Annotated in this window: 829 protein-coding genes, 10 tRNA genes, 1 other RNA gene, 10 pseudogenes and 1 riboswitch (1 of these 851 only partly in view); of the genes and pseudogenes, 443 read left to right on the top strand and 407 right to left on the bottom strand. The window is 69.2% G+C overall.

Going from position 1 to position 919,365, the window contains the following annotated elements:
* Positions 1–219 carry the 3' end of a hypothetical protein gene (locus QM711_RS09215; protein WP_415098520.1) on the top strand. Its footprint begins 855 nt before the window's first position, so the window shows 219 of its 1,074 coding nt (coding positions 856–1,074); the start codon falls outside the window, past its left edge; its stop codon occupies positions 217–219.
* 16 nt (positions 220–235) lie between these two features.
* Positions 236–1,042, top strand: a complete 807-nt coding sequence (locus QM711_RS09210) for a patatin-like phospholipase family protein (RefSeq protein WP_415098518.1) — start codon at positions 236–238, stop codon at positions 1,040–1,042.
* Between the two features lie 27 nt (positions 1,043–1,069).
* Here the strand turns inward: QM711_RS09210 and QM711_RS09205 are convergent, their stop codons facing one another.
* A complete protein-coding gene (locus tag QM711_RS09205) occupies positions 1,070–1,885 on the bottom strand; it encodes a phosphatase PAP2 family protein (RefSeq protein ID WP_415098516.1) in 816 nt (271 codons plus the stop codon).
* Positions 1,886–2,065: 180 nt separating this feature from the next.
* Between QM711_RS09205 and QM711_RS09200 the strand changes: the two genes are divergently transcribed.
* From QM711_RS09200 to QM711_RS09165, 8 genes are all read left to right on the top strand, one after another.
* Positions 2,066–5,452, top strand: a complete 3,387-nt coding sequence (locus tag QM711_RS09200) for a pyruvate carboxylase (RefSeq protein WP_415098514.1) — start codon at positions 2,066–2,068, stop codon at positions 5,450–5,452.
* Positions 5,453–5,676: 224 nt separating this feature from the next.
* The gene (locus QM711_RS09195) at positions 5,677–7,044 is read left to right on the top strand and encodes an aspartate aminotransferase family protein (RefSeq protein ID WP_415098512.1); all 1,368 of its coding nucleotides are present in this window, start codon (positions 5,677–5,679) and stop codon (positions 7,042–7,044) included.
* A gap of 17 nt (positions 7,045–7,061) precedes the next feature.
* Positions 7,062–7,970 (top strand): ABC transporter permease, encoded by a 909-nt coding sequence (locus QM711_RS09190; RefSeq protein WP_415098510.1) that lies wholly within the window; start codon positions 7,062–7,064, stop codon positions 7,968–7,970.
* Positions 7,971–7,987: 17 nt separating this feature from the next.
* Positions 7,988–9,070 carry an ABC transporter substrate-binding protein gene (locus tag QM711_RS09185; protein ID WP_415098508.1) on the top strand — a complete coding sequence of 361 codons (1,083 nt, stop codon included), beginning with the start codon at positions 7,988–7,990 and terminating at the stop codon, positions 9,068–9,070.
* Position 9,071: 1 nt separating this feature from the next.
* A complete protein-coding gene (locus tag QM711_RS09180) occupies positions 9,072–9,896 on the top strand; it encodes an ABC transporter ATP-binding protein (RefSeq protein WP_415098506.1) in 825 nt (274 codons plus the stop codon).
* Positions 9,893–10,654: an SDR family NAD(P)-dependent oxidoreductase gene (locus QM711_RS09175; protein ID WP_415098504.1), complete on the top strand. Its 762-nt coding sequence runs from the start codon at positions 9,893–9,895 to the stop codon at positions 10,652–10,654. Before QM711_RS09180 ends, QM711_RS09175 begins: the two co-directional genes overlap by 4 nt.
* Complete coding sequence (locus QM711_RS09170; protein WP_415098502.1) at positions 10,651–11,370, top strand: TSUP family transporter; 720 nt, start codon at positions 10,651–10,653, stop codon at positions 11,368–11,370. The genes QM711_RS09175 and QM711_RS09170 overlap by 4 nt, the downstream gene beginning before the upstream one ends.
* A 30-nt stretch (positions 11,371–11,400) precedes the next feature.
* On the top strand, positions 11,401–12,816 hold the full coding sequence (locus tag QM711_RS09165) for a PLP-dependent aminotransferase family protein (RefSeq protein ID WP_415098500.1): 1,416 nt from the start codon (positions 11,401–11,403) through the stop codon (positions 12,814–12,816).
* 19 nt (positions 12,817–12,835) lie between these two features.
* On the opposite strand, the gene glgX is transcribed toward QM711_RS09165, so the two are convergent.
* Together glgX and QM711_RS09155 are read right to left on the bottom strand one after the other, a co-directional pair.
* Entirely contained in the window at positions 12,836–14,542 is a 1,707-nt protein-coding gene (gene glgX / locus QM711_RS09160) for a glycogen debranching protein GlgX (protein ID WP_415098498.1), read from the bottom strand.
* Between the two features lie 253 nt (positions 14,543–14,795).
* Positions 14,796–15,023, bottom strand: a pseudogene (locus QM711_RS09155) (glycogen debranching enzyme); the annotation flags it as partial.
* 175 nt (positions 15,024–15,198) lie between these two features.
* On the opposite strand from QM711_RS09155, the gene QM711_RS09150 reads away from it, so the two are divergent.
* Entirely contained in the window at positions 15,199–15,606 is a 408-nt protein-coding gene (locus QM711_RS09150; RefSeq protein WP_415098496.1) for a low molecular weight phosphatase family protein, read from the top strand.
* 1 nt (position 15,607) lies between these two features.
* On the opposite strand, the gene QM711_RS09145 is transcribed toward QM711_RS09150, so the two are convergent.
* Genes QM711_RS09145 through QM711_RS09130 form a run of 4 tightly spaced genes read right to left on the bottom strand, consistent with a single transcriptional unit; the run spans position 15,608 to position 16,949 of the window.
* Positions 15,608–15,799: a hypothetical protein gene (locus tag QM711_RS09145; protein WP_415098494.1), complete on the bottom strand. Its 192-nt coding sequence runs from the start codon at positions 15,797–15,799 to the stop codon at positions 15,608–15,610.
* Positions 15,800–15,833: 34 nt separating this feature from the next.
* Entirely contained in the window at positions 15,834–16,235 is a 402-nt protein-coding gene (locus QM711_RS09140; protein WP_415098492.1) for a hypothetical protein, read from the bottom strand.
* Positions 16,236–16,293: 58 nt separating this feature from the next.
* Positions 16,294–16,641, bottom strand: coding sequence for a DMT family transporter (locus tag QM711_RS09135; RefSeq protein WP_415098490.1), 348 nt, complete (start codon positions 16,639–16,641; stop codon positions 16,294–16,296).
* Positions 16,638–16,949, bottom strand: a complete 312-nt coding sequence (locus QM711_RS09130) for a DMT family transporter (RefSeq protein WP_415098488.1) — start codon at positions 16,947–16,949, stop codon at positions 16,638–16,640. Before QM711_RS09130 ends, QM711_RS09135 begins: the two co-directional genes overlap by 4 nt.
* A 94-nt stretch (positions 16,950–17,043) precedes the next feature.
* Between QM711_RS09130 and QM711_RS09125 the strand changes: the two genes are divergently transcribed.
* The gene (locus tag QM711_RS09125) at positions 17,044–17,655 is read left to right on the top strand and encodes a TetR/AcrR family transcriptional regulator (protein WP_415098486.1); all 612 of its coding nucleotides are present in this window, start codon (positions 17,044–17,046) and stop codon (positions 17,653–17,655) included.
* Here the strand turns inward: QM711_RS09125 and QM711_RS09120 are convergent.
* The 11 genes from QM711_RS09120 to QM711_RS09070 all read right to left on the bottom strand — a co-directional run bounded on the left by QM711_RS09120 (position 17,648) and on the right by QM711_RS09070 (position 28,423).
* Complete coding sequence (locus QM711_RS09120) at positions 17,648–18,427, bottom strand: Ig-like domain repeat protein (RefSeq protein WP_415098484.1); 780 nt, start codon at positions 18,425–18,427, stop codon at positions 17,648–17,650. The genes QM711_RS09125 and QM711_RS09120 overlap by 8 nt on opposite strands.
* A gap of 145 nt (positions 18,428–18,572) precedes the next feature.
* A complete protein-coding gene (locus QM711_RS09115; RefSeq protein ID WP_415098482.1) occupies positions 18,573–19,151 on the bottom strand; it encodes a TIGR03086 family metal-binding protein in 579 nt (192 codons plus the stop codon).
* Entirely contained in the window at positions 19,148–19,624 is a 477-nt protein-coding gene (locus tag QM711_RS09110) for an SRPBCC domain-containing protein (protein WP_415098480.1), read from the bottom strand. The genes QM711_RS09115 and QM711_RS09110 overlap by 4 nt, the downstream gene beginning before the upstream one ends.
* A complete protein-coding gene (locus QM711_RS09105) occupies positions 19,621–19,968 on the bottom strand; it encodes an ArsR/SmtB family transcription factor (protein WP_415098478.1) in 348 nt (115 codons plus the stop codon). Before QM711_RS09105 ends, QM711_RS09110 begins: the two co-directional genes overlap by 4 nt.
* Positions 19,969–20,048: 80 nt before the next feature.
* Complete coding sequence (locus QM711_RS09100) at positions 20,049–22,493, bottom strand: FtsX-like permease family protein (RefSeq protein WP_415098476.1); 2,445 nt, start codon at positions 22,491–22,493, stop codon at positions 20,049–20,051.
* Positions 22,493–23,245 (bottom strand): ABC transporter ATP-binding protein, encoded by a 753-nt coding sequence (locus QM711_RS09095; protein WP_415098474.1) that lies wholly within the window; start codon positions 23,243–23,245, stop codon positions 22,493–22,495. The genes QM711_RS09100 and QM711_RS09095 overlap by 1 nt, the downstream gene beginning before the upstream one ends.
* Positions 23,246–23,336: 91 nt before the next feature.
* The gene (locus QM711_RS09090) at positions 23,337–23,957 is read right to left on the bottom strand and encodes a response regulator (protein WP_415098472.1); all 621 of its coding nucleotides are present in this window, start codon (positions 23,955–23,957) and stop codon (positions 23,337–23,339) included.
* Entirely contained in the window at positions 23,954–25,087 is a 1,134-nt protein-coding gene (locus tag QM711_RS09085; RefSeq protein WP_415098470.1) for a sensor histidine kinase, read from the bottom strand. The genes QM711_RS09090 and QM711_RS09085 overlap by 4 nt, the downstream gene beginning before the upstream one ends.
* Positions 25,088–25,114: 27 nt before the next feature.
* On the bottom strand, positions 25,115–25,930 hold the full coding sequence (locus QM711_RS09080; RefSeq protein WP_415098468.1) for an ABC transporter permease: 816 nt from the start codon (positions 25,928–25,930) through the stop codon (positions 25,115–25,117).
* Positions 25,931–26,025: 95 nt separating this feature from the next.
* Positions 26,026–26,889, bottom strand: coding sequence for an ABC transporter ATP-binding protein (locus QM711_RS09075; protein WP_415098466.1), 864 nt, complete (start codon positions 26,887–26,889; stop codon positions 26,026–26,028).
* Between the two features lie 79 nt (positions 26,890–26,968).
* Positions 26,969–28,423: a DUF2252 domain-containing protein gene (locus tag QM711_RS09070; protein ID WP_415098464.1), complete on the bottom strand. Its 1,455-nt coding sequence runs from the start codon at positions 28,421–28,423 to the stop codon at positions 26,969–26,971.
* Positions 28,424–28,541: 118 nt separating this feature from the next.
* Between QM711_RS09070 and QM711_RS09065 the strand changes: the two genes are divergently transcribed.
* Both QM711_RS09065 and QM711_RS09060 read left to right on the top strand, forming a co-directional pair.
* Positions 28,542–29,447, top strand: a complete 906-nt coding sequence (locus QM711_RS09065) for an AEC family transporter (protein WP_415098462.1) — start codon at positions 28,542–28,544, stop codon at positions 29,445–29,447.
* Positions 29,448–29,537: 90 nt separating this feature from the next.
* Entirely contained in the window at positions 29,538–29,939 is a 402-nt protein-coding gene (locus QM711_RS09060; RefSeq protein WP_415098460.1) for a hypothetical protein, read from the top strand.
* Positions 29,940–29,950: 11 nt separating this feature from the next.
* On the opposite strand, the gene QM711_RS09055 is transcribed toward QM711_RS09060, so the two are convergent.
* The 9 genes from QM711_RS09055 to ilvD (QM711_RS09015) all read right to left on the bottom strand — a co-directional run bounded on the left by QM711_RS09055 (position 29,951) and on the right by ilvD (QM711_RS09015) (position 40,009).
* A complete protein-coding gene (locus tag QM711_RS09055; RefSeq protein ID WP_415098458.1) occupies positions 29,951–31,198 on the bottom strand; it encodes a hypothetical protein in 1,248 nt (415 codons plus the stop codon).
* A 53-nt stretch (positions 31,199–31,251) separates the two neighbouring features.
* Positions 31,252–31,932 (bottom strand): FadR/GntR family transcriptional regulator, encoded by a 681-nt coding sequence (locus QM711_RS09050; protein ID WP_415098456.1) that lies wholly within the window; start codon positions 31,930–31,932, stop codon positions 31,252–31,254.
* Entirely contained in the window at positions 31,932–32,723 is a 792-nt protein-coding gene (locus tag QM711_RS09045; protein WP_415098454.1) for an Ig-like domain repeat protein, read from the bottom strand. Before QM711_RS09045 ends, QM711_RS09050 begins: the two co-directional genes overlap by 1 nt.
* Positions 32,683–33,663, bottom strand: coding sequence for a hypothetical protein (locus tag QM711_RS09040; protein WP_415098452.1), 981 nt, complete (start codon positions 33,661–33,663; stop codon positions 32,683–32,685). Before QM711_RS09040 ends, QM711_RS09045 begins: the two co-directional genes overlap by 41 nt.
* Complete coding sequence (locus tag QM711_RS09035; protein ID WP_415098450.1) at positions 33,663–35,648, bottom strand: Ig-like domain repeat protein; 1,986 nt, start codon at positions 35,646–35,648, stop codon at positions 33,663–33,665. The genes QM711_RS09040 and QM711_RS09035 overlap by 1 nt, the downstream gene beginning before the upstream one ends.
* 167 nt (positions 35,649–35,815) lie before the next feature.
* Positions 35,816–37,129: a sensor histidine kinase gene (locus QM711_RS09030; protein WP_415098448.1), complete on the bottom strand. Its 1,314-nt coding sequence runs from the start codon at positions 37,127–37,129 to the stop codon at positions 35,816–35,818.
* Positions 37,119–37,793: a response regulator gene (locus tag QM711_RS09025; protein WP_415098446.1), complete on the bottom strand. Its 675-nt coding sequence runs from the start codon at positions 37,791–37,793 to the stop codon at positions 37,119–37,121. The genes QM711_RS09030 and QM711_RS09025 overlap by 11 nt, the downstream gene beginning before the upstream one ends.
* Positions 37,794–37,859: 66 nt before the next feature.
* Entirely contained in the window at positions 37,860–38,111 is a 252-nt protein-coding gene (locus QM711_RS09020; RefSeq protein ID WP_415098444.1) for a type II toxin-antitoxin system Phd/YefM family antitoxin, read from the bottom strand.
* Between the two features lie 50 nt (positions 38,112–38,161).
* A complete protein-coding gene (gene ilvD / locus QM711_RS09015) occupies positions 38,162–40,009 on the bottom strand; it encodes a dihydroxy-acid dehydratase (protein WP_415098442.1) in 1,848 nt (615 codons plus the stop codon).
* 183 nt (positions 40,010–40,192) lie between these two features.
* Between ilvD (QM711_RS09015) and pruA the strand changes: the two genes are divergently transcribed.
* Entirely contained in the window at positions 40,193–41,839 is a 1,647-nt protein-coding gene (gene pruA / locus QM711_RS09010; RefSeq protein ID WP_415098440.1) for an L-glutamate gamma-semialdehyde dehydrogenase, read from the top strand.
* Positions 41,839–42,807: a proline dehydrogenase family protein gene (locus QM711_RS09005; protein ID WP_415098438.1), complete on the top strand. Its 969-nt coding sequence runs from the start codon at positions 41,839–41,841 to the stop codon at positions 42,805–42,807. The genes pruA and QM711_RS09005 overlap by 1 nt, the downstream gene beginning before the upstream one ends.
* A 1-nt stretch (position 42,808) precedes the next feature.
* On the opposite strand, the gene QM711_RS09000 is transcribed toward QM711_RS09005, so the two are convergent.
* Complete coding sequence (locus tag QM711_RS09000) at positions 42,809–43,966, bottom strand: PucR family transcriptional regulator (RefSeq protein WP_415098436.1); 1,158 nt, start codon at positions 43,964–43,966, stop codon at positions 42,809–42,811.
* Between the two features lie 184 nt (positions 43,967–44,150).
* On the opposite strand from QM711_RS09000, the gene QM711_RS08995 reads away from it, so the two are divergent.
* From QM711_RS08995 to QM711_RS08980, 4 genes are all read left to right on the top strand, one after another.
* Positions 44,151–45,992 carry an amino acid permease gene (locus QM711_RS08995; RefSeq protein ID WP_415098434.1) on the top strand — a complete coding sequence of 614 codons (1,842 nt, stop codon included), beginning with the start codon at positions 44,151–44,153 and terminating at the stop codon, positions 45,990–45,992.
* Positions 45,993–46,010: 18 nt separating this feature from the next.
* On the top strand, positions 46,011–46,883 hold the full coding sequence (locus tag QM711_RS08990; RefSeq protein ID WP_415098432.1) for a universal stress protein: 873 nt from the start codon (positions 46,011–46,013) through the stop codon (positions 46,881–46,883).
* A gap of 248 nt (positions 46,884–47,131) precedes the next feature.
* Positions 47,132–48,502, top strand: coding sequence for a hypothetical protein (locus tag QM711_RS08985; protein WP_415098430.1), 1,371 nt, complete (start codon positions 47,132–47,134; stop codon positions 48,500–48,502).
* A 38-nt stretch (positions 48,503–48,540) separates the two neighbouring features.
* A complete protein-coding gene (locus tag QM711_RS08980; protein ID WP_415098428.1) occupies positions 48,541–48,756 on the top strand; it encodes a DUF6191 domain-containing protein in 216 nt (71 codons plus the stop codon).
* A 3-nt stretch (positions 48,757–48,759) separates the two neighbouring features.
* On the opposite strand, the gene QM711_RS08975 is transcribed toward QM711_RS08980, so the two are convergent.
* The 6 genes from QM711_RS08975 to QM711_RS08950 all read right to left on the bottom strand — a co-directional run bounded on the left by QM711_RS08975 (position 48,760) and on the right by QM711_RS08950 (position 58,672).
* Entirely contained in the window at positions 48,760–49,689 is a 930-nt protein-coding gene (locus QM711_RS08975) for an aldo/keto reductase (RefSeq protein WP_415098426.1), read from the bottom strand.
* A gap of 28 nt (positions 49,690–49,717) precedes the next feature.
* Positions 49,718–51,097 carry a nitrate/nitrite transporter gene (locus QM711_RS08970; RefSeq protein WP_415098423.1) on the bottom strand — a complete coding sequence of 460 codons (1,380 nt, stop codon included), beginning with the start codon at positions 51,095–51,097 and terminating at the stop codon, positions 49,718–49,720.
* 22 nt (positions 51,098–51,119) lie between these two features.
* On the bottom strand, positions 51,120–51,455 hold the full coding sequence (locus tag QM711_RS08965) for a Rieske (2Fe-2S) protein (RefSeq protein ID WP_415098421.1): 336 nt from the start codon (positions 51,453–51,455) through the stop codon (positions 51,120–51,122).
* Complete coding sequence (gene nirB / locus QM711_RS08960) at positions 51,455–53,971, bottom strand: nitrite reductase large subunit NirB (protein WP_415098419.1); 2,517 nt, start codon at positions 53,969–53,971, stop codon at positions 51,455–51,457. Before nirB ends, QM711_RS08965 begins: the two co-directional genes overlap by 1 nt.
* A gap of 1 nt (position 53,972) precedes the next feature.
* Positions 53,973–54,320, bottom strand: coding sequence for a hypothetical protein (locus QM711_RS08955; RefSeq protein WP_415098417.1), 348 nt, complete (start codon positions 54,318–54,320; stop codon positions 53,973–53,975).
* A 191-nt stretch (positions 54,321–54,511) separates the two neighbouring features.
* Positions 54,512–58,672: a molybdopterin-dependent oxidoreductase gene (locus QM711_RS08950; RefSeq protein WP_415098415.1), complete on the bottom strand. Its 4,161-nt coding sequence runs from the start codon at positions 58,670–58,672 to the stop codon at positions 54,512–54,514.
* A gap of 237 nt (positions 58,673–58,909) precedes the next feature.
* On the opposite strand from QM711_RS08950, the gene QM711_RS08945 reads away from it, so the two are divergent.
* The 13 genes from QM711_RS08945 (at position 58,910) to cls (ending at position 77,995) form a co-directional block, all read left to right on the top strand.
* Positions 58,910–60,094 (top strand): ATP-binding protein, encoded by a 1,185-nt coding sequence (locus QM711_RS08945; protein WP_415098413.1) that lies wholly within the window; start codon positions 58,910–58,912, stop codon positions 60,092–60,094.
* A gap of 45 nt (positions 60,095–60,139) precedes the next feature.
* Positions 60,140–61,429: a DUF222 domain-containing protein gene (locus QM711_RS08940; RefSeq protein WP_415098411.1), complete on the top strand. Its 1,290-nt coding sequence runs from the start codon at positions 60,140–60,142 to the stop codon at positions 61,427–61,429.
* A gap of 56 nt (positions 61,430–61,485) precedes the next feature.
* The gene (locus tag QM711_RS08935) at positions 61,486–63,285 is read left to right on the top strand and encodes a DUF2207 domain-containing protein (protein ID WP_415098409.1); all 1,800 of its coding nucleotides are present in this window, start codon (positions 61,486–61,488) and stop codon (positions 63,283–63,285) included.
* A gap of 18 nt (positions 63,286–63,303) precedes the next feature.
* Positions 63,304–64,092, top strand: a complete 789-nt coding sequence (locus tag QM711_RS08930; protein WP_415098407.1) for a DNA polymerase beta superfamily protein — start codon at positions 63,304–63,306, stop codon at positions 64,090–64,092.
* Between the two features lie 83 nt (positions 64,093–64,175).
* Positions 64,176–64,970, top strand: a complete 795-nt coding sequence (locus QM711_RS08925; protein WP_415098405.1) for a class I SAM-dependent methyltransferase — start codon at positions 64,176–64,178, stop codon at positions 64,968–64,970.
* 74 nt (positions 64,971–65,044) lie between these two features.
* Complete coding sequence (locus tag QM711_RS08920) at positions 65,045–68,662, top strand: DUF4132 domain-containing protein (RefSeq protein WP_415098403.1); 3,618 nt, start codon at positions 65,045–65,047, stop codon at positions 68,660–68,662.
* Between the two features lie 13 nt (positions 68,663–68,675).
* Complete coding sequence (locus QM711_RS08915; protein ID WP_415098401.1) at positions 68,676–69,803, top strand: ATP-binding protein; 1,128 nt, start codon at positions 68,676–68,678, stop codon at positions 69,801–69,803.
* The gene (locus QM711_RS08910; protein ID WP_415098399.1) at positions 69,794–72,229 is read left to right on the top strand and encodes a DUF5682 family protein; all 2,436 of its coding nucleotides are present in this window, start codon (positions 69,794–69,796) and stop codon (positions 72,227–72,229) included. The genes QM711_RS08915 and QM711_RS08910 overlap by 10 nt, the downstream gene beginning before the upstream one ends.
* Positions 72,226–73,344 (top strand): VWA domain-containing protein, encoded by a 1,119-nt coding sequence (locus QM711_RS08905; RefSeq protein WP_415098397.1) that lies wholly within the window; start codon positions 72,226–72,228, stop codon positions 73,342–73,344. The genes QM711_RS08910 and QM711_RS08905 overlap by 4 nt, the downstream gene beginning before the upstream one ends.
* Positions 73,341–75,383 (top strand): hypothetical protein, encoded by a 2,043-nt coding sequence (locus QM711_RS08900; protein WP_415098395.1) that lies wholly within the window; start codon positions 73,341–73,343, stop codon positions 75,381–75,383. The genes QM711_RS08905 and QM711_RS08900 overlap by 4 nt, the downstream gene beginning before the upstream one ends.
* Positions 75,384–75,472: 89 nt before the next feature.
* A complete protein-coding gene (locus QM711_RS08895) occupies positions 75,473–76,018 on the top strand; it encodes a YceI family protein (RefSeq protein ID WP_415098393.1) in 546 nt (181 codons plus the stop codon).
* 113 nt (positions 76,019–76,131) lie between these two features.
* Positions 76,132–76,479, top strand: coding sequence for a hypothetical protein (locus QM711_RS08890; protein ID WP_415098391.1), 348 nt, complete (start codon positions 76,132–76,134; stop codon positions 76,477–76,479).
* A gap of 64 nt (positions 76,480–76,543) precedes the next feature.
* The gene (gene cls / locus QM711_RS08885) at positions 76,544–77,995 is read left to right on the top strand and encodes a cardiolipin synthase (RefSeq protein ID WP_415098389.1); all 1,452 of its coding nucleotides are present in this window, start codon (positions 76,544–76,546) and stop codon (positions 77,993–77,995) included.
* A 3-nt stretch (positions 77,996–77,998) separates the two neighbouring features.
* Here cls and rocD read toward each other — a convergent pair whose 3' ends face one another.
* The 3 genes from rocD to QM711_RS08870 form a co-directional block, all read right to left on the bottom strand.
* Positions 77,999–79,240 (bottom strand): ornithine--oxo-acid transaminase, encoded by a 1,242-nt coding sequence (gene rocD / locus QM711_RS08880; protein ID WP_415098387.1) that lies wholly within the window; start codon positions 79,238–79,240, stop codon positions 77,999–78,001.
* Between the two features lie 73 nt (positions 79,241–79,313).
* A complete protein-coding gene (locus tag QM711_RS08875; protein WP_415098385.1) occupies positions 79,314–80,570 on the bottom strand; it encodes an ABC transporter permease in 1,257 nt (418 codons plus the stop codon).
* On the bottom strand, positions 80,567–81,487 hold the full coding sequence (locus tag QM711_RS08870; protein ID WP_415098383.1) for an ABC transporter ATP-binding protein: 921 nt from the start codon (positions 81,485–81,487) through the stop codon (positions 80,567–80,569). Before QM711_RS08870 ends, QM711_RS08875 begins: the two co-directional genes overlap by 4 nt.
* A 74-nt stretch (positions 81,488–81,561) precedes the next feature.
* On the opposite strand from QM711_RS08870, the gene QM711_RS08865 reads away from it, so the two are divergent.
* The 4 genes and pseudogenes from QM711_RS08865 (at position 81,562) to QM711_RS08850 (ending at position 84,890) form a co-directional block, all read left to right on the top strand.
* A complete protein-coding gene (locus QM711_RS08865) occupies positions 81,562–82,056 on the top strand; it encodes a universal stress protein (protein WP_415098381.1) in 495 nt (164 codons plus the stop codon).
* A 10-nt stretch (positions 82,057–82,066) separates the two neighbouring features.
* Entirely contained in the window at positions 82,067–82,546 is a 480-nt protein-coding gene (locus QM711_RS08860) for a ribonuclease domain-containing protein (RefSeq protein ID WP_415098379.1), read from the top strand.
* A gap of 168 nt (positions 82,547–82,714) precedes the next feature.
* Positions 82,715–82,918 (top strand): annotated as a pseudogene (locus tag QM711_RS08855) (hypothetical protein); the annotation flags it as partial.
* A 79-nt stretch (positions 82,919–82,997) separates the two neighbouring features.
* Positions 82,998–84,890: a glutamine synthetase III gene (locus tag QM711_RS08850; protein WP_415098649.1), complete on the top strand. Its 1,893-nt coding sequence runs from the start codon at positions 82,998–83,000 to the stop codon at positions 84,888–84,890.
* A 77-nt stretch (positions 84,891–84,967) separates the two neighbouring features.
* On the opposite strand, the gene QM711_RS08845 is transcribed toward QM711_RS08850, so the two are convergent.
* Genes QM711_RS08845 through QM711_RS08830 form a run of 4 tightly spaced genes read right to left on the bottom strand, consistent with a single transcriptional unit; the run spans position 84,968 to position 88,065 of the window.
* The gene (locus QM711_RS08845) at positions 84,968–85,885 is read right to left on the bottom strand and encodes an ABC transporter substrate-binding protein (protein ID WP_415098377.1); all 918 of its coding nucleotides are present in this window, start codon (positions 85,883–85,885) and stop codon (positions 84,968–84,970) included.
* A 44-nt stretch (positions 85,886–85,929) separates the two neighbouring features.
* Positions 85,930–86,592, bottom strand: coding sequence for an ABC transporter permease (locus QM711_RS08840; protein ID WP_415098375.1), 663 nt, complete (start codon positions 86,590–86,592; stop codon positions 85,930–85,932).
* A complete protein-coding gene (locus QM711_RS08835) occupies positions 86,589–87,230 on the bottom strand; it encodes an ABC transporter permease (protein ID WP_415098373.1) in 642 nt (213 codons plus the stop codon). The genes QM711_RS08840 and QM711_RS08835 overlap by 4 nt, the downstream gene beginning before the upstream one ends.
* 1 nt (position 87,231) lies before the next feature.
* The gene (locus QM711_RS08830; RefSeq protein WP_415098371.1) at positions 87,232–88,065 is read right to left on the bottom strand and encodes an ABC transporter ATP-binding protein; all 834 of its coding nucleotides are present in this window, start codon (positions 88,063–88,065) and stop codon (positions 87,232–87,234) included.
* Between the two features lie 99 nt (positions 88,066–88,164).
* Here QM711_RS08830 and QM711_RS08825 point away from each other — a divergent pair, with 99 nt between their 5' ends.
* A complete protein-coding gene (locus tag QM711_RS08825) occupies positions 88,165–88,449 on the top strand; it encodes a GNAT family N-acetyltransferase (protein WP_415098369.1) in 285 nt (94 codons plus the stop codon).
* A 13-nt stretch (positions 88,450–88,462) separates the two neighbouring features.
* Here the strand turns inward: QM711_RS08825 and QM711_RS08820 are convergent, their stop codons facing one another.
* The 6 genes from QM711_RS08820 to QM711_RS08795 form a co-directional block, all read right to left on the bottom strand.
* Entirely contained in the window at positions 88,463–89,194 is a 732-nt protein-coding gene (locus tag QM711_RS08820) for a glutamine amidotransferase (RefSeq protein ID WP_415098367.1), read from the bottom strand.
* Entirely contained in the window at positions 89,191–90,318 is a 1,128-nt protein-coding gene (locus tag QM711_RS08815; protein ID WP_415098365.1) for a carboxylate-amine ligase, read from the bottom strand. Before QM711_RS08815 ends, QM711_RS08820 begins: the two co-directional genes overlap by 4 nt.
* A gap of 74 nt (positions 90,319–90,392) precedes the next feature.
* Positions 90,393–91,226: a hypothetical protein gene (locus tag QM711_RS08810; RefSeq protein WP_415098363.1), complete on the bottom strand. Its 834-nt coding sequence runs from the start codon at positions 91,224–91,226 to the stop codon at positions 90,393–90,395.
* Positions 91,227–91,304: 78 nt separating this feature from the next.
* Positions 91,305–92,801 (bottom strand): integrin alpha, encoded by a 1,497-nt coding sequence (locus QM711_RS08805; RefSeq protein ID WP_415098361.1) that lies wholly within the window; start codon positions 92,799–92,801, stop codon positions 91,305–91,307.
* Positions 92,802–92,901: 100 nt separating this feature from the next.
* Complete coding sequence (locus tag QM711_RS08800) at positions 92,902–93,219, bottom strand: zf-TFIIB domain-containing protein (protein ID WP_415098359.1); 318 nt, start codon at positions 93,217–93,219, stop codon at positions 92,902–92,904.
* 4 nt (positions 93,220–93,223) lie between these two features.
* The gene (locus QM711_RS08795) at positions 93,224–94,069 is read right to left on the bottom strand and encodes a phosphotransferase family protein (protein ID WP_415098357.1); all 846 of its coding nucleotides are present in this window, start codon (positions 94,067–94,069) and stop codon (positions 93,224–93,226) included.
* Between the two features lie 68 nt (positions 94,070–94,137).
* On the opposite strand from QM711_RS08795, the gene QM711_RS08790 reads away from it, so the two are divergent.
* From QM711_RS08790 to QM711_RS08780, 3 genes are all read left to right on the top strand, one after another.
* On the top strand, positions 94,138–94,566 hold the full coding sequence (locus QM711_RS08790; protein ID WP_415098355.1) for an SRPBCC domain-containing protein: 429 nt from the start codon (positions 94,138–94,140) through the stop codon (positions 94,564–94,566).
* A gap of 34 nt (positions 94,567–94,600) precedes the next feature.
* Positions 94,601–94,888, top strand: a complete 288-nt coding sequence (locus tag QM711_RS08785; protein ID WP_415098353.1) for an antibiotic biosynthesis monooxygenase — start codon at positions 94,601–94,603, stop codon at positions 94,886–94,888.
* Positions 94,889–94,969: 81 nt separating this feature from the next.
* Positions 94,970–97,789 (top strand): PQQ-binding-like beta-propeller repeat protein, encoded by a 2,820-nt coding sequence (locus QM711_RS08780; protein ID WP_415098351.1) that lies wholly within the window; start codon positions 94,970–94,972, stop codon positions 97,787–97,789.
* 26 nt (positions 97,790–97,815) lie between these two features.
* Here QM711_RS08780 and QM711_RS08775 read toward each other — a convergent pair whose 3' ends face one another.
* The gene (locus tag QM711_RS08775) at positions 97,816–98,550 is read right to left on the bottom strand and encodes a hypothetical protein (RefSeq protein ID WP_415098349.1); all 735 of its coding nucleotides are present in this window, start codon (positions 98,548–98,550) and stop codon (positions 97,816–97,818) included.
* 596 nt (positions 98,551–99,146) lie between these two features.
* Here QM711_RS08775 and QM711_RS08770 point away from each other — a divergent pair.
* The 18 genes from QM711_RS08770 to QM711_RS08685 all read left to right on the top strand — a co-directional run bounded on the left by QM711_RS08770 (position 99,147) and on the right by QM711_RS08685 (position 126,355).
* Positions 99,147–102,419, top strand: a complete 3,273-nt coding sequence (locus tag QM711_RS08770; RefSeq protein WP_415098347.1) for an Ig-like domain-containing protein — start codon at positions 99,147–99,149, stop codon at positions 102,417–102,419.
* Between the two features lie 112 nt (positions 102,420–102,531).
* A complete protein-coding gene (locus QM711_RS08765) occupies positions 102,532–105,147 on the top strand; it encodes a fibronectin type III domain-containing protein (protein WP_415098647.1) in 2,616 nt (871 codons plus the stop codon).
* 11 nt (positions 105,148–105,158) lie between these two features.
* Positions 105,159–106,133 carry an AAA family ATPase gene (locus QM711_RS08760; protein ID WP_415098345.1) on the top strand — a complete coding sequence of 325 codons (975 nt, stop codon included), beginning with the start codon at positions 105,159–105,161 and terminating at the stop codon, positions 106,131–106,133.
* Between the two features lie 3 nt (positions 106,134–106,136).
* Positions 106,137–107,426, top strand: coding sequence for a DUF58 domain-containing protein (locus tag QM711_RS08755; RefSeq protein WP_415098343.1), 1,290 nt, complete (start codon positions 106,137–106,139; stop codon positions 107,424–107,426).
* Positions 107,423–109,696 carry a transglutaminaseTgpA domain-containing protein gene (locus QM711_RS08750; protein ID WP_415098341.1) on the top strand — a complete coding sequence of 758 codons (2,274 nt, stop codon included), beginning with the start codon at positions 107,423–107,425 and terminating at the stop codon, positions 109,694–109,696. Before QM711_RS08755 ends, QM711_RS08750 begins: the two co-directional genes overlap by 4 nt.
* Positions 109,693–110,529: a PP2C family protein-serine/threonine phosphatase gene (locus QM711_RS08745; protein ID WP_415098339.1), complete on the top strand. Its 837-nt coding sequence runs from the start codon at positions 109,693–109,695 to the stop codon at positions 110,527–110,529. Before QM711_RS08750 ends, QM711_RS08745 begins: the two co-directional genes overlap by 4 nt.
* Positions 110,516–112,090 (top strand): FHA domain-containing protein, encoded by a 1,575-nt coding sequence (locus QM711_RS08740; RefSeq protein ID WP_415098337.1) that lies wholly within the window; start codon positions 110,516–110,518, stop codon positions 112,088–112,090. Before QM711_RS08745 ends, QM711_RS08740 begins: the two co-directional genes overlap by 14 nt.
* On the top strand, positions 112,087–113,655 hold the full coding sequence (locus QM711_RS08735) for a serine/threonine-protein kinase (protein WP_415098335.1): 1,569 nt from the start codon (positions 112,087–112,089) through the stop codon (positions 113,653–113,655). The genes QM711_RS08740 and QM711_RS08735 overlap by 4 nt, the downstream gene beginning before the upstream one ends.
* A complete protein-coding gene (locus QM711_RS08730; RefSeq protein WP_415098333.1) occupies positions 113,652–114,359 on the top strand; it encodes a hypothetical protein in 708 nt (235 codons plus the stop codon). The genes QM711_RS08735 and QM711_RS08730 overlap by 4 nt, the downstream gene beginning before the upstream one ends.
* The gene (locus QM711_RS08725; RefSeq protein ID WP_415098331.1) at positions 114,359–118,774 is read left to right on the top strand and encodes an FtsK/SpoIIIE domain-containing protein; all 4,416 of its coding nucleotides are present in this window, start codon (positions 114,359–114,361) and stop codon (positions 118,772–118,774) included. The genes QM711_RS08730 and QM711_RS08725 overlap by 1 nt, the downstream gene beginning before the upstream one ends.
* A gap of 96 nt (positions 118,775–118,870) precedes the next feature.
* Positions 118,871–119,302, top strand: a complete 432-nt coding sequence (locus QM711_RS08720) for a hypothetical protein (RefSeq protein WP_415098329.1) — start codon at positions 118,871–118,873, stop codon at positions 119,300–119,302.
* A gap of 117 nt (positions 119,303–119,419) precedes the next feature.
* Entirely contained in the window at positions 119,420–119,698 is a 279-nt protein-coding gene (locus tag QM711_RS08715) for a WXG100 family type VII secretion target (protein WP_415098327.1), read from the top strand.
* Between the two features lie 94 nt (positions 119,699–119,792).
* The gene (locus QM711_RS08710; protein WP_415098325.1) at positions 119,793–120,581 is read left to right on the top strand and encodes a WXG100 family type VII secretion target; all 789 of its coding nucleotides are present in this window, start codon (positions 119,793–119,795) and stop codon (positions 120,579–120,581) included.
* A 9-nt stretch (positions 120,582–120,590) separates the two neighbouring features.
* The gene (locus QM711_RS08705) at positions 120,591–121,202 is read left to right on the top strand and encodes a hypothetical protein (RefSeq protein ID WP_415098323.1); all 612 of its coding nucleotides are present in this window, start codon (positions 120,591–120,593) and stop codon (positions 121,200–121,202) included.
* Positions 121,199–122,263: a hypothetical protein gene (locus QM711_RS08700; RefSeq protein ID WP_415098321.1), complete on the top strand. Its 1,065-nt coding sequence runs from the start codon at positions 121,199–121,201 to the stop codon at positions 122,261–122,263. Before QM711_RS08705 ends, QM711_RS08700 begins: the two co-directional genes overlap by 4 nt.
* A 12-nt stretch (positions 122,264–122,275) precedes the next feature.
* Positions 122,276–123,445, top strand: a complete 1,170-nt coding sequence (locus QM711_RS08695) for an FHA domain-containing protein (protein WP_415098319.1) — start codon at positions 122,276–122,278, stop codon at positions 123,443–123,445.
* Positions 123,446–123,731: 286 nt separating this feature from the next.
* Positions 123,732–124,868 (top strand): hypothetical protein, encoded by a 1,137-nt coding sequence (locus QM711_RS08690; protein WP_415098317.1) that lies wholly within the window; start codon positions 123,732–123,734, stop codon positions 124,866–124,868.
* A 68-nt stretch (positions 124,869–124,936) separates the two neighbouring features.
* Complete coding sequence (locus tag QM711_RS08685) at positions 124,937–126,355, top strand: hypothetical protein (RefSeq protein WP_415098315.1); 1,419 nt, start codon at positions 124,937–124,939, stop codon at positions 126,353–126,355.
* A 38-nt stretch (positions 126,356–126,393) separates the two neighbouring features.
* On the opposite strand, the gene QM711_RS08680 is transcribed toward QM711_RS08685, so the two are convergent.
* A complete protein-coding gene (locus QM711_RS08680; RefSeq protein WP_415098313.1) occupies positions 126,394–127,230 on the bottom strand; it encodes a DNA-formamidopyrimidine glycosylase family protein in 837 nt (278 codons plus the stop codon).
* A gap of 9 nt (positions 127,231–127,239) precedes the next feature.
* Complete coding sequence (locus QM711_RS08675) at positions 127,240–131,862, bottom strand: ATP-dependent helicase (protein ID WP_415098311.1); 4,623 nt, start codon at positions 131,860–131,862, stop codon at positions 127,240–127,242.
* Positions 131,863–131,937: 75 nt separating this feature from the next.
* Between QM711_RS08675 and QM711_RS08670 the strand changes: the two genes are divergently transcribed.
* On the top strand, positions 131,938–133,296 hold the full coding sequence (locus QM711_RS08670; RefSeq protein WP_415098309.1) for a DUF2786 domain-containing protein: 1,359 nt from the start codon (positions 131,938–131,940) through the stop codon (positions 133,294–133,296).
* 14 nt (positions 133,297–133,310) lie between these two features.
* Here the strand turns inward: QM711_RS08670 and QM711_RS08665 are convergent, their stop codons facing one another.
* Positions 133,311–133,904: a nucleotidyl transferase AbiEii/AbiGii toxin family protein gene (locus QM711_RS08665; protein ID WP_415098307.1), complete on the bottom strand. Its 594-nt coding sequence runs from the start codon at positions 133,902–133,904 to the stop codon at positions 133,311–133,313.
* Positions 133,901–134,107 carry a hypothetical protein gene (locus QM711_RS08660; protein ID WP_415098305.1) on the bottom strand — a complete coding sequence of 69 codons (207 nt, stop codon included), beginning with the start codon at positions 134,105–134,107 and terminating at the stop codon, positions 133,901–133,903. Before QM711_RS08660 ends, QM711_RS08665 begins: the two co-directional genes overlap by 4 nt.
* A gap of 219 nt (positions 134,108–134,326) precedes the next feature.
* Here QM711_RS08660 and QM711_RS08655 point away from each other — a divergent pair, with 219 nt between their 5' ends.
* The gene (locus tag QM711_RS08655) at positions 134,327–134,635 is read left to right on the top strand and encodes a hypothetical protein (RefSeq protein WP_415098303.1); all 309 of its coding nucleotides are present in this window, start codon (positions 134,327–134,329) and stop codon (positions 134,633–134,635) included.
* Positions 134,604–134,957 carry a hypothetical protein gene (locus QM711_RS08650; protein WP_415098301.1) on the top strand — a complete coding sequence of 118 codons (354 nt, stop codon included), beginning with the start codon at positions 134,604–134,606 and terminating at the stop codon, positions 134,955–134,957. The genes QM711_RS08655 and QM711_RS08650 overlap by 32 nt, the downstream gene beginning before the upstream one ends.
* Here QM711_RS08650 and QM711_RS08645 read toward each other — a convergent pair.
* Together QM711_RS08645 and QM711_RS08640 are read right to left on the bottom strand one after the other, a co-directional pair.
* The gene (locus tag QM711_RS08645) at positions 134,947–135,456 is read right to left on the bottom strand and encodes a hypothetical protein (protein ID WP_415098299.1); all 510 of its coding nucleotides are present in this window, start codon (positions 135,454–135,456) and stop codon (positions 134,947–134,949) included. The genes QM711_RS08650 and QM711_RS08645 overlap by 11 nt on opposite strands.
* Before the next feature lie 18 nt (positions 135,457–135,474).
* Positions 135,475–137,385 carry an acyl-CoA dehydrogenase family protein gene (locus QM711_RS08640; protein WP_415098297.1) on the bottom strand — a complete coding sequence of 637 codons (1,911 nt, stop codon included), beginning with the start codon at positions 137,383–137,385 and terminating at the stop codon, positions 135,475–135,477.
* Between the two features lie 75 nt (positions 137,386–137,460).
* Here QM711_RS08640 and QM711_RS08635 point away from each other — a divergent pair, with 75 nt between their 5' ends.
* Complete coding sequence (locus QM711_RS08635) at positions 137,461–138,252, top strand: DUF4253 domain-containing protein (RefSeq protein WP_415098295.1); 792 nt, start codon at positions 137,461–137,463, stop codon at positions 138,250–138,252.
* Here QM711_RS08635 and QM711_RS08630 read toward each other — a convergent pair.
* A complete protein-coding gene (locus QM711_RS08630; protein ID WP_415098293.1) occupies positions 138,249–138,590 on the bottom strand; it encodes a DUF6578 domain-containing protein in 342 nt (113 codons plus the stop codon). The genes QM711_RS08635 and QM711_RS08630 overlap by 4 nt on opposite strands.
* Positions 138,587–139,774: an AI-2E family transporter gene (locus QM711_RS08625; protein ID WP_415098291.1), complete on the bottom strand. Its 1,188-nt coding sequence runs from the start codon at positions 139,772–139,774 to the stop codon at positions 138,587–138,589. Before QM711_RS08625 ends, QM711_RS08630 begins: the two co-directional genes overlap by 4 nt.
* 31 nt (positions 139,775–139,805) lie before the next feature.
* Between QM711_RS08625 and QM711_RS08620 the strand changes: the two genes are divergently transcribed.
* Entirely contained in the window at positions 139,806–140,291 is a 486-nt protein-coding gene (locus tag QM711_RS08620; protein ID WP_415098289.1) for a GNAT family N-acetyltransferase, read from the top strand.
* Between the two features lie 16 nt (positions 140,292–140,307).
* Here the strand turns inward: QM711_RS08620 and QM711_RS08615 are convergent, their stop codons facing one another.
* A complete protein-coding gene (locus QM711_RS08615) occupies positions 140,308–141,543 on the bottom strand; it encodes a glutamyl-tRNA reductase (RefSeq protein ID WP_415098287.1) in 1,236 nt (411 codons plus the stop codon).
* Positions 141,544–141,584: 41 nt separating this feature from the next.
* Between QM711_RS08615 and hemE the strand changes: the two genes are divergently transcribed.
* The 5 genes from hemE (at position 141,585) to fumC (ending at position 147,489) form a co-directional block, all read left to right on the top strand.
* Complete coding sequence (hemE, locus tag QM711_RS08610; protein WP_415098285.1) at positions 141,585–142,691, top strand: uroporphyrinogen decarboxylase; 1,107 nt, start codon at positions 141,585–141,587, stop codon at positions 142,689–142,691.
* An 11-nt stretch (positions 142,692–142,702) separates the two neighbouring features.
* The gene (locus QM711_RS08605) at positions 142,703–144,025 is read left to right on the top strand and encodes a protoporphyrinogen/coproporphyrinogen oxidase (RefSeq protein ID WP_415098283.1); all 1,323 of its coding nucleotides are present in this window, start codon (positions 142,703–142,705) and stop codon (positions 144,023–144,025) included.
* Positions 144,018–144,686: a hydrogen peroxide-dependent heme synthase gene (gene hemQ / locus QM711_RS08600; protein WP_415098281.1), complete on the top strand. Its 669-nt coding sequence runs from the start codon at positions 144,018–144,020 to the stop codon at positions 144,684–144,686. Before QM711_RS08605 ends, hemQ begins: the two co-directional genes overlap by 8 nt.
* Positions 144,683–145,864 (top strand): ferrochelatase, encoded by a 1,182-nt coding sequence (locus tag QM711_RS08595; protein WP_415098279.1) that lies wholly within the window; start codon positions 144,683–144,685, stop codon positions 145,862–145,864. Before hemQ ends, QM711_RS08595 begins: the two co-directional genes overlap by 4 nt.
* 227 nt (positions 145,865–146,091) lie before the next feature.
* Entirely contained in the window at positions 146,092–147,489 is a 1,398-nt protein-coding gene (gene fumC, locus QM711_RS08590; RefSeq protein WP_415098277.1) for a class II fumarate hydratase, read from the top strand.
* Between the two features lie 59 nt (positions 147,490–147,548).
* Here the strand turns inward: fumC and QM711_RS08585 are convergent, their stop codons facing one another.
* Positions 147,549–148,847, bottom strand: a complete 1,299-nt coding sequence (locus tag QM711_RS08585; protein ID WP_415098275.1) for a hypothetical protein — start codon at positions 148,845–148,847, stop codon at positions 147,549–147,551.
* 240 nt (positions 148,848–149,087) lie between these two features.
* On the opposite strand from QM711_RS08585, the gene folP (QM711_RS08580) reads away from it, so the two are divergent.
* From folP (QM711_RS08580) to QM711_RS08565, 4 genes are read left to right on the top strand one after another with little or no spacing between them, the layout of a single operon-like run.
* Complete coding sequence (gene folP / locus QM711_RS08580) at positions 149,088–150,014, top strand: dihydropteroate synthase (RefSeq protein ID WP_415098273.1); 927 nt, start codon at positions 149,088–149,090, stop codon at positions 150,012–150,014.
* A 19-nt stretch (positions 150,015–150,033) separates the two neighbouring features.
* On the top strand, positions 150,034–151,077 hold the full coding sequence (locus QM711_RS08575; protein ID WP_415098271.1) for an alpha/beta hydrolase: 1,044 nt from the start codon (positions 150,034–150,036) through the stop codon (positions 151,075–151,077).
* Positions 151,077–151,823 carry an esterase family protein gene (locus QM711_RS08570; protein ID WP_415098269.1) on the top strand — a complete coding sequence of 249 codons (747 nt, stop codon included), beginning with the start codon at positions 151,077–151,079 and terminating at the stop codon, positions 151,821–151,823. The genes QM711_RS08575 and QM711_RS08570 overlap by 1 nt, the downstream gene beginning before the upstream one ends.
* A gap of 18 nt (positions 151,824–151,841) precedes the next feature.
* Entirely contained in the window at positions 151,842–153,074 is a 1,233-nt protein-coding gene (locus tag QM711_RS08565; protein WP_415098267.1) for an ATP-grasp domain-containing protein, read from the top strand.
* A gap of 18 nt (positions 153,075–153,092) precedes the next feature.
* Here the strand turns inward: QM711_RS08565 and QM711_RS08560 are convergent, their stop codons facing one another.
* A complete protein-coding gene (locus QM711_RS08560; protein WP_415098265.1) occupies positions 153,093–154,124 on the bottom strand; it encodes a lactonase family protein in 1,032 nt (343 codons plus the stop codon).
* 22 nt (positions 154,125–154,146) lie between these two features.
* Positions 154,147–154,788, bottom strand: coding sequence for a uracil phosphoribosyltransferase (gene upp, locus QM711_RS08555; RefSeq protein ID WP_415098263.1), 642 nt, complete (start codon positions 154,786–154,788; stop codon positions 154,147–154,149).
* 105 nt (positions 154,789–154,893) lie between these two features.
* Between upp and QM711_RS08550 the strand changes: the two genes are divergently transcribed.
* From QM711_RS08550 to QM711_RS08540, 3 genes are all read left to right on the top strand, one after another.
* Positions 154,894–155,517 carry a tRNA adenosine deaminase-associated protein gene (locus tag QM711_RS08550; RefSeq protein WP_415098261.1) on the top strand — a complete coding sequence of 208 codons (624 nt, stop codon included), beginning with the start codon at positions 154,894–154,896 and terminating at the stop codon, positions 155,515–155,517.
* A 22-nt stretch (positions 155,518–155,539) separates the two neighbouring features.
* Complete coding sequence (locus QM711_RS08545; protein WP_415098259.1) at positions 155,540–155,971, top strand: nucleoside deaminase; 432 nt, start codon at positions 155,540–155,542, stop codon at positions 155,969–155,971.
* A 54-nt stretch (positions 155,972–156,025) separates the two neighbouring features.
* Positions 156,026–156,114, top strand: a tRNA-Ser gene (locus QM711_RS08540).
* Positions 156,115–156,162: 48 nt separating this feature from the next.
* Here QM711_RS08540 and QM711_RS08535 read toward each other — a convergent pair.
* The 3 genes from QM711_RS08535 to QM711_RS08525 are packed head-to-tail and all read right to left on the bottom strand — an operon-like array spanning position 156,163 to position 158,968.
* On the bottom strand, positions 156,163–156,999 hold the full coding sequence (locus tag QM711_RS08535) for an NAD(P)-dependent oxidoreductase (RefSeq protein ID WP_415098257.1): 837 nt from the start codon (positions 156,997–156,999) through the stop codon (positions 156,163–156,165).
* The gene (locus QM711_RS08530) at positions 156,996–158,018 is read right to left on the bottom strand and encodes a 2-hydroxyacid dehydrogenase (protein ID WP_415098255.1); all 1,023 of its coding nucleotides are present in this window, start codon (positions 158,016–158,018) and stop codon (positions 156,996–156,998) included. Before QM711_RS08530 ends, QM711_RS08535 begins: the two co-directional genes overlap by 4 nt.
* Complete coding sequence (locus QM711_RS08525) at positions 158,018–158,968, bottom strand: cyclase family protein (RefSeq protein ID WP_415098253.1); 951 nt, start codon at positions 158,966–158,968, stop codon at positions 158,018–158,020. The genes QM711_RS08530 and QM711_RS08525 overlap by 1 nt, the downstream gene beginning before the upstream one ends.
* 88 nt (positions 158,969–159,056) lie before the next feature.
* On the opposite strand from QM711_RS08525, the gene QM711_RS08520 reads away from it, so the two are divergent.
* The 8 genes from QM711_RS08520 to QM711_RS08485 all read left to right on the top strand — a co-directional run bounded on the left by QM711_RS08520 (position 159,057) and on the right by QM711_RS08485 (position 167,542).
* Entirely contained in the window at positions 159,057–159,827 is a 771-nt protein-coding gene (locus QM711_RS08520; protein WP_415098251.1) for an IclR family transcriptional regulator, read from the top strand.
* A gap of 120 nt (positions 159,828–159,947) precedes the next feature.
* On the top strand, positions 159,948–161,444 hold the full coding sequence (locus tag QM711_RS08515) for a sugar ABC transporter ATP-binding protein (protein WP_415098249.1): 1,497 nt from the start codon (positions 159,948–159,950) through the stop codon (positions 161,442–161,444).
* Positions 161,445–161,461: 17 nt separating this feature from the next.
* On the top strand, positions 161,462–162,625 hold the full coding sequence (locus QM711_RS08510; protein WP_415098247.1) for an ABC transporter permease: 1,164 nt from the start codon (positions 161,462–161,464) through the stop codon (positions 162,623–162,625).
* 29 nt (positions 162,626–162,654) lie between these two features.
* Complete coding sequence (locus QM711_RS08505) at positions 162,655–163,812, top strand: substrate-binding domain-containing protein (protein WP_415098245.1); 1,158 nt, start codon at positions 162,655–162,657, stop codon at positions 163,810–163,812.
* 108 nt (positions 163,813–163,920) lie between these two features.
* On the top strand, positions 163,921–164,919 hold the full coding sequence (gene dhaK / locus QM711_RS08500) for a dihydroxyacetone kinase subunit DhaK (protein WP_415098242.1): 999 nt from the start codon (positions 163,921–163,923) through the stop codon (positions 164,917–164,919).
* On the top strand, positions 164,920–165,555 hold the full coding sequence (gene dhaL, locus QM711_RS08495; protein ID WP_415098240.1) for a dihydroxyacetone kinase subunit DhaL: 636 nt from the start codon (positions 164,920–164,922) through the stop codon (positions 165,553–165,555).
* A gap of 10 nt (positions 165,556–165,565) precedes the next feature.
* Complete coding sequence (gene dhaM, locus QM711_RS08490) at positions 165,566–165,946, top strand: dihydroxyacetone kinase phosphoryl donor subunit DhaM (protein ID WP_415098238.1); 381 nt, start codon at positions 165,566–165,568, stop codon at positions 165,944–165,946.
* A 111-nt stretch (positions 165,947–166,057) separates the two neighbouring features.
* A complete protein-coding gene (locus QM711_RS08485) occupies positions 166,058–167,542 on the top strand; it encodes a potassium/proton antiporter (protein ID WP_415098236.1) in 1,485 nt (494 codons plus the stop codon).
* Between the two features lie 29 nt (positions 167,543–167,571).
* Here the strand turns inward: QM711_RS08485 and QM711_RS08480 are convergent, their stop codons facing one another.
* Together QM711_RS08480 and QM711_RS08475 are read right to left on the bottom strand one after the other, a co-directional pair.
* Positions 167,572–168,144 (bottom strand): LytR C-terminal domain-containing protein, encoded by a 573-nt coding sequence (locus QM711_RS08480; RefSeq protein WP_415098234.1) that lies wholly within the window; start codon positions 168,142–168,144, stop codon positions 167,572–167,574.
* 37 nt (positions 168,145–168,181) lie between these two features.
* Positions 168,182–168,475: a type II toxin-antitoxin system VapB family antitoxin gene (locus tag QM711_RS08475; RefSeq protein WP_415098232.1), complete on the bottom strand. Its 294-nt coding sequence runs from the start codon at positions 168,473–168,475 to the stop codon at positions 168,182–168,184.
* Between the two features lie 76 nt (positions 168,476–168,551).
* Here QM711_RS08475 and QM711_RS08470 point away from each other — a divergent pair, with 76 nt between their 5' ends.
* From QM711_RS08470 to QM711_RS08460, 3 genes are all read left to right on the top strand, one after another.
* Positions 168,552–170,162, top strand: coding sequence for a helicase HerA-like domain-containing protein (locus QM711_RS08470; protein WP_415098230.1), 1,611 nt, complete (start codon positions 168,552–168,554; stop codon positions 170,160–170,162).
* An 83-nt stretch (positions 170,163–170,245) separates the two neighbouring features.
* Positions 170,246–170,674 (top strand): helix-turn-helix domain-containing protein, encoded by a 429-nt coding sequence (locus QM711_RS08465; protein ID WP_415098228.1) that lies wholly within the window; start codon positions 170,246–170,248, stop codon positions 170,672–170,674.
* A 39-nt stretch (positions 170,675–170,713) separates the two neighbouring features.
* Positions 170,714–171,337, top strand: a complete 624-nt coding sequence (locus QM711_RS08460; protein ID WP_415098226.1) for a PIN domain-containing protein — start codon at positions 170,714–170,716, stop codon at positions 171,335–171,337.
* A gap of 70 nt (positions 171,338–171,407) precedes the next feature.
* Here the strand turns inward: QM711_RS08460 and QM711_RS08455 are convergent, their stop codons facing one another.
* On the bottom strand, positions 171,408–171,854 hold the full coding sequence (locus tag QM711_RS08455; protein ID WP_415098224.1) for a hypothetical protein: 447 nt from the start codon (positions 171,852–171,854) through the stop codon (positions 171,408–171,410).
* A 556-nt stretch (positions 171,855–172,410) separates the two neighbouring features.
* Between QM711_RS08455 and QM711_RS08450 the strand changes: the two genes are divergently transcribed.
* The gene (locus QM711_RS08450; protein WP_415098222.1) at positions 172,411–177,891 is read left to right on the top strand and encodes a glutamate synthase-related protein; all 5,481 of its coding nucleotides are present in this window, start codon (positions 172,411–172,413) and stop codon (positions 177,889–177,891) included.
* Positions 177,891–179,630 (top strand): sulfite reductase flavoprotein subunit alpha, encoded by a 1,740-nt coding sequence (locus QM711_RS08445; protein WP_415098220.1) that lies wholly within the window; start codon positions 177,891–177,893, stop codon positions 179,628–179,630. Before QM711_RS08450 ends, QM711_RS08445 begins: the two co-directional genes overlap by 1 nt.
* A 153-nt stretch (positions 179,631–179,783) precedes the next feature.
* Here QM711_RS08445 and QM711_RS08440 read toward each other — a convergent pair whose 3' ends face one another.
* Entirely contained in the window at positions 179,784–181,211 is a 1,428-nt protein-coding gene (locus QM711_RS08440; protein WP_415098218.1) for a Fis family transcriptional regulator, read from the bottom strand.
* A gap of 176 nt (positions 181,212–181,387) precedes the next feature.
* Between QM711_RS08440 and QM711_RS08435 the strand changes: the two genes are divergently transcribed.
* The 9 genes from QM711_RS08435 to QM711_RS08395 are packed head-to-tail and all read left to right on the top strand — an operon-like array spanning position 181,388 to position 191,966.
* Positions 181,388–183,265: a helix-turn-helix domain-containing protein gene (locus QM711_RS08435; RefSeq protein ID WP_415098216.1), complete on the top strand. Its 1,878-nt coding sequence runs from the start codon at positions 181,388–181,390 to the stop codon at positions 183,263–183,265.
* A gap of 43 nt (positions 183,266–183,308) precedes the next feature.
* Complete coding sequence (locus tag QM711_RS08430) at positions 183,309–184,868, top strand: type I restriction-modification system subunit M (protein ID WP_415098214.1); 1,560 nt, start codon at positions 183,309–183,311, stop codon at positions 184,866–184,868.
* A complete protein-coding gene (locus tag QM711_RS08425) occupies positions 184,861–186,036 on the top strand; it encodes a restriction endonuclease subunit S (protein ID WP_415098212.1) in 1,176 nt (391 codons plus the stop codon). The genes QM711_RS08430 and QM711_RS08425 overlap by 8 nt, the downstream gene beginning before the upstream one ends.
* A gap of 50 nt (positions 186,037–186,086) precedes the next feature.
* Positions 186,087–186,977 carry a 5'-nucleotidase gene (locus QM711_RS08420; protein ID WP_415098210.1) on the top strand — a complete coding sequence of 297 codons (891 nt, stop codon included), beginning with the start codon at positions 186,087–186,089 and terminating at the stop codon, positions 186,975–186,977.
* The gene (locus QM711_RS08415; protein WP_415098208.1) at positions 186,974–187,993 is read left to right on the top strand and encodes a virulence RhuM family protein; all 1,020 of its coding nucleotides are present in this window, start codon (positions 186,974–186,976) and stop codon (positions 187,991–187,993) included. Before QM711_RS08420 ends, QM711_RS08415 begins: the two co-directional genes overlap by 4 nt.
* The gene (locus QM711_RS08410) at positions 187,990–190,317 is read left to right on the top strand and encodes a type I restriction endonuclease subunit R (protein WP_415098206.1); all 2,328 of its coding nucleotides are present in this window, start codon (positions 187,990–187,992) and stop codon (positions 190,315–190,317) included. Before QM711_RS08415 ends, QM711_RS08410 begins: the two co-directional genes overlap by 4 nt.
* Complete coding sequence (locus tag QM711_RS08405; protein ID WP_415098645.1) at positions 190,250–191,164, top strand: DUF3387 domain-containing protein; 915 nt, start codon at positions 190,250–190,252, stop codon at positions 191,162–191,164. The genes QM711_RS08410 and QM711_RS08405 overlap by 68 nt, the downstream gene beginning before the upstream one ends.
* A gap of 4 nt (positions 191,165–191,168) precedes the next feature.
* The gene (locus QM711_RS08400; RefSeq protein ID WP_415098204.1) at positions 191,169–191,720 is read left to right on the top strand and encodes a hypothetical protein; all 552 of its coding nucleotides are present in this window, start codon (positions 191,169–191,171) and stop codon (positions 191,718–191,720) included.
* Between the two features lie 39 nt (positions 191,721–191,759).
* On the top strand, positions 191,760–191,966 hold the full coding sequence (locus QM711_RS08395; protein WP_415098202.1) for a KTSC domain-containing protein: 207 nt from the start codon (positions 191,760–191,762) through the stop codon (positions 191,964–191,966).
* Between the two features lie 71 nt (positions 191,967–192,037).
* Here QM711_RS08395 and QM711_RS08390 read toward each other — a convergent pair whose 3' ends face one another.
* The 17 genes and pseudogenes from QM711_RS08390 to QM711_RS08310 form a co-directional block, all read right to left on the bottom strand.
* Positions 192,038–192,487: a hypothetical protein gene (locus QM711_RS08390; protein WP_415098200.1), complete on the bottom strand. Its 450-nt coding sequence runs from the start codon at positions 192,485–192,487 to the stop codon at positions 192,038–192,040.
* A gap of 210 nt (positions 192,488–192,697) precedes the next feature.
* The gene (locus QM711_RS08385) at positions 192,698–193,147 is read right to left on the bottom strand and encodes a hypothetical protein (protein ID WP_415098198.1); all 450 of its coding nucleotides are present in this window, start codon (positions 193,145–193,147) and stop codon (positions 192,698–192,700) included.
* 180 nt (positions 193,148–193,327) lie between these two features.
* Positions 193,328–194,854 carry a nucleobase:cation symporter-2 family protein gene (locus QM711_RS08380; protein WP_415098196.1) on the bottom strand — a complete coding sequence of 509 codons (1,527 nt, stop codon included), beginning with the start codon at positions 194,852–194,854 and terminating at the stop codon, positions 193,328–193,330.
* Between the two features lie 122 nt (positions 194,855–194,976).
* Positions 194,977–195,891: a factor-independent urate hydroxylase gene (gene pucL / locus QM711_RS08375; RefSeq protein WP_415098194.1), complete on the bottom strand. Its 915-nt coding sequence runs from the start codon at positions 195,889–195,891 to the stop codon at positions 194,977–194,979.
* A gap of 6 nt (positions 195,892–195,897) precedes the next feature.
* The gene (gene uraH, locus QM711_RS08370) at positions 195,898–196,224 is read right to left on the bottom strand and encodes a hydroxyisourate hydrolase (RefSeq protein WP_415098192.1); all 327 of its coding nucleotides are present in this window, start codon (positions 196,222–196,224) and stop codon (positions 195,898–195,900) included.
* Positions 196,221–196,727: a 2-oxo-4-hydroxy-4-carboxy-5-ureidoimidazoline decarboxylase gene (uraD, locus tag QM711_RS08365; RefSeq protein ID WP_415098190.1), complete on the bottom strand. Its 507-nt coding sequence runs from the start codon at positions 196,725–196,727 to the stop codon at positions 196,221–196,223. Before uraD ends, uraH begins: the two co-directional genes overlap by 4 nt.
* 214 nt (positions 196,728–196,941) lie before the next feature.
* A complete protein-coding gene (locus QM711_RS08360; protein ID WP_415098188.1) occupies positions 196,942–197,664 on the bottom strand; it encodes a FadR/GntR family transcriptional regulator in 723 nt (240 codons plus the stop codon).
* A gap of 88 nt (positions 197,665–197,752) precedes the next feature.
* Positions 197,753–198,634, bottom strand: a complete 882-nt coding sequence (locus QM711_RS08355; protein WP_415098185.1) for a cation:dicarboxylate symporter family transporter — start codon at positions 198,632–198,634, stop codon at positions 197,753–197,755.
* 70 nt (positions 198,635–198,704) lie between these two features.
* A pseudogene (locus QM711_RS08350) lies at positions 198,705–199,115 on the bottom strand (cation:dicarboxylate symporter family transporter); the annotation flags it as partial.
* 127 nt (positions 199,116–199,242) lie between these two features.
* A complete protein-coding gene (locus tag QM711_RS08345) occupies positions 199,243–200,460 on the bottom strand; it encodes a phosphoenolpyruvate carboxylase (protein WP_415098643.1) in 1,218 nt (405 codons plus the stop codon).
* A complete protein-coding gene (locus QM711_RS08340; protein WP_415098183.1) occupies positions 200,348–202,003 on the bottom strand; it encodes a phosphoenolpyruvate carboxylase in 1,656 nt (551 codons plus the stop codon). The genes QM711_RS08345 and QM711_RS08340 overlap by 113 nt, the downstream gene beginning before the upstream one ends.
* Before the next feature lie 87 nt (positions 202,004–202,090).
* Entirely contained in the window at positions 202,091–202,738 is a 648-nt protein-coding gene (locus QM711_RS08335; RefSeq protein ID WP_415098181.1) for a response regulator, read from the bottom strand.
* The gene (locus tag QM711_RS08330; protein WP_415098179.1) at positions 202,735–203,850 is read right to left on the bottom strand and encodes a sensor histidine kinase; all 1,116 of its coding nucleotides are present in this window, start codon (positions 203,848–203,850) and stop codon (positions 202,735–202,737) included. Before QM711_RS08330 ends, QM711_RS08335 begins: the two co-directional genes overlap by 4 nt.
* Positions 203,850–204,323, bottom strand: a complete 474-nt coding sequence (locus QM711_RS08325) for a hypothetical protein (protein WP_415098177.1) — start codon at positions 204,321–204,323, stop codon at positions 203,850–203,852. Before QM711_RS08325 ends, QM711_RS08330 begins: the two co-directional genes overlap by 1 nt.
* 60 nt (positions 204,324–204,383) lie before the next feature.
* Positions 204,384–206,132 (bottom strand): PQQ-binding-like beta-propeller repeat protein, encoded by a 1,749-nt coding sequence (locus QM711_RS08320; protein ID WP_415098175.1) that lies wholly within the window; start codon positions 206,130–206,132, stop codon positions 204,384–204,386.
* Between the two features lie 26 nt (positions 206,133–206,158).
* Positions 206,159–208,723, bottom strand: a complete 2,565-nt coding sequence (locus QM711_RS08315) for a glycogen/starch/alpha-glucan phosphorylase (protein WP_415098173.1) — start codon at positions 208,721–208,723, stop codon at positions 206,159–206,161.
* Positions 208,716–209,828, bottom strand: coding sequence for a TIR domain-containing protein (locus QM711_RS08310; protein WP_415098171.1), 1,113 nt, complete (start codon positions 209,826–209,828; stop codon positions 208,716–208,718). Before QM711_RS08310 ends, QM711_RS08315 begins: the two co-directional genes overlap by 8 nt.
* Before the next feature lie 143 nt (positions 209,829–209,971).
* Between QM711_RS08310 and QM711_RS08305 the strand changes: the two genes are divergently transcribed.
* The 3 genes from QM711_RS08305 (at position 209,972) to QM711_RS08295 (ending at position 212,888) form a co-directional block, all read left to right on the top strand.
* Positions 209,972–211,129: a PQQ-dependent sugar dehydrogenase gene (locus QM711_RS08305; RefSeq protein WP_415098169.1), complete on the top strand. Its 1,158-nt coding sequence runs from the start codon at positions 209,972–209,974 to the stop codon at positions 211,127–211,129.
* A 53-nt stretch (positions 211,130–211,182) separates the two neighbouring features.
* Positions 211,183–211,932, top strand: a complete 750-nt coding sequence (locus QM711_RS08300) for a hypothetical protein (RefSeq protein WP_415098167.1) — start codon at positions 211,183–211,185, stop codon at positions 211,930–211,932.
* Positions 211,933–212,096: 164 nt separating this feature from the next.
* Positions 212,097–212,888 carry a lysostaphin resistance A-like protein gene (locus tag QM711_RS08295; protein WP_415098165.1) on the top strand — a complete coding sequence of 264 codons (792 nt, stop codon included), beginning with the start codon at positions 212,097–212,099 and terminating at the stop codon, positions 212,886–212,888.
* Here QM711_RS08295 and QM711_RS08290 read toward each other — a convergent pair.
* The 8 genes from QM711_RS08290 to QM711_RS08255 form a co-directional block, all read right to left on the bottom strand.
* On the bottom strand, positions 212,840–213,757 hold the full coding sequence (locus QM711_RS08290) for a transglutaminase-like domain-containing protein (protein ID WP_415098163.1): 918 nt from the start codon (positions 213,755–213,757) through the stop codon (positions 212,840–212,842). The two genes, QM711_RS08295 and QM711_RS08290, sit on opposite strands and share 49 nt — an antisense overlap.
* A gap of 154 nt (positions 213,758–213,911) precedes the next feature.
* Positions 213,912–214,943, bottom strand: coding sequence for a DUF3039 domain-containing protein (locus QM711_RS08285; protein ID WP_415098161.1), 1,032 nt, complete (start codon positions 214,941–214,943; stop codon positions 213,912–213,914).
* A 30-nt stretch (positions 214,944–214,973) separates the two neighbouring features.
* Positions 214,974–215,369 (bottom strand): helix-turn-helix domain-containing protein, encoded by a 396-nt coding sequence (locus QM711_RS08280; RefSeq protein ID WP_415098159.1) that lies wholly within the window; start codon positions 215,367–215,369, stop codon positions 214,974–214,976.
* A 98-nt stretch (positions 215,370–215,467) separates the two neighbouring features.
* Positions 215,468–215,845 carry a hypothetical protein gene (locus tag QM711_RS08275; RefSeq protein WP_415098157.1) on the bottom strand — a complete coding sequence of 126 codons (378 nt, stop codon included), beginning with the start codon at positions 215,843–215,845 and terminating at the stop codon, positions 215,468–215,470.
* Positions 215,846–215,992: 147 nt separating this feature from the next.
* Complete coding sequence (locus QM711_RS08270; RefSeq protein ID WP_415098155.1) at positions 215,993–219,406, bottom strand: hypothetical protein; 3,414 nt, start codon at positions 219,404–219,406, stop codon at positions 215,993–215,995.
* 61 nt (positions 219,407–219,467) lie between these two features.
* Positions 219,468–220,313 carry a 1-acyl-sn-glycerol-3-phosphate acyltransferase gene (locus QM711_RS08265; protein WP_415098153.1) on the bottom strand — a complete coding sequence of 282 codons (846 nt, stop codon included), beginning with the start codon at positions 220,311–220,313 and terminating at the stop codon, positions 219,468–219,470.
* Positions 220,303–221,337 carry an adenosine deaminase gene (locus QM711_RS08260; protein ID WP_415098151.1) on the bottom strand — a complete coding sequence of 345 codons (1,035 nt, stop codon included), beginning with the start codon at positions 221,335–221,337 and terminating at the stop codon, positions 220,303–220,305. Before QM711_RS08260 ends, QM711_RS08265 begins: the two co-directional genes overlap by 11 nt.
* A 23-nt stretch (positions 221,338–221,360) precedes the next feature.
* Entirely contained in the window at positions 221,361–221,687 is a 327-nt protein-coding gene (locus QM711_RS08255) for a DUF2218 domain-containing protein (protein ID WP_415098149.1), read from the bottom strand.
* Positions 221,688–221,842: 155 nt separating this feature from the next.
* Here QM711_RS08255 and QM711_RS08250 point away from each other — a divergent pair, with 155 nt between their 5' ends.
* The 7 genes from QM711_RS08250 to QM711_RS08220 are packed head-to-tail and all read left to right on the top strand — an operon-like array spanning position 221,843 to position 231,614.
* Positions 221,843–222,847 (top strand): ABC transporter substrate-binding protein, encoded by a 1,005-nt coding sequence (locus QM711_RS08250; RefSeq protein WP_415098147.1) that lies wholly within the window; start codon positions 221,843–221,845, stop codon positions 222,845–222,847.
* Positions 222,848–222,861: 14 nt separating this feature from the next.
* The gene (locus QM711_RS08245) at positions 222,862–226,464 is read left to right on the top strand and encodes a hypothetical protein (protein ID WP_415098145.1); all 3,603 of its coding nucleotides are present in this window, start codon (positions 222,862–222,864) and stop codon (positions 226,462–226,464) included.
* Positions 226,464–227,522, top strand: a complete 1,059-nt coding sequence (locus QM711_RS08240) for a hypothetical protein (protein ID WP_415098143.1) — start codon at positions 226,464–226,466, stop codon at positions 227,520–227,522. Before QM711_RS08245 ends, QM711_RS08240 begins: the two co-directional genes overlap by 1 nt.
* Before the next feature lie 3 nt (positions 227,523–227,525).
* Positions 227,526–228,566 carry a FecCD family ABC transporter permease gene (locus tag QM711_RS08235; RefSeq protein WP_415098141.1) on the top strand — a complete coding sequence of 347 codons (1,041 nt, stop codon included), beginning with the start codon at positions 227,526–227,528 and terminating at the stop codon, positions 228,564–228,566.
* Entirely contained in the window at positions 228,563–229,630 is a 1,068-nt protein-coding gene (locus QM711_RS08230) for a FecCD family ABC transporter permease (protein ID WP_415098139.1), read from the top strand. The genes QM711_RS08235 and QM711_RS08230 overlap by 4 nt, the downstream gene beginning before the upstream one ends.
* Complete coding sequence (locus QM711_RS08225; protein ID WP_415098137.1) at positions 229,627–230,442, top strand: ABC transporter ATP-binding protein; 816 nt, start codon at positions 229,627–229,629, stop codon at positions 230,440–230,442. The genes QM711_RS08230 and QM711_RS08225 overlap by 4 nt, the downstream gene beginning before the upstream one ends.
* Positions 230,439–231,614, top strand: coding sequence for an enterochelin esterase domain-containing protein (locus tag QM711_RS08220; RefSeq protein ID WP_415098135.1), 1,176 nt, complete (start codon positions 230,439–230,441; stop codon positions 231,612–231,614). The genes QM711_RS08225 and QM711_RS08220 overlap by 4 nt, the downstream gene beginning before the upstream one ends.
* A gap of 21 nt (positions 231,615–231,635) precedes the next feature.
* Here the strand turns inward: QM711_RS08220 and QM711_RS08215 are convergent, their stop codons facing one another.
* From QM711_RS08215 to QM711_RS08190, 6 genes are all read right to left on the bottom strand, one after another.
* Entirely contained in the window at positions 231,636–232,310 is a 675-nt protein-coding gene (locus QM711_RS08215) for a FadR/GntR family transcriptional regulator (RefSeq protein WP_415098133.1), read from the bottom strand.
* A gap of 39 nt (positions 232,311–232,349) precedes the next feature.
* Positions 232,350–233,330: a pirin family protein gene (locus QM711_RS08210; RefSeq protein ID WP_415098131.1), complete on the bottom strand. Its 981-nt coding sequence runs from the start codon at positions 233,328–233,330 to the stop codon at positions 232,350–232,352.
* 50 nt (positions 233,331–233,380) lie between these two features.
* Positions 233,381–233,599, bottom strand: coding sequence for a hypothetical protein (locus tag QM711_RS08205; RefSeq protein WP_415098129.1), 219 nt, complete (start codon positions 233,597–233,599; stop codon positions 233,381–233,383).
* Entirely contained in the window at positions 233,599–234,468 is an 870-nt protein-coding gene (locus QM711_RS08200) for a hypothetical protein (RefSeq protein ID WP_415098127.1), read from the bottom strand. Before QM711_RS08200 ends, QM711_RS08205 begins: the two co-directional genes overlap by 1 nt.
* Before the next feature lie 113 nt (positions 234,469–234,581).
* Positions 234,582–235,397 carry a hypothetical protein gene (locus QM711_RS08195; protein WP_415098125.1) on the bottom strand — a complete coding sequence of 272 codons (816 nt, stop codon included), beginning with the start codon at positions 235,395–235,397 and terminating at the stop codon, positions 234,582–234,584.
* Positions 235,398–235,529: 132 nt separating this feature from the next.
* Positions 235,530–236,309 (bottom strand): YggS family pyridoxal phosphate-dependent enzyme, encoded by a 780-nt coding sequence (locus QM711_RS08190; RefSeq protein ID WP_415098123.1) that lies wholly within the window; start codon positions 236,307–236,309, stop codon positions 235,530–235,532.
* A gap of 103 nt (positions 236,310–236,412) precedes the next feature.
* On the opposite strand from QM711_RS08190, the gene QM711_RS08185 reads away from it, so the two are divergent.
* Positions 236,413–236,697: a DUF6457 domain-containing protein gene (locus QM711_RS08185; protein WP_415098121.1), complete on the top strand. Its 285-nt coding sequence runs from the start codon at positions 236,413–236,415 to the stop codon at positions 236,695–236,697.
* Between the two features lie 87 nt (positions 236,698–236,784).
* Here QM711_RS08185 and QM711_RS08180 read toward each other — a convergent pair whose 3' ends face one another.
* Both QM711_RS08180 and QM711_RS08175 read right to left on the bottom strand, forming a co-directional pair.
* Positions 236,785–237,771, bottom strand: a complete 987-nt coding sequence (locus QM711_RS08180) for a calcium/sodium antiporter (RefSeq protein WP_415098119.1) — start codon at positions 237,769–237,771, stop codon at positions 236,785–236,787.
* A 380-nt stretch (positions 237,772–238,151) separates the two neighbouring features.
* Positions 238,152–239,675: a DUF222 domain-containing protein gene (locus QM711_RS08175; RefSeq protein ID WP_415098117.1), complete on the bottom strand. Its 1,524-nt coding sequence runs from the start codon at positions 239,673–239,675 to the stop codon at positions 238,152–238,154.
* A gap of 451 nt (positions 239,676–240,126) precedes the next feature.
* Between QM711_RS08175 and QM711_RS08170 the strand changes: the two genes are divergently transcribed.
* A complete protein-coding gene (locus QM711_RS08170) occupies positions 240,127–240,801 on the top strand; it encodes a DNA alkylation repair protein (protein WP_415098115.1) in 675 nt (224 codons plus the stop codon).
* A 25-nt stretch (positions 240,802–240,826) separates the two neighbouring features.
* Positions 240,827–241,564 carry a hypothetical protein gene (locus QM711_RS08165; RefSeq protein WP_415098113.1) on the top strand — a complete coding sequence of 246 codons (738 nt, stop codon included), beginning with the start codon at positions 240,827–240,829 and terminating at the stop codon, positions 241,562–241,564.
* Here QM711_RS08165 and QM711_RS08160 read toward each other — a convergent pair.
* Genes QM711_RS08160 through QM711_RS08125 form a run of 8 tightly spaced genes read right to left on the bottom strand, consistent with a single transcriptional unit; the run spans position 241,559 to position 248,571 of the window.
* Positions 241,559–243,088 carry an FAD-dependent oxidoreductase gene (locus QM711_RS08160; protein ID WP_415098111.1) on the bottom strand — a complete coding sequence of 510 codons (1,530 nt, stop codon included), beginning with the start codon at positions 243,086–243,088 and terminating at the stop codon, positions 241,559–241,561. The two genes, QM711_RS08165 and QM711_RS08160, sit on opposite strands and share 6 nt — an antisense overlap.
* The gene (locus QM711_RS08155) at positions 243,085–243,405 is read right to left on the bottom strand and encodes a lycopene cyclase domain-containing protein (protein ID WP_415098109.1); all 321 of its coding nucleotides are present in this window, start codon (positions 243,403–243,405) and stop codon (positions 243,085–243,087) included. The genes QM711_RS08160 and QM711_RS08155 overlap by 4 nt, the downstream gene beginning before the upstream one ends.
* On the bottom strand, positions 243,398–243,736 hold the full coding sequence (locus tag QM711_RS08150; RefSeq protein ID WP_415098107.1) for a lycopene cyclase domain-containing protein: 339 nt from the start codon (positions 243,734–243,736) through the stop codon (positions 243,398–243,400). The genes QM711_RS08155 and QM711_RS08150 overlap by 8 nt, the downstream gene beginning before the upstream one ends.
* A 1-nt stretch (position 243,737) precedes the next feature.
* Complete coding sequence (locus QM711_RS08145) at positions 243,738–244,628, bottom strand: phytoene/squalene synthase family protein (protein WP_415098105.1); 891 nt, start codon at positions 244,626–244,628, stop codon at positions 243,738–243,740.
* Complete coding sequence (gene crtI, locus QM711_RS08140) at positions 244,625–246,097, bottom strand: phytoene desaturase family protein (protein ID WP_415098103.1); 1,473 nt, start codon at positions 246,095–246,097, stop codon at positions 244,625–244,627. Before crtI ends, QM711_RS08145 begins: the two co-directional genes overlap by 4 nt.
* Positions 246,094–247,236 carry a polyprenyl synthetase family protein gene (locus tag QM711_RS08135; RefSeq protein ID WP_415098101.1) on the bottom strand — a complete coding sequence of 381 codons (1,143 nt, stop codon included), beginning with the start codon at positions 247,234–247,236 and terminating at the stop codon, positions 246,094–246,096. Before QM711_RS08135 ends, crtI begins: the two co-directional genes overlap by 4 nt.
* The gene (gene idi, locus QM711_RS08130; RefSeq protein WP_415098099.1) at positions 247,233–247,775 is read right to left on the bottom strand and encodes an isopentenyl-diphosphate Delta-isomerase; all 543 of its coding nucleotides are present in this window, start codon (positions 247,773–247,775) and stop codon (positions 247,233–247,235) included. Before idi ends, QM711_RS08135 begins: the two co-directional genes overlap by 4 nt.
* On the bottom strand, positions 247,768–248,571 hold the full coding sequence (locus QM711_RS08125; protein ID WP_415098097.1) for a hypothetical protein: 804 nt from the start codon (positions 248,569–248,571) through the stop codon (positions 247,768–247,770). The genes idi and QM711_RS08125 overlap by 8 nt, the downstream gene beginning before the upstream one ends.
* 108 nt (positions 248,572–248,679) lie before the next feature.
* Between QM711_RS08125 and QM711_RS08120 the strand changes: the two genes are divergently transcribed.
* Positions 248,680–249,531: a MerR family transcriptional regulator gene (locus QM711_RS08120; RefSeq protein ID WP_415098095.1), complete on the top strand. Its 852-nt coding sequence runs from the start codon at positions 248,680–248,682 to the stop codon at positions 249,529–249,531.
* Positions 249,532–249,614: 83 nt separating this feature from the next.
* Here the strand turns inward: QM711_RS08120 and QM711_RS08115 are convergent, their stop codons facing one another.
* Complete coding sequence (locus tag QM711_RS08115; RefSeq protein ID WP_415098093.1) at positions 249,615–250,343, bottom strand: class I SAM-dependent methyltransferase; 729 nt, start codon at positions 250,341–250,343, stop codon at positions 249,615–249,617.
* Between the two features lie 71 nt (positions 250,344–250,414).
* On the opposite strand from QM711_RS08115, the gene QM711_RS08110 reads away from it, so the two are divergent.
* From QM711_RS08110 to QM711_RS08095, 4 genes are all read left to right on the top strand, one after another.
* Positions 250,415–251,638 (top strand): cytochrome P450, encoded by a 1,224-nt coding sequence (locus tag QM711_RS08110; RefSeq protein WP_415098091.1) that lies wholly within the window; start codon positions 250,415–250,417, stop codon positions 251,636–251,638.
* A gap of 15 nt (positions 251,639–251,653) precedes the next feature.
* Positions 251,654–252,394 (top strand): DinB family protein, encoded by a 741-nt coding sequence (locus tag QM711_RS08105; protein ID WP_415098089.1) that lies wholly within the window; start codon positions 251,654–251,656, stop codon positions 252,392–252,394.
* 49 nt (positions 252,395–252,443) lie between these two features.
* Positions 252,444–253,067 (top strand): hypothetical protein, encoded by a 624-nt coding sequence (locus QM711_RS08100; protein ID WP_415098087.1) that lies wholly within the window; start codon positions 252,444–252,446, stop codon positions 253,065–253,067.
* A 178-nt stretch (positions 253,068–253,245) separates the two neighbouring features.
* Complete coding sequence (locus QM711_RS08095) at positions 253,246–253,581, top strand: hypothetical protein (protein ID WP_415098085.1); 336 nt, start codon at positions 253,246–253,248, stop codon at positions 253,579–253,581.
* A 157-nt stretch (positions 253,582–253,738) separates the two neighbouring features.
* On the opposite strand, the gene QM711_RS08090 is transcribed toward QM711_RS08095, so the two are convergent.
* A complete protein-coding gene (locus QM711_RS08090; RefSeq protein WP_415098083.1) occupies positions 253,739–254,095 on the bottom strand; it encodes a nuclear transport factor 2 family protein in 357 nt (118 codons plus the stop codon).
* Positions 254,096–254,130: 35 nt separating this feature from the next.
* Positions 254,131–255,213: a class I SAM-dependent methyltransferase gene (locus QM711_RS08085; RefSeq protein WP_415098081.1), complete on the bottom strand. Its 1,083-nt coding sequence runs from the start codon at positions 255,211–255,213 to the stop codon at positions 254,131–254,133.
* Positions 255,214–255,335: 122 nt separating this feature from the next.
* Between QM711_RS08085 and QM711_RS08080 the strand changes: the two genes are divergently transcribed.
* Positions 255,336–258,413 carry an ATP-binding protein gene (locus QM711_RS08080; protein WP_415098079.1) on the top strand — a complete coding sequence of 1,026 codons (3,078 nt, stop codon included), beginning with the start codon at positions 255,336–255,338 and terminating at the stop codon, positions 258,411–258,413.
* A gap of 5 nt (positions 258,414–258,418) precedes the next feature.
* The gene (locus QM711_RS08075; RefSeq protein WP_415098077.1) at positions 258,419–258,814 is read left to right on the top strand and encodes an SRPBCC family protein; all 396 of its coding nucleotides are present in this window, start codon (positions 258,419–258,421) and stop codon (positions 258,812–258,814) included.
* Between the two features lie 97 nt (positions 258,815–258,911).
* Here QM711_RS08075 and QM711_RS08070 read toward each other — a convergent pair.
* A tRNA-Ser gene (locus QM711_RS08070) sits at positions 258,912–258,999 on the bottom strand.
* A 426-nt stretch (positions 259,000–259,425) separates the two neighbouring features.
* On the opposite strand from QM711_RS08070, the gene ffs reads away from it, so the two are divergent.
* The 6 genes from ffs to ileS all read left to right on the top strand — a co-directional run bounded on the left by ffs (position 259,426) and on the right by ileS (position 266,896).
* An RNA gene (ffs, locus tag QM711_RS08065) (signal recognition particle sRNA small type) lies at positions 259,426–259,522 on the top strand.
* Between the two features lie 63 nt (positions 259,523–259,585).
* Positions 259,586–261,784, top strand: a complete 2,199-nt coding sequence (locus QM711_RS08060) for a DNA polymerase III subunit gamma and tau (protein ID WP_415098075.1) — start codon at positions 259,586–259,588, stop codon at positions 261,782–261,784.
* A gap of 102 nt (positions 261,785–261,886) precedes the next feature.
* Positions 261,887–262,219: a YbaB/EbfC family nucleoid-associated protein gene (locus QM711_RS08055; protein WP_415098073.1), complete on the top strand. Its 333-nt coding sequence runs from the start codon at positions 261,887–261,889 to the stop codon at positions 262,217–262,219.
* 15 nt (positions 262,220–262,234) lie between these two features.
* A complete protein-coding gene (recR, locus tag QM711_RS08050) occupies positions 262,235–262,849 on the top strand; it encodes a recombination mediator RecR (RefSeq protein ID WP_415098071.1) in 615 nt (204 codons plus the stop codon).
* 104 nt (positions 262,850–262,953) lie between these two features.
* Positions 262,954–263,361, top strand: coding sequence for a hypothetical protein (locus tag QM711_RS08045; protein WP_415098069.1), 408 nt, complete (start codon positions 262,954–262,956; stop codon positions 263,359–263,361).
* 391 nt (positions 263,362–263,752) lie between these two features.
* Positions 263,753–266,896 (top strand): isoleucine--tRNA ligase, encoded by a 3,144-nt coding sequence (ileS, locus tag QM711_RS08040; RefSeq protein WP_415098067.1) that lies wholly within the window; start codon positions 263,753–263,755, stop codon positions 266,894–266,896.
* Between the two features lie 114 nt (positions 266,897–267,010).
* Here ileS and QM711_RS08035 read toward each other — a convergent pair whose 3' ends face one another.
* A complete protein-coding gene (locus QM711_RS08035; RefSeq protein WP_415098065.1) occupies positions 267,011–267,679 on the bottom strand; it encodes a hemerythrin domain-containing protein in 669 nt (222 codons plus the stop codon).
* A 34-nt stretch (positions 267,680–267,713) separates the two neighbouring features.
* Between QM711_RS08035 and QM711_RS08030 the strand changes: the two genes are divergently transcribed.
* Positions 267,714–268,400, top strand: a complete 687-nt coding sequence (locus tag QM711_RS08030) for a TetR/AcrR family transcriptional regulator (RefSeq protein ID WP_415098063.1) — start codon at positions 267,714–267,716, stop codon at positions 268,398–268,400.
* Here QM711_RS08030 and QM711_RS08025 read toward each other — a convergent pair.
* Both QM711_RS08025 and QM711_RS08020 read right to left on the bottom strand, forming a co-directional pair.
* A complete protein-coding gene (locus tag QM711_RS08025; RefSeq protein WP_415098061.1) occupies positions 268,392–268,769 on the bottom strand; it encodes a hypothetical protein in 378 nt (125 codons plus the stop codon). The two genes, QM711_RS08030 and QM711_RS08025, sit on opposite strands and share 9 nt — an antisense overlap.
* 191 nt (positions 268,770–268,960) lie before the next feature.
* The gene (locus QM711_RS08020; RefSeq protein WP_415098059.1) at positions 268,961–271,213 is read right to left on the bottom strand and encodes a glycoside hydrolase family 3 N-terminal domain-containing protein; all 2,253 of its coding nucleotides are present in this window, start codon (positions 271,211–271,213) and stop codon (positions 268,961–268,963) included.
* Positions 271,214–271,450: 237 nt separating this feature from the next.
* Between QM711_RS08020 and QM711_RS08015 the strand changes: the two genes are divergently transcribed.
* From QM711_RS08015 to QM711_RS08000, 4 genes are read left to right on the top strand one after another with little or no spacing between them, the layout of a single operon-like run.
* Entirely contained in the window at positions 271,451–272,245 is a 795-nt protein-coding gene (locus QM711_RS08015; RefSeq protein ID WP_415098057.1) for a (Fe-S)-binding protein, read from the top strand.
* Positions 272,242–273,732 carry a LutB/LldF family L-lactate oxidation iron-sulfur protein gene (locus QM711_RS08010; protein WP_415098055.1) on the top strand — a complete coding sequence of 497 codons (1,491 nt, stop codon included), beginning with the start codon at positions 272,242–272,244 and terminating at the stop codon, positions 273,730–273,732. The genes QM711_RS08015 and QM711_RS08010 overlap by 4 nt, the downstream gene beginning before the upstream one ends.
* On the top strand, positions 273,729–274,403 hold the full coding sequence (locus QM711_RS08005; protein ID WP_415098053.1) for a LutC/YkgG family protein: 675 nt from the start codon (positions 273,729–273,731) through the stop codon (positions 274,401–274,403). Before QM711_RS08010 ends, QM711_RS08005 begins: the two co-directional genes overlap by 4 nt.
* A 55-nt stretch (positions 274,404–274,458) precedes the next feature.
* Positions 274,459–275,652 (top strand): phospholipase D-like domain-containing protein, encoded by a 1,194-nt coding sequence (locus QM711_RS08000; RefSeq protein WP_415098051.1) that lies wholly within the window; start codon positions 274,459–274,461, stop codon positions 275,650–275,652.
* A gap of 13 nt (positions 275,653–275,665) precedes the next feature.
* Here the strand turns inward: QM711_RS08000 and QM711_RS07995 are convergent, their stop codons facing one another.
* Entirely contained in the window at positions 275,666–277,015 is a 1,350-nt protein-coding gene (locus tag QM711_RS07995) for a polysialyltransferase family glycosyltransferase (RefSeq protein ID WP_415098049.1), read from the bottom strand.
* Positions 277,012–277,983, bottom strand: coding sequence for a glycosyltransferase family 2 protein (locus tag QM711_RS07990; protein ID WP_415098047.1), 972 nt, complete (start codon positions 277,981–277,983; stop codon positions 277,012–277,014). Before QM711_RS07990 ends, QM711_RS07995 begins: the two co-directional genes overlap by 4 nt.
* Before the next feature lie 207 nt (positions 277,984–278,190).
* On the opposite strand from QM711_RS07990, the gene QM711_RS07985 reads away from it, so the two are divergent.
* From QM711_RS07985 to QM711_RS07970, 4 genes are read left to right on the top strand one after another with little or no spacing between them, the layout of a single operon-like run.
* On the top strand, positions 278,191–279,504 hold the full coding sequence (locus QM711_RS07985; protein ID WP_415098045.1) for a DUF6716 putative glycosyltransferase: 1,314 nt from the start codon (positions 278,191–278,193) through the stop codon (positions 279,502–279,504).
* Entirely contained in the window at positions 279,501–280,670 is a 1,170-nt protein-coding gene (locus QM711_RS07980; RefSeq protein WP_415098043.1) for a cytidylyltransferase domain-containing protein, read from the top strand. Before QM711_RS07985 ends, QM711_RS07980 begins: the two co-directional genes overlap by 4 nt.
* Complete coding sequence (locus tag QM711_RS07975; protein ID WP_415098041.1) at positions 280,667–281,590, top strand: N-acetylneuraminate synthase family protein; 924 nt, start codon at positions 280,667–280,669, stop codon at positions 281,588–281,590. Before QM711_RS07980 ends, QM711_RS07975 begins: the two co-directional genes overlap by 4 nt.
* Before the next feature lie 5 nt (positions 281,591–281,595).
* Positions 281,596–282,639: a hypothetical protein gene (locus tag QM711_RS07970; RefSeq protein ID WP_415098039.1), complete on the top strand. Its 1,044-nt coding sequence runs from the start codon at positions 281,596–281,598 to the stop codon at positions 282,637–282,639.
* Between the two features lie 36 nt (positions 282,640–282,675).
* On the opposite strand, the gene QM711_RS07965 is transcribed toward QM711_RS07970, so the two are convergent.
* On the bottom strand, positions 282,676–283,323 hold the full coding sequence (locus QM711_RS07965; RefSeq protein WP_415098037.1) for a DUF559 domain-containing protein: 648 nt from the start codon (positions 283,321–283,323) through the stop codon (positions 282,676–282,678).
* A 51-nt stretch (positions 283,324–283,374) separates the two neighbouring features.
* On the opposite strand from QM711_RS07965, the gene QM711_RS07960 reads away from it, so the two are divergent.
* Positions 283,375–283,605, top strand: coding sequence for a hypothetical protein (locus tag QM711_RS07960; protein WP_415098035.1), 231 nt, complete (start codon positions 283,375–283,377; stop codon positions 283,603–283,605).
* A 121-nt stretch (positions 283,606–283,726) separates the two neighbouring features.
* Here the strand turns inward: QM711_RS07960 and QM711_RS07955 are convergent, their stop codons facing one another.
* Positions 283,727–284,677 carry a Gfo/Idh/MocA family protein gene (locus QM711_RS07955; protein WP_415098033.1) on the bottom strand — a complete coding sequence of 317 codons (951 nt, stop codon included), beginning with the start codon at positions 284,675–284,677 and terminating at the stop codon, positions 283,727–283,729.
* A gap of 106 nt (positions 284,678–284,783) precedes the next feature.
* Here QM711_RS07955 and QM711_RS07950 point away from each other — a divergent pair, with 106 nt between their 5' ends.
* Positions 284,784–286,052, top strand: a complete 1,269-nt coding sequence (locus tag QM711_RS07950; protein WP_415098031.1) for an aspartate kinase — start codon at positions 284,784–284,786, stop codon at positions 286,050–286,052.
* A 177-nt stretch (positions 286,053–286,229) separates the two neighbouring features.
* Here the strand turns inward: QM711_RS07950 and QM711_RS07945 are convergent, their stop codons facing one another.
* Genes QM711_RS07945 through QM711_RS07935 form a run of 3 tightly spaced genes read right to left on the bottom strand, consistent with a single transcriptional unit; the run spans position 286,230 to position 289,393 of the window.
* A complete protein-coding gene (locus QM711_RS07945; protein ID WP_415098029.1) occupies positions 286,230–287,780 on the bottom strand; it encodes a tripartite tricarboxylate transporter permease in 1,551 nt (516 codons plus the stop codon).
* Between the two features lie 3 nt (positions 287,781–287,783).
* Entirely contained in the window at positions 287,784–288,398 is a 615-nt protein-coding gene (locus QM711_RS07940; RefSeq protein ID WP_415098027.1) for a tripartite tricarboxylate transporter TctB family protein, read from the bottom strand.
* Positions 288,395–289,393 (bottom strand): Bug family tripartite tricarboxylate transporter substrate binding protein, encoded by a 999-nt coding sequence (locus QM711_RS07935; protein WP_415098025.1) that lies wholly within the window; start codon positions 289,391–289,393, stop codon positions 288,395–288,397. Before QM711_RS07935 ends, QM711_RS07940 begins: the two co-directional genes overlap by 4 nt.
* 191 nt (positions 289,394–289,584) lie before the next feature.
* Here QM711_RS07935 and QM711_RS07930 point away from each other — a divergent pair, with 191 nt between their 5' ends.
* The 4 genes from QM711_RS07930 to QM711_RS07915 all read left to right on the top strand — a co-directional run bounded on the left by QM711_RS07930 (position 289,585) and on the right by QM711_RS07915 (position 294,404).
* Entirely contained in the window at positions 289,585–290,301 is a 717-nt protein-coding gene (locus QM711_RS07930) for an HNH endonuclease family protein (protein ID WP_415098023.1), read from the top strand.
* Between the two features lie 89 nt (positions 290,302–290,390).
* A riboswitch (TPP riboswitch) is annotated at positions 290,391–290,496 on the top strand.
* A 31-nt stretch (positions 290,497–290,527) separates the two neighbouring features.
* Positions 290,528–291,634, top strand: coding sequence for a thiamine ABC transporter substrate-binding protein (locus tag QM711_RS07925; RefSeq protein ID WP_415098021.1), 1,107 nt, complete (start codon positions 290,528–290,530; stop codon positions 291,632–291,634).
* A 2-nt stretch (positions 291,635–291,636) separates the two neighbouring features.
* Positions 291,637–293,433 (top strand): ABC transporter permease, encoded by a 1,797-nt coding sequence (locus tag QM711_RS07920; protein WP_415098018.1) that lies wholly within the window; start codon positions 291,637–291,639, stop codon positions 293,431–293,433.
* Positions 293,430–294,404, top strand: coding sequence for an ABC transporter ATP-binding protein (locus QM711_RS07915; protein WP_415098013.1), 975 nt, complete (start codon positions 293,430–293,432; stop codon positions 294,402–294,404). Before QM711_RS07920 ends, QM711_RS07915 begins: the two co-directional genes overlap by 4 nt.
* A 125-nt stretch (positions 294,405–294,529) precedes the next feature.
* On the opposite strand, the gene QM711_RS07910 is transcribed toward QM711_RS07915, so the two are convergent.
* The 3 genes from QM711_RS07910 to QM711_RS07900 all read right to left on the bottom strand — a co-directional run bounded on the left by QM711_RS07910 (position 294,530) and on the right by QM711_RS07900 (position 297,941).
* Positions 294,530–294,606, bottom strand: a tRNA-Pro gene (locus QM711_RS07910).
* A 44-nt stretch (positions 294,607–294,650) separates the two neighbouring features.
* Positions 294,651–295,553: a metallophosphoesterase gene (locus QM711_RS07905; protein ID WP_415098011.1), complete on the bottom strand. Its 903-nt coding sequence runs from the start codon at positions 295,551–295,553 to the stop codon at positions 294,651–294,653.
* Positions 295,554–297,941, bottom strand: coding sequence for a transglycosylase domain-containing protein (locus QM711_RS07900; RefSeq protein WP_415098009.1), 2,388 nt, complete (start codon positions 297,939–297,941; stop codon positions 295,554–295,556).
* Between the two features lie 206 nt (positions 297,942–298,147).
* On the opposite strand from QM711_RS07900, the gene QM711_RS07895 reads away from it, so the two are divergent.
* Positions 298,148–298,426, top strand: coding sequence for a WhiB family transcriptional regulator (locus QM711_RS07895; RefSeq protein ID WP_415098007.1), 279 nt, complete (start codon positions 298,148–298,150; stop codon positions 298,424–298,426).
* Here QM711_RS07895 and QM711_RS07890 read toward each other — a convergent pair.
* Together QM711_RS07890 and QM711_RS07885 are read right to left on the bottom strand one after the other, a co-directional pair.
* Positions 298,370–299,479: an ArsA family ATPase gene (locus QM711_RS07890; RefSeq protein ID WP_415098005.1), complete on the bottom strand. Its 1,110-nt coding sequence runs from the start codon at positions 299,477–299,479 to the stop codon at positions 298,370–298,372. The two genes, QM711_RS07895 and QM711_RS07890, sit on opposite strands and share 57 nt — an antisense overlap.
* Complete coding sequence (locus QM711_RS07885; RefSeq protein WP_415098003.1) at positions 299,476–300,372, bottom strand: ArsA-related P-loop ATPase; 897 nt, start codon at positions 300,370–300,372, stop codon at positions 299,476–299,478. The genes QM711_RS07890 and QM711_RS07885 overlap by 4 nt, the downstream gene beginning before the upstream one ends.
* Before the next feature lie 43 nt (positions 300,373–300,415).
* On the opposite strand from QM711_RS07885, the gene QM711_RS07880 reads away from it, so the two are divergent.
* The 5 genes from QM711_RS07880 to QM711_RS07860 are packed head-to-tail and all read left to right on the top strand — an operon-like array spanning position 300,416 to position 303,011.
* Positions 300,416–300,577: a DUF4177 domain-containing protein gene (locus tag QM711_RS07880; RefSeq protein WP_197709991.1), complete on the top strand. Its 162-nt coding sequence runs from the start codon at positions 300,416–300,418 to the stop codon at positions 300,575–300,577.
* The gene (locus tag QM711_RS07875; protein ID WP_415098001.1) at positions 300,574–301,065 is read left to right on the top strand and encodes a RidA family protein; all 492 of its coding nucleotides are present in this window, start codon (positions 300,574–300,576) and stop codon (positions 301,063–301,065) included. The genes QM711_RS07880 and QM711_RS07875 overlap by 4 nt, the downstream gene beginning before the upstream one ends.
* Before the next feature lie 13 nt (positions 301,066–301,078).
* On the top strand, positions 301,079–301,771 hold the full coding sequence (nth, locus tag QM711_RS07870; RefSeq protein ID WP_415097999.1) for an endonuclease III: 693 nt from the start codon (positions 301,079–301,081) through the stop codon (positions 301,769–301,771).
* Positions 301,768–302,373, top strand: coding sequence for a TlpA family protein disulfide reductase (locus QM711_RS07865; RefSeq protein WP_415097997.1), 606 nt, complete (start codon positions 301,768–301,770; stop codon positions 302,371–302,373). Before nth ends, QM711_RS07865 begins: the two co-directional genes overlap by 4 nt.
* Positions 302,370–303,011 carry an NUDIX hydrolase gene (locus QM711_RS07860; protein ID WP_415097995.1) on the top strand — a complete coding sequence of 214 codons (642 nt, stop codon included), beginning with the start codon at positions 302,370–302,372 and terminating at the stop codon, positions 303,009–303,011. Before QM711_RS07865 ends, QM711_RS07860 begins: the two co-directional genes overlap by 4 nt.
* A 3-nt stretch (positions 303,012–303,014) precedes the next feature.
* Here QM711_RS07860 and QM711_RS07855 read toward each other — a convergent pair whose 3' ends face one another.
* Together QM711_RS07855 and QM711_RS07850 are read right to left on the bottom strand one after the other, a co-directional pair.
* Positions 303,015–303,500 carry a phage holin family protein gene (locus QM711_RS07855; protein WP_415097993.1) on the bottom strand — a complete coding sequence of 162 codons (486 nt, stop codon included), beginning with the start codon at positions 303,498–303,500 and terminating at the stop codon, positions 303,015–303,017.
* Positions 303,501–303,598: 98 nt separating this feature from the next.
* Positions 303,599–304,342: a methyltransferase domain-containing protein gene (locus QM711_RS07850; RefSeq protein ID WP_415097991.1), complete on the bottom strand. Its 744-nt coding sequence runs from the start codon at positions 304,340–304,342 to the stop codon at positions 303,599–303,601.
* Between the two features lie 74 nt (positions 304,343–304,416).
* Here QM711_RS07850 and ssd point away from each other — a divergent pair, with 74 nt between their 5' ends.
* From ssd to QM711_RS07815, 7 genes are all read left to right on the top strand, one after another.
* The gene (gene ssd / locus QM711_RS07845; RefSeq protein ID WP_415097989.1) at positions 304,417–305,433 is read left to right on the top strand and encodes a septum site-determining protein Ssd; all 1,017 of its coding nucleotides are present in this window, start codon (positions 304,417–304,419) and stop codon (positions 305,431–305,433) included.
* Positions 305,430–306,590, top strand: coding sequence for a TadA family conjugal transfer-associated ATPase (locus QM711_RS07840; protein ID WP_415097987.1), 1,161 nt, complete (start codon positions 305,430–305,432; stop codon positions 306,588–306,590). The genes ssd and QM711_RS07840 overlap by 4 nt, the downstream gene beginning before the upstream one ends.
* Entirely contained in the window at positions 306,587–307,384 is a 798-nt protein-coding gene (locus tag QM711_RS07835) for a type II secretion system F family protein (RefSeq protein ID WP_415097985.1), read from the top strand. The genes QM711_RS07840 and QM711_RS07835 overlap by 4 nt, the downstream gene beginning before the upstream one ends.
* Positions 307,381–308,157 carry a type II secretion system F family protein gene (locus QM711_RS07830; protein WP_415097983.1) on the top strand — a complete coding sequence of 259 codons (777 nt, stop codon included), beginning with the start codon at positions 307,381–307,383 and terminating at the stop codon, positions 308,155–308,157. The genes QM711_RS07835 and QM711_RS07830 overlap by 4 nt, the downstream gene beginning before the upstream one ends.
* 107 nt (positions 308,158–308,264) lie before the next feature.
* On the top strand, positions 308,265–308,462 hold the full coding sequence (locus tag QM711_RS07825; RefSeq protein WP_415097981.1) for a DUF4244 domain-containing protein: 198 nt from the start codon (positions 308,265–308,267) through the stop codon (positions 308,460–308,462).
* 73 nt (positions 308,463–308,535) lie between these two features.
* Positions 308,536–308,868 carry a TadE family type IV pilus minor pilin gene (locus QM711_RS07820; RefSeq protein WP_415097979.1) on the top strand — a complete coding sequence of 111 codons (333 nt, stop codon included), beginning with the start codon at positions 308,536–308,538 and terminating at the stop codon, positions 308,866–308,868.
* A gap of 1 nt (position 308,869) precedes the next feature.
* Positions 308,870–309,259, top strand: coding sequence for an Rv3654c family TadE-like protein (locus QM711_RS07815; RefSeq protein ID WP_415097977.1), 390 nt, complete (start codon positions 308,870–308,872; stop codon positions 309,257–309,259).
* Here the strand turns inward: QM711_RS07815 and QM711_RS07810 are convergent.
* Positions 309,229–311,499, bottom strand: coding sequence for a DEAD/DEAH box helicase (locus tag QM711_RS07810; RefSeq protein WP_415097975.1), 2,271 nt, complete (start codon positions 311,497–311,499; stop codon positions 309,229–309,231). The genes QM711_RS07815 and QM711_RS07810 overlap by 31 nt on opposite strands.
* A gap of 198 nt (positions 311,500–311,697) precedes the next feature.
* Complete coding sequence (locus QM711_RS07805) at positions 311,698–313,227, bottom strand: amidohydrolase (RefSeq protein WP_415097973.1); 1,530 nt, start codon at positions 313,225–313,227, stop codon at positions 311,698–311,700.
* 144 nt (positions 313,228–313,371) lie between these two features.
* On the opposite strand from QM711_RS07805, the gene QM711_RS07800 reads away from it, so the two are divergent.
* The 9 genes from QM711_RS07800 to QM711_RS07760 all read left to right on the top strand — a co-directional run bounded on the left by QM711_RS07800 (position 313,372) and on the right by QM711_RS07760 (position 324,665).
* Positions 313,372–314,862 carry a methyltransferase gene (locus tag QM711_RS07800; protein ID WP_415097971.1) on the top strand — a complete coding sequence of 497 codons (1,491 nt, stop codon included), beginning with the start codon at positions 313,372–313,374 and terminating at the stop codon, positions 314,860–314,862.
* An 83-nt stretch (positions 314,863–314,945) separates the two neighbouring features.
* Positions 314,946–317,642, top strand: coding sequence for a type I DNA topoisomerase (gene topA, locus QM711_RS07795; protein ID WP_415097969.1), 2,697 nt, complete (start codon positions 314,946–314,948; stop codon positions 317,640–317,642).
* Positions 317,643–317,645: 3 nt separating this feature from the next.
* Positions 317,646–319,013: a hypothetical protein gene (locus QM711_RS07790; RefSeq protein WP_415097967.1), complete on the top strand. Its 1,368-nt coding sequence runs from the start codon at positions 317,646–317,648 to the stop codon at positions 319,011–319,013.
* Positions 319,010–319,666, top strand: coding sequence for a dTMP kinase (tmk, locus tag QM711_RS07785; RefSeq protein WP_415097965.1), 657 nt, complete (start codon positions 319,010–319,012; stop codon positions 319,664–319,666). Before QM711_RS07790 ends, tmk begins: the two co-directional genes overlap by 4 nt.
* Complete coding sequence (locus QM711_RS07780) at positions 319,663–320,802, top strand: DNA polymerase III subunit delta' (RefSeq protein WP_415097963.1); 1,140 nt, start codon at positions 319,663–319,665, stop codon at positions 320,800–320,802. Before tmk ends, QM711_RS07780 begins: the two co-directional genes overlap by 4 nt.
* Before the next feature lie 115 nt (positions 320,803–320,917).
* Positions 320,918–321,700 carry a DoxX family protein gene (locus QM711_RS07775; protein WP_415097961.1) on the top strand — a complete coding sequence of 261 codons (783 nt, stop codon included), beginning with the start codon at positions 320,918–320,920 and terminating at the stop codon, positions 321,698–321,700.
* Between the two features lie 44 nt (positions 321,701–321,744).
* On the top strand, positions 321,745–323,331 hold the full coding sequence (locus QM711_RS07770) for an alpha/beta hydrolase (protein WP_415097959.1): 1,587 nt from the start codon (positions 321,745–321,747) through the stop codon (positions 323,329–323,331).
* A gap of 178 nt (positions 323,332–323,509) precedes the next feature.
* A tRNA-Thr gene (locus QM711_RS07765) sits at positions 323,510–323,585 on the top strand.
* A gap of 81 nt (positions 323,586–323,666) precedes the next feature.
* Positions 323,667–324,665, top strand: coding sequence for an STAS-like domain-containing protein (locus QM711_RS07760; protein ID WP_415097957.1), 999 nt, complete (start codon positions 323,667–323,669; stop codon positions 324,663–324,665).
* An 11-nt stretch (positions 324,666–324,676) separates the two neighbouring features.
* Here the strand turns inward: QM711_RS07760 and QM711_RS07755 are convergent, their stop codons facing one another.
* From QM711_RS07755 to QM711_RS07740, 4 genes are all read right to left on the bottom strand, one after another.
* Positions 324,677–325,639: a zinc-binding dehydrogenase gene (locus QM711_RS07755; RefSeq protein ID WP_415097955.1), complete on the bottom strand. Its 963-nt coding sequence runs from the start codon at positions 325,637–325,639 to the stop codon at positions 324,677–324,679.
* Positions 325,640–325,663: 24 nt separating this feature from the next.
* Entirely contained in the window at positions 325,664–326,455 is a 792-nt protein-coding gene (gene cysE, locus QM711_RS07750) for a serine O-acetyltransferase (protein WP_415097953.1), read from the bottom strand.
* Between the two features lie 462 nt (positions 326,456–326,917).
* On the bottom strand, positions 326,918–327,340 hold the full coding sequence (locus QM711_RS07745) for an MmcQ/YjbR family DNA-binding protein (protein ID WP_415097951.1): 423 nt from the start codon (positions 327,338–327,340) through the stop codon (positions 326,918–326,920).
* Positions 327,337–328,413, bottom strand: coding sequence for a DNA adenine methylase (locus QM711_RS07740; RefSeq protein ID WP_415097949.1), 1,077 nt, complete (start codon positions 328,411–328,413; stop codon positions 327,337–327,339). Before QM711_RS07740 ends, QM711_RS07745 begins: the two co-directional genes overlap by 4 nt.
* A 53-nt stretch (positions 328,414–328,466) precedes the next feature.
* Here QM711_RS07740 and QM711_RS07735 point away from each other — a divergent pair, with 53 nt between their 5' ends.
* The 8 genes from QM711_RS07735 to QM711_RS07700 are packed head-to-tail and all read left to right on the top strand — an operon-like array spanning position 328,467 to position 335,408.
* Positions 328,467–329,111, top strand: coding sequence for a TetR/AcrR family transcriptional regulator (locus QM711_RS07735; protein ID WP_415097947.1), 645 nt, complete (start codon positions 328,467–328,469; stop codon positions 329,109–329,111).
* Positions 329,108–329,878 (top strand): biotin/lipoyl-binding protein, encoded by a 771-nt coding sequence (locus tag QM711_RS07730; protein ID WP_415097945.1) that lies wholly within the window; start codon positions 329,108–329,110, stop codon positions 329,876–329,878. The genes QM711_RS07735 and QM711_RS07730 overlap by 4 nt, the downstream gene beginning before the upstream one ends.
* Entirely contained in the window at positions 329,787–330,446 is a 660-nt protein-coding gene (locus QM711_RS07725) for an HlyD family efflux transporter periplasmic adaptor subunit (protein WP_415097943.1), read from the top strand. Before QM711_RS07730 ends, QM711_RS07725 begins: the two co-directional genes overlap by 92 nt.
* Positions 330,447–330,450: 4 nt before the next feature.
* Positions 330,451–331,233, top strand: coding sequence for an efflux RND transporter periplasmic adaptor subunit (locus tag QM711_RS07720; RefSeq protein WP_415097941.1), 783 nt, complete (start codon positions 330,451–330,453; stop codon positions 331,231–331,233).
* Complete coding sequence (locus tag QM711_RS07715; RefSeq protein WP_415097939.1) at positions 331,230–332,174, top strand: ABC transporter ATP-binding protein; 945 nt, start codon at positions 331,230–331,232, stop codon at positions 332,172–332,174. The genes QM711_RS07720 and QM711_RS07715 overlap by 4 nt, the downstream gene beginning before the upstream one ends.
* On the top strand, positions 332,171–333,310 hold the full coding sequence (locus QM711_RS07710; protein WP_415097937.1) for an ABC transporter permease: 1,140 nt from the start codon (positions 332,171–332,173) through the stop codon (positions 333,308–333,310). Before QM711_RS07715 ends, QM711_RS07710 begins: the two co-directional genes overlap by 4 nt.
* Complete coding sequence (locus tag QM711_RS07705) at positions 333,307–334,425, top strand: ABC transporter permease (protein WP_415097935.1); 1,119 nt, start codon at positions 333,307–333,309, stop codon at positions 334,423–334,425. The genes QM711_RS07710 and QM711_RS07705 overlap by 4 nt, the downstream gene beginning before the upstream one ends.
* The gene (locus QM711_RS07700; RefSeq protein ID WP_415097933.1) at positions 334,422–335,408 is read left to right on the top strand and encodes an ATP-binding cassette domain-containing protein; all 987 of its coding nucleotides are present in this window, start codon (positions 334,422–334,424) and stop codon (positions 335,406–335,408) included. Before QM711_RS07705 ends, QM711_RS07700 begins: the two co-directional genes overlap by 4 nt.
* A 110-nt stretch (positions 335,409–335,518) precedes the next feature.
* Here the strand turns inward: QM711_RS07700 and QM711_RS07695 are convergent, their stop codons facing one another.
* Entirely contained in the window at positions 335,519–336,169 is a 651-nt protein-coding gene (locus QM711_RS07695) for a hypothetical protein (protein WP_415097931.1), read from the bottom strand.
* Positions 336,170–336,285: 116 nt separating this feature from the next.
* Between QM711_RS07695 and QM711_RS07690 the strand changes: the two genes are divergently transcribed.
* From QM711_RS07690 to QM711_RS07675, 4 genes are all read left to right on the top strand, one after another.
* Positions 336,286–336,876: a type IV toxin-antitoxin system AbiEi family antitoxin domain-containing protein gene (locus QM711_RS07690; RefSeq protein ID WP_415097929.1), complete on the top strand. Its 591-nt coding sequence runs from the start codon at positions 336,286–336,288 to the stop codon at positions 336,874–336,876.
* 95 nt (positions 336,877–336,971) lie between these two features.
* Positions 336,972–337,835 carry a nucleotidyl transferase AbiEii/AbiGii toxin family protein gene (locus QM711_RS07685; protein ID WP_415097927.1) on the top strand — a complete coding sequence of 288 codons (864 nt, stop codon included), beginning with the start codon at positions 336,972–336,974 and terminating at the stop codon, positions 337,833–337,835.
* 112 nt (positions 337,836–337,947) lie between these two features.
* Positions 337,948–338,277 carry a hypothetical protein gene (locus QM711_RS07680; RefSeq protein WP_415097925.1) on the top strand — a complete coding sequence of 110 codons (330 nt, stop codon included), beginning with the start codon at positions 337,948–337,950 and terminating at the stop codon, positions 338,275–338,277.
* A complete protein-coding gene (locus QM711_RS07675; RefSeq protein ID WP_415097923.1) occupies positions 338,253–338,708 on the top strand; it encodes a hypothetical protein in 456 nt (151 codons plus the stop codon). The genes QM711_RS07680 and QM711_RS07675 overlap by 25 nt, the downstream gene beginning before the upstream one ends.
* A gap of 18 nt (positions 338,709–338,726) precedes the next feature.
* On the opposite strand, the gene QM711_RS07670 is transcribed toward QM711_RS07675, so the two are convergent.
* Complete coding sequence (locus QM711_RS07670; protein WP_415097921.1) at positions 338,727–338,924, bottom strand: hypothetical protein; 198 nt, start codon at positions 338,922–338,924, stop codon at positions 338,727–338,729.
* Between the two features lie 178 nt (positions 338,925–339,102).
* Here QM711_RS07670 and QM711_RS07665 point away from each other — a divergent pair, with 178 nt between their 5' ends.
* Positions 339,103–339,999, top strand: a complete 897-nt coding sequence (locus QM711_RS07665) for an intradiol ring-cleavage dioxygenase (protein WP_415097918.1) — start codon at positions 339,103–339,105, stop codon at positions 339,997–339,999.
* 12 nt (positions 340,000–340,011) lie between these two features.
* Here QM711_RS07665 and QM711_RS07660 read toward each other — a convergent pair whose 3' ends face one another.
* A complete protein-coding gene (locus tag QM711_RS07660) occupies positions 340,012–340,953 on the bottom strand; it encodes a phosphatase PAP2 family protein (RefSeq protein ID WP_415097916.1) in 942 nt (313 codons plus the stop codon).
* 293 nt (positions 340,954–341,246) lie between these two features.
* Here QM711_RS07660 and QM711_RS07655 point away from each other — a divergent pair, with 293 nt between their 5' ends.
* Positions 341,247–342,038 carry a maleylpyruvate isomerase family mycothiol-dependent enzyme gene (locus QM711_RS07655; RefSeq protein ID WP_415097914.1) on the top strand — a complete coding sequence of 264 codons (792 nt, stop codon included), beginning with the start codon at positions 341,247–341,249 and terminating at the stop codon, positions 342,036–342,038.
* A gap of 63 nt (positions 342,039–342,101) precedes the next feature.
* Here QM711_RS07655 and QM711_RS07650 read toward each other — a convergent pair whose 3' ends face one another.
* Together QM711_RS07650 and QM711_RS07645 are read right to left on the bottom strand one after the other, a co-directional pair.
* Entirely contained in the window at positions 342,102–344,723 is a 2,622-nt protein-coding gene (locus QM711_RS07650; RefSeq protein WP_415097912.1) for a hypothetical protein, read from the bottom strand.
* An 89-nt stretch (positions 344,724–344,812) separates the two neighbouring features.
* The gene (locus QM711_RS07645; RefSeq protein ID WP_415097910.1) at positions 344,813–345,574 is read right to left on the bottom strand and encodes a FadR/GntR family transcriptional regulator; all 762 of its coding nucleotides are present in this window, start codon (positions 345,572–345,574) and stop codon (positions 344,813–344,815) included.
* A gap of 83 nt (positions 345,575–345,657) precedes the next feature.
* On the opposite strand from QM711_RS07645, the gene QM711_RS07640 reads away from it, so the two are divergent.
* Genes QM711_RS07640 through QM711_RS07630 form a run of 3 tightly spaced genes read left to right on the top strand, consistent with a single transcriptional unit; the run spans position 345,658 to position 350,743 of the window.
* Entirely contained in the window at positions 345,658–348,495 is a 2,838-nt protein-coding gene (locus QM711_RS07640) for an FAD-binding and (Fe-S)-binding domain-containing protein (protein WP_415097908.1), read from the top strand.
* A 38-nt stretch (positions 348,496–348,533) separates the two neighbouring features.
* Positions 348,534–350,222, top strand: coding sequence for an L-lactate permease (locus QM711_RS07635; RefSeq protein WP_415097906.1), 1,689 nt, complete (start codon positions 348,534–348,536; stop codon positions 350,220–350,222).
* A gap of 41 nt (positions 350,223–350,263) precedes the next feature.
* Positions 350,264–350,743 carry a YbaK/EbsC family protein gene (locus QM711_RS07630; RefSeq protein WP_415097904.1) on the top strand — a complete coding sequence of 160 codons (480 nt, stop codon included), beginning with the start codon at positions 350,264–350,266 and terminating at the stop codon, positions 350,741–350,743.
* Between the two features lie 16 nt (positions 350,744–350,759).
* Here QM711_RS07630 and QM711_RS07625 read toward each other — a convergent pair whose 3' ends face one another.
* Together QM711_RS07625 and QM711_RS07620 are read right to left on the bottom strand one after the other, a co-directional pair.
* Positions 350,760–351,134: a VOC family protein gene (locus QM711_RS07625; protein ID WP_415097902.1), complete on the bottom strand. Its 375-nt coding sequence runs from the start codon at positions 351,132–351,134 to the stop codon at positions 350,760–350,762.
* Between the two features lie 24 nt (positions 351,135–351,158).
* Complete coding sequence (locus QM711_RS07620) at positions 351,159–351,959, bottom strand: methyltransferase domain-containing protein (RefSeq protein ID WP_415097900.1); 801 nt, start codon at positions 351,957–351,959, stop codon at positions 351,159–351,161.
* Between the two features lie 94 nt (positions 351,960–352,053).
* On the opposite strand from QM711_RS07620, the gene helR reads away from it, so the two are divergent.
* From helR to QM711_RS07605, 3 genes are all read left to right on the top strand, one after another.
* Entirely contained in the window at positions 352,054–354,213 is a 2,160-nt protein-coding gene (helR, locus tag QM711_RS07615) for an RNA polymerase recycling motor ATPase HelR (protein WP_415097898.1), read from the top strand.
* Positions 354,214–354,271: 58 nt separating this feature from the next.
* The gene (locus QM711_RS07610; protein ID WP_415097896.1) at positions 354,272–354,649 is read left to right on the top strand and encodes a PH domain-containing protein; all 378 of its coding nucleotides are present in this window, start codon (positions 354,272–354,274) and stop codon (positions 354,647–354,649) included.
* A 102-nt stretch (positions 354,650–354,751) separates the two neighbouring features.
* Positions 354,752–355,324 (top strand): cysteine hydrolase family protein, encoded by a 573-nt coding sequence (locus tag QM711_RS07605; RefSeq protein ID WP_415097894.1) that lies wholly within the window; start codon positions 354,752–354,754, stop codon positions 355,322–355,324.
* 220 nt (positions 355,325–355,544) lie between these two features.
* Here QM711_RS07605 and QM711_RS07600 read toward each other — a convergent pair whose 3' ends face one another.
* Entirely contained in the window at positions 355,545–356,804 is a 1,260-nt protein-coding gene (locus tag QM711_RS07600; protein ID WP_415097892.1) for a multidrug effflux MFS transporter, read from the bottom strand.
* 417 nt (positions 356,805–357,221) lie between these two features.
* Here QM711_RS07600 and QM711_RS07595 point away from each other — a divergent pair, with 417 nt between their 5' ends.
* The gene (locus QM711_RS07595) at positions 357,222–358,550 is read left to right on the top strand and encodes a DUF222 domain-containing protein (protein WP_415097890.1); all 1,329 of its coding nucleotides are present in this window, start codon (positions 357,222–357,224) and stop codon (positions 358,548–358,550) included.
* Between the two features lie 212 nt (positions 358,551–358,762).
* Here QM711_RS07595 and QM711_RS07590 read toward each other — a convergent pair whose 3' ends face one another.
* The 9 genes from QM711_RS07590 to QM711_RS07550 form a co-directional block, all read right to left on the bottom strand.
* The gene (locus QM711_RS07590) at positions 358,763–359,533 is read right to left on the bottom strand and encodes a PIG-L family deacetylase (RefSeq protein WP_415097888.1); all 771 of its coding nucleotides are present in this window, start codon (positions 359,531–359,533) and stop codon (positions 358,763–358,765) included.
* Positions 359,530–360,684: a glycosyltransferase gene (locus tag QM711_RS07585; protein ID WP_415097886.1), complete on the bottom strand. Its 1,155-nt coding sequence runs from the start codon at positions 360,682–360,684 to the stop codon at positions 359,530–359,532. Before QM711_RS07585 ends, QM711_RS07590 begins: the two co-directional genes overlap by 4 nt.
* A complete protein-coding gene (locus QM711_RS07580) occupies positions 360,578–360,889 on the bottom strand; it encodes a hypothetical protein (RefSeq protein ID WP_415097884.1) in 312 nt (103 codons plus the stop codon). The genes QM711_RS07585 and QM711_RS07580 overlap by 107 nt, the downstream gene beginning before the upstream one ends.
* A 9-nt stretch (positions 360,890–360,898) precedes the next feature.
* Positions 360,899–361,843 carry a permease prefix domain 1-containing protein gene (locus QM711_RS07575; protein ID WP_415097882.1) on the bottom strand — a complete coding sequence of 315 codons (945 nt, stop codon included), beginning with the start codon at positions 361,841–361,843 and terminating at the stop codon, positions 360,899–360,901.
* Between the two features lies 1 nt (position 361,844).
* Positions 361,845–362,177 (bottom strand): PadR family transcriptional regulator, encoded by a 333-nt coding sequence (locus QM711_RS07570; protein WP_415097880.1) that lies wholly within the window; start codon positions 362,175–362,177, stop codon positions 361,845–361,847.
* A gap of 68 nt (positions 362,178–362,245) precedes the next feature.
* Complete coding sequence (gene pdxT / locus QM711_RS07565) at positions 362,246–362,776, bottom strand: pyridoxal 5'-phosphate synthase glutaminase subunit PdxT (RefSeq protein WP_415098641.1); 531 nt, start codon at positions 362,774–362,776, stop codon at positions 362,246–362,248.
* 59 nt (positions 362,777–362,835) lie between these two features.
* Positions 362,836–363,732: a pyridoxal 5'-phosphate synthase lyase subunit PdxS gene (gene pdxS / locus QM711_RS07560; protein ID WP_415097878.1), complete on the bottom strand. Its 897-nt coding sequence runs from the start codon at positions 363,730–363,732 to the stop codon at positions 362,836–362,838.
* 36 nt (positions 363,733–363,768) lie between these two features.
* Positions 363,769–364,677: a GNAT family N-acetyltransferase gene (locus tag QM711_RS07555; RefSeq protein ID WP_415097876.1), complete on the bottom strand. Its 909-nt coding sequence runs from the start codon at positions 364,675–364,677 to the stop codon at positions 363,769–363,771.
* On the bottom strand, positions 364,674–365,018 hold the full coding sequence (locus QM711_RS07550) for a hypothetical protein (RefSeq protein ID WP_415097874.1): 345 nt from the start codon (positions 365,016–365,018) through the stop codon (positions 364,674–364,676). Before QM711_RS07550 ends, QM711_RS07555 begins: the two co-directional genes overlap by 4 nt.
* Before the next feature lie 115 nt (positions 365,019–365,133).
* Between QM711_RS07550 and QM711_RS07545 the strand changes: the two genes are divergently transcribed.
* Positions 365,134–365,547, top strand: coding sequence for an HIT family protein (locus QM711_RS07545; RefSeq protein WP_415097872.1), 414 nt, complete (start codon positions 365,134–365,136; stop codon positions 365,545–365,547).
* A gap of 44 nt (positions 365,548–365,591) precedes the next feature.
* Here the strand turns inward: QM711_RS07545 and QM711_RS07540 are convergent, their stop codons facing one another.
* Positions 365,592–367,316: a glycerol-3-phosphate dehydrogenase/oxidase gene (locus tag QM711_RS07540; protein ID WP_415097870.1), complete on the bottom strand. Its 1,725-nt coding sequence runs from the start codon at positions 367,314–367,316 to the stop codon at positions 365,592–365,594.
* 213 nt (positions 367,317–367,529) lie between these two features.
* Between QM711_RS07540 and QM711_RS07535 the strand changes: the two genes are divergently transcribed.
* From QM711_RS07535 to QM711_RS07510, 6 genes are all read left to right on the top strand, one after another.
* The gene (locus tag QM711_RS07535) at positions 367,530–369,845 is read left to right on the top strand and encodes a sodium-translocating pyrophosphatase (RefSeq protein WP_415097868.1); all 2,316 of its coding nucleotides are present in this window, start codon (positions 367,530–367,532) and stop codon (positions 369,843–369,845) included.
* An 84-nt stretch (positions 369,846–369,929) separates the two neighbouring features.
* Positions 369,930–370,091, top strand: coding sequence for a hypothetical protein (locus QM711_RS07530; protein WP_415097866.1), 162 nt, complete (start codon positions 369,930–369,932; stop codon positions 370,089–370,091).
* 119 nt (positions 370,092–370,210) lie between these two features.
* Entirely contained in the window at positions 370,211–371,059 is an 849-nt protein-coding gene (locus QM711_RS07525; RefSeq protein WP_415097864.1) for a transporter substrate-binding domain-containing protein, read from the top strand.
* Between the two features lie 70 nt (positions 371,060–371,129).
* Entirely contained in the window at positions 371,130–371,951 is an 822-nt protein-coding gene (locus QM711_RS07520; RefSeq protein ID WP_415097862.1) for an amino acid ABC transporter permease, read from the top strand.
* A complete protein-coding gene (locus QM711_RS07515) occupies positions 371,948–372,832 on the top strand; it encodes an amino acid ABC transporter ATP-binding protein (protein WP_415097860.1) in 885 nt (294 codons plus the stop codon). The genes QM711_RS07520 and QM711_RS07515 overlap by 4 nt, the downstream gene beginning before the upstream one ends.
* A gap of 67 nt (positions 372,833–372,899) precedes the next feature.
* Positions 372,900–374,057 (top strand): MGDG synthase family glycosyltransferase, encoded by a 1,158-nt coding sequence (locus QM711_RS07510; RefSeq protein ID WP_415097858.1) that lies wholly within the window; start codon positions 372,900–372,902, stop codon positions 374,055–374,057.
* Here QM711_RS07510 and QM711_RS07505 read toward each other — a convergent pair whose 3' ends face one another.
* Entirely contained in the window at positions 374,058–374,447 is a 390-nt protein-coding gene (locus tag QM711_RS07505) for a globin (protein WP_415097856.1), read from the bottom strand.
* Positions 374,448–374,552: 105 nt separating this feature from the next.
* Between QM711_RS07505 and QM711_RS07500 the strand changes: the two genes are divergently transcribed.
* The 3 genes from QM711_RS07500 (at position 374,553) to QM711_RS07490 (ending at position 376,144) form a co-directional block, all read left to right on the top strand.
* Positions 374,553–375,287, top strand: coding sequence for a hypothetical protein (locus QM711_RS07500; protein ID WP_415097854.1), 735 nt, complete (start codon positions 374,553–374,555; stop codon positions 375,285–375,287).
* Positions 375,288–375,300: 13 nt separating this feature from the next.
* A complete protein-coding gene (locus tag QM711_RS07495) occupies positions 375,301–375,813 on the top strand; it encodes a flavin reductase family protein (RefSeq protein ID WP_415097852.1) in 513 nt (170 codons plus the stop codon).
* 142 nt (positions 375,814–375,955) lie between these two features.
* A complete protein-coding gene (locus tag QM711_RS07490) occupies positions 375,956–376,144 on the top strand; it encodes a hypothetical protein (protein ID WP_415097850.1) in 189 nt (62 codons plus the stop codon).
* Here the strand turns inward: QM711_RS07490 and QM711_RS07485 are convergent, their stop codons facing one another.
* The gene (locus tag QM711_RS07485) at positions 376,145–377,254 is read right to left on the bottom strand and encodes a DUF1353 domain-containing protein (protein WP_415097848.1); all 1,110 of its coding nucleotides are present in this window, start codon (positions 377,252–377,254) and stop codon (positions 376,145–376,147) included. It lies immediately after the preceding gene.
* Positions 377,255–377,321: 67 nt separating this feature from the next.
* Here QM711_RS07485 and tdh point away from each other — a divergent pair, with 67 nt between their 5' ends.
* From tdh to QM711_RS07465, 4 genes are read left to right on the top strand one after another with little or no spacing between them, the layout of a single operon-like run.
* Positions 377,322–378,359, top strand: coding sequence for an L-threonine 3-dehydrogenase (gene tdh, locus QM711_RS07480; protein WP_415098639.1), 1,038 nt, complete (start codon positions 377,322–377,324; stop codon positions 378,357–378,359).
* Between the two features lie 45 nt (positions 378,360–378,404).
* A complete protein-coding gene (locus tag QM711_RS07475; protein WP_415097846.1) occupies positions 378,405–379,352 on the top strand; it encodes an ABC transporter ATP-binding protein in 948 nt (315 codons plus the stop codon).
* The gene (locus QM711_RS07470) at positions 379,349–380,299 is read left to right on the top strand and encodes an ABC transporter permease subunit (RefSeq protein WP_415097844.1); all 951 of its coding nucleotides are present in this window, start codon (positions 379,349–379,351) and stop codon (positions 380,297–380,299) included. The genes QM711_RS07475 and QM711_RS07470 overlap by 4 nt, the downstream gene beginning before the upstream one ends.
* A 43-nt stretch (positions 380,300–380,342) precedes the next feature.
* On the top strand, positions 380,343–381,518 hold the full coding sequence (locus tag QM711_RS07465; protein WP_415098637.1) for a glycine C-acetyltransferase: 1,176 nt from the start codon (positions 380,343–380,345) through the stop codon (positions 381,516–381,518).
* Here QM711_RS07465 and QM711_RS07460 read toward each other — a convergent pair.
* Complete coding sequence (locus QM711_RS07460) at positions 381,493–382,266, bottom strand: EI24 domain-containing protein (protein WP_415097842.1); 774 nt, start codon at positions 382,264–382,266, stop codon at positions 381,493–381,495. The genes QM711_RS07465 and QM711_RS07460 overlap by 26 nt on opposite strands.
* A gap of 79 nt (positions 382,267–382,345) precedes the next feature.
* Complete coding sequence (locus tag QM711_RS07455; protein WP_415097840.1) at positions 382,346–383,170, bottom strand: NAD-dependent protein deacetylase; 825 nt, start codon at positions 383,168–383,170, stop codon at positions 382,346–382,348.
* Between the two features lie 32 nt (positions 383,171–383,202).
* On the opposite strand from QM711_RS07455, the gene QM711_RS07450 reads away from it, so the two are divergent.
* Positions 383,203–383,706: an NUDIX hydrolase gene (locus tag QM711_RS07450; protein WP_415097838.1), complete on the top strand. Its 504-nt coding sequence runs from the start codon at positions 383,203–383,205 to the stop codon at positions 383,704–383,706.
* Positions 383,703–384,107, top strand: a complete 405-nt coding sequence (locus tag QM711_RS07445; protein WP_415097836.1) for a hypothetical protein — start codon at positions 383,703–383,705, stop codon at positions 384,105–384,107. Before QM711_RS07450 ends, QM711_RS07445 begins: the two co-directional genes overlap by 4 nt.
* Before the next feature lies 1 nt (position 384,108).
* On the opposite strand, the gene QM711_RS07440 is transcribed toward QM711_RS07445, so the two are convergent.
* Positions 384,109–385,032, bottom strand: coding sequence for a hypothetical protein (locus tag QM711_RS07440; RefSeq protein ID WP_415097834.1), 924 nt, complete (start codon positions 385,030–385,032; stop codon positions 384,109–384,111).
* 82 nt (positions 385,033–385,114) lie between these two features.
* On the opposite strand from QM711_RS07440, the gene QM711_RS07435 reads away from it, so the two are divergent.
* On the top strand, positions 385,115–386,314 hold the full coding sequence (locus QM711_RS07435) for an NAD(P)-dependent oxidoreductase (protein WP_415097832.1): 1,200 nt from the start codon (positions 385,115–385,117) through the stop codon (positions 386,312–386,314).
* A 79-nt stretch (positions 386,315–386,393) separates the two neighbouring features.
* The gene (locus tag QM711_RS07430; protein WP_415097830.1) at positions 386,394–386,564 is read left to right on the top strand and encodes a hypothetical protein; all 171 of its coding nucleotides are present in this window, start codon (positions 386,394–386,396) and stop codon (positions 386,562–386,564) included.
* Between the two features lie 81 nt (positions 386,565–386,645).
* Here the strand turns inward: QM711_RS07430 and QM711_RS07425 are convergent, their stop codons facing one another.
* From QM711_RS07425 to QM711_RS07410, 4 genes are read right to left on the bottom strand one after another with little or no spacing between them, the layout of a single operon-like run.
* Positions 386,646–387,395 (bottom strand): alpha/beta hydrolase, encoded by a 750-nt coding sequence (locus QM711_RS07425; RefSeq protein ID WP_415097828.1) that lies wholly within the window; start codon positions 387,393–387,395, stop codon positions 386,646–386,648.
* A 44-nt stretch (positions 387,396–387,439) separates the two neighbouring features.
* The gene (locus tag QM711_RS07420) at positions 387,440–387,868 is read right to left on the bottom strand and encodes an OsmC family peroxiredoxin (RefSeq protein ID WP_415097826.1); all 429 of its coding nucleotides are present in this window, start codon (positions 387,866–387,868) and stop codon (positions 387,440–387,442) included.
* 11 nt (positions 387,869–387,879) lie between these two features.
* The gene (locus QM711_RS07415; protein WP_415097824.1) at positions 387,880–388,452 is read right to left on the bottom strand and encodes an SRPBCC family protein; all 573 of its coding nucleotides are present in this window, start codon (positions 388,450–388,452) and stop codon (positions 387,880–387,882) included.
* 2 nt (positions 388,453–388,454) lie between these two features.
* Complete coding sequence (locus QM711_RS07410; protein WP_415097822.1) at positions 388,455–388,787, bottom strand: ArsR/SmtB family transcription factor; 333 nt, start codon at positions 388,785–388,787, stop codon at positions 388,455–388,457.
* A gap of 253 nt (positions 388,788–389,040) precedes the next feature.
* Here QM711_RS07410 and QM711_RS07405 point away from each other — a divergent pair, with 253 nt between their 5' ends.
* The 3 genes from QM711_RS07405 to QM711_RS07395 all read left to right on the top strand — a co-directional run bounded on the left by QM711_RS07405 (position 389,041) and on the right by QM711_RS07395 (position 393,932).
* Positions 389,041–390,294 (top strand): MFS transporter, encoded by a 1,254-nt coding sequence (locus tag QM711_RS07405; RefSeq protein WP_415097820.1) that lies wholly within the window; start codon positions 389,041–389,043, stop codon positions 390,292–390,294.
* Between the two features lie 130 nt (positions 390,295–390,424).
* Positions 390,425–393,556 (top strand): BTAD domain-containing putative transcriptional regulator, encoded by a 3,132-nt coding sequence (locus QM711_RS07400; protein ID WP_415097818.1) that lies wholly within the window; start codon positions 390,425–390,427, stop codon positions 393,554–393,556.
* Positions 393,534–393,932 carry a hypothetical protein gene (locus QM711_RS07395; protein WP_415097816.1) on the top strand — a complete coding sequence of 133 codons (399 nt, stop codon included), beginning with the start codon at positions 393,534–393,536 and terminating at the stop codon, positions 393,930–393,932. The genes QM711_RS07400 and QM711_RS07395 overlap by 23 nt, the downstream gene beginning before the upstream one ends.
* A 5-nt stretch (positions 393,933–393,937) precedes the next feature.
* Here QM711_RS07395 and QM711_RS07390 read toward each other — a convergent pair whose 3' ends face one another.
* A complete protein-coding gene (locus QM711_RS07390; RefSeq protein ID WP_415097814.1) occupies positions 393,938–394,111 on the bottom strand; it encodes a DUF5302 domain-containing protein in 174 nt (57 codons plus the stop codon).
* Positions 394,112–394,172: 61 nt separating this feature from the next.
* Between QM711_RS07390 and dcd the strand changes: the two genes are divergently transcribed.
* The gene (gene dcd / locus QM711_RS07385) at positions 394,173–394,748 is read left to right on the top strand and encodes a dCTP deaminase (protein ID WP_415097812.1); all 576 of its coding nucleotides are present in this window, start codon (positions 394,173–394,175) and stop codon (positions 394,746–394,748) included.
* Between the two features lie 306 nt (positions 394,749–395,054).
* Here the strand turns inward: dcd and ald are convergent, their stop codons facing one another.
* Entirely contained in the window at positions 395,055–396,173 is a 1,119-nt protein-coding gene (gene ald, locus QM711_RS07380) for an alanine dehydrogenase (RefSeq protein ID WP_415097810.1), read from the bottom strand.
* Positions 396,174–396,243: 70 nt separating this feature from the next.
* Between ald and QM711_RS07375 the strand changes: the two genes are divergently transcribed.
* The 3 genes from QM711_RS07375 (at position 396,244) to QM711_RS07365 (ending at position 399,403) form a co-directional block, all read left to right on the top strand.
* Positions 396,244–397,356 carry a DNA glycosylase AlkZ-like family protein gene (locus QM711_RS07375; RefSeq protein WP_415097808.1) on the top strand — a complete coding sequence of 371 codons (1,113 nt, stop codon included), beginning with the start codon at positions 396,244–396,246 and terminating at the stop codon, positions 397,354–397,356.
* Positions 397,357–397,467: 111 nt separating this feature from the next.
* Entirely contained in the window at positions 397,468–397,824 is a 357-nt protein-coding gene (locus QM711_RS07370) for a DUF485 domain-containing protein (protein WP_415097806.1), read from the top strand.
* A 7-nt stretch (positions 397,825–397,831) separates the two neighbouring features.
* Positions 397,832–399,403, top strand: a complete 1,572-nt coding sequence (locus QM711_RS07365) for a cation acetate symporter (RefSeq protein WP_415098635.1) — start codon at positions 397,832–397,834, stop codon at positions 399,401–399,403.
* 324 nt (positions 399,404–399,727) lie between these two features.
* On the opposite strand, the gene QM711_RS07360 is transcribed toward QM711_RS07365, so the two are convergent.
* On the bottom strand, positions 399,728–401,389 hold the full coding sequence (locus QM711_RS07360) for a glycoside hydrolase family 13 protein (protein WP_415097804.1): 1,662 nt from the start codon (positions 401,387–401,389) through the stop codon (positions 399,728–399,730).
* Between the two features lie 89 nt (positions 401,390–401,478).
* Between QM711_RS07360 and QM711_RS07355 the strand changes: the two genes are divergently transcribed.
* The 3 genes from QM711_RS07355 to QM711_RS07345 are packed head-to-tail and all read left to right on the top strand — an operon-like array spanning position 401,479 to position 404,527.
* Entirely contained in the window at positions 401,479–402,480 is a 1,002-nt protein-coding gene (locus QM711_RS07355; protein WP_415097802.1) for a LacI family DNA-binding transcriptional regulator, read from the top strand.
* A gap of 9 nt (positions 402,481–402,489) precedes the next feature.
* A complete protein-coding gene (locus QM711_RS07350) occupies positions 402,490–404,133 on the top strand; it encodes a hypothetical protein (RefSeq protein ID WP_415097800.1) in 1,644 nt (547 codons plus the stop codon).
* A 19-nt stretch (positions 404,134–404,152) separates the two neighbouring features.
* A complete protein-coding gene (locus QM711_RS07345; protein WP_415097798.1) occupies positions 404,153–404,527 on the top strand; it encodes a hypothetical protein in 375 nt (124 codons plus the stop codon).
* A 63-nt stretch (positions 404,528–404,590) separates the two neighbouring features.
* On the opposite strand, the gene QM711_RS07340 is transcribed toward QM711_RS07345, so the two are convergent.
* A complete protein-coding gene (locus tag QM711_RS07340) occupies positions 404,591–407,740 on the bottom strand; it encodes a S8 family serine peptidase (protein WP_415097796.1) in 3,150 nt (1,049 codons plus the stop codon).
* Between the two features lie 212 nt (positions 407,741–407,952).
* Between QM711_RS07340 and QM711_RS07335 the strand changes: the two genes are divergently transcribed.
* From QM711_RS07335 to yaaA, 4 genes are all read left to right on the top strand, one after another.
* Positions 407,953–410,088 (top strand): hypothetical protein, encoded by a 2,136-nt coding sequence (locus QM711_RS07335; protein ID WP_415097794.1) that lies wholly within the window; start codon positions 407,953–407,955, stop codon positions 410,086–410,088.
* Positions 410,089–410,328: 240 nt separating this feature from the next.
* Complete coding sequence (locus tag QM711_RS07330; protein WP_415097792.1) at positions 410,329–415,821, top strand: carboxyl transferase domain-containing protein; 5,493 nt, start codon at positions 410,329–410,331, stop codon at positions 415,819–415,821.
* 80 nt (positions 415,822–415,901) lie between these two features.
* Positions 415,902–416,414 carry a glycine cleavage system protein R gene (locus QM711_RS07325; RefSeq protein ID WP_415097790.1) on the top strand — a complete coding sequence of 171 codons (513 nt, stop codon included), beginning with the start codon at positions 415,902–415,904 and terminating at the stop codon, positions 416,412–416,414.
* 38 nt (positions 416,415–416,452) lie between these two features.
* Positions 416,453–417,256, top strand: coding sequence for a peroxide stress protein YaaA (gene yaaA / locus QM711_RS07320; RefSeq protein WP_415097788.1), 804 nt, complete (start codon positions 416,453–416,455; stop codon positions 417,254–417,256).
* Between the two features lie 4 nt (positions 417,257–417,260).
* Here the strand turns inward: yaaA and QM711_RS07315 are convergent, their stop codons facing one another.
* Entirely contained in the window at positions 417,261–417,626 is a 366-nt protein-coding gene (locus QM711_RS07315) for a VOC family protein (protein WP_415097786.1), read from the bottom strand.
* Between the two features lie 66 nt (positions 417,627–417,692).
* On the opposite strand from QM711_RS07315, the gene QM711_RS07310 reads away from it, so the two are divergent.
* From QM711_RS07310 to QM711_RS07300, 3 genes are all read left to right on the top strand, one after another.
* On the top strand, positions 417,693–418,034 hold the full coding sequence (locus QM711_RS07310) for a YciI family protein (protein WP_415097784.1): 342 nt from the start codon (positions 417,693–417,695) through the stop codon (positions 418,032–418,034).
* A 72-nt stretch (positions 418,035–418,106) separates the two neighbouring features.
* Positions 418,107–418,736 carry a ClpP family protease gene (locus QM711_RS07305; RefSeq protein ID WP_415097782.1) on the top strand — a complete coding sequence of 210 codons (630 nt, stop codon included), beginning with the start codon at positions 418,107–418,109 and terminating at the stop codon, positions 418,734–418,736.
* Positions 418,733–419,341, top strand: a complete 609-nt coding sequence (locus QM711_RS07300) for a ClpP family protease (RefSeq protein ID WP_415097780.1) — start codon at positions 418,733–418,735, stop codon at positions 419,339–419,341. The genes QM711_RS07305 and QM711_RS07300 overlap by 4 nt, the downstream gene beginning before the upstream one ends.
* 90 nt (positions 419,342–419,431) lie before the next feature.
* Here the strand turns inward: QM711_RS07300 and QM711_RS07295 are convergent, their stop codons facing one another.
* The 3 genes from QM711_RS07295 to QM711_RS07285 are packed head-to-tail and all read right to left on the bottom strand — an operon-like array spanning position 419,432 to position 420,295.
* Positions 419,432–419,734, bottom strand: a complete 303-nt coding sequence (locus QM711_RS07295) for a type II toxin-antitoxin system RelE/ParE family toxin (protein WP_415097778.1) — start codon at positions 419,732–419,734, stop codon at positions 419,432–419,434.
* Positions 419,731–419,943, bottom strand: a complete 213-nt coding sequence (locus QM711_RS07290) for an addiction module protein (protein WP_415097776.1) — start codon at positions 419,941–419,943, stop codon at positions 419,731–419,733. Before QM711_RS07290 ends, QM711_RS07295 begins: the two co-directional genes overlap by 4 nt.
* A gap of 40 nt (positions 419,944–419,983) precedes the next feature.
* Positions 419,984–420,295, bottom strand: a complete 312-nt coding sequence (locus tag QM711_RS07285; protein WP_415097774.1) for a helix-turn-helix domain-containing protein — start codon at positions 420,293–420,295, stop codon at positions 419,984–419,986.
* 34 nt (positions 420,296–420,329) lie between these two features.
* Here QM711_RS07285 and ilvD (QM711_RS07280) point away from each other — a divergent pair, with 34 nt between their 5' ends.
* Positions 420,330–422,030, top strand: a complete 1,701-nt coding sequence (ilvD, locus tag QM711_RS07280; protein ID WP_415097772.1) for a dihydroxy-acid dehydratase — start codon at positions 420,330–420,332, stop codon at positions 422,028–422,030.
* Between the two features lie 117 nt (positions 422,031–422,147).
* On the opposite strand, the gene QM711_RS07275 is transcribed toward ilvD (QM711_RS07280), so the two are convergent.
* Positions 422,148–422,981: a uracil-DNA glycosylase gene (locus tag QM711_RS07275; RefSeq protein ID WP_415097770.1), complete on the bottom strand. Its 834-nt coding sequence runs from the start codon at positions 422,979–422,981 to the stop codon at positions 422,148–422,150.
* Positions 422,982–423,036: 55 nt separating this feature from the next.
* Between QM711_RS07275 and QM711_RS07270 the strand changes: the two genes are divergently transcribed.
* Together QM711_RS07270 and QM711_RS07265 are read left to right on the top strand one after the other, a co-directional pair.
* The gene (locus QM711_RS07270; protein WP_415097768.1) at positions 423,037–423,903 is read left to right on the top strand and encodes an exodeoxyribonuclease III; all 867 of its coding nucleotides are present in this window, start codon (positions 423,037–423,039) and stop codon (positions 423,901–423,903) included.
* 67 nt (positions 423,904–423,970) lie between these two features.
* Entirely contained in the window at positions 423,971–424,597 is a 627-nt protein-coding gene (locus tag QM711_RS07265; RefSeq protein ID WP_415097766.1) for a hypothetical protein, read from the top strand.
* Between the two features lie 4 nt (positions 424,598–424,601).
* On the opposite strand, the gene QM711_RS07260 is transcribed toward QM711_RS07265, so the two are convergent.
* Together QM711_RS07260 and QM711_RS07255 are read right to left on the bottom strand one after the other, a co-directional pair.
* On the bottom strand, positions 424,602–425,096 hold the full coding sequence (locus QM711_RS07260; protein ID WP_415097764.1) for a SixA phosphatase family protein: 495 nt from the start codon (positions 425,094–425,096) through the stop codon (positions 424,602–424,604).
* 14 nt (positions 425,097–425,110) lie between these two features.
* Positions 425,111–425,692, bottom strand: coding sequence for an inorganic diphosphatase (locus tag QM711_RS07255; protein ID WP_415097762.1), 582 nt, complete (start codon positions 425,690–425,692; stop codon positions 425,111–425,113).
* 6 nt (positions 425,693–425,698) lie between these two features.
* Here QM711_RS07255 and dacB (QM711_RS07250) point away from each other — a divergent pair, with 6 nt between their 5' ends.
* The 13 genes from dacB (QM711_RS07250) to QM711_RS07190 all read left to right on the top strand — a co-directional run bounded on the left by dacB (QM711_RS07250) (position 425,699) and on the right by QM711_RS07190 (position 438,403).
* Positions 425,699–427,129 carry a D-alanyl-D-alanine carboxypeptidase/D-alanyl-D-alanine-endopeptidase gene (dacB, locus tag QM711_RS07250; RefSeq protein WP_415097760.1) on the top strand — a complete coding sequence of 477 codons (1,431 nt, stop codon included), beginning with the start codon at positions 425,699–425,701 and terminating at the stop codon, positions 427,127–427,129.
* Positions 427,122–428,054, top strand: a complete 933-nt coding sequence (locus QM711_RS07245) for a zinc-dependent metalloprotease (protein WP_415097758.1) — start codon at positions 427,122–427,124, stop codon at positions 428,052–428,054. Before dacB (QM711_RS07250) ends, QM711_RS07245 begins: the two co-directional genes overlap by 8 nt.
* Positions 428,054–429,004, top strand: coding sequence for a tRNA lysidine(34) synthetase TilS (gene tilS / locus QM711_RS07240; protein ID WP_415097756.1), 951 nt, complete (start codon positions 428,054–428,056; stop codon positions 429,002–429,004). Before QM711_RS07245 ends, tilS begins: the two co-directional genes overlap by 1 nt.
* A gap of 32 nt (positions 429,005–429,036) precedes the next feature.
* Positions 429,037–429,588, top strand: coding sequence for a hypoxanthine phosphoribosyltransferase (hpt, locus tag QM711_RS07235; protein WP_415097754.1), 552 nt, complete (start codon positions 429,037–429,039; stop codon positions 429,586–429,588).
* 49 nt (positions 429,589–429,637) lie between these two features.
* Positions 429,638–431,758 carry an ATP-dependent zinc metalloprotease FtsH gene (gene ftsH, locus QM711_RS07230; RefSeq protein ID WP_415097752.1) on the top strand — a complete coding sequence of 707 codons (2,121 nt, stop codon included), beginning with the start codon at positions 429,638–429,640 and terminating at the stop codon, positions 431,756–431,758.
* 1 nt (position 431,759) lies between these two features.
* Positions 431,760–432,323 (top strand): GTP cyclohydrolase I FolE, encoded by a 564-nt coding sequence (folE, locus tag QM711_RS07225; protein WP_415097750.1) that lies wholly within the window; start codon positions 431,760–431,762, stop codon positions 432,321–432,323.
* Between the two features lie 135 nt (positions 432,324–432,458).
* Positions 432,459–433,256, top strand: coding sequence for a dihydropteroate synthase (gene folP, locus QM711_RS07220; protein WP_415098633.1), 798 nt, complete (start codon positions 432,459–432,461; stop codon positions 433,254–433,256).
* A gap of 22 nt (positions 433,257–433,278) precedes the next feature.
* A complete protein-coding gene (gene folB / locus QM711_RS07215) occupies positions 433,279–433,650 on the top strand; it encodes a dihydroneopterin aldolase (protein ID WP_415097748.1) in 372 nt (123 codons plus the stop codon).
* Positions 433,647–434,213, top strand: a complete 567-nt coding sequence (folK, locus tag QM711_RS07210) for a 2-amino-4-hydroxy-6-hydroxymethyldihydropteridine diphosphokinase (protein WP_415097746.1) — start codon at positions 433,647–433,649, stop codon at positions 434,211–434,213. The genes folB and folK overlap by 4 nt, the downstream gene beginning before the upstream one ends.
* Positions 434,213–434,725: a DUF3180 family protein gene (locus QM711_RS07205; RefSeq protein ID WP_415097744.1), complete on the top strand. Its 513-nt coding sequence runs from the start codon at positions 434,213–434,215 to the stop codon at positions 434,723–434,725. The genes folK and QM711_RS07205 overlap by 1 nt, the downstream gene beginning before the upstream one ends.
* Positions 434,726–434,735: 10 nt before the next feature.
* Positions 434,736–435,281, top strand: coding sequence for a hypothetical protein (locus tag QM711_RS07200; protein WP_415097742.1), 546 nt, complete (start codon positions 434,736–434,738; stop codon positions 435,279–435,281).
* A gap of 154 nt (positions 435,282–435,435) precedes the next feature.
* Positions 435,436–435,759: a histone-like nucleoid-structuring protein Lsr2 gene (locus tag QM711_RS07195; protein ID WP_415097740.1), complete on the top strand. Its 324-nt coding sequence runs from the start codon at positions 435,436–435,438 to the stop codon at positions 435,757–435,759.
* A 145-nt stretch (positions 435,760–435,904) separates the two neighbouring features.
* A complete protein-coding gene (locus tag QM711_RS07190; protein ID WP_415097738.1) occupies positions 435,905–438,403 on the top strand; it encodes an ATP-dependent Clp protease ATP-binding subunit in 2,499 nt (832 codons plus the stop codon).
* A 70-nt stretch (positions 438,404–438,473) separates the two neighbouring features.
* Here QM711_RS07190 and QM711_RS07185 read toward each other — a convergent pair whose 3' ends face one another.
* Both QM711_RS07185 and QM711_RS07180 read right to left on the bottom strand, forming a co-directional pair.
* Positions 438,474–439,004 (bottom strand): hypothetical protein, encoded by a 531-nt coding sequence (locus QM711_RS07185; protein ID WP_415097736.1) that lies wholly within the window; start codon positions 439,002–439,004, stop codon positions 438,474–438,476.
* 50 nt (positions 439,005–439,054) lie between these two features.
* Positions 439,055–439,936, bottom strand: a complete 882-nt coding sequence (locus QM711_RS07180; RefSeq protein WP_415097734.1) for an A/G-specific adenine glycosylase — start codon at positions 439,934–439,936, stop codon at positions 439,055–439,057.
* Between the two features lie 70 nt (positions 439,937–440,006).
* Between QM711_RS07180 and QM711_RS07175 the strand changes: the two genes are divergently transcribed.
* Positions 440,007–440,663, top strand: coding sequence for a hypothetical protein (locus QM711_RS07175; protein ID WP_415097732.1), 657 nt, complete (start codon positions 440,007–440,009; stop codon positions 440,661–440,663).
* Positions 440,664–440,675: 12 nt separating this feature from the next.
* Here QM711_RS07175 and disA read toward each other — a convergent pair whose 3' ends face one another.
* The 3 genes from disA to QM711_RS07160 form a co-directional block, all read right to left on the bottom strand.
* Positions 440,676–441,725 (bottom strand): DNA integrity scanning diadenylate cyclase DisA, encoded by a 1,050-nt coding sequence (gene disA, locus QM711_RS07170; RefSeq protein ID WP_415097730.1) that lies wholly within the window; start codon positions 441,723–441,725, stop codon positions 440,676–440,678.
* 62 nt (positions 441,726–441,787) lie between these two features.
* Positions 441,788–443,194 (bottom strand): DNA repair protein RadA, encoded by a 1,407-nt coding sequence (gene radA / locus QM711_RS07165; RefSeq protein ID WP_415097728.1) that lies wholly within the window; start codon positions 443,192–443,194, stop codon positions 441,788–441,790.
* A gap of 54 nt (positions 443,195–443,248) precedes the next feature.
* Positions 443,249–443,884 carry a VOC family protein gene (locus QM711_RS07160; RefSeq protein WP_415097726.1) on the bottom strand — a complete coding sequence of 212 codons (636 nt, stop codon included), beginning with the start codon at positions 443,882–443,884 and terminating at the stop codon, positions 443,249–443,251.
* Between the two features lie 156 nt (positions 443,885–444,040).
* Between QM711_RS07160 and QM711_RS07155 the strand changes: the two genes are divergently transcribed.
* Together QM711_RS07155 and QM711_RS07150 are read left to right on the top strand one after the other, a co-directional pair.
* Positions 444,041–444,850: a sugar phosphate isomerase/epimerase family protein gene (locus tag QM711_RS07155; protein WP_415097724.1), complete on the top strand. Its 810-nt coding sequence runs from the start codon at positions 444,041–444,043 to the stop codon at positions 444,848–444,850.
* Positions 444,847–445,581 carry a CPBP family intramembrane glutamic endopeptidase gene (locus QM711_RS07150; protein ID WP_415097722.1) on the top strand — a complete coding sequence of 245 codons (735 nt, stop codon included), beginning with the start codon at positions 444,847–444,849 and terminating at the stop codon, positions 445,579–445,581. The genes QM711_RS07155 and QM711_RS07150 overlap by 4 nt, the downstream gene beginning before the upstream one ends.
* Before the next feature lie 76 nt (positions 445,582–445,657).
* Here the strand turns inward: QM711_RS07150 and QM711_RS07145 are convergent, their stop codons facing one another.
* A complete protein-coding gene (locus tag QM711_RS07145) occupies positions 445,658–446,179 on the bottom strand; it encodes an ATP-binding protein (RefSeq protein WP_415097720.1) in 522 nt (173 codons plus the stop codon).
* Between the two features lie 45 nt (positions 446,180–446,224).
* Here QM711_RS07145 and QM711_RS07140 point away from each other — a divergent pair, with 45 nt between their 5' ends.
* The 11 genes from QM711_RS07140 (at position 446,225) to ccsB (ending at position 453,972) form a co-directional block, all read left to right on the top strand.
* Positions 446,225–447,250, top strand: coding sequence for an aspartate-semialdehyde dehydrogenase (locus QM711_RS07140; RefSeq protein ID WP_415097718.1), 1,026 nt, complete (start codon positions 446,225–446,227; stop codon positions 447,248–447,250).
* Positions 447,247–448,044, top strand: a complete 798-nt coding sequence (gene proC, locus QM711_RS07135; protein WP_415097716.1) for a pyrroline-5-carboxylate reductase — start codon at positions 447,247–447,249, stop codon at positions 448,042–448,044. Before QM711_RS07140 ends, proC begins: the two co-directional genes overlap by 4 nt.
* A gap of 240 nt (positions 448,045–448,284) precedes the next feature.
* The gene (locus QM711_RS07130) at positions 448,285–448,488 is read left to right on the top strand and encodes a helix-turn-helix domain-containing protein (protein ID WP_415097714.1); all 204 of its coding nucleotides are present in this window, start codon (positions 448,285–448,287) and stop codon (positions 448,486–448,488) included.
* Positions 448,489–448,619: 131 nt separating this feature from the next.
* Positions 448,620–448,721, top strand: a complete 102-nt coding sequence (locus QM711_RS07125) for a 30S ribosomal protein bS22 (RefSeq protein ID WP_002550589.1) — start codon at positions 448,620–448,622, stop codon at positions 448,719–448,721.
* A gap of 16 nt (positions 448,722–448,737) precedes the next feature.
* Positions 448,738–448,977: a glutaredoxin family protein gene (locus QM711_RS07120; protein ID WP_415097712.1), complete on the top strand. Its 240-nt coding sequence runs from the start codon at positions 448,738–448,740 to the stop codon at positions 448,975–448,977.
* On the top strand, positions 448,974–449,396 hold the full coding sequence (locus tag QM711_RS07115) for an SRPBCC family protein (RefSeq protein WP_415097710.1): 423 nt from the start codon (positions 448,974–448,976) through the stop codon (positions 449,394–449,396). Before QM711_RS07120 ends, QM711_RS07115 begins: the two co-directional genes overlap by 4 nt.
* 74 nt (positions 449,397–449,470) lie before the next feature.
* Positions 449,471–450,124: a histidine phosphatase family protein gene (locus tag QM711_RS07110; RefSeq protein ID WP_415097708.1), complete on the top strand. Its 654-nt coding sequence runs from the start codon at positions 449,471–449,473 to the stop codon at positions 450,122–450,124.
* Positions 450,124–450,696, top strand: coding sequence for a TlpA family protein disulfide reductase (locus QM711_RS07105; RefSeq protein WP_415097706.1), 573 nt, complete (start codon positions 450,124–450,126; stop codon positions 450,694–450,696). Before QM711_RS07110 ends, QM711_RS07105 begins: the two co-directional genes overlap by 1 nt.
* 50 nt (positions 450,697–450,746) lie before the next feature.
* A complete protein-coding gene (locus QM711_RS07100) occupies positions 450,747–451,457 on the top strand; it encodes a cytochrome c biogenesis CcdA family protein (protein ID WP_415098631.1) in 711 nt (236 codons plus the stop codon).
* Entirely contained in the window at positions 451,457–453,025 is a 1,569-nt protein-coding gene (locus tag QM711_RS07095) for a cytochrome c biogenesis protein ResB (protein WP_415097704.1), read from the top strand. Before QM711_RS07100 ends, QM711_RS07095 begins: the two co-directional genes overlap by 1 nt.
* A complete protein-coding gene (ccsB, locus tag QM711_RS07090) occupies positions 453,022–453,972 on the top strand; it encodes a c-type cytochrome biogenesis protein CcsB (RefSeq protein WP_415097702.1) in 951 nt (316 codons plus the stop codon). Before QM711_RS07095 ends, ccsB begins: the two co-directional genes overlap by 4 nt.
* Before the next feature lie 7 nt (positions 453,973–453,979).
* Here the strand turns inward: ccsB and QM711_RS07085 are convergent, their stop codons facing one another.
* Entirely contained in the window at positions 453,980–454,345 is a 366-nt protein-coding gene (locus QM711_RS07085) for a VOC family protein (protein ID WP_415097700.1), read from the bottom strand.
* 59 nt (positions 454,346–454,404) lie between these two features.
* Between QM711_RS07085 and QM711_RS07080 the strand changes: the two genes are divergently transcribed.
* Together QM711_RS07080 and QM711_RS07075 are read left to right on the top strand one after the other, a co-directional pair.
* On the top strand, positions 454,405–455,790 hold the full coding sequence (locus QM711_RS07080; protein WP_415097698.1) for a mycothione reductase: 1,386 nt from the start codon (positions 454,405–454,407) through the stop codon (positions 455,788–455,790).
* Complete coding sequence (locus tag QM711_RS07075; RefSeq protein WP_415097696.1) at positions 455,787–456,980, top strand: glycoside hydrolase family 3 N-terminal domain-containing protein; 1,194 nt, start codon at positions 455,787–455,789, stop codon at positions 456,978–456,980. Before QM711_RS07080 ends, QM711_RS07075 begins: the two co-directional genes overlap by 4 nt.
* A 3-nt stretch (positions 456,981–456,983) precedes the next feature.
* On the opposite strand, the gene QM711_RS07070 is transcribed toward QM711_RS07075, so the two are convergent.
* The 5 genes from QM711_RS07070 to pstS form a co-directional block, all read right to left on the bottom strand.
* On the bottom strand, positions 456,984–457,856 hold the full coding sequence (locus tag QM711_RS07070; protein WP_415097694.1) for a DUF2510 domain-containing protein: 873 nt from the start codon (positions 457,854–457,856) through the stop codon (positions 456,984–456,986).
* 256 nt (positions 457,857–458,112) lie between these two features.
* Complete coding sequence (gene pstB / locus QM711_RS07065; protein WP_415097692.1) at positions 458,113–458,892, bottom strand: phosphate ABC transporter ATP-binding protein PstB; 780 nt, start codon at positions 458,890–458,892, stop codon at positions 458,113–458,115.
* A 16-nt stretch (positions 458,893–458,908) separates the two neighbouring features.
* Positions 458,909–459,970, bottom strand: a complete 1,062-nt coding sequence (gene pstA, locus QM711_RS07060) for a phosphate ABC transporter permease PstA (protein ID WP_415097690.1) — start codon at positions 459,968–459,970, stop codon at positions 458,909–458,911.
* Positions 459,967–460,947 (bottom strand): phosphate ABC transporter permease subunit PstC, encoded by a 981-nt coding sequence (gene pstC / locus QM711_RS07055; protein ID WP_415097688.1) that lies wholly within the window; start codon positions 460,945–460,947, stop codon positions 459,967–459,969. Before pstC ends, pstA begins: the two co-directional genes overlap by 4 nt.
* A gap of 11 nt (positions 460,948–460,958) precedes the next feature.
* On the bottom strand, positions 460,959–462,050 hold the full coding sequence (pstS, locus tag QM711_RS07050; protein WP_415097686.1) for a phosphate ABC transporter substrate-binding protein PstS: 1,092 nt from the start codon (positions 462,048–462,050) through the stop codon (positions 460,959–460,961).
* Between the two features lie 257 nt (positions 462,051–462,307).
* On the opposite strand from pstS, the gene QM711_RS07045 reads away from it, so the two are divergent.
* A complete protein-coding gene (locus tag QM711_RS07045) occupies positions 462,308–464,293 on the top strand; it encodes a PhoX family protein (RefSeq protein WP_415097684.1) in 1,986 nt (661 codons plus the stop codon).
* 718 nt (positions 464,294–465,011) lie between these two features.
* Here QM711_RS07045 and QM711_RS07040 read toward each other — a convergent pair.
* The 5 genes from QM711_RS07040 to dtd form a co-directional block, all read right to left on the bottom strand.
* Positions 465,012–465,896: an NUDIX hydrolase gene (locus QM711_RS07040; protein WP_415097682.1), complete on the bottom strand. Its 885-nt coding sequence runs from the start codon at positions 465,894–465,896 to the stop codon at positions 465,012–465,014.
* On the bottom strand, positions 465,893–467,998 hold the full coding sequence (locus QM711_RS07035) for an RNA degradosome polyphosphate kinase (protein WP_415097680.1): 2,106 nt from the start codon (positions 467,996–467,998) through the stop codon (positions 465,893–465,895). Before QM711_RS07035 ends, QM711_RS07040 begins: the two co-directional genes overlap by 4 nt.
* A complete protein-coding gene (gene mshD / locus QM711_RS07030; protein ID WP_415097678.1) occupies positions 467,988–468,833 on the bottom strand; it encodes a mycothiol synthase in 846 nt (281 codons plus the stop codon). Before mshD ends, QM711_RS07035 begins: the two co-directional genes overlap by 11 nt.
* Positions 468,834–468,940: 107 nt before the next feature.
* A complete protein-coding gene (locus QM711_RS07025; RefSeq protein ID WP_415097676.1) occupies positions 468,941–469,582 on the bottom strand; it encodes a winged helix-turn-helix domain-containing protein in 642 nt (213 codons plus the stop codon).
* 119 nt (positions 469,583–469,701) lie between these two features.
* Complete coding sequence (dtd, locus tag QM711_RS07020; RefSeq protein ID WP_415097674.1) at positions 469,702–470,127, bottom strand: D-aminoacyl-tRNA deacylase; 426 nt, start codon at positions 470,125–470,127, stop codon at positions 469,702–469,704.
* Between the two features lie 42 nt (positions 470,128–470,169).
* Here dtd and QM711_RS07015 point away from each other — a divergent pair, with 42 nt between their 5' ends.
* Genes QM711_RS07015 through QM711_RS07005 form a run of 3 tightly spaced genes read left to right on the top strand, consistent with a single transcriptional unit; the run spans position 470,170 to position 471,711 of the window.
* Entirely contained in the window at positions 470,170–470,295 is a 126-nt protein-coding gene (locus tag QM711_RS07015) for a hypothetical protein (RefSeq protein ID WP_415097672.1), read from the top strand.
* A 7-nt stretch (positions 470,296–470,302) separates the two neighbouring features.
* On the top strand, positions 470,303–470,800 hold the full coding sequence (locus QM711_RS07010; RefSeq protein ID WP_415097670.1) for an FABP family protein: 498 nt from the start codon (positions 470,303–470,305) through the stop codon (positions 470,798–470,800).
* Positions 470,797–471,711: a YgfZ/GcvT domain-containing protein gene (locus tag QM711_RS07005; protein ID WP_415097668.1), complete on the top strand. Its 915-nt coding sequence runs from the start codon at positions 470,797–470,799 to the stop codon at positions 471,709–471,711. The genes QM711_RS07010 and QM711_RS07005 overlap by 4 nt, the downstream gene beginning before the upstream one ends.
* Positions 471,712–471,991: 280 nt before the next feature.
* Here the strand turns inward: QM711_RS07005 and QM711_RS07000 are convergent, their stop codons facing one another.
* The 5 genes from QM711_RS07000 to QM711_RS06980 all read right to left on the bottom strand — a co-directional run bounded on the left by QM711_RS07000 (position 471,992) and on the right by QM711_RS06980 (position 481,497).
* Positions 471,992–473,194 carry a DUF480 domain-containing protein gene (locus tag QM711_RS07000; protein WP_415097666.1) on the bottom strand — a complete coding sequence of 401 codons (1,203 nt, stop codon included), beginning with the start codon at positions 473,192–473,194 and terminating at the stop codon, positions 471,992–471,994.
* A gap of 10 nt (positions 473,195–473,204) precedes the next feature.
* Positions 473,205–475,430, bottom strand: coding sequence for a CHAT domain-containing protein (locus QM711_RS06995; protein ID WP_415097664.1), 2,226 nt, complete (start codon positions 475,428–475,430; stop codon positions 473,205–473,207).
* A 1,508-nt stretch (positions 475,431–476,938) separates the two neighbouring features.
* Entirely contained in the window at positions 476,939–477,181 is a 243-nt protein-coding gene (locus QM711_RS06990) for a hypothetical protein (protein WP_415098629.1), read from the bottom strand.
* 1,961 nt (positions 477,182–479,142) lie between these two features.
* Positions 479,143–479,643, bottom strand: coding sequence for an Hcp family type VI secretion system effector (locus QM711_RS06985; protein WP_415097662.1), 501 nt, complete (start codon positions 479,641–479,643; stop codon positions 479,143–479,145).
* 78 nt (positions 479,644–479,721) lie between these two features.
* Positions 479,722–481,497: a sugar-binding protein gene (locus QM711_RS06980; protein ID WP_415097660.1), complete on the bottom strand. Its 1,776-nt coding sequence runs from the start codon at positions 481,495–481,497 to the stop codon at positions 479,722–479,724.
* A 105-nt stretch (positions 481,498–481,602) separates the two neighbouring features.
* On the opposite strand from QM711_RS06980, the gene QM711_RS06975 reads away from it, so the two are divergent.
* Positions 481,603–482,433: a DUF4255 domain-containing protein gene (locus QM711_RS06975; protein ID WP_415097658.1), complete on the top strand. Its 831-nt coding sequence runs from the start codon at positions 481,603–481,605 to the stop codon at positions 482,431–482,433.
* Entirely contained in the window at positions 482,430–484,457 is a 2,028-nt protein-coding gene (locus QM711_RS06970; protein WP_415097656.1) for an ATP-binding protein, read from the top strand. The genes QM711_RS06975 and QM711_RS06970 overlap by 4 nt, the downstream gene beginning before the upstream one ends.
* A gap of 22 nt (positions 484,458–484,479) precedes the next feature.
* Here the strand turns inward: QM711_RS06970 and QM711_RS06965 are convergent, their stop codons facing one another.
* Positions 484,480–485,121: a hypothetical protein gene (locus tag QM711_RS06965; RefSeq protein WP_415097654.1), complete on the bottom strand. Its 642-nt coding sequence runs from the start codon at positions 485,119–485,121 to the stop codon at positions 484,480–484,482.
* Between the two features lie 168 nt (positions 485,122–485,289).
* Here QM711_RS06965 and QM711_RS06960 point away from each other — a divergent pair, with 168 nt between their 5' ends.
* Complete coding sequence (locus QM711_RS06960; RefSeq protein ID WP_415097652.1) at positions 485,290–486,039, top strand: DUF4157 domain-containing protein; 750 nt, start codon at positions 485,290–485,292, stop codon at positions 486,037–486,039.
* Positions 486,040–486,275: 236 nt separating this feature from the next.
* Here the strand turns inward: QM711_RS06960 and QM711_RS06955 are convergent, their stop codons facing one another.
* Positions 486,276–489,023 carry a phage tail protein gene (locus tag QM711_RS06955; protein ID WP_415097650.1) on the bottom strand — a complete coding sequence of 916 codons (2,748 nt, stop codon included), beginning with the start codon at positions 489,021–489,023 and terminating at the stop codon, positions 486,276–486,278.
* Between QM711_RS06955 and QM711_RS06950 the strand changes: the two genes are divergently transcribed.
* From QM711_RS06950 to QM711_RS06880, 15 genes and pseudogenes are all read left to right on the top strand, one after another.
* On the top strand, positions 489,022–489,489 hold the full coding sequence (locus tag QM711_RS06950) for a hypothetical protein (protein ID WP_415097648.1): 468 nt from the start codon (positions 489,022–489,024) through the stop codon (positions 489,487–489,489). The two genes, QM711_RS06955 and QM711_RS06950, sit on opposite strands and share 2 nt — an antisense overlap.
* Positions 489,490–489,971: 482 nt before the next feature.
* Positions 489,972–491,519, top strand: coding sequence for a phage tail sheath family protein (locus tag QM711_RS06945; protein WP_415097646.1), 1,548 nt, complete (start codon positions 489,972–489,974; stop codon positions 491,517–491,519).
* A gap of 46 nt (positions 491,520–491,565) precedes the next feature.
* A complete protein-coding gene (locus tag QM711_RS06940) occupies positions 491,566–492,009 on the top strand; it encodes a phage tail protein (protein ID WP_415097643.1) in 444 nt (147 codons plus the stop codon).
* Positions 492,009–492,455 (top strand): hypothetical protein, encoded by a 447-nt coding sequence (locus QM711_RS06935; RefSeq protein WP_415097641.1) that lies wholly within the window; start codon positions 492,009–492,011, stop codon positions 492,453–492,455. The genes QM711_RS06940 and QM711_RS06935 overlap by 1 nt, the downstream gene beginning before the upstream one ends.
* A complete protein-coding gene (locus QM711_RS06930; RefSeq protein WP_415098627.1) occupies positions 492,395–492,610 on the top strand; it encodes a DUF6760 family protein in 216 nt (71 codons plus the stop codon). The genes QM711_RS06935 and QM711_RS06930 overlap by 61 nt, the downstream gene beginning before the upstream one ends.
* A 20-nt stretch (positions 492,611–492,630) precedes the next feature.
* Entirely contained in the window at positions 492,631–494,910 is a 2,280-nt protein-coding gene (locus tag QM711_RS06925; RefSeq protein ID WP_415097639.1) for a hypothetical protein, read from the top strand.
* 1 nt (position 494,911) lies between these two features.
* Entirely contained in the window at positions 494,912–495,355 is a 444-nt protein-coding gene (locus tag QM711_RS06920) for a phage tail protein (protein ID WP_415097637.1), read from the top strand.
* 16 nt (positions 495,356–495,371) lie between these two features.
* The gene (locus QM711_RS06915; RefSeq protein WP_415097635.1) at positions 495,372–496,169 is read left to right on the top strand and encodes a peptidase M23; all 798 of its coding nucleotides are present in this window, start codon (positions 495,372–495,374) and stop codon (positions 496,167–496,169) included.
* On the top strand, positions 496,166–497,977 hold the full coding sequence (locus tag QM711_RS06910; protein WP_415097633.1) for a VgrG-related protein: 1,812 nt from the start codon (positions 496,166–496,168) through the stop codon (positions 497,975–497,977). Before QM711_RS06915 ends, QM711_RS06910 begins: the two co-directional genes overlap by 4 nt.
* A 31-nt stretch (positions 497,978–498,008) precedes the next feature.
* On the top strand, positions 498,009–498,290 hold the full coding sequence (locus QM711_RS06905) for a PAAR domain-containing protein (RefSeq protein WP_415097631.1): 282 nt from the start codon (positions 498,009–498,011) through the stop codon (positions 498,288–498,290).
* A gap of 2 nt (positions 498,291–498,292) precedes the next feature.
* The gene (locus tag QM711_RS06900) at positions 498,293–498,721 is read left to right on the top strand and encodes a GPW/gp25 family protein (RefSeq protein ID WP_415097629.1); all 429 of its coding nucleotides are present in this window, start codon (positions 498,293–498,295) and stop codon (positions 498,719–498,721) included.
* Positions 498,721–500,658 carry a putative baseplate assembly protein gene (locus QM711_RS06895; RefSeq protein ID WP_415097627.1) on the top strand — a complete coding sequence of 646 codons (1,938 nt, stop codon included), beginning with the start codon at positions 498,721–498,723 and terminating at the stop codon, positions 500,656–500,658. The genes QM711_RS06900 and QM711_RS06895 overlap by 1 nt, the downstream gene beginning before the upstream one ends.
* The gene (locus QM711_RS06890) at positions 500,658–501,194 is read left to right on the top strand and encodes a phage tail protein (protein ID WP_415097625.1); all 537 of its coding nucleotides are present in this window, start codon (positions 500,658–500,660) and stop codon (positions 501,192–501,194) included. Before QM711_RS06895 ends, QM711_RS06890 begins: the two co-directional genes overlap by 1 nt.
* A gap of 7 nt (positions 501,195–501,201) precedes the next feature.
* Positions 501,202–501,660: pseudogene (locus QM711_RS06885) on the top strand (Hsp70 family protein); the annotation flags it as partial.
* A 58-nt stretch (positions 501,661–501,718) separates the two neighbouring features.
* Positions 501,719–503,767: an Hsp70 family protein gene (locus tag QM711_RS06880; RefSeq protein ID WP_415097623.1), complete on the top strand. Its 2,049-nt coding sequence runs from the start codon at positions 501,719–501,721 to the stop codon at positions 503,765–503,767.
* Here the strand turns inward: QM711_RS06880 and QM711_RS06875 are convergent, their stop codons facing one another.
* The gene (locus QM711_RS06875; RefSeq protein ID WP_415097621.1) at positions 503,768–506,437 is read right to left on the bottom strand and encodes an AAA family ATPase; all 2,670 of its coding nucleotides are present in this window, start codon (positions 506,435–506,437) and stop codon (positions 503,768–503,770) included.
* 214 nt (positions 506,438–506,651) lie between these two features.
* Between QM711_RS06875 and QM711_RS06870 the strand changes: the two genes are divergently transcribed.
* The 3 genes from QM711_RS06870 (at position 506,652) to QM711_RS06860 (ending at position 509,445) form a co-directional block, all read left to right on the top strand.
* On the top strand, positions 506,652–507,275 hold the full coding sequence (locus tag QM711_RS06870; RefSeq protein ID WP_415097619.1) for a helix-turn-helix transcriptional regulator: 624 nt from the start codon (positions 506,652–506,654) through the stop codon (positions 507,273–507,275).
* 55 nt (positions 507,276–507,330) lie between these two features.
* A complete protein-coding gene (locus tag QM711_RS06865) occupies positions 507,331–508,290 on the top strand; it encodes a hypothetical protein (protein ID WP_415097617.1) in 960 nt (319 codons plus the stop codon).
* A gap of 66 nt (positions 508,291–508,356) precedes the next feature.
* Positions 508,357–509,445, top strand: coding sequence for a branched-chain amino acid aminotransferase (locus tag QM711_RS06860; protein WP_415097616.1), 1,089 nt, complete (start codon positions 508,357–508,359; stop codon positions 509,443–509,445).
* A gap of 156 nt (positions 509,446–509,601) precedes the next feature.
* Here the strand turns inward: QM711_RS06860 and QM711_RS06855 are convergent, their stop codons facing one another.
* The gene (locus QM711_RS06855) at positions 509,602–510,804 is read right to left on the bottom strand and encodes an arginine deiminase (protein WP_415097615.1); all 1,203 of its coding nucleotides are present in this window, start codon (positions 510,802–510,804) and stop codon (positions 509,602–509,604) included.
* A gap of 32 nt (positions 510,805–510,836) precedes the next feature.
* Here QM711_RS06855 and QM711_RS06850 point away from each other — a divergent pair, with 32 nt between their 5' ends.
* Positions 510,837–511,610 (top strand): SDR family oxidoreductase, encoded by a 774-nt coding sequence (locus QM711_RS06850; protein ID WP_415097614.1) that lies wholly within the window; start codon positions 510,837–510,839, stop codon positions 511,608–511,610.
* On the opposite strand, the gene QM711_RS06845 is transcribed toward QM711_RS06850, so the two are convergent.
* The 3 genes from QM711_RS06845 to typA all read right to left on the bottom strand — a co-directional run bounded on the left by QM711_RS06845 (position 511,591) and on the right by typA (position 514,508).
* A complete protein-coding gene (locus QM711_RS06845) occupies positions 511,591–512,019 on the bottom strand; it encodes a TA system VapC family ribonuclease toxin (protein WP_415097612.1) in 429 nt (142 codons plus the stop codon). The genes QM711_RS06850 and QM711_RS06845 overlap by 20 nt on opposite strands.
* Positions 512,009–512,251 carry a CopG family transcriptional regulator gene (locus QM711_RS06840; RefSeq protein WP_415097610.1) on the bottom strand — a complete coding sequence of 81 codons (243 nt, stop codon included), beginning with the start codon at positions 512,249–512,251 and terminating at the stop codon, positions 512,009–512,011. The genes QM711_RS06845 and QM711_RS06840 overlap by 11 nt, the downstream gene beginning before the upstream one ends.
* Positions 512,252–512,645: 394 nt before the next feature.
* Positions 512,646–514,508, bottom strand: coding sequence for a translational GTPase TypA (gene typA / locus QM711_RS06835; protein ID WP_415097607.1), 1,863 nt, complete (start codon positions 514,506–514,508; stop codon positions 512,646–512,648).
* 142 nt (positions 514,509–514,650) lie between these two features.
* Here typA and QM711_RS06830 point away from each other — a divergent pair, with 142 nt between their 5' ends.
* Positions 514,651–514,884 carry a type II toxin-antitoxin system Phd/YefM family antitoxin gene (locus tag QM711_RS06830; protein WP_415097605.1) on the top strand — a complete coding sequence of 78 codons (234 nt, stop codon included), beginning with the start codon at positions 514,651–514,653 and terminating at the stop codon, positions 514,882–514,884.
* Positions 514,881–515,294: a type II toxin-antitoxin system VapC family toxin gene (locus QM711_RS06825; protein ID WP_415097603.1), complete on the top strand. Its 414-nt coding sequence runs from the start codon at positions 514,881–514,883 to the stop codon at positions 515,292–515,294. Before QM711_RS06830 ends, QM711_RS06825 begins: the two co-directional genes overlap by 4 nt.
* Positions 515,295–515,310: 16 nt before the next feature.
* Here the strand turns inward: QM711_RS06825 and QM711_RS06820 are convergent, their stop codons facing one another.
* Entirely contained in the window at positions 515,311–516,279 is a 969-nt protein-coding gene (locus QM711_RS06820; RefSeq protein ID WP_415097601.1) for a glycoside hydrolase family 6 protein, read from the bottom strand.
* Positions 516,280–516,735: 456 nt separating this feature from the next.
* On the opposite strand from QM711_RS06820, the gene QM711_RS06815 reads away from it, so the two are divergent.
* Positions 516,736–518,478 (top strand): DEAD/DEAH box helicase, encoded by a 1,743-nt coding sequence (locus QM711_RS06815; RefSeq protein WP_415097599.1) that lies wholly within the window; start codon positions 516,736–516,738, stop codon positions 518,476–518,478.
* Between the two features lie 63 nt (positions 518,479–518,541).
* Here QM711_RS06815 and QM711_RS06810 read toward each other — a convergent pair whose 3' ends face one another.
* The 3 genes from QM711_RS06810 to QM711_RS06800 form a co-directional block, all read right to left on the bottom strand.
* A complete protein-coding gene (locus QM711_RS06810; RefSeq protein ID WP_415097597.1) occupies positions 518,542–519,468 on the bottom strand; it encodes a hypothetical protein in 927 nt (308 codons plus the stop codon).
* Positions 519,469–519,497: 29 nt separating this feature from the next.
* Positions 519,498–519,836 carry a hypothetical protein gene (locus QM711_RS06805; RefSeq protein WP_415097595.1) on the bottom strand — a complete coding sequence of 113 codons (339 nt, stop codon included), beginning with the start codon at positions 519,834–519,836 and terminating at the stop codon, positions 519,498–519,500.
* A gap of 170 nt (positions 519,837–520,006) precedes the next feature.
* Complete coding sequence (locus QM711_RS06800; protein WP_415097593.1) at positions 520,007–521,536, bottom strand: amino acid permease; 1,530 nt, start codon at positions 521,534–521,536, stop codon at positions 520,007–520,009.
* Between the two features lie 197 nt (positions 521,537–521,733).
* Between QM711_RS06800 and QM711_RS06795 the strand changes: the two genes are divergently transcribed.
* The 7 genes from QM711_RS06795 (at position 521,734) to QM711_RS06765 (ending at position 528,267) form a co-directional block, all read left to right on the top strand.
* Positions 521,734–522,861 carry a GTPase family protein gene (locus QM711_RS06795; RefSeq protein ID WP_415097591.1) on the top strand — a complete coding sequence of 376 codons (1,128 nt, stop codon included), beginning with the start codon at positions 521,734–521,736 and terminating at the stop codon, positions 522,859–522,861.
* Between the two features lie 31 nt (positions 522,862–522,892).
* Positions 522,893–524,257 (top strand): L-serine ammonia-lyase, encoded by a 1,365-nt coding sequence (locus tag QM711_RS06790; RefSeq protein WP_415097589.1) that lies wholly within the window; start codon positions 522,893–522,895, stop codon positions 524,255–524,257.
* Positions 524,258–524,330: 73 nt separating this feature from the next.
* Positions 524,331–525,827, top strand: coding sequence for a methylmalonyl-CoA carboxytransferase subunit 5S (locus tag QM711_RS06785; protein WP_415097587.1), 1,497 nt, complete (start codon positions 524,331–524,333; stop codon positions 525,825–525,827).
* A gap of 31 nt (positions 525,828–525,858) precedes the next feature.
* Positions 525,859–527,397, top strand: a complete 1,539-nt coding sequence (locus QM711_RS06780) for an acyl-CoA carboxylase subunit beta (protein ID WP_415098625.1) — start codon at positions 525,859–525,861, stop codon at positions 527,395–527,397.
* Between the two features lie 10 nt (positions 527,398–527,407).
* Positions 527,408–527,668 (top strand): hypothetical protein, encoded by a 261-nt coding sequence (locus QM711_RS06775; RefSeq protein WP_415097585.1) that lies wholly within the window; start codon positions 527,408–527,410, stop codon positions 527,666–527,668.
* 9 nt (positions 527,669–527,677) lie between these two features.
* Positions 527,678–528,034 (top strand): biotin/lipoyl-containing protein, encoded by a 357-nt coding sequence (locus QM711_RS06770; RefSeq protein ID WP_415097583.1) that lies wholly within the window; start codon positions 527,678–527,680, stop codon positions 528,032–528,034.
* 26 nt (positions 528,035–528,060) lie between these two features.
* Positions 528,061–528,267 carry a hypothetical protein gene (locus QM711_RS06765; protein ID WP_415097581.1) on the top strand — a complete coding sequence of 69 codons (207 nt, stop codon included), beginning with the start codon at positions 528,061–528,063 and terminating at the stop codon, positions 528,265–528,267.
* A 63-nt stretch (positions 528,268–528,330) separates the two neighbouring features.
* On the opposite strand, the gene QM711_RS06760 is transcribed toward QM711_RS06765, so the two are convergent.
* A complete protein-coding gene (locus QM711_RS06760) occupies positions 528,331–529,512 on the bottom strand; it encodes a hypothetical protein (RefSeq protein WP_415097579.1) in 1,182 nt (393 codons plus the stop codon).
* Positions 529,509–530,252 carry an SDR family NAD(P)-dependent oxidoreductase gene (locus QM711_RS06755; protein WP_415097577.1) on the bottom strand — a complete coding sequence of 248 codons (744 nt, stop codon included), beginning with the start codon at positions 530,250–530,252 and terminating at the stop codon, positions 529,509–529,511. The genes QM711_RS06760 and QM711_RS06755 overlap by 4 nt, the downstream gene beginning before the upstream one ends.
* A 44-nt stretch (positions 530,253–530,296) precedes the next feature.
* Here QM711_RS06755 and QM711_RS06750 point away from each other — a divergent pair, with 44 nt between their 5' ends.
* The 3 genes from QM711_RS06750 (at position 530,297) to QM711_RS06740 (ending at position 533,382) form a co-directional block, all read left to right on the top strand.
* Positions 530,297–531,178: an NAD(P)-dependent oxidoreductase gene (locus QM711_RS06750; RefSeq protein WP_415097575.1), complete on the top strand. Its 882-nt coding sequence runs from the start codon at positions 530,297–530,299 to the stop codon at positions 531,176–531,178.
* A 76-nt stretch (positions 531,179–531,254) separates the two neighbouring features.
* Entirely contained in the window at positions 531,255–532,004 is a 750-nt protein-coding gene (locus QM711_RS06745) for a phosphoglyceromutase (protein WP_415097573.1), read from the top strand.
* A 520-nt stretch (positions 532,005–532,524) separates the two neighbouring features.
* Positions 532,525–533,382 carry a Fic family protein gene (locus QM711_RS06740; RefSeq protein ID WP_415097571.1) on the top strand — a complete coding sequence of 286 codons (858 nt, stop codon included), beginning with the start codon at positions 532,525–532,527 and terminating at the stop codon, positions 533,380–533,382.
* Positions 533,383–533,669: 287 nt separating this feature from the next.
* Here the strand turns inward: QM711_RS06740 and phoU are convergent, their stop codons facing one another.
* Positions 533,670–534,335 (bottom strand): phosphate signaling complex protein PhoU, encoded by a 666-nt coding sequence (phoU, locus tag QM711_RS06735; protein ID WP_415097569.1) that lies wholly within the window; start codon positions 534,333–534,335, stop codon positions 533,670–533,672.
* Positions 534,336–534,513: 178 nt separating this feature from the next.
* Between phoU and QM711_RS06730 the strand changes: the two genes are divergently transcribed.
* Together QM711_RS06730 and QM711_RS06725 are read left to right on the top strand one after the other, a co-directional pair.
* On the top strand, positions 534,514–535,662 hold the full coding sequence (locus QM711_RS06730) for a sensor histidine kinase (RefSeq protein WP_415097567.1): 1,149 nt from the start codon (positions 534,514–534,516) through the stop codon (positions 535,660–535,662).
* Positions 535,659–536,336 (top strand): response regulator, encoded by a 678-nt coding sequence (locus QM711_RS06725; RefSeq protein WP_415097565.1) that lies wholly within the window; start codon positions 535,659–535,661, stop codon positions 536,334–536,336. The genes QM711_RS06730 and QM711_RS06725 overlap by 4 nt, the downstream gene beginning before the upstream one ends.
* A gap of 66 nt (positions 536,337–536,402) precedes the next feature.
* Here the strand turns inward: QM711_RS06725 and QM711_RS06720 are convergent, their stop codons facing one another.
* A complete protein-coding gene (locus QM711_RS06720) occupies positions 536,403–536,897 on the bottom strand; it encodes a hypothetical protein (RefSeq protein WP_415097563.1) in 495 nt (164 codons plus the stop codon).
* A gap of 225 nt (positions 536,898–537,122) precedes the next feature.
* Between QM711_RS06720 and QM711_RS06715 the strand changes: the two genes are divergently transcribed.
* The 7 genes from QM711_RS06715 to QM711_RS06685 all read left to right on the top strand — a co-directional run bounded on the left by QM711_RS06715 (position 537,123) and on the right by QM711_RS06685 (position 543,736).
* Positions 537,123–537,893 (top strand): DeoR/GlpR family DNA-binding transcription regulator, encoded by a 771-nt coding sequence (locus QM711_RS06715; protein WP_415097561.1) that lies wholly within the window; start codon positions 537,123–537,125, stop codon positions 537,891–537,893.
* Positions 537,890–538,849, top strand: coding sequence for a 1-phosphofructokinase family hexose kinase (locus QM711_RS06710; protein WP_415097559.1), 960 nt, complete (start codon positions 537,890–537,892; stop codon positions 538,847–538,849). The genes QM711_RS06715 and QM711_RS06710 overlap by 4 nt, the downstream gene beginning before the upstream one ends.
* 28 nt (positions 538,850–538,877) lie before the next feature.
* Positions 538,878–540,953 carry a fructose-specific PTS transporter subunit EIIC gene (locus QM711_RS06705; RefSeq protein ID WP_415097557.1) on the top strand — a complete coding sequence of 692 codons (2,076 nt, stop codon included), beginning with the start codon at positions 538,878–538,880 and terminating at the stop codon, positions 540,951–540,953.
* 238 nt (positions 540,954–541,191) lie between these two features.
* Positions 541,192–541,677 carry a CarD family transcriptional regulator gene (locus QM711_RS06700; protein ID WP_415097555.1) on the top strand — a complete coding sequence of 162 codons (486 nt, stop codon included), beginning with the start codon at positions 541,192–541,194 and terminating at the stop codon, positions 541,675–541,677.
* A gap of 87 nt (positions 541,678–541,764) precedes the next feature.
* Complete coding sequence (gene ispD / locus QM711_RS06695; protein WP_415097553.1) at positions 541,765–542,565, top strand: 2-C-methyl-D-erythritol 4-phosphate cytidylyltransferase; 801 nt, start codon at positions 541,765–541,767, stop codon at positions 542,563–542,565.
* Positions 542,562–543,041, top strand: a complete 480-nt coding sequence (ispF, locus tag QM711_RS06690; RefSeq protein ID WP_415097551.1) for a 2-C-methyl-D-erythritol 2,4-cyclodiphosphate synthase — start codon at positions 542,562–542,564, stop codon at positions 543,039–543,041. The genes ispD and ispF overlap by 4 nt, the downstream gene beginning before the upstream one ends.
* Positions 543,038–543,736 carry a GNAT family N-acetyltransferase gene (locus QM711_RS06685; protein WP_415097549.1) on the top strand — a complete coding sequence of 233 codons (699 nt, stop codon included), beginning with the start codon at positions 543,038–543,040 and terminating at the stop codon, positions 543,734–543,736. The genes ispF and QM711_RS06685 overlap by 4 nt, the downstream gene beginning before the upstream one ends.
* Positions 543,737–543,787: 51 nt before the next feature.
* Here the strand turns inward: QM711_RS06685 and QM711_RS06680 are convergent, their stop codons facing one another.
* Positions 543,788–544,993 (bottom strand): neutral zinc metallopeptidase, encoded by a 1,206-nt coding sequence (locus QM711_RS06680; RefSeq protein ID WP_415097547.1) that lies wholly within the window; start codon positions 544,991–544,993, stop codon positions 543,788–543,790.
* Positions 544,994–545,140: 147 nt separating this feature from the next.
* Between QM711_RS06680 and QM711_RS06675 the strand changes: the two genes are divergently transcribed.
* Positions 545,141–546,838, top strand: coding sequence for a DUF2207 family protein (locus QM711_RS06675; protein ID WP_415097545.1), 1,698 nt, complete (start codon positions 545,141–545,143; stop codon positions 546,836–546,838).
* A gap of 164 nt (positions 546,839–547,002) precedes the next feature.
* Here the strand turns inward: QM711_RS06675 and QM711_RS06670 are convergent, their stop codons facing one another.
* The 3 genes from QM711_RS06670 to QM711_RS06660 all read right to left on the bottom strand — a co-directional run bounded on the left by QM711_RS06670 (position 547,003) and on the right by QM711_RS06660 (position 550,055).
* Positions 547,003–547,536, bottom strand: a complete 534-nt coding sequence (locus QM711_RS06670; protein WP_415097543.1) for a dihydrofolate reductase family protein — start codon at positions 547,534–547,536, stop codon at positions 547,003–547,005.
* Between the two features lie 3 nt (positions 547,537–547,539).
* Positions 547,540–548,448, bottom strand: a complete 909-nt coding sequence (locus QM711_RS06665) for a helix-turn-helix domain-containing protein (RefSeq protein WP_415097541.1) — start codon at positions 548,446–548,448, stop codon at positions 547,540–547,542.
* A gap of 167 nt (positions 548,449–548,615) precedes the next feature.
* Positions 548,616–550,055 carry a glycine hydroxymethyltransferase gene (locus QM711_RS06660; RefSeq protein ID WP_415097539.1) on the bottom strand — a complete coding sequence of 480 codons (1,440 nt, stop codon included), beginning with the start codon at positions 550,053–550,055 and terminating at the stop codon, positions 548,616–548,618.
* A 20-nt stretch (positions 550,056–550,075) separates the two neighbouring features.
* Between QM711_RS06660 and QM711_RS06655 the strand changes: the two genes are divergently transcribed.
* Positions 550,076–550,681, top strand: a complete 606-nt coding sequence (locus QM711_RS06655; RefSeq protein WP_415097537.1) for a 4-amino-4-deoxy-L-arabinose transferase — start codon at positions 550,076–550,078, stop codon at positions 550,679–550,681.
* 8 nt (positions 550,682–550,689) lie between these two features.
* On the opposite strand, the gene QM711_RS06650 is transcribed toward QM711_RS06655, so the two are convergent.
* Positions 550,690–550,926: a helix-turn-helix domain-containing protein gene (locus tag QM711_RS06650; protein ID WP_415097535.1), complete on the bottom strand. Its 237-nt coding sequence runs from the start codon at positions 550,924–550,926 to the stop codon at positions 550,690–550,692.
* Positions 550,927–550,940: 14 nt separating this feature from the next.
* Complete coding sequence (locus QM711_RS06645; protein WP_415097533.1) at positions 550,941–551,705, bottom strand: DedA family protein; 765 nt, start codon at positions 551,703–551,705, stop codon at positions 550,941–550,943.
* Positions 551,706–551,913: 208 nt separating this feature from the next.
* On the opposite strand from QM711_RS06645, the gene QM711_RS06640 reads away from it, so the two are divergent.
* A complete protein-coding gene (locus QM711_RS06640) occupies positions 551,914–553,011 on the top strand; it encodes an ABC transporter ATP-binding protein (protein WP_415097531.1) in 1,098 nt (365 codons plus the stop codon).
* A gap of 136 nt (positions 553,012–553,147) precedes the next feature.
* On the opposite strand, the gene QM711_RS06635 is transcribed toward QM711_RS06640, so the two are convergent.
* Entirely contained in the window at positions 553,148–553,621 is a 474-nt protein-coding gene (locus tag QM711_RS06635; RefSeq protein ID WP_415097529.1) for a MarR family winged helix-turn-helix transcriptional regulator, read from the bottom strand.
* A 100-nt stretch (positions 553,622–553,721) separates the two neighbouring features.
* On the opposite strand from QM711_RS06635, the gene QM711_RS06630 reads away from it, so the two are divergent.
* Genes QM711_RS06630 through rlmB form a run of 4 tightly spaced genes read left to right on the top strand, consistent with a single transcriptional unit; the run spans position 553,722 to position 558,140 of the window.
* A complete protein-coding gene (locus QM711_RS06630) occupies positions 553,722–554,279 on the top strand; it encodes an NAD(P)H-dependent oxidoreductase (protein ID WP_415097527.1) in 558 nt (185 codons plus the stop codon).
* Positions 554,280–554,334: 55 nt separating this feature from the next.
* Positions 554,335–555,708, top strand: coding sequence for a DUF4032 domain-containing protein (locus tag QM711_RS06625; protein ID WP_415097525.1), 1,374 nt, complete (start codon positions 554,335–554,337; stop codon positions 555,706–555,708).
* Between the two features lie 30 nt (positions 555,709–555,738).
* Positions 555,739–557,160 (top strand): cysteine--tRNA ligase, encoded by a 1,422-nt coding sequence (cysS, locus tag QM711_RS06620; RefSeq protein WP_415097523.1) that lies wholly within the window; start codon positions 555,739–555,741, stop codon positions 557,158–557,160.
* Complete coding sequence (gene rlmB, locus QM711_RS06615) at positions 557,160–558,140, top strand: 23S rRNA (guanosine(2251)-2'-O)-methyltransferase RlmB (RefSeq protein WP_415097521.1); 981 nt, start codon at positions 557,160–557,162, stop codon at positions 558,138–558,140. Before cysS ends, rlmB begins: the two co-directional genes overlap by 1 nt.
* Before the next feature lie 614 nt (positions 558,141–558,754).
* On the opposite strand, the gene QM711_RS06610 is transcribed toward rlmB, so the two are convergent.
* The 4 genes from QM711_RS06610 to manA form a co-directional block, all read right to left on the bottom strand.
* Positions 558,755–559,984, bottom strand: a complete 1,230-nt coding sequence (locus QM711_RS06610) for a S49 family peptidase (protein WP_415097519.1) — start codon at positions 559,982–559,984, stop codon at positions 558,755–558,757.
* A 150-nt stretch (positions 559,985–560,134) separates the two neighbouring features.
* A complete protein-coding gene (locus QM711_RS06605; protein WP_415097517.1) occupies positions 560,135–560,737 on the bottom strand; it encodes a class I SAM-dependent methyltransferase in 603 nt (200 codons plus the stop codon).
* Position 560,738: 1 nt separating this feature from the next.
* Positions 560,739–560,811 (bottom strand) — tRNA-Thr (locus QM711_RS06600).
* A 130-nt stretch (positions 560,812–560,941) separates the two neighbouring features.
* Entirely contained in the window at positions 560,942–562,132 is a 1,191-nt protein-coding gene (gene manA / locus QM711_RS06595; protein WP_415097515.1) for a mannose-6-phosphate isomerase, class I, read from the bottom strand.
* A gap of 150 nt (positions 562,133–562,282) precedes the next feature.
* On the opposite strand from manA, the gene QM711_RS06590 reads away from it, so the two are divergent.
* Entirely contained in the window at positions 562,283–562,573 is a 291-nt protein-coding gene (locus QM711_RS06590) for a DUF3263 domain-containing protein (RefSeq protein ID WP_415097513.1), read from the top strand.
* On the opposite strand, the gene QM711_RS06585 is transcribed toward QM711_RS06590, so the two are convergent.
* Positions 562,525–563,025, bottom strand: coding sequence for a hypothetical protein (locus QM711_RS06585; protein WP_415097511.1), 501 nt, complete (start codon positions 563,023–563,025; stop codon positions 562,525–562,527). The two genes, QM711_RS06590 and QM711_RS06585, sit on opposite strands and share 49 nt — an antisense overlap.
* Before the next feature lie 19 nt (positions 563,026–563,044).
* Positions 563,045–565,021: a DUF2207 domain-containing protein gene (locus QM711_RS06580; RefSeq protein WP_415097509.1), complete on the bottom strand. Its 1,977-nt coding sequence runs from the start codon at positions 565,019–565,021 to the stop codon at positions 563,045–563,047.
* A 156-nt stretch (positions 565,022–565,177) separates the two neighbouring features.
* Here QM711_RS06580 and QM711_RS06575 point away from each other — a divergent pair, with 156 nt between their 5' ends.
* From QM711_RS06575 to QM711_RS06560, 4 genes are all read left to right on the top strand, one after another.
* Complete coding sequence (locus QM711_RS06575) at positions 565,178–565,747, top strand: hypothetical protein (RefSeq protein ID WP_415097507.1); 570 nt, start codon at positions 565,178–565,180, stop codon at positions 565,745–565,747.
* A gap of 179 nt (positions 565,748–565,926) precedes the next feature.
* Positions 565,927–567,552: a chaperonin GroEL gene (gene groL, locus QM711_RS06570; RefSeq protein WP_415097505.1), complete on the top strand. Its 1,626-nt coding sequence runs from the start codon at positions 565,927–565,929 to the stop codon at positions 567,550–567,552.
* Between the two features lie 401 nt (positions 567,553–567,953).
* On the top strand, positions 567,954–569,417 hold the full coding sequence (locus QM711_RS06565) for an MFS transporter (protein ID WP_415097503.1): 1,464 nt from the start codon (positions 567,954–567,956) through the stop codon (positions 569,415–569,417).
* 56 nt (positions 569,418–569,473) lie between these two features.
* The gene (locus tag QM711_RS06560; RefSeq protein ID WP_415098623.1) at positions 569,474–570,181 is read left to right on the top strand and encodes a copper homeostasis protein CutC; all 708 of its coding nucleotides are present in this window, start codon (positions 569,474–569,476) and stop codon (positions 570,179–570,181) included.
* A gap of 75 nt (positions 570,182–570,256) precedes the next feature.
* Here QM711_RS06560 and QM711_RS06555 read toward each other — a convergent pair whose 3' ends face one another.
* The 4 genes from QM711_RS06555 to QM711_RS06540 are packed head-to-tail and all read right to left on the bottom strand — an operon-like array spanning position 570,257 to position 573,518.
* Entirely contained in the window at positions 570,257–571,144 is an 888-nt protein-coding gene (locus QM711_RS06555) for a cation diffusion facilitator family transporter (RefSeq protein WP_415097500.1), read from the bottom strand.
* On the bottom strand, positions 571,141–571,779 hold the full coding sequence (locus tag QM711_RS06550; protein WP_415097498.1) for an NUDIX hydrolase: 639 nt from the start codon (positions 571,777–571,779) through the stop codon (positions 571,141–571,143). Before QM711_RS06550 ends, QM711_RS06555 begins: the two co-directional genes overlap by 4 nt.
* Positions 571,776–572,636 (bottom strand): hypothetical protein, encoded by an 861-nt coding sequence (locus tag QM711_RS06545; protein ID WP_415097496.1) that lies wholly within the window; start codon positions 572,634–572,636, stop codon positions 571,776–571,778. The genes QM711_RS06550 and QM711_RS06545 overlap by 4 nt, the downstream gene beginning before the upstream one ends.
* 15 nt (positions 572,637–572,651) lie before the next feature.
* On the bottom strand, positions 572,652–573,518 hold the full coding sequence (locus tag QM711_RS06540; protein WP_415097494.1) for a hypothetical protein: 867 nt from the start codon (positions 573,516–573,518) through the stop codon (positions 572,652–572,654).
* Between the two features lie 138 nt (positions 573,519–573,656).
* On the opposite strand from QM711_RS06540, the gene QM711_RS06535 reads away from it, so the two are divergent.
* The 3 genes from QM711_RS06535 (at position 573,657) to QM711_RS06525 (ending at position 576,199) form a co-directional block, all read left to right on the top strand.
* Positions 573,657–574,043 carry a cold-shock protein gene (locus tag QM711_RS06535; RefSeq protein WP_415097492.1) on the top strand — a complete coding sequence of 129 codons (387 nt, stop codon included), beginning with the start codon at positions 573,657–573,659 and terminating at the stop codon, positions 574,041–574,043.
* A gap of 2 nt (positions 574,044–574,045) precedes the next feature.
* Entirely contained in the window at positions 574,046–574,813 is a 768-nt protein-coding gene (locus QM711_RS06530) for a DUF3027 domain-containing protein (RefSeq protein ID WP_415097490.1), read from the top strand.
* 99 nt (positions 574,814–574,912) lie between these two features.
* Positions 574,913–576,199, top strand: coding sequence for a citrate synthase (locus tag QM711_RS06525; protein WP_415097488.1), 1,287 nt, complete (start codon positions 574,913–574,915; stop codon positions 576,197–576,199).
* Between the two features lie 34 nt (positions 576,200–576,233).
* Here QM711_RS06525 and QM711_RS06520 read toward each other — a convergent pair whose 3' ends face one another.
* The gene (locus QM711_RS06520) at positions 576,234–576,485 is read right to left on the bottom strand and encodes a DUF2530 domain-containing protein (protein WP_415097486.1); all 252 of its coding nucleotides are present in this window, start codon (positions 576,483–576,485) and stop codon (positions 576,234–576,236) included.
* Between the two features lie 78 nt (positions 576,486–576,563).
* On the opposite strand from QM711_RS06520, the gene QM711_RS06515 reads away from it, so the two are divergent.
* Positions 576,564–578,078 (top strand): NCS2 family permease, encoded by a 1,515-nt coding sequence (locus tag QM711_RS06515; RefSeq protein WP_415097484.1) that lies wholly within the window; start codon positions 576,564–576,566, stop codon positions 578,076–578,078.
* 93 nt (positions 578,079–578,171) lie between these two features.
* Here QM711_RS06515 and QM711_RS06510 read toward each other — a convergent pair whose 3' ends face one another.
* Positions 578,172–578,825 (bottom strand): hypothetical protein, encoded by a 654-nt coding sequence (locus QM711_RS06510; protein WP_415097482.1) that lies wholly within the window; start codon positions 578,823–578,825, stop codon positions 578,172–578,174.
* A 218-nt stretch (positions 578,826–579,043) separates the two neighbouring features.
* Between QM711_RS06510 and QM711_RS06505 the strand changes: the two genes are divergently transcribed.
* Positions 579,044–579,361, top strand: coding sequence for a hypothetical protein (locus QM711_RS06505; RefSeq protein WP_415097480.1), 318 nt, complete (start codon positions 579,044–579,046; stop codon positions 579,359–579,361).
* Positions 579,362–579,479: 118 nt separating this feature from the next.
* Here QM711_RS06505 and QM711_RS06500 read toward each other — a convergent pair whose 3' ends face one another.
* The gene (locus QM711_RS06500) at positions 579,480–580,151 is read right to left on the bottom strand and encodes an acVLRF1 family peptidyl-tRNA hydrolase (protein ID WP_415097478.1); all 672 of its coding nucleotides are present in this window, start codon (positions 580,149–580,151) and stop codon (positions 579,480–579,482) included.
* Positions 580,152–580,231: 80 nt separating this feature from the next.
* Here QM711_RS06500 and QM711_RS06495 point away from each other — a divergent pair, with 80 nt between their 5' ends.
* A complete protein-coding gene (locus QM711_RS06495; protein ID WP_415097476.1) occupies positions 580,232–580,927 on the top strand; it encodes a metal-dependent transcriptional regulator in 696 nt (231 codons plus the stop codon).
* A 78-nt stretch (positions 580,928–581,005) separates the two neighbouring features.
* Positions 581,006–581,381, top strand: a pseudogene (gene trxA, locus QM711_RS06490) (thioredoxin).
* A gap of 106 nt (positions 581,382–581,487) precedes the next feature.
* Here the strand turns inward: trxA and QM711_RS06485 are convergent.
* Positions 581,488–581,563, bottom strand: a tRNA-Arg gene (locus QM711_RS06485).
* Positions 581,564–581,868: 305 nt separating this feature from the next.
* Here QM711_RS06485 and QM711_RS06480 point away from each other — a divergent pair.
* Positions 581,869–583,242 carry a UTP--glucose-1-phosphate uridylyltransferase gene (locus tag QM711_RS06480; RefSeq protein WP_415097474.1) on the top strand — a complete coding sequence of 458 codons (1,374 nt, stop codon included), beginning with the start codon at positions 581,869–581,871 and terminating at the stop codon, positions 583,240–583,242.
* On the top strand, positions 583,239–583,589 hold the full coding sequence (locus tag QM711_RS06475) for a hypothetical protein (protein ID WP_415097472.1): 351 nt from the start codon (positions 583,239–583,241) through the stop codon (positions 583,587–583,589). Before QM711_RS06480 ends, QM711_RS06475 begins: the two co-directional genes overlap by 4 nt.
* A gap of 158 nt (positions 583,590–583,747) precedes the next feature.
* On the opposite strand, the gene mscL is transcribed toward QM711_RS06475, so the two are convergent.
* From mscL to QM711_RS06455, 4 genes are all read right to left on the bottom strand, one after another.
* Positions 583,748–584,134: a large conductance mechanosensitive channel protein MscL gene (mscL, locus tag QM711_RS06470; protein WP_415098621.1), complete on the bottom strand. Its 387-nt coding sequence runs from the start codon at positions 584,132–584,134 to the stop codon at positions 583,748–583,750.
* 156 nt (positions 584,135–584,290) lie between these two features.
* Positions 584,291–584,908 (bottom strand): RcpC/CpaB family pilus assembly protein, encoded by a 618-nt coding sequence (locus tag QM711_RS06465; RefSeq protein WP_415097471.1) that lies wholly within the window; start codon positions 584,906–584,908, stop codon positions 584,291–584,293.
* A gap of 68 nt (positions 584,909–584,976) precedes the next feature.
* Positions 584,977–585,306: an FmdB family zinc ribbon protein gene (locus tag QM711_RS06460; protein WP_415097469.1), complete on the bottom strand. Its 330-nt coding sequence runs from the start codon at positions 585,304–585,306 to the stop codon at positions 584,977–584,979.
* 55 nt (positions 585,307–585,361) lie between these two features.
* The gene (locus QM711_RS06455; RefSeq protein WP_415097467.1) at positions 585,362–585,988 is read right to left on the bottom strand and encodes a 5-formyltetrahydrofolate cyclo-ligase; all 627 of its coding nucleotides are present in this window, start codon (positions 585,986–585,988) and stop codon (positions 585,362–585,364) included.
* A gap of 18 nt (positions 585,989–586,006) precedes the next feature.
* On the opposite strand from QM711_RS06455, the gene glp reads away from it, so the two are divergent.
* From glp to QM711_RS06435, 4 genes are all read left to right on the top strand, one after another.
* Positions 586,007–587,302 carry a gephyrin-like molybdotransferase Glp gene (gene glp, locus QM711_RS06450; protein WP_415097465.1) on the top strand — a complete coding sequence of 432 codons (1,296 nt, stop codon included), beginning with the start codon at positions 586,007–586,009 and terminating at the stop codon, positions 587,300–587,302.
* Complete coding sequence (locus QM711_RS06445; protein WP_415097463.1) at positions 587,299–587,916, top strand: GNAT family N-acetyltransferase; 618 nt, start codon at positions 587,299–587,301, stop codon at positions 587,914–587,916. Before glp ends, QM711_RS06445 begins: the two co-directional genes overlap by 4 nt.
* A gap of 88 nt (positions 587,917–588,004) precedes the next feature.
* Positions 588,005–588,736, top strand: coding sequence for a hypothetical protein (locus tag QM711_RS06440; protein WP_415097461.1), 732 nt, complete (start codon positions 588,005–588,007; stop codon positions 588,734–588,736).
* Positions 588,737–588,797: 61 nt separating this feature from the next.
* Positions 588,798–588,870: transfer RNA gene (locus tag QM711_RS06435), tRNA-Ala, on the top strand.
* A gap of 516 nt (positions 588,871–589,386) precedes the next feature.
* Here QM711_RS06435 and QM711_RS06430 read toward each other — a convergent pair.
* Positions 589,387–589,779, bottom strand: a complete 393-nt coding sequence (locus QM711_RS06430; RefSeq protein WP_415097459.1) for a winged helix-turn-helix transcriptional regulator — start codon at positions 589,777–589,779, stop codon at positions 589,387–589,389.
* A gap of 114 nt (positions 589,780–589,893) precedes the next feature.
* On the opposite strand from QM711_RS06430, the gene QM711_RS06425 reads away from it, so the two are divergent.
* Positions 589,894–590,538 (top strand): NAD(P)-dependent oxidoreductase, encoded by a 645-nt coding sequence (locus tag QM711_RS06425; protein ID WP_415097457.1) that lies wholly within the window; start codon positions 589,894–589,896, stop codon positions 590,536–590,538.
* Between the two features lie 140 nt (positions 590,539–590,678).
* On the opposite strand, the gene QM711_RS06420 is transcribed toward QM711_RS06425, so the two are convergent.
* Positions 590,679–591,071 carry a VOC family protein gene (locus QM711_RS06420; protein WP_415097455.1) on the bottom strand — a complete coding sequence of 131 codons (393 nt, stop codon included), beginning with the start codon at positions 591,069–591,071 and terminating at the stop codon, positions 590,679–590,681.
* Positions 591,072–591,157: 86 nt separating this feature from the next.
* Between QM711_RS06420 and QM711_RS06415 the strand changes: the two genes are divergently transcribed.
* Positions 591,158–591,880, top strand: a complete 723-nt coding sequence (locus QM711_RS06415) for a class I SAM-dependent methyltransferase (protein ID WP_415097453.1) — start codon at positions 591,158–591,160, stop codon at positions 591,878–591,880.
* Between the two features lie 111 nt (positions 591,881–591,991).
* On the opposite strand, the gene QM711_RS06410 is transcribed toward QM711_RS06415, so the two are convergent.
* From QM711_RS06410 to QM711_RS06400, 3 genes are all read right to left on the bottom strand, one after another.
* Positions 591,992–592,594 (bottom strand): dihydrofolate reductase family protein, encoded by a 603-nt coding sequence (locus tag QM711_RS06410; protein WP_415097451.1) that lies wholly within the window; start codon positions 592,592–592,594, stop codon positions 591,992–591,994.
* Positions 592,595–592,604: 10 nt separating this feature from the next.
* Positions 592,605–593,156 carry a dihydrofolate reductase family protein gene (locus QM711_RS06405; protein ID WP_415097449.1) on the bottom strand — a complete coding sequence of 184 codons (552 nt, stop codon included), beginning with the start codon at positions 593,154–593,156 and terminating at the stop codon, positions 592,605–592,607.
* 157 nt (positions 593,157–593,313) lie between these two features.
* A complete protein-coding gene (locus QM711_RS06400; RefSeq protein ID WP_415097447.1) occupies positions 593,314–594,243 on the bottom strand; it encodes a lysostaphin resistance A-like protein in 930 nt (309 codons plus the stop codon).
* Between the two features lie 131 nt (positions 594,244–594,374).
* Here QM711_RS06400 and QM711_RS06395 point away from each other — a divergent pair, with 131 nt between their 5' ends.
* Both QM711_RS06395 and QM711_RS06390 read left to right on the top strand, forming a co-directional pair.
* Positions 594,375–595,529: a sensor histidine kinase gene (locus QM711_RS06395; protein ID WP_415097445.1), complete on the top strand. Its 1,155-nt coding sequence runs from the start codon at positions 594,375–594,377 to the stop codon at positions 595,527–595,529.
* Positions 595,520–596,173, top strand: a complete 654-nt coding sequence (locus QM711_RS06390; protein WP_415097443.1) for a response regulator — start codon at positions 595,520–595,522, stop codon at positions 596,171–596,173. Before QM711_RS06395 ends, QM711_RS06390 begins: the two co-directional genes overlap by 10 nt.
* A 42-nt stretch (positions 596,174–596,215) precedes the next feature.
* Here the strand turns inward: QM711_RS06390 and QM711_RS06385 are convergent, their stop codons facing one another.
* From QM711_RS06385 to QM711_RS06340, 10 genes are all read right to left on the bottom strand, one after another.
* A complete protein-coding gene (locus QM711_RS06385; RefSeq protein ID WP_415097441.1) occupies positions 596,216–597,451 on the bottom strand; it encodes a WS/DGAT domain-containing protein in 1,236 nt (411 codons plus the stop codon).
* A gap of 308 nt (positions 597,452–597,759) precedes the next feature.
* Positions 597,760–598,158: a Fur family transcriptional regulator gene (locus QM711_RS06380; protein WP_415097439.1), complete on the bottom strand. Its 399-nt coding sequence runs from the start codon at positions 598,156–598,158 to the stop codon at positions 597,760–597,762.
* Entirely contained in the window at positions 598,145–599,131 is a 987-nt protein-coding gene (locus tag QM711_RS06375; protein WP_415097437.1) for a metal ABC transporter permease, read from the bottom strand. Before QM711_RS06375 ends, QM711_RS06380 begins: the two co-directional genes overlap by 14 nt.
* Before the next feature lies 1 nt (position 599,132).
* Positions 599,133–599,879: a metal ABC transporter ATP-binding protein gene (locus QM711_RS06370; RefSeq protein WP_415097435.1), complete on the bottom strand. Its 747-nt coding sequence runs from the start codon at positions 599,877–599,879 to the stop codon at positions 599,133–599,135.
* On the bottom strand, positions 599,876–600,826 hold the full coding sequence (locus QM711_RS06365; RefSeq protein WP_415097433.1) for a metal ABC transporter substrate-binding protein: 951 nt from the start codon (positions 600,824–600,826) through the stop codon (positions 599,876–599,878). The genes QM711_RS06370 and QM711_RS06365 overlap by 4 nt, the downstream gene beginning before the upstream one ends.
* 118 nt (positions 600,827–600,944) lie before the next feature.
* A complete protein-coding gene (locus tag QM711_RS06360) occupies positions 600,945–601,874 on the bottom strand; it encodes an amino acid ABC transporter permease (RefSeq protein WP_415097431.1) in 930 nt (309 codons plus the stop codon).
* Complete coding sequence (locus QM711_RS06355) at positions 601,871–602,533, bottom strand: amino acid ABC transporter permease (protein WP_415097429.1); 663 nt, start codon at positions 602,531–602,533, stop codon at positions 601,871–601,873. The genes QM711_RS06360 and QM711_RS06355 overlap by 4 nt, the downstream gene beginning before the upstream one ends.
* Before the next feature lie 74 nt (positions 602,534–602,607).
* On the bottom strand, positions 602,608–603,435 hold the full coding sequence (locus QM711_RS06350) for a glutamate ABC transporter substrate-binding protein (RefSeq protein WP_415097427.1): 828 nt from the start codon (positions 603,433–603,435) through the stop codon (positions 602,608–602,610).
* Between the two features lie 36 nt (positions 603,436–603,471).
* The gene (locus QM711_RS06345; protein WP_415097425.1) at positions 603,472–604,212 is read right to left on the bottom strand and encodes an amino acid ABC transporter ATP-binding protein; all 741 of its coding nucleotides are present in this window, start codon (positions 604,210–604,212) and stop codon (positions 603,472–603,474) included.
* A 136-nt stretch (positions 604,213–604,348) separates the two neighbouring features.
* On the bottom strand, positions 604,349–604,537 hold the full coding sequence (locus QM711_RS06340) for a hypothetical protein (protein ID WP_415097423.1): 189 nt from the start codon (positions 604,535–604,537) through the stop codon (positions 604,349–604,351).
* Between the two features lie 25 nt (positions 604,538–604,562).
* On the opposite strand from QM711_RS06340, the gene QM711_RS06335 reads away from it, so the two are divergent.
* Genes QM711_RS06335 through QM711_RS06310 form a run of 6 tightly spaced genes read left to right on the top strand, consistent with a single transcriptional unit; the run spans position 604,563 to position 609,366 of the window.
* Entirely contained in the window at positions 604,563–605,246 is a 684-nt protein-coding gene (locus QM711_RS06335; RefSeq protein WP_415097421.1) for a hypothetical protein, read from the top strand.
* A 2-nt stretch (positions 605,247–605,248) separates the two neighbouring features.
* Positions 605,249–605,620 carry a hypothetical protein gene (locus QM711_RS06330; RefSeq protein ID WP_415097420.1) on the top strand — a complete coding sequence of 124 codons (372 nt, stop codon included), beginning with the start codon at positions 605,249–605,251 and terminating at the stop codon, positions 605,618–605,620.
* A gap of 39 nt (positions 605,621–605,659) precedes the next feature.
* Complete coding sequence (locus tag QM711_RS06325; RefSeq protein ID WP_415097418.1) at positions 605,660–606,550, top strand: ATP-grasp domain-containing protein; 891 nt, start codon at positions 605,660–605,662, stop codon at positions 606,548–606,550.
* On the top strand, positions 606,547–607,074 hold the full coding sequence (locus QM711_RS06320) for a hypothetical protein (protein WP_415097416.1): 528 nt from the start codon (positions 606,547–606,549) through the stop codon (positions 607,072–607,074). Before QM711_RS06325 ends, QM711_RS06320 begins: the two co-directional genes overlap by 4 nt.
* A 49-nt stretch (positions 607,075–607,123) precedes the next feature.
* Entirely contained in the window at positions 607,124–608,167 is a 1,044-nt protein-coding gene (locus tag QM711_RS06315) for an FUSC family protein (protein WP_415097414.1), read from the top strand.
* Positions 608,164–609,366 (top strand): M20 metallopeptidase family protein, encoded by a 1,203-nt coding sequence (locus tag QM711_RS06310; RefSeq protein ID WP_415097412.1) that lies wholly within the window; start codon positions 608,164–608,166, stop codon positions 609,364–609,366. The genes QM711_RS06315 and QM711_RS06310 overlap by 4 nt, the downstream gene beginning before the upstream one ends.
* On the opposite strand, the gene QM711_RS06305 is transcribed toward QM711_RS06310, so the two are convergent.
* Genes QM711_RS06305 through QM711_RS06295 form a run of 3 tightly spaced genes read right to left on the bottom strand, consistent with a single transcriptional unit; the run spans position 609,363 to position 613,008 of the window.
* On the bottom strand, positions 609,363–610,283 hold the full coding sequence (locus tag QM711_RS06305; RefSeq protein WP_415097410.1) for a MaoC family dehydratase: 921 nt from the start codon (positions 610,281–610,283) through the stop codon (positions 609,363–609,365). The genes QM711_RS06310 and QM711_RS06305 overlap by 4 nt on opposite strands.
* Positions 610,283–611,725, bottom strand: a complete 1,443-nt coding sequence (locus QM711_RS06300) for a 3-oxoacyl-ACP reductase (RefSeq protein ID WP_415097408.1) — start codon at positions 611,723–611,725, stop codon at positions 610,283–610,285. The genes QM711_RS06305 and QM711_RS06300 overlap by 1 nt, the downstream gene beginning before the upstream one ends.
* Entirely contained in the window at positions 611,725–613,008 is a 1,284-nt protein-coding gene (locus QM711_RS06295; protein WP_415097406.1) for an acetyl-CoA C-acetyltransferase, read from the bottom strand. Before QM711_RS06295 ends, QM711_RS06300 begins: the two co-directional genes overlap by 1 nt.
* A 72-nt stretch (positions 613,009–613,080) precedes the next feature.
* Here QM711_RS06295 and QM711_RS06290 point away from each other — a divergent pair, with 72 nt between their 5' ends.
* From QM711_RS06290 to QM711_RS06280, 3 genes are read left to right on the top strand one after another with little or no spacing between them, the layout of a single operon-like run.
* Entirely contained in the window at positions 613,081–613,764 is a 684-nt protein-coding gene (locus QM711_RS06290) for a TetR/AcrR family transcriptional regulator (RefSeq protein WP_415097404.1), read from the top strand.
* Positions 613,761–615,536, top strand: coding sequence for an acyl-CoA dehydrogenase family protein (locus QM711_RS06285; protein ID WP_415097402.1), 1,776 nt, complete (start codon positions 613,761–613,763; stop codon positions 615,534–615,536). The genes QM711_RS06290 and QM711_RS06285 overlap by 4 nt, the downstream gene beginning before the upstream one ends.
* Positions 615,506–615,718 carry an acyl-CoA dehydrogenase gene (locus QM711_RS06280; RefSeq protein WP_415098619.1) on the top strand — a complete coding sequence of 71 codons (213 nt, stop codon included), beginning with the start codon at positions 615,506–615,508 and terminating at the stop codon, positions 615,716–615,718. The genes QM711_RS06285 and QM711_RS06280 overlap by 31 nt, the downstream gene beginning before the upstream one ends.
* A gap of 314 nt (positions 615,719–616,032) precedes the next feature.
* Here the strand turns inward: QM711_RS06280 and QM711_RS06275 are convergent, their stop codons facing one another.
* Genes QM711_RS06275 through QM711_RS06260 form a run of 4 tightly spaced genes read right to left on the bottom strand, consistent with a single transcriptional unit; the run spans position 616,033 to position 619,001 of the window.
* Complete coding sequence (locus tag QM711_RS06275) at positions 616,033–616,344, bottom strand: AzlD domain-containing protein (RefSeq protein ID WP_415097399.1); 312 nt, start codon at positions 616,342–616,344, stop codon at positions 616,033–616,035.
* Positions 616,344–617,012, bottom strand: a complete 669-nt coding sequence (locus QM711_RS06270) for an AzlC family ABC transporter permease (protein ID WP_415097397.1) — start codon at positions 617,010–617,012, stop codon at positions 616,344–616,346. The genes QM711_RS06275 and QM711_RS06270 overlap by 1 nt, the downstream gene beginning before the upstream one ends.
* 10 nt (positions 617,013–617,022) lie before the next feature.
* Positions 617,023–617,559: a DUF1697 domain-containing protein gene (locus QM711_RS06265; RefSeq protein WP_415097395.1), complete on the bottom strand. Its 537-nt coding sequence runs from the start codon at positions 617,557–617,559 to the stop codon at positions 617,023–617,025.
* Positions 617,556–619,001 carry a uracil-xanthine permease family protein gene (locus QM711_RS06260; RefSeq protein WP_415097393.1) on the bottom strand — a complete coding sequence of 482 codons (1,446 nt, stop codon included), beginning with the start codon at positions 618,999–619,001 and terminating at the stop codon, positions 617,556–617,558. The genes QM711_RS06265 and QM711_RS06260 overlap by 4 nt, the downstream gene beginning before the upstream one ends.
* A gap of 220 nt (positions 619,002–619,221) precedes the next feature.
* On the opposite strand from QM711_RS06260, the gene QM711_RS06255 reads away from it, so the two are divergent.
* Positions 619,222–620,574, top strand: coding sequence for a sn-glycerol-1-phosphate dehydrogenase (locus QM711_RS06255; RefSeq protein ID WP_415097391.1), 1,353 nt, complete (start codon positions 619,222–619,224; stop codon positions 620,572–620,574).
* A 6-nt stretch (positions 620,575–620,580) separates the two neighbouring features.
* Here QM711_RS06255 and QM711_RS06250 read toward each other — a convergent pair whose 3' ends face one another.
* Together QM711_RS06250 and QM711_RS06245 are read right to left on the bottom strand one after the other, a co-directional pair.
* Positions 620,581–621,012, bottom strand: coding sequence for a DUF2231 domain-containing protein (locus QM711_RS06250; protein WP_415097389.1), 432 nt, complete (start codon positions 621,010–621,012; stop codon positions 620,581–620,583).
* A 2-nt stretch (positions 621,013–621,014) separates the two neighbouring features.
* Entirely contained in the window at positions 621,015–621,530 is a 516-nt protein-coding gene (locus QM711_RS06245) for a hypothetical protein (RefSeq protein WP_415097387.1), read from the bottom strand.
* Positions 621,531–621,635: 105 nt separating this feature from the next.
* Here QM711_RS06245 and QM711_RS06240 point away from each other — a divergent pair, with 105 nt between their 5' ends.
* Both QM711_RS06240 and QM711_RS06235 read left to right on the top strand, forming a co-directional pair.
* Positions 621,636–622,208: an RNA polymerase sigma factor gene (locus QM711_RS06240; protein WP_415097385.1), complete on the top strand. Its 573-nt coding sequence runs from the start codon at positions 621,636–621,638 to the stop codon at positions 622,206–622,208.
* Positions 622,201–622,884, top strand: coding sequence for a hypothetical protein (locus QM711_RS06235; protein WP_415097383.1), 684 nt, complete (start codon positions 622,201–622,203; stop codon positions 622,882–622,884). The genes QM711_RS06240 and QM711_RS06235 overlap by 8 nt, the downstream gene beginning before the upstream one ends.
* Before the next feature lie 16 nt (positions 622,885–622,900).
* Here QM711_RS06235 and QM711_RS06230 read toward each other — a convergent pair whose 3' ends face one another.
* A complete protein-coding gene (locus tag QM711_RS06230; protein WP_415098617.1) occupies positions 622,901–624,445 on the bottom strand; it encodes a dolichyl-phosphate-mannose--protein mannosyltransferase in 1,545 nt (514 codons plus the stop codon).
* A 216-nt stretch (positions 624,446–624,661) separates the two neighbouring features.
* Here QM711_RS06230 and rsmI point away from each other — a divergent pair, with 216 nt between their 5' ends.
* From rsmI to QM711_RS06210, 4 genes are read left to right on the top strand one after another with little or no spacing between them, the layout of a single operon-like run.
* Positions 624,662–625,525 carry a 16S rRNA (cytidine(1402)-2'-O)-methyltransferase gene (gene rsmI, locus QM711_RS06225; protein ID WP_415097381.1) on the top strand — a complete coding sequence of 288 codons (864 nt, stop codon included), beginning with the start codon at positions 624,662–624,664 and terminating at the stop codon, positions 625,523–625,525.
* Positions 625,522–626,364 carry a TatD family hydrolase gene (locus QM711_RS06220; RefSeq protein WP_415097379.1) on the top strand — a complete coding sequence of 281 codons (843 nt, stop codon included), beginning with the start codon at positions 625,522–625,524 and terminating at the stop codon, positions 626,362–626,364. The genes rsmI and QM711_RS06220 overlap by 4 nt, the downstream gene beginning before the upstream one ends.
* A complete protein-coding gene (gene rsmA, locus QM711_RS06215) occupies positions 626,357–627,223 on the top strand; it encodes a 16S rRNA (adenine(1518)-N(6)/adenine(1519)-N(6))-dimethyltransferase RsmA (RefSeq protein ID WP_415097377.1) in 867 nt (288 codons plus the stop codon). The genes QM711_RS06220 and rsmA overlap by 8 nt, the downstream gene beginning before the upstream one ends.
* 10 nt (positions 627,224–627,233) lie before the next feature.
* Positions 627,234–628,163, top strand: a complete 930-nt coding sequence (locus QM711_RS06210) for a 4-(cytidine 5'-diphospho)-2-C-methyl-D-erythritol kinase (RefSeq protein ID WP_415097375.1) — start codon at positions 627,234–627,236, stop codon at positions 628,161–628,163.
* A 192-nt stretch (positions 628,164–628,355) separates the two neighbouring features.
* Here the strand turns inward: QM711_RS06210 and QM711_RS06205 are convergent, their stop codons facing one another.
* Positions 628,356–628,523, bottom strand: coding sequence for a hypothetical protein (locus QM711_RS06205; RefSeq protein WP_415097373.1), 168 nt, complete (start codon positions 628,521–628,523; stop codon positions 628,356–628,358).
* A 144-nt stretch (positions 628,524–628,667) separates the two neighbouring features.
* Between QM711_RS06205 and QM711_RS06200 the strand changes: the two genes are divergently transcribed.
* A complete protein-coding gene (locus QM711_RS06200) occupies positions 628,668–629,591 on the top strand; it encodes a LysR substrate-binding domain-containing protein (RefSeq protein ID WP_415097371.1) in 924 nt (307 codons plus the stop codon).
* A 129-nt stretch (positions 629,592–629,720) separates the two neighbouring features.
* On the opposite strand, the gene QM711_RS06195 is transcribed toward QM711_RS06200, so the two are convergent.
* Positions 629,721–630,362 carry a TetR/AcrR family transcriptional regulator gene (locus QM711_RS06195; protein ID WP_415098615.1) on the bottom strand — a complete coding sequence of 214 codons (642 nt, stop codon included), beginning with the start codon at positions 630,360–630,362 and terminating at the stop codon, positions 629,721–629,723.
* A 139-nt stretch (positions 630,363–630,501) separates the two neighbouring features.
* Here QM711_RS06195 and QM711_RS06190 point away from each other — a divergent pair.
* Positions 630,502–630,583 (top strand) — tRNA-Gln (locus QM711_RS06190).
* 54 nt (positions 630,584–630,637) lie between these two features.
* On the opposite strand, the gene QM711_RS06185 is transcribed toward QM711_RS06190, so the two are convergent.
* The 19 genes from QM711_RS06185 to QM711_RS06095 form a co-directional block, all read right to left on the bottom strand.
* Complete coding sequence (locus QM711_RS06185) at positions 630,638–631,003, bottom strand: hypothetical protein (RefSeq protein ID WP_415097369.1); 366 nt, start codon at positions 631,001–631,003, stop codon at positions 630,638–630,640.
* On the bottom strand, positions 631,000–632,538 hold the full coding sequence (locus QM711_RS06180) for a hypothetical protein (RefSeq protein ID WP_415097367.1): 1,539 nt from the start codon (positions 632,536–632,538) through the stop codon (positions 631,000–631,002). The genes QM711_RS06185 and QM711_RS06180 overlap by 4 nt, the downstream gene beginning before the upstream one ends.
* Positions 632,538–633,941, bottom strand: coding sequence for a phage head spike fiber domain-containing protein (locus QM711_RS06175; RefSeq protein ID WP_415097365.1), 1,404 nt, complete (start codon positions 633,939–633,941; stop codon positions 632,538–632,540). Before QM711_RS06175 ends, QM711_RS06180 begins: the two co-directional genes overlap by 1 nt.
* Complete coding sequence (locus QM711_RS06170; protein WP_415097363.1) at positions 633,941–635,476, bottom strand: hypothetical protein; 1,536 nt, start codon at positions 635,474–635,476, stop codon at positions 633,941–633,943. The genes QM711_RS06175 and QM711_RS06170 overlap by 1 nt, the downstream gene beginning before the upstream one ends.
* A 3-nt stretch (positions 635,477–635,479) precedes the next feature.
* The gene (locus tag QM711_RS06165) at positions 635,480–635,980 is read right to left on the bottom strand and encodes a hypothetical protein (protein ID WP_415097361.1); all 501 of its coding nucleotides are present in this window, start codon (positions 635,978–635,980) and stop codon (positions 635,480–635,482) included.
* A gap of 116 nt (positions 635,981–636,096) precedes the next feature.
* On the bottom strand, positions 636,097–636,519 hold the full coding sequence (locus tag QM711_RS06160) for a hypothetical protein (RefSeq protein WP_415097359.1): 423 nt from the start codon (positions 636,517–636,519) through the stop codon (positions 636,097–636,099).
* Complete coding sequence (locus QM711_RS06155; protein WP_415097357.1) at positions 636,519–636,899, bottom strand: hypothetical protein; 381 nt, start codon at positions 636,897–636,899, stop codon at positions 636,519–636,521. The genes QM711_RS06160 and QM711_RS06155 overlap by 1 nt, the downstream gene beginning before the upstream one ends.
* The gene (locus QM711_RS06150) at positions 636,896–637,261 is read right to left on the bottom strand and encodes a hypothetical protein (RefSeq protein ID WP_415097355.1); all 366 of its coding nucleotides are present in this window, start codon (positions 637,259–637,261) and stop codon (positions 636,896–636,898) included. The genes QM711_RS06155 and QM711_RS06150 overlap by 4 nt, the downstream gene beginning before the upstream one ends.
* Positions 637,262–637,266: 5 nt before the next feature.
* Complete coding sequence (locus tag QM711_RS06145; protein ID WP_415097353.1) at positions 637,267–638,670, bottom strand: hypothetical protein; 1,404 nt, start codon at positions 638,668–638,670, stop codon at positions 637,267–637,269.
* A 206-nt stretch (positions 638,671–638,876) separates the two neighbouring features.
* Entirely contained in the window at positions 638,877–639,350 is a 474-nt protein-coding gene (locus QM711_RS06140) for a hypothetical protein (RefSeq protein WP_415097351.1), read from the bottom strand.
* Between the two features lies 1 nt (position 639,351).
* Entirely contained in the window at positions 639,352–640,116 is a 765-nt protein-coding gene (locus QM711_RS06135) for a phage portal protein (RefSeq protein WP_415097349.1), read from the bottom strand.
* Positions 640,058–640,408 carry a hypothetical protein gene (locus QM711_RS06130; RefSeq protein ID WP_415097347.1) on the bottom strand — a complete coding sequence of 117 codons (351 nt, stop codon included), beginning with the start codon at positions 640,406–640,408 and terminating at the stop codon, positions 640,058–640,060. Before QM711_RS06130 ends, QM711_RS06135 begins: the two co-directional genes overlap by 59 nt.
* Positions 640,409–640,484: 76 nt before the next feature.
* On the bottom strand, positions 640,485–641,693 hold the full coding sequence (locus QM711_RS06125; protein WP_415097345.1) for a hypothetical protein: 1,209 nt from the start codon (positions 641,691–641,693) through the stop codon (positions 640,485–640,487).
* 17 nt (positions 641,694–641,710) lie between these two features.
* Positions 641,711–642,283, bottom strand: coding sequence for an HNH endonuclease (locus QM711_RS06120; RefSeq protein WP_415098613.1), 573 nt, complete (start codon positions 642,281–642,283; stop codon positions 641,711–641,713).
* A gap of 312 nt (positions 642,284–642,595) precedes the next feature.
* Complete coding sequence (locus tag QM711_RS06115; protein ID WP_415097343.1) at positions 642,596–644,653, bottom strand: AAA family ATPase; 2,058 nt, start codon at positions 644,651–644,653, stop codon at positions 642,596–642,598.
* Positions 644,650–644,925, bottom strand: coding sequence for a hypothetical protein (locus tag QM711_RS06110; protein ID WP_415097341.1), 276 nt, complete (start codon positions 644,923–644,925; stop codon positions 644,650–644,652). Before QM711_RS06110 ends, QM711_RS06115 begins: the two co-directional genes overlap by 4 nt.
* Positions 644,922–645,119: a helix-turn-helix transcriptional regulator gene (locus QM711_RS06105; RefSeq protein WP_415097339.1), complete on the bottom strand. Its 198-nt coding sequence runs from the start codon at positions 645,117–645,119 to the stop codon at positions 644,922–644,924. Before QM711_RS06105 ends, QM711_RS06110 begins: the two co-directional genes overlap by 4 nt.
* Positions 645,120–645,338: 219 nt before the next feature.
* Positions 645,339–646,448 (bottom strand): tyrosine-type recombinase/integrase, encoded by a 1,110-nt coding sequence (locus tag QM711_RS06100; RefSeq protein WP_415097337.1) that lies wholly within the window; start codon positions 646,446–646,448, stop codon positions 645,339–645,341.
* A gap of 358 nt (positions 646,449–646,806) precedes the next feature.
* Positions 646,807–647,832 (bottom strand): acyltransferase, encoded by a 1,026-nt coding sequence (locus QM711_RS06095; RefSeq protein ID WP_415097335.1) that lies wholly within the window; start codon positions 647,830–647,832, stop codon positions 646,807–646,809.
* Between the two features lie 286 nt (positions 647,833–648,118).
* Between QM711_RS06095 and QM711_RS06090 the strand changes: the two genes are divergently transcribed.
* Together QM711_RS06090 and QM711_RS06085 are read left to right on the top strand one after the other, a co-directional pair.
* Positions 648,119–649,084 carry a glycosyltransferase family 2 protein gene (locus QM711_RS06090; protein WP_415097333.1) on the top strand — a complete coding sequence of 322 codons (966 nt, stop codon included), beginning with the start codon at positions 648,119–648,121 and terminating at the stop codon, positions 649,082–649,084.
* A gap of 175 nt (positions 649,085–649,259) precedes the next feature.
* Positions 649,260–650,720, top strand: a complete 1,461-nt coding sequence (locus tag QM711_RS06085) for a lipopolysaccharide biosynthesis protein (protein ID WP_415097331.1) — start codon at positions 649,260–649,262, stop codon at positions 650,718–650,720.
* Between the two features lie 246 nt (positions 650,721–650,966).
* Here QM711_RS06085 and QM711_RS06080 read toward each other — a convergent pair whose 3' ends face one another.
* The 8 genes from QM711_RS06080 to QM711_RS06045 all read right to left on the bottom strand — a co-directional run bounded on the left by QM711_RS06080 (position 650,967) and on the right by QM711_RS06045 (position 661,608).
* Complete coding sequence (locus QM711_RS06080; protein WP_415097329.1) at positions 650,967–652,136, bottom strand: polysaccharide pyruvyl transferase family protein; 1,170 nt, start codon at positions 652,134–652,136, stop codon at positions 650,967–650,969.
* 131 nt (positions 652,137–652,267) lie between these two features.
* Positions 652,268–654,070 carry a LamG domain-containing protein gene (locus QM711_RS06075; protein WP_415097327.1) on the bottom strand — a complete coding sequence of 601 codons (1,803 nt, stop codon included), beginning with the start codon at positions 654,068–654,070 and terminating at the stop codon, positions 652,268–652,270.
* Positions 654,071–654,230: 160 nt separating this feature from the next.
* On the bottom strand, positions 654,231–655,595 hold the full coding sequence (locus tag QM711_RS06070; RefSeq protein WP_415097325.1) for an O-antigen ligase family protein: 1,365 nt from the start codon (positions 655,593–655,595) through the stop codon (positions 654,231–654,233).
* Positions 655,552–656,433, bottom strand: coding sequence for a hypothetical protein (locus tag QM711_RS06065; RefSeq protein WP_415097323.1), 882 nt, complete (start codon positions 656,431–656,433; stop codon positions 655,552–655,554). The genes QM711_RS06070 and QM711_RS06065 overlap by 44 nt, the downstream gene beginning before the upstream one ends.
* A gap of 138 nt (positions 656,434–656,571) precedes the next feature.
* Positions 656,572–657,765: a glycosyltransferase family 4 protein gene (locus QM711_RS06060; protein WP_415097321.1), complete on the bottom strand. Its 1,194-nt coding sequence runs from the start codon at positions 657,763–657,765 to the stop codon at positions 656,572–656,574.
* 128 nt (positions 657,766–657,893) lie between these two features.
* Positions 657,894–658,934: an NAD-dependent epimerase/dehydratase family protein gene (locus QM711_RS06055; protein WP_415097319.1), complete on the bottom strand. Its 1,041-nt coding sequence runs from the start codon at positions 658,932–658,934 to the stop codon at positions 657,894–657,896.
* On the bottom strand, positions 658,931–660,241 hold the full coding sequence (locus QM711_RS06050; protein WP_415097317.1) for a Gfo/Idh/MocA family protein: 1,311 nt from the start codon (positions 660,239–660,241) through the stop codon (positions 658,931–658,933). Before QM711_RS06050 ends, QM711_RS06055 begins: the two co-directional genes overlap by 4 nt.
* A 266-nt stretch (positions 660,242–660,507) precedes the next feature.
* Positions 660,508–661,608: a glycosyltransferase gene (locus tag QM711_RS06045; protein WP_415097315.1), complete on the bottom strand. Its 1,101-nt coding sequence runs from the start codon at positions 661,606–661,608 to the stop codon at positions 660,508–660,510.
* A gap of 186 nt (positions 661,609–661,794) precedes the next feature.
* Between QM711_RS06045 and QM711_RS06040 the strand changes: the two genes are divergently transcribed.
* Entirely contained in the window at positions 661,795–662,379 is a 585-nt protein-coding gene (locus QM711_RS06040; RefSeq protein ID WP_415097313.1) for an acyltransferase, read from the top strand.
* A gap of 174 nt (positions 662,380–662,553) precedes the next feature.
* Here the strand turns inward: QM711_RS06040 and QM711_RS06035 are convergent, their stop codons facing one another.
* From QM711_RS06035 to QM711_RS06025, 3 genes are all read right to left on the bottom strand, one after another.
* Positions 662,554–663,708, bottom strand: coding sequence for a cellulase family glycosylhydrolase (locus QM711_RS06035; RefSeq protein WP_415097311.1), 1,155 nt, complete (start codon positions 663,706–663,708; stop codon positions 662,554–662,556).
* Positions 663,656–664,540 carry a glycosyltransferase gene (locus QM711_RS06030; protein ID WP_415097309.1) on the bottom strand — a complete coding sequence of 295 codons (885 nt, stop codon included), beginning with the start codon at positions 664,538–664,540 and terminating at the stop codon, positions 663,656–663,658. Before QM711_RS06030 ends, QM711_RS06035 begins: the two co-directional genes overlap by 53 nt.
* A 361-nt stretch (positions 664,541–664,901) precedes the next feature.
* Positions 664,902–666,182: an oligosaccharide MFS transporter gene (locus tag QM711_RS06025; protein WP_415097307.1), complete on the bottom strand. Its 1,281-nt coding sequence runs from the start codon at positions 666,180–666,182 to the stop codon at positions 664,902–664,904.
* A 236-nt stretch (positions 666,183–666,418) separates the two neighbouring features.
* Here QM711_RS06025 and QM711_RS06020 point away from each other — a divergent pair, with 236 nt between their 5' ends.
* From QM711_RS06020 to QM711_RS06005, 4 genes are all read left to right on the top strand, one after another.
* Positions 666,419–666,856: a MarR family winged helix-turn-helix transcriptional regulator gene (locus QM711_RS06020; protein WP_415097305.1), complete on the top strand. Its 438-nt coding sequence runs from the start codon at positions 666,419–666,421 to the stop codon at positions 666,854–666,856.
* Positions 666,857–666,861: 5 nt separating this feature from the next.
* Positions 666,862–668,076 carry an MFS transporter gene (locus tag QM711_RS06015; protein ID WP_415097303.1) on the top strand — a complete coding sequence of 405 codons (1,215 nt, stop codon included), beginning with the start codon at positions 666,862–666,864 and terminating at the stop codon, positions 668,074–668,076.
* 205 nt (positions 668,077–668,281) lie between these two features.
* Positions 668,282–669,736 carry a bifunctional UDP-N-acetylglucosamine diphosphorylase/glucosamine-1-phosphate N-acetyltransferase GlmU gene (gene glmU, locus QM711_RS06010; protein ID WP_415097301.1) on the top strand — a complete coding sequence of 485 codons (1,455 nt, stop codon included), beginning with the start codon at positions 668,282–668,284 and terminating at the stop codon, positions 669,734–669,736.
* Positions 669,733–670,710 (top strand): ribose-phosphate diphosphokinase, encoded by a 978-nt coding sequence (locus QM711_RS06005; RefSeq protein ID WP_415097299.1) that lies wholly within the window; start codon positions 669,733–669,735, stop codon positions 670,708–670,710. Before glmU ends, QM711_RS06005 begins: the two co-directional genes overlap by 4 nt.
* Before the next feature lie 100 nt (positions 670,711–670,810).
* On the opposite strand, the gene QM711_RS06000 is transcribed toward QM711_RS06005, so the two are convergent.
* Together QM711_RS06000 and QM711_RS05995 are read right to left on the bottom strand one after the other, a co-directional pair.
* The gene (locus QM711_RS06000; RefSeq protein ID WP_415098611.1) at positions 670,811–671,647 is read right to left on the bottom strand and encodes a substrate-binding domain-containing protein; all 837 of its coding nucleotides are present in this window, start codon (positions 671,645–671,647) and stop codon (positions 670,811–670,813) included.
* Positions 671,648–671,680: 33 nt separating this feature from the next.
* A pseudogene (locus QM711_RS05995) lies at positions 671,681–671,800 on the bottom strand (LacI family DNA-binding transcriptional regulator); the annotation flags it as partial.
* 420 nt (positions 671,801–672,220) lie between these two features.
* Between QM711_RS05995 and QM711_RS05990 the strand changes: the two are divergent.
* From QM711_RS05990 to QM711_RS05930, 13 genes are all read left to right on the top strand, one after another.
* Positions 672,221–672,856: a 50S ribosomal protein L25/general stress protein Ctc gene (locus QM711_RS05990; RefSeq protein WP_415097297.1), complete on the top strand. Its 636-nt coding sequence runs from the start codon at positions 672,221–672,223 to the stop codon at positions 672,854–672,856.
* A 9-nt stretch (positions 672,857–672,865) separates the two neighbouring features.
* Positions 672,866–673,465: an aminoacyl-tRNA hydrolase gene (pth, locus tag QM711_RS05985; RefSeq protein WP_415097295.1), complete on the top strand. Its 600-nt coding sequence runs from the start codon at positions 672,866–672,868 to the stop codon at positions 673,463–673,465.
* Positions 673,466–673,712: 247 nt separating this feature from the next.
* Positions 673,713–673,892: a hypothetical protein gene (locus QM711_RS05980; RefSeq protein WP_415097293.1), complete on the top strand. Its 180-nt coding sequence runs from the start codon at positions 673,713–673,715 to the stop codon at positions 673,890–673,892.
* A gap of 199 nt (positions 673,893–674,091) precedes the next feature.
* Positions 674,092–674,472: a hypothetical protein gene (locus QM711_RS05975; RefSeq protein ID WP_415097291.1), complete on the top strand. Its 381-nt coding sequence runs from the start codon at positions 674,092–674,094 to the stop codon at positions 674,470–674,472.
* 19 nt (positions 674,473–674,491) lie between these two features.
* A complete protein-coding gene (gene mfd, locus QM711_RS05970) occupies positions 674,492–678,070 on the top strand; it encodes a transcription-repair coupling factor (protein ID WP_415097289.1) in 3,579 nt (1,192 codons plus the stop codon).
* Between the two features lie 288 nt (positions 678,071–678,358).
* The gene (locus tag QM711_RS05965; RefSeq protein ID WP_415097287.1) at positions 678,359–678,883 is read left to right on the top strand and encodes a hypothetical protein; all 525 of its coding nucleotides are present in this window, start codon (positions 678,359–678,361) and stop codon (positions 678,881–678,883) included.
* A 41-nt stretch (positions 678,884–678,924) separates the two neighbouring features.
* Positions 678,925–679,536: a MazG family protein gene (locus QM711_RS05960; protein WP_415098609.1), complete on the top strand. Its 612-nt coding sequence runs from the start codon at positions 678,925–678,927 to the stop codon at positions 679,534–679,536.
* A 109-nt stretch (positions 679,537–679,645) separates the two neighbouring features.
* Positions 679,646–680,935: a phosphopyruvate hydratase gene (gene eno / locus QM711_RS05955; protein ID WP_415097285.1), complete on the top strand. Its 1,290-nt coding sequence runs from the start codon at positions 679,646–679,648 to the stop codon at positions 680,933–680,935.
* Positions 680,936–680,968: 33 nt separating this feature from the next.
* A complete protein-coding gene (locus tag QM711_RS05950; RefSeq protein ID WP_415097283.1) occupies positions 680,969–681,550 on the top strand; it encodes an FtsB family cell division protein in 582 nt (193 codons plus the stop codon).
* 171 nt (positions 681,551–681,721) lie between these two features.
* Positions 681,722–682,219, top strand: a complete 498-nt coding sequence (locus tag QM711_RS05945; RefSeq protein ID WP_415097281.1) for a DUF501 domain-containing protein — start codon at positions 681,722–681,724, stop codon at positions 682,217–682,219.
* Entirely contained in the window at positions 682,216–683,136 is a 921-nt protein-coding gene (locus tag QM711_RS05940) for an exopolyphosphatase (protein WP_415097279.1), read from the top strand. Before QM711_RS05945 ends, QM711_RS05940 begins: the two co-directional genes overlap by 4 nt.
* Before the next feature lie 30 nt (positions 683,137–683,166).
* Positions 683,167–683,240 (top strand) — tRNA-Leu (locus QM711_RS05935).
* Between the two features lie 141 nt (positions 683,241–683,381).
* Positions 683,382–683,711 carry a histone-like nucleoid-structuring protein Lsr2 gene (locus QM711_RS05930; RefSeq protein WP_415097277.1) on the top strand — a complete coding sequence of 110 codons (330 nt, stop codon included), beginning with the start codon at positions 683,382–683,384 and terminating at the stop codon, positions 683,709–683,711.
* Positions 683,712–683,715: 4 nt separating this feature from the next.
* Here the strand turns inward: QM711_RS05930 and QM711_RS05925 are convergent, their stop codons facing one another.
* Together QM711_RS05925 and QM711_RS05920 are read right to left on the bottom strand one after the other, a co-directional pair.
* Positions 683,716–685,056, bottom strand: a complete 1,341-nt coding sequence (locus tag QM711_RS05925) for a DUF2252 domain-containing protein (RefSeq protein WP_415097275.1) — start codon at positions 685,054–685,056, stop codon at positions 683,716–683,718.
* Between the two features lie 27 nt (positions 685,057–685,083).
* Entirely contained in the window at positions 685,084–685,761 is a 678-nt protein-coding gene (locus QM711_RS05920) for a VIT1/CCC1 transporter family protein (RefSeq protein ID WP_415097273.1), read from the bottom strand.
* Positions 685,762–685,950: 189 nt separating this feature from the next.
* On the opposite strand from QM711_RS05920, the gene QM711_RS05915 reads away from it, so the two are divergent.
* The gene (locus tag QM711_RS05915) at positions 685,951–686,784 is read left to right on the top strand and encodes a Bax inhibitor-1/YccA family membrane protein (protein ID WP_415097271.1); all 834 of its coding nucleotides are present in this window, start codon (positions 685,951–685,953) and stop codon (positions 686,782–686,784) included.
* Positions 686,785–686,901: 117 nt separating this feature from the next.
* Here QM711_RS05915 and QM711_RS05910 read toward each other — a convergent pair whose 3' ends face one another.
* Positions 686,902–687,627 carry an NUDIX hydrolase gene (locus tag QM711_RS05910; protein ID WP_415097269.1) on the bottom strand — a complete coding sequence of 242 codons (726 nt, stop codon included), beginning with the start codon at positions 687,625–687,627 and terminating at the stop codon, positions 686,902–686,904.
* Between the two features lie 119 nt (positions 687,628–687,746).
* Here QM711_RS05910 and QM711_RS05905 point away from each other — a divergent pair, with 119 nt between their 5' ends.
* Positions 687,747–688,592, top strand: a complete 846-nt coding sequence (locus QM711_RS05905; RefSeq protein ID WP_415097267.1) for a neutral zinc metallopeptidase — start codon at positions 687,747–687,749, stop codon at positions 688,590–688,592.
* 78 nt (positions 688,593–688,670) lie between these two features.
* Here QM711_RS05905 and QM711_RS05900 read toward each other — a convergent pair whose 3' ends face one another.
* Complete coding sequence (locus tag QM711_RS05900) at positions 688,671–689,594, bottom strand: hypothetical protein (RefSeq protein WP_415097265.1); 924 nt, start codon at positions 689,592–689,594, stop codon at positions 688,671–688,673.
* 36 nt (positions 689,595–689,630) lie between these two features.
* Between QM711_RS05900 and QM711_RS05895 the strand changes: the two genes are divergently transcribed.
* Positions 689,631–690,239 (top strand): DNA-3-methyladenine glycosylase, encoded by a 609-nt coding sequence (locus tag QM711_RS05895; protein WP_415097263.1) that lies wholly within the window; start codon positions 689,631–689,633, stop codon positions 690,237–690,239.
* A gap of 559 nt (positions 690,240–690,798) precedes the next feature.
* Positions 690,799–691,212: an SRPBCC family protein gene (locus QM711_RS05890; RefSeq protein ID WP_415097261.1), complete on the top strand. Its 414-nt coding sequence runs from the start codon at positions 690,799–690,801 to the stop codon at positions 691,210–691,212.
* 131 nt (positions 691,213–691,343) lie between these two features.
* On the opposite strand, the gene QM711_RS05885 is transcribed toward QM711_RS05890, so the two are convergent.
* Positions 691,344–691,613 carry a DUF2277 domain-containing protein gene (locus tag QM711_RS05885; protein ID WP_415097259.1) on the bottom strand — a complete coding sequence of 90 codons (270 nt, stop codon included), beginning with the start codon at positions 691,611–691,613 and terminating at the stop codon, positions 691,344–691,346.
* 182 nt (positions 691,614–691,795) lie between these two features.
* On the opposite strand from QM711_RS05885, the gene QM711_RS05880 reads away from it, so the two are divergent.
* Positions 691,796–692,713 (top strand): phosphodiester glycosidase family protein, encoded by a 918-nt coding sequence (locus tag QM711_RS05880; protein WP_415097257.1) that lies wholly within the window; start codon positions 691,796–691,798, stop codon positions 692,711–692,713.
* A gap of 3 nt (positions 692,714–692,716) precedes the next feature.
* Positions 692,717–693,778: a glycosyltransferase family 2 protein gene (locus QM711_RS05875; protein ID WP_415097255.1), complete on the top strand. Its 1,062-nt coding sequence runs from the start codon at positions 692,717–692,719 to the stop codon at positions 693,776–693,778.
* Between the two features lie 131 nt (positions 693,779–693,909).
* On the opposite strand, the gene QM711_RS05870 is transcribed toward QM711_RS05875, so the two are convergent.
* The 11 genes from QM711_RS05870 to QM711_RS05820 form a co-directional block, all read right to left on the bottom strand.
* A complete protein-coding gene (locus QM711_RS05870; RefSeq protein ID WP_415097253.1) occupies positions 693,910–694,344 on the bottom strand; it encodes a CoA-binding protein in 435 nt (144 codons plus the stop codon).
* A 39-nt stretch (positions 694,345–694,383) separates the two neighbouring features.
* A complete protein-coding gene (locus tag QM711_RS05865; RefSeq protein WP_415097251.1) occupies positions 694,384–695,106 on the bottom strand; it encodes a hypothetical protein in 723 nt (240 codons plus the stop codon).
* Complete coding sequence (locus tag QM711_RS05860) at positions 695,103–695,498, bottom strand: pilus assembly protein CpaE (RefSeq protein WP_415097249.1); 396 nt, start codon at positions 695,496–695,498, stop codon at positions 695,103–695,105. Before QM711_RS05860 ends, QM711_RS05865 begins: the two co-directional genes overlap by 4 nt.
* 37 nt (positions 695,499–695,535) lie before the next feature.
* Positions 695,536–696,183 (bottom strand): peptide-methionine (S)-S-oxide reductase MsrA, encoded by a 648-nt coding sequence (msrA, locus tag QM711_RS05855; RefSeq protein ID WP_415097247.1) that lies wholly within the window; start codon positions 696,181–696,183, stop codon positions 695,536–695,538.
* A gap of 92 nt (positions 696,184–696,275) precedes the next feature.
* Entirely contained in the window at positions 696,276–697,769 is a 1,494-nt protein-coding gene (dacB, locus tag QM711_RS05850) for a D-alanyl-D-alanine carboxypeptidase/D-alanyl-D-alanine-endopeptidase (protein ID WP_415097245.1), read from the bottom strand.
* Positions 697,770–698,129: 360 nt separating this feature from the next.
* Positions 698,130–698,816 carry a uracil-DNA glycosylase gene (locus QM711_RS05845; protein WP_415097243.1) on the bottom strand — a complete coding sequence of 229 codons (687 nt, stop codon included), beginning with the start codon at positions 698,814–698,816 and terminating at the stop codon, positions 698,130–698,132.
* A complete protein-coding gene (locus QM711_RS05840) occupies positions 698,794–699,996 on the bottom strand; it encodes an MFS transporter (protein WP_415097241.1) in 1,203 nt (400 codons plus the stop codon). Before QM711_RS05840 ends, QM711_RS05845 begins: the two co-directional genes overlap by 23 nt.
* 105 nt (positions 699,997–700,101) lie before the next feature.
* Positions 700,102–700,911 carry an anti-sigma factor domain-containing protein gene (locus tag QM711_RS05835; RefSeq protein ID WP_415097239.1) on the bottom strand — a complete coding sequence of 270 codons (810 nt, stop codon included), beginning with the start codon at positions 700,909–700,911 and terminating at the stop codon, positions 700,102–700,104.
* 2 nt (positions 700,912–700,913) lie between these two features.
* Entirely contained in the window at positions 700,914–701,477 is a 564-nt protein-coding gene (gene sigK, locus QM711_RS05830; RefSeq protein WP_415097237.1) for an ECF RNA polymerase sigma factor SigK, read from the bottom strand.
* Positions 701,478–701,600: 123 nt separating this feature from the next.
* Entirely contained in the window at positions 701,601–702,236 is a 636-nt protein-coding gene (locus QM711_RS05825) for a fasciclin domain-containing protein (protein ID WP_415097235.1), read from the bottom strand.
* A 326-nt stretch (positions 702,237–702,562) separates the two neighbouring features.
* Positions 702,563–704,086, bottom strand: a complete 1,524-nt coding sequence (locus QM711_RS05820; RefSeq protein WP_415097233.1) for a molybdopterin-dependent oxidoreductase — start codon at positions 704,084–704,086, stop codon at positions 702,563–702,565.
* Positions 704,087–704,266: 180 nt separating this feature from the next.
* Between QM711_RS05820 and QM711_RS05815 the strand changes: the two genes are divergently transcribed.
* Genes QM711_RS05815 through QM711_RS05805 form a run of 3 tightly spaced genes read left to right on the top strand, consistent with a single transcriptional unit; the run spans position 704,267 to position 706,801 of the window.
* Positions 704,267–705,433: an AI-2E family transporter gene (locus QM711_RS05815; protein WP_415097231.1), complete on the top strand. Its 1,167-nt coding sequence runs from the start codon at positions 704,267–704,269 to the stop codon at positions 705,431–705,433.
* 46 nt (positions 705,434–705,479) lie between these two features.
* Positions 705,480–706,370, top strand: a complete 891-nt coding sequence (locus QM711_RS05810) for a hypothetical protein (protein WP_415097226.1) — start codon at positions 705,480–705,482, stop codon at positions 706,368–706,370.
* Positions 706,367–706,801, top strand: a complete 435-nt coding sequence (locus tag QM711_RS05805; protein ID WP_415097224.1) for a DUF2089 domain-containing protein — start codon at positions 706,367–706,369, stop codon at positions 706,799–706,801. The genes QM711_RS05810 and QM711_RS05805 overlap by 4 nt, the downstream gene beginning before the upstream one ends.
* A gap of 131 nt (positions 706,802–706,932) precedes the next feature.
* Here the strand turns inward: QM711_RS05805 and greA are convergent, their stop codons facing one another.
* The gene (gene greA, locus QM711_RS05800; protein ID WP_415097222.1) at positions 706,933–707,445 is read right to left on the bottom strand and encodes a transcription elongation factor GreA; all 513 of its coding nucleotides are present in this window, start codon (positions 707,443–707,445) and stop codon (positions 706,933–706,935) included.
* 197 nt (positions 707,446–707,642) lie between these two features.
* Positions 707,643–708,044 (bottom strand): DUF4307 domain-containing protein, encoded by a 402-nt coding sequence (locus QM711_RS05795; protein ID WP_415097220.1) that lies wholly within the window; start codon positions 708,042–708,044, stop codon positions 707,643–707,645.
* A 71-nt stretch (positions 708,045–708,115) separates the two neighbouring features.
* Here QM711_RS05795 and mca point away from each other — a divergent pair, with 71 nt between their 5' ends.
* A complete protein-coding gene (gene mca / locus QM711_RS05790; RefSeq protein WP_415097218.1) occupies positions 708,116–709,051 on the top strand; it encodes a mycothiol conjugate amidase Mca in 936 nt (311 codons plus the stop codon).
* Positions 709,033–709,200, top strand: coding sequence for a hypothetical protein (locus tag QM711_RS05785; RefSeq protein WP_415097216.1), 168 nt, complete (start codon positions 709,033–709,035; stop codon positions 709,198–709,200). Before mca ends, QM711_RS05785 begins: the two co-directional genes overlap by 19 nt.
* 103 nt (positions 709,201–709,303) lie before the next feature.
* Here QM711_RS05785 and QM711_RS05780 read toward each other — a convergent pair whose 3' ends face one another.
* Together QM711_RS05780 and QM711_RS05775 are read right to left on the bottom strand one after the other, a co-directional pair.
* Positions 709,304–710,056: an SRPBCC domain-containing protein gene (locus QM711_RS05780; RefSeq protein ID WP_415097214.1), complete on the bottom strand. Its 753-nt coding sequence runs from the start codon at positions 710,054–710,056 to the stop codon at positions 709,304–709,306.
* Positions 710,053–710,364 carry an ArsR/SmtB family transcription factor gene (locus QM711_RS05775; RefSeq protein WP_415097212.1) on the bottom strand — a complete coding sequence of 104 codons (312 nt, stop codon included), beginning with the start codon at positions 710,362–710,364 and terminating at the stop codon, positions 710,053–710,055. Before QM711_RS05775 ends, QM711_RS05780 begins: the two co-directional genes overlap by 4 nt.
* A 422-nt stretch (positions 710,365–710,786) precedes the next feature.
* Here QM711_RS05775 and QM711_RS05770 point away from each other — a divergent pair, with 422 nt between their 5' ends.
* The 4 genes from QM711_RS05770 (at position 710,787) to QM711_RS05755 (ending at position 714,802) form a co-directional block, all read left to right on the top strand.
* Entirely contained in the window at positions 710,787–712,823 is a 2,037-nt protein-coding gene (locus tag QM711_RS05770; protein WP_415097210.1) for a thioredoxin domain-containing protein, read from the top strand.
* Positions 712,824–712,910: 87 nt separating this feature from the next.
* Positions 712,911–713,561, top strand: coding sequence for a PAQR family membrane homeostasis protein TrhA (gene trhA, locus QM711_RS05765; protein WP_415097208.1), 651 nt, complete (start codon positions 712,911–712,913; stop codon positions 713,559–713,561).
* 42 nt (positions 713,562–713,603) lie between these two features.
* A complete protein-coding gene (locus QM711_RS05760) occupies positions 713,604–714,413 on the top strand; it encodes an isoprenyl transferase (RefSeq protein WP_415097206.1) in 810 nt (269 codons plus the stop codon).
* A gap of 26 nt (positions 714,414–714,439) precedes the next feature.
* Entirely contained in the window at positions 714,440–714,802 is a 363-nt protein-coding gene (locus QM711_RS05755; protein WP_415097204.1) for a hypothetical protein, read from the top strand.
* A gap of 333 nt (positions 714,803–715,135) precedes the next feature.
* Here the strand turns inward: QM711_RS05755 and QM711_RS05750 are convergent, their stop codons facing one another.
* A complete protein-coding gene (locus tag QM711_RS05750; protein ID WP_415097202.1) occupies positions 715,136–717,511 on the bottom strand; it encodes a TIM-barrel domain-containing protein in 2,376 nt (791 codons plus the stop codon).
* A gap of 359 nt (positions 717,512–717,870) precedes the next feature.
* On the opposite strand from QM711_RS05750, the gene QM711_RS05745 reads away from it, so the two are divergent.
* The 3 genes from QM711_RS05745 (at position 717,871) to QM711_RS05735 (ending at position 720,628) form a co-directional block, all read left to right on the top strand.
* Complete coding sequence (locus QM711_RS05745; protein ID WP_415097200.1) at positions 717,871–719,214, top strand: PhoH family protein; 1,344 nt, start codon at positions 717,871–717,873, stop codon at positions 719,212–719,214.
* Between the two features lie 128 nt (positions 719,215–719,342).
* The gene (gene moaA / locus QM711_RS05740; RefSeq protein ID WP_415097198.1) at positions 719,343–720,380 is read left to right on the top strand and encodes a GTP 3',8-cyclase MoaA; all 1,038 of its coding nucleotides are present in this window, start codon (positions 719,343–719,345) and stop codon (positions 720,378–720,380) included.
* 5 nt (positions 720,381–720,385) lie between these two features.
* Entirely contained in the window at positions 720,386–720,628 is a 243-nt protein-coding gene (locus tag QM711_RS05735) for a MoaD/ThiS family protein (protein ID WP_415097196.1), read from the top strand.
* A gap of 165 nt (positions 720,629–720,793) precedes the next feature.
* On the opposite strand, the gene QM711_RS05730 is transcribed toward QM711_RS05735, so the two are convergent.
* The 3 genes from QM711_RS05730 to QM711_RS05720 form a co-directional block, all read right to left on the bottom strand.
* Positions 720,794–721,327 (bottom strand): hypothetical protein, encoded by a 534-nt coding sequence (locus QM711_RS05730; protein ID WP_415097194.1) that lies wholly within the window; start codon positions 721,325–721,327, stop codon positions 720,794–720,796.
* A 46-nt stretch (positions 721,328–721,373) separates the two neighbouring features.
* Positions 721,374–721,766 (bottom strand): hypothetical protein, encoded by a 393-nt coding sequence (locus QM711_RS05725; protein ID WP_415097192.1) that lies wholly within the window; start codon positions 721,764–721,766, stop codon positions 721,374–721,376.
* A gap of 309 nt (positions 721,767–722,075) precedes the next feature.
* Positions 722,076–722,699 (bottom strand): histidine phosphatase family protein, encoded by a 624-nt coding sequence (locus QM711_RS05720; protein ID WP_415097190.1) that lies wholly within the window; start codon positions 722,697–722,699, stop codon positions 722,076–722,078.
* A 101-nt stretch (positions 722,700–722,800) separates the two neighbouring features.
* Between QM711_RS05720 and QM711_RS05715 the strand changes: the two genes are divergently transcribed.
* The 6 genes from QM711_RS05715 (at position 722,801) to QM711_RS05690 (ending at position 734,299) form a co-directional block, all read left to right on the top strand.
* Positions 722,801–724,183 (top strand): magnesium chelatase, encoded by a 1,383-nt coding sequence (locus QM711_RS05715; RefSeq protein WP_415097188.1) that lies wholly within the window; start codon positions 722,801–722,803, stop codon positions 724,181–724,183.
* A gap of 16 nt (positions 724,184–724,199) precedes the next feature.
* Positions 724,200–726,200 (top strand): vWA domain-containing protein, encoded by a 2,001-nt coding sequence (locus tag QM711_RS05710; protein WP_415097186.1) that lies wholly within the window; start codon positions 724,200–724,202, stop codon positions 726,198–726,200.
* A 207-nt stretch (positions 726,201–726,407) separates the two neighbouring features.
* Positions 726,408–729,788, top strand: coding sequence for a hypothetical protein (locus QM711_RS05705; RefSeq protein WP_415097184.1), 3,381 nt, complete (start codon positions 726,408–726,410; stop codon positions 729,786–729,788).
* A 328-nt stretch (positions 729,789–730,116) separates the two neighbouring features.
* Positions 730,117–731,988: a beta-glucoside-specific PTS transporter subunit IIABC gene (locus QM711_RS05700; protein WP_415097182.1), complete on the top strand. Its 1,872-nt coding sequence runs from the start codon at positions 730,117–730,119 to the stop codon at positions 731,986–731,988.
* A gap of 27 nt (positions 731,989–732,015) precedes the next feature.
* A complete protein-coding gene (locus QM711_RS05695; protein ID WP_415097180.1) occupies positions 732,016–733,419 on the top strand; it encodes a glycoside hydrolase family 1 protein in 1,404 nt (467 codons plus the stop codon).
* Between the two features lie 37 nt (positions 733,420–733,456).
* Positions 733,457–734,299 (top strand): PRD domain-containing protein, encoded by an 843-nt coding sequence (locus QM711_RS05690; RefSeq protein ID WP_415097178.1) that lies wholly within the window; start codon positions 733,457–733,459, stop codon positions 734,297–734,299.
* Between the two features lie 443 nt (positions 734,300–734,742).
* Here QM711_RS05690 and eutC read toward each other — a convergent pair whose 3' ends face one another.
* The 9 genes and pseudogenes from eutC to QM711_RS05645 all read right to left on the bottom strand — a co-directional run bounded on the left by eutC (position 734,743) and on the right by QM711_RS05645 (position 749,335).
* Positions 734,743–735,519, bottom strand: coding sequence for an ethanolamine ammonia-lyase subunit EutC (eutC, locus tag QM711_RS05685; RefSeq protein WP_415098607.1), 777 nt, complete (start codon positions 735,517–735,519; stop codon positions 734,743–734,745).
* Entirely contained in the window at positions 735,516–736,130 is a 615-nt protein-coding gene (eutB, locus tag QM711_RS05680) for an ethanolamine ammonia-lyase subunit EutB (protein WP_415098605.1), read from the bottom strand. The genes eutC and eutB (QM711_RS05680) overlap by 4 nt, the downstream gene beginning before the upstream one ends.
* Before the next feature lie 94 nt (positions 736,131–736,224).
* Positions 736,225–736,932 (bottom strand): annotated as a pseudogene (eutB, locus tag QM711_RS05675) (ethanolamine ammonia-lyase subunit EutB); the annotation flags it as partial.
* 1 nt (position 736,933) lies between these two features.
* Complete coding sequence (gene eat, locus QM711_RS05670) at positions 736,934–738,367, bottom strand: ethanolamine permease (RefSeq protein WP_415097176.1); 1,434 nt, start codon at positions 738,365–738,367, stop codon at positions 736,934–736,936.
* A gap of 479 nt (positions 738,368–738,846) precedes the next feature.
* Entirely contained in the window at positions 738,847–743,442 is a 4,596-nt protein-coding gene (locus QM711_RS05665) for a hypothetical protein (RefSeq protein WP_415097174.1), read from the bottom strand.
* 4 nt (positions 743,443–743,446) lie between these two features.
* On the bottom strand, positions 743,447–746,437 hold the full coding sequence (locus tag QM711_RS05660; RefSeq protein ID WP_415097172.1) for a hypothetical protein: 2,991 nt from the start codon (positions 746,435–746,437) through the stop codon (positions 743,447–743,449).
* A 1,128-nt stretch (positions 746,438–747,565) separates the two neighbouring features.
* A complete protein-coding gene (locus QM711_RS05655) occupies positions 747,566–748,147 on the bottom strand; it encodes a molybdenum cofactor guanylyltransferase (protein WP_415097170.1) in 582 nt (193 codons plus the stop codon).
* A gap of 176 nt (positions 748,148–748,323) precedes the next feature.
* Positions 748,324–748,839, bottom strand: a complete 516-nt coding sequence (locus tag QM711_RS05650) for a putative immunity protein (RefSeq protein ID WP_415097168.1) — start codon at positions 748,837–748,839, stop codon at positions 748,324–748,326.
* Positions 748,840–748,900: 61 nt separating this feature from the next.
* Entirely contained in the window at positions 748,901–749,335 is a 435-nt protein-coding gene (locus QM711_RS05645; protein ID WP_415097166.1) for a molybdenum cofactor biosynthesis protein MoaE, read from the bottom strand.
* A gap of 51 nt (positions 749,336–749,386) precedes the next feature.
* Between QM711_RS05645 and QM711_RS05640 the strand changes: the two genes are divergently transcribed.
* Positions 749,387–750,058, top strand: coding sequence for a SanA/YdcF family protein (locus QM711_RS05640; protein ID WP_415097164.1), 672 nt, complete (start codon positions 749,387–749,389; stop codon positions 750,056–750,058).
* A 174-nt stretch (positions 750,059–750,232) separates the two neighbouring features.
* Here QM711_RS05640 and QM711_RS05635 read toward each other — a convergent pair whose 3' ends face one another.
* The 3 genes from QM711_RS05635 to QM711_RS05625 all read right to left on the bottom strand — a co-directional run bounded on the left by QM711_RS05635 (position 750,233) and on the right by QM711_RS05625 (position 753,941).
* A complete protein-coding gene (locus tag QM711_RS05635) occupies positions 750,233–751,054 on the bottom strand; it encodes an aldo/keto reductase (protein WP_415097162.1) in 822 nt (273 codons plus the stop codon).
* A gap of 218 nt (positions 751,055–751,272) precedes the next feature.
* Positions 751,273–752,208 (bottom strand): DUF2182 domain-containing protein, encoded by a 936-nt coding sequence (locus tag QM711_RS05630; RefSeq protein WP_415097160.1) that lies wholly within the window; start codon positions 752,206–752,208, stop codon positions 751,273–751,275.
* Positions 752,205–753,941 carry a tyrosinase family protein gene (locus tag QM711_RS05625; protein WP_415097158.1) on the bottom strand — a complete coding sequence of 579 codons (1,737 nt, stop codon included), beginning with the start codon at positions 753,939–753,941 and terminating at the stop codon, positions 752,205–752,207. Before QM711_RS05625 ends, QM711_RS05630 begins: the two co-directional genes overlap by 4 nt.
* 265 nt (positions 753,942–754,206) lie before the next feature.
* Here QM711_RS05625 and argS point away from each other — a divergent pair, with 265 nt between their 5' ends.
* Both argS and QM711_RS05615 read left to right on the top strand, forming a co-directional pair.
* A complete protein-coding gene (gene argS, locus QM711_RS05620; protein WP_415097156.1) occupies positions 754,207–755,850 on the top strand; it encodes an arginine--tRNA ligase in 1,644 nt (547 codons plus the stop codon).
* Between the two features lie 54 nt (positions 755,851–755,904).
* Complete coding sequence (locus QM711_RS05615) at positions 755,905–756,681, top strand: endonuclease/exonuclease/phosphatase family protein (protein ID WP_415097154.1); 777 nt, start codon at positions 755,905–755,907, stop codon at positions 756,679–756,681.
* A gap of 180 nt (positions 756,682–756,861) precedes the next feature.
* Here the strand turns inward: QM711_RS05615 and QM711_RS05610 are convergent, their stop codons facing one another.
* From QM711_RS05610 to QM711_RS05590, 5 genes are all read right to left on the bottom strand, one after another.
* The gene (locus QM711_RS05610) at positions 756,862–757,905 is read right to left on the bottom strand and encodes a hypothetical protein (RefSeq protein WP_415097152.1); all 1,044 of its coding nucleotides are present in this window, start codon (positions 757,903–757,905) and stop codon (positions 756,862–756,864) included.
* Positions 757,902–758,417: a SigE family RNA polymerase sigma factor gene (locus QM711_RS05605; protein ID WP_415097150.1), complete on the bottom strand. Its 516-nt coding sequence runs from the start codon at positions 758,415–758,417 to the stop codon at positions 757,902–757,904. Before QM711_RS05605 ends, QM711_RS05610 begins: the two co-directional genes overlap by 4 nt.
* A 263-nt stretch (positions 758,418–758,680) precedes the next feature.
* Complete coding sequence (locus tag QM711_RS05600) at positions 758,681–759,259, bottom strand: nucleotidyltransferase family protein (RefSeq protein ID WP_415097148.1); 579 nt, start codon at positions 759,257–759,259, stop codon at positions 758,681–758,683.
* Positions 759,256–760,761, bottom strand: coding sequence for an amidohydrolase family protein (locus QM711_RS05595; RefSeq protein WP_415097146.1), 1,506 nt, complete (start codon positions 760,759–760,761; stop codon positions 759,256–759,258). Before QM711_RS05595 ends, QM711_RS05600 begins: the two co-directional genes overlap by 4 nt.
* Positions 760,761–762,782 (bottom strand): solute carrier family 23 protein, encoded by a 2,022-nt coding sequence (locus QM711_RS05590; RefSeq protein WP_415097144.1) that lies wholly within the window; start codon positions 762,780–762,782, stop codon positions 760,761–760,763. Before QM711_RS05590 ends, QM711_RS05595 begins: the two co-directional genes overlap by 1 nt.
* 173 nt (positions 762,783–762,955) lie before the next feature.
* On the opposite strand from QM711_RS05590, the gene QM711_RS05585 reads away from it, so the two are divergent.
* Both QM711_RS05585 and QM711_RS05580 read left to right on the top strand, forming a co-directional pair.
* Positions 762,956–764,041 carry an XdhC family protein gene (locus QM711_RS05585; RefSeq protein ID WP_415097142.1) on the top strand — a complete coding sequence of 362 codons (1,086 nt, stop codon included), beginning with the start codon at positions 762,956–762,958 and terminating at the stop codon, positions 764,039–764,041.
* The gene (locus QM711_RS05580) at positions 764,038–765,438 is read left to right on the top strand and encodes an 8-oxoguanine deaminase (RefSeq protein WP_415097140.1); all 1,401 of its coding nucleotides are present in this window, start codon (positions 764,038–764,040) and stop codon (positions 765,436–765,438) included. Before QM711_RS05585 ends, QM711_RS05580 begins: the two co-directional genes overlap by 4 nt.
* A gap of 103 nt (positions 765,439–765,541) precedes the next feature.
* Here QM711_RS05580 and QM711_RS05575 read toward each other — a convergent pair whose 3' ends face one another.
* The 11 genes from QM711_RS05575 to QM711_RS05525 all read right to left on the bottom strand — a co-directional run bounded on the left by QM711_RS05575 (position 765,542) and on the right by QM711_RS05525 (position 780,809).
* Entirely contained in the window at positions 765,542–768,334 is a 2,793-nt protein-coding gene (locus QM711_RS05575; protein ID WP_415097138.1) for a molybdopterin-dependent oxidoreductase, read from the bottom strand.
* Positions 768,331–769,137, bottom strand: coding sequence for an FAD binding domain-containing protein (locus QM711_RS05570; RefSeq protein ID WP_415097136.1), 807 nt, complete (start codon positions 769,135–769,137; stop codon positions 768,331–768,333). The genes QM711_RS05575 and QM711_RS05570 overlap by 4 nt, the downstream gene beginning before the upstream one ends.
* A gap of 141 nt (positions 769,138–769,278) precedes the next feature.
* On the bottom strand, positions 769,279–772,581 hold the full coding sequence (locus QM711_RS05565) for a lantibiotic dehydratase (RefSeq protein ID WP_415097134.1): 3,303 nt from the start codon (positions 772,579–772,581) through the stop codon (positions 769,279–769,281).
* Positions 772,582–772,724: 143 nt separating this feature from the next.
* The gene (locus QM711_RS05560) at positions 772,725–774,203 is read right to left on the bottom strand and encodes a lanthionine synthetase C family protein (RefSeq protein ID WP_415097132.1); all 1,479 of its coding nucleotides are present in this window, start codon (positions 774,201–774,203) and stop codon (positions 772,725–772,727) included.
* On the bottom strand, positions 774,200–775,093 hold the full coding sequence (locus QM711_RS05555) for a hypothetical protein (RefSeq protein WP_415097130.1): 894 nt from the start codon (positions 775,091–775,093) through the stop codon (positions 774,200–774,202). Before QM711_RS05555 ends, QM711_RS05560 begins: the two co-directional genes overlap by 4 nt.
* 32 nt (positions 775,094–775,125) lie before the next feature.
* Complete coding sequence (locus QM711_RS05550; protein ID WP_415097128.1) at positions 775,126–776,037, bottom strand: hypothetical protein; 912 nt, start codon at positions 776,035–776,037, stop codon at positions 775,126–775,128.
* A gap of 27 nt (positions 776,038–776,064) precedes the next feature.
* Positions 776,065–776,901 carry a hypothetical protein gene (locus QM711_RS05545; protein ID WP_415097126.1) on the bottom strand — a complete coding sequence of 279 codons (837 nt, stop codon included), beginning with the start codon at positions 776,899–776,901 and terminating at the stop codon, positions 776,065–776,067.
* 224 nt (positions 776,902–777,125) lie between these two features.
* Entirely contained in the window at positions 777,126–777,902 is a 777-nt protein-coding gene (ppgK, locus tag QM711_RS05540) for a polyphosphate--glucose phosphotransferase (RefSeq protein ID WP_415097124.1), read from the bottom strand.
* Positions 777,903–778,039: 137 nt separating this feature from the next.
* Positions 778,040–779,380 (bottom strand): PH domain-containing protein, encoded by a 1,341-nt coding sequence (locus QM711_RS05535; protein ID WP_415097122.1) that lies wholly within the window; start codon positions 779,378–779,380, stop codon positions 778,040–778,042.
* Between the two features lie 167 nt (positions 779,381–779,547).
* The gene (locus QM711_RS05530) at positions 779,548–780,036 is read right to left on the bottom strand and encodes a PH domain-containing protein (protein WP_415097120.1); all 489 of its coding nucleotides are present in this window, start codon (positions 780,034–780,036) and stop codon (positions 779,548–779,550) included.
* A 158-nt stretch (positions 780,037–780,194) separates the two neighbouring features.
* On the bottom strand, positions 780,195–780,809 hold the full coding sequence (locus tag QM711_RS05525) for a DUF1707 SHOCT-like domain-containing protein (RefSeq protein ID WP_415097118.1): 615 nt from the start codon (positions 780,807–780,809) through the stop codon (positions 780,195–780,197).
* Between the two features lie 155 nt (positions 780,810–780,964).
* Between QM711_RS05525 and QM711_RS05520 the strand changes: the two genes are divergently transcribed.
* Positions 780,965–781,038: transfer RNA gene (locus QM711_RS05520), tRNA-Gly, on the top strand.
* A gap of 458 nt (positions 781,039–781,496) precedes the next feature.
* Here QM711_RS05520 and QM711_RS05515 read toward each other — a convergent pair.
* The gene (locus QM711_RS05515) at positions 781,497–782,018 is read right to left on the bottom strand and encodes a cyclophilin-like fold protein (RefSeq protein ID WP_415097116.1); all 522 of its coding nucleotides are present in this window, start codon (positions 782,016–782,018) and stop codon (positions 781,497–781,499) included.
* On the bottom strand, positions 782,015–782,680 hold the full coding sequence (locus QM711_RS05510; protein ID WP_415097114.1) for an SDR family NAD(P)-dependent oxidoreductase: 666 nt from the start codon (positions 782,678–782,680) through the stop codon (positions 782,015–782,017). Before QM711_RS05510 ends, QM711_RS05515 begins: the two co-directional genes overlap by 4 nt.
* Positions 782,681–782,811: 131 nt before the next feature.
* On the opposite strand from QM711_RS05510, the gene QM711_RS05505 reads away from it, so the two are divergent.
* Complete coding sequence (locus QM711_RS05505; protein ID WP_415097112.1) at positions 782,812–783,891, top strand: NAD(P)-binding domain-containing protein; 1,080 nt, start codon at positions 782,812–782,814, stop codon at positions 783,889–783,891.
* Between the two features lie 63 nt (positions 783,892–783,954).
* Here the strand turns inward: QM711_RS05505 and QM711_RS05500 are convergent, their stop codons facing one another.
* Positions 783,955–784,842, bottom strand: a complete 888-nt coding sequence (locus tag QM711_RS05500; RefSeq protein WP_415097110.1) for a helix-turn-helix domain-containing protein — start codon at positions 784,840–784,842, stop codon at positions 783,955–783,957.
* Positions 784,843–784,978: 136 nt separating this feature from the next.
* Here QM711_RS05500 and QM711_RS05495 point away from each other — a divergent pair, with 136 nt between their 5' ends.
* On the top strand, positions 784,979–786,001 hold the full coding sequence (locus QM711_RS05495) for a zinc-dependent alcohol dehydrogenase family protein (protein ID WP_415097108.1): 1,023 nt from the start codon (positions 784,979–784,981) through the stop codon (positions 785,999–786,001).
* Positions 786,001–787,170, top strand: coding sequence for an MFS transporter (locus QM711_RS05490; protein ID WP_415097106.1), 1,170 nt, complete (start codon positions 786,001–786,003; stop codon positions 787,168–787,170). The genes QM711_RS05495 and QM711_RS05490 overlap by 1 nt, the downstream gene beginning before the upstream one ends.
* A gap of 42 nt (positions 787,171–787,212) precedes the next feature.
* Here QM711_RS05490 and QM711_RS05485 read toward each other — a convergent pair whose 3' ends face one another.
* Positions 787,213–787,773, bottom strand: coding sequence for a dihydrofolate reductase family protein (locus tag QM711_RS05485; RefSeq protein WP_415097104.1), 561 nt, complete (start codon positions 787,771–787,773; stop codon positions 787,213–787,215).
* A gap of 161 nt (positions 787,774–787,934) precedes the next feature.
* Between QM711_RS05485 and QM711_RS05480 the strand changes: the two genes are divergently transcribed.
* Positions 787,935–788,471 (top strand): TetR/AcrR family transcriptional regulator, encoded by a 537-nt coding sequence (locus QM711_RS05480; RefSeq protein WP_415097102.1) that lies wholly within the window; start codon positions 787,935–787,937, stop codon positions 788,469–788,471.
* A complete protein-coding gene (locus QM711_RS05475) occupies positions 788,468–789,187 on the top strand; it encodes a hypothetical protein (protein WP_415097100.1) in 720 nt (239 codons plus the stop codon). The genes QM711_RS05480 and QM711_RS05475 overlap by 4 nt, the downstream gene beginning before the upstream one ends.
* 172 nt (positions 789,188–789,359) lie before the next feature.
* Here QM711_RS05475 and QM711_RS05470 read toward each other — a convergent pair whose 3' ends face one another.
* The 10 genes from QM711_RS05470 to QM711_RS05425 form a co-directional block, all read right to left on the bottom strand.
* Entirely contained in the window at positions 789,360–790,157 is a 798-nt protein-coding gene (locus tag QM711_RS05470) for a sigma-70 family RNA polymerase sigma factor (protein ID WP_415097098.1), read from the bottom strand.
* Between the two features lie 117 nt (positions 790,158–790,274).
* Positions 790,275–790,892, bottom strand: coding sequence for a response regulator transcription factor (locus QM711_RS05465; protein WP_415097096.1), 618 nt, complete (start codon positions 790,890–790,892; stop codon positions 790,275–790,277).
* A 392-nt stretch (positions 790,893–791,284) separates the two neighbouring features.
* The gene (locus QM711_RS05460) at positions 791,285–792,013 is read right to left on the bottom strand and encodes a GAF and ANTAR domain-containing protein (protein WP_415097094.1); all 729 of its coding nucleotides are present in this window, start codon (positions 792,011–792,013) and stop codon (positions 791,285–791,287) included.
* A gap of 163 nt (positions 792,014–792,176) precedes the next feature.
* Positions 792,177–792,671, bottom strand: coding sequence for a precorrin-2 dehydrogenase/sirohydrochlorin ferrochelatase family protein (locus tag QM711_RS05455; RefSeq protein ID WP_415097092.1), 495 nt, complete (start codon positions 792,669–792,671; stop codon positions 792,177–792,179).
* 214 nt (positions 792,672–792,885) lie between these two features.
* On the bottom strand, positions 792,886–794,967 hold the full coding sequence (locus QM711_RS05450) for a catalase (protein ID WP_415097090.1): 2,082 nt from the start codon (positions 794,965–794,967) through the stop codon (positions 792,886–792,888).
* Positions 794,968–794,978: 11 nt separating this feature from the next.
* Positions 794,979–795,863, bottom strand: coding sequence for an SDR family oxidoreductase (locus QM711_RS05445; RefSeq protein WP_415097088.1), 885 nt, complete (start codon positions 795,861–795,863; stop codon positions 794,979–794,981).
* A 60-nt stretch (positions 795,864–795,923) separates the two neighbouring features.
* Positions 795,924–796,688 carry a DUF72 domain-containing protein gene (locus tag QM711_RS05440; RefSeq protein ID WP_415097086.1) on the bottom strand — a complete coding sequence of 255 codons (765 nt, stop codon included), beginning with the start codon at positions 796,686–796,688 and terminating at the stop codon, positions 795,924–795,926.
* A gap of 58 nt (positions 796,689–796,746) precedes the next feature.
* Positions 796,747–797,562, bottom strand: coding sequence for a hypothetical protein (locus QM711_RS05435; RefSeq protein WP_415097084.1), 816 nt, complete (start codon positions 797,560–797,562; stop codon positions 796,747–796,749).
* Between the two features lie 47 nt (positions 797,563–797,609).
* The gene (locus QM711_RS05430) at positions 797,610–798,215 is read right to left on the bottom strand and encodes a TetR family transcriptional regulator (protein WP_415097082.1); all 606 of its coding nucleotides are present in this window, start codon (positions 798,213–798,215) and stop codon (positions 797,610–797,612) included.
* Between the two features lie 348 nt (positions 798,216–798,563).
* Entirely contained in the window at positions 798,564–800,075 is a 1,512-nt protein-coding gene (locus tag QM711_RS05425; RefSeq protein ID WP_415097080.1) for an acetyl-CoA hydrolase/transferase family protein, read from the bottom strand.
* Positions 800,076–800,184: 109 nt separating this feature from the next.
* On the opposite strand from QM711_RS05425, the gene QM711_RS05420 reads away from it, so the two are divergent.
* A complete protein-coding gene (locus tag QM711_RS05420) occupies positions 800,185–802,107 on the top strand; it encodes an alpha/beta hydrolase family protein (RefSeq protein WP_415097078.1) in 1,923 nt (640 codons plus the stop codon).
* Between the two features lie 112 nt (positions 802,108–802,219).
* Here the strand turns inward: QM711_RS05420 and QM711_RS05415 are convergent, their stop codons facing one another.
* From QM711_RS05415 to QM711_RS05400, 4 genes are all read right to left on the bottom strand, one after another.
* Positions 802,220–803,599 (bottom strand): MFS transporter, encoded by a 1,380-nt coding sequence (locus QM711_RS05415; RefSeq protein WP_415097076.1) that lies wholly within the window; start codon positions 803,597–803,599, stop codon positions 802,220–802,222.
* Positions 803,596–804,195, bottom strand: a complete 600-nt coding sequence (locus QM711_RS05410; RefSeq protein ID WP_415097074.1) for an ArsR/SmtB family transcription factor — start codon at positions 804,193–804,195, stop codon at positions 803,596–803,598. Before QM711_RS05410 ends, QM711_RS05415 begins: the two co-directional genes overlap by 4 nt.
* Positions 804,196–804,240: 45 nt before the next feature.
* Positions 804,241–805,104 carry a D-hexose-6-phosphate mutarotase gene (locus QM711_RS05405; protein WP_415097072.1) on the bottom strand — a complete coding sequence of 288 codons (864 nt, stop codon included), beginning with the start codon at positions 805,102–805,104 and terminating at the stop codon, positions 804,241–804,243.
* A 165-nt stretch (positions 805,105–805,269) separates the two neighbouring features.
* Entirely contained in the window at positions 805,270–806,736 is a 1,467-nt protein-coding gene (locus QM711_RS05400; RefSeq protein WP_415097070.1) for a sugar transferase, read from the bottom strand.
* A gap of 248 nt (positions 806,737–806,984) precedes the next feature.
* Here QM711_RS05400 and QM711_RS05395 point away from each other — a divergent pair, with 248 nt between their 5' ends.
* From QM711_RS05395 to QM711_RS05375, 5 genes are all read left to right on the top strand, one after another.
* Positions 806,985–807,770 (top strand): adenylyltransferase/cytidyltransferase family protein, encoded by a 786-nt coding sequence (locus QM711_RS05395; protein ID WP_415097068.1) that lies wholly within the window; start codon positions 806,985–806,987, stop codon positions 807,768–807,770.
* Positions 807,771–807,880: 110 nt separating this feature from the next.
* Positions 807,881–809,074 (top strand): DUF1972 domain-containing protein, encoded by a 1,194-nt coding sequence (locus QM711_RS05390; protein WP_415097066.1) that lies wholly within the window; start codon positions 807,881–807,883, stop codon positions 809,072–809,074.
* A gap of 3 nt (positions 809,075–809,077) precedes the next feature.
* Complete coding sequence (locus QM711_RS05385) at positions 809,078–810,223, top strand: Gfo/Idh/MocA family protein (RefSeq protein ID WP_415097064.1); 1,146 nt, start codon at positions 809,078–809,080, stop codon at positions 810,221–810,223.
* Positions 810,224–810,231: 8 nt separating this feature from the next.
* Positions 810,232–811,095, top strand: a complete 864-nt coding sequence (locus QM711_RS05380; RefSeq protein WP_415097062.1) for a hypothetical protein — start codon at positions 810,232–810,234, stop codon at positions 811,093–811,095.
* Between the two features lie 65 nt (positions 811,096–811,160).
* Positions 811,161–812,243, top strand: coding sequence for a glycosyltransferase family 4 protein (locus QM711_RS05375; RefSeq protein ID WP_415097060.1), 1,083 nt, complete (start codon positions 811,161–811,163; stop codon positions 812,241–812,243).
* A 6-nt stretch (positions 812,244–812,249) separates the two neighbouring features.
* On the opposite strand, the gene QM711_RS05370 is transcribed toward QM711_RS05375, so the two are convergent.
* A complete protein-coding gene (locus QM711_RS05370; protein WP_415097058.1) occupies positions 812,250–813,005 on the bottom strand; it encodes a CDP-alcohol phosphatidyltransferase family protein in 756 nt (251 codons plus the stop codon).
* A gap of 300 nt (positions 813,006–813,305) precedes the next feature.
* On the opposite strand from QM711_RS05370, the gene QM711_RS05365 reads away from it, so the two are divergent.
* The 6 genes and pseudogenes from QM711_RS05365 to QM711_RS05340 all read left to right on the top strand — a co-directional run bounded on the left by QM711_RS05365 (position 813,306) and on the right by QM711_RS05340 (position 826,071).
* The gene (locus tag QM711_RS05365) at positions 813,306–813,923 is read left to right on the top strand and encodes a DUF4352 domain-containing protein (protein ID WP_415097056.1); all 618 of its coding nucleotides are present in this window, start codon (positions 813,306–813,308) and stop codon (positions 813,921–813,923) included.
* Positions 813,924–813,925: 2 nt separating this feature from the next.
* Positions 813,926–815,191 (top strand): hypothetical protein, encoded by a 1,266-nt coding sequence (locus tag QM711_RS05360; protein ID WP_415097054.1) that lies wholly within the window; start codon positions 813,926–813,928, stop codon positions 815,189–815,191.
* Positions 815,184–820,142 (top strand): PKD domain-containing protein, encoded by a 4,959-nt coding sequence (locus QM711_RS05355; protein WP_415097052.1) that lies wholly within the window; start codon positions 815,184–815,186, stop codon positions 820,140–820,142. Before QM711_RS05360 ends, QM711_RS05355 begins: the two co-directional genes overlap by 8 nt.
* A 282-nt stretch (positions 820,143–820,424) precedes the next feature.
* A pseudogene (locus tag QM711_RS05350) lies at positions 820,425–824,642 on the top strand (LamG-like jellyroll fold domain-containing protein); the annotation flags it as partial.
* Positions 824,643–824,670: 28 nt separating this feature from the next.
* A pseudogene (locus QM711_RS05345) lies at positions 824,671–825,129 on the top strand (PKD domain-containing protein); the annotation flags it as partial.
* A gap of 36 nt (positions 825,130–825,165) precedes the next feature.
* Complete coding sequence (locus tag QM711_RS05340) at positions 825,166–826,071, top strand: PKD domain-containing protein (RefSeq protein WP_415098603.1); 906 nt, start codon at positions 825,166–825,168, stop codon at positions 826,069–826,071.
* A 67-nt stretch (positions 826,072–826,138) separates the two neighbouring features.
* On the opposite strand, the gene QM711_RS05335 is transcribed toward QM711_RS05340, so the two are convergent.
* Positions 826,139–827,626, bottom strand: a complete 1,488-nt coding sequence (locus QM711_RS05335) for a glycerophosphodiester phosphodiesterase (protein ID WP_415097050.1) — start codon at positions 827,624–827,626, stop codon at positions 826,139–826,141.
* A gap of 597 nt (positions 827,627–828,223) precedes the next feature.
* Here QM711_RS05335 and QM711_RS05330 point away from each other — a divergent pair.
* The gene (locus QM711_RS05330) at positions 828,224–830,104 is read left to right on the top strand and encodes an O-antigen ligase family protein (RefSeq protein WP_415097048.1); all 1,881 of its coding nucleotides are present in this window, start codon (positions 828,224–828,226) and stop codon (positions 830,102–830,104) included.
* A 185-nt stretch (positions 830,105–830,289) separates the two neighbouring features.
* Here the strand turns inward: QM711_RS05330 and QM711_RS05325 are convergent, their stop codons facing one another.
* The 8 genes from QM711_RS05325 to rfbB form a co-directional block, all read right to left on the bottom strand.
* Positions 830,290–832,563, bottom strand: a complete 2,274-nt coding sequence (locus tag QM711_RS05325; RefSeq protein ID WP_415097046.1) for a right-handed parallel beta-helix repeat-containing protein — start codon at positions 832,561–832,563, stop codon at positions 830,290–830,292.
* 150 nt (positions 832,564–832,713) lie between these two features.
* Entirely contained in the window at positions 832,714–833,505 is a 792-nt protein-coding gene (locus QM711_RS05320) for a YveK family protein (protein WP_415097044.1), read from the bottom strand.
* A 91-nt stretch (positions 833,506–833,596) separates the two neighbouring features.
* Complete coding sequence (locus QM711_RS05315) at positions 833,597–835,075, bottom strand: metallophosphoesterase (RefSeq protein WP_415097042.1); 1,479 nt, start codon at positions 835,073–835,075, stop codon at positions 833,597–833,599.
* 136 nt (positions 835,076–835,211) lie between these two features.
* Positions 835,212–836,576: a metallophosphoesterase gene (locus QM711_RS05310; RefSeq protein WP_415097040.1), complete on the bottom strand. Its 1,365-nt coding sequence runs from the start codon at positions 836,574–836,576 to the stop codon at positions 835,212–835,214.
* Positions 836,577–836,798: 222 nt separating this feature from the next.
* Positions 836,799–838,115 (bottom strand): DUF1015 domain-containing protein, encoded by a 1,317-nt coding sequence (locus QM711_RS05305; RefSeq protein WP_415097038.1) that lies wholly within the window; start codon positions 838,113–838,115, stop codon positions 836,799–836,801.
* A gap of 75 nt (positions 838,116–838,190) precedes the next feature.
* Positions 838,191–841,064 (bottom strand): PKD domain-containing protein, encoded by a 2,874-nt coding sequence (locus tag QM711_RS05300; protein ID WP_415097036.1) that lies wholly within the window; start codon positions 841,062–841,064, stop codon positions 838,191–838,193.
* A gap of 252 nt (positions 841,065–841,316) precedes the next feature.
* Positions 841,317–842,708: a sugar nucleotide-binding protein gene (locus QM711_RS05295; protein ID WP_415097034.1), complete on the bottom strand. Its 1,392-nt coding sequence runs from the start codon at positions 842,706–842,708 to the stop codon at positions 841,317–841,319.
* Complete coding sequence (rfbB, locus tag QM711_RS05290; protein ID WP_415097032.1) at positions 842,708–843,706, bottom strand: dTDP-glucose 4,6-dehydratase; 999 nt, start codon at positions 843,704–843,706, stop codon at positions 842,708–842,710. The genes QM711_RS05295 and rfbB overlap by 1 nt, the downstream gene beginning before the upstream one ends.
* Positions 843,707–843,773: 67 nt before the next feature.
* Here rfbB and rfbA point away from each other — a divergent pair, with 67 nt between their 5' ends.
* Entirely contained in the window at positions 843,774–844,634 is an 861-nt protein-coding gene (gene rfbA / locus QM711_RS05285) for a glucose-1-phosphate thymidylyltransferase RfbA (protein WP_415097030.1), read from the top strand.
* 177 nt (positions 844,635–844,811) lie between these two features.
* Here rfbA and QM711_RS05280 read toward each other — a convergent pair whose 3' ends face one another.
* From QM711_RS05280 to QM711_RS05265, 4 genes are all read right to left on the bottom strand, one after another.
* Positions 844,812–846,428: a metallophosphoesterase gene (locus QM711_RS05280; protein ID WP_415097028.1), complete on the bottom strand. Its 1,617-nt coding sequence runs from the start codon at positions 846,426–846,428 to the stop codon at positions 844,812–844,814.
* 140 nt (positions 846,429–846,568) lie between these two features.
* Entirely contained in the window at positions 846,569–847,984 is a 1,416-nt protein-coding gene (locus QM711_RS05275) for a glycoside-pentoside-hexuronide (GPH):cation symporter (protein ID WP_415097026.1), read from the bottom strand.
* 88 nt (positions 847,985–848,072) lie between these two features.
* Positions 848,073–849,359 carry a glycoside hydrolase family 1 protein gene (locus QM711_RS05270; RefSeq protein ID WP_415097024.1) on the bottom strand — a complete coding sequence of 429 codons (1,287 nt, stop codon included), beginning with the start codon at positions 849,357–849,359 and terminating at the stop codon, positions 848,073–848,075.
* A 52-nt stretch (positions 849,360–849,411) separates the two neighbouring features.
* Complete coding sequence (locus QM711_RS05265) at positions 849,412–850,203, bottom strand: YwiC-like family protein (protein ID WP_415097022.1); 792 nt, start codon at positions 850,201–850,203, stop codon at positions 849,412–849,414.
* On the opposite strand from QM711_RS05265, the gene QM711_RS05260 reads away from it, so the two are divergent.
* Complete coding sequence (locus QM711_RS05260) at positions 850,130–850,354, top strand: PIN domain-containing protein (protein WP_415097020.1); 225 nt, start codon at positions 850,130–850,132, stop codon at positions 850,352–850,354. The genes QM711_RS05265 and QM711_RS05260 overlap by 74 nt on opposite strands.
* Positions 850,355–850,437: 83 nt before the next feature.
* Here the strand turns inward: QM711_RS05260 and QM711_RS05255 are convergent, their stop codons facing one another.
* A complete protein-coding gene (locus QM711_RS05255) occupies positions 850,438–851,460 on the bottom strand; it encodes a class I SAM-dependent methyltransferase (protein WP_415097018.1) in 1,023 nt (340 codons plus the stop codon).
* A 186-nt stretch (positions 851,461–851,646) separates the two neighbouring features.
* Between QM711_RS05255 and ppdK the strand changes: the two are divergent.
* Together ppdK and QM711_RS05245 are read left to right on the top strand one after the other, a co-directional pair.
* A pseudogene (gene ppdK / locus QM711_RS05250) lies at positions 851,647–854,269 on the top strand (pyruvate, phosphate dikinase).
* A 190-nt stretch (positions 854,270–854,459) separates the two neighbouring features.
* The gene (locus QM711_RS05245) at positions 854,460–855,320 is read left to right on the top strand and encodes a hypothetical protein (protein WP_415097016.1); all 861 of its coding nucleotides are present in this window, start codon (positions 854,460–854,462) and stop codon (positions 855,318–855,320) included.
* A gap of 53 nt (positions 855,321–855,373) precedes the next feature.
* On the opposite strand, the gene QM711_RS05240 is transcribed toward QM711_RS05245, so the two are convergent.
* The 3 genes from QM711_RS05240 to QM711_RS05230 all read right to left on the bottom strand — a co-directional run bounded on the left by QM711_RS05240 (position 855,374) and on the right by QM711_RS05230 (position 859,216).
* Positions 855,374–856,816 carry a glucosaminidase domain-containing protein gene (locus QM711_RS05240; protein ID WP_415097014.1) on the bottom strand — a complete coding sequence of 481 codons (1,443 nt, stop codon included), beginning with the start codon at positions 856,814–856,816 and terminating at the stop codon, positions 855,374–855,376.
* A gap of 139 nt (positions 856,817–856,955) precedes the next feature.
* Positions 856,956–858,479 carry a sensor histidine kinase gene (locus QM711_RS05235; protein ID WP_415097012.1) on the bottom strand — a complete coding sequence of 508 codons (1,524 nt, stop codon included), beginning with the start codon at positions 858,477–858,479 and terminating at the stop codon, positions 856,956–856,958.
* A complete protein-coding gene (locus QM711_RS05230; protein WP_415097010.1) occupies positions 858,476–859,216 on the bottom strand; it encodes a response regulator transcription factor in 741 nt (246 codons plus the stop codon). Before QM711_RS05230 ends, QM711_RS05235 begins: the two co-directional genes overlap by 4 nt.
* A 92-nt stretch (positions 859,217–859,308) precedes the next feature.
* Between QM711_RS05230 and QM711_RS05225 the strand changes: the two genes are divergently transcribed.
* On the top strand, positions 859,309–860,079 hold the full coding sequence (locus tag QM711_RS05225) for an adenosylcobinamide-GDP ribazoletransferase (RefSeq protein ID WP_415097008.1): 771 nt from the start codon (positions 859,309–859,311) through the stop codon (positions 860,077–860,079).
* Positions 860,080–860,418: 339 nt separating this feature from the next.
* Here QM711_RS05225 and QM711_RS05220 read toward each other — a convergent pair whose 3' ends face one another.
* From QM711_RS05220 to QM711_RS05200, 5 genes are all read right to left on the bottom strand, one after another.
* Entirely contained in the window at positions 860,419–860,952 is a 534-nt protein-coding gene (locus tag QM711_RS05220) for a bifunctional adenosylcobinamide kinase/adenosylcobinamide-phosphate guanylyltransferase (protein ID WP_415097006.1), read from the bottom strand.
* Between the two features lie 109 nt (positions 860,953–861,061).
* Positions 861,062–861,343, bottom strand: coding sequence for an acylphosphatase (locus tag QM711_RS05215; protein ID WP_415097004.1), 282 nt, complete (start codon positions 861,341–861,343; stop codon positions 861,062–861,064).
* Between the two features lie 133 nt (positions 861,344–861,476).
* Positions 861,477–861,686, bottom strand: coding sequence for a CsbD family protein (locus QM711_RS05210; RefSeq protein ID WP_415097002.1), 210 nt, complete (start codon positions 861,684–861,686; stop codon positions 861,477–861,479).
* A 108-nt stretch (positions 861,687–861,794) separates the two neighbouring features.
* Positions 861,795–862,268 carry an aminoacyl-tRNA deacylase gene (locus QM711_RS05205; protein ID WP_415097000.1) on the bottom strand — a complete coding sequence of 158 codons (474 nt, stop codon included), beginning with the start codon at positions 862,266–862,268 and terminating at the stop codon, positions 861,795–861,797.
* Positions 862,269–862,272: 4 nt separating this feature from the next.
* Positions 862,273–862,701, bottom strand: a complete 429-nt coding sequence (locus tag QM711_RS05200) for a CBS domain-containing protein (RefSeq protein WP_415096998.1) — start codon at positions 862,699–862,701, stop codon at positions 862,273–862,275.
* A gap of 310 nt (positions 862,702–863,011) precedes the next feature.
* On the opposite strand from QM711_RS05200, the gene metB reads away from it, so the two are divergent.
* Positions 863,012–864,328 carry a cystathionine gamma-synthase gene (gene metB, locus QM711_RS05195; RefSeq protein ID WP_415096996.1) on the top strand — a complete coding sequence of 439 codons (1,317 nt, stop codon included), beginning with the start codon at positions 863,012–863,014 and terminating at the stop codon, positions 864,326–864,328.
* Here the strand turns inward: metB and QM711_RS05190 are convergent.
* The 4 genes from QM711_RS05190 to ddaH all read right to left on the bottom strand — a co-directional run bounded on the left by QM711_RS05190 (position 864,226) and on the right by ddaH (position 867,450).
* Positions 864,226–865,179, bottom strand: coding sequence for a proline dehydrogenase family protein (locus QM711_RS05190; RefSeq protein WP_415096994.1), 954 nt, complete (start codon positions 865,177–865,179; stop codon positions 864,226–864,228). The two genes, metB and QM711_RS05190, sit on opposite strands and share 103 nt — an antisense overlap.
* A 104-nt stretch (positions 865,180–865,283) precedes the next feature.
* Positions 865,284–865,937, bottom strand: a complete 654-nt coding sequence (locus QM711_RS05185) for an HAD family hydrolase (protein WP_415096992.1) — start codon at positions 865,935–865,937, stop codon at positions 865,284–865,286.
* Between the two features lie 37 nt (positions 865,938–865,974).
* Positions 865,975–866,652, bottom strand: a complete 678-nt coding sequence (locus QM711_RS05180; RefSeq protein ID WP_415096990.1) for an HAD family hydrolase — start codon at positions 866,650–866,652, stop codon at positions 865,975–865,977.
* A 24-nt stretch (positions 866,653–866,676) separates the two neighbouring features.
* Positions 866,677–867,450: a dimethylargininase gene (gene ddaH / locus QM711_RS05175; protein ID WP_415096988.1), complete on the bottom strand. Its 774-nt coding sequence runs from the start codon at positions 867,448–867,450 to the stop codon at positions 866,677–866,679.
* A 130-nt stretch (positions 867,451–867,580) separates the two neighbouring features.
* Here ddaH and QM711_RS05170 point away from each other — a divergent pair, with 130 nt between their 5' ends.
* Positions 867,581–868,531, top strand: a complete 951-nt coding sequence (locus QM711_RS05170) for a hypothetical protein (protein ID WP_415096986.1) — start codon at positions 867,581–867,583, stop codon at positions 868,529–868,531.
* On the opposite strand, the gene QM711_RS05165 is transcribed toward QM711_RS05170, so the two are convergent.
* Positions 868,486–869,592 carry a hypothetical protein gene (locus QM711_RS05165; protein WP_415096984.1) on the bottom strand — a complete coding sequence of 369 codons (1,107 nt, stop codon included), beginning with the start codon at positions 869,590–869,592 and terminating at the stop codon, positions 868,486–868,488. The two genes, QM711_RS05170 and QM711_RS05165, sit on opposite strands and share 46 nt — an antisense overlap.
* Before the next feature lie 317 nt (positions 869,593–869,909).
* Between QM711_RS05165 and dnaK the strand changes: the two genes are divergently transcribed.
* The 4 genes from dnaK (at position 869,910) to QM711_RS05145 (ending at position 874,179) form a co-directional block, all read left to right on the top strand.
* Complete coding sequence (gene dnaK / locus QM711_RS05160; protein WP_415096982.1) at positions 869,910–871,772, top strand: molecular chaperone DnaK; 1,863 nt, start codon at positions 869,910–869,912, stop codon at positions 871,770–871,772.
* Positions 871,773–871,973: 201 nt separating this feature from the next.
* Complete coding sequence (locus tag QM711_RS05155) at positions 871,974–872,429, top strand: nucleotide exchange factor GrpE (protein ID WP_415098601.1); 456 nt, start codon at positions 871,974–871,976, stop codon at positions 872,427–872,429.
* A gap of 138 nt (positions 872,430–872,567) precedes the next feature.
* Positions 872,568–873,719: a molecular chaperone DnaJ gene (dnaJ, locus tag QM711_RS05150; RefSeq protein WP_415096980.1), complete on the top strand. Its 1,152-nt coding sequence runs from the start codon at positions 872,568–872,570 to the stop codon at positions 873,717–873,719.
* Between the two features lies 1 nt (position 873,720).
* On the top strand, positions 873,721–874,179 hold the full coding sequence (locus tag QM711_RS05145) for a heat shock protein transcriptional repressor HspR (RefSeq protein WP_415096978.1): 459 nt from the start codon (positions 873,721–873,723) through the stop codon (positions 874,177–874,179).
* A gap of 26 nt (positions 874,180–874,205) precedes the next feature.
* Here the strand turns inward: QM711_RS05145 and QM711_RS05140 are convergent, their stop codons facing one another.
* A complete protein-coding gene (locus QM711_RS05140) occupies positions 874,206–874,577 on the bottom strand; it encodes a hypothetical protein (RefSeq protein WP_415096976.1) in 372 nt (123 codons plus the stop codon).
* 504 nt (positions 874,578–875,081) lie between these two features.
* Between QM711_RS05140 and QM711_RS05135 the strand changes: the two genes are divergently transcribed.
* The 6 genes from QM711_RS05135 (at position 875,082) to QM711_RS05110 (ending at position 882,682) form a co-directional block, all read left to right on the top strand.
* A complete protein-coding gene (locus QM711_RS05135; RefSeq protein ID WP_415096974.1) occupies positions 875,082–876,176 on the top strand; it encodes a hypothetical protein in 1,095 nt (364 codons plus the stop codon).
* Between the two features lie 157 nt (positions 876,177–876,333).
* Positions 876,334–876,918 (top strand): hypothetical protein, encoded by a 585-nt coding sequence (locus tag QM711_RS05130; RefSeq protein ID WP_415096972.1) that lies wholly within the window; start codon positions 876,334–876,336, stop codon positions 876,916–876,918.
* Between the two features lie 207 nt (positions 876,919–877,125).
* A complete protein-coding gene (locus QM711_RS05125) occupies positions 877,126–878,499 on the top strand; it encodes a protealysin inhibitor emfourin (protein ID WP_415096970.1) in 1,374 nt (457 codons plus the stop codon).
* 99 nt (positions 878,500–878,598) lie between these two features.
* The gene (locus QM711_RS05120) at positions 878,599–880,902 is read left to right on the top strand and encodes an FdhF/YdeP family oxidoreductase (RefSeq protein ID WP_415096968.1); all 2,304 of its coding nucleotides are present in this window, start codon (positions 878,599–878,601) and stop codon (positions 880,900–880,902) included.
* A 43-nt stretch (positions 880,903–880,945) separates the two neighbouring features.
* Complete coding sequence (gene fdhD, locus QM711_RS05115) at positions 880,946–881,773, top strand: formate dehydrogenase accessory sulfurtransferase FdhD (protein WP_415096966.1); 828 nt, start codon at positions 880,946–880,948, stop codon at positions 881,771–881,773.
* A gap of 42 nt (positions 881,774–881,815) precedes the next feature.
* Positions 881,816–882,682 (top strand): hypothetical protein, encoded by an 867-nt coding sequence (locus tag QM711_RS05110; protein WP_415096964.1) that lies wholly within the window; start codon positions 881,816–881,818, stop codon positions 882,680–882,682.
* A 22-nt stretch (positions 882,683–882,704) separates the two neighbouring features.
* Here the strand turns inward: QM711_RS05110 and QM711_RS05105 are convergent, their stop codons facing one another.
* Positions 882,705–883,016 carry a Dabb family protein gene (locus QM711_RS05105; protein WP_415096962.1) on the bottom strand — a complete coding sequence of 104 codons (312 nt, stop codon included), beginning with the start codon at positions 883,014–883,016 and terminating at the stop codon, positions 882,705–882,707.
* Positions 883,017–883,179: 163 nt separating this feature from the next.
* Between QM711_RS05105 and QM711_RS05100 the strand changes: the two genes are divergently transcribed.
* Positions 883,180–883,716, top strand: coding sequence for an MGMT family protein (locus QM711_RS05100; protein WP_415096960.1), 537 nt, complete (start codon positions 883,180–883,182; stop codon positions 883,714–883,716).
* Positions 883,717–883,748: 32 nt separating this feature from the next.
* Here the strand turns inward: QM711_RS05100 and QM711_RS05095 are convergent, their stop codons facing one another.
* From QM711_RS05095 to QM711_RS05085, 3 genes are read right to left on the bottom strand one after another with little or no spacing between them, the layout of a single operon-like run.
* Complete coding sequence (locus QM711_RS05095; RefSeq protein WP_415096958.1) at positions 883,749–886,133, bottom strand: beta-galactosidase; 2,385 nt, start codon at positions 886,131–886,133, stop codon at positions 883,749–883,751.
* Positions 886,130–888,268 carry a glycoside hydrolase family 3 N-terminal domain-containing protein gene (locus QM711_RS05090; RefSeq protein ID WP_415096956.1) on the bottom strand — a complete coding sequence of 713 codons (2,139 nt, stop codon included), beginning with the start codon at positions 888,266–888,268 and terminating at the stop codon, positions 886,130–886,132. Before QM711_RS05090 ends, QM711_RS05095 begins: the two co-directional genes overlap by 4 nt.
* Complete coding sequence (locus tag QM711_RS05085) at positions 888,265–891,540, bottom strand: hypothetical protein (protein WP_415096954.1); 3,276 nt, start codon at positions 891,538–891,540, stop codon at positions 888,265–888,267. Before QM711_RS05085 ends, QM711_RS05090 begins: the two co-directional genes overlap by 4 nt.
* 176 nt (positions 891,541–891,716) lie before the next feature.
* Here QM711_RS05085 and QM711_RS05080 point away from each other — a divergent pair, with 176 nt between their 5' ends.
* The 6 genes from QM711_RS05080 (at position 891,717) to QM711_RS05055 (ending at position 899,652) form a co-directional block, all read left to right on the top strand.
* On the top strand, positions 891,717–893,432 hold the full coding sequence (locus QM711_RS05080) for an ABC transporter substrate-binding protein (RefSeq protein ID WP_415096952.1): 1,716 nt from the start codon (positions 891,717–891,719) through the stop codon (positions 893,430–893,432).
* Between the two features lie 84 nt (positions 893,433–893,516).
* Positions 893,517–894,509 (top strand): ABC transporter permease, encoded by a 993-nt coding sequence (locus QM711_RS05075; protein WP_415096950.1) that lies wholly within the window; start codon positions 893,517–893,519, stop codon positions 894,507–894,509.
* Positions 894,506–895,447 carry an ABC transporter permease gene (locus QM711_RS05070; protein ID WP_415096948.1) on the top strand — a complete coding sequence of 314 codons (942 nt, stop codon included), beginning with the start codon at positions 894,506–894,508 and terminating at the stop codon, positions 895,445–895,447. Before QM711_RS05075 ends, QM711_RS05070 begins: the two co-directional genes overlap by 4 nt.
* 1 nt (position 895,448) lies before the next feature.
* Positions 895,449–897,338, top strand: coding sequence for an ABC transporter ATP-binding protein (locus QM711_RS05065; RefSeq protein ID WP_415096946.1), 1,890 nt, complete (start codon positions 895,449–895,451; stop codon positions 897,336–897,338).
* A 50-nt stretch (positions 897,339–897,388) separates the two neighbouring features.
* Complete coding sequence (locus tag QM711_RS05060) at positions 897,389–898,396, top strand: LacI family DNA-binding transcriptional regulator (RefSeq protein ID WP_415096944.1); 1,008 nt, start codon at positions 897,389–897,391, stop codon at positions 898,394–898,396.
* Positions 898,393–899,652 (top strand): glucoamylase family protein, encoded by a 1,260-nt coding sequence (locus tag QM711_RS05055; RefSeq protein ID WP_415096942.1) that lies wholly within the window; start codon positions 898,393–898,395, stop codon positions 899,650–899,652. Before QM711_RS05060 ends, QM711_RS05055 begins: the two co-directional genes overlap by 4 nt.
* A gap of 75 nt (positions 899,653–899,727) precedes the next feature.
* Here the strand turns inward: QM711_RS05055 and QM711_RS05050 are convergent, their stop codons facing one another.
* Positions 899,728–900,435, bottom strand: a complete 708-nt coding sequence (locus tag QM711_RS05050) for a hypothetical protein (RefSeq protein ID WP_415096940.1) — start codon at positions 900,433–900,435, stop codon at positions 899,728–899,730.
* An 18-nt stretch (positions 900,436–900,453) separates the two neighbouring features.
* Positions 900,454–902,184, bottom strand: a complete 1,731-nt coding sequence (locus QM711_RS05045) for an NAD-dependent malic enzyme (protein WP_415096938.1) — start codon at positions 902,182–902,184, stop codon at positions 900,454–900,456.
* Between the two features lie 221 nt (positions 902,185–902,405).
* Between QM711_RS05045 and clpB the strand changes: the two genes are divergently transcribed.
* Positions 902,406–904,988 carry an ATP-dependent chaperone ClpB gene (clpB, locus tag QM711_RS05040; RefSeq protein ID WP_415096936.1) on the top strand — a complete coding sequence of 861 codons (2,583 nt, stop codon included), beginning with the start codon at positions 902,406–902,408 and terminating at the stop codon, positions 904,986–904,988.
* A gap of 173 nt (positions 904,989–905,161) precedes the next feature.
* Positions 905,162–906,127 carry a sulfite exporter TauE/SafE family protein gene (locus QM711_RS05035; RefSeq protein WP_415096934.1) on the top strand — a complete coding sequence of 322 codons (966 nt, stop codon included), beginning with the start codon at positions 905,162–905,164 and terminating at the stop codon, positions 906,125–906,127.
* A gap of 24 nt (positions 906,128–906,151) precedes the next feature.
* On the opposite strand, the gene QM711_RS05030 is transcribed toward QM711_RS05035, so the two are convergent.
* Both QM711_RS05030 and QM711_RS05025 read right to left on the bottom strand, forming a co-directional pair.
* Positions 906,152–907,876, bottom strand: a complete 1,725-nt coding sequence (locus QM711_RS05030; RefSeq protein ID WP_415096932.1) for a potassium channel family protein — start codon at positions 907,874–907,876, stop codon at positions 906,152–906,154.
* A gap of 131 nt (positions 907,877–908,007) precedes the next feature.
* A complete protein-coding gene (locus QM711_RS05025) occupies positions 908,008–908,388 on the bottom strand; it encodes a DUF6394 family protein (protein ID WP_415096930.1) in 381 nt (126 codons plus the stop codon).
* A 192-nt stretch (positions 908,389–908,580) separates the two neighbouring features.
* On the opposite strand from QM711_RS05025, the gene QM711_RS05020 reads away from it, so the two are divergent.
* The 4 genes from QM711_RS05020 to QM711_RS05005 all read left to right on the top strand — a co-directional run bounded on the left by QM711_RS05020 (position 908,581) and on the right by QM711_RS05005 (position 911,970).
* Positions 908,581–909,240 carry a type II CAAX prenyl endopeptidase Rce1 family protein gene (locus QM711_RS05020; protein ID WP_415096928.1) on the top strand — a complete coding sequence of 220 codons (660 nt, stop codon included), beginning with the start codon at positions 908,581–908,583 and terminating at the stop codon, positions 909,238–909,240.
* A complete protein-coding gene (locus QM711_RS05015; protein WP_415096926.1) occupies positions 909,237–909,995 on the top strand; it encodes a spermidine synthase in 759 nt (252 codons plus the stop codon). Before QM711_RS05020 ends, QM711_RS05015 begins: the two co-directional genes overlap by 4 nt.
* Before the next feature lie 15 nt (positions 909,996–910,010).
* A complete protein-coding gene (locus QM711_RS05010; protein WP_415096924.1) occupies positions 910,011–911,384 on the top strand; it encodes a hypothetical protein in 1,374 nt (457 codons plus the stop codon).
* A 91-nt stretch (positions 911,385–911,475) separates the two neighbouring features.
* Positions 911,476–911,970, top strand: coding sequence for a hypothetical protein (locus QM711_RS05005; RefSeq protein ID WP_415096922.1), 495 nt, complete (start codon positions 911,476–911,478; stop codon positions 911,968–911,970).
* A 176-nt stretch (positions 911,971–912,146) separates the two neighbouring features.
* On the opposite strand, the gene QM711_RS05000 is transcribed toward QM711_RS05005, so the two are convergent.
* The 5 genes from QM711_RS05000 to folP (QM711_RS04980) all read right to left on the bottom strand — a co-directional run bounded on the left by QM711_RS05000 (position 912,147) and on the right by folP (QM711_RS04980) (position 916,849).
* The gene (locus tag QM711_RS05000; RefSeq protein WP_415096920.1) at positions 912,147–913,073 is read right to left on the bottom strand and encodes a cupin domain-containing protein; all 927 of its coding nucleotides are present in this window, start codon (positions 913,071–913,073) and stop codon (positions 912,147–912,149) included.
* Position 913,074: 1 nt separating this feature from the next.
* On the bottom strand, positions 913,075–913,821 hold the full coding sequence (locus tag QM711_RS04995) for an RsmE family RNA methyltransferase (RefSeq protein WP_415096918.1): 747 nt from the start codon (positions 913,819–913,821) through the stop codon (positions 913,075–913,077).
* 141 nt (positions 913,822–913,962) lie between these two features.
* The gene (locus tag QM711_RS04990; RefSeq protein WP_415096916.1) at positions 913,963–915,213 is read right to left on the bottom strand and encodes a YbbR-like domain-containing protein; all 1,251 of its coding nucleotides are present in this window, start codon (positions 915,211–915,213) and stop codon (positions 913,963–913,965) included.
* On the bottom strand, positions 915,192–915,995 hold the full coding sequence (gene cdaA, locus QM711_RS04985) for a diadenylate cyclase CdaA (protein ID WP_415096914.1): 804 nt from the start codon (positions 915,993–915,995) through the stop codon (positions 915,192–915,194). Before cdaA ends, QM711_RS04990 begins: the two co-directional genes overlap by 22 nt.
* A 74-nt stretch (positions 915,996–916,069) precedes the next feature.
* Positions 916,070–916,849, bottom strand: coding sequence for a dihydropteroate synthase (folP, locus tag QM711_RS04980; protein WP_415096912.1), 780 nt, complete (start codon positions 916,847–916,849; stop codon positions 916,070–916,072).
* 361 nt (positions 916,850–917,210) lie between these two features.
* On the opposite strand from folP (QM711_RS04980), the gene QM711_RS04975 reads away from it, so the two are divergent.
* Positions 917,211–918,215 carry a hypothetical protein gene (locus QM711_RS04975; protein WP_415096910.1) on the top strand — a complete coding sequence of 335 codons (1,005 nt, stop codon included), beginning with the start codon at positions 917,211–917,213 and terminating at the stop codon, positions 918,213–918,215.
* Between the two features lie 155 nt (positions 918,216–918,370).
* Here QM711_RS04975 and QM711_RS04970 read toward each other — a convergent pair.
* On the bottom strand, positions 918,371–919,365 hold a 995-nt coding region (locus tag QM711_RS04970), incomplete at its 5' end, for a hypothetical protein (protein ID WP_415096908.1).

The raw sequence follows: 919,365 nt of genomic DNA, 5'->3' as shown, positions 1-919,365 counted from the left end.
ACGCTGGTCGGCAATCCGTGGAAGGACGCCGCCTACACCCTCGACGTGGCCGACCCGACCCATGCTCGCGGCGCCACCAAGCTGACCTTCCGGTTCCGCTGCACCCTCACCCAGGGTGGGGAGAAGTACACCGTCGATCAGACCAACTCGGTCAACGTCCGGTACCTGGCCTCGGTCACCAACGCCAAGGATCCGGTTGCCTGGCAGCGGGTGGCGTGAGCGGGACCCGCGCGCCGTGACCCGCGCGGTCGTCCTCGGCGGCGGTGGGCTGACCGCGATCGCCTGGCTGGACGGCCTACTTTCCGGGCTGCCGCCGGTGCTGCCCGGCGCGGACCGGGTGATCGGGACGTCCGGGGGCGCGCTGCTGGCGGCCCGGCTGCTCAGCGGCGGAACCGGCGAGGGACTGGACGACGTCGCGGCCGAACTGTCCGGCGTCCGGGTCACCGCGCTCGCCGCTGCCCGGCTGGCGGTCGCCCAGGTGTGGCCGAGTCGACGGCACGCCCTGATCTGGCTCGGCCGGACCGGACGGCTCCCGGGGGGACCGGCGCACAGCGGGCTCACCGAGGAACGGTTCGTCGACCTGGTCGGCCGGGCGGTAGGGACCGACGATTGGCCGGACGCGCTGGTCGTGGTGGCCGTGGACGCCGCCGCCGGGCGTCCGGCCTACTTCACCGCACGTTCGGGCGTGCCGTTGGCGCGGGCTGTCGCCGCCGGCTGCGCGATGCCGGGCGTGCTGCCGACGGTCACGATCGACGGGCGGCGCTTCCTGGACGGCGGCCTGCGCACCCCGGCCAATGCCGACCTGGCCACGGGCTCCGACCGGGTGCTGATCCTGGCGCCGCAGTCGCGGTCGATCCGCGAGGTGCGGCGTCCCGGCCACGAGGCGAGCCGGCTGCGGGCAGCCGGTGCCGGGGTGGCGCTGATCGAGGACGAGCACCCGAACTGGTCGGTGATGTCGGCGGCGGCGCTGCCGGCCGCCCGGGAGCGTGGACGCCGGGCCGGGCGGGCGGCGTCCGACGCAGTGGCGCGGCTGTGGGCGTGACTCTCGACCGGTGAGAGCGCCCGGGCGTCAGGCGGTGGGCGCGATCGGCCGCCGGCGCAGGGAATGGTCGCGGTGCTGACTCAGCCACAGCCGGTGACAGGTGATCACCACCGACAACCAGGCCACACCCAGGCACCAGGACGCCAGCACGTCGGTCAGCCAGTGATGCCCCAGGTACACCCGGGAGAGTCCCATCGCCAGCACGTAGAGCACGGTCAGGGTGACCGTCGCGGCGCGGGCGGCCACCCCGGTCAGGTGCGAGATCAGCAGGTAGCAGAACATCCCGGCGATCACGATCGAGTTGAGAGCGTGCCCGGAGGGGAACGAAGCCGACGTCTCCGGCGGCGGAATGGATTCGGCCAGCGGCGGACGGGCCCGGTCGGTGAGCCGCTTGCCGGCCACGGTCATCCCCAGCGATCCGCCGACGGTGATCAGCATCAGCACCAGGGGCGTCCAGCGCCGCCAGCGCAGGCACACCACGGTGATCGCGATCCCGGTGATCACGCTCATCCACAGCTGGCCGCCGGACGCGCTGAAGGTGGCGATCACCGCGTTCAACGTCGGGGTCCGGACGCTGATCATCCAGTCCAGCACCGGACGGTCGAGCAGGGCGACACTGCTGCCGGCCACCACCGCTTCGTAGATCTCGCCGGCCAGCATGGTGCCGCCGATCGCGAGCGCCGCGGCCAGGGCCAGCAGCACCAGCACGGCCAGTTCGGTGTTCCGCAGCCGCTCGGCGAGCGCGCCGAATACCTGTCGTAGCCACCGGCCGGGACGGCTGCGCCACGAGGTCAGGTCGCGGCTGCCGATGCTGCGTTCGGATTCGGAGGGTTGCAGGGACATCGACCCAGTCTGTCAGGCGCCGGTGGACGGTCCGTAGTCGGCTTCATCTGAGGATCAGCACAGTGACGATTGCCTCCCGCGTGGCGAGGGATTGTGTCAGGCTGTCAACGGTGGGTGGCGCGGTCGGCAGGGTCGCCGGAGCGCGGTCGCCGACTTCCGACCAACCGGCGAGGAGACGGCATGTTCCGCAAGATTCTGGTGGCCAATCGTGGTGAGATCGCGGTCCGAGCCTTCCGGGCCGCCACCGAGCTGGGCGTCGGCACGGTTGCCGTCTTTCCCCACGAGGACCGGTTCGCCGAGTATCGGTTGAAGGCCGACGAGAGCTACCAGATCGGCGAGGTAGGGCACCCGGTCCGCGCCTACCTGGACGCCGACGGCATCATCGCCGCCGCCCTGGACGCCGAAGCCGACGCGATCTACCCGGGCTACGGCTTCCTCAGCGAGAACGCCGGCTTCGCCCAGGCCTGCGCGGACAACGGCATCACCTTCATCGGGCCGGGCCGCGAGATCCTGGAACTGACCGGTGACAAGGCGAAAGCCATTGCCGCCGCGCGTGCGGCCGGGCTGCCGACGCTGCGCGGGGCGGACGCCTCGGACGACGTCCCGACCCTGCTGGCGGCAGCTGAAGAGATCGGCTACCCGGTGTTCGTCAAGGCGGTCTCCGGCGGCGGCGGACGCGGTATGCGCCGAGTCGATGACGCGGCGGCGCTGGAGCCGGCCCTGATCGAGGCGATGCGCGAGGCCAAGGCCGCCTTCGGCGACGCCCGGATGTACCTGGAAGAGGCGGTGGTCAGCCCCCGGCACATCGAGGTGCAGATCCTGGCCGACCACACCGGCCAGGTGATCCACCTGTTCGAGCGGGACTGCTCGGTGCAGCGGCGGCACCAGAAGGTGGTCGAACTGGCCCCGGCACCCAACCTCGATCCGGCGTTGCGGGACGCGATCTGTGCCGACGCGGTGACGTTCTGCCGGCACATCGGCTACACCAACGCCGGCACCGTGGAGTTCCTGCTCGGCGCCGACGGCCGCTACGTGTTCATCGAGATGAACCCGCGGATCCAGGTCGAGCACACCGTCACCGAAGAGGTCACCGACGTCGACCTGGTGTCGTCCCAGATGCGGATCGCCGCCGGCGAATCGCTGGCCGACCTGGATCTGCGCCAGGAGGACATTCACGTTCGCGGCCAGGCGCTGCAGTGCCGGGTGACCACCGAGGACCCGGCCAACGGCTTCCGGCCCGACACCGGACGGATCTCGGTGTACCGCAGCCCCGGCGGCGCCGGCGTCCGGCTGGACGGCGGGGTGGTGTTCGGCGGTTCCGACGTGGGTGCCCATTTCGACTCGATGCTGGTCAAGCTGACCTGCCGTGGACGCGACCTGGTCGCTGCCGCGAAGCGAGCTCACCGCGCGCTGACCGAGTTCCGGATCCGCGGGATCTCGACCAACATCGGCTTTCTGGAGGCGGTGATCACCGACCCCGACTTCCTGGCCGGGCGCGCCACCACGTCCTTCATCGACGAACGCCCGCAGCTGCTCACCCAGCGCATTCCGGCCGACCGGGGCACCAAGCTGCTCACCTATCTGGCCGGCGTCGCGGTCAACAAGCCGAACGGCGAATGCCGAACCACGCTGATCGCCCGGGACAAGCTTCCCGCGCTCACCAAGCAGGAGCTGCAGGCGCCGCCGCCGTCCGGTTCGAAGCAGCTGCTGCTCGCCGAAGGTCCGGAACGCTTTGCCCAGGCGCTCCGCGACCAGACCGCGGTGGCGGTCACCGACACCACCTTCCGCGACGCCCACCAGTCGCTGCTCGCGACCCGGGTCCGTACCCGTGACCTGCTGCACGTCGCACCGCACATCGCCCGGATGCTGCCTCAGCTGTTCTCGATGGAGTCCTGGGGCGGTGCCACCTACGACGTCACGCTGCGCTTCCTGAAGGAGGATCCGTGGCAGCGGCTGGCGAAGTTCGCCGAGGCGATGCCGAACATTCCGCAGCAGATGCTGCTGCGCGGCCGCAACACGGTCGGCTACACGCCCTACCCGCTAAAGGTGACCCAGGCTTTCGTCCATGAGGCGGCGCGCACCGGCTGCGACATCTTCCGGATCTTCGACGCGCTGAACAACATCGACCAGATCCGGCCGGCCATCGAGGCGGTGCGCGAGACCGACCACGGTGTCGCCGAGGCCGCGCTGTGTTACACCGGCAACCTCACCTCGCCGGGCGAGAAGCTGTACACCCTCGACTACTACCTGCGGTTCGCCGAGCAGCTGGTCGACGCGGGCGCGCACATCCTGGCGATCAAGGACATGGCCGGCCTGCTGCGGGCCCCGGCGGCGGCGAAGCTCGTCCGGGCGCTGCGGGAGCGGTTCGACCTGCCGGTGCACCTGCACACCCACGACACCGCCGGCGGCCAGCTGGCCACCCTGATCGCCGCCATCGACGCCGGAGTGGACGCTGTCGACGTCGCCTGCGCCGCCTGGGCGGGCACCACGTCCCAGGTGTCGATGTCGGCGCTGGTGGCCGCCACCGATGACACCGAGCGGGCCACCGGGTTGTCGCTGCAGGCGGTGACCGACCTGGAGCCGTACTTCGAGGCGGTCCGGCTGCTCTACGCGCCGTTCGAGTCCGGCCTGCCCGGCCCGACCGGACGCGTCTACACCCACGAGATCCCCGGCGGCCAGCTGTCGAACCTGCGCCAGCAGGCGATCGCGCTGGGGCTGGGGCACCGGTTCGAGGACATCGAGAACATGTACGCCGCGGCCAACCGGATCCTCGGCAACATCGTCAAGGTGACCCCGTCGTCCAAGGTGGTCGGCGACCTGGCGCTGGCCCTGGTCGGCGCCAACGCCGACCCGGACGACTTCGAGGCCAACCCCGGCCGCTACGACATTCCGGCCTCGGTGATCGGCTTCCTCAGCGGCGAGCTGGGTGACCCGCCCGGCGGCTGGCCCGAACCGTTCCGCAGCAAAGCGCTGGCCGGACGCACCGTGAAGCCGGTCGAGACCGAACTCTCCGAGGCGGACGCGGCGGCCCTGGAGAGCGAGCCGCGGCGCACCCTGAACCGGCTGCTGTTCCCCGGACCGACCCGTGACTACGAGGACGCCGTGGACGAGTTCTCCGAGCTGTCGGTGCTCTCCACCCGCGAGTTCCTGCACGGCCTGGCCGTGCACCAGGAGCACGAGGTCGAACTGGAGCGCGGCAAGAAGCTACTGCTCGGCCTGGAGGCGATCGGCGAGCCGGACGCCCGCGGCTACCGTCAGGTGGTCTGCACGATCAACGGCCAGATCCGGGTGGTGTCGGTGCGGGACCACGCCGTCAAGTCCGAGGTGGCGGTCGCCGAGAAGGCGGACGCCGGCAACCCCGGCCATGTGGCAGCGCCGTTCTCGGGTGTGGTCACCCTGACCGTGGCGGTCGGCGACACGGTCGAGGCCGGCCAGGGTGTGGCCACCATCGAGGCGATGAAGATGGAGGCCGCGATCACCGCCCCGAGCGCCGGCACCGTGCAACGGCTGGCGATCGGACCGGCCCAGGCCGTCGAAGGCGGGGACCTGCTGGTGGTGATCGGCTGAGCGGCGCTCGCCGAGGCATAACCGGGACATTGCGCTCAGGTAACGCGTGGCCCGGTGAACGCCGCCCGCTGTGGTGCTTGGCCGCCGGTCCGGGTCGCTGATCGAATGGGAACCGTTCACCAGCCGTCGTCTCGGGGGTGAACCACGGACGCGATAGGCGTCCGGCAGCCGAGCCAATGTCGTCCTCGGACGACATCGTCGGCCCGGGGAGAGAGGAGTCCCCGGTGCCGATTCCGGCCGATCCCGCAGGACGGGAGACCTATCGCCTGGACCGGGCGCATGTGTTCCACTCCTGGAGCGCCCAGGCGACCCTGGACCCGCTGGTGATCAGCGGGGCGTCCGGCAGCCGGGTGACCGACGCGGACGGCAGGGAGTACCTCGACTTCTCCGGGCAGCTGATCTACACCAACCTCGGACATCAGCATCCGGCGATCGTGGCCGCCGTCCAGGAGCAGGCCGCGCGGCTCGGCACGATCGCCCCGCAGCACGCCGTCGAGGCCCGGTCCCGGGCCGCCGCGCTGATCGCCGAACGGACGCCACCCGGCCTGAACAAGGTGTTCTTCACCAACGGCGGTACCGACGCCAACGAGCACGCCATCCGAATGGCGCGGCTGCACACCGGCCGCTACAAGGTGCTGGCCCAGTTCCGCAGCTACCACGGCGGCACCCAGACCTCGCTCAACGTCTCCGGCGATCCCCGCCGCTGGGCCACCGACTACGGCAACTCCGGCGCCGTCCACTTCTTCGGGCCGTTCCTGTACCGCTCGGCGTTCGGCGCGTCCACCGAGGCCGAGGAGTGCCGGCGGGCACTCGACCACCTGGAGCAGCTGATCGCGATGGAGGGCCCGGAGGCCTTCGCCGCGCTGATCCTGGAGACCATCCCCGGCACCGCCGGCGTGATGCCCCCGCCGCCGGGCTACCTCGACGGCGTCCGTGCCCTGTGCGACAGGTACGGGATCGTGCTGATCCTGGACGAGGTGATGGTCGGCTTCGGCCGCACCGGCGCCTGGTTCGCCGCCGACCACTACGGCGTGGTGCCCGACCTGCTGACCTTCGCCAAGGGGGTGAACTCCGGCTACGTGCCGCTCGGCGGGGTGGTGATCAGCGACGAGATCGCCGCCACCTTCGCCCACCGCGCCTACCCGGGTGGGCTGACCTACTCGGGCCACCCGCTGGCCTGCGCCGCCGCGGTGGCCGCCATCACCACGATGGCCGAGCAGAACATCGTCGAGCGGGCCGCCCAGCTGGGCCGTGACGTGATCGGTCCGGCGCTGCGCCGGCTGCAGGTCAAGCACCCCAGCATCGGCGAGGTTCGCGGCCTGGGCTGCTTTTGGGCACTGGAACTGGTGGTCGACCGGGAGACCCGGGAGCCGCTCACCCCCTACGGCGCGGTGAACCCGGCGATGGCCGAGATCGGCGCCGCCGCCCGGGATGCCGGGCTGCTGATCTTCACCAGCATGCACCGCATCCACCTCGCCCCGCCGCTGACCTGCACGGAGGCCGAGATCGCCGAGGGCATCGACCTGCTGGACGGCGTCCTCGACCGTGCCGACCGGCATACCCGCCCGACACCCACCGCCAGGATCGCCTGACTGCGAACGGAGCACCGATGTCCGCCACCGAGACCCAGACCACTACCGTCCCCGACACCACCGGCACCGAGCCGGCCGGTACCGGTCCGTCCCCCGCCAAGGAGAACGCCTGGCTGACCCCCGGCAGGCTGCGGCACTGGGGCGTCAACGCCGCGGTCTTCGCCGGCGTCCTGCTGGTGTGGTGGGCGATCACCGCCACCGGCCTGATCCAGCCGCTCTTCCTGCCCAGCCCCGGCTCGGTGATCCAGGCCTTCGGGGACGCCTCCAGCTGCCGTCCGATCGCCGAGGGCAGCGCCCGGATCGTCTGCGGCGAGCAGGGCTACTTCCTCTGGGAGCACCTGCTGGCCAGCCTGCAGCGGATCGGCATGGGCGTGGCCGGCGGCATCCTGATCGGCGTCCTGCTCGGCTTCGCGATGGCCCTGATCCCCACCTTCGGACGGCTCTCCGAGCCCTACCTGAACTTCCTCCGCTCACTGCCGCCGCTGGGCTACATCGGCCTGCTGATCGTCTGGTTCGGCATCGGCGACACCTCCAAGGTGTGGCTGCTCTTCCTGGCCGCCTTCCCGCCGATCGCGATGGCCACCATCGACGGCGTCCGCGGCATCCGCGCCGACCGGCTGCAGGCCGCGCAGAGCCTGGGCGCCAGCCATCTCCAGGTGATGCGGCACGTGGTGCTGCCCGCCAGCCTTCCGTCGATCCTCAGCGGCATCCGGATCGCCACCGGCTTCGCCTGGACGACGGTGGTGGCGGCCGAGCTGAACAACGGCATCCCGGGCATCGGCGGGCTGGCCTACCTGTCCGGCACCCAGCTGCAGACCCCGCTCACCATCGCCTGCATCATCATCGTCGGCCTGGCCGCCATCACCCTCGACTTCGGGATCAAGTGGATCTCGCAGCTGTTGGTGCCCTGGCAGGGCAAGGCCTGAGGAAGGACGGTACTGACGTGACCCGAATCGCTAACCATCGACCCGCAATCCACCGGGTGACCGGGCTCGGGGTGGCCGTGATGCTGGCCGCCGGGGCGGCACTCAGTGGCTGCACCACCGCCCGCGAGGCCGAGGCCAGGGCGAACGCCGGCGCCACCGCCACCTGCCCGGTGACCGGCAACCCCGAAGTCAAGGGCACCGTCCGGATCGGCTACCAGGCCATCCCGAACGCCAACCTGGTGGTCCGCGACCGGCGCTGGCTGGAAGCCTGCCTGCCCAACGCCACCATCACCTGGATCAAATTCGACTCCGGCGCGGACGTGGTGCAGGGCTTCGGCTCTGGGTCGGTCGATCTGGCCACGCTGGGCTCCAGCCCGGCCACCAAGGCACTCTCGGCACCACTCAACGTCGACATGCGGGTGGTCTGGATCGACGACGTGATCGGCAAGGCCGAGTCGCTGGTGGTCAAGGACAGCTCGATCACCACCCTGGCCGGGCTGAGAGGCAAGACCATCACCACTCCGTTCAGCTCCACCTCGCACTACAGCCTGCTGCAGGCACTCGCGGACGCCGGGCTCAACCCGGGCACCGACGTCAAGCTGGTCAACCTCAGCCCGGACAAGATGCTGGGTGCCTGGCAGGGCGACCAGGTGGACGCCGCCTGGGTCTGGGACCCGGTGCTCAGCGAACTCGCCGAGCACGGCAAGGTGATCACCGGCAGCGACGTGACCGCCGAGAAGGGCCATCCGACCTTCGACCTTGAGGGCGCCACCGGCGCCTTCGTGACGGCGAACCCCGCCTTCATGGAGACCTGGACCGCGGTGCAGAACCACGCCGTCGGCGAGCTCACCGCCAACCCGCAGGCGGCGGCGCAGTCGATCGCGGTGCAGCTCGGCTCCACCCCCGAGGGGGTCACCGCGCAGCTCAGCGGCTACCTGTTCCCCGACGCCCGCAAGCAGCTGGAACTCACCGCGGCGTTGCCCAAGCAGCTGCTGGCGACCGCCGAGTTCCTCAAATCCCAAGGCGACGTCGACGCCGTCAGCTCACTGAAGACGTACACCGACGGGGTGTACACCGATGCGATCAAGAAGGTGGCCTGAGATGACTGCAACCATGAGTTCCCCGGCCGGTGAAGCCGGCCTGGCCCAGCCCAAGATCGAGTTCGACAAGGTCACCAAGGTCTACCGGACCGACTCCGGGGACAAGGTGGTGGCGCTGGCCGAGACCAGCCTGACGGTGACCGAAGGCGAGTTCATCTGCATCGTCGGCCCGTCCGGCTGCGGCAAGAGCACGCTGATGCAGATGCTGGCCGGCTTCCACCATCCGACCAGCGGCCGGGTCCTGGTGGACGGCGTGGCGGTGACCAAACCGGACCGCAACCGGGGCGTAGTGTTCCAGCAGGCGAACCTGTACCCGTGGCTGACCACCCGGCAGAACGTCGAGCTCGGCCCGCGGCTGAGCGGCGTCGGACGCACCGAGCGCCGGCAGTGCGCGGAGTACTACCTGGACATGGTCGGGCTGGCCAAGTTCGCCGACCGCAAGCCCTACGAGCTGTCCGGCGGCATGCAGCAGCGGGCGCAGATCGCCCGGGTGCTGGCCAACGACCCCAAGATCATCCTGATGGACGAGCCGTTCGGCGCCCTGGACGCCCTGACCCGCGAGCGGATGCAGGTGGAACTGCTGCAGATCTGGCGGGAGCGCCGCAAGACGGTGATGTTCATCACCCACGATGTCGAGGAGGCGATCTTCCTCGGCAGCCGGGTGCTGGTGATGACCGCCCGCCCCGGCCGGGTACTGATGGACCTGCCGGTGCACCTGGCCGACGGCGTCCCGGGCCCCGACCTGCGCTCGCAGGCCAACTTCATCAATCTGCGCGACCAGGTCACCGACGCCATCTACCGGGCTCAGGACGGGGCGAGCAAGTGAGCGTTGCCGACGACGCCCCGGTGGCGGTGGTCACCGGGGCGAGCAGCGGGATCGGCGCGGCCTGCGCGATGGCGCTGGCTGAGGCCGGTTTCCAGGTGGTGCTCGGCGCTCGCCGGCTCGACCGGCTGGCCGAGGTGGCCGAGCGTTGCGGCGGACGGGCACTGCGACTGGACGTCACCGACCAGGCCTGTGTGGATGCCTTCGCGGCCGCCGTGCCGTCCTGCTCGGTGCTGGTCAACAACGCCGGCGGCGCCCTGGGCACCGATCCGGTGGCCGCCGCCAGCGTCGACGACTGGCGGTGGATGTACGACGTCAACGTGCTCGGCACGCTGCGGATGACCCGGGCCCTGCTGCCCGCCTTGATCGCCTCGGGCGACGGTCAGGTGATCACCATCGGTTCGATCGCGGCCCGCGAGCCGTATCGCGGCGGTGCCGGCTACAACGTGGCCAAGCACGGCGTCGCCGCGCTCACCCGGGTGCTGCGGATCGAGCTGCTCGGCCAGCCGGTCCGGGTCTGCGAGATCGACCCGGGCATGGTGCAGACCGAGTTCAGCCTGGTCCGGTTCCGGGGCGACGCGGACGCCGCGGACGCCGTCTACGCCGGGGTGGAGCCGCTCACCGCCCAGGACGTCGCCGAGACCGTCGCCTTCGTGGCCACCCGGCCGAGCCGGGTGAACTTCGACCAGATCGTGATGCTGGCGCGGGACCAGAGTTCGGCACAGGTGGTGCACCGCCGGCCGGAGGTCGCCGCGCGGTGATCCCGGCGCTGCTGGCCGCGGCGGCGGTGGCGGTGGCGGTGGCGATCCAGTTGGCCAGCGGATCCGGGTTCGGGCTGCTGGCGGCCCCGCTGCTGCTGCTGGTCGAACCGGACGCCGTGCCCGTCCCGCTGCTGCTGGTCACGGTGCCGGTGATGCTGGTCGCGGCCTGGCAGGATCGCGCCGGGCTGGCCGGCGGCTTCGAGCTGGGCCGGGTGGTGGTCGCGGCAGTGCCGGCGGCCGTGGTGACGGCGGCGGTGGCTCCGGCGGTGCTGGCTCCGGCCGCCGTGCTGATCCTCGGCGTCCTCGAGGTGGTGGTGGCGGTCGCGGCGCTGGCCGGCTGGCGACTTCCGGCGGTCCCCGTGGTTGCTCCGATCGCCGGGTTGGCGAGCGGCAGCTTGGCGGCGCTGGTCGCGACTCCCGGGCTGCCCGTCCTGGTCGTGTACCGCAACGCGAATCCGGTGGCCTACCGGGCCAACCTGGCCGTCTACTATCTGGGGATCACCGTGGCGTCGATCGGGTTGATCCTGGGGCTGCGCGGAATCGGCACCGACGCTCTGGTGGTCACCGCGCAATTGCTGCCGGGCGTGCTGGTGGGCTGGCCGCTGGGCGCCTGGCTCGGACGCCGGATGCCGGCGGGGCGGCTGCGACCGGTGGGACTCACCCTGGCAGTGGTGGCCGGTGCCGCGCTGATCGTCAAGGCGTCCGCGCAGCTGTGACCGCGGCCCGGTGACGGGAAGGGGACCGAGGTGGAGACCGGCGGAGCGCCGAAGCACGAATGGGTGCGCCAGATCCTGGAGCGCGAGCTCGCGGACGGCAGGTTTCCGCCGGCCCGCCCGCTGCCGCCCAGCCGCCGGCTCGCCGAGCGTTTCGAGGTGTCCCGGACGACCATCGACACCGCGCTGCAGCAGCTGGTGGCCCGCGGGCAGCTGGTCAGCCGGCCCCGGCGCGGCTTCTTCCCGGTCGCCGTGCCCCTCAGCGAGCCTGGGGATGACCAGCCGCCGCCCGCCCGGGTGGCCTGGGCGGACCATCTGGTGGCGCGCCCCGACCCGTGGGTCGACCGGGTCGTTCAGGTCCCTGACTACCGCAGATTCCCCTACCCGTTCCTGCCCGGCCAGCCCGAGCACGGATCCTTCCCGGTACGGGCCTGGCTCCGGGCGGCGGCCCGCGCGTTCGACGGCGACCAGGGCGGGCGGGCGACCCGGGACGCGGGGGACGGCGACGACTCCAGGCTGTGCAGGGCGATCCTCGAGGAGGTGCTGCTGCCCCGCGGCATCGCCGCCCGGCCCGACGAGGTGCTGATCACCAATGGCGCCCAGCAGGCGCTGACCCTGATCGCGCGGGTCCTGATCGGAACCGGGACCCGGGTCGGGATGGAGAACCCGGGTTACGTGGACGCCGCCCGGATCTTCCGCAACGCGGGCGCCGAGCTCTCCCTGCTCCCGGTCGGGCGACAGGGCGCGCGGCTGCCGGACCGGCCGGATTTCAGCCTGTTGTACCTGACCCCGAGCCATCAGCACCCGACGAACGTGACCATGCCGGCGCGGCGGCGGCAGGCGGTCGTCGACGCGGCGTCCGCCCATGACCTGATCGTGATCGAGGACGATTTCGACTCCGAGATCAGGTTCAAGGGCGAGCCCCAGCCACCGTTGCGGGCCCTGGACGGCAGCGGACGGGTGATTCATGTCGGTACCTTCTCGAAGGTGCTCGCCCCGGCCCTGCGACTCGGCTACGTGGTGGCGGACGCCGAACTCATCGCGCAGCTGCGGCACGCCCGCTATCTGAGCATCAAACATCCCTCGGGAGTGGAACAACGCACCCTGGCACTGTTCATCGCCTCGGGCGATTTCGCCCGCCAGGTGTCCCGGCAGCGCGCCGCGCTCCGCGCCAAATGGGAGGTCGCCGGCGAGGTGCTCGGCGCCGACTTCCCGTGGCCCGACCAGGTTCTGCCCACCGGCGGCGCCGGCCTGTGGCTGACCGGTCCACCCGGCTACGACACCACGGCCCTGTTCGAGCGGGCGCGGCGGCGCGGAGTGCTGTTCCAGCCGGGCGAGGGATTCTTCCTCGATGACCCGGCGCCCACCAATCAGCTCCGGCTCGGCCTGAGCGCGATTCCGCTGGACCGCGTCCGTCCCGGGTTGCAGCGGCTGATCGAGGTCATCTGAACGGATGCCGTCCGCGGTCTCAGCCCGGTGCGGCCTCGGGATCAGGCTCCTGCCCGGCCGCCTGACCGGCGAGCAGCGCCACCGAGGCCGCCGCGGACAGGTCCGGACGAGCCGGGGCGTCGGTGTGCTCGACCAGCACCACGGTGCTGCGGGCCTCGACGCGGATGGTCGAGTCGGCGGGCAGCGGATGCTCGGCGGGGGCGTCGGCCGCGGTGTCGATCACCACGTCCCAGGCGGCGCCGAAGTCCTCGCCGGGCAGCCGCACCTCGGCCGGCTCGTGGCCGCCGTTGAAGTACAGGATGAAGTCGTCGTCGTGGATCGGGTGGCCGGTGGCGTCCACCCCGGCGATGGCGTCGCCGTTGAGGAACATGCCCAGCACCCGTAACCCGTTGTCCCAGTCGCCTTCGGCCATCGGCCGGCCGTCGGGGTGCCACCAGACGATGTCGTCGAGGTGCGCGTCCGCCGCCTTGCCGGTGAAGAACCGCTTGCGCCGGAAGGTGGGATGCTCCGCCCGCAGCTTCGACAAGGTGGCGGTGAACTCCAGCAGCGGCGCGTCGGCGGCATTCCAATGCACCCAGGAGATGTCGGAGTCCTGGGCGTAGCCGTTGTTGACGCCACGCTGGGTGCGGCCGATCTCGTCACCGTGCAAGATCATCGGGACGCCCTGGCTGAGCAGCAGGGTCGCCATCAGGTTGCGCTGCGAACGGGCCCGGGCCGAGAGGATCTCCGGATCGGTGGTCGGGCCCTCGACCCCGTGGTTCCAGGACCGGTTGTGCGATTCGCCGTCGTTGTTGCCTTCGCCGTTGGCCTCGTTGTGCTTCTCGTTGTACGACACCAGGTCGCGCAGGGTGAAGCCGTCGTGGGCGGTGACGAAGTTGATGCTGGCGAACGGACGCCGTCCGCTCTGCTCATACAGGTCGGCGCTGCCGGACAGCCGGGCGGCGAACTCGCCCAGCGTCGGTTCGCCCCGCCAGAAGTCCCGCACCGAGTCGCGGTACTTGCCGTTCCACTCGCTCCACTGCGGCGGGAAGTTGCCCACCTGGTAGCCGCCCGGGCCGACGTCCCAGGGTTCGGCGATCAGCTTCACCTGGCTGACCACCGGGTCCTGCTGGACGAGCTCGAAGAAGGCGGCCAGCCGGTTCACGTCGTAGAAGTCCCGGGCCAGCGCCGAGGCCAGGTCGAAGCGGAAGCCGTCCACGTGCATCTCGAGCACCCAGTAGCGCAGCGAATCCATGATCAGCTGCAGCGAATGCGGATTGCCCACATTCAGCGAGTTCCCGGTGCCGGTGTAGTCCATGTAGTACTTCTTCTGGTCGTCGACCAGGCGGTAGTACGACGGGTTGTCGATGCCCTTCATGCTCAGCGTCGGGCCGAGCTGGTTGCCCTCGGCGGTGTGGTTGTAGACCACGTCGAGGATCACCTCGATGCCGGCGGCGTGCAGGCTCTTCACCATCGCCTTGAACTCCTGCACCTGGGCGCCGGCCTCGCGCTGGGACGCGTACTCGGCCTGCGGCGCGAAGAAGGCGATGGTGTTGTAGCCCCAGTAGTTGCGCAGGCCGCGCTCGAGCAGATGCGAGTCCTGGACGAACTGATGCACCGGCATCAACTCGATCGCGGTCACGCCGAGCCGTTGCAGGTGGGCGATCACCGCCGGATGGGCGACCCCGGCATAGCTGCCGCGCATCTCTTCGGGGACGCCCGGGTGCAGCTGGGTGAGTCCCTTCACGTGCGCCTCGTAGATCAGGCTTCTCGTTGTAGGGGACGTTCAGCGTGCGGTCGCCGGTCCAGTCGAAGAACGGGTTGACCACCACGCCGAGCATCATCTGCGTGGCCGAGTCCTCGTCGTTGCGCGAGTCCTCGTCGCCGAAGTCGTAGCCGAACAACGGTTGGCCCCATTCGATGGCGCCGTCGGTGGCCTTCGCATACGGGTCGAGCAGCAGCTTGTTGGGGTTGCAGCGCAGCCCGTTGGCCGGGTCGTACGGGCCGTGGACGCGGTAGCCGTAGCGTTGCCCGGGATCCACCTGCGGCAGGTAGCAGTGCCAGACCTTGGCGTCCACCTCGGTGAGCTCGATCCGGGTCTCGTTGCGCTGCTCGTCGAACAGGCAGAGCTCGACGCGTTCGGCGACCTCACTGTAGATGGCGAAATTGGTGCCGGAACCGTCGAAGGTGGCGCCGAGCGGATAGGGCGAACCGGGCCAAACAGGCACGTGTCTCCTTGGGTCGAAGGACGATCGGACGCGGCGCGCCTCCCGGCCGGTCTACCACGCGTCGCGGCTCGCGGTCACATTGAGAGAGCCGCCGGCCACCCGCCGAATGGTGTTCACACCGTTGTAACCTCCGGCTGCGATAGTCCGAGGTGCTCCACCGACAAGGAGGTTCTGGATGGCCGTCCGCTCAGTTCTGTTCGTGTGCACCCACAACGCCGGACGCTCGCAGATGGCCGCCGGCTATCTGACCCACCTCAGCGGTGGCACCATCGAGGTTTCCTCGGCAGGCACCGCACCGGCCGATGCGCTCAACCCGGCGGTCGTCGCGGCGATGCTCGAAGAGGCGATCGACCTGCGCGACGAAGAGCCACGTGCGGTCAGCTCCGAACTGCTGCGCGAGGCCGACCTGGTCATCTCGTTGGGTGCCGACCTGCGCGGTCTGGGCGGCGAACTGAGCTACTCCGAGTGGGACCTGCCCGAATCCACCGGGCTGCGGCTCGAGGCCGTCCGACCCATCCGCGATGCCATCAAGGCCCGGGTGATCGCGCTGCTGAGTGAACTGAACGCACCGGTGGCGGCCTGAGCTAGAACAGCACCACGCCGGCCCGCGCGACCCGGAAGCCGTGGCCGGTGCTGGTGTTCGCGCAGGTCACACCGACTGTCTCGCTACGGCACAGGTAGCGGCCGTGCTTCAGTGCCCGGCCGTAGGGCAGCGTTGCGAGGGTCTGTCCGTCGAAGCTCACGAACGGGAATCCGGTGTTCTTGTGCCAGGCCACCCGCTGCTCGCCACGCACTGGCCAGGCCGAGGGGTCACCGCTGGCAGAAGTACCTGCTACCGGCTGAGGTCACCTCGATGCCGGTGACGTCGAGTCCCTCGCCGGGACAGGCCTGTTCCGAGTCCGGGATCTTGCCCTGGAAGTCGCCGAATGGGAAGTGGCACAGCGCGATGCTCGCCTGCAGGCCGCACCAGATCCGTCCCGACGGGGTCGCGAAGTCCGCGACCTCGTAGCGGGCCACATCGATCGCGCCGGCCACCGACGGTGTCGAGGCCGCCGGCGTGCCCGGCTCGGACGACCCTGGACCCGGGCGCGGGGCGTCGGCGGGGGACGTCACCGGCGTGGGTGATCCGCTGGGGGTGGCCGGCGGCACCGGTGGCCGCAGACATCCGGCGAGGCCGGCGACGAGGAGCAGAACCAGAACCGAGCGGCGCATCGGGGCTACCTTCCAGCAGGGTAGACCGCATCCTGCCACGGGTCGGAGCGGCTGCGGGTCAGCCGTCGCCGGTCTTGCCGGCGCCGACCAGTTTGAGCCCGATCATCGCCGCGACCAGTCCGGTCAACAACAGCACCCGAACCGGTCCGAGCGGATCGCCGAAGGCCAGCGCTCCGATCACCACGGTGCCGACGGCGCCGATGCCCGTCCAGATCGCGTAGGCCAGGCCGAGTGGGATCGTCTTGATCGCCTTCGCCAGGCACTCGAAGCCGGCGACTGCGCAGGCCAGGAACACCCAGAGGAATCGCGAGTCCTGTTGCTCGAGCTTGAGCGCCGTGGTCATCCCGATCTCGAAGGCGCCGGCGATCATCAGCCACAGCCAGCCGTTCATCGGCCGCACCTTCATCCCAGCACCTTCAGCCCGATGATCATCGCCACCACGGCACCGAGCAGGGCGAGTTGGGCGGGCTGCAGTCGTTCGCCGAACGCCCACGCCCCGACGAGTACGGTGCCGACCGCGCCGATCCCGGTCCAGACCGCGTACGCGGTGCCGAGCGGAACGGTCTCCATCGCCTGCGACAGCAGGGTGAAGCTGATCCCCGCGCAGACCAGGAACGGCACGATGAACCATTTGCTGCGTTCCTCGAGCTTGAGGCAGGTGGTGAAGCCGACCTCGAAGGCACCGGCCGCCACCAGGGTGATCCAGGGATCCATCGCGAGCTCCTATTCCGCACGGACGTGCTGAATAGCTTTGTAGCACGAGTGTGCGAGTTGCGGCAAGTTCGCACGGCTGTGCTACAACTGCGGCATGCCCCGGATGGTGAACCACGGACAGCGGCGCGACGAACTGGTCGACGCCGCCTGGCAGCTGATCGCCGAGGACGGCCTGGCCGGGGTCACGATCCGCCGGCTGGCCGAGCGCAGCGGCTGGTCGAGCGGGGCGGTCCGGCACTACCTGCCGACCAGGGAGGCGATCCTGGACGCCGCGGCGCAGCGGGTCGGCACGGTGATCGAGGAGCGCGTCCGATCGGTCGACGCCACGGCAGCACCACTGGACGCGCTGGCCGGTGTGCTGGCCGCCGTGCTGCCGACCGACGAACGGAGCCGCCGGGCGTCCGAGGTGTGGCTGGCGTTCGTCGGTCAGGCGATCAGCGACCGGGCGATCGCCGATGCCCAGGGCATCCTCTACCGCGACCTGAACCGGCTGCTGGTCGAGTTGCTCACCGCGCTGGCGGCGATCGGGCACCGGGTGGACGGTGGCGCGACCGCCGCGGCCGCTGAACTGCAGGCGCTGGTCGACGGGCTCACCGTGCACGTGCTGCTCGGCCGGGTCGAGGTCGCGGCGGCCGAGGCGACGCTGCGGGCGGCGGTGAATCGCCTGGTGAAACCGGGTTTCACCGCCGCCCGTCGGCCTACTTGACGGTGATCTTGTAGGCCTTCGAGCTCGCGTTGACCCTGCTGGTGCCGGCGTACTGGACGGTCAGGGTGTGCTTGCCCTTCTTCAGCTTCGGCAACTTCAGCGACAGAACGCCCTTGTGCTTGCTGGCCAGGGTGCCCTTGGCGATGGTCTTGGTGCCGTCCAGGATGCTCACCGCTCCGGTCGGCCGCGAGCTGTCGGCAGTGCTCACCGTCACCTTCGCGGTTCCTTTGGACGACTTCTTCTTGGTCTTGGAATTGAACGAAGCCTTGGTCGCCGAACTGAACCTGACCACGGTGAAGTGGACGTACTTGGAGGCCAGGCTGCCACCGTCGTTGCCGGCCAGCAGCCGCACCCAGTACGCGGTGCCGTCCGGGTTGGGTTCCAGTGTCTTCGGCACGGTGAGCTTCACCGAGAACGAGCCGGACGCGTTGGGCAGGTTCGCCGCCTTCGTGGTGGTCACCGTGCCGCTGGCGTCCACCGTCGCGTCGGGCTTGCCGGAGGTGAACGCCAGGGCGCCGTCGTTGAGCTTGTAGGAGAGGAAACCTCCGGTCGGACGCGGATCGAACCCGGTGCCGGTGAGGATGATCGTGCCGCCGGGGGTCACCGTGGCCTTGGCGATGGCCAGCGTGCCGTTGCCGGCCTCGGGCCGCGGCGCTGCCTGTGCGCTCGGTTGGGCCAGCAGGCCGCCGCCGAGCAGCGCCACCGCCGCCGCGGTCGCGATCAGCCGGATCGACCGTCTGCCGGCCTGCGGCCGGGTCACGTTCTGTGTCATCTCACTCCTCGTTCGCCATCCCCAGCACCGAGTCCGGCTGGAAACTTAGGCAAGCCTAACAATCAACCGCTGATCGTGCGACAACGTCCGGGAACGTCGTCGGCACCGGCCAGCCGGTTCGCCCGGGCGCGGCCCTGCCGGGTTCTCAGTCCGGGCCCGGACGCCAGCGCGGATCGCGTCCGATGAAGGCGATCAGCCGCTGCTGCGCGGACGCCTCCGCCGGCACGTCCTGCTGGTCGCCGAACTGCCCGGAGCTGCGGATCACCTCGCTCAGCTGCTCCATCCCGGCCAGCAGCTCGGCGCAGACGGCTTCGTCCAGGGTGTCGTCGAGCCCGGCCGAGCGGGCCAGATCCCAGGTGTGCATGAAGATGTCGGTGGTGTAGAAGCGGTCGATCGCCTCGGCCACGGAGAGTTCGCCGAACATCCGGCTGCGGTAGCTGCCGCCGGCGGTGGCCGGGTCGTCGAGCAGGGCCTGGATGTCGGCGCGGCGGGCGTCCCAGGCGCCGGCCGGGTCGGCGTCCGGGACACCGGCCAGGGCGATGCCGGTGCCGGCTTCCAGGAAGCCGGGGAACCAGTCGATCAGGTGGGCCACCACGTCCCGGGCGGCCCACTCCTTGACCGGAGTGGGCGCGTCCCAGTCGGTGACGCCGGCCACCACCTCGGCGAAGCGGGCCGCGTAGCGGCGGTGGCGCTCGGCTTCGCCGCTCATCTCTGCACGGCTCATCGGGCCAGCAGTGCGTCGAGCTTGGCGTAGCCGTCGTTGACCCCGACCTCCATGCCCGAGGCGAGCCAGGCGTCCCGGCCCTCGAAGCTGTCGGTCAGCGAGGCGGCGTGCAGCCGCGTCCAGCCGTCGCCGAGGTCGGTCGCGGTCATCGTCTCCAGGGCGACGCCCTCAGGCATGCCCTCCCAGGTGAAGGTCTGCACGATCCGGTTCTCGCCGATCTCGTGGAAGCAGCCACGGAAGGCCTGGACGTCTTCGTCGGTGCTGTCGGTGTAGCGCCAGCTGCCGCCGGTGCGGGCGTCCCAGTGGTCGATTGCGATGGTCCGGTAATTGGGGCCGACCCACTGGGTGAACAGCTCCGGGTCGACGTGGGCGCGGATCACCTGGGCTGGGGTGGCGTGGAAGTCGCGGGTGATGTGGATCACCGGGACGACCGGGTCGGCCTCGATGGTGGCGGTGGTGATGTGCTCGGTCATGATGGGTTCCCTTCTTCGGGTGTGGTCTCGGTGAGTGAGGCCAGGACGTCGTCCAGGCGCGAGTAACGCTGCTCGGCCAGGTCGGCGAAGTGCCCGACCCAGTCGGTGAGCCGGCGCAGAGCGTCCGCCTCGAGATGGACGAGCCGGCGCTGGGCCTGTGGGCGCTTGCTGACCAGCCCGGCGGCCGCCAACACGTTCAGGTGCTTGGAGATCGCCTGGATGGTCATGTCGTACGGGGCGGCCAACTCGCCGACCGTCGCGTCCCCGATCGCCAGCCGGGCGACCAGGTCGCGCCGGGTGGGATCGGACAGGGCCGCGAAGGCCGCATCGAGCTGATCCGTCATGGGCTTCTCTCTTCAACCGTTTGGTTGAATAAACCGTACGGCGGTGGCTTGACGTTGTCAACCGTTCGGTTGAACAAGCCTCAGATGTCGGCCAGGGCTTCGGTCGGGGACGCCTTCGCGGCCCGGCGTCCGGGCAGCACGGAGGCCAGCGCGGCGGCCAGGATGGCGATCGCCACCATGCCCAGGGTGAGCGGCAGATCGACGACCAGCCGGACGTCTGCGGCGACCTGCTTGGCCAGTGCGGTGGCACCCAGCCAGCCGAAGTAGATGCCGGAGACGACCCCGACGGCGACGCCGACCACGGCCAGCAGCAGGGCTTCGATCAGCAGCATCAGCCGTAGTGAACGGGCCTGCAGGCCGAGTGCTCGCATCAGTGCCGACTCACGGGTGCGCTCCAGCACCGACAACCCGAGGGTGTTGCTCACCCCGATCAGCGCGATCAGTACCGCGACGCCGAGCAGTGCGGTGGTGATGGCCAGCAGCACGTTGAGCACGGATTCCATCGCGACCGCCTCGATGATCGCCCCGGTCACCTCGTACTGCTCGCCGTTGGTCAGCTCCGAAACCGCGGTGGCGGCGGCCACGGCGTCGGCCCGGTTCGGCACCGACAGCCACAGCATGGCGTCCGGGACCACGGAGCCGAGCCGATTGAGGTTCGCCGGGGACACCATCGCCTGGCCGAGCGGCACGATCGGCGATTTCACCACCTTCAGCCGCAGGCTGCCGGTGTGGCCCTTCAGCCCGACCTGCTGGCCGTCCTTCAACTCGTTCCAGTTGTCCGAGACGTAGATCTGGTCGTCGGCGATCACGGCCGGCGCGTCGGCCGCGACCGTGGCGGCGTCCGGACCGTAGCCGAGCACGGTCATTCCCTGGTAGGAGTCGTCGGCAGCACCGGTGAGGTCGGCGGATGCGGACGGCAGCGCCGCCGCGCCGTCCACCCCGGAGACCCGCCGCAGCTGACCGACCAGCTCGCCGGGCAACGACTTGGTGGCGCCCCAGGTGCTGACCGAGATGTCCACCGGACGCTGCCGGTCGATCTGGTCGAGCATGGTGGCGCGGGCACTCGCCGTGCCGACCTGCAGGGTGACGATCAGCCCGACCGCCAGCATCAGCGCGGTCGCCGTGGTGGACGCCCGCCGCGGATTCCGGACGGCATTCTGCGCCGCCAGCCGCGGGGTGACCCCAAAGCCGCGCACGAGCAGACCAACCAGCCGCAGCAGACCGGGCACGAACAGCGGGGCACCGAACAGCACGCCGATCGCCACCAGCGCACTCCCCGCGATCGCGATCTGCAGCGCGGCGCTGGTGCTCAGGCCGAACACCCCGGCGGCGACGCCGCCCACCACCAGCAGCCCGCAGAGCACGCCGCGGACGATGCCCGCCCGGCGCTTCTCGTCGGACGCCGGCTCGGGCTGCAGCGCCTCCAACGGCCGCACCCGGGTGCCGCGCAGCACCGGCAGCACCGCGGCCAGCACGGTGATCGCGACGCCCACGCCGAAGGCGACCGAGAGGTCGGCACCGGGAAGGGCCAGCCCCCAGTACAGCGAGCCGGTCAGCGACGACCCGATCGCCGCCAGTCCGGCACCGGCGAGCAGGCCGAGCACCGAGCCGATCACGCCCAGGGCGAGTGCTTCGAGCAGGTAGCGCCGCCGGATCTGGGCGCCGCTCGCGCCGACCGCGCGGAGCAGCCCGATCTGCCGGCGGCGCTGCGCCAGCAGGATGGTGAAGGTGTTGGCGATGGTGATCATGCCGACGACTGCGGCGATCGCCGCGAACGCCCAGAGCAGATTGCGGAAGGCGTCGAACTCACCGGTCAGCTTCTTCAGCGACTCGGCGCGCATCTGCTCCGCCGGTTGCACCTGCACGTCGGAGACTTTGCCGAGCGCGGCGCTGACGGTCTGGGCCAGGGCGGCCGGGTCGGTGCCGGGTGAGGCCTTGATGATCCAGGTTTCGGCGTTCTGAGCCGGGTCGTCGCCCGAGGCGGCGAAGGTGGCCGGCGCGACGTAGCCGGTCTGCAGGAACAGCGACTTCGGCTCGTCGGTGAGCCCGACCACGGTGAAGGTGACGTCGGTGGAGCCGGTCTCCAGCCGATCGCCGATCCGCGCCTGCAAGCCCTTGGCGGCGTCCCGGCTCAGCGCCAGCTCACCAGCGGTCTGCGGCCAGCGTCCCTCGGTGACCCGGGACCAGCGCAGCGGCTCGGACGGCAACACGATCAGCCCGGTCAACGCCGTCGCGCGGCCGTTGCGCAGCGTGGTGGTCATGCTCAGGCTGGGTTCGGCGGCCTGGGACCCGCGGATGCCGGTCAGGGCTTTGGCCACCGCGGCGCGGTCGGCGTCCGGGCCGAGGGTGACCACCACGTCCGCGGTCGAGATCGGCAGCGACTGGAGGCGCTGCAAGCCGTTGGTCTCGGTGGCGACCAGGATCGACGAGCCGGCCATGAAGGCCACGCTGATCGCGATGGCGATCACCGTGGCGACGAAGCGGGAGGGGTGGAACCGCAACTCCCGCAGCACTTGCCGCAGCATCAGGCACCCAGCTTCCGCATGGCGTCCAGCACCGTGTCGGAGGTGGGGGCGTCCAGATCGTCGACGATCCGGCCGTCGGAGAGGATGACCGCCCGGTCGGCGTAGCCGGCGGCGTTCGGGTCGTGGGTGACCATCACGATGGTCTGGCCCAGCTCGCGGCTGGCCGAGCGCAGATGGTCCAGCAGTTCGTGGCCGGTGCGCGAGTCGAGCGCACCGGTCGGTTCGTCGGCGAACAGCACCTGCGGTTTGGTGATCAGTGCACGGGCGATCGCGACCCGCTGCTGCTGGCCGCCGGACAGCTGGGACGGCAGGTGACCGAGCCGGTCGGTGAGCTTCAGCGAGGCCACGATCGCGTCGAACTCGGACGCCTCGACCCGGCGTCCGGCCAGGTCGAGCGGCAGCAGGATGTTCTCCTTGGCGGTCAGCGTCGGCAGCAGGTTGAACGCCTGGAAGACGAAACCGACCGAGTCGCGGCGCAGCTGGGTGAGCCGCCGGTCGTCCAGGCCGGTGATCTCGGTGCCGCCCAGCCAGATCTGCCCGGACGTCGAGGCGTCCAGCCCGGCCAGGCAGTGCATCAGCGTCGACTTGCCCGATCCGGACGGCCCCATGATCGCGGTGAACGACCCGCGGCGCAGCGCCAGATCGACGCCGGCCAAGGCGTGCACCTGGGCGTCGCCGGTGCCGTAGGTCTTGGTCAGGCCCACGGCGCGGGCAATGACATCCGTAGTGGGAGCGGGCAAAGTCGCGGTCATGCGGCAACCCTAGGTGTCAGCTGTGAGCCGCCGAATGGCGACCGGACGAATATCGGGGTAGTGCTGGCACTACCGTCCGCTCGGTGCGGGGTCAGATCCAGCCGTTGTCCAGCGCGGTGCGGATCGCCTCGGCGCGGTTGCGGGCGCCGAGCTTGCCGATCGCCGCGCTCAGATAGTTCCGCACGGTGCCCTCGGAGAGGAAGACGGCGGCGGCGATCTCGGCGGTGGCGGCGCCACCGATGCTGGCCGCCAGTACCTGCGCCTCGCGTTCGGTCAGCGGCGACGCCCCTAGGCTCAGGCTCGCCGCGGCCAGTTCGGGGTCGACCTGCCGCAGGCCCTGGCTGACCCGGCGGATGCCCTCCAGCAGCCGCTCGATCGGGGCATCCTTCACCATGAAGCCGAGCGCGCCCGCCTCCAGCGCGCGGCGCAGGTAGCCGGGACGACCGAAGGTGGTCACCACCAGCACCCGGACGCCGGGCGCGGCGGCCAGCAGCGGACCGATGGCGTCCAGGCCATCCTCACCAGGCAGTCCGCCGGTGGGCATCTGGACGTCGAGCAGCACCACGTCCGGGCGGGTGGCCGCCGCCTCGGAGACGGCCGTCGCGCAGGTGCCGGCCTGCCCGACCACGTCGAGGTCGTCCTCCAGGCCGAGGGTGGTGGCCAGCGCCGTCCGGATCATCTCCTGGTCGTCGGCGAGCAGTACGCGGATCATCGGGCTCCTTCGGGTGTCCGGACGGCGAGTCGCACACTCAGCACCGTGCCGTTGGACGAGGCCCGCACATCGAAGGTGCCGCCGGCCTGCTCGACCCGGCTGCGCAGGCCGGCCAACCCGCTGCCGTCGCGCGCACCGGTGAATCCGCGACCGTCGTCGGTGACCGTGACGTGCCCGGCGTCCGCCTCGATCGTGCAGCTGGTTGCCCGCGAGTGCCGGACGACGTTCGTCACCGCCTCACGCACCGCATAGCCGAGCAACTCGCTGTCGGCGTCGCCGATCACCGGCAGCGCGACCGGTGCCCGGCACTCGATGCCGGCCGCGGTCAGCACCGAGCGGGCGGCGGCGATCTCGGACGCCAGCCGCACCTCGCGCATCCCGGCGGCGGTCGCTCGGACGTCCTTGAGAGACTGCCGGGCGATGGCGGCGATCTCACCGATCTGGACGGCGGTCGCATCGGGATCGCGGGAGGCGAGCCGCTGCGCCAGGTCGGCCTTGACCGCGATCGTGGTCAGCGAGTGGCCCAGGATGTCGTGCAGGTCGCGTCCGATCCGCTCCCGTTCGGCGGCGACGGCCAGTACCGCGGTGCGTTCTTCGGCCTTCCGCAGCGCCGCGCGGGCGGCGTCGTAGCGGATGCCGATGCCCACGGTCAGAGCGATCGCCAGGCCCATCAGCACCATCACCACGCCGAACAGGTCACCCCGGAGCAGTGAGAACCCGATGCCGATCACCGTCGTGGCGATCACCACGATCAGCGCGTGCCGCCAGGCGATCAGCGTCACCGCGGCGCAGGTGACGAACGGCGCGAAGTAGAGCGGCCGCGACTCGGGGAAGACACCCAGCACCAGGATTGCGCCGATCAGGCCGGCCAGCCACAGCCAGCGGCCGTACTCGGGCCAGTGCATCACCAGGGTGCTGCCGATGAAGAAGGCGACGATGGCCAGGCAGTTCAATGTCACCAGCGTGACCAAGGCAGGCCCGGCGTCCCAGGCGTAGGCGATCGGGATGAAGGCGAACACGCAGCTGGGCAGGATGTAGCCGGCGCCCTGGGCGAACGCCCGCCGGTACCAGGGCAGGTCGCAGGCCCCGGGGACGAGGCCCGGGGCCTGCAGGCCGGTCTGGTCAGTCATGAGCTCATGTGTGGTCGCGGGACGGGGTCAACGCCGCGAGATGCGGACGGCCCGACGGTAGCCGAGTGCGCCGACGCCGACCAGCACCGCCAGCCAGACCACCAGCACGAGCACGCCCTGCCAGGGGAAGTCGCCGCCGACCAGCGGCCAAGCCCCGATCTGGCTGGCCCAGTAGGACGGCAGCAGCCGCCCGACCGCCTGCATCGCGCTCGGCATCAGTTCCAGCGGAAACCACAATCCGCCGAGCATGGCCAGCGCCATCATGGTCAGGGTGGTCACCGCGGTCGCCGTTTGCGGCTTGAACCACAGCGCGATGACCAGGCCGAAGACGATCATCGGCAGCAGTGCGGCGAGGATCAGGCCGAGGGACGCCGCCCAGCTGCCGGCGTCCAGCCGGACGCCGCGGGCAGCACCGGCCAGGAAGACCATGCCGATCGCCGGGACCAGCACAGCCACGGCGGCGCTGACCTTCGCCAGCACGAACTGGGCGGGGGTGAGCGAGGTCACCATCAGCTGCCGGAACCAGCCCGAGGAGCGTTCCGACTGGATCTGCGAGCCGGCGTTCATCGCGGCCCCCAGACCGCCGTAGGTGGCCATCATCACCATCATCACCGCGGCGACCTCGACCCCGGAGGCGGTGCCTTGGCCGCCGTACACACCTGAGAAGAACAGGTAGATCGTCGTCGGCATCGCGATGATGAAGCCGAGGAAGGCCCAGTCGCGCACCTGGATGAGGATGCTCTGGGCGGTGTAGTGCAGGAAGCGCTGCGCCGCACCGGAGCCTCGGGTGTCGCGGGCCGAAGTCCCGGGCGTGTGAGCGATGTCGGTAGTGAGGGTGGTCATGGTGTGTCCTTCAAGGGTTGAGTCGGTCGAGCTTGTCGAGACCCGTGCTGACCAGGGGGCGCGACAGGCTCAACCAGCGGTGTGGGCGGCATTGCTCACGAAACCAGTGAGACGAAGGCGTCCTCGAGGCTGGGAGAGCTGACCTCGACGTCGGCGACGGACGGGTCGGCGAGCAGCGCCCGCAGGGTGGCGTCGGAATCGGTGCTGATCAGCAGGGTGCGCGCACCGTGGCGCTCCTGAGCGGCGACCCCGGGCAGTCCGGCGTAGTCACCGGCCGGTCCGGTGAAGCCGATCCGGCGTCCACCGACGACCGCCTTGATCTGGCTGCCGGTGCCGTCGGCGACGATGCGGCCGTCGTTGAGCACCACGATCCGGTCGGCGAACTCGTCCGCCTCGTCGAGGTAGTGGGTGGCGAAGACGACGGTCCGGCCCTCGGCGGTGAGGGTCTGCATCGTCGCCCAGAAGGCGCGACGGGCGTCCACGTCCATGCCGACGGTCGGCTCGTCCAGGATCAGCAGCCTCGGGTCGGCCATCATCGCCAGCGCGAACCGGACGCGCTGCGCCTGCCCGCCGGAGAGCTTGTTGGTGTTGCTCTTCAGGATCGAGGTCAGGTCGGCGCGCTCGATCACCTCGTCCAGCGGCAGCGGGTGGGCGTACAGGCCGTGCATCAGGGTGAGCAGCCGGCGCACCGGCACGTCCCAGAGCAGGACGCCGTTCTGCAGCATGGCACCGACGTCGCCGCGGCGCATCGCTCTGATCGGATCGGCACCGAAGACCGCGACGGTGCCGGCGTCCGGCTTTGTCAGGCCCAGCACCATCTCGGTGGTGGTCGACTTGCCGGCGCCGTTGGGCCCGAGCAGGGCCATGATCTGACCGGCCGGCACGGCGAGGTCGAGCCCGTCGACCGCGGTCAGCCCGCCGTAGGTCTTGGTGAGTCCGGTGAGGGTGATTGCGTCCATGGCTCAACGGTGCCGCGTGCCGTCCGTTTCGCTCAGAGGGCGCTGTCACCGGTTGGCGATGACAGCTGTCACAGGCTCCTCAGCCGCCGGGACGGAAGGCCGAGCCCATCGCGGCCAGGGCGCCGTCGGCGACCGGGATCCGGCCGTCCCGGGCTGCCTTCACCAGGGCGGCGTGGTCGGCCTCGGTCTGGTCGGCGTAGAGCCGGGCGAACCGCGAGAACGCCTTCGCGGCCTTCTCGCCGCCGCCGAGGTAGCCGGCGATCATCGACGCCCCGGAGGTCCGCGCGTGGCCCTTGGCCAGCAGGTGGCCGACGATGCCGGCGTAGTCGGCCAGCGCGGTCGCGGTCAGGCCGTCCAGCGGCACCGTGCCCTTCATGTTGCGGAACTGCCGGACGTAATACTGTCGCCCGTCCACCTCCGTCCAGCCCAGCAGCGGATCCGACACGGTCTGCAGTGCCTGCTGGTACTCGACCACCCGCTGGCCCTGGTGGGCGTGCCAGGCGTTGTCGCCGTGGACGAACCGGGCCAGCACCGAGCGTCGTGCCTGCTTGAGCTGCAGGAACAGCACGTCGTCCGGTGAACTGCCCTCCAGCAAGGCCACATACGCGCGCAGGCCGACCGAGCCGACGCCGACCACCTTGTGCGCGATGTCGACCAGGGTGTAGCCGGCGACCACCCGCCGCCAGTGCGGGGCCAGGGTCTCCAGGTAGGCGTCCAGTCCCTCGGCCAACTGGTCGTACTCCTCGCCGCGCACCGACCGGATCAGCGGCAGCTCCTCGACGATCCGGCGCTCGCCGCCGGCCGTGGAATCGGTGAACCGGGGCAGCGCCCGGTCCGAGGTGCGCTTGCGGGCGATCTTCCCGGCCCGCCTGATCTCGTCGCGCAGGTCCTTCTCGGTGGCCGTCTCGTGCAGTCGTTCGATGTCCAGCCGGTTGTACGAGCGGGCCATCAGCGGCATGGTCGCCAGCAGCGCCACCTCGTCGCGATAGGCGAGCACGCAGGCCCGGACGGCGTCGGCGATGGCGTCCTCGGCGTAGCCGTTCTCGCGTCCGGCCACCCAGACCGCGGCGGCCAGCCGGCGCAGGTCCCACTCCCAGGCGCCCGGATGCGCCTCGTCGAAATCGTTCAGGTCGATCACCTGCTCGCCCTCGGGCGAGCGGTAGAAGCCGAAATTGCCCAGGTGCGAATCGCCGCAGATCACCGGCATGATCCCGGTGATCGGCAACGCGGCCAGGTCGGACGCCATCACCACCGCGGTGCCGCGGTAGAACCCGTACGGCGACGACACCATCCGGCCCACCCGGATCGGGATCAGTTCCTTGATCCGGCCGTGGTGGGACGCGTTGATCAGCTCGATCGGGTCCGGACGCGCCTGGGTCGCGTTCCACACCCCGAGCGCCGAGATCGGCACCTTCTCGCGTAGCGAGCGGCCCAGCGCGAAACGCTCGTCGCGGGTGGTGCCGCGTTGCCGGACCGACGCGAACGCGCTGCTGTCGGTGCTGGCCAGGACGGTGTGGCTGGTGTGCTGCGACATCGCCGCTCCTCTCGGACGCCGAAAAGCCTAGTGGCCTCGCCGTCCGCTTGTCGTCACGCGGGTGCCCGTTCGGTGGTTGCCGCCGGCTCTGGGCCGGCGATGATGAAACGATCGAGCGGTGGCGATTCTCACTGCCTTGATCGAGGTGATCCTGCCGGTGGTGCTGGTCGCACTGGCGGGAGTCGCCCTCGCCCGGGCCTTTCGGCTCGACATGGACACCGTCGGCAAGATCAATCTGTACGGGCTGACCCCGGCCCTGGCCTTCGACAGCGTGATGAAGACCGAGGTGTCCTCGGGGCAGGCGGTACAACTCGTCGGGGGCTATCTGCTGGTCACCGCGCTCGCCGGGCTGGTCGCGCTCGCCGGGGCCTGGGGACGAGATGGTGCGACCCGGCGCGCCATGATCGCCAGCGTGGTGATCGGCAACAACGGCAACTTCGGGCTGCCGATCGCGCTGCTCGCACTGGGCCGCACCGGACTGGACCAGGCGGTGGTGATCTTCGTCACCTCGCTGGTGGTCATGTACACCGTCGGCCCGGCCCTGCTCGGTTCGCACGGCGGCCTGCGCGACGCGGCACTGACGGTGGCGAAACTGCCGGTGACCTGGGCGCTGCTGGCCGGACTGATCGTCCGGTCGAGCGGCTGGGTGCTGCCGGTGGGGATCGGCCGGGGCATCGAGTTGCTGGCCCAGGCCGCGATTCCGATGGTGCTGATCGCCCTGGGCCTGCAACTCGGCCAGCGCTCCAGCCTGCGGTTGTCCGCGCCGGTGCTGCTCGCGTCGGCGATCCGGGTGGTCGCCGTCCCGATGCTCGCCGTCGGGGTCGCGCTGCTGCTGCACCTGGACGGGCCCGAACTGAGCAGCCTGATCCTGGCCTGCGCGATGCCGACCGCGGTGAATGCGTTCATGCTGGCCCGCGAATACGGCTCGAACCCCGAACTGGTGGCCAGCGTGGTGGCGCTCTCGACGCTGGCCAGTCTCGGGACGATCGCGGTGGTGGTTGCGCTGCTGCCGGGTCTGGCCTGAGCCTTCGGTTCAGCGGTCGGCGCGGGAGGCAGGTGGACCGAAAAGAACCGTCCCCGGCGTACCGCGGTGCCGGTGCCCGATACTGGGCCGGTGAGCGTGGCGAGACAGGCAAGGCTGTGGCAGTGGGCTGCGGTGGCCTACACCGTGCTGGCTTCGGCCTTCTTTGCGCTGATGCCGCTGATCGCGGTGCCGGCCCGAGGCGAGGTGGCCTGGGTGGCGCCGTACACCCTGTTGGGCTGGCTGGTGTTCCCGCCGCTGCTGATCCCGGTCGCACTGACCCTGGTGCCGCTGCTGGTCCGGCGTCGCCGGGTGCTGATCGCCTGGATCTGCACCGGCGCGCTCGGTGTGCTGTGCCTGCTGCTGATCCTGTCCTGGGGCCTGCTGTTGGTACCCGCCGCACTGTTCGGGGCGGTCGGAGCCCATCTGACGGCGCGAGCACCGATCGAGGACGAGGAGATCGACGAGACCCCGTGGCAGGTGCCCGGCTCCTGAGTCCCGCGGGGTCAGGGCGAGAGCACCACCATCCGGGTTGGCTGGCCGCCGACCCGCAGGGAGTAGACGCCACCGAGCAGGTCGGCGGAGAAGGTGAGCACCTTCCCGGACTGTGGCACCGATAGGTGCACACTGCCGGCACCGAAGGCGAGATCGGGCATGATCGCCACCGCAGTGGTCTCGTCCAGGTCCTTGGACACCTTCGGCATCACCCGGCGCTCCCGGATCAGCTGACCGGTGTTGCCGTCTCGTAGCTGCAGGTAGCCCTGGTGGGTGAGTACGTAGAGCCGCTTGCCGTCGGGCGAGCTGTCCACCCGTAGCACGGTGCGCTGGTGACCACGGCGTCCGATCGGCAACTCGGTGATCGTCGGCACGCCGAGGGTGGTGTCGATCCGCTGCACTGTGGTCAGGGCGCCACCGGTGCTGCCCCAGAGCACCCCGTCGGTGCCGGCCACCATCACCGCGGTGCGGCGCTCGCCCGGGTAGGCCACGAAGGCCTGCTCACCGCCGGAGGACGGGTCGGCCGGCACCACCCGCAGCCCGTTGGCGCAGGAGAAGACGACACGGCTGCCGTCGGAGGTGAGGATGCCACCGTGCAGCGCCGGGCAGCTGCCGGTCCCGGTGGAAATGACCCTGCCGGACGCGATCTCGACGACCCGGCCGGTGCCGCGGATGTTGCCGACGTGCAGCAGCTCCGCACCGTTGGCGGCCTTGGCGACGACCAGGCTGTAGTGGCCGGGGGCGCCGAGATCGGTGGTGCCGGCACGGGGATCCTCGAAGCCGGTCAGCTTCTTCGGGTCGAACCACTGCAGGACGCCCTGCGATTCGAGCGCGATCCCGATCTTCCCGGACGCCTCCGGGAGTCGGGCGTGGTTGACCCCGCCGGGCGACTGGGTGACCCAGGTGCGGGCCACGTAGGGCGGCCGGGCCTCGGCATGTTCGGCGTCGTAGGCGGTGTCGATGATGCTGACGTGATGCCGGTCGGCGGCGCGACCGCGCAGGGCGAAGGCCAGGGTGCCGTCGGCCGAGCGGGCCAGGCTGATCGGCGCCTCGGGCGTCGAGATCCGGTCTGTCACCCGGCCGTCGTCGACCACCACGATCTCGCCGGTGTCGGAGTCACTGACCAGCAGTCGCTGGTGAACGTGCCGGGCCTCGCCGACCGGGTCGGGCGTGCCATGGGCGGGGGCGAGCGGCGGCGGTGCGGCGACGACCAGACCGGCGGTGAGCGCGGCAGCGGCGAGGGAGCGAAGAAGTCTCATGTAAGAAGACTACGAGAATCATTCTCGTTCACCTCGCCGTTCCGCGAACTGGCCTAGCCGGACGGCTCCAGCCGCCGTCCCAGCGGACGGCCACCGGTCGCGGCGACCCGCTTCTCGGGTGCCAGCTCGTGGCCGGCGTGCCGGGCCGCCGCAGTCCTCGCCGCGTCGGCATCGCCGGCCCTGATCGCCGCGGCGATCAGCTCATGTTCGGCGGTGCTGTCGGTGGCCGGACGGCGCCCGGCCACCGCGGACGGCTGGGCGGGCACCGTGAACAGGCCGTCGTAGAGGTCGCTGAGCAGCGCCTCGCCGGCGGCCTCGAACACCAGCCGGTGGAAGGCGGACAGCCGCCGGCAACCACCCAGTCCGGACGCCGCGGCCTGCTCGATCGCCGCCGCCTGGGCGTCGGTGCGGCGAAGCGCCGCCAGCGCGGCCGCCTCGGCCTCCAGCGCCGTCCGCAGCGCCCGGACGCCCTCGGCGCTGTGCCGTCCCAGGTAGCCGGCCAGCACCGAGTTGACCGGGCTCGCCGAACGGACGAAGGTGCCGCAACCGGGCAGCGCCTCGAGCATGCCGAGCATGGTCACCGAATGGGTCGCCTCGCGGACAGTGGATCGCCCGACTCCGTGTTGCGTGGCGATCTCGCTCTCGGTGGGGATCCTGCTGTTCACCGGCCACGCGCCGCTGGTGATCTGCCGTTGCAGCCACTGCCCCAGGGCGACCGCCTTCGAGACCGGCATCAGCTGACCCTCACGCTGACGGTCTTGGTGGTCTTCCCCGAGACGTTGGAGTTGCCGGCGAACACCGCCTTGACCTTGTGGGTGCCGCGCTTGGTGAACGCCGGCAGCTTCACCTTCAGGGTGCCGCGATGGCTGCTCTTCAGGGCGTAACTGCCGAGCCGCCTTGTGCCGTCGTAGATCCGGACGGTGCCGGTGGCGTAGACCTTGGACGCGCCGCTGATCGAGACCTTGACGGTGGCGTCCACCCGCTTGCCGCGCTTCACCTTGGACGCCGACAGCTTCAGCGAAGCCGACGAGGAGGCCTTGGCGACGGTGAAGCGGGCCGACGCGGTGGCCGCGGCCGTGTCGGCGTCCCCGGCGAACCGGGCGGTCAGGGTGTGCGTGCCCACGGCCGCGTCGGCGGGCAGGGTGACCCGGGTGCCGGCGGAGCCGACCGTGACCGTGGTCGTCCAGCTGCCCTGGGAGACCTCGACGGTACCGGCGGCCGGGGCGCCGGCGATCCGCAGCGCCACGGTGGCGGTGCGGGCCGAGCCGTAGCGCGGCGACTTCGGTGCGGTGAGGGTGAGCGCGGAGGTGCGCGGGGCGGGGGTGTCGGCGTCCACGGTGAGCGAGCGGGTGATCCGGGAGATCGGCTGATCGTTGATCACCCCGGCCGGCGGCAGCACGCAGGACAACCCCACGTTGAACCCGACCACGACCGTGCCGGTCAGCTCGGCCGGCAGCGTCGCGGTGCCGGTGGCTGCCCCCGTGCTACCGGTCTGCACGCAGGCCAGCACCTGCTCGTTGACCACCACCGCCACCTTCTGCGGCGCGCCGCCGACCCCGATGTAGCCGACCAGGTCGAAACCGAACGTGCCACCGGGCCGGACCCGCTCGGTGCGCAGCGTGGCGTTCGGCTGCGCGGTGATCCGCAGCGTCACCTCGGCGCTCACCGAACCGGTCGACAGCCGCAGCACGCGGGAGCCGAGCGCGACATCGGACGGCAGCGTGAGCCGGGCCGTCGGCGGCAGGGCGCCGTCGGTTCCGGCGGCGATGCCGGCGGGCAGCGGGGTGGCCGTCGAGGGTGGCGGTGACGTTCTCGCCGGGGGTGAACCCGTCGCCGCGGACGGTGACCGAGGCGCCGGGCCGGAAGGTCGTCCCGGCCTGGAAGACCCCGGTCGGGCTGGTCAGCCCGGTGCTCGCCGCCGCCGAGTTGCTGGCGACGGTGAACGGCACCTGGAAGGTGATCGGGTCGGTGACCCGGTCGCCGGTGGTGGTGAAGAAGGCACCGGACAGGATCCGCAGCCAGTGCTGGCCGTTGCCGAGCGGACCGGACGGGGTGAGCCCGGCCGGCGCCTGCAGCCAGCCCTCGAACGAGCCGCCGTCGGCGTGGTGGGTGACGAACCAGTAGGCCGCCTCGCTGCCGGGGGGCTGGCTCGGGTTCGGCGGACGGTAGGCGTCGCGTCCGCCGACGGTCCAGGCCGGGCCGGCGTCGAAGTCGTAGGGCCGGACCGCGACCAGTGGTTCACCGGTGCTGCCCTGGACGGGGGTGAACCCGCGTCCGGAGATCTCGATCCGCTCGCCGGCCGCGATCCGGTTCGTGCTCAGGGTGATGCTCGCCCCCGACACCGGATCGGTGACGGTCACCGCGGCCTGCGCCGGCTGGGTGCTGAGCACCAGGCCGGACGCCGCCAGCAGCCCGGCGATGAGGACGGCTACCACCCGCCGGATGAGGTGTCGGGGGCCGCGCATCAGCGGGTCACCTTGAGCTTCTTGGACGCCGTCGACGCCTTCAGGTTCGCGTCACCGGCGTAGCTGACCTTGATGGTGTGGGTCTTGACGCTCAGCTTGGGCAGCTTCACCGTGACCCTGCCCTTCGACGAAGCCGTCAGGGTGAGGGTCTTCAGCTTCTTGGAGCCGTCGTAGACGGTCACCTTGCCGGTCGGGGCGTAGTCCGCGGGCAGGTCGCTGCCGCCGATGGTGATGGTCGCCGTGGCCTGCTTGGACTTCTTCACGCTCTTCGGCAGGCTCAGCGAGGTCGTCGAGGACGCCTTGGCGACGTTCACCGTGGCAGTCGCGGTGGACCCCTTGACGCCGGGGGCGGGCGCCAGGGTGGCCTTGATCGTGTGCGTGCCGGCGGACAGCGTGCGCGGCAGGCTGACCGTGGCGATGCCCGAGGATCCGACCTGAACGGTCTGCAGGTCCTTGCCGTCGATGGCGATGGTCGCCTTGCCGGAGGCCGGTTCGCCACCGACCCGCACCCGCACCGAGGCGGTGTTGGCAGCGCCGAAGGTGGTGCTGGTCCGGGTCAGGGTCAGCTCGGTCTCGGATGCCAGCGGGGACAGGTCGAGGGTGACCAGTTTCGCGTCGCCGCCGCCGTAGCCGGCGGCCACCACCTGGTAGCCGTCGCCGGTCGTGGTGATGCCCCACAGGTAGTCGTCGGTGCCGCCGAAGTCCAGCACCTTGGTGCCCACGGGGGTGCCGTCCGGCGCGGTGATGGTGATCAGGGCGTCGCTGGTACCGCTGGTGCCACCGATGCCGACGATCCGGCCGTCGGGCAGGATCAGGTGGTCGCGGTGCCGGTCGCCGCTGTTGTTGCCGTCCTCGCCGACGTGGTACGCCACCAGGCCGCGATCGGCCCAGCTGCGGTTCAGCGCGCCGTTCGGCTTCAGGCTGAACAGCAGCGCGTCCACGCTGTTGGCGGCCGCGGCACCGGTCCGTCCGCCCCGGTAGCCGTAGGCGCTGACCACGTAGTTGCCGTCGGCGTCCTTCCGGATGCCGTAGGCCTCGGCGAAGCCGCCGGTGCCACCGGGGTAGGCGGTTGCCAGGCCGTCGTCGCCCCAGGACTCGTCCGGCTTGCCGGCCGGGGTGTACTTGGCGATGAACGGCTGGTTGTTCGAGCCGACGTTGGCGTAGGCGGTGGTGAAGTACGAGCCGTCGGAATCGAGCAGGCCGCGGCGCAGGTTGTCGCTGAACGGAGTCTCGATGCTGGCCACGCCGCCGGTGCCGAACGAGCTGTCCAGCCGTCCGCTCGAGGTCAGCTGGACGGCTGCCGCGTCCCGGCCGGTGCGGGTGCTGGCCGAATCGGTGCCGATGGCCGCCGAGATGATCGCCTTCTGGTTGGGCCGGACGAAGATGTCCCAGCCCGCGGCGTCGGGCACCGCTGCGCCGCCGGCCGGGTTGACCCCGTCGCTGAGCGAGACCCGGGTCCAGCCGCCGTTGGTCCCGTAGCTGCGGTCGAGGGCGCCGTTGGGGTGGACGCGGGCGACGAAGATGTCGGTGTCGACCGCCGTGCCGGCCGCGGACTGGTCGCCCTCGACCTCGCCGACGACCAGCAGCCGGCCGAGCCGATCGACCGCGACGCCCTTCGCGGTCTCCCGCGCGCCGGGGTTGGTGACGACCGCGGCGTGGAACGAGCTGACCAGGTCGATCACGGCCCGTCCGCCGGTGCCGAAGCTGGTGTCGAGTGAGCCGTCGGCATTGCTCTTGGTGATCAGGACGGCCCGGTTCGTGCCCTCGACCACCTGGTAGCCGACGTTGTAGGTGCCCCCGTCGGGGGCCGCGATCACACCGTTGTAGGCGTCGGCGACATCGGCCGCGCCGTGGTTGTGGACCACCGGGTCACCCGGGGCGCCGAACGCTGCGGGGGCGCCCGCGATCGCGGCCGGCGCGAGGAGGCCGAGGCCGGCCAGGACGCCGACGGCGCGCGTCAGCGGTCGTCGATTGTGCTGTTGCATTGATGCTCCTTGAGAGGCGCCGCCACGGCTGGGAATGTCCCGCCCTGGCTGGCGAATTCACGGTCCTTCGATCGGGCCGTCGAGATTAGGTTAGGAATACCTAACCATCCGCTGATGTTTGAATCGGCGGTTTGGGCTCCCCAAAACTGGGGGGTTGACCGGACCCGTCAGGACGCCGGAGATGCCGGGTAGGGCAGCTGCACCCGGAGCATCGTGCCGACCCCGGGCCGGCTGTCCAGGCTCACCCGGCCGCCTACCGAAGCGGCGGCGTAGCGGATGATCCGCAGCCCCAGACCGGGCTCGGCAGGCTCGGCGAACCCGATGCCGCCGTCGGCGACCTCGATCTGCAACTCGTCGCCGACCAGCTCCACCCGGAGCTCGATCGGCGCATCGCCGGCATGCTTGACGGCGTTGCGAAGGCCTTCTTTGATCACCCGGAAGGCCACCGCTGTTTCGGTTCTGGCAAGGGGTAACGGGTGCTCGGGAAGGGTCACGGCAAGGCGTTGCCGCTCGGGCAGGGTGGCGATCCAGGCGGCTAGCGCGTCGCGGAGGTCGTCGGCCTGCCACTCCGATGCCTCGCCGCTGCTGAGCAGGCCGCGCAGCTCGGCGACATCGGCGGCCAGCAGATCGGACGCCTGGTCGAGCGCGGCGCCGACCACCGCCGGGTCGCCGGACTGCCGGGCGCTGTCGAGGATCAGCCGGGCCGCGGACAGGTCCTGCACAGTGCGTTCGTGCAGCACTTCAGAGATCCGGCGGTGCTCCTCGGCGCGGGCTTGCAGCGCGCGATTGGCGAACAGGGCGCGATCCCGCTCGGCGCCGGCCGCCGTCCGCGCCAGCCGCAGGCTGAGCGGGAAAGTGACCAGGCTCAGCAACAGGATTCCGGCGATCGGAATGGGCAGCCAATCCGTCAGCAGGCCGCGATAGATGGCATCGAATTCGCGGACGGGTTTGTAGACCTCGAGCACGTACGGCGTGCCGGCGCTGTCTCGGAAGGGCAGGTAGATCTCGTACAGATTCGGTAGCGGCGGGCCCTCGGACTGGGTTCCGTCGTCGAGCTTGTCGATTGCCGGCGTCCAGCTGTCGAGCGCGGTGGCAGCGCCGCCGAGCGGGACGACCGCACCCCGGCGTCCCGGATCGGTCGACCATAGGATCTCGCCGGTCCCGGCATCGATGCGTCGCCAGATGTGCACCACCAGCACCTCGCCTGAAGAGATCAGTGGCTCCGCCGAGGTGAGCAGGTGATGTTGCCAGGAGTCGCTCCCGGCGAGGTTCTCGGCGGTCAGCGGCAGTGCGAGCCCGAGTGCGGCCGCCCGGACGTTCTCGACCGCCGCCACCTCAGCCAACTCGGTGGCCCGACGATGGCCCTGCCAGGTGACCGCGAGAGCGACCAGCAGCATCGCGATCAGGACGCCAGCCGCGTGCCGGCGGACGGCGGCGTTGCCGAGCCGCGGCGTCCGGTCAGTCCGTCGCTCAGCCGGCATGCACGTCGATCAGGCCGTGGCGGGCGCCTTCGAGCACCGCACCCAGCATGGTCTGCACCCCGAGCTTCTCGCGCAGGCTGCGAATGTGATCGCGGACGGTGTGGCTGCTGAGGCCGAGCCGGCGGGCCACCTGGTGGGGATCGCTGCCGTTGGCGAGCAGTTGCAGCACCTCGGTCTCGCGTCCGGTCAGGGCCGGGATGTCGTCGGCCCGCTTCGCGGCGACCTGCACCGCCTCGCCGGTGACCGCCTGCCGGAGCGCGGTCATCAGTTCGGGCAGGCCCATGCCCTTGGCCAGGACGGCGCTCGCCCCCATGCCGCGGGCGCGTTTGGCGATGGCGGTCTGCGGGTGCGCGGTCAGCACGACTGCCCGAGTCTCCGGTGAGAGTTCGGCCAGCTCGGTCAGCAGCGACAGCCCGTCGTCGCGGTCGAGCCGGACGTCGATCACCGCCAGGTCGGGACGGCTTTCGGCCAGCAGCCGGCGTCCCTCGTCGAGGCCGTCCGCCGTCCATACCGCGGTGACGTCGGGCTGGGCGGTGAGCACGGTTGCCAGTGCGCCGGTGAACACCGGGTGGTCATCGATCAGTGCCACGCTGAACCGGCTGACCGCATCGTCGGCGGAGGCGGTGGTTCCTGGGTGCTCCTCCGAGGTGACGACCGACTCCACGTCCTCGCTCCACGTCAGGCAATAGGTGAGGCAGATCCTACCGTCGGCCTACTCCCGGATCGGACGTCACCGGTCTTCGCGCTCGTCGGCAAGGAGTTCGTCGACCGATGTTGCGGAGCGCAGACGTTGCTTCGGCAACCCGCTGGTGTGGGCGGGGCTGTCCGTGCGCCGTGGGGTGATTGTGGCCGATGAAGTCGCGGGCACGATGAACCCGACGCGGCGCTGGTGCTTGGTCAGCTCGTACACCTCGCCGGCTTCGACATCGGCGAGCATCGCGGTCGGATTCTGCCGCAACTCGCCGACGGTGATGGACTTCATGAGTCCGCGCTACCAGCGAAATATCTAGGTATGTCTACGGAAGGCGAACCTCAGAGTTCGTCGGGATCGCGCCGGGCGGCGCCCTTGTCGGCGGACTGGGCCAGCATCGCGAAGATCTTCAGCGCGGGCGACACCGTGCGCTGCCGGTTGCGTGGCTTCCAGCCCCGGGCCTCGGCCTCGGCGCGCCGGGCCGCCAGGGTGGCGTCGTCCACCTCGAGGGTGACCGTGCGGTTCGGGATCGAGAAGGTGATGATGTCGCCGTCCTCGACCAGGCCGATGGTGCCGCCGGACGCCGCCTCGGGCGACACGTGCCCGATCGACAGTCCGGACGAGCCGCCGGAGAACCGTCCGTCGGTGATCAGCGCGCACTTCGGGCCGAGCCCGACCCCCTTCAGGTAGGACGTTGGGTACAGCATCTCCTGCATGCCCGGGCCGCCCTTGGGGCCCTCGTAGCGGACCACCACCACATCGCCGGCCTGGATCTGGCCGCCGAGGATCTTCTCCACCGCCTCATCCTGGGATTCGGCGACCTTGGCCGGGCCGCTGAACTCCCACTGCTCGGCCGGGACGCCGGCGGTCTTGACGATGCAGCCGTCCTCGGCGAGGTTGCCGTAGAGCACCGCCAGGCCGCCGTCGGTGGTGTAGGGCGTAGCCACAGCCCTGATGCAGCCGTTGCTCGGGTCGGTGTCGAGGCTCTCCCAGCGGTTGCTGGACGAGAACGCCTCGGTGGTCCGCACCCCGCCGGGAGCGGCGTAGAAAAGGTCGGCGTTCTCGGGCTTGACCCGTCCGCCACGGATGTCCCAGTCGTCCAGCCAGCTGTCCAGATCAGGGGCGTGGACGGCGTGCACGTTGCGGTCGAGCAGCCCGCCGCGGTCGAGTTCGCCCATGATGGCGACGATGCCGCCGGCCCGGTGCACGTCCTCCATGTAGTAGTTGGCGGAGTTCGGGGCCACCTTGCAGATGCACGGGGTGACCCGGGAGAGCGCGTCGATGTCGTGCTGGTCGAAGTCGACGCCGGCCTCGTGGGCGGCAGCCAGCAGGTGCAGCACGGTGTTGGTCGAGCCGCCCATCGCGATGTCGACCCGCATGGCGTTGTTGAACGCCTCCTTGGTGGCGATCGACAGCGGCAGCACCGAGGCGTCCTCGTCGTCGTACCAGCGCGTGGCCAACTCGACGGCCAGCTTGCCGGCGTTGAGGAAGAGATCACGGCGGGCGGACGCGGTGGCCAGCGTCGAGCCGTTGCCCGGCAGTGACAGCCCGAGCACCTCGGTCAGGCAGTTCATCGAGTTGGCGGTGAACATGCCCGAACACGAGCCGCAGGTGGGGCAGGCGTTCTGCTCGATGGCGGTCAGGTCGTCGTCGGCGACGTTCGGGTCGACGGCCTTGACCATGGCGTCGACCAGGTCGAGCCGGGTCTGCACGGTACCGCCGTTGATCAGCGCCTTGCCGGCCTCCATCGCGCCACCGGAGACGAACACAGTGGGAATGTTCAGCCGCAGCGCGGCCAGCAGCATGCCGGGGGTGATCTTGTCGCAGTTCGAGATGCAGACCAGGGCGTCGGCGCAGTGCGCGTTGACCATGTACTCCACCGAGTCGGCGATGATCTCGCGGCTGGGCAGCGAGTAGAGCATGCCGTGGTGGCCCATCGCGATGCCGTCGTCGACGGCGATGGTGTTGAACTCGCGGCCCACTCCGCCGGCCTCGGCGACCGCGCCGGCGACGAGTTTGCCCATATCGCGCAGGTGCACGTGGCCCGGCACGAACTGGGTGAAGCTGTTCGCGATCGCGACGATCGGCTTGCCGAAATCGGACTCTCCCATGCCGGTGGCGCGCCACAGGGCGCGGGCGCCGGCCATGTTGCGGCCATGGGTCGTCGTACGAGATCGCAGAGCAGGCATGCGGAGAACCTTACGCCCGCGTAACCAGCCCGGGATGCACCGGCCAGCCGGTGGCCGCGACCCGATTTGGGCGATCGCACAACGCCGCCGACGGGGGTTCCGCCAATCGCCTATAGGCCGCGTGACCAGTGGTCCGATTGACTGAATCGACCCACTCGCCACTCACTTCCCGGAGGCCCAGCCGTGGATGCGATCACCGTCGTCCCGAGCCCGATCAACGAACCCGTGCACGAATACCCGCCCGGTTCCGCCGAGCGTGCCCGGCTACGCGCCGAACTCGATCGTCTTGCCGCGAACCCCCTCGAGATCCGCCAGGTGATCGGCGGCGAACACCGCAACGCGGCCGGGTCGCGCTACGACGTCGTCCAGCCGCACCGGCATTCCTCGGTGATCGGCAGCTACCGCGAGGCGCAGCCTGCCGATGTGACGGACGCGATCGCCGCCTGCCGTGCGGCGGCGCCGGGCTGGCGGGCGATGTCCTTCGACGACCGGGCCGCGGTGTTCCTGCGGGCCGCCGACCTGCTCGCCGGGCCGTGGCGCGAGCGGCTGGCCGCAGCCACGATGCTCGGCCAGTCCAAGACCGCCTACCAGGCCGAGATCGACACGCCCTGCGAGCTGGTCGACTTCTGGCGGTTCAACGTCGGCTTCGCCCGACAGCTGCTGACCGAGCAGCCGATCTCCGGCAGCGGCGTCTGGAACCGGACCGACTACCGTCCGCTCGAGGGATTCGTCTACGCGATCACCCCGTTCAACTTCTCCGCGATCGCCGGCAACCTGCCTGCGGCGCCCGCCCTGATGGGCAACACCGTGCTGTGGAAGCCGGCCGCGACCCAGGCGTGTGCCGCCTACCTGACCATGCAGCTGCTGCAGGAGGCCGGCCTGCCCGACGGCGTGATCAACCTGGTCTTCGGCGACGGCCCCACGGTCTCCGGCGTCGCGCTGCCGGCGCCCGATCTGGCCGGCATCCACTTCACCGGCTCCACCGCGCTGTTCCAGACGCTGTGGCGGCAGGTCGCCGAGAACCTTCCCCGTTACCGCAGTTATCCGCGGCTGGTCGGCGAGACCGGTGGCAAGGACTTCGTCGTCGCCCATGCCTCCGCCGATCCCGAGGTGCTGACCACGGCGTTGATCCGTGGCGCCTTCGACTATCAGGGGCAGAAGTGCTCCGCGACCTCGCGGGCGTTCATTCCGCGCTCGGTCTGGTCGACGATGGGCGAGGCTTTCCTGCACGAGGTGAGCCAGTTGCGCTACGGCGACATCACCGACTTCACCAACTTCGGTGGTGCCGTCATCGACCAGAAGGCCTTCGACCGGAACCGGGCCGCGATCGAGCGGGCTCGCGGCGTCGGCTCGCTGACCGTCGCCGCCGGTGGCGGCTGCGACGACAGCGACGGCTTCTTCATCGAGCCGACGGTGCTGCTCGGCACCGACCCGGCCGATGACGCGTTCCGGACCGAATACTTCGGCCCGATCCTGTCCGTCCACGTCTACGACGACAGCACCGCGGGTGCGTACACCGACGTCCTGCGGCTGGTCGATGCCGGCTCCGACTACGCGCTCACCGGCTCGATCATCGCCACCGACCGGCAGGCGATCAGCGAGGCGGACGAGGAACTGCGCTTCGCCGCCGGCAACTTCTACATCAACGACAAATCCACCGGCGCCGTCGTCGGTCAGCAGCCGTTCGGCGGCGGCCGGGCGTCCGGCACCAACGACAAGGCGGGTTCCGGGCTGAACCTGCTGCGCTGGGTCTCGGCCCGGACGGTGAAGGAGACCTTCGTCCCGCCGCGGCACCACGGCTACCCGCACCAGCTTCCTGAGGCACAGTGATGGCCAGGTTCACCCTGGGCAACCCGTTGCGCCCGATCCTGCTCGCGGCCGGCCGTTCGGCCTGGGTCGAACGGCTGGTCACCCGGCTGCCGCTGACCCGGTCGGTGGTCACCCGCTTCGTCCCGGGCGCCGATCGGGCCTCGGTGGTGGCCACCGTCCGCCGGTTGCTCGCGTCCGGCCGGATGATCTCGGTCGATCATCTCGGCGAGGACATCACCACCCGGGAACAGGCGCAGGCGACGGCCGACGCCTACCTCGCGCTGCTGGACGACTTCGCCGGCCTGCCGGTCGAGCCGCTGGGCGGCTGCCGCCGGCTGGAGGTGTCGATCAAGCTGTCCGCGCTTGGCCAGTCGCTGCCCGGTGACGGCGAGGCGTTGGCCCTGGAGCATGCGCTGGCGATCTGTCGCGCGGCGGACGCGGTCGGCTGCTGGGTGAACGTCGACGCCGAGGACCACACCACCACCGACTCCACGCTGCGGATCGTCGGACAGTTGCGCGAGGAGTTCCCCGACGTCGCCACCGTGCTGCAGGCATACCTGCACCGCACCGAGCAGGACTGCCGAGACCTGTCCGGCCCGCGTTCCCGGATCCGGCTGTGCAAAGGCGCCTACGCGGAGCCGGCGGATGTCGCCTTCCAGTCGCCGGCGGAGGTGAACGCGTCCTACCTGCGCTGCCTGGAGATCCTGATGCGGGGGGAGGGCTACCCGATGGCGGCCACCCATGACCCAGCGATGGTCGAGGGCGCGCAACGCATCGCCGCCGAGACCGGACGCAGCCTGGACCGGTTCGAGATCCAGATGCTCTACGGGATCCGGGACGCCGAACAGAGCCGGCTGGTCGAGGCCGGCTTCCGGCTGCGCACCTATGTGCCGTTCGGCGACGACTGGTTCGGCTACTTCATGCGACGGCTCGCCGAGCGACCGGCGAATCTCGTCTTCTTCCTGCGTTCGCTGTTCGGGAAGCGATGAGTCAGTCGTTCAGGAACGGCGCCAGCATCAGGCCGAGTTGCAGCCGCAGCCGGTCGGCGCCGTTGCTGAACCGCAGGCCGGTGACCGCCTCCACCTTGCCCAGCCGGTAGTAGAGCGTCTGCCGGTGCACGTGCAGGGCCGCCGCGGCCTCGGCGACGTTGCCGGCCCGATCGAGGAAGACCTCGACGGTACGGATCAGGTCGGCGTCGCCGGTGGCCAGCAGTCGCTGCAGCGGCTCGTCCAGGACGATCGCCGAGAGCTGGGCCGCCGGGACCGCTTCGAGCAGCCGGTACGGGCCCAGCTCGTCCCACATGGCGACCGGGCCGCGCTGTTTGGCCCCGGCGATCCGCGCCGCGGTTCTGGCTTCGAGCCAGCATCGGTGCAGCTCGGTGACGGAGCCCCGCGGCCGTCCGACGCCGGCGGCCAGCCGGCCGTCCCAGCCCTCGGGGAGCTCCTTGGCATAGAGGTCGAGGACGGCCGCGGCGGCGTCCCGCGCCTGGTCCCCGTGCTCCAGCGAGCGTAGGGGGACCACCGCGACCGCCCCGCCGGGACCGACGTCGACCAGCAGTCGCCGAGGGCTGCCCCACAGGCCGGGCGCGACCCGGGGCAGTGAGCCCTCCGACTCGGTGATCACCATCACGGTCAGCGGGGCGTGCCGGTCGAGCAGGCCGCGTCCGATCAGCCGCTCGGCCGCGGCCCCGGCCTTGTCCGCGTCCGCTCCGACCAGATCGGCGACCGCGAGGGCGACCTCGGCACGCTGCCGGCCGATCTGGGCGAGATAGACCGCCGCCTCGGCGGCCAGCCGGGCCACGCCGGCCACCGCCGGGTCGTCGAGTGCGGTCTCCTCGTCGAGTGCCCACAGGTAGCCGTAGGTGGTGCCACGCCAGCGCGCCGGAAAACAGATGCGGCCCTGCAGGCCGGCCTGCGGATCGGCCGGGATGCGTAGTGGTTCCGGGCTGGCGGCGATGCCGAAGCTCTCGAAGCGGGCCCGGACGGCCGGGGCGGAGCGGCGTTGCAGAATGGAGTCGCGGCGCACCGCATCGACCTCGGCGGGCTGGGCTGCGTACGCCAGCAGATTGAAGTTGCGATCCTCCAACACGGTTGCGGACTGCAGCAAGCGTGCGGATTCATCGACGATTTCCTGCAGTTCCGGCCTCACTTCATGTCCTCCCGGGGTCCGTCGGGGCTTGTGCAATCGTCGATAAGCCGCGGGCATTGCTGTGACGAATGCGGCTCGACCAGATGCGTCGGTAGGCGCAAGAATGTCAGCAGCCGACCACCCGCCACCAGTTGGCGAGCGGCCACCGACCCACCCATCGCCGGGCGATTGCCCGAATTCGAGTATGCAGGGGGAGACCATGGGCGCACCGCCGACCGAACTGAAGAAGGGCCTGAAGCAGCGGCACCTCACCATGATCGCGATGGGAGGGGTGATCGGAGCCGGTTTGTTCGTCGGCTCGGGAGTCGTGATCAGTGAGGCGGGGCCCGGGGCGTTCCTGGCCTACGCGCTGTCCGGCGTGCTGATCATCATGGTGATGCGAATGCTGGGCGAGATGGCCACGGCCAATCCGTCCACCGGATCCTTCGCGGACTACGCCCGCAACGCGCTCGGTGGCTGGGCGGGTTTCTCCGTCGCCTGGCTCTACTGGTACTTCTGGGTCATCGTGGTCGGCTTCGAGGCCGTCGCGGGGGCCAAGGTGATGCAGTACTGGCTGCCTGATGTGCCGCTGTGGCTGCTCTCGCTGGTGTTGATGAGCCTGATGACCCTGACCAACCTCTTCTCGGTCTCCTCGTTCGGCGAGTTCGAGTTCTGGTTCGCCGGGATCAAGGTCGCCGCGATCGTGATCTTCCTCGCCCTGGGCACGTTCTTCGTGCTCGGCATGTGGCCCGGCCGGACGATGGACTTCAGCAATCTGACGGCGCACGGCGGCTTCTTCCCGCACGGTCCCGCGGCGATCTTCGGGGCGATCGTCGTGGTGATCTTCTCCATGGTCGGTGCCGAGATCGCCACCATCGCGGCGGCGGAATCCCCGGATCCCGGAAAGGCAATCGCCAGGGCCACCAACTCGATCATCATGCGGATCGCGGTCTTCTTCGTCTTCTCGATCTTCCTGCTGGCCGTGATGATGCCCTGGAACTCCGCCGATCTGGCCGCGTCCCCCTACGTCGCGGCCTTCAAACTGATGGGTATTCCGTACGCCGACCACATCATGAACCTGGTCGTCCTCACCGCGGTTCTGTCCTGCCTGAACTCTGGGCTTTACACGGCATCCCGGATGCTGTTCGTGCTCGCCGCCCGCCGCGAGGCTCCGCTCAAGCTGATGACCGTCAGCAAGGGCGGGGTGCCCCGCGCGGCGATCCTCACCTCGTCGGTGATCGGCTTCCTGTGCGTGATCGCCGCCGCCGTCTCCGAGCACACGGTCTTCCTTTTCCTGCTGAACTCCTCCGGCGCGGTCATCCTGTTCGTCTACCTGCTGATCGCCATTTCACAGATCGTCCTGCGTCGTCGGACCAGCGCCGACAAGCTGGTGGTCAAGATGTGGCTGTTCCCGGGCCTCTCCGCGGTCGTGGTGATCGGGATCCTGGCGGTGCTGGTGCAGATGGGGGTGGCCGAGGACACCCGGATCCAGCTCATCCTGAGCCTCGCCAGCTGGGCCGTGGTGATCGTGCTGTTCTTCGCGACCAAGCGGCTTCGCGAACGCGCCACGGTGGAGCCGACGGCACCGGTCCCGACCGAGGCGGCCCAGCGGGTGCTGGTGCTTGCCAATGAGACCGTCGAGGGCCCGGAGCTGCTCGCCGAGCTCAAGGGCATCGACGCCGCCGGCAAGGCGGAATACTTCGTCTGCGTGCCGGCCAATCCGATCGACACCGGGCAGGCGATGCACCAGGGGGCGGTGTACCTGTGGGACGCGACCGCGGCGGCAGCCAAGGAACGCCTCGACCGGACGTTGGCACTGCTCAACGAGAACGGTCTCGCGGCCGCTGGCGAGGTCGGCGACTACCGTCCACTGCGTGCGCTGGCGGAGGCGGTCGCGAGCTTCAAACCCGATCGACTGGTGATCTGTACCCTCCCCGAGGATCAGTCGGTCTGGCTGCGCTATGACGTGGTCGACCGTGCCCGGGAGGCCAACCCGACCATCCCTGTGATCCATGTGATCGTGCAGCCCGCCGTGGCCGCGGTCTGAATCCTCAAAGGAAACTTGATGACGGTACTGATCGGCCTGACTCCGAACGAGCGTGGCGCAGGCGCGCTGCAGCTCGGCGCGATGGCCGCCCGCTCTCTGCAGGACGACGTCGTCGTCGCCTCGATCACGGCCAGGCCGTGGCCCGAGGTGTTCGACGCCGACCGCGAGTACCTCGACGTTCAGCGCACGCAGGCCGAAGCCGCGCTCGAGCGGGCGCGGGAGACCATCGGCGGCGATCTGGAGGTGCGCTACGTCGTCGAATCGGGCCGTTCGGTGGCCTCCGGGCTGATCGAGGTTGCCCGCGACTGTGCGGCGGGGGTGGTGGTGCTGGGCTCTGCCTCGCAAGGGGTGGACGGGCTGATCAGCCTGGGCAGCGTCGCGAACCGGCTGCTGCACACCCTGGACGTGCCCATCCTGATCGCGCCGACCAACTACCACACGGCGTCCGATGCACGGGTTCGACGGGTGACCGTCGCCTTCGGCCGAGGTGACCGCGACAGCGGGCTGCTCACCTCCGCGGCGGCGCAGGCCGAGCGGGCCGGAGTCCAGCTGCGGGTGGCGTGCTTCGCGGTTCGTCCGATGAGCGCCGCGGGAGGAAGCATCGAGCCCGACGTCGAGAACCTGGTGGTGGACGAGTGGGTCGAGGCGCTCCGCGCCGAGATCGAACCCGCCCTGGCCGCAGCCGGCGTCGACCCGGAAGCCACCCCGGTGGTGGTGGGCGAGGGTGGCACCTGGGAGCAGGCCATCACCGCCGTGGACTGGGCGCCCAATGAGTTGCTGGCCGTCGGGGCCAGTACCTCGGGGGTGGGCCGGTTCCTGCTCGGTTCGCACGCCTCGAAGATCGTCCGGAACGCGCCGCTACCCGTCCTGGTACTGGCCAGGCCCAGCTGATCCGGGCGCGCGGCGGAAAGAGCCGGAAGCTTCGCGGGCTGGGCACTCGCGCCGCGGGTCCGGACTTCCGCTGGCCCTCGGCGCCGGCGGAGCATAAGCCGCCGCCGGAGGGGCGCCGGCGGAGGTCGCGGCGTGGCCGGTCGCCACGGCGCAGCGACGTCCCCACCCTGGCAGCCGAGCGGGGAGACGCCGCTCGATCGAAGCCGGCTTTCGCCCAGCTGCGGGACCGACTCACCGTGCTCGGGGCGGTGGGCCTCTATCTCCTGGTCCTGTTCGCGATCGCCCTGGTCGGAAGCCTCTTCGATGGTGGCGAGCGCCGCAGCGATCCGGGTCCGTCCCGGACGCCGACCCCCACCCTGCCCGAACTGGCGGCGACCTGGTCGGTGCGGCCGTCCGAACTGCGGCCCGACCTGGGCACCGGTGCGGAACTGGTGGCGCCGGTGGACGGCAGCTTCGACCCGAACCGCGTGGTGGCGATCGGCACCACCTGGGTCGTGCTCAGCGGTGACGCCGAGGACCGCGCGATCGCCGTCCACGGCCTGGACGCCTCGACCGGGCGCGTGCTGTGGCGCACCGACCTACCGAACGGTGTCTGCGCCGCGACTCCGGTGAAGTCGCGGCTGGTCTGTGCGGCGTCCACCGCGACCGATCCGGTGACCGGGCTGGGTACTAGCTGGCGGATCTCGCTGCTCGACCCGGCCACCGGACGCGAGACCCGGGGCGTTGATTTCGCCGGCTGGCTCACCCTGATTCATGCCGACGGCGACCGCGTCCTGCTGGCCGAGCAGCGCCAACCGGCGCCGCACGCCGTCCTGACCGGTCTGGACGCCGACCTGCGGCAACGCTGGCAACTAGACCTGCGGGACCAGCCGCAGCATGCCGGCCTGTTCAGCGACAACCGGATCTACAACCGCAAACTGCCGATCCCGGACGGGCCGGCGCTGGATCGTCCGCGGATCAGGAAGGTGGCCGACGGGCTGACCGCGCTGTGGTCGGGCCAGACCACCGCCTTCGTCGACCTGCGCTCCGGCAAGCTGGCCGGCATGCCGCGGTGTTCGCGGCTGGTGGATGACGGCGAGCGGCTGTGGTGCAACGACGGCGCCGTCGCGGTCAGCTACAGCTACTCCCTGCGCAACCTGCACGAGACGGCCATCAACACCCGGCTCGCCTTCCCCTACCGCGACCCGCGCGCGGGTGACGTCACCGATCCCGTCTTCCTCGAAGCCGACGGCCGCGCCGTCCGGGTCGATCCGGCCAGCGGCACGACGCTCGGGCCACTGGCGCAGACCTACAATGGTTCGGCGTTCGGGATGACCATCTCGCCGCAGGCGTCGTTCGTCGCCGGACGCACCCTTCTCTCGGATTCCACGACGCTGTTCGCGGTGGACGCCCGGACCGGAAAGCTGCACTGGCAACGGCAGAAGCCGACCTCGATGGGTGAGGCCTGGGGGTGGCGCGCGAAGCTGCTGCTCGCCGGTTCGGTGGTCCGCGTCCTGGACCCGGCGGACGGCCGGGAGCAGTCGGCGTACCGCCAGCGGCGCGGGCTGTACACCGTGCTGGTCGGCGACACCCTGGTCGGGATCGGGCCGGACGAGATCGCTCGGCTGGCCGATCCCTGACCGGGAAACGCTCGGAGGGCTGTGCGTACACTGTGGCGATGAGCGACTTCTTCCAGCTCTTCAACCCCGGCGCGCGGCACACCCAACAGCAGCGCGACCTGGAGAAGATGCTGGTGGTCGACTATCGCAAGGGCGGCTGGGGTCCGAAACCGCTCGACCTGGAATCAGGCAAGGTGACCATCGTGATGCCGAACCGGCTGCCCGAGGCCAGGGACACCGAAGCAGGTGAAGATCCCGGATCGAGCCCGACCTGACCCTCAGGGCAGCGGGTGCCCGGCGGCCCGATACAGCCGGTACCACTCCTCACGGCTCAGCGTGACGTCGCTGCCGGCGGCCGCCTCGGCAACCCGCTCGGGTTTGGTGGTGCCCAGCACCACCTGGATGTTCGCCGGATGCCGGGTGATCCAGGCGGTCGCGATGCCGGTCGGCGTCACGCCGTAGCCACCGGCCAGCTCGTCCAGCACGTCGTTGAGTTCGGCGTGGTGCTCCCGATCGTCGATGAAGACGCCGTCGAAGAAACCTCGCTGGTACGGCGACCAGGCCTGCAGGGTGATCCCGGTGCGGCGGGCATGGTCGAGGATGCCGTTGTCCCGGTCGATGGACGCCTCGACGCCGGCCATGTTGGTGGCCAGGCCCGAGGCGATGATCGGCGCGTGGGTGATGCTGAGCTGCACCTGATTGACGATCAGCGGCTGCTCGACGGAGGCCCGCAGCAACTCGATCTGACCGGGGGTGTGGTTGGACACCCCGAAGTGCCGCACCTTGCCGGCGCTCTGCAAGGAAGTGAAGGCCTCGGCGACCTCCTCGGGCTCGACCAGGGTGTCCGGGCGGTGCAACAGCAGGACGTCCAGGTAATCGGTGCGCAGCGCCGCCAGCGACTCATCCACCGTGGCCAGGATGTGCTCGGCGGAGAAGTCGAAGAAGCCGGGCCGGATGCCGACCTTGCTCTGGATCAGGACCTGCGCCCGCTCGTCCGAGCTGAGCGACAGCGCCGTCCCGAAGCGCTCCTCGCACTCGTGCCGGTGGTTGCCGTAGATGTCGGCGTGGTCGAACATCGTGATGCCCGCCTCGCGGGCGGCCCCGAACAGGGTGCGGATCTCGGCGTCGGTCAGCGAGGGAATGCGCATCAGCCCGAGGATGACGCTGGACGCCTCAAGGTCGGTCTGCGGCAGGCGATAGGTCTTCACCGGTCCATTCAACCAGCGGTCCGCCCGATCAGACCCCTTCGAGTCGACCCGGCCGCGACTTGATGAACCACGCCCAGGTCACCACCAGGCAGACCAGGTAGAAGCCGATGAACGCCAGGTAGGCGCCGTTGGCGTTGCCCAGGCTGAGGAACGACTGCCGGAAGGCCAGGTTCACCCCGAATCCGCCGAGCGCACCGATCGCGCCGGCCAGCCCGATCAGGGCGCCCGAGCGGCGCAGCGAGACCGCGTTCGCCTGCTCGATCGGCGCACCCGAGCCGACCGCCAACTGCGCCTTGGCCAGGAACACCGCCGGGATCATCTTGTAGGTGGAGCCGTTGCCCAGGCCCGAGAAGACGAACAGCGTGACGAAGCCGGCCACGAACAGCGGCAGCGAATGCAGCAACGCCGCGAGCAGCACCACCGAGGTGCCCAGCGCCATCGCCACGAAGTTCCAGAAGGTGACCCGCGAACCGGTGTAGCGGTCGGCCAGCCGGCCGCCGACCGGACGGATCAGCGAGCCCAGCAGCGGACCGAGGAAGGTGAGCGCCGCGGCCGCGGCAGGGTTAGGGAACTCCTTGGGGAACTGCACCAGCAGCACCTGGCCGAAGGCGAACGAGAAGCCGATGAACGATCCGAAGGTGCCGATGTAGAGGAACGCCAACACCCAGCTCTCGACATGGGTGGAGACCTCGCGAATCGCACCCTTGGCGTTGCTGACCTGGCTCAGGTTGTCCATCTTGATCGCCGACAGCACCGTGGCCAGCACGATCAGCGGGATGTAGATCGCCACGATCAGCCGCGGGTACTGGGTTCCGGTGAGCGCCAGCACCGCCAGGCCGACCAGCTGGGCCACCGCGACCCCCAGGTTGCCGCCGCCGGCGTTGATGCCGAGCGCCCAGCCCTTCAGCCGGGCCGGGAAGAAGGCGTTGATGTTGGTCATCGACGAGGCGAAGTTGCCGCCGCCGACACCGGCCAGGGCACTCACCCACAGCAGCGTCTCGAACGAGACGCCGGGCTCCAGGACGATCGCGATCGCCACCGTCGGGACCAGCAGCAGGGCCGCCGAGATCACCGTCCAGTTGCGGCCGCCGAACTTCGCCACGGCGAAGGTGTACGGCACCCGGACGAAGGAACCGAGCAGCGAGGGCACCGCGGTGAGCAGGAACTTCTGCCCGACATCGAAGCCGTAGCCGGGGCCGAGGAAGAGGACCAGGACCGACCACAGCGTCCAGACGGAGAAGCCGATGTGTTCGCTGGCCACCGAGTAGATCAGGTTGCGGCGGGCGATCGCCGCGCCGCGTTCGTTCCAGAAGTCCATGTCCTCGGGACGCCAGTCGTCGATCCAGCGGCCGATGCGACGAGGTTCGAGCCGGGGACGGCTGGTCACCGTCCGGGTGGTTGTGCTCATCGGGGTCTCCTTCGGGTGGGGTTCAGATGCTGTCGGCCGGCACCGAGACGATGACCCGTCCGGCCTCGTCGACGTGCGCGGGATAGGTGGTGATGGCGTAGTCGGCGCCTACGGCGCAACCGGTCTCAAGGTCGAAGGCGGTCAGGTGCAGCGGGCAGAGCACCACCCGACCGTCGGTCTGGCCATCGGCGAGCGGGCCGCCGCGGTGCGGACAGACCGCGTCGACCACGCGCACCACGCCGGCGCGCAGGTGGAAGACTGCGATCTGCCTGCCGGCCAGCCGGTAGGCGCGGCCCTCCCCGGCGGGAATCTCGGCGAGCGGCCCCAGGTCGTGGCTGAGCATGGTCGCGGCGGTCATCACCGGCGTCCCACCGTCGGCAGCACGGTCAGCGGCAGTGCCGTCCGGAACTGACCGGGAACAGCTGGCTCGGCACCCTCCAGCCACGGGTCGACGAAAGTGTCGACGTGATGCTGGACGGCGGCGTCGAGCCGATCGGCGATCCCCTCGGCGTCGTCCACCACGATCGCCCGGATCCGCTCCAGGCCGATCCGCGGCACGAACGCGTAGGTGCGTTCCAGCCAGTTGGCGTTCTCGCGGTAGTACTGCAGGAACCGCCCGGTCAGCGTCTTGGCCTCCTCGGCGCTGTCCACGGTGGCGAGCAGGTCGCCTTTGCGGATGTGCGCGCCGGCGGCGCCGCCGATGTAGATCTCCCAGCGGCCGCCCTCGATCGCCACGATCCCGACGTCCTTGACGTAGGACTCGGCGCAGTTGCGCGGGCAGCCGGACACGGCGAGCTTCATCTTCGCCGGCGACTCCATGCCCTGCAGCCGGGTCTCCAGCTCGATGCCCAGCCGGGTCGAATCACCGGTGCCGAACCGGCAGAACTCCTGGCCGACGCAGGTCTTCACAGTGCGCATGCTCTTGCCGTAGGCGAAACCGGACGGCATCCCGAGGTCGCCCCAGACCTTCGGCAGATCCTCTTTGCGGACGCCGAGCAGGTCGATCCGCTGCCCGCCAGTGACCTTGATCATCGGGACGTCGTAGCGCTCGGCGACGTCGGCGATCGCGCGCAGCTGCTCGACCGTAGTCACCCCGCCGCGCATCTGCGGCACCACCGAGAAGGTGCCGTCCTTCTGGATGTTGGCGTGCACCCGGTCGTTGATGAATTTGGCGTCCTTCTCGTCGACGTAGCGCTCGGCCCACATCATCTTCAGCAGCGACGCCAGGCCCATCTTCGACTTGGCGTCCTCGGCGCCTTCCGGGGCCAGCGCCGCGAACACCGCCGACACCGAGGTGAGTTCCAGTTCGCGGATCCGGGCCATCAGCGTCGGCTTGTCCAGCGGGACGCCCGGCACGTACCAGTCGGCGGACGGGTCGGCGGTGATCGACCCCTTGCCGGCCAGCTCGACGATCGCGCAGACCATCTCTTTGCAGGACCCGCAGCCCTTGCCGGCCCGGGTGCGATCCATCACCTCGCGGACCGTGCCGGCGCCGTCGTGCACGCAGGCGACCAGCTGGCCCTTGCTGACCCCGTTGCAGTTGCACACCTGGGCGTCGTCGGCCAGCTCGGCCACCCCGACCGCCTCGCTCGGCCCGCCAAGCTCGAACAGCAGCGCGGCCCGTTCCTGCGGCAGCGGAACGCCCTGGTCGAAGGCCTGGGTCAGGAAGGCCACCTTGCTGGTGTCACCGACCAGAGTGGCTCCGACGACCTTGTCGTCGCGGACCACCACCGACTTGAACACGCCGCGGGCCGGCTCGGTGAAGACCACATGCTCGTCGTCGTCCCGCTCCGGGCCCTGCAAGCCCATCGCGGCCACGTCGACGCCGGCCACCTTGAGCTTCGTCGACGTCCGCGAGCCGTGGTAGGCGGCGGACGGGTCGCGTCCGGTGATCTGATCGGCCAGCACCACGGCCTGCTCCCACAACGGGGCGACCAGCCCGTACACCTGGCCACGGTGCTGGACGCACTCGCCGACCGCCCAGACGTGCGGGTCGTCGACGGTGCGCAGGTCGTCGTCGACCACGATGGCCCGCTCGACGGTGAAGCCACTGGTCTCGGCGACCTCGACGTTGGGGCGGATGCCGGCGGCCACCACGACCAGGTCGCAGGGCAGCCGGCTGCCGTCGGCCAGCGCCAACCACTCCACCCTTTCCTCGCCGATCAGACCGGAGGTGCGCGACGAGGTGTGCACGGCGATGCCGAGTGCCGCCACTTTGCGCCGGATGATCTGACCGGCCTCGGCACCCACCTGCGCGCTCATCAGGTGCGGCGCCGCGTGCACCACGGCCACCTCGAGCCCGAACCGCTGCAGTCCGCGGGCCGCTTCCAGGCCGAGCAGGCCGCCGCCGATCACCACCGCGCGATGGCTGTCGGCCCGGTCTGCGTGGGCAATCATCGCCCGGGTGTCGTCGAGGGTGCGGAACGCGAAGACGCCGGGCAGCAGGCCGCCGCCGGCGGTGTACAGGTTCTCCATCGGTGGCAGGAAGGAGCGGCTGCCGGTGGCGATGATCAACTCGTCATAAGGGGTGACGCTGCCGTCGTCGGCGAACACGACCCGGGCGAACCGGTCGATCCGGGTGACCCGGACGCCGGCCCGCAGGCTGATCCCGTTCTCGTCGTACCAGGTCAGCGAGTTGAGGAAGATGTCGGCGTCCTGCTCCTCACCGGAGAGCACGTGGCTGAGCAGGATGCGGTTGTAGTTGCCGTACGGCTCGTCGCCGAACATGGTGATGGCGAACTGCTCGGCGCCGCCGCGGGCCAGGATCTCTTCGACGGTGCGGGCGCCGGCCATGCCGTTGCCGATCACGACCAGTCGGCGCAGCGCCGCGGGCCGCTCGACGCGCACCCGGTCGGTGCTGTCGATGGCGGTCATCTCAGTGCTCCACCAGGCCGAGATCGACCACCACGGTGCCGCTGACCCCTGCCGGCGCGGCGACCCTGAGCTCGATCACCGACCCGCCGTCGACGTCCTCGACCACCCGCAGCGGCACATGCACGTCCGACTTCGCACCGATCGGGAAGTAGCGCATCACGGTGCCGTCGCGGAGCAGGGCGACCACGATCAGTTCGTCGCTGCTGTTGCCGCCGCGGAAGTAGAGCGCCTGGCAGAGCCGCCCGTCGTTCACGCGGTGGCTCAGTGCCGGGCCGAGCGGGGCGAACTGCTCCAGTCCGGCGCCGTCGAAGGCGGCGATAGCCTGGAGGAAGATGTTCGTGCTGATCATCGGCGAGGTCCTGTCCGGGTCGGGGGGCCGGGCCGGCCGGTCCCCGACGCCCGAGCGGCGTCCGGCCTCGGCCGACCCGTCGTTGGGGTCTTGACGATGAGTAAACGGGGGCAATGTTTCGGCAACCGCGACCGGCCGTTACGGTCGTTTCAAGGGCATCTCACATGCCTTTGCCGGTGCCGTGAGGGGTATCAGTAGACGTCGCGGAGGTAGCGCCGCTGCTTGCTCAGCGCCTTCAGGTAGGCGGCTGCGTCGTCGTCCGACATGCCGCCCTGGCTACTGACGATGTCGCGGAGAGCGAGGTCGACGTCCTTGGCCATCCGGCTGGCGTCGCCGCAGACGTAGAAATGCGCGCCGTCCTGCAGCCAGTCCCAGACCCGGGCGGCCTGCTCGCGCAGCCGGTCCTGCACGTACACCTTGTGCCGCTGGTCCCGGGAGAACGCGCAGGTCAGGTCGGTGAGCACACCCGAATCGCGCAACTCGGTCAGCTCATCGGCGTAGTAGAAGTCGGTGGCCGAGTTCCGCTCGCCGAAGAACAGCCAGTTCCGTCCGGTGTGGCCGAGCGCCCGGCGTTCCTGGAGGAAGCCGCGGAACGGCGCCACCCCGGTGCCGGGGCCGACCATGATCATCGGCCGGTCGGGCTCGGCCGGCGGACGGAAGTGCGTGGTGGGCTGGACGAAGACCGGCACGTCGGCGGACTCGCTGTGGTCGGCGAGGAAGGTCGAGCAGACCCCGTGCCGAGGCTGCCCCTGGTATTCGTAGCGGACGGCGGAGACGGTCAGGTGCACCTCGCCCGGATGCTCCAGCGGGCTGGACGAGATCGAGTACTGCCGGGGTTGCAGCCGCGGCAGCATCGTCAGCCAGTCCTCGACCGGGGCGGCGACCGGGTACTGGGCCAGCACATCGACGGCCTGCTTGCCCCACAACCAGCGCTGCAGATTGACCGTATTGCCTTGTCGCAGGAGGGTGCTGAGTTCGCGGTCGCCGGCCCGCTCGTTGACGAAGCGGAGCAGTCCCGGGGTGACGTTGACGATCTCCAGCTGTCTGGTGCAGGCGTCCCGCAGCGAGGTTGCCGCGCCGTCGAGTTCGACGGTGATCTCGCCGCTCAGCCCGGTGGCGGTCAGCCAGCGTTGCACCGCGTCCGCGCTGTTGACCGGCCGGACGCCCAATGCGTCGCCGGCCCGGTAGTCGAAGTCGCCGTCGATGGCGAAGCCGAACTGGCGGACGTCCTTGCTGCTGCCGTTGCCGCCGAGCCGGTTGTTGAGGGTGACCTGGGTGAGCAGCGGCGCCTGACGGGAGTACCGGTTCTCTCGATTGGCCGCGGGCGCTTGTCGTGGCTCGGCGCTGACGGTGCTGGTCGCCGGCGCGACGTAGGTGGTCTGCGGCTGGTCGGCCTCCGCGGGTTCGGTAAGCCGGTCGAGGACGCGGGCGAACCAGGCTTCGGCGGGTTCCTCGTCGCCGGGTTCGCAGTCGGCTCGTTCGGTGATCCGCTCGGCCCCCAACTCGGCCATCCGGGCGTCGAGGCGCCGGCCGTGACCGCAGAACTGGTCGTAGCTGGAGTCGCCGAAGGCGAGCACCGCGAACCGCACTCCACTCAGCCGTCCGGCGTCGTCGGCGACGGCGTCCCAGAACGATTCGCCGTTGTCGGGCGGCCCACCGTCGCCGAAGGTGCTGCTGATCAGCAGCACGGTCGTGGCCGAGGGCAGCTGGGCGGGGTCGAAGTCGTCCATGCCGGTCAACTCGACGGCGAACCCGGCCGCACGCAGCCGCCCGGCGTAGTCGCCGGCATGCTCCTCGGCGTTACCGGTCTGGGACGCCCACAGCACCAGCACGGTGGCACCGTTGACCTGCTCGACCGAAGGCGCCGCGGAGGCCCCAGGCCGCGCGTAGCGGCCGGCGATCACGCCGTCCAGCCAGGCCCGGGTGGCCGGGTCGAACGGAGCGGACGCCGGCAGCCGGACCGGCTCGGCGTCCGGGCGTGTGTCGAGCGCCCAGAGCAGGCCCTGCAGGTAGTGGCTCTGCTCGGCACTGAGGGTGGGTGGGGCGATGCGGCTCAGGCCGAGCCCGGCGATCACGGACTCGGCCTGGCCGGCGGAGACCGCGGGGACGGTTCCTACGGACACCGGCATCAGTTCGGGCTCGGACGCCGGTGCCGCCGTCGCGACCTTGGTCAGGGTGACCGCCGCCACCTTGAACTCCGGCTGGAACGAGATCGGGTCGACCGCATCGTTGGTGACGGCGTTTACCGCGAGGTTCGCGCCGAAGACGTCGTTCCAGTGGAAGGGCGCGAACAGGTTGCCCGGCTGGACCCGGTCGGCGACCACCGCCGGCAGCACCGCCCGGCCGCGGCGCGACGCGATCTCGACCGAGTCGCCGTCGCGGACGTCCAGCCGGGTCGCGTCGTCGGGGTGCACCTCGACGAACGGTCCGGGGTTGAGCTTGTTCAGCTTCGCCACCTTGCCGGTCTTGGTCAGGGTGTGCCACTGGTGCTGGAGCCGTCCGGTGTTGAGCACGAACGGGTAGTCGTCGTCGGCGAGTTCGGCCGGGTCGACGTGCGGACGGGCGAAGAACACCGCGCGCCCGCTCGGGGTGGCGAAGGCGAGCCGCGGGCGGACGCCGTCCGGGCGTTCGAGCAGGTGCTGGCTGACGCCGTCGTTGAGGTAGCGGACCGGGTTGCGTCCGTCGTCGTGCTCCGCGTCAGGGGTGAGGGGTGGCGCGGGCCATTGCACCGGCGTCCGGGCGAGCCGGGCGTAGCTGACGCCGCGCAGGTCGTAGCCGGTCCTCGGGTTCCAGAACAGCTTGAGTTCTTCGAACACCTCCTCGGACGAGGCGTAGGCGAACGCGTCGGCGTACCCCATCGCGCCGGCCACCTCGGCGATGATCTGCCAGTCCGGCATCGCCTCGCCGATCGGGTCGGCGGCCTGTTGCAGCAGGGTCAGATTGCGTTCGGAGTTGACCACCACGTAGGTCGACTCGGCCCACAATGCGGCGGGCAGCAGCACGTCGGCGTAGGCGTTGGTCTCGGTCTCGGCGAACACGTCCTGGCTGATCACCAGTTCGCAGGCCTGGAGCCCGGCGATCACGTTGGCCCGGTTGGGCACCGATGCGGCGGGGTTCGTGCAGATCACCCAGGACGCCTTGATGGCGCCGGTCTGCATCCGGCGGAACAGGTCGACGGTACCGGCGCCGGCCTCGGTCCGTAGGGTTCCTGGCGGGAGGCCCCAGACCTGCTCGGCGTAGGCGCGGTCGCCGGCGTCCAGAGTGCTGCGCTGGCCGGGCAGCCCCGGACCCATGTAGCCCATCTCGCGGCCGCCCATCGCGTTGGGCTGCCCGGTCAACGAGAACGGTCCGCTGCCCGGACGGCAGATGGCGCCGGTGGCCAGGTGCAGGTTGACCAGGGCGTTGGTGTTCCAGGTGCCGTGGGTGCTCTGGTTGAGGCCCATCGTCCAGCAGGACATCCAGTTGCCGGCCTCGCCGATCAGCCGGGCCGCGCGGTGCAGGTCGGCCTCGTCGATGCCGGTGAGTTCGGCGACCACGGACGGCGGATAGTCGGCCAGGAAGCTGGGCATGTCCGCCCAGCCCTGCGTGTACTCGGTGATGAACGCCTCGTCGATGTGCCCGTTGGCGACCAGCAGGTGCAGCAGGCCGTTGAGCAGGGCCAGGTCGGTGCCCGGCTTGACCTGCAGGAACACCTCGGCGTTCGCGGCGGTCGCGTTGCGGCGCGGGTCGACGACGATCAGCTTCGCCCCGGCTTTGATCCGGTCCATCATCCGCAGGTAGAGGATCGGGTGGCAGTCGGCCATGTTCGAGCCGATGACGAGGAAGACGTCGGCGTGGTCGAAGTCGGCGTACGACCCGGGCGGCCCGTCCGCGCCCAGCGAGAGCTTGTAGCCGGAGCCGGCACTGGCCATGCAGAGCCGCGAGTTCGACTCGATCTGGTTGGTGCCGATGAAGCCCTTGGCAAGCTTGTTCGCCAGGTACTGGGCCTCCAGTGACATCTGGCCGGACACATACAGTGCGACGGCGTCCGGGCCGTCGGTGTCGACGATTGCGCGCAGCCGGCGGCCGAGGTCGGCGATGGTGTCCCGGGTCGGCCGCGGTTCGAGGACGCCGCCGCGGGCCGTGCGCACCATCGCCCGCTCCAGCCGGCCCGGCGCCGCCAGCATCTCCGCGCTGGTGGCGCCCTTGGTGCACAATCGGCCGCGGTTGGCCGGGTGCTGCTTGTCGCCGGACACCTTGGCGACCCGGCGGCGTCCGGTGGCCGGGTCAGTCTCGATCTGCAGCACCATGCCACAGCCCACTCCGCAGTAGGAGCAGGCCGATCGCACGGAGGTGGGTTCGGCGGGGCTCACCCAGTCATGGTGCGCAGGGCGGGTTTCGCCCCCGCTTCGTGGTCGTGCCGTGCAGGTAAACACAACCTCACCACCGCAGACTCCGCAGGTGCGCATCCACAGCGGCGTCCACAGCTGTGGAGAACTACAGCGGTGTGATTCCGGGTGCGGCCGATCGGACGGGTGGCCAGAGATTGTCGGTGCGGGCCACTAGCATGCAATTCTCAAAGGATCTAAAAGATCTAAAGGTGGCAAAGTATGGCAACGAAGAACCCGTTCCGGCCCACGGCGGGAGCGAACCCTCCGCGCCTCGTCGGGCGCGCGGCGCTCATCGACGAGTTCGCCGAGTCCATCGAGAACGGTCCGGGTTCGCCCGGTCGCCTGACCATCTTCAGCGGCCCGCGAGGGGTCGGCAAGACGGTCATGCTCAACGCGGTCGCCGAGCAGGTCCAGGCCGATCACCAGTGGCTGGTGATCAACGAGACCGCGACGCCCGGGTTCCTCGGCCGGCTCAGCCGATCGGCGGGTCGCCTGCTCGATCCGGAGCCGGCCCACCGACATGTCACCAATGTGAGCCTGCCCGTCGTCGGCGGCGGATTGGGCTTCTCGAGCCCTGCCGAGGAACCGGTGACCGCCGACTTCCGCCAGGTCATCAGCCTGCTGCTGGAGCAATGCGCGACGCACGAGACCGGCGTTCTGATCACGCTGGATGAGGTCCATTCCACTGGCCGGCAGGAGCTTGCCCAGTTCGCGGCCGCCGTCCAGCACCTGATCCGCGAGGAGCGGGAGGTCGCAGTCGCGCTGGCCGGGCTGCCGGCGGCGGTGAACGAGCTTCTCAACGACAAGCTGACCACCTTTCTCCGTCGTGCCGACCGGCACGATCTCGGTGACGTTCCGCTCGATGAAGCTGCCACCTCGCTCGAAGCCACGATCAGCGACAACGGGCGAACGATTGAGTCGGCGGCACTTGCCCTGATCGCGCAGGCGACTGGCGGCTACCCCTACATGATTCAACTCGTCGGCTACCACGTCTGGCGCAAGGCGAGCGGCAGCACGATCACCACGGCGGCGGCGATCTCGGGCATCGAGCAGGCGCGGATGCGGCTGGGGTCACTCGTCCACGCGCCCGCGTTGCGGGATTTGTCCGAGGTCGACCGAACCTTCCTGGTGGCAATGTCCCACGACGACGGCCCTTCCCGGACGGCGGATGTCGCACGCCGGATGGGCAGGGACACCCGGTACGCGAGCGTCTACCGAGCCAGACTGATCGCCGCGGGCATCATCGCCCCGGCCTCGTACGGCAGCGTTGACTTCGCACTGCCCTACCTGCGGGAGTACCTCCGCCAGCACGCGGCGCAACTCGCCAGCCCTCAACCGGTGGTCCCGACCGAGGCCCAGCGAACCGGGACGCCTCGCGTCAGCGATGAAGGAGAGCAACCTTGAGAGATGGCTCTTGTATTCAAACAAATGTTCTATTATCATGAGTGGATGGAAGGCTTCAGTGGACGTGCTACCACCGCCCTGACCGGCATGGTCACCGCGGTCGCCGGCCTGGCCTGTGCTGATCAGGTGGAACTGATCAACCACATCGCCGAACTGGAACGCCTCAAGAACGCTGCGGCGGCGGCCCAGGCACGACTCACCGTCGAACTGCGGCAGGTGCGGGAAGCCGAAGCCTGTGCCGCAGGGCGCAACGTGAAACGAGTGCCCGCCTCGCTGGCAGGCGAGATCGGCCTCGCCCGGCACGAATCGCCCCACCGGGCCAGCAGCCTCGTCGGCCTCGCCGGGGTGCTGACGGCGGAGATGCCGCACACCATGGCAGCCTTCAATGCCGGTGATGTCTCCGAATGGCGAGTCACCGTGCTCGCCCGCGAAACCGCCTGCCTGTCCCGCGCGCACCGCCTCCGGGTGGACGCCGAACTCGGGCCCAAGCTGGGCGACCTGTCCACCCGGCAGGTCGCGGCCGAGGCCAGGAAACTCGCCTACCAACTCGACCCGCACAGTGTGGTCGCCCGCATCGGCAAGGCCGAAGCCGACCGCAACGTCACCATCCGGCCTGCACCCGACTGCATGACCCGCGTCTCCGCTCTGCTTCCGGTCGCGGACGGCGTCGCCGCCTACGCCGCCCTTACCCAGGCCGCCGACACTGCCCGCGCCGCCGGCGACGAGCGCAGCAGGAACCAGATCATGGCCGACACCCTCGTCGCTCGCGTCACCGGTGAAGAGGAGGCCGGCGAGGTCGAGGTGGAGGTCCAGCTCGTCATCACCGACGAAGCCCTGTTCGGCGCCAGCGACACCCCAGCCCGGATGAGCGACTATGGGCCGATCCCGGCCTCCGTCGCGCGCCGGCTCGCGGCTGACGCCATCGGCAACGACCGCGCCTGGATCCGGCGCCTCTACGTCCGGCCCGGCGCCGGGGGGCTCGCCGGGATGGAGTCGGCTCGCCGCCACTTCCCGAAAGCGATGCAGACCTTCATCAAGGCCCGCGACGAGTACTGCCGCACCCCGTGGTGTGACGCGCCCATCCGGCACACCGACCACGCAACGCCGGTGCGGGAAGGCGGCGCAACCACCCTCGCCAACGGCCAAGGCCTGTGCGAACAGTGCAACCAGCTCAAGGAACACCCCGGCTGGCAGCACGTGGCTCATCCCGACGGCACCGTCATCGTCCGCACGCCCAGCGGCCATCGACACTCGAGTCGACCGCCCGACCTACCTCACGAACGACCACCCCTACTGTTCAGGATCGACTTCCGCTATCCCAAGGCCGCTGCCTGACAGCGGGATCACCGCGTCGATAGCTGGCGTGCACTTGACGTTGTTACCGTGGACGCATGCGTCGCGTCCTTCTGCTGCTGGTCGGTCTTGGGGTTTTCCTGATCGGGGTGCTTCCCGCGTCCACGGCCCGGGCCGACTCCGACGACGACCGGATCGACAAGTACACGGTGACCGCCGACGTGGCCAAGGATGGCACCGCCGCCGTGCGGATCGCGTTCGACTTCAACTTCGGCTCCGACTCCGGTCACGGTCCCTACCTGACGCTGCCACTGCGGCAGGCGATCAAAGACGACCCCGATCACTGGCGGATGCTCGAGGTGACCCTGGGACAGATCACCAGCCCGTCCGGGGCGAACGCCGACGTTCAGACTGAGACCAAGGACGGCAACCTGCTGGTCCGGATCGGCAACGAGAACAAGAGCTACCGCGGCACCCAGCAGTACGTGGTGAACTACACGATCCGCGGCCTGATCGCGCCGAACCAGGCTCAGTCCGGGCTGGACGAGGTGAACTGGAACGTGATCGGAGGTGGCTGGGAGGTGCCGTTCCGCAACATCAGCGTGACCATCGCCGGACCGGTGAACGTGACCCGGACGGCCTGCTTCGTCGACGGCAACACCGCCCGGCCCTGCGACGCGGCGCAGCAGTCGGGCAAGTCCGTCAGCTTCACCCAGTCGTCGCTGGCCAAGGAGACCTCCCTGCAAGTGGTTGCCGGTTTCCCGCCCGGAACCTTTGTCGGCGCCGAAGCCAAACTCGAGAAGCGGTTCTGGATCGGCAACATGTTCCCGCTGACCCCGGTCACCGGCGGGGTCACCGCGGCGCTCACGGTGATCGGCCTGATCCCGCTGCTGCGCCGCACCCGCCGAGGCGGCCGAGACGAGGTGTACCTCGGCCTCACCCCGGGGGTTACTCCCGCCAAGGACCAGCAGGTGGCGATCGGTCAGGGTGCCAGCAAAGCACCCGTCACGGTGGCCTTCACCCCGCCGCGGGGCGCGCGTCCCGGCGAGATCGGGGTGCTGACTGATTCCACCGCCGACAACGTCGACATCACCGCGACCATCATCGACCTCGCCGTCCGCGGTCACCTGCGGATCGATCAGCAGGGCAAGAAGGACTGGACCCTGTACCGCCTGAACGGACGTGACAAGCTGACCGGCTACGAGTCGTACCTGGTCAAGAAACTGTTCAGCAACGGCTCCACCGTCACCACCGACGACCTGAAGGAGAAGGGCTACGCAGGCACCCTGGAGGGCACCCGCGAGCGGCTCTACAAGCGGGTCACCGAAGAGTTGAAGTGGTTCCGGAGAAATCCGAGTGTGGTTCGCGGGGTGGCGATCCTGGGCGGGATCGGCTTGATCCTCGGCGGTATCGCAGTCGGCTTCGGGTTGGGCTTCGTCGGCTTCGGCCTGGTCGGTCTGGCCGGCGTGATCTGCGGCGTAGCCATGCTGGCGTTGAGCAACCGCTTCGGCGCCCGGACGGCGGACGGCTCGGCCGTGCTGGCCCAGGCCAAGGGCTTCGAGCTCTACCTGACCACCGCGGAGGCCGACCAGATCAAATTCGAGGAGGGCATCGACGTGTTCTCCCGTTACCTGCCTTACGCGATCGTCTTCGGAGTTGCGGATCGCTGGGCGAAGATCTTCCAGGATCTGGCCGCCCGCGGCGTCTATACCCCCGACAACTCCTGGTACGTCGGCTACGCCTACGGCAACGTGCTGAGCAGCGGTTTCGTATCGTCGATGGACCAGTTGACCTCGACTATGTCGTCGTCGATGCAGAGCGCCACCACGGCGTCCAGCGGGGGTTCCGGCTTCAGCGGTGGTGGCGGCTTCGGCGGCGGGGGTGGCGGCGGCTGGTGACGCCGCTACGGTGACCGGATGAGCACCGCACCGAACGTCGAATACGGCGATCCCGAGGTCGCCCTGCCCAACGAGATCCTTCGCTCGGTGGTGGGCAGCGGGGTGCACGGCATCGCCATCGCCGGCACCGACGACCACGACGAGATGGGCGTCTACATCGAGCCGCCGGAACTCGTCCTCGGCGTCCAGCGACATCGCGACGACTACATCTGGCGGACCCAGCCCGAAGGTGCCCGCAGCGGACCGGGCGACACCGACCTGGTGCTCTACTCGCTGGCCAAATACCTGCGGCTGGCGATCAAGGGCAACCCGACGGTGATGCTGCCGCTGTTCGCTCCCGCCGAGTCGCTGGTCAAAGTGACGCCGTTGGGTGAGGAACTGCGCGCACTGCGGGGGAGCTTCCTCTCCCAGCAGGCGGTCGAGCGGTTCCTGGGCTACATGCACTCCCAGCATGAGCGGATGCTCGGCCAGTCCAAGCGGAACGTGCCGAACCGTCCCGAACTGATCGAACGCTACGGCTGGGACGTGAAGTACGGCAGCCACGCGCTGCGCCTGGCTCATCAGGGCTTCGAGATCGCCAGCACCGGCACGCTCACCCTGCCGATGCCGGACGCCGAACGCGAGCGGGTGCTGGCCGTGAAGCGTGGCGAGGTGCCGCGCGACCAGGTGTCGGCCGAGATCGGACGCCTGGAGGCGTCGGTGCGCGACCTGCTGGATTCCGGTCGCTGTCCGCTCCCGGTGGATGCCGACGTGGACGCGATCTCCGCCTGGGCGGTGAGCGCGCAGCGGCGTCATTGGGGCTGGTGATCCTGCTCAGGGTGGGAATTGTGCCCACGTGCGAAGCCGCCCCACGGTCGTAGCCTGCTGCCGGGACTACCGCAGGAGGAGCCATGGAACCGGTGCCAGGGGCACGCACGTTCGCCGTATCCGGAGACGCCTATGACGCGTTCATGGGCCGCTATTCACGACCGTTGGCGGCCGAGTTCGCGACCTTCGCCGGGGTCGCGACCGGCATGCGGGTGTTGGACGTCGGGTGCGGGCCGGGTGCGCTGACCGGAGAGCTGGTCCGGCGTCTCGGGACGGTGAACGTGGCCGCCTGTGATCCGTCAGAGCCGTTCGTGGCGGCCTGCGCCGACAGGCATCCCGGCGTGGAGGTGCGCCGTGGTGCCGCCGAGCAGCTCCCGTTCGAGGACGACGCGTTCGATCTGGCCGCCGCGCAGCTTGTGCTGCATTTCGTCTCCGACCCGCCGCGCGCAGGCGCCGAGTGCAGCCGGGTGGTCCGGCCCGGCGGTGCGGTCGCCGCCTGCGTCTGGGACTTCGACCAGGGGATGGAGTTGCTGCGCGCCTTCTGGGACGCCGCACTCAGCCTCGATCCGGAGGCGCCCGACGAGGCCCGCGTGCTGCGCTTCGGACGTCCCGGCGAGATCGCCCAGTGGCTGGCCGATGCCGGGTTGACGCAGATCGAGGAGACGACGCTCACGGTGGCGTCGGAGTACCGCGACTTCGACGAGCTGTGGACGTCGCTGCTGGCCGGCATCGGTCCGGCCGGCAGCTACTGCGTGGGCCTGCCCGAATCCACTCGGCACGACCTGCGCTCGGCGCTCTACGAACGGCTCGACTCGCCCAGTGGCGCCTTCCGGCTGGAGGCGCTCGCCCGGGCGGCCCGCGGCGTCCGGGAGGCTTGAGCGGGTCGCCGCCCTCCGGTTTGTCGCCGGGGCCTGACAGGATGCGTCACAGCAGTTCTGTGAGGGAGCGATCCGTGTTCGAGCGTCTGAAATCCGTCCTGACCGGCCACCCGGCCGGCCCGGCCCCGCAGCTGAGGAACGCGTTGACGCCGTTCCGGGCCGTCTCCGAGGCGCTGTTCGAGCGGGCCGTCGGCTACGTGCACGACGGCAGCGGGCCCGAGATCCTGCTCGAGCTGGACGCCGCGCACCAGGCCGATCTCGACCAGCTGATGGGACGCCCGGGCGTCCTGGTCTCCTGGCGGCCGGCGCTCCCCGAGGCGCTGAAGCAGCGGCTGCTGCAGGCCGGCGTGCCCGGCGAGCCGCGGGTCAGTGTGCCGCGGGCCCGCGCCGAGCTGTACGGCACTCGCGCCGTCACGCAGCCGGAGTTCCTCCGCTTCGGCTACCTGCTGGCGGCGCTCGGCACCGGGCCCAACCGCAGGGTGGACGGCGTCCCGGCGTGGCTGACGACCCTGCTCAACGACCTGGCGTCGGTGATCGACAAGTCGGCCCTGCCGCAGCTGCAGTGGCCGCCGGAACGGTTCGCGGACCTGCTGCGGCACGACGGCTGCCCTGAGACCGAGATCCCGGCCACCGTCGTGCTCGCGATGTGCCAGCAGGAGAAGGTGTGGGGCGGCAATGTGGTGCGACCGCACGAACTGCCCGGGATCGACAACTACCTGCTGGGCTTCGGGCAGCTGATTCCGCCGGCGCGCGTCGGCCGGCTCTCCGCGGACTCCCGGACGGCTCTCGTCCAACGGGTCAGCGATGATCCGCGACTGGCCGGCGTGCTGGCGCCGATCGTGGCCCAGCTGGCCGCCGACCCCGCGAAGGGCGTCCGAACGGCGGCGGTCGGCGTCCTGCCGATGCTGCCCGAACAGCTGCGGGCGGCGGTACTCGCCCCCGTGCTGGTGACCGTGCCCGCAGCGGCGTCCGGCGAACTGATCGAATACCTGTCCCGCACCGAGGCCGGCGGTGCCTTGCTCGACGAGGCGGTCGCGTCCGGCGCCAAGCTGGGTACGGCGGTGCGGAAGGCGAACGCCCGCCGCGACGCCTTGGCGTCGGCGGCGACGCAGGTGCAGCAGCTGGTGCTGCCCGATTTCACGCCGCTCCCGGACGAACTGGACGAGGCTCGCGCGTTGGTGGAGCTCCGCCAGTCACTGGATGCTCAGATCGCTCGTCTGGTCGGCGTCGAGCATGCCTGGAGCGTCAGGCGGCTCAAGGATCTGAGGCAGATCTCCGACGCCGATCTACGCCGGATCGTCGAGGCGGCCAGAGGGCGTCGAGAACCGCCCGAAGTGCTCGGACGGCTCCACCTTGGGACGATCGCGCAGGCCGTCCGGTCCTTCGATCTGGTGCACCTGCTGAGGTTGCGGCGTCCTGACAAAAAGGCCCGGATGGTCTGGTCGGTGCAGCCGCGGGTCGACCAGGTCACCGACCTTCGGCAGGTGGAAGATGCTGTTCGCCGCACCTGGAACACCCGCGAGGCTCTGGACGAGGTGGCACAGATCGCCCGGCCGTCCAACTATTGGGTGACGATCGATGCCGATGTTGTCTGGCCCTGGGCCGCTCAGCATCTTGACGTGCTGCAGGCCTGGCTGGCCGGGTCCGCCCAGGACGCCGGTGATGCGTTGGCGATCCTGGACGCTTTTCCCTCGCTGCCGGCGACCCTGCTGCCCAGCATTGCCGCGGCGGCGGTCGGCGAATCCCGCCGGAACCGGCCAGCGGCCCAGGCGGTGCTGGCCAAGCACGGGCTGGCCCGGGAGCTGGCCGAGCAGGGGCTCACCGACGGGCGGGGTGAGATCCGGGCCGCGTCGGCGTCCTGGCTGGCCAAGGCCACCGACCCGGCGGCGGTGCCGGCGGTGCGGGCGGCGCTGGCCAAAGAGAAGCGTGAGGTGCCGCGGGCGGCGATGCTGAACGCGCTGCGCGATCTGGGCGACGACATCTCCACCGACCTCGCGCCGGACAGGCTGCTTGCCGAGGCGAAGAAGGGGCTGCGGGCGAAGCTGCCGGCCACCCTGGACTGGTTCGGCTTCGACCAGCTGCCTGCCCTGCGCTGGGCTGACGGCTCCGAGGTCGATCCAGCCATTCCCACCTGGTGGGCGGTGCTGGCCAACAAGGTGAAGGATCCGGACGGCTCGGGTCTGCTCGATCTCTACCTGGAGCGGTTGGCGCCCGGTTCCGCCGAGGCGCTGGGCCGGTTCGTGCTGGACAGCTGGATCGCCCAGGACACCCGGCACCCCGTTGAGGAAGAGAGCCGAGCCTTTGCCGAGACCGACGGCCGGCGGCGCTACGACTGGGCCCAGAGCAACCTGAAACGGGTGCTGGGCAACCCCAACCAGGCGCAGTATGTCGAGCGGCTGCAGCAGGCTGCCGCCGTGCCGCTGGAGCAGCACGTCCGTGACGCCTACGCGATGCACCAGGGCACCTACCTCGGCTCGGCGTCCGCCAATCGGGGCCTGCTGGCGCTGACCACGCGAGTGCCGGGCATCGAACTGGCTGACGCCGTCCGGGCGTACATCCGCAACCACGGTGCCCGTCGGGCCCAGGTCGATTCGCTGATGTACACCCTGTACGCCAACGGGCAGCCTGCCGCGGTGCAGCTACTGCTGTCGATCTCGCGACGGTTCAAGCAGGCCAGCGTCCAGGCGACGGCGTCCACGCTGGTCGAGAACCTTGCCGACAGGCGTGGCTGGACAGCCGACGAGCTTGCCGACCGGACGATTCCGGCGGCCGGCTTCGATACCGACGCTCTGCTGCGCCTCGACTTCGGTTCGCGAACGTTCATCGGCCGCGCCACCCCGTCCGGAACCATCGAGCTGAGCAACCCGGACGGCCGGCCGATCAAGTCGCTGCCCGCCGCCCGGGCCGCCGACGACGCCGAGTTGGTCAAGGCGGCCAAGAAGCAGCTGACCGCGTCCCGCAAGGAGCTCAAGGCGGTGCTGACCCAGCAGACCGCTCGGCTCTACGAGGCGATGTGCGTCGGCCGCACCTGGACCGCCGGCGACTGGCGCGAGTTCCTGTTCGAGCATCCGCTGGTCGGCCAACTGGTCAGCCGGCTGGTCTGGCTGGAGAACCCCGGCCCCGGCCAGCGGGCGTTCCGGCCGACAGAGGACGGCAGCCTGATCGACGCCGACGACGACACCGTCGAGCTCGCGCCGGACGCCCACGTCGGGCTAGCCCATCGGGCATCGGTGAGCGACGATGTGGCCGCGGCCTGGCAGATGCACCTGGCCGACTACGAGGTGGCGCCGCTGTTCGCCCAGTTCGACAACGCAGTTCCCGACCTCGACCGCGCCGCCACCGACAGCTACGACCTACAGGGTCACCTGACCGACACCTTCAGCTTCCGCGGGGTGGCCACCAAACGCGGCTACCAGCGGGCCGCTGCCGAGGACGGCGCCTGGTTCTCCGAATACACCAAGCAATTCCAGGCCGCGGGCCTGACCGCTGTGCTGGAGTTCACCGGCAGCTACCTGCCGGAGGAGAATTTCGCCTGCGCCACGATGGGACTGAGCTTCCGTGACGCGCGCCGCCGGTCGGTGCGGCTGGCCGACGTGCCCGACGTCCTGCTGGCCGAGTGTTACGCCGACTACGCGGCCCTGGCCGCGCTGGGACCGTTCGACCCGGACTGGGGTAAGAAGACAGGGACATGAAGAGAGCGGGGACATGACCGAACCGACCGCCGCAGACCCGACCACCAGTCGGCCGGACGCCGAACTGCGGCCGCCTGCCGAGACCCGCTACGCCGCCGAACTGGACGCGCTGGCACGCGCCGACGCGGCCTCCGGTGCACCGATCCCGCCCGGCTGGCGGCTCAGCGCCCGAGCCGTCCGGGCGTTCGTGCTGGGCGAGCCGTCGCTGGGCGTGACCCGGAAGTTCTACGGCGACGACCCGCTGGTCGACCGGGCGATCGTGTCGCTGCTCGGACGCCAGGGGCTGATGCTGGTCGGCGAGCCGGGCACCGCCAAGTCGATGCTGTCCGAGCTGTTGGCCGCCGCCATCTCGGGAACCTCGAACCTGACCATCCAGGGCTCGGCCGGCACCACCGAGGACCACGTCCGGTACTCCTGGAACTACGCGCTGCTGATCGCCGAGGGCCCGACCCAGCGGGCTTTGGTGCCGTCGCCGGTCTATCAAGCCATGGCGCGCGGCGCGATCGCCCGCTTCGAAGAGATCACCCGCTGTCCGGCCGAGATCCAGGACACCCTGGTGTCGATCCTGAGCGAGAAGCAGATCATGATCCCCGAGTTCGGCGACGAGGCCCGGCTGGCCGCTCGTCCGGGGTTCAACGTGATCGCCACCGCCAACCTGCGCGACCGTGGCGTCCACGAGATGTCGTCGGCGCTGAAGCGGCGGTTCAACTTCGAAACCGTCCGCCCGATCAGCGACCGCGCGTTCGAGGCCGAACTGATCGGACGCGCCCTGGACGCCGAGCTCGGCCCGCGGCGTCCGGTGCTGACGCCGCCGGTGATGGAGGTGCTGGTCACCGCGTTCGCCGACCTGCGCACCGGCCGCACCGACGCCGGTGCTCCGGTGAAACGCCCGGACGCCGTGATGTCGACCGCCGAGGCGGTGAGCGTGGCGATCGCGGCGTCGATGGCCGCCACCTATCTCGGCGACGGCACCGTGCGCTCCGGCGACATCGCCCGGCAGATCGTCGGGGTCGCGCAGAAGGGCGAAGAAGAGGACGCCCGGCTGGTCCGGCACTACGTCGACAACGTGGTCCGGCAGCGAGCCCGCGGCAACCCGCACTGGCGCGAGTTCTTCGACGCCGCCGAGGGGCTGTGGGGCTGAAGGTGCCGCTGGTCGAGCTTGTCGAGACCCCGGCGCTGCCCGAGCGATTGCAATCAGCCCTGGCCGCGCACGCTCGCTGGCGCGACGCCGGCGTCCACCTGGTCGGCGTCCGGCACCACTCGCCCGGTTGTGCGGCCGCGCTCGCCGCTCTGTTTGAGGAAGTGCGTCCGGCGGTGGTGCTGATCGAAGGGCCGCGTGAGTACGGGGCGCTGCTGCCCGCGCTGGCCGATCAACGCACCAAGCCGCCGGTCGCGATCCTGTCGGTCGGCGAGCGGACCAGCGGCTTCTACCCGCTGGCCGACTTCTCTCCGGAATGGGTCGCGTTGCGGTGGGGCAGCGTCAACGGCGCCACGGTGGAGTTCATCGACGCCAGCTACGCCGACATCGCCGACCCGGACGGCGTCGAGGTGCGCACCCTGCAGGCCGAACACCATCTGGCCCGCAGCGCACTGATTGCCGCGGTCGGCGACCGGCTGGGCTGCCGCGATCACGATGAAACCTGGGAGCACCTGTTCGAGGTGCGTTCCCCCGAGGCGCTGGCCGACTGGCGCCGCTTCTTCGCCGACACCCTGGCCTGGGGCGCGATGGCCCGGCTGGATGCCGGCCGCGAATTGCTGGACCGTGACGGCACCCACCGCCGCGAAGCCGTGATGGCCGCGATCCTGGACCGCTACCGAGAGGCACCGGGTGGCGTGGTGGTGGTCACCGGCGCCTTCCACACCCTCGCCCTGCTCGACGTGCTGGACAGCACCCCAGAGGCTGCCTGGGTGCGCGCCAAGGCCGGCGCATCGCTCGACCCGACGCGGGAGGCCTGGCTGATCCGCTACGACTTCGACCGGCTGGACGGACTGCGCGGCTACGGCGCCGGGATGCCGGCACCCGGGTTCTGGCAGCGGGCCTGGCAGGCCCGCAGCGAGGGCATCGACCCGCGCCGGTTCGCCACCGAGGTGGTGCTCGAGGTGGCCGGACGGCTGCGTGCGGCGGGCGAACCGGCCGGCTCGGCGACGGCCATGGACGCCGTCGGCCAGGCACTGAGGCTGGCCGAGCTGCGTGGCCGCGACTGGCCGGGGCGCACCGACCTCACCGACGCGCTGCTGAGTTGCTTCGTCAAGGACGACTACGGCCTCACCGGAGCGATCGGCGAGGCGCTGCGTGGGGTCTTCGGCGGGCCGGTGATGGGCGAGATCCCGGACGGCCTGGCCGCCCCACCCCTGGTCGCCGAGGCCCGGCGGGCGGCGTCCCGGTTGCGCTTCGTGATCGGTGACGCCACTGCGCGCCGGGTCAGCCTCGACACCCAGCGCAAACCGTCACACGTGAAACGGCGCGAATTCCTGGCCCGGATGCGGTTCGTCGGGTCCGGATTCTCCCGGCAGTTGGGCGGCGCCGACCTGGTCCAGGGCAGCGGTGCAGGTTTGCTGTTCGAGGACTGGGAATACGCCTGGACGCCGCTGGTCGAGGCGTCCCTGATCGCAGCCTCGGCCCGCGGAGCGACCATCGCCGAACTGGTCCGGGCCGGGGTCGCGAAGCGGCTCGACGACGAACAACTCGGTGCCGGACGGGTGGCTCGGCTGATCGCCGAACTGCTGGTGATGGGCGAACCGGACGTGCTGCGCCCCGCGCTGGCGGCCCTGCGCCGCTGCTATGACGACGAGGCACACCTGGGCTCGGTGGTCGACAGCCTGCACGCCCTGGCCGGGTTGCTGGCCGAGCAGAGCCGGCTGCCGCTGGGCGAGCACGTGGAGGCGGTCACCGAGCTGATCGGCACCGGCCTGGCCTCGGCGACGCACCTGATCGCCCCGCTGTCCGGACTGCGTCCCGAGGATCAGCCGGCTGCCTGCGACGACCTGGTCGGGTTGCGTTCGCTGCTGCTCCGGTTGGTCGAGCTTGTCGAGACCCTCTCGGTTTCGACAAGCTCAACCAGCGGGCATGCGCTTCGCCGCGAACTCCGCTTGCTGCGTCGCGACCCGCGCACCCCGGCCCGGCTGCACGGCTGCCTGCTCGGGATCGCCTTCTGCGACGCCGACCTGGACGTCGACGAGCTGGCCGGGGCGTCCGCGGCGCACCTGGCGGCGGGTGCCGACCCGGATCGGGTCGCGGACTTCCTGCTCGGCCTGCTGCAGGCGGCGCCCGACCTGTTACTGCACACCCCCGAGCTGGTCGAGGCGTTGAACGCCGCGCTCGGCGCCATGGAGCCCGAGGCGTTCCTGGCCGTGCTGCCCGACCTGCGCCGCGCCTTCACCTGGCTGAAGCCGACCGAGACCCACGCGCTGGCGGCGATGCTGGCCCGGTTGACCGGAGCGGCGGCGACCGAGTTCGACACCGTGCAGGTGGCCGATCCGCTGCTCGCCGAGCGGGCGGCCTCCCTGGAACGCGAACTGGTCGCCTCATTGCGCCGCGACGGGCTGGCCGAGTGGGTGGCCTCGTGACCGCCGAGCAGACCCGGCGCTGGCGGTTGGTGCTGGGTCGTTACGCCGAGCCGAACCTGCCCCGGACAAGCGGTGACGCCGAACTCGACCAGGCGCTCGGCTACCTCTACGACCGCGAGTACACCGCTCGCGGACACCGGCACGCCAAGGGCGGCGGCGGCTCGCTCGACCCGTCCGCGGTGAAGGCGATCAACTGGCTGGGCAAGTCTCGCGGGCTGTTCCCGGCGTCCACCCTGGAACGGCTGCAGGCCGACGCAGTCACCCGCTACGGCTTGGACGACCTGCTCGCCGACCCGACCACCGTCGAGTCGCTGCAACCGAACAAGCAACTGGCATCCGCGCTGCTGCGGATCAAAGGCAGGCTGAGCCCGGCGGCCGCCGACGGACTCCGTGCCCTGATCGCCCGGGTGGTCGCCGAGATCGTCGCCCGGCTCAAACCCCGCTTCACCACGGCATTGACCGGCACCCGCGATCGCTCCCGGCGCACTCCGCACGCCTCGCTGGCCAATTTCGACTGGCGCCGGACGATCGCCGCCAACCTGGCCAACGTCGACCCGGCCACCGGCCGGATGATGATCGACGACATCCGGTTCGCCGTCCGGAAACGACGCAGCAACCTGCACTGGGACGTGATCGTGCTGGTCGACCAGTCCGGCTCGATGGCCGACTCGCTGCTGCACGCCGCGGTGTCGGCGTCCATCCTGGCCGGGCTGCCCGGGGTGAGCGTTCGGCTGATCCTGTTCGACACCGCACTGGTCGATCTGTCCCATCTGGCCCACGACCCGGTCGAGGTGCTGCTCACCGCCCAGCTCGGCGGCGGCACCAACATCGCCCAGGCGATGCGGCACGCCGAGACCCTGGTCACCCAGCCGTCCCGCACCGTCGTCGCGCTGATCAGCGATTTCGAGGAGGGCGGGTCGGTCTCGGCGCTGCTGGCCGGCGTCCGCCGGTTGGCTGCGGGCGGCGTCCGGCTGCTCGGGCTGGCGGCGCTGTCCGATGAGGGCGAGCCCTGGTACGACGCCACCACGGCCGGACGCCTGGTCGCGGCCGGGATGCCGGTGGCGGCGATGACCCCGGACCGGTTCGCCGAATGGCTGGCCGAGGTGATGGCATGACGAACCACCCCGACTGGCTCGCCGGCTATCGACTGGACGACGACGCGCTGACGGTGCTGGCCAACCGTGGCCTGGTCCGGCGCGCGGCCAAGGAAGCGGCCCGGATCGAACTCGTCGCCGCGGCGGATGCTGCCGTCGAATTGCGCTACATCGGGACGCCGCCGGCGCAGGTTCGGCTGTTGCCCGGTGGGCCGCGGAGGGCGACCTGCGACTGCCCGGTTGCCGGGGTCTGCGTGCACATCGTCGCGGCCTGCGTCTGGGCTCGTGAGGCTTCGCCGGTCGAGCTTGTCGAGACCCCTGGTGCGTCGCCGGTCGAGACCCAGCCACCGTCGGTCGAGCTTGTCGAGACCCCTCGCGAGGGCGGTTTCGAGAAGCTCAACCAGCCAGAGATCGAGGCCCTGCTGCTCGCCCTCGACCCCCTCGCGGTCAACCGAGCGGCTGGGATCGCCGCCGTCCGCAAGGTTGCGGCCGGAGTCGAGCCGACTCCCACCACGGTCGAGGCCCGACCCGGCTCGCTGCGGATCTCCTGGCCCGGCTCACCCGAGATCGTCGCCGTGCCGGACGGCGGCTTCGGCGCAATGCTGGTGGGCGGCAATCACAGCGACACGGCGGAGCGGGTCTGGCGGCTCGAGGCGCTGGTCCGGCTGTTCGCCGTCCACCACCGGGAATGGCCCTGGCCCGACCAGGTCGAGGCGCCCGAGGTCGTCCAGCCGGGACAACGGGAGGCGATGACCCAGGCCGGCGAGGCGATCGAATCGCTGCTGCGGGTCGGTCTGCCCAGGGTCGGCGCCGACGGCGTCGCCCGGCTCACCGCCGCCGCGCAGCGAGCCCGGCTGGAGGCGTTGCCGCTGCTGGCCACGCTGCTCTCCCAAGCCCGCGGACGCGCCTCAGCCATCGCCGCCCGCGACGACGACACCTCCGAGCGGCAGTTGCTGGACGCCCTGGCCCGGGGCTGGGGACTGGCCACGGCACTGCGGTCGGCCGGCCCGCCGCTGCCGTCCCAGCTGATCGGTGCCCGAGGCACCGGCGAGGACGCCGAAGTGGGCACGCTGCTGCCGTTGGTCCTGCGCTGGTGGACGGCGCCATCCGGAGCCCGCGGGCTGACCGCGATCTTCTGGGACCTGACCCACCAGCGGGTGGAAAGCGTGACCACGGGCCGGGCGGCCGGCGCCGATCCGTCCTTCAACCGGTCGTGGGAGGCGCCGCTGCTGTGGGGGTTGGCGGCGCACACGCTGGCCGACGGCTATCTCACGTTGGCCGGCGCCGAGCGCCGCGAGGACGGCACCCTCAGCCCGACCAACCGCACCCGCGCAACCCCGGGTGAGCGCTTCGCCCACACCGCCGTCGACCTCGACCAACTGGCCGACGCGGTCCGCGGCTCGGCACGCAACGCCGCCGCGACCGGTTTCCTGCCGCCGCCCGCGAGGCTGCGTCTGCTGCTGCCGCGCCGGCTGCGTGGCGTCGCCGATCTCGAACTGGACGAGGTGAACCAGGAACTCATCTGGCCCCTCACCGACCGTGCTGGGGTCCGGCACCTGGGCCGCCTGGACGCCACCGGCGCGGAGCAGGCCACCATCGCGGCGCTGCTCCGCGACGGCACCCGGATCGCCGCCGTCGTCCTGGACGGCCGGGACCGGCCACTCTCGGTGTTCGTCGTCGACCACGCGGGCACCCGACTGGTCTCGCCGTCACTGACGCCGGCGGCGGCGGACCCGCGTCCTCGTCGATCGTTCCGGCGGCAAACGGATCAGCGGCCGCGGGCATACTCCGGCACCTCGGCGCCCGAGCCAGGACCGGTGGGTCAGCTCTGCGAAGCGGTGCTGGACGTCTGCGCGGAGCTTGCCTCGACCGGACGCCCCGCGCTCAGCCCGCGACAACGCGACACCCTGCGAACCAGGTCCGAGCAGGCCGCCGGCGTCGGCCTGAACTCGCTGGCCGCCGCTGCCGACCAACTGCTGACCGGCCCGGTGGCCGGGCCTGCGGTGTTGCGCGTTGCCTTCATCGCCGGACGGCTACGGGCGTTGGCCGGCGACGAGTAGAGCGAGCTTTGTTGACAGATCAACAACCCCGGCCTACAGTAGGAGTGGTTTAGTTTTCAAGCAACCACCATCTCCAGAGAGGCACGCAGATGTCCGGAATCGCTGACATCAAGGGAACCTACGTTCTCGACGAGAGCCACAGCCAGGTCGGCTTCGTGGCCCGGCACGCCATGGTTACCAAGGTTCGTGGAACCTTCAATGAGGTGTCCGGTACGGCCACTGTCGACGGCGCGAACCCGTCGGAGTCGTCGCTGAGCGTGACCGTGCAGGCCGCGTCCGTCGACACCCGCAACGCGGGTCGCGACGCGCACCTGCGCTCGGCCGACTTCTTCGACGCCGAGCAGTACCCCGAAATCACCTTCGCCGGGACCGGCTTCGAGGTCGCCGGCGACGAGGTCACCGTGACCGGCGACCTGACTATCAAGGGCGTCACCCATCAGGTGGCCATCCCGTTCGAGTTCCTCGGTGCCGCCACCGACCCGCTCGGCAACCAGCGGATCGGTTTCGAGGGCTCCGTCGTGGTCAACCGCAAGGACTGGAACCTGAACTGGAACGCCGCGCTCGAGACCGGCGGCGTCCTGGTCAGCGAGAAGGTCACCCTCGAGTTCGAGGTGTCGGCGATCAAGCAGGCCTGATCCGCTGCCGCCGCGGGGTCGAGTCGGGGGGCTCGAGACCCAGCGGCGCGTGCGATCGTGGTGTTGTGCCCGGCTTCGGCCGGGCACAACTGTTTTCCTGGCAGCATGTCCGGATGATCCTGCGGCTGTTGGTGGTGACCCTGCCTGTGCTGGTGACCGTCAGCTCGGCCGCGCACGAGAATAGTTGCGGACTTGTGCTGGCCGGCAAGGTGACGGTGTTCGCCCGCGGCCCCGTCCTCGCGCTGCGCACCGATCTTTGTGCCGCGCCGGTCACGCTGGACCGGGCCGTCCTCGGCAACGGAGTGGCACCAACCCGCGGCCCTGAGGACAGTGGGCCGCTACCGTCGCCGGCCCCAGCTCCCGCGCCACACACAGTTCTGAACCCGCTGGTGCCCGGGATCGCGACTGTGGCAGTGCTGCTCGCCGCCGGCGCCTGGCTCGTCCTCGGCCGGCGGCGCTGACGGATCGCCGCCGGGCCACTATCCTCCCAAGTCGGAGGCTGTGATCCTCCAGGTCGGAGGTCTCATGCCCGGATGGCCCGGATGGCTCGGCATGATCGTCGGGCTGATCGATCTGGCGATCAAGATCGTCGCCGTGGTGACGATCCCGCACAACCGGCGGCCGTCGTCCTCGCTGGCCTGGCTGCTGCTGATCATCCTGACCCCGCTGTTCGGGCTGTTCCTGTTCTTCCTGATCGGCAGCCCGTTCGTCCGCGGGCGTCGCGAGGCGGTGCAGGAGCGGGCGGACGCCGCCATCACCAGCCGCGCCGAGACGCTGCCGGACGTGCCCGCGGGTCTCGAACTACCCGACGGGATGGCCAGCGTGGTGCGGCTCAATCGCGACCTCACCGCGATGCCGATGCTCGGCGGATCCAGCCACGGCCTGTACGGCGATTACACCGCCTCGCTCGCCGCGATGACGACGGCGGTCCGGGCCTCGACGAGCCATGTGCACCTAGAGATGTACGCGATGGCGCTCGACGACGCCACCCGGGACTTCTTCGACGCGATGGCGGACGCCGTGCGGCGCGGCGTCGTCGTCCGGGTGCTCTACGACCACATCGGCTCGCGGAAGTATCCCGGTTACCGGGCGATGAACGCGTTCATGACGAAGGCGGGGATCGAGTGGCATCAGATGATGCCGATCAAGCCGTTGCAGCGACGCTGGCGCCGGCCCGATCTGCGCAATCACCGCAAGCTGTTGATGGTGGACAGCAAGGTGGCGTTCATGGGGTCGCAGAACCTGATCGCGTCCAGCTATCTGATGCCCGCGAACATCCGCGCCGGACGGCATTGGCTCGACCTGATGATCGAGCTGAGCGGTTCGATCATCAGTTCGATGGAGGCGGTGTTCGCTCTCGACTGGCTCACCGAGACCGGGGAGTCGCTGGCCGACCGGGTGCCTCAGCCGGTGAGCGAGGAGGGCGAGCAGCCGATGCAGTTGATCCCGTCCGGCCCGGGCTACCGGACGATGCCGAACCTGCGGCTGTTCACCGCGCTGATCCATCGCGCGCAGTACCGGCTGGTGATCACCAGCCCGTACTTCGTCCCCGAGGATTCGCTGCTGGAGGCGATCACCACCGCCGCCTACCGCGGGGTGGACGTCGAGCTGTTCGTCTCCGAGGGTGCCGACCAGTTCATCGTGCAGCACGCCCAGGCGTCCTACTATCAGGGGCTGCTGGAGGCCGGCGTCCGGATCTTCCAGTACCCCAAGCCCACCGTGCTGCATTCGAAGTTCTTCACCGTGGACGACGTGGCCGGGGTGATCGGGTCGTCCAACATGGACTACCGCTCGTTCGGGCTGACCTATGAGGTGTCGCTGCTCGGCACCGCCCCCGAGTTCGTCGCCGACCTGCTGCGGGTGGCGGAGGAGTATCGCGAGGTTTCCCGCGAACTGACCGCGAAGGAGTGGTCGTCGCGCGCCGCCGGGTGGCGCTATGTCGAGAACGTCACCCGGTTGATGGCCTCGCTGCAGTAGCCGTCAGTTCTTCTCGGCGCGGGCCTCGGCCAGGGCGTCCACCAGCGCGTCGATCGCCTGGTCGAGCTCGTCGCGCTCGATCACCAGCGGCGGCGCCAGCCGGATCGTCTTGGTGTGGGTGTCCTTGGCGATCACGCCGCGGCTGAGCAGCCGGTAGCAGATCGATCGGGCGCTGCCCAGGTACGGGTCGATGTCGACGCCGGCCCATAGTCCCTTGCCGCGGACGGCGTCCACACCGTTGCCGATCAGACCGCGGAGCCGCTCGTGCAGGTGCTCGCCGAGTTCGGCCGAGCGCCGCTGCAACTCACCGGTGCGCAACAACTCGACCGCGGCCAGGCCGACCGCGGCGGCCAGCGGGTTGCCACCGAAGGTGGAGCCATGCTGGCCGGGGTGCAGCAGGCCGAGGATGTCGCGGTTGCCGACCACCGCCGAGACCGGCATGATGCCGCCGCCCAGCGCCTTGCCGAGAACGTACAGGTCGGGGACCACGCCGCTGTGCTCGCAGGCGAAGGTGGTGCCGGTGCGGCCCAGGCCGGACTGGATCTCGTCGGCGATGAACAGCACGTTGCGCTCGGTGCAGAGCTTCCGCAGCGCGGGCAGGAAGCTCTTCGGCGGCACGATCACGCCGGCCTCGCCCTGGATCGGCTCGACCAGCACGCCGACGGTGTTGGCGTCGATCTCGTCGGCGAGGGCGTGGATGTCGCCATAGGGGACGGTGCGGAAGCCGGGGGTGAACGGCCCGAAGTTGCGGCGCGCGGTCTCGTCGTTGCTGAACGAGATCACCGTGGTGGTGCGGCCGTGGAAGTTGTTGGCCATCACGATGATGTTGGCGTGCCGCTCTTCGACACCCTTGGTCTCATAGCCCCACTTGCGGGCCAGCTTGATCGCCGACTCGACCGCCTCGACGCCGGTGTTCATCGGCAGCACCATCTCTTTGCCGCACAGCTCGGCCAGGGCCTGGATGAACGGCCCGTAGGTGGCCGAGAACACCGCGCGCGAGGTGATCGTCACTTTGTGCAGCTGCTCGGAGACCGCCTTGGTGAGGACGGGGTGGCAGTGCCCGAAGTTGACCGCCGAGTAGGCGGAGAGGAAGTCGAGGTAGCGGTTGCCGTCGATGTCGGTCAGCCAGGCGCCCTGGCCGGACTCGATGACCACCGGCAGCGGTAGGTAGTTGTGCGCACCCCAGGTCTCGGTCTGTTCGATCGCCCGCTCTTGGCTCGAACTCAATCCCCGACGATCCGTCATGCGAAATCCTCCGCTCAGTACGCTTCAAGACCCTAAATATTACGGGACATACCGCATCTCACGCAATAATGCGCTACCGACCTCGTCTCCAGCCCAGTGCACGGCCGATCTTCACCCGGCTGTCATAGCTGATCGAGCCGGTCCGGAACAACCGCACGCCCAGGATCAGGAACAGCCAGGCGCAGCCGGCCAGGATCACCAGGGTGACCGCGGCCTCCCAGCCGTCCAGGCCGCCGGTGGCGTTGCGCAGCAGCGCCGAGACCGGGGCGGTCAGAGGGAAGAAGGTGAAGATCTGCGAGACCACCCCGTGCGGGTCCGAGACCAGCAGCGAGGCCGCGTACAACGGGATGAACATCGACATCACCACCACGCCGAAGGCATTGCCCGCCTCCTTGGCGCTCGGCATCACCGCGCCGATCGCCACCAGCAACCCGGTGAACATCAGGAAGCTGGTCAGGAACAGCCCGAACCCGATCGCGACGGCGCCCAGGTTGATCGGGATGGAACCAAGCGCCGGTCCGGCCGGCGACGCGGCCGGCACGCCGAGCGAGTTGCTGAGCAGCCCGAACACCAGGCTGGCCGGAATGCCCACCACCAGCCCCTGGACGATGCCGATGCAGATCAGCGCCAGCACCTTGCCGACGATCAGCGTGGTGGGATTCATCGTGGTCAGGATCATCTCGGTCACCCGGTTCTCCTTCTCTTCCAGGGTGACGTTGAGCATCTGGTTGCCCAGCATCAGCACGCCCAGGTAGAAGAGCACCAGGAAGATCCCGGGGGCGATCACGCCGGCGATCCCCGGGGTGGGCTGACCGCCGGCGTAGGTGACCAGGTCGACGTCCGGCGGATGCAGGGCCAGCTTGGCCAGCGTCGGGTCGCCGATCCGCTGCTCGATCGACGAACGGAAGACGCTCTCGGCGACCGCGTTGTAGCGGGCCGAGTCGAACAGCCCGAGATCTCTGCCACGAACACTGATCGGCGTGCTGAGCGGATCCTTCGGGTAGTCGATGTGGCATTGCGAGACGCCGGCCACCACCGCGGCGCGGGCGGCTGCGGGGTCGGTGGCCGGTGTCCCGCCGGCGGCCCTGGCGATCCCCGGATCGATCAGTCCGGACGCGTCGGTGTAGGTGAACACGACCGGCTCGGAGCCCTGGCTCTCGGCGCGCTCGGCGGTGGTCTGCCCGCTCAGCGCGATCAACCCGACGACCACGGCGATCAGCACCGGAACCGCAAGCGAGATCGCCCAGAACTTCGGCTTCAGCACGGTGCGGCGGAACTCGAACGAGATCACGGTGCCGAGATTGTGCCGGCTCGGACGGTGCTGGCTCATGCTGCGGACGCCTCCTGTTCGCCGTACACCTTGAGGAAGATCTCCTCCAGCGACATCCGGGCGGTGGAGAAGTCGCGCAGCCGGACGCCGGCGTCCAGCAGTTCCCGGATGACGGCGTTGACCTCGGTGCCCTCGGGCAGTTCGAGCTCGGCGTAGTTGCGCTCGCCGACCGCCAGCCGGTAGTTCGCCGAGGCCGGCAGCACCCCACTGAAACTGACCCGTACCCGCTGGCCGCCATAGGCGTCCTGGACCTCGCTGACCGTGCCGTACGCCTCGGCCCGGCCGTCCTTGAGCAGCAGGATGCGATCGCAGAGCCGCTCCACCTCGTCCATCTGGTGGGTCACCATCACCACGGTCGAGCCGAGGGCGCGCTGCTCGTCGACCAGATCCATCAGCAGCCGCCGGTTCACCGGGTCGAAGCCCTTGGTCGGCTCGTCGAGGATCAGGATGCTGGGCGAGTTCATCATCGTGACGCCGAGCTGCACCTTCTGCTGCTGGCCGCCGGAGAGCTTGTCCAGCCGCACCTTGGCGTGGTTCTGCAGGCCGACCCGGGCCAGGAACGCGCGCGACCAGCCGTCCGCCTCGTGCCGGCTGAGACCCTTGAGCCGTCCGAAGTAGGTCATCACCTCGAGCACCGACTCCTTGCGGTAGAGCCCGCGCTCCTCGGGCAGGTAGCCGAGCCGCGAGCCCTGGGCGGGGTCGAACCGGCGGCCGTCGACCAGCAGTCGGCCCGCCGTCGGCTGGTAGATGCCGAGCAGGGCGCGAATGGTGGTGGTCTTGCCCGAGCCGTTCGAGCCGAGCAGGCCGAAGGTCTCGCCGGCATGCACCTCGAAACCGAGGTCGTCGATGACGATCTGGTCGCCGAAGGCCATCCGGAAGTCGCGCACCTCGATGACGGGGGTTGGTCGATCGTTCATGGACCCACTTGACCATGCCGATCAAGCCCCGCCGATCCCGCCACGCGCACCCGGCCAAACACTAGAGTCGGGCCATGGAAGCGAATCTGCCCATCGTCGTCGGCAGCGACGGTTCGGACTTCTCCCTGCTCGCGCTGAAGCGGGCACTGTGGCTGGGGCGGCAACTCAAGGCGCAGGTCCGGGTGGTTCGGGCCTGGTCGATCAGCACCGCGCCGCGTCCGGCGACCTGGACCCCCGGCTACGTGCCGCCTGCCGAGGACTTCGAGGCCGCCGTGCGGCAGCGGCTCGAACGCGACATCGCCGGTGTGCTCGCCGACTACGCCGACGTCGAGGTGACGCTGGAGACCCCGCACGGGCCGGCCGGACGCGAACTGCTGAAGGCCTCCCACGACGCCCGCGCGGTGGTGGTCGGCACCCGTGGGGCCGGCGGGTTCAAGGGCCTGCTGATGGGATCGGTGTCGAACCAGGTGGTCGAGCACGCCGAGTGCGACGTGCTGGTGGTGCGCCGCGGGATCGACGAGATCTCTCCCGGACGCCGCGCACCCCTGGACCGCATCCTCGATCAGTGAACCCGGCGCGGTGAGCCGGCTCAGCGGAGTACAACGGACCGCACTGATCGCCGCCCTGGTGGTCATCCTGCTGCTCGCGCTCGCGCAGTGGTTCGCTCGGCCAGGTGAACCCGCGGTGCTGCCGAGTGCAGGCAACACCACCGCCACCAGGATCAGTTCTCCGGCGAGCTCGCCGACTCCGTCGGCCCGCTCCGGCTTGCCACTGTGCGCCGGGCTCCCGGCCGAGGTCACGGACGCGGTCGCCGCCGTCCGCAACGACGGCCCGTATCTGCGCCCGCGCGACGACGGCGGCATCTTCGGCAACCGGGAACGCCTGCTGCCCGCCAAACCGCGTGGCTACTACCGCGAGTACACCGTTCGAACGCCGGGTGAGCGGTTTCCCGGCCCTCGACGATTGATCACCGGCGGGCAGGCCCGGCTCGGCACCGAACCGGCCGAGTGGTACTACACCGCCAATCACTACGAGTCGTTCTGCCGGTTGCGTCCCTGACTCCCGGAAGCCATGCCTCATGCCCTGGGCGATGGTGGCCGGCGCCCTCCCCGGAATCAGCGACGACACGGACTCACCGCCGCTGACACAGCACCGACACATCCGCGAAACAACCGATCCCTAATCTCGCCGCCGGAACTGATTCCCCCCTGAAGGCGAGCTTGAACTATGACCGCGAACGACATCCGCCAGGTTGCGATCACCGAGACACTCAACCGGCAACCGGTGGAGACCACCGAGATCCTTCCGCTCTCCGACATGTGGGCGTGTGACGTCTTCGGGCTGGCGGCCATGGAGGAGGCGTTGTCGAAGAACGCTTTCAAGGCGATGAAGCGCACCGTGCAGACCGGGGAGCCGCTGGATCCGGCGACCGCCGATGTCGTCGCCGCCGCGATGAAGGACTGGGCGATGCGCAAGGGCGCCGAAATTCTTCTCGCACGTCTTCTACCCGCTGACCAACATCACCGCCGAGAAGCACGACGGCTTCATCATCACCAACTCCGACGGCCACGCGATCACCGAGTTCACCGGAAGCCTGCTGATCAAGGGCGAGCCCGACGGCTCGTCGTTCCCCAACGGCAGCCTCCGGATGACCAGCGCCGCCCGCGGCTACACCGCGTGGGACCCGACCAGCCCCGCGTACATCAAGAACACCGAGAACGGCGCCACGCTGATGATTCCCAGCGTGTTCATGTCGTGGACCGGTGAGTCGCTCGACAAGAAGATCCCGCTGCTGCGCTCGAACGCCGCGATGGACAAGGCAGCTCGCAAGGTCCTGACGCTGATGGGCGAGACCGAGATCGCCCCGCTGAACTCCAGCTGTGGGGCCGAGCAGGAGTACTTCCTGATCGACAAGAACTTCGCCGCCGCCCGCCCCGACCTGCTGCTGGCCGGCCGGACGCTGTTTGGCGCGCCGCCGGCGAAGGGGCAGGAGTTCGACGACCACTACTTCGGGGCGATCCCCGAGCGGGTCCAGGTCTTCATGCAGGACTTCGAGGACCAGCTCTACCGGCTCGGCATTCCGGCCAAGACGCACCACAACGAGGTTGCGCCGGCGCAGTTCGAGATCGCTCCGTACTTCGAAGCAGCGAACGTCGCCGCCGACCACCAGCAGCTGATGATGACGATCATGAAGGCCACCGCGCTGAAGCACGGCTTCATGTGTCTGCTGCACGAGAAGCCGTTCGCCGGCATCAACGGGTCCGGCAAGCACGTCAACTGGTCGGTCGGCAACGCCACCCAGGGCAACCTGCTCGATCCGGGGCACTCGCCGGCCGAGAACCTGCAGTTCCTGGTGTTCTGCGGCGCCGTGATCCGCGGCGTCCACCTGTTCGGCCCGCTTCTGCGCGCCGTGATCGCGACGGCGTCCAACGACCATCGGCTCGGCGCCAACGAGGCGCCGCCGGCGATCATGTCGGTCTACCTCGGCGACCAGCTCGAGGGCGTGTTCAACGACATCAAGGCGGGCAAGGTGTCGGTGACCAGTGGCGGCGGGATGATGGATCTCGGCCTGTCCCAGATCCTGCCGTTCACCCGTGACCCGGGCGACCGCAACCGCACCTCTCCGTTCGCGTTCACCGGCAACCGCTTCGAGTTCCGCGCCGTCGGCTCGTCCCAGTCGGTGTCCGGCCCCCTCGTCGCGATGAACACGATCCTGGCGGAGTCCCTGGACTGGATGGCCGGCCGGCTGGAGACCGAGCTGGCCTCCGGCAAGCAGGTCGCCGAGGCCGTGGCCACCATCCTGCAGGAGGTCATGAACGAGCACGGCGATGCCGTCTTCGGCGGCGACGGCTACTCCACCGACTGGCACGAGGCGGCGGTGAAGGAGCGGGGCCTGCGCAACCTGCCGACCAGCGCCGACGCGCTGCCGGTGTTCATCGAGCAGCCCGTGATCGACCTGTTCGAATCGACCGGCGTGCTGTCCCCGCTGGAGCTGAACAGCCGCTACGAGGTGTACGCCGAGCAGTACCTCAACTCGATCGCCGTCGAGGCGAAGCTCGTCATCGAGCTGGGCAAGACCGTGATCTACCCGGCGGCGCTCGCCTACCTGGCCGAGCTGGGGGCGACCTACGAGGTTGCGGCCAAGTTCGGCGCCGACCTCGACACGTCGATCGCGTCCACGATCGCCACCGAGGCCAAGGCGCTGCTGGCGGCCGTCACCGAGTTGGAAGGCGCTCTCGCCACGCACGACTTCGCCACCGTCGCGGACCACCTGAAGCACTGCGCCACCACCGTCCGGGGCCTGATGGACGAGGCCCGCGTCCACGCCGATGCCCTAGAGCGGGTCGTCGCCGACAGTGCCTGGCCGCTGCCGAAGTACCGCGAGATGCTCTTCATCCGCTGAGCTCAGGGGTCGGGTCAGCCGCTGATCCGAGGTCGGGGCGAGCACTGACGTGCTGACCCGACCTCGGACCTCGCCCGTCAGCTGAGCAGACTCTTGGCCGTCAGCCAGTCCTTGGCGATCACTGCGGCCGACTGCTGCTGCTTGTCGCTGAGAGTGTTGAGCTTCACCAGTTCGTCGGTGCTGAGCGCCGCGTTGACTTTGTCGATCACGGCGGCGGCCTTGTCATCGACCTTGGCCGACACGATCGGCACCACGTTCTGGGGCAGGATCAGGCTCTTCGGGTCGGTCAGCGTGGTCAGGTTGTTCGTGGCGATCGACGGGCTGGCGGAGTAGACGTCGGCGGTGTCGCACTTGCCGTCCTTGAGCGCCTTGATGGTCAGCGGGCCGCCGGAGTCCTCAACCGGCACCACCTCGACGTCCAGGCCGTAGGCGGACTTCAGCCCGGGCGGGCCGTACGGGCGCTTGGCCAGTTCAGAGTTCGCGCAGACCTTGACCGTCCGGTTCAGCTTGGCCAGGTCGGCGATGCTGGCCAGGGAGTTGGCCTTGGCGAAGTCTGCGGTGACGTTGTACGAGTCCTGATCGGTGGCCGCGGCGGCCTTCAGCGGACGCAGCCCGGTACCGAGTGCGGCGGGCAGTGCGGCCAGCACCTCTTCGCCGGTCTTCGCGGTGGCCTTCTTGTCGAGATATTGCAACAGATTGCCGGCGTACTCGGGGAACACGTCGATCTTGCCGCGCTGCAACTCGGGCAGGTACACCTCCCGTTGCCCGATCCGGAACTGCCGGGTGATCGTGTAGCCCTTGGCCTCGAGTGCCTGGGCGTACAACTCGGCGATGATCTCGTTGGAGGGGTACTGCTGCGAGCCCACCACCAGGGTGCCGCCGGCGGTCGAGCCGGACGGCGCTGCGGGGCTCGACGAGCCGAGCGGGTTCGACGACGCACAGGCGCTCAGCGCCAGCGCCCCGGCCGCCAGCGCGGCGGCGATGCGGACCTTCATGGGTGATTCCTCTCAGTCGGACGGGTGTTCCGGTCGGGTGATGGTCAGGCGGTGTGCAGCCGGCGGGCGGCCAGCCGTTCGGCGAACTCGAACACTCCTTCCAGGATCAGCGCGATCACCACCACCAGCAGGGCGGCGGCAAGCATTTGTGGGTAGTCCTGGGTCTTCAGTCCCAGAAACAGGAAGCGGCCCAGTCCGCCGGCCCCGACATAGGCGGCCAGCGTCGCGGTGGCGACCACCTGGAGAGTGGCCGAGCGGACGCCGCCGAGCAGCAGTGGCAGGCCGAGCGGGATCTCCACCCGGGTCAGCACCTGCCACTCGGACATGCCCATCGCGCGGGCCGCGTCCACCGTGCGCGGGTCGACGGCCTCGATGCCGGCGTAGGCACCGGCCAGCACCGACGGAATCGCCAGCAGCACCAGGGCGACCATCGGCGCCACCAAGCCGATCCCGAGCAGCAAGCCGACCAGGGTCACCACGCCCAGGGTGGGCAGCGCCCTGGCCGCACCAGAAGAGACCACCACCAGGCCGCGTCCGCGCCTGGTGTGGCCCACCAGGTAGCCGAGCGGGATCGCGATCAGGCACGAGAGCGCGACGGCGAGCAGCGTGTACCACAGATGTTCGCCGGAGCGGGCCCACACTCCGTCGCTGCCGCCGGCGTTGGCCGGGTCGAAGATCCAGGCGATGGCGTCGGTGAGGTAGTTCATGCCCGTCTCGCCCTCGTCCACGGCATCAGTGCCCGGCCCAGCAGCACCAGCAGGCCGTCGACCGCGATCGCCAGCACCACGGTGGCGACGATGCCGGTCAGCACCTCGGCCATGATGCCGCGCTGGAAGCCGTCCACGAACAACATGCCCAGGTTGTCGACGCCCAGCAGCGAACTGACCGTGACCAGGCTGATCGTGCTCACCGCCACCACCCGCAGGCCGGCCAGCAGCACCGGTCCGGCCAGCGGCAGCTCCACCCGCCAGAACCGCCCCAGCGCCGAATAGCCGAGCGCGGTGGAGGACAGCCGCACCGGTGCCGAGACCGACGCCAGCGCGTCCGCGGCCGAGCGCACCATCAGCGCCAACCCATACAGGGTGAGGGCGACGACCACGTTCAGGGCGTCCCGGACGCCGAAGCCGAAGATCGTCGGCAGCACCACGAACAGGGGCAGCGACGGAATCGCGTAGAGCAGGCCGGCCGCGGTGAGCAGGGTGGGTCGCGACCAGCGATAGGTGGCGGCGAACCAGCCCAGCGGAATGGCCAGTACGAAGGACAGCACGATCGCCGGGATCGCCAGCAGCAGGTGCGACAGGGTCTGCGAGCCGATCAACTCCAGATTCGCCAGCACCCAGGTCATCTCAGCTCTCCGTCCGCTGCGGCGGGTCGGTGAGCCGGCCGGCGGGGCGTCCGTGGCTGTCGACCACCAGGGTGCCGCCGGGGGTTTCGCGCAGGTGCAGGTCGAGCGTGCCACGTCCCAGCCCGAGGAAGCCGGCGACGAAATCGTCGGCGGGTTCGGCGATCACCTGCTGGGGGCTGCCGGCCTGCGCGATCCGGGCGCCTTTGGCCAGGATGACGATCTGGTCGCCCAGCGCGAGCGCCTCGGCGATGTCGTGGGTGACGAAGACGATGGTCTTGCGCAACTCGCGCTGAATGCGCAGCAACTCGGTCTGCAGGTCGGCCCGGACCAGGGGGTCGACGGCGCCGAACGGCTCGTCCATCAGCAGGATGTTCGGGTCGGCGGCCAGCCCGCGGGCCACCCCCACCCGCTGCTGCTGGCCTCCGGAGAGCTGATCGGGGTAGCGGTTCGCCATCGTGGTCTCGAGCCCGACCAGTTCCATCAGCTCGTTCGCCCGGCGGTGCGCATCGTCCCTGGCCACCCCGTTGAGCAGCGGAACGGTGGCGATGTTGTCGATCACGGTGCGGTGCGGCAGCAGACCGGCGTTCTGCATCACGTAGCCGATCCGGCGGCGCAGCGGCACCGGGGCGATCTCGGCCACATTCTCGTCGTCGATCCACACCGAACCGCCGGTCGGGTCGACCATCCGGTTCACCATTCGCAGCAGCGTCGTCTTGCCGCACCCGGACGAGCCGACCAGCACCGTCGTCTGGCCGGTCGGCGCCTCCAACGTGAAGTCCCGGACGGCCTGGGTGCCGTCCGGATAGGACTTGCTGACGTTGTCGAATCGGATCATTGCCTCACCTAACCTCATCCGGTCCGGATTGTTCCCGTCGGCTCTGACAGTTCCGCTGACACCCGGTACTTTTCACCCCAACGGGCGAAGGAGGCAAGGGTGAGCGAGACCGTCGTACACAACGAACGCAGGCACCGTTTCGAGATCATGCTGGACGGCGAACTGGCCGGGTTCGCCCACTACGACCTCTCCAACGGCGTGGCCAGCTTCGATCACACCGAGGTGCAGCCGCGATTCAACGGACGCGGTCTGGGCACCACCCTGGTCCAGGCGGCCTTCGACCAGGTCCGCGCGGCCGGCCAGTGGAAGATCCGTGCGGTCTGCCCGTTCGTGTCGACCTTCGTGAAGCGGCACCCCGAGTACCACGATCTGGTGGTGCGCTAGACCAGCGGACGCCTCAGTCGGTTGCGTACCGGGTGACGAAATTGCGCAGCAGCCGGTGCGGGTGCTCGCCCACCCCGGACGCCCGCGCCATCTCGACCAGGATCTCGAAGTCGTCGGGGTGGAAGTAGCCGGCGTTGCGGTAGATCGACATCCGCTGTTCCAGCGAAGCCACGTCCAGCTCGGGGTGGAACTGGGTGACGTAGACGTTCTCGCCGTACCGGTACATCTGCACCGGGCAGGCCTCGCCGGTGCCGAGCAGCGTGACCTCGGGCGGGGTGCCGTGGCAGGCCTCCTTGTGCCCCACGAACGCGAAGAAGGACGCCGGGACTCCCACCAGCAGCGGATCCCCGGCCGCCTCCGGAGTCAGCGTCACCTCGATGGCGCCCAGGCCTTCGCCGTAGGTGCGGTCGACGGTGCCGCCGAGGTGGGCGGTCACCGTGCCGATGCCGTAACACATGCCCAGGAAGGGGAAGTCGGCGTCGACGATCTGGTCCACCACGCCACGAATGTCGGACTCCACCCGCAGCTGCAGGTCGGACTTCACCGCGTCGGAGATGTTGAACGGGCTGCCGCCCAGGAAGACGCCCGAGTAGTCCTCCAGCCGCAGCTCGGGCAGCGGTCCGGATTCGACCCGGATGTGGATCAACTCCGACGGGGCCAGCCCGGTATGCCGGCGGACCGACTCGTACTCGTCGCCGGCCGCTTTGTCGTGATCGCGGGTGGCCAGCAGGACGAACGGTTTCACGCCGAGAAGGGTAGCCGCGCGGGTGCGGCGGCCCCGGTTTCGTCCACCAACTGCCGCAGCGCCGCGGCCGGGTCGCCCGCCGTCCGCTGCCGCAGATAGCTGGGCCCGGACTCCATCAGTTCGCCGATGAAGCGCAGTTCGTCGGCGCAGCCCAGCTCGGCCGAGATCGCCTCCAGCCGGTTCAGCCAGTCGTAGATGCCCTCACGCATCGGCCGCACCTTGTCCTTCACCCGCGGCGTGATCACGTCGGTGTCCAGGCCGTAGCGGGCGGCCCGCCACTTGTTCTCCTTCATGAACCACACCGGCAGCCGGGCGATGCCGCGGCCGTCGTCCAGTTCCCGCGACATGTATTCGGCCAGGCACTGGGTGAACGCCGTCAGCGCGCCCAGCTCGGCGAAGGTCGGCACCGAGTCGAGCACCCGGTTCTCCACGGTGCCGAAGGTGGACGGCCGGACGTCCCAGCGGATCTCGTTGGGCGCCGAGATCATCCCGGCGTCCTCCAACTCGGTCGCGTAGTGCTCGAACTCCTCCCAGCTGTCCATCGGGAAGGGCAGCCCGTTGGTCGGCAGCTGCTGGAAGATCATCGTCCGCTGCGAGGCGTAGCCGCTGTCCTCGCCCTCCCAGTACGGCGAGGACGCCGACAGCGCGATGAAGTAGGGCGAGAACCGGGCCAGGCCGTAGGTGATCGGCAAAGCCTTGTCGCGATGGTCGATGCCGACGTGGATGTGGGTGCCGAAGATCGCCATCTGGCGACCCCAGTAGGCGTTGCGCTCTTTGACCACGTTGTAGCGCCAGAAGTCGAACGGTTCCGAGTCGGACGCCCGGTCCACCGGGTGCCCGCCTGCCCCCAGCAGCCGGGTGTCGGGGCCGAGGATCTGCCGGACCCGGTCCAGGCTGCCGCGCAGGTCGTCCATCGCCTCGTCCACCCGGTGATGGACGCCGGTGACCAGCTCCACCATGTTGGTCAGGTACTCGCGGCGGATCGGTCCCGCTTTCGGGTCCTCGACGGCGTCCAGGATCCGCTGGGCCCGGGGCACCAGGCTGAGAGTGCCGGCGTCCACCAGAGCGAGCTCCCACTCGACCCCGATGGTGGACTCGCCCGAGGGCACGAAGTCGAACCGCATGGGTGATCCTCCCTGGTCCGTCGGCCGGCTCGTCCCGTCCGCAGGGGGAGTCTAGAACCCGGTGGCCCGGTACGTCAGGCGTCCACCCAGCCGTAGATGCCCTTGGTGGCGACAATCCGCTCGGCGACCTTGTTCTTCACGTTGCCGCCGATCACCCGCAGCCGGCCGTTCGGCAACACCTCGGTCACGATGTCGACCCGGGTCGAGCTCTTGGTGTTCTGCGGCCCGGTGCCGGACAGCACCAGGTCACCGATCCCCACTCCGTCGACGCCGGGGTGGGACCGGCCGTGCTTGTTGCCCCAGGTGTAGAGGTCGCCACTGAACGAGAAGCGCGGCACGGAGTCGCCGGCCTTGTTCCACACCCACGTCGCATACAGCGAGTCCCACGGCATGCAGCCGCCGTAGGGCGTGCAGTCCGTCTTGCGTTCGGCGACCCCGAGCTGGGCGCGGGCCGTCTTCACGATCGCCTGCTCGACGTTCGGCGGTTTGGGTGGGGTGGTGGACGGGGTGGCCACCACTTCCTGGCAGAGCGACAGTGCCGCGGAGTCACCGCCGTCGACGAACACGGAGGCGACGTAGCCGGTCCGCTTCTTCCAGGTGACCTTGTTCCAGACGTTCGAAGCCCGGGAGCCGTTGCTGACGTTGGCTCCCACGGTCTTGCAGCTCAGGGTGATCACGGTCTTGTGCTTGATGGTGATCAGGCGCCGGCTCTGCGTGGTCGGTTCGGCGCGCAGCGACAACGGGGTCGACTTGTTGGTGCGGACGGTGCCCTTCACCGTCGGGGGTTTGACGCTCGGCGCCGGTGTGCCGGCCGTGGGCGTGGGGTCGGGCGCTGTACCCGGATCGCCGCTACAACCGGCGAGCAGGGCCGCCAGGACCATCGTGACCACAGCACCCCGTCTTGCCATGGGTGCGACGGTAACACGCCGGGCGGACCGGATCCGCACGATGAGAGCGCGGACCCGGTCCGGGGGTGGCCAGCCGGATCAGGCCACCGATACCGAGGCGAGCACCTCGCCGAAAGCGGCGTCCGCGGGCGGGTTGGGGCTGCCGGTGTCGTCCAGGGCCAGCGAGTGCCAGCTGCTCAGGTCGGGCGAGTAGCTGACTGCACCGGCGTCGGTGACGCTGCCGATGTCCTCGCCGGGGACACCGACGACGATGCCGTCCCGCATCGATTCGCCGTCGTCGATGTTGCCGCCGAGGATGCTGACCGAAGCCCCGAACTGGTCGGCGGCCTCCGGGGTACCGGCGATTCCGGTCGTGCCCTGATGGATCAACCTGGTCTGCCCGCCGCTTCGGTTGGCGCGGAACGCGATCACCGCGCCCGCCCCGAGCCGCTTGTCGACGGCCTTGCCGGGAGCGCCGACGACGGCGGTGAGCTGATCGACCGTGTTGATGCCGAGGGCGACGGCCGAGCCGAAGTAGTCGCCGGTGCGGTTGCTGCCCGGAATGCCCGCGGTGTCCTGGTGGACCGCCCGCAGCGAGCGGTACGTCCGCTTGCTCGGGTCGAAGTTGAGGACGTGCACCTGGCCGGTGTAGCGAGCCGCGCCGATGGTCTCGCCGGGGACGCCGACCAGCACGTAGTGATCGCGGAACGCGACGGCGGCGCCGAACAGGTCGTCGGCCTCGGCGGTGCCGGGGACGCCCGCGGAGTTCTGGGTGACGGCAACCCCTTTGAACGTGGTCGGCTGGGACGCCGTCGCCGCGAGCAGCGTGACAGATCCGGCGTCCTTGCGGGTGCCGACGGCCTCGTTCGGGGTGCCGATCACGATGGTCCGGTCCTGACCGGCCAATGCCGTCCCGAACCGGTCCCCGCTCTCAGAGCTGCCCGGGACGCCGGGAGAGTCCTGGGTGATCACCGTCCGCGAGCCGGTCAGGGCGAAGCCCTTGGTCAGCGGCAGCACCTCGACCCGGCCGACCTCCCACTTGGTGCCGGCATCGGCCGTGGGGGCCGCGACCACCAGCTGCTGATCGGCATTCACCAGCCCGGACGCGGTGAGCTTCTGCGGCGTGAGCAGCAGCACCTGAGCACCGAAACTGCCGTTGTCGGCTGTGCCCGCGAAGCTCTGCATCAAGGTCAGCGAGTTGTTGGCGCCGCCCTTCACCAGGTAGGCGGCACCTTTGCTGAGGTTGCGCCCCGGGGCGCCGATGGCAAGGTCGGCGCAGCCGTCGTCGTTGACATCGCCCAGCGCGACGGACTGGCCGAAACGCGCGCCGGGTTCTACCGTCACGCCGAGATCGGCGGGACGCAGGAAGCGCCGCTCGCCGTTGCTGAACCGGATGTCGACGGCGCCACGCTCGTCGTCGTAGGACGGGACGCCGACCACCACGTCGGCCACACCATCGGAGTTCAGGTCTCCGGCGACACCGTTGTCGGCCTTGCAGGTGGGGGCCGCGTGGGCGGCCGGTTGGGCGAGAGACGCCCCGGAGAGCGAGAGGCCGAGGCCGAGGATGGTGGCGGTCAGCCGACGCTGGTAGGACATGGAACCTCCTGTGCTGTGCGCAACGGGTGTGTTGCGACATGTCACAGGTGCGAGGTGCCGATCTGCGTGATACGCACCGATTTCATCAAGCGTCGAAATGTCAGCTGGAGAAGAACAGCCCGCCGAGGCCCTGACGGCGGTACCGCTTGCCTCCGCGGTGGCCCCACTCGGGGCCGTAGCCGTAGCCCTGCATCGGCGGCGGGGCGGCGGTGAAGCGGGCCTCCAACTGGGTGATGTTCTCCAACTCGCCGAAGTCGAGGAACACGCCGCGGCAGTTCAGGCACTGCTCGATGTGGATTCCATTGCGATCGACGGTGCGCATGCTGCCCGCGCATTTGGGGCAGGTGAAGCCCGCCGGAACATGGCCGCCGGCGGCGTACGGCTCGTAGCGCGGCATCGGGTCGGTCGGTGAGGACATGCGATCACTGTGCCATGCGGCGGCAAGCTTCGAGGAGTGCCTGGGCTGTGCCCACGCTGTGGACGTCGTCGGTCCTGGCCACCCGGACGGCGGCCACGAGAACGGCGGCCCGGGCGGGCAGGTCGAGCCTCGGCCAAGGGTCGCCGGACGCCGGCACCGCGGGCCCGCCCGCCGCGCGGTAGGCGTCCAGGAAAGCCTGCCAGTCGGGGTCGGCGAGCAGCCCGCAGGCCCAGAACCCGGCCGGCCGGGCCAGGTCCCAGGCCGGGTCTCCGACGCCGACGTCGTCGATGTCGAGCAGTCTCCAGCCGCCGTCCCAGCGGCCGAGCTGACCCAGATGCCAGTCGCCATGCACCAGCGCGGACGCCGGCTCCGGCAGGCGGGCCTGTTCGGCCAGCGCGGCGCCGAGAGCACGTAACTCCTCGGGGGCGCGCTCGCTCGCCCGGATGAGCCGGTCCGGCCAGCCGTGCCGGGGCAACTCGGGTTCGCTGCCGATCGGCGTCCGGTGCAGCCCGGCCAACAGCTTTCCGGCAGCCGCCCAGGGCTGGACGTCATTGCCGGGATCGGCGACCCCGACCAGCGGCCAGGCGGTGGCGGCCCGGCCGTCCGGAGTGGTCCGGGTCCGGGCGTCCACCGGGGGTAGGAATTGCTCGGTCATCGACGCGACCCGCAGCCGTTGGCTGAGTGCGGCGGCCTCTGTTCGGGCGGCGTGCAGCTTGATCACCAGATCGTCGAGCAGCCACAACTCGGCACCGGAGGCGGTGGCCCGGGCCGACAGCGGACCGCTCGCGGGGCGTCCGAGATCGCGGGCCAGCGCGCGCAGCCAGGGCTCGAGGGCGTCCGATGGCTTCACGGTGCCATTCTGGTGCGCTTTCGGCGCAAGGCTGGTGGGCCGCCTGCGCGCGATGGAAGGATCGGGGTATGGATACCAGACCGATCGTCCACGAGCTCAGCCTCACCTGCACCCCCGGCCACGCCTTCGAGGTGTTCACCGGCAAGATGGGGACGTGGTGGGATCCCGAGTACACCGGCAGCCCCGAGACGTTCAGCACGGTCACCATCGACCCGCGGATGCGCGGCCAGATCACTGAACGGCACTCGGACGGCTCCGAGCACGACTGGGGCGAGGTCATCGCCTGGGATCCGCCGGCCCGGGTCTCGTTCAGCTTCACCCTCGGCCAGGACCGTGCCTTCCCGACTGTCGTCCGGGCCACCTTCGTGCCCTCGGACTCCGGCACCCAGTTCAGCTTCGAGCACGACGGCTGGACGGAGCACAACGCCGCCGCCCGGGAGAAGTTCGCCGACTGGCCCCGGCTGTTGAACCGGTTCGCCAAGGCTGCGCAGGAATGACTCGCCCCTGGTGCCCGTGCCCGAGGGGTCACCGATGATCACCACGGTGTGCAATGTGCACGTCATCGACGACGGTGTCGAGGCGTTCAAGCAGGCCTCGCTCGCCAACGTCGCCGGCAGCCGGCAGGAAGCGGGGGTCACCCGTTTCGACCTGTTGCAGCAGGTCGATGACCCCACCCGGTTCATCATCTACGAGGAGTATGTCGACCAGGCCGCGACGCTGGCCCATAAGGAGACCGCTCACTATCTCGCTTGGCGGGACGCGGTGGCAGAACTGATGGCGTCGCCGCGGAACACCTACAGCTTCGGCGACAAGCTCTGAGGGCTCGGGCCTCGGCGTCGCACCTGCCTGAGCTTCGGTAGCTCGGGGCCAGTAGAGTCCGGCGCGAGGGGTGGGGGCGCAATGACGTACCAGAACGAGGCCGCGGCACGACAAGCACTGGAGGCGCGAGTCACCACGCTGTCGGACCTACGGGTGATCGTCGTCGACTATCCGCAGCTGCGAGCGATGGTCGCGGCCCTTCCAGAGGTCGACGCCGCGCTGCTGGGCTGGCTGGCCGACCTTCACGATCCGGCGGTCGATGCGGCGCTGGAAGCACGGCCGAGGTCGTCGGCAGGACGCGTCCCCGTCGAGGTTGCCGAACGCACACCAGCCTCGCGTCCGGTGGTGATCGCGATCGCCGCCGTCGCAGTCGTGGCCCTGGTGGCGGGGTTGGCAGTCGGCCTGCCCCGGCTACTCAGCGGTCCAGGGGGCGGTGGCACGCAAGGGGGCGGCCCCGGCACCCCGGCTCAGCTCCGCGTCACCGGGCAGCCGCCGGCCGTCACCGGCAGTTGGGCAAGCGGAACCCGTCGGGTGTGGCGGGTGGACGCCGAGCATGTCGACCAGATCGAGGGCGGCACCACCAGCTACAGCGACATCGCGGCGCGGACGGCAGGCGGGTGGTCGGTAACGGACTTCGTCGGTGACACCGGTCACGCCTATTGGGGGCTGGACCCCGAGAGCGGTTCGGTGCGGTGGGGTTACGAGTCCTACCGCGCCTGTGCGAAAGCGGATCTGAACGGGCTGGTGCCGTGCCTCGACCACGCCCGCAAGGGTTCCAGCGACGAGTGGGAAGCGGTGCTCCGGCTGGTGGACTGGAGCACCTCCAAGTCAGTGCAGACAACGACGTTCACCGAGTTGGGGTTGGGCAAGGCTGACCTGAATCCAGCATCGGAGGTCGCGGTGGTGGACGGAGACCTGGTCCTCACCCTGCCCTCCTACCCTGATTCCGGACCCGAGCTCGGTGATCTCGCCGGTGTGACCGTCGCGCGGGTTGGCGCCGACGGAAAGAAGGCTCGCTGGACGGCGTCCAACACCTGCACCGGCGATGACTGGCTTAGGGTTCCGGGGAAGCTGCTCGCCAATGGCATTCTCACGCCCGGGTACGGCATAGCGGTCGACTTCGAGACCGGAAAGCCGATCCTCGACCCGAAATCATGCCCGATGCTGACCGGACGCGGGGTGCTCCGCGTGGACCCGTCGAGTGGCGTCGATCTCCCGGCGCAGGTGACGGCGCCCGACGGCAGCATGGTGGTGATCAGTCGAGCCGGCCAGTCGGGGTTCCGCCTTGTCGATGCCGCACCACCGCAGCCTCTGACCCTGCTTGAGGTACGGACGGGTTCCGGCGACAAGTACGGCTCACGCGCCGGTACCGCCAAACTGACCGCGATCGATCCGGTCAGCGGCAAGCCCGCCTGGGCCACGCCGCTCGACGTTGCTGTGACGGTCCAGGATGGTGAAGCAACCGCGGGCGCGGTCTCGTTCGACGGCCAGCGCCTGTTGGTGCTGGAGTTCGACAGGCGTATCCGTGCCGTCGATCCTGCTACCGGACGTGTCCTATGGGTGGCGGCATCGCCTGGCACCTACGGACTCAATAGGACTGCCGACGGCACTCTTCTGGTGGGCAATTACCAGGGCACGATCGCACTCGACCCGGACACCGGTGCTCAGCTTTGGAGTCTGCCAGGAGACATCCGCCCGGCGCCCGGTCGAGACGGTCAGGAGAGCCTGCTGCAGCTCACCGGTGACTACGTCGCTCGGCTGGATCCCGCCGACCGCCCGGTCAAGGCGCGGGTCGTACCGGCAGGTGCCGCGTCCTGCCCGGCGGGGATGAGCCCCATCTCATGGACGCGCTACGAAGGCGGCGCGGTGCTGGTCTGCCGTCAGGAGCAGCGCTATGTCGTGGTTGTCGCCGACCGTCCCGACTGGCAGGCGTCCGAACTGGCCTTCACCACCGGCGGATACCAGGTGACGTTTGGCAACGGCGCTCGGTTGCGCTCGGCGTTGGGCGGTGCGCTGATCGAGCTGGTTGAGAACGGCCAGCCGCGACTCGTCCAGGTGCATGAGTCCTGGAGCGCCGCCGCGGGCAAGCTCACCTTCACCGCGCCCACGGGTCTGACCAGCTGTCCAGCCGGATCCTGGCCGATCTCGCTGTCGGTGTTCGACGGGGGCTGGTTGCTGGTGTGCGGCACCGGTCCCGCGCAGCCCACGGCGATCAGCTACTCCTCGGGGGGCAGCCGTCGCGACACCGGCCAGGTCACCTTCGGCAACGGCGGCTACTGCGGCGATCTGGGCGGAGCCAGGGTCTGTGCGTATCACGCCCCAGCCCTGGTGACCGAACGCACCGGAGCCAGCGAGCTGCAACGGAGCGTGTCCTCGGACTACTTCACCGGACGCGGTGCCGGCGGCAGCGGCAAGGGCACCGGGTCCTTCGGTGTCGACAGTCCTCGTGACAACGACAAGGACCAGGTCCGGTACCTGAGCCAGATCCTGCAGAAGTCGAGGACGGGGCGATCGAACCTCGACGTCGCCGTCAGCCAGGTCCGGCGATGCACGAAACTGACCGAGGCGATCACGACGTTGCGCAGTGTCACGGTCAACCGCGAGGAACTACTGGCAGCCCTGGATGCGACTCCGCTGACCGCGGTCCCCGACGGCACCCTGCTGGTGTCCCGGCTGCGGAACGCACTCACCCTGTCGCGCGAGTCAGATCTGGTCTGGGTGCAATGGGCGGAGTCGGAACAGGCCGGCGGTTGCGCCCAGTCCACCGGCAATCCGCTCTACACGCGGGTGACTGGAATGAATCGCGAGGTCGCACGCGCAAAGGACGAGTTCCTCGCGCTGTGGAACAGGAAGATCGTCCCCGGGTATGGAGCGCCGAGCTTCAGCCGTTCCCAGATCTGACGCCGGAACCACCCAAGCCGCCCCACCTAGAGCGGCTGGGTGTCAGGCTCCAGGGCGCCGGACACGACGGCACACACCGCGCGGGCGAACAACTCGGCCGTGGCGCCTTGATCCATCAAGGTTGCCCGGGCGCGATCGCAAATCAAGAATCCGTCGATCAGTGCCTGGAAGGTCAGGTCCAAAGAGGTGACTGTCCAGCCATCCCTGAGTCTCAGCCCCAGGCGCAGGATCAGCCCCGCATAGGTCGCCCGCCATAGCTCCCTGGCCTCGTGCATGCTCGCGTCCACCGCCCGCTGAATTTCGGGATAATGCGCAATCGACGGCGTCAGATGGATCATCAAGAAAGTCCGCGGGTCCTGGAGTAGACCGGTGAACATGGCGATTGAGAAGTCCCAGGTATCTTCCAGAAATCTGTCGGGGTCGCGGAAGAGACCGTCGGCGGCGGCCAGGTAGACGTTAGGGTCGCGGTCCGGGGCGTCCTGGTAACACATTGCATAGACGATGGCGTCGCGGATGAACGAGTCCTTGTCCGGCCAGCGGTTGTGAAAGGACTTGCGGCTGGCCTGCCCGGACGCGGCCGCAACTCGAAGGACGTCCTCGATCCGCAACCAGTGGATCGAGGCGGGAAACTTCAGAGCGTTTGCCGGGTGCCTTCCGCGTTGCTCGACGCTCAGGAATCCCCGGTCGATCAGTTGTGCGGCCGCTGACAAGAACCGGACCGCGGTTTCATCGGTTCTCGAAGCTGCGGGACGTGGCGCCACGGCTACCTCCTTCGTGCCAGTCCATCGGCGGGATCCTCGATCGTCAGCCACTCAGTTGGTACCCCGGGGGCGACAGCCAACTGTGATCGCCGCAAGTGTGCCGCAGGGACGGCACGCTACTCCCAAGCGGGCTGCGCGATGGACGCGTCCTTCGTTCGGTCACCGACGCTGGCGACGAAAAGCCCGGCAGCGAGTTGAGCGCGTTCACGCCGGAAGGGGAGACGGTCGCGTAGGGGGACTCAACTGTCGCTCTACCCGCCGTGAACCTGCGCATGGCGCTTCGCTGAGTGCGCTAGCGTGCACTCGCGTGGTCAGGGCCCGACCTGCGTGTGGTCCAACCTGATCGCTGCTGCGCACGCTCCAGCCTGCACTTTGCAGGGCACTGGGCATGCGCGAAGTTACGAGCGAAAGCGCTGGGGGGCGATGTTTCGATTGTTGAGCGCTGGTGCGTGTCCGGCGACCGCAGCTAAACCCCCTTATGAGAGCGCAGCGATGTGCATTGCGCAATTTCGGACCGATGGGGACATACCCCCATTGCCGTCGGGATCGCACCTCATGAAGTCTTCGAACATGGCGCACGTAGGTGGGGACGCAGTATGAGGAGCGGCAAGGTGCGGCGGAGGATTTCGGGACTGGTCATCGTTGTGGCAACGGCGCTGATCGCGGCCGTCGCGGTGTCCTATCAGGGCTATCCCACCGCTGACGTGAAGTTGAACGACGGCGGGGTGTGGGTCAGCAGGTCTATCGAGGCTCGCATCGGCCACCTCAACTACCCCAGCCGGCTGCTCGACGGCGCCACGCCGGTGCCGCCCACGCCGTACGACCTGCTCCAGGACGGCAACGACATCGCCACCTACGATTCGACCACCGGCAAGCTTGACCCGCTCGATCCGGCCACCATGGTGTTCAAGCAGGGAGCTGCGTTCGCTCCCGGCTCTCGGGTCTCGGCGCGGGGAGGCAGCATCGGCGTCATCGACGCCGAGGCCGATGGGCTCTACGTGACGGCGGCGAAGGACATTGGTGGGTTCTCCGCCGCTGGACGCGAGCCGCTCGCCCTGCTCGGCAAGGGCTCCGTGGTGGCAGTCGGAACCCAAGGCGCGGCCTACGCCGTGTCACTGAAGGGCGAACTGGTCACCGTGCCGGGCGCGAAGGGTCAAGCCACCACCGCACAGTTGGGTGCCTTCAAGGACAAGGCGGTGCTGCAGCTGACGGCGGTCGGCGACACCCCGGTCGTGCTCGACCAGACGAACGGCATCGCCTACCTCAACGGCAAGTCCGTGGACTTGCCGGAGGCCAAGAACGGACGCCTCCAGGCGGCGAGCGCGGCCAACGACTCGGTGCTCATCGCCGGCCCGGCCGGACTCATCGTGCAGCCGCTTGATGGTGGCAAGGCCACGGTCGAATCGGTGCCCCAGGGCGGGACGCCGGCGCAGCCGGTGTGGGTCCAGGGCTGCGGCTACGCGGTGTGGTCCGGCACGGCCGCATACGTGCGCGTCTGTGCGAACCCTGCCGACAAGCGCAATGAGGTCATCAAGGACGCCGGCAGCCAGCCGTCGTTGATCTTGCGGCAGAACCGCAATGTGGTGGTCGTCAACGAGTTGACCCTCGGAATGATCTGGCTCGCCAACGACAATCTTCAGCTGGTGAACAACTGGCAGGACGTCATCGAGCAGACCAAGGACGGTGACAAGCAGGCCAAGCAGAAGCAGTTGTCGTTCCAGCTGCCCAAGCGCGAGAAGCAGAATCACCGTCCGGTGGCCAAGCCGGACAATCGTGGCATTCGTCTCGGCGAGACCACCGTGCTGCCGGTTCTCGACAACGACACCGACGAGGACGGCGACCTGCTGGCAGCGTCTCTGGTTGAGGGGACGGAGCCCGACGGCGTCCATGTCCAGACCGTGAGCTCGGGGGCCGCGTTGCAGGTCAGAGTCGACGAGAACTACCAGTCGACGTCCGCCAAGTTCGAGTACCAGGTGAACGACGGCCGCGAGAACGGCACGGCCAAGGCAGCCGTCACCTTGGCCATCGCTCCACGCGGGGTGAACTCGGCACCGGAGCAGCAAGGAACCCCGCAGAAGGTCATGCTCGAACTGGGTGCGACCGCGAACTTCGACGCTCTGATCGGCTGGAAGGACGCGGACGGCGACGACCTCTACCTGACCGGAGCCAGCAGCGTGAAGGGCGACCGGATCGTCTACCGGAACAACGGGATGATCCAGTTCACCGAAGGCTCGGGTGAGGCGGGCGTCCATGAGGTGACGCTCGAGGTATCCGACGGGAAGGATTCGAAGCAGGGCAAGCTCCTGGTCGACGTCCGCCCCAAGGACTCGCTGGCCCCGATCGCCAATGCCGACCGCTACAGCACCACGGTGGGTGACACCCTCACCATTGCCCCGCTCGCCAACGACCTCAGCACGAGCGGCAAGGAATTGCGGCTGGCCAGGATCGACGACAAGGTCGCCGACGTCCGCACCAATCTCGACACTGCGGGTAACACCTTCTCGTTCGAGTCGACCAAGGCCGGCACCTACTACGTGCAGTACCTGGTGAGCCAGGGCACCAAGGCTGCGGACGGCATCGTCCGGATCGATGTGCACCCCAAGGACGGCGGCGATCTCGACCCGCTCGCGACGCGTGATGTGGCGCTCGTGGCACCGGGACAGCAGGCGCTGGTCGACGTACTGGCCAACGACACCGACCCGTCCGGCGGCATTCTCGTCGTGCAGCGCGTCACCGTTCCCAATGGCGCCAGGGTGAGTGCCGAGGTACTGGAGCATCGAGTGCTCCGGATCGGAGACGCCGGACTCGACGACCCGGTCACCCTCAGCTACCAGGTGTGCAGCGGAAAGCGTTGCTCAACCGGCGAGGTGCGGGTCATACCCGTCAAGCGAACCGACAACAAGGCGGCTCCGGTCGCGCAGCCGGACAACGCAGTGGTGCGCGCCGGCGACATCGTGACTGTCGACGTCACCCGCAACGACTACCACCCGGCCGGCGATTCGATCGTGCTGCTGCCGGATCTCAAAGAAGTTCCCGACGCGGTCAATGGGACTGCCTTCGTCAGCGAGGGCAAGGTACGGTTCCGCGCCAACGACGATCCCAAGGACGATCGGGTCGACATCGTCTACGAGGTCCGCGATTCCAAGGACCACATCACGTCAGGGCTGCTGCGGGTGGACGTCCTTCCGGCCGACGCGGAACGCAATCAGGAGCCGAAGCCGAAGTCGGTCACCGCACGCACGATCGGCGGGACGTCGGTGCGCATTCCGATTCCGCTGGACGGCATCGATCCCGACGGTGATTCCGTCGAGTTGGTGGGAGTCGCCACCCCGCCGAAGAAGGGCCGCGTGACCGTGGGCGACAGCTGGCTCACCTACGAGGCTTATGCGGACAGCTCCGGTTCGGACAGTTTCGGCTACCGGGTGCGTGACCGCCTGGGGGCAATGGCTACCGGCACCGCCGTCGTCGGCGTCGCTCAGCCGTCGAACCAGAACCAGGCGCCGTATGCGGTACGCGACGAAGTGGTGGTCCGTCCGGGGCGCAGCGTGTCGGTCCCCGTCCTCACCAACGACTCCGACCCTGACGGCGACCAGGTCGCACTGGTGGCGAACGGCCTGAAGGTGCCGTCAGGCGTCACCGCCAACGTGGTCAAGAGCCGCATTCGTGGTCGAAGCACCCCAGGCTGCTGGCAACTACTCGATCGGCTACACCGCCGTGGACGATTTCGGCGCGCGAGCAGCCGGCACCTTGGTGGTGACCGTCGACCCACAGGCTCCGCTGCAGCCGCCGGTGGCCCGGGACGACCGCGTCCAGCCGGTGCAGCTCACCGGGGGAACCGTGGTCGACGTGCCGGTGCTGGACAACGATGAGGACCCTGACGGTGTCGCCGAGAAGCTGGCTGTCACCACCGATTCTCCCAACGCGACGCCGGGTGCCCCTGGCGTGTTGAAGGTGACGCTGACTCCCAAGCCGCAGTTGATCATGTACACGGTCACCGACGTCGACCAGCAGTCGGCCTCGGCGGTCATCTTCGTGCCCGGTACCGACGCTTTGCTGCCCACGGTGAAGTCGATGCCGCCGCTGGACGTGGTGGCCGGCAAGGAGCTGAGGGTCTCGCTCGCTGATCTGGTGCTGGTCCGGGCCGGCCGGACGCCGCGGGTGGCCGAGGCAGACACCGTCCGGGCGGCGCACGGTGCGACCAGCGTGGTGGATCAGTCGACGTTGTCGTACACCTCCGCGGCGGACTACCCGTACGGCCCGGACGCGATTGCCGTCCAGGTGACAGACGGGGAAGGCCCGGACGACCCGAAGGGCAATCAGGCCTACCTGTCGATTCCCATCCGGGTCCTGCCGGCGGAGAACCTGCCGCCGTCGCTCAAGGAATCGAAAACGGCGGTGGTTCCCGGCGAAGAGCCGGTCGAGATCAATCTGGCGAAGCTCGCCAGCGACCCCAACCCGGAGGACGCCGGCCAACTGAGTTTCGTGCCATCGGCACCGGCCGGCTTCCAGGCCAGGGTCGAAGGCGCCCGGCTGTTCGTGAGCGCGGACGCCGCACTCAAGCCCGGCCAGGAGGTCGTGGTGCCCGTCGAGGTCGCCGATCCTCGCGGGGCGAGGGGCCTGGGGCAGGTGACCGTGCTGGTGACCAGGTCGCAGCGCGGGCTGCCGGTTGCGGTGGATGATGCCGTGGGGCAGGCCGAGCAGGGCCGGACGGTCGGCGTGGATGTGTTGCGCAACGACGTGAACCCGTTCGCCGACGATGGCAAGCCGCTCACCCTCGTCAGCGCCCGAGTCGTGGCAGGTGATGGGGGCGTAACTGTCAGCGGCGGGAAGCTCGACGTGACGCCCGATGCACACTTCGTCGGAACGATGGAGATCAGCTACCGCATCCAGGACGCCGTCGAGCGGAATGCCGAGGGCACGCTGCGGGTGACCGTGCAGGGAGCCCCCGACCAGGTGAGCCGGCCACTGGTGCTCACTGTTGGCAACCGCACCGTGGTCCTGCAATGGACGACGCCGGAACACAACGGACGGCCGATCACCGGCTACACGGTCACGTCGCGAGTGGACGGATTCTCACAAAAGTGTGCGACCACCACCTGCACGCTCAAGGGCCTCACCAACAATAAGGAATACACGTTCCAGGTGGTCGCCACCAACGCGATCGGCGACTCCGAGCCGTCGGCACCCTCGGCTGTGGCACGTCCGGACACCCGTCCGGACACACCCGGTGCCCCGACTCTCGAGTTCGGCGACGGCGAAGTGAAGGTCAACTGGAAGACGCCGCACAGTGACGGCAGCCCGGTGCTCTCCTACAACTTGGAGATTTCGCCGTCGCCACGAGTCGGCGGACTGCAGATGTCGGGCGTCACCGGCACCAGCACGGTCTGGAAAGGACTCCAGAACGGCACTGCCTATCAGGTTCGGGTGCAGGCTGTGAACAGCGCCCCGGACCCCAGCGGGTGGAGCCCGTGGTCGCGGTCGGAGGTCCCTGCCGGCAAGCCGGACGCGCCCGGACAGCCGCGGGCGGATGCCGCAAAGCCGGTCGGAGACCAGGCGCAGATCGCGGTGACTTGGCCGGCCGTGTCCGGCGAGGCAGCCAACGGCGATGCGGTGAAGACGTACACGCTGCGTTACAGCAACGGGGGGACGACCCGCGAGGTGGCGACTTCGTCGACCCGCCAGAACGTCACGCTGGCTACCAGCACCAGCGACTACACCTTCTCGGTCAAGGCCACGAATAAGGCCGGAGACTCGGGTTGGAGCGAGGTTTCGGAACCCCGCCGGTCGGCGATTCCACCAGAGGCCGTGAAGAATGTGCGGGCTGACCCCGGCGATCAGCGAGTCACCCTCAACTTCAGCCGCCTGACGGCCGCGGAACTCAACGGGACCCGGTCGGACGAGGTTTCGTACTACTACCGACGGGCCGGCGCCGGGGGCTCGGGGACCCGCATTGCGCCGGGCGGAACCATCGACGGCCTACGCAACGGTGACTCCTACGCGTTCGAGGTCTGGGCGAAGTCATCCGTGCCGGGTGTCGCGGACGGCCCTGCGACACGGTCGAACGCAGCCGTTCCGTTCGGCCGCCCGATCATCAGCAATGTGCAGGACCATCCTGGCGACAACTCGATCAACTTCACCTGGACGGTGGATGCCAACGGCGCCGACATCACCTCGTGCGACGGCATGCCCGACGGTTGTGGTACCGGGAACCGTTCGTGGACCAAGACCGGCCTTAGTCAGGGCCAAAGCTGGTCACAGAGCTGGACTTACCGGAATAAGGCTGGGTCTGCCGAACTTCGGTTGTCTGGTCGGACGAATGAGCCGCCACCACCTCCCAGAACCGTGAGTATTCAGAAGGACAGCACGACAACTCCTGGCTGCAACATGCACGGGGGCGGCAACTGTCCCAAGATCAGGCTGATAACCCGTGGATTTAGTGGACAGTATACGTGCACCTTCAATAGTGAGGCGCATGGTGCGCCGTGGGCCACCCTCTCCTATCGCGGAGATATCAATGTTGTAGATGCCTGGTTCGGGTTCGATGACAATATTTGGGCCGTTTGCGGCGGCGTCAGATCAAATACTCTCGACTGGTGATAGGAAGAAACATGGCAATTACACAAGAACAAGCGACCTGGTTCGCTGACACGTTCCAGCGGCTTTCGGCCAACGTCGGACGCGCCGTGCTCGGCAAACAGAATGTGATCAGGCTGGTGCTCACCGCGATGCTGGCCGAGGGGCACGTCTTGCTCGAGGATGCGCCGGGGACCGGCAAGACACAGCTGGCGAAGGCGTTGGCGGCGACCGTTCAGGGCACCCACTCGCGCATTCAGTTCACGCCCGATCTGCTGCCGTCCGACGTCACCGGCGTCACCATCTATGACCAGGCGAGTCACAAATTCGTCTTCCACAAGGGACCGGTGTTCGCCTCCGTGGTGCTGGCCGACGAGATCAACCGGGCCAGCCCGAAGACCCAGTCGGCGCTGCTCGAGGTGATGGAGGAAGGCCGGGTGACCATCGACGGTGTCCGGCATGACGTGGGCCGTCCGTTCATGGTGATCGCCACGCAGAATCCGATCGAGCAGGCCGGCACCTACAAGCTGCCCGAGGCGCAACTCGACCGGTTCCTGATCAAGACCAGCATCGGCTACCCCGACCTGGCTGCGACCGAGGCGATCCTCGGCGATGTCGCGACCCGGGACCGCTCGTCCCTGGTCGGCGAACTCATTACCACCGCGGCGCTGGCCGACATGGCCGATCTGGTCGCCGGCGTCCACATCGATCCGGTTGTGCTGCGTTACACCGCGCAACTGGCCGAGGAAACCCGCAGCGATCCGAGTTCGCGGGTCGGGGTGTCGGTGCGCGGCACGATGGCGATCCTGCGGGCGGCCAAGGTCTGGGCGGCTACCGAGGGCCGCACCTTCGTCCTTCCCGACGATGTGAAAGCGCTTGCCCAGGCCGCCTGGCACCATCGGATCGTCCTCGATCCCGAGGCGGAGTTCCGCGGCGTCACCGGCGAGTCGATCGTCGATCGCGTGTTGGCCAGCGTGCCCGCACCGCAGGCTCGGCAGGCGGTGGCCTGAGTCATGTCCCTGCTCACCCGGTCGCGCCTGGCGGGCGTGAGCCGGCCGCTCCGGGCTCCAGTGGCCGGGGTGCGCCGGGGCTGGCGTGCGTTCACCGCCCGGCTCGCCGGCCCGGCCGCCCGCGTCCAGCGGCTGACGAAACCGATGCTCGCGCCGATCACCCCGCTGGGGTACTGGGCGGTGATCGTGGCTCTGGGCGCAGGTGTCGCAGCCCTGCTGCTCGGCTGGATCGAGTTGGCCGGCGTGGCGATTGTGCTGCTGCTCAGCGTGCTGGCAGCGATCGGATTCGTCCTCGGCCGGCCGTCGTACCGGGTGAGTGTCGATCTGGCATCGCTGCGGGTGGTGGTGGGCGAGCGGGCAACCGGCGGGATCAGCGTGCAGAGTGCCAGCGCCAGGTCGACGGCGCCGTCGCAGATCGAGTTGCCGGTGGGCAGAGCTGTGGCCGCATTCACCGTGCCGCGCCTGGACCCGGGCGAACTGCACGAGGAATCGTTCACGATCCCCACCCAGCGTCGCGCGGTCCTGCCGCTGGGCCCGGTCCGGTCGGTCCGTCGCGATCCGTTGGATCTGCTCCGCCGCGAGGTCACCTGGACCGAGCCGGAGGAGATCTTCGTGCACCCCCGCACGGTGCGGCTGGACAACTCATCGACCGGTTTCGTCCGCGACCTGGAGGGCCTGGCGACCCGCGACCTGTCCAACGATGACGTGTCGTTCCACGCGCTGCGCGAGTACGTGCCGGGCGACGACCTGCGATATGTCCATTGGCGCTCGACGGCACGAACCAATCGACTGATGATCAGGCAGTTCGAGGAGACCAGGCGCTCCCAGTTCGTGATCGTGGTGTCGACCCGGCCCGACGAGTATGCCGGCGACGACGAGTTCGAGCTGGGCATCGCGGTGGCGGCGTCGCTCTCCCGTAGCGCCCAAGTGGACGGCAAAGAGGTCACTGTCTACACCACCGATGCGCGTCTGGCCGGGCCGACTCCGGCCAGCCTGCTCGATGGGTACTCCCGGGTGGAACCCAGCCCAGCCGGCCCCAACCTGGTCGAGCGGGTGCGAGTGGTGGCCGCCGACAGCCCGGCGGCGTCCGTGGTGGCCCTGATCACCGGCTCCCGGACACCCCTGGAGCAACTGAGGCTGGCCAGCGTTCGGGTGCCGACGATGGCGCGCAGCTTCGCCATCCGGGCCGCGGCTGCCGAGGAGTTGAGCCGCAAATCCGTCGGCGACTTCCAGATGCTCACGGTCCCCGTCCTGGAGGAGTTGCCTCGGGCGATGCGGGCGGTTTCGGCATGAGGCCCCAACAGCTCGCGCAGAGCGCGACTCAGGTGATGGCGGCGGCCGTCCTGGCGGCGCTGGCGTTGGTGCCACTCGCACCGGTCTTCGCCGACCGACGCTACTGGCTGGCGGTCGGCGGTGGCATTCTGGTGGGGGCCGCGGTGGGCGTGCTGGGCACGCGGCTGCGCACCGGCAGCCTGCTGACGATCGGCTTCGGGATCATCGGCTACATAGCCTTCGGCGGCGTCTTCGCACTTCGGGAATCGGCCGTTGCCGGAGTCCTGCCCTCGCTGGCCACGCTCCGCGATCTGGTCCTCAACGTGGTGTGGGGCTGGAAGCAGTTGCTCACCGTGAGCATTCCGGTGAGCGGCTTCGACCATCTCTTCGGCATGCCCTACCTGGCCGCGCTGGTCGCGACCGCGGTCGCGGTGAGCCTGGCTCTGCGAACCTCCAACGCCGGCCTTCCGTTGCTGCCACTGGCGCTGCTGCTGGCGTTCGCGATCGGATTCGGCGAGTCGCAGGGGCTGCTCCCCGGGCTTGTCGGGGCCGGGTGCGGCGCACTGGGACTGGGCTGGGCGGCGTGGCGGCGATCACTACGAAGAGCCAGCCTCCTACTGGACGCGGCCGACGAGGTGCGCCGCGCAGCCGTCCGGACGGCTGCCTTCGCTACCGCGCTGCTGCTGGCGACCGGTGCCGCGGCCGCGACCGGGAGCACCGCGGTGGGTGCATCGTGGGATCGCGTGACCCTGCGGGAGGAAGTCATCCCACCGCAGGAGTTGCATGACTTCGCCAGCCCGCTGATGTCGTTCCGCAAGTACGTCGAGGACGGCGAGAAGAGCAAGGACGTGCTCTTCCGGGTTACCGGCCTGCCCCAAGGCGCCAAGCTGAGGCTTGCCACCCTCGACCTCTACGACGGCATCGTCTATCAGGTGTCCGGCGCGGGTGGCCCAGGGTCCGGCGTATACCAGCGTGTCGGCCGCAGCCTGCCGGGCGGCGGTCAGGGCCAGCAGGCGACAGTCCACGTGCAGATTGAAGGCCTGCGCGGCGTGTGGGTGCCAGATGTCGGCTACCTCAGCGGTGTGGAGTTCGCGGGGCCGCGGGAGGCGGAGCTGCGCTCGGGGCTGCACTACAACGCCGCCACCGGAACGGCCTTGCAGACCGCGGGCGTCACGACTGGCGACAGCTACACCTTCACCACCGCGATCGCCGGACGACCGACCGATGAGGAACTGGCGAAGACCTCCATTACGGCGTTGACGCTGCCGGCGCCCGCCATGACTCCGGACTCGGTTCAGGCCATTCTCGACGAGGCGCTGCCCACGGTGGCGCCGCCGGCAGCCCAAGTCCGTGGGATCGAGAAGTACCTCACCGACAAGGGGTTCTTCAGCAACGGTCAGGGTCCCGATGCGGTGCCGTCGCTGCCCGGCCACGGGTACCGCCGGCTGAGTGACATGCTCGAACAGAAGCCGCTGATCGGCGATGACGAGCAGTACGCGGTGGTGATGGCGCTGATGCTGGCCAAGCTCGGCGTCCCGGCCCGGGTGGTGATGGGGTTCCAGCAGCCCGAGGGTGCCGCCCCCGGATCCGAGATCGCCGTGACCGGCAAGGACGTCCGCGCCTGGGTCGAGGTTCCATTCGACGGGCTGGGCTGGGTGTCCTTCTTCCCGCGTCCCACCAACAAGCCCGAGAAGCAGACCCCGCAGACGCGGCAGAAGCCGCGCCCGCAGGTCCCGCAACCACCGCTGCCCCCGCAGGAGCCGGCGGAGTTGCCGCCGCAGCCACCGGACGCCGAGGCGGGCGAGGACAATCGCGGGCCGGACCTGGCCTGGTTGTGGCTGACGCTGCGAATCGGCGGCATCTCTGCGGGCGTGCTGGCCGTCATTCTGGGTCCCGGTCTGCTGATGCTCGCGGCCAAAGCCCGGCGCCGTGGACGACGACGCACCGCCGACCGACTGCCCGATCGGGTGAGTGGGGGCTGGGATGAGATCGTCGACGCCGCCGCTGACATCGGCGTGCGGGTGAAGCCTGCCGGCACCCGGCGCGAGCATGCGGCTGAGCTGGGCCCCCGCTATCCCGAACTGGGGATTGCGATCCTGGCCACCCGCGCCGATGTGGCGGTGTTCGCGCCGGGCGAGCCGTCCGCAGCCGAGGCTTCGGCGTACTGGGCCGACGTCGACAGCGTCCGCAAGCGCATCGGCCTGCAGGCGACGTGGCGGCAGCGGCTTCGGCAGTTCTTCGCCCCGGCATCCGTGCTGCGCCGCCGACCGCGGTGGTGGCGCTGGCGATGAGCATCGAACTCGCATGGGGGGCCCGCAGTGACATCGGCTTACGGCGGAAGGTGAACGAGGACACCTTGATCGCCGATTCCCCGCTGTTCCTGGTCGCGGACGGCATGGGCGGTCACGAAGCCGGCGACGTGGCCAGCGAGCGAGCGCTCCGCGCCTTCCGTCACTTGGTGGGCCGGCCGACGGTCACCCTGGACGAGCTTCACTCGGCCTTTGGTGATGCGGTACGTGACGTGGCCGGGATCGAGGCGGTCCGGGCGGCGGGCACGACCATCTCGGGCGTCGCGGTTTCGCAGCAGGGCGGAGCCGCCTACTGGCTGGTGATCAACATCGGTGACTCCCGCACCTACCGGCTGTCCGACGGCCGCCTGGAGCAGATCAGCGTCGACCACTCAGCCGTCCAAGAGTTGCTGGAGCAGGGCCGGCTGCGCCCACAGGACGCCGAGGTGCACGCCGAGCGGCACGTCATCACCAAGGCGGTCGGAGCAGGCTCCCGGGCTGAGCCGGACTACTGGTTGCTGCCGGCGAAGGCCGGTGACCGCCTGCTGATCTGCTCGGACGGGCTGAGCCGCGAGGTGACGTTCGAACTCCTGCGGGATGTCCTCAGCGAGGAGGTCTCACCTGAGGCGGCGGCCGTCCGGCTGGTGCACGAGGCACTGCTGCACGGTGGCCGGGACAACGTGACGGTGATCGTGGTCGACGCGCTGAACGTTGCCGGCCCCCTCGCCGACGACGAGTTCCCGACCGTCCCCTCGGTGCTGGACGACCTGGAGGTCGACACCGTCCCGAGGCCGGAGATCGACGAGAGTGAAGGATGCGGCGATGACCAGGTATAGCCCCGGTGACTGGTACGGGGTGGTAACCCCGGCGGGAGTGGCGATGCTGCCCCGCACGGTGCCGATGAGCGCGGTGGAACGGGTCTGGATGGACCTGCGGACCGGTGGCGGACTGGGCGCCCTGATCGACGGGCTGGTCGGTGCCTTCGGCACCAGTCTGTCTCGCTTGCCCGAGTTCGGTGTGATCGCGCTGAGCCCGGACGGCGAGGTGCGGGTTGCCATCCGGGGGCAGGTGACCGTCCGGCTCTGGCTGCTGGGAGCCGATGATCCGACGCTGGTCAGCGGAACTGGGGTGACGACCTGGAACGAACGGCTCTGGACGGGGGTCGGACGCGCCGAGCTGTTTGTCGGTGACCCCTCGGCCGACGCGGCCGACGAGCTCTTGCCGGTCGTGGATGGAGTGCTCTGCGCCCGGCTGTTGCACGTCGCCGTCCTGGATTTCGACACCCAGCCGCCGCCGGACCGTCCGGACGACCGGCTCGCGCCAGCCGATCCGACGGCCGAGTCCCCGGCCCCTGAACCGAGCGCCGCCGCTGATCTGAGTTCCAAGGATGATTCCGTTCCAGGCCGGCCCGAGCCGCTGGTCGATCCGGTGCCGCAGCTTCCGATGTCCGACCCAGCGGTTCCGCAGGTCGAGGGGACTGCGGCGGCGGAGGCCGCAGGGTCGGTTCCGGTCGAGCCGGACGCGGCGACGCCCGAATCAGAGCCCGAGGTCGGCGGTCCGCCCGAGCAGGTCGGCCCGGTTGGGGCGTCCGAAACCGTCCTGCCTGCAGCCGAGCCCGAGTCCGGAGCCGGATCGGCTCCGGCGCCTGGCCAGACGACGATGATCGAACTGGTGCCGGACGCCCAACCGGAGTCCGACTACGACCGATTGTTGTTCGGCGAGACCATGATGGCGTCCGCGGAGTCGGCCGCTGTTCGGATTCAGTCGGAGGAGGCGGTCGAGCCAGCGACACAGCGGGGTTCGGGAGAGCTCAGTCGGCCCGAACCCGTCCGGCCGGAACCGCCCACGCCGATCCGGTCGCTGCCGCCTGTGCCCCCGCCCCTTCCCTCCGGGCTGATAGCCGGGATTCCGGCGTTCGGTGCCCCTCCTCCTCCCCCGCCGGCAGCTCCTGCCGCGACTCCGGAGCCCTGGGCTGATCACGACGGCGAGACCGTGATGGTCGATGACCTGCGGGCGGCGCTGGCCGCCCAGGGCTCACCACCGGTGCCGGCCGCGCAGCCACCACGCCTGCTGCTGCCGGGGCAGCCTCCGATCGTCCTGGATCGCTCGGCGATCATCGGTTCTCGTCCCCGGTTGAGCCGGGTGCAGGGTGGCAGTGTGCCGCAGCTGATCACGGTGCAGAGCCCCAGCGGGGAGATCTCCCGCAGTCATCTGGAGATCAGAGTGGAGCATGCCGCCGTGCTGGCGGTCGATCTCAACTCCACCAACGGCACGGTGCTGCTCCGGGTCGGCGCCGACCCGATGCGTCTGCATCCGGGCGAGGCGTACATGTTGGTAGCCGGGGATCGAGTTGACCTGGGCGACGGCATCACGCTCAGCTTCGAGGGGCTGACGTGAGCTCCCGACCACCCGCTCAGCCGCCGGCGCTGCCCGGGTTCGAGTTCGTCCGGCACCTCGGTTCGGGCGGCTTCGCCGACGTCTATCTCTATGAAGAGCAGAATCTCGGACGACGCAATGTCGCGGTGAAGGTTCTGCTCAAGGGCGAACTGGTGGCCGGGGCGCTGGAGAACTTCAGCAATGAAGCGACGCTGATGGCCAGGTTGTCGAATCATCCATCGATCGTCTCGGTGCACCAGGCCGGCATCTCGGTCGATGGGCGTCCGTTCATCGTGATGGAGTACTGCTCGAAGCCCACCCTGCACGCCCGGTACCGGGCCGCCCGGTTCAGCGAGGCCGAGACGCTGCGGATCGGCATCCAGATCGCGGGTGCGGTCGAGACCGCGCACCGGGCGGGCATTCTGCACCGTGACATCAAGCCCGCCAACATTCTGGTCACCGACTATGGGCGCCCGGCATTGACCGACTTCGGCATCGCGGCAACGACCGCCAGCGGAGCGGCCGCCGGGCTTTCGGTGCCGTGGGCGCCACCCGAGGCAGTCGAGTCCGGACGGATGGGTGACGCACGCTCGGACGTCTACTCGCTGGCGGCCACCCTGTACACCGTGCTGGCCGGGCGGACGCCGTTCGAGATTCCCGGCGCGTCCAACACCACGGTCGATCTGATGGGAAGGATCCAGACCGCACCGCTGCCGAAGATCGGACGGGCCGATGTGCTGGCATCGGTGGAGAAGGTGCTCGCCACCGCGCTGTCGCGGGATCCCGAGAGCCGGTATCCGTCGGCGATGGCATTCGCCCGGGCGTTGCAACGTCTCCAGATCGAGCGCGGCATGCAGCCGACCACCGTCGACGTCATGGACGACGCCATCGACACCGGCGAACTGCTCGAAGACGAGGGGCGCACGGTCGTCCGCTCGGTGGTGACCATCGAGGCCCAAGCGCCAACGCCGAAGATCGCCGCGCTCGCCCCGGTCTTCGAAACCGCCGGGCGGACGATGCTCCGCCCCGAGATCGACGATGTGGCCGCCACCCAGTTGCGGGGCGCTGCCGGTGTTCAGATCGATCCCACGTCCACCCCGGACCCGGCCACCGGCTCGACCGACGGCCTGGTCCCGACCAAGCCGGACCGGGGTGAGCATGGCCGGCCGCGCGCCCGGCGTCCGATGGTGGTAGGGGTGGCCGTGGCCGTCCTCGCCGCCGCAGGGCTAGGGGTGGCCGGCTTCATGCTGGCGCCGCAGCCCGCAGCGCCGCGGACGCCGACCGCCAGCGCCCAGCCGATCGATCCGGTGCCCGCCGGCGGACGGCCACCGAAAGTGACCGACCTGAAAGGCAAGGAACTCAGCTCGGGGAAGGTGACCTTCAGCTGGAAGAATCCCGAGCCGAAGACGGGGGACCGGTACCACTGGCGGCTGCTCGAGATCGGCGTCACCCATACCTACGCGGTCACCGACAAGGCATCGGTCACCGTCCCGGCCACGAAATCGGGCACCACCTGCATTGAAGTTCAGCTGGTGCGCTCCGACGGCGGCACGGCCCTGCAGCCCGCGCAAGGATGTGCGAAGTGACGACGCCCGATCAGTCGAAGGTCACGGTGGAGTTCTGCGGCGAGTGGTACGAGGTGCCGCGTGACCGCCCGTTCGGAATCGGGCGGGACGCCGACCTTGAAGTTGACGCCAACCCGTTCCTGCATCGTCGGCTGCTGGAGATCGGCTGCATCAACGACATGTGGCTGCTGACCAACGTCGGCTCGCGACTCGCCGTGACGGTGACCGACCGCGGCGGTCGGATGCACTCATGGCTCGCTCCCGGGGCGCGGCTGCCACTGGTGTTCGAGCAGACCGTGGTCGTGTTCAGTGCGGGCCCGACCACGTACGAGGTGAACGTGCACCTCAGCGAACCGCTGTTCGGCGAGCTCGGGGGACAGACCTCGTCGGGCCAGACCACGATCGGCATGACCGAGTTCACCGAATCGCAGAAGCTGATCATGGTGGTGCTCGCTGAGCCGATGCTGCTGCGCGACGGCAGCGGGCGGAGCGACGTGCCCACCAACACCAAAGCCGCCGAGCGGCTCGGCTGGGCGCTGACCCGGTTCAACCGCAAGCTCGACAACGTCTGCGACAAGCTGGACCGGGCCGGCGTGAAGGGCCTTCGCGGAGCGCCGGGAGATCACGCGATGAATCGCCGAGCCCGCCTGGTCGAGTACGCGATCGCAGCCCGACTGGTCACCCGTGCCGATCTGGCGCTGCTCGATCAACCCCAGGAGGCCTGATGCGCTTCAAGGTCACCCTGCGCAGACCCGCCGGCGATATCGATCTGAGCATCGCAGCGGATGCCACCGCCTCCGTCGCTGATGTCGCCGCGCAGCTGGCCGCCGCGGATCCGTCCGGTACGGGTTTCGTGGCGAGCTCGCTCACCCTGCAGGTCACCGAAGCGGGCGGCGTCGCCCGGAGTCTGGACGCCGGTCTCGGAATCGTGGACAGCGGCCTGCGCTCCGGCTCGAGGATCACCGTTACGGCCTCCGGGGCCGCTCCGACGCGGCAGGCCGCCGCTGTCCTGCGGGTGATCTCGGGCAGGGATGCGGGCAGGGAGTTCAGCCTGCCGACGGGTGTCAGCGTGATCGGCCGAGACCATCGCGACGCCGGCATCGACGTCCTGCTCAGCGACCCGTTGATCTCGAAACGGCACGCCCGGATCACCGTTGGCGATCTGGTTGAGATCACCGACCTGAACTCCGCCAATGGGGTGCTGATCTCAGGCGGCCAGGTCAGCCGGGCCACCGTCACCGCCGCGGACATTGTCGTGCTGGGCGAGACGTCGCTGCGCATCACCCCGCTTGCTCGCGCCGTCCAGGCGACCGGCTCAGTGGTGGAACACATCCGATCGCCGCGGGTGGTGCCGCCTTACCCGGGGCGGGAGTTCGAGGCGCCGAAGCCACCGGGACTCGGCCAGCCCCAGCGGTTTCCGCTGATCGCGCTCGCCGCACCGCTGATCATGGGCGCCGTCATCTATGCGATCCAGCCACAGATCATGGCGGTGCTGATGATGGCACTCAGTCCCGTGCTGCTGGTCGGAGCCTGGCTTGACCAGACGCTTGTCTCGCGGCGCCAGTTCAAGGCGCAGAAGAAGCAATTCGATGCCTCGATGCTCCGCCTTCAGGAGCGACTCGAGGCCGAGCGGGACTCCGAGCGTCGAGCTCGTCACACCGAGGCGCCGGCACTGGCTGAGTGCCGCACTGCCATCGAGCGACTCGGCACGCTGCTATGGACGCGACGGAGCGAACATAGTGACTTCCTCGCGGTGCGGCTGGGTCTCGGTCGCGCAGCCAGCCGCAATACGGTCGTCCTGCCCCAGGGCAACGACACCAAGCCCGAGTTTCTGGATCAACTCGAAGCACTGCGTACTGAGTTCGGCGAGCTCGACGACGTGCCGATTCTGGCCGACCTGAGCCGGGACGGCGCGCTCGGAATTGCCGGGCCCGAGGCGAAAGCGGTAGCGGTGGCGCGCGGCCTGGTGGTGCAGATCGCGGCGCTGCACTCCCCGGCCGAGGTGATGCTCTGCGCGCTGACATCGCCCGCGTCCCGGCCAGACTGGGAGTGGCTGAAGTGGCTGCCGCACACCTCCTCGGCGCACAGCCCGTTCGCCGGCGATCATCTCGCCGACAGCCTCACCGCCGGCACCGCGTTGCTGGCACAACTGGAAGGGCTGGTGGACGCCCGGCTGGGTGACGCCACACCTGCCTCCCGAGGGGCTTGGCGTGCGGACGCCGTGACCGAGCAGGAGGCGGCCCGCACCCCCGCCGTCGTCGTGGTCGTGGAGAACGATGCCCCGCTCGACCGCGGCCGGCTCACCCGACTGGCCGAGCGTGGCCCGGACGCCCAGGTGCACCTGCTCTGGTGTGCGCCCTCCACGGCGGAGCTGCCCGCCGCATGCCGGGCTTTCGTGGAACTCGACGCCACCGATGCAGGCGGCCTGGCCGGATTGGTGCGCCTCGGCGCACGGGTTCACCCGGTGGCTTGCGAGGTGATGAGCGCAGACGTCGCGGACGCGCTCGCGCGGTCGCTGGCGCCGGTGCTCGATGTCGGTTGTCCGGTGGACGACGATTCCGACCTGCCGAACCAGGTGTCCTACCCCGTGCTTGCCGGGGAAGAGTTGCTGGACTCGGCGGAGTCGGTCATGGACAAGTGGCGTGAGAACCACTCGCTGACCGTCCGGGACGGCTCACCCCCGGTGCGCCGCAAGGTGGAGGGCAACCTTCGCGCATTGGTCGGCCACGACGGACTCGCGCCGCTCTACCTCGATCTGCGACGCCAGGGCCCGCACGCGCTGGTCGGTGGTACCACCGGCGCCGGCAAGTCGGAGTTCCTGCAGTCCTGGGTGTTGGGGATGGCCGCCGGACACAGTCCCGATCGGCTGACCTTCCTGCTTGTCGACTACAAGGGCGGCGCGGCCTTCGCCGACTGCGAGAAGCTGCCGCACACCGTCGGGCAAGTGACAGACCTCTCGCCGCACCTGGTCCGTCGGGCGCTGACCTCGCTGCGTGCCGAGCTGAAGTACCGCGAAGCGCTGCTGCATGCCAAGAAGGCAAAAGACCTGGTGTCGCTGGAAAGGACCGGCGATCCCGATTGCCCGCCGAGCCTGGTGATCATCGTCGACGAGTTCGCCGCCCTGGTTCAGGAGGTACCCGAGTTCGTCGACGGCGTGGTCGACGTCGCCCAGCGCGGACGGTCGCTCGGGCTGCATCTGATCCTGGCCACCCAGCGGCCCTCGGGTGTCATCAAGGACAACCTGCGGGCCAATACGAACCTGCGGGTCGCGCTGCGGATGGCTGACACCGACGACTCGACGGACATTCTCGGCGACCCGATGGCGGCGCACTTCGACCCGTCCGTACCGGGCCGGGGCGCCTTGAAGACTGGTCCTGGCCGGCTGCAGCCGTTCCAAACCGGCTATGCCGGCGGTTGGACGACTGCTGAGCCGCCCAGGCCGCGGATCGACATCGCCGAACTGCCCTTCGGTGGCGGCTCCGCATGGGAAGTGGCCGAGGCGGAGGCGGTCGAGGTGGCCGATCCTGGTCCGAACGACATCGCCCGGATGGTGGCGACAATCAGCCGAGCAGCGGCGGAGGCTTCCGTGCCTCCGCCGCGGAAGCCCTGGCTGTCCGAGCTGGCGCCGATCTACAACCTGAAGGCGATGGCGAACCCTCGGACCGATGCGAAGCTGCCGTTGGGCGTGGTGGATCTCCCCGAGAGCCAGACGCAACGAGAGGTGTTCTACGAGCCTGACCGCGACGGCAACGTGGCCATCTTCGGGGCCAGTGGTTCGGGCAAGTCCACAGCGTTGCGGACGTTGGCCGCCGCGGCCGCGTTCACCGTGCGCGGTGGCCCGATGCACGTCTACGGACTCGACTTCGGTTCGCGCGGACTGCGGATGCTGGAGGAGTTGCCGCACGTCGGTGCGATCATCGACGGGGACGACGCCGAACGAGTGGTGCGTCTGCTCCGCTTCCTGCGCGGCGTCGTCGATGAGCGGGCGACCCGCTTCGCCGCGGTGAAGGCAGGATCGCTCGACGAGTACCGGCGGCTGGCCGGCGTCCCCACCGAGCCCCGCTACCTGCTGCTGATCGACGGGATAGGGGTGTTCCGGGAACGCTACGAGTTCGGGAGTGCCGACGCCTCGGCCTGGTTTACCGCGTTCGCCCAGATCGCGGCGGACGGCCGCCAACTCGGCGTTCACGTGGTGATGACCGGAGATCGTCCCAACGCGCTGCCACCTTCGATCGCCGCGACCGTCCAGCGCCGAATCGTGCTGCGCCTGGCAGACGCCGAAGAATATCTGTTGATGGGTGTTCCCAAAGACATCCTCGGGCCTTCGTCGCCAGCCGGTCGAGCGATTCTGGAGGGCACCGAGTGTCAGCTCGCACTGCTCGGAGAGAACCCGAATGTGGCCGTACAGGCCCGCGAGATCTCCGCGCTGGCGGCGACCCTGCGGCGGGCCGGCCTGGCCGCGCCGACGCCGATCGGAAAGCTCACCGACCAGGTGCGGTTGGGTGAGCTGCCCGCGGGTGCTGGGGGCGAGATCGTGATCGGGGTCGACGACGTGACCCTTGGCCCCGCATCGTTGGCCGCCCGCGGGTCGTTGCTGCTGGCCGGCCCGCCGGGGAGCGGGCGGACCACCGCGCTGGGCACGATCGCCGCAGCCCTCGAGCGAACCGGCGTCCGGCCCGTATTCCTCACCGCTCGCCGCTCGCCACTGAGCGGACGCAGCTGCTGGTCCAACGAGGCGACTGGCGCCGCCGACGTTGCGGCCTTGGCCGCACGGTTGGCTGACCGGATGGAGTCCGCCGGTCGGGTCGATGTGCCGGCGATCCTGATCGAACACCTTCCCGACTTCAGCAACGGCGAGGCCGAGTTCGCCCTCGATCGGCTGATCCAGGCGGCCGTGCGCGAAGGCTGTTTCGTCGTGGGCGAAGGGGAGACGTCGGCTTGGAGCCAGGCGTACACGCTCTCGCGGGCATTCAAGGCAGGCAAGGCGGGCTTGCTCTTGACACCCGGTGACATGGACGGCGACACGCTGCTGGGCACTCCGCTCGGTCGCATCCGGCGTGCCGACTTCCCGGTCGGACGGGGATTCCTGATCTCCTCCGGACGCGCCCGCAAACTCCAAGTGGCGATGGAGGGGATGTGATGGGGATCGGTCCCCATCGACGGGTGTGGCGAAGAATTCCTAGGCTGGCCCTTGAAGACGCGGAAGCCATCTGGTTATGCGCGAAGGAGTGATGAGATGAACAAGTACTCGGCATTCGAAGAATGCGTGGACCGAGAAACTGATGTCCAGCCGGATCGTCAGCGGAATGCTCCGCGACCTCCGGTGAAGACTCTGACGGCAGCTTTGGTGCTGCTGCTGTGCGTCGCCGTTGCCGGGTGCACCCAGAAGTTCTCGATCGAGGGCCTCTGGAAGAGTGCCAACGGCACGATGATCTCGCTGAGGGACGGGCGAGCAAGTGCCTCGCTCTTCGGATTCAACGGCGGGCCCGACGGCAGCTATCAACTCTCGGACGGTAAATCCGGCGGGACGTACCAACTCTATGGTTCGCACATCACCGGGGGGACCGTCCAGTATCAGGTCACGGTCCAGGACAACACGCACATCAAGCTTGAACTTCAGAGCAAGTCGACGTTCGCGCCGAAACGCTTGACGCTGACCCGCCAATAGCTGACCGAGTGGATGGGGAGCGGTCCCCATCGACGTACGGATGAAGAGGCCGTACGTTCGGACCCAACAAGGAAACGTCGTGGCGAAGGGCCACGAACTTAGGAAAGGAATAGAACAATGGCAAGTGCGAACATGTGGGGCCTCGATGTCCAGCAGGTCCGGCAGCTGAGCTCGCAGCTGAACCAGAAGGCGACCGAGATCGAGAATGCTCTGAGCACTCTCACCTCCACCCTCGGCCAGACGGACTGGAACGGCCCGGATGCGACTCACTTCCGCAACGACTGGTCGGGCCAGCACACCTCGGCCCTGCGTCAGGTCATCCAGGCCCTGCGCGACGCCGCCAACAAGGCCCAGCAGAACGCTGCCGCGCAGGAGCAGGTCAGCAACGCCAACTGAGGCAGCGCGGCGGGCCGGGAGCAACCGGCCCGCCTCAAGCCCATCTCGGGGGGCCGGCCCTCCTGGACAGGGCCCCTGACGCGAAGGAGTCACCATGTCGATGTACGGCGCCGATGTCGCCGAACTGCGGTCGCTCGCGGCCCAGTTCGATCGAACGGCAGATCAGCTGGATGCCAACCGCATGACGGTAGGCAATGCAATCCAGATCAGCGCCTGGGTCGGGCCGTTCGCCACCCAGTTCCGCCTGCAGTGGAACTCGGAGCACTCCCGTCGCATCCATGTCGCCGCCGAACTGCTTCGCAGTGGGGCTCGCGCCCTGCGCAGCAACGCCGATGATCAGGAGCGCGCCAGTGCGGTTGACGGCGCACCTGGAATGAGTCCCGGTGTCAACTGGGGGCACGCAGCCCCGATCGGCACAGGACGTGGTCAGCACCCATTCTCGTGGCTCAACGACACGGTGATGGGCGCAAAGCCGTTTGCGGGCATTCCGGTTCTGGATGTGTTCGACGTTGGCTTCTTCGCGAGCAAGGTACCCGGTCTCGGTGAGGTGGTCACCGGGATCAGCCTGGCCGACACCTTTATCGACCCGAATGTCTCACTTACGGACAAGCTATGGGCGGCCGGTGGCGGCTTCGTTGATGCTGCGTCCGGCTCGATGAAGAGCATGGTGATAAAAGCCGGGCCGGTACCGTACCTCGCCGGCGTTGCTGCCGCGCAGATATTCGATGTCGTCGACCTCGCCCGGCAGGCCGACTTCAGTCCAGAGGGTGTGCAGACAACCTGGGACTTCATGATGACCAATCCTGGCGAAGCGGTTCAAGGTGCGGCCGAGGGAATCGTCAGGTACATCCCCGATCTCGTCAACAACTTCTGGCCCTGGTAAGGAATAATCGTGCAAGAACTGCTCACTGATGACGAAGTGGTCGCGCTCTGCGGAGCGACCCAGTCGTCCTGGCCCCTCCCGTTGCTCACTGTTGCCACCGACGATCGGGCGGTGACTGCCGCGGCCTTCCGCGGGCTGCGCGCGCTTCTAGTCCGAAGGCTGGCCACGGCGGGTGATGGTGCCCATCCCGCAATCGAGCCGGGCCTGGCCGCGATTGTGACCCGAGCGGCCGCCGCGACGCGGATTGTGGTCGCCCATGTGAGTAGCGCGGAGCGCGCCGGCTGGGCGGGTGCTGGGGTCGCCGCCTTCCTAGACGATAAGGGCCTGATCCTTGACGTCGTGAACGCCACTGGTATCCACGGACTGCAGACTGCCGACCAGGCAGAAGCCGCCCACAGGGTCGCTGCCTTTGTCCAGAGCAGGTTCGAGCCGGCTGCGGACGTGACGCTCTCGCCGGATGGCTGCATCCTGCTGGCGGCTTCTGGGCAGGAACAGGTGTACCGGGTTCGTCCCGGGCTGGTTGAGCGCGGCACGGTCATTGCCACGACCGCGGCCTTCGAGGTTTCGGATGTCGCAGACCCGATGGCGGTTGAGACGTTCCTCGCGCGGGTTCTTCGATGACCACTATGTATGGCGCCGATGTCGCTGCACTGCGCACCCTCGCCAGCCATTTCGATCGGACGGCGGATCAGCTGGACGCCAATCGGATGACTGTTGGTAACGCGATCCAGATCAGCGCGTGGGTTGGTCCGTTCGCTGCGAGGTTCCGTCTTCAGTGGAACTCCGAGCACTCGCTGAGGATTCACAGCACCGCCCAGCTGTTGCGCGCCGGTGCTCGCACCCTGCGAGCAAACGCCGACGAGCAGGACGGCGCCAGCGCGGCGGACACCGGGTCATTCCTGCACGGTGGGCCGTGGAAAGGCGCCACGGCGGTGAGCCGGGAGGCTCCGAATAGCGCCACGGACCGTGTCAAGGAACTCGCATCGATGCAGCAGGGGAAGGAGGGCGGTGACGGCGTAAGAATCCAGAAGATTCTCTGTGACGACGGGAAGTATCGCTATGTCGTGTATGTGAATGGATCGGCATCCACGAAGGACGGTGATTTTGGTGGCGACCTGAGTTGGCAAAACAATGCTTATATGATCCTGAACGCGGATAACGCAACGATGCAGCACATTCGCGCCAAGATTCGGGCCGCGGTGGCGGGTGATCCTCATGCAGAGGTCGCGATCGTGGGATTCAGCCAGGGTGGCATGGTTGCCCAGCAGCTGGCTGATGAGGGCGAGTTCAACGTCAAGGCGGTGATGACCTATGGTTCGCCCGTTCTCACCGAACGCCACAACTACGGCGGTGCGGACGTGATCCGGCTCGAACACCGGTTCGACCCAATTCCTCGCACCGACGTACTCGCCGTCGGTCATCGAGCGGCCACGGAAGCGCAAACGGCGGTCGAGTCGGCAGCGAGGGCGGTGCTGGGCGTTGAGCAGGGTCCGGAGAGAGGCGAGGATGTGACCTTCCGATCCGGAGTGGCGTTCTCCGGCAAGGACCTCCTGGGCCCTCACAACCACGAGGATTATGGAAGGGTGGCTGAGCAGTTCGACAAGAGCGACGACCCGCGGTTCGATGCGGCGAAGAAGTCATTCGATTCCTTCAATGGCACGGTGGTGCTCGATGAAAAATAGGGCGGATCACTGATGGCCAAACCGCACAAGTTCGCCTGGAACGGCCTGGACGTCGAAACCGGGCTGAGCGTCGAGCAGGTGGCCAACCTGGCGCAACGGGCGGCCCAGGGGTCGACCGGCGACTTGACCCACGGCAAGCACCGGATCGCATCGGTCCGGTCCAGTGAACGCCAGATCGAGTTCCGGATTAATGACTATTCGGTCACGTTCAAGAAGTTCATGGTTTTTCACCTCGATTTCGAGAGCCGCGGTGGCCGTACCTGGATGTCGAGCCGCATCGATTGGTACGTGACGACGCAACCGAGGGTTGGCAAGTTCATCCCGGTCGGATTCAAGACGATGGTCGGTCACCACACCTACCTGCAGTTCGTCCGCAATCTGGCGGAGCAGATCCGCGCGGCCGACCCCAACGCCAGGGTCACGCTGCGTGAGGGCGTCGCGGGCGCGACGACTTCCGACCGCGCCCGTTTGCCCGAAGCCGCTGCCGCCAGGCCGGCGGAACCGGAGGTCTTCGACCTCCCGGCGATTCCCCCGCCTCCAGCGGCGGCACCTCGTCCAGGCCCGGTACTGCGCCCGCCCCCTCCGCCGCCATTGGGTCGCACGGTTCCGCCGCCACCTCCAGCGCCCCGGCTCGGGGCGCCGACCGACGCCAGCGCAGGTCTGGTGACTGGGGTTCCGGGGATGCCTGCGCGGGGACTGACCCCGCCCGCCGTCGCCGAGCAGGCGCCACGCTTCGCGTCCGCGGCCGAGCAGTTGTTCGCCGAGGACGACAGTCTCTTCCATACCCAACTCGTCCAGCGCAGCGAGTCCGCGCTGCCCTGGCAGATCCGGTTCGCAGACGGCGGGCAGCGGGCCTTCGCCGCAGCAATGGTGCTGGGCCGCAATCCGGTTCCACCCCCGGGCGTGGTGGCAACGCCCGTCCCGCTGGATGACCCACATCGCTCGGTCTCCAAGACGCATGCCCTGCTCGAGCTGCGCGACGGCATGCCCTGGCTGACCGACCTGCACTCGACCAACGGCACCACGGTGACCAACGAGGTCGGCGAGGCGATGGTGTGCGAAGCCGGCGTGGCGCTGCCGCTCGGCGACGGCTGGACGGCCGGGCTGGGTGAGTTCGACCTAGTGCTGCAGCGGACCCATGGCTCGGCCACCAGAGCCGAATCGAGGAGCGTTCGGTCGTAAGACATCTCATGCGGGATCAGGTGCGCGAAGAAGGAGGAGAGAGTTGTTGTCAAGAAGAGCACTAATCGTCGGAGGCGGCGTGGCCTGCCTGGGTGCCGTCACCGGTTGCGCTCCGCAGGCAGTGAGCAGCAGTCTGCCGGCTGCACCGAGCGAGCCGACCCTCTCACCGACCAGCGAGGCACCCGCGACGCCGAGCGTGCCCGCGGCGACCGTGGACGAGGCGAAGATACCTTGGGGATCGCCGGCCGGCGGTGGCGGCGTGAGTGTTGTGGCCCGGTCCGGCCCGATGACCTTCTACCCGGCGACCTCCGACCCGGTTCGTGAGGTGACGATCGAACTTGAGGAGACCTACACCGAGATCGCACGTCTGGGCGCGCCCGAGCAACTGGACAACCACCCCGCTGCCGCCGTGCTGCTGGTGCATTGCAGCAAGGCGTCCGGCGGGCTCGCCGAGGCAACTCAGGTCCTGCTGTGGAAGTTGGTCGCCGCGGACGGGGCCGAGAGCGCCGGGGAGCTTGCTGTGCCGTGGGGTGCCGATATCGATGCGAAACTCATCGGCGCATCGCTGATCGGGTCGGCGATCACCGCTTCGTTCGACTCCAACCGGCCCAAGCGCTACCGCAGGATCGGAGTATCCGCGGCGGATCGTAGCCGGATCGCCTGGGTGAACGACTCTGATGACGACTCGAATCTCATCGACCCCGGCCTGGTACTGGCCAACTCGCTCGGACAGGCAGTGATGTCGGTGCCTGGCCGCATTCTCGGAATCGATGTCGAAACCGGCCGCCAGATCTGGGCGAAGAAGGTGCCGAAGGGCTCGGGTTCCGTTGTCGCCGAGTCGCGAGGACATGCGGTGGTCAAGCCATATACGCCGGGCCAGTATGGCTACGGAACAGGATTTGCGCTGATCAGCAAGGACGACGGCGCAATCGTCACGCGGTACCAGTCGAATTCCATCGTGATCGACGGCGCCAAGGAATGGGCGCTCATCAGCTACCCGGTGATCGAGCCGGGCTCGGCCAACGAGGCGATGCCGAACTCCGCGGCGCCGGCGCTGGAGGTCGTTGACCTCAAGACCGGAAGGCCGGTCTTCGTGCTCAGTAAGGCGGCCGCCAAGGGCCTTCGGGGAAACGTACTCGCGATCGGTGCTTTCGACGGACACGCACTTGTCACTGTCAAGGACGGCGTGCGCCCAGTTCTCGCCGAGAGCGGCCAACCGGATCCGGAGGCGCCCACGTTCCCACCCGGAACGTTCCGCCTGAGCAACGTCGTGGTGGCTTCTCGTGCCCGGTGGGCGCTATTGGGTTCCACGAACGGCTACGGCCGATTCGAGACTTGGGGTGGCCAGCCCGACTTTAGCGGAATCGTTCGCGGGGATTCGCTGACCGCCAGCGATATTCCGGAACTGGAAGCCTACAGCTGACCTCGATTGACGGTACGCGAACAGGCGTTTCGAGCCAGATAACTGAGCATTGAAGGAGTGGAGCGGAAATGACGAACGGGTACGACAGCAGCCCGGCGCATGCTGACGAAGATTCGTCGCGGCGCGAGACGGCCTGGGTCGCCGTCCATGATCCGAGCACCTCAAGTGCCCGCCTTGCCGATGTCGCCGGGCGCTACCCCGAGTTCGCCGCGGCCATCGTCGGCCATCCGAACTGCTATCCAGAGTTGGCCGCCTGGGCACGCAGTAGTGGGCTGCTGGAGACGGCAGTCGCAACGCCCGAACCGGCTGCGGTCAGCTCCGCTCCTGAGACGGCTCCCGTCCCGGCCGCAGCGCAGCCACCGTCGCAGCCCGGGTGGGCTGTGAGCGAGCCGCGGGTGATTCCACCGATGGCCGTCGCCGGTCGCGCGGCGGCGCCGGCTTTCGTGCCAGTGGCCGGCGCGTCCGGACTGAGCGGGCGGGATCTCAAGACGGTGCTGCTGTTCGGACTGCTCGGCGGCGTCGCGGTCGGGGTTGTCGTCAACATCTGGTACTGGTTGCTGGACAACCCGTTGGACCGGCTGCTGCCCGAGTACCCCGACGCCATGGGCGTCCGAGCGGTTCTCTACGCGGGAGTGCTCGCGGTGCTCATCACGACGCATGCATTGTTCGTCGGCCTGATCGTTCGCAAGCCGGGAGCAATTCTCGCGACGCTCGCTTTGACCCTCGCGACCTTCTTTCCGATCGATTGGCTGGCGACGGCAATGCGATACCCGGGCTACGGATCGGCCAGCCTGCTGGAGAGCCTCGGTAGGCTGCTGCTCTATGTCGGATGCGGGGCCATCCTCGTCGGAATCGCCGGAGAGCTTCTGAGACTCGTCACGGTCAGGTCGCCTGGCTCGATTCTCAGTAGTGCCAGCATCGGCCTCGCGGTGCCTGCGGGATGGACGCTCGGTTTCATCGTCCAGCTGCTGGCTGGAGATGGCTGGCCGGCCGGCTTCGGGCCGCTCGACTGGGCAATCTGGCTCATCGGTCTCGGTATCGCGGGCTTCGTGTTCTCGGGTCTGCTCCCCGCTGCGGCCGCCGTGAGGTGGGCCGCGACGGCGGACGGCAGCATCCAGGCACCGCCGACCTTCAGGCCGACTCCGAGCTTCAGTGCTGCCGTTCCTGCGCCGGTCGGACCACCTTCGTTGAGTGGTGTGCCGCACCCGGTTGGGCCGCCCGGGGCCGACGGACTGTACGAGCACCCGAAAGCAACTCAGGTTCTCATGTTCGCCCTCATCGGGATGTTCGTTTTCGCGCCGCTTGCCATCGCCGCCTGGGTGACCGGCGCGAAGGCAAAGGCCGAGATGGCGGCGAACCCCGGTCTGTACCGGCCGTCGTCGAGCCTTCAGGTCGGGTACGTGTTGGGGATCATCGGCACCGTGATCTGGGTGACGGGAATAGTGGCTCTCATCGCCTTGCTCGGTTGGCTCTGGTCTATGCGCTGAAGCATGCCACCGGCAGCTCCGCCACCGTCAACGCTCGTTCACCGGCGCCTGGTGGAGCCCAGCGGACGTTGCGGGCGTCCGTCATCGGTCGAGCCCAGACCACCCTGGCAGGACGGGCAGTAGAACATGGTCCGCTCCCGAGTAGGCGGACCGATCATCGCCACCCGGACGCCTCCGCCGCAGCGACGGCAGGGCAGACCGGAGCGGCCGTGCACCCAACTGTTCTCGCCGCGCCGGGTGCTTCCGGTGGTGGACTGGACGGCGTGCCGGCGGCCATTGTCGAGTAGCCGGTGTGCTCGTTCGACCAGCCTCGCCACCCGGGCGTCGGTGAGTTCGGCGGTCGGCGTCCAGGGATTGAGTCGTTCGAGGAATAGCGTCTCCGCCGCGTACAGCGTGCCGACGCCGGCAAGCTTGGTCTGGTCGAGCAGCGCCGCGCCGATCGTGGTTCCGGCGGCGGCGAGGTTCGCGGCAGCGCGGGCCGGGTCCCAGTCCGGACCGAGGACGTCGGGGCCGAGGTGGCCGACCAGGGCTTGTTCGTCGTCGGTGCGGACGACGTCCAGCATGCCGAGCCGCTGACCCAGCCCCGCCCAGCGGGCGGTGCTGAGGAACGCCCGGGTCTGGGCGTTGGGCCGGGCGCTGGCCGCGTCCGCGATCAGCCACTGGCCCTCCATCCGCAGGTGCGAATGGATGGTGTCGCCGGAGGCGAGGCGGTGCAGCAGGTGCTTGCCTCGGCTGACCACCTGGAGCGTGGTGGCTCCGGTGAAATCGAGGGTGGCGAGGCTGGGCCAGCGGAGGTCGCTGCGAGTCAACTCCGCTCCGGCGAACGCCTGGTTGAGCCGCTGCGCGGTGCGCCAGACGGTGTCACCTTCGGGCATGTCCTCCTCCTAGCGGCGCAGCCGCAGACCCTGCGGCGTCAGCCGGAAACCTGCCGCGGCTAGGGCTTGCGCCAGCGCATGGTCGGAGCCCAGGACATCGGCACCGTCGATCTTGGCCACCGTCAGCCGTCCGAGAACACCACCGTGCACCGCCTCGGCGAGGGCGGCCGCGGCCGCCGCCAGCCGTCCGGCGTCGTCGGTGAAGGAGAGCAGCGTGCGTCCGCCCCGTTCGATATAGAGGCTGAGGTTGCCGTCGCTGAGCACGACCAGGGCGCCGGCCTTGCGCCCGGGCTGATGCCTGCTGCCTTCGGCGCGGGCGGGCCACGGGAGCGCGGCGCCGTAGGGGCTGGCCGGGTCGGTGGCGGCGAGTACCAGCGCGTCGGGTAGCTCTTTCGCCTCGCGCAGCAGGTCGATGGCGTGCCGGTCGCTGAACTGGGCGGCACCGAGCCCCTCGACGAAGTAGCCGCGGCGTACCTGGCCGGCCTCCTCAAAGGCGCTGAACACCCGGTAGGCACCGGCGAAACCGCCGGTGACTTCCTCGTTCGCGACGCTGCCGCGGGTGACCACGCCGTAGCGGTCCAGCAGTACCTCGGCCCTGGTCGCGGCCAGCACCGTGGGGTCGGTTTCGACCGCCGGCAGCAATGCCCACCGTCCGGACGCCTCAGGCGGTCCGGACGCCCGGGGCAACGGTCCGCGCGGCAGCGGACGGCGGCCGAATCGGCCCCGAGCAGGCGCAGAGCGGGTCTTCAGACTGGCTCGGCCGCCACCCAACAACGCCCGCAGCGGAGCCAGGGTGTCGTTGCTGACCTGGCCGGCCCAGACCAGCTGCCACAGCGCCTCGGACAGCTCGGTATCGGCGACCCCGACGCGTTCGGAGAGGGTGCGGAACAGGTAGCTGCCGCCGCCGGCCAGCGCGCCGAGGATCCGCTCGGCCAGCTCCCCGGTCACCTCGGTGGGCTGATGCATGGTGAGCGGGGCAGTCTCGGCCGGGTGCAGGCTGATCCAGCCGTCGGTGCCGGCCAGCGCCCCCGCCCCCTGCCAAACCACCTCGCCGCCAGCCAGCAGTTCGTCGAGCATCGCCGGCCGGTAGTCGCGGACCCGTGCCGGCAGCACCAGGGACTCCAGCGAACTCGCCGGCACCGGGTAACCGGCCAGCTGCTGGATCGCGGACAGCACCCCAGGGGTGCCCGTCAGCGGCGCCGCGACGCCCTGCCAGTGAGTCAGGAAGCGAGCGAACTGGTGTGGCGGCACCGGCTCGACGGCATTCCGCAGCGCCGCCAGGGAACGGCGTCTGAGCACCCGGAGTACGCCGGGATCGCAATAGCTGAGTCCACCTCCGCTTCGGGTTGAGGTTGTCGAAAGCGGGGTCTCCGCAAGCTCAACCAGCGGTGTCTCGACCGACGGCGGCAGCCAGCCGGGCGGCCGCAGATCGCCCTCGACGAGCCGTCCGTCGGCGACCAGGCGGCGCAGCACCGAGTGCACCACGGCCGGCCCGAGGCCGAGCCATCCGGCCACCTCGGCGGCCAGGAACGGCGCGTGCCCGCGGGACCAGCGCAGCATCAGGTCGCCCAGCGGGTCGGGCACCGGCGCACGATGCACCTCGGGCACCCCGACCGGCACACTGACGCCCAGCGCATCGATCAGCCGTCCGGCGTCCTCCACGGCCGCCCACCGGGTGCCGCCGCCGATCCGCACCTCGATGATCCGGCGCTGCTCGGTCAACCCGATCAGCCACTCCGGGACACTGCCGGGTTCGGTGCTGCGAGCCCGTATACCGGGCAGGTCGAGCGGCCCGAGGACGCGGATCACGTCGGCGAGGTCTTCAGCGTCACGTGCCCGGCGTCCCTCGACCAGGTGCTGCAGCTCGGATTCGGTCCGGGTCAGCGACTCGGGATCGAGCAGGTCGGCCAGCGCCAAACCGTCGGAGGTGCCCAGCAGGTCGGCCAGCAGCGCCGGGTCGAGGGTGAGCGCGGCAGCCCGCCGCTCGGCCAGCGGCGAGTCGCCCTCGTAGAGGAACTGCGCCACGTAGCCGAACAGCAACGACCCGGCGAACGGGGACGGACGCGGCGTGGTCACCTCCACGGTGCGCACCTGTCGGGTCGCGATCGCGCGCATCAACTCGACCAGCGCGGGGACGTCGAAGACGTCTTGGACGCACTCGCGCACGGCCTCGAGGACGATCGGGAAGTCCGGGTACTCCGAGGCCACCTCAAGCAGCTGCGAGGCCCGCTGACGCTGCTGCCACAAGGCCTGACGCTTGTCCGGACGGCGTTTCGGCAGCAGCAGCGCACGGCCCGCGCACTCCCGGAACCGGCTGGCGAACAGCGCCGAGGAGCCGATCTGCTCGGTGACCAGGCCGGACACCTCATCGGGATCAAGGGTGATGGCGTCCATCAGGTCGGGAACCGGGGTACCCTCCTCGGCCCAGCCGGTGTCGGGTAGCCGCAGCACGATGCCGTCGTCGCCGTGCATGGCCTGGACGTCGACGCCGTGACTCTCGCGCAGGCGGGCGGCGATCGCCAACGCCCACGGCGCATGAACCGGCGCACCGAACGGTGAGTGGATGACCACTCGCCAGTCGCCCAGTTCGTCGCGGAACCGTTCGACCACGATGGTGCGGTCACTGGGCAGGTGCGGGATCGCCTCGCGTTGTTCGGCCAGGTAGTCGACCAGGTTGTCGGCGGCCCAGGCGTCCAGGCCGGCCGTCGTGGCCCGTTGCCGAGCCGCCTCGGGGGACAGGCCACCGAGTTCGCGGACGAACGCGCCCAGCGCTTTGCCCAGTTCGGCCGGGCGGCCCAGCGTGTCGCCCTTCCAGAACGGCAGCCGTCCGGGCTCGCCGGGCGCGGGGCTGACCAGTACCTGATCGTGGGTGATGTCCTCGATCCGCCAGGTGGAGGTGCCCAGAGTGATCACGTCGCCGACCCGTGACTCGTAGACCATCTCCTCGTCGAGTTCGCCGACCCGGCGTCCGACGCCCTCGCCGGCGACGAAGACTCCGAACATGCCGCGGTCGGGAATGGTGCCGCCCGAGGTGACCGCCAACCGTTGCGCGCCACGGCGTCCGGTCAAGGTATCGGTGCTGCGGTCCCAGACCAGCCGCGGTCGCAGCTCGGCGAACGCCTCGGACGGGTAGCGCCCGGCCAGCATGTCGAGCACCGAATCCAGCACCGGCCGGGTCAGTCCGCTGAACGGCGCGGCTCGGCGAACCAGCGCCTCCAGTTCGGGCACCGTGATCGAGTCGAGGGCGCAGATGGCGACGATCTGCTGGGCGAGCACGTCGAGCGGATTGGACGGCACCCGCAACTGCTCGATGGCGCCGGCCCGCATCCGTTCGGTGATCACCGCGGTCTGCACCAGGTCGCCGCGGAACTTCGGGAACAGCACGCCGCGCGAGGTCGCGCCCACCTGATGACCGGCGCGTCCGACCCGTTGCAGCCCGGACGCCACCGACGGCGGCGCCTCAACCTGCACCACCAGGTCGACCGCCCCCATGTCGATGCCGAGCTCCAGCGACGAGGTGGCGACCACGGCGGGCAGCCGTCCGGCCTTGAGGTCGTCCTCGGTCTGGGCCCGCTGCTCCTTGCTGACCGAGCCATGGTGGGCTCGGGCGAGTAGTGGCGGGGCACCCTGGGACTGACCGGACTGGGCCATGATCTCCGCCGGCGCCCGAGTCCGGTGGTCGAGCTTGTCGAGACCCAGCGAGGATCGCTCGGCCCAGATCTCGTTCAGCCGAGCGGTCAGCCGTTCGGCCAGTCGGCGCGAGTTGGCGAACACCAACGTGGAGCGATGCGCGGCGACCAGATCGACGATCTTCTCCTCGACGTGCGGCCAGATCGAGGTGCGCCGCGGATCGCCGGCAGCCGGGCCGGACAGATCGTCGGTGACCTCGCCGAGCGCGGCCAGGTCGGGCACCGGGACCACCACCGAAAGGTCCCAGGTCTTCTCACTCGGCGGGTTGACGATGCTGACCGGACGTCCACCGGCCAGAAATCGACCCACCTCCTCGATCGGCCGGACCGTCGCGGAGAGCCCGACCCGCTGCGCGGGGCGTTCCAGCAGGGCGTCCAGGCGTTCCAGGGAGAGCGCCAGGTGGGCGCCGCGTTTGCCGCCGGCCAGGGCGTGGATCTCGTCGACGATCACCGTCTGGATATTGGTGAGGGTCTCTCGGGCGGCCGAGGTGAGCAGCAGAAACAGCGACTCCGGCGTGGTGATCAAGATGTCGGACGGCTCGCGCGCGAAACTGCGGCGCTGGTCGGCAGGGGTGTCGCCAGAGCGCACCGCCACCGTGATCTGCGGCGGCTCCACCCCTAGCCGGACGGCCTCGTGACGGATCCCGACCAGCGGTGAACGCAGGTTGCGTTCGACGTCGACGGCCAATGCCTTCAGCGGGGAGATGTACAGGACGCGGCAGCGTTTCAGCTTCTCAGGAGCCGGTTCGGTGGCCAACCGGTCGAGCGCCCAGAGGAACGCCGACAACGTCTTGCCCGACCCGGTGGGGGCCACCACCAGGGTGTGCTGACCAGAACTGATCGATTCCCAGGCCCCTGCCTGGGCGGCGGTGGGCGCGGAGAAGCTGCCCCGGAACCAGCTCGCGGTGGCCGGGGAGAACCGGTCGAGAACGTCGTCTGCCATGACGCGGACCACAATGCCACGCCGCACTGACAGTGCCTCACCGAAACTGTCAGACCCCGCTCGTAGCGTTCTGCCATGAGTCGCGGAAGTCAGACCAAGCGGGCCACCCGAGCCAAGGAACGGGCCCGGCAGCGGGCGCGTGAGAAGCAGCAGGCGTCGCGGTCCAACGGTCCGTCCAGCCCGTTCCCGGGGTTTTTCGGCAGCGCCTTCCGCGAGCCCCGGCAACCGGACCCGCGGCCACGTGGCGCCGCCGAGATCCTGGCGGATGCGCGCTACGGCACCTCGATCACGCAGCTCCTCGCGGAGGCGACCACCATCGATCCGGCCAGGTTCTATGCCGACGCCGAACCGATCCTGGTCGGTTGGGTGCGGGAGTTGTACGGCAGCGGCTGGCAACCGACCGAGTTGATTCGGGTCACGCGGATGCGGGCAAAAGTGGTCGGTGCCGACCTGATTCGCCTAGTCATCGCCGCGGAGAGGGATTCGCGGCACGACCCGACGCTGCACGATCCGCAGTGGATTCTGCAGTGGGACGCAGCCGAGCTGCCTCGACAGCCGCCGGACCGTGGCTGGATCACGAGTTGGGCTCGCTGGGCACACGACGAAGCCCTCCGGAGGATTATGTTGCTCGCTGCGGTGCTGGGCCGGCTCCCTGAGTTGGAGCAGCTGCTGGCGCCGCCGTCCGGCGTGCGCGTCCGGCGTCCGCTGGTGGGCCGGTCCGCCACCGCGGCGTCCGCGAACCCGATTCTTGAGCGCGTCCGTGCGCTGCTGGCCAAGGCGGAATCGACCGAGCACGAGTCCGAGGCGATGGCGTTCACGGCCAAAGCTCAAGAGCTGATGACCAAGCACGCCATCGAACAGGCGATGATCGACGAGGCCGGCGCGGCGGAGAGCTCTCCGGGCATGATCCGGATTCCGCTCGACGCACCCTACGCCGATGCCAAGGCGCTGCTGTTGCAGACGATCGCCGAGCACACCCGATGCCGAAGTCTCTTCCTCGCCGAGCTGGCTCTGTCCCATGTGATCGGCTACAGCGACGACTTGGAGGCGGTCGAACTGCTGTTCACCTCGCTGCTGGTGCAGGCGCAGCGAGGGTTGGCCGAGGCCAGCGCCACCGCTCCGGCGGGCGCCCGCACCCGGTCGCAGGCGTTCCGCTCCGCCTTCCTGCTCGGATTCACCGGACGGATCGGTGAGCGACTGGAGGAGGTGCGCCGGGTCGCCTACGCGGGGGCCGATGCGAAAGGCTTCCTGCCCGTGCTCCGCTCCCGGGACGCCCGGATCGACGAGTTCGTGGCCGACCGGTTCCAAGCCACCACTTCGGAACGGGTCCGCGGTGGCTACGACTCAGCCGGCTACGCGAGCGGCCGGATGGCCGGCGATGCGGCAGCCTTCGCCTCCGGCGACCTCACGTCCAAGTCGAGATCGACCACCTGAACCGAAGAGGTTCCTCAAGTAACGGCGATAAGTGCTCGCAGGACGGCCGCTAGATTACGGTCGCGGTTGAATCCGCGAGCCTCGATCAACTCGACTGCTTGACCGGCGATCTGTAGGTCCTCCGGAGAGGCAGCAGCTGCGAGGAGTCGTAGGTCGGCAGCGTCCTGCGGCCGGTGGAAGTCATCTCGCGCCAACAACTTGAGCGCAATGAGGTGTCCAGTGGTGGCGATCGGCAGTGTCAGGCCGGGAACGATTTCGAGGTGCTCGGCGGCGTCCGTGATCTCCCGCTCGATTCCCGAACTTGCGAAAAGCAGATCCACCACGATGTCGCTGTTGCCGATCAGCGGCGCCACCATTCGTACGGTGGCCAGCCGATCCGTGAGGGTTTGCTCGACCATCGTGATCAATCCGTAGCCAGCGTCCATCAGCGACCTGACGAGCGCCTCGGCGGCAGCGTCGTCGTCGACGGCCAGCGCGAGGTCGACGTCGCGGGTGAATCGCGGTTCGGTGCGAGCGGAGACAGCGAATCCGCCGATCAGGGCCCACCGCGCGCCGCGTGCCTCCAAGTCATCGGAAGCGCGGCGCAGAGCGGCTTCGAGTTCGTTCATCCGAATCGATGCGCGGGCCGGCCTTCGGCGTCACCCAGGGGTGCGCCGGGCCGGTCGAGGTGCCAAGCGCTGACCAACGCGTCAATCTCAGAATCGCTCGCGTCAGGGTGCTCGCGGCGCATCCGGGTGCGATACATCCGTTCACCGAACTCGTACATCGTGAACACGGTCCGGATCCGCTGTGCCGCGTCCGCATCGCTCATGGCGACAGGCTACGTCGAACTACGGCAAATCTGGTGGTCGGAAACCCGACGCTGGACTCAGGATCGCTTGAGCGCCATTGCTCAAGCGATGAGGTCACGCTGGCCCACAGAGATGGATTCTGGCGGGAAGACGGGTGAATTCATCCCGAGTTTTCAGGTAGCGCTGGCAGCACCAACTTGAGGGAAGAACGTCGTCCCGTTCGGCCCTAGGCTGTCCGGGTGACCACCAGGATGTTCCTGCATCGTGTCTCGATCCGGCCGCGCCATCTGCAGCCGTGGCTGCAGCTGTGGCCCGCCGAGGTCGCATTGCGCAGCCGAAACGGCTTCACCACGCACCAGGCCTACCTGCAGGAGAACGCCGAACCGAAGCTGACCTGGCTGTACTCCCCATCCGCGTCCGGACGCCGCCGAGGCGGAGTGGGCAGCCGACCCCGACGTCCGCGCACACCGCGCCGCGGCGTCACCGCACGTCTTCGGGAATCTGCTGGTCCGACCGGTGCGAGTGGAGTTGCTGCCGGAACTCCCTGAGCTGCCCGGCCGGACGGTCTGCATGCGGCGCTACTCGATCGTCGGTGACTGGACGGCCTTTCTGGCGATCTGGCGCCGCATCGTGCTGGTGCGCGAGCGGTATGGTTTCCGCTGCCTGTTCGCGGTCGCCGACGAACCGAAGGACCAGTTCACCTGGGCGTTCGACTTTCCCGGCGGCTGGGATGAGTTCACCGAGGTACAGCGGCCCTACTATGCCGATCCCGAACGGGTGGCGCTGCGCGGGGTCTTCGACTACATGGCCGACTACATCCTCGACCCGGCTCGCCGCCTGACCGTCGGCGGGCCGGGCGTCAGCGGGTGAAGGTGTACCGCGAACCGAGCAGCCACATCACGACCGCGAGGACGACGGTGGCGGCCAGCTGTGCCGGGTACAGCAGCCCGATCGGTACCCACGCCGGCGCCGTCAGCACCGCGAACGCGGCGCCCAACAACGTCACCAACGGGATCGCCACCCGGAGCACCTGCAGTGCGACGGCATAGCCGCGGTCGCGCCGTCCGAGCCGTTGCAGCAGAGCGGTACACAGGCAGAACACGAACGCCAGGACGGCCAGCCGCAACCCCACATCGGCCAGGACACTCACCGCTGCCAGCGGTGAGATGAACAGGACGAGTTCCAGGACCAGCGCCGTGATCGCCAGGTTGCGTGCCCAGACGAACCATTTGTCCACGTCGATCAGCTGGTTCATGCCCATGGCGGCCAGCACCCAGCCGACCAGGTCGAGCGACAGCATCACCGAACCGAGACGGATCTCGACCAGGACAAGCACCAACCCGAGGGCGGCGAGACGAAGCGGCGGCATGCCGCCAGGGTAGCGGGGTCAGCTCTGCGGAATGTGCCGCCGCACGTCCGGCTTCTCCGACGGTCCGGGCTCGACCGGCGTGACCCATGGTCCGTCGTCACCGGGAAGCACGATGCCCTCCTCGACGAACGCGTAGCGGCCGGCCAGCACCTGCTTCGCCGCGGCGTTGTCGGCATCGTCGGTGTTCTCCCACAGTGCGGTGAACAGCGCGCCGATCCGGACCCGCGCCTGCTGGCAGAACAGGTCGGCGAGCTCGACGCCCTCGGGGTGTTCGGTTCGCTGCGCCTTGGCCCGCAGGCAGGCGGCGGTCATTGCGAACAGCTCGGCGCCGATGTCGACCACCCGACCCAGGAACGCCTGCTTGCGTTCCATCGCCCCTTGCCAGCGACCCATCCCGTAGAAGATCGAGCGGGCCAGCTTGCGGGTGGTGCGCTCCAGGTAACGGACGTGGCCGGCCAGCGGGCCGAACTCGGCGAATGAGCTCGGCATCAGCCCTTTGCCGGCCACCAGCGTGGGCAGCCAGCCCGCGTAAAATGCGCCGGCCTTCGCCACCGCCTTGATCTTGTCCTCTCGGGACGCATCCGGGTCGATGATGTCGCCGGCGACGGCCAGGTGGGCGTCCACCGCCTCGCGGGCGATCAGCAGGTGCATGATCTCGGTGGAGCCCTCGAAGATCCGCATGATCCGCAGATCGCGCAGCACCTGTTCGGCCTCGATCCCGCGTTCGCCGCGGGCGCGCTGCGAGGCGGCGGTCTCGAACCCGCGTCCGCCCCGGATCTGAACCAACTCGTCGGCGATCGTCCAGGCCTTCTCGGACGCGTACAGCTTCAGCAGGGCTGCTTCGATCCGGATGTCGTTGGCGTCGTCGTCGGCCAGCAGGCAGCATAACTCGAGCGCCGACTCCAGCCCGTAGCTGGTGGCCGCGATGAACGCGATCTTGCCGGCGAGCGCCTCGTGCCGTCCGACCGGACGCCCCCACTGCACCCGTTCGGACGCCCAGCCGCGAGCCACGTTCAGGCACCACTTGGTCGCGCTCACGCACATCGCCGGCAGCGATAGCCGTCCGGTGTTCAGCGTTGTCAAAGCGATCTTCAGGCCGCGTCCCTCGCCGCCGAGCACGTTCTCGGCGGGCACGAAGACATCGTGGAACCGGGTCACCGAATTCTCGATGCCGCGCAGCCCCATGAACGCGTTCCGGCTCTCCACCGTGATGCCCGGGGAATCGGCCTCGACGACGAACGCGGTGACCCCGCCGCGGCGTCCCTCGCTCGCCGCGACCCGGGCCATCACCACGAGCAGGGACGCGATGGTGCCGTTGGTGGCCCACAGCTTGACGCCGTTGAGCAGGTAGCCGCCTTCCACCGGGGTCGCGGCGCAGGCCAGCCGCGCCGGGTCGGAGCCGACGTCCGGTTCGGTCAGCAGGAACGCCGACACCTCGCCGCCGGCCACCCGGGGCAGGAAGCGCTGCTTCTGCTCCTCCGAGCCGAACATCTTCACCGGCTGCGGCACGCCGATCGACTGGTGCGCGCTGAGCAACGTCCCCACCGAGGCGTGCGCAGACCCGACCAGGGTGAGCGCCCGGCAGTAGTACAGGTGGGAGAGGCCGAGGCCGCCGTAGCTGGTGGGCAGCTTCATCCCGAACGCGCCCAGCTCGGCCAAGCCGGTGAACACCTCGTCGGGAATGGACGCCTCCGCCTCGATCGCGGCGCCGTCGATGCTCTCGGCGAACGGTCTCAGCCGCTCCAGGAAGGCGTCGCCGGCAGCGATCTGTTCGGGGCTGTTGGACGGCCACGGATCGACCAGGTCGAGCCGCAACCGGCCCAGGAAGAGTTCCTTGCCGAAACTCGGCTTGGTCCATTCGGACTCCCGGGCGGCCTCCGCGACCTTGCGGGCCTCGCGTTCGGTGGGTCCGGTCTGAGTGGGGGACATGCGCACCTCCTGCTGCTGTACCCCGACCGTACTCCGGGGGTGGCAGGCCGCAGCGGGTTCGGTGAGGATGAGGGCATGACCGACCGCGAACGCTTGGCCCTGCGCGCCGAGGAGCCCGGCCGCCTGCCGCCGGGGGCGCCCACCGAGATCGCCGGGGTGGACTTGCCGCTCGGTGTCATCGTGAGCGCCGACCCGAGCTTCGGCGACGACCCGGCCGCACCCACCCAGCGGGCCTGGATGTCGGCGGGCACGCTGGACGACCCGACCGAGTTGTGGTGGCGACTGGCCCGGGTGTTCCCGGAGACCGGACTGTGGCCGCTGGTCACCCAGGAACTGGACGACCCGGTCACCCCCGGGCGGCCATGGAGCGACGGCGAGTTCGCCGACCCGAGCGAGCCGGGCCGCACCGCCGAAGAGTTCTTCGCCGAAGCCCTGGCGGGCCTCGAGTGGCGCTACCCGGCTGGCTTCCCCGGCCTCGCGGACGCCCTACGCAGCGATCCCCAGGGCGTCCGGCTTCCCCGCCTGACGTTGCCCGCCGGAGGGATTCTGCTGGTGCCCACGACGCGTCCGGCGGACGCCTTGTCGCAGCTGGGCTGGCTGGGCGCGATCAATCATCACGGCAGTGCCGACCTGAGCGCGGTGCTCCGGTCCTGGGAGGAGCGATTCGGCACGGTGCCGGTCGTTCTCGGCTTCGACACCCTCGCAACGCTCAGCGAGGCCGTCCCCACCAAAGGCGACGATCTCGACCGCCTGGTCGCCGAGCACTACGCCTTCTGCCCCGACAACATCGATCAGGGCACCGACGATCTGGTCGCGTATGGCGAGCAGATCGCGGGCTCGCCGGTATGGATGTTCTGGTGGGACTAGGCCTCAACGGCGACCACGAAGCGGGCCTCCGCTGAGATTGTCACGTCCGCGCTGTCGCTGAGCCGGGTGACTACCGCATCGTCGGACGCCGAATCCAGGCCGGACAGTGCGGCGCCGCTCGGCACCCGATCGACGCCGACCCGGCTGCCGTCGACGAGCAGGTCGATCTCCGCAACGCGTCCGCGGACCCGGCCGGTGATCGCCCGGGTCTCGTGGTGAGTCTCCTGCCGGACGCCGTTCGCATCAATGAGGTACGCCCAGTCCACAAGGTCGTTGCCGGCGATCTGCCTACCGCAGCACTCGTGTTCCCAGCCGCCGATCTCGATCTCGACGATCACGATCGTCCGGGTTCCTCCGCTGGCTCTGTCTCGGGCTCCGGATCTGGCTCCGGTTCCGGTTCGACGTCCGGATGCTCGGTCACGGTGGGCGCCTGCAGAGGCGGGACGGGATCGACCGTCACCGGCACCACGGCGTCCAGGTTTCCGCCCAGGAACACCGACAGCCAGCGGGTCTTAGGATCGGCGTCGAAGAAGATGCCCTTGCAGAACAGCGTCAACGGGACGGCCAGGATCGCGCCGAGCGGGCCGATGATGATCGACCAGAACACCAACGAGATGAAGGTCGTGGTGATGTTCAAGCCCACCGCGTCGCCAGTCACCTTGGGCTGGATCACCATCGAGGCGATGAAGTTCACCACGACATAGGCGGCCACCATGATCACCATCGTCTGGAAGTCGCGGGCCAGCAGTGCCATCAATGCCGGCGGCACCATCCCAATGATGAATCCGACGTTCGGAATGTAGGCGGTGACGAAAGCCAGAATGCCCCAGGTCACCACGAGCGGAATCTGCAGCCAGGTCAGGATGCCCATATTGATCAGGGCGACGCATACGCCGAAGATCGTGTTGACGATCCAGTACTTGCGGACCCGCCAGGAGAAGTCGAGCAGCGCAGCGGCGAGGTTGGGCCGGACCCGGGCCAGTTTGGCAGCGCCCTCGCTGGTATCGGTGAGGTCGACCGAGACGAACGCGACGAACAGGAACAGCGACCCCAGGAACGTCGCCCAGAAGCCGACCTGGCCCATCACCCCGGTGAGGTAGCCGAGCAGCCGGGTGTAGTCGAAGGTGGTCACCCACTGGGTGATCGTCTCCTGGCTCACCCCCCAGGCCATCAGTTGCGCCGACACCTGGCTGTACAGGGCGTTGAACCGGTCGGCGTAGGCGGGCATCGCGGCCACGAACTGGACGAGTGCCACCGCCACCGCTGACAGGATGGCGAACAGCACCAGGAAGACGACCAGCATGCCGATCAGCGCGCTGACCATCTTCGGCACTCGGCGTCCATTCAGCCAATGCACCAGAGGGCGGACCGTCAGCACCAAGGTCATTGCCAGGAAGACGGGTGCCACCACGTCGCGGACGAAGTAGACGCCGACCAGACAAGCCACGATGGCGGCACCGGCAGAGAGCATCCGGATGCCCTCGGGAGTTCCAGTGCGCTCCGGCACGATCGGCGCTGTCACGCGCCAGAGTCTAGTCAGCTACCCTCGCCGAATGCAGGTCGTCCGGCGGAGTCTCGATCATCCGGACGCGGTCGTGTTGTGTGCGGCGGTTCAGGCCGAGTACCGCACTATCTACGGCGAGGGCGACGAATCGCCGATGCTTGCCAAGCAGTTCGAACCGCCGTCCGGATCGTTCCTGGTGGGCTACCTGGCCGGACGCCCGGTCGCCTCGGCTGCCTGGCGCCGGCTGACACCCGAGCGGGCCGGGTCGCCGATCGCGACCGGCGAACTCAAACGGGTCTATGTGGCGCCCAGCCATCGCGGCCAGGGACTGGCGCAAGCGATGATGCGGGCCGTCGAACTCGATGCGGCAGCCGCCGGGATCGGCCGGTTGGTGCTCGAGACCGGACCGCTGCAACCCGCCGCCGTCGCCCTGTACCGCGGACTCGGCTACTCCGACACCGACGGGACGACCTGGGCCGAATACGCCGACAAGCCCGAGGTGGTGATTCTGGAGTTCCTGCTGCCGCGAGCGTGACCCCCGATCGGGGAGGTCAGGCGGGCCGGTCGATGCCGAACACGGCGTGCAGACCGTCCAGGAACTCGTCACGGCGTCCGGAATCGGCGAGCTGCCGGGCGCGCACCGACGGGCCGTGCAGCAGGACGCCGGCGAAGTGGCGCAGAGCGGCCTCGGCCTTCTCGGCGGTTTCGGTGTCGTAGCGGCGCCGGATGCGGGCCAGCTCGGCCTCCAGTGCGTCGCCGACATGGGTGCGCAGGGCCGCCACCGCCGGGCCGATCGGGCCGGCGTCGTCGGCGTATCCGGACGCCGCCCGGCGGACCAGCGCCTGGGCGTCGTCGGCCACGGCGAGATGGTGCAGCGGGGCGTGCAACTTGATCGCCTCCAGGTCGAGAAGTTCGATCCCGGCCACATCGCCCACCAGCGGGTCAACGTTGCGCGGCAGCCCGAGGTCGATCACCACCCGGCGGCGGGCTGCGGCCTCCGGGTGCCCCACCGGGCACTGGGCGGCGGTATGCGTGGTCACCGGGCAGGTCCCGGTGAACAACTCCGGCACCAGCACCAACTCCGGGTTCGTCGTGCAACACACGATCACATCGGCGATGCTCGCGGCCGCCGCGACGGCGTGCCCGGTGACGGCATGCAGTCCGTGCCGGGCGCAGAACTCCTGGCCGCGGCCGGACGGCGACCACACTGTGATGGCGCTCACCCCTTTGTCGCGCAGGGCCTCCAGGCAGGCCGACGCGTACCGGCCGGTCCCGACCAGCAGCACCCTGGTGCCTGGCCAGTCACTGATCCGGTGCGATGCCAGGTCGAGCGCCAAACGGATCAGGGATGGCCGGGCGGCGCCCAGCCCGGTGCTGTCGCGGACGGCGCGCCGAGTGGCCAGGGCATCGGCGAACACGCGCTGCAACGCCGGGCTGGCTGCCCCGGTGCTCTCGGCATGGTTGAGCGCGCGGCGGACCTGTCCGGCGATCTCCGGCTCGCCGACGACCACCGATTCCAGTCCCGCGGACACCGCGAACAGATGCCGCGCGGCCTCTTCGCCACGCAGGAGGACGAGCGACCCGCGCAACCGCCGGATGGCGTCCAGGGCGGACGGCGCGGCGTCGAGATAGATCTCGAAGCGATTGCAGGTGCTCAGCACGATGCTGCCGGCGATCCCGTCACCGGCCAGCACGGTCTGCACGAGGGCGCGTCCCGCACCCCCGGTCAACTGCTCCAGCGCGGCAAAGTCGTGGGTGCGGTGGCTCGCGGTTAGGCACAACAGCACCGCGCCAGCATAGACCTCACCGACCCGAATAGGGTGCTGGTGTGACCTCGACCGTGCTGCCGGCCACCCATCCGCTCAACTCCGACACCGCGTCGTCGTGGCTGGTGAGTGCCTATCGGGGCGAACGCCCGCCGGTCACCCCGGTCTGGTTCATGCGCCAGGCGGGCCGGTCGCTGCCCGAGTACCGCGAACTCCGGGTGGGACGGCGGATGCTGGACGCCTGCCTGGATCCCGACCTCGCCGCCGAGATCACCCTGCAACCGGTCCGTCGGCACGGCGTGGACGCGGCCGTGTTCTTCTCCGACATCGTGGTGCCGCTGAAACTGGCCGGGGTGCCGGTCGAGATCCAATCCGGCGTCGGGCCGGTGTTTCCGGCGCCGTTGGACACCCCCGAATCGGTCGCGGCCCTGATCGCCGAACATCCGCCCGAGTCACTGGAGACCGCGCTGGAACCGATCCGGGCAGCCGTGGCGAAAACCGTGGCCGGGTTGCGGCTGCTGCAGGGCGCACGCGATCCGCTGATCGGGTTCGCCGGCGCACCGTTCACGCTTGCCGCCTACCTGGTCGCCGGCCGGCCGAGCAAGGACCACCTGGCTGCTCGTTCGATGGTCCACCGACATCCGGACGCCTGGGCGCGCCTGTTGGACTGGTGCGCCGAGCTGTCCGGACGGTTCCTGCGTGCCCAGGTGCTGGCCGGGGCCTCCGCGGTGCAACTGTTCGACTCCTGGGCGGGGTCGCTGCCCGCCGCCATCTACACCGCGCACGTCGCGCCCTCGTCGGCGAAGACCTTCGATGCCGTCCGGGACCTGACCGACGAGGCCGGACGGCGGGTGCCACTGGTGCACTTCGCCGTCGGTGCCGGCGAGCTGTACGGCGTCCTCGACCTGGACGTGGACTGCATCGGGGTGGACTGGCGCACCCCCTTGGACGAGGCGTCGCGGCGGATGCCGTCCGGCCCGGCGGTGCAGGGCAATCTCGACCCGGCGCTGCTCGGGGCACCCTGGCCGGTGCTGCGGGACGCCATCGACGAGGTGCTGCGGCGCGGCGAGGCAGCACCGGGTCACGTGTTCAACCTGGGTCACGGGGTGCCGCCGAGCGCCGATCCCGAGGTGCTCACCCGGATCGTCGACCACGTCCACAGTCGTTGAGAGATGGGTCGATGAAGGTCGTGGTCGTCGGCGCGGGAGCCGGCGGACTGGTGGCCGGCTGGGAACTCGCCCGGGCCGGCTGCGCGGTCACCGTGCTGGAGGCCGGTGAGCGGCCGGGCGGCCTGCTCGGCCGGGTGGAACTGGACGGGCTTGCGCTCGACGTCGGTGCCGAGGGCTATTCGGTGCGCGGCGGTGCGCTGGCTCAACTGTTGACCGACCTCGGGGCGGCGGACTCGATCGTGCGTCCGAACCCGACCGGCGCCTGGCTGCAGACCGCGACGGGGGCACACCCGATCCCGAAACGGCTGGTGTTCGGGATGCCCGCCGATCCCGGGGCGAGCGACGTGTATGCCGTGGTCGGTGATGTGCCGGCGGCCCGCGCGGCCTCCGGAAGCCTGGCCGAGCTGGTCCGGGCCGGGTACGGCCAGCGGGTGCTCGACGACCTGGTGACGCCCCTGGTCGGCGGGGTGTACTCGACATCCCCCGACGAGGTGGCCCTGGCCGACGTGGCGCCGGCGCTGTCCGCCGCGGTCGGGGCCGGGACGCCGCTGCGGCAGGCGGTCACCCGGGCCGCCGACGCGTCCGGCGAGGGCGGCGCCGTGCACGGACTGCGGGGCGGCATGCACACCCTCGCCGAACTGCTGGCTGGGGCGGCGAAACAGGCGGGTGCCGAGTTGTCCGTCGGGGAGCCGGTGGCTGCACTCGGCCGGCGCGCCGGCGGCTGGCGGGTGCGGACGACCCGCCGCGAGTTGGACGCCGAGATCGTCGTGGTGGCGGTGCCGCTGGACGCCGCCGTCCGGCTGCTGGGCGGACCGGTGCTGCCGTCGGCGACCGCGATCGACGTGATCACGATGGTGCTGGACGGCCCAGGCCTGGACGGTGAGGCGCCGCGCGGCACCGGCGTCCTGGTTGGTGCAGGGGTACCGGGGGTGGCTGCCAAAGCACTGACGCACTCCACCGCAAAGTGGCCCTGGCTACGCGAGATGGCCGGCGGACGCGACGTGCTGCGGCTCTCCTACGGACGCCGGGGGCAGCCCCCGCTGACCGCCGGTCTGGGCGTCGAAGAGTTGACCGCGCGGGTCCGGGCGGATGCGTCGGTGTTGCTCGGCCGGGAGCTACCGGAACCGGTCGTAGTCCGACGGACGAGCTGGCCGATTCTGCCTCCTGGAACACCGGGGCTGGCTGATGCCCGAGAATGGTTGACTGGACAGCGAACCGGCGGCCTTGCCCTGGTGGGAGCGGGGATCGCCGGGGTCGGACTGGCCAGCGTGGTGCCACAGGCCCGGGCCGAGGTCGCTCGGGTGATGCAATCGACGAGGAGTGTTGATGAGTGAGCAGGGTCACGACGGTTTCACCGTATGGACGGTGCTGCGACGCGATCCGCTGACCGCGCAGGTCGCGGCCGGCACCGAGCCGCTGGCCGATGCCATCGCCGCGGTCGAGGCAACCGGCATTGTGGTGCGTGGGCTCTACGACGTGAGCGTGATGCGCGCCGACGCCGACCTGATGCTGTGGCTGCACGGCCCGAGTGCCGAGGGCCTGCAGGCCGCGGTGCGGCGGTTGCGGCGCAGTAATGAGCTGGCTCCGCTGGCGCTGACCTGGTCGGCGATGGGCGTGCATCGCGACGCGGAGTTCAACAAGGCGCACGTGCCCGGGTTCTTGCGCGGCGTCGAGCCGCGGGGCTGGCTGTGTGTCTACCCGTTCGTCCGCTCCTACGACTGGTACGTGCTGCCCGACGACGAGCGGAAGGCGATGCTGGCCGAGCACGGCCGCAAGGGTGCGGCGTTCCGCAGTGTGATCGCCAACACGGTCGCCGCCTTCGCCCTCAACGACTACGAGTGGCTGCTGCCGCTGGAATCCGACCGACTCACCGACCTGGTCGACCTGATGCGCGACCTGCGGGCCACCCAGGCCCGGCTGCATGTGCGTGAGGAGATCCCCTTCTTCACCGGACGCCGGATCGGCGCCGACGAGGTCCCGGAGGTGTTGGCATGAGAAGCACGCTGGGCCGCAAGCCGGCCTCGGCCACCGGCGTCCATCTCGATCCGGGCGCGCTGGTGCCCAGCGCGACGCCCGAGGCCGCGTCCGGTCCCGAGCACGTCGAGGTGCCGACCCGCTATGACGCGGTGCTGCTGTCGGGCTTCGGCGGTCCCGAGGGGCAGGACGACGTGATCCCGTTCCTGCGCAATGTGACCCGCGGCCGCGGCATCCCCGACGAGCGGCTGGAGGAAGTGGCCCACCACTACCGGCACTTCGGCGGGGTGTCGCCGATCAACGACCACAACCGCGAGTTGCGCAGCGCACTGGAGGCCAGGCTGGCGCAGCGCGAGCTGCCGCTGCCGGTGATCTGGGGCAACCGCAACTGGGCGCCATACCTCAACGATGCGGTGGACGAGGCGTTCCAGCGCGGCTTTACCCGGCTGCTGGCGATTCCGACCAGCGCCTATTCGTCGTACTCGTCGTGCCGTCAGTACCGCGAGGACTGGGCGGACGCCTTGGAGGACACCGGGCTGGCCGATCAGATCCGGATCGACAAGGTGCGCCCGTTCTTCAACCACCCGGGCTTCGTCGCGCCGTTCGTCGAGGGCGTCCGGGACGCGATCGACACGGCCGCGGCGGACGGCATCGCCGCCTCGGAACTCGAGGTGCTGTTCTGCACCCACTCGATCCCCACCCTGGACGCCGAGCTTTCCGGCGGCGGAAGTGCCTATCCGGCCCAGCACCGCTCGGTCGCGGCGTATGTGATGGCGCAGGCGGCACCCGAGGTGGCCTGGCAGTTGGTCTACCAGTCCCGCTCGGGCCCGCCCAGCCAGCCCTGGCTGGAGCCGGACGTCAACGACGCGATTCAGGAACTGACCGGACGGCGTGGCGTCATCCTGGTGCCACTCGGCTTCGTCAGCGACCACATGGAAGTGATGTGGGACCTGGACACCGAGGCAGTGGAGACCGCTACCGAGGCCGGCTTGTGGGTACGGCGGACGCCGACCCCCGGCGTCCATCCGGCCTTTGTGGACGCCCTGGCGGACCTGGTTGCCGAGCGGATCGAGGGACGTCCGGCTGGACGGCGGGGCGCGGTGACCGCGGAGGGTCCGTGGGTCGACGTGTGCCGTCCGGGATGCTGCGAGAACCGGCGGCTGGGATTCAAGCCGGCTGTCGCGGGCCTGGCTCCCTAGCGGCTGACGCATCAGCCAGCTACGCAATTGTGCCTAGAGCAGCAGGAGGCGCGCCGGGATTAGGGTGCCGTTGACCCAGGGGGGTTGGTGCGCATCGGGGGAGCGCTAAACGGGTTGGCCCAGCGAGGACGATCGAACGCCATGGTCCGGGCGATCGTCCTCGCCCCTCCAGCACGAATCGTCCGGAGCACCGCCGGGCGGGGCTGGTGAGTCCTAAGCTCAGACGTGTGAGCACCCGCATCGAATCCGACAGCATGGGCACCGTCGACGTTGCCTCCGACCGCTACTGGGGGGCGCAGACGCAGCGCAGCCTGGGCAACTTCGACATCGGCCGGGACACCTTCGTCTGGGGACGCCCGATGATCCGGGCGCTGGGCGTGCTGAAGAAGGCAGCGGCGCGGGCGAACGCCGAACTGGGCCAGTTGCCGTCCGATCTCGCGGAACTGATCGTCAAGGCCGCCGACGAGGTGATCGCGGGCAGCCTGGACGATCACTTCCCGCTGGTGGTGTTCCAGACCGGCTCGGGGACGCAGTCGAACATGAACGCCAACGAGGTGATCTCGAACCGCGCGATCGAACTGGCCGGCGGCGAGATGGGGTCGAAGAAGCCGGTGCACCCCAACGATCACGTGAATCGTGGGCAGTCCTCGAACGACACCTTCCCGACCGCGATGCACATCGCCGTGGTCTGCGAGCTCAACGAGCGGCTGTACGCGCCGGTGACCAACTTGCGCGACGTGCTGGCGGCGAAGGCGTCCGCGTACGAGGACGTGATCATGGTCGGCCGCACCCATCTGCAGGACGCCACACCGATCCGGCTCGGTCAGGTGATCGGCAGCTGGGTGGCGCAGCTCGACTTCGCACTGGAGGGCGTATGCGAAGCGGACGTCCGGGCCCGTGGGTTGGCGATCGGCGGCACCGCCGTCGGCACCGGGCTGAACGCGCATCCCGACTTCGGTGCGCTGGCCGCGAAGCGGATCTCGGACGAGACCGGGCTGGAGTTCACCCAGGCCGACAACCTGTTCGCCGCGCTGTCGGCGCACGACGCCCTGGTCGCGGTGAGTGGCGCGCTGCGGGTGCTGGCGGGGGCGCTGATGAAGATCGCCAACGACGTCCGCTGGTACGCGTCCGGGCCGCGCAACGGGATCGGCGAGTTGATCATCCCCGAGAACGAGCCGGGTTCGTCGATCATGCCGGGCAAGGTGAACCCGACCCAATGCGAGGCGATCACCATGGTCGCGACCCGGGTGTTCGGCAACGACGTGACGGTCGGTTTCGCCGGTAGCCAGGGCAACTTCCAACTGAACGTCTACAAGCCGGTGATGGCGCACGCGGTGCTCGAGTCGATCCGGCTGCTCGCGGACGGCTGCCGCTCGTTCCGCGAGCATTGTGCCGAGGGCATCGAGCCGAACCAGGAGCGGATCTCCGCCAATTTGAGTTCGAACCTGATGGTGGTCACCGCGCTGAACCGGCACATCGGCTACGACAAGGCCGCCGCGATGGCCAAGAAGGCGCACAAGCAAGGCATCACCCTGCGCGAGGCCGCGCTGGCGTCCGGTGACCTGACCGGCGAGGAGTTCGACGCCTGGGTGGTGCCGGGGGACATGACACACCCGTCGGCCTGAGTGAACGGGGCTGCGCAAGCCCGGCAGTTCGGGGCCGGCGAACCAACATCCCGCCACGGCTAGTCGTTGTCGAACTGCCAGGTTGCTTGTCGTTCGAGTGGTGACCAGTGGTGGAGGTCGTCGGTGCCGGTGGGACTGACTCGGTATTCGGCGCCGGTGGGTGACTTCCACCAGAAGGTCCCGGCTCGGGGTTGCTTCAGTCGCCAGCGGCCGACGGTCTTGGCTCGGTGGACGCGGCGAGTGAGTGGTCCGAGGTTGTCAGACCGGGTCTGACTGTCCGCGCCGGCCACGTAGGGCGTCGTGTGGTCCAAATCGAGTCTGCGGGCCGTCCAGGAGGAGTACGGAAAGACCTCGCAGACATCACGCAAGACCACCGCCTCGCGAATCCGATCGGGGATCTCGTAGGCGTCGACGGACTGTTCAGCATCGGCATGCAGGACGGGGTTGATGGTGATGCGGTGCGTACCGAACAGGTCGGCGAGCATGGATTTGGTGAGCGGTCCGAGGGTTTCGGACCGGGCGATCGAGGACTTGCCGGTCAGCATGTCGGGCGTGAGGTGGAGGTACACCTTGGTGCGTGGCAGGTAGCGCTGGTCGTCGTCACCGGCCAGGATCGCCTGGGCTCGGCCGGGTGTGGCGAGGATGCCGAGGGCACGTGACCGGCGGATGTCGAGTTCGTCAGTGTCGCCATTGTCACTGAGCTTCTTGGCGATGGCCCGAATGGTGGCTTCCAACTGCTGGGCGTCCGCGGTGTCGAGCCGAGCCCATACCTCGGTGACGGTCGGTTGGTCCTGGTCGGCCGCGCTGCGGACAAACCGGGCTTCCCGGGCCTTCCTCGCGGCGGCTGCGAGCTTGTCGGCGGCGACTTGTCCGACAAACCCACGCGCCAACCGGAGCAACCGTGCCCAGCCGATCCGGCCCACCTTTCCCGCGAGCTTCTCGTCGACGGCGAGAGCTTGCTCCTGGGTGAGTTCGTAACCGGCAGCCAGGCGGGCGATCTTGAATGCCTTGTAGGGCTCCACGATTCCCGCCCGGACCGCGTGCCACAGGGTGGGGTGGCGGGCTTCGAGGTTGATCACGTCGCGGATCAGCCAGGTGGCGGCGGTGACCGAGATGCCTTTGGTGGCGGCGACTTCGAGGGGGAGGAACTCGCCGACGAGTCGGCTGCCGTCGGCGCCGATGCGGATCGCTCGTTCACCGCCGACGACGTCGTATTCGTCGGTGGTGGTCCAGGAGTGTTCGCCGGCCAGTTCGGCCAGTGCCCGCATTTCTTCGGCGTCGGCTTGGTGGCGTAGTTCAACGGCGTGTCGGAGGCGGTCCGCAGCGGTGCCTTGGAACGGCGCTGCGGCTAGGATCATGTGTTCGATTATATGGCCTTAATATAGCTTTGGCAAGCTCTATACCAACAAGACGAACCGAAAAATCGCTGCACGTCGGGGCGTCCCGACCCGCAGCCGGTATGGCGTGGCAGCATGGGTGCGAGCCTGTCCCCGGCGTTCGTCCGCGGTTTGGGGTCTCGACAAGCTCGACCGGCGGTGGTGGGGCACGCGGCTTGGTCACCCTGTCGTGGACTCACCGCTGAGTGGCAGTCTGACCACGTGCCCGCCGTCGATCCCGTGCCACTGGTCAGCCCGACTCCACTCACCCTGCGCGGCCGCACGTTCACCGCCGCCAATCCGGCGGTGATGGGGATCGTCAACCGGACGCCGGACTCGTTCTACTCCTCCGCCCGCCACCCGTCCATCGAAGCCGGCCTGGACGCGGTGGCCGCAATGGTCGCGGACGGCGTCGACATCGTGGATGTCGGCGGCGTCCGGGCCGGGCAACAGGGCGCCTGGGTGGACGCGGACGAGGAGATCGCCCGAGTGCTGCCCTTCCTCGAAGCGGTTCGGCACGCGCATCCCGACCTGCTGCTCAGCCTGGACACCTGGCGTGCCGAAGTGGCCAGAGCCTGCGCCGGCCTCCGGATCGACCTGGTCAACGACACGTGGCAGGGCGCAGATCCCGAACTCGTCCAGGTCGCTGCGAAGCTCCAAGCCGGTTATGTCGTCTCGCACACCGGCGGCGCCGCTCCGCGCACCGATCCGGACGGCGTCCGCTACGGCTCCCGCGACGATCCGGACGACGTGGTCGCCGACGTCCTCGACGTTCTCGCCAAGGGCGTCAATCGCGCCCGAGAAGCGGGGATACCAGCCAACGCGATCCTGATCGACCCCACCCTCGACTTCGGCAAGACCACCCGGCACTCGCTGCGGACCCTGCGTGCCACCGCCCAGATCGCCGGACTCGGCTTCCCCGTCCTGCAGGCGCTCTCCCGCAAGGACTTCGTCGGCGAGACCCTCGACCTGGCTGTCGATGACCGGTTGGAGGGAACCCTTGCCGCCACCGCGGTGGCGGCGTGGCTGGGCACCGTCTGCTTCCGCGCCCACGACGTCCGGGCCACCCGGCGGGTGGTCGACATGGTGGCGTCCATTCGGGGCGACCGGCCGGCTGCGGTGAACCTCCGGGGCGTGCAGCGAGGCTGATCAGCGATAGCCTCGGTCGGTGCCCACCACCACCTACGCGACCGCCGTCGAAGCGGATCGCGTCGTGTTCCGGCTGCCGGATCCGCATGGTGAGGCGAATAGTGTCCGGCTGTGGTCCGAGGTGCCCGTCGCCCACACCGCGTTCACCCGCGACAGCCACGGCTGGGAACTCAGCATTCCCCGTCCCGGCGCCCATCGCATCGAGTACCTCTTCAAGCTCGCGATCGGCGACGATACCGTCACGGTGACCGACCCGACCAACCCGCTTCGGGTCGAAGGGGTCTTCGGGGACCACTCCTGGCTGCCGATGCCCGGCTACGCCGAGCCCGCCTGGCTGACCGCACCCCAACTCGAAACCACTAGTCAGCACTGGGAGCTCAGCACCAGCGACGGCCACCTCAGCGGTGCGCTCTGGGCACCGGCGGACGCCCACCCCAGCACCGCGCTCCCGCTGCTGATCTGCCACGACGGCACCCAGATGGCCCACTACGGACGGCTCACCGACTTCCTCGCCGCCTCCATCGCGAGCCACACGATCACGCCGCTGCGGGTGCTCCTGCTCGATCCCGGACCGCACCGGCACGCCCGCTACGCCGCCAACCCGCACTATGCGAAAGCCCTGGTCACCGAGGTGATCCCCGTCCTCACCCGCCAGCTGGCCGTGCAGGACAAGCCGGTGCTGATGGGGCAGAGCCTCGGCGCACTCGCCGCCCTCTACGCCGCCCGCCGCTACCCGGGCAGCTTCGCCGGGCTGTTCCTGCAGTCCGGATCGTTCTTCACCCCTGAGTTCGACCAGCAGGAGGCCGGTTACTCGCATTGGGCCGAGGTCACCGGGTTCACCTCCACGCTCTACCGCGCCGACCCGTCCGAGCAGATCCCGATCAGCATCGTCTGCGGCTCCGAGGAAGAGAACATCGGCAACAATCGTGCCCTCGCCGCGCACCTGGCAGCGCGGGGCGGCGACCTCGAGTGGGGCGAGGTGCCCGACGGCCACACCTGGACGACCTGGCGCGACCTGCTCGACCCGCATCTGACCCGCCTGCTGAGAAGGGCCTGGACCTGATGGACCGCTACCAGCTCGACCTGGACGCCCCCGGCTTCGACCGTCAGGGCACCGTGATCCGCTACGGCCACTGGGGACGTCCCGTGCTGGTCTTTCCGTCCGAGGCCGGACGGGCCTGGGACTACGAGAACAACGGCATGGTGGACGCCGTCGCCCCGCTGATCGACGCCGGCCGGGTCAAGCTCTATTGCGTCGACTCCTTCGATGCCCAGACCTGGTCGGACCGCTGGCTGCCCCTGGAGGAACGCGCCCGAAGGCACGGCGCCTACGCGTCCTGGATCACCGATCAGGTGGCCGGCTTCATCGGCGGCGACTCACCGGGGACGTCGGACGCGATCGTCACCGGCTGCTCGCTCGGCGCCTACCACGCGCTCCAGTTCTCGCTCACCCGCGCCGACCTGTTCCCGGTCGCCATCTGCCTCTCCGGGAACTACGACCCGTCCAGCTGGCACGCCTGGGGTGAGCGGGGCGACGCCGCCTATTTCGCCAACCCGACCAGCTACCTGCCCAATCTGGGTGGCGACCACCTGGACTGGTTGCGGTCCCGGTTGTTCGCCGTTCTGGTCGCCGGGCAGGGGGCGTGGGAGACCCATCCGACCGGTGCGCTGCCGTCCACCCGGCACGTCGCGAACCTGCTCGCCGAGAAGGGCATCAATCACGAACTCGACCTGTGGGGCCACGACGTCTCGCACGACTGGCACTGGTGGCAACGTCAGATCGCCCACCATCTGCCGCGGTTCTGCTGAGGTCGCTATCGTCGCGTCATGACCATCAACACGCACCATCAGATCGGTCTGTTGCTCGGCGCCGAAGAGGACTGGCCGCGAGCGTTCGAGACGGTCCTGGGCATGGTCGGCCCGCTCACCGTCGACGGCGTCACCCACACCATCGGTGCCGAACGGCTCACCATCGAACCCTTCGACCTGACCGACCCGGTCCGGACGCCGCTGGTGATCGACCGGCTCGCGCACTGGTACTACCACCCGCGCGAGTGGCTGAAGAAGGCCGCCATGGTGAACGGCACCTACCTGCTGAACAGCCCGTTCACCTTCCAGTCGATGGAGAAGCACTCCGCCTACTGCGCCATGCTGCGGCTGGGCCTCAAGGTGCCCAGAACCGTGCTGGTGCCGTACAAGAATCCGGTTGACAACGTCCGCTGGGCCTACACGTCGGCGACATACAACCAGCCCTTCGATCTCGAGGCGATCGCGGCCGACTTGGGCTACCCGCTGTACATGAAGCCGTTCGACGGCGGAGGCTGGCGCGGAGTCTCCCGGGTGGACAACGCCGAGGACCTGCGGCGCTCCTACGACGCGTCCGGCGAGATGCTGATGCACCTGCAGGCGACCGTCGACTACGACGTCTTCGCCCGGGCGCTGTCGATCGGTCCCGAGACCATGGTGATGGATTTCCGGCCCGAGCAGCCGATGCACAGCCGCTATCACGTCTCGCACGGCTTCCTGTCGGCCCGGGCCGGCCACGAGACCGCCGCGATCAGCCGGATCGTGAACGCCTTCTTCGCCTGGGAGTTCAACTCCGCCGAGATGCTGGTGGCCGGCGACGAGGTGTACCCGATCGACTACGCGAACGCCTGTCCCGATGTTGCGCTGACCTCGCTGCACTACTACTTCCCGTGGGCGATCAAGGCGCTCGTCCGGTGGAGTGTGTACTGCCTGGTCACCGGCCGGAAAGGGCAGATCGACCTGCACACCGAGCGCTACTTCGAGATCGCCGACGACCCGTCGCTGTCGTATGAGGCGAAGCTGGACGAGTACCTGGAGTTGGCCGACGACTACTTCGAGACCGACAAGTACTGGGCGTTCTGCGCCGAGCACCTCGGCCACCTGGATGCCGCCGTCCTGGACTGGGTGCGGTCACCCGAGTTCGACCGGCTCCTCGTGGACACGGTGCGGGCCACCTATCCCTCCTACGAGCACGACCTGTTCCTGGGTCATTTCCGCGGCCTGACCAAGGCCTGGGCCGACGAGCAGGACTGAACCGCAGGGACGGCCCGCTCAGCGGGCGACGAACCAGACCCAGTTCGCCTTGCTGCCGGTCTCGGCCCGGTCGAGCAGTTCCAGCTCGGCACCGTGGACGCCGTACAGCGACACGCTGGTGGACCGTTCGCCGGCGCAGACCAGGTAGCGGCCGTCGGGCGAGACGGCGAAGCCGCGCGGCTGCGCCTCGGTGACGGTGAAGCCCGCCGGCTCGGTCAGGGTGCCGTCGGCGGCGACCCCGACCGCGCCGAGCGTGCTCTCGGTGCGCTCCGAACACCACAGGTGCGCCGGGTCGGAGAAGTGCAGGTCGGCGCCCCAGATGAAGTGGTTCGCCATCGGATCAGCCCCGAACTCGCTGTGACCGAGGCCTTTCGAACGGTCGTACGCCGTGACCGAACCGGACGCCATCAGGTTGCCGAAGTGCGGGTCGCGCCGGTAGCGCAGCACCTCACCGGAGAATTCGGTGAGCACGTACAGGGCGTCCTGGGCGGCGTTCAGCACCAGGTGGCGCGGTCCCGAACCGCGCGGGGCGGCGACCGTCGGCGGCCCCAGCGGCACCAGGTTGAGCCAGGGATCGATCGCGTACTGGGCGATCAGGTCGGCGCCGAGCGAGACGAAGTAGGCGAACCGGCCGTCGCCGCTGGCCCGCACCGAGTGCAGGTTCGGGTACTCGATCCGGCTGATCGGATCGCTCACCTCGCCGTCGGTGAGCGCGCAGCTGATGCCATAGCCGCCGCCGTAGGACGCGCCGAGCAGGGCAGAGCCGTTGCGGGTCAGCGAGAGGTAGTTCATTCCGCCGTCCGGCAGCGCGAGATGCGAGCGCGGGGTGAGCGCGCCGGCGGCTCGGTCCAGGGCGAGGGTGGCGATGCCGGGGTCGTCCCCCTTGACGGCCGCGTAGACCAGATCGCGCCGGGCGTCCAGCACGAAGGTGGAGCATCCGGGCACTCCGCCGCTGACCGCCACCCGTTGCAATCGCCCGCCGGCCAGCCGGAAGGAGCTGATCGTGCCATCACCGGAGTTGGCGACCAGGACGAGCCAGGAGTCGGTCATGGTCTGATCGTAGGGGCTGGCGCTACTGCGCGAGCCCGTACAGCCGGTCCCCGGCGTCGCCGAGACCGGGAACGATGTAGCCGTGCTCGTTCAGCCGCTCGTCCACCGCCGCGACCACCAGGGTGGTGGGAACTCCGACCGGGTCGACCAGCGCCTTCATCCGCTCGATGCCCTCGGGCGAGGCCAGCAGGCAGATGCAGGTGATGTGGTCGGCGCCGCGATCGACCAGGAACTTCACCGTGCCGGCCAGCGAGCCGCCGGTGGCCAGCATCGGGTCGAGGACGTAGCACTGCCGTCCGGACAGGTCCTGCGGCAGCCGTTCGGCGTAGGTGAACGGCTCCAACGTCTCCTCGTCGCGGACCATGCCGACGAAACCGACCTCGGCGGTCGGCATCAGCCGCATCATGCCGTCCAGCATGCCGAGCCCGGCGCGCAGGATCGGCACCACCAGGGGCCGCGGCCGGGACAGCTTGCGGCCGGTGGTGACGGTGACCGGCGTGGTCACCTCGCAGTCCACCACCCGCACCTCGCGGGTCGCCTCGTAGGCCAGCAGCGTGACCAGTTCGTCGACGAGCTGCCGGAAGACCGGGGACGGGGTTTCGACGCTGCGCAGCAGCGTGACCTTATGCGATACCAACGGATGATCGAGTGCGCGCAGTTCCACACCCGAACCTTTGCATCCCGGAGTCACCCGGGCAAAGGACGCCGGCGGTGTGCGTCGCCGGGTAGGGCATGAAACGATGGGTGTTCGAGGATCTAGGGAGTGGTGATGAGCAGGTACACGGACGCCTCCGACGAGGAGTACGCCCCCCGTGGCGACGACCGTCCCGGTCTCGACGACCTCGCACCGGCGGTCGAGTTGATCGGTGACGCGCTCGATGAGGACGACGACGAGGACGACTATCCCGAGGACGCCACCGACGACGACATCGACCTGGTGGTCGCCCTCTACCGCGAGGACGGTCAGCCGGTCGCGCTCGCCCTGGGTATCGAGCTGGCCAACGATCTCGACGAGCTGATCACCCAGCTGCGCCGCATTCCGGGTGACGGCGGTGCGGTCGGCCTGGTCTCGATCGCTTCGGAGTTCTTCGTGATCGTCCGGGTGCGTGGCAAGCACGTCCAGGTGCTGCTGTCCGACGAGCTGGCCGCCACCGACTGGCCGATCGCCCGCGACGTCGCCGATTTCCTGGGTTCCGAGCTGCCCGAGGACGACGAGGACGCCGGGCCGATCGGCGACCTCGACATCCTCGCCGATGTCGGCATCCCCGACTTCGAACTTGAGGCGCTCTGCGATTCCGAGGACGATTCGGACGCGCTGCTCGAGCGGGTGGCCAAGAAGCTGAAGTTCCTGCCGCAGTACCGCAAGACGGTCCAGGCGGGGTTCGGCCTCTGAGGTGAACCGCTGGCTCGCACCGATGGCAAAGGCCCGTGCCGAGGCGGCCCTTGCTCCCGCGCATGGTGACGTGCCGATCGGGGCGGTAGTGCTGGATCCTTCGGGGCACGTGGTCGCGCGGGCGCACAACGAACGCGAGTTGACCGGCGACCCGACCGCGCACGCCGAACTGCTGGCGCTGCGCCGGGCCGCGGCCGCGCGGGGTGAATGGCGGCTGGACGGACACACCCTGGTGGTCACCCTGGAACCGTGCACGATGTGCGCCGGCGCCCTGGTGCTGGCCCGCGTCGAGCGGGTGGTGATCGGCGCCTGGGACACCAAGGCCGGCGCGGTGGCGTCCGTCTTCGACGTGGTGCGGGATCCTCGGTTGAACCATCGTGTCGACGTGGTCGGGGGGATCGAGGCGGAGGCCTGCGGCGAGCTGCTGCGGGAGTTCTTCGAGGGGCACCGGTGACCCGGTCCGGTCGGATTTGGCAGCGGATCGCACCTGGCCGATAGAATCGCCGACGGTGGCGTGTCCGAGCGGCCTAAGGAGCACGCCTCGAAAGCGTGTGTGGGTCCTGCCCACCGTGGGTTCAAATCCCACCGCCACCGCCAATCAGAACGCCGCTCCGCCTGTGCAGGTGGAGCGGCGTTTCTGACGATCTAGCTGGTGCGGCGCAGGTACTCCAGCACGACGCTGTTGTCCTGATCGCCCAGGCCGGCGTCGGTCAGGCCGGTGAACAGATCCAACGAGACCTTCAGCGACGGCAGGTCGCGACCCCCCGCGCTGTCGGCGGCGAAGGTGAGGTCCTTGACCAGGAACTTCGCCGGGCCGCTGGGGGAGAAGTCCTCGGCGGCGAGCTTGTCGCGCTTCTGGTCCAGCAGTTCGGACGCCGCCAGTCCGGCGCCCAGCACATCCAGCACATGACCGACGTCCAGGCCGTTGTCCTTGGCCACGATGGACGCCTCGGCCAACGCCACCAGCGTGCCGGCGACCACCATCTGGTTGCAGGCCTTGGCGACCGCACCGGCGCCGACGTCACCCATCAGTTCCACGGTGCCGCCGATCACGTCCAAGATCGGGCGCAGCCGCTCGAACATCGTCGGCGACGACCCGCACATGATCGACATGGTGCCGTCCTCGGCCTTCGCGACACCGCCGGACATGCAGGCGTCCATCACGTCGACCTGGCCCTGCAGCCGCTGCGCCAGTTCCCGGACGCGGTTCGGCGAGATCGTGCTCATCACGATCAGGTCTTTGGTTCCGCCCTCGATCAGCGCCGGCAGCATGGGCTCCAGGTAGGGCAGGTCGGGCAGCAGGCAGAAGACAAGTTCGCGGTCCTGCAGCGCCACGGTGGCGTCGGTGGAGACCGCCACCCCGGCCTCGGACGCCGCCGGCACCTCGACGATGTTCGCGCCGGTCACGTCGTGGCCGGCCCGGGCCAGGTTCACCGCCACGGGCAGCCCCATATTTCCCAGCCCCAGCACACAGATCTTCATGCCCACTCCTCCAGTCGCGCCCGGAACTCCGGGCTGTCCAGCACATCACGGTTCACCACGAATCGTGGCGCCTGACCCGCCGCGACGGCCAGCAGGGCGTCCACGCAACTGTTGCCGTTGCCCAGGCTCATCTCGGAGGTCCACGACAGCGAATGCGGCGCCAGGGTGACGTTCGGCAGCTTCTCGATGCCGGAGCTCTGCGGCTCGTCCTCGAAGACGTCAAGCCCGGCCGCCCGGATCGATCCCGAGCCGAGCGCGTCGATCAGGGCGGCCTCGTCGACGATCGGGCCGCGGGCCATGTTGATCAGTACGGAACTGGGCTTCATCAGGTCCAGGAAGTGCGCGTCGACGGCATGCCGGGTCTGGGGGGTGAGCGCGGCCATGATGATCACCGCGTCCGAGGCGGCCGCCAGCTCGGCCCGATCCACCAGCCGGACGCCGAGTGCTGCGGCCCGCTCCGGCGAACAGAACGGGTCGTGACCGATCAGCGTGACGTCGAAGGGTGCCAGCAGCCGGAGGAACTCGCCGCCGGTGTTGCCCACCCCGAACAGGCCGATGGTGAGGCCGTTCAGACCGGTGCCCATCAGGCCGGTCCGGTCCGACCAGCGGTGCTGGCGAACCAGCGCGTCCTTGGCGACCAGGTTGTGCAGCACCGCCAGCAGCATCGCCAGGGTCGCGGTCGCCACCGGCTTGCGGGCTCCGTCCGGGGTGATCGTGACGGCGACGGCGTTGCCGGTGCAGGCGGCCAGATCGACGGTGTCGTAGCCGACGCCGAACCGGGACAGCACCAGCGGACGCGGAACGCCGTCCGCGAACGAGGCCGCGGTCACCGCCGGTGCCGCGAACAGCACGCCGTCGTAGGGCGCCAGGTGTTCGGGAAGGAAGGCGGCGACGTCCTCGGGCAGGTACTCCCAGGTCACGTCCGGACGGTCCAGCCGGGCCAGCCCGATGTCGCCCCAGACGTTGCGGTCGCCCTCGAGGAAGTCCCGGGAGACCCCGACCCGGAAAGTGCCGGCCATCAGAAGACGGCGATCGGGTTGACCGGGCCGCCGGTGCCGCGCGGGACGTTCAGCGGAGCGACGGTGAGCATGAACCGGTACTTTCCTTCCTCGCGGCACGCTGTCGCCAGTTCCTCCAGATCAAGGTTGTCGAGCAGTGGAACGCCCATCGCGGTGATCGCCAGAACGTGGATCGGTGAGCCGACTCCGGGGGTCGGCGAAGGTCGTGCGTCACTGTCGCCGTCCCCGCCTAGCAGGCTGATGTTGCGTTCGGCGAGCAGCGGCATGGCGTCGACGTGCAGGCCGGCGCTGCCCTCGACATCGGCGTCCCACGGCCCCAGTGCGGCCCGGCGGGCGAAGTGCCCGCTGCGTACCAGGACGGCGTCGCCGGGTTCGATCCGGACGCCGAGCGCCTCCTCGGCACGCAGGATGTCCTCGGCGTGGAAGGCGGTGCCGGGCTCGATCCAGTCCTTGCCGTCGATGGCGGCGAAGTCGAGCAGGACGCCGCAGGTGATTAGATGGCGCAGCGCCGAGACGTCGCCGAAGTCGGTGCCGGTGGCGTTCACCACGTCGGCGGAGGTGTTGCCGTCGAACAGCTGGCCTCGGTAGGCGATGTGGCTCAGCGCGTCCAGGTGCGAGACCGCCTTGCCGTGGAAGGCGACGCCCAGGAAGTCCTTGTTGCAGGTGGGTTCGGGCGGTTCCCGATCGCCGAGTTCGACCATCAGGTGCATCGCCGGTTGCGGGTTGTCGACGCCACTGACGGTGTTCCAGGGCAATGCCATCTGGGCGGTGCGACCGGAACTGACCAGACCGGCCGCTTCGCGCACCTTCTCGGCGCCGACCGTGCCCCAGGCCCCGCGCGAGGGCTCGCTATATTGACCCCACCTCTTGAGCTGTTCGAAGACCTGGTCGAACTCCTCCTGAGGCACCTCGGGCAGAGCAAGCGGGTTCGTGATGCGCGCGGCAGCCACGGCGGTCTCCCTTCGTTGGGTGTTTGGCGTCATCACCGTAGTCCATTACTCTGTCGCCGATCCAGCATGATGATCAAGAAGGGTTGCGATGGATCGCAGTGCGGTGCCGGCCCTGACCCGGGCGATGGCGATCGTCGACCTGCTGGCCGATGCCGGCCAGGTCGGTCTCACCGTCGCCGACATCGCCGCCCGCACCGGAATCGCCAAGTCGACCACCGCGCTGCTGTGCACCGTGCTCGAGAGCGAGGGCATGGCCCGCCGGCACGATGGACGCTACCGGCTGGGCCGCCGCTTCCTCGGGCTCGCCGCCGACTACCTCGCCACCGTGGACGACCTGGAGGAGTTCTACGCCGAGGTGCGGAGGTTGCCCATCGTCTCCCGGGAGGCCGCCCGGCTGGCGCTGCTCGACGGCACCGACGTGATCTACCTCGCCCGCTACGAGGCGAGCGGCCGTCCGCGCCGGATGACCGGCGGTATCGGGGACCGGTTCCCGGCTTCGATCACCGCGACCGGCAAGGTGATGCTCGCCACGCTGCCGGCCGAGGCGGTCGAGGACCGGTACCGGGGCAAGCTGCTGCCGCGCTACACCGAGCGCAGCATCCAGGCGCTGCCCGACCTGCTGCGCGACCTCGCCGACGTGCGCGAGCGGGGCTACGCGATCGACGACGAGGAGACCAACCTCGGCCAGGTGTGCTACGCGGTCGCCGTCCGCAACGCCCCGGACGAGGTGGCCAGCCTGTCGGTGAGCTCGACGATGACCCGGGAGCGGGCGGGCGAGTTGCCCGCCGCCGCCGTGGTCGCCGAACTGGAGCGGCTCGCCGGACTGTTCCGCAATCCGCTGGCCGGTCGCTCGTTCTGAGCGGGCCGCTCCGGGGCGGCACGGCGATTCTTGGATGACGGGTTGCTTCCCGTCCAAACGTGGTCCAGAATCTTGGTCACGGTCCAGAATGTTGGCTTTCACTCAGAGTTGAGGATTCCAATGGCTGATGCTCCCCTGATCGAGATCAAGGGCCTTGTCAAACAGTTCGGCGCCACCCAGGCGCTGAAGGGTGTCGACTTCACCCTGCAACCGCACAGCATCCACGCGCTGCTCGGCCAGAACGGCGCGGGCAAATCGACGCTGATCAAGGTGCTGTCCGGCCTGTACCCGCCGACCGCGGGCGACGTCCGCGTCCAGGGCCACCCGCTCGGCTCGCCCGAGGCGACCCGGGCGATGGCGTTCATCCACCAGGATCTGGGTCTGGTCGAGGCGATGAGCGTCGCCGAGAACGTCGCGCTCGGCACCACCTACGCCCGCAGCGGCGGGCTGATCAACTGGCGCGAGGTGCGGCGGCGGGCCGAGGCGGCGTTGGCGCTGGTCGAGCTCGACGTCGATCCCGAAACCCTGATCGCCGACCTGACCAGGGCCGACCGCTCCCTGGTCGCCATCGCCCGGGCGCTGTCCGCGGACGCCCCGATCCTGGTCCTCGACGAGCCGACCGCGTCGCTGCCGGCGGCCGACTCCGAGCGGCTGTTCGAGGTGCTGAAGAACCTGCGCGACCGGGGCTGCGGGATGATCTACGTCTCGCACCGGCTCGACGAGGTGTTCGCCATCTCCGACTCGGTGACGGTCTTCCGCGACGGGCGGCTGATCCACGCCGGTGGCATCAAGGACAAGACCCCGCAGGACCTGATCGTCGACATCGTCGGCAGCAAGCCGAAGAGCTACCAGTCCCGGTTCGACGCCCGCACCCGTCCGGTGGTGCTGTCCGGTGACCGGGTGCTGGCCGGACCGGCCGGACCGGTCAGCTTCCAGGTGCACGCCGGTGAGGTGGTCAGCATGGTCGGCCTGACCGGCGCCGGCCACGTCCAACTCGGCCGTGCCATCGGCGGCGCCTTCCCGATGCACGGCGGCTCGCTGACCCTCGACGGCCAGTCCTATGCCCCGACCTCGCCGGCCGCGGCCGTCGACCGCGGCGTGGGCTTCGTCACCTCCAACCGGATGGAGGAGGGGATGGCGCCGGAGATGAGCGTCCGGGAGAACTTCCTGGCCAACCTGCGGCCGCGGGGCAAGTCCATCCTCAGCTGGAACAGCCCGGGCAAGGACGCCGAACTCGGCGAACAGCTCACCGAGACCTACGGCGTCCTGCCGAACAACCCCGAGGCGCCGATCGCCACGCTGTCCGGCGGCAACCAGCAGAAGGTGATGGTCGGCCGCTGGCTGTCGGCGAACCGCCGGGTGATCGTGCTGGAGGAACCCACCGCGGGCGTCGACGTGGGCGCGAAGGCCGACATCTACCGCCTGCTCGAGGACGCCCTGGACGCGGGTCTGGCGGTCGTCATGGTCAGCACCGACTTCGAGGAGGTGGCCAGTGTCGCCCATCGCGCGCTGGTCTTCGTCCAGGGCCGGATGACCGAAGAACTGGCCGGCGACGACCTCACCGTCGGCACACTCACCGCCGCCAGTTCCGGCGCCAACCTGTTGACCACCAAGTGACGAGGGAGTCCACCGCAATGACCACAGCAGCACCAGCCGCGCCGGCTCGCCCGGCCAAGCGCCGCCGCGGCGGAGGCTCGTTCGTCGGCACCTACGGCCTGCTCATCCTGGCCGTCCTGCTCTTCGGGGTGTTCGCCATCCTGATGCCCGGCACCTTTCTCACCCGGACCAACCTGAACGCGATCCTCGGCGCCAACTCGATCCCGGCGATCCTGGCGCTGGGTGCGATGATCCCGATCGCCACCGGCAAATTCGACGTGTCGATCGGCTACGCGCTCGGCTTGGCCCATGTGCTGATGATGACCATGGTGGTGAACGGCGTGGACTGGATCCTGGCCGCGCTGATCGTGCTGGTGCTGCTCACCATCGTCGGCGTGGTCAACGGGCTGCTGGTCGAACTCGGCCGGATCGACTCGTTCGTGGCCACCCTGGGCACCGGTTCGGTGCTCTACGCGATCACCGGCGCCATCACCAACGGCGCCCGGGTCGTACCCACCGGCAACGGGCTGCCCTACGGCTTCACCGACCTCTACGACTCGAAGTTCATCGGCATCCCGGTCGCCGCCTGGTACGTGACCGTGATCGCGGTGATCCTGTGGATCGTGCTCGAGCGGCTGCCGCTCGGTCGGTACTTCTACGTCCTGGGCTCCAATCAGCGCGCCGCAGACCTGATCGGCCTGCCGACCCGCCGCTACTCGGTCTACGCCTTCGGCGCCTGCTCGTTCCTGGTCGGTGTGGCCGGCGTCCTGCTCGCCTCCCAGCAGCAGATCGGCAACCCCTCGGTCGGCTCGGAGTACATGCTGCCCGCCTTCGTCGCGGCGCTGCTGGGTTCCACCGTGATCAAGCCCGGACGCCCCAACGCCGGCGGCACCATCGTCGCGGTGGTCACCCTGGCGATCGGCCTGGCCGGCATCGGCCAGCTGGGCGCCAACTTCTGGGTCAACCCGCTGTTCAACGGCATCACGCTGCTGATCGCGGTCGGCCTGGCCGGCTGGAGCGCCCGCCGCAAGATCCTGGCCGGCATCGCGGCCAACAAGGCCGTCGACAACGCCGCGCCTCCAGCGGCGGGCGCCACCGGCGTCCAGACCGCCGACGGTGAGCTCGCCGACACGGTCGGCCCGCACACCTCGGCCGCCCCGGTCATCGACCCGTCGGTCGACCCCGACAAGCCCGCCTCCTGATCGCTCGCCACCCGTCCGAAAGGTTCACCATGGCATCACCATTCCGCCGCCCGCTGGCCGCCGGCTGCGCACTCGCCATCGGCGCATCGCTCGCCCTGGCCGGTTGCGAGCGCGGCTCCGACGCGGCCCGGGCCTCGGCGCAGGCCACCAGCACCGCCGCGTCCGCCTGCCCGGACGTGGTCGCGTCCGCCCGCGCGGCCGTCGACAAGGCGACCGCGAAGGACCAGCCCTGGGACGGCCCCAGCACCGGTCCCAAGGCGGTCGCCGGCAAGACCATCGTCTACGTCGCGCAGTCGATGCAGAACCCAGGGGTTGCCGGGGTGGCCGCCGGGCTGACCGACGCCAGCGCGGCGATCGGCTGGACGCTGAAGACGATCGACGGCCAGGGCAGCCCGGCCGGCATCCAGAACGCCTTCAACCAGGCGCTGACCCTGAACCCGGCCGGCATCATCCTCGGCGGCTTCGACCCGAAGACCACCGCCGACCAGGTCCGGCAGGCCAACGCCGCGAAGATCCCGCTGGTCGGCTGGCAGGCGCTGGCCACCCCCGGCCCGAGCGATGACCCGAAGCTGTTCAGCAACGTCACCACCAAGGTCGAGGATGTCGCCAAGATCAGCGCGCAGTACATCATCGCCCGCTCCAACGGCGCGGCCGGCGTGGTCATCTTCACCGACTCGTCGATCCCGTTCGCCGAGGGCAAGAGCCAGATGATCCAGAAGGAACTGCAGACCTGCTCGTCGGTCAACGTGCTGAAGTACGCCAACATCCCGATCGCGGACGTGGCGAACCGGATGCCGACCGAGACCAGCGCGCTGCTCAGCAGCCTGGGCGAGAAGTGGACCTACTCGGTGGCGATCAACGACGTCTACTTCGAGAACGCCACCGCCGCCTTCCGGCAGTCCGGACGGACGGCGGCGACCGCGCCGGTCAACGTCGGCGCCGGCGACGGCGACGCGGCCGCGCTGACCCGGATCCGCAACGGCGACTTCCAGGCAGCCACCGTGCCGTCCCCGCTGCGCTCGGAGGGCTGGCAGATCGTCGATGAACTGAACCGGGCGTTCGCCGGCGAGAAGGCGTCCGGCTATGTCCCGCAGATCCACGTCTCGACCAAGGACAACGCCACCGCTGACAACTTCTGGGATCCGACCGGTTACCAGGACGCCTACAAGAAGATCTGGGGCAAGTAGCGATTCCCTTTCGCGGCACGCCGGCAGCGGGCAGAGTGGGGAGTGCGTCAGTGCGACGCGGCCCGCGGCCCGGGGGCGTCCGCGGGTTCGACGAACAGGGAGTGCTCAATGAAGAAGCTCATCAACGATCCGGCCGACGTCGTCACCGAGACCCTGAAGGGTTTCGCGACCGCCCACGCCGACCTGGTCACCGTCCATCTCGACCCGGACTACGTGGTCCGCGCCGATGCGCCGGTGCAGGGCAAGGTCGGGCTGGTCTCCGGCGGCGGTTCCGGCCACGAGCCGCTGCATGCCGGCTTCGTCGGCCTCGGCATGCTGGACGCCGCGGTGCCGGGGGCGGTGTTCACCTCGCCGACGCCCGATCCGATCCTGGAGGCGACCAAGGCGGTCGACGGCGGCGCGGGCGTCCTGCACATCGTGAAGAACTACACCGGCGACGTGCTCAACTTCGAGACCGCCGCCGAACTGGCCGACCTGGAGGAGATCAAGGTCCGCGCCGTCGTGGTCAACGACGACGTCGCCGTCGAGGACTCCACCTGGACGGCCGGACGCCGCGGCGTCGCCGGCACCGTCCTGGTGGAGAAGATCGCCGGTGCCGCTGCCGAGCGCGGCGACGACCTGGACGCGGTGGTCGCGGTCGCCGAGAAGGTGATCGGCCAGGTCCGCTCGATGGGCGTGGCGCTGACCGCGTGCACGGTCCCGCACGCCGGCAAGCCGTCCTTCGACCTGGGCGAGGACGAGATCGAGATCGGCATCGGCATCCACGGCGAGCCCGGACGGCACCGCATTCCGATGGCCCCGGCCGACGCGATCACCGACCAGTTGGTCGACCCGATCCTGGCCGACCTGAAGCTGGACGGCGGCGACGTGCTGCTGTTCGTCAACGGCATGGGCGGCACCCCGGAGTCGGAGCTGTACATCGTCTACCGGCACGCCCGCGAGCGGCTGGAGGCGGCCGGGCTGACGGTGACCCGATCCCTGGTCGGCAACTACATCACCTCGCTGGAGATGCAGGGCTGCTCGATCACGGTGCTGAAGCTCGACGACGAGTTGACCGCGCTGTGGGACGCCCCGGTCAACACCGTCGCGCTCGTCAAGGGCGTCTGAATGACGAACCTGGACGCGGCCTGGGCCAATGACTGGATGCACCGGGCGTCGGCGCTGTTGACCGAGCACCGGATGGAGCTGATTGACCTCGATCGCGCCATCGGGGACGGCGATCACGGCGAGAACATGGCCCGCGGCTTCGGCTTCGTGGTGCAGCGGCTCGACGACAACCCGCCCGACGACGTCGCCGGGGTGTTCAAGCTGGTCGCACAGACCCTGATGTCGAAGGTCGGCGGGGCCGCCGGCCCGCTGTACGGGACCGCCTTCATCCGGGCCGCCAAGGCCGCCGAAGGCGATCTGGACTCCGCCGCGGTGGTGGCGGTGTGCGAGGCGGCGCTGGAGGGCATCGTGGTCCGCGGCAAGGCGACCACCGGCGAGAAGACCATGGTGGACGCCTGGACGCCGGCCATCGACGCGGCCCGGACGGCGTCCGAGGCGGGCAAGGGCCCGGCCGAGACGTTCCGGGCGGCCGCCGACGGCGCGTCCCGTGGCGCCGAGGAGACCATTGCGATGCAGGCGACCAAGGGCCGGGCGTCCTATCTGGGCGAACGCTCGGTGGGCCATCAGGATCCCGGTGCGACCTCGACCGCCTACCTGCTCAGCGCGGCGGCGGATGCCGCCGAAGCGGCGAACTGAGCGGGCGGCGATGAGCATCGCACTGGTGATCGTCTCGCACTCGGCGAAGCTCGCCGAGGGGGTCGTCGAACTGGCCCGGCAGATGGCCAAGGAGGTCGAGTTCCGGGCGGCCGGCGGGACCGACGACGGCGGCATCGGCACGTCGTTCGACGCCATCTACGGCGCCGTGGAGGAGTTGACCGGGGCCGGCCATCAGGTGGCGCTGCTCACCGACCTGGGCTCGGCCGACATGACCGTCGACGCCGTCCTCGAACTGGTGGACGGCGACGACGTCCGGTTCTGTCCCGGACCGCTGGTCGAGGGGGCGGTCGCCGCGGCAGTGACCGCCCAGGTCGGCGGCGATCTGGACGCCGTCGCCGAGGCTGCCCGAGCCCTGGACATGTTCGCTTAGCCACACTTAGCGGACCGACGAGGGCACGCGCAAGCGTGGTGCGCGGCCCCGGACAGCGGCCCGACCGACGCCCGTGGCTCAATAAAGTTAGCCCTGACGGAAGGGTGACCCTTGAGCCTCGACATCGTGCTGCTGGCCGGGGCCGCAGTGCTGCTCGCCGCCCTGGGTGCCGCCCGGCTGTCCAGCTGGCTCGGTCTGCCGTCGCTGCTGCTGTTCCTGTTCCTCGGCGTCGGAGTCGGCCTGTGGGTCGAATTCGACAACGCCGCCCTCGCGCATGATCTGGGGTTCGCGGCACTCGTGCTGATCCTGGCCGAGGGCGGTTTCACCACCAAGTGGCGAGAAATCCGCTCGGTGCTCACCCTCGCCGGCCTGCTCGCCACGCTGGGGGTCGGGACGTCGATCGTCGCGATGACGCTGTTCGGTCATTTCGTCCTCGGGTTGGACCTGGCCACCTCGCTGCTGCTCGGCGCGATCACCGCACCGACCGACTCGGCCGCGGTCTTCTCGGTGCTGCGCCGGGTGCCGATCCCGGGCCGGCTGCGGGCCGTGCTGGAGGCGGAGTCCGGCCTCAACGACGCGCCGGTGGTGCTGCTGGTCACCGCCGCCACCGCCTGGGCACTCGGCGAGAGCACCGAGGGGCCGGCGGAGATCCTGGGCATGGTGGCCGTCGAGCTGATCGGCGGGCTGCTGGTGGGCCTGGTGATCGGCTGGATCGGCGCCCGGGTGCTGAAGAAGATCGCGCTGCCGGCGTCCGGCCTCTACCCGTTGGGGGCGATGGGTTGGGCGCTGTTCGCCGACGGTGCCGGTGCCACCCTGCACGTGTCCGGGTTCGCCGCGGTGTACATGTGCGCGATGGTGCTCGGCAACTCCGACCTGCCGCACCGCAACGCCACCAAGTCGTTCGCGGAAGGGATCGGCTGGGTCGCCCAGATCGGGCTGTTCGTGATGCTCGGCCTGCTCGCCCACCCGGAACGGTTCTCTCCCCAGGTGCTGGGGGTCGGCGTGATCGCGGGACTGTTCCTGACCATCGTGGCCCGCCCGCTGTCGGTGGCGATCTCCGCGGTCTGGTTCCGGGTGCCCTGGCGCGAACAGGCGTTCCTGTCCTGGGCCGGGTTGCGCGGCGCGGTGCCGATCATCATGGCGACGGTGCCGCTGGCGTCCCCGCTGCCGCAGGCCCGGGAGATCTTCGACCTGGTCTTCGTGTTCGTCGTCGTCTACACCACCCTGCAGGCGCCCACCCTGGAATGGGTGGCTCGTAAACTTGGCGTGACAACGGGCGACGACGCCGTCGACATCGAGGTCGAGGTCGCCCCGCTGGACAAGATCCAGGCCGATTTCATGCAGATCAAGGTGCCCGAGGGCTCCCAGCTGCATGGCGTGACGATCTTCGAATTGCGGCTGCCGCCGAGCACCGTGGTGTCGCTGATCATCCGCGACGGGACGCCGTTCGCCCCCGGTTCGCGCGATGTGATCCGGGCCGGCGACGAACTGCTGGTCGTGGTGCCGTCCCGGTTCCGGTACCAGGTGGAGACCCGGTTCAAGCAGGTCGGACGCGGCGGCCGGCTCTCCCGCTGGCGCACCCAGCGGGACGGGTGAGGCCAGCGCTGTTCGCGGCTGCGGAGGGGTTACCGGGACCTGGACGGCGACGGCGTCGGAGTTGCGGAGGTCGAGGGCTGGACCGGGGACGAGGGCGTCGTCGACGTCCCGGGCGGGATCGGCAGGCAGACCGGGCCGCTCACCGGCACCGACAGGACCGGCTTGGTGACCCGTCCGGAGTAGTCGTCACCGAGCAGGATGTCGACCACATGGTCGATCCGGCCGTCGGCCTGGGTGGTGGCGTTCTTGAAGAACCCGGCCACCAGGAGCACCTCCGGCGAGTCGGTGGCGTTGCCGACGATCACCGTGTGGGTCAGCCGCTGATCGGTGTTGTTGACCTTCAGGATGTTGAAACCGTAGGACCGCATCGCGCTGCTAACCCGCTTCGCGAGACCGCCTTGCAGGCCGGCGTTGAGCACTCGCAACGTCACGTGGGCCGGCGCGAGCTTGCCGCCGACCTCGGTCATCGTGCACGGCTGCGGCGGTGGCGGCGGGATCTGGGCGGTGGCGTTCTTGTACCCCCAGAAGCCGCCGAAGGCGACCAGTGCCGCCAGGACGAGCAGGGTCAGCGGAGTCTTCAGCATCCGGATGATTCCCCGCACGCTCCATCAACTCCTCTTCGCCTGGCCTTTGACCAGACTACTTGAGTTCGAGCACCCGGGCGTGCATGGTCTGCCGCTGCTGCAGCGCGGCGCGCAGCGCGCGGTGCAGACCGTCCTCGAGGTAGTACTCGCCCTGCCAGCCGATGACGTGGGCGAACAGGTCGCCGTAAAAGGTGGAGTCCTCCTCGAGCAGTTGCTCCAGGTCGAGGGTCCGCTTGGTGGTCACCAGCTGGTCCAGCCGGATCTGCTGCGGCGCGATCGCTGCCCACTGCCGCTGCACATAACCGTGCTCGGGATAGGGACGGCCCTCGCCGACGCGCCTGAAGATCACCCAGGCAGTGTATCCAGGATCACCTGCCCGGGGTTGCTCCGGGTCGTGACCGTCGAGCGTCCTTTACAGTGACGTCATGTCGAACTCACCTGACGTAGCGGCGATCACCAAGGGCTACACCTTCGACACCCCTTCGATCGACCTCGGCGTCCTGGTGGACGGCGCGCCGGTGCCCCAGGCGAAGGTGCGGATCTCGCTGTCGATGCTGAACCGGCACGGGCTGGTGGCCGGGGCGACCGGAACCGGCAAGACCAAGACGTTGCAGCTGATGGCCGAACAGATCGCCCGGGCCGGCGTCTCGGTGTTCGCCGCCGACATCAAGGGCGACCTGTCCGGGCTGGCCCTGCCCGGCAAATCGTCGGAGAAACTACTGGCCCGCACCTCGGCGATCGGCCAGGACTGGCAGCCGCACGGCTGCCCGGTGGAGTTCTACGCCCTCGGCGGCCAGGGCGGCGGCGTCCCGCTGCGGGCGACGATCAGCTCATTCGGGCCGATCCTGCTCAGTAAGGTGCTCGGCCTGAACGAGACCCAGGAGTCGACGCTCGGCCTGGTCTTCCACTTCTGCGACACCCAGGGCCTGCCGCTGCTCGACCTGGAGGACCTGCGCACGGTGCTGGCCTACCTGACCTCGGCCGAGGGCAAGGGTGACCTGAAAAACCTGGGCGGGGTGTCGTCGGCGACCGCCGGGGTGATCCTGCGGGCGCTGGTCACCCTGCAGACCCAGGGCGGCGAGGAGTTCTTCGGCGAACCCGAGTTCGACAGCCGCGACCTGCTGCGCACCACCCCCGACGGCCAGGGCGTCATCTCGCTGCTGGAACTGCCGAACCTGCAGGACCGGCCGGCGATCTTTTCCACCTTCCTGATGTGGCTGCTGGCCGACCTGTTCCACGACCTGCCCGAGGTCGGCGACATCGACCGCCCCAAGCTGGTCTTCTTCTTCGATGAGGCGCACCTGCTGTTCGCTGACGCGTCCAAGGCGTTCCTGCAGGCGATCGCCCAGACCGTGCGGCTGATCCGGTCCAAAGGCGTCGGCATCTTCTTCGTCACCCAGACGCCCAAGGACGTCCCTGAGGACGTGCTCGCGCAGCTGGGTTCGCGGGTCCAGCACCAGTTGCGGGCGCACACCCCGAACGACGCCAAGGCCCTCAAGGCGACCGTCGCCACCTACCCCAACTCCGGCTACGACCTGGCCGAAGTGCTGCAGAGCCTGGGCATCGGCGAGGCCATCGTCACCGTGCTGAACCCCAACGGCGCACCGACGCCGGTGGCCTGGACGCGGATGCGGGCGCCCGAGGCGTCCATGGACCCGATGGACGCGCAGATGATGGCCGGCGGCGTCGCCCAGTCGGCGATGATGCGCAAATACGGCCACGAGGTCAACCGCGATTCCGCCTACGAGATGCTCACCCGCAAACTGGAGCAGGGCGCGGCGGCCGCCGCCGCCGAGGCCGACCGGGCCGCCCAGGAGAAGGCGGCCGCCGCCGAAGCGAAGCAGCGCGAGAAGGACGCCGCCGCCGCGGCCCGGGCATCGCAGCCGCGAGCTTCGCAGCCGCGGACGACGTCCAGCCGGCCGGCGCCCAAGAGCGGGGTGGAGAAGGTGCTCAGCTCGCCGACCTTCTGGAACAAGGTGATCACCGTGGGCGGTCAGATCGCCCGCGGGATGATGGGCACCGGGCGACGGCGCTGAGACGTATCAACCAGGACGGCTCTTGCACTTATAACTGAAAGTGCCTACCCTGGGGTGGCACCTGCTTACGGAGGACGCCTGCGATGCCCACGATCGTTCCATCGACCAATCAGATTCTGGCCACCGACGAGGACGTCGAGCGCGCCCGCACCGTCCTTGCGCAGTTGGCCAGCCCTCAGGGTGAGCTGCTGGTCTCGGCTCCTGCGCATGAGCCGGCGCCGTTGCCGATCGAACTCGGTCGCCTGCTGCAGCGCGTCCTGGAAGCGATGGCCAGCGGTTCGGAAGTGACGGTGATGGCCATTCCTGCTGAGGTCACCACCTCAGCCGCCGCCGCATTGTTGGGTGTTTCGCGACCAACCTTGGTCAAGATGGCCAATGAGGGTCGGATCGCTTCGCATCGGGTGGGCAGTCACCTCCGGTTCCGCTCGGACGACGTCCTCTCAGAGCGAAGTGCACGCCGCGATCGGGAGCGTCGAGCATTTCGTGAGTTGCGCGAACTCGAAGAAATCTGAGTCACATCGAGTGTCGGCTCGGCCTTGTAGGGTCGAGCCGTGATCGGAATCGGGCCGCATGGCGTGTTCGTGGACGCCAACGTCCTCTATTCCAGAACGCTACGTGACTGGCTGGGACTGCTTTATACGATCCCTGACGTGCCGCCGTTCCAGGTCTTCTGGACCGAGGATGTGCTTGCGGAGACGATCTATCACCTTCGGCGGAGTCATCTGGACTGGTCCGGCGGAAGGCTCAGTGCGATACGCGACCGAATTGCGGGGACCTTCGAGGCCGGACGCGTCGCTGACTTCCCTATCGACGCAGGTTGGAGCGGGCAGGACCCGAATGATGCGCACGTTCACTCAGCCGCCCGCGCGTGCCAGGCCGATATCCTATTGACGGCTGACACTGGGGACTTCGATGACGACTCCGCTCCCTACTCGGTTTATAGCCCTGACGACTTCTTCACTCTTGTCGACGACTCGTCGCCGGGGTTGGTGAGGGAGGCTACAGCCAGTGAGGTGCGGTACTGGCTTGGCCGGGGTCGCGAGCCTCACCTTCCCCAGTCGCTTCGGGTCGCGGCCTGCCCGGTCTTCGCGGAGCGCGTCCGGTGTCACTTGCTGGCCCTGGACCGGAACTCCACCCTGTTCGGTGGGCAAGACCCCCCATCAGATGGGAGGTAGGCGTACCGCAGTTGGAGTTGTCGACGCCCGGCAGTGGCCGGTCGCATCGTTGCCGGAGCTGATCTGAACCTCAGGCGTTCACCACCGCCGAGCTGTGCCACCCCGTCCACGGCTGGACGAACCCGAACACGGTGACCCGCAGCCGAAGCCGGTGGTACATCTCCTCGCCGCCCGGCTCGGTGTCGGGGACAGCTGCCAGGTAGCTCACGGTCGTCGTGCCGGCGGCCGGGAAGGCCTTGGTGTAGGTCGAGTTCTTGATCAGGTCACTGCTGAACAGGTCGAGTTCGCGGATCTGGTGCTGCACGGTCGCTGTGCGGCCGGCTCGGCAGGTCAGCCGGAACGTGTACTTCAGTACCCGGTTGCCGGCTGCGTCCACGTGCGAGAACGTGGGTGTCAGCGGAACCGCCGAGCATCCGTTGGCCGCGACGGCGTGGGCCGAGCCGGCGAAACCGACTGCGGACGCAGCGGCGATCAGGCCGGCCGCGACCATGCGTCCGGTGTACTTGGTGAGGTTCATGACGACTCCTTCTGATGGTGGGGCTGCGGATCCTGTGTGGTTGGATTCCGCCCTCTCAGAGTGCGGACCGTCGTGATGCGTTGGCGTCTGCCGTGGGACAGAAATCGCCACGTCTATCCGCAGGCTCGCGAGATTGCGTTCCGACTCGAGCGGCGTTGCCTCGCCGGCCCGCCCTGTTGTGACGGGCTCGTCCCTGCTCTGCTCTGCTCTGCGCCGCGCGCGGGCTCGGCGTGCATCACCTCGCGACGTCGATGCGGGTCGTGCGTGCGGAATTCGCCCCGAAGGGCCCGGGCTTCGCGCAGCACTTTCGATTGTTCGCGCTCGCGAGCGACGGGTGTCGAGACCGCGGATCACGCGTTCACCGTCGACCCCGTGCAGCACATCGAGACGTTGCAGGCGCTCTCGATCGGCACTCCGCGCTGTTCACTGGGGAAGACCCCGCACCGATCAATTTGGCCAAGCCATACCATCTGATGTGCCGCGGTCCTCGCGGCACGAGTCATCCGAGTCCTCCACCGTCGCAGCGTCTCGCCGGGATCACCAGACAGGAGGCGCTATGGGTCAACGGGCAGGGCTGCACGATCCTGCGGCCGAGCACAGCGCGTGCGGCGTCGGCTTCATCACCCGCAAGGATGGGGTCCAAACCCACGAGGTGATCGCCTTGGGCGAGCAGGCGCTGTGTGCGATCCCGCACCGCGGCGGCATGTCCGCCGAAGGCGTCGGCGACGGCGCCGGGGTCAGCATCGACCTGTCCGCGGACTTCTTCAGCGCCCTGGTCGGGCAGCGACTGGAACGCGGCCACTTCGCCGTCGGCAACTTCTTCATGCCCGACGACCGGGGCCAGTGGCAGCGGGCTCGGGCGCTGATCGACGCCGCGCTGGCCGAAGCCGGCCTGGCCACGCTGCTGGTCCGCGACCTGCCGGTCGACGACAGCGTGCTCCGGCCGCGCGCCCTGAGCTATCAGCTGCCGATCGTGCAGTGGGTGTTCCGGCTGGGCGAGCCCGGTGACGGTGACCAGCGGGACCGGATCGACCGGGCAGCGAACACCGCCCTGCTGCGGATCGAGTCCGAGGCCTACCCGGACCCGGCGCTGGCGGGCCTCTATCCGCTCTCGCTGAGCGCGCGCACCCAGGTGCTGAAGGGACGGCTGAACGCCGGCGAGGTGATCGGCTACTTCTCCGACCTTCGCGACCCCCTGCACGCGGTGCGGTCGCTGTACTTCCACACCCGGTTCTCCACCAACACCGAGCCGCACCCGACGATGGCCCAGCCGTTCCGGTTGATGGCGCACAACGGCGAGTTGAACACCGACCGGAAGAACCGGATCTCCGACGAGACGCTGGCCATCACCCGGCATCGCCGCATCGTCCGCCCGCCCGGCCAGTCCGACTCCGGCCGGCTCGACCAGACCCTGCAGAGCCGGGTGTTCGACGACGGTCTCGACCTGGTCGAGGCCGTGGTCTCGCTGATGCCGCCGGCCTGGGAGAACGACGCCACGCTCAGCCGCGAGGTCCGCGACATGTTCGAGTTCTTCTCGCTGTACGAGGAGAAGAACGACGGCCCGGCGGCGCTGATCTTCAGCGACGGCGACGTGATCGGCGCCCGGCTCGACCGGCTCGGCCTGCGTCCGCTGCGCACGGTGGAGACCGGCGAGTACCTGGTGGTGTCGTCCGAGGCAGGCCAGGTCGGGTTCCCCGACCACGAGGTGACCCACCGCGGCCGGATCGAGGCCGGCGGCATGCTCTACCACGACCACCGGCTGGGCCGGACGTTCCGCACCCGGGAGGCGCTCGAGCGGCTCGCGGGACGGCGCGACTACGCGGCGCTGCTCGGCGACTCCCGGGTCGATGTCGCCGCGCTGCCGGCGCCGTCCTTCGAGCGCGGCAGCTCGACGCTCGGCTACACCGGCGACCTGACCCTGGCCGGCCGCTACGTCGCCTATTCGCTCAACCAGGAGAGCTTCCGGTTCATGATGGACCCGATGCTCGCCGACGGCTCCGAGCGGATCAGCGCGATGGGTTACGGCAACGCGATCAACGCCCTCTCCGACCAGGAGGGCGGGGTGGCGAAATACTTCTCGCAGCGCTTCGCCCAGGTCACCAACCCACCGCTCGATTCGTTGCGCGAGGCGGACGGGATGAGCATGCGGGTCGCGCTCGGCGCCAAGCCGGACGGCGGCGAGCGGCGCCGGAAGCAGCTCGTCGTGGCCTCGCCGATCCTCGGCCACCTCGACATGGTGCAGCTGCGGGAACAGCAGCTCACCCGGCTGCGCCGTTTCGACCTGCTCTTCGAGCCGGAGCCGTTGGATCCGGAGCGCAACGCCGCCGCGGTGGTGGCCGCACTCGACGAGCTGTGCGACGCGGTCGCCGCGTTCGCCCGCGACGAGGGTGGGATCGCGGTGCTGACCGATCGGGCGATCTCCACCACGCGGGCACCGTTGCCGCTGCTGCTGGCCATCGCGGCGGTCAACCAGCGACTCATCGACGACGGCCTGCGGCTACGGGTTTCGCTGGTCGCCGAAAGCGGTCAGCTGCCGTCCTCGCACCACATCGCGGCGGCGCTCGGCTTCGGGGCGTCCGCGGTGTACAGCCTGAGCGCCCGGCTGCGCGCCGAGGAGAAGTACCCCTCGGCGCCGGCGCCGGCCGGCGAACAGACCGAGACCGACCGAGCCTTTGCCCGGTTCCGCAAGGCCGCCGAGAAGTCGCTCGGCAAGACGATGGGCCGGGTCGGGCTGTGCACCGTCGAGAGCTACATCGGCGGCGAGTTCTTCGAGCCCAACTACCTGGACACCTCCGATCCGGTGCTGGCCCGGTGCTTCCCGCACATGGCGGCCCCGGTGGGCGGGGTCGGCTTCACCCGGATCGCGCACGCTGCCGCGCAGTGGCATGCCCGCGGCTGCGCGGTGGGTGCCGAGTCGCAGGTTCCGCTGCTCGGCCTGTTCAAGGAGCGCTCCGAGGGTGCCGGGCACTCGTTCGGCACCACCGCGGTGCGGGGTTTCGCCGGGATGACCGAGGAGCCGCGCCGGTTCGACGACGGCAGCGCGCCGGACGCGACCATCGCCCGGCTGACCCTCGACCAGCTCGAGGGCGCCTTCGGGATCAGCGACGAGGCCTACGTCGTCAACGGGCTGGCCGCACTCACCGAGGAGCAGATCGACAGCTTCCGGATCACGCCGGGGTATCGCGAGTTCCTCGCCGCGACCCGCGCCGAGCGGGCTCGCCGGCCCTCCGCCCTGCGCGACGTGCTGGCCTTGCCGGCCGACGTGGCCGGCCTGCACACCCCCGCGGACTTCCGGCACGAACTCGCCCGGTTCTCGATCGACGGCAACGCGAGCGTCCTCGTCCGCGGCCTGTCGACGGAGACGCTGGGCGAGAACCGGTACCTGATCCGGTTCACCGACGTCGGCGGTGGCGACCCGGACCGGTACGCGGCGCTCGGTGAATTCCTCGCCGGCCATGATCCGGACGGCGTGTTGGACAGCCGGATCGGCGCCGACGGCCTGGAGGTTCAGGCTCGTGGCCGGACGGCCGCCTTCCTGGCGCTGCTCGCGCCGGCGCCGGTGAGCATTCCGCTGGACGACGTCCAGCCCGCGCACGAGATCACCCGGACGCTGGCGTCCGGGGCGATGAGTCACGGTGCACTGGTGGCGACCGCGCATGAGGCGGTCGCGCACGGCACCAACATGGTGGGCGGGATGTCGAACTGCGGCGAGGGCGGCGAGCACCTGTCCCGCTACGGCACCATCCGCGGTTCCCGGATCAAGCAGTTCGCGTCCGGCCGGTTCGGGATCTGGGCCGGCTATCTGGCCGACCCGATGCTGGAAGAGCTGGAGATCAAGATCGGTCAGGGCGCCAAGCCGGGCGAGGGTGGCCAGCTGCCGGCCGCCAAGGTGACGGTGGAGATCGCCGCGGCTCGCGGTGGCACCCCCGGCGTCGAGCTGATCTCGCCGCCGCCGCACCACGACACCTACTCGATCGAGGACCTGGCGCAACTGATCCACGACTGCAAGGCGGCCCGGGTCCGGGTGGTGGTGAAGCTGGTGTCGTCCGAAGGCATCGGCACCATCGCGGTCGGGGTGGCGAAGGCGGGCGCCGACGTGATCAACGTGGCCGGCAACACCGGCGGCACCGGCGCGGCGGCGGTGACCAGCCTGAAGTACGCCGGACGCTCCGCCGAGATCGGCGTCGCCGAGGTCCATCAGGCGCTGGTGATCAACGGGCTGCGGGACAAGATCGTGCTGCGCTGCTCCGGGGCGCACCAGACCGGCCGAGACGTGCTGATGTCGGCGCTGCTGGGCGGCGACAGTTTCGAGTTCGGCACCACCGCGCTGATGATGCTCAAGTGCGTGATGGCGAAGAACTGCAACATCAAATGTCCCGCCGGGCTGACCACCAACCCCGAGGTTTTCGACGGTGACCCGCGGGCGCTCGCCCAGTACCTGCTCAACGTCGCCCACGACGTCCGGGAATTGCTGGCCCGGCTCGGCCTGCGTTCGCTGCGCGAGGCCCGGGGGCGCACCGACCTGGCCCAGCTGCTCGACCATCCGGCCAGCGTCGGACGCCTCGACGTCCGCGCCATGCTGGCCAGGGTGCCGCGGCGCCGGGTCGACGACCCGGTCTACCTGGAGAAGAGCTACGCGGTCGACGACGCCCTGATCGACCTGGTTCGCGCCGCGTTGGTCGAACGGGCCGAGCCTGGCGTCGAGCTGGACGCCGGCAGGCTGCACAACAGCGACAAATCGGTCGGCGGGCAGCTCTCGGTCGACGTCGAGCGGATACTCAACCACGAACTGGACGCCGCGACGCTGGCCGGGCTGCCGGCGGTGTTCACCGACGAGCGCGGCCGCAGCTACCTCGACGAGGGTGCGGTGCGCGTCCGGACCAACGGCTCAGCGGGCCAGTCCTTCGGCGCCTTCTGCAATGACGGCATCGAACTGGTGCACACCGGCACCGCCAACGACGGCGTCGGCAAGAGCCAATGCGGCGGCCGGATCGTGGTCCGCACGCCCGGCGGCGGCAGCGCCGAACCGGGCGGCAACGTGCTGATCGGCAATTTCGCGCTGTTCGGCGCCACCGGCGGCCGCACCTTCGTCCAGGGCGAGGCGGGCGACCGGTTCGCGGTGCGCAACTCGGGCGCGACCGCGGTGGTCGAGGGCATCGGCGACTTCGGCTGCGAGTACATGACCAACGGCGCCGTGCTGAACCTGGGTTCGGCGGGCAAGGGCCTGGGCAACGGGATGAGCGGCGGCTTCCTCTACCAGTACGACCCGGACGGCACGGTGCGCGGCCGGGTCAGTGAGGATTCGCTGCTGGTCTTCGGCATCGCCGACCAGGAACAGGGCAGCTTCCACGCCGAGGCGGCCCGGTTGCTGCTCGGCTGGCACCACGAGGCCACCGGATCGCCGCTCGCCGCCAGGTTGCTGGCGGACTGGCCGGAGACCCAGCGGCACATCTTCTGCGGCATGCCGCGGGCGCTGCTGCTCACTCAGGACGCCGACGCGATCCTGGCCGCGTCCACCCGCAAGCAACTGCTCGACGAGCTGGCCACCTCGGTGGCCACCGAGCAGGTCCGGGTGCTGAAGCAGCACTTCCGCGAGGGGCGTCCGGTACTGAACGGGCGGGTGCCGGCCGGCGAACCCGACGACATGTTCGGGCTGCTGTCGTCGTACACCGTCTTTTCGCTCGCCAACCAGATCGCCCAGCAGCGCGGCCACACCACGGCCCGCACGCTGATCCTCACCGAGGACTTCTTCGTGATGCAGAAGGTGATGAAGTACCTGCGTGACCGGCTGGATCCGCTCGACGACGCCGAGCTGGCCACCCTGATCTCGGCGCGCCGGCTGACCGACTACACCCGCTCGCTGCAGCTGCGGAACGTGCGCGGGATGGATGCGCCCGGCACCTACGGCTGGATCCTGCACCAGCGCGCCCGCAACGAGGCGCGCACCGACCGCGCCCGGTTCGACCGGCTGCTGGCCGAGGCGGCGCTGGACGACCTGGCCGCCGACGCGGCCCGGGCGATGGATCGGACGGCCTGATGGCGCAGCTCACGGTGGACGTGGACGCCCCGTTCAGCGCCGGCCAGCGGGCCTGGCTGGACGGCTTCCTCGCCGGTCTGGCGGCGGCTCGCCGTGACGAGGGCGGCCCGGCCGTTGCCGCCACCCTCACCCTCGACGTGCTCTACGGCAGCCAGACCGGCTGCAGCGAGCTGCTCGCCGAGGACCTGGTTGCGGCGTCGCGGGCACGCGGCATGGCGCCCACCCTGCGGGCGCTCGACGACGTCTCGCTCGACGACCTGCTCCGGATGGAGCGGGTGCTGGTGATCACCTCCACCTACGGCGATGGTGAGATGCCCGACAACGCCGCCCTGTTCTGGGACGACTTCTCGGCTGAGACCGCGCCTCGCTTGGAGGACCTTCGCTTCGCCGTCCTGGCCCTCGGCGACACCGCCTACGACGACTTCTGCCAGGCCGGCAAGCTGATCGATCTGCGCTTCGAGCAGCTCGGCGCCGCCCGGCTGCTGGCCCGGGTGGACTGCGACACCGACTACGACGAACCCGCTGCGGCCTGGATGGCGCAGGTCCTCGACCTGTTGGCCGCGGAGGCGCCGGCGGTGGGCAGCGCGCCGGTTGCCGCGGCGTCCCTCGCTCCCGGACGAGCCCGGGAGCGTTCGCCGTGGAACCGCAAGACGCCGTTCCGGTCCCAGCTGGTCGCGAACCGGTTGCTGTCCGGCCCGGGCAGCGCCAAGGAGATCAGGCATTTCGAGGTCGCGCTGGCCGACAGCGGCATCGACTACCAGGCCGGGGACGCGCTGGCCGTGGTGCCGCTCAACGACGCGGCTCTGGTCGAGGAGCTGCTCGAGCGGCTCGGGCACGACCCGGAGACCGCGGTCGGTGCATCGACGCTGCGTGCTCAACTGGAGCGGGGCTGGGAGATCGCGACGCCGTCCAAGGACCTGCTGGCGCTGCTGGCCGAGCGGGCGCCGGACAGCGAGCTGGGCGAGCTCGTGGTCCGGGCCGAGCGGGACGCGCTCGACTCATGGCTGTGGGGCAAGGACACCCTCGACCTGCTGCAGCTGCTACCCGAGACAGCTCTGGCGGTGGACGACCTGGCCAGGATCTTCCGGCCGCTGCAGCACCGCGCCTACTCGATCTCGTCCAGCCCGCTGCACAGTCCCGACCGCATCCACCTGACCGTGGCCGCCGTCCGGCACGGCGGACCGCGCGTGCACCACGGGGTGTGTTCGACCTTCCTCGCCGACCGCGCCGACGATGCCGAGTTCGGCATCTTCCCGCAGCCGAACGCCGCGTTCCGGCTGCCCGCCGACGACGATGCGCCGGTGATCATGATCGGCCCCGGCACCGGGATCGCTCCGTTCCGCGCCTTCCTGCAGGAGCGGAACGCGCGCGGGGCGTCCGGTCGGAACTGGCTGTTCTTCGGCGACCAGCACCGGGCCAGCGATTTCATCTACGCCGACGAGATCGACGACTACCAGGCGAGCGGGCTGCTGACCCGGCTCGATCTGGCCTTCTCCCGCGACCAGGCGCAGAAGATCTACGTGCAGACCCGGATGCGCGAGCAGGCGGCCGAGTTCTACGCCTGGCTGCAGGACGGCGGCTATCTCTACGTCTGCGGGGACGCGTCCCGGATGGCGCGCGACGTCGACCGGGCATTGATCGAACTGATCGCCGGCCAACGCGGCCGCGGCGACGACGACGCGGCCGAGTACGTGGCCACGCTGAAGAGAGACAAGCGCTACCTGAGGGACGTGTACTGAGGTGACCGGCGAAGGAGCTGGTCCGAGAGGCAGCAAGGTGTGTGCCGCCTCGGGCGACTCCTGGGTGTCCGAGTAGGACGTAACCTGACGGCGGCACCGACCCAGGCGAGCGGCTCGAAGGGCTTCCTCCTACCCTTCGAGCCGCACAGTCGATCACGCGGCGCCGGTCACAGTGATAGGAGACGATTCCTGTTCGAGCGTGACGACGCGAGCTCCGGCCAGGGCGGTCAGCGCTTCGTCCAGCAAGCGGTGGATTGACGTGCTGATCGTCGTGCAGCCGCTGTCGATCTTGGCGGCGTTGGTCTGGATCGCGCCGGCGAGCTTCTTCAGCGTGTCGATCTTGGCCAGCTGCGCGAGTGCCTCGGTGATCTTCTCCTCGGCGGTCTGGACCTCCTCCGAGCCGGTGCGCGCCGACGCCGCGATGGCGACCGTCCGCAGCAGCATCACCACGGTGCGCAACAGCTCGGGATCGTCGGCGTCCGGGTTGAAGGCGAGGACGACCCGCCGTGATCCGAGAACACGGATCGACTGGCCCGCATTCTGGTCGATCGTCCGGACGATGCCCAGAGACGCGGCAGCACCACGGTTGCGTTCTGCCTCGTCGAAGTACTCGCTCCAGGCCATCCGCCGGGAGTCGGTGACCTCCACCAGAACGCGGACCTCCTGGTCATTGACAGCAAGGACGCCGTCGCCCTTCTTGCAGCGCGGAAGGCGTCCGACCTTATTGGTGGTGTCCTGATACTCGTCGCCGAGCCCCGCCGCGATCCCGCTCATCAGCACACGCACCTGGCCCTCGAACGAGCCGCCCTTGATGGGGGTGACGTTGGCCAGTGAGGTCGTCGCCTGCTGCACCTTCAGCGCGGTCGTCAACTCGTCCACCTTCTCCGCGAGCGTGTGGTGGTTCTTCTCGATCCGCTCGGTGAACTCCTTCTGGCTCACGGTCAGTGCGGCGGCGTGCTTCGCCATCGGGGACGACGGGTCGCTCGGGTCGAACTGCTTGGCCGCCTTGGCCAGCAACTCGGTGGTCCCGCTGCTCACCTGTGCTTCGAGGGTCTTGGCGAACGAGTTGAGCAGCGGCCGCAACCGCTCGAGCAGCTCGGGGTGCTCGCCCCCGAAGAGCCGCTGGGTCTCGCTGACCAGGGTCTTGGTCGCCTGCCCGACCGCAGCGGTGATCTCCTTGCGGTTGGTCGCTTCGGCGTCGATGATCGCCTTCTTCGCATCGGTCGCGACGCGGGTCACCGTGCTCGATGCATCCTTGGCGGCACGCTCGGTCAACTCCGCAGCCTGCTTGGCAGCCTGGGCCGTCTGTTCGCCGACGCCCTTGACCATGGTCTCGAGCAGCTGCGTTTCAGCGGTGTGCGCGGTGCTGGCGAGGACGCGAGATCCCAGCGTGATCGCCTCGCGGACGAACGTGGTCACGTCTGCGTTGCGGACGTCGATCAGCTCATCCGGAACCTCGCCCCGCCGGCCGGTCGTCCAGTGCCGTGCCTCATTGAGCACGGTCGAGTCGTCGATGGCCATCGTGTCGATGACGATCGCCTGCCCTTTCGCGTCGAAGCGGGCCTTGTCAGTGCCGGTCATGCTTGCCCTCCTGAGGGTGTTCGGTCGTCCGCCCGAGTGACGGCGACACCATCGAGAATCGCCAAACGCGGGTGCGGTAGCAATGATGAAACGTGTTTAGTGGGCTAAACAGATTGCACTATGGCAATGTGACCCTTCTTCCTCTAGTCTCCACTCAGAACGTGAAAGGAGGGACTATGCAAGCGGGAATGCTGACCTTGCGCGACGTGGCGGCGATAGCCGGAGTCACGCGCCAGGCCGTCACCAACTGGCGCCGTCGTTCAGCGACAAAGGTGGGTCCCCTTCCCTTTCCTCGCGCGATCAACCGCATCAATGGAGTGGAGTACTTCGCCACCACCGACGTGCTCGCGTGGCTCAAGACGAGCGGACGCGGCCACAACATCGAGGCGAGCGAGGACGCGCCGGCGTTCGCGGTGCCTGTCGGCTTGCACCTTGATGAAGTAGTCACCTTCCTCGCGCTCCGGGCCTTGAGCGGCCAGGAGCTCGGTGGATGCTCGGTCGACGAGCTGACGGAGATGGCGGCCGGCGTGGACGCCGAGGATGACTTCCTGCTCTCCGAGGTCGCGGCGATCGGTGCGAACCCTTCGCTCGCCAGCTACGTGGACGACCTGATGGAGTCGTCGCTGGGCCTGGCAGACGCCTTGGATCGTGCCTACGCGAGCCGCTTGGCCCGCTCTCCTCACGCTCGGGGCCTTGCCGAGAGTGCACTGGAGCTCCTGGACGCCGTCGCGGCCACTTGCCGGACGCATCTGGGTTCTGACGAGGTGGCGCTCGATCCACGCGTGGACCTCGGCACGGCTCGTCGCCTGGCGTCGTCCTTTGCCGGGGTCTCGCCGGTAGGCGACGACGATGCGCAGCTCCGCGACCTCCGCCGCCATCTGGTCTTGGACGAAGTCGAGTTCCTTGATCGGGGCCGCCCTGCGGTTCGTGTCCTTTCCGTGGTGGGTGAGGAAGCAATGCAGGCGCTGGTAGCGGTGGAGGGAGTCGCCTTGGACTTGATGCCAGGCGACATCGGGGTGGTGCTCGGTTCATCGGCAATACTCTGCGACGCGTTGCGCGGCGACTTCGAGGCGGTCCGGTCCGACACACTCGAGATGGGCCACCTGGTGCTCGCCGCTCGACTGCCTCGCGGTCTCTGGAAGGGCGCCCATCGCCAGCAACTCGGGTTGTGGGTTCTGGTCGGTGGGTTGGAGGTCGATCGCGTCGTCCTCGCCGACCTGTCCTCCGAGACGATCGATCTGTCGGATCTCGCGTCCGACCTCGCCGCGGCGCTGACCAGGGCCGGTGGTCGCTCGTTCCGCTATGGACGGCCGGTGGAGCGTGCCGTGTTGAGGGGACGCCGTCCCCTTGTGCCGCCGGGTATCAGGGCGGATCGTCTGGGCGATGCGGCGCACGCCGATCACCGGGACCGGATCGCGGCGTTGACCCTGGTTACTAGCGAGCCGCTCACGGGGTACGACATGGCCGTGGGCACGGCGCCACCCGCGGCAGTGGTTACCCCGCGATCCCTGGGAGAACTGGTCGAGCAGCGACGGCTGGAGTTCCACCGAGGAAATCGAATCGATCCGACACAGGCCGACTCGGCCGGAACGGTTGCGGTGCTGTCGGCCGACCCGGAGGTTGGTGATCTCTGGTTCGATCCGTTGGACGCAGTCCGGCTTTACCCGCATGCCAGCCGGACCGAACCGAACGACGTCGTGTTCGTCGAGCGTCCGCGTCCGCGGGCGACGGTGGACTCGGACGGCGGTGCGATCGTGCGATCACCGAGCCGCATTCTTCGCCTTCCGGCCGGTGCCGGTCTCGGACCGCACGCGTTGGCCGCCGTGATCAACCTGCTGCCGGACGATGCGGGAGACTGGCGGACTTGGCCGGTCCCTGTGCTCGAACCCGCCAATGTTGACGCCGTCGAAGCGGCACTCACCGAGGCCGACGCCTACCTGGGCGAGTTGCGACGCCGCGAGTCCGCTATGAAAGACCTGATCACCAACCTCATCCAGGGCGTGGCTGCCGGCACGGTCACGCTCGACACGAATCTGACCAAGAAGGCAGGCTGACGTGCCCCCACGCAAGAACCCAGAACCACAGGCACCCTCGACCATGAAGGAACTGAAGGACACCCTGTGGAAGGCGGCCGACAAGCTCCGCGGCTCGCTGTCGGCCAGCCAGTACAAGGACGTGATCCTCGGCCTCGTCTTCCTCAAGTACGTGTCGGACGCCTACGACGAGCGTCGTGAGGCGATCCGTGCCGAGCTCGCTGCCGAGGGGATGGACGACGAACAGATCGCCGAGTTGATCGACGATCCGGAGGAGTACCAGGGCTACGGCGTCTTCGTCGTGCCGCTCGCCGCGCGCTGGTCGTATCTGGCCCAGTACGCGAAGGGAAAGCCGGCCATCGGTAGTCAGCCTCCGCGGACCATTGGGTCGCTGATCGACCAGGCCATGGATGCCATCATGCGGGTCAACCCGAGCCTCGCCGGCACGCTGCCGCGGCTCTACAACCGGGACAACATCGATCAGCGCCGCCTCGGTGAGTTGATCGACCTGTTCAACAGCGCGCGATTCAGCCGACAGGGTGAGCATCGCGCCCGCGACCTGATGGGAGAGGTGTACGAGTATTTCCTGGGCGCGTTCGCCCGCGCCGAGGGCAAGCGTGGCGGCGAGTTCTTCACGCCGCCCAGCGTGGTGAAGGTGATCGTCGAGGTGCTGGCGCCCAGCAGTGGCCGCGTCTACGACCCGTGCTGCGGTTCGGGCGGCATGTTCGTGCAGACCGAGAAGTTCATCTACGAACACGACGGCGACCCGAAGGACATCCACGTCTTCGGGCAGGAAGCCAATGAGGAGACTTGGCGGCTTGCGAAGATGAACCTCGCCATCCACGGCATCGACAACAACGGACTAGGCGCCCGCTGGGGCGACACTTTCGCCCGCGACATCCACCCCGGCGTACTGATGGACTACGTGATGGCCAACCCCCCGTTCAACATCAAGGACTGGGCGCGTAACGTCGAGGACGTCCGCTGGCGCTACGGCGTTCCACCGGCGAACAACGCCAACTACGCGTGGATCCAGCACATCCTGTCCAAGCTGAAGCCGAAGGGCCAGGCCGGTGTCGTCATGGCTAACGGATCGATGTCGTCGAACTCGAACGGCGAGGGCGCCATTCGTGCTCAGATCGTCGAGGCCGATTTGGTCTCCTGCATGGTGGCGTTGCCCACCCAACTCTTCCGCTCCACCGGCATTCCGGTCTGCCTTTGGTTCTTCGCCAAGGACAAGGGCGAGCGTGCCGGGCAGGTGTTGTTCATCGACGCTCGCGAGCTGGGGTACATGGTCGACCGCGCTGAGCGCGACCTGAGCGCGGACGATATCAAGAGAATCGGCGACACGTATCACGCTTGGCGTGGCGATTCGTCGATCGAGCCTGTCGAGGCCTATTCGGATGTGCCCGGCTTCTGCCGGAGTGCCACCATCGCCGAGATCAAGGACGCCGACTACGCGCTAACCCCTGGACGGTATGTCGGGGCCGCCGAAGTTGAGGACGACGGGGAGCCGATCGAGGCGAAAATCGAGCGATTGACGAAGGAGTTGCTCGGAGCGTTCGATGAATCCGCACGGCTTGAGAAGGTCGTGCGCGAGCAACTGGAGCGTCTCAATGTCTGAATGGGTAACTACGTCGTTGCCAGACGTTCTGGATTTCCGTGAAGGCCCAGGGATTCTGGCCGTAGATTTCCGGGAACAGGGGATCCCGCTCATTCGACTTGCGGGAATCAAGCGCGGGGCTCGCATTGTTGACGGTTGCAACTATCTTGATCCGGAAACCGTTGAACGGAAGTGGTCGCAGTTCAGGCTCATCGAGGGAGATGTGTTGCTCAGCACATCGGCCTCGCTTGGCGAGGTTGCGCGGGTGGTTAGCGACGGCGTGGGTGCCGTTCCCTATACGGGGATCATCCGGTTTCGTCCACGCGACGAACGAATAGACCCGCTGTTTATTGAAAGCATGCTCACAGCCCGGGATTTCAAGGCGCAGATCGAGGCGATGGGCGTTGGGTCCGTCATGAAGCACTTCGGGCCCTCTCATTTGCGTCGGATGAGCGTCTCCTATCCCGTGGATGTCAGGGACCAACGAGCTATCGCGGAGATCCTACGAGCCCTTGACGACAAGATCGCCGGCAATGCGCACGTCGTGGACGCTGCGACGTCTTTAGCGGTGACACTAGCGGGAGCAGCGTCAGGAGTTGTCGTTGTGTCAGATATTGTCAGGCATGCAACAACCCAGCTTTCGCCAAAAAGGTTCGATGCGCTTGTCGCTCACTACAGTCTTCCTGCCTTTGATGCTGGAAATCGGCCAGAGGGCTCGATTCGGGCATCCATCAAGAGCAACAAATTCCTACTGGAGCGGCCAGCGGTTCTTGTGTCGAAACTCAATCCTCGGATCCCGCGAGTCTGGGACGTGGCGGCACTCCCGGAGCGGATGGCGGTGGCTTCCACGGAGTTCGTCGTCCTTGAACCAATCGGTATTTCGACGACGGCACTATGGGCGTCTCTTTCTCAGCCTGCGGCGGCCGCGGAGCTTGCGAGTAACGCGGCTGGGACGTCAGGGAGCCACCAGCGTGTCCGACCGGCCGAAGTGCTCGCTTTGCGTGTTCCCGATCCGCGAAAGCTTGGCCCAGGTTTGCTTAGTCAAGTGGATTCTATCGGTCTATCTGTTCACCATTTGCGGGGCCAGAATGAACGTCTGGCTGCGACGCGCGACCAACTGCTGCCTCTCCTGATGTCTGGTCGCCTCCGCGTCAAGGACGCCGAGCGAGCCGTCGAAGAGGTCCTCTGATGCCGTACGACTTGACCAACCGGCTTGTGGTGGGGGTGGCGTCCAGCGCGTTGTTCGATCTGACGGAGTCCGATGCGTACTTCAAAGAGCACGGTGAGGCCGCGTACCGGGAGTACCAGGACGACCACATCGATGACACGCTTCCACCGGGCGTCGCCTTCCCGTTCATCAAGCGGCTGCTGCAACTGAATGATCTGCGGCTGGATGACCCGCTCGTCGAGGTGATCGTGCTGTCGCGGAACGATCCGAGCACGGGCCTCCGGGTGATGCGATCGGTCGAGAAGCACGAGCTGGCGATCTCGCGAGCAGTGTTTACCCAGGGCAAGGCGCCGTACGAGTACATCGGCGCGTTGGGGATGTCACTGTTTCTGTCGGGCAACCGGCCCGACGTGGACAGCGCGATCGGGGCGGGATTCCCCGCTGGCCACGTCCTGCCGTCCCAGGCCGCGTACGACGATGACGACCGATCACTGGTTGTTGCGTTCGACTTCGACGGGGTCCTAGCCAACGATGACTCGGAGCGTTTGTACCTAACGTCGGACGAACTCGACACCTACCTTCAGCACGAGTCCAATCACAAACTCGATGCGCTCGGCGAAGGTCCGCTGAAGCCGCTGCTTGCCGACCTGAACACCATCCAGAAGTTGGAGGAAGCCAGGCGTCTGGCTGACCCCAACTACGCGTCGAGGCTGCGCATCGCGCTTGTCACCGCGCGAAGTGCCCCCGCCCACGAGCGAGCCGTCCGGTCACTGCGGAAGTGGGGCGTCAACGTCAACGACGCGTTCTTCCTCGGCGGGATCGAGAAGGCGAAGGTGCTGCAGGTCATGCGTCCGCACATCTTCTTCGACGACCAGGCCGTGCACCTCGGCGGCGCGGCCCGGTTCGTCGCCGGAGTCCACATCCCCTACGGCGTTGCGAACACCGGAAGAAGCGCATCGTGACCGACCAGCCTTCCAGCGAGATCCTTCTGTACGAACTCGAAGGGGGGGTGCCCGCGATCGAGGTCCGACTCGATGCAGACACGGTCTGGCTTAGCCAGCAGCAGGTGGCCGACTTGTTCCAGACCTCTCGCACGAACGTCGTGGAGCACATCCGGCACGTCTACGAGGAGGGTGAACTCGACGAGTCGGCAACCTGTCGGAATTTCCGACAGGTTCGCACCGAGGGCACCCGCCAGGTCAGCCGCGAGTTGCCGTTCTACAACCTCGACCTGATCATCTCAGTCGGCTACAGGGTCAAGAGTCGCATCGCCACCAAGTTCCGCATCTGGGCTACCGAGCGTCTGCGCGAGTACCTGGTGAAGGGCTTCACCATGGACGACGCGAAGCTGAAGAAGCTGGGCGGCGGCACCTACTGGCGCGAGTTGCTCGACCGCATCCGCGACATCCGCTCCAGTGAGAAGGTGCTCTACCGGCAGGTGCTCGACCTGTATGCCACCAGTGTCGACTACGACCCCCGCTCGGGGGAGACGATCGAGTTCTTCAAGGTCGTGCAGAACAAGCTCCACTACGCCGCGCACGGCCACACCGCCGCGGAGGTCATCGCTGCACGCGCCGACGCCACGCAGCCGAACATGGGGCTGATGTCGTTCGCCGGGCAGCGGCCGGTCAAGGCCGAGGTCACCACCGCGAAGAACTACCTCAGCGAAACCGAACTGAAGAAGCTGAACACGTTGGTGTCGGCCTACTTCGACGCCGCTGAGTTCCGGGCACAGAACCACCAGCCCACCTACATGCGCGACTGGCTCGCTCACCTCGACCGCCTCATCACTGCGATGGAGGCCCCGACTTTGACGGGCGCCGGATCGGTCAGCCATCAGCAGGCTGTCGCCAGGGCGGAGACCGAGTATGCGAAGTATCGAGCGCAGCGTGACGCCGATCCCTCGGATGTCGAAGCGGCCTATTTGGAGTCGGTGAAGCGCGCTCAGCGTGAGATCGAAGGAGAGGCGTCCCGATGATCACCGAAGCCGAGTGGGAGAGGTTCGCCCTCGACCAGCTTGTTGAGAACGAGTGGAAGCATGTACCCGGGAAGGAACTGGCGCCCGGCGCGCCGGGCGGGCGCAGGTCCTGGGATGAACTGACACTGCCGAGCCGCGCCCTGGACGCAATGCGTCGCCTCAACCCGTTGGTGCCGTCCGAATACCTGGAACAAGCGCTGGCCGAGATCCAAGCGCCGAAGTCGCAGGACGCCATCGCGGAGAACTTCCGGCTGCACGAGATCCTGGTCAAGGGCTTCCGCGGCATCACCTACCTCGACTCCGACGGAGTCGAGCACAACCCGACCATCCGATTGATCGGCCATGACGTTGACGACAACGAGTTCCTCGCCGTCAGCCAGGTGACCATCCGCTCCCGCGAGATCGAACGCCGGTTCGACATCGTCCTCTACCTCAACGGCTTGCCGGTAGGCATTGTTGAACTCAAGCAAGCGGGTTCCGAGAAAGCCAGCCTGACTTCGGCACATGCACAGCTGGAGACCTACCTGCGGGAGTTACCGATGGCATTCCGGTTCGCCGTGTTCACCATCATCAGCGACGGGATCACCGCCCGGTACGGCACCCCGTTCACGCCTCTCAACCACTACGCGCCGTGGAACGTTGACGATGGCGGCCGCCGGGTGACCACCGGCACCGAGGTCGACGAGCAGAGCCTCGGCATCGAGCTTGAATACCTGATCGATGGCGTGTGCAATCCGGAGCGGTTCCTGCAACTGCAGCGCAACTTCGTCGCCTTCGACGCCGGCGCGGACGGCTACGCGAAGCGGATCGCGAAACCGCACCAGTACTTCGCCGTCACCAAGGCGGTCGGGTCGACCGTCGCGGCCGCAGAGACAAACGGCAAGGCCGGCGTCGTCTGGCACACCCAGGGTTCCGGCAAGTCGATGGAGATGGAGCTCTACGCCCATCTGGTCGCACAACAGCCGAAGCTCAAGAACCCCACCCTGATCCTGGTCACCGACCGCAACGAACTCGACAGCCAGCTGTTCGAGGGGTTCAACCGCTCGCAGCTCCTTGGGGAGTCGCCGGTGCAGGTAGCCAGCCGGACGCAGTTGCGCAACGAGTTGGTCAACCGCAGGACGGGTGGCATCTACTTCACCACGCTGCAGAAGTTCGGGCTCTCGAAGGCCGAACGCGAGGCCGGTCTTGACCATCCGCTGCTCACCGACCGGCGCAACATCGTCGTGATCGTCGATGAAGCTCATCGCAGCCACTACGACCAGTTGGACGGGTACGCACGACGGATCAGGGAGGCGCTGCCGAACGCCAGCTTCATCGCCTTCACCGGAACGCCGATCTCGTTCGCCGACCGCAATACCGTCGAGGTGTTCGGCGATGTCATCGACACCTACGACCTAACCAGGGCTGTCGAAGACGGCGCCACCGTGCAGGTCTATTTCGAGCCCCGCCTCATCGCGGTGAAACTGACCGGCGAGGTCACCGAGGAGCAACTGGACCTTGCGGCGGACGAGGCGACCACCGGACTCGATCAGGTCGAGCGAGAGAAGGTCGAGCAGTCCGTCGCCGTGATCAACGCCGTCTACGGTGCGCCAGCCCGCCTGGCCGCTCTGGCCGCCGACATCATCGAGCACTGGGAAGGCCGCGCCGACGCTCTCCAGCCGTTCATCGAGACGTCCGGAAAGGCGATGATCGTCGGCTCCACCCGTGAGATCTGCGCGAGCCTGTATGAACAGATCGTCGCGCTCCGACCCGAATGGCACCACGATTCGATCGAGGAAGGCGTCGTCAAGGTCGTCTACTCCGGGTCGGCTGCCGATCAACCGCCAGTGAGTAACCACGTCCGGCGTGAGAGCCAGAACAAGACGATCCAGAAGCGGATCAAGGACCCGGACGACCCGCTGCAGCTGGTCATCGTCCAGAACATGATGCTGACCGGTTTCGATGCACCACCACTGCACACGCTCTACCTCGACCGGCCGCTCAAGGGTGCCTTGCTAATGCAGACCCTGGCCCGAGTCAACCGCACTTTCCGAGGGAAACCCGACGGGCTGCTGGTCGCTTACGCTCCGGTCGCCGAGAACCTCCGCGAGGCGCTCGACGAATACACCGAGTCCGATCGGGCCAACCGGCCCGTGGGCAAGAACGTGGACGAAGCCGCCGACCTCGCCCGCAAGCTGATCGCTGCGTTGGACGAGATCTGCGCCGGGTTCCCGTGGCGAAACCGCTTGATGGGCGACGGCCGTAGCTGGATGAAGGCTGGCCGTTGGGCTGACCAACTATCTCCGGTCCCCGGGGACGCCCGGCAACCAGGCGGGCGAAGGTGACGACGACCTGGGTACCCGGTTCCGCGCACTGGCCAATCAGCTTGCCCGTGCCTGGGCGCTGGCGGCGGGCAGTGAAACGCTGGGCGATCTGCGCACCACCGCCAAGTTCTACGAAGAGGTGCGGGTCTGGATGGCAAAATTCGACGCCCAGGAGAGGCAGTCGTCCGGTCGGCCAGTGCCCGACGAGATCCAGCGTCTGCTTTCCCGATTGGTGGCGACGTCCACTGCGGCCGGCGACATCGTGGACATCTATGACGCCGCCGGGTTGGCCAAGCCGTCGCTGTCAGACCTGGGGCCCGAGTTCGTCATCAGGGCGCAGAATGCCCAGAACCCGCACCTGGCGATTGAGGCGCTTCGTGACCTGCTCACCGAGGAATCTGGTCACGCCGCACGACACAACTTGGTGCGGCAGCGGGCGTTCTCACAGAAGCTCAAGCAGCTGATGAACCGCTACACCAACCAACAGCTGACCTCCGCGGAGGTGATCGCGGAACTCATCGAGCTTGCGAAAGAGGTCGCGGCAGAGGGCAACCGTGGCGCGCGCTACAAACCCCCGCTCACCTCGGATGAGCTCGCCTTCTACGATTCATTGGCCTCCAATGAGTCCGCCCTCACCGTCCAGGGCGAGGACGTCCTGGCGCAGATTGCGAGGGAACTGTGGGTGATCGTCCGCCGCGACGCGAAGACCGACTGGACCGCGCGCGACGACGTCCGAGCGAAGCTTCGGTCGTCAGTGAAGCGGTTGTTGGTGAAGTACAAGTACCCGCCCGACCAGCAGCCGGAGGCGATCCGGTTGGTACTCGAGCAGATGGAGAGCTTGGCGCCACGAATGGCGGAAAGGAAATGACGAGATGGATGAGATGACCAATCTTCCGGACATCGCCCACCAGTTCAGCGATCAACTCGTGGGACAGCCGGAATGGGTTCAGTACGCGTGGGGCGTCCTGGCCGGTGCCGGACTGGTTCCGGGCGACGCGGACCCCGAACACCCGAACTATGCCGACCACTTGGTCACCGTCGCAGCTCTTGCCTATCTGGCCGATCTGGTGATCAATGATCGGAGCAACGTCGACCCCCCCGATATCACCGAGGGCACATACAGGCTGGACGACATCGCTTTGGGGCGTTTCGCGGAGCGGCTGGGCATCCATCCGGCGGAGATCCCCGAGAGCGCTTACCAGCTCGGCCAGGACTGTGTGGAATCGCGGCTGAAGCCGGTCGCCCGCGCCATCGCCGCTGAGGTCGGTTCACAGACGCTATTCGCCGAGCTGTGGGCGCAGCGCGAGGGCGAAGTCGACTTTCCCTTGGGAGCCGATGAGTTGGACGACCTCCTCAACAGCGGGGTCAGCGGAGACAAGATGGCAGCCTACGAGTGGCTGATGGGCCTGATCGGGCACCGCTGAGCGCCGAGTGGTCTTCTTCGGGGTAGGAGTGAAAAGGACATGATCCGGTTGTGGAAGTCCAAGGCGCTGCTCGAGGCCGACTACGACGCCGAGCGCCGCACGCTCCGCGTCGAGTTCCGCAACGGCGGCCGGTACGAGTATCTCGACGTGGATCCGGAGGTGTTCGAGGGGCTGACCCACTCCGCCCACCCGTGGACCGAATGGCGGGAACGGATCCTGCAGCACGACTGGCGACGACTGGACTGAGCGGACGCGCACGATCGCCCCGCCGGTGGGGCGGGGCGATCGTGGCGGGAACTGTTCGGTCGGGATCCGGATCAGTTGTAGATGGACAGGACCGCGGACTTGTGCCAGCCGGTGTTGCCGGAGACGACGCCGTTGTCGGAATGCACGTGGAAGCGGATCTTCTGGTAGACCTCTTCCTTGCCGAGCTCGGTGTCGACCAGGGTGCGCTTGTTGTGCACCGTCTTGACGCCGCGCACCGAGAAGGTCGAGGTGCCCAGCTTGTCGTCCGGGTTCGGCCAGCCGTCCTCCTCCCAGCGCACCTGGGTGATGTGTGCGGAGCGGCCCGGCGAGCAGTTGACGCTGATCCGGTAGTCGATGATCTTGACGCCGGCGGCGTTGGTACCGGCGTAGATCGGCTTCAGCGGCTCGACCTTGCAGCCGGATGTGGTGTGCGCCTGCGCGCCGCTGGCGATGGCCACCGGCAACGCGGCGGCGGCGATTGCTCCCGCGACGAGTCGGCGGGCGTTCTTGGTGAGGGTCATGGCGACTCCTTTCAACGAGTGGCTGATGCCTGTTCTCCTCCGGGGCTCCGCCCCGTGCCTCAAGGTTCGCCCGCGGACCAGGCCGGGCGCGTCCGGCGCCGGAGTGAGATCGGTGACTATGCCCACGGGCATACCTGCGGCGGCGGACACGCGCGATCGCCCCGCCGGACGGGCGGGGCGATCGCGGTGAGAACTGATCTCGGGGCCGGATCAGTTGTAGAACGACCGGACTGCGGAGTTGTGCCAGCCGGTCCAGGCCGAGACCACACCGTTGTCGGAGACCACGTAGAAGCGGATCTTCTGGTAGACCTCCTCCTGGCCGATCTCGCCGTCCACCAGGGTGCGGTAGTTGTTCAGCGTGGTGGTGCCACGGGCGCTGAACGTGCTGGTGCCGAGGTGGTCGTCGCCGTTGGGCCAGTCGTCCTCTTCCCAGCGCTCCTGGGTGATGTAGGCGGTCCGGCCGGACGAGCACGACACCGCGATCTTGTAGTTCAGCACCTTCACGCCGTTGGACTGCGTGTAGGCGTACTCGGGCGTGAGCGGCGTGGCGGTACAGCCGGAGGTCGACACCGCGTGGGCGTTGGTGGCGGCTGCGACGCCGAGCGCGGCGGCGGCGAGCGCACCTGCGGCGATCCGGCGGACGTTGGTGGTGAGGGTCATTGGGACTCCTTGGATTGGGTGGTGTTGCCTTCGTGAGGAGGTTTCCTCGGTGACCCAAGATTCGCCGTCCGACCAGGGGGGACGCGTCTGCCGGCCGAGTGAGATCGGCAGCTATGCCTGCAGGCATACGCCAGCGGGCCGCCCCGGTTGGGACGGCCCGCTGGTTGATTCGATGTGCGTTCAGTGTTCGGAGGGTTCCTTGGCTCGGGTCCCCTCGATCTGCACGTCGGGTTCGTAGGAGTCCGGCCCCAGGGTGCCGCCGCCCTCCAGAACGCGGGCCTCGGTTTCCTGCACCTGCAGCGGGGGCGCGGCGGCGAGATCGGACGGCTCGTCCGGCGTGCCCGGCATGAACACGTTGAAGAACAGGTTCAGGGCCACCGCCATGATCGCCGAGGCGCTGATCCCGGAGTGGAAGATGGTGACGAACCAGCCCGGGAAGCTGTGCCAGAAGTCGGACGACACGACCGGGATCAGGCCGAAGGCGACCGAGGCGGCCACGATCACCAGGTTGTTGTTGCCCTGGTAGTTGACCTTCGACAGGGTCCGGACGCCGGACGCCGCGACGGTGCCGAACAGGACGATGCCGGCACCGCCGAGCACCGGGCCCGGGATGATGCTGAACAGGGCGGCCGCCATCGGCGACAGGCCGAGGACGATCAGCAGGGCACCGCCGGCGGCCACCGCGAAGCGGCTCTTGATGCCGGACAGCGCAACCAGGCCGACGTTCTGGGCGAACGCGGTGGCCGGGAACGAGTTGAACACCGGTGCGATCATCGAGGACGCCATGTCGGCCCGCAGGCCGTCGCCGACCCGGCGGGAGTCGACCTTGCTGCCGACGACCTCGCCGACGGCCAGCAGGTCGGCGGTGGTCTCGACCATGATCACCAGGATCACGATCAGCATCGAGATGATGGCGCCGACCTCGAAGATCGGCATCCCGAACGCGAACGGCTGCGGCAACGCGATGGGGGCGGCGGAGGCCACCGGAGCGAGGCTGGTCTGGCCGGTGAACAGGGCGACGACGGTGCCGATCGCGAGACCGAGCAGGACGGCCATCCGGGAAAGGATCTCGATCTTGCTGAGCACGATCACCACGACGAAGGTGAACAGGGCCAGGCCGACGCTGGGCAGCGAGGCGAAGTTGGGGTTCGCCACCCGCGCGCCGTTGACCACGATGGTGGCCTGGCCGGTGATCCACCCGGCGGCCACCGGCATCAGCGACAGGCCGATCACGGTGATGATCGAGCCAGTCACCACGGCCGGGAAGAACCGGACGATCCGGGCGAAGAACGGCGTGATGACCAGGCCGATCGCCGACGCGGCGATGACCGCGCCGTAGGCCGACTGCAGCCCGACCCCGGCCCGGTCGCCGATGATCGCCAGGATCGTCGACACCGCGGCGAACGAGGTGCCCTGAACCAGCGGCAACTGCGCGCCGAACCAGCGCACGCCGAGCGTCTGCAGCAGGGTGGAGGCGCCACTGACGAACAGGCCGCAGGCGACCAGCAGCGCCTTCTCCGCGGTGTCCAGACCGGCGGCGCCGCCGACGATCAGGGGGACGGCGATGACGCCGCCGAACATGGCCAGGATGTGCTGGACGCCGTAGCCGACGGTGGGGCCGATGCCGAGCTTCTCGTCCTCGGGACGGCTGCCGACCGGGAGGTCGGGTAGTTCTACTTCTTTGACTGGGGAATCGGTGTCGATCATGGCCTGAGGCCTCTCTGGTCGGAGTCCGAGAGTCCGGCGCTGCGCCGGGGCTGGTCTGCCCCGGCGCCTCGTCGGCTTGATGGGGCCGGGCGGTGAGCCCGGTCGTGGCGGGGGTGGGTCGGTCAGATGAAGGTCGGGAGGTCGACCCAGGCGTCCGGCTCGGCGGTGACGCCGTCGCGGATGATGGTTCCCTCGATCAGTCCGTAGGGACGGTCGGCGGCGTAGAACACCTCGTTGGGGTTCTCCAGGCCGAACGGGCTCAGGTCGACGACGAAGTGGTGCTTGTTCGGCATCGCGAACTTCACCTCGGCGATCTCGGGGTAGGCCTCGATCGCCGCCTTGCCCATCTCCCACAGGGTCTGCTGCAGGGCCAGCGAGTGCACGGTGGCGAAGGTCGACATGAAGATCGCCGAGACGCCCTCGTAGACCGCGTTGTAGTCGATGCCGGCCTCGACGGCCTCGGGCAGGTAGCGCCAGCGGCCGGTGACGGAGGTGGCCATGATCCGGTCATCGGTCTCGACCAGGGTGGTGTACTTGTCCCGCGGGAAGCCGGCGAACTCGCTGCCGGTGGACTTCAGCACGGTCAGGTCCTTCAGGCCGGCCGTGACGTGGGTATTGCCGTCGATCTTCTGCACCGCGGCCAGCCGGGTGGCCTGACCCTTGCGGACGAAGGAGTGGTCGTGCTCGGCGCCGTCCACGAGGATGCGCTCCCAGGCGTACTGCTCGGCCTGCCACAGGCCGCCCTCGATCCAGTCGAAGGACGAGACGAAGTGCTCGCCGAGCTTCAGCAGGAACTCTTCGGGAGAGCCGACTCCGTGCTCCTTGGCGAAGGCGTACACGGTGTTCTTCTGGGTATCGGTCGCGACCACCAGTGCGTTGTCGCCCACCAGGTACGAGTCGACGAGCGCGGCACCACGCAACTGGCTGGTGACGTTGAGATCCTCGATCTCATGACGGGCGGTGTCCCGGGTGATGCGAACGACCCGGTTTTCGGCCTTGCCGTATTTGTTGGCGCCAAGGCTGACGGTGACGGACATGTACTTTCAACTCCCTCGATAGGTGGAATAGGCGAACGGTGAGAGCAATAGGGGGACGTGGTAGTGCGCCGCCGTTTCGTCGATGGCGACGGTGATGGTGACGCTCGGATAGAAGGTCGCGACCTGGCGTGCGGCGAAATACTCGCCGGTGCCGAAGGTGACGTGATAGGTGCCGCTTGGCAGCGTGTCGGGCCCGAACGAGGGCACCCGGCCGTCCTCGTTGGTGAGGCCCTGCGCGATCACGGCGTGATCGTCGTCGGTCATGGTTACGGTGACGCCGGCTGCCGGGACGCCACTGGAGCCGTCCAGCACATGGGTGGTGACGAAGCTCATGCGGCCACCGCCTGCTCGAGTCGGAGCAGCGCGATCTCGCGCAGCTCGCCAGCCACCACCGCGTCCTCGGTGGCGTCGTCATTACCCAGCCGGGCGGTCAGCGCGGCCAGGATCTGCTCCGGCGACCGGCCGGCGGCACGGATCAGGAAGACCCGACCGAAGCGTCTCTCATAAGCGGCGTTACCGGTAGCGATGGCGTCTCGGACGTCGGCCTCGGCGGTGCCCATGCCGGCCTGTTCGGTGGCTGAGTGGGCGGCGTTCGCGGCACCGATGCTGCTGGCCTTCGGCTTCTCGCCGATCCGCGGATGGTTGGCCAGGGCCGCGTCCACATCGGCTCGGGTCCAGCCCTGGGCGGTCTCGGCGGCGTGGGCGAGGAGCGCTTCCCGGGAGGCGAACGGACGGCCCACGACGACCTGGGCGACCCAGCTCTCCACCTCCGCACAGGTGGCCAGCAAGCTGGCCGCAGCCCCGCCGTCCAGGCCGTTGAACTCCTCGATCGTCATTGCGCTCCTCGCTCATGTTGGTCTGACCACTTGAACGAGGATTACGTTAGTGCGCTTATTTGTTAGGTCTGTGTCACCCGTGTGACGGTCGCGTAACGCGATAGCGAGAGCGAATTCTCGGGACCGATCGAGTGCTACAGCCAGCGACGCCGGCGAATTTCAAGAAATTTCGAGAGTGTCGGCGATCAGCCGAAACGTGCACGTAATGGAATCGTCACAAATGATCGGCGGCGTCGCGGAATCGGTCGATCACCGCATGGATCTCGCGCAGATGGTTGCCCATCGCACGCATCGACTCGTCGGGGTCGGCGGCTTCCAGCCCGGCCAGGATCCGCAGGTGGCCCTGGTGCGAGATCCGCCGTCCTTCGCCGGCCAGGTGCGAGAACACCCGGACCTCGACCGTCCAGTTCGCGGTGAGCTCGCCGAGCGAGGAGAGCAGCGGGTTGCGTGACGCGCGCGCGATCGCGGTGTGGAAGGCGACGTCGAGCCGAAGCGACTCCTCGGCGTCCACGTCGGTGGCCGAGGTGGTCAGCAGGTCGCGCAGTTCAGTCAGTTCGTCGGGGGTGATCCGCTCGGCGGCCAGTCGGGCCAGCTGTGGCTCGACCAGCTCGCGGAACTCCGCCGAGTGGGTGAAGTCGTCACCGGCGTGCTCGAGCCGGGCGGCCAGCGACGCGCCGCGCGGCACCTCGCGGGTGACCCGGGTGCCGCTGCCGTGCCGTCGCACCACCAGTCCGGACGCCTCAAGCCGGCTGAGCGCCTCGCGCAGCGCCGCCCGGGAGACGGCCAGCTCGGCAGCCAGGGCCCGTTCGGCGGGCAGTCGATCGCCCGGGGTGAAGGCGCCGCTGGCGATCCGCTGCTCGATGTGCCGGACGATGTCGTCGGCGACGGTGACACCGCCACGGTGCCGGGCTGCGACGGTGTCCAACTCCGGTGACATCGCGGATGCGTCCGCCTTCCGGTGAGCGACGGGGAGGCGGCGGACGCCGCCTCCCCGATATTCTCTCACCTCTGCCGGGTGGAGGCGGTCAGGCGGACTGCAGCGCCGGCGTGCGCTCGGTTTCCAGTTCGGTTTCGGCGGCGGCGAAGGTCTCGCGCATCTGGTCGTAGTCCAGCTTGCCCTCCCACTTCGACACGATGAATGTCGCGACGCAGTTGCCGAGCAGGTTCACCGACACCCGCATGGAGTCCATCAGCCGGTCCGCGCCGAGCAGCAGGGCGACTCCGGCGACCGGGAAGATGCCCAGTGCGGTGGCGGTCGCCGACAGCGCCAGGAAGGACGAGCCGGGCACCCCGGCCATGCCCTTGGAGGTCAGCAGCAGGACGCCGAGCGCCGCCAGCTGCTGCCCCAGCGACAGCTCGATGCCGAACGCCTGGGCAAGGAAGAGCAGCGAGATCGACAGGTAGATGGCGGCGCCGTCCAGGTTGAACGAGTAGCCGGTCGGCACCACCAGGCCGGTGATCGAGCGCGGGTTGCCCGCGTTGGTCAGCTTGGTCATGATCCGCGGCAGCACGGCTTCGGTGGAGGCGGTTCCCAGGGCCAGCAGGAACTCCGAGCGCGCGTACTTGATGAAGTCCCACAGCGGGACACGGGCGAAGCCCCAGGCGATGGCGAAGAGCAGGCCGATGAAGATGATCGCGGCGCCGTAGCAGGCGGCGATCAGCATCGCGTAGGTACCCAGGGTGGCCAGGCCGTACTGGCCGATGATGAAGGCCATCGCGCCGAACGCGCCGAGCGGCGAGACCCGCATGATCCAGCCCATGATCTTGAAGATCACGTCGAGGGTGGCGTTCAGCACGTCCATCACCGGCTTGGTCTTCTCGGGGCCGAGCACCACCATCGCGGCGCCGAAGAAGACCGCGAAGAAGAGTACCTGCAGCAGGCTGTTCTCGGCGAACGCCTGGATCACGCTTCTCGGGGATGACGTGCAGCAGGAAGGTGGCCGCATCGGGGATCGAGCCGCCGGCGGTCTTGGCGGTCACCGCGGCACCGTTCAGGCTGGCCGGGTCGATGTGCAGGCCGGCGCCCGGACGGACCACGTTGCCGACCACCATGCCGAAGGCCAGCGCGAAGGTGGACGCGGCGAGGAAGTAGCCGAGTGCCTTGACCCCCACCCGGCCGACCGACTTCACGTCGCCGACGTGGGCGATGCCGGTGACGATAACCAGGAAGATGATCGGCGCGATCACCATCTTGATCAACCGGATGAAGCCGTCGCCGATCGGCTTGAGCTGGGCGCCGATCGTCGGCCAGAGCGCACCGATGGTGATGCCCAGCACGATGGCGACGCCGATCTGGAAGAACAGCGACTTCCAGATCGGCTGCTTGACCTTGAGCTTCTGGTCGGGGCCTACCTCGTAGAGTCCTTCGACCGTCTTCGAACTGGCCATGGTGGCCTCCTTTGTGGGGTGTCGAGCGTCAGCGACACTCCACTCCTGTCGCATTACGGAAGGCGGCAGGGGAGGTAACCGTGAAGTTACGGTCCGACCACTTTGGTCAGGCCACTTCGACCAGGGCCTAGCCGGTGTTGCGCAGGCCCGCGGCAACGCCGTTGACGGCGAGCAGCAGCGCGCGCTCGAGTTGCGGGTCCCGGTCCCCGGCGCGCAGCCGGGCGAGCATCGCCACCTGCAGGTAGCTGACCGGGTCGAGGTAGGCGTCCCGGACGCTCAGCGTGCGCTGCAGGATCGGCTGGTTGTCCAGCAGTTCCCGCTCGCCGGTGATCGCCAGGATGGCCGCGACCGTTCGCTGGTACTCCTCGGAGATCCGGTCGAAGACGTGGTGCAGCTTGGGGTCCACCAGCGAGGTGACGTAGTGCCGGGCCACATCGAGCCGGGTCTTGGTGAGCATCATCTCCACGTTCGAGACGAAGGTGCGGAAGAAGTGCCACTCGGAGTACATCGCGTGCAATTGCTCGCCGTGTCCGGCGGCCACGGCTGCCTCCAGTCCGCTGCCGACCCCGAACCAGCCGGGCACGATCTGCCGCGACTGCGTCCAGCCGAACACCCAGGGAATGGCGCGCAGCCCGCCCAGTCCGGTGCCGCTGTCGGGCCGCTTGGACGGCCGCGAGCCCAGCTTGAGCGCGCCCAGCTGGTCGACCGGGGTCGACTCCCAGAAGTAGGCCGGCAGGTCCGGATCCTCGACCAGTCGGCGGTAGGCGACGAATGCGGCGTCCGAGATGGTCTGCATGGTGGCGTCCCACTCGGCCAGCTGTTCGGCGCTCTGCCGCGAGGTCAGGTGCAGCGTGCTCGCCTCCAGGACGGCGGCCAGCGTCAGTTCCAGATTCTCCCGGGCGAGCGCGGGCAGGGTGTACTTGTCCGAGATCACCTCGCCCTGCTCGGTCACCTTGATCTCGCCCTGCAGCGAGCCGTAGGGCTGGGCCAGGATCGCCTCGTGGGTGGGGCCGCCGCCGCGGCCGACGGTGCCGCCGCGGCCGTGGAACAGCCGCAGCCGGATGCCGTACCGGGACGCCACATCGCGCAGCACCCGCTGGGCCCGGTGGATCTCCCACTGGCTGGTGGCGATGCCGGCGTCCTTGTTCGAGTCGGAATAGCCGAGCATGACCTCCTGGACGTCGCCGCGCAGCTTGACCACGGCCCGATAGGACGGCTCGGCGAGCAGCCGCTCAAGGATCTCCCCGGCGGTGCGCAGTTCGGTGACGGTCTCCAGCAGCGGAACGAAGCCGATCGCCGCGACACCCTCGGTGAGGTCCACCAGGCGGGCCTGCCGGGCCAGCAGGACGGCGGCCAGCAGGTCGTCCGCGCCGCGGGTCATCGACACGATGTAGCTTCTCGATGCAGGCCGGGCCGAACCGCTCGTGGGCCTCCCGGATCGCCTCGAAGGTGCCGTACGTGCGAGCGCCGTCGGCGTCCAGCCGCGGCGGCGAGGGGGCCAGCGGGCGCCGCTTGGCCAACTCGGCCGACAACACCTCGAACCGCTGGTCGGCACTCAGTCCGGCGTAGTCGGAGCCGAGCTCGCCGAGCCGGTCGAACAACTGGCCCAGGGCGTGGTGGTGCTTCTCGGAGTGCTCCCGGACGTCCATCGTCGCGACGCCGAGCCCGAACGCGCTGACCGTGCGGATCAGCCGGGTCAGCCGTCCGCCGGCCAGCAGCTCGGCCGAGTTCGCGATCAGTGAGGTGCGGACCAGGTCGAGATCGGCCAGCAGCCGGCTGTTGCCGCGGTAGTCGTGACCGGGCCGGTGCGGCAACTCCTCGCTGAGCCGCTTGCGGGTGTTGAGCAGCTTCTGCCGCACGCAGTGCAGCTTGAGCCGATAGGGCTCCTCGACGTGGATCCGCTGGACGTGCGGGTCGAGTTCGGGCAGCGCGACCAGGTCGGCGTCCAGGCTGGCCTGCAGCTCGGGGCTGATCCGGCGCAGCCGACTCGAGGTGGACACCTCGGCGATCACGGCGTCCAGCTCGGCCAGCAGCACGCCGATGCCGACCAGGTGCTGACGCTGCAGCACCTGCAGCGTGGTCTCGGGGGTGACGTTGGGGTTGCCGTCCCGGTCGCCGCCGATCCAGTTGCCGAGGGCCAGCGGGGCCGCGGTCAACGGCAGGTAGCCGCCCTGCTGGGCCACCTCGTCGGCCAGGTCGTCGAGCAGCTGGGGGGCGGTGCCCGCCATCAGCGCGGCGGCGTAGAACAGCACGTTGCGGGCCTCGTCCTCGACGGTCGGCTGGTCGACCCGCAGCTCGTCGGTCTGCCAGAGGCTCTCGATGATCCGGGTCAGCTCCCGGTCCCGGACGCGTTCGGCGCGCTCGGTCAGCTCGTTCGGCGCGGCCAGCAGGGCGTCCCCGATCTGCCGCAGCTGGATCAGTGTGGTCCGCCGGCTCGCCTCGGTGGGGTGCGCGGTGAACACCGGGCGCACCTGCAGCTTCGCCAGCGCGGTGGTCAGGGCGGGTGCGCCCAGTTCCTCTGCCACTCGATCCACGGCACTGGCCAGCCAGCCGCTGCCCTCGGGACGGTCGTCGAAGGTGCGGATCCGGGCCACCTGCTCGGCGATGTTGGCCAGGTGGAAATAGGTGCGGAAGGCCCGGATCAGGTTGATCGCGGTCGGCAGGTCGGCGGCGCTGAGCCGCTTGGTCAAGGTGCGCTGGGCCCGCTGGTCGCCGGCCAGTGCCTCCCGGGAGAGCCGGCGGATGTCCTCGATCTGGTCCACCAGCCGCGGCGACTCCTGGCGGGCCAGTGTCTCGCCGAGCAGCTCGCCGAGGCGGCGGATGTCCCGGCGCAGCCGGGCGTCGTCGGGTTCGTCGAGAAAGCCGGGCGCGGCTGCGACATCGGTCACGGAGCCCTCCTGATGCGGTTGGCGGCTGACGACGTTGTCGGGACGCCGCACAGGCTAGCGCCCGCGCCACAAGGGGCTGCGGAAATCTCAGCGGACGAGGACCAGCCCCGAGGTGAACGCCAGTGCGGTGGCCTGGGCACGGTCGCGACACCCGGTCTTGCACAGGATCCGGGAGATGTGGGTTTTGACGGTGCCCTCGCCGACGAAGAGCCGCTGCGCCAGTTCGGCGTTGCTCAGCCCGTCGGCCAGCAGGGCCAGCACCTCGCGCTCCCGCGGGGTCAGGACGGCGACCGCGCCGCTCGGGCTACCCGGCGTCGGGATCGCCGCCAGCGCGGCCAGCACCTGCCCGGCGACCGAAGGATCCAGCCACACCTCACCGGCTGCGACCCGGCGGACGGCCGGTGCCAGGTCATCGGGATGCCGCTTCAGCACATAGCCGGCGGCGCCCGCGCGCAGCGCCCGCACCACGTCCGGGTCGCCGTCGAAGGTGGTCAGCATCAGCACCGGCGGGGACACTTCGGCGGCACAGACCGCCCGGGTCGCCCCGACGCCGTCCAGCCGGGCCATCCGGATGTCCATCACCAGTACGTCCGGACGGCACGCGTACACCAGGGCGACCGCCTCGTCGCCGTCCGACGCCTGGCCCACCACCGCCAGGTCGGGTTGGGAGTCCAGCACCGCGGCCACCCCGGCCCGGATCAGCGGGTCGTCCTCGACGATCGCGACCCGGATCATCGGGCACCGACCGGAAGCCGGGCGGAGAGCCGGTAGCCGTTGTCGCATCGGCCCGACTCCAGGACGCCGCCGACGTGACGCAGGCGCTCCCGCAGGCCGTTCAGGCCGCGTCCGCCGGTGACCGGCAACGCCGGCGGCGCGCCGGCCGCCTCCGCGGCGAAGTCCACGATTGCCAACTCCAGTTCGGTCGGCGTCCAATTCAGCGAGATCCGGCACCGGGTGCCGCGCGGAGCGTACTTGAGGGTGTTGGTGATGCCCTCCTGGATCGCCCGGTAGACCGCGGTCTGGGCGGGCAGGGGCAGCTCACGACGGCGTCCGGTCTCGCTGAAGGCGACCTCCAGGCCGGCCTCGGAGGCCAGTGCCAGCAGCGCCGGCAGATCGGCCAGCATTGGTGCTCCGGCGGCCAGCGGCTCGCGCGGCATCAGCTGCAGCGTTGCCTGGATCTCCTCCATGGCGCGGCGGGCGGCCGACTCGATGCAGCGCAACGCGGCCGGGTCGCCGGCCGAGGCGGATCGGGCGGCCGCCGCCTGCAGCAGCACGGTGGTGATCGTGTTGGCGACCCCGTCGTGCAGCTCGCGGGCCAGCGCCAGGCGTTCGTTGTGGGTGGCCTCGGTGCGCAGCTGGTCCTGTTCGGCCTGCCAGGCCCGCAGCCGCTCAGCCCGCAGGGCGACGCGCCGGCCGGCCACCCAGGCGACCGCTCCCGCGGCCAGCGCGAGCAGCACTCCCTGGGTCAGGCCGATCCACTTGCTGTTCAACGTCACCGAGAGCACCACCGAGTGGGTGATCAGCGGGACGGCTGCCAGCCAGCCCCAGCGGGCCGTCCGGGCGGCGGAGTTCGCGGCCACCGCAAAGGTGGCCACCAGCACGCCGGCGATCGGCTGCCACATCGGCACCAACAGGCAGATCATCGAGAAGGCGGCCTGCGCCGCGAACACCGGGAGCGGATGGGATCGCCGCCACAGCAGTGTGCTGTGCACCGTGACCGTGATCAGCACCGGCAGCCACAGCGGGAGAGTGCCGCCGTCGACGAGCCGCGCCTCGCCGTCCCAGAACAGCAGGTCCACGGTGATCGCCGCCGCGACCACCAACAGGCTGCGCACGGTGGCGGACATCAGTTCTGGTGGCACATCGACAGCCACGGGAACAACAGGCACCACCCGCTGGCGGGGATCGCGCCGGGCGGCAGCGCGGAGCCGACCGGTGCGGTGCTCGCGGTGGCCAGTTCCAGCATCCACATCGTCGCCGCGGACGACTCCTCGCCCTCGCGATGGCCGAACTCGCCGATCGCGCGGGCCTGGGTGTGCGGGGTGCTGCCGGTCAGCCAGGCGATGCCCACCGAGGTCGGCGTGGCGCCATCGGCGAGGGCGGCGGCCACGTCCAGGTCGGCCAGCACCAGATTGTCCTTGACCAGCTCGCCGGTGCCCAGCAGCGACGGCTTGCTGGCCCCGGCAGCCTTGCCGAAGACCGCCACGAAAAGCGGCGACACCTCGCCGCCGGTGCCGCGTGGGCCGGTCACCACCGGAAGCCCTACGGCCGATTCGAGGTCGCGGACGACCTTTGCGAACTTCTTCGTCTGCTTCGCCATGGGAGGACTCCTGTCGGGACGGAATGCCCCACAGGAGTCGTCCGGGCCGACTCAGATACGTCAGGAGATCTTGATGCCGTACAGCTTCTTGGCGTACGTGCCGACCACCAGCATGTTGTTGTAGACCGACGGGCTGGCTTCGATGTTCTTCTCCAGCTGCAGCGTCGAGTAGTCCTCGCCGGTGATCGGGTTGAACAGGTGCAGCAGCCCGCTGGAGTCGCCCTGGATGCCGTAGACGTGACCGTCGGAGCCCTGCACCAGCACCGGCGAACTCCACGAGAAGGCGCCCATGGTGCGCTGCCACACCACCTGGCCGGTCTTCTTGTCCAGCGCCACCAGGTCGCCCTGCTTGTCGGACGCCGTCCGCGCCATGGTGACGAAGATCAGGTCGGAGACCTCGCCGAAGCCCAGCGCCGGGGTGGCCATCAGGCCACCGTTGACGGCGTTGTACTGGGCGTTGATCTCCCACTTCCAGACTTCTTTGCCGGTCAGCGCGTTGATCTTGCGGAAGGTGACCGGGCCGGACTTGGCGCCGGCGTCACCCTCGCCGCGCTTGTCGAACTCGTTGCCGGTGTAGATGAACGGGCCGTCCGGGGTGTCCTCGAGCACGATCGTCGAGTCGGTGTCGTCGCCGGTGGGGAACACCCAGACCACCTGCATGGTGGTGGCGTCCCAGCAGATGATGTTGCCGTCGTTGTCGGGGGCGTACATCAGGTTGCGGTAGGCGGCGGCGGAGCCTTCGATGCCGTGCCGGGCCTTCGGGTCGCCGGTGTCGTAGCGCAGCTTGGTGAACTCGGGTTTCACGCTGACCGTCTTGGCGCCCGGGTCGAAGGTGGTGTTCAGCTTCACCTTGTAGATCAGGCCGTTCTCGGCCGGCTCGATCAGCGTGTCGGACGCCGCGTTGACCAGGGCGGAGGAGTCGAAGGCGCCCCAATCGCGCGGCGCGGAGGGATCGGTGCCGTTCCAGCCGTCGACCTGCTGGTTCTTGATCAGGTCGAAGATCCGGTACTGCCAGTCGCCGGTCTTGTCGCCGTTCTGGTTGAGCCCCATCCCCGAATAGAGCAGCGGGTAGCCGCGCGGGTCGACCGAGCCGGTGCCCTTGAAGGCGAAGCCGGTGTCGATCGGCGGCTTGGTGTCCTTACCGTCGGCCAGGTTCATCCGGTAGACCTTGCCGTCGACCACCGGGTAGATCACCTCGACGAACGAGTCGTCGGCGACCTGGGCCGGATCGAGTCCCATGGCTTCCTTGGTGGCCTTCGGCCAGTTCACCATCAGCGGCTGCCCCGTCCAGCCCGCGCCGGCCCAGTAGGAGCCTTCGGCCTTGACGTCGCCGGTGTCGTGGGTCCAGGCGATCTCGAGCTTCTTGGCCGTGATGTCGGCGGCGCCGTAGGCGGCTGCGTTGCGGTAGTTGTTGCCGCGGAAGGTCAGCACCCCCGGCACCTTGGTGTAGGTGGAGGAGTCGCCGAAACCGACCGGGCCGGCCGGGTTGTAGTTCGCGATCGGCTGATTGTCACCGTTGAACAGCTGCCAGGTGACGGTGCCGTCGGGCTGGAACGGACGGCTGAATTTGCCGTTACCGAGCGCGGTGGGCGCCGTCCAGCCGGGCAGCGAACTGAGCGGCAGCTGCAGCTTCGCCGGGTCGGTCTCCGGGTTCACCGAGGGGGACGCGGTGGTCGTCGGCGCGTTCGGGCGCGGCGAGTGGACGAACACGTCCGGGGCGGTGCAGGCGGTCAGGGTCAGGCCGCCACAGATGGCGACGGCCGTCAGGCCGAGCAACGGACGGTGGACGCGGCGGGGGGTAACAGGCACGCTGGCGAGTCTAGGTGCGATCCCCCTCACAGGACGGGGTTGGTGCCCCAGATCCGCTTGATGTAGTCCTTCATCGACCGGTCGGAGGAGAAGAAGCCACAACGCGCCACGTTCAGGATCGCCGACCGGGTCCAGGCATCCGGGTCGGCATACAGGGCGTCCACCCGGTGCTGTGCCTCGACGTAGGACCCGAAGTCGGCCAGCGCCATGAACCGGTCGTGATGCACCAGGTTGGAGACCACCGGCTCGAAGGTCATCGGGTCGCCGCCGGAGAAGTGCCCGGACGCGATCAGGTCGAGGGTGGCCTTCAGCTGCGGGTTCGACTCGTAGTACTCGCCGGGGTGGTAGCCCTTCGCGCCGAGGTCGGCAACCTTCGGTTCGTCCATACCGAAAAGGAAGAAGTTGTCGTCGCCGACCAGCTCCCGGATCTCGACGTTCGCGCCGTCGTCGGTGCCGATGGTCAGCGCGCCGTTCAGCGCGAACTTCATGTTGCCGGTGCCGGAGGCCTCCATGCCGGCCAGCGAGATCTGCTCAGAGAGATCGGCGGCCGGGATCAGCCGCTCGGCCAGGGTCACGTTGTAGTTGGCCGGGAAGAAGATCTTCAGCCGTCCCTCGACCAGCGGATCGGAGTTGACCACCGAGCCCACCGCGTTGATCAGGTGGATGATCTGCTTCGCCATCCGGTAGCCCGGCGCGGCCTTGGCGCCGAAGACGAAGGTGCGCGGCGTGATGTCGGCAGCCTTCACCTTGCCCGACGCGATCTGCTCGTAGGTGGAGACGATGTGCAGCAGCTTCAGCGTCTGCCGCTTGTACTCGTGCAGCCGCTTCACCATCACGTCGAGCATCTGGTCGGTCGGCAGCTCGATCTCGTCGCGCACCCGGAGGTGGTCGCGCAGCAGGATCTTGTTGGCGTGCTTGGCCTCGGTGAATGCCGCCCGGAAATCGGGATCGTCGGCCAGCGGGGCCAGCTCCTGCAGCCGCTCCAGATCGGTGACCCAGCCCGAGCCGATGGCGTCGGTGATCAGGTCGGACAGGTGCGGGTTGGCCAGCTTCATGAACCGGCGCGGGGTGACACCGTTGGTGACGTTGGTGAATTTCTCCGGCCACAGCTCGGCGAAGTCGTTCAGCACCTTGTCCCGCAGCAATTGCGAGTGCAGCGCCGCGACGCCGTTGACCTTGATGCCGGCCACGGTGGCCAGGAACGCCATCCGGACGCCGCGGTCGGGGTACTCGGCGATGATCGACATCCGGCCCAGTCGCAGGTAGTCGTCCGGCCAGGTCTCGCGGACCAGGTCGAGGAATTCGTCGTTGATCCGGTAGATGATCTCCAGGTGGCGCGGCAGCAGCCGGCCGAGCAGTTCGACCGACCACACCTCCAGTGCTTCGGGCAGCAGCGTGTGACAGGTGTAGGCGAAGCATTTGGAGGTGACCGCCCAGGCTTCGTCCCAGTCCAGGCCGCGCTCGTCGAGCAGGATCCGCATCAGCTCGGGCACGGCGATCACCGGGTGCGTGTCGTTGAGCTGGAAGATGACCCGCTCGGGCAGGTCGCGCAGGTCGAAATCGCGGCCCTGGCCGTCGATGAAGTCACGCAGCGAGCAGGCCACGAAGAAGTACTGCTGCTGCAGCCGCAGCTCCTTGCCCTGCGGGGTGGAGTCCTCGGGGTAGAGCACCTTGGAGATGTTCTCGGCGAAGGTCTGGGCCCGGACGGCCTGGGCGTAGTCGCCGGCGTTGAAGATGTTCAGGTCGAACGCCTGGGTGGCCTGCGCGCTCCACAGCCGCAAGGTGTTGACGCGTCCGTTGAGGTAGCCGGGAACCATGTAGTTGTAGGGGACGCCGAGCACGTTCCAGGCCGGGACCCAGCGGGTCCGCTCGACGCCGTTGTCGTCGTAGGTCTCGGTGCTGCCGCCGAAGTTGACCTGCACGGCCGACTCGGGGTGGGCGATCTCCCACGGGTTGCCCAGGGCCAGCCAGGAGTCGGGCTGCTCGACCTGCTCGCCGTCGACGAAGGTCTGCCGGAAGATGCCGTACTCGTAGCGGATGCCGTAGCCGATACAGGGCACGTTCATGGTGGCCAGCGAATCGATGAAACAGGCCGCCAGCCGTCCCAGGCCACCGTTGCCGAGGCCGGGCTCGACCTCCTGGGCGCGCAGCGTGGCCAGGCTGAGTCCGCAACTGTGCAGTGCCTTCTCAGCGATGTCGCTGAGGTTCGCCGCCAGCAGGTTGTTGCCCAGCTGCCGGCCCAGCAGGTATTCCGCGGACAGGTAGGCCACCGATTTGGGATAGCCCTCACGCTGCTTGCGGCCGGTCTCGAGCCAGCGCGCGGTCAGGTAGTTCCGCACGGTGTGCGCCAGCGCGGTGTACTGGTCGTTGATCGACGACCGCGACAGGGCCACGCCCAGGTCGGTGTTCAGCTCGTGCAGGAACTCCTTCACGAAGCCGTCCACCGTGTTCGGCGGCGGCGTCACCGGAGCCAGCGCGAGCGGGTGGGTCTGCCTGAACTGAACGCCGCGGCGGTGCGGGCCGATCGCCGGAGTTTCGTCGGCGGGAGTGACCGGCGTGGGGGCTGACACAGGCGTTCGGGAATCAGACATGAGGGATACCGTAGCCAACCAACGTTACGACGAGCACATCCGTCCAGTGGCCACCGCGCCAGGGCCACCACCTGCTATAGACCGATGTCCAGATGACCCATGCCAGAACGGTGGCGACGGCGGCGACGATCGACGCCGTGACGCCCATTCGCTCCTTGCGGGCGCGGCCGATCAGGCCGGCGCCGACGCCGAGCAGTCCCAGCAGAGGTATGTAGAACGCGATTGCCGCGAAGACGAAGGCGATGATCGAGAACGCCTTGCCGGTGGGTCGGTCGGGCGGTGCGACGAACTGCTGGACCGCAACGTGCTGGGGCTGTGGGTTGGGTCGGTTGGCCACCGGGTCGTGCCAGCGCTGCCCGTCCCAGTACCGGGGCTGGGGCCCGCCGCCGGGATCGGGGTACCACCCCGCCGCCGGCGTCCGCTCCGCGGCTGGAGTGCTCGCCGACTGATCCGGTTGCCCGTTGTCCAGCAAGGTGGTGATCTCGGTCGCGGTGCGGTGGGTGACCTCCGGACGTTCGCGCAACGTCGCCAGCAGCGTCCGGACGTTCTGCCGCACCGACTCGTTCTTCTCCGCCCGCAGCGCCTGTCGCAGCTGCAGCAGGATCGACTCCTGCTCGGTGGGAGACAGTGCGGCGCGGCCATGGATGGCGGTGCCCAGCAGCATCAGGTATTCATACGGTGGAGGTGGCGGCGGCGGCAGCGGCTCGGGCAGTGGCTGACGTTCCTGCTCGCGCTCGTGGATGCCGCGGACCAGTGCGATCCCGGCGGACGCGGTCGGGTTGCGGTAGTCGATCGCCTGGTAGGCGAAGATCGCATGGTCGCGCAGTCCGCGCAGGTCGCCGAGTTGCACCGGCAGGATGGGCAGGCCGAGGTCGCGGGCGTAGGTCAACTCGAGCAGGCAAGCCTCGGACTGCAGCGAACTCTCCGACAGCGCGAAGACAAAGACGTTGCAGTCGCGAATCTGTCCCAGGATCGCCGTCCACCAGGCCTGGCCCCCGGTGAGATCCTGGTCGAGCCACACTCGTGCGCCGGCGCCCTCCAGGCCCTGGACCAGCGATCTGACCGCATCGGCGTCCGAACTGGAATGAGAGACGAAGATGGTCATCGACTGCCAGCCCTCCCCCTGATAGCGCGGCCCGTCGGCACACATTGGTGGCGAAAGCGTAGGGCAGGCAGTCCACCCAGGGCAGTGAACTGGGTAATACTGCGCACGGGCTGCAGGTTTCGGCGTCCGGGTAGCGTCGACGGATGACAGGCACATTCGCCCGGTGGACCGGTCTGGCCGTCGTCCTTGCGCTGACCGCCTGCGGTTCCAGCCCGGCGGCATCGCCTCCGGCTCCTGCCGCGACCGCGACCGCGACACCCGCTGAAACCACCAGCTCGGACTCTCCTTCGGCGGGCAAGCCGCTGGCCGGCACACCGTTCCTGGCCGAGGAACTCGGCGACTTCGACGAGCCGTGGGCGATGGCCTTCCTGCCTGGCGGCGACGCCCTGATCACCGAACGCGGCGGCCGGCTGAAGCTGCGTCAGGCGGACGGCCGCACCATCGAGGTGGGCGGTGTCCCCGAGGTGGTGGCTACCGGGCAGGGCGGGCTGGGCGACGTGCTCGCGTCCCCGGCCTTCGCCACTGATCGGACGGTGTATCTGAGCTGGGCGGCGGCCGGCGACGGCGGAACGGGTGCCGAGGTCGGTCGCGCGGTCCTGGTCCGCGACGGTGACCGGGCGCGACTGGATGACCTCCGGGTGATCTGGCGGCAGCAGCCGAAGACCAGCGGCAGCGGACACTACGGGCACCGGCTCACGTTCGCTCCGGACGGCTCACACCTTTTCGTCACCTCGGGCGATCGGCAGAAGATGACCCCCGCGCAGGACCGCGGGTCCACGCTGGGCAAGATCATCCGGATGGACCCCGATGGCAGCGATGCCCGGATCTGGACGCTCGGGCAACGCAATCCGCTGGGTATCGCCTTCGACGCCGCCGGAAATCTGTGGAGTTCCGAGATGGGCCCACAGGGTGGCGATGAGCTGAATCTGATCGTCGAGGGGAGCAACTACGGCTGGCCGCGGGTGTCGAACGGCTCGCATTACGGCGGCGGGAACATTCCCGACCACGCGCCCGGCGACGGTTTCGAAGCACCCAAGGTGTGGTGGAACCCCAGCGTCTCGCCGGGCAGCCTGATCGTCTACTCCGGTGCCATGTTCCCGCAGTGGGACGGCGACGCGTTCATCGGCGCCTTGTCCGGACAGGCGCTGATCCGGGTCGACCTGGACGGCACCTCGGCGGCCAAGGCCGACCAGTGGGACTTCGGCGACCGCGTCCGAGAGGTCGAACAGGCGCCGGACGGATCGATCTGGGTCCTCACCGACGGCTCCGGCGGACGGCTGCTGCGGCTGACGCCGGCCTGAGCGGTGGCCCGGGGCAATAGTGCGCATTTCGGATCGTCGGGGACCGGCGGAACATGGCCGGTGAGGCATTGGAGGCGACCACCATGGCCGACGAGAACAACATCGAGAAGCGGCCGGCCGACCCGTTCGTGGCGGCCCGGATCAGCAATCCTGGGGAACCGGCGAAACCGACGCTGCAGCTGGCCGGATTGCTCGGCGACAGCGACCGGGAGGGCTACCGGCGGCTGTACCTGAACACCAAACTCGACTACTACGTCGAGTTCCGGACGGCGGACGTGCTGGCCACCGAGGCGATCAGCCCGGATCAGCCGCCGTTCACCGGACTGGACGCGACCCGGGTGACCCTGCCGCACGGCGCGTCCGTCGACTATGTGCGGACTCGGCAGGCGTCGTCCGGGGACGACTTCCTGATCGATCCGGCCGCGGCGGCCCGCGTCGGCGGGATCGGCGGCAACGGTGGCATCTTCCAGACCCAGGTGGACACGATCCTGCAGTCGATCAACACCTGCGGCTTCTGCGACGAGTCGCTGTGGGGGCCATGCGTCGACACCCTGGTCAGCTGTCCGGCGACCTGCGACACCTGCGTGACCTGTGGCGTCGCCTGCCAGACGATCCAGACCTGCGTGTCATGCAACGGCACCTGTGCGACCTGCTTCACCTGCGGCGAGGTCACCTGCGTGACCTGCCGGCAGAACGGCTGCGGCGTCACCCGGAACACCTGTTGGACGTGTGGCAACCGGGCGTGCCGGACGGTGGCAGGTTGCACGGTGATCGAGGTCGCCACCGCGACCTGCGCCTGCTGACCGGACGGCGCCCCGAGCCCGGGACGGGAGCTGCTGCGAGATCGATCACTGGCACGGTCAGGGTCGGTGCTGGGGGACGTCTCAGGCCCGCCGTCCGGACGGCGCCTGATGTCGTCGGGGGTGCCGAGCGAGCAGGCTGCGAGGCGAACCCGATGGAGGTCAGCATGTCCAGCAATCACGCACTCGTCTCGCCCGCCGCTCCGGCGTCCGCCGAACCGCCCGAGCCGCGCCAGTACTCCCTGCGCGGCGTGCTCGGGGTGTGGGCGGCTGCGGCACTGCCGATGGCGGCACTGGCCTGGCTGGTGGCGCCTGCGCTCGCGGCGTCCTGGGGTGGCCCGACGGGCTTTGCCAAGGCGCTGATCCTGTGTCTGACGGCCGGGCTGATCTGGCAGTTCGTCCTGGTGCTGGTGCTGGTCCACCGCGAGACCGGCAGCCTGCGATGGCGCAGCGTCGCCGCCGCGCTGTGGCTGCGCCGTCCCAGCGATGCTGCGACCGGCCGCGTCGGTGGACGGCTGTGGTGGATCCTGCTGCCGGCGCTCGCGGTCGTCGGTGTCGAGCAGTTGCTGCCGTCGCTACCGATGCCGGGCGACCGCGACCTGGGTGCGTTTCTCAGCTCGGACGCCGGCCAGCAATTCTTCGCCGGCAACTGGGTGTGGTTCGCCGTCGTCGTGGTGATGGCGTTGTTCAACACGGTTCTGGGCGAGGAGTTGCTGTTCCGCGGCCTGCTGCTGCCCCGGATGCGCGGCGTGTTCGGACGCGCCGACTGGCTGGCGAACGGGGTGCTGTTCGCCTTCTACCATCTGCACATGCCCTGGGTGATCCCGATGGCACTGCTCGACAGCCTGGCGCTGGCCTACCCGAGCCGGCGATACCGGAGCGCCTGGCTCGGGATCATCGTGCACAGCGTTCAGTCGGTGCTGATCGTCGCCGCGACCCTGGTGCTGGTGCTGCGCTGAATCAGTGAGACGCGGACGGGTGGCGCGCCGCGCGGTGAATGTCGCACAATCTCGTCCCCGGCGCGGATCCGAGGGTCATGCTGATACAGGTCCAGCAACGTCAGTTCGGCGGTCTCGTCCTGGCGGTCGGCACGCTGCACCAGCTCGGCCAGGACGTCGCCCAACTCGTAGTCGATCGGCGCACCCGGCAGCGGCATCGCTCCCCAGAAGTCCCACAGCAGCAGTTCGTCACCGAAGCGATGGGCGACGTCCATGATCAGGTAGGACAGCACGAACGGCGGCCCGGTGAACTCCACGGGTCCGCCCCGCACGCCGAGATCGTCGATCGGACGGCCACGCCGTCGATAGCCGCTCCAGGCGGTTGCCGCGGTGAGGAAAGGCGAGTCGTTGCCGACGACGATGTCGTGGGGGTCACTCACCCGCCCGCGAGGACCAGCCAGGCCAGGGTCGAAACGAACCCAGCGACCGCCCAGCCACGCCTCGGCCACCACGTGATCGACTCGGCTCTCCGGACGCAGATAGTCGGCGAAGCCGACCCGGCTCCGAGCCGGGACGCCGTGCTGCCGCAGGATGCCGACGGCGATCAGCGTGTGGTCACGACAGCATCCCTGGACGCGCTCGGCCTCAGGTCGCGGGGCGGTCGGCGGGGCGCCGTGCCGCTGCTGATCGATCTCCAGGATCGTGCTGAGCCATCGGGCGTTGATGTCGTCATTGCTGGACTCCGGCAGCGGCGTGGACGCGAAGCGGTAGTGCGCGATCAGGTTCTGGGCAACCATGGACGCGGTGGTGATGTCCGGTTCGGCCTGATCGAGGAGCGCAGCGTGGCGACCGGGGTCGGAGTAGGCAGAGTGCCGTGCCCACCTGTCCATCGACGGAGGGTAATCGGCACGTCCGCAGGCGCGGTCGTACGTTGCGGCCATCCTCGTACGTTAGCGGCGGTCGCCGATGTCGCGTTGAGCCAGGATCTCGCGGAGGGTCATCAGCACTCGCTGATCCTTGGGGCGGTTCGCGCCCGCTTACCATCTAGGAGGGAAGTTCTGCGAGTCGTGCATCGCAGGAGGGGCAGCGGGGCAACGCTTCGTGGTCCTGCGTAGGTACGAAGTGCACGCCACAGAGGGCGCGCACCGCCTTGCCGTCGATTGTCTTTCCGGCGAGATGCTCTCGATGCGCATAGTGGGCGTGCTGGCCAGGCACCGATGTGTCGAGGACGCCTTTGGAAACCAGATCCGAAAGCGTCGCTGACCGGGCTGAGAAGTAGCCAGGTTCTGCGATGTTCGAGAAGAGCGTCTTGAACCGATCCCACCCTTGTTCAGGAGGGCAAAGCGAGATCAACGCGCGCAACGTGAGTTGCCAGAGCAAGTTGCTGCCCTCCCACTGCGACGCGGCGATGACCTCCAGTTCCACCTCGTCCGCCTCATAGCCGTCCTCGCGAACAATGGCGATCGTCAGGATGAGTGTCGCAACCGGGTTGTTGCCGGGAAGAGGATGATCGATGGGTATTTCAGCGGTCCCCCCGCAGATGATCTGATTGAGGGCGTCGTACACATGGCGCTGAATCTGGAGTTCCCAGGTCGTGAGGAGGCGAGCAACGGTCTCCCGCTTGAGCAAGCGGTTATCCTCAACGCTGGGTAGCCAACGATCGCTTGTGGCGGAATCGCCATGGGCGTCGTGGCGTTCGACCCGGTGGTAGAAGTCGTCGTGGTCCTGATGGTCACCCTTCGCCAACCCCGCGACGACGAGCCAGCGGACGTCGGTGTTTGGGTCGCGCCAGACTCCACCACGCCACTGGCCGGCCTTTATCTCAAGTAGAGGCAGGCGAGTGCTGCACGCGATCGGCCCCACGTAGTTGTCGCGGCCAGCATCGGGGCCGAACGCCTCCGCCGCTTTCCTGATTATCGGGTGGGCGAGTTCGCTGAGCGGATGCAACTCATCGAGCCGGCCCTCGTTGAGCAGTCGACGCGGGGATGGTGATGTCCAGTCGGCCGTCAGGTCTTCGCTGAGTAGGCGAAGGGTTGGGCGAGCGCGACGACTGTGCATTGACGAATCATCGCGCATCGCGCAAAGAAGAGACGGTTGCCTCGCTGCTCAGAGTTGATCGACGAGTTCGTCGACTGCGTCAGCGCGGGTTTGGCGCTGCTTCGAGAAGCGTTCCGCAAGCTCACGGCGATCACGCTGTCGCTGATCTTCGAACGCAAGTAGATCGGTCAGTCGAATGCGACGGTCGCGACCGACTCGATGCGACACAATCTCTCCGCGGTCAAGAAGCTTATAGACATGGGTTCGACTCATGCTCAAACGCACAGCGACTTGGGTGGGCGTCAGTGTCTCGGCGCCATCAACGACGAGAAGATCGGCACCCTCTTGGATGCAGCGACTCACGCTGAGCAGGACATCGCGCAACTCGGGTGCGGTGGTCTCAGCGAACTGAGCGAGTGCTGCGAGTTGGTCGACGGATACGTTCGAGGTCTCAATGGTTTGCATGGCGGATACTCTCAAGTGTCACAAGTGACGTAGATGTCACAGATGACTCTACCTGGCGCGGGATCAGCCCACAAGCGGATGAGGGCAGGCGAACGAAATCAGATGGCTCGAGCCACCCAGGGGAAGCGGCGGTCGACCTGCGGGTCGTAGAGCGGGACGCCCATGGCGTCCAGGGTCTGGATCGCCGGGTCCATCACGGTCAGGTCCTTGACGTTGTGGAAGGTCAGCACGACGAAGGTCTCGCCGGCGATCCAGACGTCGAAGGATCCGTGGCTGGGATGCGAGAAGTGGTAGGTGTCGGTACGCCGCCAGGTGCCGTAGACGATGGCCAGTTCGTCGAGCACGCGGTGGGTGTCCAGCGGGGCCACGTCCCGGACCCGGCGGCCCTTGATCAGCTTCAGGTAGGTGCGCCGGTCGGCGACGCGGTTGCTGCGCCGGCCGTCCGGATAGGCCCAGAACGCCAGTTGGTAGCTCATGTCACTCCAAGGGGGTACCGACTTCTAGGGCGCAATGTAGCGGTCGTGCTCGCCGAGACCGGCAGCGACGCGTCCGATTCAGTGAAATCTCGGACGGAGGGTCCTGCAGGGGTCTCGACAAGCTCGACCACGAGTTTTCGACGGTCGTCAGTCCAGTGGCTGGCGTCCCAGGGCGCCGACCAGGGCAGCGCGATAGTCCTCGCTGGAGAACCGCTCGAACTCGGCGTTCGCGGCGGCGAGACGGGCGGCGATGTCCAGCCGGTCGCATGCCTCCGCGTTCTCGGGATGGGCGGCGAAGCTTTCCAACCTGCCCACCACGGCCTGGGCCCTGCGACTGGCCCACTGCTGCTTGGAGTCCAGTCGGGCCGCGTACCAGTCGGAGGCCAGCACGGCCTCGCGGTCGAACAGCCCGCGCACCTCGGTCGAGTCGAGTTCGTGGCCTTCGGCGGTCTTCCCGAACGCCATGATCTCAAGCAGCGCCCGCAGCGGCGGGATCGCCAGTTCGACGGTGCCGTCGTCGAAGTAGGCCTGGGCGACCCGGCGGTGAGTCTCGACGATCACGTCCATGCTGTGCGCGTAGACGTCCTGGTCCTGCAGCTCGGGTCGCAGCATTTCGGGGGTGAACACCGCGTGCGGATGCAGGAAGATCCGGCCGAAGTACTTGCGGGCGAAGCTCTGCGTCATCCGGTAGCCGAGCCGGCTGGCCCGGACCAGATGTCCGTCGTGCTCGAAGTCTTCGACTCGCTCCAGGTGGCCTTCGGCAATCAGGCTGCGTGCCGAGCGTTCCTCGCTGGTCATCCGGGCAAACAACTCGGGAACCAGCATCGAGATGTCGTGATCGACCCGGACGTTCGGCCCGACATATCCGGCGCAGGACACCCAGCCGTCGTAGCCGGTCAGCACGTAGGACAACAAGGCGGCGTTCAGGTCGATGATCGCCGGCATCGCGTTGAACGGGCCCTTGGTCAGCGCGCCCTCCGAACCCGCACCGGTGGTGGACGGCGACTTCCCGGTCATCGAGCTGATGTACTCCATGAACAACTCGGGCAACTCCATGAAATGCAGCGGGTTGAACGAGCACAGCGGCGGAACCGGGCCGTCCGGCGGATTGTTGCGGCGTCCGGCGGCGACCACGTCGACCGGCACCGGCAGCGGTGCCCGGGCGGGCAGCTTCGCCGCCAGGTGCATCGCCAGATCGGCCGCGGCGGTGGCGGCGGCGTTGGTCACGTCCGGACGCCGCTGCAGGTACCGCGGGTTCTTGGACGGCTTGCCGCCGACCAGCCGCGGGTTGGCCGACGACACCACATACGACGGGCTGGCCTCGTCCGGCTCGTCGGCGAACCCGGCCAGCAGCTTGACCATCGGTTCGGTGAACGCACTGAAGGCCACCGCGTCGTCGCGCATGTCGCGGGCGTCGAAGCGGGTCAGCGGCTCGAAGTTCGACAAGAAGTTGTCCTCGCCTGCGATGTCGCGCTCGGTCTGCTTGTCGTAGCCGCGGTGGATGGCGTCGTCCGGACGCTGGAAGAGCAGGTCCTCGCAGTTCTGCACGTACTTGCGGGACAAACCGACCACCGGCCCTGGGCGGGCGGTCAGATGCGCGGGGCCGACGATCGAGGCGGTGATGTCGTCCTCGGTCTGCACCTTCACCGCCGGGTTGAAGTCGTGCCGCAGTCCGAACAGCCGCCAGGAGCCGTCGGTGTCGAAGCCGACCCGCAGCATGTTGACGTTGATCCGCTCGCCGTCCAACCGCAGCGCGTTGCCCTGCCGGCCGTTCATGATGCCGACAGTGAAGTGGCTGCGCCAGTCATCGCCCCATTCCGGGCGGTGGAACCGTTTCACCACGAAGACCAGTTCCTTCACGTGCGGCGGAATGCTCTCCAGCCACTCGTTGTACTCGGCGGTGTAATCGGGCTCGGACGGCGTCAGCAGCTTGATCACGCTGCCGATCGAGCGGCTGTTGGACAGCACCGGGCGGGTGTCGCTACCCCGCAGCGCGGGGTCGGCGAAACGGTCGGAGTGGTCCCGGGAGAGGATCGCCTCGACCGCCTCGAGATCGGCCTCGTAGTCGGCGACATAGGCGTTGCCGAAGATGAAGGCGTCGGTGATCGCCTTGGAGATCTCGGACTTGCCGCCGCCGGAGACGGTGCACGGCTTGTGGCAGGAGGTGACGGTGGCGACGGTGGCCTTCAGGTCCCAGTGCCGCGGATCGGACGGCGACTGGGCGAGTTGCACCCGGTAGCCGTTGGGCCCGAAGTAGGTCTTGTCGGCCCGCAGCCGGATCGAGCGCTCGCCGGAGGCGGTGTGCCAGGACGCCGTCATGGTGCGCAGCGAGTAGGTGGTCCGGGCCGGAACCAGCAGGTGCCCGGGGTGCTCCAGGTCGACCGCATGGCCCTCGGGTTGCCGGACGAACCGTTGCGGGTCGCGGGTCAGCACATCATCGAGCCGGTAGTCGTCTCCGGCCGACTCGTCGGTGTAGCCGCCGCCCAGGTTGTAGGACGGGAAGACCAGGGCGCCGCCGGCGTGCTCCTCTTCGACGTTGCCGAAGAGGTTCGCCGAGTAGGAGATCTGGGTCTTGACCTCCTTCTTGCAGTAGCCGAAGTAGTTGTCGGCGATCACCGTGACCATCACGCCGCGGGCGTCCCGGGCGCAGACCTTGAACGCCTGGCCGTTGTTGTAGCGCTCGTCCGGGCTCGACCAGCAGGTACCGTCGCGCCGCTGCCGCTCGGTGGCGTCGTCGACGTGTGGTAGGCCGAGCGCCTTCTTGGTCAGCTTGGTCAGGTGCGGGGCGAGGATCACGCAGCCGGTGGTGCCCGTCCAGGTCCCCGGATCCAGCGACGCGTCGTGCTCGGGCAGGTAGGGATCGCCGCCGTTACCGAAGATGCCTTCGACGAAGTCGAGGTTGGCCACCAGTCCGCCGGGCACGATGAACCGGGTCTCCATCCGGCGCTCGGTGGCATAGCCGGGCACCCCCGGGGAGACCAGCGGTCGCAGCAGCAAGGACACGAAGCAGGCGGCGGGATGGTCGGTCCTCGACAGGTATGGCAGCACCAGGTCACTGTGGGGTGGGTTGAACGCCTCGGTCAGCAGCCGGCCGAAAACCGCCTTCGGGACGGCGATCTTGTCGTCCGGGATGGGCAACCCACCTTGGCAGATGTGGAAGACCCCGGCGGTGGTCCGGCGGTCGTTCGCCGGGTTGTGCAGGACGCCGTTGGCCAGCCGGTAGCTGGACAGCAGCGGCGAGGAGAAGGCGTCGGAGTTGACCGGCAGCGACAGCGCCCGGGCCAGGCCCGGTTCGTCGAGCACCAGGGTGCGGCGCGGCAGGTGCGGGCCGGGGTCGTCTCCGGCGGCGCGGACGTCGGCGAGGTAGTCGTCCAGGAAGGCCTGGATCCGCTGGTCGACGGCGCACAGCCGGTCGGAGAGCCGCCGGCTCAGTTCGCGCTGACGAGCCAGGATGGGAGCGACCAGTTGGGCGCTGCCGGCCTCCTCGGCCTGCAGCGGAACGGACACCCCGATCAGGGCGAGGCGTAGGTTGACCGCGGCGGCGGTGACGTTGGGGGACATGCCGTCAAGTCTGGTCGACCCCGGCGAGGCTGTCAGGCGGTCTGCCGACATTCCAGGATTGTTACCAGCGGTCTCGATCGGCGAGACGGGCGAGCAACTCCGACATCCGCAGGACGAACTCCCTGGTCGGCTCCGACCCGGGGTCGAACGGCTCGCCGACCAGCACCCGGACGTCGGTGTCGTGGTAGCGACGGAAGATCACCTGCAGCGTCGCCGCCGTCCACTCCCGGTCGGCGCGGGTGGCGGCCCGCCGGACCAGCGGCGTCCGCAGCGCGCGGGCGGACAGCACCCCACCCACCGCGATCGGCACCGCCTGCAGGCCGGGGATGTGGCGGACGAGCAGGTCGGCCGAGCGGGACCAGCGGCGCAGCGACTCGACAGCGTCGTCGGTCACCACCGGGTCGGGCTCGATGGTGCCGGCCGGAAAGGTCAACAGTGCGCCGCCGTCCAGCAGGTGCCGGCGTGCCGTCCGGACGGTGGCCGCCGGGTGTGCCGGGTCCACCCAGATCAGCCGGGCCGCGACCCCCGGCAAGGCCCGAAGGAAAGGGCGGTCGAGGGCCACCACCTTCAGGTCGGGACGGCTCTCCAGCGCCAGGATCAGGCTCAGCGCGTCGATCACCCCGGGATGGTTGGCGGCGGCCAGCACCGGCCCGCTGCTGGGGATCAGCTCGCGTCCGAGGGTGGTCAGCGAGCGGGCGAAGGCGGGGATCTCGGCACGGGCGCCGGCCGCCAGGCCCCGTTCGGCGACCAGGTCGTCGAAGTCGGCGATCCGGACGGCGAACCGGCGGGCCGCCGGGCGCAACAACCCGCGGGCCGTCCGGGAGCGGCGGGGCAGGTGGAAGCCGTCCGCCAGGTCGTCGAGGGTGGTCTCGGTCAGCGCGTCCAGCCGCGCCCGGTCAGCCGGCATCGGACGGCTCCGGCTCACGCAGCCAGTCGTCGACCTCGGACAGCCATCGCGCCTTGTCCTCCTCGGATGCGAGGCTGGCCCGGATGCTGGAACGGGCCAGCTCGGCGAGTTCGTGGTCGCCCAACCCCAGGTCGTCGCGGGCCAGCCGGTACTGGTCGGTCAGCCGGGAGAGGAACAGCAGCGGGTCGTCCGCGCCCAGCGCGACGGTGGCGCCGGCGTCGATCAGCGTCCGTAGCGGGACGTCGCCGGCCTCGCGGTACACCCCGAGATGCACATTGGACGCCGGGCACACCTCGAGTGCGATGCCGGCGGCGACCAGTTCGTCCAGCAGCCGCGGCTCCTCGGCGCTGCGGACGCCGTGGCCGATCCGGGACGGATTCAGGTGCTCGACAACCTGGCGCAGGTGCCGCGGCCCGAGCAGCTCGCCGCCGTGCGGCACCCCGGGCAGCCCGGCGTTGCGGGCGATCCGGAACGCGGGCTCCCAGTCGGCGGTCACTCCGGCACGCTCGTTGTTGCTCAGCCCGAACGCGATCACCCCGTTCTCGCCGGCGTGGCGGGCAGCCAGCCGGGCGATCGTCCGGGCGTCCAGCGGGTGCCGGACCCGGCTCGCCGCGACCACGATCGCCACCTGGACGCCGGTCGCGTCAGTTGCCCGGCGGGCCTCGTCCAGGATGATCTCCAGCGCGGGCGCGAGGCCGCCGACGTGTGGCGCGTAGCTGGACGGGTCGACCTGCAGCTCGAGCCGCCGGGATCCCTCGGCGGCGTCGTCGCGGGCGGCCTGGGCGACGATGTAGCGCATCGCCTGCTCGCTGCAGACGACCTGGCGAGCCATCTCGTAGAGCCGCTGGAAGCGGTACCAGCCGCGCTGCCCGGGCGGCACCAGAAGCCCCTCGGCGTCCACCAGCGAGTCGTGCAGCCCGATGCCGGCCAGCTCAGCGAGGTGTTGCAGCGACGCGATGCTCATCGACCCGGTGAAGTGCAGATGCAGGTGCGCCTTGGGCAGCGCATCCAGATCTCGCGGCATCGCCCGATCGTGTCACATGTCGGTCAGTCCTCGGACGCGCGCTGCACCGTCCCGGCGGTGCCGTCGTCGCGTCGCCAGCTCACCACCAACTCGTCGCGGGTCCCGAACCGGACCAGATGACTGCCCACGACGCCCTCCCAGCGCTCCAGGTCGGCGTCCGCGGTGAGGGTCAGCAGCAGCGCGTCCGGGTCGCAGCCGAGTTCGAGTTCGCCGGTCGGAAAGCTCACCCGGCCGGACGCCGCGGCGTCGTCCCAATGCGCCGGAACCTTGCGCGACATGTGCGCGACCAGCTGTTTGGCGTAGCGGCCGGGCCGGGCGGTGGGAACGGAGGCGGTCGAGGTGGACGTCATGGCACGCAGGCTAACCCCGCCCAGTGGGTCCCGATCGGGGGTTGTCTCAGTGACTGGGGCAACCGGACGCCGGACCCGTTTCGTTTGTTACCTTAGGTAAGCCTTACCTTGCTATCAGCTGCTAGATAGCCCAATCACCCAGGATGTGTTCCCCCATGACGCTCGGCTCCACCGCCGCCCGCCTGGCTCGTCTGGCCTGCCTGCTGACCGCGGTGGCGGTGGCGGCAATCGGCTGCTCGAGCACCCCGGAGCCGTCCGCCACCCAGGTCCAGACCCGGACGGTGACCGACATCAGCGGCGCTCAGGTGCAGGTGCCCGCCCAACCGCAGCGGGTGGTTCCGCTCAGCGAACCCACGCTGGACGGCGTCCTCGCCCTCGGCGTCACGCCGGTCGGCACGGTGACCGGACGCGGCCAGAGCGCGGTCCCCAACTATCTGGCCGACGTCGCCCGCGACATCCCGATCCTGGGCGGCATCGGGCAGCCCAATTTCGAGGCGATCGGCCTGGCCAAGCCCGACCTGATCCTGGTCGACGGCACCAGCGTCAACAACAACCCGCCGGTGCTGGAGGCGCTGCAGCAGATCGCGCCGGTGGTCAACACCGGCTACGCCGGCGGTGAGTGGCGGACCAACTTCCGCAATGTCGCAGCCGCGCTGGGTCGCGAACAGCAGGGCGAGAAGGTGATCGCCGACTACGAGGCCAAGGTGGCCACCACCAAGGCGTCCCTGGGCAAGACCCAGGGCCAGACCTTCTCGATCGTCCGCTGGCAGGGGACGGCACCCGCGTTGATCCTGAAGGAGTTGCCGCCCGGGCAGGCGCTGGTCGATCTCGGCCTGCGGCGTCCGGCGGGGCAGGACACCTTCGGCCGCGGGCACTCCGAACCGGTATCGCTGGAGAACCTGCAGCGGATCGACGCCGACCACATGTTCTTCGGCACGCTGGGCGGATCCAGCGTCGGGAACCCCAAGGCCGGCGGTTCCGCCGGTCTCGACGGGGCGCGGAAGGCGCTGGAGCAGGCCGAGCAGGTGCCCGGCTTCACCCAGCTGACCGCGTACCGCAAGAAGCAGATCATTCTCGTCGACGGCTCGGCCTGGACCTCCACCGGGGGCCCATTGCTGATGAACCGCCTGGTCGACGACGTTCGCAACGCGCTCGGATGAGCAGGAGGAATCAGATGAACACGCCGTCGATCGGGCATGCCCGGATGCGTAGCTGGGTGGCTGGGGGGCTTGCCCTGGTGCTGCTCGGCCTGGGCCAGTCGCTCGCACCGCTGGCGCTCGCCGAGGAGACCCAGGAGCCCACGCCCTCGGCTTCGCCGTCCACCCCCGCCGCCGAAGAGACCGGGCCGAGCGAATCGGCCAAGCCGAAGGAGACCGCTGAGCCGAAGCAGACGGCGAAGCCTGCACCGTCGGCGACGAAGGCAGCCAAGACGACGGCACCTCGCGCCGTTCGGCCGCAGGCCGCCGCGGAGTGCGCTGCCACCGCGTCGGTCACCGTGGCCGCGACCGCGCCGCTCGGCGGCAAGCTGCGGGTGAGCGGTGCCGGCTTCTGCCACCCCGCCGACGGCGGCTCGCGGATCGCGATCAAGATCGACGAGGGCGGATTCAGCCGGCTGAACAGCGACCTGCACGCCAACAGGACGATCTGGGCGATCGTGGACGCCGCCGCGGACGGCACCTTCGACGAAGACCTACAGCTCCCCGACGGCACCGAGGCGGGCGCCGACGGGTCGCTGCCCGCGCTGGCCGCCGGCCCGCACTCGCTGCGGCTGCTGACCGGTTCGCTGAAGACCGGCGACACCATCCGGAGCCTGAAGTCCGAGAACTTCGACGTGGTGACGCCGAGCACCCCCACCCCGACTCCGACCGAGGAGCCCACGCCGACGCCCACCCCCACCCCGACTCCGACCGAGCAGCCGACCACGCCGACCCCCACTCCCACTGCCACGGAGCAGCCGACCACGCCGACTCCGACTCCCACCGTTCCCGAGTGTGCGAAGGATGCGGCGGCGCGGGTGGACGTCTCGCCGGCCAGCGCGGACCTGGGCGGGGTGCTGCGGGTGACCGGATCCGGCTTCTGCCATCCGGCCGAGGGTGGTTCGGTGATCGCGATCAAGATCGACGAGGGAAACGTCGGTCGACTCGACACCTCGGTGCATCAGAACACCACGATCTGGGCGATCGTCCCGGCCCAGCCGGACGGCACCTTCGACGTCCAGCTCCAGCTGCCGGACGGCACTGAAGCCGGGACCAACGGGTCGCTGCCGGGGCTGACCGCCGGCCCGCACACGCTGCGGTTCCTGACCGGGGCACTCAAGACCGTCGGGGGCGTCAAGGACGCCTCCCGAAGCCTGTCCGCTGATTTCGCGGTCAACGGTCCCACTGTCCCCCCGGTCACGCCGACGCCCACTCCGACGCCGACGGTTGAGCCGACTCCGACCCCGACTCCGACGGTTGAGCCGACTCCGACCCCGACTCCGACGGTTGAGCCGACTCCGACTCCGACTCCGACCCCGACAACGCCCGCGCCGGGCAGCTACACCGATCCCACCGACCCGTCGGTCAGCTACACCGTGCCCACCACGGTGAAGGCGGGCGAGCCGATCGTGGTCTCCGGGACGGGTTGGCGCACCGACGGCGGCACGGCGGGCAGCGTGCTCAGCGTGCTGTTGGACGCGACCCAGTCCGGAGACCCCAACACCGTTTACACCAAGCGGGACGTGACCGACCCCACCACGAACTCGGTGACCTCCGACAAGCGCCTGCACGCGATCATCCAGGCCTCGGCCGACGGTTCGTGGACCGCCACGATTCCGTTCCCGACCGCTGCCAACGCCCGGTTGAACGACGGCACCTGGACGGAATGGGCGATCGGCTCGTCCCACCAGATCCGCTTCCTCACCGGCAGCGGAATCGCCGGTGACAAGCGGCGCTCGCTGGCCGGCACATTCACCGTCGCCGGCGACGATCCCGTCGACCCGGCGACCCAGCCGCCGAACTGGGCGCACACCACCCTGACCGCGGGCGGTGCGACCGCCTGGGTGCAGACCGAGGTGGCCACGGCGTCCGGCTCGACGATCAAGATCAAGGGCACCGGCTGGACCGACAAGGCCGGCACCGGAGCCTCGACCGTGGCGCTGAAGCTGAATCACGCCGCCGGCCAGTACGCCCGCACCGGCTCCGGCGTGGTCGCACCCGGCGGCACCGCCGACCCGACCATCTGGAAGCTGCTCGCGCCGGCCGGCACGCCCAGCCATCCCAACGTGATCGCTCTGCCGGCCAGCGGGAACTTCGATGTCGAGATCGACGCCCCGGCGGGACTGGTCGCCGGTCAGTTGCTCACGGCCCAGTTCCTGTCCGGCCGGTTCGGGGTCAACGACACCGTCCGGAACGTCACCTCGGCCGCGTTGGTCGTCGGCGGCGTCCCGCATGTCGAGGAGCCCGACGACGAGGACGTCACCTGCACGCCGACATCGGCGAACCCGGCGGTGACGGTGGCGCCGCAGGCCAGCCTCGGCGGCACCCTGCACGTCACCGGCACAGGCTTCTGCCACCCGGGTGAGAAGCGCGGCGGATCGGTGATCGCGATCAAGATCGACGAGGGCGGCATCAGCCGGCTGAACGACGACGTGCACAGCAACCGGACGATCTGGACGATCGTGCGCGCCAAGGCGTCCAACGGCACCTTCGACATTCAGCTCCAGTTGCCGGACGGCACCACCGCGGGCGCCAACGGCTCCAGCCCGAGTCTCAAGGAGGGCGCGCACACCCTGCGTTTCCTGACCGGATCGCTCAAGGAGGGCGACACCAGTCGCACCATCCAGTCGGCGCAGTTCGTAGTGGGCAGCTACCGCCCGCTCGAGGTGCCGGAGCCGGTCGAGGCCACTGAGGACCTGACCACCGCAACCCGAAACGGTGTCGCGGCGGCACTGTCCGCGAAAGCGCTCACGGTGACGATCCCAGGAGCCGAGAAGGGTGACTGGGTCTACCTGAACACCTACTCGGGCGGTTCGCCGACCAACCCGTGGGGCGCAAGTTGGTTCCAGGCGGACGCCGACGGACGGGTGGTCGCGAGCCTTACCGGGGTAACCCTGCCGACGGGGACCAGCAAGGTGTCCGCCCAGTCCGGCAACTCCGGCGAGGTCGGCAAGCTGCTCGGCTGGACGCCGCTGACGATCGCCGGCCAGAAGGCGGCGGAGACGCCGAGTCAAACGGTCACGGTCATCCGGAGCATCGTGCGGACGACGACCACCAGCACCAGCGAGGAGTCGTCGGCACCCACCACCGTGCCGAACCCGCCGGTGCAACGGGCCAGCCAGCTGAGCGGACTGAGTAATGGTGAGGCCACCGCAACCGCGGACGGCACCAAGATCACCGTGACGCTACCCAAGGGCACGGCCTCGAAGTGGGTCTACGTCTACCTGTACAGCGGGGCGAGCATCGCCAAGGCGGGCTGGGTGCAGTTGAACGCCGCCAAGGCGTTCACCGTCGACCTCAAGGACCTGGCCGACGGGCGGCACCGGATCGTCGCGGTGAACGGCGACGGCGGCATCGTCGGGTGGGTCGAGGCCAGCAAGGGCAACGTGGCTGTCACCGCCACCCCGATCACCGCCGGTACGGGAAATCCGCAGCCCGCCCCCGGGGATCCCGCCGCGGCAGCGCTGACCCAGCCCGGCACCGGCTCGCTGGAACCTGTCCTGATCGGGGCGGCGATCGCCGTCCTCACCGCGGGCGGCGTGGCGATGCGCCGGCTCGCCAAGCCGAAGGGAGTGGCGTGATGCCCGTCCGAACCATTGCCGGCGGCGTCCGGCTGCTGATCGCACTGCTGCTCGGGCTGGCGGTGTCGGTGCTGCCCGGACAGCCGGCCGCCGACGCGATCCCGCCCGGCGGTGCCGGACCCAACACGCCGGGCACCAGTTCCGGGGTGTCGCCGCGCAGCCTGAAGGCCGGCGAGGTGATCCGGTTCACCGTGCGCGGCTTCCCCAGGGGCGAGACGCTGTACGTCAAGATCGACGACGGCAAGGCCTGCAGCAACACCTCGCACGGCGCCTGCGTCTACCACTCGCAGAAGATTCCCAGTTCGGGCGTGGTGAACGGATCCTTCCGGTTGCCGAGAACCCTGAAGCCGGGCAGCCACACGCTGCGATTCCTGGCTTCGGCCTACGTCGACCCGAAGAATCCCGGCAAGGGCACCAAGGGCTACACCCGCCGCAGCCCCAGCTTCACCATCACCAGCGGCTCGTCGGGCTCGACGCAGACCAACGGCAACAGTGGCACCACCACGACGACGACCACGTCCGGCACCAAGACCACCACCACGAAGACGACGAAGGGCTCGGTGGCCAAGCCGGAGGCCGGCACCAAGGCGAATCAACCGGCCACGGTGCCGACCGCGGTGGCGGCCGAGACCCTCACCGCCGACAAGGCGGGTCCGGTGAAGGCGGCGATCAGCGGCGACAAGGCGGTCCTCACCGTCGGCGCCGACTACGCCGGCGAGTGGGCCTTCGTCTACGCCTACTCCGAGCCGACCCCGCTGGGCTGGCAGCAGGTGGCCGCGGACGGCACGGTCAACGTCGCCACCACCGGGCTGGCCGCGGGCGAGCACCGGTTCGCGGTGCTGGACGCCGACGGCAAGCTGCTCGGCTGGACGGCGGCCGCCGTGGGCGCGTCCCCGTCCGCCGCACCGACGCCGTCCGCAGCGCCGGTGGCCCCGGCGTCCACCCAGTCGGCATCGAGCATCGGGGTTTGGATCCTCGGCGGGGCGGTGCTGCTGGTCGGTGCCGGGCTGGCCGTCGTGCTCGTCCGGCGGCGCCGGGCGGCGGCCGGGACCGACTGACCGTTGTCGAGCACCAACGTCGCAACCCGGGCGGCGACGGCACCGGCCGTCGCCGCCCGGGCCGGTCTCGCCTTCGCCGTGGCGACGGGGCTGTTGGTGCTGGGCATGCTCGTCTCGCTCGGGGTCGGGTCCAACCCGATCCCGCTGGACCGGGTCTGGCAGCTGCTCTGGCACCCCGACGGCAGCTTCGACGCCGTCGTCGTGCTCGATCAGCGGCTGCCCCGGACCCTGGTGCTGGTGGTCGTCGGTGCCGCGTTGGGGGTGGCCGGCGCGCTGATGCAGTCGCTGACCCGCAACCCGCTGGCCGACCCCGGCATCCTCGGGATCAACGCCGGGGCGTCCCTGGCGGTGGTGCTGGTGGTGGCGCTCACCGGCCTCAGCGGCATCGGCTTCTACCTGTGGTTCGCCTTCGCCGGCGCGGCGGCCGCCGCGGTCGGCGTCTACCTGCTCGGCATGGCCGGGAGCTCATCGCCCTCGCCGGTCCGGCTCGCCCTGGCCGGAGTGGCTATCAGCATGACCGTGGCCTCGCTGGTCCAGACCGTCATCCTGGCCAACGCGAACGCCTTCAACGAGTTCCGGTTCTGGGCGGCCGGCTCGGTCGAGGGTCGCGGCTACCCGGTGCTGGTGGCCACCGGCGGGTTCATCCTGGCCGGCCTGCTGCTGGCCTGCTGCCTGGCCCCCGCCCTCAACGCGCTTGCCCTCGGTGAGGACGCCGGACGCGCGCTCGGCGTCCGGGTCGGACTGGTCCGCGGGCTGGCCGTGCTGGCCGTGACGGTGCTGGCCGGAGCGGCGACGGCCGCCGCCGGGCCGATCATGTTCGTCGGTCTCGGGGTGCCCTACCTGGCCCGGGCGGTGTTCGGACCCGACCAGCGACTGGTGCTGCCCGGGACCGCGCTGGCCGCTCCGGTGCTGCTGCTCGCCGCGGACGTGGTGGCCCGGCTGGTGGTGCTGCCCGGCGAGGTGCCGGTCGGTGTGGTGGCGGCGATCCTCGGCGGCCCCGCCTTCGTGTTGATCGTCCGGCGTCCCCGGATCGAGGCGCTATGAGTGTGATTCGCGCGATCGTCGGGCCCGGACGCCCCGGCTACCACCGGCTGCGGCTCGGACCGGCCAGCGTGCTGGTCGAGCGCCGCACGGCGGTGGTGGCGGTGGGTGCCGTCGTGGTGTTGCTGATGCTGGCCGCGGCCGGGCTGCTGATCGGCGACTACCCGCTCAACCTCGGCCAGGCCGTCCGGGCGCTGTTCGGGACGGGCGACCCGCTGGCCCAGTTCTTCGTTCGCGGACAGCGGGCGCCGCGGGTGCTGGCCGCGATCCTGGTCGGCGCCGCGCTGGCGGTGTCCGGAGCCATCTTCCAGTCGCTGTCGGCGAATCCGCTGGGCAGCCCGGACGTGATCGGCTTCACCACCGGATCGGCGAGCGGCGCACTGATCGCCATCATCGTGATCGGCGGCGGCCCGGCCCAGACCGCGGCCGGGGCGCTGGTCGGTGGCGCGGTCACCGCCGCCGTGGTGTACCTGCTGGCCTGGCGGCGTGGGCTGACCGGCGGACGGCTGGTGCTGGTCGGCATCGGGGTGGCGGCGGTACTGCAGGGGCTGAACAGCCTGCTGCTGGTCCGGGCTTCGCTGACCGCGGCGCAGACTGCGGGGCAATGGCTGGCCGGCTCGTTCAACGCCGTCGGATGGCCGCGGGTGCTGCTGGTGGCCGGCGCGCTGGCCGTCCTGCTGCCGGCCGCCGCACTGCTGGCCCGTCCGCTGGGCGCGTTGGTGCTGGGCGATGACCTGGCCGCCGCCCTCGGCGTCCGGGTGGAGCGCAGCCGGACCCTGCTGGTGGTGGTCGGCGTCGTCCTGGTCGCGGTCGCCACCGCCGCTGCCGGGCCGATCAACTTCATCGCGCTGGCGGCACCGCAGATCGCCCGCCGGCTGACCCGGACGTCCGGGATCGGTCTGGGAGCCGCCGCCCTGCTGGGAGCGGCGCTGGTGCTGGCGTCCGACCTGCTGGCCCAGCGACTGTTCGCGCCCACCCAACTGGCGGTGGGCGTCGTCACCGGCGTGCTCGGCGGCGGCTATCTGATCTGGCTGCTGGCCGGCCAAGCCCGGAAGGGAGCACAATGACCGCGGTGGAGACCGTCCCGCCGATCACGGCGTCCGCGCCGCTTCGAGGCCGGCAACTATCCGTCGGCTACGGCGAACGTCTGGTGCTGGAGGGCTTGGACGTCGAACTGCCGGCCGGTGAACTGACGATGATCGTCGGGCCCAACGGCTGCGGCAAGTCGACCCTGCTGCGGGCGCTGGCCCGGATGGTGCCGGTCCGGGCGGGCTCGGTCGAACTGGACGGACGCCCGATCGGCGAGTACCCAACCCGGCAGGTCGCCCGCCGGCTCGGCCTGCTGCCCCAATCGCCGGTGGCCCCGGACGGCATCACCGTCACCGACCTGGTGGCCCGCGGCCGCTACCCGCACCAGGGCATCTTCCGGCAATGGAGCGACGCGGACGCCGTCGCCGTCGACGAGGCGATGGCCCGGGCCGGGGTGACCGACCTGGCCGCGCGCCAGGTCAGCCAGCTGTCCGGCGGCCAGCGGCAGCGGGTCTGGATCGCGATGGCGCTCGCCCAGCAGACCCCCATCCTGCTGCTCGACGAGCCCACCACCTACCTCGACATCGCCCACCAGGTGGAGGTGTTGCGGCTGGCCCGCAGCCTGCAGCGGGACGGCTACACGATCGTGGTGGTCCTGCACGACCTGCATCTGGCGTTCCGCTACGCCACTCATCTGCTGGTGATGAAGGAGGGCCGGATCGTGGCGCAGGGCGACCCCGGCGCGGTGGTCACCGCCGAACTGATCGAGGACGTCTACGGCCTGCCCTGCCGGGTGCTGCCCGACCCGGAGACCGGCCGGCCGCTGGTGATTCCGGCGGGTGACGAATGACCGCCGGTTCAGCCCCGGACGCCCCCCGGACGCCGCCGAAGGTCCGGCGTCCGTCCCCGGCACCCCGGGTTCCCACCCCGGCGAGCGCCTTGGCCGCGTTCCGCGCCGAGCCTCGCTCGCCGATCATCGAGCAGGACGGCGAGGAGTGGATCGCCACCTTCTTCTGGCAGGACGCTGAGGCCGAGGAGGTACTGCTGTTCGTCAACCGGCTGACCGACGAGCGCGACCTCGACCGCAGCCTGATGACCCGGCTGCCGGGCACCGATCTGTGGCACCTGAGCTACCGGATGCCGGGGGACTGGCGGGCCTCCTATGCCATGGTCCAGAAGCCGCCCGGACGTCCGGCGCCCTGGCGGGACCTGGCCGAGCAGGCGTCCCTGCGGGCGGCGCTCGACCGGGGCCTGCCCGACCCGCTGAACCCGACCGGTATGCGCAACCGGGCCGGTTTCCCCTTGTCAGTGGTCGAATTGCCGGACGCGCCGGTGCAGTCCTGGCTGGCCGCGCGCGGACCGCTGCGCGGCACCCTCAGCACTTACGAACTCGGCGGACGCCGGCCCTGGGTCTACCGCCCGGCTGAGTTCGTCGCGGACGGCCCGATCGTGGTGGCGCTGGACGGCGAGATGTGGGTCGGCGAGCAGAGCCTGCCGGCGATCGTGGACAACCTGATCGCCGACGGCTTGACCGAGGCGCCGCTGCTGCTGCTGGTCCCCGGCGGCGACCGGCTGCAACGCTGGGCCGAACTGAACGGTGCCGGTGGCATGCCGGACTGGATCGCCGACGTGCTGCTGCCCTGGGCCGTCGCCACCCACCAGGGCAGTCCGGACGCCGCCGACCGGGTGGTCGCCGGACAGAGCCTGGGGGGTGCGGTAGCCCTGCTCACCGCCGCCGAACGCCCGGACGCGGTGGGTGCCTTCATCGCCCAGTCGGCGTCGCTGTGGCAGGACGGCCTGGCCGACCGGGCCGCGACGATGCCCGCCTCGGCCGGTGGCTACCTGGAGGTCGGACGGCAGGAGTGGGTGCTGCTGGAGCCGAACCGGCAGTTGCATCGGCGGCTGGCCGCGGCCGGCGTCCAGCATCGGTACACCGAGTTCAACGGCGGTCACGACTACGCCTGTTGGCGGGGCGGGATCGCCGACGGGCTACGGGCGACGCTGCCGGTCGCCGCTGGTTGAGCCTGTCGAAACCCATCAGGCTCAGGACGGATCGGCGGGCGCCAGGTCGTTCTCGACATGCTGGGCCATCACATGCGCCGCGCGCGGGACGTCGTGGGCCTCCAGCGCGGCCAGCAGATCGAGGTGATCGCGCAACCGGGAGGCGATGTCGGTCATCTCGACCACGGTCCCGGCTGCGATCGCCTGCCGCAGTGCCCGGACCACACCCGCGTACAGCCCGACCAGCAGGTTGTTGCCGCTGGCCTCCATCACCAGGAAGTGGAACTGTCCCGGGGCCCGGCCGCGGCCGCGTCCGAACGGGTGCTCCGGCGGCGGGTTCGAGGGGTCCAGGGCGCGGCGCATCTCGGCGAGTTGCTCGTCGGTGCGGTGCCGGGCCGCCTGCTGCGCGGCCTCCAGCTCGAGGGCGCGCCGGTAGCCGAGCAGATCGCTGACGCTGAACTCGGAGAGGTAGTCGGTGAGCACCGAACTGACCGGCATCCGGGAGCGGACGAAGGTGCCGATGCCCGGCATCGGCTCAAGGATGCCGACGGTTGCCAGTGACCGCACCGCCTCGCGGACCGTCGTCTTGCCGACCCCGATCAGCTGCATCAGCTCGGGCTCGGTGGGGATCTTGGAGTTGATCGGCCACTCGCCGGATGAGATCCGGTGCCGCAGGAACGCCAAAGTGCGCCGGGCGCGTTCCGAACCAACCTGCACCATTGCCTCCTGTCAGCCGCGACCGCCAGAGTCTACGACTCACTGCCGGCCGCGGCGGAAACGGCGCTTCAGTCGCAGGTCCGGCGGCAGCGGTGGGGCGGTCAGCCGGGGAACGGCGCCGCGATAGCCGGCAACCCGCCCGAAGCGGTCGTCGCTTTCGGAGTTCCACTCCGCCCGCATCCGCACGATGTCCTCGTGACTACGCCCGATGAAGTTCCACCACATCACGATGCCCTCGTCGAACGGTTCCCCGCCGAGCAGCATCACCCGGGCCGGCGCGTCGGTCGGATTGGTCAGCCGCAGATGGTCGAGCCCGGCGTCCCGGACGCCGAGCACGGTGTGGTCGAGCCGAACGCCGTCGAAGTCGACGCAGCCGGTGTCGACCAGAACGCCGTGCTCGAAGCCGGCATCGACCGGAACTTCCCAGCTGGCGCCCGGGTCGAGGATCACCTCGGCACCGAGCAGTGAGGTCTGGGTGTGCACCGGCGAGTCCGACCCGGCCAGCGACCCGATGAACACCCGGGCCCGGACGCCGTCGGCGTCCACCGGGTCCGGCACGTGGTGCTGGAACTCGCGGACCAGGTCCTTCTCGGCCTCGGGCAGTGCCACCCACAGTTGGACGCCGTGCAGCACCTCCCGCTCGGGGGTGGACACCTCCGAGTGCGCGATGCCGTAGCCGGACGTCATCAGGTTCATCTCACCCGGCCGCACCATGGCGTGGACGCCGCCGGAGTCGCGGTGCTCGATCTCACCGGAGAACAGCCAGCTCACCGTCTGCAGCCCGGTGTGCGGGTGCGGCGGGACGTCCATGCAGACACCCGTCTCGGGCCCGTAGTGATCGGCGAAGCACCACGCTCCGACGAACGAACGCCGTAGTGAAGGCAGCGTCCGGCGGACCTTGAGCGCGTCCGCCGGACCGAGTGCGACGTCCTTGGGCTCGATGACCTGGATCTGCTCAGGATCGTCGGTATGGGTCGCCAGGCAGTCATACCATTCGGCCCTGGTCTCGGTGTTGCTCATGACTCAGGGTATGCCGATGCGCCGAAGCCGAGGTGAGGTCGTGGGTGAACTCAGCGGTCGGCGAGTTGGAAGAAGTAACGGCTATGCGTCTGTTTGATGGTTTCCAGCGAGTCGCTGTTGAGTGAGACGATCTCAATGTCCGGATCCACTCGCTCAGCCTCCAGGCGGAAGCGCTCGCGCATCGCTTGGTGCCCACCCTCTGGTCCGGGAAACTCGGTGACAGCGACGGCGCCGGTTCGGCGGTGATAGGTGATCAAGAACGCAGTCATCATTGCCCCCTCGCACTGCGGAAACTGTTCTCAAGGTTGACCAAGAGGTGATGATACCCCTCGGCGCGGCCGCGGTAGCTGTCCCGCAGCGCGGTGACCCGCGGCTCGAGCTCATCCAGGAGGGCAAGGCCCTCTTCTTCGGAACTGATGCCCGACACGACCGACTCTCGGAAGTCCTCCAGTTGATCCAACAGGACCGTCACGTCATTGCCCGAGCCCTCGAGTTCCGACAAGTCGGTAACCGAGATGTCGATCAACGCCGCGACCAGCCCGCGTTGGTCCGGGTCCGAAGGGAGCACGCCGTACCGGACATCGCGTCCCACGAAGTCGGCCATAGCTTCGAAAGTGTTTGCCCATTGCCCTTGCAGGCGGGTTCTGATCTGAACCTCGACTCGACCCGCGGGAAAGCGCAGCCACACATGCACGGCGCGATAGCCGCTGTGCGCATCGGCACGGTAGTCCCTGATCGCCGAGTCGTCCTGTCCGAACATGGCCACGACTGCTCGCGCTATCGCATCCTGAGTGACAGTGCTGATATCAGCCTCAATGCGGACGCCGGCTACGTCCTGCACGTAGCCCAGCGAGATCGCGGGAGTACGCTGCAGCTTCTCGCGCAGCGTATCGATGGTCTTGGCCCGGAATGTGATCTGTACATCGTCCAGACCACTGGCAGTGCGCGTCCAGTCGATACGCCCCAAGTGCTGGCTGACAGCCCTGGCCAAGTCGTCGTACCAGATCAGGACGTCTTGATAGTGAGGGCAATCGGGAGGCGCTGGCAAGCCGTCGCGAAGGCTCCAGCTCAGCCGCTTCAGTGCACTGCTCGACCAAGGTGGCGAAGCAGTGCACTGGTCAGGCAGTTCCATAGCCATGGCCGGCACGATAGGCGCAGTGGCGGCCTCATGGAGCCTTATCCACAGGCCTGCTCAATCCGTTGACGCCGTCCTTGCCGAAGTAGGCCAAGCCGGCGTCGGCTTGTCGCAGCTCAGCCGGCCAGCTCCGAGCACTGGCCGAGTGCCCGGCCGCCCACCGTGTTCACCGATCCCGGAACGAATCCGCCGGAGGCACCTGACAGTCCGTAGCAGACCAGGTTGCGTCCGACCGTGTTCCGCACCACGTAGACGTCCTTCGAGCCCTCGGGATCCGGGTCGGTGATCTTGATCTTGAGCAGCACCACGTTCTTGCCGACCTTATTGAACAGCGCCCCGAAGAAGGTCGTATTCACATTGCTCACCCAGAGGTTGCCCTTGATCGTGTTGTTCTTGACCGACCACGGGATGACCGGCGACCCACCGCCGACGATGGTGACGTTCTTGCCCACCTGGACGCCGTTGATCAGCACCACCGCGGCTCCGAGCGCGGTGATGTCACCCTTCACCGTGATCGTGGAGAACACGGTCGGGTCCTCGATCGGGTTGCCGGTGGCGTCGACGCAGGGATGAGCCGAGTTCCCGGTCAGCGCCGGGGGCTGACAGCCGAGGCCGAGGGTGGAGCCGCGAAGAGCGTTCACGTCGCCATCCACCGTGATGGTCGACGGGGAGCTTTGTGCATCCAGAGCGGCTCCCTTGCGCACAGTGATGTCGCCCTTCACCCGGACCACCGCATTCTTCGCCACCGAGCAGTCACCGGTCACGGTGATGCTCCGGTAGGTGCCAGAGCCGATCTCGCCGCCGCTGCAGGTCAGCGAGCGTGGCCCGCCGTACGGTCCACCATGCGCGGACGCAACAGCTCCTCCGGCAAAGGTCAGCCCGACCGTGGCGGCCGCTGCCGTCAGGGTCCGGACCATCGTGACTGCGCGCATGACTCGTCCTCTCGAGAGCGGCCCGCCGATGGGCGGGCTAGTGAGGCTATGCATACCCTCGGCACGAATCATGCGTCAAGAGTCTGACGCGACAGTTAGTAGCGCCCGCGCGTCGCGCCGCGACCCGGACGGTCAGGCGGTGCCCGTCCCGGGCCAGTAATGCTGCTCGTTGAGGGTGCGGGCGCCGAAGATGGCCTGCCCGACCCGGACGCAGGTGGCACCTTCTTCGACCGCCACCTCATAGTCGCCGGACATGCCCATCGAGAGGCCGCCCGGACCGACCAGGTCGGGATCGATGTCGCGGGCCTGGTCACGGAGCGTCCGCAGCCGGGCGAAACAGGCTCGGACGCGCTCGGCGTCCGAGGTGAACAGGGCCAGGGTCATCAGACCGTTGACGCGCAGGCTCGAGTAGGCCGGCAGCTGCCGCAGGAAGCCGGGCACCTCGTCCGGCGGCAGGCCGTACTTGGACTCCTCGGCGGAGGTGTTCACCTGGACGTAGACGTCCAGCGAACGGCCTGCGGCCTGCAAACGGCGATCCAGCGCCTCGGCCAGGCGCAGGCTGTCCAGGGCCTGGAACTCGGCGGCGAAGGCAGCGACGTCGCGGGCCTTGTTGGTCTGCAGGTGTCCGATCACCGCCCAGGCCACGTCCTCGTCGGCCAGGTTGGCGTGCTTGCGCTTCGCTTCCTGCACCTTGTTCTCGCCCAGCTGATGCATGCCGGCGGCTATCGCGTGCCGCAGCCGGTCCTCGGGCACCGTCTTGCTCACCGGCAACAGCCGGACGTCGGCGGGGGAGCGACCCGCCCGCTCGGCCGCGGCGTCGATCCGGGCGCGCACGGCGTCCAGGTTGCGCCGGAAGTCTTCGACGGACGTCGCGGTCGGGTACTGCGGGGAGTCGGATGGAGCGGCTGGCACGCCTCAACGCTAGTGCCGCTTCACCCGATTTGGGCGTCAGCCTGCCGGGCCTTGTGACCGGTGCCGGTTCCCTCCTGCGGCCGCCCGGGGGAGGATGGGGCACATGCGCAGGGATGATCCGGCCCGGATGGAGCGGATGCGGGAGTGGTTGCGGCGGGTGGCGGACGAACTCGGCGTGGAGCCAGAAGCCGTCCTCGATCATGAGGAGGACCTGCTCGACATGGTCTCCGCGGTGGCCCACGGGCCGTCGCGTCCGGGTGCGCCGCTCAGTGCCTTCCTGATCGGGGTCGCCGTCGGACGGGGCGCCGCGGCGTCCGAGGCGGCTGGACGGGTGAGCGTTCTGGCCCAGGGCACGGACGCCGCGGAAGGGCCCGCCCAGAGTCGCTGATCGGCGTCGGTCGAGCCCGTCGAGACCTCGTCGGCGGCGGGTTTCGACAGGCTCAACCAGCACAACACCGCATCGATCAGCACTCCCTCAGGTGCGGGCGATCAGCAGGTAGCCGAGGTATACGGCGTAGCCGGCCACCATCAGCGTGCCTTCCGCGCGGGAGAGTCGGCGTCCGGTGAGGAACAACGGCACGCACAGCAGGCAGACCGCGACCATGATCGGCAGGTCGATGTGCAGCAGGAGATCCTCGATCGGTCCGGAGCCGTTGGCGACCAGGACGGGCACGCCGAGAATCAGCGTCAGGTTGTACACACTGGAGCCGATCAGGTTGCCCACGGCGATGTCGCGGTCGCCGCGGAAGGTGGACACCAGTGCGGTAACCAGTTCAGGCGCCGAGGTGCCGATGGCGACCACCGTGAGGCCGATGAAGGCGTCCGACACGCCGACCAGCCGAGCCAGCTCGACCGAGCCGCGCACCAGGGCGTCCGCGCCGACCACGATGATCCCGATTCCGACCACCAGCAGCAGCCCGAACCACCAGCCGCGACCGCGGGCGTACTCGGCGGGTGCTGTCACCCGGGCCTCCACTGCGACGCTGGCAGCCAGGTCGCCGGCCGTCTTGGCACTCGCGCGGCGCGTCCACCAGCCCAGCAGGACCGTGTAGACAACGGCTGCGATGACCAGCGGGATGCCCTCCCAGGTTTGCAAGGCGCCGTCCAGGCTGAGCACGTAGACCAGCAGGGCGACGATCGCCATGCCGGGGAGATCGAGCACCAAGGTGCGACGCTCGAAGTCGATCGGGCGCAGGGCGGCGCAGAGACCGAGGATCAGCAGCAGGTTGACGATGTTGGTGCCGGCGATGTTGCCCACCGCGAGTGACCCGGCGTTCACCTTCATCGCGTCGATCCCGACCGCGAGTTCGGGTGCACTGGTGCCGATCGACACGACGGTGAGGCCGATGATCATGGGCGGAATTCCGAGCCGGCGCGCGAGCAGCGAGCCGTAGCGGACGACCAGTTCGGCCCCGGCGATGAGCCCCACCAGGCCGCCGATCACCAAGAGCACCGGAACCATGGCTCACCCTACTGGGAACGGACGGGGCGCCGCGTGACGGTGCCGGTCAACGTTGGTCGAGGTGGTGGAGGTCCCACGCGTGCACTGGTGCGATCGTGATCCGGAGATCTCCACGGCCCGAACTCTTCGTTAGGGATGCGCTGATCGAGTTTGTCGAGTTTGCCGAGACCCCTCTGGCAATGGGTTTCGACAGGCTCAACCAGCGAAATCCCGCATCAATCAGCGCTTTCCTTGAGATCCCGGCAGTCATCGGGCTGACAGAAAGGAGCCGTCCGTCGAGCTGTCGAGACCCTGCCCCGCCACCGTTGTCGAACTTGTCGAGACCCATTCGGCGCAGTCGCATACTGCTGGCCGCGGTTTCAGCCATGTGCACGTAATTCTCACCGGCTATTCGGTGGTCGGAATCGTTGATGTCTTCGTGGCTGTCGGTGTTTGTCCACGAATCGCGGTGGGATCACCTCCGGGATTCCGTCTGGTGAGATTCGGATCTGCCATTGCAACTCTGCTGACCGTTTCGGATTGGGTTCGAGCAGATTATGGTGATGTTTGCACAACAGGCACAGATTCGACAGCGAGGTTTCACCGCCGTGTGCCCACGGGGTGATGTGGTGAGCGTCACAATCGGCAGCGGGCCGGTCGCAGCCGGGAAACACACACCCTTTGTCCCGCACCTGCAGGGCGCGGCGAATATCCGGGGTGACCAAGCGCTGTTCCCGTCCCACGTCGAGGACCCCGGAGGCGCCGCCCAGGATGACCGGCAGGATCCCGGCGTCACACGCGTACTGCCGTAGCTGCCCGGCAGTCAGTCGGGTGCCATCGGCCAGCCCAGCACCTCGGCAATCACCAAGCAGATCCTCGTAGTCGATGAGTACCACCAGGTGTGGCCGATCCCCACCATGTTTCGGTGCGGCTTGCTGGATCGCGACCCGGCGGGCCAACTCGACCAGAGCGTCAGCGCGGCGTTGCGGCCAGGACGGCTGCGGCAATGTCGGGTCGCGCAGTTCCAGGGCGGTGCGGTGCACCTGCTGCGCCAACGCCTCAATCTGTGCCTTGATCAACGCAGCATCCGCGCTCGGCAGAGAGCCCTCGATGATGGTGGAACCATGCCCGTTGTCGGAGAAGTTCAGCTGCCGAGCCTGCTGCGCGTCGCGTAGTTCACGCTCCTGCCGTTTCGCCTCGACCTCGTCAGCCACCTCCGGCGCCACAACCTCCACCAGATGCCGGGACAGGGTGCCGAGTTCGCGGCTGTCGAACTGTGCGCAGAAGCCCACCATCGTGGCCTGCGCCCGCTGCTCAGCTTCCACACCCAGATCAGCCGGCATCGTCCTCAACACCTGGGTCACCGCCTGCGCTTGCCGCTCATTCGCGAGACCGTCCCGCAGCGCGTCACCGATCTGGGTGAACCGGGACAGATCGTTGGCGTGGTGCAGCATCGCTGAGGCCTGACCCCGGGTGTAGCGCAACTCTGACGCCAACCAACTGACGGTCGGGACACCATGCGCGGCCATCGCCGCCCCGCTGCGGTCGACTTGGTCCAGCACGGTATGCACAACACCGACCAACCGCGACTGCACCGTCAGCAGATCGGCAACCAGGTCAAGTTGCCTCCGATCCGTCAACAACGCCACCTCGTCATAACGGATTTCATCGAGCAAACCAGCCACCACGATGGCGAAATCCGTCACCGCCGTCCCTGGCCCTACCTGGATGCTCATACCGTTGACCCTAAACGCCGCCACTGACAACACCCGACCACCAGCCAGCCCGGGACAAATCCCGCAGCCAAACCAGTGATGCGATTCATGAAGACCACGATAGAGGCCGGGTCTGACACTTTCGTGCGCAGTTGTCGCTACAGGCATGGTTTCTGAAACTGACAACACCAGGGCGGTTTCTGACAACACTGTGACAACACCTTCATGTCGCCTGGATCGAATCGAGAGTGCCGCTGCCCATGAGTCTCGACAAGCTCGACCAGCGGGCTACTGGAGTCGCCGAGGAGCAACTCGCACAGGATTCGACGTGTGTCGATGTCGACACCGCTCACCGATTTCGGGAAACCTCACCGATTTCGAGTCACAACACGAAACCGAGACACCTTTCCCGCCAGTAGTCACCGATGTCGAGATCGCTGCCGTGCCGTCGCACCCGTCCGCCGGGCGGGGCGCCGAGTTCGACCACCGTGGTACGAAAAGAACCGTCCCTGCGTTCCGCGCAGTCGTCCCCGGCATCCGCGAGGTCTCGACAGGCGAACGACAGGCATGCGAATGAGGCCCCGCGAGCGACAGTCCCAATCATCGTGGGATGGCGGAGACTGTTAGTGGCAGTGCGGCAGATCATCGACAAGGAGCATCTGTGACCCACGACACGACGGCTGCGGTTCTGGCTGAACTGGCAGCGCTGGATGATCCCAAGCTGCGTGAGGTCAATCGCCGACACGGGGACGACCACGGGGTGAAGCTGAGCGATCTGCGGGCGCTCGCGAAGCAACTCAAGGTGCAGCCCGACCTGGCCCGTGACCTGTGGGCAACCGGAGATCCGGCCGCACGGCTGCTGTCGATCCTGATCTGCCGGTCGCGAGGCTTCACCGCCGGCGAACTGGACGCCATGCTGCGCGAGGCCGGCACCTCGAAGGTGCATGACTGGCTGGTCAACTACGTGGTGAAGGTCAACCGGCACTCCGACGAACTGCGGCAGGCCTGGCTGGCCGACCCACACCCGGTGGTCGAGAGTGCCGGTTGGGCACTCACCGTCGAACGAGTGGCGAAGAAGCCTGACGGTCTCGACCTCGACGACCTCCTGGACATCATCGAGGCCCGGATGAAGGAAGCACCAGAACGACTCCAGTGGGCGATGAACCACTGCCTGGCGCAGATCGGCATCACCCACCCCGAACGCCGCGCCAGGGCCATCGCGATCGGCGAGCGGCTCGAAGTCCTCAAGGACTATCCGACACCACCGAACTGCACGTCGCCGTTCGCTCCGACCTGGATCGCCGAGATGGTGCGCCGTCAGGGTGCCTCGTCCTAAAGGCCCCGCCTGGCAGGATCGCGTCATGGACCTTCTGGCGCGGTACCGAGCAGGCGCCCGTGAACGGGTCTGGCACGAGCTGCGCCAACTCGGCGACCGCGTCCGCGAACCTGACTTGGCCAGCCAAGCGCAGGCGGTCTGCGACGAGATGGCGCTCCGTGCGCGCCACAACATTGAGGTCATCGTCGACCGCCTCACCACCCAGGGTTACCGGTTTCACGACAACGACGACGAACAGACACCCATCGCCCCGACCCGGACGCCGACCGCCCATGCAGCGCCTCTCGACGACTGGCTGACCGGCCGTTTCGGGCCCGTGCCGATGGCGGTGTCCTCGTGGCTCCGCCTGGTCGGCGACGTCTGGCTTGTCGGCACCCACCCGTCCTGGCCGGGCAGCGCGCAGGCCGATCCGCTGGTCCTCGAACTCGAATACTCGCGCTATCAGGGTGCTTCGGCGCAGGATTTCTACGACGGCGAACTGGACGCCTGGCGAGACTCGACGGGGGACGACCCGTCCGCCGGTTGTTTCGTGCTGCCGGTGGCACCCGACCGGCTGCACAAGGCCAACATCAGTGGCGGACCGCCCTACGGCTTCCGGGTTCCGGACGGCTGCGCCGAGGGCATCTTCGTCGCCGAGGTCGCTATCCCGTTCGTCGACTACCTCAACCAGGTCTTCCGTTCTGGCGGCTTCCCGGGGCCCGTGCAGGACGAGGCGGGTTGGCGCATCAGGCGTGAACTCGCAGAAGGACTGCTGCCGCTATGACGACCAAGCCCTCGCCAGCAGACCACGGGTGGGTGGTGACCACAGGGTGTGGCCGCGGCGTCCCCAGCCGGTGAGCAACTGATTGGCTGCCTGCCAGCCCGTGGTGGCGGCCCGCTCCATCAGGGCGACCGGCAGGTCGCAACGCACCAGGTCGCCGGCCAGCACCACCCGCGGGTCGGGGGTCGCCACCGTGGGTCGATCCGTCCACGGGGAGGTGTCGACCAGCGGGCAATCCGCCTCGACGAGCCACTCTTCGGCGAGCACCGGTGCATCCGACAACTCCGGTTGGACGCGCTCAGCCTCGGCCCACAACCGGGTCCGGACGCCGGAACTCACCTCACCGGCCGCACCGCTCAACTCAGCGAGCGCATACCCGTGTACCTCGACGACGGCGCCGCCATGTTGTTCCGCCCACTGGGTGGCGCCCCACTCGAAGGCGTCCAGCCGGGAGATGTTGTCCAACGGTCCATAGCCGCTGGTGCCGAGGAACGCCGGGACCTCAGGCAGCCGTCTGCCCAGCCAGCGGCGTCCGACGGCGAACGGGGGCGCGGTCCCCAGCCGGGCGATCCTATCGCGCCAGGCCGCGTCCCCTAGCGCGGAGTCGGCGACTATGCGCTGCAGGGCGGAGGTGTCGGGCGCGAGCACGACCGCGTCCGCCGCTTCCTCGCCCTGATCGTGCAGCACCCGGACTCCGTCAGCAGTCGACTCCACACTGAGCACCCGCACCCCACAACGGGTTTCGACGTCCAGCCCGGCCAGGTACCGGCCGAGCGGCGCCCACAGTGCGGTGTCGTAGTCGTCGTCGGGCACGTCGAACAGCAGCCCCTCGCCACCGCCCAGGAAGTAGGTGTGGAACATGGCCAGCAGCTCGCCGCCGGAGAACTCGGCCGGGTCCGCGAAGAAGCTGCGGGCGAACACCTCCAGCGCCAGGTGCCGGGCCTGCGCGGGGAACCGCAGCCGGTCGAGGACCTCGGCGGCGCTGACGCCGTCCAGGTCGGAGTAGGTGCGGGGGAAGTCGACCTGCAGCAACTCGAGCGCGGCCCGGACGTCCACCTTGGCCAGGTCGGAGATCCGGAAGGTCGGGCTCTGCGCGACGAAGCCGAGGATGCTCCACGGCGGCGTCCGGGGGACGCGGGCGAACGAGTCGGTGGGTCCGCCGGCCAGCGTCAGTGGATAGTCGGCGACCGGGACCAGCCGCCGCAGAGCCGGATCGGTGCGGCGCAGCAACGCCCGCAGGTTGTAGTACTGCCGGAAGAAGGCGTGGAAGCCGCGGCTCATCGTCCGGCTGTCGTCACCGGTCCCGAACTCGGAGATCGGCCACGACCGGACGCGTCCGCCGAGCTGATCGCACGCCTCCAGCAGCGTGACCGCGACGCCTCGCTCGGCCAAGCCGGTGGCGGCCGCCAGCCCGGCGATCCCGCCGCCCACCACGACCACCCGCGGACGCTCCGGCCATCCGCCACTTGGAACGACCGGATCGATCCGGACGGCGCGCCGGTCGCGTCCGGGACGCCATGCCTTCACGACGCCCTCCGTGAGTCGCGGCGTCCGAGGACCTCCCAGACGATCAGGCTGGCGGTGATCAGCGCGAAGCCGAAGCCGAAGTCCTCGATCGGGATGTCCCAGGGGAACCGGATGCCCGAGAACTGCTCGGGGTGGTAGCTGACGATCGGCGCGGACAGCTTGGTCAGCCAGCCGTCCACCAGCACCTGGAAGAAGAACATGATGGCCAGCGCCAGCCAGTACTGCAGCCGGGTGAAGATGCCGGTCCGCGCCCACAACAACTCGACCAGCACCACGATCAGCATGGCCAATAGCGTGCCCAGCGTGTACTCAAGCATCGCTCGCCTTCCGCCGCGACCGACCCCGCAGAACCGTGCCGACGGCCTCGTAGGTGAGCAGCCCGCAGATCGGAATCACTAGGAAGAACACCACCTCTTCCAGCGGAATCCCGCCAGGAAAAAGGATCCCGGTGGTGTAGTCGGGCGAGAACGTCCAATGGTCGCGGCGGATCGCGAAGACGTCCCAGGCGATGAACAGCAGCGCCACCGGCACCACCGCCAGCAGCATCCGCCGCGGACGCCGGTACACCCGGGCGGCGAGCCAGAACTCCAGCGGCAGGGTGAGCAGCAGGCAGCCGGCCATCAGGGCCAGGTACTGGAACCGGTCCACCTCAGCCGCCCGCCACGGCCGGCAGCGACAGCTGCGGACGATGGACCAGCGAACCCAGCGCGGTCGCGATCTTGTGTACCGTCGGCACCCGGGCGCGTCCGGTGAAGACGTCGTAGTCGCGGGCCTCGATCCGCTCCAGGATCGCCGAGTACAGCCGGTGCGCGGTCGCCACGCATCGTGCGGACGCCGGCGGCAACAACCCGATTCCGGGCTCCGCCTCGCGATACAGCTCACGGGCCCGCTCGATCTCGAACCGCATCACCGCCCGCCAGGCATCGTCCACAACCCGATTAGCAGGATCGGCGCCGAACCGGCGCAGGTCGGCCTGCGGCAGGTAGACCCGGCCGCGGTCCAGATCCTCGCCGACGTCGCGCAGGAAGTTGGTCAGCTGGAACGCTAATCCGAGCGAGCGCGCCGGGCCGATCGCCCGGGGCGAAAGCGGTTCGAGCACGGGCAACATCATCTCGCCGATCACCGCCGCCGACCCCTCCATGTAGCCGCACAGATCGTCGAAGGTCTCGTAGCGGGTCACGTCGAGGTCCATCGCCATCGCGTCGAAGAACCGGTCGAAGCACTCATGCTCGATGCCGCAGGACGCGACGGTGTGCGCCACCGCGGCCAGCACGTCGTCGCCGGGACGCGGTGCGCCGGCCAGCGCGTCCTCGAATCGGCTCCGGAAGCCGGACAGCGCCGCTCGGGTCGGCGCGGAGTCGCGGAGGGTGGCGCCCGGGGCGTCCACGATGTCGTCGGCGAGCCGGCAGAGCGCATAGACCGCGTGCACGTGCCGCCGGCTTGCCCGCGGCAGCAACAGGGCGCCCCAGTAGTAGGTGGTTCCGTACCTGCGCGTCAGGCGGGTGCATTCGGCGTAGCCACGCGCCAGTTCGGCGGTCATCGGACGGCTCCGAGATAGTCCCGGACGCGGCGTGCGGCGAGCTCGCCGCTGATCAGCACCATTGGAATGCCGACCCCGGGGGTGGTGCCGGTGCCGGCCAGGAACACTCCCGGACGGCGCCGTTCCACGTTCGGCGGACGGAACGGCCCGGTCTGGGCGAAGCTGTGCGCGAGGCTGAAGGGCGTCCCCGCCGCCATCCCTTGGGCGGCCCAGTCCGCCGGGGTCACCATCAGCTCGGTGACAACCTCCGTCGGGTAATCGTGCCGCTGCAGGAACGCCAACAGCCGTTCCCGCAACCGCGGCCCCTCGGCACTCCAGTCCTGGCCACCGGTCAGGTTCGGCACCGGTTCCAGTAGATACAGAACGCTGTGCCCCGGCGGCGCCATCGCCGGGGCGTCCACGGTGGGGATGGTGACCAGCCGGGACGGGTCGCTCATCAGTTCCTTGCGCTTGATCAGCTGCTCGAACGCTTCACCCCACGCGTGCCCGAAGTGGATGTTGTGGTGGACCGCTTCCGCCGGCAGGTCCCCGCGGACGCCGAGGTGCCAGACCACCGCGGACGGCGAGAAGTCACCGCTGCGGGCGGCGCGCGGGGGAGTCAGGTCGGGCAACAGGGTGCGGTAGGCGGTGGGCAGGTCGGCGGTCAGCACCACCGCGTCCGCAGCCAACTGCTCACCACCGGCCCGGACGCCGGCCACCCGGCCTTGGGCGTCGGTGAGGATCTGCTCGGCCGCCGTCTCGTAGCGCAGTTCCGCGCCGGCCGCCTCGAGTGCCGCGGCCAGGGTGAGCGGGACGGCGTGCATGCCGTCGGCCGGGAACCAGACCCCGCTGATCGAATCCATATAGGTGATCACCGCATACAGGGCGAGCGCGTCGTCGGGGGCCAGCCCGGCGTACATGGCCTGGAAGGTGAACAGCCGCACCAGCCGGTCATCGGCGAAGCGCCGCCGGATGGTGGGCCCGAGGCGTCCGAAACCGCCGAGCCGGACCAGCTTCGCGGCCGCACCGGGACGGCTCAGCAGGTCGAGCGGACTGTCGAAATTCCGCGCGATGAAGTTCGGCACCTCCACCTCATGCAGCTGCTCCAGCCAGCCGACGAAACCGGTAAACGCGGCGGCGTCGGCGGCTGAGACCTGCTCGGCGATCTCGGCCGTCATCGCGTCCACCGTCGCCCGGACGTCGATCCGCGAGCCGTCGGCGAAGAAGCCCCGGTAGCCGGGGTCGAGCCGGCGCAGCCGCAGCGGCTCCAGGCTGCCGCCGATCCGCCGCAGCGGATGCTCGAGAAGCGCGGGCATGGTCAACACGGTCGGACCGGTGTCGAAGCTGAAGCCGTCCGCGCGGCGGACGCCGTTGCGGCCGCCCGGGAACGATTCCCGCTCGACGACGGTGACGTCGTGGCCGTCGGCGACCAGGTGGCAGGCGGCGCTCAGGCCGGAGAGCCCGGCGCCGATCACGATCACCCGGCTCATGATTCGCGCCAGGCCAGCCGTGCGACCAGGTCGCGCAGTCCTTCCGCGGCGCGCGGATCGACCAGCGGGGAGGCCAGCGCCTGCTCGGCGGCGAGCACGGCGGCGGCGATCAGCTGTTCGACCTCGTCGATCACCCCGGACCGGCGGAGTTCCTCGGACAGTTCCGTCGCTTGATCGGCGGTGACCGGCTCTCGTCCGACCCGGCGCAACTGGAGCCGCAGCGACGGGCTGAACCGCTGCTGGGCCAGGGCAAGCAGCACCGTCGGCTTGCCCGCCAAGAGGTCGTCGCCGACCGGTTTGCCGGTGCGTTCCGGGTCGCCGATCACCCCGAGGACGTCGTCGCGCAGGGCGAACGCCTGTCCCGCATGCTCGGCATAGTCCTGCAGCGCGCCGAGCAGTTCGGGGCTGCCGCCGCCGGCCAGCGCACCCAGTTGCAGCGGACGCCACACCGTGTAGGCGCCCGACTTGGTGCGGGCCACCTCGTGCGCGTGCCGCAGGTCGCGGCGTCCGTTGGCGGCACCGACCAGGTCGCGGCCCTGGCCCATCATCAACTCGATCGTCATCGTCCGCCACGCCGTGCGCAGCCGGGACGGCAGGGCGCCGATCAGCACATCGGCCTCGCTGTGCAGCAGGTCGCCGACCAGGATGGCGATGTTCTCGGCGTACCGCTGCGGATCGCCGAGGCCGCCGAGTTCGCGATGCTCGGCGCGGGCCAGGGCGTGCACCGACGGGCGTCCACGCCGGGTTTCGGAGGCGTCCATCACGTCGTCGTGAACAAGAGCGAAACAGTGCAGGAGCTCCAGTGCCGCGCCCAGCTGGATCACGTCGTGATGGCCTCGGCCGTGGTCGAGGCCGCCGGCCGACGCCCATCCCCAGTGCGCCATCCGGGGCCGGAGCAGCTTGCCGGGGGCGGTCGCGAAGTCGCGGACCAGACTCAGGATCGAGTCGGTGTGCAGCACGTCCGGCCGGGGGACGACGGCGCTCGACAGCGTCCGCCACTGCGCCGTCAGCTCCTCCAGGGTCTGCTCCAACAGCGTCAGCACCGCCTCGACGGTGTCGGTGTCGTCACCCGTGGTATGGCGTCTGAGGTCCAGGCTTGCCGGGACCTGCTCGGTCGTCCGGGCGATCGGCAGGCTCATGCGACTCCCTCCCCGGGGTCGAGCGCGGCGTCCAGCAGGGGGATCTGCAGCACCGCCCACGGGCTCAGCAGCTGGGGGGTATCGGACGCGGTGCGCAGCACGGCCGCCCAGTCCACCCAGGCGACATCCATCACCTCGGCGGGATCGGGGTTCAGCCGGGCCGGGTCGATCCGGCCCACCCAGACCGGGCACAACTCGTGTTCGACGATGCCGCTCGCGTCGACGGCGCGGTAGCCGAACGACGGCAGCACCAGCCGCAGGTCGCTCGGTCGATCGCCGAGTTCCTCGCCGACCCGGCGGCGGACGGCGTCCACGGGTGACTCGCCCGGACGCGGGTGACCGCAGCAACTGTTCGTCCACACCCCCGGCCAGGTGGCCTTGCCCAGGCCCCGGCGGGTCAGCAGCAGCCGTCCGGACGCGTCGAACAGATAGCTGGAAAACGCCAGGTGGTAAGGGGTTTCGGCGTCGTGGACGGCGATCCGGTCGGCGCTTCCGCAGGGGCGGCCGGCGGCGTCGAGCAGGACGACCCGGTCAGCCATGCCGCACCGCCCGGCGTCGCGCGACCGCGGTGACTCCCGCGATCGCGACCGCTGCCAGCAGCGCGGCGAGCGCCGTCACGACCGACCTCGGGCCATCCGTGAGGCGTCCGACCGCGACCCAGCACAATGCCCACGCCATCGCGGCCGCGACCGCCCAGCGGCCGCCCAACTCCCGAGCGAACCACGCACCCAGCAATGCTGCCACCGCCAGGACGGTCACGGCGAGGGTCGTCGACCAAGTCGGCCCGAGGTCGACGCCGGTCGCGACCAGGACCGCAGCGACGTTCGCCACCGCAGCGACGCTCACCCAGCCCAGGTAGACCCCGAAGGTGCCGTCGACGACCGCGGCCTCCACCCAGGAGCCGGGCGGGCGTTCGCCCAATCGGCGGATCAGCAGTCCGAGCACAACCGCCAGGGCCAGGATGACCAGCACGCTGGCCCAGAGCCAGCCTGCCTGGGTCACCCCTAGCCACAGCGCGTTCAGCAACATCGAGGCACCGGCCAGCCACCAGATCCGATCGGTCCGTTCGTTCGGCCGCCACTGCCAGGCCACATAACCCAGCAGGCCCAGATAGATCAGCGACCAGATCGAGAACGCCGGACCGGCAGGCGTGACGAGGGTCGCATCGGCGGCGAACGCGCCGCCCGACGAGTCCTCGACGCGGGTGCCGATCAGACCGAAGCCGGCCAGGGTGCCGAGCGCCATGACTGCCGCACAGGCGGAAACGATCGCCGCCTGACGGATCCGGATGGATGTCAAGAGTTCCTCCCACCAACGCGTCTTCATCTTGGACACCGAGACTGCCCGATGCCTCAACCTTAGACAAGTTGTAACGGAAACATTGAACACTTTGGGGTGAAACCCATCGCTCCGCGGGGGTCCCGGACCCTAGACTCGCCGGCGATGGTCACGATCAGTCAGGCAGCGCTGCTCACCGGGGTGGCCGAGCACACGTTGAGGGCCTGGGAACGCCGGTACGGGGTGTTCCAGCCCTCGCGCACGCCTGCCGGCTACCGGGACTACGGCGACGACGTGCTGGACCGGATCCGCACCATGAAAGACCTGGTCGAGGGCGGCCTGTCACCTCGGCAGGCATCGGAGGAAGTGCGCCGGCGGATGAGTTCGGTCGAGCCCCCCGAGCCGGACGCGGTTGCTGAACTGATCGCCGCGCTGGCCCGGCTGGACGCCACCGCGGCCAGCCGGATCATCGACGAACAGTTCGCCTGGCGCAGCTATGAGGCGGTGGTGGACGACTGGTTGATGCCGGCGATGTCGCGGGTCGGATCGTCCTGGGCGTCCGGCGAGATCTCCGAAGCGGGCGAACATCTGGTGGCGAATGTGGTGATGCGCCGGCTGGCCGCCGCCTTCGACGCGGTCGGACCGAATCCACCGACGCCACCGGCGATCGTCGGCGCGCCGTCCGGGATCACCCACGAACTCGGTCTGCTGGCCTTCGCGGTCGCCCTGCGGCGGGTAGGGGTCGCCACCATCTATCTCGGCTCGGACGTCCCGGTCGCGGCCTGGGCGGACGCGGTGCGGACCACCCATGCCGCCGCCAGCATCACCGCCATCCCGCGGCGTTCGGACGCCCGGCGGGTGGCAGCGCTGGCCGAGCGGTTGACCGCCGACCACCCCGGCGTCCCGCTGGCGGTCGGAGGCCAGTTCCAGCACCTCGCCCCGGTCTCCTGCCCGCGACTGGGTCACCGGATCGCGACTGCCGCCCGCGCGATCGCCGACGACCTGGCTGCTCGATGACAGGGTCGTTTCTGGTCGCGCGGTCCTCGTCGGTCGAGCTTCTCTCGTCGGTCGAGCTTGTCGAGACCCAAACCCCCGCGCTCTCAGCCCGCCCGCTCCGGGCGCCGGGCCAGCACCGTGTGCAGGATTCCGCGCTGCCAGCCGGTGACCGGGAACTGCTCGATCTCGGCGAAGCCGGCGCGGTGCAGCCGATCCCGCAGGGTGGCGGTGCTGTCGAAGTCCTGGACGCTGCGCCACAGGTACCGGTACAGCCCGGGCGATCCGCGCACCAGCCAACTCAGTGGGATCACCACCAGCCAGCAGACCAGCGTCCAGACCAGGCCGGCGACCCGGTGTCCGGCCACCGAATACTCCTGGATCACCAGCCGGCCGCCCGGACGCAGTGCCGCCAGGATGCCGGCCAGCGCAGCGTCGCGGTCGGCGGCGTCCAGGTTGCGCAGCAGGTAGGCGGCCATCGCCCCGTCCGCGGGCGGCAGGTCGAGTTCGCCGAGTCGTTCCGCGGGCAGCTGCCGGAACTCGACGCCGTCCGGCCAGGACTTGGCGCGGGCCTGGGCGAGCATGCCGGCCGAGGCGTCGATGCCGACCAGCCGTGCCGGATGCAGCCGGCGCAGCAGCGCAACCGTGGACGAGCCGGAACCGCAGCCGAGGTCCAGCAGCAGCCCCGGCTCGGTGCCGAGCCGGTCGGCGAGCCGGCGTGCCGCGGCGTCCAGGTGGCGGTGGTAGCCGGGGTTCATCCCGGTCAGCAGGTCGTAGCGGCGGGCGGCCCGGTCGAAGGCGTCCGCGAGGTCGGTGGGGGCGTTCGATCGGTCCATCCGGGCCTCCTGTCCGTGCGGCGATCGTTGCAGGCCGGATGGCGTACCACAAGGGTCGATAGGGGTGGACGGTGACCGGGCGCGGCCGGCGCCGCGCGGTCAAAGCCGGTGAGCGGGACGTCCCCGGAGTCGAGCACGAGCAGGGCGACGGTCAGCCAGGGGTGTGGCGGATCCGTTCGCTCGCGGTGGCGCGGCAGGTGCTGCGCGCCCGGCACGCCACCACTCAGGCCGGGTTCACCGCGGAAGCGATTCCGAAGGGCTACCTGCGGCATCACCCGATCCTGGTCTCGGACGGGCCGCTGCACGACGAGCAACGCAGCAAGGTGGCCCGGTTCTTCGCGCCGAAGGTGGTCGAGGAGCGGTACGCCGCACTCGCCGCGGCCTGCGCCGATCGGCTGCTCGCCGAAGCGGTGGCCACCGGATCGTGTTGTCTGGACGAACTGGCGCTGCATTACACCGTCGAGGTGACCGCCGACGTGGTGGGGCTCACGCACGCGCCGGTGCCGCGGATGGCGCGCCGGCTGGTCAGCTTCTTCAACCAGCCGCCGGTGGACGTCACCCGTCCCGACTTCGGTCGCACGCCGTCGATGTGGGCGAAGGCGGCGGTGAATGCGCTGGTGCCGATCGTCCGGTTCTACCTCGCCGACGTCCGGCCGGCGATCCGGTCGCGACGGCGGCAGCGGCAGGGCGATGTGATCAGCCACCTGCTCGACGAGGGGTATACCGACGCCGACATCCTGGTCGAGTGCGTCACCTACGGCACCGCCGGCATGGTCACGACGCGCGAGTTCATCGTCATGTGTGCGTGGCACCTGCTGCAGGATCTCCCCTTGTCGCAGCGGTATCTGGCGGCCGGCGCGGCGGAGCGGTTCGCGATCCTGAACGAACTGATCCGGCTCGAGCCGGTGGTCGGGCATCTGTACCGGCGGACGTCCGAGCCGATCGAGGTGATCGACGGCGAGCAGTCGTGGACGATCCCGTCCGGCGACCTGGTCGACGTCTGCATCCGGCAGGCCAACGCCGATGCGCCGACGGTCGGCCCCGATCCGCTCGAGGTGTGCCCGGGGCGTCCGATGGCGGCCGGGGTGAACGCGGCCGGCCTCAGTTTCGGCGACGGCGCGCATCGCTGCCCCGGCCAGCCGCTGGCTTTGCTGGAGACCGATCTGCTGCTCGCCCGGTTGCTGGCGCTGTGCCCGCGGATCGCAGCCGAGCCGGCGATCGGCTGGGACAACCTGATCGAGGGCTACCAGCTGCGGGGCATGGTGCTCGAGTTTCCCGATCCTGTCAGTGGCTGATGGAAGAGTGCTGGCATGACGCAGATAGAGCCCGAACCGCTGCATCACCGCAGCTTCACCAACCGGACGTTGCGGGCGTCCCGCTTCGTCGACTGCGACCTGCGTGAAGTGGTCGTGCGCGGCAGCGAGATCGCCGGCATGGAGCTCGATTCGCCCTGGCTGTTGGAGGGTGGCCGCAGCCTGCTGGTGAACGGGGTCGACGTCGTCCCGCTGGTGGACGCGGAGTTGAACCGCCGCTTTCCGGGACGCGAGTTGCGCGTCGCCGACGACCCGGTCGGGCTGCGCGCCGCCTGGCATGCGCTCGAGGTGGCGTGGAGCGCCACCCTCGACCGTGCGAACGCGATGCCGCCAGGCACCATCGATGCCCGGGTGGACGGCGAATGGTCCTTCGCCCAGACGCTGCGCCACCTGGTGATGGCCACCGACACCTGGCTGGGACTGGCGATCCTGCAACGCGAGCGGCCCTACCACCCGTTTGGTCTGCCCAATGACGAGGGCGACACCGCGGCCCATGACGGTTCGGAGTTCTCCACCGAAACGCCGAGCTTCGATCAGGTGCTGGACGCCCGCGCCGACCGACAGCAGATGGTGCGCGAATATCTCGACGGGGTGAGCAGCGACGAGCTGGCTTCGGAGCGGAGGAACCCGCACGATCCCGCCTATCCCGAGACCGTGCTGTCCTGTCTGCGGACGATCCTGGACGAGGAATGGGAGCATCACCGGTACGCCGTCCGTGACTTGGACGCCTTGACGTGAGTAGGTCGTACGTCCGAGACCACCCTCAAGAAGATCGGAGAGTCCTGCCATGCCTCGCCCGTGGAATGAGATCGACTGGAACCAGCCACGACCGTCGCAGGCTGAGCTCATCTCCTCCTGGTCGAGTCTGCGTTGGGAGCCCCGGACGCCGGAATCGCCTGCCCTGACCGCCTACCTGGCTGAGGTTGCCCGCACCCACGCCAACGGCGGATACCTGCTGGGCCAATTGCGCGCAGTCGAGTACCCCGATGTCGCGCAGTGGTTCATCAGCCGAAACCGGTTGGACGAGTACGAACTGTTCCGGCTGCTGTTCACCAGCGACATCGTCCGGCGAACGCTGCCGGACCTCGCGGTCCCCGCGACGCTCGGCAGCGATGTCGGCGGCCTTCAGCAGCATGCCGCTGGTGCTCTGGTCTTGGACGGGTTGTGGGCGCATCTCATCACTGGCGGTGGCGCCTACCACCGCTTCGCCGGTACCGCGCGAGAGGCCAAGACGCTTGCGGCAGCTGCGGTGGACGCCCTGGTCGGGGGCCGGTTCGAGGACTTCCGTGTCGACATCACCCACGACGCCTGGACGCCGTGGTTCCACGACGTCGCGTGGGACAGCACCTATGTGCTGACGGACCTCCGAAATGCCCAGATCACCGTGCTGTGCGTCACCGACACGGACTGACTTCGCAACCACTGCGACCAAGCTGGCGGCTTTGGTCCGAGCGACCTGGGGAAAGATGGTGAGCATGGCGCCAGCAACTCAGTGGGAGCGGGTGATCCGCACCGGGATCGGTGGAGTCCTCGCGGTGGGAATCCCCGACGAGCGTCGAGTAGTCGTCGGATCTCACTCTGGTGTCGGCGTGTTCGACACCACGACCGGGGAGCGCATCGCCCGCGTGGACGACAACGACTACGCCTGGCTGGACGAGCAGCGATCGACGATCCGGGTCCACACTGACGACGGTGCTGCGGAAGTCATCCCGTCGATGGGACTTCACGGCGGCACGCTTCCCCGCACGACTCCCGACGGCTGGGAAGTGGAGTGCGCCATGTACGGGGCGACGCTGAAGCGTGGCGCCGAGAGTGTGGCCGTACCCGATGACGAGGAGTTCCGGGCTTGTGGGTTCTCGCCCAATGGGTCTGTGTTCGTTCTCGCGACGTCGTCGAGTCTCACCGTGCTGAGGCGACCGATCTGAGCCTGCGCACCACCGCGCACCTCGAGCGGGGAGCTCTTCGAGCCAGGTGGTGCGGCCGCGGAACGTGCCCTGGCGGCACCCCGATGCCGCCCCATGGCTGGGTGGACGCGGGTCCGGCGCCCGAGGTGGATCCTCACTCCCGGGCGCCGGTGCTCGGTCAATCCCACGCCTGCACGATGGTCTGCCGGGTGATCAGGCCGTCGAAGACGCTCGCGACGGTCACGCAGGTCACGGTGACCCCGTCCGGGTAGCGGCAGTTCTGCTCGAACGCCAGCACGGTGTCGGTGGACACGATGGTGGGCACGGCGTGATCCAGGTTGCGGCCGCACACGTCGCGGTAATACGCCTCGATCTCGGCCCGGCCCGACAGCACCTGAGGACTGGCCGGCGGGTGATCGTGGTCGACGATGCTGATCACGGCGTCGGGGGCGTAGCTGGCGGCCAGGGCGCTCGAGTCGCGGTTCTGGATGGCCGTGACCAGGGCCGTTGGGTCGATGGCGGTGGTGGTGGTCATGTTCGTTCCCTTCTGTGTGGCTGACCGGGTTGCGGTCAGCGCCGGGCCTCGATGACGAGGTTGACCGGTGTGCTGGCGGCTACCCGCACCCGGCTGAAGCCGGCCGCGTGCAGCACGTCGGTGAGCAGTGCCGGACCGGCTTGGGCGCCGAGCGCGCGGCGGCCGGGCTGGTCGAGCGAGGACGGGGTGCAGATCAGGGTCGATGCCCCGTAGAACACCCGTCCGAGTGGGTGCAGGTTGTCTTCGACGTGATCGCCGGCCATCGGCTCGACGAGCATCAGGGTGCCGTCCTCGCCGACCAACTGCAGCGCCCTGGCCGCCGCTTCGACCGGGTCGCCCATGTCGTGCAGGCAGTCGAACATGGTGACCAGATCAGCAGCACCGTCCGGCAGCTCGGCCGCCTCCGCGGTGTCGAACCGCACTCGATCGGCCACACCGCCGGCAACGGCCCGTTGCCGAGCCACGGCGATCGATTCCGGGTGATAGTCGACGCCGAGGAAGGTGGCGGACGGGAAGGCCTGCGCCATCAGCACCGTGGAGGCGCCGTGGCCGCAGCCGACGTCGATCACGTGGCCGCCCCGGTTCAGCTTGGCCTCCACGCCGTCCAGCGCGGGCAGCCAGGCCGGCACCAGGTTGGCCACATAGCCAGGACGGAAGAACCGTTCGGTGCCGATGAACAAGCCCGGATCGTGCTCGTGCCAGCCGAACCCCTCCCCGGTGCGGAAGCGCGACTCGATGGCGTCCAGGTCGGCGAGAGTGGCGACCGCCAGCTGCATGCTGGCGGCGAAGAATGCCGGGCTGCTCTCGTCGGCCAGCGCCATCGCCTGCTCGGGCGGCAGCGTCCAGGTACCGGTCGCCGGGTCGTAGCTCAGGTAGCCCCCGGCCGCCTGATTGCCCAGCCAAGGCCGCAGGTACGCCACCGACGTGCCGGTGCGCTCGGCCAGTTCCTCGGCAGTGACTGGACGGCTGTCGGCCATTGCGCGGTACAGTCCGAGCCGGTCGCCCAGGAGCACCAGGCCGGCGCTCAGGGTGGCTCCGACGTCGCCGACCATCTGTCCGATGAACGCCTGCAGCCGGTCGGTGTCGACCTCGGCAGGACTGCTGATGCTGGTGGACATCGCTTCCTCCTTCAGGTTCCCGCCGGGCACGTCCCGATCGGTGTGATCAGGGTGCGGCGGGCTCCGTCGAGGCAGCGTCAACGCATCGTCAAAGCGACGGCCGCCGGGTCTACTCTTCATTCGTGCTCCGCTTGCGGTTGTGCGGGCCGATGAGTGCGGAGCTGGCTGGGGCGACGGTGTCGCTGCCGACCAGCGAACGTGCTCGAGCGTTGATCGCCTGGCTCGCTCTACACCCGGGACCCCAGCCCCGGGCGGTGGTGGCCGAGCAACTCTGGCCGGAAGCGGCGCTCGACAGCGCCCGGGCGAACCTGCGTACGGCGGTCTGGGCCGCTCGGCAGGCGTTGGCCGACCGCGCCGATCTGACCGCCAGCCGGACCACGCTGTCGCTGACCGGTGTCACCCGCGACATCGACGAGCCACCCACCGCTGAGCACGGCCCCGCCGAACTGCTGCCCGACCTGCACGACGACTGGGTGCAGCAGGCCCGCGACGAGCTGGCGGATCGCTGGTCCAGAGAGTTGCGTGGTGCTGCCCTGGCGGCCCAGGCCGACGGCGACCTGGACGCGGCCGTTGCCTTCGCGCGCCGGCTGACCACGCTGCGACCGCTGGACGAGGCCGCCCACCGGCTGCTGCTCGAGCTTCTGCTCGACCGGGGCGATCGAGCGGACGCGGTTCAGGCCGCCAACGACTTCGCACAACGACTGTCCGAGGCGCTGGGGGTGCGGCCCTCGCCGGCCACCCGCGCCGTCCATGCCCGGTTTCGTGACGGCCGGGCACCGGAGCCGCGGGTGCCTCTGTTCGGGCGGGCCGCGCAGGTCGGCTGGCTGGTCGACCGCTGGCGCGAGGCATCACGCGGTGCCGGCCTGATCGTGGTGTTGACCGGAGAGGCCGGCATCGGCAAGACCACCCTGTTGAACGAACTGGTTCGTCGGGCGGACGGCCTGGGCGGGCTGGCCGCGCGGGCCTCCGGCATCGACGTGGCCGGCGAGACTCCGTTCGCCGTCGGCCTCGAGCTGGCTCGGGCACTCGCCGGCGGCGTGCCGGCAGTGCCCGCACAGGCGACCTGGGCCGCGGAGTTGAATCGGCTCTCACCCGAGCTCGGCGCCCGACTGGGGCACCCCCAGACGCCACCCGCGGTCACCGCCCCGGAGTTGGAGCGGTTGCGGGTGTTCGAGTCCCTGTTGCGGCTCTTCGAGTGGTCCTGCCGGGATCGGCCCACCCTGCTCGCGGTGGACGACGCCGACCGGGCCGACCGGGCCAGCCTGCGCCTGGTCGCCCACCTCGGTCGCCGGCTCCCGGCACTGCCCGCGTTGGTGGTGCTGACCCGGCGTGACCCGTCCCGGCGTCCGGAACTGGACGAGCTGGTTGCCGATCTGGCCGCCCGCGGAATCCGGGTGGAAACACTGGCCGTGCCGCCGATCGACGACGCCGCTGTTGCTGCCCTGGCGCGTTCGGTGCGGGTGGCCGAGTCGGCGCGGGTGGACGAAGTGGTGGCCGCCGCCGACGGCAATCCGTTGCTGGCGGTTGAAGCGAGCCGCGCGATTCTGGCCGGCGGCTCAGGCCCGGCACCGACCCTGCGCTCGACGGTGGCGGCGACACTCGGCCGGTTGCAGCCGTCCGCGGCTGCCCTGGCACGCCTACTGGCGGCCGCCGGACGCCCGCTGTGGCCGGCCGAGCTGCGCCGGCTCGGACTGGCCCCTGAGTCCGAAACGATGAGCTCAACGGAGGGTCTGCTGATCCGCCGCGAGGGCCGGGTCGGGTTCAGGCACGACCTGCTGCGGGTCGCGGTCTACGCCGGCCTGGCCGACCCGCAGGGCCTGCACGACCGGCTCGCGGACGCGATCGATCCCGCCGAGCACGTGGAGCGGGCGTACCACCTCGCCGCTGCCGGACGGGTGGCCGAGTCGGCCGCGCAGTTGGCGGCCGCCGCCGACCGGGCTCGTGCCGTGGGTGCCTTGGATGAGGCCGCCGAGCTGCTGGAGCGAGCCGTCCGTGCCCGTCCCGACGATGGCGAGCTGTGGCTGGAACTCGAAGAGGTGTACGCCTGGGCGCACCGCAGACAGGATCAGGAGGGTGCCTGGACGACGGCCGTCGAACGCTTGCCGGCCGAGGCATTGCCGGATGCCTGGTGCCGTCGCGGACGACAGTTCCGCAGTGTGTCCTGCAATCCGGAGGAGGCTCTGCGCGCCTATCGCATGGCGGCCGCGTTGGAGCGTCCGGACACCGACGTGGTGGTCCGAGCCGAAACCCTGCTGGGGCTGGCCTGGTGCGACTCGGTTCCGGGCACCGGTGAGCGCTACGAGGCCCTGATCGCCGAGGCTGAAGCACTGGGCGCACTCTCGGCCCAGCTGCGCGCCGACGCGTTGGAGATCAGAATGCAGGGATTGATCCGGCGGGCCCGGTTCGCGGAGGCGGCATTGCTCGTGGCCGACCCGGACGATCCACTGGTAGCCGGTATGGCCGCCTTTCCCGACCGCGCCTACGGGGTGTTGGTCAACGCCGCCTGCGCGCTCGCCTTCGACGGTCGCGACTCCGACGCACTGGTCATGGTCGAACGTGCCATCGAGGCCACCCGAGCGGTTGGCGGCCTGCTGATGAAGATCCGGGCGGCCCGTGCGCAGCTGCTGGCCCGGCTCGGACGGCACGAAGAAGCCGCAGCCGAGGCGGCAGACGTGCTGGGCCAGGCGGACCGCCTCGACGACCCCGCCCTGACCGCGATCGCGCTGCACGACCAGGGCCTGATCGCCTTCGCCGCTGGACGCTACCTCGAGGCCGAGAAACTGCTCGGCCAGGGCTTGGCCGGCGGAGCCGCGGTGAGCCGGGTGACCGCGCAGCTGACCCGGGCCGAGGCGCTGGCCTTGGCCGGGCGGGCAACCGACGCCGTCCGGCAGTTGCGCGTCGCCGTGCTGGAACCGGTCCGCTGGGCCGATCAGGCCTGGACGCTGGTGCCGCGCGTCGCCTGGGTGCAGGCGCTGATCGCGCATGGCCAGGGCGATGCAGCACTCACCCGCCGACGGCTGGACGAATCCCGGTCCGCCTGGCGCCGACTGGCGGGCTCGACAGCCGCCGAGACCGCCGACGGTTATCTGGCCAGCCTGATCGACCTGGGTCGGCCGCCGATCGTGGGGCTGATCGAGCCGGCCAAGGAGCTCGCCCGGATCGATGCCCTCGCCCACGTCGTCGACTCCGAGCATAGGTAGCTGCCATGCCCTCATTCGCCCTTGCCACACACAGTTCCGCGGCCGTCGAGGAGGTCTGGAAGCTGCTCCACGACCCGTCCAGTTACCCCCGCTGGTGGACCGGCCTGGAGACCGTCCAGGTGCGCCGGGTGACCGACGTCGAGGCAGACTACACGGTCTGGACAGAGGGCTTTCCGGACTTTCCGATGGATCAGATCGTCCGGCACGGATCGTCCAGAGTGACGGTGTCCTGCCTGGTTTCCGACCTCGTCTTCACCTGGCAACTCGCCGAAGCAGGCGACGGCACCGACATCGAGGTCCGCGTCGACCTGCCAGAACGAGAGGCGCACCGGCTCGCCACTCAGCGGGAATTGATCGAGTCGTCGCTGACCAGGCTTGCCGAACTGGCTGTGCTGGATTGAGCCGGCTGCCGACACCGATGTCTGGGACGCCACCACGCGTGGCCGGCATCCCGATCGTGCGGGCGCTCTACCCGCACGAGTTGGAATGGGTCAGTTCTGGCGGAGGATACGAGATTCGAACTCGTGAGGGTGTGAACCCAACCCGCTTTCCAAGCGAGCGCCATAGGCCTCTAGGCGAATCCTCCGTCGGAGACGATACCGGGCTGGCGTGACGGCGGCCAAACCGTCCGATCCGGCTCTGCCGGCTGAGTTCGCAAGCCGAGGCGTCGCGGGTCCGCGCAGGTAGCAGAGCCAGGCACCCGACGCCGCTCGGTGCGCCGCAGCAGCTACGCCGTCCGGTGGGCGCTTGCCGTCCGTTGCTGATAGGCCGAGCGATCCGGGTGCGGGTCTGCGGGTCGACGGGTCTGCGGGTCGACGGGTGTCGCTCGGACGGCGATGTCGAGATCGCCGCCACCCCGGTGCAGGAACCGTGGCGACAGGAGCCTGGTGCTGGCCGGGGTCGGTGTGGGGTCCGCCGCCGCGGTGACGTCCGACTGCCCCGAACCCAAGGAGCGTGGAGCAGGGGGGACGTCCGTTGGTCAGGGCATCGGACGGCGTCCCCTAGACTGAGGCCAAGGTCCCCGCGCGGCGGTACCTCGCCCAACTCCCCCAGGGCCGAAAGGCAGCAAGGGTAAGCGAGCTCTTCCGGGTGCGCGGGGGCCCCTTTCATGGCCGGACGCGGGCTGGATCGCCGCTCGAAAGTTGTCGGACCCAACACGTAAGGTGCCAACCGTGGACGACGAGCGCGAGGACGGGCTGTTCGACTCCGAGCCGTACGACGAGCCGGAGCCGTTCGAGCAGGACGGCCCCGACCTGTTCGGCGCCGAACCGGAGACTCTCGCGCCCGCGTCCGAGACGCTCCCAGCACCACCAGCCGGTCGCCGCAACAACCCCGACGATGAGCCGGACGCCCCGGTGGTCGAACGGCCCGAGGCGCCGCTCGCGCTCTATCGCCGCTACCGACCGGACACCTTCGCCGATGTGATCGGCCAAGAGCACGTCACCGAGCCGCTGCAGCGGGCGCTGGCGAACAACCGGGTCAACCACGCCTACCTGTTCTCCGGACCGCGCGGCTGCGGCAAGACCACCTCGGCGCGCATCCTGGCCCGCGCGCTGAACTGTGCGCAAGGCCCCACGCCGGTGCCGTGCGGGGTGTGCCAGTCCTGCCGTGACCTGGCTCGTGGTGGCCCCGGCTCGATCGACGTGATCGAGATCGACGCGGCCTCGCACGGCGGCGTCGACGACGCCCGCGACCTGCGCGAGCGGGCCTTCTTCGCCCCGGTCGCCAGCCGCTACAAGATCTACATCGTCGACGAAGCGCACATGGTCACCACGGCCGGCTTCAACGCCCTGCTGAAGGTGGTCGAAGAGCCGCCGCCGCACGTCAAGTTCATCTTCGCCACCACCGAGCCCGAGAAGGTGATCGGCACCATCCGGTCCCGCACCCATCACTATCCGTTCCGGTTGGTGCCGCCGAAGACACTGTCGACCTACCTCGGCTCGCTGTGTGTGGCCGAGGGGGTCGCGGTCGATCCGTCGGCGCTGCCGCTGGTGGTCCGGGCCGGCGCCGGCTCGGTGCGCGACTCGCTGTCGGTGCTCGACCAGTTGCTCGGTGGAGCCGGTCCCGATGGGGTCACCTACACCCAAGCGGCCGCGCTGCTCGGCTACACCCCGGACGCCCTGCTCGACGAGATCGTGGACGCCTTCGCCGCCGGCGACGCCAACGGCGTGTTCGCCTGTATCGACAAGGTGATCGAGGTCGGCCAGGATCCGCGCCGCTTCGCCGAAGACCTGCTGCGCCGGCTGCGCGACCTGATCATCGTCGCGGCAGTCCCGGACGCCCTGACCACCGGCCTGGTCGATGTCGCCGCCGACCAGGCCGAACGCCTGCGCACCCAGTCGAGTGCGCTGGGTGCGGGTGAGCTGACCAGGGCCGCCGAGGTGATCGCCGTCGGACTGACCGAGATGCGCGGCACCACCGCACCCCGGCTGCACCTGGAACTGATGTGCGCCCGGGTGCTGCTGCCCGCCGCCGACGCGGGTGACCGCGGCGTCCACGCCCGCCTGGATCGGCTGGAGCGCCGGCTGGAGATGACCGCGCCCGAGGCGCTCGAGTCCGCTCAGCGGCCGGCTCAGCCGGCAGTCACGGCAAGCGCGCAGCCCGCCAACGACCCGGACGCGCCGCGGGGGTGGGCCGGCCCGCCGCCTGCCGCCGACACCCGCGCGACCCCCGAGCCTCGCCGGCCCGACCGGCGTCCGCCCGCCGAAGGCCGGCCCGCTGATCAGCAGCCACCCGAACCGGCTCCGGCGTCCGACCGACCGGACGAGGTCGCCACACCATCCGAGAGTCCCGCCGCGGACGCCCCCGGTACCGGCTCCACAACACCATCGGAACCGAGTCGGCCGGCCGGGGTCACCACCCTCGGTACCGTCGATTTCCGCCGCTGGTGGCCGGACATCCTCGAAGAGGTGAAGAAGCGCCGGCGATTCACCTGGATCCTGCTCAGTCAGAACGCCCACGTGGTCGACGTTCTGGACGGCGTCCTCAGCCTCGGCATCGCCAATCCGGGCGCTCGGGACAGCTTCGGACGCGGGGGCAGCGAGGACGTCCTGCGCGAGTCGATCCTGCAGGTGACCGCCACCCAGGTGAGCATCAAGGTAATCGACGCCGGCCCGTCCGACACCGCCGCACCGCTGGCCCCGCCCGCTCCGGCCCAACCCAGGCCGGCCGAGCCGACTCCCGCCCCGCGTCCCTCACCGGCCGCGGCCGAGGCCCGGCAGAACATCCGTGCGACCAGCACAGCGGTCGAGCCGCCGGAACCTGACGACGAGCCGAGTCGGGACGACCTCTCGGTCGAAGAAGCCAACGCCAACCACGACGAACTGTTGGCCAAGCATCTCGGAGCCGAACTCATCGCGGAAGAGGATTAGCCGCCCGTCCCGCGGCTTCCCCGGTCGGACCGGGGCAGTGCCGCGGGTCGAACGCGGGTGGCGTAGGTAGCATGTTCCGGTGGCCCATCGATTGGAGACGTGATGTTCGGCGAGCAGGGATTCGACATGAACGCGCTGCTGGCGCAGGCCCAGGCGATGCAGTCGCAGATTCAGCGTGCCCAGGACGAACTGGCCGCCAAGCAGGTCCGTGGCTCTGCCGGCGGCGACCTGGTGCAGGTCACGGTGAGCGGCAGCGGTGAGCTGCTGGCCGTCGACATCAAGCCGGAGGCGTGGGACGACGACGACCCGTCCACGCTGGGCGACCTGATCGTGGCCGCCGTCCGCGACGCCAACAAGAAGGTGGCCATCCTGGCCGAGTCTTCGATGCCGCAGCTGCCCGACCTCGGCGGTCTCGGCGGCCTCCCCGGCCAGTGAGCCGGGGGTAGCGCGGTGTTCGAAGGTCCGATCCAGGAGCTGATCGACGAGCTTGCCCGGTTGCCGGGGATCGGCCCCAAGGGTGCCCAGCGGATCGCCTTTCACATCCTCACCACCGATCGTGCCGACATCGACCGGCTGGCGGACGCGCTTCGCCACGTCGCCGAGAACGTCCGGTTCTGCGATCGCTGTTTCAACATCAGCGAGGGCGACCTGTGTCGGGTGTGCCGCGATCCGCGTCGCGACCAGACCGCCATCTGCGTGGTGGAGGAGTCCAAGGACGTGATGGCGATCGAGCGGACCAACGAGTTCCGTGGGCTCTACCACGTCCTCGGCGGCGCCATTTCCCCGATCGACAACGTCGGCCCGGCCGATCTGCACATCCGTGAACTGGTGATGCGGCTGGGTGATGGCGTCGTCACTGAGGTGATCCTGGCCACCGACCCCAATCTCGAGGGTGAGGCGACCGCCACCTACCTGTCCCGGCTGTTGTTGCCGATGGGGGTCACGGTGTCACGGCTGGCGTCCGGGCTGCCGGTGGGCGGCGACCTCGAGTACGCCGACGAGGTGACCCTCGGTCGCGCCTTCTCCGGACGCCGCCGGCTCGGTGAGGCTGCCGCCGTCGGCTGATCGGCGTCGCGGACCGAGCGATCGCGGACTCACAGCTTCCTGACAGTTGCCTTGCCAGGTTCCCGACGCACCATGGAACCCATCGAGTCGAAAGGAAGAGGCAGATGGGTCCACGCGGAGGCGGAGGCTTCGGCTTTCTGCACATGATCGCCGGCTTGGTCGGCACGGTGGTCTTCTTGGCGATCCTGCTGGGGCTGGCTGCCTTGGCGTACAAGATCGCGCGCAAGAAGGGTTGGGTGTCCGGACGTCGTCGACCTGGGCACGGCCCGCATCATCACGAGCCGGGGGCACCGCCGCCCGGACCGCCGGGACCGTGGGAAGCGCTGCGCATCCTGGACGAACGGCTGGCCCGCGGCGAGATCGAGATCGACGACTACAAGGCCCGACGGGACGCGCTGAACGGCACCAGCTACCCGCCGTTCCACCAGCCACCGTCCCCGCCGACACCGCCGGGGCCGGCTCCGGACGGCCCGCCGCCGACTCGCGAAGAGCCGCAGCCGCCTGTCCCCTGACCGACGCGGCAAACCGGCAGACAAGGGATCCGGATCGGGCTGGTACAGACCAGCCCGATCCGGATCCTTCCTGCGTCGGCGAAAGCCCGCCAACACTCGGTTCCAGCTGCGCCCTCAGCGAGGTTGGCACCCCGGGCATCACCGGTGTGTTCGACAACGATGTCGACCCGGCGTACGCTGAACGGCTGTCGCAAGGCGTCGATGGGGCCATCACCCCGGAGCTGCCGGAAGAACAGCGTCATCCGCCTGGGTGGCGCCCACTAGAACCGGCCGCGGCAACGAGTTGAGCGGGTCACCCGAGGTGGCCAAGAAGGGTGGTACCGCGGGGCCCGCCTCGTCCCTTCGTCCGTACGCCGGTCCGCCGGCGTCAGCAGCCGACGAAGGAAGACCGATGACCGAGTATCGCCCCGTGCCGCCGCAGGTTGATCTGCCCGCGATGGAGCGCGAGATCCTCGACCTCTGGGACGCCCGGAACACATTCGACGAGACGCTTCAGGCCACCAAGGGCGGCCAGGCGTGGACGTTCTACGAGGGCCCCCCGACCGCCAACGGCACCCCTGGCACCCACCACATCGAGGCCCGGGTGTTCAAGGACGTCTTCCCCCGGTTCAAGACCATGCAGGGCTTCCACGTCGACCGCAAGGCCGGCTGGGACTGCCACGGCCTACCCGTCGAACTGGCGGTTGAGAAGGAGCTGGGCTTCAACGGCAAGCCCGACATCGAGGCGTACGGCATCGAGGCGTTCAACGCCCAGTGCCGCGAATCGGTCGGCCGGCACGTCGACGAGTTCACCGCGCTGACCCGCCGGATGGGCTACTGGGTGAACCTCGACAAGGCCTACTGGACGATGGACGCGTCCTACGTCGAGTCGTGCTGGTGGGCGTTGAAGCAGATCTTCGATGCCGGCCTGCTGGTCGAGGACTACCGGGTCGCCCCGTACTGCCCGCGCTGCGGCACCACCCTGTCCGACCACGAGCTGGCCCAGGGCTATGAGGACGTCACCGACCCGTCCGTCTATGTCCGGTTCCCGCTCACCTCCGGCCCGCTGGCCGGCAAGGCGTCCCTGCTGGTCTGGACGACCACGCCCTGGACGCTGGTCAGCAACACCGCCGTCGCCGTCCATCCCGATGTGACCTACGTGGTGGCGACCAAGCTGGCCACCGCGTCCGACGACGAGCCGGACACCCTGGTGGTCGCCGAGCCGCTGGTCGAGAAGGTGCTCGGCGACGGTTGGCAGATCGAGGGCAGCTACACCGGACGCGACCTGGAACTGTGGACCTACCGGCGTCCGTTCGACCTGGTCGAGTTCCCGGACGCGGTGGGCGGCACCCACTACGTGGTGCTGGCCGACTACGTCACCACCGAGGACGGCACCGGCCTGGTCCACCAGGCACCCGCCTTCGGTGAGGACGACATGGCGGTCTGCCGCGCGTACGGGTTGCCGATGGTGAACCCGGTCCATCCGGACGGCACCTTTGAGGCCGAGCTTCCCCTGGTCGGCGGGGTGTTCTTCAAGACTGCCGACAAGTTGCTGGTCGCCGACCTGGCCGAGCGCGGCCTGCTGTTCCGCGAGCTGCCATACGAGCACAGCTACCCGCACTGCTGGCGCTGCCACACCGCGCTGCTCTACTACGCCCAGCCGTCCTGGTACATCCGGACCACCCAGCTCAAGGACGCCCTGCTGCGCGAGAACGAGGGCACCACGTGGTACCCCGAGCACATCAAGTGGGGCCGCTACGGCGACTGGCTGAACAACAACATCGACTGGGCGCTGTCCCGGTCGCGGTACTGGGGGACGCCGCTGCCGATCTGGCGCTGCGGCAACGGTCACCTGACCTGCGTCGGGTCGCGCGCGGAGTTGTCCGAGCTCAGCCATTCCGATCAGTCGGCGCTGGACCCGCACCGTCCGTTCGTCGACGATGTCACGTTCGCCTGCCCGCACTGCCACGAGACCGCGCATCGGGTGCCCGAGGTGATCGACGCCTGGTTCGACTCGGGTTCCATGCCGTTCGCGCAGTGGGGTTACCCGTGGGCCGAGGGCTCGAAGGAGAAGTTCGCGGACGCTTATCCGGCCGACTTCATCTGTGAGGCGATCGACCAGACCCGCGGCTGGTTCTACTCGCTGATGGCGGTCGGCACGCTGGTGTTCGACGCGTCCTCGTACCGCAATGTGCTCTGCCTGGGACACATCCTGGCCGAGGACGGCCGCAAGATGAGCAAGCACCTGGGCAACATCCTGGAACCGATCCCGTTGATGGACAAGCACGGGGCGGACGCGGTGCGCTGGTTCATGGCGGCCGGCGGTTCGCCGTGGGCGTCCAGGCGGGTGGGGCACACCACGATCACCGAGACCGTCCGCAAGGTGCTGCTGACCTACTGGAACTCGGTCGCTTTCCAGGCGCTGTACGCCCGCACCAACGGCTGGACGCCTTCGTCGGCGGTCGAGCGTGTCGAGACCCCCGCGCACGTGCTCGATCGCTGGTTGGTCTCGGTGCGCACCGCGCTGGTCCGCGAGACAACCGTGGCGCTGGAGAACTTCGACACCCAGCGCTACGGGGCACTGATCGCCGACTTCGTCGACGACTTGTCCAACTGGTACGTGCGGCGGTCGCGGCGGCGGTTCTGGGAGGGCGATCCGGGTGCGTTGCAGACCTTGCACGACACCCTCGACGTGGTCACCCGGCTGATGGCGCCGCTGGCCCCGTTCATCACCGAACGGGTCTGGCAGGACCTGATCGTGGCCACCGATCCGGACGCCCCGGCCTCGGTGCACCTGGCGTCCTGGCCGCTGGCCGAGGAGACGCTGGTCGACGCGGGGCTGAACGACGCCATGAAGCTGACCCGGCGGCTGGTCGAACTCGGTCGTTCGGCCCGGGCCGAGGCCAAGGTGAAGACCCGGCAGCCGTTGTCCCGGGTGCTGGTGCCGTCCGGCTCGTTCGGCAGGTTGGACGCCGAACTGCGCGCCGAGATCGCGGCCGAGCTGAACGTGCAGGCGGTGGAATCATTCGCCTCCGCCGGCGACCTGGTGGACTACTCGGCCAAGGGCAACTTCCGGGCGCTGGGTAGGCGTTTCGGCAAGGAAACGCCGAAGATCGCTGCCGCCATCGCGGCCGCTGACGCCGCCGAACTGGCCGCCGCGCTGGCTGCGTCCGAGACGGCGAGCGTGGCTGGTGTCGAGGTGAGCGCTGAGGAGGTGATCGTCTCCGAGCGCCCGCGGGAGGGCTGGTCGGTGGTCAACGAGCAGGGCGAGACAGTCGCACTCGACCTCGAGCTGACCCCCGAGTTGGTGCGGGCCGGGCTGGCCCGCGAGGTCGTCCGGCTGGTCCAGGAGAAGCGCAAGGCGTCCGGGCTGGAAGTTTCCGACCGGATCACCCTGGCCTGGGCCGCGGACGGCGAACTCGCCGAGGCGCTGCGCGAGCACGCCGACCTGGTCGCCCAGGAGGTGCTGGCCACCAGCATCGACGAGGCCGAGCCCACCGACGACTGGACCACCGCGGCGGATCTCGGTTTCCGGTTCACCCTGGCCAAGGCCTGACCCGCAGAACCCTCCCTAACTACCTGTGCCCTCCCCCATGGGGGAGGGCACAGATAGTTAGGGAGGGGTTTGTCGGCCGGCCGGTACCCGACCGGAGCAAAGTCGGCCCGGGTGTCAGCCGAGCAGGCGCGCCCGGTACCGCCGGTATACGCCCTTGCCGATCGTGTTCCACAGCAGCCGGACGGGTGCGGGCATGGTCTCGCGCAGGAAGCGATCCCCGTCGTCGGGGCCGAGGGCGTCCAGCATGAACCCCAGCTGCGGGAACAGCATGGACGGCTTGGCCTCCTTGCGCGCGAACTCGCCGATCCGGTCCCATTCGCCCTGCGACATGCTGACGGAGGCGACCGGCAGGATGAATGTCTCCTCGTCGGCGAGATGCGTGCGCAGCGAGACGTCGATGGCCGCCATCGCCTGCCGGACCGCCTCCCGATCGGACGCCGACGCGGAAGCCGCCCAAGCCGCGATCGACTCCTCGGCGACGGTGAGCAGGCCGGCCATCTGCCCGTGCTGGTCCTTCATCACGGCGACGTGCAGGCCGCAGGCCGGCGCCCGCTGGGTCAAGGCGTCCCACAGCAGCACGTCTTCGGTCCGGTGGTGGTGATGCAGGCTGGCGATCAACTCCCGCAGGTGCCGTCCGACCGCCTCAGCGTGTCGCCGGTCGCCGTCGGCCACGCCGGCGACCAGCGCGGGCGCCTCCGCGAACACCGCCCGGAACACCCGGTGGATGAGGCGCATGTCCTGCACGTCGCAGCCCACCCGGGTCTGCGGATCGCTGATCGTCATCGCGACACCTTTCGATAGTGATAGACTATTGAATATGGGGAATGTAGCTGAGCCGACTGCCGAAGGCAACAGGACGCCGCGTGCCTACGACGCCGCCGGACGCCGGGCGCGGGCCGCCGCCAACCGGGCGGTGATCGTGGACGCCGCCGGCGACCTCTTCGCGGCCAACGGCTACGCGTCCACCACGCTCGACCAGATCGCCGAGCGCGCCGGGGTGAATCCGAAGCTGGTGGTGGCCAATGGCCCCAAGCGGGCGCTGCTGCTGGCCGCGTTCGAGCAGCGGATGGCCGGTGCCGAGTCAGCGGGGGTGGAGCGAGCCGAATCCACCATCGCCCGCATTCTCGACGGGGCAGACGCCGCAACGGTGGTCGAGCGGCTGGCCGACTTCGCCCTCGACGGCCACGAGCGGGGGATCGGGCTGTGGACCGCCTTCCGGACCGCCGCCCACGACGACGAGGAGATCGGACGCGCCTATCAGCACGTCGCTCAGGGTCGATACGAGGTGATGCGGCTCGGGGTCGAGGCGCTGGCCGCGCACGGATTGTTGCGACCCGGACCCATCGAAGGGCAGGTGGCGACGCTCGCCCTGTTGCTCGGCTTCGACCCGTATCAGCTGATGGTGCTGGACTGGGGCTGGAGCCGTGATCGGCTGCGTGCCTGGCTGGTCGCCACGCTGGCGTCCAGCCTGATCGAAGTCAGCGGCGGGGGCGACTCACCGTAGTTCGTCGCGTGGCGCCTGCGGAGCGGGGGGCGGCGGCAGCGCCGCATGGCGTCGCTGCCGCAGGTTCTTCTTGACCGATCCCAGCACGACGTTGACCACGATCGCGGTGATGATCAGCGGGAAGAATCCCAGGTTGGTGGTGATCAGCAGCAGGATCGCGATCGGCCAGACCAGTTTGGAAAGGGTGCTGACCACGGTCTCAAAGGTGGACGCCGGGGGCACCGGATGAGTCACTGGATAGAACGGACGCGGCGCCGGGGGCTGCGGCTGGTACCCCGGGAAATCACTCCGCCCGTCCGATGGCTGCGGCCCGAAGGAGGGCTGCTGCCACCGCTGTTCCGGCTCCCCGGTCGGGGGATTGCTGCTCACCACAACATCGTAGGCGCCATCGTGCGCGCTGGGTTCCCGCATCGTGCGGGTGGTCCGGTCGGCGCGGCGCCGGCGCCCGGCCCAGGACCACCAGGTAGTCGGCCGTGGCGCCGTCCGCGGGGCGTCAAGCGGGGAGGCGGCGTCCAGCACACTGAGGTCGGCCGGCCAGGGCTCGTCGGTGGAACACGAACTCAGCCCGTCACCGTCAGCACCGTGCCCAGTTCGGCGGTCGAGTCGCCGCCGGCGTACACCTCGATCTCGGTGGCGTCCTGAACCCAGCCGCGGGTCACCGCGCTCCAGTAGCGCAGCTGGTCGGGGCCCAGGTCGAAGGTCACGTCGGCCGTCGCGCCGCCGGCGATGTGGACCCGCTGGAAGCCCTTCAACTCCCGCACCGGACGGCTCGACGTCCCGTAGCGCTGGTGGATGTACAACTGGACGACCTCATCGGCGTCCACGGTCGAGGTGTTGGTGACGTCCACCGTGACCTGCACCGTCTCGCCGACCGGCACCCGCTCGCTGGTCAGCTGCAGGTTGGCGTAGGTGAACGAGGCGTACGACAGGCCGTGGCCGAACGGATAGAGCGGCGTGGACGGCCCGCTCCAGTACCGGGCGGCCCTTTCGTCGGGCTGGAAGGTCCGGTAGTGCGAATAGATCACCGGCACCTGGCCGACGTGCCGCGGCCAGCTGAGCGGCAGCTTTCCGCCGGGCGACACGTCTCCGAACAGGACGGCGGCGACAGCTTCTCCGCCGCGGGTGCCGGGGTACCACGCCTGGACGATCGCCGGCACGTGGTCCTGCACCCAGCGCAGGTCGAGCGGTCGCCCCGACATCACCACGGCGATCGTCGGTGTGCCGGTGGCGACGATCCGCTGCAGCTGCTCCAGCTGCCGTCCGGGCAGCCGCAGGGTGTCGTTGGAGGCCTTCTCGCCGATCTGGTTCTGCCGTTCGCCGATCACCACCACCGCCACGTCGCTGGCCGACGCCAGCTCGACGGCCAGATTGAGTTCGGCCTGGTCGTCGTGATCGAGGGCGGTGCGGGCGACCACCGAATCCATGTTGTCGAACATCGAGGGGTGCAGCCGTTCGGGAATGCCGACCCCCGGGGCGAATGCCACCTCGCCGGACGCCCGGGCGCGGATGCCGTCCAAAATGGTGACGGTCTCGCCGGTGTCGTAGTCGAATGCCCACGGGCCCAGGATGTCGCGCGCCGAATCGGCCAGCTGGCCGACCACAGCGATCGAACCAGCGCTGGCGGGAAGCGGGAGCACGCCGGCGTTCTTCAGCAGAACGATCGACCGCTCGGCGGCCCGCCGCGCAACCTCGCGATGCGCGGGCGTGGTCAGCACGGCTTCGGTGGCGGCCTCGTCGGCGTAGGGGTTCTCGAACAGGCCGAGCCGGAATTTTGCCCGCAGGATGCGGCGGACGGCCTCGTCGATCGTCTGCTCGCTGACCAGCCCGTCGGCGACGGCGGTGGGCAGGTGGGCGAATGCGGGATCCTCCATGCACATCTCGAGGTCGAGCCCCGCGTTCATCGCGCGCGCCGCGGCGTCGGGCAGGTCGCGGGCGAAATGCTGGGTGACCAGCGACCGGACGGCACCGGCGTCCGAGACCACAAAACCGTCGAAGCCGAACTCGCCGCGCAGCACGTCGGTCAGCAGCCAGCGGTTTCCGGAGGCGGGTACGCCGTTGAGGTCCATGTAGGCGCCCATGATGTTCGCCGCGCCCGCCTCGACGGCGGCCTTGAACGGCGGCAGATAGACATTCCACAACTCCGAATCGGAGATCTCGGAGTCCTCGTAGTCGCGGCCGCCGCGGGCGGCGCCGTAGCCGGCCAGGTGCTTCGGGCCGGCCAGCACCGAGTCGGGGCCGAAGTCGCCCTGGAAGCCCCGGACGTGAGCCGCGGCCACCGCACTGCCGAGCACCGGGTCCTCGCCGGCGCCTTCGATGATCCTGCCCCAGCGCGGATCGCGGGCGATGTCGACCATCGGCGCGAACGCCCAGTGGATGCCGACCGCCCGGGCCTCGCGGGCCGCCACCGTCTCGCCCGCGGCGATCACCTCCGGATCCCAGGACGCCGCTTGCGCGATCGGCACCGGGAAGATGGTCCGGAAGCCGTGGATCACGTCGTAACCGAACAACAGTGGAATGCCGAACCGGCTGCCCTCGATCGCCATCCGCTGCAGCCGGTTCGCCGTGGCCGCGTCCCGGACGAACAGCAATGAACCGGCGCCACCCCGGGTCAGCGCCGCCTCGACCGCGCGCGGCGACTCCAGGAACTGGTGGGCGTCGGCCGAGCCGTCCTCAGGGAGATCCTGGGCGAAGGTGCCGAAGTAGAAGTACTGGGTGACCTGGCCCGCCTTCTCGTCGAGACTCAGCCGGGCGAGCAGGTCGTCCACCCGCTCTTCGACACTCAGTCCGGGATCGCGAAACGGCAGGTCGGTCATTCGGTTCTCCTTTGAACACTGGGGACGTCCGGGGACAGCCTGCCAGGTTCGACCTCGCGCTTGCACGTGCGGTCCGCGGCGGGCCTTCGGTGGCGGTGCTGTGCCGACGCTGCAAAGGGTCATGTCACCGACCGATGGACGTGGGCGCCGACGATCGGCACCAATCAGTCGATTTCCTTGCGGGGCTCCGAGTTTGGGCATTGACTGGAGGAAGCACCGAACCGCGGAGGAGGGGTCATGGGCGTCCCTACCAGCACGGTGGCGTTGTTCGCGACATGCATCAACGACACCCTGTTTCCGAACACTCCCAAGGCGGTGGTCGCTCTGTTGAGACGGCTCGGCTGCCGGGTGGACTTCCCGCTGCAGCAGACCTGCTGCGGCCAGATGTTCACCAACACCGGCTACTTCAGCGAGGCGATGCCGTCGGTGCGGAATTTCGTCGACACCTTCGAGGAGTACGACTACGTCGTGGGGCCGTCGGGTTCCTGCGTCGGATCGGTGCGCGATCAGCACCCGATGCTGGCCGCCCGGCACGGCGACCCGGGCCTGCGGCGCCGGGTCGAGGCGATCGTCGCCAAGACCTACGATCTGACCGAGTTCCTGGTCGATGTGCTCGGCGTCAGCGACGTCGGCGCGTACTTCCCGCACCGGGTCACCTATCACCCGACCTGCCATTCACTGCGGGTGACGAAGGTCGGCGACCGTCCCTACCAGCTGCTCTCCGCCGTTCGCGGGATCACCCTGGTCGAGTTGCCGGACGCCCGGCAATGCTGTGGCTTCGGCGGCACCTTCTCGATGAAGAACTCCGATGTGTCGGTGGCGATGGGCACCGACAAGGTACGGGCCGTCCTCGACACCGGAGCCGAGTACGTGGTGACCGGCGACAACTCGTGCCTGCTGCACATCGGCGGGCTGCTCAGCCGGATGCGGGCCGGGGTGAAGCCGATCCATCTGGCCGAGATCCTGGCTCAGACCGAGGACGGCCTGGTCGCCGCCGGTACCACCGCTCCGCGGCAGGGAGCGACCCGATGAGCACCGAACGCCGCACTCCGGCGCCGCCGGCCGGCAATCTCCAGGACATGCCGAAATTCCCGAAGAACGCGCAGAAGGAGCTGAAGAACGCCCAGCTGCGCAAGAACCTGCGGCACGCCACCACCACCATCCGCGAGAAGCGGGTGCGGGTGGTCGAGGAACTGCCGCACTGGGAGCAACTGCGTCAGGCCGGCGAAGCGATCAAGAACCGCACCCTGCGGCACCTGGACGACTACCTGGTGCAGCTCGAGGAATCGTTGACCCGCAACGGCGCGGTCGTGCACTGGGCGTCCGACGCGGCCGAGGCCAACCAGATCGTGATCGACGTGGCTCGCGCCAAGGGCGCCGACGAAGTGGTCAAGGTCAAGTCGATGGCCACCCAGGAGATCGATCTCAACGAGGCGCTCGAGGAAGCCGGGATCGCCGCCTGGGAGACCGACCTGGCCGAGCTGATCGTCCAGCTGGGGCACGACCGGCCGAGCCACATCCTGGTGCCGGCGATCCATCGCAACCGCTCCGAGGTGCGTGAGATCTTCGCCGAAGAGATGGGTCGTTACGGCACTCCGCCGCCGGACGGGCTGACCGACGACCCGGCGATGTTGGCCGGGGCGGCCCGGGTCCACCTGCGGGACAAATTCCTGCGCGCCAAGGTCGCCGTCTCGGGTGCCAACTTCGCCGTCGCCGACTCGGGGACGCTGGTGGTGGTCGAGTCCGAGGGCAACGGCCGGATGTGTCTGACCCTGCCGCAGACGCTGATCTCGATCGTCGGCATCGAGAAGACGGTGCCCACCTTCGCCGATCTGGAGGTGTTCCTGCAGTTGCTGCCGCGCTCGTCCACCGCGGAACGGATGAATCCGTACACCTCGATGTGGTCGGGGGTGCGCGAGGGCGACGGCCCGCAGGAGGTGCACGTGGTGCTGCTCGACAACGGCCGCACCACGGTGCTCGCCGACGAGGTCGGACGCCAGGCGCTGCGCTGCATCCGCTGCTCGGCCTGCCTGAACATCTGCCCGGTCTACGAGCGGGTCGGCGGACACGCCTACGGATCGGTCTATCCCGGTCCGATCGGGGCGATTCTGACGCCGCAGCTGCGCGGCACCGCCTCGCCGGTGGACGCCTCGCTGCCGTACGCGTCGTCGCTGTGCGGGGCGTGCTACGAGGTCTGCCCGGTCCGGATCAACATTCCCGAGGTGCTGGTCCACCTGCGCAACAAGGTCGTCGAGTCACACGGGCCGAGCGTGGAGGGGGCGATCATGAAGGCCGGCGGCTGGGTGATGGGTCGCGGCAAACGGCTCGCGCTGGTTCAGAAAGGCTCCGAACTGGCCGGCCGCGTCCTGCCGGGTGAAGTGATCGGTCCGCTGCCGGGGCCGGCGGCGGGCTGGACGCGGGCACGGGACCTGCCCATGCCGCCCACCGAGACCTTCCGCGACTGGTGGGTGAAACAGGAACCCGAGCAGGACACCGACACCACCAGGGGGCAGCGATGAGCAGCCGGGAAGCGGTTCGCGGCAGGATCCGATCGGCTCTGGCCGATGTGCCGCAGGGGACGCCGAGCGAGGATGTCGCCGTCGAGTGGCAGTACGGACTCCGGCCGGCCGGCGCCGCCGACGACACGCTGGGACTGTTCGTGGAGCGGGTCGAGGACTATCGCGCCGAGGTCAGCTGGGTGACGCCGCAGGAGTTGGCCGCCCGGGTGGCCGACGCGCTCAGCGACCGCGGGGTGACTTCGGCGGTGCTGCCGGCCGGAGTGCCCGGCGAGTGGCGCGCCGCCGTGGCCGCCGCCGGTATCACCGTGCACGCCGACGATCCGGTGCTCAGCCACGCCGACCTGGACGGCATCGGTGCGGTGGTCACCGCGTCCCGGGTCGGGATCGCCGAGACCGGCACCATCGTCCTCGATCACGGCCCCGACCAGGGCCGCCGGGCACTGTCGCTGGTGCCGGATCTGCATGTCTGCGTGATTCGCGCCGACCAGGTGGTCGCTGACGTCCCCGAGGCGGTGACCCGGCTGCAGCCGTCCGTGGACGCCCGGCAGCCACTGACCTGGATCAGTGGGCCGTCCGCCACCAGCGACATCGAGCTGGACCGGGTCGAGGGCGTCCACGGACCCCGGACACTGCGGGTGCTGCTGGTCCAGGGGGCTGGCCAGGACGGCTGACCTGGGGCAAGGTGGGGGAGATCACCCCTGCCTTTTCACCACCAGAGGAGTTGTCGTGACCAGATCCCGCTGGATTTCCGTGCCGCTGTCGCTGGCAATGGTCGTGGGCCTGTCGATCGCCGGCGGTCAACCGGCCGAGGCGGCCACGCCGAAACTCGGCGCCGTCTTCAACGACCAGGACCGGGCCGCGATCAGCAAGCGGATCGCGGCGATGATCAAGGCCACTCCGCGCGGCGCCACCATCCGCATCGCGCAGTACCGGATCGACAGCACCGACCCCCGCGTGCTGCCCGCGCTGCGCGGCGCGGTCAGCCGGGGCGTGAAGGTCAAGATCGTGCTCGACAAGTCCGACCGGAATCCCCATCCGTTCGCCGACAACGGATTGAACGACCTGCGCACCCAGATCGGGAAACGGGTCGGCGGCAACGGCACCGACACCGCCAAGGCGTCCTATATCGCGCTGTGCACCGACGGTTGCATCGGCGACCGCTACAACCACAACAAGTTCTATCTGTTCAGCACGATGGGCTCGAAGAAGAAGGTGGTCGTCCAGTCCACCGCGAATGTGGCGTCGGACAACCTGGACGCCTGGAACGCCGCGTTCAGCGTGGCCGGGCGATCGAAGCTGTACCAGGGTTACACGGCGTACTTCAATGACCTGGTCCGCCGGAAGACGAATCTGAACTACTACCGGACCGTCACCGACGGTCCGTACAAGGCGTACTTCTTCCCGCGCAAGTCCTCGACCGGCGACCAGGACGACCCCACGACCGACACCATCTGGCGGACTCTCAACGATCAGGTGAAATGCACCGGCAACACCACCGTGGGCACGCAGACCAATCACCGCACCATCATCCGGATCGCGGTGTGGGGATTCACCCGCGAGAAGGTCGCCCAGAAGCTCCGCGCGCTGGCGAATCAGGATTGCTGGATCGATGTCGCGATCAATGCCCCCGGTGAGGTCTCGGCCGAGGTGCGTCAGGCGCTGGCGAATCACCCGCGGATCAACGTGGACAACGCCACCGCCAACGGTCGCTGGATGCACGCCAAGTATCTGCTGGTGGAGGGCAACTACGCGGGCAGGCCGAACAGCAAGGTGGCCTTCGTCGGCTCGCACAACTTCACCCTGAACGCCCTGCGGCACAACGACGAGACCTGGCTGAAGATCGACTCGGCGAGCGTCCACGACCAGTTCCGGGCCAACTTCCGGACCATCATGGCGGCCAGTCCCGACTTCCCGTTCTGACCGGACGCGGGGTTCAGCCGACCAGCCGGGCGAGCCGCCGGCGCACCGCCGCCGACAACTCGAGGGTTCGCCGCGCGGCCCGGCGGACCCGCGGGTTGGCCACCGCGAAGCCCAGGTCCACCGCGGCTCCGGGCAGCGCCAGCCGCAGCAGCCGCTGCTGCGGAACGACGCGGGCATAGCGCTGCGGGTGCTCACGGAGTTCCCGCACCGCGATCTCGCGCAGGTCGTCGAGCCGGGGCTGCATGCAGTAGCCGACGGTCTGCACCAGCCGCTGCAGCCACTGCTCGGCCGCCCCGGACGGCAGCGCCGGCCGGGGCGCTTCGCCGCGAGCCAGGTCGGCCACCAGTGCCTGGACCAGGACGGCGGGGATCCGGTTGCTGTTGGGGTACGGGACGAGTTGGTCGAGCACCAGGTCCGTGCCGCGGTGGGCGACCGGTGTGCGGTACAGCGTCGAAGCGGTCAGCAGTGCGGTCGAGAAGCAGCCCAGCACGGCGTCCGGGCGCTGCCGGAGGATGACCGCTTCGGCCAGCGCCGGCGTGGTCAGCACGGTCAGGTCGGCACCGGCCGCCCGGGCCGCGTCGGCCAGGTCGCGGCTCCAGGTCTGCGGCGCGGTGGGATGCGGCTTGAACACCACGGTGCGGTGCCCGAGCGCCACGGCGTCGCCGACCAGGTCGGTGTAGAGCTGTCGCTCCTGGTCGGCGGTGGTCAGCCCCAGGGCGGTGAGGTACTGGCCGACGATCAGCGCACCGCCGGTGGGCAGGCCGGGGTCGAGCCGGGTGGCCTCGGACGCCTCGGCCAGCGCCGCGATGATCGCGGCATCCTCGATCGGGGTGCTGGGGATGCCGTACTCGCTGGCCAGCAGCGGCTGCAGGCCAGGAATCAGTTCGACGTAGAGCAAACCGGCGAGCCGCTCGGAGACCTGCGGCAGCAGCGGCGTCCGGGTCGGACCGTAGACCATCAGCCCGTCGGAGTAGATCGTCACCGGAGACTCCGCGAAGACCGCGGCGAGCGCTGTGGCCGGGGGTGCCTGGATGGACTCCAGCACCAGTTCCAGCGGCTGGTCGCCCAGGCCCCAGGTGCTGCGCAGCAGTCGCTCCCACAGCGGCGCATCGGCGGGCTGAGGCCGCCACTGGCCGGGGTGGAACGGGGCGATGGTGGTGTTCCAGGACTCGACGGCATGGAAGCGCCGGGCCAGCGCGGCGAACCCGGGTTGCTCCTGCGGTCCGGGCTGGGACTCCGGATGCAGAGCATTGTTGCTGACCAGCAGCACCCGGCGAGCGGGCGTGCCGAGCTGTCCGGCGTCGATGGCGGCGGCCAGGGTGGCCACGCCGTAGAGCGTGCTGGCGACGCAGAGTTGGATCATGCCACCGCTCGCAGTCCCCGGTCGTCCCGCAGCCGGTGCAGCAGCCGCCGCCGCTCCGGCGCGGTGCCGGCCAGCGCGCGGGTCAGCAGGTCGGCGGGCATCGAGCGCAGCCGGGCGCTGCAGCGAGCGATCAGTTGCTCCTGCAACTCGACGCTGAGCCGGGCGCGCTTGGCGACGTGGAACCCGATCAGGGCGCAGTAGGCGTCCACCGCCTTGATCGCTAGCAGGTCGGCGTCCGGGTCGGCGAGGACCTCTTCGAGCACTCGGTCCATGGCGTCCAGGAAGTGCAGTTGGGTGGGGTTCGACACATGGCTGAGTGAGCCAGCCAGGCCCTGCCGATAGAAGACGCCGAGCAGGCCGACCGTCGCGAAACTCTTCGCGCCCAGGTGCAGCCGCCAGATCCAGTGCCGGTCCTCGCAGGTGCGCAGGTCCTCGTCGAAGGTGAGCAGGCCGTCCTCGGCGAGCCGGCGGTGCTGGATCCCGGCCCAGGCGTTGGGGTAGTCGACCGAGGTCGAGCGGAAGGCCGGGGCGATCGCCGTGCGTGGGTCGAGCACCGCGTGCCGCCGCCACTCGGGTGAGCGGACGATGGTCCGCTGGGTGCCGAGCACCCGGACGTGGTCGGTGCGGACGAAGTCGCAGTCGAAACGCTCGATGGTCTCGACCAGCCGGGCCAGGTAGCCGGGGGCGATCCAGTCGTCGGAGTCGAGCCAGACCAGGTAGGTCCCGCGGGCTCGGGCGGTGCCGGTGTTGCGGGCGGCGCTGAGGCCGCGGTTCCGGTGGTGCCAGACGATGTCGGCGCCGGGCAGGCCGTCCACCAGCTCCGGCAGCACTGCCGGGGTGTCGTCGGTGGAACAGTCCTCCACGAAGATGAACTCGAACTCGTTCCCGGCGTTGGCTCGCAGGCTGTGCACCAGGCCCGGCAGTTGGTCCTGCACGTTGTAGCAGGGGATGACCACCGACAGTCGCATGCGCGAGAACTCCTTCGGACGGCTGATCGGGGGTGCCGCCCGGGCTTGATGCTGGCCGATGTCGATGACCCGTGAGCGACCCGTTGGTGACGCCCGGATGAACACTGCTTCGCCGGCCGCTCGCGGCCGATCGGAGGTCTGCTGGCGTTCACCGAACCGGCCTCTGCTGTTCGCCGTCGCGTCGGATCGGCTCCCTAGCGTCGAAGCGTGACCGAACGAACAGCCGCCGCCGGCGACCCACTCCAGCGGGTGCTGGTCTTCGCCGACGGCGACAGCCGGTGGAAGTGGGGCGTCCTCACCGCCAGCCAGCTGTTCCCGAAGGCGACCCAACTGGGACGGCTGCTCGCCTCCACGAGTGAGCCGTCCGCCCGCCAGCTGGACGAGACCGGTTTGCCGTTGCGGCCCGCGCCGGTCGGCTCAGTTGCAGACTTCGTCGAACTCGACGACCTGGACCGGGTGGACGCGATCGTGTTGGCCCTCCCCGGGGGCGCCGTCCAAGCCGTTCTGCACGGACTGGCCCGGCGCTGGCCGCGGGCCTGCCGGCGTCCGCTGGTGATCAGCGGATACGTCGGCGTGGTGTACGAAAGGCAGGCCGAGGGGCTGCTGCTGCGGGCGGGGTCGGACGTGATCCTGGCCAACAGTCCCTGCGACGCGGAGGAGTTCCGCCGGTTGTTGGCCGGCGCGGGTGCCGATCCGGGGGTGGTGCTGGAAACCGCGCTGCCGTACCTGAGCAGTCCGGAATCGGTCGTTCGGGAGGACCGGGCTTTCACCGTGACCTTCGCCACCCAGCCGGGCGTGCCCGAGACCCGGGCGGCACGCGAGTTCGTGCTGCGACGGCTGGTCCGGCACGCCACGCTGCACCCCGACCGCGAGGTTCTGCTTAAGGTGCGCGCGCTGGCCGGTGAGCAGGCCACCCATCCGGAGCTCCACCCGTACCAGCTGCTCGGACGCCGGCTCGGCGTCCAGAAGCCGCCAAACCTGCGGATCGTCGCCGGCAACATGGGCGAGGTCCTGGACCGCACCGACCTGCTGGTCACCGTCTCCTCCACCGCTGCCGTCGAAGCCATGCACCGCGGCGTCCCCACCGCGATCCTCACCGACTTCGGCGTCCGGGAACCGCTCGGCAACCACTACTTCATCGGCTCGGGCTGCCTCACCTCGTTCGCCGACCTGGACGGCGGGGCCGCGCCGCAGGTGGACGCCGAGTGGGCAGGTGCCCACGGCATCGGTCCCGGGGCCGCCGTCGAGCGCGCCCGGTCCGCGATCGCCGACCTGACTGCGCAGCGCGTCCGGACGCCGTTGCGGCCGTTCTACACCACCGACAACGCCCCCGGGCTGCTGCCCGATCTGCTCGGCCGCTACGGGCTGAGTGCCTACGGCCGAGCGCTGGAAGCCGACGACGACCGGCTGACCGACCTGCCGGTGGCGGTTCGATCGCTGGTGTCGCGGGCGGCGCGGACCGCCTATCGCCAGGGCGTGCACACGGTGGCGCCGGCGCTGCGGCGATTGGCGCGGATGTGAGCGGCGTCCTGGTGGTCATCCCGGCCCGTGGCGGGTCCAAGGGGGTGCCGGGCAAGAACGTCGCCCCGGTCGGCGGTGTGCCGCTGGTGGCCCGGGCGGTGCGGGCTGCGCTCGACGCGGGCGTCGGCGACGTGGCGGTGTCCACCGACGACGACGCCATCGCCGGTGTGGCCGAGGCGGCCGGTGCGATCGTCGTCCGGCGGCCGGAGGAGTTGGCCGGCGATGCGGCGTCCAGCGAGTCGGCCCTGCTGCATGCGCTGGAGGCGCACGCCGTCCGGGCCGGGAAGGCCGTCGAGGTGCTGGTGATGGTGCAGTGCACCAGCCCGTTCGTCACCGCGTCCGAGATCGCCGGCTGCGTGGCCGCGGTCCGGGCCGGTGCCGACAGTGCCTTCACCGCCGCGCCCAGCCACGGCTTCCTCTGGCGCCGGGATTCCTCCGGCGCCGCGGTGGGCGTGAACCACGACCCGTCCGGCCGCCCCCGCCGGCAGGACCGCGAACCGGAGTTCCTGGAGACCGGCGCGGTCTACGCGATGCGGGCGGACGGCTTCCGGGCGGCCGGCCACCGGTTCTTCGGTCGCACCGTGCTGGTGCCCACCGACCCGGCCCGGGTGCTCGAGATCGACGAACCGGACGACCTCGAGCGAGCCCGGCTGCTGGCTCCGATGCTGGACGCCGCGCTGGCGAAACCGGGCCGCGACGACCTGGACGCGGTGGTGCTGGACTTCGACGGCACCCAGACCGACGACGCCGTCTGGGTCGCCTCCGACGGTGCCGAGCAGGTCCGGGTGCACCGCGGCGACGGGCTCGGGATCGCCGCCCTGCGCCGGGCCGGCATCCCGGTGCTGATCCTCTCCACCGAGACCAACCCGGTGGTCCGGGCTCGAGCCCGCAAGCTCGGCGTCCCGGTGCTGCACGGCGTCGACGACAAGGCCACCGTGCTGCGCGACTGGTGCGCCGATCAGGGCGTCGACCCGGCCCGAGTGCTCTACGCCGGCAACGACGTCAACGATCTCGGCTGCCTCGCCCTGGTGGGCTGGCCGGTCGCGGTCGCCTCCGCCCATCCGGTCGTGCGCTCCGCCGCCCGGCTGGTCACCTCCGTGCCGGGCGGGCACGGAGCCGTTCGTGAAATCACCTCCTGGATCCTCGGAAAGGACCTCCACCCATGACCGACACCTCCGTCCGCGACCGACTCATCGGCGACCGCCGGGTCGGCCCCGGTCAGCCCGTCTACATCACCGCCGAGATCGGCCTCAACCACAACGGCGAGGTCAGCACCGCGCTCGCCCTGATCGACGTGGCGCTCGCCGCCGGCGTCGACGCGGTGAAATTCCAGAAGCGGACGCCGGAAGTCTGCACCCCACGCGACCAGTGGGACATAGAGCGCGACACTCCCTGGGGCCGGATGCGCTACATCGACTACCGGCACCGCGTCGAGTTCGGCGCCGAGGAGTACCGGATCATCGACGAATACTGCCGGGACAAGGGCATCGACTGGTTCGCTTCGCCGTGGGACGTGGCCAGCGTCGACTTCCTGGACGGCTTCGGCGTCCCGGCCCACAAGATCGCCTCGGCCTGCCTGACCGACGACGAACTGCTCCGCTCGATCCGGGCATCCGGTCGCACGGCGATCCTCTCCACCGGCATGTCGACCCCGGCGCAGATCCGGCACGCGGTCGAGGTGCTGGGCAGCGGCAACGTGATCCTGTGCCACGCGACGTCCACCTACCCGGCGGCCAACGACGAACTGAACCTGCGGATGATGAATACCCTGATGACCGAGTACCCGAACGTGCCGGTTGGCTACTCGGGGCACGAACGCGGCCTGCAGACCACGGTGGCGGCCGCAGCGCTGGGCGCCTGCTTCATCGAACGGCACATCACCCTGGACCGGACGATGTGGGGCTCCGACCAGGCCGCCTCGCTGGAACCGGCTGGGCTGACCCGGCTGGTCCGCGACGTCCGGGTCATCTCCGAGGCGCTCGGCGACGGCGTCAAGCGGTTGTACGACGGCGAGTACGCGGCGATGCGGAAGCTCCGCCGGGTGCCCGGTGTGGTGGCCGATCGCGACACCACGCGGGTGGCCTGAGCACGATGGCCGCCAAGAAGCGTGGACCCAAGCGGACCACCCTGGCGCTGGTCGAGAGCCCGGCGCAACTGCTGAACGTGGTCGAGTGGGCTTTCCAGGCCGGGCTGGAGGGGCAGACCCGGCTGGCGGTGCTGCCGCCGCGGGAGAGCGCCACCCGCCTGCAACTCGAAGCCATGGTCGACCTGGCCCGCGAGGCCGGCCTGGCGGCGACCTGGTACGAACCGCGGAAGTCGGCGGCATCGCTGGTGGCGGTCGCCTGGGAACTGTTCCCGCGGCTGGTGAAGGCGCAGCGGCTGGTGGTCGGCGATCCGTTCTCGCGGTTCGTGCAGGCGGTGCTGCCGCTGGCCGATGTCTCAGAGGTGGTCGTGGTCGACGACGGCACGGCCACCATCTCGTTCATCGCCCAACTGACCCGCGGCGACCGGCTCAGCCGCTGGCACCTCGCCGAGGGCGGCCGGGACGTGGTCATCGACCTGCTGTCGGAGCATGCCCGGGACTTCTTCAGCCCTTCGGAGCGCGACGGCCGCAGCATTGAGGTGTTCACCTCGATGCCGGTGCAGGCGCCGCCCGGGATCCGGCAGAGCGCCAACACGTTCGCCTGGACGCGCAGCCGGTTCGGGCCGCCGGTGGTCGTCGAGGCGGCGGACGTGATCGGCACCTCACTGGTCGAGACCGGAGTGGTGGACGCCGAGCGGTACCTGGCCGGGGTGGCGGCGGTCGCCGAGCGGTTCGGCGCCGGCCGGTACTTCGCGCACCGCCGCGAAGAGGTCGCCAAGCTGGCGCTGATCGCCGCCCGCACCGGCCTGACCATCGTCCGGCCCGACGTCCCGCTCGAGATCGCGGTCCGCCGCGGTCCGGTCAGCGCTGTGATGGTCAGCTACCCGTCCACGGTGACCCACACCCTGCCCCTGGTGCTGCTCGATACCCCGGTCGAACTCGCCGTGGCGGACGTGCCGACCACCTGGCTCACCCCCGGTGCCCCGGTCGGCGCCGGGGACTTCCTGGAGCACGTGACCACCACCGCCCGGAAGCGCCACCAGCTGAGTTGAGCCCAGCAAGAGAGAAGCCCGTCAGATCGGGCACCGCTAGCGGTGCCCGATCTGACGGGCTTCCGAATCAGGCACCAACCGGCAGTGGGGACAGGGCTGCAGCGGACCCTCCCAGCCGTTCGTCATCAGGAATTGCGCGACGATCCTGGCGGTGTGGCAGGCGCCCACGCCGGTGACATCCCGCCACCCGAACCGCAGCGTCGTGAGTCCCAGCAGCGCATGCTCATTGTCGCGGTTCATGTCACGGAACGCGGCCCCGCCGCTGTGGTGCAATTTGCTGTCCAGTTCGACCAGCAGGCGGTACTCGTCGTACCAGCAGTCGCTGCGGTAGCTGCGCAACGCCTGCTGCTGGCGGACTGCTGTCGGAAGGTGGTGCGCGCGTTCGACCTGCACCAGGTACCGACGCTCCAGCGCAGAATGGGCGCCCCGGGAAACATCGCCCAAGACATCGCGCAGCACGCCACGGTTGCGTTGTCGTGGGCGTCCGGACAGCTCGGCCAGCAATCGTTTGGGGGTGGTCTTCCGCTGGCTGACCGCGTCGGCCAAGAGCGCCGCCATTTCGTCCTCGTCGGCTTCTGCGCACAGATCGAGCACCGTGATCTCGACGTTCGTGCGGGGCGGCTCCCCGATCGATGGGCGTTCGCCGCGAATGAACCGCCACCCGGGTCGTGCGGCCCGGGCCACTCGAACGAAGACAGGTACCTCGGCCGGCTCGGCCTTCCGCAGGCCCAACAGATGCGCGGCGGCCTCGTGACCGAGAACGGCACCCTCACCGCCGAGGAGCACGCCGGTCCAGGCCCGGCTCAACCATCCGGAACCCGGCCCGCAGGTGTACACGCCCGGGATGAGCGGGCCGAGGACGCCATCGGCCAACAGCCGGGGTATCACCCGGCGGTGAACGCCCTGGCCGATCAGCTGACCACGGCTCAGAACTCCAGCCTGAGCCCCGGCGAGCTCGCGCAGTGATGGCGGCAGGATGATTCGAGATGGCACGCCCTCAGTGTCGGCAGGTCGCGCCGAAAGTGTTCAAAATCGATGTCAGATCGGGCACCGCTGGCGGTGCCCGATCTGACACCGATTGGTTCGCTCAGATCTGGTCGAGAACCTCGGCCATGATCCGCTGGACGGCGATCGTGTCGTCCAGCGGCATGATCGGGCTCTCGGTGAGGCCGTCGGCCAGGCAGTCGCCGACGTGCTCGATCTCGTAGCGGTAGCCGGAGTCGAACTCCAGGGTCTCCGGGGTCTTCCCGCGCCAGATGGTCACCGACGCCGCCCGGTGGAACCGTGGGTGCACGTCGATCCAGCCCTTGGTTCCGGTCAGCATCATCCGGCCGGGTCCGTAGGCGGTGAAGGCGCCGGCCAGGGTGGCCGAGCGTCCGTCGGCGTAGCCCAGCAGCACCGAGAACTCGCCCTCGACACCGGTGGGGTAGCGGCCGCCGACGGCGCGCACGACGTCCGGGGTGCCGAGGAAGTGTTGCGCGAACGAGAGCACGTAGACGCCGAGGTCGAGGACGGCGCCGCCGCCCTTGGCCGGGTCGAAGAGACGATCCTCGGCGTCGAACGCGCGGAATGCGGTCAGGTCGCCCTGACAGCCGCGGATCTCGCCGATCTCATCCGCCGCGATGATCTCGCGCAGGTGGGCAAGCGCCGGATTGAACCGGGTCCACATCGCCTCCATCGCGAACACGCCGGACTCTCGGGCGGCCGCCGCGATGCGTTCGGTGTCGGCGAGGGTAGCGGTGAACGCCTTCTCGACCAGCACGGCCTTACCGGCCGCGATCGCGGCCAGCGCGATGTCGGTGTGCTGCGGGTGCGGGGTCGCGATGTACACGGCCTGCACCGCGGGGTCGGTGACCAACGACTCGTAGGAGGAGTGCCAGCGCGGAATCCCATGCTCGGTGGCGAACACCTCGGCGCGCTCCGCCGAACGCGAACCGACCGCGACCAACTCGGCGTTGCCGGCCAGGCGGAACTCGGGAACAATCTCGGCGGCCATGCGTCCGGGGCCGGCGATGCCCCAGCGGATCTGATCGGTCATGGGCGTCACGGTACTGCCAAGAGTCCGCCCGAAGTGCGGCTGCCGTCGGAGCGTCCGGCCGATTCTGGCAGAGTAGGGAAGGTTGGTCTTCAGGAAGGGCAGAGCCTTGCGGGTCGTGCAGAAGTTCGGTGGGTCGTCGGTGGCCGATGCCGCCAGCATCAAACGGGTGGCCCAGCGGATCGTCGACACCAAGTCCCGCGGCGCCGAGGTGGTCGTGGTGATCTCGGCGATGGGCGACACCACCGACGAGTTGATGGATCTGGCGCTGGACGTCTCGCCGCAGCCGCGGCCGCGCGAACTCGACATGCTGCTCACCGCCGGTGAGCGGATGAGCGCGGCACTGCTGGCGATGGCGATCAACGACCTCGGTTTCGAGGCGCGTTCGTTCACCGGCTCGCAGGCCGGCGTGATCACCACCGGAACCCACGGCGACGCCCGGATCATCGACATCACCCCGGGCCGGATCAGGACCGCGCTCGAGGACGACGACATCGTCATCGTGGCCGGCTTCCAGGGGGTGTCGCAGACCTCCAAGGACATCACCACGCTGGGGCGCGGGGCCTCAGACACCACCGCGGTGGCGCTGGCCGCCGCGCTGAAGGCGGACTACTGCGAGATCTATTCGGACGTCGACGGCGTCTTCACCGCCGACCCGCGGATCGTGCCGGGGGCGTCCCGGATCCCCGAGATCTCCTACGAGGAAATGCTCGAGATGGCGGCGCAGGGAGCCAAGATCCTGCACCTGCGCTGCGTGGAATACGCCCGCCGCGAGAACGTGCCGGTGCATGTCCGGTCGTCGTTCTCCACCAAGCCCGGCACCTGGGTCAAGGACATCAAGCACGAGGAAGGTTCTGCCATGGAACAGCCGCTGATCACCGGGGTCGCGCACGACCGCAGCGAATCCAAGATCACCGTGGTCGGGGTGCCCGACCGGGTCGGCGCGGCGGCCGCGGTGTTCTCGGCGGTGGCGGACGCCGGGGTCAACATCGACATGATCGTGCAGAACCAGTCGATCGCCGACGACAACACCGCGATCACCTTCACCCTGCCCGGCGGTGACCGGATCCGGGCCCTGGACGCCCTGCACGGCGCCCGGGAGCTGATCGGTTTCGCCGAGATCATCTACGACGACGGCATCGGCAAGGTGTCGGTGATCGGCGTCGGGATGCGCTCGCACCCCGGCGTCTCTGCGACCTTCTTCCGCGCGCTGGCCGAGGCCGGGATCAACATCGAGATGATCTCCACCTCCGAGATCCGGATCTCGGTCGTCGTCGCACTTGAGGACGTGGACGCCGCCGTTCGCGCCGCGCACACCGCCTTCGGTCTCGACTCAGCCTCCGGCGAAGCCGTCGTATACGCAGGCACCGGACGCTGAAGCGTCCGCTGCCGACATGCAGGGCGGGTTCGTCCGCTGTCGCGTCCGTCCCCTTGTGACGCAGGCACCGGACGCTGAAGCGTCCGCTGCCGACATGCAGGGCGGGTTCGTCCGCTGTCGCGTCCGTCCCCTTGTGACGCGGGCACCGGACGCTGAAGCGTCCACCGAGGCGATGGGTCAGCGCGTCGTGGCGGACTCGTCCGCGGCTGCTTCGGCGGCGTCCAGCTCGGCGGCGAGCCGTCGCTCCTGCACCCTCCGATAACCGTTCCAGATGACGCCGACCACCAGGACGACATACAGACCGATGGTGATCGGCGAGCTGACCAGCACGGCGGCATTGTTCGACGAGTTCGCCATCGCGTCACGCAGCGAGTACTCGGCGAGCGGGCCCAGGATCAACGCGATCAGCACCGGCGCCAACGGCACGTCGTACTGGCGCATCACGAAGCCGAGGACGCCGATCCCGATCATCACCCCCAGGTCGATGGTGGACGCCCCGGCGGCATAAACGCCGAAAGCGGCGAACACCGTGATGCCGGCGTAGAGATACTCCTTCGGCACCTTCAGCAGCATCGCCCACATCGGCGCGAACGGCAGGTTCAGGATCAGCAGCACCACCATGGCGATGAACAGCGCGGCGAGCAGCGCCCAGACGATGTCGGCGCTTCGCTCGAACAGCAGCGGCCCGGGCTGCATGCCGTACTGCTGGAAGGCGACCAGCAGCAGCGCCGCCGTGGCCGAGGTAGGCAGGCCGAGCGCCAGCAGCGCGCCCATGGCCGACCCGGCGGTGGCGTTGCCGGCCGCCTCCGGTCCGGCAACACCCTGGATCGAGCCCTTGCCGAACATCGGCTTGGCGCGGCGGGCGTCCAGTTTGCGTTCGGTGCCGTAGGCCAGGAAGGTCGGCACCTCAGCGCCGCCGGCCGGGATGATCCCGAACGGGACGCCGAAGCCGGTGCCGCGCAGCCAGGCCGGCAGGGCGGCCCGGAACTCCGGTCCGCTGAGCCAAGGCCGTCCGCCGGCGTGGATGAGCTTCTTGTCGTCACGGCGCCCGACTTTGGACGCCACATGCAGCACTTCGCCGATCGCCAGCAGCGCCACCGTGATCACCACCACGGAGATTCCGTCGAACAGCGCCGGAATGCCGAAGGTGAACCGGGCGGTGCCGGTGGACTGGTCGATGCCGACCACCGCCAGCGCCAGTCCGAGCGCCAGGGCGGAGAGGCCGCGGATCACTGAATCGGCCACCACTGTCGAGATGGCGATGAAGGCGAAGACCGCCAGCGCAAAGTACTCGGCGGGGCCGAACTGGGTGGCCAGGTCGGCCATCGTGGGGGCGAAGAAGACCACCAGCACCGTGGCCAGGATGCCGCCGGTGAAGGCCCCGATCGCGGCGGTGGCGAGGGCCTGCGGGGCCCGCCCGTTGAGCGCCATCATGTGACCCTCGAACGAACTGGCGATCGCCGTACTGTTACCGGGGGTGTTCATCAGGATGCCGGCGATCGAATCGCCGAACAGGCCGCCGAAGTAGATGCCGGCGAACATGGTCAGCGCCGACAGCGGTTCGAGGGTGAAGGTGAGCGGCAGCAGCAGGGCCACCGCCATCGCCGAGCCCAGCCCGGGCAGCACGCCGATCGCGGTGCCGAGGAAGGCTCCGACGATCACCCAGAGCAGGTTCTGCGGGGTCAGGATCTGCCCGAAGCCGTTGAGCAGGTGGGTCAACTGGTCCATGGTTCAACTCCCCAGCAGCAGGATTCCGGCCGGCAGCGACATGCCGAGCAGGCCACCGAACACCACCTGGATCACCGACGCCAAGCCGAGGCCCATGACCAGGGCCGGGACATGGCGGCGTCCGCCCAGGGCCACCGACATTGCCCAGAACAGCACCGTCGCGCTGATCAGCCAGCCGACCGGCTCCAGGATCAGGGTGAAGCCGATCAATGCGGCCAGCGCGGTGCCGAGCTTGACCCAGTTCACGCCCTTGGGCACTTCGGACGCCTCGGCCCTGAGTTGGGGCGCGACCCGCTCGTCGAACGGATCGTGCAGCACCGAGACGCCCGACATGGCGTCCTGTTCCGGAGTGCTCGGGGCTGCACGCGGATGCCGGAGCGTCTCGATCACGATCAGCGCGGCGGCCAGGATGCAGATGCCGGCGACGATCCACGGAAAGGTCTGCGGGCCGAATGCGCCGCTGCCGTTCACCCGCATGGTGAGGTTGCCGTAGATCAGTAGCCCGGCGATCACCAGCAGGACTGCGGCGATGCTCAGGATGCCCCGATCGGGGGCGGTGGGCGGCAGAGCCTCCGCGGGTCGCTCGTCGGTGGTCGCGGCTTCGTCGGTCGCACTCATGCCAACCCCAACTCCTTCAGCAGCGCGGTGATGGCCGTCTGCTCCTCGGCGATGAACTTCTCGAAATCGGCTCCGGTGAGGAAGTTCTCCTTCCAGCGATTCCGGGTGACGGCCGCCCGCCACTCCGACGTAGCGACCATCTCGGTGACGATCGCGGTCAACTCGGCGCGGTCGGACTCGGCGATCCCGGGCGCGGCCACCAGCCCGCGCCAGTTCACCAGGTCGACCTCCGGGTAACCGAGTTCGGACATGGTGGGAATGTTCACCCCCGCGAGCCGTTCCGGCGCAACGACGGCGAGCGCGCGGAGCTTGCCGGAGTCGATCATGTCGCGGAAATCGTTGTAGCCGCTGACCCCGATGTTGACCGTCCCGGCCGCGGTGGAGAGCAGCGAGATGGTCAGCTCGCCACCACCCGAATGCGGGGTGTACTTCACCGCCGATCCGGGAATGCCGACCGCCTTCGCCAGCTGTCCGGCGACCAGATGGTCCACGCCGCCGGCCGATCCGCCACCGACCGGGATCGCACCCGGCTCGGCCTTCCACGCCTTCAGGAAGTCGTCGAGCGTCCGGTACGGCGATCCGGCCGGCACGGCGACCACCTGGAAGTCCTCGGCAAGCCGCGCGATCGGGGTGGTCTTGCCGAGCGAGAACTCCGAGCCGCGGGCGATGCCGCCCAGCATCACCGTGCCGGTCACCATCAGGATGTTCGGCTGACCCTGCATCCGGGCCAGCTGGCTGAGGCCGATGGTGCCGGCGGCACCGGGCACGTTCGAGACCTGAACGGTGCTTACCAGCTTGTTCTTGCGCAGCGACTGTTGAGCCTCGCGGGCCACCAGGTCCCAGCCGCCGCCGGCCGCCGCGGGGGCCATCACGGTGAGAGAGGCTCTGGCCTTGCCAGTCGTTTCGGTGTCGCGGGCGTCCGCGACGGCGAACCCGGCGAGCACCAGGACGACGACGGTTGAGACAATCGACCAGGGAGTCAGCTTCTTTGCCATTGGGGGGTTCTCTTTCGCACTCCGGCGCTGGGGTGTGTCGGATCATCGTGTGTGCCAAAAGCCGTTTCGTCAATGGCGGGGTCGAGACTTCGACGCGTTCGGCCACGAAATCGCCGCCCGCCTGTGGATAACCCCACGGGCCGTGGCCGGCCCTGTCAGAGTGTGCGGGGCAGGAGCAGGTGGAGGTTGCGATGCGAGCGGTGAGACGGCGGACGGTGGCCTGGACGCTCGTCGTGCTGTTGCTGGTCGCCGGCTTCACCTTGCCACGGCTCGAGTCCTGGCTGGCCGCCACCGCACCGGGCAATTCGCTGCTGACCAGCACCGCGGACGAAATCACCCGAGCCCGGCTGACTCTCCGTGAGCTAGCTGTGGCCGGACGTCCCGGGCCGGCGGCCGACTACCGGCGGGCGTCCTTCGGGAAGGCCTGGGAGGACGTCGACGGCAATGGCTGCAACCAGCGCGACGACGTGCTGCTGCGCGATCTTCGGCCCGATCGGGCGTACACGCTCGGGCGGCAGGGAAGCTGTGGCCACGATGTGCTGGCCGGCACCTGGGTGGATCCCTACACCGGTGCCGAACTCGTCCTCACCGACGCCAAAGAGCGCACACAAGCCCAAACGGTGCAGATCGACCACGTCGTCCCGCTGTTGACCGCGTGGCGTTACGGCGCCCGCGATTGGACCGACGACACCCGGCTGCGGTTCGCCAACGACACGGCGAACCTGGTGGCCGTCGGAGGACGAGCCAACCAGGACAAGAGCGGCTCCGACGCCGCGCAGTGGCGGCCGATCCGCGCTGCCCAGTGCGGCTACGCCGTCCGCTACCTGGCGACGAAGCGGGCCTACCTGCTGGCGACCGATCCGGTCGAGAAGTCCGCACTCGGCGAGATGTTGGGCACCTGTCCCTGACCGCGCCATGCGCGCCCGGAGTTCCGGGCGGCATCCGGCACCAGCGGGAATCCGCGGCCCTCGGCCCACCGCCGCCGGCATGTAGGGTGGGGCCTCGACAGGGGAGCGTCACGGGACGCTGAGAGTGCGGGCCGACCGCAGACCCTCGAACCTGATCCGGTTAGCACCGGCGTAGGGAGTCGGGAAATCTCCTCACCACGGTGAGCCCTCCGACAAGGAGGAACAGATGATCACAGTCAGCCGCAGATTCGCCGTCGGAGCCGGGGCGCTGGTGGCCGGCGCCACCGTGCTGGCCGGCTGCACCACCGGGGCCGTGCCCGCCGCGAGCTCTCCCGCGGTGAGCTCACCCGTCGACTCGCCCGCCGCCCCTACCGAGTCCAAGACCCTCACTGTGGTCACCCACGACTCGTTCGCGCTCAGCGACGCGCTGAAGAAGGAGTTCGCCGCGAGCACCGGCTACACGGTGAAGTACGTCCAGCCGGGCGACGGCGGCGCACTGGTCAACCAGCTGATCCTGAGCAAGGACTCGCCGCTGGGCGATGTGGTCTTCGGCATCGACAACACCTTCGCCGGACGCGCTGTCGCGGCGGGCGTCGTCACCCCCTACACCCCGGCAGCGCTGCCCGAATCGGCCGCGAAGCTGAAGGCCGACGACTCCGGACGCCTCACCGCGATCGACTTCGGCGACGTCTGCGTCAACGCCGACAAGCGGTGGTTCGCGACCAAGAAGCTGGCCGTGCCGGCGACCCTGGATGACCTGACCAAGCCCGAGTACAAGAACCTGCTGGTGGTCGAGAACCCGGCCTCGTCGTCGCCGGGGCTGGCCTGGCTGACCGCCACCGTCGCAGCCAAGGGCGACCCGGGCTACCTGGATTACTGGACGGCATTGAAGAGCAACGGCGCCAAAGTGGTGAAGGGCTGGACGGAGGCCTACTCGACCGAGTTCTCCGGCTCGTCCGGCAAGGGCTCCCGGCCGCTGGTGGTGTCCTACGCCACCTCGCCGGCCTTCGAAGTGCCCAAGGGTGGCACGGAATCCAACACCACCGCGCTGCTGCAGACGTGCTTCCGCCAGGTCGAGTACGCCGGCGTGATCGCCGGCGCGCAGAACGAGGTCGGCGCCCGGAAGTTCATCGACTTCCTGCTGACCAAGAAGGTGCAGGCCGACATTCCGGGCCAGATGTACATGTACCCCGCCGACACCTCGGTGCCGTTGCCCGCCGACTGGCAGCGGTTCGCGCCGCTGGCCGAGCAGCCGTTCTCGGTGCCCGCCGAGACGATCTCGGCCAACCGGGACGGCTGGATCCGGCAGTGGACCGCGACGGTGCTCGGCTGACCATGCCGAGGTGGGAGCGCCCGTCGGTCGAGCAGCGGAGGAGTCCGTCGAGGCCCGATCGGTCGGTCGAACTCGTCGCTGATCCGTCGGTCGAGCTTGTCGAGACCACACCTCGGCGGAGGTCTCGACCAGCTCGACCGAGTCGGGCTCGGCCCAGCTCGCTGGCGATCGCGCTCTGGGCGCTCGCCGCGTTGGTGCCGCTCGGCTTCCTGGCGATCTTCTTCGTCTGGCCGGTCGCCGGCCTGGTCGGACGCGGTTTCCTGGTCGAGGGCGCACCCAGCCTGGACGGCGTCCGCGACGTGCTGTCGGCGCCCCGTACCTGGCGGATCATCGGCCAGACCCTGGGCCAGGCGGTGGCCGGCACCGCGGTCGCGGTCGCGCTTGGCGTCCCCGCCGCCTACCTGCTGTACCGCTGCCGCTTTCCTGGACGCGGGCTGCTGCGGGCCGTGGTCTCGGTGCCGTTCGTGCTGCCCACGGTGGTGGTGGGGGTGGCCTTCCGGTCGCTGTTCGCCGCCCAGGGTCCGCTCGGCTGGCTGGGTCTCGACGAGAGCTTCGCCGCCATCGTGGTGGCGCTGGCCTTCTTCAACTATTCGGTCATCGTCCGGACCGTGGGGGCGCTGTGGTCGCGGCTCGACCCGCGCACCGCGGAGGCGGCCCGGATGCTGGGGGCGTCCCCGGCCCGGGTGTTCCTGACCGTGACCCTGCCGGCGATCGCGCCGGCGGTGCTCTCCGGCGCCTCGCTGGTCTTCCTGTTCTGCGCCACCGCGTTCGGGATAGTGATGGTGATGGGCGGCGTCCGGTTCAGCACCATCGAGACCGAGATCTGGTACCAGACCACCCAGCTGCTCGATCTGCCGGCGGCGTCCGCGCTGTCGATCGTCCAACTGGTCGTGGTGGCGGTGGCCCTGCTGATCGCGGGACGGGCGCGGCGGCAGGCCGAGCACGCGCTACGGCTGAGTGGGGACGAGAGCGCCGAACAGCCCTGGCGGGCGCGCCGCGATCTGCTGCCGACGCTGGTCACCGGGGTCGTGGTGCTCGGCCTGCTGATCGTGCCGATGGTGCACCTGGTGGTGCGCTCGTTCGTCACCGCCGACGGCTGGGGCTGGCACAACTATGAACTGCTGGCGACGGCGGGGGACTCGGGGGTCACCGTGCCGGTCTGGACGGCGGCCGCGAACTCGTTGGTGATCGCCGCCCAGGCCAGCGCGATCGCCATCGGGCTAGGGGTATTGGTCAGCCTGATCGCATCGCGTCGACCGCGCAATCGCGGGCTGGCCGCCGGGGTGGGGGTCCTCGATGCGCTCTTCATGCTGCCGCTCGGGGTGTCCGCGGTGACCGTCGGGTTCGGTTTCCTGATCACCCTGAACCGGCCGCCGTTCGACCTGCGGACGTCGCCGATCCTGATCCCGATCGCCCAGGCCATCGTGGCGCTGCCGCTGGTGGTGCGCACCCTGCTGCCGGTGCTGCGGGCGATCGATCCGCGCCAGCGCGAGGCGGCCGCGATGCTGGGTGCAGGTCCGGGACGGGTGCTGGCCACCATCGACGCCGCACTGGCGCTGCGCGGGCTGGGACTGGCGATCGGTTTCGCCTTCGCCACCTCGCTGGGTGAGTTCGGGGCGACCTCGTTCCTTTCCCGGCCCGAGCATCCGACCCTGCCGACGGTGATCTTCCGGCTGATCGGACGCCCCGGCGCCGACAACTTCGGCATGGCCATGGCCGCCTCGGTGGTGCTCGCCGTGCTGACCGCCGCGGTGATGGCCGCCGCGGAACTCGTCCGGCCCAGGGAGGCGGAACTGTGAGGGGCTTGGAGGTGCGCGGCGCCGTCGTCCGGTACGGCGAGCTGGTCGCCGTCGACGGGGTCGACCTGGCGGTGGAGCCGGGCGAGATCGTCGCGCTGCTGGGGGCGTCCGGCTCGGGCAAGTCGTCGCTGCTGCGTGGTGTCGCCGGGCTCGAGCCGCTGGCCGCCGGCGAGGTCACCTGGGACGGGTCGGACGTCTCCGCCACACCCGTGCACGCCCGCGGGTTCGGGATGATGTTCCAGGACGGCCAGCTGTTCAACCACCTCAGCGTCGAGGGGAATATCGGCTACGGCCTCTACCGGGAACCGCGGGTGGGACGCCGGGCACGGGTGGCCGAACTGCTGGACCTGGTGGGCATGCCCGGCTACGGGAAACGTCGGGTCGGCGAGCTCTCCGGCGGCCAGGCGCAACGAGTCGCGCTGGCTCGCTCGCTGGCGCCCCGGCCGCGGCTTTTGCTGCTCGACGAGCCGCTGTCCGCGCTGGACCGGAACCTGCGCGAGCATCTGGTCGGCGTGCTCGGCGAAGCCCTGCGCAGTACCGGAACAACCGCCCTCTACGTCACCCATGACCAGGACGAGGCGTTTGCCTTGGCCGACCGGGTCGGCGTGATGGCTGAGGGCCGCATGCTGCAACTGGATGCGCCGGAGTTGCTGTGGCGGCGTCCGGCGACCCGGGAGGTGGCGGCTTTCCTCGGCTACGAACCGTTCATCGCCGCCGAACTGGCGGCCAGCCTCGGCCGGGTCCGGGCCAACCCGGACGAGTTGGTCGCGATCGGACCGGCCGGTCTGGTTCCCTCGCCGATGGGGGTCGAGGTACCGATCGTCGACCAGCGGCACCAGCGCGGTGAGGTGCTGATCGACGTCCGGCTGCCCGACGGTCAGACCGCGACGGCCCGCGTGGCGGAACGAGTGGGCGGGGAGTCACTCACCGTCACGATCGATCCGGCCGGCTGCGCGGTGATTCCCGGCTGAATCCGGCGACGAACATGCACCGGGACTATTCAGGTCGTGCGCACGCCACCCGGTGACGCAGTGTCTTTCAAACGGCGAAAGCCGCTCCCGCCTGGAGTTTTCTCCTAGCCAGAGCGACTTTCCGCTGGTCGGGGTGACAGGATTTGAACCTGCGACCTCATCGTCCCGAACGATGCGCGCTACCAAGCTGCGCCACACCCCGATGGCCACCAGGGCCGACGAGCAGTCTATACGAGTCTCGTCCGATCAGCCATTTGAGTCCCTGGCGATCAGCGTCAACACGGTCACCTCGGGCGGGCAGGCGAACCGGTAGGTCGCGAACGGCGAGGATCCCATACCGGCCGAGACGTGCAGCCGGGCGGTCCGGCCGCCGGCGGTATGACTGGACAGCCCCTTGGCGCGGATCGCGTCCAGGTCGCAGTTGGTGGTCAACGCTCCGTAGTAGGGCAGGCAGACCTGGCCGCCGTGGGTGTGTCCGGCCAGGATCAGGTCGACCCCGTCGGCGGTCATCGCGTCCAGCACCCGCAGGTAGGGGGCATGGGTGACCCCGATCGAGACATCGGCCTCTGGGGACGCGGGACCGGCGACCAGAGCGTAGTCGTCGCGTCCCAGGTGGGCGTCGTCGGTGCCGCGGAACTCGAAGGTGACGCCCCGGACCGTGATCAGTGCTCGGGAGGTGTTGACGTCGACCCAGCCGCGCTCGGTGTATCCGGCGCGCAGGTCCGCCACCGGCAGCGGACGGTCCGGGTCGCGGTGACCCTCGGTGGAACGGACCAGGTACATCATCGGCGGCCGGAAGTGTGGTCCCTCGTAGTCGTTGGAGCCGAACACGAACACTCCGGGCACGTCGCGCAGCCGTCCCCAGGCTCGCAGCAGCGGCTTCAACGCGGACGCCTCGCACCAGTTGTCGCCGGTGGTGACAACCAGGTCCGGCTCGAGCCCGGCCAGGGCTCGGATGAAGTCGGTCTTGTAGTGCTGCCGGGCCATCAGGTGGATGTCGGAGACGTGCAGCAGCCGCAGTGGTGCCGATCCCGGCGGAAGAAGCGGCACCTCGCGGCGACGGACCACGAAGTGCCGGGCCTCCCAGAAGCCATACGCGACGCAGGCTGCACCGACGGCCGTCAGCCGGCCGAGCAAGGCTCCGATCACCTAGGGCTTCTTCTTCGTGGGTGTCGGAGTCGGCTTCGGCGACTCGTCCTTGGGTTTGTCGTCCTTGGGCTTCTCAGGCTTCTTGGCAGGTCCGGCCGAGATCAGGATGCGGATGCTGGTGCCGCGGACGGCCACCCCGGAGGGGCTGATGCCCAGGAAGGTGCCCTTCGGCGCGTTGCTGGCGATGGTGTCGGTGTAGGAACCGAAGCCCGCGCCGAGCAGGATGGAGCGGCAACCCGCAGGCGTGGCGCCCGAGCACGACGGCACGTCCACCTTCCTGCCGGCCAGGATGCCGTAGGGCGGTTCGACGAAACCCTTTCGGTCGTAGTTCTTCAGGGCGGCCGCGAAGGCCGGCTTGAAGATGAATCGCCCGGCCTCGGGTCCGGATCTGCCCTGGATGTACCGGTGCGAGTACTTCATGTAGGCGCCCTTGATGTACACCTGCTTGCGGTAGCCGCTCCAGTACTTCTTGAACCGGGGGTCCTTGGAGTAACTGATCATGCCGGCGCCGGCGAGGTTGCGGGTGAAGCCGACCGTCCAGATGGCCCGGTTGTCGGGCACCGTGCCGGTCTTGCCGGCCACCGTGTAACCGGGGATCCGGGCCGCGGTGGCGGTGCCGCTGCGGAACGGTCCCTGGAAGATCTTGCTCAGCGCATCCGCGATCCCCTCGTCGAGCACCCGCTTGCAGTTCGCGCTCGGTGCCTCCAGGGTCGCGCCGTTGGCGGCCTTGATCGACTTGATGATGATCGGGTCGCAGCGGATGCCGCGCGCCGCCACGGTCGCGTAGGCGTTCACCAGCGACAGCGGCGAGACCTCAACGGCGCCCAGGGTGAAGGACGGGTAGTTGCTGGCCACCTTGGTCAGGTAGTTGCCGGAGGGATCGATGGACGGCTGCAGGCCGAGGGCTTGGGCGATCTTGGTCGCGTCGCAGAGCCCCGCGGCGGCCTCCAGTTGGACGAAGTAGCCGTTCACCGAGTTGGTGGTGCCGGTGAACAGATTGAACGTGCCGCCGCGCCCGACCACGTTCCATCGGGCATGCTGCACGATCGTGCCCTGGCAGCTCTGGAAGCGCCAGCCCTGGAAGTTCATTCGCGATTTGGCGTTGATGTTGCCGTATGCGCCGAGTCCGTTCTTCAGCGCGGCGGCAGCGACAAACATCTTGAACGTGGAGCCGGCCTGGTAGCCGTCGCCGCCGCCCATCTTGTTGTTGACGGCGTAGTTCCAGAATGTCTCGCCGCGTTTGGTGCCCATCTTGTTGCGGTTCTGAGCCATCGAGACGATCAAGCCGGTGCCGGGCTCGACCATCACGTTCACGACGTCCAGCGGGTCGCGCGGGTCGACGAAGTTCCGGATGGACTTCTCGGCTTTGCGCTGCACCTTGGGATCGATGATCGTCCGGATGGTCAGTCCGCCTCGGTACAGCGCGTTCTCGCGGTCGTCGCGGGTGGCGCCCAGGCTCGGCGAGGCGAGCAGGGTGCGTTCCACGTAGTCACAGATGAAGGGGAACTCGGCATTGCCGCAGCCGTGCAGCTTGGCCTTCGGCTTCACCAGGCCGAGCGGCTTGGCCTTGGCGGTCGCGGCCTGCTCGGGCGAGATCACGGCGACGTCCTTGACGGCCATCCGGTCGAGCACGTCGTTGCGGCGCTGCAGGGCGACCAGCTCAAGACCGGCCCGCCGCGGGTTGGTGCCGTTCGGGTTGCGCACCATTCCGGCCAGCATCGCCGCCTGCTGCAGGTTGAGTTCGCTGGCGTGGACGCCGAAATAGTTCATCGCGGCGGACTCGACGCCATAGGAGCTGTCGCCGTAATAGGCGATATTCAGGTAGTACTCCAGGATCTGGTCCTTGGTGAACTTCTTCTCCAATGCGATCGCGTACCGCAGTTCCTGGATCTTGCGGGCAATCGTGTTCTCCTGCGCCTTCTGGACGCCCTCGGTGTCGCCACGAGCGGCGGCGGCGCTGACCTGCACCATCTTCACGTACTGCTGGGTGAGGGTGGAGGCGCCCTGGGTGTTGCCGCGCACCGTGCTCACCAGGGCGCGCATGGTGCCCTGCAGGTCGAGTGCGCCGTGCTCGTAGAAGCGGTGGTCCTCGATCGCGATCTGGGCCTTCTGCATGATCGGCGCGATCTTGCTGAGCGGCACGTACTGGCGGTTCTCGACGTAGAAATTGGCCAGCGTCGAGCCGTCGGCGAGCAGGACGCGAGAACGCTGCGCCTGCGGAGCCATCGTCAGTTCGGCAGGCAGCGAATCCATCGCCGTTGCGGTGGTCTTTCCGGCCTCCGCCGCCATTCCGGCGACGGGCACCGCGAGCCCGGCTATCAACAGCCCACCGAGAACGCTGACCACCAGGAACATGACCAGCGAATAGAGCCTCTTCCCCAAACGCATGGTCAACAGAGTACGTGACTCTCATCTCCGCACCCGAAACCGCTGCGCCGGCGCCGGACGTGCCGCAGATTTCACCGGCCGCGGCCGCCGCCGATCCGGGGTTCCGCAGGATCTGTCGCACCCCGGCGGCCCGAGGTTGCCTTCGACCGACCTGACAACTACGCTATGTAGTAGTAAACCCCCTGAGTTACGGACGGTGAATCGCCATGCCCTTGATGGAGATGGACAGCTGGCCCACGCTGGCCAAGTGCCGCGGTCTGCAGGACGACCTGTTCCCCGACGGTGCCGACCAGAAGCGTGCCCGGACCATCTGCTACGGCTGCGAGGTCCGCGCCGAATGCCTCGCCGAGGCCCTCGACAACCGGATCGAGTGGGGGGTCTGGGGCGGTATGACCGAACGTGAACGGCGCCGGCTGCTCCGCCAGCACTCAGAGGTACGATCCTGGCGCCGGTTCCTCGCCGACGGCATCAAGCAGGGCGGCTAACGAGGCCGAGTCCCCGACCCCAGCCGGACGGTGCCCGATCAGGTCGATGCCGACGCCGACGCCGGCCAGCGCCACCAGGCAGCCCCGGTCGCGCGCGGCACGCGCGGCGGCCGTCCGGTGATGACGCAGCACCGTCCGCTGGCCCGGATCCGCCCGTTGCTCCGCTTCGCTCAACGCCGACGGATCCACGACGGCGGCGGACCGGACCTGATTGACCAGCACCCTCCGTAACGGCAGGCCATCGGCTTGCAGCCGATCGATCAGCGCGATCGCTTCGCTCAGCGGTGCGGGCTGCGGGGCCGCGACCACCAGGAACGCGGCGGCGTCGGAGGCCAGCAGCGCGCGGGTCTGGGCAGCGTTCGACTCGAAGCCGGCCACTGCCCGCTCGAATACCCGCAGGAAGGTGCGCAGGTCGCCGAACAGCCGGCCACCCAGGATCGCATCGAGCGCCTTGCTGGCCAGCGCGGCGCCCGCGTCCAAGAAGCCCAGCGGTCCGCGCGGTGCCCCGAGCACAATCCTCAGCAACGGGTTGCGGGCCAAGGACTGAAGCCGGCTCGGGCCGTCCAGGAAATCGAGTGCGGACGCGCTGGGCGGTGTGTCGACCACGATCAGGTCCCATTCGGCGGTCGCACTCGCCCGCCGGCGCAACTCGCCGAGCTTCTCCATGGCGACGTACTCCTGGGTGCCGGAGAAGGCCCCGGCGAGTGCCCGATAGAACGGGTTGGCGCGGATCCGGTCGGCCTCGGCGGCATCCACCTGGTCGGTCAACGCCCGGTCGAACGCATCGGTGACGTCGAGCATCATCGCCGACAGGGTGCCCTCGGCGTCCGGAAGCGGCACCGGCGACGGCTCCTCGGCCAGGGCGTCCAGCCCCATCGCCTGGGCTAGCCGTTTGGCCGGGTCGATCGTGACCACCAGCACCCGGCGTCCGAAGCGGGCCGCCCGGACGGCTGCCGCCGCCGACAACGTGGTCTTGCCCACGCCGCCGGTGCCGACGCACAGCAGCACCCGAACCCGCTCGTCACGGAGCAGGGCGTCAAGCCCGGCGCTCACCACGCCCCCAGCTCGGCGCCGAGCAGGGCGGGCAGCTCGCTCGCGGTGGCTGAGACGACCTCGGGAAGGCGCCGAACGCCGACTCCGGTGCGGTGGCCGAGCAGTTCCTGCCAGGCGCGCTGCGCCCGGGCGGTTTCGCCCTCGGCGACCAAGTCGGCGGTCATCGCCGCCCAGCTGCGCGCGTCGATGCCTGCCGGCGCGGCTGGCAGCGGGTCGGGAATCTCAGGTGCCGGCAGGCAGCGGTTCGCGATCACGGCGCCCGGCAGCAGTCCCAGGTGGCTGATCGTCCGGACGGTCTCGACCGCCTCGGTGACCGGCAGCTCCTCCAGCAGGGTAACCACGTGCACCCGGCAGCCGGGGTCGCGCAGGTCGTCCATCACCGAAGCCGCCTGGCCGGAGATGGGACTGCCGTCGGTGAGCTCGGCCAGCGCCGCGCCCGCTCCCAGGAACGGCCCGATCCTTCCCGACGGCGGGGCGTCCAGGACCAGCGCGTCGATGTCCGGACGGTTGTCGATGAGATGGGTGACCTGGCCGATCAGCAGGATGTCGCGCAGCCCGGGGGCGATCCGGGTGGCGAAGTCCACCAACGGCTCGAGTTGCAGCAGATCGGCGGCGAACCCCAGCCGGTAGTAGCGCTGCAGATCGCCGGCGAGCGCCACCCGGGCGTCGATCTGGACGCCGAGCACCCGGCCCCGGCCGGTCCGCAGCAGCGCCGAGGGCTCGGGTCCGATCGGCCGGCCGGTGGCGCGGCCCAGGCCGCCGCGGCCCTCGACTTCGGCGACCACGACGCGGGCGCCGTCAATGGCGAGGCGATGGGCCAGTGCGAGCGCCACTGTGGTCTTGCCGACCCCACCCTTGCCCGTGACGATGTGCAGCGGTGGACGGGTGGGCATGGGCCTCAGCTTAGGTGTCGGCGTTCGCCGTTAGGGTTGGGCCATGACGAAGTGGGAGTACGTGACGGTGCCGGTCCTGGTCCATGTGACGAAGCAGATCCTCGACCAGTGGGGTGCCGACGGCTGGGAGCTGGTGCAGGTCGTTCCGGGCCCGAATCCGCAGAACCTGGTGGCCTACCTGAAGCGGCCGCTGGAGGACGGGTGAACGAGGAAGTCGGCGGGACGGCGCCGTCGCAGCGACTGGCCGAGTTGGGGCTGACCCTGCCGCCGGTGGCAGTGCCCTTGGCCGCCTACATTCCGGCGATCGCGTCCGCCGGGCAGGTGTTCACCTCGGGGCAGTTGCCGACTGTCCAGGGGGTGCTGGTGGCAACCGGCAAGGTGGGTGCCGAGGTCACCGCCGAACAGGCCGCGCAGGCGGCCCGGGTGGCGGCGCTGAACGCACTGGCCGCCGCGGCGTCCGAGGTCGGCGGCATCGATCAGATCCGGCGGATCGTCCGGTTGGTGGTTTACGTCGCCGGGGTGCCCGACTTCACCGGGCAGCCGCAGGTGGCCAACGGCGCCAGCGAGTTGCTCGGCGAGATCTTCGGCCCGCTCGGGCGGCACGTCCGTTCCGCGGTCGGGGTGGCGTCGCTGCCGCTGGACGCCCCGGTCGAGCTGGAGCTGGTGGTCGAGGCGAGCGCGGCGTCGTTCTGATGGCGGCGCTGTGATGGAGGGCCGGACGGCACTGGTGCGGCGGGCGCGGGCCATCAATCGGACGCTCGCCGAGACCTATCCGGATGCTCGCTGCGAACTCGATTTCGGCAATCCGCTGGAGTTGCTGGTAGCCACCATCCTGAGCGCCCAGTCCACCGACCGCCGGGTGAACCTGGTCACCCCGATCATCTTCGCCCGCTACCCGGACGCCGCCGGTTACGCCTCCGCCGACCGGGCCGAGCTCGAGGAACTGATCCACCCGACCGGCTTCTTCCGGGCCAAGACCGACGCCCTGATGAAGCTCGGCGCGGTGCTGGTGGAACGGTTCGGGGGAGAGGTGCCGAACACCCTCAAAGAGCTCGTCACATTGCCCGGAGTGGGCCGCAAGACGGCCAACGTGGTGCTCGGGAATGCGTTCGGCGTGCCCGGAATCACCACCGACACCCATTTCATGCGCTTGTCTGAGCGATTCGGCTGGTCTGCGTCGGCGAAGCCCGACGTGGTCGAGGCCGAGGTCGGGGCGCTGTTTCCGCGCAAGGACTGGACGCAGCTTTCGCACAACGTGATCTGGCACGGGCGGCGGCGCTGCCACGCCCGGCGTCCGGCCTGCGGGGCCTGCCCGGTGGCGAAGCTGTGCCCCTCGTACGGGATCGGCCCCACCGATCCGGCCGCCGCCGCGAAGCTGATCCGGGAGCCCCGCGGGTGAAACGCACGGGGGTCTTGCTCACGGTGCTGGCCGTGCTGTTGGGTGGCTGCACGCCGGCGCCGTCCGAGCCGCCCACGCCGAGCTTCGCGCCGGTGGACCCCGCGGCCGTGGTGGCCGCCCGCAAACAGGCCGGAATCGCCGACTGCCCGGCATCGTCGGCCAGCGTGCCGGCCCGCCCCGACGGGCTGCCCGACCTGGTGCTCGACTGCCTCGGCGGTGACTCCACGGTGCGGCTGGCCGGTTTGCGGGGCAAGCCGATGGTGATCAACGTCTGGGCGCAGTGGTGCCCCCCCTGCCGCGAGGAGTCGCCCTATCTGCGGCAGTACCAGAAGGCGGCCAAGGGCAAGGTGACGATGCTGGGAATCGACTACGACGATCCGAGGCCGGAGCTGGCCGTCGAGTTCGCCTCGCTGGTGAAGTGGAGCTACCCGCAACTGCAGGATCCAGAACGCCGGCTGAGCGCGGTGATGCGGATCGGTGGCCTGCCGACCACCCTGTTCGTCGATGCCGACGGCAAGCTGGTCCATCAGGTGTCCGGCAAGCTCCAGTCCTACGACGAATTGGTGCAGCTCACCCGCGACAAGCTCGGCATCGCACTGTGACCCGGGCGGATCTGGACCGGCTGCGAGCGGCGCTGGCCGGCCCCGAGGCGGCGGCCCGGGTGGCCGAGCGGGCGGCCCGCGGCGGGCGTCCGGCTGCGGTGCTGATCGCGCTGGCCGATGGTACGTCGGGAGTCGGCGTGGTGCTGGTCGAGAAGGACACCCGGCTGCGCTCCCACGCCGGCCAGGTCGCGTTCCCGGGCGGGGCGATCGAAACCTCGGACGCGTCGGCGGTGGCGGGTGCGCTGCGCGAAGCCGAAGAAGAGGTCGGGTTGGCCGGCTCGGAGGTGGAGGTGCTGGGGGTGCTGCCGCCCGCTTACGTCCGGGCCAGCGACTTCGCGGTCACCGCGGTGGTCGGGCACTGGCCGGTCCCGCGTCCGCTGGCTCCGGTGGACGTCGCCGAGATCGCGGCCGTCCACACCGTGCCGCTCGACGTCCTGCTCGACCCCGCCAACCGGGTGACCTGGACGCACCCGGCCGGTTTCAGCGGGCCGGGCTTCGTGGTCGGCGAGTTGTTCGTCTGGGGCTTCACCGCCTACCTGCTGGACGGCCTGTTCGATCTGGCCGGGTGGACACTGCCCTGGGATGCGGAGCGCACCACCGAGATTCCCGAACGGTTCCGGCTGGGACGCCGGCGTTGAGGCTTACCCGGCGGTGATGTTGGGTGCGTGCTTGCGGGCTTCCTTGCGGGCGGCGGCTTCGGCCTCGGCGTCCGATACGCCGCGCTGGAGCGCCGTCTGGACGGCCTCGACGGACTGCTCGCCCTGGGCGATCGTCGCCTGGGGCCCCTTGACCGCCACCTTGTTCTTGCCGATCAGCGCGAGGACGCCGGCGATCAGGAACATCACCACGGCCACGATGGCCAAGCCGATGAACGCGGCGAGCAGCGGCTCCCAACCGAGACCGGTGGCGAAGAAGTGCCCGACCAGCGCCGACAGACCCAGGAACAGCAGGGAGATGCCGTTCATCGCGAAGTAACCGGCCCCGCCGAACAGGCCGGCGCCGATGCCCACCGATTTCGCCTGCGGCACGAGTTCGGCCTTGGCCAGTTCGATCTCGCCGCGAACGATGGTGGTCAGGTCGGCCTGGATGGCCTTGATGGTGTCCGCGATGTCCGCCTGGTTCGCCATGGTGGCTGCCCTTTCGTCGGCTGTGTCGTTCAGCCTAGTGGCGACAGGCCACTGATGGTCGGCCCGGACACCGTCTGCCCCCCGAAAGGGTCAACCGGTCAGAGCCGGATCTGCAGGCCCTCGTCGGGTAGGTCGAGTGGTGCGGTCAGCTCGGTGTGATCGACCTCCGCCAGCCAGCAACTCAGCCGGAACGGCAGCAACAGCGGCTCGGGGGGGCGGGCGGAGTTGTCGTAGACGCCGCCGACGTCGGCAAGCAGCGCGGCACGGGTCTCGTCGTCCAACGCCTGGGCGGCCGGCGTCCGCTCCACCATCGCGATCAGTCCGGGACGATCGATCGGCACCCAGCGCCGGAACGAGCGGGTCTGGACCTGCGGGAAGTAGGCGCTCTCGGTCAGGGCGTCCAGCGAGTCGGTGCCGTAGGCGCCGGCCATGGCGTCCGGATCGTAGCGACGGACCAACGCGACCAGGCGCTTCACCCAGGGGACCGAGTCGTCGCGCACGGTGTAGGCGATGCCGAGCCGGCCGCCCGGACGCAGCACCCGGGCGAACTCGGACAGGGCGAGGCCGGGAGCGTAGGTGTGGAAGTTCTGAGCCAGCAGCACCCGGTCGAACGAGCACGGGGCGAGCGGCAGGGCCTCCGCGGCCGCGACCATCGGCAGCCCGGACGGTGCCCGGCGCAGCAACTCGGAGACGGCGTCCCGGTCACGGTCGATCAGGGTGACCCGGTGCCGCCCGCGCAGCCCGGACGCGAAGGACGCCGAGGAGCGGCCGAGGATGAGGGTCGGCCCTTGGGAGCCGCCGACCAGCCAATCGAGGGCGTCGGCCAGGGTCGAGGTGCTCACGGGGGAATCGTAGGGCCATCCACAGGCTGCGACGACTTTGAACACTTTCGCGAACTCGGGCCGACACTGACCGCGTGGAAGCGACTCAGGTGCTCGTGGTGTCGGGACGTGCCGAGGTGTGCGAGGCGGTGACGACCGCCGCGGCCGGGCTCGGCCATCGCGTTCGGGTGTGCGAACCCGAGGCGCTGCTCGTGCTGTGGCCGGCCGCGGGCACGGTCTTCGTCGGCATCGACACTGCAGCCGAGGTTGCCGCCATGGAGCTGAGCCGCCGCGACCGGGTCTATCTGGTGGGCGCCGACAGCGGCGCCGCCGCGCTGTGGTCGGTGCCGTTGGGTGCAGAGGTCATCCTGCTGCCACAGGGGCGAGGGTGGCTGTCCTCGGTGTTGGCCGGGCAGGCCGGCGGCACCGGCGAGGTGCTGGCGGTGCTCGGCGGCTCGGGTGGGGTCGGGGCGTCCACGCTGGCGGCGGCGATGGCCTGGCGGGCGGCGGATCGTGGTCGTTCGGTGGCCCTGGTCGACGCAGACCGGCTCGGCGGCGGTATCGACCTGCTGCTGGGGGCCGAGCGCGAACCGGGTTGGCGCTGGCCGCGGTTCGGAGCAGCGGACGGGGTGCTGGGCGACCTGCGCGAGTTCCTGCCGGCGGTCGACGGCGTCACCGTGCTGTCGATGGCGCGCGGGCCCGATCCCGAGGTGGGACGCGAGCCGCTGGCCGCCGTCCTGGCCTCGCTGCAGCGCTCGTTCGAGTTGGTGATCGTCGACCCGGGCCGCAGCGGGCTCCCGTCCTGCCGGGAGTCGCTGCGACGAGCCGGCCGGACGGTGCTGGTGGTGGGTGGCTGCCTCCGAGGCGTCGCGGCCGCCGGGCAATTGCTGCGGGCGCTGACGCCGGCGGCGGTTGAGCTGGTACTGCGCGGACTGCCGGGGGTCGGCGTACCCGACGATGCCGTCGAGGAGGCGCTGGGCCTGCCCGTGGGCGCCCGGCTGCGGCACGATCCGAGGCTGCCGGTCGCCGCAGAACGCGGCGAGCGCCCGCCGTTGTCCCGGCGCCGGGGCGGGCTCGGCCGGGTCTGCGATCGGCTGCTGGAGCCGTCATGACAGCCGCCGAGGGTGTCGGAGTGCCGTTGGCCGAGGTCCGGGCGGTGCTGGGTCGTGCCGGCGCCGCGGCCGGACCGGTCGAGGTGGCCGCCGCGCTGCGCGGGCTGGGTGCGCTGGTGTCCGAGGGCACGGTGCGCGAGACGGTGGCCGCGCTGCGCCGCGAGAGTGCAGGCGCCGGGCCGCTGGAGCCTTACCTGGCGCTGCGCGGCGTGACCGACGTGCTGGTCAATGGACACCGGCAGGTGTTCCTCGACCGGGGCGCGGGGCTGGAACCAGTCGAGGGGGTGTTCGCCGACGAGGAGGAGGTGCGCCGGCTCGCCGTCCGGTTGGCGGCGGCGGTCGGTCGCCGGCTCGACGAGGGTGCTCCGTTCGTCGACGCGCGGCTGCCGAGCGGTACCCGGGTGCATGCCGTGCTGGGCGTGCTGACCGATGTGGGCACCTGCTTGTCGCTGCGCGTCCCGGCGCGCCGTCCGATGACGCTGGCCGAGTGGGTGGCGGGTGGCAGCATGCATCCACGGGCGGCTGAATTGCTGACCCGGGTGGTGCGGAGCCGGGCGGCCTTCATGGTCTCGGGCGGCACCGGATCGGGTAAGACCACCCTGCTGGCGAGTCTGCTCGGCATGGTCGAGGCGGAACATCGCATCGTGATCGTCGAGGACTCCCGCGAACTGGCGCCCGCGCATCCGCACGTGGTGCGACTCGAGGCCAGAGCGGCGAATGCCGAAGGCGCCGGAGCGGTGCCGATGGCGGTGTTGGTGCGGCAGGCGTTGCGGATGCGGCCCGATCGGCTTGTGGTCGGCGAGGTCCGCGGAGCCGAACTGACCGACCTGCTGACCGCACTGAACACCGGCCACCAGGGCGGGTGCGGCACGCTGCATGCCAACTCGGCCGCCGATGTCCCGGCCCGGTTGGAGGCGTTGGCCGCGCTCGGTGGGCTGCCCCGCGCCGCCCTGCACGCTCAGGCGGCGGCCGCGCTCGACGTCCTGGTACACATCGGACGGCTGAGCGACGGAACCAGGTGGGTTGCCGAGTTGCACCTGCTGGAGCGCGACGAGGCGTCCGGATTGTGTCGCGCGGTTCCCGCCGTCCGGTTCACCGGGCCGGGCGATCCGGTCCTCGGCCCGGCCGCGGCCCGGCTGGACGGGCTGCTGCGGTGAGCGCCCTCGCCGCGATGTTGACGGCCTGGGCGGTCTGGTGGTGCTGGCCGGCGGCGAACATTCGGCGGCTGCGTCCGGTCCGTCGGCGACGGGCGGGTGGGCAACTGCGCGCGCCGGTTCTGCTCGGGTCGATGGTGCTCGCTGCCCCGTTGGCCGGCGCGGTGCTCGGCGGCGTCCGCGGGGCGGTCTTCGGGTGGGTGCTCGGGATCAGCGCAGCGGTCGCGGTCTGGACGGTGCTGCGGGCCGCGGCTGCGCGACGACGGTCGGTGGTGAGTGACCAGGTAGCCCGTGGTTGCGGTGAGCTGGCCGGGCTGTTGCGCGCCGGTTATCCGCCGGTGCGGGCGCTGGTGGTCGTCGCGCGGGAGACCTCGCTGTTCGGCGGCATCGCGGCGCAGCATCGGGTCGGTGGCGACCCGGTGGCGGCGATGCGGACCGCCGCGAAGCAACCTGGTGCAGCCGGGCTGGGTGACCTCGCGACGGCGTGGCAGATCGCTGAGCGGACGGGTGCCGCGATGACAACGGCACTGGACGATCTCGCCGCGAGCCTGTCCGCCGAGCGGGCGCTGGCCCGGACCGTCAGCACCGAACTGGCGGCCGCGCGGTTGACCGGACGACTGCTGGGCCTTCTTCCGCTGGCCGGCCTCGTCCTGGGGTATGCGGTTGGTGGCGACCCCGTTCGCTATCTGACCGGATCGCCGGCCGGCCTGGCGTGCCTGGGGATCGGGGTCGGGCTGGCGGGTGCCGGGGTGGTGTGGAGCGAGTCGCTCGCCGAGCGGGCGGGGCGGCAGCTATGAGCTCGGAGACGCTCATCCTTCTCGCCGTGGTGGCGGCGTCGGCTTCGGCTTTCGTCACGGTCTCACGCGGCCGGTGGCTCGATCCGGACGGCTCGGCGCTCGGCGGGCGGCCGACCAGATCGCCACCGGCCTGGGTGGCCGTGCTCGCCCCCGTCCCTGGGTCGCCCCGGCTCGGAGTCCGGCTGTTGCTGGGGGTGGCGGTGGGTTGGGTGGTGAGCCTCGGCGGCGATCTGCTGGCGGTGCCCCCGCCGCTACTGGCGATACTGGCCGGCGGGTCGGTGTTCGTCCTTGCCGGACGGCTCCGGCCGGCCGGTACGGCCGAGGTTCGAGCCCAGCTGGCCGCGGCGTTGCCGGCGATCTGCACCCAGCTGGCGGTGTGTCTGGAGGCCGGGCTGCCGCTGCGCAACGCTGTCGCCGCGCTCGCCGAGGGCATGACCGGGCCGGCGGCTGAGGCGATGCGCCGGCTGGACGCGTCCATCCGGCTCGGTGTCGGCGAAGCGGACGCCTGGGCCGAGTTGGCGCAGCGGCACCCCGAGCTGGCTGACCTGGCCCGGGCGCTGCGGCACGCCGCCGGCAGCGGGGTCTCGCTGGCCCTGGTGCTGCGCCGGCTCGCCGACGAGGCGCGGGCAGCTCGGCGCTCCACGGCAGAGTCCCGCGCCCGGCGGGCCGGGGTGAGCATCGTGCTGCCGCTGGTGGTGTGCTTCCTGCCGGCGTTCCTGCTGGTCGGTGTGGTGCCGGTGGTCGGCGGTGTGCTGGATCGCCTGTTCGGCTGAGGCCACGAGGCGACTTATCCACAGGCGCCAACGAATCTGAACACTTTCCGGTCGTGGTGCCGAAGGTGAGGGTGTACCCGGCGCCGGCCGGGGTGAGAGGAGAAATCATGTCCATGAAACTGGTTGCGGGCCCGCAGGGTGAGCGGGGAATGACGACGGCGGAGTACGCCCTCGGCACGATCGCGGTGATCGCCCTGGTGGCCGCCGTCATCGCCTATGTCAGCGGCGAGACTTTCGACGGTGAGATCGCCCGGGTCGCCGGCCAGATCATCAACTGGATCCTGACCTTCGTCGGGAAGGCGTGAGGTGATCCCGGTTGGGCGGGGTGGATCGGCAGCCCCGCCCGATCGGGCTTCCAGGTCTGAGAGCGGAGTGGACATGCGTGGTGAACGGGGCATGGTCAGTGTCGAGGTGGCCTTCGGCGTGTTGTTGTCGGCGCTGGTGGCGCTCGGCCTGTGCTACCTGATCGCGATCGTGGTGCAGCTGGGTCAGCTTCAGGCGGTTGCCGGCGAGGTGGCCCGGCAGCAGGCCCGCGGCGACTCGGCGGCGGCACAGCGGGCTCAGGCCGACGCGCCGACCGGCGCCAGGGTCCGGATCGGCGGCAGCGGTACCGATGTGGTGGTCGAGGTCGAGCTCCAGTCCCGGCCCTGGGGCGGCGTCATTCCGGCGGTGGGTCTGAGCGCGCGGGCCGTCGTTGCGAAGGAGGCTTGAGATGAGCGGGTGGGCACCGCGGCCGTCCCTCGGCGAGCGCGGGGTCGCGGTGCCGATGGCGGTGCTGATCGTGATGGCGATGGTGACCGTGGCTTCGGTCGGTGTGCTCGCGCTGACCTACTCGGCGACCGCCCGGGCGGTGCGGGCCGCAGCGGATCTGGTAGCGGTCTCGGGTGCCCAGGCGTACGGACGGGGTGGGGACGCCTGCGCGGAGGCGCGGCGGATCGCCGGCCGCAACGACGTCGATCTCGGGACCTGTTCGGTCACCGGCGACCAGATCGACTTCGTGGTCGAGGTGCGGGTCTCCCGGCGGGTCGGCTGGCGGCTGCCCGGTCTGCCCGAGCAGGTGGCCTCCAGCGCCTACGCGGGCACGGTCGCGGGCATCGGATGACCGGCCAGGAGCGTCCGCAGCACCGAGAGTGCGTGGCGGCGGTCGAGTGGCTGATTGCCGGAGCCGCATCGCGGCGACACCACACAACGTGGGCAACCCTGCTCGCAGCGGCAGGCGGCGAGCAGGTCGGCGGTGGCGGCCAGCCAGGACTCGGCGAGCTGGTAGGCGTGATCGGCGAAGCCGGAACCGCCGGGCAGCCCGTCGTGGACGAACACGGTTGGGCCGCCGGTGTCGGCATGATGAGTGATCGACAGGCCCCCGACGTCGCCGGCGTCGCACGCGGTGAACCGGGGCAGCAGTGCGATCGCGGCATGTTCGGCGGCGTGCAGCCCGCCGGCCAGTTCCCGCTCGGCCAGGCCGGCGGCGTCCGGCAGGGTCCACCACAGGGCACGGGTGCGGAAGCTGCGCGCCGGCAGTTCGAGCGGGGTCGAGTCCCACACCGTGCCGGTTACGGTGTCGCGGCGCAGATAGCCGGTGACCTGCGCGGTGATCTCCACGCTGCCGGCACACAGCGAGCCACCGGCCAGTTCGCGGCGGCGGTCGGTGCCGAGCACCCGCACGCTGACCTGCGAGGACGGCTGGGTGAACCATTCGGCGCGCACCTTGCGGCACAGCGCCACCCCGCCGTCCAGGTCGTACTCGTCGACCAGCCACTGCTCGCCCTGATGCAGGTAGACGGCGCCGGTGTGCACCGTCCGATCCGCCGCGGAGGTGTCGACCTGGCCGATCACCCGCCCGGTGGCGGACTCGATGATCTCCACGCCGCTGCCGGTGATCGAGCGCAGGTCGATGCGGTCCACTGCCCTGGTGGTGGCCGTCCAATACCAGCAGCCGCCGCGCCGTCGCAGCACCCGGCGGGCACCGAGCTGTTCGAGCAGACCGGTCATCGTCGGGCCGAAGAACTCCTCGTCGCCGGCAGCCACCGGCAACTCCTGTGCGGCCGCTGCCAGGTGCGCACCCAGCACGGCGGGCAGCTCGGGATGCAGGACGGTCGTCTCGACGGCGGTGTCGAACAGGGCTTCGGGATGGTCGCACAGCCAGCTGTCCAGCGGGTCGGGCTTGGCCAGCAGGACGGCGAGCGCGTCCCGGCCATCGCGTCCCGCCCGTCCGGCCTGCTGCCACAGGGCGGCCAGCGAGCCCGGGAAGCCGACGGTGAGGACGGCGTCCATGCCGGCGATGTCGACGCCGAGTTCGAGGGCGTTGGTGCAGGCGACCCCACGCAGCCGGCCCGACGACAGCCCCGCTTCGAGCTCGCGCCGGTCGGTGGCCAGGTAGCCGGCCCGGTACGAGGCGATCTCGTCGGGGGCGATGCTGTGCCGGCGGGTCTGCTCGGCGACCAGCTCGGCCTGCACTCGAGAGGTGGTGAACGCCAGCGCCTGCGCGCCGGAGTCGACCAACCGGGTCAGCATGCCGGCGGCTTCCCGGTGCGGGTCGCCGTCGCCCTGCCAGACCACGAAGTCGAGGGCGGGACGGGTGGAGGTATCGGTGTCGACGGCGAGGACGTCGTCGACACCGGTCAGCGTGGCCAACTGCCGCGCCGGGTCGGCGATGGTGCCGGAGGCGGAGACGAAGACCGGGTCGGTGCCGTAGTGCCGGCAGATCCGTCGGAGCCGGCGCAACACGTTCGCCACGTGCGCGCCGAACATGCCGCGGTAGCGGTGGGCTTCGTCGATCACCACGAACCGCAGCGAGCGAAGCAGCCCCTGCCAACGCTCATGGCTGGGCAGCACGCTGCGATGCAGCATGTCCGGGTTGGTCAGCACGAAGGTGGCGAACTCGCGGGCGAACCGGCGCTCGGCCGGTTCGGAGTCGCCGTCCAGGGTCGAGATGCGCCACGCCGGCCCGCCGAGGGCAGCCGCGCGGCGGGCCTGGTCGTGGGCGAGCGCCTTGGTCGGCGCGAGGTAGAGGGCGGTGTGCGCTCGTTCCGGCCTGGCCCAGCGATGCCGTCCGGCGTCGGTGCCGACCCGGCCTTCGGCGGTGGCCGCGATGATCGGCAGCAGGTAGGCCAAGGACTTGCCGGACCCGGTCGAGGTGCTGAGGGCGACATGCCGGCCCTCGAACAGTGCCTCGGCGGCGCGGCGCTGATGCTCCCAGAGGGCAGCTACGCCCTGCCCGGCGAGGGTCTCGCGAACGCTCGGGGAGACCCACTCGGGGATCGGGGCCACCACGCCCGGGCGGGCCGGACGCCGGTGGACGTGGCGCACCTGCGCCTGTCCCTCGATCCACTCCGGCACGGCCATTGCCTCAGGGTGCCACGAGCTGCGGACAGAATCCCGAAAAGAATCGCCGATCGTGGCCGGTCGAGCTGTCGAGGCCTGCGCCTTCGGCTGGCGGAGCGTGTCGACCCCGTCGTTCGGTTGGTTGAGCGTGCCGGGGCCGCGCCTTGTGTTGGTCGAGCTGGTCGGGACCTCTACGCCGGAAGGGAGGTCGCGACAGCCTCAACCTGCGGGTGCGTACGTCACCGTTCCGGCGCAGATCGTCAGGGCGACCGGCATGGTCCGCAGGGTAGCGGCGGCCACTTCCGGCTGGTCGGACGGCGCGGCCGGGTCGGCGTCCAGCAGCACCAGATCGCCCGGGTGGCCGGGTGCCAGCCGGGCATCGTCCACGGACGCCGCGAGCGCCTCCCGCGGGGTCAGCGCCTGTTCCGGGTGCCAACTGGGTCGCTCGTCGCCGCTGCGATGGACGGCACACGCCATCGCCAGCCACGGATCGAGCGGGGCGACGGGGGCGTCCGAGCCGAGCGCGAGCTGGACGCCGGCGTCCAGCAGGCTGCGCAGCGGGAACGACCGGGCCGCCCGGGCCTCGCCCCAGATCCGGTCGGTCAGGTCGCGGTCATCGAGCAGGTGCGCGGGCTGGACGCTGGCCCGCAGCCCGAACGCCGCCATCCGCTCCGCGTCAGGCTGCGCGATCAGTTGGGCATGCTCGACCGAACCCTGGCCGGCTCCGGCGGCGAAGGCGTCCAGGACGGCCGCGTTCGCGCGGTCGCCGATCGCGTGCAGTGCGACCTCCAGGCCGGCGGACCCGGCCCGGCGGACCAGATCGGTGAGTTCGGCTACGGAGTAATTGGCCACACCGCAGGGATGGTCGGTACTGGCCGGTCCGTCGGAGTAGACCTCCCGGGTCCACGCGGTCCGGGTGCCCAGTGAGCCGTCGGTGATCACCTTCAACGCCCCCATCGTGGCGAGACCGCCGCTACCGGGCAGCGGATCGCCGGTGCGCAGTCCCGCGGCGATCACCTGCTCGATTTGGTGGGGGTAGACCGAGCAGCGCACACGCACCGGCCCGACCCCGGCCGCCAGCCGCACCGGCCAGTCGAGGAAACTGTCGGCGAACTCGAAGTCGACCAGTCCGGTGACGCCGCGGGCAGCCAGATCCGCGATCGGGCCGACGAAGTCGGCAGCGCTCGGTACCGCGCCGGGGATCTCGTCGAGCCGTCGCAGCAGGGCGAACCATTCGCTCTCGCTGACCGCGTCGTCGCGGGCGGGGGCGCCGAGCAGCGCCAGCGCCGCCGTGTTCAGCCAGCCGCTGTGCGCGTCGCCCGAGATCAGCACCACGGGCGTCCGGCCGCTGATCGCGTCCAGTTCCGCCACCGTCGGTTGCCGCGGCCAGCCGGCGGACCGGAAGCCGAACCCCAGCACGGCCGACCCCGCCCCGGTCGCCACTCGGCTCAGCGGGCCACGAAGCCGGTCGAGTGCGTCGTCCGGTCCGGTGGTGCCGCCCAGTTGCACCATCCGTCCGGTCTGCACCCACTGGGTGGCGTGCACGTGGGCGTCCCAGAGTCCGGGGATCGCCCAGCGTCCATCGCCGTCGATCTCCTCGACGCCCGACACCGGCGCCAGATCGCCGTCGACCGCGGCGATCGAGCCGTCGGAGATCAGCACGTCGCGGACCTGCGACCCGGACGCGGCGCCCGGCGAGCCGTCCAGGTCCACGATCCGCACCCGTCGCACCAGCACCGATCCGCTCACGGGCAGCAGCGTAGGGCCCCGTTGATTGAGCTTGTCGAGATCGGACGAGCTCGACCAGCGGGGGACCAGCCCGACCAGCCGGGGACAAGGTCGACCAACGGGTGGGGGCAAGCTCGACCAACCTCGGTGTGGCAGGCTGCCGGTGTGCTCGAACCCTCCGTCGCCCGGGACCTCGCCGCCAGGCTGCGGGACGCCGGGTACAGCTACGACGCCGTCGCCGAACGGCTCGGCGCTCCCGGCCTGGACGGACTCGCCCGCAACGCCACCCTTCCCGCCGACCGGGTGCTGGCCGGAGCCATCGACCCGCAGGGGAGTCTGATCAGGGCGTTCGCGTTGCAGCAGGACGTCCCGATCGCGGACCTCAGTGCGGCTCTGGGCGACCTGGAGCCGCTCGATCCGATCCTGACCCGGCGCGCCGACCGGGTCGGCTCCGCCATCGAGATCCGCCCCTACGCCTTCACCGACGATCACGGCGAGCACTCCGGCTGGCTCGCCTCGGACCGCACGCCGACTCTCGACGGACGCCTCGCCGTACCGCGCGACGACTTCGTGCTCGGCCTCTCCCCGGCCTCGGTGACTCTCGCCCAGCTCACCATGCGCAACCCGCGGGGACAGGCCCTCGACCTTGGTTCCGGCTGCGGCATCCAGTCGCTGCATCTCTCCACCCACATCGACCAGGTCGTCGCCACCGACCTCAATCCGCGGGCCTGCGCGATGACCGCCCTGACCGCGGCGCTCAACGGCATCACGGTCGACGTCCGGCAAGGGTCGCTGTACGAGCCGGTCGGCGACGAGGAATTCGACCTGATCGTCACCAACCCGCCCTACGTGATGGCACCGCCGGACAGTTCCCGGCTGGTCTACCGCGAGGGCTCGTTCACCGCGGACGGCCTGGTCCGGGCGGTCGTCACCGGTGCCGCGACGCACCTCAACCCGGGCGGTGCGCTGCAGGTGCTCGGCAACTGGGCGATCACCGCCGACCAGCCCTGGCCGGACCGGCTGGCGTCCTGGATCGCCCCCACCGGTTGCGACGCGCTGGTGTTGCAGCGCGAGCGGCTCGACCCGTTCGAGTACATCGAGATCTGGCTCGCCGACGCCGGCCTGATCGGCGCTGGCGAATATGCACGGCGCTACGCCGAGTGGGCCGACTACTTCGAACAGCTCGGCGTCGTCGGGGTCGGCCTGGGCTGGCTCACCCTCTACAACAGCGGCAACGCGCAACCTGAGCTGCGCTTCGACGACTGGCCGCACCAGGTGCACGGCAGCTTGGGGGACGCGTTCGCCGAGTTCCCGGACGCCGTCCGCGCCGCGAGCCTCCCCGACGGTCAGTTGCTCGGCACCGCGTTCATTCTCAATGAGGCCGTCACCTCCGAAGCCCTGGGACGCCCCGGTGCGGCCGACCCCGAGCACCTCGTCTTCCGCCGGACCACCGGCTTCGGACGCGCCGTCGAGGTCGACACCGGACTGTCCGCGGTGGCCGGGGCCTGCGACGGCGACCTGCCGCTCGGCGTCCTGATCGACGCGGTCGCCGACCTGCTGGACGCCGACCCGGCCGCATTGCGGGCCGACCTGACCCCACGGCTCCGGACGCTGATCGCCGACGGTTATCTGACGGCGCCCCCGGTAGGCAAGTAGCCGAGCGTTCGCGCTTTGTGGTTACCATTCCCCCCTGAGGCCGCCTTCGCGGCCAGCAACCCCGCGCACCGAGGAAATCCACAGTGGCAACAGCAGGCAAGACCCGGCTCGTGATCGTCGAGTCACCGGCCAAGGCGACCAAGATCGCCAGCTTCCTCGGCAACGGCTACATCGTCGAGTCGAGCCGCGGCCACGTCCGCGACCTGCCGACCGGCGCCGCTGAGGTGCCCGCCAAGTACAAGGGCGAGAAGTGGGCCCGCACCGGCGTCAACGTCGAGAAGAACTTCGAGCCGCTCTACGTGGTGGCGGCCGACAAGAAGGGCACCATCCGCGACCTGAAGGCGAAGCTGGCCGGCGCCGACGAACTCCTGCTGGCCACCGACGAGGACCGCGAGGGCGAGGCCATCGCGTGGCATCTGATGGCCGAGCTCAAGCCGAAGGTCCCGGTCCGCCGGATGGTTTTCCACGAGATCACTCCGCAGGCCATCGCCGAGGCGGTGGCGAACCCGCGCGACCTCGACACCGACCTGGTCGACGCCCAGGAGACCCGGCGCATCCTCGACCGGCTGTACGGCTACGAGGTGTCCCCGGTGCTGTGGAAGAAGGTGATGCCGCGGCTCTCGGCCGGACGGGTCCAGTCGGTGGCCACCCGGCTGGTGGTCGACCGGGAGCGGCAGCGGATGGCCTTCCGGCCGGCCGGCTACGCCGGCATCGAGGCTCAGCTCAACGCCGGAGCCGAGGCCGAACCCCCGGTCTTCGGCGCGACCCTGCAGCAGGTCAGCGACCTACGGGTGGCTCAGGGCCGCGACTTCGACGCCCAGGGCAACCTGACCGGCAAGGGCCTGTTCCACCTCTCCGCCGAGCAGGCCGAGACCCTGGCCACCGCCCTCGAACAGGCCGCCTACGCGGTCGCGTCGGTGGAGGCCAAGCCGTACACCCGGCGTCCCTACGCGCCGTTCCGGACCACCACCCTGCAGCAGGACGCCGGACGCAAGCTGGGCTTCACCGCCGAGCGCACCATGCGGGTCGCCCAGGATCTGTACGAGCGCGGCTTCATCACCTATATGCGTACCGACTCGGTCACCCTGTCGGCGACCGCGATCGACGCCGCCCGAGCTCAGGTCAAGCAGCTGTTCGGCGGCAAGTACCTGCCCGAGAAGCCGCGGGTCTACACCTCCAAGGTGAAGAACGCCCAAGAGGCGCACGAGGCCATCCGGCCGGCCGGCGAGACCTTCCAGATCCCGTCCGAGACCGGGCTGAGCGGCGACGCGTTCCGGCTCTACGAGCTGATCTGGAAGCGCACCCTGGCCTCGCAGATGGCGGACGCCGTGGGCGAGACGGTCAGCGTCCGGATCGGCGCCACCCTGCCGCAGCGGATCGCGGTCACCGATGCCACCACCGGCGAGATCACCGAGACCGGGCGCTGCACCTTCGGGGCGTCCGGCCGCACCATCACCTTCCCCGGCTTCCTGAAGGCCTACGTGGTGGGGGTCGAGGCCGACGAGACCTCCGACGACGCCCAGGCCCGGCTGCCGCAGCTCGCCGCGGGAGCCGCGCTCACTGCCGAAGAGGTGAAGGCGCTCACCCACGAGACCCGTCCGCCGGCCCGCTACACCGAGCCGTCGCTGGTGGCGAAGCTGGAGGAGCTGGAGATCGGCCGGCCGTCCACCTACGCCTCGATCATCCGCACCATCACCAGCCGAGACTACGTCTTCAAGAAGGGCTCGGCGCTGGTGCCGACCTGGCTGGCCTTCGCGGTCACGAGGCTGCTCGAGGAGCACTTCCCACGGCTGGTCGACTACACCTTCACCGCGGCGCTCGAGGACACCCTCGACGACATCGCCAGTGGCCAGGCCGCCCGGCTGCAGGTGCTCAATGACTTCTACTTCGGCGCCGACGGAGCCACCCACGAGGGCCTGCACGCACTGGTCAACGAGCTCGGCGAGATCGACGCCCGGGAGCTGTCCACCTACCCGCTGGGTGATTCCGGGATCGCCGTCCGGGTCGGCCGTTACGGCACCTACATCGAGGACGCCGAGGGTCGCCGGGCGAACGTGGACGAGGAGCTGGCGCCGGACGAGTTGACGGTCGAGCGGGCAAAGGAACTGCTCGATCAGCCCGCCGCCGAGGAGCGCGAACTAGGTGTCGACCCGAGCACTGAGCGTCAGATCGTCGCCAAATCCGGTCGCTACGGCCCCTACGTCACTGAGGTGCTGGAGGAAGGGGCGCCGAAGTCGGCCAAGCCGCGGACCGGTTCGCTGTTCGCGTCGATGAACATCGAAACCATCGGCCTGGACGACGCGCTGAAGCTGCTCAGCCTGCCGCGGACCGTCGGAACGGCGTCCGACGGCGTCGAGATCACCGCCCAGAACGGCCGCTACGGCCCGTACCTGAAGAAGGGCACCGATTCGCGGTCGCTGACGTCGGAGGAGCAGATCTTCGACATCACCCTGGAGCAGGCCGAAGAGATCTACGCCCAACCCAAGACCCGGGGTGCCGGACGGGCCGCCGCCGGCCCGCTCAAGGAGCTGGGTGCCGACCCGGCCACCGGCAAGCCGATGGTGATCAAGGACGGCCGGTTCGGCGCCTACGTCACCGACGGCGAGGTGAACGCCACCCTGCGCAAATCGGATTCGGTGGAGGCGATCACCGCCGAGCGGGCCGCCGAGCTGCTCGCCGAGAAGCGGGCGAAGGGTCCGGCGCCGAAGCGCACCACCACCCGCCGGACGACCACCAAGCGCGCCACGACGACCAAGCGGGCGCCGGCCAAGAAGAGCTGATCGATGGTGGGGCGCGGTGAGGTGCTGCGGTTCGACCTGCCGGTGACCGCGGTGGTGTCCGGCCTGACCGGTCCGGCGACCGGCATCCACCGGCTGGTCGGACGCCCACCCACCGAATCCACCGCCACCGTGATCGACACCGCTGATCACCGGCTGCTGGCCTGGGGGATCGAGCTCTCCCGGGTTGCCGAAACCGGACGGTGGACGCTGCGGGCCGCCGGCTGGGAGCCGCTGCTGGCCGCCGAGCGCACCATGCCGCAGGCCGAGGACGACCTCCCGCAGGAGTTCGCCATGCAGCTGGTGCCGTTCCGCCGCGGCGGGATCCTCGGGCCGCGCCTGCAGGTGGCATCCCGGCGCAGCCGGTTCTCGCTGGCCGACGACGCCGGACGGCCGCTCGGCGACCTGGTCGACGAACGCGTCCGGGTGGATTGGCGCAGCGGGGAGCCGCTCGAGCATCGCACGGTCACGCTGACGCCGGCGGAGCCGCTGGGGGACGCCGTCGTCGCCGCGTTCGAAGCGGTGGGCGGCACCCGGCTGGACGCGTACCCGGCGCTGGCCGAGCGGCTCGGGCTCGCCCGGCACGGTAGCCACGGCGTCCGGTGGTCGGCGGCCGCACCGATCGACGACTTCGTCTCCGGACACCTGCACACCCACTGGCGGGCGTTGCTGCGGGCCGACCTGACCGCCCGGGCCCAGGGTGGGGACGACGCCGAGCTGCGCGCCGCCGTCCGGTCGCTGCGGCAACTGCTGCGGGCACTCCAGCCGCTGCTTGCCGCCGACTGGCTGACGGGAGGCCAGCGGCTATTGGACGCGGCGCTGGTCGATCCGCGTCCGGTGCAGCAGACCGAACGCTGGCTGCGCATCCTCGACCTGGTCGCCGATGGCGCCGCCGAACCTCCGCTGCCGCAGGTCGCCGGACGGATCACCGGCCCCGTGCTGGCCCAGGAGCTGGAGGCGGTGGTGCGCACCATGCGCGACCTGTGCCGCACCCTCGACTCCTACAGCGACGACGCCCGGTGGACCCGCGCGAACCTGGTCGCCGAGCGGGCCTGGGCGCTCAGCACGCTGGCCCGGGACGTCTTCGGCAAGCCCGCGCGGCGGCTGCGCAAGCGGCTGGGCGCGATCGCCGCCGCGTTGCGCGGCACCGTCCGGCCCGATGCCGGCGAACTCACCCGAGACCTCCGCGACCTGACCAGCACCGAGATCTTCGAGGCCGGACGCGCCTACGAACGCGCGCTGCTGTCGGTCGACTACGCCCGCGACCAGTTCGTCCGGGAGTGGCCGAAGCTCTGGGACGACCTGCGCAGCCGGGTGATCCGTCCCCGGGTCCCGCGCGGGCGGACCCGGCCGATCGAGGGGGCGTCCCGATGACCGGCGGGCTGTTCGTGGTCTTCGAGGGCGGCGACGGTGTCGGCAAGTCCACCCAGGGCAGGCTGCTCGCCGACTGGGCGCAGACCCAGGGAATCGCGGCCCGGCTGACCTTCGAGCCCGGCGACACCGCGGCCGGCCGGATGATCCGGCAGATCGTCCTGGACCCGGCCACCGGCGATCTCGATCCGCGTGCAGAGGCCCTGCTCTATGCCGCTGACAAGGCGCATCACCTACACGAGGTGGTTCGTCCGGCGCTGGCTCGCGGCGAACTGGTGATCTGCGACCGCTACGTCGACTCGATGCTGGCCTACCAGGGTGCCGGACGCGTCCTCGACCTGGCCGAGGTCGCCGAGATCGCCCGCTGGGCCACCGCCGGCCTGGCGCCCGACCTGACCGTGCTGCTCGACCTGGAACCCGAACGGGCGGTCGGCACCATCGCCGAACCGGACCGGCTGGAGAGCGCCGGGGCCGACTTCCACCAACGGGCCAGGCTGCTCTTCCTCGACCTGGCCGCGCGGGCCCCCGAGCGCTACCTGGTGCTGCCGGCGCGGCGTGAGATCGAGTGGATCGCGGCGCAGGTCCGGGACCGGGTGGCCGCCCTGCTGACGGCGCCTGGCGAACTGTCCGAGCCGGCTGACAGGATCGGGTCATGACGGTGTGGGACGACCTGGTCGGGCAGGAACGGGTGGTCGAGATCCTGCGCCGGGCCGTCGCCGGCGAAGCGCACGCGATGACGCACGCCTGGCTGGTCACCGGGCCGCCCGGCTCCGGCCGGTCGAACGCGGCCCGGGCCTTCGCCGCCGCGCTGCAGTGCGAGCGGGGCGGGTGCGGCGAATGCTCGGCCTGCCGGACGGCCTTGTCCGGTGCCCATCCCGACGTCACCCTGGTCCGCACCGAGCAGCTCTCGATCGGCGTCGACGAGGTACGCGAACTGGTCCGCCGGGCGGCCATGTCGCCCACCCTGGGTCGTTACCAGGTGCTCGTCGTCGAGGACGCCGACCGGGTCACCGAACGCGGTGCCGACGCCCTGCTGAAGAGCATCGAAGAGCCGGCCGCCCGGACGGTGTGGCTGCTCTGCGCCCCCACCCCGGACGATGTGGTGGTGACCATCCGGTCGAGGTGCCGCCGGATCGAGCTCTCCACCCCGAATGCCGGCGCGGTCGCCGGACTGCTGGTCCGCCGCGACGGCGTCCCACCCGAACTGGCCGAGTTCGCCGCCCGGGTCGCCCAGGGACACATCGGCCGGGCCCGGATGCTGGCCCGCAACGAGGCCGCCCGCACCCGCCGCGCCGAGCTGCTCACCCTGCCCGGACGGCTCACCTCGCTCGCCGACTGCCTGCACGCGGCCGCCGGGCTGGTCGAATCCGCGGCCCAGGAGGCCGCCGCCGCGACCGCGGAGCTGGACGTGCGCGAACGTGAGAAGTTGTCTGAGGCGCTCGGCTTCGGCACCAAGGGCGCCCGTCCCCGCAATGCCCAGGCCGCGCTGCGGGAATTGGACGAGCAGCAGAAGGCCCGCGCCAAGCGTTTGCAGCGTGACGCGCTCGACCGCGTCCTGACCGAGCTCACCACCTACTACCGCGACGTGCTGCTGGTGCAGACCGGAGTGTCGTCGGAGCTGATCAACGCCGAACTACGCGCCGAGATCGAAACCGTCGCCCGGCGCGATTCGGCCGAGGGCACGCTGCGCCGGATCGACGCGATCCTGGCTTGTCGCGAGGCGTTGGAGGGCAATGTGGCTCCGCTGTTGGCAATGGAGTCGCTGCTGGTGTCGGTGTCCGCCGAGCGCTGACCCGGCGTCGGCCGTCGTCGATTTCCGCCGGCACGAATCCTGCGCGGCGCGGGTGTCGGTCGGTGCGGTGGGGCACTCGGCGAGGGACGATGAAGCACACCTTCTGAGGAGGACCATGACCCACACGGTTCACGACGAGCAGACTTCCCCCTCGGGGCGCCGCGTCCCGACGCTACCGGCGCCGCCGCGCTTCGAGTCGACCACCGAGCCGCCGACCCTCGCAGATTCGATCTTCCGTTCCTCGCACGGCTCGGCGGAAGCGCCGACCGCCGTCATTCCGACGCCGTCTGCGCCGGCACCGACCGCCGTCCTTCCGATTCCTGAGCCGTCCGCGGAGGAGCGCCAGCTGGCCGCCGAGCGAGCCGCTCGCCGTGAGGCTCGCGAAGCCGCGCTGGCCGCGCCCGATGCCCGCGCGGTGGTGACCCCAGAACCGGTGATCGTCACCCGGCGGAGCACCGACCGGTTCCTGGGCAGCTTCTCGCTCTTCCTGCTGCGCCTGGCAGTGGCCGCGATCATGGCGGTGCGCGGTCTCGAGATCGTGATGAACCCGGTGGCCGCCCAGCAGTTGTTCGCCACCACGATCATTCCCGAGCCGGCGATCATGGCGACGGTGACCGGCTTCGCCGCCCTGGCGATCGCGGTGGCGCTGGTCTTCGGCCTGCTGACCCGGCTCGCCGGCCTGGGCGTCACACTGATCACCGGCGGCGCCCTGGCCTTCGTTCTGTGGGGCAACTGGAGCCCGTTCGTGCCAGGCCGGTCCGGCTTCGTGGGTGAGTTCGAGTTGCTGCTCGCCGCGGTCGGCCTGCTGCTGCTCTGCGTCGGCGGGGGCGGGTTCAGCCTGGACCGCAGCTTCCGCAAGAGCCGCGAGAAGAACCGGCTGGTCGACCCGACGGCGTGACCGGCGACGCGTCAGCGCGTTGGGTCGTTGGCTAGATTGGCCGCGTGCGCACTCCCTCTCGCTGGCTCGTCGGCGTGGCGGCCCTGGCCGTCCTGACCGGGTGCGTGCCGGGTGCGACGCCGAGTCAGCCGGCGCCCAGTCCCGCGGCCACCACGGCCGCCCCGTCCGGGCCGGTGATCGGCGTTTCGCAGACCACCGGGTTCGAGATCGACCGGCCGCGGCTGCCGGCTTCGAAGGCCCGTCCGGACGGCTTCACCGACGCCCCGGCCGGCGAGGGCATGACCGGGTACACCAAGCAAGCCGTCGACTGGCAGACCTGCGCCGAGAAGTACGAATGCGCCAGCATCGTGGCCCCGCTCGACTACGCCAACCCGTCGGCGCAGGCGATCACGCTGGCACTCGCCCGGAAGCCGGCCACCAAGACGCCGAAGCTGGGCACGCTGTTCATCAACCCCGGTGGGCCGGGCGCATCGGGTCGCAATATGGTCGCCTACTTCGCCTCCAAGGGCCTTGAGCAGTACGACATCGTCGGCTGGGATCCGCGAGGCACCAACGGCTCGACGCCGGTGAGCTGTTTCGACGATGTTGCCACCGACGCGTACAACCAGCTGGACTCATCGCCGGACGACGCGGCGGAGACCCAGGCCCTGATCGTCGGCACCTACGAGTTCGCCAAGTCCTGCTGGGAACGCAGCGGAGATCTGCTGAACCACATCTCGACCATCGACACCGTGCGGGATCTCGACCTGATGCGGTCGCTGGTGGGCGATGACAAGCTGTCCTACCTCGGCTACTCCTACGGAACTCAGATCGGTGCCGTGTACGCCGATCTGTTCCCGCAGCGGGTCGGACGGCTGGTGCTCGACGCCGCCGTCGACATCACCGACGACGACTCGGTCATCCAGGCGATGGGCTTCGACCTGGCGCTGGGCAATTTCGCCTCCTGGTGCGCGCGGCAGAACTGCAGCCTCGGCACAAGCAAGGACGCGGTGCTGAAGACCACCACCGATTTCCTCGACCGGCTGGACGCCCAACCACTGCAGGTGGACGACCGGACGCTCACCCAGACGCTCGCCGCCGCCGGCATCGCGGCCTACATGTACGGCGGGATTCCGGCCTGGAAGGTGCTGGCCCAGGATCTCCGGGCGGCGATCGACGGCGACGGAGCCCGGCTGCTGAAGTCGTCCGATGGCCTCAACGACCGTGACCAGGACGGCAGTTACGGGTCGCTGTACTACTCCTTCCCGGCGATCGGCTGCGCGGACTCGAAGGACTCCGGCGTACTGGAGGCCGAGCAGCGATGGGTCGAGGACCAGAAGAAGGCCCCGATCTACGGAAAGTACTTCGGGCCCGGCTACACCTGCGCGCTCTGGCCGGTGCGCAGCGCACCCCAGTTCAAGCCGACCGGTTCGGGAGCGGCACCCATCGTGGTGGTCGGTGCCACCGGCGACCCGGCGACGCCCTACCAGAACGCGGTGACCATGGCGAAGCAGCTGACCTCGGGCGTCCTGCTCACCTACGAGGGCGAGGGCCACGGCACCTTCGGCGGCAAATCGTCGTGCATCGACAACGCCGTGATCGCCTACCTGACCCAGGGCACGGTCCCCGCCGACGGCACCCGCTGCCGGTAGCCGAAACCTGGACCGCCGGGGACGGTTCTCCCGGTCACCGGGGACGGTTCTCTTGGTCACCGGGGACGGTTCTCTTGGTCACCGGGGACGGTTCTCTTGGTCACCTCCTGGCCCCGCCGAATCGCGCCCGCGCTGGCCGCTGTCCTATAGTTGGTCGTCGCCGGGCCGCGCCCGGCAGGCCGCCTTAGCTCAGTTGGCAGAGCGATTCACTCGTAATGAATAGGTCTGGGGTTCGACTCCCCAAGGCGGCTCCACTCCCGCTGTGGTCACATTGCCGGATCGATTTCGCTGTAGATTCTCCCGTCCGAAATCAACAGTCCTGTAGATTTCCGGGTGTGGAGGACGCACTGATCGGCATTGGCGAGGCGAGCAAACTGCTCGGACTCTCCCCTAGCCGCGTGCGCCAGTTGGTCGAGCAGGGCGCGCTGAGCGCGGACGTGACTCGCGGCGGCCACCGACGCTTCCGACCCGAGCAGCTGCGTCGGGAGTGGTCGGAACTAAGCCGATCGAGGGATGCCGCCGTTGTCTGGTCCCAGCGATACGCGTTGTCGGGGCTTTCCGAGGATCGGGTCTGGAGCGAGGTGCGCGCCGAGCTGGAGCGATGTACGAGTGCGGAGTTGCCGCGTCCGGCGCGAAACATCCTGGGCTATGCGGTCACCGAGATGGCGAACAATGCGATCGACCACTCCAGAGGCTCCGCTGTGACCGTGACGCTGGCGGTCAACGGCGAGGTGGTCAGGGTCGTGGTGGCGGACGACGGCATCGGAGCGTTTCGCAGCTTGGCCGATACGTTCGGCTACCCCGATGCCGCGGACGCCGTGGTCGACCTGACGAAGGGACGGCGCACCAGCGCGCCGCAGCGGCACTCGGGCGAAGGGATCTTCTTCACCTCGAAGGCGGTTGATGTCTTCAGCCTCGAGGCAAACGGCTATCGTTTCGCGGTCGACAACCTCGAAGGCGACATCGGACTGGGTCAGGGTGCCGAAGTCGGGACATCCGTCACCGTCACGCTCGGCTTGAACACCACGCGGGACCTGGTCTCAGTGTTCGCGGCCTTCACCGAGAACGGCGACTTCGTCCGGACGATTCCGCGGGTCGAGCTGGTGCAGCACGGGTCGGAGTTCCTCAGCCGCTCCCAGGCCAAGCGGTTCGCCCTCGGGCTCGAACTGTTCACGCACGTCGTGCTGGACTTCACCGGTGTCGAACTGGTCGGGCAGGGCTTTGCCGACGAGTTGTTCCGGGTCTGGCAGTCCGAGCACCCCGAGGTGGAGCTGACCGTCACCGGCGCGAACCGCGGCGTCGCCCTGATGATCGGTCGGGTCGCCAAGCCCTGAGGACGCACCGCTCAGACCCGGATGACGATCTTGCCGTCCAGGGTGCCCTCGGCCATTGCGCGGAAACCCTCGGCGGCGTCCGGCAGGTCCAGCACCCGGTCGATGGTGGGCCGGACGCCGGAGCGCTCCATCAGGTCGAGCAGGGCCCGGAACTCGTCGATGGTGCCCATGGTGGAGCCGATCACCCGGAGTTGCTGGAAGAACACCCGGTTGAGTTCGGCCGGCGGATTCGGTCCGCTGGTCGCACCCGAGCAGACGATGGTGCCGCCGGGCCGCAGGCAGCGCAGCGAATGTGCCCAGGTGGCCTCGCCGACGGTCTCGATCACGGCGTCCACTCGCTCGGGTAGCCGGGCGCCGGACTCGAACGCCGCCGCCGCGCCACGGTCCAGTGCGGCCGATAGTTTGGCCTCGCTGCGTCCGGTCACCCACACCCGGAACCCCAAGGCGGACGCCAGCACCGTCGCAGCGGACGCCACCCCGCCGGAGGCGCCCTGGATCAGCACCGTGTCGCCGGGGCTCAGTCCGGAGTCATGGGTAAGCATCCGGTAGGCGGTCAGCCAGGCCGTGGGCAGGCAGGCTGCCTGCTCGGCGCTCAACCAGGAGGGCCGCTCGATCAGGTTTCCGCGGGGCACCGCGACGAACTGAGCCATCGTCCCCTGGTGCAGCTCCGACAACAGGCTTTTTTTCGGGTCGAGGGTCACATCGCGGGACCACCCGGGCGAGGTGATCACCGCATGCACGATCACCGGACGGCCGTCGACGGTGCCGGAGGCGTCCGTGCCGAGGATCATCGGCATCCGCTCGGGCGGCAGCCCGACCCCGGCCAGCGACCACAGGTCGTGCCGGTTCAGTGCGGCGGCTTCGACTTCGACGACCGCCCAGTCGTCGGGGGCGTCCGGTTCGGGACGCTCGCCGATCCGCAGGGCGGCAAGGGGTTGTTCGGGATCTGCGGCGGTGACATAGGCGGAGAGCATGGCCCGAGGCTACGCTCGCCCGGATTAGCGCGGGTCGCGGTAACCGAGGTCGGTCTCGATCAGGTCCTCGGGGAAGACGTGCGCCGGATAGCTGACCGGACGCGCGGGAACCCCGGCGACCGTGGTGAACGGGGCGACGTCCTCGAGCACCACCGAGCCGGCACCGATCTTGGCGCCCTCGCCGACCTCGATGTTGCCGAGCACCTTGGCTCCGGCGCCGATCATCACCCCGCGGCGGATCTTCGGGTGCCGGTCGCCGCCGACCTTGCCGGTGCCGCCCAGGGTGACCTCGTGCAGCATCGAGAAGTCGTCCTCGACCACCGCCGTCTCGCCGATCACGATCGAGGTGGCGTGGTCGAACAGGATGCCCTTGCCGATCCGGGCGCCGGGGTGGATGTCGACGGCGAACACCTCCGAAATCCGGCTCTGCAGGTACAGCGCCAGCGACTCGCGGCCGTTGGTCCACAGGTGGTGTGCCACCCGGTACGACTGCAGCGCGTGGAAGCCCTTGAAGTAGAGCAGCGGAATGGAGTAGCCCCGGCATGCCGGGTCGCGGCTGAGTACGGCCCGCAGATCTTCGCGGAACGCCTGCCCGATGGCCGGGTCGTGCGCGAACGCCTGGTCGATCAGCGAGCGCAGGCTCATCGAGGTGATGGTGGGGCTGCCCAGCTTGGACGCCAGCAGGTAGCTGAGCACGTCCTCGAGCTTGTCGTGGGCCAGCACGACGGTGTGCAGGTAGCTGGCCAGGGCTGGCTCGCTCGCGGCGGATTGTTCGGCCTCGAAGCGGATTCGGCGCCAGATTTCGTCGGTCGGCATGACATGCCTTTCAAGAAGTGGGGTTGCGGTTGGAGCAGGCGAACGGGTGGAAGGGGGTGTTCAGCCGAGTCGACAACAGCAACACATGCACATCAGCGCGCGGGTGGGCTGCGCGGTGATCATCGTCACATTCGTGTGCATGGCGGCCAATCTAGCAGCGGTTCTCGGTCAAGCCGAGAGGGAGACGCGTGGGGGCTCGTCAGATGGCGACCGATTTCGGGGTTGCGTCGCCTGGCGCGGCGAAGGACGGCTGGAATCGGTCGCTGATTGACGAGCGCGAGCAGGGTCTCGACAGGCTCGACCAACGGTGTGGGGGTCTCGACAGGCCCGATCGACGGTGCGGGCCTCGACAAGCTCGACCAGCGGTGATGGGGTCTCGACAGGCTCGACCAGCGGTGATGGGGTCTAGACAGGCTCGACGCGCGGGGATGGGGTCTCGACAGGCTCGACCAGCGGTGATGGCTATCCGGTGATCCGGTCCGGACCCTCGAGGTAGAGCCGGCCGCGCCGGGCGGACGCCCGCGAAAGCCAGGCGTCCTCGATGACTTCGGCCAGTTCCAGCCGGCTCAACTCGCCGATCCGGCTCAGCCGCAGCAGCACCGAAGGATGCCCGTCGAAGTGCGGGGTGGTGAAGAAGGGTGTCGACGGGTCCTGGACGAGGGCTTCCTTGGCGGCGAGGTCGGCCACCCAGAACACCACCACGTCGTCGTAGCGCTGCCCGGTGACCGGGTCGGCGGCGTCCGGACGCGGGGTCCGGAAGAAGACGAACGACTTGCCGCCCACCTGGTACACCGGCGTCGGCGAATCGACGTCATAGACGCTGACGTGGGGCAACGCCCTCGCCAGCGCGTGGATGTCGGCCGCTCTCGCCCGTCCGCGCGTCATCGGACGCCGCTCTCGGCCGGATCGCGTTCGGCGAGCGCGGCGAGCGCCGCGCCGACTCGGTCGGCCGTGCCTGCGACGAACACGTATTCGACGTTGTGGGTGCGGGTCACCCGGCCGACCTTCTTGCCGAGCGGGTTGTAGATGCCGATCCGCGAGCCGATGTAGCGCCGCGATTCGAAGGCGAGCAGTTCGACCGCTTCGTGGCCGGCATCGCGCAGCCAGCCGACGATCTGCTCGGGGGTGACCCAGGCCTCGTCGTTGTACGAGACCACCACCGTCTCGGCCCGCACCTCACCGATCAGCGCGGCCAGGGCGGCCGGCATCCGGCGGCGCGAGTTGAAGGCGCTGGCGTTGTCCTCGGCGCGGGCGTCCTCACGCTTGCAGGCCACCCCGTAGTGGTCGGGAGCGTCCCAGCGGACCAGGGTCTCCCAGACGTGGTAGTAACTGAAGTAGCGGTGCTGGTTGTACGGCGGATCCAGGTAGACCAGGTCGGACGCCGCCAGCTCGGACGCCACCTGCAGGGCGTCGCCCCGGATCGCGGTCCCCGTCCCGGTCAGCAGCACCGGAGCCCTGAGCCGGAGTTCGTTGGCCGATCGCGGTGCCCAGTTCTTCAGGTAGGCCATGTGCTGCCCGGTGGTGTTGTCCACCCGGTCGGCCGCTTCCATCAGGGCGGTCAGCAGCACCGGATAGAGCGGATGGTCTGCCAGGTTGACCAGCCGCTCCCGGATCGCGTCGATCCGCCGTCCGTTGTGCGGCTGGAAGAACCGGGCGTTCTCGCAGAACGTCTCGGTGACGTAGCCCCGGCGTCCGGGCAGGGCGTTGAGTTCGGCGAGCAGGTCGCCGAGTTCGGCCGAGTCGACCGTCGCGGCGTCGGTGGCGATGTAGCAGCGAGCCAGCACCTCGCTGTAACTGGCCAGGTCGACGGCGGTGACCTGCACGCCCCGGCGCTTGAACTCCTGGGCGACCCGGGTGGTCCCGGTGAACAGGTCGACCGCAGTCCGGGCCCCCGAACCCTCGGCCAGGGCGCCCAGCACCCCGGCGAGAGCCCGCTTGGAGCCCAGGTATTTGATCACAGTCGAACCCTAACCGCTTGCGCCCTATCAAACTGAACCGTACAGTTTGATTCGTGGAAGAGTTGAGCCCGCGGGCGCAGGCCAAACGTCGGCAGATCACCGACGCCGCCCGCACGCTCTTCCTCGGCCAGGGCTTCGCTCGCACCTCGATGGACGCGATCACGACCGAGGCCGGAGTCAGCAAGCAGACCCTCTATGCCTACTTCCCGAGCAAGGACGACCTGCTGATCGCCATCGTTGCGGAGGCGCTGCAGGCGCTCGGCGGCCCGCCCGGCGTGGGTGCCCCCAGGACGCGTCACGAACTCCGCGCGGCGCTGATCGGGTTCGGGGAGCGGCTGCTCGGGGCGATGCTGCGTGAGGAGTCGATCGCCATCCTGCGGTTGCTGCTCGGCGAGGCTGTGCATGTGCCCGAACTGCGGAACACCTTCCTGGAGGCGCTGCCCTACCAGTTGCTCGGACGCGCGTCCGCCGTCCTGCGCGCGGCCGCCGACAACGGCGTGGTCGTCCTGGACCACCCCGAGATCAGCGTGCGGATGCTGGTCGGGCCGCTGATGAGCTACGTCGTGTTCGGCGGCCTGATGAGCAACGACGCACCGCAGCACCCGGGCGTCGAGACCATCGAATGGCTGGTGGACGCCTACCTGCGCACCCTTGACGACGGCCCCGCGGACGCCGAGTCCGACGGAGGTGCGCCATGACCAGGCGGGCCGTCGCGGCGTTCGTGGCCATGGTGGCGATCGCACCGGCGCTCACCGGGTGCCAACAGCCGTCCACGACGATTGCCGCCACCGGACGGGTGCTCGCCGACACGGTGGCCGTTCAGGCGCCGAGCCTGGCTGTGCCGAAGATCAGCTTGGACGCCGGCTTCCCGATGACCCCGGGGACGGCGGCGACCACCTCGACGGTGCCGGCGCTGCTGTCGCTCGGGACGGCCCAGCGGGTGTCCGCGGTCGAGGTGCGGCTCGGCGACCGGGTCAGCGCCGGGGACGTGCTGGTCCGGTTCGACGACGCGGCACTGGCCGCCCAGCTGCGGGTCGCCGAAGCGGACGCCGCGGTCGCCAGGTCACAGATCGGGGTGCTGGACGCCGCTCTGGATTCGCTGGCCGACAAGCAGCGCGACCTGCGGGAGAAGCGCCAGGAGATCGTCGACGGGATCGCCAAGGCCACCAAGGCCCGCAAGGAATTCGACCGGCAAGCTCGCGGACGCCCGCAAGGCGGCCGCGAGCCTGCCCGGCAAACTCGCCACGGTCGAGAAGAACCTGCGGCTGCTGCCGTCGCTGGCCGAAGTCGAGGCGAAACTCGCCCAGGTGAAGGCCGCCCTCGCCGCGCTCCCGCCGGAGGCGCCGCCCCAGGTTCGCGACGAACTCCTCCAGGTGCTGCAGAAGCTCACCGCCGCCCGCGCCGCCATCCCCAAGCTGATCGCCGCCCGGGCCACGCTCACCGCGGCGATCGGCCAGCTGAATAAGGGCATCCCGAAGCTGGCCAAGGCGATCGCCACCATCGACGCCAACCTGGTCAAGGCCCGGGACGGCATCCGGAAGATCGATCACGGACTGTCCAAGCTCGCGGACGCCCGCGCCGGCCTGAAGCGCACCCGGAAGCTCGCCGTCATCGCCGCCGCCGACACCACCGGCGTCGATCTCGCCACCTTCGCCAAGGGTCAGTCCGTCGTCCGTGCCCCGGGCGATGGCGTGGTGACCGCCGTCGCGCACGTCGGCGATGTGCTGGCATCCGGCGCAACCGTCGCCGAACTCGCCCGGCCGGCGAGCGTGGTCACCACCTGGCTGTCACCCGAGCAGGTTGCCCAGACCTGCCTGGACGCCACCGCCACCGTCCGCCTGGACTCCTCCGGCACGGCCGTCGACGGCCGGATCAGCCGCATCCTGCCGCTGGCCGCCTACCCGCCCAGCTACCACACCACCGATCAGACCCACCTGACCCGCGCCGTCGGCGTCGAGGTGACGGTCGGCTCCGCACTGCCACCCGGCGTCCCCGCCGACCTCCAACTCTCGCCCTGCTCAACCTCGAGGTGAACCCATGAAGCACAAGCGTCCGCCGATCCCGGTGCTCATCGTCGTCGTCCTGCTGCTGGCCGGCCTCGGCGGCTGGTGGTGGTGGAGCGCGACCCGTCCGGCGCCGGCGACCGGGCTGGTGCTGAGCGGTCAGGTGGAGACCACCGAGATCGCCGTCGCCCCGGCGATGGCCGGCCGGATCACCTCGCTGAAGGTGGCCGAGGGGGACCGGGTGACCAAGGGCCAGGTGCTCGTCCAACTCGACACCGCCGCACTGAAGCTGCAACGCAGCCAGGCCCAGCAGGGGGTCAAGGCGGCGAAGGCGGCGCTCACCAACGCCCAGGACGACGACGATGCCACCAAGGCCGACGTGACTGCGGCCCGGGCCCGGCTGGCCCAGGCGGAGGCCGCGGTGAAGCTGGCGGACGTCCAACTCGGCTTCGCCAGCGTCAAGGCACCCACTGCCGGCACCGTGGTCAACGTGGTCGGTAACGCCGGGGCGAACGCGGCTCCCGGGCGCACCCTGCTGACCATGACCGATCCGGGCGACCTGTTCGTCCGGGTCTTCGTCCCCGAGCCGAGCATCGGCAAGGTCGCGGTCGGGAACAAGGCAACCATCACCACCAACTCCAGCACCCAGAGCTTCACCGGCACCGTGTCCTTCGTCTCGGACGCCGCCGAGTTCACCCCGAACACCATCGACACCGCCGACCAGCGGACCAAGCTGGTGTTCGCCGTCCGGGTTCGCGTCGAGGACTCCTCCGGCATCCTCAAGTCCGGCATGCCGGTGGACGTCCAACTGTCATGAGCACCCAGCCCGGGGCCGTCGCGGCGATCGAGGCGTCCGGTCTGCGCCGGACGTTCGGCGACGTGGTGGCCGTCGACGGCGTCGATCTCGACGTGCCGTCCGGTGCCGTACTCGGTCTGCTCGGACCGGACGGCGCCGGCAAGTCGACGCTGATCCGGATGCTCGCCACCGTGCTCCGGCCCGACTCCGGGGACGCCCGCGTCCAGGGCTTCTCGGTGACCAGGCAGGCGGCCAAGGTGACCCCGCGGATCGGCTACATGTCGCAGAAATTCGCGCTCTACCCGGACCTGAGCGTCGCCGAGAACATCGAGTTCTTCGCCCGGCTGCGCGGCGTGCCGCCGGCCGAACGCAAGCAGCGGGCGGACCAGTTGCTGACCGGCATGGGGCTGGCCGAGTTCGTCGACCGGCAGGCCGGGCGGCTCTCCGGCGGCATGAAGCAGAAGTTGTTCCTGGCCACCACGTTGATGCACCGACCCGAGGTGCTGCTGCTGGACGAACCGACCACCGGCGTCGACCCGGTGTCGCGGCGGGAGTTCTGGCGGATCCTGGCCGACCTGCACCGCTCCGGCACCACGGTGCTGGTGGCCACCCCGTACATGGACGAGGCCGAGCGGTGCACCGACGTGGTCTTCCTGGACGGCGGACGCGTCCGGCACCGTGGCAGCCCGGCCGAGATCAAGGCGCTGCTGCCCGGACGGCTGTTCGAGTTGCGCACCGCCGAGCCGCGGGCCGCGCTGGCGACGATCCAGCGGCTGCCGGGGGTGCTCGCCGCGCACCTGTACGGCGATCTGGTCCGGCTGCTCTTCGACGGGGACGCCGCCGCGGCGGAGGCGGCGCTGGCGGCAGCCGGGGTGACCGGCGACGTCCGGGCCGCCGCCGTCGACATGGAGACCGCCTTCGCGGTGCTGGCCGAACTCTCCCGCGAGGAGGCGGCCCGATGAACGCCTGGAACCGGATCGCCGCCCTGGTCGCCAAGGAGTTCCGGCATCTTGGACGCGACCGCCGCACCCTGGCGGTGGTGCTGGCCCTGCCGGTGCTGCAGATGATCCTGTTCGCCTACGCGATCAGCTTCGACGTCAAGAACGTGTCGACCGTCGTCATCGACCAGGACCGGACGCCGGCCAGCGCCGCCTACCTGCGCAGCTACGCCAGCTCGGACTTCTTCCACGTCGTCGGCACTGCCGGCAGCCTCGCCGACGTCGACCGGATCTTCGACCACAACGAGGCGCGGATCGCGGTGCTGGTGCCGCCCGGCTTCGGCCGCAGCCTGGCCGCCGGTGAGAAGGCCACCGTCGCGGTCTACCTGGACGGCAGCGAACCCACCGCGGCGCGGGTCGGCCAGGCGTTCGCCACCGCGCTCAACCAGTCCTACGGGCAGAAGGTGGCGATCGAGTGGGCGGACGCCCAGGGCGTGGACGTGACCGCCGCCGGCCAACTCGAACCCCGCGTCCGGACCTGGTACAACCCGGAACGCCGCAGCTCGGACTTCCTGATCCCAGGGCTGATGGTGGTGATCATCATGGTGGTCGCCGTCCAGCAGACCGCGGTCAGCCTGGTCCGGGAACGGGAACAGGGCACCGACGAACAGCTGGCGATCAGTCCATTGGCCGGCTGGGAGATGATGATCGGCAAGCTGGCGCCGTGGACGCTGCTCGCGTTCGGCGAACTCGCCGCGATCACCGCGGTCGGGATGGCGTTCTTCGCGTTGCCGCTGCGGGGCAGTCTCGGGGTGCTGGCGCTCGGCGCGGGCCTGTTCGTGTTCTGTTCGCTCGGCCTCGGGTTGGTGATCTCGGCGGTGGCGCCGAGCCTGGAGAGCGCCAACATGCTCGGGTTGTTGTTGTCGATCCTGCCGGCGTTCGTGCTGTCCGGTTTCGCATTCCCGCTGAGTTCGGTGCCGGTGGTGCTGCAGTGGGTCAGCAGCCTGTTCCCGGCCCGGTTCATGGTCGACATCTCCCGCGGGGTGTTCCTGAAGGGCGCCGGCATCACCGAGCTCTGGCCCGAACTGGCGGCGCTGAGCATCTACGCGGTGGTCGTGATCGCGGTCGCCGTCATGCTCTCGTCAAGGAGGCGGCGATGAGCGGGCGCCGGATCAGGCTGTTGATGTGGAAGGAATTCCTGCAGCTGCGCCGGGATCCGCTGCTGCTGCGGCTGCTGTTCATCATGCCGATCATGCAGCTGATCCTGTTCGGCTACGTGGTGGCCGCCGACGTGAAGAACCTCAACACCGCGATCGTCGATCTCGACCGGACGTCGGTATCCCGGGCGCTGGAATCGCACTTCGAGGCGTCCGACTACTTCAAGGTCGTCGCGCACCCGGCCGAACCCGACCTGCAGCAGCTGATGGACACCGGCACGATCGCCATTGCGATCGTCATCCCCGAGGGCACCCAGGCGGCGCTGGACCGGGGCGAGACCGCGCCGATCGGCGTCGTGGTGGACGGCTCCGACAGCCAGGTGGCGTCCGTCGGGAGCGGCTATGCCGCCCAGATCATCGCCCGGTTCAATGCCGAGCGGATGAACGCCCAGGGCGTCGACCTGGCCGCGCCGGGTATCGACGCCCGCGTCAGGGTGATGTTCAATCCGACACTGGCTACGGTGAACACGATGATCCCCGGACTGGTGGCAGCGATCGTGATGCTGTCGATCATGGCCGTGATGGGCCAGGCGGTGGTCAAGGAGCGCGAACGCGGCACCCTGGAACAGATGTTCGTCACCCCGATCCGGCCCACCGAGTACCTGATCGGCAAGGTCACCCCCTATGCGCTGACGGCCACCGTGCAGCTGTGCCTGGTCGCCTTCGTCGGCATCTTCTGGTTCGGCGTCCCGTTCGCCGGCCAGATCTCGGTGGTGGCCGCCGGGCTGGCGCTGTTCATGCTCACCTCGATCGGGCTGGGGCTGCTGATCTCACTGGTCTCGCACACCCGGCAGCAGGCCCAGCAGCTGATGATGCTGTTCATGCTGCCGAGCTTCGTGCTGTCCGGTTTCATCTTCCCGATCGACTCGATGCCGGCCGCGATCGTGCCGCTGACCTGGTTCGTGCCACTCACCTGGGCGATCGAGATCCTGCGCGGCGCGTTCATCAAGGGCAGCGGATTCGAGGCGCTCGGTATGCAGTTCGGCGTGCTGGCGGTGTTCGCCGTGGTGATCTTCGGCGCCGCCGTCGCCGCGACCCGCAGGAGGCTGACCGAATGACCACCGATTCGCCGAGGCGGGCGGTGCCCGCGAGCCTGCATGGCACCGAGCCGAGCCCGGAGGCCGCCATCTCGGTGCGCGGGCTGACCAAACGCTTCGGCAGCTTCACCGCCGTGGACGGCATCGATTTCGACGTGCCGCGCGGCACCATCGTGGGCTTCCTCGGCCCGAACGGCTCGGGCAAGACCACCACCATCCGGATGCTCACCGGCACCAGCGCCGCGGACGCCGGGCAGGCACTCGTGCTCGGTGAGGACGTGCTGGCCCACCCCGAACGGATCAAGCACCGAATCGGCTACATGTCGCAGAAGTTCGCCCTGTTCGAGGACATGACGGTGGATGAGAATCTGCGGTTTTATGCTGGCGTCTACGACCTGAGCCCGCAACGGTTCGCCCAGCAGCGGGAGTACGTGCTGCAGATGGCCGACCTGCGCGGACGCGAGAACGAGCTCACCGCGAACCTGTCGGTCGGCTGGCGACAACGACTGGCGCTCGGTACCGCCACCATCCACGACCCCGAGCTGCTCTTCCTGGACGAGCCGACCGGCGGCGTCGATCCGGTGGCCAGACGGCAGTTCTGGGACCTGCTCTACGAGCTGGCCGGACGCGGCGTCACCCTTTTCGTCACCACCCACTACATGGACGAGGCCAGCCACTGCAATCAACTGGCCTTCATCTATCGCGGCGGCCTGATCGCCGAGGGGACGCCGGCCGCGATCCGCCACGACCTGCTCACCGAACGGGTTCTCGAGGTGCGGGTGACGGATGTGGACGGCGCACTGACCTGGTTGGAGAGTGCGCCGGGGGTCGAGGAGGCATACCTGTCCGGGGCGTCCCTGCACGCGGTGGTCGACCCGGACGCCGTGGCCGGCCTGGAGGAGCGGCTGCGGACGGCCGGCTTCGGCGACGCCGCCGTCCGACTGGTTGAGCCGACCCTGGAGGACGTCTTCGTCAACCTGGTGGCGCGGGCTGAGCAGGCGTGATGCTCCGCGCGAAACGCGAAGTGAGTCGAGGTGCCCGGGCTGAGATCGCGAACTGAACTGCTGCGCCGCATTGTCACGTTCGATGTCTCGCCATTCGAGTCGGCTCGGGTCTATCCGAAGTGGACATCGTCTTGTCGGTAGAGCAGGCGGTCATCGTCGAAGTCGAAGAGATCCTCTTGGGGCCACTCGTCGGGATCATTGCCCAGGAGTTCCTCAGAGGCCTGCACGAGAACGACTGCGCCGGTTGGCTGTAGCCCGTCCACTTGATCGAGAGCATCCCATCCGTCTGCGTGGGCGATCTGGTAAACCGCCTCGCCGACGTGCGTCACGTCGCCGGCGGTGCCCTCAGAATCGGCCTCGCCCCAGGAACGCCGACGGGACTCACGGGCGGCTTCCATCAGCGAGGCCTCGTTGGTGACCACATAATCAGTGCGTCGCAGGATTGTGACTCCAGCCACGGGGACTTCACCCAGGTCGTTGTCCGTCTCGTGGTCCTCCTCGTCGTCGACGAGTTCGTAGACGACCCCGAGCGGGAACGCCGTGCCTGTGTAGTCGAACTGCGCGTCGGCATAGGTCAGGAGGGACGGCAGCAGGTGGTTGCCCGCCACGAGGACCTTGTCAGCGTCCGTTACCTCTGCGGCAGCCGCGACATCAGAGACGTGGGTACGTATCGCGTCAACCAACACCTCAGCAGCCTGCCGAAGCCGATCCAGGCCGGTCGCTGTCCACGGGGCTACGTCGTCGCTCTCCCCCTGTTCCATGGGTTCAGATCCTATTGACACGCCGCAACACGGCAGGAGAATCGAGGTCGGGGTGGAGTAGCGGGATTTGGATAAAAACAGCACACAAGAGCGAGATATGTGTAAGGATTATATCCATGAAGGAGTTGGCTGAGTCGCTCCCGTCGACGTTCACCACGGAGACCTCGCGGGCGCACGGTGTGCATCCGCGGGACCTGTATGCGTGGCGAGACCAAGGACAGATCATCGAACTCTCCCGGGGGGTGTTCCGTCGAGCGGACGCGCCTCCGGCGTCGTACCCAGAGGCTATCGCCGTGGCACACCGTGCCCGTCGAGCCATCGTGTGCTGCATCTCGGCGGCGACGATCCACGATCTCACCGACGAGATGCCGACATCGGTGCAGATCGCTGTGCCCAAACGATCGCATACCCCGATGATCGCCTACCCAACAGTGACAGTGTTCCGCTTCGACGAGGCCACGTTCGACCTTGGGCTGACCTCGTTCGAGGCAGGGCCGGGGGAGTGGGTGCGCATCTACGATGCGGCAAGGACGGTGGTGGATCTGATGAGATTTCGGAAACGCTTTGGTGAACCGATCGCGCACGCAGCACTGCACCGCTACCTGACGGCGCCAGGCGCGCGGCCCGCGCTCCTGCTGGACTACGCAGACGCGCTGGGGACGTTCGGTCCTATGCGCGCTGCCCTCGATATTGCGAGTGCCCGATGAACCGCCCGACACGAGATAGTGCCGCAGGGCGCGCATACCTCGACCTGCAGAACCAGGCCCGCCGTCAGAAGCGAGGCACGCAAGAGTTCCTCACGATGTACGTTGTCGAGCGGTGGCTATCGCGGATGTCGCGCTCTGCGTACGCCGAGGACTTCATCTTGAAGGGCGGGATGCTGCTGGCTTCATTTGGCACTCGTCGCCCAACCGTCGATGCCGACGCGCTCGCCCGCAACATGGCCTCTGACGAGGAGACAGTCGCCCGCCGCGTCGCTGAGATCGCTGCGATCGAAGATCCCGGCGACGGAGTGGAGTTCCTGCCCGATACCGTCACAACCGCGCTGATACGTGAGGACGCCCTGTACTCGGGCGTGCGAGTGACGATGACTGCGCGGCTCGCCACTGCGGCGGTCAAGCTGCGCTTGGACATCAACTTTGGTGACCCCGTCACTCCGGCTCCCCGCACAGTCGACCTGCCGGCATTGCGACCAGATTCCCCGCCGATCCGAATCCTGGGATACCCGATCGAGACCGTGCCTGCGGAGAAGCTCGTCACAGCGATCGAGCTGGGAAGAGCGAGCACCCGCGTGCGTGATTTCGCTGACATCCATCTGCTGGCCGGCACTCAGGTTGTGCAAAGCGGCTCGCTCCGTGACGCGCTCACGGCAACCGCTGAGTTTCGAGGCACCGCCCTGATTCCGCTGGCACGCGCCGCTGAGGGGCTCGGAGAGCTACGCGACTCGACCTATGTCGCCTACCGGAAAGGCCTCGGTGAGGCGGGCGCAAGTCTCCCGTTGCGCTTCTGCGACACGGTGGCTGCCGTCGCGGCCTTCGTCGATCCGGTGCTTGGCGGGCTGGGAGATGAAGCTGTGTGGGATCCTGCGGGACGCGGATGGAGCTTCGAAGCGCCCATGATGGCTTCGGGGTCGACAGAATCCGATGCAGGTGGGCCGCGCCGGTGATGGTTACTGACGGCCGACTCAAGAAGCCCGAGATGGACAACGCCTTATGACTTCTGCATTCCACCGCCCCGCAGACCCCCCTCCTGGAGTCGGACCGCTACGCCACCGCCGCGTGGCCTGGGATCTGAATCCTGTGCTCACTGACGTGCTGAATACCCTCGGCGAGAAGACTCCGTTGGGGCAGGCGTTCAAAGACCGAGCCGTCGAGGTATCGATGGCGAAGGTGCTCGGCGACCCGGTCGACCATGCCGAGGCGTTGGTTGCGTATCGCCACTTGCTCGAGCAGGCTGACGGCGACGGGCTGCCCCTGACTGCCGCAGGTTACCTGAGGCCCGCCGACGTGCAAACCCTTGCTGCGGTGATGCCGACGATGCGCGACTGGATACACAAGATGCCCGCGAGATCGATGTGCGCCCTGTGCTCCACTTCCGCGAGTACGTGAAATCGATCGGTTTGCTGCGCAAGTACAAGGGATCGCTGCGACTCACGAGACTCGGACGAGTTGCTTTGAAGGACCCCAACGCGCTCTGGACGCACCTTGTCGACACGCTTGCTCCCGACGAGCAGTCCTTTCACACCGACGCGACCGTCGTCGTCCTTGTGCATATGGCGACCACGGAAGGCTCGATCGATGTCGGCGCGGTCACGCAGGCGCTGACCGCACTGGGTTGGTCGCACCGAGACGGCAGCCCGGTCAGTCAGGGTGAGGTCTACGTGGTCTGGAACGAACTCTGGGACGTGCTTGGCCAACATCGGCAAAGGCGAGAGCCATCGTTCGGATCGGATGCTGAGCCACGCTGCCCGCGTCATGGTGCACGAAGCGCTCTTCACAGAAGTGCCACCGCGATGACGAGCGAACCCACCTGCCAGTGACCGCAGTGAACGGGTCCTTCAGTCACCGTCTCGATCGACATCGACCGGTGCGATGTGCGGGGTCGAGTTGGTGGCGTTGCCGAGCGCGGCAAGGTAGTGGTCGAGTTGGTCATCATCGATCTCGACGTATCTGCCGGCGGCGAGGTCGGCGCAGCCATCGTCAATGGCGGCACGTAGTGCGGCGAGCTTCGCTCCTGACTGGGATCTTGTACGCACCCGTCGCGGAGAGCTGCCGGCCGAACACGCTGAGTTCGCGGCGGTCGTATGGCCCGAGCGGACGCCATCGACAACCCTGTTTGTCGCACAGCGGGCCCACAGAAGACACACAGCGCGCGTCCGGGTTGACCCGCGACGATGATCTGGACAGCTTGTACCCGTCCAGATCGGAACCACCATGACCGCTCATCGCACCGGCCCACCCAGCTACCAGGGACGTCCGCTCGCCCATCCAGATGAGGAGCTGGTCGACCAGGGTCTCCAGTTCGACATCGGCACCATGTTGAGCCGGCGGCGGATCTTCGGCCTGGCCGGCGTCGGTGCGCTGGGGCTGACCTTCGCCGCCTGCAGCACCGGTGCGTCCGCGTCGTCGAGCACGTCCGCGACCGCGTCCAGCTCCACCGGGCTCACCGAGATCCCGGACGAGACCAACGGTCCCTACCCGGCGGACGGCACCAACGGCCCGGACATTCTGGAGCAGAGCGGCGTGGTCCGCTCGGACATCACCCGCAGCTTCGGCACCAGCACCACCAAGGCCGAGGGTGTGCCGATGACGATGACCCTGACCATCCTCGACCTGGCGGGCGGCGGTGGAGCGTTCGCCGGCGTCGCCGTCTACGTCTGGCACTGCGACGCGGGCGGCAACTACTCGATGTACTCCCAAGGCCTGGAGAGCGAGAACTACCTGCGCGGCGTCCAGATCGCCGACTCGTCCGGCAAGGTCAGCTTCACCAGCATCTTCCCGGCCTGTTACTCCGGACGTTGGCCGCACGTCCACTTCGAGGTGTACCCGGACCAGGCCAGCATCGCCGATGCCGACAAGCGGATCTGCACGTCGCAACTGGCGTTCCCCAAGGACGTCTGCGACACGGTCTACGCCACCGACCGGTACTCGGCGTCCCGAACGAACCTCGCCGCGGTCAGCCTGAGCACCGACAACGTCTTCGGCGAGGACGGCGCGGCGCATCAGATGGCGACGGTGACCGGTAGCGTCGACACCGGCTACCGGGTCGCGCTCACCGTGCCGATCGACACCAGCACCACACCGACCGGTGGTAGCGCGCCGCGCCGCTGACCGGCAGCTGGTTCAGCCCGGCGGCGCCGGCTCAGCAGCCTCGACACCGCCCGGTTCGACCCGTTCCCGGACGCGGGAAGTAGGCCGGGTGGCGTCCAGGAGCCGCAGCAGGACGCCGAAGCAGACGGCGGCGGTGCCCGCCAGGGCGGCGATGCCGCCCGCGTAGGCGATGACGGCGGTTGCCCGGTCAGCGCCGGACGCCGCAGCGTCCCGAACCAGGAAGCCGGCGGCCAGGGCGAGCAGCAGTCCGCAGCCGCCGAGCCCCACCAATACCGCCGAGGCGATGCCGGGGGAGTGCCGGACGTCGCGGTGCCGTCCGCTGCGCTCGGCGACCCGGATCGCCGCGACCGCGAGACAGCCCCAGCCGCAGCTGACCAGGACAGCGGCGATCACGTCCGAGGGCCGGTGCCACTGGTTGACCAGCGTGGCCAGGCCGTACGCCGATACCGCCAGCATGCCGATTGCAGCGGTCAGTGCGCGCAGTACCGGCGGCACCACCAGAACCAGCCCGACCAGCGCGGATGCGGCCACCGTCGTGTGCCCGGAGGGCAGCGTGTTGGTGCCGTTCCAGCTACCCAGGCTCAGCAGGTCGTCGCGTTCGAAGATCCGGTACTTGAGCAGCTGGGTGCTGACGTTTGCCCCGCCGACGGCCGCCGCGGCGGCCAGGCCGGCGACCAGGCGTCCACGGGCCAATCCGATCGCCAGTACCACCAGGATGACCGCGGCGACCATCGGCACCGAGACGGTGGCCAGCAATTGGTCTGCCTGGTCGTTCACGCGGGAGGCGCCGACATGCGAGCCGGCCATCGCCAGCGCCTCGAGCACCTGCCCGGGGCGCGTGGTCACGAACGCCCACCAGGTCAGCACGGTCAGCAGCCCCGCCGCAATGGCGGCCGCCAGCGGTGCGGCGATACCGGGCAGCGGTCGCTCATCGGCCGGGGCGGGATGGATCACGTCCCTATGGTTTCAGGCCCAACCAACCTTGGACGCCAGGGGCGCTACTCCGCCACGAGCCGGGCGATCACCCGCGGTTCGGGCGATCGCTGCGCGGGCAGGGTGGGGACGACGGTGGCCAACCCGGTGATCACCAGGCCGCCGGCCACGACCACCTCGGGGTGGGGGCCAGCATCGTGCGATAGGCCAGGCGCACCGCCGCGTCGTCGTCCACGACGAGCACCCGGACCGGGGAATCCACGCCCGCAGGCTATCCCGACCGCGTCCGGCTGGGCGTGACGTATGGTCAGGGGATGATCGACCACACCCAGCTGATCCGGACGGAGACTGCGCGCTTCGCCGAGGCGGTGAGCGCCGCCGACCCGGCGGCCACCGTTCCGACCTGTCCGGACTGGACGGCCGCCGACCTGGCCTGGCACCTGACCGAGGTGCATGCCTTCTGGGCCAGGATCCTCGACTCCGGGGCACTTTCCGACGAGGACTCCGAGGCGGTCGAGGCCGACAAGCCGCCGCGTCCGGACGACCTGACGGCCACCCTGGCGCTGTTGGACGCCGAAACCGTGGCGCTGACCGAGCAGCTCGACAAGCGGGTCGACGAGCAGCCCGCCTGGTCCTGGTTCGCCACCGACCAAACCGTCGGTTTCACCCGCCGGATGCAGTTGCATGAGGCCGTCATGCACCGGATCGACGCCGAGTTGGTGGCCGGACGTCCGGTCACCCCGATCGATCCGGAGGTGGCCGTGGACGGGGTGCTGCACGCCGTCGACGTGATGTTCGCCTGGTGGGGCACCCTGCCCGGCTTCGAGTTCGTGCCCTCCGACGGGGTGGTGGCACTCACCCTGACCGACGTCGAACGGACTGTGCTGCTGCGACCCGGTCGGTGGCGCGGCGTCGGCCAGTCGGGCAAGAGCTATGACGAGCCGGGCATCCTGCGGATCACCGACCTACCGCCCACCGCGGGGTTCGCGGGCAACGCAGAAGAGATCGACCGCTGGTTGTGGGGACGCGGCCCCGAGCCCGAGTCCGACGGCGACACAGTGGCGCTGGACGCCGTCCGAGGTGTTCAGGCGGCCGGCATCCAGTAGCCCTACTCGCCGGAGGGCCTCGTTGGTCGAGCGTGTCGAGACCCGACTCGATCAGCGAAACTGCTAGTCGCGCGGCACTTGCCGGAGTTGCGCGTAGGGACGCGGGGCGCCCGCCCGCAGCACGTCCGGGTGGGCCGCGCCAGCCCGCGCGGGATCGAGCAAAGCCTCCACCTCGTCGAAGAACGCCGGAGCCGCCGGGCGGTACCACTCGACGGCCGGATCGGGTGCGCCCGGAGCCGCGGCGGGCGGGTTCGGGTCGGCCTGCCCGGCCAACTGGCCGGTGAGGGCGTCCAGCACCGACTGCGGCGGCGTCCCCGGCTGGTCCGGGACCAGCGCCGCATAAGTGGGCTCGCGCAGCGAGACCCGGAGCCGGTCCGAGAAGCCGGCCAGGCTTTCCGCGGCCACCCGCAGCCGCAGCCACTGCTGCCGTTGCCATTGGGCATCGCTGGCGAACCGGCGCCGCAGCCGCATCCCGGCGACCACTCCGCGCAGGGCCAGCGAAGCGACATCGTCCCTGGTCATGAACAGGTTGTTGCCGCCCTCGTAGCCGCGCTGCCGGACGACCGCGATCCGGGCCTGGAAGGCCGGCATCGACAGCTGCGCGGTATCCCGCCACTGCAGACCGGTGCCCAGCACGGCGCCGACAAAGCTGCTCATCGCCCGCCGCATCGGGCTGCCGAGCGTCTTGGCCGCCCCGGCATCGCCGAGCAGGTACACGTCCTGATGCCCGGCGCCGGCCGGATGGCTGCCCAGGTCGATGCCGACGGTCGGCCACAGCGGTAGCGGTGAGTCGAACAGGTGGATCGGGAAGTTGGACGTGACGCCGCCGTCGGTGAGCCACAGCTCCTGGGCGACCTCGTTGACGCCGTCCGCACCCGGCCAGCGCAGTTCGGACGCGCCGTGCGCAACCCGGGCGCCGAACTCGGTCCGCACCGGCGCCGAGCCCTCGCGCAGTTCGTAGAGCCGGACGGCCTGGAACAGTGCCGGCAACGCCAGCGACGCCCGGGTGGCGAAGACCACCGGAAGATCCCAGGGCTGCGGGAACGGGTACAGGACGACGTCGGCGCCAGTGGCCAGCGAACGGACCCGGCGCGGCGCCGAGCCCGCGATCATCGCCGCGACCACCCGGTCGGGGAGCAGGCCGGTCAGGTCCGCCGGATCGAACCAGAGCTGGTCGGCGGCCGATTCGGCGGCCGGCAGCGGGAACCGGTACGGCGCCCGGCGGACCAGCTCGGTGCTCATCAACTCGAGGTTGATCGAGCGCAGCCGTGAGTTGTCGGCTGCCCGGCGTCCACTGCCGTCCGGATCGCCGGGGGAGTAGTCGCCCCCCGACCAGAGGTGGCCGAAGCGCAGTACCTCATCGGCGCCCAGCCCGCCGAGGTCCGCCAGGGCGGTGGTCAGCCAGTCGGTCAGGTTCGCCCCGACCGTGGTGGGCGGCAGGATGCCGGCAGCGCTGTCGAACAGCCGGGCCAGCCGTCCCCGCCAGGTGGTGTCGTCGGCGGCGGCCCCGGAGCCGCCGATCAGTCCGAAGCGGTGGTCCTTGGCGGTGGTCGAGAACATCGCGATGCCGACACCGAAACCGACCAGCACGAAGGCCATCTCGGCCACCAGGAACACCACGGTGAGCAACAGGCCCCGCCAGCCCAGGGCATACAGCGCGGTCAGCACCCAGGTCAGCGCAGCCACGATGGTGATCGTCAGGGTGCGCAGCCAGGGCCGCGGTTCGACCGGCGGCGGTGGCATCGGAATCGGTTCCTCGAACCCGCTGGGCGGGGCGTCCGGCGTCCGCTGCGGCCTGGTCAACCACAGCGCGACCAGGGGAATCACCCAGCCGAAGGCCAGCCACAGCAGCAGTACCGACCAGCCGTAGTTGCCGGGGCTCCACCAGCCCCCGCCCCAGCGCCAGCCGGCGGCCGCGGACAGCCCGAGTGGAGCGAGCACGAACGGGACCAGGGTGAGTGCCAGCGCCTTGACGTCGAGGCTGAACAGCAGCAGCAGGGCACCGCGTACGTATTGATGGCGCATCCCGGCGGCCAGCACCCGGAACAGCGGCAACCCGGCCAGGGTAGGTTTGAACAGCTGCACCAGCCGGAACTCTTCCGCCGCCTGCGGACGGTCCCGCTGGGTCAGCCAGGAGATCACGTCGGCCAGTCCGGCGAAGCCCTGGCGCAACCGACCTTGGGCGATTTGCTCGGTGCCGAGCATGTCGTTGCGGATCGCCCCGGACGCCCGCCGCGTCCGGCCGAGCTCGGCGGCGGCGGCCAGTGAGGCGGCGATCGCGCCCGCGGAGGCGCCGCCCAGGTTGCGGAACCGGAAGTGCCGGGCCAGCTCACACAGCGCCAGCGGATAGATGACCCCGCTGGTGGTGCCGCCCTTCATCGTCACGTCGAGGCTGCGCCGGCAGTACTCCTGCTGTTCGGCGGTGAACGGCGTGGTCGAGCGATCGGCGTCCAGAACCTGTCCCGGGGTGTCGTGCAGCCGGGAGCCGGGCAGGGCGTCGGCGAGGTCGTATGCGTCCGGCTGTTGCAGCGGCGGCTGGGCCTGCGGATGGTGCCACAGCCAGCCGTCCGGCTCGTCGATGGTGTAGCCGGGATAGTCGACCAAATCGGCCGGACGGTCGTGGTGTCCCTGCGTGAGAACCCTGGACAGCACGTCGATCGCGGCGTCATTGCGTGGTACGGGCATGGCTCCTCCAACCGTTGGCACGGAACATCGATAGGTGCACCGCGCGCCCTGCGGAAATACTGCTCCCGTTCGGCGGGTCTGCCCAAGCCTCAGCGCTGGTTGTCGGCGAGCTCTCCCCAGCCGAGCATGTCGTTGGCGCTGCGCAAGTGCTCTTCCACGGCGTCCGCCGCGCGCTGCTGATCGCGGCTGGAGATCGCGTCGTAGATTGCCCGGTGCTGAGCGCGAAGCGCGTCCGACAGCTGCTTCCAGTCGCCATGGTCGCGGAACGAGTCCAGCACCATCGACCGCATCGAATGCCTGATGGCGGTGGTCATCTCGGTGATCAGCGAGTTGTGGGCGGCTTCAGCCATCGCCACGTGGAAGTCGGTGTCGAGTTCGTTGAACGCGGCCATATCGGAGGTCTCGGCGTCCATCGCGTCCAGCAGGTTCGCCATCGTGGCGAGGTCGTCGGCGGAGGCCTGCCGCGCGGCCAGCCGGGCACTCCAGCGCTCCAGCATGATCCGGGTCTCCACCACGTCGGCGATCGGGAAGTTGGCCAGCGCCATGTGCAGCCGCAGGAACTGGGTCAGCGCCTTGCTGGGCATCGAGGTCAGGAAGGTGCCGCTGTCGGGACCCACCCCGACCCCTGACCGCACCACGCCCTGGGCCTCCATCGCACGCATCGCCTCGCGCACGGCCGCGCGGCTGACGCCGAGTTTGGCGGCCAGGTCGCGTTCGGCGGGCAGCTGATCTCCGACGTGCAGCGCTCCGGCCAGGATCTGATCCTCGATCTGCCGGATCACCAACTCGTAGGCCCGGGTCCTCGGGATCTGCTGCCACTCGACCCGCGCGGGGTCGTTCCTCGCTGCCACCGCCGCAGTATGTCAGCTCTTCTTGACATCTGACCATCGTTGATCTTACTTTTCTATGGTCAGACCGTTGCAAAGGAGCGACCATGGTCGATGGCACTCTCGTGCAGGCACTGCGACGAGCCATCGGGGACGACCAGGTGACCGACCGGCCGATCGATCTCTCCCGCTTCGCTCACGACGCCTCCCACTACCTGGTCCGCCCGCAGGCCGTGGTGCTGGCCACCGGTACCCCCGATGTCGCGCAGGCGGTGGCCGTCGCCCGCGCGCACGGTGTCGGCGTCACCTTCCGCTCCGGCGGCACCTCGCTGTCCGGCCAGGCGGTGAGCTCGGGCGTGTTGATCGACACCAGGCGGGGCTTCCGCGACGTCGACGTACTGGACGGCGGGGCGCGGGTGCGCTGCCAGCCCGGGGCGACGGTGCGTGCGGTCAACGCGCGTCTGGCGGCCTACGGCCGCACTCTCGGACCCGACCCGGCCAGCGAGATCGCCTGCACGGTCGGCGGCGTGGTCGCCAACAACTCATCCGGCATGGCCTGCGGCACCACCCAGAACACCTATCGCACCCTGGCCGGGCTGGAGTTGGTGCTGCTCAGCGGCACCGTCATCGACACCGCGGCCGAGGACGCCGACAGCCACCTGAAGGCGTCCGAACCCCGGCTGTGGGAGGGTCTGGCCCGGCTGCGCGACCGGATTCGTGGCAACCACGACTCGGTGCTCCGGATCCGCCACCAGTTCTCGATGAAGAACACGATGGGCTACGGGATCAACTCGTTCCTGGACTTCGACGATCCGGTGCAGATCCTGGCTCATCTGATGGTCGGCTCCGAGGGGACGCTCGGCTTCATCGCCTCGGCCACCTTCGACACCGTGCCGCTGCTGCCGAAGGCGTCCACCGCGCTGCTGATCTTCGACACGATCGCCCAGGCCACCGATGCGCTGCCCGGCCTGGTGTCCGCCGGCGCCCGCACCGCCGAGCTGATGGACGCCGCCTCGCTGCGGGTGGCGCGGGCACTGCCGAACCCGCTGGACGTGCTGGTCGGCCTCGACGTCCGGCAGCACACCGCGCTGCTGGTCGAGGCCCAGGGACGCGATGCCGACCAACTCGCCGGTACCGTCGCCGACCTGAGCGTCGTGGTCTCGCGACTGGCCGGTCTCACCGCGGCCGGTCCGGTGGCCTTCTCGGCCGACCCCGTTGCCCGGGCCAGGGCCTGGCAGGTCCGCAAGGGCCTCTACACCGCTGTCGCCGGCGCTCGTCGTCCGGGCTCCACCGCGCTGCTCGAGGACATCGTGGTGCCGATGCCGGCGCTCACCGAAACCGTCCGCACTCTCGGCAAATTGTGCGCCGGCTACGGGTATCGCGACTCGGTGATCTTCGGCCACGCAAAGGACGCCAACCTGCACTTCATGATCGACCCCGACCTGCGCGACCCCAGGCAGGTGGAGGCGCTGGCCGCTTTCACCGACGAACTGGTCGACCTGGTCCTCGGTGTGGATGGCTCGCTGAAGGCCGAGCACGGGACCGGCCGGGCGATGGCGCCGTTCGTCGAGCGTCAGTACGGCCCCGAGTTGTACGACGTGATGCGCGAGGTGAAACGGCTGCTCGACCCGGACGGCGTGCTGAACCCCGGGGTGATCATCGCCACCGACCCGGCGGCACACCTCAGCGACCTGAAGCGGCCGGAACTGGTCGACCCCGCGGTCGACCGCTGCGTCGAGTGCGGGTACTGCGAGCCCAGCTGCCCGAGCAAGGACGTCACCACCACCCCGCGGCAACGGATCGCGCTGCTGCGCGATGTCGCCGCCGGGGTCCCCGGAATCGAGCCGGACTACTCCTATGCGGCGGTGCAGACCTGCGCCGCCGACTCGCTGTGCGTGCTGGCCTGCCCGGTCAGCATCGACACCGGCGTCTTCATGAAGCACAAACGCCAGGACGCCCAGCCCGCGGCCGCGCAGTGGATCGGCGTCGGGCTGGCGGAGCACTGGAAACCGACGCTGTCCAGCCTGCGAGCCGGTTTGACCGTGGCCGACAAGGTGCCCGGCGGGGTGCTGGCGGCCGTCACCGATGCCGTCCGGAAGGTGTTGCCGACCGACCTGGTGCCGAGTGCCGGCGACGACCTGCCCGGACCGGGCCGCTCCCGGGCGAAGCTGCCGGCCGGCACCGGACCTGCCGAGGTGGTCTTCTTCGCCTCCTGCATGGGCGAGCTCTTCGAGCCGTCCGGGGGTGCCGCCGAGCTCGGCCCGGCCCGGGCCTTCCTGGCGTTGTGTGAGCGGGCCGGCGTCGGCGTCCGGCTGCCCGACGACCTGCCGTCGCTGTGCTGCGGCACGGTGTGGCGCTCGAAGGGTCTGGTCGACGGCGCCGGAGCGATGGCCGTGCGGACCGCGGCGTCGCTGCTGTGGGCCAGTGAGGACGGCCGGCTCCCGGTGGTCTGCGAGGCCAGTTCGTGCACCCATGGGCTGCACAGCCTGCGTCACGATCTGGAGGTGGCCGGGGAGACCGAGTTGGCCGGCCGGATCGCCGCCCTGACCGTGCTGGACTCGTCGGCATTCGTCGACGAGCGGGTGCTGCCGGCGCTGGACGTGCCGCAACGGCTCGGCCGGGTGGTGCTGCATCCGACCTGCTCGGATCGCCATGCCGGCGACGTCGAGCATCTGCGCCATCTTGCGGCCGCCTGCGCCGACGAGGTGGTGATCCCGTTCGATGCCGGCTGTTGCGCCTTCGCTGGCGACCGCGGCCTGCTGCACCCGGAGCTGACCGCGTCCGCCACTGCCCGTGAGGCGGCCGAGGTGCGATCCGGCGACTTCGACGCCTATCTGTCCTCGAATCGCACCTGCGAACTCGGGATGAGCCGGGCTACCGGCCAGAGCTACCGGCACGCCATCGAGCTGCTGGAAGAACTCACCCGACCCCTTTCTGTCCGCTGAGACACCGTCGTCCATCACGCCAGACACAGGAGAAACCGATGAACTACACACCACAGATCTCACCGCTCGGCCCGTTATGGCTGTCCGCCGTGGTCGGGCTGCTTCCGCTGATCACCATCTTCGTCACCCTCGGCTGGCTGCGCTGGAAGGCGCATTGGGCCGGCCTCACGGCGCTGGCGGTCGCCGTGCTGGTCGCCGTCTTCGCGTGGCGGATGCCACCCGTGCTCGCGTTGCTGTCCGCCACCCAGGGCGCCGTGTTCGGGCTCTTCCCGATCATGTGGATCGTCTTCACCGCGATCGCGCTCTACCAGATCACCGTTGTCAGCGGCCGGTTCGAGGACCTGCGCGGGGTCTTCGCGCTGGTCAGCGACGATCCCCGGGTGCAGGCGATGCTGATCGCGTTCTGCTTCGGCGGCCTGCTCGAGGCGTTGGCCGGCTTCGGTGCCCCGGTGGCGATCACCGGCGTGATGCTGATGGCGATCGGCTTCTCGGCGTTGCGGGCCGCGGTCGTGGTCCTGGTGGCCAACACGGCGCCGGTGGCCTTCGGGGCGATCGCGATCCCGATCATCACCGCCGGCAACCTGACCAAGATTCCCTACCAGCAGATCGGTGCCTACGTCGGGCACCAGACCCCGATCCTGGCCGCGTTCGTCCCACTCATCCTGGTGCTGCTCGCCGATGGCAAGCGCGGCATGAAGCAGCTCTGGCCGGTCGCCCTGGTCACCGGTTTGGCCTTCGCCGTCGCTCAGTGGGTCTCTGCCACCTGGCTGTCGGTCGAACTGACCGACATCATCGCTTCGCTGGTCGGCCTGGCCGCCGCCGTCGGCTTCCTGAAGTTCTGGAAGCCGGTTGGTGCCGCGGATGCGCTGGCCACCCTGCACGCCGACCGGGACGCCGAACTGGCGTCGATGACCGACAAGGAGCGCGCCGCACTGCCGAGGCTGCATGACGCCAAGAGCACCGGACGCCTCGACGGCGGCCGGATCTTCATGGCGCTCTTCCCCTACCTGCTGGTGATCGCGGTGTTCTCGGTGACCAAGCTGGTCGATCCGGTCAAGAACTGGATGGCGTCCACCGACCTGAAGATTCGCTGGCCGGGGCTCGACGGCCACATCCTGACCGCGTCCGGACAGCCCAGCGCCTCGACGATCTACAACTTCCAGTGGCTATCCTCGCCAGGCACCTCGCTGCTGATCTCGATGTTCATCGTCGCGCTGGTCTACCGGGTCTCCGCCGGGGCGGTGTTCGGCGAACTGTGGGCGACGCTGGTCAAGCTGCGCTACTCGATCCTGACGGTGGCCTCGGTGCTGGCCCTGGCCTACGTGATGAACCTGTCCGGGCAGACCATCACCATCGGCACCTGGATCGCCGGCACCGGCGCCGCCTTCGCCTTCTTCTCGCCGGTCCTGGGCTGGATCGGCACTGCCGTGACCGGCTCGGACACGTCCGCGAACGCACTGTTCAGCACCCTGCAGCAGACGGCCGGGCACCAGGCCGGAATCGACCCGACGCTGCTGGTCGCCGCCAACACCTCCGGCGGCGTGGTCGGCAAGATGATCAGCCCGCAGAACCTGACCATCGCGGCGACCGCGGTCGGCCTGCTGGGCCGGGAGTCCGACATCCTGCGCAAGGTGCTGTGGTGGAGCGTCGGCATGCTGGTGGTGTTGTGCCTGCTGATCGGCCTGCAGTCCACGGCCGTGCTGAGCTGGATGCTGCCGCACTTCTGAGCCTGCCGGTTCGATGGGCGGTTCTGGGGCAGGATGGGCGCATGACCTCCGACCTGCCCGAGGGTGCCCGACGCGTCTCCGATCGACTGGCCGAGCTCGGCCATCCGCATGCCCCGCAGTTGCTGGCCGACTCGGCGCGGACGGCCCAGGACGCCGCCGACGCCCTGGGCGTCGAACTCGGCCAGATCGTGAAGAGCATCATCTTCCGGCGGCGTGCCGATGACGCCGCCGTGCTGGTGATGACCTCCGGAGACCGCCGGGTGGACGAGATCAAGGTGGCGATGAAGGTCGGCGAGTTGGCCCGGGCGGACGCCGCCTTCGTCAAGGCGTCGACCGGATTCTCGATCGGCGGAGTCTCACCGGTCGCGCATGCGACTCCGAGCGTGGAGCTGATCGACACCGAGCTGTTCCGGTTCGATGTGATCTGGGCCGCCGCGGGTCATCCGCACGCGGTGTTCCAACTCACCCCGGACGACCTGGTCCGGCTCACCGGGGCTCCGGTCGCCGACGTCACCGCTTGAGGAGCCGGCCTCGCACTCAGCCCTCGACCCACAGGCAGAACGGGTGCCCCGCGGGATCGATACAGACCCGGACGTCCGATTGCGGCTGATAGCTGGCCATCCGGGCACCACACTGACGGGCGTGCTGCAGCCCGGCCTGCAGGTCGTCCACCTGGATCTCCAAGTGGACCTGCATCTGTTGATCACCAGCCGCACCGGGCCACTTCGGCCGGGCATGATGCTTCTCCAGTTGGCAGGCGATGCCCACGCCGCCGTCGGGGTTGCGCACGGCCACCCAGCTCGGGTCGTCGGTCGGGCCCAGCGTCCAGCCGAGCAGCCGCGCGTAGAAGCGCGCCAGCGACACCGGATCGGCAGCACCCAATGTGACCGTGCTCAGACGGATTCCCTGCATGCGCACAACCTACTCACACCGCGATCAGACTTCGATCAGCAGTTCCCCGTGGACCAGGCTGAACCAGCCGTCGTCGCGGCCCGCCCAGTCGCGCCACGCGTCCGCGATCTCGGCCAGATCGGACGGCGTCGCCAGACCCGCGTCGAGCGCCCGCTCGGCGAAGGTCGACTTCAGGATGCGGTTGGCCCAGTCCAGTCCCCAGGCGGCCCGGGACGCCGGGTCGGCGTAGCACCAGGTGCTGGACGTTGCGATGAGCCGTTCGCAGCCGGCGGCCCGGGCCCAGCTGAGCAGCCGGCGTCCGGCGTCCGGTTCTCCACCATTGGCCCTAGCCACACCGCGATACAGGGCCAGCCAGCGGTCCAAGCCGGGGATCGTCGGGAACCAGATGAAGCCGGCGTAGTCGCCGTCCCGGACCGCGACCACCCCACCCGGACGACAGACCCGCACCATTTCGCGCAGCGCCTGGACCGGATCGGGCAGATGCTGCAGCACCTGATGGGCATGCACCACGTCGAAGCTGTCGTCGGGCAGGTCGAGGGCGTGGACGTCGCCGACCAGGTACTCCACGCCGGTGCCGCCCGCGGCTTCGACCCCGGCCCGGGTGACCGCGAGGATCTCGGCCGAGGTCTCCAGGGCGACGACCCGTCCGGGCGCGACCAGCCGGGCCAGGTCGGCGGTGATGCTGCCCGGCCCGCTGCCGACGTCGAGCAGGGACTGGCCGGGTCGCAGTCGGGGCAGCAGGTAGGCCGCGGAGTTGGCGGCGGTACGGGTGCCGTGCGAGCGCAGCACGCTCGCGGAATGTCCGTGGATGTAGCCCGGTGCCATGGCGCGTGACGCTACCACTCACCTGCCACTTCCAAGCTATAGCCCATGGGGGGTCTTGCCGCAAGGCCCCACCCAGGGGGCAGAATCGTCCGCCATGCCCCCTGTGACGACCGCTTTCCAGCTTCCCGGACGCCTCGCGGCCAAGGCCGATCCGCACCTGATCGCTGCCGACGAACGACATCTGGCGACCATCGCCGCGACAATCGCCGACCAGGTCGCCGATGTCTCCGCCCGGCTCGACGAACTCCGGTCGGCGCCCGCGCGCCGGGGTCGCCAAGCCCTCGATCGCGACCTGGAGATCCACCGGCTGAGCACCCGGCTGCGGCTGCTGCGCCGGTTCGCCTGGGAGGCCTGCCTGGGCCGGATGACCTTCGCCGACGGCAGCGACCCGGTCTACATCGGACGCGTCGGGCTCACCGATCGCAGCGGACGCCAGCTGCTCATCGACTGGCGCACCCCGGCGGCCGAACCGTTCTTCGCCGCCACCCGGGCGCACCCGCTGGGGTTGTCCGGACGCCGCCGCTACCGCTGGATGAACGGCCACGTCACCGACTACTGGGATGAGTCCTTCGTCGCCGACCCGGGCGTCCCGACCGCGGCGCTCGACGATCAGTCGGCTTTCCTGGCCAGCCTCGGCGAATCGCGGACGGCCCGGATGCGCGACGTGCTCGGCACCCTGCAGTCCGACCAGGACGCGGTGATCCGGGCCGGCTCGTCCGGTGCGCAGGTGGTGGACGGCGGTCCCGGCACCGGCAAGACGGTGGTGGCGTTGCACCGTGCCGCCTACCTCGCCTACGCCGACCCGCGGCTGGGCGGGAGTCGCGGCCGGTTGCTGTTCGTCGGCCCGCACCAGGCCTACCTGGCCTATGTCGCCGACATCCTGCCCGGCCTGGGCGAAGAGGGCGTCCGGACCTGCACGCTGCGCGACCTCTTGCCCGAGGGCGCGGACGCCGTTGCCGAGATCGACCCCGAGGTGGCCAGGCTGAAGTCGTCGGTGCGGATGGCCGAGGCGGTGGAGCCCGCGGTCGCACTGTACGAGGAGCCGCCGACCAGGACCCTGGTGGTGGAGACGCCGTGGCTCGACCTGCGGGTACGCGCGGCGGACTGGCTGGAGGCGTTCGAGTCGATCGATGCCGGCGCTCCGCACAACGAGTCCCAGGAGCAGGTCTGGGAGGCGCTGCTCGAGATTCCGCTCGACCACGTCCCCGATGGTCTGCTGGTCGATGCCGAAGTCTCGCGCGAGGACGTCCGCCGCGCGCTGGAAGAGAACGGGGCGTTCCGGCGCGAGTTCCGCCGCGCCTGGCCGGTGCTGGAGCCGTCCGACCTGGTGGCGGACCTGTGGTCGGTCCCCGCCTACCTGCGGCGCTGCGCACCCTGGTTGAGTCCGGACGAGGTGCGTGCCTTGAAGCGGCCTGAGGGCTCGCCGTGGACGGTTCCGGACCTGCCGCTGCTCGACGCGATGCGGCAGCGGCTGGGCGACCCCGAGGCGCCGGAACGGAACCGTCGGCGCCGGATTCAGGAGGCCGCCGACCGGTCCTACATGGACGATGTGGTCGAGGACATCCTGGCGGCCGACGACGACCCCGAGTCGGGCCTGAAGCTGCTCAACCGGGAAAGCATCCGCGACTCCTTGGTGCACGGTGAAGCGCTGCCGTCCGCGGACGCCGATCCGCTGGCCGGGCCGTTCGCGCACGTGATCGTCGACGAGGCCCAAGAGCTGACCGACGCCGAGTGGCAGCTGTTGTTGCGCCGCTGCCCTTCGCGCAGTTTCACGGTGGTCGGCGACCGCGCGCAGGCCCGGCATGGATTCACCGAGTCCTGGGCCGAACGGCTGGCGCGAGTCGGCTTCGCCGACATCCGGGTGTCGACCCTGACCGTCAACTATCGGACGCCGGCCGAGGTGATGGCCGCGGCCGAACCGGTGATCACCGCCGCGCTGCCGGACGTGACCGTGCCCACCTCGATCCGCAGCACCGGCGTCCCGGTGCGGTACGCGTCGACGACTGAGCGGGACGCGGTCCTGGCCGAATGGCTGACCGAACACCCGGCCGGCATCGCCTGTGTGATCGGCGACCCCTCGTATCTGGGAACGGACCGGGTGCGGTCGTTGAGTGCCGAAGGCGCCAAGGGACTGGAATTCGACCTGGTGCTGCTGGTGGACTCCGACGCATTCGAGCCGGGCGTCACCGGTGCAGTGGATCGGTATGTGGCGATGACTCGCGCAACCCAGGATCTGGTGGTGCTGCGACGGTGACTCCGTATCGCCGAACTGCTCCTACTCTTGCTTCATCACCACCCGCAAAGGAGACAGAATGCCGTCGGAACTGAATGTGACCACCGCTTGGACCTTTCAGTCAGAGGTGCCGATTCCCAACGATGTCGGGTCGATGCTGATTCCGGGTGAGCGACCAGTGGCCGCCTACCGCACCTTCCGCGACACGGCGATCTTCACGAGTCGGCGGCTGATAGTGCGCGACGCACAAGGTATGACCGGGAAGAAGGTGGAGGTCTATTCGCTTCCCTACTCGGCGATCAACATGTGGTCGTCCGAGAACGCGGGCACCTTCGACTTCAACTCCGAGCTTGAACTCTGGACCAGGGCGGGGCACATCACGATCAATCTGGGGAAGGGGGTCGATGTTCGGCGACTCGACCAGCTGATCGCGCACGCCGTCCTCGGCGCCCTGTAGAGCGGGAATCTTCCGGTCCCGGCCCTGAAGCCTGGCACTCATGATTCACTGTCATTCACCTGGCCGCGCAGCGATGTGCACACCCCCATCACAGGAGACGTTATGACCACCCCCTCGACAGAATTCCGCGCACTCGATCACTGGCTGGTCGTGATCGACCCGCAGAACATTTTCGCTTCGCCCGATTCGGATTGGGCATCGCCGTTCTTCGATGCTGCCGTGGCGAATATCCGGCGTCTTGCCCCGGCCTTCGGCGATCGGGTGCTGATCACCCGGTGGCTGCCGACCGCCGACCGGGACACGTCCTGGGGCGAGTACTTTGCCGACTGGCCGTTCGCGGACCGGCCGCCGTCCGATCCGATCTTCGATCTGGTCCCGGTGGTGCAGGATCTGACCACGCGTCCGACCCTCGACCGGCCGACGTTCGGGAAATGGGGGCAGGAGATGGAGGCCATCGTCGGCCGCGGCGCACGAGTCGTACTCACCGGCGTCTCGACGGACTGCTGCGTGCTCTCCACCGCGCTCACCGCAGCGGACGCCGGGGCGTACGCGATCGTCGCCGCCGACGCCTGCGCCGGCTCGACGGCGGAGAACCACGATGCGGCGGTGCACGTGATGGGTCTCTACCCGCCTCAGCTGACGGTCTCGGACACGGCGTCCATTCTGGGCAGCTGACGGGCGGTCGCCCCGGCCCCACAGCAGGCGTCGCCGGAGGAGTTCGCCAGTCGGCTGATCGCCGCCGAACGCGCGACTCGTCGAGATCCCCCGGCACCTGCATCCGGCCGAGACGACCGTACGACCCGCGTTGCCAGGCATTCGCCAAGCTGCAGGTGCGGGACCGCGTCCAGGCCATCGTGCTGGCGCACCGGTTCTCGGTGCCGGTCGGAGCCGGTCCTCACATCTCGTCGAGCGGCTCGTGGGCGGGGGGTTCGGGCGGCGCCTGCGGCTCGGATGCGGTCAACTTCAGGTGGTGGCGCCACATCAGGTACCCGATGCCGGTCAGGACCAGCGCGGTCCCGGCCAGCATCGGCAACGAGAACGCGACCGCCGGTGCGAGCGCGCCCGCGATCAGCGCATTCGATACCAGCGCGACGAAGCTCTGCACCGAGGACGCCGCTCCCCGGTTCGCCGGGAACAGGTCGAGCATCGCCAGGGTCAGGATCGGGAACGCCAGCGCGATACCGAAGGTGAGCACCGGTAGCAGCAGCACTGCCCAGGGCAGCGATTGCGCAGACGGCACCAGCATCAGCGCGAGGTTGGCCGCTCCGGCCGACAGGCTGATCCAGTAGCCGATGGTCGCCAGCCGCTGCCCGCTGATCCGGCCGGCGAGGTGTCCGGAGAACCAGGAGCCGGCCACCATGCCCGAGATCAGCGGCACGAACAGTACCCAGAAGTCTTGTTCGCCCTTGCCGAGCAGGGTGACCACGATCATCGGCGCCGAACTGATGTAGACGAACATGCCGGCGAAGTTGACCGCGCCGTTGATCGCGAGCCGGCGTCCGTTGCGGTCCGACCAGACCGCCCACAGGGAGGTGAACAGCTGCCGGACGTTCAGCGGCGTCCGGTCCGATTCGGGGTGAGTCTCGGGAAGGAACAGCCAGACCAGGATCAGCAGCAGCACTCCGAGGCCGGTCAGGAACCAGAAGATGCCGCGCCAGTCGCCGTGCACCAGCAGCCAGCCGCCGACGATCGGGGCGAGCGCAGGCGCCAGCCCGAAGATCATCGCGATCTGCGACATCACCCGCTGTGCTCGTTCGCCGGCGAAGATGTCGCGGACCATCGCCCGGCTGATGATCTGGCCGGCTCCGGCGCTCAGGCCCTGCGCGGCGCGTCCGACCAGTAGCCAGCCGAAGTTGGGCGCCACTGCACAGGCGAGCGAGGCGATCACGAACAGGCCGGTGCCGACCAGGATCACCGGCTTGCGGCCGAGCGCGTCCGAGAGCGGTCCGTGGAACAGGCTCATCACCGCGAACGACAGCAGGTAGACGCTGATCAGTTGCTGCAGCGCGAGTGGCGTGGTGCCCAGGTCGATCGCCATCTGGGCGAACGCCGGGAACATGGTGTCGATCGAGAACGGTCCGACCATGCCGAGGCCGGCCAGGATGATCAGCAGCAGCCATTGCGGCGGCAGGGACCGGTCGGACGTCGTCTGCACCGCGTCATTGTGGCAGTCCGGACCCCCTCGGTAGCCGACCGGCGACGTTCGGCTCGTCGGCGTCAAGCCGTCCCGTCCGTCCAGATCCCCGGTTCGAGCGGTTTCCCGAGACCGAGCAGCGATCTCGACATCGGTGGCCGGTGGTGGGAAAGGTGTCTCGGTTTCGTGTTGTGACTCGAAATCGGTGGGTTTTCCCGAAATCGGTGAGCGATCTCTATATCGCTGAAACTCGGGGCGCGACGCTTCGAATCGGCGCACTCGCCCCTGACTGTCGTGGCCCCCCTGGTTGTCGCAGAAAGTGTCAGACCCGGCCTCTAACGTGGTCTTCATGAATCGCATTACCGGTGTGGCTACGGGATTTATCCCGGGCTGGCTGGTGGACGGTTTTTGTCAGTGGCGGCGTTTAGGGTCAACGGTATGAGCATCGCGGTGGAGCCGGGGACGACGGTGGCGGACTTCGCCATCGTGGTGGCTGGTTTGCTCGATGAGCTCGACTACGACAAGGTGCCACTACTGGCCGATCGGAAACAACTCGACCTGGTGGCTGAGTTGTTGCAGGTGCAGTCGCGGTTGTCCGGGGTGGTGCATACCGTGCTGGGCCAGGTCGACCGTGGCGGGGCGGCGGTGGCCGCTTATGGTGTCCCGACCGTGAGTTGGTTGGCGTCAGAGTTGCGGTACACCCGGGGTCAGGCCTCAGCGATGCTGCACCACGCCAACGATCTGCACCGGTTCACCCAGATCGGCGACGCACTGCGCGACGGCCGGGCGAATGAGCGACAAGCACAAGCAATCACCCAGGTGCTGAAGAAGCTCCCCACCGATCTGGGTGTCGAAGCTGAGGCGAAGGCTCAGGCGACGATGGTCGGGTTTTGTGAGGAGTTCAACAGTCACGAACTTGCTGGCCTCTCCCGGCATCTGGTGGAGGTCGTGGCGCCGGAGGTGGCTGACGAGGTCGAAGCGAAACGGCAGGAGCGTGAGCTGCGCGACGCGCAGCAGGCTCGGCAGCTGAACTTCTCCGACAACGGGCATGGTTCCACCATCATCAAGGGTTCTCTGCCGAGCGCGGATGCTGCGTTGATCAAGGCACAGATTGAGGCGTTGGCGCAGCAGATGCACCGCACCGCCCTGGAACTGCGCGACCCGACAGTGCCGCAGCCGTCCTGGCCGCAACGCCGCGCTGATGCCCTGGTGGAGTTGGCTCGCCGGGTCGCGATCCAGCAAGCCGCACCGAAACATGGTGGGGATCGGCCGCACCTGGTGGTACTCATCGACTACGAGGATCTGCTTGGTGATTGCCGAGGTGCTGGGCTGGCCGATGGCACCCAGTTGACTGCCGGGCAGCTACGGCAGTACGCGTGCGACGCCGGGATCCTGCCGGTCATTCTGGGCGGCGCCTCCGGGGTCCTCGACGTGGGACGGGAACAGCGCCTGGTCACCCCGGACATCCGCCGCGCCCTACAGGTGCGGGACGAAGGGTGTGTGTTTCCCGGCTGCGACCGGCCCGCTGCCGATTGTGACGCTCACCACATCACCCCATGGGCACACGGCGGTCAAACCTCGCTGTCGAATCTGTGCCTGCTGTGCAAACATCACCATAATCTGCTCGAACCTGACATGAAACGGGCGCCGGAGTTGCAGTGGCAGATCAGAATCTCGGCCGATGGGATTGCGGAGGTGATTCCGCCACGATTCGTGGACAAACACCGACAGCCACGAAGCCATCAACGATTCCGACCACCCGAATAGCCGGAAAGAATTTACGCGTACGTGTGATCGAAACCCGCCGCCAGAAGTATGCGCTCGCGCGGAATGGGTCTCGACAGGCTCGACCAGCGGCCTGGGAATGGATTTCGACAGGTTCGACCAGCGGCTTGGGAATGGATCTCGACAGGTTCGACCAACGGCTTGGGTAGGGGTCTCGACAGGCTCGACCAACGGCGTGGGCGGAGCCAACCGGCTCAGGCCAGCCGGACGCCGATGCGCAGTTGCAGCGGCTCCCGCTGCCCGCCGGAGTGGATCACGTCGCGTCCGTCCACGGTGAACTGGGATGCGTGGGCGTGCAGCGCCGGCAGCAGGTCGGCCAGCCGATCGGTGCGGTCGTACCACGCGACGCCCTCGGAATCCGGTGGGGTGCCGTCCCGCGGGATCGAGATCACCTCGGCGAAACCGATGCCGGTCAGCGCAGCAGAATCCCTCGCGACGTGGTGCATCCGGACATGGTCGGGGTGGCCGTAGCCACCGTCCGCCTGATAGCTGACCACCAGATCAGCGCCCCACGAGGTCAGGAATGCTGCCAGGTCGGCCGCTGCCTCGGCCACGCTCGCCGCGGTGAAGGCGTCCGGACCCGCGTCGGCGCCCGGTCCGGCCACGGTCGGGGTCACCCAGCGCATCCCCGAATCGAGGTAGCGCCGAGGCGGCAGTCCGGACGCCCGGGCCGGCGGCTCGCCCAGGAAGAACGGTCCCTCGGCGCCGAGCGCGCGCAGTGCCGTCGCCAGCTCAGCCTCACGGTGGGCGTCCAGTTCGGGGCTGCCGGCCGGGGGTGCGCCCGAACCCGCAACCACCTCACCGCGCTCGCCCCGGGTCGCTGTCACCACCGAGACAGCCAGCCCGACCTCGGTCAGGTGCTGGATCAAAGCCCCGGTTGCCAGCGTCTCGTCATCGGGATGAGCATGCGCGAACACCACCCGGTGCACGCCGGCGAACGGATCGGTGCCGTCCGTCGCGGTCACAGCACCTCCCGGTAGTGCCGTTCGAGCAGTAGCGCGGTGACGTCCCAGTCGAACCGGCGGGCATGGATCTGCGCCACCACGCCCATGCGGGCCAGTCGCTGCGGCTTGGCCAGCAGCCGGGTGATCGCGGTGCCCCAGTCCTCGGGCTGCCGTGAGTCCATCAACTGCCCGGTCTCGCCGTGCACCACCGCCTCGCGCAGCCCCCCGGCCGCGGAGGCGATCACCGGCGTCCCGCACGACTCGGCCTCCAACGCGATCAACCCGAAGGTCTCCGAATGGGACGGCACGAGCACGATCCGCGCATCACGCATCAACGCGGCCAGTCGTTCCCTGGACTGCGGGCCGATGAAGTGGACGGCGTCGCCAAGCCCGTGCGCCGCGACCAGAGCGTGCAGGTCCGCCTCGTAGGCGGCGAAGTCGACCGAGACGTCCCCTGCGATCAGCAGGTCGGGCCGAAGCTCCGCCGGCACCTCAGCCAGCGCTCCGATAGCCAGATCGGGCCCCTTGAGCGGCTGCAGCCGGGCGGCGTAGAGCAGATAGCCACGGGGGTTGGTCGACGGTGTGGCAGCGCCGGTCTCGACGAGCTCGACCGGCGGGGCCTGGGTCTCGACCAGCTCGACCGGCGGGGCCTGGGTCTCGACCAGCTCGACCGGCGGGGCCTGGGTCTCGACCAGCTCGACCGGCGGGGCCTGGGTCTCGACAAGCTCGACCTGCGGAGGTGGGCTATCGACCAGCGGGACGCCTGCATGGAAGATGGTCCGGTCGACGCCGGGCGGCACGATCACCACGCGGTCCGGCTCGGCGCCGCAGCGCTCCACCACGGTGCGGGCCTCGGCCGCGCTGATCGCGATGACGGCGTCCGATTCGGTGGCGACCAGGCGCTCCCCGGGCACCCGGGCCGGCGACTCCGGCGGCTCACCCTCGGACAGCGCCGAGCCGGGCAGCGCGGCTACCGAGTGGAAGCTCTGCACATGCGGCACGCCCCAGCGACGGGCCACCGGCAGGGCGGCGACGCCCGACATCCAATGGTGCGAATGCAGCACGTCATAGCCGCCGCCGAGCCCGGCCAGGCCGGCCGAGAACTCCTCGACGTGCGCGTCGATCAGGCTCTTGGCCAGCTTGGACGGCGGACCCGCCGGCAGATGCAGCAACCGGACGGCGTCCGAGAAGCTCCATCGCGTCGGGCTGCGCCGGGTCGCTGCGCCGGGTGATCAGGTCGACCCGGTGCCCCAGCCGGGCCAACGCGAAGGCCTGGTGGTACTCGACGACATTCATCCCGCCGGCATCGCCGGAGCCGGGCAGATCGGCGGGGGAGGTGTGCATCGACACGAACGCGATGCGCAGCGCGGTGGCCATCTGCTCACCCTATCGATGCTCGCGGGCCGCCTTGCGCCAGCCGTCCACCATGTCCCAGACGCCGATGACGAGCACCGAGAACGCCACCACCACACCGATGATCCGGACCAGGTCGGCCTCGCCGCTGCGCTGGGTGACCAGGGCCAGGAACTCCGGGTTGGCGAGCTGGTCGCTTGCGAGCAGGGTGAGGACGAGGCCGGTGAACAGCGCCGAGATCACCGTGTTGGCGACAGCCAGCGCGATGCTCCACCCGCGGCGCAGGAACAGCACCACGGCGAACGCGGCCTCGGCTGCCAGCAGTGCCAGGAAGCCGGCCATCGACCATGGCCAGAGTCCCGGATTCAGCACCGGGACGGACCCGCCCGCGACCCGGATGAAGCCGATCGACTGGTCCCAGAGCAGGGCGCCGACGGCCAAGCTGAGGAACGCCAGCGACGCGATCAGGTTGACTCGGCCCGCCGAACTCTCCGGCGCTTCGGGCAGGTTGTCCACGTTCCACTCCGGCAGGCCGGCGCCGGTGCGCTCCAGCACGACGAAGACCAGGGTCACCCAGAAGCAGAGGTGCACCGCCGTCGAGAGCGCGGCGACGATCGAGTGCCCGATGATCTCGCCGGTGCCGTCCGCGGCGAGCGTCTTGCCCAGTGCGACGGCGCCGAGCACGCACAGCGGCACGACGACCAGCAGCAGCTTCAGCAACCGCCACCAGGTCGGGTAGTAGCGCGGACCGATCAGATGCAGCGGACGGTCGGCGTAGCCGGCCGCCAGAATGGCCGGATCGCCCAACTCGTTGAGCGCGGCGCGCTCGGCTTCGACGGGCTGCTCGCCGTGGTCGATGCGAGCCTCGACGGCGTCGGCGATGGATGCCTCCAGCTCGGCCCGGACGTCGTCTTGCGAGGCCGGCGGCAGAGAGTCGATGGCGGCGGCGATGTACCGCTGCGTCAGGGTCGCAGTCATGTCAGTGCTCCTGGTCGTTAAGGGAATCGATGGCGGCCGTGATCTTGTGCCAGTCGGCCGTGAGGACGTCGGCGAGCCGGCTGCCGGCCGCCGAGGTGCGGTAGAACTTGCGTGGCCGGGCCTCGTCGGTGTTCCACTCGCTGGTGAGAAGTCCCTGCTTCTCCAGCCGTCGCAGCAGCGGATAGAGGGTGTTGGCGTCGGTGCCGAAGCCTTGGCGGTCGAGCGCCTCGAGCAGGCCGTAGCCGTAGCCGGGAACGTGTAGCAACCGCAGGCAGGCCAATACCACCGTGCCGCGCCGCAACTCCTGCAGATGAATGTCGAACTCCTCGCCCATGACTCACACGATAGTGTGTGAGACACACTATTGCAACAGGCACTAGCAACGTTCGGACAAATGTCGGCTCAGCCGCGGATGTCGCTGAGCAGCCTTCGGTGGAACACCGTCTCGCCGGTCAGCTCGGGATGGAAGGCGATGCCCGTCACCAGTGACTGCCGGACGGCGACCACTTGCTGGTCGCGCTGGGCCAGCACCTCCACATCCGTCCCGACCCGGGTGACGACGGGTGCCCGGATGAACGCCACCCGGACCGGGCCGAGGGTGCTGTTCAGTTCGGCCTCGGCCGAGTCGACCTGAGAGCCGAGTGCATTGCGCCGCACCGTGACGTCCACAACACCCAAAGACTGCTGCCCGGGCGCCCGGTCCTCGACCTCGCGCGCCAGTAGCACCAGCCCGGCGCAGGTGCCCAACGTCGGCAGTCCGGCGGCCACACTCGTCCGCAGTGGTTCGAACAGGTCGAACATCCGCAGCAGCTTGTCGATCGTGGACGACTCGCCGCCGGGCAGCAGCACCGCGTCCACCCGGACGCCGTCCGGGCCGACGAGATCGTCAGCACCGCGCAGCGGCGCCACCCGGGCACCGAGTGACTCCAGCATCGACCGATGCTCCCGGACGCCGCCCTGTAGGGCGACCAGCCCGACGGTGGGGGACCCGGTCACCAGCCCCGCTCGGCCAGCCGGTGCGGCGCCGGCACGTCGGCGACCGAGATGCCCACCATCGCCTCGCCCAGTCCGCGGGACGCCTCGGTGATCACCGCCGGGTCATCGAACCGGGCGGTCGCCTTGACGATCGCGGCGGCCCGGGCGGCCGGGTCGCCGGACTTGAAGATGCCCGAGCCGACGAACACGCCGTCGGCACCGAGCTGCATCATCAGCGCCGCGTCGGCCGGGGTGGCGACGCCGCCGGCGGTGAACAGCACCACCGGCAGGGCTCCGGCCTCGGCCACCTCACGGACCAGGTCCAGCGGTGCCTGCAGTTCCTTGGCGGCCACGTACAGCTCGTCCGGGGACGACTTCGCCAGCGCGCTCAGCTCGGCGATCTGCCGCCGGATGGTGCGGATGTGCTTGGTCGCCTCGGACACGTCGCCGGTGCCGGCCTCGCCCTTGGAGCGGATCATCGCCGCGCCCTCGGCGATCCGCCGCAGCGCCTCGCCAAGGTTCGTCGCGCCGCAGACGAACGGAACGGTGAACGCGTGCTTGTCGATGTGGTGGCTGTAGTCGGCGGGGGAGAGCACCTCGGACTCGTCGATGTAGTCGACCTTGAGGTGCTCCAGCACCTGCGCCTCGACGAAGTGCCCGATCCGGGCCTTGGCCATCACCGGGATGGAGACCGTGTCGATGATCGCGGCGATCAGGTCCGGGTCGCTCATCCGGGCCACGCCGCCCTGCGCCCTGATGTCGGCGGGCACCCGCTCCAGTGCCATCACCGCGACTGCGCCGGCGTCCTCGGCGATCCGCGCCTGTTCGGGAGTGACGACGTCCATGATGACGCCGCCCTTCAGCATGTCAGCCAGGCCCCGCTTGACCAGCGGCGATCCGATCACTGTCGTCATGGGCCAATGGTGGCCAGCCGGGCACCGCCGACCGTGTCACGTCTGAGGGGCAAGACGCGACGAGTAGCCGACGATCGTGGTCTCCAAGGTGAACCCCAGCGCCCGATAGAGGGCGATCGCGGGCGCTCGGTGATCCTGGACGGTGAGATTCACGTCGTGCAACGGAGCGGCCGCCAGGATCCGCCTGCTCACAGTGGCCAGCAGACCCCTGCCCGCGCCGGTGCCACGAGCCTCGGGCTTGACGGCGATGAAGTCGAGGTAGCCCGAGCCGTCCGGCTGGACGCGTCCGGCCGCGTAGCCGAGCAGCTCACCGCCGGCCTCGCTGACCACCGTGATCCGCTCACCGGTGATGCCTTCGTCGATCATCTGCCGGGTGGTCAGGTAGGTGTTCGGGAACTCGGCGGCGTGCAATGGGTCGATCGTCGCGAAGTCGTCGCCGCGCGGGGCGCGCACCCGGGGGTCGTCGGCCGGCCAGTTGGCGGCGTCGGCGAGCTTGGCCACGAACACGTGGTTGGGCACCGACGCCGTCCAGCCCAGGTCCGCGGCGAGCGCGGCCATCCGGCGGTTCGCGATGTCACCGGAGATCTCGTGCTGGTCCACCCCGGAGGGGCAGCACGCGATCGCCGATTCCAGCAGCGGACGGGCGAGGGCGTCCCAATGCGCCTCGGCGACCCACGGGCCATGGATCCAGCTGCGGCCCAGTTCAAGGTCCAGGTCGGTCACCGTGGCGCCGACGATCCGGCCGCCGGAATCGGTCGCCACCAGCGCCGAGCCCGGCCAGGCGTCGCCCAGTTCCTCGAGCTCGAGTCGCAGCGCTTCGCGTTCGGTGCCGATGTAGCAGGTGCCGGTGGCCGGATCGGCCTGGCGCTCGGTGATGAAGTCCAGCAGCGCCTCCACCTCACTCGCCAGTACCTGCCGGGGCGGCGAGCTGGACTCGGCGGTCACGGACTCTGGGGCAGTTCGACCAGGGTGCCACCGGCCTCCCAGGCGACCGCCCTCGCCACGTCGAGTCCCAGTGGCAGCTGCTCGCCGACCACGCTCAGTTCCGTCCGCCACAGCATCACGGGCTGGTCCCGCCCTGGAACCAGTTCGGCGACTTCGCCGGGATCCTCGACCGGGACCGATAGCTGTACCTGCAGCAGCGGCTGGTCGCAATGGATGACCGACAGCCGGTCACCATCACCGGTGACCTGCCACGGCCGTCCCTGGTGCGCCGCGGAAACCCCTGCGGCCAGGTCAGACGCTGTGAGCGCGCGCTCGCTTACGATCAATAGATCGCGTGTCATGAAGTTCCCCCGTGCTTCAGTTCACCCGAAAAGGCCTTGCCAGCACAGTGTGTCAACCATCGGCGCATTCGGAAAGCCCAAAACGCGGGATATCGGCCGATGAGACAATGTCCACATGGCCGAAGCCGACATTGCCTGTGCGATCATCCAGGGACGATTGACCGCCGAGGTCGTGCTGCGCACCGACCAGGTGATCGCCTTCCTCGACCACCGGCCGGTGTTCAAGGGACACGTCTTGGTCTGCCCCGTGCAGCACGTCGACACCCTGCTCGACCTGCCCGACGACCTGGTCCTGCCGCTGATTGGCACCTGCCGCCGGATCGCCGCCGCGATGGGACCGGCGCTCGGCGCGCAGGGCACCTTCGTGGCGATCAACAACGTGGTCAGCCAGTCGGTGCCGCACCTGCACGTCCATGTGGTGCCGCGCTCCAAGGGCGACGGACTGCGCGGCTTCTTCTGGCCCCGGACGAGGTACGTCGCGGACGAGCAGGCCGCCTACGCGACGCTGCTGCGCGAAGCGTTGGGATAGCTCAGATCCGGCGTTCTCGGTGCCTCGACACGCTCGGCCAACGATCAGGCGTTGACGGCGTCCGTCACATCCCGGGCCGCCGACCGGGCCTGCGCGGCGGAGGCGTCGTCGGGCTCGCCGGCCGCGGCCCGCTCGGCCTCGACTCGTGCGGTGTAGGCGGCGATCTCAGCGTCGCGGCGGGCGTCGTCCCAGCCGAGCCTGTCCGCCGCCAGCGCCGCGATCTCCGGCAGTGCGGCCAGTCCGGAGTCGGCGATCTCGTAGGTCAGCCGGGTGCGGTTGACCAGCAGGTCCTCCAGGTGCAGGGCGCCCTCGTGGGTGCAGCCGTAGCCGAACTCGACCCGCAGGTAGTCCGGGGCGTGCTCGACCGGATTCGCCAGGTCGGCCTGCTCGCGGCACTGCGCGATCAGGGTGTTGATCTCGCTGCCGTAGCGGTCCAGCAGGTGCCGGACCCGGCGTCCGTCCCAGCCGAACTCGGCGCCGAGCGAATCGGCCTGTCCGCTCAATGCCTGGTAGCCGGCGGCACCCATCAGCGGGGTGTGCTTGGTCTGCGAGGGCTTAGCCTTGGCGCCGGCCTCGCCCAACGCGAAGTCGACGGCGTCGGCGGCCATCACCCGGTAGGTGGTCAGCTTGCCGCCGGCGATGGTGACCAGCCCGGGGGCGGCCTCGGTGACGGTGTGCTCGCGGGACACCTTGGTGGACGCGGTGCCGTCGCCCTTGGTGGCCGGCTGCAGGAGTGGGCGCAGCCCGGCCCAGGTGCCGATCACGTCGTCGCGGCTGATCGGCTTCTGCAACACCACGTTGGCGTGGTCGATCACGTAGTCGATGTCGGCCTGGGAGGCCACCGGGTGGGTGAAGTCCTGGTGGTAGGGGGTGTCGGTGGTGCCGATCACCCAGTACCGCTCCCACGGAATGATGAACAGCACCGACTTCTCGGTCTGCAGAATGAAGCCGACCTCGCCGTCGAGACGCTCCTTCGGCACCACGATGTGGATGCCCTTGGAGGCCAGCACCTTCAGCCCACCCTCGGCCTCGGCCAGGTCCTGGGTCTGTTCGGTCCACACGCCGGCGGCGGCGATCACGTGCTTGGCCTTGATGGTGAAGCTCTCGCCGCTCTCCAGGTCGGTGACCTCGGCGCCGTCGACCCGTCCGTCGGTCTTGGTGAAGTCGGTCACCTTCACCCGGCTGGCGGCGAGCGCGCCGTATTCGACCGCCGTGCGGATCAGGGTCAGGGTCAGCCGGGAGTCGTCGACCCGCGCGTCCCAGTACCGGATGGCGCCGACCATCACGTCGGGCCGGACGTCGGGGAACAGCTTCTGGACGCCGGCCAGCGTGTAGTGCCGGTGGAACGGCGAGGTGGCCTTGGCGCCGAGCCGGGCCATCACGTCATAGAGGGTGATGCCGGCCGCGACGTAAGGTCGCTCGATGTACTTCTTGGTCAGCGGATAGAGGAAGGACACCGGCTTGGCCAGGTGCGGAGCGAGCGTGGCCAGCAGCAGTTCGCGCTCGTGCAGCGCCTCGTTGACCAGCTTGAAGTCGAGCGCCTGCAGGTAGCGCAGGCCGCCGTGCAGCAGCTTGCTCGAACGAGACGACGTGCCGCTGGCCCAGTCCTGGCCCTCGACGATGCCGACCCGCAACCCGCGGGTGACCGCGTCCAGGGCGATGCCGGCACCGGTGACCCCGCCCCCGACCACCAGGACGTCCAACTCCTCGGCCGCCAGGCGGCTCAGGGCGGCGGCGCGGCTGGTCGGATTGAGTGCGGTCGCGGACATGGCTGCTCCTCGGGTCGGGGACTGCGTCAGTCGCGATCCAAGCGGAGCTCAGTGGATTTCGCAAGCCGACGATGAACATAATCGTGAACAACGCGGACTCGCCCGGTCTGGGTGTCGCCGGGCTGTAATGACCAATAGACTCCCCGAATCTTCCCGACCAGGGGAAGACCGCAGGAGAGAGCCCGGCCAGAAGCCGTCGGCCGAGGAGGATGCATGCTCGAGTTGGGCCCCACGAGCCTGGCCATCGTCTGGACAATCGCCGGAATCGCAGCGATCAGTCTGCTCTACGCGGTGTTGCTGCGGCGCCAGGTGCTTGCCGAGGACGAGGGCACGACGCGGATGCGTGAGATTGCCCGAGCCGTCCAGGAGGGCGCCGCCGCCTACCTGAGCCGCCAGTTCCGCACCCTCGGCATCTTCGCGATCATCGCGTTCGGACTGCTGTTCCTGCTCCCCGGCGACCTGTCGGTGCGGCTCGGCCGGTCGGCGTTCTTCCTGGTCGGCGCAGGTTTCTCGGCCGCGATCGGCTACCTGGGCATGTGGCTCGCGGTACGGGCCAACGTCCGGGTCGCGGCTGCCGCGATGCGCGCCAACGGCCGGGTCGAGGGTGCCAAGATCGCCTTCCGCACCGGCGGCGTGGTCGGGATGAGCGTGGTCGGTCTCGGCCTGCTGGGCGCGGCCGCCGTCGTACTGCTGTATCGCGAGCAGGCGCCGTCGGTGCTGGAGGGCTTCGGCTTCGGCGCCGCGCTGTTGGCCATGTTCATGCGGGTCGGCGGCGGCATCTTCACCAAGGCCGCGGACGTCGGCGCCGACCTGGTCGGCAAGGTCGAGCAGTCGATCCCCGAGGACGACCCGCGCAACGCGGCCACCATCGCCGACAACGTCGGCGACAACGTCGGCGACTGCGCCGGGATGGCCGCCGACCTGTTCGAGTCCTACGCGGTGACCCTGGTCGCCGCGCTGATCCTGGGCAAGGCCGCCTTCGGCGAGCAGGGCCTGGTGTTCCCGCTGCTGGTGCCGGCGATCGGTGCGCTGACCGCGGTGCTCGGCATCGCGATCACCCGGATCCGGGGCGAGGAATCCGGCCTGACCGCGATCAACCGCGGCTTCTACACCTCCGCTGCCGCGGGGGCCGCGCTGGCTGCGGTCGCCGCCTTCGTCTACCTGCCGTCCAGCTTCGCCGCGTTGACCTCGGTGCCCGAACTGGTGAGCTCGCTGCCCGGCGACCCGCGGGTGATGGCGGCGGCTTCGGTGGCGATCGGCATCGTGCTGGCCGGGGTGATCCTGTGGCTGACCGGCTATTTCACCGGCACCGACTCCAACCCGACGATTCACGTCGCGCGGACGTCGCTGACCGGGCCGGCGACCGTGGTGCTGGCCGGCATCGGTGTCGGCTTCGAGTCGGCGGTCTACACCGCGGGCATCATCGCGGCCGCGATCTGCGGCGTCTTCCTGATCTCGGGCGGCTCGATCATCCTGTCGCTGTTCATGATCGCGCTGGCCGGCTGTGGCCTGCTGACCACCGTCGGCGTGATCGTGGCGATGGACACCTTCGGCCCGGTCTCCGACAACGCCCAGGGCATCGCCGTGATGAGCAAGGACGTCGACGAGCAGGGCGAGGCGATCCTGACCGCGCTGGACGCCGACGGCAACACCACCAAGGCGATCACGAAGGGCATCGCGATCGCCACCGCGGTGCTGGCCGCCACCGCACTGTTCGGCTCGTACACCGACGCGGTCAACCACTCGCTGAGCTCGCTCACCGAGCAGGCCGGCAATGCGATCACCGCCGCCATGCTGACCTACGAGATCGTCTCGCCGATCACCCTGGTGGGCGTCATCCTGGGTGCCGCCACGGTGTTCCTGTTCTCCGGGCTGGCCATCGACGCGGTCACCCGGGCGGCCGGCGCGATCGTCTTCGAGGTACGCCGGCAGTTCGCCGAGATCCCCGGCATCATGACCGGCGAAGGCCGCCCCGAGTACGGCCGGGTGGTGGACATCTGCACCCGGGATTCTTTGCGCGAGCTGGCCACACCCGGACTGCTGGCGGCGTCCGCCCCGATCGCCGTCGGCTTCGGCCTGGGCGTCGGCCCGCTGGCCGGCTTCCTCGGCGGCGCGATCGTCGCCGGCGTCTTGATGGCGGTCTTCCTGGCCAACTCCGGCGGTGCCTGGGACAACGCCAAGAAGCTGGTCGAGGACGGCCGCTACGGCGGCAAGAACTCCGACGCCCATGCCGCCACGGTGATCGGCGACACCGTCGGTGACCCGTTCAAGGACACCGCCGGCCCGGCGATCAACCCGTTGATCAAGGTGATGAACCTGGTCGCGCTGCTGATCGCGCCGGCCGTGGTGGCACTCTCGGTGGGCGAAGGCGCGAACCCGGTGCTCCGGATCGCGATCGCGATCGCGGCCGGCTTGATCGCTATGGGCGGTGTCGTGCTGTCCCGCGTCCGGGCGCACAAGGTGGACGTCGAGGGCCGGCTGGAGCACGAGATGCACCTCGTCGAGGACGCCGTCAGCCCGCCGAGGTAACAAACGGATAACTCCTCGGTTCCGCGAGGTACGAAAGCATGACCTCGTGGTTTCCTACTGGTGAACATCGACCAGGGGGGAAACATGTTCATCGACGATTCCGCCGCAATCACCGCGGCCATCCGAGCGGGAAACATCCAGCAGGTCCAGGCCGAGCCGTCCCGTCGTCCGTCGGCTCAGCAGCCCGGAAGCGAGCAGCGCGTCCTCGTCGGCGCCCGGCAGAGTGGCTCCGGCGGCCGGCGCTGAGCCCGACCCGTTCCGGTCAGCGCCGGAAGGTCACAGCCCGGTTTCAATCGGCGGGTTCGTTTGTCGGAGCCGGAGCAGTGGGCAAGTATGCGGCCATATCCCGCTATCGAGGAGTGACCGTGACTTCACATCGCAGACACCTGCGCGCCCTGCTGGCCGGCCTGGCCGCACTCAGCCTGAGCACGCTGGCCGCTTGTGCCAACTACAGCCAGCCCGCCGCGTCCCCATCGCCCACGGGAAGCACGTCGGGCAGCGCTCAGACCGTGTCGCTGGTGACACCGGGCAAGCTCACGGTGTGCACCCACCTGGCCTACAAGCCGTTCCAGTTCAAGGACAAGGACAACAAGACCGTCGGGTTCGATGTCGACCTGATGGACCTGGTCGCCAAGAAGCTGGGGGTGACCCAGGAGATCTTCGACATCGCGTTCGAGCAGATCACCTCCGGTGCGGTGTTCGCCGCCAAGAAGTGTGACGCGGCCGCCGCGGCGATCACCATCAGGGCCGACCGGCAGAAGGCCGCGTCGTTCTCCGATCCGTACTTCTCGGCGACCCAGGCGCTGCTGGTGAGCACTGACTCCACGATCACCGACCTGCCCGACCTGAAAGGCAAGATGCTGGCCGTCCAGGACGCCACCACGGGCCAGGACTACGGCAAGGACAATGCCGCCGCCAACGGGTACACGGTGAAGGTGTTCGACGACTTCCCGAGTGGTGCGAACGCGGTGTTGGCCAAGACGGTCGCGGCGGCGATCAACGACAACGGCGTGGTCTACAACTTCGCCGCCGAGAACCCCGGCACCAAGGTGGTCAAGGAGTTCAACACCCATGAGAAGTACGGGTTCAGCATGGGGAAGGACAACGCCGCCCTGCTCGCCGTGGTCAACGACGTCCTGAAGACCGCCAAGGCGGACGGCAGCTACAACGCCATCTATCAGAAGTGGTTCGGCAAGGACGCCCCCAAGGACTGACATCGCTCACCGCCCCGCTGCCCCGGTCGCCGGCCGGGGCAGCGGAGCGCCGATTCGCAAGGGGTACCGCATGACGTCCACAGCCACACCGACCCGCAAGAAGCTCTCACCCCGCCGCCGCGCCCAGCGGATCCGCTGGGTCAACTACGGCGTTCTGGTACTGGCCGTGGTGGCAGTGATCCTGTTCGCCGACGGCCGCCAGTTGCAGTCCGTGTTCTTCCGCCCGGACCTGGTCGCCGAGACGGTTGGTCCGAGCCTGCTGAACGCCCTCAAGAACACTGTTCTCTACACCGTCGGAGCATTCGTCTTCGGCCTGGTGCTGGGCACCGTGCTCGCGCTGATGAAGCTGTCGCAGATCGGTCCCTACCGCTGGATCGCCACCGGCTACACCGAGATCTTCCGCGGGGTGCCTGCCATCATCGTGCTGCTCGCCTTCAGCCTGATCTCGTTGGCGATTCCTGGCCTGCGGATCCCGTTGGATCCATTCGGCTCGGTGTGGATGGCACTCGGGCTGGTCGCCTCGGCCTACATGTCCGAGACCATCCGGGCCGGAATCCAGGCGGTGCCGAAGGGCCAGACCGAGGCGGCCCGCTCGCTGGGGATGACCTCCGGCATGGCCACCCGGAAGATCGTGCTGCCGCAGGCCTTCCGGATCGTCACGCCGCCGCTGACCAATGAGCTGGTGTCGCTGACCAAGGACTCGTCGCTGATCTACGTGATCGGGCTGAGCGCCGAGGCGTTCGATCTGACCAAGTACGGCCGTGACCTCGCCAACACTTACTCCAATATGACGCCGCTGGTCATCGCCGGTCTGACCTACCTGGTGATCACCTTGCCGCTGACCTTCCTGGTCCGGCGGATGGAAGCGACGCAGCGGAAGGCCACCCGATGACGACGACAGCGATGCCCACCGGAAACCGTGACGACGAGATCCAGATCTACGACCTGCACAAGAGCTTCGGCCAGATCGAGGTGCTGAAGGGCATCTCGACGATCGTCCGGCGGGGCGAGGTGGTCTGCGTGATCGGGCCGTCCGGCTCGGGGAAGTCCACCCTGTTGCGCTGCGTCAACCTGCTCGAGCAGCCCACCGCCGGCCGGGTGTTCATCCTCAACGAGGAGATCACCGATCCGGACGCCGACGTCGACGAACTGCGGGCCCGGATGGGCATGGTCTTCCAGCAGTTCAACCTGTTCCCGCACCTGAGCGTGCTGGAGAACTGCACGATCGCGCCGATCAACGTGCTCAAGCGGCCGAAGGCGGACGCCGAGGCCACCGCCCGGGAGAACCTGGAGAAGGTCGGCCTGGCCGAGCGGGCCGGCTCCTATCCGGCGCAGCTGTCCGGCGGGCAGCAGCAGCGGGTGGCGATCGCCCGGGCGCTGTCGATGGACCCCGACCTGATGCTGTTCGACGAACCCACCTCGGCGCTCGACCCCGAACTCGTCGGCGACGTGCTGTCGGTGATGCGTGACCTGGCCAGGTCCGGCATGACGATGATGGTTGTCACCCACGAGATGGCGTTCGCCCGCGAGGTGGCCGACCGGGTCATCTTCATGGACGGCGGCGTGATCGTCGAAGAGGGGCCACCCGAGGACGTGATCGGGAACCCGCAGCAGGAGCGCACCCGGACCTTCCTGCGCCGGGTGCTCGACCCGACCCACGTCGACACCGGTGCCGAGGACGAGTCCTATGCCCAGCGTCACCAGGCGGACGACGCGAAGGAGGGCAGCCCGACGCCCGGCGCCGGGCAGCACGGCGGTTCCGGCCCGGGGTGACCGGCGATACCTCCCAACGGCGGTATCGTGCGGGAGACGTAGCGATGTCGCGACACCGAGGAGAGTCATGCCGGCAGTTCCAGCCGCACGCAGGCGGGTGCTGTTCTTGTTCTCCGACACCGGCGGCGGGCACCGCTCGGCCACCTTGGCGCTGATCGAGGCGCTCGGGCTGGAGTTCCCCGACACCTTCGACTGCAAGATGGTGGACGTCTTCCGCGACTATCTGCCGGCACCGCTGCGGTACGCGCCAGAGATGTACCCGCCGATGACGAAATTTCCCGAGACCTGGGCCATCTCGTACAAGGCGACGGACGGCAAGCGACGCTCCCGAGCCTTCATCCGGATGATGTTCCCCTACGTGGCGCGGGCGATCCGCCGGCTCTACCGGGAGAATCCGGCCGACATCATCGTCTCGGTGCACCCGCTGGTGAACACCGGTGTGCTGCGCACCATGAAGTCCAGCCCGACGCCGTTCATGACCGTCGTCACCGACATGGTGACCACGCACGCCTTCTGGTTCGACCGGCGAGCCGACCTCGTCGTGGTACCCACCAACGAGGCCCGCGAGGTCGCGGTCGAGTACGGCATTCCCGAGGGCAACGTCCGGGTGGTCGGGCTTCCGGTCGCCGAACGCTTCCGGGTGCCGCCGGCCGATCCGACGGAGTTTCGTGCGGCGCAGGGCTGGGACAAGGACCTGCCGGTGATCCTGGTGGTCGGCGGCGGCGACGGGATGGGCCCGATGGAGGCGGTCGTCAAGGCCATCAACGAAGCGCGGCTGAAAGCGACGCTGGTGGCGATCTGCGGCCGCAACGAGGGCCTGCAGGAACGACTGCGCGGACTGCCCTGGACGATGCCGCACCACATCTACGGCTTCACCCGGGAGATGCCGGAGTTCATGGCGGCCGCGGACATCTTGGTCACCAAGGCCGGCCCCGGCACGATCAGCGAGGGGTTCATCGCCGGCCTGCCGCTGGTGCTCTATTCCCGGCTGCCCGGCCAAGAGGACGGCAACGTCGCCTACGTGGTGAAGAAGAAGGCCGGGGTGTGGGCGCCCCGGCCGCATCAGGTGGTCGAAGCCGTCCGGCGCTGGGTGGAAGACCCGGACGCGCTGCGGACCGCGGCGGCGGCCAGTCGCCGGGTCGCCAAGCCGGACGCCGCCCGTCAGATCGCCCGGATCATCGCCGACCGCGCCGGCGTGTACTCCCCGGCCCTGCGCTCTGGCTGACTACTCGTCGAAGCTGTTCACCATGAAGTGGGCGGCCCGGATCAGGTAGTCCCGCATCTCGGCGTCCGCTTCGGGCTCCAGCCGCAGGCCGTCGAGCGCGGCCAGCATGTGCCGCAGCCAGCGGTCCCGCTGGTCCGGGGTGACCGCGAACGGCGCGTGCCGGATCCGCAGCCGCGGGTGTCCGCGCTGCTCGCCGTAGGTCTTCGGACCGCCCCAGTACTGCTCCAGGAACATCAGCAGCCGGTCGGCGGCCGGGCCCAGATCCTCCTCCGGGTACAGCGCCCGCAGCGGTGGGTCATCGGCCACCCCCGCGTAGAAGGCGTCCACCAGGGCGACGAAGGTTGCGTGTCCGCCGACCCGGTCGTACATCGTCTGCGCGGCGGTCTCCATGCCCCTCACAGTAGTGGCCGACACGCCGACCTTGGGAATATTGGTCGCAGTGACTAACCTAGTTCGGGGTTCCTGCTGAACCGCATAGATGTAGACGAGTGAACAGTGACTGAGACGAAGACCGCCGAGAAGACCGAACTGACCAAGACCAACGACGAAGCCAAAGCCAAGCTCTTCAACCTGCCCCAGATCGCCGGCGGTGCGCTTGCCGCCGTCACCACCGCAGCCCTGGGTTCCCGGCTCGGATACGCCGGCACCCTGGCCGGCGCGGGCATCGCCAGCGTGCTGGCCGCATTCGCCAGCACCTTGTACACCAGGGGCCTGGAACGAACCCGGGACGGCGTGAAGAAGATCGTCCTGCGGGACGCCGATGGCGAGACGAAAGTGATCACCGTTCCGGTCGACGAGGAGACCGACACAGTCGTTCAGTCCGCGTCGGGGCCCGCTGGCGCCGGCCCCCGGAGGCGGGGCTGGCGACGTCCGCTCGCCGTGATCGGCGGAGTCGTGGCGACCGCCGCGGTCACCTTCGTGGTCGCGATGGGCCTGGTCACCGGCTGGGAGTTCGGTACCGGGAAGTCCCTCGACGGGGGCAAGGGCACCACCATCGGCCAGGCCAGGAACGACCGGCCGACCCCGAAGCCGACGCCGAGCGCCAGTGCCACGCCGACCGCGAAGCCGACACCCAGCGCGACGCCCACGACCGAGGCGACCCCCACGGTCGCGCCGACCAGTCCGGCGGCGACCCAGACGCCCACACCCACGCCCACGCCGACGGCGTCGACCACCCGGCCGACCATCCAGGCACAACCGGACGCCGGGCCGGTGGCCTCGGCGGGCTGACACACTGGGCCGGGTGACCATCCACGACACCCATCCGTTCGCCGTGGGTCAGCCGCGGCGTCCGCTGCGGCGGTTCCGCGGACGGCTCCCGGCTCCGGTCACCATCTGGTCGGCCCGGGACGGCGACGCTCCGCCGGTCGGGCTGACCGTGTCCTCGATGCTGGTCGCCGACGGCGAGCCGGGTGAGGTGATCGGGTTGATCGACCCGGCCTCGGAGCTGTTCCACGGTCTGCTTCGGGCCCGGCGCTGGTCGGTGAGCCTGCTGGGGCATGCCGACCGCCAACTCTCCGACGCGATGGCCGGACTCGCCCCCGCACCGGGCGGCCCGTTCCGGCTGGCCAGCTGGCGGGACACTCCATGGGGTCCGGTGCTGGCCACGTCGCCCGGCTGGCTCGGTGCCCGCCTGGTGGGTGAACCCGTCGAGGCCGGCTGGTCGATGCTGGTGCGCGGGGTGGTCGAGTCCGTCGAGATCGACGAGACCGTGGCCCCGGTCGCCTACGTTCGGGGCAACTATCGGCAACTCTGAAATATCCGATGGGTGACGTTTCAGCTAGCCATCCTAATATTTCGATGCCTCGTCCATACTGTTGTGGGCGCCTCGGCAGATCGTCAGAATCCTGCTTTACTAGCTATTGCCAGGGCTGCCGGACGACGGGGAAAGGAGCGCGATGAGTCCCGTTTTGATGATTCTCGCCTCGTTGCTCGGGGTGTCCGTTCTGGGCGGGGTATTCGGTCTCCAGCAGGTTTTGCGGCGGCGCCGGGCGGCCCACCGCAGATCGCTCCGGGCGAGTGGACGGCTCGGGCCCGTCGAACTGCCGGCGCGCGAGGCGCTGGCCGAACGTGGCGCTGTCGATTGATCAGTGGCGACGGCCGGTTCGTTCCAGGGTGTTGACCGGGCCCTCGCCCGTCGCGCCGAAGGCGTCCGGCAGCCAGAGCAGGAACAGCACCGCCAGCGTGATCAGCGCCACCAGGCCGACCGGGGGACCGGCGAGCGCCACGACCAGCGGCAGGACGCTGTCGCGCCGGATCGGCGACCGCGCCAGATAGCCCGATCCGGCCAGGAACCCGGCCACGCCGATGATCGCCAGAAACCCCGGTACCCCGATCCCGAACAGCGGTGGCAGCGGCAGCGCCGTCCAGGCTGCCGCGAGCAGCAGCACGATCGCGACCGCGGCCAGAGCGCGGACCACCCAGATGTCGCTGGCCCGTCCGACCGGGCGCGAGCCGTCCGGCAGGAACGACGTGGCGGCCTGCAGCCGGGTCGGCACGACCGTCGGCTGCACCGGGTTCGGCGTGGGCCCGTGCGGCTGCAGCCGGGCGAGCCGGGTGGCGAAGAATCCGGCGACCCCGACCGTCACCAAGCCCACTACGGCCAAGATCCAGGCGGCCAGCGGGAACGGGCGACCACCCAGGTTCTCCACCAGCCAGCCCAAAGCGAGCCAGGCTCCCACCGTGGCGCCGCCCAGTGCCGCGAATCCCGGTCGGCGGTGCCGGAAGTAGCGGGCCGCCGACACCCCGGCCCATAGCACCAGCGACCGGAACCACGGTGCCCGGTACTGGCCGGCTTCCGGGTCGCGGAGAGCCTGGAAGAACACCTCGTCGGCGGCTGCGACCCGGTCGAAACGGGTGGACTCGGGCTCCGTGTCGGCCAGCGACGCCACATGATCGTGCACCAGCACCGCCAGCGTGTGCCGTCCGTAACTGGCCACCAGCCCCCACAGCACGCCGGGCACGCTGGCCAGGTCCGTCGCACCGGCGGGGATCAGCAGCCACCGTCGCGCGGTGTCCGGGGGTTGCGGCGCGGGCGGCGGCTCCGGTGCGGGCAACAGCGCATCCAGAGCCGGCGGCAACCGACGGAACGGCGCGTACCAGAACGGCGTCATCAGGGTGAATCGGCGCGGCGTGTCCACCCGCAGTTGGACGCCGGTCGTGCCCGGCCCGGCGCCGGGGGGAAGTGCGTACGGCATGCCCGACTATCGACCGAGGCCGCCGCCGCTGGCAAGTGGTTGGATGGGCTGCGGAGAGGAGATCACCGTGCGGGCGCTGGCGAAGACGACAGCAGGCCCGGGGCTGGAGCTGGTCGAGCGGCCTGAGCCGTCCTGCGGTCCGTGGCAGGTGAAGATCCGGGTGCTCCGGGCCGGCTTGTGCGGTACCGACCTGCATCTGCAGCAGTGGGACGAGTGGGCCGCGTCCCAGGTGCGGGTGCCGCAGACCATCGGGCACGAGTTCTTCGGCGAGATCGTCGAGGTCGGCAGCGAGGTCAAGGAACTCGGGCCGGGCGACCCGTGCTCGGCCGAGGGCCACATCGTCTGCGGGTACTGCCGCAACTGCCGGGCTGGGCGCCGGCACCAGTGCGTCCGCACCGTCGGTCTGGGCGTGAATACCGACGGTGCCTTCGCCGACTACGTGGTGGTGCCGGTGGAGAACGTCTGGAGGCATCAGGACTGGGTCGATCCTGACCTGGGCGCCATCTTCGACCCGCTCGGCAACGCCACCCACACCACGCTGCAGTGGCCGCTGGTCGGCGAGGACGTGCTGATCACCGGCGCCGGACCGATCGGGGTGATGGCGGCGGCGATCGCCCGGCACGCCGGGGCCCGGCATGTGGTGGCGACCGACCTCGCCGACGTCCGGCTCGAGCTGGCTCGCGCCGCCGGCGCCGACCTGGTGGTGAACGTGGGCAGCACCCGGGTCGCCGAAGCGCAGCGCGAGCTGGGCATGCGGGAAGGATTCGACGTCGGGCTGGAGATGTCCGGCTCGCCGCAGGCGGTCGCCGAGATGATCGACAACATGAACCATGGCGGCAAGGTCGCCATGCTCGGACTGCCGAAGAGCCCGTACCCGATCGACTGGGGAAAGGTGATCACCCACATGCTGACGATCCGGGGCATCTACGGCAGGGAGATGTTCGAGACCTGGTACCTGATGACCTCGATGCTGTCGAGCTCACCCAGCCTGGTCCAAGCCGTCCGCTCGGTGATCACCCATCGGTTCGCCGCCGACGACTGGGCACTCGCCTTCGACGTGGCCAGGTCAGGCGACTGCGGGAAAGTGATCCTGGACTGGAGCTGATCCGGAATCAGCCGTTCACTAGGCGGTGCCTGGCAGGATGGGCGGATGAGTGACCACCCCCCGCCACCCTCGGCCGGTTCGGTGCCGGCGGCCGAGACCGTCCGGCTGTGCAAACGCTACGGGCAGATCAAGGCCGTCGACGAGTTGACGATGACTGTGCCGGCCGGCGGCATCCACGGTTTCCTGGGCCCCAACGGCTCGGGCAAGACCACCACCGTCCGGATGCTGCTCGGCCTGATCCCGGCCGATTCAGGCACGATGCGCCTGTTCGGCGAACCGGTGCCGGCCCGGTTGGCGCAGGTGATCGACAAGGTCGGGGCCATCGTCGAAGCGCCGAAATTCTTCGACACCTTCTCGGCGCGCAAGAACCTGGCGCTGCTGGCGCAGGCGATCGGGGCACCGCTGTCCCGGGTGGGTGAGGTGATCGAGCAGGTCGGCCTGGCCGGACGCGAACGAGGCGACTTCCGCACCTACTCGCTGGGCATGAAGCAGCGGCTGGCGGTGGCGGCCACCCTGCTCAAGGATCCGCAGTTGCTGATCTTCGACGAACCGACCAATGGTCTCGACCCGCAGGGCATCCACGACTTCCGGGCCACTGTCCGGCAGCTGGCCGATGCCGGCAAGACTGTGCTGGTCTCCAGCCACATCCTGGCCGAGGTGCAGCAGGTCGCCGACACGGTCACCATCATCGCCCGCGGCCGCACCCTCGCCGAAGGGCCGGTGGCGACCCTGCTGGCCGCCGGCAGCGACCCGGTCCGGGCCGTGGTGACCGATCCCGCGCGGGGTGCCGAGTTGCTCCGGGCGGCCGGGCTGGACGTCCGCTCCGACGGCCGGGCGCTGCTGGTGACGCGAGGGGACGCCGCCCTCGACCCGGCGCTCGTCGCCCGGGTGCTCGGCGAGGGCGGGCTGTGGGTGAGTGAGCTCAGTGTGCTCCGCCGCAATCTCGAGCAGGTCTACCTCGAACTCACCGGAGCGGTCGGAGGAGCCGCATGAACCGGCTGATCGGAGCCGAGCTGAACCGCTGGTTCAGCCGGCGGCTGTTCTGGGTGGTGTTGGTGGCCGGGGCACTGCTGGCCGTCCTGGTGGTGGCCGGAGCCGCCTACAGCGCGCGGCCGATGTCGGCGCCGGAACTCGCGCAGGCCGAGCAGCAGTACACCGACGCCAAGCAGGACGCCGACCGCGAGACGCAGCAATGCCTCCGCGACGGCGGCTCGACCGAGGAGTGCACAGCGTGGACGCCGCGGCGCGAAGACTTCGTCCGCCAGCCCCCGCCCTATGCCGTCCTGGCCGGCGCGATGGGGCAGGCCGGGGTGATGATCGCGGCCTATGCGGCGCTGCTGCTCGGCGCGTCCTTCCTCGGTGCCGAGTTCAAGACCGGCAACCTGGGCACCTGGCTCACCTACGTGCCGTCCCGGATTCCGGTGCTGGTGAGCAAGGCGATCGCCACCATCGTCGGCACCGCGATGCTCGGTGTGCTGCTGCTCGGCCTGCTGCAGGCGGGTGCGGCCGGGATCGTGCTGACCTTCTCCGGGTCGGCGGCACTGCAACCCGCGCCGGACGCCTGGGCGATGACCGGACGCGGCTTCCTGCTGGTGCTGTTCGCCAGCCTGATCGGGTTCGGACTGGCCGGCCTGTTGGGCAGTACGGCCGGCCCGATCGGCGTTCTGCTAGGGGTGATGGTCCTGCAGTGGGCGGTCGGGGTGATGGTGTTGCTGTTCGGGGCCTCAGCCTGGCTGCCGGCCGCGCTGCCGGACCCGAACGTCCAGGCCTTCCTCAACGGCAGCGCCGAGATCCCCTACCAGGAGCGGGCCGCCAACGGCGAGCTGATCGACAAAGTGTTCGTGCTCAGCCTGGTCCAGGCGTCGGCGTACCTGGGCGGGGCGCTCGTCCTGCTCGGCGCGCTGGCCACCTGGCGGTTCGCCAAGCGAGAAGTCCGCTAGAGACCTGGGCGCTCCGGCGAGGTAGGTTCGCGCTGTGTACACCCTGCGCGGCGAACTGACCACCACCCTGGACGAGATCCGCTCGGCCGGCCTGTACAAGACCGAACGCGAACTCGACACCCCGCAGGCGGCGCACATCGCGACCGCGTCCGGTGCCGCGCTGAACTTCTGTGCCAACAACTACCTCGGGCTGGCCGACCACCCGGACGTGGTCGCGGCCGCGCACGACGGCCTGGACCGGTGGGGGTTCGGGATGGCCTCGGTCCGGTTCATCTGCGGCACCCAGGGCCAGCACCGGGAACTGGAGCGGCGGCTGGCCGCGTTCCTCGGCACCGAGGACGCGATCCTGTACTCGTCGTGCTTCGATGCCAACGGCGGAGTCTTCGAGACCCTGTTCGGCGCCGGGGACGCGATCATCTCCGACGAGTTGAACCATGCCTCGCTGATCGACGGCATCCGGCTCAGCAAGGCGTCCCGGTATCGCTACCGCAACGGCGACCTGGACGATCTCGAAGCCCAGCTGGCCGCGGCGTCCGACGCCCGGCGGAAGGTGATCGTCACCGACGGGGTGTTCTCGATGGACGGCAGCTATGCTCCGCTGCCCGGTATCTGCGATCTCGCGGACGCCCACGGCGCCCTGGTCTTCGTCGACGACTCGCACGCGGTCGGCTTCGTCGGCGAGCACGGAGGCGGGACGCCCGAGCTGTTCGGGGTGACCGGCCGGGTCGACATCCTGTCCGGCACCCTCGGCAAGGCGCTCGGTGGGGCGTCCGGCGGCTACCTGGCGGCGCATGCCGAGATCGTCGAGCTGCTCCGGCAGCGGTCCCGGCCCTACCTGTTCAGCAACTCGGTGGCGCCGGCGGTGGTGGCGGGTTCGCTGCGGGCGCTGGAGCTGGTGGCCGGCTCCGGCGAGGCGCGGCAGCGACTGGCCGCGAATGCGGAACTGTTCCGCGAGTTGATGAGCGAGAACGGCTTCGAGTTGCTGCCCGGCAGCCACCCGATCGTGCCGGTGATGTTCCCCGGCGAGGACGGCGCCGCGCTGGCCGGCCGGATCGCCGAGCAGATGCTCGCCGACGGCGTCTACGTGATCGCGTTCAGCTTCCCGGTGGTGCCGCGGGGAAGAGCCAGGATCCGGGTGCAGCTGTCGGCGGCGCACAGCGGCGCGGACGTCGAAGCCTGCGTGGCGGCCTTCGTCAGCGCGCGACAAGCCTGCGGGTGAGCAGGGTGCCGGCGGCGGTCGCAATCGGGAAGACCAGCAGCGCCAGCACCGGAACCGAGACCAGCAGGAAGGTCGGCACGCCGAAGCCGAGCGCCAGCCACGGACTGCGGCAGAGCAGCCGGTGCCGCTCGCGCAGCGTCCGGATGCCGCGGCGCCCGGACGGCGAGCCGATCATCTCCAGGGTGACCATCCAGCCGCCGAACAGTGCCGACCCGACCGCGGCGATCACGCCGCCGATGACCGGGATCAGGCCGAGCAGCAGGAACGCCGCGCCGACCGGCAGGCTGATCGCGACCACCTTGACCACCTGGGTGATCGTCGACCACAGCGCGCGCAGCGGACCTTCCTGCGGGGCGGCGGCATAGCTGCCGGCGTGGGCGTCGATCTGTTCGGAGATCCGGTCGTACAGCGGCGCGCCGAGGGCGAGCGTGGTGACGGTGAACACCAGCACGAGCAGCACGCCACTGATCGCCACCACCAGCACCGAGACCGCGGCCCGCAGGGCTTCGACACCGGACCAGCCCTCGGCGAACGGAGTCAGCCAGACCGCCGTCCGGGCCGACAGCCAGGTGGAGGTGACGAACAGGATGACGAACAGCACCGAGGTGATCAGCGGCGGAATCAGGCCCAGCCCGAACAGCCTGGGCCGGCGCAGCACAAGGCCCGCGCCGGTGACCAGCAGGCCCAGCCCGGCGAACAGTCCGGTCACTGGGCTGGTCGCGGCTCGCGCCGTCGATGGATTGCCCACGGCCTCCCTCCCGTCCGGCCGAATACCTCCCGCAACCCTACGACACCTACGGCGATAGTTGTGCGCTCAACCAAGGGACTCACAGCGCACTCATAAGCTCGGTCAGCACGTCGGAGCAACCGGCGTCCAGTCGGACGACGGCCAGTTCGTCGCCCCGGGTGGCGCCGCGGTTGACGATCGCGACCGGTTTGCCGGTCCGGGCGGCGTGCCGGACGAACCGCAGGCCCGACATCACGGTGAGCGACGAGCCGGCGACCAGCAGCGCCTCGGCGGCGTCCACCGCCGCGTAGGCGTCGGCGACCCGCGGCGCCGGAACGGACTCGCCGAAGAACACCACGTCCGGCTTCAACACCCCGCCGCACACCGTGCACGGCACCACGACGAAATCCCCCCAGCTTTCCACCACCGCATCGCCGTCGGGTCGCAGCCGGCCGTCGTCCATCTCGGCCTTCCCGGCTGCCAGCTCACCCGGCAGGCCGGGATTCGCTGCCTCGAGCCTGGCCTGCAACGCCGTCCGCGACGACGGCGCCGCGCAACCCAGGCAGATCACCCGGTCGATCCGGCCGTGCAGTTCGAGGACGCTGGGGCTGCCGCCGGCGCCGTGCAGGCCGTCCACGTTCTGGGTGATCACCGTGGTCAGGCCGTGATCGGAGAGCGCGGCCAAGGCTCGGTGGCCGGCGTTGGGCCGAGCTCGGCCGAAGCTGCGGAAGCCCAGCAGCGAGCGTGCCCAGTAACGCCGCCGGACATCGGCGGAACGCAGGAAGTCGTCGTACTGGATCGGGCTGGTCGGCCGGGCGCCGGCGCCGCGATAGTCGGGGATGCCGGAGTCGGTGCTGATGCCGGCGCCGGTCAGCGCGACCCACCGGCGTCCGCGCAGCAGGCGGACCAGTTCGGCGGTGTTCACCGCAGCATTATCGCCCCGGCTAATCTGACCGGATGCCGGTACCCGATTTCGTCCTCGACCTGCGGGCCAGTGTCGGCCACGCGATGCTGTGGCTGTCCGGGGCCACCGCGGTGATCCTGCGCGACGGTGCGGACGGCGCCGAGATCCTGCTGGTGAAGCGCAGCGACGACGGCGCCTGGTCGCCGGTCTGCGGGATCGTCGATCCGGGCGAGGACCCGCACGTCACCGCGATCCGCGAGGCGTCCGAGGAGGCTGGTGTCGAGATCGCGGTGGAACGGCTGGCCTGGCTGAACGTCACCGAGCCGGTCGTCTACGCCAACGGCGACGTCACCCAGTACATCGACCACACCTTCCGCTGCCGCTGGCTCTCCGGCGATCCCGCGCCACTGGACGGCGAGGCCAGCGAGGCCCGGTTCTTCGGCGTGGACGCCCTGCCCGCGATGCCGCGCAACTACGCCGAACGGATCGAGGCGGTGCTGGCCGACCGCCCCGAGGCGCTGCTCGGCCGGGACTGGCTGCGGGAGGTACCGCGGTGACCGCCGGCTTCCAACCCCAGACCCGGATGGAGTGGGCTTTGGCGCGGTCGTTCGACCGGCCGACGGACGCCGCCGCGTACCGCGAGTTCGCCCGCGAGCTGCTGGGCGTCATGCTCGGGGTGCTGGGTCGTCTCGAACCGCACGGCTTCCAGCCACTGGTGCTGTCCCCGCACGGGGTGCCGGGGGTCTGTGTGTTCAGCCACCCGATGCGCTACGAGACCTTCACCAACGATCTGATGCTTCCCGGCCCCGGCTGGCAGGTGCGACCGGAGCCGGCGCGTCCGCTGGCCGAGTGGGCGGTCCTCAACGGACTGACGGTGCTGCTCAACCCGGGCAGCGGGTGCGGCAAGGACTTCCCGGCCTTCGAGTTGAGCCGCTTCCTGCGCGGCGAGTGGCTCTGAGTCAGCGCCCGGCCCGGGCGATCTCCCAGCGGAACCCGACCACGGTGCGCTCCAGCGCCGGAAAGTCGCGCCGGACCGACTTCTCGGCATCGAGTTCGACGCTTTCGGACCTCTCGGGTGAGGCGTCCAGAGCCGGCCACTGACTGCACCAGACCCGCTGCGGCAAGCGCAGATGATGGAACTGCACCTGCAGGCTGACGTTCGTCAGCAGGTCCACCGCGGCGCGCCGGAACTCCGGTGGCGGCGGCGTCCGGTACCAGAAGGTGGTCTCGTACTCGACGGTCGCGGTCTCGCCGCGACGCAACGGCTCGGCGAGCATGACGTCGATGCCGAACAGCCTCTCGCCCAGCGCGTAGGGCTCGCCGCAGGTGCCGCCGCGAACCACCCGGAAGCCGGCGGCGTCGGTGTCGAAGACGCACGGGTAGCGGTCCAGCTCGTCCTCGGCACGGATCACCTGAACGGTCCGGTGCGACGCCGGCAGTCCGTCCGGGCCGATCTGGTGGCGGTCCTGCAGCGCCACCGTCCGATGCCGGCGCGGCGGCAGCACGCCGGGCGCGACCACCGCGCGTCCGCCGATCAGCATGCCGCCCGGCTCCGCCGAGCCGGCCAGTCGCAACAGGGCCGCGGCGTGGTCGGGCGACATCTCGAAGGCCTCGATGAACCAGCGCAGAGTCGCCAGGCTCAGCGAACTGCCGGCCAGGGCCCGGTAGACCCGGTCCTTGAGCTTGCGGGGCAGCGCCTCGTCGTCGACCGGCTGCAGGCCGTTGGTCCACAGATACTCGGCGAGCACCTGGCAGATTCCGCTCTGATGCAGCGCATGCGACTGCCGCCGGCCGACACGGGCCTGCCACAAACATGCGTACTGCGGATCGAGCAACAACTCGCGAAGGTGCCGAGAGGTGTTCTCGAGGGCTTTCCTGTCCAACGGGTCCTTCTTCGGGGGTGGTACTGGACCGAATGCTAGTGACCAAAAGTGGGGTCGCCAACGATCCCGATAGGTTGTGAGCATGCGAGTGCTGATCGCCGACACGTTCGAGCAGGCCGGACTGGACGCGTTGCGCGCCGCCGGCTGCGAGGTCCAGTACGAACCGGGAGCCAAGGACGCCGCCCTGGTCGACGCGGTGACGGCGGCGGCGCCGGAGGTGCTGATCGTCCGGTCGACCAAGGTCCCCGAGAGCGTGCTTCGGGCCGGACCGCTGAAACTGGTCGTCCGGGCCGGGGCCGGCTACAACACGATCGACGTGGCCACCGCCTCACGGCTGGGCATCTACGTGGCCAACTGCCCGGGCAAGAACTCGATCGCGGTCGCCGAACTGGCTTTCGGCCTGATCGCGGCGCTCGACCGGCGGATCGCCGACAACGTGGCCGACCTGCGGGCGGGCGTGTGGAACAAGTCCGAGTACGGCAAGGCGCGTGGCCTGTTCGGCCGCACGCTCGGCCTGATCGGGCTCGGCGGTATCGGCTCGGCGATGGTGCCGCGAGCGCAGGCGTTCGGCCTGCCGGTGGTCGCCTGGAGCCGCAGCCTGACCGACGAACGGGCGGCCGAACTGGGCGTCACCCGGGTGGACTCACCGCTCGAGGTGGCCCGGCAGGCAGACATCGTCAGCGTCCACCTGGCTCTCAACGACAAGACCCGCGGACTGATCGGTGCCGAGTTCTTCGCCGCCATGCGCGACGGCGGCTACTTCGTGAACACCTCCCGCGGTGAGGTCGTGGACGAGGAGGCGCTCGCCGCCGCCGTCCGCGACAAGGGAATTCGCGCGGGGCTGGACGTCTTCGCCGGTGAGCCCGGCGGTGGCAAGGGGGAGTTCCGGCCGGCTATCGCCGACTTGCCGGGGGTCTACGGCACCCATCACATCGGGGCGTCCACCGATCAGGCCCAGCAGGCGATCGCGACCGAGGCCGTCCGGATCGTCACCGTCTTCGCCAGCACCGGTGAGGTGCCCAATGTGGTGAACCTGGCCCGCTCGAGCCCGGCCCGTTGCGCGGTGATCATCCGTCACCTGGACCGCCCCGGCGTGCTCGCCACGGCGTTGGACGCGATCAGTCGCGGCGGCCTCAACGTGCAGGAGATGGAGAACGTGGTGTTCGCCGGTGGCGAGGCCGCGGTGGCCCGGATCAACCTCGAGGGTTCGCTGACCGACGAGGTGGTGCAGGCCATCGGAGCGAATTCCAGTGTCCTCGACATCCAGGTGGTCGCGCTCTAGTCTGACCGGACACCCCGATGGGGGTGGCATTGGCCGACCAGTCATACCCAGAATCGGGAAACTGCCAAAGGAGGCAATCATGACCAACCAGCCGACCATTCCTCCCATCCCGTCCTCTGACGGCTACGACGACGCCGAGTCCGCAGCCACTCCCGAGCACGAAGAGGGTGTCGTGGTGATCCAGGACACCGAGGTGATCGACGCCACCCAGATCGACACCCCCGTGGAGACTCCACCCGCCGAGGCCTGAGGCTGAAGCCGGCCACGCGGCGGTCCGCCGCAGCCCGGCCCATTCACCCGCAGTCACCCTCGGCGGCTCGGAACTGTGGTCCTAGTCCCGCGGCGTCAGCCGCTCGATGAACCGCACCGATTCCTCGAAGATCAGCTCGGCATCGTTGTCGAGCGTCGCCACGTGGTAGGAGTTCTCCAGGACGAGGTGGGTGAGGTCGTCCGAGCCCACCCGGTTCAGGAAGGTCTGCCAGGACAGCGCGGGGACGACGTGGTCCTCCAGCGAGGTGAACAGCAGGATCGGCAGGTTCAGCTGCGGCAGGTCGTCCACCACGATCTTCCACAGCAGCGTCTGGCTGTACATCGACCGCAGCGGGTTGCGGTTGTAGCCGAGTTCGACCGTCTCCGGCTTCTTGATGTCGCCGATGATGCCGCCCAGAGACGGCAGCACGTAGCGCAACATCGGCAGGACCCGGAGCGCCGGATGGTTGTGGGCGAAGATCGGGTTCGCCAGCACCAGGCCCGCCAGTGCGGGCTTCTCCTGGGCCAGTTTGGTGGCCAGCAGGCCGCCCATCGACAATCCGGCGGCGAAGATCGTGCCGCACCGTCTCGCCAGCTGCTCGTAGGCGATCTCCAACTCGCCGTACCAGTCCTGCCAGCCGGTGGCGTTGAGATCCTGCCAGCGGGTGCCCATCCCGGGCAGCCGCGGCACCCGGACCGAGTAGCCGGCCGCGGCCAGGTGCTCGGCCCAGCCGCGCATCGATTGGGGGGTGCTGGGGTAGCCGTGGCAGAGCACCACCCCGACTTCGGAACCGTCGAGGCTGATCGGCTCCGCCCCCGGCATGATCGTCATGGCGTCATCATGGCGTACCGAGGGCGGGGCCGGGCGGTCGGGCCTCAGGAAACGAAGGTCGCGGAGAGCGTGATCGGGATGCTCGCCAGGGCGGCGGAGACCGGGCAGCCGGTCTTGGCGCCTTCGGCGAACTTCAGGAACTCGTCCTCGGTGAGGCCGGGCACCTTGGCGACGACGGTCAGGTCGCTGCCGGTGATTCCCACGCCCGGCTGGAAGCCGACCACAGCCTTGGTGTCCACCGACTCGGCCGGGGTGCCGTTGCCGGCCAGGGCGTGCGACAGGGCCATCGAGTAGCAGGCCGCGTGGGCCGCGGCGATCAGTTCCTCGGGGTTGGTGGTGCCGGTGCCGGCCTCGGCCCGCTTTGCCCACTTCAGGTCGAATTGGGCGACGCCGGAGGTGACCAGTTCGACGCTACCGGCGCCCTCGATCAGGCTGCCCTCCCAGTGGGCCTGCGCAGTGCTCTGCGTTGCCATGAAGCTGCTCCTTAGCTCGGAAGCCGGCGGACGATCGCCCGCCGGTCGTCCCCCAGGCTAGGCGGTGGGGACGGCGGGGGCGACCACCCGTCCGCGCTCAGGCCGCCAGCAGCTCGTCGATCTGGTTCATCGCCGAGGTCGCGCCCTCGACCATGCCCATGTCGAGCACGGGTCTGCAGGCCTTCGGCGGTGGCGTAGGTCGCCACAAAGGTGGCTCGTGTGCCGCCGTCGTGTGCGGTGAACGAGTAGGCGTTCTGCGATTCGGGCAGGTCGGGGTTCGGATTGAAGTCGGCATCAGCGAAGCCGTCGGCGAAGGTGAACGAGTCCGGCTCGGACACCTCCGCGATCCGCCAGTAGCCGCAGTACTTCTCGCCCTCGGGGCCGGACATGTAGTAGTTCATCCGACCGCCCGGTCGCAGGTCGTGGTCGACGAAGGTGGACGGGAACTCCGGCGGTCCCCAGACCCGCTCGAGCTGACGCGGATCGGCGTAGATCTCCCAGACCCGCTGCACCGGGGCGGCGAAGTCGGCGACGATCGTCAGGGACAGGGCATCGAGGTCGGTCTTGACGTCGACAACAGGCATGGTCACTCCTTGAGTTGGTTGAGTAGGTCGTCGATCCGGGCGACGCGGCCGCGCCAGATCTCTTCGAGTTCGCCGAGCAGGCGGCCGGCCGACCGCAGCACCGCCACGTCGCCGCTGGCCAGGGCCTCGCGGCCCTGCCGACGCTTGGTCAGCAGGCCGGCCCGTTCGAGCACGGCGACGTGCTTCTGGACGGCGGCGAAACTCATCGGGTAGTTGGCCGCCAGCGTGCTGATCGAGTGGTCGCCGGCGAGCACGCGGCGCAGGATGTCGCGCCGGGTGCGGTCGGCGAGCGCGTGGAACAGGGCGTCCGCCCGGTCCTCGTCGGTCTCGATCATGAGACCAACATACAACCGAATGGTTGTATGTTGTCAACCCCCGCCGCGTTTACCGGCTGTTTATCCACCCCGGACAGCCTTGGCAGCAATCCCACAGCGGGCGCACACCCCGCGGGGAGGCAGCGAGTCGGGGGCCGGTGAGGTGAAGAGGAGCGGCGGTGGTGGGGAGTTGCGACGGGGGGTTCGGCTCCTCGCCACAGGCAGGTGATTGATGCCTGCGTAGCATGGCGGTGATGAGAACGGTCCGGCCACAGTGAGCGAAAGCGACCCAGGCGACCCGCTCGAACCGACCCGCACCTTCGCCTCGTTGGCGGTACCGAACTACCGCCTACTGTTCCTCGGCTCGCTCACCTCCAACGTCGGCACCTGGATGGCCAGGGTCGCCCAGGACTGGCTGGTGCTCACCCAGCTGACCGATCACTCGGCGACCGATCTGGGTTACATCACCGCGCTGCAGTTCGCCCCCGGGGTGCTGATCTCGCCGATCGCCGGCGCCGTGGCGGACCGGTTCGGCAAGCGCCGGATCATGATGGCCACCCAGTCGGGGACGGCGCTGGTGTTCGCGATCCTGACCGCGCTGGTGGCGTCCGGCACCGTCCAGCTCTGGCACGTCTATGCCAGCGCGACGGTGGCCGGCGTGCTGTGGGGCTTCGACGCCCCGGCCCGGCAGGCCTTCGTCTCCGAGGTGGTGCCCGATCGGCTGCTGGGCAATGCGGTCGGGCTGAACAGCGCGTCCTTCAACGGGGCTCGGCTGCTCGGACCGGCGATCGCCGGGGTGATGATCGCCTGGGTCGGCATCTGGCCGGTCTTCGCGGTCAACACGGTGAGCTTCATCGCCGTCCTGCTCGGCCTGTTCCGGATGCGCACCGACCAGCTGCGGCCGGCACCGGTGCGGCGCGGACGCGGTGCGATCCGCGAGGGCCTGGCCTACGTCGCACATCGCCCCGATCTGCAACTGGTGCTGTTCTGCATCTTCATGCTGGGCACCTTCGGGCTGAACTTCCAGATCACCAACGCCCTGATGGCCACCAAGGTCTTCGGTGTGGGACCCGAGGGGTACGGCCTGCTCGGCTCGGTGATGGCCTCCGGCACGCTCGCCGCCGCCCTGCTGGCGGCGCGCCGGCGGCGTCCGCGGTTGCGGCTGCTGGTCGGCGCGCTCGGTGCGTTCGCGCTGGTCACCACGGCGTTGGCGCTGGCGCCCTGGTACTGGCTCTACGCCGCACTGCTGGTCCCGGTCGGCTTGGCGTCGCTGACCGTGATGACGGCGGCGAACACCACCGTGCAGCTGACCACCGCGCCCGAGATGCGCGGCCGGGTGATGAGCCTGTACATGGCGATCTTCACCGGCGGGACGCCGCTGGGAGCGCCGCTGATCGGCTGGGTGGGTGACGCCTGGGGTCCGCGCTGGACGCTGCTGGTCGGGGCGATCGCCACCGGTGCCGCGGCACTGCTGGCCGCGCTCTATCTGTGGAACCGGCTGGGACGCCCGAACCGGTTGCCGGACTGAGCGCGAGCTGGATTTACAGCAGGTTTATCCGCGGCCGGGAGCATCGAGCCATGGGGTGATCAGGAGGTGCCCGTGGCGAAGGTTCTGTGGCTAGGGTGCTGGGTACTACCCCTCACCCCCTGGAGGCCTCATGGCAGCGGTCGACTTCCGCGTGCTGGGCCAGGTCGGGGTGACGGTGGATGCCGAGCCGCGACGGCTGCGTCCGATGGAAGCGACCGTGCTCGCCGTCCTGCTGGCCGACCACAACCGGCCGATCAGCCTGGACGCGCTGATCGAACGGGTCTGGCGCGGGCAGCCGCCGCGGACCGCGGCCACCGCCATCCGGGTGCACATCGACCGGCTGCGGGCGGCGATGCGACGCCAGGAGGTGTCCCGGCTGGTCGCGGTGGCGGGCGGCTACCGGGTGGTCGTCGAGCCCGACGAACTGGACGCGCAACGCTTCGACGACGCGCTGCGCCGGGGACGGGAAGCCGCCGGGCGCGACCCGCGGTCGGCCGGCGTGCTGCTGCGGCAGGCGCTGGCCGAGTGGCAGGGCACGCCCTTCGCGTCGATCGAAGGAATCGAGTCGATCGACGTGACCCGTAGCTACCTGCAGAGCCGGCGCGCCGAGCTGCTGGTCGAACTGGCCGAGGTCGAGCTGGCCTCCGGCCGGCACGCGGCCGTGATCGCCGACCTGCGCCGTTGGTGTGCCGAGTTCCCCGAGTCCGAGGCGCTGGCGTCCAGCCTGGTGCTCGCGCTGTACCGCAGCGGCGATCAGGTCGCCGCGCTGGATGAGTGCCGGGCGTTCACCGACCGGTTCTCCGCCGACTACGGGCTGGACGCCGGACGCGCCTTCCGGCGGCTGGAGGGCGACCTGCTCAACCAGCACCCGCGCCTCGACCCGCCCGTGGACCTCACGGTGGCCGCCCCGCCCGCGCCGATCGGACGGCAGCACCTGGTCGACGCGATCACCCGGCTGCTGGCGGCACCGCGTCCGCCGGCCCTGATCGCACTCGGTGGACGGCCCGGCATCGGGGTGAGCACTGTGCTGGCCCACCTCGCCCGGGCGGTACCGGACGCCGTGGCGCTGCCCGCCGGCGCCGGCGCGGTGAGCGGTCTCGCGGACGCAGTGGGCGTGACCCTGCCGGGCCGGTCGCCGGGCGACCGGGCCGCCGCGCTGGCCGGTGAGCTGTGCCGTCCGGGACGGGTGCTGCTGGTCGACGATCTGGACCACCTCGCACCCGACACCCTGGAGTTGCTGCTGGCGCTGCTCCGGTTCCCCCGGATCTGCCCGATCGTCACCGGCGGGCGATCGCGTCCGCTCGGCGAGCATCCGCTGCTCAGCGACGGCTGGGTCGCGGCCACCGACTGCGTCGCTCTGGAAGTGCAGCCGCTGGACGAGGCCGCCGCCCGGAGTTTGGTGGAGTCGCTGGTCTCCGGCGCTCACCCGGCCCGCGACGCACTGGTCGAGCGGGTGGTCGAATCCGCCGGCGGGGACCCGTTCCTGCTCGCCGCCCTCGCCCGCGAGGCCGAGGCCACCGGCCAGTGGGCCGATGCCCCGGCCAGCCTGGAAGAGTTCGTCCGGCGCAGTGTGGCCGGGCTGCCCGCGGGCAGCGCCGGCTGGCTCTCGCTGGCCGCGACCGATCCGCCGGTCGATCTCGACCTGCCCCTGCTGCGCGAGGCGCTCGGCTTGTCGGCCGCGGAGTCCGCCGCCCTCGGAGAGGCGGCGCTGGCGGCCGGCCTGCTGATCGAGTCGCCGCGCGGGCTCGCCTTCCGGCACGCCGGGTTCCGGGACGCGCTCGGCAAGCTGCAGCTCGACCCGGTGGTTCATCGGCGGATGATCGACCTGCTGGCGGCCAGGCCGGACCCTGACCTTGGCCGGATGGCCCATCACGCCCGCCGGTTGCCGGAGGCGTCCGAGGCGGCCGGCTACACCGCCGCCGAAGCGGCCGGCCTGCTCGCGGCGGGCACGCCGCTCGCGGCGGCCGAGCGGTATGCCGAAGCCGTCGACCTTGCCCAGCGGGCCCGGATCGCGCCCGGCGACTGGCTGCGCTGGGCGCTGGACGGCGCCACGGCGCTCACCCTCGGTGGCCGGATCGACCAGGCCATGGCCCGCGCCGCCGAGCTGGCGCCGATCGCCCGCCGGACCGGCGATCCGGCACTGTTCGCCCAGGCGGCCCTCGCCTCAGCCGGTCCCTGGGTGCCGTTGGGTGCGGAGGCCCGGCGCGCCCAGTTGCTGATCGGCGAGGCGCTGGACTGGCTGCCGCCGGCCGATTCGGCGCTGCGCGTCCGGCTGGTCGAGGCCTATCTGCGTGCCGGCCACGCCGGGGACGCCACCATGCTGGCCGGGCTTGCCGGGGTCGAGCCGGAACTGCGGCAGCGGGCGTCCGATACCGACCCGGGGGTGGCGCTGGACGCGTTGCGGGCGTTGCGGTCGTTGACCTGGACGCTGCGCCAGCCGGCCCAGCGCCGGCTGGAACTGGCGCAGCGAATGGCGCTGGTCGGTCCGCGGACGACGGGTTCGGACGCCGAGCTGGAGGCGTTGCACCTGATCGTGCTCGCCCACCTCGAACTCGCCGACCGGATCGGTGCCGGTACCGCCGCCCAGGACTACGTGCGGCGGGCGGAGGCCTCGGGCTCGGTGCTGCACCGCTGGGTGGCGGCGAGGCTGGCCGGACTGCTCGCCGGGCTGGCCGGACGCGCGGGAGCCGCCGACCGCCATGCCGAACGGGCGCGCGAGCTGCGCGCCGGCGTCGATCCCGAGACGGTTGCGGTCGCCGAGCACGAAGGCATGCTCAGCGATGCCGTCCGGGAGGACCGGTTGGCCGACCTCGCGCCGGCCCTGGACGCCCTCGACGACGATGTGTCGGGCTTCGACCCGCTCTACCAGGTCGCCGGCGCGGCGATTGGGGCCGCGGTGGGACGTCCGGTGGCTCCGGACTACCTGGAACAGCTCTGGGAGGTGGTCCGCGGGAGCTTCCGGGCCGGTGCCGCAGCCGGGCTGATCGTGGCGGCGCTCGGCCGGACCCGGCCCCCGGCCCGGCTCGCCGACGAGCTCGCGGCCGAGTTGGCCGCGCACAGCGGCGGCTGGCTGCCGATCGGCGCGTCCGCCGGCGTCGGCCCGGCCGACTCCCACCTCGCCCGGCTGCTGGCGCTGTGCGGCCGGCCCGACCACAGTGCCCGGCACGCCGCGCTGGCGACCTCGGTCGCCCACAGGTTCGCACCCACCTGGGTTCGGTTCACACAGAAGGAGACACCCCATGCCGTCGAAGACCGGGATTGAAGACTATGCCAACGACGACACCACCCAATTCGTCCTGCAGTGGAACGACTGGTCGACCGCCGACGACCGCCAAGAGGTCTACCGAACCGCCTGGGACGAGGTCCGGCGCGGCCGGTCCGCGCTCGCGTTCATCGCCGCCGTCGCGGCCCAGAAGAAGGTGCCGGTGCCCGAACACATCCAGGACTACCTGCGCAAGCACCGGGACTTCTCCGACACCTTCCAGCGGGCGTTCAAGAAGGTGCGCAAGAACGACTGGCGACTCGGCGTGGTGGTCGACCAGACCAATCTCGAGTCGTTCCCGCCCGAGGTCACCCTGCTGAAGGACAGCGGCGCCCAGCTGGTGATGCTCTACGTGGTCGGCGACGCGACGATCTGAGCGTCCTACCCGCCGGACTTGCGGCGGAACTGCCGCTTGCCGCCCTGGGCGTGGGTGTTCTTGGCGCTGCCCCGGGCGGCATCGGTGTGATCGGCACCGGAATGCTGGTTCTGCTGCTTGCGTTCCAGCGCGGCCTTGAAAGCGGCCTTGGTGTCGGCGTTCGGATCTGATTCCGGCATCGGTGCCTCCTGGGTCGCGAGAAGACACCACTGTAGGCGTTGTCGCGGTAACCTCGGGCGCGTGCTGCTCTCCGACCGTGACATCCGCGCCCAGATCGAGGCGGGGCGGGTGCAGTTCGAGCCCTGGGATCCGGCGATGGTCCAGCCCAGCAGCGTCGACGTCCGGCTGGACAAGTACTTCCGGCTGTTCGACAACCACAAATACCCGGTCATCGACCCCACCCAGGACCAGCCCGAGCTGACCCGGCTGGTCGAGGTGAACCCAGCCGAGGGCTTCGTGCTGCACCCGGGCGAGTTCGTGCTGGGCAGCACCTACGAGACGGTCACCCTGCCCGACGACCTGGCCGCGCGGGTCGAGGGCAAGTCGAGTCTCGGACGCCTCGGGCTGCTCACCCACGCCACCGCCGGTTTCGTCGATCCCGGGTTCAGCGGTCACGTCACCCTGGAGTTGTCCAATGTGGCCACCCTGCCGATCATGCTCTGGCCAGGGATGAAGATCGGCCAGCTGGCCTTCTTCCAGCTGTCCAGCCCCTCGGAGAACCCGTACGGCTCAGCCCTCTACGGCTCGCACTACCAGAACCAGCGCGGGCCGACCGCGTCCCGGAGCTTCCAGAACTTCCACCGCGCCGAGGTCTGAGGGCACGACCACATCGCGGACGACGGTGCGGTCGTCCGTGGCCGTGGAGTGCGGCCCCTGGTTGGCTTCGCCGTCCCCGATCGTGGTGGGGCGTCCGTGCCCTGGGGTCAACGATCTCGGGATCGTGTCAGGGTGCTCGGGTAGGTGGATGATTTCGGGTTCTAGCGCGAGATCGTGGACGGAACCGGGCACCGTGTGAGTATCCCGAGATCGTGATGAGGACGTTGGCCAAAGGCATGGCGGTGCGGCTGGCCACCCAGCCGTTGGCGATCCTGCTGTCCAAGAGGCCAGCCTCCGCGCCTGGACTCAGCCGAGGACGTCCGACAGTTCGGTCGCGGGCAGGTCGCTGAAGGCGTCCGCGACGCCGGGGCAGGCGATGGCCCCGGCGACGGTGTTCAGTCCCAGCGCCAGCTGCCGCGAGTCGATGCAGGCTTGCCGCCAGCCCTTGCCGGCCAACTGCACCGCGTAGGGCAGGGTGGCGTTGGTGAGCGCCCAGGTGGACGTGTTCGGCACCGCGCCGGGCATGTTGGCGACGCAGTAGAAGATCGCGTCGTGCACGGCGAACGTCGGGTCGTCGTGCGTGGTGGGGCGGGAGTCCTCGAAGCAGCCGCCCTGGTCGATGGCGACGTCGACCAGTACCGAACCCGGCCGCATCTGGGCGACCATCTCGTTGGTCACCAGCTTGGGCGCCTTGGCACCGGGGATCAGCACCGTGCCGATCACCAGGTCGGCGGCGAGTACCTGTTCGCGGACGCTCAGAGCGGTCGAGACGATGCCCTGGATCCGGTTGTCATAGCGCCAGAAAGTCATCCGGAGCTTCTCCAGGTCGGTGTCCAGGATGGTCACGTTGGCACCCATGCCGAGGGCGATGTTGGCGGCGTTCTGCCCGGCCACGCCGCCGCCGAGGACCACCACCTTGGCGTTCGGGACGCCGCCGACAGCACCCATCAGCACCCCGCGTCCGCCCTGGGCGCGCATCATCGCGTGCGCCCCGACCTGCGGCGCCAGGCAGCCCGCGACCTCGGACATCGGGTACAGCAGCGGCAGCATGCCGTTGGGCAGCTGCACCGTCTCGTAGGCCAGCGCCGTCGTGCCGGCGGTCACCAGTCGCTCGGTCAGCGGACGGTCGGCGGCCAGGTGCAGGTAGGTGAACAGCAGCAGATCCTCGCGCAAGTAGCCGTACTCGGAAGCGATCGGCTCCTTGACCTTCATGACCAGCTCGCCGGCGGCCCAGGTGGCGTCGGCGTCCGGCAGAATGCTGGCGCCCTGGGCGGCGTACTCGGCGTCGGTGATGGACGACCCGGCACCGGCGCCGGCCTGCACGAACACCTGGTGGCCGCGCCGGACGAGCTCGTGGACACCGACGGGCGTGATCGCCACCCGGTACTCGTTGTTCTTCACCTCGGTGGGGACGGCGATCTTCATAGCGCTCCTTCGATCCCGGGGGCTGTGTGCCAGCAGTCTAGGGCCGGCCAGTAACGCGTACATTGCGGTCATGCTGACCTGGGCAGACCTCGCCGCCGGGACCTTGGCACGGCAGTTTCCGGCCGGGACGGACGCCGCCGACGTGCCCGCGCTGCTGCAGCAGGTCGGGCCGATCCAGTCCCAGACGGCGCGCTCGGCGTTCCTCGGGCTGGCTGCCCGCCACCCCGGCCTCACCCACGACGCGATCACCGCCGCGTACGAGTCGTTCGCGATCGTTCGCGGCAGCAGCCTGCGCGGCACGGTGCACACCAGCGTCGCCGAGCACCATCCACTGCTGGAGGTCGCCACCCGGCTGGGGCAGCGCGCGCTGTGGGCACGGTCGCTGCGGATGGACCGGACCACCCTGGAACAGGTCTGGGCCGGCATCGAGGCCTACGCGGCCGACGAGTGGCGGACGCCGGGCGAACTCGCCGAGCACCTGCTGGGCTGGCTGGCCGCGAACGACCCGGACGCGCGGCCGGCGTTCTCCGGCAATCAGGGCCGCTATGTCGCCTTCGGCCACGGCGGGCTGATCCGGCGTCCGCTCGGCGGCGACTGGGCCGGCCAGGGTGCCCCGGGCTATCGGACGGCGGCCGTCCTGCTCGGCGACCGGACCGCTCTGCTGGCCGATCCCGACGCGGCAACCGATGCCCTGCTGCGCCAGCACGTCGCAGCGCACGGCCCGTCCAGCCGGCACGATCTGGCCTGGTGGTCGGGGATCGGCCTGACCAGGGTGGACGCCTCCCTGGCCCGGCTCGCGCTGCCGTCCGAGCCGGGCCCGGACGGCCGGAGCTACCACGATGTGCCGGACGCCCCGGCACCGCGCGAGCTGACCGGCGTCCGGCTGCTGCCCGAGTTCGACGCGCTGTTCTGCGCCTTCGAGCCGGCCGGCCGGGAGCGGTTCGTCGACGCCGCCCACTACGCGGTGCTGTGGAAGCAGGCCAATGGCCAGCTGCTCGCCCCGGTCTTGGTGGACCACCGGCTGCGTGGCCACTGGCGGCTGACCGGTTCGGCACGCCGCCGGCGCCTGGAGGTGAGCTTGTATCCGGGCGGGCGCCGGGCCGCCCGTGCCGAGTTCGACGACGCGGCCTCGGCCGTCCAGCTCGCGCTCGGCGTCACCATCGACGGGCTCGACCTGGCCTGACTCTTCTCGCCAGGGCCGCGAGACCACCCGCGCGGCGGTACCCGTCGGGGTGATTCCGGCTTAAGCTCCCCCAATCGGCGACGACGATGCGCCGTGGAGAAGGAGACCCCGATGAGCTCCGACGAGCCGAATCCCGCCGCCGACCCGGAGCGGCCGATCAGCCAGGCGGACTTCGACCGCATCCAGGCATCCGAGGAGTTCGTCGAACTGCGGCGGCGGTTCCGCACCTTCGCCTTCCCGATGACGGTGGCCTTCGTCGCCTGGTACTTCCTGTACGTGCTGCTGTCGACCTACGCGGTGGGCTTCATGTCGATCCCGTTGCTCGGCGAGATCAACGTGGGGATGGCGATGGGCCTGGCGCAGTTCGTCACCACCTTCGGCCTGACCTGGCTGTACGTGCGGCACGCGAACCGCAACCTGGACCCCCTGGCCGAACGACTGCGCAACGAGCTGGAAGGGAAAGCCTGAGATGCAGATGGGCAATCCGCTGTTGAACATGGCGATCTTCGCCGTGTTCGTGCTGATCACGCTGATCATCGTCATCCGGGTCGCCAGCCGGGCCAGCCGGACGGCCACCGACTTCTACGCCGGCGGCCGGGCCTTCAACGGACGCCAGAACGGGATCGCGATCGCCGGTGACTACCTGTCGGCGGCGTCCTTCCTCGGCATCGCGGGCGCGGTGGCGGTCTACGGCTACGACGGGCTGCTCTACTCGATCGGCTTCCTGGTGGCCTGGCTGGTCGCGCTGCTGCTGGTCGCCGAGCCGTTGCGCAACACCGGCAAGTACACGATGGCCGACGTCCTCAGCTTCCGGATGCAACAGCGTCCGGTGCGCACCGCCGCGGCGACCTCCACCCTGGCGGTGTCGTTCTTCTACCTGCTGGCCCAGATGGCCGGCGCCGGCGGACTGGTCGCGCTACTGATGGGCATCACCGACAAGACCCAGCAGGGCTTCGTGATCGCGCTGGTCGGCATCCTGATGATCGTCTACGTCCTGGTCGGCGGCATGAAAGGCACCACCTGGGTGCAGATCATCAAGGCGGTACTGCTGATCCTCGGTGCCGGGGTGATCTGCCTGATGGTGATGTTCCACTTCGGCTTCAACCTGTCCTCGTTGCTCGGCGAGGCGGTCAAGGCCAGCCCGGACGGCGTCAAGGTGATCCAGCCGATGCTGCAATACGGCAAGGATCCGCTCAGCTTCGTGTCGCTGTCGATCGCGCTGATCTTCGGGGCGGCCGGCCTGCCGCACGTGCTGATGCGCTTCTACACGGTGCCGACGGCCAAGGAGGCCCGGCGTTCGGTGTCCTGGGCGATCGGACTGATCGGGGCCTTCTACCTGTTCACGCTGATCCTCGGCTACGGTGCGGCCATCTTCGTCGGCAAGGACGCCATCCTGGCCGCTCCGGGTGGGGTGAACGCCGCCGCCCCCGCGCTGGCCTTCAAGCTGGGCGGCGAGATCCTGCTCGGCGTGATCGCCGGGGTCGCCTTCGCCACCATCCTGGCGGTGGTCGCCGGCCTGACCATCACGGCGGCGGCGTCCTTCGCCCACGACATCTACAACTCGGTGCTCAAGCACGGCCAGGCGTCCCCTGACAAAGAGGTGCGGGTGGCCAGGCTGACCGCCGTGGTGATCGGCGCGAGCTCGATCGTCGGCGGGGTGGCGGCCAACGGCCAGAACGTGGCCTTCCTGGTGTCGCTGGCATTCGCGGTGGCGGCCAGCGCGAACCTGCCGTCGATCCTCTACTCGCTCTACTGGCGGCGCTTCAACACCCGCGGCTCGGTCTGGTCGATCTACGGCGGCCTGCTCTCGGCGGTGCTGCTGATCGCGTTCTCACCGGTGGTCTCGGGGGCGAAGACGGCGATGTTCCCGGCGGTGAACTTCGCCTGGTTCCCGCTGACCAACCCCGCGCTCATCTCGGTGCCGCTGGGCTTCTTCCTGGGCTGGCTGGGCACAGTCACCAGCAAGGAGTTCGACGCGGCCAAGCAGTCCGAGATGGAGGTCCGGTCGATGACCGGGGCGGGCGCCGAGAAAGCCGTGCTGCACTGATCGGCGAAGCAGGACGCAGCTGAGGAGAGTGCTGATCAACGCGGGTTCGCTGGTTGAGCTACATCGAAACCCGTTGCCGGAGGGGATCGACAAGCTCGGCCACCGATGAACAGTGGTTCCGTGACGCGCTTGTGCGCGACGCTCCGGCGACCCGACCCTTCCCCCCGAAAGGGCCGGTCTGCCGGTGCGTCGCGCACCATGCGTTCCCCCCGATAGTCACACCGCCGAGCGAGCCCCCCAGCTACTCGGGATCAGCGACTTCACCCACTATGAGCGGGCGACTTCCGGGCTGATACAACGCGTTCGGAGAATCTTTCTGAGCTGTCAGCGGCGCACCCAGACGGTGGTGTCGGACGGCAGCGTGCCGTCGGTGCCGAGGTCGCCGGAGGCCAGCAGCACCCGGCCGTCCGGCAGCGCCACCGGGGTGCTGCCGAAGTTCGTCCAGCACTCGAAACGGTGCTCGCCGGCACCCGCCGGACGGGTGAACACCAGGGTGTCCGCCGGACCCTCCAGCCACTCCAGGGTGCCGTCGCCGAGCTCGTCCAGCTCGCGACGCAGCTTCAGCGCGGCCCGGTACAACTCCAGGGTCGAACCGGGGACGCCGTCCTGGGCGTCGGCGGCCAACGCCGTCCAGTCGCTCGGCTGGGGCAGCCAGGGCGCCGCCGAGCCGTCCGGCGAGAAGCCCAGCGAATCACCGGAAGCGGTCCACGGCAGCGGGACGCGGCAGCCGTCGCGGCCCTTCTCGGTGCCGCCGGACTGGAACCAGATCGGGTCCTGCAACGCGTCGGCGGGGATCTCCTCGGCCTCGGGCAGGCCGAGTTCCTCGCCCTGGTAGACGTAGGCGCCGCCGGGCAGGGCCAGCATCAGCAGGGCCGCCGCGCGGGTCCGCAGCCGGCCCAGGTCGAAGTCGGCGGGCAGCGCGGTGAAATCGTCCAGGTGCCGCGCCATCGGCTTCAGGCCGGCCTGCTCGCGGGCGTAGCGCGAAACCGGACGGCAGACGTCGTGGTTGCCCAGCACCCAGGTCGGCGGCGCGCCCACCTCGGCGTGCGAGGCGATGGTGGCGTCGATCACCGAGCGCAGTTCGCTCGGCAGCCAGGGCGCCATCAGGAAGTCGAAGTTGAACGCGGTGTGCAGTTCGTCCGGGCGCAGGTAGGCGGCCAGCCGCTGCGGCCGTCCGACCCAGATCTCGCCGCAGAACGCCCGCGCCGGGCTGTACTCGTCGGCGATCTGGCGCCACTCCCGGAAGATCTCGTGCACCGCGGGCTGATCCCAGTGCGGGTGGTCGGCTTCGGCGTCGTCGGCGAGCGGGAAGACCAGGCCGTCCAGGTCGGGCAGGTCCCAGTCCTTCTCCAGGCCGTGCGCGACGTCGATCCGGAAGCCGTCGATGCCGCGGTCGAACCAGAACCGCAGGGTCTGCTCGAACTCGGCGCGCACCTCGGGGTGCCGCCAGTTGACGTCCGGCTGGGCGGGCGCGAACAGGTGCAGGTACCACTGGCCGTCCGGTACCCGGGTCCAGGCGGGCCCGCCGAAGTTGCTCTGCCAGTCGTTCGGCGGCAGCTCGTTGTTGACGCCACGGCCCTCGCGGAACACGTACAGCTCGCGCTCGGCCGAACCCGGCGCGGCGGCCAGCGCGGCCTGGAAGAGCAGGTGCTGGTCGGAGGTGTGGTTCGGGACGATGTCGATGATGATCTTGATCCCGGCCTGATGTGCCTCGACGATCAGCGCGTCGGCCTCGGCCAGGGTGCCGAACAGCGGCTCGATGTCGCGGTAATCGCTGACGTCGTAGCCGGCGTCGGCCATCGGGGAGGGATACCAGGGACTGATCCAGATCGCGTCCACGCCGAGCGCCGCCAGGTGCGGCAGCTTCGAGCGGATGCCAGCGATGTCGCCGATGCCGTCGCCCGAGGCGTCGGCGAAGCTGCGCGGATAGATCTGGTACACCACCGCGTGCCGCCACCAGTCGTCTCGTGCGTTGCGCCCGTTCATGAATCTCCTTTACCGGTATAGTCTGTACCGGTAAAGATAGTGCTCGCTGCGGATGAAGGCAAGCTGGCAGCAGAGTCGGAAGGGGTCCCATGCCACGCATCACCCTGCAGTCCATCGCCGACCGGGTCGGAGTCAGCCGGATGACGGTGTCGAACGCCTTCTCGCGTCCCGGCCAGCTGTCGGCGGAGTTGCGCGAGCGGATCCTGGCGGTGGCGTCCGAGCTGGGCTATCACGGACCGGACCCCGCCGCCCGCTCGCTGGCCACCGGCACCTCGGGTGCGATCGGGGTGCTCTGGACGCAACCGCTGCGGCTGGCGCTCTCGGACGCCGTGAACGCCCGCTTCCTCGGTGCGGTCGCCGACGAGCTGAGCGCCGACGGGCTGGCGCTGACCATGCTGCCGCCGACGGTGCCGGCCCACGACGTGGCGATGGACGGCGCGATCGCCTACTCCTGTGACCCCGAGGCGCCCAGTGTGGAATGGCTCCGGCGTCGCGGGGTGCCGGTGGTGGGGGTCGACATGGACTGGCAGGACGGCGTCCGGATCACCATCGACGACCGCGGCGGTGCCCGGGCGGCAGCGGAGCATCTGATCGCGCTGGGCCACACCCGGGTGGCCATCCTCACCTCCCGGGCCGAAACCGGGGCGCAGGCCAGGCATCACGTCGGTGCCGAGCGGCTGTCCGGCTGGCTGGAGGGCCTCGGCGGGGTCAAGCCGGTGATCAGTTTCGTCCAGGTGTTCGGTGACAACCGGGCCTCGATCGTCGAGACGCTGCGCCGGCACCGGCCCACCGCGCTGCTCTGCGTCTCCGACTTGGTCGCCGCCCAGGCGCTGGCGGCGGCCGGCGAGCTCGGGCTGCGGGTGCCCGCCGATGTCGCGGTGGTGGGCTTCGATGACCATCCGGTGGCCGCCGGGCTGGGGCTGACCACGGTCGCCCAGGATCCGGACGCGAAGGGCCGCGCCGCCGCCGAGGCGCTCCGGCAGACCCTGTCGCCGCGCGCCGGACGCGGTGCCGCCGAGCCGGCCGACGTCGAGCTGCCGGTGCGGTTGATCGTCAGGGCCAGCACCGGGACGGTCGGTCCGCCGGGCTAGCATGCGGCCATGAGCCCAGCCGCGCCCCGCCGTCCGGCGACCTGGCTGATCGCGCTGGTGGTGGTGGTGATCCTGGCCGCCGGCGGTGGCTACCTGATCTGGCGGACGGCCACCGACCCGGTGCCCGGCGCGACGACTGCTGCCCGGCGGGCGGCGGATGCGATCGCCGCCCGGACGATCGCCGATGGTTCCTTCGGCAGCACGGTCGGCCCCGGCGAGGTGGCCGATCTGGAGGCGACCCTGCGCGGAATGGGCACACTGCGCCCGGTGGTCACCGTGCAGGACGTCCAGCTGGCCGACAACGGCCGCGACGGCACCGCCCGGTTGCGGGCGGAATGGGTGATCCACGACGGCAAGCCGGCGTGGATCCAAGAGGCCTACCTGCGCCTGGTGCGCGGCGCCGACGGCTGGTCCGGGGTCTGGCAGCGCGAGCTGATCGCCTCCGGGCTCGCTCCCGGCGAGCGGCTGCGGGCCGTCCGGCTGTCCCCGGTGCGGGGCGAGATCCTGGGCCGGGACGACCAGCGGCTGGTCTGGAATCAGGAAGCCAGGCGGATCGGGCTGGACAAGACCCTGCTTGCCACGGAGGCTCAGCCCGCGGCGGCGGCGGCGCTGGCCGCAGCGGTCGGGATCGACCCGGACGGCTACGTCGCCAAGGTCGCCGCCTACGGCCCGAAGGCCTACGTGGAGGCGGCGGTGATCCGGTCGGTGGGCCAGCAGGAGTGGCGCATCCTGTCCGCGGCCGGCCGCGTCCCCGGGGTGCGGATGTTGGACGCCGTCCGCCCGCTGGCCCGTTCGGTGACCTTCGCCCGTCAGGTGCTGGGCAGCGTGGGGGAGGCCACCGACGATGCCATCCGGCGCGGCGACGGCGCCGTCCGCCCCGGCGACCTGGTCGGGCTGGCCGGACTGCAACGGGTCCACAACGCGACGCTGATGGGAGTCACCGGCTTCGTCGTCCAGGCCTACGCCGACGGCCATGCCGAAGCACCCCGCGAGCTGTTCCGAGTCGCGGCCGTCAACGGCCAGTCGCTGAGGACCACCTTGGACGTCGGCCTGCAGACCCGGGCCGAGACGCTGCTGGGGCGATCATCCGGCCGGGCGGCGGTGGTCCTGTTGCGTCCCTCCGACGGTGCCGTGCTGGCCATTGCCAGCCGCCCGGGGGAGACCACCGCCACCACCCAACGGGTCTACCCCGCAGACTTCGCGCCGGTCGCCGGGCTCGGGATGCCGGGTGGCCTCGCGGAGGCGCTGCGAGCGCTCGGCCTCACGGATGGCTTCGGCCTGGGCATCGATGTCTTCGGTGCCGCCGTCGACGGCGGCACGCTGCGATTGTCGCCCTTCGCGATGGCGGTGGCGACCGCGTCCGTTGCCCGCGGCGGCACCGTGCGGCCGATCCTGGTGCTCGGTCAGCAGCAGCCCGCGCCGGCGTCCGGTATTGCCGCGGATCGAGCCGAGAGCATTCGTCGTGAACTGCGGAAACGGGCCGGGCATGCCGAGTTGCGCGGGTTGTCGCGGATCCCGGGCCCGGCCGTGTTGGCCGATGGCGACGGGCGGTTCTGGACGGTGGCCGTGCGCGGCGACCTGGCGGCGGTCACCTTCGATTCGCAGCGTGGGTCGGTGGCTCTGATGGAGCGGCTGCTCCGAGGCCTCCGCTGACCGAGCCTAGACTCGCGGCATGCGTCGCCTCAGCTTGCTGGTCGTGTTGACGCTGCTCGGCGCCTGTTCGATGACCACGCCGCCGGCCAGCCCGGAGCCCGCGCCGAGTGCGCCGGTGCTCGCCCAGCCGCGGCTCGACGCCATCACCTCCGACCTGCGCTCCCGCGGGGTGACCGGCGAGATCCGGGTGATCAGTGCCGAGGCCGCCCGGTTCGCCAATGGGGCGCTGGGCTGCCCGCAACCGGGTGGCCGCTACACCCAGGCCCAGGTCGACGGCATGCGAGTGGTCGTCGAAGCCGGCGGGGTCCGCTACGACTACCGGTTCGGGCGAGGCGACCAGCCGCGGCTGTGTGAGCAGCCGCGACCACGTCCGAGCAGCTCCCGCAGCAGGTAGTCAGCACCGAATCACGACGGCGCCCCCGGAACCAGGTTCCGGGGGCGCCATCGAGGGGTCGGGTCAGATCGCCGGCGTTCGCAGCAGCCGGGCCTCGTCCTTTCCGGCCTTGTTGTCGAGCACGACGATCATCGTGCCCAACGGCTGCTGATCGGCGACCGCCTCGACGTCCACACCGAGCCGGACGGTGACCGTGCGGTTCACCTTCACCTCTTCGTAGTTGCCGTTGGCGATCGGTGCCTTGCCGATCTGGTACGTGGCGACACCGTTCATCGTGTCCGAATAGGCGTCGTCCACGATGGAGTAGGACGCCACCCGGTAGTCGAACGGCTTGCTGCCGGTCAGGCCGATCTGGCTGGCGGCGAGCGGCAGCAGCACGGTGCTGCTGTCGGTGGGGGCCACCATCGGACGCCCGGGGGCGAACACCTGGTCCTTGGCGACGTCCAGGATGAACGTCTCGCTCAGGCCGTCGGCGTCGCCGGTGCGCACCAGCCCCGAGTCCATGCTGAACAGGATGTAGTCGGTCTTACCGTCGCGATTGACGTCGATCTCGACGTCGTAGTCGACGGTGGCCGCGTTCGAGGACCGCGTCCAGCTGTTCACCGCGAAGACCAGCAACGTGTCGTTCTCGAGCGGCAGTTCCTGGACGCCGGCGGCGCGCAGGTCAACCCCACCGGGGGCACGGTAGGAGAGGTCGTTGGAGCTCGCCAGTCCCCAGGTGTAGAAGTCAGCAACCGTGTTCATCGCACCCTTGGGGTTGGTCAGCGTCACCTGCAACGTGCGTGCGTTGGCCGCCACCGTCGTGGCCGGCTTCGCCCCCGCGGTGGTGGGCCGCCCGTTGGTCTTGACATCGGTGACCAGCGGCGCCTTCAGCAACTGCTGCTTGGCCGCCACCTTTGCCTGCGCCCGGGGCACCATCAGATAGGGCACCCGCAGCGTGCCGCGGCCATTGGTGGTGATCTTCACGTTCCCCGAGACCTCGCGGAAGCTGAACTGGTCCGTGGTCGACATCGAGTCGCCCAGCTTGGACGCGGTGGCGCGCAGGGTGACCGTGACCGTCCGCGACTTCTTGGCCGCCACCGTGACCTTCTTCGGGCTGAAGCTGACCGAGGCGCTACGGGACTGCTGGGTCTTCTCATTCGAAAGCGTGAAGGTGACCTTCTTGGTGCTCTTGTTGACCAGGGTCAGGGTGCGCGTCCCGCGGTAGCCCTGGCTGGCCTCCGGTTCGGCGAATCCGTAGCTCAGCGACGCGTCGTAGACCCGTCCGGCCCGGGTCCGGTAGCTGTCGCCGTAGGCGTACACGCTGGTGCCGACGACCTGGCTGGCGTCTACCAGCCCGCCGCCTCGGGTGAGCCGGTAGCCGGCCACCTTTGCCGGATCGGCGGTGCTGACCAGCGCCGAGGCGATCTCGTAGGACTTCCAGTCCTTGTGCGCCTGCCGGGCCAGCGCGGCGACCCCGGCGACATGCGGGGCGGCCATCGACGTGCCGGACAGCACTTCGGCGCCGGTTCCGGTGCCGACCGCCGCGGATCTGATGCTGACGCCCGGGGCGGACACCGACGGCTTCAGTCCGCTGTCGTCGTTGCGGGGACCGCCGGACGAGAACGAGCCGTAGCCGGTGAAGCCCGGGTTGGAGAGCGGCTGGGCAGCCAGGGTGAGGGTCTTGTCGTCGGCGGCCAGCAGCGCAGCGCTATCGCTGCTACGGACGCCGAGGAACGGGATCGTCACGGTGTAGGGCGTTTCGTCGTCGGGGTTGGAGAGGATCTCCCCCTCGAACGGCGGGTAGCCGTTGTCGGTGTTCACCATCACCACGGCGTCGGCGCCGGCTTGCTGCCCGTAGATGGCCTTGGCCACCCGCGCGCAGTCGCCCCGCCGCACGACCGCGATCTGCAGCGGCGCGGTGGGGGAGGCGTCGATTCCGGCCTGGCTGAAGGCCGTTTTCGAGCAACCCAGGGCTTCGTTCTCGCCGGTGCCCGAGTCGTCGCGGACGTACACGACCTGGTAGGGGCCGGCCGGTAGGTCGGCATCATTGGCGTTGATCGCGGCCACGGTGCTGCCGGGGAGCTTCAGCGCGGCACCGGGGAAGCCGGCGGTGGAGTCCACCGCGGCCACGTTGATCACACCGCGCGCAACACCCGGCGACCCGGTCAGATAGGGATTGGGTCCGGCGTTGCCGGCCGAGGCGACCACGACGACCCCGGCGGCCTGGGCGTTCTCGGAGGCGATCGAGTCGGCGTCGGAGACTCGCCCGTAGTCCGAGCCGAGGGACATGTTGATGACCTGGATCTGATTCTTCACCGCCCAGTCGATGGCTTCGGTGACCACATCGGTGGAGCCCTCGCAGCCGAACACCTTCAAGGCGTAGAGGTCGACCTTGGGTGCGACGCCGGGTCCGACCTTGAAGTCGTGGGACGGGGTGCTGGCATCGTAGGGACCGGTGTAGGGGGTGCCGTCGGCGTTCACGCCACCGCCGCCGGTGGTGCCGGCCACATGGCTGCCGTGACCGTTGCAGTCCAGCGGGTTGGCGTCCGGCTTCGGCGTCGCATTGGCCGGGGTGTCCGCGTCGTAGTCGTCACCGACGAAGTCGTAGCCGCCCTTGACCCGGACGGTCGGGGTGAACGTGCTGCTGGCCTTGGCGGCGTTGAAGGCCTCGACGGTGCCCGGTCCGCCGAAGTCGGCGTGGGTGTAATCGATGCCGGTGTCGATGATCGCAACCTTGACGTTCTCACCGAGGTACTTGGTCTTCTGCCACACCTGCGGCACGCCGAGATAGGGCACGCTGACGGCGTTCTGGATCTTGTAGGTCCGGGCGGCGGTGACCGACTTGACCCCGGGCAGCGCCGCAACGGCCTTCAGCTGCTTGCGCGGCAACGTCACCCGCATGCCGTTGTACGCGGACTGCATCTGGGAGAGCACCTTGCCGCCGCGGCCGCGCAGCTGCGTCTTGAGCCGGTCCTGGGACCGCTTCAGGTCGGCCCGGATCGAGGCCGCCCGGGCGCTGGACAGCCGGGTGGCGGTGCGGGACTGGACGACGGCGACCGGATCGCCGGTCAGCTCGATCATCACGGTGACCGCGGCGTCGGGGTTCGCCGAGCCGGGGCGGAATTTGGTGTCGATGGCCGTCGTTCCGGTCGTGGAGTCGAAGCGGTCGACACCGGTCTCGGCGTGGGCGACCGTGGGCACCGCCAGGGCGACAACGCCCGAGAGGATCATGATTTTCCGGCGTAGCAAGATCTGCCCAGCCTTTCTACGAAGGGGTGACGAGTGCGGGCGATGCCCTTGCGGGCAGGCTACGGAGCGGGTGGTCGGAGAGTCAACGGCCTTCCGGGGGTGGCCAGCGGGGTTGCCCGGCGCCCGGCGCAAACTGTGATTCAGCCGTTATCTTTGCCATGGTGAGTTCATCACCCGTGCGCCCGAGGGAGTTCATGAACCAGCCCACCGACGCTTTCGCCCAGCAGACTCGCCGGCTGGTCTCGCAGCTGCAGCGGCAGCGCGACTGGGCCGGCGGCGACCCGGGCCGGTTGGACGCCGTGGCCGACGCACTGGTCGAGTTGACCGCGCACCGGCTGTCGGGTCATCTGTGGGCCGAGGCCGCAGCCGGGTCCCAGGAGGCGGTGATGCTCGCCGCGAAGCTGCTCGGCCGGCACGGTCCGGTCGGTCCCTATACGCCCCGGGCGGACGCCGTCCGCTCGATCACCGCGCTGGTGCAGCTGGCCCTGGTCCAATCTGCCGCCGGTCTGCACCCGCAGGCCGAGCAGGCCCTGGCTGCCGCGTTCGGGCTGCGCGAGCAGCTGAGCCGGCTCGACCTGGACGCCGCGCTGGCCCCGCGCACGGTGGCCTGGGCGTTGCTGGTCTGGGCCCGGACGGCGCTGGCAGCGGGCGATCCCGCGGCGGCCAACGCGCGAGCCGACGCGGCCCTCGGGGTGGCGGTCGACGACGAATGGGTGGCGATCGATCTCAGCCGTGCGGGTTCTGACGCGCGGTGGGCGGCTGGGCACCCCGCGCCGGCCGTCGAGTACGCCCTTGAGGCCGTCGAGCGGTACGAGGCGGTCGCCGCCGATCTGCTGGAACGTCCCGACCGGCTGCCGGCGGCGATGCTGGAGCGGCTGAGCGAGCCACTGTTCGGCCTCTACGCCGACGCCGCCGACCGGGTGCTGGCAATCGGCGCCCCCGGCCTGGCGCTGGGCCTGCGGCGACGGCTGGTGGACCTGCTCGGTTCGCAAACCGGGCGCCGCCCGGAGTCGCAGCAACTGCTGGTGTCCGCGCTGGCCGATCTCGCCGATGACCTGGCCGGCCTGGGCCGGGACGCCGAGGCCGCCGACGTCTCCGCTCTGGCCAGCTCGATCGCCGGCGACACCGAGGCCGATGCGTTGCCCAGACGCCGCCGGGCCAGGCTCGGCGCGCGCACGCCCTGGACGCCGCTGGCGCCGGACGAGGCGTTCGGTGTCCAGCCGCGGCCGGAGCCGTCCGGACGACTGGCCGCGTTGCGCGGCCCCGCCGACGCCGACGAGCAGGCCAGGCGGGCGGTCACCGAGACCACCCTGGCTCGACGCGCCGCCGAGGCCGCGAGTCAGGCTGCCGCCCAGGTCGAGGAAGCCGAGCGGCGCCGGCAGCAGGAACTGCTGCGAGCCGACGAGCTGGCCGAGCGGCAACGCCGCGAGGAGGCCGAGGCGGCCGAGCGGGACCGAGCGGACCGGCAACGCAAGCGTGCCGAGCGGATCGCCGAACACGAACGCCAGCTGGAGCGTGAGCGCGCCGAGGCCGAGGCGGCCCTTCGCGCCCGGGTGAGCGACGAGACCGATGCCGAGCGGGCCGAGCGCGAGGAACTGGAACGTCTGGCCGCAGAGCTGGCCGAGATCGATGAGCCGGCGGCCCAGCCCGTGGTGCCGGTGGTCGCGCCCGTCGAGACCCCGGTTTCGCCGATCGAGCCTGTCGAGACCCCCGGTGAGCCCATCGAGACCCCGGTTTCGCCGGTCGAGCCGGTCGAGACCCCGGTTTCGCCGGTCGAGCCTGTCGAGACCCCCGGTGAGCCCATCGAGACCCCGGTTTCGCCGGTCGAGCCGGTCGAGACCCCGGTTTCGCCGGTCGAGCCTGTCGAGACCCCCGGTGAGCCCATCGAGACCCCGGTTTCCCCGGTCGAGCCGGTCGAGACCCCGGTTTCGCCGGTCGAGCTTGTCGAGACCCCCGAGCCGCCGGTTGAGCTTGTCGAGACCCCCGGTGAGCTTGTCGAGACCCCCGGTGAGCCTGTCGAGACTCCCGTTGAACCTGTCGAGACCTCCGCGGAGTCAGCCGGGGCTGCCGAACCGGACGCGCTCGACCAGGTCCGCTCGAGCGTCGAGGATGCGGCCGCAACGGGCAAGCGACGCGAGGTCCGGGCGGCGACCGAGGCGTTGGCCGGCGAACTTCGCCAGCGCTACCAGGCCGAACCCGAGCGGTACCTCGACGAGTTCCTCGAGGCACTCGATCAGCTGTCCACCGCTCGCTGGCAGGCCGGCGACTGGTGGGGATCGCGCGGACCATCCAAAGAGGCCAAGAACCTGCGCAAACAGCACGGCCGCTGATTGCCGCGGAGGCGATCCCGGCGCGACCTGGCTGTTGTGGGAACCCGCCAAAGCTCGGACGGCCGAGTTGGCGCCTCCAGACATGCCACGCAGGTCCGGCGTCCCGAATCTGGGCCATGCCGCTCGGGTCGCCTCGCCTTGACGGCGCAGAAGTGGAAGATTTCGTGGGCAGGACTGCCGCCGGAGCCTCAATCCGGACGGCGTCCGTACAGGTGAAGTCGACAGCCGAGGAGGCGCCCGGTGTTCAAACGCATCGCGATCGTCAACCGTGGCGAGGCCGCCATGCGGCTCGTCCACGCCGTCCGGGATCTCAATGCCGAGCGGCCCGGTGACGACCCGATCGCGGTCATCGCGCTGTACACCGACGCCGAACGCACCGCGATGTTCGCCCGCGAGGCCGACGAGGCCTATCCGCTGGGTCCGGCCGCCGAGCGCCCCTACCTCAACCACGCGCTGCTGATCGATGTGCTGAAGCGGGCCCGTGCCGACGCGGTCTGGGTGGGCTGGGGCTTCGTCGCCGAGGACGCCGCGTTCGCCGACCTGGTCGAATCGCACGGCATCACCTTCATCGGCCCCTCCGGTGACGCGATGCGCAAGCTCGGCGACAAGATCGGCTCCAAGCTGATCGCCGAAGAGGTCGGCGTCCCGGTCGCGCCCTGGTCACGGGGCGGTGTCGACACCCTGGACGACGCCTTGGCGGCGGCCGAGCGGGTCGGCTACCCGCTGATGCTCAAGGCCACCGCGGGCGGCGGCGGCCGCGGCATCCGCAAGGTCACCAACGCCGACGAACTGACCGAGGCCTACCAGCGCACCCGCGACGAGGCCGAGCGGGCCTTCGGCTCGGGCGTGGTGTTCCTGGAGAAGCTGGTGACCGGCGCGCGGCACGTCGAGGTCCAGGTGATCGCCGACGGCCAGGGCACCGCCTGGGCGCTCGGCGTCCGGGACTGCTCGGTGCAGCGCCGCAACCAGAAGGTCATCGAGGAGTCGGCGTCCCCGCTGCTGACCGCCGACCAGACCGGCGAGCTGAAGGCGTCCGCGGAACGGCTCGCCCTGGCCGTCGGCTACGCCGGCGCAGGCACCGTCGAGTTCCTCTACCACCCTGGCGACCGGGCGTTCGCCTTCCTCGAGGTGAACACCCGCCTTCAGGTCGAGCACCCGATCACCGAGGTCACCAACGACTTCGACCTGGTCAAGGCGCAGATCCGGGTCGCCTCCGGCGAGCGGCTCATCGACCGTCCGGTCGAGTTCGGGCACGCCGTCGAGGCCCGGCTGAACGCCGAGGACCCGGACCGCGATTTTGCCCCCTCGCCCGGCCGGATCACCCGGCTCGACCTGCCGGCCGGCCCCGGCATCCGGGTCGACACCGGCGTCGCCGAGGGCGATTCGATCCCGGCCGATTTCGATTCGATGATCGCCAAGATCATCGCCTTCGGACGCGACCGTACCGAAGCGCTCGGACGCCTGCGCCGGGCGATGGCCGAGACCACCGTCGTGATCGAGGGCGGCGCCACCAACAAGAGCTTCATCCTCGACCTGCTGGCCCAGCCCGAGGTGACCGGCGCCGAAGGCGTCGACTGGGCCGACACCGGCTGGATCGACCGGGTCCGCGGCGAGGGCGGCCTGGTCGCCGACCGGCATTCCGGGGTCGCCCTGGTGGCGTCCGCGATCCAGTCGTACGAGGACACCGAGGAACGCGAGATCGCCCGGCTGCTGGAGACCGCGCACGGTGGCCGTCCGCAGGTGCAGAACTCGGTCGGACGGCCGGTCGAGCTGAAGCTGCGCGGCGTCACCTACCAGGTGACCGCCTTCCGGATCGGACCCCGGCGCTACCGGATCCGAGTCGCCCAGGGCGAGCAGTCGGCGAGTGTCGAGGCGTTCCTGGAACGCCTGGACCACTTCCACAGCCGGCTGCGGGTCGGCGACCAGCGCTATCGGCTGGTGACCGCCACGCACGGACCGGTGCACCTGATCGAGGTTGACGGCGTCACCCATCGGGTCAGCCGCGACGAGGGCGGGGTGCTGCGCTCGCCCGCCCCGGCGCTGGTGGTGGCCACCCCGGCCGCGGTCGGCGACGAGGTCGCCGCGGGCGCCCCGGTGCTGGTGCTCGAGTCCATGAAGATGGAGACCGTCCTGGTCGCGCCGTTCGCCTGCCGGGTCAAGGAACTGCTGGTGATGACCGGCAGCCAGGTCGAGAGCATGGCGCCGCTGGTCCGGCTGGAGCCGCTGGCCGACCAGGCCGACGCCGAGGAGGCGCCGGCCGCGACCGGCCCGGGCCTGGACCTGCCGGCGATCGCCGAGACGTCCGACCCGGCGGAGCGTGCGCACCGGTTGCTGGACGACCTGTCGGCGCTGGTGCTGGGCTTCGACGCCGACCCCGAACATCGGCCGCTGGCCGGCTACCTCACGACCCGGGATCAGCTGCGGGCCGACGGGGTCGACGTGGTGAACGGCGAGATCGCCCTGATCGGGCTGTTCGCCGATGTGGCCGAGCTGAGCCGGAACCGTCCGGCCGGCGAGGACACCAGTGCCGAGTTGCGGGTGCACAGCGACCGGGAGCACTTCCACCGTTACCTGCAGAGCCTGGACGTCGCCCGCGCCGGCCTGCCCATGCAGTTCACCGACCGGCTGGCCAAGGTGCTGGGCCACTACGGCATTTCCGAGCTGACCCGGACGCCGCAGGTGGAGGAGGCGGTGTTCCGGATCTTCCTGGCCCAGCAGCGGTTCGCGTCCGACCTGGTGGCGATCACCTCGCTGCTGGAGCGTTGGATCGCCGAGCCGGCACCGCAGCCCGAGGTCGCCAGCCACGCCCGGGCCGAACTGGAACGGCTGGTCCGGGCCACCCAGCGACGGTTCCCCGCGGTCGGCGACCTGGCCCGGAGCATCCGGTTCCGCTGGTTCGACCAGCCCCAGGTGGACGCCGAGCGCGACGCCGTCCTGGCCGGAGTGGCCGACGAGGTGGCCGCGCTGGCGGCCGACCCCGAGGCGTCCGACCGGGACCGCCGGATCGCCACCCTGGCTGCCATTCCCGAGCCGACCGTCGGCTTCCTCGCCGACCGGCTCGCCGACGGCGTCCCGGCCCAGGAGCCGATGCTCGAAGTGCTGATCCGCAAGCACTACGGCGATTTCGAGCTGACCGCGCTGCGCCATTTCACCGTCGCCGGACGCGCCGCCGCCACCGCCGACTACCGGCTGGAAGGGCGTCCCACGCTGGTCGTGTCGACTCTCGGACGGCTCGACGAGCTGGCCGGCGACGGCCCGATCAGTGCCCTGGTCGCCGACCGGTTGGGTGCCTGCGAGCGGGGCGAGGAGGCCGTGGTCGAGCTGTACCTGTCCTGGCCGGACGCCCCGGATCCGGACCGGGCCAGCGCCTACCTGGAGCAGACGTTCGCCGGCTGGTCGCTCGGTGAGAACGTCCGGCGGATCGTGGTCGCGGTCTGCGACGGCGTGACTGAGCCGCGCTTCCTGACCTTCCGCTGGACGACGTCCGGCGAGATCGCCGAGGACCGCCGGATCCGTGGCGTCCACCCGATGGTCGCCCGCCGGCTGGACCTGTGGCGGTTGCGCGACTTCGACCTCACCCGGCTGCCGGCGCCCGAGGACGTGCTGCTGTTCGACTGCGTGGCCACCTCGAACCCGGCCGACCGGCGCCTGGTGGCGATGGCCCAGGTCCGCCAGCTCGCCCCGGTCCGCGACGAGAACGGACGGCTGCTCGGGCTGCCGCACGCCGAGCGGGCGGTGGAGAACTGCCTGGAGGCGATCCGCCGCACCCGGGCCTCCCGCGGCAGCGAGGGCAACCGGCTCGACATGAACCACGTCTGGGTGCACGTCTGGCCGGTGATCGACCTCGACCACAAGGACATCGTCTCGCTGCAGACCAAGCTCACCCCGCTCGGCGACGGCGCCGGCATCGAAGAGGTGCTCGCCCAGGGCCGCTTCGACCAGCCCGGACGCGGCATCATCCCGCTCGCCGTGCGGTTCCACTACCGGGCCGGTGCCGGGGTGACCGCGGCCATCGAAGCGCCGCCCACCGAGCCGTTGAAGCCGCTGGACGATTACGCCGGACGGGTGCTGCGGGCCCGCCGCCGCGGGCTGGTCTACCCCTACGAGCTGAGCGACGTGCTGGCCGGGCCGGGCGGCACGCTGACCGAACTCGACCTGGACGCCGAGGGCCGCCTGGCCCCGGTTCAGCGTGAGCGCGGGCTCAACTCGGCGGGCATCATCTGCGCCCTGGTCACCACCCCGACCCCGCTCTATCCGGAGGGTCTGACCCGGATCGTGCTGTCCGGCGACCCGACCCGCGGGCTGGGCGCGGTCGCCGAACCGGAATGCCGCCGGATCATCGCCGCGCTCGACCTGGCGCAGCGGATGCGCATTCCGGTGGAGTGGTTCACGCTGTCCTCCGGTGCCCGGATCTCGATGGATTCCGGCACCGAGAACATGGACTGGGTGGGTGCCGCGCTGCGCCGGATTATCGAGTTCACCCAGGACGGCGGCGAGATCAACATCGTGGTGGCCGGCATCAACGTCGGTGCCCAGCCGTACTGGAACGCCGAGGCGACGATGCTGATGCACACCAGGGGCATCCTGGTGATGACTCCCGATTCGGCGATGGTGCTGACCGGCAAGGACACCCTCGACTTCTCCGGCAGCGTGTCCGCCGAGGACAATTTCGGCATCGGCGGCTACGACCGGGTGATGGGCCCGAACGGCCAGGCGCAGTACTGGGCGCCGGATCTGCCGGGCGCCTTCCGGATCCTGATGGGTCACTACGCGCAGACCTACGTGATGCCCGGCGAGGACGGGCCGCGCCGGGCACCCACGTCCGACCCGTCCGACCGGGACGTCTCGGACTACCCGCACGGCGGCGAGTTCGCCACCGTCGGCGAGATCTTCACCGCCAACCCGGACCGCAAGAAGCCGTTCGACATCCGCACGGTGATGGCGGCCGTCGCCGACGCCGACCACCCGCACACCGAACGCTGGGCCGGCATGCTGGACGCCGAGACGGCGGTGGTGATGGACGCCCGGGTCGGCGGTCATTCGATCTGCCTGATCGGCATCGAGTCCAAGCCGGTGCCGCGGGCCGGCTTCCCGCCCACCGACGGTCCCGACACCTACACCGCCGGGACGCTGTTCCCCCGGTCCAGCAAGAAGGTGGCGCGGGCGATCAATGCGGCGTCCGGCAACCGGCCGGTGGTGGTGCTGGCGAACCTTTCCGGGTTCGACGGCTCGCCGGAGTCGATGCGCAACCTGCAGCTCGAGTACGGCGCCGAGATCGGCCGGTCCGTGGTGAATTTCGACGGTCCGATCGTCTTCGTGGTGATCTCCCGCTACCACGGCGGCGCCTTCGTGGTGTTCTCCAAGACGCTGAACGAGAACATGACGGTGCTCGCCCTCGAGGGCTCGTTCGCGTCCGTGATCGGCGGCGCGCCGGCGGCCGCCGTGGTGTTCGCCCGGGATGTGGCCAAGCGCACCGCGTCCACCCCCAGGGTCGCCGAACTGGAGGCCCAGGTGCGGTCCGCGCGGCCGGCCGAGCGGGCCCGGCTGCAGGCCCAGCTGGACGACGTCCGGGCCGCGGTGCGGGCCGAGAAGATCAGCGAGGTGGCGGCCGAGTTCGACGGCGTGCACAACATCCAGCGGGCCCGTGAGGTCGGGTCGGTGGACAAGGTGATCGCGCCGTCCGCGCTGCGTCCGGAGATCATCGCCACCATCGAGGCCTTCCGCAACCGTTGACCCCACCCACCGCTCGCCGAACTCGGCGAACGGAAAATAGTCCGGCGAGCGGTGGGGGAGACTCCGCTACGCTCACGGCCATGGCCACCCTGGTGCTCACCGTGATCGGCGACGATCGCGCCGGACTCGTCAACGCCCTCGCCGACGTCGTCACCGCCCACGGCGGCAACTGGGAGCGCAGCCAGCTGGCTGAACTGGCCGGCAAATTCGCCGGCATCGTGCTGGTCCGCGTTCCCGATGACCGCTCGGACGAGCTGGCGGCGGCCCTGAAGCCCCTGAGCGGGCTGCTCGAAGTGACCCCGCATCCCGGCGCCGACGAGCCGGCCGAGGCCGAGCAGCGGATTCAGGTGGATCTGGTCGGCAACGACCACCCGGGCATCGTCCGCGACGTCTCGGGCGTGCTGAGCCGGCATGGCATCAGCATCGAGCGGTTGATCACCGAGACCCGGGACGCCCCGATGGCCGGCGGACGGCTGTTCGAGGCGCACCTGACCGCACCGGTGAGCGCCGACCAGGATCTCGACGGACTGCAGGCCGACCTGGAACGGCTGGCCACCGAGATCGTGGTCGACATCGCCGTCGCCGCCGGCTGAGCCGGGTGCGGGGTCACAGCCACCGGTAGCCTGAGCCGGTGCTGGTTCTGCTCTCACCCGCGAAGTCGCTGGACTTCGAATCGCCACTGCCCACGCGCAAGCACACCGAACCGAGGTTGCTCGAGCGCTCGGCCGAGTTGATCGAGGTGATGCGGGAGAAGTCCACCTCCGAGATCGCCGCGCTGATGCACATCTCGGACGAGCTGGCGGCTTTGAACGCGCAGCGCTACGCGGACTTCTCGCCGCCGTTCACGATGCGGAACTCCCGGGCCGCCGTGCTCGCTTTCGCCGGCGACGTCTACCAGGGCCTGGCCGTGCGACGCGGCTGGGACGCCCGGGACTACACCGAGGCGCAGAAGTCGCTGCGGGTGCTTTCCGGTCTCTACGGCGTGCTGCGTCCGCTCGACCTGATCCAGCCCTACCGGCTGGAGATGGGACTGCCGCTCGGCACCGCCCGGGGCAACAGCCTGTACGCCTACTGGGGCTCGACCATCACCGACCTGCTGCGTGCCGACCTGGACGCCTCGCCCGGCGCCGCCGCGGTGATCAACCTGGCCTCGGAGGAGTACGCCAAGTCGGTGCGCTTCGCCGACCTCGGCTGCCCGGTGGTCTCGCCCCGATTCGAGGACACCAACGCCCGCGGCACTCGCGGCGTGGTCTCGTTCTACGCCAAGCGGGCGCGTGGGGCGCTGGCTTCCTGGCTGGTGCGCGAACGCGTCCGGACGCCGGGTGTGGTCAAGCGGTTCGCCGCGGACGGCTATCGCTACGACACCGCCTCATCGACCCCGCAGCAGCCGGTGTTCGTCCGGAGCTTCGAGGACCGGCCGATGCCGCTGCGCTGAGCTGTCAGGAGTGGCAGACGGCCTCGACGTTGTTGCCGTCGGGGTCACGGACGAAGGCGCCGAAGTAGCCGTCGTGGTACTCCGGCCACTCCCGCGGCGCGTGCAGCACCTCGGCACCCACCGACGTGGCGGCGTCGAAGAAGGCGTGGACGGCCGACCGGTCGGTCGCCGCGAAGGCGATGTGGCACTCGCGGTTGGAGCTGCCACTGGCCGCCGAACTCACCCAGAAGTCCGGGTGGCCCGGCGTGCCGTAGCCGATGGCCTCGCCGAAATCCATCTGCCGGGTGAAGCCGAGGCTGCCCAGCACGGTGTCGTAGAAGCGGGTGGAGGCGGCCAGGTCGGCCACGTTGACGCCGAAGTGATCAATCATGAGGACAGTCTGTCGGCAGCCGCTGACAGTTTCGGGTCGACAGTCTTCGTGGAAGAGTGACCCGACATGAAGCGCTATCTGATCTCGTTCGACGACGGCTCGATGGACCACATCCCCGCTCAGGACTGGCCGGCAGTGGGCGAGGCGGCGCATGCCGTCGTCGCCGAGGCCAAGGCGGCAGGCGTGTGGATCTGGGGCGGCGGGATCGAACGCCAGCGGGCGAGCATCGTCGGCACCGACGGCACCGTCACTGAGGGTCCCGAGCCGGAGACCAAGGCGGTGATCGGCGGATTCTCGATCATCGAAGTGGCCACCCACCACGAGGCGTTGGCATGGGCGGCCAAGGTCGCCGCCGGTTGTCGCTGCGCCCAAGAGGTCAGAGAACTCATCTACGACCCGGAATCCTGACGCTGCCCTGGGCAGATCTGCCGACAGCAGCGCGCACTGTTGAGTCGGACGCCGGCCGAGCAGGCTTGCTTCATGACCGACACCGCGACCGAGCCGATCCGGCTCGACCACCTACTGAATGACCGGCTCTTCGAGCAGCGCACCATCGTGCTCAGCGGGCCGCTGGTCGACGAGAACACGCTCAGGCTGTGCAGCGCGCTGCTGGTGCTGGCCGCCGACGACCCGGATTCGGACATCCGGCTGCTGATCAACTCGCCGGGCGGATCGGTGCCGGGCATGCTGGCGATCCGGGACTGCATGCGGACGATCCCCAACGACGTGGCCACCATCAACCTGGGGATGGCCTACAGCGCCGGGCAGTTCCTGTTGTCGTCCGGCGCCAAAGGCAAGCGCTACACGATGCCGCACGGACGGGTGCTGCTGCATCAGGGCTCGGCCGGCATCGGCGGCACCGCGATGGACATCGCCATCCAGGCCGACGATCTGCGGCAGACCCGGGACACCGTGCTGGCCTGCATCGCCGCGGACACCGGCCAGCCGCTGGAGCGGATCGAGGCCGACTCGCGCCGGGACCGCTGGTTCTCCGCGGAGGAGGCGCTCGACTACGGCTTCGTGGACGCCATCGTCGAGGGACCCGAACTGCTCCCGGCGCCCCGGACCCGGATCGGGATGGGCCGCACCGGAATGGGCGGCGTCCGATGAGCAGCTATCCGATTCCCTACGTCACCACCCGTACCGACCGTGGCGAACGTACCGTCGACATCTACAGCCGGCTGCTGGCCGACCGGATCGTCTACCTCGGTACCGGCATCGACGACGGCGTCGCCAACACCGTGATCGCCCAGCTGCTGCACCTGGCCAGCGACAACGCCGACACCCCGATCGCGCTCTACCTCAACTCGCCGGGCGGTTCGATCCCGGCCACCCTGGCCATCTACGACGCGATGCAGTTCGTCCGGCCCCGGGTGGAGACCACTTGCGTGGGTCAGGCGGCGGCCACCGCCGCGCTGCTGCTGGCCGGCGGCGCACCGGGCGGACGGCAGATCCTGCCGCACGGGCGGGTGGTGATCCATGCGCCCGCCGCCGAGGGCCGCGGCACCATCCCCGACCTGATCCTGGAAGCCGACGAGGTCGCCCGCGTCCGGACGTTGCAGGAGGAATTGCTGGCCCGGCACACCGGCCGGACCACCGAACAGATCCGTGCCGACCTGGAACGCGACTTGATCCTCACGCCCGCAGACGCCGTCCGCTACGGCATCGTCGATCGCGTGCTGGCGGAGGGACTCAGTGTTCCTGCCAAGGATTGATCAGTTGAACGCCAGTGTCTGCGAAGTGGCGAACGTTCCGCGACGCTCCGCCTGCAGAGGACCACTGCCTAGCGGAAGATGTCCGACTTTCTAGCGGTCCGCGTCCAACTGCGCGGGGTCTTGCCGGTGGTGTAGTACCGCGATGATCTCAATGAGTTGAGCCTCATCCCTTACGCGGTACCAAAGTTGGTAGGGAAAGATGCGCAGGCTGACGCGTCGGGCAGCGCCGCGGACAGCCGGTGCCGAGTACGGGAACTCCTGGATGCGTCGGGCTACGGTGAAGAACTCGTCGGTAAATCGTTCCGTCTGTTCCGGCGCCTCGGCGTCGTAGCGCGCCCGAACTCGGTAGAAGTCACGCTGAGCACTGGAACTGAGAGCGATGTCGAATGTCACGCGCTCCGCCGGGCGTGGTTCTCGAACTCGTCGAGTGTCACGAAACCACTCGGGTCTGCGTCGGCCTCGGCGATTCGCTGGTCAATGATCGCGGCGACCTCCGAGGACACCTCGCCACGGTCGAGTGAGTTCTGCAGAGCGAAGATGAGTTCCCGCCGAGCAGACTCATTGAGCTGCAACGCTCGTTCGAGGAGAGCCTGATCAACCATGCGCCGATGGTACTCGCACGATCCGACGTTTGATGGTGGGTCAGGCGGCGAGGCAAACCGGTCCCCGGATGGCGCCACCGGCCAGCCGTGAACTGATCCGCAGAGTCAACTCGGCGACGGTCAGGTCCAGTGCTCCGGCGACGGCGGCGAGCAGTTCCGAGGACGGCTCCTTAATGCCGCGCTCCAACTCGGACAGGTACTGCGGAGACATCCCGGCGCGTCCGGCGACGTCGACGATCCGGTCGGCCCGCTTCAGCCGCTCGGCGCGCAACTGCTCGCCCACGGCCTCCCGCCACAGCGGCTCGACCGGCTCCGGTTCGCGCTTCGGCCGCAGTGGTACCACGTCTCCCATGGGCACACAGTAATCGCGGTCCTAGACTCGCGCCATGACCCAGACTCCCGACCTCAAGCCCCGTAGCCGCGACGTCACCGACGGCCTGGAGAAGGCCGCCGCGAGGGGCATGTTGCGAGCGGTCGGCCTGGGGGACGAGGACTTCGCCAAGCCGCAGATCGGCGTCGCCTCGTCCTGGAACGAGATCACCCCGTGCAACCTGTCGCTGGACCGGCTGGCCAAGGCGGTCAAGGACGGCGTGCACGCCGCCGGCGGGTACCCACTCGAGTTCGGCACCATCTCGGTCTCGGACGGCATCTCGATGGGCCACGAGGGCATGCACTTCTCGCTGGTCTCGCGCGAGGTGATCGCCGACTCGGTCGAGACCGTGATGAACGCCGAACGGCTGGACGGCTCGGTGCTGCTGGCCGGCTGCGACAAATCGCTGCCCGGCATGCTGATGGCCGCGGCCCGGCTCGACCTGGCGTCGGTCTTCCTCTACGCCGGATCGATCCTGCCCGGCATCGCCCGGCTCTCCGACGGCACCGAGAAGACGGTGACCATCATCGACGCCTTCGAAGCGGTCGGCGCCTGCGCCGCGGGACTGATGTCCCGGGCCGACGTGGACGCCATCGAGCGCGCCATCTGCCCCGGCGAGGGCGCCTGCGGCGGCATGTACACCGCCAACACGATGGCCTCGGTGGCCGAGGCGATCGGCATGTCGATCCCGGGCTCGGCCGCCCCGCCGGCCACCGACCGGCGCCGGGACGGCTTCGCCCGGCGCTCCGGCGAGGCCGTGGTGAACCTGCTGCGCCGCGGCATCACCGCCCGCGACATCATGACCAAGGAGGCGTTCGAGAACGCGATCGCCGTGGTGATGGCCTTCGGCGGCTCCACCAACGCGGTGCTGCACCTACTGGCCATCGCTCACGAGGCCGAGGTCGAGTTGACCATCGACGACTTCCAGCGGATCGGTTCCAAGGTGCCGCACCTGGCCGACGTGAAGCCGTTCGGCGCCTATGTGATGACCGACATCGACCGGGTCGGCGGGGTTCCGGTGGTGATGAAGCTGCTGCTCGACTCGGGCCTGCTGCACGGCGACTGCCTGACGGTGACCGGCAAGACGATGGCCGAGAACCTGGCCCACATCGCGCCCCCCGACCCCGACGGCAAGGTGATTCGGGCGATGCAGCAGCCGATCCACCGCACCGGCGGCATCACCATCCTGAAGGGCACGCTCGCCCCCGAGGGTGCGGTGGTGAAGAGTGCCGGCTTCGACGATTCGGTCTTCGAGGGCACCGCCCGGGTCTTCGACGGCGAGCGGGCCGCGATGGACGCCGTCGCGAACGGCGCGCTGACCAGGGGCGACGTGGTGGTGATCCGCTACGAGGGTCCCAAGGGCGGCCCGGGGATGCGCGAGATGCTCGCCGTCACCGGCGCGATCAAGGGCGCCGGGCTCGGTAAGGACGTGCTGCTGCTCACCGACGGCCGGTTCTCCGGCGGCACCACCGGGTTGTGCGTCGGCCACGTCGCGCCGGAGGCGGTCGACCTGGGGCCGATCGCGTTCGTCCACGACGGCGACCCGATCCGGCTGGACGTGGCGAACGGACGCCTCGACCTGCTGGTCGAGGACGACGAGCTGCAGGCCCGACGCGACGCCGGGGTGACCCATCCGGCGACGAAGTACACCAGGGGCGTGCTGTCCCGCTACCGCAAGCTGGTCACCTCGGCCAGCCGCGGGGCCGTCCTCGACTAGACCGTCGCTGGTCGAGCGTGTCGAGAGGCCCGTCACCAGGTTTCGACCCCTCAACCACCCGTTGGTCGAGCGTGTCGAGACCCTTACCGCGGTTTTGACAGGCTCAACCAGCGAGTTCTAGCAGTCGCGCAATCGCTGCAGCACGGCGTCCAGCATCGGCTCGGTGAGCTTGCCGGTGAAGGTGTTCTGCTGGCTCACGTGGTAGCTGCCGAACAGCCGCACCGTCCGATCGCCGGCCCCCAACTCAGCCTCCGCGCCGTGCCCGAAACGCGGCTTCGGGCGGGGCACCGACCAACCCAGCCGGCGCGCAGCGGCCAGGGTGGCGTCCCAACCGATCGCTCCCAGTGCGAGTATTCCCCGTAGTCGTGGTGTGATCAGCGTGAGTTCCCGGTCCAGCCAGGACGAGCAGGTCGCCTTCTCCACGGTGCTCGGTTTGTTGTCCGGTGGTGCGCAACGGACGGTGGCGGTGATCCGCAGATCGCGCAGCGCCAAGCCGTCCCCGGCATGCGTCGCGACGGGCTGGCTGGCCAGCCCGGCCCGGAACAGCCCGGCGTAGAGCCAATCGCCGGAACGGTCGCCGGTGAACATCCGGCCGGTGCGGTTGGCCCCGTTGGCGGCCGGCGCCAGCCCGACGATCAGCAGGGTCGCGGCGTCGTCGCCGAACGTGGGCACCGGACGCCCCCAGTACGGCTGGCCGGCGAAGGAGGCCCGGCGTCCGATGGTCGCCACGCTTTCGCGCCAGCTCACCAGCCGCGGGCAGGCCCGGCACACCGATGATCGTGCTTGCAATTGGTCGAGGCTCGCGGACGCCGCCAGCCGGGCTACGTCCGCGGCATCGACGGCGACCGGGGTTGCCACCGTCGCCGGATCGCCCGGCCAGCCGGTAGCCGGGGGTACCGGGGAGGCGAACGGCCGTCCGGTGATCGGGTGGATATCGATACGGGTGGCCACGGCCCCTGCCTACGCCCGCCGAACACTGCCGCGCAACCTCACGTAGCCTGACCGGATGCGGATCGCGACCTGGAATGTGAACTCGGCCAAGCAGCGGGTGCCTCGGTTGTTGCCCTGGCTGGACCAGCGGCGTCCGGACGTGGTGTGCCTGCAGGAGACCAAGCTCACCGAAGACGCCTTCGCGGAGCTGTTCGCCCAACCGCTGGCCGAGCGAGGTTACGAGTTCGCCAGCAACGGCCAGGGCCAGTGGAACGGGGTCGCGCTGCTCTCCAAGGTCGGTCTCGCGGACGTCGAGCGCGGCTTCCCGGACATGCCGGGCTTCCCCGAGCCCGAGGCCCGGGCGATCAGTGCCGACTGCGGCGGCATCCGGGTGCACAGCCTGTACGTGCCCAACGGCCGCGTCCCCGACTCCGACCACTACCGCTACAAGCTGGACTGGCTGGCCGCGCTGCGGACGAGTGTCGCCGCGGGTCCGACGCGCGTCGCGTTGTGCGGCGACCTCAACATCGCGCCGGCCGACGCCGACGTGTTCGACCCTGACGCCTACATCGGCCAGACGCACGTCACCCCGCCCGAGCGATCCGCGCTGCAGGGCCTGCTGGACCTCGGCCTGCATGACGTGGTGCGCGATCGCTGGCCGACCGAGCGGGTGTTCAGCTATTGGGACTACCGGGCCGGAATGTTCCACCAGGATCTCGGCATGCGGATCGACCTGGTCCTCACCGACGAGGCCACGGCGTCCAGGGTGGCGGCGGCCTGGGTCGATCGGCAGGCCCGGAAGGGCACCGGTCCGAGCGACCACGCCCCGGTGATGATCGATCTCGACGAGGCCCCGGACGGCGACATCGGCCCGGTGGTGCCGCCGCCGTCGGCCGCGCGGACGCCGCGCCGCGGCGCCCGCAAGCTTCCGCAGTCGCGCTGAGCGACGGCGCGGCGCCGGGCTGTGCCAGAATCGACGGGCGACCGTCCGCCCCGATCGGAGTTTGTTCATGGTGTTGTGCGAGGCCTGCGGCCTGCGGCTGTTCGAGCACGCGCTGCACTGCCCGCGCTGCGGACGCGCGGTATCGGCGGTGGACCCCGAATCGGCCGAGACGCCGAGCGCGACGCCCTCCGACGACGCGGCCGACGACAGCGGCCCCGATCACGATCGACCCGGCGACGCGGACTGGGACCCGGACGAGACGACCCGGTTCCGTCCCGTCGAAGGCTCTCGGCGCAGCCTGCGGAACACCATCGCGCTGGTCGGCCTGGCCATCGCTTTGGTTGCGGCGGTGGCGAGCCTGGCCTGGCTGATCGGCCAGACCGTCGGGGCCCGTCCGGTCACCACGGTGGTCACCTCGCCGTCGCCCACCTCGACCCCGCCGAGCAGCACGCCGCCGCGCAACTCCGTCATCTGCACCCACGAAGTCGCTCGCAGCACGAACACCAGCTGCGCCCTGGCCACCCGGGTGCTGTCGGCGGTCCGGACGCTGGGTACTGATCTGCCCGACACGTTCCGGGTGACCATCGTCGACCCGCAGAGCCGCAAGAACGTGACCTTCGTCTGCGCCGTCAAATCCTGGATCGAGTGCACCGGCGACCACGACGTCCGGGTATTCGTCCGCCGTCAGGTCTGACGACTCAGCCCGGATCCGGGGCCAGTCGCGCCGACACCAGGGTGGCCGTCCGCAACTTCGCCCACGAGCAGTGCACCGTCAACGTCGACAGTGTGGCCGGCGGGTAGCGGTAGGCGATCAGCGATCGTGCCTCGGCATCGGACGAGCCGTCGGCGAGGAGATGGGCGAGCGCGGGGATGCCGGGAGCATGCCCCACCACCACGACATTCGCGCAGCCGTCGGACATGCTCAGCAGCTCGTCCAGGATGGTCATCGCACCGGCGTTGTAGATGGCCTCGCAGGACCGGATCGGCACCCCGAGACCGAGTGCCTCGGCGGTCTGCATGGTCCGGGTGGCCGACGAAGCCAGGACCAACTCGATCCTGGCGCCGCGCAGGTGCGCACCCACCCCACGCGCCTGCTGGACGCCGCGGGCGCTGAGCCGGCGCGCGTGATCGCCACCGGGACCCGACGTCTGCCAGTTGGCCTCGGCGTGCCGGAGCAGGTGCAGTGTCCTCACGCTGCCCTCGGCTCTCACTCGTTCTCGGCGCGAGTGAACTCGTTCTCGTAGTCGGTGCCCCTGGCCCGCAGCCAGCTCTGATAGATCTCGGCCTCCGCTTCGGTGCGGCCGACCCAGACGGCGCCCTCCACCGATTTGCCCGGCTCGAGATCCTTGTAGACCGCGAAGAAGTGCTCGATCTCCAGCAGGGTGAGCTGCGGCAGATCCTTGAGCTCGGTCAGGTAGTCCTGGCGCTGGTCGGCGGTCGGGATGCACAGCACCTTGTCGTCGCCACCCATCTCGTCGGTCATCCGGAACATCCCGATCGCCCGGCACTCGATCAGGGCGCCCGGGAAGGTGGCTTCGGGAACCAGCACCATGGCGTCCAGCGGGTCACCGTCCTGGCCCAGGGTGCCCTCGATGAAGCCGTAGTCGTTGGGGTACTGGGTGGAGGTGAACAAGGTCCGGTCCAGTCGGATCCGACCGGTGTGGTGGTCCATCTCGTACTTGTTCTTGGTGCCCTTGGGAATCTCGATGGTGACGTCGAAATGCAGGGTCGGCTGGATCTTGGGGCGGCTGAAGTCGGCCACTACGGTTCCCCTCTCGAAGGCTGTCATGATGGCGTGGATGCCACGTTCGACACTATCGCCAACCATGCCGGGGGCAACATGCCGCGGCCGGTAACTCGCGCCGTTACCCGCCTCGCCCGCAACGCTGTGCTGGTGTTGCTGGCCGTCGTCGTCGTGGTCGCCGGAGCGCTGCTCGCCGTCCCGCAGTGGCGCGCGGCGGTGCTGCCCGCCGCGGACGGAACCGGGCCCGCCGGACCGCCGTTCGGGTACCGGGAACCGGCGACCGCTGGACCGCCGGAGCTGCCGCTCGATGCGCTGGCCGAGGCTCCGGCGCCGACCGCGAAGGCGCTGCTCGGGCGCCTGCCCAAGCTTGCCGCGAAGGTCGCCGGGACGAGTTCGGTCCTGGTGCTCGATCCGCAGACCGGCCGGACGCTGATCAACCGGGGCAACCGGCCGGCGATCCCGGCGTCCACCATGAAGCTGCTCAGTTCGCTGGTTGCGCTGGAGACCCTGGGCGAACGTCGCAGCTTTGCCACCACCGTTCTCTCGCCGCGCCGCGGTGTGCTGATCCTGCGCGGCGGGGGAGATCCGCTGCTGACCGACGCCCGGACGCCCGGACGGGCCTCGCTGCAGGATCTTGCGGCCGCCACCGCGGCCGGCCTGCGCCGCGGTGGCGTCGGCAAGGTGACGATCGGGTACGACGCCGGCCTGTTCACGGGCCGGGCCTGGCACCCGCGCTGGACGGACAACTACCGCTATTCGGTGGCGCCGATCAGCGCGCTGACGGTGAACCGCGGTCGCGACCGGACCGGCAAGGCCGACGACAACCCGGCCCGCACCGCTGCCAAGGCGTTCGCCGCCCGGCTGGCGAAGGCCGGCATTGTGGTGGGCGCGGTGAAGCCGATGAAGGCCGCGTCCGACGACGACCAACTGGCCTCGGTGAGTTCGCCGGACGTCGCCGACATCGTCGAGCACAACCTGCGCTACAGCGACAACACCGGCGTCGAGACGTTGACCAGGCAGGTCGGGCTGATCGCGCGCCGGGGCGGTGACTTCGCCGGCGGCACCCGGGCCGTCCGTGAGACGTTGAAGCGGCTGGGCTTGTGGGCCCCCGGCATGGTGGTCGACGACACCTCCGGGCTGAGCCGGCACAACCGGGTGACCCCGGTCGTCCTGGCCAAGGCGATGCAACTGGTGGTCACCGAGAACCGGTTCCGGGCGCTGCTGCCCGGCCTGCCGGTGGGCGGGGTGTCGGGCACGTTGACCGACCGATTCGACGACGCCGGAGAGCGGGCCGGCCGGGGCATCGTGCGGGCCAAGACCGGAAGCCTGCGCGATGTGACCACGCTGGCGGGTTACCTGGTCACCGCCGACGGGTCTCCGCTGATCTTCGTGCTGATGGCGAACCGGGTGTCCCGGCCGGTGGCGGTTCGCGACTGGATGGACACCGCGACTGCTCGCTGGGCGGCCTGCGGCTGTGGCTGAGCGGGTGTGGCCGGGCCGGCTGCCCGCGATCGACTGGCGAGTGGCCGCGGCGACCGGACGGCTGCTGGCGCCGGCCGGACCACAGGTGAGTCGCGGCGAGGCGGCTGACGCGGTGGCCGACCTGCGGGCCTGCGCCACCCGGGCCACCGATGCGGTGGCCGCGGTCAGCGGACTGTCGGCGGCGCTTCCCGCCGAGGTGTTGGTGCTCGGCCGCTCCGGCTGGATCGAGGCGGCCACCGCGATGACCGCGGCGATGCTGCACAGCGCCGGCCAGGCGCCGGCGGTGACCCCGCTGGAGCGGCTGGCGGCTGGTGTGGCCGGGGGACAGCTGGGTGCCGCGCTCGCCTTCGTGGCCACCCGCATCCTCGGCCAGTTCGACCCCTACTCGGCGTCCCCGCGGCTGCTGCTGATCGCTCCCAACATCGTGGACACCGAGCGGACGTTGAGGGTCGAGCCGCACGGCTTCCGGCTCTGGGTCTGCCTGCACGAGCAGACCCACCAGCTCCAGTTCGGCGCCGCGCCATGGCTGGCCCGGCATCTGCTGAACCTGCTCGGCGAGGTGCTGGACGGCGCTCCCGGCGCGCTGGACCGCGTGACCGCGGTGATGTCGCTGCTGGAGGGCCATGCGAACGTGGTGATGGACGCCGCCGGAGCCGACCTGGTGCCGCAGACCGCGCAGCTGCGGGCGGCTTTCGACACCGGGCGCAACGCCGGCGGACTGGTCGAGGTGATGACCCGGGTCTTCGGCCTGCGCGCCAAACGCGAGCAGTACCTGCGCGGTGCGGGCTTCTGCCGGGCAGTGCTCGCCGAGGGCGGATTCAGCGCCCTCAACCACGCCTTCGACGGACCCGCCTCGCTGCCCACCGCCGGCGAGCTGGCCGAGCCGGCGGCCTGGCTGCGGCGCGTCCCGGGGCGGGCCGGCTGATGGCGCGACGGGCGCTCGGGCCGGCCACGCTCGCAGTCGTCGGCGCCGTGGAGCGGATCCACTCCGGCGAGGACGTGGTGGTCGCCTGCTCCGGCGGCGCCGATTCGCTGGCCCTGGCTCACGGCGTCCGGCTGGCCGCGCTGCGGCTCGGCTTCGCGGCCCGGGCGATCGTGGTCGACCACGGCCTGCAGAACGGCTCGGCGGCCCACGCCGTCGGAGTCGCGGACGGCCTGGGCCGGGCGGGGCTGCCGGCGGAAGTCGTCTCGGTCGAGGTTCGCCCGGACGGCTCGGGACCGGAGGCGGCCGCCCGCGCGGCCCGCTACCGGGCACTGACCGAGAATCAGCTTGCGGGGGAGTCGTGCTATCTCGGGCACACCCTGGACGACCAGGCCGAGACGGTGCTGCTCGGCCTCGCCCGCGGCTCGGGCCTTCGGTCGCTGGCCGGCATGCGTCCGGTCCGCGACGGCTTCGTCCGGCCCCTGCTGGAGGTGCCGCGGGCCACCACCCGCGACTGCTGCCGAGAGCTGGGCCTGGACTGGTGGGAGGATCCGCACAACACCGAACCGCGGTTCGCGCGGGTCCGGGTCCGGGAGGTCGTGCTGCCCGTGCTGGAGCGCGAGCTGGGCCCGGGGATCGCCGCCGCGCTGGCTCGGACCGCCGCGCTGGCAAGTCAGGACGCGGACGCCCTCGACGAGCTCGCCGCCGCGATCGAGGCGCCGGAGCAGTTGCCCTGCGCCGCTGTCGAGGGTTTGCCGGGAGCGCTGCGGCAACGCGTGCTCCGGCGCTGGCTGCTGGCGCGCGGCGCGGCGGAGGTGCAGCGCGGCCACCTCACCGCCGTCGCCGCGCTGATCACCGACTGGCACGGCCAGCGTTGGGTCGATCTCCCGCGTCTGCGGGTCCTCCGCCGGAGCGGCCTGCTCGTCGCAGAGCCACCGCCAAGCGGGTGGTGAACGTTCGGCTCAGGTTTCGCTAAGGTGCGCGTGTGGACGCCAGCGACCTCCGGTCCGATTTCATCGACGTGCTGTACAGCGCGGACCAGATCCAGGAGCGACTGCAGACGCTCGCCGCCGAGATCGAAGCCGACTACGCCGGTCGGGAGCTGCTGCTGGTCGGCGTTCTGAACGGTGCGCTGATGGTGATGGCGGACCTGTCCCGCACCCTCACCCGGCACTGCGAGATGGACTGGATGGCGATCTCGTCCTACGGCTCGGGCACCCAGAGTTCCGGCGTCGTCCGCATCCTGAAGGACCTGAACACCGACCTGGTCGGACGTCATGTCCTGGTCGTCGAGGACATCGTCGACACCGGCCTGACCCTGGCCTACCTGATCCAGAACCTGAAGTCGCGCAACCCGGCCAGCCTCGAGGTGATGGCCATGTTCCGCAAGCCGGACGCACTGAACAGCCCGGTCGAGGTCAAGTACGTCGGCTTCGACCTGCCCAACGAGTTCGTCGTCGGCTACGGACTCGACTACGCGGGCCGGTACCGCAACCTGCGCGACGTGGCGACGCTGTCGCCGCACGTCTACTCCTGACCTATCCTTGGGGGTCGGCGGCGGACGCCGCGCTCAGCAAAGGTGGGTAATGAAGGCTCAACGACTGTTCCGGGGACCGATCCTGTGGATCATCCTGGCGTTCCTCGGGATCGCGCTGCTGATCGACTACATCGGCAATGCCAATGGGTACCAGCAGAAGCCCACCTCCGAGGTGGTCGCGTTGATCAACAGCGACACGCCCCTGAAGGAAGTCGTCCTGGTCGAGGGCGAGCAGGACATCCGGGTGGAGCAGAAGGACGGCGTCAAGGTCCGGGCGAAGTGGATCGGCAACCAGAGCCAGCAGATCATCGAGCGGCTGAACCAGCGGATGGCCGGCGGCAGCCTGGAAAGCTGGCGCGGCGACGTCCCGCAGCAGGGCATCTGGAGCATGCTGTTGTTCACCATCGGGCCGTTCATCGTGATCGGGCTGATCTTCTTCTTCCTGCTCAACCAGATGCAGGGCGGCGGCAACCGGGTGATGGGCTTCGGCAAGTCGAAGGCGAAGCTCGCCACCAAGGACACCCCGCGAACCATGTTCAGCGACGTCGCCGGTTGTGAGGAGGCCATCGAGGAACTGCAGGAGATCCGCGAGTTCCTCTCCGAGCCGGCCAAATTCCAGGCCGTCGGGGCCAAGATCCCCAAGGGCGTGCTGCTCTACGGCCCGCCCGGCACCGGCAAGACCCTGCTGGCCCGGGCGGTGGCCGGCGAGGCGGGCGTCCCGTTCTTCTCGATCTCGGGTTCGGACTTCGTCGAGATGTTCGTCGGCGTGGGTGCGTCCCGCGTCCGCGATCTGTTCGAGCAGGCCAAGGAGGCCGCGCCCGCCATCGTCTTCATCGACGAGATCGACGCGGTCGGACGGCACCGCGGCGCCGGCATGGGTGGCGGCCACGACGAACGCGAACAGACCCTGAACCAGTTGCTGGTCGAGATGGACGGCTTCGACGTCCGTGGCGGCGTGGTGCTGATCGCTGCCACCAACCGACCCGACGTCCTCGACCCGGCGCTGCTGCGACCGGGCCGGTTCGACCGGCAGATCCCGGTCGAGGCCCCGGACATGAAGGGCCGGCTGCAGATCCTCCGGGTGCACGCCGCCAACAAGCCGATGGCCCCGGACGCCGATCTCGAGTCGGTGGCCAAGCGCACGCCGGGCTTCACCGGTGCCGACCTGGCCAACGTGCTGAACGAGGCCGCGCTGCTGTGCGCCCGGCAGAACCAGCGCTACATCACCAAGGAACACCTCGACGAGGCCATCGACCGGGTGATCGCCGGCCCGCAGAAGCGCTCCCGGATCATGAACGAACGCGAACTGCTGATCACCGCGTACCACGAGGGCGGCCACGCGCTGGTCGCCGCGGCGATGCCCGGCACCGACCCGGTGCAGAAGGTGACCATCCTGCCGCGAGGACGCGCGCTCGGGTACACGATGGTGATGCCCGATCAGGACAAGTACTCCAAGACCCGCGGCGAACTGCTCGACCAGCTGGCCTACATGATGGGCGGCCGGGCGGCCGAGGAGTTGGTCTTCCACGACCCGACCACCGGTGCCGCCAATGACATCGAGAAGGCCACCAACACCGCCCGCGCCATGGTCACCAAGTACGGCATGACCGAGCGGCTCGGGGCGGTCAAGCTCGGCAGCGACTCCGACGAGCCGTTCCTCGGCATGCAGGCCGGGATGGGTGGCGGTCACCGCGACTACTCCGACGCGATCGCCGCGGCGATCGACAACGAGGTCGCGGCGCTGATCAACACCGCTCACCAGGAGGCCTTCGACTGCCTGGTCACCAACCGTGAGGTGTTGGACGAGCTGGTCCGCCAGTTGTTCGAGAAGGAGACTCTCGACAAGGATCAGGTGGCGAAGATCTTCGAGGCGCTGGTGCGCTGGCCGAAGCGGCCGGCCTGGACGGGGTCCGACACCCGGGTGCCGTCCGACCTGCCGCCGGTCGACCCGCCGCCGCCGGCGCCCAAGCCGGAACCGACCTACGGGCCGCCGCTGCTCGGGCCGAACGGGAGCATCCAGGTGCCGGTGCCGACCACCCCCGGTGGTGGTCTCCCGCAGCCCCCGCAGGACCCGTCCCAGCCGCAGCCGCCGTGGCAGCCGCCCTACGGTCACCAGCCTCCGTACGGCCAGCAGCCGCCCGCGGGGTGGGCTCCGCCGCCGGAGCGCTGAGGTGGCGGTCGACCAGCCGCGGGTGGCGGCTGCCGTTCGCGAGCTACTGGCGGCGATCGGCGAGGATCCCGACCGTGAGGGGCTGCGCGCGACGCCGGACCGGGTCGCCCGCGCCTACGCCGAGATCTTCGGGGGGCTGGACGCCGACGCGGCCGGTGTGCTGGCCACCACCTTCGACATCGCCCACGACGAGATGGTGCTGGTCAAGGACATCGAGGTGTGGAGCACCTGCGAGCATCACCTGGTGCCGTTCACCGGCGTCGCGCACGTCGGATACATCCCGTCCGCGGACGGCCGGATCACCGGTCTCAGCAAGCTGGCCCGGTTGGTCGACGTCTTCGCCAAGCGCCCGCAGGTACAGGAACGGCTGACCACTCAGGTGGCGGACGCGCTGGTCGAGCACCTGCAGCCGCGCGGCGTGATCGTGGTGATCGAGTGCGAGCATCTGTGCATGACCATGCGGGGAGTCCGCAAGAGAGGCTCCAAGACGGTCACCTCCGCCGTCCGGGGCAGCTTGCGCGACCCCGCCACCCGGTCCGAGGCGATGAGCCTGATCCTCGGCTGACCCATCCAGGGCTCCCCTGACTACTTTGGGCTCGCTCAACTCAGCGAGCCCTGAATAGTCCGGCGAGCGGTTGCTGAGATCGCCCAATAGGCTGCCGGGGTGAGGCAGCTGAGGGACGCCGGCCGGACCCTGGTGATGGGGATCGTCAACGTCACGCCGGACTCGTTCTCGGACGGCGGCGATTTCCTTGCCACTGACCGGGCGATCGCGCACGGCCTCGACCTGCTCGCCCAGGGCGCGGACATCGTCGACGTCGGCGGTGAGTCGACGCGACCGGGGGCCGCCCGGGTCAGCCTGGCCGAGGAACTCGGCCGGGTGCTGCCGGTGGTCGATGCGCTCGCCGCCGCCGGTGCCACGGTCAGCGTCGACACCATGCGGGCCGAGGTGGCCCTGGCCGCGAGCGAGGCTGGGGCGGTCATCGTCAACGACGTGTCGGGTGGTCTGGGCGATCCGGACATGCTTGCGGCCGTCGCCGGGTCGGGCCTCGGCTACATCGCCATGCACTGGCGGGGCCAGTCCGACGTGATGCAGGATCTGGCCGTCTACGACGACGTGGTGGCCGACGTGTGTGCCGAACTGGCCGGACGCCGGGACGCCGCGCTGGCGGCGGGCATCGCGGCCGGGGATCTGGTGCTCGACCCGGGCCTGGGGTTCGCCAAGACCACGGCACAGAACTGGACCCTGCTGGCGAATCTCGACGCGCTGGCCGACCTCGGCCAGCCGCTGATGGTGGGCGCCTCCAGGAAGCGCTTCCTCGGCGAGTTGTTGGCCGGACGCCCCCCGAAAGAACGCGACGACGCAACCGTCGCGCTCACCACGCTGCTCGCCCAGCGCGGGGTGTGGGCGGTGCGCACCCACGCCGTCCGAGCGCATGCGGACGCGATCGCGGTGGTGACCAGGCTGGCCGGCGAGGCCGGCGGCGGCGTGCAGTAGTGTCCTGGGCGGAGGTGAGCGCATGGCCGAACCGACTCCCGACCGGGTCCGACTGAGCGGAATGCGGTTCCGCGCGACCCATGGGGTGTATGACTTCGAGCGGGTCGAAGCCCAGGACTTCGTCGTCGATGTGGATTGTGAGTTGGAGCGTCCCGCGGAGTCCGACGAGCTTGCCAGCACGGTGGACTACGCCGAACTGTCCGGCGCCATCGCAGCCGATGTCACCGGCCAGCCGGTGAACCTGATCGAGACTCTCGCCGAGCGGATCGCGGCCACCTGCCTGAGCCGGCCGCAGGTGCGGGCGGTGCAGGTCACCGTCCACAAACCCGGCGCGCGGATGCCGGTCGAGTTGACCGATATCGCGGTCACCATCACCAGGAGGCGCCCCCGATGACCGATTTCCACCCGAACGCACCCCTGGGGATCGACGTCGACACACTGTCGGGCATGCTGCCGCTGCGTCCGGTGGTGTTCTCGATCGGGTCGAATCTGGGCGATCGCCTCGCCTTTCTGCAAGGTGCCGTCGATCTGCTCCGGATGACCCCGGCGCTTACCGTCACCGACGTGTCGCCGGTGTTCGAGACGGCACCGGTCGGCGAAGTCATCGATCAGCCCGACTTCCTGAATATCGTGGTGCTGGCCGAAAGCACGTTGGCGTCGCTGGTGCTGCTCGAACGGGCCCAGGCGATCGAGACCAATTTCCGCCGCACCCGCGAGATTCCCGGCGGCGCGCGCACCCTCGACGTCGACCTGGTGACCGTGGGCGATCGGGTCAAGAACACTCCGGTGCTCACGCTGCCGCATCCGCGCGCGCACCAGCGCGCCTTCGTGCTGGTGCCGTGGCTGGCCATCGACCCGGGCGCGGCGATTCCTGGACGCGGCCCGGTGGCTGACCTGCTGCCGGTGACCCAGACCTCCGGGGTGCGGCGCCGCGACGACCTCACCATCGATCTGTGATGCCGGAGCCTCGGCCGAGCGTCGAGCGCACCGGCCGCACCGTGCTGATCATCGCGGCGGTGGTGGGTGCCGGCCTGGCCTGGATCACGATGTCGAGTGCCGAGAGCTTCGGTTGGCCGATCCCTCCGGTTCCGCCGTTCACCGCGGCCGCGGTCGCCGTGCTCGCACTGGCCACCTGGCTGGCGGCGCGCTGGACTCATCGCGCCGTGCAGCTGCAGCACCAGGCCGTTGAGCCGGCTCGCGCCGTTGCGCTGCTGCTGGCCGGGAAGGCGGCACTGATCGGCGGCACCGCGCTGGCCGCCGGCTACGGCATGGTCGCCGTGCGCTACCTGCCCAGCTTCGACGCCGAGGCACCGCGCGAGCGGGTGCTGTCGGCAGCCGCGGCGGCGGTGCTCAGCATCGCCCTGGCATTCGCCGGCTGGTCCTTGGAGAGGGCCTGCCGGATTCCGCCCGATGACGAATCCCGCGACGCGCCCGGCCCCGACGACGCCGACCGAAGCGGGCCCGGTTAGGCTGCCCGTCGTGAAGCCGCAATCGGGTCGCGTCCGCCGCCCCCAGCAGGGTCGGGTCGTCTCGTGGGCGGTGCTCGGGGTGGTCAGCTGCGGTGCCGGCCTCGCCCTGATCTTCGGCGACCTGCCCGCCCGCGCTCTCGGGCTGGCGGCCCTGGTGAGCGGTGCCGCGCTGGCCTGTCTGCTGGCCTGGCGCGAGAACCGGGCAGCGCAGCGGGTCCGGGCGGCCCACGCGTTGCACGAGGCTTTGCTCTTCGCCGAACAACTGCATGCCGAACGGGTGCGCCATGGTGTGGTCGTGGACGCGCTCAGCCGGCGCAATGCCGCCGTTCGCGCGCAGGCGGAACTTGCCGCCCGCAAGATCTGTGCGTTGCGGCGCGAAGTTTCCACGTTGCGTGGAAATTATGAAGCGTTGCGCGTCGAACTCGAGTTGCAGGCCGTCCTTGAATCCGATGCGCAGGTCGTCGAACTCGGACGCCGCGACGCGACGATCGATCCCTGGGTCACTGCGCGTGAACTCTGGCGGCGCGACGAACCCGACTTCCGTCGCCCGGCCTAATCCGATTAGGTGAACTAAATCCCACGATAAGGCGCACATCGTTGCCCGATTGTTTTGCGCGAGTATTGATTTCCTGTAGTCTGTTCACACCCTCGACCGGCTGGGGGAACGGTCGGGAAGCCAAGTCACACACACTCGTGGGAGGGATTTACACATGGCGCAACGCATCGTCTATCGACTAGAGGATGACCTGGACAACTCCGAGGCGTCCGAGACGATCGTCTTCGGCCTTGATTCGGTGAGCTACGAGATCGACCTGTCGGAAGGCAATGCCGCGAAGCTCCGTGACCTGCTGGCGCCGTATGTGGCCGCCGGACGCCGGGTCGGGGGCAGGCGGAAGACCGCCGGCCGCCGGCGCTCGGGAAACAACTCGGCGACCGAGATCCGGGCCTGGGCGAATGAGAACGGCTACACGGTGTCCACCCGTGGCCGCGTGCCCGCCGAGGTGCGCGAGGCTTACGAGCGGGCGCACGCCTGAGCGGCAGTGATAGCGAACAGTGAACGGCCCCGGGTGATCTCCCGGGGCCGTTCGCCGTGGGCGAAGACGGAACAGATGCCCGGACGCCCGGGTTGAATACACTGAGGGTGCCCGGGTCTCCGGGTGCCGACGTGAGGAGTGCGAAATGTTCGACCGGTTCACCGACCGAGCGCGGCGGGTGATCGTCCTGGCACAGGATGAGGCACGCATGCTGAACCACAACTACATCGGCACCGAGCACATCCTGCTCGGCCTGATCCATGAGGGCGAAGGTGTTGCCGCGAAAGCGCTGGAGGCCCTCGGCATCTCGCTGGAGGCTGTCCGCGAACAGGTCGAAGAGATCATCGGTCAGGGCCAGCAAGCGCCGACCGGGCACATTCCGTTCACTCCGCGGGCCAAGAAGGTGCTCGAGCTTTCGATGCGCGAGGCACTGCAGATCAACCATCCTTACATCGGCACCGAGCACATTCTGCTCGGGCTGATCCGTGAGGGCGAGGGCGTGGCGGCCCAGGTGCTGATCAAGCTGGGTGCCGACCTGAACCGGGTGCGCAACCAGGTGCTGCAGCTGCTCAGCGGCTTCCAGGGCAAGGAGGCGGCGACCGCCGGCGCACCGGAGACCGGGCCGCAGCAGCAGGGCTCCTCGATTCTCGACCAGTTCGGCCGCAATCTCACGCAGGCCGCCCGGGAGAACAAGCTCGACCCGGTGATCGGACGCGAGAAGGAGATCGAGCGGGTGATGACGGTGCTGTCTCGGCGCACCAAGAACAACCCGGTGCTGATCGGCGAACCCGGTGTCGGCAAGACCGCCGTCGTCGAGGGACTGTCCCAGGCGATCGTCCGCGGCGACGTCCCCGAGACCCTGCGCGACAAGCAGATCTACACCCTCGACCTGGGTGCGCTGGTGGCCGGTTCGCGTTACCGCGGCGACTTCGAAGAGCGTCTGAAGAAGGTGCTCAAAGAGATCAAGACCCGCGGTGACGTGGTGCTGTTCATCGACGAGATCCACACCCTGGTGGGTGCCGGTGCCGCTGAGGGCGCGATCGACGCGGCGTCCATCCTGAAGCCGATGCTGGCCCGCGGCGAACTGCAGACCATCGGTGCCACCACGCTTGATGAGTACCGCAAGCACATCGAGAAGGACGCCGCGCTGGAGCGCCGGTTCCAGCCGATCCAGGTCGCCGAGCCGTCCATCGCGCTGACCATCGACATCCTGCGCGGGCTGCGCGACCGTTACGAGGCCCACCACCGGATCACCATCACCGACGCGGCGCTGATCGCCGCGGCGCAGCTGGCCGACCGGTACATCTCCGACCGGTTCCTGCCCGACAAGGCGATCGACCTGATCGATGAGGCCGGCGCCCGGCTGCGGATCCGCCGGATGACCGCCCCGCCCGATCTGCGCGAGTTCGACGAGCGGATCGCCAAGGTGCGGCTCGAGAAGGAGGCCGCGATCGACGCCCAGGACTTCGAGCGCGCCGCCCGGTTGCGCGATGACGAGCGAAAGCTGCTGATCGCCCGCTCCGAGAAGGAGGAGGCCTGGAAAGTGGGCGACTCCGACGTCCCGGCCGAGGTCGGCGAGGAAGAGATCGCCGAGGTGCTTTCGTCGGCCACCGGCATCCCGGTGTTCAAGCTCACCGAAGAGGAGTCGTCGCGGCTGCTCCGGATGGAGGACGAGATCGGCAAGCGCTACATCGGCCAGCAGGACGCGGTGAAGGCGTTGTCCCGGTCGATCCGGCGTACCCGCGCGGGTCTGAAGGATCCGAAGCGGCCGAGCGGTTCATTCATTTTCGCCGGGCCTTCGGGTGTCGGCAAGACCGAGCTGACCAAAGCACTCACCGAGTTCCTGTTCGGCGACGAAGATGCCCTGATCACCCTCGACATGAGCGAATACTCCGAGAAGCACACCGCCTCGCGGATGTTCGGTTCACCCCCTGGATACGTCGGCTACGAAGAGGGCGGGCAGCTCACCGAGAAGGTCCGCCGCAAGCCGTTCAGCGTGGTGCTTTTCGACGAGATCGAGAAGGCTCATCCGGACATCTTCAACTCGCTGCTGCAGATCCTCGATGAGGGCCGGTTGACCGACGCGCAGGGCCGGGTGGTGGACTTCAAGAACACCGTCATCGTGATGACCACCAACCTCGGTACCCGGGACATCTCGAAGGCGGTGAACCTGGGCTTCAGCCAGTCCTCGGACAGCGTCAGCAGCTACGAGAAAATGAAGGCAAAAGTCTCCGACGAACTCAAGCAGCACTTCCGTCCGGAGTTCTTGAACCGCGTCGACGAGATCGTGGTGTTCCACCAGTTGTCGCAGGCCGATATCGAGCGGATCGTCGATCTGATGGTTGCCGAGATCGAGACCCGGCTGCGAGATAAGGACATGGGCATCGAGCTCACCCACGCGGCCAAGGCGCTGATCGCCAAGCGGGGATTCGACCCGGTGCTGGGCGCTCGTCCGCTGCGTCGCGCGATCCAGCGCGACATCGAGGACATCCTGGCCGAGAAGATCCTGTTCGCCGACATCCATCCGGGCGAGATCGTCCTGGTCGACGTGGCGCCTGCGGGTTCGGAGTTGCCGTTCACGTTCAACGGCGTCCCGAAGGCGGAGCTGCCGGACGTGCCGGCGCAGTTGGGTCAGGCCAACTAGCCTTCGCCGGGCAGACGCCACCAAGGCCCCGGGGATGTCTTCCCCGGGGCCTTGTGCTGCTCGTCGGAGGTCAGCTCCAGGCGAAGACCGCAATCGCGAGCACGATCACCCCGACGAAGAGCAGCGTGATCAGGGTGCCGACGATGCCGAGTGCGTAGCCGGCGGTGAGGGCGCCCGAGGCGCGGTACCGTCCGGGTTCGGCCCGCATCTCGCGGCGGCCCTTGGCGCCCAGATACCAGGCCACCGGGCTGATGAACGGGAAGGCCATGAACATGGCCGCCAGACCCACGATGCCCAGCACCAGCGCGGTGATGGCGAGCGGGTGCTCCGGCAGTTCACCGGGGCCTCCGTAGGGCAGCCGTTGACCGAAGTTGTAGGCGGCGCTCGGCGACGGGTACTGCGGCTGCGGCACCAGCAACCCGAACTGTTGCGGCTGCGACCAGCCACTCGGCTCGGCAGGATCATGCGGCTGCGGGACGGGGTTGGTGTAGGCGGTCGTCGGCTGGTCAGCGGCCGGCGGTTGTTCCGCGCGCGCCGGCTGTGGACGCGGGGTGCCGAAGCCATCGCCGCTGGCCCAGGGCGAGTACGGCTCGTTGCTCATGGTGCCTCCTGAATCCTTACCAGGATACGAGGCAGGGTGGCGGTTGCCGGCTAGAGCCGGTAGCCGCCCGTCTCCGCGACCACCAGCCCATCGGCGACCAGGGAGTGCAGCGCCCGGGTGGCCTGGGCGTGGTCCGGCCAGCCGTCGAACAGGTCGGCGACGGACGCGGGCGTGGCATCCGACCGGATCCGCAACCGGTGCAGCAGATGCCCGCGGGCCGCCCGGTCGGTGCCCGCGTAGAGCTGGCGGCGCCTGGGCGGGCCGGGTGGCCGTCCGGCGGCCAGCCAGCGGCAGTCGTCCCGGACGGGGCACTGGGTACACCCGGGATTGCTGGCCCGGCACAGCTGGGCGCCCAATTCCATGGCCGCCACCGACCAGCGCGCTGCCTCCGGGCGCTCGGGCAGCCACGCCTCGGCACGGCTCCGCTCCGCCGCGGTCGGGGCGCCTTCCGGGGTGTCGGTGCCGCCGTCCAGCCGGGCCAGCACCCGCCGGACGTTGACGTCGAGCACAACCCGGCGGGTACCGAAGGCGAAGCTGGCGATTGCGGCCGCGGTGTAGTCGCCCACCCCGGGCAGGGCGCGCAGCGCGTCCGGATCGCTGGGAACCTCGCCGGCGTGATCCTCGACGATGGCGACGGTGGCGGCGTGCAGTCGCTGGGCCCGACGCGGGTACCCCAGCCGTCCCCAGGCCCGGATCGCCTCGCCCACGGGCTCCGCGGCCAATGCCGACGGCGTCGGCCAGCGATCCAGCCACTCTCGCCACGGTGCCAGGACGCGGCGCACCGGCGTCTGCTGCAGCATGAACTCGCTGACCATGATCGCCCACGGAGAGACATCGGACGCCCGCCACGGCAGGTCGCGGGCATGCCGGTCGTACCAGTCGACGATCGTCGCGGCCAGGCGCGGGCGGTCCAGCGGTGCGGTGGTGTCCATCGGTGGACACTGTAGGGCTGACCGGCGTGGTGTCCCGCCGGTGCGAGCCGGACTGCCTACCCTTGGCGGCATGAGCGAAGTGCTGACAGGCAAGGGCCCGCAGCCACCTGTCGTGTACTGGATCCGGCGCGGCCTGGTCGCCCTGATCGCGGTGGTCGTGATCGGCCTGCTGGTCTGGGCCTTCCTGCCGAAGAACACGCCCACCGCCGCAGTACCGGCGACCACTGACACCCCGAGCGTCGGCACCCCGGCCGCCGAGACCCCAACCGCGCCGCCCAGCGGTGCCGGTACCGGTGGGACGCCGACGCCGAGCACCACGAAGCCGGCCGCCCCGGTCGCCTGCGAACCGATCGGCGTCCAGCTCTCGGTGAAGGGCTTCAAGAGTGTGAAGTCGGGCAGCAAGCAGACGTTCATCGTGACCGCTGAGAACAACACCGCGCTGCCCTGCGTGATGGAGATCGCGCCGGCGACGTTCGTGCTGCGGGTGGTGTCCGGCAGCGACCCGGTGTTCAGCACCGCGCACTGCGACAAGTGGTTGCCCACGGTGAAGAAGCAGACCCTGAAGGCAGGCGGCGCCGTCGAGTTCAAGGTCAACTGGACGACGTTCCGGTCGGCCGCCGGCTGCAAGCAGGCCAAAGACATCCTGGGCGCGGGCACCTATGTCGCCACCGCCGCCTACAAGGAGAGCGCGACCACCCGGTTCGCCTTCCAGCTGACCAAGAGCTGACCGCCAGGACGGTCAGTCGAGGCGCTCGGCATAGGCCGATTCGGCCAGCCGGATCAGGCCCTCACGCACGGTCCGGGCAATTCCGTAGTCGACGCCGTCCACTCCGAGCAGATCAGCGGTGCTCGCACCGAAAAGGCCCTGCAGGCTGCCGAAGTGACTGACTAGGGCGTCGGCGACCGCGGCGGGCAGGCGTCCGATCTGGGCGAGTTGGCGGTGCCCGAGCGGGGTGAGCCGGCGGCTGACATCGTCGCCCAGCCCGCAGGCCTGGGCGATCAGCGCGGGATGCGCCAGATCATCGGTGTCCAGCCCGGCGAGTCGGCTCAGCCGCAGCTCGCAGGTCTCGTGGCTGTAGTCGCGCTCCAGTGCGGCCGCCAGGGTGTCGAGGCCGGCCACCAGCTCCTGCAGCTGCAGCCGGACCAGCCGTCCCTCGGATCCGAGTTCGATCGCATAGCCGTTCAGCTCGTGCTGCAGCCGGCGCACCATCTCCAACCGTTGGGCGATCACCGCGACATCGCGGACGACGGCGGCGTCCTGCACCTCGGCGGCGGACAGCCGGACGGTGGCTTCGGTGAGCCGGTCTCGGTAGCGGGCCAGCGTCGCCAGCGCCTGGTTGGCTCGGGCCAGCAGTTGTTCGGGCCGCTGGACTATCCAGCGGGTGCCGTCGACGAAGAGCGAGATGGTCGACATGGACGCCGACACGGTGACCGTCGGCACCCCGATCTGCCGGGCCACCCGGTCTGCGGTCCGGTGCCGGGTGCCGGTCTCGGTGGTCTCGACGGCGGCGTCCGGCATCAAGTGGACGCCGGCGAACAGGATCCGGTCGAGGGCGTCGTTGAGGATGATGGCGCCGTCCATCTTGGCCAGTTCGCGCAATGCGGTCGGTGTGAACGCGACGTCGATGGCGAACCCGCCGGTGCTCAGCGCCTGCAGCCGGGCGTTGTTGCCGAGGGTGACCAGTGCGCCGGTACGGCCGTGCACGATCCGGTCCAGGCCGTCGCGAACCCCCGTCCCGGGGGCGATCAGGCCCAGCGCTCGATTGAGCCGGTTGGACAGGACGTTCACTTCGATGACCTCGGGGTTTTCCTAGGGGCGCTATATCGACAGTCTACGGCCTGAAGCTGTGCTCACCCCTCGGCCAGCCGAAGGATCGGTCCATTGGGATTGCGGCGCTTCGGTGGCCGCAGCGCGAGCAGATCGACGGCCGCCTCGACGGTGGCAACCTCGACGATCTTCATGCCGGGCAGTTTCACCGCGGTGCCCGGCGGCACCAGCGCCAGTTCGAAACCGAGCCGCCTGGCCTCGGCCAGCCGCCGATCCAGTCCGGCCACCCGGCGGAGCTCGCCGGACAGCCCCACCTCGCCCAGCGCGATCACCGGACGGTGGAAGGCCAGCTCGGCGGACGCCGACGCGACCGCCAGCGCGACTGCCAGGTCGGCGGCCGGATCGATCAGCCGGGCACCGCCGACGGTCGAGACGTAGGCCTCCTTGTTGTGCAGCCGCACCCTGGCCTTGCGCTCCAGCACGGCCAGGATCACTGACACCCGTCCCGAATCGAGTCCGTGGGTGACCCGCCGGGGAGTCTGCGCCGCCGAGACCGCCACCAGCGCCTGCACCTCGCCGAGCAGCGGCCGTCGTCCTTCCAGAGTGACGGTCACCGCGGTGCCCGGCACCGGTTCCGCGCGGGTGGAGGCGAACAGGCGGCTCGGGTCGGCGACCTCGCGAATGCCGTCCTCGGTCATCTCGAAGCAGCCGACCTCGTCGGCCGGACCGAACCGGTTCTTGGACGCCCGCACCAGCCGGAGCCCGCTGTGCCGGTCGCCCTCGAAGGACAGCACCACATCGACCAGATGCTCCAGCAGGCGCGGACCGGCGACCGTGCCGTCCTTGGTGACGTGGCCGACCAGCAGCACCGGCAGCCGGCGCTGTTTGGCCACCCTGACCAGCGCGTTGGTTACCTCCCGGACCTGGGCCACACCGCCGGTCACCCCGTCACTGCCGCTGACCGTGACCGCCTGAACCGAGTCGAGCACCAGCAGCTCGGGAGCGCTCTGCTCGATGTGGGCCAAGATGGCGCCCAGGTCGGTCTCGGCCGCCAGGTACAACTCTTCGGCGAGGGCGCCGATCCGTCCGGCTCGCAGCCGCACCTGGGCCGCCGACTCTTCCGCGGAGACATATAGGGTGCGGCGTCCGCCGGCCGCCCAGCGACTGGCGACGTCGAGCAGCAGGGTGGACTTGCCGACGCCGGGCTCACCGGCGAGCAGCACCACCGCTCCGGCGACCAGCCCCTGCCCGAGCACCCGGTCGAGTTCGGCGACCCCGGTGGGTACCGACGCCGCCTCGGAGACCGGGACGTCGCGGATCGGACGGGCGGGCCCGGTCGGGGTGCCGCGCGCGACAGCGCTGCCCGAACCGGACGCGGCTGCCTGTGGCGCCATCGAGCCCCAGCTCTGGCACTGGTTGCAGCGACCCACCCAGCGGGCGCTCGTCCAGCCGCATTCGGAGCAGCGGTGGGCGGTGGTGTTCTTGGCCATGCCCCGCAGGCTAGAGGGCCGCGCCGACAGTTTCGGCCGACGCGCGTGGCGGGATCAGATCCGCACCGGTCCGTTGCAGGTGTGGAAGGTGGCGGCGTCCAGCCCCGGCTGGCCGTTGGGAGAGGTGAACCGAATGTTGACGCCATCGAAGTTGCCGTCGACCTCGGCGCCGATCCAGTCCTCGACCCGGTCCTCATTGCCGGAGATTTCCAGCTCGATCAATTGCAGGTCGCCACCCAGGGCGCGCGGCAGGACGGACTCATCGCTGGTCCATTTGATGAAATATGGCAACTGCGGATCGGACATCAGGCCCTTGACGCCGAGCTGCTTCCACTCCAGCAGCCGGCCGTCCGGGAAGTGTCGCGAACCGACCACTGCACTGCGCCCGAGTCGTTGCTCGTAGGGCGCCAGATCGGCGACCGACACGACCCAGCCCAGCCAGCCGCCGCCCATCTCGGAGCGAGCCCGGACGGCCTGGCCGAACGCCGCCTTCTCGGCCGCGGGATGCTCCAGCACCTCGACAACCTCGATGTAACGGTCGTGGGCCAGCGGAAGAATGCGGTTCCTGGTGCCGAAGCGGGGATGGAAACCGCCGTCGCGAAATTTGGCGCCGAGCAGTTCCCCGAGCCGTTCGGCCTCAGCCTTGAGACCGTCCGGACCTGCTGCGAACGTCAGGTGATCGACATGCATGAGACATTGTCACCATGAGATGCCGCTCACGCGAAATCGAGGGTCGGCGGGGTCCGGTTGTGTCACGAGAACGTCACGATGATGAAATTTTGACCGGTCAACTACCGGATCGATTGGGCGCCGCGCCGGCTGGTGGCACCGACCTATGATGACCGGGTGAGTGCTGCCCGGGCCGAGCCGAAGGTCGCGCTGTCGACCTCGTCGGTCTATCCGGAGGACACCGCGGCCGGCTTCGAGGTCGCCGGCCTGCTCGGCTATGACGGCGTCGAGGTGATGGTCGGCATCGATCCGCTCGCCGCCGACGTGGACGCCGTCCGCAGGTTGCGGGACTATCACCAGCTTCCGGTCCTGGCGATCCATGCGCCGTGCCTGCTGGTCACCCAGCGGGTCTGGGGCAGTGACCCGTGGGTGAAGCTCGAGCGGGCCACCGAGGCAGCCAACCTGCTCGGCGCCGATGTCGTGGTGGTGCACCCGCCGTTCCGCTGGCAGCGCAGCTACGCCACCCGGTTCGTGGAGGGCGTCCGAGAACTCGCGGCGTCCAGTGGGGTGACCATCGCGGTGGAGAACATGTATCCCTGGCGCGCGCCCGGCGGCGGCGAGTTCCAGGCCTACAAGCCGAGCTGGGACCCGTCCGATCTGGACTACGACCACCTGACCCTCGACCTGTCGCACGCCGCCACCGCGCGGCAGAGCGCGCTGGAGTTGGTGCGCCGCTGGGACGACCGATTGGCGCACGTCCATCTCACCGACGGCAACGGGTCGGCCAAGGACGAGCATCTGCTGCCCGGACGCGGCAGCCAGCGGGCGGACGCGGTGCTCGCCGAACTCGCCCGGCGCGGCTACCGGGGGCACGTGGTGCTCGAGGTGAACACCAACGACCTGGACCGCCCGACCCGGGAGGAGGCGCTGGCGTCCGCACTGCTCTTCGCCCGCAAGCACCTGGGCCAGATCGAGGACGCGGCGTGATCCGTCCGGGCCGCGAAGTCCTGCTCGTCCTGGGGGTGTCGCTGGGCCAGTCGGCGGTGTACTCGGTGTTGTCGATCGCCGAGAAGCTCACCCGGGCCGTCCCGCTCGGCCAGCAGACCACCCAGATGAACACTTCGGTCACGCCCGACCGATCGTGGCTCGACCTGTCGTATCAGCTGGCCGGCATCGTCTTTTCGCTGGTGCCGGCACTGCTCGCGCTCTACCTGCTGCGGCTGTCCGGCGATCGGGACCGGATCGGCTTCGACCTGTCCCGTCCCGGGCGGGATCTGGCCTGGGGCTTCGCGATCGCGGCTGGCATCGGCATCCCCGGCATCGGGCTCTATCTCGCCGCCCGGGCGGCCGGTCTGAACACCACCGTGCAGCCGGCGAACCTGGCCGAGAACTGGTGGACCATCCCGGTGCTGATCGGCCTGGCGGTGATGAACGGCGTGCTGGAAGAGGTGGTGATCGTAGGCTTCTGGTTCACCCGGATGCGGCAGGCCGGCTGGGGGATCGCGGCGGTGCTGATCGTCGGCGCGCTGATCCGTGGTTCATACCACCTGTACCAGGGCTTCGGCGGCTTCGTCGGCAACCTCGCGATGGGCCTGATCTTCGGCTGGATCTACCTGCGCACCAAACGGATCGGTCCGCTGGTCGCCGCGCACATCATCTTGGACGTCGCCGCTTTCGTCGGCTACGCGCTGCTGGCGCCGTACCTGACCTGGCTGTAGGGGCGTCGCAGTGGCCGCGCTCCGACTGCACCGCGCGCCGCCGATCCGTTACCGCAACGGCAGCGGTGCAGGCGACTCACCCGTGGACGGCCCCGGCGATCGCTGAAGCGGCTTGGGCGGAGGTGAGGTTGGTGCTGTCGATGATTTCGGCTTCGCTGCTCAACCAGGTCCGGAAGGCCTCGGCGTAGAGGCTGACATAGCTGAAGCGAAACGTGGACGGGCCCATCGCCGGGTCGTCGGCGATACGTCGGCGCAGGGTGTCGGTGTCGGCGTGCAATACGAAGTGCCGCACCCGGATGCCGTGGCCGTGGAGCCCCTGGCTGATCTCCCGCCAGTATTGCTCGACCAGCACGGTCATCGGCATCACCAGGATGCCGCCGGTGTAGTCGAGGATGCGCCGGGCCGTCTCCACCACCAGTGGCCGCCAGAGCGGCCAGTGCTGGAAGTTGTCCGTGACAGGCAGCCCGGGCCTGATGTCCATCAGGGTCTCGCCCACCTTCTCCGCGTTGAACACACGCGAGTCGGGGAGCAGCGGTTGGAGAAGGTTGGCGGTCGTCGTCTTCCCCACGCCGTGAGTGCCGTTCAGCCAGACGATCACGGGCCGATGCTAGCTGGCTCGTGACGCGACGATAGGCTGACGACCATGCATGTGGGTGTATTCGGTGCCACGGGCACCGTGGGCAATGTGATGCGTTCGTTGCTGGTCGGGCGCAACTTCCCGATCAGTTCGGTCCGCTTCTTCTCCTCGGCCCGCTCGGCCGGGCGGACGCTCGACTTCAAGGGCACCCCGGTCACCGTCGAGGACACCGCCACTGCCGACTTCTCCGGTCTGGACATCGCGCTGATGTCCGCCGGCGCCACCATGTCGCGCGAGTACGCCCCCAAGGTCGCCGCCGCCGGTGCGGTGATCGTCGACAACTCCTCCGCCTGGCGCAAGGATCCCGACGTCCCGCTGGTGGTCAGCGAGGTCAATCCCGAGGACGCGGTCAACCCGCCCAAGGGCATCATCGCCAACCCCAACTGCACCACGATGGCCGCCATGCCGGTACTCAAGCCGCTGCACGACGCGGCCGGCCTGCAGCGCCTGATCGTCGCCACCTACCAGGCCGTCTCCGGCTCCGGGGTGAAGGGCATCGACGCGCTGCTCATCCAGAGCCAGGACGTCCGGGACCCGTCCGGTTTCGCCCTGGACGGCCGGGTGGACGACGTCGCGGACCCCGCGCCCTACCTGGCGCCGATCGCCTACAACGTCATCCCCGTCGCCGGCTCGATCGTGGACGACGGCAGCGACGAGACCGACGAGGAGCAGAAGCTTCGCAACGAGTCCCGCAAGATCCTGCACATCCCCGACCTGGCGGTGGCCGGCACCTGCGTGCGGGTGCCGGTGTTCTCCGGGCACTCGCTGGTGATCCACGCCGAGTTCGCCGAGGAACTCAGCCCGCACCGGGCTCGCGGCATTCTCGCGACCGCGCCCGGCGTCGCGCTGGCCGACGTGCCGACGCCGCGGCTGGCGGCCGGCAAGGACCCGTCCTTCGTCGGCCGGATCCGCACCGACCAGTCGGTCCCGGACGGCCGCGGCCTGGTGCTGTTCGTCAGCGGCGACAACCTGCGCAAGGGCGCGGCGCTGAACGCCGTCCAGGTCGCCGAGTTGCTGGTGGCGAAGCGATGACGCAGCTGGCGGTGATCGGCGCCGGGGTGATGGGCGAGGCGCTGGTCAGCGGACTGCTGCGCGCCGGCTGGTCGAGCGAGGCGATCGTGGTCGCCGACCGCAGAGACTTCCGCCGGGCCGAGATGACCGCCGCGCACGGCATTCGAGCCACCGGGAACGCCGAGGCGGCCGCTGAGGCCGACACCGTGATCCTGGTGGTCAAGCCGCAGGACGTCGGTGCCGTGCTGCCCGAGATCGCGCCGGTGCTGCGGCCGGGAACCCTGGTGGTCTCGCTCTGCGCAGGCGTCACCACCGCCCAGCTGGAGAGCCACCTGCCCGACGGCACCGCGGTCGTCCGGGTGATGCCCAACACGCCGGCGCTGGTCGGCGAGGGGATGGCTGCGGTGTCCGCCGGCTCCAGCGCGTCCGAGGAGGACGTGGCGCACGCCATGGAGCTGATGACCGCACTGGGCAAGGCGATCACCGTGCCGGAGGCCTATCAGGACGCGGTCACCGCTATCTCGGGCTCGGGCCCGGCCTACCTGTTCTTCGTGGTCGAGGCGATGATCGACGCCGGCGTCCTGCTCGGCCTGCCCCGCGACATCTCCAGCACCCTGGTGCAGCAGACCGTCTTCGGGTCGGCGAAGCTGCTGGTCGAATCCGGCCAGCACCCGACGGTGCTGCGCGAGCAGGTCACCTCACCGGGCGGCACCACCGCCGCCGCCCTCCGGCAGCTCGAGGACCACAAGGTCAAGGCCGCCTTCCTGACCGCCATAGAGGCGGCCCGGGATCGCAGCCGGGCGCTCGCCGGCTGACGCTGGGCGCCCGCTGCGGCCCTTGCGTCTTCGGTCGATCGCCTGCGTTCGGACACATCGCCTGCGTGGCAACCCAGGCGATGTGCGTTTGCGCAGGCGAGGTCGTTCCCGAGGGTCGAACGAAAGGCGTCCAGATGATTGCGCTGACCGTCCCGGCGGCATCGGGGGAGAGGTATGGTGGCCTGCACATCTCGGCAGGCGGGGGGACCGGCCGGGTGCCACAGCCAGAAGGATGTACCGATGAACGACGCCGCGCACCCACTGTCGGGGATCAAATTTCTCAAGGTCACCGAGGTAGCTGCGTTGCTGCGGGTCTCGCGAATGTCGGTCTACCGGCTGATCCACGCCGGCGAACTCGAGGCGGTCCGTTTCGGCCGCAACTTCCGGGTCCCCGAGCATGCGGTCAACGCCTACCTGGAGCAGTCCTTCTACGACGCCGGATAGGCTCGGCATTTCGCAGCGATTGGCAGACGGGGCGAACCACTCGGTAAGCTTGCGAAGTTGGCTGGGCAACCGGCCGCCACCAACCAAGCACTTATCCGGCCCACCGTGGGCCGACATCGAGAGGTCACAGCGTGGGTTCGGTCATCAAGAAGCGTCGCAAGCGGATGGCGAAGAAGAAGCACCGCAAGCTTCTGAAGAAGACGCGCATTCAGCGTCGTCGCGCCGGCAAGTAGTCCCCGGCGTCCCGCGATGACCCGGCACAGTGTCGTGGTCATCGTCCGCGACGGCTGCCACCTCTGCGTGGACGCCGTCGCGCTGGCCGAGCGGGTCTGCGCCGAGTTCGGCGCTGATTTCCGCACCCTCGACGTGGACGCCGACTCGGCGCTCGCCGAGCACAGCGATCACGTCCCGGTCACCTTCGTCGACGGCCGGCGGCTCGCCATCTGGTTCCTCGACGAGCCACAGCTGCGCGCGGCGCTGACGACATGACCGGCGCGGTCCGGCTGTCCGCCGCGGTGCCGGCTGAAGCCCTTTACGCCTATCTGACCGACCCGACCCTTCGTCCGCAGTGGCAGGCCAGCCTGCGCCGAGTCGCCGACGTCAGCGGCGGGGGCGAAGCCGGCTCGCGCTGGGTCGACGTCACCGCCGTCGGTGCCCGGCCGCAGTTGTCGGTGCTGGCCGCCGACCCGCCGCGCAGTTGGACCGAGCAGGGCCGCTGGCGGGGGCTGAGTGCCACCCTCCGTCTCGAGTTCATCGCCGACGGCGCCAGCCGGTGCGAGCTGGCGGCGTACTTCCGGATCGACGGCCCTGGCGTGTGGCGGGCGGCCGCGGCGGTGCTCCAACGGCTGGCCGGTCCGGCGATCGCGTTCGACCTGCGCCGGGCCGTCCGTCTGGCAGCCGGACACTGATCTCGCTGCCGAAGCCGGCGCCGGGGCGTCCCGTATTGTTGGACCCCGAGCACAGCGAAAGGCCGTCGTCACCCATGCAATCAGTCGTTCATCTGGTCCGCCACGGGCAGGTCCACAACCCTGACGGCATCCTCTATGGACGGCTCCCCGGCTACGGGCTGAGTGAAATCGGCCGGGCGATGGCCACCCGGCTCGGCGAATACTTCGCCGACGTCCCGCTCACCCACCTGCGCTGCTCGCCGCTGCAGCGGGCCCGCGAGACGATGGCGCCGATCGCCGCAAAGCACCCCGAGTTGGAGATAGTCACCGAGGACCGGGTGATCGAGGCCGCGAACGTGTTCGAGGGCCGCAACTTCGGCAGGTACAACCAGGTGCTGCTACTGCCGCAGAACCTGTGGCGGCTGCGCAACCCGCTGCGTCCGTCCTGGGGCGAGGCGTACCCGTCGATCGTGGCCCGGGTGAGGGCGGCCATGTCGGACGCCGCCAAGGACGCCGGCGACGGCGGCCAGGCCCTGATCGTGATGCACGAACTGCCGATCTGGATCTCCCGGCTGGCCGCCGAGGGCCGCTCCCTGGTGCACGATCCGCGCAAGCGGCAGTGCCGGCTGGCCAGCGTCACCTCGTTCACCTTGATCGACGACCGGATCGTCGCCGTCGACTACGCCGAGCCCGCCGCGGACCTGCTGCCGGCGAAGAAGTCCAAAGTCCTGTTCCGCCCCGGTTCGTGATGCCCCGCCTCGCCGTGCGTCGACTGGCTGTGCTCTGCGTCACTGCGGTGACGCTGCTGCTGGCCGCCTGCACCGGCTCGACCGCGGCCGACGGCGGCTTCGTCAGCGGGGACGGCACCATCACCCGGGTCCCCCTCGACAAACGCACCGCGGCCCCGGTCATCGAGGGCACCACCCTCGACGACAAGCCGTGGAGCAGTTCGTCGGCGTCCGGTCGGGTGCTGGTCTACAACGTCTGGGGCTCCTGGTGCCCGCCGTGTGTGAAGGAGGCGCCGGCACTGGTCCGGGCCGCCCAGCGCACCGAGAAGATCGCGCAGTTCGTGGGGCTGAACACGCGCGATCTGAACACCGCGCAACCGCGGGCGTTCATCCGCGAGTTCAAGGTGCCTTACCCGAACCTGTTCGACCCCGACGGTGCGCTGGTGCTGAAATTCGCCGGGAAGCTGCCGCTGAACGCCATCCCCAGCACGGTGATCGTCGCCGCCGACGGGCGGATCGCGGCGCGCGTCCTGGGTGAGGCGACCGAGGCCACCCTGGTCGGGCTGATCGAGGACGTGGCGGCGGGCCGCTGATGATCGTTCTGGAGATCGGCGACTGGGCCCGGCAGGCGGTTGGCGGCAGCATGCTGCTGGCCGCTCCGGTCGCGATCCTGGCCGGCCTGGTGTCGTTCTTCTCACCCTGCGTGCTGCCGCTACTGCCCGGCTATCTGTCCTACGCCAGCGGGCTCAGTGCGGCACAGCTGGCCGAGGGCAAGCAGCGCGGCCGGGTGCTGGCCGGCACCTCGCTGTTCGTACTGGGCTTCGCCGTCGTGTTCGTCTCCGGGGGCGCGCTGTTCGGTTCGCTGGGCACCACCCTGATGCAGTGGCGCGGCCTGCTGACCACGATCGGCGGGGTGCTGGCCATCGCGCTCGGCCTGGTCTTCGCCGGCTGGGTGCCGTTCGCCAGCCGGACGGTCCGGCTGAATCTGCGACCGAAGGTCGGGTTGGCCGCGGCCCCGCTGCTCGGCATCGTGTTCGCGTTGGGCTGGACGCCGTGCATCGGCCCCGCCCTGCAGGTGGTGCTCACCCTGGCGCTCAACGAGGCCACCGCGACCCGCGGTGCGCTGCTGGCGCTGTGCTACGCGCTCGGCCTCGGGCTGCCGTTCCTGATCGCCGGTCTCGCGCTGGACCGGTTCGGCTCGACGCTGGCGTTCGTCCGGCGTCACCATCGGGCGCTGCAGGTCGCCGGCGGGATCATGATGATCGTCGTGGGTGTGCTGCTGCTGACCGGCGGTTGGGACGTCCTGATGGGCACCCTGCGGCAATGGGCCGCCAGCTTCGGGACGGTGATCTGATGGCTGCGGCGACGGCGCCTGGGACGCTGCGCGCGCGTGAGGCGGTGCGGTTCGTCTGGACCCAGCTGACCTCGATGCGGACGGCGCTGGTGCTGCTCTTCGCCCTGGCCCTCGGCGCGATCCCCGGTTCGCTGCTGCCGCAGCGCCCGACGTCCCCGGTCCGGGTGCGCGAGTTCATCACCAACAATCCGCAGCTCGGTGGCTTCTACAACGCGATCGGCATGTTCGACGTGTACGCGTCGCCCTGGTTCGCCGCCATCTACCTGCTGCTGTTCGTTTCGCTGGTCGGCTGCATCATTCCCCGGATCGGCGTCTACCTGAAGGCGCTGCGCGGCCAGCCGCCGAACACCCCGCGCAACCTGGGACGGCTGCCCGCCCACTTGTCGCTGACCGCGGACACCCCGGCGACGGTGCTGGACGCCGCCGAGAAGGTGCTTGCCAAGCGGCGGTTCCGGGTCCGGCGGCTGGAGGACTCGGTGAGCGCCGAGCGCGGCTACCTGCGCGAGCTGGGCAACCTGATCTTCCACCTGTCACTGGTCTTCCTGCTCTGCGGCCTCGCCTGGGGCACGCTGTTCGGCTACAAGGGCAGCGTCGCCGTCGTCGAGGGCAACGCGTTCAGCAACACCCTGACCCAGTTCGACGACTTCACCTCGGGGGGCGCGTTCACCGCCCAGCAGCTGGTGCCGTTCACGGTGAAGCTCAACTCGTTCGAGGCCAAATTCGAGACCGGCCCGGTGCAGCGCGGTGCCGCCCGGGTGTTCCGGGCCGACACCACCACGACCATGAACGGGGTCGAGACCCGGCAGGATCTCGAGGTCAACCATCCGCTCATCCTCGGCGACAGCACCGTCCATCTGGTCGGCCACGGCTACGCCGTCGACGTCACCGTGAAGGATCCCCAGGGCAACGTCGCCTACGCCGGCCCGGTGATCCTGCTGCCTCAGGACGGCAATTTCCTCTCCGTCGGCGTGGTGAAGGCGCCGTACGCGCGTCCGGAACGGCTCGCCTTCGAGGCGTTGTTCCTGCCCACCTTCGTCGACAGCGACACTGGCGGCACCTCGGTGTTCCCGGACGCGCTCAACCCGCGACTGCTGCTGAACGCCTGGCACGGGCCGCCCAAGCCGGCCACCGGCGAGCCCGAGAACGTCTACTCGCTGGACACCACGGGGCTGACCCAGTTCACCCGGCCGGACGGCTCCAAGCTGCGGTTCACCCTGCGTCCCGGCGAGATCTTCGACCTGCCGGACGGCAGTTCGATCCAGTTCCACGACTGGAAGCGCTGGGTGAGCCTGCAGGTCTCCAGCACCCCCGGGTTGTGGCTGGTGCTGATCTCGGTGCTGGTCGCGGTCGGGGGCCTGTGCCTGTCACTTTTCATCCGGCCACGCCGGGTCTGGTTGCGGGTCAGCCGGGACGGGGTCGAACTCGCCGGGCTGGACCGGACCGAGGGCCGGGGCGGACTGGACGACGAATTGCGGCTGATCGCCGACGAACTGCAGCTGACCACGGACCGGGGACTTGCGCCGCCCGAGGCCGATGACGCAGGCTCCAACCGGAAGGGAGAACCGTGATGGCCGAGTACTGGTCGAATCTGGCGATGGTGACCTCGGCGGTGGTCTACCTGCTCGCCCTGGCCGCGTTCGCCGCGGAGTGGGCGGCGGCCCGCCGGCTGGAGGCCGCGGACGTGCCGGCGGGCGTCCTGGTCGGCGCCGGCGGCCCCGATCTGGTCGAGACCGAGGCCGCACCGTCGGCCGCGGAGACCAGGGCCCGGCTGCGTACCGACATGTTCGGCCGGATGGGCCTGGCGCTGACCCTGATCGGCTGGGCCTGCCACCTGGGCGGAGTGGTGTTCCGCGGGATCGCCGCCAACCGGTTCCCGTGGGGGAATATGTACGAGTTCGTCACCGCCGCGTTGTTCCTGGTGGTCACCTTCTACCTGGTGCTGGCCTTCCGCGGTGCCCGCTGGCTGGGGCTGCCGGTGGCGCTGCTGGTCGTGATCGGCCAAGGGCTCGCGGTGACCGTGTTCTACGTCGCCGTGGCGCCGCTGGTGCCGGCGCTGCACTCGGTCTGGTTCATCGTGCACATCGTGGTCGCCTGCACCGCCGGCGCGGCGTTCAACGTGGGCGGGCTGCTCTCCATCCTGTACCTGCTGAAGAGCCGCGCCGAGCGCCGCGAGCAGCTGCGGGGCTACCTGGCCAAGCTGCCCTCATCGGCCCGGATCGACGAGTTGGCCTACCGCTTCCACGCCTTCGCCTTCCCGCTGTGGACCTTCGCGGTCGCGGCCGGCGCCGTCTGGGCCGAGTACGCCTGGGGACGGTTCTGGGGCTGGGACCCGAAGGAGACCTGGTCGCTGGTCACCTGGGTGGTCTACGCCGGCTACCTGCACGCCCGCGCCACCGCCGGCTGGCGGGGCAAGCGCGCCGCCGTGGTCGCGATCGTCGGGCTGGCCTGCTTCTGGTTCAACTTCGTCGGGATCAACCTGCTGGTCTCCGGGCTGCACTCCTACGCCGGAATCTGATCGGGGATCAGCCCGCCGTAACCTCGCCGCCGATACCGGTCTCGTTGCCGTCGGCGTCGTGGAACACGTACTTCCACACCCCGTCGTGCTTCTCCAAGTCGACCGGCTCGATGCCCTGGCCGGCGATCCTGTCTGCCTCGGCGACCGGGTCGTCCACCCAGATCATGCTGACCGCGCCGCCGGCCCGGTCGACGTCCTCGATGATGTAGACATGGCAGTTCTCGGCGAGCTGCCACACCGCCTCGACATCGTTGGGGTAGAAGGCCGGCTCGGCGCCGAGCAGACGCTGGTACCAGTCCAATGCCTGGCTGAAGTCGCTGACCGGGATCCCGGCGAAGATGCCTGCCATGGTTCGTGGGCCCGCCCTTCTCATCGTCGATCCGTCCAGTGTGGCCCGGTCGGTGGCGCGCGGACCAGTGCAAGAATCGGCGCATGCGGCATTTCGACCTGTGCGTGATCGGCTCCGGCTCAGGCAACTCGATCGTCGATGAGTCCTTCGATGACCTCACGGTTGCGTTGGTCGACAAGGGGGAACGCTTCGGCGGCACCTGCCTCAACGCTGGCTGCATCCCGACCAAGATGTACGTCTACCCGGCCGAGTTGGCGACCAGTGCCGAACGGGCGGCTCGGGTCGGGGTGACCATCGGGAAGGTCCGGGCCGACTGGCCGGCGATCCGTGACCGGATCTTCGGCCGGATCGACCCGATCAGCGCCGGTGGCGAGGAGTGGCGGCGCAGCAACGCCAACGTCACCCTGTACCGCGAGTCAGCCGCGTTCACCGGTCCCAAGCAGCTGCTGATCGGCGACGAGACGATCACCGCCGACCGGTTCGTGCTGGCCGCCGGTTCGCGTCCGCAGGTGCCCAGCTACCCCGGCATGGACGACCCGGGCGTCGCCGAGCGGGTGCACACCTCCGACGACATCATGCGGCTGGACAAACTCCCGGCCTCACTGGTGATCATCGGCGGCGGTTTCGTCGCCGCCGAGTTCGCGCACATCTTCAGCGCGCTCGGCACCAAGGTGACGGTGCTGCAGCGCTCCGAGGTGATGCTCCGCAAAGAGGACGCCGACATCGCGTCCGCGTTCACCGAACAGCTGGCCAACCGGGTGCATCTGCGGCTGAAGCAGCAGATCGTCGGCCTGGAACTCACCGACCGCGGCACGGTGATCGTGGAGAGCGCCGACGCCAAGGGCATCCACTACGACTTCGAGTGCGAGCGGGTGCTGGTCGCGCTCGGCCGGGTACCCAACGCCGACCTGCTCAACCTGGAGGCCACCGGCGTCCAGACTCACCCGGACGGCCGGATCAAGGTCGACGAGTACCAGCAGACCAACGTCAAGGGCATTTTCGCCCTCGGCGATGTCTCCTCGGCGTCCCAGCTCAAGCACGTTGCCAACCACGAAGCGCGGGTGGTGCAGCACAACCTGCTGCACCCGCGGCGGATGATCGCCGCCGACCACCGGTTCATTCCGCACGCGGTGTTCAGCGACCCGCAGGTGGCCTCGGTGGGGTTGACCGAGGAGGAGGCGAAGCGGCGCGGCCGGCGCTACGTGGCCGTGCGCCAGGACTACGCCAGCGTGGCCTACGGCTGGGCGATGGAGGACACCGAACACTTCGTCAAACTGATCGCCGACCCCCGGACCAAGCGGCTGCTCGGCGCGCACATCCTCGGGCCTGAGGCGACCACGCTGATCCAGCCGCTGATCCAGGCGATGAGTTTCGACCTGGAGGTGCCGAGCATGGCCCGTGGGCAGTACTGGATCCATCCGGCGCTCACCGAGGTGGTCGAGAACGCGTTGCTGGCGTTGGAGCTATGAGACGCCGCACGATCCTCGGCGCGGGTTTGGCGGCGCTGCTGGCCGGTTGCGCGGCGGAGGAGACGCCCGCCAGGACGCGTCCCACGACGTCCGCAGAGCCCGGCGGATCGCCGACGTCGGTTGCATCGTCGCCTCCCACCCATGCCCCGCCGGGATCGGCGTCGGCCGATTGCGCCGTCCGGATCGTCGACTCGATGACGCTTGCCGAACGGGTCGGGCAGGTGGTGATGGTGGGGGTGACCGAGGCGTCCGCGTCCGAGCTCGCCGTGCTGCGCAGGCTGCGGATCGGCTCGGTGATCCTGATGGGCAACCACACCGGTGGCACCGCGGGGGTCCGCCGGGTCACCGAGCGACTCGATGCCGGCGGACTGCCGGCCCCGCTGCTGATCTGTGTCGATCAGGAGGGCGGGCTGGTCCAGCGGCTCAAGGGGCCCGGCTTCGACACCATGCCGTCTGCGAAGGAGCAGTCCGGTTGGAGCGACGCCATGCTCACCGAGCGGGCCGAGCGGTGGGGCCGCCAGCTGCGCTCCGCGGGCGTGCACTGGACGCTGGCGCCGGTGGCCGACACGGTGCCGGCATCGATGGTCCGGGTCAACGCGCCGATCGGCGAACTGGACCGTGGTTACGGATCCGACCCGGACGTCGTGGCCGCGAAAGTGAGCGCGTTCGTCCAAGGGATGGCCGCCGCCGGCATCGCCACCTCTGCCAAGCACTTCCCTGGCATCGGCCGGGTGCGCGGCAACACCGACTTCACCGCGGGAGTGAAGGACACCCAGACCCGGCTCGACGACCCGTACCTGGCTCCGTTCCGGTCAGCGGTCGCCGCGGGGGCGTCCAGCGTGATGGTGTCCACCGTCACCTACACCCGGATCGACGCCGACCGTCCGGCAGTTTTCTCCCCGGCGGTGATCGGCATGATCCGCGAGCGACTCGGCTTCGACGGCGTCGTCATCTCCGACGATCTGGGCGCCGCTCGGTCGATGGCGTCGGTTCCGGCCAGGCAGCGGGGGATCGGCTTCCTCAGGGCGGGGGGCGACCTGGCGATGACGGTGACGCCCGCGCTGGCGGACGCGTTCGTGTCCGGCATCCGCGGTGCTGCCGAGGACGCCGCGGTTGCCGAACGGGTGCGCGACTCGGCCGTCCGGGTCGTCGCGCTCAAGCTCGGACTGGGCCTGATGCCGTGCCGGTGACGATCAGCTGGTGACGCGGAGACCGGCCATCGCCTTGCGGGCGTCCGGGACCAGGTCGGAGCGGGTGTCCGGGATCGACGCGTAATAGATGCTCGACGACGCCTCGGAGGTGGCGACGATCAGGATGATGGCCAGCTCGCCCTTGGTCTTCAGGTTGGGGATGTCGAAGCTGAGGTGCGTCTCGACCAGCCAGGCGTCCCTGCCGTCCACCGTGGTGGCCTTGTTGACCTTGTCGGCGCGGACCACCTCGGCATCGCTGTAGAAGACCCCCATGATGCACTTGACCACGATCTCGGAACCCTGCTGCGGGCTGAAGAATCCGTCGCCGGCAACCAGTTCGCCGACCAGCACCGAGGCGACCCAGCTGTTGCTGCCGTTGTAGTTGGGCTCGACTGGGACTATCTGGGTGAGGACGTCGCGACCGAACGGCACCCGGGTCTCCGGGCTGGGCGCGCCCCATGGGCTGCCCAGCTGCGGGTACGAGAGGGCGCCGCCGTGCACGCGTCCGTCATTGGGTGCCGGAGCGGGAGTGGCGGTGCCGGTCACCGGCTTTGGGCAGACGTTCTGGGTCGGATTGCTTCCCGGCGACGGCTTGCCGCCCAGGATGCCGCCGAGGTTGTTGAGCGCGAACCATCCGAGCACGGCCAGCGCCACCACGACCGCTGCGATCCCGATCCACCAGCCCACCGGCGTGCGGCGTTTCTGGTTGGGGTTCCACATCGGCTGCCCGACCGGGCGCTGCGGCCCGCCGACGCCGCCCTGCGGCGGGGTCTGCATCGGGTTGTTGGTGATGGACGCCGACCAGGACGATCCCGTCCAGTAGCGGTACATGCCGGGCTGGCCGCCCGGGTCCGGATACCATCCAGCCTGACTCACGGGGCCGAGTCTAGACGGAGCGATCCAGCCGCCACTCCCACACCGCGACGCCGGGAAGCCCGTAGCGACCTTCGCGTGCTGGTGGCCGGTGCCGGACGCTCCGAGCACGACGCCTCCCGCGACTGATGAGGTGCGTGCCGGGTCTTGACAGGCCCGACCAGCGATACGTGGTCCGCGGGGTCTCGACGAGCTCGACCAGCGACAAGCTCCACCAGCGACAGGGCCCGACCAGCGACAGGCCCGACCAGCGGGTGACTCAGCCGAAGCGGCCGGTGATGTAGTCCTCGGTCGCCTTGTCGTCGGGGGTGGAGAAGATCTTCTCGGTCGGACCCATTTCGATCAGCTTGCCCGGAGCACCGGTGCCGGCGATGTTGAAGAACGCGGTCTCGTCCGAGACCCGCGCGGCCTGCTGCATGTTGTGGGTCACGATGACGATCGTGTAGGTCTCCTTGAGCTCCTGCACCAGGTCTTCCACCGCCAGGGTGGAGATCGGGTCGAGCGCCGAGCAGGGCTCGTCCATCAGCAGCACCTCGGGCTGCATGGCGATCGCCCTGGCGATGCACAGCCGCTGCTGCTGGCCGCCCGACAGCCCCGAGCCGGGCCGGTCGAGCCGGTTCTTGACCTCTTCCCACAGGTTCGCCCCGCGCAGCGACGACTCCAGCAGCTGGTCCGCCTCGCTGGCGCGCATCCGCTGCTTGTTCAGCTTGTAGCCGGCCAGCACGTTGTCCTTGATCGACATGGTGGGGAACGGATTGGGCCGCTGGAACACCATGCCGACCTGGCGGCGGACGTTCACCGGGTCGACGCCGGGGCCGTACAGGTTGTTCCCGTCGAGCAGCACGTCGCCCTCGACATAGGCGCCGGGGATCACCTCGTGCATCCGGTTCAGGGTGCGCAGGAAGGTCGACTTGCCGCAGCCGGACGGCCCGATGAAGGCGGTCACCGCCCGCGGCTGAATGGTCATGGTGACGTCCTCGACGGCCTTGAACGAGCCGTAGTAGCAGTTGAGGTCACTGACCTCGATCCTCTTCGACATCTGTCGTCTCTCCTGGTCAGCGCCCGAGTTTCGGGGCGAAGCGTTTGGCGATGAAGCGGCCGAGCAGGTTGAGCACCATGACCAGGACGATCAGGGTGAGCGCTCCCGCCCAGGCGCGTTCGTTGTAGAAGATCCGTTCGATGCCGGGGTGGGCGTACTGGTCGTAGACGAAGACCGGCAGGGTCATCATCGGATTGGCGAACGGATTGGTGTTGATCGAGTTGGTGAAGCCCGCGGCGATCATCAGCGGCGCGGTCTCGCCGATGATCCGGGCGATCGCCAGGATCACGCCGGACACGATGCCGGAGACCGCGGTGGGCAGCACCACCGACATGATGGTGCGCCACTTGGGCACGCCCAGCGCGTAGGACGCCTCACGCAGCTCGTTGGGGACGATCCGCAGCAGTTCTTCGGTGGCCCGCACCACGATCGGGATCATCAGCACCGACAGTGCCAGTGAGCCGGCGAACCCGGTGATGGTGCCCGGGCCGAAGACCAGGGCCATCAGCGCGTAGGCGAACAGGCCGGCGACGATCGAGGGGATGCCGGTCATCACGTCCACGAAGAAGGTGATCCCGCGGGCCAGCGGACCCCGTCCGTACTCGACCAGGTAGATGGCGGTCAGCAGCCCGATCGGCACCGCGATCAAGGTGGCGATCCCGGTCACGATCAGCGTGCCGTAGAGGGCATGGACGGCGCCGCCGCCGTCGCCGATGACATTGCGCATCGACCAGCTGAAGAACGTGCCGTCGAAGCGCGGCAGCCCGTTGGAGAGGGTCTCCCACAGCAGTGAGACCAGCGGCAGCAGGGCCAGCAGGAAGGCACCGCTCACCAAAGTGGTGGCCAGCCGGTCGGCGGCGGCCCGGCGTCCCTCGACGAAACGGGCGAGCAGGTAGAGGACCGGGACGAACAGCACCGCGCCCAGGAACAGGCTGGTGCCGGGATCGAAGCCGCCCAGTGCGGTGGCATCGATCAGCGCGCCGACGATCACGCAGCCGGCCAGCGCCAGCCAGGGGGCGAAGGCGGGCAGCTTGCCGGCGGTCAGCGGGTTCGGCTTGCCGGTGGTGAGGGTGGTCATCCGTTGGCTCCCGAGAAGTCCTTGTAGCGAGCGACGATCAGGCGCGCGATGCTGTTGACCAGCAGCGTGATCACGAACAGCACCAGCCCGCCGGCGATCAACTGGTTGGTCTTGACGCCGTAGGCCTCGGGGAAGTTCTGGGCGATGACGGCGGCGATCGTGTTCGGGTTCTGCGAGGTGAGGATCTCGATGCTGATCACATGTGCCCCGGAGAGCACCATGGCGACCGCCATGGTCTCGCCGAGCGCCCGGCCCAGGCCGAGCATCACCGAGCTGACGATGCCGGCGCGTCCGAACGGCAGTACGGTCATCCGGATCATCTCCCACCGGGTGGCGCCCAGGGCCAGCGCCGCCTCCTCGTGCAGCTTCGGGGTCTGCAGGAAGACCTCGCGGCTCAGCGAGGTGATGATCGGCAGGATCATCACCGCCAGCACGATGGACGCGGTCAGCAGCGTGCGGCCGGTGCCGGACGGCTGGCCGCCGAAGAACGGGATCCAGCCCAGGTAGGTGTTCAGCCACAGGTAGAGCGGCTGCACGGCCGGTGCCAGCACGAAGCTGCCCCACAGCCCGAACACCACCGACGGCACCGCCGCCAGCAGGTCGATGACGTAACCCAGCCCGGCGGAAAGCCGCCGCGGGGCATAGTGCGAGATGAACAGCGCGATGCCGATCGAGACCGGGACGGCCAGCAGCAGCGCCCAGAACGACGCCCAGATGGTGCCCCAGGCGAATGGCAGGATCCAGGACCAGAACTCGCCGTAGCCCTTCGCCTGCAGTTCGGCCGGCGCCGTGGTCAGTGCCGGAAAGGCCTGCATCAGCAGGAACCCGGCGACCATGGCCAGGATCACCAGGATGGTGATGCCGGACCCGGTCGCCAGGCCGCTGAACACCCGGTCGCCGATCCGCCGGCGCGTGCCGGAGCCGGCCGGCGCCGTCGGACCGGGGGCCGGCGGCGCCTTCCGCGTGGACTGTGTCACGGTTGATTGTGTCACTTGATCGAGTCGATGGCTGCCTTCACCTTGGCCTGCATGGCGGCGCTCAGCGGAGCGCTGCCGGCGGCCGCGGCGGCGGCTTTCTGGCCCTCGGCGGAGGCTACGTAGCCGATGAAACCCTTGACCAGCTTCGCGTCGTTGGCATCCTTGTAGGTCTGGCAGACCAGGGCGTAGGAGACCAGCACCGCCGGGTAGACGCCGGCCGCCTTGCGGTCCAGGGTCAGCGCCAGGTCGTGCTCGGACCGGCCGGCGACCTGCTTGGAGGCGTCGACGATCTTCGCGGCCGCCTCGGCGGTCGGGCTCAGCCACTGGTTGCCGACCTTGAGCTGGGCGTGGCCAAGTTCCTTGGCGGCGGAGGCGTCGGCGTAACCGATGGTGTTCTTGCCGGTCTTGACGGCGTCCACCACGGCCGAGGTGCCCTTGGCGGATTCGCCGCCGAACGCGGCCGGGAAGGCGTCCGCGGCGGCCTCGGTCCACACGGTGGGCGACGCCACGTGCAGGTAGTCGGTGAAGTTGTTGGTGGTGCCCGAGTCGTCGGAGCGGTGCACGGCGGTGATCGCGGCGTCCGGCAGCTTAGCGTCGGGGTTGGTGGCGGCGATCTTGGCGTCGTTCCACTTGGTGATCTTCCCGGCGAAGATGCTGGCCAGGGTGTCCGGATCGAGCTTGAGGTCGGTCACCCCGTCCACGTTGAAGATCACCGCGATCGGGGAGACGTAGACCGGCAGGTCGAGAGCATTGGAGTCGGCGGTGCACTTGCCGAATTTGCCGGCGCCCAGCTCCTCGTCCTTGAACGGGCGGTCGGAGCCGGCGTACTGGACGGCGCCGGAGGTGAACGCCTGGCGGCCCGCGCCCGAGCCGTCCGGAGAGTAGTTGATGGTGATACCGGCGTGGGCGGACTGGTAGTCGGCGATCCACTTCTGCTGAGCCGCGGACATCGACGAGGCACCCTTGCCGGCCAGTGTGCTGGCGCTCGTGCTGCCGGTGGAACCGGTGCCGGGCTGGGCGGTCTCGTTCGTCGCGCAGGCGGACAGGGTCAGCGCGGCGGCGGCCAACAGAGCCACCGGAGCGCCGAACGTGGAGATCTTCACGGCTGAACCTTTCGTCACGAGTGGGAGCGAATCGCTCCGCCTCGCACGCTAGGCAGCGGAGTCGTCCGGTTGGGGAGCGCTGGGTGAACAGCGGGTGAACGTCGGCTCTCGATGCCGATCCGCGTCCGATCTCGAACTGGCCATCTGATATTCACCGCGCGGTCATCCGCTGCTCGGCCTACGCGCGCCGGCCTCTGCCAACCTGCCCGGTTAGTACCCCTAGTAGTCGAGGAGATTCCGTGACCACCCTGCTGCCGATGACAGGCCGAACCCACGGCAACCGAAGCGCCGTCACCTGCCACCTCAAGTGCGACAGCCAGTGCGCCCGGCCCGATCCCAACACCAGTACCGAACCGTCCTTCGCCGAGATCGCCGGACGCCAGCTCACCCGGCGTGCCCTGCTGGCCGGCGCCGGCGGTGTGGCCGCGGCGTCCGCCCTGCCGCTGGCCTGGCCGCAGGCCGCTGCCGCCACTCCCCGGCGAGGCACCAAGCCGCTGGCATTCACCCCGATCGAGTCGGTGGGCGACGACGTCGACGCCATGGTGGTGCCGACGGGCTACGAGTGGACGCCGATCCTGCGCTGGGGGGACCCGCTGTTCAACCGGTCGCCGCGGTTCGACCCGAGCCGTCCGAACGCCCGCGCCCAGGAACTGCAGTTCGGCTACAACAACGACTACCTGGACATCCTCGTGGAACGCGGCGGACGCCGGGCGCTGCTGTGCTGCAACCACGAGTACACCAACCGGGCCATCATGTTTCCGCCGACCAGCACCGCCGAGCAGGAGGCAGAGGTGCTCCGCGCCCTGATCGCCGCCCACGGGTTCAGTGTCGTGGAGCTCGAACGGCACGCTCCCACCCGGCCCTGGCGCTACATCCGGGGCGGACGCCGCAACCGCCGCATCACCGCGGACACGCCGTTCCGGCTGACCGGGCCGGCCGCCGGAACCGCTCTGCTGAAGACCGTCGCCGACCCGACCGGACGGCGCAGCCTCGGTACCTTCGGCAACTGCTCGGGCGGCACCACCCCGTGGGGCACAATCTTGTCCGGGGAGGAGAACTTCCACGGCTACTTCGTGGCCGATCCGGACGCCCGCGGCGGCAAGCGGTACGGGATGACCAACAAGCCGAGCGTTTACGGCTGGGAGAAGGTGGATGCCCGGTTCGACGCCACCAATCCCGGTTACGCCAACGAGCCGAACCGGATGGGCTACATCGTCGAGATCGACCCCTACGATCCGGACTCGACCCCGCGGAAGCACACCGCGATGGGCCGGCTGAAGCACGAGGGCGCCAACGTCCGGGTCGACCGCGACGGCACAGTGGTGGCCTACATGGGCGATGACGAGCGCTTCGAGTACCTGTACAAATTCGTCGCGAAGCGGAAGTACCGCGAGGGCGGTTCGGCCGCCGCCCGCCGGCACAACCTGGAGATCCTGACCGAGGGCAACCTCTACGTGGCGCGGTTCAGCGGCCAACAGCGCGAGGACAACGACAATCTGGGCACCGGCGAATGGGTGCCGCTGGTCTTCGACGGTCGCTCGATGATTCCCGGGATGAGTGTCGCCGAGGTGCTGGTCTTCACCCGTGAGGCCGCGGACGCCGTGAAGGCCACCCCGATGGACCGCTGCGAAGACGTTCAGCCGCACCCGACCACCGGCAGGGTGTACGTCGCGTGCACCAACAACGTCCAGCGCGGTACCGCCGGCAAGGCGGCACCGGACGCACCCAACCCGCGCGGGCTCAACAAGGACGGTCACGTGATCGAGATCACCGAGGACCGCAACCGGGCCGACGCCGCCACCTTCGCCTGGAACCTGCTGCTGGTCTGCGGCAAGCCCGAGGACGCCGGCACCTATTTCGCCGGCTGGGACGGCCCGGTGGCGCCGATCTCGTGCCCCGACAACCTCGCCTTCGACAGCGAGGGCAACCTGTGGGTGGCCACCGACGGGGCGCCGAGCGCCATCTCGAAGGCCGACGGGCTGTTCAAGGTGCCGCTGGCCGGCCCCGAGCGTGGTCATGTGCAGCAATTCCTGGCAGTCCCGATTGACGCCGAGACCTGCGGGCCGGTGATCCACGACCGGGACGGCTCGGTGTTCGTCGCCGTCCAACATCCCGGTGAGGACGGTAGCTGGGCGGCTCAGCGGTCCCACTTCCCCGACTACGTCCCGGTCGGGATGCGTCCGGAGCCGGGCGACTGGCGCGGCCCCCGGCCCACCGTGGTTCAGGTGACCAAGCAGCGCTGAGTTCCCCAAACCGTCGCCTGACTATTCAGGGCTCGCTGAAATCAGCGAGCCCTGAGTAGTCAGGCGAGCGGTGGAGTGCAGGGATCAGCCCGGTACGACCGCGACGGGGGTAGCGGGGCGCGCTGACGGTGGGCGCGGTCAGCCGCGGGCCGTACCCCAGGCGATGAAGCCCGGACTGAAGCCGGGGATGGACATGATCGTCACCGGGTGACGCCGGTCTCGGCGGTGTACTGACACGCTTGCCGAGTCGCGACCAGTCGCGGCGCACACCTGCGGCGAACGCTATCCCCGCGTGGTCGAGTCCACCGGACTCCTGGCCGGCTCACACACCAATGCCGCCGAGACGACGAGATCGACAGCAGTCCGACACCTCGCCGACCGGACGATTCGGGTGCCTACCGGCTGGAGTCGACCGATCCGCGCCCAGTGGCAGACGAAGATTCAGCCGTGAGATCCCTACGGCCCGGCCCGGCGCTATTGGGTGAGCACCGGGGCGAACTCGTCCGCCGCTCGACCTCGGGCCCGCGCCGGAGTTCCCCGAGGCCGTCATCGACTACGACCGCCAGCGGTAGCCTCCCGGTCGCGCTGCGGTTCGTCGTCCCGAGTGACCAAAAGAACCGTCCCCGCGGTCACCGGGGACGGTTCTCTTGGTCACCGGGGACGGTTCTTTTGGTCACCGGGGACGGTTCTTTTGGTCACCGGGACGACGGCATGACGTTCACACCCGCGGTTTGTGCCACTCCACCGAGACGGTTTCGCCGTCCGGTGACAGGTGCGCCACCAGGACCGCGGCAGTGAGCATCGGGCGGGCCGGCACCCCCAGCGCCTCGAGCATCAGCGGCAGCACCGGGCGATGCCCGCAGATGGCTCGCGGGACGCCGCTGGCGGCGGTCTGCCTGATCAGCCGGTGCATCAGCTTCAGCACGGCGTCCGGGTTGTCCTTCGCCTTCTCCTCCGACAGGGTCGCCCAGCCCTGGACGTCCAGCCGCTTCGCCTTGGCGTACGGCGCGAGGGTGGTCATGCAGCGGGTGGACGCCGAGGAGTCGAGTTCGGTGATGCCGTAGGCGTCCAGCAGCGGGACCAGCCGCTTGCTCTGCCGGCGTCCGCGCGAACTGAGCTGGCGCAGTTGGTCCTTGCCGGACCAATGTTTGCGCTCCATCGCCTTGCCGTGCCGGACGATCAGCAGCGGGGTGGTGTCGGGCAGGGTCACAGCCTGCTCGAGCAGTTGCCGCTCGTCGGCGTAGGTCATCCGCTTCAGTGCGGACGGCACCGACAGCCAGACCCGGCGATCCACTTCGGAGTTGGGCCTGAACCGGCGCTGGCCGGTCGCTGTGCCGAGCCAGTAGGCGACCCGCTTGGTGCCGCTCGGGATCGGGTACTGGATCCGGTCCACCGGGTGCCGCAGCCGGATGATCGTCGCGGTCTCCTCCATGGTTTCGCGGACGGCGGCGGCGGCCAGGTACTCGTCCGGATCGAGTTTGCCCTTGGGCAGCGACCAGTCGTTGTAGCTGGGCCGGTGGATCACCAGCACCTGGGGCCGGCGTCCCTTCGGGTAGCGCAGCACGATCGCCCCGGCCGCCTCGACCAGCCGCTTGCGGCTCATCCCGCGCTCCGTTCGCCACGTCGCGCTCCCAGCGACGAGATCAGCCGCTCCTGCAGGTCGACCAGCGGCTTGCCCTCGATGTCGCTGGTGCGCTGATGCCAGCCGTCCTCTTCCAGTCCCCACGAGGCGGTCTGGTCGTCGAAAGCCAGGTCGAACAGGCTCTCGATGGTGGCGATGTGCCGCGGGTTGGTCAGTGACACCAGCACCTCGACCCGGCGATCGAGGTTGCGGTGCATCAGGTCGGTGGAACCGAGGCCGACCCGGGGCTGGCCGCCGTTGGCGAACCAGAACAGCCGGCTGTGCTCCAGGAACCGGCCGAGGATCGAGCGGACATGGATGTTGTCGCTCAGCCCGGGGACGCCGGCCTTCACCGTGCAGATGCCGCGCACCCACAACTCGACGCTGACTCCCGCCTGCGAGGCCCGGTAGAGGGCGTCGATGACGGCTTCGTCGACGATCGAGTTGACCTTGATCCGAATGCCCGCGGGGCGGCCGGCGCGGTGGTGCTCGATCTCGTCGGTGATGAACTCGATCAGGCCGCGACGGATGCCGTGCGGGGCCACCAGCAGCCGCTTGTAGTAGGTCTCCTGGCCCATTCCGGACAGGTGGTTGAACAGTCGTGCGACATCGTCGGTGACCACCGGGTTCGCGGTCAGCAGACCGACGTCCTCATACATCCGGGCCGTCTTCGGGTTGTAGTTGCCGGTGCCGATGTGGCAGTAGCGGCGCAGCCCCTCGGGTTCGTCGCGCACCACCAGGGACAGCTTGCAGTGCGTCTTCAGCCCGATCATGCCGTAGACGACGTGACAGCCGGCGCGTTCCAGCTTGCGGGCCCAGGTGATGTTGGCCTGCTCGTCGAACCGGGCCTTGATCTCGACCAGGGCCAGCACCTGCTTGCCGGCCTGCGCGGCGTCGATCAGGGCGTCCACGATCGGTGAGTCGCCGGACGTCCGGTAGAGCGTCTGCTTGATCGCCAGGACGGCGGGGTCGGCCGCGGCCTGCTCGATGAATCGCTGCACGCTGGTGGCGAACGAGTGGTACGGGTGGTGCAGCAGGACGTCGCGGTGGCGCAGCGCGGCGAACATGTCGGCCGGCATCGCGGTCTCGACCTCGGCCAGTTCCGGGTGGGTCTTGGGCAGGAAGGCCGGGTACTTCAGCGATTCGCGGTCCAGGTCGGCCAGTGAGAACAGCCCGCGCAGATCGAGCGGTGCCGGCAGCTTGAAGACCTCCTTGTCCGAGATGTCCAACTCGCTTACCAGCAGGTCGAGCATCCGGTCGTCGATGTCGTCCTCGACCTCGAGCCGGACCGGCGGACGGCCCACTTTGCGGCGCAGCAGCTCCTTCTCCAGCGCATGCAGCAGGTTCTCGGCGTCGTCCTCCTCGACCTCCAGGTCTTCGTTGCGGGTGACCCGGAAGGTGGAGTGGCTGAGCACCTGCATGCCCGAGAACAGCCGGTCGAGGTGGTGCGCGATGACGTCCTCGATGGCGATGAAGCGGGCGTCGCCCAACTGCAGGAAGCGGCTCAGCAGGGTGGGCACTTTCACCCGGGCGAACTGGCGGGCGCCGGTCATCGGGTTCTTCAGCAGCACGGCCAGGTTGTTGCTCAGGCCCGAGATGTAGGGGAACGGGTGCGACGGGTCAACGGCCAGCGGGGTCAGCACCGGGAAGATCCGCTCCTCGAAGAGCGTGGTCATGGTCTGCTTCTCGGTGTCACTGAGCTCGTCCCAGCGGAGCACCTCAATGCCGTGCTCGGCCAGTGCCGGACGGACGTCCTCGGCGAAGGTCCGGGCCTGCCGCTCGACCAGGTCCCGGGCCCGGGTCAGCATCAGCTCGTAGAGATCCCGGGGCAGGATGCCGGACGCCGACGGCACCGCCACCCCGGCGGCGATCCGGCGCTTCAGGCCGGCCACCCGGACCATGAAGTACTCGTCCAGGTTGGAGGAGAAGATGGCCAGGAAGCGGGCCCGTTCCAGCAGTGGGACGCGGGCAGCGTCCCTGGCCAGGTCGAGTACCCGGTTGTTGAACGCCAGCCAGCTCAACTCGCGGTCGGAGAACCGGTCGTCCGGCAGTTCGGCGATTTCGGTCACGGGTTCAGCTGTCATCGCTGCTCCTGGGGGAATCGTCGGGGCCGTACAGGACGTCGCGGTGCACCACCGCGAAGCCGACCCGCTCGTACAGTTTTACCGCCCGCACATTGGACGCTTCAACGTACAGGTGGACCGTCGTCGAACCGGTCACGGCAAGGTGCTCGAGTCCGGCGGCCAGCAGCCGCCGGCCGAGCCCGGTGCCCTGCGCCCGCGGATGGGTGGCCAGGATGTAGACCTCGCCCTTGCCGTCGGGGTGTCGTTTGGTCCAGTGGAAGCCGGTCAGGCCATCGGCGTCGGCGCTGACCAGGAACCCGGCGGGGTCGAACCATGGCTCGGCCATCCGGGCGTCCAGGTCGGCGCGGGAGAAGTGCCGCTGCTCGGGGTGCCAGTCGAAGGCGGCGGCGTTCAGGGCGAGTAACTGGTCGGCGTCGGTGCCGACGTCGAACGGCCGGACGCCGTCGTAGGTCGCCCCCGATGGCGGGTCGAGCGGACGTTCCATCACCAGCAGCCGTCGTCGCTCGGTCAGCCCGCGGGCGGCCGCGAACGCCTGCGCGGCCGGGGTGTCGCCGAACGCCCACACGTCGTGGCCGGCGATGTCGAGCAGCAGCCGGCTGCCGAGACCGCGGCGCCGCAGTTCGGGGTGCACGAACAACTGGGCGGTGCCATGCCTGGAATTGCTTTGCGCGTAGCCGGGCGGTTCCGGGCCGTCGGTCAGCAGGTGATGCCCGACCGTCGGGTCGTCACCGGTGAGCGCGAGGACGGCATCCTCGTTGAGCGGGTACTCGCCGTCTGCCTCGGCGACGATCGCGGCGAGGCCGCGGATACGGTCCACATCGTCCGGGCCCAACATGGCCCTCAGGCTAGTGGACTGTCGTCCCCGATGCGTGCGCTGGCTGTTCTCCGCCCGCACCTCCGGCGCGGGGGACAGGCCGACGAGACGATTGCTCGCCGAGGGGGTTACGGCGTGAAGCGGTAGCCCACGTTGCGGACAGTGCCGATCAGCGCTTCGTGCTCGGTGCCCAGCTTGGCCCGCAGCCGCCTGATGTGGACGTCGACGGTGCGGGTGCCGCCGAAGTAGTCGTAGCCCCACACGTCAGCCAGCAGGTGCTCCCGGCTGAACACCCTGCCGGGGTGGGTGACCAGGTACTTCAGCAGCTCGAATTCGGTGTAGGTGAGGTCGAGCGGCACGTCGCCGAGCCGAGCCGAGTACGCGGCTTCGTCGATCACGATCCCCCCGGACTGGATCAGCCCCTCGGCGTCGTTGACGGCGAGCAGCAGCCGGATCCGGGCGTCGAACTCGGCCGGGCCGGCGCCGTCCAGAATGAAGTCGGCCACTCGCCAGTCATCGTTCAACGCGGCGAGGCCGCCTTCGGTGACCACCAGCAGCACGGGCAGGGTGATGCCCGAGGAACGGAACAGCCGGCAGATGGTCCGTGCCGCGGCCAGATCACTGCGACCGTCGATCACGATCGCGTCGGCGGTGGCGGACTCGGTGAGCGCGGTGGTGTCGGCGGGCGCGCTGCGCAGCTCATGCGGGAGCAGCCCGATCGCGGGCAGGACCGACTCGGGACGCACGCCCTCGACGAGCTGGTTGCTCACGACAAGCAGTGATGCCATGCACACCCCCGTTCGACCGGTTACAGAATAGTGACCGGCACGTCACTAGACCCGACCCGATCCGGTCAGCGGTCTGTAACCCCACCGTCACACGGCTGTGTTTAAAGTTCCAGGACTATGGTCATCGGCCCGTCATTGACCAGGGAAACCTCCATCATCGCGCCGAACCGGCCGGTCTCGACGACGGCACCGCGGCGGCGCAGCGCCGCGACGAAGGCGTCCACCAAAGGCTCGCTGATTCCTCCGGGGGCGGCCGCGTTCCAGGACGGCCGGCGTCCCTTCCGGGTGTCGGCGTACAGGGTGAATTGGCTGACCACCAGCAGCGGGGCTGCGGTCTGGGCGCAGCTGCGTTCCTCCCGCAGGATGCGCAGGTTCCAGATCTTCTCGGCCAGCGCGTCCGCCATCGCGACAGTGTCGTCGTGGGTGACTCCGACCAGCACCAGCAGCCCGGGTTCGTCGATCGCCCCGACCACCTCGCCGGCCACGCTGACCGAGGCTTTGCTGACCCGCTGGACGACCGCTCGCATGGGCAGGAGGGTAGCGGGTCGCGCCGCACTAGACTTCCGCAGGTGGTGGAGTTGACGGCCGCCGTGCTGACGGCGGGCACGATCGCACTGATCGTCGCCGCGGCTGTGGTGTTGATCGCCGCGCTGGTGGTCGTCGTCCGCATCTTCACCGATAAGCAGCAGGAGTGATTCGTTCATGAGCTTTGAGATTCCCGCAGACCTGAACCCCGCCTTGGTCGGCCTGGCCTGGCTGCGCGGCCGCTGGGAAGGCACCGGGTACCGGGAGTGGCCGGGCGAGGAGAAGATCCAGTTCGCCCAGCAGATCGACTTCGCCGACAACGGCGGCGATTACCTGCACTACCTGGCGCAGGCGTTCGAGGTGGACGCCGACGGCCGTCCGACCAAGCCGCTGATGATGGAGACCGGCTTCTGGCGTCCGCTGCCGGACGGCACCGTCGATGTGGTGATGTGCGCCCCCGAGGGCTTCGCCGAGGTCTGGTACGGCAAGCTCAAACCGGGACGCCTCGACTTGGTCACCGACGCCGTCGTCCGCTCGCCGGACGCCGCCGTCGCCTACACCGCCGGCCGCCGCCTCTACGGCACCGTCGAGGGCAAACTGATGTACTCGTTCGACCGAGCCACCGAGGACGTGCCGCTGCGGCCCTACGTCTGGGCGACGCTGGTCCGCGGATGAGCGCCGTCCGGCATGAGTCGGGTCCGGACGCCGGCGCGGTCTGGCACTACGGTGACCCGATGCGTGAGCAGCGCCGGCTGGCCGCGGGCGAGGCGAGCGTCGATATGTCGCATCGTCCGGTGTTCAGCGTCGGGGGCGCCGACCGGCTCAGCTGGCTGAACAACATCGCCTCGCAGAAGCTGGACGACCTGGCTCCCGGTACGTGGTTCACCGCCTACATCCTGGACGCGCAGGGCCGGATCAGCCACGTCTTCGGCGGTGCGGACGACGGCTCGACGCTGTGGGCGACCACCGAACCGGGTCGCCTGGACGCGTTGTTGGCCTGGCTCCGGAGGATGCAGTTCGCGGCCCGGGTCGATATCGCCGACCGCAGCGAGTCGCACGCCATGGTGATCGCCGGCGGTCCGCGGATCGTGCCGCGCGAGCAACTGGACAAGGTGCTCGGCGAGCAGCGGGCCGGCACCTGGGCGGTGGACGCGCTCCGGATCGAGGCCGGCCAGCCGCGCACCTTCGTGGACACCGACGACAAGACCATCCCCAACGAGTTGGCCAATCCCGAGGGTGAGCTGCTGGGTGCCGGCGTGCACCTGAAGAAGGGCTGCTACCCGGGGCAGGAGACGGTGGCCCGGGTGTACACGCTGGGACGTCCGCCGCGTCGGCTCACCCGGCTGCACCTGGACGGCACCGCCGAGGCATTGCCCGAGGTCGGCGCCGACGTACTGCTGGACGGCCGGGTGGTCGGCCGGGTCGGATCGTCGGCCCGGCACCATGAACTCGGCCCGATCGCGCTGGCGCTGATCAAGCGCAACGTGCCCGCCGATGTCCCGGTGCTGGTCGACGGGATCGACGCCTCGCAGGAACTGATCGTCGACCCCGAGGTCGGGTTGCACGTCCGGCCGCGGTTGCGCTGACCTGCAAGCTCTCGCGCCCGCGCTCGGGTTGTGTCTGGGAAGCGGCCGACGCTGGGTTCGCATCCAGTGAGACTCTGTCGCCGGTCAACGCGCGTTTTGAACCAGGAGCTGGCGCTCAGCACACTGGCTCGCGCAGAAACGAGCGTTTTGCGTAGCGTCATTGCCCGCCATAAGGCTCGTTTCCGCGCGGGTGTGGCGCGGCGAGGGTCAGGCGTCCGCGAAAACGCACGTTTCGCCGCGACGCGTGACGACAGCATTGCAACGCCGCCTTGATCGGCGCCTACCGCCGCGCGACCACGTACAGCCGTTCGGTGGACGCCTCGTTGCCGGACGGCCCCCGCCGGTACCACTCGATCTCGGTCAACCCGGCGGCGGTGAACGCCGCCAACACCTCGGCCTGGTCGTGCAGGACGAAATCCAGCTCCACCGGTTCGCCAACCAACTCGGTGACCCGGCGCACCTCGTCCCCGGCGTGGACGGCGACCGCAAGCACCCCGCCCGGGGCCAGGGTGCGGGCCAGCGCAGCCACCGCCGGCGCCAGCTCCGAGCCGGCCAGGTGCACCAGCGAATACCAGGCCAGCACCGCGCCCCAGCCGGCCGCCGTCCGTGGTTTCAGCAGGGTGGACAGGTTGCCCACCGAGAAGTCCAGGCCGGGGAACTCCCGCGACGCCACCGCCACCATCTGTGGCGACAGGTCGACGCCGCTGACCGTGGCGCCGGTGTCGGCCAGGAACGCGGTGATGTGGCCGGGACCGCAGCCGACGTCCACGATCGGGTTTGATCCGGCCAGTGACGCGATCCGCTCCAGCAGCCAGATGTCGAACGGCTTCCCGGTGAGCTCGTCCCCGAGTTGCTCGAAGTACGCCTCGGCGACCCCGTCGTAGCCGTCCCGGACCTTCTGGTCGCGGACTCCCGCGCCCTCGGCCAGCACCACGTCCCGGTCCACCGCCGGAACGGGAACCGGCGCGCCCGCCGGTTCGGCGACCAGTCCCAGTAGGTGTACCCAGCGCCGGTCCTGCTGGCCGGGGCGGCGATCGAGCTCGCGGACCAACGGTTCGGGCAGTACGGCCATCCGGCGCAGCACCTGCTCGACGGCGTCCCGGTCGCTGAACGGGTACAGCCGGTCGGTGCGGGTCTTCAACTCACCCGGGGCCTGTGCGCCCCGCAGCAGCAGCACGGTGACCAGGGCACGCTCGTCCGGCTGCAGGCTGAGGGTCTCGTCGAGCAACTGGTGGTACTTCAACGTCCGTGACCCTTTGCCGGCCCAGACCACCCGGAGCAGGCCGCGTCCCTTCAGTTCGCGCGCCGCCGCCTCGATCTCCTGATCGGACAGATCGGTGACCGGGTCGCGGCTGGAGGTTTGGTTGCAGGCTACCCGTAGCCCGTTCAGGCTGAGCGGATAGCTGGTCGGGACGGTGCGCTGCTTCTCGAGCAGGCTGCCGAGGATCCGTTGCTCGGTGGCATCGAGGACGGGCAGCGCCATGGTGTAGAGCCTAGGGCTGCAACTCGAGCGCCTGCCAGTAGGCCGGACGCGCCCGGACGTTGAGGACCCGCTGCGGGTTGGTGCTGCGCACGCCGAGATTGCCGAAGCCCTTGGGACCGCGCTCGGACACCGACACATTGCCGGCCAGCACCACGCCGGCCTTGATCCCGTTGAGGCCCGTGGTGCGCCAGGGGATCTTTGCCTCCAGCACGTAGCCGGTCGGGGTCAGCGCGATCGCCGCGGTCAGCGTCGAGGCGTCCTTCGGAATCTCGAACGAGGCGCGCTTGCCGTCCGGCCCCAGGATCGCCCGCTGTGTCGCGGTGCCGGGACTGGCCGGCAGCCCGAACATGTAGAACGCGTCGGTCGGGCGGGCCAGGTCGTCGGCCTCCAGCCTGCTCTTGTCCGGTCCCAGCTCCATCAACACCGAGTCGCCCTTGTAGATCTGGGTGGGCTGGCTGGCGTCCGGCGGGTAGTGGCCGGGATCGGTGACCAGCGCCAGCAGGTACAGCGCCTCGTCGTCCCACATCAGGTAGATGTCGCCCTTGGCGTCGGACTTGCCGGCGATCTGGTTGTTGGCGTAGGACACCAGCTGCCACTGCCAGTCGTCGGTCCTGCCGTCGATGGTGACCGAGCCACGCAGCGCCTTCAGCGGCGGCACCGCTCGTAACGGCGGCAGCGGTGAGGTGGTCCGTCTGGTGGCGGTGGGGGACGGTGTCGGCACCGTCGGGGTCGGGCTGACCGGGACGGTCGGCGTCGGCGATTCGGTGACCCTCGGAACGCCGCCGGGGAAGAGGTAGGGCCAGCCGAAGAACACCGCCACGGCGAGGACGGCGGCGACCGCGGCGATGATCGCCCACTTCGGCCCGGACGGCGGACTCTCGACCGGTGGGCCGCCAGCAGGTGTGCCCCCGCTCGGCGGGCGATCGCGAGGGGGCAGCTGGGTGGTGGGCGCCACGGCGGGGGGCGGCCCGGCCGGCGGGGAGCCCATCTCGGCGCCGCCACCCCAACCGTCGCCGGGACCGGACGGCCAGGGCGGCACCACCACCGGAATCACCCGGGCACCCGCGCTCTCGGACGCCGCGACCGGCTGGTCGGACGGGTGCGGCGCGTTCGACGGCGTGCCCTGGTTCGCCACGTCGAAGATCCGGCCGTCGCTGGCCCGCAGGTAGAGCACCGGCGTGCCCCACTCGACGTCGTTGTCGTCGCTGAAGACCGCCACCCGGGCCTCGGCCAGCGCGGCATCGATCGGGTAGCCGTCGGCGATCGCGCTGTAGAACTCGGCGCTGAACACGGTCGCGGCCTCGTCGGTGATCTCGAACTGCATCGCTACCACCGCCGGGACGCCCTGGGCGACCAGGCTCTGCGCCACCCCGCCGAACGGATCGGCCGGCGACTGCCGGGCGCCCTCGCAGGCGTTCAGCAGCACCAGTCGCAGCTTGTCCTGGTCGTGGATGATCGTGGCCAGCGCCGAACCCGAGACCAGGTGCGCGAGGCGGTGGTCGTCCTCGAAGGCGAGCATGCCGTCGCCGGAGTGATCGTCGAAGCCGCCGTGGCCGATGAAGTGCAGCACGTGCACGGGCAGCCGGCGTAGCGTGCCGCGCAGGTCGGCGAGGCTGGCGTGCGGCAGCACGGTGACCCGCACCTGGCCGGACTGCTCGAGGCCGGCCAGAGCGTGCCCGATCCGGGCGACCTCGGCGTCCACGTCCAAGGTGGCGAGATTGGTCGGTGAACAGACCACCACCAGCACCTGCAGCGGCGGGGTCACGGTCAGCGGCGGGACGGCTCGCGGCTGCTCCAGGTAGCGCACCACCGGGGTCTTGGTGGAGAGCACCAGGAACTGCCGCAGGCTGGACGGGTACAGGTATTCCCAGGGCACGTCGGCGAGTTGTGGCGCCCTGTTCAGCCGCAGCCGGATCCGCAGGCCCTTGCCCTGGGCGTCCGCCTCGTCGAGGCTGCGCCGGAAGCAGGTGCCCACCTCGCCGGCGAACAGCGCGTCGTACAGGGTGCTGCCGAACTGCTTCGCCACCTGCTGGGTGGGCGAGCCGAGCGCCCGGACGCCCGAGCGGGTCCGGCCCAGCTTGAGGATCACGTTCTCCAGGGCGTCCGGGTTGAACGGGAAGGTCATCTGGCCGCTGGCCTCGCCGCGCGGCGACGACAGCACCGACACCTGGTAGCTGCCGGGCGTGCCGGACGCCTCGACCTCAAGGTCGAAGTCCAGGTAGTCCAGCGCGGCCACGGTCGCCTCCTACCCGGTCAGCCAGCTCGCGATCTGGGTGGCGACGTCACGCTGGCCGAAGAAGCTGCCGTGGTAGACGCCGCGCTCCTTGGGCAGCACCAGCCGGCGGTCGTCGCGGACCAGCATCGCGTCGTCGCCCTCGTAGACGCCGGCGGTGGGCACCACCAGATCGTTGGCGGCGCTGCCGAACACCCGGTCGACCATGACGTTCTCGGCGTTGCGCAGCGCCATCGCCCGCCAGCCCCCGGACGGGGTGAAATCGGCGGCGACCGCGAACTGTTCGGCGGGAATCTCCTTGGCGTTGAACCCGGCCAGGAAGTCGCCGGCGGAATCCATCGCGGCCAGCCCGGGAATGCCGACCAGGCCGTACTTGGCGATGATCTTGACCACCACCAGCACCGAGGTCAGTGTGGCCTCGACCACGGCGGCGGGGCCGTCCGGGATCAGGTTGACCATGGTGGTGATCCGGTCGATGAACGGCACCAGATTGGACGGCGTCGCCAGCGCGGTGCCGTGGTTGGCGCTGGCCACATGGGCGATCCGGCGGACGTCGAAAACCGGGTCGCCGCCCTGCCCGGCCAGCGCGCGGCTGACCAGCCCGCCGCGGCTGTGGCAGACGATGTCGGCCTCGATCTGGACGCCGTCCGGCACCAGTTCGCGGACCAGGTCGGCGTTGCCGAGCGGATCGATGCCGAGGGTGTGGTGGTCGATGGCCGCGACCCGTCCGCCGTAGTGGTCGCTGAGTGAGGCGAGCAGATCGGTCGGGAAGGCCTGGAAGGCGGTGTGGGTGTTGACGAAGGTGCCGTGCACGAACCACAGGCTGCGACCGGACGCCAGTCGCTGCCAGTCGGCGTCGGCCAGGCTGGGCACGTCGGCGCTGGTGTAGTCGGCGGTGCTGAAGCTGCGGGCGCGGGCGATCCGCGATTTCGACTCCCACAGCCGGGCGGCGGCGCCGGCCAGCGGCGGCACCACCAGTTCGGCCAGCGGCAGCGCGACCAGCTCGAGCACCTTGCGTCCGATCAGCCCGAAGACGCCGCGACTGGCGGCCTCGCCGGTCACCGGGGCGCTGGCGAATGCCGGCACGATGAACCGGACGACGTCGCCCGAACCGCGGGTGGTGGGCGCCAGCTCGTCCCCGGAGCCGACCGGGAAGTTCCAGCTGACCACGCCGTTCTCGTCCACGGCCAGCAGCACCTGGGCGACGTCGTCGCCGAGATCGGGGACGGTGACCTCCATCCCGGGCTCGTCGGAGACCGGAGCCCGCAGGTCACCGGCGGCGGCGTGCGGGACCGGTGTGACGTCCAGGGTGATCACCCGCAGCCGCAGGAAACCCTCCCGGGTGAGCGCGGCGTCCAGCGCGGCGCCGGAGCCGTCGACCTCGGGGGCGCGGGTGTCCGAGCCCGGGCCGACGTTGTGGGCGTCCGCACGCCCGCGCAGGCCGGGTGCGCGCACGGTGATGCCCTGGCCGAGATTGAACGCCCGTGAACTGCCGTCGAGAGTGGTGGCCATCAGTTGGTCTCCTGCCTGGAGAGGATCAAACCGGGATGCCCGTAATAGGCATAGGCCAGCGGGGTGGTCTGGTCGCGTTGCGGGAAGGCGGTGGTGAACCGGGCGCGCAGCTCGCGCATCACGTCGCCGACCGGCCGGCCCTTGCCGATGGTCTCGGCGTAGAAGGCGAGCGCGGTGTCCTTGGCGATGGTGTCGTTGACGTTCCACAGCGGCGCCACGAAGGCCCGGGCGCCGGCCCGCAGGAAGGCTGCCGCCAGGCCGCCCTCGATCAGTGCGCCACCGGTCTCGGTGCCCAGCTGGCCAGCAGTTCAGGAAGACCAGTGGGGCCGCGGTGCGGGTGAAGTCCGAGCCGATCACGATGGATTCGTCGATCCGGACCGACGAGTCGGACAGGATCACGCCGCTGTTGATCGGTGAATCGGGGTCGACCTCGCCGTGCGAGGCGACGTGCAGCACCTGGGCGCTGACCGGGGTGCCGCGGTCGGTCAACTCGCCTTTGAGCAGGGTGGCGACGTCCGCGGCCGTGGCCTTCACCCAGACCGAGGGCCGATAGGTGTCGGTGAGCTGGCGGCCCTCCTCGATGGCCTCCTTCAGCGACTTCATCCCCGAGCTCGGCCCGAACTCGCCGACCACCACGGCCAAGCTGCCGATCGTCATCGCCTCGGCGGGCGTCGCGGTCGGACGGCGCACCCCGGACGGCGTCTCCGGGCCGACCGGGCGCCAGCGTCCGACGATCGCCTGGGCGCCGAGCAGCTGGGGTGCGGCGGCGTCCACCAGGGTGCGGTCGACGATGAACTCCTCGTCGGTGGTGGCCAGTTCCCACGGCACCAGCGACTCCTGCGACACCAGCAGCAGGGTGGGTAGCCGTCCGGCGTTCTTGGCGATCCGCCAGACCGGCGCCAGCACCTTCCAGAACCACAGCGGCATCACGCTGGCCACCTCGGTGGCGACCCCGTTGATCCGCAGCTCGGCGGCGGCGCTGCCGTCCACCTGCGCCATCTCGCGGATCTTCCGCAGCGCGAAGGTCTCGGCGGTGTCCTGCTCCAGATGGGTGATCACCTGCTCGTCGGGCAGCGGGACGTCGTGGTCGGTGACGAAGGTCCACAGGAAGGTGCCGTCGGCCTCGCCGCGGCTGATCGAGACGGTCAGGTCGATCGGCACGCTCTGGTTGAGGTTGACCGCGACCTCGCCCCCGGACGTCGACGCCGGCGCCTGCGCCGGAGCGCCCGGGGCGACCAGCAGCTCCCGCCAGGCGGTGCCGATCAGCAGCCCGGTATGGCTGTATTCGACTTCGATCCGGCCCCGCCAGGGCTCGGTGACGCTCGGTGCGGTGAGGGTGAAGGTGGCGGTCTTCGCGGTCAGGTCGTCCGGGTCGAGGGCAAATTCTTGGCGAACCTGGTCGACGGTGAAGTTCTCGGCCTTGATTTGCAGCGTCAGCACGGTCGAGGTGCGGTCCGGGGTGATCGTCATCACCGCACCCTGGACGCCGGCCTGGGCCTGCTTGGAGAGTCCGACCACGACGTCGAAGGTGGCCGCCGGCGCCACCGTCTCGGGGACGTCCACCCGCGGGTAGGCCTGAACGGGGGTGGCGCTCGCAGTCGGCGGCAGCGGCTCTTCGGTCGCTCCCGGCGCCGGTTCGCCGGGTGCGGGCGGCATCGGCATCGGCGGCGGCGCCATCGGCATCGGCGGCGGTGCTTGCGGCGGTGGTGCGAAGTCGATCCCGCGGGTCGGGCCGCGGTCCGTGCCCCGGGTGGGGCCAGGGTTGGCCCAGGTCGTCGTCCCGGGTTGCCAGCCGACCGCGCGGGTGCCGTCCACCACCAGGCCGCACCACTGGCCGGACAGCACGTCGGCGTCCGAGAGCTGCCGCACCTCGCCGGCGCCGTGTTCATGCAGATCGAGCGAGACGCCCAGCGGCATGCGCGGGTCGAGTCCGGGCCCCATCACCCGGGCGCGGTCGGCGTCGGACAACGGGTACCACAAGACGGCACCGGTGGCCCGTGGGTCGCGGCGCCGCACCACGGCCATCTCGGTAGCGCCGATCGACTCCATCGCCGCGCGCGCTGCGGCGAGAGTCATGGCGGCATCAAGTACAACGACCGGATCCATCGACGGCTCCTCTCGGGCACAAAGAGGTGGCGCGATCGTGCAGTGATACGCAGCGTAGGACTCGGCGCCTCCGGCGAGAAGGGTTCAGCGACGCCAACTACTTCGGACGCCACACCCCACCGCTGGCCGGCGAGGGCACCGGGGAGCCCTGGGACGGCTGGGTGGTGGTCACCGGATCGCCGGCGCGGCCGTCCGCGGCCGGCACCCGGACGGTGAAGCTGACCGAGGCGAAACTCAACCGGAACTCGTCCAGCACCACATCCGCGCCGCCGCTGGCGGTGTAGCTGCTCACCCGGCTCTCAATGAGGCGGATCTCGGTGGTCATGCCTACGCGGCCCGGGCCCTGCTCGCTGGTGAGAACCGCCTCGGGGAGCATCCGGCCGGTCGCGCAGGCCTCGAACAGCCGGGGCGAGGCGCTGCCGGAGCGACAGCTGAGGGTGAGATCGGTGAACTGCGGCCGGCCGACACGGGCGCCGGTACCGAAACTTCCGCTGGCGACGGTTGCTCCGAAACTCCAGGCGTCGATCTCGATGGCGCCTTCGTGGCGGTCGGCGTGCGAGTCGCCGGCGATCCCGGGGATGGCCAGGTAACTGGGCATGCGTGCCTCCTAGCGACGTCGGGGGATGAAGCTAACGCTATCCAGCGGTTCCGGGAAGGGTGCTGAATTACGTAGTGCTCAGGGGACGAGATCGAGGACCTGCCAGTAGGCGGGATGGGCGCGCAACTGGCGGGTCCGCTGGTCGTTGCTGGTGACCATGCCGGTCTTGTCCGGGGTGGTCCGATCGCAGATCACCAGGTTGGCGGCCAGCTTGACGCCTGGCTGTGGAAAGACGTTGAGGCGCGTGTCCGCCCACGGAATCCGTGCTTCCAGCACGTAGCCGGGCTGGCCGTCCGGCCGGTTGCCGAAGACGGCCTGGACCTGAGTGGTCCACATCGGGGGCTCGAACGACTGGGCGTTGCTCGACCGGCCCATCACCCCGACCAGTGCGGGAGTCGCCCGCCCGAACATGTAGTAGGCGTCGGCCTGACGCGCCCACGCCTCTTTGTCCGCGGGACGCTCGGGGCCCAACTCCAAGATGACCGAGTCGCCCTCATAGAGCCGGTTCAAGTTGGCCGGATCCGGGGAGGTGCGCTTGGTGTCGCTGACCATGGCCATCACGTACAGGGCTTGCGAGTCCCACATCAGGTAGATGCTCCCGCGGGTGCTGGTGGGTGCGGTCTCGGGGATCTGCAGGTCGGCCCGGATCTCTTCTCGCCACTGCCAGTCGGCGGTGTTTCCGTCCAGCGTGAGGCCGCCGTCGGCTACCCGAACCGCGTGGAGGAGCGGCTTGTCGGTCACCGGAGGCAGCGACGCCGGAGGCGTTGGCGGCGACGGGGACGCCGACGGCTTGAGCAATTGCGCGCACACCGGATCAGACCAGCCAGACTCTCGCCCGCCTCGAATCACCCTGAGATGGAAGCAGACCAGCTCACCGGCCGGCAGGTCCTTGACCACCTCGAGGTTGCGCTCGCCGGACAGCAAGCGCGGCTCCTCCGCCTGCTGGACACCGGTCCGGTCGGTCCGTTGCAGCTTGTAGTTCTGCGCCGATTCCAAGGGCACCCAGCTGACCCTCGCCGAAGTGGAGTCCACCCCGACCACCTTCAGGCCAGTTGGCTTGGGCGGGGCACCGCGGGGTTCGAGCGACGGCGGCAAGGGCTGCGGAACCTGCACGATGCCCGGCATGGCGAGAATCCGCGGCGTGAACAGGATGAGCACGGCGAGCAGGACGACCACAGCGGTGGTGACCGGAATCCAGCCCGACGGCGTCTGGGTGAACGCGGCCTCGGCGGTTGCGACCGGCTGGCCGTCCGCGCGGAGGCCGAACACCCGGAACGGACGGCGGGCCGGCGTCCGCCACTGCATCGGGCGTTTGGCGATCGCCCGCACCTCGACCTCGGCGCGTCCACCCGGCGGCAGGGTCACGCTGGCCGGCTGGATCCGGAAGCCGAGGGTCTCGTCGGGGTCGACGGCGTCCACCCGCAATGAGACGGCGTCGTTGCCGGCGTTGGTCAGGCTGAGCTGATGCCGCCCCTGCCAGTTGCCGGACGAGGTGACCGGGGTGATCGTTGCCTGCACGCTGAGCACCGCGATGACCTCGACCACCGCCTCGGCGGCCGCGCTGAACTGCGGGTCGAGGGTCGAGCGGGCCAGCACGCCGTAACCCTGCCGTCCGCCCGGGACGCTGGTTCCCGCCGGCGGCTGGAAGGTGACGGTGACGGTGGCTTCCTGGTGCGGGTATACCGACACCTCGGCCGGCTCGACCCGCGACCAGGCCGCGGACGGCCCGAGCACCTGTACCTGATAGCCCTCGACCACCGTGCCGGTGTTGGCGATCGTGACCTGCACCCGCGCCTGACCACCCGGCTGCACGGAGGTCAGCGCGGCGTCGAGGCGGATGATCGGGTCGGCCACAGCCAGATCCTATTGGTCGCGACCCGCATCGGTGTGCCCGATGGGGCACAAGTCGGTGCCCGGCGGGTGGCTCCGCGGCGCCGCCGTCCCGGCCAGACTGAACAGATGATCCACGAGGTGGACGCCGCGCTCCGTGCCTTGATCGACCGGGAGACCGGGATCCGCGACGTCGAGGTGGTCTTCGACGCGCCGACCCGGGAGTGGGCCGGACGGCGCAACGCGCCCACCGTGGACGTCTACCTGTACGACATCCGTGAGGATCTGCGGCGCCGCGAGCGGGGCGTCCACAACGAGTACAACGCCGATCAGACCCGGATCGTCGGCCGGCACCTGCCGCCTCGGCATTTCAAGCTGTCCTACCTGGTCACCGCCTGGACGCAGCGGCCCGAGGACGAGCACCGGCTGCTGTCGGCGCTGCTGAGCGCATTCCTGCGCTTCGACGCGTTGCCGGCGGAACTGCTGAGCGGGCCGCTGGCGGAGGTCGGGTTGCCAGTGCCGTTGACCGTGGGCCTGCCGCCACCGGAGGATCGCGGCTTCGCCGACGTCTGGTCGGCGCTCGGCGGCGAGCTGAAGCCGTCCATCGACGTGGTGGTCAGCGCACCGGTGGACACCGGCCAGCGGTTCCCGGTCGGGCCGCCGGTCGAGGCGCCGCCGCTGTTCAGCCTGGGCGGCAGCCATGGCTTCCCCGGCACCGAGAAGGTGAGCCTGTCCGCTGAACCGGCGCCGGCGGTTGCGGGTGGCGGTGGCGGTCGCGATGCCGCTGGCAGTGCCAATGGCGGTGGCGGTGGTAGCGACGACGGCGAGCCCGAGGGCGCGGCGGCCGAACGACGCCGAGCGGGTGTCCCGGCGCAGCGGATCGGCGGTGCCGAGGCGGACGACCCACGCCGGGTGGCAATGCGTCGACGTGGTGGCCTGACCATCAAGAGAACGCGATGACCGATTCGCTCGGGCACTTGTTGAGCCGGGCGGCGCTGGTGGAATGGCGGGTCCGGACCCTGATCGACGAGCGGCGAGCCGGCGATCCGAACCCCGACGACGCGTTCCGCGGCCTCTACCTCAGCGACGAGGCTGTCGATGCGCTGCTGGACGCGGGCCCGGACCGGCCGGTGCCGCTGGCCGCCGACGAGATCGCCGAACTCGACCGCGAGTCCGGCCCGGACGTCCGACTGCTCAGGTTGGCTCGCAATGCCGGGCTGACCGGACTCGATGTGGAACTGCTGCTGATCGCCGCCATGCCCGACCTCGATCCGCGCTTCGAGCGCTTCTACGGTTACCTCAACGATGACGTCACCCGGCGCCGTGCCTCGGTCGGGCTGGCGCTGCAGCTGGCTGGGGTCTCGGCGTTGGCGGCGGAGGCGCGGGGACGGCTGGAACCCAGCCGTCCGCTGGTGCGGAGCGGGTTGATCGTCGTCGAGGACGCCGATCGGCCGCTGCTCGGCCGAGCCCTGCGGGTGCCGGATCGGGTGATCGCCCATCTGCTCGGCGACGACACCCCGGACGCCGCCCTGGTCGGGGTGCTCGGCGATCCGGACGCGCACCCCTCGCCGCTGTCGGATCAGCTGGCGTCGGCCCTGACCGGCGGCGCCCGGCTGGTCCACCTGCGGGAGCGGCTGGCGGGCAGCGGGACGGCCACCGCGTCCGCCGCGCTGGCCGCGTGTGGTCTGGGGGTGGTGGTGCTCGACCTGACCCGGGTGGTCGCGGCCCCCGAGCCACATGCGGTCGTCCGATTGGCCGTCCGGGAGGCGGCGCTGCGTGGCGCCGGCGTGGTCGCCGGCCCGGTCGAGCAACTGGCCCAGGCGCATCCGGACATCGTCCGTTGGTTGAGCGAGTCGGAGGTGCCGGTACTGCTCGCCGGCTCGGCCAGCTGGGACCCGCAATGGTCGAGTGTCAGCCCGCTCACCGTGGAGGCGCCACTTCTCACCGTCGCGGACCGGCTGGGGCTGTGGGCGGACCAGTTGGCGGCGCAGGGTGCGGACACGGGCCTGGATCCGTCGACGCTGGCGGGGCATCTGGCGCTGGGCCCGGCGCAGGTTCGCCGGGCGATCGAGGCGGCCTCGGTCGCGGCCTCGCTGCGGGACGGGGCGATCACCGCCGACGACCTCCGCCGCGGCGTCCGGGCCCAGAACGCCGCTGGCCTGGAGCGGCTCGCCCGGCGGATCGAGCCGGAGGTCGGGTGGGACGACCTGGTGGTGGCGCCGCATGTCCGGCGGGCGCTCACCGACCTGACCGCGCGGGCCCGGCACCGCGACACGGTGCTCGCCGAATGGCGGATGCGCCGCGGCGGTGGACGCGGACGGGGAGTCACCGCGCTGTTCGCCGGCGATTCGGGCACCGGGAAGACCTTGTCGGCCGAGGTGATCGCCGGGGATCTGAGCCTTGACCTGTACACGGTGAACCTGGCGACGGTGGTGGACAAGTATGTCGGCGAGACCGAGAAGAACCTGGAGCGGATCTTCGCCGAGGCGGGCGGGGTGAACGCAGTGCTGTTCTTCGACGAGGCGGACGCCATCTTCGGCAAGCGCAGCGACGTCAAGGATGCCCACGACCGCTACGCCAACATCGAAAGCGCCTACCTGCTGCAACGCTTGGAGACCTTCGACGGCCTGGCGGTGCTGGCCACCAACCTGCGCGCGAACATCGACGAGGCGTTCACCCGCCGGCTGGACGCGATCATCGACTTTCCCGCGCCCACCGAGGATCTGCGCCGATCGTTGTGGGAGCACTGCCTGGCCGCTCCGCTCCCGCTGGCCGACGACATTGATGTGAAGTTCCTGGCGGAGGCATTCGAACTGGCCGGCGGCAACATCCGTTCCGCGGCGACCACCGCGGCGTACCTGGCGGCCGCCGAGGGCACCCCGGTCACCATGCGGCTTGTGGTGGCGGCCGTCGAACAGGAATACCGCAAGCTCGGACGCCTGGTGCTGGAGCGAGAGTTCGGACGGTTCTACGCGGGGCTGTGACCCGGGCAGCTCGGAGCTGCCTTCAGGTGCGTGGCTCGCGGAAGTGATCGCCGGGCGGGCCGGGCGGGCCCCAGGCGGGTGGTGGGGGCGGCATCGTCGGGCGTTTGACACGTGGGCGATTGAGGGCTCGCGCCCAAGCCCACAGGCACAACCCCAGCAGCGTGAGCATCGCGCTCAGCAGAGTGGTGCCAACTAGCGCATCACGCGCATTTCCGAGGTTTGAGTTGACCCATGAGATCATCGTTATCGAGAAAACTGTGCCAGCGATGAAAACGTAATAGACGGCGCGGACCACCTTCGCCCACGGTCGTTGCAGCGGGATGAGTAGTGCCGTACGCACTATTCGAGAGAAGCTGGGTGGTCTCGGGCGGTTGTCGGTTTTGATGTTCACCGAACGCAGCGTCGAATACGTGCGTTCCAGGTCGCCGATGGCCTGAGCCTGGATGCGTCTGCGTTCGGCCTCGGGCAGCTCGAGTCGCTGGTAGATCGAGAGCCAGGTGTCGATGAAAGCCGCTTCCTGGGTGGCCTGGGAGATGATCCTGGAGCGTTCCTCATCTGCGCGCCTGGCGCGGCGGAGTTGTCTCGCCGCAACCGTTGCCGCCCCGATCAGTGCCGTGATCATCGGTCCGAGAATGGCGGCGACGATGTTCGGATCGAGTTGCATCGGCAGCACCTCCAGTTGCGGCCACACGGTAGCGTGGCAGTGCGTCTGCCGGGGAGCCCGAAGAGGCGGTTTCTGCCTACCAGGGCAACGGGGCTTGCCCCCGTGCACCTTCCCGACCCGATCGCGGCGGGCCCATTCTGAGGATGGACGAATCTGGAGGTATTCGGCATGCACGATCACCTGTCTGATGAGCGAATTGCGACCCTGCGACCGAAGGGTTCGCGGATCGACGGCGATGCGGAGGCGATGGCCGGCAAGGCCGCCGGACGCGGACGCACCGACGTCCTCGATCCGGACGCCATCCTCGGCCTGCAGCGCTCCGCCGGCAACGGCGCGGTGGCGCAGCTGATGGAGGAGGAACGCTCACCGGTGCACGATGTGATCAGTTCCGGTGGCCGGCCGATCGAGCCCGACGTCCGCGAGGACATGGAAGCGCGGCTCGGGCACGACTTCTCCGACGTCCGGATTCACGACGACGCGGCCGCCGCCGATTCGGCGAAAGCGGTCAACGCACACGCCTACACGGTCGGGTCGAATGTGGTGTTCCAGCGCAACGTCTACGACCCGTCCTCCACGGCGGGCAAGACCACCTTGGCGCACGAGTTGACCCACGTGATCCAACAGCGCAACGGGCCGGTCGAGGGAACATCCGCCCCGGGCGGGATCAAGGTGAGCGATCCGTCCGACCGATTCGAGCGCGAGGCGTCCGCGAACGCTGACCGGGTGATGGCCGGCCCCGCGCCCGTCCAGACGCTCAGTGGGTCCGCTCCCGCCGTGCAGCGCGAGGAGGCGGAGGAGGAAGAGCTCCAGGGCCTTTTCGTCCAGCGCGAGGAAGAGAAGAAGGACGAGGAAGAGCCCGTGCAGGGCCTCTTCCTGCAACGCGCCGAGGACGAGGAAGTCGAGGAGACGCCGGTCTGAGCTTCCCTGGGGCGCGGTTGTTGTCACCGGTCCTCGGATGCCGTATTGAGCGCACTGACCCGCATGGAAGTGTGGCGGAGCACGTCGTGTTACCACATAAGATTCGGCCAGACTGGCGGGAAAATGGAATGCTAGCTAGGCGCTGCCTGAACGAGCAGCGGGCACAAGCTCTGACGATCTAGAACTTTGCGCATGGTCGACCCTGGCGGGTGAGGGTGTGTGCGCCAGAGGCGCTCCTACGCCTTCACTACCTGCACCGCCGCGGCGTTGGCGTCTGGGACGGTCGATTGGACGGACCCGTCCGGGAGGAAAATGTGGAGTCCGCCAGTGTCCACTGCGACTATCGGATCTTTTCCCAGCGCTCTGGCGCGGAAGAAGACCTGGCAATCGGAACACATCGGTTCGGTGCTTATTCCAATGGCCCGACTTCCGCCGGTGCGCGCCAACTGCTTTTCAGCATGGACAAGACTGGTCCTGCCGGTTCCCTTCCCTCGCTGATCGTTTGGACTCGGCTGTGGCAGATAGCCGCCTGTCTTCTCGAAGTGCGTTCTCTGCTGGTCCGCGATCGTTGGGCCGCCCTTCTCCGGCTTCATCAGCGGGTAGTTTGTCGCTCCACTTACAAGATCCTTGATCAACGGGCCGTGAAGCGCGCCCAACTCCTCCCACATGGCAGCATCGGTCCGCAAGAAGCGAGAGGCGGCTGACGTGTCTTGTGGATCACGCTTGCCGGGCGTGTCACGCTCGGCCTGGCGACGCGATCCCCCACCCTGTGTCTCGTATGAGGCGTGGCGTCCGTCACCGCCGACTGCGACGACTACCGGTCGACCTTTGTAGGTCTGGGCATAAATAGCGGTTGCGTTGTTATAGGCAGATTGAGCCTGAGTTGCCAATTTCTTGATCTCTTCGGTGTTCAAGAGCCCTGCGACCTTGGCCTGCGTCAGTTGGCGTCGCTCCGGATTTACGACGACGCGCAGACTCCAGCGTCCACCTTCGACGGAGGCCGACAACTCCGTGAGCCGGAATCGCATCTTGACAAGGCTCAAGGCTGGCCTCAGGAGCATTGCCTTCACGCCCTTCCGTCCGAGACGTTCCGTGACGTGGACGGCTGCAGCCAGACCTTTGTCTGCCCTTTGTTGCTTCTGCTCAGGAGTTTCGTCCTTCTTCTTCCGCTTCAACTTGCCGAGCAGCTTCTTGCCGTACTTCACGACGCCCTTGATGATGCCGTCCACGACCTTGCCGACGGGCTTTTGGATGGTTTGCAGGATCTTCTTGATCTTGTCCGAGATGCCGCCGAGGCCGAGCAGCGAGGCAAGTCCGCTGATCACCATCGGCAGCGCCTTGGCCAGGGTCTTCTCGATCAGGCCGGCCACTTTGCCGACGCCGCCGGCGGCGATGGACTCAACGGAGTCGAGCACCGAGTTGACGAAGTCGCCGAGCCGTTCGGCGTTGTCGACGAACCACATCACGGCGTCGTAGATCATCTTGCAGGCCTTGATGAAGGCGGCGGCGGGGTTCAGCAGCGAGATCAGCCAGGTGATGCCGGCGGTGATGATCTTCGTGATCACGAAGTCCTTGATCTGGCTCATCACCTGTTCTTTGAGGTCGGTGATCTTCTCGACGATCCATTTCCATAGACCGCCGACGCCCTCGGTGGCCAGAATCTGGACGACCGCCACAGCCTTTTCGACCGCGGTCAGCACCCACTCGGGCAGCACCTTCGCCAACCTGGCCCGGATCGAGGCCCAGGTCAGCCCGAGCAGGGACAGGATCAGGCTGACGATTCCCTTGAGGTCGAACTTCTCCGGAATCTCCACGCCGGCTTCGGCCAGGGCGCCGAACAGCCAGGCCTGGAGCCCCTTCTTCAGGTGCTCGAGAATGTTGGACCCGAAGTTCATCACCCCGGTCTTGACCGCGTTGACGAAGTTGCCGAGGAAGCCGATCGGGTCCTTGATGATCTTCTCGACCGCGCCGGCCGCCCGGGCCAGCACCCCCAGCAGCATGTCCTTCAGCTTGAGGATGGTCTCGATGGCGCCACCGACGGCGTCCTTGGCTTCGGAGATCAGGCCTTTGTTCGCTTCTTGAAGGGCAACGATCTGCTCGTCGATCGCCTTGCCGGCCTCGACATACTTCTCGGCCAGGTCCTCGGCGAGCGCCTGAGACTTCTCGTTGACCGATTCCTCCAACTGGTCGAACTGCGACCCGATCTGTTGTGCGGCCTCCTTGCCGATGTTCCGCAGTGCGGGGTCGAGTCCGGTCACGTAGGTCTGGATCTCCTTGCGCCCCTTGGCGATCCGTTCCTTCGCGCGGTTGAGTTCGCCGCCGATGGTGTCGGCGATCCGGTCGATGACCGCGTTCATCTGCTTCTCGTAGACGGCCTTCGCGTCGACGAAGATCTTGTTGGCTTCCGGGGGCAGGTCGAGGAACAGATCCGCCGTCCACCGCGTCCAGCCGAGCGGACCGGAGTAGCGCCGGTCCTTGAAGCGCTTCATCTCGGCCTCGTGGTAGGCCGTGAAAGCAGCCTTCGCGTCCGCCTCGCCCTTGGTGAACTGCTGGTCGACCAGTCCGTCCAGGCCGTTCAGGATGGCGTCGACGTCAGTCTTGGTGGCGTCGAAGATCGACTTGATGCCGCTCGAGACCTTGGCCCGGTTCTGCTCGTCCTTCGACTGGGCGGCCTGCTGACCGCCGGCGGACTGTTGCAGCGCGGGTCCGCGGACGGCGGTCAGGCCGGTTGCGGTCTGGGCACCTGCCGCCTGCGCGCCCTGCCGCGCGGAGGCCAGGGTCGCGGCCTCTGCCGCCCGGAACTCGGCGGGTGCGGTCGCGCTGTGCTGCTCGCCCTCCTTCTTGGCCGCCAGCGCACCGGTGAACTCGGGTTCGTTGGAGTTGGCGAGTTGCTCTTCGGTGACCCCGGCCTCGGCCATCTGGTTGTTGGTCTCGGCCGGACCGCTGCGCAGGTCGGTCTGCTCGGCCGGCGCCTTGGCGGGCATGGCGGACGCCGCGTCGATCGTCGCCGGGGCGCCGACCGCCGGCGGCCCGGCGAGCGGAACGACCGGTTTCTCCTTCGCCGACGCGGTGTCCGGCGGCTTCTTGGATGCGGTGTCCATCGGCTTGGCGGACGCGTCCTTGCCGGCGGTGGCGCGCCCCTTCACCTCGGACGCGATCGCGTCCGACTTGCCCGACTTGGCGAATTTGTCCGCGTCGTCGAGGTTCTTGGGGGCCTGTTTGGCGATCGCTGCCCGGACGGCGGCGACGAATGCCGCCTTGTCGAAGGTGCCCGCGGGGGCCGCCGCCATGTCGCCCGCCTTGGCCGTCTTGGCCTGCGCCTCCTTGTCATCCGCGGGTGCTTTGGCGGCCTTCCCAGCTGCAGCGGCCAGGTTTCCGGCAGGGGGATGGGCGGCTGCGCGGGTGCGGGCGGCGCCGACCTGCTGCTTCGCGGCGCGGAAACCCGGGTGAGCGTTCGGAGCCGGACGCCGCGGCGGGGCCGGCGGTGGGGGAACGGGACGGCTCACCAGTCTTTGCACCGGGCCCGGACTCGAACCTCGGGCGAGCGCAGCGACGGCGCTGTTGCCGGCCAACCGCTGCAGCTGGAGCATCGCGGGCGCGCTGACCCCGTTCGCCGGTGACGCCGGGGCGGCCGTGGCCGAGCGACGGCGAGGCCTCGCGGCCGTCCGTTGCTCCTCGCGGGTGCTGCTCATGGTCGCCCCATCGGTGTCGCTCAGCCGCGATGCTGCCCGGTGCGTGTCCCTGGCGGACAGCGCTGTCCAGGCAGCGCAGCGGGCACGGTCGGCTGCCCGATCGGGCAGGCCCGGACCCATTGCCCGGACGGGCAGGTGGGACTGCCCGCGGAGGCGTCCGTCCGGCCGTGTCGCGGTCCCGGACCTACCCGCGAGGCTTGCGCGTGAGAAGCACCGGCCAACCAGCGAGGAGCAGCAGCGATGCCGACCTACCAGTCCCCAGGGGTATATGTCGAGGAAGTGGCTGCGGGCGCCCGCCCGCTCGCCGGAGTGGGTACCGCAGTGGCGGCGTTCGTCGGCCTGGCCGAGGCCGGGCCGTTCAACCGGCCGACGCTGGTCAGCAACTGGACTCAGTTCACCACCACCTTCGGCGGGTTCCTCGCCGGCAGCTACCTGGCGCAGTCCGTCTACGGCTACTTCATGAACGGGGGCGGCAACTGCTACATCGTCCGGATCGGCGAGGAGCCGGGAGCGGCCCCGCAGAGCCGGGCGGCGAGTCGCAGCAAGGCGTTGCCCGGTGCGCCCACCGGCGAGCTGGGACGGCTGCGGGCGGCGGCGATCGACCCCGGCGTCCAGCCCGGTGACCTGACCGTCGAGATCGCGGACGCCGGCGGCGACGCCCCGTCCGCGGACATGTTCCGGGTGCTGGTCAAGCGCAGCGGCGAGGTGGTCGAGGACTTCGACCGGGCGAGTTTCGCCAAGGGCAAGCAGAACGTCGTGACCATGGTCAACGCGGCGTCCAAGCTGATCAACCTGGAGGAGGTCAGCACCGGACCCGTCGAGCGGCCGGCCAACGCCCAGGTGGCGCTACTGGCTCCGCCCACGCCGCCGCCGGCCCGGCTGAGTGCCGACGACTATGTCGGGGACGTCGCCGAACGCACCGGATTCGCCGGGCTGGAGGCGATCGAAGAAGTCACCATGCTCTGCGTGCCGGACCTGATGAGCGCCTACCAACAGGGCGCGATCGACCTTGACGGGGTACAGGCCGTCCAGACCGCGATGATCGCGCACTGCGAGCTGATGGGCGACCGGATCGCGATCCTCGACGCGCCGCCCGGGTTCAACGCCCAGCAGATCAAGGAGTGGCGGGTCGACAAGGCGCGCTACGACTCGATGTACGCCACCCTCTACTGGCCGTGGATCGAGACGATGAACCCGCTCACCGGCACGCTCTCCTACCTTCCGCCGGCCGGGCACATGGCGGGGATCTGGGCGCGCAACGACGCAACCCGCGGCGTTCACAAGGCGCCGGCGAACGAGGTCGTCCGCGGCGCCATCGACATCGAGATCAACATCACCCGCAACGAGCACGACCTACTCAATCCCGAAGGGATCAACTGCATCCGGGCGTTCCCCGGGCGCGGCATCCGGGTGTGGGGTGCGCGCACCCTGTCGTCCGACCCGGCCTGGCGCTACCTGAACGTGCGCCGGCTGTTCAACTACCTCGAGGAGTCGATCCTCGGCGGTACCAGCTGGGTGGTCTTCGAGCCCAATGACGAGGCGTTGTGGGCGAAGATCCGGCGGACCATCGCGGCCTTCCTGGTGCAGGAATGGCGAGCCGGCGCGCTCTTCGGCAGCACGCCCGACGAGGCGTTCTACGTGAAGTGCGACGCCGAGACCAACCCCAGCGAGGGCATCGACGCCGGCCAGGTGGTCTGCGAGATCGGGGTGGCACCGGTGAAGCCGGCGGAGTTCGTCATCTTCCGGCTCGCCCAGTTCTCCGGCGGCACCTCGCTGGTCAGCGAATAACGACACCGGCGAGTAACGACACCACAGCACGAGAGGCAGGCACACCATGGCACTTCCCGACGGCGACAGCAGCGTCGGTCATTCCTTCGGACTGGAATTCGACGGAATCACGATCAAATCGATCACCGAGGTCAGCGGCCTCAAGATCGAACAGGACGTTGTCGAGTTCAAAGAGAACGGTCCGGACGGCAAATTCCAGCTCCGCCGGCTACCGGGACGTCCCAAGGCACCCGACATCACCTTGACCCGGGGCCTGACCTCGGACACCAGCTTCGAGAAGTGGATCAAGGACAGCCGATTCGGCAAGATGGCCGACGTCCGCCGCGGCGGCGCGATCATCGTCTTCGACTTCGAGGGCAACGCGGTGAAGCGCTACAAGCTGACCAACGCCTGGCCCAAGAGCCTCGAGATCGGCAGCCTCAAGGCGGGGGACACCTCGTACCTGTCCGAGAAGCTGGTGCTCACCTGCGAGAGCATCGAGGTCGAGTGATGCGTCGGGGCGCCCTGGCCGACCTGTTGCCGAGGGGCTCGGCCGACGATGCCGAACCCGCTCTGCCGGCGCCGGAGCCCCTGATCACCGAGTTCGCCTTCGTGCTGCCACGGGGCTACGTCGACGGCTCGGGTGCGGTGCACCGCGACGGCGTGATGCGGCTGGCCACCGCCCGGGACGAACTCATCCCGCTGCGCGACGATCGGGTCCGGGAGAACTCGGCCTACCTGACGGTGGTGCTGCTGGCCCGGGTGGTGACCAGGATCGGCACCGTCACCGACATTCACGCCGGGGTGATCGAGAACCTGTTCGCCGCCGACCTGGCCTTCCTGCAGGACCTCTACCGGCGGGTGAACACCGAGGGGCACACCCGGGCCGCGGTGACCTGCCCGGCCTGCGAGCACCGGTTCGCGATCGACGTCTCCGGGGGCCGCCTGGGGGAATAGCGACGTACGCGGCCGACCGGCTCTACGCCGAGGTCGCGTACCTCGCCTACTACCTGCACTGGTCGCGGGACGACCTGCTCGACCTCGAGCACGCCGAACGGCAACGCTTCGTCGCCGAGGTGGCCGCGCTGAACACCCGCATCCAGGATTCCTGACCATCTGAGGAGGTGACGACATGGCGTGGTGGGCGCAGCCGTTGGCGCGGCTGCTGGGGCGTCCGGCTTCTGGTCCGGGCACCCGGACGGCTGCCGCGCCGCTGTCACGACCCTCGGCCGGGGGCTGGAACGACGTTCCGCGGCTGCAGCGGGTGCTGGCCGAACCGATCGCCCCGGTCGCCATCAACGACCGGTTCCGGGACTCCCTGGCCGCGTTCGCCAACCCGAGCCTGTTGGCACCGCTGAGCCACCGGGTGGACGCCGGTGTCGGCGGTCTGGTGGACGGGCTGGTCACGCCGGGCGAACCGGGCGGCGGCTACCGGGCGCCCGAGTTGGCCGTGCCGCAGGCCGCGGCCTCCACTGCGCCGGCGGTGCAGCGCCGGGCAGGCTCCGCGTCGCCGGCGTGGCAGCCGGCGGACACTGACCTCGCGGTGGTGCCGATGCAGTATCCGGAGGCGTCCACGCCGCCGCCGACCCTCGTGGAGGCGCCTGCCGACGAGGTCCTGCTCACCCACGGCGAACACCTCGCGGCCGACGGGCCGGACGCAGCTGGGCAGCCGGTGGCGGAGGGGGCCGGCCCCCAGGGGCCGGTGCCGACGGATCTGCCGGTGGTCGCCCCGACGCCGGCCGTCCAGCGGAGCGTGGCGGGGTCGCCGAGTGCGACGGGACAGCCGAGTGAGGCGGGCCTGCCAAGTGCGACGGGACAGCCGAGCGAGGCGGCGGCCGCCGCGAGGGCGATCGAGGCGGGCGTCCGGTCGCTCCCGGTGCAGCGCTCGTCCGCGGATCGCTCGGTGCACGGCGCCGGCTCGGCGCCCGCGGCCGTCCAGCGGACCGCGGTCACGGCACCCCAGCAACCGACCGGTTCCGTCGAAGCCACCGCTCAGCGGGAACCGGCCGATCCGGACCGGCCTGCGTCGGCAGAGTCGCCGGCGGTCCTCCAGCGAACGCTCCCGGTGGTGTCCGCCCCCGGACGCCCGGCGTCCGCGGCGGTGACCCTGACTCCCTCGACCGAGCGGCCAACCGTGGACGTGCAGCGCAGCGCCGAGGTCGGCTACACCGAGGTGCCGCTGGTGTTGGCGCCCGGCGGCGTGCTCGATGACGAGACCTTCGGGAGATCGGCGGTGCCCCCGGTCGAGCACGGCGACGCCCCGCTGCTCAGCGGTGCGCCGTCGGTGACTCCGGCAGGCTCGGGGGAGCGCCACGCCTCGCGCGTCCCCGTCGATCTCCCGGTCGGCCGGTCAGCGGCCTCCGAGCGCCCCAGCGATGCCTGGGACGCCGGCGCGCCAGGCCTGTCACCGGCTGCCACGCCGACCGACGGGTCCCTGGTCGGCGCAGCTCCGTCCGGGTCCTCCCTTCCCGACTTGACCGTCAGCCGTTCGGTGATGTCGACGGGTCCGATCGGACGGGTCGATGGCGGAACGAGCGAGGCGTCCCGGTCTGCCGCTCCGGCCGGCGACCGCCTGGTCGGTGCCGCTCCGGGCGGGATGCTTCCTCCCGAGCTGAGCGTCGGTGGCGAGTCGAGCGTCAGTCGCGAGGTAGGTGCCAGTCCCGCGCTGACCGTGAGTCGTTCAGCGGTGTCGTCGGGATTCTCGACGGTTTCGGCCAGCGGGCGGGCCGATGCCGGGACGAGGGTGGTGTCCCCGTTCGCCGCGCCGGCCCTCGACCGCCTGGTCGACGCAGCTCCGCCCGGGATGTCATCGCCGGTCGAGCTGATGGTCAGTCGCTCGGCGGCGTCGTCGGGAGCCTCGACGGTTTCGGCCAGCGGGCGGGTCGATGCCGCGACGAGCAGTCTGTTCCCGCACACCACACCCCCGACCATGACGCACGCCGAGGCCCCGATCATCGCGGTGCAGCGCCGATCGGCTGCGGTCCACCCGTTGTCTGTCCCGGTGTCATCCCCGGTGCAGAGCTCACAGCCGCCGCTGGCGTTGGTCCGACAGCCGTCGAGCCGGACGCCGGAGGCTGGTCCACGGCCGGGTGAGGGGATGTCCTTCGCGTCCATGTTCGCCGGCTTCACCGGCGAGTCGGTACCGGCCGAGGCCGGTTTCGGCACCGTGCAGCGCGATGTCGGAGGAGACGCGTCCGCGCCGCCAGCGCCCGCCGCGGCCGAGCCGGCCCCCGCCGAGACGACGCCGTCGACGCCCGCGGCAGCGGCCCCTGCGCCGGCCGCGGCGCCGGCCGCCACCAACGTCGACGAGCTGGCCCGGCGGTTGTACGAACCACTCGCCGCGCGGCTGCGGGAGGAACTCTGGCTGGACCGGGAACGAGCCGGCTGGCTGACCGATCTGAGAGGAGGGTGAGGTGGCTGAGAACAAGGATCCGGCTGTCAGCGTCTGCTTCAGCGTGACGATCGACGACAACGAGATCGGGGCCTTCAACAGCTGTGAGGGACTCGGTCTCGAGGTCGTCATCGAGCAGCGCGAGGAGGGCGGCAACAACGGTTTCGTCTGGCAACTCCCGACCCGGGTGAAGTACAGCAATGTGAAGCTCAGCCGTCCGGTCTGCCGGGACAGCGGCAAGCTGACCGCCTGGCTGTGCAGCTTCGCGTCCGGGGTCAAGCGGCAGACGGCGACCATCAAGGCGATGACCGGCGACCAGGACGTGGTGGCGGTCTGGAACCTGGACGGCGTGATCCCGGTGCGCTGGACGGGTCCCAGCCTCAACCCGGACAGCCCGAAGGTCGCCATGGAAACCGTCGAACTCGCCCATCACGGCTTCCTGCCCAAGTCAGCCGGCAGTAACTGAGCGAGGAGGAACGCGGATGCCCGGGCCGATCGCCCTGCAGACCTCGGCCGCGATGGCCGAGGTCACGCCGCCCGGCGACAAGGGCGCCGCCGGCGGCGCGCCGGTCAAGGGCCGTCCGCGGATGCACAAGGCCCAGCTGAGCATCTACGACCCGGGTGCCGGTGGATCCGCGGGTGCGCTGCGCGGCGCCGTCCCGTTCCAGTTCAACCCCAAAGAGGTCACCATCAGCAAGGCGGCCAAATGGGAGCGCAAGCCGGCCAAGGGTGCCGCCAAGGCCGGCCCGCCGGAGTTCAACGGCGCCGAGCCGGCCAAGATGACGCTGGAGATGTTCTTCGACGCCACCGCCGCCCAGGACGGCTCGGTGGTCAAGGCGGTCGAGGCACTGATGTCCTGCCTGGTGCCCACCCCGGAGAGCCTGTCCACCAAGAAGCCGTCCCCGCCGCTGGTGGTGCTGCACTGGGGTTCGACAGCCAGCTTCCCGGCGTTCATCACCTCGGTGAGCGCGAAGCTCACCCTGTTCAGCGCCGACGGCACCCCGATCCGGGCGGTGTGCGCGGTGCAGCTCGAAGAGATGCCCGGTGAGGCGTTCCGGAAGCAGAACCCGACCTCGGGCAGCTACGACGTCCGCCGGGTACACCGGACGGTGGCCGGCGACACCCTCGCCTCGGTGGCCTTCGCCGAGTACGGCGACCCGGCGGCGTGGCGTCCGTTGGCCGCCTTCAACGGCATCGACGACCCGCTGCGGGTGCCGTCCGGCACGGTGCTGTTGCTGCCGGCCCCCGAGGAGCTCGCCCAGTCGCAGGGGGTCCGATGACCAGCATCACCAGTACCTGCCTGGTCGAATTGGACGGCAAGCCGCTGCCCGCCGAGACCGTACCGCTGCTGATCGCGGCGTACGTCGACGACAGTCAGCAGCTTCCGGACGCGTTCGTGTTGCGATTCCGCGACCCCAACCGCCAGGTGCTCGGCCAGCTCGGGGTGAAGGTCGGGTCGTCGGCCAAGGTCAGCGTCCAGGTCGCCGACGCGCCGCAGCCGGCGGTGCTGATCCAGGGCGAGGTGACCGCGCTGGAGGCCGAGTTCGACCAGGGCGGCACGTTCACCGTGATTCGCGGCTACGACCAGTTGCATCGCTTCTTCCGCGGCCGGGTGACCGCCAGCTACCTGCAGTCGACGGCGTCCGACATCGCCAAGACGATCGCCCAGCGGGCCGGACTGCGGGTCGGTGAGGTCACCTCGACCCGCACTGTCTACGACCATTACAGCCAGGCCGGGCAGACCGACTGGGAGGTGCTGTCCGCGCTGGCCAAGGCCAACAACCTCGAGGTGTCGGTGCGGGACGGGGTGTTCGGCTTCACCCCGCCGGCCGCTGCCAGCGCGGCCCCGGCGGCCGGCGGAACCGCGCAGACCCAGCCGCTGGTGCTCACGCTGGGCAAGGACCTGTTGCGGTTCCGGGCGGTGCTCACCTCGGCGGGCCAGGTCGACACCGTCGAGGTCCGCGGCTGGGACGTCGCCACGAAGCTGCCGCTCAAGGCCAGCAAGCCCGCCAAGACCGAGCGCATCGAGCTGCCCACGGTGACCCCCGAGCAGCTGGCCAAGGCGTTCGGCGGACCGGCCCACGTGGCTACCGACATCCCGTACCGCACCCAGGCCGAGGTCGACGAGGCGGTGCGGGTGCTGGCCGACGAACTGGCCAGCTCGTTCGCCGAGTTCGAGGGGACGGCGCGCGGCCGTCCCGAACTCCGGGCCGGGGCGGCGGTGTCGATCGATGGTCTCGGGACGCCGTTCGACGGCAAGTACACGGTGACCACCTCGCGGCACCGGTTCGACCCGCAGACCGGCTACACCACCTCGTTCGCGGTCACCGGCCGGCGCGACCGCACCCTGCTCGGGCTGACTGCCGGCGGCGTCCGGCGTGGTGGTGGCGGGGTCAGCATCGGCCAGGTTTCCGACGCCAACGATCCCGAACATGCCGGACGGGTCAAGCTCACCTTCCCGTGGCTGTCGGACGACTACGTCAGCGACTGGGCGCGCACCGTCCAGGCCGGGGCGGGCAAGGATCGCGGCACCGAGATCGTGCCCGAGGTCGGCGACGAGGTCCTGGTCGCCTTCGAGCAGGGTGACATCGGCCGTCCGGTGGTGGTCGGCGGCCTGTTCAACGGGATCGACACGATGGCGTCAGGGCCGGCCGACCTGGTGGACGGCGGCACCGGTGAGATCAACCGGCGCTCGCTGGTCTCCCGGAAGGGTCACCGGCTCGACCTGATGGACGCCGCGGGCAATGAGGGCATCCGGGCCACCACCACCGGCGACAAGCTGACCCTGGTGATGGACCACGGCGGCGCCACGATCACCGTGCACGCCGACGGCAAGGTCAAGATCGAGGGCAGCCAGGGCATCACCATCGACTCCGCCAGCGCCGACCTCGACCTGAAGGGCAGCAAGATCACCCTGGCGGCGACGTCCGGGGTGAGCGTGGACGGCGGCGCCGGGGCTGTGGACGTGAAGGCCGGCTCGACGCTCAACCTGACCGGGGCCAGCGCGAAACTCGAAGGCAGCGGTACCACCGAGGTGAAGGGAGGCTCGCTGTGCAGCATCCAGGCCGGGCTGATCAAGCTCAACTGACCGTCCCCGGGCGCCGGCGGGGGTGGGTCTGATGCCCGCCGCGGCCCGGGTGGGTGACCCGACCGGGCATCCGGGCGTGATCGGGCCGCCCGGCGTCCCGACCGTGCTGATCGCCGGCATGCCCGCGGCGACGGTGGGCACGCCGCACGCCTGCAGCTTTCCGCCGCCGCTCGTCCATCCGCCGTCCGCGATCGTCCCGCCCGGCTGCCCGACGGTGCTGATCGGCGGCATGCCGGCGGCCCGGATGGGCGACCTGAGCGGCTGCGGTGCCCCGATCGTGATGGGCGCCCCCACTGTGATGATCGGAGGCTGACGATGCCCGCACCGAGTACCGGCGTCGATTTCATCGGCGCCGGCTGGAACTACCCGCTGTGCACCGACGCGACCGGCGGCATCGCCCTGGTCACCCGCGACCGCGAGATCGAGCAGGCGATCCGGCTGATCCTCGGTACGGCGGTCGGCGAGCGGCCGATGCGGCCCGAGTTCGGCTGCCGGATCCACGACCACGTCTTCAGCACCCCGTCCTCGGCGACCGCCGGGCAGATCGCCTACGACGTCCGGCAGGCCCTGGACCGCTGGGAGCCGCGGATCGACGTGCTGGACGTCGGGGTCGGCTTCGACGCCATGGAGACCGGTGTGCTGTACATCGACATCCGCTACTCGGTGCGCAGCCTGAACGATCCCCGGAACCTGGTCTTCCCCTTCTACGTCATCCCCGTGCAGTCCGAGAACGGAGCCCTCTGATGCTGCCCGCACCGAATCTCGACGACCGCGGCTTCCAGGACCTGGTGGACGACGCCAAGCGGCTGGTCCAGCAGCGCTGCCCGACCTGGACCGATCACAATGTCTCCGACCCCGGGGTGACGCTGATCGAATCGGTGGCCCAGATGGTTGACCAGCTGATCTACCGGCTGAACCGGGTGCCCGACCGCAACTACATCAAATTCCTCGAACTGATCGGCGTCGAGCTGCGGCCACCGGCCGCCGCCCGGAGTTCGGCGACCTTCTGGCTGGCTGCACCGCAACCGCAGCCGGTCATCGTCCGCGCCGAGAGCCGGGTCGCGACACCGCGGACGGACGTCTCCGAGGCGGTCACCTTCAGTACCGTCGAAGAGCTCACGATCGTGCCGTGCTCCTTCGCCCGGGCCGCCACCCAGCCTGCGAAGGGTACCCAGACCGACACCACGGACGTGGTCGGCCGCGGCGGTTTCCAGGCGTTCAGCGCCGCCCCGGCGGTGGGCGACGCGATGCTGATCGGGCTCTCGGACGCGGTGCCGTCCTGCGCGGTGCTGTTGCGCTTCGACTGCACCGTCTCCGGCCGCGGCGTCGACCCGCGCAATCCGCCGCTGATCTGGGAGGCCTGGACCGACGACGGCTGGACGGCCTGCGATGTCGGCTCCGACGACACCGGCGGGCTGAACAAGCCGGGCGACGTGATCGTGCACGTACCGGGCGGGCACCGGGCGTCGGTGAACGTCCGGGAACGGGCCGGCTGGCTGCGCTGCCGGCTGATCGAGGCCACCAAGGGGCAGCGCACCTACGTCGAGTCGCCGACGATCCTCGGGGTCACCGCGCAGACCGTCGGCGGCACCGCGGCCACCATTCACGCCGAGGTGCTGCACGGCGAGGTGGTCGGCCGCTCGGACGGGACGCCGGCCCAGCGGTTCGCCCTGCAGCGGCGTCCGGTGGTCGCCTCGGATTCCCCGCTGACCCTGACGGTGACCAGCGGCGAGAGCAGCCAGGAGTGGACCGAGGTGCCGCACTTCGCCCAGTCCGGTCCCGAGGACCGGCACTTCCGGATCGACGCCTACGCCGGTGAGCTCGAGTTCGGCCCCGCCCTGCGGACCGCGGACGGCGGTCTGCGCCGCTACGGGGCGATGCCGGCGGCCGGGGCCGTGCTGCGGCTCGAGTCGTACCGGACCGGCGGCGGCCAGCAGGGCAACGTCGCCCGGGGCCAGGTGCGGGTGCTGAAGACCAGCATCCCCTACGTGTCACGGGTGGAGAACCGTGAGCCGGCGATCGGTGGAGCGGACGCCGAGACTCTCGCCGACGCGAAGGCCCGCGGGCCGCTGCTGCTGCGCTCCCGGGGCCGCGCCGTCACCGTCGCAGACTTCGAAGAGCTGGCCCGGGACGCGGCTCCGGACGCGGCGAGGGTGGCCTGCATCCCCGAAGCCGGAGTGGCCAACGGCGTCCGGCTGCTGGTGGTGCCGCATGTGGCCGGTGACGACCTGGGACATCTCGAACGCACCGACCTCGACCCGCCGTGGCAGATGCTGGAACGCATCGCGCAGAGTCTCGACGAGCGCCGGCTGGTCGGCACCCGGCTGTTGGTGCAGCCCCCCGACTACTTCTGGCTGACCGCCGTGGTGCAGCTCAGTGCCCAGGCGCGGTTCGATCCCGGTGACCTGCGCACCGAGGTGCTGCGGGCGCTGTACCGGCTCTACGACCCGCTTCGTGGCGGCCCGGACGGGACCGGCTGGCCGTTCGGACGGGCGGTGCAGGCCCACGAGGTGCACGCGACCCTGGCCAGGATCCCCGGCGTGGACATGTCCCGCGAGGTGAATGTGACGCTCTACCCGGCCGAGGCCGACACCGGAATCCGCGGTGCGGCGGCGACCCGGCTGGAGTTGCCACCGACCGGCTTGGTCTATTCCTACGAGCATCAGGTTAGGGTGTTGTGATGCGGGGCACCATCGACGTCCTGGCCAGCCCGCATCCGCTGGCCGACACACTGCCCACGATGCTGCGCGAGGATCCGTTCGCACGCAGCCTGTGCGCCGGGTTCGACGAGCTGCTGGCGCCGGTGATTCTCGATCTGGACACCTTCGTCGCCCATCTCGACCCCGCGACCGCGCCCGACGACATGCTGATCTGGCTGGCGCAATGGCTCGGCCTGGGCATCGACTTCGGCGCCGACCCGGCCTCGCTGCGAACCGAGCTCCAGGCCGCCGGATCGGTCAACGCGGCGCGCGGCACCCGCCGCGGCATCCAGCTGGCCGTCGAGAGCGTGGTGGGGATCGCCGCCGACGTCGCCGAGTCGGGCGGCGTCCGCTGGTCGCCGACGCCGGGAGGCGAGCTGCCGGGACAGCCGGTGCCGGGAGTCACCGTGACGGTCGCCGCGTCGTCGGCGGGCGGGATCGACCGGGAACGGCTGGACGCCGTCATCCGGTCGGTGACGCCGGCGCACATCCCGGCCACCGTGGTGGAACAGCCGTGAGCCGCCGATGAGCTACCGGCTGGGTATCGATCTTGGTACGAGCACACTGGTCGCCGCCGCCCGGCGGGCCGGCGGGCCGAGCGAGCTGGTGGCTCTCGGACCGGGCCGGCCGGAGGCGTCCGTCGACGAGTTGCGCGACCCGCAGCTGACCGCCGAGGAGGGGACGGCCGCGCTGCTCGGGCTGGCCCGGGAGCGCGCCGCGAAGCAGTTCGGCGAACTGCCTGAGGAGGTCGTGCTGGCGGTGCCGGGGTGGTGGGGCGACGCCGAGCGGGCGGCCTTCGATGCCGCGCTTGAGCTGGTCGAGCTCGGAACCGTGCGGCGGATCGAGCAGGCGGAGGCGGCCGCGCTCGGCTACGCCGCCCGGACGTTCGTGCCCGACGGTGCCCGGGTGGCGGTGTTCGATCTCGGGGGCGGGTCGTGTGCTGCGACCGTGCTGGAGCGGACGGCGTCCGGCTTCACTGCGCTGGCCGCGACAGGTGCCGGCCAGCCGAGCGGGAGCGGCTTCGACGAGGCCGTATCGCGGCTTGTGGCGGGAGGTTTGGGGGACTGGGGACGGCCAGCCGGCCGGCGCCGATCGGGCCGAAACCATTCGCCGGGCGTGCACCGCCGCGCGCGAGACCCTGTCCGAGCGGCCGCGGGCCGAGGTGGTGCTGCCCGACCTCGCTCGCCCGGTGCCGTTGACCCGCACGGAGGTCGAGAGTCTGATCCGCGGGCCGGTTCGCGACGGTGTCGCGATGCTCGAACGCGTGCTGGCCGAGGCTGGCGTGGCACCGGCGAGCCTGACCACGATCCTCGCGGTCGGTGGCTGCAGCCGGACCCCGATCGTGCGGGCTCAGCTGACCAAGGAGTTCCGGGCACCCGTCGAGGTCGTCGAGCGGCCCGGGCTCGAGGTGGCACTGGGATCGGTGTGCGACGCCGACACCTGCCTGCCGGAGGTGATCGTGCCGCCGGCTCCGGTGGTGCCACCAGTCACGATGCCGACGAGTTGGAGCGGTCCGGGAGTGTCGGCCGCCTCGGCACCCTCGTCCTGGGTGGCGCCCGCCAAAGCCCCGGCGCCGCCGGTCGTCCCGCCAGCTGCGGTGGGGAATCCAACGGCTCCGATGCACTCGATCGCGCCACCGCCACCACCGCCACCACCGCCACCACCGCCGCCGACGGCTGCCGTCCAGCCGCCGGCCTCGGTGCCGGCGGTCGTTCAGTCGGTCGCGCCGCCACCACCACCACCCGCAGCCGTCCAGCCGCCGCTGGCGTCCGTTTCGCCGCTGGTTCAGTCGGTCGCGCCGCCACCGCCGCCGACGGCTGCCGTCCAGCCGCCGCCGGCGGCCGCGCCGACGGTCGTCCAGCCGGTGGTGCCACCGCCGCCACCGCCACCGGAGGCTGTCCCACCGCCGGCCAGTGGTTGGCACGGCCAGCCGGCGCCGGATTGGCAGGCCGGCCCGGCCGCGGCCGCACCGGTGGCACCACGGCCCCCGGCAGGTCGGCGGGTGTGGGTGATCGGGGTGATCGCAGTCGTGGTGATCGCGGCGGTCGCCGCCTGGTTCCTGTTCCCGCGCGCGGTGGGCACCGGCACCGCCGGCGCGAGCCCGGCCGCCTCCCCGGCTGCGACCACCCAGCCGGTCTCCCCGGCCGCCGCCACACCGACCACGCCGTCGCAGCCGCCGTCCGGACCGGCGCTGACGCTGGCCCGATTGCCGAAGGGTCCGGCGATCGCCGAGCGCACGGTCGTGGTGCCGATGCGGCTCAAGGGCCGCGACGCCGAGACTCTCTACCTGGTGGACGCGGACGGCCGGCGGCGACCCCAGCTGCTGCAGGCACCCTCCGGCCCCAACAACAACCCGATGATGCAAGCCGGCCGGGACACCATCATCTACCTCAATCAGGGCCGGCTCCGGGTGATGGCATCGAACGACGCGGGCGACCGGCAGCTGTGGCAGCGCCAGCCGTCCGGTTGCGGCCGGGTGGTTCACGCCTCGTGGAACCGGCTCGAGCCGACCACCCTGCTGATCAGTTGCGAGGCGTCCAACGGCACCGACTCGCTGATGGTGGTCGACCTGGACGGCAAGGTGGTCCGGAAACTGCGCACCGGCAGCAGGATCGGCGACTTCAGCGTCTCCCCCGACGGCCGGTCGGTGGTGTTCTGGCAGAGCGCGGACGCCAAGGCGCCAGGCGGGTCGCTGTTCCAGATGCCGATGGACGGCTCGGTGACCAAGCCGGTCCGGCTGACCTCCGCGGCCAGCGTGGACGCGCATCCGGTCTGGTCGCCCGACGGCACGGTGATCTCGTTCAGCCGGCGAGCGACGACCGGGGCGGGGAAGGCCAACTGGGACGTCTACACGATGTCACCGGTGGCCGGAGCCACGCCGAAGCGGCTGCTCACCGGCTCCACCGACGATCTCAAGGCGGTCTGGTCGCCGGACGGCAGGCAGCATCTGGTGATCTCGAACCGGACCTCGGCCAAGGGCGGTCCCGGCACCAAATACGATCTGTGGCTGATCGGGTTGGACGGCACGGTCGGTAGGCGACTCAACCTGGACGCGCTGCGGATCACCCGCCCGTTCTGGGCGCTGCGGTAGTCAGCTGCCCAGCCCCAGCTCGGCCAAGGCCCAGGCCTGCCGGCGTTGCGCCTCGGCCTCGGCGGCGGGATTGCCGAGTTGGGCGTGGCTGCGCGCGACCAGCCGCCAGGCCGAGTCCTGATAGGGGTCGAGGTCGATCGCCCGGTGGGCGTGCCGCAGTGCGGTTCTGGGGTCGTCGACGGCGAGGGCATCCTCGGCGGCGGACGCGGCGGTGGTCGCGGCCAGTCGGCGCAGCCGCTCCCGCTCGTCGACCACCCATTCGGCCGGCCCCGCCTCGGGCAGCAGGTGCCCGGCGTACAGGCCGAGGGCCTGGGTGCGGAGGTTCAAGGTGACCCCCGGGTCGCCGCCGGCGGCGGCTTTGCCGACCAGACTCTCGAACGCCTGCAACTGGTCGTCAGCCTCCGGGATGCGCAACGCGTAGGCGTCCCCCTCACGCACCACCGCCGGCCGGCCGACGCCGGCGGCGTGCAGGCACTGTCGCACGCTGGAGATGGCTACCTGGAGGCAGCGCACGCCGGATTCCAGAGTCGAACCCGGCCAGAGTTGTTCGATCAGGTGCTCGCGGTGCAGCGGACGCCGGTGGTGCAGCGCCAGCAGCATCAGCAGCGCCCGAGCCCGCGGCCGCAGCCCGAGGTGATCGATCGGGCGCCCGGCCACGGTCAATCCGAATCCGCCCAGGCAGGTGAGCACCACCTCCGGCCGGCCGGTCGTGACCGGCGCGGTCCTCGACGCCGCGGTCGGTCCCGCAGCCAACCGCTCCGCCCACTCGCGCAATGCGGGGGCGGTCATCTCCTCGGCCACCTCGACGGCGCGGTCCAGTGCCTGCCGGGCCTCGACTGCTCGGTCCGCCCCGTTGAACCCGACACCGAGGGCGAGCGCGGTCAGCAGCTCGGACCACCGGTCGCGCCCGCCGGCCGAGCCCAGCAACTCGGCGGCCGACGCCGTCCATTCCTCGGGGGCCGCGACCAGCAGCGCGGCCAGCTGGACGCCGCGGGCCACCCTCGCCAGCCACGGCCAGCCCTCGAGTTCGGACTCCAGCAGGACGGCCTCGACCCGTCCGGCGTCCAAGACGTCGTTGCGCAGCAACCGCAGGAACTGACCGGCGAGCCGGGCCGCCAGGCCCTCCCAGCCTCCGGCCGTGCCGGCCCGGTCGAGGGCGGGCGACACCTCATCGAGCCGTCCGGCGATCATTCCTTGCAGCGCGACCGCCAGCGGCGCGCTGACCTGGGCCGCGGTGGAACGGCTGAGTGCCCGCAGGTCGACCGCCAGCCGGGTCGCGCCATCGGCAGCTCGCGGCTCCGCGGAACCGGCCAGCCACAGCTCCAGCGAGCGCCGTTCACCGCGGGACCGCTCGACGAAGCGGTGATCCTCCAGCAGCTCCTCGGCCCGCCGGTATCCGGCGATGGCCTCGTCCAACTGACCGCGACGGGCAAGCAGCCGGGCCTCGGCGATCGCCAACGTCGGGTCGTCGTCGGACGGCAGCCCGGGCAGGGCGAGCAGGCCGCTGACTGCGTTCCCGGCCGACGATGGCGGCGCCGCGGCGAGCAGCCGGGCGACCGCTCCCCAGTCCTCGGCGCGGGCGTAGGCGTGGACGGCGGCGCTGATCCGGTCGTCCCCCTCGAGCAGTCGACCGCTGCGGCGGTAGAGGTCGCGGGCGCCGGCCGTCCCCAGCCGGTCGACCAGCAGCACCTCGAGCTGGGTCTGCAGGACATGGTGGTAGCGGTAGGTGACGCCGCCGTCGGTCGAGGTGGTGAAGAACTGCTCGTCTTCGAGCGTGGCCAGCACGCTCGCGCTTCCGTAGCCTCCGAGCAGGTCATCGCACAGCGCCCCCGTCATGGCGCCGAGGGTCGCCGTGCGGACCAGGAAGTCGAGCCGCTCGGCGTCGAGCCCGGCCAGCACGTTGCGCGCCAGGTACGACCGGATCAGTCTCGATCGGCCGCCGAGTTCGTCGATCGCGCGTTCGCGCTCGGCGCGTCCGCATTGTGCCGTGGCCAGGTGGAAAAGGTGCAGTCCGGCCGCCCAGCCGCCGGTCCGCCGGGTCAGCGCGGCGGCGCCCTCCGGCGACAGCGGGGCGTGGTAGACCGAGCGGAACAGCTGCTCGACCTCCCACGACCGGAACCTCAGATCGTCTCCGGCCACCTCCAGCAGTTCGCCGGCCACCATCAACCGCGACGTGTTGATCAGCGGCGGCCGCCGGCTGCCGAGCACGATCGAGACCCCCCGCGGGCGCATCAGCAGGAGCGTCTCCAGGGCCTGCTCGGCGGGAGTGCCGGCGATCTCCTGGAGGTCGTCCACCAGCAGCATGCCCCGGCGCGGTCCGAGGTCGTCCAACGCACGGACCAGACCGCCGATCAGCCCTTCTGCGGCGACTCGGGCCAACTCGGGTTCGCCGAGTGCGGTCGCCAGGGCATGACCCAGGTAGCGGGTGATGGACGCCGCGTCGCCGTCCTCGTGGCTGGCCCGGTACCAGCCGATCGGCCGGTCGTCGCCGGTGGTGAACTGGCTGAGCAGGGTGGTCTTGCCGGACCCGGGCGGACCGATCACCAGGGCGGAGGACGCCGTATTCGGCGCCGCGGACCATAGGGTGGACGCGACCCGTTCCAGGCGATCGCGGACCAGGCCACGAGGGCTCGGCCGTCGGACCTTCTCCAAGAAGATCACCGGATCCATGCGGACCTACCCGGGGGTCGTGCTCCGGTTTGTCACAAGGACCGAATCGGCGAGGATTCTTGGGGAGCGGGACAAGTTCGTTGCGGTGATCCTAGGGTGCTCGCTGCGAGCGCGAGCGGCGTTCCGGATGCGCAATTCTGCTACTTCGGCCATTGTTGAGTGAACGTTGAGGACGTGGTGAGCCGATCGTGAATGCGCCGGAGACACTGGGCCCATGTCCATTGCCGGGATTCCGATCTACATTCACGCCCGCGACCCGATCTCGCGGGCCGGACTCAGCGCCCAGTTGCAGCTGCGCGCCGAGATGCAGGTGGTCGACCGCGTCACCGAGGCGTTGGTGGCGGTCGTGGTCGCCGATGTGGTCGACGACGAGACCACCCGGGACCTGAAGATGCTGGTCAAGGACCACCGTCCGCGGTTGGTGCTCGTGGTCGGCACTGTCGATGACGCTGCTTTGGTGGCGGCGGCCGAGGCCGGCGTGGTGGGCCTGCTGCGACGCTGCGACGCAACCCCGGACGCGGTGGCGCGGGTGATCGGCAAGGCCGCCGCCGGCGACGGCGAGGTGCCGGCGGATCTGCTCGGCCGGCTGCTCGAGCAGGTCGGACGGCTGCAGCGGCAGGTGCTGGCACCGCGCGGCCTGACCTTCACCGGGCTGACCCCGCGGGAGACCGAGGTGGTGCGGCTGGTCGCGGACGGGCTCGACACCAGCGAGATCGCGCTGCGGATGTCGTACAGCGAACGAACGGTGAAGAACGTGCTGCACGACCTGACCACCCGTCTCCAATTGCGGAATCGCACGCATGCGGTCGCCTATGCGGTGCGGGAAGGGCTGATCTGAGCAGTTCCGCATTCGCGCGGCGATAGAGTGGCGCGACACGCCGGATTACGGGGAGGTGGACAGCATCGACGTCATCTGCGACAGCTGCGGTACGGCAAATCGGGCGGGTGCTGAATTCTGCCAGAACTGCAAGGCCTTCCTGGCCTGGAACCGCGGGCACACCGCAACCCAGCCGAACCAGTCCGGGCAGCCGAACCACACCCCGGAGCCGACGCCCGCGTCCGGTCCGGGTGGGCCGGTCCAGGCTCCGCCGACCAGGGTCGAGGCGGCGCCGCCGCCCGGCCAACCGGCCTGGGCGAGCTACTGCACCTGGTGCGGTGCGGGCAATCCGGTCGGACGCCACCTCTGCCGGCGGTGCGGGCTGCTCCTCGACCAGGGCGATCCGTGGAGCCGTCCGACCGCCTCCGCGGCGCCGCCCGCGGGATCGACGGCGGTGTACCAACGGGCAGTCCCGGGTTGGTACCGCGGGCGGATGCTGACCGCGGGCGCGGGGATCACGGCCCTGGTGGTGTTGCTGGCGTTCGCTCTGCCGTCGATTCCGAAGATCCTTCCCGCCTGGGACGATGCGCACCGTACCCTTCAGCCGGTGCCGGTCGCCGGCGCGAATGTCGCCGCCGGTCTCGCGGTGGACGCCAAGGCCAAGCCGACCGCTCTGATCGACGGAACCTACGAGGGCATGACCCTGCGCTGGAATTCGCAGCGAGCGCCGTCCTGCGCCGGGTGGATCACCCTGCAACTGGCGAAGCCGACCCGGATCGCGCAGGTCAAGGTGTACCCGGGCCTGGAGAAGGACAATCCGAAGCGCGACCTCGAGCTTCGGCCCGGACGGATCGGGATCCAGCTCGGCGACGGCGGGTGCACGCCGACCGACGTGACGAACGACGAATGGCTCACGGTTGACCCCGAGGACGCCACCGAGGTCACCACGGTTCGGGTGGGAATCCTCGCCGCAGCGGCCAAGGACGGCGCCAGCAACCAGGTCAGCGTCACCGAGATCGTGCTCTACACCCGCTGATCCCTCCGCTGGGCCGCGCTGTGGATGCCGGGCTCAGCTCGCCTCCGGCCGCACTACTCTGCGGCAATGACGACGTTCACCCTGACCCGCACCGACCATCCGACGCCCGCCGACGAGCGGGCGACGATCGTGGCGAAGCCGGTGTTCGGGGCGCACTTCGCCGACCACATGGCATTGGCGAGGTGGACCGAGGGCTCCGGCTGGCACGACCGGGAGATCGTCGCCCGGCGTCCGTTCGAACTGCACCCCGGCGCTGCGACCTTCCACTACGGGCAGGAGATCTTCGAGGGGCTCAAGGCCTACCGCCAGCCCGACGGAGGGGTTGCCCTGTTCCGTCCGGAGAAGAACGCCGCCCGGTTCGCCGCCTCCGCGCGCCGGCTGGCGATGGCTCCCTTGGGCGAAGACGACTTCGTCGCCGCGGTCACCGAGTTGGTCGACCTGGACCGGGACTGGGTGCCGGCGCCGGACGGCGAGCAGAGCCTCTACATCCGGCCGTTCGAGATCGCCAGCGAGACGCTGATCGGCGTCCGGGCGGCCAAGGAGTACACCTTCTGCGTGATCGCCACTCCGGTCGGCCCCTACTACCCGGAGCCGGTCTCGCTGTGGGCCACCCCCAACTACACCCGGGCGGCAGCCGGCGGCACCGGCGCAGCCAAGTGCGGCGGCAACTACGCGGCCAGCCTGGCGGCTGCCGACGAGGCCGCCGAACACGGCTGCGAGCAGGTGATCTGGCTGGACGGCGCCGAGCACCGCTGGGTGGAGGAGTGCGGCACGATGAACATCATGTTCGTCACCGCCGCCGGCGAACTGGTCACCCCGGCCCTGACCGGCACCATCCTGGACGGCGTCACCCGCGACTCGATCCTGGCCTTGGCGCCCGAGCACGGGCTGCGCCCGGTGGAGCGCCGGATCGACATCGCCGAGGTCTTCGACGGCGTCACCAGCGGTGCGATCACCGAGGTGCTCGCCTGCGGCACCGCTGCCGTGGTCACCCCGGTCGTGGGTTTCGCCGCGCCCGGCGTGAACGGCGCCGATCGGCGCTTCACGGTCGGCGACGGGACACCGGGTTCGATCAGCCGGGCGATCCGGGCGCACCTGCTGGACATCCAGTACGGCCTGGCCGAGGACCGGCATGGCTGGCTGCGCCGGGTCTAGGTGATGCAGCGCAAGCCTGACCACCGCTGGTTGAGCTTGTCGACGCTTGCGGGGTTGAGCTTGTCGACGCTTGCGGGTTGAGCTTGTCGAAACCCCCCTTGTCAGCGCAGGAAACCGGGTCTCGACAAGCTCGACCGACGAGGGTCAGTGCCCCTCCTAGAGCGCGTCGCGGCTGATCGGGCAGGACATACAGCGGGGGCCGCCGCGTCCTGACCCGAGTTCGGAGCCGGCGATCGCGACGACCTCGATGCCGGCCGCCTCGAGCCGCTCGTTGGTCTCGGTGTTGCGCTCGTAGGCGATGGCCACCTTGGCCTCGATGGCCAGGGTGTTGTTGCCGTCGTCCCACTGCTCGCGTTCGGCGGTGACCGGGTCGAGCCCGGTGTCGATCAACCGCAGCCGGTCGATGCCCATCGCGCTGGCGGCGGCGTCCAGGAAGGGTCGCAGCGGTTCGACCAGGACGCCGCCGTCGCCGTCCGGCTTCAGCGTGGCCGCGGCCAGCCGGTGGGCGACATTCGGGTACATCACCATGGCGTCGGCGTCGACCATGGTGCAGATGGTGTCCAGGTGCATGGTGGCCCGGTCCTGATCGATCGGGACGGCCAGCACCGTGTGCGCAAGACCCTGGGCGAAGGCCGTCCGGGCCAGCCGCTCGGCACCCGCCGGCCGGGTACGCTCGCCGACGCCGACGGCCAGGACGCCCTCGGCCAGGGCCAGGACGTCGCCGCCCTCGAGGAACTCCTTGTCCCAGCCGTGGATCCGCTCGGTACCGGCGAACCGCGGATGGAAGCGGTAGATCAACTCGGTCAGCTGGGTCTCGCGGACCCGGGCCGGCATCGCCAGCGAGGTGACGGTCACCCGGTCGCCGACCCAGACGCTGGAGTCGCGGGTGAACAGCAGGTTCGGCAGTGGGTCGATCAGGAAGTCGTCAGCGGCGTGCAGGGCCGCTACCAGGCTGCCGGTCCCGGACACCTCGTCGTTGCGGAGACCGGCCATCAGGATCTCGGCCAGGTCCTCGGGGCCCTTGTCGCTGAGCAGATCGGTGAGGTAACGGCGCAGCGTGTCGCCCAGCCGCAGGTCCTTCATCGTGTGCGTGATCGCGGTCTCGCGGGCCTCGGCGTCGGCCAGGGTTTCGACCAGCAGCCCGCTCAGATAGAGCACCTCCACGTCCCGGCTGCGCAGCGCGTCGGCGAAGGCGTCGTGCTCTTCCTGGGCCCGATCGACCCAGGGAAGTCCGTCGAAGAGCAGCGCGTCGTTGTTGCGCGGGGTGAGCCGGCGCAGCTCGTTGCCGGGACGGTGCAGCATCACGGTGCGCAGCCGTCCGACCTCGGAGCGGACGCCGTGCGGGAAGTGTTCAGCCATGGTGCAAGACCCTACCGGTGCAGGATGGTGTGATGGTGCAACGTGTCGCGGTGGTCGGTGGCTCCGGACGGCTGGGCGCCCGGGTGATCCGGGCGCTCGCAGCGCGGGGCGCGTCTACGGTGCCGTTGTCGCGCCGCTCCGGCTTCGACCTGACCCGTACGGATCCCGACCTGCTGGCTCGTGACCTCGCTGGATGCGACGCGGTGATCGACTGTTCGGACGCCGCGGACCGGAGGCCGGCGACCTTCGAGGCGTCCGCTGCGGCGCTGGCGATGGCCGCCGGACGCGCCGGCGTCCGTCAGCTGGTGGCGGTGTCGATCGTCGGCATCGACCGGCCTGGGCTGAGGCGGATGGGCTACTACCAGGGCAAGCTGGCCCAGGAACGCGCGCTGGCTGCGGCGGCGATGCCAGTGGCCATCGTCCGCAGCACCCAGTGGTTCGGCTTCGCCGACCAGGCTTCGGCCGGCGTCGATCTCGGGCGGTTCGGACGGCTCAACCTGGCGCCGGCGATGCGGATGCGGCCGGTCTCGGTCGACGCCGTCGCCGAGCGGCTGGCCCGGGCCGCCCTCGACGGCCTCCACCAGGGCCGGATCGAGCTGGCCGGTCCGGAACCGATGAGGCTCGCCGAACTGGTCCGTCGGGTCTGGCGCGCCCGCGGCGTCCGGGCTCGGGTCGCGCAGTTGCCGATTCCCGGCATCCCCGGTTTCGCCGACGGCAGCCTGCTGCCGGGCACACGCGCCGAGATCGACCCGACCACCGTCGAGGCATGGGTGGTGGCGGAGGGGCTCAGCCAGTCAGCGGGTTGACCCAACGCAGGCCAGGAAAGCGGCCGAAGTCGGTGTCGGCCGACACCACGGCGAGGCCGTGCTCGATCGCCAGCGCGGCCAGTTGGGCGTCGATGATCAGGTTGCCGCGCAGATCGAGATCACCGATCAATCCGCCGAGGATGCGGGCGGTCGCGTCCGAGGTCTCGGGAACCCAGCTGTTGGGCGCATCCAGCCACTGCTCCACGACCTGCCAGGCCTGATCGGGACGCAGCGGCCTGCTGAACACCCGCGGATGGGTGGAGATCCGCAGGAAAGCGCCGATGGTCTGCCAGGGCAGGCCCACGCGCCGCGGGCCCGAGAACGCCTCGGACAACCAGGCGGCGCACGTTGCGTGATGCCTGTTGGAGCGGTCGATCGAATAGAGCAGGACGTTGGCGTCAAGAAGCATGACCGTCGGCCCGATCCAGATCGTCGAGCAACTCGAGGGTGTCCGCGACGCTCGTCAGATCGACCTGCAGCCCGAGGTCGTAGGAGGGGTGGACGTAGCGGAAGTCGACCCGATGGGTGATGCCGCCACGAGCGAGTTCGTTCACCGCCGCGGAGAAGCCGAGGCCGCGGTCGCGTTGCAGTCGGGCGACGGCGGCTGCCACGTCGGCGTCCAGATTGACTGTGGTACGCATGAGCAGAGCGTACGCATCATGATGCGTCGACGCAAGCATCATGATGTCCGAGAAACCTTGCGTTGGTCTGCGCGACGCGTTTACGAAACGTTGAGGTCACTCGGGCAGAGTTCTTCTTGTGCCGGGGGGCGCACAGCCAGCACAGAGCAGGTACCGGGGGGACCGCTCGTGATGGTGATAGACGGATTGAGCCGGGTCGTGACTGCATGGGGGTGCGTCTGACCTGGCTCTCCGCAATTCCCGGTGTTTCGCTGGTTGAGCCTGTCGAAACCCGTGCCCAGGATCTCGACAGGCTCGACCGGCGATGATTTAGTGCGAGGTTTCGCTGGTTGAGCCGGTCGAAACCCGGTGCCGGCGGGGTCTCGACAAGCCCGACCAGCGATGATCAGAGCCTTTAGCTCTTCTTGGCCCGGTTCCGTGCCTTGGCCCGCTCGTTGGCGTCCAGGATCACCTTGCGCATCCGGACGTGGGACGGCGTCACCTCGAGGCACTCGTCGCCCCGGCAGAACTCCAGCGCCTGCTCCAGTGAGTGCGCCCGCGGCGGGATCAGCCGCTCCAGCTCCTCACCGGTGGAGGAGCGCACGTTGGTGAGCTTCTTCTCCTTGGTGGGGTTGACGTCCATGTCCTCGTTGCGCGGGTTCTCGCCGACGATCATGCCCTGGTACACCTCTTCGGCAGGCGCCACGAACAGCACGCCGCGCTCCTGCAGGTTGAACAGTGCGTACGAGGTGACCGCACCGGTCCGGTCGGCGACCAGCGAGCCGGTGGAGCGGGTGACGATCTCGCCGGCCCACGGCTCGTAGCCCTCGAAGACGTGGTGCATGATGCCGGTGCCGCGGGTCTGGGTGAGGAACTCGGTGCGGAAGCCGATCAGGCCACGGGCCGGGATGGCGTACTCCATCCGCACCCAGCCGGTGCCGTGATTGATCATCTGCTCCATCCGGGAGCGCCGGGTGCCCATCAGCTGGGCAACGGTGCCGACGTGCTCCTCGGGAATGTCCACGGTCAGCCGCTCGAACGGCTCGTGCACCTTGCCGTCCACCACCCGGGTCAGCACCTGCGGCTTGCCGACGGTCAGCTCGAAGCCCTCGCGGCGCATCATCTCAACCAGGACGGCCAACTGCAGCTCGCCGCGGCCCTGCACCTCCCAGGTGTCCGGACGCTCGGTCGGCAGCACCCGGATCGACACGTTGCCGATCAGTTCGGCGTCCAGCCGGGCCTTGAGCAGGCGGGCGGTCAGCTTGCTGCCGGACTTGCCGGCCAGCGGCGAGGTGTTGATGCCGATGGTCATCGAGATGGACGGCTCATCGACGTGGATCAGCGGCAGCGGCGCCGGGTTCTCCGGGTCGGAAAGGGTCTCGCCGATCATGATGTCGGGAATGCCGGCGATCGCCACGATGTCGCCCGGGCCGGCCTGCTCGGCCGGCTGCCGCTCCAGCGCGTGGGTCATCAGCAGCTCGGACAGCTTCACGTTCTGCACGCTGCCGTCGGTGCGGCACCAGGCCACGTTCTGGCCGCGGCGCAGCGTCCCGTTGATCACCCGGCACAGCGCCAGCCGGCCGAGGTAGGGGGAGGCGTCCAGGTTGGTGACGTGCGCCTGTAGCGGCGCGCCTTCGGTGTAGACCGGGGCCGGGATGGCGTCCATGATGACGCCGAACAGCGGCTCCAGGTTCTCCGAATCGGGCATCCCGCCGTCCGCCGGCTGGGTGAGCGAGGCGCGTCCGGCCTTCGCGGCGCAGTAGACCACCGGGAAGTCGAGCTTGTCGGCCTCGTCGTCGTCCAGAAGATCGAGGAAGAGCTCGTACACCTCGTCGGTGACCTCGCTGATCCGGGCGTCGGCGCGGTCCACCTTGTTGATCACCACCACGATCGGCAGGTGCTTGGCCAGCGCCTTGCGCAGCACGAACCGGGTCTGCGGCAGTGGACCTTCGGACGCGTCCACCAGCAGCAGCACGCCGTCCACCATCTCCAGGCCGCGCTCGACCTCGCCGCCGAAGTCGGCGTGACCAGGGGTGTCGATGATGTTGATGGTCACCGACGTGCCGTCGGCCAGGGTGTGATCGACGGCGGTGTTCTTGGCCAGGATGGTGATGCCCTTCTCCCGCTCCAGATCCATCGAGTCCATCACGCGCTTCTCGACGTCCTGGTTGGCACGGAAGGCGCCGGACTGCCACAGCATGGCGTCCACCAGGGTGGTCTTGCCGTGGTCGACGTGGGCGATGATCGCGACATTGCGCAGGTCAGCGCGGACGGGCATGCGGGGGCCTTTCGGTAGGGCAACCGGACGATTCTACGGTGTGCGGGCCGACGCACGTGGCTGTGGGAGTCTGCCGAGACCGTGGCCCGCCCTCCTCAAAAAGGACCTGTCGAACCGGTCTGAAAGGTCTTATCCTGGACGAATGAAGACGGTCAGCACGACGGAAGCCAAGGCGAGGCTCAACGCGTTGCTGGTCGAGGTCGAGAACGGTGAGAGTTTCACGATCACCAGTCATGGACGTCCCGTGGCGGTGCTCTCGAAGGCCGATCCGCCGGCACGCACCTTCGGGCGGTTCGCGGGGCTGATCACGATCGGCGACGACTTCGACGCGCCGCTGACCGAGGAGGAACTCGCCGAATGGGGAGAGGCCGGGTGAGTGAGACCACTCGGGCGCTGTTGCTCGACACCTGCACATTGCTCGACCTGACGATCGTGCCAGGACGGATCGCACCCGCCGTGCTGGCGGAGTTGAACGACCGGACGGTCGAACTGCTGGTCTCCGCCGCCACCGCCTGGGAGATCTCGATCAAGACCAGACAGGGGAAACTGGTCGGTGGTGAACGTCTGCTCGGCTCCTGGGACCGGGCACTGCTCGACCTGCAGGCGACCCCGCTCGGGATCGACCACAACGATGCGATCCGCGCCGGTGGGTTGCCCTGGGCGCATCGCGACCCCTTCGACCGGATGCTGGTCGCGCAGGCGACTCGGCACAACGTTCCGCTCGTCACGCGAGACGAGGTGATCCTCCGCGCCGGCCTCATCGTGACGATGGACACGAGGTCCTGACTGTCCGCCGGCAGACTCAGTGCCGCTGGTCGATGAGCCGCATCGCGTAGTCGAACCAGAACTCTCCGGCGGCCGGCTCGCCGGGTCGGCAGTTGCCGTCCGACTCGCCGGGAACCTTGATCCACAACCGGGCCACCGCATAGCCGCGTTCCGGCCCGATCTGCGGATCGGCGCCCAGGCCCGCGCCGGGCGGGTTGCACCAGGAGTCGGGCTGACCGGCTGGTGCCGTAGCAGCCCCGTTGCCGTTCCGGGAGGTGTCGATCAGGTACTGGGCGCCGCCCAGCGCGGACGAGAGCCGGTCGCCGTACTCATGGTTCACCACGTCCGAACTGAAGTTGGAGACGTTGAGGCTGAAGCCGTCCGCGTGCTCGATGCCGCCGCGGCGCAAGGCCTGCGCCAGCCGTCCGGTGTCCTCGATCCACCCCGGGTGACCGGCATCGAGATAGACCAGGGTCTTTTGGCCGGCCGACAGCCGATCGATCGCGGCGGCGAGCATGGTGGAGGTGTCCTCGGCGCCCGGGCAGTTCTCGGTGAGCAGTTGGGGGACGGCGTCCGGTTCGAGAATCACCACTGCGCGCCGCGTCCCGATGGTGTCGGCGACGCTGCCGATCCACTGCGCATAGGCGGTGGCGTCGGCCGACCCGCCGGCGGAATAGCTGCCGCAGTCGCGATGGGGGCGGTGGTAGAGCACCAGGACCGGAACAGCACCGGCGATCTCGGCCTCGTCGACGACACGCTTGGCCAGCGGGACGGGGTCGTCACGGGTGAGCCAGGTGGCCACCGGCTGCGAGGTGATCGGCGCCAGCGCGTCGGCGTCCGCCTGGCGTCCGGACGCCCGAAGGGCATTGGCTGCCTGGCTGACCGGAGACTGCGGGTCGATCCACAGCCGCTGGCCGAACAGCGGGTTGGCCGGTGGCTGAATCGGCGCCGGACCGCACCCGGACAGCATCAGTGCACCGGTCAGAATGCCCGCGAGCCGGAGCACCTTCACGGCACCTCGACCCGGCCGGCGGCGGACGCCCGGTACATCTCCATGGCCACAGCATGGCCCATCCGGCGGCCGGTGGGCGGAGCTGTCTGAGAGCCGTGGCCGCCGCCAGCTTGGACGCGCCGAAACGCGCGTTCTGAGTCGGACTGGATTGGGCTTGGGGCAGGTTCGCGGAGAAACGCGCGTTCTGGCCCTCCCGCGGGTGGGGCACAACGCACGTTTCTCGGCGGGGGTGCTCTCGATGACGCACCAGCGCTTTCATAACGCGCATCTCTCGGCAGACCCGCTCGCGGAAGGTGTTCCAGCGAGCACCGCCTGCCCGGGCGCGTGGTTCCGACCTCGGCGGCCAAGACCAGATCCGCCGATGGGTGCGCACCACGGGGTGGAGCGGCCGGATCTGGGCTAAGGTCGCCTACCTATGTGCCTGCCCGACCCCCGCGCGCGAGCCGTGCGATGAGTCATTCCGCGATCGAGCGGCTCTCCCCGGCGTTCCCGCAGCGGGCACCCTGGGGGACGTCTGCGAAGCTCCGGGCCTGGCAGGCCGAGGCGCTGCAGCACTACCTGGACGCCGCACCCACCGACTTCCTCGCCGTCGCCACCCCGGGTGCCGGCAAGACCACCTTCGCGCTGCGGGTGGCGTCCGAACTGCTGCACGATCGCACGGTCAAGAAGATCATCGTGGTCGCCCCCACCGAGCACCTCAAGGTGCAGTGGGCGGACGCCGCCGCGAAGGTCGGCATCCAGCTCGATCCAGGCCTCGCCGGCCGCCGCAAGGGCCGGTCCAGGCAATTCGACGGGGTCGCGGTGACCTATGCCGGGGTTGCTGCGGGCATGCTCAGCTACGAGGCGATGGTGGCCCGCGACGACACCCTGGTGATCCTCGACGAGGTGCACCACGCCGGCGACTCGCTGTCTTGGGGTGAGGCGGTCGCCGAGGCGTTCCGGCTTGCCAAGCGACGGTTGGCGCTGACCGGGACGCCGTTTCGCAGTGACGCCAACCAGATCCCGTTCGTCGCCTACGACGAGCAGCCCGGCGGTACCCGGATCTCCCATGCCGATTACACCTACGGCTACGCCGAAGCGCTGCGCGACCACGTCGTCCGGCCGGTGGTGTTCATGAACTACGGCGGCCCGATGCGCTGGCGCACCAAGTCCGGCGAGACGCTCGCCGCCAACCTGGGCGAATTGCTCACCAAGGACGTCAGCGCCCAGGCCTGGCGCACCGCGCTCGACCCGAAGGGCGAGTGGATCTCGGCGGTGCTGGCCGCAGCTGACCGGCGGCTCACCGAGGTGCGTCGGCACGTCGGCGATGCCGGCGGGCTGGTGATCGCCACCAACCAGACCCAGGCTCGCGCTTACGCCCAGGTGTTGGCGTCGTTGACCGGCGAGAAGCCGACCGTCGTGCTCTCCGACGACCCGGGCTCCAGCAAGCGGATCGAGGCCTTCGGAGAGAGTCATGACCGTTGGATGGTCGCGGTCCGGATGGTGTCCGAAGGGGTGGACGTGCCCCGACTGGCGGTCGGGGTGTACGCCACTGCGACCTCGACTCCGCTGTTCTTCGCCCAGGCCGTCGGACGTTTCGTCCGGGCTCGGCGCCGCGGCGAGCTGGCCACCGTTTTCCTGCCGACTGTGCCGATCATCCTGGCCCACGCGTCCACGCTGGAGCGGCAGCGCGACCACGTCCTCGGTGCTCCGGCGGCCAAGGAACTCTGGGAGGAAACCGACGCCGAACTCGCGGCGGCGAACCGTGCCGAGAAGGCCGCCGACGACCTGGAGGGCAGCTTCGAGGCGCTCACCTCCGAGGCGACCTTCGATCACGCGCTGTTCGAGTCCCAGCAATTCGGCATGCACGCCGTCCCGACCTCCGACGACGAGGCCGACTACCTGGGCCTGCCCGGACTGCTGGAGGCCGACCAGATCGGTCACCTGTTGCGCGAGCGGCAGCGTCGTCAGGTGAACCGGCACGACCGCGCTGACAAACGGGCCAAAGTGCCGACCGAGGTCTCCCTGCACCGCGCACTGGAGGCTCGGCGCAAGGAGCTCAACACCCTGGTCGCACAATATGCCCGCGCCACCGGACGGCCACACAGCCACGTCCACGCCGAGCTGCGCCGGCAATGCGGCGGACCGCCGCTGGCCAGAGCCACCACCGAGCAAGTCGACGAACGGATCGCGATGATCCGGCGCTGGCGCTGACCGCACGTCCGGGGACGGTTCTTTTCGTTCGATTCCCGGACGCCGGGGGACGGTTCTTTGATGTCAGCAGCTACCGAACTCGCGATTCAGTCGCTGCTGCAATTCGGAACCACCGGCCAGGCACCCGCCGAGCAATACTTCGACGGCCGTGGTTCGATCAGCGCGCACCGTGTAGCTCACGGGGACGCCCAGCGTCGCGATCCGGGGGAGATGGGAGCGGGCGGTGCCTTCCATCAGGTCGGGGGCGTCCGCCCAGACAGCCAGTTTCAGCGTTGGGCTCGCGGACGGATCGTAGATCGTCGACCATTGCCCCGTGCCCGCGAGCCCGCTGACGAGCTTGGTGACCTCGGCCGAGGGGTACTGCGGCCCCATCAGGTCGAGCCGCAGCTTGCGCCAGTGCACGATCCACTGCCGGTCGGCCAGGTCGGGCGCACGAGCGGCGAGCAGCTGCGCCAGCCCGGTCAGTTGGACGGCGTCACCGCTTCGCTCGGGTCGGTCGAGTTTGACGGTGATGCTGCCCAGCCCCCGGCCGGAGTCGATGGTGACCGCCCACTCGAGAGCCCCGGGCACGTCGCGGATCAAGCGGTACCAGCGGTCGACCTGGGCGGCCGGCGAGGCCGGATGCCGATCGGAGAGGAACACCCGAATCGAGTCGTCACCCAGATGCAGCGCGAATCGCGAGGTATGCCGCGAGAAATCGGCACCGGTGATGCCGGCGTGGTACCGGTCGGCGACGGCGCGCGTCTGCGCAGCGGTGGCGTCCGGGCTCATCCGGATGTCGACGTTGTAGGCGTAGCCGGCACTCTGGTTCCGGTAGTAGCGACCGTCGACCGACTCCACGGCCGACAGCGCACGCAGGGCCGACGTCAGCGTCTCGGCCTCAGCGGTGCGGTCTGGTACTCCGGCGCAGGACGCCAACAGCGAGCCGACCAGCGCCACCAGACCGGTGATTGCGGTGCCGGTGATGCCCTGTTTGCGCGTCCTGGTCATCAGACGATGATGCCCGCCGGGAGGTGCGCTCAGCCGGCGGTGAGCGGATCCCACATCGTCACACCGAACCCGGGTGCGGCCGCCAGAGCCAACCAGATCGCCTGCTGTTTGACCGGCTGGCCGCCGCGCAACTCGGGTCCGCCGGCCAACGCCGCGCCGATCGCCGCCGCCACGCATCCCGGCCAGTTGCAGTGCACCCGGTTGTTCGCCCCAGCCAGCCCGCTGATCACCGGAATGATCACCGCCAGTGCACTGATCGGCGACACCACGCCGACCGTCCCGAACGCCAGCGCCCGGTAGAAGCAGACCGGCCAATGACCCGGACAGCCCGGCCACGATCGACCAGCCCAGCCAGTCGCCCGTACCACCGCGGGGCACGAACGGCAGCAGAATCAGCAGCGCAACCAGCGAGCACGCCTGGGACACCGCAACGACGGTCACGGACGGCAGCCGCCGGCTCAGCATCCCGCCGGCGAAGTCGGCGATGTCTCAGGCAAGCGCTGACGACAGCGCGAGCAGCGGTCCGATCAGCGCCGGCTCACTTGGAGCCGTCGGAAGGCCGCTTGACGACACCCTCCGACATCGCCTGCTGGACGTCGTGCGGCAGCGCCTGACCGGTGGCCAGCCGCGCTTTCCGGACGCCGTAGGCGGCGTAGATCGCGAAGCCGATCGCCATCCAGATCAGGAACCGCAGCCAGGTCTCGATCGACAGGTTCAGGGTCAGGTAGAAGCAGATCAGTGCCGACACGATCGGCAGCACCGGCGAGAACGGCACCTTGAACGCCCGCGGCAGATCCGGCCGCTTCCGGCGCAGCACGACCACCGCGATCGAGACCAGGATGAACGCCGAAAGCGTGCCGATGTTCACCATCTCTTCCAGGACGCCGATCGGGGTCAGCCCGGCGGTCAGCGCGCAGACGGCGGTGACGATGATCGAGATCTTCCACGGCGTCCGGAACCTCGGGTGCACCTTCGCGATGCCGATCGGCAGCAGGTTGTCCCGGGACATCGCGAAGATGATCCGGGTGGCGCCGATCATCAGCGTCAGCACGACGGTGGTGAGTCCGGCCACTGCGCCGGCGGAGATCAGGGTCGCCATCCAGCTCTGGCCGTGATGGACGAAGGCGCTGGCCAGGGCGGCCTTTGGATCGATCTCGGTGTAGTTCACCATGCCCGTCACGACCGTCGCCACTGCGGCGTACAGGATCGTGCAGATGGTCAGTGAGGCGATGATGCCGACCGGCAGGTCCTTCTGCGGGTTCTTCGCCTCTTCGGCGGTGGTGGCCACCACGTCGAAACCGATGTAGGCGAAGAAGACCAGCGCGGCACCGGCGAATACGCCGCTCCAACCGAACGCGGTCGGTGCCGACCCGGTCAGCCACTGCAGCAGCGGCTGCGTCCAGGAGAAGCCGGCCGTGGCCGCGGAGGGTGCCGCGTCCGGAATGAACGGGGTGTAGTTGGCCGGATTGATGAACATCAGGCCGGCCAGGATGACGAACAGCACGATGAACAGCTTCACCGCGACCAGCACCAGATTGACCCGCATGGACTCCTTGATGCCCACGGTGATCAGCACCCCCAACCCGATGATCAGCAGCACGGCCGGCAGGTCGATGACGCCGCCGTAGCTGATCGCCGCCGGCAAGGGCACGCCCAGCTTCCCAAGCAGGACGCCGAGGTAGGCGCTCCAGCCCTGTGCAACCACGCTGGCACCGAGGAACATCTCCAGGATCAGGTCCCAGCCGATGATCCAGGCGAACACCTCGCCGAGAGAGGCGTAGCTGAAGGTGTAGGCCGACCCGGAGACCGGCACGGTCGAGGCGAACTCGGCGTAACACATCGCCGCCAGCGCGCAGCAGACCGCGGCCACCACGAAACTGATCACGATCGCCGGACCGGTCATCTGGTGCGCGACTCGTCCGGTCAGGGTGAAGATGCCGGCCCCGATCACGACCCCCACGCCGAACACCGTGAGGTCGAGTGCGGTCAGGGATTTCTTGAGTTGGTACTCGGGCTCGTCGGTGTCGGCGATCGACTGCTCGATCGACTTGGTGCGGAAGACGCTCATCGGTGAAGCCTCCTGGTGGGTTCTCGCAGGGGAGGCTCACAAGCTACTGCCAGATGACGGCTGGCGCGGGAATGTCGGTTCAGTACGACCGTCGTCCGAGATTTCGCGGTCCGGTGGAGTCAGGTCATTGTGGCGCGGAGTTCCGGCACACCCGGACCGCGGTTTTCAGGCGGGCGTCACCCGCCTACCCTGGCCGGGTGACGCAGTGGTTCACCGATGCTTTCAGGGCCGAGTTCGAGAAGCAGGCCGTCCAGATCGGACGGTTCAACCTGGCCGTCTTCGGCAAGACCGGGGTCGGCAAGTCGACCCTGATCAACGCGGTCTTCGGCCAGCCGGTCGCCGCGACCGGGATCGGCGACCCGGTCACCCTCGACAACCACCTGTACCTCGACACCCGCGGCACCCTCGGACTGATCGACACCCGCGGCCTGGAGATCGGACGCGACGACGGCGAACTGATCAAAGAGGTCACCAAGTATGTGAAGAAGATGCGCAGCAAGCCCATCGAGGAGCAGGTCCACGTCGCGTGGTACTGCATCCGCGGGATGGACCGCCGGTTCGAGGAGGTCGAGGCCACCTTCATCAAGACGCTGCATGAACTCGGCGTCCCGGTGCTGGTGGTCTTCACCCAGGTGCCGATGCGTGAGGGCCAGTACCACCCGGACGCCGTCGAACTGGCTCGGCAGATCGAGGTTAAGCAGTTGCCGATCGTCGGCGGCCGCCCGTTCATGACCTACGCGATGAGGGACCAGTTCACCGGTCAGCCGCCCTACGGCTTGATGGACGTCTTAGCGGCCACCTTTCACGTTGTTCCGGAAGCTGTCCACGGAGCGCTCGCAGCCGCCCAAACGATCGATCTGGAAGCGAAGGCCAAAGCCGCCCAGCGACACATCGGCGCGACGGTAGCGGCCGCCGGGGCGTCCGCTGCGATACCCATCCCGTTCTCGTCGGCGGCGCTGCTGGTGCCGTTGCAGCTCGGCATGATGAGCCGGATCGCGCACCTCTACAAGCTGCCGGTCGACAAGGCGGCGCTGCTGGCGGTGGCGTCCACCACGGTGGCCACCACGCTGGGTCGCACCGCGGCGGCGAACCTGCTGAAGTTCCTGCCCGGTGCCGGCAGTATCGCGGGCGGAGTGATCAACGCATCGGTGGCTTCGGGTTTCACGATGGCGATGGGGCAGGCCTGGCTGACGGTGTGCCAGAAGGCGCACGGCGGTCACCTGCCCAAACTGGACGGCGTGATCGACACCAACGCCGTCCGCGACCTGTTCGAGGCCGAGTTCCGCAAGCGGATGCCCACCATCCGCAAAAGCGAGGGTGAGTAGGACAGGTCGCGAGTCGGCGTAATGTTGACGGGTGCCGCTCAGCTTCTTCGATCTGTTCAGCATCGGCATCGGGCCGTCGTCGTCCCACACGGTCGGACCCATGCGTGCCGCCCTCGACGTCCTGACCGGGGTGTCGGACGCGGGGCTGCTCGACGAGGTTGCCGCCGTCAAAGTCGATCTGTACGGCTCGCTGGGCTCCACCGGACGCGGCCACCACAGTGACCGCGCCGTCCAACTGGGACTACTGGGGCTGCATCCCGAGACCGTCGATCCGGCCGCGGTCGAGGCCACGCTGCGCGCGGTACGCAGCGACTGCCGGATCAACCTCCTGGGCCGGCACACCATCGACTTCGACCCGGTCGAGGACATCGTGCTGCACCGCCGGCAGACCCTGCCCGAGCATCCCAACGGGATGCGCTTCCGGTGTCTCGGTGCCGGCGGCGAACTGGTCGCCGAGCGGGTGCTGTTCTCGATCGGCGGCGGCTTCGTGGTGGACGCCGACGAGCTGCGACAAGGCGCCCCGGACCAGTCGGTCGCCGAGCCGTACCCGTTCGGCACCGCCGCGGAACTGATCGCGACCTGTGAGTCCCAGGACCTCTCCATCGAACAGGTCCTGCTCGCCAACGAGACCGTCGACCGCAGCCCCGACGAGGTTCGGTCCGGCGTCCTGCGGATCTGGGCGGTGATGCAGGAGTGCGTCCGAAACGGCTTCGGCACGGGCGGCCGGCTGCCCGGCGGGCTCAACGTGCTGCGCCGGGCGCCGCTGCTGCATCAGCAGCTGCTGCACGGTAAACCGGACGCCCTGACCGGGATGGACTGGATCACCGCCTACGCGTTGGCCGTCAACGAAGAGAACGCAGCCGGCGGACGGGTGGTGACCGCCCCCACCAACGGCGCCGCCGGGGTGATCCCGGCCGTGCTGCATTACTACCGCAACCACATCCCCGGGGCCGATGACGACGGCGTGGTCCGCTTCCTGCTCACCGCCGCCGCGATCGGCGCGATCATCAAGACCACCGCGTCCATCTCGGGCGCCGAGGTGGGTTGCCAGGGCGAGGTCGGCTCGGCCTGCGCGATGGCTTCGGCCGGACTGGCCGCGGTGATGGGCGGCACCCCACGGCAGATCGAGAACGCCGCCGAGATCGGCATGGAGCACAACCTCGGACTCACCTGTGACCCGGTCGGCGGTCTCGTCCAGGTGCCCTGCATCGAGCGCAACGCGATCGCCGCGGTCAAGGCGGTCACCGCCGCCCGCACCGCGATGCACTTCGACGGCACTCACCTGGTCTCGCTGGACACCGTGATCAAGACCATGCGCGACACCGGTGCCGACATGATGAGCAAGTACAAGGAGACCTCCGAGGGCGGCCTCGCGGTGAACGTCATCGAGTGCTGAGACCGCTGATTCCGAAGCGCAGGATTTTCCCGATCTACGACATGCGGTAGTAGTCAGCTGCGACGATAGAGCCATGAGTCAGCGAACCATTGGTGTGACCGAGGTCGCGCTCCGGGACGCCCATCAGTCTCTGATGGCCACCCGGATGGCGATGGAGGACATGGTGGACGCCTGTGCCGACATCGACGCGGCCGGCTATTGGAGCGTCGAATGCTGGGGCGGGGCCACCTACGACGCGTGCATCCGATTCCTCAACGAGGACCCCTGGGTGCGGCTGCGGACCTTCCGCGAACTACTGCCGAACAGCCGGCTGCAGATGCTGCTGCGCGGCCAGAACCTGCTCGGCTACCGGCACTACGAGGACGACGTCGTCCGTCGATTCGTCGACAAATCGGCCGAGAACGGCATGGACGTCTTCCGGGTCTTCGACGCCCTCAACGACCCCCGCAACATGGAGGTCGCGATGAAGGCCGTGGCTGCGACCGGCAAGCACGCCCAGGGCACCATCTGCTACACCATCTCGCCGCTGCACACCGTCGAGGGCTACGTGCGGCTGGCCGGGCAACTGCTCGACATGGGCGCGCAGTCGCTGGCCCTCAAGGACATGGCCGCGCTGCTGCAACCGCAGCCCGCCTACGACATCATCCGCGGCATCAAGGACACCTACGGCGAGGACGTCCAGGTCAATGTGCATTGCCACGCCACCACCGGCGTCACCCTGGTCACCCTGATGAAGGCGATCGAGGCCGGCGCCGATGTGGTGGACACCGCGATCAGTTCGATGTCGCTCGGCCCGGGCCACAACCCGACCGAATCGCTGGTCGCGATGCTCGAGGGCACGCCGTACACCACGAACCTGGACCCGGGGCGGCTGATCCGGATCCGCGATCACTTCGCGACGATCCGGCCCAAGTACGCCGCGTTCGAGTCGGCCACCCTGGTCGACACCGACATCTTCTCCAGCCAGATCCCTGGCGGCATGCTCTCCAACATGGAGAGCCAGCTGAAGGCTCAGGGCGCCGGCGACAAGATCAAGGACGTGATGGCCGAGGTGCCGCGAGTCAAGGCCGACGCCGGCCACCCGCCGCTGGTCACCCCGTCCAGCCAGATCGTCGGCACCCAGGCGGTGTTCAACGTGCTGATGGGCAAATACCAGGTGATGACCGGCGAATTCGCCGACCTGATGCTCGGCTACTACGGCGAGTGCATCGGCGAGCGGAACCCCGAGGTGGTCGAGATCGCCCGCAAGCAGGCCAAGAAGGAGCCGATCACGGCGCGTCCGGCCGATCTGCTGGAGCCCGAATGGGACGAGCTGGTCGCCCAGGCCACCAAGCTGGACGGCTGCGACGGCACCGATGCCGACGTGCTCACCTACGCGATGTTCCCGGGCGTCGCTCCCGGCTTCTTCGAGACCCGCTCCGAGGGGCCGAAGAACGTCGGCAAGACCGCGGCCCAGCTGAAGGCCGAAGCCGAGGCCAAGGCCGACTCCGGCGCCGCGGTGACCGGACCGATCACCTACAAGGTCAGCATGGGCGGACGCGATCACCGCGTGACCGTCGAGAGGGCGTGACACCGAGATGGCAACGACAAAGACCACCGACATGAAGAAGCGGGTCGCCGACCTGCTCGAGAAGCGGACGACCACCCGGGCCGGCGGCGGCCAGAAACGGGTCGACAAACAGCACGCCTCCGGCAAGCTGACCGCCCGGGAGCGGATCGACGCGCTCATCGACGCCGACAGCTTCCAGGAGATCGGACTGTTCCGGCGCAACCGGACGGTGACCTTCGGCATGGACACCGCCGACCTGCCCGCCGACGGCGTGGTCACCGGTACCGGCGCGGTGCTGGGGCGTCCGGTGCACATCGCCAGCCAGGACTTCACCGTGGCCGGCGGCTCCGCCGGCGAGACCCATTCGATGAAAGTGGTCGAGATGATGGAGTCCGCGCTCAAGTGCGGCACCCCGTTCGTCTTCATCAACGACTCCGGCGGCGCCCGCGTCCAGGAGGGCATCGATTCGCTGTCCGGCTACGGCCAGGTGTTCCACGCCAACGTGCTGCTGTCCGGCGCCGTTCCGCAGATCTCGATCATCGCCGGCCCCTGTGCCGGTGGCGCGGCGTACAGCCCGGCGCTGACCGACTTCGTCATCCAGACCCGCAAGGCTCACATGTTCATCACCGGGCCGAACGTGATCGAACAGGTCACCGGTGAGAAGGTCACCTCCGACGGACTGGGCGGCGCCGACACCCACATGGCCGTCTCCGGCGTCAACCACTTCGTCGCCGACGACGACGAGCAGGCGATCCTGATCGCCAAGAAGCTGCTCAGCTTCCTGCCGCAGAACAACACCGAGGATCCGCCGCTGGTCGACCCGGACCCCTACGTCGAGTACGACCCGTCGCTGCACGGGATCGTCCCGGTCGAGGGCACCAAGGGCTACGACGTCCGTGAGGTGATCGGCAAGGTGATCGACCACGCCGACTTCCTCGAAGTGCAGGCCGGCTACGCCCAGAACCTGGTGGTCGGCTTCGGCCGGATCAACGGACGCAGCGTCGGCTTCGTCGCCAACCAGCCCAGCGTGATGGCCGGCGTCCTCGACATCAACGCCTCGGACAAGGGGTCGGCGTTCGTCCGGTTCTGCAACGCCTTCAACATTCCGATCGTCACCCTCGTGGACGTGCCCGGCTTCCTGCCCGGCGTCGCCCAGGAGCACGGCGGCATCATCAGGCACGGCGCCAAGATGCTCTACGCCTATGCCGCCGCCACCGTGCCCAAGGTGACCGTGGTGCTGCGAAAGGCCTACGGCGGCGCGTACATCGCGATGTCGGCCAAGGACCTGGGCGCCGACCAGGTGTTCGCCTGGCCGACCGCCGAGATCGCGGTGATGGGTGCCGAGGGTGCCGCGTCGGTGGTGTTCCGGCGCGAGATCGCCGCCGCCGACGACCCGGACGCCCGCCGCGCCGAGCTGGTCGAGGAGTACCGCAACACCTTCTCGACGCCGTTCGTCGCCGCCTCGCGGGGTCTGGTCGACGACGTCATCGACCCCGGCGACACCCGGCGCAAGGTGGCGATGGCGCTCGAACTGCTGATCGCCAAGCGGCAGCTGCGGCCGGCCAAGAAGCACGGACTCGGCCCGGTCTGAGGCAGGAGCGATGAGCAATCAGGATGCCGAACTGCTTGAACTGGTGCGGTCGCTGACCGACCGGGTCGAGTCCCTGGAGGTCGAGATCAAGCAGCTCCGGCTGCTGAACGCCGATGTCCCCGAAGAAACCATGGTGGCGATCGCCGCGGCGGTCGCCGCCTACCTGGGCCACCGCGCCAAGCGGCGGCAGGCCCGCTTCACCTCGTCCGAGATCTGGCGGAGCGGCACCCGCCGCCGCCAGCACTCCCACGATCCACTGCACTTGCGCTGAGGAATAACGATGAAACTCAAGGTCACTGTCAACGGCGTCGCCTACGACATCGAGGTCGACGTCGAGGAGCAGGAACGTCCCATTCTCGGCTCGGTCGTGATCGGCGGCGGCGCGAGCGCCGCGCCGACCACGGCGTCGGTCAAGGCCGCCTCCGCCAACGCGGTGGTCGCCCCACTGTCCGGTGCGGTCGCCCGGATCCTGGTCGCCGAGGGCGACGAGATCACCGAGGGGCAGGTGCTGCTGGTGCTCGAAGCCATGAAGATGGAAACCGAGATCACCGCCCCGCACGCCGGCACGGTCGCCGCCGTCCTGGTCGGGCAGCGGGACGCGGTGCAGGGCGGTCAGGCGCTGATCGAGCTAGCCTGAGGACTCATCGAGTTCAGGAGGCTGACGTGCCCAAGCCCCGATGGGGATGGTTCGCCGTCGCCATGCTGGCGTTCATGACCGGGATCTGGCTGGTCAACGCCGGATTCGCGAGGTTTGACGGCGGGAGCGGGCCGCCCGGTGGTCTCTGGGTGGGCCTGCTCGGTCTGATCGCGGTCTGGTCCTTCGGCAAGGCCTTCTTCAACTTCCGCATCCCGCCCCGCGACCAGGGTTGACGTTGGTCGAGCTTGTCGAGACCTCAGGAGGCAGTGCGTGCCCGGTCTCCCAGGTCGACGGGCTCAACCGCCGCTGGTCGAGCTTGTCGAGACCCTCGTCCGCCGTCGATGACGGACGGCGACCAGCGCGACCGCGATCGCGGGGAGCAGGAACGCCGGGGCATAGGCCCACCACAGCGGACGAGGTGCGGAAGACGCCGTGGCCGGTGCCGTGGGCACGCTGCGAGCCCAGGCGACGAACGCGTCCCCGACCGGCATCACCCCGAAGGCGAAGCGTCGTTCGCCCGACCACTCCAGGGGCAGGCCCAGGTACTCGGCCTCATGGTCGAGGTCGGCGGCCAATTCGGCTGCGCCGTTGCGTCGGGCGGCGGCCAGGGTGACCGCGGACGCCGAGGCCGAGACCCCGAACAGCAGCGGTCCGGAGTCCTCGTCGCCCGTGCCCTGGCTGCCGCGGGGGTATTCGCGGACGCCGACCAGTCCCGCCTCGCGCACCACGAACGCTGCCACGAACCGGCGCCACTGATCGGGAGCTCCGGTGGCGTCCAGGTCGGGCCAGAAGGTCTGGATGATCGCCTGCGAGCTGCCCCGGGGCTGCTCGCGATCGTCGCCGTCGGCGGAGATCCGGTGCGGCAGCAGCCCGGTGGCGGGGTCTCGCAGGCCGTCCAGCTTTGCTCGCCAGGCAGCCACTCCGGCCGGATCGGCCGGTGCTCCGGCCTGACTCTGAGCACGGACGACGGCGGCCATCGCCACCACCGCATCGCACGGCCAGTAACCGCCCGGGTAGGAGGCCGGAACCCCCGTCGGTGCCGCGGCCAGCGCACCCTGGACGGCGGACGCCTCGGCCAGCAGGGTGTCCGACCCGTCGCCGGTGAGCCGGACCCGTTCGGTCAGCAGCAGCAGCCGCCAGCCGCGGTAGAAGGTGCCGCCATCGAGTTCCGCAATCGTGCCGAACCGTTCCTTGACCGTGGACGTCCCGGTGTCCCGCAGCGCGGAATCGACGGTCGCCGCGTCGTCCAGCGATGCCGCGGCCAGGCCGGTGAGCAGCTGGGTGAAGAACTCGCCCTCGGGGAACAGCTCCTGCATCCGCGCCGCAGCGCCGGCGTCCCGTTGGCCGTTCAGCCAGCGGACCTGGGCCGCGACCCGATCCGGCCCGCTGCCGGGCTGCAGGAAGGCGTGCGCCAGCTGCGCGGACGCGGCCAGGCTGACGGCGACGACTATGACCGCGAGTGCCTGAAGCAGCTTCACCCGGCGACCCGGAAGACCTTGTGGTTCGCGGCTTGAGCGCGCGGCCGGATCACCATCCGGTCGATGTTCACATGCGCCGGCCTGGTCGCCATCCAGCAGATCGCGTCCGCGATGTCCTCGGCCACCAACGGGTCCGGGACGCCCGCGTACACCGCGTCCGCCTTGGCCTGATCGCCGCCGAACCGGGTCAGTGAGAACTCCGGGGTGCGCACCATGCCGGGGGAGATCTCGCACACCCGCACCGGCCGGTCGAACAGCTCCAGTCGCAACGAGCCGGCGAGGGCCCGTTCAGCGGACTTCACCCCGCAGTAGCCGGCGCCACCCTCGTAGGCGGCGTCCGCCGCGGTCGAGGTGACGAAGACCACAGTGCCGGCCGCGGCGTCCAGGGCGGGCAACAGGCTGCGGGTCACCCGGGCGGCACCCAGCACATTGACGTCGTACATCTGCTTCCAGCCGTCGATCTCGGCGTCCGCGACCGGGTTCTGGCCCAGCGCGCCGCCGGCGTTGTTGACGAGCAGATCCAGTCGGCCGCCGACCACCTCGGCGAGCCGGCCCACGTCCGCCTCGCTGGTCACGTCACAACGGACCGCGACGCCGCCGATCTCGGCCGCGAGGGCCTCGATCCGGTCGGTGCGCCGGGCCGCGCAGAAGACCGTGAAGCCGGCTGCCGCCAAGCTGCGGGCGGCGGCCTCGCCGATGCCGCTGCTCGCACCGGTGACCACTGCCGCTCTGTCCGCCATGCGTCGATTCTGCCAGCCGGACGCGGGGTGGCTACGGTGTCCGGATGGCGCGGGTGGCGATGATCGGACTGGGTCGGATGGGGTCCGGGATGGCCGGACGCCTGCTGGCGGCCGGCCACGACCTGACGGTCGCGAACCGGACGCCGGAACGTGCGGCAGCGCTGCTGGCCAGCGGCGCCCGGGTGGCGGCCACCCCGGCCGACGCCGCCCGGGACGCCGACGCCGTCCTGGTGATGGTCAGCGACGACGAGGCGTCCAGGAGTATCTGGCTGGGGGAGACCGGCGTCCTGGCCGGGACGCCGAGGCCCGGAGCGCTCGCGATCGAGTGCTCGACACTGTCCCACGGCTGGGTGCTGGAACTGTCCGCCGCCGTGGGGGCCGCCGGGCTGCGCTACCTCGACGCCCCGGTCACCGGCTTGCCGGACGCCGCCGCCGCGGGCAGCCTGACGCTGCTGGTCGGCGCCCAACCCGAAGACCTGGACGCCGCGAGCCCGGTCCTGGAGCCGCTGGCCGTGCGCATCCTGCACTTCGGCCCGGTCGGTGCCGGCACCGCCTACAAGCTGATCGTGAATCTGATGGGGGCCGTCCAGATCGCCGGGGTGGCCGAGGGGCTGGCGCTCGCCGAACGGGCCGGCCTCGATCCCGCGCTGTTCGTGGACGCGCTGGCGACTGGGCAGGCGGCGAGCCCCCAGGTTGTCCGCAACGCCCGCCGGATGCTGGCCGGCGACCACGACCGGGTGACGTTCTCCGCTGAATTGCGGCACAAGGACACCGCGTACGCGCTGCGGTTCGCGCAGGAACTGTCGGTTGCCGCGCCGCTCGGCGGGGTGGCGCTCGGCGCTCTGGAACGACTGCTGGCCGACGGCCGGGGCCGCCTCAACGAGAGCGCCGTGATCGACCTCGCACGCGAGGTTCCGCCGTCGTGACCGGGCCGTCCCAGCCGCCGGATCGATTCTCGCCGTCCCCCTGACCAGCCAGGGTTCGCACCGCTAGGCTCCCCCCATGAGTGCGAACCTGATCCTGCTCCGCCACGGCGAGAGCGAATGGAATGCCCTGAACCAGTTCACCGGTTGGGTCGACGTCGACATCAACGAGAAGGGCATCGGCGAGGCCAAGCGCGGCGGCAAGCTGCTGAAGAGCACCGGACTGCTGCCCGACGTGCTGCACACCTCGCTGCAGCTGCGGGCGATCCACACCGCCGAGCTGGCGCTGCACAACTGTGACCGCACCTGGATTCCGGTCCGGCGCAGCTGGCGGCTCAACGAGCGCCACTACGGCGACCTGCAGGGCAAGAACAAGGCCGAGACGCTGGCCCAGTACGGCGAAGAGCAGTTCATGCTTTGGCGCCGCTCCTACGACACCCCGCCGCCGCCGATCGCCGACGACAACCCGAACACCCAGTTCGACGATCCCCGGTACGCCTTCCTGCCCCCCGAGGCCCGGCCGAAGACCGAGTGCCTCAAGGACGTCGTGGTCCGGATGCTGCCGTACTGGTACGACTCGATCGTGCCCGACCTGCGCGCCGGCAAGACCGTGCTGATCACCGCCCACGGCAACTCGCTGCGGGCCCTGGCGAAGCACTTGGACAACATCTCCGACGAGGCGATCGCCGGGCTGAACATCCCCACCGGTATCCCGCTGCACTACGAGCTGGACGACGACCTGCGCCCAGTCACCGCCGGTGGCACCTACCTCGACCCGGACGCCGCCAAGGCAGCCATCGAAGCGGTCAAGAACCAGGGCAAAAAGTAGTAGGGGAGCCGCTTCCTCGTGGTGCGTTGAGCCTGAGCGGACGCGGCGAGGGAGCGAGTCGGCTTGCGACGGTCGCTTCGTCCGCTGGCGCGTGCGATGCCTTGTAGTGTCTCTGCACCGACTCGCTCCCTCGCCGCTCACCTATGTTCGTGGCCGCACCACGAGAAAGTGGCTTGGGTCCGGATCGGATGCTTGGTTTGCGCCTGGCTGAGTAGGTAGTGCACGGGTGGGATCACCGGTGGTCGAGTCGGACGAGACCCGAGTTGTTGATTAGATCATTTAGGTGCTTCAGGGGTGTATCAACCAGGTGGCTTGTTGATACGATCAACAGGCATACGACTCGATGTATCAACTAGGAGACCCGGTGCCCCGCGGACGACCATCGAGAGCGACCGTCTATCTGCGCCTCGAGAACGGGATCGCCGAACTCAACGACAGACTCGGTGGGCTTCCGTCCCCCAAGGAGGCGGAGTTCATCTGGTCCGACATCTGGCACCTCGAAGCCCATCACTCGACCGCGTTGGAGGGCAACACCCTCGTCCTTCGTGAGGTCGAGGCACTGCTGGAGCAGGGGCGTGCTGTCGGCGCGAAGCCACTCAAGGAGTATCTGGAGGTTCAGGGCTACGGATCGGCCGCCCACTGGGTCTATCGCCAGGCGCTCGAACCTGGAGACTGGCGTGGCGGCGGCGAACTCCTCACTGTCTTCGAGGTCCGGCAGGTGCATGCCAGGGCGATGGCGCCCGTGTGGGAGGTCGCTCCGCACCCCGAGGCCACCGATCGAGAGGCCCCCGGCATGTTCCGGGAGCACGACATCCACCCGTTCGATGACGGCATGAAGCCGCCAGCCTGGCCGCTGGTTCCCGCGATGGTGACCGGCTGGGTGGAATCCGTGAACGGCATCGCGGAACGGCTTCGTTCCCGCACCGGCAACACACCGTGGCCCGAACAATTGGCCGCTTTGCACCAGGGCTTCGAGCAGGTTCACCCGTTCATCGACGGCAACGGCCGCACCGGCCGGCTCCTGCTCAACCTGGTCCTCGTGCGCCTCGGATATCCACCGGTGATCATCCTGAAGCGGGAACGACCGCGATACCTGAACGCCCTGCAACGCGCCGACACCGGTGACTACGGGCCCCTTGGGGAACTACTCGCCCGCGCGATGTACGACAATCTCAACCGATTCGTCGTGCCCAACATCGCCGGACCGGCCCGCCTTGTGCCGCTGGCGGCCCTGGTCGACAAAGAGTTCAGCCTCGCTGCGCTCCGGCAGGCGGCGCAACGTGGTCGCCTCGACGCCGTCCACGGCACGGACGGAGTATGGCGTAGCACCCGGAAGGCTGTGCAGGAATACAAGAGGAACAAGGGCAAGCGCGGATAGCTGATTCCGACCCGCTCAACCAGCCCCAGGCAAGTCCCCTCAAGTGAGCTACGCGGCACCGACACCCACTCGAAGGCGAGCACCGGACCGGCGCCGGAGCGCACCCGGACGGCTCGCTCGCCGGGGTCAACCAACACAGTGGAGCGGTGGGTAAGGGACCCTGTGCAGCGACACTACAAAGCATCGGACGCGCCAGCGGACGAAGCGACCGTCGCAAGCAGGGTCCCTTACCCACCCGCGACCCAACGCGGACACTCAGCCCGAGCGAGCCAGAGCAAAGAGAGGGCTCAGGCGTAGGTCCAGTTCTCGCCCTCGGGATGGTTCCCGGTGACGACGTAGATCACCCGTCCCGCCATGATCACCGCGTGATCCGCGATGCGTTCGTAGTAGCGGCCCAGCAGGGCGACGTCGACCGCCGCCTCCACCGTGTACGGCCATTCGGTGCCGAGCAGGATCCGGAACTGGCTCTTGCGCAGCTCGTCCATCTCCTCGTCCGAATCGGCCAGCTTCGCCGCGTCGTGGGCGTTGCGGTGGTTGAGCGCGCGTCCGGCAGTGGCGACCATGTCCTCGGCGACCCTGGCCATCAACTCGAAGTTGGGCACCAGGCCCTCGGGGACGGCTTTCGTCGGGTAGCGCAGCCGGGCGATCTTGGCGACGTGACAGGCCAGGTCGCCCATCCGGGCCAGGTCGGCCACCATCCGCATCGCGGCCACGATGGTGCGCAGTTCACCGGCGACCGGCGCCTGCCTGGCCAGCAGCACGAAGCACCGGGCCTCCAGGTCGTCGTGCTGGGCGTCCAGCATGACGTCGTCGCTGATCACCTGCTCGGCAATCGTGAGATCGGCTTCCAGCAGGGCCTTGGTGCTCAGCCGCACGGCCGTCCGCACCCGGTCGGTCATCCCCACCAGGTCGTTGACCAAGCCGTCCAGATCCTCGCGGTAGCTCTCGCGCATCTCTCCTCTTCCCAACCCTCGCCCCGGCCGTCGGGGCCTGGCCGGCTCCACCCTATGCCGGGTGGACGCCGCCAGCCGTGGGTCCGGCGACGCCCGGGTGAACAGTCGGTGAACTCTGCCGAGGGCGCTCGACGGCTCTCCGACGCGATCCGCGAGCGTGCGCTTATGATCGGCAATTGTGAGCCCCCTCGTCGCCTGCGCACTGGGAATCGGCGTGGGCGTCGTCGTCACCTTGCTCGGCCTCGTCATTCGGCGCACTCGGCAGCAGGCAGCGATCCCCGCCCCGCCTCCGCTGGTCTCCTCGGCACTGCGCACCACCATCGAGCACCTGCGGGGTGCGGCGGCGGTGATCGGGCCGCACGACGAGGTCCTGGCCGAGTCGCTGAGCGCCGCGTCTGCCGGGGTGGTGCGCGGCAGCCGGCTGGCACCCGAGGTGCTCGACCTGGTGCGTGAGGCCCGGCAGGAAACCCAACCCGGCGTGCTCAACGTCGATCTGCCGAACGGACTCGGCCTGCCGAACCGGCGGCTCGCCGTCCGGGTGTCGCCGCTGGGCGACGGGCTGGTGCTGCTGGTCGCCGACGACCGCTCTGAGGCGCTGCGGATCGACGAGACGCGGCGGGATTTCGTGGCCAACGTGACGCACGAGCTGAAGACGCCGATCGGGGCCATCTCGCTGCTGGCCGAGGCGATCGCGGACGCGGCCGACGATCCGGACGCCGTGCGTCACTTCGCCGGCCGGATGTTCACCGAGACGGCCAGGCTCAACGAGCTCATCTCACAGATCATCGCGCTGTCCCGCCTGCAGTCGAGCGACCCGCTGCTGGCCGCCGTCCCGATCGAGTTGGACGAGGTGGTCGAGGCTGTCCTCGACCAGTTCCGCGAGCAGGCCGGCAGCGCGCGGATCACCCTCACCCACCAGCGTTGCGACAATGCTGTCGTGCGCGGCGACCGGGATCAGATCGAGGCGGCGCTGCGCAACCTGGTGCAGAATGCGATCGCCTACTCCGAGGCGGGTGCCCGAGTGGTGATCGGTACCCGCGACGTCCATGACGGCGCCGGCGACTGGGCCGAAGTGAGCGTCTCCGACAACGGGATCGGTATCTCCGAGGCAGACCAGACCCGGGTCTTCGAACGGTTCTTCCGGGTCGACTACGGCCGCAGCCGGGCGCATGGCGGCACCGGTTTGGGCCTGTCGATCGTGAAGCACATCGCCGCAGCCCACGGCGGCACGGTGAGCCTCTGGAGCCGCCTCGGTCAGGGGTCGACCTTCACCCTGCGGCTGCCGGCCCTCCACCCAGAAATCCACTCCGAAGGGAGCGCCGCATGACCAGGGTGCTGTTGATCGAAGACGAGGACGCCTATCGCGAGACCCTCGGCTACCTGCTCCGCAAGGAGGGCTTCGACGTGGTCGAGGCCGCTGACGGCTCCATCGGGTTGGCCGAGTTCGACCGCGGCGGGGCCGACATCGTGCTGCTCGACCTGATGATGCCCGGGCTGCCCGGCACCGAGGTGTGCCGGCGACTGCGCAGCCGTAGCTCGGTGCCGGTGATCATGGTCACCGCCCGCGACGACGAGATCGACAAGGTGGTCGGCCTCGAGCTGGGTGCGGACGACTATGTCACCAAGCCGTTCAGCCATCGCGAGCTGGTGGCCCGGATCCGGGCGGTGCTGCGCCGCGGCCAAGAGATCGAGCTCGATCCCGACGTGCTCGAGGTCGCCGGTGTCCGGATGGATGTCGAGCGCCACGAGGTGTGGGTGCGGGGGGTGCCCGCCAAGCTGGCGCTCAAGGAGTTCGAGCTGCTGGAGATCCTGCTGCGCAACGCCGGCCGGGTGATGACCCGCGGCCAGTTGATCGACCGGATCTGGGGCGCCGACTACGTGGGCGACACCAAGACCCTGGACGTCCACGTCAAGCGACTGCGGGCGAAGATCGAGACCGACCCGGCCGAGCCGGCGTTGCTGGTCACGGTGCGTGGGCTGGGCTACAAACTCGAGGCGTAGGCCGTACTCGGGGCAGGCCTGGCGAACGCGTCGAACCGGTGCCGTGCCGGTGTCGCCCAGGGGCCCTCAGCCGACCGTGATGTGCTGGAATTCCGGCTCGGTGGACGACAGCACCGGGGCCAGCATCGTGACCGGGCCCGCTTTGGCGAAGGTGAGGGTCACCTCGGCCAGTAGCCCGGGCTTCAGGTCGGGCGAGGTGACCGCCAGCCGCACCGGTGCGTCGGTGAGCACCACCAGACGATTGCTGGTCAGGGTCAACGGCAGGCCGGCCGAGGCGACGACCAGCGGGCTGCCGGCCGTACCGTCGGACTTCTGCGGAGTGCCGGCGACTGCGGTCATGGTGTCGTCGCCGTAGGTGATGACCGAGGCGCTCACCACGCCCTTGCCGCTGGCATCGGCCACCACCAGCAGATTGCGCACCATCACCGGTCCGGTCGTGGAGTTGACGCCCTCGGCGGGGGTGTACGGCTGCAGCGTCTGCGCGTTCATGCCGCACCCGGTCAACGCCAGCGCGAGTGGTACGCACAGGCTGACGCAGAGTCGCCGGAGAGAGCTGGCCATCTGAACTCCTTGTGGTCGGCGGTTTGGGGGTCAGCCTAACGAATTGCGCCGAGGTTTGGGGGTGCCCGGACGGGTCTTCCCATCGGACGCGCCGCCGGCGCAGATCCCACACGTACCCAATCGTTCACAGGTCGTTTTCGCCGGGTGCCGAAGGGAGCCGTTGACAAAAGAAGGTAAAACGATACGATGACAAGCAAATCAACGTAGATGCGAGGGCATAGTCACATGTACGCAGAAGAGCGACAGCGCACCATCGTCAATCTCGCGTTGCGATATGACCGGGTCGCCGTCACTGAACTGGCTCGCCGCTTCGAGGTCACCACCGAAACCGTTCGCCGCGACCTGGACGCGCTCGACCGCCGGGGCGTCCTGCGCCGGGTGCACGGTGGCGCCGTCCCCGCCGAGAACGTCCGGTTGATCGAGACCGCTGTTGCCGATCGGGAGCCCGCCTTCTCGGCCCAGAAGGGCCGGATCGCCCAGGCCGCCCTGCGGTTCCTGCCCACCGGCGGCGGCTCGGCCGTGCTGATCGATTCGGGCACCACCACTGCGCGGTTCGCGGCCGCGATGGGCGGCAGCCGCGAGCACACCGTGGTCACCAACTCGGTGCCGATCTCGTCACATCTGGCACAGCTGCAAAGCGGCGCGGTTCATCTGCTCGGCGGACGCGTCCGAGGGCTCACCCAGGCCACCGTCGGAGGCGAAACCGTGGAGGCGCTCGGCCGGCTGTCCTGTGACGTGGTCTTCCTCGGAACCAACGGCCTGACTCTTGCGCACGGTCTCTCCACGCCGGACAGCGACGAGGCCGCGGTGAAGCGGGCGATGGTCCGTGCGGCGCGTCGCCGGGTAGTCCTGGCCGATTCGTCCAAGGTGGGTGCGACCCTGTTGGTCAGTTTTGCCGCGATCAATGATGTCGAAGTGCTGGTAACGGACTCGGGATTGCAGGAAGCTGATCGGCAACAGCTAGTCAACGCAGGATTGGAGGTCGTCGTCGCATGATCATCACCCTCACCGCGAACCCGAGCCTTGATCGGACCGCGAGCCTGGACGCGCCGTTGGCGCGCGGGCAGGTGCAACGAGTGAGTGGCGTTACCGTAGAGCCAGGTGGAAAAGGGGTCAACGTCGCCCGTGCCATCCACTACGCGGGCCAGGCGGTCCGGGCCGTACTCCCGGCGCCGGACCAGGACCCGATCCTGGCGGCCCTGAATCAGCTTGGGGTGGAGTACCGCACGGTCGGCGTCGACGAGGGAGTGCGGATGAACCTCACCTTGACCGAACCCGACGGCACCACCACGAAACTCAACGAGCCGGGGCCGCGGCTGACCGACGTGCAGATCGAGGCGCTGGCGGCCCTCGTGGTCAGCGAGGCCGAAGGTGCCGAATGGGTGGTGCTGTCAGGGTCGCTGCCACCCGGAGTGCCGGCCGACTTCTACGCCACCCTCGTCCGGCGGTTGCGGCCGCTCGGCGTCAAGGTCGCCGTCGACACCTCCGACGATCCGCTGCAGGCTCTGGTCGACAACTTCCCCGACGCCGCCCCCGACCTGCTCAAGCCGAACTCGGACGAGCTCGCACAACTCACCGGAGCGGACGCCGAAGAACTCGAGTCGGCCGCGAAGGCGGGCGACCCGAGCGCGGCGGTGGCTGCCTCGCGCAGCCTGGTCGAGCGCGGCGTGACCGCCGTGATGGGCACCCTTGGCGCCTCCGGCGCGGTGCTGGTGACCGCCGACGGCGCCTGGCACGCCAGCCCGCCCCCCATCGTCCCGCGCAGCACCGTCGGCGCGGGCGACTCATCGGTGGCCGGCTATGTGCTGGCCGACTGCGGGGGAGAAGCCGCCCCCGGACGACTTCGAACCGCTGTGGCGTACGGCTCCGCCGCGGCATCCATGGCCGGAAGCGCTCTGCCCAGGCCCGAGCACCTCAATACCGCCGACGTCGTCATCACCGATCTCGGCTGAACGTTCCGAACCTCGAAAGGACACCTCAATGTCGCAGGACCTGATCACTGCTGATCTGGTTGTGCTCGACGTCGATCTTGGCCCGACCAAGCACGACGTGATCCACAATCTGGCCGAGTTGGTGGCCAAGGCGGGCCGAGCGGACGCGGCCGGCCTGGAAGCCGACGCCTTGGCCCGCGAGGCGAAGGCCGCCACCGGTCTGGGCGGCGGGATCGCGATCCCGCATTGCCGCTCCGCCGCCGTCAGCACCAACTCCCTGGCCTTTGCCCGGCTCGCCCCGCCGATCGACTTCGGGGCCTTCGACGGCCCCGCCGACATCGCCTTCATGATCGCCGCCGCCGAGGGCTCCGACGACGCGCACCTCGAGCTGCTGGCTTTGCTGGCCCGCAACCTGGTGCGCTCGGAGTTCACCGACGGCCTGCGCAACGCGGAGACCGCCGAGGACGTGGTCGCGCTGGTCAACGCCGCCATCCATCCTGAGGAAGAGGCGGCTCCGGCGGCCCCGGCCGCGGCGGCGAGCACCGCAGCGGCGCCGGTCGCGGCGTCCGGTGCGGCCGAGAAGGTCGTGCTGGTGGCGGTCACCGCCTGCCCGACCGGCATCGCGCACACCTTCATGTCCGCCGACGCCCTCGAGCAGGCCGCCAAGGCTGCCGGGGTGGAACTGCACGTCGAGCCGCAGGGCTCGGGCAAGGTCACCCCGCTCGACCCGGCGGTCATCGCCGGCGCGTCGGCGGCGATCTTCGCCACCGATGTCGGCGTCCGGGACAAGGACCGATTCGCCGGGCTGCCGGTGATCGAGTCCGGTGTGAAGCGGGCCATCAACGAGCCGGCCAAGATGATCGAGGAGGCCATCGCGGCCGCCAAGGATCCCAATGCGCGCAAGGTCAGCGGCGACGCCTCGTCCGCCGCGGCCAGCGCAGGCGGTAGCCAGCTGAGCGTCGGCAAGCGCATCCAGCAGGCGCTGATGACCGGCGTCTCGTACATGATCCCGTTCGTCGCCGCAGGTGGTCTGCTGATCGCTCTCGGCTTCGCGATGGCCGGCTTCGACGTGGCACTGGCGCCCGGGGTCAACGGCGCCCGCAAGTGTGCCGAGTTGCTGTTCGCCGACCCGGCCGCCTGCGCGGCCGCGCAGGAGGCCGGCGCGAAGGGCGCGTCCATCGGCAGCCTGATCCAGGCTGCGGGCTGGAATGCCGGTTTCGTCAACTACATCGGTGCGCTGTTCTTCGCCATCGGCGGCGCCGCCTTCGGCTTCCTGCTGCCCGCCCTGTCCGGCTACATCTCCTTCGGCCTCGCCGGCCGTCCCGGCATCGCGCCGGGCTTCGTCGGCGGTGTCATCGCCGGCTCGCTGGGTGCCGGCTTCCTCGGCGCGCTGGTCACCGGTCTGCTGGCCGGCGTGATCGCGCTGTGGATGTCGAACTGGAACGTGCCGCGCTGGCTGGCCGGCCTGATGCCGGTGGTGGTCATCCCGCTGCTGGTGACAGCGGCGGTCGGTTTGATCATGTACCTGTTCCTGGGCACGCCGCTGGCCAACGTCACCAAGGCGATGACCAACGGGCTGGACGGCATGGCCGCCAGCGGAGCGGGCGCGGCGCTCGGCCTGCTGCTCGGCCTGATGATGTGCTTCGACCTGGGTGGTCCGGTGAACAAGGCGGCGTACCTGTTCGCCACCGCCGGCCTGGCGGCCCAGACCACATCGTCGTTCCAGATCATGGCGGCCGTGATGTGTGCCGGCATGGTGCCGCCGCTGGCGCTGGCGCTGGCCACCACCGTCCGCAAGGCCCTGTTCACCGAGGTCGAACTCGAGAACGGACGCGCTGCCTGGCTGCTGGGTGCGGCCTTCATCTCCGAGGGCGCCATCCCGTTCGCCGCGGCCGATCCGCTGCGGGTGATCCCGTCGATGATGGCCGGCGGCGCCGTCACCGGTGCGCTGTCGATGGCGCTCGCGGTGGGCTCGCGGGCACCGCACGGCGGCCTGCTGGTCGTCCCGCTGATGATCAACGCGTTCGGCTTCCTGATCGCCCTGATCGCGGGGGTCGTGGTCGCGGCGCTCGCGGTGATCGCGATGAAGCAGTTCTGGAAGGCGAAGCCGGTCGCGGTCGCCTGAGCCGAGTGCATCCGAGCCCGCCGACGTGCTGTCGGCGGGCTCGGTGCCGTTTACCCGGCGGAAATCGCATTTGGTGTTGTCAGAGCCGTTTTGACGACTGGAGTTCGCAGGTTTCAGTCCTGCGGCTGCACAGGGTCAATGCCCTTGTCAACCCCCTAAAGTGCCTCTGGCTAGGACGAACGTTTCGAATAGTGGACGATTCTGTGCTACCCTGGAGGTCTGGGAAAGGGGTCTACTAGTGACTTTTGAAGTCGGTGAGACGGTGGTCTACCCCAATCATGGGGCAGCCGTCATCGAAGACATTGAAACCCGGACGATCAAAGGCGAGGACAAGCTCTACCTCGTGCTGCGCATCGTCGGCCAGAACGATCTGGTGGTTCGGGTCCCGGCACAGAACCTCGACGAGATCGGCGTCCGCAATGTTGTGGACGCGGCGGGTCTCGAGCGGGTGTTCTCCGTTCTGCGGGCGCCGCACACCGAAGAGCCAACCAACTGGTCGCGTCGATACAAGGCGAACCTCGAGAAGCTGCATTCCGGCAACGTGATGAAGGTGGCCGAGGTCGTCCGCGACCTGTGGCGGCGCGAGCGCGAGCGCGGGCTGTCGGCCGGCGAGAAGCGAATGCTCGCCAAGGCCCGGCAGATCCTGGTCTCCGAGCTGGCACTTGCCGAGAAGGTCGAAGAGGATCGCGCCGAGGTGCTGCTCGACGAGGTTCTGGCTTCCTGATCGAGTACCGAACCCAACCGGCCGTCGCATTCGCGGCGGCCGGTTTTGCGTGTCTGCGGCCGCGTCCGCAGACCTATACTGCCGGTTGTGCCTGAGCCCGTCCCAGCCGTCATCGTCGCAGCCGGACGCGGCGTCCGATTCGGTGGCCCCGTTCCCAAACCCGTTACCACGCTGGCCGGCAAGGCGGTGGTGGCGATGTCGGTCGAGGCGATGGCGGCCGGTGGCTGCACCCACGCCATCGTCGTCATCCCGCGCAACGGCGAACACCACTTCCAGCCCGCACTGGCCGCGTCCCCCATTCCGGTGACCCTGGTCGAGGGCGACGAGACCCGGCAGGCGTCGGTGCGGCGGGGGATCGCCGCTATCCGGGGGCGGGCCGACCTGGCCGACGCGCGGGTGGTGCTGGTGCACGACGCCGTCCGGCCGCTGGTGCCGGCGACCGTGGTCTCCCGGGTGATCCGCAGCATCCGCGAAGGTGCGGTCGCCGTCGCGCCGGCGGTGCCGGTGGCCGACTCGATCCGCTCCGAGGGGCCGGACGGGAGGCTGACCATCGTCGACCGCGAGTCGTTGCGCGCCGTCCAGACGCCGCAGGGCTTCGATCTGGACGTGTTGGAGAGCAGCCACGACCACGCCGCCGAGCAGGGCATCGAATGCACCGACGACCTGTCGGTGTGCGAGGCGGCCGGTCATCCGGTGGCGCTGGTCAAGGGTGCGATGACGTCGCTGAAGATCACCTCGGCCGCCGACCTCGACCTGGCCCACGCGTTCCTCAAGCTGCGGGCCGGGCTGGGCCGGCACTCGTTCCGCCGGGTGCTGCGGCACCGTCCGTTCGCCTGGTTCGTCAAGCCGGCCGGCGACGATGCCGAGGTGATCCGGAGCCCGCGGTGACCGGACTGCCGCGGGTCGGGATCGGCAGCGACGTCCATGCGCTGGCCGACGGCGTGCCGATGTGGGTGGCCGGGCTGCACTATCCGGACGAGCCGCGCGGGCTGGCCGGTCATTCCGACGGCGACGTGGCTTGTCATGCGCTGTGCGACGCGCTGCTGTCGGCGGCAGGGTTGGGCGATCTGGGCAGCAATGTGGGTGTCGACCGGCCCGAGTGGGCCGGGGCGTCCGGGCTGCGGCTGCTCGCTGAGGTGGCCGGCCTGGTCCGAGCGGCCGGCTATCAGATCGGCAACGCGGCCGTCCAGGTGATCGGCAACCGGCCGCGGCTGCTGCCGCGCCGGCTGGAGGCAGAGCAGGTGCTCGGGGCCGCGCTGGGTGCCCCGGTGTCGGTGGCCGGGAAGACCACCGACGGCCTCGGTCTGACCGGACGCGGTGAGGGGGTCGCGGCGATCGCGACCGCCCTGATCGTGCCGGCGTGACCGACCCGGTCGGGCTCTGCGCCCACGGCGAGGCCGCCTGGCACGCGGTCGCCTACGCGGCGCTGGGCGGCCGGTGGGTGCAGGACGGCCGGTTGGCCCGCGGTTTCGGGGCCGTCCCGCATCCGTTCCTGCTGGGCGCCGTCACCCTGGCCGGCGACGCAGTCGTGCCCAGCGACGTCCCCGGCATCGTCTGCGACAGCTTCGCCCGGCTGCGACTGTCCGGGTACCAGGCCGAGCCGGCGGGCTGCTGGATGATCCGGAACGAGGCCGGCCGCGCGACGTCGCCGGCCGCGCCGGGCCTGGTGATCCGGCCGGCCGAGACCGATGACGATGTCGGCTGGTTCGAGACGCTCGCCTTTCTGGCGGCCGGCGATCGGCCGCCGGCGCGTCCGGGCGAGCTGCATCCGCCGGGCAGCCAGCGGCTGGCCGGGCTGACGCTGCTGATCGCCGAACTGGACGGCGAGGGCGTCGGCACCGCACTGTCGGTGGCCACCCCGCGGGTGAACAACATCGGGGCGGTCGCGGTGATGCCGGCCCATCGCGGACGCGGAATCGCCGGTGCCCTGACCGAGGCGGCGATCGCGATCGCCCCCGGCGTCCCGGCCACGCTGTGCGCCACGCCGTCCGGCCGCGGCGTCTACCAGCGGCTCGGCTTCACCGAGGTGGGCCGCCCGGTACACCACCACCCGGGTTGACCCGTCGGCGACCGCGGATCCGGTCGGCTCAACCAGCGGGGATCCGCCGGCTCAGCGCACCTCGGAGGCCGGCGGCGTATAGGTGTTGCACTGGGTGATGTTCGGGCCGCCGCTCAGGCCGGTGTCGAACCAGCGCTTGCGGGTATTGCCCAGGCCGTGACCCGAGTCGATGTTGGGCTTGCCGCTGAGCACATCGTCGCCCAGGTTGTAGGCGATGGTGCGCAGGCCCTCCAGGTCGCTGCTGCTCAGGCCCTGCGACGGTCCGACGGCGTGGATCCACATGCCGGCGAAGCAGTCGGCCTGGACCTCGAGCCGTCGGGAGAACACGTTCGCCTCCGCCTTCGTCGTCGCCCGCTGCTCCCACGCCGAACTCGAGATCGAGATCCCGGTCCGGGCCTGGATGGCGTGTCCGAACTCGTGCCCGAGCACCATCTCCATCAGGAACTTCTGGCCCTGCAGATCCTTGGGAAAGATCGTCGGCAGCGGCTTGGCGTAGTAGATCCGCTGATCGCCGCCGCAGTACGACGCGTTGACCTTCTCAAGCTTGCCGCAGGCAGTTTGGATGGGTTGGCTGTAGACGGTCGCGGGCGGACGCGGCATCACGAAGCCGGCGGCTTCCACCGGACCGTGCCACACCTTCATCAGGCAGGCGGTCAGCTTCTGCAGGTGGTCGTTGAGTTCGGCCTCGGAGGAGTTCAGGGCGTCCACCGGCTGCATATTGTTGCAGTCGGTCGGAATCGTGATCGACTGCTGGTAGATCGGGTTGTTCTTCATCCACTCGGTCGCCTCCGAGTAGGTCTTCGGCACCGGCAGATCGGGCGGGTTCATGTCCGGCGGCGGCGGATTGTAGGTCTCGGCCGGACGGGGGCCGGTGCCCGGTGTCCCGTTGAGCATGTTCGCCACCACGACACCGGCCAACAGCAGGCCGCACAGCACGACCAGCATCACCAGGACGCGTCCGAGCGGGCTGCGGCCACGCTGGGGCGGTCCGGGCTGGAATCCGCCAGGCTGGAACCCACCGGGCTGCTGATAGGGCTGCGGCCGTCCGGGCTGCTGGAAACCACCCGGCTGCTGGAAGCCGCCCGGCTGTTGGTAGCCGCCGGGCTGTTGGTAGCCGGGCTGTTGCGGCCAGGACGGTTGCCCGAAACCGGGCTGGGGACGGTTCCAGCCGGGCTGGGCCGGCTGGGCCGGCCAGCCCTGCGGCTGACCCCACTGCTGCGGGTAGGGCTGCTGGCGCGGAGGAAACGGCTGCGTCACGCGAACACTGTAACGGCCGGGGTGTTGCCGGCACCCCCCAGAGTGCTGGGAATTGTGTCACCCGAGGACGGCCCGCGGCCCGCGATGCGATAGCTTTTCGGGACGCGCACCGCGCTGTCCTGTCGCCCGATCTTCGAAGGACCGACCGTGTCGAGACTGACGCTCACTCCATTGACCCGGCTGCTCGCCGGCGCCCTCGTCCTCGCCGCCGTGCTGCTCGGACCGGCCGCGCCGCGCGCGTTCGCCGCCGATCTGGTCGACCGCTACGCGGTCGAGGGCTCGCTCGCCCCGGACGGCACCCTCAGCGTGCAAGCGACGATCAGCTTCGACGGTGCGGCGCCGGCCAGCCTGGTGCAGCGATTCGCGACCACCCGCCAGATCCTCGGCGACCGTGAATACGTCTACCGGGTGAGTGAGGTGAAGGCCACCGTCGGCGGTCAGGCGCTGAACCCGTCGGTCAGCGACGACGGCCGCTACACCACCGTCACCCTGCCCACCCAGGGCGCCGCCGAGCCGGTGGTGTTGTCCTATGTGGTGCACGGCGCGGCGACCGCTGAGCCGACCGGTGAGACCACCGTCGCCTGGCGCCTGCTGCAGGGCCTGAGCCTGCCGGTCAAGGAGTTCACCGCGACCGTGCAGGTGCCCACCATGATCGAGTCGGTGCAGTGCGAGGCGGGTCCGCCCGCCTCGCCGGGCGTGTGCTCGTTCTGGGGCGGCGGCACCCACGATCACCCCAACCCGACCTTCAACGACGGTCCTCGCGGGGCCGGCGAGATCGTCGAGGCCGTGATGCGATTCCCGGCCGGCGCGATCACTGCCAACGGCCAGCTGCGCGACCTGTGGACCCTGGGCCGGGCCTTTTCGACCGAGCCGGCGCCGCTGGGCCTCGCGCTGGCCCTGCTGGCGCTGGGCGGGCTCGCCTTCTGGGCGCTGCACCGCCGGATCGGGCGCGACGCGGTCACCGCCGGCGACCCGACGTTGATCGCCGACTTCCATCCGGTCGGCGACGGCGAGGCCGAGTTCCGCGTCCGCAACGGCATTCGTCCCGGTCAGGTCGGCACGCTGGTGGACGAGCGGGTGGATCCCGTCGACGTCACCGCCACCCTGCTCGACCTTGCCGTCCGCGGGCACCTGCGGATCGAGGAACTACCCAAGTCGTCGACCTATGCCGAGGGGCAGTGGACGTTCACCCGGCGGCTCGGCGGCGACGAACTGCGTCCGTACGAGAGCACCCTGCTCGACGCGGTGGCGCCGAGCGACGGCAAGCCGATGGCCGTATCCGAACTGCCGGCCGCGATCGGTGCCGTGATCGGTGACGTGCAGGACCAGCTTTACGACGATGTGGTGGCGTTGGGCTGGTTCGCCCGCCGTCCCGACCAGACCCGCAACTCGTGGTTCCGGATCGGATTCGGCCTGTTCGTGGCCGCCGTGGTCGTCACCGTCGTGCTCGCGGCGTTCACCAGCTTCGGGCTGCTCGGGCTGGCGCTGGTCGCGGTCTCGCTGCTGGTGGTCTTCCTGGGTCAGGAGATGCCGGCCCGGACGTCCCAGGGCGTCGCACTGCTCGGTGGGCTGGGCTTGCTGCGGGCCCAGCTGCTGGGCCACCCGACCGATCAGATGCCGAAGGGCCGCGAGCTCGCCGAACTGTCCGAGGTGCTGCCGTACGCGGTTGTGCTCGGCGGCTCCGAGCGCTGGCTGAAGGCACTGGTGGACGCCGACGAGGACCCGGACGCCGACTCCACCGACCTGGACTGGTACCACGGTCCCGCCGACTGGCACCTGTCCGATCTGCCCGCCTCGCTCAGCCGGCTGGTCACCACCATCCAGGGCAAGCTGTTCGCCCGCTGACGCGTCCGCGGCCCGGCGCTGCCTGCCTGCCTGCCCAAGGCCCTCCCTAACTACCTGTGCCCTCCCACCTGCGGGAGGGCACAGGTAGTTAGGGAGGGTTTTCGGCTTGTCGGGCGACGGTTGCGGGATCGAGGGAGCAGGAGGTGCAGGTGACGGGGTGGGTGTCAGGGGGCGAGCGGACGGCCCACTCGATAGCGCGCGCAGAGGAAGCCGGCGTTGCGTCCGGTCTCCAGCAGTTCCAGGTCGTAACGGCGCGGCAGCAGGGGACGTCCGGCGCCCAGGGTCACCGGCGCTATCGAGACGATCACCTCGTCGAGCAGGCCGGCATCGGCGAACTGACCGGCGAGATCTCCGCCCCCGACCAACCAGACGTCCCTGCCGCCGGCGGCGGCCACCAGTTCGGGATGCAGCGCCGCCACCGACCCCGAGGCGAACCGGATGTCCGCGCCGTCGACCGACGGCTGCGGCCGTGAGGACAGCACCCAGCTGGGCAGGGTGTAGGGCCAGTCGGCGTGGTCGAGCACCCAGCGATAGGTGGTCGAACCCATCACCAGAACGCCGACCGTGGCGATGAATCGCTCGTAGTCGAAGGCTGAATCATCGGGCTCGGACGGCTGCTTCAGCAGCCAGTCCAGGTTGTTCTGCTCGTCGGCCAGGAAGCCGTCCAGGGTGGTGGCCGTGTAGTAGATCGTCTTCACCGTTCACTCCTCGCCGCGGCTCGCCCGGAACCACAGGATTGGGTCACCACTGTCCACCTCGACGCCCGCCTCGGCCAGCATCGCCCGGACGAGCTGGCGCCGGTGCGCGGCGTAGGTCAGCACGTGGGCCACCACGCTGCTCATCACGAAACTCTCCGGCGGATCGCAGAGCGCGTCGATCAGCCGGTCGTCCCAGCCGCCGCGGTCGTCGAGATCCTGGATGAATCCGAGCCAGCGGGGGGCTAGCGCTTCGTGCCGGACGCGCAGAGTAGCGACATCGGCGTCGGAATGCCGTGGGACGTCGTCCGCGCCCTCGATCGCGGCCAGCCAGACCTCCTTGGTGTGGACGTGATGATCGAGAACCGCGCAGATCGACTCCTCGGGACCTTCCCAGGCGGTGACCGTCCCGCCGCTCTGCCGAGGAGCCCGCAAGACCCCCTCGGGCAGCGTCTCGGCGATGCCGAGCAGCGCCGCGGTGTCGTCGAGATCGTGCGCCACCAACTGGGACACCAGGGGATTCATCGTCTGCTCCGTTGCTCGGACCCACAGTGAGGTGGGCGGGTGGAAATGGATGCCGTTGGGAGCCGGCAGCCAGTGCCGGCCGGCTGAGGTGCTGGGTGGATGGCCGAACGCCCGGGAGTACGCCCGGCTGAAGCCTTCGACTGATCCGTAGCCGGCCGCCCAGGCTGCATCGGTGACCGTCATGCCCTGGCGCAACTGCCAGGCGGCTCGCTCGAGCATCACCCGGCGACGCATCGCCATCGGCGATTCGCCCGAGCCGAGGGCAACTTGGCGGCCGAAGTGGAACGGTGAGGTGAAGGCATCCGTGGCCATCTCGGCCACCGTGTCGTTCTCGTCGTCCAGAACGGCGTCGAGCAGTTCGCGCAGCCGGTCGCGAGGAATCGTGGTCACCCGATCAGTGTGCGGGTTCGCCGCTCACCCGGCATGACCGATCCTGCGCACTTCCCGCCCCGGCAAAGAAGGCCCTGCCTAACTACCTGGGCCCTCCCACATGCGGGAGGGCGGAGATAGTTAGGCAGGGCCTTTCGGTCCAGCGGTGGTAGGCCCGAGGTGTCGGGTCAGACCTGCAGGCCGGGGTATAGCGGGTTGGCATCCAGCAGTTCGGCGGACGCCGCCTTGGTGGATTCCGCGATTCCGTCGGCGAGCGTGTACTTCGCCTTGCCCGGGGTGCCGGCCGCGGTGGTGGCGGCAGTGGTGCCGGCGAGCACGTTCACGATCAGCTCGGCGACCCGGTCGAACTCGGACGCGCCGAAGCCTCGCGAGGTGAGTGCCGGGGTGCCGATCCGGACGCCGGTGGTGTACCAGGCGCCGTTCGGATCGTTCGGCACCGAGTTGCGGTTGGTGACGATGCCGGCGTCCAGCAGGGCCGACTCGGCCTGGCGTCCGGTGATGCCGTACGAGCGGGTGTCGATCAGCACCAGGTGGTTGTCGGTGCCACCGGTGACCAGGGTGGCGCCGCGCTTCAGCAGTCCCTCGGCCAGCACCTGGGCGTTGTCGGCGACCTTCTGCGCGTAGTCGCGGAAGCCATCCGTACGCGCCTCGGCGAAGGCGATCGCCTTGGCGGCCATGATGTGCGAGAGCGGGCCACCGAGCACCATGGGGCAGCCGCGGTCGACGCTGGGCGCGTATTCCTCGGTGGCCAGCACGAAGCCGCCGCGCGGGCCGCGCAGCGATTTGTGGGTGGTCGAGGCCACCACGTGCGCGTAGGGGACCGGGTTCTCCTCACCGGTGAACACCTTGCCGGCCACCAGTCCGGCGAAATGCGCCATGTCGACGAACAGGGTGGCGCCCACCTCATCGGCGATCTCCCGCATCCTGGCGAAATTCACCCGTCGGGGATATGCCGAATAGCCGGCCACCAGGATCAGCGGCTTGAACTCCCGGGCGTCGGCGAGCAGCTTGTCGTAGTCGATCAGCTGAGTATCGGGATGCGTCCCGTAGGAGCGCTGGTGGAACATCTTGCCCGAGATGTTCGGCCGGAAGCCGTGGGTCAGGTGACCGCCGACGTCCAGGCTCATGCCCATCACCCGCTGCTCGGCGAACGACTTCCGCAGCGTCTCCCAGTCGTCCTCGGCGAGCTCGTTGACGTTCTTGGCGCCCAGCCGCGCCAGCGCCGGCGACTCGACCCGGTGGGCGAGGATCGACCAGTAGGCGACCAGGTTGGCATCGATGCCCGAATGCGGCTGCACGTAGGCGTACTCGGCGCCGAACAGCTCGCGGGCATGCTCGGCGGCCACCGTCTCGACGGTGTCGACGTTCTGGCAGCCCGCGTAGAAGCGGTGTCCGACCGTGCCCTCGGCGTACTTGTCCGAGAACCAGGTACCCATCGTCATCAGCACCGGCAGCGAGGCGTAGTTCTCGCTCGCGATCAGCTTCAGCGAGGCCCGCTGGTCGGCCAGCTCGGCCCGGGTGGCCGCGGCGATCCGAGGCTCCACCGTTTCGATCACGGACAGGACGTTGCGATAGACATCGGACGCGGTGGCCCCGAGATCACTCACCGAGAATGCTCCTTCATGGCGTGGTTTCGCCCTCACTCTATGGCCTGCGCCGCAGCCGTCCGGACGCCGGTAGAGTCGCCGGAATGCGATCGGACGCCGCGAGCCAGGTCACCGCCATGGCCGAGGCTGCCGAACCCCGTTGTGGCGCCACGGTGGTGATCGGCATCGACGGTCCGAGCGGATCGGGCAAGACCACCCTCGCCGATGCGGTCGGTAGCAGGCTGGGCTGTCCGGTGGTGCACATGGACGACCTGTTTCCCGGCTGGGACGGCCTGGCCCAGGCCTCCGGCCTACTCGCCGAGCAGGTGCTGCGTCCGCTCGCCGCCGGACGCCCCGCCGGGTACCGGCGCTGGGACTGGATCGACTCGCGATGGGCCGAGCGGGTCGAGGTTCCGCCGACGCCGCTGCTGATCGTCGAGGGCTGCGCCAGTACCGTGCGCCCGGCAAGCGACTACGTCGCGGTGAGGATCTGGGTGGAGGCGGCGCGCGACGTCCGGATGCGGCGCGGTCTCGAGCGCGACGGCGAGGCCTACCGGCCGCACTGGGAACGCTGGGCGGCTCAGGAGCGGGAGCTGTTCACCACGGACGGCACCCGGGATCGGGCCGACCTGGTCGTCCGCACCTGAGGCGGGGATCAGCGCAGCACCTCCGGCGGCAGGTCGCCGGGACGGGTGAAGTCCTCCACCGGCCGGCCCAGCCACTGCGCCATCGCCAGGACTCCATCGGCCTCGAAGCGGCCCGGTCGCCGGGTGCGCCGCAGAGTGCTCTCGGCCACCCCGGTCTGTGCCGCCAACTCCGCCCAGCTGAGCCCGCGGCGGACGCGTTCGGCGTCCAGGGCGGCGAAGATGGCCGGCGGATCGAAACGGCGCATCGGCGGCACCACGCTCAGCCGGCCGGGCCGGGGACGCCGGGCTTCTTGCCCGTCCGGGCGCGCCACCAGGCGACCGCGACGATGCCGACCAGCAGGGCCAGCGAGATATACCACAGCACGTTGCCGTAGGCGTTGATCAGCTCCACCGCGGGTTCGCCGATCGACCAGCCCAGGTAGATGTACAGCCCCGAACTCAGCAGCGAGGCGACGAAGCTCACCGCGAGGAATTTCCTCAGGCTGGTGCCGGCGGCACCCAGCGCGGCGTAGATCACGGCGGCCGGGATCGGGATCGGCAGGTAGGTGACGAAGATGGCCCAGGTCTCGTACTTCTGGGTGAATGCGATCGCCCGCTGGTTGCGCCGACGTGCGCGCTCGGAGCGTCCTGACCAGACCTCGATCAGGCCATGTCCCCAGAGCTTCCCGGCCCACCAGTAGATCCAGTCGAATTTCATCGCCATCAGGCTGCCCAGCACCATCACCAACGGCCACCACGGGTCGCCGATGGAGCCCAGCGCGCCAGTCATCACCAGGCCGGTCCGGTAGCCGAGCGAGCCGAGCAGATGCGGAGCCAGCCCGAGCATCACCGGACGCAGCGGCAGCAGGACCAGGCCGTACAGGGCGGCGGCGCCCATCCAGGACATGCAGGCGATGTCCGAGCGTGTCGGCTTGTGCTTCCAGGGCAGTCCGGGCTCCTGCCACCACTCCCTGGCCTGCTCGCCGTCGCCGCCGGAGCCGTTCGGGTCCGCGGAACTCGGCTGCGGCTGTTCAGGGTTGGTCACGATCCGTGAGCCTACCCGGGCAGGCGCGGGCGGCCGGCAGGAGGGTGCCGTTTCCCAAGCGGCGCGAAGCGGGCTCGTGGGTGGGAATTTCCTCAAAACGATTGAGTAACTGTTGCGATCATGCAACGATTGCGCGAGCCGCACAGCCGCGGTCTTGTTCCACTACGGATCGTCGGGCACGTACCTGCCCGTGGAAGGAAATACTGGCATGGCCACAGTTAGTTTCAAGGACGCATGTCGCGTCTACCCCGGTGCCGATCATCCTGCGGTTGACAAGCTCAACCTCGAGATCGGCGATGGCGAGTTCATGGTTCTGGTCGGTCCCTCGGGTTGTGGCAAGTCCACCTCGCTGCGCATGCTGGCAGGTCTGGAGGAGGTGAACTCGGGCGCCATCTGGATCGGCGACCGCAACGTCACCGACCTGCCGCCCAAGGATCGCGACATCGCGATGGTGTTCCAGAACTACGCCCTTTACCCGCACATGACCGTCGGCGACAACATGGGCTTCGCACTCAAGATGGCCGGCGTACCCAAGGCCGACCGCGACGCCCGGGTGATGGAGGCCGCGCACCTGCTGGGTCTGGAGAGCTTCCTCAACCGCAAGCCGAAGGCGCTCTCCGGCGGCCAGCGGCAGCGCGTCGCGATGGGCCGCGCGATCGTCCGCTCGCCGCAGGTGTTCTTGATGGACGAGCCACTGTCCAACCTGGACGCGAAGCTGCGAGTCTCCACCCGCACCCAGATCGCCGCCCTGCAGACCCGGCTCGGCGTCACCACCGTCTACGTGACCCACGACCAGGTCGAGGCGATGACGATGGGCGACCGGGTTGCCGTGATGAAGGACGGCATCCTGCAGCAGTGCGACAGCCCGCTGACCCTCTACGACAAGCCGAACAACATCTTCGTCGCCGGCTTCATCGGCTCGCCCGCGATGAACCTGATCAGCGGCAGGGTGAACGAGACGGGTGTCGAGGTGGGCGACCACACGGTGCCGGTTCCCCGCGAGGTGCTGGCCAAGGCCAAGGGTGAGGACACCCTGACCATCGGCATCCGTCCCGAGGACTTCGACCTGGGCGACCACGGCATCGCCGTCGAGGTGGCCGTTGTCGAAGAGCTGGGTGCCGACGCCTTCACCTACGGTGTGCTGGCCGGCCTGAGCGACGACGAGAAGCTCTCCGCCCCGCAGATCGTCGCCCGGCTCAGTGGTCGCAAGCCGCCGCAGCGCGGCACCACCGTCCGGTTCATCGCCGGCGAGGGCCACAAGCTGCACGTGTTCAGCAACAAGACCGGTGAGCGGCTCTCCGACTGATCCGCTGTCGGTCACGATGCCCCGGGCCGTTTGGTCCGGGGCATCGCCGCGTCCGCCTGGCTGACTGACGGTCGCGGCCGACCTGCGGGCGGAGCTTCGCCGACCGCCGGCAACGCCGCCCGGGCCCGATCCCGTCCTAGGGGCGTTCCGGACGCGGACGGCTCGCCAGCGCGGTGAGCACCCGGCGGGCGCCCTCGATGTCGGTGCTGCCGAGGGCAGCGATCCACTCGCCTTCGATCTGGTCGAACAGCCGAAGCACCGACCGCTGCGCCTCAAGTCCGGCGGGGGTGAGGCTGAGCAGCCGTGCCCGGGCATCCGACGGGTCGGATTCGACCTTGATCAGCCCACTGCTCTCGAGCTGTGCGATCTGCTGGCTGAGCGCCTGTTTGGAGACGCCGCAGTCATCGACCATCGTGCTGGCTCGGCGGGGTTGCGCGCCCAGGTGACGCAACACGGTGCGGGCCGCCGACACCGACAGCGTTTCGCAGCCGAGCTCATGCAGTCGCCGGTCGAACTCGGCGCCGAATCGCGAGGCGGCCATCGTCAGCAGCGCCGGCAACGGCATCCGGCCGCCCTCGAGGCAGGCCGCATCGGCGCTGGTCGGCTCCATCCCCCGATTCTAGACTATTGGTCAAGGAGTTGACTTTTGCGCCCGAGGCCGGGCAGGGTGTTGGTCAAGTGCTTGACTAAATAGATTCGGAGAACCCCAGATGAATGTTTTGGTCCTGGTTGGCAGCCCGCGCAGCGCCTCCTTGAATGCCCGGCTCGCGGCGGCGGCAGCCAACGCTCTACCGGACGGCGTCCACACCGCGTCCTTCGACCTCAACACGCTTCCGCTCTACGATCCCGACCTGGACGCGCTCGGCAATCTGGGCGAGACGGTGATCGCCTTCCGGGCGGCGGTGTCCGCCGCCGACGTCCTGGTGGTCGCGAGCCCCGCCTACAACGGCGGGATGTCGGCAGCCATCAAGAACGCCATCGATATCGCCTCGCGGCCGCGCGGGGCAGCGCCGCTGCTGGACAAGCCGGTGGCCCTGCTGACCGCCATGGCGATCCCGCACACGGGCGTGAACGTCCTGGAGCAGTTGGCCCTGGTGCTGCGGATCGCCGGTGCCCGGCCGGTCGGCGCGGGGGTCGCGGCGTCCATCGTCACCGACTTCACCGAGGCCGGGGTCGCCGACCCAGTCCGGCGTCAGCTCGACGCGCTGATCTCCGAGTTGCTCGCCGCCGCCGCGACGGGAACCGAGGACAGGGCGTCCGCCGCCTGAAACGCGACAGGTCGTCCCGGGCCGACTGTCTGCGCAGACTGGCAGAATGTGGCGCATGCCACGCATCCTGTCGGCGAAGCCAGACTCGCGGCTGATTCCGCTGCCCTGGGATCTGCCCCTGGCCGAGTGGCCGAAGGACCACCTGGTTGCCCTGCCGCGCGGCATCTCGCGGCATGTCGTCCGATTCATCAAGGTCGGCAATGACGTCTACGCCGCCAAAGAGGTGATCGAAGCGGCGGCGGTCCATGAGTACCGGATGCTGCAGGAGCTCACCCGTGAGGACACCCCGGCCGTTGAACCGCTCGCGGTGATCACCGGACGCCGCGACGGTGACGGCGGACGGCTGATGCCGGTGCTGATCACCCGGCACCTCGACTTCTCGCTGCCGTACCGGTCGTTGTTCTCCCAAGGCGTCCGGCCGGACACGGTGAACCGGTTGCTGGACGCGATGGTGGTGCTGCTGGCCAGGCTGCACCTGATCGGCTTCCTGTGGCTCGACGTGTCACTGTCCAATATCCTGTTCCGGCGCGACGCGGGTGAGTTCGCCGCCTACCTGGTCGACGCCGAGACGGCCGAGCGGCACATCACCCTCAGCGACGGGCAGCGCGAACACGACCTGCAGATCGCCACCACCAACCTGTTCGGCGAGTTCAGCGACCTGGAGGCCGGTCAGCTGCTCGACGAGTCGTTGGATCCGCTCGTGCTGGTCGAGACGATCACCTCGCGCTACCGCGAGTTGTGGGCTGAGCTGACCGGCATGGAAGAATTCCCCGGCACGGAGCTGGATCGGATCGAGAGCCGGGTGCGCCGGCTCAACGCGCTGGGCTTCGACGTGGCCGAACTCGACATCACCACCTCCGCCGACGGCTCCCGGGTGACCATCCAGCCGAAGGTGGTCGACGCCGGCCATCACACTCGGCGGCTGCTGCGGCTGACCGGGCTCGATGTCGAAGAGAATCAGGCCCGCCGGTTGCTCAACGACCTGGACACCTTCCGGTTCCGCACCAACCAGCAGCACGTCGACGAGGCTCTGGTGGCTCACCAGTGGCTCACCCAGTCCTTCGAACCGGTCACTCAGGCGGTGCCGCAGCATCTGCGCGGCAAGCGCGACGCCGCCCAGATCTTTCACGAGGTGCTCGACTACCGCTGGTATGCCTCGCAACGCGAGCATCGCGATGTGCCGCTGATCGATGCTGCCTGGGGCTACATCCGCGATGTTCTCGAGGGCCTGCCCGACGAGGCGATGGACAGCCGTCCGCTGGCCGAGGGTGCCCGGCAACTGGCCAACCCGTTCGATCCGTCGCAGGGTTTCCTGGACGAAGAGGGCGAGATGCCCGAGGATCCGTGGGAGTCGGCGGCCGATGAGGAACCCGAGCCGACCGGCATGCTCGACATCTTCGAACTCCGGCGGCGACTGGCGCTGGACTGACCGCCGGCTCGACCCCGATAGAATCGGCCGGTGAGTTTGCACCTGTACGACAGCGCCCGCCGCGAGATCGTCGAGTTCCAGTCGCTGGAGCCGGGACTGGTGTCGATCTACCTGTGTGGGCCCACCGTGCAGTCCGCGCCCCATCTGGGTCACATGCGCAGCCGGGTCAACTTCGACGTGCTGCGGCGCTGGCTGGAGTTCGCCGGACATGAGGTCCGGCTGGTGGTGAACGTCACCGACATCGACGACAAGATCCTGGCCAAGGCTGCCGAGGCCGGACGGCCCTGGTGGGCGCACGCCTACCTGTTCGAGGACGCGTTCCGGGACGCGTTCCGCTCGCTCGGCGTCCAGCCCCCCAGCTATGAGCCGCGGGCCACCGGGCACATCCCCGAGATGATCGAACTCATCGAGGCGCTGATCGAACGCGGCCACGCCTACCCGGCCGCGGACGAGTCCGGCGACGTCTACTTCGACGTGAACTCCTGGGCTGACTACGGGTCGCTGACCGGGCAGCGGGTGGCCGACATGGCGCCGGCCGAGGACGCCGATCCGCGCGGCAAGCGCGATCCCCGTGACTTCGCGCTGTGGAAGGGGCACAAGCCGGCTGAGCCGGTCACGGCGTCCTGGCCCAGCCCGTGGGGACGGGGACGTCCGGGCTGGCACATCGAATGCTCGGCGATGGCCGGCAAATATCTCGGCGACACCTTCGACATCCACGCCGGCGGGCTCGATCTGCGCTTCCCGCACCACGAGAACGAACTCGCCCAGTCGACGGCCGCCGGACGCGGGTTCGCCCGCTACTGGATGCACAACGCCTGGGTGACCATGGCCGGCGAGAAGATGTCGAAGTCGCTGGGCAACACCGCCGACGTGGCGGCGGCGGTCGCGAAATACGGCGGACGGGCCGTCCGGCTCTGGTTGGCGGGGCCGCACTACCGCTCCGCGATCGAACTCAGCGAGGCGGCCCTGGCCGAGGCCGCTGCCCAGCTGGCCCGGATCGACAGCTTCCTGGAGCGCGCCGGGGCTGTGCTGACCGACGAATGGGTCGCCTACGCTCCCTTGACTGCGATCGGTGGTGAGTTCACCGCAGCGATGGACGACGATCTGGCGACGCCGACGGCGCTCGCGGCGTTGTTCCGCACCGTTAAGGAAGGCAATGTCGCGCTCGACGCCGGCGACCTTGAGTCGGCGCGGGCGGCGAGGCTGAAGGCCTGGCTGATGCTGCGGGTGTTCGGTCTCGATGCCAACGCTCCTGAGTGGGCGGACGCCTCGGCGAGCGACGATCTGAAACCCGTGGTGGACGGTCTGGTCGGCGCGCTGCTCGAACAGCGCGCCCAGGCCCGTGCCCGCAAGGACTGGGCGGCGGCCGACGCCGTCCGGGACACCCTGAAGAAGCTGGGCCTGAAGGTGGAGGACACCCCGTCCGGCCCGCGCTGGAGCTTGGAGAACTGATGCCCGGAAACTCGGCCCGCAAGGGCGCCGTCCGCAAGCGTGGCAAAGGGGTCGGCAGCGGCAACACCGCCGGCTCGGGGGGTCGCGTCCGCCGCGGCCTGGAAGGGAAGGGCCCGACCCCGAAGGCCGAGGATCGCCCGTACCACAAGGCCTATCGCAAGCGCGGACCGAACGAGCCGGGCAAGACGTCGTCCGGTCAGCCACGATCCGCGGGACGCGTCCGGACCGAGGTCAAGCGCACCGGCGATGACTGGGTGATTGGCCGCAACCCGGTACTGGAGGCGCTGCAGGCCGGGCTGCCGGTGAAGCGTGCCTACGTCGCCGACGGCGTCGAGCGGGACGACCGGCTGCGTGAGATCCTGCGGCACGCCGCCGATCACGGCATCGCGCTGCTGCAGGCGACCCGCTCGGAACTCGACCGGTTGACCAACGGGGCGGCGCACCAGGGGGTCGCGCTGCAACTCCCGCCGTATGAGTACCTGCACCCGGACGATCTCCTGGCCGAGGCGCTGGACTCGCCCGACCCCGCGCTGGTGGTCGCCTGTGACTCGATCACCGACCCGCGCAACCTGGGCGCGATCATCCGCTCCGCGGCGGCGTTCGGCGCGGCCGGGGTGATCATCCCCGAGCGGCGGTCCGCCCAGCTGACCGCGGCGGCGTGGAAGACGTCGGCGGGTGCGGCGGCGCGGGTTCCGGTGGCCCGGGCCACCAACCTGAACCGGACACTGAGGCAGTACGCCGACGCCGGTTTCGTGGTGGCCGGCCTGGCCGGTGAGGCGGACCTGGACGTCGCCGGCATCCCCGGGGTCGACGGCCCGGTGCTGCTGGTGGTCGGCTCCGAGGGGGACGGCCTGGCCCGGCTCGTCCGGGAGAACTGCGACGTGCTGGTCTCCATCCCGATCACCTCGGACGTGGAGTCCCTGAACGCATCGGTGGCTGCGAGCATCGCGCTATATGAAGTCACCCGCTGCCGCGGCTGACTTCCTGGTGGGCGAATCGGTGGCCGCGAGCGGCCCCCGCTTCTTGACATCTCGTCACCCGCTGCCGCGGCTGACTTCCTGGTGGGCGAATCGGTGGCCGCGAGCGGCCCCCGCTTCTTGACATCTCGTCACCCGCTGCCGCGGCTGACTTCCTGGTGGGCGAATCGGTGGCCGCGAGCGGCCCCCGCTTCTTGACATCTCGTCACCCGCTGCCGCGGCTGACTTCCTGGTGGCCGGCAGGCGAATTGGCCATTCGCTGGTCGAGCCTGTCGAGACCCTGGGATCACGATCGGGATCCTCACACGATGCCGGGTTAGGAACACGATTTCGGGCTCCAACCCGAAATCGTCTGCTCAACCCGTCACTGTGTCAGGATCCCGAGATCGTTGCGGTCTGGTGGTCGGCCAGACGAGCTCCACGGCCTGGTGGCAGCGGGATTCATCCTGGCAGCGACACCGACCCCTCGGGACGGCTGCACGAGGAGGCGACCATCCCGGTCTCGACAAGGCCCGACCAGCGGAGGTCTCGACAAGCCCGACCAGCGGAGGTCTCGACAAGGCTCGACCAGCGGAGGTCTCGACAAGCTCGACCAGCGGAGGTCTCGACGAGCGAACTCAGCCGCAGATCGCCGTCACCGGTCCGTGCCAGAGCAACGGCTGGGGTGCGCCGGCGCAGATCAGGCTGCTGGCCCGGGTGCCCTGGGGAGCGACCACCTGGTAGCCGTAGATCCGCGACGACGCGCCGAGCAGCTGCTCCAATGCCGTTGCGGCCTTGCGCTGCGCGACCCGGGCGGTAGCGGCGTCCAGGCCCATCAACTGGACGGCGTCGCGGAACGCCTCGTCCGGGCCAAGTTGGGCATCGATCAGCTTCTTGGCGATGGCCGTCCTGCCGTCGTAGATGTAGGCACCGAGATCGTCCTTGATGGTTGCCGCGGGAATGCCGCGCTGCTTGGACACCCAGTCGACGAACGCGTCGTACTCGTTGGCCAGGCCGGCCATCATCCGCTCGCGCTCCTGCGGCGTCATGTCCCGGAACGGGTTGCCGAAGTCCTTGCCGGTGCCCTGGGTCAAGTATTCCTGGGTGATGCCGCCGGTCGTGGTCACACCCGACTCGACGATGCTGCCCGAGGTGCCCACCACGTTCTTGTACCGGACGAACGGACCGAAGATGACGCCGATGCTGCCGATCAGCGAGCCGTGATCGGCGATGATCTTGTCCGCGCCGGCCATCGCGTACATGCCGCCGGATGCCGACATTCCGCGGACGTAGGCGACCACCTTCTTGCCGGTGCGGCTCTGGTAGCGCTCGACGGCGTCCGCGATCGCCCGGGAGCCGTTGATGGTGCCACCGGGGGTGTTCATCAGCAGCACCACCCCGGCCGCGTCCTCGGACTTGAGCTCGTCGAGGGTGCGGGCGATCTCGTAGCCGAGAGTGGACGTGGTGAGCGCGAATCCGTCGCCGCCGTCAGCCATGATCGGGCCCTCGATGGGGATGGCGAGCACGGTCTGCGCCGGCGTTGCGGAGGACGCGCCCCAGACGGTTTCCAAGCCGGCGATCCGCGGCCCGGCGGTGTTACTGGCCACGGCGGCCAGCGCGGCCCCATAGATCAGGGCGGTGACCAGCGAGCCCACGATGCCGAGTACGAGCAGCATCCCGCCGGCACCCAGCCCGGCACCCGCGCCCAGCCCGAAGCCGCGCCGGAACGACCGCTCGCGGGGCGGCGGCGGAGGCGCGAACACCGGTTGGAGTTGCGGCTGCGGCACGGTCGGTGGCTGCTGCGCAGGCATCGGCGCGGCCCCTTCATGGCTGGCTGGAGTCGGGGACTGATCGGGCGTGCTGGTCATGACTGGCTCCTGGTCGGGGTCACCGTCGACCCTACGTGACAGTCGGACCGGCCGTCGCCGAGGTTGGGCGAGGAGCCCGAAATCCACGGGCCCGTCAGGCGTTTCAGGTCGCGACCTGCCCGCTCCGGCCCGGACGTTTGACCGCGGATATCAGCCGCGACCGAGCACGGCCACCACGAACCCGGCGTCCGGAGTGAACGGCCGGAGATCCCAGGTGGAGAAGGTCTGCTCTCGCACCAGCCCGGACGCCTCGACGTCATCGAAGAAGTCAGCGAACGCGTAGCCGCGCCCAGCGCCGAAGCCGACCACCGCCCGGCCGGTATCGGCGAGCCGGGTGGCGAACCCCGCCAGTACGGGACGCCGGGTGTCGGGATGCAGGAAACCCATCACATTCCCGGCACACAGAATCAGGTCGAATCGCTGCGGGACGTCGTCCGGCAGCCGAAAGGAGGCGAGATCGCCCACCGCGTAGGCCGGACCCGGCTCGCTTCGCCGCGCTTCGGCGATCAACGCCGGGTCCACGTCGACCCCGACCACACGGTGCCCGGCGCGGTGCAGGTAGCCGCTGTGCCGTCCGGGACCGCAGCCGGCGTCCAGGATGACGGAGTGCCGCTGGGCCATCGCGTCGATCAGCCGCGCCTCACCGACCAGATCGTGACCCTGGGCGGCCAGCATCGCGAAGCGGTCGATGTATCGCTGGGAATGACCGGGGTCGCGGGCGACGATCTCGGCCCACTGACTGTGCGGAATCACGAGCCTCCGACAGGATTCGAACCCGCGACCGTCCGCTTACAAGGCGGGAGCTCTACCAACTGAGCTACGGAGGCATCGGCCGGACGCCGGCCGGAAACCATTGTGCCGTACCCGCGCCGGGGGATCGACAGGATCGATCATCGCGGGGTCTCGACAGGCGCGACCAGCGGGTGGGGGTCTCGACAGGCTCGACCAGTGGCGAGCTCAGCGGATGCCGGAGGACGTCCCGTACAACTGGGCAGTGCCATGGGCGTAGACGTCACGTTCCTCGGCGGAGAGGAAGGCGGCTCGGCCGCGCGGCAGGTCGAGCCTGGTGTGCCCGTCGTCCAGGACGCAATGTCCTTCGGTGACCAGCAGGATCCGGGCGGATCCGCGTCCGGGCACCCGGACGGCGCCGGTGGCGTGGTCGATGGACATCCGCCAGGCCTCGAACTCGCTGCACGGCGTCTCGTACTTGAAGACCCCGCGGCGGGTTCGCCGGGGCAGCAGCACGTCCGGCAGCCACGGGTCGAAGTCGACCACGGTGACCAGCTCGGAGACGTCGATGTGCTTATTGGTCAGGCCGCCACGGATCACGTTGTCGGAATTGGCCATGATCTCGACGCCGGTACCGCGCAGGTGCGCGTGCATCATGCCGGCCGGTACGAACAGTCCCTCGCCCGGGTGAAGCAGCAGCCGGTTCATCAGCAGCGCCGCCAGAATGCCCGGATCTGCGGGGAAGACGGCGTCCAGCTCAATGGCCGTCCGGGCGAACTCACCGACCTCACCGCCGTCGTCGCGATGGTGCATGGCAGCCGCAACGGTCTCGTTCACCAGGTGACGACGGTGCTCGTCCAGGCTCAGCACGTCGAGGAAGACCTCGGCCATGGCGGCCGGTCCCTTGCGTTCGGTGAGCGGTCCGATCACCGACTCCAGCTGTTTGGCGACCCCGAGGGCGGCGAACAACGCGGCGGTTTCGTGCGGATCGCGGAAACCGGCCAGGCTGTGAAACTCGTCGAGTGCGATCAGGATCTCGGGCTTGGGCCAGCTGTCCTTGTACGTCCGCTGCGGCGAGTCCAGCGGAATGCCGGCCCGGGACTCGCGGGAGAAGCCGTCGATCGCTTGCTCGCGGGACGGGTGCGCCTGGATGGACAGCGCGTGCCGCGCCGAGAGCAGTTTCATCAGGTAAGGCAACTGCTCGCCGAAGGCCTCGCGGCTGCGCTTGCCGAGCATCCGCGGGCCGGACGCGATGTGCTCGACCAGTGAGCCGCCGTCGATGGTCGACGGTGAAGAGGCGTGAGCGCCGAGCCAGTACTCGGCGATGGGATCATTGCCGGCCGGACGTCCGAGCAGAGTCGGGATGGCGTCGTGGGTTCCCCAGGCGTACCGCTGCACGGTTCCGCTGAGTGGCTGCATTCATCGTCCTTGGGGCGTCACTGGGGACGCCGTCGTGGGGTCCTGAGCACGTCTCACTCTAGCCGACGGCCCTCAGCCGGCCGGCGGTATCGCAGATCGGTGCACGCTGAGGGAATGACACCGGTGTGATTCCGACCTAGAATCGGGTGCATGTCGGACTCCGCCGCACTCGCCCGCTCGGTGCCGCCGCTCAGTGAGCGCGCCGCCGCCATCCTCGATTTCGAGAAGCAGTGGTGGTCTTTCGCGGGCACCAAGGAGGCCGAGATCCGCGAGCGGTTCGACCTGTCGGCACCGCGCTACTACCAGTTGCTCAACGACCTGATCGACACCGAAGAGGCGTTGGCTCACGATCCGTTGCTGGTCAAGCGGCTGCGTCGGCAGCGGGCGACGCGTCAGCGGGAACGCTCGGCCAAGCGCCTCGGATTCACCGTCAAGGTCTGAAAGCGCTCAGCGAGCGTCCGGAAGCCGGCGTTGCTGACCGGCGCCTCGCGATAGCCACCACGCTCCAGCCCGGCCGTCCGCTCGAACACGTTTCCGGACGCGACGTCGCCGGTCCGCAGCCAGGACCAGCCGGCGGCCAGCGCGTACAGCGGTAGGAACGGCAGCCCGCCGCACCACACGTACTGCCAGGCGTGGACGTCCTCGTGCTCCATCACCGTGGGGTTCCGGCCGATCAGCTCGTCGAAGCGCTGCGGGCTGATCACCACGTTGCCGACGGTGAACGCGCCAGCCGGCGGAAACGGGATCGTGTAGCCCTCGGCGAGGGTCAGCCCGCCCGGTCCCGGACGCCGTCGCGCCCGTCCGGCGGTGGCGATCAGCAGACCGAGCGGCGTGGACAGGTTGACCAGGTTGGCCAGCCGGCGGACGCGCTGGGCGCGGCTGAGCGAGGACATGGACGCAGTGTGCTCGTGCTCACCAGCCGCCGCCACCGCCGCCACCCATTCCGCCGCCCGAACTGCCGCCACCGGAGGAACCGGAGCTGAACGAACTCGACGAACTCGAGCGCCACGAACTGGACGAGCCGCCGCCAGAACCCCAGGAACCGCCCCGGTCGTCATCGCGCGAGGTCGCCCAGGAGTCGAAGACCTCGCCGACGCCGCGTCCGAGCCCGGAGACCCAGCCGTCTCCCCAGGCCGGGCGAGAGTCCCAGAAGGTGGCCGGCTGCGGGGTGCGCCGCTGGTACTCGGAGGCGTAGTCGGACCAGGCCAGCGCGAGCGCCAGGGCGGGCACCTGGCTGGCCCGTTCCGGCCGCTCCGGAGCGAGGTCGTAGCGGTTGCCCAATGCCTGCCGCCAGGTGTCCTCGACGCCGAAGACGATCGCGTAGGGCAGCAGCGGTTCGTACAGGTCGACCAGACTGCCGTCGTCCGGCCCGGAGACCCGGGGCGCGTCCACGGCGTTCTGCATCCAGGCGATCCGGCTGGCCTCGGCCATGGTGACGAAACGGTGCAGTCCGGCGAGCTCGTCACGCAACGTCCTGCCGGTGCTGGTCAGCCTGCCGAGCGTGGGGTAGTAGTGCGCCGCGGCGACGAGCAACAGCACGGCTACGGCGCCGCAGCCGAGGAACGGCCAGACCAGCCCGCTGAGGCCGAGCGCCAGCTGGAACCAGCCGAAGCCGATCAGCGCCAGGTAGCCGGTCACGAACAAGGTGGTGCCCAACCAGCTGGTGCCCCGCAGTCCGCTGTCCGCCAACAGCCGCTGCCGCTCCCGGGACGCCTCCGCGACGTCCGCGGCGGAGACGTAGCGCAGCGCGATCGAGCGGCCGTCGCCGAACAGTGCCGAGCAGATCCTCCGGACGCTTCGATCAATGCCGTCGACGTCGATCAACTGCACCCGTAGGTCGGCCCGGGCGGCCTCCCGCTCGCGGCGGGACAGCCGTCCGCGCGGCCGGGGCGCGGTGCCGATCGGCGCCTCGTCACTGGTGAGCGTGGCGTGCCCGGCCAGCACCAACTGGGTGAGCTGGGCGGCGGCTCCCCGTTCCGGCAGCCCGAGGAAGTCGGCGGCCAGGATCGGCTGGACCGCGGGCGGCGAATAGCGGATCTCGGCGTCCGGGCGGAGCAACAGGTTGCGCAGCCGCTGCCGGCGGACCAGCAGGGCGATAAGCAGCACGACACCGGCCACCACCGGCATGCCGACGACGCCCAGCCAGCCCAGGCTCCCCATCGCGCCGGGAACGGTTTCGGCGACGGTGCCCTGCCGGAAGCCGACGGCGAAAGTCAGGTTCTCGCGCGGGGCGAGGGCGACCGCGTCGGTGCTGAATGTGTCACCGCTTCGGGTGATCCCGCAGGACCGGGTCGATCCCGCCGGGCCCTGGTAGCAGGCCTGTTCACCGAGCAGGTTCCCGGCCAGCTCCGGCGCCACGTCGAGGGTGGCCTGGACCCGTCCGAAGCGCTGCTGCCAGCCGGTGCCGTTGACGTCGAGGTAGATCTCCTGACGGTCGCCGGCCTGCACCATCGCGTTGCCGATGGTGTAGCGGATGACGTAGTCGACGCGTCCGTAGACGTAGGTGCTGGCCCGCCCGATCCGCAGCACGATGTCGCCATCGGATTCGGTGCGCCGGGTGAACGGGATCGACGCGCCGGTGGGACCGGTGACCTTGAAGTCGGCGAGCTGGATGCTCACCCCGCGGTACTCGGCGTCCAACCGGCGTTCGATGCCGCGGTTGACGTTGCGCCGGGGGAAGTCGGCGGTGATCCGCTCGGTCACATCGATCGCCAGCCGGTCGGCGCTGCGCCGGGCCTGGTAGTGCGCGACAAAACTCGGGATGCTGAACTGATTGGTGTCGGACGCCGGGACGGCACTGCCCCGGACGGAGTCGATGGCCAGCGGCACGATCATCAGCAACAGCCAGCCGAGCGGGTAGGCGATCCAGCGCGAGGTCTTGGCGAACACGCGCCCAGGCTAAAGCCTGCCCAGGCCGCCTCAGCTGCTCCGAGGCGCAGTGGCGCGTCCCCCGGATGCTCGGCCTTGGCGACTCCCGGGCGTCAAGGAGACAGACCACGGCAGAGCACTACTGTTCGCACCAACGGCGTTCGGGATGGAGCACAGATGGACATGAGCGAGGCTGAGATCGTTCGGCTGCTGAGGGAAACTGTGCGGCAACAGCGCATCTGGCTGGTCGTCGTGGTGGTCGGCGCGATTGTCCTGGTGATCGCCGCGATCGCGCTGCTGCCCGCCGGCACGAAACTGGGTGCGCCGGTGGCGTTGGCCGGAGTCGGCGTCTTCCTGGGCGTGCTGATCACCGCGCCGCAGCGAAAGCTGCTGGCGAAACTCGGGCTGACCCGCGAGCAGGCCGCCCAGTTGCTGACTCGGGCCGACGTCGCCGGCCTTACCCCGCAGCAGCTGATCGAGCGCCACGCCCGGCGCCGGAGGACGTGGCGCCTGGTGACGGCCGTCGCCTCGGTGATTGCTGTGATCGCGATCGGCTACTTCTTTTCGCAGGCGGGCAGGACGGTGGACGACAACGTGCCCAGCTCGCGTCCGACCGCACTGTTCGGGTTGTCGTTCTTCGCCGGCGCCGGTGCGGCGATCACCGCGATCGTCGGGTTCGTCCAGCTCTCCGCCATCGCCACCGTCGATCGTGCGAGGGCCGACCAGGGTGGCCAGATCACACCGTGACTCTTTGCACTCGGCACCCCCGAGTGCTAAACATGGTGTTAGCACTCTCCCCATGAGAGTGCTACCTGGTCAGATCGGTGAGGCCACCCGGCCGTCCGTCGCGGGCATCGACGCTGACCTACCACCCTGACTAACCGTGGGGTCGAGCGCCCCACCGATGCGAAGGATTGCCTGTACCGATGGCAAAACTGATCGAATTCAACGTCGAGGCGCGCCGCGGCCTCGAGCGGGGCATGAACACCCTCGCCGACGCGGTGAAGGTGACGCTGGGCCCGAAGGGCCGCAATGTCGTGCTGGAGAAGAAGTGGGGCGCACCCACCATCACCAACGACGGCGTCTCCATCGCCAAGGAGATCGAGCTGGAGGACCCCTACGAGAAGATCGGCGCCGAGCTGGTCAAGGAGGTCGCCAAGAAGACCGACGACGTCGCCGGTGACGGCACCACCACCGCGACCGTCCTGGCTCAGGCCATGGTCCGCGAGGGTCTGCGCAACGTCACTGCCGGCGCCAACCCGATGGGCCTGAAGAAGGGCATCGAGAAGGCCGTGGCCGCGATCGTCGAGCAGCTGGCCGCGCAGGCCACCGACGTCGAGACCAAGGAGCAGATCGCTGCCACCGCGTCCATCTCGGCCGCCGACACCACCGTCGGCGAGATCATCGCCGAGGCGATGGACAAGGTCGGCAAAGAGGGCGTGATCACGGTCGAGGAGTCGAACACCTTCGGGCTCGATCTCGAGCTCACCGAGGGCATGCGCTTCGACAAGGGCTACATCGCTCCCTACTTCGTCACCGACCCCGAGCGCATGGAGGCCGTCCTGGACGACCCCTACGTGCTGATCGCGAACAGCAAGATCTCCTCGCTGAAGGACCTGCTGCCGGTGCTCGAGAGGGTCATGCAGTCGGGCAAGCCGCTGCTGGTCATCGCCGAGGACACCGACGGCGAGGCGCTGGCCGGCCTGATCGTCAACAAGGTCCGCGGCACCTTCAAGTCGGTCGCTGTCAAGGCTCCCGGCTTCGGCGACCGTCGCAAGGCCATGCTGACCGACATCGCCATCCTGACCGGCGGCCAAGTGATCTCCGAGGAGATCGGCCTCAAGCTGGACGCCGTCACTCTCGAGCTGCTCGGCCGGGCTCGCTCGGTGCTCGTCACCAAGGACGAGACCACCATCATCGAGGGCGCCGGCGACTCCGACCAGATCGCCGGCCGGGTCAACCAGATCCGCAAGGAGATCGAGAACAGCGACTCCGACTACGACCGCGAGAAGCTGCAGGAGCGGCTGGCCAAGCTGGCCGGCGGCGTTGCCGTGATCAAGGTCGGCGCGGCCACCGAGGTCGAGCTGAAGGAGCGCAAGCACCGGATCGAGGACGCCGTCCGCAACGCGAAGGCGGCTGTCGAAGAGGGCATCGTCCCCGGCGGTGGCGTGGCGCTGCTGCAGGCCGCCAAGCAGGTTTCGCTCGGCGACCTCACCGGTGACGAGGCCGTCGGCGCGCAGATCGTGCTCGGCGCGTGCTCGGCCCCGCTCCGGCAGATCGCCGGCAACGCCGGCCTCGAGGGCGGCGTCGTGGTCGAGAAGGTCGCCAACCTGCCGGCCGGCCAGGGCCTGAACGCGGCCACCGGCGAGTACGTCGACATGCTGGCCTCCGGCATCATCGACCCGGCCAAGGTGACCCGGTCGGCGCTGCAGAACGCGGCGTCCATCGCGGCCCTGTTCCTGACCACCGAAGCGGTCATCGCCGACAAGCCGGAGAAGGCTCCGGCCATGCCGGCCGGCGGCGACGGCGGCATGGGTGGCATGGACTTCTGAGTCACCCGCCACACCTGGCAGCCAAGGGGTCGGACGCTTCGGCGTCCGGCCCCTTCGGCGTCCCGGGGCACCCGACCTGCTGTCCTCGACCGCCTGCTGCCCGAGTGGCCGGGGTCGGCGTGCGGATTCCGTTGGCATCCGCGTGCCGGGTCGGTCGGCGCCGAGATTCTTGCGTATTGGCTCGGAGGATCCGGGCGTCCACTCACTCCCGCGGAAGAATCAGCGTATTGAGCGCATCCGGGTGAGCCGGAAACGCTCGTTTCGCCGCGAGACTCGGAGCTACGCCGCACGCGCCCGGTCATAGCGCCTGATTCTGCGCGCAGCAACGGCGAGCGCTCGGTCGGGGGTGCCGGAACGGACGGCGCGGGAATATTGCCGGGGCGGATCGGGCTGGAACAGGGGTGAGTGAAACCGAGGACGCCGTGGCCACCCGCAGCAGTGTCGGGTTCCGGTCCGACCGGGGACGCGTGCTGATGGCGTTGATGCTGACCACCGGGCTGATCGCCATCGACGCGACCATCCTGGCCACCGCGGTGCCGTCGGTGGTCAAGGAGCTCGGTGAGTTCGAGCAGTTTCCGTGGCTGTTCTCGGTCTACCTGCTGGCCCAGGCGGTGTCGGTGCCGATCTACTCCAAGCTGGCCGACACGGTGGGCCGCAAGCCGATCATCCTGGTCGGCGTCGGGTTGTTCCTGCTCGGCTCGGTGCTGGCCGCCCTGGCCTGGAACATGGGTTCGCTGATCGTCTTCCGGGTGATCCAAGGGCTGGGCGCCGGAGCCAGCGCCCCGATGGCGATGACCATCGTCGGTGACCTCTACAGCGTCGCCGAGCGTGCCGTCGTCCAGGGCTACATCGCCAGTGTCTGGGCGATCGCGTCCGTGGTCGGGCCGGCGCTGGGCGGGGTCTTCTCCCAGTTCACCTCGTGGCGCTGGATCTTCGGGGTGAACATCCCGCTCTGCCTGCTCGCCGGCTGGGCGCTGCTGCGCTTCTACAACGAGCGGGTCGAGCGCCGACGGCACCGGATCGACTATGCCGGTGCCGCGCTGCTCACCCTGGGCCTGACCGCGGTCATCCTGGCGCTGCTCGAAGGTGGCAACGCCTGGTCGTGGACGTCGGTGCCCAGCCTGGCCAGCTTCGGCGTCGGGTTCGCCGCGCTGATCGGCTTCGGCTTCGTCGAGCGCCGAGCCCCCGAACCGATCCTCGATCTCGCGATCCTGCGGCGTCCGCTGATCCTGATCACGACCGCGTTGTCCCTCGGGGTGGGCGCGCTGCTGATCGGGATCACCAGCTTCGTGCCCACCTACCTGGAGAACGCACTCGGCGTGGTGCCGCTGGTGTCCGGCGCGGCGGTCGCGGCGCTCACCCTGGGCTGGCCGCTCGCGGCGGCCATCGCCGGCCGGATGTACCTGACCCGCGGCTACCGGACGACGGTGCTGTGGGGCAGCGTGGCCGCCCTGGTCGGCTGCATCGGGCTGGCCATCAGCGGCCCGTGGCCGAATCCGTGGACGGTGGCCGCGGTCTCCTTCGTCGCCGGCTTCGGACTGGGTTGGATCGCCGCGCCCTCGCTGATCGCTGCCCAGGCGTCCGTGGACTGGAACGAGCGCGGCGTGGTCACCGGGATCAACATCTTCGCCCGCTCCGCCGGCAGTGCGGTCGGCGTCGCCGTCTTCGGCGCCATCGCCACCAATGTGATCGCCGCCGGACGCGGTGAACACGATTACGCCACCATCGTGTCGGCCTCCACCTGGGTGTTCATCGCCGTGGCGATCGCCGCCGCCGCCACGTTGCTGGCCGGTCTGGGCATGCCCCGCGGCGGGGTGGACGCCGAGGCGTACTCGACCGCGACCGGCTCAGCCTCGCGCGGCTGAGCCTCGCCCGCGTGTCCGCGGATCCGGCCGGGCCGGTGGCGTCCATGATGGGGCTCATGAGCGGGCTGCTCGAAGTGATCGCCCTCCACGCGCCGGACGCCGAGCGTGCGGAGGCGGGCGGCGCCGACCGGATCGAGCTGTGCGGCACCCTGGACGACGGCGGTTTCTCCCCGGAGCCGGCGCTGGTCGAGAAGGTGCGGGCAGCGACATCGGTGCAGCTGCGGGTGATGGTCCGGCTGCGGACCGGTTTCGGCACCGACGGCGGCGAGGCCACCCGGCTCAAGGGCCTGATGGCCAGCTACGCGGACGCCGGCGCGGACGGCATGGTGCTCGGCTTCCTCAACGGCCTCGGCGAGGTGGACGCCCAGGTGGTCTCCGAGCTGATCGCCGATGGCGATTGGCCGTGGACCTTCCACCGGGCGATCGACTCCTGCTTGTACCCGGACCGGGGCTGGGCGCTCCTGCGGCGGCTGCCGCGGCTCGACCAGGTGCTCACCGCCGGATCACCGCGCGGACTCGGCCACGGCCTGGACGACGTGCTGCAGCGGGCGTCCGACCCCTGGCAGGCGGGGGTGATCATGGCTGGCGGCGGGCTGCATCCCGATCACGTCCCGTGGCTGACCCGAGCCGGAGTGCGGGCCTTCCACATCGGCACGCCGGCCCGTCCGCAGGGCTCGCTGAAGGCCTACGTGGACGCCGACCTGGTCCGCTCCTGGCGCAAGCTGATCGACACCGAGATCGGGCATGCCGCGGGCCACCGCTGATTGAGCTCTGCCGAAATCGGTCAGGACGGGGGTCTCGACAAGCTCGACCAGCGACCAGCCCGGCCGGCGAAACGCCTAGTCGGCGGGCTCCAGATGGACGAAGGTGACGGTCCCGGGCAGCACCCGGCCGACCTCGTCCTCGACCTGATCGGCCAGATCGTGGCTGCGGCGCACAGTCCATTCCCCAGGGACGGTGAGCGTCGCCTGGACGAAACGCTGCCGTCCGGATTCGCGGGTGCGCAGGTCGGTGAGGTGTACCCGGGGGTCGTCGGTGAGCGGCACCAGCGCCTGCTCGATGATCGCCACCTCGTCCGGCGGCAGGGTGGCGTCCAGCAGCCCGACCACCGAGCGGCGCACCAGCCCGACGCCGGTGAACACGATGTTGATCCCGACGCCGAGCGCGATCAGCGGGTCGAGCCAGACCAGATGGGTGGCGGCCACCACGCCGATCCCGGCCAGCACGCCGACCGACGTCCAGACGTCGGTCATCAGGTGCTTGCCGTCGGCCTCCAGAGTGATCGAACGGTGCCGGCGTCCGGCCCGGATCAGGATCAGCCCGGTGACCAGGTTGCCAACGGACGCGAGCGCCGCCAGCACCACACCCATTCCGACGCTCTCCAGCGGAACGGGGTTGACGAAGCGGTTCACGGCTCCGACGATGATCGCCGCCGCGGCCACCACGATGAGCGTTCCCTCCACCGCCGCGGACAGGTATTCGGCCTTGCCGTGACCGAAATCATGGTTGTGGTCAGCGGGCTTCGCCGACAGTCGCATCGCCCACAGCGCGACCCCGGCGGCGAGCAGGTTGACCGTCGACTCCAGCGCGTCCGACCACAGGCCGACCGAGTTGGTGACGACCGCGGCGACCGCTTTCAACGCGACCGTGACCACGGCGGTGGCCAGCGAGAGCCAGAGGAAACGTTCCAGGTACCGATGGTCGGCGGGTGCTGCGGGTGCGGTCATCGTCCCTCGGGATCGGGGAGGCCGGCCCAGTCGTCCGGCGAGCCCGCCCAGTCTAGGGCGACCCGCCGCCCGAGTTCGGCGGCTTCCACGGTGGATTCCTCGACGACGCCGTCGTCGGCCGGCCACCGTTCGGGGTGGTCGTCGAGGGCGACCAAGCGCGCGATGGTCACCGGCCAGACCGGTTCGGCCCAGCCGACCAGCCCAGCCAGCGGCAGCCAGTCCCAGCCGCCGATGGTGAGCTTCTCGTCGTCGGTGAAACCGGAGGTGTCCAGGTCGAACGGCTCGGCCACCCGCAGCAGGTAGAACAGCTCGGACTGGCCGAGCACCTGGTCGCTGTAGCCGTGGACGACGAACCGCTGCATCAGCGGGCCGCGCAGGGCGTCCGGCGCGACCCGCAGACCGGTCTCCTCGGCGAGCTCGCGGACGGCGGTCTGCCGCGGTTGCTCACCGGGGTCGACGCCGCCGCCCGGGGTGATCCACCAGTGCACCCCCGGCACCCCGGGATCGCTGTCCCGGAGCATCAGGACGTGGCTGCCATCGGTGACGATGACCCGCACGGCGCGACGGCTACGCACCGGCCGGGCCTCGGGCGGCACCGCAACGTAGTGGCGTTCCCGGAACGGTTGGCTCGTCACCCGGGAATCTCCACCCGGGCCACCGGTTCCAGCAGTTCGTCGAGCACCTCGAAGGTCACCGGGCCGCGGGCCACCTCGAACGCGACCTGGCCGGTGTTGTCCTGCCCGGCGGTCAGGGTCTTCATCGTGAGCTGGTTGTCCAGGGCGGCGCCGACACTCATCAGCTCCCGGTTGCCGCCCGGCTCGCGGACGGCGGTGAAGAACGGCCCGGACGTGACGGTGCCGGAGACCCCCTCGAAGCGGACGTCCACCACCAGGTACATCAGGCCCTCGTCGGGCGCGAGGATGCCGTTGTCCACCCAGCTCGCCCGGGTGACCACGACGCGGGCATCGCCGCCCCGGGTGCGGTAGTGGATCTGCTGGCCGATGCTGCCGCCGGTGACCTGCGAGCTCGTGGTCGGCTCAGGGCTGGCCGGCGTCCGCTGCACGCTCGGTGGCGCGGTGGCCGGGATCGGCGCGGGGCTGGCCGGCTGGGCCGTCGGCGTCGAGACCGGCGCCGGGGTGGCGGGCAGCAACTGCCAGGCCAGCAGGCCGAGGGCGACGGCCACCACCACGGTCCCGACGATCAACGCGGCCCGGACGCCGGTGCGCCGCGGCGGCTGACTGCCTGGGGGCGGACTCCAGGCCCCCGGCGTGCCTGAGCCGGGCGGTCCCCACGGCGCCGGAGGGCCGGCCGGGCCGGGGGATCTGGCGGGGCCGGGAGATCCGACTGGGGCGGGCGCGCCGGGCGGGAACGGACCGCCGGCGGGGGAACCGAACCGGGCCGGCGGCACGTTCGCCGTCCGGGACTCGTCGGAGGGACGGTCGAACTCGGGCTGACCGGGTCCGGGCCGGCCCAGGCCGGAGGATGAACTCATCTCTGTGCCAATCCACTAGGGCCGTTGCGGCCGCTCGTTGGCGCGGATGCCGGCGCCCACCTGAAGCATGACGACGACCGGCAGGATCCAGCAGGCCAGCTGAGCCCAGCCGGCCACGACGTCCCACGCGGTGGACAGGTCGAAATCGTTGTTGAGCAGGCTGAACGCGGCGATCAGCGCGAGCAGTCCGCCCACCCACAGATAGCTGCGGCGGACCTGGCCCGGGCGGTACTGGACGCGGCTGGCCAGGAACCCGGACAGCACGATCATCATCACCGACAGCGGGCTGAGCAGCGCACCGACCAGGAGCGGGATGATCGCCCCCGGTGTCGCGCCGCGCCACATCTGGGCCACCGACACCGTCTGGTTCGGCGGCTGCCAGCGGGCCTGCGGCGGGGGAGCGAACCAGTCCGGAGTGCCCGGCTGCGGAAAGGACGGCGCGGCCTGCTGGGGTGGCGGGAAGTTGAGCGCCGCCGGCGGCGGACCTTGGGCCGGTGCCGGGACGGCCCCTGCGGACGACGCGTCGTGGCCGGGACGGGCGGCGGCCGGGTTGCCCAGCGGTTGGTCCGGCGTCCAGGTGGGCACACCGGCGGCACCATCGGCCGCGCGCGCCGGACCCCAGACCGACCCGGTGGTGATCTTCGAACTGACCGTGCTGAACTCCAGCCGGGGGTCCCGGGGCGGCAGGCCGGCGGCCGGCACCAGCGCCTCCAACGGAACCACCGGGACCTGCGGCGGCTGCCACCAAGGCTGCGCGATGGGAGCACCGGCGGCCGGGTCCGGAACCGCCGGCGGCGCTTCCAGCGGCTCCGCCGCCGGGGCCTGGAAGGCGTCCGGGCGGTCGAGCGGCGCGTACTCGGGGCCGTCCGTCCAGTTCGCCATGCGGCTCATGATAGTCACCGGCGCACGCTCGCACCGCGGTCCGGATGCCGCGGAAGGAGCGGTTCGATAGGCTGATGGCCGCGGTTCACGGCGCCGTCCATTCGGCGTATCCGCATTCGGTTTGAACAGGAGAAGGTCATGCCAACAGGCAAGGTTCGCTACTACGACGCGGAGAAGGGCTTCGGCTTCCTCGCCAAGGACACCGGTGGCGACGATGTGTACGTCCGGTCGTCAGCGCTGCCCGCCGGAGTGACCAGCCTGAAGCGTGGTCAGAAGGTCGAGTTCGGCATCGTCGACGGCAAGCGCGGCGAGCAGGCGCTGAGTGTGCAGTTGCTCGAGGCGCCGCCCTCGCTGTCGAAGGCGTCCCGCAAGTCGGCGGACGCGATGGCGGTGATCGTGGAGGACCTGATCAAGATGCTCGACGGGATCGGCAACGGTTACCGCCGCGGCCGGCATCCCGATCCCAAGGCGGCGGGCAAGCTGGCATCGGTGCTGCGCGCCGTCGCCGACGAGCTGGAGCTCTGAGCGTGCCGGCGGCCGAGACCCTGGATCGCGCCTGTCTGGACGCGGTCGAACTGGCGCGGACGGCTGCCGTCCAGCGGGCGGGCGTGATGGGGGTGGGCGAGCACCGCGGTGCCCTCGCCGAAGGGACGCGGGTCGTCACGCATCTGTTCGAGTGTCCCCATCCCGGCTACCCCGGCTGGTCCTGGCAGGTCACCGTCGCCCGGGCGTCCCGGGCCAGGGCGGTGACGGTCAGCGAGGTGACCCTGCTCCCCGGTGCCGACGCCCTGCTCGCGCCGGCCTGGCTGCCCTGGTCCGAGCGGATCGGTGCCGGGGACCTGTCCCCGGGGGTGATCATGCCCACCCCCGACAACGACCCCCGGGTCGAGCCGGGTTTCACCGCCGCCGACATGCCGCCCGATATGGAGCCGGCGGAGTGGTCGGCCACCCGGGCGGTGGTCGCCGAACTCGGCCTGGGACGCGAGCGGGTGCTGTCGCCGGAAGGCCGCGACGACGCAGCCGAGCGCTGGCTGGCCGGCGACGGCGGCCCGGACAATCCGATGACCGCCCAGGCGTCCGGGGTGTGCGAGACCTGCGCCTACTTCGTGGCATTGACCGGATCGCTGGGCCGGGTGTTCGGCGTCTGCGCGAACGAGTACACCCCCAGCGACGGCCAGGTGGTCAGCCGAGACCACGGTTGTGGGGCGCACTCCGACACCGTCGAACCGAGCCGTGGCGAGCAGCTGCCGGCCCCGGCTTGGGACACCCTGACCATCGAATCCAGCATCTTCTAGGATCCGGGCACCGGTCTGCTGTGCACCGTGCCCTCGACGGCCGAAGGGCGATTCCGGTTATCGTGTGCCAGCGGCACCCTTGAGGCGAAGGAGCATCACATGTCCGAAACTGCTCGACTCGAGATCGACGGAAACGTCTACGAACTCGACACCTTCGTGGGAACCGAGGGCGAACGCGCAATCGACATCTCCAAGTTGCGCGCCAGTACCGGCTACATCACCCTCGACGACGGATATGGAAATACCGGATCCTGCCGCTCGGCGATCACCTATATCGACGGCGACGCAGGCATCCTGCGCTATCGCGGCATCCCGATCGAGAACCTGGCCGGCAAGTCCTCCTTCGTCGAGACCGCCTGGCTGGTGATCTTCGGCTCGTTGCCCACCGTTGAGGAGCGGGACCGGTTCTCGGCTCTGCTGGGCGATTCGGCGATGATCGACGAAGTGATGCGCAAGCACTTCCACGCGTTCCCGCAGACCGCGCCGCCGATGGCGATCCTGTCGGCGATGATCAACACCCTCAGCGCCCATGACCACGGCGTCATCCAGATCGACGACGACGCCGGCATGGAGCGAGCCGCGGCGGTGCTGATGTCCAAGGTCCGCACCATCGCGGCGGCGGCCTACAAGGCGTCCGTCGGCGAGCCGCTGGTGTACCCGCGCTACGACCTCAAGTACGCCGAGAACTTCCTGCACATGATGTTCTCGGTGCCGTACCGGAACTACGAGCCGACCCCCGAGGTCGCCGCGGCACTGAACCTGTTCCTGATGCTGCACGCCGACCACGAGCAGAACTGCTCCACCTCGACGGTGCGAATGGTGGCGTCCTCGAAGGCGAATCTGTTCGCCAGCGTCGCCGCCGGCGTGTGCGCTCTGTGGGGACCCCTGCACGGTGGCGCGAATGTCGCGGCGGTGCAGATGCTCGAGCAGATCCGCGACTCGGGAATGCCCGTCTCCGAGTTCGTCACCAAGGTGAAGAACAAGGACGCCGGGGTCAAGCTGATGGGCTTCGGGCACCGGGTCTACAAGAACTTCGATCCGCGCAGCAGGATCCTGAAGAAGGCCGTCGACGACGTGCTGGCCCAGCAGGAGAAGACCGATCCGCTGCTCGACATCGCCCGTGAGCTCGAGGCGGCGGCGCTCGAGGACGACTACTTCATTCAGCGCCGGCTCTACCCCAACGTCGACTTCTACTCCGGCATCCTGCTGCGGGCCATCGGCATTCCGCTGGAGATGTTCACCGTGATGTTCGCGATCGGCCGGATGCCGGGTTGGATCGCCAACTGGAAGGAACTCAACGACGACCCCAAGGGCCGGATCTACCGTCCCCGGCAGATCTACACGGGCCCGGTCGGCCAGGACTGGACGCCGCGCGGCGAACGCTGATCGTCGCTGGTCGAGCCTGGCGGGATCCGGGCACTCAGCGCAGCCGGCGTCGGCGCAGGATCAGCAGCACGGCCAGGGCGAGAATCCCGATGCCGGTGCCGACCGCTGCGGTCGACAGCCACCAGCCCTTGTCGATCGCGACCAGCGCCGGCAGCTGCCACCAGCAGGCCAGCGCGCCGATCGCGAAGACGATGGTGCCGAGGCCGACGATCTGGACGCCGTGGGGGTCGAGGGCCTTCACCGGAGCCTGCAGGGTGGGCAGGTGGGGCTCGTGGTCGTGACTCACGTCTCAACTGTAGGACGCCGCCGTCCGTCCTGGTGAGACTCCCGAACTCGGCCCGGGCAGCGACCGTAGGTTCTCTGCATGGTCAACAGTTCCTCGCCGCCGGCCTCGACCGGCACCCGGACGCCGTCCGGGCTGGATGCGTTCTTCGAGATCACCAAGCGTGGTTCCACCATCGCCCGGGAAGTGCGCGGCGGACTGGTCACCTTCTTCACGATGGCCTACATCCTGGCGCTGAATCCGCTGATCATCGGCACCGCCACCGATGTGAACGGATTGTTGCTCTCCGGGTTGCCGAAACTGGACGCCGCCGGTCAAGTGATCGGCGTGAACGTCGCCACCTCGATTGCGATGGTGGCCGCCGCTACCGCTTTGATCGCCGGCCTGATGACGATCCTGATGGGGGTCTACGGACGGTTTCCGATCGGTCTGGCCACCGGCCTGGGGCTGAACGCAGTGCTGGCCTATGTGCTGGCGCCGCGGATGACCTGGGCCCAGGCGATGGGCCTGGTCGTCTGGGAAGGGGTGATCATCACCATCCTGGTGCTGACCGGCTTCCGGCAGGCGGTGTTCCGAGCAGTGCCACGGTCACTGCGGACCGGCATCTCTGTAGGCATCGGCCTGTTCATCGCCTTCATCGGCCTGGTGGACGCCGGGGTGGTGCGCAAGGCGGCCGGGACCCCGGTCGAGCTGGGTATCGGCGGCTCGCTGCAGGGCTGGCCGATCGGGATCTTCCTGATCACCTTGGGCATCCTGGTGCTGCTCTTCGTCCGCCGGGTGAAGGGCGCCATGCTGATCGCCATCCTCTCCGGGACGGTACTCGCAGTGATCGTCGAGGCGGTGGCCCGGCTCGGCGCCCACAGCGCGACCGACAATCCCACCGGCTGGATGCTCAACGTGCCGAAGTTCACCACCTTCACCGCACCCGATCTCAGCCTGATCGGGAAGGTTGACCTGTTCGGCGGTTTCGCCGCGGCCGGCGGGTTCGGGGCCGGACTCGGGCTGGTGCTGATCGTCTTCTCGCTGCTGCTCGCCGACTTCTTCGACACCATGGGCACTGTGGTCGCGGTGGGTGCCGAAGGCGACCTGCTGGACGAGTCCGGCAACCCGCCGCGCACCCAGCAGATCCTGCTGGTCGACTCGATCGCGGCGATGGCCGGCGGGGTCGGGTCGGTGTCGTCGAACACGTCCTACATCGAGTCGGCGGCCGGCGTCGGCGAGGGTGCCCGGACCGGCCTGGCCTCGGTGGTCACCGGCTTGGCTTTCCTGCTCAGCCTGTTCCTGGCGCCACTGGTCAACATGGTTCCCTCGGAGGCGGCGGCGCCGGCCTTGTTCTTCGTCGGCTTCCTGATGATGTCGCAGGTCACCCAGGTCGACTGGGACGACCCCGAGGACGGCATCCCGGCGTTCCTGACCATGGCCCTGATGCCGTTCACCTACTCGATCACCGCGGGCATCGGCGCCGGATTCATCAGCTACACGGTGATCAAGCTCAGCAAGGGCAAGGCCCGGTCGGTGCATCCGTTGATGTACCTGGTGGCTGGGCTGTTCGTGATCTACTTCGCGCAGGGTGCGATCATCGGCCTGCTCGGCTAGGGAAGCTGATCAATGCGGGTCCTGCTGGTTGAGCTGTCGAAACCCGTCGCCAGAGGGTCTCGCCAAGCTCGACCAGCGATGGTCAGCGCTTCTCTAGGCCCGGTAGATGACGATCAGGTCGGGCGCGGGCCGTCCCTTCGCCGGCGCCGCCTGGGCGTAGTGATGGAACTGGGCAAGCCAGGCGGCGTACGGCTCGGCGATCGCCCGGTTGGGCGGCGACAGCAGCGGTAGCGCATTGCGCCAGGCCGCGGCGCTCTCGAGCGCGCTGCTGTGCGGGGTGTAACCGGTGGACAGGCCGCGGTAGGTCTGCAGCGGGACGCCGAGTTCGCGGTTGACCAGCTTGCCCAGCCCGAATCGCGGGTCGAGGCCCGCCCGGGCCAGATCGAACTCGAGATCGTTGAATCTGGTCACATCGAGTTCGATGCAGTGCCGGCTCCACGCGGTCGCCGCGAGATAGGCCTCGACCAGTCGCCAGGCGATGCCCTGCCGCTCGGGCGCGATGAACCGGCCCGCGAGCAGGTCGGCCACGTCTGACTCCAGCGGGGTGTCGGGCCGCAGCAGGACCGCGCCGGGCGGCTTACGGAACAACGGGCCGAGCTTGCCGAGCATGCCGGGCGCCTTCGGCGTGGTCTCGACCGGGAACTCCTTCGCCACCAGTTGGCGGAATTCGGCGGCCAGTGGCGGGGGGGCGCAGAACAGGTCGCGGACCTCGTCCACTCCGATCGCGTAGAGCCGCAACTCGCCCATGGCCCACAACGTACCCGTCACCCCGGGCGGCGACATAGATTTGCCTGGTGAATCCCCGAACCAGGCGTGTGATCGTCACCGGTGTGCTGATCGCTCTGGTGTTGCTCGCGCTGCTCGGAGCCCTCATCGCCTGAGCACACCGGAGCCACGCCCGAGCCTGCGTCCGGGTTCGCGAACCATCGTCTAGGCTGTCCGTCGCGTCCGTGGAAGGGAGTCCGATGCCGAGGCGAACGATGGTTCCTCGATTGCTTGCGGCCGCAGCGGCTTTCCTGGTGCTGGGGCTAGGCCTGGGACTGAGCGTGCCGGCGACAGGGCAGGCGGTGCCGCTGCCTCGCGCCACCACCGTCACAGCCAGCCCGCAGGCCTCACCGACGGCGTCACCGAATCCGTCCGAGGCCAATGACGACCCCTCCGACGATCCCGACGACGACGGCACCAATCCCATGCCGGTGCAGACCGGGACGTGGGTCGCGGTCGGTGCGGCGGCGGCGGTGGCGCTGCTTGCCGGCCTTGTCGTGGCGTTGCGCAAGCGCTAGCTAACGAAGCGCTGATCATCGCAGGTCGACCTTGTCGAGACCTGTGCCGGATGACCCGATACGCCACAGATCCGGACGTCGTCGCTCATCTTGCCGGGCACGTCCTCGCTCGGAACGGCTATTGATCAGCACGTCCCCAACCAGCGCCGCGGGCCTCGGGGTTGAGCTCGATCGTGACCGAAAGAACCCGCGGCAGGGCGTCGCGCAGCACCTGGAGATTCGGGTCCGCGACCGGCAGCAGTTGCAACTGGTGCCGGTTGAGCACCGGCTGCAGGTCAGCCAGCGCGAGGTCGGCGAGCACAGTCCGGACGGCTTGGGTGTCGCCGCCGAGCAGCACGGCGTCCAGCGTGTCGGCGACGGGTACGAGGATCTCGGCAGCGTCCGCGGCGGCGCGGTCGAACGCCCGGGTGGCCTGGTTGCCGCGGCGCCGGGCGTAGCGCTGCTGCGACCAGCCGCCGGCCTTTGTCTTGCCCTGGACGTAGTGGCGTCCGACGCGATGCCGGACCAGCTCGGCGCCGTCGAAGATGCCTACCGCGTGGGAGTTGCGCCGGACGAGCAGGGCTCCGATCCGGCGCGGACGGGTGGCCTGGGCGACCAGCCCAGCCAGCAGTTCGCCCGGCGGCGGGGCACCCCATGGTGAACGTACCCAGGCGCGGGCGCCGTCCGGGCTGGCGAGTTCGACGCTGTCGGCGCTGAGGGTGACCGTGGGTTCGGGGTGGCGCAGGGCGAATCCGGCGAGCCAGCGCTCGAGCCGTCCGGGATCCACCCGGACCCGGTGCAACTCGGTCATGACTGGCAAGCGTAGTGTTTCCGGGTACCCTCACTACCGGTGAATATGGCCTAGTCTGGCAGCGGAAACGGAGGTAGCCGGTGAGCGATCTCATTGACACGACGGAGATGTATCTCCGGACGATCTACGAACTCGGCGAGGAGGGCGTCCCCCCACTGCGCGCCCGGATCGCCGAGCGACTGAAGCAGAGCGGGCCGACCGTCTCTCAGACCGTCGCCCGGATGGAGCGTGACGGACTGTTGACCGTGGACGCCGACCGGCAGTTGCGGCTGAGCCCGGCCGGGCTCAAACTGGCGACCCGGGTGATGCGGCGGCACCGGCTCGCCGAGCGGCTGCTGATCGATGTGATCGGGCTCGACTGGGTGCACGCGCACGAAGAGGCTTGCCGGTGGGAGCACGTGATTTCCACCGACGTGGAGCGCAGGCTGGTCCAACTGCTGCACGAGCCGGTCGAGTCGCCGTACGGCAATCCGATTCCGGCCCTGGCCGAACTGGGTGCAGCGCCCGCGCCGGAGGCCTTTCTGGACGGCGCGGTGCCGTTGTCGGAGGTGCTCGCGCACCGGGGCACGGTGGAGGTCACGGTGCGCCGGTTCAGCGAGTATCTACAGACCGACCAGCAGTTGCTGACCATGTTCGATGCGGCCGGAGTGTTTCCGGAGGTCGTGGTCTCGGCGACGATGGACGGCGGCGCGCTGGTGCTCAAGGCCGACGGGCGCGAATCCGGCCGGTTCGCCGGCATGGTGGCCGATCATCTCTTCGTCGCCAGCCTGGGCTGAGCGGGGCGCGGCGGCCGGGTCGGAATACCCGGCGAGCGGCCGGTGTTGGAGCCGGTGAAACCACGAGAGGACAGATGCATGGCTACCCGCGCACTTGATCAGCAGACCTTCGCCGACGCGATCCAGGAGAACGGAGACGGTGATCGTCGACTTCTGGGCGGACTGGTGCGGCCCTTGTAAGCGCTTCGCCCCGGTCTTCGACAAGGTCTCCGAGAAGCATCCCGACGTGGTGTTCGGCAAGATCGACACCGAAGAGGAGCGCGCCCTCGCCGGCGGCCTGGGCATCCAGTCGATCCCGACGTTGATGGCGTTTCGTGGCGGCTATCTGGTGTACCGCGAGGCGGGTGCGCTGAGCGGACCGCAGTTCGAGAACCTGGTTGACGCCGTCAAGGGTCTCGACATCGAGAAGTTGAAGGAGCAAGCAGCTACCGCTGCAGACTCCAGCGAGTCCTGAACCGACACGCCGTGTCACCCGCGCGGGTGACAGATCGGTTTTAATGCGCCTATACTTATGAGAGGTCCCTGCCCCATCCCCCCGGGCAGGGACCTTCTCGTTGCCCTGGCGGCCCCAGCAAGATTCGAACTTGCGACACAAGGTTTAGGAAACCTCTGCTCTATCCCCTGAGCTATGGGGCCGGACGCGATGGGCTCACCCCAGCATAGAGCTAGCCGTGATGGAGCGCCTACGAGGGCCGCGGCGGGCAGAGGGTGGGCCGTCCGCGTCACCCGACCGCTGATCGTTGAAATGTTGTCAACCAGCAAAAAGATGATCATTCGGACGTGCATTTGGCTGACGTATCGTATAAAGTCTTCTCCAGAGAGCGACGCCAGCTCGTTGATGTCTCCTGGGGGTGGGTAGACGGCTTTGGCCCTTCGATAGGCGTCGCTCTCGTCATGTCCGCAGGCGCCTCTCCGCGTCCGCTTTCCCTAGACTTCAGGCCATGAGCGACAACGGACTTGCTGCGGCCGTCGCGAAGATGCGGGCCGCCGGCGCCAATGAACCGGCCGTGGAGGTCTTCTCCCACTACTACCGCCAGGCCAGTGCGGGAGCAAGCGGAATGATCGCCGAGGACAGCATCAGCCCGCTGACCGATCCGCCGCAACTGGATGCGATTGAGGTCGACCCCGCGTCCGAGCGCGAGGCTATCGGCCGGACCGTGATCATCAAGCTCAACGGTGGCCTGGGGACCTCGATGGGCCTCGACCGGGCGAAGACGCTGTTGCCGGTTCGCGAGGGTCTCAGTTTCCTTGACCTGATCGTGCGGCAGGTGCTGGCGAGCCGGAAGGCCTACGACGCGCCGCTGCCGCTGCTGTTCATGAACTCCTTCCGGACCAGGCAGGACACGCTGGCGCATCTGGAGCGCTACCCGGAATTGGCCGTGGCCGGCTTGCCGCTGGACTTCCTGCAGAACGCTGAGCCCAAACTCACCGTGGATTCGCTGCAGCCGGTGGAGTGGCCGGCCGACCCGGCGCTGGAGTGGTGTCCGCCCGGCCACGGTGATGTCTACACCGCGCTGGTCGGCTCAGGTGTCCTGGACGCCCTGCTGGTGGCCGGCATGAAGTACGCGAGCATCTCCAACGGCGACAACCTGGGCGCCGGCCCCGATGCCCACCTGGCTGGCTGGTTCGCCGGTACCGGGGCTCCGTACGCCGCGGAGATCTGCCCCCGCACGGTCAACGACCGCAAGGGCGGCCACCTGGCGATCCGGAACAGTGACAAACGGCTGATCCTGCGGGACACCGCGCAAACCGCTGACGATGAGATGCACTTCTTCACCGACGAGCACCGGCATCCCTACTTCCACACCAACAATCTGTGGATCGACCTGGAACAGCTGAAGGGCACCCTCGAGCATCGCGGAGCGGTGCTCGGCCTGCCGCTGATCTACAACCTGAAGACGGTCGATCCCTCGGACGGCACGTCGCCCAAGGTGGTGCAACTGGAGACGGCCATGGGTGCCGCGATCGAGGTTTTCCAGGGCGCTACCGCGATCGCCGTCCCGCGGACGCGGTTCCAGCCGGTGAAGACCACCAACGAGTTGCTGCTGCTGCGTTCCGATGTCTTCGATCTGGGCGGGGACGGCCGGCTCACCCAGACCGTCGACGACCTGCCCCGGATCGACTTGGACGGCCGCTACTACAAGCTGGTGGACGACTTCCAGCGGCGGGTGGCAGTGGCCCCGTCGCTGCGTGAGGCTCGATCCCTAGTGGTCGAAGGCGACTGGACGTTCGACCGGCCGGTCGCGATTCACGGGCAGGCGGCCTATCCGGATCTCGGGCGACCGGCCGTCGCCGGAGTCGACGACCTGTCGTGACCGACCAGGCGCTGGCGCAGGCTGTCGGGCTGGCACTCACCGGGGAGCCCGGCACCGTCGACGTCTCGGCAGCCGATCCGCTGGCCGGCTTGGCGGCGTCGGGATGGTCGCCGGAGCGGATCCTGGCTCATGCGCAGAATGCCCGGGCCTCGGGTGAGGTCTGGCCGCACCCGGTACCGGAGGAGCTGCGGCGACTGGTCGGCAGCGCCCGGCTGTTCGCCGTCCTGCAGCAGGTGCAGCGCGACCTCGGCGTGTTCGGCCGGTCGGCAGCTCCCGCACGCGCCCGGGCGCTGACCGCCGACGAGCGCCGGCTGCTGAGCGAGGTGCCGCCGCACCATGGCCACTGACGATCGCTTCGGCGCCCGGCTGGTCGAGCGGTCTTGAATCGCGTATACCCCGGGACCAGCGCCTGGGCGAGTTCGACGAAACCCCTGGACGGCATGACGCTGACCAGGGGTTTCGACGAGCTCCGGCCCAGTGGCGATGCCACCGGGCCTGCGCGGGACTAGGTCCGGTCGACGCTGCCCGATCCGGCGTCCTTCAGCAGATCGCGGATCTCGGCGAGCAGTTCTTCGGTGGTCGGAGCGCCAGGCTCGGTTTCGGTCGGCTTCTCGGTGAGCTTCTTGAGGCGTTCGTAAGGCACCACGATGCCGAAGTAGACCACGAACGCCATGATCAGGAACGCCACCAGGGCGGTCAGGAACGGGCCGACGGACTGCATGCCGAACGGCTTCCACTCATCGAAGTTCGGTGCGCCGCCGAGCATTGCCAGCAACTCGACGACGATCTTGGTGAACGCGGTGGTGACGGTGGCGAACGCACCGCCGATGACGAAGGCAACCGCGATGTCGATCAGGTTGCCCCGCATGAGAAAGTCTTTGAAACCCTTGATCATGGTCAATCCCTTCAGATCACGGCCGCCCTGAGGGTCAGGGGCAAGTGACGAGCCGTGCTCCGGCGAATGTAGCGAAGTGGGCCGTAAGCGTCGGGGCGTCCTCGGTGCTGGACTGTCGCAGGGACCGGCCGGCCGACGTGCCAGGGTGCGGCGTCACCGGAGGCCGAACCCCAGGGGTCCGCGGGCGGCGGCCGCCGCGACCCGCGGCAACGCCGCCGGCCTGAGTTCGACCAGCACCACCGGCCCGGAACCCTGCACCGGGGACAGCGGCGAGGAGCTCTTCGAGCCGTCGAGCACCGCAACCACCCGAACCGCCGACGCGAGCAGACCGGTCTCGGCCTCAGAATCGGTGCCCAGCAGGTCGACCCGATCGCCGACCTCGATCAGCCCGGCGGCTGTTGCGGTGAGCGTGACCGGCAGCACGGCGGACCCGGGTGCCGCCAGCGCATCCCTGGTCACCACCGACGTAGGTAGCAGCACCGCCCCGGCCGGCAGCGACACGGTGAGCGGCCGCCCCACCGCCTGGTCTGCGGTTCGCAGATAGTCGGCAGGGAGAGCCGACAGCGGCAACTGCCGCTCGGCGACATCGGACGCCGCAACGGTCACGCCACCGACGAGGGCCCGCTGGGTGACCAGCACGGTTGACGTCGGCGGGCCGGGGGGCCGGAGCACACTCAACGCTGCCCAGACCGCCAAGCCGGCCAGGACGGCGGCCGACAGTCGCCGATAGCGACGGGTGAGCCGTCGTAGCCTGGTTCGGAGAGCTTTCACGCCCTCAGTAGATGCCCGTCGCGCGGAAAGTGTTCAAAATCGTTCAGGACTTCCTGCGACTGCGAGTCTCAGGCGGCGGGTGCGCCGCTCTTGGTCGTCCCGGCCGACGTGGCCGGCGTGCTGTCGCTGCTCGGCTTGCTCGCTTCGGCCGCCGGCTTGCTCTCGGCACCGGACTTGTTCTCGCCGACGCTGCCGGAGCCGCCGCCGGACTTCTTCTTGGCGGCGCGGCTGTCGGTGGCGTAGAAGCCTGAGCCCTTGAAGACCACCCCCACCGCGCTGTAGACCTTGCGCAGCGCGCCGTCGCAGGTGGGGCAACGGGTCAGCGGGTCGTCGGTGAATTTCTGCACGACCTCGAGCTGCGACGAGCAGTCCTGGCAACGGTATTGATAGGTGGGCATCGGCAACTTCCAGGGACGAGGGCGGACGGACCGCGGGCATGGAACCGCAGGCAGTCTAGTGGACGGCCAGCGTGCGCTGCTCGGTGACGATCAGGCCGATCCGTCGATCGAACGGCTCCACCGGAACGGCGTCGAGCACCTCGGCGTCCCGCAGCAGCACCGCGAGCACCGCGCCGGGGTCCGCGAACGCCAGCGCGCGGTCGTACCAGCCGCCACCGGTGCCGAGCCGGTCGCCGGACGGAGTCGCGGCCAGGCCGGCGCACCACACCAGCGAGGCCCGGGCCAGCGCTTCGGCGCCGAGGCCCGGACCGGTCGGTTCGAGGATTCCGGCGAATCCGCGGCGCATCCGATCGACACCGGCGAACTCCGCCCAGTCGGGCTCGCGCCGCACGGTGCCGTCGGGACGGCGGCCGAGCAGCGGCAGCAGCAGCCGGTGACCGGCGGCGTCCAGCTGGCGGACCAGCGACCAGGTATCGGGCTCGCCGGGAGCGGAGGCGTAGAGCGCGATGACCGGGTGCCCGGCGCAGACCCGCAGCGCGCGAGCGGTGCGCTCGGCACCGGTCGCGGGCGGTTCGGCTACGGCACGTGCGGTGCGAATCCGGTCGCGCAGCGCCTCCTTCGCGGCTCGGACGGAAACGGTCTCGGCATCGCCCGGAGGGTTCGACGAGACGGTCGGAGGCATTGACCTATGGTAAGAGCCATGGCGCCTTTCGGACGGACGAAGCGGGTCGAGACCCAGGCCGAGGACATCGTCGAGGCGGTGCCTCCGGAGTCGGTGCCGGCACCGCTCGAGCCGCTTGGGATGGCCGACTACCGGACCGCGCTGCTCGCGGTCGTGGAGCCGTTGCCGCCGATCGGCATCGGAGTCCTGGACGCCTTCGGGCGCCGGCTGTGCGAGGACATCGTCGCCGACATCGACCTGCCCACCTTCACCAGCGCGGCGGTGGACGGGTATGCGGTACGGGCGTCCGAGGTGGCCTCGGCCACGTCGTCCGACCCGGTGCAGCTGCCGGTGCTGGACACCCTGGACTCACCGGTCTACCGAGGCGCTCCGCTGACCGAGGGCACCGCGGTGCGGGTCTCGGCCGGGGCGCCGATTCCTGAGGGCGCCGACGCCGTGGTGCCGGCTGGTCAGACCGACGGTGGCGAGTTGGAGGTGAACGTCCGGACGGCGGTGGCCCCGGGCCAGCACCTGCGGCTCGCCGGTTCCGACATCGCCGACGGCACCCGGCTGCTGGAGCGCGGCCGGCTGTTGGACGCCGGCGCGATCGGCCTGCTGGCCGAGATCGGGCTGGACAAGGTGCTCATTCGGCAGCCGCCCCGGGTGGCTGTGCTGACCATCGGCTCCGACCTGGTGCCGCCCGGGCTGCCGCTGGCCTCCCGGGCGCATCGCTACGACGCCACGACCGCCTTGATCGCGGCTGCGGCAAGGGCGGACGGCGCCAGGGTGTACGCCGCGGGCACCTTCGCCGATCAGGCCGCGGCGATCACCGAAGCCCTCACCGACCAACTGATCAGGGCGGACCTGGTGGTGGTGATCGGCGGCCTCGACGGTGCCCTGCCGAAGGTGCTCGAGGGGCTGGGGGAGACCACGGTGCGCCAGGTGAGCATCCACCCCGGCGAGACGCAGGGGTTCGCCGTCGTCGGCGCTGAGCGGACGCCGATCGTCGCGCTGCCGGGCGGAGTCTCGGCCGCGTTCGTCGGCTATCACGCGTTCGTCCGGCCGGTCCTGCACCGGCTTCAAGGAGAGCCCGAGGAGCTTCCGCACAGCCAGGTGCTGCCGGCCCGGGTGGCGTTGCACGGCAGGCGCGGCGCCACCGAACTGATCCCGGCGGTGGTGAGCGAACGCGGCGTCGAGCCGACCGGCGTCCGCGGGGCAGACCTGGCCAACGACGTGGCGCGGGCCGACGCCCTGATCGTGCTGCCGCCCGGCACGCACCTGGTGCCGGCGAACTCCGACGTCGAGGTGTGGATGCTGACAGCGCCACGGACATGAGCGCCGTCGCGTCCTGGCCCGTGGTGCTGAGCCACGGGCCGGTGACTCTGCGGCCGTGGCGATTGACCGACCGGGGCGCCTGGGACGAGATCCGCCGGCGAAACGCGTCCTGGACGGGGCCGTGGGACTCGACCCGCCCGCACGACTCGCCCGAGCCCCCGCTGACCTTCGCCGGCATGGTCCGGCAGTTCAACCGGCGGGCCCGCCATGGCGGCATGCTGCCCTTCGCGGTGGACTACCGCGGGCCGGGCGAGCGTCGCGGCGTCCTGGCCGGCCAACTCACCATCTCGGGGATCACCCACGGCTCGGCCGGCTGGGCTCAGGCCGGCTACTGGGTGGACCAGCGCTGGGCCGGTCGGGGAATCATTCCGGTGGCGCTCGCGCTGGCGTCCGACTACTGCTTCTTCACGTTGCGGCTGCATCGGATGGAGGTCGCGATCCGGCCCGAGAACGCCCGCAGCCTTCGGGTGGTGGAGAAGCTGGGCTTCCGCTACGAGGGCGTCCGGCAGCGCTACATGCATGTCGACGGCGACTGGCGCGACCACGCCATGTTCGCGTTGCACGTCGAGGAGGTGGGGCCGGGGCTGCTGGCCCGACTCGAGGATCAGCCCTGATCAGAGCCTGATCGCAGCTGATCGGCCGACACTCCGCGGCCGGTCCGGCGACACGCCGACGCGGCCCCGTAGCGTGCCGGGTGTGGGCTTGACGGGAGTGATTTTCGGCGTGATCGCCGCGGGGTGGCTGGTCTATCTCGTGCCGTATTTCCTGCGTCGCCGGGCCGATCCAGCCCTGGATGACGTAGTCGATCCAGCGGCGCCGTTCACGGCGACGGTGACCATCGTTCGCCGCGGCGCTTCGCTGGCCACCGCGGAGGAGGGCGCGGCGGTCGTGTCGACGCCGTTGACCCGCCGCGCGGCCCTCTACGAACTCGCCCAGATCGACCGGCAGGCCGCGACCCGCCGCCGCAGGGTGCTGATCGCCCTGGTCTCGGCGCTGCTCGCGATCAGCGTGCCGGCGGCACTCGGCGTGCTGCCCTGGTGGGCGCCGATCGCGCCGGCCGGCCTACTCGCGCTGTTCCTGGTCGTGGCGCGGTTCAGCGTCCGCGCAATGCGCCGCGATCTGGACGCCCGGGCGCGCCGCGTCCGTGCGGCGAGCGACGAACGGACGGTGGCGATCGCGGTGCTGTCCGAGGACGACGGTGGCGCCGAGGCTTCGGTGGAGCTGACCGCGCCGGTCGCCCGCCCCGGCTCGCTGTGGGATCCGATCCCGATCACCGCGCCGACCTATGTGTCCAAGCCGCTGGCGCCACGAACCGTCCGCACCATCGACCTGTCCGCGCCCGTGGCGCCGGCCAGCGCAGTTCCGGTGACCGCCGAGCCGCTGCCCGATCAGGTCGCGGACGACGGGGACGAGCGTCGCGCGGTCGGTGAGTGAGGCGTCCGAGATGAACCGTCGGCGACGGAGTGCTAAAGTCGTCCGTGCTCGTTGAGCACCTGGGGCTATGGCGCAGTTGGTAGCGCGTCTCGTTCGCAATGAGAAGGTCAGGGGTTCGAATCCCCTTAGCTCCACCCACCGGTATCCGGCTTGACAAGCGGTTTCACGCCGATTCCAGCCCTGGCAGGTAATCCGTTTCGGGGTGTTCCTTCGTTCGGGTGCATCCCGTGTACTCCGGGTCGTTTCAGGTGCTTCAATCCAGCGCGATCGGCCAATGTTTCCAGGTGATGGAAGTAGCGGGTTTGGTTGCGACGGAGGCATGCCCGGCCCACTCCCTGCACGGTCAACGGATTGACACCCTTGGCCCAACCAGAGGCACGCGGCGGTTGAGTCCGAGACCGACACTCAGGCGGCCGCGATACTGCCCAAATTCCACCGAGAGCGCGGGCGATGCGGGTCAGCATGATGCCGCCGGGGGCCTGGGCGCCACAGCTGGGCAACTCGCTGGCGGCGGGGTCGACCGTGATCGATCGGAGGCGCCGCGCCGGATGGTCATGGCAACACACACTTCCTGGCCGCGCGCGAAAGCCCCGAACCTGGCGACGACGTAGCGGACGACAGGGTCGACCGCCTTCGTGGGCAGAGCATGCTCAGCGAGGCTTGCTGATCGCCAGTTCCCGAGCGACGGGAGTGTGGTCGTAGGCGTCCTGCGACGCGATGACCTCGCCCAGGTGCTCAATCGCCCAGGACCGCAGCATGCTCAGTGGCTCAAGCAGCGTCCGTCCCGCGTCGGTGAGGGAGTACTCGACCCGAACCGGCACCTCGGGGAACACGGTGCGGGTCACCAGGCCGTCACGTTCCAGGCCGCGCAAGGTTTGGGTGAGCATCTTCTGCGAGATCCCCTCAATACTTCGCCGCAACTCGGAGAAGCGGGCGTCCCCGCCGCCCAGGATGCCGATGATCAGCACCGTCCACCTGTCGCCGATCCGGTCGAGGATGCGGCGGGTCGGACAGTCGGCGCTGTAGGGGTTCCCGGGGAGCATGGCAGGTAGGTTACCGCAAAGTGCCTTCTTCCGATATGTGTGTTGCTCTCCTATGGTGACTGTAGGCCCGGCCGTGAGGCCGGAAACCAGTCCCACGAAAGGCATCACACACTCATGTCACGCATCGTCGTCATCGGAGGCACCGGCTACGCCGGATCGGCAATCGTCGCCGAGGCCGCCTCCCGAGGCCATCAGGTCACAGCGGTCAGCCGGACCCAGCCCGCCGACTCGATCCCCGGCGTCACCTACGTGCCCGCCGACGCGACCGACGAATCGGCGCTTGCCGGGGTGATCGCGGGCGCCGATGTCGTGGTCGCCGCGCTCGCGCCCCGCGGCCCGCTCGCTGAGTCCTTTCGGGAAGTGAACCGCACCATCGCCGGCCTGGCCGATGCCCACCAGGCGCGACTGTTCGTGGTCGGCGGGTTCTCGTCGTTGCGCCCGGCTGCCGGAGCGCCGCGATTCGTGGCAGACCCCAACAATGTCCCGGACGTCGTCCGCGACGAGATCCTGGCGGGGGCTGCTCTCGTGATCGACGATCTGCCGGCGACGCAGCAGACCCTGGACTGGGTGTTCGTCAGCCCCGCCCTCGGCTTCGGGGCGTATGCGCCGGGCGAACGCACCGGCACCTACCGACTGGGCGACGAGGTCGCCGTCGACCCCACGGGCGGGGCGATCTCCGCTCCCGACTACGCCTTGGGTTTCATCGATCTGGTCGAGCGGGACGACCACCACCGCGCACAGGTCAACCTCGCCCACTGATCACTCGACGTGGCGTGCGCCCGCGGTTCGCCGCCGCGGGCGCACAGCGTGGCGGCATGGACGCCGGTCACCGCGAGCCCTGACAACCATCGATACGGCTCCGGGTGCGGACGAAAGGCTCAGCGGCCCGGTCCGGCGCGCTATCCGTTGAACGCGGTCAGGCTGAGGACGTTGCCGTCCGGGTCGCGGAACCAGGCGATCTGGGCTCCGCCGGGGGCGGTCCAGACGCCGGCGTCGTCCTGACCGAATCCCGGGTAGCGCGTCATCACGACACCGACGGCGGCCAGCCTGTCGATGACGGTGTGGATGTCGTCGACGCGCCAGCCGAGGACGGTGAACGGCGGCGGCGTGTGTGCCTGGGTCTTCTGGATCCGCAGCATGGTGCCGCCCGCGTCGAACACGATCGCGAACTCTTCGTCAGCGATGAGCCGCAGTCCCAGGACCGCTTGGTAGAACTGCTTGGACGGCTGAGGATCGGTGGTCGCCGCGAACGCGATGACCTTCTGGTCGCCCAGACCGGCATTCTCACCCATGCGGCGAATCTATCCCGCCGCTGGCGCTGGCGACCGCAGGTTCGGCACGGTCAGCCCAGTCACCGACGGCAACCTAGGCTGAGGCAATGCCGGACGCCAGATTCGCCGATCCGCGGCTCGCGCCGCTGTACGACCTTTTCGACTCCGACCGGAGCGACCTGGACGCCTACCTGGCGATGGCTGCAGAGTTCGGCGCGCGGCGGGTTCTTGACGTCGGCTGCGGCACCGGGGTTCTCGCGCTGCTGCTGGCCGAGCGCGGCTGCGAGGTGGTCGGAGTCGACCCGGCCGCGGCGTCCCTGGTCGTTGCCCGCTCGAAACCCGGCGCCGACAAGGTGCGATTCATCGACGGGGACGCGACGTCGCTGCCGCCGCTGCAGGTCGACCTGGTCACGATGACGGGCAACGTCGCGCAGGTGTTCCTCACCGACGACGACTGGACGGCGACACTCGCCGGCATCCGAGACGCGCTCGCACCCGGCGGGCGGCTGGTCTTCGAATCGCGGGATCCCGCCCGCCGAGTCTGGGAGCAGTGGCGCCGCGATTGGACGCCGCAGTACGTCGAGTTGCCCGGCGTCGGTGTCGTCGAGTCCACGGGGGTGGTCACCCGGGTGGACGGCCAACTGGTCACCTTCGCCGGCGCGGTCACCTTCCCGGACGGCACCGTCGTACCCACCTCGTCCACGCTGCGGTTCCGGGAGCGTGTCGAACTCGAGGCGTCCCTGGCTGCCACCGGGTTCCGGGTGGACGAGGTCCGCGACGCACCGGACCGGCCGGGACACGAGTTCGTCTTCGTCGCGAGCCGTCTCTAGGCACGCTGATCAGTGCGGCGTTTCCTGGTTGAGCTCGTCCAACCCGTTGTAGGGAGCGGTCTCGACAAGCTCAAGCAACGACGATGTCGGCATCGCCAGCGGCGTCCTGGTTCAGTGCGCCACCGGGAAGACCAGATGGGTGACCCGATCACCCTGGACGCAGGTGGTGGGATTGCCGAGCGGCACCTCGTCGGCGGACAGCGTGCCGAAGAACGGACGGTTGCCTTCTCCCATCACCACCGGCACCAGGTCGATCGCCACCTCGTCCAGCAGCCCCAACTCCAGGCACTGCCGCGCGATGGTCCCGCCGGCGACCGACACCACGCGGTCGCCGGCGAGTTCCTTGGCCCGGCCGATGGCGGACGCGACCCCGTCGGTGACGAAGGTGAACGGGGCGTCCGGGTGCTGCTCGACCCAGTCGGCGGGGATCTGGTGCGTCACCACGACGATCGGGACGTCGAGGGTGTGCCGGCCCTGCCACCCCTCGGCCACGTCGAACAGCGTCCGTCCACACACTAGTGCGCCGAGCGAGGACGTCCACTGCCGCCAGTGCTGCGCGCTGGCGGCGCTCAGGTGCACGGTGAAGTCGCCGGCGGGAGTCGGGACGGCGACCTCGCCGTTCTGCAGCCAGTCGAAGAGGCTGCCGATGGTGTTGTCCGGCTTGGCGATGTACCCGTCCAGCGACATGATCGCCTGCGCCTGCACGATGCCCATGTCAGCCTCCTCAGCCGCGCCGCGGTCGGTAGATCTGCACGACGATCCCGCTCGGGTATGGCCTTGCCTCGACCAGATCCAGGCGTCGCGACTCGGGTAGTTGGGCGAACAGTGCGTCGCCGCGTCCCAAGGCGAGGGGCTGCACCAGCAGCCGGTACTCGTCGATGAGATCCTCCGCGGCGAGCGCGCCGGCCAGGCGAGCGCCGCCCCAGGCGATCACGTCCGGTCCCGGCTCCGCCTTGATCGTGGCGATCTCGTCGGCCAGTTCGCCGCGGCCCACCCGGGTCACCGGCCAGGTCGCCTCGGCGTCGGTGAGGGTCCTGGAGAAGACGACCTTCGGGATGTCGTTCATCGGTGCCGCGTACGGATCGTCCGATTGTGGCCAGAACGAGGCCATCTCCTGATAGGTGCGGCGGCCCATCAGGTGTGCGCCGGCCCGGCTGATCCGGTCGAGCTTCCACTGCTTCACCTCGGGATCGGCGACCGCCATCGCCGGATGCTCCCGATCGCTGGCGACCAGGCCGTCCAGTGACATCGACATATAGAGGATGACGTCGCGCATGGCTCCCTCGTTCCTCGTAGGTCGTTACGAACCGGCTCGGTTCATCGAGCATAAGGCGCAGGCCCGCGACCAGGAACGCCTGGCGGTACCGGCGGCCGCCCGGCCGCGTGGGCGGAATGGGTCGACCGCCCAGCGGGGGGACCGAGCCGCGCAGAGTTCATGCTGCGGGTGCGCTGCCGGTGGCCGACATCGCTCGCGGGCTCGTCGCGCTCGTCGACGCGTAGAGGCACCGGCCCTCGCGCAGCCACCACCAGTCGAACACCACCGCGAACCCGATCGGGATGATCGACGAGATCAGGGCAGCCACCCAGGTGGTGGTCGTCGCGTTGAGGTCGGCGATGCCGATCGCGCCCAACGCGAAGGCGATCGTGTTATTGACCGCATGCAGGGCGACCGCGGCTTCCAGGCCGCCGGTGCGCCAGGTCAGCCAGGTGGTCACCGCCGCGAACACGCCGACCGAGGCGAGGCCCCAGGCGTCATAGTCGTGCCCGAGCACGAACAGCGGCAACGAGATCACCAGCCCCCACACCGGTGCGCGCAGCCAGTGCCCGATCGCCTGCATCAGGACGCCACGGAACAGGTATTCCTCGCCGGCCGCCTGCAGCGGGACGATCAACACGGCCACCGCCAGCAGTCCCAGGGTCCTCTCGGACGGCACCGGCGTCACCGGATCGACGACCCACATCACGGCGAGCGGCAGCAGCATCGGCGCGGCGGTCAGCGTGACGGAGCGGACGAACAGCCCCCAACGGAACCGCCCTGCCACCGAGTCGAGGGTGCCGCGGCGTCCGAGCATGCGCACGGTGAGACGTCCGGCCGGGACGAGCAGGGCCAGCATCAGACAGAGGAACGCCGCCTGCACCGGATCGGCCATGTCGATGTCGGTGGCGTTCATCGCCTCCGCGGCGCCGGGCAGCAGCAGCCACAGCACGACCAGCCCGACCACGAGCACCAGGTAGGTCAGCAGGAACAGCCCGACGGTGGCGAGCGGACGCCACCAGCCAGGGGTGCGGCGGCTCAGCCGGAAGTAGGTCAGCGCCTCGGGGGCGGGGGTTGTGGACGGCATGGAAGCCAACAAAGCTGTCATGGCCCCAGCCTGGTTGCGGGCCGCCCCGGCCGGGGTCGGCCGATCGGGGCTCATCCGGCGCCGAAGGTCGGCTTCATCGTCATCCTTTCGGACGACAGGGCGGTTCGCCCGCACTCGGTAGATTGCGCCGGGTGAGGATTGCGCGGGGTGCCCGGACGGCGGCGGTGGTGGTCGCCGTCATCGTCATCGGCGTGCCGCTGCAGGTCGGCACCTGGATGGTGCTGTATCCCGACCTGGACCTCATTCCGGAGGCCGAGGCCGGCCGGGTCGCGGCTCTCATGCTCGGTGAGCTGCTGCTCGGTGTGCTGGCGGTCGCGCTGCTGCCGCTGGTGATCGGAGGCCGGGCCCGGCCCGGGCGCCGGGCCGGCATTGCGGCGCTGGTGATCACCCTGGCGTCGGCGTCCGCGCTGGCGCTTCCCGCGGCTGTGGTCGCGCTGGGTGCGGTGGCGTCCTGGCTCCGACGCGGCTGGCTGGCCGTCGTCGGCGCCGCCTGGCTGGCGGTGCAGGTCACGGTCATCGCGATCGACAATGGGTTGTGGCTCGGGGTCGTCGGTGCGCTGCTGGTCGGCGGGGGCGTGGTGATGGCCGGCCTCGCCGTGGGCCGGCGGCGGGCGCTGGTGGCGTCGCTGCGGGACCGGGCCGAGGCGCTGGAGCGCGAGCAGGCCGCGATCGTGGCGGGCACCCGGCTCGCCGAACGCACCCGGATCGCCCGCGAGATGCACGACACCCTGTCGCACCGGCTGTCGGTGATCTCGCTGCACGCGGGTGGGCTGGCCGTGCACCCCGACGGTGGGCCGGGCCGCGTCGAGGAGACCGCACGGCTCATCCAGCAGTCGGCGCAGACGGCGTCGGAGGAACTGCATGCCGTGCTCACCGTGCTGCGCGACGACCAGCACGACGTCCGGCTCGATCCGACGCTGGCCGAGGTGGAGACGGTCGTCGCGGTGTCGGGTGCGGACGTCCGGCTCAGCGTCGATCCGTCGCTCACCGGCCGGCTCGGCCAGCTCGCGCCGTCGGCGTCCAGAGCGCTGATGCGGGCCGTCTCCGAGGGGGTCGGCAATGCCGTGAAGCATGCGCCGGGCCGGCCGGTCACCGTGACTCTCAGCGGGACGCCCGGCCACGGCGCGCAAGTGGAGATCCGCAACCCGATCGGCGCGGGATCCGGGCTGGCCGGCGGGTACGGCCTGGTCGGCCTGCGCGAACGGCTCGAGTTGGCCGGTGGCCGCCTCGAGGTCGGACGGCACAGCGGCGAGTTCGTGCTGCGAGCGTGGGTGCCATGGACCTGACGCCCGTGGTGCGCACCCTGCTGGTCGACGACGAACCCCTGATCCGCGCCGGGCTGCGGATGATTCTCGACGGTGCCGCGGGTGTTGAGGTCGTCGGCGAGGCCGGCGACGGACGTGCCGGCGTCCAGGCGGCTGCGGCATTGCGTCCTGACGTGGTGCTGATGGACCTGCGGATGCCCCTGCTGGACGGGATCGCCGCCACCCGTGAGATCGTCGGCGCCGGCCGCGGCGCCGCGGTGGTGGTGCTCACCTCGTTCGACACCGAGGGCTTCATCGCCGACGCCCTGGACGCCGGCGCGCAGGGCTTCCTGCTGAAGAGCGCTCCACCGGAGGAGCTGACCGAGGCCGTCCGGCAGGCCGCGGCGGGCGCCATGCCCTTCACCCCGGCCGTGCTCCGCCGGGTCGTCCAGCTGGCCGCCCGCGCGCCCCGTCCGGACGACGCCGATCAACTCGCCGAGCTCAGCGAGCGCGAACTCGAGGTCGCGTTGCTCATCGCCGACGGCCTCGGCAACCAGGAGATCGCCGACCGTCTGTACCTGTCGCTGCCCACGGTCAAGACCTACGTCAGCCGACTCTTCGGCAAACTGGACGCCAGCAACCGTGTGCAGATCGCGCTCGCTGTGCGGCGTGCTCGGCTGGGATAGCCGGTTTCCTGCACCTAGCCGGGACAGTCCGGCGGCAAGCCCTCATCCGCTGGGCTCGGTTGTATCCGCGTCGCCGGCTGAGCCCGGGGTGCCGGTCTCGGCGGTCGATCCTGACAGCCCCGAGCGCAGTGCGTCGACGAAAGTGTCCTCGACATCCCAGGCCGCCCGGTCCAGGCGGGCGGTGATCCGGAGTCGTCCCGCGTAGCTCAGCGCCGCGACCACCACGCCGACGTTGCCCAGCGTCGGACTGATCGGCGTCAGGGAACGAACCCGCGCACCCATGACGGTCAGCGCAGCCGCTGGGCCTCGCAGATTCGTGACCAGGCTGATGATCGCCCGCTGGTGCTCGAACAGCGGGCGGTACCAGCCCGTCCTGCCCAGTGCGACCAATGTCGCCGAGAGCGCCGTCGACCCGGACGGGGCGCGGGCCAGCCACTTTCGCCGCCGGGTTCGCGCCGCGAGCCGTCCGAGCAGCTGGGTGTCGGTTTCGCCGCGGCGCCGCTGAGGAACCGACACCAGGAAGCCGCCGACCCGGTTGCGGCTCGGCTCGCCGTCCGCGGCTCCGATGGTGACCGGCACGCTGACCACGACCCGACGCAACCGCTCACCGCGCTGCAGTGCGGCTGCGCGCAGGGCTTCGGCGACGGCCAGCAGCAGCACGTCGTTGATCGTGGCACCGGCTCGATGAGCGATGCCGCGCAGCCGCTCCAGGTCCTCCTCGACGGTCACCAGCCGGAAACCGGAGGTCAGCGGGGCCAGCAACGAGGTTGCGGAGGTCGGCACATTGAGCGCGGCCAGCGGAGCCAGCCAGGCGCGCCTTGGTGCGGGGGCTGCCGTGGGTGGCTGGGGTGGGCTGCCGAACAGCGCGCTCACGACGGTGAGCGCGGTAACCCCGTCGAGCAGCACGTGGTGCGCCACGAAGAGCAGGTGGCAGGTGCCGCAGGAGCGAAGGACCCACAGGCGCCACATCGGAATCGTCTCCGGCAGGCTGGCCACCAACACGTCGGTCGCGGTGCCGACCGGATCGTCGGTGGCGATCTCGAGCACGTGCTCGGCGGGGTCGATGGCGACCTGTTGCCAGCGGGTCGCCCGGGTGCCGTCGTGCCGCACGAGGCGGTGGGTGAGCAAGGGAAGTCCGGCGGCGCGGTCGGCCACGATTGCGCGCAGTTCGCCGGTGTCGACGGTGCCGTCCAGTTCGGCCAGCACGGCGATCAGGCGCGGGTCGGGTCCGACGTCGCCGGCCAGTTCGGCGGCGTCCCCGATCGTGAATCGTTCCACTGTGCTCCTCCCGTGCGTGGTCGAGAGCAAGTCTCCCGTTCCCGCCGGTGCGCGGTGGCCGATAGGGACAACCGCAGCGCCGGTGCAGGCGGGCGAGCCGCGCGTCGGGCTATTTCGTGCCGATCAGTACGTGCTCGGCTGTATTGCACAGGTGGTGACGGTCGCGTCCGGAGGTGACCAAGAGAACCGTCCCCGCGGTCACGCGGAGGTGACCAGGAGAACCGTCCCCGCGGTCACGCGGCGGTGACCAGAAGAACCGTCCCCGGGGTTACGCGGAGTGACCAGAAGAACCGTCCCCGCGGTCCACGCTACGTGCTGCAGTCGGCGCAGATGCCGAAGAACTCGACCTCGTGGTCGATCTCGGCGAATCCGTAGTCGCCGGCGATCCGGCGGGTCTGCTCCTCCAGGCCGGGCAGGCTGAGCTCGACCGTCCGGCCGCAGGAGCGGCAGACCAGGTGATGGTGATGACCCGGGGTGCAAGTGCGGTAGGCGATTTGGCCGTCGGGGGTGCGGATCGCGTCGATCTCGCCGCCGGACGCCATCGCCTGCAGCGCCCGGTAGACCGTCGCCAGGCCCACCGTCGAGCCGTCCCGCCGGAGCCGGTCGTGGATCTCCTGGCTGGTGGCGAAGGACGTGCTGGCCTCGACCGCATCCCGGATCTCGGCGCGCTGCCGCGTCCGTCGTGGTGTTCGTTCAGTGCTCGTCATAGTGACCCTCATGCGCCGCGTGCCGGTGACCATCGTGAATGTAGTCGACGTGGCCACCGTGCGGCACCGCGGGATGCCCGCAGGTCTCGGAATGGGCGTGTGGATGCTCCTCGGTGACCTCATGCGAGCGGGACGGCTGGTCGTCGGTCAGCTCCACCGGCGGCGCATGCCGGCGCAGCAGCAGCAACGACACCGGCCAGCTGAGTGCGAACAGTCCGATGGCGATCACCACGATCAACGCGCCGGGGGCGGTGTCGAACTGGTACGAGCCGATCGTGCCGCCGACGGCGGCCAGCACCCCCAGCCCCATCGCGGTCAGCATCGAGCGCCGGAAGCCGATCGCCAGGTGGTTGGCGGTCGCCACCGGGACCACCATCAGCGCGCTCACCAGCAACAACCCCACCGTCCGCATCGACACGGTCACGGTCACGGCGGCGAGCGCCACGATCAAGATGTTGTAGATCCGCACCGGCAGGCCGATGGTCCGGGCGAACGGTTCGTCGGCGCTGACCGCGAAGAGTTGCGGCAGCAATCCGAGGCAGACCAGCAGCACCACCGCACCCAGACCGGCGATGATCCACAGCTCGGTGACGTTGATGGTGAGCAGCGACCCGAACAGGAAGGCCGACAGGGTGCCGGTTCCCTGGCCGGCGAGGCTGGCCAGCAGCAGGCCGCCGGACAAGCCGCCGTAGAACAGGATCGCCAGGCCGACATCGCCGCTGGTCCGGCCCAGTTCGCGGAGCAGTTCGATGGCGATCGCGCCGACCACACAGACCACGACGGCGACCGGCAGGGGAGCGGTGCCGGTCAGGAACGCCAGCCCGACCCCGGCCACCGCCAGGTGTCCCAGGCCGTCGCCGAGCAGGCTGAGCCGGCGCTGCACCAGGTAGGTGCCGATAGCGGGCGCGGTCAAGCCGGTGATCACCGCGGCCAGCAGGGCGCGCTGCATGAACTCGAGCGCGAGCCATTCCATCTCAGACCACCTCGAGTCCGGTGCCGTGGGCGTGGCTGTGCGGCCATTCGTGCACCTCGTGCCCACCGATGGACGTCACGAAAGGCCCGTCGGCGACGACCCGTCCGTCGGCCAGGGTGATCGCCCGGTCGATCAGCGGCTCGAACGGCCCGGGTTCGTGCAGCACCATCACCACGGTGGTGCCGCGCCGGCGCAATTCGTCCAGCACCCCCGCGAGCACCTCCTGGGTGGTGCGGTCCACCCCGGCCAGCGGCTCGTCCCAGACCATCAGGTCGGCGACCCCGGCCAGGGCGCGGGCGATCAGCACCCGCTGCTGCTGCCCGCCGGAGAGCCGGACGAACGGCGCCCGGGCGCGATCGGCCATCCCGACCCGAGCCAGGGCGTCGCTGACCGCTTGCCGGTCCTCAGGCCCGGCCGGCCAGAGTGGACGCCGCAGCCCGAGCCGTCCGGACGCCACCACCTCGCGTGCGGTGGCCTGCTGCACCAGGATCGTGCTGCGTTGCGGCACGTAGCCGATCCGGCGCCAGTCCCGGAACCGGCTCAGTTCAGTGCCGAAGAGCTGCACGGTGCCCCGATGCGGCACCAGCCCCAGCAAGGCCCGCATCAGCGTGGTCTTGCCGGAGCCGTTGTTTCCGGTGACCGCCACCGCCTGCCCGACGCCGATGGCGAAGCCGGCGTGCCGGACGATCGGCACGCCCGACAGCACCACATCGACCTGGTCGGCCAAGACAGCGGGGGCAGGGGTCATGAACAGCCGTTCGCCTTCTGCAGAGCGGAGAGGTTGGAGCGCATGACCTCAAGGTAGTCGGATCCGCGGGACTCGGCGGTCAGACCCTCCAACGGATCGAGCACGTCGGTGGTCAACCCGAGGTCGCCGGCGATCGACTTGGACACCGTCGGCGAGACCAGGGTCTCGAAGAAGATGGTGGTGACCTTGTTGGTCTTGGCGATCTTCTGCACCTCGGCGATCCGGGCGGCGGTCGGTTCGGTGTCGGGTTCGACGCCGCGGACGCCGATCTGCTCCAGCCCGTAGCGGTGCGCCAGGTAGCCGAACGCCTCGTGCGAGGTGATGAACACCTTGCGCTGGCAGGACTTCAGCCCGGCGGTGTAGTCGCCGTCCAGCTTCTTCAGGCTGTCGATCAGGGCGGACGCGTTGGCGGCGAGGGTGTCCTTGGCCGACGGCATCGCTTCGGCGAGGGCGTCCCGGACGTGCTCGGCGACCGCGACCATGTTGTTCGGGTCCAGCCAGGTATGCGGGTCGAGGGCACCGTGATCGTGGTCGTCCGCGTGCTCCTCCTCCTCGTGTTCGGCCGGTTCGAGCTTCAGGAAGGACGCGGTGTCGACCGTGCGCTTGGGGGTGACCGTCGTGATCGCGGTGTCGACCGCCGACTGGAACCCCTTCTGGAAGATCAACAGGTCGGACTCACCGAGCGCGGCGACCTGCTTGGGTGAGAGTTCGAGGTCGTGCGGCTCGGCGCCCGGCTGGGTCAGGTTCGTCACCGTGACCAGATCCTTGCCGATCTGCTTCGCCACGTACTCGAACGGGTAGAAGGACGCGGTCACCTTGAGCTGGGCGGCCGCCGGCGTGGCCGCGGTCGAGGACGGGCTGGTCGAGGTAGCCGGGGCCGAACATCCTGCGGTAATCGCCAGGCCAAGAGCCGCCGCCGCGGTCACCACCGCTCTGAGAATCTTCATGACAATCATTCTCAGACCGTTCCTGGCGTCTGTCAAAACGGAGGTGGCCGTCCGCCCCTGCCCCACGCGCTGGGTGGGTGAGCGGGGTCTGGGCGCGCGGCCAATGCTCTCTCGAGGTTCAGTCCTTGGGTGCCGGTGCCTGGTAGGGCTCGATCAGGTTGTCGGTCGGGCCACCAGGCTCGGCGCTGCCCTGGACGATGTTAGGCATCGTGGTCGTCAGCGGACCAGCGGTCACCGGACGCCGGCGCAGTCTGCTCTCGACAGCGCCGGCCAGCTTGGTCATCGCGTAGTTGAGCACGATGAACAGGGCCGCTGCGACCAGGTAGGCCGGCACCACATTGGCGTACGCGGAGCCCAACGTCTTCGACTGGTTGAGCAACTCCATGAAGGTGATGCCGAAGCCGAGGGCGGAGTCCTTGATCACGACCACGAGTTGGCCCATCAGAGCCGGCAGCATGGCCACCAGAGCCTGCGGCAGCTGGATCGACATCAAGGTCTGCTGGCGGGTCAGGCCGATCGAGAGGCCGGCTTCGGCCTGTCCCTTGGGCAGGGCATGGACGCCGGAGCGGACCAGTTCGGCGATCACCGACCCGTTGTAGAGGGTGAGCGCGGTCACCACGGCCATCAGCGGATTCAGGGACGGCAGGAAAACGCCGTTGCGAGAGTAGATGTTGAACGCGAAGTACATCATCAGCAGCACCGGAACGGCGCGGAAGAACTCAACCACGATGCCGCATACGATGCGGACCCACCGGTGCTGCGACAGCCGTCCGACGCCGAACACCAGGCCGAAGATGCCGGCCAGCACCACCGAGATCACCGATGCGCTCAGCGTTCCCAGCAGCCCGGGGATCAGGTAGGCCTGCCACGCGGCGCCGGTCAGGAAGGGCGTCCACTTCGCGGCGTCCCACTGGCCCGCCTCGCCGAGCTTGCTGATCACCAGGTACAGGATCCCGACGGTCACCAAGCCGCCGACGACCGTCATGATCATGTGCCGGACGCGGGCCTTGGGCCCTGGTGCGTCGAAGAGCACCGTCTGGGCGCTCACCGCTTCACCACCAGTTTGCGAGACAGGCTGGTGATCCAGATCCCGAGCGGCAGCGTCAGGATGACGAAACCGGTCGCGAACAGTGCGAACACGGCGACGGTTCCGGTTTCGTTCTCGATGATCCTCGCCATCAGGCCGGCGGCGTCCGCCGCACCGATCACTGCGGCCACGGTGGTGTTCTTGATCAATGCGATCAGCGTGGAGCCCAGCGGTGCGATTGCACCGCGGAATGCTTGCGGAAGAAGTACTTCGGTCAGCGATTGAGTGAAGGTCAACCCGATCGACCGGGCGGCTTCGGCCTGCCCGGCCGGAATGGTGTTCACGCCGCTGCGTAACGCCTCGCAGACGAACGCCGCGTGGTAGATGCTCAGCACGATGATCGCCCAATAGAACAGGTTCGTGGTGAAGTCGTCCGAGATCTGCAGTCCCAATACGAAGCTGGCGCCGAGAATGCTGAAGACCATCAGCAGGGTGAGCGGCGTGTTGCGGACCAGATTGACGTACGAGGTGCCGAGCAGTCGCAGGACCGGAACCGGAGAGACCCGGAGGATGGCGACGATCGTGCCGATCACCAGGGCGCCGAGCGCCGACCAGAATGCCAACTGGATGGTCAGCCAGAATGCCCCGAGCAGGTCGTAGCGGGACAGGATGTCGCCCATGATTCCCCCTGGAGATTCAGGTGGACGTCTCGGACGCCGTGGCGAGCGGCGTCCGAGACCTCCTCAGCGATCGGTCAGGAGCAAGCGGCCGGAGTGGGCGGGTTGCCCGGGCCCGGCTTGTAGTTGGCGGGGCCGAGGTTGGCCTGAACGGCCTTCTCCCACGAGCCGTCCTTGATCATCTCGTTGATCGCCGCCGTCACCTTGTTACATAGGTCGACGTTGCCCTTCTTCAGGCCGACTCCGTAGTTCTCGGTGCTGAACGGCTTGCCGACGACCTTGACCTTGCCCGCGTAAGCAGCCTGCGAGGCGTAGCCGGCCAGGATGGTGTCATCGGTGGTCAGTGCATCGACCGCCTTGGTTGACGAGGTGAGCGCGGTCATGCACTCCGAATAGGTGTTGAAGTTCTGCAGGTTGACGCCCGGGACCTTCTTCTCGACGTTCTGCGCCGAGGTCGAGTTCGCTACCGAGCACAGCTTCTTGCCCTTCAGCGACTCCGGTCCGGTGATCGAGGTGTCGTCGGCCCGGATCAACAGATCCTGGCCGGCGATGAAGTAGGGCCCGGCGAACGAGACCCGCTGCTTGCGGGTGTCGTTGATCGAGTAGGTGGCGACGACCAGGTCGACGCTGCCGTTCTCGATCAGGGTTTCGCGTTGCGGGGTGGCTGCCTGAACCCACTGGATCTTGTCGGCGGGCGTCCCGAGCTTGCCGGCGATGTAGGTGGCGACATCCACGTCGAAGCCGGTGTACTTGCCGCCTTCGTTCAGGCCCATGCCCGGCTGGTCGAATTTGATGCCGATCTTCAGGGCTGACAGGTTCGTACTGCCGGCGCCGCCACCACAGGCGGAGAGCGACAATGCAAGCGCAGTGGCGGCTACGGTGGCGCCAATCTTCTTGAGTGACATGGACGAGCTCCTTGTTGGTCGGTTTCTGTTGCTCGGTCAGTGGGTCAGGATCTTCGACAGGAAGTCCTTCGCGCGGGCAGAGGTCGGATTGGAGAAGAACTCGGCCGGAGTGCTGGATTCGACGATCTCGCCGTCGGCGAGGAACACCACCTTGTCGGCCGCCTTCCGGGCGAATCCCATCTCGTGGGTGACCACGATCATCGTCATCCCGTCCTTGGCGAGCTCGACCATCACGTCCAGCACCTCGTTGATCATTTCGGGGTCGAGCGCCGAGGTCGGCTCGTCGAAGAGCATCACCTTCGGGTTCATTGCCAGTGAGCGGGCGATCGCCACCCGCTGCTGCTGGCCCCCGGAGAGCTGCGCGGGGTACTTGGCCGCCTGATGGGCCACGCCCACGCGTCCGAGCAACTCCATCGCTCGCTTCTCGGCCTCGGCCTTCGGTGTCTTGCGCACCTTGATCGGTCCGAGGGTGACGTTCTCGAGGATCGTCTTGTGGGCGAACAGATTGAAGGACTGGAACACCATGCCCACGTCGGCCCGCAGGTTGGCGAGTTCCTTGCCTTCGTCGGGGAGCTTGCGGCCGTCGATGGTGATGGAACCCGTCTCGAAGGTCTCCAGCCGGTTGATCGTCCGGCACAGGGTCGACTTACCCGATCCGGACGGCCCGATCAGGATGACCACCTCACCCTTGGAAACGGACAGGTTGATGTCCTTGAGCACATGCAAATCACCGAAGTGCTTGTTCACGCCTTCGATCACGACGAGTGGCTCTGGCATGCGGGCACGCTAGCCGCCCAACACCCGTGGTCACAAGCGCTTTTGATGGCGACCCGACCGATTGTCACCATTTTGCAATCGCCCGGCGGCCGGTTGCCGGCCGGCCACGGCCGGTGCGAGGTTCGGGTGGCGCCGCTCAGCCGCCGAGTTCGGCCCGCAGATCGGCCGCGTCCGAAACGACTCGCTGCATCTCCTGGCCGCCGTCGCAGGTGATCAGCGCGACCTGCAGCGGCGGGCCCCAGTCGAGCACACGCACCTCGCCGCCACTGGCCCGCCAGCGCAGCATCGCCGCCAGATCGTCGGACGGCTCGGCCTGCTCGGTCATGAGATCATCATGCTGTACCCAAGTGATGCGGCGCTCCGAATACGGCGCGGCGCGGCCGCACGGTCCGGCCACCACGCGAGGAGGTTCGGCGATGGTCGAGTGGTGGTGGCTGCTGGTCGTCCTGCTCGGGGCCGTTGGCGCCTGCGTCGGGTTCCGGCCGGCTTTCACCCGGTCGATGGCCATGTTCCGGGCGTGGCGCGAGGCTGATGATCCGCTGCCCGGCGTGTTCACCACGGTGGGGGTCTCCCTGGTCTGGCTGGGTGTCGGGGTCATCGCAACTGTGGTCGTCTACATCGCGACCGCTGTCTTGGTGCCGTCCAATGTCGCGGCCACCCTGGACAACGTGTCGAAGATGGGTCCCCTGGCCACAGTGGCGGCTGCGGTGGTCGCCGGCCTCTTCGGTGCCGGGGCCGTACTGCAGAAGCGGGCAACGGACCGGCGCGACCATTGGTGGAAACGTGCCGAGTGGGCGCTCACGGCTAGCTTCTCGGACGATCCCGAGCGGCGGGACGCCGGCCTGGCGGCACTGCGCTACCAGGTGCGCAATGCGCCGTCGATGGGCGAGGCATGGTTCCTGAAGAGTGTCATGGCCGACGACAAGCAGGACCTCATCGACGCCCTGGGCAAACAGGGGATCAACCTGGGCGCGGACGACGTATTCTCGGACGAGCTAGCGTCCACTGTTCGCCCGGAGCGAGGAGGTTCCTGACTGTGAGCAGCGAGCCACTCGTGAAGTATCTGGCCGACGGCACCGCCGAGGTCACGATCAGCCGTGATCGGGCGATGAAACTCTCGGTGGAAGTGTGGGCGAACCGCAAGCTCGGCCTCGAGACCCCGAGTTGGATGATCGACGTTGCTGCCCTGGTCGATCCTACGATCCGCACCGAGCCGACAGCTCGCAACAGACGGATCGAGTGGGTGATCGCCCCGGCGGTGCCGGAACCGATCCGCGCCCGGGTACCTGCTCCGGAAGCGGGGTGGGGTGTCCCGTCCTCGTACGTTGGGGCGGTGTCGGAGGCCGCCGAGTCGCGGGTGCCTGCCCCAGAAACGGCGCCGGACGTGTCGTACCCGGGACATGACTGATCAGTTCCCCCGGTCCACCTTCGCGAGTTCTGATCGACCATGGCACTGATCACGCTGATCACTTCTGGGCAGGTGCTCGCCGAGCCGGCCCGCGATCCTGAACTCATCCTGCTGCGAAACGAACTGGCTGTTTGCGGCGTCCGGTGCGCGTTCGCGGACTGGGTGGCCGCGTCCGAGTTGTCGGCGAGTGACCTGGTGATCATCAAATCGCCGTGGGACTACGCGTACCGCTCGGTCGAGTTCCTGGGCTGGCTGGGCCGGGCCGAGTCGCAGACCCGGGTGTTGAACCCGCCCGAGGTGATCCGCTGGAACCTCGACAAGCGCTATCTGGGCGAACTCGCCGATCGCGGCGTCCCGGTCTGCCCGACCACGTTCTGCGGCGACCTGGACGAGGTGCGTGCGGCGATCGATGCGTGCTCGGGGCGGGTGGTGGTGAAGCCGACGGTGTCGGCGTCGTCGGCCGACACCGGGCTGTTCCAGCCGGACGACCCGGCCGCGCTCGCCCTGGCCCGGCGGATCGTCGGGGGCGGCAAGCAGGTGATGGTGCAGCCGGCCGTCGATTCGGTCGCCACGGCCGGAGAGCGCTCGCTGATCTACCTCGCCGGGGAGTTCGCCCATGCTGTCGGACGGGCTCCGGTGCTGGCGCTGGGTGGCGGGCTGCGCGCCGTCCGCGAGCCTGCCGTGCTCGTCGACCCCGAACCCGCGGAGTTGGCAATGGCCTGCCGGATCCTCGCGGCGGCGTCCGAACTGATGGCTGCCCGCGGCGTCCGGGAACCGTTCCTGCATGCCCGGGTCGACCTGGTCCGCGGGGACGACGGACGTCCGCTGTTGTTGGAGCTGGAATTGTTCGAGCCGAGCCTGTTTCTGCACCTGGCGCCCGGCGCGGGGCGACGCTACGCGGAGGCGCTGATGGCACGCTTGGAGGCATGAGCGCCCAACGAGATCTCGGCCAATCGATGCTGCAGGTCATCTTCAGCTTCTTCCTCGGCCTCGCTGTGGTCGCCTTCATCGGAATCGGCGTCAACACCTTCTATCCCGAGCCCGGCTACACCACTGACTCGGAGGGGGTGTGGAACAGCTATCGACTGACCACGTCGATCGTCCTGCTGGTCTGCGCGACTCTGGTGATGCTGCTGTCCCTGGCAATCGCGAACACCGGCTCGGTGCTGGCCAACGGCGCGCTGCTCGGCGGTCTGTTCACCATGCTGTATGCGGTCGGCATCGGGATTTCGGCCGGTCAGCAATGGCCACGGTTCCTGGTGATGGCGGCCGCGCTGGTGATCACCGTCGGGGTCGGCTGGTGGAAGTTCAGCCGCCGGCGCCCGGGGGCAACAGCCACCGCAGCCGGTGCCTGGGCGCCTCCCGGTGCCGGCGTCCTCTCCGGTGAGGCGGAGGAGCGGCTCGCCGCGGTCGAGGCCAAACTGGACGCGCTGGGCCGGGCGCTGCGCGACTGATCGACCGACTCGCCCTCGCCTGTGGGGTTCGAAGTGGCACGATGACGCCGTGAGCGCGGAATCGACGAGAATCGTTCAGCGGGTGATGTCGGCGGTCCTGCTCGCTCTGGTGCCGGTGGTTGCGATGTCGCTGTCGCCCTGGAGCGCGGCGACCGGCCTACTCGTGTTGGGCGTCCTGCCGACGCTGACCGCGGCGCCGTTGGGCGTCCGGGCGATGCTTACCGCGGCGATCGGTAGCGTCGTGACCGCCTTCGTCGCCGTGCTGCTCGCCCAGACCGGCGGCTGGGCACCCTGGCTGGGGACCGCCCTGGTGGTGCTGCTGTCGTTGGCGACGGGTGCGCTGGTGCTTAGCGGCCTGCATCCGGTGGGGGCCGCGGCCATCTCGTTCGCGGCCTACGTGCTGGTCGACCCCGCCAGCGTGATCGTCTTCCTCGACGCCCGCGCCACCGGCCTGGCCGCCGCCGCGGCCGTTACGACCCTGGTGCTGCTGGGCTGCGGCTGGGTGATCGGCGCGGTCGCGACGGTGTTGCGCGGGGTGACGTTGCCACCGACCGACCGACTGCCGCCGACGCTGCCTTACGGGGCGCTGCTCGCCGTGTTGTGCGGCGGGTTCACCCTGGTGTGTGCCTACTGGTTCCATGGCACCAACGCCTGGTGGGCAGTGATGACCGTGGCCGTCATCCTGCAACCCACCCACGGCGAGACCGGCACCAAGCTGCGCGGACGGATCGTCGGCACGATTCTGGGCGGCACACTCGCCGCGCTCATCGCGGTCATCCTGCCCGGCGAACTGGTCGGCATCCTGCTGGGCGTGGCGGCGTCGCTTGCCTCAGTCATGCTGCTGCTGAGCGGTGCCGCCTACTGGAAGTACTCGGTGGCGGTGACGATGTCGGTGATTCTGCTGACCTTCGAGCGCAGCGAGGTTGTCGTCGGCGACATCCAGCGGATCCTGGTAACCGTGGCTGCGGCGGCGGTGACGGCCGCAGTGGTGTCGATCGCCACCCGGTTGGCGCCGGCACAGGCGCTCGCGGATCCGGGCCAGAGGTCCGGCGGTGAACGGCCGCCGGGCAGGTCTGGCAAGCTTCGGCCATGACCGCCACCACCGCGATCGCGGCCCGTCTGCACCCGGAACTACGCGCGCTGCGCCGGGCGATCCACGCCGACCCCGAGCTGGGCAACGACAACCCACGCACCCAGGCGCGCATCCTGGACGCCCTGGCCGGGCTCGATCTCGAGATCACCACCGGCAAGTCGCTGACCAGCGTCGTCGCCGTGCTGCGCGGTCGGGCCGAGACCACCGCCGTCCGGCCGGTGGTTCTGCTGCGCGCCGACATGGACGGGTTGCCGGTGAGGGAGGCGACCGGTCAGGAGTTCGCGTCCACCACCGGCACCATGCACGCCTGCGGGCACGACCTGCATGTGGCCGGGCTGGTCGGGGCGGTCAAGATCCTGCACGAACTGCGCAACCAACTGCCCGGCGACGTGGTGTTCATGTTCCAGCCCGGTGAGGAGGGTCCCGGCGGCGCTGCGCCGATGATCGCCGAAGGGGTGCTGGACGCGGCCGGACGCCGGGCCGACGCCGCCTACGGGCTGCACGTCTCCGCCGCACAGGCGCCGTTCGGGGTGTGGTGGGGGCGTCCGGGAACGCTGATGGCGGCAGCCGACCAGTGCGCGATCACCGTCCGCGGCCGAGGCGGGCACGGCTCGCAGCCGCACAACACCGCCGACCCGGTGCCGGTCGCCTGCGAAATCGCCATCGGCCTGCAGACCATGGTGACCAGGCAGTTCCACATCTTCGACCCGGTCGTGGTGACGGTCGGCAAGATCGCCGCCGGCACCAAAGAGAACATCATCCCCGACGACGCCCGGCTGGACGCCACCGTGCGCACCTTCTCCGACGCGACCCATTCCACGATCCCGGAACGGATCACCCGGCTGGCCGCCGGCATCGCCGAGGCGCACGGGATGACCGCCGAGGTCGACTACGTGCGCGGCTACCCGGTGACGGTGAACGATGACGCCGAGTACGCCCACGTCCGGGACACGGTGACCGACCTCTTCGGTGCCGACCGCTACACCGAGCTGGAGCATCCGCTGGCCGGCGGCGAAGACTTCAGTTTCGTCGGCCAGCAGGTGCCGAGCGCCTTCATCTTCCTCTCCACCTACCCGGGCGAGGACTGGGCCAACGCCCCGACCAACCATTCGGCGCGCGCACTGTTCGACGACGGCGTCCTGGCCGACGCGGCCGCGTTGCTCGCCGAGGTGACCATCCGCCGGCTACAGCGGGGCTAGCCGGCGACCAGGTCGAGGGTGAGAAACACCTTGTCGGAGGCCCGGTTGGTGAGTTGCGCGGCGAACCTGTCATCGTTGCGCGCCGCGGCGAAGCGGACGGTCGAGGGCAGCAGCACGGGCTTGGTGAACTGGACCGACACCTCGAAGGAGCCGGGCAACCGGGGCTGCAGCGCGGCCAGCGCGCGGGCGTGGGTCCACATGCCGTGGGCGATGGTGCGCGGCAGACCGAACGCCTTCGCGGCCAGCGGGTTGAGGTGAATCGGGTTCACATCGCCCGAGACCGCGGCGTAGCGGCGTCCCAGATCCGACGGTAGCCGCCACAGCCCGGCCGTCGGCAGCTCAGGCGATTCCGTCGTCGGTCGAGCTCGTCGAGACCCCTCCGGGTCTTGAGTCGGTCGAGCTGCCCCGGTTTCCGTTGGTCGAGCTTGTCGAGGCCCGTCCGCCAACGACGCCGAACGGTTCAGGTAGGTCGACCGGCCCGTCCAGACCGGCTCCCCGGCAACCAGGGCTTCCCCGACCAGGTCGACCAGGACGCCGCGCCGGTGCGGCCTCAGGCCTTCCGCGCGGACCCGCAGTTCCAGCGGCTCGGTGATCGCGACCGGACGCAGCTGCGTCATCGTGTTGCTGACGTGCACCATGCCCAGCGGCGCGAGCGGGAAATCCGGCGCCGTCATCAGGCTCAACTGCAGGGGAAAGGTCAGCACGTGCAGCCAGGTCGCCGGCAGTTCGTCGGTCAGGGTGAAACCGCAGACCCGGTCGTAGCCGGCGACCTCGGCCACCTCGCACCGGTGGTGCAACAGGTTCACCACCCGATCAGGCAATCCCGCGCTGACCGGCGGCCGGCTGCGCGGCGAGAGTGCGCGGGCGTAGTGCGCGACGGCGGAGGGCATGCCGTCCAGGACGACGACCTCGCTCATCAGCGGCCCACGATCAACTGGCCGCAGACCCGCAACACCTGCCCGTTCACCGGCGTCGCCGGATCGGCCAGGAAGACGATCGCCTCGGCCACATCGACCGGACGGCCGCCCTGCAGCAGGCTGGACGAGCGGCGGAAGATCTCCCGGTCGATCACCGGGATGGACGCGGTCATGTCGGTCTCGATGAAACCCGGGGCGACGCCGTTCACCGCGATCCGACGATCGGCCAACTGCGCCGACAGCGCCCGTACCATGCCCATCACGCCGGCCTTGGACGCCGCGTAGTTGGTCTGGCCACGGTTGCCGGCCCAGCCGCTGGTGGACGCGATGGCGACGATCCGTCCACCGTCGGCCACGCCGCCCGGCTGCTCGGGGTTGAGCAGGACATCGTTGATCCGCAGCTGAGCGGCCAGGTTCACCTCCAGCACCGCACCCCAGCGCTGCTCGTCGAGGTTGGCCAGCAGCTTGTCCCGCAGGATGCCGGCGCAGTGCACCAGCGCGCCGATCCGGGCGTCGGGGCCGTACCGGTCGATGACGTGCCGGGCGATCCTGACGCCGGCGTCCGGGACGGTGATGTCGAGTTGCAACGCGGTGCCGCGGACGTCGTTGGCGACCGCGGAGAGCGCCTGGCCGGCGGCCGGCACGTCGACACAGACCACCCGGGCGCCGTCGGCGCCGAACCGGTGCGCGATCGCCGCACCGATGCCGCGGGCGGCGCCGGTGACCACCACGATCCGGCCGTCGCGCCTGGTTTCGACAGGCTCAACCACCGGATGGTCGAGCTTGTCGAGACCTTCCTTCGATTCAACAAGCTCAACCAGCGAAGGAGACAACACGATGGGCTGGCCGTCCACATACGCAGAGCGGCCGGACAAGGCGAAACGCAGCACCTGGGCCAGATCGGACGGCGTGGTGCCGTCGGCGACCTGGATCAGGTTGCAGGTGGCGCCGAACCGCAGTTCTTTCCCGACGCTGCGCATGATGCCGTCCAGCGCCTGCCGCACGGCCGCGGTCTCCACATCGGCGGACGTGGCCGGGTCCGCGGCGACGATGATCACCCGTCCGGACGGCTCCAGCGCTTTGATCGCCGGGCGCAGCACCGCCCGCACCTGCTCGAGCTGCTCGATCCGATGGGCGCCGGTGGCGTCGATGACGATGCCGCCGAGGCGTCCCGGGTAGGCCGGTGGACGCTGCCGTCCGTCGGCGTCGGTGCTGCGGGAATCCGGTGTGTCGATCAGCGCCGGCTGAGCATCCACGCCGAGTGCGGCCAGCGCGTCCGGCACCAGCGAACCCGCGGGTTCGACCACCCCCAACGCGATGGCTCCGGACGGCATCGCCTCGCCGCGGCGCAGCACGGTGGCTTCGGGCAGTCCGGCCTTGGCCGCAACGGCCTTGCCTACCTTGGAATCCAGCACCCCGGAGATCAGGTCGTCGAGCTTCATCAGCACGCCTCCACGATCGCCACCACACCCTGACCGCCGGCCGCGCACACCGAGACCAGTCCGCGGCTGCCGGACCCCCTCGCCGCCAGCATCTTCGCCAGCGTGCCCAGGATGCGGGCGCCGGTCGCCGCGAACGGGTGTCCGGCGGCCAGCGACGAGCCGTGCACGTTGAGTTTCGCCTTGTCGATCGACCCGAGTGGGGCGTCCAGGCCCAGCACCTCGCGGCAATAGTCGGCCGACTCCCAGGCGGCCAGCGCACACAACACGGTGGCGGCGAACGCCTCGTGGATCTCGTAGTAGTCGAAGTCCTGCAGGGCCAGGTTGTTGCGCCGCAGCAGCCGCGGGGCGGCATGCACCGGCGCCATCAGCAGGCCTTCGCCGCCGAGGGTGAAGTCGACGGCGGCGGTCTCGGCGTCGACGATCCGGGCCAGCACGGGCAGGTTCCGCTGCCTGGCCCAACTCTCCTCGGCCAGCAGCACGGTCGCCGCGCCGTCCGAGAGCGGGGTCGAGTTGCCGGCGGTCATTGAGGCGTCCGGACCGTCACCGAAGACCGGGCGCAGCTTCGCCAGCTTCTCCACCGAGGTGTCGGCGCGCAGCGGCTGATCGCGGGTCAGGCCCAGATAGGGGGTGACCAGGTCGTCGAAGAAGCCGGAGTCCCAGGCGGCGGCCAGGTTGTGGTGGCTGGCGGCGGCCAGCTCGTCCTGCGCCTGCCGGCTGATGCCCCACTGTGCGGTGGTCAGTGCCTGGTGCTGGCCCATGTTCAGGCCGGTGCGGCGCTCGGCGGCTTTCGGCACCTCGGGCGCCAGGTCGGACGGCCGCACACTTGCCAGCGTCTTGACCTTGTCGAGCGGGGTCTTGGCGGCGTTCAACCGGATCAGCGTCTTGCGCAGCCGGTCGCTCACTGCCACCGGTGAATCGGACGCCGAATCGACGCCGCCGGCGACGGCGACATCGGCCTGCCCGACCCGGATCCGGTTGCTGAGCTGGACGGCCGCGGTCAGGCTGGTCGCGCAGGCCTGCTGGACGTCGTAGGCCGGTGTGGTCGGTGCCAGCGCCGAGGACAGCACGGCTTCGCGGGTCAGGTTGAAGTCGCGGCTGTGCTTGAGCACCGCTCCGGCGCCCACTTCGCCGAGGCGTTCGCCGGCCAGCCCGAACCGGGCGGCCAGCCCGTCCAGTGCCGCGGTGAGCAGATCGATGTTCGTGGCGGACGCATAGGCGCCGCCCACCCGTCCGAACGGAACGCGGTTGCTGCCCACGATCACGGCGTTGCGCAGGTCTGCCATGCCAGCTCCTTCGCTGCGGATTGTCGTGGCTCACAGTAGCAGGTACGAAAAGTACCGGGTACTGTGAGTGTCGTGAAAACCCCGCTCGCGAAGACGCTCGCCAAGCCACCGGCGGATGGACGCGACACGCGCTGGGCCGAGCACCGGCTGCAACGCCGCCGCGAGTTGGTCGAGTCCACGCTGCGCGCCATCCGCAAGCATGGGGCGACCGTGGGCATGGACGAGATCGCGGCCGAAGCGGGCACGTCCAAGCCGGTGATCTATCGGCACTTCGGCGACCGGCCGGGCTTGTATCGCGCGGTGGTCGAGAAGGTGGCGCGGTTCATCCTCGACGACCTGCGCACCTCGGTCGACTGGGATTCGTCGATCGACTGGACCGACGGCGACGACTTGGGCCGGCTGATCCGCGACCTCACCCACAGCTACCTGCGGCTGGTGCAGCGCGACCCCGAGATCTACCGCTTCGTGATGTCTCGTCCGCTGGTCGAAGGAGACCTGACCGACGACCCTGTCACCGGGTTGACCATGCGGATCGGCCAGCGGATCGCCGAACTGCTGCAAGCGGGCGGGCTGGCCGCCGACCGCGCAGACACCTGGGGGCACGGCCTGGTCGGCTGCGTCCGGGCCGCCACCGATCAGTGGATCCGGGCAGGGATGAACCGTCCGGCGTCCGACGTCGCCGACGACCTGTCCGAGCTGCTCACCCCTGTCCATTCCGCATCCCGCCTCGCCACGATCCCGGAAGGAACCCGATGAGCACCGTCACCACCGCCGCGACCGCACGCGCGAGCGAAGCCCGTCCCGCCGCCGACGGCGAGCCCGGCCTGGGTGCCACCCTGCTGGCGGCGCTGGATGGGTCGCAGCATGAACGCCGGATGGCCGGCCGGGCCGCGTTCCCGTCCGAGGGAATGTTGCGCGACCCGTCCCTGGGACTGACTCAGGCGCGGGCCTGGACGCTGGATCGGCTCGGCGAGTTCGTCGCCGCCGGCTTCGGGCAAGCGATCGTGGCGATCGAGCAGACCAGCCGGGACACCCAGCTGCAGTCCCTGATCGACTTCGAGACGATCTCGTACGGCGACCTGTCGGTGGCGATCAAGTCCGGCGTCCAGCACGGACTGTTCGGCGGCGCAATCGCCGGCCTGGGCACCCCCGCGCACCACGAACGGTTCCTCGCCGACGCGCTCAGCCTGCGCACCCTGGGCTGCTTCGCGATGACCGAACGCGGGCACGGCAGCGACGTCGCGTCGCTGGAGACCACCATCAGCTACGACCCGGACGCCGGTGAGTTCGTCGTCCACTCGCCGCGGTGGTCGTCGGCGAAGACCTACATCGGCAACGCCGCCGAACACGGCCACCTGGCTACGGTGTTCGGCCAGCTGATCGTGGACGGCGTCGAGCGCGGCGTGCACTGCATCCTGGTCCCGCTCCGGGACGCCGACGGCCGCGTCCTGCCGGGTGTGACCATCGGCGACAACGGACACAAGGGCGGACTGCTCGGCGTCGACAACGGCTCGATCGCCTTCGATCACGTCCGGGTGCCGCGCGACCTGCTGCTCGACAGGTTCGGCTCGGTGGACGCCGAGGGTCGCTACCTGTCGTCGATCGAGAACGCCAACCGGCGCTTCTTCACCATGCTCGGTGCCCTCGTCCGGGGGCGGATCTGCATCGGCGGCGGTGCGGCGATCGCGGCCCGCCGGGCGCTGTCCATCGCGACCCGGTACGCCGATCGCCGGAAGCAGTTCAGGCATCCGCATTCCGACGATGAGACCCCACTGCTGGACTACTTGGCCCATCAGCGCAAACTGCTGCCGGCCATCGCCCGCGCCTACGCGCTGGGCTTCGCCCAGAACGAGCTGATCGACGCCTACGGCACGGTCAGTTCGGACCCCGACCACGACCCGAGGGCGCAACGCGCCCTGGAAACCCTGGCCGCCGGATTGAAGGTGTTGAACACCGATTTCGCCAACGCCACCATTCAGACCTGCCGCGAGGCGTGCGGCGGCGCCGGCTACCTCAGCGAGAACCAGCTCACCCAGTTGCGTGCCGACACTGACGTGTTCGCCACCTTCGAGGGCGACAACACGGTGCTGCTGCAACTGGTCGCCAAGGGGGTGCTCACCGACTACCGCGAGGTGTGGGGCGGGCTGGACCGGCTCGGTCTGGTCCAGGCCTCGGCCCGGATGGTCGGCGGCGCCGTGATCGAGCGGACCGGAGCCGGCCTGCTGGCCGAACGGCTGGTGGCGACCGCCCGGCGTAAGGGCGACTCGGCCGCCTTCTACGACCGCGGCTGGCATGCCTGGATGTTCGAGGAGCGCGAGCGGCACAGCATCGACTCGCTGGCCCGCCGGATGCGGGCCGCCGACCGGGACTCGTTCGACGCGGTGAACGCCATGCAGGACCACGTCCTGTTCGTCGCCCGCGCCCACATGGAACGGGTCGTGCTGGACGCCTTCATCGCCGGCATCGAAGCTTCCCGGACGGCGCCGCCCGGCAAACCCTGGAAGAGCTCTGCACCCTCTTCGCCCTGACCAGCCTCGAATCGGACGCCGGCTGGTTCCTGGCCCACAACCGGATGTCGGACTCCCGCGCCAAGGCGCTCCGCCGCCAGATCAACCAGCTCTGCCACGATCTGCGCCCCCGCGCCATCGCCCTGGTCGAGGGCTTCGGCATCCCGGTCGAATGGCTCGGCTCGGCGATGCTCGCCACCTGACTGTTGGCCGACCCCGCTGCTGGACCCCGCACGTCGGGGACGGTTCTTTTCGTTCGAGTTTCGCACCTTGGGGACGGTTCTTTTCGTTCGAGTTTCGCATGCCGGGGGACGGACCTTTCAGGTCCGAACTCGTGCGCCGCGGACGGGTTCTGAGCGGACCGCCCGTGCCTTCGTGGGATGGCGATGTCCCAGAACCGTCCCCCTCGTTCGAGATTCGAACGAAAAGAACCGTCCCCCGGCATGCGAAACTCGAACGAAAAGAACCGTCCCCTAACGGTGCCGGAGCATCGGCGGCCGAGGTGAGGCCCAGCCGGTCAGGGCAGGCCGGCCCAGCGTCCGGCGGCGGTTGCCAGGGCTCCGACCACTACCACGACGATGTAGGGCCACTTCAGTTTGAGCGCGAGGGCGGCGGCGCCGAGACCGAGCAGGCGCGAGTCGAGGACCAGCGCTTGGCCTTTGGCGACGGTGTTGCTGACCACCAGGGACGCCAACAGGCCAACGGTCAGCGCAGCCGCGAGCGAAGGGACGAACGGCCGGTCGAGCACCGACTTGGGCAGCAGGTAGCCGGACACCTTCAGGGCGTACGAGGCCGCGCAGGCCAGCAGCACCCACAGCCACAGATCCATCAGGCGGCCCTGTGCTGCTGTGCCGCCCAGACGCCGGCAGCGACGACCGCGGCGATGATGATCGGCAGTCCCGGCGGGGTGAAGGGTGTGAAGACCACCGTGACGAAGGCGCAGATCACCGCGATCGCGATCGGATCGCGGCCGTGCAGTCGTGGCCACAACAAGCCCAGGAAGGCGGCGCAGGCGGCGCCGTCCAGACCCCAGCGGGCCGGGTCGCCCATCGCGTTTCCGGCGATGGCGCCGAGCAGGGTGAGCAGGTTCCAGGTGACGAAGACGCCGAGACCGGCGCTCCAGAAGCCGCGACGCTGCTCATCGGGGTCCGCCTGCGCGGTGGCGTTGGCCATCGACTCGTCGATGGTGAACTGGGCATACACCGGGGCCATCGGACGCCGCGGGCGCAGCAGTGCCTCCAGTTGCATGCCGTAGACGCCGTTGCGCAAGCCCAGCAGGGTGGCGGCGGTCAACGCACTGAGTCCCGTCCCGCCCCCCGCGATCACGCCGACGAAGGCGAACTGCGAGCCACCGGTGAACATCAGCAGGCTCAGCGCACAGGTCTGCGGCACGCTCAGCCCAGCGGCCACGCCCAGCGCGCCGAAGGACACCCCGTAGATGCCGACCGCGGCCGCGATCGACAGTCCGGAGCGGACGGCGGGAGTGAACCGGGACACCCGCGGCACTCTATGCCCCGGCGGCGCGCAGCAGACGCTCGATGGTGCCGAAGCCGCGGGTGGTCGCCTTCGCCCCGAGTTGACGCTGGACGGCGGTGGTCGGATCTCCGCCCGGCGCCACCCGGGTGACCACCCAGCCCGGCCCGGACGCGACCACCGTGGTGCCGACGGCGTCCAGCAGCGCGCCGGGGGTCGCCCAGTCGAATGCGGCGTCCGGGTCGAAGAAGGTCGCGCAGATCGCGGGATCGACGGCCGGCAGCAGCTCGCGGGTCGTCCGAACGAGCGCCGACACGGCGGTCAAGGGCTGAACGGGGGCGATGTCGGTGTAGCCGACCCGCTCGGCCAGGGTGGCCCGTACTTTCTCAACGAGCTCTGCCGGTGAGGCTCCCACTGGGTCGAACAGCACCGTGCCGTTGGTCTGGAACGACCGGACGCCGACCGCGCCGGCACTGCTGAACGCGTCCTCAAGCACCGGACGGGTCGGGCTGTGGCTGCGGGCCTGGCCCAGGTTCATGTTCCGGAAGAAGGCGACCTGCAACCGCGTCACCGGCCGGACGGCCCGTCGTCGGTGTCCCGCCAGATGCCGGGCTCGTCCACGATCAGCACAGTGCCGCCGGCGGCGTCCCGGAGTTCCTTCGGAGCCAGCGCGTGGGCCAGATGGTAGACGCCGACGGTGACGATGGTGCCCAGCGCGATGCCGCCGAGTTCGAACCCGGGGCCGACCTCCAGCGACACGTTGCCGATGCCGATGATGATGCCGGCCGACACCGGGACGAGGTTGATCGGATTGCCGAAGTCGACCCCGTTCTCCTTCCAGATCTTCGCGCCGAGCAGACCGATCATGCCGTACAGCACCACCGTGATGCCGCCGAGCACGCCGCCAGGGGTGGCCGACACGATCGCGCCGAACTTCGGCGAGAAGCCGAACCCGATCGCCACCAGTGCGGCGACGACGTAGGCGGCGGTGGAGTACACCCGGGTGGCCGCCATCACCCCGATGTTCTCGGCATAGGTGGTGGTCGGTCCGGCGCCCACAGCCGTGGCGACGACCGAGCCGATGCCGTCCGCGGCGATCGCCCGCCCCATGTCCGGATCGAGGTTGGTGCCGGTCATCTCGGCGACCGCTTTCACGTGCCCGGTGTTCTCCGCGATCAAAGCGATCACTACGGGTAACGCGATCAGCGCGAACGCCATGTTGAAGTGCGGCGCATGCATTCCGACCACGTTGGTGGCCGCGTTGAACTGCCAGTGCGCCAGGTCGCTGAGCGGTGGGAAGCCGAGCAGGGGAGCGGCGTCGACCGCGCTCCAGTCGACCCGCAGGTGGGTGGTGGCCTCGCCGGCCGCCGGGCTGAAGGAGGTGATCGGGCCGGCCACGACGTCGGCCAGCCAGCTGACCAGGTAGCCGATCAGCAGCGAGAGGAAGATGGCGATCCGGCCCAGGAAGCCCTTCACGCCCACGCTGAGGACGACCACGACGAGCATCACGAACAGCGCGATCCACTGGTCCTGCGGCCAGTAGGTGCCGGCCACCACGGGTGCCAGGTTGAACCCGATCAGCATCACCACCGCACCGGTCACCACCGGCGGCAATGCACGGTGAATCACCCGGGAGCCGGCGAAGTGGATGATCACGCCGACGATGAACAGCAACAGCCCGACCCAGAGCATCGCGCCGGTCAGATCGGCAGGGTTGCCACCGGCGCCGTAGATCGCCGTCGCAACCCCGACGAAGGACGCCGACGATCCCAGGTAGCTGGGCACCCGGCCCCGCACCACCAGCAGGAAGATCAGCGTGGCGACGCCCGACATCATCACCGCCAGCTGCGGATTCAGGCCCATCAACAGCGGGAAGACGAAGGTGGCGCCGAACATGGCGACGACGTGCTGGGCACCGAGTCCGATCGTCTTGCCCCAGGACAGCCGCTCGTCGGGGGCAACGACGCCGCCCGGCCGCAGTGTCCCGTCTCCGTGCAATTTCCACAACGGCATGGCGGATCCCTCTCGTTTCAGGCGACAGCACCATATGCCGCGCGGCCGGAGCGCTTGCCGGCAGTGCGAATTCGCTGAGACGCGCCGGCCAGGAGCCCCGGCTGTGCCTGGACGCGCTCCCGCGCACGCCCGTGGCCGGCACTCGGCAGCGGGAGGTCCTGAAATCCCGATGTGTGGGCTAGCCTCGCGACAACCCGACGCATCGACTCGAAGGAGTGTCATGCCCGAAACCCCCATCGAACGGGCGCTCCGCACCGCCACCGACACCAAGGCCATTGAGGTCGGACGCGGTGTGGTCGCTCGGACGGGAGAGGTCTTCGCCCGGCTGTTCCCGGGGCGTTCCGCCGTCATCGTGGCCGACGAGAACCATTGGCGGGTGGCGGGTCCGCAGGTGGTCGCTTCGCTCACCGCAGCCGGCGTCCCACAGGCGAAGCCGTACATCTTCCCGGGTACGCCGACGCTGTACGCGAGCTACGAGAACATCGAGATCCTGCGCGACGCGATCGCCGGCGTCGACGCCGTGGTGGTCGCGGTGTGCTCCGGCACCCTCAACGACATCGCCAAGCGGACCGTGAGCGAACTCGACCGGCCCTACCTCTGCGTCGGAACCGCAGCCTCGATGGACGGCTATGCGTCCTTCGGCGCGTCCATCACCAAGGGTGGTTTCAAGAACACCCTCAGGTGCCCCGCGCCGGCCGCGGTGATCGCCGACCTCGAGATCATGGCCGGGGCCCCGCGACGCCTGACCGCGACCGGATTCGGTGACCTGATCGAGAAGGTGCCGGCGGGCGGGGACTGGATCATCGCCGAAGAACTCGGCATCGAGGCGGTCGATCCGGTCGTGTGGGAGCTGGTCCAGGCACCGTTGCGCGATGCCTTGGCCGACCCCCAGGGTTGTAAGGACGGCAACCCCGACTCGCTGGCCGGGCTCGCCGAGGGGCTGATCATGTCCGGGCTGGCCATGCAGGCGTTCCAGTCCTCGCGCCCGGCCTCGGGCGGGGGACACCAGTTCAGCCACCTGTGGGAGATGGAGCACTACGGCCAGGACTGGGACCCACCGCTGTCGCACGGCTTCAAGGTCGGCCTTGGCACCATCGCGGTGGCCGCTCTGTACGAAGTGGTGCTGGCCAAAGACCTTCCGGCGCTGATCGACATCGACGCGGCCGTCGCCGCCTGGCCGAGCTGGACGGAGACCGAGGCCCGGCTGCGGGCCTCGTTGGAGGCCGCGCTGCATGATCAGGCGATCGCCCAGACCCGCGCCAAGTACCTCGACGCCGACGCGTTGCGGGCCCGGCTGCAACGGCTCGTCGAGCGCTGGCCGTCGATCGCGGCCCGGCTGCGCGAACAACTGGTGCCGGCCAGGGTGCTGCAGGAGAAGCTGGACGTGGTCGGTGCGATCAGCCACCCCGACCAGATCGGGATGAGCCGTCAAAGCTTTCGGGACAGCTATCAGCGGTCGCGCTGGATCCGGAGCCGGTACGTCCTGGTCGACCTGCTTGCCGAGGCCAACCTGCTCGACCCGCTGGTTGGGGAGTTGTTCGCCCCTGGCGGCTACTGGGCCGAGCGGCACTGAGGACGCTCAACTGCCCCAGACCGCGGTGGCGCCGCTGTGGCCGGTGAGAACCACCAGCACCAGGCAGGCCAGGCTGGACGCCGCAGTCACGACCAGCCCGGCCCACCAGCCCCCGCGGGTGCGCCGCTCCAGCAGCAGCGTCGCCGGCAGCGCCAGCGCCAGTGCCACGGCAGGGAACGGCGCGAGCTCTCCCCACATCCGGTGCGCCTGGATCAGCGCGCCACCGCCGCCCATCGTCGCGGCCAGCGCTTCGCCGCTCAGCCGGGCGGCGACACAAGCCGCCGCGCCGGCCGCCGCGGCGGCGACGGTGAGCCACCCGTACCGGGTGCGGACCCAGCCCGAGGCGAGCACCAGCAGTGTCCCGATCGCCGCCAGCGGGACCAGCACCACGGCGGCGTGCACGATCAGCGGATGCGGCGGTAGCCCGAAGACGTCCATGATCAGCCCTTGATCGGCTTGCCGTCGCGGTCCAGCACGAACCAGACGTCATTCACCTTCTGGCCGGTGGTGTCGCCGGCCTTGCTGTCGCCCTTCCAGTAGTACAGCGGCCACCCGTTGTAGCTGGCCTGGGTGCTGCCGTCCGGACGGGTGAAGGAGCCGAGCTTGGCGCCGTCGACGCCGCTGCCGGCGGTGGGCTTGCCGAGCAGGGCCGGCCACGCCGCCAGGCACTGGCCCGCGCAGTTGCTGGTGTTCGGGGTGTCCTTGGTGAACATGTAGAGGGTCTTGCCGGTGCCGTCGACCAGGATCTTGCCCAGATTGCTGTCGGCGATCGACAGCGTCAGGGTGGCGGCAGCAGCCGGCGCGGGTGCGGCGGGGGTGCTGGCCGCCATCGTCGGCGTGCTGCTCGGCGCCGAGCCGTACGACGGCGACGAGGCCGAGCCGCCGCTCGAGCAGGCGGTGGCGGCCAGGCAGAGTGCGGCGGCCAGGCCGGCGGCCAGGCGGGTCCGTGCGATCATGAGGTCCTCCTCGGGTAGGTGGTCTTGCAGGTGATACGGCGGAACTGGCGAGATGGATTGCGAGTCGCCGCAATCCGTCGGACGCGTTCGCCCGTATCACCTGACATGGGGTTGTTCTCGCTCTCCGACCGGGCGTCGGACGCCGCGCTGGTGACCGCGCTGGCGGTCGGCGACCAGTCGGCGGCGACGGCGTTCGTCCGCCGTTTCCAGGGCCCGGTGTTCGGCTTGGCGGTGTCGATCACCCGCGACCGCGCGCTCGCCGAGGACGTCGCCCAGGAGGCGTTCCTGCGGGCCTGGCGGGCGGCGGCCAGCTATGACCAGCGGCGTGGGTCGGTGCTCACCTGGCTGCTGACGATCACCCGCAACGTCTCCATCGACGCGCTCCGGGCTCGCCGGGCGGCGCCGGTGGAAGCTGCCGAGTTGGAACTGCTGATCAGCACCGCACTGGCGGGCTCGGTGCCGGACGGCGCCGGCGGCCGGGTGGAGAGCCTGGCCGCCGCGCAGCGGCTGGCCCGGCTGCCCACGGAGCAGTCCCGGGCGGTCGTCCTCGCTGTCATCGGCGGGCACACCGCGGCCGAGGTGGCCGCGCATGAGGACATCCCGCTGGGCACGGCGAAGACCAGAATCCGCAATGGACTACGGAGGATGAGACTGGCGATGGAGGCCGAACATGAGTGATTGGCATCCCGATCCCGACCAGCTGCTCGCCCTGGCGCTGGCCGAGCCGGACGCGGCCGAACAGGAGCGGCTGGCGCTGCATCTGGCCGCCTGCCCGTCCTGCCACGAGGCCTACGCGCAGCTGTCCGACGGCGTCCAGCAGGTGCTGGCGAGCACCCCGTCGGTGGCGCCGGATGCTGGCTTCTCGGGCCGGGTGCTCGCCGCGATGACCGGCGGAACGGGCTCCTCGGCCGATCGGCGAGCCGGACGCCCCGCGGCGTCCCGGCTGCTGCTGGTCGCCTGCATCCTGGCCGGTGTGCTGGCCGGCGTCGGCGGCACCCTCGGAGTCGGTGCCTGGTTGTCGCGTCCGCCGGCGGCCGCCCCCGGTTTCCAGACCGCCGCGGCCCACCTCGTCACCGAGACGGGCGTCGCGGTCGGTTCGGTGGGCGTGGCCCGTCGGGACGGCCGGTCCTACCTGGTGCTGAACGTCACCGACGCCCGTCCGGGCGCCCACTACGAGTGCATCCTGGTCGGCCCGGACGGCACCCGGCGCAGTGGCGGCAGCTGGACTCTTTCCGACGAGTACGGGCGCGGCACCGCGTCCGGCTCCTGGCTGGTGCCGCTCGCCGAGGGTCCGCCCGCGCGGGTGGAGCTGGTCGCGCCGAGCGGTGCGGTCTGGGCACGCGGATCGTTCTAGTGCCGGGCCTGGGGCACTAGATCCAGGAGCGCAGCCACATCCGGGCGAGCCACTGGTCGTAGGGCAGCAGTTCGCCGGTCAGGATCGGGTAGATGTAGGCGAAGTTGAGCGCGACCAGGGCGACGGCGACACCGGCGACCATTGCCCCGCCACGGCGTCCAGGGCCGTTCGCCGGGCCGAGGATCAGCCCCAGCACCATCGCCAGTCCGATCACCGTGAACGGCACCAGGGTGATCGCGTAGAAGAAGAACTGCGGGCGGTCGGTGTAGTTGAACCAGGGCAGGTAGCTGGCCATCGCGCCCAGCACCGGGACGCCGAAGCGCCAGTCACGGCCGCCGATCCACCACACCACGCAGACCACCAGCGCGATGGCGGCCATCCACCACAGCACCGGGGTGCCCAGCGCCGTGATCGCCCGGATGCAGGTGCCGGGGCCGGTGCAGCCGTCGGTGCCGGGCTCGATGCTGTTCACCACGAAGAAGGACGTCGGCCGCAGCATCGCCAGCCAGCCTGCTGGATGGGCGTCGTAGGGGTGGGTGGCGTGGTTGATGTAGTCACCGGTGTGGAACTGGTAAATCTCCTTGTGGTACCACAGCAACGAGGCAAACCGCTCGCCGAAGGCCGCCACCAGCGGATGGCCGGGATTCTGGGATCCCCAGCTGCGGTCGTAGCCTCCGGTGGAGAGCAGCCAACCGGTCCAGGTCGACAGGTACACCGCCGCGGCGACCAGCACCATCCGGATCAGCGCCGGGATGCCGTCCACGATCAGCGCCAGCCAGGACCGCCAGTCGGCCCCGGCCAGCCGGCGGGCGCCCACGTCCCAGAGCACGCTGAGCACGCCGAAGACGGCGAGCACGAAGACCGAGTTCCACTTGCAGCCCAGGGCCGTGCCGAACATCACCCCGGCGGCGAACCGCCACGGCCGCAGCCACACGATCGGGCCGAAGCTGCCGCCGAAGTCGTGCCGTCCGGAGCGCTCCAACACGGTGGCCAGCCGGTGCCGGTACCAGTCCCGGTCGGCCACACAGCAGGCGACCGCGGCAACCAGGAACACGGCCTGGAAGACGTCCAGCAGGGCGGTCCGGCTCATCACGAAGGCCAGCCCGTCCAGGGTGAGCAAGATCCCGGCGATGCCGCCGATCAGGGTCGAGCGGGAGAGCCGGCGGGCCAGCCTGATGGTGGCGAACACCAGCAGGGCACCGAAGACGCAGGCCATGAACCGCCAGCCGAAGGCGTTCATGCCGAACCATTGCTCGCCGAGTGCGATCAGCCACTTTCCCAACGGCGGGTGGACGACGAACGCGGGAGTGTCCGACCAGCCGGTCACCTGGCCGGCCACGATCGCGTCGTTGGCGTTGTCCGGCCAGTTGCGCTCGTAGGCGAAGTGCAGCAGCGACCAGCCGTCCTTGGCGTAATAGGTCTCGTCGAAGATGAGTCCCGGCGGGTAGCCGAGGTTCTGCAGCCGGATCAGGAACGCGAGCAGGGTGATCGCCAGGGTGACCGCCCAGCCGGCCGCTGCGTCGCGCATGGTGCCGTCACGCAGTCTGTCGATGGTGCTCAGTTCGTCCCGCGGCAGCGGCGGCTGCCAGCTTCCCGCCCGCTGTTCCACCCGGTCGGCGGCGGTGTCCTCCTCGTCGCGCAGTTCTGCCTCGGACGGGGGTGCCTGAGTCGCGAGGGAGGTGGGCGTGGCGTCGGTCACCGAGCCATCCTAATCATCGGCTTTCCGGGTCATCGGGGCCGCGGCGCGCAGGCGTCGCGATGTGGAAGGGTAGGGCGCATGGCTGAACCGGGCGTGTTGATCCTGGCCGGCACGCCCATCGGGGACGCCGCGGGCGCCTCGCCCGCCCTGCTGGCCGCGCTTACTGAGGCCGATCAGATCGCCGCCGAGGACACTCGCCGATTCCGCGATCTCTGCCGCCGGCTGGGCATCGCACCCCAGGCGCCGGTGCTGTCCTTCTTCGACGGCAACGAGTCGGCTCGGGTGGACGGCCTGGTCGCCCAGCTGCTGGACGGACGCCGGGTCGTGGTGGTGTCGGATGCCGGCATGCCGGCGGTGTCCGACCCCGGCTACCGGCTGGTCGCGGCCGCAGCCGCCGCCGGCGTCCGGGTACGTGCGGTGCCGGGACCTTCTGCGGTGCTGACGGCACTGGCGGTGTCCGGACTGCCCACCGACCGGTTCTGCTTCGAAGGCTTCCTGCCGCGCAAGAGCGGTGAGCGGCGGACTCGGCTGGCCTCGCTGGCCTCCGAACAACGCACGATGGTGTTCTTCGAAGCGCCGCACCGGCTGGCCGTCTTCCTGGCGGATGCGGCCGCCGCGCTCGGCGCTGAGCGGCGGGCGGTGGTGTGCCGCGAACTGACCAAGACCCACGAGGAGATCCTGCGGGGCACGCTCGACGAACTGGCGGCGTGGGCCGGCGGCGAGGTCCGGGGCGAGATCACCGTCGTGGTCGAAGGCGCCGCGGCGGTCGGCGGCAGCCTGCCCGAGGCGCTGGCTGCGGTCCGGCTCGCCACCGCGTCCGGCCGCCGGCTGTCCGAGGCGGTCGCCGAGGCCGCCGTGGCGCACGGGGTTTCCCGCCGGGAGCTGTACGACGCCGCGTTGAAGGATCGCGCCGACGACACAGAGGGGCGAACCCGCCGATGAGTCGCGAACTGCCCGCCGCCCCCGAGCCGCTGCCGGCGTCCACCACCGACGCCCACACCCACCTGCTGAGCACCCGCGAATATTCCGGTCTGGCGGTCGCGGACGCGGTGGCGCGGGCGTCGGCGGTCGGGGTGACCCGGTTGGTGGAGGTGGGCTGCGACGTGGCCAGTTCCCGGGCGGCGATCGAGATCGCCGAGGTCCATCCCGAGGTGATCGCGTGCGTGGCCCTGCACCCCAACGACGCCGCCCGCGCCGGCGTCCGGCTCGCGGCCGAACTGGATCAGCTGGCCGCGCTGGTGGGGTCGAGTGCGCGGGTCCGCGGGGTGGGGGAGACCGGGCTGGACTACTTCCGGACCACTGATGAGGAGGGCAAACGCCGCCAGCGCGAGTCGTTCGCGGCTCACCTGGCCTGGGCCCGCGAGCATGGCCTGGCGATCGTCATCCACGACCGGGACGCCCACGCCGACGTCCTCGACGTGCTCGACGCTGAAGGCGTCCCCGAGCGGTTCATGATGCACTGCTTCTCGGGCGACGCCGCCTTCGCCCGGCAGTGCCTGGACCGCGGCGCCTGGTTGTCGTTCCCCGGCACGGTCACCTTCAAGCCGAACGATGCGCTGCGGGAGGCATTCGACCTCACCCCGGACGACCGGCTGCTGGTCGAGACCGACGCCCCGTATCTGACTCCCGTCCCGCTGCGCGGCAAGCCGAACGCGTCCTACCTGCTGCCGCACACCGTCCGCTTCCTGGCGCAGCGTCGCGGGGCCGACCTGACCGAGTTCTGCGGGCTGCTGGCGGCGAACGCGTCCGCGCTGTTCGGCGATTGGGGACGAGATGGCTGACGGACTGCTCGACCCCCGCCGGATCCGCGAACTGGCTGCCGAACTCGATCTGCGGCCGACCAAGCAGCGCGGCCAGAACTTCGTCCACGACGCCAACACGGTGCGCCGGATCGTCGCCGCTGCCCAGCTCAGCCCCGAGGACGTGGTGCTCGAGATCGGGCCGGGCCTGGGTTCGCTCACCCTGGGGCTGCTGGACGCCGCCGCCTGGGTGCACGCCGTCGAGATCGACGACCGGCTCGCCCGACGGCTGCCGGCCACGGTCGCCGAGCGGACGCCGGGGGGCGAGCGCCGGCTCACGGTGACCGAGGCGGACGCGCTGCGCGTCGATGAGTTGCCCGACCCCCAGCCGACCGCCCTGGTGGCGAACCTGCCCTACAACGTCAGCGTGCCGGTGTTGCTGCACATGCTCGCCAGCTTCCCGGCGATCCGGCACGGGTTGGTGATGGTGCAGGCCGAGGTGGCGGATCGGCTGGTGGCGCCCTCGGGCTCGAAGGTCTACGGCGTCCCTTCGGTGAAGCTGGCCTGGTACTGCGCAGCCCGGAGGGTGGGCTCGGTGCCACCGGCGGTGTTCTGGCCGGTGCCGAACGTCGACTCCGGCCTGGTCCGGCTGGAGCGGCGCGATCCGCCGTCGACCACGGCCCGTCGCGAACAGGTGTTCGGGCTGGTCGACGCGGCTTTCGCGCAACGCCGCAAGATGCTGCGTTCGGCGCTCGCCGGGGTGTTCGGCTCGTCCGCGGCAGCGGTGGAGGCGCTCATCTCGGCCGATATCGACCCGCAGGCCAGGGGAGAGGTGCTCGGCGTCGCGGACTTCGCCCGGCTGGCCGCGGTCGCGGATGCCAACGGCCTACGCATCGGCTAGCTTTGCGGAGGTGGCGACGCCCCTAACCCCCCAGGCCGACTGGATCCGGGTCCGGGTCTCCGGGAAGATCAACCTGGCACTCCGGGTCGGCGCCGTGCGCCCGAGTGGCTACCATCCGCTGGCGACCGTGTTCCAGTCGGTGTCCCTGTTCGACGAGGTCGGTGTCCGGTGGGCCGAGCCGGGCAGCTTCTCGGTCACCACGATCGGCGACCAGGCCGGTCAGGTTCCGACCGACGGACGCAACATCGCCGTCCGGGCCGCAAAGCTGCTGGCCGATGAGTACGGTCCGCACCGGTTCGGCGCCGAGATCGTGATTCGCAAGACCATTCCGGTGGCCGGCGGGATGGCCGGCGGCTCAGCGAACGCCGCCGGGGCGCTGCTGGCCTGCTCGGTGCTGTGGGATCTGGACATCTCGCCGGATGAGCTGCGCGTCCTCGGTGCCCAGGTCGGGGCCGACGTCCCTTTTCAGCTGATGGGGGGAACCGCGTTGGGCACCGGACGCGGCGACGAACTGGTGCCGGTGCTGAGTCGCGGCACCTACCACTGGGTGCTCGCGTTGAGCGAGCACGAACTGTCGACGCCCGCGGTGTTCGGGCGCTTCGACGAGCTCAACCCTCGCCACGCCGGCGAACTGGCGATGCCCACCGAGGTGATGAATGCCCTGGTCGGCGGTGATGCGGCGGCGCTGGGAAAGGTGCTGGTCAACGACCTGGCCCCGGCTGCGACGTCCCTGCGACCGGGTCTGCGGCAGGTGCTCGATGCCGGCCGCGAGCTGGGTGCACTCGGCGCGATCGTGTCGGGAGCCGGGCCGACCTGCGCCTTCCTGGCGGCGAACGAGGCGGACGCCGTGGACCTGTCGGTGCGGCTGTCCAGCGAGGGGCTGTGCCGGGCCGTCCGCCGGGTCACTGGCCCGGTGCCCGGGGCCCGGCTGATCACCTGAGGAAGCACTGGTCAAAGCCCATCCGTCGTCATCCCGGACTCGATCCGGGATCTCTCCCTCCAGAGATCCCGGATCGGAGCCCGGGGTGACGTGGATGATCTCCGCCGATGTCGTCGGTGGAGCGTGTCGAGACCACGCTGATAACGGGTTTCGACACGCTCGACCAACGATCGCCGCGGTCCGCGGCAGCGCTCAGGCGGCGTGGATGAGGCGGTCGGACGGGAGGGTGACGGCGCTCTTGTCGGTCAGGCGCATGTCGACCACCGCGCGGGCGGCGACGTACGACGGCGCCACGATGTTCGCGGCGGGGAAGGTGGCGAAGGCGCGGCCGAAGGCGGCGGCGAGGCTGCGGATGTTCATGGTGGTGCTCCTTGTTTCGTGTCTAGGGGTGGCGGCGTCTTGCCACATCAACAAGTGTTCGCGATCTCGTCCGATGCGTCCAATAAAGCAAGAGCATGGGAATCATGCGTATCTCGCATATATTGGCCACGGACGGAGGGGCAGATGGACACCGAAGCGCTGCGCTGGTTCGAGATGGTGGCCGACGGGGCGACCGTGACCGAGGTCGCCGAGTTGGAGATGCGTTCCCAGCCCGGCATCTCCCGCGCACTCGACCGGCTCGAGGCCGAGGTGGGAGCCGAACTGTTTCAGCGCTCGGGACGGCTGCTGACGCTCACCCCGGCCGGCGCCGCCTTTCACCGGCACGTCAGTGCGGCTCTGCACCGGCTCGACGACGGCATCGCCGCCGTCCAGCAGCTGGTGAGTCCCGAGACCGGCACGATCAGCGTGTCCTTCCAGACGTCCCTGGGCACCTGGCTGGTTCCCGACCTGATCGGCAGCTTCCGGGCGCAGCACCCCGGGGTGCAGTTCGACCTGCGTTCCAAGGCCGATGAGCACGTCACTGCGGTCGGTGCCCGCAGCGTCGTCGACCTCGAGCTCTCCACCCTGCAGGTCGTCGCCGAGGGGGTGGTCTGGCGGCCGCTCGTTCGTGAACCGATCAGGCTGCTGCTGCCCCAGGGGCACCGGCTGGCCGGACGCCGCAGCGCGGCAATCGTGGACGTGGCCGACGACGCCTTCGTCACCCTTCGGCATTCGTCATTGCTGCGGACCCATCTGGACCGGCTGTGCCAGCAGGCCGGCGTCAAGGCGACGGTGGCGTTGATCGCCGACGACCTGCCCACACTGCGTGGGTATGTGGCGTCCGGACTGGGGGTGGCGATCATCCCGGCGCGCTGGGACGCCGGTGCCATCGAACCCTCCTCCCCGCGGGTGCACTATCTGGAACTGACCGATCCGGAGGCCGAGCGCATCGTCGGGTTGTCCTGGAACGAAGGTCGTCGCCGCCTCCCGGCTGCCGAGTTGTTCCGCGAGCACGTGCTGCGTCGGGCGCGAACCGGACGGCTGCCGCGGCCCGTGCCAATCCCGTAAGGAAGGGCCGATCAGCGGCAGCCACGCTGGTTGAGCCTGTCGAAGCCTGCCAGGGAGCGCACGTTCAGGTCTCGGCAAGCCCGAGCGACGACGGCCAGCCGAAGGGGCCAGCCCGCGAACCCCGTCCGCTCAGCCGGCGGGCTCGGGCGAGGGGTCGTCCTGACCGCGGGGCCGCTCCAGCCGAGGTGCGACCTGCAGGTGCCGCATTCCGTTCCAGGCCAGATTGACCACATGCGCGGCCACCACGTCCTTGTCCAGGCCGTTGTCCCGGTTGTCCAGCCACCACTGTCCGGTCAGCGCCACCAGGCCCACCAGCATCTGCGCGTACATCGGGGCCAGCGCCGGATCCAGCTGGGTCTTGGTGAACTCCGCGGCCAGCAGGTCCTCGGCTCGACCGGCGACATCGGACAGGATGGTGGCGAAGGAGCCTTCCGGCGAGGTGGCGGACGACCCGCGCGAAATGATCAGGAAGCCGTCCGGACAAGCGTCGATGTAGTCGAGCAGGGCAAGCGTGCCGAGCTCGATCAATCGCCGGGCACCGGCCCGCGGGGTGGTCAGTGCGGCCCGGATCGCAGTGTGCAGGGCGCGTACCTCACGGTCCACCACCACCGCGTAGAGCCCCTCCTTGCCGCCGAAGTGTTCGTAGACCACCGGCTTGCTGACCTCGGCATGGGCCGCGATCTCCTCCACCGAGGTGCCGTCCACCCCGCGCTCGGCGAACAGTCCCCGGGCGACCTCGATCAGCTGCTCGCGGCGCTCCGCCCGGGTCATCCGGACGCGCACCCGCCGGGCTCGACCGGCAGCTGCTGACGAGGTTGGCACGCGCCCAGTCTGGCGGTCGGCGGGGTGGCGTGCCAATCTCGCCGGGATGCGGCGTGGCGGCGGTGCACGTAGAGTGTGCACCGATCAATCCCCGGTTGGTCTTCCGGCAGGGCCCGCCTGACTTTGAATCAGGATTAGCGCAGTAGGTTCGACTCCTACCCGGGGAGCCAGCAAAACCCCTAGCCAGAGTGCGATTAGCTAGGGGTCTTTCTATGTCGTGCCGGCTACGTGCCAGAACGTCGCCGGCCGAACAGCCCGCGGCGCTTCTCCAGGGTGGCGACCCGCTCGTTGAGCGTACGGCGGTCGGCGACGCTCTCGGCCATGAACGCCGACACCTCGGTCAGGGCCTTCTCGAGTCGGTCGAGTTGGTCCTTCACGTGGCTGCCGCTGTTGTTCTCGGTGAGCGTCCGGGTGACCTGCGCGACCTTGGCCGAGGTTGCGTCCACCTGCTCGCGGGTGCGGGCGCCGTCGGCCTTGATCACCGCGAGCCAGCGCATGGCCACGCCGCCGGCCACCATGATGGCCAGGGCGGCCACAGCGGTCCAGGACTCGAACGTGGTCGGGTCGGGGGTCAGTTCGAGCGGGGTCATGGATGCACGACGTTCCATTGGAGTTGCATCAGCCCCTGGTCCACCAGGAACTGCACGCGCTGGACTTGCCCGCCGGTGTCGGCCAGGGGCGATCCGGCGAGCAGCACGCCATCGATCCGGGGCTGGACCCACCACAGGGCGCGGCACTGGCCGGACCACGATCCGCGGCTGGCCTCGTTGATCCTCCGCAACCAGCGCTTGGCGGGTGCCCAGTTCGCGGGCGGGACGGCGCCGGACGGCGGTTTCAGGTTCAGGGTGATGTCCCTTGCCCTGACCGCGCCGCCGCCGCCGGAGACGCCCGTAGCGGCGTAGACGCGGCGCTTGTTGACGGTGTCGCCGGAGCCGTTGGTCCACTGCGTGGTGAGCCGGAGAATGTTGCCCCAGTTGTCCAGGTTCTCGACGCGCTCCAGCTGCTCAAACGCGTTGATGTCCAGCTCGATCAGCCGCTGATAGGGGTACGGGTCGGTGACGATTTCCAGGGTGGGGGTCGTGGCGGTCATCGAGCCGCGTGCCCACTGGCCGAGGGCGGATGCGCAGGCGCGGGTGAAATCGCCCAGGTCGTCATCGATCTCTAGGGCCATGGCTCGGTATTCGGCCAGGGCGGCGCTGTCGGGTGCGAGGTTGGCCGGGTGTTCCACGATGGCCGGTTTCCGGTAGAAGGTGGAGCCGGAGTAGAACTCGGTCAGGGTCGTCCACGCATTGTTGATGGCGCGGGCGACGTGCGTCGGGTATTCCAGGATCGATTCGTAGGACTCGGCGGTGATCTCGCAATAGGCGCCGGTGTCGTCCACCCTCAGGCGCCGTTCGGTGATCACGCCGCTGAACAGGGTGTGGACGTTCAGGCTGCTCGCCCAGCGCCATCCGGCGTCGATCTGGACGACCGGGACGGCGCGCGGGTTGGTGAGCGCGTAGGCGTCCTCGGACAGGTACTCAACAGGCGCCTTGAATCGGGCAGTGCCGTAGGGTGCCCGGCCGCCGTCGAGGTCCACCGAGATGTCCCAGGCGGGGACTGTGCGGAGCGCAGCGGGGGCGCCGGGCAGGCGGACGGCGTAGACGCTCTCGACGTAGGGTTCGGTTGCCCAGTCGGGGGCGTTGTCGTCGGCCCACGGGTTGGGGTAGGCGTCGCCGCCGACGCCAGGATTCGGGCTGACCGATCCGCCGTCACCAGCCAGCGGGAACGCCACGGTCAGCTTGATTGTCAACGTCTTGCCCGCGTAGTTCACGCCGCTGAAGCTGACCGAGATGTCGGCCTTGACCGCGCTGGTCGTGGACAGCGTGATCCAGCTGCCGGTGACGGTCCTAATGGTCTTGTCCCCGCTGCCCGCGAGCTTGATGTTGTTCTGCGTGCCGTTGGCCACCAGCGAGCCGGACCACGACAGCGAGTTGGTCTGGTCGGAGATGTTGACGCCCTGGCGCAGGCGGATACGGCCACCCTTGATGCGGGCCGCGGTGCCCGTGGTGTTCATCTCGATCGAGTCGTAGAAGAACCCGATGTCGATTTTGTTGCCGGGATTCCCGGACCATTTCCCGGCCATCAGCTGGCCTGCTCTCGGAACTCGATTTCGAGGGTCCATTTCGGCGTCTTGCCGCGCGCCAGCTCGGGGCTCAGGCGGGCGGTGCCGACGGCGCGGTGGGTCAGGCCGGTCAGCTCGCCGCCGCCGCTGACCACGGTGACGAGGCCGGGCATGCGGTAGACGGCGTCGAGGCCCATCGCGCTGGCCAGGGACGCGCACAGGAACGTCAGACGGCCCGCCAGCAGGCCCGGTGTGCCTGCCGTGATGAGCGGCTGAGCGTCACCCCAGATATCGGCCACGCTGCGCCGGTAGGGCCGTTCCAGGGCGGCGCCGATGACCTCCTCTGCGGTGGCGGAGTAGAGCAGCGAGGAGTCGAGGGCCTGCACCTGCACCTTCGCGGCCGACGCGGTATACAGCTCGGACGCCGACGCGTTCGCGGTGGCCGTCCATTGCACAGATTTCGGGGTCGGGATGCCGGAGTCCGAACCCGCGCCGTCGAAGTAGAGCCCGAGACTGCCCACCTGCTCGAACTGGACGGCGGTGAGCCGGATGGTGTCACCCGAGGCCCAGCTGATCGAGGACGGCATCCGCCAGGCGGCCTGCATCCGGTCACAGCCCGCCGGAGCGGTGAACGTGTAGGACACCCGGGTCCAGGTGTTCGCCGCCACCGAGACCGCCGCCGACTCGATGGCGGCAGCAGTCCAGCTGCCACCGGTGGCGAACCGGTAGGACACCTGCACGGTCCCGGCCTTGGTCGAGCGGACGTATGCGCTGATCGTGTAGGTAGTGCCCGGGGTGACGGCCACGCCGCCAGCGGTCGGTGAGCCCGAGGCCGGGGTGCCGCCGAGGTTCAGCCCGCTGTGCGCGGCGCTACCGGCGCTCGGGCAGGTGACCTGCACGGCCGTGGCGACCCCGGCGGGCAGGCCGGACTGACCGGTCACCAGGGCCAGTGTCCAGGAGTTGCGGGCCGACCAGTCGGTGAGCGTGGTGCATCGCGGGTCCGTGTAGAGGTTGGTCCGGGCCAGGGTCAGCACCGGCGCAGGAGGGCTCATGGCCGACACCAGCGCGATCTCGACGGTGACCGTCCCGGCGGGTGCGGCGGGCAGCGCCAGCGTGTACTCGGTGGCCGTCGCGGTCACGGACAGGGTGCCGGTCTGGCCGCTGCTCAGCAGGGCCTCGGCGGCGTCCAGGTAGCGGTAGGCCAGCTGGACCGTGGCGTCCGCGTCGGACGCCACTGTGCGCACCAGGGTCATGGTCAGGGTCGAGGTGAATCCCTGCCCGACGGCGGTGCGGGCGGTCGCGATGTCGTCGCCCGAGGGCAGCGCGGCTCCCATCTGCCACACACCCGGCGCCACGTCCTCCGAGGGCGACTCGGCGGCGAGCCGGACATGAACGGTGAGGTCTTCACCCGACAAGGTGACCATTATTCGGCGTCCTTCTTGGTTTTGACCCTCACGTAAATGGTCGGCTCGTGAATGCTGGCGGCGACCCGGTTAACGGCGGATTGCAACCCGTCGTCGTTGACCTTGGTGCGGAACTCGATCTTGTTGCTGTCCTTGTTCGCCACTTTCTGCGCGTTGTCGGCGGCCTCCTGTGCGCCTTTCACGGCGCCGGCCTGAGCGACCGTGGTCGGGATTTCGACCGGTTTCGCGCTGGCCTGTTTCTGCGCTTCCGAAGTGTTGATCTGGACCTTGGTGACCTTGGCCTCGGCCTCCAAATTCTGCACGATCTTCTTACGGTCGGCCTTGCCGCCGTCGCGGAATGCGCGGGCGATCTGCTGTTGCGTTTCGATGGGCAGTTCCGCGAACCGGGCCATCGCCTCGGGCGACAGTTTCGGCGCGATGTTGACCGAAAAGTCCTGCACCGCTTCCGCCTCGCGTGCCCGCTTTGCCAGCTCGGCCGACCAGGCGTCCAGGGACAGCTTGCCCTTGCGAACGAACCGATCCAGGCCCTCATCCGCGACCGACAGGTGGTCGTTCAGCGAGTCGGTGAAAGTCGCGCTGGCGTCGGCGGCGCGGCCCATCGGGTCGCTGAGGCCCTGCAAAGATGACGCCAGTTCTTCCGAGTATCGCTTGGCGTCCTGCAACTCTTTGTTGCCGGAGTTCATGGATTCCTGAACTCGCTTGACTTCGTCGGCCTGCTGACGGTACTGGTCGTTCATCTCACCGGTGCCAGCGGCGCTGGCATAGTACTTATCGATCAGGTCGCGGTATTGCTGGTCAAGGGTGGCATTGATGCGAGCCAGGGACTCGGCGTCACCGGTCTGTGCCCGGATAACGTCCTGCATGGAAATGCCGAACTTCTGCGCCGATTTCGACCATTCCTCCATCTGCGTTTTCGGCTTGTCCTGCCAGAACTCGTACCATTCCTTGGTATCGACAATCTCGTTGAGCTTGCCCTTCAGCAGGTCGGCCCAGCGCAGCGCGGCCGGGTCGCCTTTGACCTCGCCGAGCGCGTCGGCCAGGTCGAGCACGCGCTGTTTCGCTTCCTCGGCCTTCTCGGCACTGTCTTGCAACCCGGCGACCAGGATGCCGATGCCGGCAGCCGCGGCCAGGCCGGCGGCGGCGCCGACCGGGCCGAACCCGGCCAGCGCCTGCGCAAGCACTTCCTGGACATAGTCGGCCACGTCATCGAACTCGCCCGAGAAGCTGGCGGCGGCTTCGCGCGCCCTCTCGTTGGCCTCGTCTTTCAGGTCGTCGAAGCCTTCGCCCGCTTCGCGGGTGCCGTCCTTGAGGTCGTCGCCCAGCTTGCGGCCGGTCTTCTTGGTCTCCCGCTGCACCTGGTCGAGCGCGTCGGAGAACTCACGCTCCAGGCTGTCGGCAGCCTTGTCGGCGTTCTGTTTGGTGTCCCGGGCCAGGTCGTCCAGGCTGTCGGCCACGTCGTCCAGGGCGTCCTCGACGGACGACGTGCCGCGCAGGAACCCGGCTACGTCGGACAGCAGCTGGATTTTGAACGCCATGGGTCAGCCCTGCCCTTCCTCGACCGCGTCCAGGAACGTCTTGATCGCGCTCTGCGCCCAGAACGACGCCACCCGGGGCAGCACCTCAGCGGCGGCCGGGTAGACCACGCGGCCCTTGCGGTTCCGGGGCGGCAGGTGCCGCATGACGTGCCGTGAGTAGGTCTTGTTCGGGCCTCGGCCGGACGACTGGCGGCGCACGGCGTCCGAGGCGCCGAACTCCCACCCGGCGGCGTGCTTGTTCGGGGTCAGTCGGCCAATCTTCCGGTTGCCGGACGCCGCGACGAGCGCCGGTGGGTTACCGGCGGCGATCCGGGTGCCGGGGGTCAGCATCCGGGCCTCCATGCCGCCGTGTGCGCCAGCGAGGACGCGCTGACGCCAGACCGGGTTCATGGTGGCGCGCATCCGCTGGTTGATCGTGCGCCGAATGTCGCTGTTCGCGGCCTTCACGGCCAGCACCGAGGCGCGCAGAGAGGCCGGAGCGTTGCCTACCTTGACGGAGAGCACGGGGGGCCTCCCTTCGTGGTTTGAAGGCCAGTGGTGCGAGCCGCGTGACGCTGCCGGGGGGAGGCATAGCGTCTGCGGCGTCCGCCCGGCGCGACTCGCACCACTGGGGATCGGGGTTACGAGAAGACGGGCTTGCCGTCCATGGCCAGCTGCACAGTGGAGGTCAGGTAGCCGGAGCCGACCGCGCCGCCGATCTCGGCGGGGCTGATCGTCGCTGTGAAGGTGACGGTGACACCGGTGGTCAGCAGCGCGGTGAAAGTCGCCTTCTTGCCCTCGTTGGTCAGCAGCCACCGCAGCAGGCCCGTGGTCGCCACATCTTGGATCATGCCCAGGGTGACTGCCCAGGTCGCGATGCTCTGATCGCTGACCACGTTGCCGCCGATGCCGGTCCATGAGCCGGTCTCGGTGCTCGGGGAGAATCGGATTTCGTGGACCTGCGGGGACAGGGTGTCGGTGTCCGGCGAGCCGGTGACAGCGGCCGACAGGGTGCCGACCTTGAAGCTCAGCGGCGTGGTCACGGGATGCGCAACGGTAGCCATCAGGGGTTCTCCTCTTCTTGTACGCGCCACATGCACGTGATGGTCATTCGGTAGCCGTCGTAAACGTCGGCCAGGACGGCCCGCTCCGCGGTCTCCCACGCGAACGAGCCGAGCGGTTCCAGGGCCTGCATGACGGCCAGCAGCAGGGCGTCCAAGTCGTCCTCGATCAGGGCCGGCTTGTCAGTGGCGGTCAGCACCCACAGCTCGACCTCGTCGGCGAACCAATCGAGCCCGAGCTTGGGCGCACGAGTCCGCCGAGAGGTCCACAGCACGACCGCGCCAGGCTGCCGGACGGAGTCCAGCTGCCCGGTGTGGCTGAGCACCTGCCAGGTCGGCAACGCGGCGCGTAGCGCGTCGGCGAGGAGCTTCCGGCCGCTCATGGCGCCACCCGTCGGCCACCGAAGTACGGGCGACCCTTACGCGGTCGCAGCAGGTTCTTGACGGTCCAGTCCATCGGGAAGACGGTTACGGTCTCGCCATAGCCGCCGACCTGGTCACCGGAGCCGACGATGCCGGCCCGGACGAGCGCGCGGCACTGCAAAATCTGCGCCGCCACCCAGTTGGGCGGGGTCGGAGCGCCGACAGGGAGCACCGGGGCGAACTCGGCGCACTGTAGGGCCGCCACGGTGAGCGGAAGTTCCAGATCGTCGCCGTAGTCGGCCGACCCGGGCCAGAGCACGCCGAGCCGAGGGTCCGTGGACTCGGTGATCCACGCCCCCTCTTCCGGCGTCGGCGTGCTCATGGTGGTCAGCTCGCGGTCGGGGCGTCGTACGCGACGATGCCCTTGACGTTCTCGACCAGGGTGCCGACGTAGCCGAACAACGCCTCATCGACGCCGCCCTTGGCGATGGCCTCGGCCTCGACGCGGATCGGCGCGCCGCCGCCCAGCTCATGCACGGTGAGCGCCGACTTGTGGCCGACGAGCACCTGAGCGTTCCAGCCGCCGACGGTCATGGAGCCGTCGGGCACCGGCACCAGGCGGAACCCGGAGACCTCGCCGCCGGACAGGCCCAGGCTGGCCGACAGGTACGCGAGCACCTGCTCCTGAGGGGTGTACATGAGCTCTTCGAAGTAGCTCGCGGTCACCAGGGCGAAGGTCGGCATGACCTCCAGGTCCGAGTTCAGCAGCTTCAGGGCGCCCTTGGTGACCAGCGCGAGCGCCTTCGGCACCCCGGCGGGCATGGCCGCGTTGAGCAGATGCACCCGGCCGCCGTTGGCGACGGTCGGAATGGCCTTGACCACGTCGCGGACGTACCGGTCCGACTTCTTGGCGTACGACTCGGCCATCTCGCGGAAGTAGGCCGCCCAGAACTCGGGGTTCGGAAAATCCTTGTGGACGCGGTCGATGTCGTGACCGCCCGCGAACCGCTGGATCACGCCCGAGACCTCTTCGGTCTCCACGTCGTTGCTCGGAATGTCGGCCTTGTTGCCCGTGTAGAGGTCCACCTCGGGCCGCTTGCCGTCCTTGAACTGCCAGCCCTTGATCGTGGCGCTGGTCAGGTCGCGATGGTTGAACAGCGGGATGAACCGCCGCACGTACTCGACGCCGTCCCAGACCTCGCCGACGTACTGCGGCTGAGTGGTGGCCAGCGTGTCGGCCGGGACGATGTCAGCCAGCGCGGCCAGCATCTTGGCCGGGCTCTGGAGGTTGGCGAACCCGGCGGCGGCGGTCGCGAACAGCTTCGCGGCGCTGACGCCCTCGGGCTCGGTCTTTGCCGCCACCAGGGCGGGGTTCTGCACCTTGGCAGCGGTCATGGTCTTCTCCTCGTTGTCCGGCCCGGGGTCGGGCTCGGGGGTCTTGGTGGTGATGGCGATGCGGTCCGGGGTGACCTCGACGGACTCCACGTCGTCCAGTTCGGCGCCGTTGATCACCACGTCGGGCGCCTTCGGCTCGGCCGGGTCGTCACCCATGTCGGGCACGGGGGCGTCCTCCGCCGCGGCAAGACGAGCCGACGGGAACGCCGGACGAGCCACCAAACCGGCCGCCTGCAGGGTGCCGCTGATGATCCGCCCGCCCCGAGTCACGATCGGTTCCAGTTCGACGGAGAACCCTGCTCGCAGGCCCTCCGCGGCCTCGGTGAGGGCGTCGTCACCCTCCCGTGTCTCCACGATGCGCCAGGACGCGCGCAGGCCCTCCGGGGTGCGCTCCACGCCCAGCGGGCGCCCGATAGGGCGTTTCGGGTCGTGCTCTACATTCAGGGTGACATCCTCGCCCATGTCGAGCACGGTCTCTGCGCTGGCCGTCAGTCGTCCGAGGTTAGTTCTACCTTCCTCGTCATGAGGAAGTAGAAGGCCGGAGAGCACGCGATCCTCACGGTTGGCGGTGAGCCTCGACACAAACAGAGTGAGCTTGCTGGTCATGAGACAACTTCCTTGCCGTAGCGGTCTTGCTTGACGTGGCACGAGATGCACAGCGCCCGGTAGTGCTTGGGGTCACCGGAGTACTTGACGATTCGCTCAACACCCTTGAACGAGACTCTGGTCTCGAACTCGTCGGGGTCGAGCCCGTCATAGGCCCACTGAGCCGCCTGCTCGCCACACGGGCAGGCGTGTTCCGCTGCCTGACCCTTGGCGGAATAGACGCGCTGGTGTGCCGTGGGGTAGGTGGGAGTCTCGGTATCCCACACCCCGCGCTGAGCAGCCGAAACATGCGCCGGGCGTTCGCACCCGCACGACTTGTTGCGCCGGAACTTCGCCACCGACAAGTGGCGGGTCTCCCCGCAATCACACAAGCATTCCCACGTACCCTGACGCTGACGACTCCCGCGGTGGAAGCGAACAGCGGTCAGGTGGCCGTGGCGATGCCCGGTGAGGTCGGTCTGAAGGGTCACGTCAGTCCTCCGTGCTCGGGTTCTGGCCGGCCTGCGTCGGGTTGACCAGCCAGCTGATGTCGAAGCGGACGTACGTCCCGGGCGGGGTCACGTCGTCCTGAGAGAGCCGGGCCTCGACGGCTGAGGCCCAGTAGTTCAACGAGTAGTCCACGAACTCGGAGCGCTTGCCCTCCTGCGTGGAGTAGGTCAGCGTCGCGGTGGAGAGGCTGCCGTCCAGCATCGCGGCGGGCAGCCCGACGAAGTTCGCCCAGTCGATGCGGTCGGCGTTGCGGCCCTCCACATACAGATCGGGGGCCTGCCCAGCGCCTAGGGCCTCCACGTCGAAGCCGACGGGAATGAACGCGGTTCCGCCGCTGGCGCGGGCAGCTTCCCAGTCCACGATGAGGTCGTCGATCTCGTCGTCGGTCAACTGGACGTTCGGGTCGAGCTGTTTGATGGCCGCCAGCGGCACCGGCGCCTTGACGCGCTGTTGCCACGCGTTGGCCAGGTTTCGGGAGGCGCGCACGGCGTCCTCAGCGATCACCAGTAGGCCATCCTGCGGCCCCTCCAGGATCAGCACCTGGTCATCGGGGGCCGGCTGGCCGTTGACCATGACGCCCAGCCCGTCGGGATCGATCGACCAGTACGCCGGATCGACGCGGATCGCGTCCGTGATCGCGTCGCCGGCGCGCTCGACGGCCCACACGCTGACACCGGAGAACAGCAGGTCATCCAGGCTCCACAGCATGCGGGTGGACGGGCCTTGCCGGGTCGTGGTGCTGGTCATCCAGGCGGGAGTGGGCCAGCCGCTCATCGTTGACGCCGTCGATGTAGCGCCACAGCGTCAGCGGGTGGCGGGACAGCGTGCCACAGATCAGGCCGCGCGCCCTGGCAACGGCCGGGATGCGCATGGCGTCGATGCGGGCGACCTCCCGGGACTCCACGCCGGCCAGCTCCGACAGCACGATCCGCTTGAGCTGGGTGCCGGACCACGGGGATTTGATCGGGGCCGTGGGGCCGTTCACGAGCATGCTGACAGCCGCTTTGTTCGGCCCCAGCAGATTTCGGAACAATCCCACAGAATGAGGGTACGGGATATCTTGCGGCAATACCCCATGAGAACCGCAAGATGTCCCGTATGTCGCAGTATGTCCGCTAATGTCCCGATGATTTTGTGGCGCGGGCGGCGGCGATGGCGGCAGCCGTGCGCACCCGCCGGGACGTGCCGCCCGCTCCCGCCCGCTGGTCGAAGCTCCACAACGCCAGCGCGGCCGCCACAACGGCACAGGAGCCCGGCTTGCGCAGGAACAACCGCCCACCGCCGGCCGGGCGCCAGGCCGACGCCTCGACCGCGGCGGTCAGCGCCGGGTCGCCGTAGTGCTGCACGTTGCGCCGGCTGATCTCCTTTTCGAGCCTCGCCGCCGCGCCCACCTGGTCGCGGAGCTTGGTCGGCGAGGTGCGGACCCGGTGCGGCGGCCGGGCCATCCGGTCCGCGGCGTCCAGGCTGGCCCCGATCGCGTCATAGGCGACGGTGCCCCGGTGCTGCGCCTGCGCCCTCAGCGCGGCCCCTGGCAGCCATTCGTAGCCGCCTCCGGCCTCCAGCACCTCCAGGCAGGCCCGGCCGGTGGCGTCGCGCCAGGCGGCCACCACGGCCGCGCTGGAGCCATCAGGGTCCACGTCGAAGCTCACGGCCGCACTGGCGGGCCGCTGAGAGCTCCCTGACGCCTCGCAGGCTTCCCACGCGGCCACGTCCAGGGCCACCGCGCCGGCGTGGCGCGCCCACTGGCACAGGTACTCCGCGGACCACTTCTGCAGGCCCATCTTGGCCAGGCGGCTGTAGACCTTCGCGGCCGTGGTCAGGCCGCTGCTGATGCCCGGATGAGTGCGCAGCAGCAACTCCCAATCCACCGCCGGGCGGTCCGGGTCGGACATGTCAATGAACGACAGCCCGTCCGGCGCGGCGTAGACCACACCGCCGACCCCCGGCGCCCCGGCGGACAGGTCGGCCAGGGAATCCCACAGCAGGCCCGCCCGGGACTCGCCGGGAGTGCCCGCGACGATGGTCTGAGAGTCGGGGCGGGTGTCCTGCGTCGGCATGATGCCCGCCAGGAGGGCGGCGGCCTTCTCCGGCGGCAGCTCGCCGGCCTCATCGATCAGCACCAGGTCGTAGGCCGCGCTGCGGAACGCACCAGGGTCGGGCGGTAGCGCCTTCCACTCCGACCCGTTGGCGAACAGGATGCGTTGCTGGCCGTTGCTGAAGTAGAGCTTGTGCCCCTCGTTCTCGAACCCGGCGTGCCGCAGGACCGTCATGATCTCGACCAGCTTCGCCGAGGCCCGCGTGCCGTCCTGCGCCGTAGAGGCCACCAGGTAGGCATCGCGGGCTAGGCAGCGGCCCAGGATGGTTGCCAGGGCCGCCGTGGTCTTGGTGGAGCGCCCGGTGCTTCGGCCACCACGGTCTCGTAGAGCGGGTGCCCGTCCTTCCCGAGGGCCTGCATCACGCCCGCGATCTGCTCGCCCTGAGGGGTCAGCGGCAGGCCCAGCCAGCGGGCACCCGCGTGTGCCTCCGCGAGGTCGGTGCCGGCGGGGATCTCCGACAGCACCAGCGGCACCGCGGTTACCGTCGGCAGGTCATCCGGCGGCACCGCCGGCAGCCCGGCGGGGAGACCGGATAGAGAAACAGAATGGTCGGGGACCGTGGGCTGCATTCCCGACTCAAAAACTTTCGCGCCTTTCGTGACATTCTCGCCGCGCTTCCTCGCGGCATTAGCAGCTTGCGCGAACTTCACACCCACGACACCACCGGCCCGCCTATTACAACGCGAGTGGCACGGCGCCAGATTACCCGGGTCATTGCTGCCGCCCTGCTCGCGCGGAACGATGTGGTCCACGTCCCAGGACGCGGACGGGTGGATCACCCGGCCGCACCGCCAGCAGGGTGCGCCGCCCGCCGCCACGATCGGGGCCAGCCTGGCCCTCGCCTTCCGGGCAACCTCGCCGCCCCAGCGGGTGGCGCTCACAGTCCTGCCCGCTTCCAGCGCCGCAGGTCCAGCCACAGGCCGGCCAGGGGGTAGACGGCTACCACCAGGATCATGATCGTCTCAACAGTTGTGGGCATGGCCTGTTCTCTTCTCTCTTCTATTCGTACGTTTGTTCTGTACCTGAGCCCCAAGTACCTGAACCCTGTACCTGCGTACCTGCCCACTACGTGGGGGCAGGTACACAGGTACGCGTACCTAGGTACGTACCGGGTACACGGGTACACGGGCCTATTTCCTGTTCTCGCGGTAGGTCCGAAGCGCTGCCTCGGCCCTTGCCTGGCCCCACCCCATACGCTCGCGAACGTCGCGGAACGACGTTGGCGGGGGGTCGAGACGGTCCAGTTCCTCCACGTCTACGGCCACCTTCTCGGCAGCCTTCTCGGCCCTCCGCTCGGCTGCGTCCGCAGCACTCGCGCCAGGTCCGAACGAGACGGACAGGCCGCCGTCGAATCCCGGCTCGAACCTGACGTAAGTTGCTACGTCCCCCGCTGCCTCGGCCCCGCTTCGGTCCTTGGCTACTTTGATGGCCACACACCCATCCTTTTTCCTGCTGAATGGTTCGATGACTTCCGCGACGTATTGGGCACCGTCCAGGCCGGCCCTTTTCCGCTGCGAGCCAATAGGCCATAGGCCGCCGTCATTGCTTTTCACCATGTGGTCCAGTAGCACCACGCAACAACCCGCACGCGACAACGGTCGAGCTATTGCCCCGAGCCACTTACCGGTCTCGCCGTCGTCGTTGGAACTCAGGCCGGCGAGGCTCATGCTTTCGCCGGTCGAGTCCAGGATCACGTACGCCCCGGCGACCTCAGCCACCATCGCGGCAATGGCCTTGGGGTCGTGTAGGACGGGCTGTCGGTAGTCGAGCAGGTCGTGGATGAGGTCCAGCGGCGCACCGAGGGCGCGGAGCCGCAGGACTGCGGTCTTCGGGCCGTCCTCGTAGTCGAGCAGGACGCACGGCCTACCCTTCCGCATCTCTTGCAACCCGCCCGCCAGCGCAATCCAGGTCTTGCCGGCGCCAGAGTCGCCGGCTAGCCCGTTCACCTTCCCGTCGTAGAACAGCGCCCCGGAGGCGGTCATGCACACGTCCGGCCTCGGCAACTCCAGGTTGCCGGCCTCGACCTCGGCCAGGACCGACCCCAGGTCGAATCGACCCCACCCGCTGCCGGCGGCCGCCGGCGTCTCGTCGGCCGACGCAGGCCCGAAGTCCTCGGCGGGCGTGCTGAGCCACGGCACCGCCTCGGGCGTCTCGTCGGCGGCGTTCGCGAGCGCCCGACCCCACTTCCCGGCACACCGGGGATCGTCACCCAGCGGACCGAGCATGCCCAGGTAGGCGGCCTCGGCCTCGCTGTCGGTCAGCGGGTAGGCGGGATGGGCCGCGAGCAGCGCCAACGCCCAGGCCCCGTCACGGGCCAGGGCCTCCCAACCGCGGCCCCGGTCGTCGGTCTGCCCCTCGGGCCAGCCGGCCGCCTCGGCGTACTGCCGGTGCCAGGACGCCAGCACAGCCTCGACGTGGTCGCCCGCCTGCCGCTGGCGGTCCTCGGGCAGCTCGTCGTACCAGAGGCCGTCGTAGGGCTCCCGGGCGTCCTGGCTGCGGCGGGAGGCGTTGACCTGCTCGGCCAGCCACTCGCCGCTCGGGTCCGGCTCGCCGAGCACGCCCAGCGCGTCCAGGTTCGGCGGTGTGGTCCAGCGGTACTCGCCGATCTCGCCCGTTGCCCTGCTCCGCTTCCGCGTCGGTGCCAGCCAGATGAACCCGCGGCCGCTGCCGTCGGGGAGTCCGGCCTTGACGTCCACCCCGGGCAGCGCGCCCTTGCTGACCACGCCGAGCGGCGCGGTCAGGTCGTGCCAGCCGCCGCTCGGCGTGGCCTGCCGGCCGTAGCTGGCCGGCCACTGGCCGTCGTGCTCGGCGTAGGTGTCGTGGCCGCCGTTGCGGGGGTCCACGTCCACCACGTCCACCACGTGGCCCGTCACGGCCGCCAGCGCCATCCCGGGCCGCCAGCGACCGATGATGGCCGGGTCGGCCTCGCTGAGCTGCCAGCGGGGCGGCAGGACGTAGCCGCAGCCGTTGTGGCCGCCGCGCGGGTTCCACTGACCGGCCTCATCGAGCGCCGGACGGGCCAGGAACAGCGGGACGCCGGCCTCAGCGAGGCGCCGCGCGTGTTCGAGCGCGGTATGCTGGTCGGTGTCCGGTGGAGCCGCGACAACTGGAGTACTCCCACCGAGGCCACGGTGGTTGGGCCGGGCCGGTGAATCCGCGTCCCGGCCCTTCAGCTTTTCCTCGGTCACCGTCGCGCACCCGCGCTCGTGCGGTTGTTGTCCCAGATGCGCAGGGCGCGCGCCCAGTCGTCGCCGACCCGCACCTCTCCGCCGACGCAGTCGGCCACACCTCTTTCAAGGAGGTAGCGCGCACCGTCGTTGAAGCCGAAGAATGCGCGGAGCGGCCGCGGCCCCTCCTGGACTAGCTCGCGCAGCTCTAGCAGAGGGTGCTTCGGCATAATCTTCAGGAGGTCGATCTTCCGACCCACCTCGACGGGGTCGGCCATCCGGTAGGTGCTCATCGCGCACCGCCCGCGGCCGGGATGCGGCGTAGCAGGGCCTGGACGTCGGAGCGGCTGACGCGCAGCACGCGCGGGCCGAACCGGTAGCCCGGGAGGTCGCCGCTCGCAATGCGGCGGCGGATGCTCCGAGGGTGGACGCCGAACGTCTCGGCGGCGGCCGCGAGCGTGATCAGGTCGGTGGGTTGAACGGACACGGAGGTAACCTCTCGCTGGATCTCCAACGAGGCCTCACCGGTCGCGGTGCCCTCAGCGCGATCTCAGGCGAAGTCCGCCATGCGCTTGGCTACGAGTTCTGTCCGGCGGGAGGTGACCCTTCCCGCTAACCCTCACGCCCCTCGGCGGTCCGGTAAGTGACATGCTACACGCTGGGGGACAGAGGTTGTAAAACCCCTAGTCATTTGACATTGGCAATCTCAAAGGCTGTCGAGTGCTGCCGCCAGCACCTGGTCCCGATCGGCCGCCGCGTGCTGGTAGCGCATCGCCATCGCCGGGGAGGTGTGCCCCGCCCTGGCCATCAGTTCCGCGATCGTCGCACCGGTCTGAGCGACCAGAGTGAGGCTGGTGTGCCGCAGCCCGTGGATCGTGAGGCCCGGCTTGCCCACGGCCGCAGCGCCCTTGTTGTGGGCGTCCCGTAGGGTCGCCTCGGACAGTGGCCCGCCGCCGCGCCCGACGAAAAGCAGCCCGTCGCGGCCGGTCACCGGCTGCTCGGCCAGCCAGGTCCGCAGGCCGGGTAGCAGGCTCGGCGGGATCGCCACCGCGCGGACGCCGGCGGCGGTCTTGGGCTCGCTGATCTCCCACTGGCCGGCCACCTTCACCACCTGTTGGCGCACCCGCACCACGCCCGCGTCCAGGTCGAGATCCCGGCGCCGTAGGCCTCGGACCTCGCCGGAGCGCAGCCCGCACCAGCCCGCGAGCATGAGCGGCACCCGGTACCGCTCCGGGACCGCCGCGAGGTAGGTCCGCAGTTCGGCGGCGGTCAGGGTCTCGGGCTCTTTGGCCCGCCGCTTGGCCGCCCCGCGCTTCACCCGGCACGGGGACCGCTCGATCAACTCGTCCTCGACGGCCTGCCGCATGACGGTCGAGAGGATCGAGTAGGCGTTGGCGCGGCTGGTCGGGACGGCCCGGAGCCCGGCGTACCAGTCCGCAACCTCGCCCGGGGTGATCCCGGCCAGCACCTTCTCGCCGAACGCGGGTGCCAGGTGCTTCTCGATCAGCTTGCTGTAGAGCGCCCGCGTGGTCTCGCGCAGCTCGCGGCGCGCCAGCACCCGCTCGGCGTAGGGCTTGAACCGGGTCGCCACCTTCGCCACCTTCGCCTCAGCGACGACGGCCGGGGGAGACCACTCCCCGCGCTGCACGCCCGCCCACTCCCCGGCCAGCCAGGCCTCGGCGTCGCCGCGGGTCTGGAACGTCGTGGGTGCCTTGTGCTCGCGCTGGTCGGGCGCGGTGTAGCGGGCCTGCCATCGGCCGCTCGGGAGCTTCCGGAGAGATCCGAACGTCCGCCGGGATCCGCGTCTGTTGGCCATGAGGGGGCCTCCTATCTGGGCATCTGGCACGCCATCGCGTGCCATAACGTGCCAGATACTACGTCAATCCGAGTCCCTTTGTGTCCCTTAGTGTCTCTTGACTGTCGGGCTCCTGGCCTAGTCAGAGCGGTGAAATGTGCCCCTGGCTAGGGTCTCGATCGAGCCGGGTCGGAAGGTTCGACTCCTACCCGGGGAGCTGGCTGGCCCAGATCCACCGATCTGCGGCTACTGCGAGACCCCAGCTGGGCGCACTGGCTGCGCCGGGCACGCTCGCCGTACGACCCGCTACGCCTTCGCGCACGCAGCTTGCCATTGCACCCAGCTGGTGTCGCTACGCCGCCCATCGGTGGATCTGGGCCTACACCAACCAGGTTCGCACGAACGGGATGCGGACCAGCACGGCGCTGCAGAGCATGCTGATCGCCAGCACGACCACCCAGATGAGCGGGATGCCGATGGCGGTGGGCAGCAGTCCCGGCGAGATATTGAGTTCCTCGATGAGCCGGACGATCGCTGGGTGGATCAGATAGATCGGCAGGGTCCAGCGGGCGATCGTCGCCAGCCGGGGGCTGGTCGTGGCTTCTCCGCTGCGCCCCATGGCGAACAGGAAGACAGCCAGGGACATCAGCACGGTGCTGAGAACGAGGTAGTTGTAGAGGGTGCCGACCGGCTCGCCGCGGGCGACTGAGAGCCAGGACGTCCCCACGATGGTGACCGCGGCGCCGAGCGCTGCCGCGACGTAGGACGCCGGGCGCAGCCAGGTCGGAAGCGTTGCCCGCCGCTCGTGGAGAGAGTGCCCGAGGAGGAAGTAGAACGGAAAGCCGGCGACCAGGAACGGCGCCACCCGGCCGACGAGGTCCGCGGAGAGGTGGCCTAGGGCGCCGGTAGCCGCGGTCGTCGGAAGCAGGATGCTGGCGGTACCGGTGAGGATGAGTGCGTATCGAGTGAGAGCCGGGTCGGCGACTATCCGCTGCAGTAGCGGAATCAGGGCGTACACCCCCGCCATCGCCGGCAGGTACCACAGGTGGTAGTAGCCGGCCCAGATCTGCTCAGCGAGGAAGCGGAGGTTCCACTGCCGTTCGAAGGTGGCGTTGGCCGCCGCGTAGGCAGCACTCCAGAACAGGTACATCACAGCCAGCCGCGGAATGTAGTGACGCCAGATCCGCTGCGGGGAGTCCGCCCGTCCGGGGGCGAGGAACAACACCCCCGAGATCATGAAGAAGATCGGCACGCACCACCGGCTGAGTGAGCCGTACACGTTGAGGGCCTGCCAGTCGGCGGACGCCGGCGCGACGACGTTCCACCCCATCGCGGCTACGTGCACCATCACGACCGCGGCCGCGGCCACCACGCGCAGCCGGTCGAGATACGCGAGTCTGGCCACGGATCAGCTCCTGTCGGATCAGGGGCCGCAGGGTGCTGGTCGATAGAACTGGTGGGCGGATGCGTGTTGTCGACGTTCCCCCGCCACGATCGGCCTCGCCCCCGGCTCGCCCCCACGAGTCGCCGACAGGCTCACCGTGACACAATGCGGCACCGCATATTCGCTGTCTCAGATTGCGGAAGTCGACGACGGATGTCGGTAGGACAATCCCAGGAAAGAGGGCCTCTGATAGCATCGCCGTAGTCATGGCGCACGGGGGTGCGCGTATCGGCGAGTAAAACGGCAGTTGGGGGGAATCTTGCCGAAGGTAAGCGTCATCATGCCCACGTACAACGCGGGCCCGCGTATCGGCGCAGCGATCGGCGGCGTACTCGCTCAGAGCCATTCCGATCTGGAACTGATCGTGGTCGACGACGGGTCAACCGACGATACCCATCGAATTGCCAGCGGATTTGGTGATCGGATCACGTTGGTCCAGCAGGACAACGCCGGTCCGAATGCAGCCCGCAACGCCGGGATCCGAGCTGCCGGCGGAGAGATCATCGCGCTGTGCGACTCCGACGACGTCCTGCTGCCGAACTATCTGGCAGATGCGCTCACGGTGCTCGGGTCCAGTCCCGCTCGCTCGTGGGTCACCTGTGCCGCGTTGGCATTGACTGACCACGGCCTCAGCGAGTACGGCATCTCACCGTTTGGGTCGATATCTCCGGACGACCAACGAGAAGCCATCCTGCAAGTGAATTTCGTATCAATCTTTTCGGTGTTCCCGCGCCGAATGGTCGACGAAGTCGGGTATTTCAGCGAAAGCCTGCAGCGCTGTGAGGATTGGGACTATTGGGCGCGGTCCATCTTCTCCGGCTGGCGGGTGGCCTACCAGCCCAAGCCGGCGGCGCTGTACCGGCAGCAGGGGGCCAGTCAATCGTCGGACTCCGCTGCGATGCTCGACGCCGAAGACTCGATGATCGCTGGGCTGACCGAAGTGTTCGAGGAGACCTTCACCTCCGGGGAGCGAGAGCTGCTCGCCGCCCGTGCGGCCCGTGGTTCAGTCGATCGGCAGCGGCTCAAGGCGAGGCGGGCCTGGGAGACGGGCGAGTTCCGCTCCGGTGCCAGGCTGCTCCGAACGGCGGCCGCGGATTACCCGCACCACCGGGGGCTCCGCCGCAAGGCGGTGATTGCGGGCCTGGTTGCCCCCGTGCTGGAGTTGCTTCCCGAGAGCTTCCCGTTGAGGGAGAAGATGAGGGAACGCTGGTGATCGCAGTACCCACCTACTCCCCCACCCTGGTGCAGCACATTCCCAACGATCCGCGTCGTTTCGCCGTCGCACCCGACCGGACGACACCGTGACCGGAGCGACGGTGCCGAACCCTGGCGAACCCAGTCTGTTCAGCAGGCTCGCCCGGGGAACGAGTTGGCAAGCACTCGCGCAGATGTCGCCGCTGGTGTTCAACCTGGCGCTCACCCCGTACCTGATCCACGGACTCGGGATTGAGCTCTACGGCATCTTTCTGCTGGTCTCGGTGATCCAGTTGTTCGTCGGCAGCGTGGACGGCGGAGTCGGTGCGAGCGCCCGCAGGTTCTTCGGGATCTACGTAGGCCGCAACGACCGGGCGGCGATGACCTCGTTGCTGACCACGCTGTTCGTGATCATGCTGACCGGTGCCACCGTGCTCAGCTGCCTGCTGTTCGCTGCGGCTCCGCAGATCATGGCGTTCTTCCCCGGCGCTGCGACGGATCCCGCCGGGGCGGTCTTCCTCCTCCGAGTGATGGTCGTACTCGCGGCATTTGCGCAGGTCCGGGAACTCTTCACCCAAGTGCTGCTGACAGCGAACCAGTTCCGGATCACCGCGCTCGGCGACCTGATGGGGTTCTTCGCCTACGCCACCGGCATGGTGCTCGCGGTGCAGAACGGTCTCGGGCTGGTCGGCGTGGGCTGGGCCTTCATCGCGCAGCAGTGCTTTCCCACCCTGATGGTGCTGCCTGCGGCCCTGCGCCGCCTCGACTGGACCGCCATCAGGTTCGTGCCACGGCGCGTGTTGGGCGAGTTCTTCCGCTACTCATGGAAAATTCAGGTATCGGGGACGCTGGCGGTGCTCGCAGCCCAGGGCGATTCCGTGTTCGTCGGCCGGTTCGCCGCCCCGCAGATGACCTCGTACGGCACCGGTGCAAGCTTCGCGAGCACCATGCGAGGCATCCCCTGGAACGCAACCATTCCGATGGACGCCAACATCGTGCGAGCCATCGGGGAACACGGCCCCGAGGGGGCCATCGAACAGGTGACGAAGGTCCAACGACTCTGGGTTCGCGTGGTGGCCGGCTGGATCGCCGTAGGCGTCCCGGCGTCCGGTTTTGGTGTGGTCGTCTGGCTGCACCTCGGCACCGACCTGCCGGGTCAGGTGGCCGCGGCCGTGCTGCTCGCGCATGGCGTGACGATGGCGCTGCAGGTCCAGCGGTTCTGGCTGAACGGTCTGGGCCGGTCCGGCCTGACGCTGTCGCACGATGTCTTGAACACCGCGATCAACCTCTCACTGACCTTTCCCTTGATCATCAATTTCGGTGTCATCGGCACGATCAGCGCGACCTTGATCGCCGCCATCTCGTCCGCGATCTATCTGACCTGGGTAGCCCGGCGACGCGTGGAGAGCCGGCTGCCGACCCCCTGGAGCGAGGTGCCATGGTTCTCCGCCGTGGTGACGTCCGCGCTGACCGCAGGGTGCTGTTGGATCACGACGCATTTCTTGGTCGGGGTCGTCGTGCCCTACGGCCCGCTGGCGTTGCTCGTGGTCGGGGCGAGTGCGGCCCCAGCGCTCGCGCTCTATCTGCTGCACATCGTCGGGCTGCGGAGGCTGCGCGAGCTGCTGCTTCGGATTCGTTCCAGACGGCGCGGCTAAGGCGGGACGATTCACCGCACCCGGCCAGCGGCCACTGATCGGTTGCCAGCGGCCACTGATCGGTCGCACCCGGACGGCGATCCCCGCTCATCGCGAGGTCCGGCCTCGCTCGGACTGCCTTGGCCGCTAAGCAAAGCGCTGATCAATGCCAGGGTTTCGCTGGTTGGGTCTGTCGAGACCCGTTGTCAAAGGGGTCTCGACAAGCTTCACCAGCGATGATCAGGGCATCCCTAAGGAAGCGGTTCCCTAGAGGTTCTCGCGGAGGTAGGCATAGCCCCGGGCACGTTCGCGGGCGATCGTGCGGTCGACCGCGTCCCAGTCGATGGTCGAGGCGAGCGCCTGCGCCACCTGCTCGGCAGGATCGGCTCCGGCGGACACGTCGACCAGGCGGGACTGCAGATCCAGCAGGTTCAGCAGCGTGGTGATCCGGTCCAGCCCGCGTTCAGGGTTCGGCACAACGATGAACGGCGTGTGAAAAAGGGTGGCGAACACGCAGCCATGGAAGGAGTCGGTGACCAGCAGACGAGCGTTCCTGATGCTGCTCAGCCAGGACTCCACAGCCGGGTTCCGGAACTTGCCGGGGTCTGCGTTGAAGGTCTTCAGGTCGGGAAACGGCCGGGTGAGTGAGTACGTGCGCGCGCCGAGGGTCTCTTCGATCAGGGCACTGACGGAGTCCTTCACCGATGTCCGATCCAGGACGTAGGAAACGATCGGCAACTCGTCGCTGCCGCCGGCACTGGTCAACTCGTCGTAGTCGCTGCGCTCGAGCAGCATGGTCGGATCGACATGCCACTCGGCCCCGTCGACTCCCCAGATCTCCCGTGCGAGCGCGGCACCCGACGGCTCACGTACCGACACCGCGTCGAGCAGTTGAGCCAACCCCCGGGTGCGGTCACGCAGCTCGGATGGGTACTCGGATGAGTCGTCGGTCCCGAATGACGCCGCGTAGGAGAGCCTGCGGACGGGAAGGTCGGCAGGCAAGAAGGCGAACAGGGCCGATGGAACATGTGAGTAGAGCGGACGCCAGACCTGGTCGCTGCCGACCACGAACGAGGAGTACTTCTCGATCAGCCGGCGCTTAGGGCGTCGGCCGTGGGTGAGCAACGCCACCGTCTGGATCCGATTGCGCGCAAACGTGCGCAAGTCGGTATCCGAGACGAACTTCGCCTCGTCGAGCAGAAGCGGCTTCGGCCACACCCACGGCCGTGCCGCGTAGAAGGCGCGGCGGAGGCGGAATTTCAGCCCGGATCTCGGCGCGCGGTCGGCGTCGGCCTCGACCCTGGAGCGATCGGTGTCGACTTCGTAGCCCAGTTTGCGGATTGCGGTCTGTAGTGCGTATGCCTGCATTAATCCGCCGTAGTTGTGACCGAGTGGCTGTGTCCGAATGAGGACGCGACTGCGACCGGACTGGCGCACTGGAGAACTCCTTTTCAATCTCAGGTCAGCCTGGGGTTGGGGTGCACGTACTCACCGTGGCGGGTTCGCCAGAAGTAGATCGTAGGGCACCGGAAGTCGCCCGGTGCCCTACCTTCAATCCGCAAGCCGACTCAACTCAGCCGGGCCTTGTATTGGGATGCGATCGCGCTGGCGCTGAGCGCACTGTAATAGACCGCGAACTCGTCGATCGATGCCTGGACGAACGAACTGCTCGGCGCACTCGGCCACCCGCCGAGGTTCCCGCCCCCGAGCCGCCAGTATCCGGCACCCGGCTGGGCCTGGGTCTGCCCGTTGCTGGCTACCAGGGCACCGTCCACGTAGAGCCGGCTGCCGTCACTACCCTGGGTGGCCGTCACCATGTGCCACGCCCCGTCGTTGTACGTCCGCGGACTGGTGAGGGTGGACGTCTTTCCCGCGTACGTGCCGAAGACCAGGGACCCACTGTTGGTGAGGTAGAGCATCCGGTCGTACCGGGAACCTACTCCGGTCCGGGTGTCCTCCAGGCCGGCGAGCTTGCCGCCCGACTTGCTGGTGGTCTTGAACCAGAGCTGGAGGCTGAATGAGCTCGTCGGAGTCGTGCTCGTGGAACTGGTGGCCAGCGAGTTCCACGTTCCCCGCGCACTGACGGCGGCGTTCCCGGAGATGGCCCCGGAGGCGCCGGGGGTGATGTTGCTGAACGTCCCGTTCCTACCCTTGCCGCTGGAGTCGGTTGCCGTGCTTCCGGTGTCGGAGAGTCGCCAGTACAGCCACGGATCGGACGCCTTCACCGAGGCGGGGTATGACGTGCTCCCGCCGCTCGGCGGAGTACTGGGTGCGGGGGTGGTGGGCGCAGGGGTGGTCGGTGGTGTCGTACTGGGTGCGTTCGCACTCACCGGCGCGCGGTAGTTGACCGGCAGGGCCACCAGTTTGTCGAGCGGGAAGGACACTTCGCCCTTGGTCTTGTCGCCGGCCATCTCCTGGGTCGACCAGCGGCCACGGAAGATGCTCGGGTACTTGTTGCTGGCGAGCGCGATCGGGTTCTCGGCATTGAAGCCGACCGCACCGGAGGTCTCGGTGACGATGATGCCGTACTGCTGGGCGGCCTTGGCGATGGTCTTGGCGGCGGGCGACAGCTTCATGGCGTCGATGTCGAGGCTGGCCGGCAGGCGGAGCATCTGGCCCATGGTGAGCTGGGTGCCGTCGACCCAGCCGTCGGTGCGGACCGCGGGCCAGGACACGGCCCCCTTCTTGATCTGCGGGATGGCCATCGAGACCACATGATCGATACGGCCGTTCAAGAGTTCCTGCTGGCGAATGGTGGTGGCCCACAACGCCATGCCGCTTGCGGAAGCGCCGAATGTGCCGTCGAAACGCCCCAACGACTGGCTGGCGTTCGTGATTTTTCCTCCCCAGCAGGCCTCCCACTTTCCGCCGTTCTTCCGTGCCTGCCAAAGCTCGACGATCTCGTTGGTGTCGGGGTTATAGATCGAGACGCTGCCGTCTGAGGAGGGGTCGGGCTGCAGATCGTTGGGAATGTGAACGTTCTTCAGATGTGCGTTCAGGTACACCGCGATGCTGCTGGTATGACTCTGGCAATTCCAGGCGGTGATGTTGTACACCGGATCCGACTTGCGGGCGACATATAGCGGTGTTGAGAACTTGTCGGTGTTAACCGTGATGTTGGCCTGAGTCGGTGTGCCCCAGTATTTGTGTGCCTGTGCGTTGAGGCTGGAGACGAGGCCCGACGAGTCGGACGCCGTCGGTGTCGAGGTGGGCAGCTTCTGGTAGAAGGGGGAGGAGGGCGAGAGAACCCGGGAGGGTACCGCCCGTGTGTCGCTGCCCAAATTGCTCACGGCGAGGGCCGGGCTGGGTGTGGCCAGGAGCAGCGTCGCGGCGCCGAGAGCCGCGAGTGTCGCTCGATAAGGGTGGGCCATGACTGCGGTCCAATCGTGAGGAGTGCCGGCTCGTCGGCAGGCGTTGCTTAGCTGTACAAAGCTTAACGTCATCTGAGGTTTCACTGAAATCTATCAGGATATTGTCACGATGCGGACCCCTGCGGAGCCCGTGCTCAGACCGCCGCGAGCGGGAACCAGCTCAGTCGTCGCGGCCGGTCCGCTCGGGCAGATCGATCAAGATCCCGCGAGCGGCCACCCCCCAAAGCAGCCAGATCAGGTAGTTGGGCGTCAGGTACGGGTTCGGACTGGTCAACGAGGGCACCAGCCAGACGAAGAACGCCGCGATGCCGAGCAGCTTCCAATGCCGGGACCAGGCCTGCTGTGGCTTCGCGAGCACGCCGAGCATGGGTCCGGTCGCAAAGCACAGGGCCCACAGGACGGCACCGAGCACGCCGGTCTCGGCAGCCCGGGAGAGGAAGACGTTGTGTACCTCGATGACCACCGAGGTGACCGGATAGTCGTCCGCCTGCCTGACCCACAGGATGTTCTGGTTGATGAACTCGCCCCAGCCGATGCCGAACAGGGGCATCTGCTCGATGATCCGCAGTGCCGCGGCATTGGTGTTCTGCCGATCGTCGACGGAACGTCCGTAGAACAGTCGCTGGAGTAGCTCGTCGCGGAACTCGGGCAGCAGCACCAGCGCCGCGGTCGCGAACGCCACCCCGAGTAGAAGGGCCAGCGGCAGCCGGCGGCGAAGACGAGGCACCATCAGGCACACGACGAGGCCCGCCAGCACCGCGGACAGCCACGTCGAACGGGTCAAGCAGACCACCGTGCCGATCGAGCCGCCGACGACGCCGACCGCACCGATGACGCGCCACAGCGACGACCTGCTGGTGTGCACCAGCAAACCAGCCATGAAGATCGCCAGCACCGACACCATGCCCAGGGGTTCCGGAGCCAGCCAGGGCCCGCCGACCCGGGCCGTTGGCGTGAGGTCGAGGGCGGTGGCGAGATAGCGAGGAAACAGCAGCCCGCGCAGACCTAGATACTGTGCCAGCCCGGTGAATCCCGCATAGATCGCCATCAACGCTGCCGTCCGAAGCAGCAGTTCGCGACGTTGTGCGGTGGAGAAGACCACCGCGCCCAACGGGAACATCGCCAACGGCATGACGACCCGGTCGAGCAGTGCGAAGGTGGTGCTGCTGTCGGCAGTCGGCCAGGTCGACATCCAGGAAAGTGTGGTCCACAGAATCGTCGCGGCGGCCACCGCGTAGAAGGCGCGCGCCCGCAGTCGCTCGCGGCCGGGCTCGGCGATCCACAGCACTGCGGCGAGGGCGAGCAGCGGCCGGTCGAGCGGGATCGGCAGCCCGATCTGATCGGTGAAGCCGGCGAACATGGTCAGCGTCAGCCCGGCCAGGAAGAGCCACACATAGAGCGGCACCCGCTCGGCGCTGTGCTGCGCGGCCGTCGCGTCGTCGTGCGCCGCGGAGGTCACACCGACGGTCGACGCCGGCACCTCACGCACCGTCCAGCCCGGACGCCTTCTGCTGTGAGGTGGCATGGGCCGGGCTCCGCCGGCGCTCGAGGATCACAGCCAGCATCAGCCCGATGACGGCGCCGGCGGCCAGGCCGAGCAGGCCGGCTCGTGCCAGCAGGCTGGTCCGGTTGGACTCCGCCGTGCCCGCCGTGCGGATGACCATCAGGTTGGCCGCGCTTCTGCTGCCGTCGACGAGGTTGGTGTACTTCTGCCGCAGCGCGGCCGCTGTCGCGGAACTGTCGGATGCCTTGGCAGCCGCATCGGTCACGGTGTCGCGGGCCTTCCGGATCGCGCTGCTCTTGCTGTCGGCATCGCTGAGCAGCTCGGCGAGGTCGTGGTTGGCCGCGGACAGCCGGGTCTGCGCTTTCGCATCGATGCGGGCCGCGTCGGAGTACGCCTTGAAGACGTCCTGGATCGACTGGCGTCCGCCGGTGTTCACGGTGGTCGCGAGTTGGTCCGCGGCGGCGTTGGCGGCGGTGGTCGCCGCGGCCGGATCCGCCGAGACCGCCTCGATCCGGATCACGTTCGACTCAGGGATCTGGGACGCCGACAGCTTCACGCCCTCAGGGACGTCGGTGCCGGCGACACCTCGGTCGTTCACGTATCGCGCGAAGTTCGAGGCGAGCGACGAGGAGGCTACCGGGAAGCCGGCGACCGCTCCCGCGCTGAGGTCGCCCGCTCCGACGGCCACCCTGGACTCGGCGGTGTAGGTGGCCGGGCCGGCGAATCCAATCGCCACCCCGATCAGCGCACCAGCGGCCGCGGCCGCTACTCCCAACAGCCAATGCCGCCGCCAGGCCTGCAGCGGGCCGGACGCCGCGCGAGCAAGTGGCTCACTCTCTCGGTACTCAGCCTGACTCATCATTTTCTCCCTTTTTGCGAATACGGTGCTCGAAGCTCCGGTACCTGCGTGGACCCCCCGGTCCGCAACGCCGAGACGTAGAATAGCGAAGTCCGTTTGGGCTCTATGGCTTGTCCCTAGCGACGGGATTCGGCCGTCTTATACCTGGCGTGCCGGCGGGGCTTCTGTCGCGGCGGCACGTTCGGTTTCCCCGTTTTCGGGTTCGTCCCAGGGTTGCGGCCGCTCCGCCCATTCGTCCGCGGACTCATTGCCGAGAGTGCCATCGGCAACCGCACGGAAGAGGGTCACCAGGCGGCGCGCTTCGACATCGGACGCGAAGTCTGCGGCCACGCGGGTGCGCCCAGCCGTGCCGAGTCGTTCCCGCAGGTGCTCGTCCGTCAGCATTTCCAGAATCGCGTCGCGCAACTCGGCAACATTCCCGGGAATGACCACGCGACCATTGACGCCGTCGGTGATCAATTCGGTCACGCCGCCCACGTTGGTGGCAATGACCGGTTTCGCTTGGGCCATGGCCTCCATGAGCGACACCGGCACACCCTCGGCGAAACTAGGCAGCACGAACACGTCACAACGTTGCAACTGCTCCTGAACCTCGTATTGGCCCTGATATCCGGTGAAATGCACGGAGTCATCGATGCCCAGTTCGGCGGAGCGCTTTTCGAGTTCCGCGCGCTGCGGGCCGTCCCCAATCAGCGTGAGTTCGAGTTCCAGGCCGGCCGCAAGCAGTCCGGCGATCGCGTCGAACAGAACCGTCACGCCCTTGACCTGGTCGAGTCGGCCGACGAAGAGCAGTCGGGTCGGCCCGGGGGTGCGAACGGAATGCGGTTCGAGCTCAGGGATGGTGACGCCGCAGTGGACGATCCGGACGCGCCGCCAGCCGGCCGCGGAGCAGAACAGGCTGGCCTGGGCGCGAGCGAACGAACTGATCGTGGCGCAGAACGCGGCGCGGTCGATCTTCGTGCCGAGCTTCCACTCGTGTGCCTCGAAGAAGATGCCCGGGCCGTGGAGGGTGAAGCTGAACGGGACGCCGGAGAGCTCCGAGGCCAGCATGGCGACCGTGCAGCAGGCGTCCGAGAAGTGGTTGTGCAGGTGTGTAACACCGCGGCGACGCAGTTCCTCGGCCAGCCGCGCCGCCTCGACGAAGTAGGCGGCCTGCTTCGCGGCGCCGCGGATCCCCAGCCGCCGGGTCGCCCAAGCGAGTCTGAGCGCACTGGCGAACCGCCTTGGCGATCGCCGCGCGCTCGCCAGGACATCGCTGAGAATTGCAGGCAGTCCTGACGACAGCAGGTAGCTGGTGGCCGCCCGCTCGCTCAGCTGCTGGGGACCGACCATGTGCTCGTCGCCGGTCCGGCGAACCGAGAATCGCTCGACGTCGATCCCGGCGCGCTCAACCGCCAGGATCTCCCGCTGAATGAAGGTGTCGGTAGCTCGGGGGTACTCACCGGTGAGGTAGGCTACCCTCATGCCGCCGCACCGTCGGCTCGCGCCGTCTTCGCGAAGGCCGTCTCGGCGATCAGGTCGACACCGCTCACCGAACGGGCGAAGGCCTGGTCGAGGGAGTAGCGGGGCGTCCAGCCGAGAGCCTTCTTCGCGGCTCGGTTGGGGTAGCGGAAGGGCTTGAACCGTGCGTCGAGCCGTTCCGGGACGACGATCCCGGGGAACTTGCCCCGGCCGTCCAGCAGCCGGCCGTTGAGGTAGGCGATTCCGCGAGCGAACGAGCGCAGCGCGGGCCACGGGACCGCGATCGACCGCGGAATGCTGTAGTAGGGCTGCAACGCACGGATGTACTCGGCCTGGCTGGGCAGATTGTCGTCGACGATGTTCAGCGTCGCACCGACCGCGGCTTCGCCGCTGAGCGCCAGGGTCATGGCGTGCACACAGTTCTCGACATAGGTCATCGGCAGGATCGAACGACCCCCGACCTTCAGGAAGCGCGGGCCGAGAGGTGAACCCAGTAGCGAGTGCCAGAGGTTGTCGCGGCCATAGATCATGCCCGGACGGAGGATCGCGACCTCGAAATCGGTCGACGCCTCGCGATACAGCGTCTCTTGGATCAGCTTCGTGCGCGCGTACTCATCCCGCCGGGAGGCCGATCGTTCGATCGGGCTGGATTCGTCCAGTTCGGAGCCGGCGCGCAGCCGGGTGTAGTCATACACCGAGAAGGTGCTGACCGCGACGAGTCTCTTCACCGGCGAGTCGGTCATCGCCGTCAAGAGGTTCTCGGTGGTCAGCACGGTTCCGGCGAACTGGGTGGAGAAGTCTCCTGCCTTGGCCGCCGCCAGGTGGATCACCGCGTCCACGTCATCGAGCGCACCGACCAGGCTGCGGCGGTCACGGAGATCGGCCCGTACCAGACTGAGTCGCGGATGGTCGGCGATCGATGCCAGCGGGTTGGCAGAGGCCGGGCGCACCAACGCCGCCACCTGGTGACCGGCGGCGAGCGCATCGGCGACGGCGTAGCTGCCGACGAAGCCAGTTGCTCCGGTGATGAAGACCTTCATGCTGACTCCTCCTCGAGGTGGCGGCCGGCTACCAGCCGATCGATCAGCCGGCTCGCGGCAAGCATGTCTTCCGGAGTGACCGGGGTCGGAGAGCCTGCCGCGAGCGCGCGGTAGGTGAGTTCGAGGCACGTGGCCAGCCCCGCGTAGGGGCCTTGCTGCAGTACTTTCCGCTTCAGCGAGCGCGGTCCGCCGATGAACTGGTGGACGCCGTCTCGCATCATGTTGACGATTGGGCCGAGTTGCTTTCCTCCGGGCTGCCCGACGATCTCGGTCACCCGCCCCGAGAAGAGTTCGGCCTGCACGAAGCCGTTGGTCCCGCGCACCGTGATCTCGAAGCAGTCCGGGGCGAGCAGCGCCGAGAACCGAATGCGGGCGTGAACCGGACCGGCCGGGCCGGAGCCGGCTAGGACCGCGTCGAGGTCGTCGACCGGGATGTGTGCTGCCGCGCTGTGCTTGCTCCAGATGCTCGACACGCGCTCCCAGGTGACCCGTGGGCCGAAGTGCCCGACCAGGTAAGCCATGTGGGTGAGGAAGTCGTGGATCACGCCGGCCGGAAGCTGATGGATCGGGCTGGGCAGGTTCGGGTCGCCGAACCGTCCGCCGGGATCGGTCACCGGCAAGCCGATTCGGATCTCGATCTCGCCGACCCGTCCAAGCAAATCGTCGGCGAGCAGGCGGTCGATCCGCTGGATCTCCGGGTTGAACCGGTAGTTGTGGTTCTCCACCACCACCCGTCCGAGTTGCTCGGCCTCGTCCAGCAGCGTCACCAGCTCGTCGGCGTTCAGTGTGATCGGCTTTTCGCAGATCACATGAGCGCCGGCGGCCAACGCGGCCCGCGCCAGGCCGATGTGCGTGGAGGGGGGCGTGAGGACATGCACGACATCGGGCTGGGCATGCTCCAGCATCTCGTCGAGCGAGGAATAGGGCGTCGTGCCGTATTCCTCCGCCGTCCAGCGTCGGGCGATCGGGGAGAGGTCGCAGACCCCGACCAGCCTGGCCAGCGGCGACGCGGCGAGGAACGCCAGGTGCTGACGGGAGATGTCTCCGGTTCCGACGACTGCCGCCCGCAGCAACGAGGCGCCGGCCGAACCGGTTTGGGTTGTTCGCATAGCTCTCCACTTGCTCGGTGCCATAGATTCGGGCGCGCGGTTCGCGGCGCACGCGCCAAGGGGCCGGAATGTAGCGCGGACGGTTTCCGTAGAGGCCTTACCCATGCTAAGCGAACTCCGTTCGCGAGCAAAAACGCGTCCATCTCGTCGATGGGCCGGCGGCCGCCAGCTTGGTGTGCGCACTGCGATGCCGAGCATCCCGACCTCGATGAGCAGATTCTCTTTGCCGCCAGGTGTCCGGCAGCAGCGGGTTAAAAGTACGGAATCGGAGAGTGTGCAGTAGGTGAATCGCGGTCAAAGTTTCGGCCTGGCCCGGTCGGCCAGCTAGCAACGCGGCGCCCGCCGCAGGAGGCACCCGGGCGGCCTCCCTCCAGGGACACCCGAGCGCGCGTCCTGCACTCAGGTTATCGAGTTCTGTTTCAGGCTTTTTACGTTGTTGTGGCAACTTCTGTGCGTCCCCCGGATTAGTGTTCGGCGCGCCGATCGTTGCCCGACCGGGCGAACTGCCGGTGGGCGGGTGGGGCGGCGGCCCGTCCGTCGCGGACCCGCCGCCGAGACGCGCGTTCGATCGCCTCGGCGCTTAGGTCCGGCCCGTCGACCGCGATTCCGAGATCCGCCCGATTGACCCACTCGGCGATCTCGGTCTGGTGGTCGTCGACATGCTCGTGCCGGGCGGCGCGGCGCGTGCCCAGCACGGGATAGATGCCCATCGCCAGCATCTCCAGCAGCGTGCCAACCCCGGCGTGGGTGACGACTACGTCGGCCGACCGCGCCGCGGCGTTGAACTCGGTTGGCGACAGGTACTGATGCACTTCGCCGGGAAGCGCGTCCTCGCGCTCAGTGTCGCCGAGCTGCCAGACGGTCTTCTCATTGGCATATCCACTAGCCAGAACGGCATCGACGAGCGAATCGAAGCGATATCCGCGGAAGGTGCCGAGGGTGACGAACAGTCGCTCGGGGCGGCTCGGGGTGGCGACCGGCTCGCTGCGCACGTCGGAGAACACCGACTCGCAGGCGTGCCAGCGACCTCCTGCCCACTCGGGATGCTGGGTGTACAGAGAGATCCCGGGGATACGCTGGAGAATGCGCCCGGTTGTCGAGGGGCCGCGGACGCGGCACACGCTCTCGACGAAGACCGACGGAATGCGGCGCATCGCGGCCACTGGCAGGGCGGCTGCGGCGACCGCGGACCCGGTGCTGAGCGCGACCTCGAAGCGCTCGGAACGCAGTAGCCGGGCGACCGTGGGGACCGTCGACAGCGTGCCCTTGAGGTCGCGAGCGCCGATGTATGGCAGGTGGTGGACGCGCCGGCCGCGCAGCAGTTGGCGAGCCTGGGGAGTGTCGAAAGTCAGCCACAGCGAATCGGTATTGACGCCGAGCCGCTGCTCCAGGCGGATCAATTCGGACAGGTGGCCGCCGGTGGAGCAAACCAGGAGTGACTTTGCCGAGAACGGTGCGACTGGTTGGTAGGAGTCATTCACGGTCGGGTCCTCTCTCGTTCTGGGGTGGGAACGGGGAATGAACCGCATACGCGTGCCATGGCCTGGTCGAAGTCGCACAATCACTGGGCCTGTGCGGCTTCGTATGACCTCCCCCGAGGAAACTTACCCTCACTAGTATGCACGGATCGACGCACTAGATCAAAAGCCGTCAATGCTGTATCGGAGTGTGGACATGCGCTTTGCTGGAACGATCCAACGCGCCAGGGCGCCGAGTCGTAGCCCCGCGGTAGCGCTGCTAGCATCCCTGCGATGGCACTCACTCCACATTCGGTGATCGGGCTGGCGAAGTCTGTGGCTCGTGATCTGCTGGCCGACATCGGCTCGCTGCGGGCTCGGACCGCGCTCAGGCTGAACTACCCGAGCGCGGTGATCAGCCGCCGGACGACCGTGGTCGCCGATCCGTCCAAGATCTGGCTCGGCGAGAAGGTGAGCATCAGCGGACCCTCCAGCATCTTTGTCCTCGACGGCGGTGGCCTGCACGAAGCCAGGCTCGAGATCGGCGCCCACACCTACATCGGTGAGTTCGCCAATATCAGGTCGTCGGGTGCCCCGATCGTCATCGGGGCGCACTGTTTGCTGGCGCAGAACGTCACCATCGTGGGCTCCAATCACGGCACCCGGGCGGGCCGGCCGATCGCCGATCAGGAGTGGACCGGGACAGGTGTCGAGATCGGTGACGACGTGTGGATCGGTGCAAGCTGTGTCGTGGTGCCGGGTGCCCGGATCGGCTCGGGTGCGGTGGTCGCGGCGAACTCGGTGGTTCGCGGAGCGGTCGCTGAGAACGCGATCGTCGCCGGGTCGCCGGCGCGTCAGGTTGGCGAGCGAAAGCCCTAGTGAGCGCGGATCAATTAGGTCCCGGCTGCGGCTCACGCGGTGGGCGATCTGCGAACCCTATGTCCCGCACCGTACGACCAGATACGCCCACAGGATCTGGGCGTCGCAGCTCATCCCACCGGGCACGTCCTCGCCCGGAACAGCATTGATCAGCACTTCCCCAGCGAGTCGCCGCTAGTGCGTCAGTGCCCAGAACCTGCGTCCGGCTTCGGAGAGCCCGTTGCCGGCGCCGCCGTCCCAGAACGGGCCGCCGTTCGCCTTGAGTGAGTAGTTGTCCCCATGGGTGGCGTGCCACCACAGGGCGCCGACCTGATGCTGGCGGTACATCTCGAAGACGGCCTCGGCGCCGTCCCGGTTCGCGGTGAATTCGCCCGCGGTGCTGGTGCCGTCGATCGTGTAACCGAACTCTCCGATCAGCGGCGTCAGGCCGGCGCCACGCACGGTGGCGAGGTAGCCGGCGAGTCTGTCCGCGCTGGCGTACTTCCCGTAGGCGCCGTAGTTGTGCTGTTCCAGGATCAAGTTTCCGTGCCGACTGCTCAGTGCGGGAGCCATGCTCGGCTCGTAGCTGTACCTGGCTGTGGTGAAATAGGGCGTCGTGTAGCCGACGTCCTGGCCCCAGCAGGGCGCGCCGATGAGAATCGGATGCGGGTTCCCGGTCGCCCGCACAGCAGTTGCCATCGCGTCCATCAACTGGAGCCAGTCGTCGTTGGCGTAGTCCGGCTCGTTGATCAGGCCCGACCAGACCCGGGGGTTGTCGCGGAATCGGGTGGCGGCCGCCGTCCACCAGGCGAGCATGTCGTGCTCCATCGCGTGCTGGTCGTAGCTCTTGATCTTCGGGTTGTCGTGAGCGTCCACGATCACGACGAGCCCGGCGCCGGTGTACTCCTCCACCACCTCGGAGACCAGGTCGAGCAGGGCGGGCACCCCATACATCTCGACGAAGGACCACTTCGCCGCGTCGGTGACCATCACATTGAGCCGGACCGTGTTCCAGCCCCACTCCAGCGCCGCCTCGGCGTGCCCGCGGGAGTCGCCCTTCCAGTCGAACGTCTTGCGGGTGCCGATGTTGGATCCGACGGGTACGAAGACCTCACCGTCGAGTCCGCGGATGACGCCGTTGTCAGCGCGGAAGTGTGCGGGCGAGCCGGGCTGCAGCCGATCAGCGCGGCACCGGCGACCGGACCGGCAACGAGGCCCAACCCGGCCCGCAGCAGGGTGCGCCGACCGACCGGAAGGCCGGCCGGACTCACGCTGCGTACGCCCGCGTCCATCGGCGTCAGGCGATTTCGGTGACCGACGAGTCGCGGCTGGTCCGGCTCGACTCGTCACGCCCCCAGTGATCTCCGCTCCTTCTGGCACGCAGCTTCGCCAGCACCGTGATGCCGACGTAGATCAGTGCGGATGGGGCCAGCCTCGGACGGGAAGCGATCAGGCCGACCAGGCTGCGCACCGACGAACCTGACGTCCTGCCGTAATCGTGGCCGGACTCCAGGCGGTCCGCGGCGGCGGCGATCTGGGCGTTGCCGCGGTCGACCCGCGTCCTCACCTGGACGAGATCGGCCCAGCGACGCGGCGTCCGGACCACGAATTCACCGGGCGTGCGGATCCGTTCGGCCGGTTCGAACAGGCGCTGGATGTAGAGATCGTCGGCCATCAGGTCGGGGAAGCGCTCGAATCGCTGCCGGCCGAGCGCCGACACCCCGTAGACCCCCAGTCCGACTAGGCCACTTCGCAGGTAGGGCAATTGCTCGAAGATCCGGTAGTAGCCGTGCACCCAGCGGTCGGCTCCGGTCAGGTCGAAGCGGATCGCCGGCGAGCCGACCACCGGCTGATCCACCGCCAACGCCGAGATCATGCCCTGCAGCGCGCCGGCGCCCAGCACGATGTCGGCATCGAGGAAGATCCGCGGAAATGCTTCCGCCGCCTGATCTCCGAGGTTGAGAGCGTTGGCCTTCCCCGGGGTGTCGGTCTCGATCACCCGAAGCCCCGGCAGTCGATCGGCGAACGACCGCGCCCGCTCGACGGTCGCGTCGGTGCAGGCGTTCGCCGCCACGATCACCTCGACTGAGTCCGCGAGCGGATCGCTGGCGATCCGCTCCAGCGTGGCCGGTAGGACGGCTGACTCGTTATGGGCGGGAATGATCAGGCTGGCGAGTCTCACGGGGCCTCCGGGCGTGAGTCGGGGTGCGGGCATGAGGGTGCGGTTACGCGATCGAGTATCGAGGTCGGCGGTCAGAGTGGCCGCCGGTGGCCAGCGGCCGTCGCGTACGACTCCGACCTTGGACGTGAACACTCTAACCCGGCTAAGGAGGCGCTGGCTGATCGTGTCCCGGCTGTGGCACGCACCCAACGCGCCGGACCGGAGGCATCCTGGCTGGCAACGACATCGATCGGCGACTGCGCGGGAAGTCGCGAGTCGATGCCTCCGAACAGCAGCAGCCGCCAACCGCGGGGCTTGTGGCGGAATTGCGATCGGCGCCCCCGAAACGGGGGCGCCGATCGTGCCGAGACCAGGATCCGGCTCAGACCGCCGCGGTCATCGTGCGTTGTGAGTCGCGGATGAACGGATCGCCCTGGACGTCCTCGTCGTCCTTCTTCAGGGCGAAGAAGGCCCAGACGCCGGCGCAGGCGACGACGGCCGCGATCACGAAGAAGGTCGGCTGATAGCCGATCGAGTCGCGGATGTACCCGAACGGGATGGCGAAGACGGTGTTGCCGACCTGCGCGGAGACCTCGAAGCCAACCAGGTACAGGGTCGCGGACAGCGCCGCGTTGAAGTGCAGCGTGAGGTACCGGAAGATGCCGAGGATGAACAGCGGCACCTCAATGGCATGGAACATCTTCACGATCGAGATGATGACGGGATCGTGAAATACTGCCGAGCCCAGGATCCGCAGGCACATCACCGAGACGCCCATCAGCAGAATGCTCCGGACGCCGACCTTGCGCATCAGGATCGGGACCAGCATCATGCAGCCGGCCTCGGCGAACACCTGGACCGAGTTCAGGATCCCGTAGGTGTGCAGGCCGATGTCCTCGTTCGCGAACAGGCCGCGGTAGAAGTTCGGGAACATCTGGTTGTCGTAGAGGTTGTAGAAGGTCCAGCTGAAGATCACGAAGCCGATGACGACCCAGAGGCTCTTCAGCTTCAGCACGGCGGCCATCTCGCGCAGGCTCGGGGTGTGCGGGTGCGCGGTGTGACCGGGCGCGAGCGGCACGTGGTCGGTCTTCCAGAAGATCTGGATCAGCAGGCAGGCGATGCCGAAGGCCGAGCCGAGGAAGAAGTTGATCTGCGGGTTGATGGTGAAGATGAACCCGGTGCCGAGGGCCGCCACGCCGTAGCCGAGCGAACCCCAGCCGCGGGCCTGTCCGTACTCGAAGCCGTAGGTCCGGCTCATCCGCTCGGAGAATGCCTCGAGCAGGCCGACTGCGGCGGTGTACCCGAACGGCAGGTAGATGGCGCCGAGCAGCACGCCCCAGCCGAAGGCGTTCTGCAGCAGCGGCTGGTAGACGAAGATCACGAACGGCGCCAGGCTGGCCATCACCGCCGACGACAGGATCACCAGGTGCCGCTTGAGGCCGAGACGATCCTGCACCATGCCGTAGAAGAACATGACCGCGATGGTGGTCAGTGAGTTCACCGAGTAGACAGTGCCGATCTCACCGCCGCTCAAGCCAAGGCTCTTGTCGAGCCAAGTGGAGAAGAACGACCACCAGATGCCCCACGAGGCGAAGAAGATGAACAGAGTTGTCGAACTCTGAAGGTATGCGCCGTTCTTGAACAGACTGTTGGCTCCCGCCATGACAAAGCTCCTCGACCGATGAATTAACCTCGGCCGCGCGGCCGAGCTCAGAGATGAGCTAAAACCGTTCACTACGCTGCTGAACCGGTTTAGCTTGCCGAAAAATAACAGTGTGGCGCAGTCACGTCAAGACGGCGGATCTTGCCCTCAGTCGGTCGCCGGCGCCTCTTGGCGGATCGGCCGTGACCTCGGAGCCACGGTTGACGAGATGCATACCATAGGTATATAACTAAGGCATGGATACCCCTTCACCCGCTGACGACCTGTTGCGCGCGGCGGCGGCGCTTTCCCGCTGGGCCAGCAGCCAGGGCGGGCTCGGGGCGCCGTCCGGGGTATTGCGGCTGCTGGCGTTGGTCGAGGAACTCGGTCCGCTGCGGATCGGCGACTTGGCGCAGGCCGACCACACCAGCCAGCCGGCGGTGACCCGTCAGGTGGGACGGCTGCGCGAGTTGGGCTGGATCGAACGAACCAGCGACGACACCGATGCCCGGGCCACCCTGGTGGCAATCACCCCTGCCGGTCATGACGCGTTGTCACGGGCCCGGCGGGCTCGCGGCCAAGCAGTCGGACGCCTGCTGCGCGAGACCGGTATTGCCGACCATCGCGTCCGGGAGACCACCCAGCTCATCGATCAACTGTTGCAGGCCGCCCGAGGTGCGGCCGGAAAGGAGTGACGCCGATGTTGCGTCAATCGCGGACCGTCTGGTCCGTCGCGTTCGCCTGTGTGATCTCGTTCATGGGGATCGGCCTGGTCGACCCCATCTTGAAGCCGATCGCGGACGAGCTCGGTGCCGGCCCGTCCGAGGTGTCGCTGCTGTTCACCAGCTATATGGCGGTGATGGGCGTCGCCATGCTCGGTACCGGCTGGGTGAGTAGCCGGATCGGCGCCAAATGGACGCTGCTGGCCGGCCTGGCGCTGATCATCGTCGGCTCGGCCGCCGCTGGCATGCAGGACGGGGTGGCCGGCATCGTCGCTTTCCGCGCACTATGGGGGCTCGGCAACGCCCTGTTCATCGCCACCGCGCTGGCCACCATCGTCCGCGCCGCCACCGGCTCGGTGGGCCAGGCGATCATCCTCTACGAGGCCGCGCTGGGCGTCGGCATCGCCGCTGGACCGTTGCTCGGCGGCTGGCTGGGCAGTGTGTCCTGGCGGCTGCCGTTCTTCGGCGTCGCGGTGCTGATGGCGATCGCGTTGATCGCCACCTTCGTCAGCCTGCCCCCCGAGCGGCCGTCCGGTGAGGCGACCTCGCTGGCCGCCCCGCTGCTGGCGCTGCGCGACCGTGGTCTGCTCACCGTCGGGATCACCGCACTGCTGTACAACTTCGGCTTCTTCACGCTGCTGGCCTTCACCCCCTTCCCGCTCGCCATGGGGGCGATCGAGATCGGACTGATCTTCTTCGGCTGGGGCATCCTGCTGGCCGTCGCGTCGGTCTTCGTCGCGCCCTGGGTGCAACGCCGGATCGGCACCTTCGGCGGCATCGTGATCGCGCTCGCCGGTTTCGCCCTGGTGCTGGCGATGATGGCGCTGTTCGCCGACAACAAGGCCGTGCTGGCCACCGGCGTGGTGCTGGCGGGCGCCTTCCTGGGCGTCAACAACACCCTGATCACCGAGGCGGTGATGAAGGTCTCCGACGCCGAGCGCAGCACGGCCTCGGCCGCCTACAGCTTCGTCCGGTTCAGCGGCGGCGCCATAGCGCCCTGGCTGGCCGGGGTGATCGGCGAGTACTCGATCCACCTGCCGTTCTGGGTCGGCGCCGTCGCAGTGGCCGCGGCGATCGGTGTGCTGTGTACCGCCCGGGACCGGCTGCGGGTGATCGACGACCAGCCCGGCCATGGCGCGGAGCCGGTGAACTCGGTGACCGAGGCCGAGGCGGTCACCCTGGGCGACTCCTGAGCGGCCCAGCCGCCATTCGCTCCCCGGACTATTCAGGGCTCGCCGAACTCGGCGAGCCCTGAATAGTCCGGCGAGCGTGCGGCGGGCGGCGGGCGGGGTTGACAGCGGGGTCGGCGGCGTCCATTAGGCTGAGGTCCGAACCTCCCGGCTCGGGGGAACCTCGGCTGCGGAGGCTCGCGTGGCCCATCGACCTCTTGGAGAATTCGTGTCCACTACCGACCAAGGGCGCGTCGCCGCCGTCGTCATCATGGCGGCCGGTGCGGGCACCCGGATGAAGTCGGCGACCGCAAAGGTGCTGCATCCGCTCGCGGGCAGGTCGATGCTCAGTTACGCGGTCGAGGCGGCCAGCGCGCTCGAACCGGAGCACCTGGTGGTGGTGATCGGGCACCAGCGTGAGCAGGTGATGGCGCACCTGGACGAGATCGCGCCGCAGGTGATCACCGCTGTCCAGGAGCAGCCGCGGGGGACTGGGGACGCCGTCCGCGCCGGTCTGTCGGTGCTCGGCGAGATGGCCGGCGAGGTGGTCGTGACCAGCGGCGACGTTCCACTGCTGACCGGTGAGACGCTGCACGAACTGCTGTCCGCGCACCGCTCGGGCGGCAATGCCGTCACGCTGCTCACCACGATCGCCGCCGATCCCACCGGCTACGGCCGGGTGGTGCGCGAGGGTGGCGAGGTCGCCCGGATCGTCGAGCAGCGCGACGCGTCCGACGACGAGCGGGCGATCACCGAGATCAATGCCGGCATCTACGTCTTCGACGCCGAGACGCTGCGGGCCGGGATCGCCGCCCTCGGCACCGACAACGCGCAGGGCGAGCTGTACCTGACCGATGTGATCGCCTACGCCCGCGGTCGAGGCGGCCGGGTCGACGGCACCGTGCTCGCCGACGCGGTGCAGGCCGAGGGAGTCAACGACAGGGTCCAGCTGGCCGCACTGAGCGCGGAGCTGAACCGGCGGATCCTGCGCCGCTGGATGGCCGCCGGGGTGACCGTGCTTGACCCGGCAACCACCTGGGTGCACGACTCGGTCGACCTGGCCACCGACGTCACGCTGCTGCCCGGCACCTCGTTGGAGGGTGCGACATCGGTCGCCACCGGCGCGGTGATCGGACCCGATTCCACCCTGATCGACGTCGAGGTCGGCGAGGGTGCCCATGTCGTCCGCACCCACGCGACTCTTGCCGTGATCGGGACCGGAGCCGAGGTCGGCCCGTTCTCATACCTGCGGCCCGGCACCCAACTCGGCGCCAAGGGCAAGATCGGGGCGTTCGTGGAGACCAAGAACGCCGAGATCGGTGCCGGTGCCAAGGTTCCGCACCTCACCTACTGCGGCGATGCGACCGTCGGGGACGGCGCCAACATCGGGGCGGGGACGATCTTCGCCAACTACGACGGCGTCCACAAATCGCATACCAGGGTCGGCACCGCTTCCTTCGTCGGCAGCGACTCGGTGCTGGTCGCCCCGGTCGAGATCGCCGACGGCGCCTACATCGCCGCCGGATCGACGATCACCTCTGCGGTCGGTCCGGGCGAGCTGGCGGTCGCCCGTGGTCAACAGCGCAACATCAGGGGCTGGGTGGCCCGTAAACGGGCCGGCACCCGGACGGCCGCGGCCGCCGAGGCTGCGCTCGAAGTCGCCGCGGCCGAGGACGCCGAATGAGCGGGATCAAGCGGCCCACCGAGAAGCACCTGATGCTGTGCACCGGCCGGGCCTACCCTGAGCTGGCCGAAGAGGTCGCCGAGCTGCTCGGGGTCGACCTGGTGCCCACCCGGCAGGTCACCTACGCCAACTCCGAGATCTACGTGCGCTTCGAGGAGTCGGTGCGCGGCGCGGACGCCTTCGTCATCCAGAGCCACCCGGCGCCGGTCAACGAGTGGCTGATGGAGCAGCTGATCATGATCGACGCGCTCAAGCGCGCCTCGGCCAAGCGGATCACCGTCGTGTCGCCGTTCTACCCCTACGGACGGCAGGACAAGAAGCACGCCGGACGCGAACCGATCTCGGCCCGGCTGATCGCCGACCTGTACAAGACCGCCGGCGCCAACCGGCTGATGAGCGTCGACCTGCACGCGTCCCAGATCCAGGGCTTCTTCGATGGGCCGGTCGACCACCTGTTCAGCATCCCGGTGCTGTCCGATTACGTCGCGGCGAAGTACCCCCTGGAGAACATGACGGTGGTGTCACCGGACGCCGGACGGGTCAAGCTGGCCGACAACTGGTCGGACCGGCTCGGCCTGCCCCTGGCGATCATTCACAAGCGACGCGACCCGAACAAGGCCAACGAGGTGGCTGTCGGCGAGGTGGTCGGTGACGTCCGGGGGCGGGTTTGCCTGCTGGTCGACGACATGATCGACACCGCCGGAACCATCTGCCAGGCCGCTGCCGCATTGCGCGACCACGGGGCGTCGGCGGTGATCGCGGCCGCCACCCATCCGATCCTGTCCGGACCGGCGGCGCAGCGACTGAACGCGTCCGCCTTCGAAGAGGTGATCGTCACCAACACGCTGCCGATCCGCGACGACCTGCACATCCCGAAACTCACCGTGCTGTCGATCGCTCCCTTGCTGGCTCAGGCCATCCAGGAGGTCTTCGTGGACGGGTCGGTGACCTCGCTGTTCGACGGGATGGAGTAGCGCGCCCGCCGCCGTTGAGGAAGCACTGTTTGGTCCGGGGTGTCGCCGGCGAGCGGGTCGAACCCGTTGCCATCGAGGTCTCGACAAGCTCGACCAACACCTAGCTCAGCGCGCGGACGGACTCTCGCACCCGCATCGGCATCGGCACCAGCAGATGGCCGGGCTCTGCGTCCGACAGCAGCATCGCCATCGCCCGGCGGCCCATCTCTTCGTACGGAATGGCGGCGGTGGTGAGTCCCGGACGCAGATAGGCGGCGACCTCGTCGTCGTCGAAGGACACCAGGGAGAGATCGTCCGGGATGCGCACCCCGGCCTCGGCCAGGGCTTGGTACGCACCGAAGGCCAGTCGATCGTTGAGGCAGATCAGCGCGGTGGGGCGGGCATCGCTGGCCAGCAGGGCCCGGACGCCCTGGTAGCCGGTCTCCGGCTCCCATTGCATGCTTGCGTACGTCCAGCAGGGCGTCACGCCGTGGTTGCCGAGGATCTCGAAGATTCCGTCGTAGCGGGTGGCGATGGTGACCGAGAGCCGCGGATCGGCGGCCGCGGTCCGGTCCAGGCCCAGAATCGCGATCTCGCGGTGGCCCGCGTCGATCAGCAGTCGCGCGACCGCGCGTCCGGCCTCGAACTCCGCGGGCAGCACACTCGGGTGCCCTTGCTGGCTGGTCGAGTTGATCAGAGCGACCGGCAGGTCGGCGGGCAGCTTGGGTACCTCGAACTCTCGGGCGCTCATCATCCCGAACAGCACCGCGTCCGGCTGCCGGTCGAGGACCGCCCGCATCGCCTCACGGAGCCGGTGCGGATTGCTGCCGGTCTCGGCCATCAGCACCGTGTGCCGATGGTCTTCGGCCACATCGAGCAGGCCGCGGATCATCGCGGAGGCGAACCGGGTGACGGTGACGTCGTCGGAGATGAAGGCGACGATCTGTGTCTTCCCCATCCGTAGGCTGCGTGCCGCCGGGTTCGGGCGGTAGTCCAGCTGCTCCGCGGCGGCGCGGATCCGGATGGTGGCGTCAGCCGAGAGCCGGCTACCCGGGCGGTTGTTCAACACCAGGCTCGCAGCCGTTCGAGATACCCCCGCCAAGCTCGCCACGTCGGCCAACGTCGCGCGTTTATTCACTCCATCACCTGCCTTTAGCGCCACAGTGTTCCATGCTTCGAGGGTTCGCGCGGCTGCAAGGATTTAGCACCGAGCGACATGGGCAGGCTCGCCGACTCCCTTGCTCCAGTCAATAGATTTAGTGAGTTGAGTCCTGTCTGGTCGCTTGCCGAGCGCCTGACTCCCACCTGATCGCCGGTCGCCGGGTGTCGCCACGGGTTCCGTGCGCCCCGAGCTGGTGTCCGGCGGGCGGCGCGCGGACAGCGATTTCCTCCGCTCCGCCCGGTCGCGATAGGCTGTCCAGGTTGCCTCGGCGAGGGGCCCCAGGCCCGTGATCGACAAGGTGTGTGCCGATCCGCGCGCCTCCCTCGTCCGAGATTCGAGTTGCAGACGAGGTATGAGGAGTAGCCATCCATGGCTGAAGTGAAGATCCCCGCGGTCGCCAGGACCGAATTCGGAAAGGGTGCGGCCCGCCGGACGCGCCGTGCCGGCCTGGTTCCGGCTGTGCTCTACGGCCACGGTGCCGACCCGGTGCACGTGTCCCTGCCGGGGCACGAGACGCTGCTGGCGCTGCGGGTGGCGAACGCGCTGCTGTCGATCAGCATCGATGGTGCGGCGCCCCAGCTGGCGTTGCCGAAGCAGGTGCAGCGCAATCCGGTCAAGGGCAGCATCGAGCATGTTGACCTGGTCATCGTGAAGCGCGGCGAGAAGGTGTCGGTCGAGGTTCCGCTGGTCGTGCTCGGCGCCGACGAGCGTGCCGACCGCGTGGTCGTGATGGACCAGCAGACGATCCTGCTGGAGGCCGAGGCCACCCGGATCCCGGCTGCCGTCGAGATCGACGTGACCAGCCTCGAGGTCGGTGACTCGATCGCCGCCAAGGACCTGAACCTGCCCGAAGGCGCGGTGTTCCCGGGTGAGCCGGACGACCTGATCCTCAGCATCGCCGCCGCCAAGACCCAGGAGCAGATCGACGCCGAACTGGACGCCGCGGTCGCCGGCACCTCCGACGAGGAAGCCGCCCCGGCAGAGGCTGCGGCCGAAGCCGAGTAATTCGCGGCCATGGCTGTATGGCTGGTGGTCGGGCTCGGTAATCCGGGCCCGACCTACGCATTTCACCGGCACAACGTCGGTTTCATGGTGGCGGACGAGCTCGCCCGCCGGTCGAACGCTGGATTCAGCGCGCCGCGCGGTATGCGCGCGGACGTCTGCGAGACCAGGATCACCACCGCCGGCATGGGTGCGGTGGGCGCCGACGCGCGGCGCGTCATCCTGCTCAAGCCGCGCACCTATATGAACGACTCCGGTGCGGCCGTCGCCAAGGCGTGCCGCTATTACGGTGCCGAGCCGTCCGAAGTGATCGCTGTCCACGACGAGCTCGATCTCGATTTCGGACGCCTCCGGCTGAAGTCCGGCGGGGGCGACAATGGGCACAACGGGCTGAAGTCGATCCGGTCGTCGTTGGGCACCGGTGACTTCCTGCGGGTCCGGATGGGCATCGGACGCCCGCCCGGCCGGCAGGCGCCGTCCGATTTCGTGCTGACAAACTTTCCGGCGTCCGTTCGCAATGATCTGGCGGTCGAGGTCGACCGGGCCGCGGACGCCGTCGAGGCATTGATGCTGGGCGGGCTGGAAGCGGCGCAGAACAGATTCAACGGCTGAGTCAAACCTTGGACGATTCCTGAGGGAATGTGCTGATCATCGCTGGCCGAGCTTGTCGAGACCCGTCTGACAACGGGTTTCGACAGGTTTAGCCAGCGAGACGCAGCACTAGTCAGCGCTTCGTTGGTGTGGGCCGGTCACGTTGTCTTAGATGGCCCAGTGTCGGTTTGTCTGCGGGCCGCGCGGGCGATGCGGTCACGCGAATGCGATTTTCGGGGGTCTTTTCCAGACTCCTGCGGACCCTCCTTTGGATTTCCTGGTCACGGTCAGTTGGACCACGGCGTCCGGTGACGTGATGGGACGCGGGTTCACCGTGGTCCGCCGGCTCGCGCCAGGGGAGACCAGGAAGGTCGAGATCCGGGCGAAGGTCGCGCCGGCCGCGATGCAGTGCGTCCCGGGCGTCGAGTTCGGCACGATCAAGGCGTAGGGCGGCGGTGGATCAGTGGTCTGGGTGGTACCCGGGGTCTGTCCCCGCGTGCCACCCGAACCGAGGGATGCGCTGATCATCGCTGGTCGAGCTTGTCGAGACCCCTTTGGCAACCGGTTTCGGCAGCTCGACCAGCGGAACCCGCAGTGATCAGCGCTTCCCTCGGTCGGACGGCACCAGCCGCGCTTACCCTGGCGCCATGACGGAACAGTCGGTGAACGATCCGGTGGCTGAGCCCGGCCTCGATGCCACCGTGGATCCGCGACCCGAGCCAGGGCGTCCGGTTGGCTGGACGCCGGCGCGCACCTCTGACTGGGCCGGATCCCCGCCGCGTCCGCCAGCTGCAGCCCGGACGTCCGGGAACATCGTGGCGGCGATCGTCCTGCTGGTCGTCGGGGTGGCTCTGCTGGCCTGGGACATCCCGGCGGTGCTCGTCCACATCAGCGCCGCGACCGGATCGATGGGCGAGCTTCCGTCGGCGGGCAACTTCATCCGGGCCGCCGCCGCGTTCCTGGGCTTCTTCGTGACCTTCATCGGCGTGGGCGTGGTGCTGAAGGTGGTGCGGAACCGACGCGACTGATCGAGGCTAAAGTGTCTCGGTGACTTTGTCGGGACTGGTTGAACTCGTCGCCTCCGACCCCACCATCGCTCGTGCCGTTTCGGACGCGCGGCTGGGCCGTCCGCGGGCTCTCGACCTGACCGCACCGGAGGCGCTGCGGCCGATGCTGGTCGCCGCGCTGAGCGCCGGGACGGGACGCACGGCGCTGCTCGTCACCTCCACCTATCGCGAGGCCGAGGCCGCCACCAGCTCGCTGCAGTCGCTGCTCGGCGACGAGGCCGTCGCGTATTACCCGGCCTGGGAGACGCTGCCGCACGAGCGGTTGAGCCCCCGCTCGGACACCGTCGGACGCCGGCTCGAGGTGCTGCGCCGGCTGGCCGGCAACGATGAACTTCCGGCGCCGCGGGTGGTGGTCGCGCCGGTGCGCTCGGTGCTGCAGCCCCAGGTCCGCGGGCTCGGTGAACTGCTGCCGGTGAGCCTGCGCACCGGGGACACCCACGACCTCAGCGACGTCGCCCGGGCCCTCGTCAACGCCGCCTACATCCGGGTCGACCTGGTCGAGCGGCGCGGCGAGTTCGCCGTCCGCGGCGGCATCCTGGACGTCTTTCCGCCCACCGAGGAACACCCCGTCCGGGTCGACTTCTTCGGCGACGAGGTGGACGAGATCCGCACCTTCGCCGTCGCCGACCAGCGGTCCTTCGGTGAGCCGCTCGCCGAAGTCATCGCGTCACCCTGCCGGGAACTGCTGATCACCGACGCCGTCAGAGCTCGCGCCGCCGAACTGGCCGAGCGGACCAGCAGCATCGAGGGCAACCTGTCCGAGATGCTCGACAAGATCGCCCAGGGCCACGCCGTGGACGGCATGGAAGCACTCTCCCCGGCACTGGTGGACGGCCTGGAACTGCTGATCGACGTGCTGCCCGCTGACACGGTTGTGCTGGTCGCCGATCCAGACCGGGTCCGTGCCCGGTCGGCCGAACTGGTCACCACCAGCCAGGAGTTCCTGCAGGCGTCCTGGGCGGCCGCGGCGTCCGGCGGCAAGGCGCCGATCGACCTGGCCGCCGGCGCCTACCGCGAGCTGGCCGACGTCCGGACCCGCGCCTTCGACCGGGGCCAACTGTGGTGGTCACTGTCACCCTGGGCCGCCGCACCCGACCCGGTGTCCGCGCCGGTCGACGACTGGGACGAGCCGATCGACCTTGGCATCGGCGAAGCCGACCTGGCCGGGGTCGAATCCCGCACCGTCGACGCCCGTGAGGGCGAGGTCTTCCGCGGGGACGCCGAAGCTGGCCTGGCTGCCGTCCGGGCCCGGGTGAGCGCCGGCGACCGGGTGCTGCTGGTTGCCGACAGCCCGGGCCTGGCGACCCGGATGGGCGAGGTGCTGACCGAGGCGGGCGTCCCCGCCCGCGGTTCGGTCGACCTGGCCACCCCACCCGAGCCCGGCGTGGCCACCGTGGTGGTCGCCGAACTGCGGCACGGCTTCACCCTGCCCGGCGTCGAACTCGCCGTCTTCACCGCGGCCGACCTGGCCGGCCAGCGGGAAGTCGACAAATCGGCTCGCCGGATGCCGGCCCGGCGCAAGAACACCATCGACCCGTTGGAACTGACCGCCGGCGACCCGGTGGTCCACGAGACCCACGGCGTCGGACGCTACGTCGAGATGGTGCAGCGCACCGTGCAGGGCGCCACCCGCGAGTACCTGGTGCTGGAGTACGCGCCGTCCAAGCGTGGCCAGCCCGGTGACCGGCTGTTCGTCCCGATGGACCAGCTGCACCTGATCACCCGCTACATCGGCGGCGAGAACCCGGCCCTGGACAAGATGGGCGGCTCCGACTGGTCGAAGCGCAAATCCCGGGCCCGCAAGGCGGTTCGCGAGATCGCCGCCGAACTGATCAAGCTCTACGCCGCGCGGCAGGCGTCCAAGGGGCACGCCTTCGGGGCCGATACGGTCTGGCAGCGCGAGCTCGAGGACGCCTTCAGCTACGTCGAAACCCCCGACCAGTTGGCGGCCATCACCGAGGTCAAGGCCGATATGGAGCAGGTCGTCCCGATGGACCGGCTGATCTGTGGCGACGTCGGCTACGGCAAGACCGAGATCGCCGTCCGGGCCGCGTTCAAGGCGGTGATGGACGGCAAGCAGGTCGCCGTCCTGGTGCCCACCACGTTGCTGGTGCAGCAGCACCACGCCACCTTCGCCGACCGCTATGCGGGCTTCCCGGTGACGGTGGCGGCGCTGAGCCGGTTCTCCACCGACGCCGAACGGAAGAAGGTGCTGGCCGGCTTGGCCGACGGCAGCGTGGACGTGGTGGTCGGCACCCACGGCCTGTTCGCCAACAGCGTCCAGTTCAAGGATCTCGGCCTGGTGGTGGTCGACGAGGAGCAGCGCTTCGGTGTCGAGCACAAGGAGGCGCTGAAGAAGCTGCGGCTGAATGTCGACGTGCTGTCGATGAGCGCCACCCCGATCCCGCGGACGCTGGAGATGGCGATCACCGGCATCCGCGAGATGAGCGTGATCGCCACCCCGCCCGAGGAACGCCACCCGGTGCTCACCTTCGCGGGCCCCTCCGACGATGCTCAGGTCCGGGCCGCGATCCGCCGCGAACTGGCCCGCGAGGGCCAGGTGTTCTACATCCACAACCGGGTCAACTCGATCGAGAAGGCGGCGAAGCGGATCGCTGAGGCCGTCCCCGAGGCCCGCGTCGCGGTGGCCCACGGCCAGATGAACGAGCACGCCCTGGAGCAGGTGATGGTCGACTTCTGGGAGCGCCGCGCCGACGTCCTGGTCTGCACCACGATCGTCGAGGCCGGCCTGGACATCTCCACCGCCAACACGCTGCTGATCGAACGCTCCGACCTGCTCGGGTTGTCCCAGTTGCACCAGCTGCGCGGACGGGTGGGTCGCGGCCGCGAACGCGGCTATGCCTACTTCCTGTACCCGCCGGAGAAGCCGTTGACCGAGACCGCGCACGACCGGCTGGCGACGATGGCCGCCCACACCGATCTGGGCGCCGGGATGGCGATCGCGATGAAGGACCTGGAGATCCGCGGCGCCGGCAACCTGCTCGGCGGGGAACAGTCCGGGCACATCGCCGATGTCGGCTTCGACCTGTACATCCGGCTGGTCGGTGAGGCGGTCGCCGATTTCCGCGGCGACCAGGCCGAGCCCGAGCCGGAGATGAAGATCGAGCTGCCGGTCGAGGCGCACCTGCCGGTCGACTACGTCGAATCGGAGCGGCTGCGGCTGGAGATGTACAAGCGGCTGGCGCAGGTCCACGACGAGGCCGGCATCGCGGCCGTCCGCGATGAGTTGGTCGACCGCTACGGTCCGCTGCCCGAGCCTGCCGAGGCACTGCTCGCCGTCGCCCGGTTCCGGCTGCTGGCCCGGTCCGAGGGGATCACCGAGATCATCATGGCCGGCACCGCCGTCCGGTTCTCTCCGGCTGATCTGCCCGACTCGAAGCAGTTGCGGTTGAACCGGCTCTATCCCGGCTCGCAGATCCGCAAGGCAGCCGGGCATGTGCTGATCCCGCGTCCGATGACCCGGCCGATCGCCGGTCAGCCGATCGTCGACCTGCCGCTGCTCGAATGGGCCAGCACCGTCCTGAACGACATCTTCTGACTTCTCCTTCGGTCGAGCCAGTCGTTGAGCGAGCATGTCCAGACCCAGGGTGACCGTGGGGACGGTTCTTCTGGTCACCGGTGACCGTGGGGACGGTTCTTCTGGTCACCGGTGGGTGACCGTGGGGACGGTTCTTCCGGTCACCGGTGACCGTGGGGACGGTTCTTCCGGTCACCGCCGCTCGAGTTCGGCGAGTCCCTTCGCGTCAGCTGACCGGGCCTCGGCGACACCGCCGGTCCGTGACCGTCCGACGGAGCCGTTAGGATCGCTGGGGAGTCTGGAGGGCGAATGAAGAGCGTGCGTAGGGTGCTGGCCGCGGTCGTGGCCGGCCTGCTGCTGCTGGCTGGCTGCTCGAATCCCGGTGCCGGCGTTGCCGCTACGGTGAACGGCGTCGACATCGCGGCATCGCGGATCGAGAACGCGGTGCGGGCGATCGGTGCGACGCCGGGACAGCTGGCCGAGCCGCACGCGATCGTGCTGACGCTCGCGATCCGCGGCGAGGTCGCCCGCGAGATCGCGTCCGAGCAGGGCATCCAGCTCACCGGTGCGCCCCGCACCACGATGCTGGCCGGCAACGCGAACCTGGCCCGTTACGCGGACGTGCCGGACGCCGGCGACTTCGTCACCGATGTGGTCGACTCGAACCTGGTGACTGATCGCCTCGGCGAGGACGGGTTCCTGGCCAAGCTGGCGGCCGCGCAGATCCAGGTGAACCCACGGTACGGCTCGTGGTCGGTCCAGGCCGGCGCGGTCAACCAGGCCGGCGGTCAGCTCTCCCAGCCGTGGGCGACACCGACCGCACCCGCGCGCTGAGTGCCGTGCCGCACCCCGAGCTGATCCGGCTGGTCGCGGTCATGCACCGGCTGCGCCGCGAGTGCCCCTGGGACGCCGAGCAGACCCATCTCTCGCTGGCGCCGTATCTGGTCGAGGAGACCCTCGAGTTGGTCGAAGCGATCGAGGACGGCACCGACGCCGACCTCGTCGAGGAACTCGGCGATCTGCTGCTGCAGGTGGCCTTCCACGCCGAGATCGCCGCCGAACAGGGCCGCTTCGACCTCGAGGACGTCGCCCGCGGTATCAGCGACAAACTGATCGCGCGCCATCCGCACGTCTTCGCGTCCGAGCCGGTGCCCGAGGACCTGCTGGCCACCTGGGAACTCCGCAAACGCGCCGAGAAGGGTCGCAGTTCCGCGCTGGACGGCATCCCGGAGCGGATGTCGGCGCTGACCCGGGCCGCCAAGGTGATCGCCCGCAGCGAGCGGCACGGCCTGCCCGTCGACGTCCCGAGCGGAGCGGACGGCAACGCCGACGCCGACGGCTTCGGCCGGCGGATCCTCGCTCTGGTCGCCGAGGCGAACGCCGCCGGAGTGGACGCCGAGCAGGCGACCCGGGCCGCCGTCCGGGAACTCGAGCGCAGGGTTCGCGACCTCGAGGCCGTCCGCGGAGCCGCTCCGGAAGGGCATTGAGGGCAGACCCGCACATCCGCGTCCTTTCCTTGGCGCACCCTGTGCCCGAGCAGCGGGTGGACCGCTAGGGTGAGGAACGACGTTTCCACCACCCGAAAGGCACTGCATCGTGGCAAGCATCGAATTCGTGGACGCCCGCGAGATCCTCGATTCCCGCGGCAATCCCACCATCGAGGTCGAGGTCGAACTCGACGACGGTTCCCAGGGACGCGCCGCGGTCCCGTCGGGCGCCTCCACCGGCGCCTTCGAAGCCGCCGAACTGCGTGACGGCGACAAGGGTCGCTACGGCGGCAAGGGCGTGCTGAAGGCCGTCGAGAACGTGCAGCAGCAGCTTTCGGCCGAGATCACCAACGTCTTCGACGCCACCCATCAGCGGGCCATCGACCAGGCCATGATCGAGCTCGACGGCACCCCGAACAAGTCCAAGCTGGGCGCGAACGCGATCCTCGGCGTCTCGCTCGCCGTGGCCCACGCCGCCGCCGAGTCCGCCGGCCTGCCGCTCTACAAGTACCTGGGCGGGCCCACCGCGAACCTGCTGCCGGTGCCGATGATGAACATCCTCAACGGTGGGTCGCACGCCGACTCCAACGTCGACATCCAGGAGTTCATGATCGCCCCGATCGGCGCCTCCACCTTCGCCGAGGCCCTCGAGATGGGCGCCGGCGTCTACCACGCCCTGAAGGCCGTGCTGAAGGGCCGCGGCCTGGCCACCGGCCTGGGCGATGAGGGTGGCTTCGCCCCCAACCTGGAGAGCAACCGGGCCGCGCTCGACCTGATCGTCGAGGCGATCGGCAACGCCGGCTTCACCCCCGGAAAGGACGTCGCGCTGGCGCTCGACGTGGCCGCTTCCGAGTTCTTCAACGAGGACGGCACCTACGCGTTCGAGGGCCAGTCCAAGTCGTCGGAGGAGATGGTCGCCTACTACGCTGACCTGGTCGCCAACTACCCGCTGGTCTCGATCGAGGATCCGCTGAACGAAGAGGACTGGGACGGCTGGAAGGCGATGACCGTCGAGCTGGGCGACAAGGTGCAGCTGGTCGGCGACGACCTGTTCGTCACCAACGTCGAGCGGCTCAAGCGCGGCATCGACACCGGCACCGCGAACGCGCTGCTGGTCAAGGTCAACCAGATCGGTTCGCTGACCGAGACCATCGACGCCGTCACCATGGCCCACCACGCCAAGTACTCCACGATGATGAGCCACCGTTCCGGCGAGACCGAGGACACCACGATCGCTGACCTGGCCGTCGCCCTCGGCTGTGGCCAGATCAAGTCGGGTGCCCCGGCGCGGACGGAGCGGGTTGCCAAGTACAACCAGCTGCTCCGCATCGAGGAAGACCTCGAGGACGCGGCGCGCTACGCCGGTGCCGCCGCCTTCCCGAGGTTCAGCACCAACTGACCGTACGCTTGACCTGATGAGAGGTCAGGTCTGATGGCCCGCGAACGGCGGCCAGCACGTACATCGCCAGCCGGCCCGGGGCGCTCGACACGCACCCGGGCCGGTTCGCGCGCGTCCGGGGGAAATCCGAAGGAGCCGGCGGCGTCCGAGGCCACCTCCGACGTCACCTCGGCGAAGACTCCGCGACGGCTGCCGCGGCTGCCCAGCCGGCTGGGACTCACCCGGCGAGCCCTGGCCGTGCTCAGCGTGCTGGTGATCCTGGCGCTGTCGTACGCGAACTCACTGCGGATCTACCTCGACCAGCAACGCGATCTCGCCGAGGCGAACCAGCAGATCCAGGAGCGCACCCAGCGCATCTCGCAGCTCGAGGACGAGGTGCGGCGCTGGAACGATCCCGCATTCGTCAAGGCCCAAGCCCGGGAGCGGCTGGGCTGGCTGCTGCCCGGCGAGACCGGCTACCGGGTGATCGGCCCGGACGGCAAGCCGATCGGTACCGGTGTCGTCCTGGACTCGACCAAGGAACTGCCGCCGGGCGAGCACTCGGCGGTGTGGTTCGACCGGCTCTGGGGCTCGGTCGAGACCGCCGACAATCCGACCCGCCGGGTCGGCCGCTGACCGGTGGCCGAAGTTTCCGCGGTACGCGGGACGGTTCTTTCGGTTCACTTCCGCGGTACGCCGGGGACGGTTCTTTCGGTCCACTCTTTCGGCCGACTCAGTACACCTTTCGTCGACGCCGAGCGGAGGGCGGCTTTCGACAGCGCGGGGTCCACTGGGCAGAATGACCCCATGCCCGCGTCCCTGATCGACCCCGCCGACGTGGCGTCGATCGAGGAACAACTCGGACGCACGCCGCGCGGACTCGTCCGGGTCGCCTGGAGGTGCGCCGACGGCAGCCCTGGAGTCGTGGTGACCGCGCCACGGCTGCCCGACGGGACGCCGTTCCCGACCACCTACTACCTCACCTGCCCCAAGGCGGTGGCCGGCTGTTCGACGCTGGAATCGCGGGGGGTAATGGCCGAGATGACCCGGCGGCTGGCCGAGGACGCCGACCTGGCGGCCCGCTATGCCGCCTCGCACGAGGCATACCTGGCCGACCGGCGGGCGCTGGGTGAGGTGCCCGAGATCGACCAGGTCAGCGCCGGTGGGATGCCCAGCCGGGTGAAATGCCTGCACGTCCTGGTGGCCCACGCGCTGGCCGCCGGCCCGGGGGTGAACCCGCTGGGGGACGAGGCGGTGGAGCTGTTGCGGGAACTTCCGTTCGGTGAGTGTCTGGGGGAGCGATGACGGTAGCGGCGATCGATTGCGGGACGAACTCGGTACGCCTGTTGGTGGCCGACGCCGCGCCGGACGGCGGTTTGGCCGACCTCGACCGGCGGCTGATCCTGACCCGGCTCGGCCAAGGGGTGGACGCCACCGGGCGCTTTCACCCGGACGCCCTGCAACGCACCCTGGACGCCTTCGCCGAGTACGCCGCGGTGATCGCCGAGCACCGGGTGGAGCGAGTTCGGCTGGTCGCCACCTCGGCCGCGCGGGACGCGTCCAATCGAGACGAGTTCTTCGCCGGCGCCCGCGAACGGCTCGGCGTCGACGCCGAGATCATCAGCGGCGACGAGGAGGCGGCGCTGTCGTTCCGCGGCGCCCTCACCGCACTGCCGGACGTGGCTACCCCGGCCCTGGTGATGGACATCGGCGGCGGCTCCACCGAGTTGGTGATCGGTGCCGGTGGCACCGTCCCGCGGATCGATCACGGGCTCTCCCTCGACATCGGCAGCGTCCGGGTGCGCGAGCGGTTCCTGGCCGGCGACCCGCCCACCGCCGAGCAGGTCGCCCGGGCGTCCGACTACATCGATTCGCTGCTGGACTCCTGCGGCATCCCGTTCGGCGAGGTCGCCACCTGGATCGGGGTGGGTGGCACCGCGACCTCGCTGTCGGCGGTCAACCAGCGGCTGCCGGAGTACGACCGGGTCAAGGTGCATGGCTCCACGATCACCCGGTCCGACCTCGCCGCGCTGACCCAGCGGCTGCTCGGCGCCGCGGTCGCGCAGGTGCGCGACTTGCCGTCCATGCACCCCAAGCGGGCGGACGTGATCTGTGCCGGCTCGCTGATCGCCGACCGAGTTGGACGACGGGTGAGTGTCGATCTGACGGTCAGCGAATCCGACATCCTGGACGGCATCGCGCTCGGTCTGCTGGGAGCCTGATCGCCGGGCAACCACTACGATCGGCGTCGTGCCCCCGTAGCCCAATCGGCAGAGGCAGGCGGCTTAAACCCGCCCCAGTGCGGGTTCGAACCCCGCCGGGGGCACGCGGCACGCTTCGCGCGAGCAAAACCCGGCTGAACCGTATCGGCGGCGGCCCGGCAGACAGGTGCGGAACTCGAACCACAGTAGAGTTTCCGATCGACAACCCGCCAAGCCAGCACAACCTGGGGACAAGGAGTTCACGCATGGCGCGCCAAACAGTGGTAACCCACATCGACGACATCGACGGCACACCCGCAGCCGAGACGCTGACCTTCGCGATCGATGGGGTCGACTATGAAATCGACCTCAGCGAAGCCAATGCGATGAGCCTGCGGGAGGGGCTCCGCACGTACACGCGGGCCGGACGCCGCACCGGCGCGCCGGTCAGCCGACCGAGCGGCCGAGCGGTGGCCAGGACGGACAAGGAGCAACTCGACGCGATGCGTCGCTGGGCTCGCGAGAACGGCTACGAGGTCTCCGATCGGGGACGGATCAGCAACGCGGTCAGGGACGCCTACAACAGCGCGAAGTAGCGCGTCAGCCCGATGCGGCGACGAAGTCGCGATGATCCTGCGCCGAGAGATCGGCGTAGGCATGGCTCCACTGCGTGATCGCCTCGGCGACGGCACGTCCTGACCCGAGGTAGCCGACGATCCTTGCTGCGCCCGGCGATTGGCTGTGTGCCCGGGCGAGGGTGGCCGCACATGCCTCGGCGTACTCGACAAACGGACGGTCCTCCAGCTGGTCGACCTCGATGCTGCCCTTCATGTCGTGGAACTGCCGCACGTACAGATCGGCGTGAGTTGCCCGCAGGTAGCCCAGGAACGGGTCGGAGACTGCCTGCAGGATGCGTTGGAGAGCCACCACGCGGGCGCCCTGGCCGTCGGTCTCGATCAGCTGGTTGAGCATCGCGGGCTGGGGGATCCGTCCGTACTGCTCCAGCACGCTGATGTTGGCCTCCTTCGACTGCAGGATCAGCGCATGGTTGTCGCGGTCCTGCAGCAGGACCAGAGAGCATCGCGTGCCGACGCTGCCGACGCCGACCACCCGGCGGGCCAGGTCGGCGATGTCATAGTGCTGCACCACCAACCGGACGTCGGCGGCTGCCGAGGCGTGCCAGCGATCAACGTAGTCGTGTACCCGGCTCGCCTCGTCGGCACCCAGCGACGTCATGGTCGGCGGCCGCTCGACGAATCGCATCCGGCCGTCGGCGTCCGTGACCGTCAGTCGGCGGACGGCCCGCTCCCCGGTGCGCTTCTGGGCCGAGCGGATCGCCGCCTGAAGCACTTGCTTGGACTTGCCCCGCAGCCGGTCCATGCCGGCTTCGGCGTCCAGGTGGGAGAAGAACCGGTGCGTGGGCGAGAGCGCCACCGCCTCGTTGAGGACGTGCCGGTAGGCCATGGTCGCGCCGATCGTTGCCCGCCGGGTCGCGTTCTCGGACCGGCCGGAGTGTCGGGCGGCGATGACCACGCTGGCGACCAGCCGCTTGAGGTCCCATTCCCACGGAGCCCAGGCGGACTCGTCGAAATCGTTCAAGTCGAACATCAGGGTGCGCATCCGGGATGCGAAGAAGCCGAAGTTGGCCACATGCGCGTCGCCACAGGAGGCGACCAGCAGCCCGGTGTGCGGGTCCTCGGCGAGGTCTGCCGCCATCAGCGCGGCAGTACCCCGGTAGAAGGCGAAGGCGTCTGCGGACATCCGCTCGGTGCGCAGCCCGATCAGTTCCTGGATCCTGGTTGCGTTCTGCTGCGCAAGGATCCCGAGCGGGTCCCGGGGACCGCCGGACAGCGCCGCCAGCGTGTGGCGCGGAACGCGCTTGCGCAATAGTCGGCCGTCCGCGACCAGCGCCTGCGTCGAGGGCAGCGGATTCCAGTTCATCGCGACTTTGCCGGCGTCCGGGTCATGTCAGCCGAGCATAGTCCCGACGAGCACGCTGGCGCCGAGTGCAGCCGCACCGATCACCAGCGATCGGACGACGGATGACCAGATCCGTGTGCCGCCCAGCCAGGCCAAGATGACCGCCGTGCCGGCCAAGGACATCGCGACGCCCACCATGACGAACTCGTCCACCCAGTCCCGGGGCACCGCCATCGCGATCAGCACCGTGACCATGGCTCCCGCCAGGAAGGCCACCGCCGAGCTACAGGCCTCTTTCACCGGTTCGGCGGGCGTCAGGATCTCGGTCATCCCGTACTCGGTCTCGAGTTGTGCGGTGAGACTGTCAGCGGCGTCCAGTTCCTCGGCGACCTTCCGGGCGGTTTCCTCGCTCACCCCTTTGTTGCGGAAGTGTGCCGCGAGCTCCTCGAGTTCCTCGGTGTGACTCAACTCAAGCAAGCGTTGTTCGGTCCTGATGACATGCTGCTGCACCTCGCGCTCGGCGGCCACCTCTGCGTACTTGGCGGCGCCCAGCGACACTGCTCCGGCGAATGCCGCCAGTGCGACGATCGATGCCAGGGCGTCGGTGTCGAGCACCAGAGCCAGTCCCTCGGCCAGGCCGGCCACGCCGAGCACGCCGTCATTGACGTCGGCCACCCGGGCCCGGGCGTCGTCCCGGCTCAGTTTCCACCACGACCGATCCGTCATCCGCCGGCACCGTCTGGGCCGGCTGGCCTCCTCACCGGGATGCGCTGACTCACAGCGTGAGGGTAGCAATGGCGGCCGCGGAACCACCGAGTGGACGCGAGATCGGGGCCGAATCGGGGTCAGGAAGCAACCGGGGGCTGGACGCGTTATCTACTATGGACCCACATCCACGAGGAGAAAGAAACTCACATGCGTAGCTCCAACCCCGTTCTCTCGAGGCCGGATGCTTTCACCCCGCAACAGCAGGGCCAGTACGGCTACCAGCAGCCCGGTCAGCCCCAGGGCCAGTACGGCTACCAGCAGCCCGGTCAGCCGTACCCCGGCCAGCAGTACCCGCAGGACCCGGCGCACACCGCCCAGGGGACCATGACGATCGACGACGTGATCACCAAGTCGGCCATTACCATGGGCACCGTCGTGGCGACCGCGGCGTTGACCTTCATGTTCATGCCGGCCCGCTTCCTGTTCCCCGCGGTGATCGTCAGCGCCATCGTCGGCTTCATCACCGTGATGATCGTGGCGGCCCGCCGGGTGATCAACCCGGGTGCCGTGCTCGCCTACGCCGCCATCGAAGGTGTGTTCATCGGCGCGATCAGCAAGGTCTACGAGTCCGCCTGGGGCGGCATCGTCCCGGCCGCCGTGATGGCGACCCTGGTCACCGCCGGCGCGACGCTCGCCGCCTACAAATTCTTCCGGATCAAGGTCACCAACAAATTCCGCAAGATGGTGATGATCGGCACGCTGGCCTACGCCGGCCTGCTGATGGTGAACTTCGTCCTGTCGCTGTTCGGCATGGGCTTCCTGTTCTCGGGCGGCAACCTGGCCATCCTGCTGCTGATCTCGGCGATCGGCGTCGGCCTCGCCGTGTTCAACCTGATCCTCGACTTCGACTACATCGAGCAGGGCATCGCGATGGGCGCCCCGGCGTCCGAGTCCTGGCGGGGCGCGTTCGGCCTCACCGTGACGATGGTCTGGCTCTACATCGAGATGCTGCGGCTGCTGTCGTACTTCCGCTCCAACTGAGGCCCTTCGCAGGACGCCGCCGGCACGTCCGGCGGCGTCTTTGCATGTCGACCCGTCCCTCCCACCTTCGCGGGATCACGTCCCGCTGCGGCGCACCCGGCGAGCGCGGGGGTGGGATCAGCCGGCGCTGCGCCGGCGGTAGCCGAACCGGGTGGCCAGCGTGCTCAGGTGGCGCTCGAGCAGGGCGCGCGAGCCGGCCGCCCAGTGCAGCCGGTGCCACTGCTGGAGCGGTACCCAGCGAGCGGACGCCGTCGTCCCGCCGACGTCCTGGACGACCGGGTCGGTGGGCTCGGGGCAGCTGGCCGCGTAGATGATCCGGACGGCGTGGAAGTCCTCGACCACCCCGCTGGGTGAGCGGCCGATCCAGTGGTCGGTCTGAATATCGAGCAACTGGGAGATCTCGATTTGTTGGGCGGTCTCTTCGACGGCCTCCCGAATCACCGTTTGGCTAGGGTTCTCGCCCTCGTCGATGCCGCCTCCCGGCAGGCCCCAGGAGTGAGGCACAGCTGTCCGCTCGGAGAACTCGGTGGCCAGCAGGCCGCGGCTGCTGAGCACGATGGCGTACGCGGCGAGCCGCTGGCGGACGACCGGGCGCTCGGCGTCCTTGGCGATCAGGCCCGGGTCGAGGGACCGGCGCCGCTGCGGACCGCGCTCGGCGATCCGGCGTCCGTGGGCCGACACCTGCACCGTGAAGGTCAGATCGTCGCCGTGGCCGGTCGCCGACAAGGGCCGGACGATCCGGTAGCCGAGTTCCCAGGCGAGCCGGTGCGGATCGCTGCCGTGGGTCAGCGGGCGGGCAAAAACACTCGACCCTCCCGCGACGACGACGCCGACGATCTGCATCTGCCCATGATGACCGAGCCAACTGGACCGACCAAACCGACGCCCCGGCGTCGGGGCACTGGGGCGGATCCGCCGTCCGACGTACACTCCATGCCACCACGGGCGAAGGAGGAAGTGCGGTGCAGTACCGGGATTCGGCAAACCTCGACAGCTCACAGGTGACGAGCAGCTCCGGGATGGGCGGCAAACTGGCGATCGGCGGCGTCGGCGGACTGGTTCTGGTGCTGCTGGCTGTGTTCCTCGGCATCGATCCGAGCGTCGTCCTCGGTGGCAGTTCCTCCACCCCTCAGCAGACCACCGACACGTTCGCGGACTGCCGCTCGGGGGCCGACGTGGCGAAGAACCGCGAGTGCCGGTTCGTCGCCTACACCAACTCGATCCAGGCCTACTGGGCGGGCGCCGTGACCGGCTACCAGCCGACCAAGACCCACATCTTCACCGGTCAGGTGAGCACCGCGTGCGGGACGGCGACGTCCGCGGTCGGACCGTTCTACTGCCCGGTGGACCGGGTCGTTTACCTGGACACCGGCTTCTTCGACCAACTGACCAGCCGGCTCGGCGCCAAGGGCGGGGACGCCGCCGAGGCCTACGTGATCGCCCACGAGTACGGCCACCACATCTCCAACCTCGCCGGCGTGCTGGACCGCGTCCAGCGCTCCGGGATCAAGGCCGGCGCGAACTCGCCGCAGGTGAAGCTCGAGTTGCAGGCGGACTGCTACGCCGGGGTCTGGCTGGCCAACGCGGCCAAGGACCCGAAGTCGCCGATCGCGTCGGTCACCGCCGACGACGTCAACCGGGCCGCGGACGCCGCCCGCGCGGTGGGCGACGACCGGATTCAGGAGCAGTCGACCGGACGGGTCGACCGGGAGTCCTGGACGCACGGGTCCGCCGCGCAGCGGCAGAAGTGGCTGACCACCGGCTTCAGCACCGGTGACCCGGCCCGGTGTGACACCTTCGCCTCCTGACCACCCGTAAGGCCCTGCCTAACTACCTGTGCCCTGCCACCTGCGGGAGGGCACAGGTAGTTAGGCAGGGCTTTGTGGTCAGGGTGAGACCTGGTGGCCGTCCAGGTCGGTGACCAGGGACGTGGTGCCGATGGTGAAGTACATCCGTGGGACGCCGGTCCGGGCCCGGTCGTCGATGGTGACCTGCCAGCGGGTACCGAGTTCGAAGGCGTCGCGCTGCCGGGCGTCGGCCAGCACTCGCCAGATCGCGCTGGCCCGAACCCGGGACACCGCGAACGGCGGCAGGTCCGGGCGCTGGGAACGCTCGTTGATGGTGACCGGCACGCTGGCCGTCCGGAGCCTCCGGATGGTTGTCGTGGTGCTGCCCGGGAAGTCGAGCCAGGCGCCCAGATTCGACTGCACGCCGATCGCGACCGCCGTGGTGCGGGTGCCGCTGGCATCTTCCAACCCGAGCCGGATGCCGCCCTCGGTGCTGAACTCCAGCGTCGGCAGCAAGGCGCCATCGGGATAGAAGAAGACGGTGCGCGACTCGGGCACCGTCGAGACGCTCATGAAGACCTGGCCGGCCGAGGAGTCCACGATCTGCAGTTCCTGGTCGCTGTCCGAGCCGGAGATGCTGGTGGCCGCGCGGAACAAGCCGCCCACGTCGGTGATGTTGAAGTCGTCGATGGAGAAGATGGTCTGCTGCACGTAGGCGACATCGGAGTCGACCTGCTTGATGGTGTTGTCCCGCCAGGCCCAGGTTTCGGCCTGAGAGTCCTTGACCACGGTGATGGCGGCCCACTCCTTGGTGATCTCGACCTGGATCAGCTGGGGCGTCCCCGCCTTGGCGATCAGCCGGCGGACCATCGCTCGGGCCTGATCGGGGGCGGTCAGGTCCAGGCTGACCGCCGTGGGTCCGGCACTCGAACTCGGCGGCGGGGTACTGGACGAGGCGGGCTGGGTGCAGCCGCCGAGCAGGCTGAACGCGAGGACCGCCGCGGTCAGAGCTGGGGCACGCACTCCGCGAGACTACCGCCACCGGGGCAGACTGACTCCGTGGACCTGACCCGTGACGCGGTGGCGGTGGCCCCCGACCTGCTGGGCATGCGGCTGCGGGTCGGGCCGGTGACCATCCGGATCACCGAGACCGAGGCCTACCACGGTGCCGACGACCCGGCGGCGCACGCCTACCGGGGCTGGCGTCCGCACACCCGGCACCTGTTCGAGCCGCCCGGCACGCTGTACTGCTACCGCTCCTACGGCATCCACATCTGCGCCAACATCGTCTGCGGACCATCCGGCAGTGGTTCGGCGGTGCTGCTGCGGGCTGGTGCGGTGACCGAAGGCCTGGACGTCGCCCGGGCTCGCCGGGCCGGTGTCGGCGACTCCCGGCTGGCCCGCGGGCCGGGCTGCCTGGGCCAGGCACTCGGGCTCACCCTGGACGACTCGGGACGCCGGCTCGGCGAACCGGGCCTGGAACTGCTGCCCAGGATCAGTGCCGTCGGCACGATCGCGGTGGGTCCCCGGGTGGGGGTGTCGGTGGCGGCGCGGCGTCCATGGCGGTTCTGGCTGGCCGGCGACCCGTCGGTGTCGGTCTATCGTCGGAGTCCTCGGCTGCCGCGACCCGGGACCGGCGTCCGCGGAGAGAATGGGTCCGAAACGTAAGGTGGGGCGGACCAAGTATGAGTTGGTCCGCCCCTGTTTCGCTCGGGGAAGACGACTCCCGAACTCCGCTCGGTCCGCCGGCCCGTCCGCTCGTCTTGCGGAACGCGTCCGGATCGCTCCGGATGCAGTGGGCCCCGATCTCCGAGGCGTCCGCCGGTTCGTTGGTGACGATCCATTTGGGTCTTGCGACCCGGTTCGTCCGATCCGGCGTAGAGGTATTTCTACTCCGCCCGGCCGGGTCGCGCAAGGCCTTTTCCGGAACTCGTGGCGCAGATTCGCGGACGCGTCCGATGCGGCTGGTATCGCGTGTCACAAGGGTTTTTGCTCGTCCCACCTGTCCCAGGAGCCCCAGATTGGACGAGGGCCCTGCGAGGTGGCGCTGGCCGCGGAGTGAACTCGACCGGACCACCTCATACGCGGTCCGGTCGCGCTTCTCTTTGTAGTCGCTGAGGGTTCCGAAGACGTGGACCGACACGCCGACCGCGCCCGTGGGGCGGGGGTATGGTGAGTGCCTACCGGTCGCCGTCGACCGGTTCGGACCGATCGGATCGAGGTTTCAATGTCAGATCAGAGTGCGAGCGACTCGCTCGAGGAGTCCCAGGACACCACCGTGGTCGTGCAGCGGTCGGTGTCCCAACCCGTGAAGGAAGTGTGGCGGCTGCTGGCCACCCCGGCGGGCGCCGAGGCGCTGCTGGGCGAGGGCGGCCAACTGGGTGACAAGGGCGACAGTTGGCGGTCGTCCGACGGCACCCATGGCGTCGTCCGCAGCTATCACCCGCTGGAGCAGATCCGCTTCAGTTGGCACGCCGAACCCGACGCCCCCAAGTCTCTCGTCGACCTGCACCTGCTGCAGCAGTCCGAGGACTCCACCGTGGTCGAGATCCGGCACGAGAACATCCCGGGCGGCTGGGACGTCGACGCGATCACGCAGCACTGGGAGAGTGCGCTCGACCGGATCGCCGCGGCCGGCTGAACCCGGCCGACGGTGCGCGGGGTCTGAGCCCGCACGCCGTCCACCAAGCCGGCCGATCATCACTGCGCGTGGTACCTGGGGTCTGTCCTCACGTACCGCCGCGGTCGATTGGAGTCCGCCGGCCGGCCCACTCAGCTGGCGAATCGGGCCGCCGAGCGGGCGCGGGCCTTCGCGGCCTCGACATCGCGGTCCTTGGGCGGTGCGGACGTCGTCAGGTGATCGAGCAGATGCTGGGTGATGTGGGCGATCTCTTCGACCGCCTCGGTGAAGTACTGCTCGTTCGCTTTGGACGGCTTGGTCGTCCCGGACACCTTGCGGACGAACTGCAACGCCGCCGCGCGCACCTCGTCGGTGGTTGCCGGCGGCTCGAAGTTGTTCAGTGGACGGATGTTGCGGCACATGCCGCCACCCTACGCCGCCCCACACCGGGCAAGGCTGAGGGTCGCCACGGCCAAGCCTCTCCGGGTGGTGACCAACGAGATCAAGGAACCACCGATCGGCTGACCCACGCCCCGGTCAAGCCCTCAGCGGCGGCGCAGCGACCGCACAGACGGTGCACAGTCGGGCTTCGTACAACGGAGCCATGAGCGATTCGGTATTGACCCGGCGGGTGTCCCGCCGACTGCTGCTGGGCGGGCTCGCGGGTGTCGCGGGCCTGGGCGGGACGGCGGCCTGGGCGCTCGACCGGTACCTGGTCGAGCACGTCGAAGGCACGGTGACCGACGCGGTCGCGGCCACCTCCGCCGGCACCTTCAGCGCGAACGGCTACACCAGCGCCAGCACGTCGCTCAGCATCGAGAAGGTCTCGGTCGGATCAGGCGCCGACGCCGTCACCTACTTCGTCGCCGACATCACCGCCGGTGACGCCACCCTGATCCGGTCGGCCTTCGCCAAGGACTCCTTCGGCACCAACATCATCGACTACCCCTCCTCGATCGCCGCCACCAAGAACGCCGTGCTGGCGATCAATGGTGACTACTACGGGTTTCGCGAGACCGGCATCGTCGTCCGTAACGGCGTGGCCTACCGGGACAAGGGCGCCCGCCAGGGCCTCGCGTTGCGACGGGACGGCTCGATGGCCCTCTACGACGAAACCGCGACGAACGCGGCGGCGCTGATCGCCGACGGCGTCTACCACACCCTCTCGTTCGGTCCGGGACTGGTGGCGGACGGCACGGTGGTCGCCGGCATCGACTCGATCGAGATCGACACCAACTTCGGCAACCACTCGATCCAGGGCGATCAGCCCCGCACCGGGGTGGGCATGATCCAGCCCGGCCGGTTCCTGTGGATCGTGGTGGACGGCCGCAGCACCGGCTACAGCCGCGGCGTGACGCTGCCGGAGTTCGCCCAGCTCTTCGCCGACCGGGGCGCCACTGTCGCCTACAACCTGGACGGCGGCGGCTCGTCCGCGATGGTGTTCAACGGCTCCCTGGTCAACAATCCACTGGGCAGCGGCAAGGAACGCGGCACCTCCGACATCCTCTACCTGGCGGGCTGAGCGATGGTGCTGCTGATTCCCGCCTACCAGCCGGACCGTCGGCTGCTCGAGCTGGTTCGCGAACTGGCCGCGGTCGCCCCTGAACTCGACGTGGTGATCGTCGACGACGGCAGCGGGCCGCACTACGCCCCGGTGTTCTCCGACGCCGCCACCCTCGGCGCGGACGTGATCGGCTTCACCGCCAACCGCGGCAAGGGTGCCGCCCTGAAGCACGGGTTCGCCCACATCGCCGCGCACTACCCGGGACAGGACGTGGTCTGCGCCGACTCCGACGGGCAGCACACGGTGCGCGACATCCTCCGGGTCGGACGCGCCGTCCGGCCGGGGGCGATGGTGCTCGGCGTCCGGGCCTTCAGCGGCCGGGTGCCGGTGCGCAGCCGGGTCGGCAACACCCTGACTCGCTGGGCCTTCCGGGCGGCCACCGGGGTGTCGGTCAGCGACACCCAGACCGGCCTGCGCGGCTACCCGGCGTCCGCCCTGGAATGGCTGGTCGGTGTGCCCGGCGAACGGTTCGAGTACGAGCTCAACCTGCTGCTGCGGGGACGCGGCGCCGGTTGGGCGATCGAGGAGCTGCCGATCTCGACCATCTACCTGGCCGGGAACGCCTCCTCGCACTTCCGGCCGCTGGCCGATTCGGTCCGGGTGAGCCTGCCTTTGCTGGCCTTCTCGGCCTCCTCGCTAATCGCCTTCGTGGTCGACCTGGTGTTGCTGCTGGTGGTGAACGCCCTGACCGGGAGCCTGCTGGCCGCGGTGGTGGCCGCCCGGGGGCTGAGTTCGGCGGTCAACTTCGCGATCAATCGGCGGGTGGTGTTCTCGTCACGGCGCCGGCTGGGTGGAGCGCTGGGCCGCTACTACCTGCTCGTCGTGGTGCTGCTGCTCGCCAACTATGGCCTGCTGGCCGCCCTGACCGGCTTCGGGATGGCGCTGGTGGTGGCAAAACTGCTGGTGGAACCGGTGTTGTTCATTGCCAGCTATCAGCTGCAGCGCAATCTGGTCTTCGCTTCTACCGAGTCGCCGCGGGCGGTGGCGTCCGGACGCGAGCCGATGCTGGCGGGTCGCCGCTGAGCCGGTCTCGGTGTGCCACCCCCGACCCTGCCGTGCATAGTGTGAGTCTGGGCACCGAGTTCGGTGCCCAGACTCACACTAAGTTGCGGCAGTCTCAGTCGCGCTCGGATTCACCCTGTGGTGAGGCGGTCTCAGTCGCGCTCGCGCCACTCGATCGCCGGGCAGGTGTCCATCACCATCGGCAGCCCCGCTGCTTCGGCGCGCTCGAAGGCCTCGTGGTCGACCACGCCCAGCTGGAACCAGACGCCGCCCGCGCCGACTGCAATCGCCTCGTCGACGAACTGCCCGGCCGCCTCGGAGCGGCGGAAGACGTCGACCACATCGATCGCGAACGGCACGTCGGCCAGCGTCGGGTAGCCCTGCTCACCGAGCACGGTCGGGGCGGACGGGTGGATCGGCACGATGCGTTTGCCACGGTTCTGCAGCAGCCGGGCGATCCGGTAGGCGGTCTTGTCCGGGTCGCCGGACAGCCCGACCACCGCCCATACCTTCGCTTCGTCGAGGAAGTGGTCGACGACCTGTTGGCGTTGCCAGGCGGGTCGCTTCGTCGTCGCATCGGTGGTCACTCGGCCACCCTAGTCGTCCCGTGGGCAGCGGAAATGGGCTCAGTCGGAGCCGGACGGGGCGGGCTTCAAGGTGATCCAGCGGGCTCGGCTGGCGGCCAGCAGTTCGCCGTCCGCGGTGTGCAGGGCGGCTGCGGTGTCGTACTTGCGGCCTTCGTGGCCGAGCGCCCAGCCGATGGCCACGCACGGCTCACCCAGTCGCGGCAGCCGGTGCACCTCCGCGGTGAACCGTCCGAGCAGCATCAGGGCCGGCCACTCGGCGAAACAGCCGTAGCCGAACAGCGACGGGCAGTCCACGCTCGCCCAGACCACGGCCGGCAGCACGGTGCCGTCGTCGGCGCAGACCGAGGCGTCCGGCACCCACGGGGCGGCGGCGACCCGGCGTCCGCGGACCGGTCCGGGAAAGATGCGTAGGCCGTCCGGGCGATCGGTTCCGCAGACGAAGCACTGCGGGTAGGGATGATCGCTCAGCCACGGGCAGTGGTCGGACGCCCGCGCAGCCGCCTCGAAGCCGACCGGGTCGGGGATGTCGAGGGCCAGCGTGCCGGGACGGGCGAGGGCGACCGGGCGTCCGGCGTACTCGACCCGGATGCCGTCAGCTTCGGCGAGGACGGGAAGGTCGACGTCCAGCGGCGGTGGCAGGGTCAGCGTCACCTCCGCGGGGCCCAGCGGCAGGCCGAGCGCCGCGGCGACGGCACCCGCGCTGTAGCCGCCGTTGCCGGACGTGTTCGGCCCGCGGAAGCGGTGCGGGACGACGACGCTCACCGCTCGTCGAGCAGGTGCAGGACGGCCCGCGCGTAGGCGCGTTCGGCGTCGATGTCCAGATGCCGCGACCCGTCGGTCAGGGTGACCGCGCAGCCACCCGGAACCGCGGTCAGTGCGTCGAAGCGGTCGCCCAACGCGTCCCTGAGTTGATCCTCGCGGGGCAGCCAGAGCACCCGGGTGTGCTCGATCGAGTCCAGCGCCCACTCGGTGGTGCCGTTGAACTTCACCACGCTCGAGCCGCCCGGGACGTCCTGGATCTCGATCACCATCTCGGCGATCACGAACACGTCCTCGGCGAGTTCCCCGCCCGGAATGGTGAAACGGTCGCCGCTGCCGGGACGCCAGGCCAGGCCAGCGGTCCGCAGCCTGGTGGCGAGCTCGGCGTCGATCATGCGGTCAGGATAGTGCGGCCCGCCAGGCCGGGTAGGGTCAGCCGGCCCGGCTGCCGGGGTTGCAGGTCACCCCGGTGGCATGGACGGGGCAGTAGCCGTTCGGGTTCGCGTCGAGGTACTGCTGGTGGTAGTCCTCGGCGTAGAAGAAGTCGCCCGACGGCGGAGTGATCTCGGTGGTGACCGGTCCGAATCCGGCAGCCGCGAACCCGGGGCCCACCGCGTCCCGGAAGGCGGCCGCGCGGCGTGCCTGGTCGTCGTTCTGCGGCACGATGACCGAGCGGTACTGGGTGCCGCGGTCGTTGCCCTGGCGGAAGCCCTGGGTCGGGTTGTGGTTCTCGAAGAAGATCCGCAGCACGTCCTCGTAGCTCAGCCGCTTGGGGTCGTAGACCACCCGGACCACCTCTGCGTGCCCGGTGCGTCCGGAGCACGCCTCTTCATAGGTCGGGTTCGGGGTGTAGCCGGCGGCGTATCCAGCGGCGGTGTTGAGCACGCCCGGGGTGTTCCAGAACAGTTTCTCGGCACCCCAGAAACAGCCCAGGCCCAGGACGGCGACCTCGGCGCCTTCGGGCGTCCGGTCGATCCGGTGACCGAAGACCCGATGGAAGAAGGGTTGGCGCAGGACGGGGGTGTCCCGTCCCCGCAGCGCGACGCGCGGATCGACCATGGTCGGTTTGGTGAACAGCATGTGGTGGCCTCCTGGCAGGTGCAACCGCGCCGGACCGGCCGGCATTCCACGGTAGGGCCGGTCCGGTGTGGTTGACCAGTCGAACCCGTCGCTCAGCCGTCCCAGCCGGCCAGGGTGGCGCCGAGCTTGTCGAACACCGGACGCGGGGTGGAGCTGCGGTAGCTGCCGAGCATCGAGAACGTGTAGAGCCGGCCGTCCCGGTCGGCCACGTAGCCGCTGAGGGCGGTGACACCGCTGAGCGTGCCGGTCTTGGCGCGCAGATTGCCCTGGGCGGCGGTCTTGACCATGCGACTGGTGAGGGTGCCGCCAATCGCCGGGTCCGAGATGCCGGCCACCGGCAGGGCGTCGTAGAAGGTGCCGAACCACGAGCGCGTCCGGGCGTACTGCAAGGCTCGCACCAGTACCCGTGCCGTGATCCGATTGGTGTGCGCGAGGCCCGAGCCGTCCACGATCCGCACCGTACCCGGCACGCTCTGGGTCGTCCGTAGCCAGCTCAGCACGCGGGCTGAGCCGGCCGCCCAGGTGCCGGGCTTGTCGCCGACGCGTCCGAGGGTCTTGATCAGATGCTCAGTCATACCGTTGTTGGACGGCTTCATCAGCATCCGGACGATGGCGCTGACCGGAACCGAGGTATCGGACGCCAGCCGGACCCGGCTCGACGGCAGGCTGCCGGTGGTCGGTGCGCCGTCCACCGCAACTCCCATCGACTCCAGCATCCGGGTGAACACGTGCGCGGCGTACCGGGCCGGATTGCTGACGGTGACTACCGCGGTCGCCGTCCCTCGTTTCAGCGCCACCCGGCCGGTGACGGTGACGGTATTGGTCCCGTTCGTGCGCCGGACGCCGATCGTCGAGCCGCTGCCCGTCGTGCCCGTGGTGGTCTTGTTGACCAGCTTCAGATAGCCGCCGGCCAGAGCTGGGACGACGCCGAGGACGGCCCGCTTGCCGCGCGCGGAGCCAGGCTTGTAGGTGACGTTGACCGTGCCGACGCGCAGAGCCGACGAGGGGGACAGCGTCAGTCCGGAGATCTGGGCCGCGTAGGAGGAGTTGTAGTCCCGCGGGTTCCAGTAGTTGTTGTACTTGTCGTTGTCGAAGAACCCACCGTCGCCGATCACCGAGCCGGTGACGCGGCGCACACCGGCCGCCTTGACCTGCGCAGCCAACGAGCGCAGGTCGGACTCGCGGACCGTTGGATCGCCGTTGCCCCGCAGGTAGAGCCGGCTCACGGTCGCACCGGACGGGCCGGCGGGCGAGAACACCTCGGTGCTGAAGGTCGCGTCCGGGCCGAGCAGATCCAGGGCTGCCGCCGACGTGAGCAGCTTCATATTGGACGCGGGCTTCAGCGCGGTGCTGGACGACCTGGTGTACAGCTCGGTCCCGGACGATGACTCGGCGACGACGACGCCCACGGTGGCCTTGGTGACGCGGGAGTCCTTCAGCACGCCGGCCAGCTTGGCGGCCAAGGCGGTGTCGCCGGCCGCCGTCGGTAGCGTGGCGGCGGCCTGTGCGGGGCCTGGCTGGGTCAGCAGCGCCAGGCTGGAGAGGGTGATCAGGGCGGCGAGCATGCCGCGGCGGGTGCGAGACATCGGGGGCTCCATGGGGGTGGGGGTGCGCCCACCATGACACACCCGCGACGAGGCTCGCCAGGCGTCCGGACGGCGGTCGCTTGGCGAGCGGAACGCGTCCGCGGGCGACGGGTGAGTGGTGGGTGGGGACAGATACCGGCAGTGCCGGAAAGTGGTTTGAGGGTCGTTGCCCGCGGACCTCGGACCGGGAAGTGACCGAAAGAACCGTCCCCGCGGACCGGAAGGTGACCGAAAGAACCGTCCCCGGCGGACCGGAAGGTGACCGAAAGAACCGTCCCCGGCGGACCGGAAGGTGACCGAAAGAACCGTCCCCCGCGGACCGGAAGGTGACCGAGAGAACCGTCCCCGGCGGACCGGAACTCAGTCGAGGGCGGGGAGCTGCCAGTCGATCGGGGCGGCGCCTTGGGCGGTGAGGGCGGCGTTGGCCCGACTGAACGGACGCGAGCCGAAGAAGCCGGAGCGCGCCGACAAGGGGGACGGGTGTGGGGAGGCGATCACCGGGATGTCGCCGAGCATCGGCTGCAGGTTCTGGGCATCCCGGCCCCACAGGATCGCGACCAGCGGTCCGCCGCGGGCGACCAGAGCCTCGATGGCCCGCTGGGTCACTTCCTCCCAACCCTTGCCGCGGTGCGATCCCGGGGCGCCGGGGCGCACGGTCAGCACCCGGTTGAGCAGCAGGACGCCCTGCTCGAACCACGCCGACAGGTCACCGTGGGCGGCCGGCGGGACGCCGAGATCGGAGGTCAGCTCGGTGTAGATGTTGGCCAGCGAGCGGGGTAGCGGACGGACGTCCGGTGCGACCGAGAACGACAGGCCGACGGCGTGCCCGGGGGTCGGGTAGGGATCCTGCCCCACGATCAGCACCCTGACGCCGGCGAGCGGACGGCTGAACGCGCGCAGCACGTTCGGTCCGCTCGGGAAGTAGCCGCGTCCGGCGGCGATCTCGGCGCGCAGGAAGTCGCCCATCGCCGCGATCCGGGCGGCGACCGGCTCCAGCGCATCCGCCCAATCGGGGGCGACCAGTTCAGCCAACGGTTTCGGGTTCACCGCTCCTCCTGTCCAGTCGTGCGGGAATCAAAGCGGCCGCGACCGTGCCGGCCAGCAGGATCGCGGTGCCGGCGCCGAACGCGGCGCCCATTCCCCAATGGTCGGCCAGCACCCCGGCCGCCAGCGGACCGAGGATCGCACCCAGGTCGCCGACCATCGAATAGATCGCCACCGGCTGGCTGCCGGCGCCCTTGGTGGCGTCGCCGAGCGCGGCGGTCGGCGCCGTCCCCAGGGCTGCTGAGCCGACCCCGTAGACGCAGAGCAGCACGATCAGCACCTGCAGGTTCGGCGCGAACGGGGTGGCGATGGTGGACGCGGCCGCCAGTAGTCCGCCGACGATCATCACCGGACGGCGTCCGACCATGTCGGTGGCGCGTCCGGCCGCCGGCAGCGCCGCGGTCTGGGCAACGGCGGCGATCGCGAAGGCGATGCCGGCCCAAGACGGCTCGGCACCGAGGGCGCCGACCACCAGGATCGGCACCAGTGCCGACCGGACGCCGAAGCTCTGCCAGCCCTGGCCGAAGCTCATCAGGCAGGCGGCCCGGAACCGGCTGTCGGCGATCACCTCGCCGAGCGGCCGGGTCGGCGCCAGTGCGGCCGCCTCGGCCATCCCCGGCGGATCGTGCAGCTGGGTGAAGGCGATCGTTCCGGCCACCACCAGCGTGCCGGCGTAGAAGTAGAACGGGGCGGTCAGCGACACCCCGGCGAGCAGGCCGCCGATCGCCGGCCCGGCCATGCCGCCGAGCAGAAAGCCGCCCTGATAGAGACCGCTCGCCCGGCCGCGCAGTTCCGGACCGACGCTGGCCAGCAGCAGCGCGGTGGCCGAGATGGTGAACATGGCCGAGCCGAGCCCGCCGACCGCGCGCCAGAGCAGCAGCTCGGCATAGCTGCCGGCCAGCCCGCACAACGCCGACGAACCGCCGACGATCCACATCCCGATGCCGATCGTGCGGCGGTGGCCGATCCGGTCCGAGATCCGCCGGCAGAACGGGCTGATGGCCAGCCGCATGCCGGCGAACGCCGAGACCACCAGGCCGATCAGGAAGTTCGACACCCCGAAAGAGGAGGCGAAGATCGGCAGCACCGGGATCATCACTCCGAACCCGACCGCAACGAAGAAGGCCGAGACCGCCAGCATCACCACCGTCCGGGGCAGCGGGGTGCGCAGCGAGAACTTCACCGGCCCAACCTAGTGCTCCGTTGCTGCCGAGGCTTGACCCACGACGTAGCGGGTACCGGGTACCTCGTACTCCGCCGCCATCGCCCGAGAACCGGGGAGGCCTGCTTACAGTTCGACCACGATCGCGCCGGCCAGGTTCGGTTTGGCGGAACCGCCCGGAGGTTCCACGCTGATGCCGGCTCCGACCGTGTCCCGGGCGTCGCCTTCGAGCAGCATGGTCACGTCGGCGTCGGCGGGCATCATTCCGCCCGAGACCATCGCCCCACCGGGCTGCAGCAGCCACGCCTGATGGGCCTTGCCGGCGGGCGCCGGCGGCAGATTGCGGGTGACCAGGACGGCCTTGGCCAGCTGGTTGGAGCGGACCAGGGTGACGGTCGCGCCGCCGTCCATCGTCTTGGTGGCGCGGACGGCGTCGGGCGCGGCCAGCACGTCGGCCGCGGTGATCGCTCGGGGCACCCAGGGTTGCCAGACCGAGATGCCGAGGGCGGCGATCAGCACGACCGCCGCGGCGACCAGCAGTTGCCAGCGCCGCCGGGCGGCCGGCGTCGGCCGCAGCGCGGTCACCGGGGCGATGGCTAACTCGTCCGGCTGCCCGGGCTCCGCGATGGCGCGTCGAGGCAGTGGGGCGGCCTCGCCGGGGTTCGCTGCGGTGCCCTCGGCAGGTTCGGCGTCCTCGGACGGCACGGCGGGGGTCGGTGCGGGAAGCTCGGCGACGGCGTCCAGCACCGCAGCCCGCAGGACCGGGGGCGGAGCGACCTGGTAGTCGGCCGACAACTCCGCCAGTGCGTCGCCGAAACCGGCCAGCTCGTCCTGGCAGGACGCACAGTGGCGCAGGTGCAGCTCAAAGGCCGCTTGCTCGTCCGGCTCGAGGGCGTCCACCGCGTAGGCGCCGATCAGGTCGTGCACCTCATCCATGATCAGTCACCTCCCAGTACCGATCTCAATCGGGTCAGGCCGTCCCTGATCCGGGTCTTGACGGTACCCAGTGGCACGTCCAGTTCGGCGGCCACCTCACTGTGTGTGCGGCCTTCGAAATAGGCGAGCTCCAACGCCTGGCGTTGCAGGTCGGTCAGCCGTCGCATCGCACCGCGCACCCGGTCGGCGGCCAGGGTGTCGATCGCCTGGTCGGCCGGATCGACCGGCGCGGTGGCGAGCGCTTCCAAGCCGTAGACCGTGTCCCGGCGGGAAGCCGCCTGGGCCGATCGCACCCGGTCGACGGCGCGTCGGTGCGCGATGGTTAGCAGCCAGGCCAGTCCGCTGCCCCGGCCCGGCCGGAAGGCACCGCTGTGCTGCCAGGCCTCGACGTAGATCTCCTGGGTGACCTCCTCGGCGTGGGCGGGGTTCCGCAGCACCCGCAGGGCCAGTCCGTACACCTTGGCCGCGGTGAGGTCGTAGAGGATGGCGACCGCCTGGTGATCGCCGGCCGCGCAGCGCAGCACGGCGTCCGCGACCGCGTCGGTCGTGGCCTCTACCGGACTCACCTCCACCCCCGTGACACTACTGCTCGACCGCCCGAACGCCCGGACCGGGCGGGCGTGGCGTCTCACCCCCGGTTGAGACGCCACGCCGTCCCCCTCTTGTCGTGGCCGAGGCCACGAGGCGGGTCACATCTTCGGCAGCAGCACGCTGTCGATGATGTAGACCGTGGCATTCGCGGTCTGGACGTTGCCGCAGACCACCTTGGCCGTCCCGACCATGAAGTTCTCACCCGAGCCGGTGACGGTGAGCTTGGTCTTCGCCAACGTCTCGTGCTCGCCGGCCAGCATGTCGGGGCTCAGCCGTCCGGCGACGACATGGTTGGTCAGCACCTTGGTGAGCATCGTCTTGTCCGCCAGCACGGCGTCCAGGTTCTTCTTGGGCAGCTTGCCGAAGGCGTCGTTGGTCGGCGCGAACACGGTGATGTCCTTGGCGTTGTTCAGCGTGTCGACCAGACCGGCCTTCTTCACCGCGGTGACCAGGGTGGACAGTGCCGGGTTGTTGCTGGCCGCGGTGGCCACCGGGTCCTTCGCCATCCCCGCGAACGACCCGGCACCGGTGCTGGGCACCGAGGCGCAGGCCGGCCCGAACTGCGCCGTCATCGGGGCGGACATCGACGGTGTCATCGCCGGTGAGCTCATCGGCATGCTTGATGAGGACGCCATCGGTGCCGAACTCATCGGAGCGGCGGTGGGGCTGCTGCAGGCCGCGAGCGGGACCAGCAGGGCCGCGCCGATGCCGAGGATGGTGGTTGAGGTGCGCATGGTTCTGTCTCCTTCTGCCGGGGCTCCGGCGTGGTGTATCGCCTGACATCTGGTGTTCGGAACAGCGAGCCGATCGGATGGGTGGAATCCGCGAGAATTTTCGGGTTCCTGCCCCGGACAATCGCAAACGCAGTTCAGCCGGGTAGTCGGCTGGTGACCCGCGACTGCGGGTTCCGCTCGCCGGAAACATCTCCACCAGGGGCCGGTTTGGTACGCGGGGTCTGTCCCCGCGTACCACCTCGCGGGCTTCCGGAACCCGGGGTCCTGTCCCCGCGTATCACCCAGCGGCCAGGTACCCAACGTCTCCCCGACGCGGGTGAGGGGGATCAGTCGACGGTCACCACCACGCTGTGCAGACCGGACGAGCCGTCCGGGAACGGTGCCGCCCGCACCTCGGTCTGGCTGGTCCGGGTGTTGTCGATCACCCGCGACTCCAGGGTGTGCTGACCGGAGGTTGCTTTCCAGGTGTACTTCCACTGCCGCCAGTAGTCGATGCCGGCGTCCGGGCCGGTCTCGGCGTCCTGCCAGGGGCCGCCGTCCACCCGGACCTGCACCTTGGTCACCCCGATCCGCTGCGCCCAGGCCTCGCCGGCGATCATCACCTGGCCGGCCTTAGGCCGGGCGAACGAACGCGGCGTGTCGATCCGGCTGGACGGCTTGACCGGGCCACGCTCGGCCCAGCCCCGCTGCGTCCAGTAGGCCTGGTCGCGGGCGTAGGTGGTCAGGGTGAGCTGGGTCACCCACTTGGTGGCGCCGACGTAGCCGTAGAGACCGGGGGTGATCATCCGGGCCGGGAAGCCGTGCTCGGCGGGCAGCGGCTTGCCGTTCATCCCGATCGCGATCAGGGCGTCCCGGTCGTCGGTCAGCGCCTGGACCGGGGTGCTGACGGTGAAGCCGTCCACCGACCGGCTGAGCACCTGATCTGCCCCCGGCTGGACGCCGGCGCGGGCCAGCAGGTCCTTCACCCGGACGCCCAGCCAGCGGGCGCCGCCGATGTAGGGGCCGCCGACCTCATTGCTCACGCAGTTCAGGGTGATGTCCTTCTCGATCATCGGCATTGTGAGCAGTTCGTCCCAGCCGATGCTGAACGGGCGGTCGACCATGCCGTCGATGCTCAGCTTCCAGCCGTCCACGTCGACGCCGGGCACGATCAGGCTGATGTCGACCCGGTAGAAGTCGGCGTTCGGGGTGACCCAGGGCGCGATCTCGGGCACCTCCAGGCCGGACGGCAGCGGAGCCAGCGGCTGGACGGGCGGAGGCAGGGTGACGCTGGTGGGCACCCGCCGACCGGTGCTGAGGAACTGGCCGCCGAGCAGGGCGATCACGCTGCCGGCGCCGGTCACCGCCGTCCCGGTCAGGAAGGCCCGCCGAGGCAGCGCATGGACTGCCCCGGTCTCCTCGGCCGGTCTTCCCGCCGCCCGCAGCAGCCAGCGCAGCACCAGGATGCCGACGGCGCCGGTGACAAATGCCGGCACCGCCGCGAACTGACCGGCCGACGGCGAACCGATCGCCGCGACCGCCGCGACCACGGTGAGCACAGTGGGGCCGGCCCAACCGATCCAGCCGAACCGCCGCGCCAGGATCCCGACCGCCGCTCCCAGCGCCAGGGTGATCGCCACCACCCCGCCGATCAGCACCGGCTTGTCCCAGGTGCCGAGGGTGGCCACCGCCCATTCCTTGACCGGGGTCGGCGTCAGGTCGATCAGCCGGCTGCCGACCGCGAGAGCGGGGGAGGCGTCCGGCGCGATCAGCCCGGCGACCAGGTGGCCGGCGGCGAGGCCGCTGAGCACGGCCATCAGCCCCGCGGTGCCGGCCCGCAGCCAGGGGCGGGTGGTGCTGTCGGTGGGCATGGCGCGCCTCCTTCGTCCACCCCCTGGTTCGGTGCGGACGCCTCACCGGATTGGTGTGAGTCGAGCGTAGTTACCCGGCGTCCGAGCCGGCTGCGATCGGCCTGCACCGCGCGGGACTGGCCGGTAGTGTCGCCGTCCGGTCGTAGGGTGGTCGCCAACACCCCTGGAAAGGATGAGCGCGTGGCCTTCAGCCTGTTTCGCCGATCCCGTCGACGCCCGAACGGTCTGGCGGTCCGACCGGAGCCCTCGGTGGTGGTGCTCGAGTCCGCCGAGCCGGCCGAGGACCCGATTCCCCAAGGCGTCCGGACGGCGGCCGGCTGGGCGTGGCGGGCGCTGCTCTTCGCCGCCGTGATCTGGGGGGTCGGCTGGCTGCTGTCGGAGTTCTCCGGTGTCACCGTGCCGCTGGGCATCGCCTTCCTGCTCACCGCCCTGCTGGCCCCCTTGGCGCATCGCCTCAAGCGGTGGAACTGGCCGCCGCTGCTGGCCGCGGCCGGCGGCCTGTTGGTGATGGTGCTGGTCGTGGTGGCCATCGGCTGGGGAATCGGCGCGACCGCGGCCCGGCAGGCGCCGGCGCTGGTCGATCAGACCGTGGCGGGGTTCCACACCTTCATGCAGTGGCTGGCGGGCGACCCCTGGTACATCGACCAGGCCCAGATCGACCAGTGGATGGGCTCGCTGACCACCTGGATCTCCGACTCCCGTGCCGTGCTGGCCGGCTTCGCGGGGAGGGTCGGCGCCTCGGTCGGGCACTTCTTCGCCGGTATCGCGATCGCGATGATCGCCACCTTCTTCTTCCTCGCCGAGGGCCAGCAGCTGTGGAAGGGCTTCGTCGGCATTCTGCCGGCGCGCTACCGAGACCAGACGCACGCCGCTGCCGAGCGTGGCTGGGCGTCACTGGTCAGCTACATGCGGGCCCAGGTGATCGTCTCGGCGGTGGACGCTGCGGGCGTCACGATCATCGCCGCGGTGCTGGGCGTGCCGATGGCGTTGGCGCTGTTCGCCCTCACCTTCATCGTCTGCTTCGTGCCGGTGGTCGGTGCGGTGATCGCCGGCACGGTTGCCACCTCGCTGGCGCTGATCACCCACGGCTGGGTGGCGGCGTTGATCATGCTGGGCGGCACCATCGCGGTGATGTGGCTGGAGTCGCACCTGTTGCAGCCGTTGTTGCTGGGTCGGGCGGCGTCCCTGCACCCGCTCGCGGTGCTGATCGGCATCGCCGTCGGTGCGACCGTGGGCGGGATCGTCGGGGCGCTGGTGGTGATTCCGGTGATGGCCTTCGGAGTGGCGTTCATCCGCCACCTGCGGGGCATCCCGGTGGCTGAGGACGAAAGCAAGGAGAAACACTGAGTGCTTCGCTCTTTCCAATCTAGAAAGAGCGGTTTACATTTGCTGCATGGCAACAGAACCTGATCTCACCGAGATCCTCGAAGAACTCGCCGCCGGACGGATCGACGCGTCCGAGGCCGCCCGCCGGATCGACGCCCTCAAGGCGGCAGCGGCGTCCGCCGAGCCCTCCGCCGCCGAACCTTCGGACGCCGAGGTCGCCGACGAGGTGGCCGCCGACGGCCCGCAGCACTCGGCGGGCGTGTTCAGCCAGCCGCCGTTCGTCGACGCCGACGTCCCGCCCAGCCCGCGCCGGGCGTCCGGGGCCAAGGGGGTGGACCGGATCAGCGTCCGCGCCGTCGCCCGCCGCGTCCGGATCGTCGCGGACGGCAGCGTCGCCACCGCGTCCGTCGACGGGCCGCACGTGCTGCGGCGCAGCGGATCGGTGCTCGAGGTGACCAGCGACGGCGACCAGGGGCCGAGCCTGGACGGCTTCATCCTGCGGCCGCCGCGCAGTTTCGACGACCTGCGCGCGCTGGGTCTCGGCAAGGAACTGCTGGTCCGGGTCAACCCGACCATCGCGGTGGACGCCGAGGTGACCGCCGGCATGCTGACCACCGAGGGCGTCCCGTTCCTGGGCAAGGTGCGGGTCACCGCCGGCGGCGCCACCCTGGAGCGGGTGGCCGAGGCGAACGACCTGCTGGTCCAGGCCGGCTCGGCGACCATCCGCGGCGACCTTGCGACCGGACGGTCCCGGATCCGCTGCGAGTCCGGGTCGCTGGTGATCGAACTGGGCGAGCGGTCGAACGTGACGGTGCGCACGGACGTCCAACTCGGCAAGGTGAGCTGGGCCGGCGCCGATAACGACAACGTCGACGAGGTGGTGCTCGGCAACGGAGCCGCCCGGCTCGATGTGGGTGTCGTGATGGGCTGGGCCACGATCAAGGCCGACCTGCGGTGAGCGGGCTGCGTCCGCCGACCGACTGTCCGGTGTGCGGCGACGAGTTGGTGACCAGCCGGCTCGGCTGCCCCGGTTGCGGCAGCGAACTGTCCGGCCACTTCGCCCGGTGCGCGTTCTGCGCGCTGGACGCCAAGGAGCTGGAACTGCTGACCGTGTTCCTCAGCTCCCGCGGCAACCTGCGCGAGGTCGAGAAGCATCTTGGGGTGTCCTACCCGACTGCGCGGGCCCGGTTCACCGACCTCCTGGCCAAGCTGGGCCTCGCCGGCGAAGCGGACGCCCCGGCGGAGTCCGGGTCGTCCGGTGTGGGGTCATCCGGCGCTGGGCCGGCCGGCGCTGGGTCGTCCGGAACCCGGGAGCAGGTGCTCGCCCAGGTCGCCGCCGGCACCCTGGCGCCCGACCGGGCCGCAGCCCTGCTGGCCCGGCTGTCCTGACCGAGAACCGTCCCCCGAGCTGCGCTTTTCGAACCTGAAGAACCGTCCCCGACTTGCGAGTCTCGACGCTTCGGGGACGGTTCTTCACGTTCGAATATCGAACGACGAGGGACAGTCCTCCCGGTGGTGACTCAGGCCTTGTAGGGCTCCACGTCGAGGATGGTGACCTCGATCGGCTTGCCGTTGGGCGCGGTATAGCTGGCGGTCTCGCCGACTTTCTTGCCGACGATCGCCGAGCCCAGCGGGGACTGCGGCGAGAACACCTCGATGTCGGTGGAGTCGTCCAGGGCCATCAGCTCGCGTGAGCCGAGCAGGAAGGTGTCGGTGTCGTCCGGGTCGTCGTCGTAGGCGATGGTCACCCGGCAGCCGGGGGACACCTGGTCGGTGTCGCCGGCCGGCGCTTCGCCCACCTGCGCGTGCCGCAGCATCGATTCCAGCTGCCGGATCCGCAGCTCCTGCTGGCCCTGTTCTTCGCGGGCCGCGTGGTAGCCGGCGTTCTCGCTCAGATCCCCCTCGTCGCGGGCACGGGCGATCTTGGCGGTCACCGCCGCGCGTCCGGGACCCTTGAGGTGTTCCAGTTCCGCGCTTGCGGCGTCGAACGCCTCCTGGGTCAGCCAGATGGTGTCAACCTGCTCGTCAGCCATCGAGCGAGCTTAGCAACTTCCCGGACGGCGGCTCGGAGGTCCCGCAGGCAGGGGTGCGTCAGCTGACCTCCCCCCGGCGGGACGGCGATCTCGACATCGCCGCCCCCATCCCGTGCTCGACGTCGCCGCCCCCATCCGTGGCGCAGCTCAACCACGACATTCGTGCCGCGGCCACCGGCCAGTGGTGGATCGCAGGCTCAGGCCGGACCGCAGCTGTCCACCGAGATGGACGTCCCGCGCTTGAACGTGCGCAGGCTCACCGGCACCCGGGTCAGCTGCTCGGTGTCGGACGGGACGTCGATCCAGCGCTCCCCGACCCGCTCGTAGCTGACCGCCTGGACGATCAGGAAGCACTTCACGGCGATCGCGGGATCGGGCCGGTCGACGACCAGGGTGGCTTGCATCTCGGTGTCGGAGACGACGGCGAAGGTGTCGATCCGGGCGGTCACCGGCGGGTTGGCGCGATGCGCCGCCACCCAGATCACGTAGCCGACCAAAGCCACGATGACCACGCCGACGACCGTGATCACCACCGGTGACATCCGCTTCGGCGGGTAGCGCCGACGGATCCGTTCGCGGTCGGCTGTGCTGCTGCTCACCCCGACATTCTGCCCGTCCGCCGAGTGGATCCGTGCCGCCGGTGTCGGTGCCCCTCGGCACAATGGCGGCCATGCCCAGCACCAGTACGATCCGCGTGGACGCGTCCGGCGAGCCCTTGCGGCTGCTGCACGTCCACGCCCATCCCGACGACGAGTCGTCCAAGGGAGCCGCCACCACCGCCATGTACGTGGCGCAGGGCGTCAAGGTGCTGGTCGCCACCTGCACCGGCGGCGAGCGCGGGTCGATCCTCAACCCGAAGATGGACACCCCCGAGAACTGGGCGCAGATGTCGGCGCTGCGCACCGCGGAGATGGCCCGGGCCAAGACCATCCTCGGCATTGAGCAGACCTGGCTCGGCTACGTCGACTCCGGGCTTCCCGAGGGTGATCCGCTGCCGCCGCTGCCCGAGGGCTGCTTCGGCCTACAGGACGCCGATGTCGCCGCGGGTGCCTTGGTGAAGGTGATCCGCGAGTTCCGTCCGCAGGTGCTGACCACCTACGACGAGAACGGCGGCTACCCGCACCCCGACCACATCATGTGCCACAAGATCTCGATGGCCGCGGTCGAGGCGGCGGCCGACCCCGAGGCCTGGCCCGAGCACGGGCCGGCCTGGCAGGTGCTCAAGGTCTACTACCACATGTCCTTCCATCGCACCCGGATGGCCAAGCTCGACGAGCTGATGCACGCCCACGGCTTGGAGAGCCCGTACACCGAATGGCTCAAGAACTGGGAGCGGGACGAGGTCGAGGATCGGCTGACCACCTTCGTGCCGTGCGCCGACTACTTCGCGCTGCGCGATCACGCCCTCCGGGCGCACGCCAGCCAGATTGATCCGGACGGGCCGTGGTTCGCCGTCCCGCTGGCCATCCAGCAGGCCGGCTGGCCGACCGAGGACTTCCAGCTGGTCAAGTCGATGGTGCCGGTGACACTGCCCGAGGACGACCTGTTCGCGGGCATCGACACCCGGGAACCGATTACGCTCGACACATGGTCCTACTCGATCTAGCGGACGCCAGCTGGTTCCCCCTGCTGATGATCTTCATCCTCGGCGCGGTGATGTTCCTGCTGTACCGCAGCATGCGGCACGAGATCGGCAAGATCCGGGTACCGCGACGTGGTGGCGGCGCTTCGCCGCAGAGCCCCGCCGAGCAGTAGCTACCGCCGGTCATCGTTTGGTTGAGCTTGTCGGGACCCGGGTTCGACGAGCTCGACGGTCGGGCGGTTTCGACAAGCTCGACCGACGACAGTCAGCGCTTCCCTAATCGTCGCCGGTCATCGCGACCCGCCACGGCCGAATCCGGACGTCGAGCAGACCGGCGGCGACGCTGCCGTCCTCGACCTGGGCCGCCCGGACCACGCGGCGGGCGGCGTCCGCTGAGGCGGCTCTGACAATCGTCATGCCGGCGCCGGGAGAGTCGGGCAGTGGTCCGCCGGCAACCAGTAGGCCCTGCTCATGCAGGGTGCCGAGGAACTCCAGATGCCTGCCGAAGTCGGGCGAGGAGAAGACGCCTGCGGCCGGCGCGGCGGGACCGGGGCGGTGTTCCAGGATCAGCCAGAGGTCGACCTCGCCGGCGCCGGACGCCGGCCTGCCGTCTGCGTAACGCTCGAGCACGGTGACCCAGCCGCCGGCGTATTCGCCGCGCGCCGCGTCCGGATCGGCATGGATCTCCCAGCCGCTGTGCTGCAACGTGACCAGCGTGCTGGCGGGATCGCCGGTCGGGGTGAACGTCACCGTGACCTGGGTTGCGGCCTCAGCCGTGCGTCCCGGGTGCCAGGTGAAGGTGATGGCGTGTGGCTCGTCGCGGGCGACGACGGTTCCCCAGACGGCCACGTCGCCGTCCGGGCCGGTCTCGACGATCCGTTCGCCATCGAAGACGAGGCTGCCGCCGGTGCCGAAGCAGCCGTGCGTGGCCAGCGGCCACCAGGAGCCGATCTCGGCAAGGAACAGTCGGTAGGCGGTGGATTGATCGCAGCCGACCAGCACCTGGCGACGAAGCGGCGGGAGGGTCACTGTTGGGTCCTTTCCACATGGTCGGCGAAGGCCGCCAGGGTGGTGTCCCACTGGGCGACCAGCCAGCGCTGAACGACGTCCAAGCCGTCGGGAGCGAGCGCATAGAGGTTGCGGGTGCCGATCGGGCGATGCTCGACGAGCCCGGCGCCTTCGAGCACCTTCAGATGCTTGCTCACCGCCGGACGGCCCACCGGCAGCGCCTCGGCGAGCGCGCCGACGGCGCGCGGACCACCGCGGAGCACCTCGACGATCTGCCTGCGGGTCGGATCGCCGAGTGCGTCGAGCGCATCGTGTGCTTGGTTACTCATGGGCAACGGTTACTCTACGGCAACGGGAGAGCTCTGGCTAGGTCCGACACAGGCATGGAGGTTCCGATCGGGTAGGGAGGGACAAACCCGCGAGCCGTTGGCTGCTGCGGCCTGGACCTGTTCAAGAACCTGACATGTTCGACGAACGTGTTAGGTTTTCCGCAGAATCTGTACACGTCCTTCAGATGTGTCGAAGGAGCTGATCGGCTCCCAACCGCGTCGCACCCGGCTCGCCGGGGCACCTCCTCGCTCCGAACAGCACTGATCGGCTGTTCCGTGATGAGCCCCGCGGTGCAGTGTGATCGTCAGCTGATGAGCGCCGTGCCGCCTAGGCTGGGGACCGGTCCATCTGCAGCCCTGCGGAGAGTGCTTCGGATCGCGAAGCAGCAGTGCCACGTCCCAGCCGTCAGGAGTTCATCGCCATGGCCAACCGACTCGCCAGTGCCACGAGTCCCTACCTGCGGCAGCATGCGAACAACCCGATCGACTGGTGGCCCTGGACGCCGGAGGCATTCGCCGAAGCCCGGCGCCGCGACGTCCCGATCCTGCTGAGCGTCGGTTACGCAGCGTGCCACTGGTGCCATGTGATGGCCCATGAGACCTTCGAGGACGCCGAGGTCGCGGCCCTGGTGAACGCCGATTTCGTCGCCATCAAGGTCGACCGCGAGGAACGTCCGGACGTCGACGCCGTCCACATGAAGGCCACCCAGGCGCTCACCGGCCAGGGTGGCTGGCCGATGACGGTCTTCCTCACCCCGGACGGCAGGCCGTTCTTCGCCGGCACCTACTACCCGCCCCGTCCGGCCGGTGGAATGCCGTCCTTCACCCAGCTGATCACCGCGCTGGCGGACGCCTGGACGTCCCGCCGCGACGAGGTGCTGACCAGTGCGGACAGCATCGTCGCCCACCTCGGCGGCGAGTTCGCCGCGATGCCGGCACCGGTCGGCATCGACATTCCGGTGGTGCTGCAGAAGGTCGCCGACGACTTCGACCCGGTGCACGGCGGCTTCGGACGCGCCCCGAAGTTCCCGGCACCGGGGCTGATCGACGCCCTGTTGGTCACCGGCGAGCCGGCGTCTCTCGATCTCGCCCAGCGCGGCCTGGAGGCGATGCTGCGCGGCGGCATCCACGACCAGGTCGGGGGCGGATTCCACCGCTACAGCGTCGACGCCGGCTGGGTGGTGCCGCATTTCGAGAAGATGCTCTACGACAACGCCCTGTTGCTCGGCAGCTACGCCCGCGCCTGGTGCCGCACGGCCGACCACGACCAGGGACTGCGGCTGCTCTTCGAGCGCGCCGTCCGCGGCATCGTCGCCTTCCTGGCCGACGACCTGCAACTGGCCGGCGGCGGCTTCGCGGCCAGCCTGGACGCCGACTCGTGCGACATCCGCGGCATGGTGCACGAGGGCATCTACTACGCCTGGTCGCCCGAACTGCTCACCGATGCCCTCGGCGAGGCGGACGCCGACTGGGCCGGCGGGGTGTTCCACGTGACCCAGCAGGGCACCTTCGAGCACGGCCTTTCCACCCTGCAGCTGCGCGGGACGCCCGACTGGCAGCGGCTGGACGGCGTCCTCGACCGGCTGCGTGAGGTGCGGTCCGGACGGTTCGCGCCGGCCCGCGACGACAAGCTGGTCGCGGCCTGGAACGGCTTCGCCATCGATTCCCTGGTCAGCGCCGCCGTGGTGTTCGGCGAGCCGGACTGGCTGGATCTGGCCGAGCGGGCCGCGCTGGCGTCCTGGCGACAGGTGGTCGACGGCGAGTTGCGCCGGACCAGCCTGGACGACGTGGCCGGCGACGCCGACGGGATGGCCGAGGACTACGGTGCGCTCGCGCTGGGCTATGCCCGCCTGGCCGGGGCGATCGGCGAATCGATCTGGCTCGACCGCGCGGTGACTCTGCTGGAGGCTGCCCTGGAGCGGTTCGCCGCCGAGGACGGCGGATTCTACGACGCCCCTGCGACCGGACGCGGCGTCCAGCCGTTCGCCCGGGCCCGGGACACCTCCGACAATCCGACCCCCTCAGGCACGGCGTGCCTGGTGGCCGCGCTCCGGCTGGTCGGGCTGCTTGCCGACCGGCCGGAGTTGATCGAGCGGGCGGACGCCGCGGCAGCCACCCTGCACGGTGTGGTCGAGGCGGCGCCCCGATTCGCCGGCTGGGCGCTCGCCGACGTGCTGATCGCCGACCAGGCCGACAAGCGGCTGGCCCCGGCGGTCGCCGTCATCGTCACCCCCGAGCGGAGCCGGCTCGCCGAACTCACTCAGGCCGCTGCGCGGATGGCGCCGGCCGGCACCGCGCTGGTCGCCGGCCCGGCCGGGACGTCCGGCTTCGCCCATCACTTCGACGACCGGACGGCTCAGGGCGGCGAGCCGACCGCCTACGTCTGCCGGGGAACGGTGTGCTTCACGCCGGCGACAGCGGTCAAGAGTTTACGAAAAGCACTCTGGCAACGGGGATAGGTCTGCGCGGTCAGCTTCGCCGATCGTTGCTACGTTACCGTAACTTACGGTATCGTAAATAACGTGTCGACCTTGCTAGGACGTGAGATGGAGCGCACGGAGCTACCGATCCCCAAGCCGCTGATGCGTGGCTGGCTGCACCTCGCAATGACGCCGATCGCCTTCCTTGCCGGTATCACCCTGATCGTGTTGGCGCCGACGCTCGTCGGTCGGATCGGTGGCGCTGTCTGGCTGCTAGCCGCCGTCGAACTGTTCGGGGTCAGCGCCACCTATCACCGCGGTCATTGGGGGGAGCGGACGCAGTTGATGCTGCGCCGGCTCGACCACGCCAACATCTTCGTGTTCATCGCGGCTTCCTACACCCCGCTGGCGCTGGCATTGCTCAGCCCGTCGAGCCGGACCGCGCTGCTCTGGTTCGTCTGGCTGACGGCGCTGGCCGGGGTGTTCTTCAACCTGGTCTGGATCACCTCGCCGCGCTGGCTGCACACCCTGCTCTATCTGTTGATGGGCTGGGCCGCGCTCGGCTGGATCGGCGAGTTCTGGGCGAATGCGCCGCTGCCCGCGTTCGTGTTGATCGCCGTCGGCGGTTTCGTCTACAGCGGCGGGGCGGTGGTCTACGCGCTCAAGCGGCCCGACCCGTCCCCGCGCTACTTCGGGTACCACGAGATCTTCCACGCCTGCACGATCGTCGCGGCGATCTGCCACTTCACCGCGATCGCCCTGGTCACTCTGCGCTGAGCCCCTGATGGCGCGGCGGCTCACGCCGGTATCCTGACCGGCATGGTGTGGGCCACTCGTGTCGCGCGGATGCTGTCGGCGCTCGACCCGACGGGGCTGGTCTACCGCACCTATGAACAGCGGCTGCTGGCCGAACTGACCCCCGACCGGTTGCCTCGCCACGTGGCCGTGATGGCGGACGGCAACCGGCGCTGGGCCCGCCGCAACGCCCCCTTCGAGCCGGTCGCGGTCGGCTACGACGCGGGCGCTGACAAGCTCAAGGAGTTCGTCGGCTGGTGCGAAGAGGTCGGCATCCCGACGGTTACCGTATGGGTCTTGTCCACCGACAACCTGGACCGCTCCGGCGACCACGAGTTCGCCCCACTCCTCCAGGTGATCGAGGACCTGGTGGTCGACCTTGCCGCGGACGGCCCATGGCGCGTCCAGATCGTCGGCGACCTCGACCTGCTTCCCGCCCAGATGGCCGCCCGGCTGCGCGAGGCGTCCGCGAGCACCGAGGGCCGCACCGGCCTGCACGTCAACATTGCCGTCTCCTACGGCGGACGGCATGAACTGCGCGACGCCGTCCGCTCGCTGCTGGCGGCCGAAGCGGCCAAGGGCACCAGCCTGGAGGAGCTGTCCCGGACACTGGAGATCGACCAGATCGACTCGCATCTGTACACCGCCGGGCAACCCGATCCCGATCTGGTGATCCGCACCTCCGGCGAGCAGCGGCTGTCGGGATTCCTGATCTGGCAGTCCGCGCACAGCGAGTTCTACTTCCACGAGGCGCTCTGGCCCGACTTCCGCAAGGTCGACTTCATCCGGGCGCTGCGCTCCTACGCCGAACGCGAGCGCCGCTTCGGCCGCTGACCCGCACTCCGGCGCTACAGTGCGGCGTGGTCACCCGGCAATCGATCGTCACCTGGTCGTGGCTACGGCTGGCCGTGGCCGCACTGATCCTGATCGCCATCGCCACCCAGCTGACGGCCTCGATCTCCGCGGCGCTGGCCAGCCCGACTCCGCACGGCGGTCAGCTGGTGACGGTTCTGACGAACTTCTTCAGCTACTTCACGATCCTGTCGAACGTGTCCGCGGCCGTCGCATTGCTGGTCGCGGGCGCGTGGGGTGTGCGGCAGTCATCGGACGCCCCGATTGAGCCGGCGGCGATCGGGCGGCTGCTGGCCTGTGTGACGACATACATGGTCACCACGGGCGTGGTCTACAACCTGTTGCTCCGGAGCGCACCGGTCGGTACGTAACGAGTGCTGATTTGGTTTTGCTGCGGACGCGTTCTTCGCGCCGGCGCGCCGGCGGCTGCACTGGCGGGTGCTCGTCCTGATGCCGCCCTTGCTGTCTGGATCGGCTACACGCTGCTCCGGGCGAACCACGTGGTCAGCCCGGTCACGGGCGAACCCTGGTGGTATCCGTACCCGTTCCTCGATCCTCACCTGGTGCCGGGCGGCTACCTGGGGGTGGCCGGTTATGTCGCTGTCGTCGCTACGGTGATCGTCGGGATCGGCGCGTCGTCGTCATCCTGTCCAGGTGGCGAGGCACTGGCTGACGCTGCCGGCTTTCCGCGCGTGGCAAGGGCGTCAGCCGTCGGAGAGCAGGATCTCGGTCAGGGCGGCGCGCAGCGGATCGGGGACCTCGAGGCCGTCCAGACGCCGCAGCATCTCCAGCGGCGTCGGTGCGGTCTCGATCACCGACCAGGTGCGGTGCTTCACCGCGTAGTCGCACTGGCTGGCGTCCAGGATGGCGAACAGCCGCTCGGGCACGGTCGGCCCGCCGCCACGGATCAGGTCGGTGAGCGTGACCGTGGCGCCGACCGCCGGATCCACCTCGCCGAGGTCGATGCTCAACCGGCCCGCACCGGGCGTCGCAACCCCGCCGTCCACCCGGGCGTCGCTGACGCCGTGCAGCACAATGCTCCACCGCCGCCGGGACGGGATCACCCCCAACTCGCCCTCGGCCGGGCTGATGGTGAACACTCCGGTGTCCTCGTCCCAGTCCAGCGGTGTCCGGACGGCACGCGGCTCAGCGGCGTCGTCGTCCTCGTAGAGGGTGAACGAACCGCGGGCGCCGGCGAAGACGTGCACCTCGAACGCGTCGGGATTGCCGATCCCGTACTCGCCGGGTGCGGTGAGCGGGATCACCGAACCAGCCCGGGCCAGCACGGGATAGCCGGAGAGCGGCCGGTGCAGGTGCACCGTGCGTCCGCCGGTGTAGCGCAGGTCGGTGAAGAAGTCGACCCATTCGCCCTCGGGCAGCCAGCTGGCGACCGCGCCCAGGCCGGTGCTGCGGTCGGCCGGTGCGGTGATCGGCGCCACCAGCAACCGGGAGCCGAACAGGAAGGTGTTGGGGGAGCCGAAACCCCGCGGCAGGGCGGGTTCCGCCCGCTGATCGACGTGGTACAGCGGACGGCACAGTGACCGGTTGGTGCGGTGCGCGCGCTCGTTCATCGTGTACAGGTAGGGCAACAACCGGTGCCGCAACTGCAGCGACTCGACCATCACGGCGGCGTTCTCGGCGGGGAACTTCCACGGCTCCTTGCCCATGAACCGGCTCAGCGTGGAGTGCAGCCGGTTGATCGGCGAGAAGGTGCCGAGCTGGAACCAGCGGGTGACCAGTTCGTTGTCCCGGTAGCCGAACATGTGGCCGCCGATGTCGTGGCTCCACCAGCCGAACCCGATGTTGGACGCCGTCGCGGTGAACCGCGGCTGGAACTCCAGGCTGTCCCAGGAGTTGACCGTGTCGCCGGAGAAGCCGACCGGATAGCGATGCGAACCGGGGCCGGCGTAGCGCGAGAAGGTGATCGGACGCTGTCCGCGGCGCGCGCTGTCCAGGTAGTGGAAATGATTCAGCAGCCACAGCGGGTCAAGCCCGGCGATCGATGAATGGGTGCCTTGCTGCCAGTCCAGCCACCAGAAGTCGACCCCGGCGTCCTCCAGCGGGTGGTGCACCTGCTCGAAGTAGTTGACCAGGAACTTCTGGTCGGCGATGTCGAAGTCGACCGGCTGCTCACTGTCCGGGTCGACGCCCATCGCGGTCGCCATCCGGGCGTACGGCTCCTCGAACGCCCGGACGCCGTCCGCCGGGTGCACGTTCAGCGACACCTTCAGGCCGCGCTCGTGCAGCCAGGCCAGCAGCGCCTCCGGGTCGGGAAACAGGTCGCGGTTCCAGGTGTAGCCGGTCCAGCCGGTGCCGTATTCGGGTGGGACGTCGACCAGGTGCCAGTCCATGTCGAGGACCGCCACGCTGAACGGGATGCTCTCGCTCTCGAACCGTTCGATCAGCTGCCGGTACTCGTCGGCGGTGTAGGGGTGGTAGCGGCTCCACCAGTTGCCGAACGCCCAGCGGGGCAGCAGCGGCTGGTGGCCGGTCAGCCGGTGGAAGTCGTCCAGTGCCTGCTGATAGGCCGCGCCGTGGGCGAACAGGTAGATGTCGGTGCTGCCCACGGTGCGCGGCGCGATCCAGCCGTCGGCGTCCAGGGTCATCGTCGAGGAGTCGTCCAGCACCGCCGAGCCGAGGAAAGAGAGGACGCCGTCCTCGAGATCGGTGGGACCGTCCACCTCGTCCAGGGTGCGGGCGGTGCCGCCCAGGTTGGCGTCCCGTCCGGCCGCCACCTGCTGGCGTTCGCCGAACCGCCAGGTGCGCCGGTGCCCCCCGCCGCCGGCCAGGTGCGCGTAGAGGCCGCCGGGGCTGAACGGCTGCTCGTCGTAGTTCAGCCGGACGGTGTCGGTGACGATCTCGATGCCGTGCTTGGTGCGGTGCAGGGCGAACTCGACGGGTTCGAACTCCCGGTTGACCACCATCTGGGTGGCGCGGTCCTCGAAGCTGCCGTCCGGCGAGTACTCCAGCCGGAACAGCGCATCGCTCAGCACCGTGATCCGGTAGTTCTCACCGCTGACCTGCGATTCGGGTCGGGCAACGGGCGTCGTGGGCATGGCGAGGCGATCCGGGAGAGGCATGCCGGCCAGTCTAGGGAAGCGGGGCCGTGGCTTGTCGATCGGCGCCGATTGGCGCCGATCTTGCGCCTACCCGTCCGGCTGCGCGGTAGCCGGATCCCAGACCCGAGTCCCGCAGGTGTCGCCGTGGTGACGAACCCGTGGCCGCTCGGGATCGGCGGCGCGCCGGTGCCGGGGTTCGCCCGAACGGGGGCTTAGGGTGCAAGCACGGTCAGCCCACTGACCGCCCAGGAGGAACGATGCGTCGTTTGACTGTGACAGGTCGAACTCGCGGGCCGGCACCAGGCCCAGCACTTCCCGGCTGACACCACCAGGTTGAGGCCGGCGGGGGTGCAGCGCCGGGCTCAGGACAAGGAACGCTCGTGCCCCGTACCGCAGCTACCTCCCGCAGCGTCAACCAGGTGTCCGCCGACATCGCGGTGCGGAGTTATGTGATCGACACCTCCGTTCTGCTCAGCGATCCGCACGCGTTACGCAACTTCCACGAACACGAGGTGATCGTTCCGATCGTGGTGGTGACCGAACTCGAAGCGAAGCGGCACCACCCCGAACTGGGCTACTTCGCCCGGACGGCGCTGCGCTATCTGGACGAGTTGCGGGTGGCCAACGGACGTCTCGACCTGCCGCTCAGCGTCAACGACGACGGCGGCACCCTGCACGTGGAGCTCAATCACTCCGACCAGACGGTGCTGCCGCACGGCTTCCGGCTCGGCGACAATGACTCCCGGATCCTGGCGGTGGCGCTGAACTATTCCGCCGAGGGCCGCGACGTCGTCCTGGTCAGCAAGGACGTCCCACTGCGGGTGAAGGCGTCCGCGGTCGGGTTGGCCGCCCAGGAGTACCTGCACGAGCAGCCGGCGGACACCGGCTGGACCGGGATGGCCGAGGTCGAGGTCGAACGGGCCAGCATCGACGCCCTGTACGCGAACGGCGCGGCGCTCGTCCCCGAGGCTGTCGACCTGCCCTGCCACAGCGGGGTGGTGCTGCACACGTCCGGTTCGACGGCGCTGGGCCGGATCCTGCCGGACGGCACCGTCAAGCTGGTCCGCGGCGATCGGGACTGCTTCGGCATCCATGGTCGCTCCGCCGAACAGCGGGTGGCGCTCGACCTGCTGCTCGACCCGTCCGTGGGCATCGTGTCGCTGGGTGGCAAGGCCGGCACCGGCAAGTCGGCGCTGGCGCTGTGCGCCGGTCTCGAGGCGGTGCTCGAACGTCAGCTGCATTCCAAGGTGATCGTGTTCCGGCCGTTGTACGCCGTGGGCGGGCAGGAGCTGGGCTACCTGCCCGGCAATGAGGGCGAGAAGATGTCGCCCTGGGCGCAGGCGGTCTTCGACACGCTCGGCTCGGTGACCAACCGCAACGTGATCGACGAGGTGCTGGCCCGCGACCTGCTCGAGGTGCTGCCGCTCACCCACATCCGTGGCCGCTCGCTGCACGACGCCTTCGTGATCGTCGACGAGGCGCAGTCGCTGGAACGCAACGTGCTGCTCACGGTGCTGTCCCGGATCGGCCAGAACTCGCGGGTGGTGCTCACCCACGACGTCGCCCAGCGCGACAACCTGCGGGTCGGACGCCACGACGGCGTGGTCGCAGTGGTCGAGAAGCTCAAGGGGCATCCGCTGTTCGCCCACGTCACGCTGACCCGCTCCGAGCGTTCGCCGATCGCCGCGCTGGTCACCGACCTGCTGGAGGACGTCGGGATCTGACCCTGAGCCGGCCTGTGGAGGTCTCGTCGGACCGTGCGGTGCCGACGCGCGGGCGCCGAGCGGGTTGGCCGGCTTGCCGGCATCCACGCACCGGACAGGGCAGCGAGCGGCTCGCGTAGCCTGTGGGCATGACGGTTGGGCTGCGGGTGCCGCTGGTGCTGGCCGACGCGCACGGACGCGTCGCCACCGACCTGCGGGTATCGCTGACCGACCGCTGCAATCTGCGGTGCACCTATTGCATGCCCGCCGAAGGCCTGCCCTGGCTGCCCGGCGACGAGGTGTTGACCGATGCCGAGCTGCATCGGCTGATGGCGATCGCCGTCGAGTCCCTGGGCATCACCACGATCCGTTTCACCGGTGGTGAGCCGTTGCTGCGCCGATCGCTGGAGCGCATCGTGGCGGACGCCAAGGCCCTGCGTACGCGTGCCGGCAATCCCCCTGAACTCTGCCTGACCAGCAACGGAATCGGTCTGGACAAGCGGGTGTCCGCGCTTGCCGAGGCGGGATTGGACCGGGTGAACGTATCGCTCGACTCGCTCGATCGGAGGCGCTACGCGGTTCTCGCCCGGCGCGACCGGTTGGACGCGGTGCTGGCCGGGTTGGCCGCCTCCGAGGCCGCCGGGCTGCTGCCGGTCAAGGTCAACAGCGTGATCATGCGCGACGTCAACGACGTCGACGTGGTCTCGTTGGCGCAGTTCTGCCTGGAGCGCGGCTACCAGCTGCGGTTCATCGAGCAGATGCCGCTCGGACCGCAGCACGAATGGGATCGCTCGCAGATGGTCACCCAGGCCGAGATCCTGGGGCGGTTGCGCGAGCGGTTCACCCTGCGACCGGCCGCTGAACCACGCGGTGGCGCGCCCGCGGAGCTGTGGGAGGTGGCTGCGGACGCCACCCAGCCGGGTGGACGGATCGGCGTCATCCCCTCGGTGACCGCGCCCTTCTGCGGGGCCTGCGACCGCACCCGGATCACCGCCGACGGCCAGATGCGCACCTGCCTGTTCTCGCGCACCGAGACCGACCTGCGGACGCCCCTGCGCGACGGCGCCTCGGACGCCGAACTGGCCGAGATCTGGACGGGCGGTCAGGCCCGCAAGGCGGCTGCGCACGGGATCGGCGAGCCGGGCTTCGTGCCCCCGGCCCGCACGATGAGCGCCATCGGAGGCTGAGGGCGATGAGGATTCGGTACTTCGCAGGCGCGGCCGAGGCTGCGGGTGTCGTCGAGGAGACCTTCGATGCCGACTTCGAGGTGACCGTCGCCGACTTGGTCGAGCAGCTGGGCTCCGACCGCGAACGGCTGGCCAAGGTACTCGCCGTCGCCACGGTGCTGATCGACGGCCGGGCGGCTCGCTCCCGCACCGAGTACATCGCACCCAGCGCCCTGGTGGACGTGCTGCCCCCCTTCGCCGGCGGGTAGCCGACTCGCCGATGTTCGCTGGTTGAGCTAGTCGAAACTCTTGCCGGGGAGCACCGGTTCGGGTCTCGACAGGCTCGACTAACGAGACCACCGCTGGTTGAGCTTGTCGAAACCGTTGTCGAAGAGCACAGGTTCGGGTTTCGACAGGCGATGATCAGCGCTTCGTCACAGGGCCGGCCCTTGAGCGCGCAGCTTGTCCACCTGTTCCATCGCCGTCCGTAACTCGGCCAGCCAACTTTCGGTGTGCCGTCCGACCAGCTTGACCGCCCAGGCCAGCGCCTCGGAGCGCGACCTGGCCACGCCGGCGTCCACCAAAGTGTCGAGTACCTGCCGTTCAGGCTGCTTCAGCCGCGTCATCACCGGCACCGAGATGTGGGTGAACAGCGCCTCAGACTCGCCCAGCCGGACGCCCCACGACACCTTGCGGCCGTAGCGGGCCTGAGCGTCCAGCGCGATCCCGATCCGGCGCTCCCGGGTCTCTTCCCGGAACCGCGCGATCCGGCCTTCCGCCATGGCCGGCTCGACCCCCTCGTCCGGGAGCGTCCCGATGACGGTGATCTCCTCACGGTCGACGATCACCTCGACGCCGAGGAACCAGGCGTCGGGGAGGCGTCCCTCGAACCAGGCCTGAGCGTCGTCCGCCGGCGGAAGGTCGGCGTTCTGCCAGCCTCCCGGCCGCCCGAATCTCTTCGCATGCATGACTACCTCCTTGTAATGATTACAAGATTACATCCATGCGCAAGCGTCAGATGAGTGGCCAGGGCCAGCCGTGGCCGCTCGCGTCGCCGGGCAGGATGCCGGTGTCGAGAAGCCTTTGGGTCCGCCGCCGGAGCGCGCGTACCTCGCGCTCGTCGAGCAGTTCGGCGATCTCGTCGGGGACCGCGTCGGCGAGCGGTGCGAGGTCGGTCAGGACATCGGGGGCGATGGGGTCGCCGGCGAAGTCCCAGATCACGGTGCGCAGCTTGAAGTTCGCCGCGAAGCAGAGCCCGTGGTCGATGCCCCAGATGCCGCCGGCCTCGTCGCACAACACATGGCCACCTTTGCGGTCGGTGTTGTTGCTGATCACATCGAAGACGGCGAGCCGGCGCAGCCGCTCGTGGCTCTCGGGAACCTGGCGGAGCAGCGTGAAGTAGTGCACCGCCGGATCGCAGTCGATGAACCACTGCCAGCGATCCGACGCCGAGCGGGGCGTCAGTGCGGATCACAGTGGGCGGCACCAGGCCCCAGCCGAGTGCGGCGTCCAGCAGGTAGGCGGCGCGTTCCCGCTTGTAGAGTCCGGGTTCGAAGTCCCACAGCGGACGCTCGCCGGATAGGGGCTTGTAGATCGCCCAGGTGTAGTCGTCGCCGCGGGTGACCTCGGCGACGAAGGTGGCGTTACTGCTGTCCATCACCCGGCCGACGAGGCCGATGGTGCCCTCAGTGAGCAGTTCCTCCTGCCGCGCGGTGTTCACCGAGCCAGCGGAGGGTCGATGGAGTTCACGCTGCGGACGACGGGGGCGCCGCGGGCCGGCCAGTCGATCACCGAGACTGATCCGGTGCCGACGTCCACTCGCTGGAAGTGGTCGAGATGGGTGCCGACCGCGTGGGTGAGCAGCGCCTTGATCGGGTCCGCGTGCGAGAAGCAGGCGACCGTCTGGCCTCGGTGCGCGGTGCGCAGGCGTTCCATCAATGCGATCATCCGGCTCTGCAACTCCACGAAGCTCTCGCCACCCGGGAACCGAAAGGTGGACGGCGCCTGCTGTACGGTGCGCCATTCGCGCAGCTTCGCCAGCGCGGTCAGCTTCTGGCCGGTCCATTCGCCGAAATCGCACTCCAACAGATCCGGTTCGACGATCGCGGTGAGTCCGGTCGCCTGCTCGGTGGGTTCGGCGGTCTCCCGGGCGCGTTCCAGCGGCGAGGTGTAGATCGCCGCCAGTCCGGCGTCAGCCAGCCGGCGGGCGACGGCGGTGGCCTGCTCTCGGCCGCGGTCGGACAGGTGCAGGCCGGGTGCGCGCCCGGGCAGGATCTGGCCGGTGGTCGGGGTCTGCCCGTGACGCACCAGCAGCACCCGGAAGGTCTTGGGCGACGGCACGGCGACGAGCGTACCCGCCCGGCGGCAACCGGTTGTTACAGGCACCTACCGGCCGGTGATCACCCCAAAGGACATCTTGTGCCCGGGGTTAGCGTGTGGACGTGACCGAACGCCCCACCATCGCAACCGTCGCCGAACTGCGCGCCAGCGGGCATCTGCAGAAGGGCCTGCGGGAGGAGATCCGCGACAACCTGCTGGCCGCGCTGGCGGCCGGGGAGAACCCGTGGCCGGGCCTGCACGGCTTCGACCGCACGGTGCTGCCGCAACTCGAACGGGCGCTGATCGCCGGCCACGATGTGGTGCTGCTGGGGGAGCGCGGGCAGGGCAAGACCCGGCTGCTCCGCACCCTGGAGGGCCTGCTCGACGAGTGGACGCCGGTGATCGCCGGCGCCGAACTGGGGGAGCACCCCTACGAGCCGATCACCGCCGAATCGCAGCGCCGGGCGTCCGAACTGGGCGACGACCTGCCGGTGGCCTGGCGGCACCGCACCGAGCGCTACTCTGAGAAGCTGGCCACCCCGGACACCTCGGTGGCCGACCTGATCGGCGACGTGGACCCGATCCGGGTCGCCGAGGGCCGCCGGCTGGGCGACCCGGAGACCATCCACTTTGGCCTCATTCCCCGTAGCCACCGCGGCATTGTGGCGATCAACGAGCTGCCCGACCTGGCCGAACGCATCCAGGTGTCGATGCTCAACGTGATGGAGGAACGGGACATCCAGATCCGCGGCTACGTGCTGCGGCTGCCGCTGGACGTGCTGGTGATGGCCTCGGCCAACCCCGAGGACTACACCAACCGCGGCCGGATCATCACCCCGCTCAAGGACCGCTTCGGCGCCGAGATCCGCACCCACTACCCGCTGGAACTCGCCGACGAGGTGGCGGTGATCCGCCAGGAGGCCCAGCTGGTCGCCGAGATCCCCGAGGTGCTGCTCGAGATCCTGGCCCGCTACACCCGGGCGCTGCGCGAGTCGCCGGCGATCAACCAGCGTTCCGGCGTCTCGGCCCGGTTCGCGATCGCTGGTGCCGAAACGGTGGCCGCGGCGGCGCTGCACCGGGCGGTGGTCCGCGGCGAGTCGGACGCCGTGGCGCGGCTGGTCGACCTGGAGACCGCGGTCGACGTGCTGGGCGGCAAGATCGAGTTCGAGGCGGGCGAAGAGGGCCGGGAGGACGCCGTCCTCAGCCATCTGCTGCGCACCGCGACCGCCGAGACCGCCCGGGCGCATTTCCGCGGGATCGATCTGGGGCCGCTGGTCGAAGCGCTCGACGGGCAGACCACGGTGATCACCGGCGAACAGATCACCGCCTCGGAATTCCTGGACGGTCTGCCCGATGCCGACGGCGTCTACGACGAGATCGCCGACCGGTTCACCGCCGACAACCCCGGACGCCGGGCCAGCGCGATCGAACTGGCGCTGGAGGGGTTGTATCTGGCCCGCCGGATCGCCAAGGACTCCGACGGCAGCGAAACGATCTACGGCTGACTCATCTAGGACGACTATGCCTCGCAACCGCGCCTCGCGTTACGGCCGCTACGCCGGCGGTCCGGATCCGCTGGCGCCGCCGGTCGACCTGAGCGAGGCGCTGGCGGCGATCGGCGACGACGTGATGGCCGGCTATAGCCCGGAACGTGCGCTGCGCGAGTACCTGCGCCGCGGCAGTGCCGGACGCGAGGGCCTGGACGACCTGGCCCGCCGGGTGCACGCCCGCCGCCGCGACCTGCTCAGCCGGTACCGGATGGACGGCACCCTGCAGCAGGTCACGGAACTGCTCGACCACGCGGTCGACGCCGAACGCAAGCAGCTGCTCCGCGACGCGATGATGGATGACGATGACCGGGCCTTCCGCGAGCTCCGGCTGGACAACCTGTCGCCCTCGACGGCGGCCGCGGTCACCGAACTGGCGGACTACGACTGGGCGTCCACCGAAGCCAGGCAGGACTACGAGAAGATCAAGGACCTGCTCGGCCGCGAACTGCTCGACCAGCGGTTCGCCGGCATGAAGCAGGCGCTGGAGAACGCCACCGACGAAGACCGCGCGGCCATCAACGCCATGCTCGACGACCTCAACGAGTTGCTCGGCAAGCACCGCCGCGGCGACGACACCCCTGAGGACTTCGACGACTTCATGGCCAAGCACGGCCAGTTCTTCCCCGAGAACCCGCGCGACGTGGATGAGTTGATCGACGCGCTCGCGCAGCGGGCGGCGGCCGCCCAGCGGCTGCTGCGCTCGATGAGCGCCGAGCAGCGCGAGGAACTGATGCGACTCTCCGCGCAGGCGTTCGGGTCGCCGGAACTGATGGCGCAACTCGGCCGGCTGGACGGCAACCTCCAAGCGCTGCGACCCGGCGAGGACTGGTCGGGTGGCGAGCAGTTCACCGGCGAGGAGGGGATGGGGCTGGGTGAGGGCACCGGCGTGCTGCAGGACTTGGCTGAACTCGACCAACTGGCCGATCAGCTCGGCCAGAACTACGGCGGTGCCCGGCTCGACGATCTCGACCTGGACGCTCTCAGTCGGCAGTTGGGCAGCGAGGCTGCGGTCAACGCCCGCACCCTGGCCGAGCTGGAGAAGGCGCTCCGCGAAGGCGGTTTCCTGCGCCGGGACGCGTCCGGCGACCTGCGATTGTCGCCGCAGGCCATGCGCCGGCTCGGCAAGGCGCTGCTCGCCGACGCCGCCAAGCAGCTGTCCGGACGGCAAGGCAACCGGGACACTCGGCTGGCCGGCGCGGCGGGGGAGCCGACCGGGGCGTCCCGGCAATGGGAGTTCGGTGACTCCGAGCCGTGGGACGTCACCCGGAGCCTGACCAACGCGATCACCCGGACCGCCGGGGAGGGTCGCGACCCCGACGGGAAGCTGCGGCTGCAGATCGCCGATGTCGAGGTGGTCGAGACCGAGGCGCGTACCTCGTCCGCGGTGGCGCTGCTGGTGGACACCTCGTTCTCGATGGCAGCCGAGGGACGCTGGGTGCCGATGAAGCGGACGGCGCTGGCGCTGCATCACCTGGTCAGCAGCCGGTTCCGCGGCGACCGGTTGGAGCTGATCAGTTTCGGACGCTGGGCCCAGTCGCGGGAGATCGCCGACCTGACCGCGCTGCCGCCGGTGCGCCAGCAGGGCACCAACCTGCACCACGGGCTGCTGCTGGCGAACCGGTTCTTCCGGCAGCACCCGTCCATGCAACCCGTGCTGCTGGTGGTGACCGACGGTGAGCCGACCGCCCATCTGACCGGTGGTGGGGACGCCTGGTTCGACTGGCCGCCCGCCCCCGAGACCATCGCCCTCACTGTCGCCGAACTGGACAAGACGACCCGGCTGGGCGCCGCGCCGATCTTCTTCCGGCTGGGCGACGACCCGGGGCTGGAGCGGTTCCTCGGCCAGCTGGCCCGGCGCTCCGGGGGCCGGGTGGTGTCGCCCGACCTGGCCGACCTGGGCAGCGCCGTCGTCGGCGAATACCTGACCGCCCGGTTCCGCCGCGGCTGGGATCCCGGCGACTGGCTGGAGTGACCCTCGCCCAACCGCCGCCCCCGACCAGGCCCTCCCTAACTACCTGTGCCCTCCCACCTGTGGGAGGGCACAGGTAGTTAGGGAGGGCCCTTCAGGAGGGGGCCGAGGGGCGCCAGATACCACCGGCCCGGTACGCAGGATTGCCCAGCATCGAAGCGGGCGGTCGGCCTGACCTTACGGGCAGACCACCGTATGGAAGGGCTTCCCATGATCACCACCGTGCTTACCGCGTCCGGACTCACCGGCCTGCACGTCGACCACGATCGCTCCGTCATCTGGCTCAGCCGGGACGACGGCGCGTTGCTGTCCACCGACCTGGCCGGCAACGCCAGCACCCACCAACTGCTGCCGGTCCCGGTGACCGATGTCGCCGGCAGTTCGGCGCTGCTGGTACTGGCCGGCACCGACGGCAGCCTCTGGCGCGTCGACCCGGACGACGCGGCGACGGCCGCGGTCAGCTTCGCCACCCTGCCCGCCGCGCCGGCGCAGATCGCCGTCGTCGCCAATGGCGCCAACGTGCTCTCCGTGGACGGCACCCGCGCCCGCAGCACCAGCGTCCGGTTCGGGACGGGCCGCCGGTACCAGCTGCCGGACGGCAGCGTCGGGGTCGCCGTCAACGGCCGCCGGGTCGGTGCGGCGGCGAACGACCCGAACACCGGCGAGAGCCGGCTGCACGTGCGTCCGGCCACCGACTCCGACCCCACCGCGCCGCTCGGCCGGGTCGGCTTCAGTGCCGACGGCACGACCCTGTTCGCCGCGCGTCCGGACGCCGTCCTGAGCGCCTGGACGCCCGCCGACAGCACCCTGCGATCCGAGTCGATCGCGGCCGTCGGGGCGTCCGTGATCGAAGCCCAAGGCTTGGCCGACGGCCGGATCGCTGTCCTCACCGACACCGGGCTGGCGCTGCTCGACTCGCTGGACGACCTGGTCGTCGTCGCACCGCCCCGGCCGCCGGTCATCGTGCCGCCGGCCGAGCCGATGTTCGTGGCGTCCTGGACGCGGCTCGACTACGACCTCGGCGACAGCGGGCTCACCCCGGCGCAGATCGGCTTCGTGGTCCCGGACGGCCCCGAGGCCGGCATCGTCTCGCACACCCGGGAGAACGACTTCGGCGACCCGACGCCGATTCTGGTGGCCGGCGGACGGCTGGGCCGGTACAAGGTGGTGATGATCGAGACCGCCACCAACGCCGAGCTCGCGGTCGCCGAGTTCGAGGTCGGCAACGAGTGGGACTCCGCCGACGAGGGCCCGTCGACGATGATCACCGGACGCTCGCGGGAGTTCGCCGGAGACTCCGGGTGGGGCGGCGGGCCGGCCGGTCCGCAGAACCTGGGGGACCTGACCCACCTCGGCAGTTGGCGGGTGCTGGTGCTGCTGGTCGATACCCGGACCGCCCGCTGGCCGGCCGCGACGCTGGCCAACGACCGGGCCACCGCGCTGCGGCACGTCACCGACGGCTTCGACGTCGGCGGCGGGGTGCTCCGCTCGGCCCGGGACTACTACGAAGAGAACTCGGGCAACCAGCTCACCCTGGCCGTCCGCAACAACACCACGTTCGGGCCGGTGGCGATGCCGCTGGACTGGGAGTCGTACTTCTTCCAGCTGACCAACGCCGCCGGCGTGGTCACCGATGCGCGGTGGCGTCCGACCGGCACCAACTGGCAGCAGTTCCTCACCCAGGCGATCAACGACGGGGTGGTCACCACCGCCGACCTGCGGGCCGTCGACTCGGTGATCTTCGTCCCGTTCTCGCCGGCGGCAACGCTGGGCGGCGACCGGTTCGCCTGGCCGTTCGGGGCCATCGGCAAGCAGCGGATGCTGCTCGGCACCAACGTCGTCACCGATCAGGGGGATGTCGCCGGCGTGCAGATCCCGCTGGACTTCGCCACCTTCGACGGACGGCACGCGCACGCCACGCTGTCCCACGAACTCGGGCACAACCTGGGCCTGCTCGATGTGTACAACATTCCCGAGTACCCGGCCGACGTGACCGACCGGATCACCGCTGACTGGGAGATGATGGCCGGCAGCCGCAACACGATGCCGCACTACACGCTGGGCAACAAGCTGCGGATGGGCTGGGTGCCGGCTGCCGGCGTCCGGGCGTTCGACTTCTCCAAGTCGTCGGCGGGGGTCGATCAGACCATCACGCTGCACGCGTCGGAGCTGTTCCCGACACCCGCCGGACGCGTCCGCGGCATCGAGATCCGGCTCGGCAACGGCTGGAACTACTACATCGAATACCGCGCCGAGCAACCCGGATTCTCCACCGACGACCTGCCGCAGGACCGCCGGGTGGTGCTCACCGACATGATCAGCGAGAACTTCACGCCGCCGATCCTGCGACCGCGGATCATGTTCGTGCCCCGGAATCCCGACGGCGACGACCGGCTGCTGACCATCGGCGGCGACTTCGACGCCACCGACCCGGGCACCGGCTTCGCACTCAAGGTGGACGTCGTCTCGACCGATGCCGACAACGCCCGGGTCCGCGTCCGGTACGCCTCGGACGCCCGTCCCGAGCTGGGCATCCGGCCGTGGGACAACGGGCCGACCTGGCAGAGCCCCGACATCGAGGTGCGCAACGCCAAGAACGCGGCCAACCCGGCGCTGCGCAACGTGCCGTGGGCGGGGCGTCCGAACACGATCGTCGCCAAGGTCACCAATCATGGCGACTTCGCGGCGAAAGGCGTTGTGGTCGACTTCTTCGTGACCGAGTACAGCGCCGGCGACGGCCCGTGGATCCCGCTCGGTTCACCCAGCCGGGACGTCGGCCCGAGCGCGACCGAGGAGTTCTCGGTCAGCTGGACGCCACCGGCCGACGAACGGCTGCACTACTGCGTGATCGTCCGGATCAAGCTGTACCAGGACGCCGGCAACCCGGCGATCGTGGACGCGAACATCTACAACAACGAGGCCCGCAGCAACTACACCCGGTTCATCTCGGCGTCGGCGTCCCCGTCGTCACGGACCGGCGCCCAGGTGCTGCTGGCCAACCCGTTCGGCGAGCAGACCCTGGTCGCGGCCAAGGTGCGGCAGACCAACGACCTGCACCGGGTCTTCGTCGATCACACCTGGCTGCGGGTCGATCCCGGTCTGCCGCGGCCGATCCAGGTGCTGGACGAGGCGCTCTTCGACACCCCGGAATGGCCGTGGCGCGACCGCGACAACGACCGCTGGCGCAAGCAGCTGTGGGGCGATCCGAACCTGGTCAGCGTCGAGGGCTGGGCCCGGACGCCGCGCGCGGAGGAGTGTGGCGGGTTGGTGCCGACCGGCGGTGCCTGCCTGTCGGTGCAGGCCGGCCGGCAGACCGTCACCCGGATCGAAGAGGCCACGCCGCACTTCGCCGCCGGCACGGTGGTCTTCGTCGACAACGGCGCCGGGGTGCCCAGCGACGGGGTCGTGCTGATCGAGCTGGGGGACGGCGACGAGACCTGGACGGTGACCACCCGGATTCACGCCGACGGGGTGTTCCGCACCGAGCTGTTCGACCCGGAGCAGCGCGGCCGGGAGCCGAAGTGGCTAATCGCCCACTACCTGGGCGACTTCGGGGCCTCGCCCAGCGAGAGCAAGCGCGAGGAGTTCTGATCGAGCCGCCACCGGTCGAGCTTGTCGGTCGGACTGCCGTTGGCCGTGTTGTCGATCGTGTAGTCGTTGGTCGAGCGATGTCGATCGCGTTGTCGTTGGTCGAGCTTGTCGAGACCCTGCGGGTCGACAAGCTCAACCGGCGGGTCGACAAGCTCAACCGGCGGTCCGCGTACGTGTGGGCGAGTTGCGTTGCGGTGAGGTTACGCCGTAGCGTTCGCGGTGAAGATTCGCTCTTCATCAGGGTTGTCAGTCCGCTTGGACGCAAGGCCTGAGGCGCCAGCGCGCCTCAGGCCTTTTTCGTTGCCCTGATTCGATCAAGGAGGATTGCATGGCAGTGGACTTTGCGACCTTGGCTGACGACATCGTCGATGGCGTCGGAGGTCTGGAGAACATCAAGACGGCGCGGCACTGCGCCACCCGACTGCGGTTGGAGCTGCGCGACGGCGAGAGGGCCGCGACCGACAAGGTGAAGGCGCTCAAGGGCGTCCTGACCGTCGTGAAGGCCGGCGGCCAATACCAGGTGGTGATCGGCAACGACGTCCCGTTCGTCTACGCGCGAATCGCCGAACGCCTCGAAGGCGGCGGCGCGGTCGAGGAGGTCGAGGACAACTCGAACAAGAGCATCCTGAACCGCTTCATCGACCTGGTCACCGGGCTGTTCCACCCGATCCTGTGGCCGCTGGCCGGCGCCGGCTTGTTCAAGGCGTTCGTCAGCATGTTCGTCACCTTCAACTGGCTGGACGCCAAGAGCACCGAGTATGTCGTGCTGAACGCGGCCTCGGACGCGCTGATCTACTTCCTGCCGCTGATGCTGGCGGTGTCCGCGGCGAAGCGGTTCAAGACCAACCAGTTCACCTCGATGGCGATCGCCGGCGCGCTGGTCTACCCGTCCATCGTCGCGCTCACCGCGGCGGAAACTCCGCTGACCTTCTTCGGCATTCCGCTGGTGATCATGAGCTACACCAGCTCGGTGATCCCGATCATCGTCGGCGTCTGGGTGCAGGGCTACCTGGAGCGCTTCCTGATCCGCACGTTGCCGGGCTCGATCCGCAACTTCACCACGCCGCTGCTCTGCATGCTGATCATGGTGCCGCTGGTCCTGCTGACCATCGGCCCCGCGACCACCATCCTGGCCAATGGCATCGCCGACGGCATCACCTGGCTGTTCAAGGTCGCCCCCTGGCTGGCCGGTGCCCTGATGGGCGGCTTCTGGCAGGTCTTCGTGATCTTCGGCCTGCACTGGGGCTTCGTGCCGATCCTGGTCCAGCAACTCTCCACCGGCTATTCGATCATCGCCGGCCCGCTGGCCGGCGCCGTGCTGGCTCAGGCCGCGGCGACCTTCGCCGTCTGGATCCGCACCAAGGACCACGACACCAGGGAACTCGCCGGGCCGTCCGCCTTCTCGGGCTTCCTGTCCGGCATCACCGAGCCGGGCATCTACGGCGTGAACCTGCCCCGCAAGCTGCCGTTCTACTTCGGTGTCGCCGGCGGCGCCATCGGTGGCGTCTTCGCCGGCATCTCCGGCGCCGGCACCACCGCCTTCGTGTTCCCGTCGCTGATCGCGCTGCCCGCCTACCTCTCCACGCCGAACCTGCCGCTGTTCTTCATCGGCCTGGCGCTGTCCGTGGCGATCGGGTTCCTCGGCACCCTGCTCTGGGGCGTCAAGGACCCGGAGCCGGCCGCGGCGTCCACAACTGGCGCCGAGACCGCCGTCCCGGCGTCCGCGCCGGCCGCCGCTACCGGCACTGAAGTGATCGTCCGCTCACCGATGGACGGCACCCTGGTCGCGATCGGCGACGTCCCCGACCCGGTCTTCGCCAGTGGCGCGATGGGCGCCGGCATCGGTGTCGAGCCGACCTCCGGTACCGTCTACGCGCCGGTCAGCGGCACCATCATCGTCACCATGGGCTCCGGTCACGCCTACGGCATCCGGACTGACGAGGGCGTTGAGGTCCTCGTCCACGTCGGCATCGACACCGTCAACATGAAGGGTGAGGGTTTCGACCCCAAGGTCGCCCAGGGTGACCACGTCAACGCCGGTGACGTGCTGGTCGAGGTCGATCTGGCCAAGATCACCGAGGCCGGCTACTCGACGACCACCGTGGTGATCATCACCAACACCGCCAGCCAGAAGGAAGTCGCCGCGGCTTCTCTGGGTGCGGTCAGTCACGACGATGCCGCGCTGATCGTCACGGCCTGATCACACAGGACAGGAGAGAATCAAGTCATGAGCACCACCTTTCCCGAGGGCTTCCTCTGGGGCGGCGCCACTGCCGCCAACCAGTTGGAGGGCGGCTACGACGCCGGCGGCAAGGGGCTGTCCATTCAGGACGTGATGCCGCAGGGCGTTAAGGGCCCGCCCACCGAGGAGCCCACCGCGGACAACCTCAAGCTGGTCGGCATCGACCACTACCACCGCTACGCCGAAGACATCGCGCTGTTCGCCGAGATGGGCTTCAAGGTGTACCGGTTCTCGATCGCCTGGAGCCGGATCTTCCCCAACGGCGACGAGCAGACCCCGAACGAGGAGGGCCTGGCGTTCTACGACGCTCTGCTCGACGAGTTGGAGAAGCACGGCATCGAGCCGTTGGTGACGATCAGCCACTACGAGACGCCGCTGCACCTGGCCAAGACCTACAATGGCTGGGTCGATCGCCGGTTGATCGGATTCTACGAGCGCTACGCCCGCACCCTGTTCGAGCGGTACGGCCACCGGGTGAAGTACTGGCTGACCTTCAACGAGATCAACTCGGTGCTGCACGCGCCGCTGCTGTCCGGCGGCATCTGGACGCCGAAGGAGCAGCTCAGCGAAGCCGACCTCTACCAGGCGATTCACCACGAGCTGGTGGCGTCGGCCTCAGCGACGAAGATCGCCCGGGAGATCAACCCGGAGATCCAGGTCGGCTGCATGATCCTGGCCATGCCGATCTACCCGCTGACCTCCGACCCGGCCGATGTGCTGAAGGTGCTGCAGAGCGATCACGGCAACCTGGCGTTCAGCGACGTCCATGTTCGTGGGGCGTACCCGGGCTACTTCCTGCGCACCCTGCGGGACAAGGGCATTGAGCTCGACATCACCGACGCCGACCGGGAGACCCTGACCAACACCGTCGACTTCGTCTCGTTCAGCTACTACATGAGCATCTGCGACGCGGCCGACGGCGGTGAGGTCGGCGAGGGCAACATCCTCGGCGGCCTCAGGAACCCGCACCTGGCGGCGTCCGAATGGGGTTGGCAGATCGATCCGGTGGGTCTGCGGATCATCCTCAACCAGTTCTGGGACCGTTGGGGCAAGCCGCTGTTCATCGTGGAGAACGGGCTCGGCGCCAATGACGAACTGGTCGAGGTGGACGGCGTTCAGACTGTCGAGGACGACTACCGGATCGCCTACCTCAACGACCACCTGGTGCAGGTGGGTGAGGCGATCGCCGACGGCGTCGAGGTGATGGGCTACACCTGGTGGGGTCCGATCGACGTGGTCAGCGCGTCCACGGCGCAGCTGTCGAAGCGCTACGGCTTCGTCTACGTCGACCGCAACGACGACGGCAGCGGAACGCTGGCGCGGCACCGCAAGAAGTCGTTCGGCTGGTACCGCGAACTGATCGCCAGCAACGGTGCAAACCTGGCCTGACCAGGGCTGATACGAGGATTCGAAAGGGGTGGGCGCGATGAAGGTACTGCGGGTGTTCAACAACAACGTCGTGCTCACTCGTGACGAGCTCGGACGCGAGGTGGTGGTCACCGGGCGGGGCGTGGGCTATCAGGCCCGGCCCGGTGACCCCATCGACGAGGCATTGATCGCCCGCCGGTTCGTCCCGGCGGACAACCCGTCGTCGGTGGCCAAGGTGATCGCGGACATTCCGCTCGAGCGGCTGGCCCTGGTCGAGCGACTGTTCGCCGAGGCGATGCGCGAGCTGAACTCGATGCTGCCGCCGCTGGCGATCGTCGCGGTCGCCGACCACATCCATCAGGCGATCGAGCGGGTCGCCCGCGGCGAGGTGATGGAGTACCCGCTGCGTGCCGAGGTCGCCCACCTGCACCCGCAGGAACTGGAGGTCGCCGAGCACCTGCTGGGCAAGCTCAATCGCCAGCTGGACACGCCACTGCCCCACGGCGAGGCGATCGCGCTGGCGATGCACCTGTTCCACGCGGTGACCGGCAGCCCGAGCATGGAGCAGACCTTCGTCCAGTCGCGGCTGATCCGGCAGATCTTCGACATCGTCGGCCAGGCCTACGGCGACGAGTTCGACCCCGATTCCATCGACGCAGCGCGCTTCGCCACCCACTTGCGGTACTTCTTCGCCCGCGCCCGGGTGGGCAAGCAGCTCTCCGGCGGTGCGCCGGCGGTCGCCGTCGTGGTCTCGGACAGCAACAGCCGGGCCTATCAACTGGCGCTGCGAATCAAGGCGTTGCTGGAGCTGCGGCTGCAGCATCAGGTCACCAACGACGAGGTGGTGTATCTCACCATGCATGTGGCGCGGCTCGAGACGGGGATGCGCACCCGGGCCTGAGTTCCGCCGGTCGAGCTTGTCGAGACCTGTTCGGTCGCCTCGGCTGATTGGAGCTGTCCGGCTCTCTGTGGCTCGAGGTCCGCGTCCCGACAGCTGTCGACCGACGGCGCCGCCCCGGACGTGCGGAGAGCCGGGTCGTGGACGCTCCTCCTGCGTCCTGACCCGGCTCGATCCGTTCTTACCGCCTTGAGCAGTTCCCCCCGCCGTTCCCGCGTCCCCCCCGAACGTGGTCTCGGCTGCTGCTCTGTGCGGTTGGCCCCCCGACCTGAGAAGAACTTTGCCGGAGTGTCCTCAACGGTTTGTAAACGCAACCTCAAGGTGAGCGCAAGGTCTGGTTCGGATCGGCTGGATGGACCGGAGGGACGGTTCTTTCGGTCCACCAGCCGGTCTGATGGACCGAAAGAACCGTCCCTCCGGTCCACAGAGCCTCCGGGTCTGGTCCGTCAGACTGTCTCCAGCGCAGCAGGCGATCCGCCGGCGTCCAGGGCTGGGCCGGTGTCCTTGAGCCGGACGCCGGACTCGCCCAGCGCCCGAGCGCCGGCGATCAGCCGGGCAGCGGTCTGCGCTGCGGTGCGGTAACCCAGACCGTCGGGCGGATGGATGTTCGAGATGCAGTTCCGGGCCGAGTCCGCCAGGCCGGGCCGCGGCCGATGGGTCAGGTAGATGCCGAGGCTGTCGGCAACCGAGAGGCCGGGACGCTCGCCGATGATCACCAGCATCGTGCTCACGCCGAGGGCCTGGGCGATGTGGTCGCCGAGCGCCACCCGGGCCTGGGTGACCAGCACCGGCGGGGCGATCGTGTATCGGTCGCGAAGCTCGTCCCGCAGCGCCTCCACCAGGCCGACGCCGTGTTCGGCCAGCGCACGGGAGGAGAGCCCGTCCATCACCGCAATGCCGATGTCAGCTCCGGACTCGGCGGGTGGCGTGGTCCAGCCGGGCAGCCGTCCGAGGTCGGGACGGCGCACGTAGACCTCGCGACCGTTCGCCCGGCTGGTGACCTGGATCGGGTCGCCCAGCCCGAGGCCGGCCAGGCCGCGCAGCAACTCGTCCACGGCCAGCGGGGTGTGCACCGCGTCCCGGGCCAGGGCGTGCGCCTCGCGGAGTTCCAGCAACCGCCGGGTGGGCAGCGCGTCGCCGGTGTGGCCCAGGCCGATCCGGGCCTGGGTGTGTGGCCGCAGCTGACCCCAGAAGCCGTCCGTGCCGTCCACGGCGGCGCTCATCGCGCGCTCCCGACCAGCGACCGCAGCGGAGAGCCGGCCACGTCCAGCGGGCGGATCAGCCCGTCGGGGCCGAGCATCCGCTGCCGTCCCAGCCAGGCCTCGAACTCGGGCGCCGGCCGCAGGCCGAGCGTGCGCCGGACGTACAGCGCGTCGTGGAAGGACAGGCTCTGATAGCCGAGCATCACGTCGTCGGCGCCCGGCACCGTGATGACGAAGGCGCAGCCGGCCGCGCCCAGCAGGGTGAGCAGCACGTCCATGTCGTCGGCGTCGGCGTCGGCGTGGTTGGTGTAGCAGACGTCCACGCCCATCGGCAGCCCGAGCAGCTTGCCGCAGAAGTGGTCCTCCAACCCGGCTCGGATGATCTGCCGGCCGTCGGCGAGGTATTCGGGGCCGATGAAGCCGACCACGGTGTTCACCAGCAGCGGCTCGAAGGCGCGCGCGACGGCGTAGGCCCGGGCCTCCAGCGTCTGCTGATCGACCGGGCGGCCGCCGACGCCCAGGTGCGCGCCGGCCGACAACGCGGCGCCCTGGCCGGTCTCCAGGTACATGACGTTGTCGCCGACGGTGCCGCGGGCCAACGACCGCCCGGCGGCCATGCCCTCGGCCAGCACGGCCAGGTCGACCCCGAAACCGCGGTTCGCTGCCCTCGGTTCCGGCCACCGACTGGAAGACCAGGTCGACCGGGGCGCCGGCCTCGATCAACCCGATGGTGGTGGTGATGTGGGTCAGCACGCAGGACTGCATCGGGATCTCGTAGGTGGTGCGCACCTCGTCCAGCAGTTGGAGCAGATTCGCACAGTTCTGCGGCGAGTCGCTGGCCGGGTTGATGCCGATCACGGCGTCGCCGGCCCCGTACAGCAGCCCGTCGAGGGTGGCGGCGGCGACCCCACGCGGGTCGTCGGTCGGATGATTCGGTTGCAGCCGGGTGGCCAGGGTGCCGGGCATCCCGATGGTGGTGCGGAAACCGGCCCTGACTTCGGCGGCCCGCGCCACCGCGATCAGATCCTGATTCCGCATCAGCTTGCTGACCGCGGCCAGCATTTCCGGGGTCAGTCCCGGAGCCAGCGCAGTCAGCGTCGCCGCAGCTCCGGGCCGGACGCTGACGTCCAGCAGCCAGTCCCGCAGCCCGCCGACGGTCAGCGACGCGACCGGTTCGAAGGCGACCAGGTCGTGGCTGTCCACGATCAGCCGGGTCACCTCATCACTGTCGTAGTCCACCACCGCTTCGTTCAGGAACGTGCTCAGGGGCAGGTCGGCGAGCACCCACTGGGCGGCGACGCGTTCGGCCTCGGACTCGGCAGCGCAGCCCGCCAACTGGTCGCCGGAGCGCTCCGGAGTGGCCTTGGCGAGCAGGTCGACGAGCCCGTCGAAGGTGTAGCCGTGCCCGGCGATCGTCTGGTGCCAGCGGGGCATGTCACTCGCTCCGTCCGGAGAGTTCGTGTTCGGCCGAGTCGAGGGCGGCGAACTCCTCGTCGGGCGAGTTCGCCACCAGATGGTGGCGGGAGTAGAGGCCGAAGTAGGCGAGCAACGCGAGCAGCACGGCGGCCGTCGCGGCCGCGGCGACCGGATCGACCAGGAAGGTGGCGACCACCGCCGCCAGGCCGATGACCAGGGCGATGGACGTGGTGACGATGCCGCCCGGCGTCCGATAGGGACGCGGCATCTCCGGCGCCCGCCGGCGCAGCACGATGTGGCTCACCATCATCAGCACGTAGCTCACCGCGGCGCCGAAGACCGCCATGTTCAGCAGCATCGCCCCGCTGCCGGTCAGGGAGAGGGTGAAGCCGATCACGCCAGGCACGATCAGCGCCGCCGCCGGTGCCTTGCGGCTGGTGGTGAGGGACAACCAGCGGGGCAGGTAGCCCGCACGGGACAGGGCGAAGGTCTGCCTCGAGTACGCGTACATGATGGAGAAGAAGCTGGCGATGAGTCCGGCCAGGCCGATGTAGTTCACCACGGTCGCCGCGACCCCCGGGCCGAGCGCCTCCACCAGCGGGTTCCCGGAGACGCCGAGCGCCTTGGCGCCGATGGCGCCGGTGCCGAGGAAGAGCGTGACCAGCCCGGTCAGGGTCAGGACGGCCATCGCCGCGATGATGCCGCGGGGCACGTCGCGGGACGGCTCACGCGCTTCTTCGGCGGCCAGCGGTACACCCTCGAGCGCCAGGAAGAACCAGATCGCGAAGGGCACGGCGGACCAGATTCCGAGGAATCCGTGCGGCAAGAATGGGCTGGCGCCGGCGGCAGCGGCGTCCACGGGAATATCGGTGAGATTGGCCGGATTGAAAAGTCCGAAGGCGGCGACGGCGAAGATGACGAGCCCGAGAAGTGCGATCACGGTGATGATGAACATGGTCTTCAGCGCTTCGCCGACACCGGCGAGATGCACACCGATGAAGATCACGTAGACCGCCAGGTAGATCCACCAGCCGTCGGTGATTCCGAAAAGTCCGAGCGATTCCACATAGCTGCCGATGAAGGTGGCGATGGCCGCGGGCGCGATGGTGTACTCGATCAGGATCGCCGAGCCGGTCACGAATCCGCCCCAGGTGCCCATGGCCTTGCGGGCGAAGGTGTAGCCGCCCCCGGCGGCGGGTAGTGCGGAACTGAGTTCGGCCATGCCCAGCACCATGGTCAGGTACATGGCGGCCACGATGACGAAGGCGATGAACAGGCCGCCGAAGCCGGCTTGGGTGAGCCCGTTGTTCCAACCGGCGTAGTCACCGGAGATCACGTAGCTGACGCCCAGCCCGGCCAGGAGCACCCAGCCGGCCGTCCCTTTTCGGAGCGAACGCTTGGCCAGATAGTCGTCGGATTCGACTGTGGGACGGTGGAGCGAGGTGTCGGTCATGGCTTTCCTTCACTTCTGAATCAGACCGAGCGGGCGGCATCGGGGAGTGCTTTGAAAGGCGGCAACTCGATATGCCTCGGCGCGAGATGCTGAACATGGGCCTGCGGACAGTGAAGACCCTAGGGACGGCGTGTTGCGCCAGAGTTGCTTCAGAGTTACAAGGTGTGGCCGGCGCGAGGGATTAGCGGAGGGTTTCGGCGGGCTGTGACGGCGTCCGGCGAGAGCATCGGGAATGGCTTTGGCTGCGCATGCACCCGCAGTGTGGGCACCCGTGGTCAGATGTCGTGGCAGTGGAGGGCCGAAGACGCCGGATCCGTCCCCGGGCGTGCGAGTTTCGAACGTGAAGAACCGTCCCCGGGCGTGCGAGTTTGGAACGTGAAGAACCGTCCCCGGGCGTGCGAGTTTGGAACGAGAAGAACCGTCCCCGGGCGTGCGGGTTTCGAACGAGAAGAACCGTCCCCGGGGTGCGGAGTTCGCGGTCAGGCGGAGCCGAGTTCGAACTCGTCGGCGTAGATCAGGCGGTTCTCCCTGGTCAGCAGGCTGTTCGGGTCACCGAGGTTCTCCGGGTCGCCGACGAAGGTCTCCCATTCCTCGATCCGGACGCGGTGGTCGCCGGCGGTGGTCGGACGGGTGAACGGCAGGGCCGCGGGGACGTCCAACTCGCCGGTCCAGACCAGGTTGGCCAGCGAACCGGCGTAACCCCGCACCTCGAGGTCGGTCTGGTCGAGCGTCTCCCAGGCCAGATCGGAGGTCCGGCCGGACGCCCGGTGTTGCAGCTTGGCCCGCAGCACCCGGTTGGCGCCGACCAGCAACGGGTTCACCGCGCCGCGGGCCGGGCCGACGATCGAGATGCCGGCCGGTGCCGTCCCGAAACCGGTGTCGTGCAGCCCCGCCGGGCCGGACACCAGCACCCGGACGCGGCCCTCGGCCGTCCGGCTGACCGACGCCGTCCGCTCCGGCGGAATCTGGACGAAGTCGCACAGCACCGGCTTGGAGATGTGCCGTCCCGGCACGCTGTAGGGCTGATACCGGACCAGGGCCAACTGGACGAACGGCCAGAACCGCGCCGGGAAGCCGATGTCGACGAACCACTTGCGGCGGTCCTGGTTGTACTGCGGCCGGTACGGCACCACCCACACCCTGACGTTGGGGTCCTCGGCGCTCGGGTACTGCTCCGGCTTCCCGGACGGCCCCGCCACCGAGTCGTAGTCGTCCCAGCCGACGGCGGCCAGGAACTGGGTCAACTGCAGCACCTCGCGGTCCTCGACCGCGCTGCCGATCCAGAACGGGTCGCCGCCCCACTGGCTGACCCGGGTGGTCTCCGGACGCGCCCCGATCGCCAGTACCACCCCGATCTGCTCGTCGGCGCCGGTGGCGAACCAGGGCCGCTCCAGGTACACCCGGACGCCGGTGCGCCGGGTCCGGCGCCGCGCCATCGGCTGGGCCGGCTCGGCGCCCTCCTCCCAGCGGAACAGCGGCAGCACCGAATGCACCAGCGGCGGCGCCGGCAGCGAGGTGTTCGGCACGTGTACGTCCACCTCGGGGCTGACCGTGCTGCGTCCGTCGTCGATCGGCAGCGCCGGGTCGTCGGACGCCGGCAATGGCGCCAGCTCGTCGGGGGAGAAGTACTCCCGGAACCGGGTGCTGGCCCGGAATCGGTAATGCACCAGCCGGTGCTTGGTGTCACCGAACTCGTGCACCGCCTGGTGCGAGCGGACATGCCCGATGGTGGCGTCGTCGTAGGTCTTGTCGGCATGGCCGCCGGCCAGCACCGCGACATCCTCCCACGGCTCGATCGCGGTGGTCGCGGCCACCTGGCGCTGGTTCGGCAGCGTCTTCCAGACCGGGTCGGACAGGTCGTCGAGCACCTCGTCCCAGCGCGCGTCGACGATCAGCGAGTCGGTGCTCGGCCCATGCACCTCGATGCCGCCGAGCAGCATCGCGTTGGTCGCGTTCTGCGGCCGGTAGACGGTGAACGCCACGGACTCCGGCGCCCGGACCGGACGCGGCACCGCATGCACCAGGGTCAGCGATTCGGACGGCGTCAGCGCCCAGAGCCAGCCGTCGGTCGCCGCCCGCACCACGATCGGCACCTGTCGCAGCGCCGCCGGCAGCTGCTGCCACACACCCATCAGGTCCAGGTCGTCGACCCCCAGGACCGACGACACCCGGGTCCGCAACGCCGTCCCCAGCGGCAGCGACATGGTGATCAGGTGCGGAGCCACCCGGCCGCCGAGCTCGGCGTTGCCGTCCAGCACCAGCCGGTAGCCGTCGATCGCCGGCCAGCTGCCCGGATCGTCCGCGGACGGCGACGCGCCGGGGTAGCGGGCGGTGAACCCTTCGACGCCGAACGGCGGCACCATCGTCCAGTCCTTGCCGGCGTCCGGGAAGACGAAACCGAGCCCGCGGGCCAGCACGTCCGGCAGGTACGGGGTGTGCACCAGGTCGGTGTCATGCACCACGTACTGTCCCGGACCGGGCGCCTCACCGGGCGGCAGCGGCAACGTCTTCAGCTCGCCGGGGGACGCGCCCGGCCCGTGCACCAGCGCCACCCCGTCCTGGGCGTCGCGGACGGACGGGTCGTCGAGCCGCGGCAGGTCCAGGTCGAACAGCGTCCCCGATTCGCGGATCGCCGCATGCAGCAACCGATTCACCGCGCCCGGATCGGCCGAACCGATGGCGGCGTCGAACGCCTGATGCAGTTCGGCCTCGAGCTGGCTGGTCTTCGGCGGCACCAGCTGCCGCTCGCAGGTCGCGAACCGTCCCGGGTGCGCGGCGGCGTAGCCGTCCGGATCGGTGTGGCTGACCGCCAGGGTCACCGGATCCTGTTCGACGCCTGAGCGGATCACCAGCACCTGATTGGATTCGCCCTCGCTGTACAGCCGGCGCGGCACGATCGCCGGCGGCGGCACCGGCTGCCAGCGGACATAGGCGATCTCCGGGGTGACCGCCTGGCCCTCGGCGGTGAAGAGCCTGGCCAGATCGGGGTTCAGGTCGATCCCCGAGGCGATCACCGCCGGGTTGAGCAGCGCCGTCGCGGCCGGTGCGACATCGTCGCTGGCCAGTCCGGACGCCAGCGTGCTGCGGACGTCGGCGAGCGCGGAGGGCACCGGACGGGCCGCCTGTTCGCCGCGGACGACCTGGAGGCGTCCGACGATCTGCGGCAGCACCTCGGCCAGCCGCAGGCCGGCCTCGCCGCGTCCGGGGTTGATCGCCGGTTCGGCGACCGGCTCGGCCGCGACGCTCGCCCGCAGCCGCTGCACCGACGACACGGTGAAGTCGCGCAGCCCGCGCAGGTCGGCCGTGACCCGCGCCTCGACCTCGGCCCCGGCGGCACCGTCATCTGGCTCCGGGCTGACGTTGCCGATCCGGTGCGGACGCGAGTTGCCGGCCAGGTCGACGCTCCAGGCGCGGAAGCTGTAGCGGCGTCCGAACCGTAGCCGGGGCAGGGTCCCGGGGGCCGCGCGCCGCTCGATCAGCACCGGGGTGGACGGGTCCGCCGGCGGCTGCGGATCGGTGACCACCTTCTCCTCGCCGTCCTCATGCACCACTGGAAGCGCCGGTCGGGGCGCGGACAGGCTCCAGCCGTCCCAGCCGAAGACCGCCTCGTGGACGTGCACCGGCGCCTTGTCCTTGCCCGAGTGGGTGGCGTTGGTCTCCTGCAGGAAGGCCACGTCGTCGAACTCCAGGGTGCGGCCGCCGACCACCTCGGCCCGGACCTGCACCTGGTGCAGCGAGCGCCAGGTCCGGGTCTTGTCGTCGTGCACCTCGATCCGGACGCCCTGGGTGACGTCCTCGGTGGTCAGCAGCGGGGTGTCCGCGGCGGGCTGGTCCGGCGGCTGGTTGCGCACCGAGTCGAGCAGCGTCCGCTGGGCGTCCATCGCGGACGCCGTAGTGGCGGCGTTGTCGCGGCGGGCCAGGGTCAGCCCGATCGAGCGCAGCGCGGGCGGGGCGGCGTTCGCCGGCGCTCCCTGCAGCGCCGCCGCCACGGTGCGCAGATAGGACGACAGGTACAGCTCGGTCTTCAGTGCGGCGCCGTCGGCGTCCACGTCGAGGACGTCGAAGGCGTCGGCGTTGCCGACCGGCAGGCGTCCGTTGATCCACGCTTTGTCGTCTTCGGCGCGGGTGGTCAGCGCGGTGCCGACGGCCCGGCAGGCGACCCGGACCACCTTGGTGACCTCAGGGCGGCCGTCGATCAGGATGCGGCCGAGCAGCCACTCGCTCTTGGCCAGCCGGGCGGCGTCGGCCTTGAGGTCGACCACCAGGCCGAGCTTGCGCTGCAGCGGACCGTGGTCGTTGATCAGCGAGACCCGGGCGTGGAAGTCCGGGATCTGCTTCTCCGGCGGGGGCGGGCCGGGGTTGTCGGGGTCCGGACGCCGCTGGTAATCGGTCTCCTCCTCGGGGTGGGAGTAGAACCGGCGGGCCTGATGCAGGGCCAGTTGCGCGGCCGCCATCGGCGCCCCGCCCGGGGTGCCGTCCACCACCGGCTGGACGGCGAAGTACCGTCGCGGGTCGCCGAACTCGGCCAGCGGGACGCCTTCGCGGCAGGCGGCGTCCAATCGTTCGGTCTGCAGGCTCTCGAACCGGCCGACCAGCTCGAGCGGATTGTTCTGCCGCCGGCCGTCGCCGCCGCTGAGCGCGCCGAACACGTCGGTGCCGAACCAGGGCACCTGCTGCGCGGTGGGCGGCTCGACGCCGTTCGCCATCGTCGCCAGTAGGTTGACCGACTTGGCGACGCCGGTGGTGGCCCCCGGGTGGAAGGTGCGCCACGGGTGTTGTTTCCAGTCCGGCGGCACGTAGCTGGTCACCGGGGTCTGCTCGGGGAACACCTCCTCCCACAGGCCGTCCTCGAGTTTCTCCAGCAGCGGCGTGCACTCGATCTCGCCGTCCTGGTCCTCGACCACGAATTTGGCGTTGACCAGGGCTTTCGGCCAATGCAGGAAGAGTTCGGTGACGGCGAGGGTGTCGCCCGGGTCGTCCACCTCGATGTCGGGGGCGACGAACAACGAGACGTGGAAGTCGGCGTCCGGGTCGCACGAGTAGGGCAGTGCGACGACGGTGAACTGTTCACGCATGGTGTCACTCCTGGGCGAAGGCGAGGCAGTATTCGGACCACAGCGGTGAGGTGAAATCGGGCTGCACGCCCATCACCTCGGCGAACGTCGGGTCGCCGTTGCTGCCGGCGAATTTGCGCTCGCAGGAGATCTGCACCGACGCCGAGAAACACAGCACCTTCACCTTGACGGTGATCACCGCCTTGCCGATCAGCTTGCCGCTGGGGAAGTCGTAGGTGAGCGAGAGGTACAACTCGATGGACGCGCTGATCAGGCCGAGCACGTCGACCTCGCCGCGCAGCCGGAAGTAGGCGGTCAGCGAGCCCTTGTCGGCCTCCATCCGCAGATAGATGCCGAGTGCGATCGACACCGAGCCGGACGCCACCCCCAGGCTGACCGACAGGTACGCGCCCGCTTCGAGGCCGAGTTCGAGCACCTCGAGGCCGCGCGGCGAGAGCCGGATGCCGAACCAGCCGCCGCCGCCCAGGCAGAGCACCGCCAGGTTGAACGGCCGCTCCCGGGTGCAGAAGCCGAAGCCGACCGACACGACGTCGCCCAGGAACGGCACCCGGACGTCGGCGGCCAGCGACATGTTCGACAGGCTGAACACGCCGATCGCCAGGTTCGGCAGGGCCAGGCTGAAGCCGGCCACCACGCCGTCGGGCGAGACGTCCACGTAGGGAGGGTCGGAGAAGCCGTCCAGCGGGACCAGTTGTTTGATCCGCTCGACGAAGCTCAGGATGCCGATGAACTCGAGGTTGCCGACGGCGGCGTCCACTTCGGCCTTGCCGGAGCTGCCGGCCTTGAACATCAGGTGGTCGAACGGCAGCCGCATCATCGGCTCGCCGGGCGGCAGGGTGAGCGCGAAGCCGCGGAGCTCGGCCAGGATGTCGGCCTTCGGCTGGGCGCCGGCCTGGCCCTCGACGGCCAATGTCAGGCCGCGTTCGGGCAGTTCGAGCAGCGGCTTGCCGGCCACCATCAGCGACTTCAGCTTCGGCTGCCAGGTGAACGAGAACCGGGCGTCGGTGACCGCGGTGGCGATGCCCTGGACGAAGTCGATCACCGACTGCACCATCTCGGCATCGGCGGCCGCCGCGCGCAGGGTGCTGGTGAGCGCGATCAGCCGGTTCTTGGCCAGCGGGGTGAGCTTCGCCGCAGCCGCTTCGACGGTGCTCAGGGCCGCTGCCAGGTTGGTCAGCGCAGTGGCCAGCTTGCCCGGCGCGGACCCCAGGTCGCCGGGGGCGTCGATGATCGCCTGCAGGACCCCGTCCGCGGCCCCGATCACGTTGTTGACCAGGTCCTGGGCGGACGCGACCGCGTCGTTGGCCTTGGCCAGGACCTCGTTCGCCAGCGCGCCCCGGCCCTGGGCGACCAGGTCGTTCGCGGTCTGCTGGGCCAGGGTGAGGGCCTGCTGGGCCTCGGCGGCGGCGTCCGTGATCTCCTTCTTCAGCGCCTTGAGGTCGGCCATCAGCGCTTCTACCTTGGCCAGCGACTCGCTGACCAGGGCGGGGGCGTCGGACAGGTCGACGCCGACGGCGTCCAGGATGTCGGTGAGCTTGACGAAGCCGAACAGCTTCGGCAGCGCCGCCCCGAGGAAGGCGACCGGGTCGAAGTTGCCGGCGGCCGCACCCGCGACGTCGCCGACCGGGCCGGACTTGCGGGACAGCCCGGAGATCGGCAGGGACGGCGCGATGAACCCGCCGGCTCCGCCGCTGGAGGCACCGCCGGATCCGAAGCCGAGGGTGGTCGGCGCGGTCAGCTCGGCCCACACCTGGCCCGGGTTGCCCGGCCCGAAACCGCCGCTCAGCCAGGCTGCGGCGTATTTGATCTGCTGCGGCCCGGTCGGCTTCATCCGCTCGACCGCCGGGATCGTCGCCCGTGCGGTGACCAGGCTGGGCACGGACGTCCCCAGCTGCGGGGTGCCGGTGAAAGTCAGCGCAACGGTGGGCACCGCGTTGTCGACCCCGCCCGGCTCGGACGGAGCGAAGGCGATGTTCTGGCCCAGGCCGGGGATCTCGCCGACCGCGGCGAAGGCGTCCACCGGGCTCTGGCCGGCCGGGAACGGCGCCTTGTAGTGCTCGGCGACCCAGACCAGCGGGGTGGGCAGCTTCACCTCGCGGTCGTCGGCGTCCACGCAGTGCAGCACGAACTGGAACGGGGCGCCGCCGACGTTCGGGACGAACATGGTGTCCTGTGCGGCACCCGGGTCGGGGGAGAGGGTCGGGGTGATGGTGGGCACGATCTCGACCCGCTTGAACGGGTTGTTCAGCGCCGAATAGGTCTTCACCGGCTCGCCGACCACCAGGAATTTGCGCTGGTAGAGAGCTGTCCGCGGGTTGGCCTTGTCCTTGATCTTGCGTTCGGTGACCTTGACCAGGGTCGCGCGGTGCCCGAACGGGAACAGGTAGCCGGGGTAGGCGACCCGGACGTACTGGTCGCGTCCCATCGGCGCCTCGTGATCCCAGGACAGGATGGACGCCATCCCGGGCTGCTGCTGCGACCACGGCAGGGTCTGCCACTGGGCGTGCAGGTCGAGCCAGGCACCCAGGCTGGACAGGTACAGCCTGGTGGCGTCGATCGGTGCCGGATCGGTGATCTTGACCCGGTTGCGGGCCCAGGTCTCGCTGGACTGCCGGACGATCATGTGCCGGTCCTTGGAATCCAGCGACATCCGCATCGGCACGTTGTCGTGGCCGAACTCAGCGGTTGCCCAATTCGGGAACCGCTCCCGGTCGCGGGCCCAGATCGCCCGGACCCATTCGGCACCCTCGACCACCTCGCCGTCCTGGCGGTGGCCGAGCCGGGTGTGCCACAGCTCGATCGCGGTGCCGGAGGCGTCCGGGACGGGCTGGTCGGCGTGCGTCCAGCCGCTCTCGGTCGACGGTGAGATGACCAGCCGGTAGGGCGCCTCGATGGCGGTCTCGGCCAGTCCGGCGGGCCGGCTCAGCTTCTCGGGATTGCGGAAGATCGGCACGCGTTCGATCGGGATCCGCCAGTCCTTGACCAGGGTCGTCACCGCGATGGACGTTCTCGGGGCCGCCGAGGGTCTTGCGCACCTCGGCCAGGGTGCGGGCCAGCTGGGCGACGCCGGTCGTGCTGCCCGCGGCGTGTACCTCGACGATCGGCGGCGCCGCGCCGGCCAGGACGGCCCGGTCGAGCAGGCCGGCGTTCACCAGCACCGCGAGCTGGCCCGGGTCGAACGGGGTGAGCGTGGCGCGCTGGGCCGGACCCGGGGTAGCCAGCGGGTGGACGGCCATCGGGTAGCGCTCCAGGGCGTCCAGGAAGCCGGCGGTGCTGACCTCGACGGTGCTGCCCGCCGGCACCGCGACCACGACCCGGCTGGCCCGGGCGGGGATGCCGGCCACCGGGGTGGGCGGGACGCCGTCGGAGGGATCGGTGACGTTGGTGGGTTTCTCGGTTGGCTTGGCCTCATTCGGGACGGGGACGGTCTCGCCCTCGTAGGTGGCCTGCTCACCGAGATGCTGGAAGGGCAGCCCGAAGATCAGCAGGGCGGGGCCGGGGTCGCGGGCGGTGAGCGAGCCGGCGTCCAGCTCGAAGCCGCTGGTGCTGACCGTCAAGGACACCAGGTCCGCCGAGCGGATCACCTCGAAGCTGTGCTCAGGTTCGATCTGCTGCGGGGGCGGGACGGCCTGGCCGCCCAGATCGGGGAAGTGCACCGGGATCCGCCAGATCGGGTCGATCCGCTCGATCGGGACGCGGGGATCGAGGACCGGCCGGGTGATGACGGCTCGGACGCCCCCGAGCGGTATGCGTTGGATGCGCTGCGGATCGATGGGGCCGTCGCCACCCACCGGCTGGTCGATCGGCCGCTCGCGTTCCGGACGCTCGACGGGGATGCGCTCGAGCGGGACGCGCTCGACGGGGATGTGCTCACCGGGTTGCCGTTCGACCGGAGGCAGCTTCTTGGCCTTGAGCCGCTTCGCGACGGCAGGCGTCCCCGCCTTCCGCTTCAGGTTCCTGCCTGGCAGTTCCGTCGATCCGGACACGGCGAGCCCTCCTCCTGGACGTGGCACAAGCGTCAGTCTTTCCCGCTTTGCCAACGCTTGCCATGGAGAAGAATTGCGTAGTCGCACGGCAGACGGCGAGGTGCTTCGCGGATCGCTGGACAGCCCGCGATGCGGCCTCAATCCAGGCCGGCCGCGGCAGCCTCGTCCGGGGTGTCGACGTCGGTGGTGAGTTCGGCGGCGGCCAAGCCCCGGACGTCCAGGGCGGCCATCAGCCGGCGCACCGGGAGGCCACGGGTTTCGCCGACCGCGGTCAGCCGGGCATCGAGCGCCGTCCGCCGGTAGCGGCCCGCCAAGTACTGCGGGTAGCCCTCAGCATCGAACAGGCAGATCCCATCGACCCCGGCCGGCCCAGCGAGCTCGATGGCGTCCAGAACCGGGACGATCTCGCTCACCCGCGGCAAGTCGCAGGCCAACAGCAGCACCTCATCCCCGGGGACAGCGGGTGGCAGGGCCGCCATGCCGGCGGCGATTCCGGCCACCGGGCCGCCGAAGGGTGGGTCTTCGAGCGTTCGGGTCACCCGATCGGCCGGCACGTCGTCGGGCAGGTCCGGGCTCACCACCACGATGGCGTCACGAGACGCGCAGGCGTCCACGGCGATGGCCAGCAAGGACCTCCCGCCGACGGTGAGGGCGCGCTTGTCGCGTCCCATCCGAGCAGACCGGCCGCCGCCCAGGATGATCGCGAACCGTCGGCGCATCGGGCCAGCGTAAAGGTCATCGAGTGGGTGAATAAGGATCCGGATCGGGCAGGTCTGTCCCAGCCCGATCCGGATCGTTGTTTAGGGGTCGCTAGCGCGGGGACGGTTCTTGCGGTCACTGGGACCGTCGATCGGTACCTGGGGACGGTTCTTTCGGTGCACACCGAAGCCGTCGTTCAGCGGTCGAAGACCGACCAGCAGATGTCGTTGCGCAGCCGCTGGTCGTCCAGCACCAAGTCCCGGATCGCCTCCGGCAGATGGTCGCGTTGCCAGCGGCACTCCACGCGTCCCAGCTCGTCCGCGCGATCGGGTGGTGCCGTGGCGCGGACCGCTTTGATCGCGTAGGCGGCGGCGCCCAACTCGTGCGCAGCGACGTGGGCGACCGCGCCGGCCTGCCCGGCGGCGTAGGCGGCGAAGCGGGCGGCGCCGGTCAGATCGCGGGCGGCTCCCATCGCGTGCCCGCCGGCGGCGCGGGACTGCATCATCGCCACCTCGCCTCGCGTCCAGGCCTTGATCTGGGCGATGGCTTCGCGGGGACGCCGATCGCCCGGGCGGACCGCCTCGAACAGGGGTAGCACGTGCTCGGCGCAATCGGCCGCCCATAAGGCCAGCAGCCGATGATGGTGGTCGGTCAGGGTGCCGCCGCGACGAAGGGTGATGAATCGCGGGTCGCGGATTCTTGGCAGGATCATGGTCACCCAACCTGTTTCAGGGTGTCGGCCGCCGGAGCGAGTGCTCTCTCCGCCCGGCCGGTCACGGGCAGTTCGACCACTCGGTGCTGCCGTCGGAGAAAAACTGCTTCTTCCAGATCGGCAGCCGGGCCTTGATCTGCTCGACCAGTTCTGAGCAGGCGACGAACGCCTCGGCCCGATGCGATGCCGACACCGCCGCGACCATGGCCAGGTCACCCACCCGCAGGGTGCCCACCCGGTGCGCCACCGCGATCGCGTGGACGCCGTCGCGTCCGGCCAGCTCACCGGCGATCTCGGTGACGACCGCGTCCGCGCTCGGGTGGCGGACGTAGTCGATGCCGTCCACGTCCCGGCCGTGGTCGTGGTTGCGGACCACCCCGGTGAAGCTGACGGTGGCGCCTGCCCGGTCATCGGAAACCAGGGCGGCCAGGCGTGCCGCGTCCAGAGGCTGCTCGGAGATGGTGGCGAGAACAACGCGTGCCGGCATGGTCGTCATCGCGGCGATACTACGCCGCCGGGAGCTGCGCGGCCTGCGTACGATCGCGGCATGGCAGGGCGTCGGATAGCAGGATTGGGGCCGGCGATCGCCCGGCTGACGGTCATTGGTGGGTTGCTCGGAGCGACCGTGGTGGTGGCGCCGGCGTGGTACGTCCGCGCCGTCACCGAGGGGCGGATGGCGAGCGTCGATGAGGTACCGGCGCAGCCGGTCGCGCTGGTGCTCGGCGCCGAGGTGTACGCCGACGGGCAGCCGTCACGCTACCTGCGCGCCCGGCTCGATGTGGCCCGCGAGTTGTTCGCAGCGGGCAAGGTGCGGGCGTTCCTCGTCTCCGGCGATGGCACCAGGCACTACAGCGAGACCGACGGCATGCGCGACTACCTGATCGAGCACGGGGTGCCGGCGGACCGCATCGTCGGTGATCATTCCGGCTTCGACACCTACGACTCGTGCGTGCGCGCCAAGCGGATCTTCGGCGTCAGCAGCGCGATCGTGGTCAGCCAGACCTATCACCTGCCCCGCGCTCTGGCGATCTGCCGGGCGATCGGCCTGGACGCCTGGGGTGTCGGCGACGAGTCCGTCAAGACCAACGAGGAGATGTGGTCCTACGGCACCGTGCGCGAACTCGGCGCCAACCTGAAAATGGTCTGGGACGTGCTGAGCCGCCGCGCGCCCGTCCTGGGAGCCCCCGACGATTCGGTGCAGCGGGCGCTGCGCGACTGAGCCCAGGACGCCCTGATCGGGTCGGCCTACCTTTCGGGACTGCCGATCATCGTTGGTTGAGCTTGGGGAAGCGCTGATCCTCGTTGGTCGAGCTTGTCGAGGCCTGTCTGACAAGGGGTTTCGACACGCTCAACCAGCGACGACGGCATGGTCTCGCCAGCTCGCCAACGAGGGTCAGCGGCGGTTGAAGGTCTCCGGGTCGGGACCGACCCGATTGCCGGCATCCAGGGCGTCGATGGCGCGCATGTCGTCGGCGGTCAGTTCGAAGTCGAAGATGTCGGCGTTCTCGCGCAGCCGCTCGGGGCTGGAGGACTTCGGGAAGACGATCAGGCCGCGCTGGATGTGCCAGCGCAGGATGACCTGGGCCGGCGTCCGCTCGAGTCGGTGGGCGATGCCGGCGATCACCTGGTCGTCCAGGTCGGCGCGGCGGCCGAGCGGGCTCCACGCCTCGGTCGCGATGCCGAGCTCGGTGTTGGCGTCGACCAGGTCGAACTGGCCGAGGCTGGGATGCACCTCGATCTGGTTCACCGCCGGCACGACCTCACTGTTCTCGATCACCCGGCGCAGGTGCTGCTGATGGAAGTTGGACACGCCGATCGAGCGGGTGAGGCCGTCGGACCGCAACTGCTCCAGATCGTGCCAGGCCTGCAGATAGTTGTCGAAGTCGGGCGTCGGCCAGTGGATCAGGTACAGGTCGACATGGTCGAGGCCGAGCTTCTCCAGGGACTCGGCCAGCGCGGCCGGGGCGTCCGTCTGCCTGCTGTTCCACAGCTTCGTGGTGACGAAGATCTCATCGCGGGCGATGCCCGACTCGGCGATCGCGGCACCCACCTCGCGCTCGTTGCCGTAGATCGCGGCGGTGTCGATGTGCCGGTAGCCGTTGGCCAGGGCGTAGGCCACATGTTCCTTGGTTTCCTCGGCCGGCATCAGGAACACTCCCAGGCCGAACTGGGGAATGCGGTTGCCGTCGTTGAGGGTGATGCTCGGGATGTTCACGTCGCTCCTCGCTCGGGTACAGGTCTCGGACGAGCCTACGCGTCCCGTGACGCGCCGACAGACTGACCACGGTCATCGCGCCGATGCCGGGCCGATCGTCAAGAACCCGAAAAGTCCACACTCGATGCGGAGGCCTACGGCAGGCTGAGGCAAGAAGTCGCCTGACCTCCGCAACGAGTGTGGACTTTTCGGGTTTCGGGCGGCAGACCCGAGCTTGGTCACCGCACGAACACGGCGCCGGCCACCGCGACGCCGGACGCCAGCCAGCCGATCGCCACCACGGTGCGCCAACGGTCCGGACGGCTGAGCAGCTTCTGGGCCGCCATCAGCGCAGCCAGCGCAACGGTCGCCCAGGCCGGATGCCCGGCGAGGGTCAACGCCACCATCGCCGGTCCGCCGACCAGCAGGCAGGTGACACCGTGCCGGAGCCCGTACTCAACGGCAGCGGAGTCGGCGGACGCCCCGGCGTAGCCGACCGGCCAGGTGCGGCAGCATCGTCGTAGCGCCCGACGCTTCACCGCTGTCAACTCCCAGGCGCCGGCCGCCAAGACGACGACCGCGACGACCCAGGGCGCTGGCGAGCCGATCAACGACAAGGCGAAACCAGGTGCTAGCCAGACCACCACATATCCGAGCAGGAACAGGGCGATGGAGCGTTGCCGCCGCGACGTCCTGGTGTTGAATCCGAGGTAGCGCAGGTGCGGGATCGTGGTCGGCACCATCATCGCGAACACCATCGCCACCCAGATCAGCAACTGGCCGTCCGTCGAATGCGGCGCGTCGCCACCCTCGACCCCGTGGTGGTGACCCGGGAGTCCCCAGCCGGAACCGCTGGTGAACCAGCCCAGCGCCACCGCCAGCCACACCCAGGATGCGGACGCGAGCAGGAGAGCCAGCCATTCGGGGTGCTGGGACGGCCACATCCGGATCTGCCGGCCACGGAGGGCATGGGTTTCGACGGGCTCGACCGACGGGGTTCGGATCGACGCGGTCGGGGCCCGCGGGGTCTCGACAAGCTCGACCAACGGGGTCTCGACAGGCTCGACCAACGGGGTCTCGACAGGCTCGACCGGCGGGGTTTCGACAGGCTCGACCAACGAGGGTTCGACCAACGAGGTCTCGACCGGCGATGGCCCGGCCGGCGGGGAGGTCATTGGATCAGCAGCGCGATAGTGCCGATCACCACCTCCGGCTCGGGTGGCGCGTCCTCGGGGATCGGGTTGACCGGGGCCAGGGTGGCTCGGAACTGGGTGGCGTCCCAGCGATCCTCGGCGTCCAGGCGTTGTACCAGGGTGGTGATGTCGAACAGGTAGCTGAGTTCGTGGTCGGCGTCCGGCTGCTGCGACTCGCGCAGCCCGAACAGCGGCAGGGTGCCGACCAACTCCGGCGCCCCGGACGTCGGCTGCAGGAAGACGCCCCACTCGGCGCTGGGCAGCCGGTCGGCGCTGATGTGCTCCACCGACACCAGGAAGCGTTGCGCGGCGCGGGTGGTGGGGGCGTCGGTCGGGAAGGCGACCTCGGTCGGCCCCTCGGTCAGCCGGACGGGTTCCTCGGCGGCACCGACCCGCTGCGGCGGACGGCGGTCGCGCGGCCGCTGCGGCCCGCGGGTCGGATCGTCCACGACTCCTCCTGCACCCGACGAGGCGGGGATCGACACATCGGCGTAGCGGTACCCGAGGCCGGCCAGGTTCAGCACCTCGCCACAGCTGGGCTGGATGCGCTGGCCGGCGGCGTCCAGGAACTCGAAACTGCGATCGACGAAGCGGCTGCCGGTCGGGTCGAGCCCGAGCCCGGTGGTGCCGCGCCACACCTCCCAGAGCCGGTCCAGGTTGGCGTGGTGCAGCCAGAAGATCGGGTCGCCGGCAGCCTGGTTGAAGTCGCTCATCTTGCCGGTCGGGCCGCCGACGAAGACGTGCACCGAGCCGTGCGGGGTGATCTCCAGCGGCCCCGGGATGGCGTTCGGGGCGCCGGCGTGGTTGAAACCGGTCTCGGTGCCGGCGAAGGCCGGATCGAACGGCGCCGAGTACGGAGTGGCGAAGAACCAGCCGGCGGCGGTGGTCTGGGCGGGTTGCAGTCGGGCCAGCCGGGGCGTGGGCTCACCGCGGAACCGGACCGGTGAGTTCACCCCGAGGTCCCGGGCCGAGTCGAACAGCGGGTTGGGCGAACCGTCGTCCAGGGTCGGGGTGCGGAAGGCGGGCGGCAGCGAGCGGGCGCCGTCCCGGTCGTAGTCCCAGTAGGGCAGTGCCCAGCCGGCCTTGGTGTCGTCGTCCACCTGGTCGGATTCGGCGATGATCGACCGGCAGACCGCCTCGAACGCCTGCAGGTACATCCGGTGCCAGGGCAGGAAGTACCAGCAGAAGTGCTGGCAGGTGTTGCGCAGGCCGTCGTTGGGGTCGGGGAACATGCCATGCACCTGGGTGTGGTGGCTCCACAGCCGGTGCTGCGGGCCGGCGTTGCGCTTCAGTTCCCGGACGGCGACCGCGTAGGCGGCGATGATCGGATGGGTCGGTGCGCCCTCGGGCTGCAAGGCGTAGACGTCCTGCCGGACGAACGGCTGCGGGTCGGGGGGAATCACCGGCGGCTCGGCTGCTTTCGCGATCTCGTCCAGCCGGACGACGGTCCGCGGACCGACGTCGTCGAACAACTGGCCTTGTGGCACCTGCAACTCGACGACTTTGAACCGCACCACGGCCTGTGCGGTCTCCTGGCCGTAGGTGCCGTCCGCGCCGTGTACCGGGAGTGCGGCAGCGTCCCAGATCAGCAGCGCCTGCTGCACCTTGAGCACAGCCGGGTCGGTGGCGTTCTGGAACCGCGAGATGCGTTCCGGGCCTCCGTCGGCGATGCGCTGCAGCAGCGAGTCTCCGGCGAACAGTTGCGACGTCAGCATCGAGGCCTCCTGGGACGGTGTGCGCCCGATCCTGCCAACTCGATCGCGCCGACGACAGGGGTAGTTCTGCCACTGATCGATTCCAGGGCCGGCTACTCGCGATCAGTCCGAGATCGACCCCAGAGTGGTGGCGGGTCGGTGAGCCGCCAGGCGTGAACCACCCAGGTGCGGCGACCACTCTGGGGTCGATTTCGGACTGAATCGAGGTACACCGTGGGTCACCGACGCCGACTCGGTTTCGACAAGCTCAGCGGTGCGCGGAAAGATGGAGCACGTGCTTTCCCTGCCCGCGCTGCTGACCGATCGTTTCCAGGCCGTCACCGGGGTGGATCCTGAGCTCCGTCCGGCGACCAGGCCGCAGTTCGGGCACTTCCAGTCCAATGTGGCGCTTCGGCTGGCGAAGGCCGAGGGCATGCCGCCGCGCGAGATCGCCCAGCGCATCGTAGCCGCGGCCGAGGTCGCCGACCTGTGTGAGCCGCTTGAGATCGCCGGCCCGGGCTTCATCAACATCCGGCTGCGCAACGATGTGCTGGCCGCGGTGGTGACCGGCATCCTGCGCGATCCGGACGCCGTGATCGAGCGGGCCGACCAGCCGCAGCGGGTGGTGATCGACTATTCGGCGCCCAACGTGGCCAAGCCGATGCACGTCGGCAACCTGCGCTCGACCATCATCGGCGACTGCTTCGCTCGGGTGCTGCGCGCCCAGGGCCACACGGTGATCGCGCAGAACCACATCGGCGACTGGGGCACCCAGTTCGGCATGCTGGTCGAGCAGATCCTGGTCGAAGGCATCGACGCCGGCACCCTCGATCTCGCCTCGTCGGTGGCCCTCTACCGGCGGGCACAGGAGCACTTCCGCGCCGACGAGGCGTTCGCGGACGCCGCCCGCCGCAGGGTGGTGGCGCTGCAGTCCGGGGATGAGCAGACTCGGGCGATCTGGCGCTCGCTGATCGAGGTTTCCAAGGTCGGCTTCAACACCGCCTACCGCCGGCTGGGCGTGCTGCTCACCGACGACGACCTGGCCGGCGAGTCGATCTACAACGATCTGCTCGCCGGTGTCGCCGACGACCTGTCGGCGTCCGGCATCGCGGTGGTCGATGACGGAGCACTTGTGGTGTTCGTGCCCGGTGACGAGGCCCCGCTGATCGTCCGCAAGTCCGACGGCGGCTACGGCTACGCCGCCACCGACCTGGCCGCCGTCCGGTACCGGTTCGGCACCCTGGACGCCACCCGCTGCATCTACGTGGTGGGCTCGCCGCAGGCGCATCACTTCGCGCAGGTGTTCGCGGTGTCCCGGATGGCCGGCTGGGTGCCCGAAGGCGGCGTCCTCGAGCATGTCGGCTTCGGTTCGGTGCTCGGCCCGGACGGCAAGATGTTCAAGACCCGGGACGGCAAGACCGTCACCCTGGACACCCTGCTCGACCTGGCCGAGGAGGTTGCTGCGCCCGACATCGCGATGGCCGCGGTGAAGTACGCCGACCTCTCCACCTCGCTGCACAAGGACTACGTCTTCGACGCCGACCGGATGACGGCCACCACCGGCAACACCGGTCCGTACCTGCAGTACGCGCACGCCCGGGTCAGCGGCATCCTGCGCAAGGCGGAGGCGGAGGGTTGGGCGTCCAACGGTGTCACCGTGCTGGACGACCCCGCCGAGCAGGCTCTCGCGCTGCTGCTCTCCCGCTTCGGCGAGGTGGTCGCCGAGGTGGCCTCCGGGCTGCAGCCGCACAAGCTGTGCACCTACCTGTTCGACACCGCCACCGCGTTGAGCACCTTCTACGAGCAGTGCCCGGTGCTGAAGAGCGAGGGTGACGTGCGGACGTCCCGGCTGGCGATCTGTGCCGCCACCCGGACGGTGCTGGCGAAGGGTCTGTACCTGCTCGGGATCGTCGCCCCCGACCGGATGTGACCGCAGGGAGACCTCGGTATGTTCGGACCAGCCAACCGCCGGCACCTTCACGTGATGACCTTCAACATCCGGCTGGCGCATGGCCACACCCGGTCTGGTGAGCCGGATCACTGGCCCGATCGTGCCCCGCTGGTGGCCACCCTGCTTCGAGCCGAGCAACCGACGCTGTTGGGAATCCAGGAAGGCACCTTCCCGCAGCTGCCCGTCATCGCCAGCGCTCTTCCTGGTCATGGGATGGTCGGCTACGGACGCGACGGCGGCAGCGCCGGCGAGCATGCCGCGATCTTCTTCGATGCGGCCCGGCTGAGGCTGCTCGAGTGGGATCAGCTGTGGCTCTCGGACACCCCCAGACTGGTCGGCTCGTGCACCTGGGGAAACCAGGTGACGCGCATCCTGACCTGGGCGCGGTTTCGCGATCGGGCCACGAACACGGACTTCGTGCACGTCAACACGCACTTCGACCATGAGTCGGAGCAGGCCCGGGTGCGCAGCGCGGAGATGCTGGCCGACCTCGTCGCCGGCGATCAGTTCGCGGACGTCCCAGTCATCGTGACCGGGGACTTCAATGCCCCCGTCGGGTCGCCGTCCTGGCATGCGCTGGTGACTCGCGGTCCGCTGGCCGACTTCTGGGAAACGGCCGATCAGCGGGTCACGCCGGCCTGGGGTACGTTCCCGGACTACGGCGAACGGGTCGAGGACGGCGAGCGGATCGACTGGATGCTGGGCTCGCCGGGAGTGCGCGCCGAGAAGATCGGGATCGGCGCTGTTCCCGTCGGCGAACCTGCGCCGTCGGACCATGCGCCCATCCAGGCGCTGATCCGGCTGAGCTGAATCACGTCGGTCGAGCTGTCGAGACCCGGTGGACGGGCCGGGCCGAGAGGGTCTCGACCAGTTCGACCTGCGGTGTGAGGGGGCTCGACCAGTTCGACCTGCGGTGTGAGGGGTCTCGACGAGCTTGACCTCGGGTGTGAGGGGTCTCGACCAGCTCCACCAGCGATCGTTGTCTCCGGCTCAGGTGCTCAGCCGCGGCTGGTAGCTGACCCGCTTGCCGGTGTGGTCGGTGTAGCCGATCGAGCGCACCAGGCGGTGCGTGGACGAGTCGGAGGAGACTTCCGCCTCGGAGAGCACCAGGTACCAGACGCTGCCGTCGGGCATCGTGCCGACGGTCCAGCGGGCCCGCTCTGCCGGTGTGATGGTGACCGCCGAAGCGCCGTGGGGGAGCATCCCCACCGAGGCCCGCTGCGCAACATTCGACAAGAAGGCACGTACCTCGGTACCCGCGGGCGACCCCCACACGATGGGCGACACGGCGCCGCTGGCACCGAACACACCCCAGCCGCCGTCCTCAATGTCGCGCCGCCCGGCGTTGCGGTACACCGTCAGGGTGGTGTCGCCGACAGTCAGCCCGGCACTGGGCAACACCGTGTCGGGGGCGGTCCGGACCAGGCCGTCCGAGCCGATCCAAATCAGCTGGGCATCGCGTCCGCGGCCCTCGTCCCAGCTGGCCGCCAGGGTGACTCCGGTGTTCAGGTCGGTCCATCGCCGCAGCTGACCGGGGATCGGACCGCTGAGTTGCGCGTCCCGCACCACGTCGGGAATCAGCGTCACGGTCAGCCCGGTTCGCACCGTGGTGGTGAAGAGCCGACCCGGCGCCGCGACGTAGGTGTGCTGACGCACGTCGTCCGGACGGCCGGCGATCTCCTCGGTGACGGTGAGCCGCACCTGGTCGGCGGCAGCGTCCGCACGGACGGTGATCACTCGGCGGATCGCGGGTTCGCCGGTGGTGAAGCCGAAGACGGCCGTGGTCACCCCGGGCCGGACCGATGGGGTCGCCAGCGGCGCCGGCTGAACGGTGACCGGACGTGGCGCGAGCACCACCCAGCCCAGCAACCCGGCGGTCACCGCGGCCGCCGTCGCTGCGACCAGCTGACGGGCCCGGCGTTGCCGCTGGATGCGTGCCGCGCGGGCGAGAACCTCCGGCACGCCGACCGACGGCCGGGCCTCGCCGGCAAGCTGCTGCAGGCCGTCCCGCAACCGCGCCTCGGTGGTCGTCATCGCTGGTCTCCTTTCCCGAGCGGAGCGTCGTGCTGCGCCCGCAAGCCGGCCAGGGCACGGGAGCAGGCCGACTTCACCGCGCCCACGCTGATGCCCAGGCACTCGGCGGTCTGTGCCTCGGTGTAGTCGTCGAAGTAGCGCAGCACCACGATCCGGCGCTGCCGTGGAGTGAGGGTGGCGAGTATCCGGGCGGCTTGGTCGCGGTCATCGACCTGATCCTGCGCCCGGTCGACGAACGGGCGATCCGCCCATTCGGTGGGGATCGGCCGCCGCCGGCGCCGTTCGTCGATGCTGAGGTTGACCAGGACCCGGCGGGCGTACCCGGTCGCGTCGTCCAACCGGACCCGGTCCCAGGCCGCATAGGTCCTGGTCAGCGTCTCCTGCACGAGTTCGTCGGCACGGTCCTGGTCGCCGGTCAGCAGGTAGGCCGTGCGAGCCAGGTAGCGCCGGGCGGACGTGGCGAAGGCGGTGAATTCCGTCTCCCGCCGCGACCTGCCCCCGAATCCGACCATGCGATCCCCTCCATCGATTGCCACTCTCTACGCAGCGGGGCTCTCGATGGTTGCCTCTCGGCGGAAAGTGCGCTGGTTCTCGTTGGTCGAGCTTGTCGAGACCTCCCCTGAGGAAGCGCTGATGATCGCTGGTCGAGCTTGTCGAGACCCCTCTGGCAACCGGTTTCGACAAGCCCAACCAGCGAGACTCAGCATTGATCAGCGCTTCCCTCACGGGTCTGGACACGCTCAACCAGCGAAACCGGGCACTGATCAGCGCTTCCTCAACGATCGACGTCCCGGCCCGACTCCAGGTCGCCGCACTCGATGGTCAGCACGCCGCATGTCCGCAGGTAGTAGGCGCCCCCGGAGTCGCCGCTGAGCGAGTCGGCGAAGGGACGCCAGTGGTCGCGTCCGAGCAGCACCGGGTGCCCGGGACGTCCCGCGAAGACTGCTCTGACCAGGCAATCCGAACTCGCCACGGCGAGTAGCCGGCGCACCGTGTCCGGGCTGCCGTCCGGGACGTCCACAGGGATGATCGCCGCTGCGTCCGGTGCCGGCCGGAGCCGGCCGACGGCATCGAGCCCGGTCCGCAACGACTCCGACATCCCTTCGGCCCAGCTCGCGCAGACCACGGGTGTCGCCTCGGCGGGCAGCACTGCGCGGGCCGCCTCAGCCGAGGCTCCCAGCACCACGATCACCTCGGCGCAGCCGCCGTCCAGCAACCGCCGCACCGCCAGCTGCAGCCACGGGTCGCCGGCCGGCGTCCTCCGCAGCGCCTTGGGTCCGCCGGCCCGGCGACCGGCGCCCGCGGCCAGCACGATCCCGGTCACCCGGAGCTGGCTCGAGGACGCGCCGCTCAACGATCCCGCTCCGGGGCCACCACCCGCCGGCCCCGCACGTGCACCGCGGTGATCGCCGCTTCACGCAGCCCCATCAGCAGGGTGAACAGCACCTGGTACAGCGCGCGATGCGGATCGGGATCGTGGCCGGCTCCGGCCAGCGCCACCGCGAGATGCTCGTCCCGATCCGGCTCGATGGTGACGAAGTCGGCTTCCTTGCCCAGATCGAAGTTACCGAACCGGTCCTGCTGGTCGAGGGCTCGGGCACCCGCCAGCGTGCACAGGTAGAGCAGTTGCGGCGGGGTCAGAGCCACCGAATCGGCGTCCGGCTCGGACAGATGCACCTTGTAGGCGTCGTTCGCCACCCGCGGGATCAGCCACTCGTCGCCGGCGCCGACGTCCGACCCGAGGGCCACCGTGACGCCGTGCCCGACCGTCCGTCGCCACGGCATGGTGCCCGAGCCGAGAAACTGCTGCGAGGTGGGGCAGTGCGCGATCGAACTGCCGGACGCCGCCAGCCGGGCCAGTTCGTCGTTGGTGCAGTGCACGGCGTGGGCCATGATCGTGCGCCGTCCCAGCAGCGACTCGCCGCCGCGCTTCGACCCGGGCAGGAACAGCCCGTCGTAGGTGTCCAGGTAGCTGTCCACCCGGTACTGGGCACGGACAGCCGCGATTTCGCCGTCGCCTGGCCGGTTGTTCTCGTTCAGGTGGGTGTGCAGGTACACCCCACGGTCGCGGACGCCGGCGTACAGCTCGCCGAGCGCGGCCAGCGTGCGCGGGGTGACCGAGAGCGAGAACCGGGGCACCACCGCCACCTGCAGCAGCGCGGACGCCGGATCACCGGTGTCGGCACAGTGCCAACGGTCGATCTCGTCGGCGACCAGGGTGATCGCCTCGTCCTCACCGGACAGCAGCGGTGCGGCGCTGGCCGGTCCCACGGTCTGGATGCCGCGTCCGGAGACGATCCGCAGGCCGGCGTCCCGGGTGGCCTCGAACAGGGCGTCCTGACCGCCGGGGAAAGCCGAGCCGAAGACCATCGCGGCCGTGGTGCCGACCTGGATCCGGCGCCGGGTGAAGCTGCGGGCGATCCGGACGGCGAAGGCGTCGTCGGCCAGCCGGGCCTCGGCCGGGAACACGCAATGCTCCAGCCACTCCAGCAGCTGGCCGCCGCCGTAGGCGTCGGTGGTGAAGGTCTGCGGGTAGTGCAGATGGGTGTCGACGAAGCCGGGCAGCAGCAGCGCCGAGCCGTCACCGACCACCCGCCATGAGGTGTAGCCGGACGGCAGGTCGGCGTAGCTTCCCACCCACGCCACCCGCCCGGTGGCGTCCACCGCCAGGGCGCCGTCCGGCACCGACACCAGCTGCCGGTCAGCTGCGGCCAGGTCGGCGTCTCCGGCGATGTGCAGCACGTGGCCCCGATGGACCGCCGCCAGCAAGGCGGAATCCGGCGAAGAGCCGGCTGCGCGGGGCGCATTGGCGCCCGGAGCCGTCCCGGCGGCGATCCCGGCGGGGTCGGGGACCATCAGTGCCCGTATTCGGCCGCGATCCGCACCTTGGCGGCCGCGATCGGGTTGGCGTCGGCCACCTTCTCGTCGAACCGGTGGTTGAAGATCTTGGCGACCTCGATCAGCCCGGACGCCTTCTCGGCCGCGACCGAGTTTGCCAACCGGGTCCAGCCGTGCGCGATCACCTTCTCGTAGCGGTCCACATCACTGGCGCTGACCACCAGCGGGAAGCCGTACTTCTCCTTGTAGGCGTTGGTCAGCTCGGTGAGATCGTCGAGATCCTCGCCGACCAGGGTGGGCAGGCCCTTGGTCTCATGGTCCGCCGCGTAGCGGATATGCGCGGTGTCCGCCGACGAGCCGAGATCGGGGAAGGACTGCAGCAGCGTCAACTGCTCGTCACCGGACGCCCCGAGCAGGGCGTCCTGGAAGGCGCCGCGCAGCGCGTAGGCGTCGGCGAACGGACGAGCCCGGTAGGCCAGTTCGACCGCCCACGGCGCACCCTGGACGAGGTCGCCGAAGGTCTCGCCGAACTGCTCCGGGGTCATGTCGTTGACCTGCTCGATGGTCACCAGGCCCTCGCCCGGACGTCCCGCGACCGCCTGGCCGTGGCCGCCGGTGTGGAAGAACAACAGGTTCAGCCCGATCGCGACGATGGCGCCGAGGGTGATGCCGGAGCCGAAGAAGATCTGCGCCCAGCCGGGGAAGGCGCCGGCGATCGCACCGTAGCCGGTGATCAGGCCGGCGGCACCGATCGTGGTGCCGACCACGATGCTGTTGCGGTGATCGGTGAAGTCGACCTTCTGCAGGGTCTGGATGCCGGCAACGGCCACCGCGGCGAACAACGCCAGCGCGGCGCCGCCGAGCACCGGGTGCGGAATGCCGGCGACGATCGCGGCCGCCTTCGGCAGCAGGCCGAGGATGATCATGATCACGCCAGCCGCCGCCACCACCCAGCGCGACTTCACCTGGGTGAGCCGGACCAGGCCGACGTTCTCGGCGAAGGCGGTGTACGGGAACGAGTTGAGCACCCCGCCCAGGGTGGTGGCCAGGCCGTCCGCCCGGATCGCCGCGGCGATGTCGCTGGGCCGGACCCGCTTGCCGACGATCTCGCCGGTGGCGTAGGCGTCACCGGTGGTCTCGACCATGGTGATCAGCATCACGATGATCATCGACAGGATCGCGGTGATCGAGAACTGCGGGAAGCCGAAGTAGAACGGGGTGGTGATGCCGAACATCGCCGAGGAGGCGACATCGTCGAAGTGGGCGTCGCCGAGCAGGAACGCGGCGAAGGTGCCGACCACCAGGCCGATCAGTACCGCGACGGTCTGCAGGAAGCCGCGGGTGAACCGTTGCACGGCCAGGATCAGCGCCAGTGTTCCACCGGCGTAGGCGAGGTTCTTCAGCAGCAGTTCGGGGTTGCGCAGGGAGTAGTCGAACATCTGCACCGGGGTGAACGCGCCGGCGCTGTCGATCACCACGCCGTTGAGGCCGCCGATGGCGCCGAAGGTGATGTCGCCGGCCGCGACCGGCACCAGCGCGATGCCGATGATCAGGATGATCGACCCGGTGACCACCGGTGGGAAGTACTTCAGCAGCCGGGCGAAGAACGGGGCCACGAAGAAGGTGAACAGGCCGGCAACGATGACCGCCCCGTAGATGGTGAGCAGGCCGTCGACCGGCGTCCCGCCGGTGCCGATCACGGCGAGGCCGATCGCGATCATCGGCGACACCGCGGTGAAGGTGACGCCCTGCAGCAGCGGCAGCCGGATGCCGACCCGCCAGGCGCCGCGGCCGAAGCCGACCGCCTGCAGGATCGAGGCGATGCCGCAGGTGAACAGGTCGGCGTTGATCAGGTGGATCAACTGCTCGTTGGTCAGGCCGAGCGCGTTGGAGACCAGGATCGGGACGAGAACCGCGCCGGCATAGAAGGCGAGCACGTGCTGGAAGCCGTAGGCCGCCAGCTGAGGAGCCGGCAGAACCTCGTCGACCGGATGGACACCGGGCTTCGTGGTGCTCTGCGACACGGTGGAGGTGGCCATTGCGACTCCCGTCGTAGGGGCGACCCGGGCGGGCGCCGGGAACATCTTCAGCCCGGTTTCCGCGTCCGCAGCCCCGCTTCGCCGGAAAGTAACGGCGCCTTCATCGAACCGGAACACGGCGTGGATAGTCATGGGGGCAACCCGGGACGGCGGTCGGGGTGGGGAGGGACGACGTGTTCGAGCTTGCCGTGGACCTGTTGCGACACCTGGACGCGGGGGAGTCCGTCGCAGTGGTGACGGTGACCAGGGTGCTCGGCTCGGCGCCGCGTCCGGTCGGTGCCTCGATGGCGGTCGCGGACGCCGCGTCCGGGCAACTCGTGCTGGGGGCGATCTCGGGCGGCTGCGCGGAGGCCGCCGCCCACGGGTTGGCGCTGCAGGTGCTGGACTCGGGCGAGCCGATGACTGAGCATCTCGGCTTCGACGAGTGGGCGTTCTCGACCGGGCTGTCCTGCGGCGGCCAGCTGCGGGTGCTCGGCTATCGGCTGGACGCGTCCCGGGGTGAGCTGGTCGGCGAACTGCGAGCCGCCGCCGAGGGATCGGACGCCGCGCTGGCGATGGTCTCCCGCGGACCCGCCGAGCTGCTCGGCCGGATCGTCACGCTCACCGGCGGCGACGCCGTCCTGCCTGACGAGGCGCTCGGCGTGGTGCGGAAGGAACTCGCGGAGCGGCTGGTCGACGGACGGTGCAGCGTGCTGGAGTTCTCCGACGAGTTGGAGCTGGTGGTGCTGGTCAGCCGGGCGCGTCCCCGGCTGCTGATCTTCGGCGCGGTCGACGTGGCGGGCGCGCTCAGCCGGCTGGGTGGCCAACTGGGGTACCGGGTGACGGTGTGCGACGCCCGGGCGTTGTTCGCGACCGCGGACCGGTTTCCGGACGCCGACGAGGTGATCGTCGACTGGCCGGCCCGGTACCTGGCGTCCACCCAGGTCGACGCCCGCACGGTGATCGCGGTGTTGACCCATGAGGAGCGGTTCGACGTCCCCCTGCTCACCGCCGCCCTGGACGGCCCGGCCGGCTACATCGGTGCGATGGGGTCGCGCCGAACTCATCTGCGCCGCCTCGGCCTGCTTCGTGAGGCCGAGGTGCCCGAGGCGGCGTTGGCCCGGCTGCACTCGCCGATCGGCCTCGACCTGGGCGCGGCCACCCCGATGGAGACCGCGGTCTCGATCATGGCCGAGGTGATCGCGGCCCGCACCGGAGCGCCCGCCGCACCGCTGGCCGAGGGTTCCGGCCCGATCCATTCCGTGGTGGCGCCGGCATGATCGCCCGCACGGTCATCGCCGGCGCCCACATCGCCACCGTCGACCCGGCAGGCACCGAGCACGCCGACGGCCATCTGGTGATCGACGGTTCGGAGATCGTCGCGGTGGGCGGCGGGGCGCCGCCGGCCTGGGCACTGGACGGGCGCGCGCCGGACGGATCGCCGTGCGTCGAGCGGGTCGTCCTCACCCGGGTGGACGGACGCGGACGACTGCTGACACCCGGGCTGATCAACACCCACCATCATCTCTATCAGTGGTTGACCAGGGGATATGCCCAGGACTCGATCCTCTTCGACTGGCTCACCACGCTGTACCCGATCTGGGCGCGGATCGACGCCGACCTCACCCAGGTGGCGTCGCTCGGCGCGATGGCAGTGCTGGCCCGGTCGGGCTGCACGCTGGTCGGCGATCATCACTACGTGTTTCCGCGGGGCTGCGGCGACATCGTGGGCGGGATCGTGGCCGCGGCCGGCGAGATCGGAGTGCGGGTGCACGCCACCCGCGGTTCGATGGATCTCGGGGCCTCCGACGGCGGGTTGCCGCCGGACTTCGCGGTCGAGAGCACCGAGGCGGCGTTGCGCGCGAGCGCCGAGGCGGTGGCGGCGCATCACGATCCGTCGCGGGAGGCGATGGTCCAGGTGGCGCTGGCCCCCTGCTCACCGTTCTCGGTGACCGCCGACCTGCTGCGCCAGTCGGCGGTGCTGGCCCGCGAACTCGGCGTCCGACTGCACACCCACGGTTCCGAGACGCTCGACGAGGACGCCTACACGCGGGAGCGGTTCGGGTTGACCCCCACCCAGTACCTGGAGTCGGTGGGCTGGCTCGGCCCGGACGTCTGGATGGCGCATTGCGTGCACCTGGACGCCGAGGCGATCGCCCGTTTCGCCTCGACCGGCACCGGGGTGGCTCACTGCCCGACCTCGAACGCCCGGCTCGGCTCGGGCATCGCGCCGGTGCCGCAGCTGCTGGACGCCGGCGTCCCGGTTGGGCTCGGCGTCGACGGGGCGGCGTCCAACGAATCGGGCAAGCTGGGCGAAGAGATCCGTGCCGCCGTGCTGATGAACCGGCTGCGGGCCGGCGCGGACCGGATGCCAGGGCGAAAGGCCTTGTGGATGGCCACCATGGGCGGGGCCACGGTACTCGGTCGCGACCGCGAACTGGGCTCGCTCGAGGTCGGCAAGCTGGCCGACGTCGCGCTCTGGCAGGTCGACACGGTCGACCATGCCGGCCTGATCGACCCGGTCGCCGCCCTGACCCTGGCCGCTCAGCCACCGCTGGCCCTGCTGTTGGTGCACGGCCGTCCGGTGGTGGCCGACGACACCCTGCTCACCGTCGACGAGCCGGACGTCGCCCGCCGGGTCGCCGCGGCGTCCCGAGAACTGGCCGAGCGGGTCTGAGTAGTCATCGTTGGTCGATCTTGTCGAGACCAGGCTGTGCCGCTGAGGGGTTTCGACAAGCTCAACCAACGGTCGGCGGTGGCCCGCGTACCGGTGCTGGGTCTCAGCCGGCGGCCAGCCGCCAGACCCGGTCCTTGCTGAACGGGGTCTCATAGGGGCGGACGCCGATCGCGCGGCGGATCGCGTTGCCCAGGGCGGCTGCGACCGGGTTGTACGGGGATTCGCTCATCGACTTGGCGCCGAACGGGCCCAGGTCGTCGCTGGTGCTCGCGAAGTAGACCTCGGTGTCGCCGATGTCGGCGAGTTGCGGTACCCGGTAGGTGCGGAACGCCGGATTGAGGACGGCTCCGTCGGCCACCAGCACCTCCTCCAGCAGTGCCGAGCCGATCGCCTGGGCCACCCCGCCCTCGACCTGGCCGCGGCACTGCTCGGGGTTCATCACGGTGCCGGCGTCCGCGGCCTGGATGGACTGCAGAATGCGCACCTCGCCGGTGTCGACGTCCACCGCAACCCGGAAGGCGTGCACATTCCAGGCCAGCGAGCGGACGTCGCCGAGTTCCGCGCCGTTCGCCACCAGAGTGTCGCCGACCCGGTGCTCGTCGTCCACCGCCGCGATCAGGTCGGCGAAGCTGAGCCGGCGATCACCGGCGACCACCCCGTCCGCCTCGAGGGTCAGTTCGGACGCCGGCGCCCCGGTGAGCGTGTGGGCGGCGGTCAGCAGCGTCGTCCGCAGGGTCAGCGCGGCGGCGTACAACGCCTTGCCGGCGACCGTGGTGCCGGCCGAGGCGAACGCGCCGGTGTCGTAGGGGGCGGCGTCGGTGTCGGACTGGTGCACGACGATCCGGTCGACGCCGGTGTGCAGCGCGGTCGCCACGATCTGGGTGTGCACGGTGGTGGTGCCGTTGCCGAACTCGGAGGTGCCCACGCCCAGGTGGTAGCGGCCGTCGGGGTGCAGGGTGACCGTGGTGCGCGAGATGTGCCCGAACGGGGCCATGGTGGCGATCATCGCGACCGCCATCCCTTCGCCGCTGCGCCAGCTCGGTCCGGTCGGCCCCACCACACCGTTCCCCCTGGTCAGCGCGGCTTCGGCGAGATCGAGGCATTGGTCGAGGCCGTAGCTGCCGTAGACCAGATCGGCTTCCGGCTCGGCGTGCGCGGTGAGCAGCGGGTCGCCGTCGCGGACCATGTTGATCCGGCGCAGCTCGAACGGGTCCATGTCGAGCGCGATCGCCAACTCGTCCAGGGCCGACTCGACGCCGAAGATCACCTGCCCCAGGCCGTAGCCGCGGAAGGCGCCCGAGGGCACGTTGTTGGTGTAGACAACCTCGGCGTCCACCCGCTTCACCGGCACGTTGTAGAGCGAGATCGACTCGGCGCAGGCGTGGAACATGACCCCGCGGGAGTGATTGCCGTAGGCGCCGGTGTCGGAGAGCAGGTCGAGCTTCAGCGCGGTCAGCCGGCCGTCGGCGGACGCCCCGAGGCTGACCCCGACCCGCATCGGGTGCCGCACCGAGGTGCGCAGGAACTCATCGGCCCGGCTCAGCTCGAACTGCACCGGACGTCCGGTGCGCAGCACGGCCAGCCCGACCAGGTCCTCGGTGAAGATCTCCTGCTTGCCGCCGAAACCTCCACCGACCCGTCCGGTGAACACCCGGACCCGCTCCCGCGGCAGCTCCAGCAGCAGGCTGAGTTCGTCGCGGACCAGGAACGGCACCTGCGTGGAGGTGCGCAGGGTGAGCCGTCCGGCCTCGTCCAGCCAGCCGATGGTGCCGTGGGTCTCCAGCTGGGCGTGGCTGACCCGCTGGGTCTGCCAGACCCCGCTGACCGTGACCTCGGACGCCGCCAGCGCCGCGTCCACGTCGCCGCCGTGACCCTCGTGCAGGCCGACGATGACGTTCCGGTGGGCCTCGTCGACGCGGTCGTCCGGCGTCCGGTCGGGATGGATCAGCGGGGCGCCGGGCGAGCGGGCCGCTTCCGGATCGAAGACGGCCGGCAGCACCTCGTAGTCGACCACGATCAGCCGGCAGGCCTGCTCGGCGATCGCGGCCGTTTCCGCCACCACGGCGGCGACCCGCTGGCCCTGGAACCGGACCACGTCGTCGAGCATCCGGGTGTCGTCCGGGTCGTCGACGCGGTGCTCGTGCCGCGCCGTCGAGTACCGGACGCCGGGCACGTTGCGATGGGTGAGCACCAGTTCGACGCCCGGCAGTGCCTCGGCGGCGGTGGTGTCGATGGCGACGATCCGGGCATGCGGATGCGGTGCGCTGAGCAGCCGCAGGTGCAGCGCGCCCGGCATCACCACGTCGAAGGTGTAGGGCTCGGTGCCGGTCACCACCCGGCGTCCGGCCGGCGGCGGAACCGAGCGGCCCACCGCCGCCTCGCCCGGCGCGGGACGGTCGGTGACCGCCGCCGCCCCGGTCAGCCCGGCCCGGATCGACTGCCGGATCGACCGGTAGCCGGTGCAGCGGCACAGGTTGCCCTTCATCAGCCGGGGCAGGTCGTCGAGGTCGTCAGGGGTCAAAGTGGACGCGGTGACGACCATGCCGGCGGTGCAGAACCCGCACTGGAAGCCGAAGTTGTCGCAGAACGACCGCTGCATCGGGTGTAGATCCTCAGGGGTGCCCAGGCCGGAAACCGTCGTCACCTCGGCACCATCGACGCGGACGGCCGGCACCAGGCAGGAATGCACCGGACGTCCGTCCAGCAGCACCGAGCAGGCGCCGCAGTCACCGGCGTCGCAGCCCTTCTTCATGCCCAGGTGCCCGTGCTCGCGCAGGAAGGTGCGCAGGCACTGACCGGGAGCTGAGACGCCGTCCAGCGCGGTGCCGTCCACCGTGCAGCGGATCTCGTCGCCGGCCTGGCCGGCGACGATCGGAAGGGTGTCCTCGGCGGTCATCGGGCCGCCAACTCCGCGCGTACCTCGTCGGCCAGCACCTGGCTGACCTGGCGACGCCAATCGGCGGCACCCAGCGGGTCGGTGTAGTAGCCGGGTGCGGCGGCGACCGCGGTGCGCAACGTGGCGGCGTCCGGGAGTTCGGGGTAGCGCAGCAGCACCGGACGCAGCGTGGCGGCGGTGATCACGAACAGCGCGGCGCCGTCGGGGTCGAGCCGTCCGGTCAGCACCGCCCCGGAGCGACCCAGCGTGGCCAGGGCGATCTTGCGCAGCGCGGTGCGCGATACCAGCGTGCGGCGCGGAATCTCGATGGCCCGTAGCACCTCGCCGGGAGCCAGCGTGTTGGTGCCGTTGCCGGTGATCAGGCCGGCCACGGCTGCGCGACGGTCGGTGCCGTCCGGGCACCAGATCTCGGCCTCGGCGTCCAGGGTCGCGGCCAGCGTCACCATCGACCCGGCCGCGAACGAGCGACAGATGTTGCCGCCGACGGTCGCCAGCCCCCAGATCTTGAACGACATCAGCAGGGCATCGGCGCAGGCCCGGAAGAGTGGCTGAGCCGACCAGCCGGGTTGTTGCGGCAGCGCGACCAGGTCGGCGATGGTGCAGGTGGCGGCGATCCGCAGGCCGTGCTCACTGACTTCGAGCGCCGGCCAGCCGAGCGCGGTCAGATCGACCAGCCCGGACGTCGTGGGCTGCGGCTCGGAGAACAGCCACGTCCCCCCGGCGAGCAGCGCTTCGTCCGGCGCCAGGACCAACTCGTCACGCGTGCGCGGCCGCCGGTACCGCGTGATCGTGTTGAGGTCCATCGGCACAGTGAACCGAGCGGATGTGTCACCGGTGTTTCGAGCGGGTGACCGCTCCGGGAAGCGCCGGCCGAGCGTGGCAAGGCCGCTTTGGGTCAGCTCCGACGAGGTGTTTCGACGCGAAACCCACGATGGAGGCCCTGGTCAGCCGGACATCAGCAGGCCGCGTTCGGTGCGCGCCAGCAGCTGGATCAGGTGCATCTCGGTGGGCTGGCCGGGACCGACCATCCGGTTGTGGTGCATGTGCACCAGGCTGGGCAGCAGGGTGCCGACCGTGCCGTCCAGTTCGCCGGATCGTTCCAGGTCTGCCAGCGCGACGCCGACCGGCAGTAACGACGTCCGGAAGGCGTCGAGGGCGTTGCTCAGCGGTCCGGGCTGAGGGCTGCCGAGCAGGGCACGCAGCCGGGTCTTGCGCTCCCGGTAGTCGCTACCTGCGACGCGGCCGATCTGGGGGTCCTCGACGAGCGCGGCCTGAGCCTGATAGAACGCCAGCCGCTGCGGTCGGTCGAGTCCCAGCCCGGCCAGCAACGCGGTGGTTGAGGCCACCAGGGTCTCCGGCAGCGGGCCGGGCAGCGCGAGCAGCCTCCGGACGGCGACGCTGTCGGCGTGGAAGGCGTCCTCGCACACCTGGAGACCGGACGGCCCGCCGTAGCGTTCGATCTCGCGGTCGTAGCTGTCCAGCACCAGCCGGGAGATCCGTCCGGCATCGAGGAGTTGCCCAGCGAAGTCGCTCACCTGGGGCAACAGGTGGCGGACCAGCAGGTCCGGCTCACCCTGCCAGCGGATCCGCAGATGCGGTTCCGGATCGCTGTAGCGCAGGAAGAACCACCGCCTGGCCAGCCCCGAGTTCTCGGCCATGTCGATCAGGTCACCCAGATCGGTGGTCAGCAGCCGGGTCAGTTGGTCGTACGGCGCGTAGAACTTGGCGAACAGCCAATCGCCTCCCGGCAAGCGCATACGGTCCCGGACGCTGACCCGGCGCAGCGGACGCGACCCGGTCGCGAGCACCCGAGTCCCGGTGGTCCGGTCGGTCGGAACCTCGTTGGTCGAGCTTGTCGAGACCCCCTCGGTCGGGACGGTCGAGACCTCGTCCGTCGAACTCGCCGTGCATTCGTCGGTCGAGCTTGTCGAGACCCCCCTGGTCGCGACCCGAGGCTCTCCAGACGCGCTCAGCAAGGCATCCGTCCTCGGCGCGGTGCTCGCAGTCTCCGGACGGCGGACCAGCGAGATCACCAGCTCGGTCAGGTAGTGGCCGTCCGGACCGACAAGCCAGGCGTCCGCCACGTCGGGCAGTGCCTCGTCGAGGCGCAGGGTGCCGCCGGAGTTCCGGAACTCGCGGCGCAGCTGCTCCCGGTCATCGGCCTGGCTGAGGTCGAGCAGCAGCCGGTTGTCCGCGATCGTCACATAGACCCGCTCGGGCAGCCCCCAGCGGCTGCGGGCCACGTCGATCGCGGACGCCACCGCGCCGGCGTCCACGGTGCCGGACGGCGTCCAGCCCGGCACACTGAGCAGCCAGCGGGCCGGCGCCAGCACCGTGCGGCCCACCTGGACCCGAGGCAGCACCGGCAGCGACTGGGCCGGCCCCCAGTCGAACGCGGAGAACTCGGCCGGGATGCCCTGCCCGACGGCGTCCAGGAACTGGCAGACCGGGGGCGCGCCGTGATGGTTGAGCATGTGCCGGGCGGTCGGGCGAACACGGACGCCGAGGCTGGCCGAGCGCAGGTAGAACTGGGTGCCGTCGTGACCGACCAGCAGGTCGGCAAGATCCAGCTGGTGCTCGGCGCTGCCGCGTCCGCTGACCACGATCTCGTGGCTCGCGACCCTCGGCCGGATCACCACATTCGTCGAGCGGGGCGTGCCCGGCAGGTAGACCACCTCGGCGGTCACCGAGTCCGGCTCGGCGGCGGTTTCCGCGCCGTCCAGCCAGGAGTAGTAGGCCTCGCCGGCAGTCCCGAACAGGTCGGCGAACCGGCCGAGCCAGCGTCCCGCCGAGCCGGCGCCCAGGTTGGGTCCGATCACCAGGGTGAAGGCGCCGGCATCGACGGCGGCGGCGTCCGTGGCCAGCAGGAACGCGGACACGTCGAGCGACAACGGCGCGTCGCGGGTGTTGGCCGGCGACAGCTCCTTCGCCGGGGAGGCGGGCCAGCCGCTCAACGCGAGGATCGTCTCGGCGTCCAGGTGCACGGTGCGGCGGTCGTCGCGCAGGGCCTCCAGAGCGAGGGTCATCAGTCGCTCGGAGCGCCGGGACTGCACCGCCGGATCGATTCCGGACGCCGCGCCGTGCGTGTGCGGCAACGGCCCGAGTCCCCGGGCCGGATCGAACACCTCGATGAGCGGAACCTCGGCTCCAGCGCCCCAGCGGGCGAGGAAGCGGCGTCCGTAGCCGGCCAGATCACCGGACGTCGACGGCCCGGGACCGATCCGCAGCAGCACCTCGACCGCGCGGGCACATGCCCGCCCCACCTCGGCCGCCAAGCCGCTGCCGGTCAATTCCCGGGTCAGGTCGGTCTGGAAGGTCTCGGCCTGGTTCTGCTGCCCCTGATCGGCGTGCTGATCGGAATGGTCGTGGTGGTGCGCGGCCGGCGCCTGGGTCTGCCGGAGGTGGTCCGCGACTGCTCGGGCAGCCGTGGCGATCCGACCGAAAGCGTCCGGCCGCTGCTGGCCGTCGATCGTTCCGGCGTCCCGATCGGCAACCCTGATCGCTTCGCGCAACTCGGCGACGGACGCGTCCACGGCCGGGTCCGCCCGGCTCAGCAGTGCGTCGGCGTCGGTGCCGGCGGTGGCGTCCGGCCCGGTCAGCGCCGGAACCAGGTCGCTGTGCAGCAGCCCCGCCTGGATCAACTGATCCAGCAGGCCGGTGACCTGCTCGACCGAACCGCCGCTGCCGGTCCGGACCCGTTCGACGAGGTCGGAGTGATCGATCCAGGACGCCGCGGCCGCCAGCGCCAGCCTTGCCGGTTCCGTGGCGCGCACCGAGCCGCCGCCCTGGGCCACCAACCGGTCCGCGGTCTCGGCGACCAGCGGGTCGACGCGCCACCGCAGCCGTGCCCGGACGTTCGGTCGTTGCTCGGCGGAGGTGAGCAAACCCCGCAGCCAACCCATGTCCGGACGCGTCCGGGTGCGGTCTGTGGTGCCGACGCACAGGTCGGTGCCGGTGGCCCAGCCGGCCAGCGACACCGCGGCGAACCCGCCGTACGGGGTGGGCCGGGTGGTCATTCGGATCAGATAGCGAGCCAGACTGGTCCGGGTTCTGGACGCCTCCTTCGGGTCGGCGTCGGAACGCCGGGTCTTCTCCAGCAGGGTCGGGCTCCCGATGGCCAGCGCCCGGACGACACCCGGGTCGTCCAGCGCTTGGGACGGGTCACGCACCCACGGCAGTCGCTCGACCGGCAGCAGCGGCGTCCGCACCATCACCCAGGGGGCGACCCGGTACAGCGCGGTGCCCACCGGCTCAGGTGAAGGCGCGGCCCCCTGCCGGCTCGGTGGTTGGCTCTCAAGTGGAACGCGGGGACGGTTCTTTCGGTCCACTTCCGGTCCGGAAGGACCGTCCCTTCGTTCCGTTCCTGGGCCGGAAGAACCGTCCCCGCGGTTCAGGACAGCGCGAACATCCGGTCCCATGTCGGCTCCACCTCGCTCGCGGCGCTCAGCAGCACCAGGCTGATTCCGGCGGCGCCGTCCAGGACGCCGGGCTGATCGACCTTGTTGTCGCCGGGTTCCACGCAGGCGATGCCCATCGGGCGGTCCGGCTCGACGGCGTCCAGGAGCTGCTCGGTCAACGCGGACGCCGCCTCGGCGAACAGCGGTAGGCCGGTGTCGTGGTGGAACCGGAGGGTGATCTGCAGCAGTCCCGCGACGCCGTGGCAGAAGGTGGGGGAGTCGATGCCGCGCTGCTCGGGCGGACGCCGGTAGACCGCGGCCATCGCCTCGATGGCCAGATTGCGCAGGTCTGAGCGGTCCAACGCCCGACCGGCGAGGAACAGCGCCCGGGCGGCACCGGGGGTGCCGTAGCACCAGGCGTCCCGGCCGACCCGGTGCACCGGCAACTCGGCCAGGCCCTGTGCCGTCCGGGTCAGCGAGACGACGGTGTCCCAACCGGGGCCGTCGTCGCCGAGGCTGACGTGTCCGGCCAGCCAGTCGGCCAGCGACTCGGTCGCAAGCCGGACGTCGTCGCCCCCGGTTCCACCGAGCCGGGCGATCGCGAGCGCTGCCAGCGGCCCCGGGATGCCGTGGGCGAGCCCCAGATTGAGGTTGCCGAACGGGTAATAGGCGCGTTGTTCGTCGTCGTAGAGCAGTTCGGGCGGCGTGAACCAAGCGGGCGGGTCGCCGCTCTCGACAGCCAGCGCCGCCAGGGCGCGCAGTACGAACGGGGTGACCGGACGCGCCGCCTGGTCCGGGTTGGGCAGGGCGCACAGCGCGACGCCGGCCAGGCCGGAGATCTGGTCGAAGGTGCCCACCGAGATCCCGGATCGGCCCCGGATCGCGGCCGCGGTGGCCAGCGCGTCCTGGGCGATCACGCCGTCCAGACCCGGCAGTAGCGGGTTCAGCGCGGAGCCGCCGATCCGGCGTCCGGCGAAGGCCATCCCGGACGACCCGCTCACTGAACCCATCGCCGGCCGGTGGCCCCGTCCGAGCAGTGTCGCGGTGGCGGCGGCGAAGTTCGCGGCCCGGACGTCCCAGCCGTCGTCGGGACGGTGCCGGTGCAGTTCGGCGGACAGCAGCGCCTGGCCCAGGTCGCCCTGGGCAATTGAGGTCGGATCCCAGTGCAGCGCGTTGGGGAAGTTCGTCTGCTGCACCGAGAGCCGGTTGGCCTCGGCCACCCGTGCCGGATCCGTGCACCGTTCGGCGAGCAGCAGCGCCGTCCCGAACGCCCGCTCGGCCAGGTCGGCCGGCAGCGGCGAGCGCCACGACGACGCCGGCCGGACGGCGTAGTGCTGAATCAGCCGGTGCGTCAGCACCGGTGCCGCGGATGGTTCGGCGGCGTCACCCGGCGAACCGTTGCGGTCCGCGGCGGTGCCGGTTTCCCGGGCGGCGCCGCCGGCATCGCGGTCGGAGTCGGGGCCGTCCCTCATGGGCAGACCAACGTCGGGCAACCGTTCTGGGTGACGCACGGGACCACCACGGACGGCTGGCAGCGCCAGTTGCAGACCGTGGGAATGCAGGTCGCACCGCGAATGGTCGGCCAGCACTTCGCGGGCACACAGGTGTGACAGGTGACACCGTTGTTGCACGTCAGGCAGGTATTGCAGGTGTTGCAGGTCGGACCGTTGTTGCAGGTCAGGCAACTCACGCAGGTGGCGCAGGTCACCTGATTGCAGGTCTGGCAGGTGGCGTCGTCGCGGGTCTGGCAGGTGCCGCCGAAGCAGGTCCGGCAGGTGGCGTTGCCGCAGGTGTTGCACTGGGTGATCTGACACGTCTTATGGGTGACGCAGAAGTTCCCGCAGGTGCCCAGCACGGTGTCCAGCCGGCATGCCGGCGGCAGCGTGTCGGGCACACAACCGCCCGCGAAGCTGTTCGGGATGGTGGTGAAGTCGGTGGGCAGGGTGCCGGTGGGGCCGGTGGGGAAGGTCACGTCGGTGTCCGGGGTCAGTCCGCCGGGCAGGCCGGCTCGGGCGTCCACGGCGAACGCGTCGGCGGCGAGCCCGTCGGCGGAGGCGGGACGCGAGTGCACGTACTCGACCGCGGCGTCCCGCTTCAGGCTGACCCGGGTGGCGTCCAGGCCGACGAACGGCGGCTGGTCGGGGGCCACCGATTCGACGGCGAGGACGTCCTCGGTGCGGAACTCGACGTAGTAGTCCAGGGCGGTGTTCAGGTAGAGGCGGCGGTAGCCGTCCCGCTCGCTGTCGCCGAGCAGCCCGGCGAGTTGGAAGGACGCCGGCGCCGGCGTCCCCGGATCGTTGATCCGCGCGGCCACGAACGGGTCGGGCGGACGGCCTTCGATGCCGTTGTCGTTGTCGGCCATGAGAACTCCTCGGTGGGTGGTGGGTCGTCGGATCAGGCGCGGATGGCGCACCAGGCCGGGTCGCTGATCCGGCAATCGCAGGTGACGAAATTGCAGGTGTGGCAGGTCTCACAGGTCGCCCAGCAGGTTGCGCCGCAGGTGTTCGCGCAGCTGTCGACGCAGGTGTTCGCGCAGGTGGCGTCGCAGGTCCCCCGGCAACTCACACAGGTGCTCAGGCAGGTGTTCCAGCAGCTCGCGCAGGTTTCGTCGCAGCTACCGGCACAGCTGACGCAGGTCACCGCGGTGACCACACAGCCCGGCTCGCAGGTGGCACGTCCGCAGGTCTGGCAGGTGTTCGGCACCGTCGCACAACGCGGACCCTGACAGGTCGCGCAGGTCTCGCCCACACAGGTATCGCAGGTGTTCTGCCCGCAGGTCGCGCAGCTGTCCTGGGTGCAGGCGCCGCAGGTCGGGCCGGCCTGGCTGGGCCAGGGGCCGAACGTTCCGCCGCCGGTTCCGCCGCCCCCCGGACGGCAGGGGTCGAAGTCGGACTGCCCGAACCGGACGGTGATGGCCGGGCAGTTCGCCTGCCAGGTGTGCGTCCGTTCGACCACCTCCGGCTGCACGGTGGCCTCCCGGGCCTCGAGCAGGAACGGGTCGGCTCCGGACGTCCGGCGCACCCAGTCCACGGCGGCGTCGCCGGCCAGGAGGACGCGGGTTGCGTCCAGGCCGGGGAACGGTGCAGTCGTGGGTGGGACGTCCTCCACGGCGACCACGTCAGCGGTGCGGAACTCGGCGAAGTAGTCCAGCCGGGTGGTCAGGTAGAGCCGCCGGCGTCCCGCACGGTCGCTGTCGCCGAGCAGCCCGGCCAAGGCGACCAGGCCCTTGGCCGACCCGGCCGCGCCGGATCGAGCCTGGACGAAGGGGTCCGCGGCGCGGTTCCGGATCTCGTCTGGATTCGCCATCGCGTTCCCCTTCGTTCGGACGCCGGGTCAGCAGCGACAGGTGTTGCAGTGGGTCTGCAGCACAGTGGGGCAGCGGCCGACGGTCTCGCAGAGATCCGGGGTGCAGGTGAACCGGCAGGTCGCGCCACACGTCGCGCCGCAGGTGATCCCACAGGTTGCCGCGCAGGTATTGGCACAGGTGTTCACACAGGTGCCCGCGCAGGTCGGACCGCAGGTGGCGCCACAGGTTCCCCCGCACGCGGTGGCGCAGGTGATGCAGGTGGCACCGTCCTGAGTGGGGCAGACATCGCAGGTCCGGCAGGTACCGCCATGACAGGTATCGCAGGTGTGCCGGCAGGTATCGCAGGTCTGGCAGGTGGCGCCCTGGGTCTCCCGGCAGGTGCGCGGCTTGCATACCGTCCAGCCGCTCGGGCATTCGTTCGCGGTCGGACAGCCGATGTCGGTCGGGCAGTCGCCCCACGAAGGACCCGGGCACTCGGCCTCCCAGGTCTCGGCGAACGCGGGCATCGGCCGCGCCATCGCCGTCATCGGCTGCACCGAGAACGGGTCGGACGCCCCGGCCACCGCCGTCCGGACGTAGTCGAGCGCGGCGTCCCTGGCGACGGTCAGCCGGGTCGCGTCCAGGCCCTGGAACGGCGGCTGGCCGGGTCCGACATCCTCGACGGCGAGGACGTCCTCGATACGCACTTCGACCCAGTAGTCCAGCCGGGTGGTCAGGTAGAGCCGCCGGCGTCCCGGACGGTCGCTGTCGCCGAGCAGGCCGACCAGGGTCAGCGTGGCCGGCGGGGTGGCCGTGGGATCGTTGATGCGGGCGGCGACGAAGGGGTCGGGCGGGCGCTTGCTGATGTCGTCGTTCTCGGCCATGAGTGGTACCTCGATCCGCGGCTGGGGTGGCCTTCACTCATCGTGCTCTCGCCCGAGGGCGCCGGCCATGCGCAGAATTGCGGAAGGCTGTCAGGGGCGCTGACCGACAAGCTCGACCAACGAGGGTCACCGCTGGTTGAGCTGGTCGAAACCCCCGCAACGAGCGCGCGTTCGGGTCTCGACAAGCTCGACCAGCGAAGATCAGCGCGTTCCCTGGCCGGGCGTCAGCGCGGCGCCCCCGGGTGAGCAGACTTGTCCACCGCGAGCAGCGCCGCCCCGATGATCCCGGCCCGGTTCTGCAGTTGGGCCGGCACGATCGGTGTCCGGAGCTTGAGCCGGGGGAGGAATTTATCGGCCTTCTTGCTGACCCCACCACCGACCACCAGCAGGTCGGGCGAGAACAAGAACTCCACCGTTTCGTAGTAGCGCTGCAGCCGCGGGACGTACTCGTCCCAGCTCAGGCTCTCGCGCTCGCGGGCACTGGCCGCGGCCCGCTTCTCGGCGTCGTAGCCGTCGATCTCCAGATGACCGAGTTCGGAGTTCGGCACCAGCACGCCGCGATGGATGATCGCCGAACCGATGCCGGTGCCGAGGGTGGTGACGATCACCAGCCCGGGGTGGCCCTTGGCGGCGCCGAAGCCGACCTCGGCGACCCCGGCCGCATCAGCGTCGTTCACCACCACGACATCGCGGCCCAGGGCTTCTTCGAAGATCTTCTCGGCCGGGCAGTTCACCCAGGACGGATCGATGTTCGCCGCCGACAGCGTCACCCCGTGCTGCACGATCGCGGGGACGGTGATGCCGATCGGCCCGTCGCCGAGCTGGTCGGCGAAGTGGCTGACGATCTCGCCCACGACCGCGGCGACATTGCTCGGTGTGGACTCCTGCGGGGTGTCGATCCGCAGCCGCTCGGTGGCGAAGTCGCCGGCGGTCAGGTCGACCACCGCCCCCTTGATCCCTGAACCGCCGATGTCGATGCCGAGCGCGAAATTCGAAGTCATGAGGGGCACCCTAGTGACGCACGGCGCAGCGACGGAAGCAGCAGTGCCCGGCCGTGGAGTGGTTCTCGGGCCGGATCCGGCGCCGGGCCCGCGGACGCGCCCGCTCGACCGCGGAACGAAGGGTTTCCTCTCGCCGATCAGTGCGGCGGCTCGGTGAGCAACCCGGCGAGCCGCGCCGTCCGAGCTCGGGACGCCTCGTCGAAAAGCAGGGTGCGGGCGATGTCGGGGGAGATGTTCCGCGCTGCGCTGGCGGCCAGCAGCTGGGTGGTATGGACGGCGACGGTCGCCAGCCCGAACCGGCGGCGCAGCGGACCCTGCTCGACCGCCAGCGACTGCACCCGGGCGTGCGGCACGACCATCTGCACCCGGGTCAGCCAGCCGGCACGGGTGAGCAGTACCGAGTCGTCGAATCCCCATCCCGTCCAGCCATGGCTGAGCGGCTGCAGCCAGCGGGCCCGGTCAGGGGACCGACGTACCTCGATCGCGTCGAGGCGTAGCCCCGGCCAGATGGTGTGCAGGACGAGTTCCGCCTCGGCGCGGGTGCCGATCGGCAGCAGGATGCTGGTCGTCCCGGACTGGTCCTCGTCGTGGGCGAGTCCGTGATTGCCCAGCACGGCCATGTCGAGCCGGTACAGCCCGAGGCCCCGCCACCACAGCGGCTGCGCGATCCGCAACGACTGGATGCGGTGCCGCGGAACGGACTGGCTGGTCAGGCTGGTCAGACCACGGGTGACCTTGAGCCCATGCCCGCTGCGCAGGAAGGCGTAGTTCCACTGCCCGATCACCCGGCGGACGACGAAGCTCCACAGCCCGCCGAGCGCGGGTAGCAGCAGGCCCAGCAGCAACCATGGGTTCTCGGCGACGAGTGCGGCGCCGCGGGCGTCCACGGTCAGCAGCAGGCTGATCGCGATCACCAGCGGTACGGTGAACAGCACCATCTCGTGCGACAACAACGCACCCAGCAGCAGCCGCTGCGGCGGCACTGTGACCAGCACCTCGTCGGAGCTCCCGCGGTCGTCCAGCACACCGGTGCGGACGTGCTGGGTGACCTCGGCCGGGCGGACGCCGTGCGCCCGGGCCAGCAGGTAGTCCCGCACGGCCGCCGAGCGGGTGCGGGACAGGTAGCGCAGCTTGTGGCCGCCTTCGGCGCCGACATCGATACTGATCTCGGCCAGTCCGAGCAGCCGCGCCGCGAAAGGTTCGGTGATGTCGACCGACTGGATGCGATCGAACCGGATCCGCTCAGAGGTTTTGGTCAAGACGCCGGTCTCGATCCGTAGCTCGTCCTGATCAACGATGAACGAGGTGGCTCGCCAGTCGAGGTACGCGAAGCCGATCAGCACGACCAACAGGATCGCGCCGGCGATGGTCACCCAGGTGAGCGGCGGCAATCGGACGCCGTTGCCGCTCAGCATCTCGCGTCCGAGCGTCCAGATCGCGGCCAGCACCAATACCCAGGCGCGGACCAGCGGGGTCATCGGGTGGGGCTTCTCCACCAGTTTGCCGCCGGGCCGATCGGCGGCCGCAAAGACAGTGTGAGTTTGGGCACCGAGTTCAGTGCCTGAGTTCACTTCATCTTTGGTGGTCGGCGCCGACGGCTGCCCGGGTTGCCCCGGCGTCCCCTCGAAGCGACCGGGCGGAACGCTCACAACCCGTCCTCGTCGCCGATCCCGATCGCCGTCAATCGGTCGCGGAGTTCCTCGGCGTCCGCGCGCGGGAGCCCGGGAATCTTGCCCCCCGACTGCAGGCTCGCGGTCACCAGTTCGACACTGGCGAGCCCGAACGCCCTTGTCAGCGGCCCGCTCTCGACCTTAACCGCCTGCATCCGACCGTACGGAATCACGGTCAGCTCGCGAAACCACAGTCCATGGGTGAGGTACAGGTCCGCATCGCGTTCGACGTAGCCCCAGGCCCGGACCCAGCGAGCCAGCCGAAACCACTGCCACCCGGCCCAACCGAGACAGACCGCGATCGCCAGCCCCGCCCACCGCCAGTCGGCGAGCTGCCACAACACAATGCCGGCGACACCGCACAGGACGACCAGCATCACCAACATCCTGACCCGCAACACCGCCACATAGCCCGGCGAGATCCGGCGCCAGTCCTCGGACGGCGGAGCGAACAGGGCGTCCATGCTGTTCACCTTAGGCGCGCTCCACAGCCGCGGTCGGTGGACCGGGAATCTCCCCGGCCGATCTGATCGCCACCCTGGGGTGTGCGGGCGGACTGCTTCGGGCCAGCTGGCCAGGCGCGATGCAGGGCAACGGCACACCGTCAGGGCTTGCTGCGAGGCTACTTCTCCTTGATGCGCTTCGCCCGTGCCTCGGCGGCGCCGAACCCGACGAAGCCGCGGACCAGCACCGACGGTGCGCCGGGAGCGGGCGGCGTCGCCTTGGCATTGGAACTGCCGAACACGGCCAGCGCGCGGTTCTGCAGGTCGGTGCCCTCGGGAACCAGGACGTCGACGGCGCCGAACAGGCAGAACACGTTGACCTCGCAGGTGTTGTCGGTGAAGACCGCCTCACGCAGATCGAGCGTCGTGGAACCGAACAGGTTCAGCACGCTCAGGTACCGGCGCGGCTGCCAGCGACCACGTCGCTCGGTGGCCCCGAAAAGGGTGACGATCAACTCCGGCTCAGCGCCGGACGGGCCGGATGCCTGCGACCAGGCGGGCGCCGGCCGGGGATTCTCGTCGATGGCCACCAGATCACGGGTGAGCGGGACGAGGTCGTCGAAGGTCTGCGCGGTGCTGGCGGCCTGGATCCGTTCGGCGTGTTCGGCGGGTGTGATCCGGCCCTCCGCATAGGCGGACTCGAGCAGGGTCACGACTTGATGACGGTCGCTGTCGGCCACAGGACGGCTGCCGCCGGCTGCGGGTCCGACATCGCTGGGTTCGGGGTAGCTCATGCCCCTGACGCTAGTCGTCGGTGCCCGCGATGTACGCCCGGGCGACGCCGCTCAGGGTGCGAGCCGGGGTGGCCCTGAGTTCCTCGGTGGGGCGCGCGATTGTGCGCCGGGTGCCGCCTTCCGGCTACACTGACCGAGCCGATCCACGGTGTACTGCGGGCGTAGTTCAATGGCAGAACATCAGCTTCCCAAGCTGAGAATGCGGGTTCGATTCCCGTCGCCCGCTCCACAAATATCGTAGTCAAGGCTGAGTTTCTCGTTCGAATATCCCGAGATAATCGAGGCGATTTTGGCCCGTGCACTCGGCGTGCCCTAACGGTCTGTACCAGGGCCCCGATTTTCGGGCACTTTCCAGCCTCGTGCTGCTGGTGGTCGGGCGACGCGACGGCTTGCTCGGGTGGTCGACGACCGCCACCATCGTCTGCGACGAACGGCTGGATCACCGCATCGAAGACTCCGGACCGGTTGGCCTGCTCGGCCAAGCCGCGGGTCTCGGCGGCCTCGGAGAGGTCGCCGTAGATCGTGCCCCGGCATCGAGGCCAGGATGCTCGGGTCGTCGACGCAGTCGGCGTTCCGGGCGTGCAGCACCACATCGCGCCCGGCGCTGGCGAGAGCGCTGACAGTGAGCAGGCCGAGCCCGGTGGAGGCGCCGGTGACCAGCACACGTGCCAGGTGACTCTCTTCGGTTCAGTCGGCTCGTTCGATGGTCAGGCGCACCGAACCGCTCCATCCCTTGATAGCCGACAGGTCGCCGTCGATCCGGCCGATTCTGGCGATGCCGGGAAAGTAGCCGACGTCGGCGTAATAGAGGACCACCACACCGCTGGGCGCGTAGTACCCGATGTCACCGACCTCGGGATCGGCGCCGGACGGCATGCCCGCCATGGTGAGCGGCGCGGGCGGGGTGCCGATCACCTCCTGGCCGCCGTAGTCCTCGAACGCCGTCGTCATCGGGAGCTGGTCGACGAGTGACCGCGCGGTGGGGTTGTCCCACAGGCTGGCCGGCAGGACGCGGTCGCCGATGGCTATCCGGATCGGGGTCGTGCGCGCGGCTTCTCCTGATGGGATAGGCGGAGGAGTGCTGGGTGCGGGGGTTGCCGAGGCGGACGATGGAGCGGTGCCGTCCGGGGTCGTCGGGGAGGTGCAGCCGGCCAGGACGGTTGCGGCCGCGACCGCGGCGGCGGTCACCGACGGCCGCAACGCCCTCATGCCGATGGCTCTCCCACGGTGGTGCGGAAGGGTCCGCGGTCGGTGTGGATGGCCCAGAGCCGGTCGGCCAGCGCTTCGGGTGCGTACAGCGGATCACCGCCGCCGATGGCGCCGGGAATGATCAGTTGGGCGACGTGGATGTTCCGCGGCGCGAGGGCGTCGTGCAGCATCGTCCCGTAGGCGGATTCGCCGGCGAAGGCGATCGAGGTGCCGGCCACGTTCCCGTTCGGACGCGCCGCGCTCGAGCCGTTGACCAGGAGGATCGTGCCGCGTCCGAGTTCTTCCATGCCGGGTAGCACGGCCTGCACCGCGGTCACCGGCCCGATGATCGAGAAGGCGGCCGCGGCGGCCAGGTCGTCGGCGCTGGTCTCCAGGACCGGCCGCAGGAACTCCTTCCGGGGCACCGGGCTGTACTGCAGCACCTCGATTGGACCCAGTTCGGACGCCGCCGCCTGCAGCGCGGCACCCAACGCCGCGGCGTCCTGAACGTCCGCGGCATAGCCGCTTGTCCGGACCCCCTCGGCCGCCAAATCCTCGCGCAGGGAGCTGAGTTTCTCGGGGCTGCGGGAGATGAGGGCGAGGGAGAATCCCTCGCGGGCGAAGCGGCGGGCAGTGGCGGCGCCCAGGCCGGGGCCGGCACCGATGATCGCGATCACAGACATGTCCCTCACGCTAAGTGGTGGTCGTGCAGTGGGGGAGTCCCTGTCAGTACCGCCCTCGGCAGGGTCAGTAGGTCGCGGGCCCGGGCCGTCTCACCCGCGGGCAGTTGGTTGAAACGTCTATCATCCGCCCCATGGCAATCGGCGTTGCGACCGTCATGGTGATCGGAGCGGGGCAGGCCGGCCTGTCGGCGGGCTATCACCTGGCCCGCCGCGGCTACGCCAGCGCACTCACCGAGCCGGACGCCGACCGCACCTTCGTGATGCTGGACGCCGACCAGCACCCCGGCGGCGCGTGGCAGCACCGTTGGGAGTCGCTGCGGATGGCGACCGTGAACGGCATCTTCGACCTGCCCGGCTTCCCGAAGCCGCCGATCGCCGCGGACGAGCCCAGCCGCACGGCGGTGCCGCGGTACTTCGCCGCCTTCGAGGACGCGATGCGGCTGCCGATCCTGCGCCCGGTCACGGTCAGCACGGTGACCCGGGCGGACGACCATCCCGACGGCGACCTGCTGGTCGACAGCAGCGCGGGACGCTGGCGCGCCAGGGCGATCATCAACGCCACCGGCACCTGGACCAACCCGGTGCTGCCGTCCTATCCCGGTCAGGACACCTTCCGCGGACGCCAGTTGCACACCCGCGACTATGTCGCCGCCGAAGAGTTCGCCGGGCTGCGGGTGGCGATCGTGGGTGGCGGAATCTCGGCGGTCCAGCAACTCGAGGAGATCTCCCGGTCGGCCACGGTGTACTGGTACACCCGGCGCGAGCCGGTGTTCCGCGGCCGCGGGTTCCGTCCAGAGACCGAGGGGCGCGAGATCATCGCCAAGGTCACCGCCGACGCCGAGGCGGGCAACCCGGCACGCAGCGTCGTCTCCTACACCGGCCTGGGCTGGGCGCCGTACGCGATCGCCGCCCGGGAGCGCGGCGTGCTCGACCGGCATCCGATGTTCACCCGGATCGAGCCGGACGGCGTCCGCGAAGCCGACGGCAGCGTCACGCCGGTGGACGTCATCGTGTGGGCCACCGGATTCCGGCCCGCGCTGCGGCACCTCGACCCGCTCGGGCTGCGGAACGCCCGCGGCGGGATCGCCGTCCGCGGCACCCAGGTGGTCGCAGACCCGCGGATCCACCTGATCGGATTCGGACCTTCTCAGTCCACCGTCGGCGCCAACCGGGCCGGACGCGACGCCGTCCGCACGCTCACCGTGGGTTGAGCTTGTCGAAACCCTTGCCCGGGCTTCGGGGTCTCGACAAGCTCGACCAGCGATGATCACCGATCAGCGGGTCGTGCCGGCGGCGTCCTTCGTGCCGGAGCCGTACTCGGAGACAGCCCAGGAGGCGAGCAGTCGCATCCGTTCGGCGTCCGGCGAGCCAGGCTCGGCCATGTAGACGGTGATGGTCAGCCCGGGCTCGGCTTCGAGGTTCATGCCTTCGTAGGCGAGGGTCAGCTGGCCGGCGACCGGGTGGTGGAAGGTCTTGAAGCCCGCGCCGTGGTGTCGCACGTTGTGGCTGCCCCAGAGTCGGCGGAACTCCGCACTGCGGGTGCCGAGTTCGCCGATCAGGTCGTGCAGATCCTTGTTGTGCGGATCCCGTCCGGCTTCGGTGCGCAGGATGGCGACGGTGACCTCGGCGAAGGCGTCCCAGTCGGGGTAGAACCGGTGCGCGCGCTCGTCCAGGAAGGTGAAGCGGGCGATGTTGGGTGGCTGGCCGGGCATGTCGAAGACGTCGGCATAGAAGGCACGAGCCAGCAGGTTGGTGGCCAGCAGGTCCATCCGGCCGTTGCGGACGAACGCCGGGCCGGCGGTGATGCCGTCCAGCACCCACTGCAGGCCGCGGTGCGGCGTCCAGTTCGTCGAGGGCCGCCGTTTCGGCGGACGGGCGACCGGGCTGGCGGCGTGGGCGAGGTCGAACAGGTACGCGCGCTCGGCGTCGTCGAGCAGCAGCGCTCTGGCCAGGGCGTCCAGGACTTCGGGGGAGGCGCCGCTGATCGCGCCGCGTTCCAGCCGGGTGTAGTACTCGATACTGACGCCGGCCAGGGCGGCGACCTCGCTGCGCCGCAAACCGGCGACCCGGCGCTTCATCCCCGCGGGCAGTCCGACCTGGTCGGGCGTGATCTTCGCCCGTCGCGTGGTCAGGAAGTCCCTGACCTCGGCGCGGTTGTCCATGGCGTCAGGGTAGGCGGCGCGGCCGCCGCCCATGGAGTCCCTGCCAGTACCTCCATCGACCAGGTCTCCCTTGCCGGCGTGCGTTCTGGTGTCGTAGTGGGGCAATCGTCCACAAGCCATCTCAGTGAGGGAAACAGTGCGAGCTGTCGTCATGCACGCGCCCGGCGACGTCCGGGTCGAAGACGTCGAGAAGCCGGTCATCGTCGAGCCGACGGACGCGATCATCCGCGTCACCGCCGCCTGCATCTGCGGGTCGGACCTGTGGCCGTACCGCGGGTTGGAGGACCTCAACGGTCCGATCCGGATGGGGCACGAGTACATCGGCATCGTCGACCAGGTCGGGCCGGAGGTTCACCAGGTCACGGTGGGCGACTACGTGGTCGGGTCGTTCGTGGCGTCCGACAACACCTGCGAGATCTGCCGGGCCGGTTTCCAGTCGCGCTGCGTGCATCAGGTGATGATGGGCTCGATCGGCACCCAGGCCGACTTTGCCCGGATCCCGCTGGCCGACGGCACGCTGGTGACGGTGCCGGGCGAGCCGACCGAGGCGCAGGCGCGCAGCCTGCTGGCGGCGTCCGATGTGCTCGGGACGGGCTGGTTCGCCGCCGTGGCCGCCGAGGCCGGACCGGGCAAGACGGTCGCGGTGGTCGGGGACGGCGCGGTCGGGCTGCTCGCGGTGCTGGCCGCCAGGCGGCTCGGTGCCGAGCGGGTCATCGCCATGTCGCGGCACGCCGACCGGCAGGCGCTGGCCCGCCGATTCGGCGCCACCGACATCGTCGAGGAACGGGGCGAGGCCGGCATCGCGACGATCAAGGCGCTCACCGGCGGCTACGGCGCGCACTCGACCATCGAGGCCGTCGGCACCCAGGAGTCCATGCTGCAGGCGATCGGCGCCACCCGTCCCGGCGGGCATGTCGGGTACGTCGGCGTCTCGCACGGCGTCCGACTCGACGGGCTCGACCTGTTCTTCGCGACGGTCAGCCTGCTCGGCGGCCCGGCACCGGTGCGGCGCTTCCTGCCCGACCTGATCGAACTGATCATGGCCGACCAGATCGACCCCGGCGCCGTCTTCGACCTCACCCTGCCGATCGAGGACGCCGCCGACGGCTACCGCGCCATGGACGAACGGCGCGCCACCAAGGTTCTGCTCACCCTGTGATGGGACACGCGAAACCTGGCCGACTGCCGCTGGTCACCTACGTGCTGGCCGCCGGCGTCTTCCTGATGGGGACGTCGGAGTTCATCGTGGCCGGGATCCTGCCGGAGATCGGTGCCGACCTGGGGACGTCCGTCGCGCAGACCGGGCTGATGATCACCGTCTTCGCGATCGGCATGATCGTCGGGACGCCGGCAATGGCCGCGCTGACGCTGCGGCTGTCCCGGCGGCTGGCGCTGGGACTGTCGCTGATGGTGTTCTCCGTCGGACACGTCATCGTCGCCCTCGCCGACGACTACGGGATCGTGCTGGCCGCACGGTTCCTGACTGCCCTTGCCACCGGCGGGTTCTGGGCGGTCGCTGCGGTCGTGGCCGCGCAAACCGCCGGGACTGCGATGAGTGCGCGAGCCGTCGGCGTCGTGCTCGGCGGAGGCATGGTGGCCAACGTGCTCGGCGTGCCGCTGGGTTCGTTCACCGGTCAGGCGATCGGCTGGCGCGGACCGTTCTGGGCGTTGGCCGTGCTGGCGTTCCTGGGTGCGTTCGCGGTGTACCAGCTGATTCCTCGCGATGCCGTCGGAGCGCGGCCGCCGTCGCTGGCGGCCGAGCTGGTCGCGCTGCGTGACGTGCGGGTGCTGCTGGTTCTGGCCTGCTGTGCGGTGGTGACCGGGTCGGCGCTCACCGTGTACAGCTTCGTCTCGCCGCTGATCACCGAGGTCGCCGGCTTGCCGAACACGGCGGTGCCGGTGGTTCTGGTTGCCTATGGCGTGGGAGCGGCGGTGGGCTCCTACCTGGGCGGACGGATCGGCGACCGTCACCCGTTCAGGCTGCTGTTCGGTTCCGCCGCCGCTACCCTCGTGGTCCTGGTCGCGCTCGTCTTCTCGTCGTCGGTCGCGGTGCCTGCGGTGGTGTTGCTGACGCTGCTGGGGCTGTTCGGCATGTCGACCAACCCGGTGCTGATCGGCAAGGCCGTCGGCTACGCCAGGGACGCCCCCACGCTGGCGTCGGCGATGTGTACCTCAATGTTCAACGTCGGTACGGCTGCCGGCACCTGGATAGCGGGTTTCGCCATCGAGTCCCCGCTGGCAGCGAACGGCCCGGTCGTCGTCGGCGCCGTGATCGCGGTGCTCTACTTCGTCCCGCTGGGGCTGCTGGCCAGGAGAGCCGATCGCTGAGCTTCTCGATTCCCGTCGCCCGCTCCATTCAGCGGCGTACATTCAGCCCGCTGGGCGGTAGCGCAGCGCGACCACACCCGAGGCGAACTCGTGCCGCGCGACGAGTGCGAGTTCGATGCGCTCGCGAAGGCCGTCGAGTAGCCGGGGCCCGTGCCCGGCGACGACGGGCTGGACGACGAACGTGTACTCATCGATGAGTCCGAGATCGGCCAGTGCCAGCGGAAGAGTGACGCCGCCGACCCAGAGGCCCGATCCCGGCTGTTGCTTCAGTGCTCGTACGGTCTCCTCCAGGTCGCCCCGCAGCAGTTCCGCATTCCAGTCAACCGCATCGAGCGTGCTCGACACGACATGCTTTCTGGCCCCGTCCATGGCTTCGGCGAACGGCAGCTGCCACGGTTCCATCCACGCCGGCCAGACGCCGTCGGCAGGTCTGCGCCAGGCGGATTGCATCATCTGGTACGTGACGCGTCCGAGGAGCAGCACATCCGCGCTCTGCATCTCGGCGGTCCAGAACTGCATCGATTCGGTGTCTGGTGCAATCCCGGCCTCGTGATGGCAGCAGCCATCGAGGGTGACGTTGATCGAGTAGCGCAGCGGTTTCATCGGTTGGCTCCTTCTTCCTGGATGACGACGGCCACCTGGCTGTAGGCCCGGGCGCGGACCAGCCTCGGTGGCCAAAGAGTTATTTGCACAGATAATAATGTAACATATTATCCATGCAGATAAAGCGGGACGCGAAGACCACTCGGCGCCGCGATCAGATCGTGCTGGCCGCGCTGGCGGTGCTCGCCGAGGATGGCGCCGCGGGTCTGACCTTCGCCCGCGTCTGCGAGGTGGCGCACCTCAGCAGCTCACGGCTGATCACCTACCACTTCACCGACCGAGCCGGGCTGCTGCATGCGATCACCGAGCGGGTGCTCCGCGACATGGGTGCGTGGGTCGATGGCGAGCTTGGCGCGACACCGCCCGGGGTCGCGCAGGTGCGGGCCTTCTTCGAGTCGAGTGCGAGCTTCATGGCCGTACATCGCGGTCATGTCGTTGCACTCGTGTCGGCGTTCATGGCTGGCGGCGGTGCGGCGGCCAGCTCCGCCTCGGAGCAAACCCAGTCGGCTGTGGCGTCGCTGGTGCAAGCCGCGATCGACACCGGCGACATCGGGCCTGTCGATCCCGCCCACGTCGCGTTCATGATGATGCGGTGCATCGAAGGGCTCGCAATGGCTGTAGTCGCAGACCCGGAGCTCGACGCGCGTGCGCACGCGCGCTCGATGGCCGACATCCTGGTGAACGGGTTGCTGAGATGAACGGCGCCGGACGCGAACGACGCAGATCACTCGCCTTGACGGCGGCAGTGTCGGTGGGGGTGCTCACCGTCAGCGTGCTCGCGCTCTTGGAACCCCGCATCATGACCGTAATGACGCGCGACACCATGGCGGTTCGGCGTGGTGAATGGTGGCGCCTCCTGACGCCGACCCTGGTGCAACCAAGCGGCGTCCTCGCCCTGGCGTTCCTCCTGCTGGGCTTCCTCGTGCTCATCCCTGCCGTCGGCAGCCAGGCGGGCAGCGCGACCGCGGCCACGGCGATGGTCATCGGCGCGGTCGGCGCGCTCGCAATCTCGAGTTGGCTGTTCCCGGCGCAGACCGGCGGCGGCTCATCGGGAGCGGTCGCCGCACTCGTCGGCGCATGGGCCGCTTATCTCACCCGAGGCGCAAACGGCGGCCCCCGTGCCTACCTCGTGTCGGTCTACGCCGGGTTCTTCGCGGTGTACCTCGTGGCCGCGGCTGGTCCGTTCGCGACCGTTGCCCCGCTGATCGGCAATGTCGCCGCGGTCACTGCTTTCGCACTGCACCGAAACGGTCGGCCCGGCGTTGTCGCCGCCGGCGTCCTCGTCTGCGGGGTCGTGATGACCGCCCTGCTGGACGAGCACGGATTCGGGGTGTTGCTCGGCGCCGCGGTGGCCGTCGCTTCGCGCGAAACCGTGCGACGGCCGCTCCTCAACCAGGACATCGCTTCACGCTGACGGACCCGAGGGGAAGCGCTGATCAGCGTTGGTCGAGCTTCTCGAGACCTCTCTGATGCGGAGATTCGCCGGAATCGCCCCATCCCACCATCCGCGCGCGAAGCCGCGGTCAGTCGCTGGCAACGGGCTTCGACGAGCTCAACCAGCGAGGCCCGCACGGGATCGGCGCCTCCTAGCCGACCATGGGCGCCGGCTCGGGCTCGAGTTCGTCGCGCAGGCCTGCCAGAATGCCCTTGAGCAGGCGGGACACCTGCATCTGGGAGATTCCCAGTCGGCCGGCGATCTCGCGCTGGGTGCACTCCTCGACGTATCGCCATTCGAGCAGCGCCCGGTCACGCCGGGTGAGCAGGTTGAGCGCCCGGCGCAGCGTGAGGCGGTCGACGGACGTGCTCGCCAGGTCGGCATCGGCGGGTAACCGCGCGCCGACCGATTCACCCGAGCCCTCGCGATGCGGGACGTCCAAGGAGTGGGGCCGGTAGCTGTTCGAACTGCCCAGCGCGTCGCGCAGGTGGTCGGCCTGGACGCCCAGGTGCTCGGCCAGTTCGCCGACGCTGAGTTCCCGGCCGAGGCGCTGCTCCAAGTCGCTGCGGGCGGACACCGCCTTCGTGCGCAACTCTTGGAGCCGGCGGGGAGGCCGGATCGTCCAACCGTGATCGCGGAAGTATCGCTTGAGCTCGCCGGTGATGGTCGGGATCGCAAAGGAGGCGAACGACGCACCCTGGTCGTCCTGATAGCGCTCGACCGCCAGCCAGAGCGCCATCCGGGCCACCTGGACGAGGTCGTCGTGGTCGACTCCGCGACCACGGTACCGCCCGGCGAGCGCGTCGCACAGCGGCAGATTCGCCTCGGCGATCCGCTCGCTGATCCGGCGCCTGGCCGTCGGATCAGCGGTCGTCCGAAGCAGATCGAAGAGATTTCGGGTCGCCACGTCGCGAAGTGAGTGGGTGGCGGTCGGCACCTGGTGCCCCATGCTGCGCTCCTCGGAAAGAAGCCGAGTCAGCACCTGGTTTGACCGCTCAGTTGCTCCCGATCATGCCACGCGGAAGCCGCTGGCACAAGGACAAATGCCCAGCGGGGCAGCTCGTCGTCAGGCGACTCGATAGCTGGCGTGAAGCCCGCGACGCATCCCCCAGGACACGGCTTGGGCGCGTCGCGCCACGCCGATCTTGCGGTACGCCGAACGGATGTAGCTTTTCACCGAGTTCGGACTCAGATACATGACTTCCGCGATCTCCGAGTTCGACATGCCCTGGGTGATCAGGGCGAGCACCTCGGCCTCGCGCGAGGACAACCCGGCGTCGCGACCCGGCCACTGGCTTTCCCGGGCGGGCGCCCGCCGCGCCGGAACGGTGACCAGTCCGCCCGCGTGGACTCGTTCCAGCGCGGCCACCAGATCGCACTTGGCGGCGGCCTTCGACACGTAACCCGAGGCCCCGTCCAGGAGGGCGCGGTCCATCAGGGCCGGGAGCAGGTTCCAGCTGTAGACCACCGTGCGGCGGACCCGTTGATCTGCCACCAGCTGCTTCAGTACGTCGTGCTCGCGCCCCAGCGGGTCGTACAGCGCGATGTCGACCGATTGCGGCAGCTCGGCGTCCCGCCACGACCCGACCAGGTGGACGCGTTCCGTGCGGTCGCCGAACATGTACCGCAGTCCGGAGGCGACCAGATCGCAGTCATCGATCAACGCCACTCGGATGGGGGTCATTGTCAGCACCTTCGACACTCGCTTCCGTAGTCCGGCTCGATCGGAGACGCCTGGCCGGACGGCTCGGGCTCCACCTTGCGCGACGCGGACCGACTGGACGGCCCGCCTCACCCACAAGGGTGTTACCCGGCGGAACGCGGATTAAACGGACCCGGTTCGTGGGTACTGCGAGGAATGTCCCCGTTGTGGGACCTGCCGGTGCCGGGCCCGGGCCCGGATCGCTGGCGGGGTGCGCCGGTTGAGCCCACAGCCGGCGCACCACCGTCCTGGACGCCGACGTCCACCACCGGAAGCGGAACGCGCCCGGTCGTCGATGGTCGAGCCTGTCGAGACCCGGGCCCGTGCGTCGCACGGGGTTTCGACGAGCTCAACCCTCGGTGCCTGGGTTGACCCTAAGGAAGATCGCCGGTCCGGGTGAGCTCCTCGGCGATCCGCACCAGCTTCCGATTGGTCCGTTGGGACGCGCGCCGCAGCAGGTCGAATGCCGCGTCCGCGGTGATCTTGTGTCGTTCCATCAGGATGCCTTCGGCCTGCCCGATCACGGTGCGGTTCACCAGGGCGGCCGCCCGGTTGTCCAGCCGGCGCCCGTCGGCCAGTGCCGCGGTGAGGTGAGCGGCCAGGGCATGGGCGGCCACCACGTCATCGCTGCCGAAGGCGCCGGCCTCGAAGCTGTAGAGGTTGAGCGCCCCGTACGACGTCTCTTGGGTGTACAGGAGCAGGGAGAGCATCGAGCGCACGCCGAGTTTCTCGGCGACGGCTGGTCCCCAGCGCGGCCAGCGCGGATCGCGTGCGACCTCGTCGCTGATCACTGTGGTCTGGGTGCGGACGGTGTCCACACAAGGCCCCTCATGCAGTTCGTACTGCAGCCGGTCGCCCTGTTCCACCAACTCGGCGGTGGGGGCGTGGGTGGTCAGCTTTCCGCCCTCGATCATTGTGACGCCGGCCGCGTCGCACGCCTCGAGCAGTTCCACCACGAGCGCGACCCCGATCTGCAGCCGCTCGGCCTCGTCGCCCTTGGTGGTCAGCTCGCGAGCGTACTCGGCCATCGTGGTGACCGGCTCGTCGGTAGTCAGCTCTGCGCTGTCGACGGCCTGCGTCTCGTCATGCTCCCCAGCCGGCATGGGCCACCTCCAGCACTGCGTCGAATCCAGCGGGTAGCAGTGTCTCACTCGTCCGGACCCCTGAACAGGTGCCGCCGCTTGAGCCCCTTCCTCATCATTTCAGCTTTCCCAGCCGTCGGTGATGAACTGGTCAAGGAGTGCGCCACTGGGCGATGGCAAGGGATTACAGTGCTTCCTCGGCGATCACCTCGACGAACCGGTCGCGGATCCGCCGGGCGCGCAGCGGGTCATGACTGGTGACCACCGCCACGGTCGCCCCGGACGTCTCACCCGTCGCCGGTGTCCAGGCCGATCCGGCGTCGGCGTGGTCGGCGCGGACGCAGAAGGTGTGTCGCTGTTCGGCCTGCGTCGCCACCTCGGCGTTGACCTCGGCGGAATCGGTGGTCGCCAGGACGTACCAGGCGCCGTCCAGATCGGACGCCGTGAACCCCCGTCGCTGCCAGGCCAACGTGCCGGCGTCGGCGAGGTCTCGCAGGACGGGCGCCGCATCGGGTGAGACCAGGTCCACCCGCGCCCCGGCGGCGACCAGCTTCGGGACGCGACGCGCAGCGACGCGGCCGCCGCCGACGACCACCACCCGGCGTCCGTGCAGTAACAACCCGGCCAGGTAGGCGGGTGAGCCCGTGGGCTGGGGGGCAGCGTCGGTTGACTCGGTCATGGTCGGTCCTCCTGGTTCGGGGGCGACGCCCGGGGGACGTGCTGATCGTCGATGGTCGCGCGTGTTGAGACCTGGACGCGCTCCCTGGCCAGGGTTTCGACAAGCTCAACCAGCGGTGGTGCTGTGATCGGCACCTCCCAGGAATCGCACGCCAGACGCTACCCGCTCGGGGAGCGGATGACCCCGGACGCCATCGCCGCCGTAGCGGCCAGGCTCACCGAGGAACCGGTTCGAACCGCTCCCAGACCCGATGCCGGGCGAGCAAATCGGCCAATCCGGCGGCGACCGCCGCGGCATCTCCGACCAGCACTCCCACGCCCTCAGCAACGATGCCTGCGTCGGAAAGCACCGGCGCTGCCTCCGGAAGCACGGCGATCGGTTTGGCATGCCGCCAGGCCTCGCCGAGCAGCTTGCGGACCCGCGGATCCGTGGTGGCCTCCGACCCGTCGGCTTTCGCGTCCAGGCCAGGGCGGGCATCCGGGGCGGGCGGCGTGGGCCAGGCCACCAGCACGGCGTCCAGTTCGGCACTGACCGCGGTGGCGTAGCTGCGGTCCGCGGCTTGCCCGTTGAGTTCGCCGGCATTGGGAGCGATCAGCACCGGCCGCAGGCCGGCCGAGCGCACCGCGTCCAGAACGGTGCCGAGGCCGGCGCCCTCGTCGTCCACCACCACACCGACGGCGCGGCCGGTGACCGGCCAACTGCCGCCGGCCATGCTCAGCGCCGGCGAGACCAGGTCGGAGCCGTCCGGACGCGCCTCAGGCATCGGCAGGCCGAGACCGGCCGCCACCGCCGCAGCCAGGTCCGTGTCGATCAGCGCCAGCTGGTCGACCTGGTGGGAGCGAATCTCCGAGTCGGCGCAATGCGCCAACTCGAAGGTGTAGGCGCCGACCACGTGGTCGCGTTCCACCGGGGTCAGCGAACGGAAGAACATCGCCGGCTGGCTGTGATGATCGGCGAAGGAGACCGGGTTGGCTCGCACCCGCCGGGCGGCGGGCAGCTGCTGCGGCACGTCGATGAACGAGTCCTCGGCGACCCGGAAGGGGCAGCCGCCGTCCAGCGAGTTGGGCAGGTAGGCGGCGACGCCGGTGTGCACGTTCTGCTGGTGCATGCCGTCCCGCAGCAGATCGTCAACGCTCACGTGCGGCCGGTTGATCGGCAGTTGGTTGAAGTTCGGACCGCCCAGCCGGGTCAGCTGGGTGTCGACGTAGCTGAACAGCCGGGCCTGTAGCAGCGGATCGTTGGTGACGTCGATGCCCGGGACCAGCTGGCCGACATGGAAGGCGACCTGCTCGGTCTCGGCAAAGTAGTTGGTCGGGTTGGCGGTCAGGGTGAGCGTGCCGACCACCTGCACCGGGCAGAGTTCCTCGGGCACCAGCTTGGTCGGATCCAGCAGGTCGATGCCCTCGAACATCTCCTCCTCGGTGTCCGGCATCACTTGGATCCCCAGATCCCAGACCGGGAAGTTGCCGGCCTCGATGGCGTCCGCCAGATCGCGCCGGTGGAAGTCGGGATCGGTCCCGGCCAGCAGCTGAGCCTCCTCCCAGGTCAGGCCGTGCACACCGAGTCGCGGTTTCCAGTGGAACTTCACCAGGCTGGTCTCGCCGGCCAGGTTGACCATCCGGAAGGTGTGGACGCCGAAGCCCTCCATCATCCGGTACGAGCGCGGAATGCCGCGGTCGGACATGTTCCAGATCGTGTGGTGCTGGGCTTCGGTGTGCAGCGAGACGAAATCCCAGAAGGTGTCATGAGCCGACTGGGCCTGCGGAATCTCCCGGTCGGGTTCGGGTTTGCCGGCGTGGATCACATCGGGGAATTTGATCCCGTCCTGGATGAAGAACACCGGAATGTTGTTGCCGACCAGGTCGTAATTGCCCTGGCTGGTGTAGAACTTCACCGCGAAACCCCGGGTGTCCCGGGCGGTATCGGCCGATCCGCGCGAACCCAACACGGTGGAGAAGCGCACGAACACCGGGGTCGAGACAGCCTTGCGCAGGAAATCCGCTCGGCAGATGCCGGACGCCGCACCGTTGGCGACGAAGACCCCGTGCGCGGCCGCGCCACGGGCATGCACCACCCGTTCGGGGATCCGCTCGTGATCGAAGTGCGTGATCTTCTCGCGCAGGTGATGATCGGCGAGCAGGACGGGACCGCGCGGCCCGGCCTTCAGCGAATGGTCGGTGTCGGCCAGCCGGACGCCGGTCGATGTGGTCAGCCGGCCGCTGCGCTGGCGCGGCGCGGCGCGGGCGCCGACGTTCTCGGGGTCGGCCGGGGATCCGGGGCTTGGCGTGCTGGGCATGTGGACTCCGCTCAGAAGGTTGCTTTGCCGCCGGTGACGCCGAGGATGCTGCCCGAGACGTAGCTGGCGGTGCTCTCGGCGGCCAGGAAGACGAAGGCCGGTGCGACCTCGGCGGGTTGACCGGGTCGGCCGAGCGGGCTGTCGGCGCCGAATCCTTCGACCTCATCGGCGCTTCGGGTGGCCGGCTGCAGCGGCGTCCAGATCGGGCCCGGGGCAACGGCATTCACCCTGATGCCCTTGGCTCCGAGCTGCTGGGCCAGGTTGACGGTGATGCTGTTGATCGCCGACTTGGTGGCGGCATAGTCGAGCAGCGACCCGGACGGCTCGTAGGCCTGGATCGAGCTGGTGTTGATGATCGCCGAGCCTTCGCCGAGGTGCGGGAGTGCCGCCTGGCACAGCCACAGGGTGGCCCACACGTTGGTCTTGACCACCCGTTCCACGGTTTCCGGATCGAGGCCTTCCAGGGTTCCGGAATCACCCTTGGTGAGGTGGAAGCCGGCGTTGTTGACCAGGATGTCGAGCCCGCCCAGGGCGCTGACCGCGTCGTCGACGAGTTGCCGGCAGGTGTTCACCTCGGTCAGGTCGCCAGGCAGCCGGACGGCTCGGCGTCCGGCCCGTTCCACCCAGGACGCCGTCTCGGCGGCGTCCACCTCCTCTTCCTCCAGGTAGTTGATCGCGACATCGGCACCCTCGCGGGCGAAGGCGATCGCCACCGCCCGGCCGATCCCGGAGTCGCCGCCGGTGATCAGAGCACGCTTGCCGGTCAGCCGTCCGTCACCGCGATACGACTGCTCGCCGTGGTCCGGACGGGGCCGCATCTCGTCGGTCAGCCCCGGCGGTTGCTGCTGCTGCGCCGGGATCTGATCTGTGGTCTGGTCGGAAGCCGCAGGTGTCATGCCGGATTCGTACCCGATCTCGATCCGCTCAATCAGAACCGCGCGGTCGAGCTGCGACCGTCAGTGGCCGCGCGCACGCAGGAGGTGCCGCAGCGCCAAGGCGTTGCGAAAGGCATTGCCGTCGGCGTCGTTGTTGAAGTAGCCGAACACGGTGTGGCCGCTCGCCCGCCACTCGGCGATCCGGTCGGCCCACCAGTTCATCGCCGCATCGTCGTAGCTGCCCCCGTAGAGATGATTCGGATCGGGACCGTGGAAGCGGACGTAGACGAAGCCCGCCGTCGCTCGCAGAATGCAGGGCAGGCCGGCGCCGCTCATCACCACGTACGCCGCACCGTGCCGGCTCAACAGCTCGAAGACGGCGTCGGTGTGCCAGCTGTTGTGCCGGAACTCGACGGCGACCGGGACGTCGTCGGGCAGGGCATCAAGGAAGTGGTCCAGCCGCGCGTCGTCGCGGGCCATGGCCGGCGGCAGTTGCACCAGGAACGTGCCGAACCGGTCGCCGAGCAGCGCCAGCGAGTGCTTGATCCGGGCGACCCAGCGCTCAGGGTCGTAGAGCCGCTTGGCGTGGGTGAGGCCACGCGGTGCCTTCACCGTGAACGCGAATCCGGGTGGCAGCCGGCGCTGCCAGGAACGGAACGAGGTGTCCGGCGGCCAGCGGTAGTAGCTGGCGTTGAGCTCCACGGTGTCGAACCGTTCGGCATAGAAGGCCAGCCGGGCGTTGCCCGCGAGACCGTCGGGATAGACGCGTCCCTGCCAGCTGGCGTAGGTCCAGCCCGACGTCCCGATCCAGCTCGTCGCGGCGGAGGCGGCGGGTGGGAAGGGCATCGGCCCAGTATCGGCGCAGGCCGGCCCGAACGGGTACGCCCGCTCGGGTGCGGCGACCTCAGCGGTAGCGGGGCAGCGGCCCGTAGAAGACGTGGTCGATCGGTGCCGAGTAGCTGGGCTGCGGATACCGCAGTTGCTGCCAGCGGCTGAAGAACCGTCGCGACGCCGGCAGCCAAAGCGGCACGGCAGCGAGCGCGGCGAATCCGATCGAGATCGAGGCGATCGGGGTCAGCAGCAGTGCCAACAACGAGACGCCGAAGGCGACCAGCCCGCCGATCCGGGTCCACCCGAAGCCGGCGAAGGAGTAATAGGCGATCACGGATGCGACCCCGGCGACCAGGACCGCGATCAGGCAGCAGAGGACGGCGAACAGCACCCGCATTCCGCTGGCCGCTGGGGAGGGAAACTGGGCGGTCAGCCAGGTGGCCTCGTTGAACTGGTCGTTCGGGGCGTACAGACCCGAGCCGATGCCTATCCACGGGTTGGCCATCCGCCACATCGCCAGCAGCAGTCCGACCACCACGGCCACCGCCCCGCAGAACAACAGCACCGACGACGCCCAGATCGTCCACGGTCGGGCGGGCTGGCCGGTGCGCTCGTTCAGCGGAGCAAGCCGCGGTCCGACCAGCGCATCCGGAGGCAGGGTCTGGATCGGGCCCGGGCCGGCCGGGACCAGGGTGTGCTCAGCCGGACGAGCCGGGTCGGTCGGGTAGCCGACCGGCGCAGCCGGCCACGACGCGGGCGGTGCCGCGGGGTGTGCGGGTGCCGCGGAGCCCCCGGTCTGGGGCGTCCACCCCGGTCCGGGCTGCGGCAACGGCCCCGGCGCGCCCCGGTCGGGACCGACGGGATCACCGGTGGGTGCTGGCCAGCTCATCGTCCTCCTGTGTCCGCGACCAGCCTAGCGAGGCCGGTGCGACCAGCTCACCAGTCCTCGACCAGCAACTCCTGCATGGCGCGTCCCAGGCTCTCGATCAGCACCGTGTCGTCGGCCGAGGTCAGCGCCGGCAGCCGTAGGACGTAGCGGCTGAGCGCCATGCCGAGCACCAGGCTCACCGCCAGCTGGCCGCGCAGCTTGAAGTCGCTGCGGCCCAGCTGCTCGGCGATCGCGCCGAACACCTCCTTGGACATGAACTCGCTCAGCGGGCGCTGCGGGATGTCGTCGGCGACCGCGGAGCGGAGCATGGCGGTGAAACGCTCGCGGCCGCCGTCCGGTCCGTCGTAGGCGGCGAGGAAAGCGGCCACGGCGGCCGGGCCGATCCGGTCGCGCGGGCCGGCCAGCACCTCGGCGACCAGCCGGTCGGCGTCCAGTGGCAGATCGAGCACGGTCTCGGCGAACAGGTCGGATTTGCTGGCGAAGTAGTGGTGGATCAGCGCCGGGTCGACATCGGCCGCGCGGGCGATCGCGCGCAGTGAGACTTTGTCGTACCCGAGGGTCGAGAACAGCGAGAGCGCAGCTCGGCAGATGCTGCCACGGGTGTCGGCACGGCCCGGACGGCGTCCGCGCGGCTTCGCGGGGGTGTCCGTCATCGCGCCTCCTTTGCGCCGTTGACCGCGCGGCCTGTCCGGGCTCGGCCGAGCCTGTTACGACGCCGGCGCTGCCAGGCCGACGCGTCGGTTCCGAGACACACCCTAATGGGTGACTTGTGATTCCGAGCTGCTACTCGGGAATTCACCGCATGCCGTCATCGCCTCAAACTGCCCGCGAGGCCCCGGAGTAGGCCGCAGTTCTGGCCGGTGGTGATGAATTCCACCCCGTCCACCCCGAACCCCTCCCTAACTACCTGTGCCCTCCCGCATGCGGGAGGGCACAGGTAGTTAGGCAGGGCCTTGTCGGTGGTCGGCACCACGCTGTGCCGCCGGAGGAGGCCCCGCCGGTCAGGCGGGCTGCATCGTCCCGGTCTCGAGGAACCGCTGGTGCCAGCCCAATGAGTGCCGCAGATCGTGCGGCGTGTGCAGGCCGTTGCAGACCCGCTGGGCGTGCTCGAAGTAGTCCTGCAGCATCGGCCGGTAGGACGGGTGGGCGCAGTTGTCGATGATCAGCCGGGCGCGCTGCTTCGGCGATTTGCCGCGCAGGTCGGCCAGGCCCTGTTCGGTGATCAGCACCTGGACGTCGTGTTCGGTGTGGTCATGGTGGCTGACCATCGGCACGATGCAGGAGATCGCCCCGCCCTTGGCCGTCGACGGCGTGACGAACGCCGAGATGAAGGCGTTGCGGGTGAAATCGGCCGAGCCGCCGATGCCGTTCTGCATCCGGGAACCCATGATGTGGGTCGAGTTCACGTTGCCGTAGATGTCGGCCTCGATCATGCCGTTGCAGGCGATGATGCCCAGCCGCCGGATCATCTCGGGGTGGTTCGAGATCTCCTGCGGACGCAGCACGATCTTGTCCCGATAGCGCCTGGCTTCGGTGTTCATCCGCTCGGCGTACTCCGGCGACAGCGAGAAGGCGGTGGCTGAGGCGACCGTCATCTTGCCCGAGTCGATCAGGTCGACCATGCCGTCCTGGATCACCTCGGTGTACGAGGTCAGGTAGTCGAACGGCCCCTCCATCAGCCCGGCCAGCACGGCGTTCGCCACATTGCCGACGCCCGATTGCAACGGCAGCAGGTCCTTGGGCAGCCGTCCCCTCTTCACCTCGTGGGTGAGGAACTCGAGGTAGAAGCCGGCCATCTTCTTCGAGTCGTCGTCGGCCGCCTTGAACGGGGTGTTCCGGTCGGCGGCGTCGGTTTCGACGACGGCCACCACCTTGTCGAGATTCACCCGGTAGTTGCGCTGCCCGATCCGGTCCCCGGTATGGGTCAGCAGCACCGGTTGGCGCTCGGGTGGCAGCCGCGTGCCGTAGTAGATGTCGTGCATCCCCTCGAGGTCTGCCGACTGCCACGAGTTGACCTCGAGAATGATCTGCTCGGCCCGGTCGAGGAAGGTCTTGTTGTTGCCGATGGACGACGACGGCACCAGCAGGCCGTCCTCTTTGACGGCCGTCACCTCGACCACCGCGGTGTGCAGTTTGCCCATGCTGCCGGCCCAGATCATCGGCGCCAGGTGGGACAGGTGAATGTCGACGTACTCGGTCACGCCCTCGTTGATCTTGCGGCGCATGATCGGGTCGGACTGGTACGGCGTCCGGAAGCCGACACCGTCCACCGCGGCCAGCATGCCGTCCAGTTCGGGGGCCGTCGAAGCGCCGGTGAGCAGTCCGATCTGGAACTCCTCACCGCGATCGTGCGCTGCCTTGATCTCCGATGCCAGGGCGACCGGGAGCTCCTTTGGGTAGCCCGCACCGGTGAATCCGCTCATCCCGACATTGGTGCCTGGCCTGATCAGCTTGGCTGCCTCGGCGGCGGTGGTGAGCTTCTTGCGCAGCTTCTTGTTCAGGACGCGGGACATGGGCCTTTCCTTCGGAGAATCGTCTACTACGCGGCATAGTAGCTAGCTACTACGGAGCATAGTACTGACCGCGTTCCCGCGGGCGGCTTGCGGGAACTACGGTGTCCGCGTGAGTCAGATTTCCTACGGCAGCTGGCCGTCCCCGATCTCGGCCGCCGATTTGTCGATCGGCGGCGTCCGGTTGGCGGAGCCGCGCTACGACGGTGCCGACCTCTACTGGACCCAGGGCCGTCCGGCCGAGTCCGGACGGGTGGCGCTGATCCGCCAGCGCGACGGCGTGACCGGCGAGATGGCGCCCGGGCTCAATGTGCGGACCCGGGTGCACGAGTACGGCGGCGGTGCCTGGGATGCCCGCGACGGGGTGGTCGTGGTGAGTTCCGACCCGTCCGGGCAGCTGGTTCGGCTGGACGGCGAGGCGCCGGTGACGCTGACGCCCGATGGGACCAGCTGGCGGTTCGCCGATCTCCGGGTGTGGCCCGAGCTCGGCGTAGTGCTGGCCGTGCGAGAGGATCACTCCGCGCCGGGAGAGCCGGTGAACAGGCTTGTCGTAGTGGGTTTGAGCGGTTCAAACGAGGACGGCGGAACGGTGCTCGCTGAGGGTGCCGACTTCCATGCCTGCCCCGAGCTGTCAGCGGATGGACGACTGGCTTGGATGGAGTGGCGGCACCCGGACATGCCCTGGGACTCGTGCCTGATCAGGATCGGGCGATTGCGGGTCTCGGCCGCCGGTCTCACGCTGGACGACGTCCGCACCGTGGCCGGCGGGCCGGGGGAGTCTGCCGTCCATCCGCTCTGGCGGGGCGAGGAGTTGCTGTTCTGCTCGGACCGTTCAGGGTTCTGGGAGCTGCACGCGAGAGCTCCCGGCGGTGCGCTGACCCAGCTCACCGACGGCCACGCCGACCTGGTCGAACCGTTCTGGGTGTTCGGACGGCGGCCGTTCGCCGTCACCGGGAACGGCTCGGTGGTGCTGCGGCCGCGGGTCGACGGACGGAGCGCGCCCACGTTGCTGACGTCTCTCGGCTACTCGCAGTTGGCGCCGGACGTCGTCGACTGCGACAGCCTGGACGCCGCCGGCGACCGGGTGGTCGCACTCGTCCAGTTCGCCGACGCCCCGGACGCCATCGTGGAGTGGTCCGGCGGCGAGCGCCGGGTGGTCGACTCGGCGTCCTCGATCGCGCTGAGGCCGAGCCGGTTGAGCCCCGCCGAGGCGGTGAGCTGGGCGGGAACGGCAGGACAGGTGCACGGCTGGTACTACCCGCCGTGCTCCGAGCCACCGCTGTTCGAACCCGTGCTGGTCGAGCTTGTCGAGACCGCCGCGCCCGTTGCCGAGCCAGAACTGCCGCCGCTGATCGTGATCAGCCACGGCGGTCCGACGGCCTTCTCCACCGCCGGGTTCAGCCTCGCCGTGCAGTTCTGGACCACCCGCGGCTTCGCCGTCCTGGACGTGAACTACAGCGGCAGCAGCGGCTACGGACGGGCCTACCGCGACCGGCTGCGGGGCGAGTGGGGCGTCCTCGACGTCGCCGACTGCATCGCCGGTGCACAGGCGCTGGCTGCCGCCGGCCGGGTGGACGGCGCACGCCTGGCGATTCGCGGCGGCAGTGCTGGCGGCTACACCACGCTGCGCGCGCTGACCACCTCGGACGTCTTCGCGGCCGGTTGCAGCCGGTACGGGATCGGCGATCTGACCGCGCTGGCGTCCGACACGCACAAATTCGAGGCGCGCTACCTGGACGGCCTGGTCGGTCCGTGGCCGGCGGCGTCCGAGACCTACGCGGAGCGCTCGCCGATCAACCACCTGGACGCTCTCAGTTGCCCGATGCTGATCCTGCAGGGAGCCGAGGACGCCGTCGTCCCGCCGAATCAGGCCGAGGCGATGGCGGCGGCGGTCGCCGCCAAGGGTCTGGAGGTCGAACTCATCGTCTTCGACGGCGAGGGCCACGGCTTCCGCAAGGCGGAGACGATCCGGCGCGCGCTGGAAGCCGAGCTCGCCTTCTACGCGCGCACCTTCGGCATCACGCTGCCGAGCTGACGCCAACTTCGCCGCGCCGCGAAACGCCTCCCGACAAGGCCCTCCCTAACTACCTGTGCCCTCCCACCAGTGGGAGGGCACAGGTAGTTAGGGAGGGCTTTGTGGCGCCGGGTCACGGGCTCGCCGGACGGCCCGCGTCCGGATCCGCGTCCGCGCTCGCGGCCTCTTCGGCGGCCCGGATCTCAGCCGTGTTGATCCGCCGGCGGGCGTAGCCGAGGAACGCGAAGTGGCAGGCTCCGCTGACCAGGAAGACCGCCCGCAGTGCCCAGTCGCGGGGCAGGACGGCCTCGGCGAGGCTGACCAGCAGGCCGCCGAGTACCGTGCCGATGGCGATGGTGCCCCAGCCGAAGAACCGGTACACCGAGTTCACCCGGCCGAGCAGCCGGTCGGGGATCAACCGCTGCCGCAGCGACACCGTGACCACGTTCCAGATCACCACGAAGACCCCTGAGGTCACCCCCAGCACCCAGAACGGGACGGCCCACGGCAGCAACCCCATCAGCGCGATCGAGATACCCATCCCGGCGATCGAGACCAGCAGCGCGGTGCCCGGGCTGAGCCGCCTGGTGACCCGCTCGGCGATCAGCGACCCCAGCACAGCGCCCGCGGCGATACCCGTTGTCACCAGGCCGAACTGCCATCCCTCGTAGAGCCCCAGCACCTCCTGCACGAACAGCACCAGGATCACGAAGGCGACATTGCTGAGCATGTTCAGCAAGCCCAGCAGGATGGCCAGGCTGCGGATCAGCCGGTGCTGCCACAGCCACCGGAAACCCTCGCCGATCTCGCCGCGCCAGTCGATCCGGGTGCGCGGACCGGACGCCGCCGCACCGCCCGGCGCGAAGCTGCCGGCCAGCGCGAACACCATGGCGGCGCTCACCGCCAGCAGGCCGGCGTTGACGAAGAACGGCAGGGCCAGCGCCACGGCGACCAGGACGCCGCCCAGCGGAGGCCCGACGAAGCTGTTCATCGTCGTCTCGGCTGCCCACAGCCGTCCGTTGGCGCGTTCGAGCCGGGATTTGTCGACGATGGACGGCAGCAGCGTCTGCGCGGTGTTGTCGCGCAGCACCTCGGCACAGCCGAGCAACAGCGACGCCACACAGAGTGCCACGATCAACGCCGGGCCGCCGGACGGCTCCGGCGCACCGGCGGCGAGCTCCTCCGGCGTGGGTAGGTCGGCGGCATGGAGCGCCACCGTGACGCCCAACCCGGCCACCACGATCACCCGGCAGACGTCCATCCAGCCGATCAGCAGCCGGCGGTCGAACCGGTCGCTGATCACCCCGGCCGGCAGGCTGAAGATCAGCCAGGGCAGCCGTCCGGCCACCCCGACCATTGCGATCAGCAGGGCGTCCCGGGTGACCGCGGACGCCAGCCACACCAACGCGACCGTCATCAGCCCGTCGCCCAGGTTGGCGGCCGTCGCGGACGCCAACAGCTTGCGATAGTTCGCGCCCAGCCCGGTCTGCTGCGGGCCGGCGGCCGCGCTCACCGGTCCTCCTCCGACTCCGGAAGTGCCGGACGCCGGGTCGGATAGAGCCCGTAGACCAGGGCGTAGGTGATCGGCCCGGACGCCGGCTCGGCGGCGAACTCCATCACCAGCTCATCGAGGCGATGCTTCCACTCGACCGCACGCTCCAGCGGAATGCGGGCGTACCGGACATTCGCGGAAAGCACGGTGCCGTCCGGGGCGGCCTGCCCCACCTCGGCGGACGCCCGGCCAAGTATGTGTTGCTCCTCGCCGACCGCTTCGTGCTCGCGGTGATAGAGGAACACCCGCGCCGTGCGGCCGTAGTACTTCGCTTCCAGCGCCCGGACCCGCTTGGTGCGCACGACGTGCACCAGGCCGGCCTCGGCGAGCACCTTCAGGTGGTGACCGATGGTGCCCTTCGGGCGTCCGAGCACCTCGGCGAGTTCGGACGTGGTGGCCGCCCGATCGAGCAGCAACGACACGATCTGCCGCCGGCTGTCCTCGAACAGGGCACGGTACTGCCCGGGCTCGGTGAGTTCGAGCACCTCGGCCAGCGGGTAATCGGGTGGCCCGGCGACGCCCTCGCCGGTCGCGTCCGGAATCGAATGGTCGGTCATTCCAGTATGGTCGATATTTCCCGACCATTAGTCAAGGCGTGCCGATCAGTCGAGCGGAAGCACCTCGATCCGCTGGCTGAGCGTCCAGTGCTCGCCGGGCAGCAGGGTGAGGGCGTTCGCGAGGACGTTGGCGGCCTCCACGCAGACCATGCCCGTCCACTCGCCGGGACCCATATCGGGCATCTGCTCAGCGGCCTGCTGCCACGGATTCCACACCACCACGTTGGACGCGCCGTGGGTGGTGGAGACCAGCTGCCGTCCCAGACCCGGGTCGCGCACGGTGACCGGGCCCTCGGACAGATACACCCGATCTGTGGGGCCGTCGAGGCGTAGGGGGCCGGATTGAGTCAGGTCGAAGGCCGGCTCGGGGCTGTTCTTGTCCAGATAGACGGCCCCGTCGAGGCCATCGATGGCGACTTCGCGGACATCGCCGACCGCGAGATAGGTGTGCAGGGCCTGCTCGATGGTGAACGGGACATCGCCCTCGTTGGACGCCCACAGCGAGACCAACAGGTGCTCGGCGCCGAACTCCACCGTGAGCCGGGCCCGGTAGTCGTAGGGGAACTCGGGCTGGTCCCCGCTGATCGACGGATCCGTCGAGTACTCCACCCGCAGGACGTCGTCGGACTCGGTCGCCCCTTCTCGCCGCCACGGGGCTGCGCGGACGAAGCCGTGCGCGGGCTTCTTGTCGCCGCTCAATCCGGGGCCGAACCAGGGGAAGCAGATTGGGATGCCGCCCCGGATCGCCTTGCCGGCTGCGTAGGCGGTGGCGGAACTGAGCCAAAGTACCGGCTGAGCCGAACCTGCGGGTTGCCAGCCGACGACATGAGCGCCGTGATCGAAGATCCGGCAGCGTCCGGTGGAGTCCTCGATGCCCGGTAGGGGAGCGGCGATCTCGGTGTAGGTCATGAGCGAGACAGTAGTGGTCCGGTCCGTCCGGGACTCGAACTACGCGGCCCAGCCTGGCCGGAAAAGGAGGAGCGCTGCGGAGCCTGGGACGGCCCCGCAGCGCTCGGGGAGCCCGGGGGGATGGGCTCGTCTGTGGGTTGGGGTGGTTCTGCGAATACTGCGCGATCAGTAGGCGCCGCTGGAGCCCAGAACGGCCCGCGCGGTGCGCATCAGGATCGTCAGATCCTGCATGATCGACCAGTTGTCGACGTAGTAGATGTCCAGCCGGACGGTCTCGTCCCACGGCAGGTTCGAGCGTCCGGAAACCTGCCACAGGCCGGTGAGACCGGGGCGCACGTCCAGCCGGCGAACGGTGTCGCTGTCGTAGAGCGCGACCTCCTTCGGCAGCGCCGGGCGCGGGCCGACCAGGCTCATGTCACCACGGAGCACGTTCCAGAACTGCGGCACCTCGTCGATCGAGAAGCGTCGGATGAAGCCACCGATCTTGGTGATCCGCGGATCCTTCGCCATCTTGAACAGCACGCCGGCGCCCTCGTTCTGCGCCTGCAGCGCGGCCAGCCGCGCTTCGGCGTCGACCACCATGGAGCGCACCTTGAGGCACTGGAACTCTTCGCCGCGGCGTCCGACCCGGGTCTGCCGGAACAGGACCGGTCCGCGGTCCTCCAGCTTCACCATGAGTGCGACCACGGCCATCACCGGCGCGCTGAGCAGCAGCAGGATGCTGGAACCGATGATGTCGAAGGCCCGCTTGCCCCAGCGGGACGCGGCCACGGCCTGCGGCCGCTCGACGTAGACCAGCGGCAGGCCGGCCACCGGACGCGGGTTCAGCCGCTCGGAGCTGATGTCGGTGAGCGCGGGCACCACGATCATCTGGGTGTCGAGGTCCTCCAGGTCCCAGGCCATCCGCTTGAAGTGCTGGCTGTCGGGGAAGGATCCCTCGGCGAAGATCACCGTGTCGATGGACGAGTCCTCGATCAACTCCACCACGTCCGACACGCGGCCCAGGATGGGCAGGCCGGCCGGGGTCTCTTCGATCTCGGCGGACGTGACCGCGCCGACCACCTGGTAGCCGAGCCACTTCTCCCGACGCAGCACGCGGGCGACCTCGTCGATGTGCGAGGGCGAGCCGGCAACCAGTACCGAGGTCTGGAACAGGCCCCGGGCACGCAGGTGCATCAGGGCGCGACGGCGAATCAGGCGGCCGACCAGCATGGCCGGGATCCCGATGGCGAACAGGAGGATGAAGAACGAGCGGGACAGGTCGGACATGGTCAGGTAGCAGCCGATGCCGACCGCGCCGGCGAACAGCCCTGAGCCGAGGGCGACCCGCTGGTACTCGACCATGCCGGTCTGCAGATGGTGCAGGGCGTAGGCGCCGCACAGCGCCAGCGTGGCCATCCAGGCGCCCGGAATGGCGTAGTAGGCCCAGACCGGTCCCTCGGGGCCGAACATGTTGTTGTGCAGGCCGAGGCCGAAGCGCCCGGCGTAGGCGGCCAGTGCCGACATCGCGATCAACAGGGCGTCGATCAAAGCGACGCTGGTCTGCCGAAGGGCCGCGCTGCCGCGGGCGGTCATGAGGCTGCTGTTCAGGCGCTGACGAGCAGCCTGAACGCGCACGTCCAGAGTAGTCATGTGAAGAAATCCCCCCCGAGATAACTGCGAACTCCCCCCGAGTTCACGACAGGCACCCCCCAGCACCTGCTGCACCACAGCTTCCCACACCTTGTCCGGCCTGGCAACCGGAGATGGCTGATCTTTCCCGCTCGGACGCCCTACGTACATCTACGTGTATCCCGGCATTTGAATCCGTGTGGGAGTTCGTGCGAAGATCTCATCGTTCGACCGGCGGGGGGCTGGTCGATGTTCCGGGGGGAATGCACGTGAGAACGGGCTACTTGTTGTCCGTCTTCGACATGGTTGATGTGGGAGACGTTGACGTTGTTCATCAAGCTGCGGAGAGTGTCGACCGGGTCGAGGCTCGCGTGCTCTCCGATGAGGCAGTCGTCGGGCTGACCGGCCGAGCGCCGGTGGTGCCGGCACAGGAGCGGCTGGAGATCGTCGGGTCGATTCGCGACGTATCGGACGCCACCATCTACGACCCGTCCGGCCCGCTGAAGCGGAGCAGCCGCGACATCGTCTATGCCCGCACCGATGTCGGCATCGGTCAGGCCGAGGTGGATCACTGGCTGCAGCCGCGGGTGGCTGAACGGACGGCCTCCGACTTCGGCCGGCCGCTGGCGTTGCGCCCAGCGGATGGAGCCATGGGCTACGTTCCGGGCGCCTGGGACATGTTCCACATCGGCCACCTCAACATCCTCAAGCGTGCGCGAGCGCAGTGCGCACGTTTGGTGGTCGGCGTGGTTACCGATGAGGCGTTGTTCCAGGCCAAGGGCAAGTATCCAGTGGTTCCGCTCGCGGAACGCATGGAAGTGGTGGCCGCGATGGATATCGTGGACGCTGTTGTGGTCGATTTCTCCAGCAGCAAACTGGATGTCTGGGAGCGCGTTCACTTCGACGTGTTGTTCAAGGGCGACGATTGGCGCGGGACGGCGAAGGGCGACCGGCTCGAGTCGGAGATGGCTACCGTCGGTGCCAGCGTTCGCTACTTTCCCTACACCGCCCACACCTCGTCCACGGCGCTGCGCCAGATTCTCGCCAGCCGCTGAACGCACGTCCTGCGGGCAGGCCGTTCCGGTATGCTTCCGCACGGTCGGTTACACCCCACTTGCTGGCGCCCTTTGCGTCCGGCCGACCCGCCCACGAAGGAGTTTCACGCTTGTCAGCACGCCAACGAGCCCCGATCGATTCCGATCGATCCAGTCTCGAGACGGACGACAGGCCAGTCGTCCGCATTCTGGGTACCCATGGCGTCCCGGCCAACTACGGCGGCTTCGAAACGGCTGCCGAGAAGGTCGGCCTGCATCTGCTCGCCGCCGGTTGGCGGGTCATCGTCTACTGCCAGGTCGACGGCTCGGGTGAGATCACCTACGACGAGTGGCACGGCTTGGAGCGGGTGAACGTCCCGGTGAGTGTGCCCGGGTGGCGCGGAACGTCGCTTTTCGACCTGAAGTGCGTCCGGCACGTGAGCCAGTTCGATGATCTCTGCCTGGTCTTCGGGTACAACACCGGGATCTTCAACACTTGGCAACGGCTCAAGGGCATCCCGATGGTGATCAACATGGACGGGATCGAGTGGTCGCGGTCGCGTTGGGGATTCACCCGTCAGGCCATTCTCTACATCAACGAGCGGTTCTCGGCGGCTGTGGGCAACCATCTCATCGCCGACCACCCGGCGATCGAGAAATACCTCTGGACGCGCGCGCCGAAACGCAAGGTGACGATGATCGCCTACGGAGCGGACGAGGTGCTCGAGGCCGATCCGGCGCCGGTACGCGCACTGGGTCTGGAGCCCGGTGGTTATCTCACGCTGATCTGCCGGCCCATTCCAGAGAACTCAATTCTTGAGCTCGTCCAGGGTTTCTCGGCCAAGCCGCGTAGTCAGAAGCTGGTCATTCTGGGCAACTACGACCCGCAAGGCGACGAGTACCACCGCCAGGTCATGGAGGCGGCGTCCGAGGACGTGCTTTTCGTCGGCGCGATTTTCGATCCCGCCATCGTCCAGCCACTGCGGTTTCATAGCGCGCTCTACATGCACGGTCACACCGTCGGCGGCACCAATCCGTCGCTGGTCGAGGCCCTGGGTGCTGGAAATGCGGTCCTGGCCCACGACAACGTGTACAACCGTTGGACGGCCGGCGCCGGGCAGAGCTACTTCACCACCGCCGATGATGTCGAGGCCGCACTGGACGAGATCCTCGAGTCGCCGGATCGGCTCGCCGAGATGAGCGGGGCGGCGCGCGAGCGCTACCTCTCCGGACTCACCTGGTATCAGATCGGTGAGCAGTACCGAATTCTGCTCGATCGCTATCTCCCCAAGAACGTGAAGAAGATTCGAAATGGAAGGCGTTGAACGATGGTGAAAGTGGCGGTAGTCGGCCTGGGGAAGATGGGAATCTCGCATCTTTCCATGGTGCGGGCACTGCCAGGCGTGGAGGTCGTTGGCGTCGTCGATGCCACGACCTACCTGCTCGGCATACTGAAGAAATACACCGGCTTGGCGACCTACACGTCGATCGACAAACTCCTGGCCAACGAGCAACCTGACGCAGCCATCGTGGCGACGCCGTCGCGGTTGCACTACCCGATGGTCAAGCAGCTGCTGGAGGCCGGCGTCGCAGTCTTCTGCGAGAAGCCGTTCACGCTCAGTGGATCCGAGGGCGACGAGTTGGTCGAGTTGGCGCAGGCCAAGGGTCTGGTCACTCAGGTGGGCTACCACAACCGGTTCGTCGGCGCGTTCGGCGAGGTGAAGCGGTTGCTCGACGCCGGCGCCATCGGCACGGTCACTCACGGACTGGCCGAGGCCTACGGTCCGGTGGTGCTGAAGCCTCAGGGCGGCACCTGGCGGAGCAAGAGCACCGAGGGTGGCGGCTGTCTCTATGACTACGCCGCCCACCCGCTGAACCTGATCAACTGGTACCTCGGCGAGCCGGTCGGAGTGGGTGGCACTGTGCTGAACAGCATCTTCTCCGCCGAGATCGATGACGAGGTTTCCTCCACGCTTTACTACGACGAGGGCCGCACGGTCTCGGTGTCGGTGAACTGGTCGGACGAGTCGGTTCGCAAGATGACCACCAGGATCACCCTGTGGGGCACAGCCGGCCGCATCTTCGCCGACCGCCAGGAGATTCAGGTCTATCTGCGCGAGGAGGCGCAGCTCCCCGAGGGCTATCAGGCCGGCTGGAACGTTCGCTACACCACCGAACTCACCGACCAGGTCGACTTCTACCTGCGCGGCGAGGAGTACACCGCCCAGTTGGCGCACTTCGTGGAACGGGTCGCTGGGGGGATCGTGGACGGCGAGAACACATTCGCCTCGGCGGTCGTCACCGACAAGCTGATCGAGCGGATGATCGACGACTCCAAGCGTGGGCCTTCGGTGCGGCTCAGCGATGAAGTGGTCGCCGTCCGGCCTCCGGCGCGGTCGTTGGCCGCCCGATTGCTCGATCTCGGCCGTTCGGGTGTGAAGCGCGTCCGGGCACTCGTGTCCGGCGGAAAGTGAGGACGACGATGGACAACCTGCTTTTCGGAGACAACCAGTTCTTCGGGGTCAATCACATGTCTGAGGAGAAGGCCCGCCAGCAACAGATGCGCTTCCAGCGCACCGACGCGGTCATCGACGTGCTCAAGGATGCCTACGCCGAAGGCGTGACCACCTTCATGTGCACGACCCATGACCGGATCGGCGAAGTGGCGCACTACTTCCGCGAGAATCGTGAACAGTATCCGGACTTCACGTTCTTTCCGGGGATGCCTTACGCGCACAAGTACGCCAACGCCATCACCACCGACGGAATGATGGGTGCGCTGAAGCGTTTCCTGCCCAACTCCGGGCTCGTGGACGCTGCGATGCGCGGTACCTCGTCCTTGGTCGGCAAGGATATCGAGGGCTTGGTCACGTTGTTGATCGACGCCGAGATGAAGATGTTCGAGGGGCTGCCGACGCCGGTGATCTGGCTGCAGAATGTCGTCACGGACCTGTTGCTCGGCATGGGCTTCAACGACGCGTTCTCGATCTTCGCCGATCACGTCCGCAGCCGGTACGACGCCGAACCCGGGTTCATCACCATGAATCTGCCGATGCTGGCCCAGGTGCTCGACAAGCAGGGCGTCGCCTCGCCGCTGATCTGCGCGAACATCAACAAGATCGGCTTCCGGATGTCCGGCGGCATGGACTCCTACCGCAAAGCGCTGGAGTCGCACGATTTCCGACCGGTCGCCATGTCGGTATACGCCTCTGGCGCCATTCCTGCGGATGAGGCGATCCAATGGGTGTGCGAGCAGCCGAACATCGAGGCGATCGTCTTCGGGGCGTCGTCGCGGCGCAACATCGCCAATACGAAGCAGTTGGTCGACACCTACTGGAACAAGTGATGGCGGGCGATCGGCGGACCGTTCTGATCGCCAATCCGGGTGCGGACCTGTACGGATCGGACCGAATGACGCTGGAGAGCGTCAAAGCGCTCACCGCGTCCGGCTACCGGGTATTCGTGACGGTGCCCGGGGACGGTCCGCTGATCGAACTGTTGACCGAAGCCGGCGCCACCGTGCTGGAACAGCCGACGCCGATCATCCGCAAGAGTCTGCTGTCGCCGACGGGCTTGGTGCAGCTGGTGAAGGAGACCATGGCTGCCTGGGGGCCGTCCTGGAGGCTGCTCAAGCACACCAACGCTGCGACGGTGATCGTGAACACGATCACCCCGCCGCTGTGGTTCCCGCTGGCCCGGCTGTCCGGACGGCAGGTGGTGTGCCATGTGCACGAGGCCGAAGGCACCGCCAGCCCCATCCTTCGGGCGGCGCTCTACCTGCCGCTGGTGTTCTGCCAGCGGATCGTGATCAACAGCCGGTTCAGCCTGGACGTGCTGGCGGCATCGGCACCCTGGCTGGCGAAGCGGACCACGATCGCGTACAACGCCGTTCCTGGGCCCGCAGAGGTCGTCCCGCCGCGCGAGCAGCTCGGCGACGAGGTCAGGCTGCTCTACATGGGACGGCTCTCTCATCGCAAGGGCCCCCACGTCCTGGTCGAGGCGGCCGAACTGCTCAAGCGGCGTGGACGCCGGGTCCGTCTGGATCTACTCGGCGCGGTGTTTCCCGGGAACGAGGCCTACGAGGATGGCCTGCGCGAGCAGGTGGCGCAATCGGACCTGAGCGATGAGGTCACCCTCCTGGGCTTCCGGCCGACGATCTGGCCGACCCTTGCCGACAGCGACATCGTGCTGATCTCCTCGGTGGTGGACGAGCCGTTCGGCAACACCGCGGTCGAGGCGTCCTTGGCTGCCCGCCCACTTGTGGTGAGCGACATCGCGGGCCTCAAGGAGGCCAGTCACGCCGCCACCAGCGCGATCCGGGTCCCGGCCGGGGACGCAGCCGCGTTTGCGGACGCGGTCGAGACCATCGTCGATGACTGGGAGCGGTACCGGTCGGCCGCACTGCGCGACTCCGAAACGGTCGCTCAGACCTTCTCGGCGGCCGAGTACGGTCGGGCGCTCACCAAGGGCTGCGGACTTCCGGCCCACGCCTGATTCGGCCTACTGGGCCGCCAACTCGGCGTCCAGGTTGCGCAGTCGCTTGTACCAGACGCCGATGACCAGCAGGGTGTAGCCGGCATTGGCGACGGTGAGCAGCAGGTAGAACCATAGGAACGCCGGAGGATAGGCCAGCAGCAAGAAGGACAGGCAGAGCAGGCCGTAGTCGGTCGGCAGCTTGAGCAGGGACATCACGCTCGATCCCGCCTGCGGGGTCTCCCGGCCCAGCCCCAGCCTGAGCCGCGCGTTCCGGGTCAGCAGGTCGGTGAGCAGCATGCCGAAGAAGTGAATGACGTAAACCGCCGCGAACAGCAGTGGCACCAGCAGCCACAGCGGCGCGACATCGAAGAACCGGTACATCGAGATCAGCACCGCCAGGTGCAGGGTGGCGATCTTGAACGAGTCGATGACATGGTCCAGCCACTCGCCGGTGAGGCTGCCGCCGCCGCGCAGGCGGGCCAGCTGGCCGTCCGCTGCATCCAGCGCATAGCCCAGAACCAGTGTCACGGTCACCGCAAGCGCAAGCGGCAGGCTCGGAGGCACCAGAGCGATCAACGCGATGCCGGTGAACGTGCAGACCGCACTGATCACGGTGACCTGGTCCGGTGTCATTCCCAGCCGGTGCGCGGCCGCCGCGAACACGCGTCCGAGCGGCCGGTTCACCAACAGCGAGTAGATCGGCGCACCTTTGGAGCTCTTCTGGGCGGCCTGAAGCTGGGCGTAGTTGGCCCGGAAGGCAGGTCGGTGTGAGGTCGTCATCAAGGCGTTTCCCCTTGTTGTCACTGGGAGTGGTGGGCGCTGAGGGTGCAAATTCGCGCCGTCCGGCCAGTCTACGCCGTGATGGTCGATGAGATGCGCACCCTTTTGTCCGGGTCAGCCCAGGACGTTGACCGCGCACCCGAGGTGACAAACCCGCCGCCAGCAGTTATCATTCGGTGCGGAGGAAGTAGCGGCATTGCCGCGGTTGGCGTATCGGGGGATTCGTCGCCGAAATCTCAACTTGCTCCACTTTTTTCGAGCGTCTCGGGGGGGAACGCTGTGGGGAATCTATCTCGTACCATGTCCGCGGTCGTATTGGCCGGGGTGTTGCTGAGCGGCTGCACGTCGGGATCAACAGGCCCGTCGCCGGCGGCATCGACCGCCCAGGCCACGCCGACCGATTCGCCGGTCACCTCGGCCAGCCCGGATCCGACGTCCAAGCCGACCACGGCGGCCACGACCAAGGCCCAGCCGGTTCCGAAGGTTCAGCGCGACGGGGGAGGCACGCCGACGATAACGGCGCGTCCGGCCGGCACCGACGGCCGGGTGAGCTACTCCGACGGAGTCAAGCTGCGCATCCGCGACGTCACCTTCGGCAAGGAGACCAAGGAAGGTCCCGGCCGTTTCCCGGGGCGGGCCTACGCGGTGCTCGCGATGGAGATCTCCAACGGAAGTGCCCGCGCTTTGTCGTTGGACACGGTGGTGATCACCGTCTTGGACAGCAAGGGCAAGCAGGTCAACCCGGTCTACGCCGAAGAGGCCAAAGTGAACGACTTCGCCGGTGAGTTGAAGCCGGGCGGGACGGCCAAGGCCAACTATGCGTTCGCCGTGCCGAAGTCGTCCTACTCGAAGGTGACCGTCGTGGTCGACTTCGACGGCGTGCACACCTCCGCGGTCTTCCGCGGTGGACTGAGCTGACCGTGGCCGGCCGAGTCGTGTCGTTGCTGCGCTCCCGCGCCCTCGGCGCCGCGGTCGCGCAGGTGTGGCAGGCGGTCGGCAGCTTCGGGCTGCAGATCGTCGCCGCCTGGACACTCGGCGCGCAGGGCCTGGGCCTGATCAGTCTGTCACTCGGCGTGATCGTGCTCACCACGGCTCTCGCCAGCGGAATGGTCGGCGACTCGCTGGTCATCCTCGACCGGACGCGACCCGCGGTCCGAGGTGCGCTCCAGGCCTGGGCGCTGATGCTCGGCGCGCTGACCGCGCTCGGCTCGGGAGTGATCATGGGCCTCACCGTCCTCACCCCGCTGCAGGCGGCACTGTTCGCCGGTGCTCTGGTCGCGTTTCAGTTCGAGGAACTGGTGCGCCGCATCCTGATGGGCGTCATGCAGTTCTGGCGGCTGGTGATCCTGGACAGTGTCGCGGTTGTCACCGCGCTGGCGATCATCGGCGGGTCCGCAGCGATGCGGATGATCACCGTCGAGTCGTTCTTCGCTGCTCTGCTCGCCGGACAACTGGCGGGGATCGTGGCCGGCATCATGCTGCTGCCCGCGGCAGAGCGGAGGTGGGTGCGGATGCGTGGCTCCGATCTCCGTCCGGTCGCCGCCTTCGGGGCGTGGCGGGGCGCCCAGGTGGCGGTACCGCAGCTCATGCTCACCCTTGCCCGCGTGCTGGTCACGGCCTTCGCCGGCGGGGCGGCGCTCGGCCTGATCGAGGGCGCCCGGATCTTTGTCGCACCGGTCCTTCTCGTCGTCCAGGGCCTCGGCTCCTACCTGCTGTCCAGCTACGTCCGAGACTCCGCGCTCGGGGTTGCCGCACTCCGGCGACGGGCTTGGCGCGCGTCGCTGCTGCTGATGTCCGGAGCGCTCGTCCTCGGAATCGGCATCATCTCGGCCGCCCCGTACCTCAGCCATCTCGTCAGTGGGCCGAGTTTCGACATCGAGCGACTCACCGTCGCGGGCTGGGTGGTCTACGTCATGGCGTCGGCTTCTTTCCAGCCGTTCGCCAGCCTGGCGGCCGTCAAGGGCCGTCAGCGCAGGGTTTTCGGCTGCCGGCTGATCGATGCCGGCTTCGCCGTCGTTCTTCTCACGTCATTGCTGGCGCTCGGCGTCAGCCCCGCCTGGACACCGTTCGCACTGGCCGCCGGCCTGCTCGTCGGTGGCTTCCTGGTCCGCCAGTTCGTGTTGGCACCACTGGCCAGAACTTCGTCTCTTGCTCCTACGACCGAACTCAGGATGAGCAATGTCTAACTCTTCAACGTCGCGCCCGAGGAAGGGCGTCAGCGGCCTGGTTGCCGCTGTTGTGGCGGTCACGGCCGGCTTGGCCGGTGTCTTCCCCGCGCAGCGGGCGGAGGCTGCGCCACTACCGAACGACCCGGCTACGGTCACCGCTGAGGCGCTGCCGACGTGGCAGCTCAACGGCGTGGTCTGGAGCACCGTCGTGGTCGGTAACACCGCCTACGTGACGGGCGAGTTCACCCAGGCCAGGCCGCCGGGCACGCCGCTGGGCAGCCCGCTGTCGGTGGCCGCCACCAATATCTTCGCTTTCGATGTGACCACCGGGAATCCGGTCACGTTCAACCACTCGCTGAACGCCCAGGGTCTGGTGATCCGGGCCAACGACAGCGGCACCCGCCTCTACGTGGGCGGCGACTTCACCGAGGTGGACGGGGTGGCCCGCGGTCATATCGCGGCGTTCGACCTGACCGCCAGCGGAGCGCCACTTACGTCGTTCAACGCCCGCACCGATGGCCAGGTCCGCGGACTCGTCCCGATCGGCAACACCGTCTATGCCGGCGGCAACTTCCGCTCGGCCAACGGCCAGACTCGCGCACTGTTCTCCGCCTACGACGCGGGAACCGGCAATCTGACCCCGTGGGCGCCGGTCGGAGACACCAGCGGCTACGTGTTCACCATGGTCGCGGCGCCGGACAAGTCACGCATCATCGCGGGCGGCTCGTTCGCAACCATCAACGGCGTGGATGCCTACGGCATGGGCTCGATCGACGCGACCACCGGTGCCACCTTGCCGTGGGCGGCGAATACCAAGCTTCGGGCCGCCGGACTGAACGGAGCGATCGATACGTTGTCGACGGACGGCACCTCGATCTTCGGGGCCGGCTACTCCTTCGGCGCCGGCGCGGCATTCGAAGGCACCTTCTCGGCGGATCCGAGCACGGGCGCGATCAACTGGGTCAACGACTGCCTTGGCGATACCTACGACACGTTCCCGATGGGCGGCGTGCTGTACACGGTCAGCCACGACCACAACTGCACGTTGGCGGGCGCCTTCCCGGACACCAACCCGCGGGCCCGCTGGGTGAAGGCGAGCGCGGAGCGGATCGGGCCGACCATCGGCACGATCACCAGCAAGGACGCCTACAACTGGGACTACACCGGAATCCCGTACACCGGTCAATTGCACTGGTACCCGGATCTGGAGTTCGGCACCTACACCGCTGCCAAGCAGGCCGCGTGGTCGATCGGTGGGAACGGGGACTACCTGGTCCTGGCAGGTGAGTTCCCGATGGTGAACAACGTGGCGCAGCAGGGCTTGGTCCGGTTCGCCAAGAAGCCGATCTCGAACGGCCTGAAGCCGAGTGCCTCGGCCGGGTCGACACCGACCCCCATTCCGTCCGGACCGGGAACTGTGCGCGTCGTCTTCGGCGCAATGTTCGACCGCGACGACGCCGTCACCGAGTACGACATCTACCGCGGGGTGGGCACCGCCACCACGAAGATCGCCACGGTGAGCAAGAACGACGCGGAGTTCTGGAGCCTGCCCAAATACACCTACACCGATTCCGGTCTGGCCGACGGCACCCAGGTGCGCTACCAGATTCGAGCGCGCGATGCTGCAGGCAATGCGCAATGGTCGGCATGGTCCGGCTTCGTCACGGTCGGCGGCGCGAGCTCGGCCTACGCCGACCTGCTGGCCGGCCATGGCGCCTCGCACTTGTGGCGCCTCGAGGAAGCCCCTGGGAGCACCCTGGTGGTCGACTCGATCGGCTCGGCTCACGGCACACCCACCGGTGAGACCTTCGGCAATGCCGGGGCGTTGCTGAACGAGTCCAGCAAGGCCGCGGCCGGGACGGCCTCGAGCACGGTTGTCACCACGACCGCCGAGACCGCACCGGCGAGCGTCGCGGTCGAGGCCTGGGTGAAGACCACCAGCACCCGAGGCGGCCGGATCGTCGGCTTCGGCGATCAGGCCAACACGGCGAACGCCTCCACCATCACCGACCGAGTGCTCTACCTGGACAACTCGGGCCGACCGAACTTCATGATCAATGACACCGCCATGAGGACCGTGACGGCGCGGAACGGGATCAACGACGGCAACTGGCACCACGTCGTGGGTGTGGCCGACGGGTCGGGCATGCAGCTGTTCGTCGATGGAGCTCGAGTCGCTCGGGACCAGCGCTACACCGCCGGGCGCAGCTACCAGGGCTACTGGCGGATCGGATCGGACATCACCAACAGCTTCACCAACCGTCCCTCTGACCTCGCGCTGGCGGGGCAGCTGGACGAGGTGGCGGTGTATCCGCGCGGCCTTTCGCTGGCTGAAGTGCAGTCCCACTACACCGGCAGTGGACGAACCGGCTCGTGGCCGGCGGCACCCACCGACGCCTACGCGGCATCGGTGCTGGCCAACTCGCCGGACCTGTACTGGCGGCTCGCCGAGAGCAGCGGGAACGCGATCGACTCCTCGGGCTCCGGCAACTTCGGCACCGTGTCCGCGGGCATCTTCTCGCCGCTGACCCGCGGTGTGAGCGGGGCGATCGCGGGGAACACCGCCGCGACCTTCGACGGCAGCAGCAACCTGATCGTCGGGCAGCATCCGTGGGTCACCCCGAGCGCTTACACCGCCGAGGTGTGGTTCAAGACGACCACGACGCGTGGCGGCAAGCTGATCGGCTTCGGCAATGCGACCAGTGGGTTGAGCTCGTCCTACGACCGACATGTCTGGATGCAGAACAACGGCAAGCTGTCGTTCGGCGCGTACAACGGCAGCCAGCAGACGATCACCTCGACGGCCAGCTACAACGACGGTCAATGGCATCAGGTGGCTGCCACCCAAGGCGCCGACGGCATGAAGCTTTACGTGGACGGTCTGCTGATCGGCACCAACGGCGCCACCTCCGGCCAGGCCTACGTGGGGTACTGGCGGATCGGGGCCGACCGGACCTGGGGCGGTGCCACCAGCAACTACTTCGCCGGCAGCCTCGACGAGGCGGCGGTCTACCCGTCGGCGCTCACCGAGAACGACGTCCGGGCGCACTTTGCGGCATCGGGGCGGACGGCGCCGAACCGGGCTCCGGTGGCGGCCTTCACCGCTGCCAAGACCTACCTGAGCGCCGCGGTGAACGCCGGAACTTCCAGCGATCCCGATGGTGGAGTGCTGACCTACACCTGGAACTTCGGCGACGGGGCAACCGGCACCGGAGTCAACGCGACCCACACCTACGCCTCGGCGGGCACCTACACGATCGCACTGACCGTCGCCGATCCGCAGGGGCTGACCAACTCCACCAGCCAGACCGTCACGGTGGTCGCGAACCAGGCGCCGACGGCCGCGTTCACCGCAACCGTCGACAGCCATGCCGTCGCGTTCGACGCGGCCACCTCGTCCGACCCGGACGGCTCGCTCGCGAGCTATGCCTGGGACTTCGGCGACGGCCAGACCGGCTCCGGCGCGACCGTGACGCACACCTACGCCACGGCCGGCACCTTCACCGCTGCCTTGACGGTGACCGACGACCAGGGAGCGACCAATACGGTCACGCACCAGGTGATCACGGTCGATCCGCCGAATCAGCTGCCGGCGGCTGCCTTCACCAGCACCAAGTCGGATCTCGACGTGTCCTTCGACGGCGCCACGTCCACCGACCCGGACGGCACCATCGTGGGCTGGGCGTGGGACTTCGGCGACACCACGACAGGAAACGGCGCCACCGTGGCGCACAGCTATGCCGCCGCAGGTCAGTACACGGTCACCCTGACTGTCACCGACAACCGCGGCGGAACGGCGACCGTCTCGCACGCCGTCACCGTGCTGGCACCGAACGTCAAGCCGACCGGGGCCTTCACCTGGACAGCTGACGACGAGAAGCTGAGCTTCGACGCGAGCGCCTCGGCGGACACCGACGGCACCATCGAGTCCTATGAGTGGGAGTTCGGTGACGGCGAGTCCGGCAGCGGCAAGACGCCGTCGCACACCTATGCGGCGTCCGGCACCTACACGGTGAAGCTGACCGTGACCGACGATCGCGGTGGCAAGGACACGGTGAGCCACGACATCGCAGTGGTCGCCAACGCCAAGCCGACGGCTGCCTTCACCAACACGGCGAGCTTCCTGGCGGTGAGCTTCGATGGCACCGGGTCGTCCGACACCGACGGTACGGTGGCCAGCTATGCCTGGGAGTTCGGCGACGGCGGCACCAGCACCAGTGCGAGCCCGAACCACACCTACGCCAATGCCGGCAGCTACCAGGTGAAGCTGACGGTGACCGACAACGACGGCGCCAAGGATTCGGTGACCAAGACGATCACGGTGACCGCTCCCGGCCCGGTTGCGGCGGACGCGTTCGGCCGCACGGTGGCCAGCGGCTGGGGGACCGCCGACAACGGCGGACCGTGGTCGATCGCAACCGGCGCCGCCCGGTTCTCGGTGGCCGACGGTAAGGGCAAGGTGACTATGTCGACGGCGGGCAGCGGCTACACGGCTCTGCTCAACTCCGTCAGCACCAGCAACGCCGACGTGTCTGTCGATGTCAGCATGGACAAGGCGGCAACCGGTGGCGGCAACTACTTCAGTGCCATCGGACGCAACGTGGCCGGCCAGGGGAGCTACAGCGCCAAGGTGCGGGTGATGTCGACCGGAGCGGTCCAGCTGCTCCTGGTCCGCACGGTGGGTAGCACGGAGACGACATTGTCCAGTCAGACCGTGTCCGGGCTGACCTACACCGCCGGCGACACCTTGAAGGTCCGGTTGCAGGTGACGGGGACAAGTTCGACGAGCCTGCGGGTGAAGGTGTGGGGCTCGGGCAGCGAACCGGCTGCGTGGAACCTGTCCACCACCGACTCCACGGCGTCTCTCCAGGTGCCGGGAGGGGTTGGCCTGAGCACCTACGTCTCGGGCAGCAGCACGGGCTTCCCGGTGATCTACTCCTTCGACAATCTCATGGTGCCGGCGCCCTGACAACGGCATTCGTTGGGGCCGGTCAGAATCTGTGAAGATCTGGCCGGCCCCTTCTTATTGGCGTCTCATATTTCGTTAATATTTAACGATACTCAGTTTCTCGAATTCCGCCGGGAAGCTGAAAGTTCAGTGCGTGGCATGGTACCGTTCGTGCGTCGCTTCGGGGGGAGACGGCAATACGATTCCTGATGAGTCACGCTGGCGCTATGACCAGGACGATCGGATTCCCTTCCTTTTGAACGATGCATCGGGGCTCATCACGTTCACGGGGGGAAACACGTTATGCCCATGTCCAAACCGCTCACGCGGACCATTTCCACAGTGTCAGCTGCTGTGCTGGCCGTGGTTGGCGTAGGGATTGGGGTGTCGTCCGCTCAGGCGGCTCCCGCGCCAATCCAAAGCCAGCCGAACAACTCGATCACGGCTGACCGACTGCCGACCGTGCAGATCAACGGTGTGGTGTGGTCCACCGATATCGCCGGTAGCAAGGTGTATGCCGGCGGGTCCTTCACCCGGGCACGTCCGGCTGGTGCCGCAGCGGGCACCAACGAGACGGTGCGCAACAACCTGCTCGCCTTCGATGTCGCGACCGGCAATCTCGACACCAGCTTCGCCCCGGACCTCAACGGCCAGGTGCTCGGGGTGGCAGTGTCCCCCGACAAGAGCCGGGTGTACGTGGTGGGTGACTTCACCACGGCCAACGGGCAGGCTCGGCGGCGCGTCGCTGCCTACAGCACGGCTACCGGTGCCCTGATCACCTCGTTCAACCCGGTGGGCGTCAACGCCCGGGCGCGTTCGGTGACCGCGACCAACGACACGGTCTACGTCGGCGGCAGCTACCTGGGCGCAGGCTCTGCCACTCGCAACAGCCTCGCTGCCTTCCGGGCCTCGGACGGCGCACTGCTGCCCTGGGCGCCGGCTGCGGAGCGACCGGTGTGGGGCCTTGCGGTCAGCCCGGACGGCAGCAGCGTGTACGCGGCCGGCCAGTTCACCACGATCAGCGGTCAGGACGCCTACGGCATGGCGAAGATCGACGGCACGTCCGGCGCGCTGGACACCGCCTGGAAGCCCGAGGTCCGCAACGGTGGCGACGATGCCGCCGTCGGCAGCATCCGGGTGCAGAACAACGCCGTCTACGGGACCACCTGGCACTTCGGGCCCGGCGGGAACCTGGAGGGGACCTTCAAGATCCCGCTCTCCTCCCCGACCGGCTCGGCCGCCTGGGTGACCGACTGCCATGGCGACAACTACGGCACTTTCGTCTCCCAGGGCACGGTCTACTCGGCCAGCCACGCGCATTACTGCGGAAACATGGGCGGCGGCTTCCCGCAGTATCCGGCCTGGCGCTACCAGCACGGCCAGGCCTGGAGCGACACGGTGACCGGCGACATCCTGAACGAGGTGCACGGCTACGCCAACTGGGCGGGCAAGAAGCAGGGCCCGGCGATGATCAACTGGCTTCCCGAGATCGCGCCCGGCACTGTGACCGGGCAGGGTCAGGCCGGCTGGACGGTCACCGGCAATGACGACTACATCGTCTTCGGCGGCGAGTTCCCGCGGGTCAACGGCACCGCACAGGCCGGCCTGGTCCGCTTCGGCAAGCGCCCGGTCGCGCCCGGCACGCAGGGCCCGCTCTTCGTCGGTGGCACCTTCGTGCCGCAGATCTCGGCGCAGACCAGCACGTCGGCTCGGGTGATCTGGCCGGCCGCCTACGATCGCGACGACCGTACGCTCACCTACCGGCTCTACCGCAACAACTCTCTGATCAGCACCCAGGCCGCCGAGTCGAACTGGTGGACGCTGCCCGCGCTGGGCTACGTCGACACCGGTGTGGCCGCAGGCGGTTCCTACAGCTACCGGCTGACCGTGAGCGACCCCGGTGGCAATCTGGTCAACTCCACGACCGTGGCGTACACCCAGCCGGGCAGCGTGGCGGCAGCCAACAGCTACGCGCAGGCGGTGACCGGCGCCGGCGCCAAGCTCTACTGGCCGCTGAATGACACCCGGAACGGTTCGCCGATGGCGATCCGCGATCGCGCCGGCTTCAACGACGGCGTCGCCGACAACGACGTGAACGCCGGTCAGCCGGGTGCCATCACCGGCGACGCGGGAATGACCTTCAGCACCGCGCAGCCGAATCAGCCGTGGGGCCGGATCTACGCCAAGGGGATCGAGTACGCCCCTGACACCTTCACCACGCAGGCCTGGGTCAAGACCAACTCCACCACCGGCGGCCGCATCTTCGGCTTCGGGGACGTGCAGGCCGGCGACTCCGGGCACCGCGACCGGCACATCTACATGACCAACAACGGCAAGCTGGTCTTCGGCGTCCGGGCTCAGGACGGCAGCAATCGGACCATCGCCAGCGGGAAGTCCTACAACGACAACCAGTGGCACATGGTGACCGCCACCATGAGCCCGCAGGGAATGCAGCTCTACGTGGACGGTGTCCGCGTGGCGCGGCGCTCCGATACCACCCAGGGCGAGAACTACCTCGGCTACTGGCGGGTTCAGGGCGACAACCTCGGCGGCTGGGCCTCCCAGCCTTCGAATGCCAACTTCGTGGGCTCGATCGACGAGGTCGCGGTCTACCCGACCGCGCTCGACCAGAGCACGATCCTGACCCAGTACGAGGCCAGCGGGCGCACCTCTGTCGTTCCGCCGGCACCGGCAGATGCCTACGGCGCCGCTGTGTACGCCGACGATCCGGACCTCTTCTGGAGGTTCGCGGAGTCCACCGGCAGCACCGCCGCCGATTCGGGCCGTTCGCTCAATGACGGCACCTACCGAGAGGGCGTCACCCTAGGCACCGCGGGCGTGATCAGCGGCAACTCGGCGGCCCAGTTCGACGGGTCCAACGACCTGGTCAGCTCGAACGGTCAGTTCTCCAACCCGACCGTGTTCTCCACCGAGGCATGGTTCAAGACCACCAGCACCGCCGGTGGCAAGATCATCGGGTTCGGCAGTGGCCAGAGCGGCGATTCGGGTGCCTACGATCGGCACGTCTACATGCTCGGCAACGGGCGCGTCGTGTTCGGGGTGTGGACCGGCCAGGCCAACACCATCGAGACCACCGCGGCATTCAACGACGGTGGCTGGCACCATGTGGTGGCGACCCAGTCCTCCGACGGCATGAAGCTGTACATCGATGGCGAGCTGCAGGGCACCAACCCGCAGACCCAGGCTCAGGCCTACGACGGCTACTGGCGGGTCGGGGGTGACAACACCTGGGGCGGCAACAAGTACTTCGCCGGTTCGATCGACGAGGCTGCGGTGTACAGCTACGCCTTGTCCCAGGGTCGCATCCTGGCGCACTACCAAGCCGGCGGAGGCGTCCCGAACCAGGCTCCGACCGCTGCATTCACCTCCAGCGCCGACCAGCGCCGGGTGACCTTCAGCGGCACGGGCAACGATCCGGACGGCAGCATCGTCGGGTACGCCTGGGAGTTCGGCGACGGATCGACCTCGACCGACCAGAATCCGACCCACGTCTACACCCAGAACGGGACCTACACGGCCAAGCTGACGGTCACCGACAACAAAGGCGCAACGGGCAGCGTCACCCAGCCGGTGACGGTCACGGCGCCGCCCGGACCGTCGGACAACTACGGGGCGTCGGTGTACGCCGACAACCCGCGGATCTTCTGGCGACTGGGTGAGTCCTCGGGCACCACGGCGGTGGACGTGAGCGGGGGCAAGAGCAACGGAACGATCGTCAACGGCCCGACCATGGGGCGTCCCGGTGCGATCGACAACCCGAACACGGCGATGCAGTTCAACAACGGTGTCGAGAACCAGTACGTGACCTCCAACGATTCGTTCGTGAACCCCACGACTTACTCGACCGAGGCGTGGTTCAAGACCACCACCAACAGGGGCGGCAAGATCATCGGCTTCGGCTGCTCGTTCAACAGCCCGTCCAACTGCTACGACCGGCATGTGTACATGCAGGACGACGGCAAGGTGGTGTTCGGCACCTACACCGGCCAGACCAACACCATCACCAGCGCGAGTTCCTACAACAACGGTGCTTGGCATCACGTGGTGGCAACTCAGTCGTCGGCCGGTATGAAGCTGTACGTCGACGGTGCTGAGGTGGGCACCAACCCGCAGACCTCGGCCGAGGGCTACACCGGTTACTGGCATGTGGGTGGCGACAACACCTGGGGCAGCACCACGCCTTGGTTCAACGGCGACATCGACGAAGTGGCCGTTTACACCTACGCACTCAGCGCGGGTCGGGTCCAAGCGCATTACCAGGCGGCTCAGCCGGCTCCGAACCAGGATCCGGTGGCGGCGTTCACCATCACCAAGACCGATCTGCACGTGAGCGCCGACGCGTCGGCCTCGTCGGACCCGGACGGCACCATCGACCACTACGAGTGGAACTTCGGTGACGGCAGCCCGGTGGTCACCACCACCAACCCGGTGACCACGCATGACTATGCGAGCGCCAACACGTACACGGTGACGCTCAAGGTCGTGGACAACCGCGGCGGCCAGCAAGACCAAGACCGAGGCGGTCACGGTGCAGGCCGCGAACGTGAACCCGGTCTCGTCCTTCACCGCGACGGTCGACCATCTGGACGTTGCCGTGAACGGGTCGGCGTCGAACGACCCCGACGGCACGATCAGCAGCTACGAGTGGGACTTCGGCGACGGGCACACCGAGACCACCACGGGCCCGACGACCGACCACACCTACACCGCGGCCGGCCACTTCGTCATCACCTTGAAGGTGACCGACAACCGCGGCGGTACGCACTCGTCCACCCAGCCGGTCGACACGACGATGCCACCGAACCAGCACCCGAACGCCGCCTTCACCGCCTCGGTGAACAAGCTGAAGGTCACGTTCAACGAAGGGTCCACCGACCCGGACGGCACCGTCGCGAGCTACCTGTGGGACTTCGGGGACGGCACCACCAGCACCGTCAAGAACCCGCCGGTCAAGACCTACGCCAGCGCCGGTACCTTCACGGTGACGCTGACGGTGACCGACAACGGTGGAGAGACCGACACGGTGTCGCACGACGTCACCACGGTGGCCAACGCCAAGCCGACGGCGGCCTTCACCAGCTCGGCCAACGACCTGGCGGTGAGCTTCAATGCCGGCACGTCCGAGGACAGCGATGGCACCATCTCCGGCTATGCCTGGAAGTTCGGTGACAACAGCACCGGCACCGGGGTCAGCCCGAACCACACCTACGCCGCGGCGGGGTCGTACTCGGTCGAGCTGACTGTGACCGACAATGATGGCGCGACCGATGTGCTCACCAAGACGGTCACGGTGACCGCTCCGACCCAGATCGCGGCCGACGAGTTCAGCCGGACCGTGAACAACGGGTGGGGCAGCGCGGACGTCGGTGGGGCGTGGACAGTGAACTCGGCGAGCAGCTTCGGCGTCTCGGGCGGCGATGCCACACTCACCACGGCGACCAGCGCCACCCGGACGGCATTCCTCAACGGGGTCTCAGCGCGGGATGTCGACATCACGACCAGCCTGAGCTACGACAAGCCAGCCACCGGCAGCGGCATCTACAGCGCGGTGGTGGGGCGGCGCATCGGCACCTCGGACTACCGAGTTACCATCACCACGACCTCCACCAAGGTGCAGGTGCAGTTGCGGCGCAACATCTCGGGCACCGAGACCTCGCTGACAACTGTCACGCTTGCCGGAGGCACGCTGGCGGCGAACAGTTCGTTGCAGATCCGCTTCCAGGTGACTGGCGCGAACGCGACGACCCTGCGAGCCAAGGTGTGGCGCGACGGCGACGCTGAGCCGTCGGCATGGACGACCAGCACAACCGACGCTACGGCGGCGTTGCAGGTGGCAGGCGGTGTCGGCCTGTACGGCTACCTGTCCGGCTCGGCCACCAACAGCCCGGTGACGGCACGGTTCCCGTCGTTCACGGTGAAGCCCGTGTAGCACGAAACCACAACAGTAGGGCCCCGGAACCAACTGGTTCCGGGGCCCTACTGTTGTGCGGTCAGGTTCAGGCGACGGTGAGATTCCGCAGCTGTATTGCGCCGTCCGTGGCAGAACTGCCGATGTGGAAGTAGCCACCCCGGAACCGCTGGTCATTCGCGGCCAGTGTGGTTCCGTCATCACGTGCCCATTGGAAGCCGGTGGGGGTCACATCGAGGGTGACCCGAGCCCAGACGCCAGGCTTCATGGGTGTGCTCTGCTTGGACTTGGCCAGTTCCTGGCCGTTCTGCTCGCCGGCCGTGTGAGCGTAAAGGCCCATCGTTCCGTCTGCTCGCAACAGCGCGTGATAGCCATCGTCGGCGCCCAAGCGGTGCTCGTAGTAGCTGTCGTCGGCGTGGCAGAAGGAGATCGATGCATGCTGCCAGGTGTCGGACGGCAGCGGGTTGAATCGGAGGTCGAACGCAATCCGGTAGGAGGCTGCCTGGATCGGGCTGAATTGCGCGAGCGTGACAAATGCTTGCCGGCCAGGGGTCTGGATGGTGATCGCAGCCTCCTCGACCCACGAGATCGCGAAAGCGTTGCTGTAGGGATCGCGAGTCAACTCGCCCGGGGACAGCTCGCCCGCCGCCCAGTTGTCGGAGCGCACCGGCGGCAGTTCCGCGGACAGGTAGCCGATGGACGGCGTGACCAAGCCCTGCACGCCGAGCAACGAGAAGTACTTCGCCTCGGAACGGCGGTGAACCGGGAAGACCCAGGTTGGGACTCCGGTGCCGACCGCGGTTTGGAACACCTTCGGCGGCATCAGCTTGTGGCCATCTCGAGCCGGCAGGACAAGGACGTCGCGGCGAGGATCCAGGCGCTTGGCGAGCGCTGTGACGCCTTGGACGGTTGCCGCCTGGGCATTTCCCAGATAGGCGAAGACTGGGAACCCGGAACCCTTTGCCATCTCGATGCGCGGCGACGACGCATCAAGTTTGATGATGACCGAATTCTCGAGCTTTCGCGCCGCGATCATCTCCATGAGGGGAGGGTAGGCGTCGTCATCCTTGGGCTCGATGCACAGCACCGCCTTGCCGCCGACCTCAGTGAGAACATCGGCCAGGCGTGGCATCGCCGGCATGTTGGCGCCCGTCCAGCGTGGACCCAACCGCGGCACGGCCACCTTGGTCTTGTCGAGCTCCGCCGACGGCATGGAGCGCACCACCCCCGTCATCGTGGTCGTGCGATCGAGGGTCAGGTCATGCAGGCAGTACAGGACGCGATCAGCGCTCAGGACGACAGATATTTCGATGCAGTCCGCGCCCCACTGCAAAGCCTGGAGGTAACTGGGAATCGTGTGTTCGGGAACGACACCGCCAGCACCGCGGTGGCCGATGTAGTACGGCGCCCGGCGCTCCTGGAGCCAGCGATCAACGCTCACCTCGACGGGCGGCGTGATGGATGGGGAAGGAACTGCCCCCTTGGTCGAGAGCCCGACCGCGACACCCCCGGCAACGAGGCCGCCGACCGTAGCCGATGCACCGATGATCAGGTCTCGTCGAGACAGCGGTGTCATCCGTGCGCGCTCCAATCTCCAGCCGACGATTTCGCACACGATACGTGTTCGCGCAGGCGTGCCCAAACGGTGGACCGATCGCGCTGCGACCAGGTCGGGCGGCGGACCGCCCCGGTTGCCGTTGCAGCCGTCGCGTCAACACCTTGCTCAGCTGCGCCGGATCGCTCTCGCGGACTACCCTGCCGGACCCCGCATCCGCCGAGACACCCGCCGCTCCCGGCCGGCCCCCGATTCACCCCGTGATCTGGGCGCGGTGCAGGGTGAGCCGCGCCCGGGTGTGCCCTCTCTCCTCGGGCCCCGCGCGGTGCTGGCTGGCCAGCTGGCGTGCACCAGCGCACCTGGCATCGCTGTATTGAGAGTGTTAGCGCAACTGCGGGCAGGCGCGCGCCCGGTTCTGTCACCGGCATTGGCATTCGTCCTCGAATACTTAGTGCGAAGAAAATACTTGGAGGGAAATGTCTTCGCGGGGGCGCAATACTGTTCGTCCTCCCGCAGTGACATACTCTACATGAGGCCAGCCAGGGCACGAGGTGGCTGGCGAGGCAAATGGCGAGGCCCCCGGCCAATTGGGGAACTGCCCGTGAGGAGCGGATTGGCGTGACACTTGGTGGCTTGCTCGCGGCGATCCGTGTGCGCTGGCTGACGGTCGTGTTGGCGACCGTACTCGCCGGGCTCGCCGGGGTGGCTGTCGCTTCGATCGTGCCCAAGACCTACGTGGCGACGGCTACGGTGCTGCTGCGATGGATCGGCCCGGAGGCAGGGACGGCGCAGGTGCGCAACGTCCAATATGTGGCATCGCGAACGTCGACGTATGTGCTGCTGGCAGGACGTCCGGCCGTCCTGCAGCGCGCGATTGAGCAGAACGACCTGACGATGTCTGTCGGTGACCTGAAGCGGCGGATCGAGGCCTCGTCGCCGCGCGACTCCCAGTTGATTCTGGTGAATGCGTCCAGTCGGGACCCGAAGCAAGCGGCTCTGCTCGCCAACGTCGTGGCGGACTCTCTGGTCGAGGAGGTCAGCCGCGAGGAGTCGCGGGGGCCGTTGAATGCGGCAACCCTGGATGCGGTGGTGGTAGTCGTCGCCACACCCCCGCAGTCGGCCGCCACGCCGAGACTTGCGATGTACGTCGCGGTCGCGACCCTGATCGGAGTAAGTCTCGGAATCGCGGTCGCAGCGCTCCGCGCGCTGTCTGCGGCGCGCTCGAAGAAGCAGACGTTCGTCGCTGCCCTGCCGCCTCCGCAGAGTCGTCGGCTCAGCGGAGCGCACATTGCCTGGGCGCTGCTGGTCGCAGCGACGATTCCCTGGCGCAGCGACGTCTTCTTCGACGGGGGTGCTGACCCGGTGGTCATGGCGAAGGCCGGCATCAGCATCCTGGCACTGGGCCTGAGCATCGTGCTGTTCCGGCAGACGCCGCGGCGGCATCCGGTACCCGCAGCGCCCATCCTCATCCTGGCCGGCTACCTGGCTGTGACGGTCGTCGGCGCCCTTGCCAATCAGGACCTGATGCCGTCCTTGATCGTGGCGATCAGGGTCAGCATCCTGGCCGCATCGGTGTGCCTGCTTGCCGCCGTCTATGGGTCCTCCTACGCGATGCGCTCGCTGGTGCACGTCTTGGGCCTGCTGGTCGTCGCGGCCAGTGTGAGCGGACTGCTGAGCTACGCCGGCCGCCTGCGCGGCGTGCTGCCACCACTCAATCCAAACCTGTTGGCGATCGTGACCGCTGTGGTGGCGATATGGCTGGTCGCGAAGGTTCTCGCCGGGACTGACTCGTTCTGGGAGTTCTTCGCAATCGGCGGCTGTTTGATGGTCGTGCTGCTCACCGGATCGCGCACGGGCCTCGCCGCCATGGTGCTGGCTTTCACTGTCATGCTGTTCCGGGTCACCGCTTTACGGCGGCGTACCTTCCTGCTGTTTGCGCTCGGACTTCCGGCCATCGTGTACTTCGTGCTGGGTACCGATGCGCTCAGTTCGGTGCTGGAGCGAGGGGGAGGTTCGCAGGTCGCCACCCTGAGCAATCGGACGATCGCCTGGAACGCAGCGCTCAGCATGGATCGCGATGAGTGGCAGAAGTGGTTCGGGCAGGGCCTTGCGCAAAAGAAGATCAGCGTGCCCGCTCAGTGGTGGGACACGCAGTTGCTCGACAGCTCATGGATTTCGGCGCTTGTGCAGGGTGGGTACCTAGGGGTTGCGCTGGTCGTGTTGTTGGCCACGCTGGTCTTCCTTTTCGCGGCCTTCTCGGCGCGATCGAAGGGTGCTGTGTGGATCGGCCTGGCGACCTTCACCATTCTCGGCGGATTCCTGGAGAGCGGGTTGTTCGACGGAACCGTGCAGTTCATGGTCTTCCTGGTCACCGCGCTCGGTGCGTTCGGCAGCCATGAGCGACGGATCGAGGTGGATCGTCGCGCCGTGGCTGCGGCGCACGCACCCGGTACACGCCGGCGGGAGTCGCCAGCCGTCCTGAGCCACTCCAGCGGGTGAGCCTGATCAGTGTTGATCGCCGGCTGGGACTTGTCGACGGCCTGGCCAACACCACATTTCTTCCCGGTCCGAGACGCTCACCAAAGTGTGAAGCGCCACCTGCGCTGATCGCAGGTGGCGCTTCAGGGTCTGCCCTCAGGTGGGCCGGCGGCGGGGTGCAACAAGGAGCACCCCGCCGGGTTTCGTCACCAGTGGCCGAGGGTCCTGCTGCCGGCCGGCTGACCGATCGCTGTCGCCACGTTTGACGGCAACGCCTCGGCGATGTCGGCAGCTGCCGACTTCACCGAACTGGTGAGGCTCAGCTTGCTGTCGACGATGCTCGCGCCCACGTACTCGCGGCCCCGCGACTCCTGGCCGGTCGCAGACTTGAAGGCGGAGAGTGTGGTGTAGACCCCCGGGTTCCCGGCGCCCTTGGACCACACGACGAGCCAGGTCGGGCGAGACGCCGAGGGCCGGCCGTACACGTTCCCGTTCGCGACTATGCCCATCTGTTCGGCCGACTTCTTCTTGCTGTAGTCCTCAACGCACAGCATGCAGTTCGCATCTGTCGTGGAGTCAGCCACCACGTTGTTCTTGATCGTCACAGGGCCGAGCGTCCAAGGCATCTCGGGGTCGGGCCAGGAGATTCTCTTGTCGACTGCCTGATCGCTCGGGTTGGTGTTCCTGCGGTCGTCCTGAACGATGTTGAGAGGTCGGCCGTTCCCAACGAAGGTGTTGTTCCAGACCTGCACGTTGCTCGTGTTGTTGACCTTGATGCCGAACTCCTTGTTCCGCGCGAAGGTATTGTCGCCGACGATAACCTTGGCCGAGATCTCAAGGAACAGGCCAGTGCCCACATTGTCGCTGAAATCGGACTGACGGAACACCGAGTTGTAAACCGACATATCCTCCCAGAAGCCGTGCCCGAAGTTTCCGGAGAAGGAGGAGTCAGAGACGGAGACGCCGCGGCTCATGCCAATCTTGAGCCCGCCCGAGACCGGCGCGATGTTGAAGTGCTCATCGTTGTTCTTGGTCGCGAGCACTCGCGTGATCTTCAGGTTGTCCGCGTAGCGTCCATGAATCCCGAGCATGCCGGAACCGCTGATGGTGACCTGATTCAACTGGGCGTTCTCCCGCTGAATGCTCAGACCGGTGGTCGCGGAGTCCGCGATCACCACGTTCTCCAGCCGGACGCCGGGCTGCTCGACCGTGACCGCGGCCATGTGGAAGACCGAGGGGGAGTAGCGGCGGATGCCGATTCCGCGGACCACGGTGTTGGCGGCGCGGATGCTGAGGGCCTTGATCGTGTTGCTGGCATCGACTGCCTTGCCAGCAGGATTGCTTCCCAGGTACAGCTTCGAGCTGCCTTCATCGAGGTAGAAGGTGCCGTCCTTGACGAGGCTCTTCGACTTGACCTGCTGCAAGGGGCTGCCGTTGACAAAGACCTGATCGGGGTGCGCGGCCATCGGGTAGGTGCTCTGGTTCACGAACTGCCAGTAGGGCTGTGAACTGTCCGGAGCACCCTGGGTATAGGTCGGAGAGTGGTCGAATCGAGTGGTCCAGCCGTCCTTGCGCCACGTCGAACCGTCGGCCACCCAACCGGTGACCGGCGTCGAGCCGTCCATCCAGACCGCTTCCTTGGGATAGTTCTGCAGGGTCACTTGCTTGCTGATCGTGACGCTCTCGCGATACACGCCGCCTCGGACCACCACGGTTCCGCCGGTGGGCGCGAGAGCAACACCGCGGTTGATCGTCTTCACCGGGGATCCAGCCGTGCCGGAGTTGCTGTCGTTACCCCCTGTCGAGACGTAGATCGCGGAGGATGGTGCGCCGTAGTCGGCCGAGCCGATCGCGACCGATCCCGCGCTGCCGCTGGTCGTCGGCGGATCGGCGGGCGCCGGCGCCGGCGCCGGCGCCGGGGTGGTGGGCGCGGGGGCCGGGGCAGGAGCCGCTGAGGTGGCCGGGGCGTAGAAGGCAACGCCGTCCAGAGTCCAGCCGGACGAAGTCAGTGTCTTCCCAGTCTCAGCGGTGGCGAGCCGGTGCTTTCCGTTCTTGACGTAGGAGTTGATCGGCTGGGTGCGGCCACTGACCGCGCTCGACAGTGCGTAGTAGCGCACGCCCTGGTCGACATAGCCGGCAGAACGAGCCTTGGTGAACGCGGACGAGCCGGCCAGCGCATCTGTGAAGTCGATCGTGGAGGCATTCCACAGGCGGTGGACAGCCGTGAGACCGCTAGCGCTGACGTTGGACGCGGTGAACGGTGAGCCGAGATCGGTGGTGTAGCCATACTGGCTGGCCGCGGTCTTCGCCTCATCGGACCAGGGTGTCACCAGCGTGGCGCCGGTTCCCGGGTTGAGCCGTTGGAAGAGGGGATCGTCCATGGACGTTACGGAGTCGGCATGGGCAGGAACTGCCGGGAGTGTCACGATGAGTGGTGCTGACAGAGCCAAGGCAAGGATGACTCGGAGGGACGTTCGCACGTTGGGGGTCTCCTAGGGGAGGTGCGAGAGATGTGGCCGTCCCCCCGGACCAGCACAACAGCGCCCGAAGAGGCGCCGTCAACTCTCTTGTTTGTAGGTCACTAAGGACTCTAGATCATGAGAGTTGACTTAAGCAATCTCAGACGAATCTCAAGATGTGTGGGCCGATCCAGCTGACTCCGGTCGCGTCTGCAGGGCGATCCCGGTCTGAGCGGTGCCGTCCAGACCTGGCTCCGGCTCGATGTCCGGGCGCTGGCCGGGGCCGTCGGTGGCACTGTCGTCGAGGATGCGGCGAGCCCTCCGGGTTTGAGCGTGACTGGCCAGCCCGCCCCAGGCAAGGATTCCGATCACCCCGGCGGCGAAGCCCCCGGTCAGGCCCAGTGCCAAGTACAGCGTCGGCTGCGGGGACGTCGGCGCCGCGGGCAGTCCGGCCTGCACAGCCGTCTCGACCACAACGGGCGCCGTCCCGGACACTGTTTCGATCTGGGTGATGAACCGAGCCAGGTGGCGTGATGCAGAGTTGGCCAGGTTCTGTGCTTCCTGGGCGGTTGTACCGGTGGCCGTGATGTTGACCAATGGGGTGTCCGGTGGGTTGCTTGCCGACAACTGGTCGCGGAGGCGGGCATCGGTGAATTCGTTGCCCATGTCGGTGCGGATGTAGTCCAGCACGGTCGAACTGAAGATCAGCGCGGGGTACGACTTCGCTCGGGCGACCGCGAACTGCGCAGCCAGATAGGGAGCGCCGGTACCTGAACCGGGTACGCCCTTGATCAACTGGGTCGCGGTGGCCGAATAGGTCGGCGGAACGACGCGAAGCGCCAAGACTGCCAGCACGGCACCCAGCGTGACGCCAAGCGCGATCATCCACCAGCGCCGCAGGATTAGGCCCAGGAGATCCTTCGGCTCTGTGACATCGACCAGAGGGGGTTTGGTCTCGGCCATCTCGCTCAATGCCTTCCGTCGTCCAGGCGTAGCCCAAATGCGTCCGCCCCCCGGCATCATACCGGGGGGCGGAAGCCATTCGAGGCGGAGGTCAGCGGGTGAGGTCCAAACCGGTCGTGGTGGTCGCACTGGCCAGTGTTTCGTTGGTGTACGGCGCGTACACCGAGCTCGTCACCGAGCCTTTGGCGACATTGAACGTGAGCAGTCGGACAGGATTTGTCGTGCGGCTGTGATAGCACTGCAAGAAGCTCATGATCTTGTTGCCGTTGACGCCGGTATCGACTCGAGCGGCGCCCCCTCCGACATGGCCCGAGAGCACCACCTTGATATTCGGGTACACCTTGATCAGGTTGTCGAACAGGTACTTGGGGCTGGTTGTGCCGTAGCCGCCGTTGCTGCCGCTGATCGATCCGTCGCCTTCGAGATACGAGTGCGTGGCCACGATCACGTTGTGATCGGCGTTGGCGGCCACCACCTTCTTGGCCCAGTCGATGGCCGACTGGCGGGCCCAGAGTTCGAGGTTGAGAACCATCCACTTCTGACCGGATGCGGTGAAGGTGCTGTAGGCGTTGTCGACCTTGCCGGCCTCGAACTGGCCTCTCAGGTTGGTGAAGTTGGACTCATCGAAGGCCTTGTTGAACGACGACGTGTCCCGGACGGTCAGCTTCGCATCGGCGCCCGGGCAGGCGGAGCCGCCCGCGCAGACCGCCGCGGTGTCGTGGTTGCCGACCGTCAGCGAGTAGGGGACCTTGCCGTTCAACGGCGACAGGCCGTTCTTGGCCCGGGTGTACTGAGCCGGCGCGACGTTGCCCCAGTCGACCACGTCGCCCGCATGGGTGGCGAACTTGAGGTTCAGTCGGGAGGCGTTGTTGACCAGCCACGTCGAGCGGTTCTTGAATCGGGTGTCGGAGTCGGACCAGACCTCCTGTTGGGTGTCCGGCATCACCGCGACGGTGAACTCGTCATCGTCTGCTTCGCCGCCTCCGTCGGCCGGCGGCACAGGGGCCGGCTGGCCCGGCGCGGGCGAGTTGCTGCCGCTACCCGGGACGGCGTAGAACAGATTCGAATCGGAGACCTTCCAGCCGCTGGAGACCAGCGCGTCACGCTCGGTCGCTCCGATCACGATCCGCGTCTTGGAGCTGTTGGTGAGCCGGTAGGCCGGTGCGACGCAGCCGTTGTCCGCGCTGGAGGCATAGAACTGCCGGAACTGCGGCGTGTAACCCTCCGCCTTCAGGCCGTCGAGGTCGTCACCTTCGGCGGCCCAGGTGAAGTCCTGAGTGGCGGCCTTGTACAGCCGCCAGACCCCGACCAGGCCGTCGCCCGACGAGGCGGCGACCTTCATGGCCACGGCACCCTTCGCCGCGAACCCGAAGTCGGCGGCGTCCGCCAACTCGGCGCTGAACTGGCTCAGCAGCGACGCTTGGGTCTTTTCGTTGATCAGCCGGGTGACGGACTGGGTGAACTCGGAGCAGGTGGCAGAGATCGCGGCGGTGGCAGGGATCACCCCCAGCGCGCCGATCGCAAGTGGTGTGGCAACGGTTACGGCGACGACGCGCTTCAAATAGTTCATGCGGGACAACCCCCAAGGTGGTGAGCAAGGCGAGACGGGGGAAGACTACATAACTTAACTCAGTATGTGAAATCTCAGGTTCTACTCAGGTTAGACCTGGTTGCCGCACTGTCTCGGGGGTGCTCCGGCGTGTCTCTCAGGACAGCTTCACCTTACTGTAAGTCTTGGGCTTCAACAGGCGGGTCTTGGTGTACGGCGCCTCGACCCAGGTGCGAAGGGTCTTCTTGCTCGCGTCGACCTCGATCAGCCGGACCGGGTTGGTGGTCTTGGAGTGGTAGGTGGTCAGGAAGGCGTAGACCTTGTTGCCCTTCGCGCCGCTCAGAACCTTGGTTCGGGCGCTGCCGGTGTGGCCGGAGAGCACGATCTTCACGTTCGTGTACTTCTTGATGATCGTGTCCCACAGGTAGCGCGGCGACGTGCTCCCGTACTGGGCGGACGAGCTGATGCCACCACCGGAGGAGAGGAACGAGTGGGTGGCGATGATCACGTTGTGATCGGAGTACTTGGCCACCAGCGACCGGGCCCACTCGACGACCTCCTTGCGCGGCCACAGCTCCAGGTTGAGGATCATCCACAGCTTGCCGCCGGCCTTGAAGCGCGCGAACGTGTTGTCCACCTTGCCTGGTTCGAAGCTGCCCACCGGCGCCCCGTAGTCCGCCGCTGAAAAGTACTGGTTGAAGGTCCGGGTCATCCGGGCCATCTGCTTCACGAATCGTCCGTCGCAGGCGGAGCCGCCGTAGCAGGTCGCGGCGCTGTCGTGGTTGCCGATGTTCAGGAAGTAGGGGAGCTTTCCGCGCAGCGGCGCCAACCCGACCTTGGCGTTGTTGTACTGGGAGTGGGTGGCGTCGTCCCAGTCCACCAGGTCGCCGGTCTGGATGGCCCAGCGGATGTCGTAGCTGCTCTTGTTTCGCACCAGCCAGTCGGACCGGTTCGCGAACCGCGGGTCACCGCTGCGCCAGACCTCGGGCTGGGTGTCGGGGATGACCGCGAAGCTGAACTTCTTGTCGCTGCTGGAGGCGTCGGAGGTGACCAGCGACGAACTGCGGTCCGGGGCGCCATAGCTCACCGGGGCAGCTGCCACCTGGTAGACGACCGGTCCACTCTTCCACCCGCCGGCCGGTTGCGACTTGGCCGCGGAGCCCTCGGTCGAGTAGCGGTGAATCGACCCGTTCTGGGAGGCCCGCACCGGCTGGGTGCACCAGTCGGCGGACTTGGACGCGTAGAAGTTGACCCCTTGGTCGACGTAGCCGGCGCCGACCAGGGCGGCGATCCGGTTGCCGTCCGCCTCGTAGGCGAAGTCGCCGTCCTTGGCCAGTCGGTGCACCGCCACCATCGACGGGCTCGAGTAGGCGGAGGCCTGGAAGACCTCGCCGAGGAACTCGGTGAACCCGTACTTTGCTGCGTTCGTCGCCTCGTCGCGCCACCGGGTGAGCAGGCCGGCGCCGGTGCGCGGGTTGACTGCCGAGTAGACCGGAGCCGACAGGGCGGCGCAGTCCGCCATGGTGATGGCCTCCGCCGCCGGGGGGTTTGCAACGGCGAGGCTAACGACCAGCGCGAGTCCCGTGACGGGCGCGCAAAAGCGAAGCAGTGAGGTCATTGAGGGGCTCCTGCAATGCGGGGGGTGCAGTTATAGCACCAGTGTGAGCCCGGTGTTGTGCATTGTCAAAATGCACTACAGAAATTCCCAAATGTAAATCTTCTAGTGCAGTTATTCATAGCCACACTAGTTTTCGCCCGAAATTCGGCGGGCTTCGAGGTAGTAGCGCTTGTCTTCGGCGCTGCCCAGCGAGAAGCTCTTCCTGGGCAGCGCGCCGTCGGCCACCACAGAAGCGAAGAAGGTGTCCTTGGCGACCTCGGGCAGCAGCAGTCCGAGGTTGCCCGGGAGCCGTCCTAATTCATCGGTCACCTGGGCCCCGTGGATGTAGTCGACCTCGACATCGCCTCGATCGAGAAGCGCGTCGATGGTGCGCTGCAGGGTGCCGGCGGCCAGACTCGCCCGCGGATCGGCCAGTCGATAGATCGCCGGCCCGTCCGCGTCCAGATAGCCGAACGACTGCTGATCGCGGTTCTCGATCGAGGCGAGGACGTCGTGGAGATCGGCGGCCGGCAAGCGCTCGAAGCTCGCACACTGCCGACCGAGTTCCGCCTCGAAGTCGGCGCGGGCGCAATGGAACAGCACGCGGTGGATGGGTTCGAACTCGAGTCCCGGGTCGTAGATGTTCTCGAGTTCCACCAGGCAGTACCGGGCCGGGTGGCCGTCCCGCTCCGCCTCGCTCAGGGTCTCGCGCAGGTCGTTCCAGATGCTCTTCGCGGTGGCGAAGCTGTGGTTGCCGTCCCCCATCGCGAACAGCAGCGGGTTCGCCGGGTCCAACTCGTCGCGGAGCCGCTCCAGAGCGGACGCCACGGCGGCTACGTCTTCGGAGCTGTCGATCGCCCAGCCGGTCACCTCTCCGCCGTCCAGCATCAGTTCGGTGTCGTACAGACACCTCAATCCGTCGGTGGCGGCGGCCAGCGGTTCGATCAGAGCCCGGTAGGCGTCGCTGATCAGCACCACGATGTGCGGCAACTCCAGCGGGGCGCCGCGCCGGATGGCGACCCGGGGCGGCAGCCGGTCGAGAATGGTGCCCTCGGTCGCTCGGATCAGCGGACGCGCGTCCGGCTCCCAGGAGTAGTGCTCGAGGTCGAGCGCGACGATCAGGCCCCACCGCACGGTGCCGGCATTCATCCGGCGTCGCACCAGCACCATCGTGTGCGCCTGGACGTCAAGGACGCCGTCGGCCAGATACGCCGCCATGGTCGCGTTGATCGACTCGATCCGGGCTTGCGGATCGGGTTCATGAAGGTAGACCTCGGGAAACACCAGGTTGAGCGTCGACGGCTGATCGGCCACCCGCTCGGCGGCCTCCCACCAGTATTCGGGCTGGCTGGTGAACTGATCGCAGGCCACGACCGCCCACCTGTTCAGGTCGACCCCCGAGCGGGGGATCAGGACATCCGGCACCCGCACGCCGAGCCTCGCCAACCTGGTTTCCACGTCCATGGCGTCACGGTAGCGAAGCCCGCGATTCCCGGGTTGGCGATCTCGCCCGGTCGCGCGGATTCGGGTCGCGCGGACTCAGTTGGGTACCACCACCAGCAGGTCGTCGGTGCTCATCGTGATCGGTGCCGCCGCACTGCTCGACAGGTAGGAGTTCAGGCCGATCGCCCCGCCGCCTTGAAGCTGCGCCGTGGAGTCACTGGTGGTGACGGCCCAACCGGAGGGCTCGGACGTCCCCGCTCGCCACAGCTTCGCCGACAGTGTGGTGGTTCCCGCCGTGGTGGTGGCCCGCAGGGCGATTCGATAGGAGACGCCGGCCGTGAGGCTCAGTCCCGCTATGGACGCAGACTGCAGCGTGGTCTCGGTCGAACCCACTTTCCGGGCCAGGATCAGCTGGAAGGAGCCCGCCGCGTTCACCACGACTTTGGCCCGGTAGTCACTGCCGTTGGCCTGTCGGCGGACGATGGCGGTGCCATAGATGGTGCCCTGGCTTGCGGTCCGGCTCCACGCCAGGCTTGCGCGCAGGTCCACAGCGGTGGCGTTGATCGCCAGGGTGGACTCGGCGGTATTGCCCGGGGTGGTGAGGATCTGGTTGCCGGTTCCCCCGGCGACCGAATACCGGTTCGTGGTGCCCAGTAGGCTCCAGGCCCCGCCGGTCTGGGCCGACCCCCAGCCGTTGGCCACCGACCGGGTGAAGGTGTCTGAGGCGAGATCGGGATTGTTCGGCGGGGTGGCGGCGACGGTGACCTGACGGGTGGTCGACGCGGTGGCGCCGTCGTCGTCGGTGACGGTGAGCTTGATCGTGAACGTGCCATCGGCGCCGTAGGTGTGGGTCGCAGTCGCGCCGGTTGCGGTGCCGCCGTCGCCGAACTCCCAGGCGTAGCCGGCGATGGTGCCGTCCGGGTCGGACGAGCCGGAGCCGCTGACGGTCACCGTGCGTTCGTCGATGGTGGGTGTGCCGATCGCGGCGGTCGGCGGCTGATTCGGCGCCGGAATGACCCCCGGGCGGGTGACGGTGAAGCGGTCGAAGGCCACCGTGGACGGCGCGGTGGCAGAGCTGGACGGGTAGACGTCGATGCCGAGAGTGCCCTCCTGTTGCAGTCCGGACGTCGAATCGGTGGCGTCCACCGCCCACGCGCTGGGTTCGGTCTGGTCGCTGCGCCACAGCTTCGCGCGCAGCCTGGTCGGACTTGCGCCGTCCAGTTCGAACCGTAACCGCAGCTGCTGGCCGGCGGTCACGGTCAGTCCGCTGATCGTGTTCGAGGCCAGGGACGTCTCCGCTCCGGTGTAGCGGATCAGCGAGAGATTCACGCTGCCGCCGGCCAGATAGCGGATCTTGGCGCGGTAGCTCGACGTGCCGTTGATCCGTCCCAGCACCGACACATAGGTGCCCGAGCCGGTCGCTGCCGGGCTGAGCGCCAGGTCGGTTCGCACGGTGGCGTCCGCCACCGAGACCGTCGGCAGCCGGACGCCGCGCGTCGACCCGACCGGCGCGACGATGCGGCCCACCTCGCCGTCGACGGAGAACGCGGTCGGACCGGTGGTGAACTGCCAGGCCTGCCCGGCTGCGGTCGCGCCCCAGCCGTTGTTCACGTTGCGGTTGAAGGTGTCGTCGACCAGGTCGGCCGACGGTGGGGTGCGCACCTCCCAGGTGGGCGAGGTGGTGCTGTCCGCACCGTCGCTGGTCACCGCGCGCCACTCATACCAGGTGTCCGGATCGAGGCCGGTCCAGGTGCGGGTCGCGACGGTTCCGGAGCCGACCGTGCTGCTCGCGATTGGCTCGAACGGCGCCGGCTGGGTGCCGGCCAGGCTGAACGGCAGGGTGAACTGCGAATCGGCGTCGGTTTCGAACGTGCCGAGCTTGGGCGAATAGGTGCGCGCGGTCATCGTGTTGGCGGCCGGGTCGAAGGTGTAATAGCGCAGCCAGCCGTCGCCGCCGTTCGCCCGGTCCTGGTAGTCGGTGAGGAGTTGCTGGACCGGCTCGCCGCACCTGTTCAGGTCCGAGCGATTCGCCTCGCCGGCGTTGCCGTCATGGAAGTGGCCGTTGAGTACGAGTTTGATCTGGCATTGCTGTGAGACGAAGTCGGTCCACAGTTTGTTGGCGGGCGTCCCCCCGGGTCGTTCCGCGGTCGTCCGACGCATGCCGTTGATGCCGACGAAGCCGTGGGTGACCATGATCGCGATCCGGTCCGGGTAGGCGGCGAGCACCTTGGCGGCCCAGTCGGTGGCGTAGCTGGGCGCCTCCCACTCCAGGTTGAGCACCAGCCAGTCGCGGCCGCCCGCCGAGAACAACGCGAAGTTGTTCATATTGCGGGTGTCGACCGGGTCGGGGCCGAACAGGTTCTGCCCCAGATAGCCGCCGTACCTGGCGGTCGAGGGCGTCCAGTTGGCGTTGAGGTAGCGCGACGGCGGGAAGAATTGGTCGTACTCGGAGAAGTCGCCGGTGGTGTTGTTGAAGTCGTGATTGCCTGCCACCACGGTGTTGGGGACGCGGGCGTCGTCCATCACCTTCAGGGCGGTCGAGGTGTGACCCCACTGGGTCAGGTTCTCTTCCTCGCTGACCAGGTCGCCCAGTTGGACGACCATGGCGGTATTGAGCTGGCTACGGGTGTTGACCACCCACTGGGCCTGCTGGGTCATGATGCCCTGGCGATTGTTGTAGGTGTAGTTCTGGGTGTCGGGGAGAGCGACCAGGGTGAAGGGATCGCCGCCGCCCGGGCCGGGCACGGTGGCTCCCCGTTTGCGGCCTTCGAACCGGACCTGAAGGTCGCCGCCGTCGGGGTCGCTGGGCCGCACCGAGAGCGCGACCTCGGCCGTGGACGCGGTGGATCCGCTCGCCGGCGAGACCAGTTGCGCGGCGCCGGGAGGGGCGGCGAAGGCGGGTGTCGGCGGCACGCCGGTCAGCACCAGCGCACCGACGCTGGCGGCGATCAGAACTCGGATGGCTTTCATTGCAAAGGGACCCCTTCTGGTCGTGCCCACTCACACCAACAGGGCGGTCCGGGGGTCCCGCCGGTGAACAGTGTCGGCAACGAGGACCGCCATGTCAACGGGTAGTTGTGCGTACGGCCGCCGCGGCCGGCCGCAAGCCTGGCCCCCAGGGTCCCGAGCGAGCGGCTGGTCCGGCAGCGACCGCTGGTTGAGTGTGCCGGAACCCCACCTGGCGCTGCGTTGTCCGGGCCCCAACAGGCTTGGCCAACGAGATTAGGTGCTCTGCGAGAGGTACTCGATCAGCCGGTCCTCGGCGTCCGGCGGGGTGAAGCCGACGGCTGTGAGCTTGGTGAGATCCAGCCTGCTGTGCACCGGCCGCGGGGCCATTGTCTTGCCAGCGAAGTACTCGGCGGTGGTCACCCCGGTGACATCGGAGGGCGACCGACCCTTCAACTCGAACACTCGCTGGGCGATGTCAGCCCAGCTCATGCTCGGTCCGCCGTTGGTCAGGTTGTAGGTTCCCGCGGGGGCGTCCGTGCTGACCAGGTGGACGATGCCGGCGGCGAGATCCGCCGTGAACGTCAGCCGTCCGAACTGGTCGTTGACCACGCTCGGGCTGATCCCACGCTCGGCCAGCGAGGCCATGGTGCGGACGAAGTTGTTGCCCTCGCCGATCACCCAGCTGGTCCGGACGATCCAGTGCTGCGGCAGGGTCGCCACCAGGGCGTCGCCGGCGGCCTTGGTCTGCCCGTAGACGCCGAGCGGGCTCAGCGGCTCGTCCTCGGTGTGCGACTCGACCGTGCCGTCGTAGACGTAGTCGCTGGAGACGTGTACCAGCGGAATCCGGTGCCTGCGCGCCACCTCGACCAGGCGTCCGAGGCCGGTGACGTTCACCGCCCAGGCGTCCCGGCGTCCGTCGGGGCTTTCGGCAGCATCGACCGCGGTGTGGGCGGACGCGTTCACGATCAGCCCGACCTGGCTCCAGGGCACGCCGGCGAACGTCGCCGGATCGGTCACGTCGAAGTCGGGTCGCTGCAGCGGCATCGCGTCGGGCAGCAACCCGAGCAGGGCACGTCCCAGCTGGCCGGACGCGCCGACCACGACCCTGCGCTTGGGCGCCATCGCGACGACGTCGCCGAGTCGCGGATGGGCCTGGTCGGCGGCGGAGATCTCGGCGTCGGCCAGCGGAATCGGCCACTGGATCGCGACGGTCTCGTCGGCCAGGTTCAGGTAGGTGTACGAGCCTCGGGCCTCGGGGCTCCAATGGTCGTTGACCAGGTAGGAGTAGACCGTGTCGGACTCGAGCGCCTGGTATCCGTTGGCAACCCCACGAGGGACGAACACCGCCTTGTCAGTGCCCAGTTCGAGGGTGACCGCGGTGCCGAACGAGGCGCCCTTGCGGAGGTCGACCCAGGCGCCGAAAATCCGGCCGTGGGCGAGCGAGATCAGCTTGTCCCAGGGCTCGGCGTGCAGGCCGCGGGTGCTTCCGGCGGTCGCGTTGAACGACATGTTGTTCTGCACCGGACCGAAATCGGGCAGGCCCAACGCGGTCATCTTGACGCGCTGCCAGTTCTCCTTGAACCAGCCGCGGGCATCACCGTGCAGCGGCAGGTCGATGACCAGCAGCCCGGGGATCGCCGTGGAGTGAACGGACAACTCCGCCATCACTGGCCAGTCTTGGCGTACTTGGCCTCGGTGGCCGCCTTCATCGGACGCCACCAGCCCTCGTTGGCGCGGTACCAGTCGATGGTGTCGGCGATGCCTGAGCGGAAGTCCGGGAAGCGCGGCGTCCAGCCCAGTTCGGTGCGCAGCCGGGTGGCGTCGATGGCGTAGCGCAGATCGTGACCCGGCCGGTCGTTGACGTGGTCGTAGCCGTCCGACGGTTGGCCCATGAGTTCGAGGATCAGCTCGATGACGGTCTTGTTGTCGAGTTCGCCGTCGGCGCCGATCAGGTAGGTCTCGCCGATCGCACCGCGGTCGATGATGTCGAGGACGGCGGCGTTGTGGTCGTCCACATGGATCCAGTCGCGCACGTTCAGGCCGGCGCCGTACAGCTTGGGCCGGATGCCGTCGATCACGTTGGTGATCTGCCGGGGGATGAACTTCTCGACGTGCTGGTACGGGCCGTAGTTGTTCGAGCAGTTGCTGATCGTGGCCTGGACGCCGAAGCTGCGCACCCAGGCCCGGACCAGCAGGTCGGAGCCGGCCTTGGTCGAGCTGTAGGGGCTGGACGGGTTGTACGGCGTGGTCTCGGTGAACTTCGCCGGGTCGTCGAGCTCCAGGTCGCCGTAGACCTCGTCGGTCGAGATGTGGTGATAGCGCTTCTGGTGCCGACGGACAGCCTGCAGGAGCTCGAAGGTGCCGACCAGATTGGTCTGGATGAATGGCGACGGATCGTTCAGCGAGTTGTCATTGTGTGATTCCGCGGCGAAATGCACGGTGATGTCGTGGCCGGCGACGAGTTCGTCGACCAACACTGCATCGCACACCGAGCCGACCACCAGGCGGAAGCGATCCCCAGGCAGATCGTCCAGCGACGCCCGATTCCCGGCGTAGGTGAGCGCATCGAGCACGGTCACGGTGTGATCGGTGTGGTCGAGGACGTGCCGGACGAAATTGCAGCCGATGAATCCGGCTCCGCCGGTGACAAGAAGCGACGACATGGGGGCATCCTATTGGGTCGTGCAGGGGCATTTTGGCGCCCCTGTGATTCGTGGAAGGATGCCAGCCATGCGCGGCATCATTCTCGCGGGTGGCTCGGGCACCCGGCTCCATCCGATCACCCTGGGCAGCAGCAAGCAACTTGTCCCGGTGTACGACAAGCCGATGATCTACTACCCGCTCTCGACGCTGATCTTCGCGGGCATCTCCGAGGTGCTGGTGATCAACACCCCGCACGAGCAGGAGGCGTTCCAGCGCTTGCTGGGTGACGGTTCGCAGTTCGGCATCTCGATCAGCTACGCCGTGCAGCCCGAGCCGAAGGGGCTCGCGCAGGCCTTCACCATCGGTGCCGGCTTCCTCGACGGCGAGGCCTGCTGTCTGGTGCTGGGCGACAACATCTTCTACGGCCAAGGGCTGGGCACCCAGCTCCAGCGCTTCAATGACATCGACGGCGGCGTCATCTTCGGCTACTGGGTGAGTGACCCCACCGCCTACGGCGTGGTCGAACTGGACGCCAGCGGGCTGGCCATCTCGATCGAGGAGAAGCCGGCCGCGCCGAAGTCGCACTACGCCGTCCCCGGGCTCTACTTCTACGGCTCGGACGTCGTCGACATCGCTCGCGAGCTGCCGCCGTCCGCGCGCGGCGAATACGAGATCACCGACGTCAACCGGGTCTACCTCGAGGACCGCCGGCTGCAGGTTTCGATCCTGCCGCGCGGCACCGCCTGGCTGGACACCGGGACCTTCGACTCGCTCAACGACGCCAGCAACTTCGTCCGGACCATCCAGGCCCGGCAGGGGCTCCAGGTCGGCTGCCCCGAGGAAGCCGCCTGGCGGCAGGGGTTCCTCAGCGACGCAGGCCTGGCGGAGCGGGCAGCTGCGCTGGCCAAGTCGGGTTATGGTGCCTACCTGTCCTCGCTGCTGCCTTAGGGAAGCGCTGATCAATCCTGTCTCGGCTGCGGCGCACCCGGCGAGCGATCGACGACCCCCATCTCTTGCGCCGGATGACCCGAGGGCACCGAGCACCGTCGGTCGAGCTTGTCGAGACCTCGGTGGAGCGCACGGTTCGGGTCTCGACACCTCGACCAACGATGGATCGGCACTGCCTCAGCGGATGATCGAGATCTTCGCGCTGCCGGTGCTGTAGCGGTCCTCGCTACCGGGCTTGACCCGGCGGTAGACGGTGTTGGTCACCTGGCCGCTGGCGGTGTCGATGGTCAGGACCCGCACCGGGTTGTCGCCGCCGTCCAGCTTGTCGCCCAGGTAGGACACGGTGGTGTTTCCGCCGTTGGTGTCGGTCCGGCTGGCGTAGCGGCCTACGTGCCCGCTGACCACGATCTTGACGTTGGCGTACTTCGAGACGATCTCGTCGTAGAGGTACTTGCCGCCGGTCTCGCCGTACCCGGCGTTGCTGGTGGAGATCGCTCCTGATCCGCTGAGGTAGTAGTGGGTGTCGATGATCACGTTGTGGTCGGGGTGGGAGGCCACCACGGCCCGGGCCCACTCGACCGCGCTCCGGCGCGGCGCGAACTCGAGATTGAGCACCAGCCACTTGGTGTCGTTCGCGGTGAACGACGTCCAGGCGTTGTCGATCTTGCCGGGTTCGAACGTGCCACCAAGCCCGGCCAGCGAGCCGACCGGGAAGCTGTCGTTGAACTCGGCGGTCTGGCGAACCAGCAGCGTCGTCTTGCACTCCTGTGGCGAGAGCTTGATCACGCATTCCGGGTTTCGCTCATAGGCGCTGCCGCCGTAGCCGGTGGAGCCTTCGATGTTGTTCCAGCCGACGGCGCGGGTGTCGTGGTTGCCGACTGTGACCGACCAGGGCAGGCCGGCTGCGGTCAGGATCGCCATCGCGTTCCGGGCGTGGGTGTACTGGGGCGGATCGAGCCAGCCCCAGTTGACCATGTCGCCGGTGTGCAGCACGTAGCGCAGGTCCAGGGCGTCCTTGTTGGCGGCCAGCCACGACGTCCGGTCGCTGAACCGGGTGTCGTCAGCGAAGTTGGTCTCGTCCTGGGTGTCTCCGATCACCGCGATGCTGAAGGTGTCGCCAGGAGACGAGGCGGCCGGCGGCGAGGTCGGTTGCCCCACCGCGGCGGCCTTCGCCGCGGTGTAGGCGGCCACTGACTCCACCGCGAACGGCAGGGTGACCCGTGGGCTCCCGGACGGCGTCCGCGCCCACAGGTAGGTGGCCCCGGCGGTCTTGATGCGCTTGGTAGACGCGTCGCTGCTGGTCGCCAACCACGAGGACGGTTTGGTGGTGCCGTCCTTCCACGCTCGCAGGTACAGCCGCACCGGGCTGGTCGCGGCCACCGTTGCCTCCAAGTGCAGGGTGTCGCCGGGGCTGACGGCGAAGCCGAGCGGCCGGGAACCGGTGAGGCCGCTCTGCTTATATGACGCCACTCGGCTGAACGACGCACTGACCTTGCCCTGGCGGTCGACCCCGACCTTCGTCCGGTAGCCCGACGACTTCTTGGCGGCCCGGAACTGCAACCCGAACTCGACCGGATTGGCGGGCACCTTCACGGTGATCTCCGCAATCGAGGTGGTGCGCGACGGCCCCACCTTTCCCCAACCGGAGGCATACGCCTTCAGGCTCAGCGACGTGGCGGCTGCGGCGGGCGTGCTCACCGTGCCGATGCCCAGGACCGTCACCAGCGCGCCGATGACGAGCCCTGCCGTCCGAGTGCGCCGCAGCCGGTGGAGAAGGGTGTGGGGGATGCTCATGCTGCTCTCCAGTCCTGCCTGGGCCGGGCAATGTCCGGCGTGCTTTCCCCCGAAGAACAGCACGATTATCGGCAGCTTGAGCAGGCGATACAACTGAGCGAAACTACATTAGTTGCGCTCAGTAAACGAGTTGGCGACTCCTACTTTTCGTGATCTGTGGCACTGACACCTGGATCTGCGGTCAATTGGCCGCGCTGCGCCAACTCGTCGACGATTCGGGTATAGAACGCCTCATCGATGCGGTACTTGGCGCGGTAGATCAGATAACCCGCGACGATCAGGATCAGCGGAAGGACCAGCATCGCCAGCTTCATCATCAGCAGGCCCTCCGGTGTCACGTCGTCGGGTGTGGCGGCCGAGTTGATGCCCGACACGACCACGACCACGCTGACGATCTGGGTGCCCAGGGCGGCACCGACCTTGTTGATGAACGGCTGCAGGGCGAAGGTCACCGCGGCGTTCCGGTTGCCCAGCTTCCAGTGCCCGTACTCGATGCAGTCGGTCAGGAAGACCAGCATCAGTACCACCACGAACGACTGACCGACGAAGAGCAGCAAACCGGCGATGCCGATCCAGATCATGTTCATCGGGGCGAAGAAGAACAGGACGTAGCCCGCCACGATCGTGGCGGTGGCACCGGTGTACAAGGTGCGCCTGCTGAACCGGCGGCGGAACAGCGGGAAGATCAGGAACCCGGTGAGCTGGGCGACCCCGAGCACGGCGCCGAACGACGTGTACATGCCCTCGTCGCGATAGGCGTACTTGAAGAAGTAGATGCCGAACGAGGTGGTCGTCACGTAGCCGGTCATGAACAGCACCATCGCGATCGCCGTCCACAGCAACTGGTCGTTGCCGACCACCACCCGCCAGAGCCCGCGCAGCGTGACCTTCGGCTGTTCCACCGATAGCCGGGGCTCGCGGACGCCGACCAGGGTCACCAGTTGGCCGACGACCATGATCGCCACCACCGCGGCGGTGAACAGGAACCAGGCGCGGGTGCCGCTGCCCAGTGCCTGGGTCACCGGCAGGATCGCCACCACCACGCTGAACAGGCCGATGGTGGCGAAGATCTTGGCCAGTGCGCCGATCTTCTCGCGTTGTTTCTGGTCGAGCGTCAGAGCCGGCAGCAGCGCCCAGTAGGGAATGTCGTTCATCGTCCAGGTCAGGCCCCAGAGCAGGTAGAGCAGGGCGAATGCGGTGATGTAGCCGGCGTCCGGTAGGCCGAGGTCGGTGAACAGCAAGAGCGTGCACGCCGCCGAGGCGACCGCACCGGCCGCGATCCATGGCTTGTAGTGGCCCCACCGGCTCCGGGTGTTGTCGACGATCGACCCCATCACGATGTCCATCACGGCGTCGAACAGCCGGGCGCCCAGAATCAACCAGCCGGCCCACCAGACGAAGGTGTCGGAGGCGTTGAGTACTTCGGTGATGAAGACGATCAGATAGAGGCTGACCAGCGCGTACACCATGTCGCGGCCGAGCGTCCCGACGCTGAATGCCCAGCGGTTGCGGGCGAACAGAGCCTCGGGTGACCTGGGTGCCGGCCTCGCTGCCATGCCTCATCGTGGCGGCAGCCGGCACGGTTGTCGAGACCTTCGCGTTCGAACCCGGAAGGCTCGGACGGTGCCTCCGGCGAGAGCGGCGTCAGTGCGGTGTGGTGTTTCGTGAATAGATCTGGTGCGAGACGTGGCGCTGGTACATCTCATCGGTCACGCCGCGGGCGGCGGCGATCTCGGAGAAGAACCGTCCGGATTCGCGCATGGTCCGCTCCTGCGTCTCGTAGTCGACCCGGATCAGGCCGAACCGGGCGGACTCGCCTTCGAGCCATTCCCAGTTGTCCATGAACGACCAGTGATAGTAGCGCTCGATCGGCAGGTCGGAGTTGGCGATCTCCGACAGGTGCTCGTAGATGAAGCGGCTGCGGAAGCCGTCGTCCGAGTTGGCGGTGCCGTTCTCGGTGACGTACAGCGGTCCGGGGTGCGCTTCGTGCAGCCAGCGGGCGACCTCGATCAGGCCTTGCGGATAGATCTCCCAGCCCAACTCGTTGATCGGGACGTCGGCGCCCACTCCGTCGTCGAGCCGGCTGACCGTGCTGCGGGAGTAGTAGTTGATGCCGTGGAAGTCGTAGTAGTGGCCGGGCCGGATGCCGGGCGGCTGCGAGAGCGGTGCCAGGAACCTGCCCTTGCACATGGCCTTGGTGATCATCCGCTGGAACAGCCACTCCATGGTCTGCGCGGACGCCCAGTGTCCGGGATGCCAGGCGATCCGTGGCCGGAACACCCGCAGGTGCTGGGCGACGCCGACCCGGGCGTCCGGCTGCAGTTCGTGGATCAGTCGGTAGGCGTCGATGTGCGCGGCGGCCAGGTTCGTGTAGACACGGGTGAGTGTCTTCAGCGACCGGATTCCGGGCGGCCAGACGCCGAAGTAGTAGGCGTGGGTGGCATATATGTTCGGCTCGTTGATGGTGATCCACTCGTCGGCCAGATCGCCGAGCGCGGAGATCACCCGTTGGGTGTAGCGCTGGAAGGCGTCGGTGCCGTCGGGATTGAGGAAGGCTCCGGCGTCCTCGAACCAGGTCGGATTGTTGAAGTGGTGCAGGGTGACCAGCGGTTTGATCCCGGCGTCGCGCAGCCGTCCCAACTCGTCGCGGTAGTGGTCGATCGCGGTCGCATCGAACTCGCCGGGACCGGGTTCGATGCGGGCCCACTCCAGCCCGAGCCGGTAGTGCTGGACGTTGAGCGCCTTCAGCAGTTCGATGTCTTGAGGGACTCGGTTCCAGTGGTCGCAGGCTCGGGCCGGGCTCGAGCCGTCCTTGATGTGCCCCGGCTGCTCGGCCCAGCGATGCCAGTTCGTCCGGGCCTGACCGCCTTCGATCTGGGTGGCGGCGGTGGCGACGCCCAACTCGCAGTTCTTCAGACTGAACGCGTGCACACCGTCCCTTTCGCTTGTCTGCAAGTCATCGTCGGCGGTGTGGCAAGGGGTGTCAAACAGGCGTGCGGGTGAGCAGCCCGCTGAGCAGGGCCAATGCGCTGAGCGGCAGTTCCACCGAACCGATCACCGCCGGCCGCAGTGGGGCCGTCCGGGCCAGCCTCGGCAGCAGCCAGGTCCGGATGCTCGAGAGAGCGAAGAGCAGCAGCCAGGGCCAGCCGTCCGGCCAAGGCCACAGGATGGCGGCAGCGGCCGTCCAGCCAAGATGCCAGAGCAGCGAAGCGGCCTCGACGCCCCGGTTGCCGCGCTCCCGGATCAGGCTCTTGACGTGCAGCACGGTGCCGAAGAAATAGCCGAACAACGCCGCGGACGCGAGCACGGCCGGACGGCTGGCCGGCCAGTGCTCGATCACGGCGACCGGAGAGTCGTAGCACAGCGCCAGCAGCATCAGGCAGGCCGCCATCGTGGTCAGCGCGCCGCCGGCGATGGCGCGTTCATTGCGTCGACTCGCCAACCACAGGCCCGGGATGAGGAGGGTTGCGAAAGCCGGCACCCAGCCGATCAGCGCCGGGCCGGTACGAAGGAGGGCCAGCAGGCCCAATGCCGCCGCGGACGAGGTGTAGGTGAGCAGCGGCGCGAGGTGGCGGCTGCGCCTGCGGGGCGGGCTCTTCAGCCATTGGGACGCCGCGAAGAACCCGAAGTAGCCGGTCACGAAGCAGCCACCGAGCAGGACCGACCGGAGCGGGTCCGGGGGTGAACGAAGGGCCGAGCCGGTGATCAGCGGCACCGCCAGGATCGCCCAGGCGCCGTGCTGGTTGGGAAGCCATGAACCGGCGCGCAGGGACACGCTTTCGACCCTACTCATCGCCGCCGGCACCGGAGGGCACCTCATCACCGACGCGTACATCGCTGCACTGGCGCTGGAGCAGAGGTGTCCGGTGCTCACCTTCGATCGCGGCATCGCGCGGTTCGGGGTCGAGTGCGTGATTCCCGGGTGATTCCGGGACTGACCGGCCGATCCATCGCCGCCGTCGGTCATCGCCGCCGTCGGCCATCGTGGGCTTGATGATGCGGATCCGGCTCAGCTCTGACACACGGACCTGGTCACCAGATAGCCGCGATCGCGGGCGATGAGCGTGGTCGGCCCGATCGCTTGCCGTAGCCACGGCAGGTAGGGCAGATGCGCGTTGTAGACGCACCACAGTTCGCCGCCGAGGTTGAGCAGCCGGCCGGCCTGAGTGAACAGCTCCCGGGTCGGCGAGGTGTCCTTGGCGGCGCGGACGTGGAACGGGGGGTTGGTCACGATCAGGTCCACCCGGGCCGTCCGCCCGGCCAGTCCATCGCGACGCTGGACATCGACCGCGACGCCGTTCGCCGCCGCGGTGAGCCCGGTCGCGTCACACGCGCTCCAGGCGACGTCGATCGCCTCGACCCGGATGCCGCGCCGGGCCAGCAGGACAGCCAGGATCCCGCTGCCGCAGCCCAGATCGATCGCGGTGGACGCCGCCGGCAGTCGATCGAGACAACTCGCCAGCAGCGCGGTGCCGTGGTCGAGCCGATTGGTGCTGAAGGTGGCGCCGTGCGCCACCACGTCCATACCGAGGGACTCGACCCGCGCCGTCCGGGGCCAGGACGGCTCACCCGCGATCGGCCCCGAGGCGAGCAGCGCGCGGGCCTTGCGGTGCCCGAGCGACGCGGAAACGGATTCGAAGCTCCTTGCCAAAACGGTGTTCATGGCCCGGGAGAGGTGCTTGTCGCGCTCCCCGGCAATGACCCGGACGTCCGGATCTGCGTGTCGAGCGATCAGCTCGGCGTACTCGTCGACCGCGCCCACGGCGCGGGGGAGCCGCCACAGCACGGTCCGCGCGCCGGCGATTGCGGACGCCGGGGTGCCGACCGCCTCGACCAGCGGTGTCGCGGGCAGCGCCGACTCCGAGCGGACGTCGTCGCACCACGCCCGCACCCGCTGGCCCTGACCGGCGAGCGCCCCGGTGAGTGCGCCGTCCACGTCGTCCAGGACTGCGACCGGCCCGACGATCTCGCCGGCCTGGGCGAGCAGCAGCTCGGTGACGGCGTCGAGCCGCGGGGTGGGATCGTCATCCATGAGGTCAGGTAATCACCTTTGGCGCGGTGGTGGCCTAGATCGCCATCCCGGTACCACCGCGCGGCGGGGGTCGATACGCTGGGCGTGCTGCCTGGCACCCGGACACCGCTCCGCCGGGGGCGGGCACGCGGAGTCGCCGTCTTCGGCGTCCATGCAACGGAGCATCCGAAGGAGATTCATCACACGATGACCACCAAGTATGTGTACGAGTTCAGCGAGGGTGACGGTTCCATGCGGAACCTGCTCGGCGGCAAGGGCGCCAACCTCGCCGAGATGACCGGCCTCGGGATGCCGGTACCGCAGGGTTTCACGATCAGCACCGAGGCGTGCACCCGCTATTACGCCGACGGCGAGAAGATCGGCGACGACATCCGCGACGAGATCGTCCGCTATATCGGCACCCTGGAAGAGCTGACCGGGAAGAAATTCGGCGATCCGGACAACCCGTTGCTGGTGTCGGTGCGGTCGGGTTCGCGGGCGTCCATGCCGGGCATGATGGACACCATCTTGAACCTCGGGATGAATGAGCAGGTCGTCGAGGCGTTCGCCCGAAAGACCGGCAACCCGCGCTTCGTCTACGACTCCTACCGCCGCTTCATCCAGATGTACTCCGATGTCGTCATGGAGGTCGGCAAGGCGTACTTCGAGGAACTCATCGATGAGATGAAGGAGCACAAGGGTGTCAAGGACGACCTCGAGTTGGACGCCGACGATCTGAAGGAACTGGCTCGGCAGTTCAAGGCGGAGTATCAGAACAAGATCGGTGCCGAGTTCCCGTCCGACCCGATCGAGCAGCTGTTCGGCGCCATCAAGGCGGTCTTCCGCTCGTGGGACAACCCGCGCGCGGTCTACTACCGCCGGCTCAACGACATTCCCTCCGACTGGGGGACCGCGGTCAACATCCAGGCCATGGTGTTCGGCAACCTCGGCGACACCTCCGGCACCGGCGTGGCGTTCTCGCGCAACCCGGCGACCGGCGACTCCGGGCTGTACGGCGAGTTCCTGATGAACGCCCAGGGTGAGGACGTGGTGGCCGGCATCCGGACGCCGCTGACCATCGACCAGCTGAAGAGCCAGAACCCGGCGGTCTACGACGAATTCCAGACCATCGTCGACAAGCTCGAAGACCATTACCGCGACATGCAGGACATGGAGTTCACCATCGAAGAGGGCAAGCTCTTCATGCTCCAGACCCGCAACGGCAAGCGCACCGCGGCGGCGGCGTTCAAGATCGCCTGCGACCTGGTCGACGAGGGCATGATCGACTCCAAGAAGGCCGTGTCGATGATCGACCCCAAGCAGATCGACGCGCTGCTGCACCCGCAGTTCGACGCCGACGAGCTCAAGGGCGCGACGCCTATCGGCAAGGGCCTGCCGGCATCGCCGGGTGCCGCCTGCGGCCAGGTGGTGTTCACCTCCGACGAGGCCGCCGCTCGCGGCAAGCGCGGCGAGGACGTCGTCCTGGTCCGGCTGGAGACCACACCCGAGGACATCGAGGGCATGCACTACGCCAAGGGCATCCTGACCGCGCGCGGCGGGATGACGTCGCACGCGGCGGTGGTGGCCCGCGGCATGGGCACCTGCTGCGTGTCGGGCCTGGGCGAGATCACCTTCGGCGTCCGCAGCTTCAGCCTGGGCGGGAACACCTACAACGAGGGCGACTGGATCTCGCTGGACGGCTCCACCGGCAATGTCTACGGCGAGCAGATCAAGACCGTCCCGGCCGAGATCGGCGGCTACTTCGGCCGGATCATGGAGTGGGCTGATGAGTACCGGACGATGAAGGTCCGCACCAACGCCGACACCCCGGTGGACGCTCAGCAGGCCCGCGAGTTCGGCGCCGAGGGCATCGGGCTGTGCCGCACCGAGCACATGTTCTTCGAGCTCGACCGGATCGCAGCGATCCGGGAGATGATCGTGTCGAAGACCGTCGAGCAGCGCGAGGCCGCGCTGGCCAAGCTGCTGCCAATGCAGCGCGGGGACTTCGAGGGCATCTACGAGGCGATGGAGGGCTATCCGGTCACCATCCGGCTGCTCGATCCGCCGCTGCACGAGTTCCTGCCGCACGACCATTCCGACGTCGTTGCGCTGGCCCGGCAGATGAACATGGAAACCTCCGCGCTGGAGGCGGTCATCGATTCGCTGCACGAGTTCAACCCGATGATGGGCCACCGCGGCTGCCGTCTCGATGTCACCTATCCCGAGATCGGCGCCATGCAGACCCGGGCGATCATCGAGGCAGCGATCAATGTGCAGAAGGCGCACCCGGAGTGGAACCTGGTTCCCGAGATCATGATCCCGCTGGTGGGTGAGGTGAAGGAGCTGGCGTTCGTCAAGAAGATCGTCACCGACACCGCCGACGCGATCATCGCCGAGGCGGGCGTGGACCTGAAGTACCTGGTCGGCACCATGATCGAGATCCCGCGGGCGGCGCTGACCGCTGACGAGGTCGCCACCGAGGCCGAGTTCTTCTCGTTCGGCACCAACGACCTCACCCAGATGACGTTCGGCTTCAGCCGCGACGACGCCGGGAAGTTCCTCGACGCCTACTACGAGAAGAAGATTCTACGAGTTCGACCCGTTCGCCCGGCTCGACCAGATCGGTGTCGGCAAGCTGGTCGAGACCGCGGTCAAGCTCGGCAAGCAGTCGCGTCCGGACATCAAGCTCGGGATCTGCGGCGAGCACGGCGGTGACCCGTCGTCGATCGACTTCTGTCAGCGGGTCGGACTGGACTACGTGTCCTGCTCGCCGTTCCGGGTGCCGATCGCCCGGCTCGCCGCCGCCCAGTCGGCGCTGGCGGCCGGCTGACCTGAAGGCCCATCGTGGCCGGCCCGGCGGGGCCGGCCACGAGGACCCGCGGTTCGCGGTTCGGCGCCGACTCGCGCTCACCGGGAGCGGCGCCGGTGCGCTGCGACCCCCGCCGCGGGGGTCTCCGGATCGGGATGGACGGGAGCGCGTCGTTGACTCCGCCGGTGCGGTCCGTGGCAAAGTGAGCGCAATGAGGCGATGCGCGGTTGTGCTGCTCGGCGTCCTGCTGGCCGTCGTGGTGGGTTGTGCCCGGCAGTCGCCGGTGCCGACCTCGACCCCGACGACAAGCCCGGTCGTCGCCACCCTGCGGATCGGCATGACGCCCGATCCGACCACCGGTGTGCTGGCCGAGTTGTACCTGCAGGCGCTGGTCGGGAAGGGGCGGACGGCGTCCGTCGTCGAAGTCGCCGAGGACCCGAACACCCAAGTGAGCCGCTTGATGGCGGGCGAGCTGGACGTCGTGCCGACGTTCGCCTGGACCGCCGCTCAGGCACTGGAGGTCGACACCTCCGATCCGCAGCGACTGGTCCCCGACCTGGCCGCTGCGCTGGATGAGGAGGTGGCGGTGCTACAGCCGTCCGCGATCGACCGCGGCTGGCGTTACGTGTCCACCCGCGCCGACGCGTCCCTGCTGGATGTCACGGCGACGACCACGGTGGTCTCGGCGGAACGTTGGCGCACGGCCCCCGACGGGCAGGCCGGGCTGGCCGCGATCTATGGCGCGAAACCCTCGGTGAAGGTGGTCGACGATGTGAATCAGCGGCTCGCCGAGGTGAAAGCCGGGGCCATCGGCGTGTTCGACGCAACCGATCCGCAGGTGGCGGACGCCGAGGTGAAGCCGGTCGACGATCCCAAGACGATGATCGCCGCGGACCCCCAGACCGCCCTGCTGCGACTCGAACTCGCCGATGACGACACGGTCCTGGACGTCGTGCAGCAACTGCACGCGACGCTGGACAACGCGGCCGTCATCGGAATCCGGACGCGGGCCGCCGCGGTCGGCGTCCCCACTGCGGTGACCGAATGGCTGCAGGCACATCCGCTGAAGTGACGGCGGGCCGGCCGCTTCTGGTCGAGCACAACCGGTCTGCGGGACCGACCAGCTCAACCGCCGAAGAGGACACCCCAGGTGCGTACCGAGACGATTCCGGTTTGCGGTAGTTTCGTCTTCTTTTGCAGTTCCTTGACCGCTTTGAGGGTCTTCGAGCCGAATGTCCCACCGCCGTCCACCGGGTACTTCCGTGATTTCAGCAGCGCGTGCAGCGCATTCACCTGGGTGCCCTTGGCCCCCTTGCGGACGTCCGGGGTGAGCCGGGTGAGGGTGAGCGGATCGGCCTTTCCGGTGACCGGCAGCTTCCGCTTCTTCTGGTACGCCTTGACCGCGGCGACGGTGTCGGTGCCGTAGTAGCCGGTCGCCTTCACCATCCCGCCGGACTTGAGGAGGAGGTTCTGCAGGGCGGTCACCCTGGCGCCCCGGCCACCCTGCTTCAGGGTGTGGGAAATGTGCAGGTCGTATTTCGTCAGGCCATACCGGGTGATCAGTGTGCTGACCTTGGAAGCATATGACTTGCTGGTTGACCAACCGGCCTTGACAAGCGCTTTCAGGAACTCCTTCGGATTCCGGTGGGCCTTCATGGCTGCCCGGTAGCGCGCGCCGCTCGACAACACGGCGCCCTGATCTGCCACCGAAGCGCTCATCGACTTGTATCGGCGGTACGTGGTGCCGCCGACCTTTGTGCACGTCGCGGACGCCTTGGTCTTGATGCCGCCACAGCGCAGTCCGAAGTAGTTCTTGGTCTTCTTCGTCACCGCGCTCTTGCCGGAATTCGAGTGGTACAGCGCTTGGGCGATCGTCACCGATGCCGGCACCCTGGTGGCGGCCTGATTGCGTTGTGCCAGCGGTGCCAGAGCCGAGATCAAGCCCTTGTTCGGATCAGGCTTGGGCTTCGGCTTGGGCTTCGGCTTGGGCTTGCTGGGGACGTCGAAGCGGTACAGGTTCCACCGCTTCATCAGGCCGATCACGAGCGTGGAGTAGTTCGGGTCGGTCGCATAACCGGCCTTGTGGACGGCACGGATGAATTTGTCCGGATCGTTGGGATACTTGAACGCCGGGTTGTAGCGATCGGCGTAGTTCAGCAGGCGTCCATGATCGAGGAACGACTTCTCCATCGATGAATAGACCCGGAAGCGGCTCACATACTTTTTCTTCTTGCCCTTCACGTACTCGTAGGACTCCAGTGCCACGCACCCCTTCTGGTAAGGGCTGACGGCGGCGCCACACTTGATCCCGAAGTAATTCTTGTACTTGGTGGAGAGGCCGGAAAGCCCCCACCCCGACTCGAGCATCGACTGCGCGATGGTCACCGCCCGGGGAACGCCGTACTTCTTCTTGGACGCCTTCGCCGCCTCGGCCGCTCTCGCGATGTAGGCCTGATAGTCGACCGCCGCCTCGCTGTCCTCGGCTCCCACGGTTGCGGTGACGAGCCCGGCCCCGGTCAGGGCAATGGCGAGGAATGCGGCCCGGAGCCGGACGGACGGGTGGGTCATGACCAGGATTCAAACCTGAGAGCCGCCCGAGAGCCACCTGAACTCTCGACTCGTTCTCGATGCCGCGTCCGTTGACATGGCTCTGACTACGGGTCTTACCATCGCTAACCCTCAACGTCCGGATGACATCGGGGATCGGCTACCTCGACGACTGGTCCGGATCGGGGGTCGCCGTCGGGATGCCGACGGCGAACACCGTCCGGCCGGGCCGGGAGTCGACGGAGGCGGTTCCGTGATGGGCCGCGACGACCGCGGCGACGATCGCCAGGCCGAGCCCGGTGGATGACCCGCCCTGGATCCGGACCCGGCTGACCTCGGCCCTGGTGAAGCGTTCGAACACGGTCGCCTGCAGCTCCGGGGGCACACCCGGCCCGTCGTCGGTGACGGTGATCACCGCCATGCCGTCGGCAACGGTGACCGCGGTCTCCACCCGGGTGCCGGCCGGCGTGTGCGTGCGGGCGTTGGCGAGCAGGTTGGCCAGCACCTGGTGCAGGCGGTACCGGTCGCCGAGGGCGAAGACCGGCTCGTTCGGCAGCGCCAGTGACCATCGGTGGTCGGGACCGGCGACCCGGGCGTCGCTGGTGGCGTTGAGCACGATCTCGGTGAGGTCGGTGGGGCGCAGGTCGAGCGCCGGGCCGGAGTCGAGCCGGGCCAGCAGCAACAGGTCCTCGACCAGGCTGCTCATCCGGTCCGACTCCGACTCGATCCGGCCCATCGCGTGTGCCATCGCCGAAGACATCTGGTCCCGCTCGCGGCGGGTCAGCTCCGCATACCCGCGGATCGCCGCCAGCGGGTTACGCAGCTCGTGCGAGGCGTCCGCGACGAACTGCCGCAGCTTCACCTCGGACGCGTGCCGGGAGGCGAGGGCGCCTTCGACGTTGTCGAGCATGTGGTTGAAGGCCAGCCCGACCCGTCCGACCTCGCTGACCGGATCGGTGTCGGCGGCATTCACCCGGACGATGCCTTCCACCTCACCGCTGTTCAGCGGCAGGTTGGAGACCGCGGTCGCGGTGGCCGCCAGCCGGTTCAGCGGGGCCAGGCTGTGCACCACGACGCTGCGTGCGGCCAGCACCGCGACCACGATCACCGCGCCGGTGAGCAGCGCCTCGAACACCACCAGGGAGGTCATCGCGCTCGAGACCTGGCTCAACGGCAGCCCGACGATCACTCGCGTCGAACCACCGCTGGCCGCGGTGACCCGGTACACGCCGTAGCCGGTGAGGTGCACGGTCGATCGGGCGCCGGTTCCGAGCGCGAGCGCGGCCAGCTGCTGCTGGGCGTCCGCCGAGAGCGAGGTGTACCGGACGCCGTCGTTGCTGGCCCGGTCGACCAGGATCACCCCGCTGGTCAGGACCGAGGTCTGGGTGAAGAAGATCGTGCCGATCTCCTGCCCGCTCGGCGTCGGACCTCCCGACGAGGGCCCGCCCGGTCCGGGGCCGCCCTGCCGGGAGATCGCGCGGTCGAGGCGAGCGTCCACCTGGCCGACCTGGATGTTGTAGGCGGCCAGCGCGACCACGGCGCTGAGCCCGATCGCGACGATGGCGACGAGCGCGGCGACGCGCACCACCAGCCGTCGTCCGAGGGTTCCCCTGGCGAGGGGGCGCAGGGTCGCCGGCTGGGTCGTCGGCTGGGTCGGCGTGGCGGCGATCGGTGGGGTGCTCATTCCGCCGCCGGCTTGAGCACGTAGCCGGAGCCCCGCAGGGTATGGATCATCGGGGTCCGGTTGGCGTCGATCTTCTTGCGCAGGTATGAGATGTACAACTCGACGACGTTGGCCTGGCCGCCGAAATCGTAGTTCCACACCCGGTCCAGGATCTGCGGCTTGCTGAGCACCCGGCGCGGGTTGCGCATCAGGTAGCGCAGCAGCTCGAACTCGGTGGCGGTCAGCTGGATCTCCTCGCCGGCCCGGGTGACCTCGTGGGAGTCCTCGTCGAGCACCAGGTCGCCGACCACCAGCTGTGAGCCGGGGCGCAGGGTGGTGGCGCCCGAGCGGCGCAGCAACCCGCGCAGCCGGGCGATCAGCTCCTCCAGCGAGAACGGCTTGGTGACGTAGTCGTCGCCGCCGGCGGTGAGGCCGCCGATCCGGTCCTCGACGGCGTCCTTGGCGGTCAGGAAGATGACCGGGACGTCCGGCTGCTCGGTGCGGATCCGGCGCATCACCTCGAGGCCGTCGAAGTCGGGCAGCATCATGTCGAGCACGATGGCGTCCGGACGGACATCGCGGGCCACTTTCACCGCGTCCAGGCCGGAGCCGGCGGTGGCCACCTCCCAGCCCTCGTAGCGCATCGCCATGCTGAGCAGTTCGGTCAGGCTGGACTCGTCGTCCACCGTCAGGATCTTGATCGGCGTGCCGTCCGGCCTGGTGAGTGGTTCGTTGCCACCGCGGGTGCTGGTCGTCATGTGTTCAATCTGTCAGGGGCCTGTGAGGCTGGGCTAGGGGCCGGCTGTGCGTTTCCTGTGAGCCCGGGGCCGATCGCTGCGAGGATGGACGGATGCACAACCGGGTGGTGGACGGCTGGCGGCTCGCGGTGGGCACCCTGACGATTCTGCCGGTGTCGCCACCGCGGAGCGTTGACCGGAGGGTCGCCGGCGTTGCCGCGGTCGTGTCGCCGATCGCGTTCGCCCCGGTCGCGCTGGCTGCCGGGCTGGGCGGGTGGGGTCTGGCTCGGGTGTTGCCGGTGGCGGTGGTTGCGTTGCTGATGATCGGACTGGTGGCCTGGCTCACCCGCGCCATCCATCTCGACGGCCTCGCCGACACCGCCGACGGCCTGGGTTCGGGCCGCCCGGCCGAACGGGCGCTGGAGATCATGCGTCGCGGCGACATCGGGCCGATGGGGGTGGTCACCCTGATCGTCGTGCTCGGCGTGCAGGTGGCGTCGGTGGCTGCGCTGGCGGGACGTCCCTGGGGCTGGCTGGCAGTGGCGACGGCGTTGGCTGCCGGACGCGGGGCGCTGGTGATCGCCGGACGCCGCGGGGTGCCGGCAGCCCGGCCCGACGGTCTGGGCGCCGTGTTCGCGTCCAGCGTTCCGGTGGTCCTCGCGGCCGGCGTATGGCTGTTCCTGGCGCTCGCCCTGAGCGTCGCCGCGCAACTGTCCGCGGGACGCTGGTGGCTCGGTCTGCTGGCGGCGATCGCCGGTGCCACGATCGCCTGGTGTCTGGTCCGGACGGCGTCCCAACGACTCGACGGGATCACCGGTGACGTCCTGGGTGCCTCGGTCGAGGTGGCCACAGCCGGCGTCCTGGTAGTCCTGACGGCCGGCTGAGTGTGCGGCACGCAGCGCGAGGCCGCCCCGAATCTCCGGGGACGGTTCTTTTGATGCGAAACTCGCACGTTGGGGGACGGTTCTTTCGATGCCAAAGTCGCACGCCGGGGGACGGTTCTTTCGATGCCAAAGTCGCACGCCGGGGGACGGTTCTTTTGATGCGAAAGTCGCACGCGGGGGGACGGTTCTCGAGCCTAGACCCGTCCCCGGACGTGCGAGTTTCGAACGTAAAGAACCGTCCCCGGACGTGCGAGTTTCGAACGTAAAGAACCGTCCCCCAACGTGCGAGTTTCGCATCGAAAGAACCGTCCCCGCAGTGCGGGAAAGTCCGTGTCTGGTTCACAGGTGAAGCGGACGTCCGGCCACCATCAAGACGACGTCGTCGCTGGCGGCGGCGAGGCGCTGGTTGGTGCGGCCCAGCAGGTCGGCGAACAGGCGCCCGGACGGGTAGGGCGAGACAAGTCCCCAGCCCACCTCGTTGGTGACTGCGACGACCGTATACGGGTGCTGTTGCCAGGAGTCGAGCAGGGCCTGCAGGGCGTCGTCGAAGCGATGGCGCCAGTTGTCGAACGGCTGCTCCCAGGCGTCCCAGGCATCGATCGACCGGGTCAGCCAGGTGCCGATGCAGTCGATCAGTACCGGCGAGTCGGTGGCGGCCAACGCGCCCGCCAAGTCGATCGTCTCGACCGTCCGCCAGTGCGCGGGCCGCCGGCGTCGATGGTCATGGACGCGGGCGGCCCACTCGGGGTCGGACGCCGGGTCGGCCGGGTAGCCGGGGGTCAGGTACATCACCGTCGCCGCGTCGGCCAGGAGGGCCTCGGCGTAGGCAGATTTGCCCGAGCGGACGCCGCCGGTGACCAGAACCTTGCCCATGCTGCGAACCCTACGCGGGCTCACGCGCGCCGAGTCGCCGGGGCAGGACGGATTTCAGGCTGCGACGAAATCGGTATCGCGATCTGCCTGATGCCAAGCCGGAGACAGGTCAGCGGGCGGAGAAGCGCCGAAGGCTGGGGTCGGGGGCCACCCAGTCGATGGTGTGATCGGTCACGCGTCCGGGACGGCCGCGACGGGTGGGCTGCTCGATCAGGGCGCTGATCAGGGTGCCGAGCGCTTCGGTGCTGCCCTGCGCGTTCACCTCGACCTGGCCGTCCGGCAGATTCTCGGCGTACCCCACCAGTTGAAGCTCGCGGGCCAGGTCCGCCGTCCACCAACGGAAACCGACACCTTGGACGTAGCCGTCGACTCGGATCACCGCTCGTTCCATGACACGACCCTAACCTTCGATTCGACCGGCGTCGCCAGCGGCCACGCTCTCAACGGGCCGACGGCGCCGCGCGGGAATGCGCGACACCGTCGGACTCATCAGGCCCGACCGTGATCGGGCAATGGATGGCGGCTCAGTTCTGGGCTCTGCCCCAGCCGGCCTCTTCGGCAGCATCCTTGGCGCCGTCCTTGACCGCTTCGCCGGCCTGCTTGACCTTGGCGCCGGCCTGGTCGGCAGCGCCTTCAGCCTGGAGTCGCTCATTGTCCGTGGCGTCTCCGACGGCCTCTTTGACCTTGCCGCCGACCTCTTGAGCCTTGTTCTGGATCTTGTCGCCGATACCCATGCGTCCTCCTTTGTGGTGCCGGGTGCACCGTCTTGGCCAGGCTAGCCCGCCCTCAGGGGCGCCCAACTACCCTTTGGGGTGATCCGGCTCACCCAGATCGGACGGGACTCAGACGATGTCGGCGACCGTCGCCCCGAGCGCCGCGAGCATCGCGGCGGCGTCCACACCGAGCGCAACGCCATGGACGCCGCTGCCCAGCGAGACTCGGCGTCCGGCGAGTGAGGCGTCCGCGATCACCGGCCAGGCGGTCCGGGCGCCGAACGGGGTGATGGTGCCTCGCCGGTACCCGGTGGCGGCGTAGGCGGCCTCGGCGTCCGGCATGGACAACCGGGACACCCCGAGCAGCGCGCGCAGCTTGGGCCAGGAGATCTCACGGTCGCCGGGGACCAGGACGAAGAGGAAATCGTCCGGACCTCGCCGCACCACCATGGTCTTGACGATGTCGGACGGCCGGACGCCGCGGGCGGCGGCCGCCTCAACCAATGACCTCACCGGCCCGTGCCTGGTCACACTGACCTCCAGTCCGAGCGCGCGAGCAGCGGCCAGCGCCGGTGGATCCGGCGTCGGGTCGTCGGGCGTCACCGGCTCAGGCGTGCAGGTAGCCGAGCAGGTGGTTGCGCTCGTCGAGCAGCTGGTCGATGCGGTGCTTCACCACGTCGCCGATCGAGATCACCCCATGCAGCTCGCCGTCCACGACCACCGGGAGGTGGCGAATCCGTTGGTAGGTCATGGTGTGGGCGGTCTCCTCCAGGGTGTCCGCAGGGGTGCAGGTGTGCACGGTCGCCGTCATGATCTCGCTGACCGGCAGCGTCAGCACGTCCGCGCCGATGCTGCCCAGCTTCCGGACCACGTCTCGCTCGCTCACGATCCCGTCGACGTGGGCGCCGTCGGTGGAGACGACCACGGCTCCGATCCGGTGCTCGCCGAGCAACGCCACCAGTTCGTCCACCGTCGCCTCGGGCCGGACCGTGACGACGTCGGCACCCTTGCCTCGGATGATGTCTTCGATCCTCATAGTCGGAACGTACCCGCCGGTTCGGACCGAGGGAAGCAATTCGGGCAACTGCCGCTCGTCCCCCCGCAAGGCACCCCGACGCCGCACTGGGCGCCGCACGCTCGGGCCGAGCCAGCCAGTATCCTCAGCCTGCCGGCAACCCGCGCTCCCCTGAGGAAGCGCTGATCATCGTTGGTCGAGCTTGTCGAGACCTCTCCCGTAACGGGGTTTCGACAAGCTCAACCAGCGACACCCTGCATGATCAGCGCTTCCTCAGGGGGAGCGCGGGTGCCGGGCCGAACTGCGAACCGTCCACCTGGAGAGGAAGGTCATGACGGAACCGTCCCCGATCACCCGTGCTGTGCGGGCGGGCATCGACACCGACCTGACCCACGGCGCCGTGGTGCCGCCGATCTATCTGAGCACCACGTACACCTTCGCCGAGTTCGGCGTGCCGCGCGCCTTCGACTATGCGCGCCGCGGCAACCCGACCCGGGCCGCGGCCGCCGAGGCGATCGCCGGCCTGGAGGGCGGTGCCGGGGCGGTGGTCACCGCCAGTGGGATGGGTGCGATCACCGCCGTGGTCAGCGCGTTGCTGAAGCCTGGGGACGTCCTGGTCGCGCCGCACGACTGCTACGGCGGCACCTGGCGGCTGTTCGACGCGCTCGCCGGCAAGGGCAGCTTCGAGCTGGTGCTGGCCGACCTGACCGATCCGCAGGGGGCCGCGGAGGTGATCCGGACCCGGCGTCCCACGTTGCTGTGGCTCGAGTCGCCGTCCAACCCGCTGCTCCGGATCACCGACATCGCCACCTTGGCGACCGAGGGGCACGCGGTCGGTGCGACCGTGGTGGTCGACAACACCTTCTGCACCCCGCTGGGGCAGCGTCCGCTCGCGCTGGGCGCCGACCTGGTGGTGCACTCGGCCACCAAGTACCTCTCCGGGCACTCGGACGTGGTGGCCGGCGCGATCGTCGGCAGCGACGACGAGCAGGTCCAGGATCTGGCCTGGTGGGCGAACTGCCTGGGGGTCACCGGGGGAGCCTTCGACTCGTACCTGCTGCTGCGCGGGCTGCGCACCCTGCACGCCCGGATGGCCCACCACGAGAGCAACGGCGCCGCGGTGATCGACCTGCTGGCCGGGCACCCGGCGGTCGCCGCGGTGTATCACCCGAGCCTGCCCGATCATCCGGGACACCAGCTGGCGGCCACCCAGCAGCAATTGTTCGGCGGGATCGTCACCTTCGAGCTGCACGGTGGCCTGGACGCCGCGAAGACCTTCATGGAGGGTCTCACCCTGTTCTGTCCGGCCGAATCGCTCGGCGGCACCGAATCGCTGGTCTCCCATCCCGGGACGATGACCCACGCGTCCATGCCGCCGGAGGTGCAGGCGGCCGCCGGCATCACGCCGGGCATGATCCGGCTCAGCATCGGCATCGAGCACGTCGACGATCTGCTGGCCGACCTGCGCGGGGCGCTGGATCGGCTGCCCCTGACAAGGGGTTTCATAAGCTCAATCGGCACGGGTTTCGACGCTCAACCAGTCGTTCAGAAGCCGGACGTCACCCGCTTCTTCCGCGGTCGCTCGACCAGCGCCCGCAGCAGGAACATCAGGTTCGCGGGTCGCTCGGCCAGCCGCCGCATGAAGTAGGCGTACCAGTCGGTGCCGAACGGCACGTAGACCCGCACCGGATGGCCGAGGCGGGCGAGGCGGCGCTGCTCGTCGGCACGGATGCCGAGCAGCATCTGGAACTCATAGGACGACGTGGCCCGGTCGACCCGGTTCGCCTCGGCGCTGACATGCTCGATCATCGTGCTGTCGTGAGTGGCGAACAGCGGACGTCCGGCACCCTCGAGCAGGATGGACGCGCATCGCCGGTAGTTGCGGTCGACAGCGCCCTTGGCCTGATGAGCGACCTCCGCAGGTTCGGCGTAGGCACCCTTGCACAGCCGGACCCGGTCGCCCTCGCCGGTCTGCGCGACGCAGTCCCGCCCGGTGCGGAACAGCATGGCCTGCAGCACGGCAGCCACCCACGGGTAGTCGCGGCGAAGCGCCCGCACAGTGCGCAAAGTGGCGTCGGTGGAGGTGTGATCCTCCATGTCGACGGTCACCGTGGTGCCGGCCCGGGCGGCGGCGGCACAAATCACCCGGGCGTTGTCGAGGGCCAGCTCGTAGCCGTCCTTGAGCAGCGAGCCGAGCGCGGACAGCTTGATCGAGACCTCGACCCGGTCGCCGATCCCTTCGGCCGCGATCCGGGCCAGCAGGTCGGCGTAGGTGTCGGTGACCCGGTCGGCCTGCGCCACGGTGACGGTGTCTTCGCCCAGGAAGTCGATGGTGGCCAGCAGGCCTCCGGCCAGCAGTTCGTGCACCACCCGCAGGCAGTCGTCGATGCTCTCGCCCGCGACGAAGCGCTGCACCACCCGCCGGGTCGGCGGGAACCTCACGACTGCCCGCTTCACCAGCGGCGACCGGGACAGCCCCAGCAACACCGTCTTCAGCAACCTGGCCTCCTCGCGGAATCGACGGCCGATCGATGGGACCGGATCGGCCTCACGGCACCAGACCCTAGTGGACGGCTGCCGAAACCGGCGCCTGAGAGAAGAGGTCAGCCGCGCAGCGAAGCGACGAACTCGACGAAATCGGCCGAGTCCAGCGAACTGACCGCGAGCACGGCCCGCTCGGCAATGGTGGCCAGCACCGCCGGATCGGTGTTCACCGCAACGAAGGACGCCCCGGCGGCCTCGGCGGCGACGGCGTCCAGTGCGGTGTCGCCAAGAACCAGCAGCGGCCCGTCGCCGGCCAGCAGCCGAGCCTGACGGCCGAGCTCGGCGCGGTCGCTGACGTAGCCGCCCGAGGCGAACAGATTCCAGTCGACGGCGTCCAGGTCGAACCCGGAGGTGCGCAGCTTGGTCCGTGCGCGCAGCGGGGTGTTCCCGGTCAGCAGCCCGTTCCGCCAGCCGGCGCGCCTGGTCAACTGAAGCGCCTCGCGGGCGCCCGGGACCGGCACCCGCGGGGTGTGTTCGTAAAACTCGGCGGACAGCCGGTCGAGGGTCAGCAGGTACTCGTCCACCCGGGACGCCGCCAGCCCGGCCGCCGCCAGATGCGCCTCGGCGAGCCGCCGGTCGGTGAACCCGTCGCGGGGCCCGGTCGGCGCCACCGGCTCGACGCCGAGCGCCGCGATCGTCTCGCTGAACAGGTCGGCGCGGCCCTTCGGGCTCTGCACCAGGGTGCCGTCGATGTCCCAGAAGGCGGTGATCACCCGTTCACCCTACGGTCAAACCCGTCGACCGATCGGCTCACCCGCTGCCGACCTGGCGCGAGCCCACCTCCCGCACCAGTTCCACCGTCAGCCCGTCCAGGTGCGGCAGCACCACCGATGCTCTGGCCAGCACCTCGTCCGGCGGGGGAAGGAAGGGACGCGGGACCGCGATCACCGGCATCCCCGCGTTCAGTCCGGCCAGGATGCCGTTGGCGGAGTCCTCGACCACGACCGTCCGGGCGGGTTCGACACCGAGTTGCTCTGCGGCCCAGTGGAAGGCATCCGGTGCCGGCTTGCCGCATCCCGCCCCTTCCTCGGTGGAGCGGACGACGTCGATCAGCTCCCGGACCCCGAGTGCGTCCAGGGCGTGCTCGATCAGCACCCGGGGCGACGAGGACGCCACCGCGAGCGGCCAGTGCGCGGCGAGCCGGCGCACCACCTCCCGAGCGCCGGGCAGCACCGGCAGGTCCTGGTGGTAGCGGGCGGTGAGCGCGTCGATGGTGCGCTCGGCCGCGACCTCGGCGGTGGCGCCGATGCCGGCCACCTCCGACATGTAGGCCGACCACTCCCGGGTGCTCATGCCCATCACCGCCCGGCTCGCGGAGTCGGGCCACTCGGTGCCGTCCTCGGCGGCGAGCGCCCGGCGCACCTGGTCCCAGACCGGCTCGGTGTCGATCAGGGTGCCGTCCAGATCGAAGATGACGGCCTGCGTCATGCTGGCAACCTCTCCCGGGTGGGCTCAGGACAGGCCGCGCAACCGCACCGACAGGCAGGTCACACAGCCCTCGAGCTTCTCGAACTCGCTGATGTCCACCGGGACCGGGGTGTAGCCGCGCTCGGCGAGCAACTCGGCGGTCTTCGGCGCGGACGCCGAGATCAGCAGCCGGTCCTCGTTGAGCAGCACGACGTGGGCGCCGTCCGGTTCGGGAACCTCCAGGTACTTCGGGAAGTAGTCCGGGTCGTCCACGAACGACGGATGGCCCAGCACGGTGCCGTCCGGCAGCGCGGTGACCGCGGACTTCAGGTGCAGCACCTTGGTGATCGGCACCTCGACGACCCGGGCGCCGAGCGGCTCCAGCGCGGCGGCGAGTTGCCGGGCACCCTCGGAGTTGGTCCGGTCGCCGATGCCCACCCAGACGGTGCGGTCGTGCTTGAGGACGTCGCCGCCGTCCAGGGTTCCGGGTGCGGTGATCCGGGCGATCCGGTAGCCGAGGCTGCGGACGGCCAGTTCGGCGCCGGGCAGCTCGGCACGCCGCTCGTCGGCCCCTGGGTGGGCGATCACCGCCACGTCGGCGTAGGTGACCATGGTGTCCTCGATGAAGACGCCGTCCGGGCAGTCCGGGGCGGCCGGCGCCTCGATGGTCTCCCAACCGTTGGCCTCGAGCGTCGCCCGGTAGCCCTCCCACTGCTGCAGGGCGCGGTCGACGTCTATCGGCTGGCGTTCGATGTGGGTGAGCAAACCTTCGGCCAACCGAGGCGAAGGGCGCCGGACTAGAGCTCGCTGATCATGCACAGGCCCAGTCTGGCGGTTATGTCGCACGCGCACCGGACGCCGCGCCGGTTGTGGACGGCCGGTCAGCTCCGCGCCGCCGACCTGGCCGGGCTCGCCTCCCTCGCCGGCGGCCGCGGATTAGCATCGACGCATGCGCGAACTGGTGAACCTCAGCGTGGACCGGACGCGCGGGCTGCCCGAGCCGGCCGGCCGGTCGCTGCAGTTCGTCGCCCGGCTCGACGACCGGGAGTCCCCGCTGGAGGCGCTGATCACCGGCGATGAGCCGGCCGCGGACCTGTTGGTCTACTTTCCTGGGTTCAACACCCCGCTCGGCCCGTGGGAGACCGCGAAGTGCCGGATGCTCGCCACGTCGTTCGGCGAGCCGGTGCTGCTCACCGAGATACCCGGGATGAGCCGGTTCGGTGACGCCCTCCCGGGCCGGGTCCGCAAACGGATGCTGCGCGGCGACATCGAGGCCTGGGCCGAGCTGATGGTGGACTACCAGCTGGCGGCGCTGGACGCGCTCGGGCGGACGCGGCCGGCCCGGGTGGACCTGATCGGATACTCAACCGGCTGCTCGCTGGCGGTGGCGGCCCTGCGGCGCTGGCAGCAGCTGGCCGACGTCCGCTCGATGACCATGATTGAGCCGGTCGCGACCCTGTCGCGCAGTCTGCTGACGCTCGAACTGCACAACCTCGCCGACGTGCTGCGCCAGCCCGCGAGCTATGCCACCAACCATGCCCACGACTGGGTGATGCGGGCCAGGCGCAGGCAGCTGCGGGAACCGTGGGTGCGGTACGGCGCGGTCGACCTGGTGGCGATCGGCCAGGTGCTGGCCCAACCCCACCTGCCCGGAGATCTGCCGCTGGACGGCTCGCTGGTGGTCAACCTGGTCCGCGGCGAGCGCAGCGACCTGTGCCAGCGCGAGGCTTTCGGGGTGCTGCACGAGCTCGCCCCGGAGGCCGGCCTGACGGTGGAGGTCGCCGGCCTCGGACATCCGTTGTGGCATTCGTTCCCGGTGCTGGACGCGCTGGTGCCGTTGCTGGGACGCGCCGTTCAGCAGGGCGGCGGCAGGGTGATCGAGTCGTCGACGCCGCGGTAGCCGATGGCGATCCGGTCGACCACGTCACCGTCGTCCACCAGGTAGGCGATGTACTGGTTGGGGCTGGTGATCGCCCAGTGGGTGACCCGGACGCCGCCCTCGGTCATCTCGGTCGACTTCAGCGAACTTCCGTAGGCGGACCTGAGTTCGGCCAGGGTGGCCCCGATCCGGATGCCGCGGCCACTGGGGAACGCGGCGCTGCGGATGTCGATGGCACTCACCCGGCCCCCCGATGCGTAGACCCGGACGTCGCCGAGGAGATCCGTCGGGGACTGCGAACTGCACGCGTTCGGCACTTGCTGAAGGACGCCGAGTTCGACCGCGTCCGCCCAGTCCAAGCCGAGTTTCACCGGCCCGAGCCCGTCGATGAGGAAGTTCCAGCCCAGCCGGTTCGAGGCGTCGTTGAGGCCGTTGGTCGGGGTTGGGGTCGGCGTTGGGGTGGGCGTCGGGGTAGGGGTCTGGGTGGGCGTCGAGGTGCGCGTCGGGATCCGGCTCGGCTGCGGAGTCGGCGACGAGGACGTCGGGGCCGGGGTGGCGGTGATCGTGGGGGTCTCGCTGATCACCCGGATCGGGACGGCCCGGGTCGGCTCGGCCGACGGGCGGACCAGGAAGAACCAGGCCAGGAACAGCACGATCACCCCGGTCATCGCACCCAGCGCGATCGAGCGTCCGATCGAGTGACTGGGGTCGGCACTCCCTGCTGCGGGAGGGCGTCGCGATGACCCCGGCGGCGAGGACGCCGGGGACGGGGTGGACGTCGCCGAGCGAGGCGGCGGTGCCGCTGGGCCGGGAGCCGGTGCCGGGTTTGCGCGGGAGCCGGGAGCCTGCTTCGGGGTTGCGCGGGGGGTGCCGGCGGGCGATCGAGTGGCTGGGGTGGCGGCATCGGTGGGTGGTGCCGAGGTGGTTCCCGGCCGTCCGTGCGCGCCGTCCGGATCGGTCTGGGCACGCTCGCCGCGGTAGCTCAGCCCGGCGTCGGTGTCGCTCTGCGGCTGGAAGAACCAGCCGGTCTCCTCACCCCACAGATCGGCGTCCGCGCGCTCGCCGGGACGATCGTTCGGCACGGGTTCGTCTCCTTCGCCTCGGGAACTGCCGGCATCCAATCTGACACGCTATGGCTTCCGCGCGAGCCGCGGGAGACCCCTTCGGCCGGCCCCTGGGATCGTAGCTCTGCCCCGAAACACCTTGTCAGCAGGGAAGAGTTCGGCGTCCAGCAAGAAATCCGGGCAACTGGTGTGTCTCGATCCGCGAGCGCGGAATACCTTCTCGTCGGATGTAGTTGAGTCAGGTGCGCTCAACTTTGCGATTGAGCGTGTTAGGCTCAACAACGTGGCCGGCTGGAGCCGGCAAGAAGCACATCACAACACTGGAGGAACCCGCAATGGCTCGTGCAGTAGGCATCGACCTCGGCACCACCAACTCGGTCATCGCCGTCCTTGAGGGCGGCGAGCCCACCGTCATCCCCAACGCCGAGGGCGCCCGCACGACGCCCTCGGTGGTCGCGTTCACCAAGACCGGCGAGGTGCTGGTCGGCGAGGTCGCCAAGCGTCAGGCGGTCACCAACGTCGACCGCACCATCCGCTCGGTGAAGCGCCACATGGGCACCACCTGGACCGTCGACATCGACGGCAAGGGCTACACCGCGCAAGAGATCAGCGCCCGCGTCCTGCAGAAGCTCAAGCGGGACGCCGAAGCCTACCTGGGCGAGCCGGTCACCAACGCGGTGATCACCGTGCCCGCCTACTTCTCCGACGCCGAGCGGCAGGCCACCAAGGAGGCCGGTGAGATCGCCGGCCTGACCGTCGACCGGATCATCAACGAGCCGACCGCGGCGGCGCTGGCCTACGGCCTGGACAAGGGCCACACCGAGCAGACCGTGCTGGTCTTCGACCTCGGCGGCGGCACCTTCGACGTGTCGCTGCTCGAGATCGCCGACGGCGTCTTCGAGGTGAAGGCCACCAAGGGCGACAACCGGCTGGGCGGCGACGACTGGGACCAGCGCATCGTCGACTGGCTGGTCAAGCAGTTCAAGAACGCCAACGGCATCGACCTGAGCAAGGACAAGATGGCGCGCCAGCGCCTGCAGGAAGCCGCCGAGCGGGCAAAGATCGAGCTGTCGTCCACCCAGGAGACCTCGATCAACCTGCCCTACATCACTGCCGGCGCCGACGGCCCGCTGCACCTGGACGAGAAGCTCACCCGGGCCGAGTTCCAGCGGATGACCCAGGACCTGCTGGACCGCTGCCGGTCGCCGTTCAACGCGGTGATCTCCGACGCCAACACCTCGGTCGGCAAGATCGACCACGTCATCCTGGTCGGTGGCTCCACCCGGATGCCGGCCGTGGCCGACCTGGTCAAGGAACTGACCGGTGGCAAGGAGCCGAACAAGAGCGTCAACCCGGACGAGGTCGTCGCGCTGGGCGCCGCGCTGCAGGCCGGCGTGCTGAAGGGCGAGGTGAAGGACGTGCTGCTGCTCGACGTCACCCCGCTGAGCCTCGGCATCGAGACCAAGGGCGGCGTGATGACCAAGATCATCGAGCGCAACACCACTATTCCGACCAAGCGGTCCGAGGTGTTCACCACCGCCGAGGACAACCAGCCGTCGGTGATGATCCAGGTCTACCAGGGCGAGCGCGATTTCGCCCGCGACAACAAGTCGCTGGGCAACTTCGAGCTCACCGGCCTGATGCCGGCGCCGCGCAACGTGCCGCAGATCGAGGTCACCTTCGACATCGACGCCAACGGCATCGTGCACGTCCACGCCAAGGACCTGGCCACCGGCAAGGAGCAGTCCATGACGGTGACCGGCGGTTCCGCGCTGGGCAAGGACGACATCGACCGGATGGTCAAGGACGCCGAGAGCCACGCCGAAGAGGACCGCAAGCGCCGCGAGGCCGTCGAGATGCGCAACGAGGCGGACGCCCTGGCGTTCCGCACCGAGAAGCTGATCGCCGACAACGCCGAGTCGATCACCGACGACGTGAAGGCTCCGGTCGAGGAGTCCCTGGCCAAGCTGAAGGAAGCCCTGGCCGGCGACGACAACGACGCGGTCAAGACCGCCATGGACGACCTGAACACCAAAGCGTCGGCGATGGGTCAGGCCATGTACGCCGCCGCCCAGGCCAAGCAGGCGAGCGAGTCGCAGGCATCGGCGTCCGAGAACGGCGACGCGCCGTCGGCAGCCGCCGATGACGACGTGGTGGACGCCGAGATCGTCGATGATGAGGACAACGACAAGAAGTGACGCCGTCGACCGGTCCGTGGGTCGCTGCACCCACGGACCGGCCGCGCGAAGGAGAATCAATCCGTGAGCAAGCACGAGCAAGAGCCCACCGCCGAGTCGTCGCCGGAGGTCCCGGAGTCGGCATCCGCGGTCAGTCCGCAGTCGGTGTCCAGTGCGGAGGAGGTCGTGGACGTGCCGGTAGCTGAGGCGTCCGGACAGTCGATAACCGGTGAGCCGGTCGTGGCCGCCAAGATCGCCGAACTGGAGGAACTGGCCGCCGAGCGCACCCAGGACCTGCAGCGGCTGCAGGCCGAGTACGCCAACTACAAGAAGCGGGTCGACCGGGATCGCTCGCTGGCCCGCCAGGGCGGCGTCGAGGCGGTCGTCCTCGATCTGCTGCCGGTGCTGGACAGCATCGAGGCAGCTCGCGAGCACGATGAACTCACCGGCGGCTTCAAGCTGGTCGCCGAGGAGCTGGAGCGGCTCACCGCCAAGTACGGGCTGAGCGTCTACGGTGCGGTCGGCGACGAGTTCGACCCCAATATCCATGAGGCGCTGATGCAGGTGCCGATGGACGGCATTGAGGTCACCACGGTCTCGGCGCTGATGCAGAAGGGCGTCCGGCTGAACGACCGGGTGCTCCGCCCGGCCCGGGTCGGCGTCGCCGAGCCCGAGTGAGTTCACCGCAGACCCGTTGGTCGAGCTTGTCGAGACCGTAGAACCGCTGGTCGAGCTTGTCGAGACCAACTGACTCAAACCGTTGGTCGAGCTTGTCGAGACCACGCAGGATGTAGACACGAAAGGAGGCGTCACGACATGAGCACCAAGGACTGGCTCGAAAAGGACTTCTACAAGGTCCTCGGCGTCTCCTCCGACGCCAAGCCGGACGAGATCAAGAAGGCGTTCCGCAAGCTGGCCCGGGAGAATCATCCCGACCAGAATCAGAACAACCCGGCCGCCGAGCAGCGCTTCAAGGACATCTCCGAGGCCAACTCGGTGCTGTCCGACCCGAAGAAGCGCAAGGAGTACGACGACGCGCGCAGCATGTTCGGCGGCGGCGGATTCCGGTTCCCCGGCGGCGGCCAGGGACCTTCCATGGAGGACCTGTTCCGCAACGCCGGCGGCGGAGCGGCGGGCGGCAACATCTCCGACCTGTTCGGCAATCTGTTCGGCGGCACCTCGACCCGTCGCACGACGACCAGCCGCGGTCCGCGCCGCGGGCAGGACATCGAGGGCGAGGCGACGATCGACTTCACCGACGCCGTGGACGGCGTCACCGTCACCATGCAGACGGTCTCGGACGACGCCTGTGCGGCCTGTTCGGGCACCGGTGCGAAGTCCGGGACGCTGCCGAAGGTGTGCCCGACCTGCCAGGGCAGCGGCATGCAGACCTCGACGTCGGGCGGCGTGTTCGCGGTCAGCGAGCCGTGCAAGGACTGCCGCGGCCGCGGGCTGATCGTCGAGGAGCCGTGCCCGGTCTGCGCCGGTTCCGGACGCGGCCGGTCGACCAAGTCGATGCAGGTGCGCATCCCGGCCGGGGTGACCGATGGGCAGAAGATCCGGATCAAGGGCAAGGGCGGCGCCGGTGAGAATGGCGGCGCACCCGGCGACCTGTACGTCGCGGTGCATGTCCGGCCGCACAAGCTGTTCGGGCGCAAGGCCGACAATCTGACCCTCACTGTGCCGGTCACGTTCACCGAAGCGGCGCTCGGCGCCGACATCTCGGTGCCCACCCTGGGCGGGCAGCGGGTCACCCTCAAGATCGCGCCGGGCACCCCGAACGGACGCACCTTCCGGGTCCGCGGCAAGGGTGTACGCAAGTCCGACGGCAGCACCGGCGACCTGCTGGTGACGGTCGAGGTCCAGGTGCCGAACGCCCTCAACGACACCGCCAAGGAGGCCCTGGCCAGCTTCGCCGCCGCAATCGGCGACGACTCCGATCCGCGGGCCTCGCTGTACGGGGGCTGAGATGACCAGCTCGTCGGAGTTCCTGCCGCAGCGGATCGATTCCGACGCACCCATCTTCGTCATCTCGGTGGCGGCGCAGCTGGCGGAGATGCATCCGCAGACGCTGCGCGGCTACGACCGGGTGGGCCTGGTCGTGCCGCAGCGGGCGCGGGGGCGCGGACGGCGGTACTCGCTGCGCGATATCGCCAAGCTGCGGCACATCCAGCACCTCTCGCAGCGCGAGGGGATCAACCTCGAAGGAATCCGCCGGATCCTGGCGCTGGAGGACGAGCTGGACGCCCTGCGCGGTCAGCTGGCCAAGGTGGCTGAGCTGGTGGCGGCGCTGCAGGCCGAACCCCGGGCGTCCCGGCTCTTCACCGCCGCCTCCGCCGGCGACGTCCATCTTGGCCGCCGGCCGGCCCGGCGTCCGACCCTGGCGCTGCCCGGCCGTCCGAGTGTGGTGAACCCCGAGGACGCCTGAGTCAGGTCCGCGTTTGGGTTCGGCGGTCAAGCCGTCCGGGCTCGGCGGGCGGCGATGAACGAGCGGATGCCGACGGCGAGGTAGGCGAGCAACAGGACGAACATCACCAGGCTGGCCCAGATCGCGCCAGGCCGCTCGGCGGTGCCGGCGAACAGCTGACCGACCTTGGCGACGTTCATCACCGAGCCGAGGGCGCCGAGCAGTGCGACCGCGAGGGCGGCGTGGATGGCGTGGCGATGGAGCTTCGGGTTGCGGGCGATCCAGCCGGCGGCGAGCAGCAGAACCCCGACCGCGCTGGGGATCAGGGCGGTCATGCTGACGGCGCCGGTCGCCAGGTAGGCGATCACGCCGGTCAGGGTGAGCAGTGCGCCGATGGCCAGGGTGAGCTTGGTGATCACTGTGGTTCGTTCCTCTCGTCGAGAAACGATCGTCTCACGATTGCCGGAAACGGCCCGACCACCAGGCCCGATGCGGTCGGCCGGGCCGGCAGGATGAGGGCGGTGTGCCAATCACGGCCACCCTTACCGCCAGCGCCCGTCCGCGAAAGATGTCTCTAGGAGACGTCCCGGACGGGTCTGATACGCCACGAGCCAAAGAGATACTCGTGTCGAAGTTGACATAGAAGTTCGGAGAGACTGGACCGTGCGGCGGCCGTCAGGGTTCGGTGCCGCTTGTCGGTCAAGGAAAACCCGAGCTCTTAGGAGTAGAAGTGAACCAACGTGCTGACGTCCACGTCCCGGTTTGGACTCTGGCGACCGGGGGGGAGCAAGTGCCCGTGTTGAGCGACGCGCCAATGACCGCTCAGCGCTTGGCTGAACTCAGAACGGCGCTTTCCAACCTGGCCGAACAACCCATCGCCACGCTCTTTGCCCGCGGATCTCGACCGTAGCCATGGTATGCCCATGGGGACGACCGCGCCGCTCGCGCAGTATCTCTCGAACCTAATCCGCGACTCGGCGCGAGGTTCTCAGGCGGTTGTCGCGTCGGAGGGTGGCGAAGGCCTGTACCGCATGATCGTCCCTGCGCGAGTGGCCGCTCAGTTCGGAAGCGGGATCGTTCGCCCCACGACATCCACTGCTGCGACGGGTGGTATCTACAGTGCACTTAGGGACTCCAAAGAGATCGTCGCCAATGCGACATTCGTACCTGTAGGCAAAGCCACCCCGGGTGCGTTCGGCGCAACCAGCGCGGCCGCGAGCGCTGCCGCGGCCGGAACTGCCGCCCTGGCGATCGCGGCACCTCTGGTTCTGATGGCGGTGGCCGTGGGCTTGAGCGTCGACTCCGAGCGCAGGAGGCAGCAGGCAATTGACAATCTCGCTGGTTTGCTGACGAGCCTGAAGGACGAAGCCCTCGATGCCGAGCGGGACAGGCTTGAGGCGTGCCGTGATGCGATAGATACGGCGACTCGGATCCTCCTTGATCATGGAGAAATCGGTCACCCGCTGGGGCTCGATTCTGCGGCCCATGAAATCAGTACCGCGCTAACATCCGCCGATCGTCGGTCGGTGCGATGGATCAATGCGCTTGATGGGCTTCCGCCTGGAAAAGCCGTTGAGGTTGACATGCTGACCAAGTCGTTTCCGGGGGTGAGCGGCGCTGACGGAGAGTTCCGTGCACATGTTGAAATAGCTGCTCTGGCTATTGCGTTGAAGCGGCGTATCGTGGTTCTGCAGGCCGTAGAGCACGCGCAAGCGAACCCTGGGAATCCGCTGCTGAGCTTCGGACGCGGCCTCCGGCAGGACCAGCAGCGCATCAATGAACTGGAGTCCGGAATCGCCTCGGTCCTGATGCGCTTATCGGAACTTGAACTGACATCCCCACGCGGGCGCAAGCGACCCTTCGGGCCTCGGGAGGTCGATCGCATGATGCAGGCGGCACACCGGATTCGCAGACTCGGCGACGGCGTCAGATCCGGGGTCGGGCCGACCGATGTGGCCATCGACATCGCGCGCGAGCGTGACGGATCGCTTGTGGTCTTTCCCGCGTCGCCGGCATAGGTCGGACGCCTAACAGCGCAGCCAGTGGACAGTTGGAGCGACGGCAGGCATGATCCGGCTATACCCCCAGGTCTGCGGTTGTTGATCTTCAGCGGGCCGCTGAGCAGGAACGGAAGAGATGATGGCCGCTGCGCGACGACGCACTCGTATTGGACTGATGATTGTGTTGGTGGTCTGCCTGATGAGCGTCGGAGCGGCGGCTGCGGTAGGAATCGGTAGGATTCTCCCGGGCTTGTCGCTGTTCGGTGCGCAAAGAGACTCGCAAAACACCCAGATCGTTAACGCAGTCACCCGCACAGAGCAGGTCGTGCTGCTTAGCTTAGGCATTCAAGGTATCTCATCGAAGAATAGCAAGACCACATTTTATGGGGTTGACGTTCCGGGCAGCGAGCGGGCATCCTTCATAGAGTATTCCTTCAACGCCAAGTTGGGAATCAATGGTAAGAACGTGACGATCTCGCAAAACGGGACTAACGAGTTCCGCCTCAGTGTTCCCCGGTTTGACTTTCTCGGCCACGACGACGTCAAGTTCCGGCTCGTGGTCGAGAGTGGGGGAGTGGTCAGTTGGGTCACGCCGAGAATCGACACGGTCGAGATGGTAAATGCCATCCTCAATGATGGCAAGAAGGAGACGTACCTCGGCTCCAATGAAGAGGTGCTGCGAAGTCAGGTACGCGACTTCTATGGCCGCATCATCTCCAGCATCGATCCATCCGCGCGACTCACATTCGACTTCAACTGACCTGGCCGATCGACGATCTGCGGCCCTCGCCTCGTCCGCGACCTACCGATGCCACGACGTGCGCCGTACGCACGAAGTCGGCACGCCCGGAGGTTCGCTGCGTCGAGGGAGGTCCGCGGATCACTTTCTCACCCGCCCGGCAGCACCTATTCGCGGAGTTGCGCGTTCACCGAGGAAACTGTCGGCGGCGGCGAGCATGCTTGATCCATGACGTACCGCAGGCACACCATCATCCCGCCCTATCTGCTGCGTCGACTCGCCGAGTCGGCAGAGGCCCAGGTCGCCGCTCCCGCCCGGCACACGCTGCGAGCCGACGAGACACTGCGGGCGCTCCGGGCGACACCGTCGTCCTATCCGTCGCCACCACGCTCAGCGGTGATCGCCGAGGCGGCGGTCAACCGCGAGATCAGCGACGCCCACAACACCGAACAGTTGCCCGGCACGGTGGTCCGCCGGGAGGGAGCGCCGGCTAGCGGCGATGCCGCTGCCGACGAGGCCTACGACGGCTTCGGCGCGACCTGGGTGCTGTTCCACGAGGCGTACGGACGCAACTCCATCGACGATGCCGGCCTGCTGCTGGCCGGCACCGTCCACTACGCCACCGGCTATGACAACGCCTTCTGGGACGGCTCTCGGATGGTGTTCGGCGACGGCGACGGACAGATCTTCGGACGGTTCACCGCCAGCCTCGAGGTGATCGGCCACGAGCTGACCCACGGTGTCACCGAGCGCACCTCCGGATTGATCTACCAAGGCCAGCCCGGGGCGCTCAACGAGCACATCTCGGATGTGTTCGGCAGCCTGGTCAAGCAGCATGAACTCGGGCAGGACGCCGCCGCGGCCGACTGGCTGATCGGGGCCGACCTGCTGCTGCCGGGGGTGGAGGGGGTGGCGCTGCGCAGCATGATCGCTCCTGGCACGGCCTACGACGATCCGCGCCTCGGCAAGGACCCGCAGCCCGATCACATGGACCGCTACGTCACCACCAGCGACGACCATGGCGGCGTCCACATCAACTCCGGTATCCCGAACCGGGCGTTCGCGCTGGCCGCCCGCAGCATCGGCGGGCAGGCCTGGGTTGCTGCCGGCCGGGTCTGGTACGACGTGCTGACCGGCGGCAAGCTGCGCTCCGATGCGGACTTCGCCACCTTCGCGGCGCTCACCGTCGAGGCGGCGGCGGCACGTTTCGGGGACGGCGGAACCGAACATCGGGCGATCGTCGACGGCTGGGCCCAGGTCGGGCTGGGTGCCGGCAGCGTTCCCGGCTCCGGCGGCGCCGATCCGGCGCCCGACCTGGCCGTGCCCGGCGACGCCGACCTGCTGTTGCGCCGGACCGGCGGCGTCACCGGGGTGGTGCGCGAGCGTCGCGCCAGCCTCGACGACCTGCCGCCGAAGGACGCCAGGCGCTGGACCACGCTGCTCACCACGAACACCCTCACCGCGCTGGCCGGCCGGGATCCGATCGCCGACGGCTACTGCTACCGGGTGGCTTGTGAGGTGCTGTCGGTCGACGTCACGGTCGGCGAGCAGGACCTGGACGAGGCGCAGCGCAAGTTGTTCCGGCGGACACTTACCGGTTGAACGCCTCGGCAGCGGGCGGCCGGCCGGCGAAGTGGCCGGGCCGAGGCTCCGCACCGATACTGGACGAACGCACCAACGAGGGTGCGGTGAGGGGGAGTGATGGCCCGGAAGGCTCCGAGGCAGGACGCCGGTGACGCCCGGCTGAAGGTCGGCTCGCCGAAGAGCTACGGCGCCGGCGTCCCGGGTGTGTTGCGGGCGCTCGATCACGCTGGAACTCAGATGGGTGTGATGCGTTCCCTGCTCACGCTGACCGCGGTGAACCAGCAGCAGGGCTTCGACTGTCCCGGTTGCGCCTGGCCCGACCCCGACCGACGGCATGCCGCCGAGTTCTGCGAGAACGGCGCCAAGGCAGTCGCCGAAGAGGCGACCCTGCGGCGGGTCACCCGCGACTTCTTCGCCGAGCATTCGGTGGCCGATCTGGGCATCCGATCCGATCACTGGCTGGGTCAGCAGGGCCGGCTCGCCGAGCCGATGGTGCTGCGTGAGGGCGCCGAGCACTATGAACCGATCGGCTGGAGCGAGGCGTTCGACCTGATCGCCGGCGAGTTGCGGGCGTTGCCGAGCGCCGACGAGGCGATCTTCTACACCTCGGGCCGCACCTCGAACGAGGCCGCCTTCGCCTATCAGCTGTTCGCCCGGGCGTTCGGCACCAACAATCTGCCCGACTGCTCGAATATGTGCCACGAGTCCAGCGGGGCGGCGCTCGGCCAGACCCTCGGCATCGGCAAAGGCACGGTGACGCTGACCGATGTCGAAACCGCCGACCTGATCATCGTGGCCGGCCAGAATCCCGGCACCAACCATCCGCGGATGCTGTCCAGCCTGGAGCGGAACAAGGCCAACGGCGGCCGGATCATCGCGGTGAATCCGCTGATCGAGGCCGGTTTGAAGGCGTTCCGCAACCCGCAGACGGTGCGGGGCGTGCTGGGTGGCGGGGTGGAGCTTGCCGACGAGTACTGCCAGATCCGGCTGAACGGCGACCTCGCCTTCTTCCATGGCCTGAACAAGTTGCTGCTCGCCGCCGACGCGCTCGACCACGAGTTCATCGCCGAACACACCAGCGGGTTCCACGAGTTCCGGGCGCATGTCGAGTCACTGGACTGGTCGGACATCGAACGCGGCTCCGGGTTGCCGCGTGCCGAACTGGCTCGGATCGCGGGCCAGGTGATGGCGGCGAAGTCGGTCATCGTCTGCTGGGCGATGGGGCTGACCCAGCACAAGAACTCGGTGCCGACGATCCGCGAGATCGTCAACTTCCTGCTGCTCCGCGGCAACATCGGACGCCCCGGGGCCGGCGCCTGCCCCGTCCGCGGCCACTCCAACGTGCAGGGCGACCGCACCGTCGGCATCAACGAACGGCCGCCCGGCTGGTTCCTCGACGCCATCGACGCTCGCTTCGGCATCGCCTCGCCGCGCGAGCACGGCCATGACGTGGTGGCCGCGATCCGCGCCATGCGCGACGGCCGGTGCGGAGTGTTCCTGGCCGTCGGCGGCAACTTCGTCCGCGCCACCCCGGACACGGCAGCCACCGAGGCGGCGATGCGCAACGTCGGGCTCACCGTCCACGTCTCCACCAAACTCAACGGTTCCCATGCGGTGACCGGACGCCGGGCGCTGATCCTGCCCACCCTGGGTCGCACCGAACACGACCGCACCGGTGGCCGCGAACAGTTCGTCACCGTCGAGGACTCGATGGGCATGGTGCACGCCTCTCGCGGACGGCTCGCGCCGGCCAGCGGCAACCTGCGCTCCGAGGTCGACATCGTCTGCTCGATCGCCGAGCGCACCCTTGGCTCCGTGGCGATCGACTGGCCGGCGATGCGCGCCGACTACACGGTGATCCGCTCCCACATCGAAGACTGCATCCCGGGGTTCGAACGGTTCGACGAGCGGGTCGACACCCCGTTCGGGTTCGCGCTGCCGAACGGTCCGCGGGATTCCCGCACCTTCGCCACTTCCACCGGCAAGGCGAGATTCACGGTGAATCCGCTGACCATCGTCGAGGTGCCGGCCGGGCACCTGCTGCTCCAGACCGTGCGCAGTCACGACCAGTTCAACACCACCATCTACGGCATGGACGACGTCTACCGCGGTATTCATGCCGGTCGCCGGGTGGTCTTCATCCACCCTGACGACCGTGCCGAACTCGGCTTCGACGAGGCCGCGATCGTCGATCTGGTCTCGGTCTGGCAGGCACCGGGCGGTGCCACCGAGGAGCGCCGGGCACACGGCTTCCGGCTGGTCGACTACGCCACCGCCCGCGGCTGCGTCGCCTCCTACTTCCCCGAGACGAATCTGCTGGTGCCGCTCGATTCGGTGGCCGACGAATCCGGGACGCCCACGTCGAAGTCGATCGTGGTGCGGCTGGAGCCGGCCGACGGGTCGCCGATCGGAGTCCGGTAGTGGCGGCCCCGACAACCGGATCCGTGTCCGGCGGTGAGACCTAGTGGGCCGGATCACCCGGCCGGTGCGGGTCGTCCGCATCCACGACGGCGTCCGCGGTGAGCGACCGGACCGGCTCGCCGTCGAGGAGCCGCTCGAACTGCGGGTCGGTGGGCGTCCGTATGCGCTCACCATGCGCACGCCCGGCCACGACGTCGAATTGGCGCACGGCTGGCTGCACGCCGAGGGCGCGATCGGCGCGTCCGGCGACGTGCTGCGGGCCCAGTACTGTGCCGGCTCGGTGCTCGACGACGAAACCGGCACCGGCGTCAACAGCTACAACGTCCTCGACCTGGTGCTGGCGGACGGGGTCACCCCGCCGGCCGAGCGGCACACCTTCACCTCCAGCGCCTGCGGCGTGTGCGGCGCGGATTCGATCGAGGCGCTGACCAAGCAGGGCCGCTGGCATCTCGCGGACGATGCGACCACGGTGGGCCCGGACACCCTCTTGCAGTTGCCGGCCCGGCTGCGACAGGCGCAGCGCGCGTTCGAACAGACCGGGGGCCTGCACGCCGCCGGACTGTTCACCACTGACGGCGAGCCGATGGTCGTCCGCGAGGACGTCGGCCGGCACAACGCTGTCGACAAAGTGATCGGCTGGGCGATCCTGGACGATCGATTGCCGTTGCGTGGCGCCGTCCTGCAGGTGAGTGGCCGGCTGTCCTTCGAGTTGGTGCAGAAGGCGTACCTGGCCGGCGTCCCGATCATCTCCGCGGTGTCCGCACCCAGTTCGCTGGCCGTCGCCACCGCCGACTCATTAGGGATGACACTGGCGGGGTTCGTCCGGGACACCTCGCTCAACGTCTACTCACACCCGCACCGGGTGACCTGACCACGCTGGCCGTGACCGGCGCGACCGGGCAGGCTGTCACCCATGGACCTGGACGCCGCGGCCGACGAACTGTACGGGCTCGACCCGGACGCGTTCATGCCGGCCCGGACGGCACTGGTCGCCTCGGCGCGGGCCGCCAAGGACCGCCCGCTGGCGTCCGCAATCGGCGCGCTCCGCAAGCCGACCCGGTCGGCCTGGCTGGTGAACCTGCTGGCGCGCGACGCCCCCGATCGGCTTCGCCAACTCGATGAACTCGCGGGCCGGTTGGCCGCCGCGCATCAGAAGCTCGACATGACCGCCCTGCGCGAACTGAGCGGGGAACGGCAGCAGCTGGTGGCGGCGTTGACGGCGTCCGCAGTCGCCGCAGGTTCCGACCGGGGCTATCAGGCGACCGAGGCCGTCCGGACCGAGGTGAACCAGACCCTGTCGGCGGCGATCGCCGATGCTGTCAGCCGGGCCGAGGTGCTCGCCGGACGGGTGGTCAAAGCCCACGTCTACTCGGGGTTCGGGTTTGCGCTGTCCACCGGTCCGGCATCGGTGGCGGAGACCACGTCGCCGGCCGCCGCCGACGGGGCGCCACCACCGGAGATCGCCGACCAACGCGCGGCCGCCCTCGCACGCCGCCGCGCTCAGGAAATGGTGGACGCCGCGACCGCAGCCCTCGTCGAGGCCCGAAACGCGCTGAGAACCGCCCAGCAGGTGGACGCCGAGGCGCACGCCGGTCTCGACCGGGCCGCCCAGGAGGTCGCCGACCTGCGCACCGAGTTGCGGGCGGCCGAGGCGTCCGAGATGGCTGCCAGGCAGCGGGCCAACGAGGCGGCCGATCAGTTGCACGAGGCGCGCGGTGCCGTCCAGCGCGGGGAGCGAGCGCTCAGCGAGGCGGCCCGGGCGCTCGGTGAGGTCGACTGAGCGCGCGGCCGTGGGTAGGCCGTTACAGCGCCTCCGGGTCGTAATCGAGGCAGGCGCGGGAACTGCGGCGGGCACCGATCAGGGCGACCACCTTTAGATGATCTGGGTGGACGGCATACGCCTGGAGCGCGTCGGCGTCGGTGAACACCGAGTAGATGGCCAGATCGAAGGTGTTGTCGAGACCCGACTGCGGCGTGATCACCTCGAACTCGAGGATCCCATCGATCAGTCCTGGGAGTGCCCGCAGCGCCTCGGCCGACTGCGCGACATTGGTCGCCTTGTCGGCACCCTCGGCATAGTCGGCGAACTCCCAGGCCACGATGTGCTTGATCATGCGATCAACCTACTGGCCGGACGCCCCGTGCGCGGCCTGAAAGCGCCCGCGCCAGGTAGCGACGGGTGACCAAAAGAACCGTCCCCGGTGTCCGGGAGAACCGTCCCCGGTGTCCGGGGGAACCGTCCCCTTGGTCACCGGGTTGATGGCCTACCGTGGGCGAGTGGATGACTTCCTGGTGGATCGGGTGCTGCTCGCCGTCGAGCAGATCCCGAGCGGACGGGTGGTGGCGTACGGCGACATCGCCCGGCTGGTCGGCACCTCGCCGCGCCGGGTGGGATCGATCATGGCCAGCCATGGCGGCCAGGTCACCTGGTGGCGGGTCGTCGGGGCGTCTGGGGATCCGGGCGGCAACCTGATCGGACGCGCCCGGCCGCACTGGGCGGCCGAAGGGATCAGGGTCAAGCCCAACGGACTGGGCTGCCGGATCGCCGACTACCGGGCCGACCTGGACAAACTCAGCGGCGCCTACCACCGGGCGTTGGACGCGCTGCTGGCTTTGTCCGGGACGCCGCTGCCGTTCATCGGACGCCCCGCGGCGGCCGCGCTCGAGCAGTTCGGGATCACCACCCTGGAGCAGGTGCTGGAGCATTCGGAGGCCGAGCTACTCGGCCTGCACGGCTTGGGGCCGAAGGCGATCCGGCTGCTGGCCGACGAACTCGCCCAACTCGGCTGGCGCTGGACGCGACGGGCCGGCTGAGCCTGATCAAGACCTCCAACCCAGCCCGAGCCTCAAAGACTGCACTCTGCGCCTACCGACACCGGTTCGCGTCCGCGGATCACCCAGGTGTCTCCATCGCCGCTCAACTCGCCGCCGGTCACCAACGGTCGTGGTCCGCGCAGCCGGATCTCGGACGCCGCACCCGCCAGTCCCGGTCCGAAGCTCAGCCGGTCGGCACGCACGTCGGTCAGTTCGGCGTCGGCAGACTCGATCACGCCCAGCGGCGTGATCAGGTTCCGCGGCAGCATCACCCCAGTGCGTGGTGGCAGCGTCAGCGCACGTGGCTCGGAGCCGTCCCAGCCGGCCCGCACCTCGGGGGAGTGACCGGTGATGTTGATCAGGTGGATCAGCCGCTGACCGCGGTCGTCGGCGCTGGTCAGGCCGAATACACCGGGCACCGGGCTGCGCAGCGACAGCCGGGACGTCGCGCCGAGCCGGGTCAGGGCACGTCCGAACAGTTCCAGGTTGCTGGGCAACTCGGCCGCGAACAACACCACCCGGCCGGCGCCGATATACACCTCGACGCCGCACGGCCTGCCGTCCTGATCGCTGAGCAGCACCGTCCCCGCGCCCGGGTCGAGGTGCTCGAGCCAGCCCACCCGGGTCTGCGGCCAGGGAGCCGCCCACGCATGAGCCGACACGGTCGGAAAGTACTGGTCGGCACCGGTGACGAACGTCAGTCCACGGACGCCGAGCGCGTCGGCCAGCACCGTGCACGGCTCGCCGGCCAGATCGAAACAGGGCACCCGGCCGAGCAGCAGCAGCCGTCCACCACCGGTGACGAAGTCGACGAGCCGGCGCTGTACCGGGCCGTCCAGGTACTGGCCGGACGACAGCAACAGCACCGCGTCCGGACGCGGAGCCTCGCGCTCCAGCCAGGCCGCGTCGAACTGGTGACCGAGCAGCAGCGCCGAGCGGGTCAGCGCCCGTCGCGGTCCGGCGCCGCGATGCCGGCGCAGATCGTCGACAACGGCAGTCATCACCGCGCTGCCCGGGTGGTGGTACTCGGTGGCGTAGGCGTCGAGCACCAGGCCGAGTTGCAGGTTGTCCGGCTCCGGACGCATCGCCGCCAGCCAGGGCGCCATCGTGCGCATAGCCCGGCCGGTCCGTGCGGTGGCGGCGTAGGTCTGGCCGCGCCGACCCTCGGGATCCACCGGTGCGGCGAAACCGTGCCGCTCGCCGGTGAACGCGATCCGGTCGATGCCGTTGCCCACCGGCTCGTCGAGCAGCCGGTTGTGACCCCCGGCGAACAGGTACCAGTTGATCAGCCGGTTCCCCTGTGCCACGAAGAGCCGGGTCTTCAGATCGACGGTCGCCGGGTCGACGAGGGTGTCCATGCCGTCGCCGTAGTCGCCGCTGCCGGCTTCGAACTCCACCGAGGTGAGCGGCTGGTCGGGGTCGTTCACGGCCGCCTGGAAGGCGTTCATCAGGTACAGGTCGGGGGTGGACTGCAGGGTCAGCTCACCCACGTAGTGATCCGAGCCGGAGATCATTCCGGGCACCCCGGCGTAGGTCTGCACCAGTTGGCTGATGCCGATCGGGAACGGTTCGCCGCCACCGGCCTCGGTGCCGTGGATGTTGATCACGAACAGCACGTCGCGCACGCCGAACTCCTCGGCCATCGACCGCAGCTCGGCCACGTAGCGCGCGAACCGGTGCCGCATGAACAGGGCCAGATCGACCCGCAGAGCGCCGGCCCACGCCTCCTGCGGCGAACGGACGGCCGCCCCCCAGACCGCGTCGTCGGCCAACGCCACGGGGTAACGCGCCGAAGGCTCGGCGTACCGGAACAGCACCCACCTGCGGAAGTCGGCCAACAGGTGCGGGGTCAGGTCGGGCGAGTTGGTCACCCAGGCCAACATGCCGATCTCGTTGTCGAGCTGCAGGGCGATCACATTGCCGCCGTTGCCGACGGTGCGCGAGGCGATCAGTGGCAGCACGGTGGCGTACCAGCGCCGCACCTCGGCCAGGAACACCGGGTTCAGATAGTCGAGGGTGCGGCTGGGCGTCGTCACCCCGTCCCAGCCGACCGGAACCAGCGCCGGATGCTCGCGGTAGATGCGGTACGGAATGCCCTCGTTCATCAACTCGGCCATCACGAACGGGCCGGGCCGGGCGAAGAACCACAGCCCGCGCTCGGCGCACAGGTCGATGAACGCGGCCACGTCGCGGTCCGGACGGGTGGCGCCGGTCACGTCGAGGCTGCCGTCCGGCAGTTCGTGCAGCAGCCAGGGAATGTAGGACGCGACGGTATTGCAACCCGCCTCGACCAGGGCGTCCAGCCGGTCCGCCCACTGTTCGCGCGGGACCCGGAAATAGTGGATCTCGCCGGCCAGCACCAACTGCGGCTCGCCGTCGATCAGCAGCCGTCCGCGCTCCGAGGTGACGCCCCTCACTCGTCCGCCTCCGCGGCAACGATGCGCACTTCGACGGCAGCGGACGCGGTGGCGTCGTGCCCGGTGATCAGCCGAACCAGGCCCTGATCGACCCGCCAGGTGAGGTCGCGTCCGAAGTAGCCGAAGGCATCGGTCCCGATCGTGAAGACGGCGGTGCCGGTCTCACCTGGCGCCAGGTCGAGCCACTGCCAGTCGAGCAGCTCCAGCTTGGGGCGGGTCACCTCGGCGACCGGGTCGTGAAGGTACAACTGGACGAGCTCGCGTCCGGCCCGCTCGCCGGTGTTGGTCACCGGCACGCGCACCTCGACCTGACCGCCGAGCGGTACCTCGGACGCCGAAGCGACCGGCTCGCCGTGCCGGAACGTGGTGTAGCTCAACCCGTGGCCGAACGGCAGTTGCGGCTGGGTCAGGGCGTCGAGGTAGCGGCCGTCCCAGGCGTCGCGGGTGAAGTCGAGCACCCGTGAGGTTGCCCGGGCGTGCACCGACGACGGCACGTGCCCGGTGCTGCGCGGGAAGGTCATCGGCAGCCTTCCGGACGGCTCCCGGCGTCCGAACAGCACGTCGGCCAGCGCCGGACCGGCCTCGGTGCCCGGATGCCAGGCGACGACCACTGCCGAAGCCACCCGCAGCACTTCCGCCAGGTCGAGCGGACGTCCGCCGAACACCACCGCCACCACCGGCTTGCCCAGCCCGCAGAGCTGTTTCAGCGCCTCGAGCTGGCCGGCCGGCAGGCCCAGGTCCGCGACCGAGTTGGCCTCGCCGGAGCGGCTCGGATGCTCGCCCAGCAGCGCCACCGTGACCGCCGCCGCGCGGGTCCGGTGCGCCGCCAGGTCGCTGAACCGGCCGTCGGTGTGGGTCAGCCGGTCGCCGAGCAGCTCGGTGAACGCCACCAGCGGCGAGGAGACGTCGGCGCCGCGTCCGTCCAGCACCCAGGTGCCGAGCAGTGCCTCGCCCTCGTCGACGAACGGGCCGGTCAGGTGCAGGGATTCGACCTCGTCCGACAACGGCAGGACGCCGTCGTTGGCCACCAGCACCATGCTCGCGACCGCAGCCTCGCGGGCCAGGGCCCGGGTCGCCGCCGTCGGCCCGATCGGGTCGGCGGTGGTGCGCGGGTACGGGTCGTCGAAGAGTCCGAGCCGGAACTTCATCCGCAGCACCCGGCGGACGGCGTCGTCGAGCAGGTCGGGCGGTACCTCGCCATCGCCGACCAGGCTCTCCAAATGGGCGAGGTAGACGCCGGAGGCCATGTCGAGATCCACCCCGGCCAGCAGCCCCTGCCGTGCGGCGTCCCGGGCGTCGGCGGCCACCCCGTGGTCGACCAGCTGCCCGATCCCCGACCAATCCGCCACCACGACACCGTCGAAGCCCCACTCCTGCTTCAGCACCTCACGGATCAGCCGCCGGTTGGCATGCATCGGCGTCCCGTCGATGTCGTTGAACGACGCCATCACCGACAGCACACCGGCATCGACCGCCGCCTTGAAGGTGCGCAGGTGCAGGTTGCGCAGGGTGTTCTCGCCGACCTGCACCGACTCGTAGTCGCGGCCGCCGGCGGCCAGCCCGTAGCCCACGAAGTGCTTGGCGGTGGCGCCGATGTGCCGCTGAAAGCCGGTCACCGCCGCCATCCCGAGGCGGCCCGACAAGGCGGGTGACTCGCCGAAGCCCTCGGCGACCCGGCCCCAGCGCGGCTCCTCCGAGATGTCCACCATCGGCGCGAACGTCCACGCCACCCCCTCGCGCACGGCCTCGGCACCGGCGACGTCGCAGAGCCGTTCGACGAGTTCGGCGTCCCAGGCGGCGGCCAGCCCGAGCGGAATCGGGAACACGGTGCGGTGGCCGTGGATCACGTCGCGTCCGAACAGCACCGGGATGCCTAGCCGGGATTCCTCCACGGCGATCCGTTGGCACTGCTCGATGGCCCGGATCGACAGCCCCTCATCGCGCACGTTGCCGCCCAATGCGCCGCTGGCGTACAGCGACGAACCGATCCGTCCAGCCGCCAGCGCGTCACGATCGGGGCCTGGTGAGACATTGGCGGGTTGGTTCAGCTGGCCCACCTTCTCGGCCAGGGTCATCTCCAACAGCAGGGCGTCCACCCGGTCGTCGATGGGCAACTCCTGCATCCACGTCGTCACCGGCCAACCTCCACATCGATCCGGGTGACGCCATCGACTGCCGGGCCGAGGTCGGCCAGTGCCAGCCGGACGCCGGCCGTCCGATAGCGATTCAGCAGCGGCCGGCCGGTCACCGCGCGTCCGTCGACCCGCACCGACCGCACCCCGAAGCCCGGCGGCGCGACGCGATAGCTGAGCTCGAGCACCCGGTCCGGCAGCGGAACCCGGGCCGCCAGGCCGTCCAGCTCCGGGTCGAGCACCGGGTCCAGGTCCAGCGAGGACCCGTGCCGTCGCACCCCCAGCAGGCATTCGGCGAGCAGCCGCAGGAACAGGCCGGGTCCCGAGGAGTACACCCGCCAGCCACCGTGTAGCGCCACCTCGCCGGTACGCGAGCGCTGATAGTGCTCCGCGGCGTCGTGGCGGTCGGCGAAGGCGGCATCGGAGGACGAGTAGTAGCAGGTGGTCTGCCGCGGCTGGGCGCCCGGCACCCGCTCGGTGGCCCCGATCGGATTCACCAGGCACAGCGCCTTGAACAGCCCGGACGCGTCGCCCACCCGGGCCAGCGCCTCGGCGTAGCGCAGGTGCGCGTGGGTGTACATCAGGCCGATCTCGCGACCCCAGAACGTCGCCGCCTCGGCCCGCTGGAACACCTCCATCGGACCGCCCCGGTACGGCGGGGGAGCGTCGAACAGCCGGACGCCGTCCGGCGCCGACAGGTGCCGGTCGAGCATCGCCAGATGATGCCTGGCTTGTTCGGCGTCGAGCAGCTCGGCGCTGATCGCATGGATCCAGGGCAACACGCCGTAACGCAAACCGGTGCGCCGGTCCCGGGGGTGCACCAGCACTTCCGCGAGCCGTCCGGACGTCTCGAATACGCCGTAGCCGGCCAGCAACCCGTCGACCAGCAGCACGTCGGTGAGGGCACGTTCGGTGGCCTCGGCGAGCGCGGCGAGTCGCCTCTCCAACGCCGGCTCGGCGGCGCAGACGGCCAAGCCCTCGGCCAGCGCGCGCAGCGCCTGCACCTGCAGCACCGCCGTCCAGGTCGAGGCCATCTGGGCGGCCAGCCGAGGGTCGGCGGGCTGCAGCGAGTCGTTCCAGTCGCCGTGCCCATATGCCGGCAGCGGACTGCCGGGCACGGTGCGAGTCTCGATTACCCGCAGCACGCGCTCGATGTGATCGACGATCGGCGCGCTCGCGACAGCGCCGCGGTCGCCGACGAAGCCGGCGGATTCGAGTAGCAGCGAGGCATCACCCTCGCGCTGCAGGTATTCGCCGAGGGCGAGCAGCGGCCAGAACAGGACGTCGCCATGCGCGTCCGGCTGTCCTGAGGACAGCGGTGGCAGGAACTCGAAGGCCTGGGGCCAGTCGCCGCGTTGGTGCTGGGCGGCGAACACCCGCAGCAGCAGGTCGCGTTGCGCGTCGGGCCGGGCGTACGCCGTCAGCAGGCCGACCGGTCCCTGGCAGACGTCCCGGGTACCCCAGCCGCCGCCGCTGAACTGCTCGAGCCCGCGCGGCGACAGGTAGTGGACCAGCGCATCGTGGGTGAACCAGGGCACGATCCGGTTGAGCCGGTCCACCTCATCGGCGGCCGGGCCGGCCGAGTGCAGGGTCAGTGCGCCTACGGCGAGCGCCGCATCCGCGCGAGGGAGCGTCGAAGCCGCCGGGACGTCGGGTGAGGCAGTGACCGCGTCGGTGGCGCTCAGCCCGAGGGTGAGCGGCGTAGCCCCGGCAACGGTCAGCCAGGGCAGCCCGCGCGAAACCCCGTCGGCGAACAGAGGGCCGTCGCCGTCACCGACGGCACCCGCCCCTGAATAGCGCAGGTCGAGCCCGGCCGCGCGCAGCCGTCCGGGCCGGGAGGTCAGGTCGCCGGTGCGCCCGAGCTGGGCCGCCACCAGCAGATGCCTTGGCCGTCCGGCCAGCTGGCGCACCTCGACCGTCACCTCATGGCTGCCGCCGCCGGTAGCGGTGACCACCTCGAGCACGGTGTCGTCCCAGGCGTAGAGCCAGCGCGCCCGGTCGGGTAACAGCCCCCAGGCACTGGGCCGGCCGAGCAGCAGCCAGCGATCGCCCCCGCCGACGAACACCCGCAGGCCGTGACTGCGGCGCAGCCCCAGGTAGCTCTGGGTGGCGCTCAGCAACGGCTCGCGTCCGACATGGCCACGGGTCAGGTGCGAGGCGAACACACCGTTCAGCCAGACGGTGGTGGTCAGGCCATCGGGCCCCGGAGTGACGGACGACCCGGTGCGCAGCAGCTGGCCGTGGGGACGCAGCACGGCCCGGTCCTTAGCAGCGCTGACCAGCACCTCACCGTCCGCCGACAGCGCCTCCCACCAGTCGGTGCCGGGCTGCTCGACCACCTCGACCGGCCCGCTCAGCAGTTCGCCCAGCCGGCCCGCGTCCAGCGGCTCCGGGACTAGCTCGGACGCCCCGGCGAACAGCGTCGGGGGCGGGGTCGGAGCCGGGGGAGTCAGCGGGGCACCGGCCTGCGGTAGCGGCTCGTCCGGCGCCCAGGCGGCATCGTCGGGCGTGGTGGCCCGCGGATGGTCGGGCACCAGGACGCCGAAGAAGCCGGTGCGATGGGTTTGACCGGGCTCCAGTCGCACCGCCCGGTCGGCGATCACCGCCAAGCTGTGTTCGTGCTGTAGCCGCGCGTTCGGCAGGCGCCGCCGGAGCAGTCCGGTGGGTACGCCGTCCACCAGTGGCGCCAGCTGCGCGGCGTCGGTGGCCCAGCCGGTTCCTTCGCCGTAGCTGCCGACCAGCGTCCAGGGCGCTCGCGGGCCGGGCATGTTCTGGCGCACCGCCAGGCACTGGCCCCAGCGTGGGTGCCGCAGCGGGGAGACGTCCAGATACTGGCTGACGTAATACTGATTGATTCGAACGACGTCCAAAGGCGCCAATGCGATATCGCACGCCAGTACGGTATCGAACTCGATCGGATCGCCAGAGTCGGCAGTCGCTTCATCCGGCGTTGCGACAGTGAGTCGCCACTGCCAGGTCAAGCGTTGCCGATGCAATGAGAAACGGGCAGCGAATGCCAGTCCGTGCGCGCATCCAGCCACCTCGAAACCGTCCTTGAATCGTGTCACGGTGCGCTGGGCGGCGGGGTCGGCGATCCGGACGGGGCGTGCGCGGTCACCGTCCAGGATGCGGATCCACAGCCCGCCCGCACCACATTCTGCATAGTCGGCCGGATATTGCAGGAGGGAGAGGCCCTCCAGGTCGAGGCGGCTCAGACCACCCCACGCGGTGTGCGTGGCAATGCTTGCTCCAACTCCTGCGGCGCTCGCGGTCATTGACTCTGTCTACCATCGGCGGGTGCGGCGACAACACCCGAGAACTCATGTAAATAGCTGTAAATAGCGCGGCCCGGATGAATGTTCGCCATGAAAGTACTTACATCGCCGAAAACCGTTGACCATCGCCGGAGGTCTGCTTATCGTGTCGAAATAGAACATGTGAGGAGATCCCGATGACGCGACGAACCACACGGTCTCATCCGTTCAGCCCGCTGGCGCTGAGCGCCTTGGCCACCACGGGGGTGCTGGTCCTGACTGCCTGCTCCGGCCGCATCCAGACCAACCAGAACCAACCCGCCCCGTCCGGCGGCAGCACCGCCGGCACCGACGCGCTGATCGACCAGCTGACGATGCCCGCCGAAGTGGCCGAGAACGTGGGCGGCCTGGTCAACTACAACCCGTTCTCGCCCAACGCCCTGACCAAGGTGTACTTCTACGAGCCGCTGATGATCCGCAACTCGCTGAACTGCCAGATGACCCCCTGGCTGGCCACCGGCTACAAGTGGGAGGGTGCGACCAAGCTCACCTTCACCATTCGCGATGGCGTGAAATGGAGCGACGGCCAGCCGCTCACCCCCGAGGACGTCAAGTTCAGCCTCGACCTGGGCAAGCGATTCTCCGCGCTCGACACCGCCGGCATCTGGAACGACACCTTCGGCAAGCGGGCCACCGACGTCACTGTCGTCGGCAGCGACGTGACGATCACCTTCAGCGGCAACGCGGCCGCCAAATTCGACTCGATCATCGGCGTCAAGATCCTGCCCAAGCACGTCTGGGAGAAGATCGACGACCCGGTGAAGTACATCGACAAGGATCCGGTCGGCACCGGCCCCTTCACGGTCGGTTCCTACAACGGCCGCAAGTTGGTGCTCGAGCGCCGGGCCGACTATTGGCAGGCCGACAAGGTGAAGGTCCAGAAGCTGGTTCTCGAGGGTAATTACGACGCCACCCAGGCCGCGCTGAAGCTCAACGCCGGCGGCCTGGACGCCTACTGGGGCGAGATCCCGAACCCGCAGGTGGCCTTCGTCGACAAGAACCCGACGCTGAACCACTTCTGGTACGCGCCGGCCGGCACCACAGTTCTCACGCCGAACCTGACCAAAGCGCCGTTCAAGGACGTCAAATTCCGCGAGGCCTACAGCCAGGGGCTGAACAAGGACGAGATCAGCACCAAGGCCACCTACGGGGTGATGAAGCCCGCATCGCAGACCGGCTTGAAGCTGCCCTACGCCGAGAACCTGATGCCCGAAGAGTTCGCCAAGAAGAACACCGTGCTGCCCTTCGACACCGCCAAGGCCGAACAGCTGCTGGACGCCGCCGGCTACAAGGTGGGCACGAACGGCATGCGTACCAACCCGGACGGATCGCCGCTCCAGATCAAGTTCACCGTGCAGGCCGGCTGGATCGACTACGAGTCGACCGTCGAGGTCATCGTCCGCAATCTGCAGGCCATGCACCTGGACGCCAAGACCGTCAAGAGCGCACCTGACAACGTCGACGCACAGAAGAAGTCCGCCGATTTCGACATGGTGCTCGAATACCTGCACGGCGGCTGTGAGGTGGCCCGCAACATCGGCTCGAAGCTGGCCAGCGACCAGATTCCGACCAAGACGAAGGTGCAGAGCAACGTCCAGCGGTGGAACGACCCGGCCACCGATGCGACCATCGCCCAGCTGTCGGGTTCGACCGATCCCGCTGAGCAGAAGAAGCTGGTCGGCGCGCTGGTCGACACGATGATGACCCAGTACCCGGTCACCTCGCTGATCTACGCCCCGGCCCGGATGATCTACCGCACCGACAAGGCCGTCGGCTGGCCCAGCGCCGAGGACCCGTACGCGACCAACAGCGACATGCTGCTGATCATGACTCACCTGAAGTCGGCCAAATAGCCGCGCCGAGCCCGCGGGGCATGATGTGTCTCTTCACCGTCATGCCCCGCGCCGTACGGGCGACGGCCCGAAAGGAGCGCGACGATGCGCTATTTCCTGAGGCGGATCGGGTTCTTCCTCGCCACCTTGTGGGCGGCGGTGACGTTGAACTTCATCATTCCCCGGCTGCAGCCGGGAGATCCCGCCGAGATCATGTTCAAGAAGCTGCAGGGCAAGGACGCCGAGCTCGACCCGGCGAAGATCGAGGCCCTGCGTGCGATGCTCGGCGACCCGGCCGGCGCCAACCTGTGGGACCAGTACTGGAACTACCTCGGCTCGCTGGCGCGCGGCGACTTCGGCATCTCGTACACGTACTTTCCCTATGAGGTGAAGACGGTCATCGGGGTCGCGCTGCCCTGGACGCTGGTGCTGGTGGGCGTGACCCTGCTCATCTCGTTCGTGGTGGGCACCCTGCTCGGTGCCTTCGCGGCCTGGAAGCGGAACAGCCGTTTCGACTCCTTCGTCACCCTGGGCTCGACCTTCATCGGGACGCTGCCGTCGTTCTGGCTGGCCCTGCTGATCCTGTTCGCACTGGGCTATGTGCTCGGCTGGTTCCCAACCGCCGGCGGCTATGACGCGAGTACCCCCGGCTGGAACGGCGAGTTCATCGGGGACGCCCTGTATCACTCGGTGCTGCCCGCGTCGGTGCTGCTGATCACCGGTCCGATCGGTTGGATCCTCGGCATGCGCAACACGATGATCATGAACCTGGGCGAGGACTACGTCCGGCTGGCCCGGGCCAAGGGGGTGCCGGACGCGCAGATCGCCCTGCGCTACGCCGCCCGCAACGCCCTGCTTCCCTCCATCACCGGTCTGGCCCTCGCCCTGGGCAGCATGCTCGGCGGCCAGATCCTGATCGAGCAGGTCTTCGACTATCCGGGGCTCGGACGGCTCACCGCCCAAGCCATCGACAACAAGGACTATCCACTGCTACAGGCCCTGCTGCTGTTCACCATCGTCGGCGTACTGGTGGCCAACCTGATCGCCGACGTGCTGTACGGCATTCTCGATCCGCGGGCCAGGAAGGTGACCTCATGAGCACCGGTGTCACGCAACCGACCAGCTCGGCCGACCTTCCGGTCGGCGGGCCCGAACTCGCCGAGGCCGAGGCCGAGGCCGCGGAGGCGGCCGGTCCCCGCTGGTGGCAGATCATCTGGGCCAACCGCAAAGCCAAGGTCGGTGTGGTGATCCTGTCGCTGTACGTCCTGGTCGCGCTGTTCGCGCCGTGGATCGCGCCCTACCAGGGCACGCGCACCGACTTCGAGGCGCTGCTCGAACCCAGCGCCCAGCACTGGCTGGGCACCACCACGTCCGGCGGCGACATCGCTTCGCAGCTGATCTGGGGCACCCGGGTGTCGCTGCTGGTCGGCCTGTTCGGCGGGCTGTTGGCCACCGTCATCGCACTGGTGATCGGAATGATCTCGGGCTACTTCGAAGGCACCTGGATCGATGAGGTGCTGTCGTTCCTGACCAATGTCGCGCTGGTGGTGCCGATCCTGCCGCTGATCATCACCCTGATGGCCTACACCGAGGACCGGTCGATCTGGTTCACCGTCTTCGTGATCGCCATCACCTCATGGGCCGGTGCGGCGCGGGCCAAGCGGTCGCAGATCATCACGCTGCGCAACCGTGACTTCGTCACCGCGGCGAAGTTCTCGGGCGAGCGGTCCTGGACGATCGTCTTCCGCGAGATCATGCCCGGAATGTCGTCGCTGATCATGGCCGGATTCTTCGGAGCCGCCACCGGCGCGGTGGGTGCCGAGGCGGGCCTGTCGTTCCTCGGCCTGGGCGACACCAGTTCGGTGTCCTGGGGCACGATGCTCTACCAGGCCAATCAGCAGGGCGCTCTGGCGCAGGGGTTGTGGATCTGGCTGGTCGTGCCGGGGCTTGCGCTGGCGGTTTTGATCACGTCCTTCACCTTCGTGAACTTCGGCATCGACCTGCTGAGCAACCCGCACCTGCGAGAGGACGGCTGAGATGGCTCTGCTCGAGGTCAACAAGCTGAGCGTTCGCTACGAACCCAAGCTGCATCGTCCGCTGACCGCCGTCGATGAGGTGTCGTTCTCGATCGACGAGGGCGAGTTCGTCGGCCTGATCGGTGAGTCCGGTTCGGGCAAGTCGACCCTGGCCAACGCTCTGCTGCGGCTGACCGAACGCCCGGCGCGGATCAGCGGCGGCAGCATCGCCTTCGATGGCCACGACCTGGTGGCGATGGGCGAGGACGAGTTGCGGCCCTACCGCTGGCGCGACATCTCGACGGTGTTCCAGTCGTCGATGAACGCGCTCAACCCGGTGGTGCGGGTGATCGACCAGTTCCGCGACGCCATCGAACTGCATTCCGACCTGCGCGGCGATGCCGTGGTCGAACGGGTGAAGCAGCTGTTCGGCATGGTGATGATCGAGGAGAAGTTCATCACCGCCTACCCGCACGAGCTGTCGGGAGGCATGAAGCAGCGGGTCAACCTGGCTCTCGCACTGGCCAACAAGCCCCGGTTCGTGCTGCTCGACGAGCCGACCACCGGCCTGGACGTGGTCGTGCAGCGCTCCATCCTCGAGGCGGTCCGCACGCTGCAGGCCGAGCAGCACTTCGCGGTGCTGTTCATCAGCCACGACATGGGCACCGTGCTCGACCTCAGCGACCGGATCCTGGTGATGTACGCGGGCCGGATCGTCGAGGAGCACGACTCCGCCGACCTGATCAGGAACCCACTGCACCCCTACTCGAAGGGCCTGATGGGCAGCTACGGCGACCCGCGCGCGCAGACCGTCCGGATCACCTACGTGCCGGGCCGGCCGCCGGATCTCTCCGCGGAGCTCACCGGCTGTCGGTTCGCACCACGGTGCCCCGAGCGCATCGAACGCTGCCTCAGTGTCGACCCCGAGCTGCTGCCGCTGGACGGCGCCCGGGTCGCGTGCCATGTGGCGCAGCTGCAGGCGCACCCCGAGCCGGGCGTGACGGTGCCGCCGCGGTCGCCCGCCTTCGCCGGACCGGAGTTCGTGAAATCCGACGACGAGAGCAAACAGGCGTTGGCCCAGCAAGCCTTCGTGAGCGTGGCGCGCGTCAGCAAGGTGTTCCGCACCCGGAACGGGATGAGGTTCACCGACTTCACCGCCATCGACGACGTCAGCTTCGACCTGCGCCGGGGCGCGGTGACGGCGCTGGTGGGCCAGTCGGGCTCGGGCAAGAGCACCCTGGCCCGGATGATCACCGGAGTCGAGAAGCCGACCGCCGGCACGATCACCTTCCATGGCTTGGACGGCGAGGCGCTCGAGGTCGGCGGCATGCGCTCGGGAGCACTGCGTGACTACCGCAAACGCGTCCAGATGGTGTTCCAGGATCCGTACAGCTCGCTCAACCCGACCAAGACCCTCGGCTACATACTGAGTCGTCCGCTGCGCAACTTCGGCCGGCTCTCGGGCGCCGCGCTGACCAAGCGGGTGGACGAGTTGCTCGAGGTCGTCGCACTCACCCCGGCGTCCCGGTTCCGCAACCGGTACGCCTACGAGCTCTCCGGCGGGCAGCGGCAGCGGGTGGTGATCGCCCGCGCGCTGGCCAGCAACCCCGAACTGATCGTCGCCGACGAGCCGATCTCGTCGCTCGACGTGTCGATCCGCGCCGAGATCCTGGAACTGCTGCACAACCTGGTGCAGGACAGTGACGTGAGTATTCTGTACATCACCCACGACCTGCTCAGCGCCCGGATGCTGGCCGATGAGGTGATCGTCCTGTCGGGCGGCCGGGTCGTTGAGCAGGGCCGGGCGTTGCAGGTGATCCGCGACCCGCAGGACCCCTACACCCGCAAGCTGCTCGACGCCATTCCCAACCCGTTCGCCGACCTCGATCGGCCGGCGGCGGCCGGCGAGTGACAGCGTGCGGAACAGCCTCGGTCGAGAGCTGGCTCAGTAGTCTGGAGGCTGTGAATCGCGAGGCGGAGCAGCCTGTCACCATCTACACGGTGGCCGAGCATGCGGGGGTGTCGATCGCGACGGTCTCCCGGGTGCTGCAAGGTTCGACGCCGAGCTCGGCCGCCACCAAGGCGCGAGTGCTCGATGCCGTGCGCGAGCTGGGCTATGTGCCATTGCGGGCCGGCCGGGCGCAGGCGTTGCGCCTCGAGCAGCACGGGCTGGTGCTCTATTCGCTCGGCGGCCCGTACTACTCCGAACTGCTGGTCGGTTACGAATCGCGGGCTCCCGAGTTCGGTCAGAGCGTCTCGCTGATCTCGACCGAGAGCATCTGCGACGTGGACGACCGGGTACTCGACCTGGCCACCAAGATGGATGGCATGGTGCTGGCCCATGGCACCATCTCGGCCGAGACCGTGGCTGAGGTTTCCCGGCGGGTCCCGACCCTGCTGCTGAACAGCGATCCGGTGGCAGGGTGCGCGGCGGTGAACGTCGAGAACCGTCGCGCCACCGCTGAGCTCGTCCACCATCTGGTGCGCGACCACCGCTACCGACGGCTCTGGTTCGTCGGCGACCCCGAGCAGGCCCGCGACGCCGCTCATCGGTACCGGGGATTCACCGACGCCCTGAGCGCGGCCGGGCTGAGCGAGGTGCGTCCGCCGCTTCGGCTTCGGTTCGGCGCGGCACACCTGAACGCGGCCGCGAACGTGGTGGCGACCAACGGACGGGCGCAGGCGCTGGTCTGCGCCAACGACGAGCTGGCGCTGGGGCTGATCCGCCAGCTGCGCAGGCGTGGCGTGCGGGTCCCGGACGACGTGGCCGTCACCGGCTGGGACGACGTGATGGCCGCCCGTTACACCGACCTGACCACCGTGCGGCAGCCGGCCCGTGAGGTCGGCCGGGTGGCCGCGCAACGCCTGCACGAACTGATCACCCGAGCGTCGGTCGAGTTCGACGAGATGGTGGTGCCGAGCGAGGTGGTGTTGCGCACCAGTTGCGGCTGTCCGGAGCCGGACGCATGACGTCCGCGCTGTGGCGGCGTTGGGCGTCCGACACCTGGCGCAGCCTGGACGCGCTGACCGATCCGGCCACCGGGCTGCCCGCCGACCACCTGGACGCCGCACTGGCACGGGGCTCCCGCTCGCGGTACACCTCCCCGACGAACATCGGCGGGCTGCTCTGGTGCACCGTCGGGGCGCGCGAACTCGGCCTGATCTCCCCGGGCGAAACGGTGCGGCGGAGCCGTGCCGTGCTGGAGTCGTTGGCCGGGATGCGGCGCCACCAGCCGTCCGGCATGTATGCGAACTGGTACGACGAAGCGACCGGCGAGCGGCTGGACGTGCTGCCCGACGGGTCGGTGGTCAACCAGTTCCTGTCCAGTGTCGACAACGGCTGGCTGGGAGCGGGGCTGCTCGTGCTGCGCAACGCAGTGCCCGAACTGGCCGCGCAGGCGTCCCGGCTGCTCGCGGCGATGGATTTCGGCTTCTTCTACGACCCGGAGGCCCTGCTGCTGTGGGGCGGCCACTGGTGGGGCGCCGACGGCGGCACCCGACCGACCGGGCATCACTACGGGCACCTGATGAGCGAGCCACGGATCGCCAGCTACCTCGGCATCGCCTCGGGTCGCATCCCGGCCGAGCACCATCAGCGGCTGCCGCGCGAGCGGCGCAGCTACCGGGGCCTGGAGGTGATCCCGACCTGGGGCGGTTCGATGTTCGAAGCGCTGATGCCCGCGCTGCTGGTGCCCGAGGCGACCTGGGCGCCGGCCTCGTTCGGCCGCAGCCATGCCAACACCGTGGCGGCGCAGCGGATCTTCGGCACCGACGAGACCGGCTTCGGTTACTGGGGGTTTTCGCCGGCCAGCACCCCCGACTGCGGCTACAGCGAGTGGGGCGTCGAACCGATCGCACTGGCGCCGAAGGGCTACCCGTGCGACGTGGAACGCACCCGGTATCGCGACGGACGGGTGCGCGGCTGGGGGGACGGTGTGGTCACCCCGCACGCCACCGCGTTGGCGTTGTCGGCGGAGCCGGACGCGGCCACCGAGTGCCTCGAACGGCTGGAACGCGAACTCGGGTGCTACGGGCCGGGCGGGTTCTGCGACGCGGTCGGGGTGCGCTCGGGACGGGTCGCCCGCCGCTACTTGAGCCTCGACCAGTCGATGCTGTTCGGTGCCCTGGTCAACGTCCTGGCCGACCGGGCGCTGCACCGGTACTTCGCCGCGGGCGAGGTCGAGGACGTGCTGCGTCCATTGATCGCGGCCGAGCCCGCTCTTTGAGAACGTGCTGATGCTCGTTGGGTCGAGCTTGTCGAGACCTGACGAGGTGCCCTCCGGCAAGGGGTTTCGACGAGCTCAACCCGCGGTCGTTGCGTCTACGTCCGCCTCGGCCACGGCCGAACGCATCCGGACGATCTCCTCGGCGCTGGCCTCGCGGGCCATCGCCGGGATCTCGAACATGTGCCGGCGCAGGCCGGCCGGGATGGCCGCCACCACCTCGGCGGCGGCGTCCAGCGCCTTGGCGTAGAGCACTCTGCCCTGTACGTAGAAGAGGTCGACGAAGGTGATCTGACCGCTGGGTCCGCACATCACGTTGCCCGGGTTGTCGTCGAGCGGGCCACACCAGGGCAGTGCCGCCTCGGCGCGACGATGAAGTTGCGCGATCAGGGCGGCGGCCGCAGCGAGTTCCCGATCAGCCTCGTGCGCCGTCCGATCCCGCAACCGTTGGTGCCAGCGGGACGCCTCGTCCGCGGCGACCGCGGTGAGGAAGTCCAGCAGCATCAGGCAGCCGCCACCGTCCAGCGGCCGGTGCGCGTGCAGCCGGGGCAGGTAGCGGTTCCCGGCGCCCTCGCGGTAGAGCGCGACGGTCATTGAGCAGGCCGGATCGAACGGGCTCACCCGGGCCGCGAGACGTCCGTCGGGTGAGCGATGAGCCCGCGCCCAGTCGCCCTCGCCGCACGGCGTCCACCCATGAGAACCCAGCCAGTCCTCGACCTGGTCGTGCCGGGGCGACCCGAGCCGTCCATCGACCCAGTCGAGCAGCTGCCGCGCGTCTTCGTCCACGTGCCGACGATAGGGCGTTCAGTCGGCGTCCGCGGGCAGCACCTCGAGCCGGGGGTACTCCGGCTGCCACATCCGCTGGTAGATGTCGTTGATCGGATCGGTCATCGGCGTCCGGGCCAGCCCCTGCTCCTCGGCGGTCCGCGCCACCGCCATCGCCACCGCGGCGGCGACCAGCCGCAGGTCGCTCATCGAGGGCAGCAGTGAGGCGCCCGGACGGTACTCGTTGACCAGCCCGGCCAATGCCGCGGCCGCCGCGTAGATCATCTCGTCGCTCACCCGGGTAGCCCGCACCACCGAAACACCCAAGCCGAGGCCGGGGAAGATCAGCGCGTTGTTCGCCTGCGCGATGGTGTGGTACACCTCCCCATGCCGGATGGTGCCGTACGGGCTGCCGGTGGCGATCAACGCCTGACCGTGGGTCCACTCCAGCAGATCGGCCGGGTGCGCCTCCGAGCGCGAGGTCGGGTTGGACAGGGGCATGATGATCGGCCGGTCGCAGCCCTGAGCCATCGCCGTCACCACCGGCTGGGTGAACGCGCCGGTCTGCGCGGACGTCCCGATCAGAATGGTCGGCTGCACGCTCCGCACCGTCTCTTCCAGGCTCACCCGGGACGGGTCGGCGACGGACCAGCCGTCGATCTCGGCCCGGCTGCGGGCATACGCGCGCTGGTAGTCGCGGACGCCGCGGCCGTCCTCGATGATCAGGCCGCGGCTGTTGAAGGCGTAGAAGGGTTCGTGGCTGTTCTCGGCGTCCAGGCCGTCGCGGACCATCGCCTCCCGGATGATGTCGGCGATGCCGACTCCCGCGGTGCCGGCACCGAAGACCACCACCCGATGCTGCCGCAGCGGCACCCCGGTCAGCCGCACGGCGGCCAGCACGGCCGCCAGCACCACCGCCGCGGTGCCCTGGATGTCGTCGTTGAAGGTGCAGATCCGGTCGCTGTAGCGCTCCAGGATGCGGTGCGCGTTGCCCGCGCCGAAGTCCTCCCAGTGCAGCATCGCGTTCGGGAACTTCTCGGTGACGGCAGTCACGAACGCTTCGATGAACTCGTCGTAGCGCTCGCCCCGAACCCGGGCGTGCCGCTCGCCCAGGTAGACCCCGCTGTGCAGCAGGCCCAGGTTGTCGGTGCCGACGTCGAGCACGATCGGGACGGCCCGACGCGGATGGATGCCGGCGGCGGCGGTGTAGACCCCGAGCTTGCCCAGGGCGATCTGGATGCCGCCGATGCCCTGGTCGCCGATGCCGAGGATGCCTTCGGAGTCGGTCACCACGACCAGGTCGACGTCGTCGCCGTCCAGTTCGTAGTTGTCCAGCGACTGCTCGATCAGCTCGGGCCGGTCGATGGACAGGAACAGCCCGCGCGAGCCGACGTAGTCGTGGCTGAACCGCTCGATCGCCTCACCGATGGTCGGCGTGTAGACGATCGGCAGCATCTCTTCGAGGTTGTCGCTGAGCAGCCGGTAGAACAGCACCTCGTTGCGGTCCCGCAGCTGGGACAAGTAGATGTACTTGGCCAGCGGGGACGGGGAATGGCTGTATTGCGCGTAGGTGCGGCGCAGCTGCTCCTCGATGGTGCTGACCTGGCTGGGCAGCAGGCCGGACAGTTCCAACTCGGTCCGTTGCTCCAAGGTGAAGGCGGTGCCCCGGTTGGCCACCGGGTTGCGCAGGATGCGGCGTCCGCGCATTCGCAGGCTCAGCATGATCTCGCTGTTGCTGGTGGTGACGAGCTGAAAATCGCTGTGGCGCATGCCAGGCCCTCCGGTGGACGTTTGGCTGAGCCTATCCGTTGCGACGACCGCAACTCGCCGCGCCCAGCGCGGTCGGCACGGTGTTGCGGGGCTCCGCCGACTGGTCGAAACCCATCTCATCGGCCCGCGTCGCGGCGATGACGAGACGGAATAGCCGACCTCTGGCTATGGTTGAGCCAGGTGGACTCAACTTTGCTTTTCCTCAGGAGAACAGGCTTTCTATGGACACTTCGAAGCTCACCGCCAAGAGCCGGGACGCGGTCTCGGCAGCCCTGCGCAACGCGCTGACCAACGGCAACCCGAGCGCCGAGCCGGTGCACCTGCTGCACGCGCTGCTGATGGTGCCGGACAACACCGTCGGCACCCTGCTCGCTGCCGTCGGTGCCGACCCGAAGGTGGTCGACGCGGCCGCCCAGGGTGCGATCACCAAGCTGCCCAGCGCGTCCGGCAACTCGGTCAGCCAGCCCGGACTGTCCGGGTCGATGGCCCGGGTGCTGGCCGACGCCGAGACCCGGGCCGAGCAGCTGGGCGACGAATTCGTCGCCACCGAGCACCTGATGATCGGCCTGGCCGCGGTGGCCAGCGACGCGCAGAAGATCCTGCTGCAGTTCGGCGCCGACGCGAAGAAGCTGACCAAGGCGTTCAACGACGCCCGTGGCGACAAGCGGATCACCTCGGCCGAGCAGGAGGGCGGCGAATCCACCCTGGACAAGTACTCGGTCGACCTGACCGCCCGGGCCCGCGAGGGCAAGCTCGACCCGGTGATCGGACGCGACACCGAGATCCGCCGGGTGGTGCAGGTGCTGGCCCGCCGCACCAAGAACAACCCGGTGCTGATCGGCGAGCCCGGCGTCGGCAAGACCGCCGTCGTCGAGGGCCTGGCCCAGCGGGTGGTGGCCGGCGACGTCCCCGACTCGCTGAAGGGACGCCGGGTGGTCTCCCTCGACCTGGCCTCGATGGTGGCCGGCGCCAAGTACCGCGGCGAGTTCGAAGAGCGGCTGAAGGCCGTGCTGAACGAGATCCGGGACGCCGAGGGCCAGGTGATCACGTTCATCGACGAACTGCACACGGTGGTCGGTGCCGGGGCGTCCGGCGACTCGTCGATGGACGCCGGGAACATGCTCAAGCCGATGCTGGCCCGCGGCGAACTGCGGATGATCGGCGCCACCACGCTGGATGAGTACCGCGAGCGGATCGAGAAGGACCCCGCGCTGGAGCGCCGGTTCCAGCAGGTGTTCGTCGGCGAGCCGTCCGTGGAGGACACCATCGCCATCCTGCGCGGCCTGCGGGAACGCTACGAGGCGCACCACAAGGTGCGGATCACCGACGGCGCGCTGGTCGCCGCGGCGTCGCTGTCGAACCGGTACATCACCAGCCGCCAGCTGCCCGACAAGGCGATCGACCTGATCGACGAGGCGGCGTCCCGGCTGCGGATGGAGATCGACTCCTCGCCCGAAGAGATCGACCAACTGCGCCGCAGCATCGACCGGATGACCATGCAGAGCTTCGCGCTCGAGAAGGAGACCGACCCGGCCTCCGTGGAGCGCTACCAGCGGCTGCAGGCCGAACTGGCCGACGCCCAGGAGGAGCTGCGCGGGCTGGAGGGCCGCTGGGAGGCGGAGAAGTCCGGACTGAACCGGGTCGGCGAACTGAAGGCCAAGGTCGACGAGCTGCGGATCGCGGCCGACCGCGCGCAGCGCGAGGGCGACCTGACCAAGGCGTCCGAGATCCTGTACGGCGAGATCCCCGCTCTGCAGGCCGAGATGGACGCGGCCGAGAAGGCCGAATCCGACGTCACCCCGATGGTTTCCGAGGAGGTGTCGGCCACCGACATCGCCGAGGTGGTCGGCTCCTGGACCGGCATTCCGGTCGGACGGCTGCTGCAGGGTGAGAGCGAGAAGCTGCTCAGCATGGAGCAGCGGCTGGGTGAGCGGCTGATCGGGCAGCGCCAGGCCGTCGTCGCGGTCTCGGACGCCGTCCGCCGTTCGCGGGCCGGCATCTCGGACCCGAACCGGCCCACCGGCTCGTTCCTGTTCCTCGGCCCGACCGGCGTCGGCAAGACCGAGCTGGCCAAATCGCTGGCCGAGTTCCTGTTCGACGACGAGCACTCGATGGTGCGGATCGACATGAGCGAGTACGGCGAGAAGCACTCGGTGTCGCGACTGGTCGGTGCCCCTCCCGGGTACATCGGCTACGAGGAGGGCGGCCAGCTGACCGAGGCGGTGCGCCGGCGTCCGTACTCGGTGATCCTGCTCGACGAGGTCGAGAAGGCGCACCCCGAGGTGTTCAACATCCTGCTGCAGGTCTTCGACGACGGACGCCTCACCGACGGCCAGGGCCGCACGGTCGACTTCCGCAACGTGATCCTGATCATGACCAGCAACCTCGGCTCGCAGTACCTGGCCGATCCCAAGCTCGAGCCCGAGCTCAAGGAGCAGGCGGTGATGGGCGTGGTCCGGCAGGCGTTCAAGCCCGAGTTCCTGAACCGGCTGGACGAGATCGTCATGTTCACCCCGCTCGGCACCGAGGACCTGAGCCGGATCGTCGACATCCAGCTGCGGCGGCTGAACGCCCGGCTGGCCGACCGCCGGATCCACGTCGAGGTCAGCCAGGCCGGCAAGGACTGGCTGGCGCTCACCGGTTTCGACCCGGTCTACGGCGCCCGTCCGCTGAAGCGCCTGGTGCAGACCACCATCGAGGACACCATGGCCCGCCGGATGCTGGCCGGCGAGATCCTCGACGGCGACACCATCGCATTCGAGGTGGCCACCGACGGCGGCGGACTGGCGGTCGTCGAGAACTGACGCGTGGCGAAGTGACCAAAAGAACCGTCCCCAGTGACCACCGGGGACGGTTCTCTTGGTCACCGGGGACGGTTCTCTTGGTCACCGGTTAGGCTGACGCCGGTCGCCGCCAAGTCCTAGAGATTCACCAGGCGATCGCGCCGATCGGAGGTCAGAGCCCTGGCCGGTTGACGGTGTCCAGCCTCGGACGGGGGGAGTCGGTGGACGTCGGCATCGCGCTCGCCGGGTTGCTGGTCGGCATCGTCGTCGGCCTGACCGGGATGGGCGGCGGTGCGCTGATGACACCGATCCTGGTGCTCTTCTTCAAGGTGGACGCCCTCACAGCGATCTCGTCGGACGTCGTCAGCAGCCTGTTCATGAAGCCCGCCGGCGCGATCGTGCACCTCGTCCGGAAGACCGCGAACCTGCAACTCGTGCTCTGGCTGTGCATCGGATCGGTGCCCGCCGCCTTCCTGGGTGCGGTGCTGGTCGACCACCTCAAGGGCATCGCGGGCTTCGAGCAGACCCTGCTCACCCTGCTCGGTGTCGCGCTGCTGCTGGCGGCGAGCGGGCTGATCGTCCGGGCCTGGTTCCAGATGACCCGCAAACGGACGCTGTGGGGCGAGGGTGCGGCACCGATGACCTCCCCGGAGATCGAGATCCGCAAGCTGCCCACGGTCCTGCTGGGTGCACTCGGCGGGCTGATGGTGGGACTCACCTCGGTGGGTGCCGGCTCGCTGATCCTCACCTTCCTGCTGGTGCTCTACCCGCGGCTGAAACCGTCCCAACTGGTCGGCACCGACCTGGTGCAGGCGGTGCCGCTGGTGGCCGCCGCGTCCATCGGGCACCTGCTGTACGGACAGGTCTCGCTCGGCATCACCGGCTCGATGCTGATCGGCGCGATCCCCGGGGCCTTCATCGGCGCGCAGATCTCGTCGAGAGCCCCCGGTGGCATCATCCGGCGGGCGCTGGCCATCCTGCTGATGGCGTCCGGCCTGAAACTGGTCGGCGTCCCCACGGTCGGCGTGCTGACCATCAGCGGTGCCGCTGTCGCGCTCGGCCCGGTGGCTTGGGCGGTGCTGCGCCGGCGCTACAGCTGGTCGATCGGCTCCCGTTCGCGGCGTCACCAGCAGCAACTCGATCACGCCGACGATCCGTGACGACCCGCGGCTCCGACCGCCCGGTCAGTGGCCGTGCCGGGAGCGGAACCTGATCCAGCGCCGCTTCAACGCCCGGCCCTTGTGCCAGATCCAGCCGCCACCGCCCTCGCGCCCGGTCCGCACGTAGTGCAGCACGTTGAGGTTGTTCATCACCAGCTGCATCCGCCGGGCCGCATCGGGTGAGCCGGCGATCAGCAGCTGATCGCCGATCTCGAGTTGGTAGCCCGTGGTCGGCAGAATGGCGCCGCCGTCGCCGCGGACGACCATCAAAACCAACGCGTTGGCCGGCTTGTCGTGGTCGTAGGGATCGATCAGCAGGTGGCCGATGTTCACCCAGTGCTCGTCGTTGATCGCCTCCACGATCGCACCGGCATGCTCGGCGTCGATGGTCACGCCCCACAGCTCCGGGGTGTAGCCGCCGTTGAGGTACGACAGGGCCTCGGCCAGTTCGGCGGCCCATTTCTCCGACGCCCCGCGGATCTCCCAGCGGAAACGATCCAGCGCCGGAGTGGTGATCAGCGCCAGGAACTCGCGGGCCACGATCCGGCTCGGCTGCATGCACTGATCGTCGTGGAATGCCTCGAACAGCGTGCTGTTGCTGATCTGATTCTGCCGGGTGACCACGAAGATGTCCGGCTTGAGGTCGCGGGCCACCAGCGCGATGGCCAGATTCTTCAGGTCGCTGGCATTGCCGGCCACGATTCCGACGGCGTGGTCGATGCCGGCCTTCTTCAGGCTGGTCGAGTCGGTTCCGGTGCCCTCGACGTCCACTCCCTCTTCGCCGTAGTGCAGCCGGTCGATCACGGTGACCTCGTTGCCGGCCTTGGTCAGCGCCTCCCGGACGCCGTGCCCGAACCGTCCGTAGCCGCACATGATCCAGTGTCCACGCGGCGGATGATGGCGCTCGGGCAGGTCGTCGCCGGGAAAGCCGGTGAGGATCTGGCCCAGCCGGTACCGCTCCGGACGGGCCACGGCCAGCGCCAGGTGGGAGGAGAACCGCTCGAACGGGTTGATCACCATGTCGCCCCCGAAGGCGCCCATGGTGTGGTCGGTATGGGCCTCGCCGACCCGGGCCATCACCGGCAACCCCGGCCGCAGCAGGCGGGCGGTGACGGCGATCGCCCGATTGGTGCCGTCGTCGACCGCCAGCGCCATCACGCCGCGGCAATGCGGCGACATGAGTCCGGCGCCGATCAGGTTGGCCGGCTGCGAGGCGTCCGCGATCACCGTCGGCGGGTCGGCGCGGAACTCTTCCAGCTTGATCTGGTCGACGCGGGTTGCGTCGGCGTCGACGACGACGAACCGCGTCCTGAGCCGGTCCAGTCCGTGGCAGACCAGGGTGCCGGTCTCGCCGACGCCGCAGACGATGTAGAACGGCTCCCGCAGCCGTCGGATCCGGCGCGCGTAGCGTCCGTGCCGCATCGCGTTCTGGAACGCGGGCTCCTGGAGCAACCCGACCACCGTCGCAACGGCGTACGACCAGCCGGCCACGGTGAGATAGATCGAGAGGATCATCCACAGCCGTTGCGGCCCTGAGTAGGGGTGCGGCAGTTCGCCGAAACCGATCGTGGTGGCGGTGTAGCTGATCACGTAGAACGCATGGAACAGGCCCATGCCCTCGGTCGGGTGACCCGCGTCGTCGACGCCCGGCACGATCGCCAACCCGAAAACGCTGACCGTATACAGGATGATCACCATCACCAGCGGCACGCGCATCCGCCGCAGGAACAGGTAGCTGACGTTGTTCATCGACGGCCGCCGGCCCGTCCGATCAACCGCTGAGCGTCGTCCGCCGATCTCGCCGCAGCTTGCGCAAGGCGGCGCTGACAAGGGGTTTCGACACGCTCAACCGGCAGCTGGGACATGATTGTTCAGCGGTCCTAGCGGCGGGCGGTAATGATCTCGGAGATCATCAGCACCACCGAGATCAGGTTGGCCAGCAGTGCGCCCGCCGACATCGAGACCACCAGTGCCATATCGGCCGGCGTCAATCCTGCCGGGGTGGTCGCGGCCCAACTCCAGATGATCGCTCCGGCGATCAGTTGCACATCGGCCACCAACGAGGTGGCCAGGTGCACGGCGCCGAGCTGGGTGCGGTCGCCGAACTTCAGCACGGTCGCGATCAGGCTCACCACGATGGCGGCGGCCAGTTCCCACACGTTGTGGTGGTCGATCCGGTCCATCTCCCCGGTCCAGAAACCGAAGTTCAGCGCTGCCGCCAATGTGATGAAGAAGCCGAAGATGACCTTTTCCGAGTTCATGCGTCCTCCTGAAGCTCGCCCATACTCTAGGCCCGAAGATGCGGTTCTCCGCCAGTGCCGGACGAGGAGTGTCCGGCCCGTAGGAGGGCCTTTGCAATCGTGCCCGGCCGGTGTCGAACGCGAATGAGCCGAAGGCCGTGCCGGCCCGGGACCGGGTGCGAGGAATACTGCCGAGGCCCCACACTTGGGCAGGTGGAACTCGTGGTCGCGGTACTGATCGGAATTCCTGCCCAAGTCACGGTTTTCGCGGCCATGCCGTTCGCGTGGTGGCTGCAGGCGGGTCGTCCGGACGGTTCGTTCCTGCGCTGGCTGGGCTTTCGCCGGGCGCCGGCACGACCCGATACCGCGACGCAGTTCGGGCTGCTGTTCTGCGGGCTCGGCTTCTTCGCCGGGGCACTGCTGGGCGGCCGTCCGTCCTGGGCGACCAGCTCGTCGGCCGCGGGGTGGCTGGTGCTGGCGGTGATTCTCACCGCGGTGCTGCAGGCGGCGCTGTCGGAGGAACTGTTCTTCCGTGGCTTCCTGCTCCGGTGGCTTGAGCAGCGGCTCGTGCCGGCAACCGGTGACGCGACCCAGCGGCAGTCCCGTCAGCTACGGCGACGGCTGCAGCACAGGGGACTCATCCCAACGGCCGCGAACGCGATCCAGGCCGGCGCCTGCGGACTGCTCCGGATGGCGGTGCAATGGCTGCTCCTCGACCGGAGCCTGACCGCGTGCCTGGCGGCGTTGGCGCTGGGCGCCGGTTCGGCCTTCCTGGCCGGCTGGGTGAAGCAGCGCAGCAGGTCTGTGCTGTTGCCGTGGGCGGCGCATGGTGCGGGCAACGTCGTGGGTACCTTGATCGCGACGCTGCGATGACCGGACGGGTGGAGGCCGACCGCGACGTCCGTGGCGCGTTCCTGGTCAGGACCGGCTCGACGCAACAGTCCTGGGTGGATCCCGATGATCCGCTCCGACTCGAATTCGAGTACGTCCAGCGGATAGCCGAGGCACTGCGGGCGACCATCCTGCGGCGCGACGCGTCCGTTCGACTGCGAGTGGTGCATCTGGGCGGTGGCGGCATGACACTGCCGCGCTGGCTCGCGGCCGTCCGCCCGGGCACGGCGCAGATCGTCTGCGAACCGGACGCCGACCTCCTCGCCGAGGTGCGCCGCAAGCTGCCGCTGGAGCGGCGTTCGGGAATCAAGGTGCGAACCACCGACGGCCGAAGTGGGATTGCTGCGATGCCGTCCGACTACGCCGATGCTGTGATCGTGGACGCCTTCGACGGCCTCAACGTGCCAGGCTCGCTGGCCACCTGGGAGTTCTTCGCCGAGGCCGGACGGGTGCTGCGGCCGGACGGAGTGCTGGTGATGAACCTGGCCGACCAGGCCCCGTTCGGCTGGGCACGATCCTGCCTCGCCGGAATCGCCGCCACCTTTCCCCGGCTGCTGCTCACCGCCGAGACGGCGGTGTGGAAGGGACGCCGCTACGGCAACCTGGTGGCGCTGGGCAGCCGGTCCGCGCTGCCGCTGGCGGCTCTGGAGGCGGCGGCCCAGCACGCGCTGTTCGGCTACCGGACGTCCTCCGGCGCAGTGCTGAACCGCTGGCTCGGGGCTGCCGAACCGTTCTGAAGAGGAAGATGACTCATGATAGAAAATATCGCCTCTTTTAACAATCTTCTCCCCGTCATTCATCCAGTTTTCGATGCCAGAAATCATCTCCATAATTCCTTTTATTGTGATGCTATTTACTATGTGCTGCGCGAAATTTTGTCTCAGGATATGGATTTTACAGACAAAAGCCAGCATGACATTTTTGAAGAGCTTCGCTATAAGCTCCAATCCCATTTGCCGTTGGTAACCTCGCGGCACACCCTACGTTTTGCAGGGGAAATGTCCTTTTTTTTCCTCTCTAGGTACCGGGCTAATTCATTTAAATTTTTCTTTGACATGATTAGCAGTTGGCTCGTACCCGGCAAGCGATCGAATGTCATTCTAATTTATGCGGTAGACTTTCGCATGCCAGAAGTTAGCGATGAGATCTACACCTTATGCGAAGTAAAAATTCAGGTAGAGAACCGGCAGGAATTAAATCAAATCCTTCTCAAATCTCCTATCATCGAAACGGAGTTGCGCTTGGGCATTGAGTCCAATCGGTGCGCGCGCCGGATTCTGGAAATTAAAGGGTTATCTACTGATCAAAAAACAGCGATTATTCAAGAAGACATCGCCTGCGTCGTTCACCGCTTGCCCAAAGCTTTCGATTTTGATATCTTAACCGAAATGCAACATGTCCTGATCATGTGCCGCGATGAATTTAAAGCAGCTAGGGAATGTCGCCATCTGAGTAAGATCATTGCCTTCCACTACCTTTTCAGAAAATACTTGCTGGAATCGGTAAAAAAGAATCCTCAGAAACGGCATCTCAGTTTGAAACTCTTCAGAGCTTGCCTGAAATCGCCAATCGGTTCACGAAAAGTATTGGCTGTTGTTGTGGGCCTTAACTTTTTTAGAGATAAAGAAGTTTTTGAAAAAACCCATTTGATCAAAGCCATTCAAAACTATATCCCAGCAGCGCAAACAGTTGAGAGTTCCTTTTTTACAAACCGCAGAGGATATGAACAAGTCTGCACACTTTACCTTGAAATTGAAAAGAGCGACGGCAAAGACTTTTCTCCAGCAGAAATCCAGCTTTTGCAGCAAAAACTCCCGAGCGATTTGAAGGATCGCGTCAAACATCCGCTCCACCCTGTTTTTATGCCTTGTAATGAAGAAGAAATCATACGCAATATTTTAAGTTTAAGCAGTCAAATCAAATATTTGCGCGATATTCCCCAGGTCTTTATTTCTTTTGATGAACAGACTCAGAACAGCCTGTTTTTCACCATTATCCTTGTCAGGGTTTTAAGAAATGAAGACCTGTCCATTCAAGAAATGTTTAAAAATTCTAATACTTTTTTAACATATATTCAGGACCGCTGTCAGACCACAGGAATTTTGCGCAAAAAATATAAGAAATGAAGCCGTTTTCTACCGCGTAAAATTTTCTAAGGAGCAATTTCTAAGAAGTGATCATTCCGTAGATCTAAATAAAGCCCGCCAGGTCGTTGTCATGGAATTGTATAATATCATCGGAGAATTTCGCGATTTCAATGGAGGCATGATCTCGAAGCAGAATGAACTTCTTTCCGAAATCAAAGATCTTCTTGCAAATACTGAATACAATGAACTCCTGCTAGACAATTTTTTCTATTCTCTAATTCCCGTCATCATGCGCACAGTCCTGGAACCCCAAGCTGTTCATACTTCCTTCCTCATGCTGCAGGATGCCATTGAGCAAGGATTTACGAACAATCAAAGCCATCTGCTAAAAATTTTCATCCAGGCTCAATTTGTTTTTGCTATTGTCAAAGCGGAGAAGATCTCTATCAAAGAAGACCTTCAACGCTCAATTGGAAAGCTTCAACTGCACTCTTCTGAACTGGCAACTTCACTTGTATCTGTGTATGATACGACCTATGTTGCCTACACTGACCGGTGCGACGAGAAAGAGAAACACAAACTTTCTGCCACGCACTTCAACACGCTACCGAACAATGGGAACTAAAACGACAACCACAGACAGCTCTTGCTTACAGCTCTTAATTTTCTAAAAAGTTCTAATAAAGTTTCTAGGTGAATTAATCCAAAGGATTGATCCGCTTGACAATGAAGAGATCGGCATAGTTTTTCTGAAGTTGTCCGAACAAAGAGGGCTTACTATGGGTGACGGAGGCTAGCAGATCATCCGGATAAGAGCGCACACTGGCTGTAAATCCGATGTCGGCGCGGCATGCCTTGATCGAAGAAGATTTGCAAATGGAGTGTTTCACCCTCTAGATTTTCGATATGATGGGGATAAGCCTTAGGAATAAAATAGAGATCCCCTTCTTCCATAATGTAAGTATCCTGGTTGCCTGAAGGACTTAAAATCGTCATGCGCCCTTTTCCTTTTTCCACATAACCCAATTCGGCAGTTTCCGGATGCCAATGGGGTTCGCGCATTCCTTTTCCTGTCAATTCCAATGAATACAAAGCTTGGTGACAGGCAATTGGCCAGGTGTTCTGACGCGCCATGCGCGCCGCACCGCCCTCATTCGCAATTAGCGGAGTCGCCTTGGCAAGGCTGTAACGGTAGGGGGTCATGTATTTGGCTTCTTCAGAAATGGTGAGAGGTGTTGTGCGCAGCGTAGCAAAAGAGCATGTCGTGGTCCGTTTGAGTGCCTTAAAAACATCAGCATTTACACCCCAGGTATTTCCCAATACAGCATTTGAAAATGCGCTCAGAGTGCAGGAGAGATTGAAATCCTCAGGGCTTTCATGAGAGAAGTTCAATACTAATTCGGCATTTGCGTCGCCTGCATTTTCAATTGCATGCAAGGCTCCCGATGGAACTAAAAAGGCATCTCCCTGTTGCACTAGAAAAGTGGCTTTAACGTCATTTGTATTGTACAGGCTTACCAAAACCTTTCCTTTTAAACAGTAGCCTAATTCGGCCGCATTGGCATGCCAGTGGGGCTCTCTGATCCCTCCTGGGAATAAAACGAGTTTATACAGCGACATGCCTTGAAGAATGGGAAAATTCTCCCTATTGGCTTTGAAACGCATTCCCCCTTCTGCTTTCTCATGCGGACCAGTGCTGCCAAGTTTGAAAAGGTGGGATGATGCCATATTACTTTCCTTTGATTGAATCAAGCTGCCATTGGCCTATCAAACTTAAAGCGGCGATAGCGGCAGTTTCAGTACGCAAGATGTGTGGATTTAGTTTGACTCCCAGGGCACCAAGCTGTTGCATCAAGGCAACTTCATCGACAGTGAAGCCGCTTTCTGGGCCTACACAAAAAATAGAGCCCGATTGTGCGCTGGAGCCGTTCCAGATGGTTTCAAATGAGGGAGCTGTAGTGCGGGTGTCGCCGAAGAATGCAGGAAAGCAAAATTTTTGCCACTGTTCAAGAGGCGGCATGGAGATGATTTCTGGCAAAAAAAGCCTTCCGCATTGTTTCATGGCTGCAATTAAAATGGTATTCAACCGCTGCAGCTGATGATCGGAAAAGCGTCCTTTTTCACTTTGTTTGGAGGGGAACAGCCACAATTGAGTCATTCCAAGTTCTGTGCCTTTTTCCAGAATGAACTCCAGCTTGTTCAGCCGGGGGATGGCTTGTGCCAGAATCAAAGGCTGTTCCAGATGAGAAGCCTCTATGATGGCAAACGGCTTAAGTTCGGCTCGTTTTTTTTCAATTTTTGCTATGCGTGCCTGGGCTAGTTGCCCTTTTCCATTGACAAGTTCAACTTCCTCACCGGTCTGCTGTCGCATCACATGGATTAAATGATGGAATTCTTGATCTTCAAGAAAAATGGAATTGCCTTCTTGATACTCTTGAGGGCTAAAATAACGATTTGCTGGCATATATTCACGCATGTGCGAATTATAAATTTTCACCACTTAGGTCATAGCAAGTACTGAGTGGAATATGAGGACAGAGAGAAAAAAATAGTGTAGACTCTTTCTTTCTGTCCCGCTTAGCGCTCTCGAGCGGGTCACCCTACCTTTTCTTTTCACTCAATAAGCAGTCACTTTAATTTGATCGCCTTCCAGTGATCCCTTAATATGCAGTTTGCGTGTTTCTGTCAAATAGAGCATCATTCGGCGCATGTATTCACGAAAACGTCTGCGCAACAGCTCTTCTTTTTTCTTGGGGATGCCGCTAACTTGATTTCCCTTATTCGTCAGCGAATTGGTAATAGAGAAGGCCACATAGGTGTCTTCTAGTCCTCTGGGATTGATATATTCGATGCTCCAGACAAGGATATTACGTTCGTTTTTGGGTGAAGCGACAATAACGATTTCAATGGAATCGCGGATGACTTCAATGAAAAGTCGGCTGACTTCTCGGGCATATAGCGGTTTTTTAAAGATGTAGGTGCCATCGACTTTGACAATATCATCGTTTGTTTCCAGAGCGTAAGTTTCTGGATTGATTTTATCAAGTTCTGCAAGAGGATAAAAAACGCGGATCGGAATTTCTTTTCCCAGTGGCAAAAACTCTTTGCGCAAGAAATCAATGCGCAGATTTTGACTTTCTGGATCATTGAGGTCTTCAAAGTTATTATTTTGAAAAGGGATGCTGACCCTTTTCCATTTTTTCGGAATTGGAAAGCTGATCTCGTCATTGTGCAGGTTGCTTTTAATGGCGTCCAGTTCCGCTTTTGTAATATCTCTAAGGTCAAAAGTCAAGTGAAGCCCCTGCTCTTTTAGCTTTTGGACATCATCCTCGGGACCACTCAGTGTTTGTGTCAAGACCTGCGGCCAAATATCCAAATATTCATACCCTTGCGGAGGATTACCCGTTGGAGTCTCTATAGTCAGAGGAATCTTTGCGGTGATCAGCCTGCTGAGTTTGATCACTAGATCTGTCGGCTCCAATTGGGTGATATGATGGCGCAGGTCGATGGAAGGGTTAAGGCTTACTAAGTTCTTCTTAGTAATTTGGACGATCCATTCGTCGCTGTCAGCAAGGGAAGCATCGAGCAACACCTCCAAATCGCCCGCCTCCAGATCTTCCACTACATTCATTGTTCCTGTGACTGTCAGGGCGATGCGGCGGGTAAGCATCCCATTTGGCAATAATCCCGAGATTGTCTTATCGGAAGGAAGGTTGATGATGCGGATGGGTACGTTAGCAATGGTTTTGGTGGCATTGATCGAATGGTTGACAAATAGCCAGATGATGATGGCTGTCAACAAGCCGACTACCTTTCTCTGCCAGTTATGAAGAAAAAACCGGGAAATCACTGATTCCATTTCTTCCACTTCCCTATGATATCAAAACCGGATTCCATACTTGTTTTGGGAGGGTTAAATACGCTGCGGATGATCCCTTTAAAACGGTCGATTTTAATTCCCCGGGTCATGATTCCATCGCGTGCGATGGACACTTTGCCGGTCTCCTCTGAGACCACGATGATTAAAGCATCTGTTACCTGGCTAATGCCGAGCCCTGCGCGGTGGCGGGTTCCCATCGATTTTGACAGTTGGGTGCTGTCGTCAGCGAGAGGCAAGATTGTAGCAGCGGAAAGGATGGTTGTTCCCCGAATGATGACGGCCCCATCATGCAGCGGGGTGGTCGTAATGAAAATTGATTCGAGAAGTTCAGGCGTGAATTGGGCGTTTAGCAAAACGGCTTTATTGGCGTATTCATCTAGGGAATCCTGATTTTCCAATAGGATTAAAGCTCCGATGCGCCTTTCGGAAAGACGGTAAACGGATTGAGCTACCGCATCCAAAAATTTGTCGAATTCTGTGATTTCCCGATATTTCTTACCTTTGACGCTTAGGCGGGAAAGTGCCAGGCGCAATTCGGGTTGGAAGATAATGAGAAGGGCGATGACGGCCACATTGACGAAATAGAGCATCAACTTCTGTAAAACAGGCAAATGAAGCCACGTCGAAGCCACATATAAAGAGAGGAAGGCCATGAGACCAAAAATCAGGTCCATAGCACGCGTGTTCCAGAAAAATGAGAGGAGATAGTAGATCATGATCGCTATGATAGCGATTTCAAGCCCTGGTACAAGAAATTGGAAAAATTTCATAAAGTCTCACTATCCCGTTCATCTGCCTGCATCTCTAGCTTTAAAATTTCAGAGTAATATTCACTCTGAAACCCCTAATTCTGAAGACAGATTCTTATGGCATCGACGGCGTCACGGTGTTCTTTTACATCGTGAACTCTAATGATGTCAACATCTGAGGCAATGGCCAGGGAATTGAGTGCCAACGTCCCCGACAGTAGTTCGGAGGGGGTTTTATTGAGAATTTTGCTAAGAAAAGACTTGCGCGATATTCCCAGAAGCACGCGAAACCCAAGCCGTTTTAATTTCGGCAAATTCTGGATGATTTCAAGATTATGGGCAACAGTTTTTCCAAAGCCTATGCCAGGATCGAGAATGATGCGATCGGGTTGAATACCTGACTTTAGCAGCCTCTCGCTTTTCCGCTCGAACCATTCCAATAAATCCGGAATGATGCCTGCTGCATAATGAGGGTTAAGCTGCATGGTTTGAGGGGTGCCTTGCATATGGACCACACAGATGTCCACGGGATTTTCCAGGGCGACGGCTATCATATCGGGGTTGTCAAAGCCGCTGACGTCATTGATCAAGGCTGCTCCTGCCTTGATGGCTGCAGCAGCTACAGTGGGTTTGATGGTATCGATGGAGATTGGAATGGCAATAGTGCCTTTCAGGAATTGAATGACAGGGATGACGCGCTGCAGCTCTTCTTCTTCGCTGACAGGTAGAGCGCCTGGACGGGTTGATTCGCCCCCGATATCCAAAATGTCTGCTCCATGTGCTTCCAAAAGCAGAGCAGCTTTTATTGCCTTTTCAAGTACGGGGTAACGGCTTTCGCTGTAAAACGAGTCCGTAGTGATATTGAGAATTCCCATTATTTTTGTCATAACCCGCCCTTAGCCCGTGCCCGAATTTCTGCGCCCTGAAAATTATACGGATTTTCGCGATTTGTTTACAAGTATGAGCTTAATTACGAGCATTCGAACGACAGACAACTGAGAGACAAAAATGCTTGACATCAATCTCTGAAATAGATTTAACCGCTGTCTCTGCCCGCTGTCCAATCTCATTCGGTTCTGATGCCCGCTCATGTGGGGCTTGACAAAACAATTTGACATTTTTAATTTTAACAGCACATAATCCGTCTTTGCTCAAAATTTGACAAGAGGGGATTAATGATAATGATCCATATCGAAAATGTCTTGTTCCTGTTCCCATTGCGATCCCTTTTCCCCCTTGTCTCGATCTCTTTACTATTATATAGCAATCTTTTGTATAACAATCTGTTCCGCCTTTGCTCCCCTTTTTTTATTATCCAACCCCTTTGCCATTCCCTTTCAGCCCAAAGCAGAGATCAGCAATCAGGATTATCTTGACATTCAAGAGCAATTTAAAAACGTCAACATCCATCCTCTTTTACGTAGCCTATACCCAAGTGATCAGGGATATACCATCTACGAAGATTTTTGCGGACGCAGTTCGAAAGGGATATCTCAAATCCTTATCGATGAAGAAAAGGGACTTTTCCCTAGGCACGATCTCGTCAAAATTGGAGAAGGCAGTGATTGCTGCTTAGTTTGCTGTGCTCCCTATGATGGTGTAAGGGATGTATTGTTGGATCAAATTGTCAAAGAGGTGGCTAACACAGGCTTTAATGGATATTTTTACTATAGAAAAGGGGGATTTCCCAATCCGACCGGCAAAGAAATTCAATATGCCGGCGTCCCTTATTGTTTTAAAATTTTCATGATGCAGGAAGCTCATCAGTTGGGATTTGACAAAGTTCTTTGGATTGATTCCGCATGCTTGCCTTTGCGAGACCCCACTCCTCTGTTTGATTGGCTGGATTACAGAGGGGCTTTGCTCAATGGATGGACCTCTCCGCCCTGGTTATGGAGGTATATATTGCCTTCAACTAGGCAGCTGCTGATCGATCTGACCGGGAATGATGTATTAACTTCCTCCTATCTCCATACACGCATATTTGGACTGAGGATGGACAGCGAGCTAGCCAAAAAGTTAGTCGAAGAATATTACTCCTTTGTAGAAATGGGGACTCCCTTTCTTTCCTGTTACCCGGAAGAATTTGTCCTCACGGCTCTTCTGGCAAAACCGGAATACACTTGCTGGGGATTTTATCCCTATCATGTGTTATTAGTCTCAGAGGAGGGTGATGACCTTCAGGAAATCACCCAGTTTGGCAGAAATAATGGTTACTTCTTTTATCAACTTAGGCATTAAGGATCTAGTTTTAGATTAATGTTCTGGTGATCCATCAACTTTATAATAGGGTAAACGATTGCGAGTTGTCAGTATTGACAATATGACCTCGCACACGATCGTTTAACCCCGGGTTTTTAGCGCAGCCGAGTGCTTATTTTAAAGTTGATGAAGCACTAAATTTGTGTCGTCAGGTGCATCTTAAGGATGTCGTCATAACCTTTATAGGCGGAAAGGTGCTTGCGCAAACTATCGAGAAGTTCCTGGTTGATATCTCCGTGCGGATTTTTGAAAAAGCTGTCTCCATCAAAATTCAAAAGCGTGCGCGAGACGTTGAGCTGAAAGATCATATCATCAGGTTCCGTATTGCCGTAGCGATCCAGATTTCCATTATTATCCAAAGCTCTTTTTTCAACAGCCAGGCTTGCTTGTTCTACATCGGTCAGAAGCTGCTGCCGTGAGTGTGCAGACCAGTGCACAAAAGTTGTTTTGGAAACAAGCCAGGCCATGAATCTGGCTAAATGTTTTAAATCTAATTCATTTGGAAGTTCTTCTTGTTGAGTTACCGGCGGCATCGAAGGAATTAGCTGACACATGCCTTGAGACCAATTGTATATAGATTTCCAATGCTTTGTGATCTCCTCTCTGTTTTTTTCGACATAGTGTTTGAAAAATACCCAAAGCAGATGAAAATGAAGTTTTTCACACTTAGCGCGGTAATGGCCTGGTGTAAGGGGTGAGGGAGGAACATAATTCAGCCAGTCTGCTTTTTCGTTTACTGACTTGATAATTACATCGGTAACCGCTTGTGCATTCAATGCCGACGTTTCAAGCACGCTACCTTTGCCAAAAATCAGACCCTGGGAGCCAAACCAGTTGATGAAATCCAGCTCGCCTAAGTGAGGGGCAAGGGGGGCATAGAGTGGGTTTTCAGGACGGATATGTTTGAAAAGTACCTTGGCACATATTCCAGGAAGAATATGTCCTTCGGCTAGATGGAATTCCGCCTCGCCTTTCAGGGCAAAAGCTGACCGTGCCAGATAAATGGCCCAATCAAGTCGCTTATCTTTAATATCGACAACGGTTTCTTGAGCATCCTCACGGAATTTAATGGCAATTGTTTCCAAATTCAGATTTCCAAGAGGATCGCGCTTTGCGATGACCCTCACAC

Source organism: Micropruina sp. (genome assembly GCF_047602385.1).
Taxonomy (GTDB): domain Bacteria; phylum Actinomycetota; class Actinomycetes; order Propionibacteriales; family Propionibacteriaceae; genus Micropruina.
Note: the sequence above shows the minus strand (reverse complement) of the source record. Positions and strands in the feature narration are given on the sequence as shown.

Coding starts and splice junctions, on each gene's coding strand:
- QM711_RS09205 (WP_415098516.1), bottom strand. CDS start 1,885: ATGTCCCTGCAACCCTCCGAATCCGAACGCAGCATCGGCAGCCGCGAC.
- QM711_RS09200 (WP_415098514.1), top strand. CDS start 2,066: ATGTTCCGCAAGATTCTGGTGGCCAATCGTGGTGAGATCGCGGTCCGA.
- QM711_RS09190 (WP_415098510.1), top strand. CDS start 7,062: ATGTCCGCCACCGAGACCCAGACCACTACCGTCCCCGACACCACCGGC.
- QM711_RS09180 (WP_415098506.1), top strand. CDS start 9,072: ATGACTGCAACCATGAGTTCCCCGGCCGGTGAAGCCGGCCTGGCCCAG.
- QM711_RS09150 (WP_415098496.1), top strand. CDS start 15,199: ATGGCCGTCCGCTCAGTTCTGTTCGTGTGCACCCACAACGCCGGACGC.
- QM711_RS09140 (WP_415098492.1), bottom strand. CDS start 16,235: ATGCGCCGCTCGGTTCTGGTTCTGCTCCTCGTCGCCGGCCTCGCCGGA.
- QM711_RS09135 (WP_415098490.1), bottom strand. CDS start 16,641: ATGAAGGTGCGGCCGATGAACGGCTGGCTGTGGCTGATGATCGCCGGC.
- QM711_RS09130 (WP_415098488.1), bottom strand. CDS start 16,949: ATGGATCCCTGGATCACCCTGGTGGCGGCCGGTGCCTTCGAGGTCGGC.
- QM711_RS09125 (WP_415098486.1), top strand. CDS start 17,044: ATGCCCCGGATGGTGAACCACGGACAGCGGCGCGACGAACTGGTCGAC.
- QM711_RS09120 (WP_415098484.1), bottom strand. CDS start 18,427: ATGACACAGAACGTGACCCGGCCGCAGGCCGGCAGACGGTCGATCCGG.
- QM711_RS09115 (WP_415098482.1), bottom strand. CDS start 19,151: ATGAGCCGTGCAGAGATGAGCGGCGAAGCCGAGCGCCACCGCCGCTAC.
- QM711_RS09110 (WP_415098480.1), bottom strand. CDS start 19,624: ATGACCGAGCACATCACCACCGCCACCATCGAGGCCGACCCGGTCGTC.
- QM711_RS09105 (WP_415098478.1), bottom strand. CDS start 19,968: ATGACGGATCAGCTCGATGCGGCCTTCGCGGCCCTGTCCGATCCCACC.
- QM711_RS09100 (WP_415098476.1), bottom strand. CDS start 22,493: ATGCTGCGGCAAGTGCTGCGGGAGTTGCGGTTCCACCCCTCCCGCTTC.
- QM711_RS09095 (WP_415098474.1), bottom strand. CDS start 23,245: ATGACCGCGACTTTGCCCGCTCCCACTACGGATGTCATTGCCCGCGCC.
- QM711_RS09090 (WP_415098472.1), bottom strand. CDS start 23,957: ATGATCCGCGTACTGCTCGCCGACGACCAGGAGATGATCCGGACGGCG.
- QM711_RS09085 (WP_415098470.1), bottom strand. CDS start 25,087: ATGACTGACCAGACCGGCCTGCAGGCCCCGGGCCTCGTCCCCGGGGCC.
- QM711_RS09080 (WP_415098468.1), bottom strand. CDS start 25,930: ATGACCACCCTCACTACCGACATCGCTCACACGCCCGGGACTTCGGCC.
- QM711_RS09075 (WP_415098466.1), bottom strand. CDS start 26,889: ATGGACGCAATCACCCTCACCGGACTCACCAAGACCTACGGCGGGCTG.
- QM711_RS09070 (WP_415098464.1), bottom strand. CDS start 28,423: ATGTCGCAGCACACCAGCCACACCGTCCTGGCCAGCACCGACAGCAGC.
- QM711_RS09055 (WP_415098458.1), bottom strand. CDS start 31,198: ATGAGACTTCTTCGCTCCCTCGCCGCTGCCGCGCTCACCGCCGGTCTG.
- QM711_RS09050 (WP_415098456.1), bottom strand. CDS start 31,932: ATGCCGGTCTCGAAGGCGGTCGCCCTGGGGCAGTGGCTGCAACGGCAG.
- QM711_RS09040 (WP_415098452.1), bottom strand. CDS start 33,663: ATGCGCGGCCCCCGACACCTCATCCGGCGGGTGGTAGCCGTCCTCATC.
- QM711_RS09035 (WP_415098450.1), bottom strand. CDS start 35,648: ATGCAACAGCACAATCGACGACCGCTGACGCGCGCCGTCGGCGTCCTG.
- QM711_RS09030 (WP_415098448.1), bottom strand. CDS start 37,129: ATGCCGGCTGAGCGACGGACTGACCGGACGCCGCGGCTCGGCAACGCC.
- QM711_RS09020 (WP_415098444.1), bottom strand. CDS start 38,111: ATGAAGTCCATCACCGTCGGCGAGTTGCGGCAGAATCCGACCGCGATG.
- ilvD (WP_415098442.1), bottom strand. CDS start 40,009: ATGCCTGCTCTGCGATCTCGTACGACGACCCATGGCCGCAACATGGCC.
- QM711_RS09005 (WP_415098438.1), top strand. CDS start 41,839: ATGGCCAGGTTCACCCTGGGCAACCCGTTGCGCCCGATCCTGCTCGCG.
- QM711_RS08995 (WP_415098434.1), top strand. CDS start 44,151: ATGCAGGGGGAGACCATGGGCGCACCGCCGACCGAACTGAAGAAGGGC.
- QM711_RS08990 (WP_415098432.1), top strand. CDS start 46,011: ATGACGGTACTGATCGGCCTGACTCCGAACGAGCGTGGCGCAGGCGCG.
- QM711_RS08980 (WP_415098428.1), top strand. CDS start 48,541: ATGAGCGACTTCTTCCAGCTCTTCAACCCCGGCGCGCGGCACACCCAA.
- QM711_RS08970 (WP_415098423.1), bottom strand. CDS start 51,097: ATGAGCACAACCACCCGGACGGTGACCAGCCGTCCCCGGCTCGAACCT.
- QM711_RS08965 (WP_415098421.1), bottom strand. CDS start 51,455: ATGACCGCCGCGACCATGCTCAGCCACGACCTGGGGCCGCTCGCCGAG.
- nirB (WP_415098419.1), bottom strand. CDS start 53,971: ATGACCGCCATCGACAGCACCGACCGGGTGCGCGTCGAGCGGCCCGCG.
- QM711_RS08955 (WP_415098417.1), bottom strand. CDS start 54,320: ATGATCAGCACGAACATCTTCCTCCAGGCTATCGCCGCCTTCGACGGC.
- QM711_RS08945 (WP_415098413.1), top strand. CDS start 58,910: ATGGCAACGAAGAACCCGTTCCGGCCCACGGCGGGAGCGAACCCTCCG.
- QM711_RS08940 (WP_415098411.1), top strand. CDS start 60,140: ATGGAAGGCTTCAGTGGACGTGCTACCACCGCCCTGACCGGCATGGTC.
- QM711_RS08935 (WP_415098409.1), top strand. CDS start 61,486: ATGCGTCGCGTCCTTCTGCTGCTGGTCGGTCTTGGGGTTTTCCTGATC.
- QM711_RS08930 (WP_415098407.1), top strand. CDS start 63,304: ATGAGCACCGCACCGAACGTCGAATACGGCGATCCCGAGGTCGCCCTG.
- QM711_RS08925 (WP_415098405.1), top strand. CDS start 64,176: ATGGAACCGGTGCCAGGGGCACGCACGTTCGCCGTATCCGGAGACGCC.
- QM711_RS08915 (WP_415098401.1), top strand. CDS start 68,676: ATGACCGAACCGACCGCCGCAGACCCGACCACCAGTCGGCCGGACGCC.
- QM711_RS08900 (WP_415098395.1), top strand. CDS start 73,341: ATGACGAACCACCCCGACTGGCTCGCCGGCTATCGACTGGACGACGAC.
- QM711_RS08895 (WP_415098393.1), top strand. CDS start 75,473: ATGTCCGGAATCGCTGACATCAAGGGAACCTACGTTCTCGACGAGAGC.
- QM711_RS08890 (WP_415098391.1), top strand. CDS start 76,132: ATGATCCTGCGGCTGTTGGTGGTGACCCTGCCTGTGCTGGTGACCGTC.
- cls (WP_415098389.1), top strand. CDS start 76,544: ATGCCCGGATGGCCCGGATGGCTCGGCATGATCGTCGGGCTGATCGAT.
- rocD (WP_415098387.1), bottom strand. CDS start 79,240: ATGACGGATCGTCGGGGATTGAGTTCGAGCCAAGAGCGGGCGATCGAA.
- QM711_RS08875 (WP_415098385.1), bottom strand. CDS start 80,570: ATGAGCCAGCACCGTCCGAGCCGGCACAATCTCGGCACCGTGATCTCG.
- QM711_RS08870 (WP_415098383.1), bottom strand. CDS start 81,487: ATGAACGATCGACCAACCCCCGTCATCGAGGTGCGCGACTTCCGGATG.
- QM711_RS08865 (WP_415098381.1), top strand. CDS start 81,562: ATGGAAGCGAATCTGCCCATCGTCGTCGGCAGCGACGGTTCGGACTTC.
- QM711_RS08845 (WP_415098377.1), bottom strand. CDS start 85,885: ATGAAGGTCCGCATCGCCGCCGCGCTGGCGGCCGGGGCGCTGGCGCTG.
- QM711_RS08840 (WP_415098375.1), bottom strand. CDS start 86,592: ATGAACTACCTCACCGACGCCATCGCCTGGATCTTCGACCCGGCCAAC.
- QM711_RS08835 (WP_415098373.1), bottom strand. CDS start 87,230: ATGACCTGGGTGCTGGCGAATCTGGAGTTGATCGGCTCGCAGACCCTG.
- QM711_RS08830 (WP_415098371.1), bottom strand. CDS start 88,065: ATGATCCGATTCGACAACGTCAGCAAGTCCTATCCGGACGGCACCCAG.
- QM711_RS08815 (WP_415098365.1), bottom strand. CDS start 90,318: ATGCGGTTCGACTTCGTGCCCTCGGGCGAGTCCACCATCGGGGTCGAG.
- QM711_RS08810 (WP_415098363.1), bottom strand. CDS start 91,226: ATGGCAAGACGGGGTGCTGTGGTCACGATGGTCCTGGCGGCCCTGCTC.
- QM711_RS08805 (WP_415098361.1), bottom strand. CDS start 92,801: ATGTCCTACCAGCGTCGGCTGACCGCCACCATCCTCGGCCTCGGCCTC.
- QM711_RS08800 (WP_415098359.1), bottom strand. CDS start 93,219: ATGTCCTCACCGACCGACCCGATGCCGCGCTACGAGCCGTACGCCGCC.
- QM711_RS08790 (WP_415098355.1), top strand. CDS start 94,138: ATGGATACCAGACCGATCGTCCACGAGCTCAGCCTCACCTGCACCCCC.
- QM711_RS08785 (WP_415098353.1), top strand. CDS start 94,601: ATGATCACCACGGTGTGCAATGTGCACGTCATCGACGACGGTGTCGAG.
- QM711_RS08780 (WP_415098351.1), top strand. CDS start 94,970: ATGACGTACCAGAACGAGGCCGCGGCACGACAAGCACTGGAGGCGCGA.
- QM711_RS08770 (WP_415098347.1), top strand. CDS start 99,147: ATGAGGAGCGGCAAGGTGCGGCGGAGGATTTCGGGACTGGTCATCGTT.
- QM711_RS08765 (WP_415098647.1), top strand. CDS start 102,532: ATGTACACGGTCACCGACGTCGACCAGCAGTCGGCCTCGGCGGTCATC.
- QM711_RS08760 (WP_415098345.1), top strand. CDS start 105,159: ATGGCAATTACACAAGAACAAGCGACCTGGTTCGCTGACACGTTCCAG.
- QM711_RS08755 (WP_415098343.1), top strand. CDS start 106,137: ATGTCCCTGCTCACCCGGTCGCGCCTGGCGGGCGTGAGCCGGCCGCTC.
- QM711_RS08750 (WP_415098341.1), top strand. CDS start 107,423: ATGAGGCCCCAACAGCTCGCGCAGAGCGCGACTCAGGTGATGGCGGCG.
- QM711_RS08745 (WP_415098339.1), top strand. CDS start 109,693: ATGAGCATCGAACTCGCATGGGGGGCCCGCAGTGACATCGGCTTACGG.
- QM711_RS08740 (WP_415098337.1), top strand. CDS start 110,516: ATGACCAGGTATAGCCCCGGTGACTGGTACGGGGTGGTAACCCCGGCG.
- QM711_RS08725 (WP_415098331.1), top strand. CDS start 114,359: ATGCGCTTCAAGGTCACCCTGCGCAGACCCGCCGGCGATATCGATCTG.
- QM711_RS08720 (WP_415098329.1), top strand. CDS start 118,871: ATGAACAAGTACTCGGCATTCGAAGAATGCGTGGACCGAGAAACTGAT.
- QM711_RS08715 (WP_415098327.1), top strand. CDS start 119,420: ATGGCAAGTGCGAACATGTGGGGCCTCGATGTCCAGCAGGTCCGGCAG.
- QM711_RS08710 (WP_415098325.1), top strand. CDS start 119,793: ATGTCGATGTACGGCGCCGATGTCGCCGAACTGCGGTCGCTCGCGGCC.
- QM711_RS08700 (WP_415098321.1), top strand. CDS start 121,199: ATGACCACTATGTATGGCGCCGATGTCGCTGCACTGCGCACCCTCGCC.
- QM711_RS08695 (WP_415098319.1), top strand. CDS start 122,276: ATGGCCAAACCGCACAAGTTCGCCTGGAACGGCCTGGACGTCGAAACC.
- QM711_RS08690 (WP_415098317.1), top strand. CDS start 123,732: ATGACCTTCTACCCGGCGACCTCCGACCCGGTTCGTGAGGTGACGATC.
- QM711_RS08685 (WP_415098315.1), top strand. CDS start 124,937: ATGACGAACGGGTACGACAGCAGCCCGGCGCATGCTGACGAAGATTCG.
- QM711_RS08680 (WP_415098313.1), bottom strand. CDS start 127,230: ATGCCCGAAGGTGACACCGTCTGGCGCACCGCGCAGCGGCTCAACCAG.
- QM711_RS08675 (WP_415098311.1), bottom strand. CDS start 131,862: ATGGCAGACGACGTTCTCGACCGGTTCTCCCCGGCCACCGCGAGCTGG.
- QM711_RS08670 (WP_415098309.1), top strand. CDS start 131,938: ATGAGTCGCGGAAGTCAGACCAAGCGGGCCACCCGAGCCAAGGAACGG.
- QM711_RS08665 (WP_415098307.1), bottom strand. CDS start 133,904: ATGAACGAACTCGAAGCCGCTCTGCGCCGCGCTTCCGATGACTTGGAG.
- QM711_RS08660 (WP_415098305.1), bottom strand. CDS start 134,107: ATGAGCGATGCGGACGCGGCACAGCGGATCCGGACCGTGTTCACGATG.
- QM711_RS08645 (WP_415098299.1), bottom strand. CDS start 135,456: ATGCCGCCGCTTCGTCTCGCCGCCCTCGGGTTGGTGCTTGTCCTGGTC.
- QM711_RS08640 (WP_415098297.1), bottom strand. CDS start 137,385: ATGTCCCCCACTCAGACCGGACCCACCGAACGCGAGGCCCGCAAGGTC.
- QM711_RS08635 (WP_415098295.1), top strand. CDS start 137,461: ATGACCGACCGCGAACGCTTGGCCCTGCGCGCCGAGGAGCCCGGCCGC.
- QM711_RS08620 (WP_415098289.1), top strand. CDS start 139,806: ATGCAGGTCGTCCGGCGGAGTCTCGATCATCCGGACGCGGTCGTGTTG.
- QM711_RS08605 (WP_415098283.1), top strand. CDS start 142,703: ATGAAGGTCGTGGTCGTCGGCGCGGGAGCCGGCGGACTGGTGGCCGGC.
- hemQ (WP_415098281.1), top strand. CDS start 144,018: ATGAGTGAGCAGGGTCACGACGGTTTCACCGTATGGACGGTGCTGCGA.
- QM711_RS08595 (WP_415098279.1), top strand. CDS start 144,683: ATGAGAAGCACGCTGGGCCGCAAGCCGGCCTCGGCCACCGGCGTCCAT.
- QM711_RS08585 (WP_415098275.1), bottom strand. CDS start 148,847: ATGATCCTAGCCGCAGCGCCGTTCCAAGGCACCGCTGCGGACCGCCTC.
- QM711_RS08570 (WP_415098269.1), top strand. CDS start 151,077: ATGGACCGCTACCAGCTCGACCTGGACGCCCCCGGCTTCGACCGTCAG.
- QM711_RS08565 (WP_415098267.1), top strand. CDS start 151,842: ATGACCATCAACACGCACCATCAGATCGGTCTGTTGCTCGGCGCCGAA.
- QM711_RS08560 (WP_415098265.1), bottom strand. CDS start 154,124: ATGACCGACTCCTGGCTCGTCCTGGTCGCCAACTCCGGTGATGGCACG.
- QM711_RS08550 (WP_415098261.1), top strand. CDS start 154,894: ATGAGCAGGTACACGGACGCCTCCGACGAGGAGTACGCCCCCCGTGGC.
- QM711_RS08545 (WP_415098259.1), top strand. CDS start 155,540: ATGGCAAAGGCCCGTGCCGAGGCGGCCCTTGCTCCCGCGCATGGTGAC.
- QM711_RS08535 (WP_415098257.1), bottom strand. CDS start 156,999: ATGAAGATCTGTGTGCTGGGGCTGGGAAATATGGGGCTGCCCGTGGCG.
- QM711_RS08530 (WP_415098255.1), bottom strand. CDS start 158,018: ATGGCCGGCACTTTCCGGGTCGGGGTCTCCCGGGACTTCCTCGAGGGC.
- QM711_RS08520 (WP_415098251.1), top strand. CDS start 159,057: ATGGATCGCAGTGCGGTGCCGGCCCTGACCCGGGCGATGGCGATCGTC.
- QM711_RS08515 (WP_415098249.1), top strand. CDS start 159,948: ATGGCTGATGCTCCCCTGATCGAGATCAAGGGCCTTGTCAAACAGTTC.
- QM711_RS08510 (WP_415098247.1), top strand. CDS start 161,462: ATGACCACAGCAGCACCAGCCGCGCCGGCTCGCCCGGCCAAGCGCCGC.
- QM711_RS08505 (WP_415098245.1), top strand. CDS start 162,655: ATGGCATCACCATTCCGCCGCCCGCTGGCCGCCGGCTGCGCACTCGCC.
- dhaK (WP_415098242.1), top strand. CDS start 163,921: ATGAAGAAGCTCATCAACGATCCGGCCGACGTCGTCACCGAGACCCTG.
- dhaL (WP_415098240.1), top strand. CDS start 164,920: ATGACGAACCTGGACGCGGCCTGGGCCAATGACTGGATGCACCGGGCG.
- dhaM (WP_415098238.1), top strand. CDS start 165,566: ATGAGCATCGCACTGGTGATCGTCTCGCACTCGGCGAAGCTCGCCGAG.
- QM711_RS08470 (WP_415098230.1), top strand. CDS start 168,552: ATGTCGAACTCACCTGACGTAGCGGCGATCACCAAGGGCTACACCTTC.
- QM711_RS08465 (WP_415098228.1), top strand. CDS start 170,246: ATGCCCACGATCGTTCCATCGACCAATCAGATTCTGGCCACCGACGAG.
- QM711_RS08455 (WP_415098224.1), bottom strand. CDS start 171,854: ATGAACCTCACCAAGTACACCGGACGCATGGTCGCGGCCGGCCTGATC.
- QM711_RS08450 (WP_415098222.1), top strand. CDS start 172,411: ATGGGTCAACGGGCAGGGCTGCACGATCCTGCGGCCGAGCACAGCGCG.
- QM711_RS08445 (WP_415098220.1), top strand. CDS start 177,891: ATGGCGCAGCTCACGGTGGACGTGGACGCCCCGTTCAGCGCCGGCCAG.
- QM711_RS08440 (WP_415098218.1), bottom strand. CDS start 181,211: ATGACCGGCACTGACAAGGCCCGCTTCGACGCGAAAGGGCAGGCGATC.
- QM711_RS08435 (WP_415098216.1), top strand. CDS start 181,388: ATGCAAGCGGGAATGCTGACCTTGCGCGACGTGGCGGCGATAGCCGGA.
- QM711_RS08430 (WP_415098214.1), top strand. CDS start 183,309: ATGAAGGAACTGAAGGACACCCTGTGGAAGGCGGCCGACAAGCTCCGC.
- QM711_RS08425 (WP_415098212.1), top strand. CDS start 184,861: ATGTCTGAATGGGTAACTACGTCGTTGCCAGACGTTCTGGATTTCCGT.
- QM711_RS08410 (WP_415098206.1), top strand. CDS start 187,990: ATGATCACCGAAGCCGAGTGGGAGAGGTTCGCCCTCGACCAGCTTGTT.
- QM711_RS08400 (WP_415098204.1), top strand. CDS start 191,169: ATGGATGAGATGACCAATCTTCCGGACATCGCCCACCAGTTCAGCGAT.
- QM711_RS08395 (WP_415098202.1), top strand. CDS start 191,760: ATGATCCGGTTGTGGAAGTCCAAGGCGCTGCTCGAGGCCGACTACGAC.
- QM711_RS08390 (WP_415098200.1), bottom strand. CDS start 192,487: ATGACCCTCACCAAGAACGCCCGCCGACTCGTCGCGGGAGCAATCGCC.
- QM711_RS08385 (WP_415098198.1), bottom strand. CDS start 193,147: ATGACCCTCACCACCAACGTCCGCCGGATCGCCGCAGGTGCGCTCGCC.
- QM711_RS08380 (WP_415098196.1), bottom strand. CDS start 194,854: ATGATCGACACCGATTCCCCAGTCAAAGAAGTAGAACTACCCGACCTC.
- pucL (WP_415098194.1), bottom strand. CDS start 195,891: ATGTCCGTCACCGTCAGCCTTGGCGCCAACAAATACGGCAAGGCCGAA.
- uraH (WP_415098192.1), bottom strand. CDS start 196,224: ATGAGCTTCGTCACCACCCATGTGCTGGACGGCTCCAGTGGCGTCCCG.
- uraD (WP_415098190.1), bottom strand. CDS start 196,727: ATGACGATCGAGGAGTTCAACGGCCTGGACGGCGGGGCTGCGGCCAGC.
- QM711_RS08360 (WP_415098188.1), bottom strand. CDS start 197,664: ATGTCACCGGAGTTGGACACCGTCGCAGCCCGGCACCGTGGCGGTGTC.
- QM711_RS08335 (WP_415098181.1), bottom strand. CDS start 202,738: ATGATCCGGGTCGCGATCGTCGAGGACGACCCGCTGATCCGGGCCGGG.
- QM711_RS08330 (WP_415098179.1), bottom strand. CDS start 203,850: ATGTCCGCCACCGTGCGCAGCCTGTTGGTGGTCGCGGCGGCGATCACC.
- QM711_RS08325 (WP_415098177.1), bottom strand. CDS start 204,323: ATGGCGAAGCAGACGAAGAAGTTCGCAAAGGTCGTCCGCGACCTCGAA.
- QM711_RS08315 (WP_415098173.1), bottom strand. CDS start 208,723: ATGTCTGATTCCCGAACGCCTGTGTCAGCCCCCACGCCGGTCACTCCC.
- QM711_RS08310 (WP_415098171.1), bottom strand. CDS start 209,828: ATGACCATCTTCGTCTCTCATTCCAGTTCGGACGCCGATGCGGTCAGA.
- QM711_RS08305 (WP_415098169.1), top strand. CDS start 209,972: ATGACAGGCACATTCGCCCGGTGGACCGGTCTGGCCGTCGTCCTTGCG.
- QM711_RS08300 (WP_415098167.1), top strand. CDS start 211,183: ATGGCCGGTGAGGCATTGGAGGCGACCACCATGGCCGACGAGAACAAC.
- QM711_RS08295 (WP_415098165.1), top strand. CDS start 212,097: ATGTCCAGCAATCACGCACTCGTCTCGCCCGCCGCTCCGGCGTCCGCC.
- QM711_RS08290 (WP_415098163.1), bottom strand. CDS start 213,757: ATGGACAGGTGGGCACGGCACTCTGCCTACTCCGACCCCGGTCGCCAC.
- QM711_RS08285 (WP_415098161.1), bottom strand. CDS start 214,943: ATGCGCGATGATTCGTCAATGCACAGTCGTCGCGCTCGCCCAACCCTT.
- QM711_RS08280 (WP_415098159.1), bottom strand. CDS start 215,369: ATGCAAACCATTGAGACCTCGAACGTATCCGTCGACCAACTCGCAGCA.
- QM711_RS08275 (WP_415098157.1), bottom strand. CDS start 215,845: ATGAGCTACCAACTGGCGTTCTGGGCCTATCCGGACGGCCGGCGCAGC.
- QM711_RS08270 (WP_415098155.1), bottom strand. CDS start 219,406: ATGTCCCCCAACGTCACCGCCGCCGCGGTCAACCTACGCCTCGCCCTG.
- QM711_RS08265 (WP_415098153.1), bottom strand. CDS start 220,313: ATGCCGGCTGACCGGGCGCGGCTGGACGCGCTGACCGAGACCACCCTC.
- QM711_RS08260 (WP_415098151.1), bottom strand. CDS start 221,337: ATGCCGCGAGATCTGGATGCGCTGCCCAAGGCGCACCTGCATCTGCAC.
- QM711_RS08255 (WP_415098149.1), bottom strand. CDS start 221,687: ATGACGTCCACCTCGACCGCCTCCGTTCCCACCGCCCGGCCCGGCCGC.
- QM711_RS08250 (WP_415098147.1), top strand. CDS start 221,843: ATGACGCTCGGCTCCACCGCCGCCCGCCTGGCTCGTCTGGCCTGCCTG.
- QM711_RS08245 (WP_415098145.1), top strand. CDS start 222,862: ATGAACACGCCGTCGATCGGGCATGCCCGGATGCGTAGCTGGGTGGCT.
- QM711_RS08240 (WP_415098143.1), top strand. CDS start 226,464: ATGCCCGTCCGAACCATTGCCGGCGGCGTCCGGCTGCTGATCGCACTG.
- QM711_RS08230 (WP_415098139.1), top strand. CDS start 228,563: ATGAGTGTGATTCGCGCGATCGTCGGGCCCGGACGCCCCGGCTACCAC.
- QM711_RS08225 (WP_415098137.1), top strand. CDS start 229,627: ATGACCGCGGTGGAGACCGTCCCGCCGATCACGGCGTCCGCGCCGCTT.
- QM711_RS08220 (WP_415098135.1), top strand. CDS start 230,439: ATGACCGCCGGTTCAGCCCCGGACGCCCCCCGGACGCCGCCGAAGGTC.
- QM711_RS08210 (WP_415098131.1), bottom strand. CDS start 233,330: ATGAGCAACACCGAGACCAGGGCCGAATGGTATGACTGCCTGGCGACC.
- QM711_RS08205 (WP_415098129.1), bottom strand. CDS start 233,599: ATGACTGCGTTCTTGATCACCTATCACCGCCGAACCGGCGCCGTCGCT.
- QM711_RS08200 (WP_415098127.1), bottom strand. CDS start 234,468: ATGGCTATGGAACTGCCTGACCAGTGCACTGCTTCGCCACCTTGGTCG.
- QM711_RS08195 (WP_415098125.1), bottom strand. CDS start 235,397: ATGCGCGCAGTCACGATGGTCCGGACCCTGACGGCAGCGGCCGCCACG.
- QM711_RS08185 (WP_415098121.1), top strand. CDS start 236,413: ATGCGCAGGGATGATCCGGCCCGGATGGAGCGGATGCGGGAGTGGTTG.
- QM711_RS08180 (WP_415098119.1), bottom strand. CDS start 237,771: ATGGTTCCGGTGCTCTTGGTGATCGGCGGCCTGGTGGGGCTCATCGCC.
- QM711_RS08165 (WP_415098113.1), top strand. CDS start 240,827: ATGGACCTTCTGGCGCGGTACCGAGCAGGCGCCCGTGAACGGGTCTGG.
- QM711_RS08155 (WP_415098109.1), bottom strand. CDS start 243,405: ATGCTTGAGTACACGCTGGGCACGCTATTGGCCATGCTGATCGTGGTG.
- QM711_RS08145 (WP_415098105.1), bottom strand. CDS start 244,628: ATGACCGCCGAACTGGCGCGTGGCTACGCCGAATGCACCCGCCTGACG.
- crtI (WP_415098103.1), bottom strand. CDS start 246,097: ATGAGCCGGGTGATCGTGATCGGCGCCGGGCTCTCCGGCCTGAGCGCC.
- QM711_RS08135 (WP_415098101.1), bottom strand. CDS start 247,236: ATGAGCCTGCCGATCGCCCGGACGACCGAGCAGGTCCCGGCAAGCCTG.
- idi (WP_415098099.1), bottom strand. CDS start 247,775: ATGGCTGACCGGGTCGTCCTGCTCGACGCCGCCGGCCGCCCCTGCGGA.
- QM711_RS08120 (WP_415098095.1), top strand. CDS start 248,680: ATGGTCACGATCAGTCAGGCAGCGCTGCTCACCGGGGTGGCCGAGCAC.
- QM711_RS08115 (WP_415098093.1), bottom strand. CDS start 250,343: ATGGACCGATCGAACGCCCCCACCGACCTCGCGGACGCCTTCGACCGG.
- QM711_RS08105 (WP_415098089.1), top strand. CDS start 251,654: ATGACGCAGATAGAGCCCGAACCGCTGCATCACCGCAGCTTCACCAAC.
- QM711_RS08100 (WP_415098087.1), top strand. CDS start 252,444: ATGCCTCGCCCGTGGAATGAGATCGACTGGAACCAGCCACGACCGTCG.
- QM711_RS08090 (WP_415098083.1), bottom strand. CDS start 254,095: ATGACCACCACCACCGCCATCGACCCAACGGCCCTGGTCACGGCCATC.
- QM711_RS08085 (WP_415098081.1), bottom strand. CDS start 255,213: ATGTCCACCAGCATCAGCAGTCCTGCCGAGGTCGACACCGACCGGCTG.
- QM711_RS08075 (WP_415098077.1), top strand. CDS start 258,419: ATGCCCTCATTCGCCCTTGCCACACACAGTTCCGCGGCCGTCGAGGAG.
- QM711_RS08055 (WP_415098073.1), top strand. CDS start 261,887: ATGTTCGGCGAGCAGGGATTCGACATGAACGCGCTGCTGGCGCAGGCC.
- QM711_RS08045 (WP_415098069.1), top strand. CDS start 262,954: ATGGGTCCACGCGGAGGCGGAGGCTTCGGCTTTCTGCACATGATCGCC.
- ileS (WP_415098067.1), top strand. CDS start 263,753: ATGACCGAGTATCGCCCCGTGCCGCCGCAGGTTGATCTGCCCGCGATG.
- QM711_RS08035 (WP_415098065.1), bottom strand. CDS start 267,679: ATGACGATCAGCGATCCGCAGACCCGGGTGGGCTGCGACGTGCAGGAC.
- QM711_RS08030 (WP_415098063.1), top strand. CDS start 267,714: ATGGGGAATGTAGCTGAGCCGACTGCCGAAGGCAACAGGACGCCGCGT.
- QM711_RS08020 (WP_415098059.1), bottom strand. CDS start 271,213: ATGACCGACCTGCCGTTTCGCGATCCCGGACTGAGTGTCGAAGAGCGG.
- QM711_RS08015 (WP_415098057.1), top strand. CDS start 271,451: ATGGGCGTCCCTACCAGCACGGTGGCGTTGTTCGCGACATGCATCAAC.
- QM711_RS08010 (WP_415098055.1), top strand. CDS start 272,242: ATGAGCACCGAACGCCGCACTCCGGCGCCGCCGGCCGGCAATCTCCAG.
- QM711_RS08005 (WP_415098053.1), top strand. CDS start 273,729: ATGAGCAGCCGGGAAGCGGTTCGCGGCAGGATCCGATCGGCTCTGGCC.
- QM711_RS07995 (WP_415098049.1), bottom strand. CDS start 277,015: ATGATCCAACTCTGCGTCGCCAGCACGCTCTACGGCGTGGCCACCCTG.
- QM711_RS07990 (WP_415098047.1), bottom strand. CDS start 277,983: ATGCGACTGTCGGTGGTCATCCCCTGCTACAACGTGCAGGACCAACTG.
- QM711_RS07975 (WP_415098041.1), top strand. CDS start 280,667: ATGACCGACACCTCCGTCCGCGACCGACTCATCGGCGACCGCCGGGTC.
- QM711_RS07970 (WP_415098039.1), top strand. CDS start 281,596: ATGGCCGCCAAGAAGCGTGGACCCAAGCGGACCACCCTGGCGCTGGTC.
- QM711_RS07960 (WP_415098035.1), top strand. CDS start 283,375: ATGCGCGGCGGCCTCGTGACCGAGAACGGCACCCTCACCGCCGAGGAG.
- QM711_RS07955 (WP_415098033.1), bottom strand. CDS start 284,677: ATGACCGATCAGATCCGCTGGGGCATCGCCGGCCCCGGACGCATGGCC.
- QM711_RS07945 (WP_415098029.1), bottom strand. CDS start 287,780: ATGGACCAGTTGACCCACCTGCTCAACGGCTTCGGGCAGATCCTGACC.
- QM711_RS07940 (WP_415098027.1), bottom strand. CDS start 288,398: ATGAGTGCGACCGACGAAGCCGCGACCACCGACGAGCGACCCGCGGAG.
- QM711_RS07935 (WP_415098025.1), bottom strand. CDS start 289,393: ATGGCAAAGAAGCTGACTCCCTGGTCGATTGTCTCAACCGTCGTCGTC.
- QM711_RS07930 (WP_415098023.1), top strand. CDS start 289,585: ATGCGAGCGGTGAGACGGCGGACGGTGGCCTGGACGCTCGTCGTGCTG.
- QM711_RS07925 (WP_415098021.1), top strand. CDS start 290,528: ATGATCACAGTCAGCCGCAGATTCGCCGTCGGAGCCGGGGCGCTGGTG.
- QM711_RS07920 (WP_415098018.1), top strand. CDS start 291,637: ATGCCGAGGTGGGAGCGCCCGTCGGTCGAGCAGCGGAGGAGTCCGTCG.
- QM711_RS07900 (WP_415098009.1), bottom strand. CDS start 297,941: ATGCGTTTGGGGAAGAGGCTCTATTCGCTGGTCATGTTCCTGGTGGTC.
- QM711_RS07895 (WP_415098007.1), top strand. CDS start 298,148: ATGCCCTTGATGGAGATGGACAGCTGGCCCACGCTGGCCAAGTGCCGC.
- QM711_RS07885 (WP_415098003.1), bottom strand. CDS start 300,372: ATGCCCACCCGTCCACCGCTGCACATCGTCACGGGCAAGGGTGGGGTC.
- QM711_RS07880 (WP_197709991.1), top strand. CDS start 300,416: ATGACGAAGTGGGAGTACGTGACGGTGCCGGTCCTGGTCCATGTGACG.
- nth (WP_415097999.1), top strand. CDS start 301,079: ATGGAGGGCCGGACGGCACTGGTGCGGCGGGCGCGGGCCATCAATCGG.
- QM711_RS07855 (WP_415097993.1), bottom strand. CDS start 303,500: ATGGCGAACCAGGCGGACATCGCGGACACCATCAAGGCCATCCAGGCC.
- QM711_RS07840 (WP_415097987.1), top strand. CDS start 305,430: ATGACAGCCGCCGAGGGTGTCGGAGTGCCGTTGGCCGAGGTCCGGGCG.
- QM711_RS07830 (WP_415097983.1), top strand. CDS start 307,381: ATGAGCTCGGAGACGCTCATCCTTCTCGCCGTGGTGGCGGCGTCGGCT.
- QM711_RS07825 (WP_415097981.1), top strand. CDS start 308,265: ATGTCCATGAAACTGGTTGCGGGCCCGCAGGGTGAGCGGGGAATGACG.
- QM711_RS07820 (WP_415097979.1), top strand. CDS start 308,536: ATGCGTGGTGAACGGGGCATGGTCAGTGTCGAGGTGGCCTTCGGCGTG.
- QM711_RS07815 (WP_415097977.1), top strand. CDS start 308,870: ATGAGCGGGTGGGCACCGCGGCCGTCCCTCGGCGAGCGCGGGGTCGCG.
- QM711_RS07810 (WP_415097975.1), bottom strand. CDS start 311,499: ATGGCCGTGCCGGAGTGGATCGAGGGACAGGCGCAGGTGCGCCACGTC.
- QM711_RS07790 (WP_415097967.1), top strand. CDS start 317,646: ATGGTGGGGCGCGGTGAGGTGCTGCGGTTCGACCTGCCGGTGACCGCG.
- tmk (WP_415097965.1), top strand. CDS start 319,010: ATGACCGGCGGGCTGTTCGTGGTCTTCGAGGGCGGCGACGGTGTCGGC.
- QM711_RS07780 (WP_415097963.1), top strand. CDS start 319,663: ATGACGGTGTGGGACGACCTGGTCGGGCAGGAACGGGTGGTCGAGATC.
- QM711_RS07775 (WP_415097961.1), top strand. CDS start 320,918: ATGACCCACACGGTTCACGACGAGCAGACTTCCCCCTCGGGGCGCCGC.
- QM711_RS07755 (WP_415097955.1), bottom strand. CDS start 325,639: ATGCTCTCCGCCTATGTCACCGCCGCAGATCCCGAACAACCCCTTGCC.
- cysE (WP_415097953.1), bottom strand. CDS start 326,455: ATGCCGACCGACGAAATCTGGCGCCGAATCCGCTTCGAGGCCGAACAA.
- QM711_RS07745 (WP_415097951.1), bottom strand. CDS start 327,340: ATGACGCGCGGACGGGCGAGAGCGGCCGACATCCACGCGCTGGCGAGG.
- QM711_RS07730 (WP_415097945.1), top strand. CDS start 329,108: ATGACCAGGCGGGCCGTCGCGGCGTTCGTGGCCATGGTGGCGATCGCA.
- QM711_RS07720 (WP_415097941.1), top strand. CDS start 330,451: ATGAAGCACAAGCGTCCGCCGATCCCGGTGCTCATCGTCGTCGTCCTG.
- QM711_RS07715 (WP_415097939.1), top strand. CDS start 331,230: ATGAGCACCCAGCCCGGGGCCGTCGCGGCGATCGAGGCGTCCGGTCTG.
- QM711_RS07710 (WP_415097937.1), top strand. CDS start 332,171: ATGAACGCCTGGAACCGGATCGCCGCCCTGGTCGCCAAGGAGTTCCGG.
- QM711_RS07705 (WP_415097935.1), top strand. CDS start 333,307: ATGAGCGGGCGCCGGATCAGGCTGTTGATGTGGAAGGAATTCCTGCAG.
- QM711_RS07700 (WP_415097933.1), top strand. CDS start 334,422: ATGACCACCGATTCGCCGAGGCGGGCGGTGCCCGCGAGCCTGCATGGC.
- QM711_RS07695 (WP_415097931.1), bottom strand. CDS start 336,169: ATGGAACAGGGGGAGAGCGACGACGTAGCCCCGTGGACAGCGACCGGC.
- QM711_RS07690 (WP_415097929.1), top strand. CDS start 336,286: ATGAAGGAGTTGGCTGAGTCGCTCCCGTCGACGTTCACCACGGAGACC.
- QM711_RS07685 (WP_415097927.1), top strand. CDS start 336,972: ATGTACGTTGTCGAGCGGTGGCTATCGCGGATGTCGCGCTCTGCGTAC.
- QM711_RS07665 (WP_415097918.1), top strand. CDS start 339,103: ATGACCGCTCATCGCACCGGCCCACCCAGCTACCAGGGACGTCCGCTC.
- QM711_RS07655 (WP_415097914.1), top strand. CDS start 341,247: ATGATCGACCACACCCAGCTGATCCGGACGGAGACTGCGCGCTTCGCC.
- QM711_RS07650 (WP_415097912.1), bottom strand. CDS start 344,723: ATGCCCGTACCACGCAATGACGCCGCGATCGACGTGCTGTCCAGGGTT.
- QM711_RS07640 (WP_415097908.1), top strand. CDS start 345,658: ATGGTCGATGGCACTCTCGTGCAGGCACTGCGACGAGCCATCGGGGAC.
- QM711_RS07635 (WP_415097906.1), top strand. CDS start 348,534: ATGAACTACACACCACAGATCTCACCGCTCGGCCCGTTATGGCTGTCC.
- QM711_RS07630 (WP_415097904.1), top strand. CDS start 350,264: ATGACCTCCGACCTGCCCGAGGGTGCCCGACGCGTCTCCGATCGACTG.
- QM711_RS07625 (WP_415097902.1), bottom strand. CDS start 351,134: ATGCAGGGAATCCGTCTGAGCACGGTCACATTGGGTGCTGCCGATCCG.
- QM711_RS07620 (WP_415097900.1), bottom strand. CDS start 351,959: ATGGCACCGGGCTACATCCACGGACATTCCGCGAGCGTGCTGCGCTCG.
- helR (WP_415097898.1), top strand. CDS start 352,054: ATGCCCCCTGTGACGACCGCTTTCCAGCTTCCCGGACGCCTCGCGGCC.
- QM711_RS07610 (WP_415097896.1), top strand. CDS start 354,272: ATGCCGTCGGAACTGAATGTGACCACCGCTTGGACCTTTCAGTCAGAG.
- QM711_RS07605 (WP_415097894.1), top strand. CDS start 354,752: ATGACCACCCCCTCGACAGAATTCCGCGCACTCGATCACTGGCTGGTC.
- QM711_RS07595 (WP_415097890.1), top strand. CDS start 357,222: ATGAGCATCGCGGTGGAGCCGGGGACGACGGTGGCGGACTTCGCCATC.
- QM711_RS07580 (WP_415097884.1), bottom strand. CDS start 360,889: ATGGCCACCGCGCTGCGCATCGCGTTCGTGTCGATGCACACCTCCCCC.
- QM711_RS07575 (WP_415097882.1), bottom strand. CDS start 361,843: ATGACTGCGACCCTGACGCAGCGGTACATCGCCGCCGCCATCGACTCT.
- QM711_RS07570 (WP_415097880.1), bottom strand. CDS start 362,177: ATGGGCGAGGAGTTCGACATTCATCTGCAGGAGTTGCGGCGCGGCACG.
- pdxT (WP_415098641.1), bottom strand. CDS start 362,776: ATGCTGGAGTCACTCGGTGCCCGGGTGGCGCCGCTGCGCGGTGCTGAC.
- pdxS (WP_415097878.1), bottom strand. CDS start 363,732: ATGACGACAGTGATCGGATCGCCGCTGGTCAAGCGGGGCCTGGCTGAC.
- QM711_RS07550 (WP_415097874.1), bottom strand. CDS start 365,018: ATGACACGCGATCTATTGATCGTAAGCGAGCGCGCGCTCACAGCGTCT.
- QM711_RS07545 (WP_415097872.1), top strand. CDS start 365,134: ATGGCCGAAGCCGACATTGCCTGTGCGATCATCCAGGGACGATTGACC.
- QM711_RS07540 (WP_415097870.1), bottom strand. CDS start 367,316: ATGTCCGCGACCGCACTCAATCCGACCAGCCGCGCCGCCGCCCTGAGC.
- QM711_RS07535 (WP_415097868.1), top strand. CDS start 367,530: ATGCTCGAGTTGGGCCCCACGAGCCTGGCCATCGTCTGGACAATCGCC.
- QM711_RS07530 (WP_415097866.1), top strand. CDS start 369,930: ATGTTCATCGACGATTCCGCCGCAATCACCGCGGCCATCCGAGCGGGA.
- QM711_RS07520 (WP_415097862.1), top strand. CDS start 371,130: ATGACGTCCACAGCCACACCGACCCGCAAGAAGCTCTCACCCCGCCGC.
- QM711_RS07515 (WP_415097860.1), top strand. CDS start 371,948: ATGACGACGACAGCGATGCCCACCGGAAACCGTGACGACGAGATCCAG.
- QM711_RS07510 (WP_415097858.1), top strand. CDS start 372,900: ATGCCGGCAGTTCCAGCCGCACGCAGGCGGGTGCTGTTCTTGTTCTCC.
- QM711_RS07505 (WP_415097856.1), bottom strand. CDS start 374,447: ATGGAGACCGCCGCGCAGACGATGTACGACCGGGTCGGCGGACACGCA.
- QM711_RS07490 (WP_415097850.1), top strand. CDS start 375,956: ATGAGTCCCGTTTTGATGATTCTCGCCTCGTTGCTCGGGGTGTCCGTT.
- QM711_RS07485 (WP_415097848.1), bottom strand. CDS start 377,254: ATGCCGTACGCACTTCCCCCCGGCGCCGGGCCGGGCACGACCGGCGTC.
- QM711_RS07475 (WP_415097846.1), top strand. CDS start 378,405: ATGAGTGACCACCCCCCGCCACCCTCGGCCGGTTCGGTGCCGGCGGCC.
- QM711_RS07470 (WP_415097844.1), top strand. CDS start 379,349: ATGAACCGGCTGATCGGAGCCGAGCTGAACCGCTGGTTCAGCCGGCGG.
- QM711_RS07450 (WP_415097838.1), top strand. CDS start 383,203: ATGCCGGTACCCGATTTCGTCCTCGACCTGCGGGCCAGTGTCGGCCAC.
- QM711_RS07435 (WP_415097832.1), top strand. CDS start 385,115: ATGCGAGTGCTGATCGCCGACACGTTCGAGCAGGCCGGACTGGACGCG.
- QM711_RS07430 (WP_415097830.1), top strand. CDS start 386,394: ATGACCAACCAGCCGACCATTCCTCCCATCCCGTCCTCTGACGGCTAC.
- QM711_RS07425 (WP_415097828.1), bottom strand. CDS start 387,395: ATGACGATCATGCCGGGGGCGGAGCCGATCAGCCTCGACGGTTCCGAA.
- QM711_RS07420 (WP_415097826.1), bottom strand. CDS start 387,868: ATGGCAACGCAGAGCACTGCGCAGGCCCACTGGGAGGGCAGCCTGATC.
- QM711_RS07415 (WP_415097824.1), bottom strand. CDS start 388,452: ATGCCTGTTGTCGACGTCAAGACCGACCTCGATGCCCTGTCCCTGACG.
- QM711_RS07410 (WP_415097822.1), bottom strand. CDS start 388,787: ATGATCGAGACCGACGAGGACCGGGCGGACGCCCTGTTCCACGCGCTC.
- QM711_RS07400 (WP_415097818.1), top strand. CDS start 390,425: ATGGCAGCGGTCGACTTCCGCGTGCTGGGCCAGGTCGGGGTGACGGTG.
- QM711_RS07395 (WP_415097816.1), top strand. CDS start 393,534: ATGCCGTCGAAGACCGGGATTGAAGACTATGCCAACGACGACACCACC.
- QM711_RS07390 (WP_415097814.1), bottom strand. CDS start 394,111: ATGCCGGAATCAGATCCGAACGCCGACACCAAGGCCGCTTTCAAGGCC.
- ald (WP_415097810.1), bottom strand. CDS start 396,173: ATGAAGATCGCCGTCCCCACCGAGGTGAAGAACAACGAGTACCGGGTG.
- QM711_RS07375 (WP_415097808.1), top strand. CDS start 396,244: ATGCTGACCTGGGCAGACCTCGCCGCCGGGACCTTGGCACGGCAGTTT.
- QM711_RS07370 (WP_415097806.1), top strand. CDS start 397,468: ATGAGCTCCGACGAGCCGAATCCCGCCGCCGACCCGGAGCGGCCGATC.
- QM711_RS07365 (WP_415098635.1), top strand. CDS start 397,832: ATGGGCAATCCGCTGTTGAACATGGCGATCTTCGCCGTGTTCGTGCTG.
- QM711_RS07360 (WP_415097804.1), bottom strand. CDS start 401,389: ATGAACGGGCGCAACGCACGAGACGACTGGTGGCGGCACGCGGTGGTG.
- QM711_RS07355 (WP_415097802.1), top strand. CDS start 401,479: ATGCCACGCATCACCCTGCAGTCCATCGCCGACCGGGTCGGAGTCAGC.
- QM711_RS07350 (WP_415097800.1), top strand. CDS start 402,490: ATGAGCCCAGCCGCGCCCCGCCGTCCGGCGACCTGGCTGATCGCGCTG.
- QM711_RS07345 (WP_415097798.1), top strand. CDS start 404,153: ATGCGTCGCCTCAGCTTGCTGGTCGTGTTGACGCTGCTCGGCGCCTGT.
- QM711_RS07340 (WP_415097796.1), bottom strand. CDS start 407,740: ATGATCCTCTCGGGCGTTGTCGCCCTGGCGGTGCCCACGGTCGCCCAC.
- QM711_RS07335 (WP_415097794.1), top strand. CDS start 407,953: ATGAACCAGCCCACCGACGCTTTCGCCCAGCAGACTCGCCGGCTGGTC.
- QM711_RS07325 (WP_415097790.1), top strand. CDS start 415,902: ATGGCCACCCTGGTGCTCACCGTGATCGGCGACGATCGCGCCGGACTC.
- QM711_RS07315 (WP_415097786.1), bottom strand. CDS start 417,626: ATGATTGATCACTTCGGCGTCAACGTGGCCGACCTGGCCGCCTCCACC.
- QM711_RS07310 (WP_415097784.1), top strand. CDS start 417,693: ATGAAGCGCTATCTGATCTCGTTCGACGACGGCTCGATGGACCACATC.
- QM711_RS07305 (WP_415097782.1), top strand. CDS start 418,107: ATGACCGACACCGCGACCGAGCCGATCCGGCTCGACCACCTACTGAAT.
- QM711_RS07300 (WP_415097780.1), top strand. CDS start 418,733: ATGAGCAGCTATCCGATTCCCTACGTCACCACCCGTACCGACCGTGGC.
- QM711_RS07290 (WP_415097776.1), bottom strand. CDS start 419,943: ATGGTTGATCAGGCTCTCCTCGAACGAGCGTTGCAGCTCAATGAGTCT.
- QM711_RS07285 (WP_415097774.1), bottom strand. CDS start 420,295: ATGGGAGACGTGGTACCACTGCGGCCGAAGCGCGAACCGGAGCCGGTC.
- ilvD (WP_415097772.1), top strand. CDS start 420,330: ATGACCCAGACTCCCGACCTCAAGCCCCGTAGCCGCGACGTCACCGAC.
- QM711_RS07270 (WP_415097768.1), top strand. CDS start 423,037: ATGCGGATCGCGACCTGGAATGTGAACTCGGCCAAGCAGCGGGTGCCT.
- QM711_RS07265 (WP_415097766.1), top strand. CDS start 423,971: ATGGTGTTGTGCGAGGCCTGCGGCCTGCGGCTGTTCGAGCACGCGCTG.
- QM711_RS07255 (WP_415097762.1), bottom strand. CDS start 425,692: ATGACAGCCTTCGAGAGGGGAACCGTAGTGGCCGACTTCAGCCGCCCC.
- tilS (WP_415097756.1), top strand. CDS start 428,054: ATGGCGCGACGGGCGCTCGGGCCGGCCACGCTCGCAGTCGTCGGCGCC.
- ftsH (WP_415097752.1), top strand. CDS start 429,638: ATGAAGGCTCAACGACTGTTCCGGGGACCGATCCTGTGGATCATCCTG.
- folP (WP_415098633.1), top strand. CDS start 432,459: ATGGGGATCGTCAACGTCACGCCGGACTCGTTCTCGGACGGCGGCGAT.
- folB (WP_415097748.1), top strand. CDS start 433,279: ATGGCCGAACCGACTCCCGACCGGGTCCGACTGAGCGGAATGCGGTTC.
- folK (WP_415097746.1), top strand. CDS start 433,647: ATGACCGATTTCCACCCGAACGCACCCCTGGGGATCGACGTCGACACA.
- QM711_RS07205 (WP_415097744.1), top strand. CDS start 434,213: ATGCCGGAGCCTCGGCCGAGCGTCGAGCGCACCGGCCGCACCGTGCTG.
- QM711_RS07195 (WP_415097740.1), top strand. CDS start 435,436: ATGGCGCAACGCATCGTCTATCGACTAGAGGATGACCTGGACAACTCC.
- QM711_RS07190 (WP_415097738.1), top strand. CDS start 435,905: ATGTTCGACCGGTTCACCGACCGAGCGCGGCGGGTGATCGTCCTGGCA.
- QM711_RS07185 (WP_415097736.1), bottom strand. CDS start 439,004: ATGAGCAACGAGCCGTACTCGCCCTGGGCCAGCGGCGATGGCTTCGGC.
- QM711_RS07180 (WP_415097734.1), bottom strand. CDS start 439,936: ATGGACACCACCGCACCGCTGGACCGCCCGCGCCTGGCCGCGACGATC.
- QM711_RS07175 (WP_415097732.1), top strand. CDS start 440,007: ATGAGCGAAGTGCTGACAGGCAAGGGCCCGCAGCCACCTGTCGTGTAC.
- radA (WP_415097728.1), bottom strand. CDS start 443,194: ATGGCCAAGAACACCACCGCCCACCGCTGCTCCGAATGCGGCTGGACG.
- QM711_RS07160 (WP_415097726.1), bottom strand. CDS start 443,884: ATGCATGTCGATCACCTGACGTTCGCAGCAGGTCCGGACGGTCTCAAG.
- QM711_RS07140 (WP_415097718.1), top strand. CDS start 446,225: ATGCATGTGGGTGTATTCGGTGCCACGGGCACCGTGGGCAATGTGATG.
- proC (WP_415097716.1), top strand. CDS start 447,247: ATGACGCAGCTGGCGGTGATCGGCGCCGGGGTGATGGGCGAGGCGCTG.
- QM711_RS07130 (WP_415097714.1), top strand. CDS start 448,285: ATGAACGACGCCGCGCACCCACTGTCGGGGATCAAATTTCTCAAGGTC.
- QM711_RS07120 (WP_415097712.1), top strand. CDS start 448,738: ATGACCCGGCACAGTGTCGTGGTCATCGTCCGCGACGGCTGCCACCTC.
- QM711_RS07115 (WP_415097710.1), top strand. CDS start 448,974: ATGACCGGCGCGGTCCGGCTGTCCGCCGCGGTGCCGGCTGAAGCCCTT.
- QM711_RS07110 (WP_415097708.1), top strand. CDS start 449,471: ATGCAATCAGTCGTTCATCTGGTCCGCCACGGGCAGGTCCACAACCCT.
- QM711_RS07105 (WP_415097706.1), top strand. CDS start 450,124: ATGCCCCGCCTCGCCGTGCGTCGACTGGCTGTGCTCTGCGTCACTGCG.
- QM711_RS07100 (WP_415098631.1), top strand. CDS start 450,747: ATGCTGCTGGCCGCTCCGGTCGCGATCCTGGCCGGCCTGGTGTCGTTC.
- QM711_RS07095 (WP_415097704.1), top strand. CDS start 451,457: ATGGCTGCGGCGACGGCGCCTGGGACGCTGCGCGCGCGTGAGGCGGTG.
- QM711_RS07085 (WP_415097700.1), bottom strand. CDS start 454,345: ATGAGAAGGGCGGGCCCACGAACCATGGCAGGCATCTTCGCCGGGATC.
- QM711_RS07080 (WP_415097698.1), top strand. CDS start 454,405: ATGCGGCATTTCGACCTGTGCGTGATCGGCTCCGGCTCAGGCAACTCG.
- QM711_RS07075 (WP_415097696.1), top strand. CDS start 455,787: ATGAGACGCCGCACGATCCTCGGCGCGGGTTTGGCGGCGCTGCTGGCC.
- pstB (WP_415097692.1), bottom strand. CDS start 458,892: ATGTCGAAGAGGATCGAGGTCAGTGACCTCAACTGCTACTACGGCTCG.
- pstA (WP_415097690.1), bottom strand. CDS start 459,970: ATGACCACCCTCACCACCGGCAAGCCGAACCCGCTGACCGCCGGCAAG.
- QM711_RS07045 (WP_415097684.1), top strand. CDS start 462,308: ATGACAGGCCGAACCCACGGCAACCGAAGCGCCGTCACCTGCCACCTC.
- QM711_RS07040 (WP_415097682.1), bottom strand. CDS start 465,896: ATGAGCCGCAAGCGGCTGGTCGAGGCGGCCGGGGCGATCGTGCTGCGC.
- QM711_RS07035 (WP_415097680.1), bottom strand. CDS start 467,998: ATGACAGCTGAACCCGTGACCGAAATCGCCGAACTGCCGGACGACCGG.
- mshD (WP_415097678.1), bottom strand. CDS start 468,833: ATGTTGGGCCCGGACGATGTGGACCGTATCCGCGGCCTCGCCGCGATC.
- dtd (WP_415097674.1), bottom strand. CDS start 470,127: ATGCGAGCGGTCGTCCAGCGGGTCAGCAAAGCCTCGGTCAGCGTGGCC.
- QM711_RS07010 (WP_415097670.1), top strand. CDS start 470,303: ATGAGCTTTGAGATTCCCGCAGACCTGAACCCCGCCTTGGTCGGCCTG.
- QM711_RS07005 (WP_415097668.1), top strand. CDS start 470,797: ATGAGCGCCGTCCGGCATGAGTCGGGTCCGGACGCCGGCGCGGTCTGG.
- QM711_RS07000 (WP_415097666.1), bottom strand. CDS start 473,194: ATGGCGCTGCCCGTCCTCGATGCCACCGAGCAACGGATCCTCGGCAGC.
- QM711_RS06985 (WP_415097662.1), bottom strand. CDS start 479,643: ATGCCCAGTTACCTGGCCATCCCCGGGATCGCCGGCGACTCGCACGCC.
- QM711_RS06975 (WP_415097658.1), top strand. CDS start 481,603: ATGATCCACGAGGTGGACGCCGCGCTCCGTGCCTTGATCGACCGGGAG.
- QM711_RS06970 (WP_415097656.1), top strand. CDS start 482,430: ATGACCGATTCGCTCGGGCACTTGTTGAGCCGGGCGGCGCTGGTGGAA.
- QM711_RS06965 (WP_415097654.1), bottom strand. CDS start 485,121: ATGCAACTCGATCCGAACATCGTCGCCGCCATTCTCGGACCGATGATC.
- QM711_RS06960 (WP_415097652.1), top strand. CDS start 485,290: ATGCACGATCACCTGTCTGATGAGCGAATTGCGACCCTGCGACCGAAG.
- QM711_RS06950 (WP_415097648.1), top strand. CDS start 489,022: ATGGCGGACGCCGCGTCGATCGTCGCCGGGGCGCCGACCGCCGGCGGC.
- QM711_RS06955 (WP_415097650.1), bottom strand. CDS start 489,023: ATGCCCGCCAAGGCGCCGGCCGAGCAGACCGACCTGCGCAGCGGTCCG.
- QM711_RS06945 (WP_415097646.1), top strand. CDS start 489,972: ATGCCGACCTACCAGTCCCCAGGGGTATATGTCGAGGAAGTGGCTGCG.
- QM711_RS06940 (WP_415097643.1), top strand. CDS start 491,566: ATGGCACTTCCCGACGGCGACAGCAGCGTCGGTCATTCCTTCGGACTG.
- QM711_RS06935 (WP_415097641.1), top strand. CDS start 492,009: ATGCGTCGGGGCGCCCTGGCCGACCTGTTGCCGAGGGGCTCGGCCGAC.
- QM711_RS06925 (WP_415097639.1), top strand. CDS start 492,631: ATGGCGTGGTGGGCGCAGCCGTTGGCGCGGCTGCTGGGGCGTCCGGCT.
- QM711_RS06915 (WP_415097635.1), top strand. CDS start 495,372: ATGCCCGGGCCGATCGCCCTGCAGACCTCGGCCGCGATGGCCGAGGTC.
- QM711_RS06910 (WP_415097633.1), top strand. CDS start 496,166: ATGACCAGCATCACCAGTACCTGCCTGGTCGAATTGGACGGCAAGCCG.
- QM711_RS06905 (WP_415097631.1), top strand. CDS start 498,009: ATGCCCGCCGCGGCCCGGGTGGGTGACCCGACCGGGCATCCGGGCGTG.
- QM711_RS06900 (WP_415097629.1), top strand. CDS start 498,293: ATGCCCGCACCGAGTACCGGCGTCGATTTCATCGGCGCCGGCTGGAAC.
- QM711_RS06895 (WP_415097627.1), top strand. CDS start 498,721: ATGCTGCCCGCACCGAATCTCGACGACCGCGGCTTCCAGGACCTGGTG.
- QM711_RS06890 (WP_415097625.1), top strand. CDS start 500,658: ATGCGGGGCACCATCGACGTCCTGGCCAGCCCGCATCCGCTGGCCGAC.
- QM711_RS06875 (WP_415097621.1), bottom strand. CDS start 506,437: ATGGATCCGGTGATCTTCTTGGAGAAGGTCCGACGGCCGAGCCCTCGT.
- QM711_RS06870 (WP_415097619.1), top strand. CDS start 506,652: ATGTCCATTGCCGGGATTCCGATCTACATTCACGCCCGCGACCCGATC.
- QM711_RS06860 (WP_415097616.1), top strand. CDS start 508,357: ATGACGACGTTCACCCTGACCCGCACCGACCATCCGACGCCCGCCGAC.
- QM711_RS06855 (WP_415097615.1), bottom strand. CDS start 510,804: ATGGCTGAACACTTCCCGCACGGCGTCCGCTCCGAGGTCGGACGGCTG.
- QM711_RS06850 (WP_415097614.1), top strand. CDS start 510,837: ATGGTGCAACGTGTCGCGGTGGTCGGTGGCTCCGGACGGCTGGGCGCC.
- QM711_RS06845 (WP_415097612.1), bottom strand. CDS start 512,019: ATGCTTCTTGACGCCAACGTCCTGCTCTATTCGATCGACCGCTCCAAC.
- QM711_RS06840 (WP_415097610.1), bottom strand. CDS start 512,251: ATGCGTACCACAGTCAATCTGGACGCCGACGTGGCAGCCGCCGTCGCC.
- typA (WP_415097607.1), bottom strand. CDS start 514,508: ATGCCCGTCCGCGCTGACCTGCGCAATGTCGCGATCATCGCCCACGTC.
- QM711_RS06830 (WP_415097605.1), top strand. CDS start 514,651: ATGAAGACGGTCAGCACGACGGAAGCCAAGGCGAGGCTCAACGCGTTG.
- QM711_RS06815 (WP_415097599.1), top strand. CDS start 516,736: ATGAGTCATTCCGCGATCGAGCGGCTCTCCCCGGCGTTCCCGCAGCGG.
- QM711_RS06810 (WP_415097597.1), bottom strand. CDS start 519,468: ATGACCAGGACGCGCAAACAGGGCATCACCGGCACCGCAATCACCGGT.
- QM711_RS06800 (WP_415097593.1), bottom strand. CDS start 521,536: ATGAGCGTCTTCCGCACCAAGTCGATCGAGCAGTCGATCGCCGACACC.
- QM711_RS06785 (WP_415097587.1), top strand. CDS start 524,331: ATGAGTCAGCGAACCATTGGTGTGACCGAGGTCGCGCTCCGGGACGCC.
- QM711_RS06780 (WP_415098625.1), top strand. CDS start 525,859: ATGAAGAAGCGGGTCGCCGACCTGCTCGAGAAGCGGACGACCACCCGG.
- QM711_RS06775 (WP_415097585.1), top strand. CDS start 527,408: ATGAGCAATCAGGATGCCGAACTGCTTGAACTGGTGCGGTCGCTGACC.
- QM711_RS06770 (WP_415097583.1), top strand. CDS start 527,678: ATGAAACTCAAGGTCACTGTCAACGGCGTCGCCTACGACATCGAGGTC.
- QM711_RS06755 (WP_415097577.1), bottom strand. CDS start 530,252: ATGGCGGACAGAGCGGCAGTGGTCACCGGTGCGAGCAGCGGCATCGGC.
- QM711_RS06750 (WP_415097575.1), top strand. CDS start 530,297: ATGGCGCGGGTGGCGATGATCGGACTGGGTCGGATGGGGTCCGGGATG.
- QM711_RS06745 (WP_415097573.1), top strand. CDS start 531,255: ATGAGTGCGAACCTGATCCTGCTCCGCCACGGCGAGAGCGAATGGAAT.
- phoU (WP_415097569.1), bottom strand. CDS start 534,335: ATGCGCGAGAGCTACCGCGAGGATCTGGACGGCTTGGTCAACGACCTG.
- QM711_RS06725 (WP_415097565.1), top strand. CDS start 535,659: ATGACCAGGGTGCTGTTGATCGAAGACGAGGACGCCTATCGCGAGACC.
- QM711_RS06720 (WP_415097563.1), bottom strand. CDS start 536,897: ATGGCCAGCTCTCTCCGGCGACTCTGCGTCAGCCTGTGCGTACCACTC.
- QM711_RS06715 (WP_415097561.1), top strand. CDS start 537,123: ATGTACGCAGAAGAGCGACAGCGCACCATCGTCAATCTCGCGTTGCGA.
- QM711_RS06710 (WP_415097559.1), top strand. CDS start 537,890: ATGATCATCACCCTCACCGCGAACCCGAGCCTTGATCGGACCGCGAGC.
- QM711_RS06705 (WP_415097557.1), top strand. CDS start 538,878: ATGTCGCAGGACCTGATCACTGCTGATCTGGTTGTGCTCGACGTCGAT.
- QM711_RS06650 (WP_415097535.1), bottom strand. CDS start 550,926: ATGCGCCGTTTCGATCCGCCGGCCATCTTCGCCGCCCTGGACGCCGAA.
- QM711_RS06640 (WP_415097531.1), top strand. CDS start 551,914: ATGGCCACAGTTAGTTTCAAGGACGCATGTCGCGTCTACCCCGGTGCC.
- QM711_RS06635 (WP_415097529.1), bottom strand. CDS start 553,621: ATGGAGCCGACCAGCGCCGATGCGGCCTGCCTCGAGGGCGGCCGGATG.
- QM711_RS06630 (WP_415097527.1), top strand. CDS start 553,722: ATGAATGTTTTGGTCCTGGTTGGCAGCCCGCGCAGCGCCTCCTTGAAT.
- QM711_RS06625 (WP_415097525.1), top strand. CDS start 554,335: ATGCCACGCATCCTGTCGGCGAAGCCAGACTCGCGGCTGATTCCGCTG.
- rlmB (WP_415097521.1), top strand. CDS start 557,160: ATGCCCGGAAACTCGGCCCGCAAGGGCGCCGTCCGCAAGCGTGGCAAA.
- QM711_RS06610 (WP_415097519.1), bottom strand. CDS start 559,984: ATGACCAGCACGCCCGATCAGTCCCCGACTCCAGCCAGCCATGAAGGG.
- manA (WP_415097515.1), bottom strand. CDS start 562,132: ATGCAGCCACTCAGCGGAACCGTGCAGCGGTACGCCTGGGGAACCCAC.
- QM711_RS06590 (WP_415097513.1), top strand. CDS start 562,283: ATGTCGGACTCCGCCGCACTCGCCCGCTCGGTGCCGCCGCTCAGTGAG.
- QM711_RS06585 (WP_415097511.1), bottom strand. CDS start 563,025: ATGTCCTCGCTCAGCCGCGCCCAGCGCGTCCGCCGGCTGGCCAACCTG.
- QM711_RS06575 (WP_415097507.1), top strand. CDS start 565,178: ATGGACATGAGCGAGGCTGAGATCGTTCGGCTGCTGAGGGAAACTGTG.
- groL (WP_415097505.1), top strand. CDS start 565,927: ATGGCAAAACTGATCGAATTCAACGTCGAGGCGCGCCGCGGCCTCGAG.
- QM711_RS06560 (WP_415098623.1), top strand. CDS start 569,474: ATGAGCGGGCTGCTCGAAGTGATCGCCCTCCACGCGCCGGACGCCGAG.
- QM711_RS06555 (WP_415097500.1), bottom strand. CDS start 571,144: ATGACCGCACCCGCAGCACCCGCCGACCATCGGTACCTGGAACGTTTC.
- QM711_RS06545 (WP_415097496.1), bottom strand. CDS start 572,636: ATGAGTTCATCCTCCGGCCTGGGCCGGCCCGGACCCGGTCAGCCCGAG.
- QM711_RS06540 (WP_415097494.1), bottom strand. CDS start 573,518: ATGGCGAACTGGACGGACGGCCCCGAGTACGCGCCGCTCGACCGCCCG.
- QM711_RS06535 (WP_415097492.1), top strand. CDS start 573,657: ATGCCAACAGGCAAGGTTCGCTACTACGACGCGGAGAAGGGCTTCGGC.
- QM711_RS06525 (WP_415097488.1), top strand. CDS start 574,913: ATGTCCGAAACTGCTCGACTCGAGATCGACGGAAACGTCTACGAACTC.
- QM711_RS06515 (WP_415097484.1), top strand. CDS start 576,564: ATGGTCAACAGTTCCTCGCCGCCGGCCTCGACCGGCACCCGGACGCCG.
- QM711_RS06510 (WP_415097482.1), bottom strand. CDS start 578,825: ATGGGCGAGTTGCGGCTCTACGCGATCGGAGTGGACGAGGTCCGCGAC.
- QM711_RS06505 (WP_415097480.1), top strand. CDS start 579,044: ATGCCGAGGCGAACGATGGTTCCTCGATTGCTTGCGGCCGCAGCGGCT.
- QM711_RS06500 (WP_415097478.1), bottom strand. CDS start 580,151: ATGACCGAGTTGCACCGGGTCCGGGTGGATCCCGGACGGCTCGAGCGC.
- QM711_RS06480 (WP_415097474.1), top strand. CDS start 581,869: ATGAGCGACAACGGACTTGCTGCGGCCGTCGCGAAGATGCGGGCCGCC.
- QM711_RS06460 (WP_415097469.1), bottom strand. CDS start 585,306: ATGCCCACCTATCAATACCGTTGCCAGGACTGCTCGTCGCAGCTCGAG.
- QM711_RS06455 (WP_415097467.1), bottom strand. CDS start 585,988: ATGCCTCCGACCGTCTCGTCGAACCCTCCGGGCGATGCCGAGACCGTT.
- glp (WP_415097465.1), top strand. CDS start 586,007: ATGGCGCCTTTCGGACGGACGAAGCGGGTCGAGACCCAGGCCGAGGAC.
- QM711_RS06445 (WP_415097463.1), top strand. CDS start 587,299: ATGAGCGCCGTCGCGTCCTGGCCCGTGGTGCTGAGCCACGGGCCGGTG.
- QM711_RS06430 (WP_415097459.1), bottom strand. CDS start 589,779: ATGCTCCCCGGGAACCCCTACAGCGCCGACTGTCCGACCCGCCGCATC.
- QM711_RS06425 (WP_415097457.1), top strand. CDS start 589,894: ATGTCACGCATCGTCGTCATCGGAGGCACCGGCTACGCCGGATCGGCA.
- QM711_RS06420 (WP_415097455.1), bottom strand. CDS start 591,071: ATGGGTGAGAATGCCGGTCTGGGCGACCAGAAGGTCATCGCGTTCGCG.
- QM711_RS06415 (WP_415097453.1), top strand. CDS start 591,158: ATGCCGGACGCCAGATTCGCCGATCCGCGGCTCGCGCCGCTGTACGAC.
- QM711_RS06410 (WP_415097451.1), bottom strand. CDS start 592,594: ATGGGCATCGTGCAGGCGCAGGCGATCATGTCGCTGGACGGGTACATC.
- QM711_RS06405 (WP_415097449.1), bottom strand. CDS start 593,156: ATGCGCGACGTCATCCTCTATATGTCGATGTCACTGGACGGCCTGGTC.
- QM711_RS06400 (WP_415097447.1), bottom strand. CDS start 594,243: ATGACAGCTTTGTTGGCTTCCATGCCGTCCACAACCCCCGCCCCCGAG.
- QM711_RS06390 (WP_415097443.1), top strand. CDS start 595,520: ATGGACCTGACGCCCGTGGTGCGCACCCTGCTGGTCGACGACGAACCC.
- QM711_RS06380 (WP_415097439.1), bottom strand. CDS start 598,158: ATGACGAGCACTGAACGAACACCACGACGGACGCGGCAGCGCGCCGAG.
- QM711_RS06375 (WP_415097437.1), bottom strand. CDS start 599,131: ATGGAATGGCTCGCGCTCGAGTTCATGCAGCGCGCCCTGCTGGCCGCG.
- QM711_RS06370 (WP_415097435.1), bottom strand. CDS start 599,879: ATGACCCCTGCCCCCGCTGTCTTGGCCGACCAGGTCGATGTGGTGCTG.
- QM711_RS06365 (WP_415097433.1), bottom strand. CDS start 600,826: ATGAAGATTCTCAGAGCGGTGGTGACCGCGGCGGCGGCTCTTGGCCTG.
- QM711_RS06355 (WP_415097429.1), bottom strand. CDS start 602,533: ATGGGCGACATCCTGTCCCGCTACGACCTGCTCGGGGCATTCTGGCTG.
- QM711_RS06350 (WP_415097427.1), bottom strand. CDS start 603,435: ATGTCACTCAAGAAGATTGGCGCCACCGTAGCCGCCACTGCGCTTGCA.
- QM711_RS06345 (WP_415097425.1), bottom strand. CDS start 604,212: ATGCCAGAGCCACTCGTCGTGATCGAAGGCGTGAACAAGCACTTCGGT.
- QM711_RS06340 (WP_415097423.1), bottom strand. CDS start 604,537: ATGACCGAGCAGGCCGAGCCGTCCGACGATCTGGCGGCGATGCTGCGC.
- QM711_RS06335 (WP_415097421.1), top strand. CDS start 604,563: ATGCGGCGCTCCGAATACGGCGCGGCGCGGCCGCACGGTCCGGCCACC.
- QM711_RS06325 (WP_415097418.1), top strand. CDS start 605,660: ATGGCACTGATCACGCTGATCACTTCTGGGCAGGTGCTCGCCGAGCCG.
- QM711_RS06320 (WP_415097416.1), top strand. CDS start 606,547: ATGAGCGCCCAACGAGATCTCGGCCAATCGATGCTGCAGGTCATCTTC.
- QM711_RS06310 (WP_415097412.1), top strand. CDS start 608,164: ATGACCGCCACCACCGCGATCGCGGCCCGTCTGCACCCGGAACTACGC.
- QM711_RS06305 (WP_415097410.1), bottom strand. CDS start 610,283: ATGAGCGAGGTCGTCGTCCTGGACGGCATGCCCTCCGCCGTCGCGCAC.
- QM711_RS06300 (WP_415097408.1), bottom strand. CDS start 611,725: ATGAAGCTCGACGACCTGATCTCCGGGGTGCTGGATTCCAAGGTAGGC.
- QM711_RS06295 (WP_415097406.1), bottom strand. CDS start 613,008: ATGGCAGACCTGCGCAACGCCGTGATCGTGGGCAGCAACCGCGTTCCG.
- QM711_RS06285 (WP_415097402.1), top strand. CDS start 613,761: ATGAGCACCGTCACCACCGCCGCGACCGCACGCGCGAGCGAAGCCCGT.
- QM711_RS06275 (WP_415097399.1), bottom strand. CDS start 616,344: ATGGATCTGTGGCTGTGGGTGCTGCTGGCCTGCGCGGCCTCGTACGCC.
- QM711_RS06260 (WP_415097393.1), bottom strand. CDS start 619,001: ATGCCGTTGTGGAAATTGCACGGAGACGGGACACTGCGGCCGGGCGGC.
- QM711_RS06255 (WP_415097391.1), top strand. CDS start 619,222: ATGCCCGAAACCCCCATCGAACGGGCGCTCCGCACCGCCACCGACACC.
- QM711_RS06250 (WP_415097389.1), bottom strand. CDS start 621,012: ATGGACGTCTTCGGGCTACCGCCGCATCCGCTGATCGTGCACGCCGCC.
- QM711_RS06245 (WP_415097387.1), bottom strand. CDS start 621,530: ATGATCGCACGGACCCGCCTGGCCGCCGGCCTGGCCGCCGCACTCTGC.
- QM711_RS06240 (WP_415097385.1), top strand. CDS start 621,636: ATGGGGTTGTTCTCGCTCTCCGACCGGGCGTCGGACGCCGCGCTGGTG.
- QM711_RS06235 (WP_415097383.1), top strand. CDS start 622,201: ATGAGTGATTGGCATCCCGATCCCGACCAGCTGCTCGCCCTGGCGCTG.
- rsmI (WP_415097381.1), top strand. CDS start 624,662: ATGGCTGAACCGGGCGTGTTGATCCTGGCCGGCACGCCCATCGGGGAC.
- QM711_RS06220 (WP_415097379.1), top strand. CDS start 625,522: ATGAGTCGCGAACTGCCCGCCGCCCCCGAGCCGCTGCCGGCGTCCACC.
- rsmA (WP_415097377.1), top strand. CDS start 626,357: ATGGCTGACGGACTGCTCGACCCCCGCCGGATCCGCGAACTGGCTGCC.
- QM711_RS06205 (WP_415097373.1), bottom strand. CDS start 628,523: ATGAACATCCGCAGCCTCGCCGCCGCCTTCGGCCGCGCCTTCGCCACC.
- QM711_RS06200 (WP_415097371.1), top strand. CDS start 628,668: ATGGACACCGAAGCGCTGCGCTGGTTCGAGATGGTGGCCGACGGGGCG.
- QM711_RS06195 (WP_415098615.1), bottom strand. CDS start 630,362: ATGACCCGGGCGGAGCGCCGCGAGCAGCTGATCGAGGTCGCCCGGGGA.
- QM711_RS06185 (WP_415097369.1), bottom strand. CDS start 631,003: ATGACCCCGCTCGAACTGACCCCCGACCCGACCACGTTCGAGTCCTGG.
- QM711_RS06180 (WP_415097367.1), bottom strand. CDS start 632,538: ATGGCCGGGAAATGGTCCGGGAATCCCGGCAACAAAATCGACATCGGG.
- QM711_RS06175 (WP_415097365.1), bottom strand. CDS start 633,941: ATGGTCACCTTGTCGGGTGAAGACCTCACCGTTCATGTCCGGCTCGCC.
- QM711_RS06170 (WP_415097363.1), bottom strand. CDS start 635,476: ATGGCGTTCAAAATCCAGCTGCTGTCCGACGTAGCCGGGTTCCTGCGC.
- QM711_RS06160 (WP_415097359.1), bottom strand. CDS start 636,519: ATGGCTACCGTTGCGCATCCCGTGACCACGCCGCTGAGCTTCAAGGTC.
- QM711_RS06155 (WP_415097357.1), bottom strand. CDS start 636,899: ATGAGCGGCCGGAAGCTCCTCGCCGACGCGCTACGCGCCGCGTTGCCG.
- QM711_RS06150 (WP_415097355.1), bottom strand. CDS start 637,261: ATGAGCACGCCGACGCCGGAAGAGGGGGCGTGGATCACCGAGTCCACG.
- QM711_RS06135 (WP_415097349.1), bottom strand. CDS start 640,116: ATGACCAGCACCACGACCCGGCAAGGCCCGTCCACCCGCATGCTGTGG.
- QM711_RS06110 (WP_415097341.1), bottom strand. CDS start 644,925: ATGAGCACCTACCGGATGGCCGACCCCGTCGAGGTGGGTCGGAAGATC.
- QM711_RS06100 (WP_415097337.1), bottom strand. CDS start 646,448: ATGGCCAACAGACGCGGATCCCGGCGGACGTTCGGATCTCTCCGGAAG.
- QM711_RS06085 (WP_415097331.1), top strand. CDS start 649,260: ATGTCGCCGCTGGTGTTCAACCTGGCGCTCACCCCGTACCTGATCCAC.
- QM711_RS06075 (WP_415097327.1), bottom strand. CDS start 654,070: ATGGCCCACCCTTATCGAGCGACACTCGCGGCTCTCGGCGCCGCGACG.
- QM711_RS06070 (WP_415097325.1), bottom strand. CDS start 655,595: ATGCCACCTCACAGCAGAAGGCGTCCGGGCTGGACGGTGCGTGAGGTG.
- QM711_RS06065 (WP_415097323.1), bottom strand. CDS start 656,433: ATGAGTCAGGCTGAGTACCGAGAGAGTGAGCCACTTGCTCGCGCGGCG.
- QM711_RS06060 (WP_415097321.1), bottom strand. CDS start 657,765: ATGGTCGGTCCCCAGCAGCTGAGCGAGCGGGCGGCCACCAGCTACCTG.
- QM711_RS06055 (WP_415097319.1), bottom strand. CDS start 658,934: ATGAAGGTCTTCATCACCGGAGCAACTGGCTTCGTCGGCAGCTACGCC.
- QM711_RS06050 (WP_415097317.1), bottom strand. CDS start 660,241: ATGCTCGGCATCGCAGTGCGCACACCAAGCTGGCGGCCGCCGGCCCAT.
- QM711_RS06040 (WP_415097313.1), top strand. CDS start 661,795: ATGGCACTCACTCCACATTCGGTGATCGGGCTGGCGAAGTCTGTGGCT.
- QM711_RS06025 (WP_415097307.1), bottom strand. CDS start 666,182: ATGGCGGGAGCCAACAGTCTGTTCAAGAACGGCGCATACCTTCAGAGT.
- QM711_RS06020 (WP_415097305.1), top strand. CDS start 666,419: ATGGATACCCCTTCACCCGCTGACGACCTGTTGCGCGCGGCGGCGGCG.
- QM711_RS06015 (WP_415097303.1), top strand. CDS start 666,862: ATGTTGCGTCAATCGCGGACCGTCTGGTCCGTCGCGTTCGCCTGTGTG.
- QM711_RS06005 (WP_415097299.1), top strand. CDS start 669,733: ATGAGCGGGATCAAGCGGCCCACCGAGAAGCACCTGATGCTGTGCACC.
- QM711_RS06000 (WP_415098611.1), bottom strand. CDS start 671,647: ATGGGGAAGACACAGATCGTCGCCTTCATCTCCGACGACGTCACCGTC.
- QM711_RS05990 (WP_415097297.1), top strand. CDS start 672,221: ATGGCTGAAGTGAAGATCCCCGCGGTCGCCAGGACCGAATTCGGAAAG.
- pth (WP_415097295.1), top strand. CDS start 672,866: ATGGCTGTATGGCTGGTGGTCGGGCTCGGTAATCCGGGCCCGACCTAC.
- QM711_RS05975 (WP_415097291.1), top strand. CDS start 674,092: ATGACGGAACAGTCGGTGAACGATCCGGTGGCTGAGCCCGGCCTCGAT.
- QM711_RS05965 (WP_415097287.1), top strand. CDS start 678,359: ATGAAGAGCGTGCGTAGGGTGCTGGCCGCGGTCGTGGCCGGCCTGCTG.
- QM711_RS05960 (WP_415098609.1), top strand. CDS start 678,925: ATGCACCGGCTGCGCCGCGAGTGCCCCTGGGACGCCGAGCAGACCCAT.
- QM711_RS05950 (WP_415097283.1), top strand. CDS start 680,969: ATGGCCCGCGAACGGCGGCCAGCACGTACATCGCCAGCCGGCCCGGGG.
- QM711_RS05945 (WP_415097281.1), top strand. CDS start 681,722: ATGCCCGCGTCCCTGATCGACCCCGCCGACGTGGCGTCGATCGAGGAA.
- QM711_RS05940 (WP_415097279.1), top strand. CDS start 682,216: ATGACGGTAGCGGCGATCGATTGCGGGACGAACTCGGTACGCCTGTTG.
- QM711_RS05930 (WP_415097277.1), top strand. CDS start 683,382: ATGGCGCGCCAAACAGTGGTAACCCACATCGACGACATCGACGGCACA.
- QM711_RS05925 (WP_415097275.1), bottom strand. CDS start 685,056: ATGAACTGGAATCCGCTGCCCTCGACGCAGGCGCTGGTCGCGGACGGC.
- QM711_RS05920 (WP_415097273.1), bottom strand. CDS start 685,761: ATGACGGATCGGTCGTGGTGGAAACTGAGCCGGGACGACGCCCGGGCC.
- QM711_RS05915 (WP_415097271.1), top strand. CDS start 685,951: ATGCGTAGCTCCAACCCCGTTCTCTCGAGGCCGGATGCTTTCACCCCG.
- QM711_RS05910 (WP_415097269.1), bottom strand. CDS start 687,627: ATGCAGATCGTCGGCGTCGTCGTCGCGGGAGGGTCGAGTGTTTTTGCC.
- QM711_RS05890 (WP_415097261.1), top strand. CDS start 690,799: ATGTCAGATCAGAGTGCGAGCGACTCGCTCGAGGAGTCCCAGGACACC.
- QM711_RS05885 (WP_415097259.1), bottom strand. CDS start 691,613: ATGTGCCGCAACATCCGTCCACTGAACAACTTCGAGCCGCCGGCAACC.
- QM711_RS05880 (WP_415097257.1), top strand. CDS start 691,796: ATGAGCGATTCGGTATTGACCCGGCGGGTGTCCCGCCGACTGCTGCTG.
- QM711_RS05875 (WP_415097255.1), top strand. CDS start 692,717: ATGGTGCTGCTGATTCCCGCCTACCAGCCGGACCGTCGGCTGCTCGAG.
- QM711_RS05860 (WP_415097249.1), bottom strand. CDS start 695,498: ATGATCGACGCCGAGCTCGCCACCAGGCTGCGGACCGCTGGCCTGGCC.
- msrA (WP_415097247.1), bottom strand. CDS start 696,183: ATGCTGTTCACCAAACCGACCATGGTCGATCCGCGCGTCGCGCTGCGG.
- dacB (WP_415097245.1), bottom strand. CDS start 697,769: ATGTCTCGCACCCGCCGCGGCATGCTCGCCGCCCTGATCACCCTCTCC.
- QM711_RS05835 (WP_415097239.1), bottom strand. CDS start 700,911: ATGGATGAGGTGCACGACCTGATCGGCGCCTACGCGGTGGACGCCCTC.
- QM711_RS05825 (WP_415097235.1), bottom strand. CDS start 702,236: ATGCGCACCTCAACCACCATCCTCGGCATCGGCGCGGCCCTGCTGGTC.
- QM711_RS05820 (WP_415097233.1), bottom strand. CDS start 704,086: ATGCCCACCGACAGCACCACCCGCCCCTGGCTGCGGGCCGGCACCGCG.
- QM711_RS05810 (WP_415097226.1), top strand. CDS start 705,480: ATGGCAACAGAACCTGATCTCACCGAGATCCTCGAAGAACTCGCCGCC.
- greA (WP_415097222.1), bottom strand. CDS start 707,445: ATGGCTGACGAGCAGGTTGACACCATCTGGCTGACCCAGGAGGCGTTC.
- mca (WP_415097218.1), top strand. CDS start 708,116: ATGCCCAGCACCAGTACGATCCGCGTGGACGCGTCCGGCGAGCCCTTG.
- QM711_RS05785 (WP_415097216.1), top strand. CDS start 709,033: ATGGTCCTACTCGATCTAGCGGACGCCAGCTGGTTCCCCCTGCTGATG.
- QM711_RS05775 (WP_415097212.1), bottom strand. CDS start 710,364: ATGAGTAACCAAGCACACGATGCGCTCGACGCACTCGGCGATCCGACC.
- QM711_RS05770 (WP_415097210.1), top strand. CDS start 710,787: ATGGCCAACCGACTCGCCAGTGCCACGAGTCCCTACCTGCGGCAGCAT.
- trhA (WP_415097208.1), top strand. CDS start 712,911: ATGGAGCGCACGGAGCTACCGATCCCCAAGCCGCTGATGCGTGGCTGG.
- QM711_RS05760 (WP_415097206.1), top strand. CDS start 713,604: ATGGTGTGGGCCACTCGTGTCGCGCGGATGCTGTCGGCGCTCGACCCG.
- QM711_RS05750 (WP_415097202.1), bottom strand. CDS start 717,511: ATGCCTCTCCCGGATCGCCTCGCCATGCCCACGACGCCCGTTGCCCGA.
- moaA (WP_415097198.1), top strand. CDS start 719,343: ATGACGGTTGGGCTGCGGGTGCCGCTGGTGCTGGCCGACGCGCACGGA.
- QM711_RS05735 (WP_415097196.1), top strand. CDS start 720,386: ATGAGGATTCGGTACTTCGCAGGCGCGGCCGAGGCTGCGGGTGTCGTC.
- QM711_RS05730 (WP_415097194.1), bottom strand. CDS start 721,327: ATGCATGCGAAGAGATTCGGGCGGCCGGGAGGCTGGCAGAACGCCGAC.
- QM711_RS05710 (WP_415097186.1), top strand. CDS start 724,200: ATGCCTCGCAACCGCGCCTCGCGTTACGGCCGCTACGCCGGCGGTCCG.
- QM711_RS05705 (WP_415097184.1), top strand. CDS start 726,408: ATGATCACCACCGTGCTTACCGCGTCCGGACTCACCGGCCTGCACGTC.
- QM711_RS05700 (WP_415097182.1), top strand. CDS start 730,117: ATGGCAGTGGACTTTGCGACCTTGGCTGACGACATCGTCGATGGCGTC.
- QM711_RS05695 (WP_415097180.1), top strand. CDS start 732,016: ATGAGCACCACCTTTCCCGAGGGCTTCCTCTGGGGCGGCGCCACTGCC.
- QM711_RS05690 (WP_415097178.1), top strand. CDS start 733,457: ATGAAGGTACTGCGGGTGTTCAACAACAACGTCGTGCTCACTCGTGAC.
- eutC (WP_415098607.1), bottom strand. CDS start 735,519: ATGAGCGCCGCCGTGGACGGCACGGACGGCTTCTGGGGTCAGCTGCGG.
- eat (WP_415097176.1), bottom strand. CDS start 738,367: ATGACCGACACCTCGCTCCACCGTCCCACAGTCGAATCCGACGACTAT.
- QM711_RS05665 (WP_415097174.1), bottom strand. CDS start 743,442: ATGCGTGAACAGTTCACCGTCGTCGCACTGCCCTACTCGTGCGACCCG.
- QM711_RS05655 (WP_415097170.1), bottom strand. CDS start 748,147: ATGCGCCGACGGTTCGCGATCATCCTGGGCGGCGGCCGGTCTGCTCGG.
- QM711_RS05650 (WP_415097168.1), bottom strand. CDS start 748,839: ATGATCCTGCCAAGAATCCGCGACCCGCGATTCATCACCCTTCGTCGC.
- QM711_RS05645 (WP_415097166.1), bottom strand. CDS start 749,335: ATGACGACCATGCCGGCACGCGTTGTTCTCGCCACCATCTCCGAGCAG.
- QM711_RS05640 (WP_415097164.1), top strand. CDS start 749,387: ATGGCAGGGCGTCGGATAGCAGGATTGGGGCCGGCGATCGCCCGGCTG.
- QM711_RS05630 (WP_415097160.1), bottom strand. CDS start 752,208: ATGACCTCCCCGCCGGCCGGGCCATCGCCGGTCGAGACCTCGTTGGTC.
- QM711_RS05625 (WP_415097158.1), bottom strand. CDS start 753,941: ATGCTGACGTCGCAACTGTTCGCCGGAGACTCGCTGCTGCAGCGCATC.
- argS (WP_415097156.1), top strand. CDS start 754,207: ATGGAGCACGTGCTTTCCCTGCCCGCGCTGCTGACCGATCGTTTCCAG.
- QM711_RS05615 (WP_415097154.1), top strand. CDS start 755,905: ATGACCTTCAACATCCGGCTGGCGCATGGCCACACCCGGTCTGGTGAG.
- QM711_RS05610 (WP_415097152.1), bottom strand. CDS start 757,905: ATGACGACCACCGAGGCGCGGTTGCGGGACGGCCTGCAGCAGCTTGCC.
- QM711_RS05605 (WP_415097150.1), bottom strand. CDS start 758,417: ATGGTCGGATTCGGGGGCAGGTCGCGGCGGGAGACGGAATTCACCGCC.
- QM711_RS05595 (WP_415097146.1), bottom strand. CDS start 760,761: ATGGTCCCCGACCCCGCCGGGATCGCCGCCGGGACGGCTCCGGGCGCC.
- QM711_RS05590 (WP_415097144.1), bottom strand. CDS start 762,782: ATGGCCACCTCCACCGTGTCGCAGAGCACCACGAAGCCCGGTGTCCAT.
- QM711_RS05580 (WP_415097140.1), top strand. CDS start 764,038: ATGATCGCCCGCACGGTCATCGCCGGCGCCCACATCGCCACCGTCGAC.
- QM711_RS05575 (WP_415097138.1), bottom strand. CDS start 768,334: ATGACCGCCGAGGACACCCTTCCGATCGTCGCCGGCCAGGCCGGCGAC.
- QM711_RS05570 (WP_415097136.1), bottom strand. CDS start 769,137: ATGGACCTCAACACGATCACGCGGTACCGGCGGCCGCGCACGCGTGAC.
- QM711_RS05560 (WP_415097132.1), bottom strand. CDS start 774,203: ATGAGGGACGGCCCCGACTCCGACCGCGATGCCGGCGGCGCCGCCCGG.
- QM711_RS05555 (WP_415097130.1), bottom strand. CDS start 775,093: ATGGCCGACAACGACAACGGCATCGAAGGCCGTCCGCCCGACCCGTTC.
- QM711_RS05550 (WP_415097128.1), bottom strand. CDS start 776,037: ATGGCGAATCCAGACGAGATCCGGAACCGCGCCGCGGACCCCTTCGTC.
- QM711_RS05545 (WP_415097126.1), bottom strand. CDS start 776,901: ATGGCCGAGAACGACGACATCAGCAAGCGCCCGCCCGACCCCTTCGTC.
- ppgK (WP_415097124.1), bottom strand. CDS start 777,902: ATGACTTCGAATTTCGCGCTCGGCATCGACATCGGCGGTTCAGGGATC.
- QM711_RS05535 (WP_415097122.1), bottom strand. CDS start 779,380: ATGACCCCGCTGGTCCGCGCCTGGGTATTGGTGCTGGCCGCGATCTGG.
- QM711_RS05530 (WP_415097120.1), bottom strand. CDS start 780,036: ATGGACGCCCTGTTCGCTCCGCCGTCCGAGGACTGGCGCCGGATCTCG.
- QM711_RS05525 (WP_415097118.1), bottom strand. CDS start 780,809: ATGAGCTACCCCGAACCCAGCGATGTCGGACCCGCAGCCGGCGGCAGC.
- QM711_RS05515 (WP_415097116.1), bottom strand. CDS start 782,018: ATGAGGGCGTTGCGGCCGTCGGTGACCGCCGCCGCGGTCGCGGCCGCA.
- QM711_RS05510 (WP_415097114.1), bottom strand. CDS start 782,680: ATGTCTGTGATCGCGATCATCGGTGCCGGCCCCGGCCTGGGCGCCGCC.
- QM711_RS05505 (WP_415097112.1), top strand. CDS start 782,812: ATGGCAATCGGCGTTGCGACCGTCATGGTGATCGGAGCGGGGCAGGCC.
- QM711_RS05500 (WP_415097110.1), bottom strand. CDS start 784,842: ATGGACAACCGCGCCGAGGTCAGGGACTTCCTGACCACGCGACGGGCG.
- QM711_RS05490 (WP_415097106.1), top strand. CDS start 786,001: ATGGGACACGCGAAACCTGGCCGACTGCCGCTGGTCACCTACGTGCTG.
- QM711_RS05485 (WP_415097104.1), bottom strand. CDS start 787,773: ATGAAACCGCTGCGCTACTCGATCAACGTCACCCTCGATGGCTGCTGC.
- QM711_RS05475 (WP_415097100.1), top strand. CDS start 788,468: ATGAACGGCGCCGGACGCGAACGACGCAGATCACTCGCCTTGACGGCG.
- QM711_RS05470 (WP_415097098.1), bottom strand. CDS start 790,157: ATGGGGCACCAGGTGCCGACCGCCACCCACTCACTTCGCGACGTGGCG.
- QM711_RS05465 (WP_415097096.1), bottom strand. CDS start 790,892: ATGACCCCCATCCGAGTGGCGTTGATCGATGACTGCGATCTGGTCGCC.
- QM711_RS05460 (WP_415097094.1), bottom strand. CDS start 792,013: ATGCCGGCTGGGGAGCATGACGAGACGCAGGCCGTCGACAGCGCAGAG.
- QM711_RS05455 (WP_415097092.1), bottom strand. CDS start 792,671: ATGACCGAGTCAACCGACGCTGCCCCCCAGCCCACGGGCTCACCCGCC.
- QM711_RS05450 (WP_415097090.1), bottom strand. CDS start 794,967: ATGCCCAGCACGCCAAGCCCCGGATCCCCGGCCGACCCCGAGAACGTC.
- QM711_RS05445 (WP_415097088.1), bottom strand. CDS start 795,863: ATGACACCTGCGGCTTCCGACCAGACCACAGATCAGATCCCGGCGCAG.
- QM711_RS05440 (WP_415097086.1), bottom strand. CDS start 796,688: ATGCCCTTCCCACCCGCCGCCTCCGCCGCGACGAGCTGGATCGGGACG.
- QM711_RS05435 (WP_415097084.1), bottom strand. CDS start 797,562: ATGAGCTGGCCAGCACCCACCGGTGATCCCGTCGGTCCCGACCGGGGC.
- QM711_RS05430 (WP_415097082.1), bottom strand. CDS start 798,215: ATGACGGACACCCCCGCGAAGCCGCGCGGACGCCGTCCGGGCCGTGCC.
- QM711_RS05425 (WP_415097080.1), bottom strand. CDS start 800,075: ATGTCCCGCGTCCTGAACAAGAAGCTGCGCAAGAAGCTCACCACCGCC.
- QM711_RS05410 (WP_415097074.1), bottom strand. CDS start 804,195: ATGACCGACCATTCGATTCCGGACGCGACCGGCGAGGGCGTCGCCGGG.
- QM711_RS05405 (WP_415097072.1), bottom strand. CDS start 805,104: ATGACCTACACCGAGATCGCCGCTCCCCTACCGGGCATCGAGGACTCC.
- QM711_RS05400 (WP_415097070.1), bottom strand. CDS start 806,736: ATGACTACTCTGGACGTGCGCGTTCAGGCTGCTCGTCAGCGCCTGAAC.
- QM711_RS05385 (WP_415097064.1), top strand. CDS start 809,078: ATGGTGAAAGTGGCGGTAGTCGGCCTGGGGAAGATGGGAATCTCGCAT.
- QM711_RS05380 (WP_415097062.1), top strand. CDS start 810,232: ATGGACAACCTGCTTTTCGGAGACAACCAGTTCTTCGGGGTCAATCAC.
- QM711_RS05375 (WP_415097060.1), top strand. CDS start 811,161: ATGACGCTGGAGAGCGTCAAAGCGCTCACCGCGTCCGGCTACCGGGTA.
- QM711_RS05370 (WP_415097058.1), bottom strand. CDS start 813,005: ATGACGACCTCACACCGACCTGCCTTCCGGGCCAACTACGCCCAGCTT.
- QM711_RS05365 (WP_415097056.1), top strand. CDS start 813,306: ATGTCCGCGGTCGTATTGGCCGGGGTGTTGCTGAGCGGCTGCACGTCG.
- QM711_RS05355 (WP_415097052.1), top strand. CDS start 815,184: ATGTCTAACTCTTCAACGTCGCGCCCGAGGAAGGGCGTCAGCGGCCTG.
- QM711_RS05335 (WP_415097050.1), bottom strand. CDS start 827,626: ATGACACCGCTGTCTCGACGAGACCTGATCATCGGTGCATCGGCTACG.
- QM711_RS05320 (WP_415097044.1), bottom strand. CDS start 833,505: ATGGCCGAGACCAAACCCCCTCTGGTCGATGTCACAGAGCCGAAGGAT.
- QM711_RS05315 (WP_415097042.1), bottom strand. CDS start 835,075: ATGAACTATTTGAAGCGCGTCGTCGCCGTAACCGTTGCCACACCACTT.
- QM711_RS05310 (WP_415097040.1), bottom strand. CDS start 836,576: ATGGCGGACTGCGCCGCCCTGTCGGCTCCGGTCTACTCGGCAGTCAAC.
- QM711_RS05305 (WP_415097038.1), bottom strand. CDS start 838,115: ATGGACGTGGAAACCAGGTTGGCGAGGCTCGGCGTGCGGGTGCCGGAT.
- QM711_RS05300 (WP_415097036.1), bottom strand. CDS start 841,064: ATGAAAGCCATCCGAGTTCTGATCGCCGCCAGCGTCGGTGCGCTGGTG.
- QM711_RS05295 (WP_415097034.1), bottom strand. CDS start 842,708: ATGGCGGAGTTGTCCGTTCACTCCACGGCGATCCCCGGGCTGCTGGTC.
- rfbB (WP_415097032.1), bottom strand. CDS start 843,706: ATGTCGTCGCTTCTTGTCACCGGCGGAGCCGGATTCATCGGCTGCAAT.
- rfbA (WP_415097030.1), top strand. CDS start 843,774: ATGCGCGGCATCATTCTCGCGGGTGGCTCGGGCACCCGGCTCCATCCG.
- QM711_RS05280 (WP_415097028.1), bottom strand. CDS start 846,428: ATGAGCATCCCCCACACCCTTCTCCACCGGCTGCGGCGCACTCGGACG.
- QM711_RS05275 (WP_415097026.1), bottom strand. CDS start 847,984: ATGGCAGCGAGGCCGGCACCCAGGTCACCCGAGGCTCTGTTCGCCCGC.
- QM711_RS05255 (WP_415097018.1), bottom strand. CDS start 851,460: ATGGATGACGATCCCACCCCGCGGCTCGACGCCGTCACCGAGCTGCTG.
- QM711_RS05245 (WP_415097016.1), top strand. CDS start 854,460: ATGAGGCGATGCGCGGTTGTGCTGCTCGGCGTCCTGCTGGCCGTCGTG.
- QM711_RS05240 (WP_415097014.1), bottom strand. CDS start 856,816: ATGACCCACCCGTCCGTCCGGCTCCGGGCCGCATTCCTCGCCATTGCC.
- QM711_RS05235 (WP_415097012.1), bottom strand. CDS start 858,479: ATGAGCACCCCACCGATCGCCGCCACGCCGACCCAGCCGACGACCCAG.
- QM711_RS05230 (WP_415097010.1), bottom strand. CDS start 859,216: ATGACGACCAGCACCCGCGGTGGCAACGAACCACTCACCAGGCCGGAC.
- QM711_RS05225 (WP_415097008.1), top strand. CDS start 859,309: ATGCACAACCGGGTGGTGGACGGCTGGCGGCTCGCGGTGGGCACCCTG.
- QM711_RS05220 (WP_415097006.1), bottom strand. CDS start 860,952: ATGGGCAAGGTTCTGGTCACCGGCGGCGTCCGCTCGGGCAAATCTGCC.
- QM711_RS05215 (WP_415097004.1), bottom strand. CDS start 861,343: ATGGAACGAGCGGTGATCCGAGTCGACGGCTACGTCCAAGGTGTCGGT.
- QM711_RS05210 (WP_415097002.1), bottom strand. CDS start 861,686: ATGGGTATCGGCGACAAGATCCAGAACAAGGCTCAAGAGGTCGGCGGC.
- QM711_RS05200 (WP_415096998.1), bottom strand. CDS start 862,701: ATGAGGATCGAAGACATCATCCGAGGCAAGGGTGCCGACGTCGTCACG.
- metB (WP_415096996.1), top strand. CDS start 863,012: ATGACGGAACCGTCCCCGATCACCCGTGCTGTGCGGGCGGGCATCGAC.
- QM711_RS05180 (WP_415096990.1), bottom strand. CDS start 866,652: ATGACGCAGGCCGTCATCTTCGATCTGGACGGCACCCTGATCGACACC.
- QM711_RS05170 (WP_415096986.1), top strand. CDS start 867,581: ATGCGCGAACTGGTGAACCTCAGCGTGGACCGGACGCGCGGGCTGCCC.
- dnaK (WP_415096982.1), top strand. CDS start 869,910: ATGGCTCGTGCAGTAGGCATCGACCTCGGCACCACCAACTCGGTCATC.
- dnaJ (WP_415096980.1), top strand. CDS start 872,568: ATGAGCACCAAGGACTGGCTCGAAAAGGACTTCTACAAGGTCCTCGGC.
- QM711_RS05145 (WP_415096978.1), top strand. CDS start 873,721: ATGACCAGCTCGTCGGAGTTCCTGCCGCAGCGGATCGATTCCGACGCA.
- QM711_RS05135 (WP_415096974.1), top strand. CDS start 875,082: ATGGGGACGACCGCGCCGCTCGCGCAGTATCTCTCGAACCTAATCCGC.
- QM711_RS05130 (WP_415096972.1), top strand. CDS start 876,334: ATGATTGTGTTGGTGGTCTGCCTGATGAGCGTCGGAGCGGCGGCTGCG.
- QM711_RS05125 (WP_415096970.1), top strand. CDS start 877,126: ATGACGTACCGCAGGCACACCATCATCCCGCCCTATCTGCTGCGTCGA.
- QM711_RS05120 (WP_415096968.1), top strand. CDS start 878,599: ATGGCCCGGAAGGCTCCGAGGCAGGACGCCGGTGACGCCCGGCTGAAG.
- QM711_RS05110 (WP_415096964.1), top strand. CDS start 881,816: ATGGACCTGGACGCCGCGGCCGACGAACTGTACGGGCTCGACCCGGAC.
- QM711_RS05105 (WP_415096962.1), bottom strand. CDS start 883,016: ATGATCAAGCACATCGTGGCCTGGGAGTTCGCCGACTATGCCGAGGGT.
- QM711_RS05085 (WP_415096954.1), bottom strand. CDS start 891,540: ATGACCGCGAGCGCCGCAGGAGTTGGAGCAAGCATTGCCACGCACACC.
- QM711_RS05080 (WP_415096952.1), top strand. CDS start 891,717: ATGACGCGACGAACCACACGGTCTCATCCGTTCAGCCCGCTGGCGCTG.
- QM711_RS05075 (WP_415096950.1), top strand. CDS start 893,517: ATGCGCTATTTCCTGAGGCGGATCGGGTTCTTCCTCGCCACCTTGTGG.
- QM711_RS05070 (WP_415096948.1), top strand. CDS start 894,506: ATGAGCACCGGTGTCACGCAACCGACCAGCTCGGCCGACCTTCCGGTC.
- QM711_RS05065 (WP_415096946.1), top strand. CDS start 895,449: ATGGCTCTGCTCGAGGTCAACAAGCTGAGCGTTCGCTACGAACCCAAG.
- QM711_RS05055 (WP_415096942.1), top strand. CDS start 898,393: ATGACGTCCGCGCTGTGGCGGCGTTGGGCGTCCGACACCTGGCGCAGC.
- QM711_RS05045 (WP_415096938.1), bottom strand. CDS start 902,184: ATGCGCCACAGCGATTTTCAGCTCGTCACCACCAGCAACAGCGAGATC.
- clpB (WP_415096936.1), top strand. CDS start 902,406: ATGGACACTTCGAAGCTCACCGCCAAGAGCCGGGACGCGGTCTCGGCA.
- QM711_RS05030 (WP_415096932.1), bottom strand. CDS start 907,876: ATGAACAACGTCAGCTACCTGTTCCTGCGGCGGATGCGCGTGCCGCTG.
- QM711_RS05025 (WP_415096930.1), bottom strand. CDS start 908,388: ATGAACTCGGAAAAGGTCATCTTCGGCTTCTTCATCACATTGGCGGCA.
- QM711_RS05015 (WP_415096926.1), top strand. CDS start 909,237: ATGACCGGACGGGTGGAGGCCGACCGCGACGTCCGTGGCGCGTTCCTG.
- QM711_RS05010 (WP_415096924.1), top strand. CDS start 910,011: ATGATAGAAAATATCGCCTCTTTTAACAATCTTCTCCCCGTCATTCAT.
- QM711_RS05005 (WP_415096922.1), top strand. CDS start 911,476: ATGGAATTGTATAATATCATCGGAGAATTTCGCGATTTCAATGGAGGC.
- QM711_RS05000 (WP_415096920.1), bottom strand. CDS start 913,073: ATGGCATCATCCCACCTTTTCAAACTTGGCAGCACTGGTCCGCATGAG.
- QM711_RS04995 (WP_415096918.1), bottom strand. CDS start 913,821: ATGCGTGAATATATGCCAGCAAATCGTTATTTTAGCCCTCAAGAGTAT.
- cdaA (WP_415096914.1), bottom strand. CDS start 915,995: ATGAAATTTTTCCAATTTCTTGTACCAGGGCTTGAAATCGCTATCATA.
- folP (WP_415096912.1), bottom strand. CDS start 916,849: ATGGGAATTCTCAATATCACTACGGACTCGTTTTACAGCGAAAGCCGT.